This window comes from Sphingomonas sp. Sphisp66, from assembly GCF_047324325.1.
In the GTDB taxonomy this organism is placed as follows: domain Bacteria; phylum Pseudomonadota; class Alphaproteobacteria; order Sphingomonadales; family Sphingomonadaceae; genus Sphingomonas.
The window spans coordinates 3867480-4756636 of the sequence record NZ_CP168508.1 but is presented as its reverse complement, the minus strand read 5'-3'; the positions used below and the strand labels follow the sequence as shown (position 1 = coordinate 4756636).

Sequence of the window (889157 nt, the reverse complement as noted above, 5' to 3'; positions counted from 1 at the left end):
GTCGAACAGCGCCTGCGCCGCTTCCCAGTGCCGGAAGCTCAGATCGTAGAGCGCCGCCGCATCCTCGGGCCGCAGGAAGTTGGACATCGCACGGTTCAGGCGGAAATTGCTCATCAGGCAGCTGAGCAGCACGTCGCACGGGTGGCGCAGCGACAGGATGATGCGCGCCTCCGGGAACAGGCGGCGGATCAGCGGCAGCTTGTAGAGATAGAGCGGCGACTTATCGACCAGCATCTGCCCCGCGGCCAGATCGACATGGCGCGCGACCTCCTCGAAATAGCGGGTACGCGCCGCTTCGATCGCACCGGCATCCATCGTCGCGAGCGCATCGAAGCCGCCGATCTCCTGGTCCACCACCAGCAGCGTCGGCTTCTCCTCGAGCACCACCGTCCCGGGATGCCCCATCAATATCGTGTCGAGCAACGTCGTGCCCGAACGCGGGAAGCCGAGCAGGAATACCGGCGTCGCGGCTGCCGGCGCGGCGTCCGGAGTCCAGCTTCGTGCCCATTCCGGCGTCATCCGCCCGATCTCGTCGCGCACCTCGGCACGCAGTTCGGCGGCACGGCCGAGCGGATCGGAGACGTGCGCGGCATGGCGCCGGCCGGCTTCCTCGATCCAGGCAAAGGCCTCGTCGCTGCGTCCGAGGCGATCGAGCAAGGTCGCGCGCAGATGCGCGGTGCGCTCCGGCTCGATATCCCCGGGCACCTGGTCCAGGCAGGCCAGCGCCTCCTCGAAGCGCCTGGTGCGGCGATGCTCGAGCGCAGACAGGAAGTTCAACGTCCCCGCGTCGAGGGCATTGGCCCGTGCCAGCTCGACGAGCGGCGCCAGCTCGTCCTCGCGATTGGCATGCTCGTAATGGATCGCCAGGCCGAGATAGGCGAGCTGCTCCTGCGGGCGCCCGGCCAGCACGCGGCGATAGGCGGTCTCCGCCTTGTCCGACTCCATCACCAGGCCATATTCGATGGCGAGCTTGAGCTGGACGACCATGTCGTCGCCGTCGCGCGCGGCAGCGGCTTCGAGCGTATCGAGCGCCTCGGCGTGGCGGCCCAGTTCCTTGAGCAGCATGTAGAGTTCGTGCAGCGGACGGGCATCGCCAGGGAAGTCGCGCGCCGCGTCGCGCAGCGCTGCCTCGGCGGCTTCGGCCCGGCCGGCCGCACGCAGGGTCAGCGCATGGTTCAGCCGGGTCGGCGCGGCCTGGCGGTCGAGCGCCACGGCGTGTTCGAGCGCGGCGATCGCACCGTCGAAATCGCCGAGGGCCGAGCGCGCATTGCCGAGGTTGTTCCAGCTCTCGAAATCGTCGGGCGCGCGGGCAAGCACGAAGTCATAGGCTTCCGCCGCCTCGTCGAACCGGGTGAGCTCCTGCGCGACAAAGCCGCGGTAGCGGGCGATGCGCAGGCTGGGATCGGCCTGGGCACGGGCCATGGTCGCGACGTCGAGTGCGGCCTCATGGTCCTTGAGGTCGATCGCCACCGCGATGCGGTTGCACGCGATGGTGACGTCGTCCGGACGCAGGCGAAGCGCCTCGGCAAGGTGCGTCGCCGCATCGGCGAGCGCGCCGCGGCGGGCGCAGACCATGCCGAGAAAGGCGTGCAGGGGCGCGGGATCGTCGGCCTGGCCCAGCCCGGCCTCGACGATCGCCTGGGCGCCGGCAAAGTCGCCGGCCTGGGCGCGCGGCATCGCGGCGGCAAGAATCTCCCGGCTCGTGCGAGCCGCGGTGGAAGCCTGGTTCATGGCGATGATTATGGTCCGCTAGCTACGGCAGATACAAGAGAGGGCGGCCGGCAGCTGCCGACCGCCCCCAATCACTTCGATCCGGGAAGGATCAGAAGTTGAGCGTTGCGCCCACGAACAGATAGCGGCCGAGCGCATCATAGGTCGCGGGATAGGTGTTGCCGTTGCACGGACCGGTCGGGCACTGGTTCGAACCGGCGCGGCCGGCGTTGCCCGAGGTCACCAGCGGCGGCTCCAGGTCGAACAGGTTGTTGACGCCCAGCCGGAACGTATAGGCCTTGCCGACATTGAAGGTGCCGGTCAGGTCGATGTAGTTGTACGGCTTCAGGCGCGAGCCCGGGTTGAACACGAAGGGCGCATTGAGCGCATCATCGCTGCTGCGCGCCTGCGACTGGATCGCCCCGATATAGCGCCACTGCGCCGACAACCCGATGCTCTCATTGGCCTGCCAGCTGGCACGCAGCTTGTGACGCCACTTCGGCAGCGGAGCACCCGCATCCGTGGTGCCGCCGATGCTGCAGGTCGAGCCATAATAGCCCGCGCAGTCATAGGTCTCGCTCAGCCCGTTGTTGATCTTGTAGCTGTCGAGATAGGTGCCCTGCATGTTCAGCGAGAGCTTGCCGAGCGAGCCGAGGCCGATCGAGTAGCTCGCGCCCACTTCGATGCCCTTGGTCTGCAGCGTGCCCACATTGTTCGGCAGATCGCTGACATAACCACCCGGGGTCAGCCACAGCGAGCCTGCCGCGTCGCGGTGCACAAGCGAGCACGAGACCGGCGTGAAGGTCGCGGTCGCCTTGTCGACGCAGTCCTGCAGGATCGCATCCTGGCCGAACGAACGGATCGCGTTCTTCACCTTGATGTCGAAATAATCGACGGTGATGGCCAGCTTCGGCACGAAGCTCGGCTGGAACACGAGGCCAAGCGTCTTGGTCGTCGCGATTTCCGGATCCAGGTTCGCGTTGCCGCCGATCAGGCCGTTATACTGGCCCGCCGGGTTGCCGGTGATGCCCTGGCCCACGGTGATGCCCTGCGCGCGGCAGCCATAGTTGGTTGCCGAGATCGGACCGATATCCGCGCACGGATCGACCGATCCGTTGAGGCCGACCGTCGGGGACGAGAACAGTTCCTGCAGGTTCGGCGCACGCACCGCGCGGTTATAGGTAGCGCGGAGACGGATGTCCGAGACAGGCGCGAAGTCGATGCCGATCTTGTAGGTATCGGTGTCGAACTTGTTGCCGCCGCTCGTCTTGTACGAGGAGTGGCGATAGCCCGCGTTCAGCGCCAGCGTGTCGATGAAGCTGTTCTGCACGATCGGCACCTGGGCCTCGCCGAACACTTCGAAGACGCGGAAGTTGCCCGAGATCGGCAGCGTCGCGCCGCCCTGGCCGGTCAGGTCGCCGGTCTGGAAGGCACTGTCGGTCTGCAGGTCGAGCGACGAACGGCGCCATTCCGCACCGACGTTCACGCCGATGCCGTCAGCGGCCCAGGGGAACTTCACGCCATACTCGCCGAGATCGCCGGTGAACGAGACGTTCGCCACCTGCTCGGTGGTGTTGCCCTTCTGGAAGCCGGTCGCGCTCAGATAGGCGACCGACGCCGCGCTGGCCTGGCCCGGGCCCGCGAAGACATTGTAGGGAACGCAGGCCGTATCGGTGCCGTCGAGCACCGAGCGGCAGACCGGGTTCACGCCCGCGACGTTGGGATTGTCGACGACGTCGAGCGCGCGCGCCAGGCGAGCCGCCGAGAACTCGTTCGAATAGACCTGCGAGTAGTTGACCCGGCCATATTGATAGGCAGCGTCATAGCTCCATGCCGACGACAGGTCGCCCTTCGCACCGATCACACCACGGAAATTGGTGTGCTGCAGGTCCGCCTGACGCGGGCCACCCTCGGTGTTGCGGCGCAGGAGCTGCATGAAGGCACGGTTGTAGGGCGTGCCGGTGATCGGGTCGAAATAGGTCAGCGGCGCGGCACCCGGGTTCGGGTTGTACGGCGCTGCCACGGCGAGCGGGAAGTTGCCGAGCGTGCCGTTGATCAGGTTGCCCGGGGCGCAGATCTTCGCGCGCTGGACAGCCGACATCAGCGGGTTGTCGCAGTTGACGGTCAGCGTGTTGCCGAAATCGCCCGACGGCGCGATCTGCGCGACGGTGCGATCGTCCATGAACATGAATTCGAGATACGGCTTGAACGAGTCGCTGACGTCGTAGTTCACGAACGCACCGCCCGTGAAGCGCTCGTCCGGCCGCTGGAAATAATTGGTCGGCGCGAAGTTGAAGCGCGTCGTGGTGTTCTCGAAGCCACCATTCGGCATGAAGGTGTAGACGGTCGACGACGCGGTGTTGATCGTCGGATCGAACAGGATCGCGGTGCCGTTGCCCGAAGTCAGCGAGCCGCCGCACTGGAGCGCGCCGGTGCCGCCGTTCTGGATGGTGCAGGCGCTGTAGTCACGACGCGACTGGGTGACGGCGTTGACCTTGCGGTAGCCGAAATAGGCCATCGCATGGCCGCGGTCGCCGAGCGAGGTGCCGAACGCGATCGTCCCGTCGAAGGTGCCGCCGTCGGAGATGTTGCCCTTCGGATAGTTGAAGCCCGGCTGGCCCGCAGCGGTACGCGCGTCGAGCAGCTTCGGGGTGACCGTGTTGCGGTTGTTGTGCTGGTAGAGGCTGTACTGGCCGTCGACCCGGAAGCCTTCGAAATCGGTGTCGAGGATGAAGTTGACGACGCCGGCGACGGCGTCCGCGCCGTAGGTCGACGAAGCGCCGCCGGTCAGGACTTCGACGCGCTTCACCATCGCCGCCGGGATGATGTTGATGTCGGCGGCCGAGCCGCTGGTCGGGCTGGGGTCGCCCGGCATCAGGCGGCGGCCGTTGACCAGGGTCAGCGTGCGGCTGGTGCCGAGACCACGAAGATCGACCGTCGCGGTGCCGTCCGCGCCGTTCGAAAGCGAGCTCGCCTGGCTGGCGGTGACCGACGGCAGCGAGTTCAGCATGTCCTCGACACGGGTCGTGCCCTGCTGCTTGATGTCCTCGGAGCTGACGACGGTGACCGGGGCGGTCGAGGTCAGGTTCGGCTGCGGAATGCGCGAGCCGGTGACGATGATTTCCTGGCCCTGCGGCTCGTCCTGGGCGGTCGCCGCCGGAACCGTGGTGGTGCTGCCGGTGTCCTGCGCCATCGCAGGCATGGCCACAAACGCGCTTGCGAGAGCCAGCGCCGTAAACGCCGTCCCGCCGCGCAGATTGATCTGCGTACTCTTCATGTTGATCCCTCTTTGTTCCGACGGTTGTACTTGCGTACTCCGCCGCGTTGTCTACCCACTTCGCCGTCCATTCGTGTGCAACTCACGTGTCGGGACGGGAAGCTTGGCGGGATCGTGAATTGAGAGCCTGATACTGTAAACTGCGCATAGGAATGCTGCGCGCGCTTTCAAGCCGACTGTAGCGGAAATATCACAGCCACAATTAGAATATTGCGCAGCAATGCGGAGATATGTTTCTTTATGTTGCAGCGCGACACATTCGCGCCTCAATCGGTGACCGGCATCGCCCCCGCAACCAGCAGCGGATCGATCCGCGCGTCGCGCCACTTCAGGCTCCAGTGCAGGTGCGGCCCGGTGGCGCGCCCGGTCATCCCCACCGCGCCGATCGGCTGGCCACGCCGGACATGCTCGCCCACCCGCACATCGATGCGCGAGAGGTGCATGAAGGCGCTGTTGAGCCCCGCGCCATGGTCGACCATCAGCAGGTTGCCCTCGAGCGTGAAGGGCCTGGCCGCCGCCAGGATCACCACGCCGTCGGCAGGCGCGAGCACTACCGTGCCCGTCGGCCGGGCGATGTCGATGCCCGAATGATAGGAGCCGGGCTCGCCGCGATAGATGCGCTGCGATCCGAACAGGGTGGAGATGCGGCCGACCACCGGCCAGAAGAAAGGCATCTGCCGCCAGCCCTGCGCATCGGTCTGCAATTTCCGCGCAACATTGATCTGGGCGAGCTCGCCGGGCCGCACGCGATCGAATTCGGGGCGCGGCACCGGATATTTGGGCAGCGTGTTGAGCCGGGAAATGTCCCAGGCACGCCGCGCGATCGTCAGCACCTGGCGCTGCTGCGTCCCATCGCCCAGCGTCGCGACCAAGGTCGCCGAGGGCCCATGATCGCGATCGAAGGCGATCAGGAAACGGCGGTCCGAGGTGACCGGTACCGACTCCCCGTCGAGGGTCAGCAGGCTGGTTCCCCTGGGCGCGGTGCCGAGCACGGCGCCGCCCTGGATCAGCTGCCCCTGGAAGGTGAAGGGCCCGGCGACATCGGGCGCGGCCGGGATCGGCGCGGCGATCGCCTCGGGCACCGCGACGCCCGGCACGGCGGGCAGCTGCGCGCTGCCCAGCAGGGTGAAGCCGAGGATCGCGGCGGGCAGCCGGGCAGCGAGTCCCATCAGCGGCGCCCCCTCAACCGCGCATCGCCTGCATCGCCAGCGCGGCGGAGGCATAGGGCTCCTGCCGCTCCACGCTCCAGTAGCGCAGCAGCGGCAGCGGCACCTTCTCGCCGCTCACCGCGCAGACGACATGGTCGCCCGGCACCAGCACGCGGAAGCCGTTCGCCATGAAATGGAGACGCGCCGCGCGGGCGACGGGGTTCGACATCAGCATGACGGCATCCTCGGGACGTTCATTTTCTACAACAGGCTCGGCTGTTCCGGCTTGGGCGCATCATAGGATTTGCCGGCCGGCCGCTCAACCCGCGCATCCACCGAACCGTCGATGAAGTGGAGCGTCACGGCCCCCGCGGAACGCGCGCCCTCGGCGGTGCCGATCACCTTCTTCGTGCCGCGCGCCTCGACCCAGGCATAGCCCTTCTCCAGCGGGCGATTGGGGTGGACCAGCTCCAGGTGCCGCCCGATCCCCTCCAGCCGCTGCCTCGCCGCGGCCAGCCGGTGGTCGAGCATCGCCGGGCGCAGCGCGCCGGCCGAGCGATCGAGCACGCCCCGCGTCACCGTGACGCGCCGTTCGAGCGCCCGGTCGAGCCGGCCGCCGAGATCGTCCATCTTCTGCCGCTGCGGCCCGAGCAGCGCGTCGCGGCGCGGCAGCACCCGGACCAGCGCCGCCAGCCGCTCGCCGGCGCGCTCGTGATAGCGACGGGCGCAGCGCTCGGTACGGTGCGCCAGCGTCGCCACCGTATGGCGCACGTCCGCCAGCACCGGCACCGCGATCTCGGCCGCAGCGGTCGGCGTCGGCGCGCGCAGGTCGGCGGCATAGTCGCAGAGACTCGTATCGGTCTCGTGGCCCACCGCCGAGATCACCGGGATGCGGCAGGCGGCGACGGCGCGCACCACCGCTTCCTCGTTGAACGCCCAGAGGTCCTCGATCGAGCCGCCGCCGCGCGCGACAATCAGCAGGTCGGGCCGCGGTACTGCGCCACCCTCGCCCAGCGCATCGAAGCCGCGGATCGCATTGGCGACTTCCTGCGCCGCGCCGTCGCCCTGCACCTTGACCGGCCAGACCAGCACATGGCTGGGGAAGCGGTCCGCCAGACGGTGGAGGATGTCGCGGATCACCGCGCCGGTCGGCGAAGTCACCACGCCGATCACCTTGGGCATGTACGGCAGCGGCTGCTTGCGCTCGCGGTCGAACAGCCCCTCGCCCGCCAGCTTGGCCTTCAATTTCTCGAACAGCGCCATCAGCGCGCCTTCGCCGGCGAGCTCCATCCGCTCGATGACGATCTGGTATTTGGAGCGGCCCGGATAGATGGTGAGCTTGCCGGTGACGATCACTTCCAGCCCGTCCTGCGGCGCGAACGGAATCGCGCTGGCGGCACCGCGCCAGATCACCCCGTCGATCACCGCATCGGCATCCTTGAGCGCCAGATAGGCATGGCCCGACGCCGCCCGCTTCCATCCCGAAATCTCGCCGCGCAGCCGGACATGGCCGAACTCGCCCTCGACCATCCGCTTCAGGGCAAGAGATAATTCGCTGACCGATAGCGCCGGTGCGTTGTCGCCCGCCACCGGCTCGGCTACGAGCCGCGCTGGCGTATCGAAGAAGGGGTCGCTCATGAATGTCCTGTTGCTTGGCTCGGGCGGCCGCGAACATGCTCTGGCCTGGAAGCTCGGGCAATCGCCGCTGCTCGAACGGCTCTACGCCGCCCCGGGCAATCCGGGAATAGCCGAGCATGCCGAAATCGTCGACATTGCGGTGAACGACCACCGCGCGGTGATCGATTTCTGCCTGCGCCACTCGATCGGCTTCGTCGTGATCGGGCCCGAGGCGCCGCTGGTCGCCGGGCTGGGCGACAACCTGCGCACCATGGGCATTGCCGTGTTCGGCCCCAACAAGGCCCCGGCCCAGCTGGAAGGCTCGAAGGGCTTCACCAAGGATTTGTGCGCGCGGGAGAAGATCCCCACCGCCGGCTATGTCCGCTGCGAAAGCCGTGACGGCGCGCTCGCCAGCCTCGAGGATTTCGGCCTGCCGGTGGTGATCAAGGCCGATGGCCTGGCCGCGGGCAAGGGCGTCACCGTCGCCTTCACGGATGAAGAGGCCGAGGGCGCCGTGCAGGCGATCTTCACCGAGGCCGGCGCCAGCGTGGTGATCGAGGAGTTCCTCGAAGGCGAGGAGGCCAGCCTGTTCGTGCTGACCGATGGCGAGGCATTCGTCTCGTTCGGCTCGGCCCAGGACCACAAGCGCGTCGGCGACGGCGACACCGGCCCGAACACCGGCGGCATGGGCGCCTATAGCCCCGCCCCGGTGCTCACCCCCGAGCTGGAAACCCAGGCGATCGACGAGATCGTCCGCCCGACGATCGAAGCGCTGGCCCGGGTCGGCACCCCCTATTCGGGCGTTCTCTATGCCGGGCTGATGCTCACCCCGACCGGCCCCAAGCTGATCGAGTACAACGCCCGCTTCGGCGATCCCGAATGCCAGGTGCTGATGCTGCGCTTCACCGGCGACCTGCTCGAGCTGATGCTCGCCGTGGCCAAGGGCGAGCTGGCCAACCATCCGGCACCGACCTTCGCCGCCAAGACCGCGCTCACCGTGGTGATGGCGGCGAACGGCTATCCCGGCACGCCCGAGACCGGCGGCGCGATCGCCGGCATCGACAAGGCGGAAGCGACCGGCGCCAAGGTCTTCCATGCCGGCACCCGGATGGAGGGCGACGCGCTGGTTTCCAGCGGCGGCCGCGTGCTCAACGTGACCGCGCTGGGCGACACGGTGAAGGAAGCGCAGGAAGCAGCCTATCGCGCCGTCGATGCGATCGACTTCCCCACTGGCTTCAGCCGCCGCGACATCGGCTGGCGCGAAGTGGCGCGCGAAGGCTAGGGGCGGCCGCACCCGCTGTCGGGGTGGTTGCATGCCTCGACCACCAAGTGACGCAGCAGGAAATCCCGGGGCGCCGGATCGACCGCGACCACGCGGTCGGCGTAGAAGATCCGCGAATATTGGCCGAGATGGCCATATTCCCCCGGCATGACCGTCGCCCAGCCCTCGACGGTGAGCGTGGCGACGGCATCCTCCGCCCCTGAGTCCAGCCCCTTCAGCTTGCGGGCGAGCGCAGGATCCAGCTTGCGGGTCTCGCTGGCCTCATACCAGACGCCGCCGCGCCCGCCCCGCTCCGGCGCGCGCTCCAGGTCGGGCGAATGCAGGCTGGATTCCTCGAAGCCGGTGACCAGCACGCCCCGCACCCGCTGCCTGGGGCCAAGGATGGTGCAGCCGAGGGTATCCGCGCTGATCTGCGGCGGGCGGGAGAAATTGGGCAGGCCCATCCTGCAAGCCACAGCCAGCGCGGCGGTCCGGTCGTGCCGATACCAGAGCGTGCCCGCGATCGCCGCCGCCACACCCGTCACCAGAAGCGCAAGGCCCGTCCATCGCAGCAGCCGCATGGCTTTCCCCCTCACGGAAAGCCTAGCCGGACCTTATGGATGATACAAGATATCATGAATGGGGCGTATCGGGCAGCACGCCATGGCCCTCGATGAGCCTGCGCACCGCGGCGTCCCAGTTGGTGAAGCCCCAATGCGCCGGGTCCTCGGTGCCGACCACCCGGTCTCCGGGTCCGCGGAACAGGTCCTCCAGCGGCACCGGCCGGCGCGTGATCGCCGAATGGAAGGCGCGGATCTTGCTGCGCGTCTCCTGTGTGCCATCTGGCAGGACCACGCCCAGCCGCCCGGACTGCATCCGGACCAGCCAGCCGGTCGGCGCCACGCCGATGCTGCGGCAGAAGGCGAAGAGCAGCTCGGTATCGAAATGACCCTTCCAGCCATGCATCTCGGTCACCGCCCGCAACGGCGTCCAGCGGTCCTTGTAGGCCCGATCGGAAGTCAGCGCGTCATAGACGTCGCAGATCGCGCCCATCCGTGCGGCCAGGCTGATCGCCTCGCCCTTCAGCCCGAAGGGATAGCCGCTGCCGTCCATCTTCTCATGATGCATCAGCGCCACGTCGAGCGCCTGCTGGTTGATGCCCTCGGCGCCGTGCAGCATCGCATGCCCGGTCTCGGGATGCTGCTTGATCAGCGCGAACTCCTCCGCCTCCAGCCGGCCCGGCTTGTTGAGGATTTCGGCCGGCACGGTCATCTTGCCGACATCGTGGAGCAGGCCCGCCAGCCCCATCGCCCGCACCGTCTCATCGTCGAGCCCGATCTCGCGCGCCAGGTTGACCATCAACCCGCAGACCGAGACCGAATGGAGATAGGTATATTGGTCCTTGGTCTTCAGCCGCGCCATGTCGACGAACATCGCCGGATTGCGGGCGACGCATTCGGCGATCTCGGCGACCACCGGGATGGCATCGCGCGCGTCGATCGACAGGCCGTTTTGGGCATTGTCATAGATTTCCTGCGCTACGTCGCGGGCGTGCGCGATGGTCCGGCGGGCATGCTCGCGATCGGCGCGCAAGGTCTCGGGAGAGAGGGTCCGTGCAGGCTCCGCGACGGCTTCGGGCAGCGTTGCGGCGGGATCGGGCGCGACGCCGCGCGACACGTCGATCAGCACGGCGGCCACGTCGCTCGCCTTCAGCAGGGCGAGATCGGCGGGGCGTTCCAGCAGGAACCGCGTGCGCCAGAACGGATGCGCCATCCACGAGCCTTCGAAGCCGTGGATGAACATGCCGAGCTTTGCCTCTCCTGGTGGGATTCGTTTCAGCAATCCATTCTCGCAGTCCCCGGCACAAGCCTTAGGAACGCACCGTTTCCCCGAAGTTAAGGCCGGGTATCCGGGCCTTGGGGAATGTACGTAAGCCGGCGCAAATGATATAAAGTTACATCCGTTCATCTGCCGCTCATCGCGCGGGGGCAACATTCCATCCCATGGGCGCGCAGCGACTCGCGCGCCGCACTCTGAAGGGGAGAGTTGCCATGTCGCGTTCCGCCTTGCTGCTCGGTTGCACCGCCCTGCTCACCACTTCGGCCGCGCCGCCGCCCTTGCCCAGGGTCGCTCCGGCCGCCGCGGCACAGGACCGCCATTCGCCCGTCCGCTGCGTGCGGGGCGAAGGGGACACCGATCGCCTCCGCTACCGTCCCCGCCCGATGGGCTATGCGCCGGTTGCGCCACCGATGCCGACGCCCATGCCTCAGCCTGCGCCGCCGCCGGCCCCGATGATGGCTCCGCCGCCACCCACCGCCAGCCAGGAAGTGACCGTCTCGGCAACCCGAACCCGGGCCATGGGCGCACCGCAGGGCATCGTCAGCAAGCTCGCCGGCCCCGCGCCCTATGGCACGCCGGGCAATACCGAGCGCTATGACGGCCGGGCCGTCGCCGCGATCCAGTCGGTCGCCGACCAGCCCGTCTCCACCTTCTCGGTCGATGTCGATACCGGCGCCTATGCCAATGTCCGCCGCTTCCTCAGCCAGGGGCAGGACGTGCCTGCCGAAGCGGTGCGCACCGAGGAGATGATCAACTATTTCCGCTACGACTATCCCCGTCCCAGCTCGCGGGACGTGCCGTTCAGCGTGACCACCGATGTCTCGACCACGCCGTGGAACGCCGAGACGCGGCTGCTCCGCATCGGCCTGCGCGGCTATGACGTCGACGCGAAGGGCCGCCCGCCGGCCAATCTGGTCTTCCTGGTCGATGTCTCGGGATCGATGGAGAGTCAGGACAAGCTGCCCCTGGTCAAGAAGGCGCTGACCCAGCTCGCCGACCGGCTGACCCCGCGGGACCGCGTCTCGATCGTCGTCTATGCCGGCGCCGCGGGCATGGTGCTCGAGCCGACCAACAAGAAGGAATATGTGAAGGCGGCGCTCGACTGCCTCTCGGCCGGCGGCTCCACCGCGGGCGGCGACGGGATCAAGCTCGCCTATTCGGTCGCCCGTGCCACCTTCGTCCAGGGCGGGATCAACCGCATCTTCCTGGCCACCGACGGCGACTTCAATGTCGGCATCAACGACAAGTCGGCGCTCGAGGCGCTGGTCAAGAAGAACCGCGACGACGGCATCACCCTCACTACGCTCGGCTTCGGCACGGGCAATTACAATGAGGCGATGATGGAGCGCATCGCAGACGTGGGTAACGGCAACTATGCCTATATCGACAGCGCGATGGAGGCGACCAAGGTGCTCGACGACGAGCTCTCCGCCACGCTGTTCACCATCGCCAAGGACGTGAAGGTCCAGGTCGAGTTCAACCCGGCCCAGGTAAAGCAATACCGCCTGATCGGCTATGAGAACCGCGCGCTGGCCGAGGAGGATTTCAACAACGACACCGTCGATGCCGGCGATATCGGCGCGGGGCACCAGGTGACCGCGCTCTACGAGGTCGTCCCCGCCGGTGCCAATGGCTGGACCTCGGAGCGACGCTACGATGCCGACCGCACCGCCATGCCCGCCGGCAAGGGCGACGAGATGGCCTTCGTCAAATTGCGCTACAAGCTGCCCGGTAACGAGACCTCGAAGCTGATCGAGCGCCCGGTCTCCGCCAGCCTGATGCGCAGCGCCGCCGCGCCGCGCGGCGACATGGCCTTCGTCACTTCGGTCGCCGCCTTCGGCCAGCATCTGCGCGGCGACAAATATCTGAACGGCTACAGCTACACCCAGATCGGCGCGCTCGCCCCTGCCTCCCAGAATTACTGGCGCAGCGAGTTCGCCCGGCTGGTGAAGCTTGCCGATTCGGGACAGCCGGCGGGCAGTTCCAGCGATTAGCTTGTCGCGCTGCGCCGCACCACGTTATGCACTGGCGAGAATCGACAATTGCACGGACGGGGTTGGCGCAGATGAACAGCACGGAACCGCTCTACGAAGGCGCGCCGATTTGGTTGACGCTCCCGTTCGCGCTGATCGCGGCGGGAGTCGTCTTCGCGCTCCTCATCCTGTTCTGGGGCGCCCGCCTCGCCGGCCGCCGCCGCAGCGCGCGCCGGGAGATCGAGGAATATAATGAGGAGTATCGGGAAGAGACGGCCCAGCCGCGCCCGATCACTCCGCCGGTAGCTCCGCCGCCTCCGCCGATCGCCGAGGCCCCGCTCGCACCGCCGCCGCCTCCAGCGCCTGAGCCGGTCGCCGAGGCTCCCGCGCCCGAACCGGTAGTCGAGGCGCACGAGCCGGTGGCCGAGCCCGAGATCGTTCCCGCGCCGCTGCCGCCGGTCGTCGAGGAAGCTCCGGCCCCCGAGCCGCTGGCAGACGAGCCGATCGCCGCTGCCGCACCGCTCGACGCGTCGCCCGCCTCGCTCGCCTCGGACATTGCGGAGCCCGCACCTGCGTCCGAACCAGAACCCGAGCCGGCAGCCGCCACGCCGGAGCCCACGCCCTCCGCACCGACCGCCGATGATCTCACCCGGATGAAGGGCGTCGGCCCGCGTCTCGGCGAAAAGCTCAACAGCGTCGGCATCACCAGCTTCGCCCAGCTCGCCGCGCTCACCCCCGAGGAAGCCGATGCGCTCGATGCAAAGCTCGGCGATTTCCAGGGCCGCATCCACCGCGACCGCTGGATCGAACAGGCAAGCTTCCTGGCCAAGGAAGACATTGCCGGCTTCGAGGGCGTGTTCGGCAAGCTCTAGACGAAGAGCTGCGGCGCCTGCGCCCGGACGGCGTCGATCAGTTCGCCGTTCCGGCGGTCCGCCAGCCAGGTGCCAACGCCCAGATCTGCTCCACCTTCCTCCCGGCGGAGCGCCTGGTTGGTACGCAGGATGTGGTCGAGGCCCTTGCCCGGCGGAATGGCTGCGTCCTTTACCAGCCAGAGCTGCAGCCGCCCTTTCACCACCGCAGCACGTGCGATGCTGCTCCACGGGAGCACGCCCCGATAGCAGCGGGGCATCTGGATGCCCTCTGCATCGATGGAGAGGAGCTCGCCGCGGTAGGACATCACGCTGCCGATGCGAAAGGCGCCGTAAAGGAACATCAGCGTGCCGCCCGCGAGCAGAAGCAACGCTAGCCAGTCCGAGGTACTTACCGGCGAGTGCGAGATCAGGAACGCCAGCATCAAACCGGCCCCGGCCAGCTGGAACAGCACATTACCGATCACCTTGCGCCGCGAGATGCGCGCAACGAAGCGCACCTCGCTCACTTCTCCGCCCGCTGGACCAGCAGCTTGTCGATCTTGCGCCCGTCCATGTCGACGATCTCGAAGCGCCAGCCCTGCTCGACGAAGAAGTCGCCTTCATTCGGCAGCCGCTTGAGCACCGCCAGCGCCAGGCCGGCGACGGTGGCGTAGTCGCGGTCCTCGTCGAGATCGAGGCCCAGCCTGTCGGCGAGCAGGTCCGCCGGCATCTGGCCCGAGACGAGCAGCGAGCCGTCCTCGCGGGTCACGACATTGGGATTGTCGCTGGGATCCACGTCCGACGCGAGTTCGCCGGCGATCGCCGCGAGCAGGTTCGCCGGCGTGACGATGCCTTCGAAATGACCATATTCGTCGTGCACCAGCCCCATCGGCACCTCGGCGCGGCGCAGCGATCCCAGCGCGTCCATCGCGTCGATCGTGTCGGGCAGGATCGGCGCCTCGCGCATCAGCTTGCGCAGGTCGAGCGGCTCGCCGCGGAACAGCGCCGCGGCGATGTCACGCGCCTGGACCACGCCGATCACCGTGTCGACCGATCCCTCGGCCACCGGCAGGCGGGTGTGCGGGGTGAGCAGCAGCGCCTCGCGGATGCCATCGGCATCCAGGTTCACATCGACCCAGTCGACATCGGTGCGCGGCGTCATCACTTCGCGCACCGGCCGGTCGGCCAGGCGGACGACGCTCGAGATGATCGAGCGCTCATGCTCCTCGATCACGCCCGACTTGCTGGCCTCCGCGACGATCAGGTGCAGCTCCTCGGCGGTGACCCGGTTCTCCGATTCGCGGTTGAGCCCGATCAGGCGGAAGATCAGCGCGCTGGTCGAATCGAGCAGCCAGACGATCGGCGCGGTGACGCGGCTCAGCCACAGCATCGGCACCGCCATGATCGCGGCGATCGGCTCGGGCGAGCGCAGCGCGAACTGCTTGGGCACCAGCTCGCCGACCACCAGCGAGAAGAAGGTGGTGATGCCGATGACGAGCGCGATGCCCAGCGTGTGCGCCAGTTCTTCGTTCACCCCGAGCAGCTCGATCCGCTGCGCGGTCGGCTCGCCCAGGCTCGCGCCCGAATAGGCACCGGCGATGATGCCGATCAGCGTGATGCCGATCTGCACGGTGGAGAGGAACTTGCCCGGATCGGCGGCGAGCTGGATCGCGGTCCGCGCCCCCGCCCCGCTGCGCCCGACGCGCGCCATCGCCTCCAGCCGCGCCGTGCGCGACGAGACGATCGCGAGTTCGGACATCGAAAAAAGGCCGTTCAGAACGATCAGCGCGAAGATGATCGCTACGTCTATCCAGGGGAAAGGCGCTAACATGATGTTCCGCCCTCATATCCGCACCGGGGGGCGGACGGCAACTGGCGTTGCGCCAACGGAACGGAAAGCGTGCTAAACGCGCCGTTCGCGAAAGAAATCGCGCAGGATCTCGCCCGCCTCGGCCTCACCGATGCCGGGATAGATCTCCGGGCGATGATGGCAGGTCGGCTGAGCGAAGAAGCGCGGGCCATGCTCCACCGCGCCGCCCTTGGGATCGCCCGCGCCGTAATAGACCCGCGCGATTCGGGCATGGGCGATCGCGCCGGCGCACATCGCGCAGGGCTCCAGCGTCACCCACAGGTCGCAATCCTCGAGCCGCTCCCGGCCCAGCGCTTCCGCGGCGGCGCGAATCACCCGCATCTCGGCATGGGCGGTGGGGTCGTGGAGCGTGCGCGGCGCATTGGCCGCGGTGGCGATCACCTTGCCGTCATGGATCAGCACCGCGCCCACCGGCACCTCCCCTGCCTCGGCCGCCGCACGGGCAGCGTCGAGCGCCAGGCGCATCGGTTCGGGGAGCGGGAACATGCGAGGGGACTAGCGCGTGCGGCGCAGGCCGTCACCCTTCCGCTTTCCGTCTGCTTCCTTCTGTTTCCCCGGCGAAGGCCGGGGCCCAGCCTTGATAGGTGGACGCGAAGACGCGCTGCCGCGCGTGGTTTTATTGGGACTGGGCCCCGGCCTTCGCCGGGGAGAAGCTATACGGTGAGCGCCGGCTCAGGCACCGCAGGCGCCGCCAACGAACCGCGCAACACGCTCCACAGCGCGAAGCCGACGCCGGGCAGGAATCCCAGCACCGTCAGCCCGGTGGCAATCCAGAAGTCGCGCCCCGCACCCCTGGCCAGGTACGTTCCCAGCGGCGGCAGCAGGATCGCCGCCACGATGGGTCCGGGGCGCGCTGCCATCACTTCGCGGCGGGCGTCGGCGTCGGAGTGGCGCCGGCCTGCTTCACTTCGATGGTGGGCAAGGTGACCGTGGTGTTCTTCATCTCTACCGTCGGGACTGCAACGGTCGTGTTGGTCGATCCGATCCCTACCGAACCCGTCTCGGCCTTGAATTTGGGCAGTTGGCCGCCCTTCGCATCGAAGCTGATCGACGGCATCGTCGCGCCCTGCTGCTGCTCGATGCGCAGCATGCCAACCGACATGAGCACAACCACGGCAAGCGCGACGAGACCGATCAGCACGAGAATTCCACGCATCGCTTCATCTCCCCATTTGAATCGTTTGCGTAATCAACGTCGCATCAACCATGCCGGTTGCATGGGGACAAGGCGTTTCTTGGAGCGAATCGGTTGACGCTCCGTCCCATTACGGTTATTCGCGCCGCCTTTCCGGCCGTGGTTCGCCAGGGCTCAAACCAGGATATCAAACGATGTCGCGCATTTGCGAGCTGACCGGCAAGGGCCGGCAGGTGGGTAACAACGTTTCCCACGCCAACAACAAGACCAAGCGTACGTTCCTGCCGAACCTGCAGAACGTCACGCTGATCAGCGATTCGCTGGGTCGCAGCGTCCGCCTGCGCGTTTCGACGCACGGCCTGCGCTCGGTCGAGCACAATGGCGGCCTCGACAACTGGCTGCTCAAGACCCGCGACGAGGACCTCTCGCTGCGCGCCCGTCGCCTGAAGCGCGAAGTGCGCAAGGCGTCGGCCGAGAAGACCGCGGCCTAACAGCCGCGCTGCTTCGGCGGCTCAATGCGAGCCCGTTCTCCACGGCGGAGGGCGGGCTTTTCGCATGTCCGGATTCTGCCGGCGTGGCGGAATTGGCAACGCATCACGATCGGTGATCCCGGAAACGGGGTGCAGAGTTCGAGCCCCTGCCGCCAGCAACCCTGCTCAGCGCTTCGCGAACTCGATCCGGAACTTGAGCAGCAGCGACCATTCCCAGAATTGCTGGTTGTCGTCCGACGCCACCCACAGGATCGTGTCGCCACCTTCGCGGGTCACCGCCAGCGCCTCGTAATTGTCATGGAGCAGCGGTGCCGCCAGCGTCGCGATCTCGGTGCCGCGCACCACCGCGCCGGGACGGATCGCGCGCGGATCGACCAGAGTCAGCTTGGCCGAGAACAGCCCCGGCACCGAGAAGCGCCGGTTGAGCACTACCAGCCGCCCATCGGGCAGCTGCACCGCATCGCTAGGGTCATGGCGCTCGTCGGGCGGCATATAGGTGAAGCGGATCGGCGTGGCGCCCGGCGCGGTCGGGTCGCCGGGGAAGAGCAGCCCCTCGCGCCCCACCCTGCTACCCCTGGGCCGCGAGGTCTCGCCGATCACGACGAACCGGCCATCGGCCAGCCGGACCATCGATTCGGGCCCGCCATTGGACGACCAGTTCCGCATCGCCGCCGGGCGCGCGCTCCGCTCGGCACGCGTCAGCCCGTCGTCATAGCGCCAGATCGCGTTATAGTGCTCGAAGCCCACCCAGATCCTGCCGGTGGCGGGATCGGTGGTCATCGATTCCGAATCGCGGTCCGCCTTCAGCCAGCCGCGGCCGGGCCCCGCCGGCAGATCCCCGAAGGCAAGGTCATGCGGCACCCAGTCGGCGCCCATGCGGAAGCGGATGAAGGTTCCGCCATCGCTGAGCAGGGTGAAACGGTCGCCCTTGATCTGCATCGAGGAGAAGCCGCCGAACGCACGGTCCGGGCTCTTCAGCCGCACGCCACCCAGATAGGTGAGTGCGCCCACCCGGACCCTGCCGGGGTCGTGCGCATCGAGCGGCACGCGCTCCACGGTCATCCGCGGCACCTTGCCCAGCAGGTCGCGCCCTTCGCGCCCCGAGGCGGAAAGCAGCAGGATCGCGGCGGACAAAATCAGGGTGACGGCGAGGCGGAGCATCGCCCTCGCTCATAGCGACTGGGCGGCGAAGAACCAGCGCCCGAAAGATGAACGCCGGATGACCAGCGCGTTCAGAAGAAAATAAAGGGAACCAGAGTAACTTGCGTTAGTTATCTGACTACGAGTTCCCCTCGCGTAGCGTATCGAGGGCTGAGGGCCGCTCCCGTTGGAGCGGCCCTCGTCGTATTAGTACATGTGCTGGCCGCCGTTGATCGACAGCGTCGATCCGGTGACGAAGCCCGCCTCGTCCGAGCAGAGGAAAGCCACGCCGCGCGCGATCTCGTGCGCCTGACCGAGCCGGCCGACCGGGATCTTGGCGACGATCTTCTCGAGCACTTCCGGCGGCACCGCGGCGACCATGTCGGTGTCGATATAGCCGGGCGCGATCGCGTTGACCGTCACGCCGAAGCGCGCGCCTTCCTGCGACAGCGCCTTGGTGAAGCCGTGGATGCCCGACTTGGCGGCGGCATAATTGACCTGGCCGTACTGGCCGGCCTGGCCGTTGATCGAGCCGATATTGACGATACGGCCCCATTTCCGGTCGCGCATGCCCGGGAACACCGCATGCGCCATGTTGAAGCAGCCGCCCAGGTTGATGCGGATCACATCCTCCCACATGTCGCGGCTCATCTTCAGGATGGTGCCGTCGCGGGTGATGCCGGCATTGTTGACCACCACGTCGACCGGGCCGAGCTCGGCCGCGACCTTGGCCACACCCTCGTGGCAGGCGTCGTAATCGCCCACGTCCCATTTGTACGAAGCGATGCCGGTGCGCTCGGTGAAGGCCTTGGCCTTCTCCTCATTGCCCGCATAGTTGGCGGCGACGATCATCCCGGCATCCTTGAGGGCAAGGCTGATCGCCTCGCCGATGCCGCGAGTGCCGCCCGTCACGATCGCTACGCGTGCCATGCTGTATCTCTCCTTCGTGGGTGAGCCGAAACGCTAGGCAGGCTGCGTCCAGCCCGCAAGCGCCTCGCGCAAAATTGTCTGCAGCATTTCGGTGCCAGCGGGACTGTCGTTGAGACAGGGCAAATAGCCGAAGTGAGTGCCGCCTGCGCCAAGGAACGTCTCGCGCCCGCGGATCGCCAGTTCCTCCAGCGTCTCCAGGCAATCGGCGGAGAAGCCGGGCGCCACGATCGCGATCTTCTTCACGCCCTTGCCCGGCAGCGCGGCGAGCGTCGCATCGGTAGCGGGCTCCAGCCATTTCGCCCGGCCGAAGCGCGACTGGAAGGTGACGGTCAGCTCGCGGCCGAGCGCTTCGCTCAGCAGGCGCGCCGTCTTCCGGCAGTGGCAATGATAGGGGTCGCCCAGCTCAAGCGTACGCTGCGGCATGCCGTGGAAGCTGGCCAGGATCGCGTCCGGCTCGAAATCGAGCCTGGACAGGCTCTCCTCGACCGAGGCCTTGAGCGCGGCGATATAGGCGGGATGGTCGTGATAGGGCGGCAGCGTGCGGATCGCCGGCTGCCAGCGCATCCCGGCCAGCGCCTCGAACGCCTTGTCATTGGCGGTCGCGGTCGTCGCTGCGCAATATTGGGGATAGAGGGGGGCGACCAGGATACGGTTCGCGCCATATTCCTTCATCGAAATCAGCCGGTCGGCGATCTTCGGTTCGCCATAGCGCATCGCCCAGTCGACCAGAGTCCCTTCGCCGAACGCGCCCTGCAGCGCCTCGCTCTGTGCCCGGGTGATCGCGGCGAGCGGCGAGCCGTCGGGGCGCCAGACCTGCTGATAGGCATGCGCCGACTTCCTCGGCCGGGTGCGCAGGATGATCCCGCGCAGGATCGGCTGCCAGATCAGCGGCGGGATCTCGACCACGCGGCGATCGGACAGGAACTCGGCCAGATAGCGCCGCACCGAAGCGGGATCGGGCGCACTCGGCGTGCCGAGATTGACCAGCAGCACGCCGATCTTGTCGGGCGGAAAGAAGGGCGGATGCCCGTCGGGAATGCTCATTCGACGTCCGAAAGCAAAGGCAGCACGCGGAAGCGCACACCGCTCGCCGATTGCAGCGCATTGGCGATGGCGGGAGCGACCGGGGGCACGGCAAGCTCGCTCACCCCGCCGGGATCGGCACCATTGCGGATCAGCTCGACGGTGATGTCCGGCGCATCGGCCAGGGTCGGCAGGCCGAGTTCGGAGATGTCGCGCACGTCCGCCACATTCTCGGTGAAGCCGGTCGATCCCGCGATCGCCGCCGCCATGCCGAACAGCAGCCCGCCCTCGATCTGCTGCGCCACCAGGTCGGGATTGACCACCCGCCCGCAATCGACCGCCGCGACCAGCCGCTCGACCTTGACCTTGCGCCCCTCGAGCCGGGCCTCGGCCATCACCGCGATATAGGAGCCGCGGAACGCGTGGCAGGCGATGCCCTGACCGCTGCCCGGCTGCCCGCCCTGCCAGCCGCCCAGCTGCGCCGCGGTCTGCAGGCAGCGCGCCAGCCGGGTCTCGCCGCCGAGCATCGCCATGCGGAACGACACCGCATCCTGCTCGGCGACATGCGCCAGCTCGTCCATGAAGCTCTCGATGAAGAAGCAATTGTAGCTGTGCGCGCCCGAGCGCCAGTACCCGGTTGGCACGCCGATCACCGCCGGGTGATGATCGACCGCGTAATTGGGAATGGCATAGACCGGCTGCGCGCCAGCCACGGCGGAGGGATCGCCCTTGCCCGGCAGCGCGAGCGAGGCCTGGACCACCGGATCGCCGCCGAGCAGCCGCGTCGCCAGCTCGCGCCCCGTCTCCGGCGCCGCGATCTTGGCGAGCAGGCCCGAGACCTGGCCCCGCGCATTGAGCTTGCCGGTCATCCGCCCGATCGCCGGCGGGCGGTAGCGGTCGTGCCGCATGTCCTCGCCGCGCGGCCAGGTGAGCTGCACCGGCCGGCCGACGCTCTGGCTGAGCAACGCCGCCTGCGCCGCCACTTCATGCTCGAGCTTGGCGCCGAACGAACCGCCCGCCATCGTCGCATGCACCGTCACTGCGCTCTCGGAGATGCCGATCGCCCGCGCCGCCGCCGCGCGCGCCAGCCCCGGTGCCTGTGTCGGCAGCCAGAGCGAGAGATAGCCGTCATGATAATTGGCCGTGCAGGTCATCGGCTCGAGCGCGGCGTGCAGCGCGACGTCGACGCGATATTCGGCCGAGACCACCTTGGCCCCGCGGAAGTCCGCTGCGAGATCGCCCGCCTCGTGCAGCCGGGCGCCATCTGCGTTCAGCGCATTGCCCAGCGCATCGGCGATCGAATCATTGTTGATCACCTCTTCGGGCGTCTTGAAGCGCGGGCGCATCGCGTCGATCGCCTTCTCCGCCGCCCAGCCATTATTGGCGATCGTCGCGACCCAGTCCTTCGTCGTCACGATCGAGAGCATGCCGGGGATCTTGTTCGCCGCCGCCCGGTCGAGCTTGACCAGCGCGGTCTCGCCGATCGGCCCCATCCGGATCGAAGCGAAGGCCATGTTGGGCAGGCGGATGTCGGCGGCGAAGTTCAGGCTGCCGTCGACCTTGGCCGGCGCGTCGAGCCGGGGCAGCGGCTGGCCATAGAGCCGGTTGGTCTCGGCGGTGCGCAGCGGCACGTCGCCGGGCACGCTCTCGTCCGCCGCCTCGGCAGCCAGCTCGCCGAAGCCAAGCTTCGAATTGCCATGGACCACCTGGCCGCCAACCGTGTCGCAGCTCTGCCACTCGGTGCCCCAGCGTCGCGCCGCGGCCTTGCACAGCAGCACCCGCGCAGTGGCGCCGGCATGGCGCAGCTGGTCCTCGAAGTTGCGGATCGAAGTCGAGCCGCCGGTCAGCATCAGCCCGGTGCGCGCGGCATGGGTGCGGCGCAGCTGCTCGGGCAGGCCGCCCAGCGCCAGCTCGAACAATTCCTCGGCCGCCAGCGGATTGGCATAGAGCGGGTTGAGCGGCGCCGGCTCCACGCCGACCAGCTTCCAGTTCGCGCCCAGCTCGTCGGCGACGATCTGCGGCATGGCGGTGAACACGCCCTGCCCTTCCTCGCATTGCGGGATGGCGACCGAGACATGCCCGTCGGCGCCGATCTTGACCCAGGCACCGAACAGGCTCTCGCCGGGCGCCGCGCTGAGATTGGGGAGATAGGTGCGCGGCCATACCGCCCAGGCGACCACCAGCCCCACGCCCACGCCGCCGCCGATCAGCAGCGTGCGCCGATCCAGCTTCTGGAGCTTGCCGAAATCGACCTTCATCGGGACTGCTCTATCCTGCGGGCCGGAGGCTGTCACCCCGCCGCCCCGATCGCCACCCGCTCCTTTCGCCGGGATGACGGGATGGCCTCTTGGGTTTGCAACAAGCCTGTTCTATCGGGGTCGCACACCCTGGAGGGAAATACGTGCTGCTTGCCACCCTTGCCGCCGCCGCGGCAGACCATATCCATTTCGCGGATCTCGGCCTGAACAAGGTCGCCCTCAATCTCGGCTTCTTCGAGATCAAATGGTACTCGCTGGCCTATATCGCCGGCATCCTGGTCGGCTGGTGGTATCTGGTCCGCCTGCTCAAGCAGCCCGGCGCCCCGATGAGCCGCGCCCATGCCGATGACCTCGTCTTCTACGCGACGCTCGGCATCATCGTCGGCGGGCGGCTCGGCTATGTGATCTTCTACGGGCTCGACCGGTTCCTCGCCCGCCCGCTCGACATCTTCAAGCTGTGGGACGGCGGCATGTCCTTCCATGGCGGCGTCATCGGCACCACGCTGGCGATCATCCTGATGTGCCGCCGCCAGGGCCTGAACTGGTTGCGCGTCCATGACTATGTCGCCTGCTGCGCGCCCTTCGGCCTGTTCTTCGGCCGCCTCGCCAATTTCGTGAACGGCGAGCTGTGGGGCAAGCCGGCCGATCTGCCCTGGGCGATCGTCTTCCCCGGCGCCGGCCCGCTCGCCCGCCACCCGAGCCAGCTCTACGAAGCCCTGCTCGAAGGCCTGCTGCTCTTCGTGATCCTCGCCTACGCCTTCTGGCGGACCAAGGCCCGCTACGAGCCCGGCAAGCTCGTCGGCATCTTCCTGCTTGGCTATGGCTGCTTCCGCTTCTTCGTCGAATATTTCCGCGAGCCCGATGCGCAGTTCGCCGGCACGATCTTCGAGCATGTCATCCATATGGGCCAGGTGCTCTGCCTGCCGATGATCGTCGGCGGCATCTACCTGATCGCCACCGCCAAGGGGCGGCGCGAGCGGGTGGAGCCGATCGCGGGCACGGAGAGCGTGGCCTGACGTGAGCGAGAACCCCCTCGACGCCGGGCAGCAGGAGCGCGCCGCCAACGCTGCCGAACCCCTGCTCGCCGAGCGGCTCTCCCGCGCCATCACCATGGCCGGGCCGATCCCGCTCTCGCAGTTCATGGGCGCCGCCAACGCGCATTATTACGGCACGCGCGATCCGCTGGGCGCGCGCGGCGACTTCACCACCGCGCCCGAAGTCAGCCAGATGTTCGGCGAGCTGATCGGCCTGTGGGTCGCCGATATCTGGCAGCGCGCGGAGAAACCGCCGGTCCGCTATGTCGAGCTGGGCCCGGGCCGCGGCACGCTGGCCGCCGACGCGCTGCGCGCCATGGCCAAGGTCGGACTCCAGCCGCCGGTCGACCTGGTCGAGACCAGCCCGACGCTGCGCGCCGCCCAGGCCGAGCGCGTGCCGGGCGCCGAATTCCATCTCGACCTGGTCGGCCTGCCCGACGATGCGCCGCTGGTCTTCGTCGCCAACGAGTTCTTCGATGCGCTGCCCATCCGCCAGCTCATCGCCACCCAGGAGGGCTGGCGCGAGCGGCTGGTCGCCTGCCAGGACACGCTGTTCCTGCCGATCGCCGGCGACCGCAGCTTCGACATGATCATCCCGCGCGACTTCAAGCAGGCCGAGCCCGGATCGATCCTGGAGACTTCGCCGGCCAGCGTCGCGGTGCTGCGCCAGCTGGCGAAGCGCCTCAACGACCAGGGCGGCGCCGCGCTGGTCATCGACTATGGCTATATGGGCCCCGCGCTCGGCGACACGCTGCAGGCGGTGAAGGGCCATGCCTATGCCAACCCGTTCGACACGCCCGGCGAAGCCGACCTGACCGCGCATGTCGATTTCGCCACGCTGGCCGAGGCCGCGCGTGCCGAGGGCCTGGTCGTCCATGGTCCGGTCACCCAGGGCGAGTTCCTCACCCGGCTCGGCATCACCGAGCGCACCGCCAGCCTGTCGCTCGCATCGCCCGAGCGCGCCGGCCAGCTCGCCACCGATCGCGAGCGGCTGACCCATCCCGAGCAGATGGGCGAGCTGTTCAAGGTCATCGCCTTCACCGCCCCCGGCTGGCCGGTGCCGGCGGGGTTCGGCGAATGACAGGCGCTCCGAGCCGTCACCCCGGCGAAAGCCGGGGCCCATCTCGGAGAGAAGCCGCAGATACGGCAGCTGTGGTTCCATCTGGCGAGGGCACGAGATGGGTCCCCGCCTTCGCGAGGATGACGAAGTGAACATGAACTACCGCGACGCCACCCCGGCCGACCTCCCCGCGATCGACGCGCTGTTCCGCGTCAGTTTCACCGCGACCTTCGGCCATCTCTACACGCCGGAGAATCTCGCCGCGTTCTTCGCCGGCTTCACGCCCGAGGCCTGGGCCGCGGAGTTCGCCCAGCCGGACCTGCGCTTCCGCCTCGCCGAGGACGAACGGGGCCTGGCCGGTTTCGCCAAGACCAGCGCCCTCACCCTGCCCGCAACGGTGACCTCGCGCCCCCATGAACTCCGCCAGCTCTATCTCGACGAGCGCGCCAAGGGCAGCGGCGCCGCGCAGGCGCTGCTCGACTGGGCAGTGGAAGAGGGCCGTTCGCGCGGCGCGGACGAGCTCTGGCTGTCGGTCTATATCGACAACCACCGGGCCAAGCGCTTCTACGAAAAGAACGGGTTCGAGGATCGCGGCCCCTATATCTTCCTGGTCGGCGACCATGAGGATGAAGACCGGCTGATGCGCCGCGCATTGTGAGTGACGAAATGACGAGCGAAGTCGAAGTCCATCAGGCCCGCGCGCTGAACGGGATCGCCCACGGCTTTCTCGGCCGCCAGGGCGGGGTCTCGACCGGCGCCATGGCCAGCCTCAATGTGGGGCTGGGCTCGACCGACGATCCCGCGCTGATCGCCGAGAATCGCCGCCGCGCGGTCGAGGCGGTGCTGCCCGGCGGCCGGCTCGTCTCGCTCTTCCAGGTCCATTCGGCCGATTGCGTCACCGTCGCCGAGCCCTGGGAAGAGCGGCTGCGCCCGCATGCCGATGCGCTGGTCACCGATCGCCCGGGCCTCGCGCTCGGCATCCTCACCGCCGATTGCGCGCCGGTGCTGTTCGCCGACCGCGAGGCCGGCGTGGTCGGCGCCGCCCATGCCGGGTGGAAGGGTGCGCTCGGCGGCGTCACCGATTCGACCATCGCCGCGATGGAGGCCCTGGGTGCCCAACGCGCGCGGATCACCGCCGCGGTCGGCCCCTGCATCGCCCGCGCCTCCTATGAAGTCGACGTCCTGTTCCTTGCCCGCTTCGCCGATGCGGATCCGGAGAACGAGCGCTTCTTCGCCGAGGGCCGGCGCGAGGATCACTGGCAGTTCGACCTCGAAGCCTATGTCGCGCACCGGCTGGCCTCGGCCGGCATCCGCACGGTCGAGATGCTCGGCCAGGACACCTATGCGCAGGAGGCGCATTTCTACAGCTTCCGCCGCGCGACCCACCGGCAGGAGCCGGATTACGGCCGGCAGATCAGCCTGATCGGAATCTAACTCCTTCTCCCCTTGTGGGAGAAGGAAGGGGCCCGCTCGCGAAGCGAGTGGGAAGGATGAGGGGGACTGAGTCCCACTCCCCTTCACCCTTCCGCCGACTTCGTCGGCTCCCTCCCTCTCCCACAAGGGGAGAGGGGGAACAGGCTTCCAATGTAGGATTTTCCATGTTCCCCTTCGGAGCATGTGCAACCCCGCACCATTCCACTCGCCGCGCCGATCCCGCGCCACCCTTCGCCGCGCCTGCCCGGCAAGGCCCCTGGCCTCGCGCGTGGAGGTCGTGAATTTAGTGAACTTCCGCGCGTTTAAGGCTCCCCCAAGCCCGGCCGAATCGTTACAGATGATACGAAATATACCCGGAGAGACAGCATGACCGACGAGACCGAAGCCGATCTGACCGGCGCCACCCCGCGCCGCCGGCCCAAGCCTTCGGCCGACAAGGTCGGCGATCGCAAGCTCAAGCCCAGCACGATGATGATGGGCCATGGCTATGACCCGATGCTCTCCGAAGGCTCGCTGAAGCCGCCGATCTTCCTCACCTCGACCTTCGTCTTCCCCAATGCCGCGGCCGGCAAGCGCCATTTCGAAGGCGTCACCGGCAAGCGCCCGGGTGGTGCCGACGGGCTGGTCTATTCGCGCTTCAACGGCCCGAACCAGGAGATTCTCGAGGACCGGCTCGGCATCTGGGAAGGCGCCGAGGACGCGCTCGCCTTCTCCTCGGGCATGTCGGCGATCGCCACCCTGTTCCTGTCGATGGTCAAGCCAGGCGACACGATCGTCCATTCGGGCCCGCTCTATGCGGCGACCGAGACGCTGATCGCCCGCATCCTCGGCCGCTTCGGCGTCCACTGGCTCGATTTCCCCGCCGGCGCGACGCGTGAAGAGATCGATGCGGTGCTGTCCAAGGCCGCGTCGGGGAACGTCGCGCTGATCTATCTCGAATCGCCGGCCAACCCGACCAACGCGCTGGTCGATGTCGAGGCCGTCGCCGCCAGCCGCGATGCGATCTTCAAGGGCGCCAACAAGCCGCCGATCGCGATCGACAACACCTTCCTCGGCCCGCTCTGGGCGCAGCCGCTCAAGCAGGGCGCCGACATCGTCGTCTATTCGCTGACCAAATATGCCGGCGGCCATTCGGACCTGGTGGCGGGCGGCGTGCTCGGCTCGAAGGAGCACATCAACACGATCCGGCTGATGCGCAACACGATCGGCACGATCTGCGATCCCAACACCGCCTGGATGCTGCTCCGCAGCCTCGAGACGCTGGAGCTGCGCATGTCTCGCGCCGGCGAGAATGCCGCCAAGGTCTGCGCATTCCTGCGCAGCCATCCCAAGGTCGAGCATGTCGGCTATCTCGGCTTCCTCGAGGAAGGCTCGCGCCAGGCGGACATCTACAACCGCCACTGCACCGGCGCCGGCTCGACCTTCTCGCTCTATCTGAAGGGCGGCGAGAAGGAGGCCTTCGCGTTCCTCGACGCGCTGAAGATCGCCAAGCTCGCCGTGTCGCTCGGCGGCACCGAGACGCTTGCCAGCCACCCCGCCGGCATGACCCACCTCTCGGTGCCCGATGCCCGCAAGCAGGCGCTCGGCATCACCGACAATCTCGTCCGCATCTCGATCGGCGTCGAGGATGCCGACGACCTGATCGCGGACTTCGAGGAAGCGCTGAAGGCGGTGTGAAGAACAGGCTCCCCGGCTTCGGCCGGGGATATTGGGTGCAATACTTATGGAGCGCCCGGCTTGATTGAGCTTAGAGCGCGAAAGCCTTATCCTGCCCATCCGAGGGGGACTCGGCCATGACCCGACTTTTGCGCTTCATTGCTCTTCTCGCGGCACCGTTGCTGGCGCTACCCGCCACCGCCCAGACCAGCGACCCGATGGCCGGCATGCACGCCGGCCACGCCACCTTCCCCCAGACCCTCGCCGACTGGGCAGCCGGCGCGCAGCTCTTCCCCGATCTCGGCGGCTTCCACCGCGACAGCGGCAGCAAGGTCCCCCAGGCCCAGGCCTATTTCGACCAGGGCATGCGCCTGCTCTGGGCGTTCAACCATGACGAGGCCGCGCGCAGCTTCGCCAGGGCGGCCCAGGCCGATCCGCAGTGCGGCATCTGCCATTGGGGCGTCGCGCTCACGCTCGGCCCCAACTACAACATGCCGATGATGGCCGAGGCCCGTGCCCGGGTCGCCTGGGAGTCGCTGCAAAAGGCCCAGGCGCTCGCACCGTCCGCCACCCCGGCCAACCGCGCGCTGATCCTCGCTTTGGCCAAACGCTATACCGGCCCCCAGCCGGTCGACCCGAGCAACAGCGCCCCGCTGCTCGCCGCCTTCGGCGACGCGATGCGCGGCGCCGCCAAGGACTTCCCCCGGGACGACGACATCCTCACGCTCTTCGCCGAAGCGCAGATGAACCGGAACCCATGGAAGCTGTGGAACGCCGACGGCACCCCGGCGAAGGACACGCCCGAGATCGTGACGGCGCTGGAGACCGTGCTCGCCCGCAACCCGCACCATCCCGGCGCCAACCATTATTACATCCACGCCGTCGAGGCCTCGACCGACCCGGGCAAGGCGATCGACTCCGCCGAACGGCTCAAGACGGCGATGCCGGGCGCCGGCCATGTCGTGCACATGCCGTCGCACATCCTCCAGCGCGTCGGCCGCTATGCCGAGTCCGCGGAGGCCAACCGCCTCGCCGACGCTGCCGACAAGGCCTATTATGCCAAGACCGCGGCGATCGATTATTACCCGATGTACTCGGCGCACAATCTCCAGTTCCTTGCCGCCGCCGCCTCGATGGAGGGGCGCAGCGCCGAGACGATCAAGGCGCTGCGCGACGTGCGCGCCGTGTTCACCGACGAGATGGCGGCGGGCATGCCCGGCATGGATTGGGGCATCGGCTATCTCTACCAGGCGCTGGTCCGCTTCGGCCGCTGGGACGCGATGCTCGCCGAGCCCCAGCCCGACGCCCGGCTGCTCGACCTGACGGTCAACTGGCTCTCGGCCCGCACCATCGCGCTCGCCGCCACCGGCAAGCTGCCCGAAGCCGATGCCGAGCTGGCCAGGCTCAAGGCAAAGGTCGCCGCCGCGCCCGCCGATGTGCTGGCCGGCATGAACCTCGCCGCCCCGCTCTTCCGGATCGCGACGCTCCGCGCCGAAGCCCGCATCGCGCTGGCCCGCAAGGATGCCGCCGGAGCGATCGCCCTGCTCCGCGAGGCGGTCACCGTCGAGGACGGCCTGTCCTACAACGAGCCTTCGGACGAGTTCTTCCCCACCCGCCACCTGCTCGGCGCGGCCCTGCTGGGCAACGGCGCGGCGGCAGAGGCCGAGGCGGTGTTCGTCGAGGACCTGAAGCGCAACCCGCACAATGGCTGGGCGCTGCTCGGCCTGGCCCAGGCCCTGAAGGCGCAGAAGAAGGACGCGCGCGCCGCAGAGAAGGACTTCGCCGCCGCCTGGACCCGCGCCGATGTGAAGCTCAGCGCGCCGGCGTTCTGAGCGCGGTGGCGAGCAGGTCGGCCATGACGCGGTGGTCCTTGAGCGACGGGTGCCAGTTGCACCCCGTCATCTCCAGGGTGGGCACCTTCACCGCCTTGACCCCGGTGGCCTGGGCCACCGCAGCGACGTCGGCGTAGAAATTCTCGGCACCCATCAGCAGGATTCGCGCCCTGGGCTGCGCTGCCTGCCGGGCGCGGACAAAGGCGATGTACCGCTTCCGGTAATCCGCCCGCAGCCCCGCATCGTCCGCCCAGGACTCGCCGGCATGGAGCCTGGTCGAGAAGTCGTTGGTGCCCAGGTTGATCACGATGATCCCGGGCCGCCAGCCATCCGCCCGGGCCGGCGCCGGCTCGCCGGGAACGGCACGGGGATAGAGGAAGGGCAGGTTCTCCCCCGGCTTGCCGCCGGCATAGTTGCGGACCACGCCATAGCCCGAATAGGCGATGATCCGGTAATCGGCGCCCAGCCGCCGCGCCAGCACCGGCCCGAAGGCCTGGCTGGTGTCGGTGGTGTCATGCACCTTGCTCTCGTTGCAGTCGCGGGTCGGCGAGGTGTTGCCGTAGCCGACACTGTGCGAGTCCCCGATGAACTCGATACGCTGCGTCCGCACCGGCGGCGCCAGCGGCGTGCCATGGGTGAAGAAGCCCAGGAAGCGGCTGCTGCCCGACTGGCTCTCGGTCAGCTTGTCGATGCGGATGCTGTGGATCCCCGGCTTGAGCCGCGCCACCTTCACCACCGCCGGCCCCGGCGTCACCAGCGTCTGGAACGGCTTGCCGTCGACGCTCACCCGCAGCCAGTCGCCCTGGGTCTCGACATGCGCGCTGACCTCGGTGCCGCGGAACCGTCCCTCGACATAGACGCCCGGCCAGCCGAAGCGGATCGCCTTGCCCTGCACGACCACGCGTCCACCGATATGGACGTCGAGCATCCTGCCCTCGGGAGCGGGCGCTGCGGAAAGGGTGAGCGGCGCGAGCAGCGCAATGGCGGCGAGCTTCATGGGCCCAGCCTATGCGCAGCCGGGCGCCACGTCAGCTCCAGAGATGGTCGCGATAGGCCTGGAAGCAGCGCGCGCCGCACTTGAGCCGGATCAGCGCGCCTTCCGCCATCGCGGTGGCACGAGCCGGAGCCTCCTCCACCGCAGGGCGGATCGCCTCGCGGTTCCAGTCCTCGCTATGCTTGATGTCGAGCACCGCATGCAGCGTGAAATAGCGCGCTTCCTTGGGGCTCAGCCCGACGCGCTTCAGCCCTTCGGCAACCAGTGTCGCGCGGCCCGGCGCAGTCAGCTCGATCACACCGAGCGCGCCCACCGAATGCCAGGCATAGCGCCGGTTGGTCGCCATCGCGGTCATCGCATTGGCCAGGCACAAGCTCTCCCACACCGTGTTCTCGATCACCGGCTCGACCGCCAGCGTCTCGACCAGCGCGTCAAGCATCGGGCCGTGCATGCCCTTTTCGGTGCCGTGCCCCATCTCGTCCCAATAGTTGCGGGCGAGCTCCAGCTTGGGGCGCACCGGCAGCTTGACCTGGGTCATCGCGACGAGATCGTCGAACCCCGCTTCGCCCGCGGCCTCCTGCTCGAAGAACCATCGCAGCTGGTCCCGGTCGGCCTGTTCGGCCAGCCAGGGGAAGAGCGGATCGCCCTGGCCCGGCCCGCCCACCTTCAGGCTTTCGAACCAGCCGATAAAGCCTTCGACGTCGGTCGGTGCCGCGGCGGCCTCCTCGGCCACCTCGCTGCGCAGTTCCTCGAGGAACGCGCCTTCGAGCCGCTGCATCTTCACGTCACGCTCGAAAGTCTTCTGCCAGTCGTCATCGGGAAAACCAGGCTCGAGCCGTTCCCGGTTCCAGTGCGCGAGCCCGCGCTGGAAACTGTGCTTCAGAAATTGCGAGCCGGGGTCGTTCGCGAAATCGCGGGCGCGGGTTGCCATGTCGATTGTCTCTCCTGCTTGCTCGTCTGAACCGGCGAGCATTTGGGAGAGTTCCGGCAACTAACTTGGATCAAAGGCTTTTCGGCCCAGCTCCGGCTAATCCATCGCCTCGTCGAGATGCCGCAGGTCCTTGCCCCGCGTCTCGCGTCCGAACCAGCCCACCAGGATCAGCGCCGCGAGCATGGGCACCATGATCGCGCCCGCCACCACGCCGATCGACGGCACCAGCTTGGCGATGAACAGCGCCTGCGCGATCACGCCGCCGGCCTTGGTGCAGGCCGCCACCCAGCCGGTCGCCCGGCCGCGGACGCGCAAGGGAAAGCTCTCGGCGGTATAGGGCAGCAGGATCGCGATGATGCCGTTGATGCCGATGATCAGCAGCGCCACCGGCAGCACCGGGCTGCCGCCACCGAACAATTCCATCCGCAACACGCCCGCCAGCCCCAGCAGCGTCACCGCGATCGAGGCGCCCAGCGCCCATTTGGTGCTCCACAGGCTGTAGAGCAGCGCTCCCACGAAGATCGTCGGGAAGGCGATCAGCGCGCTCTCGGCAAGCAGCCGGCTCGCCACTTCCATCGAATAGCCTTCATTGACGAAATGGTTGGGCAGCCACAGCAGCAGGCCGAAATTGATCAGGCCCCAGGTGATGCCGGTCAGCGAGAGCGCGGTGAGCTTGCCATAGAGGTGCATGCCCTTCAGCGCGCCGTGCCCGGGCTGGGCCGCGGCGGTGGCGGGCGGCGCGTCCACCTTGCGGACCACTGCGCCGAACTTGCGCATCACCGCCTGCGCTTCCACCACCCGGCCGCGTGCCAGCAGGAACTTGGCGCTTTCGGGGATCAGCGCCCCGAGCAGCACCAGCGTCAGCCCGGTCGGCAGGTTGAGCAGCCAGAGGATGCGCCAGCTATATTCGGGCACCAGCAGCGTCGATGCCCCGCTCGCGGCGAAATAGCCGCCGCCGGCGCCCAGCCCGCCGACCAGCACCAAGCTCCAGCCGCGATGCCGGTTGGGCATCATCTCGGCGAGCAGCGCATAGGTGACCGGCAGCATGCCCCCTGCCGCCGCGCCCATCATGAAGCACATGCCGATATTCCAGGCGAGGCTCGGCATCGCCCCGCAGATCGACGTGCCGACGAACATCACCGCGGAAAGCAGGATCGTCGCCTTGCGGCCATAGATGTCGGCGAGCACGCCCCACACCACCGATCCGGTAACGGTGCCGATCAGCGCGAAGAAGGGGACCAGGCTCACCGTCTCCTTGGGCACCATATATTCGCCGACCATGCCCGGCACGGTGAAGCCGAGCGAGGCCGGCTTCATCGTGTCGATGATCAGCGCGATCACCAGCACCACCATCAGCCCCCAATGCGCCGGCCCGAGGGGCGCGTCCTCCGGCGCGGCCACCTCGATTGCCGCGCCCGCCGCGCGCTGTTCCGCGACGTTGCGGGGAAGCAGGCCATAGGCGGCGACCAGGCAGCCGCCGATGATCAGTCCCATCCCGGCGACCATGTCCCAGCCCATCGGCATGCCGGCGAGCATGAAGTGCATGTCGCGGCCCATCAGGAACATCGGGATGTGCAGCAGCACGCCGAGGGTGACCGCCACGCAGCCCAGCGCGAAGGCCCAGAGCGCCCGACGATCCGAAAGACTTGCCTGCACCGCGCGCCCCTTCCTCTTCCCGTGCCGCAAATCTGGCACGAAGCACGGGTCGGGGAAAGCGGCTGGCAAGCGGCATCAAGCCATGCTCTAACCCGCACCCATGATCGCCCAGTTCCGTACCGGCCTCGCCGCGCTCGCCGCCCTGTCGTTCACCCCCATTGCGCCGGCCCTGGCGCAGACGAGTCCGGAGCCGACCGCGGCCTCGGCCGATCCGATGATCGGCACCGGTGGCGAAGGGCATACGTTTCCGGGCGCCGTCGCGCCCTTCGGCATGATCCAGCTGAGCCCGGATACCGACACGACCTGCCAGATCCGCAAATGCTACGATCATGCCGCCGGCTATCGCTTCGAGGACCCGACCATCCAGGGCTTCTCGATGACCCATTTCTCGGGTGCCGGCCATTCGGACCTGGGCGACTTCCTGATCCAGCCGGTCTCGGGCGACAAGGTCGGGCTGGAGCCCGGCGACTATCGCTCGCCCTTCGACCACGCGACGGAGCAGGCGGTGCCCGGCTATTATGCGGTGACCCTGGCCAAGCCCGGCGTCCTCGCCGAGATGACCGCGGGCACGCGGGTGGGCGTCCAGCGCTATACCTTCCCGGCCGGCAAGCCCGCGCATCTGCTGCTCGACTTGCGCAGCTCGCTCTACAACTATCCCGGCAAGATTCTCTGGTCGTCGATCCGCATTCGCCCGGACGGCACCATCACCGGTGCGCGTGAGACCCGCGGCTGGGCACCCGCCCGCAAGCTGTTCTTCGCGATCCGCCCCTCGCACCAGATCACCGGCCACGCCTTCCTCAACCGCGAGGAGAAGGTGGAGTACAAGGGCTTCCAGGGCCCGAGCCGCGGTGCCGACGATGCCCAGCAGCTCGCCGGGCGCGAGCTGGTCGCACGGCTCGACTTCGGCCAGATCGACGGCCCGCTCGAACTGAAGGTCGCGATTTCGGCGGTCGACGAGGACGGCGCGATCGCCAATCTTGACAGCGAACCCGGCAATTTCGACGCGGTCCGTGCCGCGACCGGCAGGGCCTGGGAACAGGCGCTCGGCGCGGTCGAGCTAGAAGGCCCGGCGCCGATGAAGAAGATGGTCGCCACCGCGCTCTATCACAGCCTGATCGCGCCCAGCGTCTTCTCCGACGCCGATGGCCGCTGGCGGGGCCCCGATGATCAGGTCCACGCAGCGAAAGGCTTTACCTTCCACTCTACCTTTTCGCTGTGGGATACCTTCCGCGCCGAGCATCCTCTGCTTCTGCTCACCCAGAGCGAGAAGAAGAATGCCGACTTCGTCAATTCGCTGATCGCCAGCCAGCAGGTCAGCCCGTTCGGCATCCTGCCGGTCTGGCAGTTCCATGGCCGCGAGACCTGGACGATGATCGGCTATCATGCCGTGCCGGTGATCGCAGACGCGTACATGAAGGGCATCCGCGGCTTCGACCCCAATGCCGCGCTCGACGCGATGGTGAAGAGCGCCACCTATGGCCCTTACGGCGGCCTCGACCAGTATATGAAGCTCGGCTACGTGCCGATCGACAAGGAGCCGGAAGCCGCCTCCAAGACGGTCGAATATGCCTATGACGACTGGACCATCGCCCGCATGGCCGGCGCGATGGGCAAGGCCGATGTCGCCGCCACCTTCGACAAGCGCGCCGGCAACTGGCGCAACAGCTTCGACACGCAGACCGGCTTCCTGCGCGCCCGCAAGACCGACGGGACCTACCGCACGCCCTTCGATCCCACCGCGATCAATTACGGCTCGGACTATACCGAGGGCAATGCCTGGCAATATTCCTGGTTCGTGCCCCAGGATCAGGCCGGCATGTTCAAGCTGCTCGGCGGTGACGCCGCGGCGGTGAAGAAGCTCGATGCGATGTTCGACTTCGACAACTCGAAGATCGACTACAGCCATGCCGAGGACATTGCCGGGCTGATCGGCCAGTATATCCATGGCAACGAGCCGAGCCACCACGTCGCCTATCTCTACAGCTATGCCGGCCAGCCCTGGCGCACCCAGGAGCGGCTGAAGCAGATCGTCGACAGCCAGTACAAGCCGACGCCCGACGGCCTGTCGGGCAATGACGATCTCGGCCAGATGTCGGCCTGGTTCGTGTTCACCGCGCTCGGCTTCTATCCGGTCGCGCCGGGCTCGAACGAATATGTCATCGGCCGGCCGTTCCTCGACCGCGCGACGCTCAACCTGCCCAACGGCAAGCGCTTCGCGATCGTCGCCGAGGGGCTGTCGGACGCCAACAAATATGTCGGCAAGGTCACGCTCAACGGCAAGCCGCTGGCGCGCGGCTATCTGAAGCATGACGAGATCGTCGCCGGCGGCGAGCTGCGCTTCACGATGAGCGCGAAGCCCAACAAGAGCTGGGCGACGGGCAAGGCGGCGCGGCCTTATTCGATGAGCACAGCCCGCTAGGCGCCGCGGCGCACCGCATCGATGAACGCCCGCACCGCCGGCGCCATATGGCGCTGCTGCGGGTAGCAGAGATAATGGCCGGGGAACGGCGCCGACCAGCGTTCGAGCATCGGCACCAGCCGGCCCGCCGCGATATGCGCGCGCACCTTGGGCTCGATCGCGAAGGCGATGCCGGCGCCCTGCAGCGCCGCTTCCAGGCAGGCCTGCTTGTCGTCGAGGATCAGCGGCCCGTCGACCGCGACCTGGAACCAGCCATCCTCCCAGAACTCCCAGTGATAGGGCGCGGCATTGCCCGGCCAGCGCCAGCGGATGCAGCGGTGGCGCAGCAGGTCGCGGGGATGCTCGGGCACGCCGTGCGCAGCGACATAGTCCGGCGTCGCGACGGCGAGCTGGCGCATCTCCGCGCCCAGCGCCACCGCGACCATGTCGCGCTCGACCAGCTCGCCGATGCGGATCGCCACGTCATAGCCGCCTGCGACGATGTCGATCACCGTGTCGTCCAACGAGATGTCGAGCACCACATCGGGATAGTCCCGCCCGAACCGGGCGAGGATCGGCAGCACGTGCAGCTCGCCGGCGAAGCGCGAGGCGTGGACGCGCACCCGCCCCGCAATCCCCTCGCGCCCGGCGCGGGCCTGCAGCATCGCCTCGCCCAGCTCGGCCAGCGCCGGCCCGGTGCGGGCGAGCAGCGCCGCTCCCGCCTCGGTGAGCGAGACGCTGCGCGTGGTGCGGTTGAGCAGCCGCGTGCCCAGCCGCTCCTCCAGCCCTCGCACCAGCTGGCTCAGCGCCGAGGGCGACACCCCCATCGACCCGGCAGCACGGCTGAAGCTGAGCGCTTGTGCGACCGCGACGAAGCCGCGCAGCTGCTGATAGTCGGCGGAGAGCAACGTCGTATCCATCCCGACTGTTTAGCAGGACTTACAAGTCCATGGCAAAACCCGGCCATTATCCTGGCGACTGCCAGCGCCCATCTCCCGCCGCGAAGGAGATTGCATCATGAAGACCTGGTTCATCACCGGCATTTCGCGCGGGCTTGGCCTCGCGCTGGCACAGGCGGCGCTGGCGCGCGGCGACACCGTCATCGGCACCGTGCGCGGCGCGGCACCCGAGCTGGAGCGGGGCAGCGGCACGCTGCACGTGCTGCAGCTCGACATGACCGATCCGGCGGCGATCGCCCCCACGGTCGAGCAGGCCTTCGCGCTGGCCGGGCGGATCGACGTCCTCGTCAACAATGCCGGATACGGCCTGCTCGGCGCGATCGAGCAGGCGAGCGACGCCGATGTCGCGCGGCTGTTCGAAGTCGACCTGTTCGGCCCCTTCCGCCTGATCCGCGCCGCCCTGCCCCGGCTGCGTGCACAGGGCAGCGGCCATATCGTCAACGTCACTTCGATCGCCGGCCGTGCCCCGGGCGCCGGCTCGGGCCTTTATGCCTCGGCCAAATATGCGCTCGAAGGCCTCTCGGCCGCGCTCGCGCAGGAGATCGCCCCGCTCGGCATCCATGTCACCGCAGTGGCGCCGGGCGCGTTCCGCACCGACTTCCTGTCGAATCGCTCGATCCGCAAGAGCGGCGCCGACGAAAGCTATGCCGCGGTCGGCCGTTCCTCGGCGGCGTTCGATGCGATGGCCGGCAAGCAGCTCGGCGATCCCGCCCGCGCCGCCGCCGCGATCCTCGAACTGACCGATTCGCCCAACCCTCCGGTCCACCTGCTGCTCGGCAGCGACGCGCTGCGCCGGGCCCGCGAGAAGCTCGACACGGTGATCGACGAGATCGATCGCTGGGAACCGCTCACCCTCGGCACCGACTTCGCGGACTAACAGACCCTAGGCCGCGCCGATCGTTCCGCGCAGGAAGCCGCCGACGCGGCGCGCCCATTCTTCGTCATGGAAATTGCTGACCTTGCCATGGTCGAGCCCCGGCACCAGCCACAGCGCCTTGCGGTTCGGCGCGGCTGCGAACAGCGCCCGGGTCTCGGCCGGCGGGGTGTAGCGATCCTCAGCCCCGCCGATCACGAACACCGGCGCGCGGAAATCGCGGATCGCCGTGACCGGCGCGATCCGCGCCGGCCACACGCCATAGCGCGGCAGCGACTGGAAGCTGAGCAAGGGCTCGCCGATCGTCCCGCCGACGCTGCCCAGCATCGCCGCCATCCGGTTGTAGATCGCATGGCGGATGTCGGGGAACACCGCGACCAGCACCAGCGCATCGGCAGGCACCGCGCCGTCGCGCCCCACCAGCGCCGCCGCCCCGCCCAGCGAGACGCCGATCACGCCGATCTTCGCCTGGTGCTGCCGCGCCTTCAGCCAGTCGAAGGCGGCGCGCGCGTCGAGTCCCTCGTCCAGGCCATAGCTATGGTCGGTGATCGCCGATTCGCCATGCCCGCGCAGGTCGATGGCGAGCGCGGCATAGCCCTGCGCCACCAGCGCCTCTGCCATCGGCACGGTCTGGTCGCGCGAGGCGCCGACGCCGTGGAGCAGCAGCACCGCCGGCGCATCGGGCCGGCGCCCGGGCCACCAGGTCCCGGCGATCGCGACGCCGTCGCGCGCCTTGAGCCGCACCGCCTGCGCGGGCGGCGGCACCGGATCGACCGCGGAGGCATGGCCGGCCGCAGCCATCGAGCCGAAGCGCCAGCTGGCGCCAAGCACAAGGGCCAGCAGCAGCAGGGCCGCCGCAATCGCCAGCCTGGTGCCCCGCCCCCGCAAGGCCCTAGCCGTCGCCGACGCGCTCGATATCGGCGCCCACCGCCTGGAGCTTCTCCTCGAGCCGCTCGTAACCGCGGTCGAGATGATAGACGCGGTTGACCTGGGTCTCGCCCTCGGCGGCGAGGCCCGCGAGGATCAGGCTCATCGAGGCGCGCAGGTCGGTCGCCATCACCTGGGCACCGACCAGCCTGGTCGGCCCGTGCACCACGGCGGTGCGCCCGCGCACGTCGATATGCGCGCCCATGCGGGTCAGCTCGGGCACGTGCATGTAGCGGTTCTCGAAGATCGTCTCGGTGAACACGCTGGCGCCCTCGGCGACCAGCTGCATCGCCATGAACTGCGCCTGCATGTCGGTGGCGAAGCCCGGGAAGGGCGCAGTCGACAGGGTCAGCGGCTTGAGCGGGCCATTGGCGGCGACGCGGATGCCGGTCTTGGTCTCCTCGACCGTCACGCCGGCCTGGACGAGTGCGTCGAGGGTGGCGCGCATGTCGCCCGCCGCCGCACCGACCAGCTCGATGTCGCCGCCGGTGATCGCGGCGGCGCAGGCATAGCTGCCCGCCTCGATCCGGTCAGGCATCACCGCATAGGTCGCGCCGTGCAGGCGATCGACGCCTTCGATCTCCAGCCGCTCGGTGCCGATGCCGCCGATCCGGGCGCCCATCGCGACGAGCAGGTTGCAGAGATCCACGATCTCGGGCTCGCGCGCCGCATTGTCGAGCACGGTGGTACCCTTGCAGGTCACCGCCGCCATCAGCGCATTCTCGGTCGCGCCGACCGAGACCACCGGGAAGCTGAACCGCCCGCCGGGCAGACGGCCGCCCGGCGCCGTCGCCTTCACATAGCCGGCGGCCAGCTCGATCTCGGCGCCCATCGCCTCCAGCGCCTTCAGGTGCAGGTCGATCGGGCGGTTGCCGATCGCGCAACCGCCGGGCAGCGACACGGTCGCCTCGCCGGCGCGGCCGAGCAGCGGGCCAAGCACCAGGATCGATGCGCGCATCTTGCGGACGATGTCATAGGGCGCGACCGTCGAGGTTAGCTTGCCCGCGCGCACCGTCATCACCCGGCCGAAATCGGTCGGCCGCGTGCCTTCGATCGCTGTCGAGGCGCCAAGCTCGTTGAGCAGGTGGCCGAAGCTGTCGACGTCCGCCAGGCGAGGCAGATTCCGCAGCGTCAGCGGCTCGTCGGTGAGCAGCGCGCAGGGCATCAGGGTGAGCGCGGCGTTCTTCGCGCCGGAGACGGGAATCTTGCCGGAGAGGCGATTGCCGCCACGAATGAGAATACGGTCCATGCCGGGCTTCTAATCCCTGCCGCGCCGCACGCAAGGCCGAGCGTTTTTTGCGCCATTGATCGATTTTAATGCATTGATTCAATTGCACTGCTTTGCATCGCCGCTGGGGGGAAGCCATCGCGTGTCCGGCAGTTGCTTTGCGGAGAAGCTGAGCGAGTTGATCGATCTGACAGAGGTCGAGCAAAAAGCGCTCGAAAAATTGGAGGAACGCCAGCGGCAGGTGCGCCGCGGGGCGGTGCTTCAGCGCGAAAATGAAGGCGGCGGCGAGCTCTACATCCTGCGCAAGGGCCTGATGATGAGCTATGTGCTGCTCGACGATGGCAGCCGGCAGATCCTGCGCTTCCTTTTCCCCGGCGACATGCTCGGCGTTTCCAGCGCAGTCTATCAGGAAGCGCCCGAGACGCTGGCGGCACTCTCCGACTGCGTCGTCTCGCCCTTCGATCGCGGCGCGCTCGCCGAGCTGATGCGCGAGCATCCCCGGCTGGCGGCGATGGTGCTGGTCCATTCACAGATCGAGCGGGTGGCGCTCACCGACCGGCTCGCCGCGCTCGGCCGCACCAGCGCCAAGGCACGCGTCGCGGCGCTGCTGCTCGAGCTGCGCAACCGCCTGCGCGCGACCGACAAGAGCCTGGCCAATGTCTTCTCGCTGGGGCTGACGCAGGAGGAAGTGGGCGACGCGACCGGCCTGACCGCCGTCCACGTCAACCGCATGCTGCGCCAGCTGGAGGAGGAGCATCTGATCGCGCGCGAAGGCGGCCGGGTGACACTGCTCGACGAGCGCGCGCTCGCCCGCGCGGCCAATTACGTGAACCGCTACGAAGGGCTCGACCTCGGCTGGCTCCCCAAGGGGCGCTGAGCGGCTTCCGGCGATTTCGAGAAAAAGGGTGGGCCGGACGTCTGCGGTGACAAGCTCGCGCCGTCCGGCCCTTTGTTCCCGCCAAAACCCCCCGGTTCCCAGGAACTGCGGTCCTTCTACCGATTCGCGGCCCGGCTGTGTCGCCCGGAAAAACGCCTATGGTGTAAGTCCTTAGGCAGGGGCGTAACGACAGCTTGCGTGAATGGGAGCGCGCGGTCACGCTGGTCCGGCAGGGGGATGCGCGATGCAGTGGCCAAGGGACATTCCGTCCGATCCGGCGCGCCGGCGCTACCACCAGCTCGACTCGTCCTTCCGGCACAATCCGAGCGATTACGACCTGCTCAACCCGCTCGAAGTCTATCCGGTCACGACCACGCTGGTCGGCGATGTCGTTCCGATCACCGCGGGACCGCGCAAATATGTCGCCTGGGGATCCCGCACCGAGAGCAGCTAAGGCCTGCCCGCGCTGCAGGCCAGGCCCCGGGTGATCGTCGCCGATCGCAACAAGCCGCTCGACATCTATGGCTTGCATACCCGCCGGCTGGTTTACAGCCGGGCCCGTGAGCTGCTCCGCGCAATCGATCCTGAGGGTTTCGACTTCGCCGAATGCGATACCGTCACCCGGGGAGGGCGCCCGATCGAACCCTATTGGCTGATGGACGTCGCCAGGCTCGCCCCCGGGTTCGACAAGTCGCGATCGGTGTTCGACATCCGGCACGGCGAGGACGGAATTACCGGAGAGAAATATTCCCGGATCGGCGACCTCTACGACATCCACATGGCGCCCGACCTGCCCGCCGACCACCATGTCTTCCTGCTGCCCGAGCACAGCCTCCACATGGTGTTCGATGAAGTGCTGGCCGATGCGTGGCGCGCCCATGGCTTTCTCGGCGCGTCTTTCCAGCCGATGCAGCCGCCCACGCCGCGCGAGCGGACGGCGGAAGCCTAGGCAGCATCGACCTTCATCTATCCTCCCCCGCCAGGGGGAGGTGGCGCGCGTAGCGCGACGGAGGGGGAGGTCAGCAAACCGCTAATTGGTCGCCTACCGCCCCCTCCGTCAGCCTGTGGCTGACACCTCCCCCTGGCGGGGAAGGATAATATCCCAACAAGCCGTCGCTGAATGTCGATATGGCCTAGGCCGGGGTCACGCCTTCTCCAGCGTGCACTGCAGCGGGTGCTGGTTCTGCCGGGCGAAGTCGATCACCTGGCTCACCTTGGTCTCGGCGACTTCATAGCTGAACACGCCGCACACGCCCACGCCGCGCTGGTGGACATGCAGCATCACCCGCGTCGCCTCTTCCATGTCCATGCGGAAGAAGCGCTGCAGGCACAGCACGACGAACTCCATCGGGGTGTAGTCGTCGTTGAGCATGAGCACGCGGTAGGGCGTCGGCTTCTTGGTCCGCGTGCGGGTGCGCGTGGCAAGGCCGATCGAGGGGTTGTTCCCCCGATCGTCGTCATTGCCGTCTTCGGCCATGCGGATCTGAAATTTCACGGGATTTGTCACGGTGCGGAAAATATGGGTTCGCGTCCGCTAGGGCAAGGCCGCGGCGAACGCGTAGACCCCGATTGGGATTGGATAAAAGGAAAGGCGGCCCTTCCCGGAGGAAGGACCGCCCTGATTCCTGACTTCCGGCTGGCCGGAAGCGCCCGCTTACGCCGCGGTCTTCACCTTCTCGGCGGCGACGGCAACGCGGTTCGACAGCGGCTGGGCCGCGTCGCTGGCGAGCTTGATCAGCGCCTCGGTGTTCTTCGAAGCCTCGGCGACGTACGAGTCGAACGCGCCGCGGAAATAGTCGCTCTGCAGGCGGAAGAAATCGGCCGGCGACTTGACGGTGGCGAGGTTCTTCAGCGCGGCGGTCGCGCTCTCGAACGACTTGCGGCCATATTCGGCAGCGTCCTGGCCCAGACCCTCGAAGCCCTTGGCGGCGATGCGGCCCGACTCGACCAGCGCCTCGACATTGCCCTTGGCGAAGTCATTGGCTTCCTCGACCAGCTTGGTCGACTTCTCGACGGCGGCCTTGGTACGCTCGTTCCACTCGCCGAACAGGGCCTGGGCCTTGGCGGTGGCGTTCTCGACGGTGCTGTTGTCGAAGGTAGTTGCCATTTTCACGGTTTCCTTGACTGCCGGCGCGGCGAGCGTCTCTTCGACGGCTTCCACGGCGGTGGGTGCGGTTTCCGCGGCAGCCTCGATGACGGGCTCGACCACGGCTTCAACGGTTTCGGTCACTTCCTGCGGTGCTGCCTCGAGAACCGGGACCGGCTCGGCGAAGGGCACCTGGACAATCGTCTCGGCGGCTTCGACCGGCGCGGGCTTCTCAGCCTCGGGCACAGCAACTTTCCCTGGCGCGGCCTTGGCGCGCGCCGCAGGCTTCTGAACGACGGGCTTTGCCGCGCCGGACTTCGGTCCCTTGGTGGCCATGATGTGCCTTCCCTAAAGCTATTGCTGCGATGCAGCATGTAGGGACTTCTGCGCGGCAATGCAAGCACTTTTGTGCAGTGCACAAAAATACCCAAGCCCTTCAATTTAGATGATAAATCAGCGCGCCCGCACGTAGCTCCCTGGGGCATCCTCGATCGCCTCGAGCTTGCCCTTGCCGGGTATCCGCGCGCCCTTGACCGGAACCTTCGCGGCATCGAGCGCATCGAGCCAGCCGATCCAATCGGGCCACCAACTCCCCTTAGTCTCTTTCGCTCCCGCGAAAAACTCGGTGAGCGTCTCAACCTTGTCCGAATTGGTCCAATACTGGTATTTTTGCGCCGAAGGTGGATTCACCACCCCGGCGATGTGCCCCGATCCGGCCAGCACGAACTTGAGCGGCCCCTGGAAATAATGGGTGATCTTCCAGACGCTCTGCGCCGGCGCGATATGGTCCTCGCGCCCGGCCTGGACATAGGTCGGCGTCCGCACCTTCGACAGGTCGAGCGGCGTCCCGCCGATCGCCAATGCGCCGGGCTGGACCAGCTTGTTGTCGCGGTACAGGTCGGTCAGGTAGCTCATGTGCCAGCTGGCCGGCAGGTTGGTCACGTCCGAGTTCCAGTGGAGCAGGTCGAACGGGGCATAGTCCTTGCCCATCAGGTAGTTGTTGGTGACGTAGTTCCAGATCAGGTCGCGCCCGCGCAGCAGGTTGAACGTCGCGGCCATGTAGCGCCCGTCGAGGAAGCCCTCCGTCCCCAGGCTGCGGATCATCGCCAGCTGGTCGTCGTCGACGAACATGCCCAGCTCGCCCGCTTCGGAGAAATCGACCTGCGCGGTGAAGAAGGTCGCGCTCGCCACCTTCTCCGCCTCGCCGCGCGCGTGCAGCACCGCCAGCGTCGCGGCGAGCGTGGTGCCGGCGACGCAATAGCCGATCGTGTGCACGCCCTCCACGCCGAGCAGCTCGCGCACCGTGTCGATCGCGTCGATCTGCCCGCGCTCGACGAAATCGTCCCACACCACGTCCTTCATCGACGCGTCGGCGGACTTCCACGACACGACGAACACGGTCAGCCCCTGCTCCACCGCCCAGCGGATGAAGCTCTTCTCGGGGTTGAGATCGAGGATGTAGAAGCGGTTGATCCAGGGCGGGAAGATCAGCAGCGGCGTCGCATAGACTTCCGGCGCGCCCTCGGCCGGCGCGTACTGGATCAGCTCGTAGAGCGGCGTGCGCTTGACCACCTTGCCCGGCGTCATCGCCAGGTTGCGGCCCAGCTCGTACGCCCCCTCCGCCGTCTGGGTCATCTGGCCCTTGGCGAGGTCGCCCATCATGTTGCTGAGGCCCTTGAGCAGGCTCTCGCCCTTGGTCTCGACGATCTTCTCGAGCACTTCGGGATTGGTCGCGGGGAAGTTGGTCGGGCTCACCGCGTCGAGGAAGCCCTTGGTCGCGAAGCGCACCTGGTCCTTCTGCTTCGGGTCCATCCCCTCCAGCGCATCGACGCCGCGCAGCATATGGTCGGCGATCACCAGATAGCTCTGGCGCAGGAAGTCGAACACCGGCTCCTCGCGCCATTGCGGCGCCTTGAAGCGCTTGTCGCGCGCCTGCTCGGGCGTCTCCGCGAAGGGCACGGCGTTCTGCGGATCGAGGAAGCGCTGCCACAGCTGCATCGTGTCCGACCAGAAATCGGTGGTCGCCTTCACCGCCACGCTCGGATCGAACAGCGCGCCGAATGGCTGTGCGGCCGGCATCTGCTCCATGAGATCGAAGCCATGCTCGAGCATCATCTGCTGCGCACGGCCCAGCACCCAGGTCCAGTGCTGCAGGTCCTTGAGATCGGGAATCGGCGGGGTGGTCGTCTCGGCCATGCTCATCCTCTTCAAGCACTGCTTTAGCGCAGCACAGGCAACTCGTCATTCCCGCAGACGCGAACATGGCGTAGGAAACCCGGACGGCACAGCGTCGTGCCGCGCTCCAACCCCTGAGAGTTGAGGAAATGTCCGAAGAATTCTACCGCATGAAGCGCCTGCCCCCGTACGTCATCGCCGAAGTGAATGCGATGCGGGCAGCGGCGCGCGCGGCGGGAGAGGACATCATCGATCTCGGCATGGGCAATCCGGACCTGCCGCCGCCGCCGCACGTGATCGAGAAGCTGGTCGAAGTCGCGCAGAAGCCCGACGCGCATGGCTATTCCCAGTCCAAGGGCATTCCCGGCCTGCGCCGCGCCCAGGCCAATTACTATGCCCGCCGCTTCGGGGTCGAGATCGATCCCGAGACCGAGGTCGTCGTGACGATGGGCTCGAAGGAGGGCCTCGCCAGCCTCGCCACCGCGATCACCGCGCCGGGCGACGTGGTGCTGGCGCCCAACCCCAGCTATCCGATCCACACCTTCGGCTTCATCCTCGCCGGCGCGACGATCCGCGCCGTTCCGACCACGCCCGACGAGCATTATTTCGAGAGCCTAGAGCGCGCGATCGCCTTCACGGTGCCGCGCCCCTCGATCCTGGTGGTCAACTATCCGTCGAATCCCACCGCCGAGACCGTCGATCTCGCCTTTTACGAGCGCCTCGTCGCCTGGGCGCGCGAGAACAAGGTGTGGATTCTCTCCGACCTCGCCTATTCGGAGCTCTATTTCGACGGCAAGCCGACCGTGTCGATCCTGCAGGTCAAGGGCGCCAAGGACGTGGCGATCGAGTTCACCTCGCTCTCCAAGACCTATTCGATGGCCGGCTGGCGCATGGGCTTCGCGGTGGGCAACAAGCAGCTGATCGCGGCGATGACCCGGGTGAAGTCCTATCTCGACTACGGCGCCTTCACGCCGATCCAGGCGGCCGCCTGCGCCGCGCTCAACGGCCCGCAGGACATCGTCGAGGCGAACCGCCAACTCTATCACAAGCGCCGCGACGTGCTGGTCGAGAGCTTCGGCCGCGCCGGCTGGGAGATTCCTTCCCCGCCCGCCTCGATGTTCGCCTGGGCGCCGCTGCCGCCGGCGCTCGCCCATCTCGGCAGCCTCGAATTCTCCAAGCAGCTGCTCACCCATGCCAAGGTCGCGGTCGCGCCCGGCGTCGGCTATGGCGAGAATGGCGAGGGGTTCGTGCGCATCGCGATGGTCGAGAACGAGCAGCGCCTGCGCCAGGCCGCGCGCAACGTGAAGCAGTATCTCAAGTCGATGGGCGTCAACACCACGGCAAAGGCGGGCTGAGCCCCAGCCGGTGCCGCATATCGACCTGCTCTACTCGCTGGCCGGGGTGCTGGTCGGCCTGCTCGTCGGGCTGACTGGCGTCGGCGGCGGCTCGCTGATGACGCCGCTGCTGGTGCTCGTCTTCGGCTTCCACCCGGCCACCGCGGTCGGCACCGACCTGCTCTATGCCTCGGGCACCAAGGCGGTCGGCACCGCCGTCCATGGCTGGCGCGGGTCGGTCGACTGGCGGGTGGTCGGCCGGCTGGCGACGGGCAGCGTGCCGGCGACGATCCTCACCTTGCTCTACCTTGCCGCCGCGCACCGAGACGCCCGGGATACCGGCCACCTGATCTCGACGATCCTCGGCGTCACCCTGGTCCTCACGGCGCTGGCGGTGTTCTTCCGCGTCCGCATCGTCCGCGCGGCGGGGCGTCGTTTCGCGAAACTGGACGAGCAGAAGGTCGCGGCGCTGACCGTGCTGCTCGGCGCCGTCCTCGGCGTGCTGGTCTCGCTCACCTCGGTTGGCGCCGGCGCACTGGGGATGACCGCATTGCTCGTCCTCTATCCCGGCTCGCCGGTCGCCCGGCTGGTAGGGTCGGACATCGCCCATGCGGTGCCGCTCACCTTGATCGCCGGGCTTGGCCACTGGTCGATGGGCTCGGTCGACCTCGGCCTGCTCTTCACCCTGCTGCTCGGCTCGATCCCCGGCATCGTGGTCGGCAGCCTGATCGCGACGCGCGTCTCGGACCGCGTGCTGACCCCGATCCTAGCCACCGTGCTGGCGATCGTCGGGTTCAAGCTGCTGACCTAGCTCTTCGCCGGGGAACTGCCAGGTTGACCTGACGCCCACACCGCGCCACCCCACTCCCATGCGCCAGGGCTTCCGCTTCTCCACCCGCTTCCGCGTCCGCTATTCCGAGATCGACGGGCAGAAGATCGTCTTCAACTCGCGCTATCTCGAATATGCCGACGTCACGCTGGGCGAGTTCTGGCGCTGGGCGGACCTGGGCGAGATCGGCCCCGACTGGCTCGACGCCGAATTCAACGTCGTCAGCGCACGCGTCGACTATCGCAAGCCCTTCGTGTTCGACGACATGGTCGAAGGCTTCGCCCGGGTCGAGCGTGTCGGCACCTCGAGCATGACGATGCGCATCGAGCTCTGCCACGCCGACACCGGCGAGCTGCACACCGAGATCGAGATGGTCAGCGTCCATGTCGACCTGGAGACGCGCAAGTCGAAGCCGATCCCGGAGAATGTGCGGACGCGGCTGGAGGGGCTGGGCGGCTGACTTCATAAATCCTCCCCCGCCAGGGGGAGGTGGCATGCGCAGCATGACGGAGGGGGAGGCAAGCGATCAGCTTGCGATCGATTCCCGCCGCGCCACCGCAACCACCACGATCTGCCGCAGCACGCCCTCGAGATTGGTCAGGACCTGCTCGGCCGAATAGCGCAACACACGCACGCCCTGATCTGAAAGCCAGGCATCTCGAACCGCATCGCGCGCCGGCCTGTCGCCACGGGCATGCGCTTCTCCGTCAACCTCGATCGCCAGCCGCGCAGTCGCGCAATAGAAATCGAGGACATAGTTCCCCGCCGGATGCTGCCTGCGGAAGCGCAGCCCATGTTCGTTCCGACGCAGCGCAAGCCAGAGGCCGATCTCAGGAGGCGTCATCTGCTGGCGAAGGCGCTTCGCATTTCGCCTCCCGCCGTCCGCGCCATCGAGACGCATTGCCGTCCTCCCCCTCCGTCGCCTTCGGCGCCACCTCCCCCTGGCGGGGGAGGATAAGGACCCTCATTCCGCCGCCTTCACTTCGGGCACGTCGTCGCTCACCACATCCTCCGGCAGCGCCCAGAGCAGGTCCCCCTTGCCCAGCGCCCGCCCGTCATGGCTCAGCACCTGCACGGCACGGATCGGCCGGCTGTCGCGCGCGTCGACCAGCACCGGATAGGCCGGGGTACCGGTTTCCCAGCGCTCGCCCCATTGCCTGAGCGCGATCATCGCCGGCAGCAGCGCATAGCCCTTGTCGGTCAGGCGATATTCGATCTTGCGGCGATCGTCGGCACAGGGCTCGCGGACCAGGATGCCCTTGTCGACCAGCCGCGCCAGCCGGTTGGCCAGGATGTTGCGGGCGATGCCCAGCTCGGACTGGAATTCCTCGAAATGATGGAGTCCGTTGAACGACCCGCGCAGGATCAGGAACGACCAGCGCTCGCCCATCGCTTCCAGCGCGGCAGGCAGGCTGCAGTCACTGGCCAGTTGCCGCAGGGATTCTCGAATGGCACCACCCATGACTTGTCATCCTATCGCAAAAGCTGACGCTACGGAATGCCGTAACTTCTTGCATTGCAGCAAAAGTTTCTCGTTGCAACTTACTTCTATGTCAATTAGAAACTGAGTCGCGACTCCGGTCGCAGGTTCACGACCCCCAGGAGGATTTCCCATGACCCGCTTCTTCGCCGCAGCGGCCGCGGCCACGCTGGCCCTCGTCCCCGCCGCCGGCATCGCGCAGGGTGCCCCGAACGGCTATTACGCCGCCACCCCGGTCGCCGCGCCGGCCAAGACCAGCCTCGTCACCCGCTCCACGCTGTGGAAGTGCGGCGCCGGCACCTGCACCGCCGCCAAGGCCAATGCGCGTGACGGCATCGTCTGCGAGCTGGTCGCCCGCGAAGTCGGCAAGCTCTCGGCCTTCCGCGCCAACGGCACCGATTTCGACGCCGCCGCGCTCGATAAGTGCAACGCCAAGGCACACTAAGCGGTATGGCGCCAGCGCCACACCAGCACCGATAAAGCAGTTGAGCGCGGTTCGGAACTTCCGGATCGCGCTCAATTTTATTGCAAAGCAACAGCCCCGGGCCCCATCTAGTTCCCGTGCTGCGCCAATATGAACTTGTTGACCGGGTCCTGAGCTACGACCCCGATGCCGATGAAGCGATGCTCAACCGGGCGTATGTCTTCTCGGTCAATGCGCATGGCAGCCAGAAGCGGGCGAGCGGCGATCCCTATTTCAGCCACCCGATCGAAGTGGCCGGCATCCTCACCGACCTGCACCTGGACGACGAGACGATCGTCACCGCGATTCTCCACGACACGGTGGAGGACACGGTCGCCACGCCCGAGGACATCCAGCGCCTGTTCGGCGACAATGTCGCGCGCATGGTCGACGGCGTCACCAAGCTCTCCAAGATCGAGGCGCAGACCGAGAGCGAGCGCGCCGCCGAGAACCTCCGCAAGTTCCTGCTCGCCATGTCGGACGATGTCCGCGTGTTGCTCGTCAAGTTGGCCGACCGGCTGCACAACATGCGCACGCTGGTCCACATCAAGAACCCCGACAAGCGCAAGCGCATCGCCCGCGAGACGATGGAGATCTACGCCCCGCTCGCCGAGCGGATCGGCATGTACGAGTTCATGAAGGAGATGCAGACGCTCGCCTTCCGCGAGCTCGAGCCAGAAGCCTATGAATCGATCCACAAGCGGCTCGACAGCCTCAAGGTCGAGGGCGAGGACCGTATCGCCAAGATCGCCTCGGGCCTGAAATTGCTATTGTCCCGTGGCGGCATCGATGCCGAGATCACCGGGCGCGAGAAGCACCCCTATTCGATCTGGAAGAAGATGTCGGAGCGGCACGTGTCGCTCGAGCAGCTCAGCGACATCATGGCCTTCCGCGCGATCGTCGATACCGAGGAGGAATGCTACCGCGCATTGGGCGTGATCCACCGCCGCTGGCCGATGGTGCCGGGCCGGTTCAAGGACTACATCTCGACGCCGAAGCGCAACGGCTATCGTTCGCTCCACACCAGCATCATCCATGCCGGCGACACCCGCATCGAGATCCAGATCCGCACGCGCGACATGCACGCCCAGGCCGAGTTCGGCCTCGCCGCCCACTGGGCCTACAAGGCGAGCAACGTCCGGCCCGACACGCAGGTCAGCTGGATCAAGGACCTGATCGAGATCCTCGAGCATGCCGACAGCCCCGAGGAACTGCTCGAGCATACCCGGATGGCGATGTACCAGGACCGGATTTTCGCCTTCACCCCCAAGGGCGAGCTGATCCAGCTGCCCAAGGGCGCGACGCCGATCGACTTCGCCTATGCGGTCCATTCCAACCTGGGCGACCAGGCGGTGGGCGCCAAGATCAACGGCCGGGTGGTGCCGCTGCGCACCGAGATCGCCCAGGGCGACCAGGTCCAGATCCTGCGCTCCAAGGCGCAGGAGCCCCAGGCCAACTGGCTCAACTTCGCGATCACCGGCAAGGCGCGCGCTGCGATCCGCCGCCATATCCGCCACAAGGAGCGCGAGGAGACGATCGCGCTCGGGCGCAAGCTCTATGACGAGATCGTCGAGCGCCTGCCCACCCCGCCGGGCGAGGCGGCGATCCCCGATGCGCTGAAGCGGCTCAAGCTCCAGGACGAGGCCTCGCTGATGGAGGCGATCGCCCGCCGCCAGTTCACCGACGGCCAGGTGATGGAAGCGGTGATGCCCGGCTCCACCGATGGCGAGGACGAGCACGACCTGCCGCCGCAGCAGCACGCGATCGAGATCAAGGGGCTCACGCCGGGCGTGGCGTTCCACTTCTCGGTCGATTGCCGCCCGGTCCCCGGCGACCGTATCATCGGCATCCGCCGCCCCGGCGAGCCGATCGAGGTCCACCGCATCGACTGCCCCAGCCTCGCCGACACCACCGAGGAGGACTGGGTCGATCTCACCTGGGGCGACAAGGCCGAGGGCGGCATCGCCCAGATCGAGATCACGCTGAAGAACGAGCCCGGCGCGCTCGGCGCGGTCGCCACGCTGATCGGCCAGCAAAAGGCCAACATCCTCGGCCTGCGCATGGACAATCGCGACACCACTTTCCACACCAACACGATGGACCTGGAAGTGCGCAACGCCGCGCACCTGATGCGGCTGCTCGCGGCGCTCCGGGCAGCCGACGTGGTCAGCTCGGCGGAACGGGCCTAGCCCGCTCAGCGCAGCAGGTTGCTCCGGGCAAGGTCGATCACTTCGCTCGCATCGCCGTTGAGCACCGCCTTGAGCGCCCACAGGCTGAATCCCTTGACCTGCTCGGCGGTGATCGACGGCGGCATCGCCAGCTCCTGGCTGTTGGTGACGACGTCGAGCAGCGCCGGCCCGGGATAGGCGAGGACCTCCTCGATCGCCGCATCGAGCAGCGCCGGATCCTCGACCCGCACCCCGTGCATGCCCATCGCCCGCGCCACCGCGGCGAAGTCCGGATTCTCCAGATCGGTACCGGTCTCGAGGAAGCCCGCGGCCTTCATCTCCAGCGCGACGAAACCCAGCGATCCGTTGTTGAACACGGCGATCTTCACCGGCAGCTTCTCCTGCACCAGCGTGAGCATGTCGCCCATCAGCATCGACAGCCCGCCATCGCCCGACAGGCTGATCACCTGCCGCCCGGGATGCGAGGCCTGCACGCCGATCGCCTGGGGCAGTGCATTCGCCATCGAGCCATGGGCGAGCGATCCGACCAGCCGGCGCCTGCCGTTCATCTTCAGATAGCGCGCCGCCCATATCGTGCAGGTGCCGACATCGAAGGTGAACACGGCATCGTCCTGCGCCAGGGCGCTCAGCCGCTCGGCGAGATGCTGCGGATGGATCGGAGCCCGGCCCGAAGCGCCGCTGGCCAGCCGGTCCAGCCCGCGCCGGGCCTTGCGATAGCTTTCCAGGCCGGCCTCCAGATGCGCGCCGTCGCGGTCCTCGGCCAGCCGCGGCAGCAGCGCCGTGATCGCCTGGCGGACATCGCCGACGATGGCGAGGTCGAGCGAAACGCGGCGACCGAGATTCTCGGGGCGGAGATCGATCTGGGCGATCTTCGCCTTGGGATAGAATTGGCGATAGGGGAAATCGGTGCCGAGCATCAGCAGCGTGTCACAGGATTCCATCGCCTCATAGCCCGAGGCGAAGCCGATCAGGCCGGTCATCCCGACATCATAGGGATTGTCGTATTCGACATGCTCCTTGCCGCCCAGCGCATGGACGACCGGCGCCTTGAGCCGCTCGGCGAGCGCCACCACTTCGTCATGCGCGCCGGCGCATCCCCGGCCGCACAGCAAGGTGACGCGCGCGCTGGCGTTGAGCATCTCGGCCAGCGCCTCGATCTCGGCCTGGTCTGGCACCACCACGGGCTGACGGATGGCGAGCGCGCGCGGCGCCGAGATCGGCACCTCGCAGGATTGCAGCGCGACATCGCCCGGGATCACGATCACCGCCACCCCGCGCTGGCCGATCGCCGCGCGGATCGCCGATTCGAGCAGCTCGGGCAATTGCGAGGGATGCGTCACCGTCTCGCAGAAATGGCTGCAGTCGCGGAACAGCGCCTCGGGCTTGGTCTCCTGGAAATAGCCCCGGCCGACTTCCGCCGACGGGATCTGCGCGGCGATGGCGAGCACCGGAACGCGCGTGCGATGGCAGTCATACAGCCCGTTGATCAGGTGGAGATTGCCCGGCCCGCACGATCCTGCGCACACCGCAAGCTCACCGGTCAGCGCTGCCTCGGCGCCGGCGGCAAAGGCGGCGACTTCCTCGTGGCGGACATGCACCCAGTCGATGTCGCCGCGCGCCCGCAGTGAATCGGTGATGCCGTTCAGGCTGTCGCCCACCACGCCATAGACGCGTCGCACCCCCGCCGCGGCGAGGATCCCGGTCACGACATCGGCCACTTTCTTCGGCATCGGCACTCTCCGTCTGGCGTCGCGCGCCAGTCTCGGGCGCACACGCGGCGGTGGGAAGCCATATCATCGTATGGCCGCACCGGAGACGGATGGCGCTGCGCCCGGTTCCCCGCTGCGCCTGTCTTGCACGGACAAAAAAGGGGCGAGTCCGACGGGCTTGGGATCCGCCTGACTCGCCCCGACCCTCTCCGACCAAGGAAAGAGGGCCTTTTCCCGAGGGGGAAACTCTACTGCGCCGCGCGCGTCGCCTGGTCCATCAGCGCCTTGGCCGTCTTGATCCCGTCCGCCTCGCTGGTCTTGCCCTGCTGGATCTCGTCGGCGATCTCGAGCACGCGGCCGGCGATCGCCGTGCCGTGATCGGCTTCCTCGGTGATACGGATGCCGCCCTTGGCTGCGGCGATACGGTCCCATTCGCCGCGGATCGCCGCCCAATAGCCCTTGGTCGCCGCCCAGTAATCGTCCGCCGCCTTCACGTCGAAGTCGCTGAACCTGGTATAGCTGTTGAGGACATATTCCTGGACCACCGGGGTGGTGGCGCCGTCCATCTTCAGATTGTCCTGCCAGTGGATCCAGCCCGCCGGCGAGATCGCATGGCGGTTGATTCCCAGATAGCGGTCATAGACCGGCCCGCGCACCGCATCGCGCCGGGCGAGCGGGCGCCAGGTCTCGTTCGACACCCAGCGGCGCTGGCCACCGACCGCAGCCCATTTGCCCCAGCCGCCATAGCGCGGCGAGTCATCGACCTGATAGACAGTCTGCGACCAGGCGCCCTTGCGCTCCGCGGCCGGCACGTCGGTCCAGGTCCAGGCGTCGCGGTCCGAATAGGCCAGCACCCTGGCCGGCTCATACTGCCAGTCCTGGCGCCAGTGCTTGATCACCATCTTCTTGCCTTCGCCCATGTCGACGACGAGGAGGTGCTGGAGGCGAATGGTCTTGCCGCTGTCCTCGATGACGCGAACGACTTCGTTGCCGCCCGAAACCTTGACCGGGATCGGCGTGTAGTCGGCACGCCAGGAGGTGCTCTCCTGCATGTCGAACTTCACCTTGAAGGTGCCGGCCATGGCGAGGATGTCGGCGCGGTCCGCCTCGAAGGCGGACTTCGCCGCGGGCGCCGCGGCCGGCGCCTGGGCAAGCGCCGGCATCGGGGTCAGCAGTGACAATGCGATCGGAAGAAGGAGCTTCATGATCTTGGTCCTCAGAAGCGGTTAGAAACGATAGCTGATCGAGACCGAGCCGTTGCGGCCCGGCTGGGTATAGGAGTCGGAGATCGCCGAGATCGGCAGAGTCGCCGCACCGACCATGGTGGTCAGGCCCAGCCCGCGCACATCGGTCCAGCGGCTGTACTTGCTGTCGAAGATGTTGAACACGCCGGCGCGCAGCGTCAGCCCGTCGGTGACGCGGACGAATGCCGTCGCGTCGAGTACGGTATAGCCATCGGGGCGATAGCAGCCGCCGGTGCACAGGCCCGTGGTCGCACTCAGCTCCTTCTGCGCGGCATGCGTCGCGGTCAGGTCGAGGCCGAAGCGGCCGTCGGGGGCACGATAGCCCGCGCCGATCACCAGCGTCAGCGGATCGACCGTCGACAGCGGCACCCGCGCCCCGTTCGGCTCGATCTGGTTGCCCTGCGCATAGGCCAGCGCCAGCGTGCCCGAGAGGCCATTGGCCGCCTTGGCCTGGAAGCGCGCCTCGGCACCCTTCACCTTGGCGCGGTCGATGTTGATGAACTGGTAGATGGCGGGATTGGCCGGCGTGAAGCCGCCCCCCGTCACTTCCTGCGAGATGAAGTTGTCATAGTCGGCGATGAAGCCGGTCACGTCGAGGCTCACCGGACCGCTGTTCAGGCGGAAGCCACCTTCCCAGCTCTCGCTGGTCTCGGGCCGCAGGTTCGGATTGGGCCGCGAGGTGTAGCCAAAGGCGAGGTTGGAGAAGAACTGGTTCACCTGGCTCGGCTCGGGCGCCTTGAAGCCCTGGGCATAGTTGGCGAAGAAGCGGATCTCGTCGCTCAGCTTCACCACCGCGCCGATCTTGGGCGAGACGCGCGATCCCGATTGCTTCGCCGCGGCGAAGCCCGGCAGCAGCGGGTCCTTGTCGGGCGACAGGTCATAGGCGTCGAAGCGCAGCGCCGGGTAGAGGGTCAGCGGGCCGACCGCGATCTCGTCGGCGATGAAGGCGCCGGCCAGGGTGAAGTCGGTCTCCGGGAAGGCGCGGGTCGGGAAGGTTTCGCCGGCCGGCGGCACCTTGCCGTCGCGCAGCCCCTCCTGATGCGTCTTGCTGATGTCGCCGCCGAACACCACGCGGTGCTTCAGCGCGCCGGTCTCGAAGCGCATGCCGACTTCGACCGAGCCGCCGAACACGGTGTTCTCGAAGGTGTTGAGCCGCTCGCGGTCCGCCGCCGGGGTGCGGTCCTCGTCGGTGAACTGGCGGTTCTCGCCGTCCTGCCAATAGGCGCTCACCCGGGCATGGTCGAACAGGCCGTCGCCCTTCCAGAACCAGTCGCCTGCGATGCGGCCCCGCTTGGTGCTGTCGCGGGCCTGGAGCAGGTCCACCGTGCTGCTGAGGCCGGTCAGCACATTGGTGTCGATATGGCTGTCCTGATATTCGCCGGTGATGCGGAAGCGGTTCTGCGCATCGGGCTCGTAGACGAGGCGGCCGAGCACGGCGTTGGAGCGGCCGTCCTGCGGGTTGGGCTCGGTGCGCAGCGCGCCGGCGCCGCCCACGCTGCCCTTGTTGTCGAGCTCGTGGAAGTCGCGACGCGTGTAAGAGATCATCGCCGACAGGTCGCCGAAGCGGGCGGCGGCGATGCCGGTCTCGGCGAACTCGTTGTCCGCCGAGCTGTAGCCGGCGCGGACCAGCCCGCCGACCTTCTTGTCGCCGCCCAGGAAGTCGGCGGGATCGCTGGTGGTGAAGCTGATCGCGCCGGCCAGGCCGTCGCTGCCATAGAGCGCGGAGGCCGGACCGCGCAGGATCTCGACCGACTTGACCAGCCCGACATCGACATAGTCGCGGCCCGAGGACTGGGCGCCGAAGGCGAAGCCGTCGGGCACGCGCACACCGTCCACCTGGATCAGCACGCGGTTGCCGCCGATGCCACGGATGACGAAGCCTTCATTGCCCGCGCGGCCGGTGGTGCCCTGCGCCGCACCGAAGCGGGTCGGGCCGCGCGGCACGCTGATGCCCGGCTCGTAGCGGACCAGGTCCTTGATGTCGGTGGTCAGCGCGTCGGCCATCTTCCGCTCGTCGATCACGGTGACCGTGGCGGGCACTTCCCTGACGTCGGCGGGGATGCGGGTGGCGGTGACGGTGATCGTCGAATCCTGCTGCGCGTCGGCCTTCTTGTCCTGCGCCTGCGCCAGCGCGGGCATCGACGCCGCCACGGCCCACAGGCTGATCCCCACCCCCAAAACGCCGCGCATGCCCTGAAACCCTTTCTGCTAATGCAAGTGATTCTCAATCGCGGATTGCATTAGGCGGGCGGGGCGATTGGCGTCAACCCCGTAACGACGGGCAGGGCGGAAGGGTGATAGTTGACACTGCTCCTGGCAGAGGCGGGAATACGGGCGGCACGAACGTGACGGCCAAGGCACTTTGCGACGGATCAGAGTTGGCCTTTACAAAGCGAGCTGTGCGGCCTGAACTACCCCTAAATCGACTCTAAGAGGTGTCTCAGCGATGGGCGAGAACAGCGCTGAAAGGCTTGACGAGGATCTGAAGCACCTAATCGAGATGGCCAGGAACAAGGCGACCGAACACCGCGTGCTGGCGATCGTCTGCTGCGCTTTCATTGAGGACGCCCTGACCGGCGTGATCAGCGTTCGCCTCCCTGGGATCACACCTGAACTGAAAGCGAGAATGTTCGGCTCCGAGAAGAGTGCTGGTCCACTATCGGCGGTGGTCAGCAAAATCGACTTCGCGCAGGCCCTTGGTGCCCTGACCCCGGGCGCGGCCGAGGAGCTACGGCTGATCGCGCAAATCCGGAACAGGTTCGCGCACCGCATACGTGTTGCGAGTTTCGAGGATAGTCCTGTGCGGGATCTCGTGGTTAAGCTCGACATGGAAGAAAAGCTGGTGGGGTTCCTCAAGGCGCATGGCGCTGAAAGGCCCTCAGCACCGTTCGGCCAGTCTTTGTCCGGACAGTTTGTATTTACCGCCGCCCGCCTAGCGCAGGGCCTTCGCCGCCTTATCGATCAGCCGACGGGGCACCTAAGTGCCCTCTCCGAGCCGGCCTGAGAGCGCCAAAAGCAAGTGTCAAACTTGCCAGAAGCATAGTGTCCCACTTCACAGGGGCCTGTCCTACAGGCACTCGTTCTGCTAATGTTCCAATCAGCCCCAGGGCCGCTCTTTGACACCGTGGATCGCAAGTGGAGCACCGTCCGCACGCCAGAAATGCGTGGGTTTCGCGGGGTGGGTCGAAGCGCGGTGCCAACTTCCGTGAGCCGGAGTGTCCGCGCGCAGGGTACGCCGCACTCCCCACAGCGTTTCGTTACCGCCCCCGCCATGCTGCGACTCGCGCGAACCGCGCCAACATCCGCGTCCACAGTGTCCGCAACGGGCCGCTCGACGTCGGCTCGTCTCGCCGCTAAGGCGTCCGGTCATGCAAAAGCGCCCGCAACTTTCCGTCGTCATCCCCTGCTACAATGAAGAGGCATGCCTCGAGATGCTGCACGCGCGCGTCTCCGGCGCGGCCCGCGCGGCGGTGGGCGACGATTACGAGATCGTGCTGATCAACGACGGCTCGCGCGACAAGAGCTGGGAAGTCATGCAGCGCCTCTCGGCCGGCGACCCGCGCCTCGTCGCGATCAACCTGTCGCGCAACCATGGCCACCAGCTCGCCCTCACCGCGGGCCTCGACCTCTGCTCGGGCGACGAGATCCTGATCATCGACGCCGACCTGCAGGACCCGCCCGAGCTGCTCACCGACATGCGCGCCGCGATGCGCTCGCAGGGCGCCGACGTGGTCTATGCGGTGCGCCGCAAGCGCGACGGCGAGACGATCTTCAAGAAGATCACCGCCGCCTTCTTCTACCGCATGCTCGACAAGATCACCGACACGCCGATCCCGCTCGACACCGGCGACTTCCGCCTGATGACGCGGCGCGCGCTCGACGCCTTCCTGTCGCTGCCCGAGCAGGCGCGCTTCATCCGCGGCATGGTCGCCTGGGTCGGCTTCAAGCAGGTGCCCTTTCCCTATGACCGGCACGAGCGCCACGCCGGCGAGACCAAATACCCGCTCGGCAAGATGATCCGCTTCGCGCTCGACGCGATCACCGGCTTCTCGACCGCGCCGCTGCGCTTCGCCAGCCATGTCGGCCTGCTGCTGACCGCGGCCTCGGCGCTGCTGGTGCTGTACATCGTCGCCGGCTGGCTGATGGGCGCGGCGATCCCGGGCTGGACCTCGCTGATGCTGGTCGTTGTGGTGCTGGGCGCCGTGCAGATGTTCGTGCTCGGCATGATCGGCGAGTATCTCGGCCGGCTCTATGTCGAGTCCAAGCGCCGCCCGCTCTACATCGTCGCCGACGTCGCCGGCCCGGTGATGGGCCACGCCTCGCTCGGCTATCGCTACGCCGATTCGGGCGAAGTCAGCGTCTCGCCGGTCACGCCGCGAGAAGTCTGACCGGCTAGACCGTCATCCCGGCGGAAGCCGGGATCTCGTGCGGCTCTATCCCCACCTTCGCCTGAGACCCGGCTTCCGCCGGGGTGACGACTGTTACTTCGGCTCCGCCAGCACGATGATCGAAAGGCCCGGCGGCATCGGCAGCCGGCCGAGCAGGTGCCGCTCGACCCCGAACACCGCCTCGAACGCAGTGTTGAGCGGCCTGGGCGGCGGCGAATCGTCGCTGTCGTCCTTGCCGGTCAGCTTGCCGAGCAGGCGCGCCGCCACCGCGACCGGGAAGAGCAGCGAGTTGAACCAGCGCAGCTTGCGCCAGCCCAGCCCGGCCTTTTGCAGCGAGGCGACCAGCGTGCCCTTCGAGTAACGGCGCTTGTGATGGTTCACCACGTCGTGCGCGCTCCACATCCACTGGTGCGCGGGCACGGTGATCAGGATCTTGCCGCCGGGCTTGAGCACCCGGGCGATCGCCTTCAGCGCCGCGACATCGTCCTCGACATGCTCGATCACGTCGAGCACCGCGACCATGTCGTAGCTGCCGTCCGCCACGCCCGCGAGCTCGGGTAGCGGCGAGGAGCCGACCTTCTTGCCCAGCCGCTCGCTCGCCTTGGCGGCGGCTGTCTCGTCGATCTCGATCGCGTCGATCTCGCCGAACTGGGCGAGCATCGGCAGGTTGTGCCCGGTGCCGCAGCCGATCTCGAGGATGCGCGCGCCGGCGGGAATCGCGCCGTAGCGCGTCAGATAGTCGGAAAGGATCTCGCGGCGCGCGCGGTACCACCAATGGGTGGTGTCATGCGCGGCCATGCGCTCGTAGACGATGCGGTCCATCTTATTTGAACACCAGATAACGGTTGAGCGCGAAGGTAATGACGGGGGTGACGAAGATCACGGGGAGCAGCGGCACCCAGGTCGGCTGGTGCAGCGGCCCGGTGCACACCCAGGTGAAGAAGGCATTCATCGCCATGCCGACCGACTGGACCGCAAGGAACTTGGACTGGGTTCCCACCCCGCCCTCGGCCTCGTGCCCCTTGAAGCTCCAGCGGCTGTGGAAGACATAGCCGAACACCACCGCGACCAGGAAGCCCGCAACCGAGGCGAGCACCGGCGGGATCGCGTAAGTCGCCAGCGGCCAGTAGACCACCGAGTAGACGAAGGTCGATCCCAGACCGACAATGCCGAAGCGGACGAGCTGTCCCAGCACGCCATTCGCCCGCATCTCTTCAAATCGCTTGATTACTGCCGTCACAACCGCTTGCCCAGGAACCGAAGGCGGCCCTAATGCCTGCATCAATGCGAGGGAAGCGATTTTGAAGCCGAACGTGCCGGGCGGGTTCCGCCTCGACCAGGAACTGGACCGCAACTGGCTGCGCTGGATGGCGCTGTTCTGGCTCTGCGTGGTCCTGTGGTTCCTCTATGACCGCCAGGGCAACATCTACTGGCTGGTCCTCGGCGACACCGACGACAATATGCGGCTGATGCAGGTCCGCGCCTGGCTCGCCGGCCAGGGTTGGTACGATCTGCGCAACTATCGCCTCGATCCGGCGCTGGGCGGCTTCGACATCCACTGGTCGCGCCTCGTCGACCTGCCGATCGCGGGGATGATCCTCGCCTTCAAGCCGTTCGTCGGCACCGCCACTGCCGAGCGCTGGGCCTGCGGCCTCGCACCGCTCCTCCCGCTCGCGCTCGCCATGACCGGGCTCTCGCTGGCCGTCCGCCGCCTGATCGCCCCCTGGGCCTGGCCGGTCGCGCTGATCGTGCTGATGGGCTGCACCTCGACCATGTCGATGTACGCCCCCCTGCGCATCGACCATCATGGCTGGCAGCTTGCCTTCCTCGCGCTCACCGTCGCCGGCCTGGCCGACCCGAAGCGCGCCCGCGGCGGCGCCACCGTCGGCCTGTCGAGCGCCGCCTCGCTCACCATCGGGCTCGAGATGCTGCCCTATTGCGCGATGGCCGGGGCGATCATCGCACTGCGCTGGATCTGGGACCGCGAGGATGTCCGCCGCATGCAGGTCTATGGCCTGACGCTGGGCGGCGGCTCGGCGCTCGGCTTCGCGCTGTTCGCTTCCAACGCCAACCAGGTGCTGCGCTGCGACGCGCTCACTCCCGTATGGCTGAGCGTGATGATCGCCGCCGGCGCGCTGCTGTTCGGCCTGTCGCTGCTCAACCCGGCCAATCGCTGGATCCGCCTCGCCCTTGCCGCGCTGGCCGGCGCCGTGATCGTTGCCGGCTTCGCATTGCTCTTCCCGCAATGCCTCGGCCGCCCAGAGCAGGTCTCGGACGAGCTCGCCAATACCTGGCTCAACAATGTCCGCGAGGCGCGGCCGATCTACAAGCACCCGTTCAAGACCGCCTTCCCGATGGCCGTCCTGCCGGTGATCGGCGTGCTCGGCGCGCTGTTCGCCACCTGGCGGGCGCGGCGCAGCGAGGCGCTGGTCGGCTGGGCAGCGATCGCGCTGTTCACTGCCTTCGCCAGCGCGATGCTGCTCTGGCAGGTCCGCGCCGCCCCCGCCGCGCAGCTGCTCGCGGTGCCGGGTTCGACGGCGCTGCTCGTCGTGGTCGTGCCCTGGTTCCTCGGCCTCAGGGCACCGCTGGCACGCTGGATCGGCGAGGTACCGGCGATGGTCCTCGGCGTCGTCCTCCGCGTCTTCGGCACCGTCGCTGCCTTCCTGCTGCTCTCGGGCCTCTGGGCCGGGCTGGTCGTGCCGTGGTTCTCGGCCGACAAGGGCGCCAAGCCGGGCAAGCCCGCCCCGCCCGACAAGGTAGCCGCCGCCAACGCCGCCTGCGCGCGGCTGAGCAATTTGCGCGTGCTCGACGACATCCCCGCCGCGACGATCTTCACCCATGTCGATCTCGGGCCGCGGCTGATCGTGACCACCCATCACAACGGCATCGCCGGCCCCTATCACCGCAACGGCCGCGCGATCCTCGACGTCCACCACGCCTTCACCTGGCCGACGCCCAACTTCCGCCCGATCGCGCGGGCGCACGGCGCGCAATATCTGCTGGTCTGCCCGAACATGTCGGAGACGACGCTCTACCGCTCGCGCGGCCCGAACGGCTTCTATGCGCAGCTGGCCCGGGGCGAAGTGCCGAACTGGCTCGAACCGGTGCCGCTCCGCCAGGTCCGCCCGGGCACGCCGCTGCCGTTCAAGCTGTGGAAGATCCGCTACGATCTGCCGGATGCGGCGAAGCCTGAGACGAAGCGCTGATCTCTTCTCCCTCTCCCCTTCAGGGGAGAGGGCCGGGGAGAGGGGGAGTGCGACGCGCTATCGAATACGCCCCTCTCCCCTGCCCTCTCCCCGCAAGCGGAGAGAGGGAGAAAATCAGTGCCCGCTCACCGCCCGCCCGGCGACCAGCGCGGCGCTGATCCCGTCGATCACGAACTGCACCGCCAGCGCGCCGAGCAGCACGCCGAGCAGCCGCGACACCACCGCCTCGATCTTGGCACCGACCACCCGCATCAGCGGTCCCGCCGCAAGCAGCGCCAGCAGCGTCAGCAGCAGGATCGCCGCCATCGCCGCGAGCACCACGGCAGTGCGCTCCAGCCCGTTGTTCTGCGACATCAGCAGCATGGTCGAGGCGATCGAGCCCGGCCCGGCGATCATCGGCATCGCCATCGGGAAGATCGAGATGTCGGTCGGCTCCTCGGCCTTGATCTTCTCGGCCCGGTCCTCGCGCCGCTCGGTGCGCTTCTCGAACACCATCTCGAGCGCGATCAGGAACAGCATGATGCCGCCGGCGATCTTGAAGGCGTTGAGGCTGATGCCGAGCGCACGCAGCAGCGCTTCGCCGAACAGCGCGAAGCCGAACAGGATGACGGCCGCAACGATCACCGCGCGCACCGCCATCGCCCGCCGATGCACCGCGCTCGTCCCCGCGGTCAGCCCCGCGAAGATCGGCGCGCAGCCCGGCGGATCGATCACCACGAAGAAGGTGATGAAGGTGGAGATGAAGAGTTCGATCATTTGGCGGGCGCCGCTCCCTCGTCAAACACCGTTTTCCAACCGCGCCCGGTCCAGATCACGGCCGAGAAGGCAACGGCATCGCCCTTCCGAACCCAGCGCGCCTGGAGCGACTGGTCCCGCGCGGCATGGCATCCCATGCTATCCGCGTCGGAGAGGCAGCCACCCATGTCGATCATCGGCTTTCCTGCACAGGAAGCCCGCACGACCTTTGGTCGCGAAGGCCGGGCGCGCGGCACGGCGACTGCGCCGCCATGATCGGCCAGCCACTTCCAGCTGCCGTCACCCTGCTTCGCCCATATCGTGGAGAAATAGCCGCTGGAGCCGTCCGGCCAAAGCGCCCCGCCGGTGTTGACCGCGAGATTTCCCGAGCAGGAGACATAGCTCTCGACCGGCCACCACTCGACCGATTTGACCGGGTCCCGCTTGTCCCTGAGCCACTCCTGCGCCTTCACCGGCTGCGGCACGAACATCATCGCATCCGCCGTCGCATATTCGCGGAACGCCGTCCACTGCCCCCTAGCCTCCGCCGCCGCGGCAAAGGCGCGCTCGGCATCCACCGCCGTCTGCGGCGTCGCGGCCTGCAGGACCAGCGCGGCCAGGAGCATCAGATCGCGCCCTTCTCGAGCGGCACCCCGGCATTGCGGTACGCCGCAACCAGCGTGTTGCGCAGCAGGCAGGCGATGGTCATCGGGCCGACACCGCCCGGCACCGGGGTGATCGCCCCGGCCACGCTCGCCGCGCTGTCGAAATCGACATCGCCGACCAGCCCGGCCTCGGTGCGGTTGATGCCCACGTCGATCACCGTCGCGCCCGGCTTCAGCCATTCGCCCTTGACGAAATGGGCCCGGCCCACCGCCGCCACGACGATGTCGGCATGCTTCAGATAATGCGGCAGGTTGCGCGTCTTCGAATGGACCAGCGCCACCGTCGCGCTCGCCCGGGTCAGCAGCGCCGCCATCGGCTTGCCGACGATGTTAGAGCGGCCGATCACCACGGCGTCGAGCCCGGCCAGGTCACCCAGCCGGTCCTCGAGCAGCATCAGGCAGCCGAGCGGCGTGCAGGGCACGAAGCCGTCGAGCCCGGTAGCGAGGCGCCCGGCATTGACCGGGTGGAAGCCGTCCACATCCTTGTCCGGATCGATCCGCAGCAGCACCGCCTGCTCGTCGATGTGCCGGGGCAGCGGCAGCTGGACCAGGATGCCGTCGACTTCGGGATCGGCATTGAGCTTGTCGACCAGCGCCATCAGCGTCGCCTGGGTCGTGTCGGCGCCGAGCTTGTGCTCGAAGCTCTCCATCCCCGCCTCGCGGGTCTGCTTGCCCTTGGAGCGGACATAGACCGCGCTGGCCGGGTCCTCGCCGACCAGCACCACGGCGAGCCCGGGTGCACGCCCCGTCCTTGCCTGGAACGCGGGAACCAGTTCCGCCACGCGGGCACGCAGGCCCGCGGCGAACGCCTTGCCGTCTATGATGTCAGCCGTCATGCGCCCCGCCATAGAGACGTTGGGCCCGTTCTTCCAGCGCTGTGGGGTCGCCGGTTACACGAAGTCGCTTGAGCCGCGCGGTATCGCCTGCGATCAGGCTGACGGCGCGCTTCGGCACGCCGAAGGCCGCCGCCACCAGCGGGACGAGCGCGGCATTGGCCGCACCTTCCACCGGCGGCGCGGCGAGCCGGGCGGCGAAATGCGCTTCGGTGCCCGCCGCGAAGGCATCGCGCGACGCGCGCGGCGTCACCCGGACTGCGATCTCGATCCCGTCCGTAATGCGCCGCCAGGCGGGCACGCCGGCGTCAGTAGTTGGGAACGGCCAGCTGCGCGATCGCCCAGCTCAGGACGAAGTCCTTGAGGATGATGATGAGCAGCAGCGCGACCAGCGGGCTCAGGTCGAGCGCGCCGAAATCGGGCATGAACCGCCGGATCGGCCGGTAGATCGGCCGGGTGATCGCATCGAGCGTCTGCCAGATCGAGCGGACGATGTCGTTGTACGTGTTGATCACGTTGAACGCGATCAGCCACGACAGGATCGCCTGAACGATGATGATCCAGCTGAGCACCCACAGCAGAAACTGCGCGACTTGCAGGAGCATGACGAGAAAGGACAAGGCGATCTCCGAGATTGGTTGGCGGAGAACTTAGGGAACACCGCGCTCCGCAACAACCCCGGCAACGCCGATCGCTTGCCGGATCAGGCGTGGACCAACGTCCCCGCGCCGCGCCGGGTGAAGATCTCGAGCAGCATCGCATGCGGGATGCGCCCGTCGAGGATCACCGCCGCATCGACGCCCTGCTCCACGGCGTGCACGCAGGTCTCGACCTTGGGGATCATGCCGCCCTTGATCGTGCCGTCGGCCTTGAGCGCCTCAATCCGTGCCCGGTCGAGATCGGTGAGCAGCTCGCCCTGCTTGTCGAGCACGCCGGCCACGTCGGTCAGCAGGAAGAAGCGCGAGGCGCCGATCGCGCTGGCGATCGCCCCGGCCATGGTGTCGGCGTTGATGTTGTAGGTATGCCCGTCCGCGCCCAGCGCGATCGGGGCGACCACGGGGATGAAGTCCTGCGCGGCCAGCGAGTGGAGAATCGCCGGGTTCACCGCCACCGGCTCGCCGACAAAGCCCAGGTCGACATGGCGCTCGATGCCCTGCAGCGGATCCGCCTCGCGGCCGGTGACCTTCTCGGCGGTGACCAGGCCGGCGTCCTTGCCCGAGATGCCGACGGCGCGACCGCCCGCGGCACCGATCCAGCTGACGATCTCCTTGTTGATCGATCCGGCCAGGACCATCTCCGCGATGCGCGCGGTCTCGGCATCGGTGACGCGCAGGCCGCCGACGAAGTTCGATTCGACGCCAAGTCGCTTCAGCATCGCGCCGATCTGCGGGCCGCCGCCATGGACGACGATCGGATTGATGCCCACGGCCTTGAGCAGCACCACGTCCTCGGCGAAGTCGCGCTGCAGCTCGGGATCGCCCATCGCGTGGCCGCCATATTTGACGACGAAGGTCGCGCCGGCATAGCGCTGCAGATAGGGCAACGCCTCGACGAGCGTTTCGGCCTTGGCGAGCAGCGCGGGATCGGGGGCATTGGTCATGGCGGCCCCATAGGGCCAGAGGGGCTGCCCCGCAACTTTCAGCGGAAGACCGGGGTGGCGCGATAGGTGGTCAGCCAGTTGGTCGAGCCGCGGCACTCGCTCATCGAGCGCGCCCGGGTCAACCGGAAACGGGTGCCGTCCCAGACATAGCTTGCGCTGTCGCCGCAATCGCCGATGCCGCGGCCCTTGGCGTAGGTCGACAGCTCGCCCTTGTCGAAGCCGGCATTGACCAGCATCCCGTCATTGCCGTCGTCGAAGACCGCGCGCACCGCCTTGCCGCCTGCGATCACGAAGGCGACGGTGCTGTAGTTGTAGGCGCCGGCTCCGCAGGGCAGCAGCGCCAGCGTCTTGCCGCCGCCCAGCGCGTGCGTCTCTACCTCGGGCACGCTCTCGGCACCGTCATACAAGCCGTCACAGTCGCTCTGCTTCTCCAGCGTGAGGCGCATCGCCCTGGAGACGGCTATGGCTGCACCGCTCGGACGTAGTGCGACGATCCGCTCGGCCGCCTTCGCGGCGGGGACGGCACCGGCAGGCCTTGCGCCCCTGGCGACCAGCGCAGTCACCGTGCCGGCGCGACCCTGGTCCGCATCGATGTGGCGCAGCGAGGCCGAGGACCCGGCAAGCGAGATGCGCGCCGCGACCTTGCCATCGCCACCGACCAGCGCCAGCGCCTTGCCGTTCGGCATGGCGGCGGCGATCCTCGCGGCGTCGGCGCCCTTGAAGGTGACGCCTTCGTCGCCGGCCGGTGCGCTGGCGATCGCCACGTCGTCGATCCGGAGCGTGGCCTTGCCGCTCGGCTTGTCGGCAGGCCATACCTCCACCGTGAAGCCGCCTGCCGGCCCGGCCTCGCGGATGACCGACATGGTCGCGTCATAGTCCGAGCCTTCTTCGGGTATCGCCTGGTCGCCCGGCAGGAGCGACGTCATCTCGCAGCGATGGAGATTGTCACAGGCGACGGCCCAGTCACCATAGAGTTTCTCGGGATCGTCTTGCGCGGCCTGGGCGGCAAGGAGGAAGGCGAGGAGCAGCATGGCGTCGAGCCTAGCCGATTCGGCTTCGAATCGATAGGAGCGGCGCCAAAGGAGAGACGATGATGAAGACGGTTGGCGTGATCGGTGCGGGGCAGATGGGCGCGGGCATCGCGCAGGTGTCGGCCCAGGCGGGCTATGCGGTATTGCTCTCCGACGTCGATCAGGCGCGGGCCGAGGCGGGCAAGGCCGGCATCGCCAAGCAGCTTGCCCGTGCGGTCGAGAAGGAGAAGATCGGCGCGGCCGATGCCGAGGCGGCGCTCGGCCGGATCACCTGTGTCGGCGGCACCGACTCCTTCGCGCCCTGCGACCTGGTCATCGAAGCGGCGACCGAGCGCGAGGCGATCAAGCGCCAGATCTTCGAGAGCGTCGGCAAGGTGCTGGGCGCCGACGCGATCCTGGCGAGCAACACCTCGTCGATCCCGATCACCCGCCTCGCCCAGGCCTCGCCCGATCCGGCACGCTTCATGGGCGTGCACTTCTTCAATCCGGTGCCGGTGATGGGCCTGATCGAGCTGATCCGCGGCCTCGCCACCTCGGATACCACCGTCGCAGCGGTCGAATCCTTCGGCCAGTCGCTCGGAAAGCGTATCGTCCACGCCAACGACGCCCCCGGCTTCATCGTCAACCGCGTGCTGATGCCGATGCTCAACGAGGCCTGCTTCGCGCTTGGCGAAGGCGTGGCGACGATTCCGGACATCGACGCTGCCTGCCAGCTCGGCCTCAACCATCCGATGGGGCCGTTCACTTTGGCCGACTTCATCGGGCTCGACACCTGCCTCGAGATCACCCGCGTGCTGTTCGAAGGCACCGGCGATCCCAAGTTCCGCCCGGCGCCGCTGCTGGTGAAGTATGTCGAGGCCGGCTGGTACGGCCGCAAGACCAAGCGCGGCTTCTACGACTATAGCGGCGCGGAGCCGGTGCCGACGCGCTAGGCGCCGGCCTCGGCCTGGGTCAGCTCGGTCTGGCGGTCGAGCGCCCATTTGGCGAGCGTGTCGAACGGGATCGCCGCGAGGAAGGCGATCCCGGCACGGCCGTCATGCGCCCAGCGGACCACGCCGCGGCGCCCCTCCAGCCCGTGCACGCCCACCGTCACTTCGTCGCCTTCGCGGAGGAAGTCCGCCTCGACCTTCACGCCGCCCTGCGACACGTCGACCAAGGTGACGCTCACCCGCAGCCCCTCGGCGACGAGGCTGACCGGGCAGGCGATCCGCAGGCGCGGCATGCGCTGGGTGAGGCCGGGATCGCCGTGGACCGGCGCGTGCAGCACCTCGAGCACGTCGATCTTCTCGTCGAACTGCACGCCCACCGTGCCATCGGCCGACCAGGCGACGTGCCCGGCGATCTCGTTGCCCGAGCGGATCTCGACCGTCACCGGCTCGCCGGGGGGCAGGCTGGTGTGGAGCTTCCCCATCAGTCCGCCGGGCGAGATGTTGCGGATCAGGCAGAGCGCCTCATAGCCGTCCCATCGCAGCATCGCGGACCGGTAGACCGAGATCTTCGAACGATCGTCGCTTCGGCGTTCCATGGTCGGCACTTCGGGCTGGAAGGAGATCTCGGTGCGGGAAATGTTCGCCTCCAACGGCTTTTCTGTTGTGACCCGCGGCGAATATGCGTCCGTCAGATGTCTGTAACGTTTCGATGTCGCAACGGCACGCGGCAGCGGCGGATGCACCGGCTCCTCGCTGTCGCCGGCAGGCCGGAAGGCGAGCTGCAGGCAGTCCCGCACCCGGCCCAGCGCTTCCTCGCCCGGTGTCGGCGGTGGGCGGCGCAGGATGCGGAGCGGACGTGCATCCGGACCGGTGGCGATGAAATTGGTCACGCTTCACTCCAGCTGCTGTCCTGGAGAGCGCACATCCCTGGGCCGGCCCTGCGGCACGATCCGATGATGGCGCGCGACCCGCTCTCCACCCGATGTCGATTGTCCCCGGCATGTACAGCGCGCCCCCGGCGCAGCGTTGTCCTGCCGATTTGGGCCGAATCTAGGTAACGAGGGTATCCAAAAGGTTAACGACTCAGGGGAGCAGCAGCCCCGCCAGCGCCGCGCTCATCAGGTTCGCCAGGCTGCCGGCGATCAGCGCACGGATGCCGAGCTTGGCGATCATCGGCCGCTGGTTCGGCGCGAGGCTGCCGGTCGCCGCCATCTGGATGGCGATCGAGCTGAAATTGGCGAAGCCACACAGCGCGAAGGTGACGATCGCCCGGGTGCGCGGCGCGATATCGGTCATCGCGCCGAGATCGATGAAGGCGACGAACTCGTTGAGCACCACCTTGGTGCCGAACAGCCCGCCCGCGGCGGTCGCCTCGTGCCAGGAGATGCCGAGCAGGTACATGACCGGCGCGAAGATCGTGCCGATGATCTTCTGGAAGCTGAGATTCTGGAGGAAGCCTGCCCAGGCGGCATGGCCGGTCAGGTCGTAGAGCCAGTTGCCCGCCCCGGCGAGCAGGCCATTGGCGAGCGCGACGAGCGCGACGAAGGCGAGCACCATCGCGCCCACCGCCACCGCGATCTTGACGCCGGTCGAGGCGCCCGAGGCGGCGGCCATGATGAGATTGGCGGCACGCTCTTCCTCGACATCCTGCTCGGCGACCTTGATCGCCGCTTCCTCGGCATCGTCGCCGAGCGGCAGCTCGCCGTCCTGCACCGGGCTGTCGGGCATGATGATCTTGGCCATCAGCAGCCCGCCCGGTGCCGCCATGAACGAGGCGGCGAGGAGATAGGGCAAAGACGCCGCGCCGAGCAGGCTGGCATAGGCGGCGAGGATCGTGCCGGCGACGCCGGCCATGCCGACGGTCATCACCGCGAAGAGCTGCGAAGGGGTCAGCCGGGCGAGATAGGGACGGATGACCAGCGGCGATTCGCTCTGGCCGACGAAGATGTTCGCCGCCGCGCAGAGGGATTCGACCTTGGTGGTGCCGACCACCTTCTCGATCGCGCCGCCGATCCAGCGGATCACGAACTGCATCACACCGAGATGATAGAGGATCGAGACCAGCGCGGCGAAGAAGATGATCACCGGCAACGCCGCGATGGCGAAGCTCTGGCCGCCCAGCTCGGGCTTGGCGAGCGGGCCGAACAGGAAGCTGGTACCGGCGCCGGCATAGCCGAGCAAAGCCGAGACGGCGTTCGACAGGCCGTGCAGCGCCGCCTGGCCCCAGCTGGTCCGCAGCACCAGCGCGGCGATGCCCGCCTGGAGGAGGAAGGCCGCGCCGACCACGCGCAGGTTGATCCCGCGCTTGTTCGACGAAAGCGCGAAGGCGATGCCGAGGATCGCGAGCACGCCGAAGATGCCGACCGGAAACTGATTCAACTTCTACCCCCAAGGCAAACGCCCAAGCCTGTGAGCATACACGCTCGCACCCGCATGGCCAGAGGCAGCCGACTCCGTTCCCCGCAGAAGCTGCGTGGCGGAAGTTCACAAAGTTCCCGACATCGCCGCGTGCGATCGCAGGCACCCGCACGCGCGGGCCAACGCTCCGCGGCCCCGCCCGGCGAAGACAGCCGGGCGGATGGCGGAAGGAACGGGATTTTCGAGATCTCGGAGCCGCATGTAGAACAAAACAGGAACTGTGTCAAGCCCAAAAGGTCCCGGGACTTGCGGTACAGGCATTTCTCGCTAGCGTCCGCCCATGGACACCATTCGCATCCCGCGTTCGCTCTTCTTCCTATCGATCTTCTATGGCGGCATGGTCTGCATCGCCGGCGTGCTGGGCAACAAGCAGGTCGCACTCGGCCCGATCTCGCAGATCGGCAGCTGGGTGGGCGTCGGCCCGCTCGCGGTGGAGGCCGGGATCTTCGCCTTCCTGCTGCTCGTCGCAGTCTCCAGCGCGGTCGCCGAGCTGCACGGGCCGGACACGGCGCGGCGGCTGGTGCTGATCGGCTTCGTGCCGCTGGTCACCTCGGTGCTGCTGTCGATCCTGGTCCTCACCCTCCCCGCTTCGCCGAGCATGGCGCCCGACCGGCTGCACGCCTTCGAGCTGATGATGAGCGGCACGCCGCGCATCTGGCTGGGCGGGATCATCGCCTATGGCATCTCGCAGATCCTCAACGTCACCATCTTCTCGGCGCTGAAGAGCGGCGGCGGCAAGCTGCTCTGGCTGCGCGCCGCGATCGCATCGGTGCTCAGCCAGATCGCCGACACGCTGATCTTCGTCACCGTCGCCTTCTACGGCGTCTTCCCGATCGGCGAGCTGCTGGTCGGCCAGATGCTGAGCAAGGTGGTGCTGAGCATCGTCCTGGTGCCGGCGCTGATCTACCTGTTCGTCGCGTTCGGGCGCAGCCTGGACAAGAGGCGCGCGCTGCATTGAGCCTTCGATGATTCCTCCCCCAGCTCGCTGGGGGAGGGGGACCGCCGGCGAAGCCGGTGGTGGTGGGGTGCGCCGGGCACCGGCGCGTACCGCGTCGGCCCCTCCACCATCGCTACGCGATGGTCCCCCTCCCCGAGACAAGCTCGGGGAGGAATTAGAGGACTAAGGCGCCAGCCTGATCGGCTGGGCTTCGCAGAGGATCAGGGCGAACCAGTCGTTCGGGTCGGTCCATTCGCGGATCGGGGTCCAGCCGCCGGCGCGCAGCAGCATGCGGGCGCCGTTGCGACCATATTTGTGGCTGTTCTCGGTGTGGATCGTCTCGCCCGCCGCCATCGCGAACGGCCGGCCGTCGACCCTGAACTCCATGTCGCGCACCGCCTCGAGATGCATCTCGATCCGCGCGGCATCGTCGTTCCACAAGGCGACATGGCGGAACGCCTCGACCGGGATCGTGCCGTCCAGCTCGCGGTTGATCCGCTCGAGCAGGTTGAGGTTGAAAGCGGCGGTGACTCCCTGGGCATCGTCATAGGCGGGGACCAGGACGTCCGGCGACTTGACCCGGTCCATCCCGATCAGCAGCCGTGCGCCGTCGCCCAGCCATTCGCGCATCGCGCGCAGCAGGTTGACCGCATGCCAGGCCTGCATGTTGCCGATCGTCGAACCGGGAAAGAAGCCGAGCTTGGGCATGCCGCTCACCTGCTCGGGCAGCGGCACCGGGCGGAGGAAATTGGCCTCGACCGGATAGACCGGCAGGCCGGGAAAGGCCTGGCCCAGTTCAGCGGCGGACTGGCGGAGGAAATCGCCCGAAATGTCGATCGGCACATAGGCGGCGGGATCGATGGCACGCAGCAGCAGCGGCGTCTTGACCGAGGAACCCGAGCCGAACTCGACCACCGCGGCGCCGCGCGCCGCCAGCGCGCCGAGCTCGGGGCCGGTCTTGCGGAGCAGCTCGGTTTCGGTGCGGGTGGGGTAATATTCGGGGAGCTGGGTGATCTCCTCGAACAGTTCCGAGCCGCGGCGATCGTAGAACCAGCGCGCCGGGATGGCGCGCGGCCGGGCCCCGAGGCCACTCAGTACATCGGCGCGGAAATGTGGATCGGCGAGGCTGGCCTGGCCGTCTTCGAGTTCCTGTTTCAGCATGACTGGCCGGCCTTTCGGTTTTGATCGTCATCCCCGCGCAGGCGGGGATCCAGAGCCACGAAGGTCATCGCTCTGTTACCCTGGATCCCCGCCTGCGCGGGGATGACGAGGAAGGGAGCGAAGGTGGCGGTGAAGAGGGGCTGGTGCGGGAAGGCCATCACAGGTCCTTCGCCAGGCGCACGCCGGTGAATTGCCAGCGCTGATGGGGGTAGAAGAAATTGCGGTATGAGGGCCGCGAATGGCCGCGCGGCGTGGCGCAGGACGATCCGCGCAGCACGAACTGCCCGCTCATGAACTTGCCGTTGTACTCGCCGACCGCGCCCTCTGCGGCCTTGAAGCCGGGGTAAGGACGGAAGGCACTGCCGGTCCATTCCCAGACATCGCCGAAAAAGGCCGGGCCACCCGCCGAAGGCCGCGGCTCGACCGGGCCGGCAGCATCGAGCTGGTTGCCGCTTTCCGGATCGAAAGCCGAAGCGGCCGCTTCCCATTCGAACTCGGTGGGCAGCCGGGCGCCGGCCCAGCTGGCATAGGCATCGGCCTCGAAGAAGCTGACATGGGTGACCGGCGCGGCGGGATCGACCGGACGGCGGCCGTCGAGCCCGAAGCGGGTCCAGGCGCCGCGCTCCTGGCGCCAGTAGAGCGGCGCCTCGATGCCTTCCTTCTGCACCCAGGCCCAGCCGTCCGACAGCCAGTGGCGCGGGTCCCGATAGCCGCCATCGGCGATGAACGCGGCCCATTCGCCATTGGTCACCGTACGATCGGCAAGGGCGTGCGGAGTAAGCAGCGCCTGGTGGCGCGGCCCCTCGCAATCGAAGGAAAATGTTGAATCGCTTGAATCGACACCCAGCTGCACGAGGCCGGCCTGCCCCTCGATCCAGCCGATCGGGCCGGGCATCGCCACCGGCACCTTGGGCGCGCCGCGCCAGACCGCAGGCTCGAGCGGGTTGACCGAGAAATGGTGGAGGATGTCGGTGAGCAGCAGCTCCTGGTGCTGCTGCTCATGGTTGCAGCCGAGCAGGACCAGCACCCGGGCCGCTTCCGGGAGATCGGGCAGCGCATCGATCAGCGCGGCATCGACATGGGCGCGGTACGCCAGCACCTCGGCGAGGCTGGGGCGCGACAGCATTCCCCTGCGAGGACGCGCATGCCGCTGCCCCTCGGCCTCGTAATAGCTGTTGAACAGGAAGGGCCAGCGTTCGTCGTGCAGCGCATAGCCGGGGACATGGTCGCGCAGCACGAAGGTCTCGAAGAACCACGTCGTATGCGCGAGATGCCATTTGGCCGGCGAGGCATCGTCCATCGACTGGATCGTCGCATCGGCATCGGAGAGCGGGCGGACCAGCGCCTCGCTCAGTGCGCGGGTATGCTGGAACTTCGCGCCAAGCGCGCCGGAGGCCGGAGCGGATCCCGTTTCCGTTCGCATTATGTTCTCCTAGCGCGGCCGGGTGCGCCGGTCAACCGGGGGAGATATAGGTTCGCGGAAAGCCCCCGGTACCCCTTCAGAACGTTACGTCGCCGGCTTTTGTTCACGCCCTGCCGATAGCGGGCGACCCCGGGCCGGGCAGCTATGCCAAGGTATCGGTCAGCGTGACGCGCCGGGTATCCAGAGCACGTCACCGGCCTCGCTCTGGTTCACCGCGCGGGCGGCGACGAACAGCAGGTCGGACAGGCGGTTGAGATAGGCGAGCGGCTGCGGCCCGGCACCGGCGGCGACCGCGGCACGCTCGGCCCGGCGGGTGACAGCGCGGGCGAGATGGAGCTCGGGCGCACCGGGGGCGCCGGCGGGCAGCACGAAGCTGGTCAGCGGCTCCAGCGCCGAATTGATATGGTCGATCCGCTCCTCGATCCATGCGACCTGGCCGGGGGTGATGCGCAGCGCGCCCTGGATCCCCTCGGGCGTGGCGAGATCGGCGCCGAGGTCGAACAGGTCGTTCTGGATATGCGCAAGCATGCCGCCGAACGCGTGATGGCCGAGCGTGGCGCGGGCGACGCCGAGCGCGCAGTTCGCCTCGTCGACATCGCCGATCGCCGCCATCAGCGCGGCAGCCTTGGAGATGCGCGAGCCGTCGACCAGGCCGGTGGTGCCGTCGTCGCCGGTGCGGGTGTAGATCTTGTTGAGCTTGACCATCGCGGCGGAGCCTACGCCCGCGCGCGCGCCATCTCAATCACTCAGGCGTGCTTCGAGCGGAGCAGCAGCAAGCCGAAGCCGATGAAGATCGTGCCCGTCATCCGGTTGAACCATTTCTTGAGCGCCGGTCGCTCGAGATGGCGGGCGAGGCCGCGGCCGCCCAGCGCATAGACCAGGTACCAGAAGCACTCGACCACCGCGAAGGTCAGCACGAGGATCGCGAATTGCGGCGGCTTGGGCGCGGCGGCGCTGACGAACTGGGGAAAGAAGGCGGCGGCGAACAGCAGCGCCTTGGGGTTGGAGATGGCGATCACGAAGCCGCCGCGGAAGAGCTGGGCGGCGGTGAGGCGCCTGTCGGCGAGGGCGGCATCGTCGGTCACGTCGAGCGGGGCCGGGTCGGACCGCCAGGCCTTGATGCCGAGCCAGACCAGATAGGCGGTGCCGGCCCAGCGCAGCACTTCGAACGCGCCGGGAATGGCGAGCAGCAGCGCGGTGAGCCCGGCGGCGGAGGCGGCGAGGAGCGCGATCAGCCCGGCCAGGCAGCCGGCCATTGCCGCGACGGTGCGACGCAGGCCGAAATCGACGCTGCGCTGGAGGATGTGGAGCATGTTGGGGCCGGGCGTCCCGCAAAGCAGGAACACGGCCATGACGAACAGCCACCAGGTCTGGAGAGTCATCGCGGCAACCTTGGCATTCTGGAAAGGGCCGTGCGGCCCGGTGCGTCAGCCCTTGGCCGACATCATCATCAGGATGATCGCGATGATCGCGATCGCCACGGCCTGGAGCAGGATGCGCTGCTGCATCAGCTTCTGCGACTTGAGCGCGCGCGGGCTGGGGCCGTCGCCGGTGTTCTCCAGGTCCTGGCTGGTCGTCTGCGCCATGTTCACCAGCCCCTTGATGAGGATGAACAGAGTGGCGAGCATCGCCGCGATCAGCAGGAAGGCCAGAAAGATCATGCGGCGACCCTACGCCTGTGCGGCGGCGATGCCAACCGGCAGTTGTCCTGCCCGCAACCGCTCCGCCAGCGCGCGGCCATCCTCGCCAGCCAGTCGCATCGCCTCGAGGCTCGGCGCGCCGTGGCGCTTGGCGAGGCGGGTGCCGTCCGGGCCGAGCAGCAGCGGATGGTGGCGGTACTCGGGCGTGGGCAGGCCGAGCAGCGCCTGAAGCAGCCGGTGGACATGCGTCGCGGCGAACAAATCCACCCCACGCACGACATGGGTGATGCCCTGCGCGGCGTCGTCGATAGTGACGGCGAGATGGTAGCTGGCGGGGGCGTCCTTGCGGGCTAGGACGACGTCCCCGGCGGAGGCGGGGCCGGCGCGGACGCGGCCGGCGATCTCGTCCTGCCAGAAGAGCTGAAAACCCTCGCCGTCATCCCCGCGAAGGCGGGGATGACGGGTTTGGAGGGTGGCAAGGGCACGCCCCATATCCAGCCGCCAGCAATGCGGCTTGCCCAGGTCCGGCGCTTCGAGCCCGCGGCACGTCCCCGGATAGAGCGCGCCCTCCGGCCCGTGCGGGGCGGTCAGGCTCGCGGCAATGTCGGCGCGGGTGCAGAAACAGGGGTAGAGCAGGCCCATGGCACGCAGCCGGTCGAGCGCTTCCTCGTAGAGCCCGAGGCGCTGCGACTGGAAGGTCACCTCCCCGTCCCATTCGAGCCCGAGCCATTCGAGATCGCGCAATATCGCCGCGACATGCTCGGGGCGCGAGCGAGTGCCGTCGATATCCTCGATGCGCAGGGTGAAGGCCCCGCCGGCCACCCGGGCGAAGTCATGCGCCTGGATCGCCGACCACGCATGCCCTAGGTGCAGGCGGCCGGTGGGGCTGGGCGCGAATCTCGTGTGGACAACCATCAGAACGGCCCTTGACCGCGAGTCGCGGCATATGCTGTCATCACCGCGTCACGCTTCTCGGCGAGATGCGTGCCACCACCTAACGGGCGAGGGAGCGCATGTATCATCCCGATCTGATCCGCCATCCGGACAGCTGCCCCGCCCTTGTGCTCAATGCCGATTATACGCCCCTGAGCTATTATCCGCTGAGCATCTGGCCCTGGCAGACGGCGGTCAAAGCGCTGTTCCTCGATAGAGTGGACGTCGTCTCCTATTACGAACGCGAGGTCCGAAGTCCCAGCGCGAGGCTGAAGCTTCCTTCGGTCATCGCGCTCAAACAATATGTGAGACCTTCGCAGTTTCCCGCCTTCACCCGCTTCAACCTGTTCCTTCGCGACAAGTTCGCCTGCCAATATTGCGGCAGCCACCGCGACCTCACCTTCGACCATGTCATTCCCCGCGCCCAGGGCGGGCGCACCACCTGGGAAAATGTCGCCACTGCCTGCGCGCCGTGCAACCTGAAAAAGGGCGGACGCACTCCCCAGCAGGCCGCGATGCCCCTCTATCTCCAGCCGATACGGCCGACCAGCTGGCAGCTCCAGGAGCATGGCCGGCGCTATCCCCCCAATTATCTCCACGATACCTGGCGCGACTGGCTCTACTGGGATGTCGAGCTGCTGGCCTGATCGTCATCCCGGTGAACGCCGGGATCTCGGGCAACAAGCGCGCCGGCAGAGAAACCCTGGGCCCCGGCCTGCGCGGGGGGGACGGCAGGGGGGATGCGCGCTAGCATCCCCGGCAAAAGCGGGGAGGTCACGGATATGAGCGGTTTCACCATCGACCGGCGCACGGCGCTGGCCCTGTCGCTGGGCGGCGCGAGTGCGCTGGCGTTCCCGCGGCTCGCCTTCGCGGCGGCGCTCGACGAAGCGGCGGTGGATGCGATCGTCCAGCCCTTCCTCACCGCGTTCGAGACGCCGGGCGTCGCCGTGGCGATCGTCCGTCCCGGCATGCCCGCCTTCACCAAGGGCTATGGCGTCCGCACGCTGGGCAAGCCCGCGCCGGTCGATGCGCACACCCGCTTCGGCATCGCCTCGCACTCCAAGGCCTTCACCGCCGCGGCGCTGGCGCTGCTCGTCGATGCGGGCAAGCTCGGCTGGGAAGACCCGGTGGTGAAGCACCTCCCCGAGTTCCGCATGTCCGATCCCGCGGTCACGCAGATGATGACGGTGCGCGACCTGCTGGTGCATCGCTCGGGGCTCCCCTTGGGCGCCGGCGACCTGATGTTCTTCCCGGCCGGCACGCATGTCGCCGCCGATGTGCTGAAGGCACTGCCCTATCTGAAGCCCGCGCGCGGCTTCCGCGCCGGCTATGATTACGACAACATCCTCTACATCGTCGCCGGGCTGCTGATCGAGCGCGTCAGCGGCATGGCCTGGGACAAGTTCGTCGAGACGCGGATCTTCGCGCCGCTCGGCATGGCGGACGCGGTCGGCTCGCGCACCTCGCTCACCACCGACAATGTCGCGGGGCGCCATGCGCGGCTCGGGCCGCCGGTGCGCGGGATCGGCAAGCAGGAAGTCGTCCAGCCCGACGAAGGCAAGATGGTCGACGCCGCAGGCGGGATCAACGCCAGCATCAGCGACATGGCCAAATGGATCCAGGTGCAGCTCGCCCAGGGCAAGCTGCCCGACGGCAAGCAGCTCTGGTCGGTCCAGCAGGCCCGCGAGATGTGGAAGCCGCAGACGATCACCTCGTCGAGCGACGGCCCGACCGCGGAGAACCCGGTGCGCCCGGTGCTCGCCGCCTATGCGCTGGGCTGGTTCGTGCAGGACTATCGCGGGCTCCGGCTGATCCAGCACAGCGGCGGCCTGTCGGGCCAGGTGACCTATACCGGGCTGCTGCCTTCGCGCGGGATCGGCGTGTCGGTGCTGAGCAATGTCGAGGAAGGCGTCTCCGCCGCGATCCGCAACGCGATCCTCGACAAGCTGATCGACGCACCGGCGTTCGACTGGGTGGCGAGCTATCGCACGCGCAGCAAGGCGGCGCAGGACGAGGCGCTGGCCAGCGTCGAGGGCGGGATCGACAAGGCGCCGGCAGGCAGCCCGTCGCTGCCGCTGGCAGGCTATGCCGGGCGCTACCGCGATCCCTGGTACGGCAATGTCGTGGTGAGCACCAAGGGCGGCAAGCTGTGGATCGACTTCACCCCCACGCCGGTGTTCAAGAGCGTGCTCGAACCCTGGGGTCCCGACAGCTTCCGCACCCGCTTCGCCAAGGATGCCGGCGAGGATGCAGTCGTGACCTTCGAGGTGAAGGGCGGCAAGGTCGTCGGGGTGACGATGAAGCCGCTCTCGCCGCTCGCCGATTTCAGCTATGATTACCAGCATCTCGCCTTCGTGCCGGTGCCGTAATCAACTGTATTATTGTAGTAACACAGATGCTGCGCTAAAAGGACGGCATGCGAGCGGCAGAATCACCGACTGATGGCTGACGGCAGCGATCCGAGGAACGTCCGCTTTCCGCTGCGCCGGTCGGGCGACGATTTCGCGCCGGGCCCCACGCCGGCGCCGAAGCCCGAACCGCGCGCCTGGCGCCCGCCGTCGATCGAGAAGATCGGCGAGGGGCTGGGCGACGCGCTCAAGCGGATCAGGCCGCCGCGCGAGGAACCGCTCGAGCTGTCGGGCGGCATGCCGGCGCCCGACGACTATGCCCCGCGGTGGCGCCGGGCAGCATCACCGCCACCGCCTCCCCCGCCCGCCCAGCCGGCCTATGCCGAGCCGCTGCCGGCGGGCGGCTACACCACCAATTTGCCGGTGGTGCTCAAGAAGCGGAACTGGCTGCGCTGGGCGAGCTGGATCGTCGCCGGCTTCCTCGTGCTGTTCTTCGTCGCGGTCGCCTGGCTGGCGCTGACCGCGCCGCTCTCCAAATCGCTCCAGCCGCCGGCGCCGCCTTCGATCACGCTGCTCTCCGCCGAGGGCAAGCCGATCGCGCGGCGCGGCGCGGTGATCGCCGCCCCCGTGGACGCCAGCAAGCTGCCCGAACATGTCCGCAACGCCTTCGTCGGCATCGAGGACCGGCGCTTCTACAGCCATTGGGGCGTCGATCCGCGCGGCATCCTGCGCGCCTTCGTCCATAATGTGACGAGCGACGGCGGATCGCAAGGCGGCAGCACGATCACCCAGCAGCTCGCCAAGAACGCCTTCCTCAACTCACAGCGCACCTTCGGGCGCAAGGCGCAGGAAGTGCTGATCGCCTTCTGGCTGGAAGCCTGGCTGAGCAAGGACGAGATCCTCTCGCGCTATCTCTCCAACGTCTATTTCGGCGACAATGTCTACGGCTTGCGCGCCGCCGCGCGCCATTATTTCAGCGTCGAGCCCGAGGGGCTGACCTTGAGCCAGGCGACCCTGCTCGCCGGGCTGGTGCAGGCGCCGTCGCGGCTGGCGCCGACCGGCAATCTGAAGGGCGCGCGCGAGCGGCAGAAGCTGGTGATCGCATCGATGGTCGATGCCGGGCTGCTCACCAAGGCGCGCGGGCAGAGTGTGCGTCCCGCCGTGCTCAACGTCACCAAGTCCGAGGACGATCTGCCCAACGGCACCTATTTCGCCGACTGGGTGCTGCCCCAGGCGCGCGACCGGGCCGGCGGCGTCGGCACCGAGCAGACCGTGCAGACCACGCTCGAGCTGGCCGCCCAGCAGGCGGCCGAGCGCGCGGTGCGCGGCGCGGGGCTGCGCAAGTCGCAGATCGCGATCGTCGCGATGCATCCCGATGGCCGGGTGATCGCGATGGTCGGCGGCAAGAGCTACGGCGAGAGCCCGTTCAACCGCGCCACCCAGGCGCGGCGCCAGCCGGGATCGACCTTCAAGCTGTTCGTCTATCTCGCGGCCCTGCGCGGCGGGATGGAGCCGGACAGCATCGTCGACGACAGCCCCGTCCAGATCGGCGACTGGAAGCCCGAGAATTCGCACGGCAGCTATGCCGGGCAGATCACGCTGCGCCAGGCCTTCGCCAAGTCGTCCAACGTCGTCGCGGCGCGACTGACCCAGAAGTTCGGCGTGCGCGCGGTGACCCAGGCGGCGCGCGACCTCGGCATCTCGACGCCGATCGGCAACGATGCCTCGATCGCGCTCGGCACCTCGACCGTCTCGCTGCTCGAGCTGACCGCCGCCTATGCCTCGGTCGCCAACGGCACCTATCCGGTGCGCCCGCAGGGGTTGAGCGGCGAGGAGGCGGAGAGCGACTGGCTGGCCAAGCGTCTGGGCGGCCCGACCCGCTATAACGGGCGCCAGCTCGACGATCTCAGGAGCCTGCTCGGCACGGTGGTGGAGGACGGCACCGGGCGCGGGGCGAACCTGCCGATCCCGACCTATGGCAAGACCGGCACGACGCAGGACAATCGCGACGCGCTGTTCATCGGCTATGCGGGCGGGATCGTCTGCGGGGTGTGGCTGGGCAATGACGACAATTCGCCCAATCCCGGCCTGTCCGGCAGCGGCCTGCCGGCGCGGGTGTGGCGCGACTTCATGACCCGCGCGCTCGACCTGCGCATCCCGCCGCCCGAGCCGACGGTGGAGCCCGACGCCAATGACGTGACGCTCGACGATGTGCTGAACGGGGTGGGCGAGTTCATCCAGGGCTCGGGCATCGAGACCCAGGTGGTGCCGCCGGGCGTCGATCCCGACGAGCAGGGCGAGGCGCCGATCGACGCCCGGCCGGCGGAAGGACAACCGGGCGCGGCGACCGACCGGCGACGCCCGGGCCGCGGCCCGAGCGCGCCGCCAGCGGATCGCTTCCGGCCGGACGACCGGCGGGGCGAGGAGCGCTAGGCTCGGATCGACATTCAACCCTTTCAGTTCCCCGGCGAAAGCTGGGGCCCAGGGTTTCTCTGCCGTCCAGCCTGTGACCCTGGGCCCCGGCTTTCGCCGGGGAACAACTGGGTCAGTGTCAAACCGGTGAGGCGCGGCAACCTCACGCCGCCACGCCTCGCCGGCGCGCAATCACTTTACCGGGCGGCAATTCTCCAGCAGCAGGCCGTGCGCACTGGCATTGAAATTGGCATAGACGCCCGACAGCTTGATCCGCTTGCCGGGCTTGAGCTGCAGCGCGAACACCGACTGGCCCTTCGCCAGCCGACAGAAGATGTCGGTCTTGAACGGCGCGGTGCCGGGCAGCCGGATCGCCTCGTTATAGGGCTCCGGGATGTCGTAGGTGACGACATAGGCGTCATCCAGCTTGTCGATCGACTTGACCGTGCCGCTGACGATGAAGGTCTTGTCCTTGTAGCGCAGCGGGATCGCGGCGGCGTTGCGCTGGGTGTCCTTCGAGATCTGGTGCGAGATCGACAGCGCGTCCATTTCGAGCGGCGCCTTGTTGCCGGCCGCGGTCATGCCGGCGCTGGCCGCCGCGGTGCCGGCCTTGCCGGTCTTGAGCTGGTTCAGCATGCCACACATCTCCGCCTTGGCGGGCTCGCTCGCGGCCGACATGCCGGCGCGCAGCTTCGCCTCCATCCGGACGGTGCCGTCGTCCGTCGCGGTGATGGTGAGGGGAAAGGCGCGGGACTTGCCGGTCTGCGCCTGCTCGATCAGCATGCTGCCGTCCTCGGGCTCGACCGCCAGCACGTCATAGCCCTTGGCGACGACGATCCCGCGCATCTGGCCGATCGCGCTGGCAGGCTTCAGGCCGGGCAGCGTCACCGAGGCGGCGAACTTCTGGCCGCTGAGGATGCTGCCACCCTTGGTGAAGGATTCCTCACAGGTGCCGGCATGCGCCAGCGCCGGGGCAAGCAGCGCGATCGGTACGAAGAGACAGGACAAGCGCATGGTTTTCCCTCTTTCTTTTTCGCCATGATAAGCTGGCGTGGCTGTATGGCGCCAAAGCCCTGCGCCGCCAACGCGCGAATGTCCGACTGCACGGAAAGGCCGTGGTTGCCAGCCCCGAAGAGGCCGCGAGATTCTGTGTGTTGACGCCGCCCCGCACCCTCCGCATGGACCGGCCATGCGCTTCTTCTCCGACAACGCCGCCGCCGTCTGCCCCGAAGTGTTCGCTGCGCTGAGCAAGGTGAACCAGCTCGACACGGCCTATGACGGGGACAGATGGTCGCAGTCGCTCGACGGGGCGTTCTCCGACCTGTTCGGGACCCAGGTACGCGCGCTGTGGGTGCCGACCGGCACGGCGGCGAACAGCCTGGCATTGGCCGCGCTCTGCCCGCCCTATGGCGGAGTGGTCTGCCACCGCGACGCGCACATCAATGTCGACGAATGCGGCGCGCCCGAATTCTACACGCATGGCGCCAAGCTGCTGGTCGGCGAAGGCAGCGGCTCGAAGCTGACCCCGGACGCGATCCACGCGGTGATCGATCCGATCCGGCCGGACGTCCACCAGGTCCAGCCGCACGCCATCTCGATCACCAACGCGACCGAGTACGGCCTGGCCTATACGCCCGACGAGGTCGCGGCGATCGGGGCGCTCGCCAAGGCGTGCAAGCTCGGGCTGCACATGGACGGGGCGCGCTTCGCCAATGCCGTCGCGCATCTCGGCTGCCATCCCGGCGACGTGACCTGGCGCGCGGGCGTCGATGCGCTGAGCTTCGGCTTCGTAAAGAATGGCGGGATGAGCGCCGAAGCGCTGGTGTTCTTCAAGCCCGAGCTGGCGGACGCGACGCTCTATCGCCGCAAGCGCGCGGGGCTGCTCTTCTCCAAGGGGCGCTATCTCGCGGCGCAGATCCTCGCGCTGCTCGAGGATGATCTGTGGCTCAGGAACGGCCGCGCGGCCAATGCCGGGGCGGCCTTGCTCGCCCGGGCGGCGGGCGACCGGCTGGTGCATCCGGTCGAAGCGAACGAAGTGTTCCTCAAGGTCAGCGCCGAGGAAGCCGCGAGCCTGCGCGCCCTCGGCTTCGACTTCTATGACTGGGGCGTCGGCGAGGCCCGGCTGGTGATCAGCTGGGACCAGAGCGAGGACGCGATCCGGCCACTCGCCGACGCGATCGCGGCGCTGTGAGCGAGGGCACCTCGCCCCAATCCACCCGTCTTTCGGTCCTGATCCCCTTCGCGATCGTCACGTTGATCTGGGGATCGACCTGGATCGTGATCCGCGACCAGCTTTCGGTGGTGCCGCCGAGCTGGTCGGTGACCTACCGTTTCACCGTGGCGGGCGTGACGATGCTCGCCTGGGCGCTGCTGCGCGGCGACGGGTTACGGATGGACGCGCGCGGCTGGCGGTTCGCGGTGCTGCTCGGGCTCGCCCAGTTCGTGTTCAATTTCAACTTCGTCTACCGCGCCGAGCAGCACATCACCTCGGGCGTGGTGGCGGTGGTCTATGCGCTGCTGCTGGTGCCCAATGCGGTGCTTGCCCGCTTGTTCCTCGGCCAGAAGATGGGGCGGCAGCTGGTGATCGGATCGGCGATCGCGATGGCCGGCGTAGCCTTGCTGTTCGTCCATGAGGCGCGGCTGAGCCCGGTGGGGCCGCATGCGGCGCTGCTCGGCATCGGCATCGCCTTGCTGGGTGTGCTGTCCGCCTCGACCGCCAATGTCATGCAGGCCACCCGCACCGCCAAGGCCTATCCGATGGCGACCGCGCTCGGCTGGGCGATGCTGAGCGGCGCGGCAATCGACGCCATGTTCGCGCTCGCCACGGTCGGTCCGCCGGTGTTCGATCCGCGGCCGAGCTATGGCCTGGGCATCCTCTATCTCGGCGTGCTGGGATCGGCGCTGACCTTCAGCATCTATTTCCGGCTGATCCGCACGATAGGGCCGGCCAAGGCGGCCTATACCAGCGTGCTGATCCCGGTGATCGCGATGGTCTTCTCGACGCTGTTCGAGGGCTATCGCTGGTCGGCGCTGGCGGCGGGCGGCGCGGTGCTGGTGGTGGCCGGGCTGATCGTGGCGCTCAAGGCGCGCAGGCCCAACCGGTAGTCGGCGTAGCGCGGCTGCCAGCCGAGCACGCGCTTCACCTTCCCATTCGCGACGCGGCGGTTCTCGGCATAAAAGGCGCGGGCCTGGGGGCCGAGGTTGGCCTGTTCCAGCGACACCAGCGGCGGAACCGGCAGCCCGAGCAGCGCGCAGCCATAGGCGATGACGTCGCTCTGCGGCGCGGGACGATCGTCGGCCAGGTTATAGGCGCCGGGCGGGCCGTCGAACCCGGCGATCACCCCACTGACGATGTCGTCGACATGGACGCGGCTGAACACCTGGCCGGGCACGTCGATACGGGCAGCGGCGCCGGCGCGGATGCGGTCGAGCGGGGAGCGGCCGGGACCGTAGATGCCGGGCAGGCGGAACACCCGGGCACCCAGCCCGAGCCAGGCGGCATCGGCCTGCGCCCGGGCGGTACGGCGGCCGGTACCGGTGGGGGCGCCCTCGTCGACCCAGGCGCCGGCGACATCGCCATAGACTCCGGTCGAGGAGAGATAGCCGATCCAGGCGCCCGAGGTGGCGATGTCCCGGCCATAGGCGGCGAGCACGGGATCGTCCTCGCCCGGCGGGACCGTGGAGAGGATGTGGGTGGCGCGGGCGATATCGGCCGCGCGATCGGCGAAGGTCTCGCGGGTGACGGTGGCGATGTCGGCCTGGCCGGCAAGCCGGGCGATCAGTCGGGTTGCGGTATAGCCCGGGCCGAAGATCAGCAGGCGCATCCGCTAAAATCCTCCCCGAGCTTGTCTCGGGGAGGGGGACCATCGCGCAGCGATGGTGGAGGGGCGCCGCGGGTACCGCCGCGCGGCGCCCCTCCACCACCGGCTTCGCCGGCGGTCCCCCTCCCCCAGCAAACTGGGGGAGGAACTGGTCGCTCACTCCGCCCCATAGCCCCCGAACTGCACCCCGAAGAAATCGCCCTTGTTCCAGCGCGGGCGCTCGGGGGCGTCGGTGAGGGCGCGGGCGATGGCATAGTTCAGCCGCATGTACTTCGCCGCCGAGTTCCAGTCGAACGGCAGGTCGATCTGGTCAGAAGGCTTGTGGTAATTCTCGGCGAGGAACTTCTTCTGCGCCTCGGCACCCTCCCCGCCCGGGCCGGTGTCGAGCGACACCGCCGGCACGCCCGCCTTGACGAAGCTGTAGTGATCCGAGCGGACGAAGAACATCTCCTCGGGGCTCGGATCGGGCACGACCTTCAGCCCCTCGCTCGCCGCCGCCGCCTCGATCACCGCGCCAAGGCTCGAGCGCTCGCCGCCCAGCGCCACGACATCGACCAGCGGATAGGTGAGGATCGGCATGTCCATGTTGACGTCGGCGACCAGCCGGTCCTTCGGCACCGGCGGGTAATGCGCGAAATAATCGGAGCCGAGCAGCCCCTTCTCCTCCGCCGCCAGCGCGATGAACAGCATCGAGCGCTTCGGCTTCTCGCCCGAGGCGATGAACTTGCGCGCGACCTCGAGCATCGTCGAGACGCCGATCGCATTGTCCATCGCGCCGTTATAGATGCGGTCGCCATTCACCGCGTCGCCCACCCCGACATGGTCGAGATGCGCGGAGAGGACGACATACTCCGCCTTGAGCGTGGGATCGCTGCCGGGGATCAGCCCGACCACGTTGCGTGTCGGCCTGGTGACCAGCCGCGTCTTGCTCGCCACCTTGAGGATGCCCGGCAGCGCGCCGGTGGGCACCTTCGTGTCCTTGCGCTGAGCGGCGAGCACGTCCTGCCACTTGATCTTCGCGCCCTGGAACAGCTTCTCGGCGCCGACCGGGCCGAGATAGCCGACCGGCGGGGCGCCCGGCGCGGTGGCAAAGGCAGTGCCGTCGGGCCGCGCCCAGCTGGTCCGCTCATAGTCGTAGTAAGGCACGATCGCTTCGAACGGGAACTGCTCGCGCTGGGCGAGCGATTCCAGCACGATCACCGCGACCGCACCCTTTTTCTGCGCGATCGCCGCCTTCTGCTCGTCATCGCTGAAATGCGCCTCGACCGCGTCGGGCAGTCCCTTGGGCACGCCGGGCAGGACCGCGACGATCTTGCCGCGCACGTCGAGCCCCTTGTAGTCGTCGCGCTTGCCCTCGGGATAGACCAGGCCATAGCCGGCGAAGACGATCCCGGCCTCGGCCTTGAAATCGGGCGTCGCCGGCACCGGCGTGTTGACGAAATCGATGCCGAACTGGAGCGGGATCTCGCTGCCGCCGCGCACCAGGCTCCACTTGGCCTTCTCCGCCGGCTTGTAGGCGACCAGCTTGAACGGCTGGAACCAGCTTCCCTCGACGCCCGGCTGCAGCCCGATCGCGAGCATCTGCGCCGCGACATATTCGGCCGCCACCTCATAGTCGCGCGTCCCGGCCTCGCGCCCGTGCATCGCATCGGAGGCGAGGAACTGGACATGGCTCTTCAGCGCCGCCTGCTCGGGCGGGAGCTGCGCCGGTGCCGCAGACGCAGCCGTCTGCGCCTGGGCGAGCGGCGCGGCGAGCAACGCCGTGGCGGCAAGGAGGAAGCGGTCGAGGAAGTTCACGGTGACATGGGCCCCTTGTAGAGCGTGCCGAAGAAGTCGCCCTTGTTCCACACCGGCTTGTCCTCAGCATCGGCGACGGCGCGGGCGATCGCATAGTTGAGACCGACGAAGCGCAGCCCCTGCTTCCAGTCGATCAGCCCGACTTCGTCCGAGGGCTGGTGGTAATGCTTGTCGAGGAATTCCTTGGTCGCCGCCGCACCCGCGCCGCCCGGACCCAGATCGAGCGAGACCGAGGGAATGCCCGCCTTGACGAAGCTGTAATGATCCGAGCGGACGAACGAGGCTTCCTCGGGCGCGGGATCGGGGACGAGCTTCACGCCCTCGGCCGCCGCAGCCGCCTCGACGATCCTGCCCAAAGTGCTGCGATCGGCGCCATAGGCGACCAGGTCGACGAAGTCATAGGTGAGGATCGGCATGTCGAGATTGACGTCGGCGACGATCGCTCCCTTGGGCACCGTCGGGTTGGCGGCGAAATATTCGGAGCCGACCAGCCCCGCCTCCTCCGCCGTCACCGCGACGAACAGGATCGAGCGGCGCGGCGCCTTGCCCGCGGCCTGGAAGCGCCGGGCGACCTCGAGCATCGCGGCGGTGCCGACGGCATTGTCCATCGCGCCGTTGTAGATCCTGTCGCCCGTCGCATCGGGCTCGCCGACGCCGACATGATCGAGATGGGCGGAGATCACGACATATTCGCCCGCCTTGTCGGTACCCGGCAGCACGCCGGCGACATTGTTGGCGGTGAGCGTGCGCACGTCGGTGTTGGAGGTGCCCGCGGCGGTCACGCCGAGCGCGCCGGTGGGCAGCTTCCTGTCGCCCTTGTCGGCGGCGAGCACGGCGTCCCATTTGATCTTCGTGCCGGCGAACAGCTTGGCCGCGCCTTCATAGCTCAGATAGGCGAAGGCCGGCGCTTCGGTGCCATCGGGCGCGCCCTGCCAGTGCATCGCGCCGCCCTGCCAATTGGGCACGGTGCGCGCGAAGGAATAGCCCTGGCGGCGCGAGACACCCTCGATCAGGATCACGCCAATCGCGCCATGCGCCGCGGCGGTGCGCGACTGCACGACCGGGATGCCGAGATGCGCGCGCACGTCGCTCGGCCCGGCATGCGGCGCATCGCGCACCACCGCGACGATCGCGCCCTTGACGTCCAGGCCCTTATATTCGCCTTCGCTGCCATAGCCGGCGAAGACCACCGGCGCCGACAGGCTGAGCTTGGGGTTCGAGGGCACCGCGCGGGTGAGATAGTCCTTGCCCCATTCGAGCGGCGTTTCGATCGCACCCCGCTTGAGCACCAGGCTGCCATGATCGGCGGGCTTGTAGTCGATCAGCGGCACCGGCTGGAACCAGCTGCCGTTGGCGCCCGCGGGCTTGAGCCCCGCCGCGAGCATCTGCGCCGCGACATATTGCTCGGCGATGGTCAGCTCGGGGCTGCCCGTGTCGCGGCCCTTCATCGCATCCGAGGCGAGGAACTGGACATGCGCCTTGAGCGCCGCCGCGTCCTTGCCCAGGTCCTGGGCGAAGGCCGGAGTCGCCGCGAGCAGCGCGCTCGCGGCGAGAAGCAGGTGCCGCTTGATGCTCACTTGGCGCCCGGCCCTTCATAGGTGAGGCCGAAGAAATCACCCTTGTTCCACAGCGGGCGCTGGTCGCCATCGGCGATCTCGCGCGCGATCCGGTAGTTCACGTCGACGAAGCGCACGCCCGATTCCCAGTCGATCGCCGGCAGCTGGCCGACCTCGTCCGAGGGCTGGTGATAATGGTTCTTCATGAAGTCGTCGATCGCCGCGCGGCCCGGGCCGCCGGCACCCGGCCACAGGAAGACCGAGGGCACGCCTTTGCGGACGAAGTTGTAATGGTCCGAGCGGACGAAGATGTTCTCGCCGGGCAGCGGATCGTCCGACAGCGGCACGCCGATCGCCTTGCCGGCGCGCTCGACGATCGGGCCGAGCGTCGAGTGGCTGGCGCCATACACCACCACGTCCTGGAACTTGTAGGTGATGATCGGCATGTCGAGATTGACGTCGGCGACGATGCTCGACAGCGGCACGGTGGGATTGTTGGCGAAATAGTCCGAGCCGATCAGTCCCTTCTCCTCGGCGGTGACCGCGAGGAACAGCACCGAGCGGCGCGGCTTGGTGCCCGCCGTCTTGAAACGCTTGGCCTCCTCGATCAGCGAGGCGATGCCGACTGCGTCGTCGAGCGCGCCATTGTTGATCGTGTCGCCGGTCTTGTCCGGGCGGCCGACGCCGATGTGATCGAGATGCGCCGAAAGCACGACGACTTCCTTGGTGAGCGTCGGGTCGCTGCCCGGCAGCATGCCGGCGACATTATAGCTCTGGACGGGCGTGAGCGCGGTCTTGGCGGCGACGGTGACGGTAACCGGCAGCGCCTCGGCCTTGAACACGGCGTTGTCGGCCTCGGCCGCCTTGGCGATGTCGGCCCATTTCTGCTTGGCGCCGGCGAACAGCTTCTCGGCGCCGACCAGGCTGACCGTGCCGGCCGAGGGCGTGCCCGGCGCTGCGATATGGCCGGTGCCGTTCGGATTGCCCCAGGTGAAGCGCGCCCGGGTCACGGCATTGGCGTAGAAGCTGAACGGGCGCTGCTTGGCGGTGCGCGGCGATTCGAGCGTGATCGTGGCGACCGCGCCATGCTTCGCCGCGATCTCCGACTTGGCCGCCGGATTGGAGAAGTGCGCGGCGACCTCGCCGGGGAAGCTCTCGGGCACACCGCCGAAATAGGCGACGATCTTACCCTTCACATTGACGCCCTTATAGTCGTCACGGCCCTGGCCAGTGATGCCATAGCCGACGAACACCACCGGCGCGGTGATGGTGTAGCTGGGCGTCTCGGGATTGGCCGAGGAGACGAAGTCCTTGCCGAATTCGAGCGCGACCGGCTGGGCGCCCTTGCGGGTGAAGGACATGGTGCCCGGGCCGTCGAGCTTGGCGCTGATCAGCGGCACGTTCTGTAGATAGGAGCCATTGTCGCCCGCGGGCTTGAGCCCCGCCGCATAGAATTGCGACGCGACATATTGCGCGGCGATGTTGAACTCGTTGCTGCCCGCCTCGCGGCCCTTGAGCGCGTCCGACGCCAGGAACATCACATGGCTCTTGAGCGCGGCCTGGTCGGCGGGGAGCTCGGCATTGATGATGGCGTTGCGCTCCGCCGCGCTGGGAGCCGCCGGTGCGGTGGCCGGAGTCGGCGCCGTGGCGGTCTGGGCATATGCGGGCATGGCCAGCATCATCGCAAGGGCGAGCGGCGTGGTGGTGCGGATCATGTGGGGGAACCTCTCCGGGGGTAACTCGGTATATCGCTTCGGTAGCACGGCTTGGCGCAGGCGCAAGCCGGCAGATTTTCAAGGTGGCGAGCTTAACACTTGCCCCTATATCCGAGGCATCATGGCAGACGCACGCATCGCTCCGCAGACTCCGCAGATCACTCGCCGCGAGGATTATCGCGCGCCCGACTGGCTGGTCCCCGAGATCGCGCTCGACTTCGATCTCGATCCCACCGCCACCAAGGTCCGCGCGACGCTCAAGGTCGAGCGCAACGGCACGCATGATCGCCCGCTGGTGCTGAACGGCGACGCGCTTGCAGCGGAATCGGTGCGGGTCGACGGTGCCGAGGCGCAGGGCTGGACGATGGACGGGCCCGACCTGGTGATCCCGCTCACCGGCACGGCCCATGAGATCGAGACGGTCGTCACGATCCCGCCCGAGCGCAACACCCAGCTGCAGGGGCTTTATGCCTCGTCGGGCATGCTCTGCACCCAGTGCGAGGCCGAGGGCTTCCGCCGCATCACCTTCTTCCCGGACCGGCCCGACGTGCTGTCGAGGTACAAGGTGCGGATGACCGGCGACAAGGCGCGCTTCCCGGTGCTGCTGGCCAATGGCGATCCGATCGCCCAAGGAGATTGTGAGGGGGGCGATGCCGGGGATGGCCGCCACTGGGCCGAGTGGCACGATCCCTTCCCCAAGCCGAGCTATCTGTTCGCGCTGGTCGCCGGCGACCTGGTGGCGAACAAGGGCAGCTTCACCACGATGAGCGGCCGCAAGGTCGATCTCGGCATCTGGGTGCGCGAAGCCGATCTGGCCAAGACCGATCACGCGCTGCACGCGCTCAAGCTGTCGATGGCGTGGGACGAGAACGTCTATGGCCGTGAATATGATCTCGACGTGTTCAACATCGTCGCGGTGGACGATTTCAATTTCGGCGCGATGGAGAACAAGGGGCTGAACGTCTTCAACAGCCGCTACATCCTCGCCGACCCCGATACCGCGACCGATTACGACTATGACGCGATCGCCGCGGTGGTCGCGCACGAGTATTTCCACAACTGGTCGGGCAACCGCGTCACTTGCCGCGACTGGTTCCAGCTCAGCCTCAAGGAAGGCTTCACCGTCTTCCGCGACCAGAGCTTCTCGGGCGACCAGGGCAGCAAGGCAGTCAAGCGGATCGAGGATGTCCGCGGGCTGCGCGCCTCGCAGTTCCCCGAGGATAGCGGCCCGCTCGCGCATCCGGTGCGCCCCGACGAATATATCGAGATCTCGAACTTCTACACGGCGACCATCTATAACAAGGGCGCCGAAGTGATCCGGATGATGTCGACCATCCTCGGCCCGCAGAAGTTCCGCGCGGCGACCGACCTCTATTTCGACAAGTTCGACGGCACGGCGGCGACCTGCGAGGATTTCGTGCGCTGCATGGAAGAGGCCGGCGGCGTCGATCTCACCCAGTTCCGCCGCTGGTACAGCCAGGCGGGCACGCCGCGCGTCTCGGCCAATCTGAGCCAGGAAGGCGGGCGCGCCCGCCTCAAGCTCGCCCAGACCGTGCCGCCCACGCCGGGCCAGCCGGTCAAGGAGCCGATGGTGCTACCGCTCAAGGTCAAGCTGTTCGGCAGCTATACCGGCCGCCCGATGTGCGACGAGCAGCTGATGCTGCTCAAGGACGCCGCGCAGGAGATGGTGTTCGAGAACCTGTCCGAGCCGCCGGTGCTGTCGATCAACCGCGGCTTCTCCGCCCCGGTGATCGTCGAGACCAACCGGACTGCCAAGGACCTCGCCTTCCTCTCGGCGCATGACGACGATCCCTTCGCCCGCTACGAGGCGATGCAGCAGCTGATGCTCGACACGCTGGTCGCCGCGGTGACCAGCGGCAAGGGCGCGCATGACGCGGTGATCGAGGCGGTGCGCAACACGCTGGCCGATGCCGCGCTCGACAAGGCATTCGTCGCCGAGGCGGTGCTGCTACCCTCGGACAGCTTCATCGGCGACCAGATGGTGGTGGTCGATCCCGACGCGATCTTCGCGGCGCGCGAAGCGCTGCGGGCCGAGCTGGGCAAGGCGCTCGCCGGCGAATGGCGCGCGGCCTATGACGGCGCCCAGGCCAATCGCTTCGAATATTCGCCCGCGGCCAAGGGCGCGCGGCGTCTGAAGAACGTCGCGCTCGGCTATATCGCGGCGAGCGGCGCGGACGATGCGGCGGAGATCGCGTTCGGCCAGTTCGAGGCGGCGGACAACATGACCGACCGCCAGGGCGCGCTCAGCACCCTGGTCAACGGCGTGTCGGACAGGCGCGAGGCGGCGCTCTCGGCCTTTTACGATCGCTACCAGGGCAATGCGCTGGTGCTCGACAAATGGTTCCAGACCCAGGCGCTGTCGGCGCGCGACGATACCGCCCAGGCGGTCGAGGCGCTGGCCGGGCACAAGGACTTCACCCTCGCCAACCCGAACCGCGCCCGCGCGCTGATCGGCGCGTTCAGCGTCAACCAGCGCGCGTTCCACGACATTTCGGGCCGCGGCTACCGCTTCGTCGCGGACCAGCTGATCGCGCTGGATCGCCTCAACCCACAGACCGCGGCCAAGCTGGTGCCGCCGCTCGGCCGCTGGAAGCGGTTCGACGCCGCCCGCGCCGCCCGGATGCGCGACGAGCTCGAGCGGATCGTCGCGACGCCGGGGCTGAGCAAGGACATGTTCGAGCAAGCGTCGAAGTCGCTGGACTGACGCTTTGGTGGCAAGCGCCGGGAAGCAGTGCGGCCCGGCGTGCGCCATATCGGCAGGGCAAGGAGAGACACATGACCCTGTCGATCAAGACCATCGCCTCGCCCGTCGGCGAACTCACTCTCGTCGCCAGTGACAAGGGGCTCGTCGCGATCCTGTGGGAGAATGATTCGCCCGACCGGGTGAAGCTCGGCGCCACGCAGGAGGACGCCGCCCACCCGGTTCTAGCCGCCGCCGAGACGCAGCTGCGCGAATATTTCGCCGGCACCCGCACCCGCTTCGAGCTGCCGCTCGATTTTCGCGGCACCGATTTCCAGAAATCGGTCTGGGCCGAGCTGCTCGCCATCCCGTTCGGCGAGACGCGCTCCTATGGCGAGATCGCGCTCAAGCTCGGGCGCCCCAGGGCCTCGCGCGCGGTGGGCGCCGCCAATGGCCGCAACCCGATCTCGATCGTCGCGCCCTGCCACCGGGTGATCGGCTCGACCGGCAAGCTCACCGGATTCGCGGGAGGCCTGGCGGCGAAGGAATATCTGCTCGGGCTGGAGCAGGGCTGAACGCAAAATTCCTCCCCGAGACAAGCTCGGGGAGGAATTTGAACTAGGCCATCACATTCCGCCCGCGCGTCACCACCGCGGTATGCCCCACGCTGGCCTTGAGCGCGCGCTGGGCGATCGTGTCCATCATCACCCAGTCGTTGCTCGCCTTTTCCGGGGTGAGCGTCAGCGCCATGTAGCCGCGGCGGCTGGTGTCGCACCATTTCAGCTCGGGGCTGGCGGCGACGAGCGCGGCGGCCACCACCTTCGGATCGGCGCCCACCGCCTGCTCATAGCCCGGCGAAGAGACGCTGTGCCCGGCGAACTCGACGCCGGCCGGCTTGCCGTCCTGGCCCAGATCGAACGCCCACGCATTGTGGCTGTCGCCGCACAGCACGAGGAGATTGGCGCCGGCTGCCTGGGCCGACTTCAGGAAGCGCGCCCGCGCCGCCGGGAAGCCGCCCCAATTGTCGAGGTCCGAGGGGATGCCGAGCTTGCTCGCCATCACGCCCGCCTGGACATAGGCCTTGGTCCGCGCGGAGGCATTGGGCTTGAGCCAGTCCGTCGCCTGGGCAGGGATGTTCTGCTTGCCCATGATCGTGCCGAAATTGACCAGCTGCCACTTCTGGCCGGCGCGGGTCGACTTCTTCAGCGCATGGCCGAGCCACGCCTCCTGCTCGGTGCCAAGCATGGTGCGCGCCGGATCCTGCAGCGCGCCGTCGCGGAACGCGACCAGCGCCTTCTGCGCATCGGCCGAGGCGAAGAGCGGGGCGAGCTCGGGCTCGTCGCTGCGATAGAGCAGGCGGCTCTCGGTGCGGAACAGCGTGGCGAGGCTGCCCACGTCATAGCTGCCCCAAGGCGTCTCCGAGACCGGCATCCATTCCTTGTACGCCTGGAGCGCGGCGGCGCGGCGGTCGTTCCAGTCGCCCTCGCCCGGCTGGTTGTTCTGCGCGCTCATCTCGCGGCTGTTGTTGGCCGATTCGTGATCGTCCATCTGCGCCAGCATCGGCTTGACCCGGTGCAGCTCCTGCAGGTCCGGATCGCTGCGATAGCTGGCATAGCGCAGGCGGTAATCGGCGAGGTGGATGATCTCACCCGCCGGCTCGGGCACCCGCCCGCCGACCGGGCCGCTCTCGGGCGCATACCCGCCGGCGGCATATTCATAGAGATAGTCGCCCAGGTGCAGCCACAGGTCGATGTCGCCCCGCGCCGCGGCATGGCCATAGGCGTTGAAATAGCCATAGGGCATGTTCGAGCAGGAGAAGATCGCGATGCCGTACTTGCCGACATTGCCGACCGGCAGCGTCTTGGTGCGGCCGACCGGCGAGAAGCTGCCGTCGGGCGCGACGAAGCGGTAGAAGTAATTGGTGCCCGGCTCGAGCCCCTCGACGGTGATCTTGGCGGTATGATCGCGCCACGGGCCGGTGATCTGCTCGCCGCCCGAGACGATCCTGGCGAAATCCTCGGTCTTCGAGATCTCGGCCTTCACCTTCACCGCGCCGCGGTCGGCGGGAACGTAGCGCGTCCATAGCAGCATCGTGTCCGGCCCCGGCTCGCCGCTGGCGACCGAATGGGTGAAGCCGCTGGCCAGCGCCTGGGCGAAGGAGAAGCCGGGGATGGCGAGCGCGCCCAGGCCCAGCGTGCCGGTGAGGATGAGCGAGCGGCGATCGATGCGCAGTGTCATTTTGAGGCGTTCCCAAGCTATTTCGCCGCAAGCCTTGCCGCCGCCACGTGTCGAGTTCGTGACAGCGCGCGCCATGGACGCTAAGCACGCCTGCAGTCGCACGCAACAAGGCCCTGTCCAACTTCATGCCGCATCACCTTCCGCCCGGGGCTCCGCGCTCCTGATGGCAAGCAAGTCCGAAGTGCTGGGGAGCCGGACGACTCGCCTGACCGATCTCACCGCAGTCGTCGCCGCGCTGCCGCGCTGGTCGATCCTGCTGCTCGTCGCCATCGCGGTCCGCGCGCTGACCTTCGGCAACCCCGTGGTCCATGTCGATGAGGAGTTCTACTTCGTCACGGCGCAGCAGATGCTGCACGGCGCGGTGCCCTTCGTCGATGTGTGGGACCGCAAGCCCGTCGGCCTGTTCCTGATCTATCTGCTGCCTGCCGCCTTCGGCGTGCCGGCGGGGATCTGGATCTACCAGGCGATGGCATTGGCGGCCGTGGTCGGCACCGCGCTGCTGATCGCGCGGCTGGCCGAGAAGGCAGGCTGGGGACGCGGCGCTCTGACCGTGGCGCTGCTCTACCTGTTCATGATCAACTTCGCCGACGGCCAGGGCGGCCAGGCGCCGGTCTTCTACAATCTGCTGATGGCCTGGGCGTTCCTGCTCGTCGTGCCGAGCCCGAGCGACGAGAGCGGCGACCGCCGCCGCATCCATCGCGGCACGCTGGCCATGCTGATCGTCGGCGTGGCGATGCAGGTCAAATATTCGGTGGTGTTCGAGGCGATGTTCCTCGGCCTGTGGCTGATGTGGCGCGAGATCCGGCTCGGCACCAGCATCGCCCATGTCCTGCGCCGTGGCGGCCTATGGGCGTCGGCGGTGTGGCTGCCGACGCTCGCCGTCTGGGCCGTCTTCATCCTGATGGGGCATGGCGAGCCCTGGTTCTACGCCAATTTCGGCTCGATCGTCGATCGGCTCAGCGATCCGCCCATGGTGCTGCTGCGCGCCTTCCTCAAGATCGCACTGATCCTGGGGCTGCTGCTGATCGTCTCGGGCCTGTCGCGCCACGTGCCGGTGAAGGATCCGAGCGAGCATCCGGTGCGCGCCCTGTTCTTCGGCTGGCTGATCGCCGCGGTCATCGGCCTGCTCGTGTTCGGCAGCTGGTTCAACCATTATGCCCTGCCTGTGCTGGTCCCGGCGAGCCTGTGCTGCGCCGGCTATCTGGGCGGCACCGAGTTCGGCCGCAAATGGCTGACCCCTGTGATGCTGCTCGCGGCCGGGCTGGGCGGCGAATACACCGCGTGGAGCGCCAAGTGGCATCGCGGCAATGCCGAGCAGCTCGAGGCACTGGCCGAGGGCATCGGCCACGGCAGCGGCTGCATGTACGTCTATTCGGGCAACGCCATCCTCTACAGCTATACCGGGCGCTGCACGGTGACGCCGTGGATCTTCCCGAGCCACCTTTCGCGCGAGCGGGAGAATGGCGCGCTGGGCGTCGACCAGCTGGAGGAGATCAACCGCATCTTCACCCAGCGGCCCGAGATCGTTGTGATGCGCCCGACCTATTATGGCGAGCGCATGGACTCGCACCGGCTGGCGGTGCAGCGGATGGAGGAGATGGGCTATCGCCTGCGCGGCCGCTGGCCGCTCGGCGACCTCTACATCTCGGTCTACGAGCTGCCGGCCGCCACCAAGCCGGCGGCGCCGCGCTTCGCCTCGAGCAAGCCCTCGTAATAGGCCATGAGCTCGGCGGCGTGATCGGCGTCGCTGCGCACCTTGCCCGCGGCGATGCGCGCGGCGTTGCGCAGGATGCTCTGCTCGCGGCCGAACATGCGGCGGATCGCATCGGCCGCCGAATAGGCATCGCGCGCGCGATAGGTTTCGGCGAACAGCGGATCGGCGATCTCGGCGAACCCGCCCTCGTCAGGCCCGATCAGCGGCAGGCCCGAGGCGAGCGCCTCCGATGCGACCAGCCCGAACGGCTCGGCATCCGAGCCATGGATCAGCGCGTCGCAGCTCGCCATGATCCGCGAGAAGCGCACCCGGTCATAGACCGGCCGGAAGATCTTGATGTGCGGGCTGCCGGCGATCCGCTCCTCGAGCTGGCGGCGCTGCGGGCCGTCGCCGATCAGCATCAGGCCCACAGGCAGGTCGTTCGCCGCCGCTTCGACCGCGTCGATCACCAGCGGCCAGCGCTTCTCCTTGTGGTGGCGGCCGAGCCCAAGCAGCAGATGCCCCTCGGGCGGCAGGCCGAGCTGCGCCAACAGCGCCACGCGGAGCTTCTCGTCGCGCAGGTCGGGCGAGAACCATTGCCGCTCGATCCCCAGCGGCATCGAGGCGTGGACCGTCATGCCGCGGCGGCGGAAGCGCTTGGCGAGCGCCGGGCCGTTGGTAACGAACGCATCGTAATGCTGGAGGAAGTTGTTCATGTAGCGCGTGTACCAGGCGAAGGCCTGCTCGACCTGGATCGGCGTCGCCACACTGTCGAGCCAGCGCTGCGGATAGGCGCCGATATTGTCGCCATGCGCGAAGAAGACCTTCACCGCATCGCCCTTCCACCGTGCCACGGTCCAGCCCGGCAGCCAGGGCGAGCTGGTCTCGACGATGTCGGGCTGCAGTTCGTCGAGCAGGTTCCAGACCGGCTCGTCCTTGACGAAGATGCCGTAGTTGCGGTCCAGGATCAGCGGCGGCGCCTTGACCCAGATGACGCGGCCGCCGCCGGGACGCTCCTCGACGCTCGATTCGAGCGCCGGAGCGATCACGGTCAGCTCATGGCCCATATCGGCCATGATGCCCATCTTGCGGTCGAGATAGGTACGGACGCCCCCGCCGGTCGGCGAGTAGAACTCGTTGACGTCGACGATGCGCATGCAGGCGCCTCCTCAGTCGTCGAGCGGACCGAAGCCGCCCAGGCCGCGCAGATATTGGGCCTTGATCGTGATCTGTCCACCACCCGCGCCGACATTGACCAGGGCCTGGCGCACCTTGGGCCGGCTGCGGCCGAGCTTCTGGTTGCTGGCGAAGCCGGCGCCGTCCTCCCAGAAGTTGAACTTGTTCTTGCCGTCGCGGTCGTGGGTGAACAGCACCGCCCAGGTGCCGGCGCTGGGCGCGCGGATGCAGATGCGCACCGGGCCCGATTGCGGCACCGACGCCCAGACGCGGCGGAACGGCTTGCCCTCGCGCTTGAGCGAGGTGTCGTCGCGCAGGAAGTCTTCCTCGTTGGGCGGATAGAGCTCGACCTTCAGCCGGCCGATCCGGTCCTTGAGGCCGGTGACGTTGACATAGAGGCGCGCGCCGCCGGGGATCGCGCAGGTACCGTCGACCGGATCCTGCTGCGCGGCGGCCGGGCTCGCGACAAAGGCGAGCGCTGCGGCGGTGCTGGCGGTCAGGGCACGGATCATTGCTGCTTGTTCCTCGTGAGCAGGGCCTGGACGCTGAACCCTCCGATCAGCGTGACATGGGCGAGAAGCGTGAGGCCGGCGATCAGCGCCATCAGCTCGGACATCGCCGATCCCTGGCCGATCACCACGCCGGTGATCGCGGCGAAGGCGGCTTCCTTGCTCGGCACCAGCGGCAGGCGCCAGACCAGCAGGCGGCCAGCGGCCATCATAAGCCACACGCCGATCGACACGCCCGGCATCGCCAGGTGCCAGGCGATGGCGACGAGCAGCGATCCGGTGAGGATACGGATGCAGTGGACCATGAACACCCACCACAGCTCGCGGCGGGGCAGCGAGAAGACGCGCTTCGAGAAGAGCAGGAACGGCAGCGACATCAGCGCCAGAACCGCGACCGAGCCGATCACCGCCAGCTTCCATTGCGGCGGCACCAGCCCGAGATAGAGCGGCAGGCCGACGATCATCATTACGAAGGTGATCGCGTTGCCGGCGATCGCCGACAGGATCATCACGTCCTTCACCGCGCCGAAGGGGGCGGCGACCATCTGGGTGCGCTGGCGGGCCCAGGCGTAGAAATAGGCCTCGCCCGAATAGCCGAACAGCACTTCGTTCGAGATGCGCTTCTTGTGGAGCGCGGCGAGCCCGGCGAGCGGGATCTGCCAGAGGCGCTTGAAGATGATGTAGTCGAAGGTCGGCGGCCCGACATAATAGAGCGCGAAGACCAAGTAGAAGAGCGGGTTGGTCGGCAGGGTGCGATACAGACCCGCCAGCCCCGAGCCGAACAGCTCGCGGCCGAGCGCCACGATCATCAGCAGCGTGAGCGCGCCTCCGACCAGTGCCGGCCAGCGACGCTTGATCTTTTCGACGGGCTCCAGGCCCGCAAGATCGGGCGCGCCCGGCAGGGGGACGGCCTCGACAACGCTCGTGTTCACCGAAGCCTCCAGACTGGGTTCGTTCACTGATTCGTATCCGCTGCCCAAATAACGGGCGTATTACAGTATCTTACCGGCGCCATGCGGCTTTGCAGCCCCCAGTTCACACGACGCGAAAATGGCTGGTGACAGCAGAATACGGTTTATTGCGGGGGCGATTTGGGCGTAAGAGTGGCAATTCGCAAGGTCTATGTTGCACTGCACACAAAACGAGTCCGCCCAGCACATCCTCACCTATGCCCAGCGCCTGCAGGGCGGCGGGGTGGAACGGGCGATGCTGCGCATGGCCGCCGGCTGGTTGCGTGAAGGGCGCCGGGTAACGCTGGTTCTGGGCAGCCGAGAAGGGCCGCTCGCATCAGAAATACCTAATGGAATCAATCTGATGGAGCTGAACGATGCCCGCTATTCGGCGCTGCTCGGCCTGGCATCGCATGTGCGCGATGTTCGCCCTGATCTGATCTTCTGCGCGGGCAATCATTACAGCGGCATCGCCGCCGCCACGCGGCTGCGGCTCGGCCGGCGCAGCCCGCCGATCGTCGCCAAGGTTTCCAACGCGCTGGTCCGCCCCGAGCTCTCGCCGGGCGCCGCGTGGCGCTATCGCCGCTGGCTGCGGCTGCATCCGCGCTTCCTCGACCATGTCGTCGCGATGACGCCGGCAATGGCCGCCGAAGCGGTCGCCGAGATGCGCATGCCGCCGGACCGCGTGAGCGTGATCGCCAATCCGCCCGCCTCGGTCATCGCGGAGGCGGCGCCGGTGGCACTCCCCGACGGGCGCTATCTGATCGGCGTCGGCCGGCTCGAGCCGCAGAAGCGCTGGGACCGGCTGCTCGCCGCCCTGCCCCGCCTCGCCGACCGGCAGGTGAAGCTGCTGATCCTCGGCGAAGGCAGCGCCCGGGCGCAGCTGGAAGCGCGGGTCGCGGCGCTGGGGCTGAGCGACCGCGTGACGATGCCCGGCCATGCCGGCGATCCCCTGCCCGCGCTCAGGGGCGCGGCAGTCGCGGTGCTGACCTCCGACTATGAAGGCGTGCCCGGCGTGCTGCGCGAGGCGCTGTCGGTGGGAACGCCGGTCGTCTCGACCGAATCGAGCGTCGCGGTGCGCGAGATCGTCCATTCACCCGATCTTGGGACGGTGATCGACCGCGAGGACGCCGACGGACTAGTCGCAGCGCTGAACCATTGGCTGGCGCCAGATGCGGTGCGGCCTGCGCCGGTCACGGTCAGCGGCGACCCGATCGCCGAATATCTCGCGCTGTTCGACCGGGTCGTCAGTCAGCGGACCAGATAGCCATCACCGCAGCCGCAGCCGCGCACCAAGCCACAAGGTCCGCGGCAACGCCCGTTCGACCACACCCGGGCCGCTGATCCCCGCCTGCACCTCGGCATCGAAGATATTCTCCGCCCGCGCCTGCAGCGCCAGGCCGCGCGTGATCGGCAGCGCGGCGGTGGCGTCGAGGGTGAAGGCGCCTTTCAGCACCCGCGCGTTCTGGTCGTCCTCGAACTGCGGCCCGGCATAGCGCGCAGTGAGCGAGGCGCCGGCATCGCCATGCGTCCAGCCAAGCGTGGCGCTAGCCTGGTGGCGCGCGGTCTGGGCGGGACGCAGCCCGTCGAGCCCGGCGGACGCGCCCGAGGCGGAGACGCGCGAATCGATGAAGGCATAGGAGGCACCGAGGCTGAACGCGCCCGCCACCCAGCGCCCGTCCAGCTCGACGCCCTTCGCCGTCACCCCATCGAGATTCTGCCGCTGGCGATAGAAGCCCGCTGCCGAGACAAAGCCCACGCCCGGGAACGTCCCCGGCCCCTGCGCCAGGGTGACATTGGCGATCGCGCCGTCCAGCCGGTTCCAATAGCCGGTCGCGCGGAAGGTAAGCGACGGCGCAGGCCGCCAGTCCGCGCCGATCTCGGCGCCGGTCAGCCGTTCGGGATCGAGCGCGGCATTGGCGGCGGTCGCGTCGGCGCCGGCGCGGAAGGGCCGATAGAGCTCGTTGAGCGTCGGCAACCGCCAGCCGCGATAGGCGGCGGCGCGCAGCGTCACCTGCCCGAGCCGATAGGCGGCCCCGGCGCGGCCGGTCGCCTCCGTGCCGCCGCGGTCCGGGAAGCGGCTGTCGGTGAGCACCGGTCCCAGGGCGAGCGAGGTCTCCCGCAACGATCCGTTGGAGATGCTCCAATGATCGAGCCGCCCGCCCAGGCTGAGCGTCAGCGGCCCGCTCTCATAGCTGGCATCGGCAAAGCCGCCGACCGTCAGGCTCTCGCCCCCAGCGACACGACGCCGCGTCGGCAAGCCGGCGACATAGGTGAACAGCTCCTCGGTCCGCCCCGAGACGCGGCGCAGGTCACTGCCAAGCCGGAGCGTCACCCCGCCGCCAATGGGTGGCGCGACTTCGATGCGTGCGCCGATCCCGGTGGCGGGCACGGCATATTGATCGAGCGTGGCGGTCGCCGCACTGCGCGTGTCGTTGACGCTGGCAAAGCCCGAGGCGAAACCACGAGTCTGGAGATAGGCGAGCGCCGACCAGCCCCAGCGGCCGCGCCCGACGAGGCGCAGGCTGGCATCGGCGCCTTCGCTCTTCACCTTGGTGAAATCGACGCCGCGGTCGCGATGATCGGTGAAGGCGGAGAGATTGGCCTGGAGCTCGACAGCACCGCCGAGATCGGTGACGGCGCGGACCGCGACCGCCGCCTGCTCATAGGGTGCGGGGCGATCGGCGGGCCCGCGATCCGCCTCGACGATCGGGGTGAAGCCGTCGCCCCGCGCATATTGGCCGGCAAGCGTGACGAAGCCGCGGCCGAGCCTCGCCGCGCCGACGCCCGACAGGTCTACGCTGTCGCGGCTGCCATAGAGCGCGTCGAGCGCCAGCGCCCCGAGCTGCGCAGGGCCGCCGCTCTCCAGCTCGATCGTGCCGGCAAGCGCGCCCGGCCCGGCATAGCCGCTGCCGCCGCCGCGGACGATTCGGGCTCCGGCGAGCCGATTTGGCAGATAGGCGGGAAAGGCGACCCAGCCGCCGAACGGGTCGGCCTGGGGCACGCCGTCGAGCAGCACCAGCGCGCGGCTGGAGGCGTTGCCGCCGAGCCCGCGCAAGGTGATCCCCTGCGAGGTCGGATGCGCCGAGCGCGAATCGGAACGGCGGAACTGGGCGAGGCCGGCGGCGTCGCGCAGCGCATCCTCCAGCCGACCGCTGGCGGTGCCGGCGATCCGGTCGCGGTCGATCGTCACCACGTCATAGGCGGCTTCGCCCGGCGGCGCCTCGAGCCCGCGGCCGTTGACCACGATCTCGTCCGGGTCCTGCTCCTGCGCGAAGGCCGGGAGCGGGAAGAAGGCAATGGCAGCCAAGAACATAAAGCCCCTCCCCTTCAGGGGACGGGTTGGGGTGGGGCCTGTACGCGAGCGAGGTTCTCGGTGAGACACATTCCCCACCCCAAACCCCTCCCCTGAAGGGGAGGGGCTTAGAAGAGGGAGCCTCACTTGGGCGCCACGGCGTCGGGATGCGCCGCCGCGAAGGCAGGCAGCGCGGTGGCGGCCGCATCGATCGCGACGAGCCTGGGAAACTCGTTTAGCGGCATCTCGAAGCGACGGGCATTGTACATCTGCGGCACCAGGAAGAGATCGGCGATGCCGGGCGCGTCGCCGCCAAGGAACGGGCCGTCCCCGGCCATCGCCTCCAGCGCGGCAAAGCCCTCGGCGATCCAGTGGCGTGTCCAGTCGTTCCGGCCCGCCTCGTCGATCCCCATGTCTTTGAGCCGCCGCATCACCCGCAGATTGTTGAGCGGATGGATATCGGCTCCCACGACCAGCGCGCGCGCCATCGCCGCGGCGCGGGCATCGGGATCGGTGGGGATCAGCCGCGGCTCCGGATAGCGCGAATCGAGCCATTCGATGATCGCCAGGCTCTGGGTGATCACCTTGCCATCCGCCTCCAGCGCCGGCACCAGCCCCTGCGGATTGCGGGCGAGATGCTCGGGGCTGCACTGCTGGTTCTCGAGCAGCATCACGTCGTGCTGCTTGTACGTCAGCCCCTTGAGGTTCAGCGCGATGCGGACGCGATAGGCGGCCGAGGAACGGAAATAATCATAGAGGATCATGCCGCGCCCGCCGGCGGCTCGAGCGGGGTCGGCGCGTCCTCGGCATAGCCCCTGCGCAGCCGCACCCGCCATTTGAGCCGCGGGCCATGCTCGTCGGCGGCACGGGCGGCGCGCTCCGCCTCGCTCTCCAGCGCAACCTTGATCATCGCGACGATCGGATCGGCCAGCGCCAGGCCGAGCACGCCGAACAGCGTGCTGGCGAGGATCTGCGAGGACAAAGTGAGCGCCGGCGGCATGTCGACCGTGTGCCGGGCGACCAGCGGCAGCACGACATAGCCGTCGAAATTCTGCACGCCGAAATAGATGATGATCGCCCAGATGCCCGTCTCGGTGCCGGCGCTGAAGCCGACCGAGACCATCATCACGCCCGAGACGAAGGCGCCGATATTGGGGATGAAGGCGAGCACGCCGGTGATGATCCCGAGCAGCAGCGCCATCGGTACCCCGACGAGCCAGAGGAAGAAGGCCGTGACCACGCCTTCGAACAACATGCCGAGCAGCCGGCCGGCGAGCAGGCGGCGCATCGTCGTCGCCATGCGGCTGATCATGACGGCGAACTGGTCGCGCGCGTCCATCGGCACCATCCATTGCAGGCCGCGCTCATAGATGCGCGGCTCGAGCGCCACGAACAGGCCGATGATGAAGATCATCAGCAGCGACGAGACCGCGCCGAACACCGAACCGACCGCCGAGGTCAGCTTGCCGACGCTGCCCAGCGCCTGCTGGACCAGCCCGGTCAGGTCCGAGCGGCCGGGCATCAGCCCGAGGTCGGAGACCCATTGCGCGACCTTGTTGGCCTGCACCTCCAGCGTGGTGCGCAGTTGCTCGGCCTGGGCGGAGATCTGCACGCCGGTCAGGTAGAAGATGCCGCCGAAGAAGGCGATCATCAGCAGGATGACGATCACGATGCGCAGCGAGCGCGGGATCGGCAGCACGCGGCCGAGCAGCCGGGCGCCGCCATCGAGCATCGAGGCGAAGACCAGCCCGCCGAAGATGATCAGGATCGGCTGGACCAGCAGCACGAACAGCGCGACCGCGATGGCCAGCCCGAACCAGACGCTCGCTTTCTTGAGCTCGGCGCGAACCACCGGATCGCGGAGCTCGTTCGGCCCCGGCTCCTGGACGACATGGACGTTCTGCGAGGCGAGCGGATCGCTCATCAGTGGTTATCCCGTTGCGGATGGAGCGAAGTACCGGCGCGGCCGGGGCGGAAGGACTTGGGCCAGGTCAGCGGGTTCCAGCTGGCGCTGCCGTCGAGGCTGAAGGTGATGAACTCGGCGCGGCCGCCGATATTCTCCCAGGGCACCGGCCCGCCCAGCCCGTTCTGGCTGAGCGGGAAGCGGCTGTCGGCCGAATTGTCGCGATTGTCGCCCATCAGGAACACCTTGCCTTTGGGCACGCGGATCTCGGGATAATTGTCGCCGCGACCGGGGCGGAAGCCGAGGTCTACCGTGTCGTAGGACCGGCCATTGGGCAAGGTCTCGCGGAAGATCGGCAGGCGGCAATAGGCCCTGCCGTCGCGGGTTACCCGAAAGCCGGGATATTGCTCCTCGTCGCAGCGGGTATTGGGATCGACCGGGATGTAGCGGTCGCCCATCGCCCGGCGCGGGACCGCCTTGCCGTTCAGATAGACGATGCCGCCGCGCACGCCGATCGTGTCGCCGGGCAGGCCGATCACCCGCTTGATATAGTCGGTGTTGGTGCCCGGCGGGGTGACGATCACCACGTCGCCGCGCTCGGGCAGCCGGCCCAGGATGCGCCCCGGCATGAAGGGCAGCACATGGAAGGTCGGGGTGACCCAGCTATAGCCATAGGGATATTTGGTCACGACCAGCCGGTCGCCGACGAGCAGCCCGGGGAGCATCGATTCGCTGGGGATGAAGAAGGGCTTGGCGATCAGGCTGTGGAAGCCGAGCACGGCGAGCACCAGCCACAGGATGCCGCGCGCCTCCGCCCACCAGTCGGTGTGCGGTCGGGCTTCGGCCTCCTCCTCATACGCCTGGTGACTCAACGCGAGCTCGTCCGCCCCCATCAACCTTCCTTCACCGCCTCGATCATCACCATGGCGAACGCCCAGGGATGATCGTCCGTCAGCGTCAGATGCACTTTGGCGACGTGACCCGCGGGGGTGATGGCGTCAAGCCTCGCCCTCGCACCTCCGGTCAATGCCAGCGTGGGGGCGCCGGAAGGTGCGTTGACGACGCCGATGTCCTTCATGAACACGCCGCGCTTGAACCCGGTTCCCACGGCCTTGGAGAAGGCCTCCTTGGCGGCGAAGCGCTTGGCCAGCGTCGCGGCATAGTTGTGCGGGCGGGTCTTGGCCTTGGCGATCTCGAGGTCGGTGAAGCTGCGTTGCTCGAAGCGCGTGCCGAAACGGTCCAGCGACTTCTGGATCCGCTCGATGTTGCAGAGGTCGGAGCCGAGGCCAATGATCATCTAGGGTCCCGTCCAGATAAGGGTGCCAACACTCGCCGGAGCAACCAGCAGCATCAGGAACAGCCACCACCAGATGCCATTCCCGCGCGCATGGCTGATCCAGGCCGCGGCATAGAGAAATATCGCCGGGCCAAGAATAATCCCGCCGCGCATCAGCGTATGCAGGATCATGCCGGCTTCCGGGTCCGGTATCTTGCCATAGAGGATTCCGACCGGAACCAGCGCGATCCGAATTGCAAGCAGCAACGGCAGAAACGACACCAGCACAAGCCCCAGGCGTGCACGCGGCAGAGTCGTCACCGTGCCTCGTCCATCAGCGCACGCATGTGGCGGATCACCGGGGCGAGTCCGTCGAAGATCGCCTCGCCGATCAGGAAATGGCCGATGTTGAGCTCCATGATCTGCGAGATCGCCGCGATCGGAATCACATTGTCGAAGGTCAGGCCGTGGCCGGCATGCGGCTCGATCCCTTCCTTGGCGGCAAGCGCCGCAGCATCGGCGATCCGGCGCAGCTCGGCGGCGCGGTCGGTCTCGGCCAGTTCGCAATAGCGGCCGGTGTGGAACTCGACGACCGGCGCGCCCAGGCGGAGCGCCGCGTCGATCTGGCGTTCGTCCGGCTCGATGAACAGCGAGACGCGGCTGCCATTGTCGCGCAGCTTCGCGACCATCGGCGCCAGGTGATCGAAATGCCCGGCGACATCCAGCCCGCCCTCGGTCGTCCGCTCCTCGCGCTTCTCGGGGACGATGCACACGGCGTGCGGGCGGTGGCGCAGCGCGATCGCCAGCATCTCCTGCGTCGCCGCCATCTCGAGGTTGAGCGGGACGGTCAGCTCGGCGGAGAGCCGGGCGATGTCGTCGTCGGTGATGTGGCGGCGATCCTCGCGCAGGTGCGCGGTGATGCCGTCGGCGCCGGCCTCGGCCGCGAGCAGCGCCGCGCGCACCGGATCGGGATAGCCCGAGCCGCGCGCGTTGCGCACGGTGGCGACGTGATCGATGTTGACCCCCAGGCGAAGCTTGTCGGTCACCTCTGGCGCCTCCCTATGCCGTGGTCGCCCGGCTGCCCGGCTTGATCGCGGGGATCGCCGCCAGCTCGGGGGGCAGCTGGTCCGCCGGATAGGCCGGCACGTCCATCTTGAGCAGCGAGACCAAAGGCACGCCGACGTCCGCGCTGCCGTTCGAACGATCGACGATGCAGGCGGCGCCGAGCAGCTTGCCCGGGTGCTTGCGGATCGCCGCGATGCACTCGCGCGACGAAAGTCCGGTGGTGACGATGTCCTCGACCATCACGATCCGTGCCCCTTCGGGGATCTCGAAGCCGCGGCGCAGCTGGAACTCGCCCTCCTCGCGCTCGACGAACACTGCCTTGCAGCCGAGCGCCCGCGCCGTCTCATAGCCCGGGATGATTCCGCCGATCGCCGGCGAGACGACCATGTCGACTTCGCCAAACGACTCGCGAATCAAGTTTCCTAGTGCACTGCACACACGCTCGGTTCGGGCAGGGTCCTCGAAAATACGCATCTTTTGCAGGAAGATGGGAGAACGAAGGCCCGAAGAGAGGATAAAATGGCCTTCGAGCAACGCACCTGCAGCACGAAACTCATCCAGAACTGCGTTGCCTTCCAATGCTCGCTCCAATCATCGCGGGGACTGTCGATTTCCCTTAGGACCACCTCCCATCCACCGCAACGGGCGATCAAAAAGGGTTGAGAATGGATGCACGGCTCGTATACCCCGGTTGCACTGGGGGTAATCCTTTCCCAGCCCGGGGCTCTTGCGGAACAGGGTGAAGATAGACGATGCGCATGCTTGGGTTGACTTCGATCCTCCTGGCGGCGGGGATGGCGTTCGCCACGCCCGCTTCGGCCCAGGAGCCTGTTGCTAACACCGCGGCACCGGTCGCGAACAGCGCGGCACCTGCCGCAGCCGCCACGCCGGCGGTCGCCGATCCCACGCTCGATGCTTCGGGCAAGCCGCTGACCAAGGCGGCTCCGGGCATCGGCCAGCCGGTCGCCGAGGGGATCGCGCTCCAGCCGCAGGTCACCAAGATCGGCGAGGAAGCGCACGACTTCCACAACCATATCCTGGTGCCGCTGATCACGATCATCTCGATCTTCGTGCTGGCGCTGCTGCTGTGGGTGATCTTCCGCTATCGCCGCGCCGCCAATCCGACGCCGTCCAAGACCGCGCACAACACCGTGATCGAGATCATCTGGACGCTGGTGCCGGTGCTGATCCTGATCGCGATCGCGGTCCCCTCGATCCGCCTGCTCGCCGCGCAGTTCAAGCCCGCACCCAAGGATGCCATCACGCTCAAGGCGATCGGCAACCAGTGGTTCTGGAGCTATGAATATCCGGACAATGGCGGCATCCAGCTGACCGCCAACATGCTCAAGGAGCAGGGCCAGGTCCCGGCCGGCCAGCGATACCGCACCGATGCCGACGGCCCGCGCCTGCTCGCGACCGACCAGCGCGTCGTACTGCCGGTCGGCGTGCCGATCCGCCTGATCACCACCGCGCAGGACGTGATCCACAGCTGGGCGGTCCCCGCCTTCTGGATCAAGCTCGACGCGGTGCCCGGCAAGCTCAACGAGACCAGCTTCATCATCGAGAAGCCCGGCCTCTATTTCGGCCAGTGCTCGGAGCTGTGCGGCGCCCGCCACGCCTATATGCCGATCGCGGTCGAGGCCGTTTCGCCGGCCGAGTTCGCCCAGTGGGTGAAGTCGAAGGGCGGCACCATGCCGGCCGAGGTCGCCGCGGCCGCGGCTGCCGAGGCTGCGCAGAACGCCGCCGCGCCGGCCGCTGCGAACGCCGCCGAGACCAACGCCGCCGCCGAACCGGCCGCCACCAACGAGACCGCGCCGGCCGCAAACGCCGCCGCCGGCAACACCACGGGCAACTGAGACCATGACCGATATCGCCCTTCACGCGCATGACGATCATGCGCATGTCCACCACGATGCCGATCACAAGCCGGGCTTCTTCGCCCGCTGGTTCATGTCGACGAACCACAAGGACATCGGCACGCTCTACCTGATCTTCGCGATCGTCGCGGGCATCATCGGCGGCTCGATCTCGGGCCTGATGCGCGCCGAGCTGATGCATCCGGGCATCCAGTATCTGCCGACCTGGCTCGGCATGCTGCACGGCGAGGCCAAGTTCGACGACGCGATGCACTTCTGGAACGTGCTGATCACCGCGCACGGCCTGATCATGGTGTTCTTCATGGTCATGCCGGCGATGATCGGCGGCTTCGGCAACTGGTTCGTGCCGATCATGATCGGCGCGCCGGACATGGCGTTCCCGCGCATGAACAACATCTCGTTCTGGCTGCTGATCCCGGCCTTCCTGCTGCTCCTCGCTTCGCCGTTCGTCGGCATCGGCGCGGGCACCGGCTGGACGGTCTATGCCCCGCTCTCCACCTATGGCGAGCCCGGGCCGTCGGTCGACATGGCTATCCTGTCGCTCCACCTTGCCGGCGCCAGCTCGATCCTGGGCGCGATCAACTTCATCACCACCATCTTCAACATGCGCGCGCCGGGCATGACCCTGCACAAGATGCCGCTGTTCGTGTGGTCGGTGCTGATCACCGCCTTCCTGCTGCTGCTGGCGCTGCCGGTGCTCGCCGCGGCGATCACCATGCTGCTGACCGACCGCAACTTCGGTACCGCCTTCTACGATCCGCAGTACGGCGGCGACCCGATCCTCTACCAGCACCTGTTCTGGTTCTTCGGCCACCCCGAAGTGTACATCATGATCCTGCCGGGCTTCGGCATCGTCAGCCAGATCATCGCCACCTTCAGCCGCAAGCCGGTGTTCGGCTATCTCGGCATGGCCTATGCCATGGTCGCGATCGGCCTGGTCGGCTTCGTCGTGTGGGCGCACCACATGTTCACCACCGGCATGTCGGTCACCGTGAAGATGTACTTCACCGCCGCCACCATGGTGATCGCGGTGCCGACCGGCGTGAAGATCTTCTCGTGGATCGCCACCATGTGGGGCGGCTCGATCAGCTTCAAGACCCCGATGGTCTGGTCGATCGGCTTCATCTTCATGTTCACCGTCGGCGGCGTGACCGGCGTCGTGCTCGCCAATGGCGGCGTCGACGACTATATGCAGGACACCTACTACGTCGTCGCACACTTCCACTATGTGCTGTCGCTCGGCGCGGTGTTCTCGCTGTTCGCAGGCTTCTACTACTGGTTCCCGAAGATGTCGGGCCGGATGTACAACGAGCTGCTCGGCCAGCTGCACTTCTGGATCTTCTTCATCGGCGTGAACGTGATGTTCTTCCCGATGCACTTCCTGGGCCTGCAGGGCATGCCGCGCCGCTATCCGGACTATCCGGACGCCTATGCCCATTGGAACTATGTCGCCACGATCGGCTACATGATCATGGCCGCGTCGATGATCCTCTTCTTCGTCAACGTCATCATCTCGCTGCTCGCCGGCCGCAAGGCCGAGGGCAATCCGTGGGGCGAAGGCGCGACGACGCTCGAATGGACGCTGTCGAGCCCGCCGCCGTTCCATCAGTTCGAGACGCTGCCGGTGATCGAGGATCACGGCCACCATTGAGCCGGGCCGAAAGGCTGAGACACGAAGCGCCCCGGAAGGAAACTTCCGGGGCGTTTTTCTTGGGGCAAGTGCGTCGATTGCTGCCCGGGATCGAGAGCGATATGCTCGCCACATGATGCGCTGGCTGCCCCTTGTCGCGCTTTTGACGCTGAGCTCCCCGGCGGTATCGCAGGGCGACACTCGCTTCGATGCGGCGGGAAGGGTCCCCAAATGGCGATTGACGATCGCGCAGGGCCGCTTCGAGCTGCGCCAGCTTGGGCCGTTGAAGACCCGGGACGGGGGCGCGATCGACACGGTCGAGCGCGCGCCCGGCAAGGTGCGAATCAACGCGACGATCGTGTACGACCAGCTCGTCCCCCTGGGCGGCAGGGCGCGAAACGGCCAGCCGCTCATGTTCGTCGAATCGCAGGAGGAGCCGCTGTCGATCGAGGTGGTGGAGGCGCCGTGCCAGGACGACCGGCGCCGTACTTATCCCACCCAGGTCACCGCGAAGCTCGGCTCGGGCGAGCCTTGGCAAGGCTGCGGGGACTCGCTCGCGGTGCTCGAGGCGGGGCTGGCCAAGACGCCCTGATCGGCACATGCCGGGCTGGTCGATTCGTCCACTTTGCTACCGGCCGCGGGCTGGCCTATAGCTCCTGCACGACCATGAGCACTTCCGCAGCAACCGTTTCGCTTCCCGCCGACTGGCGTGATTTCCTCGCGCTGACCAAGCCGCGGGTGATGACGCTTGTCGTCTTCACCGGCCTGTGCGGCATGCTCGCCGCCCCGGTGCCGATCCACCCGATCCTCGGCTTCACCGCGATCCTGTGCATCGCGCTGGGCGCCGGCGCGGCGGGAGCACTCAACCAATGGTACGAGGCCGATCTCGACGCCAAGATGAAGCGCACCGCCAAGCGGCCGCTGCCGGCCGGGCGGATGGACCGTCAGTCGGCGCTGCACTTCGGCGTGGGCCTGGCGGGCTTCAGCCTCGCCCTGATGTATTTCGCGATCAACCTGGCGGCAACGCTGATCCTCGCCGCCTCGATCCTGTTCTACGTCTTCGTCTACACGATCTGGCTCAAGCGCCGGACGCCGCAGAACATCGTGATCGGCGGCGCGGCCGGCGCCTTCCCGCCGATGATCGGCTGGGCGGCGGCGACCGGCGACGTCAGCACCATGCCGGTGCTGCTGTTCGCGCTGATCTTCCTGTGGACGCCGCCGCATTTCTGGGCGCTCGCGCTGTTCGTGAAGACCGACTACGCCAATGCCGGCGTGCCGATGCTGCCGGTGGTCGCGGGCGAGCGCACCACCCGCATCCAGATCGGGCTCTACACCATCCCGATGATCCTGTGCGCCGCCGCGCCCTGGCCGCTCGGCTATACCGGCGCGATCTACGGCATCACCGCCGCGGTGATGTCCGGCCTGTTCCTCGCCATGGCGGTGCAGGTGGCGATCCGCCGCTCCGAGCCCGACGACGCGATGGTCCCTGAGAAGCGGCTGTTCAAATTCTCGATCCTCTATCTGTTCATTGTTTTCGGCGCGCTCGTCGTCGACAGGTGGTTCGCATGACCGATGATCTGATCAAGACCCCGCCCACGCCGATCGACGAGGCGGAGGCGGTCCGCGCCCGCCAGCGCAGCCGCGCCGTGGTGATGGCGGTGCTGCTCGGGCTGTTCGTGGTGCTCGTCTTCGCCATCTCGATCGTGAAGATCCAGCTCGGCCACGGCGGATGATCCGGATCAGCCGCAACCTGCGCGTCGCGATCCTCGCCGGCATCGGCGTGTGCTCGATGACCGGGCTCGGCTTCGCGGCGGTGCCACTCTACCGGATGTTCTGCGAGGCGACCGGCCTCAACGGCACGACGCAAAAAGGCCTGCGCGCGCCCGGCAGCGTCGGCCAGAAGATCACCATCGCCTTCGACAGCAACGTCGCCAAGGGCATTCCCTGGAAGTTCCAGCCCGAGCGCCGATCGGACACGATCGACATCGGCGGGCGCGACATGGCGTTCTTCACCGCCACCAATACGTCCAACCACGAAGTGACCGGCACGGCGACGTTCAACGTCACCCCGGTGTTCGTCGGCAAGTATTTCACCAAGATCCAGTGCTTCTGCTTCACCCAGCAGACGCTGAAGCCCGGCGAGACGGTGCGCATGCCGGTGATCTTCTATGTCGATCCCAAGATCCTCGACGATCCGGATGCGCGCGACGTGCAGGAGATCACGCTCTCCTACACCTTCTTCCCCGCCGATTCGCAGGCGATGAAGGACGCCGCCGCCAAGGCGCACTGAGCGAAACCGCAACGCGCGCGAGGATTGTTGCGGGATGCGATTTCGCGCCCTAAGCTCCCGCGCAAAAGCATTAGGACAGGGAAGATCGATGGCCGGGGCTAAGAATCACCAGTACCATATCCTTCCACCCAGCATCTGGCCGCTTTTCGGGTCATTTGCCGCGTTCGTGCTCGCGGTGGGCGGCATCATGGTGATGCACAAATATCCGAGCGCCTATCTGGTCTTCTTCTCCGGGCTGACGCTGGTGGCGATCACCATGTTCGGCTGGTGGAGCAAGGTGATCCAGGAAGCGCATGCCGGCGATCACACCCCGATCGTCCAGCTCCATTTGCGCTACGGCATGATCCTGTTCATCGCCTCCGAGGTGATGTTCTTCGTCGGCTGGTTCTGGGCCTGGTTCGACTTCTCGCTCTTCCCCTCGCATGTCGAGGCGGTGGGTGGCCAGTGGCCGCCCAAGGGCATGGAAGTGCTCGACGCCTGGAAGTTCCCGCTGCTCAACACGCTAATCCTGCTCTGCTCGGGCTGCACCGTGACTTGGGCGCACCATGGCCTGATCCACAATGAGCGCGGCGGCGAGAAGAGGGGCCTGTGGGGCCTGCTCGGCGTCGGCGAGAATGACAGCGTGCTGAAGGGCCTGTGGCTCACCGTGATCCTGGGCCTGAGCTTCAGCTGCCTCCAGGCCTATGAATATGCCGAGGCGCCCTTCCCGTTCCAGGCTGCGGCCGAGCATGGCTCGAGCTATGGCGGCGCCTTCTTCATGGCGACCGGCTTCCACGGCTTCCACGTGATCGTCGGCACGATCTTCCTGATCGTGAACCTGGTCCGCGCCTATAAGGGCGATTTCACCCCGAAGCAGCATTTCGGCTTCGAGGCGGCGGCCTGGTACTGGCACTTCGTCGACGTGGTGTGGCTGTTCCTCTTCGCCTCCATCTATGTCTGGGGCGGCTGGGGCGCGCCGGTCCACGCCGGCTGAGCGTGACCGACGCCGATAGCGATTCTCTCGGGGGAGGCGGCCCAGTGTCGCCTCCCCCGATCCTTTCGGGGACTAGGGGCGCCTGCCCGCGCTGTGCCGCGCCGACGCTGTTCCGCAGCTTCACCGGCTTCGCCGACCGATGCAGCGGCTGCGGGCTCGACTTCACTCGCTTCAACGTCGGCGACGGGCCGGTGGTGTTCCTCACCCTCGGCATCGGCGCACTGGTCACCGGGCTCGCGCTCTGGGTCGAGTTCACCTTCCAGCCGGGCGTGCTGATCCATGCGCTGCTCTGGATCCCGGTCACCGCCGCGCTGGTGATCCTCGCGCTGCGCTTCTCCAAGGGCCTGCTGCTCGCACTCGAATATCGCAACCGTGCGGGCGAAGGGCGCGTTCGGAGCGAATGATGCCGCGCTTTCCGCTGATCCCGACGATCCTCGTCGCCCTTGCCGTCGCCACGATGCTCGGCCTGGGCGTCTGGCAGATCGAGCGCCGCAGCGAGAAGCTGGCCGCGCTCCAGCAATATGCCGCCAATTTCGGCAAGCCCGAAATGGCCTTTCCGCGCCTGCCGGTCGGCGACCAGTATCTGTTCCGCCGCGCCACCGCCTATTGCCTCCAGGTGGTCGGCTGGCAGAGCCAGGGTGGCCGCTCGATCAAGGGCAGCAACGGCTATCGCCACCTCGCCCGGTGCCGCACCGGCGCGGAAGGTGCGGTGCTGCTGGTCGACATGGGGGTCGCGCTCGATCCCAAGTTTCAGCCGGTCTGGAAGGGCGGCAAGGTGACCGGCACGATCACCCACGCCCCGGATCACCGCCCGCTGCTCGCCGGCCTGTTCGACAGCGAGCCCAAGCATCTGATGCTGATCTCGGAGAGCGCCGCGCCTGGCCTGGAGCCGACCGCCAGGCCGGACCTGTCGAGCGTGCCGAACAACCACCTCGCCTATGCAGTGCAGTGGTTCCTGTTCGCGCTGGTGGCGTCGGTGATCTACCTGCTGGCGCTGAAGTGGCGGCAGAAGCCCAAATCATAATCGTCATCCCCGCACAGGCGGGGATCCAGGGTTACTGAAGACGTCGCTCTGCCGCTCTGGATCCCCGCCTGCGCGGGGATGACGGGAGGGGTACGGTGAGCCGCCTAAACATAGCCTATCTTGTACCCCTCCCCGCTCCCCGCTAGGCCCCGCGCTCATGCAATATCAGAGCACCCGTGGCAGCGCGCCGCTGCTTGGCTTCCGTGACGTGACCCTTGCCGGCCTGGCGAGCGACGGCGGACTCTATGTCCCCACCCAGTGGCCGAGCTTCAGCCACGCGGACATCGAGAGCCTTAAGGGCCTCTCCTATGTCGAGACCGCCGTCCGCGTGATGGCGCCCTTCACCGCCGGGGACCTGAGCGAGGATGAGCTGCGCGCGCTGTGCGAGCAGGCCTATGGCCGCTTCTCGCAGGCCGCGGTGACCCCGCTGGTCCAGCTCGACCACAAGCATTTCCTGCTCGAGCTGTTCCACGGGCCTACGCTCGCCTTCAAGGACGTCGCGCTCCAGCTGCTCGGCCTGCTCTTCGAGAAGTTCCTGACCGGCAGCAGCGAGCCGCTGACCATCGTCGGCGCGACCTCGGGCGACACCGGCAGCGCCGCGATCGACGCGGTCGCCGGCCGGCACGGCGTCGACATCTTCATGCTGCACCCCAGGGGCCGCGTGTCCGACGTGCAGCGCCGCCAGATGACCACGGTGCTCGCGCCCAACGTCCACAACATCGCGATCGAAGGCAGCTTCGACGATGCCCAGGCGATGGTGAAGGCGCTGTTCAACGACCGCGACTTCACCGGCCGTTTCCGGCTCTCCGCGGTCAACTCGATCAACTGGGCCCGTCTGATGGCGCAGGTGGTCTATTATTTCTACGCCGCGGTCCGCCTCGGCGCGCCGGCGCAGAAGGTCGCCTTCGCAGTGCCCACCGGCAATTTCGGCGACGTCTTCGCCGGCTATGTCGCGGCCCGCATGGGCCTGCCCGTCGAGCGGCTGGTCGTCGCCACCAACGTCAACGACATCCTCCACCGCGCGCTGGCCAATGGCGATTATTCGGCCGGCACCGTCACGCCGACCGCGGCGCCGAGCATGGACATCCAGGTCAGCTCGAACTTCGAGCGGCTGCTGTTCGATCTCGCCGGTGCCAGCGTCGCCGATCAGATGGCCGGCTTCGAATCGAGCAAGGCGATGCGCCTCACCAACGCGCAGCAGCAGGGCGCGGCGAAGATCTTCGCGAGCGACCGGATCACGCCCGAGGAGATGAGCGAGACGATGCGCTGGGCCTCGGCCGAGGCCGCGCAGGTGATCGACCCGCACAGCGCGATCGGCCTCGCCGCCGCGCGCCGGGCGGACATCCCCGCCGACGTCCCCGTCGTCACCCTGGCGACCGCACACCCCGCCAAGTTCGCCGACGCGGTCGAGCGCGCCACCGGCATGCGGCCGGGCCTGCCGGCGCGGGTGGGCGATCTGTTCGACCGACAGGAGCGCTACGAAGTACTGCCGGGCACGCTCGACGCGGTGCGCGACTACATCACCGGCATCGCCAAGCCGCGCACCTAACCTAGAATCGTCATCCCGGCGAAAGCCGGGATCTCATGCGGCTCCTGCCCCGCGCCTTCGCCTGAGATCCCGGCTTTCGCCGGGATGACGAGAGAGGCTTGGATAGCTAAAGACCCCCCATGGACCTCATCACTCTCACCGGCGAGCCCTGGGCCGATTACGGGCTGGTCGACAGCGGCCATGGCCGCAAGCTCGAGCGCTACGGCAAATACCGCTTCATCCGCCCCGAGCCCCAGGCGATGTGGGCGCCCGCGTCCGACAATTGGGACGCGCATGGCGAGTTCGTCCCCGGCGCCGACGAGGATGGCGGCGGTCGCTGGAACTTCACCAAGCCGGTACCCAGTGAAGGCTGGCCGCTGCGCTGGGAGGAAGTGCGCTTCACCGCGCAGAACACCCCCTTCCGCCACCTCGCCTTCTTCCCGGACATGTCCCCGGTCTGGCACTGGATGCGGAGCCAGATCGAGGGAATGGACGCGCCCGAGTTCATGAACCTGTTCGGGTACACGGGGGTCGGCAGCCTGGCGATGGCGGCCAAGGGCGCCAAGGTCACCCATGTCGATGCCTCGAAAAAGTCGGTGGCCGAGGGCAAGGCCAATGCCGCGCTGTCGGGCATGGAGGACCTCCCCATCCGCTGGATGATCGACGACGCCGCCAAGTTCACCGCGCGCGAAGTGCGGCGCGGGCGGCGCTATGACGGGATCATCCTCGATCCGCCGAAATGGGGCCGCGGCCCGAACGGCGAAGTGTGGAAGCTCGAGGAAGGCCTGCCCGGCCTGATCGCCGACACGACCAAGCTGCTCGACGCGAACTCCCGCTTCCTGTTCCTCACCGTCTACGCCGTGCGCATGTCGGCGCTGGCGATCGGCGAGCTGCTGCGCCAACATGTCTCGCATCTGCCCGGCAAGGTCGAGTGCGGCGAGCTGGCGGTGCGCGAGGAAGCGCGCGGGCTCGAACTGCCGACCGCGATCTTCGCGCGCTGGAGCCGCGGCTGATGGGCCTCTCGGTATTCCTCGCCACCGCGGTGGCCGACACCGTCGAGGGCCGCCGCCCGGGCGGGCGCCACGCCATGCTGATCTATGTCTCGGCCGACAGCTTCGAGGAAGCCCAGGCCAAGGCCGCCGGCGTCGCGCTCGGCACCGGCTGGATGCTGGTGCGGCTGGAAAAGGGCATGGAAGTCGCCGATCCGACGGCGACCGACGACCCGGTGCTGCGCGCCGCCGCTGCGGATGCGCTGGCCGAAGGCTCGGCGATGGTCGTCTATGGCGACGAGCTGCCGCCCGAGGCTTGAGGTTCAGCCGCGGCGGTGGATCGCCACCACCTCCGGAGTCTGCGCGTCGAGGAACATATAGGCCCGGCCCAGCAGCGCCTGTTTGCCGAAATCGTCGAACTTGTTCGGTCCGAGCGGGGTGATGAGCACTTCGTCGGTGGTCAGGCCCTGGAGATGCTTCGCCTCGATCTCCGGCCAATGCGCCTTGGCCACATCGCTGAGCACGACGTTGCCGGTGTCATGCCCGTAGCGGACCAGGATGTTGCCGTCGTCCATCGGTAGCGGGTTCATGTCGGGGTGGGCGCCGTACACGCCCGCCAGAGCGGTGTACGCCGCGGTACGCGCAGCCTCGTCGGACAGACCGTCCGCAAGGATCGCGAAGGTACCGTGACGGAACAACGCGAAATCGCGCTTGCCGTTGAGATAATAGCGCACGCGACCGGCGACACGGTCGAGTGGCGTGGCGAAGGGCGGATGCCAGTCGGGGACCGGCGGAAAGCGCGGCTTTTCCTGCGGCTGCCCCCTGGCTCCCGCCGTACCGAACAGCGCACCAAGCCCGGCGAGAAACGCACGCCGCATCATCCCACTCCCCTCATGCGGACCGCCGCGCCATGGCTTCCCGACCGTTCCAATTGGCACTGCGGCCGCCGATGGGCGGGCAGGCATAATCGCGGTCGTCGGTCTGGACCAACATCACCAATATCCGGCCGAAGAGCAGATGGTCGCGCGCCGCCGATTCGAGGATGTCGAGCAGGGCATGCGCGTAGCCGGCGTCCCTCTCGGCGATCACATGGAAGCCATCCAGTACGAGCGCCCGCTTCGCCGAGGCACCGAAGGGGTAGCCCGCCATGGCGTCGTCCAGCGCATTCAGGTTGCCGGACCAAGGCGCATAGTTGAACTGCTCCTCCCACCGCAGCACATCCGAGACTTGCCGTTCGAAGCTCGGCGCGTCTCCACGACAGGCGATCTCGGCGATTTCATAGCCGAGCAGGCTGAGGGCCGCCCGCGCCTGTGCCAGGATCTCCGGTGCGTGGAATAGATTTACCGCGCCGTTATGCAGCAGCGGCCAATCCGCGCGTTCCCAATAGCCCTCGGCAGCGAACATCAGCTCCGCCCCATCCGCACCGCAGCGCCCGCCACGAACGGGCAGCCGGCGACCAGCAACAGGCTAACTGCCCCCAGCAGCTTGAGCGCCCCCGGCTGCTCGGCAGTGGCGCCGAAGATCAGCAGCGGCACGGCGAAGGGCAGCATGACCAGCCCCGCCAGCGCGCCGGCTCCCCGCAGCCCGGCGACCAGCGCCGCGGTGGCGACCCCCAGCGCCGCCAGCCCCGGCGTACCGATCAGCAACGCGAGCAGCAAAGGCGCCAGGCCCTCGCCCGGGAGCTGGAGCAGCCCCGAGGCGATCACCGTTGCCGCCAGCAGCGCCGGCGCGAAGCCGAGCCAGTGCCCAGCGACCTTGGCCGCGGCGACTCCGGCATCGGGCAGTCCGCGCACCGCCAGCTGGTCGAGCACCCCGCTCTCCAGGTCGGGCGACACCAGCCGCTCGACCGGCAGCAGCGCGGCGAGCAGCGCCGCCGCCCAGATCACGCCCGGCGCGATGCGGGCGAGCAGCTTCGCATCGGGCCCGACTGCAAAGGGAAACAGGATCGCAACAAGCAGGAAGAACACCAAAGGCAGCGCCAGCCCGCCGGTGCTCCAGGCCCGCCGCAGCTCGCGCCAGACCAGCGCAGCATAGATGCTCACAGCTGAACCTCGCGCGCATCGGGCAATGCGATCGGCAGATGCGTGGCGACCAGCGCGATCCCACCCGCCGCGCGGTGGCCGGCGATCAGCCCTTCGAGCAGCGCGACCGAAGCGGTATCTAGACCATTAGCCGGCTCGTCGAGCAGCCAGATCGGCGCGGCGCTCGCCACCACCCGGGCGAGCGCCGCGCGGCGTCGCTGACCGGTCGAGAGCATGCGGACCGGCACTTGTGCGAGAGGGCCGAGATCGAGCGACACCAGCACATCCGCCACCACGTCACGCCGACCGTCGAGCCCAGCCCAGAAGTTGAGCGCGGCGGCAAGCGGAAGCTCGGAATCGAGCGCCGGCGCCTCGGCCATCAGTGCGCGGGCGCCGTCGCATTCGACGCTGCCGGCAGCGGGCGCGAGCAGCCCGGCGGCGATGCGGATCAGGCTCGACTTGCCGACGCCATTGGACCCGGTGACCAGGGCCGCCTCGCCCGCTGCGAGCACCAGGTCGAGCCCTTCGAACAGCAGCCGTCCGCCACGCAGGCATGCCACGCCGCGAAGGGCCAGGGCACTCACTCGGCCGAGTCTTCCAGCGCGTGCATGTCGTCGTCGGAAAGCCCGAAATGATGGCCGACCTCGTGCACCACGACATGGTTGACCAGCGATTCGAGCGTCACGCCGGTATGCACCCATTCGTCGAGCAGCGGCCGGCGATAGAGATGGATCTCGTCGGGCATGGTCACCCCGTCCCAGGCCGATTTCTCGCCGACCGGGCGGCCCCGGTACAGGCCGGTCAGGTCGAGCGGATCCTCGATGCCCATTTCGTCCAGGGTCTCATCATCTGCGAAGTCCTCGACCACCAGCACGATGTCGGCGAGATAGCCCTGAAAGGGCTCGGGGATGCGCGCAAGGGCGGCGCGGGCTAGCGCCTCGATAATGGCGGCGTCTGGGGCTTGCCCGGTCATGCCGCCGGGAATAGGCCGGGGAGCAGAGCTACGGCAAGGAGGCAATGATGGTGGCGCGGTTGACCGACGGACTTCGCGAGGAATCGCTCGCGGCGCTGCCCGACTGGACCTGGGAGCCCGAACGCGACGCGATCACGCGCCGCTTCGAGTTCCGGGACTTCAACCAGGCCTTCGGCTTCATGACCCGCGTGGCGCTGCTCGCCGACAAGGCGGACCATCATCCCGAATGGTCGAACGTCTGGAACAAGGTCGACATATTGCTGACCACGCACGACGCGGGCGGACTCTCCACCCGCGACATCCAGATGGCCCAGGCGATCGACGCCCTGCTCTAACCCGTGCAGCTGACCTTGCCCGGATTGGCGCGTGCATAGGCGGCCGCCATCCGGTCCATGTCGTCGATATAGGGCCTGGCCAGCTCGATCTTGATCCGCGACCAGACCGCCCAGCCGCCTTTGGTGCAGATCACCCGCACGAAATCGGCGCCCTGGCCGGCCTCGTAATGGGCGCGCGGCATCAGCCCGTCGCGCACCCGCTCCCAGACCTGATAGGTCGCCCAGCCATGCTCGCGCATCAGATAGTCGAAGCGCAGCTGGTCGGCGGGATCGAGCGCCTGGCTGCCCTCCAGGCCCGCGCGGAACATCTCGGCGGTATCGTGCGAGCTGTAGATCGAGGCGCGGAACGACGACCATTGCGCCTGCGTGTCGTTCGCCTCGCTGCGCACCGCGACCCGGTTGCTGTCGTAGAGCTGGAGCCCGACGAAGACGAGCGAGGCGACCACCGCCAGCGCGCTGACGATCTGGGCGACGAACGCCCAATATTCCATCCGGTCGCGGTGGAAGATCGGGCGCCGCGGCTCGCTCATTTGAACGCGCGCCGCTGCATCTTGCGCAGCGTGCCGGGCATCCAGCGCGCCATGAACCACAGCCGGTGCGCGGTCTTGCCGACACGGGTGTGGACGTCCTTGCGAGTCTCCAGCATGTGGCGGACGGTCTTCGCCACTTCCTCCACCGGGGTGATCTCCAGCCCCGCTGCGCGCACCGATTCGCGGACGTTGCGGTTCGAATCCTGGGTGACGTGGTTGAGCAGCGGCGTGTCGATGAAGCTCGGCATCAGCGAGGCGACATAGATGCCGTCATGCCCCCATTCGGCGTTGAGCGCCTCGGCGAAGCCGCGCATCGCGAACTTGCCCGCGGCATAGATCGCCATGCCGGCATTGCCCGAGATGCCCGCCGCCGAGCTGGTGATGATCATCGCCGAGCCCGGTGTCGCCTTGAGCAGGGCATAGGCGGCGCGGGCGCCATAGACGGCGCCGTTGATGTTGATCCCCAGGCCGCGCTCGACGTCGGCGTCCGAGATCGTCTCGAGCTGGCCGCCCACCGCGATCCCGGCATTGTTGAACAGGAAGTCGAGCCGGCCGCCGCTCTTGCCGCCGAAATCGGCGAGCGCGGCCTTCCAGGCATCGCGGTCGCGCACGTCCATCGCATAGGTTTCGGCGCCGGGGATCGCGGCCTTCGCCGTCTCCAGCCCGGCCGCGTTGATATCGGCCAGGCCGACCAGCCAGCCATCCGCCGCCAGGCTCTTCGCGACCGCCAGGCCGATGCCCGATGCGCCGCCGGTGATGAATGCCGCTTTCGCCGTCATGTCCCCGCCTCCTGTTCTTTTGACCTTTGCGACTTCATCCCGCACAAAGCGCTGCGATGCCAGAGCAAAGCCGCTCCGTTACCTTCAAAAATGTCAGCAAGGTCTGGCCGGAGGGCGTGAAGGCCGTCGATGGCGTGTCGCTGGAGGTGCGGGCGGGCAGTTTCGTGGCACTGGTCGGCGCCTCGGGATCGGGCAAGTCGACGCTGCTCAAGATGGTCAACCGGCTGATCGAGCCGAGCGAAGGCCAGGTGCTGGTCGGCGGCGAACCGGTCGATGCCGGGCCCGCGCCCGAGTTGCGCCGGCGGATCGGCTATGTCTTCCAGAATGTCGGGCTGTTCCCGCACATGCGCGTCGGCGAGAATGTCGCGATCGGGCTCAGGCTGGCGGGCGAGAAGAAGATGGGCGGCCGGGTGGCGGAGCTGCTCGAGCTGGTCGAGCTTTCGCCAGAGATGGCGGCGCGGATGCCCGACGCGCTGTCGGGCGGGCAGCGCCAGCGGGTCGGGGTGGCGCGGGCGCTGGCGACGGGGCCGGGCATATTGCTGATGGACGAGCCGTTCGGCGCGCTCGATCCGGTGACCCGCGACGGCCTCGGCAAGGCCATCCGCGCGCTGCACGACCGGATGGGGCTCACCACGATCCTCGTCACCCATGACATGGCCGAGGCGCTGCTCCTCGCGGACCGGGTGCTGGTGATGGAAAAGGGCCGGATCGTCGCCGATGCCATTCCACGCGACCTGCTCGCGGGCAAGGGCGGTGCCGTGGCGGATGCGCTGGTCGCAGTGCCGCGCGAGCAGGCGCACCGGCTGGCGGAGCTCGAGAAGTGACCGCCCTCGCCCGCGTTCCGGAGCTGCTGGCCCAGCATCTGCTGCTGGCGCTCGCGGCATTGCTGCTTGGGCTCGTGATCGCGCTGCCTTTGGCGATACTCTCCTCGCGGAACCGTATCCTGGGTAAAATCGCCCTGGGCTTCGCGAGCCTGATTCAGACCATCCCGAGCCTCGCGCTGCTCGCGCTTTTCTACCCGATCCTGCTCTCGCTCTCGACGCTGGTCGGCGGCGGCATCCCCGCGCTCGGCTTCCTGCCTTCGCTGCTCGCGCTCTCCCTCTATGCTCTCCTCCCGATCCTCCGGAACGGCGTGACCGGCCTCGCCACGATCGACCCGGCGGTGATCGAAGCCGCGGACGGCGTCGGCATGACCGCCGCGCAGAAGCTATGGCTGGTCGAGACTCCACTGGTACTGCCGGTGCTGATGGCCGGCATCCGCACTGCCGCGGTGTGGACGATCGGCGCGGCGACGCTCTCCACTACCGTCGGCCAGCCGAGCCTGGGCGACCTGATCTTCGCCGGGCTGCAGACCCAGAACTGGTCGCTGGTGCTGACCGGCTGCATCGCCGCCGCCTGCCTCGCGCTGGCGGTGGATGGACTGCTCGGGCTGGCCGAACACGGCATCGCGAAACGCAAGCGTGCGCTGATCTGGGCGAGCCTGGGTACCCTGCTGGTCGCGCTCGCCGTTGCGCTGGTCCCCGCCTTGCCCGCCGCGCGCGGCACGGTCACGGTCGGCGCCAAGGGCTTCTCGGAGCAATATACGCTCGCCCGGCTGATCGGCCACCGGCTGGAAGCTGCGGGCTACAAGGTCCGCTACCGCGAAGGCCTGGGATCGGCAGTGGCGTTCAGCGCGCTCGCGGCGGGCGATGTCGATGTCTATGTCGATTATTCGGGCACGATCTGGACCAACCAGATGCAACGCCGCGACGTGCCGCCCCGTGACGCCATCGTCTCCGGCGTCGCCAGATGGGCAAGGGACCAGCACAGGGTCACCCTGCTCGGCAGCCTCGGCTTCGAGAACGCCTATGCCTTCGCCATGCGCGGCGACGATGCCAGGAAGCGCGGCATCGCCAGCATCGCCGACCTCGCGCCCGTGGCCGGCAGTCTCAACCTCGCCACCGATGTCGAGTTCCTCGAGCGACCCGAATGGGCGGCGGTGAAACAGGCGTACGGCCTGAGCTTCAAGTCCGCCCACCCCTATCAGCCGACCTTCATGTACCGCGCGCTGGCCAGCGGCACCGCCGACGTGATCCCCGCCTTCTCCTCCGACGGCCGCATCGCCGCCGACAGGCTGACGGTGCTCAGCGACCCCAAGGGCGCGATCCCCGGCTATGACGCGATCCTGCTGCTCGCCCCGAAACGCGCCGACGATGTCCGCTTCCAGGCAGCACTCCGCCCGCTGGTCGGCGCGATCGGCGTCGAGCGCATGCGCGAGGCCAACTACATGGTCGATCGCGACAGTAACAAATCAAGTCCCGACCAGGCCGCAAGCTGGCTGGAGCGTGGACTTGCCCGATGAACTTCTGTTATCGCTACCAGAATATAGAAAAGAGGAGAGTGCAATGCGGCCTGGCCTGAAGCTGTTGCTGTCGACCACCATCATCTGGGCCGCATCGCCCGCTTTTGCGCAGCAAGCGCCGACAACGCTGTCTGGTCAGCAGGTCGCCAACCCCGCCAAATGGCCGACTGCCGGCTCGCAGGGCCTGATTGATCCCGCCACCGAGAAGTTCGTCACCGATCTGATGGCGCAGATGACGCTGGAGGAGAAGGTCGGCCAGATGATCCAGGCGGACATCGGCGCGATGAAGCCCGAGGAGCTGCGCCAATATCCGGTCGGCTCGGTCCTGGCCGGCGGCAGCTCGCCGCCGATCGGCGCGCCCGATCGCTCGCCCCAGGCGCCCTGGGTCGAGACCGCCAAGGCCTTCCGCAAGGTGGCGATGGAGCCGCGCGGCAAGCACCAGCCGATCCCGCTGATCTTCGGCATCGACGCGGTGCACGGCAACAACAACGTGATCGGCGCGACGATCTTCCCGCACAATGTCGGCCTGGGCGCGATGCACGATCCCGCGCTGATCCGCCGTATCGGCCGGGCGACCGCCGCCGAGACCGCCGCGACCGGCCCCGACTGGGCGTTCGGCCCCACCCTCGCCGTGCCGCAGGACGATCGCTGGGGCCGCAGCTATGAAGGCTATTCGGAAGATCCCGCCGTGGTCCGCTCCTATGCCGGCGAGATGATCCTCGGCCTGCAGGGCGCGCCGGGTACCAAGGACCGCATCCAGCAGGGCTATGTCGCCGCATCGGCCAAGCATTTCCTCGGCGATGGCGGCACCTTCGAAGGCGTCGACCAGGGCGATACCCGCGTCTCCGAGGACGAGCTGATCAGGACGCACGCCCAAGGCTATGTCCCCGCCATCCAGGCCGGCACGCTCACCGTGATGGCCAGCTATTCGAGCTGGAACGGGGCCAAGATGCACGGCAACAAGTCGCTGCTCACCGATGTGCTGAAGGGCCGGATGGGCTTCCAGGGCTTCGTCGTCGGCGACTGGAACGGCCATGGCCAGGTGCCGGGCTGCACCAAGGAGGATTGCGCCCAGACCTTCAACGCCGGGCTCGACATGGCGATGGCACCCGACAGCTGGAAGGGCCTGTTCGACAGCACGGTCCGCCACGCGAAGGATGGCACGATCCCGATGTCCCGGATCGACGACGCCGTGCGCCGCATCCTGCGCGTCAAGGTGAAGCTCGGCCTGTTCGATCCGGCCCGCCCGTTCGAAGGCAAGGCCGGCGTGCTCGGCAGCCCCGAGCACCGCGCCATCGCCCGCGAGGCGGTGGCCAAGTCGCTGGTGCTGCTCAAGAACCAGGGCGTGCTGCCGGTAAAGGCCTCCGCCAATGTGCTGGTCGCCGGGCCCGGCGCCGATTCGATGGCGCAGCAGACCGGCGGCTGGACGCTGAGCTGGCAGGGCGACGGCAACGACAATTCGATGTTCCCCAATGGCCAGACGATCTTCTCCGGCATTGCCGAGGCGGTGAAGGCCGGCGGCGGCACCGCCACCCTCTCGGCGGACGGCAGCTTCACCGCCAAGCCCGATGTCGCGATCGTGGTGTTCGGCGAGCAGCCCTATGCCGAGATGCGCGGCGACGTGCCCACGCTGGAGTTCCAGCCGGGCGACAAGCAGGCGCTGGCGCTGCTCAAGAAGCTCAAGGCGGCCGGCGTGCCGACCGTATCGGTCTTCCTCTCGGGCCGGCCGCTCTGGACGAATCCGGAGATCAACGCCTCGGACGCGTTCGTCGCAGCCTGGCTGCCCGGCAGCGAAGGCGCGGGCGTGGCGGACGTGCTGATCGGCGACAAGGCGGGCAAGCCGCGCAAGGACTTCAAGGGCACGCTGTCGTTCAGCTGGCCCAAGACCGCAGGCCAGTTCACCCTCAACAAGGGCAAGCCGGGGTACGACCCGCTGTTCGCCCTCGGCTATGGCCTCAGCTACGCCAGGCCGGGCAAGGTCGCGGCGCTCGCCGAGGAGCCGGGCTTCGATGCCTCGTCGCTCAACACCAGCGTCTATTTCACCAAGGGCGTGACGCCCAAGCCCTTCTCCTTCGCCACCGAATCGAAGATCACCCGGGCGCCGATCGACGGGCCGCAGACCCAGGAAGGCGCGCAGCAGCTGAGCTGGACCGGCGGCCAGGCGCGGCTGAGCATCGGCGGGGGGTCTCCGATCAACCTCGGCCGCGAAGCCAATGGCGACCTGTCGCTCGCCCTCACCTATCGCCTCGACCGTGCAGCGAGCGGGCCGGTGACGCTCGGCATGGGCAACGGCAAGGGGCTCGACGCCACCAGCCTGTTCACCGGCGAGACAGGCAAATGGCGGACGGTGAAGATCCTGCTCAAATGCTACCAGCAGAATGGGACCGACATGAACGTGGTCTCGGCGCCGGTGGTGGTGACGGCCTCGGATCCGCTGGTATTCAGCCTGTCCGACGCGCGAATCGTGTCGGATCCCGCCAACTCGATCTGCCCCGGGGCCAAGTGACCGAAACGCCAATCGAAACCATCGCGATTGCCCATGGCCCGTTCCGCGCCGAGCTGATCACGCTCGGCGCGGCACTGCGCGTACTGGAGGTGCCCGACCGGCACGGCAATCCCGCCAATGTCGTGCTCGGCTTCGCCGACCTGGACGATTATCGCCGAACGCCGCGCTTCTATGGCGCGGTGGCCGGCCGCTATGCCAATCGCATCGGTGGTGCGCGCTTCATGCTCGACGGGGTGGAGCACCGGGTCACGGCGAACAACGGCGCGAACAGCCTCCATTCGGGGCCGCTCGGGTTCGACCAGCAGCATTGGGAAGTGGTGGCGCGGGCCGAGGACTCCGTGACCTTCCGCCATGTCAGCCCGGCAGGACATAACGGCTTTCCCGGCACGCTGGCGGTGGAGGCACGCTACACCATGGAAGCGGATGGCCTCGCCATCGGTTTCACCGCGACCACCGACGCGCCGACGGTCGTGAACCTCACCCATCACGCCTATTTCAACCTAGCCGGCGAGGCGAGCGGAGCGACGATCCTTGATCATCTGCTGCGAATCTCGTCCAGCCGCACCACGCCCGTCGGCCCCGGGCTGATCCCGACGGGCGCCTTTGCCGAGGTGACCGGCACGCCGTTCGATTTCCGCGTCCCCCGCCGGGTCGGCGAGCGGATCGACGCGGACGATGCGCAGCTTAAGCTCGGCCATGGCTATGACCATAATTTCGTGATCGACGGCGCCCCGCGCTGTGCCGCAACCCTGTTCGATCCGGGATCAGGCCGGGTGCTCGACCTCCATTCCGGCGAGCCGGGGCTGCAATTCTATTCGGGCAACCACCTCGCCGGCGGCGCGCCGGGGACGGGCGGGAAGGTCTATGCCACGCGCCAGGGACTGTGCCTCGAACCCCAGAAATTCCCGGACAGCCCGAACCGGCCGGAATTCCCCTCGGCACGGCTCGATCCGGGCCAGACCTACCGCCACGACATCGCCTTCCGCTTCCGAACGGCCGAAAGTGTCGAGCAGGCCTTTGGCTAGCACAGTGGACTGAAAGAGCCGCCCAGCGGAAACGCCCCAGAAGCGGACGCTCCCAAGGTCACGCGTCCTCCTCAGGAACAGGCGGGAGCGAATGGCCCTCAGCGTGAGCTCTGAGGCAGGCGGAGCGCCACTCGAAGAATTGAGGCGTCGCAGCTCTCAAACGACCGCGACCAGCCATATGGTACTGGACATAATAGGCCAGTCCCGCGCCTTCATGCTGGATATCCTCGTCCTCCCATGGGCGAGGGAAAATCTGCCCCGAACATGCCGCGTGATAAAACGCCTTTGTATGAGCCTCCGCGTCGGCAACCGTGTGCCCGAACTCATCGCACAGCACGCGTTCGGCAAAAGCCAAGGCAAATCGCTGATCTTCGTATGCCATGCCTACTCCTTGCACAGGGGCTTATCGCGAATGACGGCTAGCCACCCAATGTCGGCCGTTCAGCCGCGTTCGACGGAAGCGGCAGTTCATGGGGCCACGCCCTAGTTGCCCTTCCGCTCGGCCTGGAAGATCTTGTTGACGATCCGCCACTCGCCGTCCGCCTTCACCAGCGAGAGATAATCGACGAAGCGCACGGTCGGATAGTCGAGCACGACCTTGGCCATGCCGACATTGCCGGTGACGTCGAGGCTCTCGATCGAGCGCTTGCGCTGCGCCTCGTCCGCGGCCGGCTTGCCGGGCGCGCCGGCGATATATTCGGCGCTGGTCCGTTCGGCAAAGGCGCCGTCGCGGTTCCAGTAGAGCATCGCCTTGGGATGGAAGGCGGCGGAGAATTCGGCCGCGCTGCCGGTCGCATGGCCGGCGAGATAGTGGTTCACCGCGGCACGGGCGCCCGCCTCGTCCTTCTCCTGCGCATGGGCAGGCAGGGCGGCGAAACTGAGGGCGGCGGTAAGGAACAGGAAGCGCATGGAGACCCTCCGTTGCGGGAAGGCCTCCATGCTAGCATCCGGTGACCGGGCATGCACCCGGTTCGGGCCGAACGTCCCGCTGGCGGGACGAACAACCCATACTCCCCTCCCTGAAAGGGAGGGGTTGGGGGTGGGTGGATACGCGCGATACGGCGCCGTCACGCTTGACGCTTCAGTATCGCCCGGCGCTGACCCACCCCTCGATCCCCTCCCTTCCAGGGAGGGGAAGTGCCCCTTACAGCGTCGGCTTTCCGTCGATTCGGCGCGGGATTCCCCCATAGCCGTAGCGCAGATCGGCCGGGAGCAGCGCTGCCGGCAGGTCCTGATAGGCGACCGGGCGCAGGAAGCGGTCGATCGCCAGCGTGCCGACCGAGGTGCTGCGGCCATCGGCGGTCGACGGGAACGGGCCGCCATGGACCTGCGCGTCGGTCACTTCGACGCCGGTCGGCCAGCCATTGGCGAGGATGCGCCCGGCGAGCCGCTCGAGCAGCGGCAGCAGCTGCGCTGCGACTTCGGTGTCGGCATCGTCGAGGTGCAGCGTCGCGGTGAGCTGGCCCTCGAGCAGCGAGACGACCTTGAGCAGCTCCTCGATCGTGGCGCAACGCACCAGCAGCGAGGCGGCGCCGAACACTTCTTCGGCATGGCTCGGATCGGCGATGAAGTCGGCGCCGCTCATCGTGAACAGTGCGGCACGGCCGCAGCTCGCCGAGCCTTCCTGACCCTGCGCGACCTGGTTCAGCTCCGGTGCGGCAGCCCAGCGGGCGACGCCCTGCTCATAGGCCTTGAGGATGCCCGGAGTGAGCATGGTCTGCGCCGCGGCACCCGACACCGCTTCGGTCGCCGCCGCAAGGAAGCGATCGAGCGACGGGCTTTCCAGCGCCAGGACGAGGCCGGGATTGGTGCAGAACTGGCCGGCGCCCATGGTCAGGCTGCCGATATAGGCCTTGCCCAGCGCCTCGGCGCGCGATTCGAGCGCGGCGGGGAGCAGGAAGACCGGATTGATGCTGCTCATCTCGGCATAGACCGGGATCGGCACCGGACGGCTCGCGGCGAGCTTCATCAGCGCCGTGCCGCCACCGCGCGAGCCGGTGAAGCCCACCGCCTTGACCACCGGATGGCTGACCAGCGCCGAGCCGACTTCGTTGCCGGCGCCATTGATCAGCGAGAACACGCCTTCGGGCATGCCGGTCTTCGCCACGGCGCGCTGGATCGCGCCGGCGACCAGCTCCGAGGTGCCGGGATGCGCCGAATGGCCCTTCACGATCACCGGGCAGCCGGCCGCGAGCGCCGAGGCGGTGTCGCCGCCGGCGACCGAGAAGGCGAGCGGGAAGTTCGAGGCGCCGAAGACGACGACCGGGCCGACCGGGATCATGCGCAGGCGCAGGTCCGGCTTGGGGGCGGGCTGGCGGTCGGGAATGGCGTGGTCGATGCGGGCGCGCAGATACTCGCCCAGGCGCAGCTCCTTGGCGAACAGGCGCAGCTGGCCCGAGGTGCGGCCGCGCTCGCCGGTCAGGCGGGCGTGCGGCAGGCCGCTTTCCTGCATCGCGCGCTCGGTCAGCGTCTCGCCCAGCGCGTCGATCTCTTCGGCGATCGCCTCGAGGAACTCGGCACGCTTCTCGCGCGGCAGGTTGGCGTAGATCGGGAAGGCTGCCTCGGCGGCGGCGGCGGCCGCTTCGACGTCGTCCTTGGTCGCCATGCTGAAGCTCGGCTCCAGCGGGGTGCCGGTCGACGCGGCGACAGCCTGGAAGCCCGGCCCGTCGCGGCGGACACGCTTCGATGCAATGAACAATTCGCCGGTCAGCGCCATGCCTGCTCTCCTGTGTGACAGATGAAGTTAGCGGTAACACCGCTCGCGCGGGGACTTAGGCAGCGCCTTAGCAAAATGCAATTGCGTGTGGCCGACTGCATGCTTGCCGGAGCGATAGAAATTATGTCCGGCTTAGCGGGCGATGCGCTGGCCGGCGACGTTGGCAGGCTTGCGCGCTTCCATCGTGTCCTGGAAGCCGCGCTCGACCAGCCGCGCCATCGCATCATGCGCGCGCTCGGCGTCCTGCGCCTCGATCGCCTCCAGCACGGCCAGGTGGACGGGCAGCGCATCGTGCGGGGCGGGCAGGCGGTGCTGCTTGAACGCCGTGGTCAGCTCGATCGCCGCCGCGACGCCGCTGGTCAGCGACATGATGAAATCATTGCCCGAAGCCTCGAGCAATGCCGAGTGAAAGGCCTCGTCACAACAACGCCCCTCCTCGGAATCGAATCCATGCCGATCCACCCCCGCCAACCCCTGCTGCATGCGCGCGAGCTGTTCGGGCGTGCGGCGCAATGCGGCGAGCCGGGCGGCATCGGGCTCGACGATACGGCGCAGCTCGAACAGGCTCTCGATCAGCGCATCATCGGGCTCGCCGGCGAAAATCCAGCTAAGCACGTCGGGATCAAGCAGATGCCATTCGCGACGCGGGCTCACCTGGGTCCCGATCTTGGGGCGGGAATGGACCAAGCCTTTCGCCGCCAATATGCGAATTGCCTCGCGATAGGCGGTGCGGGAGACCTTGAACTGCTCGCTTGCGGCGATCTCGCCCTCGAGAATCTCGTTCGGCGCGAGCTCGCCCGAGACGATACGGATGCCGAGCGTACGCGCAACGGTGCCGTGCAGGCGCAGCGACCGGGGCCGCGGCTTGCGGGTCCGGGATTTTTTCTCTGGGCGCGGGATCGACGCTTTGGGCTGCCAGCTGGGCATGCTCCCTGCCTAAGCACTTTGCCCGCAACTGCCAAGAGCCGGGCGAATCGGGGCGAATCCCTAGGCCTGGGTCCTTATCTTATCAAAAAGATCAGTAATATCAGCGCGTTATAGGAGTGGCGGAGACGGAGGGATTCGAACCCTCGATACGGTTTCCCGTATGACGCTTTAGCAAAGCGTTGGTTTCAGCCACTCACCCACGTCTCCGGATAACGGCTAGAAGCGGGGCCTATAGCGAGGCGTTTCGCGACAGGCAACGCCCACCTCGACGTAAAATCGACTCGACCCGCCGCTCGTTCATTGCCGCGACAGGCGCGCCCTCTATAGAACGGACATCTGCTGGGCTGGGGTAATTCGACCGATGCGCGTTCGTGATCTGATGCTGATGGCGGCCGCCGCCGCGCTCGGAATGGGCAGCCTGCCCGCATCCGCCCAGCAGCAGATGACCACGATCGACCCCAACACCGCGATCGATTCGGACATCAACACCCCGCCCCCGGCGCAGGACCCCTATGCCGCCCCCGCGCAGCAGCAACAGCAGCAGCAGGACGTCCCCGCCCCGCCGCCGCAGGATCCCTATCCGCAGCAGCAGGGCCCGGCCGGCCAGCCGCTGCCCGCCGGCCCCACCGGCAACGCCCGCACCCAGGCGACCACCTATCAGCGCGACGAGCTGGTCGGCGCCGCCGAGGGCGTGTTCGGCAAGGGCGCGTCGGGCCTGGCCAAGCTGATCGAGGACATCCTCAAGGACCAGGGCCAGCCCAACGGCTATATCGCCGGCAGCGAGGCCTCGGGCGCGATCGGCGTCGGCCTGCGCTATGGATCCGGCATGCTGTTCCACAAGGTCGAGGGCCAGCGGAAGGTCTACTGGACCGGCCCGTCGATCGGCTTCGACCTGGGCGGCGACGCCAACAAGGTCTTCGTCCTGGTCTACAATCTCTACGACAGCCAGGACCTCTACAAGCGCTTCCCCCAGGGCGAGGGCCGCGCCTATTTCGTCGGCGGCCTCTCCGCCTCGTACCTGCGCCGCGGCGACGTGGTGCTGATCCCGGTCCGCCTGGGCGTCGGCTGGCGGCTGGGCGTCAACGCCGGCTACATGAAGTTCAGCGAAAAGAAGCGCTGGCTGCCCTTCTAAGGGCACCCCTCCCCACCCACGACTCCCTCCACGAACCCGTTCTTTTGGCTATCAACGAACCATATAGGCACTTTTTACTTGACATCGTCACGCTGATATGGCACAAGTAAAGCACGCTGAAGAATTGCGAGTCGGGCCGGGGCGGTAACGCCTTCCGGCCCTTTTCTTTTCGGGAGAGGAGCCGTGGAGAGAGTGAGACGGCGCTGGGTGCGCTGGACCAGGAAGAAGCGCGATGCCTTCCTCGACGAGCTTGCCGGCAGCTGCAACGTGCGCGCGGCGGCAGCGGCGGCGGGGATGACGCCACCAAGCGTCTATCACCTGCGGCGCAAGGACGAGGAGTTCGGCGAGGAGTGGCGAAAGGCGCTCCATGTCGGATACGAGATGCTGGAGACCGAGCTGCTCGGCCATGTGCTGGCCGGCGGCGGCGATGTGGTCGAACGTGCAGACGGCAGCAGCATCAGCGTGGAGCATGCGCTCAAGCTGCTCGGCCTGCATCGCAACAGCATGCAGGGCAAATGGCGCGGCGGCCCGAAGCTGCAGCGCGCACGGCCCGAGGATACCGATGCGGCGATCCTCAGGAAGCTGGAGGCGATCGATCGCAACCGGGCACGCAAGGCGGCGGAGACGGGCGGTGGGCAATAAGGCGGCGCTCGACGCGCTGCTGGGGCGCACCGCCGAGGACCGCGCCGAGGCGATCCGATCGCTGAGCGGACCGCAGAAGCGCGAATATGACGAGCGCTGGCTGCAATGGGCACATGATGGACAAGGAGAACCGGACGCGAAGGACTGGCGGATCTGGCTGATCCGGGCGGGGCGCGGCTTCGGCAAGACGCGGGCGGGTGCCGAATGGGTGCTCGCGCGGGCCCGCGCCAACCCCGCGGCGCGGATTGCGCTGGTTGGCGGTAATAACGACGACGTGCACCGCGTGATGATCGAAGGATCAAGCGGCATCCTGGCGGCAGCACGCACGGACGAGGAACTGGTATGGCACCGCAGCTCGGGCGAATTGCACTTTCCGAGCGGCGCGCGCGCCTATGTCTATTCGGCCAGCGCGCCCGATACGCTGCGCGGGCCCGAGCATGATTATGCCTGGTGCGACGAGCTGGCGAAATGGGGACGGAGCGGTGAGACCGCCTGGGACAATCTGATGCTGGGCTTGCGGCTGGGCGAGCATCCGCAGGTGCTGGTGACGACGACGCCGCGCCCGGTGAAGCTGATGCGCAAGGTGATGGCATTGCCCGGCGTGACCGAGACGTGTGGGCGAACGCGCGAGAATCCCTGGCTGCCGCGCAGCTTCGTCGAGGCGATGACCGCCGATTATGGCGGCACCCAGCTCGGCCGGCAGGAACTGGAGGGCGAGATGATCGACGAGCTGCAGGGCGCCTTGTGGAGCCGCCCGCTGATCGAGGCCTGCCGGGCGAGCGAGGTGCCCGAGCTGGTGCGCCGCGTGGTGGGCGTCGATCCGCCGGCGGGGGTGGGCGCCGATTCCTGCGGAATCGTCGCAGTCGGGCTGGGCCGCGACGGGAAGGGCTATGTGATCGAGGATGCCAGCATTTCGGGCGCGACACCCGAGGGCTGGGCACAAGCGGTGGCGGCCTGTGCCGCACGGCACGATGCCGACCGGGTGATCGCCGAGAAGAACCAGGGCGGCGCGATGGTGAAGTCCGTGCTGCTCGGTGCCGACAGCCGGCTGCCGGTGACCCTGGTGCATGCCAGCGAAGGCAAGGCGGCGCGCGCCGAGCCGGTGAGCCTGCTCTACGAGGCGGGCAAGGTGCTGCATGCCGTGCCCTTCCCGGCGCTGGAGGACGAATTGTGCGGGCTGGTGGCAGGCGGCGGCTATGAAGGGCCCGGCCGATCGCCGGACCGCGCCGACGCGCTGGTCTGGGCGATGACCGAGCTGATGCTGAGCAAGCGGGGCAAGGCGGCGATACGGCTGTTGTGATCGCCTGCGATCCTCCCCCGCCAGGGGGAGGTGTCAGTTCCTGCGTCAGCAGGGACTGACGGAGGGGGAGGTAAGCAGCCAGTTATCGGCGCCCCCACCTCCCCTCCGTCACGCTTCGCGTGCCACCTCCCCCTGGCGGGGGAGGATTTGTGAAGCTCGGGGGCGGTGCTGTGAATTCACAATTCCCCTCCCTGGCAGGGACGGGCGCTTTAGAAATCAGGAGAACCGACATGACGGAACGGAAGCTGTTCCGGCGGGCGATCGTGCTTGCCGGGATGCTGGGGCTGTGCGGCTGCGCGCTGAGCTTGGGCGCACTGCTCGATGCCGGGAGCGCGGCGCTGGTGGCGCGCTTCGATACCGACCGCGATGGCGGGCTCGGGCCGGCGGAGGTGATTGCGATGGTCGCCGCCGCCGTGCCGGGCAAGGGCGCCGAGCGCGACGCGCTGCGCGCCGGGCTGGCGGCGGGATACTGGACGCGGGACTGCAATCGGGACGGCCGGCTGACCGCGGCGGAGCTGGCGGCGAGCGGTTCGTGCGCGTGATTGCCTAGCGGTGGGGGCTATCCTGGATGCGTCTGGCGCTTCCCTGTCCGAACAAGCTGTCCGTCATCCCCGCGAAGGCGGGGATCCAGGGTGGCAAAGCGTGGTCCTGCGTGACTCTGGATCCCCGCCTTCGCGGGGATGACGATCTTATCTTGGGAAAGGGCCGGACCAGCTTCGATCAGTCGGCGGGCTCGTAGAACTGCTCCTCGACCCGGGAACCGATGCGGTAGATCGCGAGGAAGCCGAACGCGGAGAGCAGCCAGACCGCAGCGAAAAGGGCGACGAACAGCGCCTCGCCAGGCCGGGCGAAATCGATGGGCACGCGGTTGCCCTGGGATCCGTAACGGAGATAGGCGATGAGGAAGACCAGCGGGATTCCCAGAAAGGGTGCCTTGGCCCAGCCGAGCAGCACTCGCTGCCGGGGCGTGATGTAACGCTGGAGGCCGTCGTCCGGCAGCGTGCTGTTGGGCCCGCGGCGCGGCACGAAGATCACCCGGCCATCGGGCAGCAGCGTGTCCTTGCCGACCGGCTGGAGCGTGTTGCCGACCGCGGTGAACAGGCTGCGCATCGAATATCCCCCCTGCGGGGAACAGATCATAGCGGGGCTGGGGCGGCAAGTACTGCGCTGGTGGCAATCCAATATGGCTGCCTCATTCTTTCCCCGGCGAAGGCCGGAGCCCAGCCTTGAAAGTGGCAACGCTTAGTCTGGGCCCCGGCCCCTTCGACCGCCCGCAGGGCGGGCGCTCAGGACAGGCTTCGCCGGGGAAAATGCCCTTCCATGGGCGAACCGTTCGAGAGATTTCAGGAGATCAGGCATGAAATGGTTCGGGCGGAAGTCCGTGCGCGAAGGCGCGCGGCCGGCCTTGTCGCGCGCCGGCACTTTTACGGGCGCGGTTGGCGAATGGCCGCGCAGCTATGAGGCGCAGGTGCGCGAGGCCTATTGCCACAATCCAGTGGCGCAGCGCGCGGTGAAGCTGGTGGCGGAAGGCGCCGGCAGCGCGGCGCTGAGGGCGAGCGATCCGGCGTTGCTGGCGCTGGTGACGGCGCGCAGCGGCGGGCAGCCGCTGATCGAGACGCTGGCCGCCCAGTTGCTGCTGCACGGAAACGGCTATGTCCAGATCCTGACCGACGATGCCGGCGCGGTGCGCGAGCTCTATGCGCTTCGCCCCGAGCGCGTGAGCGTGGAGCCCGATGCGCGCGGCTGGCCGGTCGCCTATCGCTACAAGGTGGGCGAGAATGTCGCCCGGCTCGCGGCGGAGGACGGCGCCGGGCGGCCGGCGGTGGTGCATATCCGCGCCTTCTCGCCGATCGACGATCATTATGGCCTGGGCTGCCTGGGTGCCGCCGCCGGCGCGGTGGCGATCCACAATGCCGCGGCGCGCTGGAACAAGGCGCTGCTCGACAATGCCGCCCGGCCCTCGGGTGCGCTGGTCCATGATCCGGGCGACGGCAGCGTGCTGGCACCCGACCAGTTCGCCCGGCTCGCTGACCTTCGAGGTGCAGGCCGATGCCGCGCCGGTGCAGGCGGGCGCGATCGCTGTGGCGCTGGGCGCGGTGGCGGCGAGCGAACCGACGATGGCGTTGGCGGGCTTCGCGGCGCAGGGGACGAATCTCGGCGCGGTCGCGCAGCTGCTGGCGGATGCCGCCGGCGGCTGGTTCGGCGAGGGGCCGGCGCTGCGCTGCGGTTCGGGCGGGGCCCTCATGGTCAACGATGACGGCGTCGGCGGGAAGGGCCGCGCGAACCGCTCGATCGCGGCGGCGAGCAGCGTGCCGCGGACACTGACGCTCAGCCATTACGACCCGGCGCGCGACTATCAGATCGGCGTGCAGCGCGCCGGGAGTCTCAGCGGGGGCCCGGGCGAGCAGCGAATCGAACTGCCCGCGGCGATCGACGCCGGCGGGGCACGGACGCTGGCCGAGGCAGCATTGCTGCGCGCCGATACCGAACGGGTGCGGCGGAGCGTGCATCTCGGCTCGGAGGCACTCAACATATCGCCCGGCGTACGGGTGCGGATCGCAGGGAGCCCCGGCATCTGGCGGGTCGATGGCTGGAAGCTCGAGGCGATGGCCGTCTCGCTCGACTGCGTCGCGCTGGCGCCCGAGGTGGCACCGATTCCCGCGGCCAGCGGGCGCGCCTCGCGTGCAAACGATGTCATGATCGGCCGGACCATGGTGCACGCCTTCGAGCTGCCGCCGGTCGACGACATCGCGCCGGCAGTGCCCAGGCTGGCAGTAGCCGCGGCCGGTGCCGGCCCGGCATGGCGCAGGGCGGCGCTACTGCTCAGCACGGACAACGGGAACTCCTGGCAGGCGACGGGCGGCACCCGCGGCATTGCCGTGATCGGCGAGATTCGCATTCCGCCCGGCCCGGCCTCGCCGCTGATCGAGGACCGGCACAACAGCGTCGAAGTCGCGCTGGCGCATAATGGAATGCAGCTCGACGACGTCGACGCGGCAGCGCTCGATAGGGGTGCCAATCTCGCCATGCTGGGGGATGAGCTCATCCAGTTCGCCAATGCCCAGCCTCTGGGTGACGGGCGCTGGTGGCTTTCAGGTCTGTGGCGCGGACGACGCGGCACCGAACATGCGATCGGCAACCAGGCCCCGGGCGACCGCTTCGTGCTGCTCGACGCGGATACGCTCGCGATGATCGACCTGCCCCGCACCGCAGTCGGCACCGAGGTGCAGCTGCTGGGGGAAGGCGCGGCGGACATGGGCGATCCGGCTACCGCCCGGGCGACGGTGGACGGCATCTCACTGCTGCCGCTCGCGCCAGTACATCTGGCTGCACAACCATTGCCCGAAGGTGGGGTGCAGTTGCGCTGGACGCGACGGAGCCGGCGCGACTGGCTTTGGCGCGATCATATCGACGTCACCCCCGAACCAGACGGCGAGCGCTATCGCATCACCCTCATCCCCGCGACCGGCGCGAGCTGGACAGTGGACACGCTGGCGCCCGAGATGACGCTGCCCATCGGGACCGACACCAGCGGCCTCGGAATCGAGGTCCGGCAATTGGGAACCGCAGGCCCCTCGCCGCCCGCTACGCTTAGCTTGCCGCTTCAGGGAGAGGAGACATGACCGAGACCACCGACCGATTCGACCTGCCGCTACTGCACGCCGGGCAGGCGCAGAAGGAAATGTACCACAATGAAGCGATCATCGGACTCGACCTGCTCAGCCATGCCTGTGCCGAGGCCATAGGCCTGAACTTGCCCCCAGCCGATCCTGCGCCAGGCCAATGCTGGATCGTGGGCGATACGCCGGAGGGCGCATGGCTGGGCCGTGCCGGCGAGGTGGCCGCCTGGACCGAGGGTGGCTGGCGGTTCCTGGCACCGCGCGAAGGCATGCGGCTGTGGCTGGGCGAAGAAGCCGGGTTCGCGCTATTCACCGGAGACGAATGGCGGGCCGGCGAAGCCCATGGCCGCGTGATGGTGGCGGGCCGGCAGGTCGTTGGCGAACGCGCCGCGGCCATCGCGGAACCACAGGGCGGGCCGGTGGTTGATGCGCCAGCGCGGGCCGCAATTTCTGCGGTACTGGTTGCCTTGCGCGCGCACGGTCTCATCGAACACGGCGGACTGTGACGTTCATGCAACAGTGCCCGGATTTGTGCGCTTGCGCAGAAACTTTCGTTTCGGTACTGAGTTTTTCGCTGTCCGTAGTGACAATCATGAAAGGGGATTAAGATGCGGAAGCTTGCCGTAACTCTGGCACTCGCGACGACCGCGCTCAGCACGCCCGCCCTCGCTCGCGACGATGCGTGGTATGTGGGTGTCGAAGGCGGCGTGATGCTCGTCGAGGACATCAAGTTCGACGTCGGCGCAGCCACCGATGCTGCGACCGTGCACCACAAGGCTGGCTGGGACGCCGACGCCACCGTCGGTTACGACTTCGGTCCGTTCCGCGCGGAAGCCGAGGTTGGCTATCGTTCGGCTTCGGTCAACCGCCTCACCAGCACCGTGACCCAGCCGGTCCGTACCTCGACCGGTGGCGCGGCCAATGCGCCCGCGGGCGACTACAGCTATGCCGGTGGCCGTTCGTCGGCGCTGAGCTTCATGGTCAACGGCCTGCTCGACTTCGGTGAAGACACCGGCGTGCAGGGCTTTGTCGGCGGCGGCGTTGGCGTCGCTCGCGTCAAGAGCAAGGTTGGCCTGAACACCTTCGCCGACTCGCTCGACGATTCGGACACGGTCTTCGCCTGGCAGGCGATCGCGGGCATCCGCGCTCCGCTGTCGGACTCGATCGACGTGTCGCTGAAGTATCGCTTCTTCAACGCCGACAATGTGAAGCTCACCGACGCTTCGGGTCGCGTGTGGGACGGCCGTTTCCGTTCGCACTCGATCCTGGGTGGCCTGACCTTCAACTTCGGCGCTCCGGCAGAGCCGGCTCCGGCTCCGGCTCCGACGCCGGAACCGACCCCGACGCCGACCTGGACGCCGACTCCGGAACCGACCCCGACGCCGACCGTCGTCTGCACCCCGGGACCGTACATCGTGTTCTTCGACTGGGATAAGTCGGACATCACGCCGGAAGCCGCGAGCATCCTCGACAACGCCATCAGCAACTACCAGAACTGCGGTAACGCGCAGGTCATGCTGGCCGGCCACGCCGACCGCTCGGGTTCGGCCAGCTACAACGTTGGCCTCTCGCAGCGTCGTGCCGACTCGGTGAAGGCTTACCTGACCGCCCGTGGCATCGGTGCCGGCGCGATCTCGACCGAAGCCTTCGGTGAGAGCAAGCCGCGCGTCGAGACCGCCGACGGCGTCCGCGAGCTGCAGAACCGCCGCGTGGAAGTCACCTACGGTCCGGGTTCGGGCAACTAAGCCAGACCCGTCCGCAAGGACTGAGAATTGGGGAGGTCGGGAAACCGGCCTCCCTTTTTCTTTGGCTCCGTTACCCCGGCGGTTGCGCCGCGTGAGGCCGAGCGCCTAGCAGATCGGGATGACCGATCCGGTGCAGCCCCTATCCCTCGAGCGCGATGGCGCAGAGCATCTGCCCGGCGCCGCGGTTACGGCGCTGGAAGAGATTCAGGCCATGCTTGCCGACGTGCCCGCTCATCGCCCCGGGTCACGCCTGTACGGGGTCTCTGGTCTGGATACCCTACTCGCCGCAGAAGGTGTCATCGGGCAAATCGCAGCCGATCGCCTTGGCTCCAATGCCCGACCCGTCCGCGCCATCCTGTTCGACAAGAGCGATCGCACCAACTGGGCGCTGGGCTGGCACCAGGATCGTACCATTGCCGTGACCGCCCGCCGTGACGTGCCTGGCTTTAGCCCCTGGACCATCAAGCATGGCATGCAGCACGTGGCCCCACCCTTCGCCCTGCTCGCGGAAATGCTGACATTGCGGGTACATCTTGACCCGGTCCCGGCCGACAATGCCCCTTTGCTGGTCGCACCCGGATCGCACCGGACCCTGGTTGCGGAAGGCGAGATGGAGCAAGCGGTGGCCAGCCATGGCATCCATGCCTGTCTTGCCGAGGCGGGGGATATCTGGGTCTATGCGACGCCGATCCTCCACGCCTCGGATGCAGCCGCCCGTCCGGCCCGGCGCCGTGTGCTGCAGGTCGACTATGCCGCCATCGCCCTGCCGGGCGGGCTCGACTGGCTGGGGATCTAGCTGCCTTCCGCACGCAGCGTCTCGGCCAGCCATTCCGGGATCAACGCATCCCCCAGCGCCTCGACCCGGCGCAACTCCACCATCAACCCGAGATCGGGATAGCTGGCCCGGGTGCGGTCGCCCGGCTCGCCGATCGGCGCCACGACCAGCCGGCGATTGACCTTGGCGCGATAATGCATCCGCGCGGTATTCTCCTGCCCGACATAGCAACCCTTGGTGAAGCTGACGCCACGAAGCTCGGCGGCGTTGCATTCGAGCCACAGTGTCTTGTCCTGACCGAGCTCCTCCACGCCTTCAGTAACGCCCAGACGCAGGCGATGCGCGCGCCAGGCCGCCGCAGCTTCCCCGGAAGCGGCCCCCAGCCAACGATAGCCGAGCGCCGCGAGGCGCGGGTCGGCAACGCCTTGCCCGGGATCCGGCGACCAATGCACGCCCCCATCCACCGCCTCGATCGTGATCGCGCGGCGCAGCCGATAGAGAGTCAGCCGCCGGACCAGGGCCTCGCGCTGGGCGGCTTCGCAATCGACGAGGATCGCATCCCCATCCGCCCAGAGCAGGAAATCGAACAGCGCCTTGCCCTGGGGGGTGAGCAGCGCGGCCCATTGCGGCGTTTCCGCAGTGACCAGGGCGAGATCCTGTGTCACCAGGCCTTGGAGAAATCCCCGGACGTCTTCGCCTGCAATGCGGATCAGGGCGCGGTCATCTAGCCAGGTGCTGGTATCGCTCATTCCGAACAGGTAGGGGGTGGCCGGGGGCGACGGAAGAGGCGCGGTTATGAATGTCGATCTGAAGCTCAAGGGCGGGCGTGTGCACCTGCCTTCCGGTCCGGCCGAAACCGATATCGGCATCCGGGACGGACGCATCGTCGCGATCGGCGGCACGCTGGAGGCAGGCGAGACGATCGACTGCACCGGGCTCGACGTGCTGCCCGGCGTGATCGACAGCCAGGTCCATTTCCGCGAGCCCGGGCTCGAGGCCAAGGAAGACCTGGAGAGCGGCGCACGTGCTGCCGTGCTTGGCGGCGTGACCGCGGTGTTCGAGATGCCGAACACCAAGCCCAATACCGATTCGGCCGAGGCGGTGCAGGACAAGCTTGCCAGGGCCAAGGATCGCATGTGGTGCGACCACGCCTTCTATGTCGGCGCGACCAACAACAATGCCGAGCATCTTGCCGAGCTGGAGCGCCTGCCGGGCACTGCGGGCGTGAAGATCTTCATGGGCGCCTCGACCGGCGACCTGCTGGTCTCCGACGATGCGAATCTCGCGCGCGTGCTCGCCTCCGGCCATCGCCGCGTCGCGATCCATGCCGAGGACGAATTCCGCATGCAGGACCGGCTCGGCGAGCGGGTGCCGGGCGACCCTTCCAGCCATCCGGTGTGGCGCGACGACGAAAGCGCGATGCTGGCGACCCGCCGCATCCTGGGCCTGGCGCGGGCGGCCCGGCGGCGGATCCACGTCCTCCACGTCACCACGCCAGCCGAGCTGGAAGTTCTCGGGCAGAACAAGGACATCGCGACCTGCGAAGTCACCCCGCAGCACCTGACGCTGGCGGGCGAGGAGGCCTATCCCACGATCGGCACCTTCGCGCAGATGAACCCGCCGATCCGCTCGGCCGCGCACCGTGCCGGGCTGTGGCACTGGCTCAACCAGGGCGTGCCCGACGTGCTCGGCTCCGATCACGCCCCGCACACGCGCGAGGAAAAGGCCAAGCCCTATCCCGACAGTCCCAGCGGCATGCCCGGCGTGCAGACGCTGCTGCCGCTGATGCTCAACCATGTCGCCGAGGGCCGCACCACGCTGCAGCGGGTGATCGACCTGACCAGCGCCGGGCCGCAGCGCATCTTCGGCATCGCCGGCAAGGGCCGCATCGCGGTCGGCTATGACGCGGACTTCACAGTGGTCGACCTCAAGGCGCGCTGGACGATCGAGGAGAGCTGGCTCGCCTCGCGCTGTGGCTGGTCGCCCTTCACCGGGATGCAGCTCACCGGCAAGCCGATCGGCACGATCGTGCGCGGGCACCGGGTGATGTGGGAGGCCGAGCTGGCCAACCGGGCGGTCGGCCGGCCGGTGCGCTTCGAGGCGGTCGAGTTCGGGTGAGGACGGTATCGCGCACCGATCGCGCGTCGCGGCTCATCAAGGCGCCGGCGAGCCAAATCTATCGCGCCTTCATCGACGCCGAGGCACTGGTGCGCTGGTTGCCGCCCGAGGGGATGACCGGCGAGATGCTGGAATTCGATGCGCGACCGGGCGGCGGTTATCGCATGGCGCTGCGCTATGACGAAGCCGAGCATGACGCGTCGGGCAAGACTTCGGAACATGCCGATGTGGTCGAGGTGCGCTTCATCGCGCTGAACCCGGGCCGGGGCATCGTTCAGTCGGCAGTGTTCGATGCGGAAGATCCGGCCTTTGCCGGCACGATGCGCATGACCTGGACGCTCGAGCCGGCAGAGGGCGGCACGCGGGTGGCCATCGCCTGCGAGGACGTGCCGCAGGGCATCCGCAAGCAGGATCATCTCCAGGGACTGAAGTCCTCGCTGGCCAATCTCGCCAGCTTCGTCGGCGGCTAGGCCGGGATCGCGGCGGCCCAGGCCTCGGCTTCGTCCTCGCGCCGGGCATGGACGAGCGGCGGCTCGGCGGTGGCGCCGGCCGGATCGACCTCGATGCTGGCGTCGTAGAGGAAGGTCGCGTTGCCCCGGATCGTGACCATGCCCGCGGCATCGGACGATCCCATCACCAGCCCGCCCTTGTTGAACACCTTCATCACCGTGCCGAAGGGCACGCGCCCGGTGCGGCCGGCGGCATAGACCGAGGAGGCCATGGCGCTGCCACAGCTGTCGGTCAGCCCGACGCCGCGCTCATAGGTGCGCACGAACAGATCCTGGCCACGCAGTTCGACGAAGGAGACATTGGCACGCGCCGGGATCAGCTCTGGCCCCGCCTCGCACCAGTCGCCCAGCGCGACCAGCTCGGCCTCATCAACCGATTCAACGAATGTGACGAGATGCGGGTTGGGCATCGCGATCGCGGTGAAGGCGCGCGGGCTCGGCAGGCCGGGAATGGCCGCTTCGATGATCTCTTCCGCGTCGGTGCGCAGGCCGACATCGGCGGTGCGGGTCGAAGCCGGACCAGCGGTCTCGCGGATCGTCACGACGCCCGGCGCGAGCGGCTCGGCGCGGGCGACTTCGGCGCTGCTGGTCTTCAGCCGCACGCGGGCATGGTCGATCCCGAGCAACTCGAAGCCCAACCGCGCGGTGCAGCGCAGGCCGTTGAGGCAGGTCTCCGCCTCCGACCCGTCCGAATTGAACATGCGCATGCCGAAATCATGCCCGGCATCGTCGCCTGCGGTGAGCAGCAACAGCCCGTCGCCGCCCACCGGCCCGGCACGGTCGGCGAGCGCGCGCGCCACGCCGGCCCAATCCGCATCGGACAGATCGAGCGTGCGCGCGTCGATCAGGGGGAAGTCGTTCCCCGAGCCATGGCACTTGATGAAGGCGAACCGCATGGCGCCCCCTCTAGGCGCACGCGGCCCGGCTGACTAGCCGGCGGCGACCGCTTCGCGCGACACGGCGCCGCCCATTGCAGCAACCGCCGCCCTGTCGCGCGCGATGATCGTGGCGAAGCTCGGCCGCGCATGCATCGCCGCGACCCAGGCCGCGAGCCGCGGATAGGTCGCGGGATCCACCGTCACCCCGATGCAGCCCAGCGTCGCAAGCGGGCTCGCCACCGCGATGTCGGCAAGCGTCAGCCGGTCCTCGACCAGATAGCCGCTCTCGGGGATTGCGCCTTCCAGATAGGCGAGGATCGGCGGCATCAGGTCGCGCTCGGCCGCATCGGCCGCGTCATGGTCGCACTCCATCTTGAGCACGCGCGGACGCACGAAGCGCTGGCCGAAGATCGCGCCGCCGGCGGCCATCATGATCGTGTCGGCGAGCTCGTCGAACCAGATCGTCCGCGCCCGGGCGCGCGGCTCGGTCGGAATCAGGCTCGGCTCGGGATATTTGGCATCGAGATAGGCGACGATCGCCGAGCTGTCGGAGATCAGGAAATCCTCGTCCTTGAAGCCGGGCATCTTGCCGAACGGGCTCGCGGCGACGAAATCCGGGCTGCCGCGGCCCATGCCGGCGGCCTGCAATTCGAGATTCAGGCCCTTTTCGGCGCCGAACACCATGACCTTTCGCACATAGGGCGAAAGCGTCGAACCAAACACGATCATGCCAACCTCTCCTAGGCTTTGGCAAAAGGCTATCCGATCGATTGCACGGGGCAACCGGGTTGTGCGCGACAGGTGCGCTCCACTGTGCGAAGATGAAGCGAGTGATTGCTCTCACGCTCCTTCTCGCGCTGGGCGCGGCTGCGGCCTTTTATATCGTGCTGCGGCGCGTGGCCTTTCTGGAACAAGAACTGCGCCGTGTCGAATCGCTGATCGTGGCGCGCGATATCGAAGTACGTGAAGCACCGATTCACCGAACCGAGCCGAAGGCGGCGCCGGTCCGGGCGCCCGAAGCGCCCGCGCGCATCGCCGAATTGCCGGCACCAGCACCCGAGCCGGATCGCCCGCGCATTCCCGAACCGCGCCCCATGCCGGACTTCAGCCTCGAGACGCTGATCGGCGGCCGACTGCCAATCTGGATCGGCGGGGCGGCGCTGGTGCTCGCGGGCTTCTTCCTTGTTCGCTACTCGATCGAGAGCGGGCTGCTCGGCCCGTCGATGCGCACGTTGCTCGCTGCGCTGTTCGGCCTGGCGCTGATCGCGGGGAGTGAAGTCACCCGGCGGCTTCGCGCCACCGCCGAGGCCCCGCGGGTTGCCCAGGCACTGGCCGGGGCAGGCATCGCCAGCCTCTACGGCACGCTCTACATGGCCGCCGCGCTCTATCACCTGATCGCGCCGCTCACTGCCTTTCTGCTCGTGCTGGTCGTGACCGGCGGGGCGCTCGCCCTCGCATTGCGGCACGGCCCGCCCACCGCGGTGATGGCGCTGGTCGGCGGGTTCGCCGCGCCGCTGGTCGCCGGCTTCGACGTGGCCGGGATCGGCCCGCTGCTGGTCTATCTCGCCCTCTTCACCGCAGCCCTGTTCGGCCTGGCGATCCATCGCGGCTGGGCATGGCTGGCGCTCGCCGCCTGCCTGTCCGGCTTCGCCTGGATCAACTTCCTGATCGCGATGCTCGTCGCACGCGAAGGGGACCTATCCGCGGTCGGCGCCTTCACCATGCTGCTCGCCATCGGCGCCAGCGCGGCCCTGCCCGCCACCGGCGCCCATAGCCGCTGGCTGCGCATCGCGCCGCTGATCGCCGGCTGCCTCCAGCTGGCGATACTCGCCCCGGCGCTCGACTTTGGCTGGCTCGCCTGGAGCTTCTACCTGGTGCTTGCCGCGGCCGCGTTGTTCCTCGCCTGGCGCGATATCGTCTATCTTCCCGGCGCGCTTGCCGCACTCGTCCTGCTGCTGATGCTGGAAACGCTGGCGCTCGCACCGCCAGACACCGGCTTCACTCCGGCTGCCGCGATACTCGCCACCCTGATCTTCGCCGCCCCGGGCCATGTCCTTGCGCGCCGGCATCCGATCTGGGCGACGATCGCGCTGCTCGGCACGGCAGGCCCCCTGCTGGTCGCGCATCTACGCGCCCCGGACCTGCTGCCGGCCGTCCAATGGGGGCTGATCGAGTTGGCCGCGGCAGCCATCGCCTTCAGCCTCGCCTGGCGAACCCGCACCGAGCCTGCGCACCCAATGCTCGTGCCCGCTACGGCGCTGGCGGCATTCCTGGCCGGGCTGGGCCTCGGCCAGTTCGTACCGGGTGACTGGCTATCGCTGCCGCTTACCCTCGTCGCTGCGGCGCTGGCCTGGTGGGCGCGCAAGATCCGCACGCCGCTGCTCTACACCCTGCCCGCCTATCCCCTCGCCACCGCACTTGTGGCTGGGGCGTTGCCGCTGGGCGCCCTCAGCGAGCTGGTGCTCGCCTCGCTTTCCGGCGAACGCCTCACCTATCCATTGATCCCCGGCCTGTTCGAACTGCTGCGAGAACTCGCACTCCCAGTCGCACTCGCCATTGCGCTGTTGTTCGACCCCGCCCAGTTCGGCCGGGTCCGGCGCGCGGCATCACTCGTCGCAATCGCACTGGCCATCCTGCTGCTCTACGCGCTCGCCAAGCAGCTTCTTGCGATCGCCACCCTGCCCCGTTTCCTTACCTGGGGTTTCCTCGAGCGCGCGCTGCTCACCCAGGTCTTTCTTGCCGCCGGCTGGCGGCTGGTCCGCCAGGGCAAGGCCGTGGTGCTCGGCCATGCGCTGCTCGCGCTCGGCCTGTTCCGGATCCTCTGGTTCGATCTTTTCCTGCTCACCCCGCTGGTGGAGCCGCAGATGGTCGGTCCGCTGCCACTCCTTAATGCCGTCGTGGCGCATCTCGCGCTGGCCAGCTTCTGGCTGTGGACCCTGCCGCTGCGCTGGCGCGTGGGCGCAGCACTGCTCGCGCTCCTCGCCGTGCTGGCGGCGGTGCGCCAGGCGACGCATGGAGGCCTGCTCACCGGCCCGATCGGCACCGCCGAGAATGGCGGATACAGTGCCGCGATGCTGGCCCTGGCGCTGTTCTGGCTGTGGCGCGGCATCACCACCGGCGCACGCGACCTGCGCATCTTCGGCCTCGCGCTGCTCACCGGCGTCACCTTCAAGGTATTCCTGATCGACGCCGCCGCGCTGGACGGACTGCTGCGCATCCTCTCCTTCCTCGGGCTCGGCCTCGCCCTGATCGGGATCGGCTGGGCCTATGGCCGGTTCGTCGGCAAGGGCAGCGCGGCGGAGACCGAACCGGTCATCTGAGCCCGTAGAAATCGGCGACCCGGTCGAGCGCGAAGCACAGCACCAGCTTGCCCGCGCGGCTCGGCCAGCCCAGCGCCTTTTCCGCCGGCCCCAGCCCTTCTCCCGCGCAGACCACTCGCCAGAGGATATCGGCCAGACCCGGCCCCGCCGCCGCGACCGCGCCATCGAAGCGGCGGCGCGCGGCGATCTGCGCCAGCGTCGGATCGAGCCGCTCCGACATGCCCCCCGGCGTCCGCGCCGCCGGTGAGGCATCCCAGCGCATCGTCACGCGCGGCCCCAGCGCCGCTGTCTCGTAATCCCCACGCAGCCTCTCCCCCGCATCGAGCTGGCGCAGGCTCACATGGCCCCGCGACGCCAGCCAGGCCATGGGCGATTCGGCCAGGTTCACCGTGACGCTGCGCCGCACCCCATTCAGATCCTCTATCGTCCGCTCGACCAGCTCCCGCATTTCGATCTCCTTTTGTTCCGATTCGCCATGCTTGCCATGTCGGCTCGATTGTAGGAAAGAGGGAAACCGATCTGGTTAGAGAGATAGTCGCATGATCACAGCCATCCGCGAGGTACGCCGCGCCAAGGGGCTCACTCTGGAGGAAGTCGCGGAGCGCTGCGTGCCGCCTACCACGGCGCAGACGATCGGCCGGCTGGAGATGGGCACACGCACCGTGTCGGTCGGCTGGCTCAACCGCATCGCCGCGGCGCTGGGCGTGGATGCCGCCGACCTGGTCAAGCTGCCCGAGCGCCCCGAGATCCCGGTTGCGGCCCTGCTGGAGAGCGGCGGCGCGCAGGCACCGACCCGGACCGCCGTGGTGGTGCCGCCGCATGCCGAGCCCGGCATGGTCGCGGTCAGCGTGGTGGCGGGCATCGGCGACTATCGCGCGGGCGACGAGATATGGTGCCGCATGCTCGCGCCCGAGGGCTTTGCCGGGGCACTCAACCGCGACGTGCTGGTGCCCCGCCCCGCCGGCCGCTTCCTGTTCGGCCGGCTGATCGGGCGCGAGGGAGACCGGCTCCATCTGCTCCCGCTCGGCCAGGGCGCCCGCCAGCAGGTGGTCGCCGATCCCCCTTGGATCGCGGAGGCGATCCGTCTGGTCCGCCCCCTCTGAATCACCTTGCGGACCGCCCCGGACAGGCGCAGTCTGCCTGGCAAAAGCAGGAGGGGCATACCATGCTGAAACTGGGTCTGGCGGCAGCTGCCGCAATCGCCATCGCGGCACCCGCAATGGCCGATGACTGGGATTTCGTACTGATCAACAACAGCGGCAAGCCGATCAAGACGGTCGAGCTCGCGCCGACCGGCACCACCACCTGGCAGCCCAACAAGGTCGATCCCGAATTCAAGAAGGAAGACGCCACGGTGAAGCCGGGCGGGCGGATGACCGTCCATTTCGACAAGGGCGCCACCTGCAAATATGACGTGAAGCTCAGCTTCGCCGACAGCAGCAGCGGCGTGTGGACCGGCATCAACGTCTGCGACAATTCCTATGTCACGGTGAAGTACAACGCCGCCGGCGCACCCGCCTTCACGGCGAACTGAGCGCCCGGGCTGCGCAGCAGCCGGCGGATCGACCAATGGCGGAGCGCCGCGGCACGCGGTGCGCCGCCATTTTCGTCTGTACGAAGCCCGACGCCCGTCCCCAGATCAGCACCGGATCGGCCCAAAACATCCGAGTCGAAGCATTTCGAATCGGAAAATAGGTCCAAGATGGAAGAGTAGACAAGATATCCACCATTAATTGGAGTCGACTGGCCGGTCTTCTAAAGTTATCCACGGATTATCGAGTCGCCCTAGATGTCATGGCCGCACGGGGTCGCGGCTGCTTCACATGTACATTGCCAGTTCCGGAAGATGCCCCGGCATCCTTCCGCGTTCACATGCTCGACCGACCGGAATCTCCCGGCGCGGAAGGGTCAGTGCTGTCGGGTGAACAGGGGTGGACACGCTCGAGACCAGGCTGCTGGGCGATAGTGATGCGATGGTGCGGCTGCGCACCATCGTTCCCAAGATCGCGCGCAGCGACGCGCCGACGCTGATCACCGGCTCCACCGGAACCGGCAAGGAGCATTGCGCCCGCACCATCCATGCCCTGAGCGAGCGCCAGGACGCGCCCTTCGTCGCGATCAATTGCGGCGCCATCCCCGACAGCCTGTTCGAGGCCGAGCTGTTCGGCTTCGAACGCGGCAGCTTCACCGGCGCGGTGCGCAGCCAGACCGGCAAGGCGGTGGTCGCCGGCGCCGGCGGCACCCTGTTCCTCGACGAGGTCGGCGAGCTGTCGCCGTTCAGCCAGGTCAAGCTGCTGCGCCTGCTCGAGGAGAAGGAAGTGCAACCGATCGGACGCGAGAAACCGGTGAAGGTCGATCTGCGGGTGATCGCGGCGACCAATCGCGACGTCGAGCGCCAGGTCGAGGAAGGGAGCTTCCGCGCCGATCTCTACTACCGGCTCAATGTCGCCCGCGTCACCCTGCCCGACCTGGCCGAGCGCGCCGAAGACATATTGCTCTACCTCCGGCACTTCATCGAATCGTTCAACTGCCGGCGCGGCTGCACGGTGGCGGCGCCCGATGCCGAGCTGATCGACGTGCTGCTCCATTATGACTGGCCCGGCAACATCCGCGAGGTGCGCAACTTCGTCGAGGCGATCTTCATCGATCCGCCGCGCGGCGCAATCCGGATGGACCACATCCCCGACGCGTTCGTGCGACTGCAGCGCAGCTTCGACGCTTCGGGCAAGGACGAGCGCGCCCGCATCCGCGCCGCGCTCGACCGCACCGACTGGAACCGCGCCGAGGCAGCACGCGCGCTCAGCTGGTCGCGGATGACCTTGTACCGCAAGATGACCAAGTACGAGATGACCCGCGGCGGCCCGGAAGGTCCCGAGGATTTCCCCGCGCTGTAACAGCCCGGCGTAACATCGATACACCCCGTTCGCCGCATTGTTACGTGGTTATACCTAGGTCACCCGCCTAACCCCCTGTTATTCCGTCATTTCACAAGCTGGCACAGCGCTTGCTCCGTATCCGGCAGGAGGCATGCCGGATGAATCAGGGCAGCTTGGCAGATGTGGATACGGAGGCGGTGATGCGCAGCGACGCGCCCCGCGCCCCTGCCAGCTACGTCAATTATTTCGAGCTGGGCCAGAACCCCTTCGAATTCCTGATCGACCTCGGCCAATATTATCCCAGCGGCAATGAAGGCGTGGGCGCGATCGGCATCCACACCCGGCTGGTGCTCACCCCGCCCTATGCCAAGATGCTGTCCGAGCTGCTCGCCCGCTCGGTGCAGGAGCATGAGCGCGAGAACGGGTCGATCGTGCAGATCGGCCAGGACAGTTCCCCCTTCGACATCGTCCTCTCCTCGCTCGGCGACTTCGAGGAACGCGCCCGCGCGCTGCGCGCGCCGCGCCCGCCATCCGATTCCGCTCCCGGCGACGATGCCGGCCGCAAATCCCCTTCCAGCAACGACAGGTGATCCATGACTGCTCAGATCCGCCCAAACCGCATGGAGGTCAGCGATCGTTTCCCGATGCTGGGATTCGCCGTTCGCGTCGATCAGCCCAATGTCGACGCGCAGGTGGTGTTGGCGACCGACGTCGCCCTGTTCGATCCGGGCAGCAGGCAGCACCGCACCGCCGCCAATTTCTATTGCAGTGACGAGCAGGGCCGGCTCACCGTGCCGCGCGGGGACGGCGTGTTCGTCGTGCCGCCGGAGGTGCTTGCGCGCTTCATCGGCAACAGCCGGCTCTATTTCGGCCTCGCCACCGGCAATGCCGGCACGCGCGAGCTGAGCGTGGCCGCGCTGCCGCGTGAGGGCAGCCCCTATGTCGCGCTCAACGGCTTCAGTGGGCGGAGCCTGCGCCGCAGCTACACCGCCGCGCGCACCACGCCGGTGCTCGAATGGGCCGGCGACGTCCCCCAGCCGGGCAGCCGGCCGGCCGCGCCGGCCAGCCCGGCACCGGTTTCCGCGTCGCCCGCCCCCGCCGCGCCCGGCGGCAACGGCACCTATGACGATGGCTTCGGGCCGATGCCGGACATCCCCGCCAAGAGCGCCGGCCTCTCCCGGGCGCAATCCGCGCGCGGCAATGTCGCGCTGACCATGGCGTCTGGGCTGAACGCGAACGACGCGCTCGCCTGGATCATGGAGAAGGTCCGCGCCGCCGCGGCGGTCGCCGGCAGCGACGTCAATCCGCCGAGCCTCTACCGGTTCGGCGCCGCGAGCAGCACCTTCATCGCCGCCTGGCAGGCCGGGTTCGGGATCACCGGGCTGATCAACCCGCTCAACGCCTTCCTTGCGGCATTGCCCCAGCTTGCGGTGCGCAGCGGCGTCACCCTGTCGATCGGGCCGTCGCTCGATACGCCGGTTTTCGGCGGCGGGGTCGGCGCGGTCTTCTCGCCCGACGGACAGGCGGCATTGTTCGGCACCGCCGATTCGAACTTCGACGCCCAGGGCATCGGCGACTTCATCGAGCATCTGAAGCTGGCGCTCCAGGCCAAGTTCAAGCTCGGCTACAATGCCGGCGGGATCGACGGCTTCGCCAGCCTGCGCAAGGTCGCCGCGATCAATGTCGGCGAGGAGCTGGTGGTCGGCGCCGAGCTCTGGCTTGATGGCGCCAATCAGGGGATCGGCGGCGCGGTGTCGATCGGCGCGGGCTTCGCGCTGCAGTTCGGCCAGGAAGAGGCCGCCTATGTGCCGCCCAGCCTGCCCGGCACTGGCGCCCGCGATCGCGCCACTCGCATCGGCGGCCAGTTCGCCAGCCGGATCGGCGAGGCGCTCGACCTTGGCCTGGCCGAGACGACGCTCAACCCGCTGTTCGAGAAGCTCGAAGGCTCGGTCCGGCCGGCGCCGATGGCCTATTCCCGCGCCCAGTCCGTCGGCCGCAGCATCAACTGGGACGGGATCGACTGGATCGCCCAGCCGAACGCCAATGCCTGCTGGGCCACCACGCTGGCGATGCTGATCGGCTGGAAGGACCAGAAATGCTATGACCCGGCGACGATCGCCCAGCGCTGCGGCCGCGACATCAACTCGCGCCTGCCCTGGGCCGAGCGCGCCGCCACCGCCGCCGCGCTCGGCCTTGGGACGGTTCAGCCGCAATGCTACACGCCCGAAGGCTTCTTCAGCCTGATCGAGCGCCACGGCCCACTCTATGTCGGCAAGATCATGTCCGACACGATCAACTCGGGCCATGCCGTGCTCGTCGTCGGCATGTACGAGGATGGCGGCCAATATTATGTCCGCATCGTCGATCCCTGGGACCGCCCCGTCGGCACGCCGGGCAACCCCGGCGCCTATCCGAACACCCATGAGCGCGGCAGCCGCTACATCATGCGCTACGAGGATTTCGCGCATGAATATGAGATGGCGGCAGCGGGCACCCCGTCCTATGTCCAGATCATCTATGCCGGCATCCCCGCCGGCCGCCAGCCCAACACCGGCACCAGCGCGCCCGCGGGCTTCGCGATGGCGGCGCCGCGCACCAGCAGCGCGATGTCCGCGCCCGACTGGTCGATCAACTGGGACGGCGTCCAGCTGGTCGCCCAGCCCACCGACAATGGCTGCTGGGCGACGACCATCGCGATGATGCTCGGCTGGCGCGACGAGCGCAGCATCACGCCGCAGTCGATCGCGCAGCGCGCCGGCAACGATATCGAGCAGGGCCTGCCCTGGGACGATCATGCCGCCGCAGCAGCCCGGCTCGGCCTCACCGCGCATCCGCCGCAATGCTATTCGACCGACGGCTTCGCCCAGCTGATCCAGAACAACGGCCCGCTCTACGTCAGCAAGATGGCGACCGCGAGCGGCCTGTCGGGCCATGCCGTGCTGGTCGTCGGCATGTACTCGAGCGGCGGGCAATATTTCGTCCGCATCGCCGATCCTTGGAATCGCCCGGTCGGCACCCCCGGCAAGCCCGGCGCCTATCCGGACAGCCATGATCACGGCAGCCGCTATATCATGCGCTACGAGGCGTTCCAGGCCGAGTATGAGATGGCCGCATCGGGCAGCAACCCGGTCAACGTGCAGATCCTGAGCGCCGGGGTCCCCGCCGGCCGCCAGATCAACAGCGGCACCACGCCGCCGGCCGGCTATGCGATGGCCGCGCCGCGCACCAGCAGCGCGATGTCCGCGCCCGACTGGTCGATCAACTGGGACAATGTCCAGCTGGTCGCACAGCCCACCGACAATGGCTGCTGGGCGACGACGATCGCGATGATGCTCGGCTGGCGCGAGCAGCAGAGTATCACGCCTGAATCGATCGGCGCGCGCTGCGGCAGGAGCATCGAGAATATCCTGCCCTGGGTCGATCATGCCGCTACCGCGGTCCAGCTCGGCCTCACCGCGCACGCCCCGCAATGCTATTCGACCGACGGCTTCGCCCAGCTGATCGAGAACAACGGTCCGCTCTATGTCGGCAAGATGGCGAGCTCGGCCGATCGCTCGGGCCATGCCGTGCTGGTCGTCGGCATGTATTCGAGCGGCGGGCAATATTATGTCCGCGTCGCCGATCCCTGGGACCGCCCGGTCGGCACGCCGGGCAATCCCGGCCGCCACACCGCGACGCACAATCACGGCAGCCGCTACATCCTGCGCTACGAGGATTTCCAGTCCGAGTATGAGATGGCGGCGACCGGCACGCCGGCCAATGTCCAGATCTTCAGCGCCGGCGTGCCCGCCGGCCGCCAGATCAACCGCAGCACGACCGCACCGGCAGGCTATGCCATGGGGGCGACGGGCACGCTGCCCGAGCCACCGGTCGCCCGCAGCCGCGCGCTCGATATCGGCGCGGCGGCAACGATCGCCGGAACGGTGATCCAGATCATCGCCAGCAACAGCGGCGACATCCGGACCAACCTGTCCGCCTGGTCCGGCACCAAGCATCCGAACGATGTGGCCCCGGCGACGAGCGCCAGGTTCCACAATGGCGAGATTTCCCTGCGCGACTGGCCGGTGCTCGGCGCCACCTTCGGTATCGACGACATCTATTGCTGGCTGAAGATCCGCTGGCAGTACAACGGCACGTCGATCAGCCACGTCTATATCGACGATGACGGCCATGACGACGCGCTCGACTGGGGCCTCACCGTCAATGCGACGATCGAGGATGATTCGCGCCTCTATCCGCGCAGCTCCCAGGCAACATTGCCCGGCGCTGCCGAGGTGCCGGCGCTGCACGTCAACATCACCTATACGTTCGACAACACCGTGGCCGACGACCATGTCGCCAACACGCGCGTCACGCTGTACGCCGACGGCACCCACGACATCTCCAGCCGCTGGGTACAGCATGCGCGGCCCGGCGGCGGAACGCCGACCAACCGTGCCCGCCCGCTTGCCCTGGCGTGATCCATGTCGGGTGATCGCTACCTTCCGCCGCCGCCCGTCGCCACTTCCCGGCGCGCGAGCGCCGCTGCGCCCTCGCAGGCGATGGCGGGCTCCTTCTGGGGCGGCGACGGCGCGCAGCAGCCTGCCCAGCAGGACGAGCTGACCGCGCCCGGCACCAGCACCGGTTCGTCGGGCGGCAAGGCGCCGCCCGCCACCGAGACGATCGGCCGGCGTGCGGGGGCGCTTTCGGACGAGCTGAACTTCCCCGATTTCGTCGCGTCGCTGATCCACGGCACCTGGGACGCTATGGTCGATTCGTCGATCCGCCAGATGGACAGCTATGCCGATCTGGTCGCCGCGATCTCCAAGCCGCTCTCGCAGTTCCGCGACGAGAACGTCACCGCCAACCAGGCGCGCGACTGGCTGATGGCGCAATATCCCGGCGATATCGGCCTGGCCCGCGGCGAGAGCGAGGGCACGCTGGTGCCGCGCGGTGGCGGTGGCGATGATTCTGGGGAGAGCAACTCGCCGACCTGGCTCTCCGATTATGGGCTGGGCGGGCAGGAACTGACCCCTGAGCTGATCGAGGAGCAGCTCGTCCCCGCCGCGCGCGACCGTCTGGCGGGCGACCGGATGCAGACGCTGGCGACGCTCGTCATGATGGGCATGAACCGGATCGTCGTGAAGGACGGCTCGATCACCGCCCGGCTGCGCTTCCGCGCGGCGGCGGCGGACAAGACCGCGATCGACTATGCGGTGAGCGACGATCCCGGCAACGCCACGCCCTCGGGCAGCTGGTCGACGCGCGGCAGCACCTCCTACCAGGCGCCGGTCACCAAGGTCTCGACCGTCGGGGTCAACGCCCAGACCGACAGCCAGCTCAATGCCGAGCTGTTCGGCGAGGTGAAGATCAACTTTGCCAGCGAGACGCTTCCGCTCGACCGGTTCGTCGACGATGCCCGGCGCATGCTGCTCGAGCGGGCGGCGCGGCCCGCCCAGCTGCCCGGCAAGGCGCCCGCCGCCGCAGCACTGCCCGCCCCGCCGGCCCCGGCGCCCGCCGCGCCAGCCACCCCCGCGCCGCTGCCCGCCACCCCGCCGGGAGGCCCGGCATGACCGACGCCGCCCGTCGCCCGCTCGAGGACCTGATCGGCGAGCTGCTCGACGGCGTCGCCGCGCTGCCCGCGGCGGGGCTGCGCGCCACCAGCGTCGAGTTCGACCTGCCGGTCGAGGCGACGGTCGAGACCGGTCCCGCCGGGCCGATGGTCCGCGCCGACGTGCCGCGCACCCGCACCCGCACCTGGTTCGACCGCCCGGTCGGCCGCCTCTCGCTCCACATCGGCACCTTGCCGGTGGAGGAGGCGCGATGATCGGCGAGACCGGCGAGGCCGTGGCGCTCGAGGACTTCATCCAGGCGGTGCAGTCCCAGCTCGATACCGCCCAGGCGCGCATGACCTTGAAGGCGCAGAACGACCGCCTGCCGCTCACCTTCGCGATCCGGGACATCTCGATGGACCTGAAGGCCCATCTCGAACTCAACCAGGGCGAACTCCGAATCCGTCCGGCAGGCCCAAGCGACAAGGACCCCACCGTCCTCCACCTCGTCTTCACCGCGATCACCAAGCCGATGATCGAGGAGAATGCCGTCCCGATGTCGGTCGACGACAAGAACGAAGTGCCGCTCTCCGCGCTCGGCGACGAGCTCGACCCAGCCGAGCGCCGCCGGCTCGAAGGCATCGGCGTGCGCACCGTCGAGAAGCTCAACGAGCTCGAGCGCCGCGGCATCTCCGGATCGGTCGGGCGGATCACCCGCTTGCCGGTCGACAAGCTCGAGCAGGTGCTCGCCCGTGCCTCGCGCCCGATGGTCGACGATGTCAGCCGCGACGGCATCGACGATCCCGACCAGACCGACGAGCTGCGCCAGCGGCTCCGGGTCAAGGGCCGCAACCTGCTGCGCGGCGGGATGCCGCCCCAGGTGATGATCGCCGGCCGCCCGGTCAACGTCGTCCAGGCGCACGACAACGAGCTCGTCCTCGCCCCCGACCATGACCAGCTCGCCGGGCAGATGAGCCTGACCCATGATCCGCGCGCGCCGACCGAATTGTGGTTCGACCAGCAGCCGCGCCGTCCCTTCGCGCCACCGCCGGCCAGCAATGGCCATGCCGGGGGCTATGGCCTCGACGGAGGCCAGCCATGAGCGCCCGGCTCGGCCGCCTCGTCCAGCCCTGGGCGCACCGCGCCGGCGCCTATGCCGCGCCCGGCAGCCTGCTCGTCCGCCTCAAGCTCGGCGAGGTCCCCGCCGGCATCCCCGCCGCGCTCGACGTGCGCCGCCGCGCCGCCCAGCCCGCCGAGACCACCCAGCACCAGATCCTCGACCGTGTGGTCAAGTCGTTCGGCGGCGCCGTGCGCGTCTCGCGCCTCCACGCCGCCGGCCAGGCGCTCCACAGCATCGGCGCGCGCAACCGCGGCTATAGCGAGGCGGAGGAGATCAGCGGCATCGCCCGCATGCTCCGCTTCGACGTCGCGCCCGACACGCATGTCGGCTCGCTTGCCGTCTCGCTGATGCAGCTCGACATCGTCGAATCGGCGATGCCCAATTATCTCTGCACGATCGGCCTGGATGGGCCCGATCGCCATCCCCGCCGCGACGAGGATGATGACAATGAGGGCTGGGACCCGCGCGACATGGTCAATGCGCGTCGGGCGCTGTCCTATTGCGCCGGCGATGGCGGCGTGATCGTCGGCGTGGTCGACAGCGGCATCAACCTGCTCCACCCTGAATTCTCCGGCCATGCGCAGGACGGCGGCATGGGCGACCGGCTGCGCCGCGGCTATGACACCGTCCAGCTGAGCGAAGGCCAGCTCGCCACCGGCATCAAGCTGCTCGGCGACAATCGCGGCGCCGATACCGATCCCACCGATCGCTATGTCGGCCATGGCACCGCCTGCGCCGCGATCATCGGCGCCAGCGGTGCCGGCCTGCCCCCGGGGATCGCCGGGGCTTGCCGCCTGCTGCCGATCCGCTCGCTCGGCGCCGCCCAGCCGCCCGATCACAAGCCCGTCGGCATCGGCGCGGTCAGCGATCTCGACATGGGGCTGGTGATGGCCGCCCAGCTCGGCGCCCATGTCATCAATTGCAGCTTCGGCACCGATGACGAGGCGATCGAGCCCGGCATGCCCAAGCCGCATGCCGAAGCCATCGCCTATGCCACCGCGCGCGGCTGCACCCTCGTCGCCGCATCGGGCAACAGCGGCGACAAGCGCGTCTACTGGCCCGCCGCCTTCCCCGAGGTGATCGCAGTCGGCGCCGTCGATTCCGGCCGCCGGATGGCGGGCTTCTCGACCAGCGGCGACCATGTCGCGCTCTGCGCGCCCGGCGTGAACATCCGCACCGCCGATCTCGACGGCTATCAGCGCGCCACCGGCACCAGCTTCGCCGCGCCCTTCGTCGCCGGCGCCGCCGCCCTGCTCGTCGCCCGGGCGCAGGAGCGCGCCGCCGCGGTCGATCCCGACACGATCAAGAAGCTGCTGGTCGCCAGCGTCCAGCCGCACCGCCCCGATATCGCCGCCGGCAATGGCGCCGGCATCCTGGACGCCGCGCGCGCGCTCGAGCTGCTCGATCGCGCGATCGACGCCGACGACACCACCGAATTGGGAGGCGCCGATGACGGCTAGAGCCCGCTTCGCTCCCTAGGGCGCCCACCGCGCCCCTCCCCAAGATGGACAAAGATTTTCGAAAGGAACCGTTCAAATGGCCGACATCCTGATCCCGACCATCCGCTTCGTCGACATCGCCAAGCGCGAACAGGCTGCCCGCGATGCGATCACCAGCAGCTATGACAATCTCACCGCGCGCCTGGCCAAGCTCGGCCAGCTCGGCCAGGCCGATGCCGCCGAGCTGGCGCGCGTCACCGCGCTGCAGGCGCTGGTCAAGAACGACGACAAGGGGAAGCTCTATTTCGATCCCCTGTTCGCCACGGCCCGCGCCGCGCTCAAGTCCACCGAGATCGGCCTGCGCCCGCGCGACGTCGAGCATGAGCTCGGCGTGCTGCGTTTCCCCGAGCTGACCGGCGACAAGTCGACCGAGGCCGAGCGCGACGGGGAAGTCGCCCGTGTCGGCCTGATCCTCGGCCTGCTCCAGTATAACGGCACCCCGCTGCCCCGGCTCGTCACCACCGGGAAGCTGCCCCAGCCCGATCCCGAGGATCCCAACACCGCCGCGTTCGGCGAGGGCCTGTTCCAGGCGGTGGGCCGGATCGCCGGCCGGATCGAGCTTGCCGAGCGCACGCTCAAGCAGGTCGCCGCCGCGGTCAACATTCAGGGCGACCGGCAGGAGCCGGGCGTGTCCAGCGCCGAATATGCCAAGGTGTTCGAGGGACTGGTCGGCCGCGGCGTCACCGCCCGCGACGTCAACCTCAAGCGGCTGGTCGAGGACCAGTTCGACAAGGTCCAGGCGCTCGGCGACGATCAGGCGCTGCACGACATCGTCATCGACCTGCCCGATCTCGAGGCGACCACTTCCTTCGAAGTCGTCGCCAGCCATTGCAAGCTGATGGGCTCCTTCATCTTCGCCTCGGCCTTCGAGGAGCTGAAGGCCTTCCAGGTGGTCGACAAGCTGGTCGAGATGTCACAGCGCGGCGACCTCGCGCTGGTGAAGGGTCCCGCCGGCACCCAGCTCTACAGCTATTGGCGCGAGGCACCGAACCGGATGAGCGAGAGTGAGCGCCAGGGCTTCTACGCGATGATGCTCGGCCTGCCGACCGGCCAGCCCGGCGTGAAGGTCAACACCGAGTTCCAGGACCTGTGGCTGCGCTTCGTTTCCTCGGTCTCCACTCTGGTGCGCGAGGCCCGCGTCGATGCGCTGATCCGCGCGGCGACGCCGATGGCGGTCAACCAGCAGCAGGTGAAGAAGGCCGCCCGTGACCTTGCCACCAACATGTCGCTGCACGGCTATGGCATGGCCTTCTACGCCGCCGCCGACCTGCAGAAGCAGATCAACGACATGATCTCGCTGCTCCAGGACAAGGAGCTGCTCTCCGCCTTCGGCTCGACCGACATGTGGGGCGTGATCGACCAGGTCGCGCAGACCGAGCTGGGCGGTGCGCGCAACAGCTCCAAGTACCGCATGCTCGCCACCAGCGGCGCGATCATCACCTCGTGGATCGCCGGCAACAGCGATCGGCTGCGCGATCCCACCGCGGCGATGATCGATCTCGGCACGGTCGGCAATCCGCCGACGCGTCCGCGCGGCCAGTCGGCGGTGTCGCACCCGAACGACTATGACCTGGTCAATGCCTGCGAGATGTGGCTCGCGGACTCGGCGATGGACGAGGGCCGCATCGAGCAGATGTCGCAGCCGCGCGAGGCGCCGAACATGACCAGCCGGCCGATCCAGATCCCGTCGATCGCGCGTGATCTGCTCGACAGCGCCGGGCTCGGCATGGGCATGGGCTATGCCCAGGCACCGCAGTCGAACGGCCATGCCCGCGGCGGCTATGGCTATTGATCCCCGGCTGAAGGAGCATCGCCATGGGCTATGAACCACTCAGCACGCAGGTGAAGGGGCGGCTGTTCAGCGCCTCTCGCTGCTTGCGAACCGCCAATCCGCTGGGCTTTGTCGGGCGATTGCTGGAGGACAGCTTCGAGCTGCCCGTCGGCGATCCGCGCTATGCCGCCAATGCGCTGGCGCCCGGCGCCGCGCCGATCGAGCCGGTGTTCGGATCGAACCAGACGCGTGCGCTCGCCTTCCATCTCGAACCGCTTGGGCCCGAGGCATCGGGGTGCGAGCGGCGCGACACCGCCAGCCGCGAGATGCGGCGGCTGGTCGGCGACAATTTCGGGCGCGAGGCGCTGCACTGGTTCGACGGTGCGAGCGAGAGCCAGCGCGGGCTCACCCGTGCCGGCGGGCTGCGCTACGGCGCCTTCTTCGGATCGAGCTTCGACCAGAACGGGCTGGAAAGCGCCACCGTCACCTATGAGGGCGGCAACGGCAATCCGATGAACGAGGTCAATCCCGCGCTCGCCCGGCTGATCGGCCAGGCGATGGCGGCGATGCCCGGCCTGCGCCCGGTGTTCACCACGCTCGTCGCCGGACGCGACTATGGCAGCCAATGGGTCACCTTCCTGCTCACCAACCGCTTCCGCATCACCGACATGCGGCCGATGCTCGACGAGCTGGGGCTGGGCGCGCGGCTGGGCAGCATCCTGCAGATCGTCGGCGTCGCGCTCGGCGGCCGCTTCGACGTGCCCGACGGCGCGGCTTTGGTGGCCTTCGGCCGCAGTCCCCAGGGGGTCGAGCTCGACCTGCAGATCATGCTCGATGCGATCCCCGACGTGCCGCCCAATTTCCTCCAGCTGCTGACGATGAACCTGCGCGAGCGCCCGCGCGAGCTGGCGGCGCTCGAACGCTTCCTCGAGGCGTTCACCCCGGCCGACGACGTCTGGCCCGGGCGGTTCACCATTCTCGGCATCCGCGTCGGCCCCACCGGGCCGCCCAAGGTGAAGCTCTATCTGCGCCCGGTCGAGTTCGAGATCAGTCCGGCCGCCTCGCTGGTCGGCGCCCCCATGCCCGCCGCCGCCTGAGCCATGTCGCGCCGGCTCCGGCCGGCCAGCCAAGGACCGAAGAGATGAAAGCTCCCGCTCAGTTTCCCGCCCCCGGGTCGCCGCCCCCGGCCGAGGTGACGCCGCGCCCCGAGGTCCGCGCCAAGGTGCGCGAGATGCTCGCCGCGACGCCTTCGTTCCGCGAGCTGCCGGCCGATACCCAGATGCAGGTCGCGCGCGACACGGCGCTGATCGCCGACGCGCTGGTCGGCAAGGCGGAGGCCGGCAGCCAGTCGGTCGCCGCGCGGCCGATGGCGGAAAGCCAGTGGGAATCGAATAAGCAGGCGGTCGACGACATCGGCAAGGAGGAATTCTCCGCCGGATCGCTGATGGCCGGCGCCCAGGCGGCCGGCGAGTTCATGCGCCAGGTGAACTTCGTCGAGTTCGTCTCGGGCCTGATCGACGGCGTGTTCAACTCGATCATCACCTCGAACATCCAGCAGATGGAGGCCTATTCGAAGATGGTCTCCGACGTGTCCAAGTCGCTCAACCAGTTCCGCGACGACAACACCTCCTCGGACGACGGCAAGGACCAGCTCTGCGAGCAGTTCCCGGACCTGTTCGATGTCGGCGCGGACGCCTTTTCCGGCGGTGGCCCGCAGCTGCGCGTCAAGGACGGCGCCGATCTCGATGCCGGACTGCAGAGCGTCCGCGACGCGCTGGGCAGCTATGCCGACAAGGACATCGACTCGATCGACGTGACCGATCCGGAAGTGCAGGAGACGCTGATCAAGGCGGCGCGCGGCCAGATCGCCACGTCGCGCCAGCAGCTGCTCGCCACCATGGTGATGATGGGCCTGTCGCGGATCGTCGTCACCAACGGCAAGATCCAGGCGAAGATCCTCTACGACTTCAACGCCTCGAGCCAGCGCACCTTGTCGCGCACCGCCATGGCCCGGGACTATGCCAAGGATGCCTCGGGCAACCTTGCGGTCACCACCGATGGCGAGGGCGAGAGCGAGCGCGGCGGTACCAGCAAGGGCGACTACAGCGGCAGCTATCAGAGCGGCAAGTCGAGCTACAGCGGCAACTACGACTCCGACTATTACACCAAGGGCAAGTACAAATATTCGCAGAAGCCGGTGATGACCGCCCAGGCAGTGGCGAGCGACCAGTCGGTCGACCAGATCAGCGCCAAGGCGAGCCTGGCCGGCGTGGTCGACGTCAACTTCAAGAGCGACTATCTGCCGCTCGAGAAGATGGCGACGCCGGAGATGATCGCGGCGATCCAGATGCGCTCCAAGCCGGTCGATCACAACAAGCCGCAATATACGCCGGGACCGGCGCCCGCCCCGGCTGCTCCGGCGCCGACTCCCGCGCCCGCCCCGGCCCACGCCTGAGCCATGGCACAGGCCCTCGCCTCCGAACCGGATCCGCAGGCGCCGCCGCTCTATGGCGGCCCGGGCGGCATGACTCCCGCGGCGATCGCGCGGGTGCGGCCCAAGGTGCAGCAGATGCTCACCGCGATCCCCGCCTTCGCGATGCTGAGCTCGGCCGAGCAGTCGAAGCTCGCCAACGACATGGTCAAGGTGCTCGCCTATATCGACGATCCCGCCGGCGTGGTCGAGCAGACCACCGCGGCGGCACCGCCGGCGGCGGCGCGCGGCATGGCCGATGCGAACGAGCAGACGCGCAAGAACCTGTCCCAGTCGCCCGGCTTCGCCGGCAAGGACTTCGTCGCAGGCGCGGCGGCGGCGGGTACCGAGCAGTTCACCAACCTCGTCCACAATGTTGATTTTCCTGCCTTTGTCGGGGGGCTGATCAACAATGTCTTCAAGTCGATCGTCGAGACCACGATCGAGCAGATGCGCGCCTATGCCGAGCTGGTCGCTGCGGTGGCCAAGACCGCCGAGGAGTATATGGCCGAGAATATCGGCATGGGACAGGGCCGCGACTATATGGTCGATCGCTTCCCCGACCTGCTCGCGGTCGATGTCGACGAGGACAGCGGCAAGTCGAAGCTGCGCATCACCGGGGAGGACGAGGAGGCGGCGCTGGCCGAGATCCACGGCACGCTCGCCATGGCCGGCCCGGTGCCCAGCGATCTCAGCGAGGACGAGACCGAGGCCGCCTTCGTCAACGCAGCGCGCATCGTCATGGCCAAATCCCGTCAGCAACTCCTCGCTTCGATGGTGATGCTGGGCATAAACCGTATCGTCGTCACCGACGGCTCCATCACCGCCAAGGTGAAGTTCGATATGCGCGCCACCGATCAGGCCAAGCGCGACTATCGCGCCTCGGCCTATGATCGCCAGTCGAGTCGCAACCGCAAGGTGAGCGCGTTCGGCGGCAGTTTCCTCGGCTTTGGCGGCGGACAGGTGAGCACCAACGAGCAGTCGCACGTCGCGACGGTGAGCACCGCCGTCAACGAGACGAGCGAATCGCAGCTCGAGCTCGCCGCCAAGATGCAGGGCGAGGTGCGGGTGAACTTCAAGTCCGACTATCTGCCGCTCGAGAAGATGGCGACGCCCGAGATGATCGGCGCGATCCAGGGCAACTCGATGCCGCCGGCTCCGCGCGGCGCGACGCCGCCGACCGCCGCCCCGGCCCCGACGGGCCCCTGAACCATGCTGCACACCCCCGCCCTCGCTCTAGCGCTCGAAGCGCGGCCGACCGTCCCGCTCGGGCTGATGCGCGCCGTCGACGACGCCGAGCGGCTGCTCCTCTCCGCCGATGCACATGCGACGATGCTCGCCGAGCTCGGCGATATCGAGCTCCCGCCCGCCTCCCGTGCCGATGCGACGCAGATACGCGCCATCGCCAGCCTCTATCTCGCCTCGACCCTGGAGATGGCAGGGCTGATCCAGGCCGCCGACGACTTCACCCGGCTGATGCGCACCGGCGCCCTCGACGGCGACATCGGCGAGGCGGCACCGGTCGTGGAGAAATTCTGGCAGAGCCGGGACGAGCGTCCGAACGAGGCGGAGCGCCTGTCCCTGTTCGGCCGGCTGTTCGGCGCACCGACCGGCCCCGAGGATCTGGGCGCACGCGCGAATGGGGAATTCGAGGAACTGCTGCTAAACCTTTGTGACGCAATCATGAAAGCAGCGGATGGAGGGAGTCAGGGGCGGGCTCGGCAGGCAGGGATTCAGATTGCCGAGAACATTTCCGGCGCGACGAACGGTATGGTGCTGATGCTGGCGCGGCAGATACTGGATACGCTTTCCCAGGCGATCGCGATCCTCAACAACGCCCAGGTACGCACCCTGCTGCACGCCCGCACGCTGTGGGACACGGTCGGCGCGATCGACCGCAAGTTCCGCCGCCAGCCGCGCCCCACCCTCGCGCTGCTGCGCCGCGGCCGCGCCGGCATGGCGGTGCTCGCCTGGCTCGCCGAGCATGTCGACACGATCGAGACCTCGGGCGGCAGCCTGGTCCAGCCCAGCGACCCGGTCATCGACTCGGCGGTCGACTGGGTCGACGAGACGCTGTCGATCGTCCGCGGCCAGAACGGCCCCGACGCCAACGCCGCCGCCCCGCCTTCCCCCTCCGCTTCCGGCGGCGCGAGCACCAGCTGGCGCGACCTGGGGAGCTGAGCATGACGGCCGCGGCGCTCGCCACCCCGCCGCCCCTGGTCCGCGGCGCGATCCGCGATTCGCTGACCGCGGCGCAAGGCTATGGCGATCTCGAGGAAGGCGACCGCCGCGAGATCGCCAACGCGCTCGTCCGCATCGCCCATGCCGCCCAGCTGTTCGAGGCCGAGGCCGCCCCGAAGAAGCCCGAGACCGCCGCCGGCATGGCCGCGGGCGACCATTATTCGGGCACCGCCGTCGCCGGGGTCGCGAGCACCACCCATGCGGTGCTGCGGGCGATCAGCTTCCCGCGCTTCGTCGCCGAGCTGATCAACGGCATCTTCCGCGCGATCGTCGACACCAACCAGCAGCAGCTCCAGCAATATGTCGAGCTGGTCCGCGGCGTGTCGCAGTCGCTCGACGGCTTCGCCTCGGCCGGCGGATCGAGCGACGACCCCGCCAAGCGCTGGCTGGCCGACCAGTTCCCCCAGAGCTTCCGCATCGAAGAGCCCGAGGCCCCAGACCCGCGCGACATCCCCGATCCCGAGGACACACCCGATCCGGTGCGGCTGATCCCGGTCGGCGCCCCGCCGACGGTGGACGCGGTGCGCGCCGCGCTCAATCTCGAGCCCGATGCCGCGATCCCCGGCACCGACGCCCAGCAGCTGATCCCCTTTGTCCGCAGCAGCCTGGCCCGCAACCGCCAGCAGATGCTGGCGACGATGGTACAGATGGGCATGCAGCGGATCGTGATCGATTCCGGGCGCATCGCCGCTTCGATGCGCTTCCATATCGACGCGCAATCGGCCGCGCGCGAGCAGGAGCATAGCGGCTTCGACACGCGCACCACGGTGGGCGCGAGCGCATCGGGCGGGTTCGGCTTCTGGAGCGCATCGGCCTCGGTCAACTCGACGATCGGCTATGTCCGCACCGATGACGTGACGACCAACGAAAGCACCAATGTCTCGGCCGATCTCGACAGCTCGGTCGAGCTGCACTTCCGCACCGACCAGGTCCCGCTCGACCGCATCGCCTCGCAGAACACCGTCGAGCGGCTGCGGCTCAACACGCTCAACCCCGAGCGCGAGGCGCAGATCGCCGCCGAGACCGACCGCGCCCGGATCACCGCCGCCGGTGCCGCCAATCCCCCGACCGCGGCCAGCAGCGGCGGCTCGGGCCTTGCGCCCTCCCAGACGGTGACCCCGCCCCCGCTGGCGGTGATAACGCCGCGCGGCACCACCCCCGGCAGCAGTAGCGGAGGGACGACTGCACCCCCGACGGGCGGAGGCACCACTGCGCCCCCGCCGACGGGAGGAGGATCGACCGCCGCCCCCCCGACCCGTGGCGGCGCAACCACGGCGCCACCCACCGGGGGAGGCGCGACGACGGCACCGCCCACAGGCGGCGGCACGACCGCGGCTCCGCCCGTCGCCGTGGCCCCGGCGCGCTGAACTGCATCGATCTCCGTCTCACCCGGGCAGAGCTGCTTCAAGAAAATGGCGGATCGAACGCCTGAGACATGCGTCTACTCCGGACGATCCGCCTGGCGGCCGCGCAGAGAGGATAACCATGAAGGTTCAGAAATTCAGTGCGTCGGATGCAGCCTTCGAACGGTCGCCCGGACAGGAAGCCGGTGTCTTCGCCGGCAATCTTGTCGACCAGCGCCACGGCGGACCCGTCACGATCGGCTATGGGCGCTATGATCCGGATCAGTCGATCGACGAGGAAATCGCCGTCGATGACATCATGATCGTGCTGACCGGCCGCCTGTCCGTGACGAGCGACGGCGCTACCCTGACCGCCGGCCCGGGCGAGATCCTCTACATGCCCAAGGGCAATGCAGTGACCATCCGCTCCCATGCGGAAGGCGCGCTGACCGCCTATGTCACCTATCCGCACTGGCAGGAGCCCGAGAGCACCGCCGGCTGACCCCTTGGGAACAGCTCAACCAGATTCGGACGCTCCCTTTCCCGGACGATCATCGAAGCGCGGCGGCGAGCCTGGTCTTTACCCTCGCCGCCGCGCGACAACGCGCAGGCGATCAGAAGCTCTGCCAGTCGTTCTGGGCAGCATGGGCCGAGATCGACCGCGGCAGCTGTTTGACCGGAGCCACGTAGGCGGCATTGCCCGCGGCAGGCTTCCGGGCGGTCACAGGGCGAGCGCCGGGCAACGCTTTCCCGATCTCGAACCGGGCGGCCTGCTCGGCGAGCTGGGCGACTTCGCCCGACAAGTTGCGAGCAGCCGCCGAGGTTTCCTCCACCATCGCAGCGTTCTGCTGGGTGGACTGGTCCATCGTCCCCACCGCGACGCTGATCTGGGTGATCGCAGTCGATTGCGCCTGATTGTCCGCCGCCATCTGTCCGAGCAGCATATGGACCTCGCCGACCTGGCCCGAGATGTCCGCCAGGGCGCCGTCGACCCTCTCGACCATCGCCACGGCTTCGATGATGTCGGACTGAGTCGCGGTGAGCTGCTCGCGGGCACGGCCCGCTTCCTCTTCGGCACGCATCGCCAGCGCCGACACGAGGTCGGCGACCACGGCGAAGCCCCGGCCCGCCTCCCCGGCACGCCCGGCCTCGACCGCGGCGTTCATGGCGAGGACGCGGGTCTGGAAGGCGATCTTGTCCAGGCCCTCGATCACGCTGTCGATGCCCTTGGCGCTCTCGCTGACGCGGGTCATCGCCTGCATCGCCTCGTCCGCGACGCCGCGTCCGCCCTGGACCGTGGCAATGGCTTCGTCCGCCCGGACAACCGTGCGCCCGGCTGCGTCCGCCCCCGCTTTCAGGCGGCCGTCCATCTGCGTGATGGCGGCCGAAGTCTCTTCGAGGCTCGCCGCATTGGCTTCGGTCCGGCGCGCCAGGTCTTCCGAGGCCTGGGCGATCTCGGTCGAGCCCGTCCGGATCGCCACCGTGCTGTCGGTCACCGAGCCGATCAGCCCGCGCAGGCTCGCCAGCGCCTCGTTGAAGTTCGTCTTCAATTCCGCATAGCCTTCAGGATAGGCGGTATGGATTTCCGCGGTCAGATCGCCCTTGCTGAGCGCGGACAGGCCATCGCGCAGGGTAGAGGTCACGACCTGCTGCGCAGCCGCGGCCCGCGCATCCGCCTCCGCGCGTTCGACCGCCGCGACCCGGAACTGCTCGACTGCCTGCGCGACGTCACCCAGTTCGTCCGCGCGCCGGCGGTGCGGGACTTCCGCTTCGCCGCCTTCGGCGAGGCGCTTGGTGACCTGGCTGAGCTCGGCCATCGGCACCGAGACGGTTCGGGCGATCAGGCGCCATATGCCGAACAATGCGCCCAGCCCGAGCACGGACAGGACGATCACGCACCAGAAGGCCGTGGTCGCGAAGCGGCGCCCGATATGGTCGTTGGTCTGGGCGCGCAGGTGATGCGCGTTGATCAGCGCCTCGGCGCTCTCGATCGCGGCATTCGACGCATCACGGCCTTCGCCCTTTACGATCGGCAGGGCAGCTGCCGCCCCCTGGCCGCGGCGCACCGAGAAGATCCGCGCGTTGAGCTTCTCGAGCCCCGCGACCTTCGCCTGCAACGCGTCGAGCTGCGGCGCGAGCTCGCCGGCAAGCGGCCGATAGCCGCGCATCGCGTCGTCGATCAGTTTCTGGTTGGCGACATAGCGCTGGTCATATTTGGCTTCTTCCTGCGCGGACGACGCGTTCATCTGGGACCAGATGATGATGCGGTGCTCGCGCAAGCCCGAGACGAGCTTGCCCAGCGTCTCGGTGCCCCCGATGCCGCGCTCGACATGGCGACTGGCGATCGCGCTGAGCTGGGACATGACGAAGATACCGGCGCCGGCGATACCACTCATCGTCAAGGCGATAATGGCGAATGCGACCAGCATCTTCTTTGAAAGACGCCAACTGTTAAAAGTATCTGTCATGTTTCAGGATCCTCGAATTATATGCGGATATTATAGAAGATCTTCGAGGCGGCCCCTTTGGTTCGGACATCGGGCAATTGTAACAAATCATTGCTGGATCGCAGCGATGTCGGGACGAACCTGGCTTTTGATGCAACGCTGGTCGCGGCGACCGCGGCTGCCTGGCCAGCCCGAGCTCGCCGGATGAGCGCGCCAGCACGCCGCGCCAATAGCCTTGGGGCGGTGAAGATCGGAGATATCGTCCCCGGCGCCCACGCATAGGGCTCGAGTGCCAGGGTGGCGATGCAATGGATATCGCTTTTCCAGAGCCTCGATCGGCATCCTCGGGGCGCACCCGGGCTGGCGCCCCGAGTTTTCGCGACCGCAGCATTTTTGTCTCCCCCAGGGTGTGGGTTTCACGCTTCCCGGCGTCTCCACGCCGGGGAGACCAATGCGTCAGCCGGGACCTCGGGCATGGGGGCGGCACGCATGGTGATCCCGTCAGCAGATCCAGGGTATCTTCGTAAATGGTTGCGCAGCGTGAATTCGGTGGCCGTGCCTATATCGATATCAATGATGATTCGGAGATCATCTACTGGGCTCATCAGCTATCGGTAACGCCCGCGCAGTTATTCACGGCGGTGTGCGCAGTGGGAACTTCGACTCGGCTGGTAATCCAGTATCTCGGCGGCATCTCTGCCTGAGCGGACGGACCCTTTGGTCAGGCGCGACGCGCGGATCACCGAAGCCGCCCGCATTGCTTCCACTCGGCGCACGACCGGGCTCATCGCCTCAGCGTTATCGGGAACGGCCGCTTTGGGGTCGAGGATTTCGGGAAGATGGTGGGCGCTGACGGGCTCGAACCGCCGACCCTCTCGGTGTAAACGAGATGCTCTACCAACTGAGCTAAGCGCCCTGGCGCAACGCCAGTCCGGCCCCGATGCCAAAGCCGGGGCGCCGGGGCAAGCCCCTCAGACCAATCCGAGCCCCGCGCGGCGGATCGCGCCGACATAGGCGCGCATGCCCTGCACCGCCTTTTCGCTGAGCACGATATAGGCGCGGCGCCGGTCACCCGGGTCGGCGTGGCGGCCGAACAGCCCCGCCTCGTGCATGGTGCCGATCCAGCGCAGCGCCGTGGTCGGCGGAACGGCGGCGGCGATGCACAGGCTCGACACCGAGACGCGCCGCCGCTCGATATTGGCGGCGAACAGGTCGAGCAGCATGTCCCAGGCAGGATCGGCGAACAGCTCCGCCGCGAAATACTGGCTGCGCAGCCGGCGCGAGCGAATCACTGCGCGGATCTCGGACGCGGCTATTTCGGACGCCGGCTCGTCGGGGCCGCGATAGTCCATCTCGGGCGCGCGCAAGGTGCCGGCGCGGTCATCCTCCTCGTCGTCGAACAGTTCCCCCCGGGTGAGCCGGGCCAGCGCATCGGCGATGCGCGCGACTTCCTCGTTGAGCCGGCGCAGGCGCGCCACCTCGGCATCGCGGGTGATGTCGGTCCAGCGTGCACGCGGCGCGCCTTCGCTCTCCGCCCGGGAGCGGAGCAGCGCGCCGAGCAGCTCGGTGACGCCGGGATCGCAGAGCAGCTGGGTGCACGGCATGCCGAGCAGCGGCCCGGCGAGATCGACCTGCCCGGCTGAGAAGATCGCCACCAGCGCCGGGCTGGCAGAAGCGTCGCGTGCCGCCAGGAGATCGAGCAGAACCTCCAGTTCGGGCTCGGCAGCATCGCGCGCATCGAGCAGCACCAGATCGAGCACCGGGCCGTCGAGCAAGGCGGGGGCCGTGGCGGGATCGGCCACGTCGCGCACCCGGAAACCGGCGGTGGCGAGCGCGTCGGTCACTTCGGTCCGCGCCACTGCCGTGATCAGCAGGGCATTGGCCGCCAGATCATAGGGAGCGCCAATCAGTTCGGGGGCCGCGGAAAGGTTCGCCATCGCCTTCTCGGGTCATGTTCCCGGAGAGGCCCAACCTCCGGAACGGATTGCTCGATCCGCTCCGTTTCGGAGCTTATGGCGCGACCCGGACGGGCATAGGAATCCTTGCCCGTCCGTTCCGGATCAGTCCACGACTGATCCGTCGGATTCGGCTGCAAATACCGCGGCTTCGCTGGGATCGCCGAGAAGCTCGCGCGTCGCACTGGCCAGCAGGCCCGGCCCCAGCGCCAGGCCGATCGCGAAGAATATCGCGCCGATCACGCCGAAGATGATCTTGGTGACCAGCGGCATCGCCAGCTGCTGGGCGGCGAATGCCTCGGCCGCCGCGCGCATCTGCTCCTGGTCGCCATTGGCTGCGAACAGCGCGGCGAGGTAATCGCCCATCACGAACGACATGACGGCGACACCGGCGACGACGAAGATCAGTCCGATCAGGAAGTAACAGGCAAAGAGCAGCCAGAAGCGGCCGCGGGTCAGGTCCCAGGTCGCATCGAGGCTGATCCGGCGGCGATGGAAGCTGAGCGGGAAGATCAGCGAGATGCGCACTTCGACCCAGATCACCGCGCAGATGAAGGCAAGGACGAGCAGGAACGCGAGGATGGCGGTGATCACGCCCTGCCCCAGGATCCAGCCCAGCACCGCGATGATCAGCAACAGCAGCAACTCGCCGATGAACACGGCGACGAAGAGACCGAGGGTGACCAGGATCACCAGCCCGAACATGCGGAACTCGTCCATGCCCAGCCGCATATAGGCGAAACCGCCCTCCTCGGGCCGCAGCATCGCGCGGAACACCGCGTTCATCAGCACCACGACGAGGAACAGCAGGCAGAGGTTGAGGAGCAATATCAGGCTGAACGCTGGCCCGGCAAAGGCCGAGACCGAAGCGCTGGTATCGGCCACGGTCGGCATCATCGTGCCGTACATCAGCAGGCCCATGACCAGCGAGATGGCCAATGCGCCGACGCAATAGGTGACCGCCCAGATCACTACCGAAGCGGGGCGATCGCGCAGCAGCCGGAATGCGCCCCCCAGAATCGAACCCACGCTCGCCATTCGATATTCCCCCATTCGCTCCGGCCCGCCAGCGTCAGTCGAGGCTCTTCACGATCTCCTCGACCATCTTCTTGGCGTCCGCGAGCAGCATCATCGTGTTGTCGCGGTAGAACAGCTCATTGTCCACACCCGCATAGCCGACGCCGCCCATCGAGCGCTTGATGAAAAGCACCGTCTTGGCTTTTTCGACGTCGAGCACCGGCATGCCGTAGATCGGCGAGCTCTTGTCGGTCTTGGCGGCCGGATTGGTCACGTCGTTGGCGCCGATGACGAAGGCGACGTCGGTCTGGGCGAACTCGCTGTTTATGTCCTCCAGCTCGAACACTTCGTCATAGGGCACGTTCGCCTCGGCGAGCAGCACGTTCATATGGCCGGGCATGCGCCCCGCGACCGGGTGGATCGCGTACTTCACCCGGACACCGTGCGCCTTGAGCTTGTCGCCCATCTCGCGCAGCGCGTGCTGGGCCTGGGCGACCGCCATGCCGTAGCCCGGCACGATGATGACCTGCTCGGCCTGGCTCATCAGGAAGGCCGCGTCCTCGGCCGAGCCGCGCTTCCACGGCCGGTCGATCGCCGCGCCGCCGCCGCCCGCATCCGCCGTCGCGCCGAAGCCGCCGGCGATCACGCTGATGAAGCTGCGGTTCATCGCGCGGCACATGATGTAGCTGAGGATCGCGCCCGAGCTGCCGACCAGCGCGCCGGTGATGATCATCGCGCTGTTGTGCAGGGTGAAGCCCATCGCCGCCGCGGCCCAGCCGGAGTAGGAGTTGAGCATCGAGACGACCACCGGCATGTCCGCGCCGCCGATCGGGACGATCAGCAGGAAGCCGATGACGAAGCTGAGCGCGGTCACGGTCCAGAACACCCAGGGGCTCTGGTCGGTGACGAAATAGCCGATCAGGCCGAGGATGCCGGCGAGCACGCCCAGGTTGATCACATGGCGGCCGGGCAGCAGGATCGGCTTGCCCGACATGTTGCCGTTGAGCTTCAGGAAGGCGATCACCGAGCCCGAGAAGGTGATCGCGCCGATCGCGACGCCCAGGCCCATCTCGATCCGGCTGACGCTGAGAATCTCGCCATCCGGCCCGAGGATGCCGAAGGCGCCGGGGTTGAGGAAGGCCGCCGCCGCGACGAGCACTGCCGCCATGCCGACCAGCGAGTGGAAGGCGGCGACGAGCTGCGGCATCGCGGTCATCGCGATGCGGCGCGCGGTGACGAAGCCGACGATCCCGCCGATCGCGATCGCCGCGCCCAGCTCGATCGGGCTGGCGATCTCGTGCGTGATCAGCGTGGTGACCACCGCGATCGCCATGCCGAGCATGCCGAGCCGGTTGCCGCGCCGGCTGCTCGCCGGGCTGGAGAGCCCGCGCAGCGCGAGGATGAAGCAGATGCCGGCGACCAGATAGGCCAGCGCCACCCATGGATTGACAAGTGCCCCCTCGTGCATCGGCTCAGCCCTTCTTCTTGTACATGGCGAGCATGCGCTCGGTGACGGCGAACCCGCCGAAGATGTTCACGGAGGCCAGCGCGACCGCGACGAGGCCGAGCCATTTGGCGATCTCCGAGCCCGACGCGGCCGAGGCGATCAGCGCGCCGACGATGATCACCGAGGAGATCGCGTTGGTCACCGCCATCAGCGGCGTGTGCAGGGCCGGGGTGACCGACCAGACCACATAATAGCCGACGAAGCACGCCAGCACGAAGATCGACAGGATCGAGATGAAGTCCATGATGAAATCCTTAGCCGATTAGTTCGGGCACCCTTGCGCCACCATCGCGAAAGGCTGGAGCGGAATGCCCTGATCGATCCGCAGCCGCGCTGCATCGTCGTTTCCGTCGATCGTCGATATCTTCGCGCCGAAGATCCGGCGCTGGCCCTTCTCGCCGTTCGACGCGACCGAGCCGAAGACCGGCACGGGCGTCCCGTCGCCGAAGTGCAACTGGAGACTGGGCAAGCCGCTGCCGCGGATGCCGTCGAACATGATGCCCACCATGGGCCCCTCCTTGATCTCGATCGGCGAGAGCTTGCGATAGGCGCCCCCGCGTATCGGAACGGGGTTGTCCGGCACCTTCGCCTCGATGATCGGGAAGGCGCGCGAGGTGCAGGCGCCCGGCGCCATCCCGTCGAGCCGGCCGTCGCGATCGCTGTCGACGAAACAGCGATAGGATACGTGGCGGCTGCCGAGCAGGCCGAACAGCCCCGCCGGCACGTCCTGCGGGTGGAAGGTGCAATAGACGCCGAGATCCGCTTCCGGAGTCGGCTTTCGGAGCTTGCCCGGCATCGCCTTGAAGAGCTGGTCGCCCTTCCGGGCAATGACGACGCCCTTCTCCGTGTCGAGCACTTCCTCGCTCAGTTCGATCAGCCCGGGCGGCAGCAGCCGCGTCTTGATCACCCACTCCCCGCGCTTCACCGAAATCTCGGCGGTCGCGAGACTCGGCTCGACGAACCAGAGCGAATGATAGGAAGGCGAGCCGACCAGCGCGGCGGGACCGGCAAGGCTCAGCCACCCCGCCAGCCACATGGCGCCGGCGCTCACCCGAGCAGCCTCTCGTTCACCACCTTGCCGCCCTGGGTCAGGCGGATGGCGTTGCCGATCTCCTCGTCGAGGATCGGCTTGCCCTGCTCCTTGTCCCAGAAAGCGGAGAGGAAATTGAACAGGTTGCGGGCAAACAGCGCCGAGGCGTCGGCGGCGAGGCGCGAAGGCACGTTCTTGTGCCCGACGATCTTCACGCCGTGCTTCACGACGATCTCGCCGGCGACTGCGCCCTCGACATTGCCGCCGGCCTCGACCGCGAGATCGACGATCACGCTGCCCGGCTTCATCGTCGCGATCTGCGCGTCGCTGATCAGGCGCGGCGCGGGCCGGCCGGGGATCAGCGCGGTGGTGATCACGATGTCCTGCTTGGCGATGTGGCTGGAAACGAGCTCGGCCTGGGCCGCCTTGTACTCATCGCTCATCTCGGTGGCATAGCCGCCGGTACCTTCGCCCTCGATGCCCTTCACCGCCTCGACGAAGATCGGCTTGGCGCCGAGCGAGAGGATCTGCTCCTTGGTCGCGGCACGCACATCGGTCGCCGAGACCTGGGCGCCAAGGCGCCGTGCGGTGGCGATCGCCTGGAGGCCGGCGACGCCGACGCCCATGACAAAGGCCTTGGCGGCGGAGACGGTGCCCGCCGCGGTCATCATCATCGGGAAGGCGCGGCCATATTCGGCGGCGGCATCGAGCACTGCCTTGTAGCCGGCGAGGTTCGACTGCGAGGACAGGATGTCCATCGACTGGGCGCGGGTGATGCGCGGCATGAACTCCATCGCCAGCGCTTCGAAGCCGGCTGCGGCATAGGCATCGACTCGGGCGCGCTCGCCGAACGGATTGAGCCCGGCGACGATCCAGGCACCCGCTTTTGTGCCCGCCAGGCTCGCCGGATCGGGGCCCTGCACGCCGAGCACGATGTCGGCGTCCTTGAGGACTTCGGCCCGCCCGCCGACGCTGGCGCCGGCATCGGCATAGGCCTGGTCGGCGATCGAGGCATCCAGGCCCGCGCCCGACTCGACCGCCAGCTGGGCGCCGAGGCCGACGAACTTCTTCACCGTTTCCGGAGTCGCGGAGACGCGCCGCTCGCCGGCGGCGGCCTCCTTCAATATGGCGATCTTCACTTGGCGGAGATCAGGAAGACGACAAGGGCGGCGACCAGTGCGGCAGCTACCGTGCCCCAGGTCATCATCGCCTTGAAACCGCTCCACGTCTGCTCATGTGCCTTGAGCTGCGCGGCGTTGTCACCGGTGTCGGCCATTCGTCTCTCCCCTGAAACTATGTGGCGGGACCTTAACCCGCAGCCCCCGCTCCCTCAACCCCGGTGCGACTTCGGCAAGCTTAAGCCCGCCTTTACCCATCTGCCTTATGACGGACGCCCTGAAACGGGACATTGGGGACAGAAAGAGCGATGACGCGCAACGGCCAGCGCCTCCTGATGCTGATCGACGACGAACCGGCACAGCGCCGCCTCGTCGCGGCGATCGCCGCACGCCGCGGCTGGCGCACCATCTTCGCGAGCGAGGCCGAGACCGGCATCGCCACGCTGGGCACGCCCGACGGGATGGCGCTCGACGCGATCCTGCTCGACCATAGCTCGCCCGACGCCGATGCGGCGGGGCTGATCGCCGAGCTGCGCACCCGCCGGCCGCAGCTGCCGATCCTGATGCTCACCGCCAACGGATCGGTCGCCAATGCCGTGGCCGCGATGCGCGCCGGTGCGACCGACTTCCTGGTCAAGCCGCTCGCCGCCGAGCGCCTGCTCGCCGCGCTCGAGGCGGCCGTCGGCGGCAAGACCGCGGGCGAGCTCCGCCCGCTCACCGAGAAGCTCTCCGCCCCGCTCGCCTTCGACGAAATCGTCGGCAGCGCGCCGCAGTTCCGCGCGGCCCTCGCCATCGCCGCCAAGGCCGCCCGCGCCCGGGTGCCAGTTCTCATCGAGGGCGAAAGCGGCGTCGGCAAGGAAGTGGTCGCCGAGGCCGTCCATGCCGCCTCCCCGCGCAGCAAGAAGGACATGGTCTGCGTCAATTGCGGCGCGATCCCCGCCAACCTGGTCGAGAGCGAGCTGTTCGGCCATGAGAAGGGCGCCTTCACCGGCGCCTTCGAGCGCAAGATCGGCCGATTCGCCGAAGCCGATGGCGGCACGCTGTTTCTCGACGAAGTCGGCGAGATGCCGCTCGACGCCCAGGTCAAGCTGCTGCGCGTGCTCCAGTCGGGCGAGATCCAGCCACTCGGCGCGCGCCATGCCCGCGAAGTCGATGTCCGCGTGATCGCCGCGACCAACAAGACGCTGCAGGCCGAAGTCGAGGCCGGGCGCTTCCGCGAGGACCTCTACTACCGGCTCAACGTCGTCCAGGTGACGATCCCGCCGCTGCGCGAGCGCACCGGCGACATCCCCGCGCTTGCCCGCCACCTGCTTGCGCGGATCGCCGAGCAGCCGGGCCTGCGCGAGCTGGGCATCACCGACGACGCGCTCCAGCTGCTCGGTTCCTATGACTGGCCGGGCAATGTCCGCCAGCTCCAGAACGCGCTGTTCCGCGCTGCCGTGCTCTGCGACGGCGACGGGCTGACCCGCGCCGACTTCCCGCAGATCGCCCAGCTTGCCGCCGGCCGCCCCTCGGGCAATGGCCAGCAGGCGCCGGGTGCGAACAACGCCGGCGTCACGCTGTTCCGGCCCGACGGCAATCTGCGTGCGCTGGACGAGATCGAGGCCGATGTGATCCGCCTCGCCATCGGCCATTATCGCGGCCGGATGACCGAAGTCGCCCGGCGGCTGGGGATCGGCCGCTCGACGCTCTACCGCAAGCTCGGCGAGCTGGGGATCGACCAGAGCGCCGCCTGAGCCTAGCCTTCGCCACATGCTGGGCGAGGCACTCCAATTGCTCGAACGCGCCGCCGAGCCCGGCGTGGCCGAAGGCATGGCGCGGTTCGGTATCACCACCGCCGACCGGGTGATCGGCATCAAGGTCGGCACGATCCGCGGCATCGCCAAGGGGCTGGGCCGCGACCAGACGCTCGCCGAGCAGCTCTGGGATGCCGGGGTGTACGAGGCGCGGCTGCTCGCCTGTTTCGTCGGCGAGCCCAGGCGGCTCACTGCTGAGGGCATGGACCGCTGGACGGCGGGGTTCGACAATTGGGCAACCTGCGACACCGCCTGTTTCGACCTGTTCGACAAGAGCCCGCTCGCCTGGCATGCCGTCCACCGCTGGGCCGATGACGAGCGCGAGTTCGTCCGCCGCGCTGCCTTCGCGCTGCTCGCCGGGCTCGCGCTGCATGCCAAGAAGCTGCCCGATACGCCCTTCCTCGAGGCGCTGCCGCTGATCGAGGCGGCGACCGGCGACGAACGCAACTTCGTCAAGAAGGGCGTGAGCTGGGCGCTGCGGGCGATCGGGATGCGCAATCCCACGCTGCACGCCGCTGCCAGCGAACTGGCCGGGCGGTTCGCCGCCTCCCCTGCCGCCGCCGCCCGCTGGATCGGGCGGGACGCGGCACGCGACCTCGCCCGGCCGGCGGCGCGGCGCAAGGCGGGGCTCGGCTAGACCAGCAGCCATTGCCAGAGCAGCCGGCCGGGCAGGAAGGCGAACATGCCCGGCAGCAGCAGCGCCAGCGCATAGAGCCGCCACATATTGACCTTGTGCGCGGCGATCTGCCCCGCCCGGGCCTGACGGACGGCGCGGTAGAGAGTGAAGAACACCACCGGCACGAACAGGTGCAACCAGCTGAACTGGCCGTGGTTGAGGTGGCGAATGAACAGCGCCGATCCCGCGCCGACCACCATCAGCACCGCCCAGATCCGGCCGAGCATCCGGTGGGTCGCGTCGCCCTTGCGCGAAAGCAGCACCCACAGGCCGAGCGGGATCGCCGGCAGCACGGTGGCGAGGTGGACGGCGATCGCGACCTGGCGGATCTCGTAGGTCGGCGGGGTCAGCCCGAGCAGCACCCGCGCCACCGCATAGCCGGTCGCCCCGGTCAGCGCCCCCGCCGCGACGAACATGATCCCCTTGGCGACCCGCGACAGATCGATCGCCGCGGCTTCCCGAACAACTGCATGACTGGCCATTGCTTGCCTCCCGACGCTATTGGCAGGACCAGGAATGGCGTGGCGCCGGCCGACGGCAATCGCAGCTGCGTGGCCGGGCCGATTGCTGCGTGGACGGACGGCGGCCCGCCGGGCGCTGCCATTTGGCGAAGCGCGAACGGGACGGGGGAAGGCGAACAAGTGAGCGGCGCACGGCGAATCCTGATCGACTGCGCGATCATCTTCGGCGTGGGACTGGTGCTCGCGCTGGTCGGGCCGTTCGGCAGCTTCGCGGCGCCGTTCGAGCTGCGGCTGCTCTACTGGCTGGCGATGAGCTATGCCGGCTATTTCCTCTATTTCCCGGCGATGCGCGGGATGGTCGCGCTCGCCCCGCGGCTGCAATTGCCCGAACCGGCGCTGTGGGCGGCGGCCTGCCTGATCGTCACCCTGCCGATGAGCGCGGTGGTGTGGATCGCCAATTTCGTCTGGCATCCGCCGAGCTGGCCGACGCTGGAGCAGGCGCTCGCCCATTATTGCAACGTGCTGGTCATGGGGGCGCTGGTCTGCGCGCTGTTCTGGTTCGCCCGGCAGCGGCACCGTGCCCAACCCACGCCCGAGCCGGCATCGACCGTGGAGCCGGCCGAGCCCGGCATGCCCCGGCTGGTCGAGCGCCTGCCCCCGCACCTCCGCGCCGTGCCGATCGCGCTGGAGATGGAGGACCATTATGTCCGGGTGCACACCGCGCATGGCTCGGCGCTGCTGCTGATGCGGATGCGCGACGCGGTGCTCGAGCTCGACGGCCTGCCCGGCGCGCTGGTCCACCGCAGCTGGTGGGTCGCCCGGGACGCGGTACAGGGGGCGCGGCGCGAGGGGCGCAATGTCCGGCTGCAGCTCGCCGGCGGGATCGAGGCGCCGGTCGCCCGGGCCCAGGCGGCCGGGCTGGAGGCGGAGGGCTGGTTCTAGCCCTTCCAACACCGCGCCGGCAGCCGACTCGCCAAAGTCCACGAAGTACGCGCCAAAGCGGGTTTTCCGGGCGGCTATTTTCCCTATTTTCCCGGGTTCGCCGCGCATCTCGCAACATTGTTGCGCCTGCGGGATCCTATTTTCCGACGGTCTCAAGGAGCGGCCGGCCAGGGGGCCAGCCGCCCGAGAGGATCAGACGAAATCCTACATTGCAAGCGCGCTCAGCGGACCGCGACCAGCCTTGCCTTTGACAGGTGCCACAGGCTGTCCGCCCGGTTGGCGCTCACCCCCGCGACCACGCGGTGGAGCGTGTACGATCCCCGGAAATGCTGGCGCTTGCCGTTCTTGAGCGTGGCGTAGACATCGACTGGCACGGTGATCCAGCGCTGGCTCATCCCGGCATCGGCGTTGATCGGCTTGCGCGTCTCGACCCGGCTGTGCGCTGTGGCGGCGAAGCCCTGGCGGAAGCTGGCGAAGCTCTTGCCGCTCGCCTGGCCGCCCCGGTCCCACAGGCCATAGGCGGTGCGGAAGTCGCCGCGCTCGATCGCGGCATAATAGGCCTGGACCGTGTCGCGGGCATCCTGCGGGCCCGGCTCCTGGGCGAATGCCGGAAGGGGCGCGGCGAGCAAAGTGAGGGCAAGGGCGAGACGCATTACTCTTCTCCGTTTCTCTAGCGGGCGATCAGCGCCGAATCGCGCAGGCCCCGCCAGACCCTCAACGCCTGAACCGTCTCGAATACATCATGAACACGTATGAGTTGCGCCCCGGCATCGGCACCCTTGAGCGCGATCGCCAGGCTGCCGCCGAGCCGCTGGTCGGCCGGCGCCTCGTTCGACAGCGCGCCGATCATCCGCTTGCGGCTGGCCCCGAGCAGGATCGCGCAGCCCAGGCCATGGAACAGCGCCAGCCCGTTGATCAGCGCGAGATTGTCCTGGAGCGACTTGCCGAAGCCGATACCGGGATCGACCAGGATGTTCGACCGGTCGACACCCGCGGCGACCACCTCGTCGACGCGCTTCTCCAGCCAGTCGTACACGTCGAGCAGCACGTCGCCATAGCCCTCGCCGCCATGCGGGCCCCTTTGCGGCTCGGGCGAATGCATCAGCACCACCGGGCAGCCGGCTTCGACCACCACGTCGAGCGCCTGGGGATCGTAGAGCAAAGCGGCGACATCGTTGACGAGGTGCGCGCCGGCCTGGAGCGATGCCGCCATCACCGCGGCGCGGCGGGTGTCGACCGAGATCGCCGCACCGCCGGCGGCGAGCTTGCGGATCACCGGCACGACGCGCTCGATCTCCTCGCCTTCCCAGACTTCGGCAGCACCCGGCCGGGTCGATTCACCGCCCACGTCGAGGATCGCGGCGCCGGCCGCCGCCATGTCGACGCCCGCGCTCGCCGCCGCATCGGCATCCTCGCCGAGCGCGCGCGAATCGGAGAAGCTGTCGGGCGTGCGATTGAGGATCGCCATCACCTGGGGCTGATCGAGCCGGACGACGCGCTCGCCCAGTTTCAGCGGCGCGCGCGAGGCGGTGATCCGCTGGAGGATCGCGGCGATGCGGGGATCGTCGGGGAGGTCGGCGACGGGGATGGTGCGCTGGAGGACGCGCTTGCCGTCCTGCCGCGCGATCAGCTCGAAGGCCGAGCACCAGCTGAGGCCGCCGGCCAGGCGGACGACCTCGCCGTCGCGGTTGACCGGCGAATCGGCGAGCTGGACGGGGCGGAGATAGAGCCGCGCGGCGGGGGGCAGATCGAGGGTCATGCGGCGCGGAAGTTCACTAAGTTCACGACATGCACGCGCGTGAGGCTTGCCGCCCTGCGGGACGGACTGATGCGGGGAGAGCGGGGAGAGCGGCTGGCCATGCGGGAAAGCGTCTCAGACGAAATCCTACATTGGAAGCGGAAACTTCTTGAGCCCCTCCCCTTCAGGGGAGGGGAAGGGGGTGGGGCCGTGTCTCACAGAGACCGGCGCTCGCGGATAGCCCCCACCCCAACCCCTCCCCTGAAGGGGAGGGGCTAGAGACGGGTTAAGGCTGAGTCGCCAGCAGGTAGTTCTGGCGGAGCGCGTCGATCGGCTTGAGGCCGTCGGCGGCTTCGTAGTTCCAGAAGGTCCAGCCATTGCACGACGGCGCGTTCTGCAGCGTCGCGCCGAGCTTGTGGATCGAGCCGGCCTGGCCGTCGCAGCTGAGCGAGCCGTCGGCGCCGACCACCGCGCGCCAGCGGCGCTTGCTGTCGGTCAGCACGGTGCCCGGCTTGAGGAAACCATTCTCGACGAGCTGGCCGAAGGCGACGCGCGGCTGGCTCTTGGGCGCCTGCATCGTCTTCAGCGCCGATTCGTCGAGCGGCAGCGCCGCCTCGATGCGCTCCTGCGCGGCCTCGACATAGGCGGTCTCGCGCTCGATGCCGATCCAGCGGCGGCCGAGGCGCTTGGCGACCGCGCCGGTGGTGCCGGTGCCGAAGAAGGGATCGAGCACGACGTCGCCCGGCTTGGTCGAGGCAAGCAGGATGCGGTAGAGCAGGGCTTCGGGCTTCTGCGTCGGGTGGACCTTGGTGCCGCCCTTCTTCAGGCGCTCCTGGCCGCCGCAGATCGGGAATTCCCAGTCCGAGCGCATCTGGATCTCGTCGTTGAGCGTCTTCATCGAGCGATAGTTGAAGGTGTACTTCGCCTTCTCGCCGCTGCTCGCCCAGATCAGAGTCTCGTGCGCGTTGGTGAACCGCGTGCCCTTGAAATTGGGCATCGGGTTGGCCTTGCGCCAGATGATGTCGTTGAGGATCCAGAAGCCCAGGTCCTGGATCGCCGAGCCGACCTTGAAGATGTTGTGATAGCTGCCGATCACCCAGATCGTGCCGTCGTCCTTGAGGATGCGGCGCGCCTCGGCCAGCCATTCGCGGGTGAACGCGTCATAGGCGGCGAGGCTGTCGAACTTGTCCCATTCGTCGGTGACCGCGTCGACGGCGCTGCCGTCCGGACGGTTGAGGTCGCCGCCGAGCTGGAGGTTGTAGGGCGGATCGGCAAAGATGCAGTCGATCGACTTTGCGGGCAAAGCGCGCATCGCCTCGATGCAGTCCTGCTGCAGGATCGTGTCGTAGGGCAATACATCGACCCATGAACGCACCGTTGCCGGCTTGAGTCTGCCCTTTTCGAGAACCCCCATTAACCTCTTTCCCCTTGTTGGAGAGGCGGTTTCTGTCGGCGAATGGCCTCGCGTCAAGCGCTGATTGGTTAATGAAAAAACCTGCGATTCCGTTAACTTGTAGAACGGCGAGCGAACTTATCCACATGCTGAGTCGCAAAGTTATCCACAGGCACAAGATATGGGGTGTGACGAAAAAGACTCATTCGTGACGCTGCGTGATGCGCGGCGTTCGCTGCGATTTTCCGCAGTTGAACCGCCGCAGCACCCCTCCTGCGCCTATAAGAATCTGGAAACCATGCCCTTTTGACCGCCCGAAGCCTGTGCGCCGGGCCCGGGAGCTTGCAGATGTACGAAGGTTCGGTCCCCGCCACGACGACTGTTGAAGTGCCCAGCGACGAATCAATGCTCAAGCTGGTTCAGGGGGCTTTGGCCCTCCACGGCGTCGCTGCCGCACCTGCGATTTTCGAGGCGCTGGCCGATCGCGGACCCGATCCCACGGACCCGCTGATGCAGCAGGTGTTCGACGAAGTAATGGCTTCGATGGTCCGTGCCCTCGATGCCGATCCGGCTTCGCCCGACACCTATGCTGCCCTTGCCGCAATGCCGTCCGCGTTCGCTGCAACGCTCTATCGCGTCATGCTGAACGCGATCTTCGAAGGCTCGACGCCGCGCCCCGGGCTGCTCACGGTGAAGGCGGTGACGTGTCTTGCCGGCCTGCTGAGCGCTGCGGGCGAACATGACCAGGCCGCCAAGCTGATCGCGGCGGCCAGTCCCGCCAACCAGCATTATGCGGTTCGGCACGCCGCCTGGATCGTGCGTTGCCGCGCGATTGGCTGCGAGACCGATATCACGGCCTATTGGAGCACTCCGGCACCGGGCGCCGCCACGACGATCGAGGAAGCAGAGGCCTCGATCGACAAGTCCCCACTGCATATCGGCCGCCATCGTGACCGCGTGCGGCTTCTGCTGGAAGCGGGACGCGCCGAGGAGGCGCTCGACGCGCTGTGCGCCGCCATGGCGCTGCCGATCGGGGAAGCCGACAAAAGCGAACTGGCGGACGAACTGGCCGGCGTGACGGCGATCCTGGCCGGCCGGGGCAACGCCGCCCATGTCGAGCGCCAGCGCACGCGCTGGGCGATCGCCCTGTGCCCGCAGGCCGCCACCGACGCGGCCGCACGGGTGGGTTCGGGCGCCTTCCCGTTCCTCGATACCGAACAGAGCGCGGCGCTGCAGCGCAGCCTGCTCACCGCCGGCGGCGCGACCGGCTATCCGATCGTCAACGGCAAGCCGCATCTCGACATCGTCTGGCTGGAGATCACCAACCACTGCAACCAGAAGTGCACCTTCTGCCCGGACATGTTCCGCGAGGATGCGCGCACCTGGCTGCCGCTCGAGCAGGTCAAGGCGCTGATCGACGACCTGGCGGCGAACTGCTCGGTCGGCTCGCTCCAGCTCAATGCCTATGGCGAGCCGCTGCTGCACCCGAACATTGCGGAGATCCTCGCCTATCTCCGCGAGCGCGACCTGCCCTTCCCGACCTTCTTCACCACACATGGCATGACGCTGGTCGACAAGAAGCTGCGCCAGCTCTCGCGCAACTATCCCAGCGGCATCGCGGTATCGCTGCACAATGACAGCCAGCAATCCTATGAGCTGACGCGCAGCGCCAAGATCGGCGATTACGAGACGATGGTCTCGCGAGTCACCGCGCTGATGCGCCAGATGGTCACCGAGCGCGCCGAAAGCCATTTGCGGCTCTATCAGATGGTGTCGAACGGCAATGTCGACATGCGCGTCGATGCGCAGACCCGTTCTGCCTTCCCCGAGACCGCCGAGCGGATGACCGCGCATGTCCGCAAATGGGAAGCGATCGCCGCCGAAATCGCCGCGACCGCACCGGCTGAGGCGCAGGCCGAAGCGCTGGTGAATTCGGACGCCGCGATCATCCGCGCATTCACCGAGGCGGATCATTATGATCATGATCATCTGCCGATCCTGCGCTGGCGAGATGCGTGCGGCGCGCCTCAGACAGCCTTCATGTCGGCGCGGCCGATCGGCACCTATGCCAATCTGCTGCTCGAATATGATCCGCGGTGGGAAGTGTCGCGCAGCGTGGTGAACCGCGAGACCTGCGGCTTCACCGCCACGCCGTCGCTGGCGATCTACGCCACCGGCAAGCTCGGCATCTGCTGCCTCGATCTCAACAGCACCGCGGTGTTCGGATCGGTCTCCGACTATCCCGATCTGGGCGCGGCGATGCGCAGCCCCGAAGCGCTGCGCATCTTCGCCGAGCTCTCCAACGGCGTGGCGACCAGCCGCGGCTGCCAGACCTGCCTGGGCAGCAGCGAGCGGCTATGCGGTAGCAAGGGCGAGGAACTGCCGAGGCCGACCCGCCCGGCCGGCCATTTCCGCGAAGGGATCTGAGCGCAGGTCTCCACGAATCCGCGTGCGTCGGCGGGCAGGCAACAGCCTGCCGCCGCAGGCAATTTAGTGCGTGACATGTAGGAAATCGAAGAACATATCATGAACGTTGAGTGATTCGGACGGGAGGCGCCCCCATCGAATCGCCCGGCATGTGGTTCATGTTCAATGGAGTATCCTCATGACCGTACACACTTACGGCACCATCGATTTCAACCAGCCGAGCACCGGCTCCCCGTTCCCGACGCTGAACGGCGACCTTTCGGTCCTGGCCCGGCTGGCAGCGGCCTTCGCCCCGCACGAGACCGCACCGCCGTCGATGGCGGTGACACTCGACGCCGGCGCGCTGCTCGTCGCGGGAGCGCCGGTCGAGGTGAAGGCGCAGACCAGCGCGACGATCGCCCCGCCCTTGGCTAGCCCGCGTATCGACCGGGTGACGATCAGCCCGACCACCGGCTTGCTGACGGTCACCACCGGCACCGAAGCGGCCAATCCGGTGCCGCCCGCCATTCCGGCCGGCCAGCTGCCGGTGGCGCAGCTGCGGCTCGATGTCGGGATGACCGTGATCCCCAATGCGCGGATCAAGGACGAGCGCGTCGCTCCGGCGGGTGCGGGCGGTAGCGGTACCGCCGGCGGCCTGATCGGCATCCAGACCTTCACCAGCAGCGGCACCTATACGCCGAGCGCGGGCACGGCCTCGGTCGTGGTCGAGCTGGTCGGCGGCGGCGGTGCCGGTGGTGGCTCCGCGGCGACTTCGGGCGCCCAAGGGGCGGCGGGCAGCGGCGGCTCCTCCGGTTCCTATGCCCGGGCGCGCTTCACCACCGGCTTTGCCGGCGTGGCGGTGACCGTGGGCACCGGTGGCGCCCCGACATCGGCGGCCTCGCTCGGCAATGCCGGCAGCGCTTCGAGCTTCGGCGCGCTCGTCACCGCACCAGGGGGCCTGGGCGGCAATCCAGGCTTCGCGACCACGCCGGGCGTGATCGTGGGCGGCACGACTCCCGGCCCGATCTCGACCGGCGGCAACCTGATGAATACCGCGGGCAATCCCGGCCACCATGGTTTCGTACTCACCACCGGCATGGTGGTTGGCGGCAATGGCGGCGGCTCGGTCTTTGGCGGCGGCGGCAATGGCGGCGGCAACGGTGCGGGCCTCAACGGGCTTGCGCCGGGTGCCGCTGGCGGGGGCGCAAGCGGCATTGCCGCGAGCGCTGCACGGAACAGCGGTGCCGGCGCCAATGGCCTGGTGATCGTCTACGAATATTCGGCCTAGCCGAGACGGAAACGGCCGGGGTTCGCCCCGGCCGTTTCTTCTATTCCGCCGCGGGCATCCCGAAGTCGAAATGCGCCTGGGCGACCGGCGCGAAGCTCCTGCGGTGGTGCGGCGTCGGGCCGAGCGACCGGAGCGCTTCCTGGTGGACCCTGGCGGCATAGCCCTTGTTGCTCGCCCAGCCATAGCCGGGGTGGAGCGCATCGAGCGCGATCATCATCGCATCGCGGTTGTGCTTGGCGACGATCGAGGCGGCGGCGATCGACAGGCAGAGCGCGTCGCCGCCGACCACGGCATGGCTCTGGTGGCTCCAGTCGGGGCAGCGATTGCCGTCGACCAGCACGAAGGCGGGCGGCAGATCGAGCGCGGCGACCGCGCGGGTCATCGCCAGCATCGTCGCCCAGAAGATGTTGAGCGTGTCGATCTCCTCGACCGAGCAGATGCCGATGCCGACCCTGGCGCAGGCGAGGATCTCGGCGCAGAGCCGCTCGCGCTTGCCGGCGGTCAGCGCCTTGGAATCGTCGATACCCTCGGGGATGCATTTCGGATCGAGCACCACCGCCGCCGCCACGACCGGGCCGGCGAGCGGGCCGCGGCCGGCTTCGTCCACCCCGGCGACCGGGCCGCCGTGCAGCTTTCCATATTTCCGCTCGAACTTGAGATCAGGCCCGGATTTAAGCATCGCCGACGCGCCATGGCGGATAGCGGCGCATCTCGCCAGCCTGATAGAGACGAACCGAATTGCCGGCCGGATCGCGCAGCCGCGCCTCGCGCCAGCCCCAATTCTCGTCCTTCGGCTCCTGCTCGAACTTCACGCCCTGCTGCTGGAGATAGGCGACGGTGACGTCGAGGTCGCCGCATTCGAAATAGACGACCGGGGCGGTGTAGCCGGGATCGGTGGCGATGCTGAAGGTGGCGCCGCCCTCGGTCTCGAAGCGCGCGTATCTTGGACTGGCGCGGACGACCTGGGTGAGGCCTAGCAGCCGGTAGAAGCGCTCGCTCGCCGCCAGGTCGGTGGCGGGCACGGTCACCTGGTTCAGCATCGGCTCGAAGAAGCTCATGTTGAGATCGAGCCGCACCGCCTGGTGCCCCATCGGGCCATGGCCGCGGCCCAGCCCCGGCGCCTCCAGCATCGCGATGCGGACGAAGCGGCGGGCGCGGCGAACCGCCTCGGGCAGGTCCCACTCCACCGCCAGGCCGCAGGCGATCGCCGAGGACAGGGTGCAGCCGGTGCCATGGGTGCTGTCGGTATCGATGCGCGGATTGCTCCACTCGATCTCGGGCGGATCCTCGGGATCGGCGGAATAGAGCCGGTCGGTGATCACCGGGCCCTCGACATGGCCGCCCTTGACCAGCACGGCGCAGCGATGTGCCTCGACCAGCGCCCGGGCGTCGCCACCGAGCGCGGCGAGCTCGGGGATGTTGGGCGTGACGACGGTGGCGCGGTCCATCAGCCGCTCGAACGCAGCGATGGTCGCGTCGTCGGCGAGGGTGGCGCCGCTGGTCGCGACCATGACGGGGTCGAACACCACCGGCACGCCGGGCAGCTCGGCGAGCTTCTCCGCCACCGCCAGCGCGGTGCGGGCCGAGCCGATCATGCCGATCTTGACCGCATCGACGCCGATATCGGCGACACAGGCGTCGATCTGCGCGAGCACCATCTCGGTGGGCACCGGATGGACGCCGGTGACGCCGAGCGTGTTCTGCGCGGTGATCGCGGTAATCGCAGTCATCGCATGGCCGCCGAGCATGGTGACGGTCTTGATGTCCGCCTGGATGCCCGCGCCGCCGCCGGAATCAGAGCCGGCGATGATGAGGATGCGAGGAGTCATGTGCCTCAACCCCTGGAGTTAACCCTTGAACCGGCGCTCCGTGGAGGCCGGGTTGCTCGCCAGCGCCTTACCCACGCGCGCCGGCCGGTCCAACAGCTCGCCGCCGCAATTGGGGCAGCGTTCGTCGAGCGCATCGGCGCAGTCGGCGCAATAGGTGCACTCGAACGAGCAGATGAACGCGCCGCCCTCGTCCGCCGGCAGGTCGGCGCCGCAGCGTTCGCAATCGGGGCGCATTTCCAGCATTCTACCACCTTCTCCCCTTCCGCTTGCGGGAGGGGTCGGGGGAGGGGCTGTCTGCACCTCCCGATATCGAGGGACATGCCCTCCCCTAGCCCCTCCCGCAAGCGGAAGGGGAACTTAGGCCGCGACCTCCGCGACCACGGCACAGATGCGGTCGACCACCGTCTCCACCTGGCCCTTGTCATCGCCCTCCGCCATCACCCGGATCACCGGCTCGGTGCCCGAGGCGCGGATGACGAGGCGGCCCTTGCCGTCCAGCTCCGCCTCGGCGGCGGCGATCACGTCCTTGACCCGCGGATCCTCGAGCGGCTTGCCGCCCTTGAAACGGACATTCTTGAGCAGCTGGGGCAGCGGATCGAAGCGGTGGAGCACCTCGCTGGCCGGCGCGCCGGCGCGGACCAGCTCGGCCAGCACCTGGAGCGAGGCGACCAGCCCGTCCCCGGTGGTGGCATAGTCGGACAGGATGATGTGGCCCGACTGCTCGCCGCCGACATTATAGCCCGACGAGCGCATCTTCTCGAGGACGTAGCGGTCGCCCACCGCGGTGCGGATCAGGCCGAGGCCCTGGGCCGAAAGGTGCCGCTCGAGCCCGAGGTTCGACATGACGGTGGCGACCAGCCCGCCGCCGGCCAGCCGGCCCTGGCGCGCCCAGCCGCCGGCGATCGTCGCCATCAGCTGGTCGCCATCGACGACCTTGCCATGCTCGTCGACCACGATCAGCCGGTCGGCATCGCCGTCGAGCGCGATGCCGATATGCGCGCCCGAGGCGACCACCGTCTCGCATAGGGTGCCCGGCGCGGTGGAGCCGACGCCGTCATTGATGTTCTTGCCGTTCGGCGTGACGCCGATCGCGATCACTTCGGCGCCGAGTTCCCACAGCGCCGAGGGGGCGACCTGATAGGCCGCGCCATTGGCGCAATCGACGACGATCTTGAGCCCGTCGAGCGTCAACGCCTCGGGGAAGGTCGACTTGGCGAAGTGGATGTAGCGGCCGCGCGCATCCTCGACGCGGCGGGCCCGGCCGATATCGGCCGACTGGGCGAGCGGCACCTCGCCGTCGATCAGCGCCTCGATCGCCAGCTCGTCCGCATCGGAGAGCTTGAAGCCGTCCGGGCCGAACAGCTTGATGCCGTTGTCGGCATAAGGGTTATGGCTGGCCGAGATCATCACGCCCATGTCGGCGCGCATCGAATGGGTGAGCATCGCCACCGCCGGCGTGGGCATCGGCCCGAGCAGCACCACGTCCATGCCCACCGAGGTGAAGCCGGCGACCAGCGCATTCTCGAGCATATAGCCCGAGAGCCGCGTGTCCTTGCCGATCACCACCCGGTGGCGATGATCGCCCCGCCGGAAATGCGCACCGGCCGCCATGCCGACCTTCATCGCCATCGCCGCAGTCATCGGCGCGACGTTGGTCGCCCCGCGGATTCCGTCCGTACCGAAATATTTTCTTGCCATGTGCCGTTTTCTCGCGACCTTGCGGGCCCTCAACCGCCACCCGATTAGCGCGGAAAACCAAAAAGGGCGAGCATGTCGCAAGCATTGAGAATCCTGATCGCGCTGGTCGCGGGACTGGGCGTGGGGATAGCGCTTGCCAATTACGCGCCGGGCGCGGGTGGCTTCGCCCTGCATTATTTCACCAAGCCGATCGGATCGGCCTGGCTGCACGGGCTGCAGATGGTGATCGTGCCGCTGGTGGTGGCGCTGCTGGTGATCGGTATCGCCGCCTCGGCCGAAGCCGCGCGCGCCGGGCGCATCGCCGCGAGCGCGCTGATCTGCTTCGTCGCGATCCTTTGGTTCAACACGCTGCTGTCGGCCTTCGTCACGCCGATGCTGCTCCAGCTCTTCCCGCTGCCGCACGAATGGGCGGAGGCGCTGCGCGCCTCGCTGTCGAGCGCCAAGGTGGCCGGGCAGGTGCCGAGCCTGAGTGACTTCTTCGACAAGATCGTGCCGACCAACATCGTCGCCGCCGCCAGCGCCGACGCCTTCCTGCCGCTCACCGTGTTCGCCATGGTCTTCGCCTTCGCGATCACCCGGCTGCCGACCGAGCGGCGCAAGCTGCTGCTCGACTTCTTCCAGGCGATCGCCGACGCGATGATCGTGGTGATCGGCTGGGTGCTGATGCTGGCGCCGGTCGGCGTGTTCTGCCTTGCCTTCGGCCTGGGCATGGAGACCGGCGCCGCCGCGTTCGGCGCGCTGCTCCACTATATCCTGATCGTCTCTTCGCTGGGCATCATCGTGCTGCTCTCCGCCTATCCGATCGCCGCCATCGGCGCGCGGATGCGGATCGGCCGTTTCGCCCGCGAAGTGCTGCCGAGCCAGGTGGTGGCGCTGAGCACTTCCTCCTCGCTGGCCAGCCTGCCGACCATGCTGCGCTCGAGCGAGGCGCTGGGCGCGCCCGCCACCGTATCGGGCGTGGTGCTGCCGATCGCGGTCGCCGTGTTCCGCGCGACCAGCCCGGCGATGAACCTGGCGGTGGCGCTCTATGTCGCGCATCTGACCGGCACGCCGATCGGCCCCGGCCAGCTCGCCGCGGGCATCGCCACGGCGGCGATCACCACCATGGGATCGGTCAGCCTGCCCGGCACGATCAGCTTCTTCGCCTCGGTCGCGCCGGTCGCGGTGGCGATGGGCGTGCCGATCGAGGCGCTGGGCCTGCTCGTCGCGGTGGAGACGGTGCCCGACCTGTTCCGCACGCTCGGCAACGTCACCATGGACGTCGCGGTCACCGCGACGATCGCCCGCCGCACCGGCGATGGCGAACCCAAGACCGAGACCGACGCGCTGCTCGCCGAAGAGCTTTGACCGGCCGCATCGCCGGACTGTGGCTGGCGCTGCTCGCGGCGTCGGCGGCGGGCACGGCGATCCTCGAGGCGATCGGGCTGTCGGCCGGGCTGCTGCTCGGCCCGATGCTCGCCGCGATCGCCTTTTCGGCGCGCGGTGCGGCGCTGCGCCTGCCCAAACCGCTGTTCGTCGGCGCCCAGGCGGTGATCGGCTGCCTGATCGCCGGCACGCTCGATATCGGCACCTTCGCGCGGGTGGTGACGCAGTGGCCGCTGTTCCTCGGCGTGACCGCGGCGACGCTCGGGGCGAGCAGCCTGCTCGGTTACCTGCTCAGTCGCTGGCGGGTGCTGCCGGGCAGCACCGCGATCTGGGGATCGATGCCGGGCGCCGCCTCGGCAATGGTGGTGATGGCCGATGCGTTCGGCGCCGACGCGCGGCTGGTGGCGTTCATGACCTATACCCGCGTCGTCTGCGTGGCCGGCGCGGCCTCGATCCTCGCCGCGGCGCTCGGCGCGCATCACGGCGGCGACTGGCTGGTGACGATGCTCGCGCCCGCCCCGCTGATCCCCTCGCTGGCAACGCTGGCAGTGGCGGGGATAGGCGCATTCGTCGGACTCAGGCTGCGCATCCCGGCGGGGGCGCTGCTGGTGCCGATGGCGGCGGGGATCGCGCTTCATGCCATGGGCGTGCTGCGGATGACTTTGCCCGAGCCGGTGCTGGCGGTGAGCTATGCGCTGGTCGGCTGGCGGATCGGACTGGCCTTCAACCGCGAGACGCTGGCGCTGGCGGCGAAGGCGCTGCCGCGGGTGCTGCTCTCGACCTTCGTGCTGATCGGCTTTTCGGCGGCGCTGTCGCTGGTGGTCGCCCGGCTGACCGGGATCGATCCGGTCAGCGCCTATCTGGCGGTGAGCCCCGGCGGGCTCGATTCGGTGGCGATCATCGCGACCTCGGTGCCGGTCGACCAGCCCTTCGTGATGGCGATGCAGGCGCTGCGGTTTCTTGCCGTGCTGGCGCTGGGGCCGACGCTGGCGAGGGCGGCGGCGGGGCGGTTTGCCAAATCAAATTCCTCCCCGAGCTTGCTCGGGGAGGGGGACCGCGACGCGTAAGCGTCGGGGTGGAGGGGCGGCGGTGGAACACCGCTGAGTGCCGTGACGGCCCCTCCACCACCGCCTTCGGCGGCGGTCTCTCTCCCCCAGACAAGCTGGGGGAGGAATTGTTATTTCATCAGCACCAGCTCTTCCGACATGGTCGGGTGCAGCGCGACGGTCTGGTCGAAGGCGTCCTTGGTCAGCCCCGCCTTCACTGCCACCGCCGCAGCCTGGAGGATCTCCGGCGCGTCGGGCCCGATCATGTGGAGGCCGACGACCCGGCCGGTCGTGCCGTCGCAGATCATCTTGTAGAGCGCGCGCTCGTTGCGATCGGCCAGCACGTTCTTCATCGCGCGGAAATCGGACTGGTAGACCGCGATCGAGCCGAGCTTGTTGCGCGCCTCGCTCTCGGTCATGCCGACGCTGGCGAGCGGCGGGTGGCTGAACACCGCGCTGGGGATGCAGCTGTAATCGACCTGATGCGGCTTGCCACCGAAGATCGTGTCGGCGAACGCCTGGCCTTCGCGGATGGCGACGGGGGTGAGCTGCACCCGGTTGGTCACGTCACCCACCGCATAGATCGAATCGACCGAGGACTTGTTGTCCGCATCGACCTGCACCGCGCCCTTGCTGTCGAGCGTGACGCCGACCTCGGCAAGACCCAGGCCTTCGGTGTTCGGCACGCGGCCGGTAGCGAAGAGCACGCAATCGACTTCAATCGGCTCGTGCTTGGTCAGCGTCACCTTGAAGGCGCCGTTCTCGAGCTTCTCGATACTCTTGAACTCGGCATGGAAACGGAAATCGATGCCCTTCATCAGCGAGATCTGGAGCAGGCGGTCGCGCATCGAATGGTCATAGCCGCGCAGGATCACGTCGGTGCGGTTGACCAGGGTGACGTGGCTGCCGAACTCGTTGAAGATGCCGGCGAACTCGTTGGCGATATAGCCGCCGCCGGCGATCAGGATGCGCTTGGGCAGCTTTTCGAGGTGGAAGACTTCGTTCGAGGTGATGCCATGCTCGCTGCCCGGGAATTCGGGCACGTGCGGATGCGCGCCGGTGGCGATCAATATGTACTTGGCGGTGATCTTGCGGCCCGAGGCCAGCGTCACTTCGTGCGGGCCGGTGACGGTGGCGCGCTCGAGGAAGGTCTCGACATTATTGTTGTGCAGCGTCTGGGTGTAGAGGCCATTCAGCCGGTCGACATCGGCCATGACATTGTCGCGCAGCACCGCCCAGTCGAAATCGCATTCGGGCACGTTCCAGCCGAAGCGGCGCGCGTCCTTCAGATCCTCGGCAAAATGGGCGCCATAGACGAGCAGCTTCTTGGGCACGCAGCCGCGGATCACGCAGGTGCCGCCGATGCGATATTCCTCGGCTACCGCGACCTTCGCGCCATAGGCCGCGGAGACGCGCGAGGCACGGGTGCCCCCGGAACCGGCGCCGATCACGAAGAGGTCATAGTCGTATTCGGCCACGTGATTGTCCTTCCCGCTCGTTTCGAGGCCGGGAGATAGGATGCGCGCGGCGCTCTGCCAATCTCACCCTTGGCCCAGGTCGACCCGGCGCGAGAGGAAATAGAGGATCCAGGCGATGCCGACCGCGGCGAGCAGAAACAGGAAGATGCCGCGATCGATCGCCTCGGGCGGGACGAAGTGCGACGAGAGCAGGGCGATCGCGACGAAGCTCCCCACCCAGAGCTGCAGCGCGATCCGCCAGGGATTGATGCGCCGGAAGCGACCGGCGATCTCCTGGGGAATGGGCGTGCGCAGCGCGAGCGAGGCGGCGATGCGCGCGCGGAGTGCCCGCAGGTCGCGGCGATAGCACCAGAGGCGCCAGAGATCATCGACATGCCACAGCGCCAGCCCGCCCATCACGATCACGCCGATCTGGCCGCCCCCGAGCCCGAGCCACGGCTTGAGCGCGAGCAGCACGCAGGTGAAGGCGAGGAGGATGCCGACCATCGCCCATTGCGCGGGCGGGCGGCTGTCGACGATGAACTTGTCGATGATCGCATGCGCCTCGTCGCGCCAAGGCTGGATCGCGTCGGCGGGCACCGGCAGGGTGCGGCCGCGACCGGCATGGAACATCGGCCCGAGCGGCGTCTGCGCGAACCAGCGGTCCACCGCCGCGCGCTCCATGTCCCGGACCCGGTTCTCGTGGTTCATCGGACTGCCCCTCGGCGTGACGGGAGGGGAGCTTAGCGCGGGACGGTAAACGGATTGCCTGCACAGACCGTCATCCCGACGAAAGTCGGGATCTCGTGCGGCTCTGTCCCCGCGCCTTCGCCTGAGATCCCGGCTTTCGCCGGGATGACGGGAACGAGGCTAGCGCTTCCGCACGAACTCCGCGCGCAGGACGAGGCCCTTGATGCCTTCGTACTTGCAGTCGATCTCCTGCGCGTCGCCGGTCAGGCGGATCGACTTGATCAGCGTGCCGCGCTTGAGCGTCTGGCCGGCGCCCTTGACGGTCAGGTCCTTGATCAGCGTGACCTGGTCGCCGTCCTGCAGCAGGTTGCCGACCGAATCGCGCACTTCGACCGTATCCGCCGCGCCCGCCTTTGCCGCAGCCTCGGCGGCGGGGACCCACTCCCCGCTCGCCTCGTCATAGACGTAGTCGTCGTCGCTCACTTGAACGCCCGGGCGATCAGGTCGTTGGTCGACGCGTCGAACGACTGGTCGCCCGCGCCCGCCGCCTTGGCCATTTCCTTGCCGAGCTCGACACCGAACTGGTCGAACGCGTTGATGCCGAGCAGCACCGCGTTCACGAAGGTGCGCTGTTCGTAGAAGGCGAGGATCGCGCCGAGCGTGCGCGGATCGACCGTGTCGAGCAGCAGCGTGGCGGAGGGGCGGTCGCCCGGATAGTCGCGCGCCAGATCGTCATTCTTGCGGCCGGCCATCAGCGCCGCACCCTGGGCGAACATGTTGAGCAGCAGCTGGCGGTGATGCTCCTCGGCCAGCCCGTCGCCCGGCTCGATCGAGCCGATGAACTCGAGCGGCACGAGGCGGGTGCCCTGGTGGAGCAGCTGGAACACCGCATGCTGCGCGTCGGTGCCGACGCCGCCCCAGGTGATCGGCGCGGTCGGGTAGGTGACCGGCTGGCCCTGCGCGGTGACGCGCTTGCCGTTCGACTCCATCTCGAGCTGCTGGAGATAGGAGGGCAGCAGGCCGAGCCGCTCGTCATAGGCGAAGGTGGCGCGCGTCTCGCAGCCACGGACCTGGGTGTAATAGAGGTCGGCGAACGCCGCGAGGACCGGCGCGTTCGCCTCGAACGGGGCGAGGCGGAAATGGCGGTCCATCTCGGCGGCGCCTTCGAGCAGCTCCTCGAACGCGTCCCAGCCCAGCGCGAGCGCCGCGGGGAAGCCGATCGACGACCAGAGAGAATAGCGGCCGCCGACGGACTCGGCGAAGGGCAGCACGCGCGTCTCGTCGATGCCGAAGGCGATCGCCTTTTCCGGCGCCGCGGTGAGCGCGACGAGCTTGCCGTACGGATCGGTCACGCCGCCCTGCATCAGCCATGAGATCGCGCTCTCGGCATTGAGCATCGTCTCGGTGGTGGTGAAGGTCTTCGACGCGATGGCGACCAGGGTGGTCTGTGGATCGAATCGGTCGAGCGCGGTCTCCAGCGCGACGCCGTCGACATTCGAGACCACGGCGACCTCATAGCGGTCGGCGTCGCGGCCGAGCGCGTCGACCAGCAGGTCCGGACCCAGTGCCGAGCCGCCGATGCCGATATGGATGACGCTGCGGATCGGGCCGAACGCCTCGGCCTCGATCGCGTCGATCAGTGCGCGCATCCGGGCATGATAGGCCTGGGCGCGGGCGACGCTGTCGGGCGAGCCTTCGCCGCGCTCGGCGGTGTGCTCGACCGAGCGGCCCTCGGTGACGTTGATCTTCTCGCCGGCGAACAGCAGGTCGCGCTTGGCGACCAGGCCCATGTCGGCGGCGATCTTCGAGAACGCCGCGACCAGCTCGGGCGTCAGGTGCGTCTTCGACCAGTCGAAATGGATGCCGGCAACGTCGGCGGAGAGTTTGGCGACGCGGTCGGAATCGCGCGCGAACAGCTCGGTCAGCGTGGAGGCCTCGAGCGATTTTACGGCGGACCAGTCGGGCAAGCTCATGTTCATCTCCATTTGCGACAAGCCAGCCCCTATCGTCCCAATCTCTCCGCCGCCACTCCATTCATCGGCTTGACCTCACCGCCCGCCCCAAGCAGAGCAGGTACCCATGGAAAACACCCCCGCCGATTCCCTGAACGAGAAGCCTGCCACTCCCGCCGCGGCGGCTGCGGAGGAGAAGCCCAAGAACGAGTGGAAGGACCTGGGCCTCTTCCTCGTCAAGCTGGCGTTGATCGTCTTCGTGGTGCGCAGCTTCATCTTCTCGCCCTTCTCGATCCCGTCGGAATCGATGATGCCGCGGCTGCTGATCGGCGACTATCTGTTCATCACCAAGTGGAACTACGGCTATTCCAAGCACTCGCTGCCCTGGAGCCTGCCGCTGATCCCGGGCCGCATCTTCCCGGGCACGCCGGCACGCGGCGACGTGGTGGTGTTCAAGGCGCCGGGCCATAATGGCGAGGACTGGATCAAGCGCGTCATCGGCCTGCCGGGCGACAGCGTCCAGGTCGTCAACGGTCAGGTGATCTTGAACGGCAAGGCAGTGCCCAAGCAGAAGGTCGCCGATCTCGAGCTGCCGGTCACCCCGAACTTCACCAACTGCCCCACCCTCTTCCAGGCCGTGAGCGCCAAGGGCGATCCGGTGTGCAAGCTGCCGCGCTTCCGCGAGACGCTGCCGGGCGGCAAGAGCTATGACGTGCTCGACCAGGGGCTGACCCCGCAGGACAATACCGAGGTCTATCACGTCCCCGCCGGCCATGCCTTCCTGATGGGCGACAATCGCGACAATTCGACCGACAGCCGCTTCTCGCAGCCGCCCGAGGGCCAGGGCATCTCCTATGTCCCGCTCGAGAATATCGAGGGCAAGGCGGTGCTGAGCTTCTGGTCGACCGACGGCAGCGCCAACTGGTTCCTGCCCTGGACCTGGTTCACCGCGGCGCGCTGGAGCCGGATCGGGGAAGGCTTTTGAGCGCTCCCGACCTGGGGGAATGGATCGCCAGGACTTTCGGCCAGCGCCCTTCTGACCTGGGCCCCTATCAGCGTGCGTTGACGCATGGCAGCCAGGCTGCCGAGAATTACGAGCGGCTCGAGTTCCTCGGCGATCGGGTGCTTGGCCTGGCGATCGCCGAATGGCTGTACGAGCGGTTCGCCAGCGAGCCCGAGGGCGCACTGTCGCGCCGGCTCAACGCGCTGGTCACCGGCGCGATGTGCGCCAATGTCGCACGCGAAGTCGGCGTGCCGCCGCTGCTCCGCCTGGGCAAGCAGGCGCGCGGCGACGGCGCGGCGGACAGCGACAATGTGCTGGGCGACGCGATGGAGGCGCTGATCGGCGCGCTCTATCTCGAGTTCGGCTTCGCGCCGGCGCGCGATTTCGTCCGCAAGGCTTGGGCCAAGCATATCGACGCGCATGCCAGCGCGCCGCGCCACCCCAAGTCGGCGCTGCAGGAATGGGCGGCCGCGAACAATCGCCGCCCGCCCGAATATGAAGTCGTCGATCGCTCCGGCCCCAACCATGCGCCGCGCTTCACCGTGAAGGTGTCGATCGGCAGCTTCGCCGATGCGAGCGCCGAAGGCACGAGCAAGCAGGAAGCCGAAACCGCGGCCGCGGCGGCTTTGCTGGAAAAGCTCAAGGCATGACCCGTTTCTCCCCTTCCGCTTGCGGGAGGGGTCGGGGGAGGGCGTATATATCTCCCCGGAATTTAGACCGACATCCCCTCCCCTAACCCCTCCCGCAAGCGGAAGGGGGATTTGGAACTGATATGACCGATACCCCCGAAACCCAACGCTGCGGCCTGATCGCAATCGTCGGCGCGCCCAATGCCGGCAAGTCCACGCTCGTGAACGCGCTGGTCGGCCAGAAGGTCGCGATCGTCAGTCCCAAGGCGCAGACCACACGCACCCGGGTGATGGGCATCGCGATCGAAGGCGATGCGCAGCTGATCCTGGTCGACACGCCGGGCATCTTCACCCCCGAGCGCCGGCTCGACCGCGCGATGGTCGCCGCCGCGTGGGAAGGTACTGACGGCGCCGACCTGATCGCGCTGATCGTCGACGGCAAGGGCGGGATCGGCCCCAAGGTGCACACCGTGATCGAGAGCCTGAAGGGCCGGCGCGAGCGCAAGATCCTGATCCTCAACAAGGTCGATGTCGCCGACAAGCCACGCCTGCTCGGCCACGCCGCCAAGCTCAACGAGATCCTGCCCTTCGACGAGACCTATTTCGTCTCCGCCCAGACCGGCGACGGCGTGCCCGAATTGAAGGCGGCGCTGGCCGCAGCGATGCCGCAGGAACCTTGGCACTTCCCCGAGGACCAGGTGAGCGACGCGACCGACCGCATGCTCGCCGCCGAAGTGACGCGCGAGCAGCTCTATCTCCAGCTCCACCAGGAGCTGCCCTATGCCTCGGCGATCGAGACCGAGCAGTACAAGGAGCGCGAGGACGGATCGGTCGAGATCCACCAGCAGATCCTGGTCGAGCGCGAGACCCAGCGCGCGATCGTGCTCGGCAAGGGCGGCAGCCGCATCAAGGAGATCGGCGCGCGGGCCCGGGCGGAGCTTTCGCGTCTCATGGGCGTAAAGGTTCATCTCTATCTTCACGTGAAGGTAAGGCCGGAATGGCAGGAAGACCGTTCGCTTTACCGTGAGATCGGGTTGGACTGGGTCGAGTGACGAAGAAGCTCAAGGTCGCCATCGTACAGGATTCGCCGGTTCCCCTCGCCATTGGCGCGGGGCTGGACAAGGCCATCGCGAAAGCACGCGAGGCGATCGAGAAGGGCGCGCGCGTCATCGCTTTTGGAGAGGGTTTCCTCGGCGGCTATCCGGCCTGGCTCGAGCATGTCGCCCCCGCCCGGCTCTGGGACCATCCCGGCACCCGCGAGCTGCACGCGCTGCTGCTCGACCAGGCGATCCGCGGCGACGATCCGCGCTTCCAGCCGCTGCAATGGACGGTCGACATCGCCGATGTCGCGGTGTCGGTCGGTGGCTATGAGCGTGTCCGCCAGAGCCTCTATGCGACGCAATTCCTGTTCCGGCCCAAGGCGCCGGTGCTGCGCCACCGCAAGCTGATCCTGACGCCCGCCGAGAAGCTGATGCTGGGGCGCGGCGACGGATCGACGCTGGGGCTGCACGAGGCGCCCTGGGGCAGGATCGGCCAGCTCGCCTCGACCGAGCATTGGATGCCGCTCGCCCGCGCGGCGATGCATCATGAGGGCGAGACGGTGCATGTCGCCGCCTGGCCGCAGGTCACCGACATCGCGATGCTCGCCTCGGCGCATTATGCCTATGAGGGCCGCGCCTTCGTGCTGGCGGCCGGCACCATCCAGTACAAGCAGGAGCTGATCGCCGGCTATGAGAAGGCCGGCGGCGACGGTTCGGCGCGCAAGCTGCTCGACCGGCTGCCGGACGGCCAGATCCAGCGCGGCCATAGCGCGATCCTGGCGCCCGACGGGGTGGTGATCGCCCAGGCAGGCACCGCGCCCGAGCTGCTGATGGCCGAGATCGACCTGAACGAAGTCGATCGCGGGCTGGCGACGATGGACGTCGACGGCGCCCAGGCGCGGCACGACGTGTTCGAGCTCTCGGTGGACCGCCGCCAGCGTGCGGGGATCATCGACAAGGGCGACAGCGAAGCGGCCTAGACTCAAGATCCTCCCCCGCCAGGGGGAGGGGGACCAGCGAAGCTGGTGGAGGGGGAGGTAAGCAGCCAATTCTCGGCTCGTACACCTCCCCCTCCGTCGCGCTACGCGCGCCACCTCCCCCTAGCGGGGGAGGATTGAAGGAGGGACACGTCATCCCTCAACCTCCAGGCTCAACCCTTGCCGAGCTTGTCCCTGAGCCCCGCCAGCCCGCCGAACGGCCCGCTTTCCTCCGCGAGCCGCTTCGCCTCTTCCTCGCTGATCACGCCAGCATCGCGCAGCGCGGCCTCGGCGGCGGGGCTGCGCGGATAGGGATCGAGCGCCAGCGCCAGCGTCTCGGCCGCCGCCTCGCCCAGGTCGATCGCGCCGCCCGAATAGAAGACGACGTCGCACTCGTCCTCGCTCAGCTCGGTCTCGTCGTCGCTGTCCTCGCCTTCGCTCTCGGGAAGGAAACGGATCGCGAAATCCTCCTCGATTCGCGCAGGCACGGGATCGTCGGTGATCACACAGGCCTGGACGACCTTGGCCGAGAGATGGCCGGTGGCTATGATGCCCTGCGCATCGCGGCGGATGCGATAATCCGCCACGAGGCTGTCGAGCGTCTTGAGACCGAAGCGCTCGGCCAGCGCGGCGCGCTCCTTGGGCTCGGCCTCGACATGGACCTGGCTCTCGCCGGCACCGATCGTGTCGAGCCGCTGCGGGCGGTTGAATTCACTCTGGATCATGCGAGATCTCCCGCGACCAGCGTGGCGATCGGCGTATCGGCCAGCTTCGCGTGGAGCGCGCGCAGCCCGGTCTCGACATGGGCGAGCGCTTCCGGCGCCGGCGCCTCGCCGCGATAGAGGTTGCGGACCAGCGCCTCGCCCAGCGTGCCGTTCGCCAGCCCCTCGCGATAGGCGCCGAGCCGGCCGCCGAGCATGCCCATCATCTTGCCGACATGCTTGCCGACGACGATGTCGCCGATGCCGATCTGGCGCAGCTGCCCGTCCATGTCGGCAATGAACACTTCGGTGAGGTGGGTGCTGAACGGCACCGCCGTCTCGTCCTGCTCGAGCCGGAGCAGGACCAGGCTCATCACCGCGGCGATCATGTCGAAGCGGCCGTCGATCGTGTCGGGCACCGCCCCCGCTTCATACCAGTGCGGCTGACGGCCGCGCGCGACGATGGCGGCGTAGAGAATCGGGGCGGCACCGCGGTCGGGAGCCTGGAAGAGCCGCTTGAGCAAGCGCATGTGCCGAGATGGTTCCTGCAATCGAAGGGCGCGACCTTGTTTGGCCGCATTTTGCCGCATATTGAGGCGAACGGCCCGCGATGCAATGTGCGCGGTGCCGGTACGCGTTTGCCTGGAGACCAGAATGTCGATTCCCGCCCGCGCGCTAGGCGCCGCCCTGCTGGCAGCCGCGCTTGGCACCACCGCCTGCGTGCCCGTGCGCACGCACCAGGGCTATATCATCGACAAGGAGCTGGTCGATTCGGTGCAGCCCGGCATCGACACCCGCGAATCGGTGCTCCAGACGCTCGGCCGCCCGACCTTCACCAGCCAGTTCAACGAAGGCGAGTGGTATTACATCTCCCGCCAGAGCGCGAACCTCGGCTATCAGGGCCTGAAGGCCAAGGACCAGACGACGCTGCGCATCACCTTCGATGCCAAGGGCAATGTCGCCGCGGTCGATCGCACCGGCAAGGACCTGATCGCCCAGGTCGATCCTTACGGCAAGACCACCCCGACGCTGGGCCACAAGCGCGGCTTCTTCGAGGACCTGTTCGGCAATATCGGCACCGTCGGTGCGCCGGGCACCGGTGGCCCGGGCGGTGGTGGCGGCGGCAACGGCCCCTAGTTGCTAGCCGCGATTCGTCTCCTTTCATTTCGCTGACGGTGCCGTTCCCGGGCCGTTCAGCGAGGCTCCTCCACAAGGGCGATCTACCGGAAAGCAAATCCGGTCAGTGCTTTGGAGGAAGACATGAAGACGTTCGTAACCGCCGCGCTGCTCGCCGCCGTCGCGATGCCGGCCATGCTGGTGCCGGCTGCGGCCAGTGCCCAGTCGCGCGAGGAACTGCGCCGCGACCGCCAGGACATCCGCCACGAGCAGCGCCAGCTGCAGGACGCCTATCGCCGCGGCGACCGCCGCGACATCCGGGACGAGCGCCGCGACGTGCGCGAGGCGCACCGCGAATATCGCGAGGACCTGCGCGACCGTGACCGTGCCTGGGGCCGTGACGACTGGCGCTTCAATCGCGATCGCAACCGTTCGCTCTATGGCCGTGGCAGCTGGAACGCCCCGTTCCGCTATACGTCCTTCCGCGCCGGCGGCCGGATCGCCCCGAATTATTATGGCTCGCGCTATGTGATCGCCGATCCGTGGCGCTATCACCTGCCGCGCGCCGGCCGCTACCAGAACTGGGTGCGCCACTATAACGATGTGCTGCTGATCGACACGCGCCGCGGCATCGTCATCCGCACGATCCCCGGCTTCTACTGGTAATCCGGCAAGATCAAAGGCTTCGGCCGCACCGCCTTTTGGGGCCGTGCGGCCGGTGCCGTTGGGCACGGTCCCGAAAGGGGTAGGGACCGTTTGCCGTAACGTCCGGAGCAGCGTTTCGCTCCCTCAACATTCCCCAAATTTGCGCGCTATCGGATGGTGAACAGCACCTGGTCGACGGTCTTGCCGTCGAGGTCGATCAGGGCGAGGCGATGCTTGCCCGGCGGGGCGAGGATCAGCGGGCGCGAATCGGCGGTGCCTAGGTCGCGCTTGTCGAGAATCAGCCTATGGCCAAGCGCCTGTCCGGACACCGAAATCGCCAGGCGCTGGTTGTCGCGCGGGATATCGGGGTCGAGCGCATAGACGCTGCCCCCCACCGGATTGACGATGCGCGGCCGGCGCGCCTCGGCCGGGGCATAGGCGATACGGTCGAGCCCGGTGCCCTTCAGGAAATATTCGCGGCGCGGCTGCTCGATGCCCGCGGCGAAGCGGATCTGGCGTTCCTCGATCCCCTCGGGACGCGGCGGCGCCTTGCCGGGATTGGCTTCGTTGAGCGCCAGCATCACGTCGCGCCACACCGGTGCCGCACCGCTGGTGCCCGAGACCGCGCGCATCGGATCACCTTCGAGATTGCCGACCCAGACGCCGACGGTGAAGCGATCGGTGAAGCCGACGCACCAATTGTCACGCATCGCCTTCGAGGTGCCGGTCTTCACCGCGGCCCAGAAGGGCAGGCGCAGCGCCGAATCGACCCCGAAGGTGCCGGCACGGGCGTTCGGGTCGGCGAGCATGTCGGCGACGATCCAGGCGGCCTGGGGCGTGGTGGTGCGGCGCGGCGCTTCGCTCTTCGCGTCCATCGTCAGGCGAAGTGGCGACCAGCGCCCTTCGAGCGCGAGGCTGCGATAGGCGTCGACCTGCTCCATCAGCGTCACCTCGGCCGATCCGAGCGCGAGCGAATAGCCATAATATTGCCCGTCCTCGACCAGCCCGCGATAGCCGGTGTCCCAGAGCCGGTCGCGGAATGCGTCCACCCCGGTGAGCAGCAGCGTGCGCACCGCCGGGACGTTGAGCGAGCCGGCCAGGGCGATGCGCGCGGAGACCGGGCCCTTGAACGCCTTGTCGTAATTCTGCGGCACATAGAGGCCCGAGGCGGTGTCGAGCTGGACCGGGGAATCGTCGAGGATCGAGGCGGCGGTGAGATAGCCCTTCTCGATGCCCATCGCGTAGAGGAAGGGCTTCAGCGTCGATCCCGCCTGGCGATAGGAAGAGGCCCCATCCACCGCGGGCGCCGTGCTCTCGCCGCCGATCCCGCCGACATAGGCGAGCACGTCGCCGCTCTGGTTATCGACCACGATGACCGCCCCATCGCGGGCGCGGCTGCCGCCCAGCCCCTGGAGCTGGCGCCGGAGCGCCGTGATCGCGGCGCGCTGGATGCTCGCATCGAGCGTGGTGGTGATCTTCGCGCCGGGCCTGGTCAGCAGTGCAGCGGACAGGTGCGGCGCGAGGCCCGGATCGAGCGCCAGGCTGCGCGCCGGGCCGAGCATCGAGGCGGCGGCGCCGGCGAAACGGCTGCAATCCTTGTCGCGGCTGAGCGCGCAGGCACGCCGCGCGACTTCGCCCGGGGCCGCCTGCGGATTGGGCAGCAAGGCCGCGAGCAGCAGTGCATCGTCGCGGGTCAAGGTCGCGGGGGTCTTGCCGAACAGCCCGAGCGCGGCGGCGCCGATCCCCTGTGCCTCGCCGCGGAAGCCGGCCAGGTTGAGATAGGCCTCGAGGATCTGGTCCTTGCTCCAGCGCGATTCGAGCGCCCAGGCGGCGCGCATCTGGCGCAACTTGTCGCGCAGCCCGCGGCTGCCGGGATTGGCGAGGTCGGGCGCGAGATAGGCGGCGACCTGCATCGACAGGGTCGAGGCGCCCCGTCCGCGCTTGCCCTCGATCCGGTCGCGCGCCGCGCCGCTCAGCGCCATCCAGTCGACTCCGCCATGCTCGCGGAAGCGCCGGTCCTCCGCGGCGACCAAGATATCGCGCGCGACCGGGGAAACGTCCTGCAACTTCGTCCAAGCGAGCCGGCGCGCCTGGTAGTCGATGCGGCTGGAATCGATCAGCACGCCGTGCCGGTCGTAGAGCCAGGCCTCGGACGGATGCCAGCCGGCACGGACCGCGGCATAGTCGGGCAGCGCGGGCGGGCGCGTCACCCACCAGAAGCTCGCCGAGGCGACGAGGAGCAAGGTCAGCAGCGTGCCGACGATGCGCGGCGGCGTGATGACGCCCCGCCAGCCCTTCTCCTTCCAGACCGCGCGTTCGCGGCCCAGCCACGCACGCGCCCCCTCGGGCGCATCATCGATGCGCTTCGTCCAGCGGCGGGCGAAGGCGAGGAAGCGGTCGAAAGCCCCCTTCGCCGTCACCGCTGCGCCACGGACATCACGGCATTGGGCAGCTGCGCGCGGATCTCGGGCGCGTACATCGCCTCGATCCGGGTCGCGGGCAGGTTGAACTTGCCCGCCGCATCGAGCCGCATCACGTACGACACCGTGAAGCTGCCGCGCGGCACCCAGCCGTAGAAAGCGCGCCAGCTGTCATTGCCGCGCTCGATATAGTTGGGCGAGACGCCTTCGCTGGTGCCGCTGTCCTTGGCGAGCAGCTCGGACTGGCCGCCGAGATTGCCGACGATCGTCGCACCGGCCGGCACCGGATCGTTGACCACCACCCAGTTGCGCTCGGCCGAGGCCTCGACGCTGATCGTCACCTTGACGACGTCACCGCGCGTCCAGCGGCCGGCGACGGCCTGCTTGACCGCTTCGACCTTCTTGGTCGCCTTGTAGCCGGCCATCAGCGGCTGGGTGAGCGGCACCGCCGCCTTCACCCGCACGAACGCCCAGGGACCGGCAGCGCTCGACTGGCTGAGCACCAGCGGCGTGGTCTGGGCCGGCAGCGGGAAGCCGAAGCTCCGCTGCGGCTCGGCGAGCGGCCAGCTCAGGCTCAGCGGCGTGTTGCTGCCGAAGCTGGCGGTGGTCACGCCCGCGATCGCCTCGGCCGGATAGAGACCCATGAAGCGCCGCGCGAGGATCGTGCCCCAGGCATTGGCGGTCGTGGTGTCCCAATGCCCGCGCTGCTGGCGGGCGGCGATACCGACCATCAGCTTGGCCGAGTCATTCTCCCAGCCGGGGCGGCCGAGCGTGGCGAGCAGCACCTTGATCGCCGCCTCGTCGTCCGACGACATCAGCCACCAGGCCATGCGGCCCTTGTCCGAGATGTCGACGCGCGTGCCTTCATAGACCAGCCGGCTGCGCAGCACCTTCTCGGCATCGACGCGAAGCTGCTGGCCATTGGCGAGGCCCTGCACCTTGCCGAGCGCCATGGCATAGTCGGAAAGCGTGCTGGTCGGCATCTCGGCCGGCGTGATGCCGATCTGGCCGAGCATCGCCGAGGTCGCCGCACCCTGCCGCGCCAGCGCGGTGAAGGCCGCGACACGCTGCAGGCGGACATCGCCATAATCCTCGTGCCGCAGGCGCCCGTCGAGGACTGCCTTCATCGCATCGAGCATCTTGGCCCTGGGGCCTTCCGGCAGCGGCAGGCCCGCCTCGCCGCTGGCCGAGAGGATATAGGCAGTCAGCGCCTCCGAGCCGGGCCAGTCGCCCGGCCAGTAGCGCAACAGCCCGTCGCCATCCTGATAGGCCGGGATGTCGCTGGCGATCAGGTTCCACATCCCCGTATCGCCCAGCGCGATCGCCCGCGAGGTGCGCTGCTCGAGGCAGTTGTACGGATAGGCGGACATGTATTCGCGCACGCCGGAGAGCGGCGGGGCGAGGCTGTCGGTCAGGCTCACCTCGACCGTGCCGAAGCCGGGCAGCGCGCCCGCCGGCGGCGCGATCGGGAATTGCGTACCCGTGCCGACTCGCCCGAGCGTCGCCGCCCAGGTCTCGACCGGGACGGCCGGCGCCACCACCTGCGCGACGGTGACCTTGTCGGTCGACTTGCCGTCCGCCGACTTGGCGGTGACCGTCCAGCTCAGCTTGCCGTCGCGCGGCGGCGCGGTGAGGTTCCACACTACCGGCGCGGCACCGCCCGCCGGGATCTCGACGGTCAGCGGCTTGCCGGTCGCATAGGCTGGGTTGAGCGCCACCGTGGCGGTGACCTTCATCGGCTTGCTCGAACCGTTGCGCAGCGTGAACATCGCGCCGAACTGGTCGCCGGTGCGCACCAGCTGCGGCACGCCGGCATAGATGGTCAGGTCCTGCGACGAGCGGATGCTCGCGCTGCCCGTGCCGAACAGCTGCGGGCCCGAAGTAGCGATCGCGACGAGCTTGAACGAGGTCAGCGCATCGTTGAGCGGCACCGCGACCCGGGCATGGCCATTGGCGTCGAGCGCGACCTTGCCCTTCCACAGCAGGACGGGCTGGAAATTCTCGCGGTTGAGCCCGGAAAGATCGCCGCCGCCACCGCCGCCGGCCTCGACGGCCTTCTTGCCGTAATGCCGCTTGCCGACCACCTGGGTCTGCGCAGTCGAGGTCAGCACCGAGATCGGGCGGTCGCCCATCATCGCGGTCAGCACGTCCCAGCTCTCGTTGGGCGAGAGCTGGAGCAGCGCCTCGTCCACCGCGACGAAGGCGACATCGGCCGAAGCCGCCGGCTTGCCGTCGGGGCTCTTCACCGTGACGTCGACCTGCGCATTGTCGCGCGCGGCATAGCTCGCCTTGTCGGCCTTCACCGCCACGTCGAGCTTATGGCCTTCCCAGCCGACCTTCACCTTGGCGATGCCCAGCCGATAGGCGGGCTTGGCGAGATCGACCGTCGCGGTCGGCTCGCCGCCGTCCTTCGACCAGGGCGCACCCCAGTCGCGCGCCATGTTCGAGCGCCAGTTCTGCCAGCCGGTGACGCGCCCGCGCACCGCCATGACCGATACGAACACGTCCGGCGCATAATCGCCCGGCATCGGCACTTCGATCACCGGATCCTTGCCGGTCAGCCCGACGACGAAGCTCGACAGCACGCCTTCGCGCTCGACAGTGACCAAAGCGGTCGCGTCGCGGAAGGGCATGCGAACCTGGAACTTGGCGGTCTCGCCTGCCTTGTATTCGAGCTTCTCGGGGATGACGTCCATGCGGTCGCCATTGTCGCCGCCGAACCACCAGTCGTCGTCCCCGACCAGCCAGACCGACTTGGTCGCCCGGGCGACATTGCCATTGGCGTCCTTGGTGGTCGCCACCGCATAGACTTCGCCCGACACGCCGGGATCGAGCGCGCAACTCGCCAGGCCCTGGGCGTCGGTCGTCGCCGAGCAGGTGGCGCTCAGCCGGGTCGTCTTCATCTGGTTGTCGTATGCGTAGAAGCCGCCGATCAGCCGGCGCCGCGCGGTGAGGATCTCGCGGCTGTACAGCTCGACCGCGATCGCCTGGTTGGCGATCGGCTTGCCATTGGTGTCGAGCGCGACGAAGCGCAGGCGCAGGTCGTCCTGCTTCATCAGCCACCCATCGGTCTTCACGCCCAGCTGCACCGCGGAGGTGAAGATCGGGATGCGCCGCGACGAGGTCAGGATCTGGCCATTGGCGTCCTGATAATCCATCTCGACCAGCATCGTGGTGTTCTGTTCGAGCGTCTGCGGCACCTCGGCATTGATCCGGCTGGTGCCGTCCGCGCCGAGCGTGGCCGGCAGCGTCTGGGTCGGCGGCAGCTTGACCTCTTCGTCCTCGCCCTCGCCGTTCATCGGCTTGGTGCCCTCGGTCATCGCGCGGCCGCCAAAGCTGTAGCCGTCATAGCCGTCGGGGGTCTTGAAGTCGGCGAAATAGCCGATGCGCGCCTCGACCGGCAGGCTGGCCGCGCCGCCGCCCGAGAGATAGCCGACGAACAGGTCGAGCGGCAGCGTGTTCGGGCGCACCGCGGCATCCTTGGGCCCGGCGACCGACGCCTTCATCGTCGGCAGCTTGTATTCGTCGACCTTGAACGACTGGCCGGTCCAGATCGTCTTTTCCGTGCCCCCGGCGTCCTTGGTGAGGACGGTGACGTCGTAGTCGCCCATCTTGGCGCCCTGCGGCGCGGTCCATTCGCTCTCGCCCACGCCATTGGCGTCGATGCTCAGCGGCAGGTCGTACTGGGTGTCCGAGCCGCGATGGCTGAGGCGCAGCGTGCCGCTGAACGCCGGGCTGCTCGCGAAGCCCGCCGCGATCGGCTGGCGCACGATGTGCTTCATGTGCACCGTCTCGCCCTGGCGGACGAGCGAACGGTCGAACACGGTGTGGAAGATCTGCTCCTGCTCCGACCAGCCATAGTTGAGGTCGAAGTCGAACGGGCGGATGCCCTGGCCCCACTGCGTGAGGGTGAAGCTGAAGTCATCGGCCTTGCGCGCCGAGACCATCAGCGGGCTCGAATTGCCGTTCTCGCAGCTCGAATAGGTCTCGGGCGCGGGCAGGCCGGCGGGCACGCCGAGACGACCCGAGGCGTCGGTCTTGCCCTTGGCGAGCAGCTGACCGGTGCAGCTGTCGGTGACGCGCACCTCGGCGTCGCCGACGCCCTGGCCACTGTCGAGCGCGGTGACCCAGACCAGCGACTGGTCGCGGCCCCATTTGAAATGGACGCTCATGTTGGTGACGAGCGCGCCGGTGGCGACATAGCGCGGCGCCTTGCGGCCGAGCAGCGCCTCGCCGAGCCGCGGGCTGGCCAGCTCGACGATATAGAAGCCGGGCTGGCTCAGCGGGATGCCGACGACCTCGAAATCCTTGCCCTTGCCGGGCAGGCCGATCTTGAGCGGCTTGCCGGTGGCCGGGGTCAGCAACGGCTTGGCGCCGGTCTGGTTGATCGTGATCGTCTCGTCGCCGCGCTTGATCTCGTCGGACTTGTCCTCGGCCGCGTCGGCGAGCGCGCGGAACCACTTGGCGATCTCGGCGTCGCCGCCCTCGATCTTCAGGCTCTGTCCACTCACCGCCATCTGCATGCCCTGGAGATCGGGCTCGACATTGCGGACCGAGACCGGGAGGACGCCGCCCTCCTTCGCTTCGAGGATGCCGAAATTGCCGGCGAACTTCACCAGCGGCGGCGGCGCGTCAAACTTCACGTCGAGCGGGAAGCGCTCGGCATTGGCGAGCTTGCGGCCGCTCTCGTCGGTGATGTTGGCGGGGAAGACGACCTTGGCGATTGTCTCCGCCGGCAGCGGCGCCTTGAACTTCAGGTCGGCGACGGTCGCCTTGTTCTTGTCGTCGTCGCCGAAGATCGGCTTCAGCTCCTTGCCGTCGGGCGTCTTGATGCGGACGGCCTCGGCCTGCGCCCTGGGGATCGGGGCGGAGAAGCGCACCCAGGCGTCCTGCACCGGGCTGCAGCCCGCGGTCGGGTTGACGCGCGAGCATTCGAAGCGGGCGCTGAATTCCTTGCGGACGGTGAAGTCGAAGCGCTGGTCGGTGCCGGCGGCGCGGCCCGAAGCGCTCTTGATGTCCTTGCCCCAGACCAGCCCCATGTCGCGGCCGGGCGGCAGCGGGCGGCGGCACTTCACCGCGACGACGCTGGCGAGCGACTTCGCGCGATCCTCGGCCTTCTCCGGCAGCGCCTGGGGCAGGCCCGCCTCGCTCAGGAAGCTCTGGACCTGCCAGCGATCGGTGCCGAGATCGGCGAGCAGCTTGGGCGCGACATCGGCGGGCAGCACGTCGACCGGAATCTTCTCGCCCAGCCCGTCGACCGCGCAATAGGCATTGGCGCCGACCGAGGCGGGATCGGGCGCGAGGTTCGCCGCGACGACGAAGACCTGGTCCTCCTCGATCTCGCTGCCATAGCGGTTGGGCAGCACCGCGCGGGCGATCGGGCCGCCCGAATCGACGGTGAACTCCTTCTGGCCCTGCAGCTCATAGCCCGACAGGCTCTTGATCCCGTCGCGCAGGGTGAACTTGCAGGTGACGCCGCCGGGGAGCGGGCTGGCGAATTCGTGGACATAGGTCTGCTGGTCGACCCAGCGGCCCTGGCCGCCGGTCGGGCAATCGACCTTGAAGGGGGATTCGGCGCGCGGGTCGCCCAGCGGCACCATCGGCACGTTGAAGCGCGCGGTGAAGCGCTCGATCGCGCCGTCGCCGACGCCGGGGGTCGCCATCTCGACCTGAGGACTGTTGTCACCGAACGCGGTAACGGCGCCGATCGGCGCCAGGATCAATGCCAGAACGCCTAGCCGGGCAACGAGCTTCATGGTGGCAACCTCCCCTCGGGCAGCGGTCGGCACGATAGCCGGGCCCCGTTACGAGTCCAGCGACGAATTAACCGCGTCCGTTTCGGAGCGAAAATGCACCATGGCGCTTGATCGTTCCGTCAGCGGCACGGCTTAATTCCGCCTCCGAATCGGAGGGACTCGAGGTGCCGACTGGGGAGGCGCTGATCACTGCGATGGACCTGGTAGCGCGCGAGATGACCCTCTTCGCGGCGCTCTGGTTCGTCGTCGGCGGGATCGACGACCTGCTCGTCGACCTGATCTACGCCGCGCGCCGGCTGCGCGGACGGCGCATGGCGCAGCCGGCGCTGGACGGTCCCGTGCCGCCGGGCCGGATCGCGGTCTTCGTGCCCGCCTGGGACGAATCCGCGGTGATCGGCGCCATGCTGCGCACCGCGCTCGAACGCTTCGATCACCCCGATTACCGCATCTATGTCGGCGCCTATCCCAATGATCCGGCGACGATCGCGGCGGTGGCCGAAGTCGCGCTGGTGGATGCGCGGGTGCGGCTGGTGATCGGCCCGCGCCCGGGAGGGACGACCAAGGCGGACTGCCTCAACGGCCTGTGGCGCGCCCTGCTGCGCGACGAGGCGGCGGAGGGCTTCACGGCGAGCGCGGTGGCGCTGCACGATGCCGAGGACGTGGTCCACCCGCTCGAGCTGCGCGTCTATGCCCGGGAGCTGGTCGAGCATCCGGCGGTCCAGCTGCCGGTGCTGCCGCTTCCCCACGCCCATTCGCGCTTCTTTGCCGGACACTATCTCGACGAGTTCGCAGAGAGCCACGGCCGGTCGCTGGTCGTGCGCCAGGCGATCGGCGCGGGCCTGCCCTTTGCCGGCGTGGGCTGCGCGATCCGCCGCGACGTGCTGGGGCGGCTCGCCGATGCGCGGGGCGGCGCGCCGTTCGACGCGACCAGCCTGACCGAGGATTATGAGCTGGGCTTTGCCATCGCGGCGCTGGGCACCCCTGCCCGGCTGGTCCGCATCGCCGAGGCGCCAGGCGGGCCGCCGGTCGCAGTACGCGCCTATTTCCCCGACACGATCGAGGCGGCGGTTCGGCAAAAGGCGCGCTGGATGACCGGCATAGCACTCGCCGGCTGGGACCGGACCGGCTGGGGCGGCTGGCGCCAGATCGGCGACAACTGGATGCGCATGCGCGACCGGCGCGCCACGCTCGAGATCCCCGTGCTCGCGCTCGCCTATCTGTCGATCCTCGCCTGGGGGCTTTCCTCCGGCGCCCATCTGCTCACAGGCAGCAAGGCACCGGAGCAATCGGCGCTGATGCAGGCCCTGCTCTGGACCAATTTCGCGCTGCTCGCCTGGCGGCTGGCTATCCGCGCCGCCTTTGTCGGCCATGCCTATGGCTGGCGCGAAGGGCTTTGGTCGGTGCCCCGCATCTTCTCGAGCAACGCCGTCGCGCTGCTCGCCGCACGACGCGCGCTCGGCCTCTATCTGCGCATGCTCGCCGGCGCCCCGCCGCGCTGGGACAAGACCGCGCACCGCTTCCCCGACCTGCACCCGGAGCAGGGATGAACGGCCGCGGCCGGCCACTGCGCTTCCTCGCGATGGTCGCCATCGTCTGGACGGGTGCGCGGATCGCGATCCTCTGGCCCCAGACCGGATCACTGCCGGCCGCGATCGAGGCCGCGCTGCCCTTTGCCAAAGCCGAACCCCGGACCACACCCGCCATCGCCCGACAGGCGGCCGTCGAACGCCCCCCGCTACCGCCGGCGCATGCGCGCGTGCCGATAGTCTATCGCGCCCCAATCGGTGACGACGATCCGCGCGTGCAACTCGCGCTGATGGCACTCGCCCAATATGGCGAGGTCGAGCCCGTCGCCCCCTTCGCCCCCGCACTGCCGGCATCGCTGCCGGCAAGCGCGATGCCCGCCCCCGGGCGGCTCGATCCGCTGCCCGACCGCTGGTCGCTGAGCCTGTGGATGGTCGCGCGCGGCAATGGCGGTCCGGTCGCGGCACCCGGCGGGCAGATCGGCGGCGGACAGGCCGGCGCGAGGGTCGCGTGGCTGGTAGCACCCCGCCAACGCATCGCCGCCTATGGCCGCGTCACCACTCCGCTATCCGGCAAGGGCCGCGAGGCCGCGCTGGGCCTGGAATGGCAGCCGACCCGCGCGCCGGTCCGGCTGATCGCCGAGCGCCGCTTCGGGATCGACGGCAATCCAGGCGGCACCGGGCTCGGCGCGATTGCGGGGATCGACAGGGAATGGCGCGGCTTCCGGCTCGAAGCCTATGGCCAGGCCGGCGCGGTGCTGCGCCGGCGCGCCGAACCCTATGCCGATGGCGCCGCGCGTGGCACGCGGACGGTGGGCACCGCCGGACCGGTACAGCTGGCCTTGGGTGCCGGCACCTGGGGTGCCGCGCAGCGCGACGCGCAACGGCTCGATATCGGCCCCTCGGCGACGCTGGCGGTGCGCAACCTGCGCCTGGCGCTCGACTGGCGCCAGCGCGTGGCCGGCGAGGCAAGGCCCGGCTCGGGCCTTGCGCTCACCTTGGGTGCGGATTTCTAGGGCTTACTTCCCCCGCGCGTTCGCGCGCAGCCTATTTCCCTTGCGCGCGCCAGCGGCGGATCGTGCGCTCGAGGATTTGCTCCTCGCCGCCGGTGTCGCGCCAAAGCTCGGAGAAGAGCGGATCGTCCGAAGCCGGCCGCTTGTTGTCGTCCAGATTGTCGAACAACAGCCGGATCGGCGTGGCGACGCCCTCGCCCACCGCGATGCACTCGCGGTTCCGCAATGCCGGGATCGAATCGAGGAAGCCGCGCGCGCCTTCGGGCATCGCCGCCTTCACGAATGCCTGGTCGCGCTCGTTGTTGAGGCGCATCGACAGGATCGTGCCGCACTGGGAGAGCACGCCCTCGGCCAGGTCCGAAGGGCGCTGGGTGATCAGGCCCAGCGACACGCCGTACTTGCGGCCTTCCTTGGCGATCCGGCTGAGGATCCGGCCGACCGACGAGCCGTCGGCATTGCGCTCGTTGGGAACGTAGCGGTGCGCCTCCTCGCAGACGAGCAGGATCGGCCGCTTGCTCTCGCCACGCGACCAGATCGCGAAGTCGAACACCATGCGCGACAGGACGGCCACGACCACGGACGTGATCTCGCTCGGCACGCCCGACACGTCGATGATCGAGATCGGCTTGCCGTCGCCCGGCAGGCGGAACACGCGCGACAGGAAGCCCGCCATGGTGTCGGCCACCAGCATGCCCGAGAACATGAAGGCGTAGCGCGGATCGCCCTTGATCTCGTCGATCTTGGAACGGATGCGCAGATAGGGCGCCGTGTCGGTCGCCTTGTCCATCTTGCCCATCTCGAGCTGCAGGATCTGGGTCAGGTCCGACAGGAGATAGGGGATCGGCGCATCGACGGTGAGCTTGCCGATCTCGGCCGCCAGCCGGTTCTTCTGCTTCGCGGCGAGGATGCACTTGGCGAGGATGTCCGCATCCACCTGCCGGTCCGAGCCGGAGGTGTTGAGGAACACTTCGCAATGCTCCTCGAAGTTCATCAGCCAGTACGGCATCTGCAGGTTGGTGACGTCGTAGAGCGCGCCCGTGGTCTTGAACGCGCTGGCATATTCGCCGTGCGGATCGATCATCACGACATGGCCCTGCGGCGCCAGCTCGCAGATGCGGTGAAGGATCAGCGCCGCGGCAGTCGATTTACCGGTACCGGTCGAGCCGAGCAGCGCGAAATGCTTGCCGAGCATCGAATCGACATAGAGTGCCGCACGGATGTCCTTGGTCGGATAGACATTGCCGATCTCGATATGGGCGCGATCCTCGGCGGCGTAGATCTGCTTCAGGTCCGCGGTCGAGACCGGAAAGACCGGCGCGCCCGGCGTCGGGTAGCGCGTCACGCCGCGGCGGAACTTGTAGAGCTTGCCGGTCAGCCGCTCCTCATCACCTTCGCCGAGGAAGTCGATGTACGCGGCGATGTGGTCGCCCTGGAGCTTCAAGGAGCGGACGTTCGCGATCAGCCAGGTCGCGCCGACGCGCACCTTCACCTGGCTGCCGACTTGGCCGGCATTGGCGACGGTGGGATCGCTGTTCCCGGCAAGCGCGTTCAGCGCCTCCGGATCGATCAGCACCTGGCTCGACGAACCGGCGATCTCGAGCACCGCGCCGATCGGCTCGACCGGCGTGCGCGAGGGCAGGCCCTCGTTCGTAGAAACCGACGCCGCGCCTTCGAACCCGCGCGCGCCAAATTGGCCGTCCATTCGGCTGCTCCCCGTTGACGCGCGCAATCTGCGCCAGGGAGGTAAATATTGGATGAGTCCCGAAGGACTTCAGAAGCGTTTCCAGACCGCTCCCGCGCCCCAGCCGAACAGAATCGAGAGCGCCACGGCGACGATACCGTAGATCACCGAATAGTGTTCCGCCGAATGGGCGACGAAGCGCTCGAAGCCCGATTTGCGGATCTCGATCCCGCGCACCGCCGCGGCGAGCACCCGGCCGTCGCGAATCAGGAAGGTCTCGGCAGTGAACTTGCCGATCGGCACGCGCGCCGGAATCGCGAGGCGCGCGCGATAGAGTACGCCATCGGTGATCTCCACCGCACCGGGCGCCTGGTAATAAAGGCCGGTGCGGGCGCGCAGATCCTCCAGCCCCTTGTCGAACCGTGCCTGCACCTCGGGCGCAGCACCCGATGCGGGCGAGAGCTGCAGGCTGTCGACGCCGAGCTCGTAGATCGCCCGGGTGCGCTCGTCGACGATCTGGCTGATCGGCCGCGACGAGGCGATCGCGTAGAAGCTGGGTGCCGAGCGATAGCGCATGCGCTGGGCATTGACCCAGATGCCGGCGACCTTCTCCTTTTCGCGGACCTGCACCGACTGGGTCGGTCCCTTCACCACCACGACGATGTCGGCGGGCTTCTCGCCCTGTCTTGGCGTGCGCCCGCCGGGATAGAGGATCGCGCCGAACAGCAGCAGCTCGGCGCCGGTGAACGAATAGGCGATCTCGATGTCGCGCTGCGAGACGTCGGGAACGAGGACGGGCTTGGCCTGCCCCATCAGCAGCGGCGCCAAAAGAAGAAGCGCGAGCCGCTTCACAGCAATTCCACCGAATAGATCTCGTCGGGCTGCCAGGCGAGGCCGAGCAGCATGCGCACCGCGACGAGCAGCACGATCACCGCCAGGATGAAGCGCAGATATTCGGGCTTCACCGCCAGGGCGAAGCGCGCGCCCATCTGCGCGCCGACCACCGAACCGAGCAGCAGCAGCGCGGCGAGGACGATGTCGACCGCCTTGGTGGTGGTGGCGTGGACCATCGTCGCCGCGGCGGTGACGAACAGGATCTGGAACAGCGAGGTGCCCACCACCACCTGCGTGCCCATGCCCAGCAGATAGAGCATCGCCGGCACCAGGATGAAGCCGCCGCCGACGCCGAGGAGCACGGTCAGGATGCCGGTGAAGAAGCCGAGCAGCAGCGGTGCCAATGGCGAGATGTAGAGGCCCGAGGAATAGAAACGCCAGCGCAGGGGAAGCATCGCGACCAGCGGATGGTGGCGGCGCTTGCGCGGGCGCGGCGGGCGGGCGCCGCGCGTCACCCGGATCGCTTGGATCGATTCGTGCAGCATCAGCCCGCCGATCGAGCCCAGCATAAGCACATAGAGCACCCCGATCACCACATCGATCTGGCCGCTCTTCTGCAGCAGGGTGAACAGCCCGGCCCCGGCGATGCTGCCGATCACGCCCCCCACCACCAGCACCGCACCCATGTGCAGGTCCACCCCACCGCGGCGGAAATGGGCGAGCACGCCCGAGACGCTTGCGCCGGTCACCTGGCTCGCCGCATCGGCGGCGACGGTCGGCGGAATGCCGTAGAAGATCAGCAGCGGCGTGGTCAGGAACCCGCCGCCCACCCCGAACATGCCCGAGAGCAATCCCACGCCAAAGCCCAGCGCGACGATGACGAGCGCATTGACCGACAGGTTGGCGATCGGAAGGTAGAGGTCCATTGCGCCGCAGCGATACCGCGTTTGCGGTGCAGTGCAAAAGCCCATCTCCGGTCAGGCGGCGCGGCCTGCTTGCAATGTAGGATTTCGCGTGGCTTGCTGGCGCTGCCGGGCCTGGCGCCCGGCCGCTCTTTGCCTCGTTGGAGAAATAGGATCCTGCTCGCGCAAGGAAGTTGCGAAATGCGGCGCGTTTCCGGGGAAACTGGGAAAATAGCGCGGCGCAGACCCCGCCAATGTCGTGAACTTAGTGAACTTCCACGAGTCGCCTTGCGACGTGCCGTAGGAAAGACAAGGAAGGATCGGCACGCGCTGCATGCCGATCGTCCTCAGTCCTCGGCGTCCTTCACCGCGCCGTGGCCGACGGGCACCGAGAGCAGCCGGTTGAGCTGCGCCTTGAACTGGCCGAGGTCGCCGCCGGTCAGCTGCTGGGTCGAGGTGAACGACACCGAGCGCGGGTTCACCGCCATGCCGTTGCGGTAGAGCTCATAGTGGAGGTGCGGGCCGGTCGACAGGCCGGTATTGCCGACCGCGCCGATCCGCTGGCCGCGGCGCACGGTCTCGCCGTTGCGCACATAGATGCGGCTGAGATGGCCATAGCCGGTGCCATAGCCATTGCCGTGCGTGACCTTGATGAAGTTGCCATAGCCGCTGCTGCGGCCGGCGAACTGGACGACGCCGTCGCTGGCGGCGAACACCGGCGAGCCCCAGGGCGCGGCGATGTCGACGCCCTTGTGCATCCGGGTATAGCCGAGGATCGGGTGGCGGCGCATGCCGAAGCCCGAAGAGAAGCGGCCATTGGCCGGCATCGCCATCGCGCCGGTGCTGTTGCCCTTGCCGCCGCCGTCGAACCAGCTGGTCTTGCCGCCCTGCTCGAACGGCGCGAGCTGCATCTTGCTCGTGCAGCCGCTGACGCCGGCATACATCAGGCTGCCGAGCTGCACTTCGCCGGTCTCGGCGCGCGCCTGGCCGACGATGATGTCGAACTTGCAGTCCGAGCCCAGCCGCGAGACCGGGGTGCGGGTGGCGAGCGTGCGGATATAGCTCTCGACCGCCTTGGCCGGGGCACCGGCGGCGCGGGCCGAGCGATAGAGCGACGAGCCGATCGTGCCCTGGATGCGCAGCGGCGTCCGGTCGATCGCGATCGGGATGACCTTGAGATCGAGGTTCGCGCCGACCCGGATGATCTCCATCTTCTTGTCGAAGGCGGCACGCAGCTCGAGCTTCTCGAGCGGGCGCGGCTGCGACTTTTCGGGGCGGCGACCGAGCACATAGTCGAGCATCGTGTTCGACTGGATGTCGGAAAGCGGCATCGCGCCGGCGATCAGCGAGCCGACCGTCTTCGCGTCGGCGGCGCCGATGCCCGAGCGGGTGAGCGCGGCGAGCAGCGCGCCGCCCGAGGCGAGCCTGGTCGAGCCTTCGAGGATCGGGCGCTCGGGGGTGTCGCTCAGCGGCGCGACCAGTTTCGTCGCGGCAAGGCGCGCGCCGGTGCCCGAGCCCATGCCGATCGGCTTGATCGCCTGGGCCTGGGTCGCCTCGAACTCCGCGCCGGAGACCGGTGCGGGGACGTTGCCGTAGATCGGGTTCTCGAAGCCCGGGGCGAGCAGCAACGTCGCGGTGATCAGCCCGACACAGGTCGCGGCGCCGCGATACCAGGTCAAAGTGCCGATGCGCGAGCCGAGATCGGGGGCGAATTCGAAGTCGCCGAAGCGCTCGCTCAGCCTGGCGGAAAAGCCACGTGCCGGAGCCTTGGCGCGCGCGGATGCCGCACCGCCGGTCAGGCCCTCTCCATGGTCACTCCGCAAATACAAGGCGCAACGCCCCCCAAAAGGTCGTCGATGTCGTGCCGTAAACCCCCGGCTACCGAGCAGATCACTGTGGAAGGCAGGACTTAAAGTCAAATTAAGCACCGTCTCTGGGGCCGACTCGTGCGGCGAGTTGTGGCGCCTCGCGGATGAAGCGAAGATTTCACCATATTCGGTAGTCTTTCCAACATGGTTAAGGCGAATCGCCAATCCGGGGGAGTTGCTTAAGGGGTGACTCGGAACGATCTTGGGAGTCGCAATGAGTCGTTTCGCGCGTTCCGAGATCACCGCCGTGCTGGGCCCGACCAACACCGGCAAGACCCACCTGGCAGTGGAGCGGATGGCGGGCCATGCCAGCGGCATGATCGGCTTTCCGCTGCGGCTGCTGGCGCGCGAAGTCTATGATCGCGTCGTCAAGATGAAGGGCAGCGACGCCGAGGTCGCGCTGATCACCGGCGAGGAGAAGATCTGCCCGCCCAAGGCGCGCTGGTTCCTGTGCACCGCCGAATCGATGCCGCTGGAGCGCGAGGTCGCGTTCGTCGGGCTGGACGAGGCGCAGCTCGGCGCCGATCCCGAGCGCGGCCATGTCTTCACCGACCGGCTGCTGCGCGCCCGCGGCCGCGAGGAGACGATGATCCTCGGCTCGGACTCGCTCAAGCCGATGCTCAAGGCGCTGGTGCCCGAAGCCGAGGTGATCGGCCGGCCGCGCTTCTCGACGCTCAGCTATGCCGGCGCGAAGAAGCTCTCCCGCCTGCCCAGGCGGAGCGCTATCGTCGCGTTCAGCGCCGAGGAAGTCTATGCAGTGGCCGAGGCGCTGCGGCGCCTGCGGGGCGGCGCGGCGGTGGTGATGGGCGCGCTCAGCCCCCGCACCCGCAACGCCCAGGTCGCGATGTTCCAGGCCGGCGAGGTCGACTATCTCGTCGCAACCGACGCGATCGGCATGGGGCTCAACATGGACGTGCACCATGTCGCCTTCGCCTCGCTCACCAAGTTCGACGGCCGCCGCCAGCGCCGCCTGACCGTCGCCGAGATGGCCCAGATCGCCGGCCGCGCCGGGCGACATCAGCGCGACGGCACCTTCGGCGCGCTGCACGAGGAAGGCCCCAGCGCCTTCACGCCCGAGGAAGTGCTGGCGATCGAGGCGCACCGCGTGCCGCCGCTCGAGAAGCTGTTCTGGCGCCAGGGCGAGCCCGACTTTGCCAGCGTCGAGGCACTGATCGCCAGCCTGGAGGCCAAGCCGCACAGCGAGGTGCTGCGCGCCGCACCCGAGGCGGTGGACCTCGCCGTGCTCAAGCGGCTGTCCGAGGAAGATTGGGTGCGCCAGCGGGTGCGCTCGCCGGCGATGGTCAAGCGGCTCTGGGCCGCCTGCGGCCTGCCCGACTTCCGCAAATTGGGCGCCGAACCGCACAGCCGCTTCGTCGGCCGGCTGTTCGGGCATTTGTCCGAAGGGCGTGGCCATGTGCCGCACCAATGGTTCGCCGACGAGATCCAGCGGCTCGACAATATGGGCGGCGATGTCGAGACGCTCGCGGGGCGCATCGCGGCGGCGCGCAGCTGGGCCTATATCGCCCACCGCGCCGATTGGCTGGAGGACCCGATCCACTGGGCCGAGCGGACGCGCGCGGTGGAGGAGAAGCTCTCCGACGCGCTCCACGCCAGCCTCACCCAGCGCTTCGTCGACAAGCGCACCACCGTGCTGCTCCGCCAGATCGGCGCCGATGCCTCGAACCTGCCGGTGACGATCGGGCCCGAGGGCGAAGTGACCGTCGAGGAGCATCCGCTCGGCACGCTCACCGGCTTCCGCTTCACCGTCGCGCCCGAGGCGCGCGCCGGGGACAAGCGCATGCTGCTCGCGGCGGCGGAGAAACGGCTGGGCAAGGAATATCGCAAGCGCGGCCAGGCGCTGATCGACGCGCCCGATGCCGACATCGCGCTCACCGGTGCGGTGCTGGCCTGGAGCGGCGTGGCGGTGGCGTCGCTGGAGCCCGGAGCCAATATCGCTCGCCCGCGCATCCGGCTCGACCGCTCGCTCGACGTGCTCGAACCGCAAGCCAAGGCCGCCGTCCAGGCCCGGCTCGAGCGCTGGTTCGCGGACCAGATCGGCAGGCACCTGACCGTGCTCGGCAAGCTCGACGAAGCGACGCGCGATCCCCAGGCCGGCTCGCCGCTGCGCGCGCTCGCCAATGCGCTGCTGGAGGCCGGCGGGCTGCTCCCGCGCCGCGCCGCCGCGACGCTGGTCGAGGCACTCGACCCGCCGGCGCGCCAGCGGCTGCGCAAGATCGGCGTCACCATCGGCACGCTCGACATCTTCGCCCCTGCCCTGCTCAAGCCCGGCGCCGCACGCTGGCGGCGCGAGCTGATGGGACTGGCCGAGGCGCCGCGCGAGGGCGCCACCGTGCTGCCGCGTGCCGCCCCCGGTGCCGACCTGATGCACGGCTATCGCCCGCTCGGCGCCCAGGCCGTCCGCGTCGATCTGGTCGAGCGCATCGCCCGCGCCGCGCATGACAGCCGGCAGGGCCGCAAGCCCTTCACCCCCGATCCCGCGCTCGCCACCTCGATGGGGCTCACCCCCGAGACGCTGGCGCGGCTGATGGCGCAGCTCGGCTTCCGCACCGTAAGGGGCGCGGAGGGAGAGCCGCAGCGCTGGATCTGGCAGGGGCTGGTCGCGCCGCCCAAGCCCAAGGCCCCGCCGCGCGACAATGCCTTCGCGGTGCTCGCGGACCTCAAGCATGGCTGATGCGAGCGCCATGCGGATCGATCGCTTCCTGTGGTGGGCCCGCCTCGCCGGCACCCGCTCGGCGGCGCAGGCCATCGCCGAGAAGGGCACGCTGCGCATCGACGGCCGGCGCATCGAGCGCAGCTCGGCCACGGTGCGCATCGGCTGCGTCATCGCCTTCCCGCTCTACGGCAAGGTGCGCGTCGTCCGGGTCGAGCAACTGCCGGCGCGGCGCGGTCCGCCGGCCGAAGGAAGGGCCTGTTACCAGGACCTGACGGTGACTGAGAACGTCTCGCAGGAAGCGCCACATGATTGACGCCGCAGTGTCACAGGCATAGCAGGACCGGCACGTTTCGTTCCAAGGGGCCAGTTTCCATGACCTATGTCGTCACCGACGCCTGCATCCGGTGCAAGTACATGGATTGTGTCGAGGTCTGTCCGGTCGACTGCTTCTACGAGGGCGAGAACATGCTCGTCATCAATCCGAACGAGTGCATCGACTGCGGCGTCTGCGAGCCGGAATGCCCGGCCGAGGCGATCCTGCCGGACACCGAGAACGGCCTGGAGAAGTGGCTGGAGCTCAACCGCACCTATTCGGAATCCTGGCCGAACATCACGCAGAAGGGCGACGTGCCCGCCGATGCGGACGAGATGAAGGACGTGCAGGGCAAGTTCGAGCAGTTCTTCTCGCCGGAGCCCGGTTCGGGCAGCTAGGCTTACCCGATTTGGCGTTTACCCACGCGAAATCCACAGAAACCTGCGAGAAACCGCATTTTACCACGGACAAACGGTGACGTTTGGCTGGTAATTTTATTGCAAGCGTGTTAAATGGGGCGCGACGGAGGAAGACTCACCTCCGCCCGGAGAAGCAAAGAGAAGTCGCCCCGATCTGCCTGCCCTGCATTTGCCGGGGTGGACGCCGAGCCCGTCGGGGCCGGTTATCACGAAAGGTTCCTCGCACATGGCTGCAAAGGCGCTGTCCTTCGATGTCGGCGATTATGTCGTTTACCCCAAGCACGGCGTTGGCCGTGTAATCGAGCTCCAGAAGTCTGAAATCGCTGGAATGCAGCTCGAACTTTACGTTCTGCGCTTCGAGAAAGAGAAAATGACCCTGCGCGTTCCGACCAACAAGGCGGAAAGCGTCGGCATGCGCAAGCTTTCGAGCGACAAGACGCTCAAGGAAGCGCTGGAGACCCTGAAGGGCAAGCCCAAGGTGAAGCGCACCATGTGGTCGCGCCGCGCCCAGGAATATGAAGCGAAGATCAACTCGGGCGACCTGGTGTCGATCGCCGAAGTGGTCCGCGACCTGTTCCGTGCCGACGATCAACCCGAGCAGAGCTATTCGGAGCGTCAGATCTTCGAAGCGGCCGCCAGCCGCCTCGCCCGCGAGCTCGCGGCGATGGAAGAGACCGACGAGCCGGCCGCGCTCGAGAAGATCCTCGACATCCTGCGCAAGGCCGCGGCGATCCACAACAAGGACAAGGTTCCGGCCTGATCTCGATCAGCATCGGTACCTGCGGAGAGGGGCGGCCTTGAAAACCGCCCCTTTTCCTTGTCCAATCGATAGTGTATTGGTGAAGCAATACACATGTTCGGGAGAAATTCGATGCGCAGCCTGATCGCCCTCGCCCTGTTGCCGCTGATGGCCACCGGCGCCTGCCATGCCAGCTGGGAGAAGGACGGCGGCAAGGACGGGCACGAGGTCAAGCAGAGCGGCGTCACCGCCAAGCGCAGCTATGACGCGACCGGCTTCACCAAGGTCGAGCTGCGCGGCACCGACGACGTCGACGTGAAGAACGGCGCGCAGTTCGCGGTCACCGCCGAAGGCGACAGCGCGATCCTGGACCAGCTCGAGATCCAGGTGGTCGACGGCACGCTGCGTATCGGCCGCAAGGATCGCAGGGGCTTCTCCTGGGGCCATAGCGACCAGAGCGTGAAGGTCAGCGTCACGCTGCCCAAGCTGGTCGGCGCCACCCTCACCGGCACCGGCGACATCAGCGTCGACAAGGCCGAGGGCGATTTCCACGGCAAGATCACCGGGACCGGTGATCTGAAGATCGCCGCGCTCGCCGCCACCGATGCGGACCTGTCGATCACCGGCACCGGCAACCTCACCGTCACCGGCACCGCAAACCGGCTCAACGCCTCGATCACCGGCCCGGGCGACATCGACGCCAGCAAGTTCACCGCATCGAGCGCCAGCATCTCGATCCTTGGGCCGGGTAGTCTGAAGGGCAACGTGACCGGCGGCGCCTCGATCTCGATCGCCGGCCCCGGCGATGTCGACCTGACCGGTGGCGCGAAATGCTCGATCAGCGCGACCGGCCCGGGCGAGGCGCATTGCTCCTGAGCTTGCCTAAGTACTGAAGTGGCGCGAGGGTGACGCCCATGCACCGGCTCGCCCTCGCCCCGCTGTTCCTGCTCCTCGGTGCCGCCGCGCCGGGCGACGAGCGCGTAGTGATGGTCACCGGCTTCGACCGACTGCGCATCGACGGGCCGTTCGAGGTGGACGTCGCGCCCGGATCGCCCGGGGTGACCATCACCGGCGACCGCGCCGCGCTCGACAGCATCGCCGTGCGGGTCGATGCGAATACGCTGATCCTCAATTCGGGCACGCAGAGCTGGCAATCGGCGGCGGGCAAGGCGGCGAGCGGCGCGCGCATCCGCGTCACCGTGCCGGCGCTACGCGTGGTGCAGACCAATGGCGGCACCCTGCTCAGGCTGGCCGAGCTCCGCGGCGACCGGATCGACGTGTCGCAGAACGGCACCGGGCGGATCGACATCGGCAGGGTCGATGCGCAAGACCTCAGCCTGACGCTGGCCGGATCGGGCACGATCGCGCTCGCCGGCAGCGCGCTGCATACGCGGGTGCGGCTCTATGGATCGAGCAGCCTCGATGCCGCCGCCCTCACCACCGCCGATGCGCAGCTTGTCTCCGGGAGCAGCGGCGCGCTGGCGATGACCGTGCGCTACAATGCCCGGATCAGCGCGACGTCGAGCGGCGTGGTGCGGGTGCTCGGCGATGCCAAATGCGCGGTGATCGGCCAGGGGCCAGTCGAGTGCGCCGATTTCGAGAAGGGCCGGGAAGCCAACTAACGCCGCCTGCGCATTGCCTACACCGCACGCCGCGCCGACTCGTGGAAGTTCACTAAGGTCACGACATCGGCGGGTGCCGCGCCGCGCTATTTTCCCAATTTTCCCGGAAACGCATCGTATCTCGCAACATCCTTGCGTGCGCGGGATCCTATTTCTCCAACAGGTCAAAGAGCGGCCGAACCGCGAGGCCGGCCGCATGAGCCAAGCAGGCGAAATCCTACATTGCAAGCCGTCCTAGGCGGCGAGCGGGAAGCGCAGCAGCCGGCCTTCGAGCGCGACCAGCGCCTGGGCCTTGCTGCCCACCGCGCGAACGATCTCGGGATGATGCGCGTCGAGCCCGCCGGTGAGCGCGCCGAAGGCCGGCAGGATCAGCTTGGTCGCCGAGGCGACGAAGCAGCGCCGCGCCACTTGCCGCCCGCGGACGCGCAGACGCAGCTTGGGGTGGAAATGCCCCGACAGCTCGGGCCGCGGATCGCCCGGCTCGGCCTCGTGGCGCAGCACCAGCCCATCGACCTCGGCTTCCTCGAGGATCGTGCCGCCGCAATGGTCGACCAGCAGGCTGTCATGATTGCCGGTGATCCAGCGCCAGTCGAGCCGGGTGATGAGATCGGTGAGCAGCGCGCGGGCATCGGCCGGCAGCCGCTCGCAGCCTTCGGAATCATGGAAGCTGTCGCCCAGGCACCAGAGCTCGCGCGCCTGGGTCCGCGCGGCCAGCGCCGCCACCGCCTGGAGCGTCGCGATCGAATCATAGGGCGGCAGCATCTGGCCGCGCTGGGCGAACCAGCTGCCCTTCTCGAAATGCAGGTCCGCGACCAGCAAGGCCGCGCGCGCCGGCCAGTAGAGCGCGCCCTCGGGCAGCGCCATCAACTCGTGGCCAGCGAACGAAAGGGGAACCATGGCCCTGCTATCGGTCGTCCGGCCCGCGCCGTCAACAGCGCAGCATCGGCACCTTGCGGCCCTGATAGGTGACCACGCCGTGATCCTGGTCGGTGCGGGTGATCGTGTAGCTGCGCGTCTCGGGCGGATTGACCTTCTCGGTGCCGTCGGCGGCGCTGTCGTACCGCTCGCGGATCGTCTCGGTGACGGTGTCGCCGGCCAGAGCCCAGCTGCCGGTCTCGCCGCTATTGTCGAGCGCGCCATCGGCGCCGTAATGCGCGATGAAGTCGCTGGCGCAGCTGTTCTCGAACGACCAGCTGCCGACCAGCCAGGCCTGGAGCGGCGCCGCGGCACCGGCGGGCTTGGCCGGCACCGCGGCGACGGGCTTGGCCTCGCTCGCCTCGGCCTTCTGCACCGGCTTCACGGGGTTCGGGTTGCACGCCGCAAGCGCCGCGCAGCCGACCAGACCAGCGATGATGTGAGCCCCTGTCCGCATGGCCCGAATCTAGCGCAAAGCGCCGATCCGGGCCAGCGCGATCAGGCCGGGACCTTCGCCATTTCACCGATCTTTTCGAGGATACGGACCCAGGAGCGGATGCCCTTGTGGAAGCTCTTCAGGTCGTATTTCTCGTTGGGCGAATGGATATTGTCGTCGGTCAGCGCGAAGCCGACCAGCACCGTGTCCATGCCGAGGATCTTCGAGATCGAGGTGACGACGGGGATGCCGCCGCCGCAGCCGATCAGCGCCGCCTTGCCCCATTCGGCATCGAGCGCCGCACGGGTGGCCTCGAGCGGCGGGCTGTCGCTGGAGACGGTGACCGCCGGGCTGCCCGGGCCGCGGCCGGTGAACTCGACCGAGCAATCGGCGGGCAGGCGCGACCGGATATGCTCCTCGAACGAGGCCCATATCTTTGCGGGATCCTGGTTGCCGGTAAGGCGGAAGCTCACCTTGGCGTGCGCTTCCGCCGGGATCACCGTCTTGAAGCCCTCGCCGGTATAACCGCCCCAAATGCCGTTGACCTCGGCAGTCGGGCGCGACCAGATCTGCTCGAGCACGTCATGGCCCTTCTCGCCGGCGGGCACGCTCAGGCCGATCTCGCCGAGGAATTCGGCCGGATCGAAGCCGAGCGCGTCCCAGCTCGCGCGCACCGCAGGATCGAGCTCGGGCACGCCGTCATAGAAGCCGTCGAGCGTCACCCGGCCATCGGCATCCTTCATCTCGCCGAGGATCGAGCAGAGCAGCTGGATCGGGTTGCGCGCCGCACCGCCATAGAGGCCGGAATGGAGATCACGCGAGGCCGCACGGATCGTCACCTGGCCGGCGGCCATGCCGCGCAGGCCGATGGTGAGGCCCGGCGTCTCGGTGTCCCACATCAACGTGTCGCAGATCAGCGCGAAATCGGCCTTCAGCTCCTCGGCATTGGCGTGGAGGAAGGGCTCCAGGCTCTTCGAGCCGGACTCTTCCTCGCCCTCGAACAGGATCGTCACCTTGCAGGGCAGCCGTCCCTCGGTCTCCTTCCAGGCGCGGCAGGCCTCGACGAAGGTGCGCAGCTGGCCCTTGTCGTCCGAGGCACCGCGGCCGACGATCTGCTTCGCGCCGTCGCCGCGCGTCTCGATCACCGGATCGAACGGATCGCGCTTCCACAGCTCGAGCGGGTCGACCGGCTGCACATCGTAATGGCCGTAGAACAGGATGTGCGGGCCGTCTCCGTCATGGTGCGCGACGACCATCGGATGGCCGGGCGTCGGCGCGACGCGAGCGTCGAAGCCCAACGCGTTCAGCTCGTCCGAGAGCAGTTGCGCGGCATGCTGGCACTGTTCGGCATAGGCGGGATCGGTCGAGACCGAAGGCACGCGCATCAGCGCGAAGAGACGGTCCAGGCTGTCGTCGAGATGCGCCTCGACATAGTCGAGCGGCTTGGTGGAGTCGGTCATGGGGGCAGCGCTACGCCTGTGCGCAACCCGGGGCAAGTTCCACTCGGCAGCCCGGCGGAACAGCGGGCCCCTGCCGATGGTTCTGCGCTTCGGAGGCGCATATGGCGACTGCAGTGCACAAGGGGATTCTGGTCTGCGCCGGCGTGGCGGTGCTCGGCGGCGGCCTGGCCGGCATGGGACTGGCCAACTATACCCGGACGGGCGCATTCGACTTCTACAAGCAGACGCCGCCACCCGGCAGCTACGACATGACGGCGACCGCGGACAGCGCCGGCTATTATCCGGTGAGCCGCGCCGCCGCGACACCGCCCTATCCCGAGAACCCGGCACCGCCCCGCCCGGCCGCGATCACCCGCCCGGCCGAACCCGCCGACTATGCCCTCGCCGCCCGGATCGACCCCGAGCCGGTGCCGGTGGAGGAAGAGGCGGCGCTGCCCGAGCCGGTATCGGTGATCCCGGTGCAGCGCGGATCCTGGACCGCGCCGGCGGAAGAAGAAGCTGCGGCGCCGGAGGCGGAAGCTGCGCCGGGGGCCGTTACGTCCTAGGGTCTTGATCCGCCGCCCCTTGGCCTGTTTCGGCGAAAACACCCATACGCGTCTGGACGGGCCGTTTCCGGAACCGGACCTCGCTCGTCGGGGCAGGAGCAGGGCATCGTCGATGCCGGCAAGCTCTTGTCGTGATCTGAATCCTGGCGGGACCGGGCGATCTCTGGATCGCCCGGTTGATCAGGCTTCAGGCCCTCGCGGTGCCGGCCCTCATTTCTTGACCACGGGCGTGATTTCCAACGCGCCCGGCTCGACGATATTCACGCCCGAGAAGACCATCATCCCGCCACGGAACTCGATCAGATCGTAATCCTTGTAGCGGCCCAGATCGAATCCCCGCCACTTCATGGGCTTGCCGACAAACGGGAGCAAGCCGTTGGTGGCGACCTTGGCCTCATCGTTGCGCATGAAGGGCTGCGAACGATCGAGCAGCATCACATTGATGGCAGTGTCGAGCTCGGCCGTCAGGAGCTCCTTCAGGCGAGCGCCGTTATTTTCGGTCAGGCTCGCAAGCGGCAGCGCCTTACCTTCGCAGCAGAAATATTTGATCGCCTTGCCAGAGTCGCCGTCGATCGCGACCTTCGTCTTCAGCACGATATAGGGGCGAACATCCTCGGTCTTCTTGACAAACGTAAGCACCACATACGGCGTCACCGTCATCGTGCGGCCGCCCGGCTGGGGCGTGAGCGTGAAGGCCGTCCGGAACTTGTCGCCCGCCATGATCGTGTTGGTCATCTCGATCGCCTTTGCCCGGACGTCGAAGCGCAAGTCATCCTCGACATTGCGGACCTTGCCCGTGCCGGTCTCGGCGTTGATCGAACTCTGCACCAGCATGCCGATCGGGCCGAACAGCGCCCCGATCCCGCCCTGATGCCCCGCGACAACGACGTTGCTGTCCGGGATGCGGTGGACACCCATGGGCAGATCGCTCAGCCCATTCGCCCCTTTCTCGGAGAAGACGATGGCCGTCGTGGCTGGCGATGAAGCCGGAGCCGCGTCGGCCGGTCCTTGTGGAGCCGCCGTTTGCGCCATCAATGCGGGCGCGCTCGCGACCAGCGCGAGAATGAATTTACGCTTCATGCTTTATTCCCCCTGAACCCTGGCTCGAGATGCCGCCCCCGGCTTTGCTCGGCCACCGCGGCGACTGTTAGCTCGCGGTCATGGCCAGGAACAACCCTGCAGAAGATGAAGTGCTGATGCTATTCGCGCCTCAATGCATGAGGGTGGACGCCCCGCCAAGCTATCGACCCGAATTACAGACTGCTGGTTGCTTTGGCGCAAGTTGCCACCGGACAGCTACATGACCTCCCGCTCCAGCACCCTCTCCGTGTCGGGGCAGGTGCTGGTGATGCGGGTCGCGTGGATGCGGCCGCGGTCGGCAACAAGAGCCATCACGGATTGTTCTTCCGCGCCGTGGTCGCCACAGGGCACGTCCATGACCTTGCCGGGGCGCGGGCTGCGCGCCAGCGCCTCCCACTGGCTTCTGTTGAGTACCAGCGGCCGCTCCGGATGCTCGGCGCTGGTCATCGCGTGGAGGTGGGGATTGTCGCGCGTGATGCCGACCGCCACCATCATCTGCTTCCCGCATGGGAGGGTGTCGATCTGGAGGAGGAATTCGCCGGCGATCCCGTCATGGTCGTAATCTTGCAGGCGCATGATCGGCACCGCCGGACGGGCGCGGATCGTGGCGGGCGTGGGGTTGTCGTCGATGTCGCCCGGATGGGCCGGCCAGCGGGGCAGCATCGCGACCGGGCCGAGCATGTCCGATCCGGCGAAGAGCGGCGTCAAGGCCATGCGTTCGGAAGGTGCGCCGGGGCGCTCACGCTCCAGAACCAGGTCGCCAGCCTGGGCATAGGCGACACCGCTGCACGGGCAGGTCATGGCCATGGCGGGGTCTGCGGGGCCGCAATCACTGCCGTCATTGGGCGTGCCGCGCCAGATCAGCCGCCAGACCTCCTTCGAGCCATTGACCACGAAGCTGCGTTGCTCGCGCACCTCCTCCCTGGCGGGGGCGGCGGCGAGCAGGGGCGCGGCGGTCAGCGCCATCAGAGCGAGCAACGGGCGGAGCAGCATGAAGCGAAATATGCCATGGGGTGCAGCACGCAGAAAGTTCGGATTTCAAGCCAGAACTGCCCGGATCTTCGCCCCCGGTACGTATCGGTCAGCCGGGCTTCACTTCGCGGAGCAACGTCTCCAGGTCCTGCGCGGTGAAGGGCTTGATCAGCACCGGCACGTTGTTGTCGGCCGCTTCCAGCGTCGGCTCGGCATAGCCGGTGATGATGATCGCCGGGAGCGCGGGACGCAGCACCCGCAGCTGGCGCACCAGCTCGGTGCCCGAAAGCCGCGGCATCGCGAAATCGCTGAGCACCAGGTCGAAGGCGTCGGGGCTCGCCCGCACCATGTCGAGCGCGGCGGCGCCTTCGCACGCCTCGGAGACATGGTGGCCCATGTCCTGCAGCATCGCGAGGGTGGTGGCGCGCACCCCGTCATGATCGTCGACCAGCAGGATCCGCATGGCGGACCGGGCCGCCACGACCGCGGCTGCCCTGGACCGTTTCGCTGCACGGTTGGCCACGCGGTCGGCAGCCGGCAGCCAGATCTCGACGCGGGTGCCGACGCCGAGCTCGCTGCTGAGCCGGAGCGCGCCGCCGGACTGCTTGGCGAAGCCATAGACCATGCTGAGGCCGAGGCCGGTGCCCTTGCCCACCGCCTTGGTGGTGAAGAACGGCTCCATGACCTGCTCGATCTGATCGGCGGCGATGCCGCATCCGGTGTCGGACACGGTCAGCACGACATAGCGCCCTGCCCCCAGCTGGATGCCCGAGACCTCCTCGGATGCGTCGATCCGGCAGTTGCGCGCCTCGATGGTCACGGTGCCGCCGTCGGGCATCGCGTCGCGGGCGTTGATGACGAGGTTCATGATCGCCAGCTCGAGCTGGGCGCTGTCCGCGAACACCCGGTCGAGGCCCTTGTCGTGCTGCCAGACGAGCTCGACCAGGCCGCCCAGCGTATGCGCGAGCAACGTGCCGACCGCCTCGGCCAGGTCCGCCACGTCGATCGCCGCGGGCTGGAGCTTCTGGCGCCGCGAGAAGGCGAGCAGGTGCCGCACCAGCTCCGCCCCCTGCTCGGCGGCGTGCCGCGCCATTTCGACCAGCTTGCGCTGCTCGGGATCGAGCGGAATCCGCCGCTCGATCATGCCGAGCCCGCCGAGCACGGCGGCGAGCAAATTGTTGAAGTCATGGGCGATGCCGCCGGTCAGCTGGCCGATCGCGTCCATCTTGCGGATATGGTCGAGCTGGCTCTCCAGCTCGCGCCGGTCCGAGATGTCGAGCAGGGTGCCGGCATATTCGAACGGGGCGCCGGCGCCGTCGCGCACCAGCACGGCCTGGTCGAGGAAGTGGCGATACTCGTCATTGGCGCAGCGCCAGCGATATTCCACCGAATGCGCCCCGCCCTGGGCGCGCATCGCCAGCGCGACCAGCACGCGCTCGCGGTCCTCGGGATGCAGCCGGTCGGCCCAGAGCCCGGGCGTGCTGCGCACCGCATCGAGCGTATAGCCGGTCAGCGCCTCGAAATTGCCGCTGGCATATTTGGGCACGCGGACATCGGCGCCGACTTCCTCGAGATAGAGGACGATCGGCAGCGAGGCGATGATCGCCGCCTGGCGCTGCTCGGCGACGCGCAGCTGCTGCTCGGCATGCAGCCGCTCGGCATTGGCGCGCAGATTCTCGTCGAGCAGGCGCTGCTGCTGCTCGGCATTGCGCTGCACTTCCTTGCGCATCGCATAGAGATCGACGAACACCGCGACCTTGGAGCGCAGCACGGTCGGCTCGACCGGCTTGAACACATAGTCGACCGCGCCCATCGCATAGCCGCGCAGCAGATGCTCCATCTCCTTGTTGACCGCGGAGAGGAAGACGATCGGCACGCGGCGGGTCTGCTCGCGCTCGCGGATCAGCCGGGCGGTCTCATAGCCGTCGATCCCGGGCATGTAGACGTCGAGCAGGATCACCGCGAACTCGGTGCGCAGCAGGTGACGCAGCGCCTCGTCGCCCGATTTGGCGACGACGATCTCGGCGACGTCCTCGAGCACGTTGGCGATGGCGATCAGGTTGCGCTCGTCGTCGTCGACCACGAGCACCCGCACCGGATCGACCGGCAGCGGATCGAGCGCGGGCGCGTCGCCGACCGAGCCCATGACGATCGCCGGCGAGATCGGAACCACCCGTGGCGCCATCTCAGCCGCGCTCCACGACGATCAGGTCGGCCGAATGCTTGGCCTCGCGCGAGCGTGCGATCCACACCCGCAGCAGCGCGAGCAGCAGGTCGATGTCGACCGGCTTGGCGATATAGTCCGACGCGCCGGCATCGAGGCATTTCTGCCGGTCGCCCTTCATCGCCTTGGCGGTGACCGAGATCAGCGGCAGCGCCGCCAATGCCGGCCGCTGGCGGATCTGGCGCATCGTCTCATAGCCGTCCATCTCGGGCATCATGATGTCGATCAGCGCGATGTCGATCCCCGGCGTCTGCTCTAGGATGACGATGCCGTCGGCGCCGCGCTCGGCATGGAGGACCTCGACGCCGTAGCTCTCCAGCACGCTGGTCAGCGAGTAGATGTTGCGGATGTCGTCATCGACGATGAGGATGCGCGCGCCGGCCAGCTCGGGCACCGTGCGCAATGCCGCCTCGGCCTCGGGCACCAGCTCGACCACGGTCTTGCGGCGCCCCTCGATCGTCGCGGCGAGCTGCTTGAACACCGCCGCCAGTTCCTCGCCCTCGGCCGGCTTCTCGGTGACGCCGGTGGCGCCGAGATCGATCGCCTGGGCGAGCTTGTCGGCCCCCGAGATGACGTGGATCGGCATGTGCCGGGTCTGCGGATCATGCTTGAGCAGGTCGAGCAGCACGAAGCCGTCGATGTCGGTCAGGCCCAGGTCGAGCGTGATCGCATCGGGCTGGAGCTTGCGCGCCAGCGACAGCGTGCCCGCGCCCGCCGCCGAGATCACGCCCTTCAGCCCCTGGCCATGCGCGATGTCGAGCAGGATCGAGGCGAAGGTGGGATCGTCCTCGACGATCAGCACGAAGGGCGCGCCTTCCAGTGTGTCGCGATCGTCGCTGAGCTCGAAGGTGGCGGGCAGCGCCGGCGGGGCGAGCGCGCCGCTATTGTCGTAGCGCGGCTGGCTGCCGGGTGCGGGCAGCGTCGCCGGCGCGATCGCCTGGGGCGGCACGAACAGGGTGAAGGTCGAGCCCTTGCCGGGGATCGAGCGCACCTGCAGCTCGCCGCCGAGCAGCCGGGCGATCTCGCGGCTGATCGAAAGGCCGAGGCCGGTGCCGCCATATTTGCGGCTGGTGGTGCCGTCGGCCTGCTGGAAGGCCTCGAAGATCAGCTTCTGCTTGTCCTTCGGAATGCCGATGCCGGTATCGGTGACGGCGATCTCGACGGCGCGGTCGACCCCGCGCAGCACCGGATGGTTGGTGCTCCACCCGCTTTCCACCGTGCGCACAGACAGGGTGACCGAGCCCTGCGAGGTGAACTTGAAGGCATTGGAGAGCAGGTTGAGCACGATCTGCTGCAGGCGCTTCTCGTCGGTGCGGATCGTGGCGGGCAGGCTGCCGTCGAACTCGACGTTGAAAGCGAGATTCTTGTCGGCGGCGAGCTGGCGGAAGGTCCGCTCCATGTGCTGGCGCAGCGCCTGGAGTGGCATCTCGCCGATCTCGATCGACACGGTGCCGGACTCGATCTTGGACAGGTCGAGGATGTCGTTGATCAGGTTGAGCAGGTCCGAGCCGGCCGAGTTGATCGTCCGGGCGAAATCGACCTGCTTCTCGTTGAGATTGCCCTGCGGATTGTCGGTGAGCAGCTTCGACAGGATCAGCAGCGAGTTGAGCGGCGTGCGCAGCTCGTGGCTCATGTTGGCCAGGAACTCGGACTTGTACTTTGAGGTGAGCGCGAGCTGCTCGGCCTTCTCCTCCAGCGCGCGGCGGGCCATCTCGATCTCGAGATTCTTGGCCTCCACCTGCTTCTTCTCGTTCTCGAGCAGCTGGGCCTTCTCCTCCAGCTCCTCGTTGGTGTTGTGCAGCTCTTCCTGCTTGGTGGTCAGCTCGGTCTGGCGCGCCTGGAGCTCCTGGGTCAGCAGCTGCGACTGCTTGAGCAGGCCCTCGGTGCGCATCGTCGCGGCGATCGTGTTGAGCACGATGCCCACCGATTCCATCAGCTGGTCGAGGAAGCTCTGGTGCGTCTCGTTGAACTCGCTGAACGAAGCGAGCTCGATCACTGCCTTCACTTCGTCCTCGAACAAGGCCGGCAGGATCGCGACGCTGGCGGGCCGCGCCTCGCCCAGCCCCGATCCGATGCGGATGAAGTCGCTCGGCACGTCCTCGAGCAGGATCGGCCGCTTGTCGGCAGCCGCCTGGCCGATCAGTCCCTCGCGCAGCTCGAAGGCCGGCTTCAGCGCCTCGCGCTTGCTGGCGCCGTAGCTGGCCGCCAGCTCGAGCACGGTATCGTCGCCGTCGCGATTGGTGACGTAGAACACGCCATATTGCGCGTTCACCAGCGGCGCGAGCTCGGACATGATCAGGTTCGACACGGTCGACAGGTCACGCTCGCCCTGGAGCATGCGGCTGAACCGCGCCAGGTTGGTCTTGAGCCAGTCCTGCTCGGCATTCTTGAGCGTCTGATCCTTCAGGTTGCGGATCATCTCGTTGATGTTGTCCTTGAGCGCCGCCATCTCGCCCGACGCTTCCACCGCGATCGAGCGGGTGAGGTCGCCCTTGGTGACGGCAGTCGCCACGTCGGCGATCGAGCGCACCTGGTTGGTCAGGTTGGCGGCGAGCTCGTTGACGTTGTCGGTAAGGTCGCGCCACAGGCCCGCGGCGCCCGGCACGCGCGCCTGGCCGCCCAGCTTGCCCTCGATGCCGACCTCGCGGGCCATGTTGGTCACCTGGTCGCCGAACGCCGAGAGCGTGTCGATCATGAAGTTGATCGTCTCGGCCAGCGCGGCGATCTCGCCCTTGGCGTCCACGGTCAGCTTGCGCTTGAGATTGCCCTGCGCCACCGCGGTCACCACGTCGGCGATGCCGCGCACCTGGTTGGTCAGGTTGGTCGCCATCAAATTGACGTTGTCGGTCAAGTCCTTCCAGGTGCCGCCCACGCCCGGCACCTGCGCCTGGCCGCCCAGCTTGCCCTCGGTACCCACTTCGCGGGCCACGCGCGTCACTTCCGAGGCGAAGGAGTTGAGCTGGTCCACCATCACGTTGATGGTGTCCTTGAGCGCGAGGATCTCGCCCTTCACGTCCACGGTGATCTTCTTGGACAGGTCGCCCTTCGCCACCGCCGTCGTCACGTCGGCGATGTTGCGGACCTGGCCGGTGAGATTGTCGGCCATCAGGTTGACGTTGTCGGTCAAATCCTTCCAGGTGCCGGCGACGCCGCGCACCTGGGCCTGGCCGCCCAGCTTGCCCTCGGTGCCCACTTCGCGCGCCACGCGGGTAACCTCCGAAGCGAAGGAGTTGAGCTGATCGACCATCGTGTTGATCGTGTTCTTCAGCTCGAGGATCTCGCCCTTCACGTCGACGGTGATCTTCTTGGAAAGGTCACCCAGCGCCACGGCCGTCGTCACCTCGGCGATGTTGCGGACCTGGCCGGTCAGGTTCGCCGCCATCGCGTTCACATTGTCGGTCAGGTCCTTCCAGGTGCCGCCGACGCCAGGCACCTGCGCCTGGCCACCGAGCTTCCCGTCCGAGCCCACTTCGCGCGCCACGCGCGTCACTTCCGAGGCGAAGCCGTTGAGCTGATCGACCATCGTGTTGATCGTGTTCTTCAGCTCGAGAATCTCGCCGCGCACGTCGACGGTGATCTTCTTCGACAAGTCGCCCGAGGCCACGGCGGTGGTCACCTCGGCGATGTTGCGCACCTGACCCGTGAGGTTGGTCGCCATCGCGTTCACATTGTCGGTCAGGTCCTTCCAGGTGCCGGCGACGCCTTCCACCTGCGCCTGCCCGCCCAGCTTGCCTTCCGAGCCCACTTCGCGCGCCACGCGCGTCACTTCGCTGGCGAAGCCGTTGAGCTGGTCCACCATCGTGTTGATGGTGTCCTTGAGCGCGAGGATCTCGCCCTTCACGTCCACGGTGATCTTCTTGGAGAGGTCGCCCTTCGCCACCGCGGTGGTCACCTCGGCGATGTTGCGGACCTGGCCGGTCAGATTCTCCGCCATCAGGTTCACATTGTCGGTGAGATCGGCCCAGGTGCCCGCGACGCCCGGCACCTGGGCCTGGCCGCCCAGCTTGCCTTCGGTGCCCACTTCGCGCGCCACGCGCGTCACTTCCGAGGCGAAGCCGTTGAGCTGGTCCACCATGGTGTTGATGGTGTTCTTCAGCTCGAGGATCTCGCCCTTCACGTCGACGGTGATCTTCTTGGAGAGGTCGCCCTTCGCCACCGCGGTGGTCACCTCGGCGATGTTTCGGACCTGGCCGGTGAGATTGCCGGCCATCAGGTTGACGTTGTCGGTCAAATCCTTCCAGGTGCCGGCGACGCCTTCCACCTGCGCCTGACCGCCGAGCTTGCCTTCCGAGCCCACTTCGCGCGCCACGCGCGTCACTTCGCTCGCGAAGCCGTTGAGCTGGTCCACCATCGTGTTGATGGTGTCCTTGAGCGCGAGGATCTCGCCCTTCACGTCCACGGTGATCTTCTTGGAAAGGTCGCCCTTCGCCACCGCGGTCGTCACGTCGGCGATGTTGCGGACCTGGCCGGTAAGATTGTCGGCCATCAGGTTGACGTTGTCGGTCAGGTCCTTCCAGGTGCCACCCACGCCCGGCACCTGCGCCTGGCCGCCCAGCTTGCCCTCGGTACCCACTTCGCGCGCCACGCGCGTCACTTCGCTCGCGAAGGAGTTGAGCTGGTCCACCATCACGTTGATGGTGTTCTTCAGCTCGAGGATCTCGCCCTTCACCTCCACGGTGATCTTCTTGGACAAGTCGCCCGACGCCACGGCGGTGGTCACTTCGGCGATGTTGCGGACCTGGCCGGTCAGGTTGGTCGCCATCGCGTTGACGTTGTCGGTCAGGTCCTTCCAGGTGCCGGCGACGCCCTTCACCTTGGCCTGGCCGCCCAGCTTGCCCTCGGTACCCACTTCGCGCGCCACGCGCGTCACCTCGGCCGAGAAGGAGCCGAGCTGCTCGACCATGGTGTTCACCACCTTGCCGATGCGCAGGAACTCGCCGCGCAGCGCGCGCCCGTCGATCTCGACGGCCATCGACTGGCTGAGGTCGCCCTTAGCCACCGCGCCGATGACGCGCGCGACCTCGGCGGTCGGCTGCACCATGTCCTCGATCAGCTCGTTGAGCGCGCGCAGCTTCGCTTCCCAGCCGCCGGTGGCGCCGCGGACATGGCCGCGCTGGTTGATCTTGCCTTCCTTGCCGACGACTCGCGAGAGGCGTTCGAATTCGTTGGTCATCTGCTCCTCGAGCACGACGACCTCGTTGAACAGCATCGCGATCTCGCCATCGGCGCCGGGCAGATCGTCCGGCAGCCGAACCGAGAAATCTCCGCGTCTTAGGCTACGGAGCGCAGATACGAGGCGGCGGCGGTCCAGCGTGTCGGGGATAGTCTCTGCGTGCACCCAAGGCTCCAAGCATCTCCCACCCCGCTATCGTTCCACTGGACGGCCCCCCAGCCGCTACCTCCTGATATAACAGAGAAATCGCCTTGGCTCGGAAAAAGATCAGACATCGAACCAAACTTGCCTAATCCAGATCAAGCGCTACGAAACCCGGGCCGGCGGGGGCCGACCAGGGAGTTATCGCGGGAAGATGCCCGCCCGGCACGACGTCTCCAGCTTCATCCGCACCACCTTCCGTTCGGTCTGGGCGCTCGAACTGCTGTGCCTGATGCGCGGCGAGCCCGAGCGCGAATGGGAACGCGGCGACCTGGTATCGGCGCTGCGGGCCAGCGACCTCGTCATCGACCAGGGCCTGGCCGGGCTGGCGGCCGCCGGACTCGTGGTGATGCTCGCGCCTGATCGCGCCCGCTACCAGCCCGCCAGCGCCGAGCTCGACAGGCTGGCGCGCGAGGCGGAAGCGCAATATGCCAGCAGCCCGGACAAGGTGCGCCGCCTGATCATCCATGCGGCACATGGCAGTCTGAGCGCCTTCGCGGACGCCTTCCGCGTACGAAGGGATTGAGGCAATGGGGGATCTCGCTCCGGCCGTCGTCTACATCCTCTGCTTCGTGACGAGCACCGCCTGCGCCTGGCTGCTCGGGCGCACCTGGCACCGCAGCCGTGCGCCTTTGCTGTTCTGGAGCGCGCTCTGCTTCGTGCTGCTCTCCGCCAACAATTTGTTCCTGATCCTCGACATGCTGGTCATCCACGACATCGACCTGTCGCCGGTGCGGGGGCTGCTTTCGCTGGGCGCGGTGGCAGTGCTGCTGTTCGGCTTCATCTGGAACCAGGAGGCGGAACGATGAGCGCGCTCGTCTTCGTCTCCGGCGCGACCACCATGGGGCTGTTCGCGGCCGCGCTGTTCTTTCTGCGCTTCTGGCGGAACACCGGCGAGGAGCTGTTCCTCTTCTTCGCCCTGGCCTTCGGCCTGCTCGGCATCGGCCAGATCCTGCTGGCGATCGGCGGCTGGCCCGAGGAAGACCGCAGCTGGCTCTACCTGATCCGGCTGGCCGCCTATCTGCTCATCCTGTTCGCGATATTGCGGAAGAATTTCTCCGCGCGCTGAGCCGCGCGCGAAGCCGGGCCTGTCGCGACATGCCCGCTGGCCTAATCGACCAAATCGGTGCACCTGCAGCAAAATTGCAGGCTACAGACCATTGGCAATCGGCCTTGCGCCGCGCACTATTGGGTTTCGAACCGAAGGGGACTGGAATTGTCGATCCGCACCACTGGCCGACTGTTGCGCGCAGGCTGCATCGCAGCGCTGCTTTCGCCGGCCACCGCATGGGCTCAGGAGCTGACTTCCGACCCCGCCGGCTCGGGCGTGATCGTCGGCGCCGTGCAATGGCTGCAGGGCACCTTGCTGGGCACCGTGGCGACCGTGGTCGCCGTGATTGCGGTGGCGTCGGTCGGGCTGCTGATGCTCACCGGCCGGATCAACTGGCGCTACGGCGCTACCGTCATCCTGGGCTGCTTCATCCTGTTCGGAGCCGCGAGCATCGTCGCGGGCATCCAGACCAGTGCGCAGCTCGGCCAGTAGATGAACGGGCTCGAACGCGACCCGCTGTTCGTGGCGCTTACGCGTCCGCAGATGTTTGCGGGCGTGACCTATAGCTATTTCGTCGCCAACGCGATCATCGCCACCGAGCTGTTCCTGATATTCAAATCGGTCTGGGCAGTAGTCGCGGCACTCGTCATCCACCTGGCGGGCGTGCTCGCCTGCCTGCGCGAGCCGCGCTTCTTCGACCTGTGGCTCGCTCGGGTGAGCCGTTGCCCGCGGGTGCGCAATCACAAGATCTGGCAATGCAACTCCTACCGGCCCTGACGCGCGATCCGAAGGTCGTCGCGCGCGAGGCGCCGGCCGGACGGCACCTGCCCTATGCCCGCCACATCGACGACCATACGGTCGAGACGCGGGACGGCATGCTGCTCCAGGTGATCCAGCTGCGCGGCCTGTTGTTCGAGACCGCCGACACCGAGGAGCTCAACTATCGCAAGCGCCTGCGCGACGCGATGCTCCAGTCGATCGGCTCATCGCGCTTCGCGGTCTATTATCATGTCGTGCGCCGGGCGATCGAGCCCGAGCTCGACGCCAGCTTCCCCGATGCCTTCTCGGCCCGGCTCGACGCGGCATGGCGCGGGCGGCTGGCCGAGCGGCGGCTCTATACCAACGACCTGTTCCTCACGCTGATCCGGCGCCCGCTCCAGGGCCGGATGGGCCTGCTCGACCGGTTGCGCGGCACCCCGGCAGCGGCGAACACCGTGCACGACCTGCGCGCGCTCGACACCGCTCGCGAGGCGCTGGTCGCGTCGCTCGGCAGCTATGCACCGCGGCTGCTCTCGGTCTACCAGACCCCGCAGGGCAATTGCTCCGAGCCGCTCGAATTCCTCTCCTCGCTCTACAATGGCGAAGTCCGGCCGGTGCTGCTGCCGATGCAGGATGCCGGCGCCTATCTCCCCTATCGCCGGATCAGCTTCGGGCAGGAGACGATCGAGCTCGGTGCCGCGGGCCCGTCCCCGCGCAGCTTCGTGGCGATGGTCTCGATCAAGGATTATCCGGGCCAGTCGGCGCCGGGCATGCTCGACGAGTTGCTGCGCCTGCCCTTCGAGACCACCATCTCGCAGAGCTTCGGCTTCGTCGAGCGCCAGGCCGCACTCTCGAAGATGAACCTGGCGCTGCGCCGGATGCGCTCCGCGGAGGACGAGGCGGTGAGCCTGCGCGCCGACCTGTCCGGCGCCAAGGACGAAGTCGCCGCCGGGCGCGCCGGTTTTGGCGAGCATCACATGACGATCGCGGTGCGGGGCACGACGCTGGCCGAGGTCGACCAGGGCGTGGCCGAGGTGCAGGCGACCCTCGCCGATCTCGGCATCATTGCGGTACGCGAGGAGATCGCGCTCGAACCGGCCTTCTGGGCGCAGTTCCCCGGCAACTTCAAATATATCGCCCGGCGCGGGCTGATCTCGACGGCCAATTTCGCCGGCTTCGCCAATGGCCATAACCTGCCCCAGGGCCAGGCGGCGGGCAACCATTGGGGCGAGGCGGTGACCTTGCTCGAGACCACCGCGGCCGGCCCCTATCACTTCAATTTCCATCACGGCGACCTGGGCAACTTCACCGTGATCGGCCCGTCCGGCTCGGGCAAGACGGTGGTGCTCAACTTCCTGCTCGCCCAGAGCCGCAAATTCGCCCCGCGCATCATCTTCTTCGACAAGGATCGCGGCGCCGAGCCGTTCCTGCGCGCGGTCGGCGGGCGCTACGACCTGTTGCGGCCCGGTACGGCCTCGGGCCTCAACCCGCTGCAAATGGAGGACAATCCCGCCAACCGCCAGTTCCTGATCGACTGGGTCGCGCTGCTCGCGGGGGGAGCGGACATCGACGAGCTTGCCCAGATCAAGGACGCGATCGACGCCAATTTCGGCCAGCCCACCGAACAGCGGCGGCTGCGCCACCTGGTGGCGCTGTTCCGCGGCAGCCACCGGCCGCACGGCGCAGACCTGTGGGCACGGCTGCGGCCTTGGTGGGGCGATGGCGAGCGCGCCTGGCTGTTCGACAATGCCGAGGACCTGACCGACCTGACCGCCGACACCGTCGGCTTCGACATGACCCAGATCCTCGACGATGCCATCGTGCGCACGCCGGCGATGATGTATCTCTTCCACCGGGTCGAGGAACGGCTCGACGGCACGCCGGCGATCATCGTGGTCGACGAGGGCTGGAAGGCGCTCGACGACGAGGTGTTCGTCCGCCGGATCAAGGATTGGGAGAAGACGATCCGCAAGCGGAACGGCATCGTCGGCTTCGCCACGCAGAGCGCGCAGGACGCGCTCGAGAGCCGCATCGCCAGCGCGATCATCGAGCAGGCGGCGACGCAGATCTTCATGGCCAATCCAAAGGCACGCGCCAGCGATTACATCGAAGGTTTCGGGCTTACCGAGCATGAATATGATCTGGTGCGCACCTTGCCCGACAATGCGCATTGCTTCCTGATCAAGCACGGCAATGAAAGCGTGGTCGCGCGGCTCAATCTGAGCGGCGAGCGCGAGCTGCTCACCATCCTGTCCGGCCGCGAGCGCACCGTGCGGCTGCTCGACCAGATCCGCGCCGAGCATGGCGAGGACCCGGCGGACTGGCTGCCCCGGCTGCTGGAGGTCGCATGACCTGCTCGGGCATCACCGACGGCGCCTATCTCCAGAGCGTCCTGACCTTCGTCGACTGCCAGGCGCAGACGATCGGCGCCGCCGGATACCAGGCGGCGGCCGCGCCCGGATCGCCGCTGTCGCTGCTGCTCACCGGGCTGCTCACGCTGTTCATCGCCTTTTACGGCTACCGGCTGCTGTTCGGCGACACGCCAGGTGTCCGCGAAGGGGTGATGGCGCTGGTCAAGATCGGCGTGGTGCTCGCCCTGGCGACCAACTGGAACGCCTATCGCACGCTCGCCTATGACGTGACGATGCACGCCCCGGCCGAGCTTGCCGCCGGGGCGGGCGGAGGCGCCGGGCTGCCGGGATCGGGCGGCGGGCTGGTCGCCCGGCTGCAGCAGGTGGACAACGGCCTGGTCGCGCTCAACGCGATCGGCACGGGCTCGAACCTGATGGCCACCCGCGTGCGCACCGGCGCGGACGGGCAGCCGGTCGCCGTCGCCGAGCCCAATCCCGAGCCGCCGAGCATCGTCGGCCCCTTCGCGCTCGGCACCGCGCGCACGACCTTCCTCACCGCGACCATCGCCGCCTATGCCGCGGTCCGGCTGGTCGCCGGGCTGCTGCTCGCGCTCGGGCCCTTCTTCATCGCGCTGCTGCTGTTCGAAGGGACGCGCAGCCTGTTCGAAGGCTGGGTGCGCGGCCTCGTCGCGGCGATGCTCGGCGCGGTGGCCGTGACGGTCCTGCTCGGCGTCGAGCTCGCGCTGCTCGAACCCTGGCTCGCGGACCTGCTCCAGAAGCGCGCGGCGGGGCTGCCGATCGGCGGCGCGACCAACGAGCTGTTCGTGACCGCGCTCGCCTTCGGCCTGGCGCTGGTCGCCGGCCTCGGCATGGCGGCGCGCGTGGCGATCGGCTTCCGTCTCGGCGCAGTGTGGCGCGGCCTGGCCGAGCGGGCGGGTGTCGCTGTCGGCGCGGCCGAGCGGTTGCAGCCCGCCGGCCTTGCCGAGCGCCGCCAGGCACCCGCCGCGCAGCACTCGCGCGCTGCCGCGGTGGCCGAGGCCGTGGCCCGCATCCAGCGCCAGGAAACGGCACTCGCCGGTGCCGCCGCCACGTCGGGGGCAGCCGGGAGAACCCCGGGGGCAACCAGCCTGCGCGACATGCCCGCCGGCGCGCCGACGCCGCTCGGACAGACACATCGCCGGACCCGCAGCCGGGTCTCGGCCAGCGCCACACGACGGGATTACGGGAAATGAAGAACAAGGCGCGCGAGGCGCTGGACGCCTATTATCGCGAGGCCGGCAGCTGGGCCGAGGACAGTCGCGCCGCGCTCAGCGGATCGCGGCGCACCGCCTGGATCGTCGCCGGCGTCGCCAGCGCGATCGCCCTGCTCGAAGCCGCGGCGCTGATCGCGCTCGCCCCGCTCAAGACGGTCGAGCCCTATACATTGCTCGTCGACCGGCAGACCGGGTTCGTCCAGGCGCTGAAGCCGCTCGACGCCCAGCGCATCGCCCCGGATTCGGCGCTGACCCAATCCTTCCTCGTCCAATATGTGATCGCGCGCGAGAGCTTCGACGCGACCTCGCTCCAGGCCAGCTACCGCAAGGTCTCGCTCTGGTCCGAAGGGGATGCCCGCAACGCCTATGTCGCCGGCATGCAGGCCTCGAACCCCGACAGCCCACTCGTCCGGCTGCCCCGCAGCAGCGTGGTCGACACCCGCGTGAAGAGCGTGTCGCCGCTCGGCAAGAACGCCGCGATGGTGCGCTTCGAGACGGTGCGGCGCGATGCGAATGGCGCCGTGCAGCCGGCCAATGCCTGGGTCGCGGTGATCCGCTATCGCTATTCGGGCGAGCCGCTGCGGCTCGAGGACCGGTTCGTGAACCCGCTGGGCTTCGAAGTGACGCGCTACCAGCGCAACGCCGAGGCGCTGCCCCCACCCGAGCCCGCCGCGGCCGCGCCGGAACCCGCGCCGGGCGCCAGCCCGACGCCGGCCTTGCCGGCCGCGCCGGGACTGCAGGTCGCGCCCCCCCCGGCCCGGGCCCCCGAGGTGGAGCTGTGAAGCACGCCGCCCTGCTTCTGCTGCTGATGCTCGCGCCCGGCGCCGCGAATGCGCAAATCCGCCCGCAACCCGGCCAGGGCGATCCGCGCATTCAGACGGTCGATTATGTCCCCGACCAGGTCGTCCGGCTCGAGGCGGCACCGGGCTATCAGCTGATGCTCGAACTCGCGCCCGACGAGTATATCGAGAATATCGCGCTCGGCGACAGCGGCGCCTGGCAGGTCACCGCCAATCGCCGGGGCGACCGCCTGTTCATCAAGGCGGTCCAGCCCGGCGTCTCGACCAACATGACGGTGGTGACCGACGCGCGACTCTACACTTTCGAACTCAGTTCGCTTTCCGCGCCGGCGGCCGACACGGCCTGGTCGGTCAAGTTCCGCTATCCCGCCGCGGCTGGCCAAGCCGGTGCCCAGCCCGCCGCCGACAAGGTCGTCGGCCGCTACAAGGTCCGCGGCGATCCGGCGCTGCGCCCGAACGGCATCCATGACGACGGCATCCACACCTATGTCGAATGGCCCGAGGAGCGCGCGCTTCCCGCGATCTATGCGATCAACGACCAGGGCAAGGAAACGCTGGTCAACGGCATGATGCGCGACGGGCGGATGGTGATCGACAGCGTGCAGGACCGGCTCGTCTTCCGGATCGACAAGCACAAGGCGCAGGCCGTGCGCTTCCTGGGCGACCGCTGATGGCGACGGTCCCGCCCCCCGCCAGCGATCCGCGCCCCGCGGTCGAGCCGAACATGCTGCCCGTGGTCGTGCGGCCCCGCGCCGGCCCGCCCGCCTGGGTACTGGTGCTTGTTGTCGTCGGCATCGGCGTGGTGCTGTTCGCCATCCTCGATGCCCGCCGCCGCGCGCTGAGTTCCCCGGCCGTGCGCGCCCGCGCCGGCGAGGCGCTGTCCACGCCTTCCGAGGCCCCGCCCCTCTATGTGCCGCCGGTGCCCGCGCCCGTCCTGGTCGCGCCGCAGCCGCTGCCGGCGCCGACCCCGGCACCGGCGCCGTACACCCCGCCACCGCCACCTGCGATCGTCTATCCCCAGCCGGCCTATACCCCGCCGCCCCCGACCGCTCCGGCGCCCGCGCCTGCCCGGACGACCGCCGAGCCGGCGCTGGTGCTCGACAACACGGCCGGCACGCCGGTCCAGGCAGGGCCCAATGCCGCCCAGCCCGCCGCGCAGCAGACGGGAGGACGGACGGCGGTCGCCGGCACGCGCACCAGCGCTGGCGTGCTCGCCAACAAGCCGACCACCGTGCCGCAGGGCACGCTGATCCCGGCGGTGCTCGAGACCGCGCTCGATTCGACCAGCCCCGGCCTCGCCCGCGCGCTCGTCTCGCGCGACATTCGCGGGTTCGACGGCAGCCGCATCCTGATCCCGCGCGGCAGCCGGCTGATCGGCGAATATGGCTCGGATACCGAAAGCGGGCAGAAGCGGATGCTGGTCAACTGGATCCGCCTGATCCGTCCCGACGGCGTCACCATCGCGATCGGATCGCCGGCCAGCGACCCGCTGGGCCAGGGGGGCATCCGCGCCAGCGTCAACTCGCATTTCTTCGCCCGCTTCACCGGCGCGATACTGCAGTCGGCGCTCGACGTGGGCGTCAACCTCGCCGCGCGCGCGGCCGACGGCCAGGTGATCGTGGCGCTGCCGGGCACGCTGGGCAGCGCGACGCGCAGCCCCGCCCCCGCCGACATCAAGCCCACCCTCAAGGTGAAGGCCGCCACGAGCATCTCGGTCTTCGTGGCCCGCGACCTCGACTTCACGGGCGTCGAGAGCCGGTGAGCGAGGCCGCCACGATCGACGCCCAGGTCTATCTCCGCGCCTATCTCGCGCCGCTGACCGGCATGCTGGCGCGACCCGACGTGACCGACATCTATGTCAACCGCCCGGGCGAAGTCTGGGCCGAGACGCTGGGCGGCGCGGTCGAACGGCACGAGGCGCCGGGCCTCGACGTGCCGACGCTCGACCGGCTCGCCCGCCAGATCGCGGCGCTCTCGCACCAGGGGATCAGCCGCGAGCACCCGCTGCTTTCCGCCAGCCTGCCCGACGGCTCCCGCGTCCAGATCGCCGCGCCACCGGCGACACGCGGGCCGATGGCGATCGCGATCCGCAAGCACATCTCGTCGGACCTGGCCCTGGACGACTATGTCAGTGCCGGAGCCTTTGCCGGCACGGTGCGCGGCACCGCGCCCGACAAGTCCGAGACCGACCTGCGCCTCGCCGAGCTGCTCGCGGCCGGCGACGTCGCCGGCATGCTCGCTGCCGCGGTGAAGGCGCGCAAGAACATCCTGGTCTCGGGCGGCACCTCGACCGGCAAGACCACCTTCCTCAATGCGCTGATCCGCGAGATCCCGGACGGGGAGCGGCTGATCCTGATCGAGGACACGCCCGAGCTGCACCAGCATCACGACAATCTGGTCGGCCTGCTCGCGGTGCGCGGCAGCCAGGGCGAGGCGCGGGTGACGGCGACCGACCTGCTCGCCGCCTCGCTGCGCATGCGGCCCGACCGGATCATCCTGGGCGAGCTGCGCGGCGAGGAAGCCTATACTTTCCTGCGCGCGATCAACACCGGCCATCCGGGCTCGATGACCTCGGTCCATGCCGATTCCGCCGAGCGCGCGATCGAGCAGATCGTGCTGCTGGTGCTCCAGGCAGGCACCCAGCTCAGCCGCGACGATGTGCGGCACTATGTGCGCAGCACGGTCGATGTCTATGTCCAGCTCCAGCGGGTCGGCGGCAAGCGCAGCGTCGCCCAGGTGCTGCTGGCGTGACGGCACTGGTTTCTGTCTATGCGATCGCCCCTTCGCTCGCCGATCCGGAAGGGTCGAGCAGCCTGGCCGCGGCAGTCCGGTGGATCGAGCAGGTCGCGCTCGGCACCATCGCGACCAGCATCGCGGTGATCGCGGTGGCCAGCATCGGGCTGCTGATGCTCACCGGGCGCCTGCAGATCCGCCGGGGCGCCACGGTGATCCTCGGCTGCTTCGTACTGTTCGGCGCGCCGACGATCGCGTCGGGCATCCTTGGTGCCGTCCGCTCGGGCCCGCAGGCCGCGGCACCGGTGGTCATTTCCAGGGCGGTGCCGACGCCCCCGCCGCTGCCCCTCCCGACACCGAAAGCGGCACCCGCCTATGATCCCTATGCCGGAGCGGCGGTTCCCCCGCGATAGGCCGATTCAGCCGCCGAAGTTGCGCTCGACGATCGAGGAGCGGGCAATCTCGGCACCAAGGCCCGCCAGTATGGCATCGAGCCCGGCGGTGAGATCGTGCTTCGGCCCGCACATGAAGATGTCGATGCAGGCGGTGCCATATTCGGGCCAGGTGTGGATCGACATGTGCGATTCGGCGAGCAGGGCCACGCCGGTGACGCCCTGGGCCAGGCCGAAGCTGTGCAGGCGGACCTCGAGCAGCGTCGCACCCGCGGCAGCCGCCGCCGCGATCAGGCAGGCCTCGATATGCGCGGCGTCGTCCAGCCGGCTGCCGCCGGAAAGGTCCGCGATGAGATGGTGTCCACTGGTCACAACAGGCTCTCATGGGCGTGGTGCAGCAGCGCCATCGCGCCTTCGGCCGCCCGCACGCCGTGATAATGGGCTTCCTCGAACAGCGACAGCCCGCTGAGATCGGAATGGGCGAGGAACAGCGGCGGCTGCGGCTGGTGCGCCTGGCCGCGCTCGAGAAAGCCGGGCGTCGGGCGGATCATCGCATGGCCCCAGCGCCACAGCGCGATCTCGCGGATCGCGCCGTCCAACTCGGGATGCAGCGCCAGCAGATCGTCGGTGACGATGCGCTTCCATTCGTCGGCGCTGCGCTCGACCAGCAGGCGGCGCGCGGCGGCGGGCTCCATGCCGGAGAGCGGCAAATACCAGGTCAGCACCGTGCCCGCGGTGACGGCCGCGGGCCCCTGGTGCGTCGCGACGACATAGCCGAGCGAATCGCTGTTGCTCGACACATTGTCCCAGGCGAGCGGCACGCCGCGCCCGCCCGGCAAGCGATCGACGGTGACATTGGCGACCAGCCAGGGTGCGTAGCTGAACGCCCTGGCGTCGCCGAGCTCGGGGCAGACCCGCGTGGCGATAAAGTGCGGCATGGCGAGGATCGCGGCGCGGGCGCGGGTGCGCACCGTGCGGTTCCCGGCAACGTCGAAGCTGTCGACCAGCAGCCGGTCCCCGTCGCGCGCGACGCGGTGGACGATATGGCCGCGGGCGATGTTGTCGGGGAAGAAGCCGGCCAGGCGCGCGGCGAGCCGACCATTGCCCTCCGGCCAGGTCAGCTCGTTCTCGCCGGCGCCATTGGCCGCCCAGCCGCGCCGGGCGGCAAAGTAATGAATGCCGGCCCAGGCCGAGACCGCATGCGGCTCGGTGCCGTAATCGTCGCGCATCGCATAGCGGACATGGGCGCGCAGCACCGGGGACTTCCAGCCCTGCGCATCGAGCCAGGCGGCGAAGTCCTCCCTGTCCAGCGCGGTGAGCGCCGGGTCGCGCGAGCTATAGGCGCTCGGCACCGCGAAGGCGGGCTTGCCGTCATTGCCGACCCGTTTGGAGAATTCGTCCATCGCGCGGTTGAAGGCGGCGAGATCCTCGCGGTCCTGCGTGGCGAGACCTGTGCGCGGGATCAGCCCCTCCTGCCAGCGGCCCTGCCAGAACAGCCGCTCCTGCAGGTCGGCGCAGAGCTGGGCGGGGTCATAGACCGGCACGCCGTCCGCATCGCCGGTGATCATGCCGAGCTGGCGCAGCAGGTGCTGGAGCGCCCTGGCCTCGCGGTTGGCGACGGGCAGGTAATGCGCGCCGAGCGGATAAGCGGAGACGGGATTGCGGCCGCTGCGGGCATTGCCGCCGACTTCGTCCTCGAGTTCGAGCAGCCGGAAGCGGGTGAAGCCGGCATCGGCCAGCCGCCAGCCGGCCGACAGCCCGGCCACGCCGCCGCCGGCGATGACCAGGTCGACGTCCTGCTCCACGCTCGGCGCGGGGAAATCGCCGTCGCGCAGCCGGTGGCCGCGCGCCATGTCCGCACCGCCGAGCTTGCCCGGGGGCAGCGCCGGCCGGCGGCCGAGCGCATAGGCCAGCCCGCCGCCCGCCGCGGCGACCGCCGCCGCGCCCAGGCCCAGCGCCGTGCGCCGGTCAGCCTTCATATTTCCCCCAGGCATCGGCGAACTCGCGCACCAGCACCTGGTTGTCGAGCCGGTTCACCGGGGTCGGCCGCCGCGCCATGTCGGGCGGGAAGTCGAACAGGCGCTGGTCGATGGTCGGCGTGAGGAAGCGGCCGCCGGGGAGGATGCGCGCCTGGTCGGGGATCGTGCCGGCAGCGGCGAGGACGAAGCCCCATTCGCCGAAGCTCGGCACATAGACATGGTAGCCGCGGGTCCGCAGCCCGGCCGCCTCGAGCGTGGAGGCGACGGTCCAGAAGGCATTGGGGGCGACCAGCGGCGAGGTGCTCTGCACCACCATCATCCCGCCCGGTGCCAGCAGCTTGCGCACCGCGCGGTAGAAGGTCTCGGTGTAGAGCTTGCCCACCGAGTAATCGACCGGATCGGGGAAATCGACGATGATCGCGTCATACTGGCCGCTATTCTCGCGCGCCCAGCGAAAGCCGTCGGCGTTGATCACGGTCATCCGCCGATCGGTGAGCGACCCGCGGTTGAGATGGGTCAGCGTCGGGGTATGTGCGAACAGGCTGGTCATCTCGCCGTCGAGATCGACCAGGGTCAGCTTCGCCACTTCGGGGTGCTTGAGCACTTCCCGCGCGGCCAGCCCGTCGCCACCGCCCAGGATCAGCACGTTGCGCGGATTGGCCACCCGGCCGAGCGCGGGATGCACCAGCGCCTCGTGATAGCGATATTCGTCGCGCGAGGAGAATTGCAGGTTGCCGTTGAGATAGAGGCGCAGATCGTCGTCGCGGCGGGTCAGCACGATGCGCTGGAACCGCGTCGTCTGGGCATAGATCACCGGCTCGCCATAGCTCGCCACTTCCGCCCAGCGCTGAAGCCGGTCCGAGGCAATGAAGCCGGCGGCCAGGCCGATCAGCACCAGCACCGCGGCCAGCTTCTCGCTCCGGTAGCTGGCGGCGCGGGGCAGCGCGAACAGGAGCGCCAGCGCGACCGCGGCATTGGCGATGCCGAACAGGAAGCCGGTGCGGATCATGCCGAGATGCGGCATCAGCAGCAGCGGGAAGAGCAGGCTGGCGACCAGCGCGCCGACATAGTCGAAGGTCAGCACGTTCGACACGGTCTCGCGGAAATCGAAGCCGCGCAGGATGCGGATCAGCAGCGGGATCTCGAGCCCGACCAGGAAGCCGATCGCCAGCACCAGCCCGTAGAGCGCGACCCGGAAATGCTCGACCAGCGGGAAGAGCAGGAACAAGGCCGCGGCCGAGCTGCCGCCGATCAACGCGATCAGCAGCTCCACCCGGACGAACAGCCGCACCTCGTCGCGCTTCACATAGCGCGAGCACCAGCTGCCCACGCCCATGGCGAAGAGATAGGAGCCGATGACGGTGGAGAATTGGGTGACGCTGTCGCCGAGCAGATAGCTGGCCAGCGTGCTGGCGAGCAGCTCGTAGATCAGCCCGCAGGTGGAGACGACAAAGGCAGACGCAAGCAGCGCCGCTGCCGGAGCGGACGTGCGGAACTTTGGATGGGCCGGATCGCCTTCAGCCATGGATGGCGGCGGCGACGATCATCGCGAGCCCGATCGCGACCGCGCCGGCGAAGACCGCCACCGCGACATTCTGCTTCTCGTGGATCTCCTGCCACAGCTTGCCCGGAGTGAGCAGGTCGAGGACCAGGAAACCGACGGCGAAGACGACGATGCCGATCACCGCATAGAGCAGGGTGGAAAGCAAGGCGGGTAGAGTGGTGACCATATCCAACTCCCTATTTGTGGGCGGGACCGTAGATGCCCGCATGCGGACGGGCGCGCCCGCCCTCGGCAAAGGGCGACCAGGCGAAGATGCCGCTCAGCACGAACAAGGCGACGACGCCGAGCGACCAGAGGCCGTAGAGGAAGGTACGCGGGTTCATTCATCATCCTCCGATGCGCCCAGCGCTGCGAAGCCTGTGGGCGCGAAATCGCTCTCCGCCTGGCGCGCCTTGTCGAACTGGATGTGGCGGATCAGGCCGATCAGCAGCGGCAGGCCGAGCAGGATCAGCGCGAGCCAGAAGCTGGACAGGAAGAGCGCGCCGGTGCGCACCTCCACCACGACCTCGGGCTTGTTCACCGGCGTCATCCAGCCGAGATCCTCGGGCATGCCGGCATAGCGCGGACTGTAGAGCGAGCCGCTGCTCCAGCGATTGCCCTTGTAGTCGACCACCAGGTCGTAATCCCCCGCCGGCACGCTCGCCACCGAGACCGAGGAGCCGCGCGAGCCCTCGGTCCAGGGCCCGTCGGAATCGCTGCCCGAATAGCGTTCGGCGGCGCCATACGCCTCATAGACCTGCTGCGTCCTGCGATCGACCAGGCTGTAGTCGAGATCGACCCAGCCATTCTCAAGCGTCGGCACGTCGGCGCGGATCTCGACGCGCTGATACAGATGGCCGAAATGGATCGGGCCGAGCGTGACGGTGCGCTCGCTGCCGTCCGGCGCGACGGGGAATCTTCCCGCGCTGGTCCAGCTCGTGCCGCCAAATGCCAGGATCAGCACGACCAGCAGCAGGAACACGCCCGCGAAGATCTTGAATCCCGTGCCCAGCCAGGCGGCGTTGGGCGAGGGCTGGTGCGGCATGGGCGGCCAGCTGGCCCCCTTCCGGACGCCGAACGCCTCGGCCATTTCCTTGTGGGCGAGCAGCACCGACCGGGTCCAGCTCACTTCATGTGCGTTCTTCTCGCGCGAGAGCATCGCACCGGGGCGTGCCCAGTCGGCGCCGACCACTTCTTCACCCACCGCCACGCGCCAGTAGAATTCGCCCAGCACGTAGTCGACGCGCGCGGTGCTGTCCTCGTAGAAGCGCTGATAGCTCTGGTTGCCGAGGCGCAGCGTCTCGTAATCGTCGCGGAGCGGGGTGACGGTCAGCTGCTCGCCCAGGCTCCAGCCGCGGCCATCGGTGATCAGCCAGCGATAGCCGTGATAGGGATTGAACAGCAGATATTCGTCCCAGGCCGCGCCACCCATGGCCGAGCGCTGCATATAGCCGATCGCTTCCCATTCGATCCCGCGCAGCGTGCCGCGCGAACCGAGCGGGATCTCCAGCGCCGCCGCCGCCTGGTTATATTGGGTGACCAGCTTCACCTGCGGATCGGTGACGTCGAGGATCGAGCTGCAATATTGGCAGACGACGCTCACCGAATAGCCGGCCGCGCGCAATTCGACCGAGCCGCCGCATGCCGGGCAGGCCAGCGCCTTCACTGCCGGCGCTGCAGGCAGCTGGATATCGGCCGCGGGCTGCATCTCAGGCTGCATAGGCGGGGAGCGTCCAGCCCTCGAACGCGCGCAGCCCGGAGGGGGCGAGGTCGGCGAGTGTCACATATTGGCCCTGGTAGAAGGTCGTGGCGAGCGCATCGCGCTGCAGCGTCGCACACTCGCCCTTCGCCCCGCGCAGATCGACGCTATAGAGCTTCCAGCCGGTCGTCGGGGTGAAGGGAAGCTCGCCCTCGGCAGCGATGCAGATCACGTCGCGCGCATCGACGATGGTCAGCTTGCGCGCGTCGAGCGTCACTTCCTGGCCCGGCACCGCTTCCTTCCCGCCCGCGATATCCTTGAGCGTGCGCGTCTGGACCTGGCTGAACGGGCGCTCGCGCAGCAGCATGAACTGGCCCATCGCATCGCCCAGCCATGCATGGCTGCCATCGCCGAACAGCAACAGCCACTCGTTCCAGGCGCCGTCGGTCCACGCCCAGCGCACCCGTCCGATCACTTCGAACGGCTGATCCTCGATCCGCCCGCGCATGCCGATCTGCACCGGGCTGACGTCGAAGGGCAGCGGCGATGACGTGCCGACCACCATCACGGCGCCATCACTGCGGGTGAGCAGGCTATGGCAATAGCCGCAGACGCGCGCGGGCAACGCCGCCGAACGAAAGACGACCTCGGCACCGCAATTGGGGCAGTTGACGCTCAGGCTCATGACGGCGTCAGCGGATGCGCGAGAGCAGCTCGGCCTTCTTGGCGTCGAACTCGTCCTGCGTGATCGCGCCGATCGTCAGCAGCTTGTGGAGCTTCTCGATCTGGGCATAGGCGTCCTCGCCCGGTGCCGCGACTGCAGCGGCCGGCGCCGCGCCGCCGATCCCGCCGGCCATGCTCTGGCCGATCGCCACGCCTGCCGCCGCGCCCGCGCCGATCCCGGCGATGCCGCCCGACTGGGCCGCCGCGGTCTCGATCGCCTCTGCGCTCTGGAAGCGGATGAACCGGTCGAGATCGCCGACCACGCGCATTGAGCTGGCCTTGTCGAGCATCGCCTGCACCTCTTCGGGCAGCGACAGGCTCTCGATGAAGAAGCTGGTGCAGCTCAGCCCCCATTGGGTGAAGGCGGGCTCGACCGCGGCCTTGAGCTTCTCCGACAGCGCGCTCTGATTGGCGGCCAGGTCGATAAAGGCGATCTCGCCCCCGCCGAGCGCCGAGGCGATCGCCGTGCCGATCGCGGCGCGCAGCTGCGGCTCGACATCGCCGACGGTCAGCCGGTCGAGCGAGCCCATCATCTTCACTGCGAAGGCGGACACGTCCTCGATCCGGAAGCTGTAGCTGCCAAAGGCGCGGATGCGCAGCGGGCCGAACTCCTTGTCGCGCACCGTGATTGGCTGCGCGGTGCCCCATTTGAGCCCGGTCTGCTCCTTCTGGCTGTAGAAATAGACATCCGCCTTGAACGGCGAGGCGAAGCCCTTGTCCCAGTTCATCAGCGAGGTGAGCAGGGGAAGGTTGCCGGTCTGGAGCGTGTGGAGCCCCGGCAGGAACGCGTCGGCGATCTGGCCTTCGTTGAAGAACAGGGCGGTCTGGCCGCTGCGGACGGTCAGCTGCGCGCCATTCTGGATCTCGCGATCCTGCATCGGATAGCGGATGGCCAGTGTGCCGGGCTCGTCGACCCAGTCGATGACATCGACAAACTGCTTCGAAAGGAAGTCAAAAATCCCCATCACGCCCTCCTGCACCCAGGATAGGCGATATGCGGCCGACATAAAACAAATATGCGCAGCCCCGCGACTGCATCGATTCTGCACGGCTTCTCCTTGCACTTCGCCGGCATCGCTGGACGGCGCCCAGCCATTGCCGCTCCCGAACCTGGGAGACCCGCATGGCCCGCACCCGCTACAGTTTTCTCTTGAAGATCCCGGCCGCGATCGCGCTGATCGCCGCCGCCGACCAGCTCCTCTCCGGCCTGTCCTTCGGCTCGTGGATCGGCGGGCTCGCGCTCGGCTGGGCGCTGGTGCTGCTGCTGACCCGGCCGGCGCTGCGCCGGCGGGCAAGCCTCGTGGCATTGGCCGTCGCCATCGGCTTCGCCGCCGCGCTGGCGCATGACCCCACCCTGCTCGGCTGGGTGCTGTTCTGGAGTGCGCTGTCGATCGCGGCGCTGATGCCGCGCATCGGCAGGTTCGACAATGCCTGGCGCTGGAGCCTCAGGCTGCTCGCCCATGCGGCGACCGGGCCACTCGCGCCGGTGCTCGACTTCGTCCGCCTGTTCCGCGCCCGCCCACGCCGGGGACGGCCGAACCTTGCGGGGCTCGCTGCCCTGCTCGCCCTGCCGCTGGCGATGACCGGGCTGTTCCTTGCCCTGTTCGCCAGCGCCAATCCGCTGATCGCCTGGGGGCTTGGCCAGCTTCGCCTGCCCTCCGCGGACAATACGGCCTTCTGGGTGCTGGTGCTGCTCGTCGCCTGGCCAAGCCTGCGTCCCACCCGCTGGGCCACCCGCATCGTCGCCGGGCTGCCCAGGGCCGAGATCGGCATGCCCGGCCTGCCCCAGGCGACGCTGCTGCTCTCGCTGATCCTGTTCAACGCGGTGTTCGCGCTCCAGAACGGGCTCGACCTCGCCTTTCTGTGGAGCGGCGCGCCGCTGCCCGAGGGCGTGACGCTGGCCGACTATGCCCATCGCGGCGCCTATCCGCTGATCGCCACCGCACTGCTCGCCGGGCTGTTCGTGCTGGTCGCGCTCAAGCCCGGCTCGGCCAGCGCCGGCAATCCGGCGATCCGCCGGCTGGTGGTGCTGTGGGTGGCGCAGAACCTGCTGCTCGTCGCCTCCTCGATCCTGCGCACGCTCGACTATGTCGAGGCCTATTCGCTCACCGGCTTCCGCATCGCCGCGCTCGCCTGGATGGGGCTGGTGGCGATCGGGCTGGCGCTGATCTGCTGGCGGATGCTCGCCGGCAGGAGCGCCGCCTGGCTGATTAACGCCAATGCGCTGATCGCCGGGCTGGTGCTGGGCGCGGTGAGTGTCGTCGATCTCGAAGCGAGCGCCGCGGCCTGGAACGTCCGCCATGCCCGCGAGGTCGGCGGGCGCGGGGTGGAGCTCGACCTCTGCTATTTGTCGCGCACGGGCACCTCCTCGCTGCTGCCGCTGATCGAACTCGAGCGCCGGCCGCTGCCGCCCAGGTTCCGCGACCGCGTCCGCTATGTCCGTGCCGAGGCGATGGCGAGGCTGGTCCAGCGCCAGTCCGACTGGCACGGCTGGACCTGGCGCAACCAGCGCCGGCTCGACACGGCGCGCCGGCTGCTCGGCGCCAACCCGCCGGCGCCTGCCGCGACCTGGCCGGGAACGCACCGCGAGTGCGATGGCTGGATCCGCGACGATCCCGGCCCCGACCCCATGCCCGCCGCCTCCGAGAGCGATCCGGTCGCCCAGGCCGTCGCCACCGCCACTCCGCCGTTGACCGGAACACCCTCGCGATGATCCAATGCCCCATGCCTCGCACCATCCTCGTCGCCGATGACGATCCGCATATCCGCCAGCTGCTCGTCTTCGCGCTCGCCAAGGCCGGGCTCGAGACGATCGAGGCGGCCGACGGCGAGGAGGCGCTGCGGATCGCCGAGAGCCAGGCGCCCGACCTGATCGTGCTCGACATCAACATGCCGCGGATGGACGGGCTCGAGGTCTGCCGGCGGCTGCGGGCCGAGGGCGGGCTGCCGATCCTGTTCCTGTCCTCGCGCGACGACGAGATCGACCGGATCATCGGCATCGAGCTGGGGGCCGACGATTATGTCACCAAGCCCTTCTCCCCCCGCGAGGTGGTGGCGCGGGTGATGGCGGTGCTGCGCCGCACCGCTGCCCATGCGCCCGAGGTCGACCGCGCCGGCACGGTGATCCGCCACGGCAAGCTCGGCCTCGATCCGGAGAGCTGGGAGGCGAGCTGGGCGGGCGCGGCGGTGCCGCTCACCGTCACCGAGTTCGGCATCCTCCGCACGCTCGCCGCCATGCCCTCCAAGGTGTTCAGCCGCGACGCGCTGATCGACCGGCTGCGCGGCCCCGGCTTCGCGCTGACCGACCGGACGATCGACAGCCATGTCCGCAACCTGCGCGCCAAGTTCGGCCAGGCCGGCGCGCAGGACCTGATCGAGACTCGGGCGGGCATCGGCTATCGTATCGGCGCATGCTCGGAGGGCTGATCGAGGGGATCAAGGCGCCGATCCGGCGCTTCTGGCCGCGGCTGCGGCTGCGCACGATCCTGCTCGTCACCTTCGTGTTCGTGGCAGCGCTGCCCGGGGTCGGCGCGCTGTTCCTGCGCGTCTATGAGAACACTTTGGTGCGCCAGACCGAGGCGGAGCTGATCGCGCAGGGGACGGCGCTTGCCGCGGTCACCAGCGCCGAATGGCCGGGCTCGACCGGGCCCGAGCTCACTCCGCGGGTGTCGAGCGGGATCGCCGGCGGCCCGCTCTCGACCATCGACCTCGGCACCCGGCCGCTGCCCGAGCGCCCCGAGCCCGCGTCCCTGACCGGCAGCCCGGCCCCCGAGGTCCAGGCGGCCGCGGCACGCCTCGCCCCGGTGGTGAACGCGACGTCGGACGCGACGCTCGCCTCGATCCTGCTGCTCGCGCCCGATGGCCGGATCCTGATCGGCAAGAATGAAGGCAGGAGCCTGGCGGGCCTGCCCGAGCTGGCCGCGGCGCGCGCCGGGCGGCCCGAGACGGTGTTGCGCCGCCGCGGCGACTATCATCCCGAATATGCCTTCGAATGGCTGAGCCGCGCCTCGGGCCTGCGTATCCACCATGCCCGGCCGGTGATGGTGAAGGGCAAGGTGGTGGCGGTGCTGCTGCTGTCGCGCTCGCCGCGCGTGCTGTTTCGCGGGCTCTATGAGGATCGCGGCAAGATCCTGTTCGGCATCGGCGCGATCTTCGCGACCCTGGTGGTGCTGAGCGGCCTGCTCTCGCGCGGCATCGCCCGACCGATCGAGATGCTGAGCCAGGCGACCCGTGACGTGGCGCGTGGCGGCGGGGGCGGAGTGCCCGAGGTGCCGCGCACCGCCGCGATCGAGATCCAGGCGCTCTACAGCGACTTCGCCACCATGGCCGACGCGATCGACCGCCGGTCGCGCTACCTGCGCGACTTCGCCCATGCCGTGAGCCACGAGTTCAAGACCCCGCTGGCCGGCATCCGCGGGGTGATCGAGATCCTCGAGGACCATGCGGACATGGACGAGGCGGACCGCCGCCGCTTCCTCGCCAATGCCGGCGCCGATGCCGACCGGCTGGCCCAGCTCGTCACCCGGCTGCTCGAGCTGGCCCGCGCCGACATGGCCGAGCCCGATGCGAACGCGGCGAGCGACGGCGCGCTGCCGCTGCGCCGGATCGCCGATGCCTGGACCGATCGCGGGCTGGCGATCGCGCTCGACCTGCCCGACACCCTGCCCCGCGCCGCGATGCCGGCGACGATGCTGGAGGCGATCGTCGAGAGCCTGGTCGAGAACAGCCGCCAGGCCGGGGCGGCCGGGGTGACCATGGCCGCCACCCAGGAAGATGGCACGCTCCGGCTCCACATCGCCGATGACGGCCCCGGCATCCCCGAGGCGGACCGGGCGCGTATCTTCGAGCCCTTCTTCACCAGCCGCCGCGCCGCCGGCGGCACCGGGCTGGGCCTGCCGATCGCCCGCTCGCTGCTCGCCTCGCATGGCGGGACGATCGAACTGGTCCCATCGGCGCGCGGGACCAGCTTCGAGATCCGCGTGCCGATCGCGTAGCGAGGCCGCCAAAGTACACGAAGTACATGCCAAAAGCGGTAATTTGCGCGGAATAAGTCCTATAGATCTTATCTTTAGCTCCAGCCGCCGCCCAAGGCCTTGTAGAGCGCGGTCGCTGCCTGTGCCTTGGCGGCACGGGCCTGCTGGTCGCGGCGGGTGGCGGCGAGCAGCGACTGGCGGGCGCGCTCGAGCGTCAGCCGGTCGTCCTCGCCGCGATCCGCGCGCTTCTGGGCGAGCGCGAAGGCGCTTTGCTCTCGGGCCAGCGAGGCGGCAGCGTCATCGGCGGCGGCGCGGGCATTGAGGAAGCGGTTGATCGCCGCCTCGCTGTCCGACAGCGCGCCCACCACCGCCTTCTCGTAGCGCGCCGCAGCGGCATCGGCCCGGGCATCGGCCGCGCGGATCTGGGCGCGGATCGTGCCGCCCTGGAAGATCGGCCAGGAGAAGCTCGGACCGAGCTGGAGGCGGAAGGAATCGCCCGAGACCAGGTCGCCGGGCTTGCGCGCCTGCTGGCCAATGCTGCCGAGCAGGCTGAAGCGCGGGAAGAGATCGGCGGTGGCGACACCGATATCGGCGCTGGCGGCGGCCAGCTCGCGCTCGGCGCGGCGGACATCGGGGCGGCGCTCGAGCAGCTCGGAGCGCAACCCGACCAGGATCGCATCAGGGCTCGCCGGCAGCGGTGCGGGCGCCTGCAGCTCGGGCACGACCTGCTCGGGCGGTACGCCGACCAGCGTCGCGATCCGATAGGACGCGGCACTCGCCTGGGCACGGGCATTGGGCACCGCCGAGGCGCTCGCCTTGGCCGCGGCATCGGCGCGGTCGAGTTCGAGCCGCGACGCCTCGCCATGATCGAAGCGCAGCCTTGTGAGCCGGGCCAGCTCGCTGTCCGAGCCCGCCTGCGCCTCGGCAGTCGCGCCATCGGCCTGGGCGGCGCGCAGGTCCATGTAACTGCGCACCACCTCGGCGATCAGTGTGAGCATCACGTCGCGCCGCGCGAACTCGGCGCTTTCCTCGCGCGCGGTGGCGCCCTGCATCTGGCGGGTGCGCCGACCCCAGATATCCACCTCCCAGCTCGCGTCGAAGCCGAGATCGAACAGCGGGAAATCGCGCGAGAAGCCCGGAAAGGGGATGTTGCCGATCGGCAGCTGGCCGTTGTTGCTCAGCACATTCTCGGTCGCCGAACCCTTGGCGGTGACGCCGGGCAGGCGCCCGCCGGCGATCGCCTCACGATTGGCGCGCGCCTCGGCCAGCCGGGCCTGGGCCTCGCGCAGGTCCGGGCTCGACGCCACCGCGCGCTGGACGAGCGCGGAGAGCTGGGGATCCTCGAACCGGTCCCACCATTTGAGGTCGACTTCGCCGGGCGTACCGGCCTCGACCCAGTTCGGCGCGGCTCTGGTTTCGGGCGGATGATAGTCCGGCCCGACCGTGCACGCGGCGAGCAGCAGGAACAGGGGAAGCGAGCGGATCATCGGTTACTCCATGCGCGCACGGAAGAGCCAGGCCGAGGCGGAGAGCGTCGCGACGGCGATCAGCGCGAGCGGCCAGAGCTGGTGGAACACCGCGCCTGCCGGCATCGCCTTGAGGAACAGCCCCTGGACGATGACGAGGAAATAGCGGGCGGGATCGAGATAGGTGATTGTCTGCAGCCAGTCGGGCATGTTGTCGATCGGGCTGGCATAGCCGGAGAGCAGGATCAGCGGGGTGGTGACGAGGAACACGCCGAGGAACGCCTGCTGCTGGGTCTGCGAGGCGGCGGAGACCAGCATGCCGAGCCCGATCAGCGCGAGCAGGTACATGCCTAGCGACAGCCAGAAGAGCAGCAGCGAGCCGGTGAAGGGCACGCCGAAGACGAGCGGCGCGACCACCAGATAGACGCTGCCGTTGATCATCCCGATGATGAAGGGCGGGACCATCTTTCCGATCAGGATCTCGTGGACCCGAAGCGGCGAGACCATCAGCTGGTCGAACGTTCCCAGCTCGCGCTCGCGCGCGACCGATTGCGAGGTGATGGCGAGCCCGGCGACCGAAGTGATGATCGCGACCAGCGAGGGAAGCGTGAACCAGATATAGTCGAGCGCGGGGTTGTACCAGTTGGTCACCACGCTGCCGCCTGCCTGCCCGCGCATCTGGGGTGGAGCCAGTTCCGCACCCATGCCGCCGGCGATGTTGGTGACGTAACCGGCGACGATCTGCGCGGCATTGGAGCGGCGACCGTCGAGCACCAGGCCGACCGTCGCGCTCTCGCCGCGCGCCAGCTGCCGGTCGAAATCCTCGTCGATCACCAGGGCGGCGATCACCTTCTGGTTGTCGATCGCGGACTTCAGCTCCTTCGGCGTCCGGAGCAGCTCGATCCGGCGGAAATTGGGGCTGCCGGCGAGGCGCTGGACCAGCTCGACCGAATGCGCGCCCGAGCTGCGATCGAGGATGCCGATATCGACGTTCTTGACGTCGAGCGTGGTGGCATAGGTGAAGATGAACAGCTGCATCAGCGGCGGCACGAACAGCACCAGCCGCGCCTGCGGATCGCGCAGGACGGCCCACATCTCCTTGACGATCATCGCCCAGAGCCGGCGCAGGCCCGCGCCTTCGAACAGCCCGCGCATCAGTCGAGACTCCGGCGAGTGACGCGGAAGGAGAGCGTGAAGAACACCATGCCGAAGACCAGCATGATGCCGATGTTCGGCAGCAGCAGCCCCCATTGGTCGCCGGCGAGGAACACGGTCTCGAGGCTGGGGATCAGATAGCGCGCCGGGACGATATAGGTGAGCGCCTGGATCGGCCAGGGCATCGAGCCGATCTCGAAGATGAAGCCCGAGAGCAGGAAGGTGGGCAGGAAGGCCGAGAGCAGCGCCACCTGGCTCGCGACGAACTGGTTCTTGGTCGCCGCCGAGATGAACAGGCCAAGGCCGAGCGCCGGCATCAGGAAGGCCGAGGAGATGGCGTAGAGCGCGAAGATCGAGCCGCGGAAGGGCACCCCGAATATCCAGATCCCGATCACCGCGCAGAGCGTCATCGAGGCCTGGGCGAGGAAGAAATAGGGGATGACCTTGGAGGCAATGAACTCGGCCATCGAGATCGGCGTGGCCATCATCGCCTCCATCGTGCCGCGCTCCCATTCGCGGGCGACGACGAGCGCGGTCAGCAAGGTGCCGACCATGGTCATGACATTGGCGATAGAGCCGGGGACGAGGAAGAATTTGCTCTTGAGTTCGGGATTGTACCAGTAGCGCGCCGAGATAGTGACCGGTGCCTCGCGCGCATTCGGGTTACGCTCCAACCCCTCGGCGGCGGCCCAGCTGGCGCGGACGCCTTCGCCGTAAGCGGCTGCGAAATTGGCGGTATTGGGCTGGGAGCCGTCGGTGACGATCTGGACCGGCGGCATGTGTCCGCGCTTGATGCCCGCGCCGAAATCCTGGGGGATGACGATCAGCGCGCGCAGCTCGCCATCGACCAGCTTGTCGCGCACCTCGGCCACGGTGCGGGCCTCGGTCACTTCGAAATAACGCGAGCTGCGATAGGCCTGGGCGAGACGCAGCGCGGGAGCGCTGCTGTCCTGGAGGACGAGGCCGACGCGGGTGCGCGTGCTGTCGAGCGAGACGGCATAGCCGAACAGGAAGAGCAGGATCATCGGCAGCACGAAGGCGATCAGGAAGGTCGAGGGATCGCGCAGGATCTGCGCGGCTTCCTTGCGGACCAGGGCGGCCAGGCGCCTGAGATCGAAGCGGAAAGTCATGCCGCCTCCCGCGCTTCACGCTTGCGGTCGAATTCCTCGATCAGGGCGATGAAGGCGTCCTCCATCGTCGGGTCCTCGGCCCTGGTGAGGCGGGCGGCCTCGGCCTTGAGCTCGTCGGGGGTGCCGGTGGCGATCTGCTCGGCACGGTAGATCAGCGTGGCGCGGTCGCAATATTCGGCTTCGTCCATGAAGTGGGTGGTGACCAGCACGGTCACGCCCTTCTCGACCAGGCCGTTGATATGCATCCAGAATTCCCGGCGGGTGACCGGATCGACGCCCGAGGTGGGCTCGTCGAGGAAGAGCACCGGGGGCTCGTGCATCACCGCGCAGGCGAGCGCGAGGCGCTGCTTGAAGCCGAGGGGCAAGGTGCCTGCGTTGACGTCGACCTTGTCGCCCAGCTCGAAGATCTCGATCATCGCCTCGATCGCGCGCTTCGCCTTGTCGCGCGGCAGGTCGTAAGCCCCTGCGAAGAAATCGAGATTCTGGCGGACCGAGAGGTCGCCATAGAGGGAGAATTTCTGGGCCATGTAGCCGAGCGACGCCCGGGCGGCAGCGGCGGACTTGCGCAGCGACTTGCCGGCGACCGCTCCGGTCCCCGAAGTTGGCGAAAGTAACCCGCAAAGCATCTTGAAGGTGGTCGACTTGCCCGCCCCGTTGGGGCCGAGGAGCCCGAATATCTGTCCCCTCGGGATGCGGAAGTTCATGTCCTTCGCCGCGGTGAACTCGCCGAACACCTTGGTGAGGCCCTTTGCCTCGATCGCGCATTCCTCGGTCTCGGGGATGGTGCGGTAGCGTTCCGCCAGCGCCGAGGTGCCCTTGGGCCCGCCACCGAGCCGCTCGATGAAGCCGTCCTCGAAGCGCGGATCGGCGGTGCCAATTTCGGTGTCCGGACCGCCCGCGAGCGCCTCGGCGTCCGGAACCGGCTTGCCGTCGGCGACCAGCAGGCGGACCGAGCGGCCCTGGATCGTGCCGTCGATCACGTCGTCGCGGTCGAGCGCATGGGTGAGGAACTGGCGGCGGCGCTCCTGGAAGCCGGTGACGCGGATCACCCGGTCCCTGACCCGGCCGGTCAGCTCCGCCGGGGGGCCGTCGAACAGCAGCTGGCCTTCGTTGAGCAGATAGACGGTGTCGCACTTCTCCGCCTCGTCGAGATAGGCGGTGGACCAGAGCACGCCGATGCCCTGCTCGGTGAGATCCCCGACCATGCTCCAGAGTTCGCGGCGGCTGATCGGATCGACGCCGACCCCGGGCTCGTCGAGCAGCAACACCCTGGGCGTCTTGACCAGCGCGCAGGCCAGGCCGAGCTTCTGCTTCATCCCGCCCGACAGCTTGCCCGCCAGCCGATCCTGGAAACGGGCGAGATCGGTGAAGTCCATCAGCCGGTCGAAGCTGGCCTGCTGCTCGCTTTTCGGGAGTCCGCGAACTTCCGCGTACAGGCGGAGGTTCTCGATGACGGAGAGGTCCTCGTAGAGGCCGAAGCGCTGGGGCATGTAGCCGAGATCGTCGAGCTTTTCCCCGGGCTTGCCGCCCAGGACTTCAACGGTCCCCGAAGTTGGCGCCATCAGGCCGGCGAGGATGCGGATGAGGGTGGTCTTGCCCGCGCCGTCCGGACCGACCAGGCCGGTGATGCGGCCGGGCTCGATCGCCATCGACACGCCGTCGAGCGCGCGGTTGGCGTCGAAGCATTTCACCAGGTCGGTGGTGGTGGCGAGGGGTTGGGTCACCTGTTCCCCCCTTGTGTTCCTGCGAAAGCAGGAACCCAGGGCCGCACGCGACGCGCCCGTGACCCTGGGCCCCTGCTTTCGCAGGGGAACGAGAAGGGGAAGCGGCTCATGCTTCCCTCAATCCTTGTGCTTCGGACGTGCGCCCGGCACCGACACGCTGACCGGCTGGCCCTGGCGCAGCGCATCGTCCGGATCGTTCACGATGATGCGCAGCTGGTAGACGAGGTCGGTGCGGAGATTCTCGGTCTCGACCGTCTTGGGCGTGAACTCGGCGCGGGGCGATATATAGCCGATATTGCCCTTGTAGCGCTTCGGGTTGCCGTCGGCGGTGACCACCACTTCCATGCCCGGGCTGATCCGCGAGAGATCGCTCTCCGCGACATAGGCGCGCACGCGCAGCGGCCGCAGGATCGCCAGGGTGAGCACCGTCTCGCCGGGCTGGACGATCGCGCCGGGCTCGCGGGCGCGGGTCACCACGGTGCCGTCGGTCGAAGCGAGCAGCCGGGCGTCGCCGAGATCGGTGGCGGCGCCCTGGCGTGCGGCGATGGCGGAGCGGACATCGGCAGCGGCCGCGTCGATGTCCTCCTTGCGGCTGCCGGCGTTCAGCAACGACAGCGCCTGCTGCGCCTGTTGCAGGTCGGCACGCGCCTTGTCGCGGCTGGCCACGGTCTGCTCCCAGATGTCGCGGCTGATCGCGCCCGGCTCGACCAGGGGCTGGCGGCGGGCATAGTCGCGATCGGCGTCCTGGGCGAGCGCCGCCGCCGAGGCGACCCGGGCGCGGGCCTGAGCGATGTCCTGCGCGCGATTGCCGTTGCGGAGCTTGGCGAGCTGCGCCTCGGCCTGGGAGACTCGCGCGTCGGCCTGGGCGATGCGGCTGTCAAGCGTCGCGGCGTCGAGCGTGGCGAGCAGCTGACCCTGCTTCACCTTGGCCCCCTCCTCCACCGCGATGCTGGCGATCCGGCCGTTCACCCGGAAGCCGAGATCGACCTCGCGGATATCGACATTGCCGTTGAGCGCGAGCGCGCCGTCGTCGCGCGCCTTGAACAGGCCGAAGCCGCTGGTGGCGAACGCGGCTATCCCCAGCGCGACGAGGATGACGAGGATCGCGATGCGGCGGCGGTTCATGCGGGATTCTCCGACAGGATGCAGAGGGCGTTGGCGCGGAGGCGGGCGCGGAGCAGCTTCTGGGTAGGCTCGTCGATCGTCTCGACCGCGAGGATGCGGATGACGGCGGCGCGGCAGACGCGCAGCACCAGGCACTGGCCGAACAGCAGGATGCCCATCGCGCGGACCTCGCTGTCGGGCAGGTCGGTGCGGATGCGGGCCGCCGCGGCGACGAAGGTGTCGACCACGCCCTGCATCACCCCGGTGTAGAGCCGGTCGAACGCCTCGGTCGGGGTCTGCTGCTCGCGGGTGATGAACAGCGCCCAGGCCTCGGTCTGCGGGCTGATCATCATCAGCGCGAACCCGTCGAGCAGGGCGAGCAACGCTTCGATCGCCTGATCGCGCGTGCCGCTCTCGGCGACCTGGCGGGCGACCTCGAGTGCGGGCCCCTGGATCTGGCGGACGCTGGCGGCGATATGATCGGCAGCGGCGAGATAGAGCCCCTGCTTGCCGCCGAAATGATAGGTGATCGACGACATGGCGGTGCCGGAAGCGCGCGCGATCTCCCGCGTGCTGGCGCCTTCGAATCCGTGGCGCCCGAACTGCTCGATCGCCGTGTCGATGAGGGTCTGGCTGGTCATCTGCACCGAATCTTGTTCGTTCGAACGAACTAATATTGGTTGCAGGGATGTGAAGCAAGGGGAACTGTTGGGGCGGGGGAAGGTTGCGTGGGCTTGCCCCTCCTCCGATCATCCTGAGTAGAGCTGAGCCTGTCGAAGCCCGTATCGAAGGAAGCCCATGGACCGTCCTTCGATACGCCATTTCGACAAGCTCAATGGCTACTCAGGATGACCGGGGCTTGGTGGGGCGGGTTAAGGGTGAGGTTGGGATCGGTTTGGAGGTGGGTCGGGATTGGCGTTGCGTGCCAGCTGCGCTACGATGCTCCCGTCCGCGTGACTGGCGATACGAGATGGAGCACCATCGGGAAGCGCGGGCGTGGACGCCGTTCGCCTGGGCACCCTTCACGCATTGGAGGACCATGATGCCCGAGCCACTGCACATCGCTTTCCTGCTGTTCCCCGACGTGACCCAGCTCGACCTGACCGGGCCGGCCCAGGTGCTGTCGCGCATGGGGAACGTCACGCTCGACCTGGTGGCGAAGACCCGCGATCCGGTGCGTACCGACGCGCTCTTCGACCTGCTGCCGACCGCGACCTTTGCCGAAGTGCGGCGGACCGACATCCTCTGCGTGCCCGGCGGGTTCGGCACGGTGGCGGCGATGGAGGATGCCGAGACGCTCGCCTGGCTGAGGCAGGTGGCGGAGGGCGCAGCCTGGGTGACCAGCGTGTGCACCGGATCGCTGCTGCTCGGCGCCGCGGGGCTTCTGCAAGGCTATCGGGCGGCCTGCCATTGGGGATCGCGCGAGCAGCTTTCCTGGTTCGGTGCCGAGCCGGTGGCCGAGCGGGTGGTGTTCGACCGCAACCGCGCGACCGGCGGCGGGGTGACCGCGGGGATCGACTTCGCGCTGGCGCTGACCGCGGCGATCCGGGGCGAGGATCATGCGCGGTTCGTCCAGCTGAGCCTGGAGTACGATCCCGCGCCACCGTTCGATTCCGGCTCTCCGGAGCGGGCGGACGCGGAGACCGTGGCACGCTACCGGGCGATGGTGGAGAAGTTCGCGCCCGGGCGGGCGGCGAAGGTGAAGGGGATTGCCGAGGGGTTGGGGTTCTAGTTCCTCCCTCGCGAAGCGGGGAGGGGGACCATTCGCGTAGCGAATGGTGGAGGGGGCTTAGCCGCAAGCGATATAGCGAGTGGAGAGCGTGTTTCCCCTCCACCACCGCCTTCGGCGGCGGTCCCCCTCCCCCGGAGCTGCGCTCCGAGGGAGGAATTTCTAGCCCAGCGCTTTTACCGCGCCCTTCAGATCCTCGACGAAGGCGGCGAACTCGTCCTCCGCCTTCGACTTGTCCGGCATGCGCAACAGGAAGCTGGGGTGGATCGTCACCCAGCCGAGGCCGCCTTCGGGCAGCTCGATCGCCCTGCCCCGCATTGCCGTGATCGTCACCGCCTTGCCGAGCAGTTGCCGCGCGGCGGTGGCGCCGAGCGCGACGGTCATATCGGGCTTCACCAGCAGCCGCTCCTGCTCGTACCACCAGCGGCAGGCCTGGACCTCGCCGGCATCGGGCTTCGAATGGATGCGCCGCTTGCCGCGGGGCTCGAACTTGAAGTGCTTGACCGCATTGGTGACGTAGACCGTGTCGCGCTCGATCCCCGCCTGCGCCATGGCGCGGTCGAACATCTCGCCGGCCGGGCCGACGAACGGACGGCCGGCCAGGTCCTCCTGGTCACCGGGCTGCTCGCCCATGATCATCATCCGGGCATCGACCGGGCCTTCGCCGAACACGGTCTGGGTGGCGTGCCTGTAGAGGTCGCAGCGGGTGCAGTGCGCCGCCTCGTCGCGCAGCGCCTGCCACGCGCCTTCGATATTGCCGCCAGGCCTTGGCTGTGTCGCCACCATCGCCGTCTCCCGCTGGCGCGCGGTTGCGACCAGCTCCCGGACCAACGCGGTTTCGGGCATGTTTTTCCAATATCTGCGCGGCATCTCCTTCAGCATCATGCCGGTCTTGAGGCGGGCCGGGTTGAAGATCGAGGCGTAATAGGTCTTCCAGATATCCTCGACCGGATCGTCGCCCGGGGCATCGGCTTTGGTTGCGCCGGGGCCTTCGGACAGCGTCTCGGTGTCCCAGTGGAGCGACAGCTCGGGGGTGAGGATCGACCAGCGCATCGAGGTGAAGCGCTCGACGAAGAAGCGGGCATTGGCGCGGACGATGTGATGCTCGGGCTCGAACCAGGCGACATAGCGGGTGTTGGGTTCGCCGGTGCCGGGGAAAGGCAGCGCGTCCCGGACTTCGCGGAAGCGGACAAAGGCGCGCATCTTGTGGATGTCCTGGCGGACCTGGCGGGCCATGGCCTCCAGCCGGCGGACCAGCGGATCGGCCTGGTCGGCGACGCGGCGCGGATCGCCGGCGAGCAGCGTGTAGAGCAGGGCGAAGCGCTCGGGATCGCGGTGGAGGATCGCCGACTGTGCGAGGTCGAGGAAGGCACGGGGGACTTTCAGCGGGCGCGGCGCGGCCGGGGGGAGCACGGCTTCGTCGGCGAACAGGTCGGTGGGCGCATCGCTGACCTGCCAGAGGATTTCGGACGCCGGCACGCCCGCCTGGACGAGCCCGCGCGCGGCATCGCGCCAGCCGGTGAAATCGTCTTCGCTTGCCAGACTTGCGACGCGCACACCAACTCCCAACCGTCATCCCGGCGAAAGCCCGGATCTCAGGCGGCAAGCGAATGGCCCGCGGCACGAGATCCCGGCTTTCGCCGGGATGACGGCTATTAACGCTTCACCGGCGTTTTCGGCATCGATTCGATCCACTCCCGGACCAGCGCGACGCCTTCCTTGTGGACGGTGGCGCGGCCGAGCTCGGGCATGGCGATGCCGGGGTCGGTCGATTCCATCCGGTAGAGCAGGATCGAGGCCTGCGGATCGCCGGGGACGATGTCGAAGTCGCGCGTACCGGCGCCGCGGCCGGCGGCGGTGGGGCGCTTAAACAGGCCACGCTGCTCGGGATCGGTACGGGCGAGGTCGAGGAACAGGCCCGAGTTGGACGCGGCGCCCTGTGGATTGTGGCAATGGGCGCAGTTGATCTCGAGCCAGGCGCGGGCACGCTGGTCCAGGGGAGCCGTCCTGTCGTCCCAGCGGGCGACGCGCGGTGCGTCCGGCGGGAGCCGGTCGAGCATGCCGGCCGCGAGCAGCTTTTCGAGCTGGCCGCCATGGTTGAGGTAACGCGCCTTGATGCCGATCGGCGTGACCTGGCCGGCCAGGCCGTGGCAATCCTTGCACTGGTTCTGGTTGGGCACCGCATAGGAGATGCTGTGCGCCTCGCCCGAGGGATCGGTGAAGCTTACGGGCAAGCGGGTGCCGGCGCGCTTGAGGTCGGCATCGGTACCGTCGGCGTTCCAGACATAGGGGATCGGCACCCAGCCGCCGGCACGGTGGAGCAGGACGCGGGTCTCCAGGGGCTTGAAGACGCCGTTCACAGGGTAGCCGAAGGTCTTGACCAGCGCGGCGCCGACCGGGAGATCGAGCGGCTTCTGGGGGTCGTATTTCGCCCGGGTGCCCGCCGGCAGATAGATATAGCGCTCCTTCGCCGCATAGTCGGAGAAGAGCGGTGTCTCGAGATCGTATGGCATCAGCCGCTGGGCGGGCGTGCGGGCCTTGAGATCGGTGAAGAAGCCATAGTCGGAGAGGTGCGCGGGCCAGCCCTCGGCGGTGATCGCCGCGTCGTTCACGCCCGCCGGCCGGCCGAGCAGCGCGGCGGCGAACAGGGCGGCCGCGCCGAGCAGTGCCTTCATTTGGCGGCGGCCTCCATCGCTGCCGGCAGCTTGAAGGTCTGCCAGGGCGGCGGGATCTCGTCCGCGAGCTTGATCAGCTGGGGCTTGGCGGTCTCGATCCCGGCGCCGAGGGCGAGGCCGAGGGTCAGGACCGGGCCGTCATCGCCGGTGAGCCTGACCTGGTCGCCGCCGGTGCCGTCCCAGAAGACCGGCGGCAGCGTGCCGCCCAGCGCCGCGGCCAGCTCCTTGCCGCCGGGCATGGCGGGGGCGAAGCCGGCGCGGCCATGCTTGTTGCCGGCGAGACGGATGTTGCGCGGATAGGGATCATAGCCCTTGTCCTCGAAGGGCTGGCGATAGGCGACGACCATGATGTTGGCGGTGCCGTTGCCGCTCAGCTCGTTGTCCCGGACATCGACGTCGTTCTCGGCCATGACCAGCACGCCGGTGCCGGTTGGCACGGTCGCGACCGTGTTGCCCGGGGGCGCGAAATTGGGGGTGTCGTTGTCGAGCACCCGGTTGCCCGAGACCGTGACCCAACCCTTGCCGCGGCGGGGCAGCGCCGGCAGGTCGAACACCAGGATGCCGCCGGTATTGTGGGTGGTGAGGTTGTTGGTCACTTCGGCCAGGCCGCTATTCTCGATCTCGATGCCGGCGACATTGTACATCGCGGTCGAGTTGCGGACGATGATCCGGTTGGACTGGCCGACATAGATGCCGGCGTCCGACGCGCCCTTCACGGTGACGCCGTCGATCAGCACGTCCTCGCTCTCGACCGGATAGACGCCGTACGCGCCGTTGCTCGCCTTGGGGCCGCCGGTCCATTCGACGCGGACGTTCTTGTAGACGATACGGTCTGCGCCCTTGGACTTGATGCCGTCGCCCTTGCTGTCCTCCACCGCGAAGTCGCGCAGCACCACGTCGTCCGAAGTGACCAGCAGCCCCTCGCCCGCGCCGAGCTGGCCCTTGAAGCTGAGCACCGTCCTGAGCGAACCGGCGCCGCGCACCGTCACGCCGTTCACGTCGAGGCTGAGCCCGTCGGTCAGCTCGAAGCGGCCGGCGCCGATGCGGACCGTGTCACCGGGCTTGGCGTCGAGCAGCGCGGACTGGAGCCGCTCCTGGGCATTGGGGCCGGCCTCGACGGTGATGTCCTTCGCCACCGCCGGAGTCGCGGCGAGCAGCACGGCAAGCGCACAGAATCGAAGCATCCCTCTCTCCCTATTTGCGTATTTTTGAAGGATGATACGCCGCTCGGGAGAAATTGACAGTCCTGTCAGTTAGGCCGGCTCGGGATGGTGGCAGACGAACTCGATCAGCCGGCCATCGGGGTCGCGGAGATAGCCGGCATAATAGTTCGGGTGGATGTGCGGGGCGAGCGCGGGCGCGCGGTCGAGGACATGGCCGGCGTCCCGGCCGGCGGCGTAGATCCGGTCGACCGTGGCGCGATCGGGCGCGGCGAAGGCGAAATGGAGGTCCGACGGCGTATCGGCCTCGATCAGGAACAGGTCGAGCGCGGTCGCGTTGCCGAAGCCCTTGGCGGGGCCGTCGATCTTCTGGCTGTAGCCGAGCGGCGCCAGGGCATCGGCGTAGAAGGCCAGGCTCTCGGCGAGGCGGGCGGTGCGGATCTCGATATGGTCGATCATGTAAAGCTCCTTCGCCGCAGGAGATAAGGCCCGGCGACGCCGCATTCCGGCGAAGGCACCGAAGGAATCGCCGGATTTCGGCAGATTTGCCCGCTAGGATGACGGCGATGGCCAAATCCGATCTCGACCGCTTCGACCGCAAGCTCCTCACCCTCGTCCAGCGCGACGCCGGCCAGACCGCCGACGCGCTTGCCGAGCAGGTGGGGCTGTCCGCCTCCGCGGTGCTGCGCCGCCTGAAGCGGCTGCGCGAGACCGGGGTGATCCTCAGCGAGATCGCCGTGGTCGACCCGCTCAAGACGGGGAAGCCCAACTTCTTCCTGGCCGCGCTGGAGATCGAGCGCGAGCGGCCCGAGCTGATCGCCCGGCTGCGCCAGTGGATGGCGGCGGAGGAACAGATCCAGCAGGTCTATTACGTCACCGGCACCGCCGACTTCATGCTGGTGATCGTCGCGCCCGATGTCGGCGCCTATGACGCGCTGATGAGCCGGCTGATGGCGGACAATCCCAATGTGCGCCGCTTCACCACCAATGTCGTGCTGGGCGTTGGCAAGCGCGGGCTGTTCGTGCCGATCGCCGACTGAAGGCTATTCGGATTCCGGCCGACCGCGAGTGGATATCGATTCAATCGCCTCGACGATCTCCGCCACGGAAAGGGTGAAGACGCCGCCCTCATTCTCTCGCCAGATCGCGATGCCTTCGGAAGGATCGGGGAAAGCCGGCCTGCGCGAAGACAGCCGCGTGACGCTCGCGTCGAGCGTCTGCTTCGACACGGGCGAATGCATGATTTCACCCCCCGGCAGGGCGAGGCCGATCAGGCTGATATGGTAGATCGGATCGCCGCGCGGATCGGCTTCGATCGCCTGAATCCTGAGCAGCGAATCGGGTTCGGTCGGGCGCGTGCGATATTCCCAGACCTGGCCGGCGGCATAAGCGGGGCGATCGGTGGATTGGCCCGAGACACCAAACAAAGCGAGCAGGGCGGCGAGCAGCTTCATGCCCGCGAAGCTAGCAGCACGATCAGGCCGCGAACAGTTCGAGCTGCTCGCGCTTCGGGGCGACCAGCGACCGCAGATCGGCGCGGTCGGACAGGGCGACGGGGCGCCAGTCCTCGGCGACCAGGAAGGGACGGACCTTGGCGATCGACGCGGTCAGCCGGGCGACGTCCTCGAGCCGCAGCCGGCGCCAGCGGCGGGCGGCGAGGATCGCGTCCACGGCCTTGAGCCCGAGCCCCGGCACACGCAGCAGCGCCTCGCGCGGGGCGCGGTTGACGTCGACCGGGAAGCGCTCGCGGAACTTGAGCGCCCAGGCGAGCTTCGGATCGATGTCGAGCGGGAGCATGCCGGTCGGATCCGCCGCCTCGGCGACTTCGCCGGGCCGATATTCGTAGAAGCGCATCAGCCAGTCCGACTGGTAGAGCCGGTGCTCGCGCATCAGCGGCGGGCGCTGGAGCGGCAGCACCGCGCTGGCATCGGGGATCGGGCTGAACGCCGAATAATAGACGCGGCGCAGCTGGAACCGGTCATAGAGGCCGGCGGCACGGGTGATGATGTCGCCATCGGTGGCGGCATCGGCACCGACGATCATCTGGGTCGACTGGCCGGCGGGAGCGAACTTCGGCGCGGACCTGTAGCGCTTGCCGGCATCCGCCGTGTCGTCGATCGCCGTGCGGACATCGCGCATCGCGCCTTCGATCCGGCCCGCCGATTTCTCGGGGGCGAGACGGGTGAGGCCGGCAACGGTGGGCAGCTCGACATTGATCGAGACGCGGTCGGCATAGAGGCCGGCCTGGTGGACCAGCTCCGGATCGGCATCGGGGATGGTCTTGAGATGGATATAGCCGCGGAAATCATGTTCCTCGCGCAGCAGCCGGGCGACGCGGACGATCTGCTCCATCGTATAGTCGGACGAGCGGATGATCCCCGAGGAGAGGAACAGCCCCTCGATATAGTTGCGCCGGTAGAAGCTCAGCGTGAGATCGACGACTTCCTCGGGGGTGAAGCGGGCGCGGCGGACGTTCGAGCTCTTGCGGTTGATGCAGTAATGGCAGTCGAACACGCAGCTGTTGGTCAGCAGGATCTTGAGCAGCGAGATGCAGCGGCCATCGGGCGCATAGGCGTGGCAGATGCCCATGCCCTCGGTCGAGCCCAGGCCCCCCTTCGCTCCGCTCGCCGCATTGCGCTTCGTTGTGCCCGAGGACGCGCAGCTGGCGTCATATTTGGCGGCATCGGCAAGGATGGCGAGCTTCGCGCGGAGATCGAGCTGCGACATATGTTCCTTCTATGTTCCTGATATTGCGGTGTCCAGTGGGTTGTGGGAAGGGCAACGCTCAGGATCATTATTCCTCCCCGAGCTCGCTCGGGGAGGGGGACCATTCGCGCAGCGAATGGTGGAGGGGCCGACGCGAACCGCGTCGGTACCGGCAGGCCCCTCCACCACCGCCTTCGGCGGCGGTCTCCCTCCCCCAGACAAGCTGGGGGAGGAATTTTTGGAGTGTGCGATGCGATTGCGGGTGGACCGGCACTTCAGGATCCTGCTGATCGCGCTGGCGGTCACCTGCCTGCTCGGCTTCACCTTCAAGCAGCATTGCATGCCCGGCGGCTGGACCGATTCGGAGCAGTATCTCACCGGCTGCTACAGCGACGCGGTGCCCTTCTGGTCGGCGCGCGAGGTCGACAAGGGCAAGGTGCCCTATCTCCAGACCCCGATCGAATATCCGGTGCTGACCGGCGCGGCGATCTGGGTGGAGGGCGTGGCCACGCACCTGATCTTCGGCAAGCGGGCAAACGACGCCAAGTTCCTGGGCGTGGTGACGGCGGTGAACATCGCCCTCGCCTTCCTGGTGCTGTGGATGCTGTGGCGCGCCGGGATGGACCGCAGGCGGCTGTGGTGGTGGGCCGCCGCGCCGCCGCTGATCCTCTATGTCGGGCATAACTGGGACATGATCGCAGTGACGCTGGCGGTATGGGCGATGCTGCTCGCCCGCGAGAACCGGCTGATCGGCGCCGCCGGCGCGGCCGGGCTCGGCGTGGCGGCCAAGCTGTTCCCGGTGGTGATGCTGCCGCTGCTGGTCTTCTCCGCCTTCTTCGAGAGCGGGCGGAGCTGGTGTCAGCGGATCCTGCGGACCGGCTGGGTGAAGCTGGCGGCGATCGGCGCCTGGCTGGCGGTGAACCTGCCGGTGATCCTGCTCGCGCCGAAGAACTGGAGCGAATTCTACCTCTTCTCGCAGTCGCGCAGCGGCACCGCGGCGGGAAGCTGGGACGTGCTGGGCGCGCTGGGCATTTTGCCGCTCGGCACCGAGGCGAAGAATCTCTGCGCCGCGCTTGCCTTCGTGATCGGCGGGGCGGCAATCATCGCGCTGGGCTGGAAGCGCCACCATGCGCGGCTGTGGCTGCTGTCCACGCCGCTACTCGCCTGGTTCATGCTGACCAACAAGGTCTATTCGCCGCAGTTCGACCTGTGGCTGTGGCCGCTGCTGGTGATGACCGCGCCGCGGCTCTGGCCGGTGGCGCTGTTCGCGGGGACGAGCGTCGTCGCCTATTTCGCCGAATTCTGGTTCTTCGCCGGGGCGGACGGAGCCTGGCCGGCGGCGAGCACGATCGACATCGCCTGTGCGGCAACCGCCCGGGCGATGGTGATGCTGTGGATCATCGCGGATTGCTTGCGGCGCGAGCCGCCCGAATGGGTGGGGCGGTGGCGGGCTTCGCGCTGACCATTTCTAGCTCCCCTCCCTGAAAGGGAGGGGCTGGGGTGGGTTGCGCCTCCGGTTTTCCGGAGGCGCCCAGCGAGACGCAAGTGATAAAGAAAAGGCCGGGCATCGAGCCCGGCCTTTTCTAACCCACCCCTAACCCCTCCCTTGCAGGGAGGGGAATGAATTCAGGCCCCTCAAGGAAGCGGCAGGTTCTGCTCGGCCTTGCGGCGGGCGCGGGTCTCGGCGCGGGCGGCGGTGGCCTGGCGGACGAAGCAGCCGGTGCCGCCGCCGACGCCGACCGTCGTGCAGCTGCCGGTGCCGAAATCGCCCGAGGTGAGCGAATCCTGCGAGCGCACCGCCCAGCTCTCGGTCTTTTGCGGCGGGCCGCCCTGCTCGCGCAGATTGGTCGGGATCCGGTAGCGCTCGGCCTCGTCGAGGCGCTTGCAGACCACGATCTCCTCGCCGTTCGAGTTGGTCGGGCACTTGTCCTTGCCATAGATGACCAGCACGCCGTTCTGCGGCGCGTTCTGGGCCTGCGCCGCGACGGGCATCAGCATCGGAATGGCGGCGAGCGCGCCTGCGATCACGATCTGCTTCAACATCGGCCTTACTCCTCTGGCGCCGTGCATCGGGGGAAACGGCTGAACCTGGGCTTTATATCCGTTTCGACAGCGCAATGGCAGCGCGGCAGCCCGTGCGGATCAATCCGGACAGCAGCGGATAGGCCGGGGCCTGTTCCGCACCATGCTCCAGCGCCGTATCGCGGTGCTCGAGCTCCTCGTCGCGGAACTTCGCCACCGCCTCGCGCAGCTCGGGATCGCCCGCGCCCAGCTCTTCCAGCTGCTGCTGGTAATGGAGATCGATCTCGGTCTCGATCGCGGCAGTGCAGGCCATCGCGGCCTCGGGCCCGATCGCGGCGGTGACCGCGCCGAGCGCGAAGCCGGCGACGTCCCAGAAGGGCTGGAGCACCGTTGGGCGCACGCCGCGCCGTGCGATCATCGCGTCGAAAAAGGCGCGGTGGCGCTCCTCCTGGCTCGCCATGCCGGCGATCATCCGCGCCATCGGGGTGCGATCACCCATCACCGCCAGCTGCCCGGCATAGATGCGCGTCGCGCCATATTCGCCCGCCTGATCGACGCGGACCATCGAGGATATCCCCTCGCGCCGATCGCCGGGCTTCCAGCTCATGCGCGGCCCTTCCGGAGAGCGAGCACGAAGATGACCAGGGCGCCGGTGAGCGAGAGGATCGCGTTGAACCCGGCCAGGCTGATGCCGAAGAACGTCCATTGCGGCACGTCGCAGCGGATCAGCGGGCGGCGCAGCGCATCGTTGAGCATGTCCATCGGGTTGGCGCCGTGCACCTGGGCGGTGCAGGCGGTGATGCCCTGCCACCATTTATACTCGACGCCGGCATGGAACACGCCGATGCCGCCGCTGACCGCCACCGCGAGCGCGGCGAGCAGGACGAGCCCGAGCTGGGCACGGCGATCCTTCACCAGGAAGGCGGACAGCGCGATCAGGATCGCGACATAATGCGGATAGCGCTGCCACCAGCACATCTCGCACGGCACCAGCCCGAAGAACTCGGTGGTGTGCGCGCCGCCGACCAAGGCCAGCGGAAGCAGGAGCGCGATCCAGCGCGCGGTGCGAAGCCCGTCGTTGCGCATCGCTTACTTGCTCTTCGCGGCGGCGACCTGGGTCTTGGGACCGAGGCGCGAGATGGTCTGCAGGGCGTAGTGGAGCTGGAAGTCGTCCACGCCTTCCTTCTTCAGCTGCTCGGCCGTCTTGGCAAAGCGCGGATCGGTGCGCTGATCGTCCTCGAGCACCGAATCATCGACCTTGTCGTTGTTGATCAGGTGCGCGCGCAGGTCCGCCTCGCGGATCGACGGCCTGGTCTTGTAGTCGGCATCGCTGAGCTGGGGCACGAGCAGGTCGGGCTTGATGCCGCCTTCCTGCACCGAGCGGCCCGACGGGGTGTAATAGCGCGCGGTGGTGAGGCGCAACGCGGCACGCGCGCCCATCGGCAGGATCGACTGGACCGAGCCCTTGCCGAAGCTGCGCACGCCCATGACGAGCGCGCGGTGATGATCCTGGAGCGCACCGGCGACGATCTCCGAGGCCGAGGCGGTGCCGGCGTCGATCAGCACGACCACCGGCAGGCCCTTGGCGAGGTCGCCCGGGATCGGGGTGATGCCGGGCTCGTTCACATCGGCATACCAGCGCTCGATATCGGTCTTCTCGCGGCCGCGCTGCGAGACGATCTCGCCATGGCTGAGGAACACGTCGGACACTTCGATCGCCTGGCTCAGGAGTCCGCCGCCATTCTCGCGCAGGTCGACGATATAGCCGAGCGGCTTGTGCCCGAGCTTCTTGTCGATCTCCTGGATCGCCTTGACCGTGTCCGCCCCGGTCTGGGCGGTGAAGGTGTTGATGTTGATGATGCCGACGCCGTCCTTGACGTCCCACTTCACCGGCTTCTGCACGATGATCTCGCGCTTCATCGAGAAGGTGAGCGGCTTGTCGGCGCCCGGGCGGATCACGGTGAGCGTGACCGGGGTGCCCGGCTTGCCGCGCATCTGCTCGATCGCCTCGTCTAGGCTGCCGCCGACGATGAACTTGCCGTCGATATGGGTGATGAAGTCGCCCGACTTCATGCCTGCGCGCGCGGCCGGGGTGTCCTCGGTCGGGGCGACGACCTTCACCGCGCCGTCCTCCTGGGTGACAGTGAGGCCGAGGCCGCCATAATTGCCGTCGGTCTGGATCTTGAGATTGTCGTAGTCGAGCCCGTCGGCGAAGCTGGAATGCGGATCCAGCGCGGCGAGCATGCCCTGGATCGCGCCCTTCATCAGCGTGGCGTCGTCGACCTTCTCGACATAGTTCGCCTTCACCTGGCTGTAGACTTCCATGAAGGTGTCGAGCTCCTTGAAGCTCTGCGTATCGACGCCGGCCATTGCGCCGGAGGCAACGGGGACGAGCGCCAGCGCGCTGACGGCGGCGGTGACCTGAAGGAACGAACGGAGCATCAAAACTACTTTCCGGAAACGCGTTCGAAAGACAATCTAGGACGGGATCGCGGCAATTGCACGGCAGATTCAGCCGAGCAGGCTCGCGAGGTCCATGGGTTCGCCGCGACGGCGCAGCTCGACGGTGATGCGCGGCGCCTCGGTTTCGGGGGCGCGGCCGATGCGGGTGCCTTGCGAAACCTGCTGGCCGACACGGACGGCGATGGCGCCGAGCCCGGTGATCGAGCTGGTCCAGCCATTGCCATGGTCGATGATCACGACGCCGCCATAGTCGCGGAACGGACCGGCGAAGAGGATGCGCCCGCCGGTGGGGGCGACGGCATCGCTGTTGGCGGCGCAGGCAAGCGTGACACCGCGGGCGCGCACGCCGGTGGGGGAAAGCTCGCCCATGCCGGTGACGACCGATCCCGTAACGGGAAGCAGATAGGGCGGGCCGCCTCTGCGAGCGGTAGCGGCGACGGCGCTGCCGGGGCGGGGCAGCGGGCCGGGGAGCGCGGCGAGATCGGCCTGGATTTCGGCCGCTTCGCCGCTGGTCTCGATCTGGTCGACGATCTCTCTCGCGCGCTCTCCCAGGGCAATCGCGCGGTCCGATTCGACCAGCGCGCTGGAGGCGAGCTGCGCCGAGCGGGCACGGTGCTCGGCCTCGAGCTTCACCAGGCCGATCCGCTCCTGCTCGATCCGCTGGCGGGCGTCGCGGAAGCTGTTCACCGCGGCGAGCGCCTGGGCGCGGAGCTGGCGGATGCGGGAGAGCTCGGCGCGGACGTCGCGGGTACGCGATTCGACCACGGGCATGACGGTGCCGAGCACGGCGCGGACATGGACCATGTCGGCGGTCGAGCCGGGCTGGACCAGACCGAGCACCGCCGGCCGGCGCGCCATCGACTGGAGCGCGGCGATCAGGCGGAGGATCGGCCCCTGGCGCTCGGCGACGCGGGTGCGCTGGGCGGCCAGCTGGCGATCGACGATGCCGATTCGGGCGCGGGCGGCGGCGATGTCGGCTTCGGCCGCCTTTATCCGTTCGGCGGCGGCGGCCTCGCGGGCTCGGGCCTGGGCGGCCTGGTTGCTTTCCGCGGCAGCCTGGCGCTCAAGCGCGGCGCTGCGGGCCTGGGCGGCGTTGGACTGGGCGGTGGCATCGCGCAGCCGCCCCTGCTGCTCGGCCAGGCTCGGCGCCTGCGCCGCGGCGAGATTGCCGGTGACGAGGATCGCCACGAGGCTGGCACCAAGGACGAGCGGGCGGAGCATGGGCTCAGCCTTCGCGATGATAGGGGTGGTTGGCAAGGATCGAGGTGGCGCGCCACAGCTGCTCGGCGAGCATCGCGCGGGCCATCATGTGCGGCCAGGTGGCGCGGCCGAAGCTGATCAGCAGGTCGGCCTGGGCGCGCTGGGCATCGTCGAACCCGTCCGCCGCACCGATCAGGAAGCGCGTCTCGCGCACCCCGTCGTCACGCCAGGCGCCGAGCCGCTCGGCGATCACGCGGGAAGGCAGGTTCTCGCCCAGCTCGTCGAGCATGACGATGCGGGTGGTGCCCGAGATGTCGGGGACCTTGCCGCCGGTATCGGGCAGCTCGGTCACCCGGGTCGGCCATTGGATGCGCTTGAGATAGCGATCGACCAGCTCCGCTTCCGGACTGCGGCCGATCTTCCCCCTCGCCACGATATGGAGCTGCATTGCCCGTGCGGCTCCGTCTAGCGAATCAGGCCTGGCCGGCTTCGCCGAACGACCACATGCGCTCGAGATTGTAGAAGCTGCGCACCTCGGGGCGGAACAGGTGGACGATCACGTCGCCCGCGTCGATCAGCACCCAGTCGGCGGTGGGCAGGCCTTCCACGCGCGGGGTGCGGCCGAACTCGGCCTTGATCTTGTCGGCGAGCTTGATCGCCATCGAGGCGACCTGGCGCGTCGAGCGGCCGGAGGCCACAACCATGTAATCGGCGATGCTGCTCTTGCCGGCGAGCGGGATCGAGACCGTCTCGACCGCCTGATCGTCGTCGAGCGACGCCATCACGAGCTGGTGCAGCGCCTCGACGCCATTCTTGGCATCGGAGGAACGCAGAACATTGGGCGATGTGGCCAAGGGGCCTCCTAGGGTTGCAACGGGTCTGTGTGGGATTGCGATGGAGACGACGCCTTATCCGATCCCGTCAAAGTATCACTTTGACCGGTACCCGCATAACGCCGGTGCCAGGCGGGATCGGCGGCCCGAAGGCTCGTCGCCGAAGTAGGATCGGGGCGGAAGCGCAACAGCACGAGGGCCGGCAATCTCCAACGCGTCCAGTTCTTCGCCTGGCCTGCGGGCCACACAGCGCGCCGCAGCCAACCCATTGCAGGACTTGCATGGGCATCCCGATCATATCCCGGACGGGCGATCACCGCAATCGGAACCTGCTCGGCAATGTCGCGCCAGCGCTCCCATTTGTGGAACTGGGCGAGATTGTCCGCGCCCATCAGCCAGATGAAGCAGTGCTGGGGGAACAGCCGGGGCAGTTTGCGCACGGTATCGGCAGTATAGCGCGTCTTGATCCGCTTCTCGATGTCCGACACCCGGATCGGTGCGTGGCGGGCCATGCGCTCGGCCGAGGCCAGGCGCACCTTGAACGGCGCCATGCCCGCCTTGTCCTTGAGCGGATTGCCGGGCGAGACCAGCCACCACACCTCGTCGAGCCCCAGCGCGCGGATCGCGTGAAGCGAGAGCTTGCGATGACCGAGATGCGCCGGATTGAACGAGCCGCCGAGCAGGCCGATGCGCTTCATTACCGACGCGGCCGCCAATCGCGCATCGCGTGATGAAGCCGAAGAATCTCCACCCCGCCAGCGACAATACGATAGAGGAGAACATAGTCGGTTCGCAGCACGCGCCATTTGCGCACTGGGCCTTCAACCACGGGGCCTGCTCCAGGATTCTCAGCCAGAAAACGCGCCGCGGCCAAGGCCTCACGCCCTATGCGCCGCGCATAATCTGGCGACAGTTGAGAAGACTCATCATCCAGCGCGGCCAAGTCGTCTTGCGCCGGCGGTGTCCATTGAGCGCGACTCATTCAGCGGCGGCTTGCCGGTGGCGGGCTTCGAACCAGGCTTCCATGTCTTCCTGGCTGATCAATTCGCCACGATCGGCCGAGTCTATGCCCTCTTGAATGAAGGCACGAAACTCCAGTTCCTCATCCACATAGCGTTGAACTGCCTTCGCCACGATCCAAGCCCGCGATCGCTCAAGCATTCCGGCGAGCGTATCGAGCCTTGCCAATCCCTCTTCGTCGAGGCGGGCGGTGATGACGGCCGGCTTGGTCATGCAACGAATGTATACATTTGATACGCAGCCTTCAAGGACGCGCCTGCCCCGTGCCGCGGACCACCCATTTGTACGTCGTCAGCCCTTCGAGCGCGACAGGCCCGCGGGCATGCAGCCTGCCGGTGGAGATGCCGATCTCGGCGCCCAGCCCGAACTCGCCGCCATCGGCGAACTGGGTGGAGGCGTTCCACACCACGATCGCGCTGTCGACCTGGGCGAGGAACTTCTCCGCCACGGCTTCGTCGGCGGTGACGATCGCATCGGTATGGTGCGAGCCATGCGCGGCGATGTGCGCCATCGCATCGTCGACGCCATCGACCAGCTTCACCGACAGGATCGAATCGAGATATTCGGTGTCCCAGTCCTCGTCGCTGGCGGCGACCGCGCGCGGCTCCAGCATCTGGATCGCCGCGTCGCCACGCAGCTCGCAGCCGGCATCGGCCAGGCCGGCGAGGATTGGCGCGGGATCGGCGAAGGCGCGGTCGATCAGCAGGGTCTCGGTCGCGCCACAGATGCCGGTGCGGCGCATCTTGGCGTTGAGCGCCAGCTCCTTCGCCATCGCCGGATCGGCGGCGCCGTCGATATAAGTGTGGTTGAGCCCGTCGAGATGGGCGAGCACGGGTACGCGCGCCTCGGCCTGGACGCGGGCGACCAGCCCCTTGCCCCCGCGCGGCACCACCATGTCGATCGCGCCTTCGGCGGTGAGCATCGCACCGACCGCGGCACGATCGGTGACCGGGACCAGCTGCACCGCATCCGCGGGCATGCCGCCTTCGGACAGGCCGCGGGCGAGCGCGGCGTGGATCGCGCGGTTGGAGCGGATCGCTTCGGAGCCACCGCGCAGGATCGCGGCATTGCCCGCCATCGCACAGAGGGCCCCGGCATCGGCAGTGACGTTGGGCCGGCTCTCATAGATAATGCCGATCACGCCGATAGGTACGCGCACTCGGGTAAGGACCAGGCCGTTGGGCCGCTCGACCCGGTCGAACACGTCGCCGACCGGATCGGCGAGGCCGGCCACGGCCTCGACACCAGCCGCCATGCTCTCGATCCGCTTCGCATCGAGCTTGAGCCGGTCGAGCAGCGCGCCGGACAGGCCGCTCGCCTCGGCGGCGGCCATGTCCTCTTCATTGGCGGCCTGGATCGTGGCGGCATCGGCACGGATCGCGGCGGCGGCGGCACGCAGCGCAGCTGCCTTGGCCGGGGTCGGCATCGCGGCAAGCTTCGTCGAGGCGAGGCGGGCGCGGGCGGCCATTTCGGCGATCAGGGCAGCGGTGTCGGTCATGCTGCGCTTGCGCCTAGCACGTGCAGCATCAAGCTGATAGGCCTGCTGCCCATGGTGGGGGAACTCGAAGCAGCTGGGGAACTGGCAACGGGGGCGTTGCTTGGTCGCGCCGTGGAACCGAACGCGGGCGAGGGTCATGGCGGTGGCCATGGGCTCTGCCTCAATTGCGGCACCGCGCTGATCGGCTCGCATTGCCATAATTGCGGCCAGTCGGGGCATGTCCACCGCTCGCTCAACGCGATCGGCCACGACATCCTGCACGGCGTCTTCCACTTCGAAGGCAAGCTGTGGAACACACTGCCGATGCTCGCCTGGCGCCCGGGCGAGCTGACCAAACGCTACATCGCCGGCGAGCGCGCGCGCTTCGTCTCGCCGATGGCGATCTTCCTCTTCTCGGTCTTCGCGATGTTCGCGGTCTTCTCCTGGGTCGGCATTTCGGCACCGACCGAGCTGGGCAGCGGCAACCTGAAGCCGGTGGCCGCGATCGACTTCGCGAAGAAGGACGCGCAGGACGATCTGAACAAGGCGCGGAAGAAGCTCGCCAAGGCGACCGACGAGGACGACAAGGCGCAGTATCGCGAGGACATCGCCGATGCGCAGCAGCAGCTCGCCGGGCTCGACAAGGCGGCCAAGTCACTGGAAGGCGGCCCGGTCGACGTGTCCACGTCCGAGGCGCATACCGGCTGGCACGCGCTCGATCACGGCATCGAGAAGTGGCAGAAGAACCCGGCGCTGATGATGTACAAGCTCCAGTCGGCCAGCTACAAATTCTCCTGGCTGCTGATCCCCTTGTCGCTGCCTTTCCTATGGGCGCTGTTCTTCTGGAAGCGGCAGTACAAGCTGTACGACCACACGATCTTCATCACCTACTCGATCGCGTTCATGTCGTTGTTCTACATCGCGATCGCAGTCGCTGCGGCGATCGGGCTGCGCAGCGGTCCGCTGTGGATGGTGGCGGTGCTGGTTCCCTTCGTCCACATCACCCGGCAGCTCAAACAGGCCTATGACATCGGCTGGTTCTCCGCCTTCATGCGCGCCTGGGTGCTGACCTTCTTCATCAGCTGGATCCTGGTGATCTTCCTGCTGATCCTGGTGGCGCTGGGGATGTTCGGCTGAGGCTGGCCCCCAGGGTCACAAGCGACATGGCAGAGAAACCCTGGGTCCCGGCTTGCGCCGGGGAGCAATAGGGCAATGAAAAAGGCCTCCCCGATCGCTCGGGGAGGCCTTCTTGCTCTTGCGGAGACCTAAGCTCAGGCGCCCTGGGGCGTCGGCTGGCCGAACGGCCCCTTGGGCTTGCGGATCTTGGGGATCGAGGTGCCCGCCACCGCCACCGGACGGTGGATGTTCTGCGGATCCTCGCGGCCAATATCCTCGCCCGAGATCAGGCGCTTGATCTCCTCGCCGGTGAGCGTCTCATATTCGAGCAGCGCATTGGCGAGCGCGTGGAGCTGGTCGTTATGGTCGGTCAGCAGCTGCTGGGCGCGCTTGAGCCCGCCCTCGACCAGCTTCTTGATCTCGCTGTCGATCAGCTTCGAAGTGTCGTTGGACATCGGCGCGTTGCGCAGCCCGCCCTGGCCCAGATAGCTGTCGTCCGAATAGGTGTGCTCGATCGGGCCGACCTTGTCGGACATGCCCCACATCGTGACCATCGCGCGGGCCAGGCGCGTGGCGCTCTGGATGTCGCCGCTGGCGCCCGACGAGACCTTGTCATAGCCGAAGATCAGCTCTTCGGCGACGCGGCCGCCCATCGCCACGGCGAGGTTGGCATGCATCTTGTCGCGGTGGAGCGAATAGCTGTCCCGTTCGGGCAGGCGCATCACCATGCCTAGCGCGCGGCCACGCGGGATGATCGTCGCCTTGTGGATCGGATCCGATGCCGGCTCGTGCAGCGCGACGATCGCATGGCCGGCCTCGTGATAGGCGGTCATCCGCTTCTCGTCGTCGGTCATCACCATCGAGCGGCGCTCGGCGCCCATCATCACCTTGTCCTTGGCCTCCTCGAACTCGCTCATCGCGACGAGGCGCTTGCCGCGGCGCGCCGCGAGCAGCGCAGCCTCGTTGACGAGGTTGGCGAGGTCGGCGCCCGAGAAACCCGGCGTGCCGCGTGCGATGACGCGGGGATCGACGTCGGGCGCCAGCGGCACCTTGCGCATATGGACCTGAAGGATCTTCACGCGACCATCGATATCCGGGGTCGGCACCACGACCTGTCGGTCGAAGCGGCCCGGACGGAGCAAAGCGGGATCGAGCACGTCGGGGCGGTTGGTCGCCGCGATGATGATGATGCCCTCGTTGGCCTCGAAGCCGTCCATCTCGACGAGCAGCTGGTTGAGCGTCTGCTCGCGCTCGTCATTCTGGTTGCCGATGCCGCCGCCGCGCGAACGGCCGACGGCGTCGATCTCGTCGATGAAGACGATGCACGGGGCCGACTTCTTGGCCTGCTCGAACATGTCGCGCACGCGGCTGGCGCCGACGCCGACGAACATCTCGACGAAGTCCGAACCCGAAATGGTGAAGAAGGGCACGCCCGCCTCACCCGCGATGGCGCGGGCGAGCAGCGTCTTGCCGGTGCCCGGCGAGCCGACCAGCAGCGCGCCCTTGGGGATCTTGCCGCCGAGGCGGGCGAACTTGGTCGGGTCCTTGAGGAACTCGACGATCTCCTGCAACTCCTCGCGCGCCTCGTCGATGCCGGCGACGTCGTCAAACGTGACCTTGCCTTCCTTCTGGGTCAGCAGGCGTGCACGCGACTTGCCGAAGCCCATCGCGCCCGAGCCCGAGCCCTTCTGCATCTGGCGGATCACGAAGAAGGCGATGCCGAGCATCAGCAGGAACGGCAGCGACTGGTAGAGCAGGTAGAACCAGATGTTCGGCCCCTCCTCGGCACGCGCGGTGACCTGCACGTTCTTGTCGAGCAGGTTGCGGATCATCTGGGGATCCTCGGGCGCGTTCGTGCGGAACTTGCTGTCGTTGGTGAAGATGCCCGTCACCACGCCGGTGCCGCGCGCGATGTTGACGCTCTTCACTTCGCCATTGTTCACCTTGCCGATGAACTGCGAGTAGGAGATCGCGTCGCCGGTCGCCGGCGCGCTGTTGTTGCCGAACAGGCTGACGAACAGGGCGAGCGCCGCCAGGATGCCCACCCAGATCAACAGGCTCTTCATCCAGGGGTTGCCCCCATTTTCGGGACCCTGCTGGTTCTTGTCGTTGTCGCTCATGCGGATTCGGTACCTTTCCGCCATCTAAGATAGGCGCGGCCAAGTTAATGGCAATGGAACAGCGTCGATCAGTGTGATCGACGCGGCGGCGCCAGTTCGAAACGCCAGATACCGGTTTTGGTTCGCCCGATCACTTCCGCAATCGTACCGGTGCCCCCGGCATCGAGCGCGGCGAGCAGCGGATCGAGCCCGGTCTCGCGCCAGTCGGGACCCAGGCCATGCGCAGCGCGCACCGCAGCGACGGCCCGCTCGACGAGGCGACGGCGCAGCTCGCGGGGCAGGCCGGCAGGGTCGAGCGTCACCCGATCCGGCGCAACCGTTGCCCGGGCCCGCCATTCACGCTCGGCAGCCCAGGCCAACGCATCCTCGGCATCGCGGAGATTCGCCGCCGCGAGCGCGAGGCGATCGGCGGGCAGGTCCCCCGCCTCCGCCAGCAAGGCGCGGATACGGGCGCGGTCAAAGCGCGGATCGGCATTGGAGGGGTCGCGGACCGGGGCAATGTCGGCTGCTGCGACCAGCGCCTCCAGCTCGGCGCGGGTCCAGCCGAGCAGCGGGCGGATCAGCGTGACCGGGCCGAGCGGCCGCGCCGCCGCCATCGCCGCCAGGCCGCCCACGCCGGCCCCGCGCCGCGCGCGCATCAGGAAGGTCTCGGCGACATCGTCCTGCTGGTGCGCGGTGGCGACCCAGGCGGCGCGGCCGATCGCCCAGTCGGCGAGCAGGGCATAGCGCAGCGCCCGGGCGCCCTGCTGGAGATTGCCGGCGGCGGGGACGGTGCCGGCCAGCGTCTCGTGCGGCACGTCGAGCTGGTTGCACAGGCGCCGGACCAGCGCCGCCTCCTCGGTGGCTTCGGGACGCAGGCCATGATCGACGGTGGCGGCGATCACCGCGCCGGGCCAGGCATTATGGGCGAGGAGGAGCAAAGCGAGGCTGTCGGGACCGCCAGAGACGGCGAGCGCGAGGGGATCGTGCGGGGCAGGCGCGGCGCCGGTTAGCGCCGCACAGTCACGCCGGAAGCGCTCGACCGTTTCCGGGCCGAGCGTCAGCCGGTCACTTGCACTTCTGACTTGCACGGCCCTCGGCCACACCGGTCTTCATCTCGATCGACAGCTTGTCGCCATAGAGCTGGTCGAGTTCGGTATAGACCTTGCAGACTTCGCTGGCGGGCTTCTTCAGCTTGATGAGCGCCTGGGCCAGATAATAGAGGCTGTCGGGCGCACGCTCGCCCTTGGGGTTCTTCTTGTAGTTCTCGTAGAACGCGACCGCCGCCAGACTGGGCGCGCCGCTGTCGAGATAGGCGCGGCCGAGCAGGTTCTGCGAATAGCTGGCGCGGCGGTGCGTCGGGTACTTGGTCGCCACCGCCTCCAGCTCGCGGCGCGCTTCCGGATAGAGCTTGGCCTGCCACAGGCGGAAGCCATAGGTATAGCCGTCCTCGGCCGGATCGCCGGTCGCCGGCTTCTCGATCGCGGCGACCTGCTGGGCGCGCGTGCCGGTCGGCTTCGGCGTGTTCGCAGGCGCGGTGCTCGCGCCCGGCGCCGGGATCGACGGGCGCGTGCCGATCGGGGCAGGCGGGCGGATCACCGCACCGGCGGTGTCACCGGGCACGGTGGTGTCCTCGCCGCCGAGCGCGGCATTGGCAGTCGAGCGATCCTCGAGCGCCTTGATGCGGTTGTCGGTCAGCCGCTTATAGGCGGCGAAGGCGTCCTCGAGCTGGCGCAGGCGGTACTGGCCCTGCTCGACCTGGCCGGTGAGCGTGCGCTGCTGCTCCTCGAGCGCGGTCACGCGGCTGGTGAGGTCATTGAGCGGCGAGCTGGACGGGATGCCGGGGATGCTGGTGTCGGTCTCGGGCGTGATCTGCGGCTCGACGGTCTGACCGGCACCGCCCGGGAAGACCTTGCGCTGCACCGCGCGCATCTCGCGCTCGAGCCGGTCGACCCGGCCGGAAATGCCCGAATCCTGAGCCTGGGCCGTGCCGGCGGCAGCGAAGACGACGGCCATTGCCGTTGCAGCGAGAAGAAAACGCATCGATCACACCCCCCGGTGCAGGTCAAACAAGGTGAACAGACATTCGCTATAACCGGTAGGAGGCGCTTCCCGCCAGTCCCGGGGAAAATCCTTATGGCGCGCTGTTGGCAGTGCTCGTCGCAGGCGCCGGCTCAACGGGTACAGGCGTAACCACCGGCGGACGCGCCGCCGCGGGACGCTCGCGCCGCGTGGGAGCCGCAGACGTCGCCGCCGGGCTCGATCCCGCGATCGGGCCGGCGCCGGGCTGGTTGCGGTTGCGCAGCGCATCGGCGCTCACCTCGACATCGACAGTCGTGCCGGCGCGGCCAAGCGGATCGATGTTCGAGCCGTTGAGCGTCACCTGAATCTTCTCGGGCCCGCCGGTGCGGATGCGCGGATGATCGGCATCGGCCGGCACGTCATAGCGCTCGCCCGGGGCGAGCTCCTTCTCGACCAGCCGGGTGCCCTTGGCATCCGTGACGCGGATCCAGACGGTGTCGAGCGCGATCAGCGAGACCTGGCCGCCGGCTGCCGCCGGCACGGTCGCAACCGCGTTGCCGGCGATGCCATTGTCCGCGGCGTTCGCCACCGGCTCCTCGGTCGCCAGCGTCTCGGGCGCGGGCGCGCTGCCGCGGAACAGGTCGGTACCGTAATAGAGGATCGCACCGACGATCAGGACAAGCGCGAGCAGCGCACCGAAGATCGCCAGGCCGCGCGGCGGCACGCGCGCGGGATCGCTGGTCTCATAGGCGGGGATCGGCGCGGCGCGCTCGGGATTGCGGTGCAGCTCGGTACGCAGATCGCGCGCGATCGCCACCTCGTCGGCGCCGACGGCGCGGGCATAGGCCTTGGCGAAGCCCAGCGCATAGGTGATCGAGGGAAGCCCGGCATAATTGCCCTTCTCGATCGCCTCGAGATGGCGCTGCGGAATCCGGGTGCGCGAGGCGATCTCGGGAAGGTCCAGTCCCTGCGCCTCACGCGCGGCACGCAGCTTGTCGCCCACCGTGGCGGGGAACAGGTTCGGGTCTTCGGCGGCTTCGCCTTCCATCCATACTCTCCGTAGCGGAAGGGTTGCGCCCGGTGCTTCCGCCACGGCTGAAGCTGTCGTTCACCACGCCGCCCCTGTCAACGCCGACAGGGGCTATTTTGCCCGCAGATCAGGCCAGTTCGACGGAATGTTCGCTTGCCCAGGCTTCGAGCGCGTCGCGCAGCGAGCGGCCCGGCTCGGCGAGCATCGCGGCCATCGCCTCCATCAGCGCCGCGCGATCGAGCGAACGGATCATCGCCTTGATCGGCCCGACCGCGGCGGGGGTGATCGACAGGCGATCGATGCCAAGGCCGAGCAGCGCCAGCGCTTCCAAGGGCCGCCCGCCCATCTCGCCGCAGACGCCGACCGGCACGCCTACCGCCTGGGCCTGCGCCGTCACCCGCTTGAGGAAACGCAGGATCGACGGGCTGAGCCAGTCATAGCGCAGCGCCAGCTTGGGATGCGCGCGATCGGCGGCGAAGAGGAACTGGGTGAGATCGTTGGTGCCGATCGACAGGAAGTCTAGCCGCGGCAGCAGCACGTCGAGCACCTCGGCGAGCGCCGGCACCTCGAGCATCGCGCCATAGCGGATCTCGGTCGGCATCTTGCGCCCGCGCGCGGCGAGCCAGTTGCGCTGCGCCTCGAACAGCTCGCGCGCCGCATCGAACTCCCAGGGCTCGGAGACCATCGGGAACATGATGTTGAGCGTGCGCCCGGCGCCCGCCTCGATCAGCGCGCGCGCCTGCGCCTTCATCAGGCCATCGCGATCGAGCGCGAGGCGCAGCGCCCGCCAGCCCATCGCCGGGTTCTCTTCCTCGCCGTCCTCGTCATGGTTGAGATAGGGCAGCGCCTTGTCGCCGCCGATATCGACGGTGCGGAAGGTGACGGGCCGGTCGCCCGCGGCGTCGAGCACGTCCTTGTAGAGCCGGCGCTGCATCTCGCGCTGGGGCAAGGTGGCCGAGACGAGGAACTGGAATTCGGTGCGGAACAGGCCGATGCCGTCGGCCCCGGTCAGGTCGAGCGCGGCGAGATCGTCGCGCAGGCCGGCATTGACCATCACCGTCACCCGGTGGCCGTCGGCAGTGACCGGCGCGACGCCGCGCATCTGGGCGAACGCGGCGCGGCGCTTCTGGCTGAGCTCGAGCTTGGTCTCGAACGCCTCCTGCATCGCCTGGGTCGGGCGGACGAACAGGCTCTCCTCGCTCGTGTCGAGCAGGAGCATGTCGCCTTCGGCGATCAGCTGGCGGATGTTGCGGACGCGGCCCAGCACCGGCACGCCCATGGCACGCGCGACGATGGTGACGTGGGCGGTGAGCGAGCCTTCCTCCAGCACCACGCCCTTCAGGCGCCGGCGGTCATATTCGAGCAGCTCGGCGGGCCCCAGGTTGCGCGCGATCAGGATCGAATCCTGGCGCAGGCCCATCTGCGCCGCGGTGCCGAGCTGGCCCGAGACGATGCGGAGCAGCCGGTTGGAGAGATCCTCCAGATCGTGCATCCGGTCCCGGAGCAGCGGATCGTCGATCTCGCGCATGCGCTGGCGGGTGCGCTGCTGGACGCGCTCGATCGCCGCCTCGGCGGTAAGGCCGGAATCGATTGCCTCGTTGATCCGGCGCGACCAGCCTTCGTCGTACGCGAACATCTTGTAGGTCGCGAGGATCTCGTCCTGCTCGCCGCCGACGCCGAACTCGGCCTGGCTCGCCATCCGGTCGATCTGCTCGCGCATCTTGTCGAACGCGGCATAGACGCGGTGGCGCTCCGCCTCGGTATCCTCGGCGACGGTATGCTCGATGGTGATGCGCGGCTGGTGGAACACGGCGACGCCGGCGGCCATGCCGTCGACCAGCTTGAAGCCATGGCCGAGCTCGGGCGCGGTCGACTGGAGCCGGGTCGAGCCGCCGGCACTCGCAGGATCGATCAGATCGGCATTGGCGATCAGCTCGCTGAGCACCATCGCGACGGTCTGCAGCGCCTCGATCTCCTCGCTGGCATAGCGCCGCGATTCGGCATGCTGCACGGCGAGCACGCCCACCGACTGCTCGCGGCGGATGATCGGCACGCCGGCAAAGCTGTGGAACGCCTCTTCCCCCGTTTCCGGGCGATAGGCGAAGGCCGGGTGCATCTCGGCCTCGTCGAGGTTCAGCGTCTCGACATTCTGCGCGATCGTGCCGACCAGGCCCTCGCCGAGCGCGAGCTTGGTGACGTGGACGGCTTCCTGCGCCAGGCCGCGCGTCGCGAAAAGCTCGAGCAGCCCTTCGCGCAGCAGATAGATTGAGCAGACCTCGCTATCGAGCGCCTCGCCGATGATGCCCACCACCGAATTGAGCTTCGACTGCGCCGGATTGCGCGACGCCATCACGTCGTGAAGACGGGTCAGGATTTCACGGGCCGAGGCGGCGGCGGAAACGGGCATGCACAAGGCGCTAACAGATTGTGTTCGCCCACGCCATGCGCAGGCGAACACAAACCGTTACGGCAGCGTTGTTTTAGCGCTGAACGCTCGCCAGCTGGCCATGCCAGGCGCGGTCGGCAGCCCGCCACGCGTCATAATCACGGTAGAAGTCGGTGAAGGGCTGTTCGAGCCGCGGCAGCGCATCGGCGGCAAAGGCCGCGAACTGCCCGGGCACGACTTGCCCGACCTCGGCCAGCACTTCCCGCGCGACGCGGCAGAAGCCGGGCTGGGCGGGCGGCTGGGCGAAGAAATTATAGACCCGGGTCATGTCGCGATCGTGCCGCGAATCCCAGCCCGCGCCATAGCGGGCGCGGTACTGGCCCTTCACCGCCGCATCGGCGGCGGCGAGCGGCGCCCGGTGCCGGCCGAGCATCGCATTGTACGCCGCCACCGTCTCACGCTCCGCCACGTCGCGGCAACCGAGCGCCGCCACGTTGAGCGCCGCCCGTACATGCCAGGCCGTCTGATCGCGCGAGATGCTGTGATTGACCGTGTCGTAGCGGCCATCGGCAGCCACCGCCGGGATCAGCTGGTTCATCGTCGAACCCGCCGGCGGAAGCGGCCGGTCGACCATCCCGCCATCCCGATATTGCGCATGCGCAGGCAGCGCGCACACGAGTCCACAGAGCGCAACCGCGCTCCAAAACACCTTCTTCATGCAAGAAACCCCCCGGTCTCTATCCCCTGCCGGCAGCATTGCCCATCGCGCTGAATCCGGGCTGAAGAATGCTTGTGAATCACATGTTTACCGCCTCGATTCGTCGCAAATTACAAGCACTTGCGTAACGATCCACAGCCCACTTGCGCCCGCATATACTGTGCAGTACATAGTATGTGTCATACACGATATGAGGCACAGGACGATGCCGGTCGAAGAAGACCTGTTCGAGAAGCTGCGCGTCGAGCTCCGGCGCGGATCGCTGGTGCTGGCGGTGCTCGGGGCGCTGCGCGAGGAGCGCTATGGCTACACGCTGCGCACCAGCCTGGAGGAAGCGGGGCTGCCGATCGACGAGGGCGCGCTCTACCCGCTGCTCCGCCGGCTGGAGTCCCAGGGACTGCTGACCAGCGAATGGCGCGAGGAAGCCAAGCGCAACAAGCGCTTCTACCGCCTGACCCCGGTCGGGCTCGACGTGCTCGGCCAGCTGCTCGCCGAATGGAACGCAATCTCCGAATCGATCCTCCGCCTGACGCAGGGAGACAAGTGATGGACCTCATCGAACGCTATCTCGGCGCGGTGCGCTGGAACCTGCCCGCCGCCAAGGCCGACGACATCATCGCCGAACTGGCCGACCTGATCGCCGCGCGGATCGAGGATCGCGAGGAGAGCCTCGGCCGGCCGCTGAGCAAGGACGAGGTCAGCCAGCTACTGCGCGAGTTCGGCCATCCGATCGCGGTTGCCGGGCAATATAGTGAGCAGCGCGCGCTGATCGGGGCGGAGGTGTTCCCCTTCTACTGGTTCGTGCTCAAGGTCGTGCTGGTCGTGGTCGCGGTGATCGAGCTGGTGCAGATCGGCGGCGGGATCGTGGTGACCGGCGACCTGGTCCGCGCGGTGGCGCGCGGATCGGGCGGGCTGGTCCATTCGCTGCTCTACAACGCCGCGCTGGTCACCCTGTCCTTCGCGGTGATCGAGCGGCTGGGCTGGCTCGACGCCTATCTCGCCAAGTGGAAGCCCGAGGAGCTGCCCGACCTCGGCAAGCTCCGCCTCGACCTGTCGCCGCGCAAGCGCTGGGAGCCGCTGTTCGAGATCGGCTTCGGCATCGCCTTCCTGATCTGGTGGGCGGGCGGCTTCACCTTCCCCTTCGTGCCGCACGATGCCGGCGTGCGCATCACCGGCGCGCAGGTCTGGGCGACGCTCTACTGGCCGGTGGCGCTGCTGGTCTGGGCACGGATCGCGCTGAGCCTGATCGGCTTCCTGCGCCCGGGCTGGAAGGCGGTGCGCGCCGCGCTGATCCTGGGCTGCACCGCCGGCACCCTGCTCGTCGCCAAGGTGCTGCACGAGGCCGGGCAGATCGTCACCGTGGTCGGCACCGACACGGCAAAGGCCGCGCGGATCCAGGAAAGCCTCGACAAGAGCCTGGAGATCGCGGTGATCGTTATCGCCGCAGCGACGGCCTTCCAGTGCGCGAAGGAGCTGTACCAGCTGTACCGGGAGCGCCGTTAATCGCGGTTGGGCTTGCGGTTGGCGAAGCCCACCGGGATCGCCACCCGGCCCTGCGACACCAGCTGGCCATCGAGCATCGGCGGGACCACCCGGAAATCCGCCGATGCGTCGAGCGCCGCCTTGCCGAAGCCATAGCCTTCGGGCGTCTCGCGCAGCACCTTGCAATCGGCGAGCCGCCGGCTCGCCAGGACATGACAGGCAAGCAGCGCGCTGCCGGTGACGCCCTCATAGCGGGCACGTGGCGGATTGTGCTTGCCGAGCAGGCGCTGGCTGGGCGTCTCGGCCCAGACCGCCGGGAACAGCCTGCCCTCCCCGCTCTCGCGAACCGGCTGTGGCGGAGCCGGCGGAGCGGGCAGCACGGGTGAGGCGAACGGCGTGGCCGGTTCCGCAGTACGGACGGCATTGCCGGCGGATGGTCCGGCGCTGGGCGCCGGCGCCACCACCGACGGGGCCGGCTGGCCGACCGGTACCGCCACGATCGGCGCCGGCGCTATCGGCCCGGCCTCGGCCGTGGCGGGTTGTTTCAGCGGCGCGATCGCGGGCGGCGGCAGCGGAATCAGCCGCACCTCGGTCACCGGCGCAGCCGGCGGGTTCGGTGCGGGCAGCAACTGCACGGCGATGCTCTGGAGCAGCGCAACCAGCGGCAGCGCGGCGAAGAGCAGGGCGAGGAGCAGCGACAGCGCGCGGACGGGCGCGGTCAGCCGGGGCGGCGAGACAGGAGAGCTTGCCATGCCGGCAGCGTCTCACGCCACCGGCCCCCGGGCAAGCCGAGGCCGCACCGCTTCGGGCCGGACTCAGGCCGCGCGCTTCTCCAGCGCGTGGGCGGCCTCGGCCATCAGCGTGGCGATGATGTCGGCGACCGGCTCCTCCTTCGAGACCATGCCGACCGACTGGCCGGCCATCACCGAGCCATGCTCGACATCGCCATCGATCACCGCGCGGCGCAGCGCGCCGGCCCAGTAATGCTCGATCTGGAGCTGGGCCTCGAGCATCTCGACCTTGCCCTCGTCGAGCAGCTGGGCGACTTCGCGCTGCTTGGCGGAGAACAGCTCGCCCGCCGCATTCTTGAGCGCGCGGACAGGGATCACCGGCAGGCGGGGGTCGATCTGGACGCTGGCGATGGCGTCGCGGGCCGAGGCGCGGATGAACGCCTTCTTGAAATTGGCATGGGCGATGCTCTCGGTCGCGCAGACGAAGCGGGTGCCGAGCTGGACGCCGGCGGCGCCCATGTCGAGATAGCCGGCGATCGCCTCGCCCCGGCCGATGCCGCCGGCGACGAAGACGGGGACCTGCTCGGCGACTTCGGGGAGGATCTCCTGCGCCAGCACGCTGGTCGAGACCGGGCCGATATGGCCGCCGGCCTCCATGCCCTCGACCACCAGCGCGTCGACGCCCGAGCGGATCAGCTTCTTGGCGAGGCTGAGCGCGGGGGCGAAGCAGATCAGCTTGGCGCCATTGGCCTTGATCGCATCGAGCGAGCCCGCGGGCGGCAGGCCGCCGGCGAGCACGACATGGCCGACATCATGCTTCTTGCAGACCTCGATCAGCTCGAAGAGCTGCGGGTGCATGGTGATCAGGTTGACGCCGAAGGGCTTGGCGGTGAGCGCCCTGGTCCCGGCGATCTCCTTGTCGAGCAGCTCGGGCGTCATCGCGCCGCAGGCGATCACGCCGAAGCCGCCGGCATTGGAGATGGCGGCGACGAGGTTGCGCTCGGACACCCAGGACATGGCGCCGCCCAGGATGGCGGTCTCGGTGCCCAGGAACGCGCAGCCGCGCGCCATGCGGCGGGCCAGGCGCTCGGCGCCGATGGAAGATGCATTGGTCATCCCCCTCGCCTAGCCGCCCAGGCCATTGCCCGGCAAGGCCCCCACGAATCGCCAAAGTACACGAAGTACACGCCAGAAGCGGGTTTTCGTGGCTCGGTTCGATCCTACAGCGCGGGGTCGTGGGCGGGCCGGAAGTTCACAAAGGTCACGACATATGCGCAGCATGCGCCCCTGCGATTTCGGCAAGCTTGTTGCGCAGGCCAGCGAGGGGACCGGTCCTATATTTCCTACCAGTCAAAGAGCGATCGAGGGCACGCCCCGATACTTCGACGCAACCATGCGAAATCCTACATTGCAAGCACGGCCGCGCCGAGAGCCTAGGGTTCCTGGCTTCCCGAACCCGAGGGCGCGACGTCCGCCGAAGGGCGATTGGTCTGGCGATAATCGATGCGGATCACCACCCATGCGCCGACCATCGGCTTCTTGCCGACACGCGGCGGGCGGACGAGGAACTGGAAGGCGGCCTGGCGGACCGATCCGGCAAAGCCGGTGCCGCGCGTCTCCTCGAGCTCGTAGCAATCCTCGACCTTGTAGCGCGCCACCGTCCGGCAGGCGACCAGCCCGTAGCCCGGAAAGCGCGCCCGGTTCGGGTTGATATAGGGATTGAGCTCGGCGTTGCGCGGCTCGCGATACCATTCGGCGACATAGAGCGTCTCGCCATTGCGGCCCTTGCGGCCCGCGACAGGCGTGTCGCCCGCCCCGCCCCCGCCGCCCGCATCGGCGGTCTCGGTCGACGCGCCGTCGCTCGTCTCGGCACGCGAGGGCACCTTTGCGATGTCCCCCTGCTGATAGTCGTTGCGGCTGAGCTTGAGGAAGGTCGGCGGACCGACCGGCACCGGCGTCTCGATCGGGGTCGGCACCGGAGGCGGCGGCTGGGTCTGCGCCTGGGCTTGCGCCTTTTGCGCGCGCGCCGCCTTCTTCTGCTGCTTCTCGGCCGGCTTCTTGTCGGGGCTCTCCTCGCCCTTCGATGCTTCGATCCCGAAGGTACTCAGGCTGTTGCCCTGCTTGCGGCCCGGCAAGGGCGGCACGAAGAACAGCAGGAGCGCCAGCAGCAGCAGCTCGAGGACGAGCGCGATCAGCAAGGCCGCGCCGCGCCTGCGCAGCAGCCCCGAATCAGCGAAGAGACGGGTGCGCAGCCACATCATCACGCTTTCGCCCCAACCATGGCGGCGCGGCGGCAGCACGACCGAAACATGGCAGCATCGCGCCGCATGTTACGGTTCGTTGCAGCGGACGGTCAGAACGCATCCGGCAGGACGCGGTCAGGCGGCCTCGTCGGTCGCGTCCAGGCCATAGGCGGTGTGGAGGATGCGCACCGCCAGCTCGGTCTCGTCCTCGTTGATCAGCACGCTGACCTTGATCTCCGAGGTGGTGATCGCCTGGATGTTGATCCCGCGCTCGCCGAGCGTCTTGAACATCGTCGCGGCGACGCCCGCATGGCTGCGCATGCCGACGCCGACCACGGAGATCTTGGCGACGCGCGTGTCCTGGAGCAGGTCCGCGAAGCCGATCACGCCCTTGGCCTGGTTGAGCGCTTCGATCGAGCGGGCCAGATCGGCGGCCGGCACGGTGAAGGTCACGTCGGTCGCGCTCGCCGAACCCGCGCTCTGGTGCGCGATGTTCTGGATGATCATGTCGACATTGATGTTGGCCGCGGCGAGCGGATTGAAGATCGAGGCCACAGCGCCGGGCTTGTCCGGTACCGCCGTCAGCGTGATCTTCGCTTCGTTCTTGTCGTGCGCGATGCCGGTGATGAGCTGGCTTTCCACGTCCTGAATCTCCTCTTCGCCCACGATCATCGTTCCGGGCAGCGTGTCCGCCATCGGGGCATCGTCGCCGGTGAACGACGACAGCACCTGGACGCGGACCTGTTCCTTCATCGCCAGGCCCACCGAGCGCGTCTGGAGCACCTTGGCCCCGACGCTGGCGAGCTCCAGCATCTCCTCGTACGTCACCTTCTTGAGCTTGCGAGCCCGGGGGACGATGCGCGGATCGGTGGTGTAGACGCCATCGACGTCCGTGTAGATGTCGCAGCGATCGGCCTTGACCGCCGCCGCAACCGCAACCGCCGAGGTGTCCGAGCCGCCGCGGCCGAGCGTGGTGACGCGGTTGCTGCCGTCGCTGGTCACGCCCTGGAAGCCGGGGATGACCGCGACTTCGCCCTGCGCCCAGCCGGCTTCGAGCCCGGCGGAATCGATCGTCTGGATGCGCGCCTTGGCATGCGCCGAATCGGTGTGGATCGCGACCTGCGTGCCGAGCCAGGAGCGCGCCGGCACGCCGAGCGCCTGAAGCGCCACCGCGAGCAGGCCCGAGGTGATCTGCTCGCCGGCCGATACGACCACGTCATATTCGCGCGGATCGTAGAGCGAGCTTGCCTCGCGGCAGAAATTGACCAGCCGGTCGGTCTCGCCGGCCATCGCCGAGACGACCACCGCGACCTGGTTGCCCGCATCCCATTCGCGTTTGACGCGCTTCGCAACGTTCCGGATGCGCTCGATGCCTGCCATCGAGGTGCCGCCGAACTTCATCACGATACGCGCCATGGAAAGAGCCTGTCTGCTTTGCGGGCCTGGTCCCCGCAGCTGCGGGGATGACGATAATGGGGCGCCCTGATAGGAGCGGCGCATGGCAAGCGCAACCAAAGCAACAATTGACCCGCGTGAAGCTGAGCATTTCGGCAAGCTGGCGGCGGACTGGTGGAATCCGAAGGGTTCCTCGGCGATGCTCCACCGGCTGAATCCGGCGCGGCTGGGCTATATCCGCGCCGCGGTGGACGCGCATTGGGGCGGCGACAGCGCGGGCTTCGCACCGCTAGCGGGCAGGACCGCGATCGATGTCGGCTGCGGGGCCGGGCTGCTCGCCGAGCCGCTCGCCCGGCTGGGGGCGAAGATGACCGGCATCGACGCCGCGCCCGAGAATATCGGTGCCGCCCAAGCCCATGCCGCCGCGACCGGGCTCGACATCGACTATATCGCGGGCGGGATCGAGGACCTGCCGGGACGCAGCTTCGACCTGGTCACTTCGATGGAAGTGATCGAGCACGTCACCGATCCGGCGGCGTTCGTCGCCGCGCTGGCCGGGGCGCTCGCCGAGGGCGGGCTGATGGTCCTCTCCACCCCCAACCGCACGCTCGCCTCGCATCTGGCGATGATCACCCTGGCCGAGGGCACCGGCGCGATCCCGCCGGGCACGCATGACTGGCGCAAGTTCCTCCGCCCCGAGGAGTTGGAGGAATTGCTGGCGGCGGCCGGGCTGAAGGTGATCGACCGCACGGGGCTGGGCTTCTCGCCGGCGCGCGGGTTCGTCACCGGCACCAGCGAGACGCTGAATTACCTGGTCACGGTGGTGCGGGCGTAACCCTCGATTTCGTCATCCCCGCCTTCGCGGGGATGACGGTTTGGAATTGGAACGCGGGTTTGGAAGCTACGGCTTCTGCCCATAGTTCAGCACCGCCATCGCGCCGATATCCAGCACCTGCCTGGCGGTGTTGATGTGGAGCGCGGCGGCGAGCTCGCCCTTGGCATAGTCGCGGTCGGCATGGCCGGCGGCGGTGTAGAGCTTCCACTCGGGACCCACGGTGACCGGGTTGCCGAAGAGCCGGGTATAGGGTGCCGCGGCGAGCTGGATCTGGGCGTTGGCGATCTCGGCGGTAGTCGCGCCCTCGGCCGGCTTTTGCACCCGGGCGTAGAAGGCGATCACGATCTTGTCGCCCTTCTTCACCCCCAGTTGGAGCGGCGAGTTGACCCCGACGCCCCAGGCATTGCCGCCCCCCGGCGTCTCGACCCGGATCGCCTTGCCGAACTGGACCTTCGCATCCTTCACCGATTGCGGCTTGGCCCCGCCCGGCAGGCCATAGACCTGGAAGCTGTCCGGATTGGCGTTGTTGAGGACTTCGGGCTCGGCCGGTGCCGTCTGCGCGGCGAGCCCGGCCGGGATCGTCATGGCAATGGCGGCGAGCGCCAGTCGCTTGGTCATATTTTGCCTCCCCTTGTTGTTTGCGAAGGAGGCTATGCCTGTGTCCGGATCGTTTCAATCGGAATTGTTAGCGTTACCGGTCAGAACAGCCGGCCCCCGTCCGGCACCTTCTCGCTCGGGTGGAACAGCACCACCTTGCCCTCGGCATCGGGGAAGCCGAGCGTCAGCACCTCGGACATGAACTTGCCGATCTGGCGCGGCGGGAAATTGACCACGGCGGCGACCTGCAGGCCCGGCAGCTGCGCGAGCGTGTAATGCTCGGTGATCTGCGCCGAGGAGCGCTTGCGGCCGATCGTCGGGCCGAAATCGATCAGCAGCTTGAAGGCTGGCTTGCGCGCCTCCGGGAATGCCTCGGCCTCGACGATCGTGCCCACGCGGATGTCGACGGCGAGGAACTGGTCGAAGCCGATCGTCTCGGCGGCCTGGGCGGCGGGATCGTGAGTCATGTGCATGGGAGGCCCCATGCCACTGCCCCGCCGCCGCGGCCAGTCTCAGCGGGCCGCCCCGTCATACTGCTGGACGTTCAGCGCATCGAGATCGACCCCGTCGGCGCAGCGCAGGTTGATCTCGACCATCGGCCCGTTCGGCCCCCGCCCCTCCGCGAAGGGCGCCACGCCGCAATTGCTGCAGAAGTGATGCTGGATGACGTGGTGGTTGAACTCATAGGTCGCCACCGCGTCGCGCGGGGTGTGGAGGGTGAACTTGTCCGGCGTGGTGAAATGGTGGAGCGGCGCCTTGCGGCGGCAGATCGAGCAGTTGCATGCCATCGCCTGGCGGGGCGGATCCTCATCGACCGTATAGGCGATCGCGCCGCAATGGCAGCTTCCGGTGAACGGCATCGTCTCCTCCTCTGTTCTTTGCGGGGCAACGCGCGGGCTGCCCCATTGTTCTTGTTCTCATTATGTTCTATTGCACGGCCCATGCAATCGGGCTTCGGCTTCCATGGGCATGACGATATTGCGCGCTGGCAGCAAGCGCTGGAGCCGATGCGCGCGCTCGCCGGCCCGTTACCGCGCCGCTCGCCGATCGGGGCGCTGGTCAAGTCGCTGATCAGCGGGCGGACCAAGGACCCGGTGTCGCTGGCCGCCTATGACCGGCTGGTCGCCCGCTTCGGCACGCCCGGCCAGGTGCTGGCGGCGGGGCCGGCCGAGGTGCTGCGCGCCATCCATGCAGTCACCCATGCCGAGGACAAGGCGCGCTACCTGATCGGCGCGCTGGGGCGGATCGCGGCGGAGCGCAAGACCTTCGACCTGCACTTCCTGGGTGCGCTCCCGCTGGGCGAGGCGCTCGCCTGGCTCGAGCGGCTGCCCGGGGTGGGGCGCAAGGTCGCGGCGGCGACGCTCAACGCCAGCACGCTCGACCGGCCGGTGCTGATCGTCGACACCCATGTGCTGCGCGTGCTCCAGCGCATCGGCTTCGTCCGGCGCAGCGCCGAGGGGCGCGACGCGAGCGAGGCGGTGACCGCGGCGATGCCCGAATGGCAGGGCGGCGACTTTCTCGACTTCCATATCGGCACCAAGAAGCTTGGCCAGACGCTCTGCCGCTTCGACGCCACCGACTGCGCCCGCTGCCCGCTTCGGACCGATTGTCGCTCTCGGAGCAATTGACAGCGTGCCCGCGCTCTCGGACAGGAGGCCATGGCCGAGGTGAAACTCCATCCGAGCTGGCTCGAACCGCTGCAAAGCGAGTTCGCCGATCCGTACATGGCGGCGCTGCGCCAGTTCCTCGTCGCCGAGAAGGCAGCGGGCAAGCGCATCTTCCCGGCCGGCAGCGAGTGGTTCCGCGCGCTCGACCTGACGCCGCTGGAGAATGTCCGCGTCGTCATCCTGGGCCAGGACCCCTATCATGGCGAGGGTCAGGCGCATGGCCTGTGCTTCTCGGTCAAGCCGGGCGTGCGCACCCCGCCGAGCCTGGTCAACATCTACAAGGAGATGGAGGCCGACCTCGGCATCCCGCCGGCGCGGCACGGCTTTCTCGAGCATTGGGCCGAGCAGGGCGTCCTTCTCCTCAACGCGGTGCTGACCGTGCAGATGGGCGCGGCGGCATCGCATCAGGGGCGCGGCTGGGAGCGGTTCACCGATGCGGTGATCCGGCTGGTCAACGCCCGCGCCGAGCCGGTGGTCTTCCTGCTCTGGGGCAGCCATGCCCAGAAGAAGGCGGCGTTCGTCGATTCGATCGACAGGGGCGGGCGGCACCTGGTGCTCAAGGCGCCCCACCCCTCGCCCCTTTCCGCCTATTCGGGCTTTTTCGGCTCGAAGCACTTCTCCAGGGCCAACGAATTCCTGAAGAGCGTCGGGCAGAAGCCGATCGACTGGGCGCTGCCGCCGCTACAGGGCTAAGGCGTACTGGCGCGGGATGAGCGGCCAGCGGCCGAGCATCTCGTGGCCATGGTCGCTCCGGATCAGCTGGAATTCCTCGACGCGCCACGAGACCGGATCGATCTGCGCGCGCGGCACGCCCATGCCCTTGTAGGCGAGGCTGAGGTGCAGCCAGAAATTGTGCACCGGCAGATCGACACCACAGCGCAGCGCGACCCGGCGAAGCGCACGGTGGAAGGCCGCCGGCGCCGGCATCCCCTTGCGGCCCCGCAGCGCCCGGCCGTCGATCGCGTCGAACACCATGTCGAACGGATCGAAACAGAGCGCGCCGAGTTCCTCGCGGAGCCGGTCCAGCTGGTGCGGTGCCCAGTTTCGGGCAAGTCCGAGCTTGAGCATCGTGCTGTGCCAGCGGTCCGGCGGATAATGCGCGTCCAGCCGGTGGGCGCTGCGAACGCGCTGCAAGGGCGGCTGCACTTCCGGCGGAGGCTTGGCCATGACGTACAGGACCGGCTCGGACATTCCCTCGCTTTCGACTCACTTGATATGTTCGCTTTATGTTCCTTTCCGTGGAATGAGTCGAATCCGGCAATAACAAGGGGATGACTCGCAAAATTCCTGAGCCTAAGCTCGGGCCAAGGAGACACCGATGCGCCGCACCCTGACCATCCTGATCGCGCTTTCCCTGGCCGGCTGCAGCGGCGGTGGCGGGAGCGGTTCCGTCTCGGGCGGCGGGGGCGGATCGACCGGGGTAACGCCCACCCCGACGCCGACCACCGCGGCAGGCTGCACCCTGCGCGAGCGCCAGACCTGGGCCGCCGCGCAGCTCAACGAATGGTATCTCTTCCCCGAGACGCTGCCGGCCAGCCTCGACCCGGCGCCCTATTCGACCGTCGAAGCCTATGTCGACGCGCTCACCGCCACCGCACGCGCCCAGGGCCGCGACCGCTACTTCACCTATGTCACCTCGATCGCCGAGGAGAATGCCTATTATAATTCCGGCTCGAGCGCGGGCTTCGGCTTCCGCCTCTATCTGAACGGCAACCGGCTTTATTCGGCCGAGACCTTCGAGGGCACCAGCGCGCTGGCCGCCGGGATCGACCGCGGCACCGAGATCCAGGCGATCGGCACCACCACCGGCAACCTGCAGAACGTCAGCGACATCCTCGCCGCGGGCGGCACCGACGCGCTGACCAATGCGCTCGGCCCCAGCACCGCCGGCACCAGCCGGGTGATGCGGGTGAGCGACGCGGCGGCGGGCACTCGCGTGGTGACGATCTCCAAGACCGACTATACCCTCACCCCGGTCTCGTCGCGCTACGGTGCCAAGATCATCGACGATGGCGGCCACCGCGTCGGCTATGTCAACCTGCGCACCTTCATCAACACCGCCGATTCGCCGCTGCGCGCCGCCTTCGCCCAGTTCAAGGCGGCGGGGGTGACCGAGGTGATCATCGACCTGCGCTACAATGGCGGCGGCCTGGTCTCGATCGCCGAGCTGATGGGCGACCTGCTCGGGGCCAATCGCAGCACCTCGGACGTGTTCGACTACATGACCTTCCGCCCGAGCAAGTCGTCGCAGAACACCACCGCCTATTTCGCGCCCCAGACCCAGTCGATCGCGCCGACCCGCATCGCGTTCATCGGCACCTCCAGCACCGCCTCGGCCAGCGAGCTCGTCGCCGCGGGCATGCTGCCCTATCTCGGCACCAACATGGCGCTGGTCGGCACCAACACCTATGGCAAGCCGGTCGGCCAGATCGCGCTCGACAAGGCCGCCTGCGACGACCGCTTCCGCGTCATCGCCTTCGCCCTGGAGAATCGCGACCATCAGGGCGCCTATTTCTCCGGCCTGGCCGGCACGGTGAAGGCAAGCTGCCGCGCATCGGACGACATCGCCTATCAGCTGGGCGACCCGCGCGAGGCATCGACCCGCGCCGCGCTCGACTTCATCCAGGGCAAGAGCTGCACCGCGATCAGCGCGGTCACCGCCACCGCCGCAGCGCGCAGCCTGAACGAGACCGGCGCCGCCACGCCCGGCAACGAGCTGCTCACTCCGGCAAAGCCGAGCGTCCCGCAGCGCGACGTGCCGGGCATGTTCTGACCCGTTTTTGCGGCGCGCGGCATAGGCGCGGGCGCCTGCAGTTGCTATCTTGCCCTCCGGACGATGGAGGAAATGATGAAGTCGCTGTTCGGCCGGTTGTTCGGCAAGCGCGCGCCCGAGACGGAAACCGAGGCTGCACTGGCGCCCCCGGCGACGCCGATCGAGGAAAAGGCCGAATGGGTGCGCGACCAGATCCGCCGCGACGTGGCGAGCGGCTTCTATGACGAGGACGCGATCCTGACCAACGCGGCCGACGCCTTTGCCGACGACCTGACCCCCGACGAGCTCCGCCCGATGGCCCAGAAGGCGCTGCGCGAGGCGCTGGCCGAGCAGCGCTACGCCGAGCGCCAATGGCCCGAGGAGACCGATTGCGACCGGCTCGACGCCGCCTTCGCCGCGCTGGAGGAGAGCGGCGTGATCGCCCGCCAGAACTTCAGCTGCTGCGGCAATTGCGGCGCGACCGAGATCTGGGACGAGGTCCGCGCGGTCGAGGAGGCCGGCGCCCCGGCGCATGGCTATGCATTCTACCACATGCAGGACACCGAGGGCGCCGTGGACGGCGGCGGGCTCTACCTCAACTACGGCGCCTGTGACGAAGGCGAGGACGCCGCGCTGGCCGTGGCCCACGAGATCGTCGCGGAGCTCGAGGCACATGGCCTGGAGACGCACTGGGACGGCAGCTGGGACAAGCGCATCGGCGTGACGCTCAACTGGAAGCGGCGCCGGGGGCTCTGAGCCGGCCCGGCGCCGGGGTCAAAGTACACGAAGTACACGCCAAAAGCATGTTTTCGCCGACTCAGTCGTCGTCGAACTCCGCATCGAACGGGGGCTTGCCGCGCAGCCGGGCAAGCTCGGCATCGATCCGCGCGTCGATCGCAGCCTGCTCCGCCCGGACCGCTTCGTCCTGCTCGTCCTCGGACTTCTCGTAGAGCCAGTGCGGCAGCTTGCCGTCGGCGAGATCGGCGATCTCGATGGCATCTTCCAGCGCCTCGGGCGAGAGCAGCGCGGCGGGATCCATGGGAGCCACCGGCGACAGCGCGGCGAGCGCCGCCGCGAGCGGCATGCCGGGCCCGGGCTGCACGACACCGGGTGGCAGTGCCTCGCGATGGGCATGGGCATAGCGCTCGGGCAGATGCGCGCGCAGCAGGAACATCAGCAGCCGGTCGTTCAGGCGCATGCGGCGGCCGACCCGGCGGCCTTCCTTGTCGAACACCGGCTCGTCGCTGCCGTGGATCGCGCGGTCGAAGGCGACATCGGCAAGATGCAGCGCCGCCTGATGGAGCGCGATGTTCCAGGCGCGGGCGAAATTCTCCCCACCCGGCGAGCGGCGCAGCTTGTAGGCGCTGCTGACCGACATGCCGACCGCCTGCGCCGCCTCGGTCACCGAACCGCGATCGGCAAGCGCCTCGATGAAGCTGCGCTGGCGCTCAGGCGACCAGCCATCGTGGCGATGCTTCCGCCGGACCGGGACCCATTCATAGTCGTCCGGGTCATGGCCATGCGCGTCGAGCAAGGCCGGCGGCGGCGCCGCGGCAGATGCCGTGGCGGGAGGGTGGAAGGGATCGATCCCTGCGGATAGCGCGGGATCGAATGCGATACGATGGTCCTGCTGTTCCATCCACAAGCTTGGATCAGACGAAACCCTATTGTGCCAGTGCTGTAGGATCGTTTGCCGGCACCTGTTGCACAAAGGCATCCATCAGCCGGGCGGAAGCCGGTGCGGCCCCCGGGCGGCGCGGAGGATCGGCGGCACCGAGAGCAGGATCGCCGCGACCATCCCGCCGATCGCGATCAGCCCGATCGGCGTGGCGCGCGCCTCGGCCTCGAGCACGACGCGCTCCCCTATCCGGATGCTGGCGCGGGCGGTCTGGGGCGTGGCGAGGGGATGGGGCTCGGGAGCCGCTTCCTGGGTGAGGCGCGGCGGCGGCGACGGACCGTCAGGCCGGGGCATCGGCGGACCGGGTGCGATCGGCGTGGAGCAGCCAGGCCAGCACCGCCGCCATGATCAGCAGCGCCGACACGTCGCCCGGGATGTGCCCCATGTGCATGGGCTGGGCGAAGGACTGGGCGCCCATGATCAGCCCATGGACGAGGCTCGACCAGATGGCGAAGAGGATCAGCGACCGGTGCGCCTGCGGATCGGCGGCGGCGCGGATCAGGAAGATGCCGAGCGTCGCATAGACCCCGACGATCATCAGGAAATAGTTGGACGCGGCCGGCGCCCCCTCATGCCAGGCCCAGCCCGAAGGCCAGACGATCGCGAGCGGATAGACGAGGCAGCAGGTTATACCGAACAGGATGAGCGCGGCCTGCAGCAGCTTGTGCGTGTTCATGGCGGATCCCCCGGGGCGGATGGCGGGAGGATATAGCTGCGGGGGCTTGCAGGCAAATCGGGGCGGCGGGTCAGGGCTGGCGGTGCTCGATCAGGTCCCATCGATTGCCGTAAAGGTCCTCGAACACCGCGACCTTGCCATAAGGTTGGTCGGTGGGCGGGCGGACGAAATGGACGCCGGCCTTGGTGTAGGCGGCGAAACCCTTCTTAAAGAGGAAGCATAGAATAAAGTTATCCTCTATAACATTACGTATCTAGTTTTTCAATATCCTTATTCTAAATGCTTTTATCATATCACCCGCTTTGACATCAGCGAAAGATTTCTTCGCAGAGACCTCTACTGGAACCAGCTCAGCAAGAGTTTGATCTATTTCTAGTCCCCCGAATTCTTCAGAAGCAAGTATGCCTCCTGTGGGAGCCAGAGGTTCCATGCGCGCGGCGCGATTAACTACCTCGCCATCAATATCCCTTCGGCCGGTAGCCGGGTTAAAATTTGTGCGCACCTCCCCCCATGCCATACCGATCCTGACACTCATGCGGTCAACCTCTAAATGCCGCACGAACCGCATCGCACTTTCAATAGCATGGTTAGGATCTGAGAACGTCGCTACGATCGCGTCTCCCCACATATTAATTTCTGACGCCTCTCTACTGTTGAGAAGAGTAGGAACCATGCTTCGAAGCATATCCAGAAGCCCTTCACGACGAACCTTGTCGAGAAGGGAGAATCCAGAGACATCTAAAAACATAACAACTTTTAGATTCACATCTATCTTCATAAGAGATTTTGAAGTTTCACGAAGGTGCTCAAGATATTCTATCCTAAGTTCGTTAAGCTCATTCTGAATATCAGAGCTTCTTTTGCTTTCATGTAAGAACTTTGTATTTGTTACAGCCAACTGCGCCAGGACAATCGAAAGCTCATCTCGAATTTCTTGATACTTATTTACAACTTCCTGATATTTTTGGCCAGTTTCGCTATTATATTCCGGGCCATATATTTTCTGAGCGGAAAAAACGGCTGTCACATTCTTCTTATCTAACATCTCTGAATGCGCGGTTATTTTACATTCGTATTTGAAGTCCAGATCAGGAAACCTCTCCTTGAGCAACATAGACATTGTGTGATAAAGAACCTCATCAAATTCGCTTGCGGATGGCATGCGAACTTTAATTAGAATTCTGTCGTCTACGCTCTCCCAGATAATATCATCACAAAGTTCTGTGCATTCATCACATATGAAAACAGTAGGGCCAGCGATTAGCTTACTAACCTCATGCTGACTCTTCCCACAGAATGAACAATATAGCGTCTTTTTACTATCAGCCACTTCAGATGTTTTTGAGCTAGCCACAACCCCTCCCAGTAACGTGGTCTTCCACCGAAGAATCTTACGAAATTGGTTGATTAGATTGTAGCCGAAGTCAATCATACATTTTAGAATTCGGGATCGCCGTGCTATTACTGGGCGTTTGTACTACCAAACCTCCACCACCGCCTCGAACGGTTCCCCGCCCCGGCTGTGCTGGCCGATATAACGGATGCGCGCGGGGATGATGCTGGTGCCCTTGTACTCCATCTGCACGTCGAGGCTGTCGATCAGGTCCTCCTCGGCGAAGCGGCGGAGGGTACCGATCAGGAGCTGGCGGGCCTCCTCGACCTCGGGCGGGACGTAGAGGAGGTTGCGCTTGTAGTCCGGCCCGCCCAGCTCGGCGGGGAAGGCGCGGATCCGTACCAGTCGGCCCTGGCGGACCAGCCTCTGCGCTGCCGCCTTGCCGGTGACTTGCGAGAAGTCGGGGCCGTTGACCACGCCTTGCGCCTCCTGCGCCGTAGCCTCGGGCGCGAGGCTCAGCGTGCCGAACAGCAGCAGCGCGCCGGCCAGTCCCTGCCATGCCTGCACCATCGCCCCCTCCCCTCACTGCCTGCGCGCGAGGGTATCGGGGTTCGGCTCGGCTTTGGACGCAAGCTTGTCCGTTTCGGACATGACTCCGGCGCGCGGGACCTGCCTCAGGCCCTGGTGAACTCCATCACCCAGTTGGTCTCCCAGCTCTCGCCGCCATCGGCCGACAGCGCCTGCTCCCAGCGCGGCGCATCGCCCTGCGTGTCGAGCCAGAGGAAGCGCAGGCGGACCGCGCGCCCCTCATGCGTGTCGTCGGCGTAGAAGGTGCCGATGCCCTGCTCGAACCGGCCGGTCACCGGCGTGTCGAGCGCATGAGGATTGCGCGCGTCGAGCCACCAGATCGCCCAGGTGCCGGCTTCCGGATCATAGGAGCGCAGCGCCACGGCGCGATAGTCGCCGGCGGGCAGATGGAGGAGATTGTCCTCGACATTGCCGTTACCGCCAAGCAGCGGGCGCTGCTCGCTGGTGCCGAGGAAGGTCTCCCATTCAGTGCAGCCGGCGAGGCGGGACTTGAGGCGGCGGTGCCGCACCTGCCAGCGACCCTGCTGGAAATCGAAATCGGTGCAATGATCGGTCATGCGGCAGGCTCCGGCGTGTTCGGGCCGATGTTGCCATAATGTTCCAGCGGGTCAAGCCGCCCGCCGCTACCGGATTATCCGGCCCGTCAGTTTGCCGGCGCCGGGGCCGGCGGTACCGAAGTCGCCTTGTCGCGCGAACGGGCCTCGGCGATGGCGCTGGCCGCGAGCGCGCGCATGTCGTCGGACTTGGGATAGGCGCGCCAATCGTCGCAGGCGGCGTCCGCGGCCTTGTAGCCGGCTTCCTGATATTTGCGGAGCTCCCAGCGCAGGGCATGGGCCTTTTTCTGCTCCGGGGTCTCGCCCGCGGCGCAATCGACCGACTCGCCCAGCTCCGGATCGCCGCAATCGACCGGCCCCTCGGCCATCGCCGCGATCATCAGCAGCGGATAGACCTTCGCCACGCGCGCGCATTCGGCGCGCAGGTCGTCGTCGATCGGCGGGAAGGCGGGATTGGCGGCAGCAAGGGCCAGGGCAAGCAGGGGCATCGTTCCTCCGCACGGCGTTTCGCCTGCGAAGGAACGATGCCCGGCCTGTCCGAGTCAAGCCACGCGGCTCAATCGTGCTCGCGGTCGCCCTGGCCCATGTAGAGCTCGCGGCCGGTCTCGTGGTAGAGCTTCGACATCGCCTCCATGCCGGCTTCGGCGTCTTCCGCTGCAAGGAAGCCCTCGACCGGCGCGTTCTGCTTGGCGGCGAAGTCGCGGACTTCCTGGGTGATCTTCATCGAGCAGAACTTGGGCCCGCACATCGAGCAGAAATGCGCGGTCTTGGCGCCTTCGGCCGGCAGGGTCTGGTCGTGATACTTCTCGGCCGTGTCGGGATCGAGCGACAGGTTGAACTGGTCGCGCCAGCGGAACTCGAACCTTGCACGGGACAGCGCATCGTCGCGGACCTTGGCAGCGGGGTGCCCCTTGGCGAGATCAGCGGCATGGGCGGCGAGCTTGTAGGTGACTACGCCGACCTTGACGTCGTCGCGGTCGGGGAGCCCGAGATGCTCCTTGGGCGTGACGTAGCAGAGCATCGCGGTGCCGTACCAGCCGATCATCGCGGCGCCGATGCCCGAGGTGATATGGTCATAGCCCGGCGCGATGTCGGTGGTGAGCGGCCCGAGCGTGTAGAAGGGTGCCTCGCCGCACGCTTCGAGCTGCTTGTCCATATTCTCCTTGATCTTGTGCATCGGCACATGGCCGGGGCCCTCGATCATCACCTGGACGTCCTGCGCCCAGGCGCGGTGGGTCAGCTCGCCCAAAGTGTAGAGCTCGGCGAACTGGGCTTCGTCGTTTGCGTCGGCGATCGAGCCGGGGCGCAGGCCGTCGCCGAGCGAATAGGCGATGTCATAGGCCTTCATGATCTCGGTGATCTCGTCGAACTTCTCGTAGAGGAAGCTCTCCTTGTGGTGCGCGAGGCACCATTTCGCCATGATCGAGCCGCCGCGCGAGACGATGCCGGTGACGCGCTTGGCGGTGAGCGGCACATAGGGCAGGCGGACGCCAGCATGGATGGTGAAGTAATCCACGCCCTGCTCGGCCTGCTCGATCAGCGTGTCGCGGAAGATCTCCCAGGTCAGGTCCTCGGCGATGCCGCCGACCTTCTCGAGCGCCTGGTAGATCGGCACGGTGCCGACCGGCACGGGCGCGTTGCGCATGATCCATTCGCGGGTGTCGTGGATGTTGCGGCCCGTCGACAGATCCATGATCGTGTCGGCGCCCCAGCGGATCGCCCAGACCATCTTGTCGACTTCCTGCGCCACGTTCGAGGCGACGGCGGAGTTGCCGATATTGGCGTTGATCTTGACCAGGAAGTTGCGGCCGATCGCCATCGGCTCCGATTCCGGATGGTTGATGTTGTTCGGGATGATCGCGCGGCCGCGCGCGACTTCCTCGCGGACGAATTCGGGCGTGACATAGTCGGGGATCGACGCGCCGAAGCTGTTGCCGTCGCGGACATATTCGGCGAGACGGGCGCGGCCGAGATTCTCGCGCTCGGCGACATATTCCATCTCGGGCGTGATGATGCCGCGCTTGGCGTAGTACATCTGCGAGACATTGGCGCCCGGCTTGGCGCGCAGCACCTTCTTGCGGACGTTGGGGAAGGGCTGGACGCCGCCCGAGCGATCGGGGCCGAGCTGGCCATTGTCCTCAGGGCGGACTTCGCGCTGGGTAACTTCCTCGACATCGCCGCGGGCGCGGATCCAGTCGCGGCGCAGCTCGGGCAGGCCGGCCATGATATCGATCCGGGCTTCGGGGTCGGTATAGGGACCGGAGGTGTCGTAGACGCGCACCGGCGCCTCGCCCGAGCCCGGCTCGAGATGGATCTCGCGCATCGCGACCTTCAGGGGGCCGACATGGATCTTCTTCGAGCCGCGGATCGCGCCGGTGGTGACGGCGAGTTCGGTCTTGGCAGGGATGTCGGCCATTCGTCACTTCTCCAAAGGGGAGAGGACGGTCCTGTGGTGGGGCCGCTCCCTCCCTACGCCGGTCTCAACCGGATCAGGTTCAGCGGGTCGGAAGCTGCTGCTTCCCTCTCAAGCGCACATCAGCGCTCCCCCGGGGATGACGGCGGTCTTAGGCGCTTGGGAAAGCGAGGTCCAGCGCTCAGAAGGTGAGCGCCAGCCCGGCCGCGCCGGTCCACTGGTTGCGGTCGCCAGCGATGCTGACCAGCGGGCTGTCGGCGAAGTCCTTGACCAGCTTGCGATAGGTGCCGCCGGCGACCAGCGACAGGCCCTTGGTCAGGTTGCCGGTGAGCGCATAGGCGAAATAGCCGCCAAAGGTAATGTCCTTCTGGCCGCCCTCGGGCCGGAACACGGGCAGCCCGCTGGCGAGGCTCTGCGCCGGGGTGACGCCGAAATAGGTGCGGGCATAGCGATCCTCGACGATCTCGGCCGAGGCCGAGAGGCTGACCATCGCCTTGGTGCTGAGCGGCGTCGAATAGGTGACCACCGGGTTCCAGATGCCGGCGCGGTGCACCCGGGTCACGTCCTTGCGATAGGATACGGTTACCGAGAGCTTGTCGAAATCGCTGGTGATCAGCCCGGTGCGGCCGATGCCGAAATAGCCGCCGACCTCAAGCGCGGAATCGACCTCGCCCAACGCGCGGACGCGGGGATCGCGGATGGAATCGCGGTTCGAGCGGTTCATGTTGTAGACCGCGACGGGGCCGAACTGGATGTCCCAGCCGGGGCCGGTCGCGTTGGGGATCACGTCGAGCTGGGCGCGGTTGCCGACCAGGGTGAAGCTCATCCCCGCCACCGTGCCATTGGCGACCGGGATTGGCGTCCAGCGATTGTGGCTCGAGCCTTCATAGTCGGGGAAATAGGCAGCGCCGACGCCGAGGGTGAGCCGCGCCGCGCCTTCGCTCGCCGCCTCGGCGACTTCGGCCGACTGCGGCGTGGACTGGGGCTCGGCCTGGTCCTGCGCCCAGGCGGGGGCAACGGCGAGAAGCGAGACGAGGAGTGCGCCGCAAAGTCGGATCATGAACTGGCCTTCAGGATGTTGCAGGCGCGAAACGCGGCCCGATCCCTGCAAGTTCCTATAAAAGGTAGCGAATCCGAACCTGTTGCATCTGGGCATCTGCGCCTAGGGTGAAGCGCGCATCCTTGTAGCGCGGCGGGCCGAAGCGGATCGCAGGGTTGCGCGAGAAGCCGAAACCCTCGCGCGGAATGCCGAGCACCGTATCGAGCTTCGCATTGCCATTGGCATCATGGATCGCGGCGATGGCATAGTCGCCGGGGGCCAGGCCTTCGAGGCGGATGCGGGGGTTGGCGGCCGGGAGCGTACGCTTCAGCGCACCCTTGCCCTCCCGGCAATCGGGAAAGTCGCTCGGGTCCTGCACCAGGCAGATCCGTACCACGCCCTTTGTCGAGCGCAGGCCGGTCAGCGCGATGTCGAGCGCACCGCCCTCATTCGGCGCGGGCGCGGCGGCGCCCAGCAGCAGCGTGGTTGCGATCGAAAGCGCCAAGGCCCTTGTCGGTGCCGCAGAGCCGGTCCCAGTGACGGAAATAGAGACCAAAATTGCATCCATATTGTTCGTGGTGCCGCTGATGATGGCTGGCGGTGATCAGCCAGGCGCCGAGCGGCCCCTGCCAGACGAAGCGCGGCCAGATCTCCCAGCCCATATGGTTGGTGACGCCCATCACGGTCATGATCGCGAGCACCAGCCCGAGCGCGCCGACATGGATGGGGACGAGGAAGACGAGCGCCGGGATCACCACCGCGCCGGTGATCGCTTCCAGCGGGTGGAAGCTCATCGCCGCCCAGGCGGTCGGCGGACGGCTGGCATGGTGGACGGCGTGCATGCGGCGGAACAGCGCGGGCCGGTGCATCCAGCGATGCGTCCAGTAGAACCAGGCGTCGTGCGCGAGCAGATAGAGCAGCACCGAGACGGGCAGGTACCAGAGCGGAAAGGCGTTGGCGTCGGCGTAGATCCGCGTCCAGCCATGGTTCTGCCAGCCCCAGGCGACCACGCCCGCCGGCACGCCGTAGATCGCGGCGCTGGCGAGGCTCCAACCGATCTCGCGGCGGATCTGGCTGTCGAGCCCGGCATAGAGGCCGGGGTGGCGCAGCTGGGTGGCAAGCGCGAAGCCGCCGCTCGCCAGCAGATAGCGCACGCCGACGATCAGCGTCATCGCCACCGCGGATAGGAGGATGGCGGGCAGCATCACAGACCGCCGACCAGCCCGCCCGGATCATAATCGAGCCCGTTGCCGATCGCCTCGATCGTCGGGAGCCCGGTGCCGGGAAGCCGGCTCCAGCGAACCTTCTCGGCATCGCTCTCGATCGAGCCATGGCCGGTCCGCACCTTGCGGGTGAGATAGTTGATGCTGAGCGACGAAGTCTCGCCGCTGTTGCGCTGGGTGTTCCGGACGTCGAAGCCGATCAGCCGCAGCGCATTCTCCCGCCAGCGCAGGGTGAAGACCGTGCTGCCCATGCCCCAGCCGCCAGCGCTCATGAACCGGCCGAGCGTGACCACGACATTGCCGCGCGCGATCGCCAGCCCGCCGCCGCTCACGCCCTCGCTGTCGAACCAGTCCTCGGCGCAGGCATTGTCGCGGCGCGGGACCAGGCTGTGGTTCTGGACAACGAGCCGGTAGCCGCCACCCGGCCGGGCCATTGCGACGCCGAGGATGCGCGGATTGGTGTCGAGCGTCTCGCCGCAGAAACCGCCCTTGTTCTCCAGCACATTGGCGGGGTCGGTCATGTGCATCGCGAAAGCGAGATCGGGCTTGCCGTCGCCGTCGAGGTCGCCGGTGGCGCTGCTCTCCAGCATCCATCCGGCGGGCACGAAGCCCTTTGCGCTCGTCGCCTCGGCCGCGAGCACCGGATAGCGAACCGGAGGGAGGCCGTCCTGCGGGGCGAGCAGCAGCAGGGAAAAGGGAAGCGCGAGCGTCATGCTTCGCTGCTTACTTCATTTTTCACGCGAAGGCGCGGCAGCGAAGAGAAGAAGGTTGGTTCGCGCAGAGGCGCAGAGAGCGCGGAGGAGTAATTGCGCGCGGCATGGCGTGACCTTTCTCTTCGGATGAGAAGTGGGCCGCTTCGCGGCGGGGTCCACCTCCTCTGACCTTTGCGCGAAAATCCGACACGAGACGCCCGGCAAATTCTGCCCAATTTTTAAGCACCCCTTCGCAACTGCACAAATTTTTACCTCTCCGTAACATTTGATTGCGCCGGAACCTCGCGGAATCGTGCGTTTCTTGCGTTTGGCACGCTGTTTGCGACGAGAGCCCCCGGGATAACCGCCAAACGAGGGGGCGAAATGAAGCTCATCATCGCCATCATAAAACCGTTCAAGCTGGACGAGGTCCGCGAGGCGCTCACGGGCGTCGGCGTCGCGGGCATGACCGTGTCGGAAGTGAAGGGATTCGGACGCCAGAAGGGCCAGACCGAGATCTATCGCGGCGCGGAATACAGCACCAACATGGTGCCCAAGATCAAGATCGAGGTCGTGGTGGGTGCCGATCTGGCCGACCGCGCCGTGGAAGCGATCCAGGCCGCCGCCAGCACCGGCGCGATCGGCGATGGCAAGATTTTCGTCCTCGATGTCGGCCAGGCCGTGCGCATCCGCACGGGCGAGACCGACGAGACGGCGCTGTAAGATGGGGGTCCAGATGAAACTAGCGATGAAGATTGCCGCGGGGGCGGGGCTCGGCGCCCTGTTCGCCGCGATGCCTGCCCTCGCGCAGGCGCCTGCCGCCCCGGTCGTGCCGACCGACGCGATGGTCAACAAGGGCGACGTCAGCTGGATGCTGGTCTCCTCGGCGCTGGTGCTGATGATGTCGGTGCCCGGCCTCGCGCTCTTCTATGGCGGCCTGGTCCGAACCAAGAACATGCTCTCGGTGCTGATGCAGGTGCTCACCATCGTCTGCGTCGCCGGCCTGCTCTGGGTGACCATCGGCTATTCGATGGCGTTCACCAATGGCGGCGCGCTCAACCTGTTCGTCGGCGGCTTCTCCAAGGTGCTGATGCAGGGCGTCGACGCCAACACCTTCGCCGCGACCTTCTCGAACGGCGTCTATCTGCCCGAGACGACCTTTGTCGTCTTCCAGATGACCTTCGCGATGATCACCCCGGCGCTGATCGTCGGCGCCTTCGCCGAGCGGGTGAAGTTCACCCCGCTGATCCTCTTCGTCGTGGCCTGGTCGATCCTGGTCTATTACCCGATGGCGCACATGGTCTGGTACTGGCCGGGCCCGGACTTCACCGCCAGCCTGCCCAAGGACCATGGCTATCTGTGGGGCCTGGGCGCGCTCGACTTCGCGGGCGGCACGGTGGTGCACATCAATGCGGGCATCGCCGGCCTGGTCGGCTGCCTCGTGATCGGCAAGCGCACCGGCTACAAGAACGAGCCGATGCCGCCGCACTCGCTGACCATGACCATGATCGGCGCCTCGCTGCTCTGGGTGGGCTGGTTCGGCTTCAACGCCGGCTCCAACCTCGAAGCCAACAAGTTCGCCTCGCTCGCCTTCATCAACACCATGGTCGCCACTGCGGCGGCGGGCGCGATGTGGGCGATCATCGAGCAGGTCGTCCACGGCAAGCCGTCGCTGCTCGGCGCAGCCTCGGGCGTGGTCGCCGGCCTGGTCGCGATCACCCCGGCCGCGGGCTTCGCCGCGCCGATGACCTCGGTCGTGCTCGGTGCGGTCGCCTCGGTCGTCTGCTTCTTCTTCGTCACCACGGTGAAGAACAAGCTCGGTTATGACGACACGCTCGACGTGTTCGGCGTGCACTGCATCGGCGGCATCATCGGCGCGATCGGCACCGCGGTCGTCGCCGACCCGACGCTGGGCGGCCAGGGCTTCATGGACTTCACCGTGATCCCGGCGGTTGCCGGCAAGTACGACATGGCGACGCAGCTGGTCACCCAGGCGACCGGCGTGGGCGTGACCCTGCTGCTCTCGGGCGGCGTGTCGCTGGTCCTGTTCCTGCTGCTCAAGTTCACCATCGGCATCCGCCCGAGCAAGGAAGTCGAGGTCGAAGGCCTGGACATCAATGCGCACGGCGAGCGCGCCTACAACTACTGACGAGATCGGGCGCCGCGCCTTCTCCTCTCCTGAGGGGCGGCGCCCAACCGAGGTTCCTCCTGCGGACGACTGGGCCGGTGGTTTAAGACCGCCGGCCCTTTTTTAGCGTTTGCGGGCCGGAGGCACGCGGACGCGTATCCCCGCGAAAGCGGGGATCTCGGGCAACGTGCATGCCGCTTCCGAGAAGATTCCCCCCTTACCCTTCCCACCGCCTTCGGCTGCGGGCCCCTTCCCTCTCCCACAAGGGGAGAGGGAGTTAAGCCAGATCTTCCTTGATGAACTGGGCGCAGCGTTCGCCGATCACGATGCTAGGGGCATTGGTGTTGCCGCCGACCAGCCGGGGCATGATCGAGGCGTCGGCGATGTAGAGCCCCTCGACGCCGCGGACCTTGAGCCGCGGGGTGACCACCGCGCCTTCGTCCGAGCCCATGCGGGCAGTGCCGACCGGATGGTAGATCGTGTCGGCGCGGGCGCGGATCAGGCGTTCGAGCGCGGCATCGTCATCGAGGTCGATCGGATAGCGGTCGCGGCCCTTGTACTGGGCGAGCTGGGGCGCCTCAAGCACGCGGTACATCGCCCGCGTACCCTTCTTGAGCAGCTCCAGGTCGCGCGGGTCGCCGAGGAAATCGGGGTCGATCAGCGGCGCCACGCGCGGATCGAGTGACTGGAGACGGACGGTGCCGCGGCTCTCGGGGCGCAGCACGCAGGCATGGCAGCTGAAGCCGTGGCCGGGCACCGCGGTGCGGCCATGATCCTCGACGATGGCGATCAGGAAATGGAGCTGGAGATCGGGCCGATCGAGCGAAGGATCGCTGCGCAGGAAGGCGCCGGCCTCGGCATAGGGGGTGGTCATCCGCCCCTTGCGGCTGACCATCCAGCGGCCGATCGAGCCGAGCGACTTGAGCGTGCCGGGCAGCGAACGGCCGAGGAAGAAGCTGCCCTGGGTCTCGAAGGCGGCGACATAGTCGACATGGTCCTGGAGGTTGCCGCCCACTGCGGGCCGGTCGATCCGCACCGACAGGCCCATCTCGCGCAGATGCTCGCCCGGGCCGATGCCTGAGAGCATCAGCAGCTGCGGGGTCTGGAAGGCGCCGGCGGCGAGGACCACGGCGCGGCGGGCGCGGATCTCGCGGGCCTGGCCGTCGCGCTGATAGGCGACGCCCCAGACGCGGCCCTCCTCGAACAGCACGCGCTCGACCATCGCATCGGTGATGATCTCGAGATTGTCGCGGCGATCGAGATAGGCGCGCGCCGCGGTCCAGCGCTCGCCATTCCTCTGCGTGACCTGGAACAGGCCGGCGCCCGACTGCTCGGCACCGTTGAAATCGTCGTTGCGCGGGATCTGGAGCTCGCCGCACGCATCGATGAACGCCTCGGAGCCGGGGTGCGCCCAGAGCTGGTCGCTGACCCAGAGCGGACCCTTGTCGCCATGATAGTCGCTGGCGCCGCGGACATTGTGCTCGGCCTTCCTGAACCAGGGCAGCATGTCGTCCCAGCCCCAGCCGGTGCAGCCGAGGTCGCGCCACTCGTCATAGTCGCGGTGGTGGCCGCGGACATAGAGCATCGCGTTGATCGCGCTGGACCCGCCCAGGCCGCGGCCGCGGGGCTGATAGCCGCGCCGGCCGTTCAATCCGCGCTGCGGCACGGTCTCGAACGCCCAGTTGGCGCCGGGGCGCTGGAACGGCATCATGCCGGGCATGCGGGTCTTGATGCTGGTGTTGCGGCCGCCCGCTTCCAGCACCGCCACGCTGTACCTGCCCCCTTCGCTCAGGCGGCCTGCGACGGCGCTCCCGCCCGATCCTCCACCGATGACGACGATGTCGGCTGCTTCCACGCATCCCCCCGCTGTTGCTGCTGCCGCGCCTCCCAGCGCGCCTTGATGGTCTCGGATGTATCGCGGCTGCCATCGTGGCTCCAGCCCGGCGGCGCGATCATGTAGCCAATTCGGGACTTCATGTCCGGCGCGGCCCACACGTCCCTGGCGATGCCGATCCATTCGTGGAACGCGGCCCACAGGACGTTGAAGCTGCCCAGGTCCTTGACGATGCCGTAGCGCGGCCTCTCGTCGTCGCGCTCGGGTTCATAGGTGCCGAGCATGCGATCCCAGACGATGAAGACCCCGGCATAATTCTTGTCGAGATAGCGCGGGTTGGTCGCGTGGTGGACGCGGTGGTGCGAAGGCGTGTTCATCACCGCCTCGAACCAGCGCGGCATGCGGCCGACCGTCTCGGTATGGATCCAGAACTGGTAGATCAGGTTCAGCCCCGCGACGAAGAAGATCATCGCCGGGTGGAAGCCGATCAGGAACAGCGGCAGGCGGAACACGAAGCTCACGCTCACGAAACCGGTCCAGGTCTGCCGGAGCGCCGTGGTCAGGTTGTAGTGCTGGCTCGAATGGTGGATGACATGGCTCGCCCAGAACCAGCGGACGCGGTGGGCGGCGCGGTGGAAGAGATAATAGGCGAAATCGTCGAGCACGAAGGCGAGGACGAACCAGTACCAGGCGAAGCCGATCGTGAAGATGCGGAACTGGTAGAGCCAGGTCGCCAGCGCATAGACCAGGCCGGTGGTGAGCAAGCCGGCCACGGTGCTGCCGAGCCCCAGCGCGAGGCTGGTCAGCGTGTCCCTGGGGCAGAAGCGGCGGCGATCGCGGATGCGCGCGATCAGCATCTCCGCCAGGATCAGCACGACGAATCCGGGAATAGCGTAGGTCACCGGATCGGGAAGAAGAGGCACCACGGGCATAGCGCCTACTTACCCTGCTGTCAGTAACCTGTCACGCCGCGCAGCAGCACGGCCCCGAAGCGCCGGTCGCCGCTGTCGACACGGAGACCATCGGGGGTCGTCTGGCTGGTCAGCGGCAGGCGCAGATGCCGCACCGCAACACGCGCGCCGTGCATCTTGAGCAGCGCGACGTCGCCCGCCTTGCCATGGACCAGAGCGGCGCGGCCGTCGCTGCCGAGCAGCGCCTCGCCAGCGTCGAAACCCGAGATCAGGCCCTCGGCGGTCTCGCGCGCCTCCTCGGCGCTGGCGATGGCGGCGCCGCGGCCGAGGCCCAATGCCCAGGCCGCCAGCGTCATCACCAGGATGGCGCCGAGCGAGCCGGCAAAGACGTAGAGCTGCGTCACGCCTTGCCCGAGAGCTGGTCGAGCAGCGGGCGGATGCCGGAGATGTCATAGCCGGCCTGGGCGGCCTTGGCGGTGATCTCCGCCGGGTCGCTGCCGCGCGAGGCCTCGGCCAACGCCCAAAGGTTGCAGGAGCGGGTGCCCGAGCGGCAATAGGCGAGCACCGGACCGTTCGCCTCGGCCAGCGCCGCCGCCATTGCCTCGACCTGCGCGGAGGAGAAGCCGGCATGGGTCACCGGGATCGCGGCATAGCCGAGCCCGGCCGCCTCGGCCGCGGCGCGGATCGCCTCGCCTTCGGGCTGGCCCGCTTCCTCCTTGTCGGGGCGGTTGTTGATCACGAAGCTGAAGCCCTGCTCGGCAAGGAACGACATGTCCTCGGCGGCGATCTGGGGAGCGACGGAGATGCTGTCGTCGACGCGGCGCAGGTTCATTGGTTTTCCACCTTCCGGGTTTCGAGGATCGGTTGATTGGCAGCCCAGCCCGCGACCCGGCGCTCGGCCGCGGTGATGCCCTTGAGCACCTCTTCGGCCGCGGGATCCTGGCAGCCCATGTCGTAGCTCAGGCTGGCACTGCCCCAGCGGACCGTGCCGTAATAGTGATCGGTGATCCGCGGGCCGCATTCCAGCTCGCGCCCGGCATGTTTCTCGCCCAGCGCAAGCAGCTTGCGGATCTCGGCGAAACCGGCGGGACCGGCGGAAAAGCCGCGCGTGACCAGCCGCTCCGCCTTGAAGACATCCGGCTCGGGCACGGTGTAGCTGCCCTTGCCGGCCGCATCGATCGTCCAGCGCGAGACCGGGCGGCCCCAGCTGTTGCGGTCCATCGCGATGCTCGGCGGGGCGGACGGGGCGGGCGCGGGTCCGGGCTGCGGCGCGCAGGCGGCGAGCAGGACCAGACTGGCGAGCAGGATTCTCACGCGGCCTCGCGGATCACTTGCAGGAAGGCGTCACCATAAGCGTCGAGCTTGCGCGCGCCAACGCCCGAGATGTTGCCCATCGCGGCGATGCTCTCGGGCTTGAGCAGCGCCATGTCGCGCAGCACCGAATCATGGAAGATCACATAGGGCGGCAGGCCGGTTTCCTGCGCGATCTCGCGGCGCTTGGCGCGCAGTGCCTCGAACAGCGGATTGCCGACGGGATTGTCCCCGCCCGCCTTGCCGCCGCCGCTCCGGCGCCGCTCGCGCTTGGGCGGCAGCACCAGCTCGACCTTGGCCCCGCCCTTGAGGATCGCGCGCGCCTCGGGCCCGAATTCGAGGCCGCCATGATCGTTCGCCCGGAGTGCGTCGCGCAGCAGCAGCGCGCGGGCGACAGGCTTGACCAGCGCCGCCTCCTCGCCCTCGACGATGCCGAAGACCGATAGGCTCTCATGCCCGTTGCTGATGCTGCGATCACTCGACTGGCCGAGCAGGATGCTCTCGATATAGCCTACCCCGAACATCATGCCGGTGCGGAACACCGCGGAGAGGAATTTCTGCGCGGTCACCGTCGCGTCGATCGCGGCGGGCGGGCTCAGGCAATTGTCGCAATTGCCGCAGCTTTCCGGCGCGTTGTTCTCGCCGAAATGCCTGAGCAGGATACGGCGGCGGCAGGTGGCGGTCTCGACCAATGCGCCGAGCGCCGTGAGCCGGGTGCGCTCACCGGGCTGGCGCGCAGGCTCTACTTCGCCGATCCGCTGGCGGGCGCGGGCGAAATCATCGGCGCCCCAGAAGAGATGCGCCACCGCCGGATCGCCGTCGCGGCCCGCGCGGCCGGTTTCCTGATAATAGGCCTCGATCGACTTGGGCAGGCCGGCATGGGCGACGAAGCGGACATCGGGCTTGTCGATGCCCATGCCGAAGGCGACGGTGGCGACCACCACCATGTCCTCGCTGGCGACGAACGCCGCCTGGTTGCGGCGGCGGACCTCGGGGTCGAGCCCGGCATGATAGGGCAGCACCGGGCGCCCGGTCTCCGCCGCCAGCTTCTCGGCCAGCTTCTCCACCCCGGCGCGGGTCTGAGCATAGACGATGCCCGGGCCGGGCGTCTCCTGGATCAGGTCGATCACCTGCCGGGTGGTGTTCTCGCGCGGGGCGATGGCGTAGCGGATATTGGGCCGGTCGAAACCGGCGACGATCATCCCCTCCTGCGGCAGCCCGAGCTGCTCGAGGATGTCGGCGCGGGTATGCGCGTCGGCGGTGGCGGTGAGCGCCAGGCGCGGCACCTCCGGGAAGCGATCGAGCAGCGGGCGGAGCAGCCGGTAGTCGGGCCGGAAATCATGCCCCCATTCGGAGACGCAGTGCGCCTCGTCGATCGCGAACAGGCTGAGTTTCGCCTGGGTGAGCAGGTTGCGGAAGCCCTCGCCCGAGGCGCGTTCGGGCGCGATGTAGAGCAGGTCGAGCTGGCCGGCACGGAAGCGCTCGATCGTCTCGGCGCGGTTCTCGTCGACCGAGGTGAGGGTCGCGGCGCGGATGCCGACCGCCTCGGCGGCGCGGAGCTGGTCGTGCATCAGCGCGATCAGCGGGCTGACGACGACGCAAGTGCCCTCGAGCATCACCGCGGGCAGCTGATAGGTGAGCGACTTGCCCGCGCCGGTAGGCATCACCGCCAGCGTGCGCTCGCCGGCGAGGACGCGGCCCACCACCTGCTCCTGGACGCCGCGAAAGGCATCGAAGCCGAAGACCCGGCGGAGCGTGTCGGTCGCTTGAGACATTCCCGCCGGTTAGCGGGCGATTGCCGGGTAAGTCGAGGCTATTTGCAGGTCACCCCGTCCTCGGGCTTCCAATCGACCAGCTCGAACCCGCTCACTTCGATCGAGGCGATCGCATAGGGCCAGTGCTCGACACCGCCCTTGCCCGGCATGACCAGGCAGACATCGGTCGGCCCGGTCCGGCCATTGCTGGTGATCTGCGCACGGTAGAGCAGCCCCCTGGCATAGCCATTGTCGACGATCAGCATCACGTGATCGGTGCCGGGCACCTGGAGGAAACGGAAGCGGAGCTTGCCCGCTTCGGGCTCGGGCGCCGGCGGCAGGCGATCGCTATTCGGAATCGGCACGGCCTCCGTCATCGGGGCCTCGGGCGGCTTCTGGCCGGAGAAGTGCCGGCCGACCGCGACCTCGAACGCGTTGGGCGTGGTGGAAACACGCTTCGCACCGACGGGCGTGCCGCCGTCGAGCGCGAACACCACCTCCTCGCCCGGCACCAGCTTCACGCCCTGCGCCGCAGCCGGACTCGCAATCGCCGCCACTAGAGCCAAAACCCATGCCGATCCGCGCATGCCGTCCCCCTTCGATGCCCCCAGACTATCCGCCGGGCGGGGGCAGGCGGCAAGCAGGGTTTGCACCGGAAAGCGCCGCCGGACGCGCGCCGCGGCGTTTCGCACCCGTATCGCCCACAGATTTTCACCCGAACCCGCTTCCCCCCGCCCCCGCCATCGGCCAAAGCGTCTGCGATGACGGTGCGCGTGGACATGGGAACGGACGGCAAGGGTGATGCCGTCGCCATGGATCTCGAGGAGCTGCTGGCGACGCGTTTGCTCGTCCAGGGCAATTCGGGGTCGGGCAAGTCGCATTTGCTGCGCCGGCTGCTCGAGAAGAGCGCCGGCCATGTCCAGCAGGTGATCATCGATCCCGAGGGCGACTTCGTCACGCTGAGCGACCGATACGGCCATATCTCGATCGAGGCGGCCGATTACAGCGAGCGCGAGATCGCCCGCTTCGCCACCCGTATCCGCGAGCATCGCGCCTCAGTGGTGCTGAGCCTGGAGGGGCTCGAGGCCGAGGGGCAGATGAAGTGCGCCGCCGCTTTCCTCAACGCGATGTTCGATGCGCCGCGCGACCATTGGTATCCGGCGCTGGTCGTGGTCGACGAGGCGCAGCTGTTCGCGCCTTCGGGCGGCGGCGAGGTTGCCGAGGATGTCCGCCGCGCATCGCTGAGCGCGATGACCAACCTGATGTGCCGCGGGCGCAAGCGCGGCCTGGCCGGAGTGATCGCCACCCAGCGCCTCGCCAAGCTCGCCAAGAATGTCGCGGCCGAGGCATCGAACTTCCTGATGGGCCGCACCTTTCTCGACATCGACATGGCGCGCGCCGCCGACCTGCTCGGCATGGAGCGCCGCCAGGCCGAGGCGATCCGCGACCTGGCGCGCGGGCATTTCCTGGCGCTCGGCCCCGCGGTTTCGCGCCGGCCGGTATCGATCCAGATCGGCGCGGTCGAAACCAGCGCGCGCAGCGGCAGCCCCAAGCTGACGCCGCTGCCCGAGGCGCCTTCGGCCGAGCTCAAGGACCTGCTGCTCGCCCCCGCCGAGCCCGAATGGACGCCGCCGGCGCCGCCCGCCCCGGTCCAGGCGCCGCAGCTCGCTTCGGACCGGCTGCTCGAGGCGCTCGCCCGCTCGGTACCGGCACGCGAGGAAGAGCCCGAGGTCGACGCCGAGGAGGCTGCGCAGAAGATCGCCGACGTGCTGCGCGACATCGTCGAGGATCCGGAGAGCACCTATCGCTCGCCTTCGGTGCTCTATCAGGACTTCCTGGTGCGCTGCCGGATGGTCGGGCTGGCCCGGCCGCCGCTCGACCTGTCGAACTTCGTCCGCCGGCTGTCGGCAGCGCGGGCCGGCATCCATGGCAATCCGGACGACGACTGGGCGCAGGCGCTGGAAGCGGCGCGGGCGCTGCCCGACGACATGCTCGGGCCGTTCCTGCTCGTCGCCCGCGCGGCGCGCGAAGGCGCGCCCTGCCCGAGCGATACCGAGATCGCCGCGACCTATGGCACCAGTTCGCTGGGGCGGGTTCGCCGGCTGCTTCAATATATCGAGAGCAAGGAGCTGTTCGTGACGCGCACCGACCTGTCGGGGAAGCGCTCGATCACCATCCCGCGGCTCGGCTGGACCACCGAGCCGGCGGAGATCGGCAGCAGCTAGAGCGTGCGCAGCCAGGCCTCGGTGGCGCCGACATGCGTCACCGGGAGCATATGGCCGCCGTCGAGCATCTCGATCGCGCCGTTCGGGATGTCCGACGCCGTCTTGCGCCCGTGCAGCTCGGGATCGAGCAGCGCATCCTGGCGGCCATAGAGGATCGAGACGGGGACCGCGATCTCGCCATAGCGCGGCGCCTGGGCCTTCATCACCTCGGGCGCCATCTCGATCTCGTAGCAGCCCATCTGGAAGCTCGCCGGGCGGATGGCGAGCGCGCCACCGGCCTTGATCGGGAAGTCCTCGGGAACCGGATCGGGGGCGAAGACCGCCACCGTCTTGGCCTTGCCGGTGCGCATCGAGAGCGGCACCGCGATCGTCCAGGCGATCAGCGGGCGGAGCGGCGCCGGGACGACGAGCCCCTTGAGCGGCTCGGGTGGCTGGTCGATCGGCTGGGTATAGGGCGCGATCAGGCCGAGCGCGCGCACCGCATCGGGGTGGCGGAAAGCCAGCGCCAGGCTGACTGCGCCGCCCATCGAATGGCCGACCAGCAGCGGCTTCTCCAGCCCGAGCGCGCGGATCGCCGCGGCGACCGCATCGGCCTGGCCGCGAAGGTCGAGTCGAGGGCCGGTTAGCACCGAATAGCCCCATCCGGGGCGGTCCATCACGATCACCCGGCGATCGCTGGCGAGGCGCCCGGCCAGCGCATAGGTGAAGACGCGCAGCTGGCTCATGATGCCGTGGATCATCACGATCGCGGGGGCATCGGCCGGGCCCATCTCGACATAATGAATGCGCACGCCGGGCACGTCGACCTGGCGGCCGTCCATCGGCACCCAGCGCTCGACCCCGCGCGAGACGTACGCCGACCAGAGAATCAGCGCCGCGAGCAGCGCCAGGATGAAGATGATCAGGCCCCAAAGCATATGTGCCCTCCCCCTGTTTTCAGGAGATGTAGCCGGTCTCTTTCAGAAATGCGCGCAGGGATTCCGGCCGCCGGAGGGGGCTCTCCTCCCGCTCCCAATGGCGCAGCATCTCGGCCCAGGCGGCACCGAAGCGGCCGATCCGCGCGGCATCGGCGACATAGGCGGCACAGGCGCCGTTGCGGTCGCGCGCGCCGGACAGGCAGGCCGGCCGCAGCCGCGCCATGTCCTCGCGGTAGATCCGGGCATAGCCCGGCTCGCGCGACACCTCGACGGGCTGGCGGCCGCGCAGGGTCAGCACCACCGGTGGGCGCGGCGTGCAGGCGTTGCAGCCGAAGCGGCCATCGAAACGGCCATCGCCGAGCACGAAGTCGATCGTGCCATCCCCGGAGATATCGCGCAGCACCCCGGGCAGCTCGCCCTGCAGATGGCCGGGGAGCCGGACCTCGCGATAGCCCGACTTTTCCGGGAGGAAGAGCTGGATCCACACATCGCCGCCCGACCCGCCGGAGCGGTTCTCGATCACCAGTCCCGGCCGGGCGTCGCCTGCAGCGAAGCGCACCACCCCCAGGCGATAATAGGCGGCCTGGTCGGTCGTCCGTACCGTGACCGGTGCGCCGCCCGCCGGCGTGATCGTCACCTCGGCCTGGTTGTTCTGCCCATCCCAGCGGCATGCCTCGGTCCGGGCTGGCGTTTCGCAGGGCGCCGGGGCGATGCCGATCCGCATGCCATCGGAAACCCAGTGGACCTGGCCCTCCCGCGGACTCCATGCGCGCAGGGTCGCGGGCGAAACTTCGGGTTCAGGGCGCGGGGGAACGGACGCCGCTGCGAGGAGCAGCAGCGGCAGGCATGCGAGCAGCTTCATGGGCGCGAATCCGGACTGGAGTATCCGCGGATGCTAGGCGCAGAACGCGCCTCGGTTCAACGGCAAAATTGCACGCTTTGCCGTTGTCATTCCGCCGGAACCTCGTCGCCACCCTCGGCCTCGCGCTCCTGTGCCTGGCGTGCCCACATCTCGGCGTAGAGCCCGTCCTTGCGCAGCAGCTGGGCATGGGTGCCCTGCTCGGCGACGCGACCGCTTTCCAGCACGATGATCCGGTCGGCATGGACCACGGTGGAGAGCCGGTGGGCGATGACGATGGTGGTGCGGCCATGCTCGATCGCCTCGAGCGTCGCCTGGATGTCGGCCTCGGTCCGGCTGTCGAGCGCGCTGGTCGCTTCGTCGAGGATCAGGATCGGCGGGTTCTTCACCAGCGTCCGCGCGATCGCGACGCGCTGCTTTTCGCCGCCCGAGAGCTTGAGCCCACGCTCGCCGACCCGCGTCTCAAAACCGTCGGGCAGCGACTGGATGAAACCCGCGATCGCGGCGCCGCGTGCGGCGGCGGCGATCTCGTCTGGCGTCGCGCCTTCGCGGCCATAGGCGATGTTGTAGCCGATCGTGTCGTTGAACAGCACCGTGTCCTGCGGGACGATGCCGATGCTCCCGCGCAGACTCGACTGGGTGACGTCGCGGATGTCCTGCCCGTCGATGGTGATGCGGCCGCCAGTGACGTCGTAGAAACGGTACATCAGCCGCGCGAGCGTCGACTTGCCGGCACCCGAGGGGCCGACGACCGCGACGGTGGCGCCGGCGGGGATGTCGAGATCGATGCCCTTCAATATCTCACGGCCGGGATCATAGCCGAAATGCACGTCCTCGAAACGGACATGGCCGCTGGCGATGGCGAGCGGCACGGCGTTCGGTGCGTCCTTCACTTCCGCGGCGCTGTCGAGCAGGTCGAACATCGAGCCCATGTCGATCACGCCCTGCCGGATCGTGCGATAGACCCAGCCGAGCATGTCGAGCGGGCGGAAGAGCTGGCTGAGCAGCGTCGAGACCAGCACGACATCGCCCGCGGTGAACTTGCCCGAGGACCAGCCGAACACGACCAGCGCCATGCCGGCGCCGAGCATCGTGTTGGTGATTAGCGCCTGGCCGATGTTGAGCCAGGCGAGGCTGTTCTCGCTGGTCGTCGCCGCCCGGGCATAGGCGGTCACCGCATTCTCGTAGCGCCGCGCCTCGCGCTCCTCGGCGTTGAAGTATTTCACCGTCTCGAAGTTGAGCAGCGAATCGACCGCGTGCGCGACGGCGCCGGTGTCGAGGTCGTTCATCTTCTCGCGCAGCTTGGAGCGCCAGTCGGTCACCCAGCGGGTGAAGGCGATGTAGAGCACCACCATCGCCATGGTGCCGGCGACCAGCCACACGCCGTAGCGCGTCCAGAAGATGCCGACGACCAAGGCGAGCTCGAGGATCGTCGGGGCGATGTTGAACAGCAGGAAATAGAGCATCGTGTCGATGCTCTTGGTGCCGCGCTCGACCACCTTGGTGATCGCGCCGGTGCGCCGCTCGAGATGGAAGCGCAGACTCAGCTGGTGGAGGTGGCGGAACACGTCGGCGGCGAGGCGGCGAGTGGCGTCCTGCCCGACCTTCTCGAACACCGTGTTGCGGAGGTTGTCGAACAGCACCGAGCCGAAGCGGGCGAGCGCATAGCCGGCGACCAGCGCGACGACGAGCCACACTGCATCACGCGAGCCCCCCGCCATCCGGTCGATCGCACCCTGCAGCGCGAACGGCGCACCATAGACCTGGACCAGCTTGGAGACGACGACGAGGCCGAGCGCGATGACGATGCGCACGCGCAGGCCGGCCGCGTTCTTCGGCCAGAGATAGGGGAGGAAACGCCGCAGCGTGGCGAGCATCGGCCGCTCGCCGGAAGGTGCATCGAGTTTGGAAGCCATCGCGGCTGAATTTGGGGCGCTCGGCGCCGGGATGCAACGGCTGGCCGTCCCGTCCGTTGTTCACCCCGGAAGGAAGGCGCGATGGACCAGGTCTTCTACGTGCTGGCGATCATGGGCTGCAGCGACGACAATCTCGACTGCCGGCAGGCGCGGATCGAGCCGGTGCGCTATACCAGCCAGGCCAGCTGCCAGGAAGCGATGGCCGAGGCGCTCCGCCGCAACATGGACCTGGATTTCCCGGTGATCGCCGGTGCCTGCCAGCGCCAGACCCCGGAAATGGCCGATAGCCGCAACGCGGATACTCGCGGCTGAACTAGCGCGGCCGCGTCCAGAGATCGGGATCGCGCGGCGCGGGAGGATAGAGGTCCCTGCGACGCCAAGCCTGCCACCAGGAGCGGCCGATCCAGCCAAGCTTCTCGAAGCCGGAGGTAGTGGCGCGATGATCCCAGGCATGCCCGCCGCGGGCCGCGACCTTGCGGGCGATCTCACCATATATGCCGGCAGCGGCGAGCACCGCCCAGGCCGAGCGGAACGGCAGCGCCGGCGTGCCGTGGCGGGCACTCTCGGCATAATCGGCAGCGGCACCGGTCAGGCGGCTCGCGAGCACGGCGAGGCGCTGTCGGAAGGGCGGCTTCATGTGCTGGCCGGGCGGGATGTCCATCTCGGTCAGCCAGTCGTCGGGCAGGTAGCAGCGGCCCATCCGGTCGTCCGCCTCGATGTCGCGGGCGATGTTGGCGAGCTGGAAGGCGATGCCGAGGTCGCAGGCACGGTCTAGCGTGGCCTCGTCCTCGGGCGAGACGCCCATGATCACCGCCATCATGCAGCCGACGCTGCCCGCGACATGATAGCAATAGCGGTAGAGATCGACCTCGTGGCGCGGGCCCCATTCGGCGGCGTCGAGCGCGAAACCCTCGACCAGGTCCCAGACATAGCGGTGGGGCAGATCGGTCTCGGCGACGACGATGCGCAAGGCGTCGAAGGCGGGATCGCCGACCCATTGGCCGTCGAGCGCCGCCTGAGTCAGTTCGCGGATACGTGCCAGCCCCGCCTGCTTGTCGACCTCGACCGCATCATGCCCATGATCCTGACCGTCCGCCAGATCGTCACAGGCGCGGCACCAGGCATAGAGCAGCCAGGCGCGCTCGCGCGTCCTGCGGTCGAACAGGCTGCTGGCGGCGCCGAAGCTGCGCGAGCCGCGGGCTATCGCTTCCCGCGCGGTCGCGACGATCGCGGCGCGCGAGGGAAGCGGGGCGCTCACAGATCGTCGCGCTTCATCTGGACGATCGTCTCGATCGGCTTGGCCGCGCCCATCTTGTCGAGCAGCCCTTCGAGACTGGTGTCGACGATCAGCATGTTCTGGTGCTGGGGACGGACGAAGCCGACCCGGCCCATATGCTCCCAGAACTCGACGAGCTTGTCGTAATAGTTGGCGATGTTGAGCAGGCCGACCGGATCCTTGTGGTAGCCGAGCTGCGCCCAGCTCAGCGCTTCCCACAGCTCGTCCATCGTGCCGGTGCCGCCAGGCAGGTTGAGGAAACCGTCGGCCAGGTCGGTGAACAGTGCCTTGCGCTCGTGCATCGTGCCGACGACATGGAGCTCGGTGAGCCCGCGATGCGCAACCTCGGCATTGACGAGCAGCTCGGGGATCACGCCGATCACCTCGCCGCCGGCCTCCAGTGCCGAATCGGCCACCGCACCCATCAGCCCGAGCTTGCCGCCGCCATAGACCAGGCCGATGCCGCGCTCGGCCAGAGTGCGGCCGACATGGCGCGCGGCTTCGATATAGACAGGGTCGGCCGGGCTGGCCGAACCGCAATAAACTGCGACGCGCTTCATATGCTGCTCTTCCCGATATGCGTGGTTTCGCCCGCCTTCGACCAGAACGCCGCGGGGAGCAAGCCGCTCACTTGCCTTCCCCCAGCATCAGCGCCGCCGTCGCCTTGGCGCTGCCGACCACGCCGGGGATGCCCGCGCCCGGATGGGTGCCGGCACCGACAAAGAAGAGATTGTCGATCGCATCGTCGCGATTGTGCGTGCGGAACCAGGCGCTCTGGGTAAGGATCGGCTCGAGGCTGAAGGCCGAACCGAGATGCGCGGCGAGATCGTCGCGGAAATCGGGCGGCGCATAGCTGAACTTCGTCACGATCCGGTCCTTGAGATCGGGGATCAGCCGCCGCTGGATCTCGGCCAGGATGCGCTCTTCCAGCACCGGGCCGATCTCGTTCCAGTCGGCGGGGAACTTGCCGAGATGGGGCACGGGCGCGAGCGCATAGAAGGTCGAATGGCCCTCGGGTGCCATGGCGGGATCGCTCGCGCTCGGATGGTGGAGATAGAGCGAGAAATCCTCGGCCAGCACGCCGTGATCGAAGATGTCGGCGAGCAGCCCCTGATAGCGCGGGCCGAACAGGATCGAATGGTGTGCGATGTCCGGAAAGGTGCCGCGCACGCCGAAATGGACGACGAACAGCGAGGGCGAGAAACGCTTGCGCTGGAGGCTCTGCGCGGCACGCTGGCTGGAGCGCGAGCCCTTGAGCAGATCGCGATAGCTGTGGACCACGTCCGAATTGCAGGCGACCGCGTCGACCTGCAGCTCGTGTCCGCTCGCGGTACGCACGCCGGTGACAAGGTCTCCCAGCGTGTCGATGCCGGTTACCGGATCGCGCAGGCGGACCGCGCCGCCAAGGCGCTCGAAATGGCGGACCATCGCGGCGATCAGCCGGTTGGTGCCGCCCTCGGCCCACCACACGCCGCCCTGGCGCTCGAGCTGGTGGATCAGCGCATAGATCGCGCTCGCGGTCATCGGGTTTCCACCGACCAGCAGCGTGTGGAAGGAAAAGGCCTGGCGCAGCTTCTCGTTGCGGATGAAGCTGGAGACCTTGGAATAGACCGAGCGCCAGGCGCCATATTTGGCGAGCGCGGGCGCGGCGCGGACCATCGACATGAAGTCCTGGAACGCAACGGTGCCGAGCTTCACATAGCCTTCCTCGTACACGCCGGCAGCATATTCGAGGAAACGGCCATAGCCGGCGACGTCCTGCGGCTCGAGCCGGGCGATCTCGGCGGCGAGCGCATGATCGTCGTTGGAATAGTCGAAACGTGTGCCGTCGGGCCAGGACAGGCGGTAGAAGGGCGAGATCGGCTTGAGCGTCACATCGTCCGACATGCGGTGTCCGGAGAGCTGCCACAGCTCCTCCAGCGCCTCGGGTGCGGTGATCACCGTGGGGCCGGCATCGAAGGTGAAGCCGTCACGCTCCCAGAAATAGGCGCGGCCGCCGGGCTTGTCGCGCGCCTCCAGCACCACCGTGTCGATGCCCGCCGACTGCAGCCGGATCGCGAGCGCGAGCCCGCCGATCCCGGCACCCACCACTGCCGCACGCTTCACTTGAACGACCCCCAGATTGCCGAAACCGCCTTGCCCAGCGGAACGGGCGGCTTGCCGGAAACGATCCGCAGCCGATCGAGCAGCGTCGAATGCCCGGCATAGAAACGCCCGATAAGCCCCGGATCGAGCTGATAGAAACGCTGGAGGACGCGGTAGCGCTCCTCGGGTTCGGCGGCCTTGAACAACATGGCGGCGAGCATGCGGTAGAAACGGCGCCGGCGCCATGTCGATCGGGCGAAATCATGGAGCAGGCGGTGCAGCGCCGCACCGCTCAGGTCGCTGGCCGCGGCGACGAGGGTGGCGGTGCGCACCGCATCGGGCAGCGTGTAGCTGGTCAGCGGGTGGAGCAGCCCGGCACGGCTGCCCGCCTTGGCGACCTTGTTGCCGCCCGCCTGCCAATAGTCCGTGAAGCTTCCGCCCATCACGACCGGGAGCACCCCGGACTCCTCGCGGACGACGTGATCGAGCTGCCAGCCGCGGCTTTGGGCGTACCCCCCGATACGGTTTCCCAGCGTGGCGGAATCGAGATTGGGGGTATCGCTGTAGTAAGTGTCCTCGACGAACGCGCAGGTCGGGCTGAAGGGCAGCGCATAGACGAAGCGATAGCCGTCCAGCTGTTCGACGGTTGCGTCCATGATCATCGGCCGGGCGAGATCATGCGGTGCGGCGAGCTGGAGTTCACAGCCATGGAATTTCTGCCAGCCGCATTCGAGCGCGGTCAGGTCGGCGGGACCGCGGCAATCGATCACCCCCTTGGCCTCGATCCGGTCGCCATCGGCGAGAACCACGGCAGTGGGACTGGCAGCGAGCACCTTGCGGCGCGTCATCACCGCCTGCTCGGGGAGCTCGGCGCGGACGACCTGGTCGAGCCGGCGCGATTCGATCGAATAATAGCCCGTGCCCAGCGTGCGCGAGACCGCGGGAAAGGCGACGTCGTAGCTCCGCCAGCCATGGCCGACCAGCGGCGCGGTGAGCCAGCGGTCCGCCGGCGCGACATCGCTGGCGAAGAAGGACCAGAGATGGTTGCCGCCGAGCCGGCCGCCGCCCTCGATGATGCGCACATCGCAGTCGGGCCGCTTCCGGCGCAGCGCGAGCGCGATCAGCCCGCCGGCAAGACCCCCGCCGACAATCGCCACGTCGCAGTTGATCGTTGCGGGCATGGCACAGGCCTAGCCGAGCGATTCGCCCGATTCCAACAAAAATGCCCCTCCCGCACACCATGTGGACATGGGGCGGAAGGGGCAGGCGTGGTGGGAGAGACCGTGATGCGGCCTCGCCCGGAGCTCGAAAGGGTCAGGCAGCCTTGAGCAAGGGCCATTCGGCGGCCATCGCCCGCGCCACCGCCGGGCGGGCGCGCAGCCGCTCGCGATAGGCCGCCAGCACCGGCCAGTCGGCGAGCGGCACCTTCGAGAACTCGCTCCAGTTGAGCACCGCGAGCAGATAGGCATCGGCGACGCTGAACCGGTCGTCGAGAAAATCGCGGCCTTCGAGATGCCTGGACAGCACCGCGAACGGCTTGGCGTGGCGGGCGCGGGCGGCGGCCTGCTCGGCCTCCGAATAGCCCTTGCCGAGGATCGGCATGTAGACCGCCTTGTGCAGCTCGGTGCTGATGAAGTTCAGCCAGGCGAGCATCCGGTAATGTGCGTCGGAGAAGCCGGTGAAGCTGAGCGAGCCCTCGGGCGCCAGCTCGGCGATATAGGTGAGCACGGCCGGCCCTTCGGTCAGCACGAAGCCGGTGCCGGTCTCGATCGCCGGGACATAGCCCATGGGGGAGATCTCGGTGAAATCGCGCCCGTCGGGCAGGCGCAGGTCCTTCGGGACCTGGACGAACTCGGCATCGAGCCCGGCTTCCTCGAGCGCGATGCGCGCCGCCAGCGAGCAGGCGAAGGGGGTGAAATAGAGCTTCATGACGAGTCTCCCTTGTATTTTTGTACGATCTCGCACAAAAATGACTGGGTCAAGGAATTTAATGCGAGCCGATACAAAAATAGCGCCCCGCGGACGCGGCCGTCCGCGCAAGTTCGACGAGGAAGCGGTGCTGCGCGCCGCGCTCCAGCGTTTCCGCACGCTCGGCTATTCGAACACCTCGCTCGACGATCTCGCCGAGGCGACCGGGGTGAACCGGCCGAGCCTCTATGCGGCGTTCGGGGACAAGAAGGCGCTGTACCTCGCCGGGCTCGCGCGCACCCATGCCAGCGTCGATGCGACCTTCGCCGCCCTCCATGCCGCCGCCTATCCGCACGAGAAGATGCTCAAGGCGTTGTTCCTGGGGGCGCTGGAGGGTTTCCTGACCGGCGAGGACGGCCCGTCGGGCTGCATAGCGGTCAACACCGCGGCGACCGAAGCCGTGAGCGATCCCGACATCCGCGCGGCGCTGGCGGCGTTCGTGGCGCTGCAGGACGGCTGGATCGAGAAGCTGATGGTCCAGGCCGGCAGTGCGGATCCGCGCGGCGATGCGCAGATCGCCTCTTCGGTGATCCATTCGCTGAGTACCCGTGCCCGGGCGGGCACGCCCCGCGCCGAACTGATCGCGATCGCCAAGAAAGCGACGGCATTGCTACTGGCCTGATCCTTGCGCCTATCCAGCCATTGCCAGCATAAATCTTGGCTTTATTATCAATGTGCAATCGAACGACTTGCACGCATCGTCCATTTCGGCGACGAAGTCGTTTGACTCCTCTCCCCATGCGCGCAGTCTTCTTGCCTCGAAAACCCAAGGGGGAGGAACGAACATGCAGCGCATAACCTTGCCTTGCCTGGCCATGGTCGCGGCACTGGCCGCCGGTTGCTCGGCACCGGACGCCAACAAGACCGCGCCCGCCGCCACGGTCAACGAGACCGTCAACGAAAGTGCCAATGTGTCGGCCGCGACAGAGGTGGCCGTCGTGAATGACTGCGCCAAGGTCACCAGCAAGGACTGGAAGGCGTGGGTCGACACGATGCCCGGACCGGGATCGAGCCCGACGCTGCACGTCACCGGACAGGCGACCACCCCGACGAGCGGCTGGACGGTGGTGCTCAATCAGGGTCCGCTCGACAAGGCCCTGCCCCCGACCCAGCATTTCGCCCTGGTAGCGACGGTGCCGACAGGCCCGGTCCAACAGGTGATCACGACGCAGGAAGTGAAGGCGGAGATCAAGAACGCCCAGCCCAAGTACAAGGCAGTCGCGATTTCCTGCGGCAACACCGGCATCGCAACGATCCCGGTCGAGATCGTTTCCTGAGCTAGGCGGCGCCGAGGATCGCGCGCGCCCGCGCCAGATCCTCGTCGTCGACCATGACGCGGACCGGGATCAGCAGGTACGAGCCATCGGCGATGCTGGTGCCGGCGTCGAAGACGAAGCTGGGAATCTCCTCATCCTCCAGCCGGCCCTGGACGATGAAGGCTTCCTGCCGATCGAAACGGCCGAGTTCGACAAGTGCCATCAGGGTTCCTCGCTGGGGTTGCGGACGGGAAGCCCGTCGATGCTGTGGGTGCGCACCGCATATTTGGCGAACCGTGCCTCTGCGCCGTGCTTGATGTGATATTTGCTGAGCGTTTCGCGCTCCCGCTCGAACTGCATGTGCGGCACGCCCCAGCCGCAGCTGTTCTGCGCGCTCTCCACGCGGATATCGAAGATCTGGCGGGTGCCGGGCAGCAGCGTGAAATGGGCCGCGAGCCGCGCCCATTCGGGATCCTGCGGCAGCACCGGCCGGCCCCGACCATAGAGGCGCAGGATCAGCGCCGGGCTGTCAAAGGCGCAGAACATGAGGGTGATGCGGCCATCGGCGACCAGATGCGCGTGCGTCTCGTTGCCCGATCCGGCAACGTCGAGATAGGCGACGCGATTGGGCCCGAGCACGCGGAAACAGTCCATGCCCTTGGGGCTGAGGTTCACCCGGCTTTCGGCCGCCGCCGTCGCGACGAAGAACATCGGCTGGCGTGCGATGAAGGCGCGGTGGCTGTCGGTGAGCGCATCGAAGAACTCGGCCATGCCCGGGCCCTAGACGATGCGCGGTTTGCGGGGAACGCCCGGCACGCATTCGAGATGCGCGCGGTCCCATCCGCCGAGATCGGCGGCCGCGTCATAGGTTGCCTGGAGGAAGCCGAGCAAAGTCGCGCGCGGATCCTCGGCGGTGCGGACCGCGTCATAGTCGAGCAGCCATTCGCCGAGACTGGCGTCGAAATAGGCGGGCGCCGGCACCTTGGCGTCCGGATAGCCTTTGGGCGCCGGATAGCCATAGGCGTAGAAGGCGGGCTTCGGGAACGCGTCGCTGCCCGGCCAGAAGCCGGCACTGGCTTCCTCATGGCTATAGGCTTCGCAGGTCACGGCGTCGGGCAGGCCGGGGAAGCCGCCGGGGTGTTTCGGCGCGGTGCGGCCCGAGAAGCGGGTGACCGCCAGATCGAAGCTGCCCCAGAAGAAATGGACCGGGCTCGCCTTGCCGAGGAAACCGGTGCGGAATTGCTGGAAGACGCGGTCGACCCAGAGCAGCGCGCGGTGGAAATCGCGCACCGCGTCGGCATTCCAGGGGCGTTCGGTGGTATCTTCCGCGAAGGGGACCGCATCGGGGATTTCGCTGGGCGTGCCGTTGATCGCGACCGGGGTGCCGAGCGCGGCGAGCGCGGCCATCAGCGCGGCATGGAAATCGGCGATGCTGCCCGGCCCGAGCGGCAGCACCGCCTCGCCGCCGCCGTCGGTGGACAATCGCAGCTCGCTCGCCTGCAGGTCGAGATCGAGCTGCAGCGTCGCATCGTCGCAGGGGACCGGGCCGGTGGTGAGCCCCCAGGCCGCGGGATAGAGCACGACGTGCCAGCTATGGTTGAGCCAGGGTGTCCGGGCGAGGCGGACCTTGCCGATGATCTGGGTGACGAGGTGGAGATGCCGGGCAGTCTCGCGCCAGCAAGTCCAGTCGAGCTCGGGGAGGATCATACGGGCTCCTTGACGCGCATTACCCATGCGCATAGTTTTTGCGCATGAAGCATGATGCTCTTTCCTCCGGCAAGCGCAAGGCTGTCAATCTCTCGCTCGACACCGGCGTGGTCGCCGCGGCGCGCGAGGTGGGGATCAACCTCTCCCAGATCTGCGAAGCCGCGCTGCGTGATGCGGCGAAGGCCGAACGCGACCGACGCTGGCAGGAAGAACATCGCGAGTGGATCGAGGCGCACAGCCGCTGGGTCGAAGAGAACGAGTTGCCGCTCGAGAAGTACCGCATGTTCTGATGGCGCAATTCGACGTCTATCGCATGCACGGCGGCGGCCTGGTCCTCGACTGCCAGGCAGATATTTTCGAGGAGATCGGCACCCGTCTGGTCGTCCCGCTGATGCGTGAGGAGGCGACGGCCCCGACCACGCCGCGACTGCATCCGCGCTTCGAGGTCGAGGGCGAGATGCTGGTGATGATGACCGAGCTGGCCGCCGCGATCCGGACATCGAACCTGCGCGATCGAGTCGCCTCGTTGGCGCCCGAACGCTTCCGGATCATTGGCGCGATCGACGTACTGCTGGGGGGCGGCTAGCGACATCGCAGTCACCCGATCGGTCCGGCGAACATCAGCTTCCAAGCGGCAACGACGATCCAGTGCGTGGCAACGCAAGGCCAGATGCTGCCGGTTGCGCGGTAGAGGCGCACAAGCAGCACGCCGAGCACCGCCACGATGAGGAGGAAGCGCGGATCGAGGAAGATCGCCGACCAGGGCGGACCGAAGGTCAGCGCCTGAAAGGGGTGCCAGAGCAGGAACAACGCCACTGCCAGCACGGCCTGCCATATCGGGAAGGGCTGCCCGGGCGGCGGCACCAGCAGAGCGCGGAACACGAGTTCCTCGCCCAGCGCGGGCACCAGCATCAGCCCGAAGAAGAAGCCGAGCCAGCGCGCATCGAACGGTTTCGGATCATAATGCGCGAGCCCGGTGGCGAAGGCGAGCAGCGCGACCAGGGACAGGCCCCATAGCAGCTCGCGCGCGATGGCGTTCCAGCCGCGCGCATCGGGCCGGGTGACGAGCGCCGCGTGAAGGCGACGCCCGGCGGATCTCACGCCGCCGTGCCGCCCACCGTCAGCCCATCGACCAGCAGGGTCGGCTGGCCGACGCCGGCGGGGACGCTCTGCCCGCCCTTGCCGCACATGCCGACGCCCTCATCGAGCGCGAAGTCATTGCCGATGCCGGTGACCTTGTTCAGCACGGTGGGGCCGTCGCCGATCAGCGTGGCGCCCTTGATCGGGGCGCCGAGCTTGCCGTTCTCGATCAGGTACGCCTCGGTGCAGGAGAAGACGAACTTGCCCGAGACGATATCGACCTGGCCGCCGCCGAACGACTTGGCGAAGATGCCTTTCTTGACGCGGCTGAGCAGCTCGGCGGGATCGTCACTGCCGCCCTTCATGAAGGTGTTGGTCATGCGCGGCATCGGGGCGTGCTGGAAGGATTCGCGGCGGCCGTTGCCGGTGGGCTCGACGCCCATCAGCCGGGCGTTGAGCCGGTCCTGCATATAGCCCTTGAGGATGCCGTCCTCGATCAGGATGGTCTCGCGGGTCGGCGTGCCTTCGTCGTCGATCGACAGCGAGCCGCGGCGATCGAGGATCGAGCCGTCATCGACCACGGTGACGCCCGGCGCCGCGACGCGCTCGCCGATCCGGCCGGAGAAGGCCGAGGTGCCCTTGCGGTTGAAATCGCCCTCGAGGCCATGGCCGACCGCCTCGTGGAGCAGGACGCCGGGCCAGCCGGGGCCGCACAGCACGGTCATGTCGCCGGCGGGGGCATCGACCGCGTCGAGATTGACCAGCGCCTGGGCCAGCGCCTCGTCGATCGCGCGGTTCCAGGTCTCGGGCTGGAAGAGATTGTCGTAGAGGGTGCGGCCACCCATGCCGAAGCTGCCGGTCTCGCGGCGGCCGTTCTGCTCGACGACGATCGAGACGTTGAGGCGGACCAGCGGGCGGACATCGGTGGCGATGAAGCCGTCCGGCCGGACGATCTCGACCACGCTCCACGAGCCGGTGAGTCCGACCGAGACCTGCTGGACGCGCGGATCGCGGGCGCGGGCGGCGGCGTCGATCGACTGGCAGAGGTTCACCTTGTCGGCGAAAGGCACCAGGTCGAGCGGGTCCTGATGGGTGTAGAGGTGGCGGTTGTTGCCCTGGGGCGGCGGGGCCTTGCCCTGCTTCGCCGGGTCGATCAGCGCCATCGTCTCCGCCGCGCGGCGGATCGCGGCGGGCGAGATCTCGTTGGCATGGGCGAAGGCAGTGGTCTCACCCGAGACCGCGCGCAGGCCGAAGCCCGATTGCGTATCGAACGAGGCGGTCTTCAGCCGGCCATCGTCGAAGCCGAACGCCTCGGTCTTGCGATATTGCAGATAGAGCTCGCCATCCTCGGCGCTGGCCAGCGCCTCGGCGGTGAGCTTCGCGGCGGTCTCGGGATCGAGCGAGTCGCGATAGATGTAGCTGCGCGGATCGGAGGGAATGCTCATCCCGCCGATATAGGCGCTTTAAATGCTGGCGCCAGCCGGGTGGTCGGGCAACTGGCTCTGGTCGGCGCCGTCGGCCGGGCCGCCGATCAGCACGAAGCGGCGGTCGCAATAGCCGCAATCGACATAGCCATGCTCGTCGATCTGCAGGAACACGCGCGGGTGGCCCAGCGCGGCGGGCAGGCCGGGGCCGGTGCCGTCACAGGCGACGCGGGCGGAGGCGGTGCGGATCAGTTCGGGCTGTTGCGCGGTCATGAGTCGCCGATAGCAAGCACTGCGAGGGCTCGCAATCGCCCGCGCGCAGCCTTATGCGGTGCGCATGACTCAGGCTGCGATCGCGATCCAGGATCTCTGTAAGACCTATCAGGGCGGCAAGCGCGCCCTGGACGGGGTGACCTTCGACGTGCCCCGGGGGCAGATCTTCGGGCTGCTCGGGCCGAATGGTGCGGGCAAGTCGACGCTGATCAACATCCTGGCAGGGCTGGTCAACAAGAGCGGCGGCTCGGTGTCGATCTGGGGCTTCGACGTGGACGCGCATCCGCGAAACGCCAAGGCGAGCATCGGCATCGTCAACCAGGAGATCATCTTCGATCCCTTCTTCACGCCCAAGGAGACGCTGGAGATCCAGGCCGGGCTATACGGCGTGCCCAAGGGCAGGTTCGACGCGATGGCGCTGCTGCGCGCCGTCCATCTGGAGGACAAGGCCGACGCCTATTCGCGCACGCTTTCGGGCGGGATGAAGCGCCGGCTGATGGTCGCCAAGGCGATGGTCCACTCGCCGCCGGTGCTGGTTCTCGACGAGCCGACCGCGGGCGTCGACGTCGAGCTTCGCCAGCAGCTCTGGGCCTATGTCCGCGAGCTCAACCAGCGCGGGGTGACGGTGGTGCTGACCACCCATTATCTCGAGGAAGCCGAGCAGCTGTGCGACCGGATCGCGATCATCAACCACGGCAAGCTGATCGCCAACAAGCCGACCCGCGAGCTGGTCGGCATGGCGCAGGAGAAGGTGGTCGAGGTGACCGTCGACCGCGACGTAGCGACGCCGCCGGCCAACGCCTGTTTCCAGAAGGTCGAGATGAAGGGCGAGCGCACCCTCGTCATCACCTATCGCAAGGATCAGGCGAATGCGGGCGAGGTGCTGGGCGCGGTCCAGGGCGCAGGGCTCGGCATCGTCGATGTCTCGACCCGCGAGGCGGACCTGGAGGACGTGTTCCTGAACCTGACCCGTGCGGCGAACGGCTGACCATGAGCGAGACCGAAGAGACCGCCATGGCCGCGGACAAGGCCAAGTCGAAGAGTTCCGCGCGCCTGCGCGCCGATGCGATCCGGGATTTCCGCTGCAAGAACCTGATCGCGGTGATCGAAAACCCGACCGACATCAAGAACATCGGCACCGTGATCCGCAACGCCAATGCGCTGGGGGTCGAGAAGGTCTATGTGGTCGACAGCCGCGGATCGCTCCCCGACGACTGGCAGGAGCTGCGGGGGGACAGGGGCATCTCCAAGACCTCGGTCTCGGCGGTAAAATGGACCTTCGTGAAGCGTTTCGATTCGACCGATGCCTGTTTCGATCATCTCGAGAAGAACGGCTTCACGTCGGTCGTGACCTCGCCGCATGTGAAGGGCAAGGCGAGCATCTACCTGCACGAAGGTGATTTTACAGCCTTCACCAAGCTTGCGGTGTGGTTCGGCAGCGAAGCGATCGGGATCAGCGACCGGGCGGTGGAACGCAGCGAAATGTGCGTGAGCGTCCCGATGTTCGGGATGATCGAGAGCCTGAACCTGGGCACCAGCTCAGGCATCGTGATGTACGAAGTCTGCCGCCAGCGCCGCGAATATCAAAGCAAGTACCGGCTGCGCGACCAGCGCGGCGCACGCGCCGAACCGCTGCCGACGGTGATGCCGCAGGACTGATCGCTTGCTGGCTGCCATGAAATGGCTGCTTGCCCGGGCGCCGGTGCCATGTTGAACGCCCCTGCCCCACGCTCGCACAAAGGGAGTTGCCGATGATCCGCACGCTGATGCTCGCCCTGGCGCTGCCGGTCTCGGCATCCTCCTGGGCCGCGCCGCGGCAGGATGCGGTGCTGCTGCGCGAGTTCATCTATCAGCATGCGCCCTATCCCCAGAGCCATGCCTCGACGATCGTCCAGACCCGCGACGGCGCGCTTGGCGCCGCCTGGTTCGGCGGCACGCACGAGCGCAGTCCCGACGTCGAGATCTGGTTCGCGCGGCGCGGACCGAAGGGCTGGGAAACGTCCAAGTCGGTCGCCAGCGGCATCCAGCCGGATGGCACCCGCCTGCCCACCTGGAATCCGGTGCTGTTCCAGGACCCGGCCGGGCCGCTCCACCTCTACTACAAGCTCGGCCCGAGCCCGCAGAGCTGGTGGGGCATGGTGATCACCTCCACCGATGGCGGGCGCAGCTGGAGCACGCCGCGGCGACTGCCGGAGGGGATGCTCGGCCCGATCAAGAACAAGCCGGTGGCGTTGCGCAGCGGCGCCTTGCTCGCGCCGTCGAGCACCGAGGATGGCTCGACCTGGGAATGGAAGCTGCACTTCGAACGCAGCGAGGATAGCGGCCGAAGCTGGACCAAGACGGCGCCGGTGCCCGTCGATCCGGAAGCGCGCTTCGATGCCATCCAGCCGAGCATCCTGTTCCTGCCCGGCGGCAGGCTGGAGGCGATTGCCCGCTCGCGCCAGGGCGTACTGGTCGCGACCCAGTCCGCCGATGACGGGAAGAGCTGGGGCAAGCTGTTCGCGGTCGACCTGCCCAACCCCAATTCGGGCACCGATGCCGTGACGCTGAAGGACGGGCGCCAGCTGATCGTCTACAACCATGCCGCGCAGCAGCCCGACACGCCCGGCAAGGGCAGGCGCTATCCGCTCAACATCGCGATCTCGCGCGACGGGGTACACTGGCGCCCGGCGCTGACGCTGGAGAGCGAGCCGCTGCCCGAAGGCTATGCCTATCCGGCGGTGATCCAGTCGGCGGACGGGCTGGTGCACATCACCTATACCTGGAACCGACAGCGGATCCGCCACGTCGTGGTCGATCCCGCGCGGCTGGCGGGATAGGGTCAGCGCCGCCGGTATTTGGCGAAGAAGGCCCACATCGCATCATTGTCCGCGGTCCAGACATGGCCCGCGCCGCGCGTGATCCGGCCGATCACCTCCGCGCCGCCGCGGCAATTGGCATAGCGGACCTCATAATGCTTCTCGTCGATGTCGCGCTGCGCCGGGCCGGTGCGGCAGGCGTCGAGATCCGACCAGCGCCCGAGCGCGGTCGCCATCGTATATTGCCAATAGCCGGCACCCCCGCCCTGGATCGGGTTGGTATGATCGGCATCGCCGGCAAAGGCGATCACCGGCATGGGCTTGGAAGGCTGGCAGGTGGCGGGATCGGGAACGCGCTTGTCGCTCGCCAGCGGGTTGCCGGCGCGCAGGCCGACGACCGGCGCGATCGCGGCGAAGCGATCGGCGGCGACGCAGCCGAGCCAGCTGCTCATCCGCCCGCCGCCCGACAGGCCGGTGGCATAGACGCGGGTCCGGTCGACGCAGCGGTTCGCCGCCAGCCAGTCGATCGCGCCCTTGAGGAAGGCGACGTCGTCGGCGTCCTCTGCGCCGGGCATCTTGCCGGTGACACTGGGAACGCCGGGGATGTTCCAGACGAACCCCTTGTCCACCGGAATGCCGGCATCGGGGGCGAGGACGATGAAGCCGTGCGCGTCGGCGGCGGTGGCAAGCTTCGAGCTCTCGAGCATCGCCATGCCGGTGCCCCCGCTGCCATGGAGCAGCATCACCAGCGGCGCGGGCTGGGCGCGCGAGAAGCCGGTCGGCAGATGGAGCATCGCCGAGCGCCCGGTATCGCCGACATTCACGCGGACGGTGGTGCCTGGCGTGCCCAGGGTGCAGCCAGCGGCGGCAGCGGGGGCGGCCCAAAGCGCCACGATAAGGCCCGCCATCAAACCCAGGCTTTGTCGATGCATATCTCTCTCCCGTTGCCAGCACCCCCGCCTAGCGCCTAGTCCGGGCGCAAACCAGCGGAAGAAAAATGGCGCAAGACCCCCATAGCAGCGACGTCCTGGTAATCGGCTCCGGTGCGGCCGGGCTGACCGCGGCACTCAACCTCGCCCAGCATTTCAAGGTGACCGTGCTCGCCAAGGGCGGGTTCGCCGAGGGCTCGACCGCCTGGGCGCAGGGCGGCATCGCCGCGGTGCTCGAGCCGGGCGACACGTTCGAGAGCCATATCGAGGACACGATGATCGCCGGCGCGGGGCTGAACGACCGCGCCACGGTGGAGATGGTGGTCGAGAACGCGCCCGCCGCGATTCAACGGCTGGCCGAGATCGGCGTGCCGTTCAACACCGAGGGCGGCGCGCTGCATCTGACCCGCGAGGGCGGGCACAGCCATCGCCGCATCGTCCATGTCGATGACGCCACCGGGCTGGCGGTGCAGACCGCCCTGCTCAAGGCAGCACAGGCCAATCCGAACATCACCCTGGTGCCCGACCAGGTGGTGATCGACCTGGCGACCAGCCGGCACGAGGAACGCTATTCGGGCGCCGGCAATGTCTGGGGCGTCTATGCCTTCAACCGGCGGACCAACCGGGTGGAGCTGTTCACCGCGCGCGCCACCGTGCTGGCGACCGGCGGCGCGGGACGGACCTATCTCTTCTCGACCGCGCCGCGCGGCGCGACCGGCGACGGCATCGCGATGGCGTGGCGCGCGGGCTGCCGCATCTCGAACATGGAGATGATGCAGTTCCACCCGACCTGCCTCTACAATCTCGAGGTCAAGAACTTCCTGATCACCGAGGCGGTGCGCGGCGAAGGCGGACGGCTGCTGCTGCCCCCCGATGCCGGCGACGAGGCGGGCAAGCGCTTCATGCCCGACCTCGATCCGCGCGCCGAGCTGGCCCCGCGCGACATCGTGGCGCGCGCGATCGACCACGAGATCAAGCGGCTCGGCCTTGACTATGTCCATCTCGACATCAGCCATATGGGCGCGGAGTTCGTGAAGCATCATTTCCCGACCATCCATGCCCGGCTGCTCGATCTCGACATCGACATGACCCGCGAGCCGATCCCGGTGGTCCCCGCCCAGCACTACACCTGCGGCGGCGTGGTGATCGATCGCGATGGGCGGACCGACCTGCCCAATCTCTATGCGGCGGGCGAAGTCAGCCAGTCCGGGCTGCACGGCGCCAATCGCCTCGCCTCCAACTCGCTGCTCGAATGCTTCGTGTTCGGCGAGGCGGTGGCGAATCACATCACCGCGCATTGGGGCGATCTCGCCACGCCCCCGCCGATCCGCCAATGGGACGAGAGCCGCGTCACCGATTCCGACGAGGAAGTGGTGATCAAGCAGAACTGGACCGAGATCCGCCGCTTCATGTGGAACTATGTCGGCATCGTGCGGACCACCAAGCGGCTCGAGCGCGCGGCGCACCGGATCAAGATGCTGCGCGAGGAAGTCGCCGATTATTATGGCCATTTCCGCGTGACGCCCGACCTGATCGAGCTGCGCAACCTGCTGGAAAGCGCCGACCTGATCGTCCGCTCGGCGCTGCACCGCAAGGAGAGCCGGGGCCTCCACTATAATCTCGATTATCCCGAGACGCTGCCCCAGGCGATCGACACGGTGCTGGTGCCCTGACCGCCAAACGGATCTTCTGGGGCGCGCTCCTGCTGGCGGCGGTATTGCGCGCCGCTGCCTCGATTCCGTTCATGGTCAACTGGTTCGACGAGATCTGGCAATATCTCGAGCCGGCCTGGCATCTCGTCGCCGGGCCCTGGGTGCAGGCCTGGGACTATCGCGCAGGGCTACGAAGCTGGCTGATCCCCGAGCTGCTCGCCCTGCCGATGGGGTTGGGGCACACGCTTTCGCCAGATACGACGCTGCATTTGCTCTTCGTCCGCCTGACGCTGGCGGCGCTGTCGCTGGTGATCGTCGGCAGCGCGGTATCGCTGGGGCTCCGACTCTCGCGGCTGCACGGGATCGTGGCGGGGTTCGTCGCGGCGAGTTGGTTCGAGCTGGTCTATTTCGCGCCGCGCGCACTTTCCGAGCCGATCGGGCTGGCGCTGCTGATGGGCGCCATCTGGCTGCTGCTGGCCCGCCGTACGCCGGGGCCGCGCCAGTTCGCGATCGCCGGGCTGCTGATGGGGCTCTGCTTCGTTACCCGCATTCAGTACGCACCAGCGCTGCTGACGCTGGCGATCCTGACGGCGCGGAAGCACTGGCGCGGTGCCTGGCTGCCGATGGTGGCTGGAGGATGCGGCGCGCTGGCGATCGACGCGCTGGCCAATCTCGCCATGGGCGCCATGCCCTTCCGCTGGATGATCGAGGCGGCGCGGATCAACATCCTGGAGGGCCGGGCGAGCGCCTATGGCGTGATGCCCCTCACCGGCTATTTCTCGCTGATCGCCCGGTATTGGTATCTGGCCATGGCGCCGATCCTGCTGCTCGCCTGGATCGGCGCGAAGCGATATCCGGCGCTGCTCTGGGTCGGGCTGGTCCATCTCGGCTTCCATTCCGCCGTGGGGCACAAGGAATATCGCTTCGTGCTGGCGAGCACCGCGCTGCTGGTGATCCTCGCCGCGATCGGCAGCGCCGACCTGCTCCGGAAACTGCCGCGCCGCCGGCTGTTGCTGGCCACCGCGGGCACCTTGACGGTGTGGGGCAGCACCTCCGCCGCGCTGGCGCTGGGGCATTTCCGGCCGAACTGGACGATGGAGGCCGATCTCGCCGCCGCGCTCGAACGAGCGGGGCGCCCGACCGGGACCTGCGGGCTTGCGCTCTACCGCCCGCGCGACACCGTCGCCGGTGCCTATGCGCTCTATCGCCGGGATACGCCTATCTATCGGATCGAGGTGCCCGAGGACGCCGCCCGCCATGCCGGCGCGTTCGACGTGGTGATCACGGCGCGCGAACATGTCGCCGAGCTGCCGAAGGCCTATCGGCTGGAGGCCTGCGCCGCCCCCGGCATCACCGAAGCGCCCGGCTGCGTATTGCGCAGGGCCGGCAGCTGCACGCCGGATCCCGGAACGCCCACGCTCCAGGCCTGGCTGCGCGCCACCAACAACTGAAACCTCAGGATTTTCCCTGCGTTTCACTCAAAAATAGCGGTGCGTTTCCGCTGCATTCACGCTTCACCGCTACAAGATTGGCATTCGTCGCAACCCGGCGTTGCGCGGACTTTCCCGCGAAACACATCCGCCGCATGGTTTCCGGCGGGGCAAGGGGTCGTATTAAAGTGTTCAAGTTCGAGGACTTCTCGGCGTTTCAACGGGCAGTGACGGTAGCCGGGCTGGGGCCCGCGATGCTGGTCGGCTGCACCGTGCACGGCGATCCGTCGCTCGCCACCTACCTGCCCGCCGCTTACGGCGTGAGCTTCGCCTTCCCCTGGGATGGCGGCGCCAAGCCCAGCGCCAATGCCTGGAAGCCGACCGCGCGCGCGCCGCACGGGCTGGTCAATGCGATCGACGGCATCACCCGCAATTTCGACGGGCTGGTCGGCGTGGCGGTGACCAGTGTGCAGGACGGCTGGATCGTCACTTCGAACGACGCTGCGCGGCCGATGCCGCAGCAGAGCGTCTCCAAGCTCTGGGTGACGATGACCGTGCTCGACGCGGTCGACCAGGGCAAGATCCGCCTCGACGATCCGCTCACCATCACCCGCGCCGATTTCACCCTGTTCCACCAGCCGGTCGCGGCGCTGGTGAAGGGTGATGCCGGCTATACCGCCACCGTCGGCGAGATCGTCCGCCGCGCGATGCAGATGAGCGACAACACCTGCAACGACAAGCTGCTGCGGCTGGTCGGCGGGCCCGACGCGGTTCGCGCCTTCCTCGCGCGCAAGGGGATCACCGGCGTGCGCTTCGGCCCGGGCGAGAAGCTGCTCCAGGCCGGCACCGCGGGCCTGGCGTGGAAGCCCGAATATTCGATGGGCAACGCCTTTGCGGTCGCGCGCTCGCGCCTGTCGCCCGCCGTCCGGCTGTCCGCCTATGAAGCCTATGTGAAGGATCCGCCCGATGGCGCCGCCGCCGGCGCGATCTCGGTGGCGCTTGCCCGGCTGAAGCGCGGCGAGCTACTCTCGCCGAGCTCGACCGCCTGGCTGCTCCAGACGATGGACGGCGCCCGGACCGGCCGCGCCCGCGTGCACGGCGCGGTGCCGGCCGGCTGGGTCTATGGGCACAAGACGGGCACGGGCCAGGATCTCGGCGCGCGCACGGCCGGCTTCAACGATGTCGGTATCCTGACCGCCCCGGATGGCAAATCCTATGCGCTCGCCGTGATGATCGGCGACACCCGCCGCCCGATCCGCGAGCGCCAGCTGCTGATGCAGGCAGTGGCGCAGGCGATCGTCGCCAATCACGGCGCCGGCCTGCCCGCCGAGGACAATGCCGACCCGGCATGGAAGGCCTTCACGAGCAGCAAGTAAGTTCGGCCGCAAGCACCGGAAGGCGGGCGGCAGCGCTGCGCGCTAGTCCGCGGCGATGCTAGACCGATATGACTGGACCGCGATCACCGCGGCACTCGACACGCAGGGCTGGGCGGTGCTGCCCGGCCTGCTCTCTACTGCCCAGTGCGACGCGACTGCCGCGCACTATGACGCTGAGGCGGGATTCCGCAGCCGGGTAGTGATGGCGCGGCACGGCTTCGGCCGCGGCGAATATCGCTATTTCGCCTATCCGCTGCCCGACATGGTCGCGGCGCTGCGGACCGGGCTCTATCCCCCGCTCGCCGCCATCGCCAATCTCTGGTACCACCGGATGGGGCTCGCCCATCGCTTCCCGCCGGCGCATGGCGACTTCCTCGCCCGCTGCCATGAAGCGGGCCAGCTGCGACCCACCCCGCTGCTGCTCCGCTACGGTCCAGGCGACTATAACTGCCTCCACCAGGACCTGTATGGCGAGCATGTCTTCCCGCTCCAGCTGGCCGTGCTGCTGTCGGAGCCGGGCCGCGACTTCACCGGCGGCGAGTTCGTGCTGACCGAGCAGCGCCCGCGCATGCAGTCACGCGCTTCGGTGGTGCCGCTCGCACAGGGCGATGCGGTGATCTTCGCGGTGAACCAGCGCCCGGTGCGCGGTAGCCGCGGCGATTACCGGGTGACGCTACGTCATGGCGTCAGCGAACTGCGCTCGGGGCAGCGCCATACGCTCGGAATCATCTTTCACGACGCAAAGTGAAGCAAACCGGGCTTTGTTAAGGCCACGGCCTCGGCTATCCCGGCGCGGCAATGCCACATCTCTATCTCGTCGATGGCTCCGGCTACATCTTCCGCGCCTATCATCGGCTGCCGCCGCTCACCAACAAGCATGGCGAGCCGGTGGGCGCCGTCTATGGCTATACGACCATGTTGTGGAAGCTGGTCGACGAGCTGAACAAGGCCGACGGCCCGACTCACATGGCGGTGGTGCTCGACAAGAGCGAGCACACCTTCCGCAACGAGCTGCACGACCAGTACAAGGCGCACCGCCCGCCGGCGCCCGAGGACCTGGTCCCCCAGTTCCCGATGATCCGCGACGCGACCCGCGCCTTCTCGCTGCCCTGTATCGAGGAAGCCGGCTGGGAAGCCGACGACCTGATCGCCAGCTACACTAAGGCGGCGCTGGCCCAAGGCTGGAGCGTCACCATCGTCAGCTCCGACAAGGACCTGATGCAGCTGATGACCGATCCATCGGTCGACATGCTGGACACGATGAACAACCGGCGGCTGGGCCCGGCGGACACCGAGGAGAAGTTCGGCGTCCTCCCCGAGAAGCTGGGCGAGGTGCTGGCGCTGATGGGCGACAGCGTCGACAATGTCCCGGGCGTGAAGGGCATCGGCCCCAAGACCGCCGCCAAGCTGATCCAGGAGTTCGGCACGGTCGAGGCGGTGCTGGAGGCCGCCCCGTCGATGAAGCCGTCCAAGATGCGCGACAACCTGATCGAGCATGCCGAGATGGCCCGGCTCTCGCGCCAGCTGGTCGAGCTGGCCAGCGACGTGCCGCTGCCCGAGCCGCTCGATGATTTCGCGCTGCAGGGCATCCCGGATGCGCCGCTGCGCGCATTCCTCGAGCATCACGGTTTCCGCACCTTGCTCAACCGGCTCTCCGCCGTCGCCGATGCGCCGGTCGAGACGCACGAGACGCCTGGGCTGGAGGAAGACCCGCCCTGCAACCACGACGGCTATGAGACCGTCACCGACGAGGCCGCGCTCGACCAGTGGATCGAAGCGGCCCGGCACCAGGGCTGGGTGGCGATCGACACCGAGACCACCGGGGTGGATGCAACCCGCGCCGAGCTGGTCGGCGTCTCCATGGCGCTCCAGCCCAACAAGGCCTGTTACATCCCGCTCGGCCATGGCGGGACCGACATGTTCGCCGAAAAGCCGGTCCAGATCGACCGCGCTGTGGCGATCGCGAAGCTGAAACCGCTGCTCGAGGACCCGGCGGTCCTCAAGATCGGGCACAACCTGAAGTACGACATGATCGTGCTCGGCCGCGCGGGGATGGACGTCGCGCCGTACGACGACACGATCGTGATGAGCTTCGACCTCGACGCCGGTCTGCACGGCCACGGCATGGACGAGCTCGCCGCGACCCACCTCTCGCACTCGTGCATCGCCTACAAGGACGTCGTCGGCACCGGCAAGAACCAGCTCGGCTTCGGCCAGGTCGACCTCAAGGCCGCCACCCGCTACGCCGCCGAGGATGCGGACGTGACGCTGCGCCTGTGGCGCCGGTTCAAGCCGCGGCTCGCCTATGAAGGCTCGACCCGCGTCTATGAGATGGTCGACCGGCCACTCGTCTCGGTGATCGCCGGCATGGAGCGCGAGGGCATCAAGGTCGACGCGCAGGTGCTCCACCGGCTCTCGACCGACTTCTCGCACCAAATTGCGGCGCTGGAGGAGGAAATCCACGGCATTGCCGGGTTCAAGTTCACCATCGGCAGCCCCAAGCAGCTGGGCGACGTGCTGTTCGACAAGATGGGGATCAAGGGCGGCCGCAAGGGCAAGTCGGGCGTCTATTCCACCGACGTCAACGAGCTGGAGCGGATCGCGGCGGACAAGGATTCGCCCGGCCGCGAGATGGTGCTGAAGGTGCTCGACTGGCGCCAGCTCACCAAGCTCAAATCGACCTATACCGACGCGCTGCAGGCGCAGATCAACCCGGCGACGGGTCGCGTCCACACCAGCTACTCGCTGACCGGCGCGCAGACGGGGCGGCTCAGCTCGACCGATCCCAATCTCCAGAACATCCCGATCCGCACCGAGACCGGCAGACAAATCCGGGACGCGTTCGTCGCCGAACCGGGCAATGTGATCCTCTCGGCCGACTATTCGCAGATCGAGTTGCGCCTCGCCGCGCACATCGCCGACGTGCCGGCGCTGCGCGACGCCTTCGAGCAGGGCGAGGACATCCACAACCGCACCGCGATGGAGCTGTTCGGCGAAGTCAACCGCGACACCCGCGGCCGCGCCAAGACGATCAACTTCGCGATCCTCTACGGCATCTCGCGCTGGGGCCTGGCCGGCCGCCTCGACGTGATGCCCGACGAGGCGCAGGCGATGATCAACCGCTATTTCGAGCGCTTCCCCGGCATCAACCGCTACATCGCCGACACGCTCAACGAGGCGAAGGCGCGGGGCTATACCACCACGCTGTTCGGCCGGAAGACGCATTTCCCGCGCCTCAAGGCATCGAACCCGAACGAGCGGGCCGGCAGCGAGCGGGCCGCGATCAACGCGCCGATCCAGGGCACCAGCGCCGACATCATCAAGCGCGCCATGGCACGGATGGGCCCGGCGCTGGCCGAGGCCGGTCTCCACAATGTGAAGATGCTCCTCCAGGTGCACGACGAACTGGTGTTCGAGCTGCCCGAAGGCGATGTCGAGGCGGCCAGGCCGATCATCCAGCGGGTGATGGCGACCGCGGCCGAACCGGCGGTGAAGCTCACCGTGCCGCTGGGTGTCGAGATCGGCGTCGGCCCGAGCTGGGGCGCGGCGCATTGACCAAGGCCGTGACCGCGCCGTCAGGGGGCGAGGACATCAACGCGCTCGCCAAGGGCGGGCGGACCAACATGCTGGGCTTCATCATCCGCCTGGTCGCGCGGCTGCCCTTCCTGTTCATCGCCGGCCGCGCCTATGGCCCCGACATTGTCGGCCGCTATGCGATCGCGGTGCTGGTGATCGAAGTCGCGGCGCTGCTCGCCACGCTCGGCCTCAAGCGCGGCCTGGCCCAGGCGCTGGCCGATACCGACCGGCCGCATGCCCATGTCGCCTGGGACGCGATGGTGGTGGCGCTGATCGCCTCGCTCATCGCCAGCGGCGTGCTGATCCTATTCCCCCAGGCGATGTTCCCGAACAGCCAGGTGACCGGCCTCGAGCCGCTGATCGCGCTGGTCGTGCTGTGCCCGGCCCTGTCCGACGTCGCGCTTTCCGCCTGCGCCTATCGCCACAATATCGGCGCGGCGGTGACGGCGCGCGCGATCATCGAGCCCTGGACGATCAGCATCGCCGCCTGGGGCTTCTCCTATGTCTCGGCGCGCGACGGGCTGATCTATGCCTATGTGCTGTCGATGGTCGCCGCGCTCGCCGCCTCGATCGTGCCCTTCGTCAAGGATTACGGCCTGCCGCATGGCTGGCGGCCGCGGCCCAGCTCGATCTGGTGGCTCGCCCGGGCCAACGCCCCGCTTGCCGGTGCCGACGCGATCGAATGGGCGACGCGCAATGTCGACCGCTTCATCCTCGCCTTGCTGTTCACCCCCGCGGTGGTCGGCATCTACTACATGGCGCAGCAGGTCGCCTCGGTGCCGCAGCGGCTCAAGTCGAGCTTCGACCCGATCCTGGGGCCGGTGGTCACCAAGGCGCTGGCCGAGGACGACAAGGTGGCGGTCGCCAAGCAGGTTCGCCAGGTCGGCTTCTGGGTGACCAGCGCGCAGGCGGCGCTAGCAGTGATGTTCTCGATCCCGGCCGAAGGCGTGATGGGACTGATCGGCAAGGAATTCGTGATCGGCGCCGGCGCGCTGTGCATCCTGCTCGTCGCCGAGGTTCTCGCCTCGACCGGTGCGGTCTGCGAGACCGGCCTGGTCTATATCGCCCGCCACAAGAACCTGGCGATCTCGGTCTGCGTGCTGCTGCTCCAGATCGTGCTGAGCTTCGTGTTAGTCTTCATCGCGCGCGAGCAGGGCTGGTCCGAGCCGGTGCAGGCCGCCGGGCCCGCCCTCGCGCTCGCCGTGTCGCTGACGATCGGATCAGCAGTGAAGGCAGCTTTGCTCTACCGGCTGACCGGCGCGCCTGTCGTCTCGATCCGGCCGAGCTTCTTCGCGGCGATCGCGATCGCCTGCCTGGTCGGCGGCGCCTTCACCTCGCTGCCGAAGAGCGCCGAATGGGCCGAGCTCAGCCTCGGCATGCCGGCGATCCTGGTCACCTATCTGTTCGTGATCATCAAGTTCGGCTTCGGTCCCGAGGACAGGGCACTGTTCCGCAAGATGCCGCGCGCGGGCGAAGCGACGCTGCCAGTCGAAGAGAAGATCTGAGCGTCAGGCGACACTGAGCGCCGTCCCGAACTACAGCCGTCATCTCGACGGAAGTCGGGATCTCAGGCGATGGCGGGAAAAGCGCCGCACGAGATCCCGGCTTTCGCCGGGACGACGGTTTTACTGCTTAGTGCCGGAAGTGGCGCATGCCAGTGAAGACCATCGCCAGGCCCGCTTCGTCGGCGGCGGCGATGACTTCCTCGTCGCGGATCGAGCCGCCCGGCTGGATCACCGCCGTGGCACCCGCTTCCACAGCCGCGAGCAGGCCGTCGGCGAACGGAAAGAAGGCATCCGAGGCGACCGCCGAGCCGATCGTGCGCGGCGTGGCCCAGCCGGCCTTGTCGGCGGCGTCCTTGGCCTTCCACGCCGCGATCCGGGCGCTCTCCAGGCGGTTCATCTGGCCGGCGCCGACGCCGGCGGTCGAGCCGTCCTTGGCATAGACGATCGCGTTCGACTTGACGTGCTTGGCCACGGTCCAGGCGAACAGGCAGTCGGCGAGCTCCTGCTCGGTCGGCTGGCGCCTGGTGACGACCTTGAGCTCGGCCGGGCCAATGATGCCGTTGTCGCGGCTCTGGACCAGCCAGCCGCCGGTGATCGCCTTGGCCATCAGCCCGTTCCGCGCCGGATCGGGCAGGCCCTCGGTGAGCAGCAGGCGGAGGTTCTTCTTCGCGGCGAACAGCGCCAGCGCTTCCTCGTCGGCGCCGGGCGCGACCACGACTTCGGTGAAGATCGAGGTGATCTGCTCGGCAGTGGCGCGATCGAGCGGGCGGTTGACGGCGATGATGCCGCCGAACGCCGAGACGGTGTCGCAGGCAAAGGCGGCCGCATAGGCATCGGCCAGCGTCGCGCCGCTCGCCACGCCGCAGGGATTGGCGTGCTTGACGATAACCGCGGTCGGCGGGCCGTCGCGGAATTCGCTGACCAGCTCGAGCGCCGCATCGGCGTCGTTGTAGTTGTTGTAGCTCAGCTCCTTGCCCTGCAGCTGGCGGGCCTGGCCGATGCCCGGGGTCGAGGGGCCCGTCGCGGCATAGAAGGCCGCCGACTGGTGCGGGTTCTCGCCATAGCGCAGCGATGCGCCGCGCTTGAGGCTGAGGTTGAGCGTCTCGGGGAAGGCCTCGCCCTGATCGGCGAAGGCGAACCAGCTCGATATCATCGAATCATAGGCGGCAGTGGCGGCATAGGCCTTGGCCGCGAAGGTGCGGCGCTGCTCGAGCGTCGTCGTGGCGTCGTGGACCAGCGGATAATCGGCCGGATCGGTGAGGATCACGACACTCTCATGGTTCTTCGCGGCCGAGCGGACCATCGACGGGCCGCCAATGTCGATATTCTCGATGATCGTCTCGCGGTCGGCGCCGCGCGCCACGGTCTGCGCGAAGGGGTAGAGGTTGACGACGACGAGGTCGATCGGGCCGATTTCATGCTCGGCCATCGAGGCTTCGTGCTCGGCATTGCCGCGCACCGCGAGCAGGCCGCCATGCACCTTGGGGTGCAGCGTCTTCACCCGGCCGTCCATCATTTCGGGGAAGCCGGTGAGATCGGAGATGTCGCGGACGCTCAGCCCGGCATCGCGCAGCGCGGTGGCGGTGCCTCCGGTCGAGACGAGCTCGACGCCCTGTGCGGCGAGCGCGGTTGCGAGTTCGACGATCCCGGTCTTGTCGGAGACGGAGAGAAGCGCACGGCTGATCTTGATCTGGTCCATGCGGCAAGCCCCTCTACGGATCGGGGCGGTGCTGGCAACCCCTAGTCGTCCTCTTCGACCTTGATGCAGGGGATAAAGTCGTCGCCGCCCTCCCCGCGCCGGTGCCAGATCTCGACCACCTTGTAGTAGCGGAAATAGCTATCCGCTTCGATCGACAGATATTCGCCGATGCGCGGCAGGAAGCCGAACTCGCTGGTAAGGAACGGCTTGAGTTCGTCCTCACTGGTATAGATTTCGACGCATGCCACCCTATTTCGCCCGGTGGAACAGCCAGCTGACATTGGCGCCGCCTGCCAGCGATTCCCCCGTGATGACCAACTGCTTCGTCGCCACCGGCTTGCCGGTACCGTCGATCCAGATCGAATCCTCGAACGCCAGCGCCCCGCCCTTGCAGCGGAACTGCCAGAGCTGGCCGCTCGGCAGGCGCAGGATCGCGGCCTGGCCGTCGGCGGTGGGCGAGATCTCGACCTGCGGCGCCAGGTGGAAGCGGATCGCGAAGGGCGTGCTGGCCTTGCGCTTCCTTTTGTCGGCGGGGAGCAGCATGTCCTCGCCGCGCACGTCGCGCCCGTCACCACCCAGCGCGATCAGCCGGCGATGGGTGAAGCCGAGGCGGCGGACATAGCCATCGTGGCTCGCCTCGATCCGGCTGCCATTCTCGCTCTCGGTGCGCGCCAGTTCGACTTCGACCACGCCGCGGCCGAGCGAGCCGTCGGGGTGAATCGCCGTGGAATTGCTGTCCGCCAGCGCGAGGGTGGAGTGCGCCGCGGTGGTGCGCAGCCCTTCGGTGAGAGCGCTCGGGAGCGAATGGCTGGCCATTGCGGAGCCGCCGCAATTGACCACGATACGGTTCGCCCCGTCGGAAAGTTCGAAAGCGAGGGTGGAGGCGCACCCACCGGCCGCCAATCGCGCCAAAGGCGGGGGGGCGGCGTCGATGATCAGCACGGTGCTGCCGGCATTCAGCCGCTGATAGCCCCATTCGCGTGCCTGCTTGAGCGGACGGGTGCGCACGCCCGTGGCCTCGACCGCCTGCTCGATCAGCGCGCCCGGCACCGGCGCCGAGCCCTGCCAGCTGCCCAGCCCCTTGTCGCCGTGGCAGACGCCGAGCAGCGCGGTGACCATGCGGTTGAGCGCCGAGGAAACCAAAGCCGGGGGCTCGAGCCGGCGTGACTCATAGGCGTTGGACAGGATGGTCAGCAGCTGGATCGCCTCCAGTTGCCCCCAGGGCGAGCGCCCGACGGTGCCGCCATCGTCGAACATCGACTGTTCGAGCGCACGGCGCAGCCCCGTCTCGCCGAAGGAGCGGCGCGGATCGCCGCCCGGGATCATCAGCCCGGCGACCAGCACCCCGCACCAGGCGGCGATGCGCGGCGTGCCGAGCAGCACGCGATCGGCGGCGCGGTCGAGATGGCGGGCGCCCTTGGCCAGCGCATGGAGCACCGAGGAGCGATAGACCAGGTCGTTGGCCGAGAGGATCAGCGGGGCGTGCGCGGTCCAGGCGAGGATGCGCCTGCCGACCAGATCGGCGCGCCATGCCGGCTCGGAGACCTTGTCGCCATGCACCGCCAGCCAGCGCTGCATCAGCCCCTCGGCGATCGGCGCGGCGGTCACCCGGGTGGTGACGCTGGAAAGGTCGCGGAGCCAGCCGAAACCGTGGAGATACTCCCCCATCGCCGCCGACCAGTCCGGCCGGGCGAAGTCGAGCCCGGTGATCGACCGCTGCTCGCCGCGGAACAGCACATAGCCGTCGAGCAGCGCATTGCCGCGCTCGACGTCCCCGAAAAAGGGATCCTCGCCGACCGCGATCAGCTTGAGCGGATGCCGGCCCTTCAGGCGCATGTTGTGGAGCGGAGTCCGCCAGGCGAGGCGCTGGAAACGCTCGGAGATGCGCTCGGCCAGGCTGAGGCCGCGTTCGCCGCCCGTGCGGATGAGCCGCTTGCCCTGCTCGACTCCGTCGGCGCCGGAGCCGATATCGTCATCGCTCACCCGCCTCGCAACGCAGCGATGTTGGCGGCATATTGGCCCGGCCCGCCGGTGAAGGTGGCGGTGCCGGCGACGAGCGCGTCGGCACCCGCGGCGATGGCGCGCGGGGCAGTCTCACGATCGATGCCTCCATCGACCTCAAGGTCGATCGCGCGACCGCTGGCGTCGATCCGCTTGCGCAGCTCGGCGATCTTGCCGAGCTGGCTCTCGATGAACTTCTGCCCGCCGAAACCGGGGTTCACGCTCATCACCAGGACCAGGTCGATCAGGTCCATGACATAGTCGATCGATTCCACCGGGGTCGCGGGGTTGAGCACCACGCCGGCGCGCTTGCCCAGGCCCTTGATCGTCTGGAGCGTGCGGTGGAGATGCGGGCCGGACTCGGGGTGCACCGAGATGCAGTCGGCCCCGGCGTCCGCGAATGCCTGGAGCATCGGATCGACCGGTGCGATCATCAGGTGCACGTCGAACGGCTTGGCGGTGTGCGGGCGCAGCGCCTTGATCACCCCCGGGCCGATCGTGATGTTGGGCACGAAATGCCCGTCCATCACGTCGACATGAATCCAGTCGGCGCCGGCGGCGTCGATGGCGCGAATTTCCTCGCCCAGCTTGGCGAAATCAGCGGAGAGGATCGAAGGTGCGATGCGGACGGCCATGCGCGAACCCTTAGCATGGGGCGACTCGCGCGCAACCAGCTAGGTGCGGCGCATCCTCGCGATGAAGAACCCGTCCAACCCGCCGGCATCGGCCAGCGTTCCCGGCAGGAGCCGCAAACTGCCGTCCGCGCGCGGCACGACGCCATCGGGAAGCTCGTCGGGCTTCACCGGCACGATCGCATAGTCGGACCGCGCCTTGAGGAAGGCCTCCAGCTGCTGCTCGCCTTCCTCCGGCTCGAGCGAGCAGGTCGAGAAGACCAGCGTGCCGCCGGGCTTCACCCAGTCGGCAGCGCGGGCGAGCAGTCTGCCCTGCAGCTCGGCCATCTCGCGGATCAGGCTGGGGCGGACGCGGTGGAGCACGTCCGGGTGACGGCGGAAGATGCCGGTGGCGCTGCACGGCGCATCGAGCAGCACCGCGTCGGCGGCCTCCTTGGGTGCCCATTCGAGCAGGTCGGCATCGACCACTTCGGCCGAGAGGCCGGTGCGCTCGAGATTCTCGTGAAGTCGCGCCAGACGACTTTCGGAGATGTCGACCGCAGTCACTTGCCAACCGGCGGCGGCGAGCTGGAGCGTCTTGCCCCCTGGGGCAGCGCACAGGTCGAGCGCGGTGCCGGCCCCCTTGCCGATCAGCCGGGCGGGAAGCGAGGCGGCGAGGTCCTGCACCCACCAGTCGCCCTCGGCAAAGCCCTCGAGCATCGCCACCGGCCCCTTCTCGTCGAGGCGGAGATGGCCGGAGATCAGGCTGGTGCCGGGCAGGTCGGGCACGATGGCGGGGTCGCGCAGGGTAAGGTCGAGCGGCGGCGGCACGGCGATGGCGCGCTCGGAATCCTCGATCATCTGGTCGCCCCAGGCGGCGTGCCAGCGCAGCGCCACCGCATCGGGCAGGGTCGGCGGCTCGGGCAGGGTCACGCCCTGGCGCACCAGCGTGCCGAACACGCCGTGGACGAGCTTGCGCGGGCCGCCATCGACCAAAGGTAGCACGGTGGAGATCGCGGCATGGCCGGGGGTGCCGAGCGCCAGCGCCTGGACCAGCGCGATGCGCAGCGCGAAGCGCGCCTTGGCATCCTCGGGCAGGGTCTGCTTGGTTGCCGAATCGATCAGCGCGTCGAGATCGGGCAGCCGGCGCAGCACTTCCGCGGCGATGGCATGGGCAAGGCCGCGGTCGTTGGGGGCGAGGCCGTGCGCCGCCGAATCGAGCGCCTGTTCGAGCGCCAGCCCGCGCCGGAGCACCGCGTCGAGCAGCTTGAGCGCCGCGCGGCGGGTGGGGACGCCGGGACCGTCGGGCGCATTCTGGCGGGGATTGGGGCGACGCGGGGGCTTCACTTGACCTCGTGGATTGGAAGGACGATCTGCAGCCTATGGCCCAGCGCCCCGCAAATGTGAAACCGCCCGCGTATCTGACGCCCAGCCCGCCCGTGCCCAAGCCCGCGCCGGCGGAGAAGCAACCCGATGCGCTCGACCCGACTCGGTACGGGGATTGGGAGCGCAAGGGCGTGGCGGTGGATTTTTAAAAGCCCCGGCGTCCCTATCCGTTCCCCGGGGCACGGCCGGGGCCCAGCTGCCACGCCTTTCGATGGGCTGACGCGCCTCACCCGCTTCGTCGAAACTGGGCCCCGGCCTTCGCCGGGGAACTGGGAGTGGTGGCGAGCTGAGGACTTCCTCAATCGTCATCCCCGCGCAGGCGGGGATCCAGGGTAACCGAGCGACGTCCCTTGCGACTCTGGATCCCCGCCTGCGCGGGGATGACGAAGGAAAGTGCGGGATGACGGGAATTAGTCGCTGACCGCCGCCAGCAGCTTGAGCACCGTATTCCAGTTGCGCCCGGTATTGGCGTGCGACAGCTTCGCCTTCTGCATCGCCGGGATAAGGTTCGAGCGGCCCTGGCCATCGGGGAAATCGGTGAACAGCTCGCGGCCGATAATCACCATCCGCTCCGGGCCGTCATAGCTTTCCAGCAACTTGTCGATCGCCGCCTGGTCAGGCGATTCGCGGTGGAAGGCGACGACCAGGAAGCTCGGGCGCTCCTCTGCCTCCTTCGGAAAAGGATTGGCCGCGACCAGCGCCTCGAGGTCTGCGCGATTCCGCACATAGACATCGGACTTGAGGCCGGTCGCCTTCTCGAGCGCGGCGTGGAGATCGCGCTCCAGCGCTTCTGGCTTCGCCTCGCCCGCTTCGAACACGACATTGCCCGAGGCGAGGATCGTCCTGACCTCGGTGAAGCCCATGCTCTCGACGACCGCCTTGAGCTCGGCAGATTTGAGCTGGCGCTTGCCGAGGTTGATGCCCCGGAGCATCGCCGCCCATTTCACGCCTTTTCCTCCCGCAGCGGGCGGCTGAGCAGCGCCTCGATCACCTCGGCCACCGGCGCGCCTTCGAGCAGGGCGTTGACCGCTTCGGTGACCGGCATGTCGATCCCGGCGTCGCGGGCCGCCTCGCGCAGCACCGGGGCAGTGAAGGCGCCCTCTGCGACGGTCTTGCGGTCGGCCATCAGCTCGGCGGCGCTGCGGCCCTGGCCGAGGCCGAGACCGAGCGAGAAGTTGCGCGAGTTGTTCGAGGAGCAGGTGAGGACGAGGTCGCCGAGGCCCGAAAGCCCGGTGAGCGTCTCGGCCTGGGCGCCGCGAGCCATGCCGAAGCGGGTCATCTCGGCAAAGCCGCGGGCGATCAGCGCGGCGCGGGCGTTGAGGCCGAGGCCTGCGCCTTCCACCACGCCGCAGGCGATGGCGAGGACGTTCTTGACCGCGCCGCCGATCTCCGCGCCGACCACATCGGCCGAGCCATAGGTGCGGAAGGCCGGGCTCGCCAGGCGATCGGCGAGGCGGGTGCGCAGGCCTTCGTCCTCGCAGGCCAGGGTGACGGCGGTCGGCTTCCCCGCCGCCACCTCATGGGCGAAGGTCGGGCCGGAGAGCACCGCGAGCGGCGCGTCGGGGGCGACCTGGTGGGCGACCTCGCCGACCAGCAGCTTGGTGCCCGCCTCGATCCCCTTGGCGCAGAGGACCAGCGGCGTGCTTCCCACCGGAGTCTCGGACAAGACGGCGCGGACATGCTGGGCGGGGGCGACCACCAGCAGAGCCTCCATATCCCGAAGCTCATCAAGGTTGCGGGTGGCCCGGATGGCGGGGCTCAGCGGCACCTGAGGGAGAAACAGCGCATTCTGGTAGTCGATGTTCACACTGTCGACCACTTCGGGCTCGCGCGCCCAGAGCAGCACCTCGCGGTCGCCGCGTGCCGCGACCTGGGCCAGGGCCGTGCCCCAGGCGCCGCCACCGATTACGCCTATCCTCATGCCTTCACTCCCGCGCCGCGGACCTTCTCCGCATCCGGATCGAGCGGCCAGCGCGGCCGCGCCGCCACATCGAGCGGATCGCTGAAACCCGCCAGGAAGCGCTCGGCTCCCGCCCAGCCGATCATCGCCGCATTGTCGGTGCACAGCCAGAGCGGCGGCGCGACGAAGCGCATGCCACTTTCGGCGGCCAGTTGTTCCAGAGCGCCGCGCACCGCTCTGTTCGCCGCAACGCCGCCGGCGACGACCAAAGCTGTCGCATCGACCCGGGCGATCGCCCGGCGGGTGCGGTCGATCAGGCAATCGACCACCGCCTGCTGGAAGGACGCGGCGATGTCCTCGGCGCTGTACAGCCCGACCTTGCGCGCAACGTCGCTCTTGAGGCCGGCAAAGGAGAAATGCGGCTCAACCGAACCGAGCAGCGGGCGCGGCAGCGGCACCGCCTTCGGATTGCCGCGCGACGCCGCTTCCTCCACCGCCGGGCCGCCGGGAAAGCCCAGGCCGAGCATCTTGGCAGTCTTGTCGAACGCCTCGCCCGCGGCATCGTCGATCGTGGTAGCGAGGCGCTGGTAGCGCCCCACCCCCTCGACCAGCAGCAGCTGGCAGTGCCCGCCCGAGACGAGCAGCAGGAGATACGGGAATTCGAGGTCGGGATCGGTGAGCCGCGGGGAGAGGCCGTGCCCTTCGAGATGGTTGACCGCGATCAGCGGCTTGCCCCCGGCCAGCGCCAGCGCCTTGCCGGTGACCAGCCCGACCATGACCCCGCCAATCAGCCCCGGACCGGCGGTGGCGGCGATCGCATCGACATCGGCGAGCGTGACGCCCGCTTCCTCGAACGCGCCCTGGATCAGCGGGCCGATCGCCTCGACATGCGCGCGCGCGGCGATCTCCGGCACGACGCCGCCATAGGGACGGTGCGCGGCTTCCTGCCGGGCGAGCTTATGGGCCAGCACCTGCCGGTCGGTGGTGACCAGGGCGGCAGCGGTTTCGTCGCAACTCGATTCGAGGCCGAGGATCAGGGCCATAGTGGTTCTTCGTACTCCGTTGTTTGCGCATCTAGTGTGCCGAAGACGCGTTGTCGAAGCGGGCGAGGTTTTTTGGTTCGCGCAGAGGCGCAGAGGACGCGGAGAAGAAGGAAGGAGATAAGCCGCTGCGCGGCGATTTCGATCGACCTCGCTGCGCCTCCGCGCTTCTGCGCGAACATAAGTGTCCACTTCGACAAGCGGGGCACGAGCCACTAAGGAACCGGCATGGCCGTTTTCAAACTGGGAACCCGCGGTTCGCCGCTCGCGCTGGTACAGGCGGAGATGGTGCGCGATGCGCTTGCCGCCGCGCATGGGCTGTCGGTGTCCGACTTCGAGATCGTCGTGATCAAGACCACCGGCGACAAGGTGCAGGACCGCGCGCTCGCCGAGATCGGCGGCAAGGCGCTGTGGACCAAGGAGCTCGACCGGGCGCTGCTGAACGGCGAGATCGATGCCGCGATCCATTCGATGAAGGATGTCGAGACCATCCGGCCCGACATGATCGCCATCGCCGCGATGCTTCCGCGCGCCGATGTTCGCGACCGGCTGGTCGGCGCCGCCTCGATCGACGCGATCCCCCGGGGCGGCGTGCTCGGCACCAGCTCGCCGCGCCGCGCCGCCCAGATCCGCCGGTTGCGCCCCGACCTTTCCACCGTGTTGTTCCGCGGCAATGTCGACACGCGGCTGGCCAAGCTGGCGGCGGGCGAGGCCGATGCGACGCTGCTGGCGGCGGCGGGGCTGGAGCGGCTGGGACGTCATGACGTCGGTGCCGAGATCCCGACCAACATATTGCTTCCCGCCCCGGCCCAGGGCGCGGTGGGGGTGGAGATCCGCGCCGACGACGCGCATGCCGGCGAGCTGGTGCGCGCGATCGACGATGCCGTGACGCATCGTTGCGTCGCCGCCGAGCGCGCATTGCTCGCCGCACTCAAGGCCGATTGCCATTCGCCGGTCGCCGCACTGGCAGTGATCGAGGGCGGGATATTGACGCTGGAGGCCGAGCTGCTGAGCGAGGACGGCAGCGCGCATGTCCATGGCAGCATCGAGGGCGCGCCGCTCGACCCTGCCTTGCCCGCCGCGCTGGCGCGCGACCTGCTCGACCGGGCGCCCGAAGCGGTGCGCCGCCTGTTCGAGGGATGAGCCGCGCCATCGCCGTGCTCCGGCCCGAGCCGGGCAACCGCATGACTGCGGCGGCGATCGAGGCGGCGGGGCGGACGGCGATCCGCCTGCCCTTGTTCGCCGCCGGCCCGGTCGGCTGGACCGCGCCCGATCCCGCCGGGTTCGACGCGCTCCTGCTGACCAGCGCCAATGCGGTGCGCCATGGCGGGGCGCAGCTGGCCGCGCTGCTGGGCCTGCCGGTGCATGCGGTGGGCAAGGTGACCGCAGAGGCGGCGCGACGCTTCGGCTTCGATGTGGTGCATGTCGGCCAAGGCGGCGCGGCCGAACTGGTCGCGGCGGCGGCGGCGATGGGCGTTACGCGCGCGCTGCTGCTCGGCGGGCGCGAGCGGATGCTCGATGCCGGCGGCGTGGTGGCGCAGGCGATCACCGTCTATGCCAGCGAGGCGCTCGCCATCGTGCCCGACCAGGCGGTGCGTCTGCGCGGCGCGGTCGCGCTGGTCCAGTCGGCCCGGGCCGGGGCGCGGCTGGCCGAACTGGTCGCCCCCGATCACCGCGCGATCACCAGCATCGCCGCGATCAGCGCGCGGGCCGCCGAGGCTGCGGGAACCGGCTGGCGCCGCGTCGAGGTCGCCCCGGACATGCATCCCGACACGCTGATAGCGCTCGCATTGCAGCTCGCCGATTGACCGCGCGCCGCCGCGCGGCGAATAAGGGCCCCTATGAGCGACGAGACCCTCGCGCCCCCGCCCCAGCGCATTCCCTGGTGGCGCAGTGCCAGCCTGATCGGCATGATCGCCTTCGCGGGCGGCATCGGTGTGACCATCGGCGCCGTCGGGCTGGCCGGCGGGCTTTCCCCGCGTGACGCCGGCCAGGCGCCCGCCCCTGCCCCCACCACCCCGCAGGCGGCGATCCCGGCGCTGCCGCCAGGCACCGACCTTGCCACGCTGAGCGCGCGCGAGACGATGCTCGCCGGCAAGCTCGACCAGATCGAGCTGCGCATCCGCGATTCCGATGCGAGTTCGCGGAACGCCGCCGCCTATGCCACCCGCGCCGAGCGGATGATGGTGGTCTTCGCGGTGCGCCGCGCGATCGAGCGCGGCCAGCCGCTGGGGCCGCTCGAGCCCCAGCTGCGCGCCCGTTTCGGCGAGCGCAATGGCGAGGCGGTCGCCGCGATCCTGCGCGCCGCCGCCCAGCCGGTGACGCTCGAGGATCTGCGCCTGGCGCTCGACACGCTGGCGCCGCGCCTTTCCAACGATCCCAACGACAGCCTGTGGAACCGGGTGCGCCGGATGCTCGGCAACCTGGTGGTGCTGCGCCAGGCCGACACGCCGAGCCCGCTGCCTGCGGAGCGCCTGCGCCGCGCCCGGCGCGCGCTCGACCGCGGCGATGTCGAGGCGGCGCTAGCCGAAGTGGCGCACCTGCCCGGCGTCTCGATTGCCGAGAGCTGGACCGGCGCCGCCCGCCGCTATGTCGCGGCGCGCATGGCACTGACCGACATCGAACGCGCGGCGATGGACGTGCCGCCGCCGGCACCTCCCGCCCAGGCGGGATAGCCGCACCGCATACCCCATGCCGTCATCCCGACAGGTTTCGGGCGCGCGAGCGACTAGGACGGCGAAGACCAATCTGGAGAGGACGATAAAATGGCAGAGATGGGCCGGTTCGACTGGGCAGATCCCTTCGGGCTCGATGCGCAGCTGACCGATGAGGAGCGGATGGTCCGCGACGCCGCGCGCGACTATGCGCAGGGCGAGCTGCTGCCGCGGGTGACGCGGGCCTATCTGGACGAGCATTTCGACCGCGAGATCATGTCGGAGATGGGCGCGCTCGGCCTGCTCGGTGCGACGATCCCCGAGGCCTATGGCGGCGCCGGGCTCGGCTATGTCTCCTACGGCCTGGTGGCGCGCGAAGTGGAGCGGGTCGATTCTGGCTATCGCTCGGCGATGTCGGTGCAGTCGAGCCTCGTGATGCACCCGATCAACGCGTACGGGACGGAAGAGCAGAAGCGGAAGTACCTGCCCAAGCTGGCGACCGGCGAATGGGTCGGCTGTTTCGGGCTGACCGAGCCCGATGCCGGCTCCGACCCGGGCGGCATGCGCACCCGCGCGGCCAGGATCGACGGCGGCTACCGGCTGACCGGCTCGAAGATGTGGATCACCAACTCGCCGATCGCCGACGTCTTCGTCGTCTGGGCGAAGAGCGAGGCGCATGGCGGGGGGATCAAGGGCTTCGTGCTGGAGAAGGGCATGAAGGGCCTCTCGGCGCCGAAGATCGAGGGCAAGCTGAGCCTGCGCGCGAGCATCACCGGCGAGATCGTTATGGACGGCGTCGAAGTGGGCGAGGACGCGCTGCTTCCCGAAGTGCAGGGGCTCAAGGGCCCGTTCGGCTGCCTCAACCGCGCGCGCTACGGCATCGCCTGGGGATCGATGGGCGCGGCCGAAGCGTGCATGCATGCCGCCCGCCAGTACACGCTCGACCGGGCGCAGTTCGGCAAGCCGCTGGCGGCGAACCAGCTGGTGCAGCTCAAGCTCGCCAACATGGAGACCGAGATCGCGCTCGGGCTGCAGGCAGCGCTCCGTGCGGGCCGCATGTTCGACGAGGGCACGCTCGCTCCGGAAGCGATCTCGATCATCAAGCGCAACAATTGCGGCAAGGCGCTCGATATCGCGCGCGTCGCCCGCGACATGCATGGCGGCAACGGCATCTCGGCCGAGTTCCATGTGCTGCGCCACGCGATCAACCTCGAGACGGTGAACACCTACGAGGGTACCCATGACGTGCACGGGCTGATCCTGGGCCGGGCGATCACGGGAATCGCGGCGTTCTGATCAACCAACTACGCCCCTTCCTTCGATACGCCCCTTCGACAGGCTCAGGGGCTACTCAGGATGATCGGTGTTGGGGGGAATGTTCCTCTTTTCCGGTGATCCTGAGTAGGGGCCGAGTAGCCCGCAGGGCGTATCGAGGACCCGTATCGAAGGAGATGCCATGATCCCGGACCGCCAGCCAACGCTCGAAGGCGAGCGCGTCACCCTTCGCCCCAGCACGCCCGGGGACTGGGACGCGCTCTACGGCGTCGCGTCCGATCCGCTGGTCTGGGAAGTCCATCCGGCGCATGATCGCTGGCAGGAACCGGTGTTCCGTGCCTATTTCGACGCCGGCATCGCCAGTGGCGGGGCGCTGACCATCATCGACAAGGCGACGGACAAGGTGATCGGCTCGTCGCGCTTCGACAATTGGGACGAAACCGCCGACGAGATCGAGATCGGCTGGACCTATCTCGCCCGGGACTATTGGGGCGGCAGCTACAACCGCGAGATCAAGCGGCTGATGCTCGACCATATCCACCGCTTCGTGCGCACCGCGGTGTTCACCGTGGGCGTCGGCAATATCCGCTCGCGCAAGGCGATGGAGAAGATCGGCGGGGTGGCCCGGCCGGGAACGGTCGAGCGGCTGATGGCCGGCGAGATGAAGCCGCACCTGATCTACGAGATCAACCGGGCATGAAGCCGCTCCAGGGCATCAAGGTCGTCGAGCTGGCGCGGATCCTCGCGGGCCCCTGGTGCGGGCAGCTGCTCGCCGACCTGGGTGCCGAGGTGGTCAAGATCGAGCGGCCGGGCGAAGGCGACGACACGCGACATTGGGGGCCTCCCTTCCTCCACGATGCGGACGGCGAGAATCGCGACGCCGCCTATTTCCACGCCTGCAACCGTGGAAAGACGGCCCAGGCGATCGACATCGCCACGCCCGAGGGCCAGGCGGCGGTGCGCGCGCTGGTGGCAGACGCGGACGTCGTCATCGAGAACTACAAGGTCGGCGGGCTGGTCAAATACGGGCTCGATCCGGCGTCGTTGCAGGCGCTCAATCCGCGGCTGGTGGTCTGCTCGATCACCGGCTTCGGCCAGACCGGGCCCTATGCGCCGCGCGCCGGGTACGACTTCATCATCCAGGGCATGGGCGGCTTCATGTCGCTGACCGGCGAGCCCGACGGCCCGCCGCAAAAGGCCGGCATCGCCTATGCCGACATCTTCACCGGCGTCTATTCGGCGGTGGCGATCCTTGCCGCGCTGCGGAAACGCGACACGACCGGCCAGGGCGCGCACATCGACATGGCGCTGCTCGATACCCAGGTCGGCGTGCTCGCCAACCAGGCGCTCAACTGGATGGCCAATCCCGCCAGGGTGCCGCACCGGATGGGCAACGGGCACGCCAACCTGGTGCCCTACCAGGCCTTTCAGGCGAAGGATGGCGAGCTGATCATCGCGGTCGGCAATGATTCGCAGTTCCGCAAGCTCTGCGGGGTGCTGGGGCTGGACTATGGCGCCGATCCGCGCTTCGCGACCAATCCGCAGCGGGTGGTGAACCGCGATACGTTGCTCCCACTGCTCGAGGCGGCGATCCGTCAATGGGCCAAGGCCGACCTGTACGAGGCGCTGGAGGCCGAGGGCGTGCCGGCCGGGCCGATCAACACGGTGGACGAGGTGTTCGCCGACCCGCAGGTGATCGCCCGCGGCATGCAGATCATGCGCGACGGGCTGCCGGGCATCGCCTCCCCGATCACGATCGACGGCGAGCGCATGGTGGCGGACACGGCGAGCCCCAAGCGGCCCTGACGAAAAAGGGCGGCCCCTTTCGGGACCGCCCTTCCTCTCCCTAAGCGGGAACCCGCAAGCTCAGAAGTTGAGCTTGGCGCCGACCGTGAAGCGGCGGCCATAGATGCCGTCGCCGGCCTGGACCGGGTTGTAGAGATACGCGCCATAGGTGACCGGATCGACGTCGGGCAGGCGATCGAACAGGTTGAGCACGTTCGCGTAGATCGTGAACTTGTCGGCGATCTTCGCCGTCGCGTTCAGATCGAACGTGATGTAGCTCTTCACGCGGCAGCCGGTGTACGCGGGCGACGGCGCGAGGCCGCAGTCCTTGTAGCCGGTGTCCTGGTCCATGGCCGAGAGGTCATAGCCCGAGGTGTAGTTCACCGTGCCGGTGACGGCATAGTTGCCGAACGCGAAGCTGTTCAGCCAGCTGCCCTTCCAGCGGAAGGTGCCGGTGCCCGCGGTCAGGTTGTAGTTGCCGAGCGTGTCGACATAGGTCTGGCGGGTGCCGTCGGCCAGCGTGGTGCTGAGCTCGAGCATGAGCGTCGCATCCAGGTTGGTGGTCCAGGTCACGTCACCGAAGTTGAAGCGACCGTTCGCGCCGAAGTCGATGCCTTCCGCCTTCTGGGTGTTGGCGTTGACATAGTGCGACTCGACGAACGCCACGCGGGGCAGCGCGCCCGGCACGGCCGGATCAACCGCGTCCGGGATGATCGTGTAGCCGTCGGGGATCGGCTGGCCGGCATAATAGGCACGCAGCGCCGCCGCCGAGGAGAGCGAGGTGATCGCGTCGGTCTTCTTGATGTTGAAGTAATCGACCGAGAGCGAGACGTTGCGGATCGGCTGGAACACCGCGCCCAGCGTGATGCTGCGCGACTTCTCCGGCTTCAGGTCCGGCGAGGCGAGGGTCGTCGCGCCGTAGCTGGCATTGCGCAGATATTGCGGGCAGGCCGTGCTGAAGTTGCCGGTGGTGCAGCCATACTGGGCCAGATACGCGTCGTTGAACAGGCCGGCCGTGTTGTTGACATAGCCCGTGGTCGGCAGCGCATTGGCTTCGCCGAAGGACGGGATACGGAAACCACGCGACCAGGTGCCGCGCACCGTCAGCATGTCGAACGGAGTGAACTTCGCGCCGACCTTCGGCGAGAAATAGCCCTGACCGGTCGAGTAATGGTCATAGCGGCCCGACAGGTTGAGCTCGACCTGCTGGAGCACCGGCAGGCTGAGCTCGCCGAAGCCCGAGGTGACCGTGCGGTTGCCCTTGGTGCCGAACGCGTTGATCGTGAAGTAGCGCTGGGTCGGGCCGTTGATGTCGCTGTTCGCCGAGGGAGCATCGACCGCCTCGTAGAAGAACGATCCGCCGAAGCCGATCTGCGCCGGGCCGCCCGGAAGCTGGAACAGCGCCTTGTTCACGCTCGCCTGGACCTGGTAGAGATCCGAGGATGCATCGCTGTTGAAGCTCGGCGCCAGATAGTCCTGGATCGCCTGGCTGTTCGCCGACGGATTGACGAAGTTGTACGAGCCGTCGGCGATCACATCGAGCAGGTGCTGGATGTAGACATAGCCGCTGAACGAACGACGCAGGTCGGTGTGCATCGCGGTGGCGTCGACCTTGTAGTTCCAGTCGTCGCCGAAGCTGCCCTTGATGCCGGCTGCTGCGCGGTACACGCGGCTGCGCGTCTCGTCATAGCGGGTGAAGTTCGGCATCGCGCCGATCAGGGTCGCCGTGTCGCCGGCGGCCGCGAACGGGTTGTTCGGGTTGAGCGTGCCATTGGCCGCGGTGCAGTTCACGCGCGCGGCGCAGACATAGACCGGAAGCGTCAGCGCGCCCGAGCCCGGCGCGAAGCTCGCACCGCTGCCACGCGTCGAATAGGGCGCATTGTAGATGCCCGCCGGCGCGTTGGCGTAGATGGTCGACGCGGTGCCGCTATACTGGCTGCGCGACTGCTGGAAGTTCAGCTCGAGATAGGCCTCGGCCGAATCGCCGAAGGTCTTGGCGACATGGGCGGTGATGCCGAAGCGATCGACCTGCGGGGCGACCACACCGTAGCGGTTGGTCATGTCCTGCTGGCAGAGCGAGGTCGGCAGCTGTTCATGGCCGTCGGCAGTCTGCTGCGCAGCGGTGGTCTGGATCAGGCTGCCATTGGCGCAACCGCCGCCGAGCAGCTGGTACCGGCCGCCCGCGCTCGGGGCGACATACAGGTTCGAACCGGCGTAAGTGGAGGCGAAATTGTCGCCGTTCACCAGGTCGTTCGGGCCGCCGATGCCGGTCTTGTCGTCCGAGTTGAACGGCGCGCGCAGGTCACGCGTGTAGACCGGGTCGGCATGGTAGTAGAAGCCGCTGACATAGGCGTTGAAGCCGTCGGTATCGAGATCGCCGGTGCCGGCGGTGACCGAGAAGCGCTGGGTGGCGGCGATGCCGTCCTGCGAGACCCCCGCTTCGGCGCGGGCCGACAGGCCCTTGAACTGGCGCTTGGTGATGATGTTGACCACGCCCGCGATCGCGTCGGCGCCGTAGCTCGACGAAGCGCCGTCCTTCAGCACTTCGACGCGGTCGACGATGTCGTCCGGAATCGTGTTGAGGTCGACGAAGTTGCGGGTCGCGTCGTCGGCGAGCGGATAATAGGCCGCGCGCAGGCCGTCGAACAGCACCAGCGTCGAGTTGGTCGACAGGCCGCGGAGCGAGATCGCGGAGGCGCCGCCGGCGAATGCGCCATTGGCCGAGAAGCTGTTGGTGAGCGTCGGGCCGTTATTGGCGGCAAGGCGCTGCAGGCCGTCCTGGACGGTGCTGATGCCGCGCTGGTCGAGGGCTTCGGCGGTGACGGTGGTCACCGGCGAGGTGGTGACCTTGGTCGCGAACAGCGAGCCGGTGACGACGATTTCGGGGGCTTCGTCGGCCGCCGGGGTTTCCGGGGCGGTCTGGTCGGTGGTGGGGGTGGTGTCCTGCGCGAAAGCGGGGACGGCGAGGAGGCTGGTGGCCAGGGTCAGCGCAGAGAGCGCGGTGCCTGCACGCAGCGTGCGAGCGATATTACGCGTAAACATGATACCCTTTTCATACTGCCCGCACAAACGACGCGCGGGTTACGAACCGGCGCATGCCGGGGGACGGCATGCACGCTGGCGCCGGGATGAAAGCCGGAGATTCGCGCGTAAAGCGGGCGATGGTAGGGGGTTGCGCTTTGCCTTCGGCCTGTATCCCGAAAGGCACGCATCTTTACCGGGGTGTGTCCGCGGCATTTCGAGTCCGCGCATCCGGCCGCGGAACATGGCGGAAATGCGACGGATTCCGGCGCCGAAAAGGCCGGACCGGCGGCCGGCCTCAGCCCGGATTCGACTCGTCGAGCCGGCGGATCAGCTCCTGCGCCGCGGCCGGCGCGCGAACCTTGCCGCCATGGATGAAGAAGATGAAGGTTTCGCGTCCCGTGGCCGGCGGGTCGCGGTCCTCGACATAGGGCAGCCCGGCGGGACGCCCGCCCGCGGCCCAGGTCCGCGCCGCATCGGTCCAGCGCGGCAGGTCGCCCTCGGGATAGCAGAAGACATTCTCGTCCGCGCCGGCCTCGAGCCGGGCATAGACGAAGTCGCCGGTGATGTCGGCGATCGCCGGATATTGCGGCGAATCGGCATAGACGATCGCCACCCCGGCCTTGCGGCACAGATCGACGAACTCGGGCACCGCGAAGCTCTCGTGCCGCACCTGGACGGCGTGGCGGAGCTGCACCCCTTGATGCGCGCGGGGAAGCAGTTCGAGGAACGCGCCGAAATCCGCGGCATCGAACTTCTTGGTGGCCATGAACTGCCACATCAGCGGCCCGAGCCGGTCGCCCAGCTCGACGATCCCCTGGCCGATGAACTTCGCGACCGATTCGCCGGCCTCGGCCAGCACCTTGCGATTGGTGCAGAAGCGCGAGCCCTTCACTGCGAAGACGAAGCCGTCGGGCACCGTCTTCGCCCAGCCTTCGAAGGTGGCGGGCTTGAAGCTCGAATAATAGGTGCCGTTGATCTCGATCGCGCTCAGCTGGCGCGACGCATATTCGAGCTCCTTCTTCTGGGAGAGCTTCTCGGGATAGAAGGTCCCGCGCCAGGGCTCGAAGGTCCAGCCGCCGATGCCGACTCGAATGGGTGTATTGCTCATGCAAATACCCTAAACGTTCCGGTCGGACCTGCCAGCCCGAAGGCTGCTTTCAAAAACCCTCAGCGCACCCGCGACCAGGTCTGCGCCTTGCAGATGATGCCGAACAGCACGCAGCCCTTGCCGACCATCTTGTCGCCGTCCTGGAACTGGATCGTGCCCGAGAAGGTCTGGCGGATGTCGGGGACGAACACCTTGCCGCTCCACTTGCCCGGGCCCGCGGGCTTGAGGTCGCGGAACAGCCGGGTGCCGATCAGCTGATTCGTGCCGCCGCGCCTGGCATCGGCAATCGCCTTGTCGCTGGCCCAGGTGACCGTGCCGCACACCGCGCCGCCGCAATTATCGATGCGGACATGGACGCTGTTGCTGGGATTACGCCATTCGCTGGCGATCGGCGCATCGGGCGGCGAACCGGCCGAAGCGGGAGACGCGAGCGAGAAGAGCACGAACGCGGGCAGAGTCGCCCGAAGGATTTTACCGAACATGGCGGAGCTTCTTGCGGTTGGAACCTGTATGCCCGCTGAAGTGGAAAGCGTGCGCCCCCGTAACAAGAGGCGCTTATGGAAACCCAGCGTTCCGAATCACTCGGTGATTCGCGACCAGGTCTGCGACTTGCAGCCGACGCCGAGCAACAGGCAGCCGCGGCCGATCATCCTGTCGCCTTCGATCGTCACCGTGCCCGAGAACGTCTTCTTGATATCGGGAACGAACACCCGGCCCTTCCAGCGATTCGGCCCGGCCTTGTAGAGGTCGCGGAAGATCTGCGTGCCGATCAGGCTGTCGGTGCCGCCGCGCTTCGCATCTGCGATGGCCTTGTCGCTCGCCCAGACGACGGTGCCGCAGATCGCGCCCTTGCCGCAGGATTCGTAGCGGATGTGGACGCTGTTGTGCGGGTTGCGCCAGACGCCCTCGATCCCGTCGGGAAGCGGGGCGGCGGAGACGAGAAGGGCGGCGCCAAGCGCCAGAGCGAGCCGTGCGATCATCGGAAACACTTTGTCACCGGGACCCGGGATTGCGCAAGCCATCCCATGGCATAGCGCAGGCATGCGTCACCGCTCGCCAGAGCGTTCTCTCAAGTTTCCTGGATAAGTGCCGGTAATCCGGCAGGAAACGCTGGAGCGGGCGAAGGGATTCGAACCCTCGACCCCGACCTTGGCAAGGTCGTGCTCTACCCCTGAGCTACGCCCGCTCTGGCGTTCTAGTCCGGGGCAGCGAAGCGCCACCGGGCTGGGTGAGGCGCGGCCACTAGCACCGGCTTTTGGGGCCGGCAACCCCATGCGTGCAGTTTTTTTAGAGGCTTGGCGCTTTCGCCCGGAAAGCCCACATAAGCGCACAACCGTAACAGTGCATTTTCAGGAGCACCCGCCTTGGCCACGCTTGGACTCACCCCCGCGGAGAAGGAAGCCGTCGACGCCTTCCGCCGCGACGTCGTCGAGCCCTCGATGACCAGCCTGGTCATCATCGATTTCTGGGCGGAATGGTGCGGCCCGTGCAAGGCGCTGGCGCCCGTGCTCGAAAAGGTCGCGGCCGACTATGCCGGCAAGGGCGTGACGCTCGCCAAGGTCGATGTCGATGCGAATCAGTTCATCGCCAGCCAGTTCCAGGTCCGCTCGATCCCGACCGTCTATGCGATGTTCCAGGGCCAGCTGGTCGCCGACCTCTCGTCGGCACGCACCGAATCGCAGCTGCGCACGATGCTCGACCAGATCCTGCGCCAGATCCCGGTGGACAGCGCCGACGCCCAGGCCGAAGCCGAGCTCGAGCCGCTGATCGCGATGGGCGAGCAGGTGCTGGCCGAGGGCGATGCCGAGCGCGCGCTCTCGATCTTCGAGCAGATCGCCGAGCTGGCGCCCGAACACACGCAGATCGCCGCCGGCCGCGCCCGCGCGCTGCTGGCGCTGGGCCGCGCCGAGGAGGCCGAGGCAGTGCTCGCAGCGCTGCCCGAGGACGCCAAGGGCGCAGAGATCGAGCAGGCCCGCGCCGCGATCGCGCTGGCGAAGGAAGCGACCCCCGTGGAGGACCTGTCCGGCCTCGCCGCCCAGGCCGCGACCGGCGACATGGAAGCGCGCTACGAGCTCGCCGGCGGCCAGATGGCCTCGGGCGACCGCGACGGTGCCGCCACGACGCTGCTCGCCATGGTGCAGGACGATCGCGAATGGAACGACGGCGCCGCGCGCCAGCGGCTGCTCAAGCTGTTCGAGGCAGTGGGGCTCGAGGATCCCTGGGTCTCGGCGCAGCGCCGCAAGCTGTCGGCGATCCTGTTCGGATGATCGCCTCGGGGAAGATCGCGCGCCTTTCGGTATTCCCGCTCGGCGGCGCGCTGCTCTTTCCCCGGATGCACCTGCCGCTGCACATCTTCGAGCCGCGCTACCGGGCGATGGTGTCGGACGCGCTCGCCCGCGACCGGCGGATCGGGATGATCCAGCCACGCGACACCGCCAGCCCTCCTGCCCTGTTCGACATCGGCTGTGTCGGCCGGATCGCCGAGGTGGAGGCGCTGGACGACGGGCGATTCGACATCGTGCTCGAGGGGCTGGCCCGGTTCGCGGTGCTGCGCGAGCTCGACGTCACGACGCCGTTCCGCCAGGTCGAGGCCGAGCTGGAGACGGTGGGCGAGAGCGAGATCCTCGCCCTGGCAGAACGCGCCGCGCTCGAGATCGAATCGCGGCGCTTCGCCGACGGGCTGGGCTATGCGGTCGACTGGGAAGCGGTCTCGCGGCTCGACGACGAATCGCTGGTCAACGGCATCGCCCAGATCGCCCCGTTCGACACCGCCTCGAAACAGGCGCTGCTCGAGGCGGACACGCTGAGCGCACGATCCGAGCTGATCGTCCAGCTGATGCAATTCTATGGCCGCCACGACGGCGACGAGAGCGGCACGCTGCAATGAGCGCAGCGGAAACGCCGCTCAGCGGCCGCTGGATCGGCATCTACAACTCTCCCGACGGCAGCCCCTCGGTGCCGTTCGATGCGGTGCTGCTCGAGAGCGGCGGCCTGCTCTCGGGTACGATCGAGGAAGTCGACGACTGGCTGGACGAGGTGCATCTCACCGCGACGGTGGACGGCAGCCGTGAGGGCGCCGCGGTGCGCTTCACCAAATTCTACGACAGCGGCGACGAGGGGTTCGACACGGTGCTCTATGACGGTGCGGTCAACGCGGAGGGCACCGAGATCCATGGCCGCTGGGATATTCCCGGTACCTGGTCGGGCAGCTTCATCATGACGCGCGAGACCGGCGTGGAGGCAGGGATCGTGGCCGAGCAGGGCGAAACGGTGCGCTAGCGCCGATAGACTCCGGTGAAGCTGACATTGAGGCCGCCGCAACGATCATTGTCGCGGGCGAGCAGATAGGGGCCGAGCAGCCGGAGCGCGATCCGGCAATCGGGATCATCCGAATCGGCAAATGCGAGGCTGTCGCCTCTCGGCGCCGGGACGTCCGCGCCAAACATGCCGAAGTTGATCGCGCCGATCTTCACGCGCTCGGGATCATGCCCACCCCAGGTGGCGTTGCCGCCGAGATGGAAGGTGCCGGGCTTGGCGCCGCGGGTGATCTCGATCTCCGAGTCCCATCCGGTCCAGCCGCCGATCCAGTCGGTGGCGCGCGGCGACGCAAGCGGTACCCGGCGCAGCGCGGCGGTCTCGATCCAGCCTTCGCTCGGCCGGTCGGCGCCGGGAGCGAGATAAGTGACGTGGGTGAGCGTGCCTTTGGCTTCCCAGGCGACCAGCCGGTCGCCGGCGACGACATAGCCCTTGCGGCGGCAGGCCGCGGTCGGTGCCGGGCACCCTTCCCGCTCCTCGCCGGCATGGAAATGGCGCTTGGGGCCGGGGACGATCTCGACCAGCTCGGCGGTGATCGGCGCGGGACCGTCCTGGAACAGCAGCAACGCGAACGGCAGCACCAGCATTCGGGTCTCCTCAAGCGATATCGTTGTTCGGCTCTGACAGTTCCCCGGCGAAGGCCGGGGCCCGGTATCGGCGCACTATCGTTGGCGCCGGCGACTCACGAACGACAGTGCAACTGGGCCCCGGCCTTCGCCGGGGAACAGGGTGGGTGTCAGGCGGTGAGCCCCTGGAGCAGCTTGGGCACGTCGCCGCTTTCGCCCCGCGCCTCGGCCATGAACCAGTGCTTGAGCGGCGGCAGCCGGTCTACGGCGGAGAGGCCGAAGCGGCGAACCGCGCTGGCGGTTTTGCCGGGGATGCCGAACAGCCGGGTCAGCCCATCGGTGGCGGCGGCGACCATGAAGGTATCGAGCCCGCGCCAGCGCTGGTAGCGGGCGAGCAGCTGGGGATCGCCCATGTCGAGGCCGAGCCTTTTGCCGTCGACCAGCACCTCGACCAAAGTCGCGACGTCGCGGAAGCCGACATTGACGCCCTGCCCCGCGATCGGATGGATGCCGTGCGCGGCGTCGCCGACCAGCGCCAGCCGGTCGCTGGTGATCCAGGCGGCGTGGTGGAAGCCCAAGGGGTGGCTGAAGCGCGCGGTGAGCGGCCCGAGCTTGCCCAGGAACCCACCCATCCGCTTCTCGGCCTCGGCGAGATAGGCGCGTTCGGAGATCTTCATCATGCCGGCGGCGTCGCGGGCATTGACCGTCCACACCACCGCCGAGCGATGGCCATTCTCGTCGTCGAGCAGCGGCAGGATCGCGAAGGGGCCTTCGGGATAGAAGATCTCGAAGGCGATATTCTCATGGCTGCGCTCATGGCCGAGCGTGGCGACCATCGCGGCATGGTCGTAGCTCCAGCGCGCGGTGTTGAGTCCGGCGGATTCGCGAGTGGGGGAATTGCGGCCCTCGGCGCCGATCAGCAGCTGGGCGATGACGCTGGTGCCGTCGCTGAGCTGCGCGGTGACGCCGAACTCGCCCCGTTCCACGTGGAGCGCGCGGGTCTGCATGCGGACATCGGCGAGCGGCGCCGCGACCGCCGCCTCGTAGAGTGCGGTGCGCAGGATGCGATTCTCGAACATATGGCCGAGCGCGCCCTCGCCCTCCCCGGGGGCGAAATCGAGCTTGCCGGGTTCGAGGCCGTCCGAGACGCGAATGCCCTGGATCGGGCAGCCCTTGCCGGCCAGCCGCGGCGCCACGCCGATCGCCTCGAACATCCGCATCGGCGCGCTGGCGATCGCCGAGGCGCGACCGTCATGTCGGGCGGCGAGGATCTGCTCCGGGTCCGCCGGATCGACCACGATCGAGGAAATGCCATGCGCGTCGAGCGCGGTGGCCAGCGCCGAGCCGACCAGCCCGCCGCCAAGGATGAGGACATCTGCGCGATCCATGGTGGTGCCGTAGCGCCTCGCTTTCCTCTCGTCATCCCCACTCCTTCCCGTCATCCCCGCGAAGGCAGGGATCCAGGGTTTCTCTGCCGTCCCGCTTGCGACTCTGGATCCCCGCCTTCGCGGGGATGACGCAGGAAATGAGGGGATGACGGAGCGATTGGATGCGGCGGAACGTGGCGGGAACGCTTGACGGCGGAGTCCGGTCGCGCGATTAACTCCCCCGCACCCCTGAAAATCTGGAGGCTGGGCATGGCGTCCCGGGCACAAGCGCCGCTTTGGCGCGAAACGATGAAGGCCGGCGCGCGCCGCAGCGGCGCGGTGATCGGCGGAGCGGCCCTGTTCCTGGGCATGCTGGCGCTCGGCGTCGCGCTGGGCAGCTATCGCGCGACCGATCCCTCGCTCAACACCGCCGCCGCCGGCCCGGCGCGCAACTGGATGGGCGATCCCGGCGCCTGGGTCTCCGACCTATTCTATGCGCTGCTCGGCCCCGCGGTGTGGCTGTTCCTGCCGGTCGGGCTGATCGTCGCCTATCGCCTGCTCAAGGACCGGCCCGTCGGCAATTGGGGGACGATGTTCCGCGGCGTCGGCATCGGGGTGGTCTTCCTCGCCACCGCGCTTTCCTTCTTCTCCTCCGACGCGGTGCTCTCGCTGCCCGGCGGCTGGGGCGGCGTGGCCGGGCTGTCGATCGCCGCGCTGTTCAAGTGGCTGATCGGCCTGGCCGGCGATCCCGCGATCAGCCTGTGGGCCGGGCGCGGCCTTGGCGTCGTCTGCGGCCTGATCGGCCTGTTCATCTGGTGGCGCAGCCTCGACTTCTCGCTGCCCGAGCGGGTGAGCCTGCCGAGCATCCCGAACCTCAAGGGTCCGGGCAAGACCGCGCTGCTCGGCGGCCCCGAGGCACGCGAGCCGCGCGAACGCGAGCGGGAGCGCGACATGGAGGAGCCCCGGATCCGCGAGGGCCGCGAGCCGCGCAAGACGGTGGTGCCCGACAATCGCCCCGGCCCGGTGATCGCCGAGCGCAACGTCGCGCCCGCCCCGGTGCGCACCAAGCCGCCGACCCAGACCAGCCTCGACTTCAAGGACAGCTACCAGCTGCCCTCGATCGACCTGCTCAAGCCGCCGCCGGTCAACAAGAATGCCGGGATCGACAAGGCGGCGCTGGAACGCAACGCCCGGCTGCTCGAGAGCGTGCTCGACGACTTCAACGTCAAGGGCCAGATCGTCGAGGTCCGGCCGGGCCCGGTCGTCACCATGTACGAGCTGGAGCCCGCCGCCGGCATCAAGGCGAGCCGGGTGATCCAGCTGGCCGACGACGTGGCGCGCAACATGTCCGCCACCTCGGCACGCATCGCGACGATCCCGGGGCGCAGCGTGATCGGCATCGAGCTGCCCAATGCGATCCGCGAGCCGGTCAACCTGCACGAGCTGGTCGCCAGCCAGACCTTCGAGGATCAGGGTGCCACTCTGCCGCTGGTGCTCGGCAAGAACATCGCCGGCGATGCGGTGATCGCCGACCTGGCGCCGATGCCGCACCTGCTCGTCGCCGGCACCACCGGCTCGGGCAAGTCGGTGGGTCTCAACTGCATGATCCTGTCGCTGCTCTACCGGCTGACGCCCGAGCAGTGCCGGATGATCATGATCGATCCGAAGATGCTCGAGCTGAGCATGTACAAGGACATCCCCCACCTCCTCGCCGATGTGGTGACCGAACCCGCCAAGGCGGTGCGCGCGCTCAAATGGGCGGTCGAGCAGATGGAGGATCGCTACCGGATGATGGCCTATGCCAATGTCCGCAGCCTCGCCTCGTTCAACGACAAGGTGCGCCAGGCCAAGGCGAAGGGCCAGAAGATCGGGCGCAAGGTGCAGGTGGGCTATGACCCCGACAGCGGCAAGCCGATCTACGAGGAGGAAGCGCTCGACCTGCAGCCGCTGCCGCAGATCGTGGTGATCGTCGACGAGCTCGCCGACCTGATGATGACCGCGGGCAAGGAAGTCGAGTTCCTGATCCAGCGCCTGGCGCAGAAGGCGCGCGCCGCGGGCATCCACCTGATCATGGCGACGCAGCGCCCCTCGGTCGACGTCATCACCGGCGTGATCAAGGCGAACCTGCCGACCCGCCTTTCCTTCTACGTCGCCAGCAAGATCGATTCGCGCACCATCCTGGGCGAGCAGGGCGCCGAGCAGCTGCTCGGCAAGGGCGACATGCTCTACATGCCCGGCGGCAAGCAGCTGGTCCGCGTCCACGGTCCCTTCGTCAGCGACGACGAAGTGCAGGCGGTGGCCGATCACTGGCGCGCGCAAGGCACGCCCGACTATATCTCGGCGGTCACCGAGGAGCCGGAAGATGGCGGGTTCAGCCTCGACGGCGCGCCCGAGGGCGACGATTCGCCCGAGGACCAGCTCTATCGCCGCGCGATCCAGCTGGTGGCCGAGAGCCAGAAGGCCTCGACCTCGTGGCTGCAGCGCCAGCTGCGGGTGGGCTACAACAGCGCGGCGCGGCTGGTCGAGCGAATGGAGAAGGACGAGCTGGTCTCGCGCCCCGACCATGTCGGCCGCCGCGAAGTGCTGATGGATACCGACGGGCGGCAGCTGTAACGAGCCGATCGTAACGGATCGAAACGCGGGCGCTGGGGGTTCAGGGGACATTCAAGCCCCGTCTTCCAGGGCATTTCCCCGCAATTTGGAGAAACGACACGTGTTTGCACGGCCCCTCGCCTTCAGCCTCGCGCTCGCCGCGCCGGCCCTGGTCTCGGCCGCGGCCCCCGCGCCGGCCAACGAGCTCGCCCAGGTGCAGCAGCATCTCCAGTCGGTGAGCGCGATGACCGCCGGCTTCGCGCAGACCGACCGCAACGGCCGCACGCTCACCGGCACGATGACGCTCAAGCGCCCCGGCAAGATCCGCTTCCAGTATCAGAAGGGCGTGCCCCAGCTGATCGTCGCCGACGGGCGCAGCCTCTATTTCATCGACTACCAGGTCCGCCAGGTCGAACGCTGGCCGATCGGCAACTCGCCGCTCGCCGTGCTGCTCAACCCGAAGAAGGACATCGCCAAGTTCGCCAAGGTGGTGCCGACCGGCAGCGACAATGTCGTCTCGGTCGAGGTGCACGACAACGACCATCCCGAATATGGCCGGATCACCCTGATCTTCCAGAAGAGTGCCTCGGCCCCGGCCGGGCTGATGCTCCAGGGCTGGGTGGCGCTGGATTCGCAGAACAACCGCACCACGATCCGGCTGTCGAACCAGCAGTTCAACGCCAATATCAGCGACGGAGCGTTCCGCTGGAACGACCCGCGGAAACAGGGCCCGCGCTGAAGCTGAACATCGTTCATGCTGGCGACAGGTAGGCTGCCCTAGAACCAGTCTTGCGGATGTGGGGCGTACCCGGGATTTTCCCCCTGTTACCCGGGATTCTCACTTCCCGCCTGCGTGACGAACGCTAGGTCGGCCCTCGTTCCATTGCCCCCGGGACGAGGGCCTTTCCGTATCTGTTGACGCTGCGCTGGGCCTTCGGCGCCAGCCCGCACCCCCACCCGGCCACCCATATTGTCGATGCTGTGAGCCCGGCCGGGCGAGCGGTCTGGTGCCGGGACGAAACTATCCCTAAATCCCCGGCGATGAAGATCGCCTCCTGGAACATCAACTCCGTCCGCTTCCGCATCGAGATCGTCGAGCACTTCCTGCGCGAGGAGGCACCGGACGTGCTCTGCCTCCAGGAAACCAAGGTGATCGACGGGGACTTCCCCGAAGGCGCCTTCCGCGCGCTCGGCTATGACCACATCATCAAGCACGGCCAGCGCATGCATCACGGCGTGGCGATCATCGCCCGGGTGCCGGTGGTCGAGGACGACCGGTTCGACTGGCAGGCCAATGGCGAGGCGCGCCATGTTGGCGTGCGGCTGCCGGGCGGCGTGCGGCTCGAGAATGTCTATGTCCCCGCCGGCGGCGACATCCCCAACCGCGAGCTGAATCCGAAGTTCGGCCAGAAGCTCGACTTCCTCGAGCGGATGATCGCCTGGTCGAAGGACCTGAGCGTCCCCTCGATCCTCACCGGCGACTTCAACGTCGCGCCGCTGGAAAGCGACGTGTGGAGCCACAAGCAGCTCCTCGACGTGGTCAGCCACACCCCTATCGAGGTCGAGACGCTCGGCCGGCTCCAGGCGGCGAACGACTGGGTCGATCTCGGCCGCCACTTCGTCCCCGCCCCGGCCCGCTATTACAGCTGGTGGAGCTACCGCGCGAAGGACTGGGCCGCCTCGGACCGCGGGCGCCGGCTCGATCACATGTGGGCCAGCCGCGACGTTGCCGAGAAGGCGACGAGCCACAAGGTCTGCGAGCCCTGCCGCTCCTGGCTCAAGCCTTCCGACCACGTGCCGATCATCACCGAGTTCGACTTTTGAGCGCGCACGCCGCCGCCCGCGCCGTCGATGCGCTGCGCCGGGGCTGGCCGATCGCGATCGGCGACCTCGCCCTGCTCGCAGTGGAGACCGCCGATGCGCGCCGCCTCGCTGCATTCGACGAAGCCGGCCAGGCCGACCTGCTCCTCTCCGCCGGCCGCGCCGCGACGCTGAAGCTCGCCAACCAGCGCGACGCCGCGACGCCCGACGCGCTGGTGCTGGTCGAGCGCGCGCCCTGGCTCGATTTCGACACCGCGACTGCGCTGGCCGACCCGCAGTTCGACCTCGCCACCCCGCTCAAGGGACCCTTCCGCGCGATTCCGCTGGTCGCGCCCGAGCTGGCCGCCGCCGCGCTGCGCCTCGCCCGGGTGGCAGGGCTGCTGCCCGCCTTCTTCGTCCGCAAGGCAGCCGGCGAGGAGGCGATCACCCCCGAAGATATCGACGCGCATGAGGATGCCGACCGGCTGCGCATCGTCGCCCGCGCGCGCCTGCCCGTGCTCGATGCCGAGGACAGCGAGATCGTCGCCTTCCGCACCGACGAGATGCCGGGCGAGCATGTCGCGCTGCTGATCGGCGAGCCCAACGGCCAGCCGCCGCTCGTCCGCCTGCACAGCGAATGCCTGACCGGCGACGTGCTCGGTTCGCTCAAATGCGATTGCGGACCGCAGCTCCAGGCGGCGATCCGCGAGATCCGGGCGAGCGGCTGGGGGATCCTGCTCTACCTCCGCCAGGAAGGCCGCGGCATCGGGCTGATCAACAAGCTGCGCGCCTATGCGCTGCAGGACCAGGGCTTCGACACGGTCGACGCCAACACGCGGCTGGGCTTCGCGATCGACGCGCGCAACTTCGCCACCGCGGCGAAGATGCTGTCGCTGCTCGGCCAGCGCCGCATCCGGCTGCTCACCAACAATCCGGAGAAGGTCGCCGCGCTGGAAACCGCCGGCGTGACCGTCGCCGAGCGCGTGCCGCACTTCCTGCCGCCCAATCCGCACAACGAGCGCTATCTCGCCACCAAGCGCGACCGCACGGGGCACCAGCTCTGAGGTATTTCCTCGACACCGAGTTCAACGGCTTCGGCGGCCCGCTGATTTCGCTGGCGCTGGCGCCCGAGGACGGCGGCGCGCCCTTCTACGCCGCGCTGCCATGCCCCGATCCCACGTCCTGGGTCGCCGAGCATATCCTGCCGGCGCTCGATACCGTGCCGATCAGCCGCGAGGCGATGGGACGGGCCTTCGCCGCCTATCTGGGCAATGATCCCGATCCGCTGCTGGTCGCCGACTGGCCCGAGGACATCGCCCATGCCGCGACTCTGCTGATCGCCGCGCCGGGGCACCGCCATCCGATCGACCGCATCCGCTTCGAGCTGTGCGACGCCTTCGGCTTCGACAGCGCGGCCCTGAGCAAACGCCCCCACAATGCGCTGAGTGACGCCATGGCGCTGCGGGAATACCTGCTCGCCCGGGAAGCGCGAGGCTTCTAGGGGCGCAGCGCTTTAGAAACCTCTGCGTCCTCTGCGCCTTCGGCGCGTTTCAGGCCACCAGCCGCGCGACTTCGTCAAAGTCGGTCGCGATCAGCGTCACGCCGAGCGCACGCAGCCGCTCGGCATGGTCGGGGGCGCAGTGCGAGCCCGCGCACAGGCCGATTACGTCGGCACCCGAGGCGACCGCGCCGGTGACGCCGACCGGCGAATCCTCGAGGATCACACAGCGCTCGATCGGCACCCCGATCGCCGCGGCGGCGTGGAGATAGAGGTCGGGCGCCGGCTTGCCGCGGCTGACATGCTCGCGGCCGCTATAGATATGCTCGCCGAACGCCGCGCGGATGCCGAGATGGCGCAGATGCCGGTCGATCCATTCGGTCGAGCTCGACGAGGCGATCGCGCGCGGCAATCCGGCGGGCAGCCCCTCGACGAAGCGGATCGCGCCGGCCACCGCCGGAAGCCCCTCCTCCAGCACCCGGGCATCTTCCTCGGCGCGGCTGGTGTGGAAGTCGTCGGGGATCGCGCGGCCGATCCAGTTCTCGATCGCCCCCAAGAAGTCGGCGCCGGACAGGCCCATGAAATTGGCCATCGAGTCCTCGGGCGAGGTCGGGTGGCCGATGCTGGTGAGGTACGCGGCGATCTGCTTGTTGCCGGCATATTCGCTTTCGAGCAGCACGCCGTCGAAATCGAAGAGGATGGCATCGTACTTCATGCGCGCGCTCCGAACAGGGCGGTGCCGACACGGACATGGGTCGCGCCGATCGTCACCGCGGTCTCGAAATCGCCCGACATGCCCATGCTGAGCCCCTCCAGGCCATGGTCGCGCGCGATCTTGGCGAGCAGCGCGAAATAGGGCGCCGGCTCCAGATCGAGCGGCGGCACGCACATCAGCCCCTGCACCGGCAGCTCGGCGGCGCGCGCTTCCTTGAGCAACGCCGGCAGTTCGAGCACCGGGCAGCCGCCCTTCTGGTCCTCGTCGCCGATATTGACCTGGAGGAAGCAGGCGGGACGCTTGCCGGCCTTGTCCATCGCCCTGGCCAGCGCGGCGACCAGCGAGGGCCGGTCGACCGAATGGATGGCGTCGAACAGCGTCACCGCGTCCTCGGCCTTGTTCGACTGAAGCTGGCCGACCAGGTGGAGCGCCACGTCAGGAGTCGTCTCGCGCAACTTCGGCCACTTGCCCTCGGCCTCCTGCACGCGATTCTCGCCGAACACGCGCTGGCCGGCGTCGATCAGCGGCCGGATGTCCTCGGCGTCATGCGTCTTGGAGATGGCGATCAGCGTGATGCTGTCGGGCTTGCGGCCGGCGATCTTCGCGGCACGTGCGATTCGGGCGCGCACATCGGCAAGGCGCTGGCTGGCTTCGTCTATCGGCATGGAGCGCGCTATAGGCAGGGCGATGCCCCGCCGCCACCCCCTGCCGCGCCTTTGGCTGATGACCGACGAACGCATGGGCGACGGCCTATGGGATGCGCTCGCGCGCCTGCCGCGCGGAAGCGGCGTGGTGTTCCGTCATTATGGCCTGCCGCCGGCGGAGCGGCGCGCGTTGTTCGCCAGGGTGCTCAGGGCGGCGAAACGGCGCCGGCTGGTGGTGGTCCGCGCCGGAAGCGAACCGATGCGCGGCGAATCGGGCGTGCATGGCCGGCGGGGCCGTGGACTCAAGACCGCGCCGGCGCATGACCGCGGCGAGGCGGTGGCAGCGATCCGCGCGGGTGCCGATGCCCTGTTCGTCTCCCCCGTCTTCCCCACCCGCTCGCATCCCGGCGCGCGGGCGCTGGGCCGGCTGCGTTTCGGGCAGCTGGTGCGCGGGCTCGACGTGCCGGTGATTGCGCTCGGCGGGATGGACGCGCGCAGGGCGAAGAGCCTCAGGCCGTTCGCGATCCACGGCTGGGCGGCGATCGATGCCTGGGCCAAGGCTAGGCCCTGAAAGGCGATCAGTCCCCAGCTGATCCCCGGCGAAGGCCCGGGTCCAGTCTCGACGAACTATCGTTGGCGCTGGAGACTCACGAACGACATTGCAACTGGGCCCCGACCTTCGCCGGGGAGCAGGAAACCCGAATTGTCAGCTACGCCTCAGCCGTCAGAAGCGGAAGGCGGTGCCCACATAGACCGCCTGGCTCTCGCGGCGGCTCTCGTTGAGCTTGGGCAGGCGATCTTCCTCGCTGCGATAGCGCACGCCGGCGGTCACATCGAGGTTGCGGGTCAGCGAATAGCTGCCGCCGACGTCGATCGAATAGCTCGGCTTGTCGCCGATCAGCACCGGGGTGTTGCCCAGCGGACGGTCCGAAGTGGCGCTCAGGCGGCCGCTCAGGCGCTTGCCGGTATAGCTGACGCCGATATCGGCGCGCTCGCGGCTGCCGGGCTGGTCGACCAGCTCGACGCGGGTCACGTCGCCCGAGACGGCGAGACGCTTCCAGCCGACCGAGACGCCGAGATTGTAGGAGATCGGCGCCAGATTGACCGGCGTCGCCGCGGCGGCGACCTCGCGGGTCACGTCGCGGCTGCGCAGCGCGCGGCTCGAGCTGGCACGGACCGCGACCGTCACGCCGCGGGCATTTCCGCGCGATTCGGCCGGGGTGAAGCGGAAGGCGCCCTCGGGCAGGCCCGAGCGGGCGAGCACCGCGGCGAGCTTGGGGTCGGCTGCTGCCGGGGTGAAGATGCCGATGCCGCCGCGCGCCGGGACGGCGCTGCGCTTCGCGGCCAGGGCGCGGTCAGCCTTGCTGGTCTGCGCCTGAATCGCCGGCGCGAGCAGGAGGCCGGCAGCGCAGAGCGCCCCCAGTCCAATTCCCGCCTTTGTCCGTCCGACTCGCATTCTCATGCACCCCTAGATAATTTGTCGTACCACGATTCCGAAGATGCGTTCCACCGGTGGCATAAATTTCGTGCCAGTGTTGCATCAGACCCACAGAATCCGATTGCGGGCCCTTTCACCAGAAGTGTTTCAAACGTGCGACTCGGGCCATGGCTTCCCGCCTTGCTCCCGCCACATGCGCCACTATAGATGCTCCCCGACTTTTCCCGCCTGGTAGGAATGTGACGATGAACCGCCTGTTGCGCACCGCGATCCTTGGGTCGCTCGCTCTCTCGATCACCGCGTGCGGCGGTCACAACAAGCGCCCCGAAGCCGATCTCGCCGCTTCGAAGGTGACCACGATCGGCGTGAATTCCTATCTGTGGCGCGCCAGCCTCGACACGCTGAGCTTCATGCCGCTGCTCCAGACGGACTCCAACGGCGGCGTGATCGTGACCGACTGGTATGTGAACCCGAACGTCCAGACCGAGCGGATGAAGGTGACCGTGACGATCCTCGACCAGGATCTCCGCGCCGATGCGCTGCGCGTCGCCGCGCTGCGCGAAGTCAACCGCAACGGCGCCTGGGTCGCCGCCCCGGTCCAGGCCGCGACGGTGCAGAAGCTCGAGGACATCATCCTCACCCGCGCCCGCGACCTGCGTCGCGCTGCGGTCGCCACTGATTAATTCGGGCGGCACCGGCCCGCTCCCCCACCCGGCCTCCCAACGGCAGTATTCTATGGGAGGCCGGGTGGGGGAGCGGGCCGGCACCGCGACTAAAACAGCAGGAACTGACTTGTCTCGCTTCAACCCGTTGAAGGCGGACGCCGCGTGGCAGAAGGTGTGGGAAGAGAACCGCACCTTCGCCGCGCGTGACGATTCGTCCAAGCCCAAGTCCTATGTCCTCGAGATGTTCCCCTATCCTTCGGGGCGCATCCATATGGGCCATGTCCGCAACTACACGATGGGCGACGTGCTCGCCCGTTTCCGGCGGATGAAGGGCATGGAAGTGCTCCACCCGATGGGCTGGGACGCATTCGGCATGCCGGCCGAGAATGCCGCGATGGAGAAGAAGGTCCATCCGGGTTCGTGGACCCGCGCCAATATCGCGACGATGAAGGCGCAGCTGAAGCGCCTTGGCTTCGCGCTCGACTGGACCCGCGAAGTCGCCACCTGCGAGCCCGAATATTACGGGCACGAGCAGGCGATCTTCCTCGATTTCTTCGAGAACGGCCTGGTCTATCGCAAGGAATCGGCGGTCAACTGGGACCCGGTCGACATGACCGTGCTCGCCAATGAGCAGGTGATCGACGGGCGCGGCTGGCGCTCTGGCGCGCTCGTGGAGCGGCGCAAGCTGAGCCAGTGGTTCCTCAAGATCACGCAGTTCGCAGACGACCTGCTGACCGGCGTCCAGGGCCTCGAGCACTGGCCCGACAAGGTCAAGCTGATGCAGGAGAACTGGATCGGCAAGTCCGAGGGCCTCGAGTTCCACTGGACCCTGTCCGACGGCGAGCAGCTCACCGTCTACACCACGCGGCCGGACACGATCTTCGGCGCGAGCTTCGTCGCGATCGCGGCCGACCATCCGATCGCGCAGAAGCTGGCCGAGGGTAATCCGGACGTCCAGGCGTTCATCGAGCTGTGCAAGCAGGGCGGCACCACCGCTGCCGAGCTGGAGACGCAGGAGAAGCTGGGCTTCGACACCGGCCTCACCGCCACGCATCCCTTTGATTCGGCTTGGCAAGTTCCGGTCTACATCGCCAATTTCGTGCTGATGGACTATGGCACCGGCGCCGTGTTCGGCGTGCCGGCGCACGACCAGCGCGACTTCGAGTTCGCCACCAGGTACAAATTGCCGATCCGCCGCGTCGTCTCCGAAGGCGACAAGACCGAGTCCGCATTCCACGATACCGAGGTCTATACCGGCCCGGGCACGCTGGTGAACTCGCACTTCCTCGACGGCATGGATGTCGCCGACGCCAAGCGCGCGGTCATCCAGCGCGCCGAGGATGGCGGCTGGGGCAAGGGCCAGACGGTGTGGCGCCTGCGCGACTGGGGCGTCAGCCGCCAGCGCTATTGGGGCACGCCGATCCCGATCATCCATTGCGAGAGCTGCGGCGTGGTCCCTGCCCCGCGTGAAACGCTGCCGATCGTGCTGCCCGAGGACGTGTCGTTCGACATCCCCGGCAACCCGCTCGATCGCCATCCGACCTGGAAGCATGTCGACTGCCCGAAATGCGGCGCACCCGCGCGGCGCGAGACCGACACGCTCGACACCTTCGTCGATTCCTCCTGGTATTTCATTCGCTTCGCCAGCCAGCCCCAGGACAGGCCGTTCGACAAGGCGATTGCCGAGCAGTGGCTGCCGGTGGGGCAATATATCGGCGGCGTCGAGCATGCGATCCTGCACCTGCTCTATGCCCGCTTCTTCACCCGGGCCCTGCGCCATATCGGCAAGCTCGACGTGGCGGAGCCGTTCGCCGGCCTGTTCACCCAGGGCATGGTGACGCACGAGACCTACAAGTCGCTCGACGGCCGCTGGCTCTCTCCCCAGGAGATCCGCAAGGACAGCGCCGGCGCAGTGGAACTCGCCTCGGGCGAGCCGATCGAGATCGGCCGCATCGAGAAGATGTCCAAGTCGAAGAAGAACACCGTCGATCCCGAGCCGATCGTCGACCAGTATGGCGCCGATGCGGTGCGCTGGTTCATGCTTTCCGACAGCCCGCCCGAGCGCGACCTGGAATGGAGCGAGAACGGCATCGAGGGCGCCTGGCGCTTCGTGAACCGTCTCTGGCGCCTGTTCCACAGCGTCACCGAGGACGAAGCCGGCACCGGCGAGGACAAGGACCTCGACAAGCGCCTGCACCGCACCATCGCCGGCGTGGCCGAGGATGTCGAGGCGCTGACCTTCAACAAGTCGGTTGCCAAGCTCTACGAACTGGTCGGCGCGATCGAGAAAGCCCAGCCTTCCGCCTCGCGCACCGAGGCGATCCGTACCCTCGCCCGCATCGTCGCCCCGATGGTCCCGCACATCGCCGAGCAGGCCTGGGCCGATTGGGGCAATTCCGGCCTGATCGCCGATGCCGAATGGCCCGCCGTGGATCCGGCGCTGCTCGTCGATGACGAAGTGACGATCGCCGTCCAGGTCAATGGCAAGCTGCGCGATACGCTGCTAATGCCGAAGGGCGCGGCCAAGGATGTTGTCGAGGCTGCGGCACTTGCCAGCGAGAAGATCGTTCGGTCGCTCGAAGGCAAGCAACCCAGGAAGGTGATCGTCGTGCCCGATCGTCTGGTGAACATCGTCGCATGAAGCGGGTAGCGCTCCTCGTCGCCGCGGGCCTGGCCCTGTCCGGCTGTGGCCTTCGCCCGCTCTATGGCGGCGGCCCCGATGGCGCGGTGCGCTCCACCCTCTCCGCGGTCGAGGTCGCGCCGATCCAGGGCCAGTCGGGCTGGCTGGTCGCCAATGCGCTCAAGGACCGGCTCGACCATAACGACGCCCCTGCCCGCTACCGGCTCGAGGTGAAGCTCGACGACCAGATCAGCGGCCTCGGCGTGCGCCGCGACGATTCGGTCTCGCGCGAACGCCGGACGCTGCGCGCGCGCTACCAGCTGGTCGACCTGAGCAACGGCAATGTCGTGCTCGACGCCACCGCCGGCTCCGACGCCGGCATCGACGTGGTCGGCAGCGAATATGCCACGATCGCGGCAGAGAAGAGCGCGCTCGAGCGGCTTTCGGGCATCGTCGCCGACCAGATCGTCGCGCGCGTCGCCCGCTACGCGCAGACCGCGCCCGCGGGCGGCCAGTGAAGGCCAACGCGACGCAGATTCGCGCCGCGATCGACAAGCTCAACCCCGACACGCGGCTCTATTTGTTCCACGGCCCCGACGAGGCCGGCGCCGCCGACCTCGCATCGCGGCTCGGCAAGGCGCTGGGCCCCGAGGCCGAGCGCGTCGACCTCGACATGAAGGCCCTGCGCGAACAGCCTGGCCGGCTCGCCGACGAGGCCGCCTCGCTCTCGCTGTTCGGCGGCACGCGCTTCGTACGGGTGCTGGGCGTCGAGGAAGGTGCTGCCGAGGCGATCGGGCTGCTGCTTACCGCACAGACCGCCGGAAACCCGGTCGTGGCGATCGGCCCGGGGCTCAAGGCCAGCGGCAAGCTGGTCAAGTCGGTGATCGCCGCGCAGAACGCCTGGGCCCATGCCTGTTACGTGCCCGAAGGCGTCGATGCGACCCGTCTCGCCTCCAATGTCGCCCGCGAGCATGGCCTGCGCCTGATGGGCGACGTCCCCCAGCGCCTCGCCGCCGCCACCGCCGGCGACAGGGCCATCCTGGCCCGCGAGATCGAGAAGCTGGCGCTCTATCTCGACGCAGCGCCGGACCGCCCCAGGGATGCCGACAGCGCCGCCTTGGACGCGATCGGTGCAGACCTCGGCGATTCGGACCTGAGCGACGCGATCACTGCGGTGGTCGATGGACGGGTCGGCGATATCGGAATCGAGCTCGCCCGGCTGGGCGAAGGCATCGGCGTGCCGCTGATGCGCCAGCTCGCCCGGCGGCTGCAGGGCATGGCCGAGATGCGCATCGACCTGGATCGCGGCGGCGACCTCGACGAAGTACTTGAGAAGCATCGCGTTTTCTTCCGCGAGAAAGCCGCGACCGGCCGCGCGCTGCGCCGCTGGAACGGCACCCAGCTCGCCCGCGCGATCGACCGCGTCCGCGAAGCCGAACGCGCGCTGATGCATTCGGGCAGCGCCGGGGAAGTGCTGGCGGAAGCCGAAGCCGTGACGATCGCGCGGCAGGCGGCGCGGGCAAAAGGCTGATACAACCTTGCTCCCCGGCGAAAGCCGGACCCAGGATTTCTCTGCCCCATCGCCTGTGACTCTAGGCCCCGGCTTTCGCCGGGGAACTGCTATATGCAGGCCCCCAGCTTCAGTCAGGCAGCTCGCTGCCGTCGCCGAGATGCAGCTTGCCGTCCCGAACGCTGAACCAGCGATCCGCGCCCTCCTTGCGACGATCGACCAGTTGCCAACGCGGCTGGCCATCGGTCGTCGAGAAGGAAAGTAACCGCATACCCGTATCGGTTGTAAGCGCCACTTCCGGAAGTGCGCCAAACAACGCGCATTGCGCGATCCGTGCGCCGCGAAGCTGCGCGAACACGGGCTCCCACAGCGCCTCGTCGCTCCAGCTGCCGCAACGGATGGCGGTCGCATCCTCTATACGCCAGCTCCATTCGATGCCCAGCGTGACCTGTCCCAGCAGCCAGGTCTCCCCGTCCCGCGTACCGCGAGGCACTTCGGATACGGTACCCAGCTCGAGGAACAGGGCCGAACCATAGCCGCGCCAGATATGACCGATCGGGAGCCCCTGGAGCGCTGCGGCAAGGGCTTCAAAAGCCTCCGCCGGCGCCATTTCGGCCGAAACGCTCAGATCCGCTCGCCGCTCAGCCGCTGGCAGACCATGTCGAGTTGGTCGAGCGTCGAATAGGACAGCGTCAGCGTGCCGCCCTTGGCGCTGTGCGCGATCTTCACGTTGAGACCGAGCACGTCGCCGAGCTGGCTTTCAAGCGCCATGATATCCGCATCACGGATCTTGGGGTCCGGCTTGCGCTTGCTGTTCGGCTTGGCGTGCCGCGCCAGCTTCTCGGTCTCGCGGACCGACAGGCCCTTGGTCGCGACTTCGCGGGCAAGCCTTTCCGCCTCGGGTGCACCGATCAGCGCGCGGGCATGGCCCATGTCGATCTCGCCGACCACCACCATGTTGCGCACGCCCTCGGGCAGGTCGAGCAGGCGGAGCAGGTTGGCGATGTGGCTGCGCGATTTGTGGACGAGCTTGCCCAGCGCTTCCTGGCTATGCCCGAACTCGCGGATCAGCCGCGCATAGGCCTCGGCCTCTTCGATCGCGTTGAGGTCCTGGCGCTGGATATTCTCGACCAGCGCGATTTCCATCGTCTCGGCTTCGTTGAAGTCGCGGACGATGACCGGGACCTCGTGCAGCCGGGCGCGCTGCGCCGCGCGCCAGCGGCGCTCGCCGGCAACGATCTGATAGTTATGGCCGGTCGGGCGGACGACGATCGGCTGGATCAGCCCGCGCTGCTTGAGCGACTGGGCCAGCTCCTCGAGCGCCTCCTCGTCGAAATGGCGGCGCGGCTGGTCGGGGTGCGGCACCAGCGAACTGACCGGCAGCATCCGCAGGCCCGAAGCCATGTCGGGCGTGCCCGAGACCGGCGCTTCGGGAACGGCGTCGCCAAGCAGCGAGGAGAGCCCGCGGCCAAGGCCGGGACGAGGCTTGCGGGTGGGTTCGGTCATGCGGCCTTCTTGAGCTTGGGCAGGCGATCGATCACTTCGCGAGCGAGCGCGATATAGGCCTCGGAACCCGGGCAACGATGATCGTAGATCAGCGCCGGCAGCCCGTGGCTCGGCGCTTCGGAAAGGCGGACGTTGCGCGGGATCACCGTGTCGAACACCACCCGGCCAAGCACGGCGCGGACATCGTCCGAAACCTGGTCGGTCAGCCGATTGCGGCGATCGTACATGGTCAACACCACGCCGAGGATCGACAGGCCCGGGTTGAACCGGCCACGGATGCGCTCGACCGTGTTGAGCAGCTGGCCAAGGCCCTCGAGCGCGAAGAATTCGCACTGGAGCGGCACGAGCAGCGCGTGCGCCGCGACCATCGCGTTGACCGTCAGCAAGCCGAGCGAGGGCGGGCAATCGATCAGGATCACGTCCCAGCGCTGGGCATGATGGCGGGCAATCGCGCTGTCGAGCCGGTGGGTGCGCGCGTCGAACTCGATCAGCTCGATCTCGGCGCCCGACAGGTCCTGCGTCGCCGGGATGATGTCGAGCCCCGGCACCTTGGTCGGCACTGCGACATCCTCGAGGTTCGCGTCGCTGACCAGCAGGTCGTAGGTCGAATGCTCGCGCTCGGCCCGGCCGATGCCGAGCCCAGTCGAGGCGTTGCCCTGCGGATCGAAATCGATCAGCAGCACGCGCTGGCCGGTCGCGGCGAGCGCGGTGCCGACATTGATCGCCGTGGTGGTCTTGCCCACCCCACCCTTCTGGTTGGCGATAGCGATGCAGATCATCTGGGGCGTACCTTTCGCGCGACCACGATACCCGATTCAGGCGATGTGATGCTGGGTTCCACGTGAAACGCACCCTGCCATTTCGTGCGCGCCGCATCCACCTCCGATTGCACGCTTCGCCCCTTTGGGAGCAACCAGATTGTGGACGAGTCTGTGCAATGTGCCGTGGATTTGAACAGATCGGGCAGCGCGGCGACGGCGCGCGCCGAAACCACCGCGGCCTTCGCCCTGGGTTGATAGCTTTCGATCTTCCCGTGGATGACGCTGGCGCGCCCAGAGATGCCAAGCGCCTCGACCGCCCCGCGCAGGAACTCGACACGCCGGATCCGCGGCTCGACCATCACCACCGGGCGATCGATCAGCAGCGCCACGACCAGGCCTGGCATGCCCGCGCCAGTGCCGACATCGACCCAGGCACCCTCCCCCGCTTCCTCGGCAAGCGGGATCAGCTGGGCCGAATCGACGAAGTGTCGGGTCCAGAGTTCATCGAAGCTCGCCGCCGAGATCAGGTTCTGCCGGGTCGATTCCTCGCGCAGGATCTCGCCAAAGCGCTGTAGCTGCGTTTCACGTGAAACATTGAAATGTGCACGGATCCAGTCGCGTGCCTCGTCTTCGGTCATGCCGCGCGCCGCCGTGCGTGCAGGAGGATGGCAGACAGCGCCGCCGGGGTGATGCCGCGGATACGCGCCGCTGCCCCGATCGTCTCGGGACGCGAGGCGCCGAGCTTCTCGACCATCTCGTTGGAGAGGCCGGCGATCGCGGCGAAGTCCATGTCTGCGGGCAGCTTCACGGCATCATTGCTGCGCATCTGCGCAACCTCCGCCTCCTGCCGCTCGAGATAGGGCGCGTAGCGCGCATCCTCGACATACTCGGCGAGCAGGGCCGGGTCTGCCTCGGGATGCACGTCGAGATGATCGAGCTCGATCCCCGGGAAGCGCAGCCATTCGCGCGCCGGGCGCTTGGCACCGTCCTGGGCGACCGGCGCGCCCCGTGCGCCGAGCGCCGACGCGGTACGGACGACGGCAAAGGCTTCATCCAGCTTGGCCCTGCCCTCCGCGCGTGCCTGCAGCCAGGCCAGCCGCTCGGCACCAAGGCAGCCCAGCTCGGCGGCGATCGGGCCAAGCCGCGTCCCGGCATTGTCGGCGCGCAGGCGGAGGCGGAACTCGGCCCGGGCAGTGAGCATACGATAGGGCTCGGTGACGCCCTGCAGAACCAGATCATCGACCATCACGCCGAGATAGGAGGTCGCACGGTCGAGGATCAGCGGGACAAGACCCCGAGCATAAGCGGCGGCATTGAGCCCGGCGACCAGCCCCTGCCCCGCCGCTTCCTCATAGCCGGTGGTGCCGTTGATCTGCCCGGCGCACCACACGCCCGGGATCGCCGGCAAGCCGAGCGTCGCATCGAGCGCACGCGGATCGATATGGTCATACTCGACTGCATAGCCCGGCGTGACGATCGCCGCCCGCTCGAGCCCCGGGATCGAATTGACCATCGCCACCTGCACATCGACCGGCAGCGAGGTCGACATGCCGTTCGGATAGATCAGGTGGGTGTCGAGCCCCTCGGGCTCGAGGAAGATCTGGTGCCCGTCCCGATCGCCAAAGCGGTGGATCTTGTCCTCGATCGACGGACAGTAGCGCGGCCCCTGCGCATCGATCGCCCCGGTGAACAACGGCGAGCGGTCGAGCCCCGAGCGGATCGCGTCATGCGTCGCATGGGTAGTCCGCGTGACGCCGCAATGAAGCTGGGGAAGAACCCGACCCGCGGTAAGCGGCGACATGGTCCAGGGCTCGGCATCCGAGGGCTGCTCCTCGATCCGCGCCCAGTCGATCGTGCGGCCGTCGAGGCGCGGCGGCGTACCGGTCTTGAGCCGGGCCATCGGGAGGTTCAGCTCGCGCAGCTGCTCTGCCAGCCGGATCGCGGAGCCCTCGCCTACCCGGCCACCGGTCTCGCGCTCCTCGCCGCGGAAGATACGGCCGCCGAGGAAGGTTCCTGTGGCAAGCACAACGGCACGGCATTTGAGCAGGCTGCCGTCGGGCAGGCGGACGCCGGCGACCGCGCCGCCGTCCAGCTCCAGCGCCTCCGCCTCGCCGGCAACGAGATGTAGATCGGGCTGCTCCGCGAGCAGCTTCTGGATCGCCGCGGCATAGCGCACCCGGTCTGCCTGGACGCGCGGCCCCTGGACCGCAGTGCCCTTGGAGCGGTTGAGCATGCGGTAATGGATGCCCGCGGCATCGGTCGCGCGGCCCATCAGCCCGTCGAACGCGTCGACCTCGCGGACCAGATGGCCCTTGCCCAACCCACCGATCGCCGGGTTGCACGACATCGCTCCCAGCTTCGTCAGGTCGAAGCTGAGCAAGGCCGTACGCGCGCCCCGGCGGGCCGAAGCGGCAGCCGCTTCGGTGCCGGCGTGCCCGCCGCCGATGACGATGACATCGAAATCCATTGCCCGCGCGCTACAGAATCGCGGGCCCGCCGTCAAAACCGTTCCACGTGGAACATCTACTTGCCTATGCAGAAACGCCCGAACAACGCATCAAGCATCGCCTCGACCCCTGCCCGCCCGGTGATCGCATCGAACGCCCGCATCGCGCTGCGCAGTTGCTCGGCGATCAGCAGCAGATCGCTTTCATGGGAAATCGCCTGCAGCGCGGCCGCAGCCGACTGGCACAGCCCCCGCTGCCGGCCATTCAGCGCCATCAGATCGGGCGGCGGAAGCAGGTCGCGTGCGAGCCCAGCCATCGCCTCCCACAGCGCATCCAGCCCTTCGCCCGTGTGCGATGATAGCGATATTCGCCCCTCTACCGACATGCGTTCCGGAAGATCGGCACGCGGATTGAGCCAGAGAAGATGCGCATGCGCTGGCGGCGTCTCGTCGCCCAACCACAGCAGAATGTCCGCCTCGGCCAGCGCCGCCTGCGCCCGGGCGATACCGATCGCCTCGATCTCGTCGCCCGGCAATTCGGCCAATCCCGCCGTGTCGATCAGCAACCAGGCGATCCCGCCGCGTACCACCGGCGCCTCGATCCGGTCGCGTGTCGTCCCGGAGATCGGCGAAACGATCGCCGCATCGCGCCCGGCCATCGCGTTGAGCAGCGACGACTTGCCGGCATTGGGCGGCCCGGCGAGCACCACGCGGATCCCGTCTCGCAGCCGCTCGACCGGCGGCCGGTCCGCCACCGCCTCGATATCCGCCGCCAAGGAAGCCGCGCCCGACCGGATCGCGGGCAGCAGCGCGGCGTCCGCGACATCGTCCTCGTCGCTATGATCGAGCTCGGCCTCGACCCGGGCAGCCAGCCCGAGCAGCCGATCCGTCCAGCCTTCGACTGCGCGGCGCACCGCGCCTTCGGCCGACCGGATCGCGGACCGGCGCTGCGTCTCGGTCTCCGCCATCAGCAGGTCGCCCAGCCCTTCCGCCTCGCTCAGGTCGATCCGGCCATGCTGAAGCGCGCGCCGGGTGAACTCGCCCGGCTCGGCCGACCGGAGCCCCGGCCGGGCAGCGAGCGCCGCCTCGACTGCGCGGACCACCGCCCGGCCGCCATGGAGATGGAACTCAGCAAGATCCTCGCCCGTTGCGCTGCGCGGACCCGGGAAGCAGAGGACCAGCGCCCGATCGAGCAGCGCGCCATCGGCGGGATCGTGCAATGCCCGCACCGCGGCCCGGCGCGGCTCGGGCAGATCGCCGGCAAAGTCCCGCACCACCTCGAACGCCTGTGGACCGCTCACGCGCAGCACCGCGATGGCGGCGGGCGGAGCGCCGCTCGATACCGCGTAGATCGTATCCATTATTTGTCGGTCTTGCTCCCGGCGTCGAACATCGCTCGCCAGAAGCCCATGCCGGCCTCGCTCATCGGCGCCCAGCTCTGCAGCATCTTCTGGAAGGCTTCCGGGCTGCCCTGCTTGTCGATCGCATCGACCATCATCGCGATATAGCGCTCGTGCACCGGCGCCAGATCGGGCAGGCCCATCGCGCGCCGCGCTTCCTCGGGCGTGCACTCCACCTCGACGTTGATCTTCATGGGTATCTCCGTTGCGCACGCCACATGGCGGCTGCTAGTTCGAACCCATGTATGCGCGCGACCATGGTGTGATCGCAACGCCCATCGGTCCCGTGCGGGTCGAAGGCGGCGAAGACATGCTGGTTTCGATCCGGATCGGCGAAGGTTCGCCTGCGCCCGGCAAGGCCGCAGCGGTCCGCGCCGCCATCGAGCAGCTCGAACAGTGGTTCGCCGGCACGCGCCAGGACTTCGATCTCCCGCTCCAGCCGCTGCCCACTTCACGTGGAACAGAGCTGCGCGAGGCGATGATCGCCATCGGCTATGGCGAGACGCTGAGCTATGGCGGGCTCGCGCGGATCACCGGATCGAGCGCGCGGGCGATCGGCCAGATCTGCTCGAACAATCCCTTCCCCATCATCGTCCCCTGCCACCGAATCCTCGCCCAGGGTGGAAGGCTCGGCAATTATTCGGGCGGCGACGGGCCCAAGACCAAATCCTGGCTGCTCGATCATGAGCGGCGCTATTCCGGAAGGACCTTATTGTGAGCGAGATGATCAGCATCGATACGATCGACGGCAGCGGCAGCTTCCAGGCCTATGTCGCCCGCCCCGAAGCCACGCCCAAGGCGGCGGTGATCGTGATCCAGGAGATCTTCGGCGTGAACCCGGGCATCCGCCAGAAGTGCGACGACTGGGCCGCCAAGGGCTATCTCAGCCTCGCGCCCGACCTGTTCTGGCGGCTCGAGCCCGGTATCCAGCTCGATCCCGACGTTCCCGAGCAGTTCCAGCAGGCACTCGCGCTGATGGGCAAGTTCAACCAGGACGCCGGCATCCGCGACATCGAAGCGACGATCAAGGCGGCCCGCGCGCAGCTGGGCGAAGGCGGCAAGGTCGGCGTGGTCGGCTTCTGCCTGGGCGGCCGCCTGGCGTTCATGACCGCGACGCGGACCGACAGCGATGCGAGCGTCGGCTATTATGGCGTCGGCATCGACAATCTGCTCGGCGAGAAGCACGGCATCGCCCGCCCGGTGCTGCTGCACATTCCCCAGGCCGATCACTTCGTCAGCCCCGAAGCACAGGCGGCGATGCACGAAGGGCTGGACGACCACCCCAAGGTGACACTGTTGGATTATGCTGGCGAGGATCACGGCTTCGCCGACACCTTCGGCAAGCGCCGCTCGGATGAATCGGCCAGGCTCGCCGATAGCCGCACCGCCGAGTTCTTTGCGAAGAACCTGGGTTAAGTCACCGACCGAAAAGGGGAAGAACATGCGGGGAGTGAAGGCCCTGAGCCGATCGACATGCGCGCTCATCGCCTCGCTGGCAGTATCTGCCAGCGCCTCCCTGCCCCCCGATCTCGATGCACTGCTCGCGCGCTGGGACCGCGACGAGCATCCCGACCTGCGCGGCGTGGTGGTGCTCCATCGCGGCAAGCGCGTCGCCGAACGCTATTATAACGGCGCAGCCGCCGGCGAGCTTCACGACATCCGCTCGGCCGGCAAGAGCGTGACTGCGCTGATGGTCGGCATCGCGATCGATCGCAGAGCGATCCGATCGGTGGACGATCCGGTCTCGCGCTACTGGCCCGAAGCTGCGGGCAGCGCGATCGGCCCGGTAGCGCTGCGCGACCTGCTCAGCATGCGTTCAGGCCTCGCCGCATTCGACGAGGATCCCGACTCCCCCGGCAACGAGGATCGGATGGACGAAGCAGCCGACCCGCTCGCCTTTGTCCGCGGCGTACCGTCCGAAACCAGGCCCGGCACGCGTTACCGGTACAATTCCGCCACCAGCTATGTCGCCGGTATCGTGGTGGCGAAGGCGACGGGTCGGCCAATGGCCGACTTTGCCCGCCAGCGCCTGTTCGCCCCACTGGGCATCACCCGCTGGCGCTGGGATTCCGATGCCGCAGGCGTGACCAAGGGCCAAGGCAATCTCTGGCTCACCACCCGGGACCTTGCGCGGATCGGGGAGATGGTCCGGAACAAGGGACAGCTGGGCAGCCGCCGGATCGTCGGCAAGCGCTGGATATCGGCGATGACGGCGCCGGTTGTCCGCATCACCGACAGCGATCCCTATGCCGATCACTATGGCTATTTCTGGTACCGCAAGACGCATCGGGTCGGCGGCATTGCCGTCACCGTGTCCTTCGCCTCGGGCAATGGCGGCAACAAGATCTATGTCGCGCCGGCCTGCGACTTGGTGGTCGGGATCACGTCCTCCGCCTATGGTCGTGGCTATGGCCAGCGGCGGTCGGAAGCGATCCTGAAAACCATCCTCGACGCCGAGGTGGCTGCCGGCCGGTGCCGGGCTGGCTGAGCCTCAGAAGAAGCTGGTGATCCCCGGCGTCTCATAGGTGCCGACCCAGCCTTCGTAGATCATTCGGAGCGCCACGAAGAGGATCACCGCCAGGCCGATATAGGCGATCCAGGGGTAGCGGTTGATCAGCTTGGCAATCAGGTTCGCCGCGATTCCCATCAGCGCGACCGAGAGCAGCAGGCCGACGACGAGGATGCCGGGATGCTCGCGCGCCGCGCCGGCGACGGCGAGGACATTGTCGAGGCTCATCGACACATCGGCGACGGCGACGGCCCAGGCAGCCGCGGCAAAGCTCCTGGCCGGCTTCAGGCCCGACTGGACTTGATCGGCATGCGGCCCGCCCTCGCGAATCTCGCGCCAGAACTTCCAGCTCACCCAGAGCAGCAGCAGGCCACCGGCGAAGATCAGGCCGACAATGCCCATCAGCCAGCTGACGACCAGCGCAAAGGCGATGCGCAGCACCAGCGCGGCGCTGATGCCGATCAGGATCACCTTCTTGCGCTGGTCCGCCGGGAGCCCCGCCGCAAGCGCACCGACGACGATGGCGTTGTCGCCGGCGAGCACCAGGTCGATCATCAACACCGAGCCGAATGCCGCAAGCGCGGATGGATCGCCCAGGTTCGAGAAATCGGCGAGGATATGCTGCCAGATATCGGCAGGAGAGCCGATACCGGCTGCGGCGGCGCTGAGGAGCATGTCGAGCATCCACCAAGGCCGTAACGCGCCGGGGCCCGCATGCAAGCGCCTGAAGGCTCGCTTGCCCTGCTCCCGCAACGAAAAAGGCCGGGCGCTGGGCCCGGCCTTTGTTCCACGTGGAGCGTGACGCTTACTGGTTCATCGAGTCGAAGAAGTCCTCGTTGGTCTTCGAGTCCTTCATCTTATCGAGCAGGAACTCCATCGCGTCGATGGTGCCCATCTGCATGAGGATGCGGCGCAGGACCCACATCTTGGTGAGCTTGGCCTTGTCGACCAGCAGCTCCTCCTTGCGGGTGCCCGACTTGCCGACGTCGAGCGCCGGGAAGATGCGCTTGTCGGCCACCTTGCGGTCGAGGACGATTTCCGAGTTACCGGTGCCCTTGAACTCTTCGAAGATGACTTCGTCCATGCGGCTGCCGGTGTCGATCAGCGCGGTGGCGATGATCGAGAGCGAGCCGCCCTCCTCGATGTTGCGCGCGGCACCGAAGAAGCGCTTCGGGCGCTGCAGCGCGTTGGCGTCGACACCGCCGGTCAGCACCTTGCCCGAGCTCGGCACCACGGTGTTGTAGGCACGGCCGAGGCGGGTGATCGAGTCGAGCAGGATGACCACATCCTTCTTGTGCTCGACCAGGCGCTTGGCCTTTTCGATGACCATTTCAGAGACCTGGACGTGGCGCTGGGCCGGTTCGTCGAAGGTCGAGGAGATCACCTCGCCCTTCACCGAGCGCTGCATGTCGGTGACTTCCTCGGGGCGCTCGTCGATGAGCAGCACGATCAGGAAGACTTCGGGATGGTTGTCGGTGATCGCCTTGGCGATGTTCTGCAGCATCACCGTCTTACCGACGCGCGGCGGCGCGACGATCAGCGTGCGCTGGCCCTTGCCCTGCGGCGAGACGATGTCGATGACGCGCGCCGACTTGTCCTTCTGGGTCGGATCGAGCTGGTCGAGCGTCAGCTTGCTCTCGGGATAGAGCGGGGTGAGGTTGTCGAAATTGACGCGGTGGCGGACCGCATCGGGATCGTCGAAATTGACCGAGACGAGGCGGACCAGGGCGAAATAGCGCTCGCCATCCTTGGGTGCGCGGATCTCGCCTTCCACCGTGTCGCCGGTGCGCAGGCCGAACTTGCGGACCTGGTTCGGCGAGACATAGATGTCGTCGGGGCCGGCGAGATAGTTCGCCTCGGGGCTGCGCAGGAAGCCGAAGCCGTCCGGCAGCACCTCGATCGTGCCCAGGCCCAGGATCTGCTCGCCATTCTCGGCCTCGGCCTTGAGGATGCCGAACAGCAGGTCCTGCTTGCGCAGGGTAGAAGCGCTCTCCACGCCGAGCTCCTCGGCCATCGAGACCAGTTCGGCGGGGGCTTTCTTCTTGAGGTCCTTGAGATGCATTGGGAATCCGGGTGCTTGGATGCTGGGGGGAGCGTCGGTCGGCGGTGGAGTCGCGCGCGAAGTACGATGCTTGGAGGAGGGATGGCCCGGTGACCCGGTCCACAGGGCCGAATTAGGAGTGGCCTACCCCCAAGTCAACCGGTCTCCGTGGTCTGGGATACGCTTTTGCGGCAGGCGGTAAGTTGCGGCGACCAGCCGAAATGGCGCAACTTAATTGCGCGCGATTTCAGAAGGGCTTCACCACCGCCAGGATGACGACCAGGATCACTGCCAGCGCCGGCACCTCGCCGACCATGCGCAGCGTCCGCGGCGCCAGGCTGCCCTGCCCCGCCGCGAGCTTCTTCGAATAGCCGACCGCCCAGCCCTGATAGCCGGAAAGCAGGAACACAATCAGCAGCTTGGCATGCAGCCAGCCGAGCCCTGCACCGCCTTCGAACAGCCCCAGATTGGCGGCGAGCGCCAGGCCGAGCAGCCAGACGATCCCGATCGATGGGCTGAGGATCATCCTGCGGAGCAGCGCCTCGCGCTTTTCCCAGGCCGCCGCCTCGGGCGTGCCCAAGGCTTCCTGGTGATGGACCAGATAGCGCGGCAGCAGGAACAGGCCGGCCATCCAGAAGATCACGAAGATGATGTGGAACGCCTTGACCCAAAGATAGGCGCCGCCAAGCCAGCCTGCCATCGATCCTACCCCCTGATGCGTCCCAGCAGCTGCTCGACATGTTCGATCGGCGTGTCCTGCTGGATGCCGTGGCCGAGATTGAACACATGCGGGCGGCTTGGAAAGGCCGAAAGGATCCGGTCGACCGCACGATCGAGCGTCTCGCCGCCGGCGATCAGCGCAAGCGGATCGAGATTGCCCTGCACCGGGAGATTCTCCGGCAGCACCGCATTGGCCCAGGCGGGATCCACCGTCTCGTCGAGTCCGATCGCATCGACCCCCGTCTCGCGCGCATAGGCCGGAAGCTTGCCGCCGGCACCCTTGGGAAAGCCGATCACCGGCGCCTTGTCCTTCACCGCCGCGGTGATCCGCGCGGTCGGCGCGATCACCCAGCGCTCGAACTGCTCGGGGCTCAGGCTTCCCGCCCAGCTGTCGAACAGCTGCACGGCTTCGACTCCCGCATCGATCTGCGCGCTCAGATAGTCGATCGTGCAATCGGCGATCCGGTCGATCAGCGCCTGCATGAGTCCGGGATCGGCATAAGCGAGCCGCCGCGCCTCGGCTTGTTCCCGACTCCCCTGCCCGGCGATCATATAGGTCGCGACGGTCCAGGGGCTCCCTGCAAAGCCCAGGAAGGTCACTCCGGGGTCGAGGCGGAAGCGAACCTGCCGGACGGTCGCATAGACCTTCTCCAGGGCCTCAGAACCCGATTCAAGGCCATCCAGCACGGCACGGGTGGTCACGGTCGGCGCCAGGCGCGGGCCTTCGCCGGTTTCGAACCAGAGTTTCTGCCCCAGCGCCATCGGCACCATCAGGATGTCGGAGAACAGGATCGCCCCGTCCATGCCGAAGCGCCGGATCGGCTGGAGGGTGATCTCGGCCGCCGCCTCGGGATCGAGCGCGAGTTCGAGGAATCCGCCCTTCTCGGCCCGGAGCGCGCGATATTCGGGCAGGTAGCGGCCGGCCTGACGCATCAGCCAGACGGGCGGAATCTCCTGCCGGACACCCTTGAGCGTCTCGAGCAGCGGCTTGGGATGGGAGTCGGTCAGGGCCCGTTCCTAAAACAATAAAGAATGAATCTAGAGATTGTTGGAGTCTGTTGGCGCGTGGAAACCGGGGCTTATGCACTCGTCCGCGAGTTGCCAACAGTTTGACTCTCGCCGCCCCTCGGGAGTCCTCGGATTCGCGGATGCCGTCCCCGTTTTCAACAGGCTGTGGATTGGAATCACAAGCTGGGGATGCGGATGTGGACGAATCACCAGAGGAGTCATCAAACTGACCCGATTGGTTCGTGCGCCGGGTTGCGCTAGTGGCTGTCAGCCATGTTTTCCACAGATCCATTCACGGCCTGATGCGGCTCCACCTCCACCTCCTCTCCGACTCCACCGGCGAGACGCTGGAGAACATCGCCAAGGCGGCGCTCGCCCAATATGACGATGTCGAGACGCTTCGCCATTTCTGGCCGATGGTGCGCAGCGAGGCGCATCTCGAGCGTATCCTCCAGGAGATCGCGCAGAATCCCGGGCTGGTGCTCTACACGCTGGTGAACCCCGAGATCCGCCGCACGCTGGAGAGCCGCTGCCGGGCGATGGGCCTGCCGGCGATCGCGCCGCTCGATCCGGTCAACCATGCGCTGTCCAACCTGCTCGGCCAGGAGGCCAAGGCACGGCCGGGCCGCCAGCACACCCTCGACGCCGCCTATTTCGCCCGCGTCGATGCGATCCAGTTCACCATCGCGCATGACGACGGGCTGCTTGCCGAGGACTGGGAAGAGGCGGACATCCTCCTCGCCGGCGTGTCGCGCTCGTCCAAGACGCCGACGTCGATCTATCTGGCGAACCGCGGCTACAAGACCGCCAACATCCCGATCGTGGTGGAATCGCCGCCGCCGCCCGAACTCTACAAGCTGAAGCATCCGCTTATCGTCGGCCTCACCACCAGTGCCGACCGGCTGATCCAGATCCGCCGCAACCGCCTGCTCTCGCTCAACCAGGCGACCGAGACCAGCTATGTCGAGCAGGACGCGGTGACCCGCGAAGTCGCCTTTGCCCGGCGGATGTTCGCCGATAATGGCTGGCCGGTGATCGACGTGACCCGCCGCTCGATCGAGGAGACCGCGGCGGCGATCATCCAGCTGTGCAACGAGCGGACGCTCGAAAAGGGAAAGCAATGAACCTCGTACTCGCCTCGCAGAGCGCTTCGCGCCGCGCGATGCTCAATGATGCCGGCGTGCCGCATGAAGCCGTGACGGCACAGGTCGACGAGGCTTCGGCCAAGGCATCCTTGCTCGCCGGCGGCATCTCCCCGCGCGATCTCGCCGATGCGCTGGCCGAGCTGAAGGCGTTGAAGGTCTCCGGCCTGGTGCCGACCGCGCTGGTGCTGGGCGGCGATTCGCTGGTCGCGCTCGACGACGGCTCGCTGCTCGACAAGCCCGAGAGCCGCGAGCAGGCCGCCGACCATCTCCGCCGCATGTCGGGCAGGACGCACGACATCTACAGCGCCGCGGTGATCGCCGAGGGCGGCCGCGCGGTGTGGCGCTTTGTCGACCGGGCGAAACTCCATGTGCGCCCGCTCTCCGAGGCGTTCATCCAGGAATATCTCGATGTGGAATGGCCGGCGATCGCCGGCTGTGTCGGCTGCTTCCGGATCGAGGGGCCGGGCGTCCAGCTGTTCAGCGCTACCCAAGGCAGCCAGTTCACCATTCTCGGCATGCCGTTGCTGCCGATCCTCGGCTATCTGCGCACCCGCGGGGTTCTGACGTCATGACCATCCATGCCGAGGTGATCGGCGACCCCATCGCCCAGTCCAAGTCGCCACTGATCCACGGCTTCTGGCTGAAGCAGCTCGGCATCGAGGCCGAATATCGCCGCGCCCATGTGAAGCCCGAGGAACTGGCCGGCTATTTCGAGGCGCGCCGGGGCGATCCCGATTGGCGCGGCTGCAACATCACCCTGCCCCACAAGCAGGCCGCGCTCGAATTCGTCGAGGATCGCGGCGGTATCCGCGAATCGATCGGCGCGATCAACACGGTGGTGCGGGCCGAGGACGGCGCGCTGGTCGGCACCAACACCGATGCCGGCGGTTTCTATGCGCCGATCGCCGGGCTCGATCTCGAGGGCAGGCATGCCGTGGTGATCGGCGCCGGCGGCGCGGCGCGGGCGATCCTGTTCGCGTTGTCCCGCGTCGGCGTCGGCAAGGTCACCTTGCTCAACCGCAACGTCCTGAAGGGTGCGGCGCTGCTCTCCGGCTTCGGGATCAAGGGCCAGGCCCTGCCGCTGGGCAGCAAGCTTCCCCCGGCGCAGCTGCTGGTCAATGCCAGCGCGCTCGGCATGGTCGGCCAGCCCCCGCTCGAGATCGACCTGTCGCCGCTGCCCGAGGACGCGGTGGTCTATGACGCGGTCTATGCCCCGCTCGAGACCGACCTGCTCGCCCAGGCCCGCGCGCGCGAGCTCGATACGGTGGACGGGCTCGAGATGCTGGTCGGCCAGGCCGCCCTCGCCTTCGAATTGTTCTTCGGCGCCGAGCCCCCGCGCGACCGCGACGAGGAACTGCGCGAGCTGCTGCTTCGGTGACGGGTCCCCGCGCCATTTCCGCTCTCCTCGTCATCCCCGCGAAGGCGGGGATCCAGAGTCGCAAAGGCGCTCGCTCCGTTACCCTGGATCCCCGCCTTCGCGGGGATGACGGGAGGGGTAGTTGATCACGCTCGGCCTCACCGGTTCGATCGGCATGGGCAAGTCGACCGTGGCGGCGATGTTCGCCGGGTTCGGCGTGCCGGTGTTCGACGCCGATGCCGAGGTCCATCGGCTCCAGGGTCCGGGCGGCGCGCTGGTCGCCGAGATCGAGGCGGAATTCCCCGACACCACCACCACGCTGGGCGTCGATCGCACGCTGCTGCGCGAGGCGGTGCTCGCCGATCCCGCCGCCTTTGCCCGGCTGGAGGCGATCATCCACCCCGTCGTGGCCGAGGCGCGCAACGCCTTTCTCGAGTCGAATCACGCGGCGCCGCTGGTGGTGCTCGACGTGCCCCTGCTGTTCGAGGCCGGCGGCTGGCAGCATGTCGACAAGATCGCGGTGGTCTCGGCCCCGGCCGAAATGCAGCGCGAGCGGGTGCTGGCCCGGCCCGGCATGACGGCGGCGCGCTTCGAGGCGATTCTCGCCCGCCAGCTCCCCGATTCGGAGAAGCGCGCCCGGGCGGACTTCGTGATTCCGACGGGCGGTTCGCTCGATGAGACGCGCGGCGCGGTACGTAATGTCATCGCTTGCCTAGCGGGGCCGGCAGTAGGATAAGTGTCACATGCGTGAAATCGTGTTCGACACCGAAACCACCGGGCTCAGCTTCTCGGGTGGCGACCGGCTGGTCGAGATCGGATGTGTCGAGCTGGTCAACCGGGTGATGACCGGGCGGCACTATCACGCCTATATCAATCCCCAGCGGCCGATGCCGATCGAGGCGTTCAACGTCCACGGCCTGTCGGACGTGTTCCTCTCGGACAAGCCGCTGTTCGAGGACGTGGTCGAGGACATGCTCGAATTCATCGGCGACAGCCCGATGATCGCGCACAACGCCAATTTCGACTTCGGCTTCATCAATGGCGAGCTGAAGCGCAGCGGCCGGCCGATCGTCGATCTCGGCCGCATGGTCGACACGCTGGCGATCGCCCGCGTCAAGCATCCCGGCGCCAAGCATACGCTCGACGCGCTCTGCACCCGCTACGGCATCGATCTCACCCAGCGTACCCTGCACGGCGCGCTGATCGACGCCTCGCTGCTGGCGCAGGTCTATGTCGAGCTGACCGGCGGCCGGCAGATCACTCTGGGCCTCGCGGTCGACGCGCCGATCGTGCGCGAGACCGCCGGCGAGGCACCGACGCGGGTACATGTGCGCCCCGCGCGACAATTTGCGGCGAGCGCGGCGGAACTCGAACGCCACGCAGCCTTTCTCTCTAAGATGGAGGAGCCGCTCTGGGGCGCCGCCGCAGCCAGTTGAACCCCGGCCTTGGCCTGGGTCAAAGGGCTGGGACCCCGCCCCAGCTAACGTCCTCGTAAAAGCGGAGGTGAAGATGGACATCCGGGTTTCTGGGCATCAGGTCGAGACGGGCGCTGCGCTCACGGCGCAGGTCAACGAGCGGCTCCAGGGGATTGCGGGCAAATATTTCTCGCGCGCCATCTCGTCCCAGGCGACCTTCGGCAAGGGGCCGCACGACAATGGCTTCACCTGTGACATCGTGATGCACGTGACCCAGGGGCTGGTGCTCAAGGCGACCAACAAGGGCATGGAGGCGCATGGCGCATTCGACGGCGCGGCCGACCGGATCGACAAGCAGCTGCGCCGCTACACGCGTCGGCTCAAGGACCGGCAGAATGGCGTGGTCAATGCGTTCGCGGAGAACGGCGCCTATGACAACAATGCCGGCTATACGCTCTTCCAGGAGCATCCCGAGGAGGACGAGCCCTCCGATGCGCCGCTGATCATCGCCGAGACCCGGGTCGATGTGCCCGATGCCACCGTTTCGGATGCAGTTATGATGCTCGACCTCCGCAACACCAACGCGCTGCTGTTCCGAAATAGCGCGACAGGGGCCCACAACATGGTCTATCGGCGCGGCGACGGGACGATCGGCTGGGTGGAACCCAACCGCGCTGCCTGAGTAGTAGGGTCGGGGGCGGACCTAACTGGAATATCGATGACGACGATCAGTGATTTGCTCGTGCCGGAGGCAGTGCTTTCCGGTACGAGCGTTGCCAGCAAGAAGGCGCTGTTCGCAGCGCTGGGGGCAGCCGCCGCCGAGGCCTATGGCCTCGACGCGCGTGCGGTAGCCGAGACCCTGACTGCCCGCGAGAAGCTCGGCTCGACCGGCTTCGGCGCGGGCATCGCCATCCCGCATGGCAAGCTCGATACGATCCGCCGTGTGTGCGGCGTGTTCGTCCGGCTGGAGAAGCCGGTCGATTTCGGCGCGGTGGACGAGCTGCCCGTCGACCTGGTCTTCATGCTGCTATCGCCGGTGGGCGCGGGTGCCGAGCATCTCAAGGCGCTGGCCTGTGTCTCGCGGCTGCTGCGCGACAAGAGCGTCGCCGCCAAGCTGCGCGGTGCTGGCTCGCACGATGCGCTCTATGCGCTGCTCGCTGGCGTGGAGGCGCGTGACGCTGCCTGAACCGACCGGGGCGGAGGCGCATTTCCGCGCGCTCGAATCCCTCTATGCCGCAGCGCCGATCAACCGGCTGTTCGAATCCGTGCTCGAGATTCCCGAGCCCGGCGTCGCGCGCATCCGCTTCACCATCGACGAACGCTATTTCCATGCCGCCGGCGCTGCGCATGGCACGAGCTATTTCAAGATGCTCGATGATGCCGCCTTCTATGCGGTCAACAGCCTGGTCACCGATCGCTTCGTGCTGACCACCCAGTTCAACCTGCTGCTCACCAAGCCGCTGGGTCCCGGACCGGTGGTGGCGGAGGGCCGCTGGGTGAGCGGCCAGCGCCGCGTGTTCGTCGGCGAGGCGCGGCTGATCGATGCGACCGGCGAGGAAGCGGCGCGCGGCACGGGCACCTTCATGCGCTCGCGCATCCCGCTCGCCTCGCTGCCCGGCTACGCCCAGGGCTGATGGCGCGGCTCGCCACCGGCGTGCTGGTCAATGCACTGATCCGCCGTGCCGAGGGCGCGGGTGGCAGCGCGATGGTATTGGCGAAGGGGGATGCGACGGCCGGCGCCGTGCTCCTGCTGCTGGTCGAGCGCGGGGCCAATCCGCGCTTCGTCGAACGCGGTCTGGGCCCCGACGGGGACCCCGCGCTGATCCCCTCCGGCCCCCGCGAATTTGCCGATGACGGCGAAGTCACTGCCTATTGGAGGCGGCGCCGCGAGCGCGATTCCGACCTCTGGGTGGTGGAACTGGATATCGCGCAGGCGGAACGGTTCGCCGCTGAAACATTGGCGATGAATTGACATCCGGCCGCTGTGCGGCGAAAGGCCCCGGCTACATCAATCGCGTTGTGCTGCCCGGGGTGTGAAGTCGGTCGGTTACGCAGTCGGGGGGGAAGCCCGGCGGTCCCATAGAGAAAACGGGCCGGCCGCGCACCAACCGCACAGCAACGAAGCCAAATGAAGTTCATCCACCGCGCCGCGTGCTTCGCGGCCGTGACTTTTTGCGCTGGCGCACTTGCGAATGCCGCCACGCTCGATGTGACCCTGGGCGCGCAGGATGCGCCGGTTCAGACGGTCAACACGCTGGAACACCAGGTTGTTCCCACCCCGGCTCCCCAGGCCGCGCCGACCGCCCTTCCGAAGGGCGAGATCGTCCAGCAGATCCCCAATGCGGATGCGGACGAAGAAGATTTCAACTCGCTCTCCGAAGCCGTGGCAGCGCAGGACGCGCCCGCGTCGCTCGGCAGCGAGCTCAACTGCCTTGCCGTGGGCATCTATTACGAGGCCAAGAGCGAGCCGCTCGCCGGCCAGCTCGCCGTGGCGGACGTGATCCTCAACCGCACCGAATCGGGCCGCTTCCCGCGCTCGGTCTGCGGCGTGGTCACCCAGCGCGGCCAGTTCTCCTTCGTGCGCGGCGGCAAGCTGCCGACCCCGCCGGCCAATGGCCAGTGGAAGAAGGCGCTCGCCGTGGCCCAGGTCGCGATGAACGAGCAGTGGGACTCGCCCGTGCCCGAGGCGCTCTATTTCCATGCCCGCTATGTGAAGCCGAGCTGGAAGCGCGCCCGTGTCGGCACTGTCGGCAACCACGTTTTCTACCGCTGACCCGAGTCGCAGGGTTTCCTGCGTTCGCCTAATGTTCTAAGCGGCCGGGGATGAACTCTCCGGCCGTTTCGATTCAGCCAGACCCGTTGATCGCCGCCGATGTGGCGCGCGGTGTCACGCGGCTCCTCCTTCGCCATGATTGCGTCGCGCTGGCCGAAGTGCCGCTCGAGGGTGGCCGCCGTGCCGATTTGATGGCGATCGATTCGCGCGGCAACATCGTCATCGTCGAGATCAAGGTCTCGCGCGCCGATCTGCTCGGCGACGGCAAATGGACCGATTATCTCGCGCATTGCGACCGCTTCTTCTGGGCGGTGCCCGAAGGGTTCGACCTGCGCCCGTTCGAGCAGGAGGGTTTCCTGCCGGCGCGTGCCGGGCTGATCGTCGCCGATCGCTACGATGCGGCGGTGATGCGCGAGGCGGCGACCTTCCCCCTGCCCGCGCCCACCCGCAAGAAATGCACCCTGGCCTTTGCCCGGCGCGCTGCGCGCCGGGTCATCCAGATCCTCGATCCCGACGCGGAGGCGGCGTTCTAGCGCGGTAAAACCCGCTCTTGGCGTGAACTTCGTGTACTTTGGCCGCCTGGCCATGCTCGAACGCGGAAGCCGGGTTGCGCCCGGCTTCGCGCTGGCAATCAGAGCTTGGGGCCGGCCGGTGCCGCGCTGCCGCTGGCCTTGCCGCCCTTGGGGGCATCGGTCAGCAGCTTGAGGATCTGCGGATAGCGCGCCTCGTCGCGGGCATAGTCGCGCGCCGACTTGCCGGTGACATTGTCGGTCCGGTCCGGATTGGCACCCGCGTCGAGCAGCTCGCGCACCACATTGATGTCGTGCACCTGCACGGCGCGGATCAGCGGAGTCTCGCCGCTCATATTGGCGAGGTTCACGTTTGCGCCATACTTGATCAGGATCTGCACGCCCTCGTCCCAGCCGCGCTCGGCGGCGATGAGCAGCGCGGTGTTGCCGCGGCCGTCCTGGAGGTTGGCGTTGATGTCGTCCTGCTGGAGCAGCACGCGCAGATAGACCGCATCGCTCCGCTTCACCACGATGTGCAGCGCGCCCTCGCCGGTGTTGCGGTCCTTGGCGTTGACGATCCGGAGCGACTTGTTCTCCAGATACTTGTTCACCTTGCTGCCGTCCGTCTCGCGGATGGCATTGAGGAAATTATAGCTGTCGGAGAATTGCTGGGCCGACGCGGGCGCGGCGGCGAGCATCAGCAGGGCGGCGCCGGCGGCGCCCAGTACGCGAACGATCATGTGTTTGCCCAAACCCCATAGCGGCAGTGCTTGCAAGCCCCGGACTATCAGATCATGGCTGGCGATACCATGAGCAGGATATTTCAGGCCGTTGCGCCTTTGCTACTGATCGTCTCGGGCTGCAGCGGCGGCGCCGGCGACGAACCGCCCTTGGCCGGTGCCCGCATCGGCGGCCCCTTCGCCCTCACCGATCAGGCCGGCAAGACAGTCCGGGACGGCGATTTCGCGGGCAAATATCGCATCGTCTATTTCGGCTACACCTATTGCCCGGACATCTGCCCGAACGACATGCTCAAGATCGGCCAGGCGATGAAGCTGCTCGACAAGCAGGCGCCGGCCAAGGCGAAGGCAATCGTGCCGATCTTCATCACCGTCGATCCCGAGCGCGACACGCCCAAGGTGGTCGGCGAGTTCATCCGCAACTTCGACGATCGCATCGTCGGGCTCACCGGCAGCCCCAGAGCGATCGAGGCGGTCGAGAAGCAATATGCGGTCTATGCCAGGAAGGAAGCGCCCGGCCCGGGCGGCGCCTATCTGGTAGGGCACAGCCAGATTGCCTATCTGATGGACAGGGACGGCAAGCCGATCACGTCGTTGCCGATCGAGAAGGACGCTGCCGCCCTTGTGGAGCAGCTCGACCATTGGGTGAAATGACCGGTAAATAATGACCAGTAAGTTCTGGGAAGACCTGCCGCTGGAAAAGCTCGACCGGGCGCAATGGGAAGCCCTTTGCGACGGCTGCGGCAAATGCTGCATCCACAAGCTGGAGGACGAGGAGACCGGCGAGCTCCACGCGACCAACGTCGCCTGCCGGCTGCTCGACCGGCGGATGGGGCAGTGTTCGGACTACAAGCACCGCCATGCCTATGTCCCCGAATGCGTGCGGCTGACCGCGCGCAATGTCCGCGACATCGAATGGCTGCCTTCCACCTGCGCCTATCGCCTGCGCGGCGAGGGCAAGCCGCTGCCCGACTGGCATTATCTGGTGAGCGGCGACCGGGAATCGGTGCACGCCGCCGGCCAGTCGACGCGCGGCTGGACGGTGAGCGAGGACGATGTGATCGATTTCGAGCATCACCTGGTGGACCGCGAGCTTTGAGCGAAGCGGAGATCGAGGTGGTTCGTCACGCCCGGGCGCGGCGGATGCGGCTCTCGGTCGATCCCCGGTCAGGCAAGGTGAAGCTCACCCTGCCGCCGCGGGCCTCGCTCAAGAAGGGCATGGACTGGGCGCGCGAGCAGCAGGGCTGGATCGCGCTGCAACAGGCCAAGATGCCCGAGGCACGGCCCTTCGCGCCGGGCGCGCGCATTCCGGTCGGCGATGCCGAAGTCGAGATCGTCTGGCCCGCGACCGGCGCCGGGCGGACTCCGAAGCTGATCGGCGACCAGCTGCTCTGCGGTGGTCCGCGCGAAGGGCTGGAGAAGCGCATCGAGCGCTGGCTGCGCCAGGCAGCGCTCGACCTGTTGAGCGAGGAGACCGCCGAATATGCCGAGCGCGCCGGGGTGAGCGTCACCAAGGTCTCGATCGGCGATCCGCGCGGCCGCTGGGGCAGCTGCGCCTCCTCGGGCCAGATCCGCTACAGCTGGCGGCTGCTGCTCGCGCCGAGCTTCGTCCGCCGCTCGACGGTGGCGCATGAAGTCGCGCACCGTATCCACATGAACCACTCGCCGGCGTTTCACCGCGTGGTGGCCGAGCTCTACGAAGGCGATCCGGATCGTGCCCGCGCCTGGCTCAAGCGCAACGGCGCCGGGCTGCACTGGTACGGTAGATGACGCCTCCCCTCTTGGCTCCCCTCCCTGGAAGGGAGGGGCCGGGGGGGGTAGCGTGCCGGGGGTACTGAGAAGACAAGGCGAGACCGCGCCGTAGCGCGTGCATAGACCCCCCCCAACCCCTCCCTTCCAGGGAGGGGGCTTCAGAAGATCACTGCTGCTCGCCCCTCGGCGCCCCATCGCGCGGCTGCGGGGCCGTCTGCCGGGGAACGTCGCGCGGCGCCTCGCGCTGGTCGCGCTGCGGCTGGGCAGGCGCCGGACCCCGCTTGCCGGTCATCCGGTCGATCCAGTCCTGGTCGAGCTGTTCGTCGCCCTGCCCGCCCTGCTGGCCGGGCACCGGCTGCACCTGCTCGGTGCCGTCGCTGCGCGGCTGCTGGTCCTCGGGCACCGGATTGCCGTCCTCGTCGACGAACACGCCATTGTCGGGCTCGCCATAGGCGGCATTCTCTTCGTCGAGCGCATATTCGGGCAGCGTCACCTGGGTGTCGAACTGCTCGACCGGGCGCTTCGCCACTGCTTTGACCATGAAGTCGTGGAAGGCACGTGCCGGCGCGGTGCCGCCCTGCAGGCCGGGAACGACCTTGGCATCGTCGCGGCCCATCCACACGCCGGTGGTCAGGCCCGAGGAGAAGCCGACGAACCAGCCATCCTTGTTCGAGGTGGTGGTGCCGGTCTTGCCCGCCACCGGGCGGCCGATCTGCGCGGCACGGCCGGTGCCGGTGGCGACCGCGGTCTGCATCAGGTCGGTCATCTGCGCGGCGACATAGGGGGCGACCAGCACATGGCTGGTGTCGACCTCATGCTGGTAGATCACCGCGTTGTTCGCAGTGACGCGGGTGATGCCGTACGGCGTCACCGCCACGCCCTTGTTCGCCACCGAGGCGAAGGCGCGGGTCATGTCGATCAGGCGGACGTCGGAGGTGCCCAGCACCATCGCCGGATGGGTATCGACCGGGGTGGTGATGCCGAAGCGGCGCGCCATGTCGGCGATCGCGCCGAAGCCGACTTCCTGGCCCAGCTTCGCCGCGATCGTGTTGACCGAATAGGCGAAGGCGGTGCGGATGTTCATCTCGCCGCGGAACGCGCCCGAGCTGTTGCGGGGCGACCAGCCGTTGATCGTCACCGGCTCGTCGACCACCAGGTCGTCGGGCTTGTGGCCGCTTTCCAGCGCGGCGAGATAGACGAACAGCTTGAAGGCCGATCCCGGCTGGCGGGTCGCCTGGGTCGCGCGATTGTAGATCGAGGCGACATAGTCCTTGCCGCCGACCATCGCGCGCACGGCGCCGTCGCGGTCCAGGCTGACCAGCGCACCCTGCGCATTCTTCGGGGCATTGGCGCGGATCGCGTCGTCGGCGGCGCGCTGCATGTTCAGGTCGAGCGTGGTCCACACCTCGAGCGGCGCCTCGGTCTCGTCGATCAGCACCTCGAGCTGGGGCAGCGCCCAGTCGGTGAAGTAACGCACGCTGTTCTGCTTGGGCTCGGGGGCGAGCGCCACGGTGCGCGGGTCGGTCGCCTTGGCCTGGGATTCGGTGATCTTGCCGGTCTCGGCCATCAGGTCGAGCACCACGCTGGCGCGGCCGATCGCGGCTTCGGCATCGGCGGTCGGCGAATAATGCGACGGCGCCTTGACCAGGCCGGCGATCACCGCCGCCTCGGCCAGGCTCAGGTTCGTCGCCGGGTGACCGAAGAACTTCCGGCTCGCCGCGTCGATGCCGTACGCGCCGCCGCCGAAATAGACCTTGTTGAGATAGAGCTCGAGAATCTCGTCCTTGCTGAACTTGCGCTCCATCGCCAGCGCGATCACACCCTCGCGCACCTTGCGGCCGACATCGTACTTGTTCGACAGGAAGATGGTGCGGGCCACCTGCTGGGTGATGGTCGAGCCGCCCTGCAGGCGCCGGCCCTCGTCGTGCAGCTGCTTGGCGCGCCAGAAGATGCGGGCGACACCGACCGGATCGACGCCCCAGTGCGATTCGAAGCGGCGATCTTCGGTCGCGATGATCGCGTCCTTCATCACCTGCGGGATCTGGTCGTACTTGATCCACTCGCCATAGCTCGGCCCGAGCGAGACCAGCACGGTGCCGTCCGCGGCATGGACGCGGATCATCTGGCCGTTGGGCGAGGACTTCAACTCGTCGAAGCTCGGCAGCGTCGACTTGGTCGAATAGACCGCGATCAGGAGCGCGATGAAGGCGAGCAGCGCAACGCTGCCCCCGCTGATCAGCGTCCAGAAGGCGACACGCTTCCAAAAGGAGAGATCACGCCATTTGGGCGTGCGGATCACGGCTGGCAGGTTTTTCGATGGCATCGGGGGAGTGCGATTAAGCCCTATTCGGCCCGGTCACAAGGATCAGGCGCTCAGCCTTGCTCGCTAGCGGCATTGTGGTTGCCGCCACGTGAACGAAAATCGAGGCTGGCCGAGTTGATGCAGTAGCGCAGGCCCGTGGGCGGCGGCCCGTCGGGGAAGACATGGCCCTGGTGCCCGTCGCAGCGTGCGCAGCGCAGCTCGACCCGGCGCATGCCATGGCTGACATCGGCATGCTCGGTGACGTTCTCGGGATCGATCGGCCGGGTGAAGCTCGGCCAGCCCGATCCCGAATCGAACTTGTCGGCGCTGTCGAACAGCTCGAGCTTGCAGCCGGCACAGAGATAGAGGCCGTCGGCCTTGTTGTCGGTGAAGCGGCCGGAAAAGGCGGGTTCGGTCCCTGCCTCGCGCAGCACGTGGAACTGTTCCGGGTTGAGGCGCTTGCGCCACTCGGACTCGGAGAGGTTCAGATGCTCCATAGGTCCAAGCATGTGTCCGGCACCGGGGTCCGCGTCAATCCGGGTTCGCGCGGAACCGGGCCAAACCGGTATTGACCTTCAGCTGGCGCTTCAGTTCGTCCGCCGGCGGCGCCCAGAGGAAGCCGAAACTCACCGCGCCGTGCTTCGATTCAACCACATGGTGCAGCCGGTGCGCCTGGACGATTCGCTTCATATAGGTCGAGCGCGGGACATAGCGGTGCGCCACCCGCTGGTGGACGATCACGTCGTGGAAGCCGAAATAGATCGCGCCATAGCCGGCGATTCCCGCGCCGATCCAGGTGAAGCCCGGCCACCAGCCCGCCTGCACCCCGCCATAGAGCAGCACGATCGACGGGATGGCGAAGATCACGGCGTACAGGTCGTTGCGCTCGAACCAGCCGGTGCGGGCGCGGTGGTGGCTCTCATGCAGGAACCAGCCCGGCCCATGCATCACCCAGCGGTGCATCGCCCAGGCGAACGCCTCCATCCCGGCAAGCGTGGCAAGGAACAGGGCAAGGCCGATCCAGGGGGACATGATGGCTAGATAGGCGCTTCCGTTCAGAAGGCGAAGGCCGTGCCGTCGCAATTCGCCGGAGTCAGCGTGTAGGACGCGAAGGGCTTCTCGCTGCCGTCGGGTTTGCGCGTGGCGATCGTCCAGCGCCAGCCCTTGCCCTGCGGCTCGAAGCGGTTCGCGTAGAGTGCGTCGGGATAGACGTAATCGATGGCGATCGCGCCGACCTTGTCGGCCGCGCCCTTGCCACTGGCGCTGTAGCCGGCGCCGAAACTGTCCATCCACCAGGCGCTCAGCCGGTCGCCGTCATGGTCTCCGATGACGATCGCAGCGTCATAGGGATCGGCCGGATCGAGCCCGTGCGATTCGAGCAGCAGATAGCGCCCGCCCAGCTTCCAGTCGCCACGCACCCGAGTCGCGACTCGCTTGCCCATCACTTCGCCGGGCGCGTCCCAGCAGCCCGTAAGCCGATCGAGTGCCTGATGGGCTATACCCGGTTCGACGGTCGGCGAGAGCAGCAGCGCGGCGGCGAGGGCTAGGGTCATGGCGATTTCCTAACCCCGGAAAGGCGCCACGGCCATACCGGCTTTACGACGACTTATTGCAAGTTTGTCGCACTCGCATTTACTGCGAAAAGATTTGGATTCGCGCGCGCGTCGTGCTTAAGGCACCCGCAAACTCCTCCCCGCCACAACCATGAGGGCGCGTTCCCATGAACATCCATGAATATCAGGCCAAGGAACTGCTGGCTAAGTACGGCGCGCCGATCGCCGCCGGCTTCGCCGCCTTCACCGTCGAGGAGGCCGTCGAGGCCGCCAAGAAGCTGCCTGGGCCGCTCTTCGTCGTGAAGTCGCAGATCCATGCCGGCGGCCGCGGCAAGGGCAAGTTCAAGGAGCTCGGTCCGGATGCGAAGGGCGGCGTCCGCCTCGCCTTCTCGCTCGACGAGGTCCGCGCCCACGCCACCGACATGCTCGGCAACACGCTGGTGACGATCCAGACGGGTGAGGCCGGCAAGCAGGTCAACCGCCTCTACATCACCGACGGCGCCGACATCGCCAAGGAATTCTACCTCGCGCTCCTCGTCGATCGCGCCACCGGCCGCGTCGCCTTCGTCGTCTCGACCGAGGGCGGCATGGACATCGAGGAAGTCGCCCACTCGACCCCCGAGAAGATCCACACCTTCGACGTCGATCCCGCGACCGGCTTCATGCCGCACCATGGCCGCGCCGTCGCTGCCGCGCTGGGCCTGACCGGCGACCAGGGCAAGCAGGCCGCCAAGGTCGCGTCGTCGCTCTTCGCCGCCTTCGTCGCGACCGATGCGGCGCAGATCGAAGTGAACCCGCTGGCGCTGACCGAGCAGGGCAACCTCCTCGTCCTCGACGCCAAGGTCGGCTTCGATTCGAACGCGATGTTCCGCCACAAGGACCTGGCCGAGCTGCGCGACGAGTCGGAGGAAGATCCCGCCGAGCTCGAAGCCTCGAAGTACGACCTGGCGTACATCAAGCTCGATGGCGACATCGGCTGCATGGTCAACGGCGCCGGCCTGGCGATGGCCACGATGGACATCATCAAGCTCAACGGCATGTTCCCGGCCAACTTCCTCGACGTCGGCGGCGGCGCTTCGAAGGAGAAGGTCACCGCGGCGTTCAAGATCATCCTCGCCGATCCGAACGTGAAGGGCATCCTGGTCAACATCTTCGGCGGCATCATGAAGTGCGACATCATCGCCGCCGGCATCGTCGCCGCGGCGAAGGAAGTGAACCTCTCGGTGCCGCTGGTCGTCCGCCTTGAGGGCACCAACGTCGCCGAGGGCAAGGAAATCCTCGCCAATTCGGGCCTCGCCATCGTTCCCGCGAACGATCTGGGCGATGCCGCGAAGAAGATCGTGGCCGAGGTCAAGAAGCTCGCTGCCTGAGCAAGCCGGCCGGCGGCTTGCCGGTTCCGGGCAAAAGGGCGGGGAAGACCGGAAAGCCGGTTCTCCCCGCCCTTTTTGCGTCCAGCCTCCCAGTGCGTTTGGAAAACCGTAGCGTCACCCGCCAGATCGAGTGAATCCGCGGTACCCACATGGCGCGACAACCCGCATCGATTTTTCGATGATCGGGTATGCCCTATCACTGTTTGGGGTGGACTTGGCCGGAATCTCGGGCATTAGCGATCGGGTGTTGCCGTTCTTCCAGCGATGGAGAGGATTTCGATGAAAGTTCTGGTGCCGGTCAAGCGCGTGCTTGACTATAACGTGAAACCCCGCGTGAAGGCGGACGGGACGGGCGTCGATCTGGCGAACGTCAAGATGAGCATGAACCCGTTCGACGAGATCGCGATCGAGGAAGCCGTACGCCTGAAGGAAAAGGGCGCCGCGACCGAGGTGGTCGTCGTCACCATCGGCGTCGCCAAGGCGGAGACCGACGTGCTGCTCACCGCGCGCGCCATGGGCGCCGACCGCGGCATCCTGATCCAGACCGATGACGAGGTCGAGCCGCTGGCCGTCGCCAAGCTCCTCGCCAAGGTCGCCGAAGAGGAGCAGCCCGGGCTGATCATCCTCGGCAAGCAGGCGATCGACGACGACAGCAACCAGACCGGCCAGATGCTGGCCGCTTTGCTCGGCTGGCCGCAGGGTACCTTCGCCTCGAAGGTCGAGCTGGGCGGCAACGGCGTCAAGGTCACCCGCGAAGTCGATGGCGGCCTCGAAACCGTGGACCTCAAGCTGCCGGCGATCGTCACCACCGATCTTCGCCTCAACGAGCCGCGTTACGCGACTCTGCCGAACATCATGAAGGCCAAGTCCAAGCCGGTCGCGAAGAAGACCGTCGCGGATTACGGCGTCGACGTCACCCCGCGCCTCAAGACGCTCAAGGTCGTCGAGCCGGCCAAGCGCAGCGCCGGCATCAAGGTGGGCTCGGTCGACGAGCTGGTCGAGAAGCTCAAGGGTCTGGGAGTCGCGAAATGAAGACGCTGGTTTGGGTCGAACACGACAATCAGAGCCTGAAGGACGCCACCCTCTCGGCGGTCACCGCCGCGGCGAAGCTCGGCGAAGTCCATCTCCTCGTCGCCGGCAAGGGCGTCGACGGCGTTGCCCAGGCGGCAGCGGCGATCACCGGCGTGGGCAAGGTCCATGTCGCCGACGACGCGGCCTATGAGCATTTCCTGGCAGAAAACGTCGCGCCGCTGATCGTGTCGCTGATGGGCTCGCACGATGCGGTCCTCTTCCCGGCGACCACCACCGGCAAGAACATCGCGCCGCGCGTGGCCGCTGCGCTCGACGTGATGCAGATCTCGGACATCCTCTCGGTCGAGGGTGCCGACACCTTCACCCGTCCGATCTATGCCGGCAACGCGATCGCCACCGTGCAGACGAGCGACAAGAAGCTGGTGATCACCGTGCGCGGCACCGCCTTTGCCAAGGCCGCCGCCACCGGCGGTTCGGGCACGATCGAAGCGGTGTCGGGCGAAGGCGACAAGGGCCTCTCCACCTTCGCCGGTGCCGAGATCGCCAAGTCGGAGCGTCCGGAGCTGACCAGCGCGAAGGTGATCGTCTCGGGCGGCCGCGCGCTAGGCTCGTCGGAGCAGTTCCACGCGCTGATCGATCCGCTGGCGGACAAGCTCGGTGCGGCCGTCGGCGCCTCGCGCGCCGCCGTGGACGCGGGCTATGCCCCGAACGACTATCAGGTCGGTCAGACCGGCAAGATCGTCGCCCCGGAAGTCTATGTCGCGATCGGCATCTCGGGTGCGATCCAGCACCTCGCCGGCATGAAGGACTCCAAGACGATCATCGCGATCAACAAGGACGAGGACGCCCCGATCTTCCAGGTCGCGGACATCGGCCTGGTCGGCGACCTGTTCAAGATCGTGCCGGAGCTAACCGAGAAGCTCTGATCCGGGCCTTTCGCTGAAGAAATACGGAAAGGGCGTTCCTGCGGGAGCGCCCTTTCCATTTGCGCTTGCCTGGGCGGATCGATCTAGTGCGCTCGATGATCCCCGCAGGCTATCTACTCAAGCGCACCGTGCCACCCCCCGGCTGGCTCGATGGCCATGTCAGCTCCGTGGAGCAGATATGCAGCGTCTCCGACTGCGTGAACGACAATATCGTGGACCCGCAAAAGGCATGGCTCCACAACGGCTTCGGATTGGCGAACAGTCCGGAAGTGCTTGAATCGCTGGTGACGCGATACGGTGTGGATGCTCGGGGCGCGTCGCTCTTCTACTACGCGGCCTATGGGCAAGAGCTGGATTCGGACGGCTGGAATTTCGATCCAGCCGGCTGGCGTCCGCGTTCACGGGCGCCTTCCTCCGAAATAGCCGACGAAGTCGCACCGCCCGCGTATGATACGCTCACGCTGCTGGGCTATGATGTTGTGGTCTTTGGCGATTTTCTCGAGCACTCGCCGATTTCATGCAATTCGGTCGCCGCCACCTTGCCGGTGAACCAATATTGTCTGTTGAACACTCTCGAGGAAGCCGTCGCCGCGATCGATGCCGGCGCTTTCGGCGAGGGCTGCGAGGATGGCGTGTATACCGTCTTTGAGGTCAATCTTGTGTGTCAGGCCCCTAGTCCGCCCCCATCGGCCGCGGCGGGGTGACCTCCGGCAGCGGCAAGGGCGGAATGGTCGAGAGCTTTGCCGCAATCGCCAGCGCCAGCACGGTCAACACCCCGCAATAGAGTGCAACGCCACTCCAGCCCCAGCCGGTCCAGGCGACGCCGCCGGCCGATCCCAGCACGCTCGATCCGAGGTAATAGAAGAACAGGTAGAAGGCCGCTGCCTGCCCCCGGCTCGCCCGTGCCCGGCGTCCGACCCAGCTCGAGGCGATTGAATGGGCGCCGAAGAAGCCGATGGTGACGATGCCGATCCCGACCACCACTAGGGCCAGCCACATAGACGCGGTCATCGCCGTGCCGACCAGCAGCATCGCAGTGGGGATCCAGAAGATAAGCCGCCGCCCGCGCTTCTCGGCCAAATGCCCGAACCAGGTCGAGCTGACCGAGCCGAGCAGATAGAGCAGGAAGATCGCGCCGATTGCCGCATGGCTGAGGCCAAAGGGCGGGGCGAGCAGGCGGAAGCCGACATAATTGTAGATGGTGACGAACACGCCCATCAGCAGGAACGCCTCGGCATAGAGCAGGGGCATCGCCCGGTCGCGGAACAGCTCGCGCCCTGCCGCGAGCACTGCGCGGGCATGGACTTCCTGCGGCACGAAGCGGCGCGAAGGCGGGGCGAGTCGGCGAAAGCCCTCAGCCATCAGCAATCCGACCAGCCCGACGCCGATCAGGCCCCAGCGCCAGTCGATCAGCTCGGTCAGCAGGCTGACTCCGAGCCGCCCGGCCATGCCGCCGATGCCGCTGCCGGCGATGTAGAGGCCCATGGCCGGCCCCACCGAGCACGGGTCGATCTCCTCGCTGACATAGGCCATGGCGACGGCAGGCATGCCGGCCAGCGCGATGCCGGTGAGGAAGCGCAGGCCCAGCAGCGCGTCCCAGCCGGGCGCCAGCCCGGTGAGCATGGTCAGCAGCCCGGCGCCGAACATCGCTCCCACCATCAGCGGCCGCCGGCCGAGCTTGTCCGAGAGCATGCCGCCGATGACGATCGCCACGGCCAGCGGCCCGGTGGCGATCGAGATGGCGAGGCTCGCCACTTCGGCGCTCAGATGGAATTCGCTGGCGAACAGCGGCAGCAGCGGCTGGGCCGAATAGAGCAGCGAGAAAGTCGAGAAGCCCGCGAACAGCATCGCGAGCGTCAGGCGCCGATAGCCGGGGGAGCCGCGTGTGTAGCCGCCAGGATTAGCCATGGTTCGCCAACGCGTCTGGACCCCTCAAGTGCAGGATGCACCTGCATTTTTCGCAGCTACACTTCCTTATAGGGCAAGCGCTGCGTGCCCAGTATGGAGCCCAACCATTTGCCGCAGCTTGCCAAAACCTGATTTCAGCCGATAGTCGGAGCCAATGGCGAACGGCGTCTTCATTCACCGCGAGGACTCGATTTATCGGGACACCCCGGCCGTCCGCTATCATTTCCCCAAGCAATATCTCGGGCGGGCCCAGGCCTGTATCGGCGAGTGGATTCTCTACTATGAACCAGTGAAGGTTCGGCAAAGCCGCGGTTATTGGGCGGTTGCGCGGGTGGGGTCGATCGTTCCCGATCCTGACCAGCCCGGCATGTATTATGCGATGATCGAGCCCGGCAGCTTCCTGCAATTCAGCACGCCGGTGCCGTTCATGGTCGATGGCGAATGGGTCGAAAGCGGCCTGCTGAACGAGCAGGCAAAGCTCTCCGGCCGCGCCCAGGCGGCAGTACGGCCAATCTCGACGCAGGACTTCATCCGCATCGTCAATCTCGGCCTGCGTGACGAAGACGAACTCTTGCCGCGCCGCGACGCACCCGAGAATCGTGTGCGCGAGGAAGGGCCGGTCTTTCATTTCGAAGCGCGCGAGCGCGTCCAGCAGCTGGTCTCGCGGCCGCTCCGGGACCGCGCCTTTCGCCGCACCGTGCTCGATGCCTATGACGCGCGCTGTGCGCTGACCGGCCTCAAGCTGATCAATGGCGGCGGCCGCGCCGAAGCCGAGGCGGCGCATATCCGGCCGGTCGAGGCCAATGGCCCCGACATCGTCTCCAACGGCCTGGCGCTTTCGGGGACGGTCCACTGGATGTTCGATCGCGGGCTGTTGTCGCTCGCCGACGATCTCTCGATCCTGATCTCGCGCCACGTCAACGACCGCGACAGCATCGCCCAGCTGCTCAACCGCTCGGGCCGCGCCCGGCTCCCCGCGCGACCGGCCGATCATCCGCATCCGCTGTTTCTGGGCTGGCACCGGGAAAACTGCTTCAAGGCCTGAGTGCACGCGCTGCATTCGTATGCATCGCACGCCGCCATTGACGCTGCACCGCAGCATGGCCACTTGAGCGCTAATGCACGCCCCGACCAGCACCCCTGCTCCGACCCATAATGTCGGCCTCGTCCATTTCGCGCTGGCGATGGGCGGCTTTGCGATCGGCACCACCGAATTCGCAACGATGAGCCTGGTGCCGTACATGGCGCAGGGCCTGGGGATCGACGCGCCGAGCGCCGGCCATGTGATCAGCGCCTATGCGTTGGGCGTGGTGGTCGGCGCGCCGCTGATCGCGGTCGGCGCGGCGAAGCTCTCCCGGCGGCTCACCCTGCTGCTGCTGATGGGCGCCTTCGCGCTGTTCAACACACTGAGCGCGCTCGCCCCCAATTACCATTGGCTGCTGCTGTTCCGCTTCCTCTCGGGCCTGCCGCATGGCGCCTATTTCGGCATCGCCGCGCTCGTCGCCGCCTCGCTGGTGCCGTTCAACAAGCGGTCGCAGGCGGTAGGGCGGATGATGCTGGGCTTGACCGTGGCGACGATCCTCGGCGTGCCGCTCGCCAACTGGCTGGGCCAGGCGGTCGGCTGGCGCTGGGGCTTCGTCGTCGTCGGCGTGCTGGCGCTGGCCACCGTCGCGCTGGTCGCGGCGCTTGCCCCGCGCGATCCGCCCCAGCACGGCGCGAGCCCGCTCAAGGAGCTGGGCGCGCTCGCCAATGGCCAGGTCTGGCTCACGCTCGGGATCAGCGCGATCGGCTTTGGCGGCATGTTCTGCGTCTACACCTATGTCGCCTCGACCATGCTCGAGGTGACGCGGACCTCGCCGGCGATGATCCCGCTGGTGCTGGCGGTGTTCGGCGTCGGCGCGACGCTCGGCAGTATCATCGTGCCGAGATTCGCCGATCGCGCGCTGATGCCCACCGCCGCGGTGCTGCTGCTCGGCAGCGCCGTCGCGCTCGCGCTCTATCCGTTCGCCGCGCACCAGCTGTGGAGCATCGCGCTCGACATCTTCGCGATCGGCTTCCTGGGGGCACTCGGTGCGGTGCTGCAGACCCGGCTGATGGACGTCGCCGGCGAAGCCCAGGGCCTGGCAGCCTCGCTCAATCACTCCGCCTTCAACACCGCCAATGCGCTCGGCCCGTGGCTGGGCGGCCTCGCCATCGCGGCGGGCTATGGCTGGACGTCGACCGGCTGGGTCGGCGCTTTGCTCTCGCTCGGCGGGTTCGCGGTGCTGGTGGTGGCGGTGCTGGTCGAGCGCAGGACCAGATAGCCCATCAGCGCCGACAGCAGCGATCCGGCGAGCACGCCGATCTTCACCTGGTCGGTCAGCGGCCCCGGCGGGAAGGCCAGCCCGCCGATGAACAGGCTCATCGTGAAGCCGATCCCGGCAAGCAGCGCCATGCCGTAGATCTGGCCCCAGCGCGCGTGCGGCTTCGGCGCGATCCCCGCCTTCACCGCCAGCCAGATGCTGCCGAACACGCCCAGTTGCTTGCCGGCGAACAGTCCCAGCGCGACCCCGAGCGGCAGCGGCGCGAGCAAGGCTTGCCACCCCGGCAGCGCCACGCCGGCATTGGCAAAGCCGAACAGCGGCACCACGCCGAATGCCACCCAGGGGTTGAGCGCATGCTCGAGCTTCAGCCCCACCGCGCGCGGGATCGCCAGCGCCGCCGCTACCCCCGCGATCGTCGCATGCACGCCCGAGGCGAAGACGCAGAGCCACAGCAGCACCGCCAGCACCAGATAGGGCCAAGGCCGCGCCACCCGCAGCCAATTGCAGGCCAGCATCGCCGCCAGCACCACTCCCGCCCCCGCAAGCGCAAGCAGGTCGAGCTTGGCGGTATAGGCCAGCGCGATGATCGCCACCGCACCCATGTCGTCTACCACTGCGATCGTGGTCAGCAGCAGCTTCAGCGACGCCGGCGCATGCCGCCCGAGCAGCGCCATCAGCCCCATCGCAAAGGCGATATCGGTCGCCGCCGGGATCGCCCAGCCGCGTGCGAAGCCCGGGGCAATCGCCAGATATACCAGAGCCGGCACTGCCATGCCGCTCGCCGCGGCGATCACCGGTAGCGTCCGCTGCGACCAGCTCGACAGCTGGCCCTCGACCACCTCCGCCTTGATCTCCAGCCCGACGAGCAGGAAGAACACCGCCATCAGCGCGTCGTTCACCCAGCCGTGCAGGCTGAGCGGCCCCAGTTCCACGTGGAGCAATGCCGCATAACCGCCCGCAATCGGCGAGTTGGCGACGATCAGCGCAAGCGCCGACGCCGCCATCAGCACCACGCCGCCCGCCGCCTCGCTCGCGATGAAGGCGCGCGTGGCGGCGGCGACGCGGCTCATGCCTTGGCGAGTGCCTCGGCGATCAGCTTGCGGCTGTTCTCGATCCCGTAGAGCGCGATGAAGCTGCCCATCCGCGGCCCCTGCTCGCTGCCGAGCAGCGTCTCGTAGAGCGCCTTGAACCAGTCGCGCAGATTCTCGAACGCGTCGGTCTTGCCGATCTCGTAGACGATGTTCTGGATATCCTCGGCCGAGGCGTCCTCCGGCAACTCTCCGAGCTGCGCGTCGAGCTGGCGCAGCGCACCCGCCTCCGCCTCGTTCGGCGCACGGCGCTGCAGCGTCGGCTCGACGAAGTCCTTCGCGTAGCGAATCGCATAGCCGACCATCCGGTCGAGCTCGGGATGCGATTCGGGCGAGAGGTCCGGCGAATAGCGGCGCAGGAAGCCCCAGATCGTCTCGCGATTGCCCACGCCCGGCAGGCTGACCAGGTTGAGCAGCAGCCCGAAGGTCACCGGCAGCGTCTCGGCCGGCACCTTGCCATTATGAATATGATGGACCGGATTGCCGAGCTTCTGGGCGAGTTCCTGGGTCGGGTAATTGGCGCGGAACTGCCAATATTCCTCGATCGCGCGCGGGATCAGCCCGAGATGCAGCGACTTCGCCTTCTTGGGCTCGCGGTAGATGTAGAAGGCCAGGCTCTCGTCCGGTCCGTAGGTCAGCCACTCGTCGATCGACAAGCCGTTGCCCTTGGACTTGGAGATCTTCTCGCCCTTGGCGTCGAGGAACAGCTCGTAGATCAGCCCCTCGGGCCGGCGCGCGCCGAGCACCTGGGCGATCTTGCCGCTCTGGATACCGCTGTCGATCAGGTCCTTGCCGTACATCTCGTAATCGACGCCGAGCGCCGCCCAGCGCATGCCCCAGTCGGGCTTCCACTGGAGCTTGGCCTGGCCGCCGAAGATCGACTGCTCAATCGTCTCGCCTTCATCGGTGAAGCGGATGATCCCCGCCTCGGCATCGACCACTTCCACCGGCACCTGCAGCACCACGCCCGACTTCGGGCTCACCGGCAGCACCGGCGAATAGGTCGCCGCCCGCTCGGCGCGCAGCGTCGGCAGCATCACGTCCATGATCGCCTGGTAGTTGCGCAGCACCGTGCGCAGCGTCTCGTCGAAGCGGCCCGAGCCATAATAGTCGGTCGAGGACGCGAATTCATATTCGAAGCCGAAGCGATCGAGGAATTCGCGCAGCATCGCATTGTTGTGCGCTGCGAAGCTCTCGAACTTCTCGAACGGGTCGGGAATGCGCGACAGCGGCTTGCCGAGATGCGCGGCGAGCAGCGCCTGGTTCGGCACATTGTCCGGCACCTTGCGCAGCCCGTCCATGTCGTCGCTGAACGCGATCAGCCGGGTCTTGTTGCCGGTCATCTCCTCATAGGCGTGGCGCACCATGGTGGTGCGCAGCACTTCCTGGAAGGTGCCGATATGCGGCAGGCCCGAGGGGCCGTATCCGGTCTCGAACAGCACCGGCGATCCGTCGGGCTTGCCCTGCGGATAGCGTTTCACCAGCTTGCGCGCTTCTTCGTACGGCCAGGCCTTGGACTCGAGTGCGGCTGCGCGCAGGATGGCATCGTCTGTCATGATGGGTGGCGCGTGCGCGAAACAGCGCGTTTTTGCAAGTTCCGGGCGGCTTCCCTCCCGGATATCCGTGATCCTGCATCTTCGAAGCCCGCCGCGAAATGAGGTGATGAATGCGTGTCCTGCTCGCCAGCCTGCTGCTTCTATGCGTAACGCCCGCCTTGCCCGCGGGCGCCGCGCCGGAACAGGATCGCACGACCAATGCCGAGATGACTGCGATCTTCGAGGCGGATCAGGCTGCGCGGGAGCATCCCGCAACCATCGACTGGGCCGTCCTGGACGCCGCCGACCGGGAACGGCGAACCCGGACCCAGGCGTTGCTGGACGGTAGCAAGCTGGACAGCGCGGACGACTTCTATCACGCCGCCTATGTCTTCCAGCATGGCGAGGCTCCCGAGGATTTCCTCAAGGCTCATGCCCTTGCCATCGTGGCGGTGGCGCGGGGCAGGCAGGACGCCACCTGGATCGCGGCGGCGACGCTCGACCGATATCTCCAGCGCATCGGGCAGCCCCAGATATACGGCACCCAATTCACCCATCCGCCCAAGCAGAAATGGACCCAGGAACCCTATCGGCGCGACTTGCTGTCCGATGCGCTGCGCAAGGCGAGCGGAGTCCCGCCGCTGGCCGACCAGGAGAAGCAGCGCGAAGACTGGGAGCGGCGTTGGCCCTGAACCCGCCGCGCCGCCGCTGCGCGATCGTCCTTCCAAAATAGGATTTCGCCTGAGATAGACTCGTCGATGGACGACTCGCGCAAGATCCGCATCCCCTATTTCACCCCCGTGCCGATGGCGCGCAGCCGCAAGGACGGCTGGACGCCGGCGCGGCAGCGAATCTTCCTCGCCGCGCTCGCCACCACCGGTGTCGTCTCGCGCGCGGCGAAGGCGGCGGAGATGGGCGTCACCTCGGCCTACAACCTGCGCAAGCGCCAGGGTGCCGAGAGCTTTGCCGCCGCCTGGGATCAGGTCGAGCGGGAGGCGCGCGACCGCGCGTTCGCCTGGGTCGTCGAGCATGTGATGAACGGCGAGATCGTCCCGCGCTTCCGGGCCGGCCGGTTCGTCGGCACGGTCCACCGCGTCGACCGGAAGGTCATGCTCGCCGCCGTCCGGGCTCTCTACGCCGAGCCACCGCCGCGCCGCGGGCCAAAGTGAAATGAGTTTGCGCGACTCCCTTCACTTTGCCGGGCAAGCAAGGCTAGAACGAAAGGCGTACATGATCGCGCATCCCGCCTCCCCCGTCATCCTTGGCGGCATCGATCGCCGCGGTGCGCTGTGGGAGAGCAGGCCGACGCTGCTGACGCGGCTGATGCAGCCGCTCCTGGTCCTGATCGTTGCCGCGCCCTTCTGGGGCGTCGCGCTGGCGATGATGCGCAATCCGCCGTCCGGCCCCGAAGCCGAGATCGTGGTGCATTATGCCCTGCTCGCGATCCCGTTGGGCATCGCCCTTATGCTCGTCTCCGCCGCGACAGTCCGCGCGGCGCAGCTGCAATACCGGGTGGATGCGCAGGCCGTGGAAGTCTGGCGCCGTACGCGCGAGCGCCGCATGGAAATCGCCGAGATCCGCACGCTGGACGTGCGGCCGACGCTTTTCGGCCAGCGCGTCCGCGTCCGGCGCGGGCCATGGGGCGGCATCGCGATGGAGCTGCGCCGGGATGATGCAGAGAAGCTGCTCGGCATATTCTCCGCCCTCGGTATCGAGCAAAGCCCCGCCGGCGCGACCGGGATCGACCCGCTGGCGCCGGACGAGCCGGTCCGCTGGCGCGGAAGCCTGGGCCTGGCTTCGCTCGATGCGAGCAAGGCGATCGCTGCGGCGGCACTGCTCACCCCAGCGCTGCTGCTTGTCCTGCTCCAGGTCCGGGTGCTGCTGCTGGCGTTCGGCGCAGTCGCCTTGCTCGCGCTCGTCGCCCTGGGCGAGCGGCTGCGCAGCTGGTTCTTCGAAGCGTTCGGCACCGTGCTGGTGACCGACCGGCGTATCGCCTGGCGCGTGCCGGGATCGGGCCGCCTCTACCGCGAGCTGGCATTGGCCGAACTGGTCGATGCGCTGATCGTCGAGGAGAAAAGCGGCCGTGCCTGGGTGGCGCTCACCGTGCGCCACAAGAACGATGTCCGCGACGAGGATCTGCGCGGCGTGCCCGATCCCCACGGCTTCCTCGCCGCACTGAACCCGGCCGCGCGATGACCCTGCCCTATCCCGCCCTCCATGCCAGCCATGGCGGCGTCTGGATCGCGACGCCGGACGGCGATTGCCGGGCGATCAGCCGGGGCGAGGCGATCCGCGTCGCCGCCGATACGCCGGTGATCCTGCTCAACGCGCCTTTGGTCGGCCAGCGGCTCGGCTATGCCGAGCTGTCGGGGCTCGACCTGCTCGAGCTGTTCGCCTTTCTCCGCCCGGCCAGCTTCATGGTGCCCACGCCCAAGGGCCTGGCCCGGGTCACCGGGCTCGATGTCCCCGTCAATGATGCCGACATCGCCCCGTTCCTGCGTGCAGCCGCGGCGAAGCTGCTGGCGTTGCCCAAGGGCGCCTGGCCCGAGCGCGAGGGCGCGTGGAACTCGGCCCAGTCGCTGTTCCGCCTGCGCTGGCCCTGGGCGCCCGCGGTCAGCCAGGCGATCGCCAAGCCCGCCCAGGCCGAGCGCTGGCTCTTCTCCCGGCTGCCCGAATGGACCGAGCAGCCCCCGCGCGTGCCGCCGCGCACCGTGACGCTCGCCGATTCGGACGTCGCCGATCGCCTCGCCCGGCTCACCGGCAACGGCGCCGAGCGTCGCCAGGGCCAGCGCGACTATGCCGCCGCCGCTGCCGGCGCCTTTGCCCCGCGGGACATGCGCGAATCGCCGAACCTGGTGCTGGCCGAGGCCGGCACCGGCATCGGCAAGACGCTCGGCTATCTCGCCCCCGCCTCGCTCTGGGCCGAGCAGGCTGGCGGCGCGGTCTGGGTGTCGACCTTCACCAAGGCGTTGCAGCGCCAGCTCGGCCATGAGGGCGAGCGGCTGGTCGCCGATCCCGAGCAGCGCAAGAAGCGGATCGTCACCCGCAAGGGCCGCGAGAATTATGTCTGCCTGCTCAACCTCGAGGACGCACTGCAGGGTGGTTTCGCCGGGCGCGCCGCGATCCTCGCCCAGCTGGTCGCGCGCTGGGCGGCCTATACGGCGGACGGCGACATGGTCGGCGGCGACCTGCCCGGCTGGCTCCCCATCCTGTTCCGCCGCAACGGCTCGACCGCGCTGACCGATCGGCGCGGCGAGTGCATCTATGCCGGCTGCCCGCACTACCGGAAATGCTTCATCGAGCGCGCAGCGCGTGCCTCGGCCGATGCGGACATCGTCATCGCCAATCATGCGCTGGTGATGGTCAACGCCGCACGCGGCCGCGAGACCGCCAGCCGCCCGACCCGCTATGTCTTCGACGAGGGGCATCATCTGTTCGATGCCGCCGATGCGATGTTCGCCGCCGCGCTGACCGGCCAGGAAGCGATCGAGATCCGCCGCTGGGTGACGGGTCCCGAATCGGGCTCTCGCGGACGGCGCCGAGGCCTGGCGGCGCGCCTCTCGGACGTCGCCAGCTATGACGAGGAGGGCGGCCGGGCGATCGTCGAGGCGGTGGAAGCCGCGCGCGCGCTGCCCAGCGACGGCTGGCTCCAGCGGCTGAACGAAGGCGAGCCCTTCGGACCCGTCGAGCAGCTCCTCGCCGCCGTGCGCGGCCTGGTCTATGCCCGCGACGGCAATGGCGCCGCCGAGGCCGGCTATGGGCTGGAGACCGAGCTGGCCGAACCGGACGGCACCCTGGTCGAGGCGGCGGGCCCGGCGGGCGAAGCGCTCGACGCGCTGCTCCGCCCCTTGGTCAAGCTCGGCCGCCGGCTTGAGGCGGTGCTGGCCGAGGCGCCCGACTGGATGGATGGCCCGGCCCGTGCGCGGATCGAAGGCGCAGTCGCCTCGCTCGGCTGGCGCACCGACACCGTCGGCGCCTGGCTCGCCTTGATCGCCCGGATCGGCGGCCCGGCCGATTCGGCGTTCGTCGACTGGCTGGCGGTCGATCGGGTCGAGGGGCGCGAATATGATGTCGGCCTGCATCGCCACTGGCTCGATCCGTCCAAGCCCTTTGCCGAGACGGTGCTCAAGCCCGCTCATGGTGCGCTAATCACCTCGGCGACCCTGCGGGCCGGCGGCGACTGGGACGTGGCCGAGGCGCGCTCGGGCGCGATCCACCTGATGCGCCCGGCCCAGCGCTTCGAGGCGGTGAGCCCGTTCAACTATGCGGTACAGGCCGAGGTGCTGATCGTCACCGACGTCAAGCGCGGCGACATGCCCGCGCTCGCCAATGCCTATGCCCGGTTGATCGTCGCGGCGGAGGGCGGCACGCTCGGCCTGTTCACGGCGATCCGGCGCCTGCGCGCCGTCCATGCCCGGGTCGCCGACCGGCTGGCACGCGAGGGCCTGCCCCTGCTCGCCCAGCATGTCGATCCGATCGACACCGGCACGCTCGTGGACATCTTCCGCGACGATTCGCGTGCCTCGCTGCTCGGCACCGACGCGTTGCGCGACGGCGTCGACGTGCCCGGCGATTCGCTGCGGCTGGTGGTGATGGAGGGGATTCCCTGGCCCAAGCCGACCGTGCTCCATGCCGCGCGGCGCCTGGCCGGGGGCGGCACCGCCTATGACGACCGTATCGTCCGTGCCCGGCTCGCCCAGGCGTTCGGCCGGCTGATTCGCCGGGCCGACGATCGCGGCACCTTCGTTTTGCTCTCCGCCGCCAGCCCCTCGCGCCTGCTCGACGCCTTTCCGCCGGGCACCCGGGTGACGCGCGTCACGCTGGATCAGGCAGTTGACCGCGTTCGGCTTTCCTTGGCCGCCAAGCTGGGGCAAGAGGCCCCGGCGAACGCCTGACCGGGGATTCCATGAAGACGCTCACGCTGCTCCGCCACGCAAAATCGGGATGGGACGATCCCGTTGCGCGCGATTTCGATCGGCCGCTCAATCCCAAGGGGCAGCGCGCCGCCGCGATGATGGGGCGGCACATGCGGACCGAGGGGCTGGAGTTCGACCATGTCGTCGCCTCGCCCGCCGCCCGCGTGGTCGAGACGCTGGCGCAGGTCGCCACCGGCTATGGCAGCGATCTCGCCCCGCATTGGGACCAGCGCCTCTATCTCGCCTCGGCGGCGACTCTGCTCGATGTGATTCACGAACTGCCCGCCGGCGCCGGCCGCGTGCTCTTCTCCGGGCACAATCCCGGGCTCGAGGAGCTGGTGCTGCTGCTCTCTGCCGACAATGCGTTGCGCGACTCGGTCTTGGTGAAGTTTCCCACCGCGAGCCTGGCCGAGATGCGCTTCGACGTGGTGGACTGGCGCGACGTGAAGCCCGGCAAGGCCGAGCTGATCCGCTTCACCCGCCCCCGCGATCTCGATTCGACGCTGGGGCCGGACTACAACTGAGGCCCTGCGGCGCCCTCCTGAACTCCCCTCCCTTCCAGGGAGGGGAAGATGGCTCAACTATCTTCGTCGAGTGCCTTGGAGAGCGAATCGCGTATCGCCTTCAGCGCCTGCGTGTCGGTCTTGGTGCCTGGGGCCGGAGCAGCGGTTCCCGCCGCGGCCCGCGCCGCCTTGTTGCCCTTCTCCGCCGCGAGCAGCTTCTGCACGCCGCGGATGGTATAGCCCTGGTTGGAGAGCAGGTCGTGGATGCGCCGTACCAGTGCCACGTCCTCGGGCCGATAGTAACGGCGATTGCCCGCCCGGGTGAGCGGACGCAGCTGGGGAAAGCGGGTTTCCCAATATCTGAGGATGTGCTGCGGGCGCCCGATCTCCTGGGCGAGTTCCCCTATCGTCCGTAGCGCGCCAGCAGCCTTTTCGGCCCCCGGCATCGGCTACTTCCTCTCAGCTCGCCGAGACGATGCGGTCACGCATCATCTGGCTTGCACGGAAGGTGAGGACGCGGCGCGGCGCGATCGGCACTTCGACGCCGGTCTTGGGGTTGCGGCCGATGCGCTCGCCCTTATCACGCAGGATGAAGCTGCCGAAGCCCGAGATCTTGACGTTCTGGCCCTCGGCCAGCGCCTCGCACATATGGCTGAGGATCTGCTCGACGAGCCGCGCAGCATCGGCGCGCGACAGCCCCACTTCGCGATGAAGCGATTCGGCGAGATCGGCCCTGGTCAGCGTGCCCGCAGCCGTCATCCGGCAACTCCCCCTTGCGTTCAACTGTGTCGAGTTAGTCGTATCAGATTGTTTCGACACAGCAAACGGGAACATTGAGGTTCCGGAATGATTATCTGCGTTTTTTCGCAGCTATCAGAAACGCACCACCGCCGCGCCCCAGGTGAAGCCGCCGCCCATCGCTTCCAGTACCAGCAGGTCCCCTTGCCGGATGCGCCCGTCGCGCACCGCGGCGTCGAGTGCGAGCGGCACCGAGGCGGCGGAGGTGTTGGCGTGCTGGTCGACGGTGACGATCACCTTCTCGGCCGGCAGGTCGAGCTTGCGCGCCGTCGCGTCGAGGATGCGGGCATTGGCCTGGTGCGGCACCACCCAGTCGACGTCCGAAGGCTCCAGCCCGGCCAGCGCCAGCGACTCGGACATCACCGTGGCGAGGTTGACCACCGCATGGCGGAACACCTCGCGGCCCTTCATCCGCAGCTTGCCGACCGTCTGGGTGGTCGAGGGACCACCATCGACATAGAGCATGTCGTTGTAGCGGCCATCGGCGTGCAACTTGGTGGCGAGAATGCCGCGACCGCTCTCGGAATCCGTATCCTGGGATTCCAGCACGATCGCCCCAGCACCGTCGCCGAACAGCACGCAGGTCGCGCGGTCTTCCCAGTCGAGGATGCGGCTGAACGTCTCGGCACCGATCACCAGCGCCCGCTTGTGGACTCCGGCGCGCAGCATCGAATCGGCAACCTGCACGGCATAGAGGAAGCCCGAGCAGACCGCGGCGACGTCGAACGCCACGCAGTCGGGGATGCCCAGCAGCGCCTGCACCTTGGTGGCGGTTGCCGGGAAGGTCTGGTCCGGAGTCGCGGTGGCGAGGACGATCAGGTCGATGTCCGCCGCGGCGGTGCCGGCATTGGCGAGCGCGGCCTTGGCGGCCTCGGCGGCCAGCGTGCCGGTGGTCTCGTCCGGCCCGGCGATGTGGCGGAAGCGGATGCCGGTCCGCTCGACGATCCACTCGTCGCTCGTATCCACTTCCTGGGCGAGTTCGGCGTTGGAAACGCGGCGGGGCGGCAGGGCGGAACCAGTGCCGATGATGACGGAACGCAAGGTCATCTTGAAGTGTCTACGCCGCCTTTGCTTCGAAGTTCCCGAGATCCTCGGCGATGCGGCGATTGAGATCGTCGCGGAGCATCTTCGCCGCGAAGCCGATCGCGGTGTCGACGCCGAGTTCGTTGGCGCTGCCATGGCTCTTCACGACGATGCCGTTCAGGCCGAGGAAGACCGCGCCATTGTGATTATTGGGGTCGAGGTGGGTGCGCAGCAGCTCGGTCGCCGGCTTGGAGATCAGGAAGCCGATCTTCGAGCGGGTCGAGCTGGAAAAGGCGCGCTTGAGCAGGTCCGCGACGAATCGCGCGGTGCCTTCCACCGTCTTCAGGGCGATGTTGCCCGAGAAGCCGTCGCAGACGATCACGTCGACATCGCCGCGCGAAAGCTTGTTGCCCTCGATGAAGCCCTTGAAGTCGAGCCGCAGATGCTCGGCGGCGCGCAGCTCGGCCGCGGCCTCGCGGATCGAGTCGGTACCCTTCATGTCCTCGGTGCCGATGTTGAGCAGCGCGACCCGCGGGTTCTGCAGGTCGAGCGCGGTGCGCGCATAGGCGGCACCCATCACCGCGAACTGGACGAGATTGCGGGCATCGACCTCGGTATTGGCGCCCAGGTCGAGCATCACCGTGTCGTTCTCGCCCAGCGTTGGCATCAGCGCGGCGAGCGCCGGCCGGTCGATCCCCGGCATGGTGCGCAGCGACAGCTTGGCCATCGCCATCAGCGCCCCGGTATTGCCCGACGAGACGGCGGCGCCGGCCTTGCCCTGCTTCACCAGGTCGATGGCGATTCCCATCGATGTCGTCTTGGCACGCCGAATCGCCGCGCTCGGCTTCTCTTCCGAGGCGACGACGTCCGGCGCGTGGACAATTTCCGAAGCGGCCGTCAGGTTCGGGTGGTTCTTCAGACCCTCGCGGATCTGTGCCTCGTCTCCGACGAGGATGAACTCCATGCCCTCGAATCGACGGCGCGCACGCGCGACACCGGCGAGCATGACCGCAATTCCCTCGTCACCGCCCATCGCATCGACGGCGATTCGAGAGGAATTCGTCATACTCGCATGCCCCCGCGCGATCCGGCCCAATCGTTACCGAATCAGTCTTCGGCCGAGACGATCTCGCGGCCGTTATAGTGGCCGCACGAACCGCACAGCACGTGCGGACGCTTCAGCTCGCCACAGTTCGGGCATTCCTGGAACGCCTGCGGCACCAGGGCGTCATGAGCGCGACGCATGCCACGCCGCGACGGCGTAGTCTTTCTCTTGGGAACGGCCATTTCGGCACCTTCTAACGAAACCAAAGTCAAAATCGCGATACGCCCGCACGGCCCAGCGGGCAAGCGACGGAAGCTCCGGCGCTCGCCGGACCAGCGGACGGTCACGAAAGCGAGTGCGCGCCTATAGCGATTCTTGCAGGGGAAGCAAGGGAGTGTAGGGATGGGGCGTTGGAGGGGACCTCATATATGCTGATCTTGCCCGTTACGCTCTGCACCGCCGGCGCCGCTGCCGTGATCAACTTCTGGCTCGGTTTGCGAATCAGCCGGCTGCGACTCGCCGAGAAGATCTTCGTCGGCGATGGCGGCGACGACCGGCTCGTCCGCCGTATGCGCGCACAGCTGAACTTCACCGAATATGTCCCGCTGATTCTCGTGCTGCTCGCCCTGGTCGAGCTCGCCACGGGGACCAGCATCTGGCTGTGGGGCGTCGGCTTCGCGCTGGTCCTCGGGCGCATCCTCCACGCCTTCGGGATGGACGGCTGGGGCCTGGGCCGCCGAATCGGCATCGCGCTGACCATGGTCACGATGCTCGGCCTCGCCGCCTATGGCATCTATATCGGCAGCCAGTACCAGCAGGCCGCGCCGACCACCGTCTTCAAGATCGGGCCGAAGGGGTGAGCCGCACATAGCTGTTCCCCGGCGAAGGCCGGGGTCCAGTTGCAACGTCGTAAGAGAGTCTCCGGCGCCATCGACAATGCGCCGAGACTGGGCCCCGGCCTTCGCCGGGGAACTGAGCACGCAATGCCTCGGCCTATACCAGCCAATAATCGTCATCCCCGCGCAGGCGGGGATCCTAAGGTGGTTTGGGAAATGCCAAGCAATCAAGCGGCAGCTTGCCGGAAACGGTGAGCCGCGCCGTGTCCGAATCGCTTTTGGCTGTGGATTCCCGCCTGCGCGGAGATGACGCTAGGGCCCTACCCCTTCGCCAGCACCGAATCGGCGACGAACGGATTGGTCTTCCGCTCATGCCCGAAATTGCTGAGCGGGCCGTGCCCTGGGACGAAGGTCGTGTCGTCCCCAAGCGGCCACAGCCGCTCCACGATCGCGTCGAGCAGGTCCTGGTGGTTGCCCAGCGGAAAGTCGGTGCGGCCGATCGATCCCTGGAACAGCACGTCGCCCACTGTCGCGAACTTCGATTCGGGATGGTGGAAGACGACATGGCCCGGCGTGTGACCGGGGCAATGATAGACATCGAGAGTCAGGTTGCCGACCGTCACCTGGTCGCCCTGCTCCAGCCAGCGATCGGGCTCGAACACGGTGCCGCGGATGCCGTATTTCCGACCGTCCTCGTCGAGCCGGGAGATCCAGAAACGATCCGCCTCGTGCGGTCCTTCCAGCGGCACGCCCAGTTCCTTGGCGAACTCGCCCGCGGCACCGCAATGGTCGATATGGCCATGGGTGACGAGGATCTTCTCGATCGTCACCGCCTGCTGCTTCGCCGCCGCGCGCAGCTTCTCCAGGTCGCCGCCGGGATCGACGAACGCGCCCTTCATCGTCTCGGTGCACCACAGGAGCGTGCAATTCTGCTGGAGCGGCGTGACCGGGATCACCGCGGCGCGCATCGGGGGATTGGACATGGCCCCGAGATAGGCGGCGCGCCCGCGCGCGGCAACACGGGCTTGCCGTCCGTGCGAAGCGGCTGCATGCGGGGCACGGCATGACCCTGCCCGACACTCCTTTCGTCCTGCTCGACGATGCCCGGCCTGGTGGCTCGGGCGCCCGGCTGTTCCACACGCCGGCGGGCGCGGTGCGTGCCGATTCGCCGGAAGAGATGCAGCGTGCCTTGCAGGGCATGGAGCTGTGGTTCGATCACGGCTTCAACCTTGCCGGCTTCTGTTCCTATGAAGCCGCGCCCGGGATCGAGCCGCATGCCGCCGTCCAGCGGGGCGAGGGACCATGCCTGTGGTTCGGCATCTTCCCGCTTGTCGAGCAAGTCGATGCGGAAGCCCTGCTCCCCGATCCGGCGGGCGCCTGGGCTGGCGCGCCGCTGCCGCACATCACTGCCGCGGCCTATCGCGGCCAGTTCGACCGCGTAGCCGACTATATTGAAGCAGGCGACATCTATCAGGCCAACCTCACCTTCCGCGCCGACGTGCCCTTTGCCGGCCATCCGGCGGCGCTCTACGCGCTGATCCGCCGCCGCGCCGCTGCCGGCCACAGCGCGCTCGTCTTCACCGGCAGCCACTGGGTGCTGTCCTTCTCGCCCGAGCTGTTCTTCGATTACAATGAAGACAAGGACGGCATCACCGTGCGCCCGATGAAGGGCACCGCGCGGCGCGGCGCGACTCCGGTCGAGGATGATGCCATCGCCGCCGCGCTGGCCGCCGATCCCAAGCAGCGCGCCGAGAATCTGATGATCGTCGATCTGATGCGCAACGATCTCACCCGGGTCGCGCAGCCGGGCACGGTGAAGGTGCCCTCGCTGTTCCAGGTCGAGCGCTATCCGACCGTCCACCAGATGGTCTCCACCGTCACCGCCTATCCCTCGGGCGATGCCGGGCCGATCGAAGTGCTGGCGGGGCTGTTCCCCTGCGGCTCGGTCACCGGCGCGCCCAAGCTGCGGGCGATGCAGGTGATCGCCGAGGTCGAGCATGGCCCGCGCGGCATCTATACCGGGGCGATCGGTGCGATCACGTCGGACGGCGATGCCAGTTTCAACGTGGCTATCCGAACCTTGACCATAGAAGAGGGGGCGACACGCGCGCTGCTCGGGTTAGGATCGGGCGTGGTCGCCGATTCGAACGCCGCCGAGGAATGGGACGAGTGCCTGGCCAAGGGCGCCTTCGTCACGTCCGGTGAAACGCCGTTCGACCTGATCGAGACGATGCGCTTCGATCCGCTTGCCGGCCTGCCCCTGCTCGAGCGGCATCTCGCGCGGATGAAGGCGAGCGCGCGCACCTTCGGTTTCGAGTTCGATCGCCACGAAGCGCGCAACGAGTTGCAGGCCGCGACCTTCCGGCTCCGTGCGCCCGCGCGCGTGCGGCTGCTGCTTGCCCCTTCGGGTGCCATCGCCATCGGCATCGCCCCGCTGCCCGAGGCGCCGGCCGGTCCCGTCCAGGTCGCGATCACGCCGCGCCGGCTCGCGCGCGACGACTTCCGCCTCGCCCACAAGACCAGCCGCCGTGCCTTTTATGACGAGGCACGGCGCGATTCCGGCGCCTGGGAAGTGCTGTTCACCGACGAGGCCGGCTATCTCACCGAGGGCAGCTTCACCTCGATCTTCGTCGAGCGCGACGGCACTTTGGTCACGCCGCCGCTCGCCCGCGGCCTGCTGCCGGGCGTGCTGCGCGCCGAGCTGATCGAGACCGGCCGCGCGGTTGAGGGCGACCTTCGGCCCGAGGATCTCGCGGGCGGCTTCTATATCGGCAATGCCCTTCGCGGACTGGTTTCAGCCGTAACGGTTGCGAAAGCCCGGAACCCAGTCCTATAGGCCCGGCGTCTCCCCTCCCGGAAAAGGCGCCATTCATGCAGACCTCGGCCGCGCTCAATCGTATCCAGCCCTCCGCCACGCTCGCGATGACGAGCAAGGTGTTCGAGCTGAAGCGCGCCGGCATCGACGTGATTGGCCTCGGCGCCGGCGAGCCCGATTTCGACACGCCGGACTTCGTCAAGGAAGCCGCGATCGAGGCGATCCGCGCCGGCAAGACCAAGTACACCAATGTCGACGGCACGCCCGAGCTGAAGCAGGCGGTCATCGCCAAATACGCCCGCGACAACGGCCTCACCTATGCCGAGAACCAGATCAGCGTGAACTCGGGCGGCAAGCACACCCTGTTCAACGCCTTCTGCGCGACGATCGACGCCGGCGACGAGGTCGTGATCCCGGCACCCTATTGGGTCAGCTATCCCGATGTGGTCGAGTTCGCCGGCGGCAAGCCGGTCTTCATCTCGGCCGGCGCGGACGCGGGCTACAAGATCAGGCCCGAGCAGCTCGAGGCGGCGATCACCGCGAAGACCAAGTGGGTGGTGCTCAACTCGCCGTCCAACCCGACCGGCGCCGCCTATTCGGCCGCCGAGCTCAAGGCGCTGGGCGAAGTGCTCGAGCGGCACCCGCATGTGCTGATCTATGCCGACGATATGTACGAGCACATCCTGTACGACGGCTTCGAATTCGCCACGATCGCGCAGGTCTGCCCGTCGCTCTATGATCGCACGCTGACCGCCAACGGCGTTTCCAAGGCCTATGCGATGACTGGCTGGCGCATCGGTTATGCGGGCGGCCCGGCCTGGCTGATCAAGGCGATGGGCAAGCTCCAGTCGCAGTCGACCTCGAACCCGTCGAGCATCTCGCAGGCCGCCTCGGTCGCGGCGTTGAACGGCGACCAGAGCTTCCTCGCGGAGCGCGTCGCCGCCTTCCAGGGCCGCCGCGATCTCGTCGTGTCGATGCTCAACCAGATCAACGGCATGACCTGTCCGCGTCCGGAAGGCGCCTTCTACGTCTATCCCGAGTTCAGTCAGCTGATCGGCAAGACCACGCCCAAGGGCCAGGTGATCACCACCGACGAGGAAATGGTCGGCTATCTGCTCACCGAGGCGCGGGTCGCGGCGGTGCATGGCGCGGCCTTCGGCTTCTCGCCGGCGCTGCGGATCAGCTATGCCACCTCGGACGCGCTGCTCACCGAGGCATGCACGCGCATTCAGGAAGCCTGCGCGGCCCTGCGCTGACTTGTAACGCGCCACGGATTGACGACGTATAGGGGGAGAGAGTGCCCCCTCCTGTTGAGGATTCGCGATGTCGAAATACGTCCTGACTGCTGCCGCGCTCGCGGGCGGCCTGCTGCTGCTCACCGTGCAGGGAAGCGCGGCGGAGCGCGCCGTGCCGGTGCCCGTACCCGCGGTCGACGTGAAGCCGGGCAAGGGCGAGCAGGTCGCCGTCCTTGCCGGCGGCTGCTTCTGGGGGATGGAAGCGGTCTTCCAGTCGGTGAAGGGTGTCCATTCGGTGACGAGCGGCTATGCCGGCGGCACCGCGCAGACCGCGACCTATGCCCAGGTCTCGACCGAGAAGACCGGCCATGCCGAGGCGGTGCGCATCGCCTATGATCCGAAGAAGGTCAGCTACGGCACGCTGCTGCGCATCTATTTCTCGGTCGCGCACGATCCGACCCAGCTCAACCGGCAATATCCCGATACCGGCCCCAGCTATCGCTCGGCGATCTTCCCGCAGAATGACGAGCAGCGCAGCGTCGCCGCCGCCTATATCGCGCAGCTGACCAAGGCGAAGGCCTTCCCCAAGCCGATCGTGACGAAGCTCGAGACCGGAACCTTCTATCCGGCCGAGGCCTATCACCAGGACTTCTTCTGGCGGAACCCGACTTATCCCTACATCGTGCGCTACGACAAGCCGAAGGTCGCGGCGTTCCGCAATGCCTATCCGTTGCTGGTGAACTGATCCACAATCCCTCTCCCGCTTTCGCGGGAGAGGGCTAGAGTTTCAGATCAACCCCAGCCCCGCCAGCTCGCCCATCAGCGCGGGCGGCAGCTCGTCCAGCCCCGCCCCGGCCTCGCCGAGGTCCTTGGGCGCATCCGCGTCCTCGAGATAGCGCCAGCCCTGGTGCGCGCGCTTGGGCCGGTTGGCGACCAGGATCAGCCGCGGCTCCATCAGGATAGCGGTGCGCCCGCCCTCGGCCTCGCTGAACCCGACGATCGGCGTGCGGCCGACCAGCTGGTGCTTGAGGATCCAGAACAGCGATCCCTCGCCGCCGATCTCCTCATGCCTTTTGGGCAGGTAGCGGGTGGTCAGCCCCCAGATCTCCCCGCGCGAGGCGAGGCGCTGGGCGAGATAGTCTACGGAGTCGCAGCCAAAGGCGACCTTGGTCAGATGAAGTGGCACGGGATCAATCTGGTGTGCGATCCGGCCTGGATCAACCGACCAGACCGCTCGCGCTGGCGAGACCGAGGAAGGCGAGGAACCCCATCGAATCGGTGGTCATCGTCACGAAGATCGAGCTGGCCACCGCCGGATCGGCCCTGAGCCGGTCGAGCGTCACCGGCACCACCACACCGGCCAGGCCGGCGATGAAGATGTTGGTCATCATCGCCGCCGCGATCACCCCGCCCAGCGCGGCGTGATGATAGAACAGCCCCACTGCGGTGCCGATCACCACCGCCACGGTCACGCCGTTGAGCAGCGCGATCGAGATCTCGCGCTGGATCGCGCGCAGGGTGTTGGACTGGGTCAGCTGGTTGGTGGCGAGCGCGCGCACCGTCACCGCCATGGTCTGGGTGCCGGCATTGCCGCCCACGCCCGCGACGATCGGCATCAGCGCGGCCAGCGCCACCATCTTCTGGATCGTGCCCTCGAACAGGCTGATGATCGTCGCCGCCACCAGCGCGGTGAGCAAATTGGTCAGCAGCCAGCGCACCCGGCCCTTGTAGCTGTCGATCACCGGTTCGTTGATGTCGCCTTCGCCGGCACCCGAGAGCAGCAGCGCGTCCTCGCCTGCCTCCTCGGAGATGATGTGGACCACGTCGTCCACCGTGATCATGCCGACCAGCCGGCCGTTGGGGTCGATCACCGCGGCCGAGATCAGCGCGTATTTCTGGAAGCGGAGCGCCACTTCCTCCTGGTCCATGTCGACCGGGATCAGCGTCTGTTCGCGCTTCATCACATCGCCCATCGAGACGATGCGCGGGGTACGCAGGATCCAGGAGAGCGCGCAGGTGCCCACCGGCTTGTGGCTGGGATCGACGACGAAGATTTCCCAGAAGTCGGTCGCCAGATCCTCGTTCTTGCGCAGGTAATCGAGCACGTCGCCGACGGACCAGTGCTCGGGCACCGCGATCAGCTCGCGCTGCATCAGGCGGCCGGCGGATTCCTCCGGATAGGAAAGCGCTTCCTCGATCGCGGCGCGGTCGTCGGGGTCGAGCGCGCGCAGCACCTCGCGCTGGTCCTCGACGTCCATGTCCTCGATGATCGCGACGGCGTCGTCGGTATCGAGCTCGGCGGCGATGTCCGCCACCTGGGTGGCGGTGAGCGATTCGACCAGCGCCTCGCGCACCCAGTCGTTCATCTCGGCGAGCACGTCGCCGTCGATCAGGTCGGCGATCGCGCTGACCAGCGCGGCGCGGTCCTCGGAGGGGGCGAGCTCGACCAGGTCGGCGATGTCGGCGGGGTGGAGCGGCTCGGCCAGCGCGTGCGCCCGGGCGGAGTCGCCGTCGTGCACCGCGTCGAGCACCGCATCGACGAACTCCGGCCGCAGCCGGTCGTCCTCGTCGAGCTGGGGCTCGGGGACCATGCTATCCGCTTGAAGTTCGGTCTCGCTCAAGGTTCGACCTCCCTGTTTGGCCCCGCTTCCGCCGCTGCCACCCTCTCCGCCGATTTGCAAGTCGCCCCGCGCCCCACTAGGTGCTGTGCAAAGCCTTCTCAGGAGTAAGTTTCGTGTCCGAACCCACCAAGCTCGTCATGACCCTCGACACCGGCGAGGTGCACATCCAGCTGCGCCCCGATCTCGCCCCCAAGCATGTCGAGCGCATCGCCACCCTCGCCGACGAAGGCTTCTATGACGACGTCGTCTTCCACCGCGTGATCGACGGCTTCATGGCCCAGGGCGGCGACCCGACCGGCACCGGCATGAGCGGTTCGAGCCTGCCCAACCTGCCGGCCGAGTTCAGCCGCGAGCCGCATGTCCGCGGCGTCTGCTCGATGGCCCGCACGATGGACCCGAACAGCGCCAACTCGCAGTTCTTCATCTGCCTCGACGACGCGACGTTCCTCGACGGCCAGTACACCGTCTGGGGCGTGGTCACCGAGGGCATGGAGCATGTCGACGCGCTGCCGAAGGGCGAGCCGCCGCGCAACCCGGGCAAGATCGTCAAGGCCCGCACCGAGGCGTAAAGTCCTTCTAGCCCCTCCCCCTCGGGGGAGGGGTTTGGGGTGGGGCCTATCCGCGTGCGAACGTCGCGGTGAGACCTCCCCACCCCAAACCCCTCCCCTGAAGGGGAGGGGCTTTATGCATCACGCCACCCGGTCTGCCTCGAGCACGTCGACTAGCCAGTCGTGGAACAGCTTGACCGGCCGTGTAGTCAGCGCGCGCGGGCGACAGACGAACCAGTAGCTATAGTCGCTGTCCACGGTCAGGTCGAAGAGCTGGACCAGTCGCTCGTCGCGCGCCGCCTCGAAATGCGATTCGAGCATGAAGGCGACGCCCAGCCCCTGCGCCGCCGCCTCGAGCATGAGCGTGCCCGAATCGAAATGGTCGATCGCCGCCGGCTCGATCTCCTGCTCCGAAAGCCCCGCCGCCGCGCGCCACGCGGTGAAGGTGTCGGCCATGTCGCGGTGCACCAGCGCGGTCAGCCGCGACAATTGCTCGGGCCTGGTGATCGGATCCGGCCCTTCGAGCAGCGCGCGCGCGCCGATCACGTAGACGCGGTTGCGATCGAGCCTTTTGGCATAGAGCGTCGGGTCGATGTCGCGCGCCACCACGATTGCCGCGTCGAGTCCGTCGCCCAGCCGCGCCACCGCATGGCCGCCCGTGTCCACATCGAGATGCAGCTCGGGATGCTTGCGCTTGAGGTCGCCCATGTGCGGCATCAGCCGCTGCGTCGCGAACAGCGGCAGCAGGCCGAGGCGCAGGCGCAGCAGCTCGGTGCCGCTGGTCATCGTCTCCACCGCATCGGCCATGGTGTCGAGCGCCGGGGCGATCATGCCGAGCAGCCGGTCGCCATCGTCGTTGAGCTTGAGCGCCTGGTGGCGCCGCTCGAACAGCGGCTTGCCGATGAAGCGCTCGAGCGCCTGGACGCGGCGGCTCAGCGCCGGCGAGGAGAGCGCCAGCTCCTCCGCCGCGGCCTTGATCGAGCCGAGCCGCGCCACCTGCACGAATGCTTCGATTGCCGTCAGGGGAGGAAGTCGTCGCATCTCGCTCTCTTTTTGTTGCGCTGCGTCATTATCCTTGGCGCGGGTTTCGCCCCACGCCAATGCCCTTTTGGGTGTTGGCCATATATCGCTCTTGTTATTCGCGATTGCAAGTTGTGCACGCGTTAATGTTTCTTTTCGCACTTGCACAAAAACCGCCCGCACTGCACAAAGCACGTGCCTTTCAGGCATCCTCTCCTAAAACTTTCCCGGCCGGTCCTCGCGATCGGCCTTTTTTTTGTCTGAACGATTCCCCACCTCCGGCGTCTCACACGCCTGGGGAGAACAGAAAATGGCGGACGAAGAAGCGCAGCCTACCCGGCTGCAGGTTGCCAATGCCCGGCCCGAGGACAGCGGTCGTGGCCTCGCGCATCTGCCGCGCGCCCTGATGGCGCGGCTCGGCCTCACCGAAGGCGATGTGATCGAGATTGTCGGCAAGCGCGCCACCCCGGCGCTTGCCGTGCTGCCCTATGCCGAGGACGAGGGCCTTGAGCTCCTGCGTATCGACGGTCTCCAGCGCGCCAATGCCGGCGTCGGCTCGGGCGATTTCGTCGAAGTGCGCAAGGCGCAGTCCAAGCCGGCGACGCGCGTGGTATTCGCGCCCGCCCAGCAGAATCTCCGCCTCCAGGGCAGCGGCGAGGCATTGAAGCGCGTCTTCTTCCAGCGCCCGCTCGCCCAGGGCGACGTCGTCGCCACTGCCGGCCAGCAGCGCGCCGACATCCCGCCCCAGGTCGCCCAGTTCCTCCGCGCGCCGGCCTATGCGCTGCAGGAGATCCGCCTCACCGTCGTCTCGGCCAGCCCCAAGGGCATCGTCCATATCGACGAGAATACCGAGGTCGAGCTGCGCCCCGAATATGAAGAGGCGAGCGGAGACGCGCGTCGCGCCGACGTCACCTATGACGATATCGGCGGCATGGCCGGCACGATCGACCAGCTGCGCGAGATGGTCGAGCTGCCGCTGCGCTATCCCGAGCTGTTCCAGCGCCTCGGCGTCGATCCGCCCAAGGGCGTGCTGCTCCATGGCCCGCCCGGCACCGGCAAGACGCGGCTCGCCCGCGCGGTCGCCAACGAATCGGACGCGCAGTTCTTCCTGATCAACGGGCCCGAGATCATGGGCTCGGCCTATGGCGAATCGGAAGGCCGGCTGCGTCAGATCTTCGAGGAAGCGGCCAAGGCGGCGCCGTCGATCGTCTTCATCGACGAGATCGATTCGATCGCGCCCAAGCGCGGCCAGGTCTCGGGCGAGGCGGAGAAGCGCCTCGTCGCCCAGCTGCTCACGCTGATGGACGGGCTGGAGGCGCGCGCCAACATCGTCGTCATCGCCGCGACCAACCGGCCGGACGCGATCGACGAGGCACTGCGCCGGCCGGGCCGGTTCGACCGCGAGATCGTCGTCGGCGTGCCGGACGAGCGTGGCCGCCGCGAGATCCTCGGCATCCACACGCGTGGCATGCCGCTCGGCGACAAGGTCGATCTCGGCGAGCTCGCCCGCACCACCTTCGGTTTCGTCGGGGCCGACCTGTCGGCGCTCGCCCGCGAGGCGGCGATCGAGGCGGTGCGCCGGATCATGCCCAAGCTTGATCTCGAGAAGGGCACGATCCCGCCCGAGGTGCTCGATACGCTGGCCGTAACGCGCGAGGACTTCCTCGAGGCGCTCAAGCGCGTCCAGCCTTCGGCGATGCGCGAAGTCATGGTCCAGGCGCCGACGGTGCGCTGGGAGGATGTCGGCGGGCTCGACGATGCCCAGATGCGGCTCAAGGAAGGCGTGGAGCTGCCGCTCAAGGATCCCGACGCGTTCCGCCGCCTCGGCATCCGCCCGGCCAAGGGCTTCCTGCTCTATGGGCCGCCGGGCACCGGCAAGACGCTGCTCGCCAAGGCCGTCGCGCGCGAGGCGGAGGCGAATTTCATCGCCACCAAGTCGAGCGACCTGCTCAGCAAATGGTATGGCGAATCCGAGCAGCAGATCGCCCGGCTGTTCGCCCGTGCCCGCCAGGTCGCGCCCTGCGTGATCTTCATCGACGAACTCGATTCGCTGGTGCCGGCGCGCGGCGGCGGCCTGGGCGAGCCCCAGGCGACCGAGCGCGTGGTCAACACGATCCTCGCCGAGATGGACGGGCTCGAGGAGCTGCAGTCGGTGGTGGTGATCGGCGCGACCAACCGGCCGAACCTGATCGATCCGGCGCTGCTGCGCCCGGGCCGGTTCGACGAGCTGGTCTATGTCGGTGTGCCCGATGCGGCCGGTCGCGAGCGGATCCTGCGCATCCAGACCGCGAAGATGCCGCTGGCCTCCGACGTCGATCTAAAGTCGGTCGCCGAGCAGACCGAGCGCTATACCGGTGCCGATCTGGAGGACGTGGTCCGCCGCGCCGGCCTGGTCGCGCTGCGCCAGTCGCTCCAGACCAAGGAAGTGACCCAGGCGCATTTCGACGAGGCCCTCGCCGATTCGCGCGCCACGGTCACGCCCGAGATGGAGAATGAGTACCAGGCGATGTCGGGCCGGCTGAAGCAGCAGGCCTCGGCGATCCAGCCGCTTGGATTCATCGCCCCCGGCATGCTGCAGGGCCGCGGGCCGAAGGGTGCGGACTGAATCTAAATCCTCCCCCGGAAACGGCGTTTCCGGGGGAGGGGGACCGCGACGCGCTAGCGTCGTGGTGGAGGGGGTCTACAACAGCTGTGGTGAGCCCCCTCCACCATTCGCTTGCGCGAATGGTCCCCCTCCCCCGGAGCCATGGGCTCCGAGGGAGGATTTTTACGCCCGCCGCGTCGCCACCCAGGCATAGGCCAGCAAACACCCCAGCGCCCCCGCCGCGGTCAGATACGGCAGCGGCCGCCACAGCTCGTACAGCCCCACCCCGATCGACGGCCCCAGCACGAACGCCGCGCCGTTCACCGAAGTGACCTTGCCCGCCACCGATCCCTGCGCTTCCGCTCCCACACCCAGCGACGCGCCGGCGGTGAATCCCGGCCGGGCAAAGCCCATGCCGAGCGAGATCAGCGCATAGCCCATCGCGATGCCGTAGAGCGTCGTCGCGGTGCCGGTCGCAACGCAGCCGAGCAGCCCCAGCCCCGCGCCTGCCAGCACCAGCGCGCGCGGGCGCAGGTCGAGCATCGGGATCAGCCCCCATTGCGCGAGCAGCGAGGCGCCGGCGCCGATCATCAGCACCAGGCCGGTCGGCTGCAGTGCCTCGACCGGCGGCAGCTGCATCCGGTCGATCACCAGGAAGCCGATCGCCTGGCCGGTCATTGCCTGGGCATGGCCGATGATCAGGCCCGCGACGATCCAGGCGCGGATGCGCGGGTCGAAATAGCGGACATTCTCGCTGGTCTCCTCGGCGGTGGCGGCGGTCACCGTCGCGCCGGTCCCCTGCCCGCCGATCGAGGGATAGGAGATCGCGGCGCCATGCGCATGGCCCTCGTCCCGGGGCAGGCCCCGGGCGGCGGCGATCCAGATCACCACGCCGATCGCGCTGGCGGCAAAGGCGGGGCCGGCGAGTCCTATCAATGGCCCGCCCGGCCAGAGATGCCCCATCACCAGATAGGGCGCGATCGCCGGGCCCAGGATCGTGCCGAGCCCGAAGGCCGAGGCGAGCAGGGTCAGCGCCTGGGTCCGCTCCTCGCGGCTGGTCCGTCCCGCCACGATCGCCTGCACCGCCGGCGGCGCCGCCGATCCGAAGGTCCCGTAGATCACCCGGCCGGCGACGAATGCGATGAAGGTCGCCACCGGGCCCAGCCAGCCATTGATCCCCAGCGCCAGGCACAGGCCGCACAGCCCCAGCGACACGGTGAAGCCGGCAATGCCGAGCAGCACCATTGCGCGCCGCCCGTGCCGGTCGGAGCGATTGGCCCAGAAGGGCGCGGCGATCACCCAGAGCAGGGCGGAGACCGAGAAGACCGCGGCGACGGCGCTGTCGGGGGCGTGGAGCGAGCGGCCGAGCGCGGGCAGTACCGATTGCAGCGCGGTATTGCCCGCCGCGATGACGAGCATGACGGTGAACAGCAGCGCGAAGGTGCCGTCGACCCGGCGGAACCTCATGGCCGCGCCCAATTATAGCTGCGCCCGATCTCGGCGACGTGGAGCATGTACCAGCTGTACCAGCGCCCGCGGCCCTTCTCCCGCGTCTCGGCATGCTCGGGATGCTTGCGCCAGGCGATGGCGCTGGCCTCGTCGGCCCAATAGCTGATCGTGATCGCCTGGCCCTCGCCGTTTCCGACATGGTCGACGCCGCGATAGCCGGGCTGCTGCGCCGCCAGCGTATCCATCTGCGCCGCGGCGACGGCGTACCCCTCGGCGTCTTCCCCCGTGCGCTCGGAAATGAACAGGACGGCGACTTGCCCGGTGCGATCCTCTGCCATGGACCCTGCCCCTATCCTAACCGTCACCCCGGCGAAAGCCGGGGTCTCGGGCGATGGCGCATGCAACCCGCGCTCTATTCCGTCATCCCGGCGAAAGCCGGGATCTCATGCGGCAAGCGCATGCCGGTGGCCCGAGATCCCGACTTCCGTCGGGATGACGGGTGCGGCTAAAGCCGCACCCTATGATCACCGACTGGCATTTCTACGCGCTCGCTGTCCCAGCGGTGATCCTGCTCGGGCTCAGCAAGGGCGGCTTCGCCGGCATGGGCGCGCTTTCGCTCCCCCTGCTCACCTTCGCGGTCGATCCGGTGCGCGCCGCGGCGATCACCCTGCCGATCCTGATCGCGCAGGACGTGGTCGGCGTCTGGGCGTTCCGCCGCACGGTCGACTGGCGGCTGCTCGGCTGGATGCTCCCAGGCTCGATGCTCGGCATCGCGCTCGGCTACTGGTTCGCGGCGAGCGTCTCTTCCGCGGCGGTGATGGCGATGGTCGGCGGCATCTCGATCCTGTTCGGCGCCTATCGGCTCTGGGCCGCGCGCCATGCGACCCCGAAGGACACCGCCCGCTGGCCAGACTGGATCGGATCGCTGTTCGGCATTGCCTCGGGCTTCACCAGCCAGATCGCCCATGCCGGCCAGCCGCCCTTCCAGCTCTGGGTGCTGCCGCGGGGGCTGCCGCGCGACATCCTCGTAGGCACCACCGCGCTCTTCTTCGCCGCGACCAACTGGATCAAGGTCCCCGCCTACCTCGCGCTAGGCCAGTTCACCGCGGCCAACGTCATGACGTCAGCCGCGCTGCTGCCGCTCGCGCTGGTGTCCACCGTCGCCGGCGTCTGGCTGGTGCGTAGGGTCGACGCGGCGCGCTTCTACACCGCGATCTATGTGCTAATGATGCTGGTCGGCATCGCCCTCGTGGCTGAGGCGATTCGCTAAGTCATTGAAATCATTTAAGCGGCCAAGGCGCGAAAACGCGCTTTGGCGTGTACTTCCTGTACTTTGGCTCAGTCGAACAGGCTCGAAACCGAGCTTTCGTCCGCGATCCGCTTGATCGCCTCGGCGAGCAAAGGCGCGATCGTCAGGTGGCGGATCTTGCTGCTCTCGGCGATCACCGCATGGTTGCCGATCGAGTCGGTGATGACCAGTTCGGCCAGCGCCGAGCCGTCGACCCGCGCCACCGCGCCGCCCGAAAGCACGCCGTGGGTGCAGTATGCGACCACGTCCTCGGCACCCGCCGCCTTCAGCGCGGCGGCGGCGTTGCACAAAGTGCCGGCCGAATCGACGATGTCGTCGATCAGGATGCAGAAGCGCCCTTCGACATTGCCGATGATGTTCATCACTTCCGATTCGCCCGGGCGCTCGCGGCGCTTGTCGACGATGGCGAGCGGGGCGTTCTCGAGCCGCTTGGCCAGCGCGCGGGCGCGCACCACGCCGCCCACGTCGGGCGAGACCACCATCCACTTCTTGTCGGGGAAGCGGCTATGGATGTCGGCGCTCATCACCGGGGCGGCGAAGAGATTGTCGGTCGGGATGTCGAAGAAACCCTGGATCTGCCCGGCGTGCAGATCGACCGAGAGCACGCGGTCGGCGCCGGCCGTGGTCACCAGGTTGGCGACCAGCTTGGCCGAGATCGGCGTGCGCGGGCCGGGCTTCCGGTCCTGGCGGGCATAGCCGAAATAGGGGAGCACCGCGGTGATGCGCTTGGCCGACGCGCGCTTCAGCGCGTCGATCATGATCAGCATCTCCATGAGGTTGTCGTTCGCCGGATAGCTGGTCGACTGCATCACGAAGACGTCCTCGCCGCGGACATTCTCGAGGATCTCGACGAAGATCTCCTCGTCGGCGAAGCGGCGGACATTCGCCTGGGTCAGCGGAATCTCGAGATACTCCGCGATCGCCTTGGCGAGCGGCGCGTTCGAATTGCCGGCCAACAGTTTCATCGAATATCTCCCGAGTGTCCCTCGACGCCCCCTTTGTCAGCCGATACGCAGCGGGGCAAGACGGGGGATGAGGGTTATGCACCGCGAAGTGACGTTCACGCCACAGCTCGAGGACCATGTCGCGGGGCAGCGGCTATGGTATCGCGCCTATCAGCGCCGGCCGCTGGCCCGGTTCTTCCTCGTCGCGATAGTGTTGCTCGCGCTGGGGGTCCTGGGCACGATGGCTTGGGATCTCGCGGTCGGGTGGTCGCTGGCGCGGAGCCTCGGCGACAAGGGGGCCGCGCTGTTCGGCGTGCTGGTGATGCTGGGTGTCCTGGTCTGGACCTCGTGGCGCATTCCCGCACAGGTCCGTCGCATGGCCGAGCAGCAGCCGTCGCTGTTCTCCGAGACAACCTGGCGCTGGAGCGAAACGGCACTGGTCGCGAAGTCAGCCGCCGGCACCAGCCGGGTCGAATGGGCCTCGCTCTATGGCTGGCTCGCCGACGGCAAGTCGATTGTCGTCCGGCCGCAGGAGCGGATCGTGCTGATCCTGCCGCGCCATGTCCTCAGCCCCGAACAGGATGCCGACCTTATCGCCACGCTCGAGCGGTTTGCCGTGAAGGCACGGCGCTCCTAAGGCGGGCCGATGACCGTCACCACCCGCTTCGCGCCGAGCCCCACCGGCAAGCTCCATGTCGGAAACCTGCGCACCGCGCTCCACAACTGGATGTTCGCGAAGAAGCAGGGCGGCCGCTTCCTGCTGCGCATCGACGACACCGATGCCGAGCGCTCGGAGGAAGCGTTCGTCGAGGCCATCCGCGCCGACCTCGCCTGGCTCGGCCTCCACCCCGATGGCGAGGAACGCCAGTCCGCCCGCTTCGACCGCTACGAGGCGCGGTTCGAGGAACTCAAGGCTGCCGGCCGGGTCTATCCAGCCTATGAGACCGCGCAGGAGCTCGAGCTCAGGCGCAAGGTGCTGCTCGGCCGCGGTCTGCCCCCGGTCTATGACCGCGCCGCACTGGCGCTCACCGATGCCGACCGGGCAAAGCTCGAGGCCGAGGGCATCCGCCCGCACTGGCGCTTCCGGCTCGACCATGACGCCATGATCGAGTGGGACGATCTGGTCCGCGGCCCCCAGCGCTTCGATCCGAAGACGATGAGCGATCCCGTCGTCCGCCGCGCCGACGGCAGCTGGCTCTATCTCCTCCCCTCGGTGATCGACGATGTCGACATGGCCATCAGCCATGTCGTGCGCGGCGAGGACCATGTCTCGAACACCGCGACCCAGCTCCAGATGTTCGCGGCGCTGGGGGCCGAGGCCCCCCGCTTCGCCCATGAGGCACTGCTCACCGGCGCCGAAGGCAAGCTCTCCAAGCGGCTCGGATCGCTCGGCATCGAACATTTCCGCGAGATCGGCATCGAGCCCCAGGCGCTGATTGCGCTGCTCGCCCGGCTCGGCACCAGCGATCCCGTCGAGCCGCTCACCGATTGCGCCCCGTTGATCGAGAGCTTCGACTTCGCCCGCTTCGGTCGCGCCCCCGCGCGCTTCGACGAGGAGGAACTGGCGCAGCTGGGTGCCCGCATCGTCCACCAGCTCGATTATGCCGCAGTGAAGGACCGCCTCCCTGCAGCCGTGACCGAGGCCGGCTGGGACGCGATCCGCCCCAATCTCTCCACCATCGCCGAAGCCGCCGACTGGTGGAGCGTGGTCGAGGGCCCGGTCACCGTCAGCATCGCCGAGGAGGACCGCCCCTTCCTCGCCAAGGCTGCCGAGGTCGCCGCGACGCTCGACTGGTCCAATCCCTGGCCCGAACTCACCGGTGCGCTCAAGGAAGCTACCGGCCGTAAGGGCCGCGCACTGTTCCTGCCCCTGCGACTCGCCCTCACCGGCCGCGAGCATGGCCCCGACATGGCCGCGCTCCTCCCCCTGATCGGCAAGGATGCTGCCCTGGAACGCCTCGGGGGCGCATGATCGCAAAACCCTTTGCATGTTTAATGTAATGTTGTATCATCACTGGAGTCGGCTCAGACCGGCAATGGAGATGGAGTGCAACGCCATGTACGCTGAACAACGCTACCGGCCCCAGCAATCGCGCACCGTCAGCATCGGCGCGTCGCTGCTCTTCAGCGGGGCGATCATCGCCGGGATGGTCTATTCCTCGCCCAATTTCGTCAAAGCGATCCGGGACACCACGCTCGTCACCTATCCGGTCAAGGAGACGCTGCCGCCGCCGCCGGTCGAGAAGCCCAAGGAACAGCCCAAGCCCGATCCCAAGCCGGCGATGCAGCCGCCGGTCACTGCTCCCGATCCGATCCTCAAGACCGTGCCGACCGACAACAAGCTGGTGACCACACCGGATATCCCGCTGGTCACCCCGGACAACAGCAAGCCGGTCGAGACGGGAGAGGTGTACAAGCCCGAGCCGCGCGTCGAGCCGGCGCCGTTGCCGCTGGTCGGTGCCCGCCGCGACGGGCGCTATGCCGAGGACTTCCAGCCCGCCTACCCGGCATCCGAGCTGCGCGAGCAGCGCGACGGACGCGTCTCCGTCCGCGTGCTGGTCGGTACCAATGGCAGGGTGAAGGCCGTCGAGCAGGTCAGCGCCACCAGCCCGGCCTTTTTCGACGCCACCAGGCGCCAGGCCCTGTCGAAATGGCGGTTCAAGCCGGCGACGCGGGGCGGCGTGGCCGAGGAAAGCTGGATGACGCTCAGCGTCACCTTTCAGATCAAGGACCAGTAAGGGGCTTGATGGCGCGCGGGGGCTGGCTCTCGGGCCCCCGCGCGCCTATCTTCAGGCCAAGATGAGCTACCTTCAGAGATTCAATCCCCTGCGCGCCTTTGGCGATTTCAGGCGCTGGCTCGCCACCCGCAAGCCCTATGAGCTGTGGTTCATGATTCTCGCCATGGGGGTCACTTTGGTGATCCTCTACATGTTCGTGAAGGATTCGGCCGTCGAGGCGCCGTACAAGCGCGACATCATCTATGTGCAGCAATGGCGGCTCGATCGCAGCGATGCAGACATCAAGGCACAGCAGGCCAAGGACCTGCCCGCCGAGCTGAAGCGCAAGGCGGATTTCGAGGCCGCACAGAAGAAGCGTCAGGCCGAATTCAAGAAATATGACGATTGGCTGACCCAGCACGGCTTCTGAGCGACGCACGCTGGATGGGGGCTGCGCTCGCGCTTGCGGAGCGGGGCAGGGGGCGGACCGCGCCCAATCCCAATGTCGGCTGCCTGATCGTCCGCGATGGCGTCGTGATTGGTCGCGGCTGGACCCAGCCCGGCGGCCGCCCGCATGCGGAGGCGATGGCGCTGGCCGGGGCCGGCGAAAAGTCGCGCGGCGCAACTGCCTATGTCACGCTCGAACCCTGCGCGCACGAGTCCCCGCGTGGCCCGGCCTGCTCGAACCTGCTGGTCGCCGCCGGCGTCGCCCGGGTGGTGATCGCGCTCGGCGATCCCGATCCGCGGACCAATGGGACAGGGGCCGCGCGCCTGCGTGCCGCAGGGATCCAGGTGACCGAAGGCGTCCGCACCGACGAAGCGCGCCGCTCGATGGCCGGCTTCCTGACCCGGCTGGAGAAGCATCGCCCCCAGGTCACGCTCAAGCTCGCCACCTCGCTCGACGGCCGTATCGCGCTCCCCTCGGGCGAGAGCCAGTGGATCACCGGCCCCGAAGCGCGCGCCCATACCCATCTCGAGCGCAGCCGGCACGAGGCGATCCTGGTTGGCCGCCGCACGATGGAGATCGACAAGCCCCGGCTCGATGTCCGCCTGCCGGGGCTGGAGGAGCGCACGCCGCGCCGGCTGGTGCTGTCCTCGACCGGCGATCTCAAGCGCCCCGAGGATATCGCTGGCCTCGAAGCCGTCGACCATCTCTTCGTGGAGGGCGGCGCCGAGACCGCTTCCGCTTTTCTCCGCGCCGACCTGGTCGACCGGCTGCTGCTCTATCGCGCGCCGATCCTGATCGGCGAGGGCAGGGCGGCGCTCGGCGACATCGGGCTTGCCCGGCTGGGCGATGCCCATGGCCGCTGGCGGCTGATGGAAAGCCGCATGCTTGGCAGTGACAGGATGGAGGTCTACGAGCACGCCTGATGTTTACGGGAATCGTCACTGATATCGGCACGGTCGAGGCGACCGAGAAGCAGGGTGACCTGCATGTCCGCGTCTCCACCGCCTATGAAACGGGGGGCATCGATCTCGGTGCGTCCATCTCCTGCTCGGGCGTGTGCCTGACGGTGGTCGACAAGGCGCCGGGCTGGGTCGCGTTCGACGTCTCGGGCGAGACGATCAGCCGCACCGCTGAGGGCATGTGGACCTCTGGCCGCAAGCTCAACCTCGAGCGCGCGCTCAGGCTGGGCGACGAGCTGGGCGGCCATATCGTCACCGGCCATGTCGATGGCATCGGCACGGTCAAGTCGATCGAGGAGATCGGCGGCTCGCATCACATCGTGATCCAGGCCGGCGCGGAGCTGGCGCCATACGTGGCGCCCAAGGGCTCGATCACCGTCGACGGCGTCTCGCTCACCGTCAATGCGGTGCGCGATACCGATGCCGGCGTCGAATTCGACCTCAACATCATTCCCCACACCGCTTCCGTCACTACATTCGGGGCATTGGAAGCCGGGCAGGCCGTCAATCTCGAGATCGACGTGCTCGCCCGCTATCTGCAACGCATGGAGTCCCTTCGTGGCAAAGCCTGAGCAAGCAAATCCTTTGGCGCGCCTCAAGCACGCCTTCCTCTCCTCCCCCGAGGAGCTGATCGACGAGGCCCGCAACGGCCGCATGGTCATCCTGGTCGATGACGAGGATCGCGAGAATGAAGGCGATCTGGTCATCCCCGCCCAGATGGCGACTCCGGACGCAGTCAACTTCATGGCGCGCTTCGGCCGCGGGCTGATCTGCCTGGCGCTCACCGCCGAACGCGGGCGCCAGCTTCAACTGGAGCCGATGGCGCGGGTCAACGGCACCCCGCTCGGCACCGCCTTCACCGTCTCGATCGAGGCCAAGGAAGGCATCTCCACCGGCATCTCCGCCGCCGATCGCGCGCGCACCGTCGCGGTGGCGATCGATGCGGCCAATGGCCCCGATGCGATCACCTCGCCCGGCCATGTCTTCCCGCTGATCGCGCGCGACGGCGGCGTCCTCGTCCGCACCGGCCATACCGAGGCGGCGGTCGACCTGGCGCGGCTCGCCGGGCTCAATCCGTCGGGCGTGATCTGCGAGATCATGAAGGACGACGGGACGATGGCGCGTCTCGACGACCTCATTTCCTTCGCCCAGTTCCACAATCTCAAGCTCGGCACGATCCGCGACCTGATCGCCTATCGCCGCCGCCACGACCATCTCGTCGAGAAGCGCGCCGAGACGCGCTTCGACAGCGACTGGGGCGGCGAGTGGACCGCGATGACCTTCTGGAACAAGGCGACCGAGAGCGAGCAGGTCGCGCTGGTCAAGGGCAAGATCGATCCGGCCAAGCCGACTCTGGTGCGCATGCACGCGCTCTCGCCCTTCTCCGACATTTTCGGCGAAGGCGGTGCGCGGGGCGGGCTGCTGCGCCGCTCGATGGAGATCATCGCCGAGGAAGGCGCGGGCGTGGTCGTGGTGATCAACAAGCCGCGTCCCGACCAGTTCACCCGGGCGCTCCAGGCCCGCGAGGGCACGCTGGAGCCCAAGGACATGGACGAGCTGCGCGACTATGGCGTCGGCGCGACGATCCTCACCGAACTCGGCGTGCAGGACATGATCCTGCTCACCAACACCCATCACACGCTCGTGGGGCTCGACGGCTATGGCCTGTCGATCGTCGGCGAGCATCCCATCGATACCGGAGAATGACTTGGCACGTGTCCTGATCGTCGAAGCGCGCTTCTACGCGCATCTGAATGACCTGCTGCTCGAAGGCGCGCGCGCCGCGATCGAAGAAGCAGGCCATAGCCACGAGACCATCACCGTGCCCGGCGCGCTCGAGATCCCCGGCGCGGTGGCGATGGCCGCCGAAACCGGCCGCTACGATGCGTTCGTCGCACTCGGCGTGGTGATCCGCGGCGAGACCTATCACTTCGAAGTGGTCTCCAACGAAAGCGCCCGCGGCCTGATGGCCCTCGCCATGGACTCGCTCCCCATCGGAAACGGTATCCTGACCGTAGAAAACGAAGCCCAGGCCCTCACCCGCGCCAAGCCGGACGAGAAGGACAAGGGCGGCGAGGCTGCGAAGGCCGCGCTGGCGATGCTCGCGCTCAAGAGCAAGTTCGGCTGATCCGATGGACATGCCCCCGTCCCGCTACCGCGTAGTGGAGCAGGGGCGCCGGCTGGTCGTGATCGACACGCTGGCGGGGCGGTCCGTAACCCCGCCGGCGATCGCGTCCCGGCCCGAGATGCCGAGCGATCGGCCGCGGACGATGGAAGCGCCGCGGCCGCAAGCCCAGCCTCGCCCGACGCGCGGCTCGGGCGCGCCGCGCGGCCGCCATGCGGGCGGGGAGGGCTTCAGCTTCGTGACCGCGTCCTGGTACGACAAGGAAGGCCCGCGCACGATCCGGATCGGCAAAGACAGCCAGACGCAGTTGCTGGTCGTCCTGGTCGTGGTGCTCGGGCTGGGGTTCGTGCTCGCTATGCTGTTCGGCTGGGTGCTGGCCTTCCCTGTCGCCTTCGTCATCTTCCACGAAAAGACGCGGATAGCGCTGCGCGCCGCGGCCACGACCTGGCTCACGGCGCTCAACGCGAACGAAAGTTAGGCCGCCACCGGATAGTCCGTGTACCCCTCGGCCCCGCCGATATAGAACAGCTCCTCGCGCTGCGGGTTGAGCGACAGCCCTTCCTTCAGCCGGCGCGGCAGGTCGGGATTGGCAAGGAAGGTCCGCCCGAACGCGATCGCATCGGCCTCGCCTGCGTCGAGCGCGGCCTGGGCGTCGTCGAGATGATAATCGGCGTTGAGGATCAGCGGGCCCTTGAAGACCTTGCGCATCCCCGGATGGACCGGCGGATGATCGGGCTTGCCGCGGGTGCCGCCTGGGCGCGGCTCGCGCATCTCGAGAAAGGCGATGCCGATCTCGTCGAGCGCCGCTGCCGCTGCCTCGAACAGCGGCGCCGGGTTGCTGTCGTTGACGCCCTGCACCTCGCCGTTCGGGGAGAGCCGCACGCCGGTCCGCTCGCCGCCGATCGTGTCGACGACGCGCTGGGTCACTTCGCGCAGCAGCCGCACCCGGTTGGGGATCGAGCCGCCATAGGCGTCGTCGCGGAAGTTGGAGTTGTCGCGCAGGAAGCTGTCGATCAGATAGCCGTTCGCGGCATGGACCTGCACCCCGTCGAACCCGGCGCGGATCGCGTTCCGCGCGGCATTGGCATAATCGTCGAGCAGCCCGGGGATCTCGTCGGTGCGCAGCGGCCGCGCCTGGGCATAGGGGCGCTTGATCTCGCCGCTCTCCTCGGCCGGATAGGTACGGACTTCACCCGGCGCGGTATTGGCCGAGGCCGAGACCGGCGCCGCCCCGCCCAGGAAATCGGGATGGACCAGCCGGCCCATGTGCCAGAGTTGCGCGACGATGCGCCCGCCGGCCGCGTGCACCGCCTCGACCACCGGCTTCCACGCATCGGTCTGTTCGTCGCTCCACAGGCCCGGCGCATAGGCCCAGCCCAGGCCCTGCCGGCTGATCCCGGTCGCCTCGGAGATGATCAGCCCGGCACTGGCGCGCTGCGCATAATAGTCCGCCATGATCGGCGTCGGCACATGCTCGCGCGTCGCGCGGCCGCGGGTCAGCGGCGCCATCAGCAGGCGGTTCGGCGCATGGATCGCGCCCAGCTGGATCGGATCGAACAGGTTCGGCATCGTCGCAAATTCCCTAACGACTGTGACGCAAGGAAATAGGGGGCTAAGGGGGCGCATGCATCGGCCCGCCTCCCCAAGAAAAGCTATTTCCCCGCAAACCGCCTCTGCATTGCCGATCGCCGCCCTGCTCGCCGGCAACATCGCGCTCGCCTTCGGGCCATGGTTCGTGCGGCTGGCCGATGTGGGACCCGTGGCGGCGGGCTTCTGGCGCATCGCGATCGCCGCGCCGATCCTGGTCGCGCTCTCCTTTGCCGGTCAGAAGCGGCCCTTCGCCCCGGCGCGCGGCCTGTTGCTGCCGATCGCGCTCGGCGGCCTCGCCTTTGCCGCGGACCTGGCGAGCTGGCATGTCGGCATCCTCCAGACCACGCTCGCCAACGCCACTTTGTTCGGCAATTCGGCGACGCTGATGTACCCGATCTACGGCTTCCTCGTCGCGCGCATGTGGCCGACGCGGACCCAGGGCCTCGCCCTCGCGCTCGCCGCGGCGGGGGCTGCGCTGCTGCTCGGCCGTTCCTTCCAGCTCTCGCCCGATCACCTGGTCGGCGACCTGCTCTGCCTGCTCGCCGGCACGCTCTACACCGTCTATTTCGTGCTGATGGGCAAGGCCCGCGCGGTGATGGCGCCGCTGCCTGCGCTTGCCCTTTCCACCCTCGCCAGCGCGCTGCCACTACTGGTCGCGGCACTGGTGATGGGCGAGACATTCTGGCCGGGGCATTGGGGCATATTGATCGGCCTCGCGCTCGCCAGCCAGGTGGTGGGGCAGGGGCTGATGATCTACGCGATCGGCCATCTCTCGCCGCTCGTCGTCGGCATCGGCCTGCTCTCCCAGCCGATCGTCGCCGGGATCGTCGGCTGGAGCGTCTATGGCGAGACGCTCGGCCCGCTCGACTTTGTCGGTGCGATCCTGGTCGCGATCGCGCTCGTCCTGGTGCGCAGCGGCGGTCCACGGGTTGCGCCGGAAGCTGAGGGGGCTAAATCGGCATGATGGACCTGAAGGACGCGACTCTCGACGAACTGCGCGCCGCGCTCGCGCCGCAGGTGGCGGCCAATGCGGCGTTCGATGGCTGGAACAACCGTGCGGTCGATGCCGCAGCGGACGCGCTCGGCGTCGACCGCGACGTCGCCCATCTCGCCTTCACCGATGGCCCGGTCGCGATGATCGACGCCTGGTTCGCTTATGTCGACGCCGCGATGCTCGCCCGCTTCACGCCCGAGCAGCTGGCCGCGATGAAGATCCGCGCGCGCATCACCGCCCTGGTCGAGGCCCGGCTCGACCTCGCCGCCCCGCACCGCGAGGCGCTGCGCCGCGCGCTTGCCATCCTCGCCATGCCGCAGAACCTCGCCCGTGCCGCCCAGCTCGGCTGGCGCGCCGCCGACGCGATGTGGCGCGCCGCCGGCGACACGGCGACCGATTACAACCATTACAGCAAGCGCATGACGCTCGGCGCGGTCTATGCCTCGACGATCGCGGTGTTCCTCGACGACGAGAGCCAGGGCCAGGCCGATACCCGCGCCTTCCTCGCCCGCCGGATCGAGAACATCATGCAGTTCGAGAAGGCCAAGGCGAAATGGCTGACCCCGCCCGAGCACCGCTTCAGCCTGTCGCGCTTCGTTGGCCGGCTGCGGTATCCGGCGGTTTGACCCCCTAATCCCTCTCCCAAAGGGAGAGGAGGTTCCGGACATATCCTACTGGCGTCCTCCCCTCGCAATTGATAATGACTCGCAGCATGAATGCCCCCGCCGCGATTCCCGTGCCCGTTCCGCTTGCCAGCCTGCCCCGCCACAAGCCCGGCTCCGTCGCCATGGTCGACTGGAGCAAGCTGAGCGAGCCCGAGGGCCGGCGCCTGCGTGAGCTGGGGCTGGACGAAGGCGTCGAGGTCGAGCTGCTCCACAAGTCGGGCCTGCTCGGCGGCGGCCCGATCGCCTGCCGCATCGGCCGGATGATCGTCGCCCTGCGCCGTCACGTCGCCTCGGCGATCCACGTCAGTCCCGGCGCATGAACGCGGCCCCGCTGGTTGCGCTGGTCGGCAATCCCAATGCCGGCAAGAGCGCCCTGTTCAACGCCCTCACCGGTGCGCGGCAGAAGGTCGGCAATTATCCCGGCGTCACCGTCGAGCGCCATGCCGGCCGCCTGGCGCTGCCCGACGGCCGCCCGGTCGAGCTGCTCGACCTGCCCGGCACCTACAGCCTCGATCCCTCCTCGCCCGACGAGGCCGTCACCCGTGACGTGCTGTTCGGCAAGCAGGAGGGCGAGCGCCTGCCCGACGGCATCGTCGTGGTGGTCGACGCGACCAATCTCGACAATCACCTGCGCTTCACCCTCCAGCTCGCCGCGCTCGGCCTGCCGATGGTGGTCGCGCTCAACATGGTCGACATGGCCGAGCGCGACGGCCTGATCCTCGATCCCGAGGCATTGGAGCGCGAGCTGGGCGTGCCCGTCGTCGCCACCGTCGCAGTGCGCAAGCGCGGGCTCGATGCACTCAAGGAGCGGCTGGGCGAAGTGCTCAAGGCCGGCCACAAGCTGCGGGAGGGCGCCGGCGTCCAGCACGACATCGTCGTCCTCCAGCGCCGCGCCCGCCAGATCGCCACCGCGGTGACCGTCTCCGAGACCGCCGCGCGCCGCTGGACCCACCGGATCGACGCGATCGTCCTCCATCCGGTCGCCGGCCCGATCCTCCTGCTCGCCTTGATGTTCGTCATGTTCCAGTCGGTCTTCGCCTGGGCCGAGGCGCCGATGGGCTGGATCGAGAGCGGCATGGCCTGGCTGTCCGATACGGTGGCCGGCGCGCTGCCCGACGGCTTCCTGCGCGATTTCCTCGTCCAGGGCCTGATCGCAGGCGTCGGCGCGGTCGTCGTCTTCCTGCCGCAGATCCTGATCCTGTTCGCCTTCATCCTCGTGCTGGAGGCGACCGGCTATATGGTCCGGGCCGCGATGCTGATGGACCGGGTGATGGCAAGCGTCGGCCTGTCGGGCCGCGCCTTCATCCCGCTGCTCTCCAGCTTCGCTTGCGCCGTGCCCGGCATCATGGCGACGCGCACCATCGCCGACGAGAAGGACCGGCTCACCACCATCCTGATCGCCCCGCTGATGACCTGCTCGGCGCGCCTGCCGGTCTATACTATCATCATCGGTTCGCTGATCCCCGAGCGGAGTCTGCTCCCCGGCATCGGCCTGCAGGGCTTCGTGCTGTTCGCGCTCTACATCCTCGGCATCGTCGGCGCCTTCTGCGCGGCGCTGGTGCTGCGCCACACGGTGACCAAGGGCGCGACTTCGGGCTTCATGATGGAGATGCCGAAATACCAGCTACCGCGCATCCGCGACGTGCTGCTCGGCCTGTGGCAGCGCGCCGAGATCTTCCTCAAGCGTGCCGGCACCACCATCGCCGCGACGGTGGCGATCCTCTGGCTGCTCACCACCTTCCCCCAGGCGCCCGCCGGGCAGAAGCAGAGCGAATATTCGGTCGCCGGCCGCATCGCGAGCGGGATCGAGGTCGTGGTCAAACCGATCGGCTTCAACCACGACATCTCGCTCGCCCTGCTCCCCGCAATGGCGGCGCGCGAGGCGGCGGTGGCGGCGATCGGCACCGTCTATGCGGTCGATAATCCCGAGGACGCCCAGGGCGAGGCGACGATCACCGACAATCTGCGCAAGCGCTGGAGCCTGCCGACCGCGCTCGCCTTCCTGATGTGGTTCGTCTTCGCGCCCCAGTGCATCTCGACCATCGCGGTGACGCGGCGCGAGACCAATGGCTGGAAATGGCCGATGTTCATGATCGGCTATCTGTTCGCGCTCGCCTATGTCGCGGCCGGGCTCACCTATTGGAGCGCGGTGGCGCTGGGGCTGTAGCGCCCCGCTTGCAATGTAGGATTTCGTCTGCTTGCCTCAGGCGGTCGGTTGGCAACCGGCCGCTCTTCAAGCTGTTGGAAATGTTGGATCGCATCCACGCAAGGATGTTGCGGGATGCAGCGCGTTTGCGGGAAAACAGGGAAAATTGCGCGGCGCGGAACCCGCCAAGGTCGTGAACTTAGTGAACTTCCGCGAGTCGCCCGCTGCGCGGATGTAGGAAAGCTCAGTCTCGCTTGGCGTCGTCCAGCGTCTTCGCGATCCGTGCCTTCTCGGCAGCCTCGGTCTGCTTCTCCGCCCTGGTGCGTCCGAAGCGGATTCGGTTCTCTTCGGCTTGCGCGGACTTGTCCACACGTGCCTTTGCCTTGCGTGCCCGGTTCAGGTTGATGATCTCGGCCAAGGATAGTACCCCATTCGTTCACCGGCGAAGTGCGCACGCGCCACCGTCGATACGATTTTCATAGCGGAGTTTCCATGGCGGGCAGCGTCAACAAAGTGATCCTGGTGGGCAATCTCGGGCGCGATCCCGAGAGCCGCAGCTTCCAGAACGGCGGCAAGGTCGTCGAGCTGCGCATCGCCACGTCCGAAAGCTGGAAGGACCGCAACTCGGGCGAGCGCAAGGAAAAGACCGAATGGCATACGGTCAAGGTCTTCAACGAGGGCCTCGCCAATGTCGCCGAGCGCTATCTGCGCAAGGGCAGCAAGGTCTATATCGAAGGCGCGCTGACCACCCGCAAATGGCAGGACGCCCAGGGCCAGGACCGCTACTCGACCGAGATCGTCCTCCAGGGCTTCAACTCGGTGCTGACCATGCTCGACGGTGCGCCCGGCGGTGGTGGCGGTGCGGGTGGCGGTGGCTATGGCGGCGGTCGCTCGTCCGGCGGCGGTGGTGACGAATGGGGCGCCGGCGGCGGCGACGAGTTCGCCGGCCAGTCCTCGAGCCGCGGCGGCGGCAATTTCAACAGCGGCGGCCAGCGCTCGGGCGGCGGCAGCGGCGGAAACAATAGCTTCGGCGGCGGGTTCCCCGATGACCTGGACGACGACGTTCCGTTCTAAGCCCGGAGATGACATGATGCGCGTTGCGGTGATCGGATTGGCCTTGCTGGCCGGGGCCTGTGGCGGCCCCAGGACGACCGACGATCCCGCCGCGCAGAATGTGATCGACGCGACCTCTAAGGGGGTGCCGGCCAAGGTCGCGGCGGGCACCTGCAACGACAAGCCCGATTTCGTGCCGGTCTACAAGGAAGCCAAGATCATCAGCTGCACGAGCGGCGATGTGGCGGTGACCGGCAAGCGCAGCGGCACGGTGATCTACACCAACTTCGCCTCGCCCTCGACGATCCTCACCTGGTCCAAGCAGCAGGCGCTGGCGCAGGGCCTGTCGCTGCGGATCGAGGACGGCAAGTCGTTCACCGCCGGCGACGGCAACAAGCGCACGCTGCGGGTGATGGCCGAATCGGCCACGGCGGTCACCAACGTCACGGTGAACTGGGGCGTGGAGAAGTAATTACTCCCTCTCCCCTTCAGGGGAGAGGGCCGGGGAGAGGGGCAGTCCGAAGCTAGGCTTCCACAATCTCCGCCACGCCGAACTTGCCGGCCTGGTAATCGTGGAAAGCCTGGCGAATCTCCGCCTCGCTGTTCATCACGAACGGGCCGTGCGCGACGATCGGCTCGTTTATCGGCTCGGCATGGCCGAACAGGAACAGCGCCGGCTCGCGCGCCGTGATCGTCACTGCGTCGCCGGGGCTCAGTTCGGCGAGATGGAAATGCGCTACCGCAGTGCCTTCCACGTGGAACATTCCACGTGCGCAATAGAGGAACACGTCGCGCCCTTCGAGCCCGGTGAAGGTCACGCTGCCCCCGGCTTCGATCTCCACCCAGCTCAGGAACACGCCGGTCAGCGAATCGACCACGCCTCGTATGTCCTGGAACTCGCCCGAGACCAGATGGACGGTGGCGCCGTCGGCGACGATCGAAGGAATCGCTCCGGCCTGCGCACCGATGTAGCGCGGCGCCGCCATCTTCAGCCGGGCGGGCAGGTTCACCCAGAGCTGGAGGATCTCAAGTCTCCCGCCGTCGCGCTTGAAGTCGGCCGGCGAGACTTCGGCATGGACGATGCCGCTGCCCGCGGTCATCCACTGGATGCCGCCGGCGCGGATGATGCTGGAGTGGCCGGCGCTGTCGGTGTGCGCCAGCTCACCTTCGAGGATGAAGGTCACCGTCTCGAAGCCGCGATGCGGGTGCGGGCCGAAGGGCAGGCCGCGATTGTTCGGCGCGTAGGTCTGCGGCCCGTGATGGTTGAGGAACAGGAAGGCGCCGACATGGCCGATCGCCGGGCCCGGCACCGGGCGCCGCGTGACCAGGTCGCCGATATCGTCGCGGAACGCCGGATGCAGCCGCTTCACCGTCCGCATCGCCTCACCTCCGCAGCAGGAACACCGCATGCTCGGCGAACAGATTGGCCATCGCCGAGCCGCAACGCTGGTCGCCGGAGAGGAACCAGCAACCCTCGATCGTGATCCCGCGCTCGTGCACCAGCGCCCGGAAATCGTCGACGGTGACATGGTGGATGTTGGGGGTGGCATACCAGGCGATCGGGAGCAGTCGCGTCACCGGCATCCGCCCGCCGAAAAGGAGCGAAGCGCGCACCCGCCAGTGCGCGAAGTTGGGGAAGGAGACGAAGGCGTGCTTGCCGATGCGCAGCAGATTCTCGAGCACCACGTCCGGGTGGCGCGTGGTCTGCAGCGTCTGGCTCAGGATCGCATAGTCGAAGCTGTTGTCGGGATAGTCGGCCAGGTCGGTATCGGCATCGCCCTGCACCACCGAGAGCCCCCGCCCCACCGCCGCCGCCACGTCACCCGCATCGAGTTCGAGCCCGCGCGCATCGACCTGCCGCGTGTCGCGCAGCGCCGCCATCAGCGCACCGTCGCCGCAGCCGACATCGAGCACGCGGCTCCCCGCCGCCACGTTCGCCGCGATGATCGCAAGGTCGGGGCGCAGGCTCATCGCGTGTAGAGATCCACGTCATGCCGCTCCATGCAGCGCTCGGGATGCGGTATCTGGGTCCAGCCGAGCCTGGCGTAGAGCGGCTGCATGTCGCGGGTGAACAGCAGCCAGCGGCGCAGGCCGGTCAGCTCGGGATGCGCCTGCACCGCCTCGAGCATCTGCATCGCCACGCCCTTGCCGCGATGCGCCGGCAGCACGAACACGTCCGCCAGATAGGCGAAGGTCGCGAAGTCGGTGATCACTCGGGCAAAGCCGACCTGCTCGTCCTGTCCCGCTTCGTCCTTGGCGAAGACGGCGGCGCAGAAGCTGTGTCTGATCGATGTCTCGACGATGTGCCTGGGAATGCCTTTGGCCCAATAGGATCCGCTCAGGAACGCATGGATCAGGTCGAGGTCGAGCTCGGCCTTGTCGAACGAGATGCGATAGTCGCTCATGCTGCCCCCGCTTCCAGGAAGCCGCGCACCACCCGGTCGAGCTCGGGGCTTTCGAGCAGGAAGGCGTCATGGCCGAAGGGCGATTTCAGCTCGACGAAGCTTGCCCGCGCGCCCGCCGCGTTCAGCGCATGGACGACCGAGCGCGATTCGCTGGTCGGGTAGAGCCAGTCGGTGTCGAAGCTCACCACGCAGAAGCGCGTGTCGGCACCCTTGAAGGCACTGGCGAGCAGCCCGCCATGCTCCTCGGCCAAGTCGAAATAATCGAGCGCCCGGGTGATGTAGAGATAGGAATTGGCGTCGAACCGGTCGACGAACGCCAGCCCCTGGTGGCGCAGGTAACTCTCGACCTGGAAATCCGCATCGAAGCCGAAGGTCTTGGTCTCGCGGCTCTGCAGCTTGCGCCCGAACTTGGCGGTGAGACCGGCCTCGGAGAGATAGGTGATGTGCGCCGCCATCCGCGCCACGGCGAGGCCGGCGACGGGCGGATCATTGTCGTCATAATAATCGCCACCGCGCCACTTGGGATCGGCCATCACCGCCTGGCGGCCGACTTCGTGGAAAGCGATGTTCTGCGCCGAATGCCTGGCCGCGCTGGCAATGACCACGGCCGAGGCAACGCGCTCGGGGAAGGTCGCCGCCCAGCTCAGCGCCTGCATGCCGCCCATCGATCCGCCGACGACTGCGAAGAGCTTGTCCACGCCGAGATGGTCGAGCAGCATCGCCTGCGCCCGCACCATGTCGCGGATCGTGATCACCGGGAAGCTCATGCCCCAGGGCTTGTCGGTGGCGGGATTGATCGTCGCCGGGCCCGAAGAGCCGAGGCAGGAGCCGAGCACGTTCGAGCAGATCACGAGATAGCGGTCGGTATCGATCGGCTTGCCCGGCCCAACCATGCGCGTCCACCAGCCGGGCTTGCCGGTGCGCGGGTGCTCGGAGGCGACATGCTGGTCGCCGGTCAGCGCGTGGCAGACCAGGATCGCGTTGCTGCCATCGGGGGCCAGCGTGCCATAGGTCTCGTAGCCGATGTCGACCGGCGAGAGCAGCACGCCACCGTCGAGGCGCAGCGGCCCCGGCAGCGTCACCGAGCGGCCAGTGCCAAAACGCGGATCGACGGACATATCCGGCTCGTTACGGGCCTGCGCCCCGCGGTTCAAGCGGCCTTGGCGTCGATCCGCTTGCCGAGGATCGCCGCCGCCGCCATCCGCCCGGTCTGCGCCGCCCCGTTCATGTAGCCGGGAAAGGCATCGGAAAGATGCTCGCCGGCGAACAAGATCCGCCCGGCATGAGGCACCTGGTTGCCGCCTTCGTCCTCGACACAGAGCAGCTTGGAGAAACGGGTGAGCTGGCCCGGGGCATAGTTGCAATAGGCGCCGAGGGTGAGCGCCTGGGCGTGCCAGTTGGTGCGGGTGAAGGGACCGGTGGCAGCCTCGATCAGCCCGGGGATCGCCGGCGCGGCGCTGGCGGCGAAGCGCTTCGCCAGTTCCGAAGGCGATTCGCTCTCGGCAAGCAGCACTTCGTCACCACCCAGGAACCAGGTCCAGACCGGCGACACGCCATCCTTGCGGTGCACGCTGCCGTCCCAGCCGAGCGCCCAGCCGGCATCGGCGTCGGTCTGCCACAGCTCGCCGCCGACGCCCATCGGCCCGCGCCACGGCGTCGCATTGGTGCCCGACTGGACCTTCTCGTTCAGGCCCAGCTCCATCTCACCGATAAAGGCGCGCCACTGGGCGGGCAGCGGCACGCGGAAATCGATCTGGCGGGTGACGGGACCGGGCACCGCGACGATCAGCGTGTCGGCCGTCTCGGCCGAGCCATCGAGGAAATGCAGCTTCAGCCCCGATTCGACGCGGAGCAGGCGCTTCCCCGTGGCGATCCGGTCGGAATAACGGGCGCTCATCGCCTCGACCAAGGCCGAGCTGCCGCCCTCGATGACATAGCGCTCGTCGGCACCGCCCAGCACTTCGGCGCGCTGGCCGTCCACCGTCGGCAGGTTGAAGATCAGCTCGATCGCCGAGGCGCGCCGGGGCTCCACGCCATATTCGGTGCGGCTGGTCGCCTCGAGCAACTGGCGCAGCCACGGCTGGCGGATCAGTGCGGCGTGGCGGTCGAGATAGTCGTGGATCGACATCCGATCGAGATCGGGCGCGACTCGGGCCTGGTCCTTGTCGAGCCGGTCGGCATCCTTGCCGATCTGCGCGGCGATCGGGCGCAGCGCTTCGGCCAGCTCGGTATCGGTGATCAAGCGGCCGTTCGCCAGGATCAGCGTGTCGTGCGGCTCGGCCTTGCGGTCGATCAGCGGGATGTCGAAGCGCTTGAGCAGCGCCTGCATGTCATAATGGTCGGTGTTGACCAGCTGGCCGCCCACTTCGAACGTCCAGTCGCCCGACTTGTGCGTGTACATCCGCCCGCCGGTGCGGCCGCGGCCCTCATAGAGGAATGCATCGACGCCTGCCTCGCGCAGATGGTGGAGCGCGGTGAGACCGGCGATGCCGCCGCCGATGATCGCCACCCGCCCGGCGGGCCGCGCCGCTGCCGGGCGGGGCAGGGCGGTCGCGACGCCACCAATCGCCATCGCCTGCAGCACCGCGCGCCGCGTCGCGCCGCTGGCGCCCTTGACCGGCAGGGCCTCGCCCGCTGCTTCCAGATTGCGTCGCCGCGCCATTTCGAGTGCGCGCCAGACGATGCCATTCCCCCGCATTGCCCCTCCTCGGCTCCTGCTTAACCATGAAGCCCTAGCGCCTGACCCTTGCCATCCGGTAACCATTCCGCCAAGCCGCGCGACCATGACCGCACCTGTACCCAAGCCCTGGATCATGGAAATCGCCCCCTATGTGCCGGGGCGTTCCACCACCGATGACGGCCGCAAGGTGACCAAGCTCTCGTCCAACGAGAACCCGCTCGGCACTTCCCAAAAGGCGCGCGAAGCGTTCCTGACCGCGTCGACCAGCCTCGAGCGCTATCCGGACGCCAGCGCCGTCGAGCTGCGCGAGACGATCGCCGCCAAATATGGCCTCGATCCCGCCCGCATCATCTACGGCAACGGATCGGACGAGGTTCTCCACCTCGCCGCCGGTGCATTCGCCGGTCCGGGCGACGAGATCATCTACGTCCATTACGGCTTCACCGTGTACCCGATCGCCACCCGCCGCGTCGGCGCGATCCCGGTGGTGGCGCCCGACAAGGACTACGCGACCGACGTCGACGCGATCCTCGCCTCGGTGACCGACAAGACCAAGATCGTCTTCGTCGCCAACCCGAACAACCCGACCGGCACCTATGCGCCGCGCAGCGAGATCCTGCGCCTCCACGCTGGCCTTCGCAGCGACATCCTGCTCGTCCTCGACCATGCCTATGCCGAGTACATCGAAGGCGACGACGATGACGGCGGCATGGAGCTGGCCCGCACCGCGCCCAACGTGCTGGTGACGCGTACCTTCTCCAAGATGTACGGCCTCGCCGCCGAGCGGATCGGCTGGGGCTATGCCTCGGCGCCAATCATCGAGGCGATGCACCGCATCCGCCTGCCCTTCTCGATCACCATCGCGGGCACCGCGGCGGCGGTCGCGGCGCTGGGCGACACCGAGTTCGTCGACCACACCAAGGCGCACAATGCCGAGTGGCGCCGCTGGTTCGCGGACGAGATCGCCAAGCTGGGCAACAAGGGCCTGCGCGCCGTGCCGAGCCAGGCGAACTTCGTCCTCGTCCTGTTCGAGGGGCAGCTCACCGCCGAGGCGGCATACAAGGGGCTGATGGACGCCGGCTATATCGTCCGCTGGCTGCCCGGCCAGGGCCTGCCCCACGGCCTGCGCATCACCATCGGCACCGAGGAAGAGACGCGCGGCGTGATCGCATCGCTGCGGAGCCTGGCGGGCGAGGCCTGATGCTGCCGTTCGCGCGCGTCACGGTCATCGGCCTGGGCCTGATCGGCTCGTCGATCGCGCGCGCCGTCCGCCAGCACATGCCCAGCGTGCGGGTGACTGGCTATGATGCCGACCCGGCGGTGCGCGAGACTGCGGTGCGCATCGACCTGTGCGACGACATCGCCGATACCGCCGGCACCGCGGTGATCGATGCCGATCTGGTGATCCTCTGCGTCCCCGTCGGCGCGATGGGCGCGGCGGCGGCGGAGATCGCGGCGGACCTGCCGGCCGAGGCGATCGTCAGCGATGTCGGCTCGTGCAAGGAGAGCGTGGTCGAGGCCGTCCATGCCGCACTTCCCGATGCGGTGTTCGTCCCGGCGCATCCGGTTGCCGGCACCGAGAATAGCGGGCCCGAGGCCGGCTTCGCCTCGCTGTTTCATGGCCGCTGGTGCATCGTCACGCCGGTCGAGGGCACCGCGCCCTTCGCCGTCGAGCGCGTGCTGGAGTTCTGGCGCCGCCTGGGGGCTCAGGTCGAGACGATGGCGCCCGACCATCATGACCGCGTGCTGGCCGTCACCAGCCATCTGCCGCACCTCATCGCTTATACGATCGTCGGCACCGCATCGGACATGGAGGAAGTCACCCAGTCCGAAGTGATCAAATATTCGGCCGGCGGCTTCCGCGACTTCACCCGCATCGCGGCGTCGGACCCGACGATGTGGCGCGACGTGTTCCTGGCCAACAAGGAAGCGGTGCTCGACATGCTCCAGCGCTTCTCCGAGGATTTGACGGCGCTGCAGCGCGCGATCCGCTGGGGCAAGGGCGACGAACTGTTCGAGCTGTTCAGCCGCACCCGGGCGATCCGCCGCTCGATCATCGAGCAGGGTCAGGACGATGCCGCGCCGGACTTCGGGCGTTCGCACGAATAGGTCCTACAGGGGCGCACCGGGCGACTCGTGGAAGTTCACTAAGTTCACGACATCGGCGGGGTCGGCATCGCGCTATTTTCCCTGTTTTCCCGGAAACGCGCCGCATCGCGCAACTTCCTTGCGCGCGCGGAATCCTATTTTTCCAACAAGGCAAAGAGCGGCCGGAACGCCAGTTCCGACCGCCCGAGCCAATCACGCGAAATCCTACATTGCAAGCCGGGCCGCGCCTCAGCCGTTGAGCGCGTTGATTCCGGCATGGACCCGCGCCTCGGCCTCGGCGCGGGGCAGGCCCGGCGGGATCGGATCGAGGAAGCGGAAGGTGATCACGCCCGGCTTCTTGATCCCGTGCTTCGGCCAGACATGGCCGCTCCGCACCGCGATCGGCACCACCGGTAGATCGAGCATCCGGTAGAGCCCGGCAAAGCCCGAGCGCAGCGCCGGCGCCTCGCCGGGCTTCACGCGGGTGCCCTCGGGGAAGATCAGCACCGAGCGGCCCTGCGCCAGCGCGACTTTGGCATCCTTCATCATCGAGCGCAGCGCCGCGGCATTGGCGGTGCGGTTGACGATGATCACCCCGTAGCGCCGTGCCGCCCAGCCCCAGAGCGGGATCTGGGCGAGCTCGCGCTTCATCACCGTGGCGGGCGAACCGAGCAGCCGGCTGAGCTCCAGCGCCTCGAACAGCGATTCATGCTTGCCGGCGAAGAGCACCGGCCCCCTGGGGATCGCGCCCTCGATCTGCACGCGGATGCCGAGGATCCAGCGCGCCGACCAGGTCATCAGCCCCACCCAGGCCATCGCATAGCTGCGCAGCGAATCGCCGCCGAGCAAAGCGACCAGGGGGACGAGCAGCACCAGCACGACCGAGAGGCCGTAGAAGAAGATCGAGAAGACCAGCGTGCGCAGGAAGTTCATCAGCGGGCACCGAGCAGCAGTGCGATGCGGCGCACCAGATATTTGTGATACTCGCGAAACAGCATGGCGAAGCCCGGCTGGCTGCGCACCGGATCGCCGACCACTTCCACGCCCTTCAGCGCATGGGCGAGCTCGAGCCGGGCGCGCGGCATGTGCCAGTCCGAGGTGACGAGGCGCACGGTCTTGTAGCCATGCGCCTTCACCCATTCGGCGGTCTCTTCGGCATTGGAGCGGGTATCGACCGCCTGCCAGCCGAGATCGACGCAGCAGCGCATCAGCTTGCGATCGATCTTGTACTCCGCGGCGAACTCGCCGGGGCGGACATCGGGATCGACGCCGCTGACCAGCAAGCGCTCGGCATCGCCGGCGCGCAGCACTTCCAGGCCGCGGTCGATCCGCTTCGACCCGCCGGTCAGCACCACGATCGCATCGGTCTTGCGGCCTTCGAGCGGATGGCCGAGCGACAGCATGAACGCGGCGAAGCCGAGCGCCCAGGCGATCACCACCAGCGCAATCAGGCGCAGGATCACAGCGTGCGGCCCAGCGCGCGCAGCACGGTGCGCCGCGCCGCGAAGGTGGCGAGCAGCGCGAAGCCGAGCGGGAGCAGCAGGAGCAGGAACCAGTCGCGCTGCTGCAGCGCCACGCCGCTCAGCATCTCCGAGCCGACCAGCGCCATGCGCGACTGGAGGAACCAGACCAGCCCGAGCGCCGCCACGGTGCCGAGCAGGCCGCCGAGCAGCGTATCGAACGCGATCCGCCGCTGGAACAGGCGGGCGATCTGGACATCGGTGGAGCCGAGCATGTGGAGCACATCGATGGTGTCGCGGTGCGTGTCCAGCCCCGAACGCGCGGCGAGCAGCACCACCGCGGCGGTGGCGCTGGCGATCAGCAGCATCAGCCCGACGGCGAGCCAGCTCATCGTGGTCATGAACCCGCGCACCGGCGAGAGCCACTGGGCATGCCGGTCGATCCGGGCATTGGGCGCGAGCTGGCGGACGGCGCGCTCCACCGCCGCGGTGGTGTTGCCGCGCACCTCGACGTCGATCATCGCCGGCATCGGCAGGTCGGGATCGAGCCCGGTATCGCCGAGCCAGGGCTTGAGCAGCTCGGCGAGCCGCTGGCGATCGACCTCGGCGACGCGCTGCACGCCCGGCAGGCGGGTGACGGCCGCGCGGATCGCCGCTGCCTGGCCGTCGCGCAGCGCGGCATCGGGCTCGACGATCTGGATGGTCAGCCGCCCGGCGAGCTGGCGGTCGAGCTGGGCGGTGGCGGCGAACATGCCGAGCCCCAGCGCGCCGGCGAGCACGGTGAGGAAGACCATGATCGCCATGATCCAGGTCATCGCACGCGTCCGCCGGCTCTCGTCGAGCAGGCGGCGATCGGGGGCGTTGGGATTGAGGCTCAGCTTCACTGGGCGCCCCGCGGCGGGTTGCGCAGCGCGCCGGTGGGATCGTTGAGCCGGCCCTTCTCCAGCCGCATCATGTGCGCATTGGGGATGCGGTTGAGCAGGTGGAAGTCGTGCGTCGCCACCACCACGGTGGTGCCGAGCCGATTGAGGCTGTCGAACAGATGGAGCAGCCGCTCGGCCATGTCGGGATCGACGTTGCCCGTGGGCTCGTCGGCGACGAGCAGCTCGGGGCGGCCGATCACCGCGCGGGCGATGGCGATGCGCTGCTGCTCGCCGCCCGACAATGTCGGCGGCTTGGCACGGCCGCGATCGGTGAGGCCGACCCAGGCGAGCATCTCGCGCACCGGCGCCTCGATATCGCTCTCCGACACGCCGGCGACGCGCAGGGGCAGGGCGATATTGTCATAGGCGGAAAGGTGCGGGACCAGCCGGAAGTCCTGGAACACCACGCCGATGCGGCGGCGGAAACCGGGCAGGCGGGTGCGCGGCAGGGCGCCGGCATCCTCGCCGAAGATGCGGACGGTGCCGCGGGTCGCGCGCTGGGCGAGATAGAGCAATTTGAGCAGCGAGGTCTTGCCCGCGCCCGAGGGTCCGGTGAGGAAATAGAAGGCGCCGGTGTTCAGCGAGAAGCTGATGTCCGAGAGAGTCTCGTCGCCCGAACCATAGCGCAGGCCGACATTCTCGAATTGAACGATGCTGGCCATCAGGCTCCCGGCGCTTCCCTTGCACCTGCCATCGCACAGAGACCCGCCCTTCTCAAGAAGCTGGGGATACTCCGGCCGGGGACTCTTGTGGCCGCGAATCGATGGGTCTAGAATCGTGACAATCGGGCGACAGGCCCCCGTGTGTCGTGAGCCGAGCGCAATGATCCTCGAATGCAGCCAGTGCCGAACCCGCTATCTGGTGCCGGACAGCGCCATTGGCGCCGACGGCCGTACCGTGCGCTGCGCGAGCTGCAAGCATAGCTGGTTCCAGGCGCCGGTCGCGCTCGACCTGACCACGCGCGCCACGGCGGCGGACGGCCCGGTCACTCCGGCGCCCAAGCGCGAGGCCGAGGTGCCGAAGCGCGAGGCGCCCACGGCGCCGCGGGTGTTCGACGATGCCTCAATCACCGCCGCGGCCGGCGGCCCCTCGCCGGATTACGATCCCTTCGCCCCGCAGCCGCCGTTCAAGCCGCGCCGCAACCCGGCGCGCCGCTGGACCGCCGCCGCCTTCGTCGCGGGCTTCTCGATGCTGCTCGGCACCGGCGCGATCCTCTATTCGGGCGCGCCCGGGCTCGCCGCGCAGCTGGGCTGGGGCCTCGGCATCGGCGGCGAAGTCGAGACGCCTTTGGTGTTCACCGACAAGAATGTCGAGCTGCGCACGCAGACCAATGGCAGCGAGCTGTTCATCATCTCGGGCAAGGTGGCCAACCCCACCGCCGACAAGCAGCGCGTGCCCGACATCCGGATCGAGCTCAAGGACAAGGAAGACCGGCTGGTCTATAGCTGGCGGGTCACCCCCTCGGTGCGCGAGATCGGGCCCAAGCAGACGATCGACTTCAATTCGGCACAGGTCGATCCGCCGCGCAGTGCGGCGACGGCGCGGCTGGCCTTCGCTACCGAAATCGGCGGCTGACCCGCCACAGCCGCGCGCCGTGGAGCGCCGCGGCGACCACCATGCCGATCCCCGAGGCGAGGACGAGCCCGGTCGCCTCCCAGCCCCATAGCCGCACGAACACCAGCCCCGCGCCGCCGGTGACGAGGAAGAAGGCGATCACCGAGTTGATCCCCGCCGCGACCTGGTCGCCCAAGGAACGCAGCGCGTAGACGAACACCACCTGCACCCCGTCGAACAGGATGAACGGCGCCCAGATCGGCAGCATCAGGAGCGCGATCCGGTGCACCTCGGGCACCGCCGGGAACAGCGCGACGAAGGGCGCCGGCACCAGGATCAGCAGGAGCGCGAGCAGGCCGGTGGCAAGTGCTGCGAGCGAAGCGGCGATGGCGGTGCGCCGGGCGGCGGCCTGGGGCACGCCTTCGCCCACCGCATTGCCGACGCGCACCCCCGCCGCCGATCCGAGGCCGAGCGCCACCGAAAAGGTGACGTTGTGGATCGAGAAGACGAGCTGGAAGGCATGGGCGGTGACGTCGCCCAGCTCGGTCGACAGCGCGATCAGGATCGAGAAGCCGACCAGCTCGAGCCCCGAGGCGATGGCCGGGATCAGGCCGAACAAAGCGAGCCCCAGCGCGCCCTTCAGCGAATCGCGGCTGAAGATGTCGGAAAGGTCGTGCACGCCGCGCGCCTTTGCCCGGGGCAGCGTCCAGGCGGCGGCGATCATGCCGGCCGCGCCCAGCGCCGAGGCGATGGTGGTGGCCAGCGCCGCGCCGGTCGCGCCCATTGCCGGCAAGCCGAAATGTCCGGCCGACAGTGCCCAGGCGAGCAGGGCGTTGACCGGCAGGATCGCCAGGTTGACCACGGTCACCCGCTGCGGCCGGCTCACCCCTTCGAGGAAGAAGCTCGCGGTGACGATCAGCAATTGGAAGGGATAGGCGAGCGCCATCACCCGCACGACCTCGGCGGCGTGCGGGGCGATCTCGCCGGCCACGCCGATCGCCAGCAGCATCGGCATGGCGAAGGCGAAGAGCAGCAGCGCGCTGAGCATGCCGAGCGCGGCGGCGAGCAGCAGCCCCTGGTGGAAGGCGCGACCGGTGCCCGGCAGGTCTTTCGCCCCGTCGGCGCGCGATACATGGACGAGCACGCCCGACAGCGCGCCCAGCCCCATCACGATGCCGGGAAAGGTCAGCGCGCGGCTGGCGCCGAGGGCCGCCACCTGCTCGGTGCCGGTGAAGCCGACCACCACCACGTCGGTGACGTGGAGGATCGTCCAGTTGAGGCTGGTCAGCGCCACCGGCCAGGCCAGCGACAGGATTCGGCGCATCTCGGCGGAAAGATCGGGGGCGATGCGCATGGGACGGCGCGCTTAGCGGATTTCGCTTCGTTTGGAAAAGCGCGGCGGAACCGCTTGCAATGTCCGAAACGCGTTGCTAGGGGCCGCTGCCTTACCAGCCGTCGGTATCCCAACTGACGGATTTCACGTGCGGTCGTGGCGGAACTGGTAGACGCGCAACGTTGAGGTCGTTGTGGCCGAAAGGCCGTGGAAGTTCGAGTCTTCTCGACCGCACCAGTGAAAAATGCAGGCACCCGGCGACATCGCCGCGGTGCCGCAATTTTTTCGGGAACCCGGCAAACTTCTGCGACAAGTCGCGGCTAGCCACGCAGCATTCATGCTGGCGGTGTCACTTGCCGCGCGGGGTTTTCGAAAAGGGTGGGAATTTGATGCGTTCGAAGTTGATGCGTGGTGCCGCGGTTGCCGGATTGCTCGCCGGCATGATGCCGGGCGCGGTGCTCGCCCAGGCGCAGCAGCAGGCGCCCACGCCTCCCTCCGCGCAGAATCACCCCCAGCCCCAGGCGCAGGTCCCCGCCGCCGCGCAGGACCAGGGCACGGACGAGATGGGCGACGAAGGCGCGATCGTCGTCAACGGCGTGCTGCCCGGCGCGGTGAAGACCGACGTCAAGCCGGAGGTGCAGCTCAACCCGGCCGATATCCGCGCCTATGGCGCCTCCAACGTGTCGGAGCTGATCACCGCGCTCCAGGCGCAGCTCGGCAGCGGCTCGGGCCGCGGCGACGAGCAGCCAGTGATCCTGATCAGCGGCCGCCGCTCGAGCATGAACGAGGTTCGTGACCTGCCCACCGAGGCGATCGAGCGGATCGACATCCTGCCCGAGGAAGTCGCGCTGCAATATGGCTATGGCGCGACCCAGAAGGTGATCAACTTCGTGCTGCGCCGCCGCTTCCAGGCAGTGACGACGGTGCTCGAGGGGCAGATGCCCACCGATGGCGGCAATGCGACCGAGAGCGCCAACCTCAACATCCTCAAGCTCAACCGCGACGGGCGGGTGACGCTGGACGTCAAGTACAACCAGAATTCGTCGATCCTCGAGAGCGAGCGCGGGGTCAGCCGTGCCGGCAATGCGCTGTTCGACACGACCGGAAACATCTCCGGACTCGGCGCGGTGGTGCTCGATCCGGTCACCGGCACCCCGATCGGCCGGGAGATCGATCCCGCGCTGAGCGCACTGGCCGGCCGGCCGGTGACGGTCGCCGGGGTGCCGGTGTCCGGCCAGCAGGCGCTCGCCGGCTATGCGGCCAATGCCAATGATCCCAACATTACCGACGTCACGCCCTATCGCACCCTGGTCGGCCCGGCGAAGAACCTGACGATCAGCGGCATCTACAACCGCGCGCTCTCGGCCAAGGTGAGCGCCACCGCCACGATCAACCTCGACGTCAACGAGAGCGAGAGCTGGCTCGGCCTGCCGAGCGCGACGCTGACCCTGCCTACGGGCAATCCGTTCTCGCCCTTCGGCCAGAATGTCGAGCTGCGGCGCTATTACGACAATCTCAACCCGCTGACCCGATCGAGCAGCAGCCAGGCGCTGCGCGGCGAGCTGACGATCAACGGCGACAGCTCGCCCTGGATCAATAGCTGGCGCTGGTCGCTCAACGCCAATTACCAGCAGACCGGCAGCGATTCGACGACGACGCGCGGCGTCGATCCGAGCGTGGCGCAAGCGCTGCTCAACGCCAACGACCCGAGCTTCAACCCGTTCGCGCCGATCCCCTACAGCCTGATCGGCAGCCGTCCGGACGACTGGACCGAATCGACCACCAAGGTCGGCAATGTCGAGTTCCTCACCAACGGCCCGCTGTTCAAGCTGCCGGCGGGCGACGTCACCGGCAGCATCCGCGTGGCGGGGCGGACCAACGACCTGTCGGGCAGGTCCTTCCGCTCGGGCGTGTACAGCGCGAGCGACATCTCGCGCGACACCGGCGCGATCCGCGGCAACATCTCGATCCCGATCACCAGCCGCCGCCGCGCGGTGCTCGACGCGATCGGCGACTTCTCGGTCAACGCCAATATCGAAGTCGAGCAGCTCTCCGACTTCGGGCGGCTGACCACCACCGGCTATGGCTTCAACTGGTCGCCGATCACCCAGGTCCAGGCGATCGTCAGCTTCATCGACGACAGCAACGCGCCGACGCCGGGGCAGCTCGGCAACCCGGTGGTCACCACGCCCAACGTGACTGTCTACGACTTCGTGCGCGGCGAGAGCGTCAACATCAGCCAGATCAGCGGCGGCAATACCGCGCTGAGCGCCGACAGCCGCCACGTGTTCCGCGCGGGGCTCAACATCCGGCCGTTCACCGAGACCAATCTCGGCATCGTGGTGAACTACACCAATTCGCGCTTCCGCAACGCGATCCAGAGCTTCCCCGGCGCCTCCGCCGAGGTGGAGGCGGCATTTCCCGACCGCTTCGTGCGCGACGGCGACGGCCGGCTGCTCAGCATCGATGCGCGCCCGGTGAACTATGACCGGACCGAGCATTCGGAGCTGCGTTGGGGCTTCAACCTGTTCCTGCCGATCGCCTCGCCCCAGCAGAAGCGGATGCGCGAGCGCCGCGAGGCCTTCCAGAAGGCGCGCGAGGAATCGCGCCGCACCGGCCAGCCGCTGCCGCCCGAGATGACGGCGATGTTCGATCAGTTCCGCCGCCTCGGCCAGCAGTCGAGCCTGTTCGGCGGTACCCAGGGCGGCCAGTTCCGCGGCCCGCGGCCCGAGGGCCAGCCGGGCCAGGGTCAGGAAGCCCCGCCGCGCCCGCCGGCGGACGGTGCCGGCCCGGGTGCGGGTGGTCCGCCGGGCGGCGGCGGTCCGCGCTTCGGCGGCCCCGGTGGTGGTGGCGGCGGGGGCCGAGGCGGCTTTGGCGGTGGAGGCGGTGGCAACCGCATCATCCTCAGCGCCTATCACACCTGGGTGCTGCGTGACGAAATCCAGATCCGTCCGGGCCTGCCGGTCATCGACCGGCTCGGCGACACGACCAGTCAGGCGATCGCGGCGCACCGGGTCGACTTCACCGCGGGCGTGAAGCGCGACGCGCTGCTCGTCCAGCTCAACGGCAACTGGCAGAGCGGCACGCGCACCACGGGCGGCACCACCGGCCTGCCGGGCAGCACCGGCGAGCTCAATTTCGGCAGCCTCGCCAAGGTCAACCTGCTTACCGAGTTCAACCCGGGCCAGGACATCGACTTCCTGCTCAAGCATCCCTGGTTCCGCGGCTCGCGGATCCAGCTGCGCGTCGACAACATGTTCAATGCGCGCCAGCGGGTGACCGACGAGAATGGCATGACGCCTGTGGCCTATGCGCCGAACCTGCGCGACCCGATCGGCCGGACGGTGAAGCTCACCTTCCGCAAGCAGTTCTTCTGATCCTGATCTCCCTCTCCCCTCCTGTGGAGGGGAGAGGGAGATTTCAGTGCGCGCCCAGCGGCGTATCGGCTTCGCGGCTGGCGCGGAGGCCGGGGCGGAAGCGGCCCTGCTGGTCCTGGTCCATGATCCGGCGATAGAGCAGGGTGATCGAGACGCGGCGGTTGCGCGGGTCGGCGGGGTTCTCGACGATCAGCGGCTCGCGGTCGGCCACGCCCTCGATCCGCTCGAAGCGCATCTCGGTGACGTTGCCCGCCAGCAGGCGCCGGCGCGTCGCCTCGGCGCGACCGCTGGAGAGCATCCAGTTATTCATCGCCGTCGGGTCGCCATAGCCCAGACTGTCGGTATGGCCGCGGATCATGATCGGGTTTTCCATGCCCTTGATCGAGTCTGCGATCGTGCCGATCAGCGCGCTCGCCTCGGGCACCAGCGCGGTCGTGCCCAGGTTGAACATCGAATAATTGGCGTCGTCGAGCAGGTCGATGCGCATGCCGTCGCGCGTCGGCACGAAGCGGACATGGTTGGCCAGCTTGGCCAGCGCCGGGGTCGCCTGCATGCGCTGGCGGATCCGCTTGGCGGTCTCGTCGAAATTCTTCTGGTCCTGCTGGGTCAGCGCGCGCTGGTCCTTGAGCGTGCCCTTGGCGCCAGTGCCGACATCCTTGCCGCCGGCGCCGCCCACCGGGACGGTCAGCGACTTGGTGCCGGTCTGCGAGGCCTTGCCCGGATAATTGTCGCGCTGGTTGATCGCCTCGCCGCCGAACAGGCCGTTCGAGCCGGCACTGTTCTGCTTCAGCTCGACCAAAGTCGGCGCGAAATAGTCGGCAAGCGCCTTGCGCTGCTTCTCGGTGGTGGCGCCCAGGATCCAGAGCAGCAGGAAGAACGCCATCATCGCGGTCACGAAGTCCGCGTACGCGACCTTCCAGGCGCCGCCGTGATGGCCGCCATGCCCCTCGACGATGATCTTCTTGACGATGATCTTCGGCTGGAGCTGGTTCCCGTGCGGTGCGCGCGGCGCTGCCACTTACCGGCCCCTGAGCCCGTCAAAGACCTCGCCGAAGCCCGGCTGGTTGGCGTGCGCGATGCTGGAGCGGGCGGCCTCGATCACCAGCGGCTGCGGATGGCCGTGGAGCGAGGCGATGATGATCTGCTTCACCACGTGATAGATCGCCGCATCGGCGTCGATCACCTGCTGCAGCCGGCCAGCGAGCGGCGCGACGATGCCGTAGGCCAGAAGCACGCCCATGAAGGTGCCGACCAGCGCCGAGCCGATCATCGCGCCGAGGATGCTCGGCGGCTTGTCGATCGAGCCCATCGTCTTCACCACGCCGAGCACGGCGGCGACGATGCCGAGCGCCGGCAGCGCGTCGCCGAGCGACTGGAGCGTGGTCTGCGGGCCCTGGACCTCGTGGTGGTGCGTCTTGATCGAGTTGTCCATCACCTCCTCGACCGCGTGCACGTCGAGCGTGCCCGACGAGACGACGACGAGGCGCAGCGTATCGGTGATCAGGTTGATCAGCGTGTGATCGGCGAGCAGGCGCGGATATTCGGCGAAGATGGCGGAGGACTTGGGATCCTCGACATGCGGCTCGAGCGCGATCGGCCCCTCGGTCCGCAGCATCTTCATCAGCTTGGAGACCAGGAAGATCGTGTCGAGATAGTCCTGCTTCTTGTACTTCGGGCCCTTGAGCACCTTGGCCAGGCCGCCGCCCAGCGCCTTCAGCTCCCTGGTCGAATTGCCGATGACGAGCGCGCCGGCGGCGGCGCCGCCGATGATCAGCATCTCGTGCGGGATCGCTTCGAGGACGGGGCCGAGCGCGCCGCCGGTGATCGCGAAACCACCGAAGACCATTGCCAGCAGGATGACGAGGCCGATTGCCGGAAACATGTGCGCGAAACCCCCGATTTGTCGTCTCGGTTAACGACCGTTTCGCCGTGATATTCAGCGGAAAAACATGGTTAATTCGTTACCGGCGCGAATTATTTCGGGCTTTCGCTTGGGTTTCGGGCGCGAATCGCCTAGCGGCGCGCGCTCCGGCGAAAGTCGCGGCTTTCCCGTGGCTTATTTGAGATAGTCGAACAGCGAAACGCTGGTCAGCTTGGTGAAGCTGGCCTGGGTCGCCTGGAGGACGGTGAGCGTCTTCTGCAGATTGGCGACCGCAGTGGGGATATCGGTATCCTCGATGCCCGATCGCGTCGTCTCGCGGGTCTCGGCGACCTCGGTCAGCCGGTCGGCCTGCAGGTCGAGCCGGGCGCCGCGTGCGCCGACCGAGGCGCGGGCGAGCGCCACCGTGTCGAGCGAGGCGTTGATCCCATCGAGCGCCGCGGCGCCCGCCGCCTGCACGTCGGTGCCCGACTTGAGCGCGGCGGACAGCGAGCCGAGGACCGCGAACATGTCGGCGCCGGCGGGGCTGAACACCCGCTCGCCGCTGATCGTCGGCTGGACGCTCTCGCCATCGCCGATCGGGATGGCCGAGGGCTCGCCGGTGCCGGCGAAGCTGATCGAGCCGTCGGCGTTCTTCACATAGGCGGTGTCGCCGGTCGCGCCGCCGAACAAGGGCTGGCCGCGGATGTCGTCCTTGGTGTTGGCGAGCGCGAACAGCGTGTCGCGGATCGAGTCCAGCTCCTCGCCGATCGAGGCGCGGTCCGAGGCCGACAGCGTGTCGCTCTTGGCGCGGGTGGCCAGCTCGAGCGCGCGCTGCATCTGGGTCTCGACGCTCTCCAGCGTCTGGTCGGTCTGCGCGGTCACGCCCTGGGCAATGGTGATGTTCGACTTGTAGGTCGCATCGCCGGTGGTGGCGCGCTGGATCTGCTGCAGCTTGATATAGGCCGCCGCATCCGAAGCCGCGGTGATGCCGAGCTTGGTGGTGGCGATCTGGGTCTGCGTCTTGTCGGCCGCGGCGGTCAGCTGGGTCATCAGCGACGTCGGGCGGCTGTACATCTGCGAAGTGGCGATGCGCATGGTCTTTTTACCTGATGTCGAGGATCGATTGCAGCGTCTCGCGCGCGACCTGGATCACGCGGGTCGATGCCTGATAGGCCTGCTGGAAGCGCATCAGATCGACCGCCTCCTCGTCGATGTTCACGCCGCTCACCGAATCGCGCGCCGAGACGGCGGAGTCGCGGATCGAGGTCTGGGCATCGGCGACGCTGTTGCGCCCCGAAAGCGCCGCGCCGTTTGCGGCCGTGAGATCGGTCACCTGCTGCTCGTAATTGCCGCTGGTGCGCAGCGTGTCGAAGCCGGCGAGGTTGCTGTTGTCCCGCGTGCCGCCGCTGGCCGCCGCGGCTGCGATGCCGCGCGGATCGGCCATCACGACGCTGAGGTTGTAGGCGGGATCGCCGACCGAAAAGATCGGCTCGCCGGCATTGCCCTGGAGATCGGCACCGGCGGCCTGGACTGCGTTGACGCCCTCGGCGAAGCTCTGCGCCATCTGGCCGATCTGGTCGCGCGCCGCGGCGATGCGGCTGCCGCTCTCGGCGATGCCGGCAAGCGCGCCGCCATTGGGCGCCATGGTCTGCATCGCGCCGCTGGCCTGCTTGACCGAGAAGGAGAAGGTCCCTTCGTCGTTGCTGACCTGCGAGACGATCGCCGCCTGCGCGCCCTCGACCAGGGTCGGGCCCGAGCTGTTGCCGGCCTGGACGGTGGCGCGGCCATAAGCGTCGAAGCTGACCGTCACGTCGGTCAGCGCGCTCATCTGCTCGAGCATCTGGTCGCGCTGGTCGAGCAGGGCGGCCTGGCCGGCGGTGCCGTCATTGGCGCGGGCGAGGCCGGCATTCACCTTGGCAAGGCTGGCGGACAGGTTGTTGAGCTGCGTCACCGCGGTATCTGCCGAGGCCTTGAGGTCGATCATCGCGCCGTCGAGCGCCTTGCCGGTCGCGCCGAAGGCGGCCGCGACGCCGGCGGCGTTCTCGAGCATCGTCGCGCGCGCCGGCAGCGCAGTCGGGTCGGCCGCGACGGCCTTGGCCGAGGTGAAGAAGGACGTGAGCTGGTCGCCCAGCTTGTTCTGGGTCAGGCCCGAATCGATCCGCCCGAGCCAGGCCGCCCCGGCGAGCGTGCGGGCGAGGTCCGAGCTTGCGGTGCGCACCTCGGTCGCGCGGAAGGCGTCGGCCGAGCGGGTGACGCCGCCGACATTGGCGCCCAGGCCCGAATTGATCGCGCTGGTGTTGCCGCCGGTGGCGACGACTTCGCGCACCGTGGCGACACGGCGCGAATAGCCGACGGTCGCGGCATTGGCGATATTGTCCGAAGTGGTGGCGAGCGCCGACTGATAGGCCCGCGCGCCGCTGGCGCCGATCGAAAGCAGGTCGGTCATTTGACGGCACCTCCTTCGGGCGCGGGCGGCGTGGTGCCGGGCTGGGCCGGCGTCTCGGTCTTGAGGTTCCTGGCGAGGAAGGCGGTCATCGCCTTGCCGATGCCGATCGGGGCATGCGCGGCCATGCTCTGGGCGAGCTGCTGGTCCTGCATTTCGCGGAACTGGTCCTCGCCCTTGCTGTCGAACAGCCCGTCGCCGAGCTTCGCCTGGCGCATCGACTTGAGCATCATGCCGGTGAAGACCGCCTCGAAGCGCTGGCCGGCGGCTTCGAGATTCTCCTTGGAGGCGAGGCGCGAGGTGTCGGTCGAGACACCGCCGGACGTGCTGCCGATCGGGGCGAGTAGGTTGCTCACAGGATGATCAGCTCCGCCTTGAGCGCGCCGGCTTCCTTGAGCGCCTCGAGGATGGCGACCAGATCGGCCGGCGACGCGCCGATCGCGTTCACCGCCTTGACGACGTCCGAAAGCTTCGGGCCCGGCTCGATCAGGAACATGGGATGCTTTTCCTCCTCGACGCCGACCGTGCTGTGCTGCTCGGTGCGGGTCTCGCCCTTGCTGAACGGCGCGGGCTGGCTGGTGCGCTGGTTCTCATCAATACGAACGGTCAGTTTACCATGGGTTACCGCGGCGGGGCTGACCCGGACGGCCGAGTTGATCACGACGGTGCCGGTGCGCGCGTTGACGATCACCCGGGCGGCGGCTTCGGCGGCCTCGACCGGCAGGTTCTCGACTTCGCTCATCAGCTCCGAGCGGACGTCGCGGCCCTCGGGCGCCTGGATGGCGATCGAGACGCCATCGATCGCGCGGGCGCGGCCGGCGCCGAAGCGCAGGTTGATCGCGTCCTGGACGCGCTGGGCCGTGGTGAAGTCGGCGCGGGCGAGGTTGAAGGTGATGAAGGGCGACTTGTCGAAGCCGGTATCGACGCTGCGCTCGACCGTGGCGCCTTCCGGGATGCGGCCCGAGGACGGCGTGTTGACCACGATCTTCGAGCCGTCGGCACCTTCGGCACCGAGCCCGCCCACGGCGAGGTTGCCCTGCGCCATCGCATAGATCTGGCCGTCGGCGCCCTGGAGCGGGGTGAGGATCAGCGTGCCGCCGCGCAGGGACTTGGCCTTGCCCATCGACGAGACGGTGATGTCGAGCTTCTGGCCCGGCTTGGCGAAGGCGGGCAGCTCGGCGGTGATCATCACCACCGCGGCGTTCTTCAGGCCCGGCGCGACGCCGGCGGGCAGCTGCAGCCCGAAGCGCGAGGTGACACCCTTCATCGACTGGACGGTATATTCGAGATTGTCGTCGCCCGTGCCCGGCAGGCCGACGACCACGCCGTACCCGGTGAGCTGGTTGGTGCGGATGCCCTGGAAGCCGCCCAGGTCCTTCACGCGCTGGGCGTGGGCGGGCGCAGTGGCGGCGAGGGCGAGGGCGGCGAGCGCGAGGAAGCGGCGGATCATGGGTCTGCTCCGGCTTAGAAGGGGCTGATCACGGAGAAGAACCGGCTCAGCCAGCCCTGGCGGCTGGCACGGGCAACGTCGCCCTTGCCGGTATAGGCGATGCGGGCATCGGCGACGCGGGTGGAGAGCACGCGGTTGTTCGCGTCGATATCGGCGACGCGCACGATGCCTTTGATCTGGACGAACTCGTCGCCGCGATTGAGCGTCACGCGCTTCTGGCCCTGCACCAGCATCGTGCCGTTGGGATAGACCGCGGCAACGGTGACGCTGATCTCGCCCGACAGCGCATTGGCCTGGTCGGCGGTGCCGGTGCCGTTGAAGTTGCGCTTGCCGCTGACGCTGGCGTCGCTTTCCTTGAACAGCGACAGCGCGCCGGTGCTCGGTGGGGTCAGGCCGAAGCCGCCCGAGCTGTCGAGCTTGGTGCCGGCCGACTTGGACGCGGCGGTCTTCTCGACCAGCAGGATCGACAGCGGATCGCCGACGCGGCGGGCGCGCTGGCCCTCGTAGAGCGCGGCATAGCCGTCGTTCGCCTGGAAGATGCTGCCATTGGCGGGCGCCTGGGCCGGCGCGGCCGAGGGAAGCGTGACGGAGTAATCCTCCTTGGGCTTCTTCTTGCCGCCGATGCCAAGGAACTGCGCCTGGGCGGGCGTCGCGGCGAAGGCGAACCCGGCGGCGAGCAACGTGGCCGAGGCGAGGGTGGAGAGATGCTTCATGATCCGCCGCCTCAGATGTTCTGGTTGACGTATTTGAGCATCTCGTCGGTCGCCGAGATCATCTTCGAGTTGACCTCATAGGCGCGCTGGGTCTCGATCATGTCGACCAGCTCCTCGACGACGTTGACGTTCGAGCCTTCGAGCATGCCCTGGCGGATCGTGCCGCGGCCATCGATGCCGGCATTGCCGAGCGCGACGGTGCCGCTCGCCGGCGTCTCGATCAGATAGTTGTCGCCGACCGCCTGGAGGCCCGCCGGATTGGGGAAGCTCGCCACCTGGATCTGGCCGATCTGGGTGAGGTCGGTCTGGTTCGGCATCTGCGCCGAGACGGTGCCGTCGCTGCCGACGGTGACCGAGATCGCGCCCTCGGGAATGGTGACGCCGGGCATCACCTGATAGCCCTCGGAGGTGACCAGCTGGCCCTCAGGCGAACGCGAGAAATTGCCCGCGCGGGTATAGCCCAGGCCGCCGCCGGGCAACTGGATCTGGAAATAGCCATTGCCGTCGATCGCCATGTCGAGGCCGTTGCCGGTGGTCTGCAGCGATCCCTGGGTCTCGATGCGCTGGGTGCCCTGGGTGCGCACGCCGGTGCCGAGGTTGAGGCCGGTCGCGTATTTGGTCTCCGCGGTCGAGGCGGCGCCTGGCGCGGTGATCACCTGATAGGCGAGCGTCTCGAAGCTGGCGCGGTCCTTCTTGAACGCCGTGGTGTTCACGTTGGCCAGATTGTTCGAGATGACCCGCATGCGCGTGTCCTGGGCGTCGAGACCCGTGCGCGCGATGTGCAATGCTGCCGAACCCATCGGTCTTACTCCCTATCAGGACGGCATCCGCATCAGCGATGCGGTGCTCTCGTCCATGTTCTTGGCTTCCTTGAGCAGGTTGGCCTGCACTTCGTAGGCGCGCTGGTTCTCGATCATGTCGACCAGCGCCTGGGTGAGGTTCACGTTCGATTGCTCGAGCGAACCGGAAGTCACCTTGGCGTCCATGTCCTCGGGCAGCACGCCGCCGCCCTTCACATGAAGGAGATTGTCGAGCCCCTTGGCGGTCTGCGTGCCATCGGTGCTGACCAGCTTGATCTTGCCGACTTCCTGCGGCTGCGTCGGATCGCCGCCGCGCGGCACGATCGAGACGGTGCCGTCCTCGGAGATCGAGACCTTGTCGGCGGGCGGCACGGTGATGGGGCCCCCCGACCCCATCACCGGGAAACCGTCGCCGGTTTCCAGCACGCCCGAGGGCGCGATCCTGAGATCGCCGCGCCTCGTATAGGCTTCGGTGCCGTCGGTGGCCTGGACCGCGATCCAGGCATCGCCGTTCACCGCGATGTCGAGCGGGTTGCCGGTCTGGATCATCGTGCCCTTGCTGCGGTCGAAGTCCTCGACTTCCGCCGAGGCCATCTGGCGCGAATCCATCCCGGTACCCTGGAGGACCAGCCGGTCGAAGCTGACGCGTTCGCCGCGGAAGCCGATCGTCGAGGCGTTCGCGATGTTGTTCGCGATCGTCGCCTGCGCCGACATCTGGCTCCGAAGCCCCGACATCGCAGTGTAGACAAGCCGGTCCATGGGTTACTCCTCCTCAGCCGATCCGATCAGCTGCGGATGTTGAAAATGGTCTGGGACATCTGGCTGGCGGTATCGAGCGCCTTGGCATTCGCCTGGAAGTTGCGCTGTGCCGCGATCAGATTGACCAGCTCCTCGGTGATGTCGACGTTCGAGCGCTCGATCGCGCCCGACATCAGCCCGCCGAACCCGTTGGTGCCCGGCTCGCCGAGGCGCGCATCGCCCGAGAAGCCGGTGGCCGCCCAGGTCGAGTTGCCGAGCTGGCGCAGGCCCGCATTGTTGGTGAAGCTGGCCAGCACGACCTTGCCCAGTGCCTGGGTGTCGCCGTTCGAGAAGCTCGCGGTCACCGTGCCGTCGTCGCCGATCGTCACGCCTTCGATCTGGCCGACGGGCGAGCCGTCCTGCGAGGTCGAGTTGAGGCTGAACGGCGAGCTGACCTGGGTGGTGCCCTGGGTCAGGTCGAGCTTGAGCACCTGCTCCGAAGTCGCGCCCGGCGCCAGGAAGCCCATGAAGGTGATCGGCGTGGTCGGCTCGGAGAGCTTGCCGGTGCTGTCGAACTTCAGCTCGAACTGCGTCATCGTGTCGGGATCGTCGCCGGCATTGAGCTGCTGGTCGCCGACGAACGAATAGACCTTCCAGGTGCTGGTCGCGTCGGTGCCGGTCGGCTTGCTCTCGCGGACGAAGTAATTGGTCAGCGTCAGCGCATTGCCGTTCGCGTCATAGACCGTCGTCTGGACCGACTGGTTATAGGTGGTCGGATCGAAACGGTCGAACTTGTATTCGGTATCGTCGAACTTCGCCGCTTCCGACGGGATCGCCGAGCCGGCATTGAGGTTGAGGCCAAGCTTGACGTTCTCGGTCTCCTCGGGCGTGCCGCTGGTCTGGGGCAGGCGCAGGCTGACCGTCGAGGAAAGGCCGGTCGCGACCACCGCGCCCGAGCCGTCGACCGGATAGACCTGCAGCTTGTTGCCCTGAGCATCGACCACATAGCGATCGGCATCGACCTGGAAGCTGCCGTTTCGGGTGTAGGCAACACCATTGCCGCTCTTCTCGTCGCCCTTGACGATGAAGAAGCCGTCGCCCGAGATCGCGACGTCGAGCGCCGACGAGCTCTGGGTGAAGCCGCCTTGGCCGAACTGCTGGCGCACCGCCTTCACGACCACGCCGGAACCGACCATCTGGCTCGGGTTCATGTTGGCGGTCGACGCGATGACGTCGGCGAACTGGGTGGTGCTCTTCTTGAAGCCGTTGGTCTGCACGTTCGCGAGATTGTGCGAGATCGTCGACATGTCGGTCTGCGCTGCCTGCAGGCCGGAGAGCGAGGTGAAGAAGGACATTTTCCGTTACTCCGTAGGAAAAATTGATTCAGCCGACCTGCCAGACGGCGTCGGTGGACACGTTGCCGATGCCCGGAAGCGTGAGGACGGGCTTGCCGTCCGATCCCATCGAGACGGCGGTGACCGGCGCCCAGACCAGCGGATAGGCCTTGACGTTGCCGGTGCCGTCGGTGGCGGTGACGCTGACGGTGAACGGGCCGGCGCCGGCATCCTCGCCGCCATCGGTCTTGCCGTCCCAGTCCCAGGCGACCGCGCCCTTGGTCTCCTTGCCCATCTCGATCGTCTTGACCGCGTTGCCGTTGGCATCCTTGATGGACACCGTGACGTTGGTCGCGTCCTTCTCCAGCGCGACGGCGCCGGCGAGGCCGCCGGTAGTGCGCGGATAGGCGGTGGTGCCCTGGACCAGCACGGTCTTGCCGACATAGCCGATCGCGTCGTTGAGCGAGGTAGAGCCGAGCTGGCCCGCGATCGTCTTCAGCGTCGAGCTCATCTCGGTGATGCCGGAGAGCGACGAGAACTGCGCCATCTGGGCGACCATCTGGCTGTTGTCGACCGGCTGGAACGGATCCTGGTTCTTCAGCTGCGCGGTCATCAGCGCGAGGAAGTCGGACACGCCCATGTCGGTCTTGCCGAGCCGCGAGGTGTCCTGGGTGTCGAGCGTGGTGCCGCTCGTCGTGCTGCTGGTGTTGTACCGGGGGATGCCCAGGTTCGTCAGGGTGGTATCGAAATCGCTCATGATCAGCGGCCCAGCTTGAGGGTGTCGACGATGAGCTGCTTGGCAGTCTGCATCACTTCGACGTTGTTCTGGTAGTTCCGGGCGGTCTCCATCATGTCGACCAGCTCCCGGGTCTCGTCCACGGCGGCTTCCCAGACATTGCCGTCCTTGTCGGCCATCGGGTTGCCCGGATCGTAATGCTTGGTCGGCTCGGAGCCGGCGGTGACGACCTGCTCGACATCGACGGTCGACATGCCGCTCGCCTGGTCGAAGGCGGTGCGGAACACCGGCTTGATCGTGCGATAGGCAGCGTCCGGGCTCGAGGCGACGGTACCGACATTGGCCAGGTTCGAGGCCGTGGTGTTCATCCGCACCAGCTGCGCGCTCATCGCGCGGCCGGAGACCTGGAAGATCGAAAGCGGCTGGTCGCCCATCTCTATTCTCCCTTCAGCGCGCGCGTGATCTGGCCGATGCGGCCGTTCAGGAACGACAATGTCGTCTGATAGGCGACGGCATTCTCGGCGAAGGCGGTCTGCTCGGTGGTCAGCTCGACGGTGTTGCCGTCGGCCGAGGGCTGGAGCGGTACGCGGTAGAGCGTGTTGGCGTCGATCGCGCCGTCGATCGAGCCGCCGGCAGCGGTGGCGCTGTTGAGCGCCGCGCGGAAGTCGATGTCCTTTGCCTTGTACCCGGGGGTCGAGGCGTTCGCGATGTTCGACGCGAGCATGCCCATGCGCTGCGAGCGCACGGCAAGCGCGGTGCCATGTACGCCGAAGAGGTTGTCATTGGGCATTGCACGTCTCCCGCACAAAAGTTCGCCGGAAAGGCTTGTGCGCTTCTCTGCAACCGCCGTGCCAATTTGGCTGGAGAGGCGAAAAAACCGTCTCTGCCCTGAGGAGCGGCAAGCGGCGGCAAGGTTTTGCCGGTGTGTCGGCAGCTGCTTGCCGGGTTTACGGGGCCGGATTGCCGCCCTCTGAGGGGAAGGCAATTGGCCCGCCTCTTGCACCCACACGGGCATGGATATGAATGTGCTTCCTGCCCTCGGGACCTTCCTCGATCCGATCGCGCTCGCCATTGTCGGCGGGGGCGTGGTGGCCGGCACCGTGCTGCGCAGCGCCTCGGGCGATCTTGCGCGCAGCGTCGCCGCGCTCGGCCAGCTGCCGCGCCGGCGCTTCGACGTCGAGCCGTTGCTGTCGCAGGTCTCGGCGCTCGGCCGGATCGCGCGGCGCCACGGCGTGATCGCGCTCGATCGTTCGAAGATCGAGGATCCGGATATTGCCGCCGCAGTCGCTGCGATCGTCGACGGGGCGAGCCCGAAAGAGGTCGAGACCCTGCTCGAGCAGCGCCGCTGCGCTCGGTTCGAGCGGCATCGCGGTGGCTGGGAAGTCTGGTCGGGTGCGGCCGAGCTGGCGCCGGCGATGGGCATGGTCGGCACGCTGATCGGCCTGGTCGGCATGTTCTCCGCGATGAAGGATCCGCAGGCGATCGGTGGCGCGATGGCGGTGGCGCTGCTCGCCACGCTCTATGGCGCGCTGCTCGCCAATCTCGCGCTGCTGCCGGTCGCCACGCGGCTGAAGCGCCGCGCGCGGCACGAGGCGCAGGAGCGGCTCCGCCTCCAGCCGGCACTCGTGCTGCTGGCCGGGATCGAGCCGGGCACCGGCCGGATCAAGGAGATCGCGGCGTGACCGTGTTCGACGAGGAGGAGTGCGCCCGCGCGCCCTGGCTGATGACCCTGGCGGACTTGTCGCTGCTGCTCGTCGGCTTCTTCGTCTTCCTCCAGGCGAACCAGGTGGATCCGGCCAGGCTCGCCGCGGGCATCCGCGCGGGCTTCGGCGCCAGCGAGAGCGCGGCGGCTCCGGCGCCGATGCCGGTCGACATCGCCACCGCCACCGGCTTCGCGCCCGGCTCGGCAGTGCTGGCCGACACCGGCTCGGCGCTCGAATGGGCGCGGAGTGCCGCACGCGATCCGCGCACCCGGCTGCGCATCACCGGCGAAGTCGACGGATCGTCGGCGGACGTCGATCCCGCCACCGGCAGCGGCCCGATCCTCGCCGCCGACCGCGCCCGCGCTGTCGCCGCGCTGCTGATCCAACAGCACGCGATCGATCCGTCGCGCATAGTATTTTCCACCGGCCGCGGCCAGCGCCGCGCCGTCCTCACGCTCGGCTTCGAAGGAGACCGGCCATGATCCTCGCCCTCGCACTCAGCCTCGCCGCCCCGGAATTCCAGTCGGTCGCAGCGCTCGACACCATCGTCACCCAGTTCACCGGCAAGGAGATCGGCGAGCAGGGCGGGGCGATCGCGCCGATCGACCGGCGGCTCAAGCTCGCCAATTGCGCCGCGCCGCAGCTGGAATGGCGGAACGACACGCATGACGCTGTGGTGGTCCGCTGCATGGCACCGGCCTGGAAGATCTTCGTGCCGGTCGCGGCGGTGCCCAGGCCTAGGGTCGCCACGCCTGCGCCGATGCCAGCCAATGTCGTCGTGCGCCCGCCGGTGGCAGTGAAGGCCGAGCCAGTGATCAAGCGCGGCGACGCGGTCACGGTCGAGGCGGGGGCCGCCGGCTTCTCGATCTCGCGCCAGGGCGTCGCGATGAACGATGCGCCTCCCGGCGGCCGGATCAGCGTGAAGATCGATGACAAGCAGCCGCCGCTCCAGGCTATCGCGATCGAACCGGGCCGCGCCCGCCTGCCGGGCTTTGCCGAGGGCAGCTGAATTTTCCCGTAAAGTTTCGCGCCGCCGGGCCGTTTGAAGGGCTGCAGGCATAGCGAGGTTGCAGGCAATGGTGGACTCAATCGGCACGAAGACAGGCGCGGTCACCGACCGTCGCGCTGTGCCCGTTGAACCGGCGGCCAAGGTCGCCGCGGTCCGCCCGGTCGCGAGCGACGCCCCGGCGGTGCGCAGCGCGGCGGCGGAGATCGCGGGGGAGCAGGCGGCCCGGCCGCCGGTCGATGTCGACCGCGTCTCGCGCATCCGCAAGGCGATCCAGGACAACAAGTTCCCGCTCTCGCCCTCGACGATCGCCGACCGGCTGCTCGCCTTCAAGCTCGATTGGAAGTCCCGTGAACCGTCGTGACGCGCTCATCCAGGTGATCGAATGCCTCCACGCCGAGATCGCGGCCCTGAAGACGAGTGACGTCGCCGCGCTCGCGGCGGCGACCCATGCCAAGCTGGCCGCGATCGACACGGTCGCACTGCATGACGGCGAGGCCCCCGATGCGGAGATCCGCGAGCTCGCCGCCGAGGCGCACAAGCTCAACGAGACCTGCCGCATCTATGTGAACCTGATGGCGGCAAATGTTCGCCGCCGCCTGCAAATCCTTTCCGGTCAGCAGGCGCCTTCCTACAAGGCGGTTGGCTACGCGCTGGCCTGACAGGCGTGCATAACGCCGATTAACCAGAACTGGCACGGTCCTTGCTCCGATAGCCCCGAATAAGGGCAATCCGGATCGGGACCAGATGAGCGTCACTTCGGTCAATTCCAAGGCAAGCGTCCAGACGGCGATCGCTGCGGCGAGCCGCAAGACCGGCATCGACTTCAACTATCTGCTCGGCCAGGCACAGGTCGAGAGCGGGTTGAAGGCGAATGCCCGCGCCGGCACTTCCTCGGCGACCGGCCTCTATCAGTTCATCGAGCAGAGCTGGCTCGGCGTGGTCAAGCAGCACGGCGCCGAGCATGGCCTGTCCTGGGCCGCCGACAGCATCAAGCAGAATAGCGCCGGCCGCTATGTCGTCAGCGACCCCGCCACGCGCAGCGCGATCCTCAACCTGCGCAGCGATCCGCAGACCGCGTCGCTGATGGCCGCCGAGCATGCCGCCGACAACAAGGCCTCGCTCGAGGATAGCCTCGGCCGGCCGGCGACCGGCACCGATCTCTACATGGCGCATTTCCTGGGGCTGGGCGGCGCCGACAAGTTCCTCAGCGCGATGGCCGAAAATCCCGGCCGCACCGGCGCCAGCATGTTCCCCGCCGCCGCGCGCGCCAATCGTGGCGTGTTCTACGCCGCGAACGGCCAGCCGCGCACGCTCTCGGAAATCTACAGCCGCTTCGCCGGCAAGCTCGACCAGGGCGCTGCCGCCGGCGGTGCCACCGGTGTGGCTTCGGACGGGCTCGATGCTGGCTTCGATGCCGCCGCCCGCGGCTTCACCGATGGCGACAATGAAGTCGTGCTCGGCAATGGCGCGGTCGATAGCGACCGGCACTGGGTGCAGAACACGCTGGCCCAGCTCAACGTCTCGCAGGGCCCAGCCGCAGGCGATCCGCTCGGCCGCCGCATCGATCCGCTGCGCCCGACACCGGAAAATGCCCGCCTCGCCTATCTCATGCTCGCGAACCTGGGAGCGTAACCCCTAGTGTCTGCACTTTCGCTTCCCGCAGGGACTGCGCCTGCCCTGAAGAGCTTCGCGCTGCCCGGCGCGATCCTGCTGCTCGTCGCGCTGATGGTGGTGCCGATCCCGGCCTTCCTGCTCGACGTCTTCTTCATCCTCAACATCATGATCAGCCTCGCGGTGCTGATGGTGGCGCTGAACGCGCAGAAGCCGCTCGACTTCTCCGCCTTCCCCACCGTGCTGCTGTTCGCCACGCTGTTCCGCCTCGGCCTCAACGTCGCCTCGACGCGCGTCGTGCTGGTCCACGGGCACGAGGGCGAAAGCGCCGCCGGCCATGTGATCGAGGCGTTCGGCACCTTCATGATCGGCGGCGACTATGTCGTCGGCCTGGTCGTGTTCGCGGTGATCGTGATCATCAACATGATCGTGGTGACCAAGGGTGCCGGCCGCGTCTCCGAAGTCAGCGCGCGCTTCACCCTCGATGCCCTGCCCGGCAAGCAGATGGCGATCGACGCCGACCTCAATGCCGGCCTGATCACGCCCGACGAGGCCCGCGCAAAGCGCGTCGAAGTCTCGACCGAAGCCGATTTCTACGGCGCGATGGACGGTTCGTCCAAGTTCGTGAAGGGCGATGCGATCGCCGGCCTGCTGATCCTTGGCATCAACGTGATCGGCGGCCTGATCCTCGGCGTGGTCAGCCACCAGATGGCGGTGGGCGAGGCGGCCTCCGCCTATGTCCTCCTCGCCATCGGCGACGCGCTGGTCGCCCAGGTGCCGGCGCTGCTGCTCTCGATCGCCGCCGCCGCCATCGTCACCCGCGTCAAGTCGAGCGACGACCTGGCCGGCCAGATCGGCACCCAGTTCGCCAGCTACAAGACCTGGATGCCGGTCGCGGTCATCCTCGGCTTGCTCGGCCTGCTTCCCGGCATGCCGCATTTCCTGATGCTGCCCGCCGCAGCCGCTGCCGGCGTCGCCGCCTGGCACCTGCGCAAGGTCGCCAACCGCCCCAGGATCGTCGCGGCGCCGCCGGCCGAGCCGGTCGATCTCTCGCGGATCGGCTGGGAGGAAGTCACCGACAACATGCAGGTGATGCTCGACATCGGCTATGGGCTCGTGCCGTTGGTCGACGAGCGCCGCGGCGGTCCGCTGATGGGCCGGATCACCGGGGTGCGCCGCCAGCTCTCCAAGGAGCTCGGCTTCGTCGTGCCCCAGGTGCGGGTGCGCGACGACATCAACCTGGCGCCCTTCACATATCGCATCGTCATTGGCGGCGTGGTCGTGGCCGAGGACAATGTCTCGCCCGACGAGGTGCTGGCGATCGACACCGGCCAGGCCGCCGGTCGCCTGCACGGCAAGCCGGTCAAGGACCCGACCTTCGGGCTCGACGCGATTTGGATCGCCCAGGGCGATTCGGATGCTGCCACCGGCCTTGGCTATCTCGTCGTCGATCCGGGCACCGTGGTCGCCACCCATCTCAACCAGTGCCTGATCCAGAACGCGTCCGACCTGCTCGGTGCCGATGAGGTCCAGTCGCTGCTCGAGGGACTCAAGGAGCGCTCGCCCCAGCTCGTCGCCGCGCTCTGCCCGTCGCCGGTGCCGCTCACCACGCTCACCCAGATCCTGCGAGGCCTGCTCGCCGAGAGCGTACCGCTCAAGGAGTTCCGCCGAATCGCCGCCGCCATCGCGGTCGCGGCGCAGCGCACCCTCGACGCCGACGAGATCATGGAGCTGATCCGCCCCGATCTCGGCCCGCTGATCATCCAGCGTCTGTGCGGCGTGCGCGAGCCGCTGCGGGTGATGACGCTGGAGGGGCAGCTCGAGGCGCTGCTCGGCCAGGCGGTGCGCTCCGATCCGTCGAAGCGGCACACGATCGAGCCCGACCTCGGCCGCCGCATCGCCGATGCGCTGCAGCGCGCCGCCCAGCCGCTGATCGCCGAGGCCAAGCCCTTCGCGCTCGTCGTCCAGCCTTCGATCCGCGTCGCGATCCGCAAGCTGGTCCGCAACGTGCTGCCCGACACGCCGGTGATGAGCTTCTTCGAAGTGCCCGAGGACAAGGCCGTCGAAGTCGTCGCCGTGATCGGCGCGCCGGAGGCGCTGCCCGCATGAACGCTTTCACCCCAGGGAAACTCGACGCCATGGCTTCACTGGCTCTCGATCCACCGCTGACCTATTCGCCCACCCCGCCGCGCCGCGATCCGGAGGCGCTGGTGCGCCGGCACCTGCCGCTGGTCCGCCGCATCGCCTGGCACATCCATGGCTCGATGAGCTCGCTCGTCGAGGTGGAGGATCTGATCCAGGTGGGGCTGGTCGCGCTGATCGAGGCTGCCGGAAGCTTCGAGGACCGGGGCCAGGTGACCTTCGAGCAATATCTCGCCACCCGGCTGCGCGGCGCGATGATCGACGAGCTGCGCCGCCAGGCGACCACCACGCGCGGCGCGATGCGCCGGCGCAAGGCCTATCAGGAAGCGGTATCGGTGCTGACCAACGAGCTGGGCCGCGCCCCCGAGGACGAGCAGGTGGCGGAGCGGCTTGGTGTCACGCCGGAGAAGTTGCGCGCCGACTATGCCAATGCCGAGGCAGTCCGCTTCGATTCGATCGACGAGACTTATTCGGACGAGAGCCCCTGGTTCATGTCCGACGCGCCCAGCGCCTTCGACCAGCTCGCCGAGAGCGACCAGCGCGAGGCGCTGATCGCCGCGATCACCGAGCTGCCGGAGCGCGAGCAGCAGGTGATCCAGCTCTATTATGTCGAGGAACTCAACCTCGAGGAGATCGGGCAGGTGCTGGGGGTGGGCGCCGCGCGCATCTGCCAGATCAAGGCGAGCGCGCATGCCCGGCTGAAGAAGGGACTGGCGCGAAGATTGGGATAACCCGCCATCCAAATCCGTCTCCCCGCTTCTTTCCCCGGCGAAGGCCGGGCCCCAGACTTGAGAGTCGCGCGCCTTGGCGCGTCTTCGCCGCGCACACTGAGACTGGACCCCGGCCTCTGCCGGGGAAAGGGAAGCCAGGGGTAAATCGTAACTTTCGAAACTTTCCGCCCGCACCCCGCTTGCGCCGCCCCGATGCTTGCCGCAGAAATCCGCCCCGTTCGTATCTTGTGGGGGATTTCACGTGACCAAGCATCTGTTCCTGGCCGGCGCGATGGCGTTCGGGCTGATGGCCTCGCCGGCGCTTGCCCAGGACAATTGGACCGTGCGCCCCGAATGGGTCCGCGCGCATGAGAGCTTCCTCGCCAGCGATGCGCTGCAGGGCCGCGGCAGCGCGACCCGCGACGAGGCGATCGCCGCGGCTTACGTAGCCTCGCAGTTCGAAGGCTATGGGCTGAAGCCGGCGCCGGGCATGCCAGGCTATCTCCAGGCGGCGAAGATCATCCGCTATGCGGCGAATGGCCCCGCCGCGCTCGCCATCGCCGGCAAGCCGACCGTGGCACCCACCGTGCTGGTCGGCGCGATCGATCCCATTTCCGGCACCTCGGCGGTGTTCGATGGCGAGGACCCGGCGAAGATGCCGCGTGCCGATATCGTGTTCGTCACCGGCGGCAAGGGATCGCCGATGGCGCTCGTCCGCGCGGCCAGGGCCGCCGGCGTCAAGCTGCTCATCGCGCGCGAGACCGAGATGACGCAGGGCATGTTCAAGGGCATGGGCGGCAAGCCGCGCCTCCCCGCCGGGCTGGAGGGCGCTCCGCCGGCGAGCTACGCTGCGCTCGCGACCCTGCCCTCGGCCGATTTCGACAAGGCGGTCGCCCAGGCCGGCGCGCCGGTCAGCTTCACGCTCCCGGTGACGCGCGAGGAATCGACCACCACCAATGCGATCGGCTGGCTGCCGGGCAGCGACCCCAAGGCCGGTGTGATCCTGGTCACTGCCCATCTCGATCATCTCGGCGTGCAGCCGGACGGCACGATCATGCACGGCGCCAATGACGATGCCTCGGGCACCACCGCGGTGCTCGAACTCGCCCGCGCGATGGCGGCGGCGAAGAAGGCGAAGCGCGGGCTGCTGTTCGTCGCCTATGGCAGCGAGGAGATCGGCGGCTATGGCTCGAGCTATTTCGGCGATCATCCGCCGGTGCCGCTCGACCAGATCGTCGCCAATATCGAGATCGAGATGATCGGCGCGCAGGATCCCAAGCTTCCCGCCGGCACGATGATGATGACCGGGTTCGAGCGTTCGACCTTGGGCGAGACGCTGAAGGCGCATGGCGCGCTGGTCACCGCCGATCCCTATCCCGAGCAGCGCTTCTTCGAGCGTTCGGACAATTACTCGCTCGCGGTGCGCGGGGTGGTGGCGCACACCATCTCGGGCTGGGCAGTCACGCCCAATTATCACACCGCGCAGGACACGCTGGAGAATCTCGACATCGCGTTCATGACCCGGGCGATCCAGTCGCTGGTCGCGCCGCTCAAGTCGCTGGCGAACAGCAATGCCAAGCCGGAGTGGAAGCCGGGCGGCCGGCCGGAGAAGAAGTGAGGCTTTGACCCATCGCTCCCCTCCCTGGAAGGGAGGGGAATCCGTCACCGGACAAGAAAAACCCCGGTGGTAACAACCACCGGGGTTCCCCATGCGCTCCCGAGAAAGGGGTGACCGGCCTTGGTGCCTGTCAGGGGGGTGACACCCCGACCGGCACGCGCTTACTGAAGCAGCTTAAGAACCGACTGCTGGCTCTGGTTGGCTTGGGCGAGCATCGCGGTCGATGCCTGCGACAGGATCTGGGCCTTGGCCAGCGCCGTCGTCTCCGCCGAATAATCGGTGTCCTCGATGCGGCTGCGGGCGTCGCTCAGATTGGCGATGTTGGTCGTCAGGTTGTTGACCACCGAGTCGAGGCGGCTCTGCGCGGCGCCGAGCGAAGCGCGGAGCGTGGCGACCGACTTCAGCGCGGTATCGAGCGTGCCCTGGGCGCTGTCGGCGGTGCTCGACGTGCCGATCGAGAGCGGCGCGACATAGTCGGCATCCGCCGGGTCGGTGCCGACGCCGGTGATGGTGCCCAGGTCGAGCGCATCGACGCTGATCGTGATCTTGTCGGTCGATTCCGAGCCGGTCTGGATCGAGAAGGTCTTGGCCGCAGTCTCGTCGGCCTGGACGTCCGTCGGGTCCGCCGGCGGCTTGCCGATCTGGAACAGCGCGTTGCCGTTGAACTTGGTGTTGGTCAGCACGTCCTTGATCTGCGAGGTCAGCTGGGTGACTTCGGCCTGCAGATTCTTGCGGTCGTCGTCCGAATAGGTGCCGCTCGACGACTGGACCGCCAGCTCACGGACGCGCTGCAGCATGTTGGTCACTTCGTTGAGCGCGCCTTCCGCGGTCTGCGCCAGCGAGATGCCGTCATTGGCGTTGCGGACCGCCTGGGTCATGCCGCGGATCGAGGCGGTCATGGTCGAGGCGATCGCCAGGCCGGCGGCGTCGTCCTTCGCGCTGTTGATGCGCTTGCCGGTCGACAGGCGCTCCATGGCCGTGTTCAGCGTCTTGTTCGCGCCGGTCGAGGCATTGGCGGCGCGCAGCGCCGCGGTGTTGGTCGAGATAACAGTCATGTTCGTTACTCCATGCTCGTCGGCTTCCCATTTACCCCCCTGAACGGGAGCTCGGAGCCGCCAAGCCAAGGAACGGCAGCGCTGCGCCCGGCTTAAGCAAAAAATTTCGGCGCTACGTGCGCACGCGTAGACGCGCCCGGACCAAGATGGTCGCGAAATGCGCAATTTTACCCGCCGTTAACCAAGCTGGTCCCAAAAGGGGATGGTGTCTCAGGGGGTAACAATGCGATCCATCGTCCCGTCCGCCGCTGTGCTGCGCCAGAAATACGCGCTCGTCTCGTCGTTGCGCGCCCAGGGCTTCGCGGTCGGCACCGGCGAGGACGGGCGCTCCGGTCCGGGCGACCTGTTCCTGGTCGCCGAGGGCGAGGTGCCTCCCGCTGCCGCACGCACGCTGATCCTGGGCGACCAGGGCCGCCAGGCGATCGCGTTCGGCGACGGCAACCCCGCCCGCCTTTCCTATACGCCGGAGGACGCCGCGGTCGGCGCGGGCTTCGCGACGGCGCTGCTGCGCGGTCCGCACGAGCCGGTCGCCGCCGATCCCGAGAGCCTGGCGCTGCTCGCGCTGGCTGAGCGGGTCGCCGCGTCGGACATCACCGTGCTGGTCAACGGCCCCACCGGTACCGGCAAGGAAGTGCTGGCCCGCGCGATCCACAACAATTCCACGCGCCGCGACGGTCCGTTCGTGGCGCTCAACTGCGCCGCCTTGCCCGAGACGATGCTCGAGGCGATGCTGTTCGGCCACCAGAAGGGTGCCTTCACCGGCGCGTCCTCGGGCGGCCAGGGCTTCTTCCGCGCCGCGCATGGCGGCACCATCCTGCTCGACGAGATCGCCGAGATGCCGCTCGCCCTCCAGGCCAAGCTGCTCCGCGTGCTCCAGGAGCGCGAAGTGGTGCCGATCGGCGGCACCATGCCGGAAAAGGTCGACGTCCGCGTCGTCGCCTGCGCCAATCGCGATCTCCAGGGCGAAGTCACCGCCGGACGCTTCCGCGCCGACCTGTACTATCGCCTCTCGGTCTTCCCGCTGATGACCAAGGCGCTGGCCGATCGCCCCGGCGACATCGCCGCGCTCGCCGCCGCGATGGTCGTCCGCCACGCCGGCGGCCGTGGTGCGATGCCGTGGATCTCGAACGAGGCGCTCGAGGCGCTCAGCGACCATGACTGGCCGGGCAATGTCCGCGAGCTCGAGAATGTCATCCAGCGCGCGCTGCTGCTCTGCGGCGGCCGCACGATCGATCCCGAGCATCTGATCTTCGACCGTCCGGCCGCGCCGCGCCTCGAGGTCGAGACCTCGGGCTCGCTGTCCAACATCGTCCAGATGCACGAGTTCGCCGCGATCCGCGAAGTGCTTGCCGAATGCGGCGGCAGCCGGATCGAGACGGCGAAGCGGCTCGGCATCTCGGAGCGCACCCTGCGCTACCGGCTCGCCAAGGCGCGCGAGCAGGGCGAGAGCATCGACTTCGGTAAGGCGAGGGCTTCGGCATGAGCGGTATCGACGGTATCGGCGGCGGCGCGATGAGCGTCGACCGGGTGATGGCGCTCCGCGCCCAGATCCTCGAGCGCAACGCCGCGCTCGCCAAGGCCAACGAGACTCCGGCCGGCACGGTTGCAGGCGCCGCGGGTGGCAAGCCCGCGGGCTTCGCCGCGTCGATGGAAGAGGCCTTCAAGCAGGTCAACCAGTCCCAGGCTCAGGCCGGCGCGCTCTCCGAAGCCTATGAGCGCGGCGAGACGGTCGACATCGCCAAGGTGATGCTCGCCCGCCAGCAGGCATCGGTCGGCTTCGAGGCGACCCTGCAGGTCCGCAACAAACTCCTGTCCGCATACAAGGACATCATGAGCATGCCGGTGTAATCCATGAGCAACGCCCTCGCCCCCACCGATGCGCCTGCCCTGCCCGCCGCCGCGGGACGCCTTGGCGCGCCGCTCGCCCAGATGCGCGGCATCCTCGCCCAGCCCGCGGTGAAGCGCGCGATGCCGCTGATCTTCCTGATCGGCCTGGTCGCCGCCGGCTTCCTCGCCTGGTCCCTGGTCTCGACTCCGCCGCAGCGCATCCTGTTCGCCAACGTCACCGACGCAGACAAGGCGGCGATCTCGTCGGCATTGCAGGGCGCCAGCATCAAGTCGAGCATCGACAGCTCGGGCTCGATCACCGTCGCCGAGGATGATTACCACAAGGCGCGGATGCTGCTCGCCAGCCAGAACCTGCCCAAGGCGGCGCCGGGCGGCTACCAGATCCTCGACCAGCTGCCGATGGGCGTCTCCCGTGCCGTCGAGGGCGAGCGCCTGCGCCAGGCCCGCGAGACCGAGCTCGCCCGCTCGATCGAGGAGATCGATTCGGTCGCCGAGGCGCGCGTCCATCTCGCCACGCCCGAGGCCAGCGTGTTCGTGCGCGACAAGACCGCGCCCACCGCCTCGGTGGTCCTCAAGCTCCAGCCCGGCCGCGCGCTGGGCGATGCGCAGACCCGCGCGATCGTCAACCTGGTCGCCTCCTCGGTCCCCGGCATGGCGCCCGAGAACGTCACCATCGTCGACCAGATGGGCGCGCTGCTCTCGAAGAAGGGCAACGAAGCCAATTCGGCGAGCGACGCCCGCATCGACTATCAGCGCCGCATCGAGGACAAGTATCGCGAGCAGCTCGTCCAGCTACTGACGCCCTTGGTCGGCGCGGGCAACTTCACTGCCGAGGTGCAGGCCGATGTCGATCTCGACGAGAGCCAGGCGACCCGCGAAAGCTATGACAAGGAAGGCGCGGTCATTTCGGCCGAGCAGGGTGCCTGGACCGGCACCAAGGACGGCCAGGCCCCGGGCGGCATCCCCGGCGCGCTGTCCAACACGCCGCCGGCTGCCAGCACCGTTACCGCACCCAACGCGCAACCGACGCCCGGCGCCACGCCCGCTGCCGGCGCCACGGCTGCCGGTGCGAGCACCACGACGCCGCAGAAGCAGAGCGACAGCTTCACCCGCACCTATGAGACCGGCAAGCAGGTCTCGGTCACCCGCCAGGCCCCGGGCAGCATCCGCCGCCTCTCGGTCGCGGTGCTGCTGCGCGAGGAATCGGGCAAGCCGCGTTCGACGGTGGAGATCCAGCAGATCACCCAGCTGGTCCAGGCCGCGGTCGGCTACAACCAGGGTCGCACCGACCAGGTCACCGTGATCAGCCGCAAGTTCAACGCCGCCGCCGATGCCGCCGACAAGGGCCCGGCCTGGTACGAGGCCGAATGGGTGCCGCTCGCCGCGCGCAACGCCACCGCATTGGTCATCGCGCTGCTCGTCCTCTTCCTCGGCGTCCGCCCGCTCACCAAGGCTTTGCTCAAGAAGCGCGAGGAGCCTGCCGCCGGCAACCGCCCGGCGCTGTCGATGAGCGGCCCCGCCGGCGGCGATGAGGCCGGTTCGGGCGCCGCCCCGGTCTCGATCGACATGCTCGAAAGCGCCGGCAACAGCTATGACGAGCGCGTCGGCCTGGTCCGCGGCTTCACCCGCGACAATCCCGCCCGCGCCGCCCTGGCGGTTCGCGACATGATCAAGGCAGATGCGCAATGAACGCGATCCGGAGCTTCAACGGCGTCGAGCGCGCCGCCGTCCTGATGATGCTGGTCGGCGAGGAGGAGGCTGCCGCCATCCTCCAGAAGCTCGATCCCGAAGAGGTCCGCTCGCTCGGCAAGGCGATGTTCAACGTCGCCGACGTCAGCGAGGCCGAGGTAGAGATCGTCCTCGACGATTTCGTCTTCAAGGCGCGCGAGCGGACCGGTGTCTCGTTCGATCCGGCGCCCAGGATCGAGAGCATCATGACCAAGGCGCTCGGCCCCGAGCGGGCCTCGGGCGTGCTCGCCCGCGTCATGCCGGCCAGCCAGGCCGCCTCGATCGAATGGCTCGACTGGTTCGAGCCCGAGGAGATCGCCGGGATGATCGAGAACGAGCATCCGCAGATCGCCGCGGTGCTGCTCGCCAATCTCGATCCCGATATCGCCGCCAAGGTGTTCGAGCATCTGCCCGAGGCCGGGCAGCCGCAGATCCTGCGCCGCATCGCCAAGCTCGGCCCGATTCCGCCCGAGGCGATCGAGACGCTGAAGACGATGCTCCAGGGCCGTGCCGGCATGGGCGGCCGCAAGTCGAGCGGCGGGCTCCAGCTCGGCGGCACCCGCGAGGCGGCGAAGATCCTTTCCGGTGCCCGCAAGATCACCGAGCAGCGCGTCATGCCCAAGCTCGCCAAGATCGACCGCGAGGTCGCCCGCGCGATCGAGGAGGCGATGTTCGTCTTCGACAATCTGCTCGAGCTGGACGACAAGAACCTGTCGACGCTCATCCGCAACATCGACACCACGATCCTGGTCAAGTCGCTCAAGGGCGTCGAGGAGGAGGTGCGCGAGCGTTTCCTCGGCTGCACGTCGAGCCGCGCGGCGGACGGCATCCGCGACGAGATGGAATCGCTTGGGCCGATGAAGATGGCCGATGTCCTCGATGCGCAGAAGGCGATGATCGCGATCGCCCGCGGGCTGGTGAAGGACGGCACGATCCAGATGCCGTCAAAGGGCGGGGACGACGACTATGTCTGAGTTCGCGCCGGGCTTTTCCGGGCGGATCCGCGCCGCCGAGCATGTCCTGGCGCGCGCCTTTGGCGACGGCGTCGGCTTCGCGCCGTCGGAGGTCGACCGGATCGGCCGCCGCGTGTTCGAGGAAGCACCGGCCCAGCCGCGCCACTTCGCGCCTGCCAATCCCCAGGCCAATCCCACTGAAGGCTGGGATCCCTTCTCGGCCGATACCCAGCATCATGTCGAGCCCGGGCCGTTCATCGATCCGATCGCCGCTGCGCACGAGGCGGGCTTCGCCGAGGGCCATGCCGCGGCCCTGGTCGAAGCCGAAGCGGCTAAGGCCCGTGAGACCGCTCTACTCGACCAGGTATCGGCGGCACTCGCCACCGGCGCGCATTTCGACCGCGATCGCATGGCCGGCCAGCTGCGCCAGACCGTGCTCCACCTCGTCACCCGGCTGGTCGGCGAAGTCGGCGTCGCGCCCGATGTGCTCGCCGCCCGGATCAACGCCGCGGTGGATCTGCTCGCCGACAGCGCCGAATCCGCGCTGCTCCGCCTGAACCCCGAGGACGTCGCCTTCGTCCAGGGCAGGCTGCCCGCCAGCGTCTTCCCGGTCGGCGATCCGCACGTCCAGCGCGGCGGCTTCGTCATCGAAAGCGCTTCGACCATCGTCGAGGACGGCCCTGACCTTTGGCTCGAGCAGCTCGCCCAGGCGATCGACCGCGTGCCGATTCCGCCCGCATGCTGAACCGCTTCACCGACGATTATCTCGACGGCCTCGGCCTTGGCGATTTCGTGGTCCGGCCGCGCATCTCCGGCCGGCTGTCCTCCTATGACGGGCTGCTGATGGAGGCCGTCGGCCTGCAACTGCCGGTCGGTACGGTCTGCGCGATCGGCGATGGCGAGAGCCGGGTCGAGGCCGAAGTGATCGGCTTCCGCTCGGGCAAGACGCTGCTGATGAACCTCGGTGGTCCCGCCGCCTTGCTCCCCAACGCGCCCGTCCGCCCGATCGGCGCGCCGGGTGAGGCGGAAGTCGGTGCCGCGATGCTCGGCCGCGTGGTCGACGGATCGGGCAAGCCGATCGACGGGCTCGGCCCGATCCGCGGCGCGGGGAAATGGCCGCTCGCCGGCAAGCTCCAGTCACCCTTGGACCGCGGGCGTGTGCTCCAGCCGCTCGATGTCGGCGTCCGCGCGATCAACGGGCTGCTCACCATCGGCCAGGGCCAGCGCGTCGGCATCATGGCCGGCTCGGGTGTCGGCAAGTCGGTGCTGCTCGGCATGATGGTGCGCGCGGCCCAGGCCGACGTGATCGTCATCGGCCTGATCGGCGAGCGCTCGCGCGAAGTCGCCGACTTCCTCGAGACCAAGGTCGCCGGTGCCGCCCGCGCGCGCTCGGTGGTCGTCGCGGTCCCCGCCAATCATTCGCCGGTGCTACGTATCCGCGGCGCCTTGCGCGCCACCGCCATTGCCGAGGCGTTCCGCGCCGAGGGCAAGAAGGTCCTCCTCATCATGGATTCGCTCACCCGCGTCGCCCATGCCGGCCGCGAGATCGGCCTGGCGCTGGGCGAGCCGGCCTCGGCGCGCGGCTATCCGCCTTCGGCCATCGCGATGCTGCCCAGCCTGATCGAGCGCGCCGGCACCGACGTCCACACCGGCGGGTCGATCACCGCGATCTACACCGTGCTGGCGGACGGCGACGACGGCAACGATCCGGTGGTGGACAGCGCCCGCTCGATCCTCGACGGCCATATCGTGCTGAGCCGCGCGCTCGCCGAGCGCGGCGTCTATCCGGCGATCGATCTCGGCCCCTCGGTCAGCCGCGTGATGACCGACATCGCGCCCAGGGAGCATGTCGCCGCGGCCCGCGTGCTGCGCCGCCATCTCGCGACGTACGAGGAGAATCGCGATCTCGTCCTGATGGGCGCCTATCGCGCCGGCGCCGATCCCGAGATCGACGCGGCGATCGCCTGCCACCCGGCAGTGATGGAATATATCCGCCAGGGCTCCGACGAGATCGTTACCCTGCCTGACGCGGTGACCGAGCTAGTCGGCGTGTTCGGCCATGGTTGAGGCGGAATCCAATTATCCTCCCCCGCCAGGGGGAGGTGGCACGCGCAGCGTGACGGAGGGGGAGGTAGGCAGCCAATCAACGGCTCGCACACCTCCCCCTCCACCAGCTTCGCTGGTCCCCCTCCCCCTGGCGGGGGAGGATTAAGTGTCCCGCTCCGTCAAGAAGCTCGACCGGCTGCTGCGCGTCCGCACGCTCCAGCTCGATCTGGTCCGTGCCGACGAAGTCCGCGCGCTCGCCAAGGTCGATCAGGAAGCGAAGCTGCGCGACCGTATCGCCAGTCTGGCCGCGAACGTCGCGCCGGCGCCCAGCGCCTCCGAATCGGCCTCCAGCCTCGCCGCCGCCGCGCATTTCCGCGACCGGCTCCACCAGTCCGCCTTTGCCGCCGACAAGCGCGTCGAAGTCGCCGAGCAGAGCCTCGAGATCGCCCGCACCGCCACGCGGGAGGCGCGGCGCGACCAGAACGCGATCGAGAAGCTGATCACCCGCGCCGAAGCCGATGCCGCGCTCAAGGCGCTGCGCGAGCTCGAGCAGCTCCCACCCATGGGTAAAAACCGGCACGATATTTGCTGAGTACGCCGTGAACCTTGTTTCACGGGGACCCGAACTTGATCCATCTCACCATCGCACTTCCCGGCACCGCCGTGGAGCCCGTCAAGCCGAACGCCCCACTCACCGTGGACGTGAGCGGCTTTGCGCTGGCCATGGGTGCGCTGATGCCGAAGACCGCGGCCCCTGCCGCCGGGCCGCAGGGCAAGCTGGCGGATGCGGCAATCGCGCTGCCGGAGGGGCAGGATCTTGCCGGGGACGGCAAGGAATTGCCGGATGCCGTGCTCGGCCTCGACGGCAAAAGCGAGGAGCGGCCGGGCTCGGACACGGATGACAAGGAGGACGCGACCGCCGAGGACGCGCCGCCCTCCCCCTTCGCCTGGTTCGACATCACACCACCGCCGGCAGTGTCACCCGAGGCGAAGCCGGAAGCGGTGTCGGACCTGACCGTCGAGACCGGCGGCAAGCGCGCGCGCCACGACATTCAGCTACCCCAGGCTCCGGTCGTAGAAACCGGCGATGCCGGGCCCAAGGCGAAGGCTGAGGCGCCGAAGCCCGTAACCGCGCCCACTGCCACCACTGTCCCGTCGGCAACGGTGATCCCACCCGACGCCAGGCAGCAGCCGGTCGCGCGGAGTGCCGCTGCTCAGCGTCAGCCTCAGGCCGATGGCGCAATGCCGGCCACACCCGCCGCGCCGGCCGATCCCGTGGCGGAGGCGCCCATGGCCGGCACAGGCACCGCGCCAGCCGCAACCGGCGACACCCCTGCCGGGACCAGGCCGCAGCCCATTCTGGCCCAGCCGCCGCGCGAACTGCGTCAGGCCGCTGCCGAGGCGCCGGTGGTACGCATCACGCCCGACAAGCCTGGGCCGCAGCAGAAGCTGTCGATCGCCGATGTAGCGCCGGCCCGGCCTCAGCCGGCTGCGGCCGTCACCCCTTCCCCGTCGGTCGCCGATCAGATCTTCGCTGCGTTCGATCGTCCCGGGGCGCGGGCCGCCGCTGCCGGCGCATCGAGCGACCCGCAGGTCGATCTCTCGACGCTCGCCGCACCGGCGACCGGCATCCAGACCGCCACCGCAGTCGCTGCTACCGGCCAGGGCCAGGATGCCGCGCTCGACATGCGCCACCAGGAATGGACGTCGAAGATGATCGACCGGATCGAGACGCTGCAGGGCGCCGGCCCGGCGCGCGAGACCCGGCTCAGCCTGATGCCCGAGGCGCTGGGCAAGGTCGATATCGCGATCCGCCAGGACGATTCGGGCAGCATCCATGTCCAGTTCAACACCGATACCCAGTCCGCCCGCCAGCTGATCGCCGATGCCCAGCCCAAGCTGGCCGAGATCGCCCAGGAACGCGGCATCCGCCTCGGCTCGACCAGCGTCGAATCGAACGCGACGGGAACCGGTGCCGGCAATGCGAATCCGCAGATGAACCAGGGCCAGCGCCAGGACGCCGCGCCCAACCGCCACCAGCCCTCGGCGCCGCCCGGCGCGCGCCGCGAGGCCCAGACTTCCACCCAGGATGACGAACGGATCGCCTGAGATCCGCGGAGATAGACGATGAGCGATATCAAGGACGCGGGCGCCGCTGCGCCGAAGAAGAAAAAGGGCAAGCTGCTGCTGCTCGTGGGCCTGCCGGTGCTGCTGCTCGGCGGCGGCGGGGGCGCGGCCTTTTATGGCATGCAGGCCGGCTGGTTCAGCGCGGCGGCCCATGCCGAGGGCGCCGATGAGCCGCATCTCGTTCCCAAGAGCGAGGAGAAGCGTGCCTCGCTGAAGGGTGGCGGCGAGGGTGGCCATGGCGGCGAAGGCGAGGGCGAAGCCCCCGGCCATGGCGGCAAGCCCACGCCCAAGGGTGAGGGCGGCGACAAATATGCGTCGAGCTATTATCCGATGGAGAAGGAGTTCACCTCCAACCTCCAGGACAGCGTCCATTTCGTCCAGGTCGGCATCGCCGTGTCGACGCCCTATGACGAACGCGTCCTCGAGAACATCAAGACGCACGAGATCGCGATCCGCTCGGCGGTGCTGATGGCGCTGGGCGAGACCACCGAGGACGAGGTGTTCACCGCCGAGGGCAAGCGCCACATCCAGGACCGCCTCGCCAAGGCGATCAACGGCGTTTTGAAGGAAAAGGAAGGTTTTGGCGGGGTTAGTAACGTCTACTTTACCAATTTCATCGTTCAGTGAACGGGCATGGTTAACAGCCCTTCACCAGACGGCTCAGCCGATCGGCGGGAACGCCCCCGGACCAGCGCGGAACATGCGCCGGTGCTGGGGACGGCCAATCTCAATCCGTTCGGCGATCTGGTCACGCTGCAGCATCTGAGCGCGCGTCTGGCCAAGTCGTTGAAGGGCGCCTTCGAGGGGCTTCTCCGCAAGGATCTCCGCGCCTGGGCCGAGCCGCTCTCGGTCCAGCGCTTCGCCGACTACAAGGCCGAGCGCGGCGGCGTGCTCTCGGCCTGGCAGCCGCTGGCGATGGGCAATGCCCGCGCCCGCGCCCAGTTCGTGCTGGAGGCCGGGCTGGTCTTCGAGATGCTCGACGCATTCTTCGGCGGCGACGGCGAGGCGCCGAACCCGCTGCCGGGCGAGTTCACTCCCGCCGCCGAGGCGCTGGTCGGCCGGCTCGCCCAGTCGACCGCGGGGCTGCTCGACAAGGCCTGGGAGCCGCTGTCGCGCGTCGCCTTCCGCGCGGAGGGTTCGCCCAGCCTCGCCGCCGCACCCGATCTCGGTGCCGACGATCCGGTCGTCGTCACCCGCTTCGGCTTGGCCGAGGGCGAGGGCCGGCCGCATTTCTTCGACATTCTCTATCCCGTCGCCGCGCTGAAGCCGCACGGCGCCGCGCTGATGGTCAAGGTCCATGGGCCGAAGGAAGAGGTCGAGCCCGAATGGCGCTCCGGCCTTACCCGCGCGGTGATGGCAGTCACGCTGCCCGTCCGCTCGGTGCTCGCCGAACCGACCATGCCGCTCGGCCGCCTGCTCGAGCTCAAGGAAGGCGACGTCATTCCGATCGATTTCGGCCCCGAGGTTCCGGTGATGGTGGCGAAGCGCCGCCTCGGCACCGGCCTTGTCGGCACCGCCAACGGCCGCGCCGCGGTCCGCCTCACTTCGCTCGAAGAGATCAACGCAGAGGACTTCCAATGAACGACATGACGACCGCATTCCCGGTCGACTCTGCCGTCGCCGCCAATTTCCGGCTGTTGCAGGACGTCGACGTCAAGCTGACCGTCGAGATCGGCTCGACCCGCCTGACCCTGCGCGAGCTGCTCGCGCTCGGCGAAAGCAGCGTGATCGAGCTCGATCGCGAAGCCAATGAGCTGCTCGACGTGTTCGTCAACGGCACGCTGATCGGCCGCGGCGAAGTCGTCACCGTGGGCGAGAAGTTCGGCGTGCGGATGACCGAGCTGGTCAGCCCGGACAAGCGCGCGGGTCGCTGATCCCATGACCTGGTACATCATCAAGCTGATCGTGCTGCTGCCGCTCGTCTGCGGCCTGCTGGTCGGCTGCCTCTATGGCTGGCGCAAGCTCGAGGCGCGCCTGCCCAAGAACCAGCAGACCCGCATGGTGCAGCTCAAGGAGACGATGATGCTCTCCCCGGGGCTCCGCCTCGCCGTCATCGAGTTCGAGGGGCAGAAGCTGCTCGTCTCGGTGAGCCGCAGCGGCGTCACTTTGGTGGACAAGCAGCAATGACCCGCGCGATCGTCTCCGCTCCGCGCACGGTCGGGGGCCGCGCGGCGCTGTTCATCGGCATCCTGGCCTTCCTCGTGCTGTTCGCCTTCCCGGCCTTCGCGCAGGGCGCCGCACCAGCGGTGCCGGCTCCGGTCGCCACCCCGGGCGTCGGCGACGCAGTGGATCGCGCGCTCGGCGACCTTGGCGGCGGCAATGCCCCGCTGAGCCTGTCGCTGCAGGTCCTCATCATCATGGGCCTGCTCTCGGTGCTGCCGGGCATCCTGCTGATGATGACCAGCTTCACCCGGATCATCATCGTGCTTGCGCTGCTCCGCCAGGCCCTGGGCCTCCAGCAGACCCCGCCCAACCAGGTGCTGATCGGCCTCGCGCTGTTCCTCAGCTTCTTCGTGATGGCGCCGACGCTGAGCACGATGAACACGACTGCGATCCAGCCCTATTCGGCCGGCAAGATCGGCGCGAGCGAGATGATCGCCAGGTCGGGCGAGGCGCTGCACGGCTTCATGATCAAGCAGACCCGCACCAAGGACGTCACCATGTTCGCCCAGATGGCCAAGAGCGGCCCCTATGCGAAGCCGGCCGACGTGCCCTTCTCGGTGCTGCTCCCCGCCTTCGTCACCAGCGAGCTCAAGACCGCCTTCCAGATCGGTTTCCTGATCTTCCTGCCCTTCATCGTCATCGATCTCGTCGTCGCCACCGTGCTGGTCGCGCTCGGCATGATGATGATGTCGCCGACGATCATTTCCCTGCCCTTCAAGCTGCTGCTCTTCGTCCTGGTCGACGGATGGGCGCTGACCATGGGCTCGCTCGCCTCCAGCTTCGTGAGTTAGCGCCCATGGACACCGAATATTTCCTCACCGTCGGCCGCGAGGCGATGTGGGTGCTGGCGCTCGCCGCCACGCCGATCCTGGTGCCCGCTTTGCTCGCCGGCCTGGTGCTCGGCATGGTCCAGGCGGCCACCTCGATCCAGGAGCAGACGCTCACCTTCGTGCCCAAGCTGGTCGTGGTGGCGATCAGCCTGGTGATCTTCGGCTCGATGATCATGGGGCTGCTCGGCGATTTCACCGTGAGCATCTTCGAGCGCATTCCGGACCTGGTGAAGTGAATCTCCCCTTCCGCTTGCGGGAGGGGCCGGGGAGGGGCTGCGTCTCAGCCGCCTTCCGTACATCCCCTCCCCTAACCCCTCCCGCAAGCGGAAGGGGAACCAGTAGGATGATGGGCTTCGGCCTCTCGATCGAGCCGCAGCTCTGGGCGCTGCTGTTCGCCATGGTGCGGATCGGGGCGGCGTTCATCACTGCGCCGATCTTCAGCGCCGTGGCGATCCCGCTGCCCGCGCGCATCGCGCTCACCGGCGCGATCGGCGTGCTGGTGCTGAATGTCGCGCATATCGCGCCGCCGGCCGAGATCTTCTCGCTCACCACCTTCCTCGCCATCGCCGCCGAGGCGCTGATCGGCCTCGCCATGGGCTTCGTGCTCCAGGTCGCCTTCGCCGCGCCGATGGTGGCCAGCGAAGTCATCTCGATGTCGATGGGCCTGGGCTTCGCCAATGCGGTCGATCCCAATAACGGCCATTCGACGCCGGCGATCGGCACCTTCCTGTCGCTGATGCTGACGCTGGTCTTCCTGGCGCTGGACGGCCATCTCGTCCTCGTCGACCTGGTCGTGCGCAGCTATCAGGTGATGCCGCCCGGTGCCTGGATCGCGCCCGAGCGGCTGCTCGGCATCGCGATGTTCGGCGGCTATACCTTCCTCGCGGGGCTGCTGCTCTCGTTGCCGATCGGCTTCCTGCTGCTCTGCCTCAACCTGATCGTCGGCATGCTGAGCCGCGCCGCCCCTGCGCTCAACCTGTTCGCGGTCGGCCTGCCCGCCAGTCTGTTGTTCGGCGTGGTCGCGCTGCTGCTCGCGCTCCCTGCGATGGGGGATTATCTCGTCGTCGTCATCCGCGAAGCGCTCACGATGATGCCGCAGCTGGTGCTCGGCTGATGTCCGAGACCGGCGGTGAAAAGACAGAAGCCCCAACACCCAAGCGCAAGCGGAAGGCAGCGGAAGAGGGGCAAATACTCAGCTCGAAGGACTTCGGCACCGCGCTGATCGTCCTTCTCGGCTGCGCCTGGATGGCCATGCTCGGCCCCGCTTTGGTCCGCGCCTGCAAGGAAGTGATGGTCGGCAGCTTCACCTTCACCGTCGCCGATGTCGAGGATTTCGAGCCCTGGCGCCCGATCGCCGCCGCAGCATGGAAGCTGGCGCTGCCGATCGGCGGCCTGCTGCTGTTCGCGCTCGCCGGCGCGGTGCTCAGCCATGTCGGTCTCGCGGGCCTGCGCTGGAACGCCAAGCTGTTCGCCCCCAAGGCCTCGCGAATCAATCCCGGCTCGGGTCTGGCCCGCATCTTCGGTCCCAATGGCTGGATCGAGCTGGGCAAGGGCCTGCTCAAGGTCGTCCTGCTTGGCAGCATCGGCATCTGGCTGCTCTGGTCGCTGACCAGCCGCTCGCTCGGGCTGGTCGAGGCGGACCTGCACGGCGCGATCGGCGCGATGGGCAACGAGTTCCTCTACCTGCTCTTCGTCATGGCGGGCGGCCTGCTGCTGATCGCCGGCGTCGACCTGCCGATCCAGATCCTCCGCCACATGGCCAAGCTGCGCATGACCAAACAGGAAGTGAAGGACGAGCACAAGGAAGCCGAGGGCTCGCCCGAGGCGAAGATGGCGCAGCGCCAGCGCCAGCGGCAGATCCTCAAGGGCGGCTTCCGCAAGGCGGTCGAGACTGCGCATGTCGTGATCACCAACCCGACGCACTTCGCCGTCGCGCTGCGCTACGAGCAGGGCAAGGACCAGGTGCCGGTGGTGGTCGCCAAGGGGCGCGGCGCGACCGCGCTAGCGATCCGCGAACTGGCCGGGGAGCTCGACGTGCCGATCCTCGAATATCCGCAGCTCGCCCGTGCGGTGTACTACACCAGCAAGGAGAACCAGCAGATCCGCGACGATCTCTACATGGCGGTGGCGACCGTGCTCGCCTTCGTCTTCCAGCTCAGCAAACGCGCCGGCGCGGTCCAGCCGCCAGTCACCGTGCCCGAGACCGCGCTTTTCGACGAAAACGGCCTGAAACAGGCGCGCGCCCACTAAAATCGGCGGCTCTGCGGCCGTTTAACGGTGGGAGAGCAGGGGGGACGAAATGGCCGTCGAATCGATCGCGAAGACGCTGGGCACCGGATCGGGGATCGACATCACCGCCTTGGTCACGTCGCTCGTCGACAACAGCTTCGCCAACAAGAACCAGGCGATCACCACGAAGAACGACGCGCTCACCGCGCAGATCTCCTCGGTCGGCACGATCAAGGGCAATATCAGCGACTTCGCCTCGGCGCTCGCCTCGCTCACCAGCTCGGGCTCGCTCGCCACCCAGCCGACCAGCTCGAACACCGGCATCGTCAACGTCACCCGGCTTTCCGGTGCCGACCTCGCCGGGCTGAACGCGACGATGGAAGTCCGCCAGCTCGCGCAGGGCCAGGTTTCCAGCTCGCAGGCGTTCAGCGGCGGCAGCAGCAGCGTTATCGGCGCGGGCAGGCTGACGCTCAGCTTCGGCACCGCGACGGTCAGCGACGGCGCGATGACCGGCTTCACCCAGGGCGGCGGCACCCCGGTCGAGATCGATGTGCCCGCCAATGCCACGCTTTCCGACGTCGCCGCGGCGATCAACGCGAAGAAGGCCGGCGTCACCGCGACGATCCTCAGCGATTCGACCGGCGCGCGGCTCGTGCTCAAGAGCGCGACCGGCTCGTCCCAGGCCTTCACGCTGAGCGGCACCGACGGCCTCGCCCAGCTCGATGTCGGCCCCGGCGCGACCGGCTCGACGATCAGCGCGACGGCGCAGGATGCCCGGGTCGCGATCGACGGGGTCGAGGCGAAATACCCGACCAACAGCATCACCACGATGATCCCCGGCACGCGGATCGACCTGGTCTCCGCCGCGGTCGGCACCAAGGTGACGATCGGCGCCAGCTCGCCGACCACGGCGCTCAGCCAGGCGGTCTCGAATTTCGTCGAGACCTATAATGAAGTGTTCAAGGCGGTGCAGACGGCGACCGATCCGGTCAGCGGTCCACTCAAGTCCGATCCGGCGGCCAAGCAGCTGCTCCAGCAGCTCAAGCGGCTGACGCTGAGCGACCTGGTTCCGGGCGCGGGCGTCGATGCGCCGTCCAATCTCGCCGATCTCGGGGTGAAGACCAATCGTGACGGCACGCTGAGCCTCGACAGCGCGCGGCTTTCCAAGGTGCTCACCGATTATCCCAACGACGTCGAGAAGATCTTCGCCGAGAGCGCGGGGCTGACCAAGGCGCTTTCCGACATCTCGGATATCGCGACCAGCACCAAGAGTGGGCTGGGCGCCAGCGCCGACAAGTACAGCAAGGCGCAGGAGGAGCTCGCGGACGAGAAGACCAAGGTCGCCGGCGATACCGAGAAGCTGCGCGAGCGCATGACCCAGCAATTCGCCGCGATGGACGCCAAGGTCGCCGCCTACAAGTCGACCCAGACCTTCCTGCAGCAGCAGATCGACGCCTGGAACGCGAAGGACTGATGCGCTACGCCTCGGCCCTCGCCGCCAATCCTGCCGACACCTATCGCCAGATCGACATTGTCGGCCGGGCCGCCGGTGGCGATCCGCATGCGCTGGTCGGGCTGCTCTACGAAGAGGGCGTCGCCGCGCTGCGCACCGCCGCCTGGGCGGTCGAACGGCGCAACTATTCGGTCCGCGGCGAGCGGGTCGCGCGCGCCACCGCGATCCTGTTCGCGCTCGAGGCGGGGCTCGATTTCGACAAGGGCGGCGAGGTCGCCCGGACGCTCGCCACTTTCTATCACGGGCTGCGCGGCGAGATCCTCCAGGCTGCCACCGGCACCGATCCCGCCCCGTTCCGCGAGGCCGCGAACAGCCTCGACGAGATCGCCCGCGCCTGGAGCAGCCTGAAGGCGAACCTGGCTTAGCTTCGATGTTCTCCTGCGAAAGCAGGAGCCCAGGGTGACGAAGTACCTTATTACCCTGGGCTCCTGCTTTCGCAGGAACACGGCACTAGGGTTTTCGGTACTTCTACTCCCCGCCCCAGCGCGCCAGCACCTCGGCAACGCTTTCCTCCACCGCCGGAATCGCCTCGGCCGGCGTCCCCGAGAAGCGCGGCGCAGGCATCGGCTGCACCGTCCCGCCCGATGCGGCGAAAGTCCCCCGCGCGCGGTTGTGCGGGTGGAGCGGCGCCTCGGTGAGCGACAGCACCGGCGTGACGCAGCCCTCGCCGCCTTCGAACAGTGTCGCCCATTCGTCGCGCCCGCGCGAGGCGAAGGCGGCGGCGAATTCCTCGGTCAGCGCGGGCCAGCAGGCACGGTCGAACTGGTCGAACTTGGCGGTGGCTATGCCCAGCCCCGCGCAGAGCGCGCGAAAGCTCGCGGGCTCGAGCGCGCCGACCGCGACATGGCGGCCATCGGCACAGGCGTAGCAGCGATAATAGGGGGCGCCGCCATCGACCATGTTGGCGGTGCGCGCATCGGCCCAGCGACCCGAGGCGTGGAGCGCGTAGTAGAGCGTCATCATCGACGCGACGCCGTCTACCTGCGCCGCCTCGATCACCTGGCCGCGCCCGGTCGCCTGGGCGGCGAGGATCGCCGAGACCAGCCCGAGCGCGAGGTGCAGCGCGCCGCCGGCATATTCACCGATCAGGTTGAGCGGCGGCACCGGCGCGGCGGCCGGCCCGATCGCATGGAGCGCGCCGGAAAGGGCGAGATGGTTGATGTCGTTGCCCGGCGTGCCGGCGAGCGGCCCCTCGCGGCCCCAGCCGCTGGTGCGGGAATAGACGAGCCGCGGGTTGAGCGCGAGGCAGCGTGCCGGATCGAGCCCCACCTGCTCGGCCACGCCGGGCCGATAGCCTTCGATCACCCCGTCGGCATCGGCGATCAGCGACAGCGCCTGCTCGCGTCCCGCCGCCTGGCTGAGGTCGAGCAGCACTTCCGAGCGGCCGCGATAGAGCGGCGCGGCGACGGCGCTGCCTTCGCTGCCCGGTCGGCGGATGCGGATCACGTCGCAGCCCAGGTCGGCGAGCAGCATGCCGGTGAACAGCACGGTGCCCGGCATGTCGAGTTCGACGATGCGCAGCCCCGCCAGGGGACCGTGCGTTGCTGCGACCATTTGGCTCCCCCTTGGGTGATTCTGCCGATGCATAGCCGCAGCCCGCGCCCCAGGTCCACGGCGGCGCGCACTCTGGCGCTCGCCCGAGCTTTGGGTTAGCGCAACCGCATGTCGGCACCTCACATCGTCGCGCTGGGCGGCACCCTGCGCCCCGAATCCGCCACCGGACGCCTGCTCGCGGCCACGCTCGCCAGGGCCGAGGCGCGCGGCGCCCGCACCACTTTGCTCACCGGCGAGGCGATCGCCTTCCCCCATTACGAGCCGGGCAATGTCGAGGGGAACCCGGCGGTGATGCGCTATCTGGAGGCGCTGCGCACCGCCGATGCGGTGATCGTCGGCTCGCCCGGCTATCACGGCACGCTTTCCGGACTGGTCAAGACCGCGCTCGACTATGTCGAGGCGCTGAGCAAGGACGAGCGACCCTATTTCGACGGCCTGCCCGTCGGCCTGATCGCCACCGCCGCCGGCTGGCAGGCCGCGGTCTCGACGCTGCAGGCGCTGCGCACCATCACCCATGCCCTGCGCGGCTGGCCGACTCCGATGGGGCTGGCGGTCAACACCGCCGAGCCGGGCGACGCGCTCGACAAGTGCAACGGCCCGATGGACGTGATGGTGGGACAGCTGTTCAACTTCCTGGAACGCTGATCCAAGCAAGGTTGCGCCGCACTTAACTGTTTCGTGATTGTTGCAGGCGTAGAATGCCGGCCATGGACGAGGCTTCGGCACAGGAAGGCATCGGCAATCGCCGGCGTGCCACGCGTACCATTCTGGCGGTCGACGACAGCCGGACGAACCTGCATGTCCTCGCCCATCGCCTTGGCCAGCTCGGCTATCTCGTCGTCCTCGCCGATTGCGGGTCGCAGGCGCTCGAGCTGATCTCCGCCCGCGGCTTCGACCTCGTCCTGGTCGACCGGGTGATGCCCGAAGTCTCCAGTCTCCATGTCCTCCAGGAGATCCGCGCCACGCGCGACACCACCGATCTGCCGGTGATCATGGTCACCAGCCAGAGCGATCCGCGCGGTGCGATCGAGGCACTGCAGGCCGGCGCCGACGATTATCTCGAGCGGCCCTATGAATTCGAGGAGCTCGCCGCGCGGATCGAGCGCGTGCTTGCCCGTTCCGATCGGATGGAGGAGCTCAAGCGCTCCAACCTCGCGCTCGATGCACGCATCGCCGCACGGGCGATCGAGCTGGGCGAAGCCCGCGGCGAGCTCGCCGCCATCCGCGTCGAGCTGGAACGCTGCCGCCGCTGCTGAGCGCCTAGCGCTCGAACCAGTGCCGGCCGAGGAAATAGCCGGTGATCGCCACCGCCAGCACCACGCACAGCGCCACCACCCCGGCAAAGGCCCAGGGCTCGTGCGCGAAGGGGATGCCGGCGACGTTCATGCCGAGCAGCCCGGTGATGAAGGTCAGCGGCAGGAACACCATCGCCACCACCGCGATCATCAGCGAGCGCTGGTCGATCAGCTCGGAGCGCAGGTCGGTGAGCGTCTCGTGGGTCAGCGCGGCGCGCTCGCGGATGCTCTCCAGCTCCTCGGCCATGCGCGCGGCGCGGTCGGCGGCGGCGGCGAGGTGGAGCCGGTCGTCCTCGGCCAGCCATTCGACCGGCAGCCCGGCCAGCTTCTCCAGCGCGGCGCGCTGCGGATAGAGGAAGCGCCGCAAGCCGATCGCCTTGACCCGCGTCTCGTTGACCAGCCGGCGCAGGTCGAAGGCGCGGTGCCGCGAGATCTGCTCCTCGCAATCGTCGAGCGAATCGCCCAGCTCCGCCACCATCGGGTCGAGCTCCTCGGTGATCGCCTGGGCGATCGCCGCGATCAGGTCGCCCGGATCGAGGATCTTGCCGTCCTCGACCTGCTTGCGCACCGGCGTGATCGCATTGAGCTGCTTGCGCGAGACCGAGAAGACGCAGCCGCCATGCGCGTACATCCGGATCGAGGCGAGCGGATCGGAGCTGTCGAGCGTCTCGGACGACATGCCGCGCAGGTTGATCAGCGCCGCTGGCCCGAACAGGTCGCAGCGCGGCCGCGTCTCCATCGCGGTCAGCGCCTCGATCACCGGCTGGGGCAGCCTGGCCTCGCCGCTCAGCCAGAGCTGGGCGCGCTCGTCATTGGTGTTGAGGTGGATCCAGCTCAGCGGGGCATTCTTGCCCAGCGCTTCCTTGAGGATCGGCTGCTCCACCTTCCCGTCATGGACGATATAGGCAAAGCCGCTCATGTCCGCATCTCCAGCCAGATCGAGAGGCCGGGACCCGGCGCTTCGGGCGGGGCGGAGCAGGCGATGCGCGGGGCGTCGGCCCGGGCGCGGTCGAGGATGGCGGTCGGCACGCCGGGAAAATGGTATAGCCGTTCGGCCTGCGCAAGCGCGCGCGCCTGGCGAAGCGTGAGATCGTCGGGATCGGCGCTGGTCAGGGAGAAGCGGAGCAGCCGCGCCGCCTCCGGTGTACCGATCCGCCCGACCACGTCCCCGCCCAGCCCCTCGGCCAGCGCCGCTCCGATCGCGCGGCGGCGATCGGCGATGTCGGGGAAGCGCGCGCGCAGCTCGGGCCGTGCCGCATGCAGCGCCCGCGCGGTCTCGCCCAGGTCGGCGGGCAGCTCGGTCTCCAGCTTCTGCCGGACCGCCGCCGCCAGCCCGGCCGAGACCCCGCCGGTGCCCACCGCCACCAGCACCGGATCGCGCTCGACGATCGCGGGCAGGGTGAAGTCGCACAGGTCCGGGCGATCGACGGTGTTGACCAGCATGCCGCGCAAACGCAGCCGCGCGACAATGGGTTCGGGATCGTCTGCCGCGACGATGGCGAGCGCAGCCTCGGCCTCCTCGCCGACGATCGCCGCGCCGGCGCGTTCGAGCAGCCGGCGTTTCGCCTCGGCCGCGTCGCCGCTGCCGACCAGCACCACCGGCCGCCCTGCCAGCTTCACGAAGATCGGCAGGGCGGTCAGCGTCATCCTACTTCAGCCAGTCCGGGATCTGTTCCTCGCCCATGATCGTCTCGGCGGTGATCCGCCCCGCGACGACCTCGAACCGGTCGCCCGAGACGAGCACCTCCGGCACCAGGGCACGGCTGTTATAGGTGCTCGCCATGGTCGCGCCATAGGCGCCGGCGCTCTGCAGCACCGCCAGGTCGCCGCTCTTCACCGCATCGATCTCGCGATTCTTCAGGAACACGTCGCTGCTCTCGCAGACCGGCCCGCAGACATTGGCGACCATCGTCTCGCCCGAGGGCGTGACCGAGGCGAAGCCGTGATAGGCGTCGTACAGTGCCACGCGCTGCAGGTCGTTCATCGCCGCGTCGACCACCACCCAGGGATTGGTAACCCCCGGCTTCACCCACAGCACTTCGGTGAGCAGCACCCCGGCATTGGCCGAGATGTGGCGGCCCGGCTCGAACATCAGCTCGACGTCCCAGTCCTTCGTCACCCGCGCGACCATCTCGCCGAACGCGGCCGAGGTCGGCGGCACGTCGTCCAGCCTGTAGGCGACGCCCAGGCCGCCGCCCAGGTCGACATGGGTGATGGTGTGGCCGGCTGCGCGCAGCTCGGCGACCAGCTTGCCGACGCGCTCGAACGCGGCCTCCAGCGGGGCGAGGCTCAGCAGCTGGCTGCCGATATGCACCGCCACGCCGCGCAGGTTGATCCCCTCCAGCTTCGACAGCCGGTCGAAGATCGCCGGGGCCTGGTCGATCGGCAGGCCGAACTTGTTCTCGGCCTTGCCGGTCGAGATCTTCTCGTGCGTGCCGGCATCGACGTCCGGGTTCACGCGCAGCGCCGCCGGCGCCACCATGCCCTTGGCATGCGCGATCTCGGCAAGGACGACGCCTTCCTCCTCGAGCTCGAGGTTGAACTGGCCGATCCCGGCATCCAGCGCCTGGTGCAGCTCGCGGCGGGTCTTGCCGACGCCAGAGAACACCACGTCATGCGCCGGGATGCCCGCCGCCAGCGCGCGCGACAGCTCGCCGCCCGAGACGACATCGGCGCCGAAGCCCTCGTTCGCCAGCAGGCGGAGCACCGCCAGGTTGGGATTGGCCTTCACCGCAAAGGCGACATGGTGCCGGCCGACGGGCTTCAGGCCGTCGCGAAAGGCGCGCGCGGCTTCGCGGAACGCCTCGGTGGAATAGGCATAGACGGGGGTACCGACCTGCTCGGCAATGCGCGCGAGCGGAACATTCTCGGCGTGCAGTTCGCCGCCGATCACTTCGAAATGAGACACTGAGAAGACTTCCTGTTGGGCCTTAGCGCGGCGGCAGGTCGAACGTGTCGCTGCGCCGCTGATCAGAGCTTTGGATAAGGTCGTCGCTGCGTGCCGGACGCGTCTGGACGGGGGGCTGGAGCAGGTCGGTCGGCGACGGCGTCGCTTTCGCACCATAGGGCGCGGCCGGCAGCGATGCCGTCGCCGCGGGTTTGAGCCCCTCGCGCGCGCCGCAGCCCGCCAGGGCAAGCCCGAGTGCCAGCACCACCAGTCGCTTCATCGCCCTTCCTCCTGGCGGCCCTTGCGCGCCGCCGCGATCGCTTCGCGCACCCGCTTCGGCGACGTGCCGCCAAAGCTGGTACGGCTCGACACCGAGGCGTCGACGCTGAGAACGCCGTATACGCGCTCGTCGATCCGCGTGTCGATTTCCTTGAGTTGGGTGATCGATAGCTGATCGAGACGGATGCCCGCCTTTTCGGCGGCCGCCACCGCGCGCCCGGTGATGTGGTGCGCCTCGCGGAACGGGATGCCGCCTTCGCGCACCAGCCAGTCGGCCAGATCGGTGGCGGTGGAGAAGCCCGCCTCGGCGGCGGCGCGCATCCGCTCCAGCCGGAAGGTCGCGCTCTCGACCATGCCGGTCATCGCCGCGATGCTGAGGCCGAGCAGGTCGTGCGCCTCGAACACCGGCGGCTTGTCATCCTGCATGTCCTTCGAATAGGCGAGCGGCAGGCCCTTCATCGTGATCATCAGGCTCACCAGCGCGCCGGTGATCCGCCCCGAATGCCCGCGCACCAGCTCGGCCGCATCGGGATTGCGCTTCTGCGGCATGATCGAGCTGCCGGTCGACCATTGGTCGCTCAACGACACGAAGCCGAACGGCTGGCTCGCCCAGATCACGAATTCCTCGGCCAGCCGGCTGAGGTGCAAGGCGGTCTGCGCAGCGGCGGTGAGGTACTCGATCGCGAAGTCGCGGTCGGAGACCGAATCGAGCGAGTTGCGCGTCGGCCCGTCGAAGCCGAGCGCCTTGGCCGTCGCCTCGCGGTCGAGGTTGAAGCCGGTGCCGGCCAGCGCCGCCGAGCCGAGCGGGCAGAGGTTGAGCCGCGCCCGGGCATCGGTGAAGCGCGAGCGGTCGCGCCCGATCATCTCGAAATAGGCCATCAGGTGATGGCCCAGCGTCACCGGCTGGGCGACCTGGAGGTGCGTGAAGCCCGGCATCACGCTGTCGGCATGTTCCTCGGCGCGGGCGAGCAGCGCGTCCTGCAATGCGCCCAGCGCCGCCTCGGCCTGGTCGATCGCGTCGCGCACCCAAAGGCGGAAGTCGGTCGCCACCTGGTCGTTGCGCGAGCGAGCGGTGTGCAGCCGCCCCGCGGTAGCGCCGATCTTCTCGGCCAGCCGCGATTCGGCGAGCATGTGGATGTCCTCGAGCGCGAGGTCCTCGGGAACGCCCCCGGCCTCGAAATCGGCCGCGACCTCGCCCAGCCCGGCATGGATCGCCGCCGCGTCCTCGGCGGCGACGATGCCCTGCGCGCCCAGCATCGTCACATGTGCCTGGCTCCCGCGCAGATCCTGGCGCCACATTCGCTTGTCGAAGGGAATGGATGCGTTAATCTCGCGCATGACTGCAGACGGGCCTTCGGCGAAGCGCCCACCCCACATGGCATTGGAGCTGTCCTTGCGCTCGGCTATCTCACTTCTCCTGCTCGGCACCCTGATGATCGCGGGGTGCGATAAGCGCTCCGGGCCCGGAAGCCAAGCAAACGAAACTATCCCCGCGGCGAATGCCGCTGCCGAAGCGGCGCCTGCGGCGTCCCCCAGCGCGGCCGTGAAGGACAAGGGAGGCATTGATCGCAGCCACAAGGGCGAGACGATGCGGGAATATGCCTTTTTCGACCCCGCCGGTAAGCGGACCAATCTCTCCGCCTACAAGGGCAAGCCGGTGCTGCTCAATCTCTGGGCAACCTGGTGCATCCCCTGCCGGGCCGAGATGCCCACCCTGGACGCCCTTGCCGGCCAGAAGGGCGACGCGCTGCGCGTGATCACGCTGAGCCAGGACTTCAAGGGCCGCGAGGCCGTCGATCCCTATTTCGCAAAGGCCGGCTTCAAGCATCTCAAGCCTTGGACCGATCCCGACGCGGCGTTCAGCCTGGGCGTGGAGGCCAATCTGCCGACCACGATCCTCTATGATGCCGCCGGCAAGGAAGTCTGGCGCGTCTCGGGCGAGATGGACTGGGCCGGCGCCAAGGCCGCCGCGCTGCTGGCGGAGGCCAGCTAGGCCGTCCAACCGGCTCCCCTTATCCAAACCGTCATCCCCGCGAAGGCGGGGATCAAGGGTAATTCGGGATAACCGAAGCTACCGTGCAACGGTTGCCGGAAAGTGCAGAGCGAGCCCCGCTGGTACCGCTCCAGGCTCTGGATCCCCGCCTTCGCGGGGATGACGAGGGAATTTGGCTCCGTGGCCGTGGCGCGCGCTTGCAATGTAGGATTTCGCCTGCTCCGCTTCCGCGGCCGGACCCAATGCCGGCCGCTCCTTGATGCCGTAGGAAAAATAGGATCCCGCCCGCGCAAGGAAGTTGCGAGATGCGCGGCGTTTGCGGGAAGTGTGTCAACTTTGCCGCCGTGAAAACCCGCTTCGGGCGTGTACTTCGTGGACTTTGGCGAGTCGGCGCGGCACCCGATGTAGGACTTGTGCGCCGCGCCATTCTCGGGAACACTCCCTGAAATGACAGGCGAACCTACGGTAGGCCGCGACCTTTCCGGCCCGCGCATCGTCACGCTTCCCGCCCGGCCCGAGCCGATCCGCGTCAGCGCGGACGAGACGGCGATCGTCGTGATCGACATGCAGAATGCCTATGCCTCGCCCGGCGGCTATGTCGACCAGGCCGGGTTCGACATCTCGGGCTCGGCGGGGACGATCGGCAAGATCGCCGCCGTGCTCGACACTGCCCGATCGGCAGGCATGCCGGTCATCTACCTCCAGAATGGCTGGGACCCTGACTATGTCGAGGCGGGCGGCCCCGGCTCGCCCAACTGGCACAAGTCCAATGCGCTGAAGACGATGCGCCAGCGTCCCGAGCTCAGCGGCAAGCTGCTCGCCCGCGGCACCTGGGATTACGAGCTGGTCGATGCGCTGGCGCCGAAGCCGGGCGACATCCGCCTGCACAAGACCCGCTACAGCGCCTTCTTCAACTCGCAGCTCGATTCGACGCTCAGGGCGCGGGGCATCCGCAACATCGTCTTCGTCGGCATCGCCACCAATGTCTGCGTCGAGAGCACGCTGCGCGACGGCTTCCACCTCGAATATTTCGGCGTGATGCTCGAGGATGCGACGCATCATCTCGGCCCGCCGATGATGCAGGAAGCCACGGTCTACAATGTCGAGAAGTTCTTCGGCTGGGTCTCCACCACCGCCGACTTCTGCGGCAGCTTCGGCCAATTGCCCGGCCAGAATTCAGCGGAGTAAGCGATGCCCTTCGAACCGATCAACCCGCCCCAGTTCCCCACCCCGATCGCGCCCTATTCGGCCGGGGCGAAGGCGGGCAACACCGTCTATGTCTCCGGCGTGCTGGCGCTGGGTGAGGGCGGCATCGTCCTCCATGTCGGTGACGCCGCCGGGCAGACCCGGCACATCCTAGAGGTGATCAAGACCACACTGGAGGCGGCAGGTGCTACCCTGGAGGACGTGGCGATGAACCACATCTTCCTCAAGGATTTCGCCGACTATCCGGTCTTCAACCAGATCTATGCCGAGTATTTCCCCGGCGCCAAGCCGGCGCGCTATTGCGTCCGGGCCGATCTGGTGAAGCCCGATTGCCTGGTCGAGATCGCCTCGGTGGCGCATATCGGCTGATGCCTGAAGCGGCGGGGCTTTACTATGAGGAACATGGCAGCGGCCCGCCGCTGATCCTCTCCGCCGGCATGGGCGGATCGGGCAATTACTGGCGGCCGAACCTGCCGGCGCTTGCCGAGCGCCACCGCGTCATCCTCTACGACCATCGCGGCACCGGCCGCTCGGACCGCACCGTCACCCCGCGGATCGAGAGCATCGGCGAGGATATCGCCCGTCTGATGGACGCGCTTGGCATCGAGAAGGCCTCGATCCTCGGCCACGCGATCGGCGGCATCGGCGGGCTCAGCCTGGCGCTCGACATGCCGGAGCGCGTCGGGAAGCTGGTGGTGGTCAATGGCTGGGGCCGGCTCGATCCCTATACGCAGCGCTGCTTCGACGCCCGGCTGGCGCTGCTGCGTGCCTATGGCCCCGGCAAATATGTCGATGTCCAGCCGATCTTCCTGTTCCCGCCCCGCTGGATCTCGGAGAATCATGCGCGGCTGGAGGAAGAGGCGCGGCACCATGTCGCCGGCTTCCCCGCCGAGATGGTCGAGGCGCGCATCCTGGAGGCGCTGCAATTCGACCTGATCGACCGGCTGGAGGCAAGGCCGCTCGCCACGCCCGTGCTGCTGCTGGTCAGCGACGACGATGCCCTCGTCCCGCCGGCCTGCTCGGAGCGGCTTGCGCAAGTCATGCGGCAGGCGCAGCTTGTCCGCATGCCCTGGGGAGGGCACGCCTGCAACGTCACCGATCCGACGGGCTTCGAGGCCCGCGTGCTCGCATTTCTGGGGGAATAACAATGGAAGTCGGCGTCTTCGTTCCCATCAACAACAATGGCTGGCTGATCAGCGAGAACGCGCCCCAGTACATGCCGAGCTTCGATCTCAACAAAGAGATCGCGCTGCGCGCCGAGAAGCATGGTCTCGATTTCCTGCTCTCGATGATCAAGCTGCGCGGCTTCGGTGGCAAGACCGAGTTCTGGGAATACGGGCTGGAGAGCTTCACGCTGATGGCCGGCCTCGCCGCGGTCACCGAGAAGATCAAGATCTACGCGACCTGCCCCACGCTGGTGATCCCGCCGGCCTTTGCCGCGCGGATGTGCAACACGATCGATTCGATCAGCCATGGCCGCTTCGGATTGAACCTGATCACCGGCTGGCAGCGCCCCGAATACAGCCAGATGGGCCTGTGGCCGGGGGACGAGCATTTCCGCAACCGTTACCAGATGCTCGACGAGTACGCCCAGATCCTGCGCGAGCTGTGGGAGACCGGGCGCAGCGACCTGAAGGGCCAATATTACCAGATGGACGATTGCCTCGTCCGCCCCACGCCCCAGGGCGAGATGAAGATCATCTGCGCCGGCTCGTCGGACGAGGGCCTCGCCTTCTCGGCAAAATGGGCGGACTATGCCTTCTGCCTCGGCAAGGGCGTCAACACGCCCACTGCCTTCGCCTTCAACAACGCGCGTCTCGCCGAGGCGACGGCGAAGACCGGGCGCGACGTGAAGGTGTTCGTGCTGGTCATGGTGATCGCCGACGAGACCGACGAGGCGGCGATGGCCAAGTGGCAGTCCTATCGCGACGGCCTCGATATCGACGCGGTGCGCTGGCTGATAGACCAGGGCGCCGCCGACAAGAACAACCCGACCACCAATGTCCGCCAGCTCGCCGCGCCGGAAGGGGCGGTGAACATCAACATGGGCACGTTGGTCGGCAGCTATGAAAGCGTCGCGCGGATGCTCGACGAGATGGCCGAAGTGCCCAACACCGGCGGCGTGCTGCTGACCTTCGACGACTTCCTCGAAGGTGTCGAGAATTTCGGCACGCGCATCCAGCCGCTGATGAAGAGCCGCGCCGGCCGCTGAGCGCGCAGCCTTTTGGCCGGCGGATCGTTTCGGGGGTGGGATTTCTAGAAGTCGGAGAAGCACATGAAGAAGCTGACTTCCCTCGCCGCGATGGCGATCCTCCTGGCGCCGGCACTGGCCGAGGCGCAGCAGCACCGTCCGGGTGACCGACCTCCCGGCCAGCAGCGCCCGCCCTCCGGCGGGCATCATGGCGGCCCCGGCGGGCCTGGTGGTGGTCCGGGCCGGCCCAATCCGGGCCAGCCGGGCGTCCGGCCGCCCACGCCGCGCCCGCCGATCGTCCGTCCGCCGAATCCGCGGCCGCCGGTGGCACGCCCGCCGCACCGGCCCGGCATCGGCCGCCCGCCCCAGTTTCGGCCGATCCACCGTCCGCCCTTCCGCTACCCACCCGGCTATCGCTACCAGCGCTGGTCGATCGGCGGGCTACTGCCGCTGCTCTTCCTGTCGAACAGCTATTATTATGACGGCTGGTATGATCTCGGCCTCGGCGCGCCGCCGCGCGGCTATCGCTGGGTGCGCTACGGACCGGACCTGCTGCTGGTGAATATCCGCACCCGCCGGGTGGTCGATGTGATCTACGGCGCCTTCTACTGACAGCGAACGGGCGGGGCCGGGGCGGACCCGGACCGCGCCCCTCTGGCACCGCGTGAACGCGGCGCGGTGCTCAGAAGCGGATCGAGACGCCGCCGGTGAAGCTCTCGCGGCGGGTGCCCGAGAATTCGCCGCTATAGCCGCCCTGCAGGCGCACGCCCGGCGCGACGTCGAGGCCGAGGCCGAGCGCGACCCGGCCGGTGGTCGCCCTGCGGGCGATGCCATGGGCTTCCATGCCGCCCGGCGCGCCCTGCAGCCCGCCCCAGGCGACCAGCTCGCCGCCGTTCAGGCGCTGCTGCACGCCCAGCTCGGCATAGGGGGTGACGCCCACCCCGCCGGCATCGAAGCTGCCCGACACGGCGAGCGAGGCGCGGCCGAGCAGGCTGCTCTTGCTAAGCCGGGCGACGTCGAGCGCCAGGCCGTTGCCGCCCTGCTCGCGCAGCGCCGCGCGGCTGGTGCCGACATAGAGCAGGTCGACGCGCGGCGTGACCGCGAGCTTGCCGGTGCGCAGCCGGTAATCGACGCCGATACCGGCAAGCCAGCTGGTCAGGCCGTAGCTCGCCTTGGCCGCACCCGGTGCGGCGAGCAGCTGCCTTTTGGTGTCGGCATTGCCCTTGCTCAGCGCCGCCACGCCGTGCAGCCCGAACCCGAACAAACTGCCGTCCGCGAAGATGCCGCCCGACAGATGATCCCATTCGGTCTTCGCGCCGAGCGCGGCGATCGTCTGGCGGAGCTCGCCACCGCCGAAGAAGGCGCCGACCTGCAGGTCCCGGGCGAAACCATAGCCGATCCCGCCGTGGAAGCCCTGGCCGGCGCTGTGCGCCCTGGCCGCGCCGGTGGTGGCGTCACCCTCGATATCAGTGGTGCCGCCGGTGAAGCGGCCGAAGGAGAAGAGTCCCTCGCGGCCGGCATGGGCGGCGCTGTCGGTCGATACGCCGTCATAGAGCGCCAGGCTGTTCTCGATGCCGAGTTGCAGCGCCGAGGCATAGGCTTCCGGGGTCAGCTGGGCGAAGGCCCGCTGGTTCACCGCACCCGCCGCGTCGACCAGCACCGGCAGCGCCGTCGTATAGGCCTGCACGTTGCTGCCGGCGCCGAGCGTTGCATTGGCATAGGCGATGCTGGCGCGGGTGTTGCGCGAGTAGGCATCGCTGTTGAGGAACTCGCTCTGGAGCTGCAGCTTGTTGCCGCTGACCACGACGAAGCCGAAGATGTCGCTCGACTTGTTGATGGTGGCGAAGCGGCCGGTGATGCCGCCCGATGCCACCACCAGGTCGAGCCGCGCGCCCGGCGTGTTGCGCAGCACGCCGGTGATGTCGACCGCGGCGCCATCGGCGATGACCAGCTTGCCCGCGATGTTGAGCAGGTCGCTCGCCGTCGGCGACAGCTCGAGCAGCAGGTTCGAGCCGGGTAGGAAATGGACGTCGCCATGCACCGTCATCGTGCCCGGCGACGCACCCGGCGAGAGTGTGCCGGCGACCAGGATGTTGCCGTTCACCGTGCCGGCGGTGCCGAAAGTGGCGCCGCGGGCGATCTGGATGCCGCTGGCGGCGCTGATCACGCTGCCGGCCTGGCCGATCAGCCGGCCGCCACTGACCGTGATCGCCGACCAGCTGCTGGTGCCGGTGGCCGAGATCGTGCCGCCCTCGACGTAGAGGGATTCGAAACCGCCATAGATGTTGGAGTCGAGCAGGGTTGGTGCGGCGTAGGTGCCGCTGGTGTTGAAGATCAACGTGTCGGTTCCGTCGCCGCCGCGGCGTGTGCCGGTGATCTGGCCGGCGCCGGTGACGGTCAGGAAGTCGTTACCGGCGCCCAGGTCGAGGCTGCCCTCGATCCGGCCGGAGACGACCACGTTCTCCCGGTTCGCGCCGCCGGTGACATTGGCGGCCAGGGTGTTCCCCGCGACCACGTTGAGCACGCCGCCATCGATCGCGACGCCATTGGCGAAGCCGGCATTCTGGTCGATCCGCAGCTCGCCCGAATTGCCGCCCGCCGCCTCGAGCCGCTCGAAGCCGGTCTGCTGCAGCGCGCTCAGCGAACGGACGCTGTTGTCGGCCTGGACGAGGACCAGCGTGTCACTGCCCGCGCCGCCATCGACACCCCCGGCGAGGGTCGCGCCGCTGCCCAGGGTGAAGCGATTGTCAGCGCCATCGAAGGCCACCCCGGCGGCCGAGGCCAGATGCGTGTTCGCCCCCAGCTCGAGATTGCCGCCACGCACCGCCACCGAATCGAAGCCGTAGCTGCCGCCGGTGAGCGCGAGCGTGCCGGCGCCTTCGGAGATCAGCTGCTCGAACGAGACGATCTGCGAGGCGACCACAATGCGGCCCTCCGCCGCGCCCGACTGGACGCGCAGCGTGTCGGTGCCCGCGCCGCCATGGACGATGCCCTGGAACTTTACGCCTGCCGCGATGATCAGCTCGTTGTCGGCGGTGCCGGTGAAATTGACCTGCTGGTTCGCGCCCAGGTCGCCGGCCAGCGTCAGTGGCGCGCTGCCGGTGATGTTGGCGGTCTCGAAGCCGTACAGGCCTGCGATGGTCGATGCGCCGTCCAGCGTGAGGTTGAGCGTGTCGGTGCCGGCACCGCCGTCCAGCGCACCGGTGAGCAGGCCGGACAGGTGGACGGACAGCATGTCGTCCCCACCGCCCAGCGAGACGCCGCCGGTCAGCATTCCGTCGATGGTGACCGACTGGCTGCTGTCGTCGCCGATCACATGGGCGACCGAGCCGTTGGTACCCGAAAGCACCAGGTTCGCGCCCTCGAGGATCTCGAGATTGTGATAGGTCTGGCCCCTGTCGAGGTGCACCGTCAGCGTGCCCGGCCCATAGGCGCCGAACGAGTTGAAGTTGACCACCGAGCCCGGGATGTCGCCGTCCGCGCCGGCGAGGTTGAAGATGAAGCTGTTGTTCCCCGCGCCGCCGTCGATCGTGCCGGTGACCACGCCGCCCGAGCGGGCGATGTAGCGATCGTCGCCGTCCCCCAGCAGCACGTCGCCGGTGATCGTGCCGGCATTGTTCACCGTGTCGGCGCCGGCACCGAGATCGACCGAGCCGTTGAGCGTGCCGCCTGCGGCGACGCTGAGCCTGTCCGCCTGCGTGCTGCCCAGCACCGGCGCGGTGAGTGTCGCGCCGCCGGCGATGCTCAGATTGCCGCCTTCGAGCAGCACCTGCTGATAGGTCGCGTCCTGATCGACCACCAGCGCGCCGGCGCCCGCAGTCGCCAGTTGTTGGAAATGGGTGAAGGTGCCGGCGCTGCCCAGGGTGCGGGTGTCATTCGCGCCGAGCTCGAAGGCGAGCGTGTTGGTGCCGGCCCCGCCATCGACCGGGCTGCCGACCGAGCCGGTGCCGCGCAGCGTCAGGCGGTTGTCGCCCGTGCCGAAATGCACGCCGTTCGCCGAGGTCAGCGAAGCGCCGGTGCCGATCGAGAGATCGCCCTCCACCTGCACGGTCTGGAAATGATAGGCCTCGCCCTGGAGCGCGAGCGTGCCCGCGCCGCCGGCGACCAGCTTCTCGAACGCGGTGAGCTGGCCCGCCACGATCGTGCGGTTGCTCGCCGCGCCGGTGTTGATCTCCAGCGTGTCGGTGCCGGCGCCGCCATTGGCGCTGCCTTCGAACACTGCGCCGGTATCGATCACGAAATGATTGTCGCCGGCATCGAAGTTGACCTGCTGCCCGGTGCCGAGATGGCCGGTCAGCGTCAGCGGGGCGGCGCCTGCCGCGTTGACGATCTCGAAGTTGAACAGGTCGTTGATCGTCGCCGCGCCGGTCAGGTTCAGGTTGAGCGTGTCGGTGCCCGCGCCGCCGTCCAGCGCACCGGCGAGCGCGCCCGACAGGTTGAGCGACAGCGTGTCGTTGCCGCCCGCCAGCGAGATGCCGCCGGTGAAGTCGGCATCCTCGATCGTCACCACCTGCGCGCTGTCGTCGCCCTTGATCTGGCCGACCGTGCCCACGCCGTCGCGCAGTGTCAGGTTTGCCCCTTCCCACAGCTCGATCGTGTCATAGTCGCGGTCGAGGCCGAGCGTCAGCGTGCCCTGGCCATAGGCGCCGAACGATTCGAAATTGGTGAAGCCGCCGGGGATCGCGCCGCCATTGCCGTTCATCCGGAAGAGGAAGGTGTCGATGCCGTCGCCGCCGTCGATCGTGCCGGTCACCAGCCCGCCGTCCAGTGCCTCGTAGCGGTCGTTGCCGATGCCGAGGTTCAGGCTGCCATGGATCGTGCCAGCATTGACGACATTGTCATTGCCTTCGCCCATGTCGACGTCGAAGCCGATCGCGCCGGTGTTGATCAGCGTGTCGTCCCCGCCGCCCAGCGCCACGCCGCCGACAATCGTGCCGTTGTTGGTCACCGATTCGACGCTGTCCTCGTCGCGGCTGTCGAAGGTGAAGCCATTGGCGCCCGAAGCCGAGCCGACCGTGTCGCCGCCGTCGATGCGCAGCGCGATCGCGCGCAGGCGCAGCGACAGCTGGTCGATATTGCCGAAGATCGAGACCGGGCCGGTGCCCACGCTGTCCTCGAGCCGAGTCAGCAACTCGAAGCCGCGGAACTGGCTCATGTTGAGCCGCGGCGCGTTGCTGCCGTTCAGGTCGGCCTGGATCATGTCGATGCCGTCGCCGCCATCGACGATGCCGGTGATCGTGGCGCCGGCATCGGTGATGTAGATGTCATTGTCGCGGCCCAGATCGACATTGCCGTCGAGCATGCCGTAATTGGCGAGCGTGTCTTCCACGTCGCCCAGCTGGATGCTGCCGATGATCGTGCCGCGGTTGGTGATCGTATCGGCCGAGTTGCGGGTATGGATCGCCCCGGCGACCATGCTGTCTCCGTCGAGCAGCAGGCGGAGGTTGTTCAGCCATTCCTCCTCGCCGCGCACATAGCCGGTGCCGCCGCGGATCGTGCCGCTGTTGGTCAGGGTGAAGGCCGATTGCGTCTCATAGCCGCCAGCGACGGCGACCGCGACGCCGCCCGTGCCGGCCTCGATCGTGCCCGCATTGACGAGCGCCGCATCGCCGCCCAGCGTCGAGCCCGAGAAATCGAACAGCACGCCATAGGAGAGCCGGGTGCCGGTTTCTCCGCCGACAAGTGCGCCCGAGCCTGCGGAGATCGTGCCGCGATTGGTGAGCATCGCGCTGGTCCGGGTGCCCGAGCCGACAAGGGGAAGATACCTGTCATAGCTCGCCTGCAGGCGCACCGCCCCGGAGCCCAGATTGGTGCCGCGGATGATGTTCTCGTTCACCAGCTCGGTCTGCGGGCCGCTCATCTGCACGCCGGAAAGCCCTGCGCCCGTCGCCTCGATGATGCCGCTGTTGGTGAGGCGGATCAGGGCATTGTCGCCGCTTTCGCTGTCGAGGTTCGCCATCATCGAGAGGGCGTAATTCTCCTCGTCATTGGCGTAGCTGACATGTCCGCTGTGACGGATCGTGCCCGAATTGACGGCATCGGCCATCACCTCGTCCAGGCCTGGACGGGAGAACATCAGCGACACTGCCGAATAGCCGGCCGCGCTGGCTTCGATCAGGCCCGAATTGGCGAACTGGAATGGCCCGCGGTCTTCCCCGCCGGCCCGAATCGACATGGTGTGGGCCGCGCTGGCGCGGATGCTGCCTTCGTTGGCGATGCCGGAAAGTCCGTCGCCATAAATGCCGGTATAGCCGGCGACATTGCCCTTGTTGACGAGGCGGCCGCCGGTGGGGAGATCGTCGAAGCTGCGAATCCAGATGGCGATGTCGCTCGGCGTCTCGATGTCGGCGCTGTTCACCACCGTGCCGTCGCCGATCATCATCAGCCCGTTGGTGAGCGTTTCGGGGCTCGCGAAGGTGACGACGCTATCCTTGCCCCGCACCTCCACGCCGTGCATCTCGAAGCCGGTGACGTTACCCTGGTTCAGGATCGAATTGCTGACGGTGTAGGTCGCGCTGGCGCTGAACGACTTGCCATAGGCGTCGGTCCCGTACCCGCCGTCGATCGTGCCGGTGACGCCGTTGGTCGCCTCAGTGTAGAGGAACATGCCTTCGCCCGAGCCCAGCAGCACGTCGCCGGTGATGGTGCCCGAATTGACCAGGATATCGGTGCCGCCATGGCCCAGATAGGCGATCCGCCGGCCGTCCACCGTCCCGCCGACGATCTCGCCCGCGCGCGAGCCCCCGCCCTTGCTGAACTTGTGGATAGCGTTGCGGGTGACCAGCGTCCCGTAGCCGTTGGCGATCGTCGGGCCGACCACCGATTCGAGCCGGCCGACATTCTCGAGATAGCCGTCGCCGCCCATGGCCACGGCGACGCCGCTGGCGAGCACCATGCCCAGCCCGCCGCTGGCCACGCCGTCGCCCGCCGCGTTCTCGGTCAGCATATTGTAGAGCTTGCCGTTGAGCATATCGATGCCCATGCCGCCGGCGGTCGAGCCGCCATTTTCCGAGCCCACCCAGATCCTGGTCGAATTGAAGATGCGGCCGCCACGGCTGTTGATCAGCCATACCCCTCCGATCGAGGTGTCGGTCGCGGCAAGGGTCGTGTTCTTCTCAAGGACCACGTCTGCCCGGCCGCCGATGATGCCGATGCCCCGCTTGAACCGCACCTGTGCGCCTTCGGCAATGCGAAGCTCGCCGGCGACGGATGCGTCGATCAGGCCGCCGCTCGCGAAGGCGCCGTCCACGTCGGCGTCGACGACGACCTTCAGCACGCCGTCGCCGCCCTGCCCGAGCAGCGTGGAGCCCAGCTCGACGCGGATCGCCTGCTGGTTGGGCGTGTCCTGATTGCTGGCGTCCAGCGCCGCGCCGATACGGATCGTGCCGTCGCCCGCCAGCCGCAGCGGGCCGTACTTCAGGTCCATCGGCGCATTGCCGCCCGCCGGCCCCGAGCGGCTGCGGTTCTCCAATCGAAGTTCGGTGTCGTTGCCCGACGCCTCATAGACCGTGCCGCCGCGGAACTCGACGCCATCGGCGCTGACATATTGCTGGCCGGTGCCGGTCCGCGGCGTGGTGAAGGCGATGTCGGCGGTGCGGCTGCCGGTCGCGCGCAGCCAGACGGTGTCGAGGCCACCGGCATTGGTGAGCGGGCCGGTGACCAGCCCGCTCAGATCGAGCGTGCCGCTATCGGCGTTGGCGCGGCCGATATTGACCACCAGCCGATCGCCGCCGGCGCCGAGATGCACCTCGCGCGGCGCCTGGCCTTCCTCCAGCACCACCGTCTGGGCGCCGGCCTGAGCCTGCGCCGTGCCGGCCAGGGCAAGCGGCAGCAATGCGCTGCCGAGCAGGAGCCCCGCGCGACCCTGAAACCGGCGCGCGGACGTGCGATTCTGCAAGCTGTGGATCGATTTCACGAGATAAGCCCCTCTTCACTGGTTCGGACGGCCGGTCGCAGGCGCGGCGCAGCGGCGGCTCCGTTGGGGGCTGAGGGGGCAGGGGGCCCGTGCTTTGCGATCAATCCGGATATCGCGGAGACGGGGGGTGCCGATTCGGACGACGCCGGCCGATCGCGCGACGAAAAGCGTGCGAAGGATGCCAGTAATCCGGGCATGACCCCGTACGGCCTGCCCCGGCGATACTGATCGCGGGCGAATCTATTCTTGCCCAGGCGCGGGAATCAGCGCGCCGAAGCGCCTGGCGCGCCGCGCAAACTTCCGGTTCTCAAGGGAAAATTGGATGCCCCGTGAGGATTCGAACCTCAATTGACGGAGTCAGAGTCCGTAGTCTTACCTTTAGACGACGGGGCATCACGCGGCATCACTGCCGGCAGGCGGGGCGCAATACGGTGCCGATCCCGCGCTGTCAACGGCCCGTGCCGTGTCGCCTCCTTGCTCCCGCCCCCAGTCTCCGCTAGCCTCGCATCCAAGCACCGGCGGCGAAAAAGCCGTGACGGAACAGAACATAAGCGAGTGATATGATGGGGGATGGCACCGCCAATATGCCCCGCGGCCGTGGTTCCGGAAAAGTCCGGAGGGGTGCGCCGCCGATACAGCGGCCCCAGGAGCGGCCGATACGCGGCCGGCCGGGCGAGGCGCGCCACTATGCCGCGCTCGACCTGGGCACCAATAATTGCCGGCTGCTGATCGCGCGTCCGCAGGGATCGGGCTTCGCGGTGGTCGATGCCTTTTCGCGAATCGTCCGGCTGGGCGAGGGGCTGGCGACCAGCGGCAGGCTTTCCGACGCGGCGATCGAGCGGACCATCGCCGCGCTCAGGATCTGCGCCGAGAAGCTCAAGCGCCGCAACGTGACGCTTGCCCGCTCGGTGGCGACCGAGGCGTGCCGCCAGGCCTCCAACGGCACCGAGTTCATCGAGCGCGTCTATCGCGAGACCGGCATCGCGCTCGACATCATCACTGCCGAGGAGGAGGCGCGGCTCGCCGTGCTGGGCTGCCATGCGCTGCTCGAACCCGGCGACGGCCCGGCCCTGGTGTTCGACATCGGCGGCGGCTCGACCGAGCTGGTGCTGGTCGATTCGCGGGGCGGCGACGTGCCGCGCATCCTCGACTGGCACAGCGCGCCCTGGGGCGTGGTCTCGCTGACCGAGGCCTCGGGCAATGCCGAGACGGCGGAGGACCGCGCCGCGCTCTATGCCGGCATGCGCGCCCGCGTCGCCGAGAGCTTCGCCCCCTTCGCCAAGCGCCTCCGCCCCCCACGCGGCACGCGGCGGCTGCTCGGCACCTCGGGCACCGTCACCACGCTCGCCAGCGTGCATCTGGGGCTCGCCGCCTATGACCGCTCGGTGGTCGACGGGCTGATCGTCCCCGCCCCGGCGATGCGCGAGGTCAGCCAGCGCATCTCGGGGATGAGCATGGCCGAGCGCAGCCAGGTGCCGTGCATCGGCTCCGAGCGCGCCGACCTGGTCGTCGCCGGCTGCGCTATCCTCGAGACGATTCTCGATCTATGGCCCGCCGAACGGCTCGGCATCGCCGATCGCGGCATCCGCGAAGGCATCCTCCGCCGCCTGATCAACGGGAGAATCTTGTGAGTAGGGGTGGAGGCCGTGGCCATACCCGCGTGCTGACCGCGCGCAAGCGCACCGCGCAATCGACGCGCTGGCTCGAACGCCAGCTCAACGATCCGTACGTCAAGCGCGCCAAGGCCGAGGGCTATCGCAGCCGCGCGGCCTACAAGCTGATCGAGCTCGACGAGAAGTTCGGCTTCCTCAAGGGCAAGAAGCGCGTGCTCGACCTGGGCATTGCGCCCGGCGGCTGGACCCAGGTGGTGCGCCGGCGGCTGCCCAAGGCGCCGGTGGTCGGCATCGACCTGCTGCCCGTCGATCCGATCGACGGCGCGATCATCCTCCAGATGGACTTCATGGACGATGCCGCGCCCGACCGGCTGATCGAGGAGCTGGGCGGCGCGCCCGACCTGATCGTCTCGGACATGGCGGCCAACACCGTCGGCCATCCGCAGACCGATGCGCTGCGGACCATGGGCCTGGTCGAGACCGCGCTCGACTTCGCGATCCAGGTGCTCGAGCCCGGCGGCGATTTCGTCGCCAAGGTGTTCGCCGGCGGCGCCGATTCGTCGCTGGTCGCCGAGATGAAGCGCAACTTCGCCACGGTGAAGCACGCCAAGCCGCCGTCGAGCCGCAAGGGCTCGGTCGAGTGGTTCGTGGTGGCGCAGGGGTTCAAGGGGCGGAAGGCCGCGCCGGCGGAGGAATGACCGTCGACCTGCTCTGGGCGGCGGTGATCCTGCTGCTCGGCACCAAGCTGGCCGCAACGCTGGTCCTGCTCCCGCGATCCTCCGAGGCGCGGCTGGCTTCCCCTCAGGGGCGGTTGCTGTGGTGGGCGACCAAGATCACCCCGCTGCTCGCGGTGCCGTGCCTGATCGCGATTGCCTGGATCGAGCAGGACCGCGCCGGGATGCTCGTCTATCCGTTGCTGATGGCCTTCGTGCTCGTCACAGTGCCACTGCTTGCCTGGCGCCGCTTCCGCTGCGCGGGATAGCCGATCGGCTCAGTCGCGTTTCTCCGCAGCAGGGACGCCGAACACTATGGATCGCCAGCTACGCCGATTGGCGATGCGCTGATAGAGCAGAGCCACGATCAAGAGGCCAATCAGGGCAGGCACGACACGGCCAAAGCCGAACCAGGTGCTTGCTGCATAGGAAGCGAGAGCCAAAGGCACAGTCAGCATCAGCCATTTGCGCCAGGCATCCGCGTAGCTGTTGCGATCCGCATCGGTGGGCGCGTCGGACATAAGGGATCCTATCGCGGAAACCGCACAAGCAAAAGGGCCCCGGAATCGCTTCCGAGGCCCTTTTGCTTGGTTCAGCGAATCGCCGGCTCAGCCGTCGTAGTCGCCGCCCAGATTCTGGTTGCGCGGCGGGGCAGCAGCGGTGAGGCGGAGCGCCTCGGCCGAAGCCGCGATCGAGCCGACCTCGTCCGGAGCCTCCTCGTCGTCGATCTGCACGCGCTGCAGGCTCGAGACCACGGCTTCCTCGAGGTGAGTCGGGCGCACCGTCTCCTCGGCGATCTCGCGCAGGGCGACGACCGGGTTCTTGTCGCGGTCGCGATCGATGGTCAGATCGGCGCCGCCCGAGATCTGGCGGGCGCGCTGCGCCGCGAACAGCACGAGATCGAAACGGTTGGGAACCTTGTCGACGCAATCTTCGACAGTGACGCGCGCCATCTACGCTTCCTTGAAAAACGGAGTGTCCGGGAAAGGGGGCGATCTAGGGTCCGGCTGTGGAAAAGTCAAGAAAATGGGGGCCGAGAACCGAATCGGGTCCGGCGCGTTGGGAACGCAGCCGCAACGACAGGAACCCGATCTTGGAAGCGCTCGCCCCTCTTGCTCCCGTCCCGCCGCTCCCGCATCACCAGCCGATGCGCTTCAACCAGCCGAGCTACACCGTCGAAGGGAACCGGCTGACGCTGCTACCCGACGGGCCCGAGCGGCTCGAGGCGCTGCTCGACCTGATGCGCCGCGCCGAGCGCACGCTGCGCGTGCTCTACTATATCTATGTCGATGACGAGGCTGGCGCTGCGGTGCGCCAGGCGCTGATCGAGGCGGCGGCGCGCGGCGTAAAGGTCAGCCTGATCGTCGACGGGCTGGGCAGCGAGCATGCCCAGAGCCGCCGCTTCTTCGATCCGCTCCACGAAGCCGGCGTCGATGTCTGCCGCTTCGTGCCGCGCTGGGGGCGGCGCTATCTGCTGCGCAACCACCAGAAGCTCGCGCTCGCCGACGAGGAGCGGGTGATCATCGGCGGGTTCAACATCGAGGACAGCTATTTCGGCACGATCGCCGAGGCCGCCTGGCGCGATCTGGGGCTGCTGGTCGAAGGGCCTGCCGCGGCCCGGCTGGTCGGCTATTTCGATGCACTGTCGAGCTGGGCCAGGCGCCCGCGCGCCAGCTTGCGCAAGCTCGCCAGGACGCTGCGCACCTGGAGCGAGCCCGAAGGCGCCACCCGCTGGCTGTTCGGCGGGCCGATGCGCCGGCTCTCCCCCTGGGCGCGCGAAGTGAAGCGCGACATGGACCGGGCGCAGTCGATCGACATCATCGCCGCCTATTTCGCCCCCAACCCGGCGATGCTCCGCCGGCTCGACCGGGCCGGCCAGCGCGGGCGGGTGCGGCTGGTGCTGCCCTCCAAGCTCGATCACGGCGCGGCGATCTGGGCGGCGCGCTTCACCTATGCGGGCCTGCTGCGCAAGAACGTCCAGATCTACGAATACCAGCCGACCAAGCTCCATGCGAAGCTGTTCCTGCTCGACGATGTGGTCAACATCGGCTCGGCCAATTTCGACATCCGCTCGATGTTCCTCAACCTCGAGCTGATGTTCCGCGTCGAGGATCCTGCCTTCGCCGCCTATGTCCGCGCCTTTGTCGATGGCGAGGTGGCGCGTTCCGAGCGGATCACCCCCGAGCTCTACAAGGCGCGCACCGGCCCCTGGACGCGGATCAAGCAGGCGGCGGCGTATTTCGTGATGGCGGTGCTCGACTATAACGTCACCCGCGGGCTGAACTTCGCACCGAAGCGCTCGCGGCCCTAGGGGTGAGGGAGCTGGCATTCCGTCAATGGCATGGCTTCCGGCTAATATCGCGTCACCCCGGCCTTGTGCCGAGGTCCACTGTGCCGCGCCGGCTGGACTAGAACCTCCTGTCCATGGCTCGCCTCCCGGTGGACCCCGGCACAAGGCCGGGGTGACGGAAAAGATGCGCAGGCGAGACTTTGCAATTCTGACCGGGTAATATTTGCAAACTAATCCTTGATCGTCTCCATCGCGACGAAGGTCGAGGTGCTGGCGACATGCGGCAGGCTGGAGATCTTCTCGCCCAGCACGATCCGGTAGCGGCGGATATCGGCGGTGCGCACCTTGAGCAGATAGTCGAAATTGCTCGCGAGCATGTGGCATTCCTCGACCTCGGGGATGCGCCGCACCGCCGCGTTGAACTCCTGCAGCGCCTTCTCCCGCGTGTCGGCGAGCTTCACTTCGGTGAAGGCGATATGGTCGAGCCCCAGCCGCACCGGATCGATGATCGCGCGGAAGCCGCGGATCACGCCGGTGTCGATCAGGCGCCTGAGCCGAACCTGGGCAGGCGTCTTGGAGAGCCCTACCTGTCTGGCGAGATCGGTGACGGTCATCCGTCCGTCGGCGGCCAGCGCGGCGACGATCTTGCGATCGAACTCGTCCAGATCGACTATTGCGGGGAGCTTCTTCATGATTCTCGCCTAGCAGATCGCCAGAAATATGGCGAATGTGCCTGCGATTGTCCGCTGATAAGTCGGATCGACCAAGGGCAAGCGCATATATTGGCGCGATGACCCAGCCTGCGCCCTTCGCCGCCTTCGCCCCGCCCGTCCGCGAGCCGACTCCGCTCCGCCAGGCGATCACCGCCGCCTATCGCCGAGACGAGCGTGAGGCGCTGGTGCCGCTGCTCGAGGCAGCGACGCTCGACGAGGCGACGCGCGCCGCGATCCGCGAGACCGCGACCCAGCTGGTCACCGGCCTGCGCGCCCGGCGCCGCAGCGGCGCGGTCGAATCGCTGGTCCAGGAATATGCGCTGTCGAGCGAGGAAGGCGTGGCGCTGATGTGCCTGGCCGAGGCTTTGCTCCGCATCCCCGACGATGCCACCCGCGATGCGCTGATCCGCGACAAGATCGCCGATGGCGACTGGCGCGCGCATCTCGGCGGCAAGCCGCTGTTCGTCAACGCCGCGACCTGGGCGCTGGTGGTGACCGGCAAGCTGGTCGGCACGGCCGACGACAAGGGGCTGGGCGCCGCGCTGATGCGGCTGGTCGCGCGTGCCGGCGAGCCGGTGATCCGCCGCGCCATCGACATCGCGATGCGGATGATGGGCGAGCAGTTCGTCACCGGCGAGACGATCGCCGAGGCCCTGAAGCGCGCCCGGCACGAGGAGGCCAAGGGCTTCCGCTACAGCTATGACATGCTGGGCGAGGCGGCGACCACCGGTGCCGATGCCGAGCGCTATTACCGCGATTATGAGAATGCGATCCACGCGATCGGCAAGGCCTCGGCCGGGCGCGGCATCTATGAAGGACCGGGCATCTCGATCAAGCTGTCGGCGCTCCACCCGCGCTATGCCCGCTCGCAGGTCGATCGGGTGATGGGTGAGCTGCTGCCGCGGGTGAAAACGCTCGCCGCGCTGGCGCGCAGCTACGACATCGGCCTCAACATCGATGCCGAGGAAGCCGACCGGCTCGAGCTGTCGCTCGACTTGCTCGAGAGCCTCGCGCTCGATCCGGACCTGGCCGGCTGGGACGGGCTCGGCTTCGTCGTCCAGGCGTACGGGAAACGCTGCCCCTTCGTGATCGACTGGATCATCGATCTGGCCGCCCGCGCCGGTCGCCGGATCATGGTCCGGCTGGTCAAGGGCGCCTATTGGGACGCCGAGATCAAGCGCGCCCAGGTCGATGGTCTGCCCGACTTCCCGGTCTATACCCGCAAGCTCCACACCGACGTCGCGTACATCGCCTGCGCCCGCAGGCTGCTGGCGGCCACTGACCGGGTCTTCCCCCAGTTCGCCACGCACAATGCCCAGACGCTGGCGACGATCTACCAGCTCGCCGGGCCCGATTTCGCGGTCGGCAAGTACGAGTTCCAGTGCCTGCACGGCATGGGCGAGCCGCTCTACGAGCAGGTCGTCGGCAAGGAGAAGCTCGACCGGCCCTGCCGCATCTACGCCCCGGTCGGCACGCATGAGACGCTTTTGGCCTATCTTGTCCGCCGTTTGCTGGAGAATGGCGCCAATTCCTCCTTCGTGAACCGTATCGCCGATCCGGACGTCCCGGTGTCGGAGCTGGTCGCCGACCCGGTCGCGCAGGTGCAGGCGATGCCCAACCCCGGCGCGCATCACGACAGGATCGCCCTGCCCTATGCGCTCTATCCCGATCGCCGGAATTCGGACGGCCTCGACCTGAGCGACGAGCAGGCGCTCGCCGCGCTCGGCCAGGCGCTCCAGCACAGCGCCACCATCGCCTGGCGCGCCGAGCCGGCCGACGGGCAGGGCACCGAGCGGAAGGTCTGCAATCCGGCCGACCACCGCGACACGGTAGGCGTCGTCGTCGAGGTCTCGCCCGAAGCCGCTGCCGCTTCAGTCACCCGCGCCGCCGCCTCGACCTGGGGCGCCACCCCCGTCGCCCGCCGCGCCGCGATGCTCGAGGCCGCCGCCGATGCGATGCAGGCGCGCATGCCGGTGCTGCTCGGCCTGATCGTCCGCGAGGCGGGCAAGTCGCTGTCCAATGCCATCGCCGAGGTGCGCGAGGCGATCGACTTCCTGCGCTATTATGCCGAGCGCGCCCGCGCCACCTTCGGCCCGGCCCAGGCGCCGCTCGGCCCGGTCGTCTGCATCAGCCCGTGGAACTTCCCGCTGGCGATCTTCACCGGCCAGGTCGCCGCGGCCCTGGTCGCGGGCAATCCGGTGCTCGCCAAGCCGGCCGAGGAGACCCCGCTGATCGCCGCCCAGGCGGTGGCGCTGCTCCATGACGCAGGCGTGCCCGCCGATGCACTCCAGCTGGTGCCCGGCGACGGCCCGATCGGCGCGGCGCTGGTCGGCGCCCCGGAGACCGCGGGCGTGATGTTCACCGGCTCGACCGACGTCGCCCGGCTGATCCAGCGCCAGCTTGCCACTCGCCTCTCGCCCGCCGGCAAGCCGATCCCGCTCGTCGCCGAGACCGGCGGGCAGAATGCGATGATCGTCGACAGCTCCGCGCTCGCCGAGCAGGTCGTGGCGGACGTCATCGCCTCGGCCTTCGACAGCGCCGGCCAGCGCTGCTCGGCGCTGCGCATCCTCTGCCTGCAGGAGGAAGTCGCCGATCGCACGCTGGCGATGCTCAAGGGCGCGCTCAGGGAGCTGCGCATCGGGCGGACCGACGCGCTCGCGGTCGATACCGGCCCGGTGATCACCGCCGAGGCGCAAGGCAATATCGAGCGCCACATCGCGACGATGCGCGCCCGTGGCCACCGGATCGAGCAGCAGGACCTGCCCGCCGCCGCCGGCCACGGCACCTTCGTGCCGCCGACGATCATCGAGATCGACCATATCGCCGATGTCGAGCGCGAAGTGTTCGGCCCCGTCCTCCACGTCCTGCGCTATCGTCGCGACGACCTGTCCGCCCTGATCGATGCGATCAACGCCACCGGCTATGGCCTCACCTTCGGCCTCCACACCCGGCTCGACGCGACGATCGCCGAAGTCACCGCCCGGGTGAAGGCCGGCAACCTCTATGTGAACCGCAACGTGATCGGCGCGATCGTCGGCGTGCAGCCGTTCGGCGGGCGCGGGCTTTCGGGCACCGGACCCAAGGCGGGCGGACCGCTCTATCTCGGCCGGCTGGTGCACGAGGCGCCGGTGGCGGTCGCGCCGAGCGGTGCGACTGCTACCCCGCTGGCGGAATTCGCCGCCTGGCTCGAGGCGCAGGGCGAGGCCAAGGCGGCCCGGGCCGCGCTGCATTATGGCACGGTCTCGGCACTGGGTGCCGAGCGCACGCTGCCCGGACCGGTCGGCGAGGACAATCTCTACGCGCTCCATCCGCGTGGCCGCATCCTGATGCGCCCGGTCACGACCGCCGGCCTCCACGCCCAGATCGCCGCGGTGCTGGCGACCGGCAACCGGGGCACGCCGGAGGGCATGGCGCTTCCCGCCGGCCTGCCGCCGCGCGTCGCCGCCGCCTTCGCGCCCGGCGACGAACCCATCGCCGCCGCGCTGGTCGAGGGTGATGCGGCGCAGGTCGCTGCGGTTGCGCAGGAGCTGGCCGAGCGCGACGGCCCGATCGTGACCCTGCTCACCCCGGGCGCCTCGGGCTATCCGACCGACCTGCTGCTCGAGGAAGTGTCGATCTCGATCAACACCACCGCGGCGGGCGGCAATGCCAGCCTGATGACGATCGGCTGACGCATAGGGCTCGATCGGCGGGGGCTTGATCGGCGGGGTGGCCGGCCCGCATAGGAGGGCGCGATGAAGAAGGTCGCGTCCCGCCCCGCCGCCCGTGCCGTCTCGCACGAAGGCATGAAGCTGATCCCCGGCGGCAGCTTCACCATGGGCTCGGAGCGCTTCTACGAAGAGGAGCGCCCGCTGCGCCGGGTGCGGGTCGACAGCTTCTGGATCGACGAGACGCCGGTCACCAACGCGCAGTTCGCCGAGTTCGTCGCGGCGACGGGCCATGTCACCTTCGTCGAGAAGGCGCCCGATCCGCGCGCCTATCCGGGCATGGACCCGGCGCTGGCGGTGCCCGGCTCGCTGGTCTTCCAGCGCACGCCCCAGCCGGTGTCGCTCGACGACCATGGCCAATGGTGGGCGTTCGTGCCCGGCGCCGACTGGCGGCACCCGACCGGGCCGGATAGCGGCATCGAGGGGCTGGAAAACCATCCTGTCGTCCATGTCGCCTTCGAGGATGCCGATGCCTATGCCAAATGGGCGGGCAAGGCGCTGCCGACCGAGGCGGAATGGGAATTCGCCGCGCGCGGCGGGCTGGTCGATCGGGAATATGCCTGGGGCGACGAGCTGGCCCCCGACGGCGCGATCCTCGCCAATTACTGGCAGGGCATGTTCCCCTTCGCCACGCTCAAGCCCGACGACCGCTATCGCACCACCGCCGCCGGCAGCTTTCCGGCCAATGGCTATGGGCTGTCCGACATGATCGGCAATGTCTGGGAATGGACGCGCGACTGGTACGGCACGCCGCAGCCGATCAAGGGCAGCTGCTGCGAGGCCGTCAATCCGCGCGGCGGCACGATCGGCGACAGCTATGAATCGCATGCGCCAGGCGGGAAGATCGGGCGGCGGGTGCTCAAGGGCGGCTCGCACCTCTGCGCGGTCAACTATTGCCAGCGCTATCGCCCGGCGGCGCGCCATCCCCAGCAGGTCGACAGCGCGACCAGCCATATCGGCTTCCGCTGCATCTCGCGAAAGGCCTAGGGTTTTACCCAGGCTGGGTACGAAAGTTCACTAAGGTCACGACATCCAGGGCCTGCGCGGCTCCGGCGCAGCCGTGGCCGGCTTTACCCGGTCCGGATTATCGGGCGGCGATCTCTCGCCATGAGAAAGAGCGGCCGGGTCTTCCCCCGGCGTCGCCGACGCAAACATGGGAAATCCTACATTGCAAGGCGTTTGGCCGGCTTCATGCCCCGGGGATGTGCTGCAGGGTGCGGCGTACGGGTCGCTGTCCGCCGCGGCGTGAGCGTCGGCGCGTCGAACCGCGCCAACCTGCGCTTGCCTCCCCGCCCGCCGCGCGGCATGGGAAGGCTCCACCGACAGACAGTTTCAGTTCCAGGAAATAGGCATGAAGGACAAACTCGTAGTGCTGATCGGCGGCGGCGGTTTCGTCGGCCGCTATATCGCCCAGGAACTGCTCGCGGCGGGTGTGCGCCTGCGCATCGCCCAGCGCCGCCCGCGCGACGCCTGGTTCCTCAAGCCGCTCGGCGGCCTTGGCCAGACCCAGTTCGTCGCCGCCGACGTGACCCAGCCGGACACGATCGCCAACGCCGTTGCCGGTGCCGATGCGGTGGTCAACCTGGCCGGCGTGCTCAAGGGTGATTTCGACGGCGTCAACGCCGCCGGCGCGCGCAACGTCGCCGCTGCCGCCCAGGCAGCCGGCGTCGAGACGCTGATCCATTTCTCCGCGCTCGGTGCCGATGCCGAGTCGGCCTCCGCCTATGGCCAGTCCAAGGCGGCGGGCGAGGCGGCGGTGCGCGCGGCCTTCCCGAGCGCCACCATCCTGCGCCCCTCCTTCGTCTTCGGGCGCGAGGACCAGTTCACCAACCGCTTCGCCGCGATGGTCGGCCTCGGCCCGGTCGTGCCGGTGCTGCGCGCCGATGTCCGCTTCCAGCCGGTCTATGTCGTCGATGTGGCCCGCGCCGTCGTCGCCGCGCTCGCCTCGCCCGAGGCGCATGGCGGCCAGACCTATGCGCTGGGCGGCCCCGACACGCTGACCATGCGCGGCCTGCTCGACTGGCTTGCCGGCGCGACCGGCCACAAGCCGGCCTTTGCCGAGCTGCCCGATCCGCTCGGCGCGCTGATCGCTTTGCTGCCCGGCACGCCGATCACCCGCGACCAGTGGCGAATGCTCCAGGCGGACAATGTCGCCGGCGATGCCCCCGGCCTCGCCGCGCTCGGCGTCCCCGCGACGCCGCTCGCCAGCGTCGCGCCCGGCTGGCTGGTCCGCTATCGCCGCCACGGCCGCTTCGGCAAGCTGGCCGCCTGAACGCATTTCCGCGCCGCAAGCGCATCGGAGCCTAGCCAAGCATGAGCGAAACCCTGGTCGCGATTCTCCTCGGCATCGTCGAGGGGATCACCGAATTCCTGCCCGTCTCCTCGACCGGCCACCTGATTCTCGCGTCCGAACTGCTCGGCTATGACGCCGCCACCTGGGGGATGTTCAACGTCGTCATCCAGCTCGGCGCGATCCTGGCGGTGGTGGTGCTCTACTGGCGGACCTTCTGGGCAGTGGCCGAGGGGCTGATCAGGCTGAACCCGGTCTCGATCCGCTTCGTGCGCAACCTGCTGGTCGCCTTCATCCCGGCGGCGGTGATCGGCCTGGCGCTGCACAAGCATATCGAGGCACTGCTCGGCGAACCGATGGTGGTCGCCTGGGCGCTGGTGATCGGCGGCGTCGCCATCCTCGTAATCGAACGGCTGGTGAAGAACGCGACGATCCACGGCATCGCCGAGATCCCGCTGGTCCGCGTGGTCGGCATCGGCTTCATCCAGTGCATCTCGATGATCCCGGGCGTCAGCCGCTCGGGCGCGACGATCATGGGCGCGCTCAGCCTGGGCGTCGAGCGGCGCACCGCCGCCGAGTTCAGCTTCTTCCTCGCCATCCCGACCATGCTGGGCGCGACGGTGCTCGAGCTGGCCAAGAACCATGATGCGATCGTCTCCGCCCGGGTGGGCTGGGACGAGATCGCCATTGGCTTCGTAACGGCGTTCATCGTCGCGATCGTGGTGATCAAGGCATTCGTCGGCATCGTCTCGAAGCACGGCTTCGCACCCTTTGCCTGGTACCGAATCGCGGCCGGCATCGCCGCGATTGCCTGGCTTTCGATGCGGTAAGGTCCGGATCGGCCATAAATTGGCGCAATAATCTTTCAAATTTACGCCGATTAGGCTGAAAAACATAATATAGGTCAGCTTTGCTGACTTTTATCGACTCGCTTGCGGCGTTAGGCGCGCCGCATGGCGGAAACGATGCTCAAATTCGTTGGAACGGCGCAGGCTTATCCGAGCAAGCGCGAGGCGGAACTGCGCGCGGAGGACTTCCGCGAGATCGCGGATCGCTATGCGGTGCCCGGCGCCGAGGAACAGGCCAGCCGCTGCTCGCAGTGCGGCGTGCCCTATTGCTCGGTCCATTGCCCGCTTCACAACCACATCCCGGACTGGCTGCGCCTGACCGCCGAGGGGCGGCTGCGCGAAGCCTATCAGCTGTCGAACAGCACTTCGACCATGCCCGAGATCTGCGGCCGCATCTGCCCGCAGGACCGGCTGTGCGAGGGCAATTGCGTCATCGAGTTCTCCGGGCACGGCGCGGTCACGATCGGTTCGGTCGAGAAGTTCATCACCGACACCGCCTGGGAAGAGGGCTGGGTGGAGCCGGTCGCGGTCGGCCCGTCGCGGGGCCAGTCGGTCGGCATCGTCGGGGCGGGCCCCGCGGGCCTCGCCGCCGCCGAGTATCTCCGCGAATATGGCTATGACGTGCATGTCTATGACCGGCACGACCGCGCCGGCGGGCTGCTCACCTATGGCATCCCCGGCTTCAAGCTCGAGAAGCACGTCGTCATGCGCCGCGTCGAGCGGCTCGAGCAGGGCGGCGTGGTCTTCCATCTCGGCTTCGAGGTCGGCCGCGAGGCGACGCTCGACGACCTGCGCAAGCGCCACGACACGCTGCTGATCGCCACCGGCGTCTACAAGGCGCGCGGCATCCAGGCGCCCGGCGTCGGCGCCGAGGGGATCGTCGAGGCGCTCGACTATCTCACCGCTTCGAACCGCAAGGGCTTCGGCGACGCGGTGCCGGCGTTCGACGACGGCAGCCTCGACGCGAACGGCAAGCATGTCGTGGTGATCGGCGGCGGCGATACCGCGATGGACTGCGTCCGCACCGCGGTGCGCCAGGGCGCCACCTCGGTGAAGTGCCTCTATCGCCGCGACCGCGCCAACATGCCGGGCTCGCAGCGCGAGACTGCCAATGCCGAGGAGGAAGGCGTCGAGTTCGTCTGGCTTTCGGCCCCCGAGGCCTTTGATGGCGGCGACAAGGTCTCCGGCGTGCGCGCCTCGCGCATGCGGCTGGGTGCGCCCGATGCCTCCGGCCGCCGCGCGCCCGAAGTCGATCCGGGCGGCGCCTTCCAGCTCCAGGCGGACCTGGTGATCAAGGCGCTCGGCTTCGAGGCCGAGGACCTGCCGCGGATGTTCGGTGCCGAGGAGCTCGGCGTCACTCGCTGGGGCACGCTGCGCACCGACGGCCGCACGATGATGACCAGCCTCGACGGTGTTTTCGCGGCGGGCGATATTGTCCGCGGCGCGAGTCTCGTCGTCTGGGCGATTCGCGACGGCCGCGACGTGGCGGCGCACATGCATGCCTGGATGCGCGCCCGCGCCGATGCGGCACGGGCTGCTTGATTAAGGTCGATCCGATGAAGCCGTTCCTCGCTGCCCTTGCCCTTGGTGTCGCCGCGCTGGCCCCGGCCCAGGCGTTCGCCGCCGGTCCGGTCGCCGCGCCGGTTGCCGAGGGGGATCTCCAGAAGCTGGTCGCGCTGATGGCGCCGGCGGATGCGATCGCGCGCGTCGCCGGCAAGGCGTTCGATGCCGGGATGGCGCAGGAAGTCTCGGGCAATGCCAGGCTCAAGGCGGCCTATGACGCCGATCCGGCGCTGCGCGCCCAGGTGGGCGGCGCCCTGCGCGACCAGTTCACCGGCATCCTGATCGCCGAGCTGCCGTCGCTGCGCACCCAGATCGAGGCGATCCTCAAGACCGAGCTGACCCCGGGCGAGATCACCGACACGCTTACCTTCTTCGCCAGCCCGACCGGGCAGAAGGTCCGTGCCGAAGTCTATGAGACGATGGGCAGCAGTCCCGGCCAGTCCGAGCAGGAGATCCAGCAGGCGGCGATCGCCTCGGTGATGGCGAAGATGACCGCCGAGGACTATCCGGCGCTGATGGCCTTTGCCGGCAGCCCGGCCGCGCAGAAGATGGGCAGCGTCAATCCCAAGATCTCGGCCGCAAGCCAGGCCTGGGCGCAGAAGCTCGTCGCCGACAATCGCCCCCGGATGGAAGCGCTCGCCGTCAAGCTGACCGCCGAATATCTGGCGAAGAAGAAGGGCGGCCAGTGATGTTGTTGTCGCGCGCCGCCTTGCTGGCCCTGTTGCCGCTCGTGGCACCGGCGGCGCTGCATGCGCAGGCGGTGCCGACCGAGCAGCCCTCGGCGGCGGCGAGTGCGCTTGCCCGGGAACTCGGTCCGATGGGGTGGGGCAATCCCGCCTCCAGCGTCGACGAGGTGGCCGCTGGGTTGACGCGGCGCATTCTCCAGACCCAGCTCTCCTGGCGCGGCGCCAATTGCGATCCCGCCGACCCGCGCTGCCGCGGCGCGGCCGAGCGGCTGGCGCGCGAGGCGGCGCCGGGCATGATGGCGGCCTACCGCGACATGCGCGTGCGGCTGCTCGCCTATATGATCGATGATCAGCTCGGGCCCGACGAGATCGCCGCCGCCCAGGCTGCGGTGGGCACGCCCGGTGGGCTCGCGCTGGCGCGTCTGTTCGCCACCGTCTCGGATCCGCGCAAGCTTTCGCCCGCCTATGCGCGGCGCGCCCAGGCGGCGCTGGCCGAGGGCGGGCTGCCCAACGAGAAAGACCTCGTCGAACGTCTCTACGATGTGACCAAGGATTTGCCGCGCGTCCGGCTCGTCACGCCGCCGCCGCCGCCCACGCCCACCAGGAAAACGCCATGACTCTGCAGACCGAACGCGAACGCCTTGCCCTTGAGGGCATGTACCGTCCCGAGTTCGAGGGCGATGCCTGCGGCGTCGGCATGGTCGCCGCGACCGACGGCCTGCCCTCGCGCCGCGTCGTCCAGTCGGCGATCGATGCGCTCAAGGCCGTGTGGCACCGCGGCGCGGTCGATGCCGACGGCAAGACCGGCGACGGCGCCGGCCTGCACGTCGACCTGCCCGTGCGCTTCTTCGACGACGCGATCGCCGCGGGCGGCCACCGCGTGCTGCCGAACCGGCTCGCCGTCGGCATGGTCTTCCTGCCGCGCACCGATCTGGGCGCGCAGGAAGCGTGCCGCACCATCGTCGAGTCCGAGATCATCGAGGCGGGCTACACCATCTATGGCTGGCGCCAGGTGCCGGTCGACGTCTCGGTGATCGGCATGAAGGCGCAGGCGACGCGCCCCGAGATCGAGCAGATCATGATCGCCGGCCCGCAGCCCGACGCGATGGACGCCGCCGAGTTCGAGAAGGAGCTCTATCTCGTCCGTAGGCGTATCGAGAAGGCGGTGATCGCCGCGCAGATCAGCGGCTTCTACATCTGCTCGCTGTCGACCCGCTCGATCATCTACAAGGGCCTGTTCCTCGCCGAGAGCCTGTCGGACTTCTATCCCGACCTCAAGGACGAGCGCTTCACCAGCCGTGTCGCGATCTTCCACCAGCGCTATTCGACCAACACCTTCCCGCAATGGTGGCTGGCCCAGCCCTTCCGCTGCCTCGCCCATAACGGCGAGATCAACACGATCCGCGGCAACAAGAACTGGATGCTCAGCCACGAGATCAAGATGGCGAGCATCGCGTTCGGCGAGCGCTCGGAGGACATCAAGCCGGTGATCCCGGCCGGCGCGTCGGACACGGCGGCGCTCGACGCGGTGTTCGAGGCGATCTGCCGCTCGGGCCGCGACGCGCCCACTGCCAAGCTGATGCTCGTGCCCGAGGCATGGGACGAGGCGACCCCGGCCAACCACCTCTCGATGTACAAGTATCTGGCGAGCGTGATGGAGCCGTGGGACGGTCCCGCCGCGCTGGCGATGACCGATGGCCGCTGGGCGGTCGCCGGCGTCGACCGCAACGCGCTGCGCCCGCTGCGCTACACCCAGACCAGCGACGGCCTGCTCATCGTCGGCTCCGAGACCGGCATGGTCCAGATCCCCGAATCGACCGTCATCGCCAAGGGCCGGATGGGCCCGGGCCAGATGATCGCGGTCGATCTCGACCAGGGCGTGCTGCTCTGCGACAAGGCGATCAAGGACCAGATCGCCGGCGAGCACGACTATGCCGGGATGATCGGCGAGTTCATCACCGTCGGCGACCTGCCCGCGCCCGAGGCCCAGCCGCTGCGCTTCGAGCGTGCCGAGCTCACCCGCCGCCAGGTCGCGGCCGGGCAGACGCTCGAGGACATGGAGCTGATCCTCGCCCCGATGGTCGAGACCGCCAAGGAAGCGATCGGCTCGATGGGCGACGACACACCGCTGGCGGTGATCTCGGACAAGCCGCGCCTGATCAGCCAGTTCTTCCGCCAGAACTTCTCGCAGGTCACCAACCCGCCGATCGACTCCCTGCGCGAGCGCCAGGTGATGACGCTCAAGACGCGCTTCGGGAACCTCGCCAACATCCTCGACACCGAGGGCGGAGGCTCCAAGGTGCTCGTGCTCGAGAGCCCGGTCCTGACCAATGGCGACTGGGACCGGCTGCGCGCCCATTTCGGCAGCCAGTCGGCCGAGATCGACTGCACCTTTGCCGCCGGCGGCACGCCGGAGGATCTGCGCGAGGCGATCAAGCGCATCCGCTACGAGGCCGAGCAGGCGGTCCGCGCCGGCTGCACCGAGCTGTTCCTCACCGACGAGCATGTCTCGGAGGGCCGCGCCGCCATCGCCGGCGTGCTGGCTGCAGCGGCAGTGCACACCCACCTCGTCCGCCGCGGCCTGCGCAGCTACGCCTCGGTCAACGTCCGTTCGGCCGAATGCCTCGACACGCATTACTACGCCGTGCTGATCGGCGTCGGCGCGACCACGGTGAACGCCTATCTGACCGAGGCCTCGATCGCCGACCGCCATGCCCGCGGCCTGTTCGGCGAGATCGCCCTGGACGAGTGCCTCAAGCGCCACCGCAAGGCGATCGACGAGGGGCTGCTCAAGATCATGTCGAAGATGGGGATCGCGGTGATCTCCTCCTATCGCGGCGGCTACAACTTCGAAGCCGTTGGCCTGTCGCGCGCGCTGGTCAACGACCTGTTCCCCGGCATGCCCGCCAAGATCTCGGGCGAAGGCTATGCCTCGCTCCACCTCTCGGCGATGATGCGCCACGAGGCGGCGTTCGACCGCGGCGTCGCGACGCTGCCGATCGGCGGCTTCTATCGCCAGCGCCACGGCGGCGAGACCCATGCCTATTCGGCCCAGCTGATGCACCTGCTGCAGACGGCGGTGTCGACCGATAGCTACTCGTCCTACATGGCCTTCTCGCGCGGCGTGCGCGACCTGCCGCCGGTCTATCTGCGCGACCTGCTCGAGTTCAACTTCCCGAACGAAGGCATCCAGATCGACCAGGTCGAGGCGATCACCGAGATCCGCAAGCGCTTCGTCACCCCCGGCATGTCGCTCGGCGCGCTCTCGCCTGAGGCGCACGAGACGCTGGCGATCGCGATGAACCGCATCGGCGCCAAGGCCGTGTCGGGCGAGGGCGGCGAGGACAAGCTGCGCTACACGCCGTACGAGAATGGCGACAATGCCAACTCGACGATCAAGCAGATCGCCTCGGGCCGGTTCGGCGTCACCGCCGAATATCTCAACGCCTGCGACGAGATCGAGATCAAGGTCGCCCAGGGCGCCAAACCCGGCGAGGGCGGCCAGCTGCCCGGCTTCAAGGTCACCGAATTCATCGCCAAGCTGCGCCACGCGACGCCGGGGGTCACGCTGATCTCGCCGCCGCCGCACCACGATATCTATTCGATCGAGGACCTGGCGCAGCTCATCTACGACCTGAAGATGGTCAACCCGCGGGCGCGGGTCTGCGTCAAGCTGGTCAGCTCGGCGGGCATCGGCACCGTGGCGGCGGGCGTCGCAAAAGCCCACGCAGACGTCATCCTGGTCGCCGGCCATGTCGGCGGCACCGGCGCTAGCCCACAGACTTCGGTGAAGTATGCCGGCACGCCCTGGGAAATGGGCCTGACCGAAGTCAACCAGACGCTGACGCTCAACGGCCTGCGCGGCCGGGTGAAGCTGCGCACCGATGGCGGCCTCAAGACCGGGCGCGACATCGTCGTCGCCGCGATCCTCGGCGCCGAGGAGTTCGGCATCGGCACGCTCAGCCTCGTCGCGATGGGCTGCATCATGGTCCGCCAGTGCCATTCGAACACCTGCCCGGTGGGCGTCTGCACCCAGGACGAGAAGCTGCGCCAGAAGTTCGTCGGCACGCCGGAGAAGGTCATCAACCTGATGACCTTCATCGCCGAGGAGGTCCGCGAGATTCTCGCGCGGCTGGGCTTCAAGAGCCTCGACGAAGTCATCGGCCGCACCGAGCTGCTCCGCCAGGTCAGCCGCGGCGCCGAGCATCTCGACGATCTCGATCTCAACCCGATCCTCGCCAAGGTCGATGCCGACGATGCCGAGCGCCGCTTCAGCCTGTCGACCTTCCGCAACGAAGTGCCCGACAGCCTCGATGCGCAGATGATCAAGGACGCCGCCCCGGTCTTCGCGCGGCGCGAGAAGATGCAGCTGACCTATAATGTGCGGAATACCCACCGCGCGGTCGGCACCCGGCTCTCGTCCGAGATCACCCGGCTCTACGGCATGTCGACGCTCGCCGACGGCCATGTCCATGTCCGCCTGCGCGGCTCGGCCGGCCAGTCGCTCGGCGCCTTCCTGTGCAAGGGCGTCACGCTCGAAGTGTTCGGCGATTCGAACGATTATGTCGGCAAGGGCCTGTCGGGCGGCATCATCGTGGTGCGTCCGCTGGTCAGCTCGCCGGTTGAGAGCTGGAAGAACACGATCATCGGCAACACCGTGCTCTACGGCGCCACCTCGGGCCGGCTGTTCGCCGCCGGCCAGGCGGGCGAGCGCTTCGCGGTGCGCAACTCGGGCGCCGAAGTGGTGGTCGAGGGCTGCGGCGCCAATGGCTGCGAGTACATGACCGGCGGCACCGCGGTGCTGCTCGGCCAGGTCGGCATGAACTTCGGCGCCGGCATGACCGGCGGCATGGCATTCGTCTATGACGAGGACGGCAGCTTCGAGCAGCGCGCCAATCCGGAAAGCATCGTCTGGCAGCGCCTGTCCTCGGCGCATTGGGAAGCCAAGCTGCGCGGCCTGGTCGAGGCGCATGTGCTCGCCACCGACAGCAAATGGGCCGCCGGCCTGCTCGAGGACTGGGACCGCGCCGTCGGCAGCTTCTGGCAGGTCGTGCCCAAGGAAATGCTGACGCGCCTGCCGATGCCGCTCAACGACGATGCCGTCGAAGCGGTGGCGGCGGAGTAATCCCGGATTCCCCTCCCTGGAAGGGAGGGGTTAGGGGGTGGGTGGAGGCTTGGCGATACTGATGCGTCAGGCTTCACCGCGCCGTATGCATATATCGACCCACCCCCGACCCCGCCCGTTCAGGGAGGGGAGGAAACGGCTCGTCGCAACCGGGCTCCGCAACCGCCAACCATCTGTGATACAAGGCGCCGTCATCCGAGTCCGTTACCGGAGCCAGTCATGCGTCTCGTCCTCACCGCCGCCCTGTTCTGCGCCGCCGCTACCCCGGCCTTCGCCCAGTCGCAGCCGCAGCCCGAGCCCAGCACCCGCGACAAGACCGAGGCGCTGGCCCGCGCGCTCAACAACCCGATGGTGCAGGAAGGCGCCGCGGCGATGCTGACCAACCTCGCCGGCATCGTGCTCGACACCCGCGTCGGCCCCGCCGCGCACTATCTCGATCCGACGATCCGCGAGCAGGATACGCTGGGCGACATCCAGCGCCGCCGCGATCCGAACTTCGACCGCAACTTCCACAAGAACGCACGCAGTGCCGTCGTGGTCGCCGGCAAGCTGACCGAAGGTGCGCTCCAGATGCAGGACTCGCTCGCCGAGACCGCTGCGCGCCTCCGCGCCGCGCTCCAGCCCCTGCGCGGCGCGCTCGACCCCAAATAAGCGGCTTTTATCGACCGGCCGGTCGGCAATCGCTTTACGCGGGCGCGCGGCGAGTCCTAAAGCGGGCCGATGTGGCAGCTTTATCAATTCCCCCTCTGTCCCTTCTCGCGCAAGGTCCGGCTGCTGCTGGGCGAAAAGGGCGTCGGCTATGAGCCGGTGCGGGAATCGCCCTGGCTGCGGCGCGACGAGTTCCTCGATCTGAACCCCACCGGCCAGGTGCCGGTGATGGCCGATACCGAGCGCGGGGTGACGCTGATCGATTCCTCGGTGATCTGCGAGTTCTTCGAGGAGACGGTGAACAAGGCGCCCATGCTCAACGGCACCGCCACCGATCGCGCCGAGATCCGCCGCCTGACGATCTGGTTCGACACCAATTTCTATGCCGAGATCACGGCACCTTTGCTCCACGAACGCATGCTCAAGCGCATCGTCTACAAGCAGTCGCCCGATGGCCAGGCGCTGCGCAATGCGATGAAGGCGGCGGTCAACCATCTCGACTACATCGATTATCTGCTCGATCACCGCACCTGGCTGGCCGGCCCGACGATGAGCCTCGCCGATCTCGCCGCCGCCGCGCAGATCTCGATCGCCGATTATCTCGGCGGGATCGACTGGAAGAGCCATGAGCAGGCCAAGGGCTGGTACGTCCGGATGAAGAGCCGCCCGAGCTTCCGCCCGCTGCTCAGCGAGCGCATGGAAGGCATCCCGCCGCCCGCCGATTACGAGAAGCTGGACCTGTAGCGACGCCCGTCGTCTTTCTTTTCGTCATCCCCGCGAAGGCGGGGATCCAGAGCCAAGGGCGTTGCGCGAAGTAACCCTGGATCCCCGCCTTCGCGGGGATGACGGGTGGAGGGAGCCTCCCGCGCTTTCATCGGTTCAGCAGCCGAGGAGAAAGCCATGCTCGAACATCTTCCCCATTGGCTCGGCAAGGCGCTGAGCCCCTTTCGCGCCGGTGCGGACAAGCTGGCGATCGTCCGGCCCGAGCTTGCCGCCGAGGGCGTGATCCAGCTGTCCAGCCCGGCCTTCGCCAATGGCGCGCGCCTGCCCGGTCGCTTCACCGCCGATGGCGAGGGCGTGTCGCCGCCGCTCTTCTGGACCGGGGTGCCGGAGGGCGCGTCGCGGCTGGTGCTGATCGTCGAGGATGCCGATGCGCCGACGCCCCAGCCGGTGGTCCATGCGATCGTCTGGGGCCTGCCGCTGGACGGTGACCTGAAGGAAGGCGAGATCGCGCCCGATGGCGAGGGGCATGCAGGCGGCGAGGATGTCGGCCGCAACAGCCGCTTCGTCGAAGGCTGGCTGCCGCCCGATCCTCCCAACGGGCATGGCGAGCACAATTACGCCTTCCAGATCTTCGCGCTCAGCGAAGGTGAGGACCCGGGCGAGAATCCCGGTCGCGGCGCGGTGCTGCGCGAGATGGAGGGCCGGGTGATCGCCGCAGGGCTGCTCATCGGCACCTATTCGCGCGGCGAGGAAGCGCCGCTCGGGCCGGTAGGGGCAGGGGCGACGGCCTGAGCTTGCAAAATAGGATTTCGCATGATGCCGTCTAGCGGCCGGGCCCTGGGCGCCCGGCCGCTCTTTGACTCGGTCCGAAAGAAAATTTCCTACTCGCGCAGCATACTGTCGCTCGCCGCGCTGGAAACGCGCCTTTGGCGTGTACTTCGTGTACTTTGAGCCCCGCTCAGCCGTTCACCACCGTCCCGCCATTGGGATGCAGTACCTGGCCCGACATGTAGCTGGAATCCTCGCAGGCGAGGAACAGGAAGGCCGGCGCCACTTCATTGGGCTGGCCGGGCCGGCCCATCGGCGTGTTCTCCCCGAAATGCGCCAGCTTCTCGGGGCTGGCGCCGCCCGAGGGATTGAGCGGCGTCCAGATCGGCCCCGGCGCCACGGCGTTCACCCGGATGCCCTCGCCGACCAGGTTCTCCGAAAGGCTGCGGGTAAAGGCAGTGATCGCGCCCTTGGTGCTCGAATAGTCGAGCAGCTCCTTCGAGCCCTGGTACATGGTGACCGAGGTGCAGTTGACGATCGCCGCGCCCTTTTTCAGGTGCGGGCGCGCCGCTTGCGTCAGGAAGAACATCCCGAAGATGTTGGTCTGGAAGGTGCGGCGCAGCTGCGCCTCGGTGATGTCGGTGATGTCCTTGTCCGGATGCTGCTCGCCGGCATTGTTCACCAGCACGTCGATCCGGCCGAACTTGTCGATCACTCGGGCGATGGCGGAGTCGCAGAATTGCTTGTCGCCCACGTCGCCGGCAATGGTCAGCGCCTCGCGGCCCTCGCCGTGCACGATGTTCGCCGTCTTTGCGGCGTCGTCATGTTCGCAGAGATAGAGGATCGCGATGTCGGCGCCCTCGCGCGCATAGAGCGCGGCGACGGCACGGCCGATGCCGCTGTCGGCACCGGTGATCACTGCGACCTTGCCCTGGAGGCGGCCGGAGCCGGGATAGCGGGGCTGCCAGTCTGGCTGGGGTTCGAGCGCGCTTTCATGTCCCGGCAGCGCATCCTCGTGGATCATCTCGGCGGTTTCGCTCATCTCGGTATCCTCCTGGGATACCTTGGGAAACCTGTCGGGGCGGGCAGAGGTTCCGCCGCTGGTGGCCGCCGCCGGGCGGCTCGGCAGGGCTCAGCCGAAGCGGCTGAAACCCTGCAGGCCGACCGTGGCGATCGTCATTGCGGTGATGGCGAAGGATGCCGCACCGATCATCAGGCTACGCGTCATGCTTATCCTCTCCCTTCCGTCGAGTCCGCCGGCGATCATGCGATGACCGGGAAGGCCGAGGACGAGAAGAGCAGGATGCCATAGCTGAGGACGACTGCGCCGATGACGGCAACGCTGTGCTGGAACGAGCTGATACGGACGGCCATGATAGGTACTCCCTGTGTTCGTTCGGCTTGCCGGACCATCCGGCGGCCGATGCCAGATGATTTGCAGGGAGCGTGCCAATTTTCTAAGTGCTTGATTTTGCTGAGTGCGCGTTAGAAAGTTACGCGCGGTTGGGAAATTTCACGCCAAGCTATGGTGTATTTTCCCAATCAAAGGCGGACAGTTAGTGTCCGATTCCGGTCAGTCGACGCGGACGCAGTTCCGGCCGCCATTCTTGGCGGCGTAGCAGAGCTGGTCGGCGCGGTGGAACACGGTGCCGAACACTTCGCCCTGCTGCGCCGGGCTGAGGCCGGCGGAGAAGGTGATCTCGCCGAGCGGCGCATCGGTCTCGCGCAGCCGGTAGCGCTTGGCCGACACGGCGACGCGGGCACGGTCGAGCACCTCACGGGCGCCCTTGAGGTCGAGCCCGGTGAACAGCACGACGAACTCCTCGCCACCATAGCGGGCGACGAGATGGCCCTTGCAGGTGTCCGACAGCGCCTCGCCGAGCGCCTTGAGCACCCGGTCACCGACGACATGGCCGAACCGGTCGTTGACCGACTTGAAGTGGTCGACGTCGCACACCGCCATGCAGATCCTGGTGCCGGCCCCGGCCTGGGCGGCATAGGCCTCTTCGAAGGCGCGGCGGTTGGGCAGGCCGGTCAGCGGGTCCTTGCGGGCGTTGTCGCGGGCTTCCTCGAGCTTGGTGCGCAGCTCGCTGGCTTCGCGATTGGCGCTTTCGAGCCGCTCCTCGGCAGTGCGGACGCGCTCGAGCATCGTCGCGGTGAGCCGGCTGATCTCGAGGCCGTCGCCGCCCGAGCTGCGCATCGCCTGGGCGCTGGCGGCGAGGTCGCGGCCGAAGTCCTTGGTCTCGGCGCGCATCGCGGTGACCATGTCCTGGAAGCCCTCGACCTGCATTTGGGTCTGGGCGACCAGGCCCTGCGCCTTCTCGATCGTCGCGGCCGGCGCGCCCGCGGTTGGCGCATCGCAACCCAGGCTCTCGATGTCGCGACGGGTGAGGCGCACGCCGCCATCGGTCAGCGCGTGCACCGCGCGGGCCAGCGGACCGTCGGGATTGGCGAGGAGCTGATAGGCGAACGCATAGTTGGCCGGATCGGGATCCAGCCGCTGGTCCACCAGAAATTCCCCGATTCGGTCGTACAGGTCGCGCGCGGCCTGGGAACCGCTTGCTGCCCGGACGGCCTTGGCCGCGACCATGTGCTTCACTGCCTCACCAAAATTGGCCCGACGATGTCCCTCAACACCGTCTCGCCGGGCAAATTAGGGCGCAACTGCTAACATCCGGTGAGCAAAGCCTGCGGAGTCCTGAAAATATCAGTGCTTGTGCGCGGCCTTGTACTTCTGCACCGCCTCGAGCGAGAGCCGGATATGGCCCGCCGGGCTCATTTCCGAATGGGCGAAGATGATCTTGCCGTTCGGCGCGATCACATAGGAGGTGCGGCTGGTGATCTTGGTCGCGGTGCCGTCCGGCTTGGTCAGCTGCACGTCATAGCCCTTGACGATCGCCGGGCTGGCGGCGGCGACGGCGAACTTGCCCGCGCACTTCTCGGCCGAGAAGGCCTCGAGCTTGTCGATATTGCCTGCGGTCATGCCGATCACGCTCGCGCCGGCCTTCTGGAAGTCGGGCAGCGCCTCGGCGAACGCATGCGCCTCGGCATTGCAGCCCTCGGTGAAGGCGGCGGGGAAGAAATAGAGGACGACCGGGCCCTTCTTGAGCGCGGCCTTGAGGTTCACCGTGAACGGCTTGCCCGCCATCGCGCCGGGCGCGGTGAAATCGGGGGCGACCTGGCCGGTGTTGAGCGCGGCGGTTGCCGGCATGCCGAGCGCCAGGGTGGTGGCGGCTGCTGCGATCAGAAACTTGCGCATGGCGATGCTCCTTGGGGGTCTTTCCGGTCAGCGGGTGAGGGCGATGCCGATCCGGGCATGGGTGTCGTTCTTGCGATAGTCGTCCAGTGCCTCGCCATAGCCGGTGAACGCCTGGCCGAAGATATAGAAGCCCACGCCCTTGGCAATCCGAGCGAGGGGGTAGGAGACGAACAATTCCGCCGCGCCCTTGCCCGTCTCGAAATTGCCGCGGCCGGTGAGCGACAGCTTGAGCCCGTCGCGCTGGCCGATCGCCGCGGTGAGGCTGGTATAGCCGAAATAGTCCTTCACATCGGGCGCGGTGCGGATCTGGCCGACATAGAACCAAGCTTGGGGGGCGACATCGAGATGCCAGTCGCCGCCCAGGTCGAAACTCTTCTCGGCACGCAGATAGACGCGGTTGGTATCGACCGAATCGAGTTCGCCGCGCCCGTTCGAATCGTGCCGATAGCCGAGCGCGACCTTGGTGGTCTCATCGAATGGAATGTCGGCGTAGATCTCGGGGCTGTAATTGGTCGAGCGGAACGGGCCCGAGGGCTGGTTCAGCGCCCAGAACATCGTCTGGGTATAGGCGAAGCGGAGATTGCCGAGCTTGAGCGGCGCCTTCTCGGCGAACGGGCGGAAGGCGAAGCTCACCTGCAGCTTGCCGCCCGCATCCTTCAGCCCGAACGCGCCATAGATCGGCTCATGCGCCTCGAACCGGTCGGCGAATGCCGCCGAGCTGCCGGTCGAACTCTGCACCACCGTCTCGCCCTCAGGAATCTCGGCGGCGGCATGCTGTTCGGACGGCGGCACGGCACGGCCGGCGACGCTGACCGGGATGTAGCGTGCCTTGGCGAAGCCGTGCGGGGCGACCGTCGCCAGCGGCCCGGGCGCGCGCTCCAGCACCAGGCGCGTGCCGTCGACCGCGGTGATCTCGATCTGGCGCGGGCCGGCATCGGTGACCGGCACCTCGCCCTCGTTGATGAGGAACACTTCCACGCCGCGCAGCGCCTCGGTCTCGGAGGCGGGCTGGGCGGGCACGGCGCGCAGGCTCTGCGCCGCGGCGGGCGTGGCGGCGAGCAGCGCGGCGGGGATCAGCAGGCGGCGCAAGGTCATTGGCGGGTGGAGTGGCAGGGGTTTGTGACCTTGGCGAGTCAGAATCTGAAGTCTAGGGCGGGAGCCATGCCAGTAACCGCCGCAGACATCACCCTCGCCGAACGCCTCGCCGATGCCGCGGGCGCCGCGATCCTCCCCTATTTCCGCTCGGAGCACGGGCTCGAGGCCAAGGAGGACCAGTCCCCGGTCACCCTGGCCGACCGCGCCGCCGAGGAGGCGATGCGAAAGCTGATCATCGCCGAGCGGCCGATGGACGGCATCCAGGGCGAGGAGTTCGGGGTGCGCGAAGGCACCAGCGGGCGGGTCTGGGTGCTCGACCCGATCGACGGTACCCGCGCCTTCATCGCCGGCCGCCCGATCTTCGGCACGCTGATCGCGCTGGTCGAGGAGGGCTGGCCGCTGCTCGGCATCATCGACCAGCCGGTGACGAAAGAGCGCTGGCTGGGTGTGGCCGGCCGGCCGACCCTGTTCAACGGCAAGCCCGCCGAGACGCGCCGCTGCCGCGAGCTCGACCAGGCGATCCTCGCCACCACCAGCCCGGCGCTGTTCGGCGACGACCAGCTCCACGCCTTCGAGCATCTCGACGCCGCGGTGATGAGCGTGGTGCTGGGCGGCGACTGCTATAATTATGGCTGCGTCGCGAGCGGCTGGATGGACGTGGTGGTCGAGGCGGGGCTCAAGCTCCACGACTTCGCCGCGCTGGTGCCGATCGTCGAGGGCGCAGGCGGGCGGATGTGCGACTGGCAGGGTGACCCCCTCCACGCGGGCAGCAATGGCGAGGTGATCGCGGCGGGCGATCCGGCGCGGATCGACGACATCCTCGAAGCGCTGGCCTGTCGCGGAGATCACCAACACGGGCATTGAGCCACGACTCGCCAAAGTACACGAAGTACAGGCCGAAAGCGGGTTCTGGCGGCGCCTTGGGTTGACACTGTTCCCGGAAAGGCGCGCGATCTCGCACGTTTATTGCGCGCCGCCTTTCCTATGTTTCCAACAGTTTAAAGAGCGGCCGGACGGTGATCCGGCCGCGAAAGCCAAGCAGGCGGAATCCCATTTTTGCAAGCGGGGTATCCGTGTCGGATGCGCCCAGCGAATCGGCGACGGCGGTCGTTACGGTCGAGAGCGGTCGTGCTACAGGCGTCGCGATGCTGTGGAACATCATAGACAAGCGCACCCGCCCCTATCGCTGGCGCGAGGTCAACGCGATCGTCGAGGCGATCGAACATGACAATAGCTGTGCCGACGCCGACCAGGCACCTGAAAGCCATCCCTTGCAGACGGTGGATTACGACCAGCGCGAAGCCGTTTCGGTTCGGGAGGCGGTGGCCTGGGCGAACGCGCAATCGTGCCCGGTTACCCTGTATCTCTATGATCTTGGCGACGGCTTCTACGGCGAGAAGCATTTCAATGAAGTTGGAAACCGCTTCCCAAATGGTGGGAGCGGTTCGGAGGCCTGAAGGCTGGCGGCCAACCCTGCTTCCTCAACACCCGCGCTTGCCCCTATCCGACTTGCCCGCCGTTCCATTGCCTCGGTTCATGCGCGTATTCTCCCTGTTTCCAGCGACGCAAAGAGCGACTTGACCGCGCTCGGCTTTCTCCGGGATGCTGGCCCCGGAGAGGCGGGGGAGAGCCGAGGATGAAAGCCGTGCTGCGTGCCGTTCTGGCGCTTCTGCTTTCGCTGCCATTCGCCGCCCCCGCGCTGGCGCAACGCATCGAGCCGGCCGAGGTCGCCGGGTGGGCGGTCCATGGGACGCGGCATGGCTATCTGCGCGATGCCGGCGTGCCCGGTGGCGGGGCGCTCCGGGTCGCGCAGAGCGCGACGCCGGGCGAGGACTGGTCGAGCGGGGCGGGGATGCCGGTGCCGCTGGCGCGCAAGGCGGGCGAGCGGCTCAGCGCGACCTTCTGGGCCCGCGCCGCGCGCCCGATCACGGTGCCGGTGGCGCTGCGGGATAGCACGTCGCCCTATCGCGCCTTTGCCAGCGACCAGATCCGGCTGACGACGCGCTGGCAGCGTTTCACCCTTTCCGGCATCGCGCCCGCCGATCTCGCGGCGGGATCGCAGCGCCTGACCGTGCAACTGGGAAAGGCAGGCGCGGAAGTGGTGCTGGGGCCGGCGCTCTTCGCCGCGGGAGCCCCCGATGCGGCGCAGGCCTCGCGGGCCTTCGCCGGGTTCCGCCCCATGCAGCTTGCCGAGGACCTTCCGATCCCAATCGAGCCCGGGGTGACGCTGGCGGCGACGCTGCGCCTGCCGATGCGGCACGGCGACGGGCCGTTCCCGGTGGTGCTGCTGCTGAACGGCAGTGGCCCGTCGCTGCGCGGAATCTTTCCGCTGGTCCAGGATCGGCTGCTGGCCGACGGCATCGCCACGCTCGACTATGACAAGCGCGGATCGGGCGAATCGACGGGCGCATTCCTCGATACGCTGCCGTTGCTCGAGCGCGATGCCGCCGCGGTGATCGGCTGGCTGCGCAGTCGCACCGATATCGATGGCAAGCGGATCGCGGTGTTTGGGCTGAGCCAGGGCGGCGTGATCGGCCCGGCACTGGCGGCGCGCGATCCCGGCATCGCCGCGGTGGTGATGCTGGCGGGGCCGGTCGGCGCCCGGGGCGAGCCTTTCCTCGAAGGGTTGCGCAGCAATCTGGCGAGGGGCGGCATTGCGCCTGACGGGATCGCCCGGATCGTCGCGGCGGCGCGCCCCTTCCTCGATGCGCGGGTGGGCAAGGCATCGCCGACGGTGGCGGAGACCGCGCGGGGGCGGCTGATCGAGGCATTCGTTGCGGCCGGCTTCAGCTCCGAACAGGCCGGCGGCGCCGTCGGGGTGATGGACGATGCGGCGATGCTCTCGATGTATGACGTGACGACCGATGCCACGCTCGCCGCGGTCCGCGCGCCGGTGCTGGCGCTCTATGCGGGCGAGGATGAGACCGTGTCGACGCCGCTGAGCATGCCCGCCGCCCAGGCGGCCCTGCGCGGCAACCGCGACGCGACGGTTATCGTGGTGCCCGGCATGAACCACATCTTCCAGGACGCGAAGACCGGCGACCTGGGCAAGGCCGAGCGCAAGATTCCGGCGGTTTCCGAGCCCCAGGTGGTGACGCTGGTCGGTGACTGGATCGCGGCCCGGCTGCGCCGCTAGGCCTGAATCCTCTTCCCGGGCGAAGGGAAGTTCAGCCCTTGCCGCGCTTGCCCTTCTCCGACTTGCTCGTCGTGCCGCGGCCGACATCGTCGCGTGGCTTGCCCTTGCTGGTGCGCTGGGAAGCCGCGCGGGCGCCCTCCAGCACCGGCCCGCAATCGGCCGCCTTGGCATCGCCGACATCGACGAACGCGATGATCGCCGCGAAGGGGCTGGCGAAGACGCCGAGGCCGAGGCCCACGCCGGCGCGCGCGACCAGCTCGGGCGAGATCACGTCGAGACCCGGCCGGGCGAAATAGCCGTTCAGCCCGACCGGCGACTGGCCGGAAAACAGGCTGAACTTCTTGCTGTCGGCGCGGATCGCCAAGTCGATGCTCTCGTTCCTGAAGCTGAACCCGCCGCGGCCGAGCACAACGTTCTTCTGGGTGTCGATCAGGATCGGGTCTGCCGCGGCGATGCCGTTCCGCACCGTGAAGCCGATCAGCCCGCAATTGATCTGCACGGGCTCCTTGAGCTTCTTCTCGAACATCTTCTGGAGGAAGGTGCCGATGTCGATCTCGGACAGCTGGATGTTGCGTGTCCACATGCTGCCGCGCGGCAGGATCACCGCGATGCGGCCGTTCGAACGGGCGAGCGATTCGCGCACGCTGTCGCCCGAGCCAGTCATCTTCACCCGCGCCTTGACCGTGCCGCTGGTGCCGCTCTGCTCGACGCCGAAGCCGGCGAGGAGCGTGCCCATCGGGGTGGGGGAGAGACGGATGTCGTAATCGGTGAAGACCGGCTGGCGGCGGGCGTTGATGGTGATGTCCGAGCTGACCGTGCCGCGCGCCATGCTGAAGTTGAGCGGGCTGAGCTTGAGCAGCATGTTGTCGAGATCGAGCCCCAGCTCGATGTTGGAGACCGGGAAGCTGGGCGCGCGGACGTCGCGCACCGTCCAATGGACCCTGGCGTCGAAGTTCCTGAGCGCCTCCACGCGCAGCTTGGCATCGGGCAGGATCCGCGGCGTGCCCGAGACCTGGGTGATCGCCCCGGCGGCGCCCTTGGCCGCCAGCGTGTTCGGATTATAGCCGATGAACGGGCCGGCATCGACGATGTCGAGCGTGTCGGTGGCGAGCTGCGCGGTGAGCAGCATGCGCGGGCGCGTCATCTTCACGGTCATCTTGCCGGCGAGGTCCGAATCGCCGAACCGGCCCTTCAGCCCGGTGAAGCGCCATTCATTGCCCTGCTTGGTCAGCGCCGAGCGCAGGCGATAGGTGCGGGTGTCGGGCACGGCGATGCCGGCGAGCATGAAGATGTCGGCAAGGTTCTGGCCGCGCACGTCCATGTGGAGGTCGGCGCCCTCGATCTCGGTCGCGCCGGGCAGGGTGCCCGAGACGTCGAGCTGGGTGCGCACGCCCTCGGCATGGAGCTTGAGCTGGTTCCTGCCGCCCGAGACGGTGGCGTTGGGGGTGAGCAGCGCGCCGTTCAGCACGAAGCGGGTGCCGCGCGCGGTGCCGCTGCCGTCGAACGAGATGGTCGAGGCGAACTGGGTGTCCTTCGCCTCGACGGTGTGGACGCGGATCGCTGCCTCGATCTGCATCCGCGGATCGGCATAGCGGATCAGCGTGCCCTGGAGCAGCGCGCGGCGGATCGCGGGCAGGTCGAGTGGCTCGCCCTTCTCCTCGCTGAAGGTCCATGTGTTGCGCTTGCCGGCCTTGTCCCATTGCAGATCGACCTGGCCATTCTCCAGGCTCAGCCAGTTGATCCGGCGGTTTCCGGTGATCAGCGACCAGGTGGAGATGCGCGAATCGATCCGGCGGGCCTCGAAGAAATTGCCCCTGCCGGCCCATGCCGGGTTGGAGAGCGTCATGCGCTCGGCGACGAACTTCACGTTGAACGGGTCGAGATAGAGCTGGAAGTCGCCGGCGACCTTCACCTCGCGGTGGGTCTGGCCCGCGACGATGCGCTCGAAGCTGTGCTTGAGGAAACGGCCCTTGGTGACGAACAGGATCGTCCAGGCAAGGACCAGCAGGCCGAGGATGGTGGCGACGACGGCTATGACGCTGGCGATCGGGGTGCCGAGCGCGCGAATCGGTTTGGCGGGCGCGCCGGCGGGCGGCGGGGCCGTCTCGGCGGCTGTGATGGGCGTGTCCCGGTCTGCCATGGAGAGGAAAAGCCCCGCGACGCCATGGGGTTCCCGTTCCCCTTCCGCTTGCGGGAGGGGAGTCTTGAGACTCACCTTGCGCTCTCCCGACTCTTCCGCTAGGGCGCGCGCTTTCCGCGATCGTAGGGATGCGCCGGCTGAATGGGCTGCCGCGCGTGTCCGCAATCGTCGAACCATAAGGAGACGAAAATGCCCAAGCTCAAGACGAAGAGCGGCGTCAAGAAGCGCTTCAAGCTCACCGCCACTGGCAAGGTGAAGCACGGAGTCGCCGGCAAGCGCCACCGCCTGATTTCGCACAACGCGAAGTACATCCGCCAGAACCGCGGCACCTCCGTGCTCGCCGACGCCGATACCGCCCGCGTTATCGCGTGGGCGCCGTACGGCCTGAAGTAAGGGAGGCCCTGGAAAATGGCACGAGTTAAGCGTGGTACGACCACCAAGGCCAAGCACAAGAACATTCTCGAGCAGGCAAAGGGCTATCGCGGTCGTCGCAAGAACACGATCCGCATCGCCCGTCAGGCCGTCGAAAAGGCCGGCCAGTACGCCTATCGCGACCGCAAGGTTAAGAAGCGGACCTTCCGTGGTCTGTGGATCCAGCGCATCAACGCCGGTGTCCGCGCCGAGGGCCTGACCTACTCGCAGTTCATGCACGGGCTGAAGCTCGCCGGCATCGAGCTGGACCGCAAGGTCCTGGCCGATATCGCCATGAACGAAGGCGAAGCCTTTACCGCCATCATCGCGCAGGCGAAGGCGGCTCTGCCCCAGGCCGCGTAAGCGACCTGAGCGAGTACGAGAAAATGGGGCGTCGGTGGCAACACCGGCGCCCTTTTTCTTTGCCGTCTCCCCGGCTAGAGGCTCCCTCGACGAAATGAGGATTTGATGACGACCGATCTGGACCAGCTCCGCACCGACCTGCTCGGCGCGATCGATGCCGCGGCGGGGCTCGAGCCGCTTGAGGCCGTGCGCGTGCATGCGCTCGGCAAGCAGGGGGCGATCACCGGCCTGCTCAAGACCCTGGGCGGAATGAGCCCCGAGGAGCGCCAGGTCGAAGGGCCGCGCATCCATTCGCTGCGCGAGGCGGTGACCGAGGCGCTGGCGGCGCGCAAGGCTTCGCTGGAGAAGGCGGCGCTCGACGCGCGCCTCACCAGCGAGACGATCGACATGACGCTGCCGGTCGACAGCGTGCCGGCCGGTTCGGTGCATCCGGTGAGCCAGGTGATGGACGAACTGGCGGAAATCTTCGCCGATCTCGGCTTCGCGGTCGCCACCGGTCCCGAGATCGAGGACGACTGGCACAATTTCACCGCGCTCAACATCCCCGAGACGCATCCGGCGCGGGCGATGCATGACACCTTCTATTTCCCGCGTGAGGAAGACGGCAGCCAGAAGTACCTGCTGCGCACCCACACCTCGCCGGTGCAGATCCGCACGATGGTGGCGAACAAGCCGCCGATCCGGATCATCGCGCCGGGCCGCGTCTATCGTTCGGACAGCGACGCGACGCACACGCCGATGTTCCACCAGATCGAGGGGCTGGTGATCGATAAGGGGATCACGCTCGGCCACCTCAAATGGACGCTGGAGACCTTCCTCAAGGCGTTCTTCGAGCGCGACGACATCGTGCTGCGGCTGCGCCCGAGCTATTTCCCGTTCACCGAGCCTTCGGCCGAAGTCGATGTCGGCTTCACCTGGCAGAACGGCAAGCGCGTGATCGGCGGCGATCCGCGCAAGAGCGACAATGGCGGCTGGATGGAAGTGCTCGGCTCCGGGATGGTCCACCGCAAGGTGATCGAGAGCTGCGGCCTCGATCCGAACGAATGGCAGGGCTTCGCCTTCGGCACCGGCGTCGACCGGCTGGCGATGCTCAAATATGGGATGGACGACTTGCGCGCCTTCTTCGACGGCGATCTGCGCTGGCTCAAGCATTACGGCTTCTCGGCACTCGACGTGCCCACGCTGAGCGGGGGAGTGGGCGCATGAAGTTCACCCTGAGCTGGCTCAAGGAGCATCTCGACACCAGTGCCTCGCTCACCGACATCGAGGAGGCGCTGACCCGCGTCGGCCTCGAAGTGGAAGGCGTGGAGAATCCCGGCGAGAAGCTGAACGGCTTCCGCGTCGCCAAGGTGCTGACCGCCGAGCGGCATCCCCAGGCCGACAAGCTGCAGGTGCTGACCGTCGATACCGGCGAGCAGGTGCTGCAGGTCGTCTGCGGCGCGCCCAATGCGCGCGCCGGGCTGGTCGGGGTGCTGGGCACGCCGGGCGCGGTGGTGCCGGCGAACGGCATGGCGCTGAAGGTCGCCGCGGTGCGCGGGGTCGAATCGAACGGCATGATGTGCTCGACGCGCGAGCTCGAGCTGGGCGAGGATCATGACGGCATCATCGAGCTGCCGGCCGACGCGCCGGTCGGCACGGCGTTCGCCGACTATGCCGATTTGAACGACCCGGTGTTCGACATCTCGATCACCCCGAACCGCCAGGACTGCATGGGCGTGCGCGGCATCGCGCGCGATCTCGCCGCGGCCGGCCTCGGCACGCTCAAGCCGCTCGACGCCGAGCCGGTGGCGGGCGAGGGCGCGGGCCCCGAGGTGAAGATCGAGGCGCCCGAAGGCTGCCCGGCTTATTATGGCCAGACCGTCAGCGGCGTGACCAACGGCGCGTCGCCCGAATGGATGCAGCGCCGGCTGAAGGCGATCGGCCAGCGCCCGATCTCGGCTTTGGTCGACATCACCAACTATGTGATGATCGACCTCGGCCGTCCGCTCCATGTCTATGACAAGGCCAAGCTCAACGGCGCGCTGACCGTGCGCAAGGCGAAGGCCGGCGAGCAGGTGCTCGCGCTCAACGAGAAGACCTATACGCTCGACGAGACGATCACCGTGATCGCCGACGCGAACGGCGTGCACGATATCGGCGGCATTATGGGCGGCGAGGACACCGGCGTGTCCGAGACCACCACCGATGTCGTGATCGAATGCGCCTATTTCGATCCCGAGCATATCGCCCGCGCCGGCCAGAAGCTGATGCTGACCAGCGATGCGCGCTCGCGCTTCGAGCGCGGCGTCGATCCGCAGTTCCTCGAGGACGGCATCGCGATCGCGACGCGGCTGGTGATCCAGCTGTGCGGCGGCAAGGCGAGCGAAGTCACCCGCGCCGGCACGCTGCCCAAGGTCGGTGTGACCACCGGCTATGATCCGAAGCTGGCCGAGACGCTGGGCGGCCTCGCCGTGTCGGCGGCGCGCCAGGTCGAGATCCTCGAGAGCCTGGGCTTCACCGTCCAGCCGCTCGACGGCAATGGCGATCCGGTCGAGCTGGCCCAGGGCTTCGACGCGCTGCGCGTCACCGCGCCGAGCTGGCGCCGCGATGTCGATGGCCCGGCCGACCTGGTCGAGGAAGTGATCCGCATCGAAGGCATCGACAACGTGCCCTCGACGCCGCTGTCGCGCGTGCCGGGCGTGGCGAAGCCCACTGCGACGCCCGAACAGAAAATCGAGCGCAAGCTGCGCCGCAACGCCGCCGCGCGCGGGCTCAACGAAGCGGTGACCTGGAGCTTCGTCTCCGAGGCCGAGGCGGCGCCGTTCGGCGGCGGCGCCTGGACGCTGGCCAACCCGATCAGCGAGGACATGAAGGTCATGCGGCCGTCGCTGCTGCCGGGCCTGCTCGGCGCTGCCGAGCGCAACCTCAAGCGCGGCGCGACCTCGGTCCGCCTGTTCGAGCTGGGCCGGCGCTATCTGGCGGACGGCGAGCGCGCGACGCTTGGCGTGCTGCTGGCGGGCGCCAGGACCCCGCGCGGCTGGCAGGGCGGCAAGGCCCAGGCCTTCACCGCATTCGATGCCAAGGCCGAGGCGCTGGCGCTGCTCGAAGCCGCCGGCGCACCGGTGGCGAATTTGCAGGTGATGGGGGAGGCCGGTGACGTCTGGCACCCCGGCCAGTCGGCGACCTTGCGGCTGGGGCCGAAGACCGTGCTCGCGGCGTTCGGCATGGTGCACCCGAGCGTGCTCAAGGCGTTCGACCTCGACGGCGATGTCGCCGCGGTCGAGCTTTATCTCGATGCGCTGCCCGGCAAGCGCGGCGGAAACGGCTTCATGCGCACGGCCTATACGCCGCCGGCGCTGCAGGCCGTGACGCGGGACTTCGCCTTCCTGGTGCCGACCACGCTGGCGGCGGGCGACCTTGTCCGCACCGTCAAGGGCGCGGACAAGGCGGTGATCGTCGATGCGCGGCTGTTCGACGTCTTCACCGGCACCGGCGTGCCGGAGGGGCAGAAGAGCCTGGGTGTGGAGATCACGCTCCAGCCGGGCGAGAAGAGCTTCACCGACGAGGAGTTGAAGGCCGTCGCCGACAAGGTGGTCGCCGCGGCGACCAAGCTCGGCGCGACGCTGCGTGGCTGATTGGCTGCTGGCCTTGCTGCTTGGAGCAGCGGGCCAGCAGGCGCCACCCGAGGTCGGCCTTTGCGATCTCTACCGCCAGCCCGATCGCTATGCCGGACAGGTGGTTCGCACCGAGGCACGCCTGATCGATGCCAGCCCGCATGGCTGGTATTTCGAGGACAAGGGGTGCGACGCTGTCATCCTGTTCGGGGGCTATGAGAAGGACGAGGACCTGCATCAGGTCTTGGCACTGCTCACCCCCTGGACGATGCGCGCGGGACCTTCGCCGCTGCGCGTATCGATGACCGGCCGGCTGTCCAGGGGCAGCGGGAAAAGCGGTCCGGTCCTCTTCTTCGCCTTCACCGATGTCGACGGCGTCCGCATAGAGGCGGGCCCAACGCGATAAGGGCTAGCGAAGCCGGCTGCGTCGCCACCAGGTGAGGGCCATCAGCGTCAGGCCTCCGATCAATCCGCCGGCATAGCTCGCGCTATGCGCCCAGAGATCGGCGAGGAAGGCGACATGCCTTTCGCGCGGAACGGCCTCGGCGAGCCATCCGACCAGCCAGACCCAGCCCAGCGACGCGCCGATCGCTCCGGCGATACCGGCGAGCAGCGCAAGCACGCCGCAGCCGAGCATCAGCAGCAGGATCGGGCGGCGCAGTTGGGCGAGCGCCAGCCTGGGCGCCGGCCCGGCTCGCGCCGCCAGCGCCAGCCCGATCCCGAGCGGTAGTCCCACCCACCAGGTGGCAATGATTCCCCAGCCGAGCGCCAGCAGGAGGGGCGAGTCGGTCGGGAAGATCGGCGGATGGCCGATGGTGAAATATTCGACGCAGAGATGTGCGGTCACCTGATCGTGGAGCACGCCGTAGAGAATCGCGGCGAACGTCGCGAATCCGATGATCTTCAGCGTTTCCATGCGATCCCCCTCACTCGGACAATTGCAGCCGCCGCGCGGATTGACCATAGGCGCAGCAGCAATTCGACGAGGAGCCAGCCCATGCCCACCGCACTCATCACCGGCGCAACCGCAGGGATCGGCGAGGCCTGCGTCCATGCCTTTGCCGATGCCGGGTGGAACGTCGTCGCCACCGGGCGGCGCGCCGAGCGGCTGGCGACGCTGGAGCGCGACAATGTCCGCACGCTCGCCTTCGACATCCGCGACGAGGCGGCGCGCGACGCGGCGCTCGATTCGCTGTCCGAGGACTTCCGCGAGATCGACCTGCTGGTGAACAATGCCGGGCTCGCGCTCGGGCTGGAGCCGGCGCAGCAGGCGTCGCTTTCCAACTGGAAGACGATGATCGATACCAACGTGACGTCGCTCGTCTCGATCACCCACAAGCTGCTGCCGATGCTGGTGGCGCGCAAGGGCGCGATCATCAACCTGTCGTCGGTCGCGGCGAAATATCCCTATCCGGGCGGCAACGTCTATGCGGCGACCAAGGCGTTCGTCCGCCAGCTCAGCCTCGACCTGCGCGCCGACCTGCACGGCACCGGGGTGCGCGTCACTTCGATCGAGCCGGGCATGGTCGAGACCGAGTTCACCCTGGTGCGCACCGGCAGCCAGGAGGTTTCCGACAAGCTCTATGGCGGCGTGAACCCGATGACCGCCGAGGACATAGCCGAGACGATCCTGTGGGTGGCGACGCTGCCGCCGCACCTGAACATCAACAGCCTCGAGCTGATGCCGGTCAACCAGAGCTGGCAGGCCTTTGCGGTGCACCGCGAGGGGTGATGCGCTTCAGCTGATCCCCGGCGAAGGCCGGGGCCCAGTTGCGATGGCGTTCGTGACGCTCCTGCGCCATCGATGGTGCGCCGAGACTGGGCCCCAGCCTTCGCCGGGGAACTGGTTGGTATCCTTCGGCGAGGTTTACAGCCCCGCGTCGGCCCGCACCGCCAGCGCGAGGCCGGACCAGTCGAGATCCTCGCCTTCGCGTGCCATTGCGCTCAGCAGATGGTCGCGGATCACGCCGAGCAGCGGCATCGGCACGCGGCTGTCGTTCGCCAGCGCCGAGACCAGGTTCATGTCCTTGAGGCCGAGCGGCGCGGTGAAGCCCGCCGGGCGGAAGCGCTGCTCGGCGAGGATCTCGCCATAGACGCGGTGGCTGCGACCGCCGAACAAGGTCTCGGTCATCACCTCGACGAAGGTCGCCGGCGCCACGCCGTTCTTCTCGCCCAGCGCCATCGCCTCGGCGAAGCTCTCGACCGCGGCGAGGATCATGAAATTGCCCGAGAGCTTGACGATGTTCGCCTGTTCCGGCCGGTCGCCGACGGGAAAGACGCGCTGGCCGATTGCCTCGAACAGCGGCTGGCAGGCGGCGATGAGGTCGTCATCGCCTGCCGCCACGATGTTGAGCGCGCCCGCCGCGGCGACATCTGGCCGGCCGAATACCGGTGCGGAGAGGAAGCGCATGCCCGCCTCGCGGTGCGCGGCGTCGAGCCGGGTGACCAAAGTGGGGGCGATCGTGCTCATCGAGACGTGGATCGCCCGGGACTTCGCCGTCAGGATGCCGTTCTCGCCAAAGGTCACCGCTTCCACCGCCGCGTCGTTGGCGAGCATGGTCACGACCACATCGCCCTGCGCGGCCTCGGCAGGGCTGGCGGCGCGGACGGCACCTTCGGCGACCAGTGCCTCGGCTTTGGCGGGATCGCGATTCCATACGGTCAGCCGGTGCCCGGCCCTGGCGATGTTGCGGGCAATGCCGATGCCCATATGGCCGAGGCCGATGACGCCGATTTCCATGAAGCTGCTCCGTTGGACCCGCGCGACCGATCGCCGCGCGGCAGATTGTTGCCGGCGCGGGCGCCGTGCTAGCGGCAGATAGGGTGGCAGGACCGGAGGGCAAGCGTGGCTGACAATTGGATTCGCATCGCGTCGGACGAGCTGGGCGCGGCGATCAATCCCTTCGGGGCCGAGCTGTCGTCGCTCACCGATGCCGAGGGGCGCGAGCTGATGACCGATGCCGATCCCGCCTTCTGGACGGGACGCGCGCCTTTGCTCTTCCCGATCGTCGGACGGCTGATGAGCGACGAATATCGGCTGGGCGGCAAGACCTGTCCGCTGCCCCAGCATGGCTTCGCGCGGAAGCTGGATTTCGCGCTGGTCGAGCAGGCGGCGGACCGGGTCGTGCTGCGGCTGGTCGACAATGACGCGACGCGCGCGGGCTATCCCTTCGCCTTCGCGCTCGATGCGGCCTTCTCGCTGAGCGGCGCGGCGCTTTCGATGGACATCACCGTGACCAACACCGGCGAGATCGACATGCCGGCGAGCTTCGGCTTCCACCCCGCCTTTGCCTGGCCGCTCCCCTATGGCGCGGCGAAGGAAGAGCACCAGATCGTCTTCGCGGACCAGGAGCCGGGCGAGCTGGCGGCGATCGTAAAGGGTGGCTGGATGGATGCGGAGAGCTGGGAGAGCCCGGTCGATGGCCGGGTGCTCGAGCTGTATGACGAGCTGTTCGAACGCGACGCGCTGGTGTGGAATCCGGTGCGCAGCCAGTCGCTCCGCTATGGCGCGCTGGGCGGGCCGCAGCTGGTATGCGACTTTCCCGATACGCCGGCGCTGGGGCTGTGGATGAAGCCGGGCGCGAACTATCTGTGCATCGAGCCCTGGCACGGGATCGCGGACCCCTATGGCTTCGCGGGCGAGATCTGGGACAAGCCGCTGATGCAGCGTTTCGCACCGGGTGAGGCGAAGACCTTCACGATGCGCGTGACGCTGGCCGACTAAACACTTTCCCTATCCGATCATGCTGGGTAGGGACCGAGCCTGTCGAGGGTCCGTATCGAAGCACGGGCTCGCCAACATCCTTCGATACGCCATTTCGCCACGCTCAATGGCTACTCAGGATAACCGGTTCCTGGATTAGCATGCCCCAAGTTTCAGACCGCCGTACCTTCGCCATCATCTCGCACCCCGACGCGGGCAAGACCACGCTGACCGAAAAGCTGCTGCTGTTCGGCGGCGCGATCCATCTTGCCGGCGAAGTGAAGGCGCGCGGGCAGGCGCGGCGCGCGCGCTCGGACTGGATGAAGATCGAGCAGCAGCGCGGCATCTCGGTGACCAGCTCGGTGATGACCTTCGAGCGGAACGGGGTGACCTTCAATCTGCTCGACACGCCGGGCCACGAGGACTTCTCGGAAGACACCTATCGCACGCTCACGGCGGTCGACTCCGCGGTGATGGTGATCGATGTCGCCAAGGGCATCGAGAGCCAGACCCGCAAGCTGTTCGAGGTCTGCCGCCTGCGCAACGTGCCGATCATCACCTTCGTCAACAAGGTCGACCGCGAAGGCCGGCACGTGTTCGAGACGCTGGACGAGATCGCCGACCTGCTCGCGCTCGACGTGTGCCCGATGACCTGGCCGGTGGGCATGGGCGGCACGTTCGAGGGGATCTTCGACCTCGCCACCAACCGCCTGCTGCTGCCCGAGGGCGACAGCCGCGAATTCCATGGCAAGGTGGTGCAGACCAGCGGCATCGACGATCCGCAGCTCGACGACATCATCAGCGCGGACAATCTCGCCAAGCTGCGCGAGGATGTCGAGCTGGCCCAGGCGGGCTATCCGGCGTTCGATGGCGAGGCCTATCGCCACGGCGACCTGACCCCGGTCTATTTCGGCTCGGCGCTCAAGGAATTTGGTGTCGATTCGCTGATCGAGGCGATCGCGACGCACGCCCCGCCGCCGCACGCGCTGCCTGCCGAGCCGGCGCCGGTCTCGCCCGATGCCGGGCAGGTCACCGGCTTTGTGTTCAAGGTCCAGGCAAACATGGACCCCAATCACCGCGACCGCATCGCGTTCATGCGGCTGGTCTCGGGGACCTTCAAGCGCGGCATGAAGCTGACCCCGACCGGCCATGGCAAGCCGATCGCGATTCACTCGCCGATCCTGTTCTTCGCGCGCGAGCGTGAGCTGGCCGATGAGGCCTTTCCGGGCGACATCATCGGCATTCCCAACCACGGCGTGCTGCGCGTCGGCGATACGCTCTCAGAGAAGGCGGATGTGCGCTTCACCGGGCTGCCGAACTTCGCGCCGGAAATCCTGCGCCGTGTCGCGCTCAAGGACCCGACCAAGACCAAGCAGCTGCGCAAGGCGCTGGACGACATGGCCGAGGAAGGCGTGACCCAGGTCTTCTATCCGGAGATCGGCTCGAACTGGATCATCGGCGTGGTCGGCCAGCTGCAATTGGACGTGCTGCTCAGCCGGCTCGATGCCGAGTACAAGGTTGCGGCGGGGCTGGAAGTGGCGCCGTTCGAGACGGCACGCTGGATCACGGCGGAGGATCCCAAGGACCTGGCCGAGTTCATGTCGCTAAACCGCGGCGCGATGGCCAAGGATCGCGACGGCAACCCGGTGTTCATGGCCAAGTCGAACTGGGAAGTCGGCTATGTCGCCGATCGCTATTCGAAGGTGAAGTTCGCGGCGACGCGGGAGCGTTGATTTGCGGGTGGCCGGGCGGTCCCATCCCCGCCCGGCCGTCCCGTAAAGGCATCCCCTCGGAACGCATTTGCATGATCGTGCAAATTCGGAATCTGCGCGATTCAGGAAAGCGCCGAGTCGGAAAACTACCTAGGATGGCTCAGTCGACCCAGCCCTTGCGCACGTGCCGGGCGGCGAGCAGCGCGAGAATGCCGGCAATTACATAGAAGCCGAGGCAGAACACCGCACCGTAGCGCAGCGCGTCGGCGCCGTAGCTGCTCTTCAGCTCCTCGGACAGGAAGCCCATCAGCAGCGGGCCGAGACCCATGCCGATCAAATTGTTGATCAGCAGGAAGCTGCCCGAGGCGGTGGCGCGCATGTGCTGCGGCACCATGTGCTGCACGGCGGTGGTCACCGGGCCGAGCCACAGGATGTTGAGCCCGTTGGGGATGATCAGCAGCGGCCAGGCGATCCAGGGATTGGGCGTCAGGAAACCGATCGCGAACAGGGGCGCGGTGACCAGCCAGGCGATGGCGGGCAACCAGGCGTACCAGGCGCGGTCGCCCTTGCCGAGCCGGTCGGCGAACCAGCCGCCGGCAAACACGCCCGCGGTGCCGCCGATCAGCAGCAGCGAGGCCATGAACTGGCCGGTGGTGACCAGGTCGAAGCCGAAATTGCCCATCAGCACCAGCGGGGTCCACAGCGCCAGGCCATAGCCGCACAGCGAGCTGCACGAGGCGCCGAAGGCGAGCAGCCAGAAGCCGGGCTTGCGCGCGAGGATGCCGAACACCGCGCTGACCGGCGTGGTCTCTCCCTTGGCGACGACGGGGCGCGGCACGTCGCGGACCACCCAGCGGAACACCGGCGCGATCAGGATGCCGATCACGCCCATGGTGATGAACGCCGCGCGCCAGTCGACCAGCGCCGCGATATAGGCGCCGAGCAGCGTGCCGAGCGCCAGGCCGATCGGGATGCCGAGCGAATAGATGGCGAGCGCGCGGGCGCGGCGCTCGGGCGGGAAATAGTCGCTGATCACCGCATAGGAGGGGGCGACGCCGCCCGCCTCGCCGACGCCGACGCCGAGGCGGAACAGGAAGAGCTGCCAATAGCCGGTGGCGAGGCCGCACAGCCCGGTGAACAGGCTCCACACCGCCAGTGCGCCGGCGATCACGCCCGAGCGGCTGGTCCGGTCGGCGAGATAGGCGAGGGGCACGCCGAGCACCGAATAGAGCACCGCGAAGGCGAGCCCGCCGATCGCGCCGAACTCGGTCTTGCTGAGGTGGAGGTCCTCCATGATCGGCTTGGCGAGGATGCCGAGGATCTGCCGGTCGAGGAAGTTGAAGGTGTAGACGAGCAGCAGCATCGCCAGCACGAGACCAGGATAGCCGGGGCGGCTGGCGGGGGATGCGGCGGAAGCGTTCATGACCATACCTCGACATCAAAAGAGCCGGACGTCAAGGGACGTCCGGCTCGGTAATTTAGGTGCAGTGCAGCGTACTCAGAATTTGAGGCTGAACGATCCGAAGATCTGGCGCGGATTGCCGTAAAAGGCAGTGGCGACGCCTTCCTTGCCCAGCGTCGGCGTATAGCCGCCGGCCGGCGTCAGGATCGGCGTGCCGTCGATCCGGCTGTTGATATACTGATAGCCGGCGGTCTTGTAGCGCGCATCGGTCAGGTTCTTGCCGTGGATGCCGATCGAGTAGCGCCCGTCGCCAAAGGTGTAGACCAGGTGTGCATCGAGCAGCGTGTAGCCCGGCTGGTCGAGGAACGGGCTGGCCGTCTCGAACTGGTGAGTCAGGCCGCGATAGGAGACGGTGGTGGTGGCGTTGAGATCGCCGCCGGCGACCGGCAGCGTGGCGCCGAGGGTGCCGGCCAGCGTCCAGTCCGGCGTGTTCTGGAACACGCGCACCGCCGAGACGTCCACGCCGGTCGGCCCGATGAAGCGCTTGTACTTGGCGTCGATATAGCCGAGCGCGCCGTTGAAGAAGAAGCTCGAGCCCGGGCCGGCAAAGCCGCGCGCGATCACTGCGTTGGTCTCGAGCTCGACACCCTTGATGTCGGCCTTGGCGGCGTTGGTGGTGATGCCGCAGAAGCTCTGGACGTTGTTGATCAGGCAGCCGACCGAGCCGGGGATCTGGACGTTCGAATAGTCCGAATAGAAGCCGGCGAGCGACCAGTTCAGGCGGCGGTCAAACGCCGCGCCCTTCCAGCCGATCTCATAGCTCTTCACCGTCTCCGGATCGAAGGAGAGATAATTGTAGATGTCCTGATAGGTGCGGCCGGCGGCGGGGTTGCTGATCGGCGCCGAGGTGCCCGAGCCGCGCGGATCGAAGCCGCCGCCCTTGAAGCCTTCCGAATAGGAGGCATAGACCATGTGGTCGGCGCTCGGCTTGAAGCTGAGCGTGGCGCGCGGGGTGAAGCGCTTGAAATTGGCGGTGCCGCGGAAATCGGTGGAAGGCGCGCCGACCGGGATCGGGGTGCCGCCGAAATCTGGGGTCAGGCCGAGATAGCTGGCCTTGAAGACATAGGACTTGCGCTGATCCCAGGTGTAGCGGCCGCCGAGCGTGAGGCTCAGTGCCGGCGTGATGTCATAGGTGAAGTCGCCATAGATCGAGTGGGTCTCGGTGCGCACATCGCCTGCGGTATAGGCGTTGAAGCCGGCGAGCGTGGTCGACAGCAGCACGCCGAAGCCGGTCGTCGCCTTGGCGCCGAGATAATAATAGCCGAGGATGCCGTTGAGCTTGCTGCCATGGACCAGCGCCTGGAATTCCTGGCTGGTCTGGTTGTTCTTGTAATAGGCCGGCACGTCGACGTCGACCGAGGGCGTCGAATCGAAGTCGATCGGGGTGTAGGACGTGTCCTCGCGATAGGCGCTGATGCTGCGCAGCGTGATGTGCTCGCTGACATCGGCGTTGATCGTCATCGAGATGCCGCCCGCCTCGACATTGTTCTTCGGGTTGTTGAGCCCGGCATTGGTGTCGAAGACGTTGGACAGCACCGGCGAGCCGGTCAGCAGGCCCGGGAACAGGCGGTGGCCGTTGCGGGCGTTCGACTTGTCATGGGTATAGTCGCCGGTGATCCGCACCGACATCTTCTCGTCGGGCGTCTCGAACTCGAGCGTGGCGCGGCCGGCCCAGACATTCTTGTTGTAGTTCTCGATGCCGAGATTCTTGTTTTCGCCAAAGCCGTCGCGGGTCAGCCGGGCGCCCGAGATGCCGAACTTGAGCATCGAGCCGATCGGGGTGGAGGCGCTGACGATCACGTCCGCCTGGTTGTACGAGCCGTAATTGCCGCGGACCGACAGGGTCGGGCGATCCTCGAGCTTCTTGGTGACGTACTTCACCGCGCCGCCGATCGTGTTGCGGCCATAGAGCGTGCCCTGCGGCCCGCGCAGCACTTCGATCCGCTCGACGTCATAGATGTCGAGCACCGCTGCCTGGGGACGGTTGAGATAGACGTCGTCGAGATAGATGCCGATGCCCGCTTCGAAGCCGGGAACCGGATCCTGCTGGCCGACGCCGCGGATGAAGGCGGCGAGCGTCGAGTTGGTGCCGCGCGCGTCCTTGAGCGTGGTATTGGGCGAGGCGATCTGCAGGTCGGTCAGGTCGACGGCACCGGCCTGGTTGAGCTGGGCCGAAGTGAGCGCGGTGACCGCGGTCGGCACGTCGAGCAGCTTCTCTTCGCGGCGGCGGGCGGTGACGACGATCTCGCCGCTATCGGCAAGCGCGCTGTCCTGCGCCTCCGGCGCGGCGGAGGCAGCGTCCTGCGCCATGGCGGGGGCGGCGGCGATTGCAGCAAGGGCGGCGCCCGCGAACAGAATCGAACGCGCGCAATTCAGGCGTGACATGCAGTTATCCCCTCTCCTCGAACCCGTCGTTCATCGCGGGTTGCACCTTGTTGCCCGAGGCTATACTGAAACCTGAACCAAGTTTCAACTTGGATCGACAGGGGGAGATGCAATGGCTAGGGTCCGTGGCATGAACGCCACAGCATCGGACCTGCAGGGCAGCGACGCCGCGAGCGCCGGCAAGGAGCCGCGCACCGCGCGCGGGCGGCGCACGCTGCGCCTGATCCTCGATGCTGCGGCCGAGGAATTCGGTGCCAAGGGGTTCCATGAAGGCTCGATCAGCGGGATCACCCGCCGGGCGGGCGTCGCGCTGGGCAGTTTCTACACCTATTTCGATTCGAAGGACGACGTGTTCCGCGCGTTGGTCCGCGACATGAGCGAGCAGGTGCGCGAGCATGTCGCGCCGGCGATCAAGGGCGCCACCGGCGGCCAGATTGCGGCGGAGCAGGCGGCCCTGCTCGCCTTCATCCGCTTCGCGCGCGAGCACAAGGAGATCTACCGGATCATCGACGAGGCCGAGTTCGTCGATCCCGAGAGCTTCCGCATGCATTATGCGACCACCGCCGAGCGCATCGCCAGGCGCCTCCAGGCCGCGGCGGAGCGTGGTGAGGTGCGCGAGGACGTGAACGAGATCCACGCCTGGGCGATCATGGGGATGAACGTGTTCCTCGGCCTGCGCTACAGCGTCTGGCAGGAGGATGTGGATCCCGAGGCGATCGCCGACACGGTCGCGAAGCTGCTCGCGCGCGGAATCGGGACGGATAGGTAAGTCCCGCCATTGCGGTGCGGGGCGCGGTACCGCATCTTGGGGGCATGGATTTCAGCGACTGGCATGTGGCGCGGGCAAGGGCGCTGTTCACGGTGCTGGCCGAGCGCCACGGCCTGCGCATGCGTGGCGCCGATGCCGGGCCGGACTATCTCGAGCTCGAGCTGCCGATCCAATATGGGCTGCGCATCGCGCTCAAGCTGGTCTGGTCGCGCGACCTGCTGATGATCCGCAGCAACCTGTTCACCGCCGAATTCCATCTCGACGCCGATCCCGATGCGGAAGCCAAGTTCGTCGATACGCTGGACGGGCTGGTGCGCGGCGAGGTCCGCCTGCACCTGTTCTACTGGCCCAGGGCGAAGCGGCCCTACAAGACCCTGCTCCAGGTCCCGGCCGGCGAGCAGTGGCGGACCATCTATACCTGGTTCCGCTGGCTGCCCTGGTCGCCGGTGGCGCGCGAGGAAGTGTTCGTGAACAGCCGCGCGCCGCATCTCCACGTCGTCGGTCACGCCTGAGCGGCGAGCATCTCCTCCACCCATAAGGGCACCAGGGTGCCCGCCGGGCCGAGCCGGCTCTCGCCGAACCAGCTGCTCCCGGCGCTGGGATCGAGGTTGAGCTCGAGCGTCTGCGCACCGTGATAGCGCGCGGTCTGGACGAAGCCGGCGGCCGGATAGACCGCGCCCGACGTGCCGATCGAGACGAACAGGTCGGCATCGGCCAGCGCCTGCTCGATCACTTCCAGGTGATAGGGCATCTCGCCGAAGAACACGATGTCGGGGCGCAGCGCCGGGCTGCCGCAATCGGGGCATTCGCTCTCGGGCGGCAGCGACCCTTCCCATTCGCCGCTGTCGCCGCAGGCCGCGCAGAGCGCCGATTTAAGTTCGCCGTGCATGTGGAGCATACGGTTCGCGCCTGCGCGCTCGTGCAGATCGTCGACATTCTGGGTGACGATCAGCAGTCCGCCGCGCCATTCGGCATCGAGCCGGGCCAGCGCATCATGCGCGGCATTGGGCACGACTTCGTCCAGCTTCGCCCGGCGCGCATCGTAGAAGCGGTGGACCAGCTCGGGATCGCGGGCGAGCGCCTCGGGCGTGCAGACATCCTCGACCCGCTGCCCCTCCCACAGCCCGCCCGGCCCCCGGAAGGTGGCGATGCCGCTCTCCGCCGAGAGCCCGGCGCCGGTGAGGATGACGATGTTGTGGATGGTGCGCATGGCGGCAGGATAGGCGCGAATCACGCCAGCCGCCACCGCGCTCAAGGCTGGTGCGCGGTCTCGAAGCTATCGTCGATCGCGCGGTACAGCGCGGAACCGGCCTTGCTCCAGCAGCCATATTCCTGAGGCGCCGCGATGGTGCGGACGCCGCTGGTCAGCACCATGATCGGCGTGCCGGCATTGCTGATGACGCCGCCGCTTTCGCCCCGGCGGCAGATATTCAGGCCGCCCTTCTGCACAGGGGGCCAGGCGTCCCGGATCGCCGACAGGCGTGTCGCCTCCAGCTTCCCGCGCAAAACGGGGCGCACCAGCGCCGGATCGCTGCAGACTGCCCGCGCGGCGTCAGCGTATAGTCGCCCGTACGCAGGTCGATCTGGACATTGCCGGCCGGGCACCATTCGGAATGCCCGATGGTCGCGAAGATCACCGGGTCGGCAGGCGCGGAGGCAAGGCCCGCGCCAGCGGGCTGGGCGAGAAGCATCAAGGCTGCGACGATGCCGACCATGCGGGCAACATTTCACAAGGGGCGCCAGGTCACAATCGCGGTGCCGGAGTCTATTCGCGCCATTTCCGGGCATTTGCCACGCCGGTGCCGCAAATCGCCGGTTCACTCGGGCCATGCTCACCGCCCTCCTCCTCGCCGCGCTCGCCCCGCAGGACCGGGCGCCGATCTTTCCCAGCCCGGACGAGGCAGGCGAGGCCGCGATGGTGCCGAAGCGCCCGTGCCGGCCGGGTGGGGACACGATCACCGTTTGCGGCAATCCGAACGGGATGCGCCTGCCCACGCTCGACGAGGCGCGCTGGGCGGAGAAGCCGCTGCGTCCCGATTTCCGCTTGCCCGGTGGCGGCAAGGGCAATGTGGTCGCGGTGCAGCGCGAATTGCCCGGGGCCAAGGGCGTGGGACTGATGGCCACCGCCACCATCCCGCTCGGCAGGAAGCCCAAGAAGCAGGACGAGGACGCGAAATAACCCTATTGCGCGCTCCCGCCGCTGTGCCAGAGGAGCGTGCATGACCAGCATCGGCATCTATGGCAGCCTCGGCCGAATGGGGCAGGCGATCGCGGCGGTGGCGCCCGAGATGAGCGCACGCATTGCCGGCGGCGCCGACGCCCAGGACGATCCCGGCGCGATTGCAGCCGAAGCGGACGTGCTGATCGACTTCTCCGCCGCCCAGGCGCTCGAGGCGCATCTCGCCGCCGCGCGTGCAGCCGGCAAGCCGATCGTGGTCGGCACGACCGGCCTCTCGCCCCAGCATCATGCGCTGATCGATGCGGCGGCGCAGGAGATCGCGGTGCTCCAGACCGGCAATACCTCGCTCGGCATCGGGCTGCTCCAGCGGCTGGTGCGCGAGGCGGCGCAGCAGCTCGGCGCCGACTGGGACATCGAGATCGTCGAGATGCACCATCGCCACAAGGCCGACGCGCCCTCGGGCACCGCGCTGATGCTCGGCAATGCCGCCGCTACCGGCATGGGCACGACGCTGGCCGAGGCCGAGGTGACCGACCGCGCCGGCACGGTGGGGCCGCGCGCCACCGGTACCATCGGCCTGGCGAGCCTGCGCGGCGGATCGGTGGTCGGCGACCATAGCGTCGTCTTCGCGACCAATGGCGAGCGGATCGAGCTTACCCACCGCGCCGACGACCGGGCGATCTTCGCGCGCGGCGCGGTGCGCGCGGCGCTGTGGCTCGCGGGCAAGCCGGCCGGCCGCTACACGATGGACCAGGTGCTGGGCGGGTGAAGAAGGAGGACGTCTTCGAGTTCTTCTCGCGCCTCGCCGCGGACAATCCCCATCCCGAGACCGAGCTCGAATCGGTCAACGACTATACGCTGCTCGTCGCGGTGGTGCTCTCGGCCCAGGCGACCGACGCCGGGGTGAACAAGGCGACGCGCGCGCTGTTCCGCGAGGTCGATACGCCGGCCAAGATGGTCGCGCTGGGCGAGGAAGGTCTCAAGCAGCACATCAAGACGATCGGGTTGTTCAACACCAAGGCGAAGAACGTGATCGCGCTGTCCGAGGCGCTGATCCGCGACCATGGCGGCGAAGTCCCCAATGACCGCGATGCGCTCGAGCAGCTGCCGGGCGTCGGGCGCAAGACTGCGAACGTGGTGATGAACGTCGCGTTCGGCGCCGAGACCTTCGCGGTCGACACCCACATCTTCCGCGTCGGCAACCGCACCAGGCTGGCGCCGGGCAAGACGGTGCTGGCGGTGGAGAAGAAGCTGGAGAAGGTGGTGCCCCAGCCCTTCCGGCTGCACGCGCATCACTGGCTGATCCTGCACGGCCGCTACACCTGCAAGGCGCGCACCCCGGAATGCTGGCGCTGCGTGGTCGAGGATCTGTGCCCCTACAAGCCCAAGACCCCCGCGCCGAAAAAGCCGAAGACGGTGTCCGCGCACTGAGGGGCTGGCGCCGCCGCAAATGCTTTGCTAGGCGCCCTGTTCTGACTCCAGGCACCCGTAGCTCAGCTGGATAGAGCGCTGCCCTCCGAAGGCAGAGGCCACAGGTTCGAATCCTGTCGGGTGCGCCACTTTCGTTGGAAGAGCCTCGCATAAGCTCGAGCGGGCCGGTTTTCTCTACATTAAGGGCTAGGCGGCGTGCCGGCTGATCGTAGCGACTACGCTGCGGCCGAAGCGTCACAATGCGGACCGTCGCCCCATGCCGGGAGCTAGCGGCAGGGTTGCGGGCCGGGTTCTGTGTTCAGGGTCAGCCTCGGTTGCCATGTCGGATAGGGGCCGCGCAGGCGCAGGCGGAGCTGGCTGACGAGACCGTCGCCCCGCGTGCCGGCGCAGCGGCCGATCAGGATTGTGAAGGCATCGACAAAGGGAAGGTCGAGCTCCTCGATGCCCTGGCTGATATCCTGGACCTGCGCGTCGAGGATGAGGGTGCCGTCGACGTTCAGCGTGTTGATCGCGTCGCTCGAGCGGATCAGGTAGCGGCTGCCGATCTGCACATTCGCGCCGCGCGCCTCGCCGAGCGCGAGAATGCTGCCGCCGTCGGAGATGGTGGCAAGCGGCGCGCCGATCGAGATCCGCCCCCCGGTCCCCGGCCCGGAGGAGGTCGTGATCGTCGCCGAGGAATTGCGTCCGCGAAGCTCGAGCAGCCCCGAACTCGGCATTGCGATCGTGATGTCCCCGGCGCTGCGCAGCCGCGAGTTGGTCGATATCTCCGCCCCGTTCGCGAGCAGGATATGGTTGGCCGTCAGCTGGATGGATCCCGCATCGGCATCGCCGATCGCGGTGGCCTGGATTCCCGAATGCGCGCCGTCCATCACTACCGTGTTCGCGCGGACGGCGACGTTGCCGCCGCGTCCCGTCGCCCCGGTGGCCGAAACAGCGAAGATGCCACCGCCGTTCAGCAGTTCGAGCCGATCGACATCGATGCTGACGCGACCGCCCGCGGTTGCGTTGCCGGTGCTCGACGAGATGGCCGAGCGATTGGCTGCGGGAGTGGCGCCTGCCGCGTCCGACACCCGCAACGTGGCGCCGGCGCCATGGACGCGGATATCGCCGGGAAGCGTGGCGTTGCCGCTCACGTCGCTGTCGACGCGGCTCAGCCCGTCGATCGTGCCCAGATGCCCAATGCCGATATCGATCGAGCCGGCCGCACCGGTGCCGCTTGCCGCGGTCGAAAGGACAGATCTGTCGGTGACGGTCAGATCGTGTCGTGCGACCACCTCGATCGACCCCGCCGCGCCGGCCGACGCGCTCGACCCCTCGACGATCGCATTGCGCAGCACCAGGTCGTTGCCGGAAAGCAGGACGTCGCCGGCGCGTCCGGTGGGGGACGGCTGCCCGGCCAGCCCGCGCGCGCTTTGCGCGATGAGATCGACTCGTTCGAGCGTCAGCTGGTTGGTTGCGCGCAGCTCGACCGCTCCGGCGGACTGGCTGCCGCTGGTTTCCGATGCGATGCGTACGCGGCCGCTCAGCGTGGCGGCCCGGTCCAGGCGCTGTGTGGCGCCGCTGAGCAGGATGTCGCGCGCCGCGATGGCGATGCCGCCGCGGCCGTTCGGGTCCGCAACGCCCTGCGAGCTTGTCGTCACCGATATGATTGCCTGGCTTGCCGGCAGGCCGGGAGAAATTCCCATCCTGACCTGATCCTGCGCGGTGATCTCGATCGAGCCCGCCCGGCTCGCCAGCCCGGCCGCAGTCGACGACAGCCACGAACTGAGCAGGCTCACATCGTCACCGGCGCTGACCCTTATGGTGCCGGCGCGGCCCGCCGCGCCCGTTCCGGCTCGTGCAATCGAGCCCGTCGCGTTCGTCTCGATGCTGCTGGTCAGCATCGTCACCGATCCGGTTCGCGCGGTGATGGCGATGTCGCCCGAATCCCCGCGTGCGCTGGCCGCGGCGTGGATGTCGGTATCGACCAGGTCGACCGACCTGCCGATCAGGCTGATGGTGCCGGCATTGCCGTCCCCGAAGCTGCTGTTGGCGATGCTCGTCCGACTGAGCGCGAGCGTTCCGGTCGCGTCGAGCGTGACCGCGCCGGCATTGCTGCCGCTCAACGTCACTGCGAGGAGGCTCGTATCGCTCAGCTGCGCGTCGCCTGCATGAAGGCTGATTGCGCCCGCGGCCCCCGCATTCGGGTCCGACAGCGTGCTGACGACCATATGGTCGAGCGAAAGGCTCGAGGTTCCGGTCAGGTCGATCGATCCCGCTGCGCCGCGATTCGAAGTTCCCGCACTCCATCTGGATTGGCGCAGCGTCGCGCGGTCGGCGCTCAGGCTGATATTGCCGCCGCGGCCGAGCCCGCTCGTCGCACTGGTGACGGCAAAGGCATCGATGTCGATCGTCGGAGCCGAAAAATAGATGTCACCGGCATCGGCGATGCTGGTGGTGGCGCTGGTGAGCGAGCCGTTTCGCAGCGACAGGCTTCGTGTTGCGGCAAGGGTGACGGTGCCGCCACGGCCGCCGCCGCTGGTCCCGCTTTCGATCTGTGCGCCGCTCAACGCCACCGCGCCGCCCCGTATCTCGATGTTGCCGGCATTGCCCTGGCTCGTCGTCGCGCTGCGGATCAGCGGCGCATTCATCTGCAGTTCGTCGGCCGTGATCGACAGCGTGCCACCCTGGCCGTTGGTGAAGGTGTCGGTGACGAAGCTGCCGCGCTCCGTCACCAGCTTCGCCGCATTGACTCGAATCGTGCCGGCGTTGCCGAACGCCACGGACCGGGCGATCAGCGTCGATTCGACCAATCGGGCCTGGCCGGCATTGATCTCGATGGTGCCCCCGGTGCCGCCGCCTATGCTCGACGCATCGACATTTGTCCGGGTCAGATCCAGGATATCGGCGGTCAGGCGGACCAGTCCCGCATCGCTGCTGCTGGCCGTCGCGGCGCCGATCGTCGAGTCGACAAGCGCGATGCTGTGGGCCCGGACGTTGAGGACGCCGCCTGGCGCCCCGATCAGCGGAAAGTTGCTCGAGGTCAGGAATTGCGCCCGCTCTCCGACGATAGTCCCGACATCGACATCGATGCTGCCCGAGCTTCGAGTGACGCCGTTCAGGCGGACGTCGAGCACCGCGTCGGTCATCGATAGCGTTGCGCCCGCCCCGCGGATGCGCACGATCGACGTGCCGGTGTTCGCGCCCAGGCTCGATCCGCCGATCTGCGCCGAAGGTGAGGCGCCCGGATTCCCGCGCATCTCGAGCAGCGTGCGGATATCGAGCAGCGCGACATAGGGCGTGTCCGTGACGCCGGTCTGCATGTATATGCGGCTCAATCCGGACATTCTCAGCGTATCGGCCTGGATATCCATGTCCACACCGACCCCGTTGGGAAAATCGCCCCCCGCATAGATTGCGGTCTCGGTGCTTCCCGAGGTGGCGCCGATCAGATCGATGTTCCCCGCGGAGATGCCGATCCCGGAATTCGCCCCTCGAAGGTCGTTCAGGTTGCCGGTGCCGCTGATGCTCGCATTGCGAAGGGTGAGGGTGCCGCTCAGTTGCGGCAGTCGCCCGAGCGCGTCGAGGCTCAGCGCATAGCTGGCCGCGCCGACGGCCGCGAGCCGGAGGCGCGTGTCGACGGTGCGGATACTGGTGTCGGTCAGCGTCAGGTTGGGCGCGGCGAACAGCGCAGTCTTGCCGCTTCCAACCTTCAGGCTGCCGCTGGAGCCCGGGTTGACGTCGTTCTTCTCGAACCGGATGTCCCCGCTTTGGCCACCGATGAAGCCAAAGCTTTCGGGCGGGGCGGACGAGAAGGTCGAGCCGTTGGATTCGGCGGCGCGCAGCTGGGTGCCGTCGCGGAAGCGCAGCGTGCCGGCAGTCGAGACATAGAAGGACTGCGGGACATTGACGCTGAAGCTCCCGCCGAAGACGACGCCCGCCGGGTTGATGAAATAGAAGTCCGCGTTGGGGAAGGTCGAGGAATCGAACCTGCCATGGAGATCGGACGGGTCGCCGCCGGTCACGCGGTTGATGATGTTGCGGACGTTGACGCGGCTGGGGTCGGAGCTGAACCAGACGGCGACGTCGCCGGGAGCCAGGTCGAAGCGCGTGAAACTGTGGAACAGGTTCGCATTCGGATTGTCGGCAGGCCCCGAATAGCGTCCGCCATTGATGAATATGTTCGGGTTGGCGGCCCCCGGACCGCGCTGGACCGTCGTGGCCGTGCTTAGCGCCGGCGCCGTATCGGGCACGATCGCCGTCGTCACCTGCGCCCAGGCGGGCGCAGCGGTGCATGCGAGCGCACAGGCCAGTGCCAGCCTGCTTGCCCGTGCCGCATGGGGGAGGCGCCGGAAAGCGACGGTACGATCGGCGGAGACCTTCATTTGACCACCTTCACCGTTGGAGCGGTCGATGGCCGCATGCGGTCGCACGCCGCCTTCCGCTGATAATGCGCCAGGCCCTGCTCTTCGGGCTGCAGCTCGGTATGGATGTCTGCGATGCGCTGCTTGTCGTCCTTGCTCAGCGTCATCGGCTGCGCCTCGATCTCTTTCCACCAGGGCTTGCAGCTGTTCTTGAGCCCGTCGAAACTCGTGCCGTAATCGGCTTCGCGGAACAGCAGGCGCTGGCGCTCGACATAGGGACCGAGCACCTTGCTGAGCCAGGCGGCTTCGGGGCCGAAGCGCTTGCAGGCGACTTCCGCATTGCAGACGTGGGTATCGACGCAGGTGCGCACATCCTCGAAGAAATCGAGATAGGCGGCGACATCGCCCGCCACGCCGTCATAATCCTTCGAAGGCGAGACGATCTGGAGCCGCAACTGCTTCAGCTCCTCCTCCTTCATGCCCAACATGACATAGGGCACGCCCATGCAGACGAAGCCGTCGGTGATCCGGTTGCGCCGCGTCTGCATCTCGTCGGAGCCCCAGCGGCTCTGCAGCTCCAGCACCTTGTCGTTCTGCCACTGGCCATAAGCGAAAAAGCCGCCGGCGGACGCGACAAGCACGCCCAGTAGCGTGAAGGCGGCCTGCCAGCCCTCGGCGCTCCAGCGCGGGATCAGCCTAATTGCCACGCCCGTTCCTCCTGCCTCGAAACGGTGTGAAGGCTTCGGGCGGGCGCACATTGCACTGCGCAAGGTGGATCTTCAGCGGCACCGCGCCAGCGCCGGCCTCTCTGAGCAGGCATGATGCCTGGGCGGGCGTGATATATAGCTGGCTGAGCGGCGGACCTGATCCGCCGGACGGACCGCCAAGGGTTCCGTCGCAAACGAGCAGGACGGTTCGTGCCCTGTTCGACTTGTCCTTGCTGGCTATGGTGAGCTTCGCGACGACGCACTGCGCCGCATTGCTGTCACGGATTTCGTACACGTCCGGAAGGGGCGAAGCCGTCTGCTGGGCGATTGCGGCGCTACTTGTGCACGCAAGGGCGAGTAGCGCGAGCCGGATGCTCGCCTGCCGCGGGCGTCCGCTCCAGGCCCTTTTCTCCATCGGCTTCGTCATCGATTGCCTCCTTTGAGAAAACGCAGTGGTTGTACCGTCACGCCGAAATGATAGCCGCGGCTCGCCAGCGACTTGCCCGGCAAGGCAAGCTGCTCGGTGAGCCGCCAGCCACGTTCGAACCGGGCCTCGATCGCGGGGTGGGGTTTCCAGGCAAGCCCGAGCCCGACGCTTGCCAGCCAGTCGCGCGAACGTGTCGCGGCGTTGAGATTCTCGGCATAGGCTGCGTCCCCGAACCCCCAGATGCGGAAGTTGAGCAGCCCCGCTGCACCGCCCCTTGCGCCGGCAATACTGAAGTCGCGGCCCAACTCGATCGTCCCGGTCGCGCCCCTGTCCACCAGCAATGTCGCGTCGGCGAAACCGCGCACCGAATTGACGCCGCCGATCGGCAGCCGCTCGGCGGTGTAGAGGAGGCCCGAAGTCCATTGGCCATCCAGCCGCAGCGTCAGGATCGTGTCGGTCCAGGGCAATTGCCGGGCATAGCTCAACCGGCCGCGGACCAGGAAGAAGCTGGGGGAGGGCGCAGCCACGCCCGCGATGTCGGTGCGGCTGCCGGCGAGCCCGAACGTCGCTTCGGCACGCGCCGCAAGCGTCCAGCCGCGCTGCCCGGCTTTGTCGGCGCGACCGCGTTCCAGCCAATCGGCCGATGCGCGCAGCGCCGTCGTATAGGAGCGACCATCGACTGCGCCGGGTGCGAAGGAAAAGGGGATGCCCAGCAGGTAGGAGCGGGATTCGCGATGCGACAGCGTAAGCCCGATCGCCAGGTCCTTCGCGGGCGCCCAGGCGAGCGGCGCATCACCCGGCATGCGCCCGGCCAGGCGGCAGCCCAACAGGCCGGTGTCGAACGCCCGCCTCGGCACGCCTTCGAGCGGGTCGCCGAACAAGGGCGTCAGTGGACACCGGAGCGCGCCATAGCTCAGGCCCGCTTCGCCGCCGTAACCGCGCGAACGAATATCGAGCGCGCGCAGCAGCGGATCGACAATCTCGGCCTCGTTATAATCGCCGCGCACCCGCAACGAGATCTTTGGGCCAAGACTGATTCCCAATGTTCCGTTGGCGTCGACGGCACCCGCGGTCAGTCCGCCTTCCACGTCCAGGGCGACCCCCGGGAAGGGGCGCCGGATGCTCAGACCGGCAAAGCTTCGGAGGCTGCCGATCGACGGCGTGCGATTGTTTGCGGTGCCGGCATAGGCATCGAAGCCTTGCCTGGACTCGAGCAGCGGCGCGCCATCGACGGGCTCGAGCGTCGCGCGGCCCGGAGCCCCCGGCATCGCGGCGAGCTCCATGTTGACATGCTTCACCCATTGATCGCGATCGTCGGCAAGCCGCCTGAAGTTCCGTTCCAGCAAATAGGCGTTGAACGCACGGCCCTTCGAACAGCCTGCCAGCAGCCGCTTCTCGGCATAGCTGCCGAGCCGCCGCGATTTCTGGAGGCGCGAGCGATCGATCGCGCAGCGGCCCTCGGCGCTTTCGAACCTGCCCACGACCATCTGCAGCCGAACGGGGCCATCGGTGGGTTCGCCGCGCAGCAGTCCGGAATTGACATAGCCCTGTGCGTACAGGGCCTGGTTGACGCGCCTTATATTGGCCTCGAGCCCGGCGCGGGGAACGCGGAATCGCCAGGCGCCACTCCCCGCTTCGCGCGTGGCGGACGAAGTTGCGCCCAGGCATTGCGAGACCCATTGCGAGCCGAGCATCGCTTCTACCGGGCAGAACTGGCCGGCGGCGCCGGCCGGTGCCCTCATGACCGGCTTCAGCGCGCTTTCCCATTCGACTTCCTCGCTGGTCAGCACGATCTCGACATCGTCCTGCCCGGCCTCATCCTTTCCGGACTCGGGTCCAGCCAGCTGCATGCCGTCGGACTGCGCCTGCGCAGGCGCAAGGTTCGCGATCGCCGCCGCAGCGGCGCCTGCCTGGAACAGGCGTTTCAACGCCAGTTTCCGACGACGACGAAGACACCCCAAGTGGGCGGAAATCCAAGTTCGCCCTCGTTGTCGAGTTGCGCGAGCCTGAGCGCGCCGGCGGGCGTTTCGCCTTCATTCAGCAGTGCGTTCAGAAAGGATTGGCCCGTCGCGGGGTTGCGTGAAAAATACTCCGGTGTCGGACCGCGCTGTACCGAGACGAGCGGGCCGACCGTGGTGCGTGCGCCCCCGCGCAGCGCAGCACCGGCGATGCCGATATCGCCCGCATCGCTCGCTGCGGCATCGCAAGCGATGAAGATGAGTAGCTCGAGGCTGGTCGCCCGGCGCTCTCCCTTGCGGAGGCTGGCCTCCAGCTTGCCGATCTCCAGGCATGCCAGAGTGTCATTCGGGGGAGGGCACGGTTGGGTGCGCTTGTCCTCCGAAGGGACGACGATATAGCTTCCCGCCCGATTCCATTGCGCGTGGGTGGCGAGCAGGACGATCTGCCACCGGTCGCGCTCGAGGGCCTGGCCCAGCACGCTTGGCTTGAATGCGTCGCGTCCGATCAAGGCCCGGGTGCGTCCGTCGCTCTGCGAGGCGTCGAGGCCGGTCAGGAACTGCTCCAGTCGCTCGTTCCCATAGGCGTCGAACCCGCCGAGCAGAACGCCGCCCCGTTTTATCGTCGCGGGCGCGCGGACATAAGCGAGGCCGGGGCCGATCGCGATCCTGGCTGCGCGCAGCAGAAAGGCTTGCGGGTCGCTTTCGGGATGCAGCAGCGCCCAGGGGACGTTGCGAAGGATCGGGTCGGGGAAGAAGATGAGCGTCACCGGATTGGCCGCGCTCGTCGCCGTGGGCGCGGGTATCGCCTTCTCTTCTATCAGCGGTGCGATCAGTTGCGCGTAGAGGAACTGCGCCTTCCTCGCCTCCCAGTCTACGGTGTCGGGGTCGGCGCCTCCGCTGACGCTGGCGGAGGCGGGTTGCAGGGCGGCGACCAGTGCGCTCGCAGCCGCTGCAAGCTGCGCCCCCCCGCTGGCCGATCCGCCGGCAATGACGCTCCAGCCACGCTGCGCGGAATCGTTGCCGGCGACCAGGATATAGCTCCGTGCGGTGCCCACCACCGGATATATGATCCGCTCGCCCGCGAGAAGGTCGCGATACGAAAGCGGGACGGCGAGGCGGTCGCAAGCGTCCGCGACGCTGTCCTCGATCTGCGCGCGCCGCGAGGCTTCGCCGATTTCCAGGAGCAGCGTGCTGCCCTTGCTTCCGGATTCATATGCCGTATCGGCGGCCGCCTGGAAGATGGGCAACAGGCGATGCCGGAAGGCATTGGGAATGAGCTGCGCTAGACTGTTCTTGCCGCCGGGCAGATTCCCAAGCGCGGAGAGCTCGGCATAGGCCCGCAATACGGCCGTGGCGTCGAGATGGTCTCCTTTGCCGTCGATCTCGGCCAGCGCCATCCAGGCTTCGGCGCCGGCAAGGCTTGGACCCGTCGAGGAAGCATAGGCGATAGCGCGGCGGGCGAGCATCCACGCGCAATCCCTTCCGCGGCGATCCGCGCAAATCGCCTCGCCGCCGGAAGGCGGGCGTTCGCGTGGCAGGGCGAATGCGATCCTTGCGGAAAGCGCGCAAGTCGTCGTGTTCCCGCAAGGCTGGCCCGGCTGCCCCAGCAACGCCACTGCCCGCCCGAGGTCCTGGACGATCGCATCACCGGGCCTGCCGCCCCGGGGCATCATGTCCAGGATTCGATGCGCGCTGGCCTGGGCAATTGCGATTTTCGCTTCGCCACAGGCTGCCGACCCGCCCGTCTCCGTCCCCAGCGCCGCATGAAGTATCCGGGCTGCCTTTTCTGCGCTGTCGAGGGGCAAATCACGTCGGCCGGCACCGTAAGTGCGGGTCAATATGCCTTCTTCTAAGCGCAATCCTTCGATCAACTTGTCCAGGGCGGCCGGGCACTCCGACAAGTGCGTGGTCTCGACTTGCCTGGGGGCCGAGGGATTCGGTGCGGCATGCGCGAAGCCGCTCAATATGGCCGCAGAAATGGCTATGCGAACAACTATGCCGCGCATTTTCAAGATTCTTCCCCCCGGAGCGAATCGTCTTACTGCACAGCCTAACGTGAATCAGGTGAAGCTGACACCGGAATTCATAACCACCTCACCAGGACTCATAATCATGTGGCAAATATGCTCAGATTAACCATATGTTATTATTCAGTTTTGTCTTCGTGAAAATTTATCGATCCCGTTCGGGCTGGGAGTTTTTGTCCAAAATGGTGGTTTCTGTTCGAGTATAACAATGCGTTGAAGCTTAGGTTCGCAGCGCAGAGATTCGAGTTCGCTCGAGCGCGATCCGGTGGACATGGGGAGCCGGTTACCGAAGTAACCGTCACCACTGGAATTCGGTTTGGATGTCATTGTCCCGCGGACAGCCCAGGAGGGGGAGGCAAGATGCCAATCAATACGAATTTCAAGTTCCGGCAGGAGCATGTCGGTGTCTCGGCTACCACCTTCTCGGGGGAGGATTTCCTTGGCCTGTTGCGCGGGCTCGTCGGAGACGAGCCCAACGGCAATCCCCAGCGCACCTGGAAGGGCTCCGGGTTCAACATGATCTGGCGGCCCAATTTCAACAATACGTCAGGCAGTTCGCAGCATTTCCTGCAGCTCAACATGACGAACGAGACTCTGTCCTTCACCGATGTCAGCGGCCCGACCGGCATCGCCAATCGCGGCCTGCTCCAGGACGATATCTTCCTGGGCGGCGTGGCCTATCTGCAGACCATCGAGGACAGTTTCGACAATAGCGGCCAGCATTTCGAGCCGGGCCTGTTCATCAACGTGCCCGAGACGGTCAACCCGGCGGAGCCGCCGACGGTCGGCCGCATGGGATCGATCCCGCACGGCACGACCATCAACATGCAGGGCACGGCGCTGACCGCGCCGCAGCCGATCATCGATCCGGTGTCGATCACGCCGTTCCGGATCGGCGATCCGACCGCCCTGGTCCCCTTCCCCGAGGAGGATCTGTCGATCACCTTGGATTCCCGCACGCCGCTGGTCCGCGTCGCCGGGCTCACCCAGGCCCATCTCACCAATCCCAACCTGTTCCTGAGCGACGCGCTGCACGGCCAGACGATCACCAGCACGACCGCCATTCTGCTCTCGACGGATTCGGGCCCGCCGGGCGGGATCGACGTCGGGGGTGGTGCGGACAACATTGCCTTCCTGGCCGGCAAGGGGGTGCCCCCGACGGGCGGACCGAACGCGGTCGCGCCCAAGGTCACGGCGATCTTCTGGATCGAGGAAGGGATTGACGCCTATGGAGCGCCGCTGCTGCAGCTCCAATATACGCAGACGGTATTGCTGGACTTCAACGGGCTCAGCTGGCCGCACGTGACCGTCGCGACCCTCAAGCCGGTCTGAACTGCACCGCCGCCGGCTCCGGTCGATGAACGATCGGAGCCGGCCGCGCCCGTCCCCTTTCCATTCCAAGGAGCGATGACGCGGGCATGAGCCGGTTTCCGACACGCCAGTTTCCCTATTCCCGTGGCGGCTCCTCGCTTCAGCTGTCGGCGAGCGATCCGTTCGAAGGGATTGCGCAGGATGCGTTCGTCCGCTTCGTCCTGGGTCGCGACGAGGAAGACCCGAGCGTCATCGACACGCCCCGCATCCTCGACCATGTCAACGACCCCTTCGCCACGATCGTGCTCGCCGCGGGGCACCGGCCGCAGACGCTCGGGGAATTGTTGGACATCCTCGACAAGGCAAGCGGTTCGGACGCGGTGCCGGGGCAGCGGATCTACCGGATCGCGGACGGCGGCCAGATCCCCTGGTCGGAGGCGACTGCATCGATCGAGCGGAACCTGCGCATCGTCGTGACACGCCATCGCGGCGACCAGGCCGAATTGTTCATCTCTACCGCACCGCCCTTCTCGTCCTCCATCTTCCTGCAGGTCTTCGCCTGGGACCCGCAGCTTCGCGCCTATAATTTCTACGAGCGGCGCAGGCGCATCTGGTCCTGGGCCGGAAGCTCGTGGGACGCGCTCGAGCCGGAAACGCGTGGCCGGGGGCCGTTCGACAGCCATGTCAATGGCGGTCCGGTCATGAAGGAGCTGAAGGTGCCGTGGATGCACTGGCACAGCCAGGCGGCACAGATACGCGATGATATCCTTGCGCCCGACGACCCGCTGCGCGGCGATGCCTTCTATCACAGCGAGCCCCCGACCGGCCTTCGCGGCGGCGAGGATCTGGAGCCGATCGTGAAGGCGGGCATTGCGCGCTGGACGGCCGCGCGGTTCGAGGGGCGCGTGCAAGGCGGGCGGCTGGTCCGGGCGTGCGAATTCCTCCGCCAGGTGCTCACGACGACCACCGTGAACCTCACGACTTCCGGCGAGCAAAGCGCGCAACTGGAGGACGGGGACATCGTCCGCCTGCCTGCGACCTTCTTCGTCAATACCGATGCGCTGATCGACACGCTCGGTCTGCCGGTCGCCCTGCCAAAACTGAAGGCGGCGGCGAGCCTCTATCTGGGCTGCCTGTCCCGTTACGCGGTCCAGCTGCAGGATCGCCAGAACCGGCTCGACCAGGACAGTTTCTTCGCCTTCGCCGTGCCCGAGCCATCGTTCGAAGACCTTGCCGCGCTGCGCGAACTGCTGGCGCGCGGCGCCTTGTCGCAGCGGCTGGCGCTGTGCTGGCTGATGGTCGATTTCAGCAATCCGATCTTCTCGAGCCGGCGCGACGCGCTACTCGCCTATTGCCCGGACGAGATCGAGCTCGAGGGCGGTGGTGCGCTCGAAAGCGAATTCGTCGCCACCGTGCGCTCGAGCGCGGCGGCGAAGATCGCCGGCAGCCCGGAGGCCGAGTTCCTCGACTGGTGGGAACGGGCCCCCGATCGGCTCGAAGCACAGGCGGCCGAAGCGGTCGAAGCTTATTGGGCGGCGCTTGGCCGGGCCATCGCGACCGACGACGGTTTCGATGGCGTCTTCCGCCTCGCCGAATTTCGTCGCCGTCAGTTCAAGGACCGCCCGATCGCCGAATTCGGCCTCACGCTGCCGGTCGCGACCGCGCTCCAGAGCATAGACCCGCTGCGCATGCGTGCGGACGGGATAGTCGAACCAGATGAAGGGGGATGAGGATATGGACCGTTTCGACGCGCCGGGATTCCTGGAGGACTTCAACGAGGAGCAGGCCGAGGCCTGGAGCGACTGGATTTCGAGCCGGCTCGACGATGCGGCGGCGGGCCGTCCGGACCTCTTCGATTTCGACGCGCCCCGCCCCCGCTTCTTCAACGCGCTGTCGATGCCGCCCGCGGACGACAAGGTCGAGAAGGACATCAGCTGGACCGCCTTCCCGCGCATCGTCCAGCTGGATACGACGAGCGACCAGGAACGCTGGCGCACGGCAGATGGGGCGCGCGACGTTCAGGACGAATATTGCGAGTGGAGCGTGAAGCGACGCGGCGACGGCAAGATCGTCCAGGTCACCTTCACCTGCGAAGGCCCGGAATATTGGCAGTTCCTCGCGGCCGTCAATTTCGACAAGGTGCTGGAACTCTACCGGACGCATATCGATCCGGCCGTGCAGCCGGACCAGCTGAAGCGCTCCAATGGCCGCTATGATCCACGCAACCGCTGGAACAACAGCACTACCAAGGGTGCAATGCACCTCATCCAGCCGAACAACACGCTGGGTGCCGAGATCGAGCTTGCGGCCGGTGCCAGCAACACGCGTTCGCGAGACGGCGTGCTGCTGACCAACGACCAGGACCTCATCCGATGCGGCGGCTATGGCCAGAAGGAACGCCACAGCGATCCGCGCATCGGTGCCGACGTGAACGAGCTGGCGCGCAACGACGCCGATCTGACCCTCGCCAATCCGGTCGGAATCTATTTCGCCGGCCTGAGCACGGCGGGCTGGCAGACCCCTGACGGGACCGATCCGCAAAGCTTCTGGACGATCACTCGTGGCACCGCGGCAAAGCCGGTGCGGGCCGTCTACGAGGTGCCAGCCGACAAGCCCTATGTCGTCGGCGACATTACCATCAACGGCAAGCTTATCGGTTTCGGGGCCCAGATCGCCGATTTCATCACGATGAAGCTGACCGGCCTCGCCTGCAATATCGGCTCCAGCCATCATGACCCGCTGACGGCGTGCAAGCGCCGGCGCCCGGGCTTCACTGCCGCTGCGACGCTCGATGTTGCGACCATCCTCGGCGACGAACCGGTGGGCCGCTGACGCGATCGCAAGGGGGCGCATCATGGCAAAGTCCAAAACGCCGCGCGAACCGGGAAGGGAAAGGCGCGGGGCCCGCCGCGGCAACCGCCCGGTCGAATCCGAAGAGACGATCGCGGCAACGGATACCGATATCGGCGGCGGAGCGGTTGCGGCGGAGCCTCCGCCCGTTACTTCAACCGCGCTGATCGGATCGGCGGCGATCAGCGCCCTTGCGCAGGCCGGGCTTGGCGCGGTCGGCACATCGCTGGCGCTTGGCGCCGTCAGCGCGGCGCTGGGCCGGCTCCTTGCGGCCCGGCCAGAAGGCGGTGGCGATGAGGCGCTGGCCGCTCCGGCGCTGCAGGAGCTGAGCTTTTCGGACATCGTGGCGCCGGTCCAGACGCTGGCGACCCAGGTCGAGGCGCCTTTCCTGGCGGAGATGGGCGATCTGCAGATCATTCCCTTCAATTTCGACACGCCGATGGACCCGAGGCTCCAGCTTGCCATCGCCAACCGGCGCAGCGGCAAGCGCAGTCTGGCGCTCGCCTCCACCGATGCCGACGAGGTCGCGGTGATCGCGAGGGTAACCACGCCGCCGGAATGGGAGGATCTGCCCGACCTGCAGCCCGGAAGCACGCTCGGTCAGGATGGCGACGGGTCCTGGATCGTCACCGGGCGCGTGCCGATCGCCAGAGTCGAGGATGTCCGGAAGGAAGCCTGTGTGCTCAGCATGAAGGCGGCCCAGCAGGTTCGACCCACGCTGAGCGCGACGATCGACCGGATGCATGTCGGTCCCGCCGCCTTGCCGGCCGGCACCGCCCCCGGCGGAGGCAGCGGGGTGGTCGTCGGGGTCGTGGATTTCGGCTGCGACTATGCGCACAAGAATTTCCAGGACGCCGCCGGCAAGACCCGGATCGAGGCGATATGGGACCAGGGCGGCGTCGAGCAGGCGAACGCCGCGGTCAAATATGGCCGGCTCCATACCAGCGCGCAGATCGATGCCGCCCTCGCGACCCAAAAGCCCTATGACACGCTCGGCTACGCGCCGCCGCCCGACACGGGCCAGGACAAGGGCACGCATGGCACCCATGTATTGGACATCGCCGCCGGCAACGGTTTCGGCAGCGGCCAGGCCGGGGTCGCGCCCGAGGCTTCGATCATCTTTGTCGAGGCGTCGACGACGGACATCCCCTGGACCGGCGCGGCGACGGTCCACAAGTCGTTCGGCGATTCCGTCCACCTGCTCGAGGCAGTCGAGTTCATTTTCGACCGGGCCGGCGATCGGCCCTGCGTCGTGAACATCAGCCTCGGCACCAATGGCGGCCCCCATGACGGGACCTCGCTGGTCGAGAAGGGGCTCGACGTCCTCGTCACTGCCAGGCCCAACCGCGCCGTCGTCATCGCGGCTGGCAATGCGCATGCGCAGAACATTCACACCAGCGGCACGGTGGCGCCGGACGAAGAACACGACATCGTGTGGGAACAGAACGGCAATGGCGGCGAGTTCGAGCTCTGGTATCCGGGCAACCGTTCGCTCGAAGTGACCTTTGTCGCGCCGGACGGCACTGCATTCGGCCCGGTATCGGGCAATGCCAACCTCCCGATCGGCGCCGGCAGCCGCATCTCGATCTTCATCAGCAGCCGGCTGGCCGATCCCAACAACAACGACAATGTGATCAATATCTACCTGGCCGAGGCGATGTCGCCGCATCCCTGGCGCATCCGCCTGCGCTCCATCGACGGGCAGCCGGTCGATTATCACGCATGGATCGAGCGGGCGGACTTCGTCCAATCCTCCTTCACCGTCGCGGAGCCGAGCCATACGCTCGGCTCGGTTTCGACCGGCCACCAGACGATCGTCGTGGGTTGCTTCGATGCCCACAAGACCAGCCTGCCGCTATCGACCTTCTCGGGCGCCGGCCCCACCCGCGACGGCCGCAACAAGCCGGAGGTCTCGGCACCCGGCCACGCCGTCGTCGCGGCACGATCGCGCACCGCGGGCGGCGTGACGAGGAAATCGGGGACGAGCATGGCCGCACCGGCTGTCACCGGCCTCATCGCGCTGATCTATGCGGAGGCGCGGCGCAACGGCACCGATCTCACCATCGCGCAGCTTCGGGATAAGCTCATCGGCACGGCGCTCGGCGCGCCGCCTAGCGGAGCGCCAGCCGCCTGGGATCCGCGCTACGGCTTCGGGCGGGCGGATGGAGCGGCGATCGGATGAGCCGTGCTGTGCCAGCGGAGGCCTTGCTTGTGCCGGCCCCGGCCGAGGCGTATGTTCGTCGCCGGACTACGAGTGCCCGCCAATGGACTTCAGCGCGTTCAGAAAGATAGACCTGCCCGCTAGCGTGCTCGCCGGGTTCAGAAGCGCATCCGATATTCTTACCGCGATCGTCCAGCTGCGCGAGGGTGCCCGCGCGCCCGACTATGTCGAGCCGACGACCTGGATCGGTGGGGCCCTGTTCACCACGCGGATCAACGCCGATCAATGGCAGCGCCTGGAGGCGGACCCTGCCGTTGCCAGCGTCAGCCTCGGCGAGGCCCTGCGCCGGATCGATTGATCCCGGCCGGTTCCGCCGCGCTTGCAGCCTTTCATTGGGACGTGCCGGCTAACCCGCCGAGGGACGGCCAAGTCGCGACCGTCCCGGTCTGCTTCTTCGTCGAACTATGAGCGACGGCGAGCGGACGAGGTAAACCGGCGGTCGATGCCTCTCCGCCGGCTTTGCCGGTGCCTTCAGCGCCGATCTTCCCCCTGACGATCCCCGATGAAGCCCGCGGGCTTTGGGCCGCTATTGGTCAACCTACGATATTCGTGATTGGCGCCGGCCCTTTCGACCGATACGCAGGTCCACATTCATGGCCAATCACGGAATGACAATGCAGTTTTCGGCTGAGCGCCAGCGCGCGATCGCGGGTGCAGTATCCCAGGTCAACGCGCATCTCGACGCGCTGAGCGCGCAGTTCGTGTCGCGCCGCGCCTTGCTCGAGCTGGTCATGCTGGGCCTGATCGCGCGCGAGCATGTGCTGCTGATCGGCCCGCCCGGAACCGGGAAGTCGGCCGCCGTGCAAGCGGTCGCGGCGTCGGTCGATGCGGTGTCCTTCGAATATCTGATCGGCCGTTTCACCGAACCATCGGAGCTGTTCGGTGCCCTTGATCTCGCTGCGCTGAAGGACGGGCAGGTCAGGCCGGTCACGCAGGGCATGCTGCCCGAGGCGGACATCGCGTTCCTCGACGAGATATTCCTCGGCTCGACCGCGATCCTCAACTCGCTGCTGAAGATCCTCAACGAGCGGACCTATCGCCGCGGCCAGTACAGCATGAAGACGCCGTTGATCTCGTGCGTTGCGGCATCGAATGCGATGCCGGAGGACACCCTCCTCGCGGCGTTTGCGGACCGCTTCCTGCTGACCATGTTCGTCGATCCCGTCGGGGAACATGAACTGCCGGAGCTGCTCCGTTCGGGCTGGGCTGCGGCAGGCCAGGCGGCTCCGATCGCGCCGGTCGGCAAGGCGCTGATCGCAGAGCTGCACGAAGCGGCGCTCGCGATCGACCTGAGCGGGGTGCACGAAGCCTATGCTCATATCGTGCGGAAGATCCGGCTCACCGGCGTGACCTTGTCGGATCGCAAGATCGTGAAGGGCCAGAAGCTGATCGCGGCGGCCGCGCTGCTGCGCGGGGCGAGCGTAGCCGGCCCCGAGGATCTGTGGCCGATCACCTATCTCGTCCAGTCCAAGGCGCAGCAGGAGGAAGCCCGCGAAACGCTCGCGGTCGAGCTCAGGCACAGCTTCAATCCGGTACTGGCGGACAGCCTTGGCCACGCCACCTACGGGCCGACCGCGCATGCCGCGCATCTGGCGGAGCAGGCGACGGCGCTGCTCGAATCGCGCCCGGCACTGGCGACCGATCCGCTGCACGAGATCTGGCTCGTCCGGCTGGAGACGATGCTGACCCGGATCGATGCCGCCTTCGATGCCAAGACGCTGCCCCAGCAGCTTCGTGCCATCCGGGCGAGCCTGGAGACGGTGCTTGAAGCGCATTCCACCGGAGCGGCGACGAGCGATGCAGCGCCGGAGGCCGTTCCCGCCGAGACGGCCTGATGCAGTGGAAGCGAACCGATCCGGTGCAGACCGTCGATGCGCTGATCGCCATCGGCGCATCCGTCGTCGATGCGATGGCGGTGGCGATGGCGGGCAAGCCTGGCCGGTTTCGGACGTTGCGGGTCGAGGTCGGGGATAACTGGGCTGCGCTGTTCGCCGCCCCGATCCCAGATGCAGAGGAAGCGGTGCTGCCGCACCTTGCGGGGACCAGGCCGCTCTACCTTGCCGCGCGCGACTTCTGGCTTCCGGTGGGCGTGGCGATGGCGGTACCCGATCATGCGCGCGACCCGCTGTTGCGGGCGATGTTCGATCATTATTGCGTGGCGCCGCCGGCGATCGCGGTGCCGCGCTTCGCCGGCGGGCAGGACAGCACGCGCGAAGCAGACCTGTATCTGATCCGCGAGCCGATCCCGTTCGGCCAGTCCGCACTCGCCGGCCCGTTGGGGGTGGCATGAGCCCGGCGTGCAAGCCGTCCGGCGAGCGGCCGACATTCCCGCCTGCCTATGCCGGGTTCCTGCCGGTGTTCGAGCGCCTGTCCGATGCGATGGTCGAGCTGCTGCATGGGCAATTGCTGCAGTTCGAGCGCCTGTCGTCGAGCCTCGACTGGCAGGAGATCGCGCCTCAGGGCGAGTTCGAGGGGCTAGGCGGGCTCACCACGCGGGGGGAGATCGCGCACATCGTCCAGAGCGAGCTGCTGTTGCGCACCGAGGCACCGCTCGAGTTCCTGCGCAGGCTCGCCGAAGCCGAGACTTTGTTCCTGGAGAAGCAATATGCCGATCCCGGCACCCGGCCGGTCTATCGCGCGATCGTCTCCGTCGGGCCCGGGCTGCTCGGCCATGGGCGCCTGGTGGCGCTGGCGGCGCTGTTCTTCATGGCGCGCATCGCAGCGGCACGCGAAGCCGAGTTCCATTGGTGCTTCCTGCCGCGCGAGCGCGGCGCGGCATGGTTCGATGCGCTGTCGGTGAACACCATCAAGCGCTTCCTGCGTGCCGCGAGCTATCGCGAGATGGATGGCGACGATGTCGAGGCGGCGCAGCGGGTGTGGGAGACGCTGGTGCCCGATGCCGGCGGCGCCGGCGCGCCGGACTATCACGACTGGACCATCGGCGCGGCTGTTCCCCGCGCCGCGGACCAGGGCAGCGTGCTGCGCTTCCTGCTCCAGCCGCCTGTGCCCGGCGAGCGGCGGGCAATGCAGGTCGCCGTGCGGCGAGGTGGTGCGGAGCGCACGCGCACGACGGTCCTGCTCCCCGATGACCGCATCTGCGTGTCGGCGCTCAACGATCCGTTCGCGCCGCTGAAGGCGGGCGACCTGCCGAAGCTCGCCACTGGCCCGAAGCCCGGCCTGCAAGGCTGGGAGCCCGTTTATTTCGTCACGCCGCGCGCCGATCGGAAGATCGTTCGGATGCCCGAGGGCGTGCTGATCCTGGCGGGCGAGGCGACCTGGAAGTCGAGCCGGCAATGGTTCATTCCGCTGCCCGAAGGCTTCAAGCTGGCTGGAATCGTCCTGGAAGACCGCCTCCTCCAGATCGTGGTGAATTCGGCGCGCTCCGGCCAGGACGTCATGCGCTATTGGGCGATCAGGCTGGCGGACGAGCATGGCAATGTCGCTTCCAGCATGGTCCGGAAGGTGCCCTCCGGCCATCTCTTCCGAAATCAGGGGGCCTGGGCCTTGCCTGCCCTCAATTGGGGCGGCAGCGTCGAAGTCTATTCGAGCTTCGGCAAGGCGTTTCTGTTCGCGGAGCGGGGCTGGGGTGAGGACGCGCGGTTCTCGCCCCTGGACAAGGCGCCGAAGCTGCTCTGGTCGAACGGCGTCTACTGCATCGTGCGCGACAAATCCGATCCGGCCGGGGTGCAGGCGTTGCGGCACACGAAGCGAAAATATGACAGGTTCGCCGTCGACCAGGAGGCATTCGACGCGGACCGGCTGCTCGACATGGTCTATGCGCCTGCGCAGCGGAGTCTCGCCTACAGCATTGCGCCGGGAGAGTGGACCGTGCCGTCCCGCAACCAGGCGGCGGAAGCGGCGACTCTTCGGCTGGAGCCCCATGAAACGCTGCTCGCTGCCTATGGAACCCCGCAGCAACTGACCGCGCGAATCTGGTCCGACGCGCGATATGGCGGCAAGGGAACGGTGCGGACGATGCGCTACGACAATGGCGTAGGGGCGCTCAAGCAGGCAGCGACCAAGCTCGGCCCGGACGCGCTGTCGATCGCCAAGGTGCAGCTTGGCGATGACGGCATCTGGGCGATGAAGGTCGACGAGGGCCAGGCGCCGACGGAGTTGCTGCTCTATCGCCGCAAGCATGGTTCCACGGACTGCCAGCGTTTCGATCTCCAGGCACTGGCGCGCGAAGCGGTGCGCGTCGAGCTGAGTGGCCTGGATGACTGAGCGGAGCCATGTCGCGCGGCGTGCCGTCCGGCTCGCCAGACGGGATTTCCCCGTGCGGCCAACTCTGGCGGGCCTGGCGGAATGCCACGGCATGGCTTTCGTGCTCCGCGCCGGTGCGCCGCTCCCCGATTTGCGCCCGATCCGCGATGCCGTCCGCGGAATGTGGCAGGGCAAGCTTCCCGAAGACGCCTCCCGGACGCTGTTGGTGGCGGCATTCACCGGGCCGTTGGCGGTGGATCCCGACGATTGGCCCGCGGCGCTGCCGCTCCGCTTTGCCGGCACCGCCACGCTGTCCAGCTTTGCAGGCCGGGATGCGCCATCGTCCGACGGCATGCGGACGGCCCCGGCCATGGAGGTGCGGAGCTGCGATCTGTGGTGGGCCGGCCGGTCGCATCGCATCGCGCTCGCCCAGCTGGAATCGCTGCCCCTCGCGAGCCTGTGGGAGATGCCGCGGCTCGACGTGCACGTGCCAGTGCCGCGGATGCGTGCTCCCCTGAGGGAGGAGGCGCGTGCGGAGGGCGGCGGTACGGAGACCGCCGCACGCCTCGCGCCGATCTCCCGCGCCGGGGTTTCGATCGAGCGGGAAGGGGCGGACCTGCTGCGCGACATGGCCGAACGGCTGCGCGCGGACGAGCAGCGCCTCAAGTTGGCGTCCATCGCCCGGCAGGCGCTGCGGGACCTGACGGGGCTGATCCCGGCGGGATCCGGCGGGGAGTCCGGCAGGACCGGGCAGGGTCGCGATGGCCCGTGGCAGGCGCCGCGCGGGCCCGGCCTTCTCGCCAGCATTGCCGGGTGGCTGCGCTGGAACACCCCCCTCGGACAGGGGCTGCGCAATCAATATGACCGGCGGCTCGGGCTGGTGGAGAAGATGATCTCGGCCGGGGACCTGGATGCCGCGTTGCGCCTGGCGCTCAAGCTCGGCAGCGGCAATCCGGGGCGGAAGACCGCAAGCCGATACCCGAATGCGTTGCCGCAGATGCGCGCGCGGCTCGATTTCGACCTCGCCAGCGAAGGTTTCTCCGCGCCGATCCTGAACGAAGCGGGTTTCTATGCGCTGCGCAGCCGGTACCTCCAGCTCGCCGAGCAGCTGGAGCGCGACGGCGATTTCCGCCGCGCTGCCTATATCCATTCGCAGCTGATGAGCGATCACCAGCGCGCCGTCCTGGTGCTGGAGAAGGGCGAGCTTTTCGGCGAGGCGGCCAAGCTGGCGATCGACAGCCGCCAGCCGCCCGCGCTGGCCATCCGCATGCTGTTCCGCGCCGGCGAGCTCGACGCGGCACTTGGCCTCGCCCGGCGCACCGCTTGTTTCGACGCGCTCGCGGAGGACAGCCGGGTCAAGGAGCCCGCCTTCCATGCCTTTGTGATCAAGGCCTGGACCGACCTGCTCATCGCCACGGGGCAGCCACTGCGTGCGCTGCAGGTCACCGATCATGTTACCGCCACCGCACCGGTCGATGCGGCGCTTCTCGAGACGCGAAGGCGCTGGCTCGCCGCTGCGCTGGGCGTAAGCGGCGGCGAAGCATTTGCGGGCGAACTGGCGGTACGCGCGGTCCTGACGGCGCGGTGGGACGGGATGGATCTGTCACCGGAGAACGCCACCGGCTTCCCGCACGCGCCTGTCCGCATCGCTTCGCCCCATGGTGACGCGCTAGACCGGCTCCAGGTGGTGCTGAGGGGGGATACGGAACGGCCGGAGCAAGCGGTCATCGAGCTGTTGGCCGTGCTGGCCCGGCTGGCGGCGCCGGCCAGCCCCGAACAGGCGGATTTCTGGAACGGGCCGGCGCAGCCGTTCCTCGAGACTTTTGTCCGTTCTGCCATCGCCACCGCCTCGAGCCGCCTGTCCGGACGTGACCTGCGGGCGCTGCGGTCGATCCTCGGCGCTGCCGGCCTCACCGTGCTGGAAACCGATATCGGCAAATTGGCGAAGCTGCATGTCGCGCCGCCGCCACCCGACCGGGAATGGGAGGTGCCGCCCATCGCGTTTACCCGTCCGGCGGTGCGCCACGCCTGCGTGCTGGCCAATGGCAATCTGCTGGTGTGGCGCGAGAGCCGCCTGCTGCAGTTGCTCGATCCCTATGGCACGCCATTATGGCAGCAGAATGTGAGCGACGTGACCGCCCTGGTCGCGGTGGGGAGCAGCAGCCACGCGATCCTCGTCCAGGCCCAAGAGGACGGCACTCGCCTGCTCACGCGCTTCGCCACGCACAATCGCGTGTTCCACACAATCGGAAAGGTCGCCCTGTCCGCGCATCACGACGTGACGTCGGAATCCCAATGGCTGGTCCAGATCGGAGGCGAGATCGGCGCGCTGGATCTGGCGAAGCTCTGTGCGCCGTCGCCCCAGATAGAATTCCTCTGGTCCTGCAGGTTGACCGATCGCCTGCGGGCCATCGCCTTCGCGCATCATGGCGACGGACCAAGCTGGGTGACTCTGGACACGAGCCGCGAGCGTGCCGGTGTGCTCGAAGTCTGGACCTTGCATCCGAACGGCAATCTCTCGACCAGCATCTGCCTTTCCGGCGAACCCTCCGACGGGGATGAGCCCGGCCTGCCCAGCGACTGGTTCTGGTTCCACCAGAAGAATGTCCACCGCATGAAGGCGATACGGGGCGGCAAGGCACAATGGATGTCCGTCCTGCCCTGGAGCGAAGATCAGGAAGATCGTGCCCGTGCGTTGGCGGCCCGTCAGGCACGTTCCGCGCGGGAGCGGATCGATACCGTGCAGCCCGGGGACTTCGGCCGCCGCCATGTCGATATGGTCGTGCGCGAGGATGGCGACACCGTCATTCAATTCCTACGCGATGTGGATGCAGCGCCGTCGCTGGTATTGCGGAATGCGGAAGGGCTTTTCTGCCTGGCCCGCGGGCGTGGGGATGCCTCGGAGGAAGGTGCCACGGTGTTGTTGGGGGATGGGCATGGGCGCATCTTCGCAGTCGGCTCGCAACGGGTGGGTATCTTTTGATGGCGCGGATCATTGCGGGCGATCCATGGGCCGCCATTTGTTCCGCGATCCGCGTTAGATCGTTGATTGTCGGGGGGCTCGGTAAATTGACGGGTGGGGTGGCGGAGCGGGAGGGATTCGAACCCTCGATACGGTTTTGCCGTATACTCACTTTCCAGGCGAGCGCCTTCGACCACTCGGCCACCGCTCCGCATGCTCTGGAAGTTGCGTGCCCTAAACGTTGACGAAGGGCTAGGCAAGCAGCAGTCTCCACACCCATGCTCAAGCTGCTCCTCGCGTTCGCCGCGCTCGCCCAGACCGTCCCGTCGGACCCCGCCCCCGAGGACTGGAAGGCGATCCCCGACAACGAGATCCTCGTGATGACGCTGCAGGGCGGCCACCAGGTCTTCATCCGCCTGGCCCCGCGCTACGCCCCCGCGCACGTCGCCAATATCCGCAAGCTCGCCGAGGCGCATTGGTGGGACGGCACGAGCGTCTACCGCGTCCAGGACAATTACGTCACGCAGTGGGGCGGCGGCGACGACAAGACCGCGCTGCCGCCCGGCGTGATCGAGAACCCGCCGGCGGAATATGAATGGCCGGGATTCGATGCGGTGAAGAGCGTCACCTTCGCCAAGCCCGACAGCTATGCCGCGAAGACCGGCCTCAGCGCCGATGGCTGGCCGCTTGCCAACTATGGCGCGGTCAGCTCGCTGACCCATTGCTATTCGATGGTCGGCGTCGCCCGCGACCTCGCCCCCTCCACGGGCAGCGGCGCCGAGCTCTACACGGTGATCGGCCACGCCCCGCGCCCGCTCGACCGCAACATCGCGATCGTCGGCCGGGTGGTCGAGGGCATGCAGTGGCTCTCGAGCCTGCCGCGCGGCACCGCCCAGCTGGGCGTCTATGCCAAGGACCAGGCGCCCACGCCGATCCTGTCGGTGCGCCTCGCCAGCCAGCTGCCCGAGGACGAGCGCCCGCACTTCCAGTACCGCGCCACCGACAACCCGCGTTTCGCCGCCTGGATCAAGGCGCGGGAGAATCGCGACGGGGCGTTCTTCACCGTGCCGATGGGCGGGGTGGATGTGTGCAACGCGCTGCCGGCGGTGCGGCGGGCGCAGTAACGGCGGGTATCGTCATCCCGGCGAAAGCCGGGATCTCATGCCGTATCGCGCCCTCGCCTGAGATCCCGGCTTTCGCCGGGATGACGGTTGGGGGGCGGGATGACGGTTTTGGGGGTGACGGCTTGCCTTACTTCCCCACCCAGTCCGCGACTTCGACCGCGACCTGGTTGGCCGCGGTGTTGAGCGCCGCCGCGACCAGGTCGGGCTTCACTTCGGTCAGCGGCGCGCGGGCTTCGAAGCGGCGCTTCTGGAACTTGGTGGCGTCGTCGCCCTGGACGAGCAGCGCGTCGAACACGACCACCGCCTGGTTCGTGTCGGCATCGACGCCGAAGCGGCGCAGCTCGCCCGAGAGCACGGCGCCGGGATCGACCTGGGACTGGCGATAGCTCAGCACCGGGCGGCCGGTGCGTGCCGAGATGGTGTCGCCGACCAGCCGGGCGAACAGGCGCGGCGGCGCCTCCACCCATTGCGCGTCCTTCACATAGGCGACGGCATTCTCGCCCTGATGGACCGGCACGCGCACCGTCGCCAGCTCGTGCGGCACGGTCGGGAACAGCACGGTCACCGTGGTGCCCGAGGCGGCAGTCTGCACGTCGCCGGGCTTGATCTGCTCGGCGGCCTGGAGGGTGAGGAACGGCGTCTTGGGCGGCTTGCCGCCGATCGAGATGCAGCCGGACAGCGCGGCGGCGAGCGGGGCGGCCAGCAGGAGCAGGGCGGGCTTCTTCATCGCGGGCCTCACTTGTTGGGCTTGTAGTCAGGGAGCTTGGGGCTGCCGACCAGGCTGGACGCGCCGCCCTGGTCGATCTTGTCGGCGACCGAGGAGAGCGACTGGGCCATCTGGCGCAGATCCTGGATGAGCTGGCCGATCTCGGGCACGGTCTTCTTCGAGAAGGCCTGCACGCCCGGCCGCGCGTCGCCGAGCATCGCATCGAGCGTTTCCATGCTCTTCTTCGCCGAGGCGATCGTCTTGTTGAGATTGGCGATCGTCGGCTTGACGTCCTCGGCGACGACGCCGTTGGTGGTCGCGGCGAGCTGGCCGATCTGCTCGGTGGCGACCCCGAACTTCTGGATGGCGATGCGCGTCTCGGCCAGGGTCGCGGCGATCTCCGGCCCGCGATCGGCGAGCGCATCGGTCAGGCGATTGGTGTTCGCCAGGATGCCGGCGATCGAGGTCTGGTTCTTGTCGCTGATCAGTTCGGTCAGCCGCTCGGTGAGCGTGGTCAGCCGCTCGAGCAGCTTGGGCGCCGAGGAGAAGATCGCGCCGAGGCCGCCGGGCTTGGTGGGGATCACCGGCACGCCGAGCGGGCAGGCCGCCTCGGGATGCTGGCGCGGGCAGCGGATCGGCGGGGCGCCCTTCACCGCGCCTTCGAGCTGCACGGTGCTGGGGCCGGTGAAGCTGCTCTGGATCGTCGCGGTGGTGCCTTCGAGGATCGGCACCTCGTCCTTCACCGTGATCCGGACGCGGACCAGCTGGGGATCGGGCTTCCAGAACTCGATCGCCTTGACCTGGCCCGAGGGCACGCCCGAGAAGGCCACGGCCGAGCCCGGATTGAGCCCGTCGACCGCCTGGCGGAAGAAGATGTCATATTCGCGCTCGTTGCCGCCGGAGAGGCGGGCGAGCCAGACGATGAACAGCGCCAGCACCGCGAGCAGGATCAGCACGACGGCGCCGACGAGCACGTGATTCGATCGAGTTTCCATCAGCCCCTGTCCTCAGCCTCGGCATGTGCCTTGGCGCTGCCGACCGCTGCGCGTCCGCGCGGTCCGTTGAAATATTCCTGGATCCACGGATGATCCAAGGCGAGCAGCTCGGGAATCGTTCCGACTGCGATGACTTTCTTGTCCGCCAGCACCGCGACCCGGTCGCAGATGGCGTAGAGCGTGTCGAGATCGTGCGTGATCAGGAACACGGTGAGCCCCAGCGTCTTCTGCAGCGAGGCGGTGAGCTCGTCGAACGCCGCCGCGCCGATCGGGTCGAGCCCGGCGGTCGGCTCGTCGAGGAACAGCAGCTCGGGATCGAGCGCGAGCGCGCGGGCGAGGCCGGCGCGCTTCTTCATGCCGCCCGACAGCTCGGAGGGGTATTTGGGCGCGGCCTCCGGGGGAAGTCCGGTCATCACCACCTTGTACGCCGCGATCTCGTCGAGCAGCGCCTGGTCGAGCAGCGGGTAGAATTCCTTGAGCGGGACCTGGACGTTCTCCGACACGGTGAGCGTGGAGAAGAGCGCGCCGCCCTGGAACAGGATGCCCCAGCGCTTGCGGATCGCCGTCGCCTCGGTCTCCTCGCGACCGATCGTGTTCTCGCCGAACACATGGATGTCGCCTTCGATCGGCGTCTGCAGCCCGATGATCGAGCGCATCAGCACCGATTTGCCGGTGCCCGAGCCGCCGACCACGCCGAGGATCTCGCCGCGGCGCACGTCGAGATCGAGCCCGTCATGGACGATCTGGTCGCCGAAGCCGTTCTTCAGGTGGCGGACCTGGATGACGATATCGTCCTGGGGCGCCGAGGTGTCGCGGGTGTCGGTCATATCCACCCGATCTGGCTGAAGAACACCGCGAAGAAGGCGTCGAGCACGATCACCAGGAAGATCGCCTGGACCACCGCGGTGGTGGTGCGCCGGCCGACCTGCTCGGCATCGCCTTCCACCTGCATGCCCTGGAAGCAACCGGCGATGGCGATGATCGCGCCGAACACCGGCGCCTTGATCAGCCCGACCCACAGATCGTTGAGCGGCACGACCTCGCGGATGCGCTGGACGAAGGTGATCGGGGGAATGTCGAGCTGGACCCAGCAGAGCAGCCCGCCGCCGATGATCCCGATCAGCGCCGAATAGAAGCCGAGCAGCGGCAGCATCGTCACCACCGCGATGGTGCGCGGCACCACCAGCGCCTCCATCGGGGAGACGCCGATCGTGCGCATCGCATCGATCTCCTCGGTGAGCTTCATCGTGCCGATCTGCGCGGCGAAAGCGGAACCGGAACGCCCGGCGACCATGATCGCGGTCATCAGCACACCGAGCTCGCGCAGCGTGATGCGGCCGACCAGGTTGATCGTATAGACTTCCGCGCCGAACTGGCGGAGCTGCACCGCACCCTGCTGCGCGATCACCACGCCGATCAGGAAGCTCATCAGCCCGATGATGCCGAGCGCGGAGACGCCGACCACTTCGAAACGATGGACGGTGGCGTGGAAGCGGAAACGGCGCGGATGGGTGGCGACGTTCCAGAAGGCGATCACCGTGGCGCCCATGAAGCCGAGCAGGCCGTAGAGCGTGTGCGCGGCGGTGAACACCGCGTCGCCGATCTCGGCGAGGAGATGGACAAAGGCGCTTTGCGGCTTGGGCGGCAGCTCGATCGGATGCTCGGCGGCGACGACCTGATCGAACAGATGCTGGCTGGCGGGCTCGAGCCCCTCGACGCTGGCCTGCTTGTCGCGGGCGAAGCGGTGGACCACCCAGGCCCCGACCGTGTCGATCCGCTCGACCTGCGACAGGTCGATGCGGGCGACCGCGCCATCGACCGTATCGAGCCGGTCGGGCAGGTCGCCGAGGCTGGCGAGCGACAAATTGCCGGTGAAGCGGAGGACTGCGCCGCCGCCATCGGAATCAACCCGTTCGAAATCGGCCAAAGCGCTCATCGCGCGCACCTTTCGGCGATTCGGGCTGGATCGGCAAGCGTCCCCGCTCGTAGATGCGTCAATGCACTGTCTCGCAATCTACGACATGGACAAGACGATCACCGCCGCGCCGACCTGGACGCGGTTCCTGATCGCGGCGGCGAAGGCGCGCGCGCCGTGGCGGCTGGCGCTGTTCCCGGCGGTGGGCGTGGCGGGGCTCGGCTATTTCCTCGGGCTGGTCGATCGCGCCGGGCTCAAGCAATTCTCGCAGCGGCTGCTGCTCGGCGGGGCGCTGACGCCCGCGGAAATGGCGAAGGTCGCCGAGGCCTTTGCCGCGCACGAGGTGGAGCATGGCGTGCTCCACGGCGCCCGCGACCGGATCGCGGCCGACCGGGCGGAGGGCTATCGGCTGGTCATGGCGACTGCCTCGCACGGCTATTACGCCGCCGCGATCGGCCGGCTGCTGGGCTTTGACGACGTGATCGCAACCGAGGCAAAGCGTGATGGGCAAGGCCGGATTCTCTCCCTGATCGAAGGGGATAACTGTTACGGGCCCGTAAAGCTCCACCGCATCGAAAGCTGGATGGCGGGGCAGGGGATCGGTCGCGGCGGCGCGCATGTCCGCGCCTATTCGGACCATGTCTCGGACGCGCCGCTGCTCGGCTGGGCAGACGAGGGCTATGCGGTCAATGCGCATGGGCCGTTGCGCGCGCTCGCCGCCGAAAAGGGCTGGCCGATCCTCGACTGGAGATAATCGCCACGGCGTTCGTTCTTCCTCCTGCACGACAAGATGCGGAGAGGATCATGGCCAAGACGCTGAAACAACTGGCGGAAATGATGAAGGACGTCGATTTCGCGATGCTCTCGACGCATAGCGACGGCGGCAGCATCGCGGCGCGCCCGATGAGCAACAACCGCGAGGTCGACTATGACGGCGACAACTGGTTCTTCGCCTGCGAGGACACAAGGTTGATCGCCGACCTGGAGGCGAATGCGCAGGTCGGCCTCGGCTTCCAGGCCAAGGCCGGGCTGCTCGGCATGAAGCCGGTGTTCGTCCATGTCGAGGGCGTGGCCGAGCTGATCCGCGACAAGGCCCGGTTCGAGGAGCATTGGACCAAGGGGCTGGGCCTCTGGTTCAAGCAGGGCGTCGATACGCCGGGCCTGGTGCTGATCAAGGTGCACGGGGTGCGCGCGCATTACTGGGACGGCGAGGACCAGGGCGAGATCGTGCTGGCGCGCGAGGTGGCGGTCTGATTCTCCCCTCCCTGGAAGGGAGGGGCCGGGGGTGGGTGGGGACCTGGCGGTACGGAAGCGCCGGTATCTGTGCATGCCGTATCGCGTGCATCGACCCACCCCAAACCCCTCCCTTTCAGGGAGGGGCTTTATAAGAGCGCATCCACCGTGTGGATCAGCACCCCGACCAGCCCGCCGACCAGCGTGCCGTTGATGCGGATATATTGCAGGTCGCGGCCGACGGCATTCTCGAGCCGGCCGGTGATGGTCTCGGCGTCCCAGCCCTTGATCGTATCGGAGACCAGCCGGACGATGCCGTCGCCATAGTCGGTCGCCGCGCCCACCGCGGTGCGGCGGGCGAAACGGTTGATCGTGTCGGCGAGGCGGCGGTCGTCCTGCAGCGTCTGGCCGAGCTGGCGCATCGCGTCGCCGAACGCGCCGGTGAGCAGCGCATCGGGATTGCGCGCGACGCGGAGCAGCGAGGCGCGGCCGGTCTCCCAGATGCCCATCCACCAGTCGGCCAGCGCCGGATTGTCGAGCAGCTCGTTCTTGAACGCCTCGACCTGCGCGCGCCGCGCCGGATCGCTCTGCAGGTCGCGGGCGAGCTGGGCGATGCCCTCCTCGGCCTTGGCGCGCAGCGGGTGGCCGGGGTCCTCGGCCATGTCGCCAATCAGTCTGGCCAGGCCCTCGATGATCTTGTTGGCGAGCGTCTCGTCGAGGCCGGTCCAGCGCATCACCGCGCCCGAGCGCTCATGCACCATCTGGCGGATCAGATGCTCGTTGGCGTCGAGCACCTTGGCCGCCCAGCGGACGATGCCGTCGAGCAGGGGGCGGTGGCGGTCCTCCTGGATCGCGGCCTCGAGCGCGCGGCCGAGCAGCGGCGCGATCTCGAGCGCGCGCAGGCGCCCGGCAATGGTGTGCTTGATCATGCCGCCCAGCCGTTCCTGGTCGAGCGCCTCCAATATGTCGGCGCCGAGCCGGCCGAGGCGGGCGCGGTGGCGGCCGCGGCCCGGTCCCGGATCGGTGAGCCAGCGTCCGGCGGCGCCGGCGACGTCGAGCCGCTGCATCCGCCGGGCGACGACCCTGGGGGTGAGGAAATTGTCGCGCAGGAACTGGGCGAGGGTGGCGGCGATCCGGTCCTTGTTGCGCGGGATGATCGCAGTGTGGGGAATAGGCAGATGGAGCGGGTGGCGGAACAGCGCGGTCACCGCGAACCAGTCGGCCAGGCCGCCGACCATCGCCGCCTCGGCAAAGGCGCGGACATAGCCGATCGCGGGATGGAGATGGTCGAAGGCGCGGGCGAGCAGGAACAGCACGGCCATCGCGACCAGCAGGCCGGTCGCGACCAGCCGCATCTGGCGGAGGCCGGCAGGGACGGCCTCGGATGAAGAAAGGGGAGTGCGTAACAAGGTCACGCACTCCCCAATACATCAGACGGGATCAAGTTCACTCCGCGGGCTGCGGCGAATCGTCCCCGGGCTTGTGCTCGATCGTGCCGCCACCATGGCCATGGCCGATCACGCGGCTGCCATCGTCGCCCGGCTTGAAGGTGAGCAGGCGGCGCGACAGGCGCGGCCCGAGCCACTGCTCGAGGCCGACCGCGAGGCTGAACAGCGCGGGCACCATCACCAGCGTGAGCAGCGTCGAGAGGATCAGGCCGCCGATCACGGTGATGCCCATCGGCGCGCGCCACGAGCCGTCGCCGTTGAGCGACAGCGCGGTCGGGATCATGCCCGCGACCATCGCCACCGTGGTCATCACGATCGGCTGGGCGCGCTTGTGCCCGGCGTCGACGATCGCGGTGAACTTGTCGACGCCCTTGGCCATCTCCTCCAGCGCGAAGTCGACGAGCAGGATCGAGTTCTTCGCGACGATGCCGAACAGCATCAGCGCCCCGATCAGCACCGGCATCGAGATCGGCTGGCCGGCGATCCACAGGGCGATCAGGCCCCCCAGCGGCGCGTTGAGCAGCGAGCCCATGTTGACCAGCGGCGACATGAAGCGGCGATAGAGCAGCACCAGCACCGCGAAGACCAGGAACACACCCGACATCAGCGCGATGACGAAGTTCTTGACCATCTCGGCCTGCCACTTGGCGTTGCCGACGGTCATCTCCGCCACGCCGATCGGCAGGTTCTTCATGATCGGCAGCTCGTGGATCTTCTGCAGCGCCACGCCCGAGACCACGGCCTTGCCCGTCTTGGGATCGGTCGCGAGGTCCGCACCGACGACGACGCGCCGCTGCAGGTTCAGGCGCTCGATCTTGGTCGGGCCGGTGCCGAAGGCGATCTCCGCCACGGTGCCGAGCTGGACCGAACCGCCATTCTGCGTCTGCACCGGCAGGTTCTTGATCGTGTCGAGCTTGGCGCGGGCATTCTCCTGCAGCGCCACCCGGATCGGGATCTGGCGGTCGGTCAGCGAGAATTTCGCGCTGTTCTGGTCGATGTCGCCTAGCGTCGCGATACGGATCGCGCTCGACAGCGCCGCAGTGGTCACGCCGAGATTGGCGGCCAGGTCGAGGCGCGGCTTGATCACGATCTCCGGACGGTTGAGGTCGCCGGCGATGCGCGGCGCCACCACGTCGGGCAGCTTCGACATCTGCTCGACCAGCGTGAGCGCGGTCTTGGTGAGCAGCGCCGGATCCTCGCCGCCGAGCGTGATGGTCAGCGCGCGGCCGCTCGAGCCCCAGCCGCCCTGGGCGCGGAAGCCCACCCGGGCATCGGGAATCCGGAGCAGTTCCGGGGCGAGACGGCGGGTGAACTCGTCGCTCGTCTCGGTGCGCTTGTCCTTGAAGATCACCAGCACGCGGCCATTGCCGACACCGGCACGCTCGTAGAGATTCTCCACGTTCGGCTCGGTGCGCAGGCGATCGGCGACCTGGCGAACGACACGATCGGTCTGCTCGAGCGTGGTGCCCGGCACCATCTCGACATTGACGCTCACCTGGTCCTCGTCCTGCGTCGGCTGGAAGGTCATCGGCAGGATGAAGAAGAAGGCAACGGTCATCACCAGCGACAGGAAGAAGCCGAGGATCGCCGACCAGCGATGGTGCAGCGTCCAGCGCAGCAGCTTCACATAGGCGTCCATGATCCGGCCTTCGCCGTGGGTGGCGTGGCCCTTGGCCTTGAGGAAATAGGCCGCGATCATCGGCGTGACGAGACGCGCGACGGCCAGCGACATCAGCACCGAGGCGACGACGGTCAGGCCGAAATTCTTGAAGAACTGGCCCGAGATGCCCGGCATCAGGCCGACCGGCAGGAACACCGCGACGATCGACATGGTGGTGGCGAGCACGGCCACGCCGATCTCGTCCGCTGCGTCGATCGACGCCTGATAGGCCGATTTGCCCATGCGCATGTGGCGCACGATGTTCTCGATCTCCACGATCGCGTCGTCGACCAGCACGCCGGCCACCAGGCTGAGCGCGAGCAGCGTCATCTGGTTCAGCGTGAAGCCCAGCAGGTCCATGAACCAGAAGGCCGGGATCGACGAGAGCGGGATGGCGAGCGCCGAGATGATCGTCGCGCGCCAGTCGCGCAGGAAGATGAACACCACGATGACGGCGAGGACGGCGCCCTCGATCATCGCTTCCATCGCCGAATCATATTGCTGCTCGGCGTATTTGCTCCAGTTGGCGAGCAGCTCGAACTGGACCTTGTCGTTGTTCTTCTGAAGCTGGTCGAGCTTCTTCTGGGCCTCGTGATAGATCGTCACGTCCGACGCGCCCTTGGCGCGCTGGATGTCGAACGAGATCACGGCATGGCCGTTGAACCGTGCGGCGCTGCGCAGCTCGGCATAGCTGTCCTGCACGGTGGCGATGTCGGCGAGGCGCACCGTGCGGCCGCCGCCGACCGCGATCTGGGTCTGGCCGAGCGTATAGGCGTCCTTGGCGTTGCCGAGCACGCGGACCGACTGCTCATAGCCGGAGATCTCGGCGCGGCCGCCCGCGGCGTTCATGTTCACCTGGCGCAGCTGCTGGTTCACCTGGCTGGCGGTGAGGCCATAGGACTGGAGCCGGGCCGGATCGAGCTGGACGCGGATCTCGCGGTTGACGCCGCCATTGCGGTTCACCGCCGACATGCCCTCGATCGAGAGCAGGCTCTTGGCGACCGTATTGTCGATGTACCAGCTGAGCTGCTCGACGGTCATGTCGGGCGCGATCGCAGTGAAGCTGGCGATGTCGTTGTCGCTCGCCGAATCGACGCGGCCGATCTGCGGCTCGAGGATGCCGTCGGGAAGATTGCCGCGGACCTGCTGGATCGCGCTGCGCACGTCTTCGACGGCGCGGTCGATCGGGGTGCCGATCGCCAGCTGCACGACGGTCTGCGAATTGCCCTCGGTCACCGTCGAGTTGATCTCGTCGATGCCCTGCAGGCTGCGCACCGCGCTTTCCACCTGCTGGGTGATCTGCGTCTCGAGCTCGCTCGGCGCGGCGCCCGGCTGGCTGATCGAAACCCAGACGATCGGGAAGTCGATGTCCGGATTGTTGTTCACGTCCATCCGGTTGAAGCTGACAAGGCCCGCAACCGTGAGGAACAGGAACAGGACGATCGGCGGAACCGGGTTCCGGATCGCCCAGGCGGAGATGTTCCGGAAGCTCATCGCTGGATCCTACTGCTTCTTGAGGAGCTGGGGGATGACCTTCTGCCCCGGGTTCAGGAACGCGCCCGCGGTCAGCACCACACGCTCGGTGCCGGCCAGGCCCTGGGTGATCGACACGCCCGCATCGGTGACCTCGCCGGTGACCACGGGGGTGCGGACGGCCTGGTCCTTGGCGTCGAGCGTGTAGACGTAATTGCCCTGCGCGTCGGTCTGGATCGCCGACTGGGGCAGGATCACGGCACTGTTCGAGCCGGTGATGATCTGCGCGCTGGCGAAGCCGCCCGGGCGAAGCGCCGGATTATAGTTGAGCTGGATGCGGGCGATGCCCTGGCGGGTGTTCGGATCGATCACCGGCGAGACCTGCCAGACCGAGCCGCTGAACACCTGGGTGCTGCCGGTCGGCGTGACCTGCGCGGTCGAGCCGACGCGGGTGCGCAGGAGATCGGCCTCGGCGAGCTGGGTGCGCAGCTCCATCTGGCCGCCCATCGCCATGCGGAAGAGCACGCCCGAGCCGCCGCTGACGATCTGGCCCGGCTCGACCTGGCGGGTAAGCACCAGGCCGGCTTCCGGCGCGCGGATGTCGAGGCGGTGGTTGCGCGCCTGGGTCTCGGCGAGCTGGGCACGGGCGACGCGGACGCGGGCCGAGGCCTGATCGCGTGCGGCGGTCAGCCGGTCGATATCGGCCTTGGAGACGAAGCCGTTCGAGACGAGACTCTGCGCACGATCGAGATTGGCCTGGGCGAGCTTGGCATCGGCCTCGGCGACGCGGACCGACGCGGCGAGCGAATCGGCGGTCTGCACCTGGACCGAGCGATCGACGGTGGCGAGGACCTGGCCCTTGGCGACCCAGGTGCCCGGCTCGACCAGCACGCGGGTGACGAGGCCGCCTTCGCCGACCACGCCGACCGGCATCTCGCGCTTGGCGGCGAGGCTGCCGGTGCCGCTGATCACCGTCTGGATCGCCTGGCGGCCGGGAACCGCGATGGTCACGGTCGGGATCTGCGACGGGTTGCCCTTGCCCGCGGACTTGCCGGCGGCCGCGCCCTTGACGGCGGCGCCATCCTGCCTGCCCATCGTGAAGAAGGCGGCGACGGCTATCAACGCCACCACGACCAGGGTGATCCAGAGCCAACGCCGCGACTTCGGCGCGTCCTCACCATTATACTCCAGCCGCTCCTGTCGTCCGAACATCCCTGCCTCGTAATTCATGTGCGACATTCCGATCCGGCCGAAATGGCCGCTGCCCCCAAAGTTGATCGCACTGTATTAGATGAATAAGGCACCAGCCACAAGGGCCGTTTCGCGTGGGCGGGCAAATGCCCGTTTCGGCCATTTTCCGCAAGTATCCGGAATGTTCCAGAACCGTTTCCGGCAAGAAACAGTTGCAATAGAGTCGCACCGGCGCGACGTTCCCGCGCGGTCCGGGGGAGACGGGCCGAATCGAGGAGGGATTCAATGCCGCATGGGATTATTGGATGGCTGCTCATCGGCCTCGTCGCCGGTGCGCTGGGCAAGCTGATCATGCCGGGCAAGGACCCGGGTGGCATCATCGTTACCATCCTGATCGGTATCGCCGGTGCGCTGCTCGCCTTTTACCTGACGCCGATGCTCGGCCTCGAAGTGCGTGACAGCACCTGGCAGGCCTATGCCGCGGCGACCGCCGGTTCGGTCGTGCTGCTGGCGCTTTATCGGCTGATCATGGCACGCCGGGTCTGAAGCGGACGATTTTCGTTCAGCTTGCATTTGTCCCGCGTGCGGCAAGCCGTGCGCGGGACAAGTCATTTTAGGAGTGTTCGATGATCCGTGTTGCCCTTGCCGCCTCTGCGATTCTGCTGACCGCGGCGGCATTGCCCGCCGCCGCGCAGCAGGAGGCGCGCCCCGTGCTGCTCGACGGCACCGTGCTCGACGTGAGCGCGACCGGGATCAGCGCGCGGGTGCCCGACCTGGCGGTGATCCAGGCGGGCGTCGTCACCCAGGCGGCGACTGCGGCCGAGGCGATGCAGCAGAACAATGCGCAGATGAGCAAGGTGCTGGCGGCGCTGCGCGGCGCCGGCGTCGCCGAGCGGGACATCCAGACCGCGCGGATCAGCCTCAGCCCGCAATATCGCTATGCCGAGAACAAGCCGCCGGTGATCACCGGCTATCAGGCGTCGAACCAGCTATCGATCCGCTTCCGCGACGTCGGCAAGAGCGGCACGATCCTCGACGCGCTGGTCCGGGAGGGCGCCAACGACATCTCGGGCCCGAACCTGACGATCGACAAGCCCGAGGGCGCGCTCGACGAGGCGCGGGTCGATGCAGTGAAGAAGGCGCGGGCCCGGGCCGAGCTCTATGCCCAGGCGGCCGGCCTCAAGGTCGATCGCATCCTGGCGATCTCGGAGAGCGGGGCGCTGCCGCCGATGCCGGCGCCGATGATGATGCGGGCCCAGGCCGGCATGGTCGCCGACAAGATGGAAGTGGTCGCCGGCGAGCGCGAGCTGACGGTCAGCGTGTCGGTGCGCTTCCTGCTAAAATAATCGGCGCGTCATGAAAAAGGGGCCGTCCCTTGCGGGGCGGCCCCTTTTGGCATGCATCGTCTAGGATCAGCGCAGCGAGCCGCGGCGGACCAGATTGACCAGCGCGAGCAGGATGATCGCGCCGACCAGCGACACCAGGAAGGTGGTCGGGGTGATCACGCCGCTGTTGATGTCACCGCTGCCGAACAGCCAGCCGCCGACAAAGGCGCCGACGATGCCGACGATCACGTTCAGGAAGATGCCCTGCTGGGCATCGGTACGCATTACAATGCTGGCGAGCCAGCCGACGACACCGCCGATGACCAGCCAAACGATGAGGTTCACCATAAGTCCCTCCGTTATCTAGGCCCGCGGACCGGGCGACGAAGGAAAAATGAGCGGGCGGTCATGTTGGTTCCGTACCGATATTTTGCACCGGATCGGGAACTTTTCCTGGGGACATCAAAGAAAACGGCCCGCCCCGGACATGCCGGAGACGGGCCGATATTGCTCCTTGAGGGAGGAGTTCAGAACTTCTGCTGGCGCTCGTAGAGCGAGCGATAGTGCTGGATGCGCGTCACGCGCAGCCCGGGCATGCCCGAGCGGTCGATCGCGCGCTGCCAGCCGGCGAATTCCTCGACGGTGAGGCCATAGCGCTCGCACACTTCGTCGACGCTGAGCAGCCCGCCATTGACGGCAGCCACCACCTCGGCCTTGCGGCGCACGACCCAGCGGGTCGTCTCGGGCGGGGGAAGCGTCTCGAGCGTAAGCGGCTCGCCGAGCGGGCCAATCACTTTCGCAGGACGGATCTTCTGGTTCTCAATCATCTACTCGCCTTTCGGGGCGGGGGGCCCCCGCTACGCAAACTCAACGACCAATCGATATTCGGCGGACCTTGAACATCGACTAAAACGCCTCGGTAAACAGACCCTTCATTCTTCCCGTCGACGGGCCAGAGCGAGTGCCGCAGCGCGATGAAACGCTCCGTGCACCGGCGCGAGCAGCTGCTCGACCGGCGCGATCAGCGCCAGCCGTGCCTGCGCACGTGCCGTGGGACTCGCTGCCTGGCGTGCCGCCACGCCGACCAGCAGCACCGCCAGTTCGGTCGGCATGGCGGTGATCGCCACGTCGCGTTCCAGTCTGGCAAAACTCAGGTCCACGCTCTCTTACCCATCCGACAGGTTGAACTCGGATGAGCCTTTCTACCCAAAAGTCTTGAAGGGTCCGTAAAGCAGGTGAAAACGGGAGCTTAACCAGCATTACCGGAATCCGACCGGGGTAGCGCGGGGAAGTACGAGCCCCTAAATGCGCGCGATCATGATCGCAGGAGACTTCCAGCTCGAAGGGCCGCTTGAACGCCGCCGCATCGTCGTCGCCATGTCGGGCGGGGTCGATTCGTCGGTCGTCGCCGCGCTCGCCGCCGCCACCGGCGCCGAGACGATCGGCGTGACGCTGCAGCTCTACGATCACGGCGAGGCGGTGGGCCGGGCGGGCTCCTGCTGCGCCGGCCGCGACATCCGCGACGCCCGCGCGGTCTGCGACAAGCTCGGCATCGCGCATTACGTCTTCGACCATGCATCGAGCTTCAAGAGCGAGGTGATCGACGACTTCGCCGACGAATATCTCGCCGGGCGCACGCCGATCCCCTGCGTGAAGTGCAACATGGGGCCCAAGTTCACCGACCTGTTCGCGCTTGCCCGCGACCTGGGCGCCGATTGCCTGGCGACCGGCCATTATGTCCAGCGCGTGCTCGGGCCGCAGGGCGCCGAACTGCACCGCGCGCATGATCCCGCGCGCGACCAGAGCTATTTCCTGTTCGCTACGACCAGCGCGCAGCTCGATTTCCTGCGCTTCCCGCTGGGCGGCATGCCCAAGCCGCAGGTGCGCGAGCTCGCCGCCGAGCTGGGCCTGGGCGTCGCCGCCAAGCCCGACAGCCAGGACATCTGCTTCGTCCCCGACGGCGACTATGCCAGCCTGGTCAAGAAGCTGCGCCCCGAGGCGGAGACCGGCGGCGCGATCGTCGACGAATCGGGCAAGGTGCTGGGGCAGCATCGCGGGCTGATCCACTTCACCGTCGGCCAGCGCCGCGGGCTCGAGATCGGCGGCGCGCCCGAGCCCTATTATGTCCTGCGGCTCGATCCCGAGACCAGGCAGGTCGTGGTCGGCCCCAAGCGCGCCCTCGCGGTGCGCGCGGCGCGGATCGAGGGGATCAACTGGCTGGGCGGCGACTATGCCGGTCCGGTGACCGCCAAGGTGCGCAGCCTCGCCAAGCCGGTGCCGGCGCGGCTGGAGGGCGACCGGGTGGTGTTCGATTCGCCCGAGTACGGCGTCGCCCCGGGCCAGGCCGCGGTGCTCTATGCCGGCGAGCGCGTGCTGGGCGGCGGCTGGATCGCCGAGACCGAGCGGGCGGAGCTGCTGCCGGCCTGATTCGCGGCGAATTCCGGCGCGGAAGTTCACTAAGTTCACGACATATACGCGCGTGGCGGGCGGGCTTCCCTTGCCGCGTGTTCGTGCCGGCGCCCACCGGCATGCGCACGGGCGCGGAGATGTCGGGATCGCGGAGATGCGGCGGGCCTGCATCCGCCAGCATAGATCAGACGAAATCCTACATTGCCAGACCCATCCGCTTGGGAGAGCGCTGCCGGCCTATTTCAGGAAGGCGAGGATCGCCTCGGTGGTCGCTTCGGGCTGTTCCTCCATCAGCCAGTGGCCGGAGGCGGGGATCACGACTTCGGTGACATTGTCCGCCGCGGCGCGGGCGATCACTGCCATGGTCGATCCGAACGACGCCGCGCCGCCGATCGCCAGCACCGGCATCCTGAGCTTGCCCCGGGCGAGCAGCGCACGATCATCGATCACGTCCTGATCGAAGGCACCGAACTGGCTGAACCCGGCGTGCATCGCGCCGGGCAGCGCATAGAGCCTGGCGTAATGGACGCGGGAGGCTTCGTCGAACTTCCTCGGATCGGCCGAGAATTCGTTCCAGAAGCGATCGAGATAGATGCGCTCGCGCCCGGCGACCAGCCGCTCCATGTCCGGGCCGCCGAAGCGGAAATGCCATACCAGCGGGTTCTTGAGCACTTCCTCCCAGGGGCCGATGCCGGGGATCGGCGCGTCCATCAGCACGAAATGCGAGACGCGGTCGGGGTGGCCGGCGACGAACGCATAGCCGACCATGTTGCCGATATCGTGCGCGACCACGTCGAGCGGGCCGGTGACGCCGAGCGCGGCGAGCACGCCGGCGACATCCTCGGCCTGGTTCTTCTTGTCATAGCCGCCGGCCGGCTTGGCGGAGAGGCCGAGGCCGCGCAGATCGGGGACGATGACCCGGTGATCGCGCACCAGCCGCGCGGCGAGCGGCTCCCACATGTCGCCGGTCTCGCCATAGCCGTGGAGCAGCAGCACGACGGGACCGCTGCCGCCGACGCGGACATGGATGGTGGTGCCGTTGGCCGCGATCTCGCGCGTCGTGAAGCTGGCGGGATAGGGCGCCACCTGCGCGGCCGCGGGGGCGACGCCCGCGAGCGCCAGAGCCAGAGCTGCCAGACCGGATTTCCACATCGCACTTCTCCCCCACAGAGTGGCGAGGATTCGCCCGGATGGAGAGGGTGCCTGCGAAACCGCCCCGGTGCCAATGCTTTCTGAGCTGTCCGGCAGTCGGGTTTGCGTGCGGCGGATCGATGTGTATTATTTAGTTAATACACATCGGAGATACCCATGTTCCTTGCCGCCGCATTTTCGCTCGCCCTGCTCCAGAGCGTGCCCGCTTCCCCGGACCCCGCCCTGCTCGCCGAAGTGAAGGCAGCGGACTCGGCCCTGTTCGAGACCTTCTTCGAGCGCTGCGAGCCGGCTCGCATGGCGGCGATGGTGACGCCCGATCTCGAGATGTACCATGACAAGGGCGGCGTTGTGGCGACCAGCGGCGAGGCGTTCGTCGCCCTCTATGCCAAGGAGTGCGAGCGGCGGAAGGCGTCCGATGCCTGGCGCAGCCGCCGCGCGCTGCTGCCCGAGACGCTGCATGTCGATCCGGTGCCGGGCTATGGGGCGATCGAGGAAGGCGACCATGTCTTCTACGAGCGCAAGGGCGACGGACCGGAGAAGCTCGTCGGCAAGGCGCATTTCGTCCATCTGTGGAAGAAGACGCCAGACGGCTGGCAGGCGGCGCGGATCCTCAGCTACGCGCATCGGGGGGTGGAGTGACCAAACTCCTTCTCCCCTTGTGGGAGAAGGAAGGGGCCCGCTCGCGGAGCGAGTGGGAAGGATGAGGGGGCTTGAGTCTCACTCCCCCTCACCCTTCCGCCGACTGCGTCGGCTCCCTCCCTCTCCCACAAGGGGAGAGGGAAATTGGCTACACCACAAACTCCCCGACGATCACCGTCACGCACTTGCCGCCCAGGATCACCCGGTCGCCGGCCAGGCCGCAGGCGATGTGGCCGCCGCGCTTCGAGGCCTGGAAGGCGCTGAACGTGTCGCGGCCGAGGCGCTTGGCCCAATAGGGCACCAGCACGGAATGGGCCGAGCCGGTGACCGGATCCTCGTCGATCCCGGCAGCGGGGGCGAAGACGCGGCTGATAACGTCGGTGCCCTGGCCGGGCGCGGTGACGATGTTGAGCGTGTGGCCGATCGCGGCGAGCGCCTTGAAGTCGGGCGTCAGCGCCAGCACCGCCTCCGCGCGGTCGAGCACGGTCAGGTCATAGCCGTTGGGATGGCGCAGCGTTTCGCCCAGGTCGACGCCCAGCGCATCGAGCAGCCCCGGCACTTCGGCGGGCTCGGGCGGATAGGCGGGCAGCGCCATCGCATAGCCGTCGCCGTCACGGCGCACTTCGAGGATTCCGGCCTTGCGGGTGCGGAAGGTGACGCGGTCGCGCGCCGGATCGGCGGAGAGCACGAAATGGCCGCTCGCCAGCGTGGCATGGCCGCACAGGGCGACCTCGACCGCGGGGGTGAACCAGCGCAGCTCGAAATCCGCTTCGCCGCTCGCATCGGGAAGGATGAAGGCGGTCTCGGAGAGGTTGTTCTCCTCGGCGATCTGCTGGAGCAGCGCGTCGTCCAGCCAAGAATCGAGCGGGATCACCGCCGCGGGATTGCCGGTGAAGGGACGGTCGGCAAAGGCGTCGATCTGGGCGAATGGCAGCTTCACTCGGGGTCCTTCAGCAGATTGGCTTCGATCATCGGGTTCTGCGGCTCGTCGACATGACCGTCGGGATCGACATGGATCAGGATCTCGGTGCCCGGGAAGGCTTCGCCCAATTCCTTTTCCAGCGCCTCGACCACGTCATGCGCCTGCTGGATCGTCATCGCCGGGTTCATCGCGATGTGGAACTGGACGAAGTCATTGTTGCCGCTGCTGCGGGTGCGCAGATCGTGCAGGCTCCTGAGCGCGGGGTTGCGCCCGGCGACCTCGACAAAGGCGCGCCGCTTCTCCTCGGGCCATTCCTTGTCCATCAGCTGGTCGATCGCGGCCTCGCTGGCGCGCCAGGCGCCGAACAGCAGCCAGAAGGCGATGGCGATGCCGAACAGCGGATCGGCGCCGCGCAGGCCCCAGGCATCGAGCGCGAGCGCGGCGATCACCGCGGCGTTGAGCATCAGGTCGGAGGTGTAGTGGATACGGTCGGCGCCGATCGCCACCGATCCGGTCTGGCGGATGACATGCGCCTGGTAGCGGGTGAGCACCAGGGTCACGACGATCGCGATCATGCTCACCGCGATGCCCGATTCGGGCGAGGCCGAGATGTCGCCGCCGCGCAGCCGCTCGATCGCCCGGACCAGGATAGCGAGCGCCGAGACGGCGATCACCACCACCTGGAACAGCGCGGCCAGCGCCTCGGCCTTGCCGTGCCCGAAGCGGTGATTCTCGTCGGCCGGCTGCGAGGCCCAGTGGACGCCGCCGAGCGTGACCAGCGAGGCGAACAGGTCGAGGACGGAGTCGGCCAGGCTGGCGAGCACCGCGACCGAGCCGGTGGTCCAGGCAGCCCAGGCCTTGAGCACGCCGAGCAGGATCGCGGAGCAGACGCTGGCGAGTGCGGCGCGGCGGGCGAGGTTGGTCACGGGTACAGCAGGCCTTCGCTCCAGCCCTGGCCGGTGCGGGTGAACAGCCGGCGCTCGTGCAGGCGGTGGGCGCGGTCCTGCCAGAACTCGATTGCGCTGGGGGTGACGCGGTAGCCGCCCCAATGCGGCGGGCGGGGGACGTCCTGCCCCTCGAACCGGGCCTTCGCTTCCTCGAAGCGCGCCTCGAAGGTCTCGCGGGCATCGAGCGGGCGGGACTGGTCCGATGCCCAGGCGCCGAGCTGCGAATCGCGGGCACGCGTCGCGAAATAGGCATCGCTCTCGGCATCGGTGGCGCGGGTGACGATCCCCTCGATGCGGATCTGGCGGCGCAGCGACTTCCAGTGGAAGAGCAGGGCGACCCTGGCGCCTTCGTGCAGGTCCTGCGCCTTGCGGCTCTCGCGGTTGGTGTAGAAGACGAAGCCGTCGGGGCCATGGCCCTTGAGCAGCACCATCCGGGCGGAGGGCTGGCCCCCGGCGCTCACCGTGGCGAGCGTTACCGCGTTGGAGTCGTTGGGCTCGCTCGCGCGCGCTTCCTGGTACCAGCTGTCGAACAGGTCGAACGGATCGGTGGTCATGCCGGGGGCTCTAATCCTCCCCCGAACGGGTGTCGAGGAACGACTCCCTTGCTGGCACATTGAATCGGCTTCGCAACGAGGAGAGCGAGATGGCGGCGCGCGCCTATTGGCAGGGACAGATACGACTGGCGCTCGTGTCGATCCCGGTCGAGATCTACACCGCGACCAAATCGGGCGCGCAGATCAGCTTCCACCAGATCCACGAGCCGAGCGGCAAGCGCATCAAGTACGAGAAGGTCGCGCCCGGCGTGGGGCCGGTCGAGCCGGACGAGATCGTCAAGGGCTATGAGGTCGAGAAGGGCGAATATGTCCTGCTCGAGCAGGACGAGATCGATGCGGTGAAGCTCGAATCGAAGAAGACGCTCGAGCTCACCCAGTTCGTCGACCTGGACGAGATCGACGTGCTCTATTTCGAGCGGCCCTATTTCGTCGTGCCGGCGGACGACCTGGCCGAGGAGGCGTTCATCGTGCTGCGCGAGGCGCTGAAGCGCACCCGCAAGGTCGGGCTGGGTCAGCTGGCGATGCGTGGGCGGGAATATGTCGTCAGCCTGAAGCCGTGCGGGCGCGGCATGGTGCTGGAGACGCTGCGCTATGCCGACGAGGTCAACAAGGCGCAGGGCTATTTCCGCGACATCCCCGACAGCGCGCCCGATCCCGAGCTGCTCGGGCTGGCCGAGACGCTGATCGAGAAGAAGGTGGCGAAGTTCGATCCCCGGGAATTCCACGACCGCTATGTCGATGCGCTGCACGAGCTGATCGAGCGGAAGAAGAAGGCCAAGGGTCGCAAGATCATCGAGGACAAGGACGACGGCAAGCAGAGCCGCGGCTCGAACGTGGTCGACCTGATGGCGGCGCTCAAGAAGTCGCTGGAGAAGCCCGGGGCGAAGGCGAGCAAGGCGGTGAAGACCAGGCCCGCGGCCAAGGCTCCGGCGAAGAAGCGCGCCTGATGCCGTCGAAGGACCCGCTCGAAAAGTACAACGCCAAGCGCGACTTCGCGAAGACCGCGGAGCCGGCGGGCAAGGTCGCCAAGGGTGGCGGCCACCGCTTCATGGTCCAGAAGCACGACGCGACCCGGCTCCACTGGGATTTCCGGCTGGAGATCGACGGGGTGCTCAAGAGCTGGGCGGTGACGCGCGGGCCGAGCCTCGATCCGGATGAGAAGCGCCTCGCGGTGCGCACCGAGGACCATCCGCTCTCCTATGCCGATTTCGAGGGCACGATTCCCAAGGGCGAATATGGCGGCGGCACGGTGATGCTGTGGGACGACGGGACCTGGGCGCCGATCGAGGGCAAGAGCGCGAAGGACCTGGAAAAGGGCCATCTCCACTTCACCCTCGAGGGCGAGCGGATGAAGGGCGAGTGGCTGCTCATCCGGCTGAAGCCGCGGGGCAGGGAGAAGAACGAGAACTGGCTGCTCCGCAAGATCGACGACCAATATGCGGGGGCGACCGACGCGCTGGTCGAGACCGCGCTGACCAGCGTGAAGACCGGGCGGACGATGCAGGAGATCGCGGAGGGCCAGAAGCCGACCTCCCGGCGAAAGCCGGCATCTCGGGCGGCTGGCGCGAATGCCGGCAAGAACCCCGGCTTCCAGAAGCCCCAGCTCGCGACGCTGGTCGATACCGTGCCCACGGGCAACCAGTGGCTGCACGAGGTGAAATATGACGGCTATCGCGCGCTGCTCAGCCTGGGCGGCAAGGGGCCGAAGATCTACACCCGCACCGGGCTTGACTGGACCGATCGCTTCCCCGGCATCGCCGAGGCGGCCGCGAACCTCGCCGGGCCGGCGCTGATCGACGGCGAGATCGTCGCGTTCAAGGACGGCAAGCCGGACTTCTCCTCCCTGCAGGAAGCGCTGTCCGGCGGCGGCGAGGGGCTGACGATGTTCGCCTTCGACCTGCTCGAAGCCGGTGGAGAGGATCTGACCAAGCAGCCCCAGCTCGCCCGCAAGGAGCGGCTGCGCGCGCTGCTGGAGGGTGCCGACAGACGCATCCAGTTCTCCGAACATGTGCTGGGCAGCGGCGAGAAGCTGTTCGAGACGATGTGCCGCGAAGGCTATGAGGGCGTGGTCTCCAAGCGCGCCGATGCGCCCTATCGCGGGGCGCGGACCAAGGCCTGGCTCAAGACCAAGTGCATCCGCCGCCAGGAGTTCTTGATCCTCGGCTGGTCGCCCTCCAGCGCCAGGGGGCGCGGCTTCCGCTCGCTGCTGCTCGGGCTGAATGGGCCGGAGGGGCTGGCCTATGCCGGCAAGGTCGGCACCGGGTTCAGCATGGAGACGCTGCAGGAGCTGCGCGGGCGCTTCGATCGGATCGAGGCGAAGAAACCTGCCGCAGAAGTGCCCCGGGCCGAGGCGCGCGGCGCGCATTGGGTGAAGCCCGAGCTGATCGCCGAGATCGCGTTCAGCGAGTTCACCGCCGACAATGTCGTGCGCCATGCCAGCTTTATCGGGCTGCGCGAGGACAAGCAGGCGAAGGAGGTGGTCGCCGAGAAGCCGGTCGCACTGCCCGAGCCGGCCAGGTCCGCGATCAGGATCAGCAGCCGCGAGCGTGTGATCTTCCCCGGCGACAACCTCACCAAGGGCGACCTGGCGGACTATTATCTCGCCACCGCGCCCATCGCGCTGCCCTGGCTCGCCAACCGGCCGATCAGCCTGGTCCGCTGTCCCCAGGGCCGCGCCCGGCAATGCTTCTTCCAGAAGCACGATGCCGGCAGCTTCGGCGAGCAGGTCCATCATGTCGACGTCCGCGAGAAGGACGGATCGGTCGAGCCCTATCTCTATGTCAGCGATGCCGACGGGATGATGGCCTGCGTCCAGATGGGCACGATCGAGTTCCACGGCTGGGGCAGCCTGGTCGCCGATATCGAGAAGCCGGACCGGCTGGTGTTCGACCTCGACCCCGATGAGGGGCTCGATTTCGAGGCAGTGAAGAAGGCGGCGGCGGACCTGAAGGACCATCTCGCCGATATCGGTCTGACCAGCTGGCCGCTGCTGTCGGGCGGCAAGGGCGTCCATGTCGTGGTGCCGCTGGTGCCCAGGGCGGAATGGCCCGAGGCGAGGAGCTTCTGCGAGCGCTTCGCCCGGGCGCTGAGTGAGGCCGAGCCCGACCGGTTCACCGCGAACCTCAAGAAGGTCAACCGCAAGGGCAAGATCTTCATCGACTATCTCCGCAACCAGCGTGGGAGCACGGCGGTGCTGCCCTATGTCGCCCGTGCCCGCGAAGGCGCGCCGGTGGCGGCGCCGGTGACCTGGAGCGAGCTCAGGGACATCGACAGCCCGAAGCGTTTCAGCATCCGCGATGCCGGCGAGCTGCTCGAGCGTGCCACCGGCCGGGCGCTGCAGGGCTGGGGCATGGCCGACCAGGAGCTGCCGGACGTCTGATTTGCCACGCAACCGGTTGCATCGCCGCCTTTCCACTGGACGGCTCGCGCGGCTTGGTTAAGCTTCCCTCCACTAGATGCATTTCCGGGGGGATTCATGCGTTTCAAACTTCTCGCGACCGCGGCGCTCGCCGCGGCCTTTCTCGTGCCGGCCGCGCATGCCCAGTCGGTGATGCAGGTGCCCGTCGGCGGGGACGGGGCCAAGCCGGTGCCGCAAAAGCCCGCCGGCGATCCGGACGATACGCCCGAGGAGATCGCCAAGGACGCGCAGCGCGACCTGAAGGACACGCGCTTCTACAACAAGCCCGGCGCCACCCGCGCGCAATATGATGCCGACTGGCAGGATTGCCGCCTGATCGCGCGCGGATCGCGCACCCCGGCGGGCACGGTGCCCTATTATTACAATCCGGCGGTGGTCTCGCCGGTCGCCGCTGGCATGGGCGGGCTGTTAGGCGGCCTGATCGGCAGCGCGATCGCCCAGGGCGCCCAGCGTCGCGAGAATCGCCGCGCCTGCCTGCTGATCAAGGGCTGGCGCCTGGTCGAGGTGCCGAACGCCACCGCGGCGCGTGTCGCCACGATGACCGACGGCCAGCGCAGCGACTATTTCAACTCGATCGTCGGCGCCGAGACGGTGGACGGCGTGATCACCGAGCGGAAGAGCTTCGAGCTGGCCGCCGATCCGAACCTCAAGCTCGACGCGCCGCTCGCCGGCACCGGCGCGCTGTGGCTGGGCAAGAATGTCGATCCCAAGGCGCCGTTCGCGCTGGCGCCGGAGGAAGGCGCGATCGTCTTCGGCTTCCGCCGTCCGGACGAGGGCAGTGCGGGCCGCTCGGGCTCGGTTGCGGTCACCCGCTACGACGCCAATGTCCGCGACCTGCTCTATCGCCCCAAGGACTGGAAGAAGACCGGCGACAAGACGACCTATTCGCTGCTGGCCAAGAGCAAGGACAAGAAGGCCGCCTATGAGGTGCAGGTGATGCGCGTCACGCCGGGCGACTATGTCCTGTCGGGCAGCGCGGTGGGCAATCTGCTGATCACCAACAGCTTCTGCTTCGGCGCGCCGACCTTCCATGTCGACCCGGGCGAGACGCTCTATGTCGGCGATTTCGTGCCGTATCTGAGCGCGAAGATGACCAATGGCGAGCGGCTCAATGCCATCGCCTGGGCCTCGCATATCGAGGATGCGCGCGGCGTGCTCGCCGGCAGCCAGGGGGCGCTCGCCAGCGCGCTCAAGCCGGCGGTGCTGCGCGACCGCGCCACCTATGCCTGTTCGGCGATCGTGATGGACCGCTGGGACCTGCCGGGCGTCGAGGACCTGCCCGAGCTGCCGCCCCAGCCGGCAGAGGTGCCGGCGCCCGCCCCCGTCGTCGCGTCGCCCGCCACGCGCTGAACCCGCGAGCGGGGCTGGGGGAGAGCCTCAGCCCCGTGCGCGCAGCCAGTTCCCCAGCCGCGCGCGGATCGGCAGGTCCCACCAGCGATAGGCGGCCCAGGCGACCAGCAGCAGGAACGGCACCAGCGCGGTGCCGATGGCGAGCAGTTCGGCCTGCGACGCCTTGCCGTTCGCGACGAAGTTCATCCAGACATAGAGGAACGGGAAATGGGTGATGTAGATCGGGTAGGAGATCCGTCCGCTCGCCTTGCATAGCCAGAGCATGCCGCGGCCGGGCTCCGAATGGCGGCCGGCGATCAGGATCGCGGGGAACAGCAGGATGACGACTGCCGCTTCATAGAGTCCGTTGAGCTTGACGCCTTGCACCACCGGCATGGTCGGCGCAGCGATCGCCGCGAGCATCACCAGCGACAGCGGCAGCCAGCCGAGCCGGATATCGGGGAGCCGGTCGCGCACCCGGTACAACCACAGGCCGGTGAGGAAGGGGAAGAACAGCCGCACCGGGGCCATCCACAAGGTCTCCCAATAGGAGCCCTGGTCGAGCGTCCCGGCCATCGCCGCGCCGGCCACCAGCACCCCGCCGCTCAGCACTGCCAGCACTGCGAGCCAGCGGGCGCGCAACCGGCGCAGGACCAGCGCATAGGCGAGGTTGCCGATATATTCCTGGAAGAGCGTCCAGATCGGCCCGTTCAGCGGATGCGTGTCGGTCCAGCGATTGGCCAGCGGCCAGCTCGGCAGCGCGAACAGGCACAGGGCGAAGGCGCCCAGCACCGACGCCAGCGGCACCGCCTGGGCCTGGCCGGCAAAGGGATCGAGCAGATAGCTCGCCAGTCCAAGCAGCGCGCCGAGGATCACCAGCGGGTGCAGCCGGATCAGCCGCAGCGCGAGGAAGCGCCCGGTGGCCATCCTGTCCCAGCGATCGTCATAGGCATAGCCGATCACGAAGCCGGACAGCGCGAAGAAGAAGTCGACCGCCAGCGGCGCGTGGTGGAGCACCACCTTGGCGCCGTCCCACATCACGGTGATGCCCTGGATGTGGAAGATCACCACGATCAGCGCCGCGGTGCCGCGCAGGCCGTCCAGGACCTCGAAATGCGCCTTGCCCGTCGCCGTCCGGTCCGGCGCCGTCGCCGGCGTCTCCGCGATTTCCGTCACTAGCCTCTCCGCTCCGTTTGCGCGGAGTGGTGTCGGGCCCGAGCGGAAACCGCAAGCCCGAACCGGTCAGGCGGTCAGGTCGCCGCGACCCCATTTGCAACGCAGGATACGATAGACGGTGTAGAGGAAGGCCAGCCCGAGCGCGCCGAGCGAGACCGGCTGGGCGATGGCCTCGGGCGCGGCCAGCCACAACAGGGTGTAGAGCGCGCCGGCGAGCGTCATCGCCAGGCCGGCGCTGCGCAGGGCGGCCTGCATGCGGCGTTCGGCGGCGAGCGAGGCGCGCGGCGCGGCCAGCGTCTTGGGAATCAGGTTGCCGCACAGGGCGACGATCACGCCGTTGGCCATCATCACCGTGCGCGTGCCGACGCTGCCATCGAGCATCCCGGCATGGACCAGCTCGCGCAGCACCAGCGTGGCGACCAGGATGAACAGGGCGGCGGCAATCGACGTGGCTATACCGATCTTCATGCGGAGGATCCTTCCCGAGGGGCGGCGGGCGCGGCGCCGCCGATGCCGAACAACTGGCCGAAGCTGAGCAGCGCATCCTCCAGCACCGAGAGCTGGAGGCGATAGACGATCGACTTGCCGTCCCGGTGCGCGGCGATCAGTCCGGCTTCGCGGAGTATGTTGAAATGCGCGGACATGGTCGGGCGCGAGACCGGGAACCGGTCGCTCAGCTCGCCCGCGGTCATCGGTCCCTGCCGCAGCAGCTCGAGCACCTTGCGGCGCGTCGGATCTGCCAGGGCTTTGAAGACGCCGTTCATGGCGATGATATTTAGCTAAACGTCGAAATGAGTCAAGCGACTTCTTGGGGAGGATTGGGAGGTCGGACTTCCTGCTCTCCTTCGTCATCCCCGCGAAAGCGGGGACCCATCTCGTGCGCTATCCACCAATACCGCTGGTGTGCTTGAGGGTCGTCTGGGAGATGGGTCCCCGCTTTCGCGGGGATGACGGAAGCAGGCAATCGATTCGGTTGAGCGGCTAAACCTGACCCGCAGCCTCCAGGATCAGCCGGGCAATCTCATGCGGGTGCGAGAGCATCGAGGCATGGCTCGACTTGAGCTCGATCGTCGTCGCGCCCATCCGCCTGGCCATGAAGCGCTCGAGATCTGGATTGATCGTCCGGTCCTCGGTCGAGACGGCGTACCAGCTCGGCTTGCTGCGCCAGGCAGCCTGGGTGGTGCGGCCAGCGAGCAGCGGCTTGTGGAAGGGCTGCTGCACCGCGAACAGCGCCCGCGCCTTGCGCAGCGGCAGGTCGCCGGCGAAGTCGCGCAGGAAGGCGGCTTCGCCCAACCGGCCCTCGTCGCCGTCATAGACGATGCCGGCGGTCGCCGGCGGCGTAAGGTATTTCGCGGCGAGCGCGGCGTAATCCTCGCCCGCATCGGGCGCGCGGGCGGCGACATAGACCAGCGACGACACGTTCGGATGCATGCCCGCCTCGGTGACGATCATCCCCGAGAAGCTGTGGCCGACGAGCACGGTCGGGCCGTCCTGCCGGTTTAGCACGCGCGTCGCCTCGGCCACCGCCTCGGGCAGGGTGGTGAGCGGGTTCTGCACCGCGGTGACGTTGAGGCCGCGGTCCTGGAGCAAGGGAATCACTTCGGACCAGCAGGAGCCGTCGGCGAACAGGCCGTGGACGAGGACGATGTTGCGCGCCTTCACCGCCGCCTTGGGACGGGCAAGCGCTGGGCCGGCGAGCGATACGGCGAGTGAGGCGAGGGCGGCGCGGGAAAAGCCGCGGCGATCGAGCGAAAGCTGGGACATGGTGGCGCAACTCCGTCGGAGGGCGGGACACCGCCGATATGCACCCGGCCCGCGCCTCGCCCAATCATCCAAAGGTTTGCCGGGCTGCAACCGCGCTTGCACAGCGCGCATTCACGCGAAGGAGAAGATATATTGCAAACGATTCGCAATAGTATTAGGGCCCGCGCAACGCCGCCGGCAGTGCGGCGACCCAACCGCTCGAAAGGGGCTCCACCTTGACGTTCAAGCTTTCTCTCTCGCTGGGGGTCGCGCTCTGCGCCCTCGCCACGCCCGCCTTCGCCCAGACGGAGGAGGCGCAGAAGCCGGCCGAGGGAGAAGAGATCGTCGTCAGCGGCCGCTATACGATCCCCGACAAGATCGACACCGCCACCGGCCTCGGCCTGACCGTGCGCGAGACGCCGCAATCGGTGAGCATCGTCACCGCCCAGCGCATCCTCGACCAGAATCTGATCAGCGTCGCGGACGTGATCAACAATGGCGTCGGCGTGTCGGTCAACGAAGTCGATGACGTCCGCAACACCTTCTATGCGCGCGGTTTCGAGATCCGGAACACCCAGGTGGACGGCGTGCCCGCCGCCTGGACGCTGGCCGGCGGCAATGGCGAGACCAGCATCGACGTGTCGATCTACGAGCGCGTCGAGATCGTGCGCGGCGCGACCGGACTGCTCTCGGGCGCCGGCGATCCCTCGGCCTCGGTCAACCTGGTCCGCAAGCATGCCGATGCCAGGGAATGGGGCGGCTACGTCAATGCCAGCGCCGGCAGCTGGAACACCTATCGCGTCTCGGCCGATGTCGGCGGTGCGCTCGACGCCAATGGCCGCATCCGCATCCGCGCGGTCGGCCGCTACGAGAATGGCAGGAACTTCACCGACCTGCTGCACACCAAGAAATATGTGCTCTACGGCGTCGTCGATGCCGATGTGACCGACACGACCCTGGTCCGCGCCGGCATCAGCTACCAGGACACCAGGCCCAAGGGCGCGACCTGGGGCGCGCTGCCGACCTTCTACAGCGACGGCTCGGTCACCACCGACCTCGCCCGCTCGCAGACCACGGCGGCCGACTGGACCTATTGGAACTCCACCAACCGCAACATCTTCGCCACGATCCGCCAGGAGATCGGCGACCGCTGGAGCGTCACCGCCAACTACAACCAGCTGCGCAACACCGGCGATACGCAGCTGCTCTACATGTACGGCACCGCCGACCGGGCGACGGGCACGATCCAGAGCAGCAACCCCTACAAGTCGAAGGGCGTGAGCACGCAGGAGAGCTTCGACGGCCAGATCAAGGGCAGCGTCAAGCTGTTCGGCCGCGATCACGAGGTGGTGCTCGGCGCGCTGCACAGCGTGCTCAACCGCTACACGGACAATTTCGTGGCGCCGTACACGGAGAACAACCCCGCCTGGGGCGCCGGGCTGAACTCCTGGGCGACCAACGTGCCCGTCCTCGGCCGTGAAGGCGCGGCCTTTCCCGAGCCGGTGTTCGGCACCACGGCGGTGCGCAACGAGCAGGAGCGGATCGAGCAGACCGGCTATTATGGCGCGGTCCGCCTCAACATCGCCGATCCGCTCAAGATCATCGCGGGCGGCCGCCTCGCCAGCTGGCACCAGCGCGGCTTCGCGTGGAGCGGCTCGAGCGACTACGGCAAGAGCGACGAGTTCATCCCCTATGTCGGCGCGCTGCTCGACATCGCCTCGAACCACCGGCTCTATGCGAGCTACACCAAGATCTTCCAGCCGCAGAACCTGCGCACCCGCACCCTCGACCTGATCGCGCCGCTCGATGGCAAGGCCTATGAGGTCGGCCTGAAGAGCGCCTTTTTCGGCGAGGCGCTGCAGACCTCGGTCGCCCTGTTCCGCATCGAACAGGACAATGTCGGCCAGCCCGACATCATGGTCACCCCGCCGGGCGGCGGCCTGCCGCAGCAGACTTATGTCGCCGCGCAGGGGGTGACGAGCGAAGGTTTCGAGATCGAGGCGACCGGCAAGCCGCTGCCCGGCTGGAACATCAATTTCGGCTATAGCCAGTTCAAGGCCGAGGACCGCGACGGCGTTGCCGCCAATACCGAGCAGCCGCGGCGCCTGCTCAAGCTGTTCACCACCTATACGGTCGATCGCCTGACCTTCGGCGGCGGCGTCAATTATCGCAGCGAGGCCTTCACCATCGCGCCGAACCCGGTCACCAATGCGCCGTTCCGCTTCGAGCAGGGCGGCTTCGCGCTGGTGAGCCTGATGGCGCGCTATGCGCTGAGCGAGCAGATCTCGGTCCAGGCCAATGTCGAGAACCTGCTCGACAAGACCTATTACAGCCAGATGGGGACGTTCAGCCAGTATCGCTACGGCGCGCCGCGCAACTTCACGGTCAGCGCCAGCTACCGCTTCTGAAAAGGGGGCAGGGAGGTGCGGCACGCGCCTCCCTCGCCCCAAGCCAGGGAGAGTGACGAATGAAGACGCTTCTGCTTGCCGCCGCCGCGATGCTGATCGCCGCGCCCGCCACCGCGCACGAGATCTGGGTCGAGCATGACGGCAAGGGCCCGGCGCGCATCTATCTGGGCGAGCCGAACGAGGCGGTCCCGGCCAATGGCGATCCCGAATTCCCCAAGCTGCAGAAGCCGCAGCTGGTCGGCGCGACGGGCGCGCTGACCCGCCGCGCCAACCATATCGAGGCGGCGGTCCCGGGCACCGGCGACGTGCGTGTGCGCGACGATGCGGTGTTCGAGCCCTGGCAGTCGGGCGACGCGAAGCAGGGCGCGATCTTCTATGCCCGTGCCGGCCGCAGCGAGACGAGCCACAAGCTCGACCTCGAGCTGGTGCCGGTGGCGGCGAATGGCGACAAGTTCACCCTGTTCTTCCGCGGCAAGCCGCTGGCCGATGCCAAGGTCACGATCATAACGCCGGATCGCTGGCAAAAGGCCTTCACCACCGACGCCCAGGGCCGCATCGATGCGCCGCAGCTCGGCAAGGGCCGCTACCTGCTCAGCGCGTCGCACACCGAAACCGCCCCGGCCAAGCTGGGCGGGCAGGACGTGGCGAGCGTGATGCACATCTCGACGCTCACCTTCGTGCGCTGACCCGCAACGGGATGCGTGCACGGCATGGCCGTACGTACGCATCCCATGTTGCCACGCAGCAGGGATTGCCTCACTAGTCGCCGCGGATAGCTGGGGACGAAGCTTGGCGAGCAGCGCCGCACCTCTGTTCGACGCGGGAACGATCGCCGACCGGTGGATCGCCGAATATCGTGCGTCGGCGCCTGTCGACGACATGCTTTCGGGCGATCCGGCCTGGGCCGCGGTGTTCGAGGAACTGGCGGGACTTGCCGGCGAGAATCTCGAAGCCGCGCGCGAACGCGCGCATCGCCATGCCGAGGACATCGGCACCGGCTTCCGCATCGCCGGCGAAGGCGAGGAGCGCCCCTGGCCGCTCTCGCCGATCCCGCTGCTGATCCCGCAGGCCGAGTGGAACACCATTGCCGCCGGCATTGCCCAGCGCGCCGAGGTGATGGAGCAGGTGCTCGCCGACCTCTATGGCCCCGGCAAGCTGGTCGCCGACGGGCATGTGCCCGCCGCGCTGGTCACCGGCAGCCCCTTCTTCCTGCGCCCGCTCGCCAATTCGGTGCCGCCGGGCGGCTATCATCTCCAGGCGCTGGCGATCGACCTTTGCCGCGGGCCGAACGGTGAATGGCGGGTGCTCGCCGATCACCTGCGCGCGCCGGCGGGGGCGGGCTATGCGCTCGAGAACCGGCTGGCGATGGCGCAGACCCTCGACGGCCTCCAGACCCGGCTCAACATCGCCCGCCATGCGCCCTTCTTCGCGGCGTTCCGCGAGGGGCTGGCCGCGCGCTGCCGCCGCGCCGAGCCGCGCATCGCGCTGCTCACTCCGGGCCGGCTCAACCCGAGCTATGCCGAGCAGGCGCATCTCGCCCGCTATCTCGGCTGGCTGCTGGTCGAGGGTGCCGATCTCGCGGTGCTCGACGACAAGCTCTATGTTCGCACCATTGCCGGCCTCAAGCGCGTCGATGCGCTGTGGCGGCGGCTCGATCCGCGCCTGCTCGATCCGCTCGCGCTCGACAGCCATTCGACGATCGGCGTGCCGGGGCTGGTCGATGCGATGGTCGCGGGCAATGTGGTCATCGCCAATGCGCCGGGCGCCGGCCTCCTCGAGGCGCCCGCCTTTGCCGCCTTCTTGCCTCGCCTGGCCGAGCTGCTGACCGGCGAGGCACTCAGCCTGCCCAATATCGCCACCTGGTGGTGCGGCCAGGACGATGCGAAGGCGCATGTCGAGGCCGAGCTCGATCGCCTGCTGGTCAAGTCCGCCTTCGGCGTCCCGCCGCTCGGCCTGCCCGGGGCCAAGGCCGTGCTCGGCTCGGCGCTGCAGGGCGAGGCGCGGGCCGCGCTGCTCGCCGACATGGCGCGGCGGCCGCAGGACTATGTCGGGCAGGAAATCGTCCACCTCTCGACCATGCCGGTGGTCAGCGAGGACAAGCTCGCCGCGCGCCCCTTCACCCTGCGCGTGTTCGCGGCACGCGGCAGCGACGGCGCCTGGACGGTGCTGCCCGGCGGCTTCGCCCGGATCGGCGAGCATGCCGATGCCCGCGCCGCGGTGATGGGCGAGGGGATGTGGTCGGCCGATGTCTGCGTCCACGGCCCCGATCCGGTCGAGCCGGTGTCGCTGCTGCCAGCGGGCGATTCGACCCAGCTGCGGCGCAATCCGGGGACTTTGCCCAGCCGGGTGGCCGACAACATGTTCTGGCTCGGCCGCTATCTGGAGCGCGGCGAGGCGCAGCTCGGCGTGATCCGCGTGCTGCTCGGCAATTCGATCAGCGCGGATACCGGCGCGGCGCTTGCCGCCGATACGGTCCGCCGGCTCGTCGACATCCTCGTCGCCAGCCAGGCCGCGCCGGCACCGGGTGCGATCCGGCGCGCCGATCTGACGCATCTCGCCCGCGCCGCGCTCGAGGATGTCGGGCAGGGCTGGTACAGCGTCGCCGCGATCAATGCCCAGGCGCGGCTGATCGGCCAGGTCTCGCGCGACCGGCTGGCTGCCGACATGGTCCGCCTGCTCGACGCGCCCTTCCCGGCGCGCGGCACGCTGCTCGACAAGGCCGGCTCGCTGCAACGGCGCTATTCGGCGCTGGCCGGGCTCGCCGCCGAGCATATGGGGCGCACCGATGCCTGGCGCTTCCACGACATGGGCCGGCGGGTCGAGCGCGCGCTGGCGACGCTCCGCTTCCTGCGCGCCTTCGGGCGGGTCGATGCGACCAGTGACGATCTCGGCACCCTGCTCGACCTGGCGGACAGCCAGATCAGCTATCGCCAGCGCTATCTGACCGGCATCGGCCGGGTGCCGGTGCTCGATCTGGTCACGCTCGATCCGGGCAATCCGCGCGGCATCGCCTATCAGGTCGGGGCAATCTCGGGCCATCTCAACAAGCTGCCGGTGCTGTCTGACGACGGGCTGGCCGAGCCGCAGCAGGAGCAGGCGCGCGAGCTGGCGGCGATCCTGGTGACCGGACAGGCGGTACGGATCGACGACAATATGCTCGCCGGGCTCGAGCTGCGCCTCGGCCTGCTCTCCGATGCGATCGCGCGGCGCTATTTCCTGCAGGGTGCCGAGCCGCTGCGCGCCGCCGGGCTCGTCCTCGCCTGATGCTCTACCGCATCCGCCACGTGACCCGGTTCGACTATGCGCAGCCGGCCGCGTTCGCGCGCTGCAATCTGCGCCTCAAGCCGATCTTCTGGTCGGGGCAGGAGGTGCTCGACTATGCCCTGTCGGTCGAGCCGGGCGGGCGGATCTTCCCGGCCCGGGCCGAGGCCGGGCTCGCCAATGTCGTGCGGCTGGTGCTGGAGGTGCCGACCAGCACGCTGACGATCGAGAGCAGCGCGCGCATCCGGGTCGAGCGGCCGATCCCGGTGCCTTCCGCCTCCGATCCGACGGTCGCCGGGATCGCGCGGCTGTCACGCGAGAGTCGCGACATGTCGCCGGCCGGTCCTGCCGCCTATCTCTTCCCCTCGCCGCAGATCCCGCTCGACGGCGCCATCGCCGAATGGTGCGCGCCCGATCTCGCGCCGGATCGGGGCGTGCTGGAGGCGGCCCATGCGCTGGCGACGCGGATCCAGCGCGAATTCGACTTCGATCCCAGCGCCACTTTGGTCGACACGCCGCCGCGCGCCGCCTTCGACAAGCGCCGGGGGGTCTGCCAGGATTTCGCGCAGATCATGATCTCGGGCCTGCGCGCGGCCGGCCTGCCCGCCGCCTATGTCTCGGGCTATCTGCGCACCCTGCCGCCGCCGGGCCAGCCCCGGCTGGTCGGCGCCGATGCGACGCATGCCTGGGTGCTGGTCTGGGCCGGGCCCGATCTCGGCTGGGTCGGGGTCGATCCGACCAACGGCATCTGGATGGCCGAGGACCATGTCGTGATGGCGATCGGCCGCGACTATGCCGAGATCGCGCCGATCGACGGCATCGTGCTCGGCTCGGGCGCGCAGGACATGCATGTGTCGGTCGATGTCGAGCCGCTCGACGCGGAATAGGAAATAAAATATCTCTCGCGCGTAACAAGATTACGCCCTGCGGCGATGGATACAGCTCCAGGCGTGTACTTCGTGTACTTTGGGCCTGCGACGGCACCCGGCGACATTCGCTGCGCGCCCTTGCGTTAGCGGCCCGACACGCCGAAATACGGCGCGTCCAAAGGGGTTTTGATGGCTGCTGATCCTTATTCCGTCCTGAATGTCGCGCGCGGTGCGAGCGAGGCTGATATCAAGAAGGCCTATCGCAAGCTCGCCAAGGAGCTGCATCCCGACCGCAACAAGGACAATCCCAAGGCGGCGGAGAAGTTCAGCCAGGTCACCCAGGCCTATGACCTGCTGACCGACAAGGACAAGCGCGCCCGCTTCGACCGCGGCGAGATCGACGGCGAGGGCAATCCGACCAACCCGTTCGGCGGCTTCAGCCCCGGGGGAATGGGCGGCATGGGCGGCGGCCAGGGCGGCTTCCGCGCCGATTTCGGTGGCGGCGACGGCGGCGGCTTCGGCGACATCTTCGAGGGACTGTTCGGCGGCATGGGCGGCCGGCGCGCTGCCGGCGGCGGTGGCTTCTCGGGCGGCTTCGGCGATTTCGGCCGGCGTAGCTCGGCCAAGGGCGCCAATGTCCCCTATCGCCTGGCGGTGAGCTTCGAGGACGCGGCGAAGCTGGCGCCGCAGCGGGTCACCCTGCGCGACGGCAAGACGATCGACCTCAAGCTGCCCGCCGGCGTCGAGACCGGCACCCAGATGCGCCTGGCCGGCAAGGGCGAGGAAGGCCCGGGCGGCCCCGGCGATGCGATCGTGACGATCGAGATCCAGCCGCACCGTTTCTTCGAGCGCAGCGGTGACGATATCCGGCTCGAGCTGCCGGTGACGCTCTCGGAGGCCGTGCTCGGCGCCGAGGTGCGCGTGCCGACGCCGGACGGCGCGGTGATGCTCAAGGTCCCCAAGGGCTCGAGCTCGGGCAAGACGCTGCGCCTCAAGGGCCGCGGCTTCCACCACAAGGGCGCGGGGCGCGGCGACCTGCTCGTCACGCTGATGGTCGAGCTGCCGGTAAATGACGATGCGCTGATCGAGTTCGCGCAGGGCTGGACCGACAAGGGGAACCCGCGTGGCCGCATGGGCGTCTAACGCTTTGTGACGACAGGGGAAGATACGGGCGCCGCTGAAGCGAGGCCGGGGCTTGGATCCCGCATCCTCGGCCTGCTCGCCCGGATCGGCCTCGGTCCCAGATTCTGGACCGTGGCCAAGCGGGTGGTGATCGGCACGTTCAACGACGGCTTCACCTATGCCGGCAACCTTGCCTATCTCAGCCTGGTCACGCTCTTCCCCTTCTTCATCGTCGCCGCCGCGATCGCCCAGCTGTTCGGGCGCAGCTCGGAGGGGATCCATACACTCGAGGCGTTCCTCCGCACCGTGCCGCCCGACGTCGCGACCTTGCTGCGCAAGCCGGTGTCGGACGTGCTGATGGCGCGGACCGGCAACCTGCTCTGGTTCGGTGCGATCGTCGGGCTGTGGACCGTCGCCGGCTTCATCGAGACGATCCGCGGCATCCTGCGCCAGGCGTACGGCGTCCAGTCGAGCACGCCCTTCTGGCGCTACCGGCTGGGGGCGATCGGGATGATCATCGCCTCGGTGATCATCACCATGGCGGCGTTCAGCTTCCAGGTGATCCTCACCGCGGTCGAGCAGTTCCTCTACAACATCTTCCCCTGGGCATCGGAAGCGCAGCGCATCGTCTCCTTGAGCAAGATCGCGCCGGCGGTGGCGCTGTTCGGCGCGCTCTACATCCTGTTCTACTCGCTGACGCCCAGCCGTTTCCGGAAGAGCAAATGCCCGAAATGGCCCGGCGCGCTGTTCACCGCGGTGTGGTGGCTGCTGGTTACCGCCCTGTTGCCCAAAATCCTCGGTACGCTGGGAAATTACGATCTGACCTATGGAAGCCTTGCAGGCGTGATGATCGCGCTGATCTTCTTCTTCCTCGTCGGCCTCGGTCTGGTAGTCGGCGCCGAGTTGAATGCGGCTCTGGCGGAAACGCCCGAAACGAGTCTAGAGGAACCGCGGAAGAATGGAGAATAGCGCGTCGTGACCGGATTGATGCAGGGCAAGCGTGGGCTGATCATGGGCCTCGCCAATGACAAGAGCCTCGCCTGGGGCATCGCGAAGAAGCTCGCCGAGCAGGGTGCCGAGCTGGCGTTCAGCTATCAGGGCGATGCGCTGCTCAAGCGCGTGAAGCCGCTCGCCGAGCAGCTGGGCTCGGATACGCTGATCGATTGCGACGTGGCCGACATGGACGCGCTCGACGCGGCGTTCGACACGCTCAAGGCCAAGTGGCCGACGATCGACTTCATCGTCCACGCCATCGGCTTCTCCGACAAGTCGCAGCTGCGCGGGAAATTCTACGACACCACGCTCGACAATTTCCTGATGACGATGAACATCTCGGCCTACAGCCTGGTAGCCGTCGCCAAGCGCGCGCGCGAGCTGATGCCGAATGGCGGTTCGATCCTGACGCTGACCTATTACGGCGCCGAGAAGGTGATTCCGCACTATAACGTGATGGGCGTCGCCAAGGCCGCGCTGGAGACCAGCGTGAAGTATCTCGCGGTGGATCTCGGCCCGGAGAACATCCGGATCAACGGCATTTCCGCCGGTCCGATCCAGACGCTGGCGGCCCGGGGCATCGGCGACTTCAACTATATCCTCAAGTGGAACGAGCTGAACTCGCCGCTCCGCCGCACCGTGACGATCGAGGATGTCGGCGGCGCCGGGCTCTACATGCTCTCGGACCTGTCGTCGGGCGTCACCGGCGAGATCCACCATGTCGATTCGGGTTACAACGTGATCGGCATGAAGGCCGAGGACGCGCCGGACATCGCGCTCTCTTGAGCATCGTGGTGCGCCCCGCGACCGGCGGGGACGTGGCGGCGATCGATGCGCTTCTGCGCCGCGCCTTCCCGGCCGAGGACGAGGCTCGGCTGGTCCAGCGGCTGTGCATCGACGGCGACATGGTGCTGACCCTGGTCGCGGACGACGAGGAGACCGGCGCGCTTGCCGGGATGATCGCGTTCAGCCGGATGGAGGCGGAGATCGCCGGCAAGGCCATCGCCGCGGTCGCGCTGGCGCCGCTGGCGGTGGACAAGGTCTGGCGCCAGCAGGGCGTCGGCGAGGCCTTGGTCCAGGCCGGAATTGCCCAGCTGGGCGCAGCGGGCGCGCTGCTGTGCTTCGTGCTCGGCGAGCCCGGCTATTACGAGCGCTTCGGCTTCGCGGCCGAATGGGCGCAGGGATTTGCCTCGCCCTATGCCGGTGAGTATCTGATGGCGCTGCCGCTTCAGGGTGGCGCCATGCCGTGCGGGGTGCGCGGCGCCGCGACGCATGCACCGGCGTTCGCGCAACTGGGCAGGGTCGAGTGAGCTTCAACACCTTCGGACGCGTCTTCCGCTTCACCACCTGGGGCGAGAGCCATGGCCCGGCGCTCGGCGCGGTCGTCGATGGCTGCCCGCCGGGGCTGAGCCTGTCCGAGGGTGACATCCAGCCTTTCCTCGACAAGCGCCGCCCGGGCCAGTCGCGCTTCACCACGCAGCGCCAGGAGCCGGACCAGGTCCGCATCCTCTCGGGCGTGTTCGAAGGGCGCACGACCGGAACGCCCATCGCGCTCCACATCGACAATGTCGACCAGCGCTCCAAGGATTATTCGGAAGTCGCCAAGGCCTATCGCCCCGGCCATGCCGATTATGCCTATGACGCGAAATACGGCTTTCGCGACTATCGTGGTGGCGGACGCAGCTCGGCGCGCGAGACGGCGGCGCGGGTGGCGGCGGGCGCGGTCGCGCGGCTGGTGATCCCCGAGGTCACGATCCTCGCCTGGGTCGAGGCGATTGGCGGCGACGCGATCGACTATGCCAATTTCGATGCCGCCGAGATCGGCAACAACCCCTTCTTCTGTCCCGATGCCGAAGCGGCGAAGCGCTGGGAGGCGCTGGTCGATGGGGCGCGCAAGTCGGGCTCGTCGCTGGGCGCGGTGATCGCCTGCGAGGCGACCGGGGTGCCCGCCGGCTGGGGGGCACCGCTCTATGCCAAGCTCGACAGCGAGCTGGCCGCTGCCTGCATGTCGATCAACGCGGTGAAGGGCGTCGAGATCGGCGACGGCTTCGCGGCGGCGGCGCTGACCGGCGAGCAGAATGCCGATGCGATGCGCCCGGGACCGGACGGCAAGCCGCATTTCCTCGCCAACCATGCCGGCGGCATCGCCGGCGGCATCTCGACCGGCCAGCCGGTGCGGGTGCGGGTGGCGTTCAAGCCGACCAGCTCGATCCTCACGCCGGTCGAGACCGTCACGCGCGAAGGCGAAGCGACCGAGATCCTGACCAGGGGCCGTCACGATCCCTGCGTCGGCATCCGCGGCGTGCCGGTGGTCGAAGCGATGGTCGCGCTCGTCCTCGCCGACCAGAAGCTGCTCCACCGCGCCCAGATCGGCTGATTCGTTTCCCGGAGGCCGGGCTCTCCGGCCCAGGCAAATAGCCGGTCGCATCCCATGGTGCGGCCGGTTTTTGCATGCGCGCCGGTTTCGACCCGTCCCTTGACGGGCTCGCCTCATTGCTCAGCCGTGTGCCGGGCAGGGCTGGCTGAAATGTCTGGAAACAATCCAGACATGTGCAACCGCTCGAAGGGTTGTCGGCAAAAACCGAAGGAGGATTGCCCTGTTATGTTGCTCAAAACCCTGATCGGCGCCGCGGCGCTGCTGGCCGCCCCCGCGGCTTTCGCCCAGACCACTACGCCCTCGGACCCGTCTGCCAACCCGCCGACGGAAACCACTGCTCCTGCGCCGGCACCCGACCCCAGCGCCAATCCGGCGCCTGCGCCGGATACCAGCACGGCCACGCCCGCGCCCGATCCGGCTTCCCCCAGCCAGGATCCTGCGGCTTCGTCCGAAGACAAGCGTGATGCCAAGAAGGAAGGCAAGAAGAAGCCCCACTAGGGCTCCCGACGCAGGGGATGCGCTACCCGCCCTGGCCGGACGGGTAGCGCATTGCCGTGTCTTCAGTCCGCGAAGGGATCGCGGACCAGAATCGTGTCCTCGCGCTCGGGGCTGGTCGAAACCAGCGCCACCGGGCAGCGGATCAGCTCTTCCACCCGGCGGATATACTTGATTGCGGCAGCCGGCAGCTCCGCCCAGCTGCGCGCACCGGCGGTGGTCTCCTGCCAGCCCGGCATCGTCTCATAGACCGCCTCGACCGCAGCCTGGTCGGCGGCGTTGGAGGGGTAATAGTCGATCGCCTCGCCGTGCAGCTTGTAGCCGGTGCACACCTGGATCTCGTCGAACCCGTCGAGCACGTCGAGCTTGGTCAGCGCGATGCCGGTGATGCCCGAGACGGCGGCCGACTGGCGCAGCAGCACCGCGTCGAGCCAGCCACAGCGGCGCTTGCGGCCGGTGACGGTGCCGAACTCGTGGCCGCGCGTGCCCAGCCGCTCGCCGATCTCATTGTCCTGCTCGCTCGGGAACGGGCCTGAGCCGACGCGGGTGGTATAGGCCTTGGCGATGCCGAGGACGAAGCCGACTGCGCCCGGGCCGATGCCCGATCCGGCCGAGGCGGTGCCCGCCACGGTGTTCGACGAGGTGACGAACGGATAGGTGCCGTGATCGATGTCGAGCAGCACGCCCTGCGCGCCCTCGAACAGGATGCGGCGGCCGCGCTCGCGGGCGGCATTGAGCGCGCGCCACACCGGCTGGGCGAAGGGCAGGACGAAGCCGGCGATCTCGCGCAGTTCCGCAAGCAGCGCCTCGCGGTCGATCGGCGGCTGGTCGAAGCCGGCGCGCAGCGCGTCGTGATGCGCGGTCAGGCGATCGAGCTGCGGGCCGAGCTCGTCGAGATGGGCGAGGTCGCAGACGCGGATCGCGCGGCGGCCGACCTTGTCCTCATAGGCCGGGCCGATGCCGCGGCGGGTGGTACCGATCTTGCCGGCGCCGCTGGCATCCTCGCGCAGCGCGTCGAGATCGCGATGGAAGGGGAGGATCAGCGGGCAATTGTCCGCGATCATCAGCTTGTCGGGGGTGATCTCGACGCCCTGGCCGCGCAGCTTCTCGACCTCGGCCTTGAGGTGCCAGGGATCGAGCACCACGCCGTTGCCGATCACGCTCGGCGTGCCGCGGACGATGCCCGAGGGGAGCAGCGAGAGCTTGTAGACATTCTCGCCGACGACGAGCGTGTGGCCGGCATTGTGGCCGCCCTGGAAGCGCACGACCATGTCGGCCCGCTCGGCGAGCCAGTCGACGATCTTGCCCTTGCCTTCGTCACCCCATTGGGCGCCGATAACCGCTACATTTGCCATGGATACACGTCTCCGCCTGCCGGGGCGGGCCACAAGCCGCCCTTCGACAGGACTCGGCGGCTGGGCTTTACGGAGGCCGGGGCGCAAGGCGCCGAAGCCGCGGGGCGCATGGCGCGTGCGGGCGATTCGGTCAAGTTGTTTGGGGCGATCGGATCGCTTTTCCCCGGGGAGCAGGCAGGCCCTAGGCGTCCAGTGCCGCTCGCACCGCAGCCGCCAGCCGGTCGAGATCGAAGGGCTTGGCGAGGATCGTCTCGCCCGCGACGCGCGCCGTCTCCGGGGCATAGCCGCTGGTCAGCAACACCTTGAGCCCGGGCACCCTTGCCCGCGCCCGCTCGGCCAGCTCGCGCCCGGTCATCTCGGGCATCACCACGTCGCTGAACAGCAGCGAGATCGGCGGGCCGGCTTCGATCAGCCGCAGTGCCTCGGGCCCGTCGCGCGCGCCGATCACCTGGTAGCCCAGCTCGCGCAGTGCCTCGATCGAGTAGTTGCGTACCCGCTCCTCGTCCTCGACCACCAGCACCGTCTCGCCGCTGCGGGCGCCCATCGGCACGGCGATCGGGGCGTCGGCCCGCGGTGCGGGCGCGGCGCCGGCATCGGCGGGCAGATAGAGCCGCACGGTGGTGCCCTGGCCCGGCTCGGTGTCGATCCCCACCGCGCCGCCCGACTGGCGGATGAAGCCGAACACCTGGCTGAGCCCCAGCCCGGTGCCCTTGCCCACCCCCTTGGTGGTGAAGAAGGGATCGAAGGCGCGCGCGGCCACTTCCGGCGTCATGCCGGTGCCGGTGTCGATCACGGCGATCTCGACATAGTCGCCCGGCTGCAGCTCCAGCTCGGCAGCTTCCTCCGCCTCGAACCGGGCATTGGCGGTGGCGAGTACCAGCTTGCCGCCATGCGGCATCGCGTCGCGGGCATTGACCGACAGGTTGAGGATGACGTTCTCGAGCTGGTTGGGATCGGCGCGCAGCGGCGAGACGCCGGTCGGCAGCGCCGTCTCCACCGTCACGTCGTCGCCCAGCGTGCGGACGAGCAGCTCGATCATCCCGCGCACCATTTCGTTGGCGTCGATCGCCACGGGTGCGAGCGGCTGCTGGCGCGAGAAGGCGAGCAGCCGCTGGGTGAGCGCGGCGGCGCGGGTCGCCCCGTCGCGCGCGGCGGTGACGTAGCGGTCGATATCGAGCCGGCCCTGCGCCACCCGCCGCTCGAGCAGGTCGAGCGCGCCGATCACCACGGCGAGCATGTTGTTGAAGTCGTGCGCGATGCCGCCGGTGAGCTGGCCGACCGCCTCCATCTTGTGCGCCTGGCGCAGCCGCTCCTCCGCCGCCATCAGCTGCTCGGTCCGCTCGCGCACCGCCGCCTCCAGCGCCTCGCGCGAGCGGGCGAGCACTTCGCGGGCATCGACAATGTCCTGAATGTCGGTGCAGGTGCCGAACCAGCGGGTGATCTCGCCCTGCTCGTTCCGCACCGGCTGGGCGCTGCCGAGCACCCAGCGATAGCGGCCGGAACGATGCTTCAGCCGATATTCGATCCGGTAGCGCGCGCCGGTTTCCAGGCTCTGGTGCCATACCGACCAGGCGCGCTCCTGGTCGTCGGGATGGAACATGCCGTTCCACGCCGCGCCGTCGGTGCTGCCATGCGGCACGCCGGTATATTCGTACCAGCGGTCGTTGTAGTAATCGTGATAGCCGTCGGGCAGGGTCGACCAGACCATCTGGTCGATCGAATTGGCGATGGCGCGGAACTTGGCCTCGCTCTCGCGCAGCGCCGCCACTGCCTCGATCCGCTCGACCGCGTCCCAGGTCGTCTCCGCCACCGCTTCGATGAAGGCGACTTCCTCGGCGCTCCAGCGGCGCGGCTCGGCACTGTTGATCGACATCACCGCGACCCATTGCCCGCCGCGCAGCAGCGGCACGCCCACCCCGGCACCGGCAAGGTGCGCGAGCCCCGGCGCCTCGTGGGCGATGTCGCCCAGCACCACGGTGCGCCCGGAGCGATAGGAACGGGCATTTTCGGCCAGCGCCTCGATCGGCAGCGTGCCTTCGAGCGGGGCGAGCCGCCCGCTGGTCCAATAGGGGCCGAAGCGCACCGCCTCGCCCTGCACCCGGTAGAAGACCACCCGGTCGAGCGCCAGCTGCTCGCCGAGCGCCGCGGCGGTGAAGCGCATCACCGCATCGGCCGAATCGAGCCCGCGCTGCTGGTCGGACAGCGCGCCGAGGAACGCCTGGGCCTCGTTCGCCTCGCGCAGTTCCTCCGCCGTGTCGCGCGCGGCTTCCTCGGCCAGCTTGCGCTCGGTGACGTCGAAGGCGACGCCCGGGAAGCGCAAAGGCCTGCCCTCCTCGTCGAAGGTCGCGCGGCCCTGCGCGCTCACCCAGCGCAGCGTGCCGTCGCTCTGGACGAGCCGATATTCCTCGTTGAACGGCACGCGCTCGGTGAGGGTGCGGGCGATGCTCGCCTCGAGCCGGACGCGGTCGCCGGGATGCACGTTGACGAAGAAGCTCGCGATCGGCGCGCCCTTGCCCGCCAGCGCCTCGTCGACGCCGTAGAGGCGCAGGAAGCGCGCATCGGCGGTGACCTGGTCGCGCGCCACGTCCCACACCCAGGTGCCGACGCCGAGCGAGGCGTTGAGCGCGAGCTGCAGCCGCTCCTCGCTCCGCCGCAGCGCCTCCTCCGCGGTGGTGCGTTCGGTCACGTCGTTGGCGGCGACGAAGATGTCGGTGGTGTTGCCGTTCGCGTCCTTGATCGGCTGGTAGACGAAATCGAGGAAGCGGGTGTCGGCCGGGCCGTCGGCGCGGCGCTGGAGCAGCACCGGCACGCCGTCCGCGCGGAAGGTCTCGCCGCTCGCATAGACATTGTCGAGCAGCGCGACGAAGCCCTGCTCGACCACCTCGGGCAGCGCCTCGGCTACCGTCATGCCCAGCACCGGACGGCCGCCGATCAGCGCCAGATATTCCGAATTGGCGAATTCGAAGCGATGCTCGGGGCCGTGGAGCAGTGCCGTTGCACCCGGCGCCTGTTCGAACAGGTCGCGCAGCCGCGCCACTTCGGCGAGGCGGGCACGTTCGGCAAAGACGATCCGCGTGGTCTCGTTGCCTTGGTTGAGCATGCCGGCGACGCGGCCCTCGGCATCGCGCAGTGGCGTGAAGCTGTAGTTCCACCAGGTCTCCTGGCGCCGCCCGTCGCGCTCCATCATCAGCTGCTGGTCGTAGATCGCGAAGCCGCGGCCGCTCTCCAGCACCCCGACGATCTGCGGGCCGACCACGTCCCAGATGTCCGCCCACACCTCCGCACCCGCCCGGCCCAGCGCCCAGGGGTGGCGATCGGCGGGGATCGTCGCCCAGGCATCGTTGTAGAGCAGGTAGAGCTCCGGCCCCCAATAGACCGCGGTCGGGAAGGTCGAGCCCAGCGCCACGTCGAGCGCGAACTTCAGCACGTCGGGCCAATGCTCGGGCGGGCCGAGCGGATGCGCGCTCCAGTCGAAATCGCGGATTCGCGCCGCCATCTCGCCTTCATGATCCAGAAAGCGCAGCGCAGCCCCCATGCGCCAACCGATGCGGGGCACGGCCTCCCGAGTCAACCGACTGAGTCAACTCGACTTGGCCGCCCGGACGGCTATGGATGGGGCAAAGGAGAGACTTAATGAAGCTCGCAAGCCTGAAGAGCGGCCGTGACGGCAAGCTGGTCGTCGTTTCCACCGATCTGGCCTGGTATGCCAGCGCCGACATGATCGCGCCGACGCTGCAGGCGGCGCTCGACAATTGGGACCGGGTCGAGGCCGACCTGCGCAACCTCGCCACCGATCTCGATCACGAGGTGATCCCGCGCGAGCGCTTCCACGAGCGGCTCGCCGCAGCACCCCTGCCGCGCGCCTTCCAATGGGCGGACGGCTCGGCCTATGTGAACCATGTCGCGCTGGTGCGTCAGGCACGGGGTGCCGAGATGCCCGACAGCTTCTGGCACGATCCGCTGATGTACCAGGGCGGCAGCGACGGGTTCCTTGGGCCCCGCGACGCGATCCCGCTCGCCGACGAGGCCTGGGGCTGCGACCTCGAGGGCGAGGTGGTGGTCGTCACCGGCGACGTGCCGCTCGGCGCCTCGCGCGAGGAAGCGCTCGCCGCGATCCGGCTGGTCGGCCTCACCAACGACGTGAGCCTGCGCAACCTGATCCCGGGCGAGCTCGCCAAGGGCTTCGGCTTCTTCCAGTCCAAGCCGGCCAGCGCCTTCTCGCCGGCCTTCGCCACCCCCGATTCGCTGGGGGACTGGTGGAAGGACGGCAAGCTCCACCGCAAGCTGATGGTCGATGTGAACGGCAAGCCCTTCGGCCGGGCCGAGGCAGGAGTCGACATGACCTTCGACTTTGGCACGCTGGTCGCCCATGCGGCGAAGACCCGCAAGCTCGGTGCCGGCACGATCATCGGCTCGGGCACCGTCTCGAACCGCGGCGAGGATGGCGGGCCGGGCAAGCCGGTCAGCGAAGGTGGCGTCGGTTATTCCTGCATCGCCGAGATCCGCACGATCGAGACGATCCGGGGCGGCAAGCCGGAGACTCCCTTCCTCAAGGCGGGCGACACGGTGCGCATCTGGGCCGAGGACGACCGGCACCACCCGATCTTCGGCGTGATCGAGCAGACCGTCGGGGGCTAGAGTGGCCGGGATGGCGTGAAAACTCCATCGTCACCCCGGCGCAAGGCCGGGGTCACGAGTTGGGCGTGCGGAAGGGGTGCATTGAGCGGTAGATTCGGGTTGCGGGCGACGGGCCGAGCACCGATCTCCGCATCATGACAGGCGAAAGCTTCTACACCCTGTTCGAGACCGCATCGGGCTTCGCCGCGATCGGCTGGAACGCGCGGGGCATCAACAGTTTCCGGCTGCCGGCGGGCACTGCGGGCGAAGCCGAACACGCGTTGCTGCGGCGCCTGCCGGACGCGAAACCGGTATCCCCACCGCCGCAGGTGCAGGCGGTGATCGACGACGCGTTGCGCTATTTCACCGGCGATCGCGTCGATTTCGCGCAGGTTCCGGTCGACTTCGGGCCGCAGGAACCGTTCTTCGAGCGCGTCTATGCCGCCGTGCGCGCGCTCGGCTGGGGCGAGACGGCGACCTATGGCGCGATCGCGAAGCTGCTCGATGCCGGCCCCGAATTCGCCCGCGACGTCGGCCAGGCGATGGCGGCCAATCCGGTGCCGCTGATCGTCCCGTGTCACCGGGTGACCGCCGCGAACGGGAAGATCGGCGGCTTCTCTGCGCCCGGCGGTTCATTGTCCAAGGCCCGCATGCTCGAGATCGAAGGCGTCGAGGTGCGCGACGGCATCGTCACCCGCAACCTGCCGCAGCTGGGGCTGGGCTTCTAGAAGCCAAACCCGCCCTGGCTCTCGATCAGCGGCCAGCGGCCCAGTTCGACATGCCGGTGCTCGCCGAGCATCGAGTGGATCAGCACGAAATCGGTCGCGTCCCAGCCGATCGGCGGGATCGTCCGGGTGAAGGGCCGGCCCTTGCGGTAGAGCAGGGTGACGTGGGGATGGAACTCCCAGCCGCCGCGCAGCAGCCCGGCGCCGGCCAGCCCCGCCTGCAGCTTGCGCCCCAGCTCGGCCAATGCGTCGATCTTGCGGCTGGGCCGCAGCGCGATCGTCTCGTTGCCGCCCGAGATCCGGTCGAGCGCAACGGGCACCGGTGCCGCGGAGACCTGCGCGCCGATCTCGATCAGCCGCTTCATCTCGGCATAGGGCTGGCGGGCGAAATCCTCGGTGATGCCCAGGGTGATGTGCAGCCGGTCGTTCTCGACCACGCTTTCGGCGAGCCCGAGCTGGTCGCGCTGGACGCCGATCAGGTTGCGGGCGAGCGGGGAGGGGCGCAGCGCAAAGAACAGGCGGTTCCGCGGCATCAGTGGAAATCCCTTGAGCGCACCGGGATCAGGTCCGGCGCCTTGAGGCTGCGGCGCGGTGGCCAGCTGTCGGCCGGGCGCTGGCGCGGCACGAGGCGGTCGCGCGGATCGATCTCGCCGCCATGCCGCGCGCCGTCGCCCGGCATGGTCATGTCGGGCAGCTCCAGCTCGCCGACTTCGCGCAGCCACGGCGTGAGGTCGGTGATCTGCTCCGCCACCAGGTGGATCACGATCCCCTCGCGCTGCACCTTTCCGCGGATCGCCAGCATCGTCGCCGACATCACCGTGCGCCGGTTCGCCTCGAACCGATCGGCCCAGAGCACGGCATTGGCGATGCCGGTCTCGTCCTCCAGCGTCACGAACACCACGCCCTTGGCACTGCCCGGCCGCTGGCGCACGAGGATCAGCCCGGCGACTTCGACGCGCTGTCCGTCCTTCATGTCCAGCAGGTCCGCGCATCTGGCGATCCGTCGCGCTTCCAGCCGGTCGCGCAGGAAAAGGAGCGGATGCGCACGCAGCGAGAGCTGGGTGGCGCGGTAATCCTCCACCACTTCGCGGCCAGCGCTGAGCGGCTGCAGCGTGACTTCGGGCTCGACCACTTCGGCCACGGTCGCGCCTTCGCGGGCATCGGCGGCGGCGAACAGGTCGAGCGGTGCCTGGCTCAATCCCTTGATCGCCCAGAGCGCCTGGCGCCGGTTGAGGCCGAGCGCCTGGAAGGCATCGGCCCGGGCGAGCCGTTCGAGTGCGGCGGGCTTCACGCGCGAGCGGCGCCAGATGTCCTCGATCGAGGTGAAGGGGGCTTGCGCGCGCGCCCTGAGGATCGCGTCGGCATCGGCCTCCGCCAGCCCCTGCACGATCCGCATGCCGAGCCGGATCGGCTGCAGGCTCTTCCAGTCCGCCTCGGTGCCGCAGAACTTCGGGTCCCGTTCGCGCGGGTTCGGCCCCTCGGGTACCATCCGCGTATCCCAGTCGCTGTCGTTGATGCACACCGCCCGCGCCTCGACTCCGTGGGTGCGCGCATCGCGGATCAGCTGTGCCGGGGCGTAGAAGCCCATCGGCTGCGCGTTGAGCAGCGCCGTGCAGAACACGTCGGGATGGTGGCATTTCATCCAGCTCGAGGCATAGGCGATCTTGGCGAAGCTGGCGGCGTGGCTCTCGGGAAAGCCGTAATTGCTGAAGCCCTTGATCTGCTCGACCAGCCGTTCGGCGAAATCCAGGCTGATGCCGCGTTCGCGCATGCCGCTGATCAGCTTGGGTCCGAACTCGCCGATATCGCCGCTCGACTTGAACGTCGCCATCGCCCGGCGCAGCCGGTCGGCCTCGCCCGCGGTGAAGCCGGCGCCCTTGATCGCCACCTGCATCGCCTGTTCCTGGAACAGCGGCACGCCCAGCGTCTTGGTCAGCACTTCTTCCAGTGCCGGCGAGGGATAGGTGACCAGCTTCGGGTTCTGCCGGCGCTTCAGATAGGGGTGGACCATGTTGCCCTGGATCGGCCCGGGCCGAACGATCGCCACCTGGATCGCGATGTCGTAGAAGCAGACCGGCTTCATCCGCGGCAACATCGACATCTGCGCCCGGCTCTCGATCTGGAACACGCCCAGCGTATCGGCCTGCTGGATCATCGCGAAAGTAAGCTTGTCCTCCTCCTGCATCAGGGGCGAGGCGAGCGTGAGATGCGTCTGCTTGTGCTTTGCCAGCAGGTCGAAAGTACGGCGCATGCAGCCGAGCATGCCGAGACCGAGGATATCGACCTTCATGAATCCCAGCTCCTCGATGTCGAGTTTCTCCCATTCGACCACGCGGCGGTCGATCATTGCCGCGGGCTCGACCGGGATCAGGTCGTGCAGCTTGTCGCGGGTCAGCACGAAGCCGCCGGGATGCTGGGAAAGGTGGCGCGGGGTGTCGATCAGCTGGCGGGCCAGCTCGAGCGTCAGCGCCAGGCGCGGATCGCTGCGATCCAGGTTGAGCGCATCGGCATGCTTGTCGTCGACATCGTTCGACCAGCCCCAGACCTGCGACGACAGCGCCGCGGTCATGTCCTCGGGCAGCCCCATCGCCTTGCCGACTTCGCGCAGCGCGCTGCGCGAGCGGAAGCGGATCACCACCGCGGTCAGCGCGGCATGGTCCTGGCCGTAATTCTCGTAGATCCACTGGATCACTTCCTCGCGCCGCTCATGCTCGAAATCGACGTCGATGTCGGGCGGCTCCTTGCGCTCGGTCGAGATGAAGCGCTCGAACAGCAGCTGGTGCTTGATCGGGTCGATCGAGGTGATGCCCAGAGCGAAGCAGATCACCGAATTGGCGGCGCTGCCGCGCCCCTGGCAGAGGATATGCTGGCTGAGCGCGAACTGGACGATCGAATTGACCGTCAGGAAATAGGGGGCGTACTCCATCTGCTCGACCAGCCCGAGCTCGTGCTTGAGCAGGTCCTGATGCGCCTGGGATGGCTTGCCGGCGAAGCGCTGCTTGAGGCCGTTCCAGGCGAGCGTGGCGAGGGCTTCCTGGGCGCTGCGGCCATGGATGACTTCTTCCTCGGGATATTGGTGCTTCAGCTCCCGCAGGGAGAAGGTGCAGCGCTCGGCGATCGCCTCGGAAGCCGCCAGCGCTTCGGGATAGTCGCGAAAGCGGCGCGCCATTTCCTCCGGAGACTTGAGATGCCGGTCGGCGCTGCGCTCGCGGCGGAAGCCGAGTTCGTCGATCGTGCAGCACTCGCGGATCGCGGTGACCACGTCCTGCAGCATCCGCCGGTCGGGCGTGTCGTAGAGTACGTCACCGGTCGCCAGCGGGATCAGCCCGAAGCGGCGGGCGGCGAGGTTGAGTTCGTGCAGCCGCATCGCGTCGCCCGGGCGGCGATGCTGGGTGAGGCAGAGATGGCCGCGGTCGCCGAACACATCCGCCATCCATTCGAACGCCTGGGGATCGCCGGTATCGGCCAGCCCGGGCACCAGCGCGCCGACCATGCCCTCTGCGGCGCCGGCAAGGTCGTCCCAGTGGAGGAAGCACTGGCCCTTCTCGCCCTTCTGCGCGTCTGCGCGGCTCTTGCCGAGGGTGAGCAGCCGGGTGAGCCGGCTCCAGGCGGCGCGATCCTCGGGCCAGACCAGCACCGCGCTGCCATCGACCAGGTCGAGCCGGCAGCCGGCGATCATCCGGATCTTCAGGCCGAGCGCGCTGATCTTCTCCGCGGCGACGAGCGACCGCACCACGCCGGCCACCGAATTGCGGTCGACGATCCCCAGCGCCGGCAGGCCGATGAGCGCCGCCTGCCTGAACAGGTCCTCGGGCGAGGACGCGCCGCGCAGGAACGAGAAATGCGTCGTCACCTGGAGCTCGGAATAGCTCATCCGAACACCCCGTGGAGATACCAGCTGAGATCGCCGGTCGCGGGGCGCTCGCCGTCGCCGGCGCGGAACAGCCAATAGCGCCGGCCGGCCTCGTCCTCGACGCGGAAATAGTCGCGCACGCTCATCCGCTCGGCGTCGCGCTTCCACCATTCGCCCTGGATGCGCTCGGGGCCGTCGGCATGGATCACACGGTGGGGTTGCCCGCGCCAGGTGAAGCGGCGGGGCGGCTGGTCGGGCAGCTCGGCGATGACGTGATCGAGCCGCTCGGGCCGGCGCAGCAGCCGCGCCGGACGCGGCCAGCCGGAGTGCCAGGGTGGTAGCGGCGGGTTGCGGTCGAGCTGACGGACATCGTCGCGCTTGCCGCGCTGCGCCGGGCGGGCCGGGGGATCGAGCACCGGCGTGCGCGCCTCCGAACGCTCGGGCACGTCGCTCTCGACGGCACGCATCCGCCACATCGCGCCGAGGCCGATCCGCGTCGCCAGCGTATCGACCAAAGTGGCGAGGTCGGGCGCCGCTTCTTCATCGAGCCGCTCGACCACCGGCTCGGGACCGAGCAGGCCGGCGCGGCGGACATGCAGGGTGATCGCGTCGATGCCATATCCCGGCTCGACATCCTCGATCCGCCGCTTGAGCAGGCGGAGCAGATGCGCGGGGTCGCGATTGGGCCGGGCCAGGCCGATGCGGATGCGCTGCGGTACGCCGTCGATCCGCTCGGCAACGCATTCGAGCGCCTGCACCCCCAGCCCCTCGGTCTCGAGCGCGGCGGCGAGGCGCGGGGTGAGCGTGCCCAGCCAATGCTCGATGGCCTCGGCGCTGGCGATCGGCTCGGCGAAGCGCTGCTGCACGGCGATGCTCTCGGGCGGGATCACCGGATCGAGCGGCTCGGCGATCCGGCCCAGCGCCTGGTCGAGCCGCAGCACCGTCGCCGTGCCGAAGCGCCGGACCAAGGGCGCGCGTGGCAGCGCGGAAAGCTGGCCGATCCGGTCCACGCCGAGCCGCTTGAGCAGCTCGACCGCGGCTTCGTCGATGCGCAGCGCCGGGGTGGGCAGCGCGGCGAGCGCGGCCGCCTGCTCGCCCGGCGGGCAGATAGCATGGCCATGATAGCGGGCGAGCGCCCAGGCGGCGCCCGGCGTGTCGGCGATCGCTATCCGCGCGGTGAAGCCGGCGCGCGCGAGCAGGCGGACGATGCGCCGCGCCATCGCCGTCTCGCCACCGAACAGATGCGCGGTGCCCGAGATATCGAGGAACAGCCCGTCCGTATCCGACAGCGCCACCACCGGCGACCAGCGCCGCGCCGCGAGGATCGCGAGTCCCTTCAGCGAAGCCAGGTCGCCCTCGGGATCGGCCGGCCGAACATCGAGCCCGCGCACCTGCGCCCGCGCCTGGGTGACCGCCATGCCCGACCGCAGCCCCAGCGCCTGCGCGGCGGGGCAGGCGGCGGCGATCTCGATGCGGCTGCCGTTGCGGAGCGTGGTGACGAGGGGGGCGCTTAATTCCTCCCCCAGCTCGCTGGGGGAGGGGGACCGCGCGACGTAGTCGCGTGGTGGAGGGGCAGCGGGCGAAGCCCTCCGGCTGGCGCCGGCGGCCCCTTCACCACCGGCTTCGCCGACGGTCCCCCTCCCCGTTCCGGGGAGGAGTGAAGGTTCATCCCCCCGCGCCCATTTCGCGCCGGGCCGCCAATGGCCCTCATGCTGGGCGGGCTTGCGAAGCGGGGCCTGGGGGGCGGGGAGAAGGCGCGGATCAGGCCGCGCGCCGGGGCGCGCTTCCGCCCGCCACAGCCTTTCGATGGGCCATAGCGGGAGGAAGAGCGCAGCGACCCGTTGCATCGCATGCCTCCACCGTGATTTCGAATCCCTCGCCCCCCTTTTGCCGCGCCAGCTCGAGCTTCCAGCGCGATCGTCCGACGCCTTCCACCGGCAGCTTCGTCGAGGGCGCCGAGGCCACCCGCCAGCGCGTCACCGCTGCCGAGGGAGGCGAGATCGGGTCGCTGCCTTCGCGCGCGGCGCGCTTCATCAGCAGCGCGATCGTCCGCCCGCCCTCGGCTGCCAGCTGCAGGCGGCGCGTCGCGGTCATGTCGGCGCGCTTCGCCTCGCCGATCACCGCGCCCAGCCCGCGATGGCGCAGCCCCTCTTCCATCACTGCGAGCAGCTCGGCATCGTCCTTGGCCTCGGCATAGATCAGTCTTTTGGGATCGAGCCCCGACTGGGCGAGGCCGGGCGCGAACAGGTCGCGCCGCCGCACCACCCACAGCACCGGACCCCAGGCGCGTGCCGCGATCCCGGCAAGGAACAGGGTCGCCGCGCAATCGTCCGCCATGTCGCTGGTGCCTGCCGCCACCTCGTGCAGCGCGTCGAGCCGCAGCCCGCCATCGGCAAGGCGCGAATCGAGCGCCTCGATGCCGAAGGGCAACGACGGCCGCCGGCGGAATCCACCGGTCTCGAGACCGCGCAGCGTCTCGCGCAATTGCTTCAGGACGGCAGGATCGGCCATGCTGCTCACGACTCGGGGACAAAATCGTTCCTATTTTGTTCCATATGGGTGCAGAGTCAATTGCCATTCCGCCGCGCGCGCCTAAGCTCGCCGCAATCGCAGAATGCATGGGGACAATCGCGAACATGATCCGCAACTTCAGCCGCCGTCAGGCGCTTCTCGGCACCAGTGCCGCACTCGCAACGCCTTTCCTGGGGAGCCTGATGGCAAAAGCTTCTAATATCGGGGCTGCCGAACCCGTCGATGCCTCGCCGCTGCTCAAGCCCTGGCCGGGCGGCTATGGCGGCGTGCCCCCCTGGGACAAGTTCAAGGCGGAGATGTTCCCCGCCGCCTTCGAAGTGGCGATCGCCGAGCAGCGCCAGGAGATCCATGCGATCCGCAACGCGCGCACCGCCTCCACCTTCCACACCGTGATCGAGCCGATGCAGAAGGCCGGCGAGACGATGGACCGGGTCGAATCGGTCTGGGGCGTCTATGAGAGCAACCTCGCCGACAAGCAGGTCCAGGCGATCGACCGCGAATGGAGCCCCAAGCTCACCAAGGCGAATGACGAGCTGTTCCTCGATCCTTTGCTCTTCGCCCGGGTGAAGGGCGCGTACGACACGCGCGCCAGCCAGAAGCTCGATCCCCAGCAGCTCCGCCTGCTCGAGCGCAGCTATCGCGGCTTCGTCCGCCGCGGCGCCGCGCTGTCCGATGCCGAGCGCGCCGAGGTCAGCCGGCTCAACCAGGCGCTCGCATCTGCCTTCTCCGATTTCAGCCGCCGCCTGCTGGCAGACGAGGAGACCTGGATCGTCCTCGACAGCGAAGCCCAGCTCGCCGGCCTGCCGGACAGCTTCAAGGCCTCGCTCAAGGCCGCGGCCGAAGAGCGCAAGGTCGCCGGATGGGCGGTGGTCAACACCCGCTCCTCGGTCGCGCCGTTCCTCACCTATTCGACCGACCGCGCCCTGCGTGAAAAGGTCTGGCGCGCGTTCATCTCGCGCGGCGACAATGGCAATGCCAGCGACAACAAGGCCGGCATCGCCGAGATCCTCAAGCTCCGCCAGCAGCGCGCGAAGCTGCTCGGGTTCAAGAACCACGCCTATTTCCGCATGGACGACACCATGGCCGAGACCCCGGCCAATGCGATGAAGCTGATGATGGCGGTCTGGCCTGCCGCCCGCGCCCGTGTGGCGGAAGAGGTCGCCGACATGCAGGCGCTGGCCGACAAGGAAGGGGCGAAGATCACCATCGCGCCCTGGGACTATCGCTTCTATGCCGAGAAGGTCCGCAAGGCGAAGTACGACTTGGATGAGAGCGAGGTGAAGCCGTACCTCGAGCTGAACAACATCCTCCAGGGCGCCTTCTACGCCGCCGGCCGGCTCTACGATCTCGGTTTCAAGGAAGTGAAGGACGTGCCGGTGTTCGATCCCGCCGTGCGCACCTTCGAGGTTACCGACACCCGCACCGGCAAGAATATCGGCATCTTCTATTTCGACGGCTATGCGCGTTCCGGAAAGCGCTCCGGCGCCTGGGCCACCCGCTATCGCGGCCAGCAGAAGTTCGACGGCTTCCGCAACACGCTCGCCTCGAACAACAACAACTTCGTCAAGGGCGGGGCGGGCGAGCCCACCCTAATCAGCCTCGACGATGCGACGACGCTGTTCCACGAGTTCGGCCACGCGATCCACAGCCTGCTCCAGAACATCACCTATCCGGGGCTGGCCGGCACGCCGCGCGACTTCGTCGAATATCCGAGCCAGGTGAACGAGAATTGGCTGCTCACCCGCGACGTGCTCGACAAATATGCGAAGCACTACAAGACCGGCGCGCCGATGCCCCAGGCGCTGGTCGACAAGATCGAGAAGTCCTCGACCTTCAACCAGGGCTTCGACACGGTGGAATATCTCGCCTGTGCGATCCTCGACATGCAGCTGCATGATCGCGAGGAGCCGGTCACCGATATCGCCGCGTTCGAGAAGGAGGCGCTCGCTGCGCTCGGCATGCCCAAGGAGATCGTGCTGCGCCACCGCATGCCGCAGTTCAGCCATCTCTTCTCGTCCGACGCCTATTCGGCCGGCTATTATTCCTATCTCTGGTCCGAGACGATGGACGCGGACACCTGGGCGGCATTCCAGGAGACCGGCAATGTCTGGGACAAACCGACCGCCGACCGCTTCCGCGCCACCCTGCTTTCCACCGGCAACGAGACCGACCGCAAGGTCGCCTACCGCGCGTTCCGGGGAAGGGATCCGGACGTGTCGGCGCTGTTCAAGCGGCGCGGGTTCCCTGTGGCGTAATTATCCGATTACCGAGCAACTTCTGCTCCCCGGCGAAAGCCGGGGCCCAGGGTTTCTCTGCCCTATCGCTTGTGGCCCTGGGCCCCGGCTTTCGCCGGGGAACAGCCGGATTGGAACGCAGCGCCATCCGCCCTGAATTCCCATCCTTTCGCCCGGCATTTCAGGTCAGCACCTCTGACCTACTTGCGCGGGCATTTGAAATTTTATAACAACGGCGCGAAACGTGATTCCCGGGCGTTTGGCCACGGGAGCCTATGTCCGGAGAGCCCTTGTGAGCGAGCGCGACCGCGCCAACCTGCCCCCGCTTGCGCTGCACGTGCCCGAGCCGCGATTCCGCCCCGGCGACGAGGCGGACTTCAGCGACATCGCGGTGCCGCCCGCCGGCGCCACCCGCCGCCCGGACACCGCCGATGCTGCCTCCAGCTTCCACGAGCTGGCGTACGGTCTGGTCCGGGTGCTCGACGACGAGGGCAATGCCGTCGGCCCCTGGGATCCCCGACTGGACGCAGATGCCAAGCGTCGCATGCTCCGCTCGATGGCGCTCACCCGCGCGTTCGACGAGCGCATGTTCCGCGCCCAGCGCCAGGGCAAGACCAGCTTCTACATGAAGTCGACCGGCGAGGAGGCCGTCTCGATCGGCGCCGCGATGGCGCTGGCCGGCGACGACATGTGCTTCCCCTCCTATCGCCAGCAGGGGATCCTCATCACGCGCGGCTATCCGATCGTGACGATGATGAACCAGATCTACTCGAACAAGGCCGATCCGCTCGAGGGCCGTCAGCTGCCGATCATGTACTCCTCGAAGGAGTATGGCTTCTTCTCGATCTCGGGCAATCTCGCGACGCAATATCCCCAGGCGGTGGGCTGGGCGATGGCGAGCGCGGCCAAGGGCGACACGCGCATCTCTGCCACCTGGTGCGGCGAGGGCAGCACCGCCGAGGGCGACTTCCACTCGGCGCTGACCTTCGCGACCGTCTACAAGGCGCCGGTCATCTTCAACGTCGTCAACAACCAATGGGCGATCTCGAGCTTCTCCGGTTTCGCCGGGGCCGAGGCGACCACCTTCGCGGCGCGGGCGATCGGCTATGGCATCGCGGGCCTGCGCGTCGACGGCAATGACGCGCTGGCGGTGTACGCCGCGACGGAGTGGGCGGCCGAGCGCGCGCGGACCAACCAGGGCCCGACGCTGATCGAGCATTTCACCTACCGTGCCGAAGGCCATTCAACGTCCGACGATCCCACCGCCTATCGCTCGGCCGGCGAGCCCAATGCCTGGCCGCTCGGCGATCCGATCCGCCGCCTCAAGGAGCATCTCATCAAGCTCGGCGAATGGGACGAGGAACGCCACGCCGCGCAGGACCTCGAGCTCGCCGAGCTGGTCAAGCGCGAGCAGAAGGAAGCCGAGAAGAACGGCATCCTCGGGCACGGCATGCACCAGCCCTTCGAATCGATGTTCGAAGGCGTGTTCGAAGAGATACCCTGGCACCTCAAGGAACAGCAGCAGCAGATGCTGGACGAGCAGAAGGCGGCCGGCCTGTGAGCGACATTATCGACGCCGAGGGCGCCACCGTGCAGATGAACATGATCCAGGCGATCAACTCCGCCATGGACGTGATGATGGCCCGCGATCCCAACGTGGTCGTGATGGGCGAGGATGTCGGCTATTTCGGCGGCGTCTTCCGCGCCACCGCCGGGCTCCAGGCGAAGTACGGCAAGACCCGCGCCTTCGACACGCCGATCACCGAGATCGGGATCATGGGCGTGGCGATCGGCATGGGCGCCTATGGCCTGCGCCCGGTCCCCGAGATCCAGTTCGCCGATTACATCTATCCGGCGCTCGACCAGCTCGTCTCCGAAGCGGCGCGGCTGCGCTATCGCTCGGCGGCGGACTTTACTGCGCCGATCACGATCCGCTCGCCCTATGGCGGCGGCATCTTCGGCGGCCAGACCCACTCGCAGTCGCCCGAGGGCATCTTCACCCATGTCTCGGGCATGAAGACGGTGATCCCCTCGACGCCGTACGATGCCAAGGGCCTGCTGATCGCCGCGATCGAGGATAACGACCCCGTCCTCTTCCTCGAGCCCAAGCGCATCTATAACGGCCCGTTCCACGGCCATTATGACCGCCCGGCCAAGACCTGGGCCGATCATCCCGGCGCCCAGGTGCCCGAGGGTCATTACCGCGTCGAGCTGGGCAAGGCCTCGGTGGTCCGCCCCGGCGAGGCAGTGACGATCCTCTGCTACGGCACGATGGTCCATGTCGTCGCCAACACCGTCGAGGAACTGGGCGTGGACGCCGAGATCGTCGATCTGCGCACGCTCGTCCCGCTCGACATCGAGACGATCGAGGAGTCGGTGAAGAAGACCGGCCGCTGCCTGATCGTCCACGAGGCGACGCGCACCTCGGGCTTCGGCGCCGAGCTTTCGGCCCAGGTGCAGGAGCGCTGCTTCTACCATCTCGAAGCCCCGATCGAGCGCGTCACCGGCTTCGACACGCCGTACCCGCACAGCCTGGAATGGGCCTATTTCCCCGGCCCGGTGCGCATCGGCACCGCCCTCAAGAAGATCCTGAAGGACTGATCCGCCATGGCACGCTTCACTTTTCGTCTGCCGGACATCGGCGAAGGCATTGCCGAGGCCGAGATCGTCGCCTGGCACGTCAAGGTCGGCGACAAGGTGTCGGAGGACCAGCAGGTCGCCGACATGATGACCGACAAGGCTACCGTCGAGATGGAATCGCCCGTCTCCGGCATTGTCGTCGAGCTGGCCGGCGAAGTCGGCGAGATGGTCGCGATCGGCTCGGGCCTGATGGTGATCGAAGTCGAGGGCGAGGGCGAAGTGGCTGCGCCTGCGGCGGACGAAACGCCGGTCGAGGAACAGGTCGAGGCGGAAACGCCTGGGATTGAGGAAGTGGTGGAGCCGCAAGCCGAACCCGCTCCCCTTCCGCTCGCGGGAGGGGCTGGGGGCGGGCCCGTCGCACCCGCCGCCCTCGAAGAAACATCCCCTCCCCGACCCCTCCCGCAAGCGGAAGGGGAGAAGAAAAGGTCCTCGCATCCCCCGCCGTCCGCGCGCGCGCCAAGGACCTCGGCATCGACCTCGCCAGCGTGAAGGCGGACGGCAACCATGTCCGCCACGCCGATCTCGACGCCTATCTGCGCTATGGCAGCGCCCAGGGCTATCACGCCCCGCATGCCAGCCGCGCTCGCGAGGACCAGCCGATCAAGGTCATCGGCATGCGTCGCCGCATCGCCGAGAACATGGCCGCATCGAAGCGCCAGATCCCGCACTTCACTTATGTCGACGAGATCGACGTCACCGCGCTCGAGGCGATGCGCGGCGACCTCAACGACAATCGTGGCCAGCGCCCCAAGCTGACCATGCTCCCCTTCCTGATCGTCGCGATCTGCCGGGCGCTGCCCGACTTCCCGATGATCAACGCGCGCTATGACGACGAGGCCGGGGTGGTCACCCGTCACGGCCGCGTCCATCTCGGCATGGCGGCGCAAACCGATGCGGGCCTCATGGTCCCGGTGATCCGCGACGCGCAGGACAAGAATGTCTGGCAGCTCGCCAGCGAGATCAGCCGCCTCGCCGAAGCGGCGCGCACCGGCAAGGCCAAGTCGGAGGAGCTGTCCGGCTCGACGCTCACCGTCACGTCGCTCGGGCCGCTCGGCGGCATCGCCACCACCCCGGTGATCAACCGTCCCGAAGTCGCGATCATCGGCCCGAACAAGATCGTCGAGCGCCCGATCTTCGCTAAGAATAGTAACGGGGGCGACGAGATCGTCCGCGCCAAGCTGATGAACCTGTCGATCTCGTGCGACCACCGCGTCGTCGATGGCTGGGATGCGGCGAGCTTCGTCCAGGCGGTGAAGAAGCTGCTCGAGACCCCCGTGCTGCTGTTCGCCGACTGATGCGCTGGAGGGCGATGACTCCGGGCGATCTCGACGGTGTCGTCGCGGTCGCCCGCATCGCCTTCCCCGACCACCCGGAGGGCCGCGCCTGCTTTGCCGAACGGCTGACGCTCGCGCCCGGCAGCTGCTTCGTCCTCGAAGGCGCGCAAGGCATCGCCGGCTATCTCATCGCCTATCCCTGGCCGCTGGAGGCGATCCCGCCGCTCGACACCCTGCTCGGCGGCCTGCCGGACAAGCGCGACAGCTGGTATCTCCACGACCTCGCCCTGCTCCCCGAGGCGCGCGGCGGCGGCAATGCCCGGGCCGGGCTCGCCCTGCTCTTCACCAAGCTCGACGCGCCCATCGCGCTGGTCTCGGTCAACGAGTCCGCCGCCTTCTGGCAGGCCCAGGGGTTTGAACCCCAGGACTCCCCCGCGCTCAAGGCCAAGCTCTCCAGTTATGGCCCCGATGCGCGTTACATGGTGCGAGGCGCCCCCAATCCGGGCTAGGATGGGCGCATGCACTTCGATCTCCTCCAGTCGATCAGCCTCGCCGGCGACATCTCCGTCCCCAATGACGACCGCACCGGTTTCGCCGCGCGCCATGCCTGGGTGATCGACGGCGCCACCGATCTCGGCCCGCCCGGGCTGGTCGGCGCGCAGGGCGGGGCGGCCTGGCTGGCGGGCATCGCCCATGCCGCCTTCACCGAAAGCCGCGCCGCCTCGGTCGAATCGCTGTTCGGCGAGGTCGGCGACGCGATCCGCCACGCCTGGCAGCGCGACCGCACCCGCGATCCGGCGGACCGCTGGGAATATCCGCTCGCCTCCGCGCTCGCCGTCCGGCTGGGCGAGGGCGTGCTCGAGATCGGCTGGCTCGGCGACTGTGTCGGCTTCCTCTGGTCGGGCGGCCCGGTCACCCGCCTCGGCCCGCTCCGCGAGATCCGCAATTCGGAGGCCGAGCGCGCCGCCAGCCTCGCCGAGCACGGCCTCGGCAGCCCCAAGCGTTCGGCCCCGATCCTCGCCAATCTCCGCGCCACCCGTGGCCGCACCGGCATGCGCGTGCTGAGCATCGATCCCGAGCACATGTCCGAAGTCGCCGGCGCCAGTATCGCCTGTACGCCTGGCGACGAGCTCTTCCTGATGAGCGACGGCTATGCCGCGCTGATCGACAGCTACGGCGCCCATGACGACACCAGTCTGGTCGAGGCGATCCGGTCGCGCGGTCTCGCCGCCATCGCCGAGGAGCTGCGCGCGATCGAGCGCGAAGACGCCGCCTGCACCCGCTTCCCGCGCTTCAAGGCGTCGGACGACGCCACCGCCCTGTGGCTGCGCATCGGAGGCTGAGATGCACTGGATCCTGCGCTACGCCACCGCGCCCGACTATCTCGAGCGTCGCGCCGCCTTTCGCGACGCGCATCTCACCCTCGCCTGGCAGAGCGTCGACAAGGGCGAGCTGCTGCTCGGCGGTGCCGTAGGCGACCCGCCCGAGAGCGCGCTCCTGCTCTTCGCCAGCGAAGCGGCGGCCCGCGCCTTTGCCGAGGCCGATCCCTATGTCGCGAACGGCCTGGTCGTGCGCTGGGACGTGCTGCCCTGGAACACCGTGGTCGGCGCGCAGGCGGCGAACCCGGTGCGGCCCGCCGCCTGAGCCCTCAGTCCTTGGTGTAGATCGAGCGGCTCAGCGCGTCGCGCACCTGCTCGCGCCCCGCCAGGATCCGCGCCTTGGCTGCGGCGGTCACCGCGTCCGTCTGCTCGGCCAGCGTCTGGCGCTTGGCCTTGTTCGCCGTGAAGGCTGCGGCATCGGCGCCGTTGCGGAAGCCGAAATAGCCATTGTCGTTGTACCAGCTCCGACGCGCGAGCAGCGTGCAGAGCTCGGCCGTGGCATCGAGCGTCGCCTGCTGATTGGCGAGCAGCGCATCGTCCTTCGCGTCGCCCGCGATCCGGGCGATGCCCAGCTTGGCCGATTTGGGCAGGCTCGCGCTGCCGATCGCCTCGGCCAGCGCGGTCCGTCGCGCCATGCGCGCCAGGCTCTGCTCGGCGGCGAGCGCGCGCAGCTGCTCGATCTCGCCGCAATTGCCGATCGCATGCGGGTTCTGCTGGAGCAGATAGGGACTGGTGAGCGCGCCCATGCCGAACTTGCCCTGGGCATTGGCAAAGGCGCGCGCCGCCGCCGCATCGGCCTGCACCGCATCGGCATAGAGCTGCGAGACCGGCCCGCGCGCCCGCACCCCGGTGGGCAGGATCACCGTGCCGTCGGGCGCCAGCTCGATCTCGGCGAAGCTGCTCGCATCGGCGCGCGACTGGGTCTGGAACTGGCCATGCGCGATCGCGGCGGCGCCGGCGCCTGCGCCGATCAGCAGCACCAGCGAGCCGAGCTTCCAGGCCAGGCTGGCATGGCGCGTCGTGATCGCGAAGCCGATCAGCCACAGCACCAGCCCCGCCGCCGCCCCGCCGATCAGCAATGCGGGCAAGGGCAGCGGCGTCGCGAAGCGCGGGCCGAGCAGGGCCGCGAGCACCAGCACTGCCGCGCCCGCCAGCGTGGCGATCAGCGGATGACCGTCCCGGCCGCCCTCTTCCCAATGATCCGACATGATTCCCCCTTGTTCGTGAACAGCCTAGCGGGGAAGCGTTTCGGTGCAATCGCTTTGGCGGTGCCAAGCGGCGCTTGCTTGCGCGGGCGCCCGGGTCCGCGCAAGGGAACCCGATGACCAGCACCACCCCTACCGCGCGCGCCTCCGGCAATCGGGGCCTCATGCTCGCCATCGGCGCATATGGCATCTGGGGTGTGCTGCCGCTCTATTTCCACATCCTGGCCACCGTGCCGGCGCTGCAGATCCTCGCCCACCGCGTCGTCTGGTCGGTGCTGTTCCTGGGCGTGCTGGTCTTCGCGCTGGGCCGCGCCCGGGATATCTGGCGGGCGGCACGCGGGCGTACCCTGTTGCTGCTCTGCGCCAGCGCCGCGCTGATCGCGATCAACTGGTTCGTCTATATCTGGTCGGTCGAGACCGATCATGTGCTGGAGGCCAGCCTCGGCTATTTCATCAATCCGCTGGTCAATGTCGCGCTCGGCATGCTCCTGCTCGGCGAGCGGTTGCGGCGCTGGCAGGGCGTGGCGATCGCCATGGCCGGGGCGGGCGTGCTGGTGATGGCGGTGAGCGGCGGCGGCGCGATCCTGATCTCGCTGTCGCTGGCCTTCAGCTTCGGCTTCTACGGGTTGGTCCGCAAGGTGGTCGCGATCGATTCACTGGGCGGGCTTACCGTCGAGACGGTGCTGCTCGTGCCGCTCGCCGGCGGCTGGCTGCTCTACACCATGGGACAGGGGACCAGCGGCTTCGGCGTATCGGCCGGGCAGAACACATTGCTCCTCGCCGCCGGCGTGATCACGGCGATCCCGCTGCTGATGTTCGCCGCCGCCGCCCGGCTGCTGCCGCTCTCGATGATGGGGCTGCTGCAATATATCGCGCCGACGCTCCAGTTCTTCGTCGCGCTGGCGCTGGGCGAGCCGCTGCGGCCCGTCCACCTGGTCACCTTCCCGCTGATCTGGGCCGGCTGCGCGCTCTACGCCTGGGACAGCATCCGCGCCGCCCGCGCACCGGTGCCGGCCGAGGCGTAAGGCGCCGCATCATACTCTCATGCTTCTACCGTCACCCCGGCCTTGTGCCGGGGTCCACGGTGCCGCGTGCGCTGAACCTTACGCCTCTTGTCTAGGGCTCGCCTCGCGGTGGACCCCGGCACAAGGCCGGGGTAACGCAGTGCGCACGAAGCCGTGGCCAAAAAATATTAAACCAATCGGTTGACTATCTCGCCCGTCGCGCAGATATTAAACCACATGGTTGAATATCGACTCGACGCCACCTTCCACGCCCTTTCCGACCCGACCCGGCGCGGAATGCTTGCGCATCTCTCGCTCGGGGAGAAATCGATCGGCGAGCTGGCCGAGCCGTTCGCGATGACCTTCGCCGGGGCGGCCAAGCATGTGAAGGTGCTCGAGGGTGCGGGCCTCGTCGCCCGCCGCAAGGTGGGACGCAGCTATATGTGCGCGCTCAAGCCCGATCCGCTCGCCGAGGCCGAACGCTGGCTGAAGCAGTGGGAGAAGTTCTGGACCGTCCGCCTCGACGCGCTCGAAGCGCTGATCGCCGCGGACCAGAAGGAGACCCGCTCGTGACCCAGGCCACCCCCTTCCTGATGTTCCAGGGCGGCAAGGCCCAGGCCGCGCTCGATTTCTGGATCGGGACCGTGCCCGGCAGCCGCATCGACTCGGTCGAGCGCTTCGGCCCCGACGGCCCGGGTCCCGAGGGGACGATCATCCGCGCCCATGCGGTGATCGCCGGCCAGAAGGTGATGGTGCATGACAGCTTCCTCACCCATGGTTTCGACTTCACGCCGAGTTGGTCCTTCTTCCTCGACGTCGCCGACCGGGCCGAGTTCGACCGGCTGTTCGGCGCGCTGTCCGAGGATGGCGGCGTGCTGATGCCGCCCGACAATTATGGCTGGAGCAGCCGCTTCGGTTGGGCGAGCGACCGGTTCGGAATCTCCTGGCAGGTCAACCTGGCATGAGCACGCCGGTGATCCTCACCGTGACGCGCGAATTCGCCGCGAGCCCGGAGCGGGTGTTCGACGCCTGGCTCGATCCCGCACAGGCCGCGCGCTTCCTCTTCGCCACGCCGGACGGCGAGATGCTCCGCTGCGAGATCGATCCCAGGGTCGGCGGGCGCGGGCTGATCGTCGAGCGGCGTGCCTCGGGCGAGGCGCATCACCGCCTGAAGTTCGAAGTGATCGAGCGCCCGCACCGGCTCGTCTTCCTGTTCTCGGCCGATCCGGCGGAGGATGGCGAATGGACCCGCGTGGCGATCGACATCGCCCCTACGCACTCGGGCTGCACTCTAACCCTCACCCATGAAATGGACCCCGCCTGGGCCGCCTACGAGGACCAGACCCGCAAGGGCTGGACGATGATCCTCGAAAGCCTGGGCCGCATCACGGAGAAGCAAGATGGCTGATACGCTCGTTGCCGATACGATCACCCCGCAGATGCTCCGCTTCGAGCGTGACCTGGCCGCGCCGATCGAGACGGTGTGGCAATATCTGGTCGATCCGGAGCTGCGCGCGCGCTGGTTCATGGGCGGTCCGACCGAGGCGCGCGAAGGCGGCAAGCTCGGCCTGACCTTCAACCACCAGGACCTGTCCGACGGCGACGTGCCCAATCCCGAGCGCTATGCCAAGCACCAGGGCAAGGCCTGGTCGGAGACGATCCTCAGGATCGAGCCGCCGCACTTCCTGTCCTTCACCTGGGACGATGGCGAGGCCGGCGAAGTGAAGATCGAGCTGTTCGCCTTCTCGCCGGACCGCACCCGCCTCGTCCTCACCCATAGCCGCCTGCGCGGCGCCGAGGACGCCCGCAATTTCGGCGGCGGCTGGGGCGCGCATCTCGCGGTGCTCCAGAAGCGCCTGGCCGGCGAGCCCGTCGCAAATTTCTGGGACCTGCATGCGGAAGCCGAGAAGCGCGCGGCACAGGCGGTGGGGCTCTGACCTTCCGTTACCCCCGCTCCATAATCGTCACACTGGGGTTGGCGCCCGGCCCATAACGGTCGCCCTAGCCCATAACCGTCATCCCGGCGAAAGCCGGGATCTCGTGCGGCTCCTTCCCCGCGCCTCCGCCTGAGATCCCGGCTTCCGCCGGGATGACGGCTCGGAGCATGCTGGAGGGCGTCCCAAGCTCTCCGCCAACCACGGTTGCAATGTAGGATTCCGCCTGCTTGCCTGTCCAGGCTGGGTCCCGGGCCCGGCCGCTCTTTGCCCTGTAGGAACAATAGGATCGGTCGCGCGCAAGGATGTTACGAGATGCGCGGCGTTCGCGGGAAGTGTGTCAACCTAAGCGCCGCGAAAACCCGCTTTGGGCGTGTACTTCGTGTTCTTTGGCGAGTCGGTGCGGCGTGCGGCGTAGGCAATCAGGGAATCTCGAACAGCCCCGCCGCACCCATCCCGCCCGCGGTGCACATCGACACCACGACATAGCGCACCCCGCGCTTGCGCCCCTCGATCAGCGCATGGCCCACCAGCCGCGATCCGCTCATCCCGAACGGATGGCCGATCGCGATGGCGCCGCCATTGACGTTGAACCGGTCGGGATCGATCCCCAGCGTGTCGCGGCAATAGAGGCACTGGCTGGCGAACGCCTCGTTGATCTCCCAAAGGCCGATATCCTCGACCGTGAGGCCAGCGCGCTTGAGCAGCTTGGGCACCGCGAAGACCGGGCCGATGCCCATCTCGTCGGGCTCGCAGCCGGCGACCTGGAAGCCGCGATAGATGCCCAGAATCTCCTTGCCCTCGGCCTCGGCGGTCGCGCGGTCCATCAGGATCTGGGCGGCGGCGCCGTCGGAGAGCTGGCTGGCATTGCCGGCGGTGACGTGATGGCCTTGCTTTACGAACTGGCCATCCTTCCACACCGGCTTCAGTCCGGCGAGCACTTCGGCGGTGGTGCCGGCGCGGATGCCCTCGTCTTGGGTGACGGTCACCGTCTCGCTGCCGGTGCGACTGCCTTCCTTGTCGAACAGCGCTTTGGTCACGGTGATCGGCGCGATCTCTTCGGCAAAGGCGCCGTTCGCCAGCCCTGCGGCGGCGCGCTGCTGGCTCGCCGCGGCGAAGGCGTCCTGCGCCGCGCGGCTGATGCCATAGCGCTCGGCGACGATCTCGGCGGTCTCGATCATCGGGATATAGGCCGCCGGCACCTTCTCGGTCACCGACTGGTTCACGTAGCGCGGGGCGTTCTTCATCGTCAGGCTGATCGATTCCATGCCTCCGGCCAAGGCGATGTCGATCTCGTCGGTCATGATCGATCGGGCGGCGAGGGCGATCGCGGTCAGGCCCGATCCGCATTTCCGGTCGAGGCTGAAGGCGGGAACGCTATGTGGCAGCCCGGCGGCGAACAGCGCCATCCGTGCCATGTTGGCGCCTTGCGTGCCCCATTGGTTGCCCATGCCGTAGAACACGTCATCGATCCGCGCCGGATCGATGCCGGCGCGCTCGACCGCCGCATTCATCACATGCGCGGCGAGCACCGGCGCCTCGGTGTCGTTGAAATAGCCGCGGCCGGCCTTGCCGATGCCGGTACGCGCGGTCGAGACGATAACAGCTTCACGCATTCCGGCAGTCCTCTCCATTTTTCGAGGATGCGGTATGGCGCTGCGGGGCGGCGATTGCAACGCTCCTTCGCCACCCCATATCCGCGTTCGGAGGTAGCGCATGGCGAGCAGGCAGAAACTGGTTCCGGGGCCCGATCATCCGATCACGGTCACGCCCTCGGACGCGCACGTTGTGGTCCGCGCAGGCGGCAGGGTGATCGCCGAGACAAAGCGGGCGCTGGAGCTGCGCGAGGCAAGCTATCCGCCGGTCTTCTACATCCCGCGCGAGGATGCCGACATGGCGCTGCTCCAGCGGACCGACCATGCCAGCTATTGCCCCTACAAGGGCGAAGCGTCCTATTTCTCGGTCGCCGATGACGCCGCGAACGCGGTGTGGAGCTACGAGACGCCCTATGACGCGGTCGCGCCGATCCGCGACCATCTCGCCTTCTATCCCGATCGGGTGGAGATCGAGGTCAGTCGTTGAACACCGGCGGCCGCTTCTGCATGTTGGCCATCACCGCCTCGATCTGGTTGGGCGTGCGCAGCAAGGCGGCCTGCTCGCGGCTCTCGGCAAGCAGGGTCTCCGCCGCGTCCGCCTCGAGGTTGGCGAGCCGCTTGGCGGCGCGGATCGCCTGGGGGTTTCGGCCGGCGATCGCCCGCGCCAGCGCCAGTGCCTCGGCATGCGGATCGTGTGCGATGTTCGTCACGAATCCCAGCCTTTGCCCTTCCTCGGCATCGAACTCCCGCGCCGTATAGGCCAGCTCGCGCAGCGCATCGTCCCGGACATTGCCGCGCCACAGCGCATAGCCGGCCATGTCGGGCACGATGCCCCATTTCATCTCCATCACCGACAGCCGCGTGCCCGGCGCGGCGATGCGGATGTCCGCGCCGCTGGCGATCTGCAGCCCGCCGCCGAACGCGACACCGTGCACCGCCGCGATCACTGGCACCGCCAGCGTCCGCCAGCCCCAGGCGACTGCCTGGAAGTCGTTGGCGAGCCCGCGGGTGCGCGCCATCAGGTCAGTGCCCGATCCGGCCGATGCCATGCTCGCCATGTCGAGCCCGGCGCAGAAGCCGCGGCCTTCGCCGGACAGCACCACGGCGCGCAGCCCCGCCTCCGTCTCCAGCCGCGCGATCGCGGCGATGATCCCGGCGAACATCGCCGGGTCGAGTGCGTTCAGCTTGTCCGGCCGTGCCAGCCGCACATCGGCCACGCCTTCGCTGATCTGAACCGTGACGCGCTCTTCCATGCCTGCTCTCCCAATTTCGTCCAGAATAGCGTGCAATCACGCCGCGCAAAGCCGGTAGCCGCGCCCCTTGTCGGTCAGCAGCATCGGCACCGCGAAACCGCGGTCGAGCTTGGCGCGCAGCCGCGAGACATGGACCTCGACGACATTGGTGCCCGGGTCATAGCCGAGCCCCCAGACGGCGGCGAGCAGTTCCGAGCGCCCCGCCGGCCGCTCGCCCTGGCGGATCAGGTGGAGCAGCAGGGCATATTCGCGCGGCAGCAGCGGCAGGATGCGCCCGGCGCGCGTCACCCGCCGCTCGACCGGATCGATATGCAGCTCGCCCAGCACGATCTCGGGGCGCCGGCGGACCCGCGCGGCTAGCCGGGCGGCGACTTCTTCGGGCGTTGCGGACGAGAGAACAGCGTCATCGGCCCCCGCATCAAGCGCACGCGCCACGCCGTCCTCGGTGTTGGTGAGGAGGAGCAGCAGCGGCCCGTGCCATCCCCGCGCCCGGATCGCCGCGACCTGCTCCGCCCGGCCGGCGAGCAGCGCCGCCTCCGCTTCCACGCCGGGCGCGAAGGGCACCAGCGCCAGCCCGCGCGCTGCGGCGGCCTCTGCCAGGCCGGGCAGATCGACGGCACAGGCGACGGGAACGGTCACGACATCGAGGCTAGCGGCGATATCCCCGTATTGGTTGCAACCATGTCCGTTATGGAGTCAGTCGCGCCCGGGCATGTCCGGCGACGAAGCGGTCGGGATCGTCGGCCGCCCGGGCGAAGCGCGCCGCGGCCAGGTCGGGCTGGGCGGAGGCGAGCGCATCGAGCGCAGTCACCCGCATCCGCGGGCAGGGATGCTGCCGGGCGAAGCACTCGGCCAGGTCGAGGCCGTTGCCGGTGTGCACGGCGATCGCGACCAGCGCCTCGGCGGCGGTCACCGTCAGGCCCTCGGCGATCGTGCCGCGGCCGATGTCGAAGCGATACTGGTCGAGCCAGGGCTGGGCGGGATCGGCGCCGAGGATGTTGAGCGAGACCGACATGCTGTCGGGCGGCAGCTGGACATGGATGTCGCGCCGCATCCGGTAGAGCATCAGCTTGCCCGGATCGAGCCGGGCGCGCTCGACGAAACGCAGGCCCGCATCCTCGCCGGGCAGTCCGGCCAGCCGGGCGACGTCATATTCGTAATAGTCGCTCCAATAGCCCGGGCCGAAATAGCCATAGGTGAGGAACGGGAAATTATGGTCGTGCGGCAGGTCGTAGAGGAAGGCTGCGGGTCCGCTGGCGCGCGTGACCGGATCCGCGCGGGCCGGCCAGAAATTGGCGCGCAGCACATAGCGGCCGTTGGGCGGGCGGAGCAGGAAGACCTGGGCACCATAGCCATTGCCTGCATGCTGCGCGGCGCAGCGGGCCTTGAGCTCCTCGATCGCCAGCTCGACGAGGAAGTCCGGATTGCGGCCCAGCCGGGCGAGCAACGGACCCCAGCTGGCGAAGGCGTCCTCGTCGCGCGCATCGACGGGATAGGCGTCTAGCGTCTCGACCAGCTCGTCGAGCCCGATCGCGCCGCCGGTGCCAGGATCGATCAGGCGGGGCATGCCGGCTCCAGTCGCGATTGCACCACGGACAGCGTCCGCGCAGCGGCCTCTCGTACCTCGGCATGCGGATCGGTTGCCGCCATTGCCTCGAGCCGGGGCAGGGCGGCGCGCGCATCGAGCGCCAGCCATTCGCGCATCGCCGCCCAGCGCAGGTGAAAGGCGGAGTCGCGCGTCGCTTCGTCGAAGCACGGTCCGGCATCGGCGCGCCCGGCGAGGCGGAGGAAGGCGAGCAGCATCTCGGTGCGCGAGGCCCGGTCGTCGCCGCTCGCTATGCGGAGCAACCGGCCATCGGCGACCGCATGCTCGCGCATCAGCGGTGCGGCGCCAGCGCGGATCGTCGCCACCAGGGTGACCACGTCGCTCTGCGCATCGGCGAGCAACTGCGCCTCGGTGCGCCCGTCGATCGCATGGACCTGGCCATCGGCGAGCGGCAGCGACGCCAACTCGGTGCAGGGCGGTGCATCTGCTGCCCGGAAACCGGGTCCCGCAGGCGCCACGAGCCAGCGCCGCAGCCGCGCCCCGCCCCCGCGGACATAGCGGGTCACCACCCGCCGGCCCGAGAAGGTCAGTAGGCGGGGTTCCGGCATCCGCCGCATCGCCGCGGCGCTGGTCACGCAGGCGGAGAGGACGACCGCCGGGCATTCGAACAGCACCGCGCCGATGCGCAGGCCGTCGCGGCTGGTCCGGAAGGGCGGCTCGAACAGCGGGTCCGCGGCGAGCGCCTCGACCAGCGGCTGGAGCAGCGCCGTTGCCCAGCCCGGATCGCCGAGCAGCCGCGTCGCGCGGGCCATGGCCTCGGCTGCATCGTCCGCCGGGCAATCGGAGAAGACGGTATCGACCGCTCGATATGCCTCTCCCGCTCGCCACCCCAGGATCGTGCCGCGTGCCGCCGCCCGCGCCGTGACGATTGCGGCGCGCGTCTCCGCATCGATCCCGCTCATGCGAAGTCGGGCGCGATCTCGTAGATCAGGATGGCGATCCCGACGATCAGCTCGAACAGATCGTCGACATCGCCGATCGCCGCGCGCAGCGTGCCGTGCATCGCCACATTGGTGCCGAGCTCGGCAATCTCGCCCATGTCGATCCGTACCAGTCCCATTGCTTCCCCCTTTTCGAAAGGCCCCGAGGGGGAAGGCTAGGGTGGGCGGCGGAAGTGGTGCATCTTACAACGATGTAATTGCCCCCATTTGCGTGCTTTCCGCCGCCGCGCTAGGGCCGGACCATGAGCCAGCCGGCCCCTTCCAGCTTCGACCCGCGGCTTTTCTTCGGCCTGCGCTATGCCAGCCATGGCACGCGGCTGGGCGTCGGCTATCGCACGCACGGGCCCGACTGGGCCGAGCTCGAGCTGCCGTACCGCGAGGACCTGATCGGCGATCCGGCCTCCGGCGTGCTCGCCTCCGGGCCGATCCTCGCGCTGATGGACATGGCCACCGCGGTCTCGGTCTGGCTGCGCGCCGGCGCCTTCGTGCCCCAGGCGACGCTCGACCTGCGCATCGACTATCTGCGCCCCGCCACCCCGGGCCGCACGGTGATCGGCCGGGGCGAATGCTACCGGCTGACCCGATCGATCGCGTTCGTGCGCGGCCAGGCGCATGACGGCGATCCCGACGACCCGATCGCCCATGTCGCCGGCACCTTCATGGCGACGGAGGGCTATCGATGATCCTCCCGCCCTATGCCACGCTGCTCGGCCTCACCGTCGAGCCGGGCGAGGACGCGCCGGTGCTGGTGATGCCCTTCGGCCCCGACGTGCTCGGCCGGCCCGGCTTCCTGCACGGCGGCGCGATCGGCGGGCTGCTCGAAATGGCGGCGGTCGGCGCGCTGTGGCAGGCGCTCGGCACTGACGAGACCCAGGTCAAGCCGATCAACCTGACCGTCGACTATATGCGCGGCGGCCGCGACAAGCCGACCCGCGCCCGGGGTATCGTCACCCGGCTCGGCACCCGCGTCGCCAATGTCGAGGCGGTGGCCTGGCAGGACGAGCCCGACCGGCCGATCGCCGCGGCGCGAATGAACTATCTGATCCTGCGCTAGGACTGTCCTACATCGGCAGTAGCTGCGATGCGTCAAAGTACACGAAGTCCACGCTCGAAGCGGTTTTCGCGGCGCTTGCGTTGGCCCGCTTCGTGGGAGCGCCGCGCATCGCGCAACTTCCTTGCGCGTTACTGATCCTATTGTTCCTACAGGGCAAAGAGCGCTTGCCACGTTTGCAGTTCCCCGGCGAAAGCCGGAGCCCAGGATCACAAGCGAGTCGGCAGAGAAACCCTGGGCTCCGGCTTTCGCCGGGGAACCGTGGAACTCACTGTTTCGGCGTGAGCCTGAACAGCCGGCCGTTGGTCTTGCCCGCATCCTCGAGCAGCCACACTGCGCCGTCCGGGCCCTGGACGACGTCGCGGATGCGCATGTCGAGGTCCCATTGCTCGGCCTTGCTCGCCTTGTCGCCATTGAGCGCGACGCGGATCAGCCCGCGGCCCGACAGCGCGCCGATCAGCAGCGAGCCCTTCCATTTCGGGAACAGGCTGCCCGAATAATAGGCCATGCCGCCCGGCGAGATCGACGGGTTCCAGAAGACCTTGGGCGCCTCATAGCCGTCGCCCGGAGCGTGATCGGGGATCGGCGTGTCGTCGTAATTGTCGCCGTTCGAGACATTGGGCCAGCCATAGTTGCGGCCCTTGACGATCAGATTGACCTCGTCGCCGCCCTTGGGGCCCATCTCATTCTCCCAGAGCCGGCCGCCGGCGTCGAACACCAGGCCATAGGGATTGCGATGGCCGAGGCTCCAGGTCTCGGCGGGCACGAGGTTGGTGCCCTCGACCGTCTCGGTGCGTCCGGGCGCGGTCTTGGCGATCTCGGTGTTCCTGGGCGGATCGGTGACGGTGACGGTCGGCGTGCCGGTCTTGCCCGCCCAGGGATTGCCCGGCGCCGGCTTGCCGTCGAGCGTCAGGTGCAGGATCTTGCCGAGCGCCTGGTTGGGGTCCTGCGCCGGGGTGAAGCGCTGGCGCTCGCCCGAGGTGAGGAACAGCGACTTGCCGTCGGGCGCGAAGGCGATGATCGCGCCGAACTGGCCGCCCTTGCCGTCCGATCCGGCGCGCCACAGCACTTGCGGGTTGGCCAGCGCGGGCGTGGCGCCATCGACGAAGGTGGCGCGGGCCATCGCCAGGCTCGATCCGTTCCGGCGCGGCTCGGCATAGGTGTAATAGACCAGCTTGCTCTTCGCGAAGTCCGGCGCGGGAATCACGTCGAGCAGGCCGCCCTGGCCCTGGAACGCGACATCGATGGTCGCGATCGTCTGCTGCTGCTTGCCGTCCGCCGAGACGAGCAGGATCTTGCCCGCCTTCTCGGTCACCAGCATGCGGCCATCGGGCAGGAAGGCCATCGCCCAGGGCGTGTCGAAATCGGCGACCTGGGTGAGGGTGAAGGGCGGCGTGCCGTCCGCCGACGTGGCCGGCTGTTGCTGGGCCGAGGCGCCGGAACCGGCATTGCAGGCGGCGAGCAGTGCGAGCGCGGGCAGCGCCAGGCGGATATGCGAGTGCATCGGCAAGGACCCTCTTGGTTTCGCGGGTGCCAACGCGCAGCCCCTACACTGGCTCCATGGCACCCTGAGCGCATTACTGCGGGTGAAACGACCGCTTGCCAAGCGGGACCGGAACGCAGCTGTTTCGATACGTCGCCGGTTCATAACGCTGCCGTTTCAATAAGTTGCGCAAATCTACGGTATTGCGCAACTTTCGTTCTTTCCCCATCCTTGTCGGCGGAATCGGGTGGGGGTTTTGTTGGCTTATCTTCCCTGGGCAGGCGCCGCCGCATTGGCGGGCATCCTCGTATTTTCTTCACCGGTTCGGGCCGATCCCGAGCCGCGCGCACCGACCGCCGCCGAGCTGCTCGCGCCGCCGGCGATCGAGGAGCCCCAGCTCTCGCCCGACGGCACCGGCATCGCGGCGCGGATCGCGCCGCGCGGCCAGCTTGCGTTGTTCGATCTCAGCCGTCCCGAAGCCGCGCCGCATCCGCTTGCCCTGCCGCGGGGCGAGCGGCTCGAATGGTATGTCTGGCGCGGCCCGGGCCGGCTGCTTGCCAGCCTCCACCGCGACGAGGGCGCGCCGACGACCCGGCTGGTCGAGATCGAAGCCGGCAACGGCCAGGTCGTCCAGCTCGGCCAGGCCCGCCCGGCGGAGATCGGCGAGGAGCTGCTCCATATCGACCGCAAGGCCGGCTTCCTGCTGCTCAAGGCGCAGGACCGCCGGCACGACACGCCCGCGGTGTGGCGTGTCGATCTCGCCACCGGCCTGCGCACGCTTGCCGTCGCCGCGCAGCCGCATGTCCGCGACTGGGTAGTCGACGGCGCCGGGGTGGTCCGTGCCGGCATGGGCGAGAAGGGCGACCGGTCCTTCCTGGTCTATCGCCGCGGCGAGGGCGACCGGTTCAGCCGGGGCGAGGGCGCTGCCGATCCCGACATCGCCCAGTTCGCGCCGGTGCAGGGCAGCGACCAGGGCTATGCGCTGGCCGAGGCGCCGTCGGGCCGCATCGCGCTCTATGGCTATGACTTCCGCCGCAGCCGGCTCGGCGCTTTGGTCTATGAGAATGACAAGGCCGATCTCGACGGGTTCGAGTTGGGGCCGGACGGCAAGCCCGCCGGCGTCGCCTACACCGACGACCGCGACCGGATGCTGTGGTTCGACGGCACCGCGCGCAGCCGCCAGGCGGCGATCGACGCGGCGCTGCCCGGGCGCACCAACCGCATCGTCTCGGCGAGCGACGACCGTGCGCGGCTGCTGGTCTACAGCGCCACGGCGAGCGATCCCGGCACCTATTATCTGTTCGAGCATGGCCAGGCCCGGCGCATCGCGGCGATCAACCCGGCGCTGGACGGCAAGCCGCTCGCGGCGGTGACCAGCATCGCCTATGCCGCGCGCGACGGGCTGACCATCCAGGGCTATCTGACCCTGCCGGCCGGCCGCGACGCGCGCGACCTGCCGCTGATCGTCATGCCGCATGGCGGGCCCTTCGCGCGGGACGGCTGGGACTATGATCCCTGGGTCCAGTATCTCGCCGGCAAGGGCTATGCGGTGCTCCAGCCCAATTATCGCGGCTCGACCGGCTTCGGCCGGGCGATGACCGCGCGCGGGGACGGCGAATGGGGCCGAGGCATGCAGGACGATGCCGATGACGGGGTGGCCTGGCTGGCCAATCGCGGCACGATCGATCCGAAGCGGGTGTGCATCATGGGCGCCTCGTACGGCGGCTATGCGGCGATGTGGGCGGCGGCGCGCGACAAGGGCATTTATCGCTGCGCGATCAGCTATGCCGGTATCTCCGATGTCCGCGCGCAGCTCGACTATGACCACAAGACCTTCGAGGAGCGCGCCTTCCGTGCCTGGCGGAACCGTATCCAGGGCCGCGCCCCCTCGCTCGAATCGCTGTCGCCGGTGACCTATGCCGCCGGGCTGACCATACCGATCCTGATCGCGCACGGCACCGCCGACCAGACCGTGCCGGTGGACCAGTCGGAGCGGATGCACGACGCGCTGACCCGGCTGGGCAAGGCGCACGAGTTCGTCGAATATGCCGGCGAGGACCACACGATGCGCGATCCGGCGAACGAGGCGGATTTCCTGGCGCGGGTGGGGACGTTCCTCGACGCGCATAATCCGGGATAGACGGGCGTAGATTCTATATCCCGTCACCCCGGCCTTGTGCCGGGGTCCACTATGCCTCACGCAATGCGGCAGGAGCCTCTTGTCTGGTGCGCGCCTCCCGGTGGACCCCGGCACAAGGCCGGGGTGACGAGGGGAGCGGGGTGGGTTGCGTCCCTCGAATCCGATTGCTCTTGCCGCAGCGCAGCCAAGTGCGTATATCGCACGTGCTTTCTCGACATCGTCAAACATGCCGAGGTCGGGGCCCGCAGGGCTCCGGCGCTGAAGCTGCTTGACCATATCCGGAGTCCCGCGTGGCGAATATTGCCGACCTCACCAAGCTGATCGAACCCGAAGCCGCCGCGCTCGGGCTCGCGCTGGTGCGCGTGAAGATGTTCGGCGGCACGTCGGACCCGACGCTGCAGGTGATGGCCGAGCGCCCCGACACCCGGCAGCTCACCATCGACGATTGCGCCGACCTGTCGCGCCGCATCTCGGACGTGTTCGATGCGCTGGAAGAAGCGGGCAAGGACCCGTTCGACCATGCCTATCGCCTCGAAGTCAGCTCGCCCGGCATCGATCGCCCGCTGACCCGCGCGCAGGATTTCGAGGACTGGAAGGGCCATGAGGCGCGCCTCAACCTGGTCGAGCCGCTCGAGGACGGGCGCAAGCAGCTCACCGGCGACCTGATCGGCGCCGAGGGCGACACGATCTCGATCGACGTCCGCAAGTACAAGGTCGTCAGCGTACCGTTCGGCGCCATCGCCGACGCCAAGCTGCTGATGACCGACAAGCTCATTGCCGCAACCGTGCCGCTCTCCGCAGAGGGCGCCGAAGAATACGAAGCAGAGGAAGACAACTGATGGCCACCGCCATTTCCGCCAACAAGGCCGAGCTGCTTGCCATCGCCGATTCGGTCGCGAAGGAAAAGCTGATCGACAAGGCCATCGTCATCGAGGCGATGGAAGACGCGATCCAGCGTGCCGCGAAGAATCGCTACGGCGTCGAGAACGACATCCGCGCCAAACTCGACCCGAACACCGGCGACCTGCGCCTGTGGCGCGTCGTCGAGGTGGTCGAGGCGGTCGACGACTATTTCAAGCAGGTCGATGTCGCCCAGGCGCAGAAGCTGCAGAAGGGCGCCGTGATCGGCGACTATATCGTCGATCCGCTGCCCCCGATCGAGTTCGGCCGCATCCAGGCCCAGGCCTCGAAGCAGATCATCTTCCAGAAGGTCCGCGACGCCGAGCGCGAGCGCCAGCATGAAGAGTTCAAGGACCGGGTGAACGAGATCATCACCGGTGTGGTGAAGCGCGTCGAGTTCGGTCACGTCGTGGTCGATCTGGGCCGCGCCGAGGGCGTGATCCGTCGCGACCAGCAGATCCCGCGCGAAGTGGTTCGCGTCGGCGACCGTGTCCGCTCGATCATCCTTAACGTCCGCCGCGAGAACCGGGGTCCGCAGATCTTCCTGAGCCGCGCGCACCCCGAGTTCATGAAGAAGCTGTTCGCGCAGGAAGTGCCCGAGATCTACGACGGCATCATCGAGATCAAGGCGGCTGCCCGCGACCCCGGTTCGCGCGCCAAGATCGGCGTGATCAGCCATGACAGCTCGATCGATCCGGTCGGCGCCTGCGTCGGCATGAAGGGCTCGCGCGTCCAGGCCGTCGTGCAGGAGATGCAGGGCGAGAAGATCGACATCATCCCCTGGTCGCCCGACACCGCGACCTTCGTCGTCAACGCGCTGCAGCCGGCGAACGTCAGCCGCGTCGTGATCGACGAGGAAGAGGATCGTATCGAAGTCGTCGTTCCCGACGACCAGCTCAGCCTCGCCATCGGCCGCCGCGGCCAGAATGTGCGCCTCGCCTCGCAGCTGACCGCCAAGGCGATCGACATCCTCACCGAGACCGACGCCAGCGAAAAGCGCCAGCAGGAATTCGTCGCGAACAGCGAGATGTTCCAGAACGAGCTCGACGTCGACGAGACGCTGGCCCAGCTGCTGGTCGCCGAAGGCTTCAGCAGCCTCGAGGAAGTCGCCTATGTCGAGCTCGACGAGATCGCCGGGATCGAAGGCTTTGACGAGGAGCTCGGCCAGGAGCTGCAGAGCCGCGCGCAGGAAGCGCTGGAGCGCCGCGAGGAAGCCAACCGCACCGCCCGCCGCGAGCTGGGCGTCGAGGACGACCTCGCCACCATGCCGTATCTGACCGAGGCGATGCTGGTCACCCTCGGCAAGGCGGGCATCCGGACGCTCGACGACCTCGCCGACCTGGCGACCGACGAGCTGGTCCAGAAGAAGCGCGCCGAGCCGCGCCGCCGCAACGAGGACGCGCCGAAGCGCGAGCAGGACAAGGGCGGGATCCTCGCCGAGTACGGCCTCAGCGACGAGCAGGGCAACGAGATCATCATGGCTGCCCGCGCACACTGGTTCGCGGACGAAGAGCCCGCCGCCGAGGCCGTCACGGCCGGGGAGGACGAAGCCTGATGCCATTCATCGACATCCGCCTGGCCGGCCCGGCCACCCGCGCGCAAAAGGCTGGCATCGTCGCCGATGTCACGGCCTCGATGGTCGCGCACCTGGGCAAGCCGGCGGCTGCGGTTCAGGTCAACATCACCGAGCTTTCCCTCGAGAATTACGGTGCGGGCGGGCAGCTGATCGCTGACCGCAATGCTGCGCCGGTGCAGGGAGACGCGCATGCGGAACCCTCGCAATGATACCGCTTCGGTAAAGGCGAAGAAGCAAGCGGTGGACGGTCCCGTCCGCCGCTGCATCCTCTCGGGCGACCGCGAGGCGCGCGACGGGCTGATCCGTCTCGCGCTTTCGCCGGATGGCGAGGTGCTGCCCGATGTCCGTGCCAAGGCCCCGGGCCGCGGCGCCTGGATCGGCGTGACCCGCGCCGAGCTGGAGGCGAGCGGCGGCAAGCTCAAGGGTGCGCTCAGCCGCGCCTTCAAGACCGGCGACATCCGCATTCCCGAGGATCTGGGCGCCCGCATCGCCGAGCAGCTGCAGCGCGCGACGCTCGACCGGCTGGGCCTGGAATTCAAGGCGGGCAATGTCGCGATCGGCGGCGACCGCATCCAGGAAGCCGGGCGCAGCGGCCGACTCCACCTGCTGCTCCACGCTAGCGACGCGGGCGAGGACGGTGCGCGCAAGCTGGCCCAGGCATGGCGTGTCGGCCTCGATGAAGAGGGAAGCGGGCGCAAGGGCTTAACATTGCCGATCCCGCGCACCATATTGTCCTTGGCGCTAGGCCGCGAAAATGTGGTACATGCCGGCCTGACCGACGCCAAAGCAGCCGCCCGAACGCGCGAAGCGCTCGATCGGTGGCTGCACTTTATCGGACCCGATTCCAATCCACGCCCTTGCGAAACCCTTTCGCAAGGCGCATCGGCGCTTCCGTCGGAAGCGTCTGACGACGAACGACAGACTGAAGGACTTTAGGCAGCGCATGAGCGACACCGACAACGAAAAGCCGAAACTGGGCATGCGCGCGCCGCTGGGGATCAAGCGCACGGTCGAGACGGGCAAGGTGAAGCAGAGCTTCAGCCATGGCCGCTCGAACACGGTCATCGTCGAGACCAAGAAGGCGCGCGTCTTCCGCAAGCCGGGTGAAGGTCCGGCGGATGCGCCCGCGCCCGAGCCCCAGGTCTCCGCACCTGCACCCGTCGCGGCTCCCGCGCCGACGCCGGCCCCCGCCCCGCGCCCGCCCGTCTCGAACGAGTCGGCGCAGGAGCGCCAGGCGCGCCTGCTGCGCGAGGCCGACGAGCAGCGCATGAACGCGCTCGAGGAAGCGCGCCGCCGCGAGGAGCGCGAGCGTGCCGAGGCCGCCGAGGCCGAAGCGCGCCGCGTCGAGGAGAAGGCCCGTGCCGAGGCAGAGGCCGCCAAGGCTCCGCCGGCCCCCGAGCCGACCCCTGCGCCGGCACCGGCTCCCGAAGCGCCCAAGGTCGAGGCTGCCACTCCGGCGCCTGCGCCCAAGCCTGCACCGGCTCCGGCCCCCGCGCCGACGCCGGCTCCGCCGCCGGCGCCGATTGCGCTTGGGCTCGATCCGAACCGTCCTGCGCCGCGCCTGTTCACCCCGGTGCAGCGCCCCGAGATCCCCAAGCCGCAGCCCAAGCCCGAGCCGAAGCCGGAGGCCGCCGCTGCCCCCGCGCCGACCCAGGCCGCCGCGCCGCGTCCGGCCGGTGCCGGTGCGCCCGCATCGCGTCACGCCCCGAAGGGCGGAGCGCCGGTGCGCCGTGGCCCCGAGCCCGCGCGTCCGCAACAGCGTGACCGCAAGGGCGACGATCGCCGCCAGTCGGGCAAGCTCACCGTCAACCGCGCCCTGGGTGGCGAGGATGGCGCGCGTGCCCGCTCGCTCGCCGCGCTGAAGCGTGCCCGCGAGAAGGAGCATCGTCGTTCGTACGGTGGCTCGTCGGCGCCGCGCGAGAAGCAGGTCCGCGACGTGGTCGTCCCCGAGGCGATCACCGTCCAGGAGCTCGCCAACCGCATGGCCGAGAAGGGCGCCGACCTGGTGAAGGCCCTCTTCAAGATGGGCATGCCGGTCACCGTCAACCAGACGATCGACCAGGACACCGCCGAGCTGCTCGTGACCGAGTTCGGCCACAACCTGCAGCGCGTCAGCGAGAGCGACGTCGATCTGGACGTGGCCGAGGCCGATGCCGAGGACACGCTGCAGCCGCGCGCGCCGGTGGTGACCATCATGGGTCACGTCGATCACGGCAAGACCTCGCTGCTCGATGCCCTGCGCGGCACCGACGTGGTGAAGGGCGAAGCCGGCGGCATCACCCAGCATATCGGCGCCTATCAGGTCACGCTGAAGGACAAGTCGAAGGTCACCTTCCTCGACACGCCGGGCCACGAGGCGTTCACCCAGATGCGTGCTCGCGGTGCCGACATCACCGACATCGTCGTGCTGGTGGTCGCCGCGAATGACGGCCTGATGCCGCAGACGATCGAGGCGATCAATCACACCAAGGCGGCCGGCGTGCCGATGATCGTGGCGATCAACAAGGTCGACCTCGACAGCGCCAATCCGCAGCGCGTGCGCGAGCGTCTGCTCGAGCATGAAGTGATCGTCGAAGAGATGGGCGGCGAGACCCAGGACGTCGAAGTATCGGCGCTCAAGAAGATCGGTCTCGACACGCTGATCGAGAAGATCCAGCTCCAGGCCGAACTGCTCGAGCTCAAGGCCAATCCGGACCGCGAGGCCGAGGGCACGGTGATCGAGGCGAAGCTCGACAAGGGCCGTGGCCCGGTCGCGACGATCCTCGTCAACCGCGGCACCCTCAAGGTCGGCGACGTGTTCGTCGTCGGCGCCGAGAGCGGCAAGGTCCGCGCGCTGGTCAACGACAAGGGCCAGCAGGTCAAGGAAGCCGGCCCCTCGACTCCGGTCGAAGTGCTCGGCCTTTCGGGCGTGCCGATGGCGGGCGATCCGCTGCAGGTCGTCGAGAACGAGGCACGTGCCCGCGAAGTCGCCGAATATCGCTCGGGCGTCGCGCTGCAGAAGCGCACGACCAATGCACCGGCCAGCCTCGAGAGCATGTTCTCGGCGCTCAAGGAAAAGCAGGCGATGGAATATCCGCTGGTCGTCAAGGCGGATACCCAGGGCACGGTCGAGGCGATCGTCGCGGCGATCAACAAGATCAGCACCGACGACATCAAGGCGCGCGTGCTGCATTCGGGCGTGGGCGGCATCACCGAGAGCGACGTGTCGCTCGCCGGTGCCGCCGGTGCCCCGATCATCGGCTTCAACGTGCGTCCGAACGCCAAGGCGCGCGAGATCGCCGAGCGCAACAAGGTCGCGTTCAAATATTATGACGTGATCTACGACCTGACCGACGAGATCCGCGCGGGCATGGCCGGCCAGCTTGGTCCGGAAGCCTTCGAAACCGTCGTCGGCCGCGCCGAGATCAAGGAAGTCTTCTCGGCGGGCAAGCACGGCAAGGCTGCCGGTCTGCTCGTTACCGAGGGCGCGATCCGCAAGGCACTCAAGGCGCGCATCACCCGGGACGATGTCATCATCTACCAGGGCGAGATCGCTTCGCTGCGTCGCTTCAAGGACGATGTCGCCGAAGTGCGCGCCGGCCTGGAATGCGGTGTGACGTTCAGCCAGAACTTCACCGACATCAAGGCGGGCGACTATCTCGAAACCTTCGAAGTCGAGATGCGCGAGCGCACGCTGTAATGCCGGTAAGCCGGGGGAGAAGACGCAAGTCATCACCTCCGGCACCGCGCCGGCGAAGCTGGTGGCGGGATGCCCTGGCATGGGTGGCTGACGGCATCGGTCTCGTGCTGCGAGGATGGACGCCGTGACGCACTCGATCTTCGACGATTTCCCGTCGCCTTCCTCCGCCCGGCTGCTCGGCTGGGAGATGAGGGGCTTCGACGCGGAAGCGCGGACGATCGAGATCGGCTTCCAGCTCGATGATCGCTTCCTCAATCCCGCCGGCACGGTGCAGGGCGGGTTCCTGGCGGCGATGCTCGACGATACGCATGGACCCTGCCTGTTCGCGGCGAGCGCGGGCGCGGTCTATGCACCGACGATCGATTTCCATGTCGTGTGCCTGAAGCCGGCGCTGCCCGGGCGCTTCATCGGCAAGGGACGAGTGGTTAGCCTGGGCAAGACGATCGCCGTCACCGAGGCGGAATTGTTCGATGAAGGCGGCAACATGGTCGCCCGCGGCACCTTCACGGGCCGCGTGATGCAGGGCGCGATGGCGCGCCGGGGTGAGAAATGAAGACCACGACCACCACCGAGGAACGTTCCGTCCGCGTGCTGCGTGTCGGCGAGCAGGTGCGCCATATCCTGAGCGAGATCCTGCAGCGCGGCGAGGTGCATGACGATGTGCTGGCCAAGCACATGGTCTCGATCACCGAAGTGCGCATGTCGCCCGACCTGCGCCACGCCACCGTCTTCGTGAAGCCGCTGCTCGGCAAGGACGAGGAAGTGGTGATCAAGGCGCTGCGCACCAACACCGCCTATCTCCAGCGCGAAGTCGCCAATCGAGTGAAGATGAAATATGCGGCGAAGCTCAAGTTCCTGGCGGACGAGAGCTTCGACGAGGGCAGCCATATCGACAAGCTGCTGCGCTCGCCCGAAGTGGCGCGCGATCTGGGCGAGGATGCCGGCGCGGAAGATTGACTTCGGCTTTGGTAAGACGCATCTTACCAGCGTGAATGCAAAAACCACCCTCTCGGCCAAGGGGCAAGTCGTCATCCCGAAGGATATCCGCGACGCCTTGGGCCTCAAGCCGGGACAGGCGTTCGATGTCATCCGGGCTGCGGGGGGCGGCGTTTTGCTACGACCGGCATCGTCCAAGAGCGGTCGCTCCTTCGATGAGATCACTGCGCGCATTCGAGAGATTGCGCCGCCATGGGAAGGCTCGCCGGTTTCCATCAGGGAGATGGATGCTGCCGTCGATCGCATGTTCCGCGAGCGATGGGACAAGAAGTGAGCCGCGCGGTCGATACCAACATCATCATTCGGTACCTGACTCGCGATGATCCGGTGCAGACGCCAATCGCTACCGAGATTCTCCGTGCTGGTTTCCTGTTGAGCGCGACCGTCCTGATCGAGACCGAATGGGTGCTGCGCTCCTTCTATCGCTGGCCGAGAGATCGTATCGCCGAAGCGTTGGCCAGCCTGATCGATCTGCCGTCGGCGGACATCGTTCCTGAAGGTGCCGATTGGGCACTGGCGCGCTTTGCGGATGGCGCGGACCTGGCGGACATGATCCATATCCTTGGTGGCGTTGGCGCGTCCGCCTTTGTCACCTTCGACGATGATATCGCCGGCTATGCAGGTGCCAACAGCCCCCTTCCCATCGAGACCCTCGCGTAAATGGCCAAGCTCTATTTCTACTATGCCTCGATGAACGCGGGCAAATCGACCACGCTGCTGCAGGCCGATTTCAACTATCGCGAGCGCGGCATGCGCACCTTGCTGTTCACCGCCGGCATCCATGACCGCGGCGGCAAGGGCGTGATCGACTCGCGGCTGGGCATCAGCGCGGTGGCGACGCCCTTCGAGGAGGCGACCGATCTGCGGCGCATCGCCGAGGACGAGCATTACAAGTCGCCGCTCGCCTGCATCCTGGTCGACGAAGCGCAGTTCCTTTCCGCGAGCCAGGTCCGTCAGCTCGCCCATCTGGCGGACGAAGTGGGCATCCCGGTGCTCTGCTACGGCCTGCGTACCGATTTCCAGGGCGCGCTGTTTCCCGGCTCGGCCGAGCTGCTCGCGCTCGCCGACTCGCTGGTCGAGATCAAGTCGGTCTGCGAATGCGGGCGCAAGGCGATCATGAACCTGCGCGTTGACGGGCAGGGCAATGCCGTGCGCCAGGGCGAGCAGCGAGAGGTCGGCGGGAACGAGCGCTATGTCGCCTTGTGCCGCCGCCACTTCATGCAGCGTACAGCCTGAGTACAGCCGCAAGTATTATACAAGCCGGCAAGGGAGTGCCCCACATCGGTCTCCGGAAGGAGATGAACCATGTTCCGCAAGACTATCCTCGCCTGCACGCTGCCCGCGCTGTTCCTCGCCACCGCTGCCTCGGCCCAGCAATCGGGCCCGACGCCCGGCCCCAAGTCGGGCGAGCAGGCGACGATCCCGTTCTTCACCCAGAGCGACATCCGCACCTTCGAGCCCACCAACTTCGGCGACGGCGTCTATATCCAGGACGCACGGCGCAACTGGTATTATGTCTCGTTCTTCGGCCGCTGCGACAACCTGCCCTGGTCGATCGGCGTCGGCTTCAAGACTTTCCCGGGCGCCGCGCAGATCGATCGCGGCGATACGATCTTCGCCGGGCGCGAGCGCTGCCAGATCGCCAATATCGTCCATAGCGGCCCGCCTCCGGTGCCGCCCAAGAAGGCGAAGAAGGCCAAGCCGGCCGCCTGATGCTGGCCCTGTGCCCGCGGCTCCGCTAGGGCGCCGCGGATGCATGGCTGGATCATCCTCGACAAACCCCTGGGCCTGGGCTCGACGCAAGGCGTGAGCGCAGTCAAGCGCGCGCTGCGCGACGGCAAGTATGGCAAGTTCAAGGTCGGCCATGGCGGCACGCTCGATCCGCTGGCCACGGGCGTGCTGCCGATCGCGATCGGCGAAGCGACCAAGCTGGCCGGGCGGATGCTCGACAGCGACAAGGTGTACGACTTCACGATCCGCTTCGGCGAGCAGACCGATACGCTGGATCTTGAGGGCAAGGTGGTCGCTACCTCGGAGGTGCGCCCGACGCCCGCCCAGGTCGAGGCGGTGCTGCCGCGCTTCACCGGGCCGATCGAGCAGGTGCCGCCCGCCTATTCGGCGCTCAAGGTCGATGGCGAGCGCGCTTATGATCTGGCGCGGGCGGGGGAAGAGGTGACGCTGGCGAGCCGCGCGGTCACGATCCATTCCCTTCAATTCCTCCCCGAGCTTGTCTCGGGGTGGGGGACCATCGGCGAAGCCGATGGTGGAGGGGCCGGTACAGCCGGTGCTGACGCACCGCCCCTCCACCACGCCGCTGAAGCGGCGCGGTCCCCCTCCCCGAGCGAGCTCGGGGAGGAATTGGATGCGGTCACCCTCACCGCCCATGTCTCCAAGGGCACCTATATCCGCAGCCTCGCGCGCGACATCGCGCTGGCGCTCGGCACCGTCGGCCATGTCACCATGCTGCGCCGGGTGAAGGCCGGTCCCTTCACCCTGGAGTCCGCGATTTCGCTGGACAAACTGGACGAAGCCGCTAAGGGCCGCTCCCTTGAACAACTTCTCCTGCCATTGAGGGCGGGGCTGGACGACATCCCGGCTCTATCCCTCACCCCCGACCAGGCAGGGCTGCTCCGACAGGGGCAGGTTCTGGCCGGGATCGCCAAGGAAGACGGCCAATATTTCGCGTGCCTGGAGGAGACTCCGATCGCGCTGGTGGAGGCTCTATCCGGTGAAATCCGGGTCGTCCGCGGCTTTAATATCTAAGCGATGTCGAAGGAAAGACTATGTCGATCACTGCAGAGCGCAAGGAAGCGCTGATCAAGGAACATGCTCGCGGCGGCACCGACACCGGCAGCCCCGAAGTGCAGGTCGCGATCCTCTCGGAGCGCATCTCGAACCTCACCGAGCACTTCAAGACGCACGCCAAGGACAACCATTCGCGCCGCGGCCTGCTCATGCTGGTCAACAAGCGTCGTAGCCTCCTCGACTATCTGAAGAAGAAGGACGAGGGTCGCTACACCGACCTCATCGCGAAGCTCGGTCTTCGCAAGTAACCGGAAAGGCGGCCTTCGGGTCGCCTTTTTGTCATCCCGGCAGGCCAGTGCCGGCGTCAGGCTCCCACGCAGCGGAGCAGACGGGGGACCGGCAATTCGGCCAGTCCCACGAGCCACGTACGGCTCTCTCCATAGGCCCCCGCTGCATCGGGCAGCGGGTGTGAAGGAAAAACAATGTTCGACAAGAAGACTGTATCGATCGAGTGGGGCGGCAAGACGCTGACTCTCGAAACGGGCAAGGTTGCCCGCCAGGCCGACGGCGCGGTGATCGCGACCCTCGGCGAGACCGTGGTGCTCTGCGCCGTGACGGCCGCGAAGAGCGTGAAGGAAGGCCAGGACTTCTTCCCGCTGACCGTCCATTATCAGGAAAAGTTCAGCGCTGCCGGCCGCATCCCCGGCGGCTTCTTCAAGCGCGAGCGCGGCGCGACCGAGAAGGAGACCCTGGTCTCGCGTCTCATCGACCGCCCGATCCGCCCGCTGTTCCCGGAAGGCTTCTACAACGAGATCAACGCCATCGCTCAGGTGCTGAGCTATGACGGCGAGAACGAGCCCGACATCCTCGCGATGGTCGCCGCTTCGGCCGCGCTCACCATCTCGGGCGTGCCTTTCATGGGCCCGATCGGCGCGGCGCGCGTCGGCTATGTCAACGGCGAGTATGTCCTGAACCCGACCGACGCCCAGGTTGCCGAAGGCGAGCTCGATCTCGTCGTCGCCGCTACCTATGACGCCGTGATGATGGTCGAATCGGAAGCCAAGGAGCTTTCGGAAGAGATCATGCTCGGTGCCGTGCTGTTCGCGCACGACGCCTGCCGCGAGATCGTCAAGGCGATCGTCAAGCTCGCCGAGCAGGCTGCCAAGGATCCGTGGGAAGTCGCGTCGTCGGACGACAACGCCAAGCTCAAGGCCTCGATCAAGAAGCTGATCGGCAAGGACATCACCGCCGCCTACAAGCTGACCGACAAGTCGGCCCGCTCGAACGCGCTGAACGAAGCGCGCGCGAAGGCGAAGGCGCAGTTCACCGCCGACGGCCTCTCGCCCCAGGAAGTCATGGCCGGCATCAAGCTGACCAAGAAGCTGGAAGCCGAGATCGTCCGCACCGCCATCCTCAAGGACGGCAAGCGCATCGACGGCCGCACCACCACGCAGATCCGCCCGATCGAGGCGGAGACGCACTTCCTGCCCCGTGCGCACGGCTCGGCCCTGTTCACCCGCGGCGAGACCCAGACGATTGCGACCGCGACGCTGGGCACCAAGGACGCCGAGCAGATGATCGACGGCCTGGGTGGCCTGTCGTACCAGAACTTCATGCTGCACTATAACTTCCCGCCCTACTCGGTCGGTGAAGTCGGCCGCTTCGGTGCGCCGGGCCGCCGCGAAGTCGGTCACGGCAAGCTCGCCTGGCGCGCGCTGCACCCGGTGCTGCCGTCGAAGGAGGACTTCCCCTACACGATCCGCCTGACCAGCGACATCACCGAGTCGAACGGCTCGTCGTCGATGGCGTCGGTCTGCGGCGGCAGCCTTGCGATGATGGACGCCGGCGTGCCGATCAAGCGCCCGGTCTCGGGCATCGCCATGGGCCTGATCCTCGAAGGCAAGGACTATGCGATCCTGTCGGACATCCTGGGTGACGAAGATCACCTCGGCGACATGGACTTCAAGGTGGCGGGCACGTCCGAAGGCATCACCACGATGCAGATGGACATCAAGATCGCCGGCATCACCAAGGAGATTTTCGAGGCCGCGCTGAACCAGGCCAAGGACGGTCGCGCCCACATCCTGGGCGAGATGAACAAGGCCCTGTCGGCGACCCGCTCCGAGCTGTCGGCGCATGCACCGCGCATCGAGACCTTCACGATCGACAAGTCGAAGATCCGTGACGTGATCGGCACCGGCGGCAAGGTGATCCGCGAGATCGTCGCCACCACCGGCGCCAAGGTCGACATCGACGACGAGGGCGTGATCAAGGTTTCGTCGTCGGACGTCTCGCAGATCGAAGCCGCGATCAACTGGATCAAGGGCATCGTCGAAGAGGCCGAGGTCGGCAAGATCTACAATGGCAAGGTCGTGAACCTCGTCGATTTCGGCGCCTTCGTGAACTTCATGGGCGGCAAGGACGGTCTCGTCCACGTCTCGGAGATCAAGAACGAGCGCGTCGAGAAGGTCTCGGACGTCCTGAGCGAAGGCCAGGAAGTCAAGGTCAAGGTCCTCGAGATCGATCCGCGCGGCAAGGTCCGCCTGTCGATGCGCGTCGTCGACCAGGAGACCGGCGAAGAGCTGGAAGACACCCGCCCGGCGCGCGAGCCGCGCGAGGGTGGCGATCGTGGCCCGCGTGGTGACCGCGGTGATCGTGGCGACCGTCGTCGCGATGGCGGCCGTGGCGGCGACCGTGACCGTGGTCCGCGCCGCGAGGGCGGTGACCGCGGCGATCGTGGTCCGCGCGGCGAAGGCGGCGATCGCGGCCCGCGTAGCGGTGACCGTGGCCCGCGCCGCGAGCGCTCGGAGTCGAAGGACGAGGGCGGCGAGGACATCGGCCTGCCGGCGTTCCTCACCGGCAGCGACGACTGATCGTCAGCAGTAAATCTGCGGAATAATGAAGGGGTCCGGGAAACCGGGCCCCTTCTTTTATTTCCGGGCAAGACGAAAGTTCATCCCGCTACAGATGCATGAAAAATTCACTGGACCGATGAACTACGCGTTTCTATCCGGCCAGCATCGCCTGCTTTCAAAGGAGAGGGGCGATCAGTTCTTGCGTTCGCTAGGAACTTAAAAGGGGGACTTCATGAACAAGTTTTTCGCGGCTGCGGCTGCCACGCTTCTGCTCGCGCCGATTTCGGCTTTCGCGCAGGACGAGGCGCCCGCGCATGACTTTGCCGGCCCGCGCATCGAGGCGCGCCTCGGCTATGAGACGCCGACGGTCAGCGATGGCAGCGGCGGCATCTGGAAGATCGGCAGCGCCGTTTCCTATGGCGGCGAGATCGGCGTCGATGTGCGCGCGGGCAAGAATGTCGTGGTCGGCCCCTATGCCAATTACGAATTCTCGAGCGTCTCGCTGTGCGACGGCGGCATCTGCCTCGAAGAGACCGGCAACCTCAGCGTCGGTGGCCGGCTGGGCGTGGTCGTCGGCGACAAGTCGCTGGTCTATGTGAAGGCCGGCTATGCGAGCATGACGCTCAAGGGCACCCTGGGTGGCCAGTCGGATTCGGAGAGCAAGGGCGGCGTGCAGGGCTCGATCGGCTTCGAGTTCGGCCTGGGCAAGAAGGCCTATGCCTTCCTCGACGCCAGCTATGCCGACTACGGCAAGTTCTACGCCATCAACCTGCAGCGCCGTCAGGTCGCGGGTGGCGTCGGCATCCGCTTCTGATCGACCCGCTCGATTGCATGCGAAGGGGCGTCCGGCGACGGGCGCCCCTTTTCATTGGCATTTCCCGCGCCCGTCTGGGAAGATGGCCGCGCCGCCTTGTTCTGGATCAGCGCATCAAGGGCCGCGGTGCGCTATTCTCGGCGGCAGGCAAGGGTTGGGGCGATGACACGGGCCCATGGCGATGTGCGGTGGCTGGAAAGCCTGCCGATCCTGCGGGACCGGCCATGGCTGCAGCTCGGCCTGACGCTGGCGATCACCGGCGTCGCGCTGCTGCTCCGGCTCGCGATCGGGCGCTTCCTGCCGCCCGGCCTGCCCTATGCGACCTTCTTCCCCGCGGTGATCGTCATCGCCTTCCTGTTCGGCGCGCGGCCAGGGCTGCTGGCGGCGGTGCTGGGCGGGATCCTCGGCTGGGTGCTCTTCATCCGCGATCCGTTCGATGCGCCGGTGCCCGGCATGGCACCCTCGCTGCTGCTCTACGTCACCGCGGATGCGCTGATCCTGCTGCTGTTCCACTGGATGCAGACGGCGACCGCCAGCCTGGTCGAGCAGCGCGAACGCAACCACAAGCTCGCCGAGACGCGGACCCTGCTGTTCCACGAGTTGCAGCACCGCGTATCGAACAACCTGCAGGTCGCCGCCGGGCTGCTCGCGCTGCAGAAGCGCCATGTCGAGGATCCCGAGGCCCAGGCCGCGCTCGACGAAGCGGTGCGGCGGATCGGGACGATCGGACGGATCAGCCGCCAGCTCTATCGTTCCGACGGCCGCGCGCGGGACATGCGCGCGCTGCTCGCGCCGCTGATCGAGAATGTGATCGAGGCCAATGGCAAGCCGGTCGAAGTGGCGATCGAGGACCCGGACGCGCTCCAGCTCGCGCCCGACGCCGCGGTGCCGGTGGCGCTGATCGTCGCCGAGGCCGTGGCCAACGCGATCGAGCATGGCTTTGCCGGACGCGACGAGGGCCGCGTCGCGATCCGATGCCTGAAGCTGGAAGCCGGCTTCGTCATCGAGATCGAGGATGACGGGCAGGGGCTGCGCGAGGCATTCGACATCACCCGCCACGCCAGCCTGGGCCTGCACATCGCCGCGACGCTGGCGGGCCAGCTCGGCGGCCGCTTCGAGATGGAGGCGCTGCCCGGCGGCGCGCTCGCCCGGCTGACCGCGCCGGACGGCTAGGGCGCGCGGTAGCGCAGCGCCTCGACGATCGCCGCAAAGGCCGGGGTCGGCTGGCGGCGGCTGGGGTAGAAGAGGTGATAGCCCTCGAAGGGTGGCGACCATTCCTCGAGCACGGCCTCGAGCGTGTCGTCCTCCAGCTGCGCGCGGATCAGGTCGACCATCAGATAGGCGATGCCGAACCCGTCGAGCGCGGCGTCGCGGCACTGGTAGATGGTGTTGAAGGTCAGCTGCCCGTCGACGCGCACGCGCTGCGCCCGGCCGTTCCGCTCGAACTCCCAGGCATAGAGGCCGCCATAGGTGGGCAGGCGCAGGTTGATGCAGCAATGCTCGGCCAGGTCCTGCGGCACGCGCGGGCGGCCGCGCCGGGCGAAATAGTCGGGCGTCGCCACCGCCAGCATCCGCACCGGCGGGCCGATCGGCACCGCGATCATGTCCTTGTCGATGCTCTCGCCCAGCCGCACGCCCGCGTCGAACTTCTCGGCGACGATGTCGGTCAGCCGGTAATCGGCCTCGATCTCCACCTTGATGTCCGGATGCTCGGCCAGCACGCCGCGCAGCCGGGGCCAAAGCACCGTCCGGAGCGAGAACTCGTCGGCGGTGATGCGGATATTGCCGGCCGGGCGCTCGCGCAGATCGTTGAGCGCGGCGACATGCGTCTCGATCTCGTCGAGATGGAAGGCGACCGAGCGCAGCATCCGCTCGCCCGCCTCGGTGGGGGTGACGCTGCGCGTGGTGCGGTTGAGCAGGCGGACACCCAGCCGCTCCTCCAGCGCGCGCATGCAATGGCTGAGCGCAGAGGGGGTGATGCCCAGCCGCGCCGCGGCCCGGGTGAAGCTCTTCTCGCGCGCCACCGCGACAAAGGCGGAGAGGTCGGCGAGGTCCTGTCGGTTCATTGCTGAAAATTACTCATAAACGCGTTCAGATTACAGCCCCTAATCGGGCGGCTTATCCGGCCTATCTCTCCTGCGCACGGGGCATCCCAATCTCAGGAAGACAGATATGCAGAAGCGCATTCTCGGCAGCGGGCTGGAAGTCTCGGCCATCGGCTATGGCTGCATGGGCCTGGACTTCGCCTATGGCAGCAAGCTGAGCCCGGACGAGGCCAATGCCCTGCTCCGCGCCGCGGTCGAACGCGGGGTCACCTTTTTCGACACCGCCGAAGTCTATGGCCCCTTCACCAATGAAGGCCTGGTCGGCGCGGCGCTACGCCCGGTGCGCGACCAGGTGGTGATCGCCACCAAGTTCGGCTTCAACATCGTGGACGGCGTGCAGCAGCCGGGGCTGAACAGCCGGCCCGAGCATATCCGCGCGGTCGCCGATGCCTCGCTCCAGCGGCTCGGCATCGAGCAGATCGACCTGTTCTACCAGCACCGCGTCGATCCCGACGTGCCGATCGAGGAGGTCGCGGGCACGGTCCGCGCGCTGATCGCGGAGGGCAAGGTGAAGCATTTCGGCCTGTCCGAGCCGAGCGCCGAGACGGCGCGCCGTGCACATGCCGTCCAGCCGGTCACGGCGATCCAGAACGAATATTCGCTGTGGACCCGCGGCGTCGAGACCAACGGCATCTTTGACGTCTGCGAGGAGCTGGGCATCGGCCTGGTGCCCTACAGCCCGCTCGGGCGCGGCTTCCTCACCGGCGCGATGAGCCAGGATACCGGCTTCGCGGCGGGAGACTTCCGCAGCAAGCTGCCGCGCTTCACGCCCGAGGCGATGGCGAAGAACCAGGCGCTGGTCGATCTGCTCAAGCGCATCGCCGCGGACAAGCGGGGCACGCCGGCCCAGGTCGCGCTTGCCTGGATCCTTGCCCAGAAGCCCTGGATCGTGCCGATCCCCGGCACCACCAAACTCCACCGGCTCGAGGAGAATCTCGGTGCGGCGGACCTGGTGCTCACCCCCGAGGACCTTGCCGGCATCGCCGCCGCGCTCGCCGAAATCGATGTCGAGGGCGAGCGCTATCCCGAGCAGCTGATGTCCACCGTCGGCCGCTGACCTTCCCTTCCCAACATTCCAAGCAAACAGGGACCAACATGACCACCCAAGCCAAGGCCTATGCCGCCCAGTCGGCCACCACGCCGCTCGCCCCCTTCACCTTCGAGCGCCGCGACCTGCTGCCCGACGACGTCTCGATCGACATCCTGTTCTGCGGCGTCTGCCATTCGGACCTGCACACCGCGCGCAGCGAATGGGACGGCACGCTGTTCCCCTGCGTGCCCGGCCACGAGATCGTCGGCCGTGTCACCGCGGTGGGCGGCGACGTCACCAGGTTCGCGGTCGGCGACCTGGTCGGCGTCGGCTGCATGGTCGACAGCTGCGGCCATTGCCCGTCCTGCGACGCGGGCGAGGAGCAATATTGCGAGACCACCGGCCTGGTCGGCACCTATAACGGCCCGGACACGGTGCTCGGCGGCCACACCTTTGGCGGCTATTCGGACCATATCGTCGTCAAGGAGAGCTTCGTCCTGAAGGTCGGCCATGACGAGAAGGACCTGGCCGCGGTCGCGCCCTTGCTCTGTGCCGGCATCACCACCTATTCGCCGCTGCGCCACTGGAATGCGGGCCCGGGCAAGAAGGTCGGCGTGGTCGGCATCGGCGGCCTGGGCCACATGGGTATCAAGATCGCCGCGGCGATGGGTGCGCATGTCGTCGCCTTCACCACTTCGCCCTCCAAGATCGAGGACGCGAAGAAGCTCGGCGCGCACGAAGTGATCGTCTCGCGCGATGCCGATCAGATGGCGGCGCACGCCAACAGCTTCGACTTCATCCTCGATACCGTGGCAGCGAGCCATGACCTCGACGCGCTGACCGGCCTGCTCAAGCGCGACGGCACGCTCACCCTGGTCGGCGTGCCCGAGCATGCCCATCCCTCGCCCAACGTCGCCAACCTGGTGTTCAAGCGCCGCTCGATCGCCGGCTCGCTGATCGGCGGCATCGCCGAGACGCAGGAGATGCTCGATTTCTGCAACACGCACGGCATCACCGCGGACATCGAGATGATCCGCATGGACGAGATCGAGACGGCTTATGACCGGATGGTGAAGAGCGACGTGAAGTACCGCTTCGTCATCGACATGGCGTCACTGAAGCAGGAAGGCTGAGGGCGCCAGACGGCGTCCTCCCCCGGGGCCGGCGCGTCGCCGCCGGCTGCCGGCCACCGGCGCCGTGGCTTCCCTGCGGGGAAGCCGCGGCGGCCGCGCACCTTCGGCGACCATCGCCGAGGCGATCATCCCGAAGGCGATGAGTGCGGTCACTTTATGGGCTTGCCGGTCCATGTGCGCACGAAAGCACGCGCCGGGCGCCCGCGACATTCGGGGGATCGCCGCTCCGGGTTCGCCCTTGCGGGATAGCGCTTAAGTAGAAGGGGAAGTGGGGAGCTTCTGTTGCCCGGTGCTCCCCGTACCGCTGGATTCCCCTTCTGTTGCCCGGTGGGGTCCAACCGCGCATTTTAGAATAACCTTAAGCCGTTAGGCCTTGGGGTTACGCCGCAATAGCGAGTGCTTCGTTATCGTTGGCACTTGTGTTTCAGACCGTCACAGTGGCCCAGGCTGAGAGATAGATAGCGCTTTTCAACACACGTCGATCCTAGTTCGGCCCCGTCAGCAACTGCCTTAAGCAGGTAGCTGGTGGTGGAGCCGCCGGGTACCGCCCCCGGGTCCGCTGCGCCTATTGCACGCCTTCGTTTATCCCCATAGCCGACCGAAGCCGGCAAAACCCATATAGGGGCGGAATCGATTAATGAAAAGGTCAGGTGAAGATAGCTAAGGCCTTCACAGTGCCGCAAACACTTGGCATGGACATTTTCGAACCATGTTGACCCAGCGTTCCCGCTACGCCCTTCGCGCGATGCTCTTCCTGGCCGGCCAGCCGGCGGCAGGCGCGCCCACGCCGATGAACCGCATCGCCGCCGAGGCGAACGTGCCCCGCAAGTTCCTCGAGCTGATCCTAGCCGACCTGCGCGAGGCGGGTTTCCTCAGCTCGACGCGCGGCAAGGCCGGCGGCTATCGCCTGGCACGGCCCAAGCACCTCATTTCGCTCGGCGAGATCATCCGGGTGATCGAGGGGCCATTGGCGCTGGTCCCCTGTGTCAGCCGTACCGCCTATCGCCCGTGCAACGACTGCAAGGACGAGGCGAGCTGCGCCATCCGCCATGCGATGGCGCGTGTGCGCGACGAGACCGCCCGCATCCTCGACGGCACCAGCCTTGCGGATGCCATCGCCGAGGATCTCGCCGCGGCCTGAGGGCCGGGCACGCTGCTTGCAATGTAGGATTTTGTCTGGCGTGGTCGTCGCATGACGTCCACCAGCCCCTTGCCGCGTTTTCAGCCGGCAAGGGGAGGCGCGGGCAAAGTGAAACGATTTGCCGCGACTCCCTTCACTTTGGACTCAGGCGGCGTTCTTCTTCTTCAGCTCGTCGCGGATCTCGCGCAGCAGCGTCACATCGGCCGGCTCGGCGGGCGCGGCTTCGTCCGGCTTGGGGATCACGCGGTTCACCGCGCGCACCAGCAGGAAGATGATGAAGGCGACGATCACGAAGTTCACCGCCGCGGTGATGAAGGCGCCATAGCCGAACAGCGGCACGCCGGCCTTCTTCAGCGCGGCATAGTCGGTCGATCCGGCCAGCGCGGCTGGCACCGGACCCAGCGCGATGAAGTAGCTCGAGAAGTCGAGCCCGCCGAAGATCTTGCCGATCAGCGGCATCAGCAAATCGTCGGTCAGCGAGCTGACGATCTTGCTGAACGCCGCGCCGATGATCACCGCCACGGCCAGGTCGAGCACGTTGCCGCGCGAAATGAACGCCTTGAATTCCTTGAACATCCCAGGGTCTCCCACCAGCTGCCGCCCGGGCGCGGCATCGCCGCCATGATGCACGCATGCGGCGCCCGCGCCAATCCGCACCGTCCGATTTCGCTTTCGGAGCCCGGTGTTGCGACTGTATAAGACACTTCGAACCAGATCCGGAGGATCCTGACGTGATGAAGTTTCGTGCTCTTGTTGCCCTTGCCGCCGCTGCCATGCTCGCCGGCTGCGGGATCAACAGCGTGCCCACGGCGGAAGAGAATGCGAAGGCGAAGTTCGCCACCTATCAGCAGGCGCTTCAGCGTCGCGCCGATCTGCTGCCGAATCTCGCGGCAACGGTGAAGGGTTCGGCGGAGTTCGAGAAGAGCACGCAGGTCGGCGTGGCCGAGGCACGCGCCAAGACCGGTTCGGTCCAGCTCACTGCCAACGATCTCACCGATCCCGCCAAGGTCCAGGCCTATGGCGCCGCGCAGGCCGCGGCGAGCGCTGCACTGACCCGCATCATCACCGAAGCACCGCCCCAGGTCCGCTCGACCGAGAATTTCGGCAAGCTCCAGGATCAGATCGAAGGTGCGGAGAATCGGATCTGGGTGGCGGTCAACGACTACAACAAGTCGGTGCAGGAGTATAACACCCGCATTCGCACCTTCCCGGACGCGATCGGCGCGAAGATCTTCTACGGCGCCAAGCCCATGACCCAGCTGCAGGCGCGCGCGGGTGTCGAGACGCCGCCGAAGATCGATTTCAGCGGGAACAGCAACTGATCCCGATCCGGCCGGAGCGCTGAACATGCTTCGCTATCTGCTGGCCTTGCTCCTGCTCGCCGTTCCGGTGGCGGCAGGGGCCCAGCCCAATTTCCCCAAGCTCACGGGCCGGGTGGTCGACGACGCGCATTTGCTGTCGCCGGCCCAGGTCGCCCAGCTCACCCAGCTTTCGGATGACGTCCAGAAGGCCTCCACCCGGCAGCTGGTCGTCGCCACTATCCCCGATCTTCAAGGCTATGACATCGCCGATTACGGCTATCAGCTCGGCCGAGCCTGGGGGATCGGGCAGAAGGACGCCAATAACGGCATCCTCCTCATCGTCGCGCCCAAGGAGCGCAAGGTGCGGATCGAGGTCGGCTATGGCCTCGAGCCGATCATGACTGACGGGCTCTCCAGCCAGATCATCAGCGGGACGATCATCCCCCGCTTCAAGGCCGACGACATGCCCGGCGGCATCGTGGCGGGCGCGCAGGCGATCGCCGAGCAGATGAAACTGCCTCTGGAGGTCGCCGAGCAGCGTGCCCAGCAGCAACAGGCCAAGGTCACCCAGAAGCGCCAGAAGAGCAATGGTGGCTTCCCGATCGGCCTGGTCTTCTGGGGCATCATCTTCCTGTTCGTGATCCTGCCGATGCTTGGTGCCGGTTTAGGCCGGCGCAAGCGGCGCGGTCCCTGGGATCGGCGCTATCGCAGCGACGACAGCGGCGTCCTGCCGATCATCCTCTGGTCGATCGCCAACGAGATCGGCAACCGTGCCAGCCGTGGTGGCGGCAGCAGCTGGGGCGGCGGGGGCGGCAGCGACTGGGGCGGTGGCGGCGGAGGTGGCGGAGGCTTCTCCGGCGGCGGCGGATCGTTCGGGGGCGGCGGCGCCTCGGGGAGCTGGTGAGATGCGATTGACCGATCAGGACCGCGCGGCCGTCACGGCTGCCGTCACTGCCGCCGAGCTTACCACCAATGGCGAGATCGTCACCGTCGTCGCCGGGCGCTCGGATCCCTATCACGACGTCGCCTTGCATTGGGCGGTGCTGGCGATGCTGCTCGTCCTCGCGTTGCTCGCCTGGCAGCCCTGGCCGGCCGAATGGCTCCATTCGCGCTTCATCGACAGCTGGGCGCAGGCCGTGCCGGCACGCTGGTACCTCACCATCGCGCTGGTGCTGATGGCGGCGACCTTCCTGGCCGTGCGCGTCCTGCTTGCGCTCGACGCGCTGCGGCTGTTCCTCACCCCTGGCGCCACCAAGACCCGCCGGGTGCATCGCCGGGCGCTCGAGCTGTTCCGCGCCGCCGCCGAGAAGCGCACCCGCGGATCGACCGGCGTGCTGGTCTATCTCAGTCTCGCCGAGCACCGCGCCGAGATCATCGCCGACGCGGCGATCCATTCGAAGGTGACCGCCGATGTCTGGGGCGCGGCGATGGCGGCGCTGATCGGCGGGGTGAAGCGCGGCGAGGCGGGCGAGGGCATGGCCGAGGCGGTGCGCCAGATCGGCCTGGTCCTGGCCGAGCATTTCCCACGCAGCGAGGACGATGTGAACGAACTTCCCGACCGGGTGATCGAACTGTGAACGACATGGACGAAGAGATTGCCTGGGCCGGCAAGTGGATCACCGCCAAGCGGCGGGGCAAGTGGGAATATGTCTCGCGCGCCCGCAACATCCGCGCCGCGGTGATCGTCGCGATCGACGACGAGGATCATGTCCTGCTCGTCGACCAGTACCGGGTGCCGCTCGGCAAGCGCTGCCTCGAGCTGCCCGCCGGGCTGATCGGCGACGAGGCCGGGCGCGAGAATGACAGCCCGTTCGAAGCCGCGCGCCGCGAACTGATCGAGGAGACCGGCTATGACAGCGCCGTGATCGAGGATATCGGCGAATATCATTCCTCGCCCGGTCTGGTCAGCGAGAGCTTCACCCTGGTCCGCGCGCGCGGGCTCACCAAGGTGGGCGAGGGCGGCGGGCTGGAGGACGAGGACATCATCGTCCACCGCGTGCCGCGCGCCGAACTCCCCGCCTTCGTCGCGGCGAAGCGCGCCGAAGGGCTGGCGATCGACGTGAAGCTGTTGCTGCTGCTGTCGGGGGCGCTGCTGGGAGTTTGAACCCGCTGTTTGTTCTCCGGCGGAAGCCGGGGCCCAGGGTTTCTCCGCCGTGTCGCTTGTGACTCTGGGCCCGGGCTTTCGCCGGGGAACAGGAGATCAATACTGCTTAGCGGAAATTGTCCGCATAGGCCTGCAGCTTGAGCTTGCGCTCCGGCGCCGCGACCACGTGGAAGGCAAGGCCCTCACGCTCGGCATAGCCGGTGGCGGCCTCGAGCGTCGGAAAGCTCATGCGCAGCTGCGTGGCGGTCGCGTCGCCGCCGGCCCAACCGGTCAGCGGATCGGCCTGTTGCTGGCGCGCCGGCTCGAACTCGAGGATCCAGCTCGTCGTGCGTGCGCGGCCCGACTGCATGGCGTTCTTGGGCTTCTGGTAGATGCGAGCGGTCTTGGTCATGGTCAGTCCCTTTAACGCGGCCCGGCGCCCCTTGCATCTGCCTTTTTTGTCCGGAGCGTCGCCGATGCCGAGGCGGGATCCTCGGGCCAGGGATGGCGGGGATAGCGCCCGCGCATCTCCTTGGCGACCGCGGCCCAGCTCCCCTTCCAGAAGCCGGGCAGGTCGCGCGTCGTCTGGATTGGTCGTCCGGCCGGCGAAGTGAGGCTCAGCACCAGCGGCGTGCCGTCGCCTAGCGTCGGATGCGTGCCCAGCCCGTACAGCGCCTGCACCCGCACCTCGACCGTCGGCCCGCCCTCGGCGGCATAGTCGATCGCATAAGTCGAGCCCTCGGGAGTCTCGAAGCGGGCAGGGGCCAGGCGGTCGAGCGCCTTCTGCCCGTCCCAGCCGAGCAAATTGTTGAGCGCATTGGTCAGTCCCTCGATCGCATCGAGCCGGCGCTTGCCGGCGAGCAGCCCCGGCAGCCATTCGTCCAACTCGGCGAGCAGCCGAGCGTCGGACAGCGACTCGTTGCCGGCATAGGCGGCGCGGGTGCGCAGCGCGCTTGCGGTGTCGGACCATGGCAGCAGATCGAGGCCGTGCTCGCGCACGCCCTCGAGCAGCGCCTTCTCGATCTCGGCCGGGTTGGCCGCCGAATCGGGGCCGCTCGACAGGCGGATCGCGCCGAGCCGGCGTTCGCGCAGCGCTTCGATTCGCCCGCTGCCGGGATCGAAGCGGACGCTGCGGCGCGTCTCGATCCGGTCGGCGAACAGCGATTCGACTTCGGCCGGGTCGATCGGCGCGGCGGAGAGGATGCGTGCGCCTGCGGCCATGCCCTGCGTCTCGGCGACCGCCAGCCATTCGGCGCGGGCGAGCGAGGAGGTCGGGTCGAGCTTGAACCCGCGCCCGCCGGCCGAAGCCCAGGTCTCGCCACTGGCGTCGCGGCGTTTGGCGATACGATCGGGAAAGGCGAGGGCGACGCAGGGGGCGACATCTTCAAAGCCCTCTCCCCTCCGGGGAGAGGGTTGGGAGAGGGGCAATGTGGAGAGTTCGCGGCTCATGCCCCTCTCCCCGGCCCTCTCCCCAGAGGGGAGAGGGAGAATTTTCGCCCAGCGTTGCGCCAGACGCCGGGCATTCTCCGCCCTCGGCCCGCGTTCGTTCCGCCAACGGCGCAGGCGCAATTCCAAATCCGGGTCGTTGCCGCCCAATCCGCGCTCGCCGAGCAGCACCGCGATCTCCGCCGCGGTCTTCGCCATGCCGCGCTCGCCCGCCCGCACCAGCATATGGCCGAGCCGGGGCGGCAGCGGCAGGCCGGCGATCGCCTTGCCATGCGCGGTCGGGCGACCGTCTTCGTCCAGCGCTTCGAGCGTGCCCAGCCGCTTGCGCGCTTCGGAGATCGCGGCTTCGGGCGGCGGGTCCAACCAATTGAGATCGCGCGGATCGCTTACGCCCCATAGCGCGCAGTCGAGCACCAGCGCCGAGAGATCGGCCTCCAATATCTCGGGCGGATCGAAGCGCGGCAGGCCGGCGGTCGCCGCTTCCTCCCACAACCGATAGGCGACGCCCGGCCCCTGGCGTGCGGCGCGACCGGCGCGCTGGGTCACCGATGCCTGGCTCGCCCGCTCGGTGACCAGCCGGGTCATCCCGGCGGCGCGGTCGTAGCGCGGCCGGCGGGCGAGGCCCGAATCGACCACGATACGGATTCCCTCAAGGGTCAGCGAGGTTTCGGCGATGGACGTCGCCAGAACGATCTTTCGCCGGCCCTGCGGATCGGGGGTGATCGCGGCGCGCTGGGCGCCTGGCTCGAGCGAGCCGTGCAGCTTGTGGACCACTGCACCCGGCACGTCGCCGATCCGCTCGGCGGTGCGCTCGATCTCGGCAACGCCGGGCAGGAAGGCGAGCACCCCGCCCTCGGCATCGCGCAGTGCGGCGCGGATCGCCGCCGCCATCGAATCCTCGATCCGTGCCTCGGCGGCGCGGCCGATATGGCGCAGCTCGAGCGGCCAGCTGCGGCCCTCGCTCTCGATTACGGGCGCGCCGCCCATCAGGTCGGAGAAGCGCGCGCCGTCGAGCGTCGCCGACATCGCCACCAGCCGCAGGTCGGGGCGCAGCGCCGCCTGGGCGTCGAGCGCCAGCGCCAGGCCGAAATCACTGTCGAGGCTGCGCTCATGGACTTCGTCGAACAGCACGGCGGAGACGCCGGCCAGCTCGGGGTCGGCCTGAATGCGATTGACGAAGATGCCCTCGGTGACCACCGTCACCCGCGTCGCCGCCGAGCGCTTGCTGTCCATCCGGGTCGCATAGCCAAAGGTCTGGCCGACATTCTCGCCCGCCAGCGCCGCCATCCGCTCGCCCGCCGCGCGTGCCGCGAGCCTGCGCGGGGAGAGCAGCAGCACCTCGCCGGTGCACCAGGCCTCGCCGAGCAGCGCCGGCGCCACCGCCGTGGTCTTGCCCGCGCCCGGTGGCGCGACCAGCACGGCGTTGCTTCCTGCCCGCAGCTGGGCAAGCAGATCGGGTAAAACGACATGGATCGGCAGCGAGTCATTCATTGCGCGCAACCAATTCCCTGAAGCCGGGTTAGGCGCAAGCAAAGCCTATGGAGTGAAGACATGGCGAGAACCCTGGCACAGTTCAGCATCACCCCCGACAGCGACGGCGACTACACGCTCCATCTCGAGGACGACGATGGCGAGACGCTGGAATTCACCGCCAGCTTCGAGCAGCTCGACCTGATCACCGAAGCGATCGAGGAAGTGCTCGACGAGGACGAGGAAGACGCGCTCACCGCGGATGACGACGACGATGAGCCGTCGGACGACGAATAGGGGTCAGTAAGCGCGGGCGACCGCGAACTCTACCGCCTCGATCATCGCATCCTTGGCCGCGCCTGCCGCAAAGCCGCCCAGTGCGTCGATCGCGCGCTGGCCGTAATGGCGGGCGCGGGCAAGCGTGTCGTCGACCGAGCGGCTCGCCTGGACCAGGCGGATCGCCTCGGCGAAATCCTCGTCCGAATTGCGGTGGCCGGTGATCGCCGCCTTCCAGAAGGCGCGTGCGCTCTCGTCGCCCCGGGCATAAGCGAGGATGACCGGCAGGGTCATCTTGCCTTCGCGGAAATCGTCGCCGGCGTCCTTGCCCATCGTGCCCGCGTCCGAGACATAATCGATCGCGTCGTCGACCAGCTGGAAGGCAATGCCGAGGTTGCGGCCATAGGCGTCGAGCGCCAGTTCCTCGGCCTCCGAGCGCTCGGCGACCACCGCGGCGATGCGGCAGGCGGCGGCGAACAGCGCGGCGGTCTTGGCGCCGATGATGTCGAGATAGCGTTCCTCGCCCAGGTCGAGCCGGCGCACCGCGGTGAGCTGGTTGACCTCGCCCTCGGCGATCACGGCGCTGGCGTTGCTGAGGATGTGGAGCGCTTTCAGGCTCTCGCTCTCGACCATCAGCTCGAACGACTTGGAGAACAGGAAGTCGCCGACCAGCACGCTCGCCGGGTTGCCCCAGATGATGTTGGCGGTGCGGCGGCCGCGGCGCAGGTCCGAGCCGTCGACGACATCGTCATGGAGCAGCGTGGCGGTGTGGATGAACTCCACCGCGGCGGCGAGCCGGTGATGGCGGGTGCCGGGATAGCCGAGCAGCTTGGCGCTCGCCAGCGTGAGCATCGGCCGCATCCGCTTGCCGCCGCCGGCGATCAGGTGACCGGCCAGCTCGGGGATCAGCGGAATCTCGGACTTCATCCGATCAAGGATCACCGCGTTCACGAGGTTCATGTCGTGCGCGACCAGCGCCATCATCGGATCGAGCGAGGGGGCGGGGCCGCCGCCGAGGCGATGGAGGGTGGCGCTCATATGCGAAAGCCTCTGGCGGGTGCGGCGCACAAAGGCAAGGCTTGCGTGACGCTACGTCGGTGCGCAAAGAGGGCAGCCATGTCGGACGAGACCCTTACCCGCTACCGCCAGAGCATCGACAATATCGATGCCGCGCTCGTGTTCCTGCTCGCCGAGCGCTTCAAGGTGACGCAGGCGGTGGGCCGCTACAAGGCGGAGTCGGGCCTGCCCCCGGCCGATCCCGGCCGCGAGGACCGCCAGATCGCCCGGCTGCGCGAGCTCGCCAAGACGGCGGACCTCGACCCCGAATTCTCCGAGAAGTTCCTGCGCTTCATCATCGACGAAGTGATCCGCCACCACGAGCAGCTGCGGGACGAGAAATGAGGGCGGCGGCCGCCCTGCTGCTGTCGGCACCGATGCTGGCGGGGTGTGGCGGCAACCAGGCGCAGAAGCCCGCGCCGACTCCCACGCCCAGCGCGAGCGCCACGCCCGTGGCCGATCCCGCCGCGCGCCTCGCCGCCGCGGTGAAGGCCGCTTGGCCCGAGGGCGTGAAGCAGGGGCCGATCACCTTCGACGACAACAAGCTGATCGACACGGCGTTCGGCCCGGTGCTGGTCAGCCACGGCCATGTGCCCGATGCCGCGCATGTCGACGGCGGCACGATCGCGGTGACCTATCTCGATGCCGAGGGCGCGGGCTTCCGGGTGCGCAAGCGCTTCCCCAAGGCGGCGGAGAGCGGCAGCTTCGGCGACCTTGCCGAATGGTCGGTCAGCGACAAGTTCCTCGATCGGCCGGTGATCTATGTCGAGGGCGGCGGCACCTGGCAGGGCTATACCTGCAGCTACACCAGCCTGGTCGCACTCAACCCCGAGGGGCCGAAGGAAGTGGCGAGTTTCCAGTCGCTCTATGACAATGGCGGCGCGGTCGAGGACGATGCCCAGTCGGTCCGTGGCAGGATCGGGGCGATCCGAAAGGGTGTCGATTTCACCGTGAAATTCGAGGGAACCCGATCCTTCGCCGAACGATACCTTTGGCGAGACGGCAAGTACCGGCGCGAAGGCGGGGAAAGCCAGGTTCCAACCTGCTGAGGGGACAGACGTGGCGGCGGACGATGATTTCCTGATCTTCCGCCCCGACGATGTCGACCTTTCCCGCTCGCCCCTGCGCAAGGGCGTGCATGAGGCGACCCATGTGCTCGGCGCCTTCAACCCCGGCTTCGCGCGGCTGCCGAACGGCAACCTCCTGCTAATGGTCCGCGTGGCCGAGGCGTTGCGCGATCCGGTCGACGGCGATTGCGCCCGCGCGATCCGCTGGACGCCCGCCGGCTATGTCCTCGATCGCCACCCGGTCGCGGGGATCGACATGGACGATCCCCGCCAGTTCGCGCTCAAGGACCGCAATCCCCGGCTGCTCGGCCTCACCTCGCTGTCCTGGCTGCTGCCGGTCGAGCTGAGCGGGGACGCGGGCAGGATCGTGAAGGTCCATTACGACAAGGCGATCCAGCCCTCGGCCGGTTTCCTCGATTACGGCGTCGAGGATGCGCGGATCAGCCTGGTCGGCGGCAGCTGGTGGATGACCGTGTGCGGCGTCTCGGCCGAGCGGCACTGCACCGCCATGTACCATTCGGTGAACGGGCTCGACTACAGGCTGCTCGGCGTGGTGCTCGATCACCAGAACAAGGACATGATCCTGTTCGAGGGCAAGCCAGGCGGCAAGTACATGGCGCTCACCCGACCGCTGGGCGAAGTCTATTTCGCCTATCCCGACGATTCCCCCTGGCTCGGCGGTCCCTCGATCAACATGGCCCAGTCGCCCGACGGGCTGCACTGGAAGCCGCTCGACACGCCGGGCATCCGCGCGCGCAAGGGCACCAGCTCCACCCAGCGGATCGGCGGCGGCAGCCAGCCGGTGCTCACCCCCGAGGGCTGGATGCTGATCTATCACGGCGTCGAGAAGCAGGGCGCGGTCGGCGTCTATCGCAGCTTCTGGGCTTTGCTCGACAAGGACGATCCGTCGAGGATCCTGCGGCTGGAGGACGAGACGCCCTTGCTCGAGGCCAACCCCGCGCTCACCGATCCGATCGCGCACCAGCTCTACCTGCCCACTCCCGTGGTGTTCACCACCGGCGTGGCGGATGCCGGCGATCATTACATCGTCGCGAGCGGCGAGGCCGATCTGGCGTGCCGGATCACCCGGGTTTCGAAGGAGCGATTCCGGTGAGCCCTCTCTTCGTCATCCCCGCGAAGGCGGGGATCCAGAGCCACGCAGCGCAGTCCCTTGTTACCCTGGATACCCGCCTTCGCGGGGATGACGAATGGTGGAGTGTTTGCGCATGACCGAATGGTGGAAATCCGCCGTCATCTACCAGGTCTATCCCCGCTCGTTCCAGGATTCGAACGGCGACGGGATCGGCGACCTGAAGGGCATCGAGAACCGGCTCGACGACCTGAAGGCGCTCGGCATCGACGCGATCTGGGTCTCGCCGATCTTCCCCAGCCCGATGGCTGACTTCGGTTATGACGTCGCCGATTATTGCGACGTCGACCCGCGCTTCGGCACGCTCGAAGACTTCGACGCGCTGCTCGCCGCGGCGCACGAACGCGGTATTCGGCTGCTGCTCGACCTGGTGCCCAACCACAGTTCGGACCAGCATCCCTGGTTCCAGGAGAGCCGCAGCGCCCGCGACGATCCCCGGCGCGACTGGTATATCTGGCGCGACGCCAGGCCCGACGGCTCGCCGCCCAACAACTGGATCAGCGATTTCGGCGGCTCGGCCTGGGAATGGGACGCAGCCACCGGCCAATATTATTACCACGCCTTCCTCAAGGAGCAGCCCGACCTCAACTGGCGCAACCCGGCGGTGCGCTCGGCGATGATGGACGTGCTGCGCTTCTGGTTCGCGCGCGGGATCGACGGATTCCGGATCGACGTGCTGTGGCACATGGTCAAGCACGCCGACCTGCCCGACAATCCGGTGAACGAGGACTGGGCGCCGGGCCAGCCCGATTACACCCGGGTCCACCAGCTCCATTCGACCGACCAGCCCGAAGTGCACGACATCGCGGGGGAAATGCGGGCGATCGCCGACACGTTCGGCGCACGCGTGCTGATCGGCGAGATCTACCTGCCGGTGCCGCAGCTGGTCGGCTATTATGGCACCGCGCAGAAGCCCGGCGTGCATCTGCCCTTCAACTTCCAGCTGATCGGCGCCGAATGGAACGCGCCCAGCCTCGCCGCGATGATCCGGGACTATGAGGCGGCGCTGCCCGAGGCCGGCTGGCCCAACTGGGTGCTGGGCAATCACGATCGCCCGCGCATCGCCACCCGCGTCGGCCCGGAGCAGGCGCGCGTCGCGATGATGCTGCTCCTGACGCTGCGCGGCACGCCGACGCTCTATTATGGCGACGAGATCGGCATGGAGGACGGCGCGATCCCGGCGGATAGAATCCAGGATCCGCGCGAGCTGCGCGATCCCGGCATTGGCCTGGGCCGCGATCCGGTGCGCACCCCGATGGCCTGGGACGCATCGCCGAACGCCGGGTTCAGCGCTGCCGATCCCTGGCTGCCGCTCCACCCCGACTGGCTCGCGCGCAACGTCGAGGCGCAGCGCGGCGATCCCGGCTCGATGTGGCGGCTGACCCAGAAATTGCTGTTCCTGCGCCACGAACATCCGGCGCTGGCGCTGGGCGACTATCATCCGATCGACAGCGGCGGCGACCTGCTCGCCTTCGAGCGGCGCCACGCGCATGACCGGCTGCTGGTCGTGCTCAACCTCGGCGGCACGCCTCAGGGCTTCGCCATCCCCGAATGGGCGGAGGATTTCACTGTCCTCGCCTCGGCGCGCGGCGGGCACGACCCCGCGCTGCTCTCCCCGAACGAAGGCTATATCCTGGGATGAAGATCGCAATGCTGGCGCCGATCGCCTGGCGCACGCCGCCGCGGCACTATGGGCCGTGGGAATTGGTGACGAGCCTGCTGACCGAGGCTTTGGTCGCGCGCGGGATCGACGTGACGTTGTTCGCCACGCAGGATTCGATCACCGCCGGCACGCTCGATGGCGTGGTGCCGGCCGGCTATGCGGAGGATCCCGGGATCGATGCGAAGGTGTGGGAATATGCCCATCTCGCGCATCTGTTCGAGCGGGCGGGGGAGTTCGACCTGATCCACAACCAGGCCGATTTCCCGGCACATGCCTTCTCCCGGCTGGTCGATACCCCGATGGTAACGACGATCCACGGCTTCTCGTCCGAGCGGATCCTGCCGATGTACAAGCCGTTCGAGGACCGGGTGCATTATGTCGCGATCAGCGCGGCAGACCGGCATCCTGCCTTGAAATACGCCGCGACGATCCACCACGGCATCCGGCTCGACGAATTCCCGTTCGAGGCCGATGGCGGCGAGGATTTGCTGTTCTTCGGCCGCATGCATCCGGACAAGGGCGCGGCCGAGGCGATCGAAGTCGCGCGCTCGACCGGGCGGCGGCTCAACCTCTACGGCATCATCCAGGACCAGGGCTATTTCGACCGCGAGGTGGCGCCGTTCCTCGACGAGCGCATTGTCTATCACGGACCCGTAGGCGGGGCGGAACGGCTGCGCGCGCTCGGCAAGGCGCAGGTGCTGCTCCACCTGATCAATTTCGACGAGCCCTTCGGCCTGTCGGTGGTCGAGGCGATGGCCTGTGGGACGCCGGTGATCGCGATCGATCGCGGTTCGATGCCCGAGCTGGTCACGCCGGAGACGGGAGTGCTGGTCGAATCGGTCGGTGGTGCGATCACCGCGTTGGGGCAGGTCGAGGGCATCGACCGGGCGGCGTGCCGGGCGCGGGTGGCGGAATGCTTCTCGGTCGAGGCGATGGCCGATCGATACATCGAATTGTACCGGCGGATCCTCAATCAATAACGTCATCCCGGCGGAAGCCGGGATCTCAGGCGATGGCGGGAAAAGAGCCGCACGAGATCCCGGCTTTCGCCGGGATGACGGCTATTGGCCGAAAGCCGGCTGGTACGCGTAGAGCCCCGGCGTCCCGCCGGTCATCACGAACAGCACATCCCCGCGCAGCCAACCTTCGCGCAGCCCCGCCAGCACCCCGGCGAACGCCTTGCCGCTATAGACCGGGTCGATCAGCAGCCCCTCCGCCCGCGCCATCAGCCGGACGGCGGCGAGCATCGCCTCGGTGGGGATGCCGTACGCTTCCCCGCGCTGCGACCCTTCGATGCGGATATCCTCCGCGCCCAGCGGCGCACCGCCGATCAACGCCCGCGTCGCATTGGCCAGCGCAAGCGTGCCGCGCTCGGCCTCGGCCAGCTCGGCGAGCACGGTGAAGGACAGCACCCGCCGCGGATCGTCGATCCCGGCAGCGAGCCCGGCATGGGTGCCATGGCTGCCATTGGCGACGATCACCGTCCCGAACCGCAGGCCCAGTTCCGCCTCCTGCGCCTGGATCTCCTGCGCGCAGGAGACATAGCCCAGCGCCCCGACCGGCGAGGAGCCGCCCGAGCCGACGACATAGGGCCTGCGCCCCTCGGCCTTGAGTTCCTCGGCCCGGGCATGCGCTGCCGCGAGCGAATCGGCGCCGCGCGGCAGATGATGCACCTTCGCCCCGAACAGCCCGTCGAGCAGCTGGTTGCCGTTATGCAGGTAGCTCGGGTCCTCGCGCGGCACCGTGTCGGTCAGCATCAGCTCGGCGCTGAGCCCCATCCGCGCCGCCGCTGCCGCGCTCAGCCGGGCGTGGTTGGATTGCCGCGCGCCGGTGGTGACGAAGGTATCGCAGCCCTGGTCGATCGCCGCGCCGAGCAGGAACTCGAGCTTGCGCAGCTTGTTGCCGCCGCCGCCCAGCCCCATCAGGTCGTCGCGCTTCACGAACAGCCGCGCGCCGCTCAGTTTCAAAGCCGCCTCGATCCGCTCCAGCCGCTGGATCGGGGTCGGCGCGTCGAACAGGGGAGTGCGGGGGAAGGCGTCGAGGGTCATTGGTAGGGCACCAGCAGAGGATCGGGGAGCGGTTCATACGCCTCCTCGTCGTCCGGGCGAAATGCGTTACAGCGCCGGCTTGCATCCGCGTGTCTGGTACACGCCGCGCAGGAAGCCCCGCCGCGCAAAGCCGGCGTCCACCGCCGCGTTGAGCTCGCGCTGCGCCGATGCCGCGCCGCTCACTTCGCGGACCAGCCCGCGGAACGGCACGATCAGCCCCGCCACCGTGTCCCCGGTGACCTTGACCTTGCGGCTCTTCTTGCGATCCACGCCCTGGACGAAATCGGGCCCGAGCGCCTCGCCGAGATCGTCGAACGCATCGGCGATCTGCGTGCATTTGGACAGGCCGGCGAGGCTGTAGGGCGAAGCGGCTGCCTTTTGCAGCACGGGCGGGATCTTCGTCTTCACCGCGCCGACGTCCCTGGCCGGCTGCTCGGCAATGTCGCCGGCGCGCTCGGCGGTGCTCTGCTGCCTGTCCTGGGCAAGAGCGGGGCCGGCCACCAGCATCGCCAAGCCAAGCCCAATCCAGAGGCTCGATCGCATGCAATTCCTCCTGTTGCTTACCCGAGATAGGCAACCCCTACGTCGCTGCAACTGAAAGAATCGATACGGCTAGAAAGCCCGGAGCAGAAGCACGACGATCAGCGCCAGCGCTCCGATCACCACCAGGCAGCCGGTCGCGCCGAAGCGTCTCTCGATGACCCAGGCCGCGCTCTCCACGCAGATCTGGAACAGAATCTCGACCAGGATGCTCATTCCGCCGCCAACAGGCTCTCCGCCCCGCCCAGATCGACCGACACCAGCCGGCTGACCCCGCGCTCGACCATGGTCACGCCGAACAGCCGGTGCATGCGGCTCATCGTCGCGGCATTGTGGGTGACGATCAGGTAGCGCGTCGCGGTCTCCTCGGTCATCCGCTCGAGCAGGTCGCAGAACCGGTCGATATTGGCGTCGTCGAGTGGTGCGTCGACTTCGTCGAGCACGCAGATCGGCGCCGGGTTGGTGAGGAACAGCGCGAAGATCAGCGCGACCGCGGTCAGCGCCTGCTCGCCGCCCGAGAGCAGGGTCAGCGACTGCAGCTTCTTGCCCGGCGGCTGCGCCATGATCTCCAGGCCGGCCTCCAGCGGATCGTCCGAATCGATCAGCTCGAGATGCGCGGCGCCGCCGTTGAACAAAGTCGAGAAGAGCCGGCGGAAATGCTGGTCGACCGCTTCGAACGCCGCGAGCAGCCGCTGGCGGCCCTCGCGATTCAACGTCCCGATCGATCCGCGCAGCTGGTTGACCGCCTGGGCCAGCTCGTCGCGCTCGGCGGCGTTGCTGGTGAAGGCGGCTTCCAGCTCGGCCAGCTCGGTCTCGGCGACGAGGTTGACCGGCCCGATCCGCTCGCGCTCGGCATTGAGCTTCTCATGGCCCGTGGATTCCTCCTCGGGCGCGCGCACCGTCGCTTCGTCGAAGCCGGCCTTCTGGGGCAGTAGCGGCGGCGGGCATTCGAAGCGTTCGCCCGAGATGCGGCCCATCTCGATCCGGCGCATCTCCTGGTTCTCGGCCCGCGCCGCCGCGCCGGCGCGTTCCTCGCGCGCTTGCGCCAGTATCTCGTTGGCACCGCGTACCGCGCCTTCGGTCTCGCGCACCGCGATCTCGGCCTCGCGCTCGGCGGCCTGGGCGGCAGCGCTTTCGATCCGCGCCTTCTCGGTAGCCGCCTCGGCCTCGGCGAGCTGTGCGGCGAGCGTTGCGGGCCTGCCGGCGAGCGCCTCGCTTTCCTCGGCGAGCTGGAGACTGCGCTTCTCCATCTCGTTTGCCCGCCGCGCCGCGTCGCCGGCCCGCGATTTCCAGCTCTTCGCCTCGGCCCCCGCCGCGGCATGGCGCTCGCGGGCCGCGCCGATCTCGCGCTCCAGCGTGCCGCGCTCGGCCCGGGCCGACGCGGAAGCGGCGCGCTTGCCCTCGGCGTCGGTGGAGAGCGACGCCACCCGGGCGCGCGTCTCGGTGCCGTCGGGCAGCGCGGCCTTGGCCGCCTCGGCGCGGTTCAGCTCTGTCGCGGCTTCGTCCTGCTCGGCGGCGATCCGGCGGATGCGCACGTCGAGATCGGCGCGCTGCGAATCGAGCCGCTCCAGCTGCGCCGTCGCCCGGTCCTCGGCCCGGCCCGCCTCGCGCCCGGCATTCTCGGCATGCTCGAGCACGCGGCGGCAATCGCTGGCGGCGCGCCGCGTCTCGGCGATATTGTCCTCGATCCGCATCAGCTCGGCATCGGCGCCCTCGACCGCGCGCACTGCGGCCGGGCGCGCCTTCTCGATCGCGGCGAGCCGGTTGACCCGCACCAGCCGCTCGGCCGCTGCGGCGCCGCCGGACTTCGCGACATAGCCGTCCCAGCGGCGCAGCACGCCCGCCAGCGTCACCAGCCGCTGGCCGACCGCAAGCGGCTGCCCGTCATCGCTCTCCGCCACCAGCACCTGCGCCAACCGCCGGGACAGCCCCGCCGGCGCCTGGACATGCTGCCCGAGCCGGGAAGTGCCTGCAGGCGCACCGGGATCGCCCTTTTGCGGCTCGGCGCCGGCCCAATAGCGCTCGGCGCTGGTGTCGAGCCCGGCCTCGAGATCGTCGCCCAGCGCCGCCGCCAGCGCGCGCTCGTACCCGGCATCGACCTTGAGCTTGTCGAGCAGCCGGTCCTTGTCCGAAGGCCGGGTCGCCTTGGCGAGCGCGGCGGCTTCGCTGTCGAGCTGGGCGAGCTCGGCATGGGCAGTGGCGCGCTTGGCCTGGGCATGGTTGCGCGCCTCGATCGCGCTGCGCTCCTCGGCATCGGCGCGGGCGAGCCCGGTGCGGGCGCTCTCCGCCTGGCGGATCGCCTGGGCGCGTGCCTCGGCGGCGCGCAGTTTCTCGGCCTTCAAAGGCTCGGGATCGGGCAGCGCCTTGAGCTCGGCATCGATCCGCGCCCGGTCGCGCTCCGAGCGCTCGACCCGGGTCCGCGCCGCCGCCAGTGCCGCCTCGGCGACCCGCGCCTCGGCCGCCTCGGTCGCCTGCGCCGCCAGCGCCTGGGCGAGCGCGACCTCGGCGTCGCGCGCGGCCCGTTCCGCGTCCGCAAGGGCCGCATCGAGGTGCGGCATCCGCGCCGTCGTCTCGGCGATGCGCCGGTCGAGCGCCTTCACTTCCTCGTCGAGCCGGGCCAGCGCCTCGGCGGCGTCGCGGGCGAGCGCGCCTTCGCGGCCGCGATCCTCCTCCAGCCGGCGCGTCGCGTCCTGCAGTTCCTGGATCCGCCGCTCGACCGCGGCCTTGTCGGCGCGCAGCGTCGCGAGCCCGTGCATCGCCTCGGTCGCCCTGTCGCGCACGCTCAGCGCCTCGGCGCGCAGCGTGGCGAGCTTCTCGGCGGCTTCCTGCTGCACCGCCACCGCCGAATCATGCGCCCTGGTCCGCTCGGCGACCAGAGCCTCGGCCGCCACCGCTTCCTTCTTGGCCGCATCCGCCGCGCTCGCCGCATCGCGCCAGCGCGCGAAGATCATCCGCGCCTCGGCAACGCGGATCCGGTCGGAAAGCTCGCGGTAGCGCTCGGCCTGGCGCGCCTGGCGCTTCAATTGCGCGGCGCGATTCTCCTGGTCGCCGATCACCTCGTCGAGCCGGGTGAGGTTCGCCTCGGTCGCCCGCAGCCGTTGCTCGGCATCCTTGCGGCGCACATGCAGGCCGGAAATGCCTGCGGCCTCTTCCAGCATCGCCCGGCGCTCGCCCGGCTTGGCCATGATGATCGCGCTGATCCGCCCCTGGCTGACCAGTGCGGGGGAGTGGGCGCCCGTCGCCGCATCGGCGAACATCAGCGCCACGTCCTTGGCGCGGACGTCGCGCCCGTTGATTCGATAGGCGGAGCCGGCGCCGCGCTCGATCCGGCGGACGACTTCCAGCTCGTCGTCCTCGCCGACCTGGTCGGCCTGGATGGTGACTTCGGCGAAGTCGCGCGAGGGGCGGGTGGCGGTGCCGGCGAAGATCACGTCTTCCATGCCGGCGCCGCGCATCGACTTGGCGCTGGTCTCGCCCATAACCCAGCGCAGCGCTTCGAGCAGGTTGGACTTGCCGCAGCCATTGGGGCCGACGATCCCCGTCAGCCCCGGCTCGATGCGGAGGTCAGCCGGGTCGACGAAGCTCTTGAAGCCCGTCAGCCGCAGCCGCTTGATCTGCACCCTGGCTTACCCCCGCCGCATCATGGGCGTCAGCGCGCGCCAGCTGCCTTGAGCAGCGGCTCGAGCTGCTCCCAGGAGCCGGCATCGACCTTCTTGCCGTTGATGAAGAAGCTCGGCGTGCCGCTCACGCCATAGACGGTGGCGGCATCGGCATTGACCTTGGCGATCGCGTCGATCTTCTTCTGGTCGGCCAGGCATTCGCGGGCCTTGGCCTCCGGCACGCCGCGCTGCTTCATGAAGTCGATCATGCCGAGCGCCTCGGCAAAGCCCACTGCTGCCTGGGGCGCTGCCTGGCCTTGGAGCTGCTGGACGAGCTGCGGATTGGTCTTCACCAGCTGCTCGGTGCGGTTGAGGAAGGTGTCCTGGTTCTCGAAGAACTGGTCGAGCATGCTGAAGAAGCTCTCGTCCGGCACGCACTGGTTGAGCAGTGCTGCGGCGAGATCGGGGGCGCCGTGGATCAGGAAGTCGCGGAATTCCCAGCTGACCTTGCCGGTGGAGATATAGTTCTTGCGCAGCGGCTCGGGCGCGGTGCGGCCGAACAGCCCGCAATAGGGGCAGTTGCGCGAGCCATATTCGACCAGCTTGATCGGGGCGTTCGGATTGCCCTGGAGATAGCCGCCATCCTTGGTCTTGGCGATCGTGTCGACCCAGGCCTTGCCGGCGGGCGCGGTGACCGACGCGACCGGCGCGGCGCTCACCGCCGCGCTGCTGTTGCCCTTGTCGTCGCCGCCGCACGAAGCGAGCGCGAACAGCGCGGGGATCAGGGCCAGGGCCAATTTGATACGCATGGGGTCTTTCTCTCCAGAAATCGAAGTCAGGCGCCGTTCGCCCAGAGCTCGGGCAGCAACCGGTCCCAGGTGAACGCACTTACCTTGCGGGCATTGACGATGAAAGTGGGCGTGCCCTGCACCTGATAGACCTTCACCGCATCGGCATTGGTCTGCGAGATGCGGGCGATCAGCTTGGGATCGGCCAGGCACTTGCGCGCCTGGGCCTCGGGCAGGCCCTGGGTCTTCATGAAGGCGATCATGCCGGTCGCCTCCGCGAAGCGCGTCGCCATCTGGCCGGCCGGCAGCTTCTGCCAGGCCTCGACCTGCTGGGGCTGGTTCTTCAACACCGCCTCCAGCTTCTCCTCGAACTGGTGCTGGTTGGCGAACAGCGCATCGAGCACCGGGAAGAAGCGGGCGGTGGGCACGCACTGGTTGAGCAGCGCCGCGGCCAGGTCGGGCGGGCCGTGGATCAGATAGTCGCGGAACTCGTAGCTGACCTTGCCGCTGGCGATGTAGTCGCTGCGCAGCGGCGGCACGCCCTCGGCGGCGAAGCGCCCGCAGGTCGGGCAGCCGCGCGAGCCATATTCGACCAGCTTGACCGGCGCGTCCGGATTGCCCTGGCGGAAGCCGCCCTGCGGGGTGATCGCGACGGTGGCGGTCCAGTTGGGCGCCGCTGCGGGTTTGGCCGGAGCCTTCGCCTGCTGCGCCGAGGCGCCGCCAGCCAGGGCCAGCGCGAGCGCGCCGGCGATCATGAAATAGGTTCGCATCAGTCGATCCGGCCGATCTTGGGTTTCTCGTCGCTCGCCGCGACGCCGGCGGCCAGTGCCTCGAGCACGGCCTTCAATTCGGGATCGGCGATGCCGCGCAGGCTGTCGCCCATCGCTTCGCTCAGCGGTTTCAGGCTCGGCGGCGGGGCGGCCTTTGCCGGCGCCTTCACCTGGCCGTGGCGAATGGCGATCTTCGCAACCGCCGGATAGCCGAAGAAGCGGTTCACCCGGTCCATGATCTCGGGCGCGACATGCTGCATCGTCGGCGCGAAGGCGCCCGAGACGATCAGGCTGAGCACGCCCTGCTCGCGCTTGCCCTGGGGAAACTTGATCGATTCGGGGATCGAGACCCGGGCATAGCGCTCACCGACGATCTCGGCCCAGCGGCTGACGATCGAATGCTGGACGAAGCCGAACTTGCGGAAGCTCGCCGCGCCGACATCGGGCAGCAGCTCGGAGACCGAGCGGGCGCGGAGCGCGCGCGGCGGTATCGGGGCCGGCTGGCGGGTCGTGGCACGGGGGGGCTTCGTCATTTCCACCAACCCATGCCATAGGCAGGGCGTGCCCGACAACGCCTCTCGCGCAATCGCCACTGCGCTGCTCCACTGGTATGACCGCAATGCCCGCGACCTGCCCTGGCGCGCGCGGCCCGGCGCCAATGCGCCCGATCCCTATCGGGTGTGGCTGTCGGAGGTGATGCTGCAGCAGACCCAGGTCGCCAGCGTCATCCCCTATTTCGACAAATTCACTTCGCGCTGGCCGAGCGTGGAGGCGCTCGCCGCTTCGCAGGATGCCGATCTGATGGCCGCCTGGGCAGGGCTCGGCTATTATGCCCGCGCCCGCAACCTGCTCGCCTGCGCCCGCGAAGTCGCACGGCGCGGGGCGTTCCCGGATACCGAATCGGGCCTGCGCGAGCTGCCGGGCGTGGGCGGCTATACCGCCGCGGCGATCGCCGCGATCGCGTTCGGCCGGCGCGCGGTGGTGGTCGATGCCAATGTCGAGCGCGTCGTCTCGCGGCTGTTCGCGGTCGAGGAATCGCTGCCGGGGGCGAAGGCGAAGATCTATGCGCTGACCGATTCGGTCACGCCGGAGCTGCGCTCGGGCGACTTTGCCCAGGCGATGATGGACCTGGGCAGCGGCATCTGCACCGCCCGCTCGCCGAAATGCCTGCTCTGCCCCTTGCGGGAACATTGCGCCGGTTTCGCGGGCGGCGCGCCGGAGCGCTATCCCATCAAGGCCGCCAAACCGCCCAAGCCGCAGCGCTTCGGCACGATGTTCTGGCTCGAGCGGGACGGCGCGGTGCTGCTCGTCCGCCGTCCGGACAAGGGGCTGCTCGGCGGCATGCGCGCGCTGCCCACCGGCCCCTGGGCCGATTCGGCGCCGGGCCTCGCCGACGCGCCCGTGGCAGCCGCGTGGCGCACGCTCGATGACAGCGTCAGCCACGGCTTCACCCATTTCAACCTCGATGTCGCACTTGCAGCTGCAACATTGTCGTCGCATGCAGGCGCCGCCGTGGAAGGCGAGTGGTGGCCGATAGCCGATCTCGAATCGGCCGGACTGCCCACGGTCTTCGCCAAGGCGATGCGAGTTTTCAGGAGACGGTTATGCGCGGAGTGATCGGTTTCGGCTTTGGCATCGCGGCGCTGGCCGCGCCGGCTTTCGCGCAGACCGCTCCCAAGCCTCCTGCCGCGCCCGGTGTCTCCGCCGAGACCGCGCTGGCCAAGCGCTATGTCGCCGAGGGCAAGGTGCCCGGCATCGTCATCCTCGCCGGCCGCCCCGATGGCAACATCTCCGTGGTCAGCGAAGGCCGCGTCGCCGACGAGCCGACCGCGCACAAGGCGGATGTCGACAGCCTGTGGCGCGTCTATTCGATGACCAAGCCGATCACCGGCATCGCCGCGATGATCCTGGTCGAGCAGGGCAAGCTCAGGCTCGACCAGCCGATCGGCGACTTCATCCCGGCGTTCAAGAACATGAAGGTGCTGGTCGATCCCTCCAAGGACCTGACCACCCGCCCGGCGACGACTCCGATCACGGTGCGCCATTTGCTCACCCACACCGCGGGCCTGGGCTACAACATCATCACCAAGGGGCCTTTGCTCGACGAGTACAACAAGCTCGGCATCAACCCGGCCCAGGTGAACGCCCAGATGGAAGCCCAGATGGCGCAGCTGCGCCCGGACAGTCTGGAGGAATTCGCCAACCGCACCGCCTCGCTCCCGCTGATCGCCGAGCCGGGCACCAAATGGAGCTATTCGATCGGCCTCGATGTGCTAGGCCGGGTGATCGAAGTGGCGAGCGGCATGAAGTTCGACCAGTTCGTCAACACGCGGATCTTTGCACCGCTCAAGATGCAGCAGAGCTACTGGACGGTGCCGGCGGACAAGCTCGGCAATTTCTCCAGCAACTATGTCTTCATGGGCACCACCCGCGTCGTCGCCGATCCCGCGGCCGGCTCGGTCTACCTGAAGAAGCCCGAATTCCCCTATGGCGGCGCGGGCTTGGTCATGTCGGCGCGCGACTATGACCGGTTCCTCCACATGCTGCTGAACGGCGGCACGCTGGACGGCGTCCGTATCCTCAAGCCGGAAACCGTTGCAGTCGCGATGTCGAACCTGCTGCCGGCGGGCACCGACACTTCGCTGCTCAACAACATGACGAGCGATACCGGCGCGCAGCTCGGCTTCGGCGCCGGCGGCTCGGTCTATCTCGCCGATGCACCGGGCGGCCCGGGCAAGGGCACGTTTGGCTGGGGCGGCGCTGCGGGCACGATCGCCTGGGTCGATCCCGCCCACAAGCTGCGCGCGGTGGCGATGATCAACCTGTTCGGCGACACCGAGCTCAAGCGCGCAGTCTCCAAGGCCGTCTACGCCGATCTCGCCAAGTGAATCCCGGCCCAGTGAATCGAGACCAAGGGACGCTGGCGCCCGGCTTCACCGGCAACACGCTCGACCGTGCCGACCGTGTCCGCCACCAGCCCGAGCTGCTCGAAGCGGCGCTGGCCGATTCCGCCGCGCGGCTGCTGGTGCTCGACGGGCTCGACCCGGTCCTCGATGACGAGGGCCGGCTGACCTGGACCGACCTGGCCGAGGCGCAAGGCGAACTGCTCTTCCTCGGCTATGACCAGGGCGTGCCGCGCTTCGTCTCGGCCCTGCCCGACGGCATGCCCGTGCCGATGGGCCGCTCGCCGGCGATGTTCGCGCTGCTCGACCGCTTCGTCGCGCCCGACGCGGCCAACTATGCCGCGGCGCGCAGTCTGGTCTTCTGGCACGGCCGCCACCGTTTCTGCGCCAATTGCGGCTCGTTGACCGATATCTCGCATGCCGGCTGGGGGCGCCACTGCCCGAATTGCGGCGCCGAGCATTTCCCGCGGGTCGAGCCTGTGGTCATCATGCTCGCGGAAAGTGGCGATAGCGCGCTGCTCGGCCGCCAGCCGAGCTGGCCTCCGGGCCGCTATTCGGCGCTGGCCGGTTTCCTCGAGGTGGGCGAGGCGATCGAGGAGGCGGTGCGTCGCGAAACGTCCGAAGAGTCCGGTATCCGTATCGGCGCGGTCCGCTATGTCGCCAGCCAGCCCTGGCCCTTCCCGGCATCGCTGATGGTCGCCTGTATCGGCGAGGCGCTGAACGAGGACATCGCGATCGACGCCAATGAGCTGGAGGACGCCCGCTGGTTCACCCGCGACGAGGTGCGGATGGCGCTGGTCCGCGATCCCGCGGCCCCGTTCCTCGCCCCGCCGCCCTATGCGATCGCCCACACCCTGCTGCGCGCCTGGGCGGAGGAAGGCGCCTAGGGGGCATCGGCATTCGGAAATCCTCCCCCGCCAGGGGGAGGTGGCGCGCGCAGCGCGACGGAGGGGGCGGGAAGCCACCCACTATCGGTTCGCTTACCTCCCCCTCCACCGCCTTCGGCGGTCCCCCTCCTCCTGGCGGGGGAGGATTGAAGGGGAGGGCGAAGATATCAATCCTCGTCGGCGGGCCGTGTCGTCCAGCTCGCGTGCAGCGTCGGCACGGTCAGATAGAGCACGAACAGCATATAGGTGAAGTTGGCCAGCTGCCCGATCAGCACGTCGCGGCTCCAGTTGCCGATCAGGGTCAGCCCAAGCGTCAGCCACAGGCCGAGAAAGGCCGTGAAGGCCACCGTCGCGAAGCCGGCGAGGAAGGCGCGCTGGCGCAGCTGGCGGTCGAACTCGTCGGCCTTGGGCGTGCCCCAGGCCTTGATCGGCCCGAAGATCGGCAGGAACACGCCGAGCGCGAACCCGACCGAGATCGCGCCATAGCCGAGCTGTGTCGCGTCGGGCCGCGCCAGCCCCCAGATCCATCCGCCGATCGCGAGGGCCAGTGCAAATATCGGGATCCAGCGGAAATGCCGCCGCCGCACCTCGTGGCGGGCCAGCGCGGGGATTCCCGTGCGCTCGGAGGCGGCATCGAGCCGGGCGAACAGGCGTTCGTTGAACTTGGACATGGCGGTCTCCGGCATCATTCGGCGGCGCGGCGCAGGGCCGCGGCGACCGATTCGAACGGCGTGAAGGAGAAGACGAGCTCGACCGGCAGGTCGAACGCCTGCGCGATCTTCATGCCGAGCTCCAGGCTGGGGCTGTAGTCGCCGCGCTCGAGATAGCCGATCGTCTGGGGGTTCACCCCCACCGTCTCGGCCAGCTCGCGCCGGCTCATCCCGCGTTCGGCGCGGAACAGGGCAATTCGGTTGTGGATGTGCGGCAATTTAGCGACTCGAATGACGATATATTGTCTATACACAACGATTCGTCGTGCGAGTCAAGCAAGTGCCATGGCACCGGGAATCACGTCCCGGCGTAACCTTGGCTGCCTTCGGTGTCCGCTACGCTCGCTCGCGCGCCTGCTTGTAGGTGCCGAGCACGCGCATCCACTTGGTGTGGAACTTCAGCTCCTCCAGCGCGCGCGCCACCGGCGCCTCGTCGGGGCTGCCGACGATGTCGGTGTAGAACTCGGTCGCGGCGAAGCTGCCGCCGCGCTGGTAGCTCTCCAGCTTGGTCATGTTGACCCCGTTGGTCGCGAAGCCGCCCAGCGCCTTGTACAGCGCGGCGGGCACGTTCTTCACCTCGAAGACGAAGGTGGTCATGAACGGGCCTTCCTCCTCGGCCACCAGCGGCTCGCGCGCCAGGATGACGAAGCGGGTCATGTTGTGCTCGGCATCGGCGATGTCCTCGCCCAGCATCCGCAGGCCATAGAGCTCGGCGGCACCCGGGGGCGCCAGCGCGGCGACCGCGGGATCGGCATCCTCGACCACCATCGCGGCGGCGCCGGCGGTGTCGGGATAGGCGAGCGGCGAGATGCCCTGCGCCTTCAGCCAGTGGCGGCACTGGCCGAGCGCCTGGGGATGGCTCATCGCCTGGCGGACGCCTTCGATCGGGCCCAGGCCCATCAGCCCGTAGCGGATCGGCAGGAAATGCTCGCCGATGATCGACAGCCCCGATTCGGGCAGCAGGAAATGGATGTCGGCGACGCGGCCGTGCAGCGAATTCTCGATCGGGATCATCGCGCAGCCGGCCCGGCCTTCCTTCACCGCGTCGATCGCGTCCTCGAAGGAAAAGCAGGGGAGCGGCAGCCCGTCGGGAAAGCATTCGCGCACCGCGATATGCGAATTGGCGCCCGGCGCGCCCTGGAAGGCGACGGCGCGTACGGGGGTCCTTGCGGCCGCCTCGGTCATCTCCGCGACGAGCTTTCTCGCCGGGCTCGCGAAATTCTCCATAATGCGCGGGCGCTAGCTGCCGAACCTCGCAGCCGCAAGCCCCGCTTGCTTTCGCTGCAAGGGCGGCTTTAAAGAAGCGCAACATATCCGCAGGGGCATTTCATGGACAATCGCTTCAATACGATCGCGGGATGGGCACTTGCGGGGGGGATTGCTGCGCTCGGACTTTCGATCGCCAGCGGAATGTACTTCCATGCCGAGCGCCCCGAGCACATGGGCTATGTGATCGAAGGTGTCGAGGAAGCCAGCGAAGGCGGCACGGCAGTGGTCGCGCCGATCGCGACGCGCCTGGCCAGCGCCGATCTCGCCAAGGGCGAGGCGTCGTTCAAGAAGTGCATGGCCTGCCACACGATCAACCAGGGCGGGGCCAACGGTATCGGCCCGAACCTCTACGGCACGATGGGTGAGGGCATTGCCGAGGGCAAGGCCGGCTTCGCCTTCTCCGATGCGCTCAAGGCCGTGGGCGGCAGCTGGGACTTCGACAAGATGGACGCGTGGCTGACCAACCCGCGCAAGTTCGCCACCGGCACCAAGATGACCTTCGCGGGCATCCCGGACGCCCAGGAGCGCGCCAACGTCATCGCCTATCTCAACGCCCAGGGCTCGAACCTGCCGCTGCCGGCCGCCCCGGCCGCCGGTGCCGCGCCGGCAGAGGGCAATGCCACCGACGATCACGCCGCCGGCGGCAATCTCTCCAACCAGGCGACTCCGGCCGAGGGCGCGCCCTCCGCGGATCCCGCCGCCAAGGCGCAGGCCGAGAAGAAGGGCGTCTGAGGACGCGTTTCCGCCGACCGAATCACCAGGGCGCCGCGGGTCATTCCGCGGCGCTTTTGGTTTGGCGCACCGCGCGATGACGCAGATGCCGGTAGCCGAATCGCGCCGGTTCTCGACCCGGCTGGTCGCGCGCCAGGTGTCGGAATTGCTGCTCGCGCGCAGTCGGCGCGGGCTGGCGCTGGTGCCGCAGGAGCGGCTGGCCGGCTTCGTCTTCGAAGTGGTGCTGGGCGGCAGCATCGCCCACCACCCCTATCGCGATGCCGGATCGGGCCGCTGGATCGGTGTGGAGGATGCAGCCACGCTCGGCCGACCGGTCAACGCCACGGCCATCGCCCATTCGATGCGCCTGCCGCACACCACGGTGCGCCGGCGCGCCGCCGAGCTGGTCGAGGAAGGGCTGCTCGTCCGCGGGGCCAGCGGCTTCAGCGTCGCGCCCGGCTTTTTCGAAGGCGATGTGCTCGCCCGCCTGGCGGAGGAGGATGCCGCCGATCTGATGCGCACGCTGGGGATCCTTGCCGAGGCCGGTTACGATCCCGCCATCGCGGCGCTGGATGCCGGGGCCGCTGCCTTGCCGGCCGGCGTGGTCGAGCGGCTGATCCTCGCCTTCAGCCTGCGCGCCTTGGAAACGCTGACCGAGCTCTATGGCGACGTCACCGCCGGCACGATCGTCGCGGCGATCACCGCGATCAATGTCCGCCGGGTCACCGAGGACCCCCAGCTCGCCAGACTCTATGCGGCCGAGGATATGCCGCCGCCCGACGATCTGCGCGCGCCAGTGTCGCTGCGCGCATTGGCCCGGGCGATCGACCTGCCGTTCGAGACGGTGCGCCGCCGCGTCTCCGCGCTGGTCGCCGCGGAACTCGTCGCCTGGAAGGAGGGCGGGGTGTTCGTGCCGGTGCGGGTGATGCTCGACGACCACCACATCGCCAACAACCGGCGGATCACCCTGCATTTCGACCAGCTGCTCGCCACGCTCGCGACCTTGGCGGGCTAACGCCCCTCCGACCCATTTTGGCGGGCCGTTCGATTGCTTCCCCCGCCTCCGGTAAATTACGTAAAATCCGATAAATAAAGCCGCATGGCCAGGGGGTTGGGCGCATGGGGAATTTGCCGCCTTCGGATGGATTGAACGCCGGCGAGTGGCGCGATCTCGGCAGCGTGGAAGCGAAGGCCGCCGGCCCTGTGCCTGTGGCCCGTCGGCTCTCCGCGACCAGGCTCCACATCAATGCCCGCCCCGCCAGCCTGGCGGTGGAACGCGAGCGGGCCCGCGAGATCGTCGGCCTGGCAAAGGAAAGCGTCACTGCGACCTTCTCCGACATCCGCTTCGGCCGGAAGATCCAGGCCGCCAATCTCGCGCCAATGGTCTCGGCGATCGCCGCCTCGGTGGCGCGTAGCCCCACCGCGCTGCCGAGTGTCACCCGCATCAAGCTGCACGACGAATATACCTATCTCCATTCGGTCGCGGTCTGCGGGCTGATGATCGCGCTCGGCAACGAACTGCGGCTGAGCCCGGAACTCACCCAGGAGATCGGCCTGGCCGGACTGCTCCACGATATCGGCAAGGCGCGGATCGATGCCGATCTGCTCAACAAGCCAGGCCCGCTCGACCTCGACGAATATGCCCGGGTCCAGGCGCATACGCTGCGCGGCTATGAGCTGCTGCGCGATTCGGGGATAGAATCGGAGATCGCGCTCGATGTCTGCCTGCATCACCACGAGCGGATCGACGGCAGCGGCTACCCTTCCGGCATCTCGCAGGAGACGCTGAGCATCCATGCCCGGATGGCGGCGGTGTGCGACGTGTTCGACGCGGTGACCTCGAACCGCGCCTACAAGCGCAGCTGGTCGCCGGGGGCGGCACTCGACTGGATGATGGGGACGACGGGCCATTTCGACCCGCGCGTGCTGCGCGCCTTTCGCGGGTTGCTCGGGGTGTTCCCGGTCGGCGCGCTGGTGCTGCTCGAGAGCCAGCGCCTTGCGGTCGTCGTCGACGAGCCCGCCGATTCGCCGACCACGCCCGACGTCGCCGTCTTCCTCTGCGCGGTGACGAAGCGCGAACTGGCGCCGGTGCGTGTCGGCACCCGCGCCGATCCGATCATCGGGCTGGAAGTCGCGGCGAAATGGGGGCTCCTCGATTTCGAAGCGAAGCGCGAACGGCTGCTGGACGAATTCGGCCCTGCCTAGCTACGGAAGGCCATGGCCTCGCACCCCAATCCCGAACTCGCCATCCGCCTGCGCCGCGCCGCGTTCAACCGCGCGCTGGTCGAGGCCGACCTCGCCGCGATCGGGCCGATCCTCGCGCAGGATGTCGTGCTGGTCGCTGGCACCGATTCGGCGCTGATATCGGGCCGCAAGGCGCAGCTGCTCGCCTGGAAGCGCGAGTTCGCCGTCAAGGACCGCAGCATCTACACCCGCACGCCCGAGACGATCGTCCCGTCGCCGATCGAGCCGATCGCCTTCGAGCATGGCGCCTGGCAGGGCGTGTCGGCGGTTGGCGGGGCGGTGCAGGCCTCGGGGACCTACACCGCCAAATGGCGCAAGCTCGGCACCGACTGGGTGATCGAGGCCGAGCTCTACCTTACTCTGGCTTGATCACCGTCTCCGGCTTGTCGATCCCCGGGCGGGGCCGCGCGATCACCGTGTGGTCCTTGTCCTTCCAGAAGTCCTGGACGATCTGCCAGCCCTCTTCCGCGGTCTCGCAGAAGTGGAACAGGTCGAGGTCCTTGGGCGAGATCACGCCTTCGTCGCACAGCGCCTCGAAATTGACGACGCGGTTCCAGAATTCCTTGCCGTAGAAGATCACCGGGATCGGCTCGATCTTGCCGGTCTGGATCAGGGTGAGCAGTTCGAACGATTCGTCGAACGTGCCGAAGCCGCCCGGGAACACCGCCACGGCGCGCGCATGCAGCAGGAAGTGCATCTTGCGCAGCGCGAAATAGTGGAACTGCATCGACAGGCCGGGGGTGACGTACGGGTTCGGCGCCTGCTCATGGGGGAGCAGGATGTTGAGGCCGATCGTGTCGGCACCCACGTCGCGCGCGCCGCGATTCGCCGCTTCCATGATCGACGGGCCGCCACCCGAGGTCACCACGAAGTGGCGGTTCCCCGCCTCGTCCAGCGGGAAGTTGGAGGCGAGGCGGCCCAGCTCGCGGGCGACGTCGTAATATTTGGACTTCTCGGCCAGCCGCTCGGCGATCTTCTTCTGCTGCGGCGTCTCGGCCAGCTCGAGCAGCGCGCCCGCCTTTTCAGGCTCGGGGATGCGCGCCGAGCCATAGATGACGAAGGTCGACTTGATGTGCGCCTCGTCGAGCAGCAGCTGCGGCTTGAGCAGCTCGAGCTGGAAGCGCACCGGCCGAAGGTCGTCGCGCAGCAGGAAGTCCATGTCCTGGAAGGCGAGGCGGTAGGCGGGATGCTCGGTCTGGGGCGTGCCGCTATGCGTGTTGGCGTGCTCCACTTCCTGCTGGGCAGGACGGAAGACGCGGCTCGGAACTTTCGTATCGCTCATTCGGGCCGGCTTAGGCCGATCGCGAGCGCCCTGCAATCAGCGACAAAACGGCCCCCGCCCCATGTCGAGGTGGAGATGGTTGTAGTGCGCCGCATTATAGTCGGGGCTCAGCACCGTGGCGAAGCGCTTGCAGGCCGATCCGTGGATCGTGTCGAGGAAGGCGCGGACCTGGCTGTCGCCGGTCCGCCAGTCGCGCTCGATCGTGATCCGCCGCCCGTCGGCCAGGACGAAGCCCGACACGTCGACCGCATTGGCCAGGCCATGCTCGGACATGCGCGCCGCCGATGCCGCGCCGTTGCCGATGATCCCGCGGCACGAATAGGTGCCAAAGGTCTCGACCTTGACCAGGTCGCTGCCCAGCATCTGCCGCGCTGCCGGGGCGACGGCGAAGCGCACCCAGGCGGTGAAGCTGCGCGCCAGCCCGCATTTCATCGACTTCAATCCGGTCACCGGCACGCCGATGTCGAGCAGCTGCACCGCCCCGGTCACCACGCAGCCGCTGCCGAAATCCCGGTCGGGCAGCGCCGAGTAGCGCACCCGCTCGCGGGAGAGATCGGCGAAGCATTGCTGCGTCTCCCGAGGCGTCGGGCCGTTCAAGGTGATCGGTCCACCCGGCCGCTCGCGAATCGGCGAAGGGGCAGGCCGATCGTCTCCCCCGCCGAACATGCAGCCGGCAAGGAGTGGTGACAGGATCAGGGGCAGGAACAGGCCGAAAACGCGCATGGCATGCATCCTAGCAGCATAGCCGTGCGACATGGTTAACGTCAGAAATGTGCGTGCCCAGCCCATTTTGCGCAATTGACTTTCGCGGGCTCGCCGCTAGGGCCGTCGGCGGGCCACGCGGTCCCAACGCCGCGCGCGCTCTCTGTAAGGAGAGACTACATGACTGATTCGACTGCCGCCGACGCCACCCTTGCGCCTGTCGCAAAGCCCGCCACCAAGCCGGCGCGTCCCTATTTCTCCTCCGGTCCCTGCGCCAAGCCGCCCGGCTGGTCGCCCGAGAAGCTCGCCACCGAGTCGCTCGGCCGCTCGCACCGCTCGAAGATCGGCAAGACCCGCCTGCAATATTGCATCGACCTGATGCGCGAGGCGCTGCGCCTGCCCGACACCCACCGCATCGGCATCGTGCCGGGCTCGGACACCGGCGCCTTCGAAATGGCGATGTGGACGATGCTCGGCGCCCGCGGCGTCACCACGCTTGCCTGGGAATCGTTCGGTGAAGGTTGGGTCACCGATGCGGTCAAGCAGCTCAGGCTCGAGCCGAACGTCGTCCGCGCCGATTACGGCCAGCTCCCCGATCTCGACGCGCTCGACTGGTCGACCGACGTGCTGTTCACCTGGAACGGCACCACTTCGGGCGTGCGCGTGCCGGACGGCGAGTGGATCCCGGCAGACCGCGAGGGCCTGACCTTCGCCGACGCCACCAGCGCCGTGTTCGCCTACGACCTGCCCTGGGACAAGATCGACGTCGCCACCTTCTCCTGGCAGAAGGTGCTGGGCGGCGAAGGTGCGCACGGCGTGCTGATCCTCGGCCCGCGCGCGGTCGAGCGTCTCACCGAATACACCCCGTCCTGGCCGCTCCCCAAGGTGTTCCGCCTCGTCTCCAAGGGCGCGCTTGCCGAGGGCGTGTTCAAGGGCGAGACGATCAACACCCCCTCGATGCTTGCCGTCGAGGACGCGATCTTCGCGCTCGAATGGGCGCGTGGCCTGGGCGGCCTCGAAGGGCTGATCGCCCGCTCGAACGCCAATGCCGATGCGCTGAACAAGATCGTCGCCGAGCGCGAATGGCTGGGCCATCTCGCCGAGCTGCACGGTATCCGCTCGAAGACCAGCGTCTGCCTCACCGTGGCCGGCGCCGACGAAGCCTTCATCAAGAAGTTCGCCGGCCTGCTGGAGAAGGAAGGCGCGGCGTACGACGTCGCCGGCTATCGCGACGCCCCGCCGGGCCTGCGCATCTGGTGCGGCGCCACCGTCGACACCGCCGATATCGAGGCGCTCGGCCCCTGGCTCGACTGGGCCTACGCGACTGCCAGGGCGGACGTCTGATGGTGGGCGACACCTCCGTCGCTCGCCCGCCCTTTCCGCCCTTCACCGCCGACTCCGCTGCCGCCAAGGCCCGCCTGGCCGAGGATGCGTGGAACAGCCGTGATCCGGAACGGGTGTCGCTGGCCTATACGCCCGACAGCCGCTGGCGGAATCGTGCCGAATTCCTACAGGGCCGCGCGGCGATCGTCGAATTCCTCGCCCGCAAATGGGCGCGCGAGCTCGACTATCGCCTGATCAAGGAAGTCTGGGCCTGGCAGGAGGATCGCATCGCGGTGCGCTTCGCCTATGAATGGCGTGACGACAGCGGCCACTGGTTCCGCTCCTATGGGAACGAGAATTGGCAGTTCGATGCCGACGGCCTGATGGAAGTGCGCATCGCCAGCATCAATGACCATCCGATCGCGGCGGAGGAGCGCAAGTTCCACTGGCCTCTCGGTCGGCGTCCCGACGACCATCCCGGATTGAGCGCGCTCGGGCTCTGACCCCCGGCCGTGCCTTCTTAACCTACTCAATTGGAAAGGCATTCTCATGCCCAAGGTTCTCATCAGCGACAAAATGGATCCCAAGGCCGCCGAGATCTTCCGCGCACGCGGAGTCGAGGTGGACGAGATCACCGGCAAGACCCCAGAGGAATTGAAGGCGATCATCGGCCAGTATGACGGCCTCGCCATTCGCAGCTCGACCAAGGCGACCAAGGAAATCCTCGAGGCTGCGACCAACCTCAAGGTCATCGGCCGCGCCGGCATCGGTGTCGACAATGTCGACATCCCCGCCGCCTCGGCCAAGGGCGTGGTGGTGATGAACACGCCGTTCGGCAACTCGATCACCACCGCCGAGCATGCCATCGCGCTGATGTTCGCGCTCGCCCGCCAGCTGCCGGAAGCGGACGCTTCCACCCAGGCCGGCAAGTGGGAGAAGAACCGCTTCATGGGCGTCGAGCTGACCGGCAAGACGCTCGGCCTGATCGGCGCGGGCAATATCGGCTCGATCGTGGCGGACCGCGCCCAGGGCCTGAAGATGAAGGTCGTCGCCTTCGATCCGTTCCTCACCCCCGAGCGCGCGATCGAGATGGGCGTGGAGAAGGTCAGCCTCGACGACCTGCTGCTGCGCGCCGACTTCATCACGCTGCACACCCCGCTCACCGACCAGACCCGCAACATCCTCTCGGCCGAGAACCTCGCCAAGACCAAGCGCGGCGTGCGCATCATCAACTGCGCGCGCGGCGGCCTGATCGACGAGGCGGCGCTCAAGGAAGGGCTGGAATCGGGTCACATCGCCGGCGCCGCGCTCGACGTGTTCCAGGTCGAGCCCGCCAAGGAGCATCCGCTGTTCGGCACGCCCAACTTCCTCTCGACCCCGCACCTCGGCGCCTCGACCACCGAAGCGCAGGTCAACGTCGCGATCCAGGTCGCCGAGCAGATGGCCGATTTCCTCGTCTCGGGCGGCGTCACCAACGCGCTCAACATGCCGAGCCTGTCGGCCGAGGAGGCCCCGCGCCTCAAGCCCTACATGGCGCTCGCCGAGAAGCTCGGCAGCCTGGTCGGCCAGCTCGCGCATGGTGAGCTCCGCAACATCGCGATCGAGAGCGAAGGCGCCGCCGCCGATCTCAACCAGAAGCCGATCGTCGGCGCGGTGCTGGCCGGCCTGATGCGCGTCCATTCGGATACGGTGAACATGGTCAACGCGCCGTTCCTCGCCAAGGAGCGCGGGCTCGACGTGCGGGAGGTCCGCCACGACCGCGAGGGCGATTACCACACGCTGGTCCGCGTCACCGTCGGCACCGCCCAGGGCGATCGCTCGGTCGCCGGCACGCTGTTCGGCAACGCCGCGCCGCGCCTGGTCGAGCTGTTCGGCATCAAGGTCGAGGCCGATCTCGCCGGCCACATGCTCTACATCGTCAACGAGGACGCGCCGGGCTTCATCGGCCGCCTCGGCACCACGCTGGGCGAGGCAGGCGTCAACATCGGCACCTTCCACCTCGGCCGCCGCGAAGCGGGTGGCGAAGCCATCCTGCTGCTCTCGGTCGACGACGTGGTCAGCGAAGAACTCCTCGCCAAGGTCCGCGCCCTCCCGGGCGTGAAGACCGCGATGGCGCTGACGTTCTGACGACAAGAAGTGCGTCATCCTGACGAAAGTCAGGATCTCGAGCGGCAGGCTAACGCCTCCTCTCCAACGTCATCCCGGCGAAAGCCGGGATCTCGTGCGGCAGGAGGTGCGCAATCGCCTGAGATCCCGGCTTTCGCCGGGATGACGCTTTGGTCTAGGGGGACGGGATGAGCGGCTTACTTCCCGAAGGCTTCCACGATCGCCTCCCCCCCGCGGCCGACGCCGCGACCCGGCTCGAATCCCGCGTGCTCGGCGTCGCGCGCGCCTATGGCTATGAGCAGGTCGATCCGCCGCTCGCCGAATTCGCCGATGAACTGAGCGCGCGCCTCAAGGCCGCGGGTGGCCTGCGTGACGCGGTGCGCTTCGTCGATCCGGTGTCACAGCGCACGCTGGCGATCCGCCCCGACATCACCGCCCAGGTCGGCCGCATCGCCGCCACCCGCATGGGCCATCACCCGCGCCCGGTGCGCCTTTCCTATGCCGGCCCGGTGATCAAGCTCTCTGCTTCCGAGCTCGATCCGCTGCGCGCCACCCGCCAGATTGGCGCCGAACTGATCGGCCTCGACACCGTCGCCGCCGCCACCGAAATTGTGCGCGTCGCGATCGAGGCGCTGCACGCAGGCGGGGTCGAGGGCATCGCACTCGATTTCACCCTGCCCGACCTAGTCGATTGCCTGGCCGACGGCAGCCTGACGCCTGCCCAGCTCGCCACGCTGCGCGACCGCCTCGACGCCAAGGACGCCGCCGGCGTCGCCACGATCGACCCGCGCTATCTGCCGCTGATCGAAGCCGCCGGCCCGTTCGATGCCGCGATCGAGCGGCTGCGCGCGATCGACGCCGGCAAGGCGCTCGCCACCCGGCTCGACGGCCTCGCCGAGATTGCCGCCAGCATCCGGGGCCAGGCCGCGCTCACCCTCGATCCCACCGAGCGCCACGGCTTCGAATATCAGAGCTGGCTCGGCTTCTCGCTCTTCGCCCGCGGGGTGCGCGGCGAGATCGGTCGCGGCGGCACCTATACGATCCTCCACGGCAATGGCCGCGAGGAAGCCGCGGTCGGCTTCTCGCTCTATGCCGATCCGATCCTCTATGCGGGCATCGGCGCCGGCGACCGCCGCCGGCTGTTCCTGCCCTTCGGCACCCCCGCCGGCATCGGCGCGAAGCTGCGTGAAGAGGGCTGGGTGACGGTCGCGGCGCTGGAGGAAGACGACACGCCCGAGGCGCAGCTCTGCACCCATGTGCTGCGCGACGGGGCGCCTGCGGCGGTCTGATCCGCTGGAACAATTACCCAAGCTGATCCCCGGCGAAGGCCGGGGCCGGGGATCAGCGAAGCCGTGATGGCCCGTCTTGCAAAGTAGGATTTCGCATGGTTGCCTGAAGCAGCCAGGCCCGGCCCGGCCGCTCTTGCCAACCGTAGGAAAGATAGGACCAGTCGCGCGCAATTCCGTTGCGAGATTGCGCGCAAGCATGGAGATTCGACCCTCGCCGAGCCCCGCAATGTCGTGAACTTAGTGAACTTCCACGAGTCGCCCGAGGCGCCGCAATAGGATCAGCGCGCGAGCAATTCCGCCGCCCGGCCTTCGAGGAATGCCGGCACCGCTGCCGTCACCGCATCGCGGAAGCGGGCATCCTCGGCGAGTTGTGCCGGGAACACTTGCCGCAGCGCCAGCACCGCGTCCGCCGGATCAGCGCCCGAAGCGGCGCCCGCCAGCACTTCCGCCAGCGGATCGGTGATCTTGTCGCCCGCCGCGGCCTTGCGGTTCAGGAAGGCGATCCAGGCCGCGACCGGCACCGCCAGCCGCGCCACGTCCTCGCCCGTCGCCAGCCGGTCGCGGACCGTGTCGAGCAGGCGATAGGGCAGCTTCTGCGAGCCGTCCCAGGCGATCTGGCTGAGCAGGTGGCGGATCGCCGGGTTGCGGAACCGGTCGAGCACCGCATCGGCATAGCCCTGCACGTCGAGGCCTTCGACGGGCTTGAGCGAACGGGCGATGTCCTCGTGCATCAGCCGGCTGGCAAAGCCGCCCAGCGCGGGATCGCTCACCGCCTCGAACACGGTCTCGTGCCCCAGTGCCAGGCCAATATAGGCAAGGCTCGAATGCGCGCCGTTGAGGATGCGCAGCTTGGCCTGCTCATAGCCCTGGACGTCATTGGTCAGCGTGACGCCGGCGGCGGCGAGGTCGGGGCCATCGGCCAGGTCGAAGCGCTGCAGCACCCATTGGGTGAAGCGCTCGCGCTGCACGGCGGCCTGGTCGGCCACACCCAGTTCCTCCGCCACTTTGGCGAGGAAAGCCGGGTCGCTCGCCGGGGTGATCGAATCGACCATCGAATCGGGGAAGGCGACCTCGCCTTCGATCCAGTCGGCCAGCCCGGCGTCCCACTCCCGGGCCAGCGCGACACAGGCTGCGCGAAGCTTGCCGCCATTGCCGGTCATGTTGTCGCAGCACAGCATGGCAAAGGGGGCGGCGCCCGCGGCGCGGCGGTCGGCCAGGCCCGAGACGATCCAGCCGATCACGCTCGCCGGCTCTGCAGGCCGGGCGCGGTCATGGACGATGTCGGCGTGGTTGAAGTCGAGGCTGCCATCGGCGGCGAGGCAATAGCCCTTCTCGGTCACCGTGCTGGTGGCGAGCTTGACCGCCGGGTCGGCGAGCAGGATGCGCAGCTTGGCGCCTTCGCCGGGGCCGATCGCGTCCGAATGGGCGGCGATGATGCGGGTGGACGGCTCGCGATCGATCACTGCCAGCGTGTAGAGCCCGTCCTGAGCCTTGAGCGCGTCGACGGTGCCGGCGCTGCGCAGCGAGACTGCGGCGACGCCCCAGCGCGGATCGTTGTCCAGCACCCGGTCGAAATAGGCGGCCTGATGGGCGCGGTGGAAGGCGCCGGGGCCGAAATGGACCACGCCCGTGCGAATGGCGGCGGGATCGTGCCCCGGCCGCGCGACGGCGGCGGGAAGCGAGGCGAGGGCGGCGCGCGAAAGGCTGGTCATGTCCCCGGTGTCAACGCGTCCGGGCGGGCAAAGTCAATGGCGCGGCTTCAATAGGAGAAGGTAGGCGAAGTCGCTTTTCCTCCCGGGATCAGCGAGCCGGTCCGCCGTGCCGAATCCGAGCCCTCCGGCATCAGGAAGCGGACCTGGCGGTTGGGGAAGTCGATGTCGACGCGGCGGAAGGCGCGCAGCGCGTCCATGCCGAGCAGCAGCGCCGGCCGCTTGGTCAGGCCGAAGCGCTCGAACGGCGTCACGTCGGCAAAGGCGACCGGCATGGCGCCGAAGCGCACCTTGCCGACCAGGATGTCGGGCACCTGGGTATAGTCGGCGGTGGTCTGGGCGCCGGTCACGCTGGTCAGCTGGATCCGTTGCGGCTTGGGCGCCTTGCGGCCCACCCGCTTGCGCAGCGCGCTGTTGCCCATCGTTACCTGGCTGCCGGTGTCGAGCACCACCTGGATGCGCGTCGTGCCGTAATAGGCGTCGGTCACGATCAGCTGGCCGAACACGTTCTTGGCGGTGACGATGATCTCGTCGGGATCGCGCTTGCTGATCGCCTTGCGCTTCACGCTGGGGCGCACCGCCATGGTGCCCTTCTCGAAGTCGATCGTCACCTGGTGGTTGCGTAGCGTGTCGATGCCGAGCAGCCCGAGCGCGCCCAGATTGCGCGCCTCCAGCGCCGGGGCGACGATCGTGTGCTGCTCGCCGATCGACTTGATGCTGAGGTCCGGCACCACCACCGTGTTGACCGTGTCGCGCCCGGTCATCGAGGTGATGATCACCGGGGTAGAGGTGCCGAGCCGCAGCGAACCGGCGAGTTCGCGGGCGATGACGGTGCGCTCGGCGCCGGTGTCGATGATGAAGTTGTATGGCCCCTTGTCGCCCACCGCGACGGGAACGGTGAGGCGCTTGTCGATCTCGCCCAGCGCGAGCAGCGTCGCCTCGACATCCTCGGGCGTGGGCATGGTCAGCTCGGGATCCTGGGCGCGGACCACGGGCGGCGGGACATGCTCGCTCGGGTTCTGGGTGAGGTCACGCGCTCCGGCGGTGGCGGCCAGCGGGAGCAGGAGAAGCACTGCGAGCCTTTTCATGGATGTGAAGATACACCTTCACATGCTGCGCAGCAATCTTTCTGGGATGTTTCTGTCGCAGCCTAGTCGAGCCGCATCGCCTCCGCCGCGATGTCCTCGGCTTCCATCAGCAGCGCATCCTCGGTCATGCCTTGGGCGACATTCTCGCGGCCGATCATGATGAGGACGGGCACCGCCATCGGGGAGACGCGGGGCAGGTCGACGTGCAGCATCGTGTCGGCGGCGGTGTCGAGCAGATGGCCGAGGCGACCGACATCGGTCATCCGCGCCCGGGCATCGGCCCAGGCGGCGCGGAGCAGCAGATGGTCGGGCTCGTATTTGCGCAGCACGTCATAGATCAGGTCGGTCGAGAAGGTGACCTGGCGCCCGGTCTTCTTCTTGCCCGGATGCTGCCGCTCGACAAGCCCGCCGATGATCGCCACCTCGCGGAACGCGCGCTTGAGCAGCGCCGATCCCTGCACCCATTCGACGAACTCATGCTCGAGGATGTCGGGTGAGAAGAGCGCGGCGGGATCCTCGATCTTCTCCAGCCCATAGACGGCAAGCGCATAGTCGTTGGCGACGAAGCCGAGCGGCTTGAGCCCCAGCGCTTCCATCCGCCGGGTGATCAGCATGCCGAGCGACTGGTGCGCGTTCCAGCCTTCGAAGCTGTAAGCGACCATGTGGTGCTTGCCCTCGTGCGGGAAGGTCTCGACGAGCAGTTGGCCGGGGGCGGGGATGGCCGAGCGGCGCTCCTGCACTTCCAGCCACTCGCGGACATCGTCGGGGAAGCGCCGCCACTGGCTGCGGTCGTGCAGGAAATGACGCACCCGCTCGGCCAGGGTCGCGGTGATCGCCAGCCGCGCGCCCATGTACGAGACGTAGCGCGCCGGCTTGGCGGTGGCGCGGACGATCAGGTCGGTCAGCTCGACGCGTTCCACCTCCACCGCCATGCCGGCGAAGACGAAGGCATCGCCGGGCGAGAGCTGGGTGCCGAACGCCTCCTCGACCTTGCCGAGCCGGCGGCCATTCTTGAAGCGGACCTCCATCATCGGCGATTCGACGATGATCCCGGCATTGAGCCGATGCTGCGCAACAAAAGCCGGGGTGGTGACCCGCCACAGCCCGTCCTTGCCCTTGGTCAGCCGCTTGAACTTGTCATAGGCACGCAGCGCATAGCCGCCATCGGCGATGAAGCTCAGCACCCGGTCGAACGTCTCGTCGGGCAGCGCCGAATAGGGCAATGCTGCGCGGATCTCCTGCAGCAACTGGTCGCGGTCGAACGGCGCGGCGCAGGCGCAGGCCATGACGTGCTGGGCGAGGACATCGAGCGCGCCGGGGCGGAAGACGTCGGGGTCGAGCTCGCCATGCTCGACGGCATCGAGGGCGGCACGCGCCTCGAGATACTCGAAGCGGTTGCCGGGGACGAGTACGGCCTCCGATGGCTCGTCGAGCCGGTGGTTGGCGCGGCCGATGCGCTGGAGCAGGCGCGACGAGCCCTTGGGCGCCCCCATCTGGATCACGCAATCGACATCGCCCCAATCGACGCCAAGGTCGAGACTGGCAGTGGCGACCAGCGCGCGCAGCTGGCCGTCGGCCATCGCCTGCTCGGCTCGCTGGCGCGCCTCCAGGCTCAGGCTGCCATGATGTACGCCGATCGGCAGCTTGAGCTCGTTGACCTTCCACAGCTGCTGGAAGACCAGCTCGGCCAGCCCGCGCGTGTTGCAGAAGACGATCGTCGTCTTGTGCGTCTCGATCTCGGCCATCACCTGGGGGATGGCATAGACGCCCGAATGGCCGGCCCAGGGCACCCGGTCCTCGGGCAACAGGATGGCGATGTTGGGCTCGGCGCCCTTCTCGCCCTTCATCAGGGTCACCGCGTCGATGTCGCCATGCGGTGCGAGCCAGGCGCGATAGCCGTCGGGGTCCGCCACCGTGGCCGAGAGCGCTACCCGGCGCATATCCGGCGCGAGGCGCTGCAGCCGGGCCATCGCCAGCGCGAGCAGGTCGCCGCGCTTGCCGGTGGCGAAGGCGTGGACCTCGTCGATCACCACCGTCCTGAGCCCCTCGAACATCGTCAGGCTGTCTTCGTAGGACAGGAGCAGGCTGAGCGACTCGGGCGTGGTCAGCAGGATCTGCGGCGGGCGGGCGCGCTGACGGACCTTCTTCTCCCAGGGCGTGTCGCCGGTGCGGGTCTCGACACGGATGGGCAGGCCCATTTCCTCGATTGGCGTCAACAGGTTGCGCTGCACGTCCACCGCCAGTGCCTTGAGTGGCGAGATGTAGAGCGTGTGCAGCCCATCGGCCGGGTTCTCGACCAGGTCGGCCAGCGTAGGCAGGAACCCCGCCAGCGTCTTACCGGCCCCGGTCGGCGCGACCAGCAGCGCATGCTCGCCGCGGCGGCCCGCCTCGAGCATCTCGATCTGGTGGCGGCGCGGCGCCCAGCCGCGGCGTGCGAACCAGTCCTGCAATATCGGGGGGAGCTGGGAACCAAGGGCCATCCCGCCCATATAGGCATGATGGCGAAGCTCGGCGACTGGATCGATCCGCGGCCCACGGGCATCTATCTGCCCGCGGCCGACATCTGGATCGACCCGTCGCAGCCGGTCCGCCGCGCGCTGGTGACGCACGGCCATGCCGATCACGCCCGGGGCGGGCACGAGGCGGTATGGGCGACGCCGCAGACGCTGGCGATCATGGAAGCGCGCTACGGGCCGCAGAACGGCAACGCCGTCGGTTATGGCGAGCGGATCGCGATGCACGGCATCGACATCCGCTTCGTCCCCGCAGGCCATGTCCTCGGCTCCGCCCAGATCGTGCTCGAGCATCGCGGCGAGCGGATCGTCGTGTCCGGCGATTACAAGCGCCGCGCGGACCCGACCTGCGCGCCGTTCGAGCCGGTGCCCTGCGACGTGTTCGTCACCGAGGCGACGTTTGGGTTGCCGGTTTTCCGCCACCCCGAGACCCATGACGAGCTCGACAAGCTGCTCGCCGCGCTGCGCGCCAACCCCGAGCGCTGCGTGCTGGTCGGCGCCTATGCGCTGGGCAAGGCGCAGCGGGTGATCAGCGAGCTGCGGGTGATGGGGTTCGACGATCCCATATACATCCACGGCGCGCTCCAGCGGCTGTGCGACCTCTATGCCGAGCAGGGCGTCGACCTTGGCGAGCTGCGGCCGGCCACCGGGGTCGCCAAGGCCGAGCTGCAGGGGCGGATCATCCTGTGTCCGCCGGGCGCGCTCAACGACCGCTGGTCGCGGCGGCTGCCCGATCCGATCACGGCGATGGCGTCCGGCTGGATGCGCGTCCGCCAGCGCGCCCGGCAGCGTAATGTCGAACTGCCGCTGATTCTCTCCGACCATGCCGACTGGGACGAGCTGACCCGCACGATCCGCGAGCTGGAGCCGCGCGAGGTGTGGGTGACGCATGGCCGCGAGGACGCGCTGGTCCATTGGTGCCGCCTGCATCAGGTGAAAGCCAGGGCGCTGGACCTGGCGGGGTTCGAGGACGAGGACGACTGAGCCTGCCGATCCAACAGCGCCATCCCGATTCTCCGCAGAAATGTTGAATCTCTTGCGTCGTTTCGGGGGCAGGCGGCGCGGAAGTTCACTAAGTTCGCACTAGCGAGCGCCGACACCGCCGCCGGCGCATACTATGATTGCGCCTGCCTGATCCTATTTTTCCAACAACATGAAAGAGCGGCGGGAAATTCCCGGCCGCCCGAGCACAACAGACGAAATCCTACATTGCAAGCCGCTCAGGCGGCGGCGCGGTCCGAGCCGGAGAACAGCCAGGCTTCCGCCGTCACGCTATCGTCGAAACAGCGGGCATAGCGCTGGTCGAGCGCGCGGCCGAGCTGCGTGCGCGCCAGCGTTCGTCCGATCACGAAGGCGAGCCGGCGCGAGCGATAGGCCGGATCGGCCAGCATCGCGCGGAAGGTCTCGACGCTATCCTGCGCCTGGATCTTCATCTCGCGCAGGTCATTCAGCGTAAGATGCTGGTTCGGCCCGCAGCGCAGCTGCGCGTGCGCCTCTGCACGCCGGGCCAGAAACGCATCGATATCCTCGGCCGTGAAGAAGCCACTCATCCGGATCCGGATGAGATCGCGGGCAGGCTCGACATCAATGGTGAAATCGGCGGACATCGAATCGGCGATACCTCGCTGCGGACTACCAAAATGCTAAGGCTACGGGTTCCCTAGCGTCAACGGGTCTTGGGCCAGGCGAGCGTGGCGACCACCGGATAATGGTCCGAGGGATAGAGCTCGCCGCGATGCGTATCGATCGTGCGATAGCCGCGCACTGTGAAGCCGCGCGTGAAGAGCCAGTCGATCCGCCGATCGGCCACGCCCTTGAAGCCGTGGAAGGTCGCCGCCGGGCCAGTGGGGCGGGCGACGGCGGTGCGGGCGTCCGCCAAGGTTTCCGCGAGCGCCGCGTGCGACCGGGATTCGGGCACGGTGTTGAAGTCGCCGGTGAGAACGACCGGCACGCCCTTCGGCAAGGCCGCAATGTGCTTGCGGATCAATTCCGCGCATTTCTCGCGCGCCGCTTCATCCTCTTCGCGATAGGGGAAATGGGTGTTGAGCAGGTAGAAGCGCTTGCCCGCCTTGCTCTCGAACAGGCCCCAGGTCACCATGCGCGGGAAGATGTTGCCCCAGCTGATGCTGGCGACGGTATCGGGCGTGTCCGACAGCCAGAAATTGCCCTGTTCGACCAGCTTGAGCCGGTCGCGGCGATAGAAGACGCCCATATGCTCGTCGGCATGGCCGCCGCGGCGATCGATCCCGAACCAGCTGTACTGGGGGAGCTTACTGACGAGGTAGTCTCCCTGGAGCTGGAACAGCTCCTGCGTGCCGATCACATCGGGTGCGGCGGCGGCGACGGTCTCGACGAACAGGTCGCGGCGCTTCTCCCAGATATTGGCGCCGTCACCCGGCGAAGGATAGCGGACGTTGAAGCTCATTACGACGAGCCTGTCCTGCGCCTGCGCCGCCACCGGGGCGAGCAGGGCGAGCAACAAGCCGAGCAACCAGGCAATTCGATTCATCATCAGCATCCCGTTCTCAGATTCCTCCCTCGGAGCGCAGCTCCGGGGGAGGGGGACTGCGCGCGCAGCGCGTGGTGGAGGGGGAAGCCCCCTATCGATGTCGTGAGCCCCCTCCACCACCGGCTTCGCCGGCGGTCCCCTCCCCGCTCCTTTGGAGCGAGGGAGGAGAGATTAGCCCACACCCTCCAGTGCCTTTTGCCGGCGACGCTGCACCGAGCTGCCGATCCCCATCGCCTCGCGATATTTGGCGACGGTACGCCGGGCGATGTCGAAGCCCTTGGCGTTGAGCAGCTCGACCAAAGTGTCGTCGGACAGGATCTTCTTGGGGTCCTCGGCCTGGATCAGCGTGCGGATCGCGTTCTTCACGGCTTCGGCCGAGACCGCGTCGCCGCCATCGGCCGACTGGATCGCCGAGGTGAAGAAATATTTCAGCTCGAACAGCCCGCGCGCGCAGCTGAGATATTTGTTCGAGGTGACCCGGCTCACCGTCGATTCGTGCATCTCGATCGCCTCGGCGACCTGGCGCAGGGTCATCGGCTTCAGATGGGCGACGCCCTTGAGGAAAAAGGCTTCCTGCTGCTTCACGATCTCGGACGCGACCTTGATGATCGTGCGCTGGCGCTGGTCGAGCGCCTTCACCAGCCAGTTGGCGCTGGCCAGCATGTCGGACAGCCAGGCCTTGCTCGCCTTGTCCTGCGGGCCCGAGCTGACCTCGGTGTAATAGGCGCGGTTGACCAGCAGCTTCGGCAGGGTCGCGGCGTTGATCTCCACCGCCCAGCCGGCGCCGCGGCGCGCGACGAAGATGTCGGGGGTGACGGCCAGCGTGGGTTCCCCGCCATAGCGGCAGCCGGGCTTGGGATCATAGTTGCGCAGCTCGCGGATCATGTCCGCGAGATCCTCGTCATCGACGTTGCAGATGCGCTTGAGCCGGGGCAGGTCGCCGCGCGCGACCAGATCGAGATTGTCGATCAGCCGCGCCATGCAGGGATCGTAGCGATCGGCTTCCTTGGCCTGGAGCGCGAGGCATTCGGCGAGGTTGCGCGCGCCGACCCCGGTGGGATCGAAGGTCTGGATCGTCGCCAGCACGGCTTCGACCCGGGCGAGCGCGACGTTCAGCCGGTTGGCGACGTCGAGCAGCGGCGCAGTGAGATAGCCGGCCTCGTCGATCTGGTCGATCAGATGGGCGGCGATGAACAGCTCGGCACCGTCGACGCTCGCGCCGGCCTGCGCCATCAGATGGTCGGCGAGGCTGAGATCGCTGCTGCCGAGATTGTCGAAGTCCGGGCCGTCTTCCGACCCGCCACCGCCGGTGCCGGTGAGGCCCAGGCTGCCGTCGAGCCCGCCGCCCGCGCCGATCGTGTCGCTGCCGCTGTCGTGGTGGAAGGTCTCGGCGGCGAAATCGACATCGAGCGCGGCCTCGCCCGAGGCTTCGCCGCCGCCGGCGATCAGTTCGCTGGCGTCGGCCGGGCCGTCGCGCTCCTCGAACTCGAAATCGGTCTCGGGGGCGTCCGGGGCCTCGCCGCCGCTCTCGCGCTCGTCATTGCCGGTGCCGCTGTTCTCGAGCAGCGGGTTTTTCTCCAGCTCCTCGGCGATGAAGGTCTCGATTTCGAGATTGGACAGCGCCAGCAGCTTGATCGCCTGCTGGAGCTGCGGCGTCATCACCAGCGATTGCGACTGGCGCAGATCGAGGCGAGGGGCGAGGGACACCGAAGAAGGCCCTAGTTCCGTTCGCCCTGAGCTTGTCGAAGGGCCGTTCTGCTTCCGCCGGGCAGAAAGAACGGTGCTTCGACAAGCTCAGCACGAACGGGGGAAGAGCGGAGTGGGCCCATGGCTCAGAGCTCGAAGCTCTCGCCGAGATAGAGGCGGCGGACATTCTCGTCCTTGACGAGGTCGTTCGGCGCGCCGGCGAAGAGCACGCGGCCGTCATAGATGATGTAGCCGCGATCGACGATGTCGAGCGTCTCGCGGACATTGTGATCGGTGATCAGCACGCCGATGCCGCGCTGCTTGAGCTGGATGATCAGGTCGCGAATGTCGGAGATCGAGATCGGGTCGATGCCGGCGAACGGCTCGTCGAGCAGGATGATCGTCGGGTCGGCGGCGAGCGCGCGGGCGATCTCGGCGCGGCGGCGCTCGCCGCCCGACAGCGCCATGGCGGGTGCGGCGCGCAGGCGAGTGAGGCCGAATTCCTCGAGCAGCTCGTCGAGCCGCCGCTTGCGGGCTTCCTTGTCGGGCTCGGACAGCTCGAGCACGGCGGAGATGTTGCCCTCGACGCTGAGGCCGCGGAAGATCGAGGTCTCCTGCGGGAGATAGCCGAGGCCGAGGATCGCGCGACGATACATGGGCAGGCGGGTGATGTCCTCGCCGTCGAGCATGATGCGGCCGCTGTCGGGCTTCACTAGGCCCATCACCGAATAGAAGCAGGTGGTCTTGCCCGCGCCGTTGGGGCCGAGCAGGCCGACGACCTCGCCGCGGCCGACCGAGACCGACACGTCGGTGAGGACCACGCGCTTGTCGTACGACTTGGCGATCGAGACGACGGCCAGGCCCTTGTCGGGCAGCGGCGCCGGATCGGCGACGGGGGTTTCGAGGGTGTTGACGTCAGCCATACTCGGTCCCTGCATGGACGGTTCGCGTTACCGTGGAGTTTACCTCCGCGGCCGTTTGGCAGGATTCCTGCATGAAGACGGCCGGGAAGGGAAGAGCCCGCGCGGCGTGCCGAGGAAAAAGGGCGATTACTGCTTGGGCGCGGGGGTGGCGGAAGGTGCGGGCGTGGTCGCCGGGGCGTTCGCGCGCTTGGGCACCGAGAAGCGGCCGGTGACGCGGCCGCCACGGCTCTGCACGCCGGGGGTGCCGGGCGCCGCGGTCGAGCCGCCGACGCCCGAGCCGTCGATCGTGGCGCGGCCGGTGTCGAGGTTGATCACCAGGCGCCCGCCCGAGACGATGTTCGGACCCTGTTTGAGCGTGACGCCGCCGACCATGGTGATGATCCGCTTGTTGACGTCGTATACCGCATACTGGCCGCTCGCGCTCTGGTCCGGGCGCGTGACGGTGACCCCGCCGGCGGCATCGAGCCGCGAGACCTCGGGCGAACCGTCGGTGATCTGGCCGGTATAGGCGAGCGTGACGCGCGCGCCGGTGAGCGTCATCTCGGCCTGCTTGATGCGGACGCCGCCGGAGAGGATGACGCGGTTGTTCTTGTCCTGCAGCTCGATGTGCTGGGCGTCGAAATCGATCGGCGCGTTGCTGTCGTGCCGCTGCTGGGCAGCCGCGGGCGATGCGGCAAGCAGCGCCAGCGTGAAGCCGATCGGAAGCAGGGCAGTCGCACGGATCATGATCTAGCGCCTATTCGCGCGCTTGGGCGTAATCCGCAAGCGTGCATTGCCATCTAGGGAGATGGTGCGGTTTTCCAAGTCGGCGGTCAGCTTGTTGGCGCTGAACACGCCGGTCGGCGTCTTGCCCGAGACGGCGCCGCCGCTTTCCATCTTGCGGGTCTTGAGGTCGACGGTGGCGTTGGTGGTGTCGAGCGTATAGCCGTCGGTCGTCCGGAACTGGATCGGTCCGTCGGACGAGACCTGTTCCTTGTCGAGATCATAATGGCCGCGATCGGCCTTCAGCGTCGCCGGGCCCTCGGGCAGCTTGATCTCGGCGGCGAGGTCGCGGAGCTGGACGATCGGCTCCGACGAGCTCTTCTGGATCGCCGAGCCCGCATTGAGGCGGAAGGGCTGCCCCTTCTGGTCCTCGCCGCGGTAGATCGCCGATTCGAGGCGGAGCCGCTCGGGCGACAGCTCGACCTTGTTCTTGTCGAGCACGAAGCTGACTTCGCCCTTGGTGAGCAGCGGCGCGAGGACGAGGAAGGCCGAGAGCACGCCGATGCCGACCGGCAGGAAGATCAGCGACAGCCGCACGACTCGATCATGCGCGGAGCCAGGATGCGCCCAGCCGCGTTTTTGTGATCGCAGGCGTGTGGCGACTTCGGACATCAGATGTGCGCGAAGATGTCGGTTTCCGGCCAGCCGGCGAGGTCGAGCTCGGCGCGGGCCGGAAGGAAGTCGAAGCACGACTGGGCGAGGTCGGTGCGGCCTTCGCGCTCGAGGCGCTTGTCGAGTTCGGTCTTCATTGCGTGCAGGTAACGCACGTCGGACGCTGCGTATTCACGCTGCGGCTCGGAAAGTTCGGGACCGCCCCAGTCGGACGACTGCTGCTGCTTCGAGATCTCGACGCCGACCAGCTCGCGGGCGAGGTCCTTGAGGCCGTGGCGGTCGGTATAGGTGCGCACCAGGCGCGAGGCGATCTTGGTGCAATAGACCGGGCCGGCGGTGACGCCGAGATAGAAGCGGATCGCCGCCAGATCGAACCGGGCGAAGTGGTAGAGCTTCAGCCGCTCGGGATCGGCGAGCAGCATGCGCAGGTTGGGCGCGTCATAGGCCGAACGCGGGCCGAAGCGGACGAGATGCTCGTCGCCCGAGCCGTCGGACAGCTGGACGACGCACAGCCGGTCGCGCGGCGTGATCAGTCCCATCGTCTCGGTGTCGACGGCGATCGAGGCGCCCGGTGCGAACAGGCCCTCGGGGATGTCTTCTTCGTGGAAATGCACAGTCATGCGGGTCGCCTAGCTCCGTTCGCCGTCGGGCTCAATGGGCGGAGGCTGCGGTTGTTTCACCGCCTGCTTGCGGGCTCGGGCATTCCGCGACCAGATGTTGAGCCCCTCGACCGCCGCCGAGAAGGCCATGGCGGTGTAGATATAGCCCTTGGGGATGTGCGCGCCGAACGCCTCGCCGATCAGCACCATGCCGATCATCAGCAGGAAGCCCAATGCGAGCATGACGACGCTGGGATTGCGGTTGATGAAGTTGGCGAGCGGATCGGCGGCGACCAGCATCACGCCGACCGCGACGATCACCGACACGTACATGATCTGCACATGCTCGGTCATGCCGACCGCGGTGAGGATCGAATCGACCGAGAAGACGATGTCGAGCAGCAGGATCTGGACGATCGCGGCGGTGAAGGTGAGCGAGGCGACCTTGTGCTTGTCGAGCAGTTGGTCCTGCTCGCCCGGTTCGTCGGCATCGACCGAATGGTGGATCTCGGTGGTCGCCTTCCACATCAGGAACAGACCGCCGGCAAGCAGGATCAGGTCCTTCCAGGAGAAATCGGTCTCGAAGGCCCGCTCCCCGTGCGAATCGAGCGGGCCGTATATGCCGAGCGAGAACACCGTGTTCTTGAGGCTGATGATCCAGCTGATCCCGGTAAGCAGGGCGAGGCGCATGACCAAAGCGAGGCTGATGCCGACTCGGCGTGCGCGCTGGCGCTGGCCCTCGGGCAATTTGTTCGAGAGAATCGAGATGAAGATGAGATTATCGATGCCGAGCACCACCTCCATCACGATGAGCGTGAGGAGTGCGGCCCAGGCGGCCGGACTGGCGAGCAAATCGGCGATCGCGTCCATATCGCTACCGTGCCCTGCGACGAAATGTGGCGCAAGCGCCGCGGTTAACGCTTGTTCGCCCTGTTCAAGTCGAATTTCGTTCGCTCGCTGTTCGATTTTGGGCTATGGCCGATTCCATGGCGCGATTTTTTGCGCTTGAAGACCTGCGTTTTTCGTCCGGCGCTTGGCTTTTGATTGTGATTTTGGGCGAACCGGGAAGACGAACAGGGCATGAGTTTCGATAGAGGGCGCCGTGGGGATCGCGGCGGACGTGGCCGCGACAAGCGTGATGGCTTCGGCGGCGATGATTTTGGTGGCGGCGGCTTCGGCGGCGGCTTTGAGGATCGTGGCGGTTTCGGCGGCGGTGATCGATTCGGCGGCGGCGGTGGCGGTGGCTACCGCGGCGGTGGCGGCGGCTTCGGCGGCGGCGGCGGTGGCGGTGGTTACCGCGGCGGCGGTGGTGGTGGCTTCGGCGGCGGTGGTGGCGGCGGCTTCGGCGGCGGCAACCGGATGCCCCCGCAGGTCATCGGCGAAGGCACCGGCGTCGTTAAGTTCTTCAACGCGCAGAAGGGCTTCGGCTTCGTCGTTCGCGACGATGGCGGCGAGGACGTCTTCGTGCACATCTCGGCGGTCGAGCAGGCAGGCCTCACCGGCCTGGCCGAGGGCCAGCCGCTTGGCTTCACCCTCGTCGATCGCGGCGGCCGTATCTCGGCTACCGAGCTGAAGATCGACGGCGAGCCCATGCCGGTCGAAGAGCGTGCGCCGCGTGAAGATCGTGGCGATCGCGGCGGCTTTGGCGGCGAGCGTGGCGGCGGTGGTCCGCAGCGCCAGCTGACTGGCGAGAAGGCGACCGGCACGGTCAAGTTCTTCAACGCGATGAAGGGCTTCGGCTTCATCCAGCGCGATGACGGCCAGCCGGACGCGTTCGTGCACATCTCGGCCGTCGAGCGGGCGGGGATGCCGACGCTCAACGAAGGCGACCGTCTCGAGTTCGAGCTCGAGGTCGATCGTCGCGGCAAGTACGCGGCGGTGAACCTCACGCCGGGTAGCTGAGGCGAGCCTTTAGGCTAAGTAAAACGAAGGGGCCGGGCGGAAACGTCCGGCCCTTTTGCTTTTGCGCGGCGAATCGGGGTGGGTTCGCCGATTCGCGCGGGGGGCTGGAGGAAGGTGATGATTCGTGCAGAGGCAATATTCTTTTCCCCGGCGAAGGCCGGGGTCCAGTCCTTGAAATCACGCGCCTTGGCGCGTCTTCGCCGCGCACTGCCTAGTCTGGGCCCCGGCCTTCACCGGGGAAAAGAAGGGGATGCGCCTGTGTCCGAGCCTAGGCCAGGATCAGCGCCGCGCCGCCCAAGATGCCCAGCACGCTGAGCGCGCGCATCGTCGTCACCCGCTCGCCGAGGAAGAAGATCGCAATCGCCAGCGCGGTCACCATCCCCGTCTCGCGCAAGGCGGCGAGCGGGGCGATGGTGCCGAGCGCAAAGGCGTTGAGCGCCAGGCCATAGGTGACGATTGACAGCGCGCCGGCGGTCACGCCCGGCTTCCATTGTGCCAGCGCGGCGGCGAAGATGCGGCCGCGCGAGGCGAGGCCGAACATGGTGACGATCGCGCCGCCGGACAGGACGAAGGACCAGACGATATAGCTGACCGGCCGGGGCGCGGCGCGCACGCCGTGGGCGTCGGCAACGGTGTAGCAGCCGATCATTGCGGCGGTGAGCAATGCCCAGCCGAGCCCGGCCCGACCGAGATGGCGGCCGATCACCAGCATCGCCACCGCGCCGCCGATCAGCGCGATCCCGACGATCTCGCGTGTCGAGACCGGCTCGCCGAAGACAAGGATCGCCAGCGCGGCAGTAAGCATCGGCGCGACGCCGCGCATCACCGGATAGGCTGCGGAGAAGTCGCTCGTCTCGAATGCGCGGACCACGGCGTAGAGATAGAGGCAGTGGATCGCCGCGCTGAGGCCGAGCCAGCCCCAGGCGCCCGCCGGCAGCGGCACGAGCAGCGTGGCGGGGAGCAGGATCAGCGCGCTCGACCCGTCGATGATCGCGCGGCCGGTCATCTTGTCCTTGCCGCCCTTGAGGATGGCGTTGACCACGGCGTGGATCGAGCCCGAGGCGATCATCATCGCCGGGGCAAGGAATTCGGGGGTCAAAATTCGATCTGGCGGCGGCCCAGCCATAGTGCGAGCGCTACCCGGGATACGATTGCCGAGAGCAGGACGAGCGGAACGACGATCCAGAGCGTCAGAACCTGCACTTCGGCCCATTGCCCGGCGATCAGGTTGCGTGTGCTGGTCAGTGCGGTCCAGCCGAGCACGATGGCGGCGGTCAGCAGCCCGGCGAGCAGGCCCGCACCGAACCAGCGCCGCCAGGGCAGCGCGGGATCCCGCAGGAACAGCCAGGCGAGTGGCACGCCGACGATCGCGGCATAACAGATGCCGAACAGCGACAGCGTGCCCCAGATGCGCAGGAAGCTGTCGCCCGGGTTCGAGCCGGCGGCGAAGATGCCCGGCAGCAGCGACGCGACCACCGGGCCGGCGAGGACGCAGGCGACGAGCGGCAGGAGCGGAACGCGTTCTTCCCCCATGAGCGGAGACTGGCGCAGCGCGGCGGCGCGCGCAACGCCTCACTGCAAGGGCACGACCTTGCCGCGCACCATCACATAGCCGATGCGCAGCACCGCGGCGGGATCGGTGAGCGGATCGCCGTCCACCGCGATCAGGTCGGCCGACTTGCCGGGATCGAGCGTGCCGGTCTCGGCGGACAGGCCGAGCAGGTCGGCGCCGCCCTTGGTCGCGGCGACCAGCGCGTCGCGCGGGGTCATGCCGCCCTTGGAGACCATCAGCCCGATCTCCTCGCCATTGCGGCCATGCGGATAGACGGCGGCATCGGTACCCAGCGCGATCTTCACCCCGGCCTTGTAGGCGCGGTTGAGCGCCTTGCCCCATTGATCGAGCGTCTGGCGCGCCTTGATTTCGCTGTTCTCGCTGAAGATGCCCTTGCCGAGATACATTTGCAGCCCGCTGAACGCCATCAGCGTCGCCGAGAAATAAGTGCCCTTCGCCTTCATCAGCTGGACGTCGACGTCATCGGCGAAGGTGCCGTGCTCGATCGAATCGACTCCGGCGCGCACCGCCGCCTCGATTCCGCGCGCCCCATGCGCATGGGCGGCGCATTTGAGGTGCATCTGGTGCGCGGTGTCGCAGATCGCCTTCATCTCCTCGTCGGTGAAATGCTGCTCGAGCCCCATCGCGCCGGGATCGAGCACGCCGCCGGTGGCGTGGAACTTGATCGCGTCCATGCCCATCGCCGCAAGCTTGCGCACCGCCTTGGCGCACTCGGCGGCGCCGGTGCACACCCAGAATTGCTCGCCGGTCCGGTCGATCGCGTCGCGCAGCTCGGGGGCGAGGCCGGTGGTCTGGTCGCCATGCCCGCCGATGATCGACAGCGCCGGCCCGGCGACTAGGACGCGCGGGCCGGGGAAGCTGCCATCGGCGATCGCATCGCGTACCGCGAGGCTGGCATTGGCCGCCCCGCCCAGGTCACGCACCGTGGTGAAGCCGGCGCGGGCGGTGACCAGCGCGTTCTTCAGGCCGACGGTGGCGGCATAGGGCTCGGAATATTTGGTGGTCAGGCCCTGATACCAGGGCTCGCCCGCGCTGAAGGTGAGGTGGACATGCACGTCGATCAGCCCGGGCAGCACGGTCTTCCCGCGCAGATCGACCACGGTGGCGCCGGCGGGCGCGGTGGCGCCGTCCTCGATCCGGACGATCCGGCCCTTTTCGACGATCAGCGTCGACGGGCCGCGTGCCGGCTTCGAGGCGTCGGTGATCACATGGCCGGCCTGGATGGCATAGGTCTGCGCCTGGGCCGTGCCCGAAGCGGTGACGAGCAACGCGGCGGCGATCAATTTGCGGATCATGGCATCCCCCTTTTTTCGTTGGGTGGAGCTTATGCCGGTGCGCGGGGATGTCGAGAGGCGCTCAGGTGGCGAGCCTGCGCAGGCTCTCTATCGTATCGGCCTCGTGCGCGGGCTTGTCGGTGCGGATGCGGCTGATCCGGGGGAAGCGCATCGCCAGGCCGGACTTGTGGCGCTTCGATTCGTGGATCGAATCGAAGGCGACTTCGAGGACGAGGGTCTTGTCCGTCTCGCGTACCGGGCCGAAGCGGTTGACCGTGTGGTTGCGGACATGGCGGTCGAGCCATTTCAGCTCCTCGTCGGTGAAGCCGAAATAGGCCTTGCCGACGGGAAGCAGCTCGCCCTCCGGCGTCCAGGCGCCGAAGGTGTAATCGGAATAGAAGCTGCTGCGCTTGCCGCTGCCGCGCTGGGCGTACATCAGCACGCAATCGGCGATCAGCGGGTCGCGCTTCCATTTGTACCAGAGCCCGGCGCGGCGGCCGGCGACATAGGGCGAATCGCGGCGCTTGAGCATCACGCCTTCGATCGACGCGTCGCGGGCGCCGGCGCGGATCTCCTCGAGCGCGGCGAAGTCGGCGGCTTCGATCACGGCGGAGACGTCGAAGCGCTCGGGGTCGAGGCGGGTGGCGAAGCTTTCCAGCCGGGTGCGGCGCGCGCTCCAGGGCAGTTCGCGCAGGTCTTGCTCGCCGTCGAAGAGGATGTCGTAGAGGCGGACGAAGGCGGGATATTCGGCGAGCGTCTTCGCGCTGACCTGCTTGCGGCCGAGGCGCTGCTGGAGCGCGTTGAAGCTCGCGGCTTCCCCGCCCTGGAACTCGCCCTTCACCAGCAGCTCGCCATCGAGCACGCCGGGGGCGGCGAAGCTGCTGGCCACTTCGGGGAAGCTGTGGGTGATGTCGTCGCCGGCGCGGCTGTAGAGCCGCGTCTCGCCCGCGATATGGACGAGCTGGACGCGGATGCCGTCCCATTTCCACTCGGCGGCATAGTCGGCGAGATCGACGCTCTCGGCCTCTAGCGGATGGGCGAGCATGAAGGGGCGGAAGACGGGGAGGTTGCGCGCGGTCGGCTGCGCGCCGCGGCCCTCGGCCCAGTCGAACAGCGGGGCATAGGGCGGCGTCAGGCCGTGCCAGACTTCCTCGACGGCATCGACGTCGAGCCCGAAGGCCTGGGCCAGCGCAGTCTTGGCGAGGCGGGCGGAGATGCCGACGCGCAGCGCGCCCATGGCGAGCTTGAGCAAGGCGAATCGCTCGTCGGCCTCGAGCCGGTCGAGCATCGACGCCAGGATCGCGGGGGCGTCCGACTTGGAGATGCTGCCGAGCGTGGCGACCACGTGCGAGAGGGTGAGGGGCGTGGCGTCCTCGGGCGGCACGGGCGGCTCGGGCCAGAGCAGCGCGATCGTCTCGGCAGAATCGCCGACAAAGTCGCGGCTCATCGCGTAGAGCACCGGATCGACGCGGGCCTCGACCATCGCGCGGATCAGCGCGGGCTTGACCGCCGGCAGGTCGAGCGTGCCGGTGAGCGCCGCCATCGCCCAGCCGCGATCGGGATCGGGGGTGGCGCGCAGATAGTCGCCGATCAGCTTGAGCTTGGCGTTGCGCGAGCGCGTGTAGATCAGGCTGTCGAGCAGGTCGGCAAAGGCACGCATGATGGCGCAACGCATAGCGCAGCCGATGCGCTCCCGTTACGATGTTCTGATGCGCAAGCTCCTCGCGATTCTCGCCACGCTGGTCTTTCTGGGCGCTGCTTTTCTCGGCTGGTGTTTCCGGGAGGCGACCAGCGATCCGGTGGTGCGCCGCGCCGAAGTGGCGATGCGGGGGCTGGCGCGGCCGATGAAGATCGTGCTGCTGAGCGACATTCATGTCGGCACCGCCGCGATGGGGCCGAAACGGCTTGGCCGGATCGTCGCGCAGGTGAACGCGCTGAAGCCGGACCTGGTGGTAATCGCGGGCGATTTCATCTTCGGCCACGATCCGCAGAGCGCGGCGAAGCTGGGGCCGCCGATGGTCGGGCCCTTGCGCGCGCTGCGGGCACCGCTCGGCGTGACGGCGGTGCTCGGCAATCATGATTACTGGACCGGCGCACAGGCAGTGCGCGTGCAACTCGCCCAGGCGGGGGTGACCGTGCTGGAGAACAGCGCGGCGCTGCGTGGACCGGTGGCGCTGGGCGGGATCAGCGACGATTTCTCGGGTCATGCCGATGTGCGGGCGACGATGCAGGCGGCGCGGGCGCTGGGCAGGCCGATCGTGCTGGTCACCCACTCGCCCGACGTCGCGCCGGACCTGCCGGCCGATGCGCATCTGCTGCTCGCCGGGCATACCCATTGCGGGCAGGTGACGCTGTTCGGCCATCCCGTCGCGCCCGAGGTCAGCCGCTATGGCGCGCGCTATCGCTGCGGGCTGGTGCGCGAAGGCGAGCGGACCGTGGTGGTCACGGCGGGGCTGGGGACCAGCGCGGTACCGTTCCGGCTGGGTGCGAGGCCCGATGTCTGGCTGCTTACACTCGTGCCAGCAGCAATAGCGCGGTCACAAAAAGCGCGTTAGGCTCCGCGTTCCACCACCGGAGGGGACTCCAAGTAATGAAGCTCATTCTCACCGCTGCCGCGCTCGCCTGCCTGCCGGCCGCTGCCTTCGCCCAGACCGCGCCTGCGCCCGCCGCGACTCCGGCGCCTGCTGCTGCGCCGGCCCCGGCTGCCGCCGCCAAGTTCAGCGCCGACACGCCGATCGAGGCGCTGTTCGCCAATGAGGCCGCCAAGGCGGTGCTGGTCGCCGACGGGCTGGGCGATGTCGACAAGCACCCCGCCTATGAGCAGTTCAAGGCGATGAGCTTCCGCGGGGTCGCCCCCTATTCGGAGGGCAAGATCACCGACGAGCTGCTCGCCAAGCTCGATGCCGACCTGGCGAAGGTGAAGTAATAGAAAAGGGGCCAGACTCTCGCGAGACCGGCCCCTTTTTTGTCCGGCTTCGCCGGGCCCGGCACCAGCCCTCTCCCCCACCCGGCCACCCATAGAATACTGCCGTTGGGTGGCCGGGTGGGGGAGAGGGCTGGTGCCGCACTGTTCAGCTTTGGCTGAACAGCAAAAAGGCCTCAGCCCTTGCGGCTGGCCTCGAACAGGAACCAGGCGCGCTCCTCGGCCTGGTCGGTCCATTCGTCGACGATCCCGCTGGTCGCATTGTCGCCGGCATCCTCGGCGGCCTGCTTCACGGTGCGGAAGCTCTCGACCAGCTTGAGATTGTCCTCGCGCAGCTCGGCCAGCATGTCGCCTGGCGACACGTAATCCGCATCATTGTCGGTCAGCGTCTGGCGGCGGGCGATGTCGCCGATCGAGCGCAGCGTGACGTTTCCGGTCTTGCGGACGCGCTCGGCAATGGCGTCGGTGATGCCGTAGATCTGCGCCGCCTGGTCGTCGAGCAGCAGGTGATAGTCGCGGAAATGCGGGCCCGAGACGTGCCAGTGGAAGTTCTTGGTCTTGAAATAGAGCGCGAAGCAGTCCGCCAGCGCGCTGTTGAGCGCATCCGCCACGCTCTTGGTGTCGTTGCGGTTGAGATCGGTCGGGGTGCGGAGCGCCGCGTTGGTATCTGCCATGTTCGTCTCCCTGGGGAATTGGTTCGGAGGGTCAACGAACGGGATATAGTGCGCGGTTCCGGCCATGCACCTGCAATTTCCCCGATCTCAGAAATCGATCAGGTCAGGCGCAGCGCATCGACGCCGATCCAGCAGCCGGCGACGAGGAAGCCGATGCCGCTGAGGATACGCAGCCAGCGCCAGGGTGCCGCCTGCCAGATCCGCTCTCCGAGCACGGCGGCGACGAACGCCACGGCGAAGCAGGCGATCGAGGCACCCGCGGCGGCGAACCAGGGCTGGCCGCTAGTGGACAGCGCGAGGGTGAAGAAGGGCGTGCTCTCCCCGAAGGCGAGAATCAGCACGCCGAGGAACGGCGTGAGGACCGGGCCGAGCTTCCAGCCGGCCAGCCGGTCCTTCACCCTGGCCGATCCGATCGTGCCGAGCGCGCCGAAGATCAGCGCGAGCGCGAGCAGCAGCGCGCGGGCATTGGGGGTCATCATCGGGGCGACCAGCATGCCGCCAAGCCCGGCGGCGAAATTGACCGCGGCGTGCGAGAGGCCCGCGGCGATCGCCACGGTGAACGGCCGCCCATAGCGATCGGCGAGGATCGCGCTGAGCATCGCCGGCTTGTCGCAAAGCTGGGTGAGTGCGGCCAGAAGGAAGGCCGGGACCAGAGCTTCCATGCGCCTCCCTTTCGGGGCCATTGTGTCCGGGCAGGGTTAAATGCGTGTGAAGCATGAACTCAATTCCTCCCCCAGCTTGCTGGAGGAGGGGGACCGCCGGCGAAGCCGGTGGTGGAGGGGCGCAGCGGTTCCCCGCCGCGTTGCGGCGGCCACTCCACCCCTCGCTGCGCGAGCGGTCCCCCTCCCCGAGGCGAGCTCGGGTGAGGAATTAAGGGCAGCCTTGACTTTTGGCAGAGAATCGCACAGTTGCCCGCGTCTGGCAGCGGTGCGCCTCAGCGTGCCGCTCTTTTCTTTTTACAGAATCAAGGGTTTTGGGTCATGGCGAAGCCGACCACTGTCAAGATCAAGCTCGTCAGCACGGCGGACACGGGTTTCTTCTACGTCACGAAGAAGAATCCGCGTACCCAGACCGAGAAGTTCTCGTTCCGCAAGTACGACCCGGTCGTGCGCAAGCATGTCGAGTTCAAGGAAGCGAAGATCAAGTAAGCCAGGCCTCGGCCTGACTTGCCCGTCCCCGCCGCGTGCGGGGACCGATCAGAAGAGAAGCCCCGGGCCCTTAGGCTGCGGGGCTTCTTCTGTGCCCGTTGCCGGAGCCTCGGGCGCCGGCGATTCGGCCGGCATCAGCGCGCGCACTTCCTCCATGAAACGGACCAGCCCGATCGGCTTGGAGACATAGGCGTTGGCGCCCGCTGCGCGGATCCGCTCCTCGTCGTCGCGGCCGGCATAGGCGGTCACCGCCATGATCGGGATGGCGCGCAGCTGGGGATCGCGCTTCATGTGCTGGATGATCTCGAGGCCGGTGATGTGCGGCATCTGGATGTCCATCACCACCAGCTGCGGATCGAAGTCGCGGGCGCGCGTCACCGCCTCGCGCCCGTCGCGCACGGGCTCCGCCTCGAACTGGTGCGCACGCAGCAGGTCGCAGAACAGCTTCAGATTGAGTTCGTTGTCCTCGACAACGAGCACCCTTTTTGCCACGCGCTAACCCCCAGGACCAATTTGGGCGATGTAGGCTATGGCGAGCGCGGAAACAAATGCGGAAGCGCTGGCGCTGCAGGCACTTGTCTGGACGCTGGGGGACGAATCGCGGGCCCGGCGCCTGCTCGACCTGACCGGACTCGACCCGTCCGAGCTGCGCGCGCGGGCCGGCGAGGCGACTTTGCTCGCGGCCACGCTGAGCTTCCTCGAATCCTACGAGCCCGACCTTGTCGCCTGCGCCGAGGCGCTCGATATCAGCCCCGAACAACTGGTCGCCGCCCGGGCGACGCTGGAAAGATCATGAAGCCGCTGCTGATCACCGATTGCGACGAAGTCCTGCTCCACATGGTGCGCCATTTCGGCGTGTGGCTGGGCGAGGCCCATGACATCGACTTCAACCCCGACGGCGCCGATTTCGCCAATTCGATGCGCCGCCGCAGCGATTCGTCGGTGATCGCGCGCGAGGAGATGTGGGGGCTGCTCGACGGCTTCTTCCCCGCCGAGATGGAGCGCCAGACCCTGGTGCCGCATGCCCGCGAGGCGCTGGCCGCGCTCGCCGAGCAAGCCGATATCGTCGTGCTCACCAACCTGCAGGACCATTGCCGCGACCACCGCATCGCCCAGCTGGCGAATCATGGGATCGCGCACCGGGTGGAGTGCAACCAGGGCGGCAAGGGCTCGCCGGTCGCGCGGCTGATCGAGGAATTCGCGCCCAGCGTCACGGTGTTCGTCGACGACCTGGCCGTGCACCACGAATCGGTCGCCAAGCACGCGCCGGAAGTGTTCCGCCTGCACATGGTCGCCGAGCCGAGCCTGGCGCCTAATGTCGCCAGGGCAGCGCATGCCCATGCCCGGATCGACGACTGGCGCGACGCCCGCGGCTGGATCGAGGCCCGTTTCGCGGGCTTGACGCTTTGAACCACCAGTGATTGAGCGAGGACCATGACCACTGCAATCGATCGCAAGCTCGAAGAGCTCGGCCTCACCCTCCCCGAAGCCGCGGCGCCTGTCGCCGCCTATGTCCCTGTGGTGGAGGCCGGCGGCCTGCTCCACATCTCGGGCCAGCTGCCGTTCAAGGACGGCGCGCTGATGACCGGCCGGCTCGGCGAGGACCGGGACCTCGACTATGGGGCCGAGGCCGCGCAGCGCTGCGCGCTGATGCTGGTCGCGCAGATCAAGAAATATCTGAACGGCGACACGGCGCGGGTCGCGCGGATCGTCAAGCTGGGCGTGTTCGTCAATTCCACCGCGGACTTCACCGACCAGCCCAAGGTCGCCAATGGCGCGTCGGAGCTGATGCAGGCGCTGTTCGGCGATGACGGCAAGCATGCGCGCAGCGCGGTGGGCGTGCCCACCCTGCCGCTGGGCGCCGCCGTCGAGATCGACGCGATCGTCCAGATCCGCTGATTCGCCCTGTTTAGGTTTGAACGCCGGCCCGCTTCCCATCCCGGGGAGCGGGCCGGCTGCGTTCTGGGCGCTGTGGCCGCGCAGCAACAGTTCGTCACGATCCCGTGACGGAACAGCAATTAATGTTGTGCGCTGCAGCGGCGTGCGGCAAGGAGCGGATGTCGCCGCAAGCAGCGCAGGCCCATGAGGCAATGACGCAGCACCGGGGGCAGCAGGCGGGAACCCTTTTGAATAAACGGGAAGGGTATTCCATGCGCTACACCATGATCAGCCTCGCCGCCCTTGCGGCTGCGGTTGCCGCAACGCCGGCAATGGCTCAGGACCAGACCGATCCGCCCCCCGCCGTGACCGTCAGCGGCAGCGTCGGCGTCGTCAGCGACTACAAGTTCCGCGGCATCTCGCAGACCGACGGCAATTTCGCCGTGCAGGGCGGCATCACCGTCAGCCACGCATCGGGCTTCTACGTCTCGGTCTGGGGCTCGTCGATCGACGACTATGTGACCGTGCACGGCACCGCCCATCAGGAAATCGACCTGATCGCCGGCTACAAGCATGCGTTCGACGGCGGCGTCACCGTCGATGTCGGCGCGCTCTATTATGTCTATCCCGGCACCCGCCCGGGCTTCACCGGCGACCAGAGCGCCTCGGACTTCGTCGAGCCCTATGCCTCGGTCTCCTATGCGATCGGTCCGGTCACCGGGAAGGTGACCGGCAACTACGCGCCGAAGCAGAAGGCGCTGGCGATCGACCAGGGTCAGACCGGCCTGCTCAAGAAGGAAGACAATTTCTACCTGGCCGGCGACCTGTCGGTCGCGATCCCGAAGACGCCGATCGGCCTCACCGCCCATCTCGGCCACACCTGGGGGCCGAGCTGGCTGTCGGGCCCGACCGACGAATATACCGACTGGGGCGTGGGCGCGACCTTCACCTACAAGTCGCTCACCTTCGGCGTGAACTATGTCGACACCGACACGACCTTCATCACGCCGAGCAGCAAGGACGCGGCCAAGGGCGGCATCCTCGGCTCGGTGAGCGTCGCTTTCTAAATCTGGGGGATGGGGAGCGCCTAGCGCGCTCCCCGCCATAGCAAAAGCGCCGGCCCGCATGTGCGGACCGGCGCTTTTTCATGTGCGCTGTAGGAGCAGTGCCGCTTATTGCGGCGTGCTGGCCTTGGCGTCCTTGCCGTCGCCTTCGGGCGCCGCGACGATGTCACGCGTGGTGGTGCCCTTGTCGACGACGCTGGTGTTCGGGCTGCCGGCGGTCGAGCGAGCGCTCTGGTCGGCGCCGGTGCTGCCCGACTGGTCCATGATCGCCTGCTCGCCGGGGCTGCGCGCCGCCGAGCCACCGAACATCGCGTCGAGCGCCTGGTTGGCCGGGTTGCCTTCCTGCGGGCGCGGGGCGCCCGGCTGCGGCGGGACCAGCGCGAAATCGGGCGGGATCACCAGCGGCGCCTGGCGGGCGACGGCGAACTCGTCCGGACGCGCGCGATCATAGCCCTTCTTGCCGCAGGCGGAGAGCGAGGCCGCAAGCGCGATCGCGCTCACGATGGTAACGGTCTTACGCATTGACTTCATTCTCCACAGCGGCCGGGCTGTCGCCTGCGGCCTTATCGCGCACGAGGAGCGCGCGGATCAACAGGATCAGCACGCCGATGGTAATCGCCGCATCGGCGACGTTGAAGACCAAAAACGGGCGCCATGTCCCGAAATGCAGGTCGGCGAAATCGACGACGAAGCCGAGGCGCGCACGATCGAGGATGTTGCCGAGCGCACCGCCCAGCACCATGCCGAGCGCGCAGACATCGGGCAGCTTCTTCTCGCGGAACATCCACCAGACCACGCCGACGGCAATGGCGCCGGTGAGCGCGACGAGCATCCAGCGGGTCGCGTCGCTGTTCGCGGCGAACAGGCCGAGCGACACGCCGATATTGGCGACGAAGCGCAGGTCGAAGATCGGCAGCACTTGCTGGACATGGTTGAGCCCGTCCAGGCCGAGCTTCTGCTGGATGAGCGACTGGACGAACGCCAGGTCGACGCCGAGCGCGCGCACGACCAGCAGCTTCGTCACCTGATCGATGACGAAAACCAGAGCCGCCACGGCAAAGCCGATTCCACGAGTCACGTTCATTCCACCACCCCGGCACAGCGGTCGCACAAGGCGCCGTCCTGCGCAACTTCCGGGAGATGCCGCCAGCAGCGGCCGCATTTATGGCGCTGGGTGGGCACGACCGTGACCGCGTCACCTTTGCTCACCTTCGAGACGATGAACAGCTCGGTGAGGTCCGTTTCCGATGCCGGCAGCGTGGGCACGGTGACTTCGGCCTCGAGGCTGGAGCGCACCTGCTTCTCGCGGCGATAGGGCTCGATCGCCTCGGTCACCTGTTGGCGGAGCTGGCGGATCGCAGTCCAGTCGCTCTCAACCGTGGCGCCTTCCGGCAGCACCGGCCATTCGAGCATGTGGACCGATTCGTCCTCGCTCGGGAAGCGGGCCTGCCACACTTCCTCGGCCGTGAAGGCGAGGATCGGCGCGGCATAGCGGACCAGTGCGTGGAACAGCACGTCCAGTACGGTGCGATAGGCGCGGCGCTTGGGGCTCGTCTCCGCCTCGCAATAGAGGCAGTCCTTGCGGATATCGAAGAAGAAGGCCGAGAGGTCCTCGTTCATGAAATCCGTCAGCGCGCGGCTGTAGCGGTTGAATTCGAACGCGTCCGCGGCACTGCGCAACTCGGCGTCGAGCTCGGCCAGCTTTGCCAGGATGTAGCGCTCGAGCTCGGGCATCTCGGCCACGGGCAGGCGCTCCGCCTCGCCGAAGCCGTCGAGCGCGCCGAGCAGGTAGCGGAAGGTGTTGCGGACCTTGCGATACGCGTCGCCCGTGCCGGCGAGCACTTCCTTGCCGATGCGGACATCGTCGAAATAGTCGGTCTGCGCGACCCAGAGGCGCAGGATGTCGGCACCGCCCTGGTCGATCTCCTTGAGGGGATCGATGACATTGCCTTCCGACTTGGACATCTTCTTGCCCTTGCCGTCGAGCGCGAAGCCGTGGGTCAGCACCGCGTCATAGGGCGCGCGGCCGCGCGTGCCCGAGCTTTCGAGCAGCGACGACTGGAACCAGCCGCGATGCTGGTCCGAACCCTCGACATAGAGGTCGGCGCGGGTGCCGGCACCATAGCGCGCCTCGATCACGAAGCTGTGGGTCGAGCCCGAATCGAACCAGACGTCGAGGATGTCGGTGATCACCTCATAGTGCGCGAGGTCGTATTTCTCGCCGAGCAACGCCTGGTGATCGCCCTGGTACCAGGCGTCCGCGCCGCCGGTGGTGAAGGCCTCGAGGATGCGGGCATTCACGTCCGGATCGCGGAGATACTCGCCGGTCTGGCGGTGGACATAGAGCGCGATCGGCACGCCCCAGGCGCGCTGGCGGCTGATCACCCAGTCCGGGCGGCCCTCGACCATGGCGCGGATGCGGTTCTGCGCCTTTTCCGGCACCCAGCGGGTGTTCTCGATCGCGTCGAGCGCGATGCCGCGCAGGGTGGCGCCGTTCGAGGCGGTGGCCTCGCGCGATTCCTCGTCCCAGCTGGTGTCGTGGGTGGCGGTGCTGGGGCGGTCCATCGGGATGAACCATTGCGGGGTGCAGCGGAAGATCACCTTGGCCTTGGAGCGCCAGCTGTGCGGATAGCTGTGGGTGAAGTCGTCAGAGGCGGCGAGCAACGCGCCCGCTTCGCGCAGGTCGGTGCAGATCGGGCCGTCGCTGGCGACGAACTTCTTGTTGATCACCGATCCCTGGCCGCCGAGCCACAGCCAGTCCGGCCGGTACATGCCCGCCGCATCGACCGCGAACACCGGATCGATGCCATTGGCCTTGCAGAGCAGGAAGTCGTCCTCGCCGTGATCGGGCGCCATATGGACGAGGCCGGTACCCGCATCGGTGGTGACGAAGTCGCCGGGGAGGAACGGACGCGGCTTGGCGAAGAAGCCACCGAGCTTGTGCATCGGGTGGCGGGCGATGGCGCCGGTGAGCTGCGAGCCCTTGATGGTCAGAACTTCGGGATTGGGCTTACCCTCTTCTGGAGCCCAGGCAAGATGGACGCGCTGATCGACCTGAAGCAGGAGCTGCTTGGCGATCAGATATCGCTTTCCGTTGCTCGCCGAGAGCAAGACATAATCGATATCCGGCCCGTAAGCCAAAGCCTGGTTCACCGGGATGGTCCACGGGGTGGTCGTCCAGATCACGGCATGCGCGCCGACCAGTTCGGGCGCGTTCGGCGCCTCGACGATCTCGAAGGCTACGTCGATCTGGGTCGAGACGATGTCCTCATACTCAACCTCGGCCTCGGCCAGTGCGGTCTTCTCGACCGGGGACCACATCACCGGCTTGGCGCCGCGATAGAGCTGGCCGCTCTCGGCGAACTTGAGCAGCTCGCCGGCAATGATCGCCTCGCTCTCGAAGTTCATCGTCAGGTACGGGTTGGTCCAGTCGCCCATCACGCCCAGCCGCTCGAACTGCGCACGCTGCACGCCGACCCATTTCTCGGCATAGGCGCGGCATTCGGCGCGAAAGGCGACGGGGTCGACTTCGTCCTTGTTGAGCTTCTTCGCGCGATAGGCTTCCTCGACCTTCCACTCGATCGGCAGGCCGTGGCAGTCCCAGCCGGGGATGTAGGGCGCGTCCTTGCCCATCAGGCTCTGCGAGCGGACGATGATGTCCTTGAGGACCTTGTTCATCGCATGGCCCATGTGAATGTCGCCATTCGCATAGGGCGGGCCGTCGTGCAGGATGAAGCGGGTGCGGCCGGCACGCTGCGTGCGCAGCTTGTCGTACAGCCCGATCTTCGCCCAGCGTGCGAGGATGGCCGGCTCCTTCTGGGCCAGGCCGGCCTTCATGGGGAACTCGGTCTTCGGCAGGAAGACGGTGTCGCGATAGTCTTTTTGGTCGGTCATGCGTGCGCGGGAATTAGAGGAAGCGGGCGCCCATGCAAAGCAGATGTTCCGATCATGGGCTTAACCTTCAATTTTCGGAACTGCGCACGGCCCTTGGGCGTCCCTTTGGCATGAACATTCCGGTTCAGAACCTTCCTGGGCCCGGTGCAACCGACGAGATCGCCGAGCTGGCCGGGCAGTATCTGCTCCTTCCCGAGCGGGAGGCGCTGGCGCGGATCGATGCTGAGATCGCCCTGGCCACCGACGAATCGCGCTGGGACGACCTGAGCAAATGGCACCGGGTGCGTTTCCGGCTGATCCGGCTGCACCAGATCGCAGCGCGCTAGCCGAGGATCTCCCGCGCGCGGGCCGCGTCGAGGTCGATCTGCAGCTTGAGCTCGTCGAGCGAATCGAACTTCGCCTCGGGGCGCAGATAGTCGATCAGCGCGACCTCGATCGTCTGGCCGTAGAGATCGCCCGAGAAATCGAAGAAATAGGGCTCGAGCAGCTCGACCGGCGGCTCGAAGGTCGGGCGGATGCCGAGGCTGGCGACGCCGCCGAGCATTCGGCCATCGGCTAGCCGCCCGCGCACTGCATAGATGCCGTAGGCGGGGCGGAGATAATTGGCGAGGCTGAGGTTCGCGGTCGGGAAGCCGAGCGTGCGGCCGACCTGGTCGCCGTGCTGGACGACGCCTTCGATCGCGAAGGGGCGGGTTAGGAGGCGGGCGGCTTCCGCCGGGCGGCCTTCGCGGAGATGCTCGCGGATGCGGCTCGACGAGACGGTCTCGCCGTCCAGCTGGACCGGGGCGACGGTCTCGGCCGAATAGCCGAGCTCGCTGCCCAGTGCGGCGAGGGTGGCGACATCGCCCTCGCGGCCCTTGCCGAAGGTGAAGTCGTTGCCGGTGACCACGCCGCCGGCGCCGATCAAGCCGACCAGCCGCTCCTCGGCGAAGCCGCGGGCGCTGAGCGCGGCCAGCTCGGCGTTGAACGGGAAGACCAGCATGGCGTCGACGCCGGCTTCGGCGAGCAGGCGTTGGCGCTGGTCCATGGTGGTCAGGCGGAACCAGGGGCTGTCCGGGCGGAAATAGCGTTGCGGGTGCGGATCGAAGGTGCCGACGATCGCCGGCCGCCCTTCGGCGCGCGCGCGTTCGACCGCATGGCCCACCACCGCCTGATGCCCAAGGTGAAATCCGTCGAAATTGCCCAGCGCGACGATCGCACCCCGATAGCGGGGCGGGACCGCCGAGCCGCCGTCCAGCCGCTCCATGGGCGGGGCTATAGGGGGGGAGTCTCGGTTCTTAAAGCCCTCTCCCTTTGGGAGAGGGTTGGGTGAGGGACGGTGTGAGGAATGCACCAGGATCGACCCTCACCCTTCCGCTGCCTTCGGCAGCTCCCTCCCACTCCCAAAGGGAGAGGGATTATTGCGCCACGATCCCCGCGCGGATCACGCGCAGGACATTGCCGCCCATCACCTTGCGGATGTCGTCGGGCGACAGGCCGGCATCGACCAGGCCGCCGGTGATCGCGATCAACTGGGACGAATCCCAGCCGGTGGTCACTGCGCCGTCGAAGTCCGAGCCCAGGCCGACATGGTCGATGCCCACCAGGTCGCGGACATGGAGGATCGCGCGGACTACGTTCGCCGGCTCGGTGCCGCAGACCGCCGCGTCCCAATAGCCGATGCCGACCACGCCGCCGGTACGCGCGACGCCCCTGATCTCGTCATCGGTCAGGTTGCGGTTGACCTTGCAGGTCGCCTGGACGCCGCCATGGCTCGAGACGACCGGGCGCTTCGCCAGCTTCAATATCTCGGCGACCGATTCGTGGCTCGAATGGGCGATGTCGACGATCATGCCGAGCTGCTCCATCCGCGCGAGAACCTGGCGGCCGAGCGGCGTCAGCCCGCCCTTCTTCACCCCGTGCATCGACCCGGCGACGTCATTGTCGAAGAAATGGGCGAGGCCGGCCATGCGGAAGCCGGCGGCATGGAGCTTGTCGAGATTGCCGAGCTGGCCCTCCAGGTCCTGCAGCCCCTCGATCGACAGCATGCCGCCGACCACCTTCTTGCCCGCGGTGCGATCGGCGAGCAGCTGGTCGAGCTCGGCAGGCGTGTGGATCACCCGCAGCTTGCCGTTCGATCCGGCGGCGGCGCGATCGAGCTTGCGGGCGTGGAACAGCGAGCGCTCTAGCAGCGAGGTCCAGGTCCTGGGCGGCTGGAGCTGGGCGACGGTCAGCAGCGTGATGTTGTCGGTGTCGCCCGGGTTCGAATCGTAATTCTGGTGCTTCGGGGTCTTGGTGACCGAAGAGAAGACCTGGAGCGCGACATTGCCTTCGATCAGCCGGGGCAGGTCGACTTGCCCGGTGTTCGAGCGGTCGAGCAGGCTGCGGCGCCACATCAGCGTATCGGCATGCATGTCGGCGATCTGGAGCGAGGCGTGGAGCTTCTTCACCGCGTCGCTGGGCCTGGCCAGCTTCACCGGCACCACCTTGTTCATGCTGCCTTCGACGATCCCCGGGGCGAAGCCGAAAAAGCCGACCGCCGCCAAAAGCAGCGCGATCAGCACTCCCCAGAGGATCTTCTTCTTCATCCCATCCGCTCCAGCGTCACGAAGCTGTAGGCAGGGCGCCCCGCTTCTTGCCCGAAATCCTCGCGCGCAACTTCGCGCCATTCAACCCCGAAAGCGGGGACGACCGCATCCCCTTCAGGGGAAGCATGGACTTCGGTGAGCTCGATCCGGTCGGGGATGAACAGCGCGAACACCTCCGCGCCGCCGATCACCGCGACCTCGCCGGGGCCGGCGAGCGCCAGCGCTTCCTCGGGCGAATGCGCGACTTCGGCGCCCTCGGCATACCAGGCGGTGTCGCGCGTGAGCACGATGTGGCGGCGGCCGGGCAGGGGGGCGGGGAAGCTGTCGAAGGTCTTGCGCCCCATGATCATCGGCTTGCCCATGGTCTGCGCTTTGAAGCGCTTTAGGTCGGCGGGCAGGCGCCAGGGCAGCTGGCCATCGACGCCGATCACGCCATTGTCGGCACGGGCGAGATGGAAGGAAATCACCTGCATCCACGGCCTCCGGCGGCGCGGTCAGGCATTTCCGCCGGCCTGCGCCTTGGCACCGTTGCTCCAGCCCTTTTGCCAGGCGGTCATGAGCGTGCCGCTCCTGTAGGGGTTAGCCGATTCCGGCTTGCCGTTCTTTCCGGCCCCATAGCCTTCCTGCCATGCCTTGTCCTGCGGTGCTGCCATATTCTTTCTCCGTGATACCGCCGGGCAGGGAAGCGCGGCAAACAAATGGGCCGAATTCTAAACCGCCACCGGCGCCTTGATATGCGGCTGGGCGACGTAATCGTGGATCACGAAGTCCTCATATTCATACGCGTCGATCGAGCCCGGATCGCGCAGGATCTCGAGCCGAGGGATCGGACCCGGCGTGCGGCTCAGCTGCTCGCGGGCCTGGTCGAGATGGTTCGAATAGAGGTGGCAGTCGCCGCCGGTCCAGACGAAGTCGCCGACTTCGAGCCCCGCCTGCTGGGCGAGGATATGGGTGAGCAGCGCATAGCTGGCGATGTTGAACGGCACGCCGAGGAAGATGTCGGCCGAGCGCTGGTAGAGCTGGAGGCTGAGCCGGCCATTGGCGACGTGGCACTGGAACAGGCAGTGGCAGGGCGCCAGCGCCATGGCGTGGAGCTCGCCCGGATTCCAGGCCGAGACGACCATGCGGCGCGATCCGGGATTGGTCTTCAGCGTCTCGATCAGCTCCTTGATCTGGTCGATATGGCGGCCGTCCGCCGCCTCCCAATCGCGCCACTGCTTGCCATAGACCGGGCCGAGATCGCCATTCTCGTCGGCCCATTCGTCCCAGATGCTGACCTTGCGCTCCTGTAGCCACTGCACATTGGTGTCGCCGCGCAGGAACCAGAGCAGCTCGATGATGATCGAGCGGAGGTGCAGCTTCTTGGTGGTGAGCAGCGGGAAGCCCTGGGACAGGTCGAAGCGCATCTGATGGCCGAACACGCTCAGCGTGCCGGTGCCGGTGCGGTCCATCTGCTCGGCGCCGTGGTTGAGCGCGCGGTCCATCAGGTCGAGATATTGCTGCATGCGCGGAACCTAGTCCGCCGCCCTGCCGCCGCCAAGCCAGCGAGACATATCCATTGTGGAGAAAAGCCGGCCCTCCGGCGCGGACCGGCAGGTCCGGAACGGAGCCGGTCGCGCTTTCGGCTTATGCCTGCCGGGTGGCAGCGCCGCGCGATGCTGTTCGGCGCCGAGAACCCGCCCTTGCGCCTGCCCGATGCCGAGGCGGCCGGCGCCCTGTTCGCGCCGCTCGCCAGCGAGCGGGTGGAGGTGCTCGCCTTCGCCTATCTCGACCGGCACCAGCAGATACTCGGCATGCGCCATGCGCGGTCGGAATATCGCGATGCGCTCGACCTGCCGATCCGCGACGTGGCGGCGGACGCGATCGCCTTCCACGCGGTCGCCGTGGTGATGGCGCATAATCATCCGAGCGGGGACCCGACACCGAGCCGCGCGGACCGCGAGGCGACGGACCGGCTCGCCCGCGCGCTCGATGCGGTGGGCGTGCGGCTGATCGATCACCTGGTGATCGCCGCGAACGGCACCACCAGCTTCAGGAGCCTAGGGTTCCTTTGATTCGCGCGCCATGCTCGCCGGCGTGGCGGTCTTGCCGCTCCTGCAGGCGCGGATCGCGCTTGGTTCGGGCCGCTCGCCGCGCGCCTCGAAGATCGCGATATAGCCGCCGGCCGAGGGCATCGGCTTGATCGAGACCAGCGAGTAGCCGACCGCGGCGAACTCGCATTTGAGCAGCTCGGGCGGGGTGCCGTGATCCTGGGTCGGGCGATTGGCGTCGACCACCACCGCCTGGCCGCCGGGCGCGAGCGCCGGGCGGAGCCGCCAGAGGAATTCGTAGGGGCTCTCGATCTCATGGTACATGTGGACCATGAGGACGCGGTCGAAGCTGTTCTCGGGCAGACGCGGATCGGCGGGCAGGCCGAGGCGCACGCTGACATTGTCGAGCTTCTCGCGCAGCACGCGGGTGGCGAGATAGTCGCGCGTCTCGGGGACGATGTCCTCGGCGACGACGCGGCCCTTCCTGCCGACGCGGGTGGCGAGGCGGACGGTGTAATAGCCTTCGCCCGCGCCGATATCGGCGACGGTCATGTCCGGCTTGATGCCGGCAAGGTCCATCACCTGGCCGGCCTCGTTCAGCCGGTCGCGCGCTTCCTCGGTCGACCAGCGCGGCGAGAGGATGGTGGCGACGGGCCGGTCGGCGGCGGGGAAGCCGCTGTGCGGCGCCGGCGCGTCGTCATCCTGGGCCTTGTTGTCGATCATCGCCGCCCCGCCGCACGCGGTGAGCGCCATGGTCAGCAGCAGGGCGAGGCCCGATCTCAATCGACATCCTCCACTTCGACCGTCTCGCCGGTCACGCGCTGGGATAGCGCGGCAGCCATGAACGCGTCGAGGTCCCCGTCGAGCACATCGCCCGGCGCAGTGGAAGTCACGCCAGTGCGCAGGTCCTTCACCAGCTGGTAGGGCTGGAGGACGTAGCTGCGGATCTGGTGGCCCCAGCCGATATCGGTCTTGCTGGCGTTGGTCGCGTTGGCCGCGGCCTCGCGCTCGGCCAGCTCGCGCTCGTAGAGGCGCGCGCGCAGCTGGTTATAGGCCTCGGCCTTGTTCTTGTGCTGCGAGCGCTGGTTCTGGCACTGCACGACGATGCCGGTCGGCAAGTGCGTGATGCGCACCGCCGAATCGGTGGTGTTGATGTGCTGGCCGCCCGCGCCCGATGCGCGGTAGGTGTCGATGCGCAGCTCGCTCTCGTTGATCTCGATGGCGATGTCGTCGTCGATCACCGGATAGACCCAGATCGAGGAGAAGCTGGTGTGGCGGCGCGCGGCGCTGTCGTACGGCGAGATGCGGACGAGGCGGTGCACGCCACTCTCGGTCTTGGCATAGCCATAGGCGTTCTCGCCCTTCACGAGCAAAGTCGCGGACTTGATGCCCGCCTGCTCGCCGGCATGATAATCGACCAGCTCGACCTTGAGGCCGTGGCGTTCGGCCCAGCGCGTGTACATGCGCTGGAGCATGCCCGCCCAGTCGTTGCTCTCGGTGCCGCCGGCGCCCGAGTTGATCTCGATATAGGTGTCGTTGGCATCGGCCTCGCCCGAGAGCAGGGCCATGACCTTGTCCTTCTCGGCGCGCTCGGCCAGCGCGGCGAGGCTGGCGGTGCCTTCGCTCGCCATTTCCTCGTCGCCCTCGGCCTCGGCCATCTCGATCAGCTCGGCGGTGTCGTTGAGCTCGGTCTCGATCGCGCGGGTGGCGGTGATCGATTCGTCGAGGCGGCGACGCTCGCGCATCACGTCCTGGGCCTTTTTGGCGTCGTTCCAGAGGGTCGGATCCTCGACGCGCGCGTTCAGCTCGTCGAGCCGGCGCAGCGCACGGTCCCAATCGAGGAAGCGGCGGAGCAGCGCGAGCGACTCCTTGATGTTGTCGATATGAGCCTGCGCTTCGGCGCGCATGGGTTTTACCTTTCGAACTATTCAATTCGTCATCCCCGCGAAGGCGGGGATCCAGAGCCAAGAGCGGCTTCGCTCGTTACCCTGGATCCCCGCCTTCGCGGGGATGACGGGGTATATAATGCGCCGCGCTAGTAGATTCCGCCCTCGCGTTGCAAGAAGTCGCTGTCGCCTTCCTGCTTCTTGGGGGCGGCCTTCTTCTCGACGGCCTTGGTTTCGGGCTGCTCGTCCTGGTCGCGGCGGCCGCGGCGCTGCTCGGTCTCGGGTTTGAAGGCTTCCCAGATCACGCCGGAGAGCGGATCGCTGGACGGCCAGGCGCCGGTGACCGGCTTGCCCGAGGCGCGGTCGATGCGGACCATGCGGATGCCCTGGGGCGCGGTGAAGGGGACCTTCTCCATGCCTTCGAAGGCGGGGATGGCGAACTGCTTGAAGATCGGCGCGGCGATCGAGCCGCCCTGGGCATAGCCGCCCAGATTGGTCGGCGTGTCATAGCCGATATAGAGGCCGCCGATCATCTGCGGGGTGCCGCCGACGAACCAGACGTCGGTCGGGCCCGAGGTGGTGCCGGTCTTGCCCATCATCGGGCGACCCAGGTCGCGCAGCACGGTGGCGGTGCCGCGCTGGACCACGCCTTCGGCGATATGGACCATCTGATAGGCGGAGAGCGCATCGATCACCTGCTTGGCGCGGTTGACCGGGCGCGGCATCGCGCCGCCCTTCCAGTCGGGCGCGTTGCAGCCTTCGCAGGGGCGCCAGTTCTCCGGCCACACCACCGCACCCTTGCGGTTCTGGACGAAGTCGATCAGCGACGGGTTGAGCGCCCGGCCATGGTTCACCAGGATCGAATAGGCGTTGACCATGCGCAGCACGGTGGTCTCGCCGGCGCCCAGCGCATAGCTGAGATAGGGCGGGAATTTCTGGCGCGACACGCCGATGCGCTGGATCAGGTCGACGACGTGATCCATGCCGGTCTGGTTGGCGATCTGCACCGTCATCAGGTTGCGCGACTGCTCGATGCCCCAGCGCAGCGTCTTGGGGCCGGCGCCGCGGGCATTGCCGAAGTTGCGGAAGCACTTCTGGCCGAGATTGGCGCCCTGCCACACGCAGAACGGGCCATCGACCACGATCGAGGCCGGGGTCATCCCCTGCTCGAGCGCGGAGGCATAGACGATCGGCTTGATCGTCGAGCCCGGCTGGCGCTGCGCCTGGGTGGCGCGGTTGAAGCTCTGGATGCGCGAATCGAAGCCGCCCTGCATGGCGAGGATGCGGCCGGTGCGCGGATCCTCGACCACCATGCCGCCCGAGACCTTGGGGATCGAGCGCAACGACCATTGGCCGCCGGCCTCGGGCGCCACCGCGACGATGTCGCCGGGCTTGAACGCATCGAACGCCTGGCCGCCCTGGCCGCGCACCGGCATGGTCGCCGCCCATTTGGGCAGGGTGCCGGTCGAGCCGTCGTCGAAGCCGATCTGCCAGCCATCGCCGCTGCGCTCGATCAGCACGCCGGCGCGCCAATTCTCGTAATCGACGCCGATATTGGTGTTGAGGAAGGACTGGAGCCAGCTGCGGCCGATATCGGCATGGCCGATCGGGCCCGACCAGCCGCGGCCGCGATCATAGCGCAGCAGGCCGTCGCGCAGCGCCTTTTGCGCATATTGCTGCAGCTTGGGATCGAGCGAAGTGCGGACCCACAGGCCGCCCGAATAGACGCTGTAAGGGCCGGTCTCGTCGGTCTCGCCGAACTTGTCGATCAGCTGACGGCGGACTTCTTCGGTGAAATAGCCGCCGACGCGCTCGAACTTGGGGGTCTGACGCGGCACGGTTCCCAAGGGAGAGGCGACTGCCGAATCATGCTGTGCCTGGTCGATGAAGCCGTTCTCGAGCATCTGCCCGAGCACCCAGTTGCGGCGATCGAGCGCGCGCTGGGTGTGGCGCTCGGGATCGTAATTGGACGGACCCTTGGGCAGGATCGCCAGATAGGCCATTTGCGGCAGGCTCAGCTGGTCGAGCTCCTTGCCGAAATAGGCCTGGCTCGCCGCCTCGACGCCGCCGGCGTTGCGCCCCAGCTCGATCGAGTTGAGGTACAGCTCCATGATCTGCTGCTTGGTGAGGACATCCTCCATGCGCCAGGCGAGGATGCCTTCCTTGGCCTTGCGGAGGTAGCTCGTCTCGTTGCCGACCAGCAGGTTCTTGGCGACCTGCTGGGTGATCGTCGAGGTGCCGCGCGGGGTGGAGCCGCTGACCAGACCCTGGAAGGCGGCGCGCACCAGGCCGGGGAAATCGACGCCGTGATGCTCGAAGAAGGTCTTGTCCTCGGCGGACATGTACGCTTCGACGAGGAGCTTGGGATATTCCTCGAAGCTCAGCTGCACGCGGCGCTCGCGCGCATAGCTGTGGATCGGCAGGCCCTCCGCCGAGCGGACATTGGTCGGCAGCGGCGGCTCGTAGTTCTTCAGCGTGTCGACCGAGGGCAGGTTGCGCGCGATGAACAGCCAGACCAGGAAGACGAAGACGCCCGAGAGCAGGGCGAGGACCGCGAGGATCCGGAACCACCAGCGGTGGCGGACGCGACCGAACAGCCCCTTGAAGCCCCCGATCTCGCGCTTGATGCGCATCTTTACGCTGGAAGTGGAACCGTCGGACATGCGGGTCGCGGTTTAGCAGGATTGAAGGCGGATGCCAGCCGGAGTCTCGGCGGCTCGTCGTGCGGGAGGATCGCTCCCGAAATGGGATTATTCCCTAAGTGAAACCACTTCCCCTCGCGCCCTCTATAATGAGGGCACAAGGGGATTGATGAGGAGAGTTTTTCAGCGAGACGCCAGCGTCCGCGTCGCCATGCGCGTCGCGAAATGGATTTCCACGGCCTTGCGCACGCTCTGCGCCACTTTCCTGCGCCCTTCGTCCGAGGCCAGGAAGGCGGCGTCGCTATCGTTCGAGATATAGCCCGTCTCGAACAGCACGGAGGGCATGTCCGGCGCCTTGAGCACCATCAGCGACGCCATGCGGTGATAATTGGCCTTGATCGGGATGAGCGGCTGCGCCTCGCGGCCGAGCAGGCGGGCAAAGCTCGCCGACATGTTCATCGTCTCGCGTTGGGTGAGATCGATGAGGATCGAGGAGATGTCCGGATTCTGCGAACCGAGATCGACGCCGGCGATGATGTCGGCCTTGTTCTCGCGCGCGGCCAGCCGCGCCGCTTCCTTGTCGGAGGCGACTTCGGAGAGCGTGTAGACGGTGGCACCCGAGGCATCGGCATTGCCGGCGCTGTCGCAGTGGACCGAGATGAACAGGTCCGCGCCCAACTTGCGGGCAAGGCCGTAGCGCTCCTGGAGCACCAGGAAGCGGTCGTCCTCGCGGGTGAGCGCCACGCGCACCCGGCCCGAGGCGAGCAACGCGTCCTTCATGGCGAGCGCGGCCTTGAGAGTAAGGTCCTTCTCGCGCAGGCCATTGGCACCGATCGCGCCCGGGTCGTGCCCGCCATGGCCGGCATCGATCACCACCAGCGGGCGATCGGAGGCGCCATAGACGCGTGGCAGTGAAGCGGGCGGGGCGCGCCGCGGCAGCGCGATCGTCTCGCTGTAGCGGCTATGGCCCGCGGGCTGCACATAGGAGAAGGGCGGCAGGAAGCTCATCCGCCGCTCGGCGGCGGCGCGGGCGAACTGCGCGTCGTCCACGGTACGCAGCTGCAGGGTGAGCGTGCGCCCGTCGCGCCCGAAGCTGCCTTCGGTCACGATCGCCGGCCGCGCGAGATCGAGCACGATCCGCGCGCCCTCGGCGCCTTGCGAGCCCTGCCGGATGCTCGTTACCGGTCCCTCGGCATACGCGCGGCTACCCGGCTCGGCGCCCTTGGCGTCCAGCACGATCCGCTGCGGTCCAGCCAGCATGAAAGCGCTCGCCTGGGTCACCGGCTCGTCGAACTTGACGATCACGCGGTCACCCTTGACGCGCACTTCCTGCACGACGCCCGCCCAGCTTGGAACTCCGGTCAACCAGCCGGAGAGCAAGGCGAGCAGGAACAGCACCCTGACGCTATGCCGCGCCGGGGCTCTGGGGGTCCAGCCCAAAACCATAGATTGATACTCTGACTACACGTCTGCCCTGACGTGACCGGACTAGACGGCGCGCCTCAAATCGGCGTGAAGCGACGCGGTTAATTTCCGATTCGGCATATTTTTGCCGGCAAGGCTGCAAATGCTTGCCGGTCTCTTTGCCGGTTTTGGCCAAGGTTGCCGCGCCGTTACGGTAATGCTAGGCAGCTTTGTCCGGACCTTGCGCCGGACCTTTCCCGCGGCCACATCTGCCGCGACAGTTCAGGTTGACGCTCACATGAGGCAATTTCCGCAACGTCTGCACCGATTGGCCGAACCGGCCGGTCGCGTGGTGGCGGCGGAGCTGGCGGACCACCGGTTCGCGCGTGCCCTGCGAGCAGCAGCAGTTTTCGAAACCCGCGAGACCGCAGCCGGCGAATCCGCCGGCCAGGGCCGCATTGTATGTCGCGCGCCTGCGCGAGCCCTCCGCAACATAAATTCAGAGGGCTGGGGCCGGCGCGCCCGGAGAATAATAAATGACCATGCGTATGCTGATCGACGCACGCCACCGGGAGGAAACCCGCGTGGCCGTCGTCAAGGGAAGCCGAATCGAGGAGTTTGATTTCGAGTCCGCCGAGCGCAAGCAGCTCAAGGGCAATATCTATCTGGCCAAGGTGACCCGCGTGGAGCCGTCGCTCCAGGCGGCGTTCGTGGATTACGGTGGCAACCGCCACGGCTTCCTGGCCTTTAGCGAAATCCATCCCGACTATTACCAGATCCCCAAGGAAGATCGCGAAGCGCTGCTCCGCGAGGAAGCCGAGCATGCGGCCGAGGAAGCCGCGCTGCGCGCCGAGGAGGATGGCGACGAGGATCATCTCGACGGCGATGACGGCGTCGAGGTGCTCGAGCGCCCGCACGACGACGAGGAAGAGCACGACCACGAGTCCGAGGATGCCGAAGGCGAGACCTCGGAAGGCGGCGAGGGCGAGGAAGGCCGTGGTCGCGGTCGCCGCGGCAAGCGCCGTGGTGGCAATGGTGGCGAGGACAGCCCGGCCGAGGCACTGCGCCAGCGCCGCATGAACCTGCGCCGCCGCTACAAGATCCAGGACGTGATCCGGCGCCGCCAGGTGCTGCTCGTCCAGGTCGTCAAGGAAGAGCGCGGCAACAAGGGCGCGGCGCTCACCACCTATCTGTCGCTCGCCGGCCGTTACTGCGTGCTGATGCCCAACACCGCGCATGGCGGCGGCATCTCGCGCAAGATCAGCTCGGCTGCCGATCGCAAGCGCCTCAAGACGATCATGGCGGACCTCAAGCTGCCGCCGTCGATGGGCTGCATCGTCCGCACCGCGGGCCTCCAGCGCACCAAGGTCGAGATCAAGCGCGACTTCGACTATCTCGCCCGCCTGTGGGACGGCATCCGCGAGGAGACGCTCAAGTCGACCGCGCCGGCTTTGGTCTATGGTGACAGCGATCTTCTGAAGCGCGCGATCCGCGACATCTATAATCGCGACATCGACGAGGTGATCGTCGAGGGCGAGGACGGCTATCGCCAGGCCAAGGACTTCATGAAGCTCCTGATGCCGAGCCATGCCAAGAAGGTGAAGCAGTACGCCGACGCGGTGCCGCTGTTCCAGCGCGCGGGCGTCGAGGACCAGCTCTCGGCGATGTACAACCCGGTCGTCCAGCTGAAGAGCGGCGGCTACCTGGTGATCAACCCGACCGAGGCGCTCGTCTCGATCGACATCAACTCGGGCCGCTCGACGCGCGAGCACAATATCGAGCAGACCGCGACCGCGACCAACCTCGAGGCTGCGCACGAGATCGCCCGCCAGCTGCGCCTGCGCGACATGGCCGGCCTGGTCGTGATCGACTTCATCGACATGGATCACTCGTCCAATGTCCGTAAGGTCGAGAAGGCGATGAAGGAGGCGCTGAAGAACGATCGCGCCCGCATTCAGGTGGGCCGCATCTCGGCCTTCGGCCTGATGGAGATGAGCCGCCAGCGCCTGCGCACCGGCGTGCTCGAGGCGTCGACCGTGCAGTGCCCGCATTGCGAAGGCACCGGCCTGGTCCGCACCGCTTCGTCGGCCGGCCTGTCGGCGCTGCGCCTGATCGAGGACGAGGCCGCGCGCGGCCGCGGCTCGGTGATCACGCTGCGCGCCAGCCAGGAAGCCGCCTTCTACGTGCTCAACAAGAAGCGCGCCGACATCGCCGAGATCGAGGACCGCTACGGCGTGACCGTCGAGATCCTGTCGGACGGCGAGCTCGAGGGCGCGCGCATGTCGGTCGAGTGCTCCGGCCCGCCGCCGGCGCATGCACCGAAGTTCGAGAAGCTGATCGAAGAGCCCGAGGACGACGACTACGTCGAGGAGATCGACGAGGAGGAAGAGGAGCTCGAGGAAGAGGCCGAGGCCGGCAATCGCCGCGAAGGCCGTGGCGAGCGCCGCGAACGTGGCGACGACGAGGGTGGCGAGCGCGGCAAGCGCCGCCGCCGCCGCCGTGGTCGTGGCCGTGGCCGTCGCGAGGAAGGCGAGGGCGCCGAGGGTGAGGCCGAGGCCGGCGAGGAAGCCGATGCCGAGGGCGAAGTCGCCGAGGGCGAGGAAGCGCCTGCTGCTGCCGATGGTGAAGGCGAGGGCCGCGAGAATGGCCGCAAGCGCCGTCGCCGTGGCCGTCGTGGCGGTCGCCGTGGCGATCGTGCCGAGGGCGGCGAGGATGCCGGTGAGGAAGCTGCCGAAGCGGTGACCGAAGTCGCCGCGCCGGTCGAGGTCGTTGCCGAGCCGGTCGCCGAGGAAGCGCCGGCCAAGCCGAAGCGCACCCGCAAGAAGAAGGTGGAAGCCGTCGAGGCCGAAGCCGCGCCTGTGGTGGAAGCGCCGGTCGAGGTCGTTGCCGAGCCGGTCGCCGAGGAAGCGCCGGCCAAGCCGAAGCGCACCCGCAAGAAGAAGGTGGAAGCCGTCGAGGCCGAAGCCGCGCCTGCGGTGAAAGCGCCGGTCGAGGTTGTTGCCGAGCTGGTCGCCGAGGAAGCCGCTCCGGCCAAGCCGAAGCGCACCCGCAAGAAGAAGATCGAAGCCGTCGAGGCCGAGCCTGCTCCGGCGGAGGAAGCCGCGGCGGTCGCACAGGACACCACGCCGGCCGAGGCTGCCGAAGTCGATGGTGAGGCCGAAGCCGAGGGCGAGAATCCCGACGGCACGCCGCGTCGCGGCTGGTGGCAGCGCACCTTCGGGGCCTGATCCTCGAAGCCTGACAGGAAAGGGGCGCCGGTCCATTGGGATCGGCGCCCTTTTTCATGGCTTCAGACGCGGTTCATCGGGGCGCGGGCACGGCCAATGCCATTGATCATGGGTGGAATTCGGAGGATACGAACGGGCATGAAGCGCATCCTCGCCCTGCTCTCGGCCGCCTTGCTGCTCTGGGTCCAGCCCGCCGCCGCCCAGTCGATCCTGCGCGACGCCGAGACCGAGGCGCTGCTCAACGACATGGCCCGGCCGCTGTTCATTGCGGCCGGCCTCTCGCCCGCCAATGCCAAGGTCGTGCTGATCCAGGACAGCTCGATCAACGCCTTCGTCGCCGGCGGGCAGATCATCTATGTCCATTCCGGCCTGATCGATGCCGCCTCGAGCGCCAACGAGGTCCAGGGCGTGATCGCGCACGAGATCGGCCATATCGTCGGCGGCCATGCCGTGTTCCAGAATGACGGTGGTTATACCAACATCTCGATCCTCAGCCTGCTGCTCGGCGTGGCGGCGATGGCGGCGGGCAGCGGCGAGGCGGGCACCGGCATCCTGATGGCCGGCCAGCGCGCGGCGATCGGCAAGTATCTCGCCTTCAGCCGCGTCCAGGAAAGCTCGGCCGACGCGGCCGGGGCCAAGTTCATCAACACCGCCGGGATCAGCGGCAAGGGCATGCTGAGCTTCTTCGACAAGCTGACCGCCCAGATGCACCGCTATGGCTATTACACCAGCAATCCCGAGGTCGATCCCTTCGCCCAGACCCACCCGATGTCGCAGGACCGCGTCGAGACGCTCAAGGCCGACCTGATGAATGCGCCGAGCTGGAACAAGCCGCTCGACCCGAACCTGGAAGTCCGCTTCAAGCGCGTCCAGGCCAAGCTGCGCGGCTATGTCAGCGATCCCAAGGACACGCTGGCCAAATATCCGCCGGGCAACCAGTCGGTCGAGGCGCATTATGCCCGCGCCTATGCCTATCACAAATCGGGCTACCCCGAGCAGGCGGCGGCCGAGACCCAGGCGCTGGTCAAGGCCGAGCCCAAGGACCCCTATTTCCTCGAGCTCGAAGGGCAGATCATGCTCGAATCGGGCGATCCCAGGGGCGCGATCGCGCCGCTGCGCCAGGCGACTGCGCTGTCCAACAACGCGCCGCTGATCGCCAGCACGCTGGGCCATGCGCTGCTTGCCACCGAGGACAAGGCCAATCTCGACGAGGCCGAGCGCGTGCTCAAGCAATCGGTGGCGCGCGACAACGACAATCCCTTTGCCTGGCTCAACCTCGGTACCGTCTATGACCGCAAGGGCGACGAGGCGCGCACCGCGCTCGCCACGGCCGAGCGCGCGCACATGATGGGCGATGTCGGCACCGCGCTGATGAGCTCGCGCGCGGCGATGGCGCGGCTGCCGCAGGGCTCGGCAGACTGGGTGCGGGCACAGGACATCAACATGGTCTCGCAGACCGCCTGGGACGAGATGCGGAAGAAGAAGGGGCGGCAGGGCCAGTGATCGAGAGACTGTTGGGCAACAGGCTGGCGCTGGCCGGCGCCTTCGTGCTGTGCGCGCTGCTTGGGGCGGCGCTGTTCGCGGGCATCCAGACGCTGGTGCCGGGCATGGGTGCGCGCGGCCAAAGCGAGCAGGCGATGCGCGAATGGGTGCTCGCCCACCCCGAGGTGCTGCTCGAATCGGTCGAGCGCTACAACCAGAAGCAAAGCGCCAGTGCCGACAAGGCGCAGGCCGAGGCGGTTGCTGCGGCGGAGAAGACGCTGCCCGCCGAACGTCCGAAGCTCGAAGCGCCCTATGCCGGCGCCTGGGCGGGCAACCCCAAGGGCGACGTCACGCTGGTTGCCTTCATGGACTATGCCTGCGGCTATTGCCGGGCCAGCCTGCCGGCGATCGAGGAGCTGCTGAAGCGCGATCCCAATGTGAAGGTGGTCTATCGCGAATATCCGGTGCTGGGGCCGGACAGCCTGGTCGCGGCGCGCTGGGCTCTGGCGGCGGCCGAGCAGGACAAGTTCCGCGCCTTCCATGACGCACTGTTCGCAACCGACGGGCCGAGCGCGGCGAACATCGAGGCGGCGGCGCAGAAGGCCGGGCTCGACATGGGCCGGGCCAAGCAGGTCGCCCAGTCCAGGGCGGTCGAGGGCGAGATCGTCACCAACCACAAGTTCGGGCAGAAACTGGCGATGACCGGCACGCCGAGCTGGGTGGTCGGCGGCAAGCTGCTCTACGGCATGCGCGACTATGCCGGGCTTGCTGCGGCCGTGGCGGAAGCGCGCAAGGGGAAGTAACGCTCTCCCTCTTCCTTCAGAGGCGTTTCTCCCGATTTTTGTACCGAGCGGTTGCCGCCGCGCGCTGCCGTGCCTAATTAGCGGGTCCTTTCCCGGCCGGGGGCCCCATGACTTCCATTCTTTCGATAAACGGTGTGAGCAAGACCTATGGCTCAGGCCACAAGGCGCTCGATCATGTCGACCTTGAGATCCGCCGCGGCGAGATCTTCGCACTGCTTGGGCCGAACGGCGCGGGCAAGACCACGCTGATCTCGATCATCTGCGGCATCGTCACGCCGAGCACCGGCACGATCCTGGTCGACGGGCACGATGCGGTGCGCGAGCCCCGCGCCGCCCGCTCGAAGATCGGGCTGGTGCCACAGGAGATCGCCGTCGACATGTTCTCGACCGTGGGCAGCGCGCTGCGCTTCTCGCGCGGTCTGTTCGGCAAGGCGCCGAACCAGGAATTTTGCGACCAGATCCTCAGGGACCTGTCGCTGTGGGACAAGCGCAATTCCAAGATCATGGAGCTGTCGGGCGGCATGAAGCGCCGCGTGATGATCGCGAAAGCGCTCAGCCACGAGCCCGACATCCTGTTCCTCGACGAGCCCACCGCCGGCGTAGACGTATCGCTGCGCCGCGATATGTGGAAGATGATCGGCAAGCTGCGCGAGCGCGGCGTCACCATCATCCTCACCACCCATTATATCGAGGAGGCCGAGGAGATGGCCGACCGGGTCGGCGTGATCGACAAGGGCCAGCTGCTCCTCGTCGAGGAGAAGGCCGAGCTGATGAAGAAGCTCGGCAAGCGCGAGCTCGACGTCAGCCTGACCGAGCCGATGGCGGCGATCCCGGCGGGGCTCGAGGAATGGCATCTCAGCCTCGAGGACGAAGGCACGCGCCTGCGCTACACCTTCGACGCTCAGGCCGAGCGCACCGGCATCCCCTCGCTGCTGCGCAAGCTCGGCGAGATGGGCATCGCGTTCAAGGACCTCGACACCAGCAAATCCAGCCTCGAGGACATCTTCGTCGGCCTCGTCGAGCACGCACCTGTTGGGAATGGGGAGGCCCGGGCATGAACTTCCACGGCATCTGGGCGATCTACAAGTTCGAGATGGCGCGCACGCTGCGCACGCTCTGGCAGTCGATCGTCACCCCGGTGATCACCACCGCGCTCTATTTCATCGTGTTCGGCAGCGGCATGGGCAGCCGCATCCCCTCGATCGAGGGCGTGCCCTATGGCAGCTTCATCGTGCCCGGGCTGATCATGCTGTCGCTGCTCACCCAGAGCGTCGCCAATGCCTCGATCGGCATCTATTTCCCCAAATTCACCGGCACCGTGTTCGAGCTGCTCTCGGCACCGATCTCGGCAGTCGAGCTGGTGATCGGGTTCGTCGGCGCGGCGGCGACCAAGTCGGTGGTGATCGGCCTGATCATCCTGCTCACCTCGGGCCTGTTCGTGCCGCTGCGCGTCGATCACCCGCTGGCGATGCTCGCCTTCCTGCTGCTCACCTCGATCAGCTTCTCGATGTTCGGGTTCATCATCGGGATATGGGCCAAGGGCTTCGAGCAGCTCAACGTGGTGCCGGCGCTGATCCTGACTCCGCTCACTTTCCTGGGCGGCAGCTTCTATCCGCTAAGCTTCCTGCCCGAGCCGTGGCGCACGGTGAGCCTGTTCAATCCGGTCGCCTATCTGATCAGCGGCTTCCGCTGGGCGTTCTTCGGCGATGTCGGCGACATCGACGTGCGCTGGAGCCTGGGCTTCGTCGCGCTGTTCCTGGCCCTATGCCTTGGTCTTATCGTCACGATCTTCCGGACCGGCTACAGACTCAAGAACTGATGACACCCTTTCCCCTTGATATCTTCACCGAGCCCGAGGACGTCGATCCTCATACGCTCGCCAATCTCGGTCCGCTGGCGCCACTGGCCGGGCGCTGGGAGGGGCACAAGGGCATCGACCTCAACCCCAAGGCCGAGGGCCCCGAGCGGCGCGAGTTCATCGAGCGGATCGAGTTCGTGCCGATCGATCCCCAGGCCAATGGCCCGCAGCTCTTCTACGGGCTGCGCTACCATATCCACATCACCACCGAGGAAGAGGACATTACCTTCCACGACCAGGTGGGCTATTGGCTGTGGGAGCCGGCGACGGGGCTGATCCTGCAGACGCTGGCGATCCCGCGCGGCCAGGTGCTGCTTGCCAGCGGCAAGGGCGCGCCGGGCGACAAGGCGATCCATGTCGAGGCGAAGCGCGGGCCGACCAGCTACGGCATCTGCTCGACCGACTTCCTGGAATATGCCTTCCGCACCGACGCTTACACGATCGACATCGCCTTCGCCGAGGATGGCGGGTGGAGCTATGACATCCACACCACGCTGGAGGTGAAGGGCCAGGGGCCGTTCGACCATCACGACCGCAACACGCTGAAGCGGGTGGGGGTGGCGAAGCCCAATCCCTGGGTGCAGATCCTCGCGGCGAAGGGCGAGGGCCAACCTTCGTAACGCCGTTCCCCGGCGAAAGCCGGGGTCCAGGATCACAGGCGACACGGCAGAGAAACCCCGGGCCCCGGCTTTCGCCGGGGAACAGATAGGGGCAAGTGGTGCCCTTACTCCACCACCGGCAGCATGATCGCCGAGCCGGAACACACCTTCTGCGTCGCCTTCTGATAATCCGCCGGCTTCGCCTTGTAGATGTTCGGCACGAAGGTCTGCGGGTTGCGGTCGATCATCGGGAACCAGCTCGACTGGATCTGGACCATGATCCGGTGGCCCTTCTTGAAGACATGGTCGTGGTTCCGGAGCGGGATCGTCCAGTCGTTCACCTGGTTCGGCACCAGTGGCGTCGATTTCTCCATCGACTGGAGATAGCGGCCGCGCTTGACCTCCATCGCGATCGGCAGCTGATAGCCGTTCAGCCCCCGGGCATAGGCGCCGATCGCAGTCGGCGGCTTCTCGAAATCCTCAGGGTAGACGTCGATCAGCTTGACGATGAAGTCGCTGTCGGTCCCGCTGGTCGCGGCCTGCAGTGCGGCGGTGATCGCGCCGGTGACGGTCAGGTCGGCATCGAGCGGCGCGCTGGTGTAGCTCAGCACGTCCGGGCGATACTCGACGAAGCGCTGGTCCTCGGTCTCCCACCAGCGCCAGTCGGGCGTGGCATAGGTGGCCGACATCGGGCGGGCGCGGAACGGCACCGGGTTGGCCGGATCGGAGATGTACTCGCGGCAGCCCTCGCCCTGTGCCGGCGCGGTGAACGACAGGCTGCCATCGGCGTGGAGATAGATACTCTTGCTGCTCGCCGTGGTGAGCGGCCACTGGTTGTAGGTCTTCCACTCCCAGCTGCCCGACTGGAAGCTCTTCATCCGATAGTCGGGCTTGGCGCCCTTGCCGTGCAGCCAATAGGCGAAGAACGGTGCCTCGACCTGCTCCATGAACTGGGTGCCGCTGTCGGTGCCGATCGGGATGCGACCGAGCATGTTGCCGGCCGAGCGCCAGCTGCCATGGTTCCACGGGCCGGCGACCATCAGCGACAGGTTGTTCGGATCGTTCTCGCGCTGCTTGTCGAAGATCTGCCAGCTGCCCCAGGGATCCTCCTGGTCCCAGTAACCCGCGACGTTGAGCGTCGGCACGGTCGTCTTCTTCAGCGTGTCCGACCAGACCTGCTTCTTCCAGAAATCGTCATAATCGGGATGCTCGATCATCTGCTTGTAGAGCGGCACCCGGCCCTTGAAATACTTCGCCTCGATGTCCGCCGGCGATCCGGCCTTGAGGAACCACTCGTACGTGTCGTAGCGGTCGTAGATCTCGATGCCGTCATTGGTCTTGTCGGCCTGGAGGCTGTTCACCCAGTCGCTGGCATAGGTGAGCCGCATCGCGCCCCAGCGGTGGAGGTCGTCATTCTTCCAATAGTCGATCCACGCCGCCTGCGGGCTCACCGCCTTCAGCGCGGGGTGCGGGCGGGCGACGGCGATCGCGGCGGTGAAGCCGGGGTACGACACGCCCCACATGCCGACCTTGCCGTTGTTCGGCTTCACATTCTTCACCAGCCAGTCGATCGAATCATAGGCGTCGGTCGATTCGTCGGTCTCGCCCTTGCCGGTCTTGATCTCGGTCGAGAGGGTGAAGGGGCCGCCTTCGGAGCCGAAGCGGCCGCGCATGTCCTGGAAGACGAAGATATAGCCGTCCTTGCCGAGCGCGGCCCAGCTGCCCGGCATGCTGCGCGGCGCGGCGCCGGGGGTGCCATAGGGGGTGCGCTGGAACAGGATCGGCAGCGGGCCGGTCTGGCCCTTGGGGCGGATGATGACGGTGTGCAGCTTCACCCCGTCGCGCATCGGGATCATCGCCTCCTCGAAGGTGAAGGCGCTGTCGGTGGCCTGGAGCGCCGGTGCGGCCTGCTTGGCGGGCAGGGCTGCCAGCGGCGCGGCGGCGGCGACCGCCAGGGCGAACAGACTGACCAACCGCATGCGCATCTCCCTCGAACTGAATTTCAGGAGGGCGTAACCGGTGTGTTGTCGGTGTCAATCGCCGTGCGCGAGAAGCGGCGCTGGATGGCAGGGCGCAGGAGCAACGCGTTCAGGTTGAGCAGCAAGTGCACGGCGATCGGCAGGGCGAGCCCCATCGCGCCGACATAGAAGACTGCCAGCACCGCGCCGACCGCGACGGTCAGCAGGACGCCGAGCCAGCCCTGATACCGGTGCAGCCAGCCGAAGAGCAGCGTCGCGGCGAGGAACGCCGCCCAGGCCGGCGCGCCGCACAGGGTTGCGAGCAGCGGCACATAGAGGCGGAAGCAGACTTCCTCGCTCACCCCGGCATTGAGGATCACCGGCAGGATGCGGAGCGTCTCGGCGCGATTGCGCGGCAGCATCGGCGAGATGTCGAGCGCGCGCTTCGGCCTGGCGGGGCGCCGGCTGCGCAGGACGAGGATGGTCCCGCCCAGCACCAGGCCGCCGAGCGCGCCGATCAGCACAGGTCCCAGAAAGGCGATGTCGTCGACGGCGAAGACCGGGGCATAGGGAAGCAGCGGCGCGAACTCATGGGGGAAGTCCCACAGCGCCTCGACCCGGCCGAGCAGCGCCAAGCCGGCCAGCGGCATGCCGAGATAGAGCGCGCAGCCCCGGACCGCCCAGCGCCGGAAGATGCGCTGGCGCTGCAGCGTGTCCTCGATCGTGCGGAAGCGCTCGAAGCCGCGGCGGTCGTTGCGCTGGGCCCAGACGAGCAGCGCGAGGGTGGCGATCAGCAGCAGCGGCGCGAGCATGTGGGGCGGCATAGCGGGCGCCGCGCGGGAGGCAAGGTTGGAGTAGTGCGCAAAGATGAAGGTAAATCGAGTGTAAGCCGTAACAAATAGTGCATGACACTATATTGGTGCGATCCTCGATTGACGCGGAACTATAGTTGATGGAACCCAGTGCCATCGCAGTCTCCTGCGAAGCTTGGGGGAAATTGTCATGCATCTGACGCACAAGGAAGGCGAGCTCTCTGCGCGCCCGTTGAAGTTCCTCGAGACCGACACGCTGGTGGTGCGCTGGATCGCGCAGGCGGCGGTCAATGTCGAGCTGTTCACCATCCCGCTCTACATGACCTCGCTCTACTCGATCACCGGCATGCACCCGATCACCAGCCAGGGGAACAGCTTCTACAAGGGGCGGCAATGGCCGGGCGCCAAGACCAGCGCCTTCACCGACTACAAGCCGGGCAAGAAGGGCTGGGGCAACAAGAAGGCGTTCAACATCGTCTTCTCGGTGTTCATCCAGGAGATGCTCCACCTGCAGATGGCGGCGAACCTCGCCACCTCGATCGGTGCCGTGCCCAGCTTCACCGCCACCGCGCTGCAGAGCGGCGACCATGGCTGGACCTGCTTCGGTCCCAAGCTCACCGCGATCCCCGGCATCGTCGACCTGACCGACACCAACCGGTTCAAGGACGTGAAGGTCAATGTCGGCCCGCTCGACGAGGAGCGGATCAAGCTGTTCCTCGCCATCGAGCAGCCGCAGGAGACCGCCGAGCAGGACATCGTCCGCAACAAGGACCGCTATTTCCCCAAGGTGCCGTTCAAGTACGACACCGTGACAGAGCTCGACGCCAAGATCATGTTCGGGTCGATCGGTTATATGTACCAGTGCTACCGCGACTATCTGCTGATCCGCTACGAGGACGGCACGCGGCTCTGGGACCATGTGATGAACCCCGGCGGCCAGCAGAACGACCTGTTCAACAATTTCAGCTTTCCCGGCCATCCGATGCGCGAGTTCATGGGCTTCGAGACCACGATCGCGCTGACCGATCCGGAGATCGCGCTCCGCCAAGCGCTCAACATGATGAACGCGATCACCGACCAGGGCGAGGGCGCCACGCTCGGTGCGCGCTATGACGAGGAGGGGCATCGGCTCAACGACGGGAAGGCCAAGCTCGTCCAGGGCGACGTGAACCCGAGCTATTGCCCGAACCGCGATGCGCTGGCGTCGGACTATCCGAGCTATTCGATGGAGGGGAAGCTGGTCCCCTCGGCCGATGCCGCGGCGCGTTCCGACAATGACGGCGTCGACCATTATACCCGCTTCCGCGAGATCGAGGACATCCGGGGCAGCGGCGGGCTCGAGACCTGGGACCAGTCGCCCAAGATCGGCAAATGGGCGGCATCGGACCTGACTACCGAGGGCTACGACCCCAACGACAATCCCTATGGCCTGCCGGCGCCCGAGGCGATCGCCAATGCGCTAAACGCGCTCAAGAACGGCGGCGATGCGGCGGCCAATTTCCAGAAGATGAGCCAGGCGGTGTGCGGCGCGATCAAGGGCGTCACCACCGTGCTCGACGATTACTGGAACCCGGTCGGCGCTGCCGTGTCCTTCCCCTTCCCGTCGATGGCCGGATCGGGCGACCGGATGTCGACCGCCTGGGCCGTGTTCGGCGCGACGCCCGACCTGTCGGTCGGCGTCGGCGAGCCGGACAAGTACATCGTCAACCATGCCTGCCAGGGCCTCGACGTCGAGGAGACCGGCGGGAAATGGGGCGCGAACAGCTGCGCCGAGACCTCGATCTACCATACCTGCCGCGGCTCCAACCTGTGCAAGGGCCAGGGCGGCTGCGGCTTCGTCCAGCTGACCAGCGGCGGCGGCAGCTGTGGCGGGGCGAGCAGCGGGTGCGGCGCGGCATCCTCCAAGACCTCGAACGCGCCAAAGGCGAGTCCGGTGGCGAGCGGCAGCTGCGGCACGCCGACCACGATCAAGGGCGGCGGCTGCTCGGCGGTGACGCTGCGCAGCTTCGGCGGGCTCTGCGGCACGCCGACCCCTTCGCCCACCCCGACCCCGAGCGGGCCGATGTACACCGCGCCGAGCGACAATATCTGCGGCGGCTTCGGCGGCTGCGCGGTGCCGATCTCGGCGATGCAGCTCTATCCCAAGGCGGGCACGATGGAGGTGTGGGCACTGGTCGGCAGCTCCAAGCCGGTGCTGTGCGGTACCCCCAAGCCGACACCCTCGCCCTCGGGCTGCGGTGCGCCAAAGGCGAATGCCGACAAGAACCTCTGCGGCACGCCATCCCCTTCGCCGACGCCTTCCCCCTCAGGCTGCGGCGCGCCTTCCTCGAAGAAGATCGCCACGATCGACTTCAAGGAAGGCGATAAGGTCGAGGACATCGCCTTCCAGGCATTCGCCAAGGTGGTGGCCTTCAAGGTCAACGGCGATCCGGACAAGCCCGTCGAAGGGCTGGTCCAGCAGGCGCCGAACGATCTGCGCCTTGCCTATCCGCCCTCGACCTAGGGACTGGCAAGGTGACTACGCAGCCCCGGCTCGGCCTGCCCAATCCCGGCGACGGGCTGGGGCTGCGCGAGGAGCATTTCCCGTATCTGATGTCGACGCCTCCGGAAGCCTGGGGCGTCGACTGGTTCGAGGCGATCACCGAGAATCTGCTCGACAATCAGGGCTGGGGCATGCGGGTGTTCGAGCATGTCGCGGCGCACCGGCCGGTGGTGCTGCACGGCGTGTCGCTGTCGATCGGCAGCACCGCGCCGCTCGACCTGGCCTATCTCGGCAAGCTGCGCGACCTGGCCGAGCGCTTCCGGCCGCTCTGGGTCTCCGACCATCTCTGCTGGACCGGGGTGCACGGCGTGAACAGCCACGATCTGCTGCCCCTGCCGCTGACCGAGGCGGCGCTGACCCATGTCGCCGGGCGTGTGCGCGCGGTGCAGGATTTCCTCGGCCGGCCGCTGATCGTCGAGAATCCGAGCACCTATCTCCAGTTCCGCGCCAGCCAGATGCCCGAGGCCGAGTTCCTCGCCCGGCTCTGCGACCTGACCGGCTGCGGGCTGCTGCTCGACGTCAACAACGTCCATGTCTCGAGCTTCAACCATGCGCTCGATCCGCTGGCCTATCTCGACGCGATTCCGGCTAGCCATGTCGTCCAGGTCCATCTCGCCGGGCCGAGCGATCATGGCACGCACCTGATCGACACGCATGACGCGCCGGTGCCCGATGCGGTGTGGCCGCTCTATGCGCGGGTCTGGGAGCGCTGCGGGCCGGTCGCGACGATGGTCGAATGGGATGCGAGCATCCCGGCGTTCGACGTGGTCGCCGCCGAGCTGGGCAAGGCCCGCCGGGTGCGCGAGGGGCTGCCGCTTGCCGCCTGACCTCGCCGCGCTGCAGGACTGGATGCAGGAAGCGATCCTGGCGGCTTCGGGTGCGGATGCGCGCGCGCATGTCCATGGCGACAACCGGCTGACCGCCGAAGACCGTATCCACATCTACGCCCGGGGCTACCGCCAGCGCCTGCTCGAATGCCTGGAGAGCGAATATCCGCTGCTCGCGGCGCTTGCCGGGCCGACCGCCTTCGGGCTGTTCGCGCAAGGCTATATCGCCGCGCGGCCTTCGCACAGCTACACGCTCTACGACTTCGGGGCGGACTTTGGCGCCTGGCTCGACGCCGCCCGGCCTTCGGGGAGCGCGCAGGCAGTCGAGGCGATCCCCGCCGCGCTGGCGCGGATCGAGCGAACCAAGGCGGAAGTGCACCGTGCCCGCGGGATCGAGCGCGACGCGCCTGCCTGGCCGGGAATCGACCCGGCGATCGCCGAGCTGCTCGCGCTGGCCGGGGGGCGGCGCTGGTACCGGCCCGACAGCTGCCGCCTGCTCGCGCTGCCGTTCGATTTCAGCGAGATGCTGGCCAGCGGCGAGCCGGTGCCGCCCAGGGCCGAGCCGATGCTGCTCGCCGTGGCGCGGGCGAACTACCGCGTCGCCTGCCTGCCGCTCGAGCCCTGGCACTATGACTGGCTGGCGGTGCTGCCCGAGGATCCGGCGCAGGCGATGCCGCTGCCTGGGGACGAGCGGATCGCGTCATGGCTACCCTTCGCCACCGCGCATGGGCTGGTGGTGGGAGGGTAGAATCTTCCTACACGACGTCGCCGCGAATCACTCGGAAGTTCACAAAGTTCGCGACCTCAACGGATTTCCGCCGAGCGGGACTTTCGCAACTTCGTTGCCGGGTGCTGCGCTGCGTGCGTCCTATATTTCCTACGGGTCAAAGAGCGGCCGGGCAGCAGGCCCGGCCGAGCGAGCAGGCCATGCGAAATCCTACATTGCAAGGGCAGCCCTCGGGGAGGCGGCGCCGATGCAATTCCTCCCTCGGAGCGCAGCTCCGGGGGAGGGGACCGCCGCCGAAGGCGGTGGTGGAAGGGTGCGCCCCTCAGCATCATGAGTCACCGCTCGCGGAGAGGCCCCCTCCACCACGCGCTTGCGCGCGCGGTCCCCCTCCCCCGCTTCGCGAGGGAGGATTGGGGACCTTACAGCCGATGCTCGCCCTTCACCCAACGGACCGTGCCGGAATGGGCGCGCATCACCACGCTTTCGGTGGTCATCTTGGTGGCGAAGCGCTTGACGCCTTCGAGCAGCGAGCCGTCCGTGACACCAGTGGCGGCGAAGATGCAGTCGCCCTTGGCCAGCTCGGTCAGGTCGTAGATCTTGTCGAGATCCTCGATGCCCCACTTGCGTGCACGCTGGCGCTCGTCGTCGTTGCGGAAGACGAGGCGGCCCTTGAACTGGCCGCCGACGCAGCGCAGCGCAGCGCAGGCGAGCACGCCCTCGGGGGCGCCGCCCTGGCCCATATAGACGTCGATCGTCGTCTCGGGATCGGTGGTGGCGATCACCCCGGCCACGTCGCCGTCGCCGATCAGCACCACACCGCAGCCGATGTCGCGCAGCTCGGCGATCAGCTTCTCGTGGCGCGGGCGATCGAGCACGCAGGCGATGATCTCGTGCGGCTCGACGCCCTTGGCGGCGGCGATCGCCTTGACGTTCTCGGTCGGCGACCGGGCGAGGTCGATCACGCCTTCGGGATAGCCCGGCCCGACCGCGATCTTGTCCATGTAGACGTCCGGCGCATTCAGCAGCCCGCCCTTCTCGGCCACCGCGAGCACCGCCAGCGCATTGGGGCCGGCCTTGGCGCAGATGGTGGTGCCTTCGAGCGGATCGAGCGCGATGTCGATCGCCGGGCCCTTGCCCTGCGCCGCGCCGACCTTCTCGCCGATGAACAGCATCGGGGCCTCGTCGCGCTCGCCCTCGCCGATCACCACGGTGCCGTCGAGATAGAGCTTGTTGAGCGCGTCGCGCATCGCCTCGACCGCGGCGGCATCGGCCGCCTTCTCGTCGCCGCGCCCGACCAGGGTGGAAGCAGCGATCGCCGCCGCTTCGGTCACCCGCACCATTTCGAGGACGAGGACACGGTCAAGGGCGTGGCTGGGCTGAGTCATGGGATACCCCGGTGGTTGGACTTGCGGCGGCGATTAGGCAGCACCGTGGCGCTTGTCGATGCCGCTAACGTTGTCAGGGCGGCGCTGCTCCCAATTCCGCCACAACATGCCGCTATCGCAACGAAACCGGGGGCGGAGGGATGTGCAAATGCTGCTTTTCGCCTTGCTCCTGCTCGGTCAGGACGATGCTCCGCCGCGCGAGATGACGCCAGCCGAGGTGCTGGAGATGCACCGCGAACGCTGGTCGGCCAATCCGAAATGCCGGCGTGCGCGCGACGAGAGCGAGATCGTCGTCTGCTCGCGGCGCGACGCGGACAAATATCGCGTGCCGCTGGTGACGAGCTATAGCGGGCCCGACACCGATCAGGGGCGGCTGGACCGCGTGTTCGACGGTGCCGACGGCCATTTGCCGTGCGGCCAGGGCGCCTTCACGGTGCGGTGCGGCTCTGTCGGCGTGGGCGTGACGGTCAGCGCGCGGGGCGTGCGGACGAGCCGGAGGGAATTGGCGCCTTGAGGGAAACCGGCGGCGGGACGTGCGTTGAGCGCGATGAACCTGTTTTCCGGAGACGCCCCCGATGCTGCTGCTCGTTGCCCTCACCCTGTCCGGTGCCACGCCCGCGATCGACCCGCAGCGTCGCAGGGCCAAGGCACGGGTGACGCGGGTCACGCGCATCCCGATGAGCGCGCGGCCGCTGACGACGATCCCGATCGTGAAGGCCGATCCCAACCAGCGCTATCGCCTGTCGCTGGCCAGCAGCGAGGTCGCCGATGCCAAGGGCGACGCGGTGAAGAGCGCCGGCATGGCCTGCGGCACCACCGGCGCGCCGGTCTGCCCGCACAAGGGGCGGCAGGTGCTGAAGGCGAGCCTGGACGATTGAGGCGGGAGGCGTAGGCGAGGCCCGCCCGCGCACTTCCCTTCGTCACCCCGGCCTTGTGCCGGGGTCCACCGGGAGGCGAGCGCCGGGCAAGGGGCGTTAGGGTATCCGGTGCGGCATAGTGGACCCCGGCACAAGGCCGGGGTGACGGTGGTTTGGCGGCGAATCTGGCAGCGGCGCTACTCCCGCCTTATCCTCCCAGGATATGCATCCACATCGGCTCGCCGGTCAGGCTGGCCGAGCCACGCAGCTTGTCGAGCGCCTGCGCCACCGCGCGCTCCGGGCCTTCATGGGTGACGATCGCCACCAGCACGCTGCCGTCCGGGTTGGCGCCGCGCTGCATCAGGCTCTCGATCGAGACGCCGGCATCGCGCATCGCCGCCGCGATCTCGGCGAGCACGCCCACCTTGTCCGCCACGGTGAAGCGCACATAGGCGCGGCCGGTCCGCTCGCCGGCATCGGCCGCGCCCGGCTGGGCGAGCGCTGCGGCGGGCATCGCATAGGGCGGGCCGAATTCGCCGCGGGCGATGTCGATCAGGTCGGCGACCACGGCGCTCGCGGTCGGGCCGTCGCCGGCGCCGGCGCCCTGGAATAGCAGCCGGCCGACGAAATTGCCCTCGGCGACGACGGCGTTGGTCGATCCGGTGACATGCGCCAGTGGGTGGCTGAGCGGCACGAGGTGCGGGTGGACGCGCTGGAACAGGCCGTGGCCATTGGCTTCGGCCAGGCCAAGCAGGCGGATGCGATAGCCGAGCGACGCGGCCTCGGCGATGTCGGCGGCGAGCACGTGGCGCACGCCGGTGATCGCGACCTGGTCGAACGCCGGCTGGGTGCCGAAGGCGAGACTGGCGAGGATCGACAGCTTGTGCGCGGCGTCGACGCCGTCGATGTCGAAGCTGGGATCGGCTTCGGCATAGCCCAGGCGCTGCGCTTCGGCGAGGATATCGGCGAAGTCGCGGCCTTCCGCTTCCATCTTGGACAGGATGAAATTGCAGGTGCCGTTGAGGATGCCGTAGACGCGGGCGATCTCGTTCGCCGCAGCGCCTTCGCGCAGGCCCTTGATCACCGGCACGCCCCCGGCGACCGCGGCCTCGAACTTGAGCGCTAGGCCCGCGCTCTCCGCCGCGTTGGCCAGCTCGAGCCCGTGATGCGCGATCATCGCCTTGTTGGCGGTGACGAAGCTCTTGCCCCCGGCGAGCGCGGCGCGGGCGAGGGTGAGCGCCGGGCCGTCCGAACCGCCGACCAGCTCGACCACCACGTCGGCCTTGGGGTGGCGGGCCAGCTCGGTGGTGTCGTCCACCCAGTCGAAGCGGCTGATGTCGACGCCGCGATCCTTGGCGCGGTCGCGGGCGGAGACGGCGACCACTTCGATCGGCCGGCCGGCACGGCGGGCGATCAGCTCGCCATTCGCGTCGATCAGGCGAATCACGCCCGCGCCGACGGTGCCAAGGCCTGCAAGTGCGATACGAAGCGGTTCGGTCATCTATCTCTCTCACGAAAAGAAAAGCCCCTCCCCTTCAGGGGAGGGGTTGGGGGGCGTCTCGCAGAGACATGTGCCTTATGGATAGGCCCCACCCCAACCCCTCCCCCGAGGGGGAGGGGCTTTCAAGATACTATTTCTTGATCAGCCCGATCTCGACCAGCCGCTCGAACAGATAGTCGTGCGCGGTGATCGGGGTGGGGTAGCGGTTCGGATTCTCGTCCGTGATCGTCGACGGCAGCGTCTCGATCAGGAAGTCCGGCGCCGGATGCAGGAAGAAGGGCATCGAGTAGCGCGGGGTGCCGCGGCGCTCGACCGGCGGGTTGACCACGCGGTGGGTGGTCGAGGGCAGATAGTGGTTGGTCAGGCGCTGGAGCATGTCGCCGACATTGACCACCATCGCGCCTTCGGGCGGCTTGACCGGCAGCCAGCGGCCGTCCTTGTCGAGCAGCTCCAGGCCCGCTTCCTCGGCGCCGAGCAGCAGGGTGATCAGGTTGATGTCCTCATGCGCGCCGGCGCGCACTTCGGGAGCGTCGGCAGGTACCGGCGGATAGTGGAGCAGGCGCAGCACCGAATTGCCGTCCTTCACCGCGCGGTCGAACCAGTGGGGCTCGAGCCCGAGATAGACGGCGATCGCCGAAAGCAGTCGGTCGCCGGCATCGTCCAGCGCCTGGAACAGCTCGAGGAAGGTTTCCTTGAAGCCCTCCGGCGCGTGCGGCCAGATGTTCGGCGCCATCTGCGCCTCGAAGCGGTGGCCCTTGGCCAGCTCGCGGCCGATATGCCAGAATTCCTTCAGGTCGACATGCGTCGCGCCCTTGGCGATCTCGGTCTTGAACGGCGTCAGCCCGCGCGCGCCGCCGCCGCCGGGGATGTGATACTGGCGCTTCTCTTCCTCGCTCAGCGCGAAGAATTCCTTGGTCTTGGCCCAGGCGCGGTCGATCAGGTCCTGCGGCACGCCGTGATCGGCGACCATCGCGAAGCCGAAGCGGCGGAACGACTGGCCGAACTTCTGCGCGAACCCCTGCGGGTCGTTCGCCTGCTCGGCCATCGAGACGAGAGGCACCTCGTCGAGAACTGTTGCCATAGTACGAGTCTCCTTACTGGCCAGTTAGACCCGTGGGGGCTGGCGCGACAAGGGGCGCGGGGGTGCGGGCGCCGATCCCGTCTAGTTCCCCGGCGAAAGCCGGGGCCCAGGGTTTCTCTGCCGTGTCGCTTGTGACCCTGGGCTCCGGCTTTCGCCGGAGAAAAGCCAGGATCGAGGAGAAGCTGATACCGCTACAGCATCAGCTCCCGACGATCTCCATCTTGCCGCTGGTCTTGTCGCCGCCATCGGCGGAAAGATCGAGGGTGAAGCGCTCGCCGTCCTCGGTGGTGCCGGCGAAGCCATTGCCCTTCTCGCCGAACTTGAAGCCCTTGGCGGTCAGCTTGTCGCGGAACCAGCTCTGGACGGTGGCGAGCGCGGCGGGGCTGGTGAAGGCGGCGACGACCTTGCCTTCGTCCTTCGCCTCGCCCGGGTGATCCTGGGCGTCGATGTTGAAGCTGGTGATCGTCGAGTTGGGATAGAGCTTCACCCCGTCCATGTCGAAATTCTCGGCGGTCATCTTGATCGCGGGCACCTTGAAATTGCCCTCGAAGCCGTCGCCCTTGATCGCCACGGTGCCGTTGTTCATCGCGAAGGTGGAATTGTCGCCATCGTCCGAGGTCGCGTTGATCGAGACCGAGGTGCCGCCCTTGCCATCACAGGCAGCGAGCGCGAGGGGAAGGACCAGCAGCAGGGACAGGCGACGCATCATTCACTCTCCGGCAGTGTGTCATTAAAGCAATACACTAACGCAAGCGCATGGGCTGCGCAACAATGGCACTGGCTTTGGGGGTGACGTAGCGGCCGCGATGCGCCATTTGCGCCGGCATGGAAGAGCCGCACCTTACCGCAGACTCGCAGAACAAGGCGCCGCTCGCGTTCGGCGAGTTCGTCAGCCTGATCGCCGCGATGATGGCGCTGACCGCGCTCGGCATCGATTCGATGCTCCCCGCCCTGCCGGCGATCGGCGCCAGCCTGGGCGTCGACGAGCCCAATCACCGCCAGTACGTGATCACCGCCTTCCTGATCGGCTTCGCCTTCGCCCAGCTGATCTACGGCCCGCTCTCGGACCGGTTCGGCCGGCGCCCGGTGCTGGCTATCGCGCTGACTTCCTATGTGGTGACCAGCGTGGTGGCGGCGGCCTCGGGCAGCTTCACCCTGCTGCTGATCGCCCGCGCGGCGATGGGCGCCTCGGCCGCCGGCGCGCGCGTCGTCTCGGTGGCGCTGGTGCGCGACTGTTTCGCCGGGCGCTCGATGGCGCGGGTGATGAGCCTGGCCTTCATCGTCTTCATGGCCGCGCCGATCGTTGCGCCGAGCCTGGGCCAGCTGATCCTCTATGCCGGCTCCTGGCGGCTGATCTTCTGGGCGATCGGCGGCGTCGCGACCCTGGTGGTGCTGTGGTTCTGGCTGCGCATGCCCGAGACGCTGGGGCAGGAGGCGCGGCTGTCGCTCAACCCGGTGCGCGTGCTCGGCGACTATGCCCTGATGCTGCGCGACCGCCAGGCGGTGGGCTATACGATCGGCATCATGCTGCTGTCGGGCGGCATGTTCGGCTTCATCGGATCGGTGCAGCAGGTGATGGAGGACGTGTTCCACGCGCCCGAGCTGCTCGCGGTGGTCTTCCCCTGCGTCGCCTCGACCATGGCGCTCGGCTCGTTCCTCAATTCGCGGCTGGTGATGAAGGTCGGCATGCGCCGGATCTCGCACACCGCGCTGATGGGCATGATCGTCTTCGCCGCGATCCACCTCGCCATTGCCTGGACCGATCTCGAATCGATCTGGAGCTTCACCATTCTCCAGGCGCTGATGATGGGCTGCGTGGGCCTGTCCACGTCGAACTTCTCGGCGATGGCGATGGAGAAGATGGGCGAGATCGCCGGCACTGCCTCGAGCCTGCAGGGCTTTGTCACCACGCTCGGCTCGGCGCTGATCGGCGCGGCGATCGGCCAGGCATTCGACGGCACCACCGTGCCGCTCTATGCCGGATTCCTGCTTATGGGCCTTATCGCTTTCGTGGTAGTGCTGGTCACCGAGCGCGGACGGATGTTCCGGCCCAGCTGAGGGAACGCTCGGGCCTTCCCCGCCGTTCGCACTTCATGAGGTCCGCCGCCGTGGCGGGCGCCAAGGCACGAGGTAGATGATGGGTGGCTATCAGGTTCCGGGGCGTGGTCCGGGCGACGACGGTTTCGACGAGGAAGGCTATGACGAGAGCCAGCGCGCCGAGATCCTCGAGACGACCAGTGACGGCCCGAGCGACGGCAACCTCCTGACCGATCTCGCGCCCGATTATGGCGATGACGACGATGACGATGCGGACGACCTCCGCATGATCGACGACGAGATCGGCGAGGAGGATGACGACGCCGAGGAGGATGCGCGCGCCATATCCGAGGACGAGGTCCAGGAGGATTTCGACGAGGACGACCTCGAGGACGACGACGATCTCGACGATGCCGACGAGGATGCGCTCGAGCCCTGACCTCGCTACGTATTGACCTGCGCCACGGGGCGGCGGAACATGCCGTCCCATGGCCAGGGACCCCAGGATAGACAGCTATATCGAAGGCCGCGCCGAGTTCGCGCGGCCGATCCTTTCATGGATCCGCGATCGCTTCCACGCCGCGGTGCCGGAGGTGGAGGAGACGATCAAATGGTCGCACCCCTTCTTCACGCTGGGCGGCAGGCCGCTTGCCAACATGGCGTCGTTCAAGGCGCATGCGAGCTTCGGCTTCTGGAACCGCCAGGACAATGAGACCGGCAAGGAAGGCGAGGCGATGGGCCAGTTCGGCCGGATCGAATCGCTGGACGACCTGCCGCCGGCCGAGGAAGTCGAGCGGCTGATCCGCGAGGCGGTGGCGCTGCTCGGCGCGGCAAAGCCGGCCCGCTCGCGGGCGGCGCCCAAGCCCGAGGCCGAGGTGCCGCCCGAGCTGACCGAGGCGCTCGCGGCCGACGATGCCGCTGCCGCCACCTTCAACGCGTTCCCGCCAAGCTGCCGCCGCGAATATTGCGAGTGGATCGCCGAGGCCAAGCGCCCGGAGACGAAAGCGAAGCGTGTCGCCGAGGCGGTGAGCTGGATGCGCGAGGGCAAGCGGCGGAACTGGAAATACGAGAATTGCTAGTCTCCCTCTCCCCGCTTGCGGGGAGAGGGCTGGGGAGAGGGGTATGACCGGGCCTCGTGCCCGGCCCCATCGATTCAAGCCACACCCCTCTCCCCTGAAGGGGGGAGGGAGAGCGCTTGCCATCCTCTTTTTCATATGTGATGTTACAACATCATAACGAGGAGAAGTGCCATGGCCCGTGTCGTCCGTGCTCGTCGCATCCCCGATACCGCTCCGATCGGTGCGATCAACATCACCCCGTTGATCGACGTGATGCTGGTGCTGCTCGTCGTGATCATCATCGCCATTCCGATCGCCAGCCATGAGGTGCCGGTCGATCTGCCCGCCGGCCCCAACATCGTCACCGAGCAACTGCCCCCGGCGGTCCTCGCCATCGACCGCCAGGGTGCACTCACCTGGAACGGCGAGGCGGTGCCCGATGCCGCGCTGCCCGACCGGCTCGCCGCGCTCCAGCAATCCGGCGCGGCGCTCCATCTCCAGACCGATCCCGAGGCGCGCTACGAGCGGTTCGACGGCATTCTTGCCGTAGTGAAGCGTGCGGGCATCACCCGGCTTGGATTCGTCGGCAATCGTCCGCTGGAGGACTGACGGAACAGGCGCATCCGGCTAGACGTTCGTTTCGCTCCCGACGAACAAGGACCCCCGGATGCGCCTTACTCCCATCGCCCTGCTCGCCCTCGCTGCCTGCTCCAGCCAGCCGCCTGCGGCCAATACCAGCAACATCGTGCAGAGCGAGGAGACCAACATCACCGCCGACGCCTCGCCGGCACCGCTCGACAAGGCGCCGATCGCCAAGGACAGCGAGGTCCGCTTCCGCTGCATGGACGGGGTGCGGATCGTGGCGCGCTTCGATGCGGACAAGGGGACGGCCACGCTCACCCGCGCGGGGCGGACGATCCGGCTGAAGCAGGAGCGCATGGCCTCGGGCATTCGCTATTCGGACGGGGGCACGGTCTTCCAAGGCAAGGGCGACGACATGTCGTTCGAAGCGCCCGGCCAGCCGCCGATCGCCTGCACGGCGATCCACCGCTGAACTGCGTCGCCCCGGCTCAGGGCCCGGGTGACGATGGATTAGCCCCCGGCGAAGTTCCGCAGCACCGCCAGGTCGCCATCGCTGATATTGGCGCCGGTCGCGTCCTCGAGCGCGGCCGCTGCCTGATGGCTCTCCTTGTCGCCGAAGCCGATAAAGGTGACGGCGGTGAAGATCACGCCGGCCGCCCAGAACAGGGCGGCCCAGCGGCTGCGGAAGATCCGGGAGGGGCGGCGTGGGATCATCGCGTCGGGATAAGCCGACACGATGAAGGCTGCGCTTCCGGAATTGGTTAAGCTAGAAGGCGCGCATGGCCAGCTACACCGCCACCATCACCGCCGGGCCCGAGGACATCGACGAGCTCGGCCATGTCAACAATGCCGTCTGGGTGAAGTGGATCCAGGACGTGGCGGTGGCGCATTGGTACGCCGTCGCGGCCCCGGAGCATAGCGACGCCTATATGTGGGTCGTGACCCGGCACGAGATCGACTATCGCGGCAACGTCACCCAGGGCGAGACGGTGGTCGCCGAAACCTGGGTCCCCGAGCCCCCGCGCGGCGCACGCTTCGACCGGCACATGAAGTTCACCGGCGCGGACGGCAGGGTGCGGGTGGAGGCAAAGACCACCTGGGCGATCATCGAACGGGCAAGCGGCCGGCTGATCCGCGTGCCGGCGGAAGTGGCGGCGCCGTTCTTGGACTAGAAAAAATCCTCCCTCGCGAAGCGGGGGAGGGGGACCATTTGCGCAGCGAATGGTGGAGGGGGCCTGGCCACCAGCGAAAGCCTGAGTGGAGGGCGTGTTCCCCCTCCACCACCGCCTTCGGCGGCGGTCCCCCTCCCCCGGAGCTGCGCTCCGAGGGAGGATTTGGGTCAGCCGCTATTCCGCAGCGCCGTCGCGATCGCGTTGATCGAGAGCAGGATGCCCTCCCCGATCCGCGGATCCTCCTCGCCCGCGCGATGCCGCTTCAGCAGCTCGATCTGCAGCAGGTTCAGCGGCTCGATATAGGGCAGGCGCAGGCGGATCGAGGTCTCCAGCCCGGCATGCTTCTCCAGCAGCCGCGTCTGGCGCGTCGCCTGGAGCAGCCCGTCGTGCGTCTTCTGCCAGCCCTCGCGGATCCGGCCGAAGATCGCATCGCGCAGGCCCTCGTCCTCGACCAGCGCCGCATAATGCGCGGCGATCTCCATGTCGGACTTGGCGAGCACCTGCTCCATGTTCGCCAGCGTCGAGGCGAAGAGCGGCCAGGCCGTCGCCATCTCGCGCAGCAGGCCCTTGTCCTCGAACTGCTCGATCGCCTGGCCGACGCCGTACCAGCCCGGCAGCATGATCCGCGCCTGCGCCCAGCTGAACACCCAGGGGATGGCGCGCAAATCCTCGATCGCGTCGCTCTTCTTGCGGCTGGCCGGGCGCGAGCCGATCTTCAGGCCGGCGATCTCGGCGATCGGGGTCGCCTGGCGGAAGAAACTGGTGAAGCCCTCGGTCTCGTAGACCAGCCCGCGATAGGCCTTGAACGCGGTGTCGGAGAGCTGGTCCATCGCCGCGGCGAAACGCTCGGCATCGGCCTTGTTCAGCTTCTCGGGCTCCAGGCTGGCGAGCAAAGTCGCCGAAGCCATCGCCTCGAGGTTGGTCTGGGCGCTCTCGCGCGTGCCGTATTTGGCCGCGATGATCTCGCCCTGCTCGGTCACACGGATGCGGCCCTGCACCGTGCCCTTGGGCTGGGCGAGGATCGCCGCGAAGCTCGAGCCGCCGCCACGCCCCACCGCGCCGCCACGGCCATGGAACAGTTGCATGCCGAGGCCCGCCTTTTCGAACACCGGCTTGAGCGCGGTCGAGCCGCGCGACAGCTGCCAGGTCGAGGTCAGGTAGCCGCCGTCCTTGTTCGAATCGGAATAGCCGATCATCACTTCCTGGTGCCCGCGCTTCGCCGCGATCGCCGCGACTTCGGGCAGGCCGAGCCAGGCCTCCATGATCGCCGGCGCACCTTCCAGGTCGCCGATCGTCTCGAACAGCGGGATCGCCATGATGTGCGCCTGCGGTTCGTCGCCCGGAATGTAGAGGCCCGCTTCCTTGAGCAGGATATGGACCTCGAGCAGGTCCGACACCGATTGCGCCATCGAGACGATGTAGTGGGTGATGCACTGGCGGCCGTACTTGGCGTGCGCCTGCGCCGCCGCGCGGACGATGGCGAGCTCGGAGGCGGTCTCCTCCGAATATTCGGCATAGGGGCTGGTCAGCGGCCGGGCATTGGCCAGCTCCTTGCGCAGGATCTCGACGCGCTTGTCCTCGGGAAGCGCGGCATAGTCTTCCACGACGCCGCCGGCCTTGAGCAGTTCGGCGATCACGCGCTCGTGCACTGCGCTGTTCTGGCGCATGTCGAGTGTCGCCAGATGGAAGCCGAAGGTCTCGACCGCGCGGATCAGCCGGCCGAGCGCGCCGCCGGTGGCGAGCGGGCCCTGGCCCTCCTCGGCCAGCGCATGCGCGACGATCACCAGCTCCTCGCGGAACTCGCCCGGATTGGCATAGGGCTCGGCGGCAATCGCGGCGGGGCGGGGCGGGGCCTTGCCGGTCAGCTTTTCGTGCGTGGCCGAAAGCCGGGCATAGACGCCGGTGATCGCGCGGCGATAGGGCTCGTCGGCGCGGCTCTTCGCCTCGTCATGGCTGGCCTCGGCGAGCTTGAGCAGCGCTTCGCTCACCTGGACATGCTCGGTCGAGATCGACAGCTCGGCACCCAACGCGTGCACCGCGTCGAGATAATAGCCGAGCACGGCCTCGGCGGCGCGGGCGAGCGCGAACTGCATCGAATCGGCGGTGACGAAGGGATTGCCGTCGCGGTCGCCGCCGATCCAGCTGCCGGGGCGCAGGAACGACGGTGCGCGGCCACCCAGCGCGCGGTCCCAGCGGGCATAGAGCGCGGGCAGCACGGGCAGGAAGATGTCGCGGAGATAGGAGAGCGCGGTCTCGACCTCGTCGGCGACGCCGAGCTTCTCGCGGCGCAGCACCCGGGTCTGCCACAGCAGCGCGATCTGGCGGAGGATCGCTTCCTCGACCTGGTCGCCATCCTCGGTCTCGGCCACGCCGCGGTCGCGCAGCAGCATCAGCTCGGCGATCCGGTTCTTGTGGTCGATCATCGACTTGCGGCGCACTTCGGTGGGGTGCGCGGTGAGCACCGGCGCGACCAGCGCCTGGTCGAGCAGCGCCATCACCGCGTCGCGGCCGATGCCTTCGCCCTCCAGCCGCTTGAGCGCCGAGGCGATGTCGGCATCCTTCTCGGTCGCCACGCCCTGGCGATCCTCGGCGAGGTTGGCGAGCATCGAGAACAGCATGAAGCCACGGGTGAAATCGAGCGTCTCGTCGAGGCTCAACCGGTCGAGCCCGCGATCAACCGAACCCGATCCGGCGACGCCGCGCGCGCGATCGACCGAGGTGGAACGGATATATTCGATGCGCTTGAACAGCTCCTCGCCGCCATAGGCACGGATCACGTTGCCGAGGAGCCGACCGAGGAAGCGAACATCCTCGTTGTTTGCGATTGCGAGGCTAGCCATGAAGCGCGTTGCTGCACTGCGAAATGTTACGAGGTCAACGCGAAAGCGCTTGGGGCCGTGTTTAGTTTCGCTTGTCGCCGCAAAGGTCTGAGGAATCGGCGCCGATCAGCGGGAGAGGACGCTGGTATCCTCCATCCAGTCGGCCACGCCTGGGTCGTTCTCGATCAGCGCGTCCGGGTCCTGGGTCGGCGGAGCGAGGTCGGGGCCGAGGCCGAGCGAATCGGGGATCACTACCATGGTGGTGCCGGGCCCGACCACTTCGGCCAGCGCGCGGCGGAACGGATCGCTGCCCTGGAAGCGGCCGGCATCGGGCGCCGCATAGCTGGCGGCGGCGCCGCTCTCGCCCGGCAGGATCATGCGCTGCCAGCGATAGTCGCCGCCTACCACGTCCTGCAGTACATAGGCCTGGGTGCGCTCGATTACCCCGTCGAACGCCACCGGCGCCGATCCGATCTCCACGCCGTTGCGCAGCACCACCATCCGCCGGTCAGCGCCGCTGACCACGATCGAGACCGGGCCCGAGCGCGACAGTTCGGGGCGCCACACCGCCGGTCCGGCAGGGAAGGCGGGGCTGGTCGGCTTGGCGCCCACGCGCAGCGCCGGTGCCTGGTTGGTGACGATCACGGTCATGCCCAGGTCGGTCTCGTCGAACAGCAGCCGGGCGAATTCGTGCGGCAGGCGGATGCAGCCATGCGAGGCGGGATAGCCGGGCAGGCTCCCGGCGTGCAGCGCGATGCCGTACCAGGTCAGCCGCTGCATGAACGGCATCGGCGCGTTCGAATATTTGCTCGATCGGTGCCACTTGGCTTTCTGGAGGATGGTGAACACGCCCGTCGGCGTGCGGTGCCCCGCCTTGCCGGTCGATACGGTGGAGACTGCGATCGGCACGCCGTTGCGATAGGCGACAACGCGCTGGGTGGCGATGTTGACCACCACCAGCATCGGCCCGCGCGGGGCGATCTCGGGCACCCAGATATATTGGCCGGGCTTCAGCCGCGCGACCGAATCCATCACCGCGCCGGCATTGATCGGCTGCATCTGCGCAGTGCCGGCGGTCGCCAGCAGCCCGCAGGCGGCGGCGAGCACAAGCGCGCGGATTCGCGTCGATCTTAGCAAGACTCAACCCCCGGAACTGACGTCATGACACCCTATCAGCGCGGGGCCGTAACGGAAACGGGCGGTTGCAGGAAAGCTGTTAGTCCCTAGCTTGGGCGCATGAGTCCCGCCGACGGCATCGCGAAACGGCTCCGCGGAGCGCTGATCGGCCAAGTGCGCGCGGTGTTCAACGATTCGGCGCGCGGCGAGAAGCCGGTCCAGCGCAAGCCGGACGAGAGCCTGTTCGGGCCCAGATCGGTGGTGTGGCGGGTGCACGGCGACGTCACCACGATGATGGTCGGCGGGGTGACCGCGCTGCTCCTCCAGATGCTCCACCCCGCGGTGCTGGCGGGCGTGTGGGACCACTCCACCTTCCGCGGCGACATGCTCGGGCGCCTCAGACGGACCGCGCGCTTCATCGCGGTGACCACCTATGGCTCGGCTGCCGAGGCCGAGGCGATGATCGAGAAGGTGCGCGACGTGCACACCCGCGTGAAGGGCGTGCTGCCGGACGGCACGCCCTATGCTGCCGACGATCCGCACCTGCTCGCCTGGGTGCACGTCACCGAGGCGGTGAGCTTCCTCGATGCCTGGATCCGCTATGCCGAGCCCGACATGTCGCGCGCCGACCAGGACAGCTATTTCGCCGATTTCGCCCGCATCGCCGAGGCGCTGGGCACGGCCGACGTACCGCGCAGCCGGGCCGAGGCCGATGCGCTGATCGGCCGGATGCGCCCCGAGCTGGTTGTCGATTCACGCACCCGCGAAGTCGCGCGCATGGTGCTCGACCAGCCCGCGCCGAGCATGGCGGTGAAGCCCTTCCAGGCACTCACCTTCGGTGCGGCGGTGGACCTGCTGCCCGGCTGGGCGCGGACGATGCACGGGCTCTCCGGCGCCGGCCTGGCAACGCCCGCGGTGCGCCTCGGCACGCGCGGCGTCGCCAACACGCTGCGCTGGGCGTTTCGTTAGTCTTCGCTGGTCTCGGCGCCAGTCGCGGGCGCTTCTTCGTCTTCCGCCAGCGCGATCGAGACGGTGCCCCGGCCCCGGCGGGCAAGGCCGATTTCCTTCGCGGCGGCGCGGGAGACGTCGATCAGCCGACCCTTGCCCCAGGGACCGCGGTCATTGATCCGCACGACGACGCTGCGCCCGGTCTCGACATCGGTGACGCGCACGCGCGTGCCGAAGGGCAGGCTGCGGTGCGCGGCGGTGAAGTCGCTGGGGTCATAGGCTTCGCCGCTGGCGGTGCGCTTGCCGGCGAACCGGTCGGCATAATAGCTGGCCTCGCCCGTGGCGATCGCGGCTTCGGGCGCCAGGCCGGGTGCGTTGGCATGGGAGATCGCGCAGGGCGACAGCAGCATTGCCGCAACGGCGAATGCCATCCCCCGTTCGAACCTTGCCCCCATTACACACGCCTTGATGTTGTCCCCGGCGCGGGCCTGCCGGTGATCGGTGAACAAATCCACACCGGCGGGCGGATAGTGCGTCATGTCGTGGCGGTGCGGCGACGAGCCGCGCAATCGGGAGGCGCTCAGGCCGCGTCGAAGGCGAGCGTGTAGGTATAGCTGCGATAGGGAGTCGCCGATCCCGCCGGTGCCTCGGTGCGGTGGCGGACGAGGATCAGATAGAGGCCGGCATCGCTCGGGCGCAGCGCGAGATTGCCCTGCGCGTCGGACTTGACCGTGCCGACGATCTTCTTGCCGTCGTAATTGCCGGTGGCGCGGAACAGCGTGACTTCGGTGTCCGCCAGTGGCTTGCCGTCGAAGAGCAGCCTGAACTTGGCGTCGCTGCCCGCGCTGATCTCGCCCGGATGGGTGATCGCCTGCACTTCCAGCGCGGTGCCGATCGGCTTGAGCGCGCCGCTGCTCGCCGCGCCCCGCGTGACATAGGCCTCGGCCAGCGTCGTGCTCTGCACCGCGACTTCGCGGGCACCGGCGGGCGGCGTGCCGTCCTCGCCGGCGATGATCCACTTGCCGCCGACCGAATACATCTTGCCCATCCGCCCGAGTCGCTGGCCGGTGGTTAGGCGATAGGTGCCCTCCGCCGACAGGTCCGCCTCGAAGATGGTCAGGTCGCGCAGATAGGTCGGCTTGCCGACTTCGCCGCGCGTGCCGTCGGGCTTGATGAAGTGGAAGGGCGCGTCCTTCATGCCGATCTCGGGCACGAACGCATCCTCGCCGAACGCCGAGGTGACGGTGGCGTGATCGCCCTTGCCCACGTCGAACAGGGTTGGGAGGAGGTAGGGCATGTGCGCCTGGGCAGTGCTGCCCAGCGCAATCGCACCGAGTGCACCCAGCAGGATCAGTTTCGGAAATCGCAATGATCGGCCCCAGTGGAAGTGTTGCGGATCGAGTATTGCGATTCACTATCAATCGCAAGTCATGATCGGAGAAAGGCGGCCTCCCGGAGAGGCCGCCCCGCCCGCTCAGTTCCTGCCAGCCTCCTGCATCCGCCGGGCTTCCGCCGATCCTTCTTCCAGGAACACATAGAGCGCAGCGATCCTGCCGCCCTCGACCAGGATGAAGTCCCAGCCGGTATAGGCCGTCGTCGCGCCCTTCGGCCCCGATCCCCAGCCGATCCGGCCGGCATTGTGGAGCGCCTGCGGATTGCCCGGCGCATAGGCGAAGTCGGGATGTGTCGCCCGCAGTGCGCCGGCGAATTCGGCGATCGCCGCATGGCCGGTGACCGGCCCCGTCGGCGCATAGAGCACGCCGTCCTCGGCCCAGAGCTCCTCGATCGCGGCGCGGCGGCGGGTCGCATCGCCTTCGCCGAAGACTTCCTCGAGATTGCGCAGCAGCAGCGTGCGGATACGATCGGCTGGTTCGCTGTTCGGTACCATCTTTACCTCCATCATGCGGTCCCCGAGGCCGGAGCCTCGGGGGAATGTCGCGTTCAGATCTGGGCCTGGCCGCCATCGACGAACAGCTCGACGCCGTTGACGAAGCTGGCATCGTCGGAGGCGAGGAACAGCACCGCCTTGGCGATCTCCTCGGGCTGGCCGACGCGGCCCGCCGGGATCAGGCTGGCCAGATAGTCCTTGGTGCCTTCGGCCTGTTCGCCGCCGCCGAACAGCTCGTTCAGCCCGGCGGTGTCGGTCACGCCGGGGCTGACCGCATTGACGCGGATATGGCGGTCCTTGAGGTCGAGGATCCAGTTGCGCGCGAAGTTGCGGATCGCCGCCTTGGTCGCCGAATAGACGCTGAACGCCGGCGTGCCCGAGATGCTGGTGGTCGAGCTGGTCAGGATCACCGATGCGCCGTCCTTCAGCAGCGGCAGCGCCTTCTGCACGGTGAACAGCACGCCCTTCACGTTGGTGGCAAAGGTCTTCTCGTAATGCTCTTCCGAGATGGCGCCGAGCGGGGCCATCTCGCCGCCGCCGGCATTGGCGAACACCACGTCGATCTGCGCATGCTGCTGCTGGACCGCGTCATAGAGCCGGTCGATGTCGGCAAGCTGGGCCATGTCGCCGCGCACCCCGGTCACCCGGCCGCCGATCGCCTTCACAGCGGCGTCGAGCGCATCCTGGCGGCGGCCGGTGACGAACACCGATGCGCCCTCGTCCGCGAATGCCCTTGCCGTGGCCAGGCCGATGCCGCTCGTGCCGCCGGTCACCACCACCACCTTGTCCTGGAACTTGTTCGCCATCGTCTGTCTCCTTCGGGTTTCGGCAAAGTGCCGTTGCCCGCATGAGATGCAGTGTGAACGATGATGCGTGTAGTCGGCGAATATGGCACTTAGCGTTCCACTGGAGGAACGATGATGCGCGTGGACCTGAACGACTATGCCTATTTCGCCGAGGTCGTCGCGCATGGCGGGTTCGCCGCGGCGGGGCGGGCGCTGCGCGAACCCAAGTCGAAGCTCAGCCGCCGCATCGCCGGGCTCGAGGAGCGGCTCGGCCTGCGCCTGATCGAGCGGTCGAGCCGCCGCTTCCGCGTCACCGATACCGGCCAGGCCTTCTACGAGCGCTGCCGCGCGATCCTCGCCGAGGCCGAGCAGGCGGAGGCGCTGGTGCTGCAGGCCCAGGCCGAGCCGCATGGCCGCATCCGCTTCAGCTGCCCCACCGGCATGCTCGAGCCGATCGCCGGCCTGATCTCGTCCTTCCTGCTGCGCTATCCCAGGGTCCGGCTCCAGCTGGTGGCGACCGATCGCCCGGTCGACCTGATCGCCGAGCGCGTCGACCTCGCGCTCCGCGTCCGCGCCAGCCTGACCAGCGATGCGGCGCTGACGATGCGCTCGCTCGGCAAGTCGACCCGCATCGTCGTCGCCAGCCCGCAGCTCGCCAACCGGATCGAGACGATCGAGCAGCTGGCCCAGGTCCCCGCGCTCGCGACCAGCGACGCCGCGGACGATCTGGAATGGCATCTGGAGACCGAATCGGGGAGCACCCATGTGCTGCGCGTCGAGCCGCGGCTGGGCTGCGAGGACATGGCGAGCGTCCGCAATGCCGCGATCGACGGGCTGGGCGTCGCGATCCTGCCCGATCATGTCTGCTTCGAAGCGCTGAAGGCAGGCCGGCTGGTGCGCGTGCTGCCGGAATGGCGCGGGGTGCAAGGGATCGTGCACCTGGTCTTCACGACGCGCCGCGGGCTCCCGCCCGCCGTGCGCGCGCTGATCGATCACCTCGCGGCCGGCTTCCCGCGCGACCTGGTGATGCGGTGATAGCCGATCTCCCCCTCCCCAATGGGGAGAGGGAGAAGGAAGCCGTCAGACGTCCAGGTTCGCCACGCTCAGCGCATTCTCCTGGATGAAGTCGCGGCGCGGCTCGACCACGTCGCCCATCAGCTGGGTGAAGATCTCGTCGGCGACATCGGCCTGGTCGATCTGCACCACCAGCATCGAGCGGTTGGCAGGATCGAGCGTGGTCTCCCAGAGCTGCTCGGCGTTCATCTCGCCAAGGCCCTTGTAGCGCTGGATCGACAGGCCCTTGCGGCCGAACGCCAGGATCGCGTCGAGCAGCTGGCTCGGGCGCGAGACCAGCGCCTCGCCCTTGCCCACCGCCACCGGCACGTCGTTCTCGTCGACTTCCACCGGCGCGGGCGCCTCGGCCTCGGCAGCGGCTGCCGCCTTGGACGGGACCAGCTTCGAAGGCACGAGATAGCTCGGCGCCTGCTCGGCGGCGAGGCTGTGCAGCTTGCGCGCCTCGGCCGAGACCAGGAATGCCGCCTCGACGATGTGGTGATCGGTCACGCCGCGCCACAGCCGCTCGAAATGATAGCCGCCGTCCTCGGTGATCCGCGCCGTCCAGCGCGCCTCGGTATCGGCCGCTTCGAGCCGGGCGACGGTGGTGGTCAGACTGGCGGCGCGCTGCTCGCGCGTCGCCACCGGATCGAACCCGCCGCCGAGGGCCAGCACTTCGATGATGTCCGGCGAATAGCGGCGCGGCACATAGCGCATCAGGGTGCGCAGGCGCCGGGCATGCTCGATCAGGTCGCGCAGGTCGTCGCCGCTGCGCAGCGACCCTTGCGTGTCCAGCATCGTGCCGCCCACGCCCGCATCGACCAGATACTGGTCGAGCGCCGCATCGTCCTTCAGATAGACCTCGCTGCGGCCCTTGCTCGCCTTATAGAGCGGCGGCTGGGCGATATAGAGGTGCCCGTTGGTGATGATCTCGGGCATCTGGCGGTAGAAGAAGGTGAGCAGCAGCGTGCGGATATGCGCGCCGTCCACGTCTGCGTCGGTCATGATGACGATCTTGTGGTAGCGCAGCTTCTCGATGTTGAAATCGTCGCGGATGCCGGTGCCCAGCGCCGTGATGATCGTGCCGATCTCGCGGCTGGCGAGCATCCGGTCGAAGCGCGCGCGCTCGACGTTCAGGATCTTGCCGCGCAGCGGCAGGATCGCCTGGAACTGGCGGTCGCGGCCCTGCTTCGCCGATCCGCCTGCCGAGTCACCCTCGACGAAGAACAGTTCGGACTTGGCCGGATCGCGCTCCTGGCAATCCGCCAGCTTGCCGGGGAGCGAGGCGATGTCCATCACGCCCTTGCGCCGGGTCAGCTCGCGTGCCTTCTTGGCGGCTTCGCGGGCGGCGGCGGCGTCGATCACCTTCTGGATGATCATCTTCGCGTTGGCCGGATTCTCTTCGAGATACTCGGCCAGCTTGTCCGCCATCAGGCTCTCGAGCGGCTGGCGCACTTCGGACGAGACCAGCTTGTCCTTGGTCTGCGAGCTGAACTTGGGATCGGGCAGCTTGACCGAGACGATCGCGGTCAGGCCCTCGCGCATGTCGTCGCCGGTGAGGCTGACCTTCTCCTTCTTCAGCGCGCCGCTCTTGTCGGCATAGCTGTTGATCGTGCGGGTCAGCGCGGCGCGGAACGCCGCCAGATGCGTGCCGCCGTCGCGCTGCGGGATGTTGTTGGTGAAGCAGAGGACGTTCTCGTAATAGGAGTCGTTCCACTCCAGCGCCACGTCGATGGTCACGTCGTCGCGCGTGCCCGCGATCGCCACCGGCTCGGGCATCAGCGGCTGCTTGTTGCGGTCGAGCCACTTCACGAAGGCCGCGATGCCGCCCTCGTAATAGAGCTCGACTTCCTTCACTTCCTCGTGCCGCGCATCGCGCAGGAACAGGCGCACGCCCGAATTGAGGAAGGCCAGCTCGCGATAGCGATGCTCGAGCTTGTCGAAGTCATACTCGATCTGGTTGCGGAAGGTGCCGCCGTCGCCGGGCGCCTTCTCGGTCGAGGCGAGGAAGGTCACGCGGGTGCCCTTCTTGCCCTCGGGCGCCTTGCCGATCACCTTGAGCGGTGCGGTTGCGTCGCCGTACGCGAAGCGCATCCAATGCTCTTCGCCGTCGCGCCAGATGTTGAGGTCGAGCCACTCGGAAAGCGCGTTCACCACCGAGACGCCCACGCCGTGCAGGCCGCCCGAGACCTTGTAGGCATTGTCGTCGCTGGTGTTCTCGAACTTACCGCCGGCGTGGAGCTGGGTCATGATGACCTCGGCCGCCGACACGCCTTCTTCCTTGTGGATGCCGGTCGGGATGCCGCGGCCATTGTCCTCGACCGAGACCGAGCCGTCCGGATTCAGCTGGATGATGATCTTGTCGCAGTGGCCGGCCAGCGCTTCGTCGATCGCATTGTCCGAGACCTCGAACACCATGTGGTGGAGGCCCGAACCGTCGTCGGTGTCGCCGATGTACATGCCGGGGCGTTTGCGCACTGCGTCCAGTCCCTTGAGGACCTTGATCGAGTCTGCGCCGTAGCTGTTCTGGTTCGGGGTATTTTCGGGAGTGGTGTCGTCGCTTGCCATGCCCAGCATATAGGTATTGGCGTCACGAAACGGAAGCAAAATGCACCCCTTCCGCACGCCCCCGGAACATGCTCAAAATGGTGCATCGAGCACGGTAAGAAGGGGCGGCAGGATGCGCAGGCTGGCGGGTGCGTTGATCGGGGCGGGGCTGCTGGCGGCGGTGCCCGTAGCGGCACAGGAATCGGCGGCGCTGCGCCCCGATCAGGCGAAGTTCTTCGATCTCTACAAGGAGCTGGTCGAGACCAACACCGTGGTCAATGTCGGCAGCTGCACCCAGGCCGCCGGGCAGATCGCCGCGCGGCTGAAGGCGGCGGGCTTCGCCGACGATCAGCTCACCTTGTTCAGCACCCCCGATCATCCCAAGGACGGCGGGCTGGTCGCGGTCTATCCGGGCACCTCGGGCAAGGCGAAGCCTATCCTGCTGCTCGCCCATATCGACGTGGTCGCCGCCAAGCGCGAGGATTGGGTGCGCGATCCGTTCAAGCTGGTCGAGGAGAAGGGCTATTACTACGCCCGCGGCACCGCCGACGACAAGGCGATGGCGGCGATCTTCGCCGATGCGCTGATCCGCTTCAAGCAAAGCGGCTACAAGCCGAAGCGCACGATCAAGCTGGCGCTGACCTGCGGCGAGGAGACGACCTGGGCGTTCAACGGCGCGCAGTGGCTGGCCAACAACAAGCGCGACCTGATCGATGCAGAGTTCGCGCTCAACGAAGGCGGCGGCGGCAACACCGACGGGCACGGCAAGCTGCTCAACCAGGAAATGCAGGTCGGCGAGAAGGCGGTGATCAACTTCCGCCTCGAGACGAGCAATCCCGGCGGCCACAGCTCGATCCCGGTGCCCGACAATGCGATCTACGAATTGTCCGACGCGCTGGCGAAGGTGCGCGGTTACGAATTCCCGCTCGAGATGACCGACACCACCCGCGCCTTCTTCGCCAAGGCGGGCGCGGCGCGCGGCGATGCGCTCGGCAAGGCGATGGTCGCGATCGCCGCCAATCCGAACGACAGGCAAGCCGAGCAGCTGCTCAACACCGACCGCATCTATCATTCGATGCTCCGTACCACCTGCGTCGCCACGCTGATCGAGGGCGGCCATGCCAACAACGCGCTGCCCCAGCGCGCCGCGGCCAATGTCAATTGCCGCATGTTCCCCGGCCGCACCGTCGACGAGACCCAGGCCGCGCTCGCCGCGGCGATCGGCGATCCCAAGGTGACGATCACTCCGGTCCCGCCGATCCGCCCGGTCGCCAAGGCGCCACCGCTCGATCCGAAAGTGATGGGTCCGGCCGAGAAGCTGGTCGCGAAATACTTCCCCGGCGTGCCGATGGTCCCGTCCATGTCGACCGGCGCGACCGACGGCATCTTCCTCGAGGCGGTGGGCATCCCGGTCTACGGCGTGCCCGGCCCCTGGGGCGACCCCGACGGCAATGGCGTGCACGGGCTCAACGAGCGGATCGAGGCCAGGTCGCTCTATGTCGGCCGCGACTATCTGTTCGATCTGGTGAAGGCCTACGCCGAGCAGCAATAGCGGCGCACCCAATCCTCCCCCGCCAGGGGGAGGTGGCGCGCGCAGCGCGACGGAGGGGGAGGTAAGCGAAGCCGATAGTGGATTGCTTACCTCCCCCTCCACCAGCTTCGCTGGTCCCCCTCCCCCTGGCGGGGGAGGATTGAGGGAGCAGGCAGTGGCCCCGAATTTCGATTGAACGACCGGACTACTCCGCCGCAACCAGCCCCTCCACCACCCGATACCGCGTAGCCCCGCCCGGCACCGCTTCGAACAGCCCCGGCTCGGTGCCCGTCATCCACACCTGCCCGCGCCCCTCCAGCCGTTCGAACAGCGCCGCCCGCCGCCCGGGATCGAGATGCGCGGCGACTTCGTCGAGCAGCAGGATCGGCGCACGGCCGGCACGCTCGGCCACCAGCTCGGCATGGGCGAGGACGAGCCCGAGCAGCAGCGCCTTCTGCTCGCCGGTCGAGCAGAGATGCGCGGCCTGGTTCTTGCCCAGATGCGTGACCAGCAGGTCGGCGCGGTGCGGTCCGCTGAGCGTGCGGCCCGCCGCGGCATCGCGCCGGCGCCCGGTGGCGAGTTCGCGGGCAAGCGTGTCGGCATCGCCCTGCCAGCCCTCCAGCGTCAGCCCCGCCCGGGCGAAAGGTCCCTCGGGCTGGGCCTCCAGCCGCTCGGCGAGCTGGTCGACCATCTCGCGCCGGGCGGCATCGATCGCTGCGCCATGCTCGGCCATGCGCGCCTCCAGCGCGGTCAGCCAGTCGGCATCGGGCACGCCTTCTTCGGCCAGCAGCCGGTTGCGCTCGCGCATCGCCGCTTCGTAGCGGGTGGAGTGATGCGCGTGCCCTGGCGCCAGCGCCAGGGTCAGCCGGTCGAGGAAGCGCCGCCGCTCGCCCGCCGCATCGACGAACAGCCGGTCCATCGCCGGGGTCAGCCACAGCACGCTCACCCATTCGGCGAGCGTCGTGGCGGCGGCGGTGGCGCCGTTGATCCGCACCAGCCGCCGCTCGGGCGCATCGGGATTGGTGCCGGTACCGATGTCCGTCTCGCCCAGCCGCGCCGCCACGCCGAACCCGCCGCTGCCGCCCTGCCGCGCCATCTCGGCAAGCGGCGCGCGGCGCAGGCCCCGGCCCGGGGCGAGCAGCGAGAGCGCCTCCAGCACGTTGGTCTTGCCTGCGCCATTCTCGCCGCTCAGCACGACGAAGCCCGGCCCGGGCACGAGCACGGCGTCTTCATGGTTGCGGAAGTCGGTCAGGACGAGGCGGGACACTGCCATTCCCCGCCGATAGCCGCTATTGCCGCGGCGCGCGACATCGCGGATGATCGCGCCGACACGAAAAGGGGGATTATCGATGCGTACCCGTCTGTTCCTTGCCACGCTGCTCGTGCTGGCACCGATGCCGGCGCTGGCCGACGTCACCGCGCGCTATACCGCCGGCGGCAAGGAGCTGGTGATCGAAGTCGATGACGGCGGCAATTCGCGCCTCGATGTCGGCGGCAAGTTCATGATCATCCACCGCGACGGTGTCGACTATGTCGCCGTGACCGACAAGGAAGGCACCAAGGTCTTCGAACTCCAGGCGATGGCCGACCTGATCAAGGGTTTCATCCCCAAGAGCGAGGATCCCAAGGCCAAGGAATTCCAGTTCGGCCTCGCGCCCGGCGCCGCCGCGACCGTCGCCGGTCAGCAGGGCGAGGCCTGGAAGCTGCTGATGGTCAAGGGCGACGAGGCCTCGAAGAAGAAGCATATCGAGATGGTGGTCAGCGCCGATCCGAAGCTCGCGCCAGTCGGCAACGTGTTCCGCCGCGCGATCGAGGTGGTGAACAGCTTCTTCGGATCGATGTTCCCCGAGGAGACCGGCTTCGCCGCGCGGCTCACCGAGCTGTTCGCCAAGGGCACGCCGCTGCGCGTCACGCCCGTAGAGGAAGGCGCCGCCAAGCAGGAAGGCCCGCTGATCGAGTTCAAGTCGCTCGACACCGCCGAGATCGACGCCAAGCATTTCGAGCTGCCCGCCCCGGTCACCTCGGCCGACGAGATCTTCGGCGCGATGGATGCGCTGATGAAGCCGAATGCCGGCGGGGCGATCAAGGACCTGCCCTGACTGGCTGGAAATGCGCGGTTACAGCCTGAACTGATCCCCGGCGAAGGCCGGGGCCCAGTTTCGGCGCACTATCGATGACGCAGGAACCTCACGAACGACATGGCAACTGGGTCCCGGCCCCTTCGACCGCCCGTAGGGCGGGCGCTCAGGACAGGCTTCGCCGGGGAACCGGGTAGCGATGTGCCCTAGATTCCCTCGAGCCCGGCGGCCTTCAGGCTCGCCTGCGCCTTCCGGTACTTGGCCGGGTCGCCGATGTTGAGCCGCTTGCGGACCTGGTCGAGCGGCTCGGCGAGCAAAGTCTCGTAATCCTCGCCGTGCAGCCAGGCCGCGCGCTTGCCGTGGCGATAGCCCTCGGCCACCGCCTTGAAGAAGTCGAGCTTGCCGGTGATGCGGATGCTCTTCAGCGCCGCGCCCAGCCCGATGAATCCCCAGCCGAGCCCGCCGGTCTGGGCATAGGAAAAGGCGACCAGGCAGGCCTCGCCGAGATGCTCGTCGGCCTGATAGCCGGTGATGACGTGCCACAGATCATGGATGTCGCGCTCGCGCCGGCCCATCCAGGCATAGGGATGCTGGAGATCGGCATTCTGGAACGCGCCCTCGACCATGCTCACCGCGACCAGCCCGTCGGCCGAATAGCCGGTCGAATCGAGGAAGCTGCGATAGGCCGCGCCCACCGTGCCCTCGGCGAAGCCGTCGATCCAGGCGCGGTCGCCCAGCCGCTCGGCCATCTCGACATGCTGGAAGGCGATGCGCCCGCCCTCGGGCATGGTCAGCAGCTTGCGATAGCTCCGCTGCGTCGCATCGCCGTTCAGCGCGCGCATGATCCGGAACACCTGCTCGGTATCGTCGCCATTGGCGAGCAGCCGCCCCAGGGCACGGAACGCCGTTCCCCATTCCCGCTTCATCGGGATGCCGGGGTTGAAGATCTGCGGTGCGGGCTGGGTGGCCATAAGCGATTCCCTTACTGACAATAGTGTCAATACAGGAGTCGGGTTAAGGAATCAACCTGCGTCGCCGCGCGAGCATGCCTGACAAGAGTTCTTGACAATCGGGCGCCGGAATGACAAGAGCTCTTGTCATATGGTACAGAGTTCTGGACAGCGCGAATGAAGAACCGGCTGCGCGTGCTGCGGGCCGAGGCCGGGCTCAGCCAGGGCGACCTGGCCGGGCTGCTCGGCGTCTCGCGCCAGACGATCAACGCGGTCGAGACCGACAAATATGACCCGAGCCTGCCGCTGGCGATGCGGCTGTCGAAGATTTTCGGAGTGCCCATCGATGCCATCTTCCTTGACGACTGGATCCCGCCCGAGCGCCCCCATGGCTGAGCCCGGGAACCGCCGCCGCCTCGTCCGTGCCGCGATCGGCGCGGTGGTCGGCCTCGTCCTCGGCTTCGCCGCCGGACAGGCCGGGCTGTTCGACTGGCTGGAAGGCCTGCCGGGCGAGGACATCGCCTCCACCACGGTCGCCGGCATGTTGCTGATGCTCGGCCTGTTCGCGCTGGTCGCCGCATCGAGCCGCACGCTCTACCGGCGCATGGCCGAGAATTACCGGGAGGGCGATCCGCTCGACGGCAGCGTGCTGCGCTATCTGCGCGCCAGCGGCGTCGTGCTGCTCCTCTCGGCGGTGCTGCTCCTCGCCCCGCCGCTGGCCGTGCGTTACGGCCTCACCGGCGATGCCGCGATCGCGGTCGCCGCGGGCATGGCGGCGCTGCTCGCGTTCCAGACTTGGCTCAACCTCCGGATCATGCGGACCAGCGACGAGCTCAGCCGCGCCGCGATGGCCGAGGCCTCGGTCGCGAGCTTCTGGCTGCTCCAGCTCGGCCTGTTCGGCTGGGCGGCGCTCGCCAGGCTCGGGCTGGTCGCGGAAGTCAGCATGTGGACGCTGATGACGATCTCGACGGCGATCTATCTGGTCGTGTCGATCGTCTCGGCGCTGCGCCGGGGCATGTTCGCCTGAGGCAGGCGCCGTAAACCTCACTGTTCCCCGCGGCAAGCCGGGGTCCAGGGTTTCTCATCCCAATCGCTTGTGACCCTGGGCCCCGGCTTTCGCCGGGGAACAGGAAGGGTTTCGAGGCGGGATCACACCCGCATCGGCATCAGCACGTACAGCGCCGGCGACTTGTCGTTCTCGCGGATCAGCGTCGGCGCCGCGGCGTCGGCCAGATGGACTTCCACCGAATCGCCTTCGATCTGGTTGAGGATGTCCATCAGATAGCGGCTGTTGAAGCCGATCTCGAATCCCTGGGCGGCATAGTCGCCCGGCACTTCTTCCGCCGCCGCGCCATTCTCCGGGCTGGTCACCGACAGGATGATCTTGTCGCGCTCCAGCGCCATCTTCACCGCGCGGGTCTTCTCGGTCGCGATGGTCGAGACGCGGTCGACGCCTTCCATGAAGCTCTTCGGATCGAGCTTCAGCAGCTTGTCGTTCGCGGTCGGGATGACGCGGGTATAGTCCGGGAAGGTGCCGTCGATCAGCTTCGAGGTCAGGATCGCCTGGCCCAGGTCGAAGCGGATCTTCGAGGCCGAGAGCGACACGCCGATCGAGCCGTCGACTTCGTCGAGCAGCTTGCGCAGCTCGCCCACGCACTTGCGCGGGATGATCACGCCCGGCATCGCATCGGCGCCGTCCGGCCGCGCCACGGTGACGCGGGCAAGGCGGTGGCCGTCGGTCGCCGCGGCGCGCAGCACCGGCGTCGCCTCGTCGACCACGTGCAGATAGATGCCGTTGAGATAATAGCGCGTCTCTTCGGTCGAGATCGCGAAACGGGTCTTGTCGATGATCTGCTTGAGCGTCTCGGCCGGCAGCTCGAACACGGTCGGCAGCTCGCCCTCGGCGATCATCGGGAAATCGTCGCGCGGCAGCGTCGACAGGGTGAAGCGCGCGCGCCCGGCATTGACCGTGATGCGGCCTTCCGCGGCGGTCAGCTCGACCTGCGCGCCCTCGGGCAGCTTGCGGACGATGTCGAACAGCGTGTGCGCCGGCACGGTGATCGCGCCCGGCTGGTCCACTGCCGCTGCGATCGTCTCGTCGATCTGCAGGTCGAGGTCGGTCGCCATCAGGCGCAGCGCGCCGCCCGGCTGGGCCTCGATCAGCACGTTGGACAGGATGGGGATCGTGTTGCGCCGCTCGACCACGGACTGGACGTGGCTCAAGCCCCTCAACAGAGTTGCGCGTTCGATCGTCGCCTTCATCAAGAACCCCCGGGGCATGTATAGCCCGAATCTAACCCGGTACCGGGACTTATCCGACCTTTACCCTTAACGGCAAAAAGAGCCGGAGCAAGCGCTCCGGCCCTGTAGTTCACACCTTAAATCGGTGGTTGATCGCCTTTGCAGCGATCTCAGAAGCGCACACCGAGGCCCGCGACCACCTGGTGGCGCTTGGCATCGATGCCGGCATCGTCGTTATTGTACTTCGAATAGCGATACTCGCCCTTCAAGTAGACCTTGTCGTTGAGCTTCACTTCGGCGCCCGCGCCGGCACGCCAGCCATCGGCATTGTCCGAGGTGCGGATGTCGGTCGCGCCCGCCACATAATGGCTGTCGAACTTGGCGTTGGTATAGCCGCCCTTGGCATAGATCAGCGCCTTGCCGCCGACGGTGAAGCCGACGCGCCCGCCGACATACAGGTCGCGGCCGGTGCTGATGCGGCCGCGGTCGCCGGCGACCAGGATGTCGGTCTCGGTGCGCTTGGCGGTGGAGCCGGTGGCTTCGCCTTCCACGCCGATCACGGCGCTGCCGGCCTGGAAGTCATAGCCGATCTGGCCGCCATAGAGCACGCCGTCGGCGCCCTTCACGCCGCTGCCCGACGGCTTCACATGATCCCAGCCGGTGATGACCTCGGCACGCGGGCCGGTGAAGCTGGCATCGGTGTCCTGGGCAAAGGCAGGCGCGGCAAAGGCAGAGCCGGCGAGAAGCGCTGCGGCGGCGGCGATGAACTTGGTACGCATAACTGAACTCCTTGGGTACGCACCCGTGCGTTTCGGCGCGGGCAGGGTTCAAAACCGGGATGGATCCCGCACTGTTTCATGAACCCCAGATAAACAGGAAAAAGCGTGACTTACGGGCAACAGCTCGGCATCGGCCGCGCGGCCCGTCGTGCCTTCACCCCGGTGCGGCGAACATGATGGACATGGAGCCTCCCTCATTTCGTTGCGCCCGTCCGGCGCTGGTGTGGTAGTGAGCTACCGCACCTGTTCGTTGGATGAACGAAACGAGGTCATATTTGGGCACTTGCCTTTCTCTCGCCACGAGGGCTTGTGCGACGGCGATGACGAACCAGCGCAAAGGCCGCGATTTCATCGCCCGCCACGGCGAGACCGTATTCAACCTCGCCCGGCGCATGCAGGGCGATCATCCGCACACCCCGCTCACCCGCGCGGGCTTCGCCCAGGCCGATGCGATGGGGGCCGCGCTGCGCGATATCCTCGGGCCCAGGCCGAAGCTGACGATGTGGTCGTCGAGCGCCGGCCGCGCGCTCCAGACGCTGGCGGTGATCGCCGAGCATCTCGAGCTCGACTGGCACCAGGCCCGGCACGACGACCGGCTGGTCGAGATCGGCATGGGCGAATGGAGCGGGCGCTATTATGCCGACCTGATGGCCGAGGCGCCGGGCTTCCTCGATGTCGAGCACGGCCTCTACACGCGCCCGCCGCCGGGCGGAGAATGGTATGATTCGATCGCGGTCCGGGTGTCGTCCTGGCTCGCCGATACCGATGAGGATCCGGGCGACCGGCTGGTGATCATGCACGGCATGTCGAGCCGCATCCTGCGCGGGGTGATGACCGGCCTGCCGGTCCGGCCGGAATTCGGTGCACCGGTGGCGCCAGATCTGCCCCAGGGCTCGGTAGTCCGGATCGAGGGCGGAGTGGAGACGGTGGTGCATCTCGGCACCGGGCGCGGCGCGGCGCCGGCATGAGCGCGCTGGCGCTGGCGCTGTTGCTCGCCCAGGGGCGGGTGCCGCTCGGCATCTATGACAGCTGGGGCGCGTTCCGCGATCCTTCGCCCTTGCGCTGCTTCGCCATCGCCCAGCCGGTGGAGAAGCGCCGCGATCCCGGGCCCTTCGCCAGCGTGGCGAACTGGCCGCGCGACGGCGTGCGCAACCAGCTCCATATCCGCCTGAGCCGCGCACGCGCGCCGAACGCGCGGGTCACCCTGTCGATCGGCGAGCGCCGCTTCGAGCTCCAGGCCGGCGACAGCGACGCCTGGGCGCCCGACGCCCGCACCGACGCCGCGATCGTCGCGGCGATGCGCTCGGGCCGCAGCATGAGCGTGGAGACGCTGGGCGCGAACGGCGCGCCTTTTGCCGACAGCTATGCGCTGAAGGGCGCGGCGACCGCGATCGACGCGGCCGCGCTGGGCTGCGCGAAGGGATAGGGGCATAAAATTCCCCTCCCTGGAAGGGAGGGGTTAGGGGTGGGTGGAGGCCTGGCGATACTGCCACGCCCCGCCCGGCATCACCGTATCGGGGGCAAGGACCCACCCCGACCCCTCCCTTCCAGGGAGGGGAGTGATGCGCAAACTTACGGCTGCTTCGCCGCCGGCGCGCCGCCCGAGGCGGCAAGCTTCGCGCTAGCTGCCATCTGGATGCGCTTGTTGAGCAACGGGTCGCTCTGCATCGCCTGGCCGATCGCGTTGAAGCGCTCGGCGGTCAGGCCCGCGCCGGTGGCGGCGGCGGCCATCTTGGCGCCCTTGTCGGCATCGGGGGTGGCGGTGTCCTTGCGGATCTTCTCGACCTCGAGCGCCGCGGTGGCGAACTGATCGACCTCCGCATCGGTCACCGGGCCATTGGCCTGGGGTGCGGCGGGGGCGGGGGTGGTCTGGGCCGAGGCGTCCGGCGTCGCCGGAGCCGGGCTGCTCTGCGTGGTCTGGGCCAGCGCGGCCGGGGCAAAGGCCAGCGTCGCGCCGGCAAGGATCGTACCGATAAGCTTCATTACTGCACTCCAAAACGCAACTAACTCGCCCCCTTGAACGCAATGCTGCGGTGCGGGGATGCAACAGGACAAGCCGAACGCGGTGCGTCGTGGCCTGTCCGGGGTTAGTTGAGATAGGCCTGCAGCCCCGAAACCAGCGCATCGAATACTGCGCGGACCCGCGCGAGGCCGCGCAGATCCTCGTGGCAGACTACCCAGGTCTCCAGCTCGAAGCGGAAATCGGGCAGCAATCGGACCAGCCCGTCGCGCGTGCCGATCGGCACCTGGCAGATGCCGATTCCCAGCCCGGCGCGGATCGCCGCGAGCTGGGCATGGTCGCTGTCGCTGCGAAAGGCGAGGTCGCCCAGCTCCACTGCGAATCCGGCCGCCTGCACGGCGCGCAGCGTCGACGAATCGCTCTCTGGCCCGATCAGCCGGTGTCCGGACAGGTCGGCCATGGAAGTTGGCAGTGTCCGCTCGGCGAGATAGTTCGGGTGCGCATGCACGCCCAGCGGCACCGCGCCGATCCGCCGCGCGACCAGGGCGTCCTGCTGGGGCGGCACCATGCGGACCGCGACATCTGCTTCGCGGCGCAGCACGTCCTCGTTGCGGTTGCTAGGGCTCAACTCGATCACCAGACGCGGATGTTTGCGCGCAAGGTCCGCGAGGATCGGCGGCAGCGCCTCCACCGCGATCACTTCGCTGGCGGTGACGCGCACCGTGCCGGTCACTTCGTCGGGCGCGGCGGAGGCGGTGCGAACAAAGGCGTCCGAAGCGATCGCCATGGCGCGCGCATGCTCGTGCAGCGCCCGCCCCGTCTCCGTGGGGGTGAGCCCGCCGGGGGAGCGGGTGAACAGCGGCGTGCCCAGCGCCGCCTCCAGTGCAAAGATCCGCGTCCGAACCGTCGGCTGCGCAAGGTTCAGCCGCCGCGCCGCTCCGGAAAGGCTCCCGGTCTCCAGCACCGCCAGGAATGCCCGCTGCTGCTCCCAGTCGATCTCGCTCATCAAATTCTTCTAGGCGGACTGCAAAGCTTAGGCAATTTTCTTCCAACCCCGATTCATCCACCCTCGCGAACATCGGCAAGATTGGAGGCTGGAATGGAACGGATCGCATTGGTGCTCGGGGCGAGCGGCGGGGTAGGCGGCGAGACGGCGCGGGCGCTGCTCGGCAAGGGCTGGCAGGTGCGCGGGCTGGTCCGCCAGCTGCGCCCCGGCCTCGATCCCCGGATCGACTGGCGCGAGGGCGACGCGATGGTCCGCGCCGACGTGCTGGCCGCGGCGCAGGGCGTCTCGGCGCTGGTCCATGCGGTCAACCCGCCGGGCTACCTCGAATGGGACAAGCGCGTCCTGCCGATGCTGGAGAACAGCATCGGGGCGGCCCGGGCCAACGACGCCCGGCTCGCCCTGCCAGGGACGATCTACAATTACGACCCCGCCCAGACCCCAGTCGCCCGCCCCGATTCGGCCCAGATGCCGGGCACCCGCAAGGGCGGCATCCGCAAGGCGATGGAGGCCCGGATCGAGGCATCGGGCGTCCGCGGCCTGATCCTGCGCGCCGGCGACTATTATGGCCCAAGGCCCGGAAACTCCTGGCTTTCCCAGGGCATGATCACGCCGGGTAAGCCGGTGACGCGGGTCACCAATCCGGGGCGCAAGGGCGTCGGACATGCCTGGGCCTATCTCCCCGATGTCGGCGAGGCCTTTGCCCGGCTGCTCGATCGCGAGGCCGAACTGCCCCGCTTCGCCCGCTTCCATTTCGCCGGCCATTGGGACCCCGACGGCAGCGCCTTCCCCAAGGCGATCGCCGAGGCGGGCGGCCGCAAGGCCAGGCAGGTCCGCCTCCCCTGGGTGCTGCTGCCGCTCGCCGCGCTGTTCAACCCGACGATCCGCGAGCTGCTGGAAATGCGGCCCTTCTGGAACCACCCCGTCCGCCTCGACAATCGCGAGCTGGTCGCCTTTCTCGGCGAGGAGCCGCACACCCCGCTGGCCGAGTCGCTGCGGGAAAGCCTCAAAGCGCTGGGGTCACTGGAATAATCGCGCGGGATAGACTATGTGCGCGCCTATGCAGACAGCTTCGGCCGCCCCCATGCCCATCCCCGGGCACATCGATCCCGTGCCCGTGCCCCGCCCCGCGGTGGCGCGCGAGGACGGACGTGTCGACCTGATCGGTCTCACCCGCGACCAGCTTCGCGCGGTGCTCGCCGATGCCGGCATGGAGCCGAAGCAGGCCAAGCTGCGCGCCAAGCAGATCTGGCACTGGGTCTACAACCGTGGCGCGACCGAGTTCGAGTCGATGACCGACATCGCCAAGGCGCAGCACCCCTGGCTCACCGAGCGTTTCGTGATCGGTCGCCCCGAAGTGGTCGAAGCGCAGGTCTCGACCGACGGCACGCGCAAATGGCTGCTGCGCTCGGCGGACGGCCAGGATTACGAGATGGTCTTCATCCCCGATGCGGACCGCGGCACGCTCTGCGTGTCCTCGCAGGTCGGCTGCACGCTCAACTGCCGCTTCTGCCACACCGGCACGATGCGGCTGGTGCGCAACCTCACCGCCGGCGAGATCGTCAGCCAGGTGATGCTCGCCCGCGATTCGCTCGGCGAATGGCCGTCGCAGCCCGAGGGCCGCATGCTCACCAACATCGTGATGATGGGCATGGGCGAGCCGCTCTACAATTTCGACAATGTCCGCGACGGCCTGTCGATCGTGATGGACGGCGACGGCCTGGCGCTGTCGAAGCGCCGCATCACCCTGTCGACCTCGGGCGTGGTGCCGATGATGGCGCGCGCCGGCGAGGAGATCGGCGTGAACCTAGCCGTCTCGCTCCACGCGGTGACCAAGGAAGTGCGCGACGAGATCGTGCCGCTCAACCGCAAGTATGGCATCGAGGAACTGCTCCAGGCCTGTGCCGACTATCCCGGTGCCAACAATGCCCGCCGCATCACCTTCGAGTATGTCATGCTCAAGGACAAGAACGACAGCGACGAAGAGGCGCGCGAGCTGGTCCGTCTGCTCAAGAAGTACAAGCTGCCCGCCAAGGTGAACCTGATTCCGTTCAACCCCTGGCCCGGCGCGCCGTACGACACCTCGACGCCCGAGCGCGTCCGCGCCTTCTCGAACATCATCTTCGAGGCGGGCATCTCGGCCCCGGTGCGCACCCCGCGTGGTCGCGACATCGACGCCGCCTGCGGCCAGCTCAAGACCGCCGCCGAGAAGAAGAGCCGCGCCCAGCTCGACCGCGAGGCCGAGGAGAAGATGGCGGCGCTCGGCTGATCGCTGTCCGGACAAGCTTCTGCTTGTCTGGAGCATCGGCCTGCGCCAGCCCTCTCCCGGAACAGGGAGGGGCGTATGGTGCTTGGCTTGATCACCATTTCGGCATGGCTGCTGGCAGTGGCGGCCGCGCCCGATTGCGCGCCGATCGAGGGCAGCGCGGCGATCCTCGATGATCCGGCGATCGACTATGTCGTCTTCGGCGAGACCCATGGAACGACCGAGAGCCCGGCACTGTTCGGCGATCTTGTCTGCGCGGCCGCCGCGCGTGGCCCGGTAATGGTCGCGCTCGAGATCCAGCTGGCGGACGAGCCGGTCTTCGTCACCTATTTGGCCTCCAACGGCGATGCGGCGGCGCGGGCGGCGCTACTCCGTGCCGGGCTGTGGAACGACAGGATGAAGGACGGGCGTTCCAGCCTGGCGATGCTCGCGCTGGCGGAGCGGCTGCGCAGGATGTTCGAGGCGAAGCAGATCCTCGGCGTGGTCGGCACGCTCGATCCTGCCGCGCATGATCCGAACGACCAGACTCCGCACGACCGCGCCATCGCCGCAAACTGGATGCGGGCAAGGGCGGCGCATCCTGGTGCAAGGGTGCTGGCACTGGTCGGCAGCGCGCACGCGGTGGCCGGGCGCGTCGATTTCGGCGGCGGGCACGGCTTCATGGCCGCGGCCAGCTTCCTGCCGCGCGGGCACGTCGCGACGCTTGGCCCGGCCGATGCCGGCGGCCAGGCATGGGTCTGCCAGTCGATGGACGATTGCGGTCCGCACCCCGCCCGAACCGGAAGCCAGGCCTGGCCCCGCTCGATCCGCCGAAGCCCGGAAGGGCGCGCGGGGCCGCTGCGCTGGGATTATCTTTATGCCCCAGGCGGTGCCTTCACCGCCGCCGCACCCGCCAAGCCGGCGCCGTGACGGTGGACGTTTCGCTGGAACGCGTCTCGGCGCTTGACTCGGCATGGTTCGCCGGCTGCGACTTCGGGCTCGATCCGGCTGGGCGCGCCTATCCGTTCGATCCCGCCTATTCGGTATCCCTCGGCCCGGAGCGGCGGATGATCGCTGTCGCGCGCATCGACGGCCGTGTCGCCGGCTATGCCGCCTGCCAGCGCGACGGAGACGCGGGGGAGGTCCGCCGCCTCGAGATCGATCACGCGGCGCGGGGACAAGGCCTTGGGCGCTTGCTGCTGGGCGAGGCGCGGCGATGGGCCGGCGAGCAGGGGCTTGCGGCGCTGGTGCTCGAAACCATGGCCGACAATCCCGCCGCAGGCCGCTTCTTCGCGCATCAGGGTTTCGTGCTGATCCGTCAGGCGAAAGCGCTGCACTGGCAGCTGACGCTCCGCGACTAGAATCCGCTCGACAAGCGTGCCTCGCGCCAGGATTTAGGGCGCGTGCTCGACCTTCCCGATCTGATCCTCGCCGCCGCGGCCGGCACGCTGGGTGGCGCGATGAACGCGCTGGCGGGAGGCGGCACGTTTGCCACGCTGCCCGCGCTGATCGCGCTGGGCCTGCCTTCGAACATCGCCAACGCCACGTCGAACGTCGCGCTGCTGCCCGGTGCCGGTGCGAGCGCCTGGACCTATCGCGACGAGCTGGCGCCGGTGGGCGGCATGTCGGTGCGCATGCTCGCCGCGATCACCTTTGCCGGCGGGCTGGTCGGCAGCGTGCTGCTGGTGCTCACGCCCTCGCGCGCCTTCGACATGATCATCCCCTGGCTGCTGCTCTTCGCCCTTGTGGTGATGCTGTTCGGCAAACGCGCATCGGACTGGCTGCACGCGCGGGTGACGATCGGGCCGCGCACCCTGGTGACCGCACAGAGCCTGCTCGGCATCTATGGCGGCTATTTCGGCGGCGGGGTGGGGCTGATCACCACCGCGGTCTATGGCCTGCTCGCCGGTGCCGATCCGCGCTCGCTCTTCTCGATCCGCACGCTGATGCTCGCCATCGCCAATTTCGCCGCGGCGTTCGTCTTCATCGCGATCGGCATGGTGCGCTGGTCGGCCTGCCTGCCGATGCTCGCCGGCGGCGTGCTGGGGGGCTGGCTCGGCGCGCATGTCGGCAAGCGGCTGCCGCACCATGTCGTGCGGATCTGGACCTTGCTGGTGACGGCGGCGACCACCATAGTCTTCTTCGCACGCGCCTACGGATGATCGGCTGAGCAGGAATATATGCAGGTTTATCGTCACCGGCTGATCACGCGTATCTGGCACTGGATCAACGCGATCGCGGTGCTGGTGATGATTCCCAGCGGGCTGATGATCTTCAACGCCCATCCGCGCCTCTATTGGGGCAATTATGGCGCGAATTTCGATCACGCCTGGCTGAAGCTCCCGCAATGGCCGGGATGGCTGACCCTGCCTTCCACCTATGATCTGGCGGGCGCGCGGCACTGGCACCTCGCCTTCGCGCTGGTGCTCGCCTTCTCGCTGCTGGTCTATCTGCCGTGGAGCCTGCTCAACCGTCACCTCCAGCGTGACCTGCGCATCCGCAGGGCGGAGCTGGCGCCGGCGCATCTCGCCGAGGATCTCGAGGCGCATTGGCAGCTGCGTTTCCACGATCCCGCCGATCCGAAGGCGTACAACATCTTCCAGAAGGCCAGCTATGCCGGGGTGCTCTTCCTCCTGCTGCCGCTGCTGATCTTCACCGGCCTCGCGCTCGCGCCCGGCATGTGGCCCTGGCTCGCCGATGTGTTCGGCGGCCGGCAATCGGCGCGGTCGCTCCACTTCATCGCGATGGCGCTGCTCAGCCTGTTCGTGGTGGTGCATTTGACGCTGGTGATTCTCGCGGGGCCAGTCAACGAGGTCCGATCGATGATCACCGGCTGGTGGAAGGCCCCCGAGGACGCGGAGGAAGCGGCATGATTACCCGGCGCGGCCTGATCGTCTCCGGAGGGGCGACGCTGCTCGCGGGCTGTGATGCCTGGAGCAACAGCCCGATCCTGCTGAACGCCGATGAAGCGCATCGCTATCTCCAGCGCTCGATCACCGGCCGCGCGGCGCTGGCGCGCGAGTTCCGTCTGGATCAGCGCAGCCCGCGCTTCCGCACCAACGGCACCGCCAATCCGAACACGCCGGAATATAATGCGCTCGCGGCCCATGGTTTTGCCGACTGGCGGCTGCAGGTCGGCGGCATGGTCCAGCGGCCGCTGTCGCTCAGTCTGGCGCAGCTGCGCTCGCTGCCCCAGCGTGCCCAGATCACCCGGCACGACTGCGTCGAGGGGTGGAGCGCGATCGGCAAATGGCAGGGGCCGCAACTGGAGCAGGTCCTCCGCCTCGCCGGCCTGCGCGACGGCGCGCGCTACATCGTCTTCCACTGCGCCGACGTGTTCGGCCAGCGGAAGATCCCCTATTACGAGTCGATCGACCTGATCGATGCCTTCCACCCCCAGACCATCCTCGCCTGGTCGATGAACGACGCCCCGCTCGGCGTCGGCCATGGCGCGCCCCTGCGCCTCAGGGTCGAGCGCCAGCTCGGCTACAAGCAGGCCAAATATCTCATGCGGATCGAGGCGGTGGCGAGCCTGGACGGGATCGGCCGGGGCAAGGGCGGCTTCTGGGAGGATATCGCCGGCTATGAATGGTACGCCGGAATCTGATTATGTCGGATTCTTCGCAGTCGCGGAAATATTGCGGAAATCCCGTATATCCCTAAGGTGCCTATGGGGGCTGTTGACCTTCAGATGGTGGGTGACGGCTGAATGGCGTTGATTGATCGATTTTTCGCACGCGCAGTAAAGCGCGGACAACTCACCGTCATCCACGCGGATGGCACCCAGCAGAGCTTCGGCGAACCCGATCCCGCGCTCAAGCCGGTAACGATACGGTTCGGGGCGGGTGCGACGCGGCGAATCCTGCGCGATCCCTCGCTCGGCGCGGCCGAGGCGTTCATGGACGGCGACATCGACATCGTCGAGGGCGAGATCCTCGACCTGCTGATCCTCTTCGCCTCGAACAATCGCTGGGAGGACGACAATTCGGTGCTGATGCCGGGCACCCTCAAGACGGTGATGGACAAGCTCGCCTTCCGCATCGGCCGGATCAACATGCAGCGCCGCTCGAAGAAGAACGTCGCGCATCACTACGACCTGTCGGGCAAGCTCTACGACCTCTTCCTCGATACCGACCGCCAGTATAGCTGCGCCTATTTCAGCGATGCCGGCATCAGCCTCGAACAAGCGCAGCTCGACAAGAAGGCGCACATCGTCGCCAAGCTGGCGATCGGGCCGGGCATGAAGGTGCTCGACATCGGCTGCGGCTGGGGCGGCATGGCGCTCTACATCCACGAGAAGACCGGAGCCGATGTGCTCGGCGTCACTTTGTCCGAGGAGCAGCTCAAGGTCGCGCGGCAGCGTGCCCTGGACGCCGGCGTGGCGGACAAGGTGAAGTTCGAGCTGATCGACTATCGCAATCTCACCGGCCAGTTCGACCGGATCGTCTCGGTCGGCATGTTCGAGCATGTCGGCACGCCGCACTACCGCACCTTCTTCCGCAAGGTCCGCGAGCTGCTGACGCCGGAGGGCGTGATGCTGCTCCACACGATCGGCCGCGCCGGCGCGCCGGGCGTCACCGATGCCTTCACGCTCAAGTACATCTTCCCCGGCGGCTATATCCCCGCGCTCTCCGAGATCGCCAAGGGCTATGAGGGGCTGCGCTACTTCATGACCGATGTGGAGGTGCTGCGCCTCCACTACGCCAAGACGCTCAAGCACTGGTACGAGCGCACGGTGGCGTCGCGCGATGCGATCGTCGGGCTGTACGACGAGCGCTTCTACCGGATGTGGTGCTTCTACCTGGCCGGCTGCTATGTCAGCTTCGAATATGGCGGCCTGGTCAATTACCAGCTGCAATTCTCGCGCTCGCGCGACGCGCTGCCGCTGACCCGCGATTACATGTTCGATGGCGAGCGCGAGTTGCGCGAGCCGCACAAGGTAACCTTGCGTCAGGCCGGATAGGTCGCATCCATATGGGCGATGGCGGTGCGGGCGATCTCCTCCAGCACCGCCATGTCCACATCGGCGAGTTTCTTGACGTAGAGGCAGCTCTTGCCCGTCTTGTGCTTGCCCAGCCGGGCGAGCAGCGGCGCCTGCTCGTCCTTGCCGGTGAGCACATAGAGGACCAGCTCGGCCTTGCGCGGCGAGAAGCCGATCCGGCACATCTCGCCCGAATGGCCGCTGTCATAGGTGTAGCGATAGCTGCCGAAGCCGATGATCGAGGGCCCCCACATTCGGGGTTCCTCGCCGGTCAGCCGCTGCAGCATCGCGAGCACGATCTCCGCATCGGCACGGCGCACGGGATCGGGTACCGCGGCGATGAAGTCCGCGACCTTCACTTCGGTCGCCCTGGTCTTGAGCTCGGCCATTCGCCCCTCCATGTCCGTCGGGCATAGCATGCCCCAGCCGCAAAACTTGCGGAAGCGGCGCATGGACCCTAGAGCGCCCCCGTTTTCCCGCACATCCTTCGGAGTCGCCCATGTCAGACAAGATCAACCGCGTCGTGCTCGCCTATTCGGGCGGCCTGGACACGAGCGTGATCCTGAAATGGCTCCAGCAGGAATATCAGTGCGAGGTGGTGACCTTCACCGCCGATCTGGGCCAGGGCGAGGAGCTCGAGCCGGCGCGCAAGAAGGCCGAGATGGCCGGGGTGAAGCCCGAGCACATCTTCATCGACGATCTGCGCGAGGAGTTCGTCAAGGACTTCGTCTTCCCGATGATGCGCGCAAATGCCTTGTACGAGGGCCTGTACCTGCTCGGCACCTCGATCGCGCGCCCGCTAATCGCCAAGCGCCAGATCGAGATCGCCAAGCTGGTGAATGCCGACGCGGTCAGCCACGGCGCCACCGGCAAGGGCAACGACCAGGTCCGCTTCGAGCTCGGCTATTACGCGCTCAACCCGGACATCAAGGTGATCGCCCCGTGGCGCGAATGGGACCTGACCAGCCGCACCAGGCTCATCGAGTTCGCCGAGAAGCACCAGATCCCGGTCGCCAAGGACAAGCGCGGCGAATCGCCCTTCTCGACTGACGCGAACCTTCTCCACACCTCGTCCGAGGGCAAGGTGCTCGAGGATCCGTGGGAGGAAGTCCCCGATTACGTCTATTCGCGCACGGTGAACCCCGAGGACGCGCCCGACGTGCCCGAAGTCATCACCATCGATTTCGAGCGCGGCGACGGCGTCGCGCTGAACGGCGTGGCGATGTCGCCCGCGACCCTGCTCACCGCGCTCAACGAGCTTGGCCGCAAGCACGGCATCGGTCGTCTCGACCTCGTCGAGAACCGCTTCGTCGGCATGAAGTCGCGCGGCATGTACGAGACGCCGGGCGGCACCATCTATCACCTTGCCCACCGCGGCATCGAGCAGATCACCCTCGATCGCGGCGCCGCGCACCTCAAGGACGAGCTCGCCCCGCGCTATGCCGAGCTGATCTACAACGGCTTCTGGTTCGCCCCCGAGCGCGAGATGCTCCAGGCCGCGATCGACTACAGCCAGGAAAAGGTCACCGGCACCGTCCGGCTCAAGCTCTACAAGGGCAGCGTGATCATCACGGGTCGCAAGTCGCCCTATTCGCTCTACAGCGAGAAGGTCGTCACCTTTGAGGACGACCAGGGCGCCTATGACCAGCGCGACGCCGCGGGCTTCATCAAGCTCAACGCGCTCCGTCTGCGCCTGCTCGGCCGCCGCGAGGGCTGATCGGACGGGCCCGCTGGCGACGGCGGGCCAGCCATCGCGCTTCTCAAGACCGCGTTCCGTTGCGCGCCGTTGCGCGACGGGCAGCCTTTAGCGCCGCGGCTGATCCAGCAGGCCGATGAAAAAGGCGGTCACCACCATCTGCAGTCCGGTGCAGCAGAGCACCAGCGACGGGATGGTGAGCCGCATCAGCGCGGCGGGGTTCATCCCGCCAAAGTCCTGGCCGGCCCAGATCGCCGTGGCGGTGATACCGCCGCCGATACCGAGCGCGAGCATCGACCCGCCCAGGATGCAGGCGCGCTCGACGCTGAACCAGTTGCGCACCCGCCGCATCAGCCCGCTCTCTGGCCACATGCCGGCGATCGTGCCGTAGCGCCGCGCCATCACGCTCAGGCCGATCAGCTGCGAGCCCATCAGCACCGCCATCGCCGCGAAGATCATGGTGTGGATGCCGAACTCGACGCCGCCCAGGTGCACGTCGCCGGGAATCAGGCCGAGCAGCGCGACGAGGCCGGTGAGCGCCAGCGCCAGCCCTGGATAGAGGAACAGCCATTTGGGTGCGTAGATCAGCAGGAAGCGCAGGTGCCGCCAGCCGTCGCGCCAGGTGCGCAGGTGCGGCGGCCGGCTGCGCCCGTCCGGCTGCAGCGTCGTCGGCACCTCGCGGATGTCGAGGCGGGCGATCGACGCCTTCACCACCATCTCGCTGGCGAACTCCATGCCGGGTGCGTGGAGCCCCAAAGCCTGGATGCTGTCGCGGCGGAAGGCGCGCAGGCCGCAATGGAAATCGCCGATCGGCGTCCGGAAGAAGATCCGGCCGAGCAGGCTGAGCACCGGATTGCCCAGATATTTGTGCAGCACCGGCATCGCTCCCGGCGCGATGCCGCCTTCGAAGCGATTGCCCATCACCAGCTCGGCACCGTCGCGCAGCGCAGTGAGGAAGGGCATAAGCCCGCCGAAGTCATAGCTGTCGTCGGCATCGCCCATGGCAATGTAGCGGCCGCGCGCCGCTTCGATGCCGCCGATCAGCGCTGCGCCATAGCCGCGCGCCGGGACATGGACGATTCTCGCGCCGAGTGCGTTGGCGATCTGCTGCGATCCGTCGGTCGAGCCATTGTCGGCGATCAGGACTTCGCCCGCGATGCCATGGTCGTCGAGAAAGGCGCGGGCCTTCTTGATGCAGACCGCCAGCGTCTCCGCCTCGTTGAGGCAGGGCATCACGATCGACAATTCTATCGCCTCGGCCTCGCGCGGCGGCACGGCGCGGGAAACGGGCTTCAGGACCTGGGCAGCTAGGGGCACGCACGATTCCTTTTCGGATATGCTGCCTGTCTGCCTGCAGGAGCGCCAAATTTTGGTTAACGCCCCTCGATTCCGCTTCGAGGCGGAAGGTCGTGTTAACCAAATTTCAGCGGTCGCCGGATAGGCAGCGTGAGACGCACAGGGAGATATGTCGAATGCTCGGCACCGTTCACGGCAAACTCGTCTTCAACCGCCGCATCCGCCGGCTGGCGACGGCGATCGCGGAGCGCATTCCGCAGAATGCCCGCGTGCTCGACGTAGGCTGCGGCAGCGGCGATCTCGCCGCGCTGATCATGCAGATGCGCCCCGATGTGCGGATCGAGGGGATCGACGTGCTCGTCCGCCCCGACACCGCGATTCCGGTGCACGCCTATGACGGCGCCCACATACCGTTCCCCGACGACAGCTTCGATGCCGCGATGGTGATCGACGTGCTCCACCACACCGACGACCCCGCGGCGGTCCTGGCCGAGATTTCGCGAGTCGCGCCGCACGTCGTGATCAAGGATCACCTGCGCAACGGCCTGGCCGCGGGCCCGACGCTGCGCTTCATGGACTGGGTCGGCAACGCCGCGCACGGCGTGCGCCTGCCCTACAACTATCTCTCGCGCCGCGAATGGACCGCGATCTGGGGCAAGCTCCACCTCGCCACCAGCGCCTTCGCGGACCGGCTGGCGCTCTATCCGCGCCCCTTCTCCTGGCTGTTCGACCGGGGACTGCACTTCGTCGCCGTCCTGTCGCGCTGATCCGATGACCATGTCGCCGCCGGCGGGGGCGGAAGCGCGGCGCGGCACGATCCGGCTCGACCTCGCGATCGCCATCGGCCTCGCGCTCGTGCTCACCATCGGCTGGTCGATCACCGACTGGCCGCGGCTGAGCCGCATGCTGCTGCCTGATCCCGACGACATGATGCGCCTGGCCCAGGTCCGCGACTGGCTGGCCGGGCAAGGGATCAACGACTGGACGCAATATCGCATGGCGCCGCCAGCCGGCTCGCCGATGCACTGGTCGCGGATCAACGATTTCGGCATCGCCGCGATCATCCTCGCGCTGACGCCGCTGCTGGGACGCGCGCACGCCGAGCTGGCGGCGGTCCTGCTCTATCCCGGGCTGCTGTTCGCCTGCGCGATCTTCCTGTCCGCCCGGATCGGCCGGCGCCTCTGGGGTGCCGAAGCGGGTCCGGTCGCGGCCGTGCTGACCGCGCTCGCCTATCCCGGCACCACCGTGTTCATCCCCGGCCGGATCGATCATCACGCCTTGCAGGTGGTGCTGATCCAGCTGCTCGTCCTCGCGCTGATGCGCGCGCCGGGAGCGGCATCCGGCGCGGCGGTGGGACTGCTCACCGCGCTCAGCCTGATCGTCGGGCTCGAGACCGGGCCGCAGGTCGTCGCCCTGCTCTCGGTGCTGGCGCTGTTCTGGGTGTGCCGGGGCACGGACGAGCGTATGCGCCTCGCCGGCTTTGCCGCCGCATTGGGCGGGACGACGCTGCTCTTCCTCGCCTTCCTGCGCCCGACCTATTGGACCGCGGCGTTGTGCGATGCATTCACCCCGGCCTCGTCCACCGCGATGCTGGCGGTCGCCGTGGCGATGGGCGCACTGGCCGCGCTCACGCCCTGGCTGCGGGACTGGCGCCTGCGAATCGCCGTCGGTGCGCTGCTCGGCGGCGCGGCGATCGGGGGCACGCTGTTTGCCTATCCCAGCTGCATCAACGGCCCCTATGGCGTGATGGACCCGTTCCTGCAGACGGCGTTCCTGCCCTATATCGACGAAGCCAATGGCGTGCTGCAGCAGCCGCGGCTCGCCAAGATCGTTTCCATCGGCGGCATGCTCGGCATGGCGTGCCTGGTCGCGATCTGGATGCTCGTGCGAGAGCGCCGGCGCTGGGCAGTGCTGCTTCCCGACGCCGGCGTGGTGCTCGCGTCCGGGCTGGTGATGCTGGCGCAGGTCCGCGGCGTCTATATCGGCGCGCCGCTCGCCGCGCCGATGCTCGCGGTGCTCGTAATCCTCGCTCGCCGGCAGGTGCGCTGGCAATTGCCGCTGGTGATTGCCGCCTGGTCCGCCGCGGCCGGGATGGTCTATGTCACCGTCGCCGATCAGCTGGAGATGCGGCTGCAGCCGCGCGGCAGCGCCGAGCCGGCAAAGGGCGTCAATCCACCCAAGGTGCAGGTGCTGTGCTCGGCCGGCGATGCCTGGCGGCAGGTCGATCGCGCGCCGACCGGCGTGATCATGGCCGGCACGAACGTCGCTTCCTATGTCGTCGGCGCCACGCATCATGCCACCATCGGTGCCGGCTATCATCGCAACGATCGCGGCAACATGGCGATGTACCGCTTCTTCCTCGGCAAGCCCGAGCAGTCGCTGGCGATCGCGCGGCAGTGGCATGTCGATTACGTGCTGTTCTGCCCCGGCGATTTCGATGAAATCCAGGTGTCCGCCAATTTCCCGACCAGCCTCGCGGCGCAGTTGCGGGCGGGCCGGCGGCCCGTCTGGCTGGAGCCGATTCCGCTCACCGGCACGCCGCTGGAATTCTATCGCATACGCGAAATGCGCTGAGCGCTTGCGGCGAGGGGCTTTGCTCCCCTAAAGCCGCGGGATGGACAGGGGCGACGCGTTGCAATGGTGGCAGACACGATGGTTCGTGGCGCTCTGCATCTTCATAGCCGTGATTCCGCTGCTCTGGCCGACCATCCCGCCGCTGGTCGACCTGCCGGGACACATGGGGCGCTACCGCGTCCAGTTCACCTATGACCAATATCCGTTCCTGCGCGAGTGGTATGATTTCCGCTGGAGCCTGATGGGCAATCTCGGCGTCGATCTGCTCGTCATCCCGCTCCACTATGTCTTCGGGCTCGAGCTGGCGGTGAAGCTGGTGGTGATCTCGATTCCCGCCATGACCGTCGGGGGCATGCTGTGGATCGCGCGCGAGGTGCATGGCCGGATCCCGGCGACCGCGCTGTTCGCGCTGCCGCTCGCCTATGCCTTTCCCTTCCATTTCGGCTTCGTCAATTTCGCGCTGTCGATGGCGTTCGCGCTACTGGCGTTCGGCTGGTGGCTGCGGCTGGCGCGGCTCGGCAAGTTCGTCTTCCGGTCGATGGTGTTCCTGCCGATCTCGGTGCTGATCTGGGTCTGCCACACCTATGGCTGGGGCCTGCTCGGCGTGCTCGCCTTCTCGGCCGAGCTGATTCGCCAGCACGATCTGCGCCGCAATCCGGCGCTGCCCTGGTACAAGGACATTGTCGGCGGCTGGATCCTGCCCTGCTTCTTTGCCGGCCTGCAGTGCATCGTGCTGGTGCCGCCGGCGCTGCTGATGGTGCTGTGGCGCTCGGGCGGGCATGTCAGCGGCCAGACCTTCGACATGTTCAACTGGCGTGCGAAGATGCTGTGGATCACCCAGGTCTTCCGCGACCGCTGGCAGCTGTTCGATCTGGCTTCGGTCGGCGTGCTGTTCCTGCTGCTGTTCAAGGCAGTGCGCGATCCGAACATCCAATATTCGCGCAACCTGGCGCTGTCGGCGATCTTCCTGACCCTGGTCTACGCGTTGCTGCCGCGTGTCGTGTTCGGTTCGGCCTATGCGGACATGCGGCTGGTGCCGTTCCTGCTCGCCGTCGGCATCCTCGCGATCCGGTCCAAGCCGGGCCTGTCGATCCGCGGCGCCGCCACCGTCGCGATATTGGGCATGACGTTCTTCTGCGTGCGCATCGCCGCGACCACCTGGAGCTTCGCGCTCTACAGCGGCACCTATGATCGCGAGCTGAAGGCGCTCGAGCATCTGCCCCAGGGCGCGCGCCTCATCACCTTTGTCGGCGAGACCTGCCGCTACGAATGGAAGCAGACCCGCCTCCAGCACGTTCCCGCGCTCGCGCTGGAGCGCAAGCTCGCCTATACCAACGACCAGTGGTCGATGGCCGGCGGCCAGCTGCTCACCGTGCGCTATGCTGCCGCCAAGCGCTTCGCGCACGATCCCTCGCAGATCGTCACCGACGTGCAGTGCCCGCGCGAATATTGGCGCCCGGTCGCCTGGGCGCTGGCGCGTTTCCCGCGCGACGCGTTCGACTATGTCTGGATGATCGAGACGCCGGCCTATAATCCGCGCTTCGAGCAGGGCCTGATCCCGCTATGGCGCGACGGATCGAGCGCGCTGTTCAGGATCGACCACTCGGTGCCCGCCCCGGTGATCGAGCCCGGCGAGCTGCCGGTGCCGCGCTGGGAGCGCGACATCATCCTGCGCGAAGGCCATGGCGGCGAAAGTCGCCTGCCGGATCCCGAGGCGAGCCCGGTGCCCGAGCCGGAGGAATCGCCGGTGCCGGTCGCCTCGCCGAGCCCGACGCCGTCGCCCAGCCCGACCCACAAGGCGAAGCACAGGAAGGCAAGGCACTAGGGTTCAGCTACCTGCGTTCCCCGGCGAAAGCCCGGGCCCAGGGTTTCTCTGCCGTGTCGCTTGTGACCCTGGGCCCCGACTTTCGCCGGGGAACTAGTCAGGCCAATTCGGCGAGGTATCCCGATATGCCTACCCGCCCCGCCGAAACGGCGTCAGCTCGCCGAGATATTCCTGCTCCTGCGCCACCGATTCGCGCTCGCGCTCCAGATAGTCGGCAACGGCGCGGCGGAAGCCCGGATCGGGGAGGTAGTGCGCCGACCAGGTGGTGACCGGCGCATAGCCGCGCGCCAGCTTGTGCTCGCCCTGCGCGCCGGCCTCGACACGGCTGAGTCCGCGCGCGATCGCCGCGTCGATCGCCTGGTAATAGCAGAGCTCGAAATGGAGGAAGGGCACTTCCTCGGTGCAGCCCCAATAGCGGCCGTAGAGCGTGTCGGCGCCGATCAGGTTGAGCGCCCCCGCGATCGGCCGGCCATCGCGATAGGCGAGGATCAGCAGCACCTTGTCGGCCATCTCGCGGCCGAGCAGCGTGAAGAACTCGCGGGTCAGATAGGGCCGGCCCCATTTGCGGCTGCCGGTGTCCTGGTAGAAGGTCCAGAACACGTCCCAATGCGCCTCGTCGATCTCGCTGCCGGTCAGGTGGCGGATGCTGAGCCCTTCCACTGCGGCGGCGCGTTCCTTGCGGATCGCCTTGCGCTTGCGGCTGGCGAGCGCGCCCAGGAATTCGTCGAAGTCGCCATAGCCTTCGTTCGCCCAGTGGAACTGGGTGCCGGCGCGGAGCAGCCAGCCTGCCGCCTCGAACAGCGGCAGCTGGGCGTCGTCGAGGAAGGTGACGTGCGCCGAGGATAGCCGGTTCTGGTCGGTCACTGCCTCGATTCCCGCGATCAGCCCGGGGGCCAGCGCCCCGTCGCGCAGCAACAGGCGCGGGCCGGGCACCGGCGTGAAGGGCACGGCGATCTGCAGCTTGGGATAATATTGGCCACCCGCCTGCTCCCAGGCATCGGCCCAGCCATGGTCGAAGACATATTCGCCCTGGCTGTGGCTCTTCGCATAGGCCGGGGCGATGGCGGCAGGCACGCCCTGGCCGTCCTCGATCACGATCGGCAGCGATTGCCAGCCGGTGCGCGGGCTCACCGATCCCGAGCGTTCGAGGATCGACAGGAAGGCATGGCTGACGAAGGGATTGCGGTCGCCCGCGCATGCGTCCCAGTCGCCCGGCAGGATCGAGCTGACTCCATCGGCGATGCGGGCGGTCACGGAAGCGGCGGGCACGACACCGAGATAGTTGTCCGCGCGCCGTTATGCCACCGGTTCAGGCCGTATATCCGTCGCGGGCCATCGCGTCGGCTACCACGGGGATGGCGGGCGCGAGTTCGGCGGCATAGTTGCGCCAGCGCTCGACCGACTTGGTGTGCACCGCCTCGCGCACCTGCGCATAGCTGGGCGTCGCGGCGAAGCGGCGGCTCTCGTGGAACTTGAGCTGGGCCGGCTCCACTTCCATGCCGAGAAAGGCCATCAGGGCCTCGGTCTCGTTCGCCTGGCCGGTGAGGAACTTCTCATAGACCAGCCGGTGGAAGGGGATGCCGATCGCTTCCCAATGCTCGGTCAGCTCGGAGATGGCCGCCAGATGGTGTGCGGCGTCCTCCAGCCGGAAGCCGCAGTTGAAGCCGTGGGTCAGTGCATGGCTCATCGCCGAGACCAGGACGTCGAGCGGATGACGGCGCACCGAGATGATCTTCGATTCGGGAAAGGCGAGGCGGACCAGCGGCATGTAGATGTCGTTGAGCGGCATCTTGTCGGTGAACCAGTCGGCCCCCGGCTCGAGCAGGCCATATTGCTCGGCGCGGGCGAGATAGAAGTCGCGGAACAGCGTGACCACATGGTGCCGGTCTGCGGCGAGCAGGCCGGACAATCCTTCGGGAAAGCGGCCGATCTGGGTGACCGCGAACTCGATCAGTTCGCCGGTGAAGGGCAGCTCGCCGCCGGGCCGGATGCGCGAATGGCTGGCGAGGATCTGCTCGGCCATGGTGGTGCCCGAGCGCGGGAAGCCGAGGATGAACAGCGGCTGGGGCACGTCGGAGCGCCGGCGCGCGCGCGGGAAGGCGGCGAAGCGCTCGGGTGTGAAGACCTGGCGCAGCTGCGCGATATGTGCCTCGACACCTTCTCTGGCATAGCTCTGGCTGCCCTCGCGCAGCAATTGCGCCTTGCCTTCGACGAAGTCGCGCCACGCCTCGGCATGGCGGCCCGCCTTGTCGCGCATCCGGCCGCGCAGCAGCGTTCCGGTGCCCGGAAGCATGGGCACGGCGTCGAGCATCGCCAGCCCCTCGCGCCAGTCCGGGGTGCGATCGAGCAGCATCGCCTCCTGGATCGTCACGTCCTGGCCGGTGGCTGCGCCGAGCGCGGCAGTCTCGGCCAGCATCGCGCGTGCTTCCTCGAACCGATCCTGCCGTTCGAGCGCGAGCGCCAGATGGGCGCGGGGCAATATGCCGTTCGGCATGTTCTCCACCGCCTCGCGCAACGCGCGCTCGGCTTCCTCCAGGTCGCCTTCGCGGATCAGATCGTGGCCGAGTGCGGCGAGCAGTTCGGGATGACGCTCGCCCAGCGCGATTGCGCGACGCAGATGCCATATGCCGGGCGCGAGCATGGTGCGCTCGGAGAGCTTGATGCCGAGCATCGCGTGGGCGAAGCCGTTCTCCGGGTCCGCCGCGATCGCATCGCGCGCCACCGCTTCGGTTTCCGCGGCGCGGCCCTGCGACGCGAGCAGCCGGGCGAGGGCATTGTATCCGCCGCGCCGGTCCGGCGCCATCGCGATCGCCTGGGCCCAGATCTGCTCGGCGCTGCGCAGGTCGCCGCGCGCCTGGACGATGGTGGCGAACAGTTCGAGGCCGTCGGGATCGGCCGGATCGGCGCGAACCGCGGCCTGTACGAGATCGAGCGCCCGATCGAGCTGGCGTGCCTCCAATGCGGTGCGCGCCTGGGCGAGGATATCCTGGGTCATTGCCGCCCTTATCGGCACGGGCGGGGCGGTGAAGCAAGGGTCAGCGGCGGATCCGTACGTCGCGCTGCGGCAGCGCCAGCGTGATGCCATGTTCCTTGAACATCACCCAGAGCCGGTTGAGCACGTCGCTCTTCACATTGCCGACGCCGCTCTCGGGATCGCTGATCCAGGTGAGAATCTCGTGCTCGACACCATTCTCGCCGAATGCGGAGAGGCGGACATTGGTCGGCGGATCGTTGAGCGCGCGCGGGCTTTCCCTGGCGGCGCGCAGCATCAGCTCCTGGGCGAGCTTGAGGTCGCAATCATAGGAGACCGTCACCGGGATGCGGACGCGGACATTGCGGTCGGTGTACGACCAGTTCTCCACCTCCTGAGTCATCAGGATCTCGTTCGGGATCAGATGCTCCTTGCCGTCCCGGGTGACGACGCTGACCGCGCGCACGCCGATTTTGTTCACCCAGCCGAAGCTGTCACCGACCACGATCACGTCGCCCGGCTTGATCGAGCGGTCCATCAGCAGGATGATCCCCGCGATCAGGTTGCCGATCGTCTTCTGCAGGCCGAAGCCGATCGCCAGGCCGAACGCGCCGGAGAAGACCGCGAAGGCGGTGAGGTCGATCCCCAGCAGGTCGATGCCGACGAAGAAGGCGACCACCACCGCGGCGATCGCCGCGAGCTTCTGGAACAGCAGCTTCTGGGTCGGGTCGAACCCCCGCGCCGTCGCGATCCACTGCGTCAATATCCGGTTGAACAGGCGGACGCCGGCGAAGAGCAGCAATACCGTGATGCTGATGCTGATCAGCGAGAGCAGGGTGAGGCGGCGCGCGCCGATGTCGATGCCGACGCGCTCAAGCGTCTCGCGGGTCGCGGCGAACCCGCCGATCGCGTGGCTGAGGATCGCGGCGAAGGCGATCGCCGCCGCGGTCCAGGCGATCGAGCGCGGCAGGTTGAGCCCGCGCAATACTGCGATGCTGAACATCGCCGCAGCCGCGCCGGTGGCGAAGCCCAGGCCGAGCGCCGCCAGCGGGTGCCAGTTCCAGCCGGCGAGGATGATGCCGAGCAGCACCGTCGCGACGCCGTGGCGGATCACCTCGCACACGCGCCCGCTGAACAACGGCCCGTGATCGGCGTCGCGCGACCAATATTCGGCGATCCGCGGCCCGATCCGCCGCCCGGCCAGCCAGCCCAGCGCCAGCGCGGCGACGGCGAGCCCCACGGCGATGCCTGCTTCGCTCAGCTCCGGAGGGGAGGGGAGATTGTGCCCCGCCAGCCAGTCGCCGAACCGCTGCATCATCCCCGGGCATCCCCAAAGGCTGCCAGGCCACGTTCGAGATCGGCGATCAGGTCCTCCGGATCCTCGAGCCCGATCTGCAGGCGGACGACCGGCCCCTCGGCCTTCCACTCGGTCGCGGTGCGGAAGCGCTGCGGATCGACCGGCAGGGCGAGGCTCTCATAGCCGCCCCAGCTATAACCGATGCCGAAATGCTCCAGCATGTCGATGAGCGCCGCGCGTTCCTTCTCCCCGCCGCCGTTCAGCACGAAGGAGAACAGGCCGGCCGCACCCTTGAAGTCGCGGTGGAAGAGTTCGTGCCCCGGGCAATCGGGCAGCGCCGGGTGCAGCACCCGCGCCACTTCCGGCCGGGTCTTGAGCCATTCGGCGATCTGCAGCGCGGCCCGGCCATGCTGCTCAAGCCGGATCGCCATGGTCCTGAGGCCGCGCGCGCCGAGCCAGGCATCGTCCGGGCTCGCGGTCTGGCCGAGCTGATAGCTGGTGTCGCGCAGCTTCTGATACTTGCCCTCGGCCGCGGTGACCGAGCCGAGCATCACGTCCGAATGGCCGACGACGTACTTGGTGGCGGCAAGGATGGTGTAATCGATCCCGAGCTGGATCGCCGGGAACAGCAGGGGTGTCGCCCAGGTGTTGTCGAGCACCGTGGCGATGCCGCGATCCTTCGCCACCGCGACGATCGCCGGCACGTCCTGTACCTCGAAGGTCAGGCTGCCCGGGCTCTCGAGGAAGATCACCCTGGTGTTCTCGCGGCACAGCGCCGCGATGCCCTCGCCGATCAGCGGATCGTAATAGCTGGTCTCGATCCCCATCCGCTTGAGTAGGCCATTGGCGAAGTTGCGGGTGGGATCATAGGCGCTGTCGGGCACCAGCAGGTGATCGCCCGGCGACAGCAGCGCGAGCAGGGTCGAGACGATCGCGGCGACGCCCGAGGGGTAGAGCAGGGTGGCTTCCGCCCCTGGCTCCAGCTCGGTCAGCGCTTCGGCGAGCGACCACTGGGTCGGCGTGCCACGCCGGCCGTAGAACAGGCGGTGATGCGTGTCCTTCGCGCCGCTGGCGCGCAGGTCCGCGACATTGTCGTAGAGGATCGTCGAGGCGCGCCACACCGGCGGATTGACGATGCCCTGGGTCCATTCCTTGCGCCGGCCGGCGGAAACAACCTTGGTCTTGTCCTGCCAGACCTTGTTCTGCTCATCGCTGCTCATGCCGGCCCCAATGCCTTGGCAGTATCGGGACGGCTACCCCATTCGGTCCAGCTGCCGTCATACAGCGCGGCCTCATTGTCGAGCAGATGCGCGCCGAACGCCAGGATCGCGGCGGTGATGCCGGAGCCGCAGGTGGTCACCAGCGGCTGGCCAAGGTCGATGCCATGCTCCTCGAACACCGCGCGGATATGCTCGGGCGCCTTCCAGGTGCCGTCGGCATTGAAGAACTTCGGATAGGGGATGTTCTTCGAGCCCGGGATATGGCCGGCGGCGACCTCGGCACGCGGATCGGCTTCGTCGCCGGTGAAGCGGGCGGCGGAGCGGGCATCGGCGATCTGGCCGGTCTCCGCTTTCATCTCGTGCAGGGTCCGGGCGTGGGCCGTGGGCGCACGGGCCTCGAAATCGCCGGGTTCGGCTTCGTGTGGCCCGGCTGTGCACAACCGGCCTTCCGCCTTCCACTTGGTCATGCCGCCGTCGAGCAGCGCGACATCGACGCCGGCGAGCCGCAGCACCCACCAGGCACGGCACGAGGTGTGGTGCGGGCCATTGTCGTACAGGACGATCGGCGTCTCGGTGTTCGCTCCCAGCGTGCGCAGCCGCTCGGCGATCTTGGCGACGGTCGGCATGGTCGAGGGCAGCGGGCTGTCCTCGTCGACCAGCGTGTCGAGGTCGAGGAACCGCGCGCCTGCGATATGCTCGGTCTCGAATTCCGCCCGCGGGTCGCGTGGCGGCGATCCTGGGATCGTCGATGTATAGGTTGCGTCGAGCACCAGCACATGATCTGCGCCGGCCAGCCATTCGGTCGTTACGAGCCCGTCCATGGCTCCGTCTCCTAGAAGGATGCAAAGCGCATCGCAAACTCCTACATGGCGGGCATGGACGCCAAGCATCTCGGAAAAACCTCGACCCTTCCCGCCACGCCGGAAGAGGCCGAGCTCGACTATGTGCCCAATCCGCGCAAGGGCACCCGCTATCTCATCCGCTTCGCGGCACCCGAGTTCACCTCGCTCTGCCCGATCACCGGCCAGCCCGATTTCGCGCATCTGGTGATCGACTATGTGCCGAAGGACATGATCGTCGAATCCAAGTCGCTCAAGCTGTTCCTCGGCAGCTTCCGCAACCACGGCGCCTTCCACGAGGATTGCACCGTCGGCATCGGCCAGCGACTGTTCGACGAGATGCAGCCGGAATGGCTCAGGATCGGCGGGTACTGGTACCCCCGCGGTGGTATACCGATCGACGTTTTCTGGCAGTCTGGTGCAGCGCCAGAAGGTGTCTGGATACCCGATCAGGGGGTGCCGGGCTATCGCGGCCGCGGCTGAACGACACATTTACAAGCTGCAGTGCGAGTCGTATCATGCCGCACTGCAGCATGATGAAACCTTATTGAAAACAGTTGGTTTGGAAGGATGAGCGTGGGGGCAACACGCAATTGAGTTTGCGATAGCGAAAGGAATGATCGGCGCATGAAAGCCCCGAAAATCCAGCACATCGCGCTGATCGGCAACTTCCTGCCGCGCAAATGCGGCATCGCCACCTATACTACCGATACCTATACCGCGCTCAAGACGCGCTTCCCCGAACTTCGAGTCGATGTCTATGCGATGGACGACCATCCGGGGCGTTACGACTATCCCGATGCGGTCACTGGCTCGATCCCGCAGCAGGAGCGCCCGGCCTATATCGAGACCGCCCGTCGGATCGAGGCCTCTGGCGCGCAGGCGCTGTGGGTCCAGCATGAATATGGCATCTATGGCGGCCCGGCCGGCGAGCATCTGATCGCGCTGCTCGATCGCCTGTCGATCCCGGTGATCGCGACGCTGCACACGGTGCTGGAGAGGCCCAATCCCGACGAGCGCCGCGTGATGGAGGCGCTGCTGCGCCGCGCCTCGCGGGTGATCGTGATGGCCGAGAAGGGCCGCGAGATCCTCAAGCGCGTCCACGGCGCCGACGACAAGAAGATCGCGATGATCCCGCACGGCGTGCCGGATCGCCCCTTTGCCGACCCTGAGGATTTCAAGCCGCGCTTTGGCTGGCAGGGGCGCGAGGTGATCCTCACCTTCGGCCTGCTCGCGCCGAGCAAGGGCATCGAGACGATGATCGAGGCGATGCCGGCGATCGCCGAGGCCCGGCCCGATTCGCTCTATGTGATCCTGGGCGCCACCCATCCCAATCTCGTCGCGCATGAGGGCGAGGCCTATCGCGAGCGATTGAAGGCGCGCGCCGAGGAACTGGGGGTGGCCGATCATGTCGCCTTCATCGATGGTTTCGTCGAGCAGGACGAACTGCTCGACTATCTCCAGGCGGCGGACGTCTATGCGACGCCCTATCCCAATCCCGCGCAGATCACCTCGGGCACGCTGTCCTATGCGGTGGCGGTGGGCAAGCCGGTGGTCTCGACGCCCTATATCCACGCGACCGAGATCCTGGGCCAGGATCATGGCGTGCTGGTGCCGTTCAACGACAGCGCGGCCTTCGCCCGCGAGATCGGCCGACTGCTCGCCGACAAGGATGCCCGGCTGGCGCTGGCGCACCGCGCCTATGCCCGGGGCAGGACGATGCTGTGGCCGCGTCTTGCCGAGACCGCGATGGACACGCTGGTGAGCATCATGGCGACCAGGCCGCGGCGCTTCGCCCGCGCCAGCCAGGAGCTCGCGCCGCTCAAGCCGGACCTCGCCGCCGTGGAGCGGATGAGCGACGCCACCGGCATGCTCCAGCATTCGATCTTCTCGGTGCCCGATCGGCGCCATGGCTATTGCATCGACGACAATGCCCGCGCGCTGATCCTGATGTCGAGGATCGAGGGGATCGACGAGACGCTGCGCGACAAATGGACGAGCGTCTATGCCGCCTTCGTCCAATATGCCTGGAACCAGGACCTGCGCCGCTTCCGCAACTTCATGAACTTCGACCGGACCTGGTGCGAGGATGTCGGGTCGGAAGATTCGAACGGCCGTGCGCTCTGGGCGCTGGGCGTCACGGCGCGCGACGCCAAGGCGCTCAAGCATCGCGACTGGGCGTCGGCATTGTTCGACGCCACCGCCTCGATCGCGCTGGAGCTGGGCAGCCCCCGCGCGCGCGCCTTCGCGATGCTGGGGGCGGCGGCGATGCTCGATGCGCATCCGGGGCACCGGCTCAGCCGCGAGATCCTCACCCGCTTCGGCGAGGAGCTGATCGAGCTGCTCGACGGCAATCGCCGGCCCGAATGGAGCTGGTTCGAGATCGTGCTGGCCTATGACAATGCTCGGCTGCCCGAAGCACTGCTGCGTGCCGGCATGGCGCTGGGCCGCAGCGAGTTCACCAGTGTGGGGCTCGAGACGCTCGAATGGATCGTCGGGCAGCAGACTTCGCCCGAGGGTCGCTTCCGTGCTGTCGGCACCGAGAGCTTCGGTCGCGAATATGCGGCACCGCTTCAGTTCGACCAGCAGCCGCTGGAGGCGCAGGCGACCGTGGAGGCCTGTGTCACGGCCTATGAAGCGACGGGCGAGCGGCGCTGGGTGGAGGAGGCGATGCGGGCCTATCGCTGGTATCTCGGTGCCAACGACCTCGAGCTGCCGCTGGCCAGCGCGCAGGATGGCGGCTGCTTCGACGGGTTGATGCCGCACGGGCTGAACCGCAACCAGGGCGCCGAGTCGATTTTGGCGCTCCAGTTGGCGAATTGTGCGATTTCCGCCCTTTCAAATGCAACCGGAACCGTGGCAACACCGTTACGAGCTGCCGTCGCCTAGAGCTTCAGGCCTGGGCGCCGGTGCGGGAAATGGCTGGGAGCCGGATGCTCGAACTTTTCAATCATGCATTGCGCCTGCGGGCAGACCCTTCCCGCGTGGTGGTCCGCCCGTTCCACATAGCCTGGGCCTCCAACGGGTCGGCGCCGAGCCGGACCGAGCGGCTGGTGAGCGAAGTGCTCGCCATGTCGCCGGGGGCGGCGCGGGCCCAGCTGGAGATCGTGCTCAAGGACTTCGAGGCGCGCCACTGGCAGACGCGTCGCGTGTTCATGACGCGCTATGACGAGATCGAGGGGATGCTCGGGCTCGACGGCAGCCAGATCGGGGACGAGAAGCGCCAGCTGATCGGCGCCTATTTCTGCCACGAGTACAGCTATGCCGCCGCCGCGCTGATGAACCCGAGCGCGGTGCCGCACTACGACCAGACCGGCATGCCGGAGGGCAGTCTGCGCATCCTGATGAGCCTGCGGGCGGTGGGCGAGGGGCACATCTCCTCGGTCGCCTTTCGCGAGGGGATTATTACCGAGAGCAACGAGCTGACCCTGGCGCCCGAGCCGCCCTTCGCCACCGCGGCGGATGCCCGGGAAGAGGATGAGGAGCATGTCCCCGAGGGGCCGGTGACGGTCTATCGCCACCGCGATTCGACGCTCTCCGGCACGGTGATCTTCCCGATCACCAAGGCCCAGTCGAACGGGCTCGAGGACCTGCGCATCACCCATTTCCGCCACGAGGACGGCGAAGAGGAATGGATCGGCACCTACACCGCCTATAACGGCTCGGTGATCCAGTCCGAGCTGCTGCGCACCCGCGACTGGCGCAGCTTCGACCTGGTGCCGATGTCGGGCAGCGCCAGCCGCAACAAGGGCATGGCGCTGTTCCCGCGCACCGTGAACGGCAGGTACATGATGCTCGGCCGGCAGGACGGCGAGAACATCTTCCTCCATGCCTCGGACGACATCACCCGCTGGGAAGGCGGCGAGCTGCTGATCAAGCCGAAATTCCCCTGGGAGCTGGTCCAGATGGGCAATTGCGGCCCGCCGATCGAGCTCGACGAGGGCTGGCTGATCCTCACCCACGGCGTCGGCGCGATGCGCAAATACTCGATCGGCGCGGCGTTGCTCGACAAGAACGACCCGTCGAAAGTGCTCGCCCGTTCGCCCGAGCCGCTGCTCGCCGCGGCGGACCAGGACCGCGAGGGCTATGTGCCCAACGTCGTCTACACCTGCGGCGCCATCAAGCATGGCGACAAGCTGTTCATCCCGTACGGCGTGGCGGACAGCTCGGTGGCGTTCGGCTTCGTGCCGATCAGCTCGCTGCTCGCCCAGATGGCCTGAGGCGGATTCCCCTCCTGCAAGCGGGAGGGGAGAAGTTTCACCGATAGTTGGCGACGTCGTCGGCCGGGGTTTCGGGACCGGTGCCCGTCGGCGTGCCGCGGACCAGCTTGCGGGTCAGCGCGTAAGAGACCGCGATCAGCCCGAAGAACAGCAGCGGTGCGATCCACATCGCCACGCTCTCGAAGCTCTCGCCCATCACCGCCAGCGGCGCGTCGTTGGGCGGGATCGGCGAGTTGCGGTTGGCCCAGGCGAGGATGCCGGCAAAGGCGACGCCGAACAGCGATTCGCCGACGATCAGGCCGGTCGCCGCCAGCACGCCCATCCGCTCGGCGAACTCAGGGTTGGCCTGGCGCTTGGCCCAACGGTCATAGAAATGCCCGATCAGCGCGCCGACCGGGATCAGCAGGGTGAGGCCCATCGGCAGGTAGATGCCCATGCCGACCGCGAGCGGCGGCAGGCGCATCTTGCCGGTCTTGCCGAGCACTTCGTCGACGATGATCACGCCGACGCCGATCAGGGCGCCGAGCCCGATCAGGTTCCAGTCGATGTCGCCGCCGAGCACGCCCTTGGCGATCGACGAGATCAAAGCGGCCTGGGGCGCGGAGAGCGCATTGGGGCCGGCGCCGGGCATGCCGACGAAACCGAGCGTGTTCTTGAGCAGGTCGAGCACCAGCGGGATCGCGAGGCTGCCGAACACCACGCCGAGGATCAGCGCGAACTGCTGCTTCCACGGCGTCGCGCCGACCAGCTGGCCGGTCTTGAGGTCCTGGAGGTTGTCGTTCGAGATGGTCGCGATCGAGAAGATGATCGCGGTGGTGAACAACGCATAGGCGATCAGCGCGTTGGTCCGCGACGGGTCCGCCTCGTGCCCGAACACCGCGACCAGCAGCAGCGAGGCGCCGAGCACGGCGAGGATGCCGACGCCCGAGACCGGCGAGTTCGACGCGCCGATCAGGCCGGCCATGTAGCCGCAGATCGCCGCGATCATCACGCCGACGATCAGGACATAGGCGAGCGAGCCGCCGATGACGGCGATGGGATGGTCGTGGACCGGGCCGCCTGCCGAGAAATTCCAGAGCAGCCAGGCGATCGGGATGAGCGTGGCGACGGTGATCAGCCCGACCAGGCCGATCGGCATGTCGCGCTCGGTGATGTCGAGCGCCTGGCCGCCCTGGCGGGCGCGCGAGGCGGCGAGCGCCGAACGCAGGCCGGCGATGATCGGGCCGATGATCTTGAGCAGTGACCAGATCGCCGCGACGCCGATCGTGCCCGCGCCGATGAAGCGCACCTGGCCGCGGAAGGTCGCGCCGACCAGCGCGTCGATCGCGCTCATGTCCCCGCCCGAGGCGAAATACGGCACCAGCACGGTCCAGGAGATCAGCATGCCGAAGAACATGGCGGCGCCGACCGAGATGCCGACGAGATGGCCGACGCCGATCAGCAGCATCGACCAGCTGGTCGACCAGCCGGTGGCGGTGCCGCCGACCGCGAAATTCTTGCCCGCCTCTTCCGCGACCAGCTTCATCTTGGCGAGCAGCGCGAACAGCCCGGAGAAGAGCGTGCCGATCACCAGCGTGCGCAGGCCCTTGGCATTCTCCGCATCGCCGGCGCCCGAACCCGAGCCGACCTTGAGCACTTCGGCGGCGGCGACGCCTTCGGGATAGGGCAGGTCGGTGCCGGTGACGAGCGCACGGCGCAGCGGCACCGAGAACATCACGCCGAGCACGCCGCCGGTGATGCACACCGCGACGGTGGTCCAATAGGGGAAGCCCGACCACCAGCCGACCATGATCAGGCCGGGCAGCACGAACACGATGGCTGCCAGTGTGCCCGCGGCGGACGCGATCGTCTGGACGATGTTGTTCTCGAGGATCGTGCCGCTCTTGAACGCCTTGAGGATCGCCATCGAGACGACGGCGGCGGGGATCGAGGTAGCGAAGGTGAGGCCGACCTTGAGGCCGGCATAGACGTTCGCTGCGGTGAACAGGATGGTGATCAGCGCGCCGAGGAGGATGCCGCGCAGCGTGAGCTCGGCCATCGGGCGGGGCGATTCGCCAGTCTTTTCGGGGCTCATTGGCTCAGATCTCCGCGCGGAAGTTCACTAAGTTCACGACATGCACGCCGCGATCGCGTGCCCGCGCGCGAGGCGCCGGCAGCGGCGGCGAGCTTGGTAAGGAATGCGTTGGTCATCGGTGGAGCGTGGCATTTGCGCGCCGTGTAGGACAGCATTTTTTGCGGGCCGGTTGATTATGATAACCAATTGGTTATGAGTCCACACATGGAGCCGACGCCCCTCTCCGCCGCCGATGCGCTGTTCCGCGCGCTGGGCGATCCTACCCGACGCACCCTGTTCGAGCGGCTGGCGCAGTCGGAGCTGACCGTGCGGGCGCTGACCGACGGGGCGGGGATCTCGCAGCCCGCGGTCTCCAAGCATCTCGCGGTGTTGAAGGGCGCGGGGCTGGTGCTCGATCGGCCGCAGGGCCGCGAGACGCATTACCGCGCCAATCCGCGCGGGCTGGCGCCCCTGCTCGACTGGATGCGGCTGCATGAGACGCTGTGGGCCGACAGCTTCGACCGGCTCGAGGACCTGCTCAAGAGGATGGACCAATGACCGAGACGCGGACTTTGGTGATGGAGCGCGAATTCCCCCATCCGCCCGAGCGGCTGTGGCGGGCGATCACCCAGCCGCACCTGATCGCCGAATGGCTGCTGCCCAACGACTTCGCGGCGCAGCACGGCCACCGCTTCACGCTGCAGAGCCCGGGCGCGCCGGGCTGGAGCGGGCGGATCGACTGTGCGGTGCGCGAGATCGATCCCGGCCGGCAGCTTTCGTACAGCTGGGACACCGGCGGCGGCGAGGAAGCGATGCCGCGCTTCGAATCGGTGGTGACGCTGACGCTCGAGCCGGTCGCCGGCGGTACCAGGCTGCGGATGGAGCAGACCGGGTTCACCAATGCGAACAACTATGGTGGTGCGCGCTTTGGCTGGGGGAAGTTCCTCGAGCGGCTGGAAGGGGTTGTGGCGGGGTTGGAGTAATCGCTTCCCCTCCCTGGAAGGGAGGGGATCGAGGGGTGGGTTGCGTCCGGGCGATACGGCTAGGCTCGGTTTGGCGGTGTCGTATCGCCAGGCATCCACCCACCCCCAGCCCCTCCCTTCCAGGGAGGGGAGCAAGAGGGAGTTGAGGCGCTCGTGTGTCCTGCTACGCTTCCGCAATGAACACGGGAACCGAGACGGCGCAGCGCGCCGCGCGACTGGCGCTGGTGGGGGCGCTGCTTCTGGTCGGCCTCTGGGTGGCGCATGGCTTTGTGCCGGCTTTGCTCTGGGCGGTGGTGCTGACCATCGCGGTCGATCCGCTGCATCTCAGGCTGCGCGCTTGGATGAAGGGCACGCACCGGATCGTCATTCCGCTGATCATCACCCTGATCGCGGCGCTGGTGGTGCTGGTGCCGCTCGGCTTCGGCATCACCCAGGCACTGCGCGAGGCGCATGACATCTCGAGCTGGATCGGCCAGGCCCAGGCGCAGGGCGTGCCGGTGCCCGACTGGGTCGCGCGCCTGCCCTTCGGCGCCGAAGCGGTGCGCGACTGGTGGCAGACCCATCTCGCCCGGCCCGAGGATGCCGCCGAACAGCTCAGCATGCTGAGCGGCGGCGAGTGGCTGGCGCATTCCCGCGCGATCGGCGCCAATGTCGCGCATCGCGGCGTGGTGTTCGGCTTCACCCTGCTGACCCTGTTCTTCGTGCTGCGCGACCGCGACGCTCTGCTCGAGCAGGGGCGGCGCGCGGTGCTCAAGCTGTTCGGCCCGGCGGGCGAGCGGGTAGGGACGCAGGCGATCCGTTCGGTGCGCGGGACGATCGACGGGCTGGTGCTGGTCGGCCTCGGCGTCGGCGCGCTGATGGCGATCGTCTATCTGGTCGCGGGCGTGCCGCACCCGCTGCTGCTGGGCGCGGCCACGGCGATCGCGGCGATGATCCCGTTCGGCGCGCCGCTGATCTTCGCGCTCGCCGCGGTGCTGCTGCTCCTCCAGGGATCGGTGGTCGGCGCCGTCGTTGTGGTGGCGATCGGCGCGGCGATCATCTTCGTCGCCGACCATTTCATCCGCCCGGCGATGATCGGCGGGGCGACCCAGTTGCCGTTCCTCTGGGTGCTGATCGGCATCCTGGGCGGGGTCGAGACGCTCGGCCTGCTCGGGCTGTTCATCGGGCCGGCGGTGATGGCGGTTCTGGTGATGTTGTGGCGGGAGTTTCTGGCGAATGGGGCGGCGGTAGCCTGACCTATTCCTCCCTCGCTTTAGCGGGGGAGGTGGCACGCGAAGCGTGACGGAGGGGGCTTCGCCGCAGGCCATGTCGCTTGTGGCGAAGCCCCCTCCACCATTCGCTGCGCGAATGGTCCCCCTCCCCCGCTAAAGCGAGGGAGGATTGCGTTATCTTCCCTTGAACAGGCCGCCGAGCACTCCGCGGACCAGTCCGCCGATAATGCTCGCGCCGGCGCCGCTCTTCTTGCCGAACACCGCCTTGGAGACTTCGTTCGCCACGGCGCGGCCCGCCGCCGAGGAGGCGGAGCGGGTAGCCGAGGTGATCGCCCGGTTCCACGGATTGTTCGCCGCCTCGCGTTCGGCGGCCTTCTGGGCCTGGGCGTCGAGCCGGGCCTGGCGATCGGCGTCGCGCTGGGCGGCGAGGCGCTGGCGCTCGGCTTCCTTGGCGAGGCGGGCGTCTTCCTTGGCCTGGGCAGCGGCGGCCTTCTCGGCCTCGTCCTGCGCCTTGGCCTCGGCGGCGGCGGCGGACGCCTCGGCCGACTTGGCGGCGAGCAGCTCCTCGGCCGATTCGCGGTCGATCAGATTGTCGTATTTCGCGCCGATCGCATCGGTCTGGACCAGGACCTTGCGCTCGTCGGGCGTGACCGGGCCGACGCGCGACGCCGGCGGGCGGATCAGCGTGCGCTGCACCGGGCTCGGCGCGCCATCGTCCTGCAGCACCGAGACCAAAGCCTCGCCGACCTTCAATTCGGTGATAACCGTCTCGACGTCGACATCGGGATTGGCGCGGAAGGTGGTCGCGGCCGCCTTAACCGCCTGCTGGTCGCGCGGGGTGAAGGCGCGCAGGGCGTGCTGGACGCGGTTGCCGAGCTGGCCGGCGATCGTGTCGGGCACGTCGATCGGGTTCTGGGTGATGAAATAGACGCCGACGCCCTTGGAGCGGATCAGGCGGACGACCTGCTCGATCTTGTCGAGCAGCGCCTTGGGCGCATCGTCGAACAGCAGATGCGCCTCGTCGAAGAAGAAGGCGAGCTTGGGCTTGTCAGGATCGCCGACCTCGGGGAGCGATTCGAACAGGGCGGAGAGCAGCCAGAGCAGGAAGGTGGCGTAGAGCTTCGGGCTGGCCATCAGCTTGTCGGCGGCGAGGATGTTGACGACGCCGCGGCCCTTGTCGTCGAGCCCGAGGAAATCCTCCATCGACAGCGCCGGCTCGCCGAAGAAATTGGCGCCGCCCTGGCTGCGCAGCTGGAGCAGCGCGCGCTGGATCGCGCCGACCGATTGCTTCGAGACATTGCCATAGCTGGCCGTGAGCTCGTCGGCACGCTCGGCGCAGTGGGCGAGCATCGACTGGAGGTCGTCGAGGTCGAGCAGGAGCAGCCCGTCCTTGTCGGCGACGGTGAAGGCGATGGTGAGCACGCCTTCCTGGACTTCGTTGAGGTCCATCAGCCGGGCGAGCAGCAGCGGCCCCATCTCGGAGATGGTGGTGCGGATCGGATGGCCCTGCTCGCCGTACAGGTCCCAGAACTGCACCGGGGTATCGGCATAGGCCCAGTCGGCGAGGCCGATTTCGGCGGCCCGGGCCTTGAAGATCTCGTGCGTCTTGGCGGTGGGGGAGCCGGCCATGGCGAGGCCGGACAGGTCGCCCTTCACGTCGGCGACGAAGCAGGGGACGCCGGCGTTCGACAGGCCCTCGATGATCCCCTGGATCGTCACCGTCTTGCCGGTGCCGGTGGCGCCGGCGATCAGCCCGTGGCGATTGGCACGCCGGAGCACCAGCGATTGGGGATTGGCGCCGCCGGCACCAGCGCCAATGAAGATGCCCGTTTCTCCCGCCATGTCCGATCTCCTGATTTGGGAGACCGGAATAGAGGAGAAACGGGCATTCGTCAGCCCGATGAAGGGCGTTGTTTAGTTGATTCCGACCGAGACGAAGCGGCCGATCGCGCGGCGCTGGACCCAGAGCAGGACGTTGGTCTTGCCCGAGGCCTTGGCGGCGGTGACCTGCCTGGCGACGTCCGCCGCGCTGGTGACCGGCTGACGGTTCACCGTGGTGATCACGTCGCCGCGCGCCAGGCCCTTGCCCGCCGCGTCGCTGGCCGGGCTGACCTGCAACACGACCACCCCGGTGGTGCTCGGGTTGACGCCGACGCTCTGGGCGATCTGCGGGGTGAGCGGGGTGACCTGCACGCCGAGCGAGGCCGCGGCCATCGTCTCGCTGTCGCCGCCCGGAGCCGGCGAATTCTCGTCGTTCGGATCGAACTGGGCGAGCTGCTCCTCGGGCGGGCGGGTGCCGACGACGAGGTTCAGGGACATGCGCTTGCCGTCGCGGTAGAGCTCGAGCGGAATGCGCGTGCCCGGCTTCACGTTGGCGACGAGGTAGGACAGCGTCTGGTCGGGGGTGACGTCGCGGCCGTCGACCTTGACGATCACGTCGCCCTGCTTGAGCCCGGCCTTCTCCGCCGGCTGGCCCGGCTCGACGCGCGCGACGACGGTGCCCTGGCCCTTGGGCACGCCCAGGCCGTCGGCGATGTCGTCGGTCAGGTCCTGCATGCCGATGCCGAGATAGCCGCGGGCGATCTTCTGGCCCTTCATCAGCGTGTCGATCACCGGCTTGGCCTCTTCCGCGGGGATCGCGAAGCCGATGCCGACATTGCCGCCGGTCGGCGACAGGATCTGCGAGTTGATGCCGATGACGTTGCCGTTCAGGTCGAACATCGGGCCGCCCGAATTGCCGCGGTTGATCGAGGCATCGGTCTGGATGAAGCGGTCATAGGCGCCGCCCGAGCCGGTGACGCGGTGCACGGCCGAGACGATGCCGGCGGTGACCGAGCCGCCCAGGCCGAACGGATTGCCGATCGCGACGACCCAGTCGCCGACGCGCGCCGCGGTCGAATCGCCGAACTTCACGAAGGGCAGGTTGGCGCCTTCGATCTTGAGCACGGCGAGGTCCGACTGGGCGTCGTTGCCGATCAGCTTGGCCTTGAACTCGCGCTTGTCGGGCAGGGTGACGGTGATCGATTCGACCGTGGCGCCGCGGGCCCCGGCCGAGATGACGTGGTTGTTGGTCACGACATAGCCGTCGGCCGAGATGATGAAGCCCGAGCCGAGCGATTCGGCCTGGCGGGTCACCGGCTGGTTGCCGCCGCCGAATGCCTCGAACGGCGTGCCGGCGAACGGGTTGGCGTTCATCGTCACGCGCTGGGTGGTCGAGATGTTGACCACTGCCGGCTGCAGCCGGGCGACCATGTCGGCGAAGCTCATCGGCGCGCCGGCCTTGGGCGCGGTCGCCTGGATCGTGCCGGGCTCGTTCTGCGCGGTCTGCGCGCCGGCCGGCTGGTTGAGCGTCATCGTGGCGGCGGCGCCGCTCAGCAGGATGGCGGTAGTTAGGGCGTAGGCATAACGCACGTGAGTCGGTCCTCTCAGACGAAGGAAAAGCGTTCGAAACGGATTTTTGCGCCGAAATGCTGAACGGCGATTGAATATGAACGGATCGACAGCGTCATCGTTGCCCCATGAACTCCTTCAGATAGCTGTTCTGCGGAGACAGGATGACCGAAGTCTCGCCCTTGGCGGGGTCGTTGTTGAGGAACGTCGTCCGGTACGAACGCATCGCGCGCCAGAAATTGTAGAAGTCGGCGTCCTTGTTGAACGCCTGGGCATAGATCTGGGCGGCCTGGGCGTCGGCATTGGCGCGGATGATCTGCGCGTCCTTCATGCCCTGGGCCTCGATCGTCTTGGCTTCCTGGTTGCGCGCGGTGCGCATCCGCTCGAGCGCACTTTCGAGCGGCGTGCCCGAGGGGAGTTCGGTCTGCTTGATCCGCACATCGACGATCGACACGCCATATTGCGCGGCGAGCTGCTGGAGCGAGTTCTGGATATTGTCCATCACCTGGCCGCGCTCCGGGCTGAGCAGGATCGCCGAGGGACGTTTGCCAAGCTCGTTGCGCAGCGCCGAACGGAACAGCGGCTGGAGCTGGTCGCGTGCGCGATCCTCGGTGCCGATGGTAACGACCATCTTGAGCGGATCGGTGACGCGGAAGCGAGCATAGGCGTCGATCTGCAGGCGGAGCTGGTCGGTCGACAGCACCGGCTCGTTCGGCAGGTCGACCGAGAGCACGCGCTTGTCGACCCACACGATGCGGTCGAAGAACGGAATCCGCACGATCGGCCCGGCATTGGTGCGGCCGAACTGCTCGCCCTCGCGCCACTGATTGACGGTGCGATAGGGCTTTTCGAGCCGCAGGATCACCGCCTGCTTGGTCTCGGGCACGATCGCGACGGTGCTCATCACCACGATGAGCAGGATGATCACCGATACGGCGATGCCGATGGGGCTGCGCAGCCAGGTCATTTCTGGTCTCCCTGCTGGGCCTTGCCCGCATCGGGGCGAATCCCCGGCAGCGGCAGATAGGGGGTGACGCCGGGCGCCTCGACGATCGTCTTGTTGGTACGCGCGAGCACCTGCTCCATCGTCTCATAATAGAGACGGCGGCGAGTGACTTCGGGCGCGGCCTTGTACTGTTCGTAGATCTTGTCGAACTCGGCGGCCTCGCCCTGCGCGACGGCGATCACCTGCTGGGCATAGCCATTGGCGTTGTTGCGGGCACCCTGCGCGCCCTGCTGCGCGGCCTGGACCGCCTTGAAGGCGTCATCGACCTGCTCGGGCGCCGCGGCCTTGGTCAGCGCGACGCTCTGGATGCGGATGCCTGAATGATATTCGTCGAGGATCTTCTGCATCCCCGCCTGCACATCGGCCGAGATGCGGCCCTGGCCTTCGCCGATCGCCTCGTTGAGCGTGGTCGTCGCGATCACCGCGCGCATCGCGCTTTCGGCGGTGTCCTTCACCGTCTCGGTCGGATCCTTGATCTGGAAGGAATAATCGGCGGCGTCGGCGATGTACCAGTTCACCGAATAGGCAAGATCGACGATGTTCTGGTCGCCGGTGAGCATCAGATTAGCACCGCTCTCCGGGAACTTCAGCGTCCGCACGCTGCCGACATCGACGACGTCGACGAGCTGGAACGGCGCCGGCAGCGTCGGCTGGATGCCCGAGCCGAGCGTGCCGCTGTAGCGGCCGAGTGTGGTCACCACGCCGCGCTCGCGCGGGCCGATCACGTGGAAGCTGGTGAAGATCACCCAGATGGCGAGCAGGCCGGCGATGACCAGCATCCACAGCCGGGCGCCGCCGGGGAAGGGCAGGCCGCCGCCGCCCACGCGCCGCAGCAGATCGTCGAACGGACCATTGCCGCCGCCGTTACCACCGCCGCCTCCGCCGCCACCGCCGGGGCGCGGTCGCCGCCCCTCGGGCGGGAAGGACCAGGGGTTGCGGGGACCGGAGCCGCCGCCGGAGCCGCCCTTGCCATCGCCCGAGCCGCCGCCGTTTCCGCCGCCGCTGCCCGAGCCCCAGGGGCTCTTGGGAGCCTCGTTATGCAAGTTACCGGCGTTGTTCAGCCAGCCAAAGAGGTTTGCCATTCAGCCTTTATAAGGGCGCCTACGCGGATTTACAGTGGCGCGCGGCGATTGTGCGCCTATCTGGCACGCGATGACCGATACCGAAGCCCTGAGCGCCGCGCTCGCCCCCATCGCCGCCGGCCGCGCCACTGCTCGTCTTGAGGGATCGCGCGCCTCGATCGTGCTCGACGTGACCGGCCTGGCCGGGGCGACGCGCGAGGAGCTCGAAGCCGATATCCGCCGCGTGGCGGGAGCGCTGCCCGGGATCGAGGAAGTGCGCGTGCTGATGACCAGCGAGCGCCGCACCCGGCGGCTGATCGCGGTGGCGAGCGGCAAGGGCGGCGTGGGCAAGTCCACCGTCGCCGCGAATCTGGCGATCGCGCTCCAGCGCAGGGGCCGCAAGGTCGGGCTGGTCGACGCCGATATCTATGGACCGTCCCAGCCGCGCCTGCTCGGCGTCGAGGGGGTGAAGCCCCAGGCGCGTGATAAAGTGTTGCTGCCGGTCCAGACCCGGTTCGGCGTGCCGATGCTGTCGATGGGCGGGCTGGTCGCCGAGGGGCAGGCGATCGCCTGGCGCGGGCCGATGGCGGGCGGTGCGCTCGGCCAGCTGGTCGATGCCGATTGGGGCGAGACCGATCTGCTCGTGCTCGATCTGCCGCCGGGCACCGGCGACGTGCAGCTCACCATGATCCAGAAGCACAAGCCGGCGGGCGCGGTGATCGTCTCCACGCCGCAGGACCTGGCGCTGATCGATGCGACCCGCGCGATCGACCTGTTCAACAAGGCGGGCATTCCGGTGATCGGCCTGATCGAGAACATGTCGGGCTATGCCTGCCCACATTGCGGGGAGGTCTCCGATCCGTTCGGCGCGGGCGGCGCCGAGGCGGCGGCGGCGAAGCTCGGCATTCCGTTCCTTGGCCGCGTGCCGCTCGAGATGGCGATCCGCGTCGCTTCCGATGCGGGCGAGCCGCCCGCGGCAGGGAACGGGCCGGAAGGCGAAGTGTTTGCCGGACTGGCAGGACAGGTGGACGACTGGCTGAGGAGATAACCCATGCCGCTGACGCGTGACGAGGACATCAAGGCGCTGCTCGAAAGCGTGCGCACCATCGCGCTGGTCGGCGCATCCGACCGGCCGGACCGGCCGAGCTACGGCGTGATGGCCTTTCTCCAGCGGCACGGATACCGGGTGATCCCGGTTAACCCGCAGATCACCGGCGAGCATGTCCACGGCGAGTTCGTGTTCCGTGAGCTTGCGCAGATCGGCGAACCGATCGACCTGGTCGATATCTTCCGCCGCCCAATGGCAGCGGGAGAGGCGGTGGACGAGGCGATCGCCGCGGGTGCCAAGGCGGTGTGGATGCAGCTGGGTGTGATCAACGAGGAAGCCGCCGCGCGGGCCGAGGCGGCGGGGCTCAAGGTGGTGATGGATCGCTGCCCGGCGATCGAGATCCCGCGGCTGGGCGTGGCGGCGGTGGCCTGACTTAAGCCCTCTCCCCGGAGGGGAGAGGGAGAAGGGTCACGCCTTCCGATAGTCCGGCACGGTCCCACTCTCGCGCCAATAGCGTTCGAGCCCGATCTCCGCGACCAGCTTCCCGAAGCGCGGATCGGTGCGCATCGACGCGGTGGAGGGCATGAACAGCAGCCGCGTGCGGCGGTTGCGCTGGCGGGTCCAGACGCGCTGCTCGGGCTGGAAGCGCAGCTCGCCGACGGTGAAGCCGCGGCCGAAATAATAGCCCTCGGCCACTTCGAACGCCGTATCGACCCGGCCATGCGCCGCGGCGAACTGGATCGTGTTTTCGGCAAAGCCCGCACCCTTGTGGGCGGCGGCCAGATTGCTGGTCATGGCGCGGTCGATATCCGCTGGCGCGCGGGTGATCATCGCCTGGGCGACCTCCTCGATCATCGCGAAATTGTCCTGCGGGATGCCAGTGGGCCGCTGATCGGCCTTGCGCGACATCGCCAGCGCATCGGCGGCGCGGCCGGTATAGAGCAGCAAATAGAAGCGCGTGAACCAGACGGCAAAATGGGTGGGGAAGAGCGAGATCGCCTCCTCGCTCGCCTTGTCCGCCTCGTCGAGCCGGTTGGCCGCCCAGAGCGCCACCGCGCGAGTATAGGCGCGCGAGGGATCGGGCACGCCCTTCGCCCAATATTGAGCGAAGGTATCGGCGGCCTCCGCGCAGCGCCCGACCGACAGCAGCAGGCCGCCGAGCATGCCCCAGGCGAATTCGATGTCGGGATGGCTGGCCAGGATCGAGCGGCACAGCGCCTCGTCCGCGCGCCAGCTGTCGGTTGCCGCATTGAGCATCGCCCGGGCGAGCCGGCCATAGGGATTGGCGGCATCGAGCCGCAGCGCCCTTTCGGCGGCCTGCTCGGTGCGCAGCCGGAGCGCCGCTTCGTTCTGCGGACTGCCACCCCCGGCGGCGATCGCATAGGCGATGGCGAGCGCGCCCCAGGCATCGGGCTGTTCGGGATGCTGCTCGGTCAACCGGCGGAACAGGCCGGTCGCCTGGCTGAGGCCTTCGGGGGTGCCTTGGCGCATCGAGGCCATGGCCTGGTCGAGCAGCGCCTTCACATCGTCGGGCATCGCTGCGGCCGGCTTCGACCAGTGGCGCCAGGCGAGCAGCCCGCCGCCGACGCTCACTGCGGCCAGCCCCGATCCGGCCAGCATCGCGCGGCGATCGAGGCGGAGGCGATGCGCCTCGGCGCGGGCTTGGGCCAGCGGGCTGTCCGGCGCAGGGGCGGGGGTGCCGGCCTGGCCTTCGCGCAGCAGGCGATAGCCGACCTTGGTGATCGTCTCGATCCGGAAGGCGCCTTGGCCGATCCCCTCGGCCGCGCGGCGCAGGCGCGAGACGACGCGGTTGATCGCATCCTCGCCGACCACCCGGCCTTCCCAGCAGCTGCGGGTCAGATCGTCGCGGCCGACGATCGCGCCGTCGGTCCGGGCGAGCGCGACCAGCACCTGCATCACCCGCGGCTCGAGCACTTCCTCGCTGCCATCGTCGCGCGCGAGCTGGCGCAGCGCCGGACGCACTTCGAGCGCGCCCAGCCGGAACGGCGCCTGATGCGCAAGATCGATGCGGCCCTCCACGCCTCTCCCATCCCCGGAAATCGCGCCTCGCGCCACCCTATCGGCGAATCATCGGCATTTCATCAGCTCTTCATCGGCTCCTCATCCTCCCGATCAGGCGGCGCCTTGGCGATGCTTCGGGGGTCACAGGAAAGGAGTGTCCCCATGTACAAGTGCCTCATCGCCTTCGCCGCCGCCGGCCTGATCGCCACCCCGGTGCTGGCAGCCCCCGAGTTCGAACACAGCGTCGTCGTCCGCCATGGCGATCTCGATCTGAAGAGCGCGGCCGGGCGCGCCGTGTTCGACCGCCGGATCGCCGCCGCGACCGAGCGGGTGTGCGGCTCCTATGCCGGCGCCGACGTGACCGAGGACCAAGAGATCAAGCGTTGCCGCGCGGTGGTGACCCGGGATGTCGCGCGGCAGCTGCGCGTGCAGCTCGCCCGTCGCTGAGCTCCCTTACGGCCGGGTGCGGCGCGCATTGCGCGCCCGGCCGCTTTTTCTAGCGCAGCCAGGAAAGCGCTTCGATCAGCCGGGTCACGTCGCGGCCGTCCTGATAGAGGCCGAAGCCGATGCGCAGCACGTCGCCGCGGACATCGGTGATCACGTCCTCCGCTTCCAGCTCGGCCTTCCAGCGCTGGGCGTTGGGGGTGCGGAGCGCCAGGAAGCGCGCGGCGCTGCCCGGGTTGAGCAGCTCGGCCTCGATCGGCAGGCCGGCGAGCAGCTGGGCGCGCAGGCCGTCGACATGCGCCGCGATCGCTGCGGTGGTCAGGCCTTCCTGGCGTAGCATGTCGCGCACCGCGACGAAGCGGTAGATGCCCGAAGGGTCGAAGGTCGCGCCGAGGAAGCGGCGGCCGTCGGGGGCATAGCCGACGCTGCCCGACGGCAGCGCCAGATCCTCGAACTCGGCGTACCAGCCGGTGATCTCCGGACGCGCACCGAAGCCGGAAGGGGCGTGGAGGAAGGCGCAGCCTTCGCCGGCCATGGCGTATTTATAGCCGCCGGCGACGTAGAAGATCTGGTCCGCCACTGCCGACAGATCGACTTCCATCGCCATGAAGGCGTGATAGCCGTCGATCACCACCCAGGGGCCGTCGGGCCGGGCGAGCGCGGCGAGCTCGGCGATTCCGTCGAACACATGGCCGGTACCGAACTGGACCTGGCTGACGAAGATCAGGTCGTGCTCGCCCGCCCTGGCGCGGGCGACGATCTGCTCCAGCGGCATGCGCTCCACCGTGGCGCTGCCGGCCTCTTCCCAGCGCATCGACTGGCGGCGGAAGCTGTGGAACTCGCCGTCGCTGGCGAGGATGCGCAGCGGACGCTTCGGCAGGGCCGAGGCGATGCGCAGCAGCAGTTCGTGGGTGTTGGGTGCGAAGACGATCGTGTCGGGATCGGGCAGCTTGAGCTCGGCGGCGACATGGGCCTGGGCGGCGGGCCAGATCTCGCCCATCACCCGCTCCCATTTCCGGTCGGCGAGGCGTACTCCGTCCTCCCAGGCGGCGATCTGGCCGACATAGGAGGCGTCGGGCCAGAGATGGTGCGAATGCGCCGCGAAGTGCAGCCGGTCGGGCGCCGCCGCCAGCGCGCGCTGGAACAGGTGCTTGTAGCTCATAGCTGCGTCCTGAGCGTCCACAGCTCGGGGAAGGCGCGCTTCGACAGGGTCGAGGCGAGATAAGGCACGCCCGGCGTGCCGCCGGTGCCGGGCTTCATCCCGATCACCCGGCTGACGGTAAGGACATGCTTGTGCCGCCAGGTGGCCAGCGCATCGTCGATATCGACCAGCTTCTCGGCGAGCTGGTACAGCTCCCAATAGCGATCGGTGTCACGATAGACCTGCGCCCAGGCGTCCTCGACGGCCTGGCTCGGCGCATAGGGCTGGGCCCAGTCGCGGTTCAGCACCTCTGCGGGCAGGTCGAAGCCGGCGCGGGCGAGCGCAGCATTGGCTTCGTCCCACAGGCTGGGGATCGCCGAGAATTCGGTGGTCAGCGGCCCCGGCACCCCGCCGCCGCGCACGCCGAGCAGCGTCTCCACCGCGCGGAACTGGTCCGACTGGAAGCCCGAGCTGGCGCCGAGCACGTCGCGGAAGCGGGTATAGTCGCTCGGCGTCATCGTGGTCAGCACTTCCCAGCTCAGCGTCATCACCGCCTGGATGCGACTGACCCGGGCGAGGCTCTTGTACGCCTCCACCGGCTTGTCGGCACGGACCAGCTCGAGCGCGAGGCGGATCTCGGCGATCGCCTGCTTGAGCCACAGCTCCTTGGTCTGGTGGATGATGATGAACAGCAGTTCGTCATGCCGGTCGGACAGCGGATGCTGGGCGGCGAGAAGTTCATCGAGCGCGAGATAGCGCCCATAGGTCATGGCTTCGGTCATGCCCTGTCCCTACGCCATCTCGCCGCCCGGATGAAAGCGGTAACGATTGAGACTAAATCAGTCGCGCAGCAGTTCGTTGATCCCGGTCTTGCTCCGGGTCTGCGCGTCCACCGTCTTGACGATCACCGCGCAATAGAGGCCCGGCTTGCCGGCCTCGCCCGGGATCGTGCCCGGCACGACCACCGAATAGGGCGGGACATGACCGCGATGCACTTCGCCGGTCGCGCGGTCGATGATCTTGGTCGAGGCGCCGAGATAGACGCCCATCGAGAGCACGGCGCCCTCGCCGACGCGCACGCCCTCGGCCACTTCGGCGCGCGCGCCGATGAACGCGCCGTCGCCGATGATCACCGGATCGGCCTGAAGCGGCTCGAGCACGCCGCCGATGCCGACGCCGCCAGAGAGGTGGACGTTCCTGCCGATCTGGGCGCAGCTGCCGACGGTCGCCCAGCCATCGACCATCGTGCCTTCGCCGACATAGGCGCCGATATTGACGAAGCTCGGCATCAGCACCGCGCCCTTGCTGATATGCGCGCCGTGGCGGACGATCGAGCCGGGCACCGCGCGGAAGCCGGCCTGGCGGAAGGCGTCCTCACCCCAGTTGGCGAACTTGCTCGGTACCTTGTCGAACCAGTTGGCGCCGCCCGGACCCTGCATCACGACATTGTCGTTGAGACGGAACGAGAGCAGCACCGCCTTCTTCAGCCACTGGTTGACCTGCCAGCCACCCTCGATCGGCTCCGCGACACGGGCTTCGCCGCGATCGAGCAGGTTCAGCGCCTCGGCCACTGCCTCGCGCACGGCGCCTTCGGTGCCGAAGCCGAGGTTCGCGCGGTCTTGCCAGGCGGCGTCGATGGTCGTCTGCAGGTCGGTCATTCGGAAGTCTCCAGGATGCTGTGGAGCCAGGCTCCGAGGTCGGTGACGGTATAGTCGATGAAGCTGCGGTCGGCGTCGCCTGGCACCTGTTCGGAGCCGTTGTCGATCCATACCGTGGTCATGCCGATCGCCTTGGCAGGCGCGAGGTTGCGCGCCATGTCCTCGACGAACAGCGAGGCGTGCGGATCGAGATCATAGGCGTCGCACAAACCCTGATACGCCAGCGGATCGGGCTTGGGGCGATATTGGGTGGCGTGGACGTCGTGGATCGCCTCGAAGGTCGCGCCGAGGCCGAGCCTGTCGAGCACCTTGCTGGCGTAAGGCGCATCGCCATTGGTAAAGACCAGCTTGCGGCCGGGCAGCCTGGCCAGCGCCTCGACCAGCGCCTCGTTCACTTCGAGCACGCTCATGTCGACGTCATGGACATCGGCCAGATAATGGTGCGGATCGGTGCCGTGCTCGGCCATCAGCCCGGCGAGCGTGGTGCCGTGCGCGTGGAAATAGCCCTTCTGCACCTTGTGCGCGGCTTCGGCGTCGAGGTTCAGCAGCTTCTGGACGTACTGCCCGATCCGCGCATCGATCAGCGCGAACAGATTCGCGCTCACCGGGTAGAGCGTGTTGTCCAGATCGAAGATCCAGTTGCGGACGTGCGACAGGGCAGGGTTCATGGCGGCGCGGTTAGGCCGGGGCGGCGCGGCTATCAAGCAACTGTTTCTTCGCCGTGCCTCCCCAAGCCGTCATCCCGGCGAAAGCCGGGATCTCGTGCGGCTCCGTCCCCGCGCCTTCGCCTGAGATCCCGCTCCGGATCAGGTCCGAGGCGAGATGCCGGAGATGTGTTGGGGCGACGGGTAAATGGTTTGGGGGTGACGACCAAAACTTTATGGCAGAGCGTGATGGCGCTCCCCATCTGCCGCTCCATGACAGCCTATTCCCTGCTCGACCTCGTCCCCATCATCCAGGGCGGGACCGCTTCCCAGGCCCTCGCCAACGCCGCCGACCTGGCGAAGCATGTCGAGGGGCTCGGCTATACCCGCTACTGGGTTGCCGAGCATCACGGGATGGACGGCATTGCCAGCGCCGCCACCGCCGTGGTGATCGCGCATGTCGGCCAGGCGACCTCGACGATCCGGGTGGGCTCGGGCGGAATCATGCTCCCCAACCACTCGCCGCTTCAGGTCGCCGAGCAGTTCGGTACGCTCGATGCGCTGTTCCCGGGCCGTGTCGACCTGGGCCTAGGCCGCGCCCCGGGATCGGACCAGCGCGTCTCCGCCGCGATCCGCCGCGGGCTCGACAGTGACGGCAACGAGTTCCCCCGCGATGTGCAGGAACTGCAGAGCTATTTCGCCGATGACGGCCGTACCGGCATCCGTGCCACCCCAGGCGCCGGGGCCAAGGTCGATATCTGGATACTCGGCTCCAGCCTGTTCGGCGCGCAGCTCGCGGCGATGCTGGGGCTGCCCTATGCCTTCGCCTCGCATTTCGCGCCCGGGCTGCTCGACGAGGCGATCGACATGTATCGCCGCAACTTCCGTCCGTCGGAGGCGCTGGACAAGCCGCACCTGATGCTCGGCTTCAACGTGTTCGCCGCCGACACCGACGAAGAGGCCGAGCTGCTTGCCAGCTCGCAGCAACAGGCGTTCGTCGCGATCCGCACCACCGGCAAGGGCATCCAGCTGCCGCCGCCGGTGCCCGGCTATCGCGCGAGCCTGGGCGGGCACGGCAATGCGATGCTCGACCAGGTGCTGTCGGCCAGCGCGATCGGCGGGCCAGCGAAGGTCCGCGAGCAGCTCGCAGCTTTCATCCAGCGCACCGGCGCCGACGAGCTGATGCTGACGAGCGCGATGTTCGATCACGAGGCGCGCAGGAGGAGCCTGACGCTGGCGGCGGAGGCGATGCGGGGGCTGTGAAGGGCCATAGCTGATCCCCGGCCTTTGCCGGGAACCGAGATCGCCGAGGACGCCGGGCGGTGAATGGAACGCGGCGCCGACCCCCCGGCACGGCGCCGCGCCGGCATCAGGCCTTGGAGTCGATCACCCAGCCCGTCGCCGAGCTGCCATTGCTGCTCGTGCCTGCATTGCTGCCATAGACGCTCGAACCCGATGCGGCGCTGTCGCGCAGCTTCTGGAGGAAGGCGCTCATCGCCTCGAGCTTGCGTGCCGCGGCCTCGCTGATCTGCGTGGTGGTGCTGCTCGCATCGTCCGAATCGTCGTCGTTCGAGGGCGGCGGTCCCGGCGGCGGGCCGCCTGCGCCCTGCGGTCCACCCGGTCCGCCGACCGGGCCCTGCGCGAAGAAGTCGCGAAGCTCGGCTGCCTGGTCCTCGCTCAGCGCACCACTATCGACCTGGCCATCGATCAGCCCGTCGATCTTCGCCTTCATGTCGCCGGGCTTGCCGCCCTTGGTTCCATCGGCGGCGAGGCTCGAATCGATGTTGTCGAGCGCCCCGCTCAGTGCCGCCTGGTCGTCGGTGCTGATCGCACCCGCCGATGCCGCCGCGGAAATCCGCGCGTCCATCTGCGCGCGCGGATCCATCCGTTGCGACAGGGGTGAAATGGAAGTCATGCTGGTCCCTTTGCGTCTACAATCCCCAGCGGGTAGTTTAGCATTGTTAAGCTAAAATATTGTAAATAAAGGATAATAACTAGAAATAGCCGTTTGGGCGGCGCTGGCCCCAGAACCAGCGCCGCCACGCGACCCGACGGATAAAAGAGGGCAATCCGCGAGCTCGTCGACGCTTGTGCGTCCGGCAGGTCACGGCAGAATTTCAGTTTGTTGCAGCTGTGTCAGTTCGCGGCAGGCAGGCGCAGGCGGACGAGCAGCCCCCCCAGATCCTCGCTCTCCTCGAGGCTGACGGTGCCGTCATAGATCTCCGCGACATCGCGGACGATGGCGAGGCCCAGGCCGGTGCCCGGCTTGCCGCTGTCGAGGCGGACGCCTCGGTCGAAGATGCGGATACGGTCCGCCTCGGGGATTCCGCGGCCATCGTCCTCCACGAGGATCTCGACGAAGCCCGAATCGACCCGGGCGGTGATGAACACGCTGCCCCCGCCATACTTGGCGGCGTTCTCGACCAGGTTGCCGAGCAAATCGTCCAGGTCCTGCCGCTCGATATGCGCGACCAGGTCCTTCTGCCCGTCGATGTCGATGCGGACATTGGGATAGAGCCGGGCGACGGCACGCTCGACCGCTTCGATCGACGGCCAGACCTGCGCCCGGCTGTGCGCCGAGCCGCGCCGGCCGACCGCACGGGCGCGGGCGAGATGGTGGTCGATCTGGCGGCGCATCGTCCGCGCCTCGCGGATCACCGCCTGGGCAAGGTCGGGCTGGCCCGCCGCGGCGGCGTTCATGATCACGCTCAGCGGCGTCTTGAGCGCATGGGCGAGGTTGCCGGCGTGGCGCCGTGCCTCCTCGGCCTGGCGGTCGTTATGCTCGACCAGCGCGTTCAGCTCCTCGACCATCGGCGCCACTTCGGCGGGCATCGCGCCTTCCACCCGGGTCGACTGGCCGGCGCGCAGCCGGGCGATCTCCTGGCGCACCCGCCGCAGCGGCAGCAGCCCGTACCAGGTCTGCAGCGCGACCATGATGATCAGCCCCAGTCCGAGCAGCACGAAGCTGCGCACCAAAGTGCGGCGCAGCGTGGCGATCTGGCTGTCGAGCGTCGCGCGGCTCTGCGCCACCTGGAAGCGCCAGCGCACCGTCGATCCCGGCAGCGTCGCGTCGCGCTCGGCGATGCGCAGCAGCTGGCCGGGCAGCTGGCGGCTGTCATAGACATGGACGTTGGTGTCGTTGTGCTGCTGGTCGTCCTTCAGCCGCTGATCCCAGAGCGAGCGCGACGGGAACGCCTCGTGCCCCTTGCCGCTGATCTGCCAATAGGCACCCGAATTATATTCGAGGAAGCGCTGGTCGGCGAGCTCGCGGTTGAGCATCACCTCGCCATTCTGGTCGAGCTCGGCGGAGAAGATCATCGCCTTGAGCAGATAGTCGAGCTGCTCGTCGAAATTCTTGGTGACGGTGCTGACCAGCACCCGGTCGAGCGCCACGCCGCCGCCGACCAGCAGGATCATGATCCATGCGGTGGCGACGAGCAGCATGCGCCGGCTCACCGATCCGGTAGAGCGGGTATAGTGGCGCGGCTGGGGCTCGCCGGGCGCCACGGGCTCCGGCTCGCTCAGCGAACGGCCGAACAGGCGATGGCGCAGCTCGCCTAGTTTCCGGGCGAGCGTGGCCATCGACTCAGGCGTCGGCCGGCTCTTCCAGGCTGTAGCCCAGGCCGCGGATGGTGGTGATCACGTCGGCACCCAGCTTCTTGCGGATGCGCGTGACGAAGACTTCGATCGTGTTCGAATCGCGATCGAAATCCTGGTCGTAGATATGCTCGATCAGCTCGGTGCGGCTGACGACCTTGCCCTTGTGGTGGAGCAGGTAGGAGAGCAGCTTGTACTCCTGCGCGGTCAGCTTCACCGGCTCGCCGGCCTTGGTGACCTTGCCCGAGCGGGTGTCGAGGCGGATGTCGCCGGCGATCAGCTCGGCCGAGGCATTGCCCGAGGCGCGGCGGATCAGCGCGCGGAGGCGGGCGATCAGCTCCTCGGTCTGGAACGGCTTGGCGACATAGTCGTCGGCGCCGGCATCGAGGCCCGCCACCTTGTCCGACCAGCTGTCACGTGCGGTGAGCACCAGCACCGGCGTGGTCTTGCCTTCCTTGCGCCAGCGGTCGAGCACGGTCAGCCCGTCGATCTCGGGCAGGCCGAGGTCGAGGATGATCGCGTCATATTGCTCGTTGGAGCCGAGATAGAGGCCTTCCTCGCCATCGGTGGCAAGGTCCACCGCATAGCCTGCGCCCTCGAGCGCGTTGCGGAGCTGCTGCCCCAGAGTCGGCTCATCCTCGACGATCAGAAGTCGCATGTGTTTCCCTTCGCCAGGCCCTAGCTGCCCGATTTGCGGACGATGTTGCCGCTGCGAGCATCCACGTCCACCCAGATCACCGATCCATTGCGCAGGAACTTCAGCGTGTAAACTTCCGACGCGGGATCATAGTCGAAACCGAGATATTGGGCGCCGGGCAGACGCGGCACGACGCGGCGCTCGATCTCGCGGACCGAGAGCGGCGGCGAGGCCTGGCGCCGGGGCGCACGGGCGTCCGAATCCTGCTGCTGCGCGGGCTGCGCAGCGGCAGTCCCGACGGGCGCGAACGCCGCCACACAGGCGCAAAGAAGGGGCGTCACCAACATCTTCATGCGAGATGGCATAGGGTCCGGGCATTGAATAGCCCCTGAACGCAGCAGTAAGCCGTGTGTAACCTTGCCGGGCGCCTCTGCCCCCCCTAGTTGGCCCGCATGGCTGCACCTGTTCTCGCATTTGAAAATCTCGGTCTCGTCCAGGGCCATGGCTGGCTGTTCCGCGGGCTCAACCTCTATATCGGCGAGCGCGACCGGCTGGCGCTGATCGGCCGCAACGGCGCGGGCAAGACCACCTTGCTCAAGCTGATCGCCGGCACGATCGAGGGGGACGAGGGGCGCCGCACCATCGTGCCGGGCACCCATGTCGTGCTGCTCGAGCAGGAGCCTCGGATGGAAGGCTGCGCGACCCTGCTCGACTATGTGCTCTCCGGAAACGACGCGCCGCCGCAGCACGAGGCGGAAGCGATTGCCGACCAGCTCGGCATCGACCTGAGCCGCGAGGCGAAGACTGCGTCGGGTGGCGAGCGTCGCCGCGCCGCGATAGCCCGTGCGCTGGCGCAGAACCCCGACGTGCTGCTGCTCGACGAGCCGACCAACCATCTCGATCTAGCCGCGATCGAATGGCTCGAGGACTGGCTCAGCCGCTTCACCGGCGCGTTCATCGTGATCAGCCACGACCGTACCTTCCTCACCCGCCTGACCCGCTCGACCCTGTGGCTCGACCGCGGGGCGATCCGCCGTGCCGAAGTCGGTTTCGGCGGGTTCGAGGCTTGGACCGACCAAGTCTATGCCGAGGAGGAGCGCAACGCGCAGCGGCTCGATGCCAAGCTCAAGATCGAGGAGCATTGGCTCCAGCGCGGCGTCACCGGCCGGCGCCGGCGCAACCAGGGGCGGCTCGAGAAGCTCAAGGAGATGCGCGCCACCCGCGCCGCGATGATGGGGCCGCAGGGCGCCGCCAAGCTGGTCACCGCCGCCGACGACAGCAACACCAAGGTGGTGATCGACGTGAAGCACGTCACCAAGCGCTTCGGGGATCGCACGATCATCAAGGACCTCACCTTCCGCGTCACCAAGGGCGACCGGATCGGCATCGTCGGCGCGAACGGCGCGGGCAAGTCGACCCTGCTCAAGCTGCTGACCGGCGAGATCCAGCCCGACGAAGGCACGATCAAGCTGTCCAACACGCTGAACGGCGTGATCATCGACCAGCAGCGCAGCCTGATGGACCCCGCCAAGACGGTGCGCGACGTGCTGGCGGGCGGCGGCGACTGGATCGACGTGCTCGGCGTGCGCAAGCACGTCCATGGCTATCTCAAGGAGTTCCTGTTCGATCCATCGATCGCGGAAGCGAAGATCGGCACGCTCTCGGGCGGCGAGCGCTCGCGGCTGCTGCTGGCCCGTGAGTTCGCCCGGCATTCGAACCTGCTGGTGCTCGACGAGCCGACCAACGATCTCGATCTTGAGACGCTCGACCTGCTCCAGGAAGTAATCGCGGATTATGAAGGCACGGTGCTGATCGTCAGCCACGATCGCGACTTCCTCGATCGCACGGTTACGGTGACGCTCGGGCTCGACGGTTCGGGGACGGTCGATGTCGTGGTCGGTGGCTATGCCGATTGGGAAGCCAAGCGCCGGCCCAAGGTGGATGCGAAGAAGGCTGCGCCCAAGGTTGTGGCTGCCGTCGAGGCACCGAAGAAGGCGACCAAGCTCAGCTACAAGGACCAGCGCGACTACGACCTGCTGCCCAGGCGGATCGAGGAGATCGAGGCGCAGATCGCAAAGGACGAGGCGGCGATGGCCGATCCGGACCTCTATGCGAAGAACCCCGGCAAATTCGCGTCGCTGAGCGACGGCATCGCGAAGCTGCGCGACGAGAAGGACGCCGCCGAGATGCGCTGGCTGGAGCTTGCCGAGATGGTCGAGGCTTTGGGCTAAAATATCCTCCCTCGCGAAGCGGGGGAGGGGGACCATTCGCGCAGCGAATGGTGGAGGGGGCATCTCCGCAGGCGAACCTGCCTGGGGGCAGGCCCCCTCCACCACGCGCTGGCGAGCGTGGTCCCCCTCCGCCGGCTTCGCCGAGGGAGGATTTAAGCCTCCAGCGCCACCGTCACCTTCGTTCCCTCCGGCCCGGTCTCGACGCTCGCCTTGCCGCGGGCCTGGCGGACAAAGCCGTCGACCAGCTTCTGGCCCAGCCCGCCGTCCTTGCGGGCCCTGGGCGTCTCGGGCATGCCGACGCCATCGTCGCGCACTACCAGCCGCCAGCCCGGCGACGCAGCCTCGAAGCGCACTTCGATCCGCCCGCCATGGCGCCCGGCAAAGGCATGCTTGGCGGCGTTGGTCACCAGCTCGTTGACGATCAGCCCGATCGAGACGGCGCGGTCGCGCGGGATCGCGCCATGATCGCAGGAACAGTCGAGCGTGATCGCCCCGCGCAGGAACAGGGCCTCGGCCAGCGCCGCGCACAGCTCCTCCAGATAAGTCGCCATGTCGACCTCGCCGCGCGTGGCCGCCCCGCCGCGATAGAGGTGACGATGGGCGCGGGCGATGCTCTCGACCCGGTTGAGCGCGGAGGACAGCGCCTCCGCCGTCTCGCCTTCCTTCGCCCGGCGGCGCTGCATGTCGAGCAGCGCGGCGACCAGGGCGAAGTTGTTCTTCACCCGGTGGTCGAACTCCTCGAGGAACAGGTCGCGCTCGGCCAGCTCGCGGTCGCGCTCCGCGGTCGCCCGGCGCACCGCGCGGCGGAACAGCTCGGCGATCACCAGCACCGCGGCATAGTTGATCGTGGCGAGCAACAACCGGCCGGTATCGTCCGGGGTCTTGAGCAGGAAGCTGTGCTGTACCGGCAGCACGAAATACCAGCTGTAGAGCAGGGTCAGCGTGCCGGTGAGCAGCCCCGCCTGCCACCTGCCGAACAGGGTGGCGATCAGCACGGCGGGGAAACCCAGCGCGAAGGGGCCGGCGGCGGGCGAAATCCCGTCGATCACCGCGCGCAGCCCGATGGCCAGGCCGGTGACCAGCAACGCGAAGCCGAGCTGCACCAGCAGCGTGCCGCGCCCGCCCGGCGCGAGCCGGTCCGCAAGATCGGTTTCGCCTATCCGCCCCATGGAACGGAGTGAGCTATGGCCTTGGCTTCCGTGTCAAGCATCCGGACCGGTCTTTTAACATCGATCAACCCGATTTGACGATTTTGCCCGGATATTGACACCATATCAACCACATATCTGTGGTTGACCGCCGTCAGGGCCGCCGCGAGACCCGGTTGCCGGCGCCGGTGACGCTCAGCTTCGGCCGGGCCGCGCCAGGCGCGCTCCAGCGGATCTCGTTGTCGGCGCCCTCGACCCGGATCGTCGACTGGGCGGCGAGGTCGATCGAGATCCGGTTGCTCGCCCCGGCAACGCTGAGGCTCTTGCAGGGACCGTGGATGGTCAGCGTGTTGTCCGCCCCTTCGACATGGACGCTGCCGCCGTCGCAATGGATCTCGGAAGTCTCGCCGGCGCCGCTGAACTCGGTCTGGGCCTGGGCGGGAATCGCCCAGCCTGCCGCGATCGGGGCGAGGATCATCAGGGTGAGCTTCCGGACGTCGCGCATCGGCATTCCTTCATGGTTACGCAGTCGCAAGCAGACGCGCCGAAGGAAGCGAGGTTCCGCAGCCGGTCAGAGATTTCGCCCGGATCGTCCTGCGAGGTCGACGACATACTGCCAGGCGACCCTGCCCGAGCGACTGCCGCGCCGCGTCGCCCAGCCGATCGCGTCGACCGGGTCGAAATCGAGGCCATGCGCCTCGGCATAGCCGCGGACGATGTCAACATAGGTGTCCTGGTCGACGACGTGGAAGCCGAGGCTGAGCCCGAACCGGTCGGCCAGCGCCAGGCCGTCGTCCGCCGAATCGCGCGGATTGATCGCGCTGGCCTGCTCGGCGATGTCGCGGGTGACGAGATGGCGGCGGTTCGAGGTGACGAGCAGCCGGGCGTTGTTGGGCCGCGCCTCGGCACCGCCCTGGAGCAGCGAGCGCAGCGCCCGGGCGTCGCCGACCCCGTCGAAACCGAGATCGTCGAGGAAGATGGCGAAGGGGCGGTCGGTGGTGCCGAGCAGGCCGAACAGCTCGGGCAAGGTGGCGAGCTCGGTGGTCACCGCCTCGACCAGCGCGAGGCGGCCGCCCTGCGCCTGGACGGCGGCGACCGCGCTCTTCACCAGCGCCGACTTGCCGGTGCCGCGAGCGCCCCACAGCAGCACGTCCTGCGCGGCATGGCCCTGGGAGAGGCGGGTGAGGTTGGCGACCAGCGCCTCCCGCTGCGCATCGACACCGCGCAGGATCTCGATTGGCAGCGGATCGAACGCCCGCGCCGGCGCCAGCCCGTGCCCGCGCCATACATAGGCTGGATGCGCCTCCAGGTCGGCGGGCGGGGGCGGCGGTGGGGCGAGCCGGTCGAGCGCATCGGCGATGCGGGCGAGGATCTCTTCGTTCATGGGAGCGGCTATAGCGAGGCGCTATCGCCGGCTCACCCCCAGTTTCGCTATCAGCGCCCTTGGGTGCCGCTTGTCAGGCGTTGAGCCCGCCATCGACGGTGACCACCGATCCGGTGACGAAGCGCGCCGCCGGGCTGGCGAGGAAGGCGACGACTGCCGCCACGTCCTCGGGCTTGCCGTAATGGCCGAGCGCGGTGTGGGCGCGCAGCGTGTCGGCGAAATCGCCGTCGGCGGGGTTCATGTCGGTGTCGATCGGGCCGGGCTGGACCAGGTTGGCGGTGACGCCGGCCGGCCCCACGTCGCGGGCCAGGCCGCGGTTGAAGGCGAGCAGCGCCGACTTGGTCATCGAATAGAGCGTCGAGCCGGCAAAGGGCACGCGCTCGGCCAGGCAGGAACCGATGGTGATGATGCGGCCGCCTTCCTTCAGGTGCGGGATCGCCGCGCCCGAGGCGATCACCGCCGAGCGGACATTGACGTTCAGCAGCGCGTCGATTTCCTCGAGGTTGAGGTCGGCGACCTGGCTGTAGCGGGCGATGCCGGCATTGTTGACCAGGATGTCGAGCCCGCCCAGCGCCTCGACGGCTTCGGCCACCGAGCGCTTCACCGCCTCGGGATCGGCGCTGTCGGCCTGGATGGCGATCGCGCGGCGGCCCTTTGCCTCGATCGCGCGGACCAGCTCGGCGGCGCGCTCGGCCGAGCGCTCATAGGTGATGGCGATATCGGCACCCTTGTCCGCCAGCGCCAGCGCGATGCCGGCCCCGATGCCGCGCGAAGCACCCGTCACCAGTGCGCGTTTGCCCAGAAGCTCGCTCATGATCTTTGTCCCATATTTGTGTAGTGATCGATACACAATTAGCTAGGAAGCTTGCCTGGGGCCGTCAAGAGAATTATGTAGCGATCGATGCAGAATTCTCCAACCGATGGAAAAACCAGGGCGCGGGGCCGGCCGCGGGCGTTCGATCGCGAAGCGGCGCTGGCGCGCGCGACGCGGCTGTTCTGGGAAAAGGGCTATGCCGCGACTTCGATCGCCGACCTGACCGAGGCGATGGAGATCGGCGCGCCGAGCCTCTACGCCGCCTTCGGCTCGAAGGAGGCGCTCTATGTCGAGGCGCTTGGCCATTATCGCGACACGACCGAGGACCTGGTCTGGGCCGATTTCCTCGCCGCGGATACGGCGCGCGAGGCGGTGAAAGCGCTGCTGATGGATTCGGCCGCGGCGCTGACCGGCTGCCTTGCCGACATGCCCACCGGCTGCATGGTCACGCTCTCCGCCGCCGGCAGCGAAGGCAATGCCGAGCTCGGTGCGCTGGTGCGCGCTGCGCGGGCGGTCGGCTTCGAGCGGCTGCGCGATCGATTGGAGCGGGGCAGGGAGGCGGGCGAGATTCCGGCCTCTGTCGATCTCGATGCGCTCGCCCGCTTCGTCCAGACTCTCCAGAACGGCATGTCGATCCTCGCCCGCGACGGGGCCAGCCGGGCCGAACTGGAAGGCGTGGCCGACGTCGCGATGCTGGGCTGGGACGCGCGGGTTTCATAACCCTCTCCTCTCTAGAGAGGGGCATGGACTTTGACGCTGGCGCCGCCGTTATCGGTTCAGGACACACTGCCCCTCTCCCCAGCCCTCTCCCCGGAGGGGAGAGGGAGAAGAGCCTGGGCGCCTCCGGGCGTCTAGCCGTTTGCCATCGCCTGCGCGGCGGCCCGGTCGGTGAAGCCTGGGTCGGCGAGCGCGGCCTGGGCGTTCTGCCTGGCCTCCGCCTTGCGGCCGAGCGCGGCATAGACCTGGGCCAGGTGCCAGCGCAGCCCGGGATGCCGGGGCGCCAGGATCACCGCCTTCTGGAGCAGCTCAAGCGCGCCGTCCTTGTCGCCGCCCTTGAACAGCGCCCAGCCATAGGCGTCGACCACCGCGGGGTTGGCGGGGGCGAGGCCATAGGCTGCCTCACCGAAATCGACCGCAGTGCCGGTCTCGCCCGCGCCGGCATAGGCGGCAGCGAGCTCGGCATCGAGCGCGGCGTCGCCGTCGCCGATCTGCGTGCGGATGTCTTCGAGCGTGTCGATCGCCGCGTCATAGTCGCCGGCGGCGAGCTGCCAGTGCGCCGAGAGGCGCTGCGCCGCGACACTCACCGGGTTCTGCGAGAGGAACAGTGCCAGCACGTTCGCCGCGTCCTCGCGCTTGCCGGCGCGGTCCAGCGCCTCGACCAGCCGAAGCAGGGTCGGCTCGTCGAAGCGCAGGTCGGCGGCGCGCTTATAGGCATTCGCAGCGTCGGCCGGGCGGTTGAGCAGCATCAGCATGTCGCCGAGCACCACCTGCGCGCCCGGGGCGCCCTGGTTCCTGGCGGCGATGTCCTGCGCCCGGGCGAGCGCCGCGCCCTTGTCGCCGCCGGCGATCAGGCTGCGGATCAGCGGCAAGGTCGCCTCGGGATCGTTCGGCCGCTGGGCGGCATCGGCGGCAAGCGTCGCGGTGCTGTCGTCGGCGCTGAATGCCGTGGACTCGCCGGTTGCCGGGAAGGCGGCCCGGTCGAGGAAGCGCGACGCGTTCTCCCGGTCGCCGATCCGCTCGAAGCCGCGCGCGACCAGGGTCAGCGCATAGCTGTCGGCATCGGCGCGGGCGACGACGGGGCGCAGCATGTCGATCGCGTTGCGGGCACGGTCGGTGCGCAGCAGCGCGACGGCGAGCAGTTTGCGTGCCGTGATGTTCATCGGCTGCATCGCGACCAGGCCGGTCAGCTTCTCGATTGCCTGCTCATAGTCGCCGCTCTCCAGGTCGAGCGTGCCGCCGAGCAGCATCGCGCCGGGAAGCGAGTCGATCGCGCCGCCGGTCTTCTCCAGGATCGCGCGCGACAAATCGAAATTGCCGGCGCGCGCGGCGATCACTGCCTGGAGATAGAGCGCCTGCGCGCTGCCGGGACGGACCGCGAGCGCGCGGCGGGTGGCGGCGAGCGCATCGACGGTGCGGCCGGCATCGCCCAGCGTCGCGGCATATTCGATCAGCGCGTTGTGGCGCGCCGGATCGCGCTTCAGCGCCTGCTCGAACCAGGGCAATGCGGCGACCAGGCCATATTGGCTGCGGACGATCTCGCCGCGCAGGACCAGCGCATCGACGCTGCCCGGGGCCAGCTTGACCGCGCGGTCCGATGCCTCGGCGGCGCCGAGCAGGTCGCCCGCGGCGAAGCGGAAACGGCCGAGATCCGTCCATACGCCGGCATCGTCCGGGGCGAGGCGCAGCGCTTCGTCGAGCGCGTTCTGCGCCCCGGCATAGTCGCCGGTCGCGGTCAGCGCCCGGGCGCGGATACGCAGGCCATAGGGACGCAGCTTCTCCGGTGCCTTGTCGGCCTCGGCCGGTGCCTTGTCGGTCTTGCCCTGGAGCACCCAGGCCTCGGCGCGCCATTGCGGCACGGCCCTGGCGTCATAGCCGGCATCGACTGCGCGCTGGATCTCGCCTTCGGCGCCGACGCCGTCCTGCAAGGCGAGCAGGGCACGGGCGAGGACGATATGCGCGTTCTCGTTGTCGGGATCGCCGCGCACCGCCTCTGCCGCCAAATCGCGCGCGGCGGTGGCGTTGTCGGCCTTGAGCAGCGTTTCGGCCTTGGCGGTCGCCTCGGCCGCGTCGGCGGTGCTCATCTTGCCGGTGGTCAGCGTGAACCAGCCGATCAGCACGGCGAGCAGCACCGCGAGCGCGCCGCCGATCACCAGCACGCCACGCACGCCGAAGCCCGAGGATCTGGCGCGGGCGCGCCTATGGCTGGAGGTCATAGGCCTTCATCAGATCATAGAGGGTGGGACGGCTGATGCCGAGCAGACGGGCGGTGCCGGAGATATTGCCTTCGGCGCGGGCGAGCGCATGCCGGATCGCCTTGCGATCGGCCAGCTCGCGCGCGGCCTTGAGGTTGACCGGCTCGATCTCCGCCTGGGCCTCGAGGTCGAGATCGGCGGCGGCGACGTGCTTGCCCTCGGCCATGATCGCCGCGCGCTTCACGCGGTTCTCGAGCTCGCGGACATTGCCGGGCCAGCCCCAGGCATCGATCGCGGCGAGCGCGTCGGGGGCGAAGCTCCTCGCAGTGGTGTTCATCTGCACGGCATATTTCTGGAGGAAGTGCCGGGCGAGCAGCCCTGCATCACCCGGTCGCTCGGCGAGGCTCGGGATGCGCACGACGATCTCGGCGAGGCGGTAATAGAGGTCTTCGCGGAAGCGATTGTCGGCGACCATCGCGTCGATGTCCTGGTGCGTCGCGCAGACGATGCGCGCGTCCACCGCGATCGCCTGGCGCCCGCCGACCCGCTCGATCACCCGTTCCTGCAGGAAGCGCAGCAGCTTGACCTGCAAGGGGAGAGGAACGTCGCCGATCTCGTCGAGGAACAGCGTGCCGCCCTGGGCCAGCTCGATCTTGCCCTCGGTGGTCTTCACCGCGCCGGTGAAGGCGCCCTTCTCATGGCCGAACAGCTCCGATTCGAGCAACGTCTCGGGGATCGCCGCGCAGTTGATCGCGACGAAGCGGCCCTTGCGCCCGCTCTTGTCGTGCAGCCCGCGGGCGAGCAGCTCCTTGCCGGTGCCGCTGGCGCCGAGCAGCATGACGGACACGTCAGCGCTGGCGACGCGTTCGATCGTGCGGGTGACCTTGAGCATCTCGGGCGCGCCGGTCAGCATGCCGCCGAGCACCGCGCCGGCCTCGACCCGCTCGGCGAGGCGGCGGTTCTCGGCCTCCAGCGCATGGACGTGGAAGGCACGCGCGACGATCAGGCCCAGCGCGTCGATGTCGATCGGCTTCTGGTAGAAGTCCCAGGCGCCCAGCGAGATCGCGCGGAGCATCGATTCATGCGCACCGTGCCCCGAGGCGACGATCACCTTGGTATCGGGGCGCAGCGACAGGATCGTCTCCAGCGTCGCGAAGCCCTCGGTGGTGCCGTCGGGATCGGGCGGCAGGCCGAGATCGAGCGTGACCACCGGCGGCTCCTCGGCGCGCAGCACGGTGATCGCTTCCTCGCGGGTGGAGGCAGTGAAGATCTCATAGCCGTCATAGGCCCAGCGCAGCTGGCGCTGGAGCCCGGCATCGTCCTCGACGATGAGCAGCTTGGGCAGGGCGCGGCTGTCGCTCATGCGGCGCGGCCCATTCCCAGGTCGGCGGGATGCGCGGCCTTGAGGATCACGCGGAAGCGCGTGCCCTTGCCCTCGCGCGAGGTGACTTCGATGCGGCCCTCCATGGCATGCGCGAGCTGGCGCGCCTCGAAGGCGCCGATGCCGAACCCGCCTTCCTTCGACGAGACGAAGGGCTTGAACAATTTGTCGCGGATGAAGGCCGGGGACATGCCACAGCCCTGGTCGATCACGTCGACCGCCACCCGCTCGCCATCGGCCGAGACCGACAGGGTCACCGGCTCGTGCGCCGGGCTCGCCTCGATCGCGTTCTGGACGAGATGGCCGAGCAGCTGCTCGAGGCTGACCGGATCGGCATGGGCGATGGCGTTGCGCACGCCGCTGAGGACGACCGGGTGCTGGCCCTTGCGCTGGTTCACGACGCGCTCGACCAGCGCGACCACCTCGATCGCATGCGGCGCCTCGGTGCGGCCGCGATGATGCTGGGAAAGGCGGGCGAGCAGCGCGTTCATCCGCTCGGCCGAGTTCTGCAGCGTCGCGACCATGTCGGCGCGGAACTCGGGCTTGTCGGCATGGCGCTCGGCATTGCGGGCGGTGAGGGTCAGCTGGCTCACGAGATTCTTGATGTCGTGGAGGATGAAGGCGAAGCGGCGGTTGAACTCGTCGAAGCGCTGCGCCTCGGCCAGCGCGTCCTGCGCGCGCGCCTCGGCGAGATAGGAGGCGACCTGGCGGCCGGCGACCTTGAGCAGGTCGAAATCCTCCCAGTCGAGCGCGCGGTCGAGCGGGGGGCGGGCGAGCAGGATCGCGCCGCCCAGCTCGGCATGATGGGGAAGCGGCACGATCACCCAGGCCTCGGGCAGGTCGAGCATCCATTGCGGCACGGCGGCCGCATCGACATGGTCCTCGTTGCGGCGGACCGCGTCGAGCTCGATGATCCGGCCGGTCAGCTGGAGATGCTCGCCCAGCGCCGTGTCGCTCGCGACGGGAAGCGTCGCATGGTCCCAGTTCCAGCGCGCGCCGATGCCGAGCCCGCCGGCATCGGGCACGAGCAGCACGCCGGCCGGACTTTCGGTGAGGTCGGCGATCGCCTTGACGATGCGTTCCTCGAGCGCGGCGCCGCCCTGCGGGGCGCCCAAGGTCTCGGTGAAGCGCATCCATTCGGTGCGATAGTCGTAGCGGTGGCGGAAGAGATGCTTGGCCAGCTTCACCTTCAGCCAGGCTCGCAGCCAGCTGTTGGCGACGAGGGTGAGGATCGCCGCGGTCGAGCCGAGCACGAAGGCAGTCTGCAGGATGCGGGCATTGGCGCCGCCCACCGTGGCGATGGCGGAGGTGGCGAGCGCCAGCAGCGCGAAATAGGCGCCGACCGCGACCAGCGAGAGCGACTGGTAGGTGACCGCGCGCGAGACTTCGATCTTCCATTCGCCCTTGCGCTGGAGCGCGGCGCCGATCGCTAGCGCGATGGCCAGATAGGCGGCCCCACGCAGCACCACCGGTTCGATCCGCCACTCGGCGGCGAGATAGGCGAAGGTGTAGAGCGCGAACTCGGCGCACCACATGCCGGCAAGCGCCAGCGCGAGCGGGCGCAGCGGCCCGCCCGTGGCCGGGCTCAGCGCCGACCACAGCGCCTGGACGAGCACCAGCGCGGCCACCGCGACCAGCATGCGCAGCAGCACCGCCGCATTGGCGGACTGGGCGGCGGCTTCGGGGACCGGCTGGGCATAGGCGACCAAAGTGAGCGCCAGCGCGGCGATCTGGACCAGCGCGACCACGCCATAGACCGTGCCGAGTGCGATCGGCGGGCGCGTCTGCGCGTCGCGGCGGTGGAGGACCAGCATGAAGCCGAGCCAGGCGAGGTTGCGCAGCGTCTCGGCGAACCAGCTCGCAATGTCGGCGGAGCCGATACCGGCAATGGCGAGCGCCCACAGCGCCGTGGCCGCCAGCGCGAAGGCGAGCGGGCGGCGCGGCAGCCCGGCAATGTCGCTGCGCCACGCCCAGAGCGCGAGCGCCCCGAACAGCAGCGCCGCGAGCGCATGCAGCCAGAGCAGCAGCGCGCCCATTCAGCGCGCGCCTTCGGGGAACAGCACGACGCGGATGGTCTGGAGCAGGATCAGCACGTCGAGGAAGGGCGAATAATTCTTCGCGTAGTAAAGGTCGTATTCGAGCTTCTGGCGCGAATCCTCGATCGAGGCGCCATAGGGATAGTTGATCTGCGCCCAGCCGGTGATGCCCGGCTTCACCATGTGGCGCTCGGCATAATAAGGCAGCTTGGTCTCGAGATCCTCGACGAACTGCGGGCGCTCGGGCCGGGGGCCGACAAAGCTCATCTCGCCCTTGAGCACGCTCCAGCATTGCGGCAGCTCGTCGATCCGGGTCTTGCGGATGATGCGGCCGATCCGGGTGATGCGCGGATCGTCCTTCTCGGCCCATACCGCCTGGCCATCCACCTCGGCATCCTGGCGCATCGAGCGCAACTTGATCACGTCGAAGCCGGTGCCGTAGAGGCCGACGCGGCGCTGGCGGTAGAAGGCCGGACCCTTGCTCTCCAGCTTCACGGCGAACGCGGTGAGCAGGATGATCGGCAGCATCAGCGTGAGCAGCACGGCGCTGGCGGTGATGTCGAACAGCCGCTTGAACATGCTCGACAGCATGCGGCCCGAGGAGAAGCCGTCGGAGAAGATCAGCCAGCTCGGATTGACGCTGTCCAGGTCGACCCTGCCGGTCTCGCGCTCGAGGAAGGTCGAGATCTCGTTGACGTGCACGCCGGTCGTCTTGATCCGCAGCAGGTCCTTGAGCGGCAGCGCGTTGCGGCGCTCTTCCAGCGCGAGCACCACTTCGCTGGCGTTGAGCACCACGACATGGTCGGCGAGGTTGTAGATCGCGTCGCGGGCGATCGCCTCCGGGATGACGCGGTTGGCCTCGCTCATCGCGACATAGCCGACCACGACGAAGCCGGCGCCGGGTGTCTTGGACAGGTCCTTGAGCCGCTGCGCGCGGGCGCCGGCGCCGAGCACGACGATGCGGCGCTTGAACGCCTGGCTGCCCAGCGCCTTGCCGAGCAGGATGCGCAGCGCGACCAGCGAGAGGATCGAGCAGCCCATCGCGTAGAGCAGGTTCGAGCGCCAGAAGCCGATCTCGGGGATCAGGAAATAGAGCACGCTTAGCCCGATCACGCCGAGCGAGATCGAGACGATCAGCCGCGCCATCGCATAGCGCAGCGACTGGAGCGCATCGGCGCCATAGACGCCGACCGAGATCATCGCGACTTCGAGGAACAGCGCATAGCTGACCAGCTGCGGCCAGCGCGTCTGCACCGGCGGCAGCGTGATGCCGATCTGGTGCGCGCGGAGCATCCAGCCGAGCTCGCCCGACACTGCCAGCAGCAGGATGTCGAGAAAGCCGAGCAGCAGCACGGCGTTGGGCACGTAATGCTTGAAGAGCCGGATCATGATCATCCGCTTTAAGGCGGAAGTGTAAACAAATCCGACATGACGGTGCGCGGCAGGCCGGATGGAAAAATCCCGAGACGATCCGAAACCGCGGTGCAATCCAAGTGTTTGACCGGCGGGGCAATTCGCCGCATTGCAATATCTTCAGGAGGTCCGAAGCACATGCCGGATTCGAATCCGATCGTCCCAGTCATCCTGTCGGGAGGATCAGGTACCCGACTCTGGCCCATGTCGCGGGCCGAGAAACCCAAGCAGCTGCTGTCGCTCACCGCCGAGGAGACGATGCTCCAGCTCACCGCGCGCCGCGCCGCGGGCGAGCGATTCGGCGCGCCGATCGTCGTCGCCAACGCGCATCATGCGGACATGGTCGAGGAGCAGCTCGCCGCCGCGGACAGCACCGCGCGGGCGCTGGTGCTCGAGCCGATGGGGCGCAACACCGCGCCGGCGATCGCGCTGGCCGCCATCGCCGCGGGCGGCGGGGCGGAGCCGCTGCTGGTGATGCCGTCGGACCATGTCATCGCCGATGTCGATGCCTTCCACGCCGCGATCCAGGCGGCGCTGCCGCTGGTGCGTGACGGCTGGCTGGTCACCTTCGGCATCACCCCCGATTCGCCCGAGACCGGCTATGGCTGGATCAAGGTTGGCGACGCGATCAGCGAGGGCGTGCACCGGGTCGAACGCTTCGTCGAGAAGCCGCCGCGCGACAAGGCCGAGGCGATGCTCGCCCAGGGCGGGCACACCTGGAACGGCGGCATCTTCCTGTTCCGCGCGGACATCTATCTGGGTGCGCTGGCCAGCTATGCGCCCGAGATGCTCGCCGCCGCCCAGGAATCGATGGAGAAGGGCCGGCGCGACGGCGCGCGGATCTGGCCCGATGCCGACAGCTTCGCCGCCAGCCCCTCGGACTCGATCGACTATGCGGTGATGGAAAAGGCGCCACGCGTGGCGGTGGTGCCGGTGACGATGGGCTGGAGCGATGTCGGCAGCTGGGACGCGCTGCACGCGATCAGCCATGCCGATGCCGGCGGCAATGTCGTGCGCGGCGATGCAGTGGTGATCGAGAGCAGCAACTGCCTGGTCCGCGCCGAATCCGGCAAGCGCGTGGCGCTGGTCGGCGTCGAGGATCTGATCGTGGTCGCCTCGGGCGACGATATCCTCGTCCTGCCGCGCGGCCGCAGTCAGGAAGTGAAGAAGATCATCGAGGCGATGCAGAAGGACGGCTGAGCCGGCTAGGCGGCCGCGCGCCTTGCCTCCAGCGCGGCGAAGACCGGGGCGAGATAGTGTTCGGCAGTGTCGCGCAACCTGGCGTCGGCCTCGCGCTGCTTGCTCCCGGTATCGGCCTGGAAGCGCGTGCCGGGTGCCTTGGAATGGCTCCCCGCCATTGCTGCCATTGCGGTCTGTGCCGCTGCATCGGGCACGATGCCGAAATGGGGGAGGATGCGGCTGAAGAACGCCTCCGGCAGCTCGGCATAATTGACCAGCAGCCCGTCTCCCCGGCCATGCTCGATCACCGCGCTGCAGGTCCGTTCGAGCACCCTGGCGATGAAATCGCGTTCGGGGAGCTGCGCCTCCTCGGGGCCGAAGCCGAACCATTCGAGCGGGACGATGCCGGGCACCGTCTGCACCCCGCGCAGGCGCAGCTGCGAGACCAGCACCTCCACCGGATCGCGGTAGAGGAAGATCCAGGGCGTCTCGGGAAAGGCGCGGCGAAGCAGCGGCAGCGCGCGCGTGTGCCAGCTGTCGAGCTTGACGAACAGGTGTTCGGCACCGCGGCCATAGGCATGGACCAGCCCGCGCAGCGCCTCGGCATGCGTCTCCGGATCGGCGAAGCGCTGCTGGATCAGTGCGTCGAGCGGCGGCGCTTCAGAGATCGAGACATGGCCCGGCGCGGCGCCGAGCATCTGCGAGACCAGCGTCGATCCGCAGCGCGACATGTGGAAGACGAAGCCGCTGGGTGCGCGCAGGTCCGTGTGCCCGAGAAAGCTGGCGATCGGCGTCGCGGTGCGGAACAGGCGGTTGAACGGCCGGCCCGATATCTCGCGCACCGCATCCTCGAAGAAGGGGCTGTTCGGCGAGACCCCGGCGAAATGGAGCCAGTGGATCGCGGGCTCCGGCTCTGCCGAAAAGCGCACCGGCAGCCAGCCCCGGGGTGGCCAGTCGGCCCGGACCAGTGGTGCCGGGGCGAAACGGTGGAGTCCGATCGGATCGACCCGGCTGCCCTCTGCCAGGTCGCTCGCGGCAAGCGAGATGCCGCGCGCCGCTGCCCAGGCGTGCGCGCGCGCCTCGAACACCGCCGGGTCATAAGGCTCGGCAAGATGCGCCTGTGCCTCGGCATCGGCCATCACGGCGGCACGGAACTGGTCGAGCGGAGACGGCGGCGTTGCAATCATCGGGGGCTGGGATAGGCTCGCACGGGAAGGACATGACAGGCTAATATGGCGACAGCACCCACACAATCCGTCTGGCCCGATCGGGTGCGGCTGCCGCTGGCCTTCGATCCGGCGCCGCTTGCGGCGGATATCGCGGCTCTGGAGCGGGGCGACTGGACCGAGCATTTCGTGAGGCAGAATTACGAAGGCGAGTGGAGCGCGCTGCCGCTGCGCGCACCCGCGACTGCCCGGCATCCGATCCAGATGATCTATCCCGCGCCCGGCGTCACCGAGTTCGTCGACACGCCGTGGCGGGAGCGCATGCCGGCGCTGTCGGTGGTGATCGACGCCTTTCAGTGCGAAGTGCGCACCGTGCGGCTGATGCGGCTCGCGGCGGGATCGGTGATCAAGGAGCACGAGGATCTCGATCTCGACGTCGCCCGGGGCTTTGCCCGGGTGCACGTGCCGATCGTCACCAGCCCGGAGGTCGACTTCCGGCTGAACGGCGTGCGCGTGACGATGGCGCCGGGCGAGGTCTGGTATCTGCGCCTCGCCGACCCGCACAGCGTCGCCAATCGCAGCGACATCGCCCGCATCCACCTGGTGATCGACCTGGTGGTGAACGACTGGCTGCTGCGCCAGCTCGCGGGATGAGCGGGCGCGTCCGGCGCAAGCAGCTCGCCGCCGCGATGGAGGCGGCGGCAAGCGCCGCGCCGCCCGAGGCCTGCGCGCTCTGCGCCCGGGCGCTCGGCACCCGGATCGAATGGCACCATGTCGTGCCGAAGAGCGAGGGCGGCCGCGACACCGTGCCGCTCCACCCGATCTGCCACCGCACGATCCACGCGAGCGCGAGCAATGCCGAGCTGGCCCGGCTCTACCCCACGCTCGAGGCGCTGCTCGAGCGCGAGGACATCCGCCGCTTCGTCGCATGGATCGCGGACAAGCCGCCCGATTTTCATGCGCCGACGCGGCGGAAGCCGGGTTAGCCCACCAACGCCTCGGCCTGGTCGAGCACGTTCTTGAAGTCGGCGATCAGCGCCTGGTACGGGGCCGGGCTCGCCATATCGAGGCCGGCACGCTTCAGGATCTCGGTCGGATAGTCGGATCCGCCCGCCTTCAGCACCGACAGGTAATTGTCGCGCTCCTTCGGCCCGCCCTTCAGGATCGACTGGGCGAAGAAGGTCGCCGCCGAGATGCAGGTGGCATACTGGTAGACGTAGAAGCTGTTGTAGAAATGGGGGATATAGGCCCATTCGTTGGCATATTCGGGCGCGAGGATCATGTTCGGCCCGTGATAGGTGCGCAGCAGCTCGCCATAGACCTTGGTGAACTTCTCGCCCGACAGGCCCTCGCCCGCTTCCGCCATGTCGTGCGCCTTGAGCTCGAACTCGGCGAACATGGTCTGGCGGTAGAAGGTGCCGCGATAATTCTCCATCTGCTGGCCGAGGTAGAAGAGCTTCTCCTCCTTCGTCTTCGCATTCTTCATCAGATGCGCGAACAGCAGCTGCTCGTTCAGCGTCGAGGCGATCTCGGCCAGGAAGATCGGGTAATCGGCCTTGTCATAGACTTGGGTCGAGTTTGCGAGCAGCGAGTGGAGCGCATGGCCCCATTCATGCGCATAGGTGCTCATCCCGTCATATTTGTCGCTCAGGTTGAGCAGCAGGTACGGGTGCACGTCGAACGCACCGGGGTTCATGTACGCGCCGGGGCGCTTGCCCTCGCGGGGCCAGGGATCCATCCACTTCGCCGCCGTCGCCTTGGCGATGCGCGCCTGGTAATCGGCGCCGAGCGGCTTCACCGCTTCCAGCGTGTTGCTGCGCATCTGGTCGAGCGTGTAGCTGCGGTCCATCGAGACCAGCGGCGGATAGATGTCGTAATAGCCGATGTCCGGCAGCTTGAGCATCTTGCGGCGCAGCTCGAAATAGCGGTGGAGCTGGGGCAGCCCCTTGTTCGCCTCGGCCACCAGCGTGCGGTACACTGCTTCGGGCACGTTGTTTCCGGAGAGCGCACGAGCCAGCGAGGTCGGGTATTTCCGCGCCTTGGCGTAGAAGATGTCGCCGCGCACCTTGGCGGCATAGGTCGTGCCGAACGAGCTCTGGAACTTGCCATGCGCGGTCCAGAAGGCGTTGAACACCGCCTTGCGGTCCTCGCGGTTCGGCGCGTCGCGGTTGAGCGAATAGCCTTGCGAATCGAGGCGGACCGCCTTGCCGGTCGACAGCGTGATCGTCGGCCAGGGAATGTCGGACGAGCGCAACTGGCCCGAGATCTCGCCGGGCGCCGAAAGCGGCGAGCCGGCGCTGGCGAGGATCGATTCGCCCTCGGGTGAAAGCGTGTGCTCGGCCTGGCGCAGCGTGTCGGCCAAGGCGAAGTCGAAGCGGGTGCGCAGCGTCTGGCTGGCCGCCAGGAACGCCTCGATCTTGGCCTTGCCCAAAGTCAGCAGTTCGGGCGAGGTCCAGGACGTCGCCTCGCCAAACGCGGTGTAGAGGTCGCGGGCCTGGGCCAGCTTCTCCTGGTTCGCCGAGATGCGGACGTCCTCGTCGCCCTTCAGGCTGGCATAGGTGTAGATGCGGCCGATCGTGCGGCCGAGATCGGACTGAAGCGACAGCGCCTCGGCGAGCACGTCGGCGCTTTCGCCGAGCCGTCCCTTGTACTTGGTCACGCCGGGGATCGCGGCGAGCATCTGCTTGCGGGCGGCCTCCCAGGCGGCTTCGTTCGGATAGAGCTCCGTCAGGTCCCATTGCGCGCCGGCGGGCGCGGCGGCCTGGCGGGCCCAGGCGGGCAGGGCGGCGGCAGCGCCGGCGAACGCAGCGGCGGCGGCCAGCGCCTCGCGGCGAGAAAGTTCGGTCATGTTCCAGTTTCCCCGAAGCGCACCTGTAGGCCGGCGCTGTTGTGAGGAGGCCAGTCTGTCGCGCTTTCCATGGGAAGGGAAGTGGTTTGTCGGCTTAGCACGCCAACACGCTGCTTCAGCGTTTCCCGGCTTCCATCGCCTCCTGCATCCGCCAGGGTTCCGTCACGGCGGAGCGGGTGCAGGGGCCTGGGCGGATCGCCAGGCACAGGCTGCCGTCGGCGTCGCCGCGGCAGGCGATGGTGCGATAGGCGGGCGGTGCATGTCCGGGGGCAGCGATGATTGCATCATAGGCGCTTGCGCCGGCGCTCAGGCGGGCGAGCGTGTCGGCGGCGTCGCGGCCGTGGACATAGTAGAGCGGGGCGCTGCCGCGATAGGTGTGGCCGCCGCTCTTCCAGTAGCTCCGGTCCGCCAGCGCCAGCCCGCAGGCCCCGTGCAGCCGGGCCTCCCGGGCAAGGCGGAAGCCGGGTTCGAAGCGTCGCCAGCCTGGGTTCGACGGTTCCGCTATCGCCAGCGTCGCCGAGGTCGCGGCCCAGATCGCGACAATGCCGGCGAGCAGCCGGTCGCGGTGCCTGCGCCCGGCCACGAGGTCGGCAGACCCGATCGCGGCGAGGAGGATCGCAATCTCGGTGGTCAGCAGGATGAAGCGATATTCCTTGTGGCCGATCAGCAGATGAACCGCGAGATTGACCAGCGCCGCGGCGGCGAGCGCCGGAAAGCGCCGCGCGCCTTTCGCCGCCAGCCAGAGGATCGGGACCAGCGCCACCGACCAGGCGAGCCAGAGCATCTGGCCATAGGCTTCGATCCCGTAGCGGCCGAACTCCGATGCCTTGTCGGCCAGGATGTTCTGCGCGAAGTTCCGGTAGATCCAGAGGAACGGGACCTGGCCCATCGCCGCGTCGATCGCGCCGCTCACGACTGCCATCGCCGTGCCGCCGAGCGCCAGCCAGCCCCAGTCCCGCCACCGCATCCCCAGGCCGACCAGCGCGAAGACGGCGAGGGCGGGGAGATAGTGGAAGCGGACCAGCGCGGCGAGGGCGAGCAGCGCGCCGGCGCCGACCAGCCGGGCGGGGCGGGCGTCGGGCCGGAGCAGGGCGGCGGCGCAGAAGAAGGCGGATACCGCCAGGGTTTCGGTCAGCACATGGACCGAGAAATAGACGCTCTCGTACCACAGGCCGATCACCGCCATCGCGGCCAGCCCGTGCCGGGGCGAGATGCGGCGGCCGATCGCATAGGCGGCGGGGACCATGGTGAAGGCGAGCAGCGCCGCGGTCAGCCGGGGCAGCACGACATAGGCGAGCGAGCCGGGCGCCAGCGCCTCGCCGAGCCACATCGGCCCGGCGAGCAGCAGCGGCACCAGCCAGCTGCGCATGCCTTCCCGATATTCCCAGGGCACCAGGCCGGTGCCGAAGGCGAGGCGGTGGGCCTGCTCGATATACTGGATCGCCTCATCGGGATGGTGGACCGCGAAGGGCGAGAAGGCGAACGCGCGGAGCAGCACCGCGGTGAGCAGCACCAGCAGGACCAGGATGTGATGCGTGCCGAACCGGGCCATGGCCGGTTCCTGGCACGGCGGCGGCTAAGGCAGGGTTAAATGGCCGGAAAGCAAAAGGGCCGGGGATCGCTCCCCGGCCCTTCGCTTGTGCTTGCGCGGACTCTTAGAAGTCCATGCCGCCCATGCCGCCGCCCGGCATCGCCGGCATGGCGGGCTTGTCTTCCGGCAGCTCGCTCACCGCCGCTTCGGTGGTGATGAGCAGGCCGGCGACCGAGGCCGCATTCTGGAGCGCGGTGCGGACGACCTTGGTCGGGTCGATCACGCCGGCGGTCACCAGGTTCTCATAGGTGTCGGTCGAGGCGTTGAAGCCGATCGTGGCATCGTTGCCGTCGAGCAGCTTGCCGGCGACCACGGCACCGTCATGGCCGGCGTTCTGGGCGATCTGGCGAACCAGGGCCGAGAGCGAACGGCGGACGATGTCCACACCGCGGGTCTGGTCCTCATTGGCGCCGGTGACGCCGTCGAGAGCCTTCGACGCATAGAGCAGCGCCGTGCCGCCGCCGGGGACGATGCCCTCTTCGACAGCCGCGCGGGTAGCATGGAGAGCGTCATCGACGCGGTCCTTGCGCTCCTTCACCTCGACCTCGGTCGCACCGCCGACCTTGATCACGGCCACGCCGCCGGCGAGCTTGGCGAGACGCTCCTGGAGCTTCTCGCGGTCGTAATCGCTGGTGGTGACTTCGATCTGCTGGCGGATCGCCTCGGTGCGGCCCTTGATCGCATCGGCTTCACCGGCGCCATCGACGATGGTGGTGTTGTCCTTGTCGATCGTGACGCGCTTGGCGGTGCCGAGCATGCCCAGGGTGACGCTCTCGAGCTTGATGCCCAGATCTTCCGAGACGACTTCGCCCTTGGTGAGGATCGCGATGTCCTCGAGCATCGCCTTGCGGCGATCGCCGAAGCCCGGTGCCTTGACGGCCGCGACCTTCAGGCCGCCGCGCAGCTTGTTGACGACCAGGGTGGCCAGAGCCTCGCCCTCGATGTCCTCGGCGATGATCAGCAGCGGACGACCCGACTGCACGACCGCCTCGAGGATCGGAAGCATCGACTGGAGGTTCGACAGCTTCTTCTCGTGGATCAGGATGTACGGATCGGCGAGCTCGACCGTCATCTTCTCCGGGTTGGTGATGAAGTAGGGCGAGAGATAGCCGCGGTCGAACTGCATGCCCTCGACGACGTCGAGCTCGAACTCGAGACCCTTCGCCTCTTCGACGGTGATCACGCCTTCCTTGCCGACCTTCTCCATCGCCTCGGCGATCTTCTCGCCGACTTCACGATCGCCATTGGCCGAGATGATGCCGACCTGCGCGACTTCCGACGAGCCCGAGACGGGCTTCGAGCGGCCCTTCACGTCCTCGACGACCTTGTGCACCGCGAGGTCGATGCCGCGCTTCAGGTCCATCGGGTTCATGCCGGCCGCGACCGACTTCATGCCCTCGCGGACGATCGCCTGGGCGAGCACGGTGGCGGTGGTGGTGCCGTCACCGGCGATGTCGTTGGTCTTCGAGGCCACTTCGCGCACCATCTGGGCGCCCATGTTCTCGAACTTGTCCTTGAGCTCGATTTCCTTGGCGACGCTGACGCCGTCCTTGGTGATGCGCGGGGCACCGAAGCTCTTCTCGATCACGACGTTGCGGCCCTTCGGGCCCAGCGTGACCTTCACTGCGTCGGCGAGGGTGTCGACGCCGCGCAGGATGCGCTCACGGGCGTCACGGCCGAATTTTACGTCCTTGGCTGCCATTTGGCTGACCTTTCCGTTTCAAAGTACACAAAGTACACGCCAGAAGCAGTTTCTGGCGCGCATGAATTGTCTGAGTTAACCGATGATCCCGAGGATATCGGATTCCTTCATGATCAGCAGGTCTTCGCCGTTGACCTTGACCTCGGTGCCCGACCACTTGCCGAACAGGATGCGGTCGCCGGCCTTGACGTCGAGCGGGGTGACCTCGCCCTTTTCGTTCTTGGCGCCCGAACCGGCGGCGACGACTTCGCCTTCCTGCGGCTTTTCCTGGGCGGTGTCCGGGATGATGATGCCGCCGGCGGTCTTCGCCTCGGCTTCGACGCGGCGAACGAGCACGCGGTCGTGCAACGGACGGAAGTTCATTGCGGGTTCCTCACTTGGGTTGATCTCTGGTTTGGCACTCCACGGAGTCGAGTGCCAGCGGCGGCGATATGCGAAGCCGATCCGCCCGCGTCAACCGGTGCGCGGTGGCCCGGTGCAAATTTAGGGGGCACCGTCTTCCGGGCAAGGGTTGCCGGTTAAGTTTCGATCAACCACGAATCTGTGCAACCAATGGAAACAATATCCAAAGCAACAGATTGAAGCCCAACCAACAAGTAAAAGTAAGTATCAAACACAGGAGAGGTGGCATGATTACTAATCATGGCCGGCTGGCCGGGCTTGCACTTGCGTCGATTGGAATGATTTCTCTTGCGGCCTGCAACAGCTCCGGCAGCTACCGCGTCGCATCGGTCGGGACTAACGTGCCCGGCGATACGGCCGGCGACGGGTCGGGCGGTACTGGCGGAACCGGTGGCGGGACTGGCGGTGGCGGTGCGACCGGCGGCGGAACGGGAGCCGGTGGCGGCACCGGTTCCGGTACTGGAAGCGGAAGCGGAGCGATGGGCGGCAATCTGCTCGCGGCTTCCGGCAACGCCGTGATCGGCGTCGCCAATGCCCAGACCGGCCTTACCGCAGGGCTGGGCATCCCGGCGACCGGGGTGGTGACCGGCACGGTCAACCGCGTGCTCACCGCGACCGGCCAGACGCTGGTCGGGCTCGGCAACGGCAGCAGCCTGATCCTCGACGGCAAGGGCGGCGCGCTCGGCTCGCTGGTCTCGATCGATCTCGGCCAGGGCAAGGTGATCGGCGGGTCGAGCGGCGCCTCGCCGCTGATCGGCCTCAACGTGCTGGCCCGCAATCCCTCGACCGGCCAGCTCGCGACGGTGAGCGCGGCATCGGGCGGGAACCTGGTGAGCGTGACGGTGCCCAACGGGCAGGGCGGCAACCTGCTCAACGTCTTGGTGCCGGGCACGCTCGGCGGCGGCACGGGCGGCGCCACCGGCGGGCTGCTCGGCGGCGTGACGGGGGCGACCAACGCGAACGCAAACGTCAACGGTACGCTGGGCACGACGCTCGGCACGGTCAACACGACCGTGAACGGCGTGCTCAATCCCCAGGGCGCAAGCGCCGGCGCCAATGCCAGCACCAACCTGCTGACCGGTGCCACCAACACCGTGGGCGGCGTGGTCAACACGCTGCTGACGCCGACCAAGCCGCGCTGAGGCGCGGATTCGGGAAGCCGCGCGCAACCGCCCTTGCGCGCGGCTCGCCTATCACATCAGGGAGAGGGACCATGCTGATCGCGCTCGTCGCGCTCGCCTGGCAGGACGCGGGTGTCATCGTCGATCGCAACCGGATCGACCGTGCCACGGCGCCGCGCGAAGCGCCGCCAGCGCCGCGCAGCACGCCCAGGCGCGGCACCACCAATGTCGCGGCGACCGGCACCGACGCGCCGATCCGCGGCATCCGCTTCCAAGGTGCCCAGGCGCCCGGACCGGTGGCCGAGGCGGCGAAGCGCTTCATCGGCCGGCCGGGCAGCAAGGACACGCTGATCGAGCTCGCCGGCACCCTGTCCAAGGCCTATCAGCGCACCGATGTGGCGCTCTACACGGTGGCGATCCCCGAACAGGATACCAGCGCCGGCACGGTGGCCGTGCTGCTCACCGAAGGCCGGATCGCCAAAGCCAGCGTGAAGAGCGACAAGCGCGGCCACCGGCTGCTGCGCGCCCGCATGGCACCGATGCTCGACGAGACGCCGCTTAGCCGCGCGACCTTCGAGCGCCAGGTGACGCTGATGCGCGCGATCCCGGGCCTGACCTTCACCAGCGACTTTGCCGATCCGGCCGCGGATGGCGCCCTGGCGCTCACCGTTACGCCGAAGCAGAAGCGCACCCGCTTCACCGCCGGCTTCTCCAATCGTGGGATCACCCAGCTGGGCGACGGCCAGTTCGACGCGAAGGCGGAGTTGTTCGGCCTGGGGATCGACGGCGACCAGCTCACCTTTGCGGCCTCGGCGGCGAGCGACTTCAAGCGCTATCGCTATCTGAGCGGCAGCTATGCCGTGCCGATCACTGCGAGCGGGCTGACCCTCACCACCAGCGGCGGCTATCTGGAGACCCGGCCCCGCGGCTATCCGGTGCGCGGCAAGGCCAAGCTGGCCGGCACGTCGCTCAGCTATCCGCTGGTCCGCGACTTCCACCGCAGCCTCGACCTGTCGCTGGGCGTGGACGGGCTCAACAGCGACAATGCCGCGTTCGGCGCGCTGATCGCCACCGAGAGGACCCGGGCGCTGCGCGGCGGGGCGAGCTTCGCCAGCACGCGTGAGCGGCGCAGCATCGCGATCGGCCTGTCCGCCTCGCAAGGGCTCGCCATCCTCGGCGCGCGCACCGATCCGCTCCAGGCCAGGCGGCGCTTCCGCAAGCTCAACGGCTCGGCCTATCTCGCCCAGGCAATCGGCAAGAGCTTCGTCGCGCGGGTGCAGGCCGGCGGGCAGTGGAGCGGCGACCGGCTGCCGGCGGCCGAGCGGTTCGCGGTGGGCGGCGACAATTACGGCCGCGCCTTCGACGTCAGCTTCGCCAGCGGCGATCGCGGCGCCGGCGCGCTCGGCGAGCTGGCGGTGCGGCCGCTAAAAGGGGGCAGGTTCGGCACCAGCGAGATCTACACCTTCATCGACCGCGCCTGGATCGGGATCGAGGGGCGGGGCGGGATGACCGGCCGCGGTGACTATGCGCTGGCCTCGGCCGGGTTCGGCACGCGGCTGCGCTGGGTGGACAAGGCCGAGATCGGGCTGGAGGCCGCGCATGTGATCGACGATCCCTATCCCGGCTATGCCGAGGACTGGCGCTTCTCGCTCGCCTGGCGACTCTCGCTCTGAGACGGATTTGGCGGCAATTGCTGTCTTGCTGCGATAATACAGGCATTTACGCGCCCGGTTCGATCCTCTAGCACGAGGGGCATATTCCTTCGCATTGGGAGCGGCACGTGAAGCTTGTTCGGGGCGCCTGGAAGATCCTGGTGGGGATCAAGGACTTTCTGGTCCTGGTCTTCATGCTGCTGTTCTTCACGATGTTGTTCGTGGTGCTTTCGGCAAAGCCCAACGCGGCGGCGATCCGCGACGGCGCGCTGCTGGTCTCGCTCGACGGCGCGCTGGTCGAGCAGCCCGAGGAAGCCGATCCCTTCGCCAGGATCACCGGCGGCGACGTCGCCAAGCAGCAGCGGCTGCGCGACGTGCTGCGCGCGCTCGATGCGGCGAAGACCGACGATCATGTGAAGGCGGTGGTGCTCGATCTCGACCGCTTCATGGGCGGCTATCCGGCGGCGATCAGCCAGGTCGCCGAGGCAGTGGGCAAGGTGCGCGCCAGCGGCAAGCCGGTGCTGGCCTATGCCACTGCCTATACCGATGACAGCTATGCGCTGGCCGCCAATGCCAGCGAAGTCTGGGTGAACCCGCTGGGCGGCACGATGTTCGCCGGCCCGGGCGGCACACGGCTGTTCTACAAGGGCCTGCTCGACAAGCTGGGGGTCAACGCGCACATCTACCGCGTCGGCAAGTTCAAGTCGGCGGTCGAGCCGTACATGCGCAGCGACATGTCGCCCGAGGCCAAGGAAGCCGAGCTGGCGATCTACCAGCCGATCTTCCAGCAATGGCAGCAGGAGATCGCCAAGGCGCGGCCCAAGGCGCGCATCGCCGACTATCTCGCCAAGCCCGCCGAAGTGATCACCGCCGCCCAGGGCGACATCGCCAAGACCAACCTGGCGCTGGGCATCGTCGACAAGCTGGGCGACCGCATGGCGTTCGGCAAGCGCGTGGCGGAGATCGCCGGCGTGGCGAGCGGCAAGCCGGTGGGCAATTTCAACCGGATCAAGCTGGCTGACTTCGTCGCCGCGCATCCGATGCCGACCGGCGGCGATGCGATCGGCGTGATCACCGTCGCCGGCGAGATCGTCGACGGCAAGGCCGGCCCGGGCCATGCCGGCGGCGACACGATCAGCGCGCAGCTGCTCAAGGGGCTGGCGACCAAGAACCTCAAGGCGCTGGTGGTGCGCGTCGATTCGCCGGGCGGCTCGGCGCTCGCCTCGGAGCAGATCCGCCAGGCGGTGCTCCAGGCCAAGGCCAAGGGGCTGCCGGTGGTCGTTTCGATGGGCAGCCTGGCGGCCAGCGGCGGCTATTGGGTGTCGACCGCGGGCGACACGATCTTCGCCGAGCCCAACACAATCACCGGCTCGATCGGCATCTTCGGCGTGATCCCGACCTTCGAGAAGACGCTCGCCAAGATCGGCGTGGGCGCGGACGGGGTGAAGACCACCCCGCTCAGCGGCCAGCCCGATGTGTTCGGCGGCACCAATGCCGAGACCGACGCGCTGCTCCAGTCGGCGATCGAGGCGGGCTATGCGCGCTTCATCGGGCTGGTCGCGGGCGCCCGCAAGATGACGCCGGAAAAGGTCAACGAGATCGCCCAGGGCCGCGTCTGGATCGGCGGCACCGCCCACCAGATCGGGCTGGTCGACCGGTTCGGCGGGATCGACGATGCGATCGCCGAGGCCGCGCGCCGCGCCAAGCTCGATCCGGCCAAGGTCCATGCCGTCTATCTCGAGAAGGAGCCCTCGGGCTGGGCGAAGCTGATCGAGAGCTTCGCCGATGATTCGAACGAGGACGGCGACTGGGCCGACGAGCCGGCGGGGGCGGACATGTTCGCTCGTGTCGCGATCGAGCAGCGCGCGCTGTTCGCCCAGGCGCTGGGTGATGCGACGCGGCTGGCGCGGGGCGGATCGGTGCAGGCACGCTGCCTCGAATGCGGCGCGCTCGGCCCGGCGACCGGCAGCATCGAGGACCGTACCCTGTTCGACGCGATCGCGGCGCGGCTCGGCCTGTGATCGCGATCCGTGCAGCGACGCCCGAGGATGCGGGCGCGATCGCGGCGATCTATGCGCCGCACGTCCTGACCGGCACCGCGAGCTTCGAGATCGAGCCGCCGGAAAAGGCGGAGATGCGCAAGCGGATGGCGGCGAGCGACGGGCTCTATCCCTGGCTGGTCGCCACCACCGGCGATTCGGAGGATGCCGGAGTGATCGGCTATGCCTATGCCAGCAAGTTCCGCGACCGGCCGGCCTATCGCTATGTCTGCGAGACTTCGATCTACCTGACCGATGCGTCGAGCGGCTCGGGCGTCGGGCGGCTGCTCTACAGCGCGCTGATCGACACGCTGCGGGCGCAGGGCTTCGTCCATGCGATCGGCACGATCACCCTGCCCAATGACCGCTCAATCCGCCTGCACGAGGCGGTCGGATTTCGCCGCCAGGGCGTTTATCGCGAGGTCGGCTACAAGCATGGCCAGTGGATCGATGTCGGCTTCTGGCAGGTCGAACTCAACGAGCCGCGCGTGCCGCCGGTCGAGCCGCGCCGCTTCGCCGATATGGGGTTAGTCCGGGATTGAGCCCGGCACGGGCCGGCGTCTATCGGCATGGTCTGTCAGTAACGCGTGGTCCGGTGTCGCAATGCCCCACAATGTTTCGCACAGCATCCAGGTCGACCTGGATCGCAAGCTGATCGACCTGCGCATCGGCGGGCTGATCGGCCCCGAAGATGCCGCCTGGATCGGTGAGGAGCTGCGCGCGGCGATCCGTGCGCTAGGCCCCGATGTCGGCAAGCACGTCACTCTCTATGACGGCAGCGGGGTTCCCGTGGTGCCGCAAGAGACGGTGGAGCTGATCAAGAACACGCTCGACAATCCGGCGGTGCGCGCGATCTGGGCGCGTAAGATCGCCTTTGTGGTCAGCACCGCG

The 889157-nt window shown here is 68.0% G+C and carries 867 protein-coding genes, 7 tRNA genes, 1 other RNA gene, 2 pseudogenes and 2 riboswitches (2 of these 879 cut by a window edge); of the genes and pseudogenes, 442 read left to right on the top strand and 435 right to left on the bottom strand.

Annotated features, from left to right (window positions below):
• The 5 genes from ACEN8G_RS21930 to xseA form a co-directional block, all read right to left on the bottom strand.
• Positions 1–1731: the 5' portion of a tetratricopeptide repeat-containing sulfotransferase family protein gene (locus ACEN8G_RS21930; protein ID WP_413414184.1), read on the bottom strand. It extends 279 nt beyond the left edge of the window; 1731 of the gene's 2010 nt are visible here — the first part of the coding sequence; its start codon is at positions 1729–1731; the stop codon falls past the left edge of the window.
• Positions 1732–1822: 91 nt separating this feature from the next.
• Complete coding sequence (locus tag ACEN8G_RS21925) at positions 1823–4987, bottom strand: TonB-dependent receptor domain-containing protein (protein WP_413414183.1); 3165 nt, start codon at positions 4985–4987, stop codon at positions 1823–1825.
• Between the two features lie 266 nt (positions 4988–5253).
• On the bottom strand, positions 5254–6156 hold the full coding sequence (locus ACEN8G_RS21920; protein WP_413414182.1) for a M23 family metallopeptidase: 903 nt from the start codon (positions 6154–6156) through the stop codon (positions 5254–5256).
• Positions 6157–6169: 13 nt separating this feature from the next.
• Positions 6170–6370, bottom strand: coding sequence for a DUF2093 domain-containing protein (locus ACEN8G_RS21915; protein ID WP_413414181.1), 201 nt, complete (start codon positions 6368–6370; stop codon positions 6170–6172).
• 26 nt (positions 6371–6396) lie between these two features.
• The gene (xseA, locus tag ACEN8G_RS21910) at positions 6397–7773 is read right to left on the bottom strand and encodes an exodeoxyribonuclease VII large subunit (protein ID WP_413740696.1); all 1377 of its coding nucleotides are present in this window, start codon (positions 7771–7773) and stop codon (positions 6397–6399) included.
• On the opposite strand from xseA, the gene purD reads away from it, so the two are divergent.
• Positions 7772–9034 carry a phosphoribosylamine--glycine ligase gene (purD, locus tag ACEN8G_RS21905; protein ID WP_413414179.1) on the top strand — a complete coding sequence of 421 codons (1263 nt, stop codon included), beginning with the start codon at positions 7772–7774 and terminating at the stop codon, positions 9032–9034. The genes xseA and purD overlap by 2 nt on opposite strands.
• Here purD and ACEN8G_RS21900 read toward each other — a convergent pair.
• Together ACEN8G_RS21900 and ACEN8G_RS21895 are read right to left on the bottom strand one after the other, a co-directional pair.
• Positions 9031–9594, bottom strand: a complete 564-nt coding sequence (locus ACEN8G_RS21900) for a hypothetical protein (protein WP_413414178.1) — start codon at positions 9592–9594, stop codon at positions 9031–9033. The two genes, purD and ACEN8G_RS21900, sit on opposite strands and share 4 nt — an antisense overlap.
• 52 nt (positions 9595–9646) lie before the next feature.
• On the bottom strand, positions 9647–10981 hold the full coding sequence (locus tag ACEN8G_RS21895) for an HD-GYP domain-containing protein (RefSeq protein WP_413414177.1): 1335 nt from the start codon (positions 10979–10981) through the stop codon (positions 9647–9649).
• Between the two features lie 83 nt (positions 10982–11064).
• On the opposite strand from ACEN8G_RS21895, the gene ACEN8G_RS21890 reads away from it, so the two are divergent.
• Positions 11065–12846, top strand: coding sequence for a vWA domain-containing protein (locus ACEN8G_RS21890; protein WP_413414176.1), 1782 nt, complete (start codon positions 11065–11067; stop codon positions 12844–12846).
• 71 nt (positions 12847–12917) lie between these two features.
• Positions 12918–13697 carry a hypothetical protein gene (locus ACEN8G_RS21885; RefSeq protein WP_413414175.1) on the top strand — a complete coding sequence of 260 codons (780 nt, stop codon included), beginning with the start codon at positions 12918–12920 and terminating at the stop codon, positions 13695–13697.
• Here ACEN8G_RS21885 and ACEN8G_RS21880 read toward each other — a convergent pair.
• The 5 genes from ACEN8G_RS21880 to ACEN8G_RS21860 all read right to left on the bottom strand — a co-directional run bounded on the left by ACEN8G_RS21880 (position 13694) and on the right by ACEN8G_RS21860 (position 16702).
• Entirely contained in the window at positions 13694–14203 is a 510-nt protein-coding gene (locus ACEN8G_RS21880) for a hypothetical protein (RefSeq protein ID WP_413414174.1), read from the bottom strand. The two genes, ACEN8G_RS21885 and ACEN8G_RS21880, sit on opposite strands and share 4 nt — an antisense overlap.
• A complete protein-coding gene (locus tag ACEN8G_RS21875; protein ID WP_413414173.1) occupies positions 14200–15507 on the bottom strand; it encodes a hemolysin family protein in 1308 nt (435 codons plus the stop codon). The genes ACEN8G_RS21880 and ACEN8G_RS21875 overlap by 4 nt, the downstream gene beginning before the upstream one ends.
• A 72-nt stretch (positions 15508–15579) precedes the next feature.
• Entirely contained in the window at positions 15580–16011 is a 432-nt protein-coding gene (locus tag ACEN8G_RS21870) for a nucleoside deaminase (protein ID WP_413414201.1), read from the bottom strand.
• A gap of 188 nt (positions 16012–16199) precedes the next feature.
• Positions 16200–16382 carry a YqaE/Pmp3 family membrane protein gene (locus ACEN8G_RS21865; RefSeq protein ID WP_413414172.1) on the bottom strand — a complete coding sequence of 61 codons (183 nt, stop codon included), beginning with the start codon at positions 16380–16382 and terminating at the stop codon, positions 16200–16202.
• Between the two features lie 23 nt (positions 16383–16405).
• Positions 16406–16702 carry a hypothetical protein gene (locus tag ACEN8G_RS21860; protein WP_307116418.1) on the bottom strand — a complete coding sequence of 99 codons (297 nt, stop codon included), beginning with the start codon at positions 16700–16702 and terminating at the stop codon, positions 16406–16408.
• A 173-nt stretch (positions 16703–16875) separates the two neighbouring features.
• On the opposite strand from ACEN8G_RS21860, the gene rpmB reads away from it, so the two are divergent.
• Positions 16876–17172 carry a 50S ribosomal protein L28 gene (gene rpmB, locus ACEN8G_RS21855; protein WP_183999442.1) on the top strand — a complete coding sequence of 99 codons (297 nt, stop codon included), beginning with the start codon at positions 16876–16878 and terminating at the stop codon, positions 17170–17172.
• Between the two features lie 165 nt (positions 17173–17337).
• Here rpmB and ACEN8G_RS21850 read toward each other — a convergent pair whose 3' ends face one another.
• The 4 genes from ACEN8G_RS21850 to ACEN8G_RS21835 form a co-directional block, all read right to left on the bottom strand.
• Positions 17338–18333 (bottom strand): esterase-like activity of phytase family protein, encoded by a 996-nt coding sequence (locus tag ACEN8G_RS21850; protein ID WP_413414171.1) that lies wholly within the window; start codon positions 18331–18333, stop codon positions 17338–17340.
• A gap of 186 nt (positions 18334–18519) precedes the next feature.
• Entirely contained in the window at positions 18520–19242 is a 723-nt protein-coding gene (phbB, locus tag ACEN8G_RS21845; RefSeq protein ID WP_307116421.1) for an acetoacetyl-CoA reductase, read from the bottom strand.
• A 33-nt stretch (positions 19243–19275) separates the two neighbouring features.
• Complete coding sequence (hemH, locus tag ACEN8G_RS21840; protein ID WP_413414170.1) at positions 19276–20286, bottom strand: ferrochelatase; 1011 nt, start codon at positions 20284–20286, stop codon at positions 19276–19278.
• On the bottom strand, positions 20283–22523 hold the full coding sequence (locus tag ACEN8G_RS21835; protein WP_413414169.1) for a molybdopterin cofactor-binding domain-containing protein: 2241 nt from the start codon (positions 22521–22523) through the stop codon (positions 20283–20285). The genes hemH and ACEN8G_RS21835 overlap by 4 nt, the downstream gene beginning before the upstream one ends.
• A gap of 146 nt (positions 22524–22669) precedes the next feature.
• On the opposite strand from ACEN8G_RS21835, the gene lgt reads away from it, so the two are divergent.
• The 6 genes from lgt to ACEN8G_RS21805 all read left to right on the top strand — a co-directional run bounded on the left by lgt (position 22670) and on the right by ACEN8G_RS21805 (position 29539).
• Positions 22670–23539, top strand: a complete 870-nt coding sequence (lgt, locus tag ACEN8G_RS21830; protein WP_413414200.1) for a prolipoprotein diacylglyceryl transferase — start codon at positions 22670–22672, stop codon at positions 23537–23539.
• A gap of 94 nt (positions 23540–23633) precedes the next feature.
• Positions 23634–24638, top strand: a complete 1005-nt coding sequence (locus ACEN8G_RS21825) for a class I SAM-dependent methyltransferase (protein WP_413414199.1) — start codon at positions 23634–23636, stop codon at positions 24636–24638.
• Between the two features lie 97 nt (positions 24639–24735).
• Positions 24736–25275: an N-acetyltransferase family protein gene (locus ACEN8G_RS21820; protein ID WP_413414168.1), complete on the top strand. Its 540-nt coding sequence runs from the start codon at positions 24736–24738 to the stop codon at positions 25273–25275.
• 8 nt (positions 25276–25283) lie between these two features.
• Positions 25284–26051, top strand: coding sequence for a peptidoglycan editing factor PgeF (gene pgeF / locus ACEN8G_RS21815; protein WP_413414167.1), 768 nt, complete (start codon positions 25284–25286; stop codon positions 26049–26051).
• Between the two features lie 366 nt (positions 26052–26417).
• Entirely contained in the window at positions 26418–27728 is a 1311-nt protein-coding gene (locus ACEN8G_RS21810) for a cystathionine gamma-synthase family protein (protein WP_413414166.1), read from the top strand.
• Between the two features lie 116 nt (positions 27729–27844).
• Complete coding sequence (locus ACEN8G_RS21805; RefSeq protein WP_413414165.1) at positions 27845–29539, top strand: hypothetical protein; 1695 nt, start codon at positions 27845–27847, stop codon at positions 29537–29539.
• On the opposite strand, the gene ACEN8G_RS21800 is transcribed toward ACEN8G_RS21805, so the two are convergent.
• The 3 genes from ACEN8G_RS21800 to ACEN8G_RS21790 form a co-directional block, all read right to left on the bottom strand.
• Positions 29520–30536 carry an SGNH/GDSL hydrolase family protein gene (locus tag ACEN8G_RS21800; protein ID WP_413414164.1) on the bottom strand — a complete coding sequence of 339 codons (1017 nt, stop codon included), beginning with the start codon at positions 30534–30536 and terminating at the stop codon, positions 29520–29522. The two genes, ACEN8G_RS21805 and ACEN8G_RS21800, sit on opposite strands and share 20 nt — an antisense overlap.
• Positions 30537–30567: 31 nt before the next feature.
• The gene (locus tag ACEN8G_RS21795; protein WP_413414163.1) at positions 30568–31464 is read right to left on the bottom strand and encodes an iron-containing redox enzyme family protein; all 897 of its coding nucleotides are present in this window, start codon (positions 31462–31464) and stop codon (positions 30568–30570) included.
• 96 nt (positions 31465–31560) lie between these two features.
• Positions 31561–33120, bottom strand: coding sequence for an MFS transporter (locus tag ACEN8G_RS21790; protein WP_413414162.1), 1560 nt, complete (start codon positions 33118–33120; stop codon positions 31561–31563).
• Positions 33121–33220: 100 nt separating this feature from the next.
• Here ACEN8G_RS21790 and ACEN8G_RS21785 point away from each other — a divergent pair, with 100 nt between their 5' ends.
• The gene (locus ACEN8G_RS21785) at positions 33221–35539 is read left to right on the top strand and encodes a GH92 family glycosyl hydrolase (RefSeq protein ID WP_413414161.1); all 2319 of its coding nucleotides are present in this window, start codon (positions 33221–33223) and stop codon (positions 35537–35539) included.
• Here the strand turns inward: ACEN8G_RS21785 and ACEN8G_RS21780 are convergent.
• Positions 35536–36438 (bottom strand): LysR family transcriptional regulator, encoded by a 903-nt coding sequence (locus tag ACEN8G_RS21780; protein WP_413414160.1) that lies wholly within the window; start codon positions 36436–36438, stop codon positions 35536–35538. The genes ACEN8G_RS21785 and ACEN8G_RS21780 overlap by 4 nt on opposite strands.
• A 97-nt stretch (positions 36439–36535) precedes the next feature.
• On the opposite strand from ACEN8G_RS21780, the gene ACEN8G_RS21775 reads away from it, so the two are divergent.
• Positions 36536–37354, top strand: a complete 819-nt coding sequence (locus tag ACEN8G_RS21775; RefSeq protein ID WP_413414159.1) for an oxidoreductase — start codon at positions 36536–36538, stop codon at positions 37352–37354.
• Positions 37355–37360: 6 nt separating this feature from the next.
• Here the strand turns inward: ACEN8G_RS21775 and ACEN8G_RS21770 are convergent, their stop codons facing one another.
• Together ACEN8G_RS21770 and murA are read right to left on the bottom strand one after the other, a co-directional pair.
• Complete coding sequence (locus ACEN8G_RS21770; protein ID WP_413414158.1) at positions 37361–38239, bottom strand: alpha/beta hydrolase; 879 nt, start codon at positions 38237–38239, stop codon at positions 37361–37363.
• 4 nt (positions 38240–38243) lie between these two features.
• On the bottom strand, positions 38244–39527 hold the full coding sequence (gene murA / locus ACEN8G_RS21765; protein WP_413414157.1) for a UDP-N-acetylglucosamine 1-carboxyvinyltransferase: 1284 nt from the start codon (positions 39525–39527) through the stop codon (positions 38244–38246).
• Between the two features lie 148 nt (positions 39528–39675).
• Between murA and ACEN8G_RS21760 the strand changes: the two genes are divergently transcribed.
• The 3 genes from ACEN8G_RS21760 to ACEN8G_RS21750 all read left to right on the top strand — a co-directional run bounded on the left by ACEN8G_RS21760 (position 39676) and on the right by ACEN8G_RS21750 (position 41332).
• Positions 39676–40383 (top strand): Crp/Fnr family transcriptional regulator, encoded by a 708-nt coding sequence (locus ACEN8G_RS21760; RefSeq protein WP_413414198.1) that lies wholly within the window; start codon positions 39676–39678, stop codon positions 40381–40383.
• A 244-nt stretch (positions 40384–40627) separates the two neighbouring features.
• On the top strand, positions 40628–40837 hold the full coding sequence (locus ACEN8G_RS21755; protein ID WP_413414156.1) for a hypothetical protein: 210 nt from the start codon (positions 40628–40630) through the stop codon (positions 40835–40837).
• Positions 40838–40867: 30 nt separating this feature from the next.
• On the top strand, positions 40868–41332 hold the full coding sequence (locus ACEN8G_RS21750) for an imm11 family protein (RefSeq protein ID WP_413414155.1): 465 nt from the start codon (positions 40868–40870) through the stop codon (positions 41330–41332).
• Positions 41333–41527: 195 nt separating this feature from the next.
• Here the strand turns inward: ACEN8G_RS21750 and clpS are convergent, their stop codons facing one another.
• The 3 genes from clpS to ACEN8G_RS21735 form a co-directional block, all read right to left on the bottom strand.
• Positions 41528–41860, bottom strand: coding sequence for an ATP-dependent Clp protease adapter ClpS (gene clpS, locus ACEN8G_RS21745; RefSeq protein WP_184000090.1), 333 nt, complete (start codon positions 41858–41860; stop codon positions 41528–41530).
• A 177-nt stretch (positions 41861–42037) separates the two neighbouring features.
• Positions 42038–42805, bottom strand: a complete 768-nt coding sequence (gene phaP / locus ACEN8G_RS21740) for a TIGR01841 family phasin (protein ID WP_413414154.1) — start codon at positions 42803–42805, stop codon at positions 42038–42040.
• 117 nt (positions 42806–42922) lie between these two features.
• The gene (locus tag ACEN8G_RS21735) at positions 42923–44671 is read right to left on the bottom strand and encodes a PHA/PHB synthase family protein (RefSeq protein WP_413414153.1); all 1749 of its coding nucleotides are present in this window, start codon (positions 44669–44671) and stop codon (positions 42923–42925) included.
• A gap of 122 nt (positions 44672–44793) precedes the next feature.
• Between ACEN8G_RS21735 and ACEN8G_RS21730 the strand changes: the two genes are divergently transcribed.
• The 3 genes from ACEN8G_RS21730 to ACEN8G_RS21720 are packed head-to-tail and all read left to right on the top strand — an operon-like array spanning position 44794 to position 47267.
• On the top strand, positions 44794–45999 hold the full coding sequence (locus ACEN8G_RS21730; protein ID WP_307116441.1) for an LL-diaminopimelate aminotransferase: 1206 nt from the start codon (positions 44794–44796) through the stop codon (positions 45997–45999).
• Between the two features lie 10 nt (positions 46000–46009).
• Positions 46010–46789, top strand: coding sequence for a sulfite exporter TauE/SafE family protein (locus ACEN8G_RS21725; protein ID WP_413414152.1), 780 nt, complete (start codon positions 46010–46012; stop codon positions 46787–46789).
• A gap of 58 nt (positions 46790–46847) precedes the next feature.
• Positions 46848–47267, top strand: coding sequence for an acyl-CoA thioesterase (locus ACEN8G_RS21720; RefSeq protein WP_413414151.1), 420 nt, complete (start codon positions 46848–46850; stop codon positions 47265–47267).
• A gap of 66 nt (positions 47268–47333) precedes the next feature.
• Here ACEN8G_RS21720 and ACEN8G_RS21715 read toward each other — a convergent pair whose 3' ends face one another.
• Both ACEN8G_RS21715 and ACEN8G_RS21710 read right to left on the bottom strand, forming a co-directional pair.
• The gene (locus ACEN8G_RS21715) at positions 47334–47708 is read right to left on the bottom strand and encodes an endonuclease domain-containing protein (protein WP_413414150.1); all 375 of its coding nucleotides are present in this window, start codon (positions 47706–47708) and stop codon (positions 47334–47336) included.
• 63 nt (positions 47709–47771) lie between these two features.
• A complete protein-coding gene (locus ACEN8G_RS21710) occupies positions 47772–48269 on the bottom strand; it encodes a winged helix-turn-helix transcriptional regulator (protein ID WP_307116446.1) in 498 nt (165 codons plus the stop codon).
• A 151-nt stretch (positions 48270–48420) separates the two neighbouring features.
• Between ACEN8G_RS21710 and ACEN8G_RS21705 the strand changes: the two genes are divergently transcribed.
• Together ACEN8G_RS21705 and ACEN8G_RS21700 are read left to right on the top strand one after the other, a co-directional pair.
• Positions 48421–48732 carry a CC_3452 family protein gene (locus ACEN8G_RS21705; protein ID WP_413414149.1) on the top strand — a complete coding sequence of 104 codons (312 nt, stop codon included), beginning with the start codon at positions 48421–48423 and terminating at the stop codon, positions 48730–48732.
• A gap of 116 nt (positions 48733–48848) precedes the next feature.
• A complete protein-coding gene (locus ACEN8G_RS21700; protein WP_413414148.1) occupies positions 48849–50939 on the top strand; it encodes a RelA/SpoT family protein in 2091 nt (696 codons plus the stop codon).
• A 5-nt stretch (positions 50940–50944) separates the two neighbouring features.
• Here the strand turns inward: ACEN8G_RS21700 and poxB are convergent, their stop codons facing one another.
• From poxB to ACEN8G_RS21685, 3 genes are all read right to left on the bottom strand, one after another.
• Positions 50945–52669 carry a ubiquinone-dependent pyruvate dehydrogenase gene (gene poxB, locus ACEN8G_RS21695; RefSeq protein ID WP_413414147.1) on the bottom strand — a complete coding sequence of 575 codons (1725 nt, stop codon included), beginning with the start codon at positions 52667–52669 and terminating at the stop codon, positions 50945–50947.
• Between the two features lie 227 nt (positions 52670–52896).
• Positions 52897–53853 carry a DUF6607 family protein gene (locus tag ACEN8G_RS21690; protein WP_413414146.1) on the bottom strand — a complete coding sequence of 319 codons (957 nt, stop codon included), beginning with the start codon at positions 53851–53853 and terminating at the stop codon, positions 52897–52899.
• 21 nt (positions 53854–53874) lie between these two features.
• Positions 53875–56082, bottom strand: coding sequence for a TonB-dependent hemoglobin/transferrin/lactoferrin family receptor (locus ACEN8G_RS21685; RefSeq protein WP_413414145.1), 2208 nt, complete (start codon positions 56080–56082; stop codon positions 53875–53877).
• Positions 56083–56338: 256 nt separating this feature from the next.
• Between ACEN8G_RS21685 and ACEN8G_RS21680 the strand changes: the two genes are divergently transcribed.
• Entirely contained in the window at positions 56339–56896 is a 558-nt protein-coding gene (locus ACEN8G_RS21680; protein WP_413414144.1) for a hypothetical protein, read from the top strand.
• 364 nt (positions 56897–57260) lie between these two features.
• A complete protein-coding gene (locus tag ACEN8G_RS21675; protein ID WP_413414143.1) occupies positions 57261–58280 on the top strand; it encodes a glycosyltransferase family 2 protein in 1020 nt (339 codons plus the stop codon).
• Positions 58281–58373: 93 nt separating this feature from the next.
• Here the strand turns inward: ACEN8G_RS21675 and ACEN8G_RS21670 are convergent, their stop codons facing one another.
• Positions 58374–59102 carry a class I SAM-dependent methyltransferase gene (locus ACEN8G_RS21670; protein ID WP_413414142.1) on the bottom strand — a complete coding sequence of 243 codons (729 nt, stop codon included), beginning with the start codon at positions 59100–59102 and terminating at the stop codon, positions 58374–58376.
• A 1-nt stretch (position 59103) separates the two neighbouring features.
• Positions 59104–59520: a GtrA family protein gene (locus ACEN8G_RS21665; protein ID WP_413414141.1), complete on the bottom strand. Its 417-nt coding sequence runs from the start codon at positions 59518–59520 to the stop codon at positions 59104–59106.
• A gap of 127 nt (positions 59521–59647) precedes the next feature.
• On the opposite strand from ACEN8G_RS21665, the gene ACEN8G_RS21660 reads away from it, so the two are divergent.
• Complete coding sequence (locus tag ACEN8G_RS21660) at positions 59648–61486, top strand: AcrB/AcrD/AcrF family protein (RefSeq protein WP_413414197.1); 1839 nt, start codon at positions 59648–59650, stop codon at positions 61484–61486.
• Positions 61487–61600: 114 nt separating this feature from the next.
• On the opposite strand, the gene ACEN8G_RS21655 is transcribed toward ACEN8G_RS21660, so the two are convergent.
• The 7 genes from ACEN8G_RS21655 to ACEN8G_RS21625 form a co-directional block, all read right to left on the bottom strand.
• A complete protein-coding gene (locus ACEN8G_RS21655) occupies positions 61601–62242 on the bottom strand; it encodes a MarC family protein (protein ID WP_307116456.1) in 642 nt (213 codons plus the stop codon).
• Positions 62239–62847 carry a hypothetical protein gene (locus ACEN8G_RS21650; RefSeq protein WP_413414140.1) on the bottom strand — a complete coding sequence of 203 codons (609 nt, stop codon included), beginning with the start codon at positions 62845–62847 and terminating at the stop codon, positions 62239–62241. Before ACEN8G_RS21650 ends, ACEN8G_RS21655 begins: the two co-directional genes overlap by 4 nt.
• Positions 62847–63722, bottom strand: a complete 876-nt coding sequence (gene folD, locus ACEN8G_RS21645; RefSeq protein WP_307116458.1) for a bifunctional methylenetetrahydrofolate dehydrogenase/methenyltetrahydrofolate cyclohydrolase FolD — start codon at positions 63720–63722, stop codon at positions 62847–62849. The genes ACEN8G_RS21650 and folD overlap by 1 nt, the downstream gene beginning before the upstream one ends.
• A complete protein-coding gene (locus ACEN8G_RS21640; protein ID WP_413414139.1) occupies positions 63712–64020 on the bottom strand; it encodes a DUF167 family protein in 309 nt (102 codons plus the stop codon). The genes folD and ACEN8G_RS21640 overlap by 11 nt, the downstream gene beginning before the upstream one ends.
• Positions 64021–64027: 7 nt before the next feature.
• Positions 64028–64324 (bottom strand): YggT family protein, encoded by a 297-nt coding sequence (locus tag ACEN8G_RS21635; RefSeq protein WP_413414138.1) that lies wholly within the window; start codon positions 64322–64324, stop codon positions 64028–64030.
• Between the two features lie 98 nt (positions 64325–64422).
• Positions 64423–65319, bottom strand: coding sequence for an acetylglutamate kinase (gene argB, locus ACEN8G_RS21630; protein ID WP_413414137.1), 897 nt, complete (start codon positions 65317–65319; stop codon positions 64423–64425).
• Between the two features lie 38 nt (positions 65320–65357).
• Positions 65358–66350, bottom strand: coding sequence for a DUF1176 domain-containing protein (locus ACEN8G_RS21625; RefSeq protein WP_413414136.1), 993 nt, complete (start codon positions 66348–66350; stop codon positions 65358–65360).
• Positions 66351–66412: 62 nt separating this feature from the next.
• Here ACEN8G_RS21625 and ACEN8G_RS21620 point away from each other — a divergent pair, with 62 nt between their 5' ends.
• Entirely contained in the window at positions 66413–67282 is an 870-nt protein-coding gene (locus ACEN8G_RS21620) for a 3-hydroxyacyl-CoA dehydrogenase NAD-binding domain-containing protein (RefSeq protein ID WP_413414196.1), read from the top strand.
• Here ACEN8G_RS21620 and ACEN8G_RS21615 read toward each other — a convergent pair.
• Together ACEN8G_RS21615 and ACEN8G_RS21610 are read right to left on the bottom strand one after the other, a co-directional pair.
• On the bottom strand, positions 67279–68169 hold the full coding sequence (locus ACEN8G_RS21615) for a PilZ domain-containing protein (protein ID WP_413414135.1): 891 nt from the start codon (positions 68167–68169) through the stop codon (positions 67279–67281). The genes ACEN8G_RS21620 and ACEN8G_RS21615 overlap by 4 nt on opposite strands.
• Before the next feature lie 193 nt (positions 68170–68362).
• Entirely contained in the window at positions 68363–69658 is a 1296-nt protein-coding gene (locus ACEN8G_RS21610) for a NupC/NupG family nucleoside CNT transporter (protein ID WP_413414134.1), read from the bottom strand.
• Between the two features lie 319 nt (positions 69659–69977).
• On the opposite strand from ACEN8G_RS21610, the gene ACEN8G_RS21605 reads away from it, so the two are divergent.
• The gene (locus ACEN8G_RS21605; protein ID WP_413414132.1) at positions 69978–70655 is read left to right on the top strand and encodes a queuosine precursor transporter; all 678 of its coding nucleotides are present in this window, start codon (positions 69978–69980) and stop codon (positions 70653–70655) included.
• A 162-nt stretch (positions 70656–70817) separates the two neighbouring features.
• On the opposite strand, the gene egtD is transcribed toward ACEN8G_RS21605, so the two are convergent.
• From egtD to gluQRS, 6 genes are all read right to left on the bottom strand, one after another.
• Positions 70818–71795 carry an L-histidine N(alpha)-methyltransferase gene (gene egtD, locus ACEN8G_RS21600; RefSeq protein ID WP_413414131.1) on the bottom strand — a complete coding sequence of 326 codons (978 nt, stop codon included), beginning with the start codon at positions 71793–71795 and terminating at the stop codon, positions 70818–70820.
• A gap of 157 nt (positions 71796–71952) precedes the next feature.
• Complete coding sequence (egtB, locus tag ACEN8G_RS21595; protein ID WP_413414130.1) at positions 71953–73218, bottom strand: ergothioneine biosynthesis protein EgtB; 1266 nt, start codon at positions 73216–73218, stop codon at positions 71953–71955.
• Positions 73219–73377: 159 nt separating this feature from the next.
• Positions 73378–73923 (bottom strand): cob(I)yrinic acid a,c-diamide adenosyltransferase, encoded by a 546-nt coding sequence (locus tag ACEN8G_RS21590; protein ID WP_413414129.1) that lies wholly within the window; start codon positions 73921–73923, stop codon positions 73378–73380.
• A gap of 41 nt (positions 73924–73964) precedes the next feature.
• Positions 73965–74600 carry a LysE family translocator gene (locus ACEN8G_RS21585; RefSeq protein ID WP_413414128.1) on the bottom strand — a complete coding sequence of 212 codons (636 nt, stop codon included), beginning with the start codon at positions 74598–74600 and terminating at the stop codon, positions 73965–73967.
• Between the two features lie 45 nt (positions 74601–74645).
• A complete protein-coding gene (locus ACEN8G_RS21580; protein WP_307116469.1) occupies positions 74646–74879 on the bottom strand; it encodes a twin transmembrane helix small protein in 234 nt (77 codons plus the stop codon).
• A 9-nt stretch (positions 74880–74888) separates the two neighbouring features.
• On the bottom strand, positions 74889–75773 hold the full coding sequence (gene gluQRS, locus ACEN8G_RS21575; RefSeq protein WP_413740695.1) for a tRNA glutamyl-Q(34) synthetase GluQRS: 885 nt from the start codon (positions 75771–75773) through the stop codon (positions 74889–74891).
• A gap of 98 nt (positions 75774–75871) precedes the next feature.
• On the opposite strand from gluQRS, the gene ACEN8G_RS21570 reads away from it, so the two are divergent.
• The 3 genes from ACEN8G_RS21570 to ACEN8G_RS21560 all read left to right on the top strand — a co-directional run bounded on the left by ACEN8G_RS21570 (position 75872) and on the right by ACEN8G_RS21560 (position 80572).
• Complete coding sequence (locus ACEN8G_RS21570) at positions 75872–76438, top strand: HNH endonuclease (protein WP_184164112.1); 567 nt, start codon at positions 75872–75874, stop codon at positions 76436–76438.
• Positions 76439–76573: 135 nt separating this feature from the next.
• Positions 76574–78160, top strand: a complete 1587-nt coding sequence (locus ACEN8G_RS21565) for a serine hydrolase (RefSeq protein ID WP_413414126.1) — start codon at positions 76574–76576, stop codon at positions 78158–78160.
• A 276-nt stretch (positions 78161–78436) separates the two neighbouring features.
• Complete coding sequence (locus ACEN8G_RS21560) at positions 78437–80572, top strand: transglycosylase domain-containing protein (RefSeq protein WP_413740803.1); 2136 nt, start codon at positions 78437–78439, stop codon at positions 80570–80572.
• Positions 80573–80743: 171 nt separating this feature from the next.
• Here ACEN8G_RS21560 and ACEN8G_RS21555 read toward each other — a convergent pair whose 3' ends face one another.
• Positions 80744–81565 (bottom strand): hypothetical protein, encoded by an 822-nt coding sequence (locus ACEN8G_RS21555; RefSeq protein ID WP_413419189.1) that lies wholly within the window; start codon positions 81563–81565, stop codon positions 80744–80746.
• A 175-nt stretch (positions 81566–81740) separates the two neighbouring features.
• Between ACEN8G_RS21555 and ACEN8G_RS21550 the strand changes: the two genes are divergently transcribed.
• Together ACEN8G_RS21550 and ACEN8G_RS21545 are read left to right on the top strand one after the other, a co-directional pair.
• Entirely contained in the window at positions 81741–82742 is a 1002-nt protein-coding gene (locus ACEN8G_RS21550) for a threonine aldolase family protein (RefSeq protein WP_413419191.1), read from the top strand.
• On the top strand, positions 82739–83656 hold the full coding sequence (locus ACEN8G_RS21545; RefSeq protein ID WP_413419193.1) for a DMT family transporter: 918 nt from the start codon (positions 82739–82741) through the stop codon (positions 83654–83656). Before ACEN8G_RS21550 ends, ACEN8G_RS21545 begins: the two co-directional genes overlap by 4 nt.
• On the opposite strand, the gene ACEN8G_RS21540 is transcribed toward ACEN8G_RS21545, so the two are convergent.
• The 4 genes from ACEN8G_RS21540 to ACEN8G_RS21525 all read right to left on the bottom strand — a co-directional run bounded on the left by ACEN8G_RS21540 (position 83566) and on the right by ACEN8G_RS21525 (position 89440).
• Positions 83566–84375, bottom strand: coding sequence for an NAD(P)-dependent oxidoreductase (locus tag ACEN8G_RS21540; RefSeq protein WP_413419195.1), 810 nt, complete (start codon positions 84373–84375; stop codon positions 83566–83568). The two genes, ACEN8G_RS21545 and ACEN8G_RS21540, sit on opposite strands and share 91 nt — an antisense overlap.
• Before the next feature lie 153 nt (positions 84376–84528).
• Complete coding sequence (locus ACEN8G_RS21535) at positions 84529–86169, bottom strand: M28 family metallopeptidase (RefSeq protein ID WP_413415697.1); 1641 nt, start codon at positions 86167–86169, stop codon at positions 84529–84531.
• The gene (locus ACEN8G_RS21530) at positions 86166–87746 is read right to left on the bottom strand and encodes a M20/M25/M40 family metallo-hydrolase (RefSeq protein WP_413415698.1); all 1581 of its coding nucleotides are present in this window, start codon (positions 87744–87746) and stop codon (positions 86166–86168) included. The genes ACEN8G_RS21535 and ACEN8G_RS21530 overlap by 4 nt, the downstream gene beginning before the upstream one ends.
• On the bottom strand, positions 87743–89440 hold the full coding sequence (locus ACEN8G_RS21525; RefSeq protein WP_413415700.1) for a M28 family metallopeptidase: 1698 nt from the start codon (positions 89438–89440) through the stop codon (positions 87743–87745). The genes ACEN8G_RS21530 and ACEN8G_RS21525 overlap by 4 nt, the downstream gene beginning before the upstream one ends.
• 121 nt (positions 89441–89561) lie before the next feature.
• Between ACEN8G_RS21525 and pepN the strand changes: the two genes are divergently transcribed.
• Together pepN and ACEN8G_RS21515 are read left to right on the top strand one after the other, a co-directional pair.
• Positions 89562–92165: an aminopeptidase N gene (gene pepN, locus ACEN8G_RS21520; RefSeq protein WP_413415701.1), complete on the top strand. Its 2604-nt coding sequence runs from the start codon at positions 89562–89564 to the stop codon at positions 92163–92165.
• A gap of 71 nt (positions 92166–92236) precedes the next feature.
• Complete coding sequence (locus ACEN8G_RS21515; RefSeq protein ID WP_413415702.1) at positions 92237–92716, top strand: methylated-DNA--[protein]-cysteine S-methyltransferase; 480 nt, start codon at positions 92237–92239, stop codon at positions 92714–92716.
• Positions 92717–92759: 43 nt separating this feature from the next.
• Here ACEN8G_RS21515 and ACEN8G_RS21510 read toward each other — a convergent pair whose 3' ends face one another.
• Positions 92760–94379 carry an alkaline phosphatase D family protein gene (locus ACEN8G_RS21510; RefSeq protein ID WP_413415703.1) on the bottom strand — a complete coding sequence of 540 codons (1620 nt, stop codon included), beginning with the start codon at positions 94377–94379 and terminating at the stop codon, positions 92760–92762.
• Positions 94380–94542: 163 nt separating this feature from the next.
• Here ACEN8G_RS21510 and ACEN8G_RS21505 point away from each other — a divergent pair, with 163 nt between their 5' ends.
• Positions 94543–96093 (top strand): ArnT family glycosyltransferase, encoded by a 1551-nt coding sequence (locus tag ACEN8G_RS21505; RefSeq protein WP_413415704.1) that lies wholly within the window; start codon positions 94543–94545, stop codon positions 96091–96093.
• Here ACEN8G_RS21505 and ACEN8G_RS21500 read toward each other — a convergent pair.
• The 3 genes from ACEN8G_RS21500 to ACEN8G_RS21490 are packed head-to-tail and all read right to left on the bottom strand — an operon-like array spanning position 96030 to position 98689.
• Positions 96030–97229 (bottom strand): glycosyltransferase, encoded by a 1200-nt coding sequence (locus ACEN8G_RS21500; protein WP_413415705.1) that lies wholly within the window; start codon positions 97227–97229, stop codon positions 96030–96032. The genes ACEN8G_RS21505 and ACEN8G_RS21500 overlap by 64 nt on opposite strands.
• Positions 97230–97241: 12 nt before the next feature.
• Positions 97242–97760 carry a DUF2141 domain-containing protein gene (locus ACEN8G_RS21495; RefSeq protein WP_413415706.1) on the bottom strand — a complete coding sequence of 173 codons (519 nt, stop codon included), beginning with the start codon at positions 97758–97760 and terminating at the stop codon, positions 97242–97244.
• The gene (locus tag ACEN8G_RS21490; RefSeq protein WP_413415707.1) at positions 97757–98689 is read right to left on the bottom strand and encodes a hypothetical protein; all 933 of its coding nucleotides are present in this window, start codon (positions 98687–98689) and stop codon (positions 97757–97759) included. The genes ACEN8G_RS21495 and ACEN8G_RS21490 overlap by 4 nt, the downstream gene beginning before the upstream one ends.
• 190 nt (positions 98690–98879) lie before the next feature.
• Between ACEN8G_RS21490 and ACEN8G_RS21485 the strand changes: the two genes are divergently transcribed.
• Complete coding sequence (locus ACEN8G_RS21485; protein ID WP_413415708.1) at positions 98880–99974, top strand: glycosyltransferase; 1095 nt, start codon at positions 98880–98882, stop codon at positions 99972–99974.
• A 3-nt stretch (positions 99975–99977) separates the two neighbouring features.
• Here ACEN8G_RS21485 and ACEN8G_RS21480 read toward each other — a convergent pair whose 3' ends face one another.
• The 8 genes from ACEN8G_RS21480 to pyrE form a co-directional block, all read right to left on the bottom strand.
• Positions 99978–102023, bottom strand: coding sequence for a TonB-dependent receptor (locus tag ACEN8G_RS21480; protein ID WP_413415710.1), 2046 nt, complete (start codon positions 102021–102023; stop codon positions 99978–99980).
• Positions 102024–102145: 122 nt separating this feature from the next.
• The gene (maiA, locus tag ACEN8G_RS21475) at positions 102146–102766 is read right to left on the bottom strand and encodes a maleylacetoacetate isomerase (protein ID WP_413415711.1); all 621 of its coding nucleotides are present in this window, start codon (positions 102764–102766) and stop codon (positions 102146–102148) included.
• Complete coding sequence (locus ACEN8G_RS21470; protein ID WP_413415712.1) at positions 102763–103926, bottom strand: AI-2E family transporter; 1164 nt, start codon at positions 103924–103926, stop codon at positions 102763–102765. The genes maiA and ACEN8G_RS21470 overlap by 4 nt, the downstream gene beginning before the upstream one ends.
• A complete protein-coding gene (gene lepB, locus ACEN8G_RS21465; RefSeq protein WP_413415713.1) occupies positions 103926–104798 on the bottom strand; it encodes a signal peptidase I in 873 nt (290 codons plus the stop codon). Before lepB (ACEN8G_RS21465) ends, ACEN8G_RS21470 begins: the two co-directional genes overlap by 1 nt.
• The gene (acpS, locus tag ACEN8G_RS21460; protein WP_413415714.1) at positions 104798–105202 is read right to left on the bottom strand and encodes a holo-ACP synthase; all 405 of its coding nucleotides are present in this window, start codon (positions 105200–105202) and stop codon (positions 104798–104800) included. Before acpS ends, lepB (ACEN8G_RS21465) begins: the two co-directional genes overlap by 1 nt.
• Complete coding sequence (locus ACEN8G_RS21455; RefSeq protein ID WP_413415715.1) at positions 105203–105502, bottom strand: hypothetical protein; 300 nt, start codon at positions 105500–105502, stop codon at positions 105203–105205.
• A complete protein-coding gene (locus tag ACEN8G_RS21450; protein ID WP_413415716.1) occupies positions 105499–106227 on the bottom strand; it encodes a pyridoxine 5'-phosphate synthase in 729 nt (242 codons plus the stop codon). Before ACEN8G_RS21450 ends, ACEN8G_RS21455 begins: the two co-directional genes overlap by 4 nt.
• A 13-nt stretch (positions 106228–106240) precedes the next feature.
• Positions 106241–106825: an orotate phosphoribosyltransferase gene (gene pyrE, locus ACEN8G_RS21445; protein WP_413415717.1), complete on the bottom strand. Its 585-nt coding sequence runs from the start codon at positions 106823–106825 to the stop codon at positions 106241–106243.
• 179 nt (positions 106826–107004) lie between these two features.
• Here pyrE and coxB point away from each other — a divergent pair, with 179 nt between their 5' ends.
• The 12 genes from coxB to ACEN8G_RS21385 all read left to right on the top strand — a co-directional run bounded on the left by coxB (position 107005) and on the right by ACEN8G_RS21385 (position 116877).
• Complete coding sequence (gene coxB, locus ACEN8G_RS21440) at positions 107005–108102, top strand: cytochrome c oxidase subunit II (RefSeq protein ID WP_413415718.1); 1098 nt, start codon at positions 107005–107007, stop codon at positions 108100–108102.
• A gap of 4 nt (positions 108103–108106) precedes the next feature.
• The gene (gene ctaD, locus ACEN8G_RS21435; protein WP_413415719.1) at positions 108107–109774 is read left to right on the top strand and encodes a cytochrome c oxidase subunit I; all 1668 of its coding nucleotides are present in this window, start codon (positions 108107–108109) and stop codon (positions 109772–109774) included.
• A gap of 112 nt (positions 109775–109886) precedes the next feature.
• On the top strand, positions 109887–110345 hold the full coding sequence (locus tag ACEN8G_RS21430; RefSeq protein ID WP_413415720.1) for a hypothetical protein: 459 nt from the start codon (positions 109887–109889) through the stop codon (positions 110343–110345).
• A 74-nt stretch (positions 110346–110419) separates the two neighbouring features.
• Positions 110420–111322: a heme o synthase gene (locus tag ACEN8G_RS21425; protein WP_413415721.1), complete on the top strand. Its 903-nt coding sequence runs from the start codon at positions 110420–110422 to the stop codon at positions 111320–111322.
• On the top strand, positions 111319–111486 hold the full coding sequence (locus ACEN8G_RS21420; protein ID WP_413415722.1) for a hypothetical protein: 168 nt from the start codon (positions 111319–111321) through the stop codon (positions 111484–111486). Before ACEN8G_RS21425 ends, ACEN8G_RS21420 begins: the two co-directional genes overlap by 4 nt.
• Positions 111483–112043, top strand: a complete 561-nt coding sequence (locus ACEN8G_RS21415; protein ID WP_413415723.1) for a cytochrome c oxidase assembly protein — start codon at positions 111483–111485, stop codon at positions 112041–112043. The genes ACEN8G_RS21420 and ACEN8G_RS21415 overlap by 4 nt, the downstream gene beginning before the upstream one ends.
• 88 nt (positions 112044–112131) lie before the next feature.
• Positions 112132–113016, top strand: a complete 885-nt coding sequence (locus ACEN8G_RS21410; RefSeq protein WP_413415724.1) for a cytochrome c oxidase subunit 3 — start codon at positions 112132–112134, stop codon at positions 113014–113016.
• Between the two features lie 44 nt (positions 113017–113060).
• Positions 113061–113420 carry a DUF983 domain-containing protein gene (locus tag ACEN8G_RS21405; protein WP_413415725.1) on the top strand — a complete coding sequence of 120 codons (360 nt, stop codon included), beginning with the start codon at positions 113061–113063 and terminating at the stop codon, positions 113418–113420.
• Positions 113420–114040, top strand: coding sequence for an SURF1 family protein (locus ACEN8G_RS21400; RefSeq protein WP_413415727.1), 621 nt, complete (start codon positions 113420–113422; stop codon positions 114038–114040). Before ACEN8G_RS21405 ends, ACEN8G_RS21400 begins: the two co-directional genes overlap by 1 nt.
• Positions 114041–114197: 157 nt before the next feature.
• Positions 114198–115589, top strand: coding sequence for a threonine synthase (gene thrC, locus ACEN8G_RS21395; RefSeq protein WP_413415726.1), 1392 nt, complete (start codon positions 114198–114200; stop codon positions 115587–115589).
• Between the two features lie 119 nt (positions 115590–115708).
• Positions 115709–116581: a class I SAM-dependent methyltransferase gene (locus tag ACEN8G_RS21390; RefSeq protein WP_413417653.1), complete on the top strand. Its 873-nt coding sequence runs from the start codon at positions 115709–115711 to the stop codon at positions 116579–116581.
• Positions 116581–116877, top strand: coding sequence for a hypothetical protein (locus ACEN8G_RS21385; protein ID WP_413417655.1), 297 nt, complete (start codon positions 116581–116583; stop codon positions 116875–116877). Before ACEN8G_RS21390 ends, ACEN8G_RS21385 begins: the two co-directional genes overlap by 1 nt.
• Positions 116878–116880: 3 nt before the next feature.
• On the opposite strand, the gene ACEN8G_RS21380 is transcribed toward ACEN8G_RS21385, so the two are convergent.
• From ACEN8G_RS21380 to ACEN8G_RS21360, 5 genes are read right to left on the bottom strand one after another with little or no spacing between them, the layout of a single operon-like run.
• Positions 116881–117435, bottom strand: coding sequence for a hypothetical protein (locus ACEN8G_RS21380; RefSeq protein WP_413417657.1), 555 nt, complete (start codon positions 117433–117435; stop codon positions 116881–116883).
• A gap of 13 nt (positions 117436–117448) precedes the next feature.
• Entirely contained in the window at positions 117449–117961 is a 513-nt protein-coding gene (locus tag ACEN8G_RS21375) for a barstar family protein (protein WP_413417659.1), read from the bottom strand.
• Entirely contained in the window at positions 117961–118599 is a 639-nt protein-coding gene (locus ACEN8G_RS21370) for a heme exporter protein CcmB (protein WP_413417661.1), read from the bottom strand. Before ACEN8G_RS21370 ends, ACEN8G_RS21375 begins: the two co-directional genes overlap by 1 nt.
• On the bottom strand, positions 118596–119162 hold the full coding sequence (gene ccmA / locus ACEN8G_RS21365) for a heme ABC exporter ATP-binding protein CcmA (RefSeq protein WP_413740694.1): 567 nt from the start codon (positions 119160–119162) through the stop codon (positions 118596–118598). Before ccmA ends, ACEN8G_RS21370 begins: the two co-directional genes overlap by 4 nt.
• Positions 119159–119551, bottom strand: coding sequence for a metallopeptidase family protein (locus tag ACEN8G_RS21360; protein WP_413417665.1), 393 nt, complete (start codon positions 119549–119551; stop codon positions 119159–119161). Before ACEN8G_RS21360 ends, ccmA begins: the two co-directional genes overlap by 4 nt.
• Before the next feature lie 44 nt (positions 119552–119595).
• Between ACEN8G_RS21360 and ACEN8G_RS21355 the strand changes: the two genes are divergently transcribed.
• Positions 119596–119886 carry a 4a-hydroxytetrahydrobiopterin dehydratase gene (locus ACEN8G_RS21355; protein WP_413417667.1) on the top strand — a complete coding sequence of 97 codons (291 nt, stop codon included), beginning with the start codon at positions 119596–119598 and terminating at the stop codon, positions 119884–119886.
• Here ACEN8G_RS21355 and ACEN8G_RS21350 read toward each other — a convergent pair.
• Positions 119883–120416, bottom strand: a complete 534-nt coding sequence (locus ACEN8G_RS21350) for a hypothetical protein (RefSeq protein WP_413417669.1) — start codon at positions 120414–120416, stop codon at positions 119883–119885. The genes ACEN8G_RS21355 and ACEN8G_RS21350 overlap by 4 nt on opposite strands.
• Positions 120413–121195 (bottom strand): SDR family oxidoreductase, encoded by a 783-nt coding sequence (locus ACEN8G_RS21345; RefSeq protein ID WP_413417671.1) that lies wholly within the window; start codon positions 121193–121195, stop codon positions 120413–120415. The genes ACEN8G_RS21350 and ACEN8G_RS21345 overlap by 4 nt, the downstream gene beginning before the upstream one ends.
• 56 nt (positions 121196–121251) lie before the next feature.
• Between ACEN8G_RS21345 and ACEN8G_RS21340 the strand changes: the two genes are divergently transcribed.
• Genes ACEN8G_RS21340 through ACEN8G_RS21325 form a run of 4 tightly spaced genes read left to right on the top strand, consistent with a single transcriptional unit; the run spans position 121252 to position 127067 of the window.
• Positions 121252–122019 (top strand): ATP-binding cassette domain-containing protein, encoded by a 768-nt coding sequence (locus ACEN8G_RS21340; RefSeq protein WP_413417673.1) that lies wholly within the window; start codon positions 121252–121254, stop codon positions 122017–122019.
• Positions 122016–123536, top strand: coding sequence for an ABC transporter permease/substrate-binding protein (locus ACEN8G_RS21335; RefSeq protein WP_413417675.1), 1521 nt, complete (start codon positions 122016–122018; stop codon positions 123534–123536). The genes ACEN8G_RS21340 and ACEN8G_RS21335 overlap by 4 nt, the downstream gene beginning before the upstream one ends.
• Before the next feature lie 43 nt (positions 123537–123579).
• A complete protein-coding gene (locus ACEN8G_RS21330; RefSeq protein ID WP_413417677.1) occupies positions 123580–126042 on the top strand; it encodes a glycoside hydrolase family 3 N-terminal domain-containing protein in 2463 nt (820 codons plus the stop codon).
• Positions 126039–127067 carry an aldose epimerase family protein gene (locus tag ACEN8G_RS21325; RefSeq protein ID WP_413417679.1) on the top strand — a complete coding sequence of 343 codons (1029 nt, stop codon included), beginning with the start codon at positions 126039–126041 and terminating at the stop codon, positions 127065–127067. Before ACEN8G_RS21330 ends, ACEN8G_RS21325 begins: the two co-directional genes overlap by 4 nt.
• A 58-nt stretch (positions 127068–127125) precedes the next feature.
• Here ACEN8G_RS21325 and ACEN8G_RS21320 read toward each other — a convergent pair whose 3' ends face one another.
• The 5 genes from ACEN8G_RS21320 to ACEN8G_RS21300 all read right to left on the bottom strand — a co-directional run bounded on the left by ACEN8G_RS21320 (position 127126) and on the right by ACEN8G_RS21300 (position 130917).
• On the bottom strand, positions 127126–127449 hold the full coding sequence (locus ACEN8G_RS21320; protein ID WP_413417681.1) for a hypothetical protein: 324 nt from the start codon (positions 127447–127449) through the stop codon (positions 127126–127128).
• A gap of 101 nt (positions 127450–127550) precedes the next feature.
• Positions 127551–127976, bottom strand: coding sequence for a nuclear transport factor 2 family protein (locus tag ACEN8G_RS21315; protein ID WP_413417683.1), 426 nt, complete (start codon positions 127974–127976; stop codon positions 127551–127553).
• 235 nt (positions 127977–128211) lie between these two features.
• Positions 128212–129783: an aldehyde dehydrogenase (NADP(+)) gene (locus tag ACEN8G_RS21310; RefSeq protein ID WP_413740693.1), complete on the bottom strand. Its 1572-nt coding sequence runs from the start codon at positions 129781–129783 to the stop codon at positions 128212–128214.
• Between the two features lie 132 nt (positions 129784–129915).
• Positions 129916–130710 (bottom strand): FadR/GntR family transcriptional regulator, encoded by a 795-nt coding sequence (locus ACEN8G_RS21305; protein WP_413419273.1) that lies wholly within the window; start codon positions 130708–130710, stop codon positions 129916–129918.
• A 117-nt stretch (positions 130711–130827) separates the two neighbouring features.
• Positions 130828–130917, bottom strand: a tRNA-Ser gene (locus ACEN8G_RS21300).
• A gap of 154 nt (positions 130918–131071) precedes the next feature.
• Here ACEN8G_RS21300 and ACEN8G_RS21295 point away from each other — a divergent pair.
• The 4 genes from ACEN8G_RS21295 (at position 131072) to ACEN8G_RS21280 (ending at position 134326) form a co-directional block, all read left to right on the top strand.
• On the top strand, positions 131072–131842 hold the full coding sequence (locus tag ACEN8G_RS21295) for a DUF1134 domain-containing protein (RefSeq protein WP_413740692.1): 771 nt from the start codon (positions 131072–131074) through the stop codon (positions 131840–131842).
• 192 nt (positions 131843–132034) lie between these two features.
• Positions 132035–132484, top strand: coding sequence for a hypothetical protein (locus ACEN8G_RS21290; protein WP_413419307.1), 450 nt, complete (start codon positions 132035–132037; stop codon positions 132482–132484).
• Entirely contained in the window at positions 132474–133784 is a 1311-nt protein-coding gene (locus ACEN8G_RS21285) for a DNA-packaging protein (protein WP_413419305.1), read from the top strand. The genes ACEN8G_RS21290 and ACEN8G_RS21285 overlap by 11 nt, the downstream gene beginning before the upstream one ends.
• Positions 133785–134014: 230 nt before the next feature.
• Positions 134015–134326 (top strand): hypothetical protein, encoded by a 312-nt coding sequence (locus ACEN8G_RS21280; RefSeq protein ID WP_413416313.1) that lies wholly within the window; start codon positions 134015–134017, stop codon positions 134324–134326.
• 178 nt (positions 134327–134504) lie between these two features.
• On the opposite strand, the gene ACEN8G_RS21275 is transcribed toward ACEN8G_RS21280, so the two are convergent.
• The gene (locus tag ACEN8G_RS21275; RefSeq protein WP_413416314.1) at positions 134505–134894 is read right to left on the bottom strand and encodes a hypothetical protein; all 390 of its coding nucleotides are present in this window, start codon (positions 134892–134894) and stop codon (positions 134505–134507) included.
• A gap of 247 nt (positions 134895–135141) precedes the next feature.
• Here ACEN8G_RS21275 and ACEN8G_RS21270 point away from each other — a divergent pair, with 247 nt between their 5' ends.
• From ACEN8G_RS21270 to ACEN8G_RS21250, 5 genes are all read left to right on the top strand, one after another.
• Positions 135142–136041 carry a phage portal protein gene (locus ACEN8G_RS21270; protein WP_413416315.1) on the top strand — a complete coding sequence of 300 codons (900 nt, stop codon included), beginning with the start codon at positions 135142–135144 and terminating at the stop codon, positions 136039–136041.
• Positions 136028–137407 carry a phage tail protein gene (locus tag ACEN8G_RS21265; protein WP_413416332.1) on the top strand — a complete coding sequence of 460 codons (1380 nt, stop codon included), beginning with the start codon at positions 136028–136030 and terminating at the stop codon, positions 137405–137407. The genes ACEN8G_RS21270 and ACEN8G_RS21265 overlap by 14 nt, the downstream gene beginning before the upstream one ends.
• On the top strand, positions 137404–137910 hold the full coding sequence (locus tag ACEN8G_RS21260; protein WP_413416316.1) for a DUF2793 domain-containing protein: 507 nt from the start codon (positions 137404–137406) through the stop codon (positions 137908–137910). The genes ACEN8G_RS21265 and ACEN8G_RS21260 overlap by 4 nt, the downstream gene beginning before the upstream one ends.
• A 102-nt stretch (positions 137911–138012) precedes the next feature.
• The gene (locus tag ACEN8G_RS21255; RefSeq protein ID WP_413416317.1) at positions 138013–139149 is read left to right on the top strand and encodes an OmpA family protein; all 1137 of its coding nucleotides are present in this window, start codon (positions 138013–138015) and stop codon (positions 139147–139149) included.
• Positions 139150–139267: 118 nt separating this feature from the next.
• Entirely contained in the window at positions 139268–139945 is a 678-nt protein-coding gene (locus tag ACEN8G_RS21250) for a phytanoyl-CoA dioxygenase family protein (protein WP_413416318.1), read from the top strand.
• Here ACEN8G_RS21250 and ACEN8G_RS21245 read toward each other — a convergent pair.
• Positions 139942–140673, bottom strand: coding sequence for a YgfZ/GcvT domain-containing protein (locus tag ACEN8G_RS21245; protein ID WP_413416319.1), 732 nt, complete (start codon positions 140671–140673; stop codon positions 139942–139944). The two genes, ACEN8G_RS21250 and ACEN8G_RS21245, sit on opposite strands and share 4 nt — an antisense overlap.
• Before the next feature lie 46 nt (positions 140674–140719).
• On the opposite strand from ACEN8G_RS21245, the gene ACEN8G_RS21240 reads away from it, so the two are divergent.
• Together ACEN8G_RS21240 and ACEN8G_RS21235 are read left to right on the top strand one after the other, a co-directional pair.
• Complete coding sequence (locus tag ACEN8G_RS21240) at positions 140720–142042, top strand: dihydroorotase (RefSeq protein WP_413416320.1); 1323 nt, start codon at positions 140720–140722, stop codon at positions 142040–142042.
• Positions 142039–142512 carry an SRPBCC family protein gene (locus tag ACEN8G_RS21235; RefSeq protein ID WP_413416321.1) on the top strand — a complete coding sequence of 158 codons (474 nt, stop codon included), beginning with the start codon at positions 142039–142041 and terminating at the stop codon, positions 142510–142512. The genes ACEN8G_RS21240 and ACEN8G_RS21235 overlap by 4 nt, the downstream gene beginning before the upstream one ends.
• On the opposite strand, the gene dapF is transcribed toward ACEN8G_RS21235, so the two are convergent.
• Both dapF and ACEN8G_RS21225 read right to left on the bottom strand, forming a co-directional pair.
• Positions 142509–143447 (bottom strand): diaminopimelate epimerase, encoded by a 939-nt coding sequence (gene dapF, locus ACEN8G_RS21230; RefSeq protein ID WP_413416322.1) that lies wholly within the window; start codon positions 143445–143447, stop codon positions 142509–142511. The two genes, ACEN8G_RS21235 and dapF, sit on opposite strands and share 4 nt — an antisense overlap.
• A gap of 33 nt (positions 143448–143480) precedes the next feature.
• Positions 143481–144158 carry a glutathione S-transferase family protein gene (locus tag ACEN8G_RS21225; protein WP_413416323.1) on the bottom strand — a complete coding sequence of 226 codons (678 nt, stop codon included), beginning with the start codon at positions 144156–144158 and terminating at the stop codon, positions 143481–143483.
• A 101-nt stretch (positions 144159–144259) separates the two neighbouring features.
• On the opposite strand from ACEN8G_RS21225, the gene ACEN8G_RS21220 reads away from it, so the two are divergent.
• A complete protein-coding gene (locus tag ACEN8G_RS21220; RefSeq protein ID WP_413416324.1) occupies positions 144260–146749 on the top strand; it encodes a DUF2339 domain-containing protein in 2490 nt (829 codons plus the stop codon).
• Here ACEN8G_RS21220 and ACEN8G_RS21215 read toward each other — a convergent pair.
• Positions 146742–147197: a DUF6456 domain-containing protein gene (locus ACEN8G_RS21215; RefSeq protein WP_413416325.1), complete on the bottom strand. Its 456-nt coding sequence runs from the start codon at positions 147195–147197 to the stop codon at positions 146742–146744. The two genes, ACEN8G_RS21220 and ACEN8G_RS21215, sit on opposite strands and share 8 nt — an antisense overlap.
• A 91-nt stretch (positions 147198–147288) precedes the next feature.
• Between ACEN8G_RS21215 and ACEN8G_RS21210 the strand changes: the two genes are divergently transcribed.
• The 16 genes from ACEN8G_RS21210 (at position 147289) to ACEN8G_RS21135 (ending at position 166102) form a co-directional block, all read left to right on the top strand.
• Entirely contained in the window at positions 147289–147852 is a 564-nt protein-coding gene (locus tag ACEN8G_RS21210; RefSeq protein ID WP_413416326.1) for a helix-turn-helix domain-containing protein, read from the top strand.
• Positions 147853–147914: 62 nt separating this feature from the next.
• Positions 147915–148283 carry a hypothetical protein gene (locus tag ACEN8G_RS21205; protein ID WP_413416327.1) on the top strand — a complete coding sequence of 123 codons (369 nt, stop codon included), beginning with the start codon at positions 147915–147917 and terminating at the stop codon, positions 148281–148283.
• Positions 148284–148680: 397 nt separating this feature from the next.
• Positions 148681–149643, top strand: coding sequence for a sigma-54 interaction domain-containing protein (locus tag ACEN8G_RS21200; RefSeq protein WP_413416328.1), 963 nt, complete (start codon positions 148681–148683; stop codon positions 149641–149643).
• A gap of 182 nt (positions 149644–149825) precedes the next feature.
• The gene (locus ACEN8G_RS21195) at positions 149826–150215 is read left to right on the top strand and encodes a DUF3467 domain-containing protein (protein ID WP_307116546.1); all 390 of its coding nucleotides are present in this window, start codon (positions 149826–149828) and stop codon (positions 150213–150215) included.
• Positions 150216–150269: 54 nt separating this feature from the next.
• Entirely contained in the window at positions 150270–154085 is a 3816-nt protein-coding gene (locus ACEN8G_RS21190; protein ID WP_413740691.1) for a papain-like cysteine protease family protein, read from the top strand.
• Positions 154086–154088: 3 nt separating this feature from the next.
• Positions 154089–155177 (top strand): hypothetical protein, encoded by a 1089-nt coding sequence (locus ACEN8G_RS21185; RefSeq protein WP_413740690.1) that lies wholly within the window; start codon positions 154089–154091, stop codon positions 155175–155177.
• Positions 155174–155431: a hypothetical protein gene (locus ACEN8G_RS21180; RefSeq protein WP_413740689.1), complete on the top strand. Its 258-nt coding sequence runs from the start codon at positions 155174–155176 to the stop codon at positions 155429–155431. The genes ACEN8G_RS21185 and ACEN8G_RS21180 overlap by 4 nt, the downstream gene beginning before the upstream one ends.
• On the top strand, positions 155428–156258 hold the full coding sequence (locus ACEN8G_RS21175) for a hypothetical protein (protein ID WP_413418948.1): 831 nt from the start codon (positions 155428–155430) through the stop codon (positions 156256–156258). The genes ACEN8G_RS21180 and ACEN8G_RS21175 overlap by 4 nt, the downstream gene beginning before the upstream one ends.
• Positions 156255–157736: a S8 family peptidase gene (locus ACEN8G_RS21170; protein WP_413418950.1), complete on the top strand. Its 1482-nt coding sequence runs from the start codon at positions 156255–156257 to the stop codon at positions 157734–157736. The genes ACEN8G_RS21175 and ACEN8G_RS21170 overlap by 4 nt, the downstream gene beginning before the upstream one ends.
• Before the next feature lie 76 nt (positions 157737–157812).
• A complete protein-coding gene (locus ACEN8G_RS21165; RefSeq protein ID WP_413418952.1) occupies positions 157813–159567 on the top strand; it encodes a hypothetical protein in 1755 nt (584 codons plus the stop codon).
• 23 nt (positions 159568–159590) lie between these two features.
• Positions 159591–160643 carry a hypothetical protein gene (locus ACEN8G_RS21160; protein ID WP_307116553.1) on the top strand — a complete coding sequence of 351 codons (1053 nt, stop codon included), beginning with the start codon at positions 159591–159593 and terminating at the stop codon, positions 160641–160643.
• 44 nt (positions 160644–160687) lie between these two features.
• Positions 160688–162001: a hypothetical protein gene (locus ACEN8G_RS21155; protein WP_413740688.1), complete on the top strand. Its 1314-nt coding sequence runs from the start codon at positions 160688–160690 to the stop codon at positions 161999–162001.
• Positions 162002–162004: 3 nt separating this feature from the next.
• Complete coding sequence (locus ACEN8G_RS21150) at positions 162005–163225, top strand: hypothetical protein (RefSeq protein ID WP_413416429.1); 1221 nt, start codon at positions 162005–162007, stop codon at positions 163223–163225.
• A 3-nt stretch (positions 163226–163228) separates the two neighbouring features.
• Positions 163229–164197: a hypothetical protein gene (locus tag ACEN8G_RS21145; protein WP_413416430.1), complete on the top strand. Its 969-nt coding sequence runs from the start codon at positions 163229–163231 to the stop codon at positions 164195–164197.
• A gap of 2 nt (positions 164198–164199) precedes the next feature.
• Positions 164200–165624 (top strand): hypothetical protein, encoded by a 1425-nt coding sequence (locus ACEN8G_RS21140; protein WP_413740687.1) that lies wholly within the window; start codon positions 164200–164202, stop codon positions 165622–165624.
• A gap of 118 nt (positions 165625–165742) precedes the next feature.
• Entirely contained in the window at positions 165743–166102 is a 360-nt protein-coding gene (locus ACEN8G_RS21135; protein ID WP_413416432.1) for an AraC family ligand binding domain-containing protein, read from the top strand.
• A 112-nt stretch (positions 166103–166214) separates the two neighbouring features.
• On the opposite strand, the gene ACEN8G_RS21130 is transcribed toward ACEN8G_RS21135, so the two are convergent.
• Positions 166215–168029: a methyl-accepting chemotaxis protein gene (locus ACEN8G_RS21130; RefSeq protein ID WP_413416433.1), complete on the bottom strand. Its 1815-nt coding sequence runs from the start codon at positions 168027–168029 to the stop codon at positions 166215–166217.
• Between the two features lie 545 nt (positions 168030–168574).
• Between ACEN8G_RS21130 and ACEN8G_RS21125 the strand changes: the two genes are divergently transcribed.
• Positions 168575–168751 (top strand): DUF3606 domain-containing protein, encoded by a 177-nt coding sequence (locus tag ACEN8G_RS21125; protein ID WP_413416434.1) that lies wholly within the window; start codon positions 168575–168577, stop codon positions 168749–168751.
• A 136-nt stretch (positions 168752–168887) separates the two neighbouring features.
• On the opposite strand, the gene ACEN8G_RS21120 is transcribed toward ACEN8G_RS21125, so the two are convergent.
• The 8 genes from ACEN8G_RS21120 to ACEN8G_RS21085 form a co-directional block, all read right to left on the bottom strand.
• Positions 168888–168963: transfer RNA gene (locus ACEN8G_RS21120), tRNA-Val, on the bottom strand.
• Between the two features lie 55 nt (positions 168964–169018).
• A complete protein-coding gene (locus ACEN8G_RS21115; protein ID WP_413416435.1) occupies positions 169019–169984 on the bottom strand; it encodes a hypothetical protein in 966 nt (321 codons plus the stop codon).
• A gap of 123 nt (positions 169985–170107) precedes the next feature.
• Complete coding sequence (locus ACEN8G_RS21110; RefSeq protein WP_413416436.1) at positions 170108–171040, bottom strand: hypothetical protein; 933 nt, start codon at positions 171038–171040, stop codon at positions 170108–170110.
• 34 nt (positions 171041–171074) lie between these two features.
• On the bottom strand, positions 171075–172487 hold the full coding sequence (locus tag ACEN8G_RS21105; protein ID WP_413416437.1) for an NAD(P)(+) transhydrogenase (Re/Si-specific) subunit beta: 1413 nt from the start codon (positions 172485–172487) through the stop codon (positions 171075–171077).
• A gap of 4 nt (positions 172488–172491) precedes the next feature.
• Entirely contained in the window at positions 172492–172770 is a 279-nt protein-coding gene (locus ACEN8G_RS21100) for an NAD(P) transhydrogenase subunit alpha (RefSeq protein ID WP_413416438.1), read from the bottom strand.
• Between the two features lie 18 nt (positions 172771–172788).
• Entirely contained in the window at positions 172789–173577 is a 789-nt protein-coding gene (locus ACEN8G_RS21095; RefSeq protein WP_413416439.1) for a hypothetical protein, read from the bottom strand.
• Positions 173574–174695, bottom strand: a complete 1122-nt coding sequence (locus tag ACEN8G_RS21090) for an NAD(P) transhydrogenase subunit alpha (protein WP_413416440.1) — start codon at positions 174693–174695, stop codon at positions 173574–173576. Before ACEN8G_RS21090 ends, ACEN8G_RS21095 begins: the two co-directional genes overlap by 4 nt.
• Positions 174692–174832: an aa3-type cytochrome c oxidase subunit IV gene (locus ACEN8G_RS21085; RefSeq protein WP_413416441.1), complete on the bottom strand. Its 141-nt coding sequence runs from the start codon at positions 174830–174832 to the stop codon at positions 174692–174694. Before ACEN8G_RS21085 ends, ACEN8G_RS21090 begins: the two co-directional genes overlap by 4 nt.
• A 150-nt stretch (positions 174833–174982) precedes the next feature.
• Between ACEN8G_RS21085 and ACEN8G_RS21080 the strand changes: the two genes are divergently transcribed.
• Positions 174983–176410 carry a sigma-54-dependent transcriptional regulator gene (locus ACEN8G_RS21080; protein WP_413416442.1) on the top strand — a complete coding sequence of 476 codons (1428 nt, stop codon included), beginning with the start codon at positions 174983–174985 and terminating at the stop codon, positions 176408–176410.
• Positions 176411–176426: 16 nt separating this feature from the next.
• Positions 176427–177107 (top strand): DNA alkylation repair protein, encoded by a 681-nt coding sequence (locus ACEN8G_RS21075; RefSeq protein ID WP_413416443.1) that lies wholly within the window; start codon positions 176427–176429, stop codon positions 177105–177107.
• Here the strand turns inward: ACEN8G_RS21075 and ACEN8G_RS21070 are convergent.
• Complete coding sequence (locus ACEN8G_RS21070; RefSeq protein WP_413416444.1) at positions 177104–177628, bottom strand: DUF2306 domain-containing protein; 525 nt, start codon at positions 177626–177628, stop codon at positions 177104–177106. The genes ACEN8G_RS21075 and ACEN8G_RS21070 overlap by 4 nt on opposite strands.
• Positions 177629–177787: 159 nt before the next feature.
• Between ACEN8G_RS21070 and ACEN8G_RS21065 the strand changes: the two genes are divergently transcribed.
• Positions 177788–178549, top strand: coding sequence for a LytTR family DNA-binding domain-containing protein (locus ACEN8G_RS21065; RefSeq protein ID WP_413416445.1), 762 nt, complete (start codon positions 177788–177790; stop codon positions 178547–178549).
• Between the two features lie 221 nt (positions 178550–178770).
• On the opposite strand, the gene ACEN8G_RS21060 is transcribed toward ACEN8G_RS21065, so the two are convergent.
• From ACEN8G_RS21060 to ACEN8G_RS21050, 3 genes are all read right to left on the bottom strand, one after another.
• Complete coding sequence (locus tag ACEN8G_RS21060; RefSeq protein ID WP_413416446.1) at positions 178771–179202, bottom strand: hypothetical protein; 432 nt, start codon at positions 179200–179202, stop codon at positions 178771–178773.
• Positions 179203–179219: 17 nt separating this feature from the next.
• A complete protein-coding gene (gene folP / locus ACEN8G_RS21055; RefSeq protein ID WP_413416447.1) occupies positions 179220–180308 on the bottom strand; it encodes a dihydropteroate synthase in 1089 nt (362 codons plus the stop codon).
• Between the two features lie 265 nt (positions 180309–180573).
• Positions 180574–181701: a site-specific DNA-methyltransferase gene (locus ACEN8G_RS21050; protein WP_413418806.1), complete on the bottom strand. Its 1128-nt coding sequence runs from the start codon at positions 181699–181701 to the stop codon at positions 180574–180576.
• Between the two features lie 384 nt (positions 181702–182085).
• Between ACEN8G_RS21050 and ACEN8G_RS21045 the strand changes: the two genes are divergently transcribed.
• Entirely contained in the window at positions 182086–184107 is a 2022-nt protein-coding gene (locus tag ACEN8G_RS21045) for a radical SAM/SPASM domain-containing protein (RefSeq protein WP_413418804.1), read from the top strand.
• Between the two features lie 178 nt (positions 184108–184285).
• A complete protein-coding gene (locus ACEN8G_RS21040) occupies positions 184286–185374 on the top strand; it encodes a hypothetical protein (protein ID WP_413418802.1) in 1089 nt (362 codons plus the stop codon).
• Between the two features lie 40 nt (positions 185375–185414).
• Here the strand turns inward: ACEN8G_RS21040 and ACEN8G_RS21035 are convergent, their stop codons facing one another.
• The 4 genes from ACEN8G_RS21035 to glmM form a co-directional block, all read right to left on the bottom strand.
• Positions 185415–186053: a ribonuclease HII gene (locus ACEN8G_RS21035; RefSeq protein ID WP_413418800.1), complete on the bottom strand. Its 639-nt coding sequence runs from the start codon at positions 186051–186053 to the stop codon at positions 185415–185417.
• Complete coding sequence (gene thiD, locus ACEN8G_RS21030) at positions 186046–187203, bottom strand: bifunctional hydroxymethylpyrimidine kinase/phosphomethylpyrimidine kinase (RefSeq protein ID WP_413418798.1); 1158 nt, start codon at positions 187201–187203, stop codon at positions 186046–186048. Before thiD ends, ACEN8G_RS21035 begins: the two co-directional genes overlap by 8 nt.
• A gap of 18 nt (positions 187204–187221) precedes the next feature.
• Positions 187222–187446, bottom strand: a complete 225-nt coding sequence (locus ACEN8G_RS21025) for a DUF1272 domain-containing protein (protein ID WP_413418796.1) — start codon at positions 187444–187446, stop codon at positions 187222–187224.
• Positions 187447–187560: 114 nt separating this feature from the next.
• Positions 187561–188901 carry a phosphoglucosamine mutase gene (glmM, locus tag ACEN8G_RS21020; RefSeq protein WP_413415921.1) on the bottom strand — a complete coding sequence of 447 codons (1341 nt, stop codon included), beginning with the start codon at positions 188899–188901 and terminating at the stop codon, positions 187561–187563.
• A 72-nt stretch (positions 188902–188973) separates the two neighbouring features.
• On the opposite strand from glmM, the gene ACEN8G_RS21015 reads away from it, so the two are divergent.
• Together ACEN8G_RS21015 and ACEN8G_RS21010 are read left to right on the top strand one after the other, a co-directional pair.
• A complete protein-coding gene (locus tag ACEN8G_RS21015) occupies positions 188974–190248 on the top strand; it encodes a dicarboxylate/amino acid:cation symporter (protein WP_413415920.1) in 1275 nt (424 codons plus the stop codon).
• Positions 190245–191333, top strand: coding sequence for an AbrB family transcriptional regulator (locus tag ACEN8G_RS21010; RefSeq protein WP_413415919.1), 1089 nt, complete (start codon positions 190245–190247; stop codon positions 191331–191333). The genes ACEN8G_RS21015 and ACEN8G_RS21010 overlap by 4 nt, the downstream gene beginning before the upstream one ends.
• Positions 191334–191443: 110 nt before the next feature.
• Here ACEN8G_RS21010 and gorA read toward each other — a convergent pair whose 3' ends face one another.
• From gorA to pgi, 4 genes are all read right to left on the bottom strand, one after another.
• Positions 191444–192790 (bottom strand): glutathione-disulfide reductase, encoded by a 1347-nt coding sequence (gene gorA, locus ACEN8G_RS21005; protein WP_413415918.1) that lies wholly within the window; start codon positions 192788–192790, stop codon positions 191444–191446.
• 63 nt (positions 192791–192853) lie between these two features.
• On the bottom strand, positions 192854–193480 hold the full coding sequence (locus ACEN8G_RS21000) for a hypothetical protein (protein WP_413415917.1): 627 nt from the start codon (positions 193478–193480) through the stop codon (positions 192854–192856).
• A gap of 159 nt (positions 193481–193639) precedes the next feature.
• Complete coding sequence (locus ACEN8G_RS20995) at positions 193640–193942, bottom strand: alkylphosphonate utilization protein (RefSeq protein ID WP_413415916.1); 303 nt, start codon at positions 193940–193942, stop codon at positions 193640–193642.
• Positions 193939–195432, bottom strand: coding sequence for a glucose-6-phosphate isomerase (pgi, locus tag ACEN8G_RS20990; RefSeq protein WP_413415915.1), 1494 nt, complete (start codon positions 195430–195432; stop codon positions 193939–193941). The genes ACEN8G_RS20995 and pgi overlap by 4 nt, the downstream gene beginning before the upstream one ends.
• A gap of 106 nt (positions 195433–195538) precedes the next feature.
• Here pgi and lepB (ACEN8G_RS20985) point away from each other — a divergent pair, with 106 nt between their 5' ends.
• From lepB (ACEN8G_RS20985) to ACEN8G_RS20970, 4 genes are all read left to right on the top strand, one after another.
• The gene (gene lepB, locus ACEN8G_RS20985) at positions 195539–196396 is read left to right on the top strand and encodes a signal peptidase I (RefSeq protein WP_307116600.1); all 858 of its coding nucleotides are present in this window, start codon (positions 195539–195541) and stop codon (positions 196394–196396) included.
• Entirely contained in the window at positions 196393–197064 is a 672-nt protein-coding gene (rnc, locus tag ACEN8G_RS20980; protein WP_413415914.1) for a ribonuclease III, read from the top strand. The genes lepB (ACEN8G_RS20985) and rnc overlap by 4 nt, the downstream gene beginning before the upstream one ends.
• Before the next feature lie 122 nt (positions 197065–197186).
• On the top strand, positions 197187–198095 hold the full coding sequence (gene era, locus ACEN8G_RS20975; RefSeq protein ID WP_413415913.1) for a GTPase Era: 909 nt from the start codon (positions 197187–197189) through the stop codon (positions 198093–198095).
• On the top strand, positions 198092–199063 hold the full coding sequence (locus ACEN8G_RS20970; RefSeq protein WP_413415912.1) for a nitrilase-related carbon-nitrogen hydrolase: 972 nt from the start codon (positions 198092–198094) through the stop codon (positions 199061–199063). Before era ends, ACEN8G_RS20970 begins: the two co-directional genes overlap by 4 nt.
• Before the next feature lie 170 nt (positions 199064–199233).
• On the opposite strand, the gene ACEN8G_RS20965 is transcribed toward ACEN8G_RS20970, so the two are convergent.
• Complete coding sequence (locus ACEN8G_RS20965) at positions 199234–199785, bottom strand: YceD family protein (RefSeq protein ID WP_413415911.1); 552 nt, start codon at positions 199783–199785, stop codon at positions 199234–199236.
• Entirely contained in the window at positions 199782–200291 is a 510-nt protein-coding gene (locus tag ACEN8G_RS20960; protein WP_413415910.1) for a ubiquinol-cytochrome C chaperone family protein, read from the bottom strand. Before ACEN8G_RS20960 ends, ACEN8G_RS20965 begins: the two co-directional genes overlap by 4 nt.
• Positions 200292–200415: 124 nt before the next feature.
• Between ACEN8G_RS20960 and ACEN8G_RS20955 the strand changes: the two genes are divergently transcribed.
• The gene (locus ACEN8G_RS20955; protein ID WP_413415909.1) at positions 200416–200898 is read left to right on the top strand and encodes an outer membrane protein assembly factor BamE; all 483 of its coding nucleotides are present in this window, start codon (positions 200416–200418) and stop codon (positions 200896–200898) included.
• A 123-nt stretch (positions 200899–201021) separates the two neighbouring features.
• Entirely contained in the window at positions 201022–201543 is a 522-nt protein-coding gene (locus ACEN8G_RS20950; RefSeq protein ID WP_413415908.1) for an RcnB family protein, read from the top strand.
• A gap of 146 nt (positions 201544–201689) precedes the next feature.
• On the opposite strand, the gene pbpC is transcribed toward ACEN8G_RS20950, so the two are convergent.
• Both pbpC and ACEN8G_RS20940 read right to left on the bottom strand, forming a co-directional pair.
• Positions 201690–203786 (bottom strand): penicillin-binding protein 1C, encoded by a 2097-nt coding sequence (pbpC, locus tag ACEN8G_RS20945; RefSeq protein ID WP_413415922.1) that lies wholly within the window; start codon positions 203784–203786, stop codon positions 201690–201692.
• A gap of 152 nt (positions 203787–203938) precedes the next feature.
• Positions 203939–209698, bottom strand: a complete 5760-nt coding sequence (locus tag ACEN8G_RS20940) for an alpha-2-macroglobulin family protein (protein WP_413415907.1) — start codon at positions 209696–209698, stop codon at positions 203939–203941.
• 164 nt (positions 209699–209862) lie between these two features.
• On the opposite strand from ACEN8G_RS20940, the gene ACEN8G_RS20935 reads away from it, so the two are divergent.
• Both ACEN8G_RS20935 and ACEN8G_RS20930 read left to right on the top strand, forming a co-directional pair.
• Positions 209863–211245, top strand: coding sequence for a glycosyl transferase family protein (locus ACEN8G_RS20935; RefSeq protein ID WP_413415906.1), 1383 nt, complete (start codon positions 209863–209865; stop codon positions 211243–211245).
• Positions 211242–212237, top strand: a complete 996-nt coding sequence (locus ACEN8G_RS20930; RefSeq protein ID WP_413415905.1) for a hypothetical protein — start codon at positions 211242–211244, stop codon at positions 212235–212237. The genes ACEN8G_RS20935 and ACEN8G_RS20930 overlap by 4 nt, the downstream gene beginning before the upstream one ends.
• Before the next feature lie 31 nt (positions 212238–212268).
• Here the strand turns inward: ACEN8G_RS20930 and ACEN8G_RS20925 are convergent, their stop codons facing one another.
• From ACEN8G_RS20925 to ACEN8G_RS20910, 4 genes are all read right to left on the bottom strand, one after another.
• Complete coding sequence (locus tag ACEN8G_RS20925) at positions 212269–213936, bottom strand: ATP-binding protein (RefSeq protein WP_413415904.1); 1668 nt, start codon at positions 213934–213936, stop codon at positions 212269–212271.
• A gap of 69 nt (positions 213937–214005) precedes the next feature.
• Positions 214006–214767 (bottom strand): TIGR02186 family protein, encoded by a 762-nt coding sequence (locus ACEN8G_RS20920; RefSeq protein ID WP_413415903.1) that lies wholly within the window; start codon positions 214765–214767, stop codon positions 214006–214008.
• The gene (locus ACEN8G_RS20915) at positions 214764–215675 is read right to left on the bottom strand and encodes a sulfite exporter TauE/SafE family protein (RefSeq protein WP_413740686.1); all 912 of its coding nucleotides are present in this window, start codon (positions 215673–215675) and stop codon (positions 214764–214766) included. Before ACEN8G_RS20915 ends, ACEN8G_RS20920 begins: the two co-directional genes overlap by 4 nt.
• A gap of 323 nt (positions 215676–215998) precedes the next feature.
• Positions 215999–217480, bottom strand: coding sequence for a M23 family metallopeptidase (locus ACEN8G_RS20910; protein WP_413740685.1), 1482 nt, complete (start codon positions 217478–217480; stop codon positions 215999–216001).
• A 253-nt stretch (positions 217481–217733) separates the two neighbouring features.
• On the opposite strand from ACEN8G_RS20910, the gene ACEN8G_RS20905 reads away from it, so the two are divergent.
• The 6 genes from ACEN8G_RS20905 to ACEN8G_RS20880 all read left to right on the top strand — a co-directional run bounded on the left by ACEN8G_RS20905 (position 217734) and on the right by ACEN8G_RS20880 (position 223286).
• Positions 217734–220211, top strand: a complete 2478-nt coding sequence (locus ACEN8G_RS20905) for a helicase-related protein (RefSeq protein ID WP_413416396.1) — start codon at positions 217734–217736, stop codon at positions 220209–220211.
• Entirely contained in the window at positions 220204–220506 is a 303-nt protein-coding gene (locus tag ACEN8G_RS20900; RefSeq protein ID WP_413416395.1) for an RNA-binding S4 domain-containing protein, read from the top strand. Before ACEN8G_RS20905 ends, ACEN8G_RS20900 begins: the two co-directional genes overlap by 8 nt.
• Positions 220507–220565: 59 nt before the next feature.
• Positions 220566–220904, top strand: coding sequence for a ferredoxin FdxA (fdxA, locus tag ACEN8G_RS20895; RefSeq protein ID WP_413416394.1), 339 nt, complete (start codon positions 220566–220568; stop codon positions 220902–220904).
• Between the two features lie 247 nt (positions 220905–221151).
• Entirely contained in the window at positions 221152–221685 is a 534-nt protein-coding gene (locus ACEN8G_RS20890) for a CarD family transcriptional regulator (RefSeq protein WP_307116618.1), read from the top strand.
• 111 nt (positions 221686–221796) lie between these two features.
• The gene (locus tag ACEN8G_RS20885) at positions 221797–222540 is read left to right on the top strand and encodes a head GIN domain-containing protein (protein ID WP_413416393.1); all 744 of its coding nucleotides are present in this window, start codon (positions 221797–221799) and stop codon (positions 222538–222540) included.
• A gap of 38 nt (positions 222541–222578) precedes the next feature.
• Positions 222579–223286: a GIN domain-containing protein gene (locus ACEN8G_RS20880; RefSeq protein ID WP_413416392.1), complete on the top strand. Its 708-nt coding sequence runs from the start codon at positions 222579–222581 to the stop codon at positions 223284–223286.
• Positions 223287–223520: 234 nt separating this feature from the next.
• Here ACEN8G_RS20880 and pdeM read toward each other — a convergent pair whose 3' ends face one another.
• Genes pdeM through ACEN8G_RS20865 form a run of 3 tightly spaced genes read right to left on the bottom strand, consistent with a single transcriptional unit; the run spans position 223521 to position 226097 of the window.
• On the bottom strand, positions 223521–224183 hold the full coding sequence (pdeM, locus tag ACEN8G_RS20875) for a ligase-associated DNA damage response endonuclease PdeM (protein WP_413416391.1): 663 nt from the start codon (positions 224181–224183) through the stop codon (positions 223521–223523).
• A gap of 31 nt (positions 224184–224214) precedes the next feature.
• Entirely contained in the window at positions 224215–224658 is a 444-nt protein-coding gene (locus tag ACEN8G_RS20870; RefSeq protein WP_413416390.1) for a hypothetical protein, read from the bottom strand.
• Positions 224659–224699: 41 nt separating this feature from the next.
• Positions 224700–226097 (bottom strand): M20/M25/M40 family metallo-hydrolase, encoded by a 1398-nt coding sequence (locus tag ACEN8G_RS20865; protein WP_413416389.1) that lies wholly within the window; start codon positions 226095–226097, stop codon positions 224700–224702.
• 101 nt (positions 226098–226198) lie between these two features.
• Between ACEN8G_RS20865 and ACEN8G_RS20860 the strand changes: the two genes are divergently transcribed.
• The gene (locus ACEN8G_RS20860; RefSeq protein ID WP_413416388.1) at positions 226199–226642 is read left to right on the top strand and encodes a hypothetical protein; all 444 of its coding nucleotides are present in this window, start codon (positions 226199–226201) and stop codon (positions 226640–226642) included.
• 210 nt (positions 226643–226852) lie between these two features.
• On the opposite strand, the gene ACEN8G_RS20855 is transcribed toward ACEN8G_RS20860, so the two are convergent.
• The 4 genes from ACEN8G_RS20855 to ACEN8G_RS20840 form a co-directional block, all read right to left on the bottom strand.
• Positions 226853–227722, bottom strand: a complete 870-nt coding sequence (locus tag ACEN8G_RS20855) for a hypothetical protein (protein ID WP_413416387.1) — start codon at positions 227720–227722, stop codon at positions 226853–226855.
• 216 nt (positions 227723–227938) lie between these two features.
• Entirely contained in the window at positions 227939–228688 is a 750-nt protein-coding gene (locus tag ACEN8G_RS20850) for a hypothetical protein (protein ID WP_413416386.1), read from the bottom strand.
• Between the two features lie 115 nt (positions 228689–228803).
• Entirely contained in the window at positions 228804–230867 is a 2064-nt protein-coding gene (locus ACEN8G_RS20845; protein WP_413416385.1) for a response regulator, read from the bottom strand.
• A gap of 13 nt (positions 230868–230880) precedes the next feature.
• Positions 230881–236256 (bottom strand): HAMP domain-containing protein, encoded by a 5376-nt coding sequence (locus tag ACEN8G_RS20840; protein ID WP_413740684.1) that lies wholly within the window; start codon positions 236254–236256, stop codon positions 230881–230883.
• Positions 236257–236446: 190 nt separating this feature from the next.
• Here ACEN8G_RS20840 and ACEN8G_RS20835 point away from each other — a divergent pair, with 190 nt between their 5' ends.
• The 12 genes from ACEN8G_RS20835 to ACEN8G_RS20780 all read left to right on the top strand — a co-directional run bounded on the left by ACEN8G_RS20835 (position 236447) and on the right by ACEN8G_RS20780 (position 245652).
• Entirely contained in the window at positions 236447–236818 is a 372-nt protein-coding gene (locus tag ACEN8G_RS20835; RefSeq protein ID WP_413418859.1) for a hypothetical protein, read from the top strand.
• 4 nt (positions 236819–236822) lie between these two features.
• Positions 236823–237101, top strand: coding sequence for a DUF5985 family protein (locus ACEN8G_RS20830; RefSeq protein ID WP_413418857.1), 279 nt, complete (start codon positions 236823–236825; stop codon positions 237099–237101).
• Complete coding sequence (locus tag ACEN8G_RS20825) at positions 237098–237361, top strand: DUF5985 family protein (RefSeq protein ID WP_413418855.1); 264 nt, start codon at positions 237098–237100, stop codon at positions 237359–237361. Before ACEN8G_RS20830 ends, ACEN8G_RS20825 begins: the two co-directional genes overlap by 4 nt.
• Positions 237362–237535: 174 nt before the next feature.
• Complete coding sequence (locus tag ACEN8G_RS20820) at positions 237536–237835, top strand: TrbC/VirB2 family protein (protein WP_413418853.1); 300 nt, start codon at positions 237536–237538, stop codon at positions 237833–237835.
• The gene (locus ACEN8G_RS20815) at positions 237836–238120 is read left to right on the top strand and encodes a type IV secretion system protein VirB3 (RefSeq protein WP_307116979.1); all 285 of its coding nucleotides are present in this window, start codon (positions 237836–237838) and stop codon (positions 238118–238120) included.
• Entirely contained in the window at positions 238099–240453 is a 2355-nt protein-coding gene (locus tag ACEN8G_RS20810) for a VirB4 family type IV secretion/conjugal transfer ATPase (protein ID WP_413418851.1), read from the top strand. Before ACEN8G_RS20815 ends, ACEN8G_RS20810 begins: the two co-directional genes overlap by 22 nt.
• Positions 240450–241685, top strand: coding sequence for a type IV secretion system protein (locus ACEN8G_RS20805; RefSeq protein ID WP_413740683.1), 1236 nt, complete (start codon positions 240450–240452; stop codon positions 241683–241685). Before ACEN8G_RS20810 ends, ACEN8G_RS20805 begins: the two co-directional genes overlap by 4 nt.
• On the top strand, positions 241682–242488 hold the full coding sequence (locus ACEN8G_RS20800; protein ID WP_413740682.1) for a virB8 family protein: 807 nt from the start codon (positions 241682–241684) through the stop codon (positions 242486–242488). Before ACEN8G_RS20805 ends, ACEN8G_RS20800 begins: the two co-directional genes overlap by 4 nt.
• Positions 242485–243177: a TrbG/VirB9 family P-type conjugative transfer protein gene (locus ACEN8G_RS20795; protein ID WP_413416196.1), complete on the top strand. Its 693-nt coding sequence runs from the start codon at positions 242485–242487 to the stop codon at positions 243175–243177. The genes ACEN8G_RS20800 and ACEN8G_RS20795 overlap by 4 nt, the downstream gene beginning before the upstream one ends.
• Complete coding sequence (locus ACEN8G_RS20790) at positions 243177–244268, top strand: TrbI/VirB10 family protein (RefSeq protein ID WP_413416197.1); 1092 nt, start codon at positions 243177–243179, stop codon at positions 244266–244268. Before ACEN8G_RS20795 ends, ACEN8G_RS20790 begins: the two co-directional genes overlap by 1 nt.
• Before the next feature lie 62 nt (positions 244269–244330).
• A complete protein-coding gene (gene virB11 / locus ACEN8G_RS20785; protein WP_413416217.1) occupies positions 244331–245257 on the top strand; it encodes a P-type DNA transfer ATPase VirB11 in 927 nt (308 codons plus the stop codon).
• Complete coding sequence (locus ACEN8G_RS20780; protein WP_413416198.1) at positions 245254–245652, top strand: TrbC/VirB2 family protein; 399 nt, start codon at positions 245254–245256, stop codon at positions 245650–245652. The genes virB11 and ACEN8G_RS20780 overlap by 4 nt, the downstream gene beginning before the upstream one ends.
• Positions 245653–245658: 6 nt before the next feature.
• On the opposite strand, the gene speD is transcribed toward ACEN8G_RS20780, so the two are convergent.
• The 8 genes from speD to ACEN8G_RS20740 are packed head-to-tail and all read right to left on the bottom strand — an operon-like array spanning position 245659 to position 252540.
• A complete protein-coding gene (speD, locus tag ACEN8G_RS20775; protein WP_413416199.1) occupies positions 245659–246003 on the bottom strand; it encodes an adenosylmethionine decarboxylase in 345 nt (114 codons plus the stop codon).
• Positions 246000–247610: an FAD-dependent oxidoreductase gene (locus ACEN8G_RS20770; protein ID WP_413416200.1), complete on the bottom strand. Its 1611-nt coding sequence runs from the start codon at positions 247608–247610 to the stop codon at positions 246000–246002. Before ACEN8G_RS20770 ends, speD begins: the two co-directional genes overlap by 4 nt.
• A complete protein-coding gene (locus tag ACEN8G_RS20765; RefSeq protein WP_413416201.1) occupies positions 247600–249135 on the bottom strand; it encodes a polyamine aminopropyltransferase in 1536 nt (511 codons plus the stop codon). Before ACEN8G_RS20765 ends, ACEN8G_RS20770 begins: the two co-directional genes overlap by 11 nt.
• Positions 249128–249340: a DUF350 domain-containing protein gene (locus tag ACEN8G_RS20760; protein WP_413416202.1), complete on the bottom strand. Its 213-nt coding sequence runs from the start codon at positions 249338–249340 to the stop codon at positions 249128–249130. The genes ACEN8G_RS20765 and ACEN8G_RS20760 overlap by 8 nt, the downstream gene beginning before the upstream one ends.
• Positions 249341–249350: 10 nt before the next feature.
• Entirely contained in the window at positions 249351–249497 is a 147-nt protein-coding gene (locus ACEN8G_RS20755; RefSeq protein ID WP_413416203.1) for a hypothetical protein, read from the bottom strand.
• Positions 249494–250873 (bottom strand): DUF4178 domain-containing protein, encoded by a 1380-nt coding sequence (locus ACEN8G_RS20750; RefSeq protein WP_413416204.1) that lies wholly within the window; start codon positions 250871–250873, stop codon positions 249494–249496. The genes ACEN8G_RS20755 and ACEN8G_RS20750 overlap by 4 nt, the downstream gene beginning before the upstream one ends.
• Positions 250863–251537: a DUF4178 domain-containing protein gene (locus ACEN8G_RS20745; RefSeq protein WP_413416205.1), complete on the bottom strand. Its 675-nt coding sequence runs from the start codon at positions 251535–251537 to the stop codon at positions 250863–250865. The genes ACEN8G_RS20750 and ACEN8G_RS20745 overlap by 11 nt, the downstream gene beginning before the upstream one ends.
• Positions 251538–251544: 7 nt before the next feature.
• Positions 251545–252540, bottom strand: a complete 996-nt coding sequence (locus ACEN8G_RS20740; protein ID WP_413416206.1) for an SPFH domain-containing protein — start codon at positions 252538–252540, stop codon at positions 251545–251547.
• 158 nt (positions 252541–252698) lie between these two features.
• On the opposite strand from ACEN8G_RS20740, the gene ACEN8G_RS20735 reads away from it, so the two are divergent.
• The 3 genes from ACEN8G_RS20735 to ACEN8G_RS20725 are packed head-to-tail and all read left to right on the top strand — an operon-like array spanning position 252699 to position 256569.
• On the top strand, positions 252699–254288 hold the full coding sequence (locus ACEN8G_RS20735; protein ID WP_413416207.1) for a DUF4173 domain-containing protein: 1590 nt from the start codon (positions 252699–252701) through the stop codon (positions 254286–254288).
• An 11-nt stretch (positions 254289–254299) separates the two neighbouring features.
• Complete coding sequence (locus ACEN8G_RS20730; RefSeq protein WP_413416208.1) at positions 254300–255001, top strand: response regulator transcription factor; 702 nt, start codon at positions 254300–254302, stop codon at positions 254999–255001.
• Positions 254986–256569 (top strand): sensor histidine kinase, encoded by a 1584-nt coding sequence (locus ACEN8G_RS20725; protein ID WP_413740681.1) that lies wholly within the window; start codon positions 254986–254988, stop codon positions 256567–256569. Before ACEN8G_RS20730 ends, ACEN8G_RS20725 begins: the two co-directional genes overlap by 16 nt.
• Positions 256570–256643: 74 nt before the next feature.
• Here the strand turns inward: ACEN8G_RS20725 and ACEN8G_RS20720 are convergent, their stop codons facing one another.
• The 6 genes from ACEN8G_RS20720 to ACEN8G_RS20695 all read right to left on the bottom strand — a co-directional run bounded on the left by ACEN8G_RS20720 (position 256644) and on the right by ACEN8G_RS20695 (position 263768).
• Complete coding sequence (locus ACEN8G_RS20720) at positions 256644–258035, bottom strand: efflux transporter outer membrane subunit (RefSeq protein ID WP_413416210.1); 1392 nt, start codon at positions 258033–258035, stop codon at positions 256644–256646.
• A gap of 3 nt (positions 258036–258038) precedes the next feature.
• Complete coding sequence (locus ACEN8G_RS20715; RefSeq protein WP_413416211.1) at positions 258039–259169, bottom strand: ABC transporter permease; 1131 nt, start codon at positions 259167–259169, stop codon at positions 258039–258041.
• A complete protein-coding gene (locus tag ACEN8G_RS20710; RefSeq protein ID WP_413416212.1) occupies positions 259169–260299 on the bottom strand; it encodes an ABC transporter permease in 1131 nt (376 codons plus the stop codon). Before ACEN8G_RS20710 ends, ACEN8G_RS20715 begins: the two co-directional genes overlap by 1 nt.
• Positions 260296–262023, bottom strand: coding sequence for an ATP-binding cassette domain-containing protein (locus tag ACEN8G_RS20705; protein WP_413416213.1), 1728 nt, complete (start codon positions 262021–262023; stop codon positions 260296–260298). Before ACEN8G_RS20705 ends, ACEN8G_RS20710 begins: the two co-directional genes overlap by 4 nt.
• Positions 262024–262140: 117 nt before the next feature.
• The gene (locus ACEN8G_RS20700; RefSeq protein WP_413416214.1) at positions 262141–263148 is read right to left on the bottom strand and encodes an HlyD family efflux transporter periplasmic adaptor subunit; all 1008 of its coding nucleotides are present in this window, start codon (positions 263146–263148) and stop codon (positions 262141–262143) included.
• On the bottom strand, positions 263145–263768 hold the full coding sequence (locus ACEN8G_RS20695) for a CerR family C-terminal domain-containing protein (protein WP_413416215.1): 624 nt from the start codon (positions 263766–263768) through the stop codon (positions 263145–263147). Before ACEN8G_RS20695 ends, ACEN8G_RS20700 begins: the two co-directional genes overlap by 4 nt.
• A gap of 302 nt (positions 263769–264070) precedes the next feature.
• Positions 264071–264151, top strand: a riboswitch (ZMP/ZTP riboswitch).
• A gap of 18 nt (positions 264152–264169) precedes the next feature.
• On the opposite strand from ACEN8G_RS20695, the gene ACEN8G_RS20690 reads away from it, so the two are divergent.
• Positions 264170–264859 (top strand): DJ-1/PfpI family protein, encoded by a 690-nt coding sequence (locus tag ACEN8G_RS20690; protein ID WP_413416216.1) that lies wholly within the window; start codon positions 264170–264172, stop codon positions 264857–264859.
• 159 nt (positions 264860–265018) lie between these two features.
• On the opposite strand, the gene ACEN8G_RS20685 is transcribed toward ACEN8G_RS20690, so the two are convergent.
• The 4 genes from ACEN8G_RS20685 to ACEN8G_RS20670 all read right to left on the bottom strand — a co-directional run bounded on the left by ACEN8G_RS20685 (position 265019) and on the right by ACEN8G_RS20670 (position 269150).
• Positions 265019–266413, bottom strand: coding sequence for a UdgX family uracil-DNA binding protein (locus ACEN8G_RS20685; RefSeq protein WP_413418599.1), 1395 nt, complete (start codon positions 266411–266413; stop codon positions 265019–265021).
• 98 nt (positions 266414–266511) lie between these two features.
• Positions 266512–267531 carry an SO2930 family diheme c-type cytochrome gene (locus ACEN8G_RS20680; protein WP_413418601.1) on the bottom strand — a complete coding sequence of 340 codons (1020 nt, stop codon included), beginning with the start codon at positions 267529–267531 and terminating at the stop codon, positions 266512–266514.
• Entirely contained in the window at positions 267528–268715 is a 1188-nt protein-coding gene (locus ACEN8G_RS20675) for a parallel beta-helix domain-containing protein (RefSeq protein WP_413418603.1), read from the bottom strand. The genes ACEN8G_RS20680 and ACEN8G_RS20675 overlap by 4 nt, the downstream gene beginning before the upstream one ends.
• 69 nt (positions 268716–268784) lie before the next feature.
• Positions 268785–269150 carry a VOC family protein gene (locus tag ACEN8G_RS20670; RefSeq protein ID WP_413418605.1) on the bottom strand — a complete coding sequence of 122 codons (366 nt, stop codon included), beginning with the start codon at positions 269148–269150 and terminating at the stop codon, positions 268785–268787.
• A 107-nt stretch (positions 269151–269257) separates the two neighbouring features.
• Between ACEN8G_RS20670 and ACEN8G_RS20665 the strand changes: the two genes are divergently transcribed.
• Positions 269258–269731 carry an Lrp/AsnC family transcriptional regulator gene (locus ACEN8G_RS20665; protein ID WP_413418607.1) on the top strand — a complete coding sequence of 158 codons (474 nt, stop codon included), beginning with the start codon at positions 269258–269260 and terminating at the stop codon, positions 269729–269731.
• Positions 269732–269734: 3 nt separating this feature from the next.
• Here ACEN8G_RS20665 and ACEN8G_RS20660 read toward each other — a convergent pair whose 3' ends face one another.
• A complete protein-coding gene (locus tag ACEN8G_RS20660; protein WP_413418609.1) occupies positions 269735–270145 on the bottom strand; it encodes a hypothetical protein in 411 nt (136 codons plus the stop codon).
• A 22-nt stretch (positions 270146–270167) separates the two neighbouring features.
• A complete protein-coding gene (locus ACEN8G_RS20655; RefSeq protein ID WP_413418611.1) occupies positions 270168–271418 on the bottom strand; it encodes a putative DNA modification/repair radical SAM protein in 1251 nt (416 codons plus the stop codon).
• A 229-nt stretch (positions 271419–271647) separates the two neighbouring features.
• On the opposite strand from ACEN8G_RS20655, the gene ACEN8G_RS20650 reads away from it, so the two are divergent.
• Positions 271648–272859 carry a hypothetical protein gene (locus ACEN8G_RS20650; RefSeq protein ID WP_413740680.1) on the top strand — a complete coding sequence of 404 codons (1212 nt, stop codon included), beginning with the start codon at positions 271648–271650 and terminating at the stop codon, positions 272857–272859.
• 173 nt (positions 272860–273032) lie between these two features.
• Here the strand turns inward: ACEN8G_RS20650 and ACEN8G_RS20645 are convergent, their stop codons facing one another.
• From ACEN8G_RS20645 to ACEN8G_RS20595, 11 genes are all read right to left on the bottom strand, one after another.
• Entirely contained in the window at positions 273033–273440 is a 408-nt protein-coding gene (locus ACEN8G_RS20645; protein WP_307116946.1) for a hypothetical protein, read from the bottom strand.
• Positions 273441–273492: 52 nt separating this feature from the next.
• Entirely contained in the window at positions 273493–274026 is a 534-nt protein-coding gene (locus tag ACEN8G_RS20640; RefSeq protein WP_413413935.1) for a demethoxyubiquinone hydroxylase family protein, read from the bottom strand.
• Complete coding sequence (locus tag ACEN8G_RS20635; protein ID WP_307116944.1) at positions 274023–274505, bottom strand: disulfide bond formation protein B; 483 nt, start codon at positions 274503–274505, stop codon at positions 274023–274025. The genes ACEN8G_RS20640 and ACEN8G_RS20635 overlap by 4 nt, the downstream gene beginning before the upstream one ends.
• Positions 274506–274508: 3 nt before the next feature.
• Positions 274509–275861: a S41 family peptidase gene (locus tag ACEN8G_RS20630; RefSeq protein ID WP_413413934.1), complete on the bottom strand. Its 1353-nt coding sequence runs from the start codon at positions 275859–275861 to the stop codon at positions 274509–274511.
• 69 nt (positions 275862–275930) lie between these two features.
• Positions 275931–277103 carry a murein hydrolase activator EnvC family protein gene (locus tag ACEN8G_RS20625; RefSeq protein WP_413413933.1) on the bottom strand — a complete coding sequence of 391 codons (1173 nt, stop codon included), beginning with the start codon at positions 277101–277103 and terminating at the stop codon, positions 275931–275933.
• A 4-nt stretch (positions 277104–277107) separates the two neighbouring features.
• On the bottom strand, positions 277108–277530 hold the full coding sequence (locus ACEN8G_RS20620) for a 23S rRNA (pseudouridine(1915)-N(3))-methyltransferase RlmH (protein ID WP_413413932.1): 423 nt from the start codon (positions 277528–277530) through the stop codon (positions 277108–277110).
• Between the two features lie 25 nt (positions 277531–277555).
• The gene (gene rsfS / locus ACEN8G_RS20615) at positions 277556–277864 is read right to left on the bottom strand and encodes a ribosome silencing factor (RefSeq protein ID WP_116840187.1); all 309 of its coding nucleotides are present in this window, start codon (positions 277862–277864) and stop codon (positions 277556–277558) included.
• A gap of 80 nt (positions 277865–277944) precedes the next feature.
• Positions 277945–278613: a nicotinate-nucleotide adenylyltransferase gene (locus ACEN8G_RS20610; RefSeq protein WP_413413931.1), complete on the bottom strand. Its 669-nt coding sequence runs from the start codon at positions 278611–278613 to the stop codon at positions 277945–277947.
• Positions 278613–278897 (bottom strand): type II toxin-antitoxin system RelE/ParE family toxin, encoded by a 285-nt coding sequence (locus ACEN8G_RS20605; RefSeq protein ID WP_413413930.1) that lies wholly within the window; start codon positions 278895–278897, stop codon positions 278613–278615. The genes ACEN8G_RS20610 and ACEN8G_RS20605 overlap by 1 nt, the downstream gene beginning before the upstream one ends.
• Positions 278894–279148, bottom strand: coding sequence for a CopG family ribbon-helix-helix protein (locus ACEN8G_RS20600; RefSeq protein WP_307116938.1), 255 nt, complete (start codon positions 279146–279148; stop codon positions 278894–278896). The genes ACEN8G_RS20605 and ACEN8G_RS20600 overlap by 4 nt, the downstream gene beginning before the upstream one ends.
• Positions 279149–279179: 31 nt before the next feature.
• Positions 279180–280433 (bottom strand): glutamate-5-semialdehyde dehydrogenase, encoded by a 1254-nt coding sequence (locus ACEN8G_RS20595; RefSeq protein WP_413413929.1) that lies wholly within the window; start codon positions 280431–280433, stop codon positions 279180–279182.
• 111 nt (positions 280434–280544) lie between these two features.
• On the opposite strand from ACEN8G_RS20595, the gene ACEN8G_RS20590 reads away from it, so the two are divergent.
• Positions 280545–281549 carry a DUF3667 domain-containing protein gene (locus ACEN8G_RS20590; RefSeq protein WP_413413928.1) on the top strand — a complete coding sequence of 335 codons (1005 nt, stop codon included), beginning with the start codon at positions 280545–280547 and terminating at the stop codon, positions 281547–281549.
• A gap of 134 nt (positions 281550–281683) precedes the next feature.
• Here ACEN8G_RS20590 and ftsH read toward each other — a convergent pair whose 3' ends face one another.
• The 6 genes from ftsH to ACEN8G_RS20560 form a co-directional block, all read right to left on the bottom strand.
• Entirely contained in the window at positions 281684–283648 is a 1965-nt protein-coding gene (ftsH, locus tag ACEN8G_RS20585; RefSeq protein WP_307116934.1) for an ATP-dependent zinc metalloprotease FtsH, read from the bottom strand.
• A gap of 68 nt (positions 283649–283716) precedes the next feature.
• Positions 283717–284718 (bottom strand): tRNA lysidine(34) synthetase TilS, encoded by a 1002-nt coding sequence (gene tilS / locus ACEN8G_RS20580; protein WP_413413926.1) that lies wholly within the window; start codon positions 284716–284718, stop codon positions 283717–283719.
• Positions 284696–285670, bottom strand: a complete 975-nt coding sequence (locus tag ACEN8G_RS20575; RefSeq protein WP_413413925.1) for a tetratricopeptide repeat protein — start codon at positions 285668–285670, stop codon at positions 284696–284698. The genes tilS and ACEN8G_RS20575 overlap by 23 nt, the downstream gene beginning before the upstream one ends.
• A gap of 91 nt (positions 285671–285761) precedes the next feature.
• Positions 285762–286697, bottom strand: a complete 936-nt coding sequence (locus ACEN8G_RS20570; RefSeq protein ID WP_413413923.1) for a helix-turn-helix domain-containing protein — start codon at positions 286695–286697, stop codon at positions 285762–285764.
• Between the two features lie 109 nt (positions 286698–286806).
• A complete protein-coding gene (gene ptsP, locus ACEN8G_RS20565) occupies positions 286807–289086 on the bottom strand; it encodes a phosphoenolpyruvate--protein phosphotransferase (protein ID WP_413413922.1) in 2280 nt (759 codons plus the stop codon).
• Positions 289087–289159: 73 nt separating this feature from the next.
• On the bottom strand, positions 289160–289783 hold the full coding sequence (locus tag ACEN8G_RS20560; RefSeq protein ID WP_413413921.1) for a hypothetical protein: 624 nt from the start codon (positions 289781–289783) through the stop codon (positions 289160–289162).
• A gap of 205 nt (positions 289784–289988) precedes the next feature.
• On the opposite strand from ACEN8G_RS20560, the gene ACEN8G_RS20555 reads away from it, so the two are divergent.
• Together ACEN8G_RS20555 and ACEN8G_RS20550 are read left to right on the top strand one after the other, a co-directional pair.
• A complete protein-coding gene (locus tag ACEN8G_RS20555) occupies positions 289989–290330 on the top strand; it encodes a PadR family transcriptional regulator (RefSeq protein WP_413413920.1) in 342 nt (113 codons plus the stop codon).
• Positions 290330–291286, top strand: coding sequence for a hypothetical protein (locus ACEN8G_RS20550; protein ID WP_413413919.1), 957 nt, complete (start codon positions 290330–290332; stop codon positions 291284–291286). The genes ACEN8G_RS20555 and ACEN8G_RS20550 overlap by 1 nt, the downstream gene beginning before the upstream one ends.
• On the opposite strand, the gene ACEN8G_RS20545 is transcribed toward ACEN8G_RS20550, so the two are convergent.
• From ACEN8G_RS20545 to ACEN8G_RS20530, 4 genes are all read right to left on the bottom strand, one after another.
• The gene (locus tag ACEN8G_RS20545; RefSeq protein ID WP_413740679.1) at positions 291283–292017 is read right to left on the bottom strand and encodes a TonB family protein; all 735 of its coding nucleotides are present in this window, start codon (positions 292015–292017) and stop codon (positions 291283–291285) included. The two genes, ACEN8G_RS20550 and ACEN8G_RS20545, sit on opposite strands and share 4 nt — an antisense overlap.
• A gap of 63 nt (positions 292018–292080) precedes the next feature.
• Positions 292081–293112, bottom strand: a complete 1032-nt coding sequence (locus ACEN8G_RS20540; protein WP_413413917.1) for an NAD(P)H-dependent flavin oxidoreductase — start codon at positions 293110–293112, stop codon at positions 292081–292083.
• A 317-nt stretch (positions 293113–293429) separates the two neighbouring features.
• Entirely contained in the window at positions 293430–294257 is an 828-nt protein-coding gene (locus tag ACEN8G_RS20535; protein ID WP_413413916.1) for a hypothetical protein, read from the bottom strand.
• A gap of 117 nt (positions 294258–294374) precedes the next feature.
• Positions 294375–295655 (bottom strand): aspartate kinase, encoded by a 1281-nt coding sequence (locus ACEN8G_RS20530; RefSeq protein ID WP_413413914.1) that lies wholly within the window; start codon positions 295653–295655, stop codon positions 294375–294377.
• Positions 295656–295737: 82 nt separating this feature from the next.
• Here ACEN8G_RS20530 and ubiG point away from each other — a divergent pair, with 82 nt between their 5' ends.
• Positions 295738–296469 carry a bifunctional 2-polyprenyl-6-hydroxyphenol methylase/3-demethylubiquinol 3-O-methyltransferase UbiG gene (gene ubiG / locus ACEN8G_RS20525; RefSeq protein ID WP_413413913.1) on the top strand — a complete coding sequence of 244 codons (732 nt, stop codon included), beginning with the start codon at positions 295738–295740 and terminating at the stop codon, positions 296467–296469.
• Between the two features lie 66 nt (positions 296470–296535).
• On the opposite strand, the gene ACEN8G_RS20520 is transcribed toward ubiG, so the two are convergent.
• The 3 genes from ACEN8G_RS20520 to ACEN8G_RS20510 all read right to left on the bottom strand — a co-directional run bounded on the left by ACEN8G_RS20520 (position 296536) and on the right by ACEN8G_RS20510 (position 297926).
• Positions 296536–297087, bottom strand: a complete 552-nt coding sequence (locus tag ACEN8G_RS20520; protein WP_413413912.1) for a hypothetical protein — start codon at positions 297085–297087, stop codon at positions 296536–296538.
• Between the two features lie 80 nt (positions 297088–297167).
• Complete coding sequence (locus ACEN8G_RS20515; protein ID WP_413413910.1) at positions 297168–297539, bottom strand: tRNA-binding protein; 372 nt, start codon at positions 297537–297539, stop codon at positions 297168–297170.
• Between the two features lie 39 nt (positions 297540–297578).
• Positions 297579–297926 carry a GFA family protein gene (locus ACEN8G_RS20510; protein WP_307116920.1) on the bottom strand — a complete coding sequence of 116 codons (348 nt, stop codon included), beginning with the start codon at positions 297924–297926 and terminating at the stop codon, positions 297579–297581.
• 81 nt (positions 297927–298007) lie between these two features.
• Here ACEN8G_RS20510 and ACEN8G_RS20505 point away from each other — a divergent pair, with 81 nt between their 5' ends.
• Together ACEN8G_RS20505 and ung are read left to right on the top strand one after the other, a co-directional pair.
• Positions 298008–298694, top strand: coding sequence for an endonuclease III domain-containing protein (locus ACEN8G_RS20505; RefSeq protein WP_413413908.1), 687 nt, complete (start codon positions 298008–298010; stop codon positions 298692–298694).
• A gap of 30 nt (positions 298695–298724) precedes the next feature.
• Positions 298725–299426, top strand: a complete 702-nt coding sequence (ung, locus tag ACEN8G_RS20500) for a uracil-DNA glycosylase (protein ID WP_413413907.1) — start codon at positions 298725–298727, stop codon at positions 299424–299426.
• Here ung and ACEN8G_RS20495 read toward each other — a convergent pair.
• Entirely contained in the window at positions 299415–299924 is a 510-nt protein-coding gene (locus tag ACEN8G_RS20495; RefSeq protein WP_413413905.1) for a 2'-5' RNA ligase family protein, read from the bottom strand. The two genes, ung and ACEN8G_RS20495, sit on opposite strands and share 12 nt — an antisense overlap.
• A gap of 127 nt (positions 299925–300051) precedes the next feature.
• On the opposite strand from ACEN8G_RS20495, the gene ACEN8G_RS20490 reads away from it, so the two are divergent.
• Both ACEN8G_RS20490 and ACEN8G_RS20485 read left to right on the top strand, forming a co-directional pair.
• A complete protein-coding gene (locus ACEN8G_RS20490) occupies positions 300052–301506 on the top strand; it encodes a S41 family peptidase (protein ID WP_413413904.1) in 1455 nt (484 codons plus the stop codon).
• A 75-nt stretch (positions 301507–301581) separates the two neighbouring features.
• The gene (locus ACEN8G_RS20485; protein WP_413413903.1) at positions 301582–302241 is read left to right on the top strand and encodes a DUF6891 domain-containing protein; all 660 of its coding nucleotides are present in this window, start codon (positions 301582–301584) and stop codon (positions 302239–302241) included.
• 61 nt (positions 302242–302302) lie between these two features.
• Here the strand turns inward: ACEN8G_RS20485 and ACEN8G_RS20480 are convergent, their stop codons facing one another.
• The 14 genes and pseudogenes from ACEN8G_RS20480 to ACEN8G_RS20415 form a co-directional block, all read right to left on the bottom strand.
• On the bottom strand, positions 302303–303124 hold the full coding sequence (locus ACEN8G_RS20480) for a hypothetical protein (RefSeq protein ID WP_413413902.1): 822 nt from the start codon (positions 303122–303124) through the stop codon (positions 302303–302305).
• Positions 303125–303205: 81 nt separating this feature from the next.
• Positions 303206–303457 carry a hypothetical protein gene (locus tag ACEN8G_RS20475; RefSeq protein WP_413413901.1) on the bottom strand — a complete coding sequence of 84 codons (252 nt, stop codon included), beginning with the start codon at positions 303455–303457 and terminating at the stop codon, positions 303206–303208.
• Positions 303444–303839, bottom strand: coding sequence for a DUF6632 domain-containing protein (locus ACEN8G_RS20470; protein ID WP_413413899.1), 396 nt, complete (start codon positions 303837–303839; stop codon positions 303444–303446). Before ACEN8G_RS20470 ends, ACEN8G_RS20475 begins: the two co-directional genes overlap by 14 nt.
• A gap of 70 nt (positions 303840–303909) precedes the next feature.
• Positions 303910–304065: a VOC family protein gene (locus tag ACEN8G_RS20465; RefSeq protein WP_413413939.1), complete on the bottom strand. Its 156-nt coding sequence runs from the start codon at positions 304063–304065 to the stop codon at positions 303910–303912.
• Positions 304066–304092: 27 nt separating this feature from the next.
• The gene (locus ACEN8G_RS20460; RefSeq protein ID WP_413413938.1) at positions 304093–304884 is read right to left on the bottom strand and encodes an adenylate/guanylate cyclase domain-containing protein; all 792 of its coding nucleotides are present in this window, start codon (positions 304882–304884) and stop codon (positions 304093–304095) included.
• Positions 304885–305033: 149 nt separating this feature from the next.
• A pseudogene (locus ACEN8G_RS20455) lies at positions 305034–305271 on the bottom strand (ClpX C4-type zinc finger protein); the annotation flags it as partial.
• A gap of 45 nt (positions 305272–305316) precedes the next feature.
• The gene (locus tag ACEN8G_RS20450; protein ID WP_413413898.1) at positions 305317–305742 is read right to left on the bottom strand and encodes a hypothetical protein; all 426 of its coding nucleotides are present in this window, start codon (positions 305740–305742) and stop codon (positions 305317–305319) included.
• A gap of 104 nt (positions 305743–305846) precedes the next feature.
• Positions 305847–306317: a DUF1579 domain-containing protein gene (locus tag ACEN8G_RS20445; RefSeq protein WP_413413897.1), complete on the bottom strand. Its 471-nt coding sequence runs from the start codon at positions 306315–306317 to the stop codon at positions 305847–305849.
• Positions 306318–306403: 86 nt separating this feature from the next.
• Positions 306404–306802 (bottom strand): hypothetical protein, encoded by a 399-nt coding sequence (locus ACEN8G_RS20440; RefSeq protein WP_413413896.1) that lies wholly within the window; start codon positions 306800–306802, stop codon positions 306404–306406.
• 68 nt (positions 306803–306870) lie between these two features.
• Positions 306871–308730 (bottom strand): phosphomethylpyrimidine synthase ThiC, encoded by a 1860-nt coding sequence (gene thiC, locus ACEN8G_RS20435; RefSeq protein WP_413413895.1) that lies wholly within the window; start codon positions 308728–308730, stop codon positions 306871–306873.
• Between the two features lie 46 nt (positions 308731–308776).
• Positions 308777–308867: riboswitch (TPP riboswitch) on the bottom strand.
• Between the two features lie 41 nt (positions 308868–308908).
• On the bottom strand, positions 308909–309787 hold the full coding sequence (locus ACEN8G_RS20430; RefSeq protein WP_413413894.1) for a MipA/OmpV family protein: 879 nt from the start codon (positions 309785–309787) through the stop codon (positions 308909–308911).
• A gap of 55 nt (positions 309788–309842) precedes the next feature.
• Positions 309843–310271 carry a DUF2141 domain-containing protein gene (locus tag ACEN8G_RS20425; RefSeq protein ID WP_413413892.1) on the bottom strand — a complete coding sequence of 143 codons (429 nt, stop codon included), beginning with the start codon at positions 310269–310271 and terminating at the stop codon, positions 309843–309845.
• Positions 310213–310971 (bottom strand): sterol desaturase family protein, encoded by a 759-nt coding sequence (locus ACEN8G_RS20420; RefSeq protein ID WP_413413891.1) that lies wholly within the window; start codon positions 310969–310971, stop codon positions 310213–310215. Before ACEN8G_RS20420 ends, ACEN8G_RS20425 begins: the two co-directional genes overlap by 59 nt.
• Positions 310971–311702 (bottom strand): hypothetical protein, encoded by a 732-nt coding sequence (locus ACEN8G_RS20415; protein ID WP_413413890.1) that lies wholly within the window; start codon positions 311700–311702, stop codon positions 310971–310973. The genes ACEN8G_RS20420 and ACEN8G_RS20415 overlap by 1 nt, the downstream gene beginning before the upstream one ends.
• Positions 311703–312065: 363 nt before the next feature.
• Between ACEN8G_RS20415 and ACEN8G_RS20410 the strand changes: the two genes are divergently transcribed.
• Positions 312066–312404: a P-II family nitrogen regulator gene (locus ACEN8G_RS20410; RefSeq protein WP_086127851.1), complete on the top strand. Its 339-nt coding sequence runs from the start codon at positions 312066–312068 to the stop codon at positions 312402–312404.
• Between the two features lie 13 nt (positions 312405–312417).
• Complete coding sequence (locus tag ACEN8G_RS20405) at positions 312418–313830, top strand: ammonium transporter (protein ID WP_413413889.1); 1413 nt, start codon at positions 312418–312420, stop codon at positions 313828–313830.
• A gap of 256 nt (positions 313831–314086) precedes the next feature.
• Here the strand turns inward: ACEN8G_RS20405 and ACEN8G_RS20400 are convergent, their stop codons facing one another.
• Genes ACEN8G_RS20400 through ACEN8G_RS20370 form a run of 7 tightly spaced genes read right to left on the bottom strand, consistent with a single transcriptional unit; the run spans position 314087 to position 320176 of the window.
• Positions 314087–315664 carry a GMC family oxidoreductase gene (locus tag ACEN8G_RS20400; protein ID WP_413413888.1) on the bottom strand — a complete coding sequence of 526 codons (1578 nt, stop codon included), beginning with the start codon at positions 315662–315664 and terminating at the stop codon, positions 314087–314089.
• Positions 315598–316575 carry a sterol desaturase family protein gene (locus tag ACEN8G_RS20395; protein WP_413413886.1) on the bottom strand — a complete coding sequence of 326 codons (978 nt, stop codon included), beginning with the start codon at positions 316573–316575 and terminating at the stop codon, positions 315598–315600. The genes ACEN8G_RS20400 and ACEN8G_RS20395 overlap by 67 nt, the downstream gene beginning before the upstream one ends.
• A 20-nt stretch (positions 316576–316595) precedes the next feature.
• Positions 316596–316958, bottom strand: coding sequence for a hypothetical protein (locus tag ACEN8G_RS20390; protein ID WP_413413885.1), 363 nt, complete (start codon positions 316956–316958; stop codon positions 316596–316598).
• Entirely contained in the window at positions 316955–317386 is a 432-nt protein-coding gene (locus ACEN8G_RS20385; RefSeq protein ID WP_413413884.1) for a TIGR01244 family sulfur transferase, read from the bottom strand. Before ACEN8G_RS20385 ends, ACEN8G_RS20390 begins: the two co-directional genes overlap by 4 nt.
• Entirely contained in the window at positions 317383–317868 is a 486-nt protein-coding gene (locus ACEN8G_RS20380) for a hypothetical protein (RefSeq protein ID WP_413413882.1), read from the bottom strand. The genes ACEN8G_RS20385 and ACEN8G_RS20380 overlap by 4 nt, the downstream gene beginning before the upstream one ends.
• Positions 317865–319640, bottom strand: a complete 1776-nt coding sequence (gene recQ / locus ACEN8G_RS20375) for a DNA helicase RecQ (protein ID WP_413413881.1) — start codon at positions 319638–319640, stop codon at positions 317865–317867. Before recQ ends, ACEN8G_RS20380 begins: the two co-directional genes overlap by 4 nt.
• Positions 319641–319678: 38 nt before the next feature.
• Positions 319679–320176: a hypothetical protein gene (locus ACEN8G_RS20370; protein ID WP_413413880.1), complete on the bottom strand. Its 498-nt coding sequence runs from the start codon at positions 320174–320176 to the stop codon at positions 319679–319681.
• A 204-nt stretch (positions 320177–320380) separates the two neighbouring features.
• Here ACEN8G_RS20370 and ACEN8G_RS20365 point away from each other — a divergent pair, with 204 nt between their 5' ends.
• Positions 320381–321844: a helicase HerA domain-containing protein gene (locus tag ACEN8G_RS20365; protein WP_413413879.1), complete on the top strand. Its 1464-nt coding sequence runs from the start codon at positions 320381–320383 to the stop codon at positions 321842–321844.
• On the opposite strand, the gene ACEN8G_RS20360 is transcribed toward ACEN8G_RS20365, so the two are convergent.
• The 3 genes from ACEN8G_RS20360 to ACEN8G_RS20350 all read right to left on the bottom strand — a co-directional run bounded on the left by ACEN8G_RS20360 (position 321841) and on the right by ACEN8G_RS20350 (position 325536).
• A complete protein-coding gene (locus ACEN8G_RS20360; protein ID WP_413413878.1) occupies positions 321841–322761 on the bottom strand; it encodes an alpha/beta fold hydrolase in 921 nt (306 codons plus the stop codon). The two genes, ACEN8G_RS20365 and ACEN8G_RS20360, sit on opposite strands and share 4 nt — an antisense overlap.
• Positions 322762–322780: 19 nt before the next feature.
• Positions 322781–323623 carry a hypothetical protein gene (locus ACEN8G_RS20355; RefSeq protein ID WP_413413877.1) on the bottom strand — a complete coding sequence of 281 codons (843 nt, stop codon included), beginning with the start codon at positions 323621–323623 and terminating at the stop codon, positions 322781–322783.
• Between the two features lie 86 nt (positions 323624–323709).
• The gene (locus ACEN8G_RS20350; protein ID WP_413413876.1) at positions 323710–325536 is read right to left on the bottom strand and encodes an ABCB family ABC transporter ATP-binding protein/permease; all 1827 of its coding nucleotides are present in this window, start codon (positions 325534–325536) and stop codon (positions 323710–323712) included.
• 81 nt (positions 325537–325617) lie between these two features.
• On the opposite strand from ACEN8G_RS20350, the gene ACEN8G_RS20345 reads away from it, so the two are divergent.
• Positions 325618–325848, top strand: coding sequence for a hypothetical protein (locus ACEN8G_RS20345; protein ID WP_413413874.1), 231 nt, complete (start codon positions 325618–325620; stop codon positions 325846–325848).
• A 1-nt stretch (position 325849) separates the two neighbouring features.
• On the opposite strand, the gene ACEN8G_RS20340 is transcribed toward ACEN8G_RS20345, so the two are convergent.
• The 5 genes from ACEN8G_RS20340 to ACEN8G_RS20320 form a co-directional block, all read right to left on the bottom strand.
• Complete coding sequence (locus ACEN8G_RS20340; RefSeq protein WP_413413872.1) at positions 325850–326794, bottom strand: phytoene/squalene synthase family protein; 945 nt, start codon at positions 326792–326794, stop codon at positions 325850–325852.
• On the bottom strand, positions 326791–327372 hold the full coding sequence (locus ACEN8G_RS20335; protein WP_413413871.1) for a TIGR00730 family Rossman fold protein: 582 nt from the start codon (positions 327370–327372) through the stop codon (positions 326791–326793). Before ACEN8G_RS20335 ends, ACEN8G_RS20340 begins: the two co-directional genes overlap by 4 nt.
• Before the next feature lie 67 nt (positions 327373–327439).
• Positions 327440–328918 (bottom strand): phytoene desaturase, encoded by a 1479-nt coding sequence (locus ACEN8G_RS20330; RefSeq protein WP_413413870.1) that lies wholly within the window; start codon positions 328916–328918, stop codon positions 327440–327442.
• The gene (gene crtY, locus ACEN8G_RS20325; RefSeq protein ID WP_413413869.1) at positions 328915–330078 is read right to left on the bottom strand and encodes a lycopene beta-cyclase CrtY; all 1164 of its coding nucleotides are present in this window, start codon (positions 330076–330078) and stop codon (positions 328915–328917) included. The genes ACEN8G_RS20330 and crtY overlap by 4 nt, the downstream gene beginning before the upstream one ends.
• A gap of 133 nt (positions 330079–330211) precedes the next feature.
• Positions 330212–330826 carry a glutathione binding-like protein gene (locus tag ACEN8G_RS20320; RefSeq protein WP_413413868.1) on the bottom strand — a complete coding sequence of 205 codons (615 nt, stop codon included), beginning with the start codon at positions 330824–330826 and terminating at the stop codon, positions 330212–330214.
• A 61-nt stretch (positions 330827–330887) separates the two neighbouring features.
• Here ACEN8G_RS20320 and ACEN8G_RS20315 point away from each other — a divergent pair, with 61 nt between their 5' ends.
• Both ACEN8G_RS20315 and ACEN8G_RS20310 read left to right on the top strand, forming a co-directional pair.
• Positions 330888–331487 (top strand): TetR/AcrR family transcriptional regulator, encoded by a 600-nt coding sequence (locus ACEN8G_RS20315; RefSeq protein ID WP_413413867.1) that lies wholly within the window; start codon positions 330888–330890, stop codon positions 331485–331487.
• A gap of 163 nt (positions 331488–331650) precedes the next feature.
• Positions 331651–332142, top strand: a complete 492-nt coding sequence (locus tag ACEN8G_RS20310) for a hypothetical protein (protein WP_413413866.1) — start codon at positions 331651–331653, stop codon at positions 332140–332142.
• Position 332143: 1 nt separating this feature from the next.
• Here ACEN8G_RS20310 and ACEN8G_RS20305 read toward each other — a convergent pair whose 3' ends face one another.
• Genes ACEN8G_RS20305 through ACEN8G_RS20295 form a run of 3 tightly spaced genes read right to left on the bottom strand, consistent with a single transcriptional unit; the run spans position 332144 to position 333828 of the window.
• Positions 332144–332344 carry a DUF2007 domain-containing protein gene (locus ACEN8G_RS20305; RefSeq protein ID WP_413413865.1) on the bottom strand — a complete coding sequence of 67 codons (201 nt, stop codon included), beginning with the start codon at positions 332342–332344 and terminating at the stop codon, positions 332144–332146.
• A complete protein-coding gene (locus ACEN8G_RS20300; RefSeq protein WP_413413864.1) occupies positions 332344–332892 on the bottom strand; it encodes a pyridoxamine 5'-phosphate oxidase family protein in 549 nt (182 codons plus the stop codon). The genes ACEN8G_RS20305 and ACEN8G_RS20300 overlap by 1 nt, the downstream gene beginning before the upstream one ends.
• 9 nt (positions 332893–332901) lie before the next feature.
• Positions 332902–333828, bottom strand: coding sequence for a DUF5996 family protein (locus ACEN8G_RS20295; protein ID WP_413413863.1), 927 nt, complete (start codon positions 333826–333828; stop codon positions 332902–332904).
• 44 nt (positions 333829–333872) lie between these two features.
• On the opposite strand from ACEN8G_RS20295, the gene ACEN8G_RS20290 reads away from it, so the two are divergent.
• Complete coding sequence (locus tag ACEN8G_RS20290; RefSeq protein ID WP_413413862.1) at positions 333873–334118, top strand: type II toxin-antitoxin system CcdA family antitoxin; 246 nt, start codon at positions 333873–333875, stop codon at positions 334116–334118.
• On the top strand, positions 334118–334414 hold the full coding sequence (locus ACEN8G_RS20285; protein WP_413413861.1) for a CcdB family protein: 297 nt from the start codon (positions 334118–334120) through the stop codon (positions 334412–334414). The genes ACEN8G_RS20290 and ACEN8G_RS20285 overlap by 1 nt, the downstream gene beginning before the upstream one ends.
• Positions 334415–334425: 11 nt before the next feature.
• Here ACEN8G_RS20285 and ACEN8G_RS20280 read toward each other — a convergent pair whose 3' ends face one another.
• From ACEN8G_RS20280 to ACEN8G_RS20270, 3 genes are read right to left on the bottom strand one after another with little or no spacing between them, the layout of a single operon-like run.
• Positions 334426–334929, bottom strand: coding sequence for a type II CAAX prenyl endopeptidase Rce1 family protein (locus tag ACEN8G_RS20280; RefSeq protein ID WP_413413860.1), 504 nt, complete (start codon positions 334927–334929; stop codon positions 334426–334428).
• Positions 334926–336353 (bottom strand): metalloprotease TldD, encoded by a 1428-nt coding sequence (gene tldD / locus ACEN8G_RS20275; RefSeq protein WP_413740678.1) that lies wholly within the window; start codon positions 336351–336353, stop codon positions 334926–334928. The genes ACEN8G_RS20280 and tldD overlap by 4 nt, the downstream gene beginning before the upstream one ends.
• Before the next feature lie 18 nt (positions 336354–336371).
• A complete protein-coding gene (locus ACEN8G_RS20270) occupies positions 336372–336605 on the bottom strand; it encodes a zinc-finger domain-containing protein (RefSeq protein WP_307116871.1) in 234 nt (77 codons plus the stop codon).
• 64 nt (positions 336606–336669) lie between these two features.
• Here ACEN8G_RS20270 and ACEN8G_RS20265 point away from each other — a divergent pair, with 64 nt between their 5' ends.
• The 3 genes from ACEN8G_RS20265 to ACEN8G_RS20255 all read left to right on the top strand — a co-directional run bounded on the left by ACEN8G_RS20265 (position 336670) and on the right by ACEN8G_RS20255 (position 339424).
• Positions 336670–337593, top strand: coding sequence for an ABC transporter ATP-binding protein (locus tag ACEN8G_RS20265; RefSeq protein WP_307116870.1), 924 nt, complete (start codon positions 336670–336672; stop codon positions 337591–337593).
• Between the two features lie 2 nt (positions 337594–337595).
• Positions 337596–338264, top strand: coding sequence for a TrmH family RNA methyltransferase (locus ACEN8G_RS20260; protein WP_413413857.1), 669 nt, complete (start codon positions 337596–337598; stop codon positions 338262–338264).
• 92 nt (positions 338265–338356) lie between these two features.
• Positions 338357–339424 carry a sialidase family protein gene (locus ACEN8G_RS20255; RefSeq protein ID WP_413413855.1) on the top strand — a complete coding sequence of 356 codons (1068 nt, stop codon included), beginning with the start codon at positions 338357–338359 and terminating at the stop codon, positions 339422–339424.
• A gap of 2 nt (positions 339425–339426) precedes the next feature.
• Here ACEN8G_RS20255 and ACEN8G_RS20250 read toward each other — a convergent pair whose 3' ends face one another.
• Positions 339427–340311 (bottom strand): alpha/beta hydrolase family esterase, encoded by an 885-nt coding sequence (locus tag ACEN8G_RS20250; protein ID WP_413413854.1) that lies wholly within the window; start codon positions 340309–340311, stop codon positions 339427–339429.
• Positions 340312–340400: 89 nt separating this feature from the next.
• Here ACEN8G_RS20250 and nadB point away from each other — a divergent pair, with 89 nt between their 5' ends.
• The 6 genes from nadB (at position 340401) to ACEN8G_RS20220 (ending at position 349871) form a co-directional block, all read left to right on the top strand.
• Entirely contained in the window at positions 340401–342005 is a 1605-nt protein-coding gene (nadB, locus tag ACEN8G_RS20245; protein ID WP_413413853.1) for an L-aspartate oxidase, read from the top strand.
• Between the two features lie 44 nt (positions 342006–342049).
• Positions 342050–343435 (top strand): hypothetical protein, encoded by a 1386-nt coding sequence (locus ACEN8G_RS20240; RefSeq protein WP_413413852.1) that lies wholly within the window; start codon positions 342050–342052, stop codon positions 343433–343435.
• A 167-nt stretch (positions 343436–343602) separates the two neighbouring features.
• Complete coding sequence (locus ACEN8G_RS20235; RefSeq protein ID WP_413413851.1) at positions 343603–344790, top strand: serine hydrolase; 1188 nt, start codon at positions 343603–343605, stop codon at positions 344788–344790.
• Between the two features lie 55 nt (positions 344791–344845).
• On the top strand, positions 344846–345538 hold the full coding sequence (locus tag ACEN8G_RS20230; RefSeq protein WP_413413850.1) for a 2OG-Fe(II) oxygenase: 693 nt from the start codon (positions 344846–344848) through the stop codon (positions 345536–345538).
• A 50-nt stretch (positions 345539–345588) separates the two neighbouring features.
• Positions 345589–348345 (top strand): DNA polymerase I, encoded by a 2757-nt coding sequence (gene polA / locus ACEN8G_RS20225; RefSeq protein WP_413413849.1) that lies wholly within the window; start codon positions 345589–345591, stop codon positions 348343–348345.
• Positions 348342–349871, top strand: a complete 1530-nt coding sequence (locus ACEN8G_RS20220; RefSeq protein WP_413740677.1) for a lipopolysaccharide biosynthesis protein — start codon at positions 348342–348344, stop codon at positions 349869–349871. Before polA ends, ACEN8G_RS20220 begins: the two co-directional genes overlap by 4 nt.
• A gap of 127 nt (positions 349872–349998) precedes the next feature.
• On the opposite strand, the gene purH is transcribed toward ACEN8G_RS20220, so the two are convergent.
• From purH to ACEN8G_RS20195, 5 genes are read right to left on the bottom strand one after another with little or no spacing between them, the layout of a single operon-like run.
• Positions 349999–351570 (bottom strand): bifunctional phosphoribosylaminoimidazolecarboxamide formyltransferase/IMP cyclohydrolase, encoded by a 1572-nt coding sequence (gene purH / locus ACEN8G_RS20215; protein WP_413413847.1) that lies wholly within the window; start codon positions 351568–351570, stop codon positions 349999–350001.
• 41 nt (positions 351571–351611) lie between these two features.
• A complete protein-coding gene (locus tag ACEN8G_RS20210; protein WP_413413846.1) occupies positions 351612–351818 on the bottom strand; it encodes a hypothetical protein in 207 nt (68 codons plus the stop codon).
• A 1-nt stretch (position 351819) separates the two neighbouring features.
• Positions 351820–353553, bottom strand: coding sequence for a heparinase II/III family protein (locus ACEN8G_RS20205; protein WP_413413845.1), 1734 nt, complete (start codon positions 353551–353553; stop codon positions 351820–351822).
• On the bottom strand, positions 353550–354206 hold the full coding sequence (rpe, locus tag ACEN8G_RS20200) for a ribulose-phosphate 3-epimerase (protein ID WP_307116860.1): 657 nt from the start codon (positions 354204–354206) through the stop codon (positions 353550–353552). The genes ACEN8G_RS20205 and rpe overlap by 4 nt, the downstream gene beginning before the upstream one ends.
• Before the next feature lie 39 nt (positions 354207–354245).
• Entirely contained in the window at positions 354246–355529 is a 1284-nt protein-coding gene (locus ACEN8G_RS20195; protein WP_413413844.1) for an RsmB/NOP family class I SAM-dependent RNA methyltransferase, read from the bottom strand.
• 35 nt (positions 355530–355564) lie between these two features.
• Here ACEN8G_RS20195 and ACEN8G_RS20190 point away from each other — a divergent pair, with 35 nt between their 5' ends.
• Positions 355565–355717: a DUF1674 domain-containing protein gene (locus tag ACEN8G_RS20190; protein ID WP_413413842.1), complete on the top strand. Its 153-nt coding sequence runs from the start codon at positions 355565–355567 to the stop codon at positions 355715–355717.
• A 261-nt stretch (positions 355718–355978) separates the two neighbouring features.
• Here the strand turns inward: ACEN8G_RS20190 and ACEN8G_RS20185 are convergent, their stop codons facing one another.
• Genes ACEN8G_RS20185 through tsaD form a run of 3 tightly spaced genes read right to left on the bottom strand, consistent with a single transcriptional unit; the run spans position 355979 to position 358511 of the window.
• Positions 355979–356500, bottom strand: a complete 522-nt coding sequence (locus ACEN8G_RS20185) for a DUF1697 domain-containing protein (protein WP_413740676.1) — start codon at positions 356498–356500, stop codon at positions 355979–355981.
• 11 nt (positions 356501–356511) lie between these two features.
• The gene (locus tag ACEN8G_RS20180) at positions 356512–357489 is read right to left on the bottom strand and encodes an NAD(P)H-dependent glycerol-3-phosphate dehydrogenase (protein ID WP_413413840.1); all 978 of its coding nucleotides are present in this window, start codon (positions 357487–357489) and stop codon (positions 356512–356514) included.
• Positions 357486–358511, bottom strand: coding sequence for a tRNA (adenosine(37)-N6)-threonylcarbamoyltransferase complex transferase subunit TsaD (tsaD, locus tag ACEN8G_RS20175; protein WP_413413839.1), 1026 nt, complete (start codon positions 358509–358511; stop codon positions 357486–357488). The genes ACEN8G_RS20180 and tsaD overlap by 4 nt, the downstream gene beginning before the upstream one ends.
• Positions 358512–358736: 225 nt before the next feature.
• On the opposite strand from tsaD, the gene hemC reads away from it, so the two are divergent.
• The 6 genes from hemC (at position 358737) to ACEN8G_RS20145 (ending at position 364243) form a co-directional block, all read left to right on the top strand.
• Positions 358737–359651: a hydroxymethylbilane synthase gene (hemC, locus tag ACEN8G_RS20170; RefSeq protein WP_413413838.1), complete on the top strand. Its 915-nt coding sequence runs from the start codon at positions 358737–358739 to the stop codon at positions 359649–359651.
• The gene (locus ACEN8G_RS20165; protein WP_413413836.1) at positions 359648–360316 is read left to right on the top strand and encodes a uroporphyrinogen-III synthase; all 669 of its coding nucleotides are present in this window, start codon (positions 359648–359650) and stop codon (positions 360314–360316) included. The genes hemC and ACEN8G_RS20165 overlap by 4 nt, the downstream gene beginning before the upstream one ends.
• A gap of 33 nt (positions 360317–360349) precedes the next feature.
• Positions 360350–361183: a hypothetical protein gene (locus tag ACEN8G_RS20160; RefSeq protein WP_413413835.1), complete on the top strand. Its 834-nt coding sequence runs from the start codon at positions 360350–360352 to the stop codon at positions 361181–361183.
• A 90-nt stretch (positions 361184–361273) separates the two neighbouring features.
• Positions 361274–362458 (top strand): acyl-CoA dehydrogenase, encoded by a 1185-nt coding sequence (locus ACEN8G_RS20155; RefSeq protein ID WP_413413834.1) that lies wholly within the window; start codon positions 361274–361276, stop codon positions 362456–362458.
• A 160-nt stretch (positions 362459–362618) separates the two neighbouring features.
• Entirely contained in the window at positions 362619–363137 is a 519-nt protein-coding gene (locus ACEN8G_RS20150; protein WP_413413833.1) for a GNAT family N-acetyltransferase, read from the top strand.
• The gene (locus tag ACEN8G_RS20145) at positions 363134–364243 is read left to right on the top strand and encodes a CaiB/BaiF CoA transferase family protein (protein ID WP_413413832.1); all 1110 of its coding nucleotides are present in this window, start codon (positions 363134–363136) and stop codon (positions 364241–364243) included. Before ACEN8G_RS20150 ends, ACEN8G_RS20145 begins: the two co-directional genes overlap by 4 nt.
• A 60-nt stretch (positions 364244–364303) precedes the next feature.
• Here ACEN8G_RS20145 and ACEN8G_RS20140 read toward each other — a convergent pair whose 3' ends face one another.
• From ACEN8G_RS20140 to ACEN8G_RS20120, 5 genes are all read right to left on the bottom strand, one after another.
• Positions 364304–367264: a TonB-dependent receptor domain-containing protein gene (locus ACEN8G_RS20140; RefSeq protein ID WP_413413831.1), complete on the bottom strand. Its 2961-nt coding sequence runs from the start codon at positions 367262–367264 to the stop codon at positions 364304–364306.
• 277 nt (positions 367265–367541) lie between these two features.
• Positions 367542–368354 carry a DUF72 domain-containing protein gene (locus tag ACEN8G_RS20135; protein ID WP_413413830.1) on the bottom strand — a complete coding sequence of 271 codons (813 nt, stop codon included), beginning with the start codon at positions 368352–368354 and terminating at the stop codon, positions 367542–367544.
• Between the two features lie 59 nt (positions 368355–368413).
• On the bottom strand, positions 368414–368836 hold the full coding sequence (locus tag ACEN8G_RS20130; protein ID WP_413413829.1) for a DUF2147 domain-containing protein: 423 nt from the start codon (positions 368834–368836) through the stop codon (positions 368414–368416).
• A gap of 96 nt (positions 368837–368932) precedes the next feature.
• A complete protein-coding gene (locus ACEN8G_RS20125) occupies positions 368933–369334 on the bottom strand; it encodes a DUF2147 domain-containing protein (RefSeq protein ID WP_307116845.1) in 402 nt (133 codons plus the stop codon).
• Between the two features lie 131 nt (positions 369335–369465).
• Positions 369466–369540, bottom strand: a tRNA-Gly gene (locus ACEN8G_RS20120).
• 178 nt (positions 369541–369718) lie between these two features.
• Here ACEN8G_RS20120 and ACEN8G_RS20115 point away from each other — a divergent pair.
• The 3 genes from ACEN8G_RS20115 to ACEN8G_RS20105 are packed head-to-tail and all read left to right on the top strand — an operon-like array spanning position 369719 to position 371633.
• The gene (locus ACEN8G_RS20115) at positions 369719–370621 is read left to right on the top strand and encodes a tetratricopeptide repeat protein (RefSeq protein WP_413413828.1); all 903 of its coding nucleotides are present in this window, start codon (positions 369719–369721) and stop codon (positions 370619–370621) included.
• On the top strand, positions 370618–371241 hold the full coding sequence (locus tag ACEN8G_RS20110) for an LON peptidase substrate-binding domain-containing protein (protein ID WP_413413827.1): 624 nt from the start codon (positions 370618–370620) through the stop codon (positions 371239–371241). The genes ACEN8G_RS20115 and ACEN8G_RS20110 overlap by 4 nt, the downstream gene beginning before the upstream one ends.
• A complete protein-coding gene (locus ACEN8G_RS20105) occupies positions 371238–371633 on the top strand; it encodes a hypothetical protein (RefSeq protein WP_413413825.1) in 396 nt (131 codons plus the stop codon). Before ACEN8G_RS20110 ends, ACEN8G_RS20105 begins: the two co-directional genes overlap by 4 nt.
• Here ACEN8G_RS20105 and ACEN8G_RS20100 read toward each other — a convergent pair.
• On the bottom strand, positions 371630–372256 hold the full coding sequence (locus ACEN8G_RS20100; protein WP_413413824.1) for a hypothetical protein: 627 nt from the start codon (positions 372254–372256) through the stop codon (positions 371630–371632). The genes ACEN8G_RS20105 and ACEN8G_RS20100 overlap by 4 nt on opposite strands.
• Positions 372257–372405: 149 nt before the next feature.
• Positions 372406–373623 carry a UbiH/UbiF/VisC/COQ6 family ubiquinone biosynthesis hydroxylase gene (locus ACEN8G_RS20095; RefSeq protein WP_413413823.1) on the bottom strand — a complete coding sequence of 406 codons (1218 nt, stop codon included), beginning with the start codon at positions 373621–373623 and terminating at the stop codon, positions 372406–372408.
• Positions 373624–373872: 249 nt separating this feature from the next.
• Between ACEN8G_RS20095 and ACEN8G_RS20090 the strand changes: the two genes are divergently transcribed.
• The 5 genes from ACEN8G_RS20090 (at position 373873) to ACEN8G_RS20070 (ending at position 379495) form a co-directional block, all read left to right on the top strand.
• A complete protein-coding gene (locus ACEN8G_RS20090) occupies positions 373873–376215 on the top strand; it encodes a DNA translocase FtsK (RefSeq protein ID WP_413413822.1) in 2343 nt (780 codons plus the stop codon).
• Positions 376216–376315: 100 nt separating this feature from the next.
• Positions 376316–376933, top strand: coding sequence for a LolA family protein (locus ACEN8G_RS20085; protein WP_413413821.1), 618 nt, complete (start codon positions 376316–376318; stop codon positions 376931–376933).
• Positions 376934–377235: 302 nt separating this feature from the next.
• Complete coding sequence (locus tag ACEN8G_RS20080) at positions 377236–378018, top strand: exodeoxyribonuclease III (protein WP_413413820.1); 783 nt, start codon at positions 377236–377238, stop codon at positions 378016–378018.
• On the top strand, positions 378015–379058 hold the full coding sequence (gene ribA / locus ACEN8G_RS20075; RefSeq protein ID WP_413740675.1) for a GTP cyclohydrolase II: 1044 nt from the start codon (positions 378015–378017) through the stop codon (positions 379056–379058). The genes ACEN8G_RS20080 and ribA overlap by 4 nt, the downstream gene beginning before the upstream one ends.
• Before the next feature lie 155 nt (positions 379059–379213).
• Positions 379214–379495 carry a hypothetical protein gene (locus ACEN8G_RS20070; RefSeq protein ID WP_413413818.1) on the top strand — a complete coding sequence of 94 codons (282 nt, stop codon included), beginning with the start codon at positions 379214–379216 and terminating at the stop codon, positions 379493–379495.
• A gap of 49 nt (positions 379496–379544) precedes the next feature.
• Here ACEN8G_RS20070 and ACEN8G_RS20065 read toward each other — a convergent pair whose 3' ends face one another.
• Both ACEN8G_RS20065 and ACEN8G_RS20060 read right to left on the bottom strand, forming a co-directional pair.
• Positions 379545–380207: an HAD family hydrolase gene (locus ACEN8G_RS20065; protein ID WP_413413817.1), complete on the bottom strand. Its 663-nt coding sequence runs from the start codon at positions 380205–380207 to the stop codon at positions 379545–379547.
• Positions 380204–380872: a YggS family pyridoxal phosphate-dependent enzyme gene (locus tag ACEN8G_RS20060; protein WP_413413816.1), complete on the bottom strand. Its 669-nt coding sequence runs from the start codon at positions 380870–380872 to the stop codon at positions 380204–380206. The genes ACEN8G_RS20065 and ACEN8G_RS20060 overlap by 4 nt, the downstream gene beginning before the upstream one ends.
• A 58-nt stretch (positions 380873–380930) precedes the next feature.
• Between ACEN8G_RS20060 and ACEN8G_RS20055 the strand changes: the two genes are divergently transcribed.
• Positions 380931–381422 carry a thiamine phosphate synthase gene (locus tag ACEN8G_RS20055; RefSeq protein ID WP_413413815.1) on the top strand — a complete coding sequence of 164 codons (492 nt, stop codon included), beginning with the start codon at positions 380931–380933 and terminating at the stop codon, positions 381420–381422.
• 153 nt (positions 381423–381575) lie between these two features.
• On the opposite strand, the gene ACEN8G_RS20050 is transcribed toward ACEN8G_RS20055, so the two are convergent.
• Positions 381576–382307 (bottom strand): hypothetical protein, encoded by a 732-nt coding sequence (locus tag ACEN8G_RS20050; protein ID WP_307116829.1) that lies wholly within the window; start codon positions 382305–382307, stop codon positions 381576–381578.
• Positions 382308–382534: 227 nt separating this feature from the next.
• On the opposite strand from ACEN8G_RS20050, the gene ACEN8G_RS20045 reads away from it, so the two are divergent.
• The 4 genes from ACEN8G_RS20045 (at position 382535) to holA (ending at position 387105) form a co-directional block, all read left to right on the top strand.
• Entirely contained in the window at positions 382535–382972 is a 438-nt protein-coding gene (locus ACEN8G_RS20045) for a DUF3576 domain-containing protein (protein ID WP_307116828.1), read from the top strand.
• A gap of 109 nt (positions 382973–383081) precedes the next feature.
• Positions 383082–385595 carry a leucine--tRNA ligase gene (gene leuS / locus ACEN8G_RS20040; RefSeq protein WP_413413813.1) on the top strand — a complete coding sequence of 838 codons (2514 nt, stop codon included), beginning with the start codon at positions 383082–383084 and terminating at the stop codon, positions 385593–385595.
• Complete coding sequence (gene lptE, locus ACEN8G_RS20035) at positions 385592–386092, top strand: LPS assembly lipoprotein LptE (RefSeq protein ID WP_413413811.1); 501 nt, start codon at positions 385592–385594, stop codon at positions 386090–386092. The genes leuS and lptE overlap by 4 nt, the downstream gene beginning before the upstream one ends.
• Positions 386089–387105: a DNA polymerase III subunit delta gene (gene holA, locus ACEN8G_RS20030; RefSeq protein WP_413413810.1), complete on the top strand. Its 1017-nt coding sequence runs from the start codon at positions 386089–386091 to the stop codon at positions 387103–387105. The genes lptE and holA overlap by 4 nt, the downstream gene beginning before the upstream one ends.
• A 109-nt stretch (positions 387106–387214) precedes the next feature.
• Here holA and ACEN8G_RS20025 read toward each other — a convergent pair whose 3' ends face one another.
• Genes ACEN8G_RS20025 through ACEN8G_RS19995 form a run of 7 tightly spaced genes read right to left on the bottom strand, consistent with a single transcriptional unit; the run spans position 387215 to position 393391 of the window.
• A complete protein-coding gene (locus ACEN8G_RS20025; RefSeq protein ID WP_413413808.1) occupies positions 387215–387694 on the bottom strand; it encodes a hypothetical protein in 480 nt (159 codons plus the stop codon).
• A 14-nt stretch (positions 387695–387708) separates the two neighbouring features.
• On the bottom strand, positions 387709–388590 hold the full coding sequence (locus ACEN8G_RS20020; protein WP_413413806.1) for a ParB/RepB/Spo0J family partition protein: 882 nt from the start codon (positions 388588–388590) through the stop codon (positions 387709–387711).
• Positions 388587–389369, bottom strand: coding sequence for a ParA family protein (locus ACEN8G_RS20015; protein WP_413413805.1), 783 nt, complete (start codon positions 389367–389369; stop codon positions 388587–388589). Before ACEN8G_RS20015 ends, ACEN8G_RS20020 begins: the two co-directional genes overlap by 4 nt.
• A complete protein-coding gene (rsmG, locus tag ACEN8G_RS20010) occupies positions 389366–389989 on the bottom strand; it encodes a 16S rRNA (guanine(527)-N(7))-methyltransferase RsmG (protein ID WP_413413804.1) in 624 nt (207 codons plus the stop codon). The genes ACEN8G_RS20015 and rsmG overlap by 4 nt, the downstream gene beginning before the upstream one ends.
• Positions 389986–391818 (bottom strand): tRNA uridine-5-carboxymethylaminomethyl(34) synthesis enzyme MnmG, encoded by a 1833-nt coding sequence (gene mnmG, locus ACEN8G_RS20005; RefSeq protein WP_413413803.1) that lies wholly within the window; start codon positions 391816–391818, stop codon positions 389986–389988. Before mnmG ends, rsmG begins: the two co-directional genes overlap by 4 nt.
• A 56-nt stretch (positions 391819–391874) precedes the next feature.
• Positions 391875–393158 (bottom strand): tRNA uridine-5-carboxymethylaminomethyl(34) synthesis GTPase MnmE, encoded by a 1284-nt coding sequence (gene mnmE, locus ACEN8G_RS20000; RefSeq protein WP_413413802.1) that lies wholly within the window; start codon positions 393156–393158, stop codon positions 391875–391877.
• Positions 393158–393391, bottom strand: a complete 234-nt coding sequence (locus tag ACEN8G_RS19995; protein WP_307116818.1) for a DUF6489 family protein — start codon at positions 393389–393391, stop codon at positions 393158–393160. Before ACEN8G_RS19995 ends, mnmE begins: the two co-directional genes overlap by 1 nt.
• A 116-nt stretch (positions 393392–393507) precedes the next feature.
• Here ACEN8G_RS19995 and ACEN8G_RS19990 point away from each other — a divergent pair, with 116 nt between their 5' ends.
• From ACEN8G_RS19990 to ACEN8G_RS19980, 3 genes are read left to right on the top strand one after another with little or no spacing between them, the layout of a single operon-like run.
• Positions 393508–393915, top strand: coding sequence for a methylated-DNA--[protein]-cysteine S-methyltransferase (locus ACEN8G_RS19990; RefSeq protein ID WP_413413801.1), 408 nt, complete (start codon positions 393508–393510; stop codon positions 393913–393915).
• On the top strand, positions 393912–394613 hold the full coding sequence (locus tag ACEN8G_RS19985; RefSeq protein WP_413413799.1) for a dienelactone hydrolase family protein: 702 nt from the start codon (positions 393912–393914) through the stop codon (positions 394611–394613). Before ACEN8G_RS19990 ends, ACEN8G_RS19985 begins: the two co-directional genes overlap by 4 nt.
• 25 nt (positions 394614–394638) lie before the next feature.
• The gene (locus tag ACEN8G_RS19980) at positions 394639–395685 is read left to right on the top strand and encodes a serine hydrolase domain-containing protein (RefSeq protein WP_413413798.1); all 1047 of its coding nucleotides are present in this window, start codon (positions 394639–394641) and stop codon (positions 395683–395685) included.
• Positions 395686–395688: 3 nt separating this feature from the next.
• On the opposite strand, the gene ACEN8G_RS19975 is transcribed toward ACEN8G_RS19980, so the two are convergent.
• The 4 genes from ACEN8G_RS19975 to hemE form a co-directional block, all read right to left on the bottom strand.
• Positions 395689–396390, bottom strand: coding sequence for a TerC family protein (locus ACEN8G_RS19975; protein ID WP_413413797.1), 702 nt, complete (start codon positions 396388–396390; stop codon positions 395689–395691).
• Between the two features lie 121 nt (positions 396391–396511).
• Positions 396512–397768 carry a transcription termination factor Rho gene (gene rho, locus ACEN8G_RS19970; RefSeq protein ID WP_183999088.1) on the bottom strand — a complete coding sequence of 419 codons (1257 nt, stop codon included), beginning with the start codon at positions 397766–397768 and terminating at the stop codon, positions 396512–396514.
• Positions 397769–397994: 226 nt separating this feature from the next.
• On the bottom strand, positions 397995–398447 hold the full coding sequence (locus ACEN8G_RS19965; protein ID WP_413413796.1) for a CopD family protein: 453 nt from the start codon (positions 398445–398447) through the stop codon (positions 397995–397997).
• 5 nt (positions 398448–398452) lie between these two features.
• Positions 398453–399475, bottom strand: a complete 1023-nt coding sequence (gene hemE, locus ACEN8G_RS19960; protein WP_413413936.1) for a uroporphyrinogen decarboxylase — start codon at positions 399473–399475, stop codon at positions 398453–398455.
• A gap of 302 nt (positions 399476–399777) precedes the next feature.
• Here hemE and ACEN8G_RS19955 point away from each other — a divergent pair, with 302 nt between their 5' ends.
• From ACEN8G_RS19955 to ACEN8G_RS19905, 11 genes are all read left to right on the top strand, one after another.
• Positions 399778–400599 carry a pyruvate, water dikinase regulatory protein gene (locus ACEN8G_RS19955; RefSeq protein ID WP_413413795.1) on the top strand — a complete coding sequence of 274 codons (822 nt, stop codon included), beginning with the start codon at positions 399778–399780 and terminating at the stop codon, positions 400597–400599.
• Positions 400596–401192, top strand: coding sequence for a Maf family protein (locus ACEN8G_RS19950; protein WP_413413794.1), 597 nt, complete (start codon positions 400596–400598; stop codon positions 401190–401192). Before ACEN8G_RS19955 ends, ACEN8G_RS19950 begins: the two co-directional genes overlap by 4 nt.
• The gene (aroE, locus tag ACEN8G_RS19945; RefSeq protein ID WP_413413793.1) at positions 401189–401998 is read left to right on the top strand and encodes a shikimate dehydrogenase; all 810 of its coding nucleotides are present in this window, start codon (positions 401189–401191) and stop codon (positions 401996–401998) included. The genes ACEN8G_RS19950 and aroE overlap by 4 nt, the downstream gene beginning before the upstream one ends.
• A 121-nt stretch (positions 401999–402119) precedes the next feature.
• Complete coding sequence (coaE, locus tag ACEN8G_RS19940; protein ID WP_413415485.1) at positions 402120–402713, top strand: dephospho-CoA kinase; 594 nt, start codon at positions 402120–402122, stop codon at positions 402711–402713.
• A 7-nt stretch (positions 402714–402720) separates the two neighbouring features.
• Entirely contained in the window at positions 402721–403413 is a 693-nt protein-coding gene (gene dnaQ, locus ACEN8G_RS19935; RefSeq protein WP_413415484.1) for a DNA polymerase III subunit epsilon, read from the top strand.
• Positions 403414–403486: 73 nt separating this feature from the next.
• The gene (hpf, locus tag ACEN8G_RS19930; protein WP_413415483.1) at positions 403487–404074 is read left to right on the top strand and encodes a ribosome hibernation-promoting factor, HPF/YfiA family; all 588 of its coding nucleotides are present in this window, start codon (positions 403487–403489) and stop codon (positions 404072–404074) included.
• 36 nt (positions 404075–404110) lie between these two features.
• Positions 404111–404578, top strand: coding sequence for a PTS sugar transporter subunit IIA (locus ACEN8G_RS19925; protein WP_413415482.1), 468 nt, complete (start codon positions 404111–404113; stop codon positions 404576–404578).
• Positions 404538–405026 (top strand): PaaI family thioesterase, encoded by a 489-nt coding sequence (locus tag ACEN8G_RS19920; protein WP_307117980.1) that lies wholly within the window; start codon positions 404538–404540, stop codon positions 405024–405026. Before ACEN8G_RS19925 ends, ACEN8G_RS19920 begins: the two co-directional genes overlap by 41 nt.
• Positions 405026–405364 carry a DUF1491 family protein gene (locus tag ACEN8G_RS19915; protein ID WP_413415481.1) on the top strand — a complete coding sequence of 113 codons (339 nt, stop codon included), beginning with the start codon at positions 405026–405028 and terminating at the stop codon, positions 405362–405364. The genes ACEN8G_RS19920 and ACEN8G_RS19915 overlap by 1 nt, the downstream gene beginning before the upstream one ends.
• Positions 405365–405520: 156 nt before the next feature.
• Entirely contained in the window at positions 405521–406165 is a 645-nt protein-coding gene (locus tag ACEN8G_RS19910; RefSeq protein WP_413415480.1) for a cell wall hydrolase, read from the top strand.
• A 50-nt stretch (positions 406166–406215) separates the two neighbouring features.
• A complete protein-coding gene (locus ACEN8G_RS19905; RefSeq protein ID WP_307116804.1) occupies positions 406216–406698 on the top strand; it encodes an MmcB family DNA repair protein in 483 nt (160 codons plus the stop codon).
• 98 nt (positions 406699–406796) lie between these two features.
• On the opposite strand, the gene ACEN8G_RS19900 is transcribed toward ACEN8G_RS19905, so the two are convergent.
• Positions 406797–407414 (bottom strand): ankyrin repeat domain-containing protein, encoded by a 618-nt coding sequence (locus ACEN8G_RS19900; protein ID WP_307116803.1) that lies wholly within the window; start codon positions 407412–407414, stop codon positions 406797–406799.
• Between the two features lie 69 nt (positions 407415–407483).
• Between ACEN8G_RS19900 and ACEN8G_RS19895 the strand changes: the two genes are divergently transcribed.
• The 3 genes from ACEN8G_RS19895 to ACEN8G_RS19885 are packed head-to-tail and all read left to right on the top strand — an operon-like array spanning position 407484 to position 409184.
• Positions 407484–408068 carry an SCO family protein gene (locus ACEN8G_RS19895; protein WP_413415479.1) on the top strand — a complete coding sequence of 195 codons (585 nt, stop codon included), beginning with the start codon at positions 407484–407486 and terminating at the stop codon, positions 408066–408068.
• Between the two features lie 10 nt (positions 408069–408078).
• Positions 408079–408513 carry a YcgN family cysteine cluster protein gene (locus tag ACEN8G_RS19890; RefSeq protein ID WP_413415478.1) on the top strand — a complete coding sequence of 145 codons (435 nt, stop codon included), beginning with the start codon at positions 408079–408081 and terminating at the stop codon, positions 408511–408513.
• A gap of 44 nt (positions 408514–408557) precedes the next feature.
• Positions 408558–409184: a M48 family metallopeptidase gene (locus tag ACEN8G_RS19885; RefSeq protein WP_307117979.1), complete on the top strand. Its 627-nt coding sequence runs from the start codon at positions 408558–408560 to the stop codon at positions 409182–409184.
• Positions 409185–409332: 148 nt separating this feature from the next.
• Here the strand turns inward: ACEN8G_RS19885 and ACEN8G_RS19880 are convergent, their stop codons facing one another.
• The 4 genes from ACEN8G_RS19880 to ACEN8G_RS19865 are packed head-to-tail and all read right to left on the bottom strand — an operon-like array spanning position 409333 to position 413021.
• Complete coding sequence (locus ACEN8G_RS19880) at positions 409333–411489, bottom strand: transglycosylase domain-containing protein (protein ID WP_413415477.1); 2157 nt, start codon at positions 411487–411489, stop codon at positions 409333–409335.
• Between the two features lie 50 nt (positions 411490–411539).
• Positions 411540–411965 carry a peptide-methionine (R)-S-oxide reductase MsrB gene (gene msrB / locus ACEN8G_RS19875; RefSeq protein ID WP_307116799.1) on the bottom strand — a complete coding sequence of 142 codons (426 nt, stop codon included), beginning with the start codon at positions 411963–411965 and terminating at the stop codon, positions 411540–411542.
• 34 nt (positions 411966–411999) lie between these two features.
• A complete protein-coding gene (locus ACEN8G_RS19870; RefSeq protein WP_413415476.1) occupies positions 412000–412500 on the bottom strand; it encodes a beta-carotene hydroxylase in 501 nt (166 codons plus the stop codon).
• A 23-nt stretch (positions 412501–412523) separates the two neighbouring features.
• Entirely contained in the window at positions 412524–413021 is a 498-nt protein-coding gene (locus ACEN8G_RS19865) for a hypothetical protein (protein ID WP_413415475.1), read from the bottom strand.
• Positions 413022–413188: 167 nt separating this feature from the next.
• Between ACEN8G_RS19865 and sucC the strand changes: the two genes are divergently transcribed.
• The 4 genes from sucC to ACEN8G_RS19845 all read left to right on the top strand — a co-directional run bounded on the left by sucC (position 413189) and on the right by ACEN8G_RS19845 (position 417053).
• Positions 413189–414391: an ADP-forming succinate--CoA ligase subunit beta gene (gene sucC, locus ACEN8G_RS19860; protein WP_413415474.1), complete on the top strand. Its 1203-nt coding sequence runs from the start codon at positions 413189–413191 to the stop codon at positions 414389–414391.
• A gap of 279 nt (positions 414392–414670) precedes the next feature.
• Positions 414671–415423: an electron transfer flavoprotein subunit beta/FixA family protein gene (locus ACEN8G_RS19855; protein WP_413415473.1), complete on the top strand. Its 753-nt coding sequence runs from the start codon at positions 414671–414673 to the stop codon at positions 415421–415423.
• A complete protein-coding gene (locus ACEN8G_RS19850; RefSeq protein WP_413415472.1) occupies positions 415420–416349 on the top strand; it encodes an electron transfer flavoprotein subunit alpha/FixB family protein in 930 nt (309 codons plus the stop codon). The genes ACEN8G_RS19855 and ACEN8G_RS19850 overlap by 4 nt, the downstream gene beginning before the upstream one ends.
• A gap of 95 nt (positions 416350–416444) precedes the next feature.
• A complete protein-coding gene (locus ACEN8G_RS19845) occupies positions 416445–417053 on the top strand; it encodes a hypothetical protein (RefSeq protein ID WP_413415471.1) in 609 nt (202 codons plus the stop codon).
• On the opposite strand, the gene ACEN8G_RS19840 is transcribed toward ACEN8G_RS19845, so the two are convergent.
• The gene (locus ACEN8G_RS19840; protein ID WP_413415470.1) at positions 417022–418257 is read right to left on the bottom strand and encodes an MFS transporter; all 1236 of its coding nucleotides are present in this window, start codon (positions 418255–418257) and stop codon (positions 417022–417024) included. The two genes, ACEN8G_RS19845 and ACEN8G_RS19840, sit on opposite strands and share 32 nt — an antisense overlap.
• Positions 418258–418411: 154 nt before the next feature.
• On the opposite strand from ACEN8G_RS19840, the gene ACEN8G_RS19835 reads away from it, so the two are divergent.
• The gene (locus ACEN8G_RS19835) at positions 418412–419302 is read left to right on the top strand and encodes an HNH endonuclease (RefSeq protein ID WP_413415469.1); all 891 of its coding nucleotides are present in this window, start codon (positions 418412–418414) and stop codon (positions 419300–419302) included.
• Between the two features lie 73 nt (positions 419303–419375).
• The gene (locus tag ACEN8G_RS19830; protein WP_413415468.1) at positions 419376–420560 is read left to right on the top strand and encodes an MFS transporter; all 1185 of its coding nucleotides are present in this window, start codon (positions 419376–419378) and stop codon (positions 420558–420560) included.
• Here ACEN8G_RS19830 and nhaA read toward each other — a convergent pair.
• Together nhaA and ACEN8G_RS19820 are read right to left on the bottom strand one after the other, a co-directional pair.
• Positions 420461–421630: a Na+/H+ antiporter NhaA gene (gene nhaA / locus ACEN8G_RS19825; RefSeq protein ID WP_413740674.1), complete on the bottom strand. Its 1170-nt coding sequence runs from the start codon at positions 421628–421630 to the stop codon at positions 420461–420463. The two genes, ACEN8G_RS19830 and nhaA, sit on opposite strands and share 100 nt — an antisense overlap.
• The gene (locus tag ACEN8G_RS19820; protein WP_413415466.1) at positions 421627–423204 is read right to left on the bottom strand and encodes a lysine--tRNA ligase; all 1578 of its coding nucleotides are present in this window, start codon (positions 423202–423204) and stop codon (positions 421627–421629) included. Before ACEN8G_RS19820 ends, nhaA begins: the two co-directional genes overlap by 4 nt.
• Before the next feature lie 110 nt (positions 423205–423314).
• Between ACEN8G_RS19820 and ACEN8G_RS19815 the strand changes: the two genes are divergently transcribed.
• The 5 genes from ACEN8G_RS19815 (at position 423315) to ACEN8G_RS19795 (ending at position 428623) form a co-directional block, all read left to right on the top strand.
• Positions 423315–423875: a hypothetical protein gene (locus tag ACEN8G_RS19815; RefSeq protein WP_413415465.1), complete on the top strand. Its 561-nt coding sequence runs from the start codon at positions 423315–423317 to the stop codon at positions 423873–423875.
• Between the two features lie 66 nt (positions 423876–423941).
• Positions 423942–424352 carry a hypothetical protein gene (locus ACEN8G_RS19810; RefSeq protein ID WP_413415464.1) on the top strand — a complete coding sequence of 137 codons (411 nt, stop codon included), beginning with the start codon at positions 423942–423944 and terminating at the stop codon, positions 424350–424352.
• A 61-nt stretch (positions 424353–424413) separates the two neighbouring features.
• Entirely contained in the window at positions 424414–425379 is a 966-nt protein-coding gene (locus ACEN8G_RS19805; RefSeq protein ID WP_413415463.1) for a hypothetical protein, read from the top strand.
• The gene (locus tag ACEN8G_RS19800; RefSeq protein ID WP_413415462.1) at positions 425376–428078 is read left to right on the top strand and encodes an ATP-dependent DNA helicase; all 2703 of its coding nucleotides are present in this window, start codon (positions 425376–425378) and stop codon (positions 428076–428078) included. Before ACEN8G_RS19805 ends, ACEN8G_RS19800 begins: the two co-directional genes overlap by 4 nt.
• Before the next feature lie 11 nt (positions 428079–428089).
• Positions 428090–428623 carry a SixA phosphatase family protein gene (locus ACEN8G_RS19795; protein ID WP_413415461.1) on the top strand — a complete coding sequence of 178 codons (534 nt, stop codon included), beginning with the start codon at positions 428090–428092 and terminating at the stop codon, positions 428621–428623.
• 53 nt (positions 428624–428676) lie between these two features.
• On the opposite strand, the gene ACEN8G_RS19790 is transcribed toward ACEN8G_RS19795, so the two are convergent.
• From ACEN8G_RS19790 to rpmF, 5 genes are read right to left on the bottom strand one after another with little or no spacing between them, the layout of a single operon-like run.
• Complete coding sequence (locus tag ACEN8G_RS19790) at positions 428677–429048, bottom strand: MerR family transcriptional regulator (RefSeq protein ID WP_413415460.1); 372 nt, start codon at positions 429046–429048, stop codon at positions 428677–428679.
• Between the two features lie 13 nt (positions 429049–429061).
• The gene (locus ACEN8G_RS19785; RefSeq protein WP_307116783.1) at positions 429062–429436 is read right to left on the bottom strand and encodes an integration host factor subunit alpha; all 375 of its coding nucleotides are present in this window, start codon (positions 429434–429436) and stop codon (positions 429062–429064) included.
• A gap of 39 nt (positions 429437–429475) precedes the next feature.
• Entirely contained in the window at positions 429476–430447 is a 972-nt protein-coding gene (locus ACEN8G_RS19780; RefSeq protein WP_413415459.1) for a beta-ketoacyl-ACP synthase III, read from the bottom strand.
• Positions 430448–430457: 10 nt separating this feature from the next.
• Complete coding sequence (gene plsX, locus ACEN8G_RS19775; RefSeq protein ID WP_307116781.1) at positions 430458–431489, bottom strand: phosphate acyltransferase PlsX; 1032 nt, start codon at positions 431487–431489, stop codon at positions 430458–430460.
• Positions 431490–431530: 41 nt separating this feature from the next.
• Positions 431531–431710, bottom strand: a complete 180-nt coding sequence (gene rpmF / locus ACEN8G_RS19770) for a 50S ribosomal protein L32 (protein WP_277767293.1) — start codon at positions 431708–431710, stop codon at positions 431531–431533.
• A gap of 186 nt (positions 431711–431896) precedes the next feature.
• Between rpmF and ACEN8G_RS19765 the strand changes: the two genes are divergently transcribed.
• Positions 431897–432328 (top strand): MAPEG family protein, encoded by a 432-nt coding sequence (locus ACEN8G_RS19765; RefSeq protein ID WP_413415457.1) that lies wholly within the window; start codon positions 431897–431899, stop codon positions 432326–432328.
• Positions 432329–432624: 296 nt separating this feature from the next.
• Here ACEN8G_RS19765 and ACEN8G_RS19760 read toward each other — a convergent pair whose 3' ends face one another.
• The gene (locus tag ACEN8G_RS19760) at positions 432625–433287 is read right to left on the bottom strand and encodes an MBL fold metallo-hydrolase (RefSeq protein WP_413415456.1); all 663 of its coding nucleotides are present in this window, start codon (positions 433285–433287) and stop codon (positions 432625–432627) included.
• A gap of 80 nt (positions 433288–433367) precedes the next feature.
• Between ACEN8G_RS19760 and pabB the strand changes: the two genes are divergently transcribed.
• From pabB to msrA, 3 genes are all read left to right on the top strand, one after another.
• Positions 433368–435140, top strand: a complete 1773-nt coding sequence (pabB, locus tag ACEN8G_RS19755) for an aminodeoxychorismate synthase component I (RefSeq protein ID WP_413415455.1) — start codon at positions 433368–433370, stop codon at positions 435138–435140.
• A gap of 35 nt (positions 435141–435175) precedes the next feature.
• Entirely contained in the window at positions 435176–436375 is a 1200-nt protein-coding gene (locus tag ACEN8G_RS19750; RefSeq protein ID WP_413415454.1) for a pyridoxal phosphate-dependent aminotransferase, read from the top strand.
• A gap of 67 nt (positions 436376–436442) precedes the next feature.
• Complete coding sequence (msrA, locus tag ACEN8G_RS19745) at positions 436443–437099, top strand: peptide-methionine (S)-S-oxide reductase MsrA (RefSeq protein ID WP_307116776.1); 657 nt, start codon at positions 436443–436445, stop codon at positions 437097–437099.
• Positions 437100–437141: 42 nt separating this feature from the next.
• On the opposite strand, the gene ACEN8G_RS19740 is transcribed toward msrA, so the two are convergent.
• Complete coding sequence (locus ACEN8G_RS19740; RefSeq protein WP_413415453.1) at positions 437142–437540, bottom strand: DUF1489 family protein; 399 nt, start codon at positions 437538–437540, stop codon at positions 437142–437144.
• Positions 437541–437571: 31 nt separating this feature from the next.
• Positions 437572–438975: a magnesium transporter gene (gene mgtE / locus ACEN8G_RS19735; protein WP_413415452.1), complete on the bottom strand. Its 1404-nt coding sequence runs from the start codon at positions 438973–438975 to the stop codon at positions 437572–437574.
• 137 nt (positions 438976–439112) lie between these two features.
• On the opposite strand from mgtE, the gene ACEN8G_RS19730 reads away from it, so the two are divergent.
• On the top strand, positions 439113–439544 hold the full coding sequence (locus ACEN8G_RS19730) for a peptidylprolyl isomerase (RefSeq protein ID WP_373422959.1): 432 nt from the start codon (positions 439113–439115) through the stop codon (positions 439542–439544).
• Between the two features lie 120 nt (positions 439545–439664).
• Here the strand turns inward: ACEN8G_RS19730 and ACEN8G_RS19725 are convergent, their stop codons facing one another.
• The gene (locus tag ACEN8G_RS19725) at positions 439665–440564 is read right to left on the bottom strand and encodes a LysR substrate-binding domain-containing protein (protein ID WP_307116773.1); all 900 of its coding nucleotides are present in this window, start codon (positions 440562–440564) and stop codon (positions 439665–439667) included.
• Between the two features lie 289 nt (positions 440565–440853).
• On the opposite strand from ACEN8G_RS19725, the gene ACEN8G_RS19720 reads away from it, so the two are divergent.
• A complete protein-coding gene (locus tag ACEN8G_RS19720; RefSeq protein WP_413419214.1) occupies positions 440854–443148 on the top strand; it encodes a CDC48 family AAA ATPase in 2295 nt (764 codons plus the stop codon).
• Between the two features lie 162 nt (positions 443149–443310).
• On the opposite strand, the gene ACEN8G_RS19715 is transcribed toward ACEN8G_RS19720, so the two are convergent.
• Positions 443311–444594 carry an MFS transporter gene (locus ACEN8G_RS19715; RefSeq protein WP_413415122.1) on the bottom strand — a complete coding sequence of 428 codons (1284 nt, stop codon included), beginning with the start codon at positions 444592–444594 and terminating at the stop codon, positions 443311–443313.
• Positions 444591–444914, bottom strand: a complete 324-nt coding sequence (locus ACEN8G_RS19710; RefSeq protein ID WP_413415123.1) for an antibiotic biosynthesis monooxygenase family protein — start codon at positions 444912–444914, stop codon at positions 444591–444593. Before ACEN8G_RS19710 ends, ACEN8G_RS19715 begins: the two co-directional genes overlap by 4 nt.
• A gap of 182 nt (positions 444915–445096) precedes the next feature.
• On the opposite strand from ACEN8G_RS19710, the gene ACEN8G_RS19705 reads away from it, so the two are divergent.
• The gene (locus ACEN8G_RS19705; RefSeq protein ID WP_413415124.1) at positions 445097–445846 is read left to right on the top strand and encodes a sulfite exporter TauE/SafE family protein; all 750 of its coding nucleotides are present in this window, start codon (positions 445097–445099) and stop codon (positions 445844–445846) included.
• 68 nt (positions 445847–445914) lie between these two features.
• Here ACEN8G_RS19705 and ACEN8G_RS19700 read toward each other — a convergent pair whose 3' ends face one another.
• The gene (locus ACEN8G_RS19700; protein WP_307116768.1) at positions 445915–446850 is read right to left on the bottom strand and encodes a ribose-phosphate pyrophosphokinase; all 936 of its coding nucleotides are present in this window, start codon (positions 446848–446850) and stop codon (positions 445915–445917) included.
• 76 nt (positions 446851–446926) lie between these two features.
• On the opposite strand from ACEN8G_RS19700, the gene ACEN8G_RS19695 reads away from it, so the two are divergent.
• The 9 genes from ACEN8G_RS19695 (at position 446927) to ACEN8G_RS19655 (ending at position 453556) form a co-directional block, all read left to right on the top strand.
• On the top strand, positions 446927–447466 hold the full coding sequence (locus ACEN8G_RS19695) for a YcxB family protein (protein WP_413415125.1): 540 nt from the start codon (positions 446927–446929) through the stop codon (positions 447464–447466).
• 9 nt (positions 447467–447475) lie between these two features.
• The gene (gltX, locus tag ACEN8G_RS19690; protein WP_413415126.1) at positions 447476–448801 is read left to right on the top strand and encodes a glutamate--tRNA ligase; all 1326 of its coding nucleotides are present in this window, start codon (positions 447476–447478) and stop codon (positions 448799–448801) included.
• Between the two features lie 85 nt (positions 448802–448886).
• Positions 448887–449567: a TonB family protein gene (locus tag ACEN8G_RS19685; protein ID WP_413415127.1), complete on the top strand. Its 681-nt coding sequence runs from the start codon at positions 448887–448889 to the stop codon at positions 449565–449567.
• A 61-nt stretch (positions 449568–449628) separates the two neighbouring features.
• Positions 449629–449976 carry a hypothetical protein gene (locus ACEN8G_RS19680; RefSeq protein WP_413415128.1) on the top strand — a complete coding sequence of 116 codons (348 nt, stop codon included), beginning with the start codon at positions 449629–449631 and terminating at the stop codon, positions 449974–449976.
• A gap of 14 nt (positions 449977–449990) precedes the next feature.
• Positions 449991–450917: a bifunctional diaminohydroxyphosphoribosylaminopyrimidine deaminase/5-amino-6-(5-phosphoribosylamino)uracil reductase RibD gene (ribD, locus tag ACEN8G_RS19675; protein WP_413415129.1), complete on the top strand. Its 927-nt coding sequence runs from the start codon at positions 449991–449993 to the stop codon at positions 450915–450917.
• Positions 450917–451525 (top strand): riboflavin synthase, encoded by a 609-nt coding sequence (locus ACEN8G_RS19670; protein WP_413415130.1) that lies wholly within the window; start codon positions 450917–450919, stop codon positions 451523–451525. Before ribD ends, ACEN8G_RS19670 begins: the two co-directional genes overlap by 1 nt.
• Positions 451512–452660 (top strand): 3,4-dihydroxy-2-butanone-4-phosphate synthase, encoded by a 1149-nt coding sequence (gene ribB / locus ACEN8G_RS19665; protein ID WP_413415131.1) that lies wholly within the window; start codon positions 451512–451514, stop codon positions 452658–452660. Before ACEN8G_RS19670 ends, ribB begins: the two co-directional genes overlap by 14 nt.
• Before the next feature lies 1 nt (position 452661).
• Positions 452662–453081 carry a 6,7-dimethyl-8-ribityllumazine synthase gene (gene ribH, locus ACEN8G_RS19660; protein WP_221262833.1) on the top strand — a complete coding sequence of 140 codons (420 nt, stop codon included), beginning with the start codon at positions 452662–452664 and terminating at the stop codon, positions 453079–453081.
• A 58-nt stretch (positions 453082–453139) separates the two neighbouring features.
• A complete protein-coding gene (locus ACEN8G_RS19655; RefSeq protein ID WP_413740673.1) occupies positions 453140–453556 on the top strand; it encodes a hypothetical protein in 417 nt (138 codons plus the stop codon).
• Here the strand turns inward: ACEN8G_RS19655 and ACEN8G_RS19650 are convergent.
• Positions 453553–454647, bottom strand: a complete 1095-nt coding sequence (locus tag ACEN8G_RS19650) for an alkene reductase (protein WP_413415133.1) — start codon at positions 454645–454647, stop codon at positions 453553–453555. The genes ACEN8G_RS19655 and ACEN8G_RS19650 overlap by 4 nt on opposite strands.
• 55 nt (positions 454648–454702) lie before the next feature.
• On the opposite strand from ACEN8G_RS19650, the gene ACEN8G_RS19645 reads away from it, so the two are divergent.
• The 4 genes from ACEN8G_RS19645 (at position 454703) to feoB (ending at position 458494) form a co-directional block, all read left to right on the top strand.
• The gene (locus tag ACEN8G_RS19645; protein ID WP_413415134.1) at positions 454703–455632 is read left to right on the top strand and encodes a DMT family transporter; all 930 of its coding nucleotides are present in this window, start codon (positions 454703–454705) and stop codon (positions 455630–455632) included.
• Positions 455629–456288, top strand: coding sequence for a COQ9 family protein (locus ACEN8G_RS19640; RefSeq protein WP_413740672.1), 660 nt, complete (start codon positions 455629–455631; stop codon positions 456286–456288). The genes ACEN8G_RS19645 and ACEN8G_RS19640 overlap by 4 nt, the downstream gene beginning before the upstream one ends.
• 86 nt (positions 456289–456374) lie before the next feature.
• On the top strand, positions 456375–456647 hold the full coding sequence (locus tag ACEN8G_RS19635; RefSeq protein WP_413415135.1) for a FeoA family protein: 273 nt from the start codon (positions 456375–456377) through the stop codon (positions 456645–456647).
• Positions 456644–458494, top strand: coding sequence for a ferrous iron transporter B (gene feoB, locus ACEN8G_RS19630; protein WP_413415136.1), 1851 nt, complete (start codon positions 456644–456646; stop codon positions 458492–458494). The genes ACEN8G_RS19635 and feoB overlap by 4 nt, the downstream gene beginning before the upstream one ends.
• 223 nt (positions 458495–458717) lie before the next feature.
• Here feoB and ACEN8G_RS19625 read toward each other — a convergent pair whose 3' ends face one another.
• The gene (locus tag ACEN8G_RS19625; protein ID WP_413415138.1) at positions 458718–458891 is read right to left on the bottom strand and encodes a DUF4169 family protein; all 174 of its coding nucleotides are present in this window, start codon (positions 458889–458891) and stop codon (positions 458718–458720) included.
• Between the two features lie 74 nt (positions 458892–458965).
• Between ACEN8G_RS19625 and ssb the strand changes: the two genes are divergently transcribed.
• Both ssb and ACEN8G_RS19615 read left to right on the top strand, forming a co-directional pair.
• Positions 458966–459547 (top strand): single-stranded DNA-binding protein, encoded by a 582-nt coding sequence (gene ssb / locus ACEN8G_RS19620; protein WP_413415139.1) that lies wholly within the window; start codon positions 458966–458968, stop codon positions 459545–459547.
• Between the two features lie 13 nt (positions 459548–459560).
• Positions 459561–459998: a hypothetical protein gene (locus ACEN8G_RS19615; protein ID WP_413415140.1), complete on the top strand. Its 438-nt coding sequence runs from the start codon at positions 459561–459563 to the stop codon at positions 459996–459998.
• A 52-nt stretch (positions 459999–460050) separates the two neighbouring features.
• Here the strand turns inward: ACEN8G_RS19615 and ACEN8G_RS19610 are convergent, their stop codons facing one another.
• Genes ACEN8G_RS19610 through ACEN8G_RS19590 form a run of 5 tightly spaced genes read right to left on the bottom strand, consistent with a single transcriptional unit; the run spans position 460051 to position 464629 of the window.
• Positions 460051–460905, bottom strand: coding sequence for a pirin family protein (locus ACEN8G_RS19610; protein ID WP_413415141.1), 855 nt, complete (start codon positions 460903–460905; stop codon positions 460051–460053).
• Positions 460906–460909: 4 nt separating this feature from the next.
• Positions 460910–461497: a methionine biosynthesis protein MetW gene (gene metW, locus ACEN8G_RS19605; RefSeq protein WP_413415142.1), complete on the bottom strand. Its 588-nt coding sequence runs from the start codon at positions 461495–461497 to the stop codon at positions 460910–460912.
• On the bottom strand, positions 461494–461931 hold the full coding sequence (locus ACEN8G_RS19600; protein ID WP_413415143.1) for a GNAT family N-acetyltransferase: 438 nt from the start codon (positions 461929–461931) through the stop codon (positions 461494–461496). The genes metW and ACEN8G_RS19600 overlap by 4 nt, the downstream gene beginning before the upstream one ends.
• Positions 461928–463049, bottom strand: a complete 1122-nt coding sequence (metX, locus tag ACEN8G_RS19595; RefSeq protein ID WP_413415144.1) for a homoserine O-acetyltransferase MetX — start codon at positions 463047–463049, stop codon at positions 461928–461930. The genes ACEN8G_RS19600 and metX overlap by 4 nt, the downstream gene beginning before the upstream one ends.
• 32 nt (positions 463050–463081) lie before the next feature.
• Positions 463082–464629, bottom strand: coding sequence for an FAD-dependent oxidoreductase (locus ACEN8G_RS19590; RefSeq protein WP_413415145.1), 1548 nt, complete (start codon positions 464627–464629; stop codon positions 463082–463084).
• Positions 464630–464714: 85 nt separating this feature from the next.
• Here ACEN8G_RS19590 and hisC point away from each other — a divergent pair, with 85 nt between their 5' ends.
• Positions 464715–465812 carry a histidinol-phosphate transaminase gene (gene hisC, locus ACEN8G_RS19585; protein ID WP_413415146.1) on the top strand — a complete coding sequence of 366 codons (1098 nt, stop codon included), beginning with the start codon at positions 464715–464717 and terminating at the stop codon, positions 465810–465812.
• Positions 465812–466720 (top strand): prephenate/arogenate dehydrogenase family protein, encoded by a 909-nt coding sequence (locus tag ACEN8G_RS19580; protein WP_413415147.1) that lies wholly within the window; start codon positions 465812–465814, stop codon positions 466718–466720. Before hisC ends, ACEN8G_RS19580 begins: the two co-directional genes overlap by 1 nt.
• A gap of 228 nt (positions 466721–466948) precedes the next feature.
• Here the strand turns inward: ACEN8G_RS19580 and ACEN8G_RS19575 are convergent, their stop codons facing one another.
• From ACEN8G_RS19575 to ftsE, 4 genes are read right to left on the bottom strand one after another with little or no spacing between them, the layout of a single operon-like run.
• Positions 466949–467632 (bottom strand): lysophospholipid acyltransferase family protein, encoded by a 684-nt coding sequence (locus ACEN8G_RS19575; RefSeq protein WP_413415148.1) that lies wholly within the window; start codon positions 467630–467632, stop codon positions 466949–466951.
• Positions 467632–468162, bottom strand: coding sequence for a YdcF family protein (locus ACEN8G_RS19570; RefSeq protein WP_413415149.1), 531 nt, complete (start codon positions 468160–468162; stop codon positions 467632–467634). The genes ACEN8G_RS19575 and ACEN8G_RS19570 overlap by 1 nt, the downstream gene beginning before the upstream one ends.
• The gene (locus tag ACEN8G_RS19565) at positions 468159–469043 is read right to left on the bottom strand and encodes a cell division protein FtsX (RefSeq protein ID WP_413415150.1); all 885 of its coding nucleotides are present in this window, start codon (positions 469041–469043) and stop codon (positions 468159–468161) included. The genes ACEN8G_RS19570 and ACEN8G_RS19565 overlap by 4 nt, the downstream gene beginning before the upstream one ends.
• The gene (ftsE, locus tag ACEN8G_RS19560; RefSeq protein ID WP_307116743.1) at positions 469040–469744 is read right to left on the bottom strand and encodes a cell division ATP-binding protein FtsE; all 705 of its coding nucleotides are present in this window, start codon (positions 469742–469744) and stop codon (positions 469040–469042) included. Before ftsE ends, ACEN8G_RS19565 begins: the two co-directional genes overlap by 4 nt.
• 160 nt (positions 469745–469904) lie before the next feature.
• Here ftsE and ACEN8G_RS19555 point away from each other — a divergent pair, with 160 nt between their 5' ends.
• The gene (locus ACEN8G_RS19555) at positions 469905–470657 is read left to right on the top strand and encodes an MJ0042-type zinc finger domain-containing protein (RefSeq protein ID WP_413415151.1); all 753 of its coding nucleotides are present in this window, start codon (positions 469905–469907) and stop codon (positions 470655–470657) included.
• Here the strand turns inward: ACEN8G_RS19555 and ACEN8G_RS19550 are convergent.
• Positions 470638–471990 (bottom strand): MATE family efflux transporter, encoded by a 1353-nt coding sequence (locus ACEN8G_RS19550; RefSeq protein WP_413415152.1) that lies wholly within the window; start codon positions 471988–471990, stop codon positions 470638–470640. The genes ACEN8G_RS19555 and ACEN8G_RS19550 overlap by 20 nt on opposite strands.
• A gap of 129 nt (positions 471991–472119) precedes the next feature.
• On the opposite strand from ACEN8G_RS19550, the gene ACEN8G_RS19545 reads away from it, so the two are divergent.
• Together ACEN8G_RS19545 and ACEN8G_RS19540 are read left to right on the top strand one after the other, a co-directional pair.
• Positions 472120–472206: transfer RNA gene (locus tag ACEN8G_RS19545), tRNA-Leu, on the top strand.
• A 152-nt stretch (positions 472207–472358) separates the two neighbouring features.
• Positions 472359–475346 (top strand): TonB-dependent receptor, encoded by a 2988-nt coding sequence (locus ACEN8G_RS19540; protein WP_413740671.1) that lies wholly within the window; start codon positions 472359–472361, stop codon positions 475344–475346.
• A gap of 43 nt (positions 475347–475389) precedes the next feature.
• Here the strand turns inward: ACEN8G_RS19540 and ACEN8G_RS19535 are convergent, their stop codons facing one another.
• The 13 genes from ACEN8G_RS19535 to flgB form a co-directional block, all read right to left on the bottom strand.
• On the bottom strand, positions 475390–476364 hold the full coding sequence (locus ACEN8G_RS19535) for a flagellar motor protein MotB (protein ID WP_413414948.1): 975 nt from the start codon (positions 476362–476364) through the stop codon (positions 475390–475392).
• The gene (gene motA / locus ACEN8G_RS19530) at positions 476365–477228 is read right to left on the bottom strand and encodes a flagellar motor stator protein MotA (RefSeq protein WP_413414949.1); all 864 of its coding nucleotides are present in this window, start codon (positions 477226–477228) and stop codon (positions 476365–476367) included.
• Between the two features lie 174 nt (positions 477229–477402).
• Entirely contained in the window at positions 477403–478302 is a 900-nt protein-coding gene (locus ACEN8G_RS19525) for a flagellin (protein WP_413414950.1), read from the bottom strand.
• Between the two features lie 7 nt (positions 478303–478309).
• On the bottom strand, positions 478310–479653 hold the full coding sequence (flgK, locus tag ACEN8G_RS19520) for a flagellar hook-associated protein FlgK (protein WP_413414951.1): 1344 nt from the start codon (positions 479651–479653) through the stop codon (positions 478310–478312).
• A complete protein-coding gene (locus tag ACEN8G_RS19515) occupies positions 479650–480006 on the bottom strand; it encodes a rod-binding protein (protein ID WP_413414952.1) in 357 nt (118 codons plus the stop codon). The genes flgK and ACEN8G_RS19515 overlap by 4 nt, the downstream gene beginning before the upstream one ends.
• The gene (locus tag ACEN8G_RS19510; protein ID WP_413414953.1) at positions 480003–481100 is read right to left on the bottom strand and encodes a flagellar basal body P-ring protein FlgI; all 1098 of its coding nucleotides are present in this window, start codon (positions 481098–481100) and stop codon (positions 480003–480005) included. Before ACEN8G_RS19510 ends, ACEN8G_RS19515 begins: the two co-directional genes overlap by 4 nt.
• Positions 481101–481114: 14 nt before the next feature.
• A complete protein-coding gene (locus ACEN8G_RS19505) occupies positions 481115–481813 on the bottom strand; it encodes a flagellar basal body L-ring protein FlgH (RefSeq protein ID WP_413414955.1) in 699 nt (232 codons plus the stop codon).
• Between the two features lie 11 nt (positions 481814–481824).
• Positions 481825–482613, bottom strand: coding sequence for a flagellar basal-body rod protein FlgG (gene flgG, locus ACEN8G_RS19500; RefSeq protein WP_413414956.1), 789 nt, complete (start codon positions 482611–482613; stop codon positions 481825–481827).
• Positions 482614–482628: 15 nt separating this feature from the next.
• A complete protein-coding gene (gene flgF, locus ACEN8G_RS19495) occupies positions 482629–483372 on the bottom strand; it encodes a flagellar basal-body rod protein FlgF (RefSeq protein ID WP_413414957.1) in 744 nt (247 codons plus the stop codon).
• Between the two features lie 26 nt (positions 483373–483398).
• Complete coding sequence (locus ACEN8G_RS19490) at positions 483399–484706, bottom strand: flagellar hook protein FlgE (RefSeq protein WP_413414959.1); 1308 nt, start codon at positions 484704–484706, stop codon at positions 483399–483401.
• 28 nt (positions 484707–484734) lie between these two features.
• A complete protein-coding gene (locus ACEN8G_RS19485) occupies positions 484735–485442 on the bottom strand; it encodes a flagellar hook assembly protein FlgD (RefSeq protein ID WP_413414961.1) in 708 nt (235 codons plus the stop codon).
• A gap of 2 nt (positions 485443–485444) precedes the next feature.
• Entirely contained in the window at positions 485445–485855 is a 411-nt protein-coding gene (flgC, locus tag ACEN8G_RS19480; protein WP_307116728.1) for a flagellar basal body rod protein FlgC, read from the bottom strand.
• A gap of 2 nt (positions 485856–485857) precedes the next feature.
• Positions 485858–486211, bottom strand: a complete 354-nt coding sequence (gene flgB, locus ACEN8G_RS19475; RefSeq protein ID WP_413414962.1) for a flagellar basal body rod protein FlgB — start codon at positions 486209–486211, stop codon at positions 485858–485860.
• Positions 486212–486440: 229 nt separating this feature from the next.
• Here flgB and ACEN8G_RS19470 point away from each other — a divergent pair, with 229 nt between their 5' ends.
• The 9 genes from ACEN8G_RS19470 to ACEN8G_RS19430 all read left to right on the top strand — a co-directional run bounded on the left by ACEN8G_RS19470 (position 486441) and on the right by ACEN8G_RS19430 (position 494214).
• Positions 486441–487103 carry a motility protein A gene (locus ACEN8G_RS19470; RefSeq protein ID WP_413414963.1) on the top strand — a complete coding sequence of 221 codons (663 nt, stop codon included), beginning with the start codon at positions 486441–486443 and terminating at the stop codon, positions 487101–487103.
• On the top strand, positions 487100–487606 hold the full coding sequence (locus ACEN8G_RS19465) for a flagellar motor protein MotB (RefSeq protein WP_413414964.1): 507 nt from the start codon (positions 487100–487102) through the stop codon (positions 487604–487606). Before ACEN8G_RS19470 ends, ACEN8G_RS19465 begins: the two co-directional genes overlap by 4 nt.
• Positions 487603–488133: a flagella basal body P-ring formation protein FlgA gene (locus ACEN8G_RS19460; protein WP_413414965.1), complete on the top strand. Its 531-nt coding sequence runs from the start codon at positions 487603–487605 to the stop codon at positions 488131–488133. Before ACEN8G_RS19465 ends, ACEN8G_RS19460 begins: the two co-directional genes overlap by 4 nt.
• Before the next feature lie 67 nt (positions 488134–488200).
• Entirely contained in the window at positions 488201–488494 is a 294-nt protein-coding gene (locus tag ACEN8G_RS19455; protein WP_413414966.1) for a flagellar biosynthesis anti-sigma factor FlgM, read from the top strand.
• Complete coding sequence (locus ACEN8G_RS19450; RefSeq protein WP_413740670.1) at positions 488481–488792, top strand: flagellar protein FlgN; 312 nt, start codon at positions 488481–488483, stop codon at positions 488790–488792. Before ACEN8G_RS19455 ends, ACEN8G_RS19450 begins: the two co-directional genes overlap by 14 nt.
• Before the next feature lie 85 nt (positions 488793–488877).
• On the top strand, positions 488878–489765 hold the full coding sequence (locus tag ACEN8G_RS19445; protein WP_413414968.1) for a lytic transglycosylase domain-containing protein: 888 nt from the start codon (positions 488878–488880) through the stop codon (positions 489763–489765).
• A 6-nt stretch (positions 489766–489771) separates the two neighbouring features.
• A complete protein-coding gene (gene flhA, locus ACEN8G_RS19440; protein WP_413414969.1) occupies positions 489772–491853 on the top strand; it encodes a flagellar biosynthesis protein FlhA in 2082 nt (693 codons plus the stop codon).
• A gap of 29 nt (positions 491854–491882) precedes the next feature.
• Positions 491883–492617 (top strand): sigma-70 family RNA polymerase sigma factor, encoded by a 735-nt coding sequence (locus tag ACEN8G_RS19435; protein WP_413414970.1) that lies wholly within the window; start codon positions 491883–491885, stop codon positions 492615–492617.
• Between the two features lie 241 nt (positions 492618–492858).
• Positions 492859–494214, top strand: coding sequence for a M28 family metallopeptidase (locus ACEN8G_RS19430; protein ID WP_413414972.1), 1356 nt, complete (start codon positions 492859–492861; stop codon positions 494212–494214).
• 161 nt (positions 494215–494375) lie between these two features.
• Here ACEN8G_RS19430 and ACEN8G_RS19425 read toward each other — a convergent pair whose 3' ends face one another.
• Entirely contained in the window at positions 494376–495269 is an 894-nt protein-coding gene (locus ACEN8G_RS19425) for a flagellin (RefSeq protein ID WP_413414973.1), read from the bottom strand.
• 223 nt (positions 495270–495492) lie between these two features.
• Between ACEN8G_RS19425 and ACEN8G_RS19420 the strand changes: the two genes are divergently transcribed.
• The 18 genes from ACEN8G_RS19420 (at position 495493) to fliS (ending at position 511071) form a co-directional block, all read left to right on the top strand.
• Positions 495493–496752 carry a sigma-54 interaction domain-containing protein gene (locus ACEN8G_RS19420; RefSeq protein ID WP_413414974.1) on the top strand — a complete coding sequence of 420 codons (1260 nt, stop codon included), beginning with the start codon at positions 495493–495495 and terminating at the stop codon, positions 496750–496752.
• Entirely contained in the window at positions 496749–497117 is a 369-nt protein-coding gene (gene fliE / locus ACEN8G_RS19415) for a flagellar hook-basal body complex protein FliE (RefSeq protein ID WP_413414975.1), read from the top strand. Before ACEN8G_RS19420 ends, fliE begins: the two co-directional genes overlap by 4 nt.
• A 3-nt stretch (positions 497118–497120) precedes the next feature.
• Positions 497121–498806: a flagellar basal-body MS-ring/collar protein FliF gene (fliF, locus tag ACEN8G_RS19410; protein WP_413414976.1), complete on the top strand. Its 1686-nt coding sequence runs from the start codon at positions 497121–497123 to the stop codon at positions 498804–498806.
• The gene (fliG, locus tag ACEN8G_RS19405) at positions 498803–499819 is read left to right on the top strand and encodes a flagellar motor switch protein FliG (protein WP_413414977.1); all 1017 of its coding nucleotides are present in this window, start codon (positions 498803–498805) and stop codon (positions 499817–499819) included. The genes fliF and fliG overlap by 4 nt, the downstream gene beginning before the upstream one ends.
• Entirely contained in the window at positions 499812–500543 is a 732-nt protein-coding gene (locus tag ACEN8G_RS19400) for a FliH/SctL family protein (protein WP_413414978.1), read from the top strand. The genes fliG and ACEN8G_RS19400 overlap by 8 nt, the downstream gene beginning before the upstream one ends.
• Entirely contained in the window at positions 500537–501865 is a 1329-nt protein-coding gene (locus ACEN8G_RS19395) for a FliI/YscN family ATPase (protein WP_413414979.1), read from the top strand. The genes ACEN8G_RS19400 and ACEN8G_RS19395 overlap by 7 nt, the downstream gene beginning before the upstream one ends.
• 145 nt (positions 501866–502010) lie before the next feature.
• On the top strand, positions 502011–502436 hold the full coding sequence (locus tag ACEN8G_RS19390; protein WP_413414980.1) for a hypothetical protein: 426 nt from the start codon (positions 502011–502013) through the stop codon (positions 502434–502436).
• Between the two features lie 35 nt (positions 502437–502471).
• Positions 502472–503953, top strand: a complete 1482-nt coding sequence (locus ACEN8G_RS19385; RefSeq protein WP_413414981.1) for a flagellar hook-length control protein FliK — start codon at positions 502472–502474, stop codon at positions 503951–503953.
• An 18-nt stretch (positions 503954–503971) separates the two neighbouring features.
• Positions 503972–504598, top strand: coding sequence for a flagellar basal body-associated protein FliL (fliL, locus tag ACEN8G_RS19380; protein ID WP_307116709.1), 627 nt, complete (start codon positions 503972–503974; stop codon positions 504596–504598).
• A gap of 81 nt (positions 504599–504679) precedes the next feature.
• Positions 504680–505552 (top strand): flagellar motor switch protein FliM, encoded by an 873-nt coding sequence (locus ACEN8G_RS19375; RefSeq protein WP_413414982.1) that lies wholly within the window; start codon positions 504680–504682, stop codon positions 505550–505552.
• Complete coding sequence (gene fliN / locus ACEN8G_RS19370) at positions 505549–505845, top strand: flagellar motor switch protein FliN (protein WP_183999175.1); 297 nt, start codon at positions 505549–505551, stop codon at positions 505843–505845. Before ACEN8G_RS19375 ends, fliN begins: the two co-directional genes overlap by 4 nt.
• Positions 505846–505849: 4 nt before the next feature.
• Positions 505850–506098: a flagellar biosynthetic protein FliO gene (locus ACEN8G_RS19365; RefSeq protein ID WP_413414983.1), complete on the top strand. Its 249-nt coding sequence runs from the start codon at positions 505850–505852 to the stop codon at positions 506096–506098.
• Positions 506095–506925, top strand: coding sequence for a flagellar type III secretion system pore protein FliP (gene fliP / locus ACEN8G_RS19360; RefSeq protein ID WP_413414984.1), 831 nt, complete (start codon positions 506095–506097; stop codon positions 506923–506925). Before ACEN8G_RS19365 ends, fliP begins: the two co-directional genes overlap by 4 nt.
• Positions 506926–506930: 5 nt before the next feature.
• Positions 506931–507200, top strand: a complete 270-nt coding sequence (gene fliQ, locus ACEN8G_RS19355) for a flagellar biosynthesis protein FliQ (RefSeq protein ID WP_307116705.1) — start codon at positions 506931–506933, stop codon at positions 507198–507200.
• Positions 507201–507307: 107 nt separating this feature from the next.
• A complete protein-coding gene (gene fliR / locus ACEN8G_RS19350; RefSeq protein ID WP_413414985.1) occupies positions 507308–508078 on the top strand; it encodes a flagellar biosynthetic protein FliR in 771 nt (256 codons plus the stop codon).
• Positions 508078–509214: a flagellar type III secretion system protein FlhB gene (gene flhB, locus ACEN8G_RS19345; RefSeq protein ID WP_413414986.1), complete on the top strand. Its 1137-nt coding sequence runs from the start codon at positions 508078–508080 to the stop codon at positions 509212–509214. The genes fliR and flhB overlap by 1 nt, the downstream gene beginning before the upstream one ends.
• Before the next feature lie 49 nt (positions 509215–509263).
• Complete coding sequence (gene fliD, locus ACEN8G_RS19340) at positions 509264–510667, top strand: flagellar filament capping protein FliD (RefSeq protein WP_413414988.1); 1404 nt, start codon at positions 509264–509266, stop codon at positions 510665–510667.
• Positions 510667–511071, top strand: coding sequence for a flagellar export chaperone FliS (gene fliS / locus ACEN8G_RS19335; protein ID WP_413414989.1), 405 nt, complete (start codon positions 510667–510669; stop codon positions 511069–511071). The genes fliD and fliS overlap by 1 nt, the downstream gene beginning before the upstream one ends.
• A gap of 103 nt (positions 511072–511174) precedes the next feature.
• On the opposite strand, the gene ACEN8G_RS19330 is transcribed toward fliS, so the two are convergent.
• On the bottom strand, positions 511175–512260 hold the full coding sequence (locus tag ACEN8G_RS19330; RefSeq protein WP_413414990.1) for a CaiB/BaiF CoA transferase family protein: 1086 nt from the start codon (positions 512258–512260) through the stop codon (positions 511175–511177).
• Between the two features lie 108 nt (positions 512261–512368).
• Between ACEN8G_RS19330 and ACEN8G_RS19325 the strand changes: the two genes are divergently transcribed.
• Both ACEN8G_RS19325 and ACEN8G_RS19320 read left to right on the top strand, forming a co-directional pair.
• On the top strand, positions 512369–512905 hold the full coding sequence (locus tag ACEN8G_RS19325; protein WP_413414991.1) for an NADPH-dependent FMN reductase: 537 nt from the start codon (positions 512369–512371) through the stop codon (positions 512903–512905).
• Between the two features lie 53 nt (positions 512906–512958).
• On the top strand, positions 512959–513516 hold the full coding sequence (locus tag ACEN8G_RS19320) for a response regulator (protein WP_413740669.1): 558 nt from the start codon (positions 512959–512961) through the stop codon (positions 513514–513516).
• A 4-nt stretch (positions 513517–513520) separates the two neighbouring features.
• Here the strand turns inward: ACEN8G_RS19320 and ACEN8G_RS19315 are convergent, their stop codons facing one another.
• Genes ACEN8G_RS19315 through argH form a run of 5 tightly spaced genes read right to left on the bottom strand, consistent with a single transcriptional unit; the run spans position 513521 to position 518098 of the window.
• Positions 513521–514474 carry a CorA family divalent cation transporter gene (locus ACEN8G_RS19315; protein ID WP_413414994.1) on the bottom strand — a complete coding sequence of 318 codons (954 nt, stop codon included), beginning with the start codon at positions 514472–514474 and terminating at the stop codon, positions 513521–513523.
• Positions 514471–515202, bottom strand: coding sequence for an NAD(P)-dependent oxidoreductase (locus ACEN8G_RS19310; protein ID WP_413414995.1), 732 nt, complete (start codon positions 515200–515202; stop codon positions 514471–514473). Before ACEN8G_RS19310 ends, ACEN8G_RS19315 begins: the two co-directional genes overlap by 4 nt.
• A gap of 1 nt (position 515203) precedes the next feature.
• The gene (gene lysA / locus ACEN8G_RS19305; protein WP_413414996.1) at positions 515204–516463 is read right to left on the bottom strand and encodes a diaminopimelate decarboxylase; all 1260 of its coding nucleotides are present in this window, start codon (positions 516461–516463) and stop codon (positions 515204–515206) included.
• A 22-nt stretch (positions 516464–516485) separates the two neighbouring features.
• Positions 516486–516722 carry a hypothetical protein gene (locus ACEN8G_RS19300; RefSeq protein WP_307116695.1) on the bottom strand — a complete coding sequence of 79 codons (237 nt, stop codon included), beginning with the start codon at positions 516720–516722 and terminating at the stop codon, positions 516486–516488.
• Positions 516719–518098 (bottom strand): argininosuccinate lyase, encoded by a 1380-nt coding sequence (gene argH, locus ACEN8G_RS19295; protein ID WP_413414997.1) that lies wholly within the window; start codon positions 518096–518098, stop codon positions 516719–516721. Before argH ends, ACEN8G_RS19300 begins: the two co-directional genes overlap by 4 nt.
• 166 nt (positions 518099–518264) lie before the next feature.
• Between argH and ACEN8G_RS19290 the strand changes: the two genes are divergently transcribed.
• From ACEN8G_RS19290 to ACEN8G_RS19265, 6 genes are all read left to right on the top strand, one after another.
• On the top strand, positions 518265–518714 hold the full coding sequence (locus ACEN8G_RS19290; RefSeq protein WP_413414998.1) for a TlpA family protein disulfide reductase: 450 nt from the start codon (positions 518265–518267) through the stop codon (positions 518712–518714).
• A 447-nt stretch (positions 518715–519161) separates the two neighbouring features.
• Positions 519162–519902 carry a pyrimidine utilization protein B gene (gene rutB, locus ACEN8G_RS19285; RefSeq protein ID WP_413414999.1) on the top strand — a complete coding sequence of 247 codons (741 nt, stop codon included), beginning with the start codon at positions 519162–519164 and terminating at the stop codon, positions 519900–519902.
• A gap of 3 nt (positions 519903–519905) precedes the next feature.
• The gene (rutC, locus tag ACEN8G_RS19280) at positions 519906–520289 is read left to right on the top strand and encodes a pyrimidine utilization protein C (RefSeq protein ID WP_413415000.1); all 384 of its coding nucleotides are present in this window, start codon (positions 519906–519908) and stop codon (positions 520287–520289) included.
• Positions 520289–521065 carry a pyrimidine utilization protein D gene (rutD, locus tag ACEN8G_RS19275; RefSeq protein WP_413415001.1) on the top strand — a complete coding sequence of 259 codons (777 nt, stop codon included), beginning with the start codon at positions 520289–520291 and terminating at the stop codon, positions 521063–521065. The genes rutC and rutD overlap by 1 nt, the downstream gene beginning before the upstream one ends.
• Before the next feature lie 2 nt (positions 521066–521067).
• Entirely contained in the window at positions 521068–522132 is a 1065-nt protein-coding gene (gene rutA / locus ACEN8G_RS19270) for a pyrimidine utilization protein A (protein ID WP_413415002.1), read from the top strand.
• Between the two features lie 63 nt (positions 522133–522195).
• On the top strand, positions 522196–522723 hold the full coding sequence (locus ACEN8G_RS19265; protein ID WP_413740668.1) for an RcnB family protein: 528 nt from the start codon (positions 522196–522198) through the stop codon (positions 522721–522723).
• 70 nt (positions 522724–522793) lie between these two features.
• Here ACEN8G_RS19265 and ACEN8G_RS19260 read toward each other — a convergent pair whose 3' ends face one another.
• Together ACEN8G_RS19260 and ACEN8G_RS19255 are read right to left on the bottom strand one after the other, a co-directional pair.
• The gene (locus ACEN8G_RS19260; protein WP_413415981.1) at positions 522794–529945 is read right to left on the bottom strand and encodes a hypothetical protein; all 7152 of its coding nucleotides are present in this window, start codon (positions 529943–529945) and stop codon (positions 522794–522796) included.
• A gap of 400 nt (positions 529946–530345) precedes the next feature.
• Positions 530346–530419, bottom strand: a tRNA-Gln gene (locus ACEN8G_RS19255).
• 191 nt (positions 530420–530610) lie between these two features.
• Between ACEN8G_RS19255 and ACEN8G_RS19250 the strand changes: the two genes are divergently transcribed.
• From ACEN8G_RS19250 to ACEN8G_RS19240, 3 genes are read left to right on the top strand one after another with little or no spacing between them, the layout of a single operon-like run.
• Entirely contained in the window at positions 530611–531657 is a 1047-nt protein-coding gene (locus tag ACEN8G_RS19250; RefSeq protein WP_413415980.1) for a Ppx/GppA phosphatase family protein, read from the top strand.
• The gene (locus tag ACEN8G_RS19245) at positions 531654–532337 is read left to right on the top strand and encodes an RlmE family RNA methyltransferase (protein ID WP_413415979.1); all 684 of its coding nucleotides are present in this window, start codon (positions 531654–531656) and stop codon (positions 532335–532337) included. The genes ACEN8G_RS19250 and ACEN8G_RS19245 overlap by 4 nt, the downstream gene beginning before the upstream one ends.
• Complete coding sequence (locus tag ACEN8G_RS19240) at positions 532334–532621, top strand: hypothetical protein (RefSeq protein ID WP_413415978.1); 288 nt, start codon at positions 532334–532336, stop codon at positions 532619–532621. Before ACEN8G_RS19245 ends, ACEN8G_RS19240 begins: the two co-directional genes overlap by 4 nt.
• A gap of 9 nt (positions 532622–532630) precedes the next feature.
• Here the strand turns inward: ACEN8G_RS19240 and ACEN8G_RS19235 are convergent, their stop codons facing one another.
• Positions 532631–532873 carry a hypothetical protein gene (locus ACEN8G_RS19235; protein ID WP_413415977.1) on the bottom strand — a complete coding sequence of 81 codons (243 nt, stop codon included), beginning with the start codon at positions 532871–532873 and terminating at the stop codon, positions 532631–532633.
• Positions 532874–532960: 87 nt separating this feature from the next.
• Complete coding sequence (gene rpoZ / locus ACEN8G_RS19230; protein ID WP_116839672.1) at positions 532961–533305, bottom strand: DNA-directed RNA polymerase subunit omega; 345 nt, start codon at positions 533303–533305, stop codon at positions 532961–532963.
• A 194-nt stretch (positions 533306–533499) separates the two neighbouring features.
• On the opposite strand from rpoZ, the gene ACEN8G_RS19225 reads away from it, so the two are divergent.
• Positions 533500–534663, top strand: coding sequence for a phospholipase D-like domain-containing protein (locus ACEN8G_RS19225; RefSeq protein WP_413415976.1), 1164 nt, complete (start codon positions 533500–533502; stop codon positions 534661–534663).
• 209 nt (positions 534664–534872) lie between these two features.
• Here ACEN8G_RS19225 and ACEN8G_RS19220 read toward each other — a convergent pair whose 3' ends face one another.
• Complete coding sequence (locus tag ACEN8G_RS19220) at positions 534873–535334, bottom strand: Lrp/AsnC family transcriptional regulator (protein ID WP_413415975.1); 462 nt, start codon at positions 535332–535334, stop codon at positions 534873–534875.
• A 98-nt stretch (positions 535335–535432) separates the two neighbouring features.
• Between ACEN8G_RS19220 and putA the strand changes: the two genes are divergently transcribed.
• The 11 genes from putA to ACEN8G_RS19165 all read left to right on the top strand — a co-directional run bounded on the left by putA (position 535433) and on the right by ACEN8G_RS19165 (position 551737).
• On the top strand, positions 535433–539026 hold the full coding sequence (putA, locus tag ACEN8G_RS19215) for a trifunctional transcriptional regulator/proline dehydrogenase/L-glutamate gamma-semialdehyde dehydrogenase (RefSeq protein ID WP_413415974.1): 3594 nt from the start codon (positions 535433–535435) through the stop codon (positions 539024–539026).
• A gap of 114 nt (positions 539027–539140) precedes the next feature.
• Positions 539141–540049, top strand: coding sequence for a formylglycine-generating enzyme family protein (locus ACEN8G_RS19210; protein ID WP_413415983.1), 909 nt, complete (start codon positions 539141–539143; stop codon positions 540047–540049).
• Positions 540050–540413: 364 nt separating this feature from the next.
• Positions 540414–541334, top strand: coding sequence for a complex I NDUFA9 subunit family protein (locus ACEN8G_RS19205; protein ID WP_413415973.1), 921 nt, complete (start codon positions 540414–540416; stop codon positions 541332–541334).
• A 41-nt stretch (positions 541335–541375) separates the two neighbouring features.
• Complete coding sequence (locus ACEN8G_RS19200; RefSeq protein ID WP_413415972.1) at positions 541376–542182, top strand: undecaprenyl-diphosphate phosphatase; 807 nt, start codon at positions 541376–541378, stop codon at positions 542180–542182.
• 135 nt (positions 542183–542317) lie between these two features.
• The gene (locus tag ACEN8G_RS19195) at positions 542318–543742 is read left to right on the top strand and encodes an NAD(P)-dependent oxidoreductase (protein ID WP_413415970.1); all 1425 of its coding nucleotides are present in this window, start codon (positions 542318–542320) and stop codon (positions 543740–543742) included.
• Positions 543739–544452, top strand: a complete 714-nt coding sequence (locus ACEN8G_RS19190) for a DUF2059 domain-containing protein (RefSeq protein WP_413415969.1) — start codon at positions 543739–543741, stop codon at positions 544450–544452. Before ACEN8G_RS19195 ends, ACEN8G_RS19190 begins: the two co-directional genes overlap by 4 nt.
• Positions 544452–545066: a hypothetical protein gene (locus ACEN8G_RS19185; protein WP_413415968.1), complete on the top strand. Its 615-nt coding sequence runs from the start codon at positions 544452–544454 to the stop codon at positions 545064–545066. Before ACEN8G_RS19190 ends, ACEN8G_RS19185 begins: the two co-directional genes overlap by 1 nt.
• Entirely contained in the window at positions 545063–549574 is a 4512-nt protein-coding gene (gene gltB, locus ACEN8G_RS19180; RefSeq protein WP_413415967.1) for a glutamate synthase large subunit, read from the top strand. The genes ACEN8G_RS19185 and gltB overlap by 4 nt, the downstream gene beginning before the upstream one ends.
• A gap of 219 nt (positions 549575–549793) precedes the next feature.
• Positions 549794–550225, top strand: a complete 432-nt coding sequence (locus ACEN8G_RS19175) for a hypothetical protein (RefSeq protein WP_413414718.1) — start codon at positions 549794–549796, stop codon at positions 550223–550225.
• A gap of 69 nt (positions 550226–550294) precedes the next feature.
• Positions 550295–550966, top strand: a complete 672-nt coding sequence (locus ACEN8G_RS19170) for a glutathione S-transferase family protein (protein WP_307116673.1) — start codon at positions 550295–550297, stop codon at positions 550964–550966.
• Positions 550967–551122: 156 nt separating this feature from the next.
• Positions 551123–551737 carry a YbhB/YbcL family Raf kinase inhibitor-like protein gene (locus ACEN8G_RS19165; protein WP_413414717.1) on the top strand — a complete coding sequence of 205 codons (615 nt, stop codon included), beginning with the start codon at positions 551123–551125 and terminating at the stop codon, positions 551735–551737.
• A 166-nt stretch (positions 551738–551903) separates the two neighbouring features.
• Here the strand turns inward: ACEN8G_RS19165 and ACEN8G_RS19160 are convergent, their stop codons facing one another.
• The 4 genes from ACEN8G_RS19160 to ACEN8G_RS19145 form a co-directional block, all read right to left on the bottom strand.
• Positions 551904–552755, bottom strand: coding sequence for an SDR family oxidoreductase (locus ACEN8G_RS19160; protein ID WP_413414716.1), 852 nt, complete (start codon positions 552753–552755; stop codon positions 551904–551906).
• A 531-nt stretch (positions 552756–553286) separates the two neighbouring features.
• The gene (locus ACEN8G_RS19155) at positions 553287–554303 is read right to left on the bottom strand and encodes a GGDEF domain-containing protein (RefSeq protein WP_413414720.1); all 1017 of its coding nucleotides are present in this window, start codon (positions 554301–554303) and stop codon (positions 553287–553289) included.
• A 117-nt stretch (positions 554304–554420) separates the two neighbouring features.
• A complete protein-coding gene (locus ACEN8G_RS19150) occupies positions 554421–554972 on the bottom strand; it encodes a peroxiredoxin (RefSeq protein WP_413414715.1) in 552 nt (183 codons plus the stop codon).
• Positions 554973–554999: 27 nt separating this feature from the next.
• Positions 555000–556067: a phospholipase A gene (locus ACEN8G_RS19145; RefSeq protein WP_413414713.1), complete on the bottom strand. Its 1068-nt coding sequence runs from the start codon at positions 556065–556067 to the stop codon at positions 555000–555002.
• 66 nt (positions 556068–556133) lie between these two features.
• Between ACEN8G_RS19145 and hisN the strand changes: the two genes are divergently transcribed.
• The 3 genes from hisN to ACEN8G_RS19130 all read left to right on the top strand — a co-directional run bounded on the left by hisN (position 556134) and on the right by ACEN8G_RS19130 (position 559203).
• Positions 556134–556931, top strand: a complete 798-nt coding sequence (gene hisN / locus ACEN8G_RS19140) for a histidinol-phosphatase (protein WP_413414712.1) — start codon at positions 556134–556136, stop codon at positions 556929–556931.
• A gap of 209 nt (positions 556932–557140) precedes the next feature.
• Positions 557141–557524: a hypothetical protein gene (locus ACEN8G_RS19135; RefSeq protein WP_413740667.1), complete on the top strand. Its 384-nt coding sequence runs from the start codon at positions 557141–557143 to the stop codon at positions 557522–557524.
• 188 nt (positions 557525–557712) lie between these two features.
• Positions 557713–559203, top strand: coding sequence for an alpha/beta hydrolase family protein (locus ACEN8G_RS19130; RefSeq protein WP_413414709.1), 1491 nt, complete (start codon positions 557713–557715; stop codon positions 559201–559203).
• Between the two features lie 31 nt (positions 559204–559234).
• Here the strand turns inward: ACEN8G_RS19130 and ACEN8G_RS19125 are convergent, their stop codons facing one another.
• Positions 559235–561343, bottom strand: a complete 2109-nt coding sequence (locus ACEN8G_RS19125) for an AsmA family protein (protein WP_413414708.1) — start codon at positions 561341–561343, stop codon at positions 559235–559237.
• Positions 561344–561532: 189 nt separating this feature from the next.
• Here ACEN8G_RS19125 and rpmI point away from each other — a divergent pair, with 189 nt between their 5' ends.
• The 5 genes from rpmI to ACEN8G_RS19100 all read left to right on the top strand — a co-directional run bounded on the left by rpmI (position 561533) and on the right by ACEN8G_RS19100 (position 566116).
• The gene (gene rpmI, locus ACEN8G_RS19120; protein WP_056616276.1) at positions 561533–561736 is read left to right on the top strand and encodes a 50S ribosomal protein L35; all 204 of its coding nucleotides are present in this window, start codon (positions 561533–561535) and stop codon (positions 561734–561736) included.
• 15 nt (positions 561737–561751) lie between these two features.
• Positions 561752–562117, top strand: coding sequence for a 50S ribosomal protein L20 (gene rplT, locus ACEN8G_RS19115; RefSeq protein WP_307116663.1), 366 nt, complete (start codon positions 561752–561754; stop codon positions 562115–562117).
• A gap of 105 nt (positions 562118–562222) precedes the next feature.
• A complete protein-coding gene (pheS, locus tag ACEN8G_RS19110; RefSeq protein ID WP_413414707.1) occupies positions 562223–563323 on the top strand; it encodes a phenylalanine--tRNA ligase subunit alpha in 1101 nt (366 codons plus the stop codon).
• The gene (pheT, locus tag ACEN8G_RS19105) at positions 563320–565731 is read left to right on the top strand and encodes a phenylalanine--tRNA ligase subunit beta (protein ID WP_413414706.1); all 2412 of its coding nucleotides are present in this window, start codon (positions 563320–563322) and stop codon (positions 565729–565731) included. Before pheS ends, pheT begins: the two co-directional genes overlap by 4 nt.
• On the top strand, positions 565724–566116 hold the full coding sequence (locus ACEN8G_RS19100; protein ID WP_413414705.1) for a hypothetical protein: 393 nt from the start codon (positions 565724–565726) through the stop codon (positions 566114–566116). The genes pheT and ACEN8G_RS19100 overlap by 8 nt, the downstream gene beginning before the upstream one ends.
• A gap of 3 nt (positions 566117–566119) precedes the next feature.
• Here the strand turns inward: ACEN8G_RS19100 and ACEN8G_RS19095 are convergent, their stop codons facing one another.
• Positions 566120–566626, bottom strand: coding sequence for a hypothetical protein (locus ACEN8G_RS19095; protein ID WP_413414704.1), 507 nt, complete (start codon positions 566624–566626; stop codon positions 566120–566122).
• Positions 566627–566707: 81 nt separating this feature from the next.
• On the opposite strand from ACEN8G_RS19095, the gene ACEN8G_RS19090 reads away from it, so the two are divergent.
• A complete protein-coding gene (locus ACEN8G_RS19090) occupies positions 566708–567442 on the top strand; it encodes an SDR family NAD(P)-dependent oxidoreductase (RefSeq protein WP_413414703.1) in 735 nt (244 codons plus the stop codon).
• Positions 567443–567577: 135 nt separating this feature from the next.
• Here the strand turns inward: ACEN8G_RS19090 and ACEN8G_RS19085 are convergent, their stop codons facing one another.
• A complete protein-coding gene (locus ACEN8G_RS19085; protein WP_413414702.1) occupies positions 567578–568450 on the bottom strand; it encodes an NAD(P)-dependent oxidoreductase in 873 nt (290 codons plus the stop codon).
• A 105-nt stretch (positions 568451–568555) separates the two neighbouring features.
• Between ACEN8G_RS19085 and ACEN8G_RS19080 the strand changes: the two genes are divergently transcribed.
• Together ACEN8G_RS19080 and ACEN8G_RS19075 are read left to right on the top strand one after the other, a co-directional pair.
• Positions 568556–569434 (top strand): aldose 1-epimerase family protein, encoded by an 879-nt coding sequence (locus ACEN8G_RS19080; protein WP_413414701.1) that lies wholly within the window; start codon positions 568556–568558, stop codon positions 569432–569434.
• A 140-nt stretch (positions 569435–569574) separates the two neighbouring features.
• A complete protein-coding gene (locus ACEN8G_RS19075) occupies positions 569575–571146 on the top strand; it encodes a peptide chain release factor 3 (protein WP_413414700.1) in 1572 nt (523 codons plus the stop codon).
• A 139-nt stretch (positions 571147–571285) separates the two neighbouring features.
• Here the strand turns inward: ACEN8G_RS19075 and ACEN8G_RS19070 are convergent, their stop codons facing one another.
• Both ACEN8G_RS19070 and ACEN8G_RS19065 read right to left on the bottom strand, forming a co-directional pair.
• The gene (locus tag ACEN8G_RS19070) at positions 571286–572548 is read right to left on the bottom strand and encodes a spinster family MFS transporter (protein ID WP_413414699.1); all 1263 of its coding nucleotides are present in this window, start codon (positions 572546–572548) and stop codon (positions 571286–571288) included.
• Between the two features lie 75 nt (positions 572549–572623).
• Positions 572624–574972 carry a TonB-dependent receptor gene (locus ACEN8G_RS19065; protein WP_413414698.1) on the bottom strand — a complete coding sequence of 783 codons (2349 nt, stop codon included), beginning with the start codon at positions 574970–574972 and terminating at the stop codon, positions 572624–572626.
• A 130-nt stretch (positions 574973–575102) separates the two neighbouring features.
• On the opposite strand from ACEN8G_RS19065, the gene ACEN8G_RS19060 reads away from it, so the two are divergent.
• A complete protein-coding gene (locus tag ACEN8G_RS19060; protein ID WP_413414697.1) occupies positions 575103–575741 on the top strand; it encodes a TetR/AcrR family transcriptional regulator in 639 nt (212 codons plus the stop codon).
• A 44-nt stretch (positions 575742–575785) separates the two neighbouring features.
• A complete protein-coding gene (locus tag ACEN8G_RS19055) occupies positions 575786–576253 on the top strand; it encodes a hypothetical protein (protein ID WP_413414696.1) in 468 nt (155 codons plus the stop codon).
• Here the strand turns inward: ACEN8G_RS19055 and ACEN8G_RS19050 are convergent.
• Both ACEN8G_RS19050 and ACEN8G_RS19045 read right to left on the bottom strand, forming a co-directional pair.
• On the bottom strand, positions 576244–576951 hold the full coding sequence (locus ACEN8G_RS19050; protein WP_413414695.1) for an NAD-dependent deacylase: 708 nt from the start codon (positions 576949–576951) through the stop codon (positions 576244–576246). The genes ACEN8G_RS19055 and ACEN8G_RS19050 overlap by 10 nt on opposite strands.
• A gap of 41 nt (positions 576952–576992) precedes the next feature.
• Positions 576993–577259, bottom strand: a complete 267-nt coding sequence (locus ACEN8G_RS19045) for a hypothetical protein (protein ID WP_413414694.1) — start codon at positions 577257–577259, stop codon at positions 576993–576995.
• Positions 577260–577569: 310 nt separating this feature from the next.
• On the opposite strand from ACEN8G_RS19045, the gene ACEN8G_RS19040 reads away from it, so the two are divergent.
• The 4 genes from ACEN8G_RS19040 to ACEN8G_RS19025 all read left to right on the top strand — a co-directional run bounded on the left by ACEN8G_RS19040 (position 577570) and on the right by ACEN8G_RS19025 (position 579479).
• Positions 577570–577920, top strand: coding sequence for a hypothetical protein (locus ACEN8G_RS19040; protein WP_413414693.1), 351 nt, complete (start codon positions 577570–577572; stop codon positions 577918–577920).
• Between the two features lie 40 nt (positions 577921–577960).
• On the top strand, positions 577961–578689 hold the full coding sequence (dapB, locus tag ACEN8G_RS19035; RefSeq protein WP_413414692.1) for a 4-hydroxy-tetrahydrodipicolinate reductase: 729 nt from the start codon (positions 577961–577963) through the stop codon (positions 578687–578689).
• Entirely contained in the window at positions 578686–579351 is a 666-nt protein-coding gene (nth, locus tag ACEN8G_RS19030; protein WP_413414691.1) for an endonuclease III, read from the top strand. Before dapB ends, nth begins: the two co-directional genes overlap by 4 nt.
• 51 nt (positions 579352–579402) lie before the next feature.
• A tRNA-Arg gene (locus tag ACEN8G_RS19025) sits at positions 579403–579479 on the top strand.
• 138 nt (positions 579480–579617) lie between these two features.
• On the opposite strand, the gene ACEN8G_RS19020 is transcribed toward ACEN8G_RS19025, so the two are convergent.
• From ACEN8G_RS19020 to ACEN8G_RS19000, 5 genes are read right to left on the bottom strand one after another with little or no spacing between them, the layout of a single operon-like run.
• Positions 579618–583715: a filamentous hemagglutinin N-terminal domain-containing protein gene (locus ACEN8G_RS19020; protein ID WP_413414690.1), complete on the bottom strand. Its 4098-nt coding sequence runs from the start codon at positions 583713–583715 to the stop codon at positions 579618–579620.
• Positions 583712–584401: a hypothetical protein gene (locus tag ACEN8G_RS19015; RefSeq protein WP_413414689.1), complete on the bottom strand. Its 690-nt coding sequence runs from the start codon at positions 584399–584401 to the stop codon at positions 583712–583714. The genes ACEN8G_RS19020 and ACEN8G_RS19015 overlap by 4 nt, the downstream gene beginning before the upstream one ends.
• Positions 584391–584828, bottom strand: coding sequence for a hypothetical protein (locus tag ACEN8G_RS19010; protein ID WP_413414688.1), 438 nt, complete (start codon positions 584826–584828; stop codon positions 584391–584393). Before ACEN8G_RS19010 ends, ACEN8G_RS19015 begins: the two co-directional genes overlap by 11 nt.
• Complete coding sequence (locus ACEN8G_RS19005; protein WP_413414687.1) at positions 584825–586756, bottom strand: ShlB/FhaC/HecB family hemolysin secretion/activation protein; 1932 nt, start codon at positions 586754–586756, stop codon at positions 584825–584827. Before ACEN8G_RS19005 ends, ACEN8G_RS19010 begins: the two co-directional genes overlap by 4 nt.
• A complete protein-coding gene (locus tag ACEN8G_RS19000) occupies positions 586753–588792 on the bottom strand; it encodes a CHAT domain-containing protein (RefSeq protein ID WP_413414719.1) in 2040 nt (679 codons plus the stop codon). Before ACEN8G_RS19000 ends, ACEN8G_RS19005 begins: the two co-directional genes overlap by 4 nt.
• Before the next feature lie 381 nt (positions 588793–589173).
• Here ACEN8G_RS19000 and ACEN8G_RS18995 point away from each other — a divergent pair, with 381 nt between their 5' ends.
• From ACEN8G_RS18995 to ACEN8G_RS18955, 9 genes are all read left to right on the top strand, one after another.
• On the top strand, positions 589174–590145 hold the full coding sequence (locus ACEN8G_RS18995) for a heme-binding protein (protein WP_413414685.1): 972 nt from the start codon (positions 589174–589176) through the stop codon (positions 590143–590145).
• An 86-nt stretch (positions 590146–590231) separates the two neighbouring features.
• Positions 590232–591854 (top strand): hypothetical protein, encoded by a 1623-nt coding sequence (locus ACEN8G_RS18990; protein WP_413414684.1) that lies wholly within the window; start codon positions 590232–590234, stop codon positions 591852–591854.
• A gap of 4 nt (positions 591855–591858) precedes the next feature.
• The gene (locus tag ACEN8G_RS18985) at positions 591859–592956 is read left to right on the top strand and encodes a hypothetical protein (RefSeq protein WP_413414683.1); all 1098 of its coding nucleotides are present in this window, start codon (positions 591859–591861) and stop codon (positions 592954–592956) included.
• A 22-nt stretch (positions 592957–592978) separates the two neighbouring features.
• Positions 592979–595156, top strand: a complete 2178-nt coding sequence (locus ACEN8G_RS18980; RefSeq protein ID WP_413414682.1) for a S8 family peptidase — start codon at positions 592979–592981, stop codon at positions 595154–595156.
• 82 nt (positions 595157–595238) lie between these two features.
• Positions 595239–595493, top strand: coding sequence for a hypothetical protein (locus tag ACEN8G_RS18975; RefSeq protein ID WP_413414681.1), 255 nt, complete (start codon positions 595239–595241; stop codon positions 595491–595493).
• Between the two features lie 316 nt (positions 595494–595809).
• On the top strand, positions 595810–597030 hold the full coding sequence (locus ACEN8G_RS18970; RefSeq protein WP_413414680.1) for an AAA family ATPase: 1221 nt from the start codon (positions 595810–595812) through the stop codon (positions 597028–597030).
• Positions 597030–597485, top strand: coding sequence for a hypothetical protein (locus ACEN8G_RS18965; protein ID WP_413414679.1), 456 nt, complete (start codon positions 597030–597032; stop codon positions 597483–597485). Before ACEN8G_RS18970 ends, ACEN8G_RS18965 begins: the two co-directional genes overlap by 1 nt.
• Positions 597482–599419 carry a hypothetical protein gene (locus ACEN8G_RS18960; protein ID WP_413414678.1) on the top strand — a complete coding sequence of 646 codons (1938 nt, stop codon included), beginning with the start codon at positions 597482–597484 and terminating at the stop codon, positions 599417–599419. Before ACEN8G_RS18965 ends, ACEN8G_RS18960 begins: the two co-directional genes overlap by 4 nt.
• A 91-nt stretch (positions 599420–599510) precedes the next feature.
• Positions 599511–602381 (top strand): hypothetical protein, encoded by a 2871-nt coding sequence (locus ACEN8G_RS18955; protein ID WP_413414677.1) that lies wholly within the window; start codon positions 599511–599513, stop codon positions 602379–602381.
• 99 nt (positions 602382–602480) lie between these two features.
• Here the strand turns inward: ACEN8G_RS18955 and ACEN8G_RS18950 are convergent.
• Positions 602481–602571 (bottom strand) — tRNA-Ser (locus ACEN8G_RS18950).
• A gap of 67 nt (positions 602572–602638) precedes the next feature.
• On the opposite strand from ACEN8G_RS18950, the gene ACEN8G_RS18945 reads away from it, so the two are divergent.
• Positions 602639–603484, top strand: coding sequence for a peptidylprolyl isomerase (locus ACEN8G_RS18945; protein ID WP_413414676.1), 846 nt, complete (start codon positions 602639–602641; stop codon positions 603482–603484).
• A 127-nt stretch (positions 603485–603611) separates the two neighbouring features.
• On the opposite strand, the gene ACEN8G_RS18940 is transcribed toward ACEN8G_RS18945, so the two are convergent.
• Genes ACEN8G_RS18940 through ACEN8G_RS18925 form a run of 4 tightly spaced genes read right to left on the bottom strand, consistent with a single transcriptional unit; the run spans position 603612 to position 607121 of the window.
• Positions 603612–604211, bottom strand: a complete 600-nt coding sequence (locus ACEN8G_RS18940; protein ID WP_413419015.1) for an ABC-type transport auxiliary lipoprotein family protein — start codon at positions 604209–604211, stop codon at positions 603612–603614.
• 8 nt (positions 604212–604219) lie between these two features.
• Positions 604220–605185 carry an MlaD family protein gene (locus ACEN8G_RS18935; protein ID WP_413419013.1) on the bottom strand — a complete coding sequence of 322 codons (966 nt, stop codon included), beginning with the start codon at positions 605183–605185 and terminating at the stop codon, positions 604220–604222.
• Positions 605185–606012 carry an ABC transporter ATP-binding protein gene (locus ACEN8G_RS18930; RefSeq protein ID WP_413419011.1) on the bottom strand — a complete coding sequence of 276 codons (828 nt, stop codon included), beginning with the start codon at positions 606010–606012 and terminating at the stop codon, positions 605185–605187. The genes ACEN8G_RS18935 and ACEN8G_RS18930 overlap by 1 nt, the downstream gene beginning before the upstream one ends.
• Positions 606009–607121 carry an MlaE family lipid ABC transporter permease subunit gene (locus ACEN8G_RS18925; protein WP_413419009.1) on the bottom strand — a complete coding sequence of 371 codons (1113 nt, stop codon included), beginning with the start codon at positions 607119–607121 and terminating at the stop codon, positions 606009–606011. The genes ACEN8G_RS18930 and ACEN8G_RS18925 overlap by 4 nt, the downstream gene beginning before the upstream one ends.
• Before the next feature lie 61 nt (positions 607122–607182).
• Here ACEN8G_RS18925 and ACEN8G_RS18920 point away from each other — a divergent pair, with 61 nt between their 5' ends.
• Complete coding sequence (locus tag ACEN8G_RS18920) at positions 607183–607854, top strand: HAD family hydrolase (RefSeq protein WP_413419007.1); 672 nt, start codon at positions 607183–607185, stop codon at positions 607852–607854.
• A gap of 50 nt (positions 607855–607904) precedes the next feature.
• A complete protein-coding gene (locus tag ACEN8G_RS18915) occupies positions 607905–608354 on the top strand; it encodes a pyridoxamine 5'-phosphate oxidase family protein (protein WP_413419005.1) in 450 nt (149 codons plus the stop codon).
• 128 nt (positions 608355–608482) lie between these two features.
• On the opposite strand, the gene ACEN8G_RS18910 is transcribed toward ACEN8G_RS18915, so the two are convergent.
• From ACEN8G_RS18910 to ACEN8G_RS18900, 3 genes are all read right to left on the bottom strand, one after another.
• The gene (locus tag ACEN8G_RS18910) at positions 608483–609688 is read right to left on the bottom strand and encodes a DUF445 domain-containing protein (protein ID WP_413740802.1); all 1206 of its coding nucleotides are present in this window, start codon (positions 609686–609688) and stop codon (positions 608483–608485) included.
• Between the two features lie 91 nt (positions 609689–609779).
• Complete coding sequence (locus ACEN8G_RS18905; RefSeq protein WP_413417921.1) at positions 609780–612935, bottom strand: efflux RND transporter permease subunit; 3156 nt, start codon at positions 612933–612935, stop codon at positions 609780–609782.
• 9 nt (positions 612936–612944) lie between these two features.
• A complete protein-coding gene (locus ACEN8G_RS18900) occupies positions 612945–614144 on the bottom strand; it encodes an efflux RND transporter periplasmic adaptor subunit (RefSeq protein ID WP_413417924.1) in 1200 nt (399 codons plus the stop codon).
• Between the two features lie 246 nt (positions 614145–614390).
• Between ACEN8G_RS18900 and ACEN8G_RS18895 the strand changes: the two genes are divergently transcribed.
• Both ACEN8G_RS18895 and ACEN8G_RS18890 read left to right on the top strand, forming a co-directional pair.
• Entirely contained in the window at positions 614391–614651 is a 261-nt protein-coding gene (locus ACEN8G_RS18895; protein WP_307117037.1) for a GlsB/YeaQ/YmgE family stress response membrane protein, read from the top strand.
• Positions 614652–614731: 80 nt separating this feature from the next.
• The gene (locus tag ACEN8G_RS18890; protein ID WP_413417926.1) at positions 614732–615451 is read left to right on the top strand and encodes an SIMPL domain-containing protein; all 720 of its coding nucleotides are present in this window, start codon (positions 614732–614734) and stop codon (positions 615449–615451) included.
• Positions 615452–615517: 66 nt separating this feature from the next.
• Here ACEN8G_RS18890 and ACEN8G_RS18885 read toward each other — a convergent pair whose 3' ends face one another.
• From ACEN8G_RS18885 to ACEN8G_RS18875, 3 genes are all read right to left on the bottom strand, one after another.
• Positions 615518–615775 carry a GlsB/YeaQ/YmgE family stress response membrane protein gene (locus tag ACEN8G_RS18885; RefSeq protein WP_307117039.1) on the bottom strand — a complete coding sequence of 86 codons (258 nt, stop codon included), beginning with the start codon at positions 615773–615775 and terminating at the stop codon, positions 615518–615520.
• A 182-nt stretch (positions 615776–615957) separates the two neighbouring features.
• Positions 615958–616257: a DUF1153 domain-containing protein gene (locus ACEN8G_RS18880; protein ID WP_183999330.1), complete on the bottom strand. Its 300-nt coding sequence runs from the start codon at positions 616255–616257 to the stop codon at positions 615958–615960.
• Positions 616258–616362: 105 nt separating this feature from the next.
• The gene (locus tag ACEN8G_RS18875) at positions 616363–616590 is read right to left on the bottom strand and encodes a hypothetical protein (RefSeq protein WP_307117040.1); all 228 of its coding nucleotides are present in this window, start codon (positions 616588–616590) and stop codon (positions 616363–616365) included.
• 157 nt (positions 616591–616747) lie between these two features.
• Here ACEN8G_RS18875 and mnmA point away from each other — a divergent pair, with 157 nt between their 5' ends.
• Positions 616748–617857, top strand: a complete 1110-nt coding sequence (gene mnmA, locus ACEN8G_RS18870; protein WP_413417935.1) for a tRNA 2-thiouridine(34) synthase MnmA — start codon at positions 616748–616750, stop codon at positions 617855–617857.
• A 219-nt stretch (positions 617858–618076) separates the two neighbouring features.
• On the opposite strand, the gene ACEN8G_RS18865 is transcribed toward mnmA, so the two are convergent.
• Complete coding sequence (locus ACEN8G_RS18865) at positions 618077–618991, bottom strand: alpha/beta fold hydrolase (protein WP_413417929.1); 915 nt, start codon at positions 618989–618991, stop codon at positions 618077–618079.
• 156 nt (positions 618992–619147) lie between these two features.
• Between ACEN8G_RS18865 and ACEN8G_RS18860 the strand changes: the two genes are divergently transcribed.
• Positions 619148–619630 carry a nuclear transport factor 2 family protein gene (locus ACEN8G_RS18860; protein ID WP_413417931.1) on the top strand — a complete coding sequence of 161 codons (483 nt, stop codon included), beginning with the start codon at positions 619148–619150 and terminating at the stop codon, positions 619628–619630.
• A gap of 148 nt (positions 619631–619778) precedes the next feature.
• Here ACEN8G_RS18860 and ACEN8G_RS18855 read toward each other — a convergent pair whose 3' ends face one another.
• The 3 genes from ACEN8G_RS18855 to pdxH are packed head-to-tail and all read right to left on the bottom strand — an operon-like array spanning position 619779 to position 622053.
• On the bottom strand, positions 619779–620570 hold the full coding sequence (locus ACEN8G_RS18855) for a PhzF family phenazine biosynthesis protein (protein WP_413415573.1): 792 nt from the start codon (positions 620568–620570) through the stop codon (positions 619779–619781).
• Positions 620567–621478, bottom strand: coding sequence for a cation diffusion facilitator family transporter (locus ACEN8G_RS18850; RefSeq protein ID WP_413415574.1), 912 nt, complete (start codon positions 621476–621478; stop codon positions 620567–620569). The genes ACEN8G_RS18855 and ACEN8G_RS18850 overlap by 4 nt, the downstream gene beginning before the upstream one ends.
• Positions 621475–622053 (bottom strand): pyridoxamine 5'-phosphate oxidase, encoded by a 579-nt coding sequence (pdxH, locus tag ACEN8G_RS18845; protein ID WP_413415575.1) that lies wholly within the window; start codon positions 622051–622053, stop codon positions 621475–621477. Before pdxH ends, ACEN8G_RS18850 begins: the two co-directional genes overlap by 4 nt.
• Before the next feature lie 89 nt (positions 622054–622142).
• On the opposite strand from pdxH, the gene ACEN8G_RS18840 reads away from it, so the two are divergent.
• From ACEN8G_RS18840 to ACEN8G_RS18830, 3 genes are all read left to right on the top strand, one after another.
• Positions 622143–623000, top strand: a complete 858-nt coding sequence (locus ACEN8G_RS18840; protein WP_413415597.1) for a Ku protein — start codon at positions 622143–622145, stop codon at positions 622998–623000.
• On the top strand, positions 623000–625432 hold the full coding sequence (gene ligD, locus ACEN8G_RS18835) for a DNA ligase D (RefSeq protein ID WP_413415576.1): 2433 nt from the start codon (positions 623000–623002) through the stop codon (positions 625430–625432). The genes ACEN8G_RS18840 and ligD overlap by 1 nt, the downstream gene beginning before the upstream one ends.
• A 96-nt stretch (positions 625433–625528) precedes the next feature.
• Positions 625529–626821, top strand: coding sequence for a hypothetical protein (locus ACEN8G_RS18830; protein WP_413415577.1), 1293 nt, complete (start codon positions 625529–625531; stop codon positions 626819–626821).
• Positions 626822–626848: 27 nt separating this feature from the next.
• Here the strand turns inward: ACEN8G_RS18830 and ACEN8G_RS18825 are convergent, their stop codons facing one another.
• The 4 genes from ACEN8G_RS18825 to ACEN8G_RS18810 form a co-directional block, all read right to left on the bottom strand.
• The gene (locus ACEN8G_RS18825) at positions 626849–627976 is read right to left on the bottom strand and encodes an acyltransferase family protein (protein ID WP_413415578.1); all 1128 of its coding nucleotides are present in this window, start codon (positions 627974–627976) and stop codon (positions 626849–626851) included.
• A 66-nt stretch (positions 627977–628042) separates the two neighbouring features.
• The gene (locus tag ACEN8G_RS18820) at positions 628043–628444 is read right to left on the bottom strand and encodes a hypothetical protein (protein WP_413415579.1); all 402 of its coding nucleotides are present in this window, start codon (positions 628442–628444) and stop codon (positions 628043–628045) included.
• The gene (locus ACEN8G_RS18815; RefSeq protein ID WP_413415581.1) at positions 628441–628740 is read right to left on the bottom strand and encodes an autorepressor SdpR family transcription factor; all 300 of its coding nucleotides are present in this window, start codon (positions 628738–628740) and stop codon (positions 628441–628443) included. Before ACEN8G_RS18815 ends, ACEN8G_RS18820 begins: the two co-directional genes overlap by 4 nt.
• A 217-nt stretch (positions 628741–628957) precedes the next feature.
• On the bottom strand, positions 628958–629740 hold the full coding sequence (locus ACEN8G_RS18810) for an alpha/beta fold hydrolase (protein ID WP_413415582.1): 783 nt from the start codon (positions 629738–629740) through the stop codon (positions 628958–628960).
• Positions 629741–629955: 215 nt separating this feature from the next.
• On the opposite strand from ACEN8G_RS18810, the gene ACEN8G_RS18805 reads away from it, so the two are divergent.
• From ACEN8G_RS18805 to ACEN8G_RS18760, 10 genes are all read left to right on the top strand, one after another.
• On the top strand, positions 629956–632127 hold the full coding sequence (locus ACEN8G_RS18805) for a TonB-dependent siderophore receptor (protein ID WP_413415583.1): 2172 nt from the start codon (positions 629956–629958) through the stop codon (positions 632125–632127).
• Between the two features lie 59 nt (positions 632128–632186).
• Positions 632187–632813: a DUF4198 domain-containing protein gene (locus tag ACEN8G_RS18800; RefSeq protein ID WP_413415584.1), complete on the top strand. Its 627-nt coding sequence runs from the start codon at positions 632187–632189 to the stop codon at positions 632811–632813.
• 103 nt (positions 632814–632916) lie between these two features.
• Positions 632917–635391 carry a circularly permuted type 2 ATP-grasp protein gene (locus ACEN8G_RS18795; protein WP_413415585.1) on the top strand — a complete coding sequence of 825 codons (2475 nt, stop codon included), beginning with the start codon at positions 632917–632919 and terminating at the stop codon, positions 635389–635391.
• Positions 635391–636275 carry a transglutaminase family protein gene (locus ACEN8G_RS18790; protein WP_413415586.1) on the top strand — a complete coding sequence of 295 codons (885 nt, stop codon included), beginning with the start codon at positions 635391–635393 and terminating at the stop codon, positions 636273–636275. The genes ACEN8G_RS18795 and ACEN8G_RS18790 overlap by 1 nt, the downstream gene beginning before the upstream one ends.
• 171 nt (positions 636276–636446) lie before the next feature.
• Positions 636447–637400, top strand: coding sequence for a DnaJ C-terminal domain-containing protein (locus ACEN8G_RS18785; protein ID WP_413415587.1), 954 nt, complete (start codon positions 636447–636449; stop codon positions 637398–637400).
• A 111-nt stretch (positions 637401–637511) separates the two neighbouring features.
• Complete coding sequence (locus ACEN8G_RS18780; RefSeq protein WP_413415588.1) at positions 637512–638348, top strand: YihY/virulence factor BrkB family protein; 837 nt, start codon at positions 637512–637514, stop codon at positions 638346–638348.
• A gap of 6 nt (positions 638349–638354) precedes the next feature.
• The gene (fabI, locus tag ACEN8G_RS18775; protein ID WP_413415589.1) at positions 638355–639158 is read left to right on the top strand and encodes an enoyl-ACP reductase FabI; all 804 of its coding nucleotides are present in this window, start codon (positions 638355–638357) and stop codon (positions 639156–639158) included.
• A gap of 5 nt (positions 639159–639163) precedes the next feature.
• Positions 639164–639682 (top strand): GNAT family N-acetyltransferase, encoded by a 519-nt coding sequence (locus ACEN8G_RS18770; protein WP_413415598.1) that lies wholly within the window; start codon positions 639164–639166, stop codon positions 639680–639682.
• A complete protein-coding gene (aroC, locus tag ACEN8G_RS18765) occupies positions 639679–640749 on the top strand; it encodes a chorismate synthase (RefSeq protein WP_413415590.1) in 1071 nt (356 codons plus the stop codon). The genes ACEN8G_RS18770 and aroC overlap by 4 nt, the downstream gene beginning before the upstream one ends.
• Before the next feature lie 225 nt (positions 640750–640974).
• On the top strand, positions 640975–641247 hold the full coding sequence (locus ACEN8G_RS18760) for a hypothetical protein (RefSeq protein WP_307117061.1): 273 nt from the start codon (positions 640975–640977) through the stop codon (positions 641245–641247).
• Positions 641248–641309: 62 nt separating this feature from the next.
• On the opposite strand, the gene ACEN8G_RS18755 is transcribed toward ACEN8G_RS18760, so the two are convergent.
• Both ACEN8G_RS18755 and ACEN8G_RS18750 read right to left on the bottom strand, forming a co-directional pair.
• Positions 641310–642599 carry an adenylosuccinate synthase gene (locus ACEN8G_RS18755; protein WP_413415591.1) on the bottom strand — a complete coding sequence of 430 codons (1290 nt, stop codon included), beginning with the start codon at positions 642597–642599 and terminating at the stop codon, positions 641310–641312.
• Positions 642600–642780: 181 nt separating this feature from the next.
• Complete coding sequence (locus ACEN8G_RS18750) at positions 642781–646134, bottom strand: PAS domain-containing protein (protein ID WP_413415592.1); 3354 nt, start codon at positions 646132–646134, stop codon at positions 642781–642783.
• Between the two features lie 98 nt (positions 646135–646232).
• On the opposite strand from ACEN8G_RS18750, the gene ACEN8G_RS18745 reads away from it, so the two are divergent.
• Positions 646233–647237: a fumarylacetoacetate hydrolase family protein gene (locus ACEN8G_RS18745; RefSeq protein ID WP_413415593.1), complete on the top strand. Its 1005-nt coding sequence runs from the start codon at positions 646233–646235 to the stop codon at positions 647235–647237.
• Between the two features lie 134 nt (positions 647238–647371).
• Entirely contained in the window at positions 647372–647944 is a 573-nt protein-coding gene (locus tag ACEN8G_RS18740; RefSeq protein WP_413415594.1) for a methylated-DNA--[protein]-cysteine S-methyltransferase, read from the top strand.
• On the opposite strand, the gene ACEN8G_RS18735 is transcribed toward ACEN8G_RS18740, so the two are convergent.
• From ACEN8G_RS18735 to ACEN8G_RS18720, 4 genes are all read right to left on the bottom strand, one after another.
• Positions 647941–648474, bottom strand: a complete 534-nt coding sequence (locus ACEN8G_RS18735) for a 2'-5' RNA ligase family protein (protein WP_413415595.1) — start codon at positions 648472–648474, stop codon at positions 647941–647943. The two genes, ACEN8G_RS18740 and ACEN8G_RS18735, sit on opposite strands and share 4 nt — an antisense overlap.
• Positions 648474–651815, bottom strand: coding sequence for an error-prone DNA polymerase (locus ACEN8G_RS18730; protein ID WP_413415596.1), 3342 nt, complete (start codon positions 651813–651815; stop codon positions 648474–648476). Before ACEN8G_RS18730 ends, ACEN8G_RS18735 begins: the two co-directional genes overlap by 1 nt.
• Positions 651812–653320, bottom strand: coding sequence for a DUF6504 family protein (locus tag ACEN8G_RS18725; RefSeq protein ID WP_413415599.1), 1509 nt, complete (start codon positions 653318–653320; stop codon positions 651812–651814). The genes ACEN8G_RS18730 and ACEN8G_RS18725 overlap by 4 nt, the downstream gene beginning before the upstream one ends.
• Positions 653321–653555: 235 nt before the next feature.
• The gene (locus ACEN8G_RS18720; RefSeq protein ID WP_413419238.1) at positions 653556–654305 is read right to left on the bottom strand and encodes an ImuA family protein; all 750 of its coding nucleotides are present in this window, start codon (positions 654303–654305) and stop codon (positions 653556–653558) included.
• Positions 654306–654508: 203 nt separating this feature from the next.
• Here ACEN8G_RS18720 and ACEN8G_RS18715 point away from each other — a divergent pair, with 203 nt between their 5' ends.
• The 7 genes and pseudogenes from ACEN8G_RS18715 to ACEN8G_RS18685 all read left to right on the top strand — a co-directional run bounded on the left by ACEN8G_RS18715 (position 654509) and on the right by ACEN8G_RS18685 (position 662118).
• Positions 654509–656581, top strand: coding sequence for a M3 family metallopeptidase (locus tag ACEN8G_RS18715; protein WP_413740665.1), 2073 nt, complete (start codon positions 654509–654511; stop codon positions 656579–656581).
• A 271-nt stretch (positions 656582–656852) separates the two neighbouring features.
• Complete coding sequence (locus ACEN8G_RS18710; RefSeq protein ID WP_413419283.1) at positions 656853–658121, top strand: 3-methyl-2-oxobutanoate dehydrogenase (2-methylpropanoyl-transferring) subunit alpha; 1269 nt, start codon at positions 656853–656855, stop codon at positions 658119–658121.
• 35 nt (positions 658122–658156) lie between these two features.
• On the top strand, positions 658157–659161 hold the full coding sequence (locus ACEN8G_RS18705) for an alpha-ketoacid dehydrogenase subunit beta (protein WP_413419287.1): 1005 nt from the start codon (positions 658157–658159) through the stop codon (positions 659159–659161).
• A gap of 6 nt (positions 659162–659167) precedes the next feature.
• Positions 659168–660495, top strand: a pseudogene (locus ACEN8G_RS18700) (dihydrolipoamide acetyltransferase family protein).
• Positions 660495–660983, top strand: a complete 489-nt coding sequence (locus ACEN8G_RS18695) for a GNAT family N-acetyltransferase (protein ID WP_413740664.1) — start codon at positions 660495–660497, stop codon at positions 660981–660983. The pseudogene ACEN8G_RS18700 and the gene ACEN8G_RS18695 overlap by 1 nt, the downstream one beginning before the upstream one ends.
• A gap of 9 nt (positions 660984–660992) precedes the next feature.
• Positions 660993–661817, top strand: a complete 825-nt coding sequence (locus tag ACEN8G_RS18690; RefSeq protein WP_413417626.1) for a hypothetical protein — start codon at positions 660993–660995, stop codon at positions 661815–661817.
• Between the two features lies 1 nt (position 661818).
• Entirely contained in the window at positions 661819–662118 is a 300-nt protein-coding gene (locus tag ACEN8G_RS18685) for a YciI-like protein (protein WP_413417624.1), read from the top strand.
• Between the two features lie 4 nt (positions 662119–662122).
• Here the strand turns inward: ACEN8G_RS18685 and ACEN8G_RS18680 are convergent, their stop codons facing one another.
• Positions 662123–663061, bottom strand: a complete 939-nt coding sequence (locus ACEN8G_RS18680) for a hypothetical protein (RefSeq protein ID WP_413417622.1) — start codon at positions 663059–663061, stop codon at positions 662123–662125.
• A 113-nt stretch (positions 663062–663174) separates the two neighbouring features.
• Here ACEN8G_RS18680 and rarD point away from each other — a divergent pair, with 113 nt between their 5' ends.
• The 5 genes from rarD to ACEN8G_RS18655 all read left to right on the top strand — a co-directional run bounded on the left by rarD (position 663175) and on the right by ACEN8G_RS18655 (position 665999).
• Positions 663175–664083, top strand: a complete 909-nt coding sequence (rarD, locus tag ACEN8G_RS18675) for an EamA family transporter RarD (protein ID WP_413417620.1) — start codon at positions 663175–663177, stop codon at positions 664081–664083.
• A gap of 216 nt (positions 664084–664299) precedes the next feature.
• Positions 664300–664635 (top strand): ArsR/SmtB family transcription factor, encoded by a 336-nt coding sequence (locus ACEN8G_RS18670; RefSeq protein WP_307117078.1) that lies wholly within the window; start codon positions 664300–664302, stop codon positions 664633–664635.
• Positions 664632–665027 carry a VOC family protein gene (locus ACEN8G_RS18665; RefSeq protein WP_413417617.1) on the top strand — a complete coding sequence of 132 codons (396 nt, stop codon included), beginning with the start codon at positions 664632–664634 and terminating at the stop codon, positions 665025–665027. Before ACEN8G_RS18670 ends, ACEN8G_RS18665 begins: the two co-directional genes overlap by 4 nt.
• The gene (locus ACEN8G_RS18660) at positions 665024–665470 is read left to right on the top strand and encodes an SRPBCC family protein (RefSeq protein WP_413417615.1); all 447 of its coding nucleotides are present in this window, start codon (positions 665024–665026) and stop codon (positions 665468–665470) included. Before ACEN8G_RS18665 ends, ACEN8G_RS18660 begins: the two co-directional genes overlap by 4 nt.
• Positions 665463–665999 (top strand): SRPBCC family protein, encoded by a 537-nt coding sequence (locus tag ACEN8G_RS18655; RefSeq protein ID WP_413417613.1) that lies wholly within the window; start codon positions 665463–665465, stop codon positions 665997–665999. The genes ACEN8G_RS18660 and ACEN8G_RS18655 overlap by 8 nt, the downstream gene beginning before the upstream one ends.
• 419 nt (positions 666000–666418) lie before the next feature.
• Here the strand turns inward: ACEN8G_RS18655 and ACEN8G_RS18650 are convergent, their stop codons facing one another.
• Positions 666419–667612, bottom strand: coding sequence for an acetyl-CoA C-acyltransferase (locus ACEN8G_RS18650; RefSeq protein WP_413417611.1), 1194 nt, complete (start codon positions 667610–667612; stop codon positions 666419–666421).
• Between the two features lie 100 nt (positions 667613–667712).
• Here ACEN8G_RS18650 and ACEN8G_RS18645 point away from each other — a divergent pair, with 100 nt between their 5' ends.
• Entirely contained in the window at positions 667713–668078 is a 366-nt protein-coding gene (locus tag ACEN8G_RS18645; protein ID WP_413417609.1) for a DUF427 domain-containing protein, read from the top strand.
• On the opposite strand, the gene ACEN8G_RS18640 is transcribed toward ACEN8G_RS18645, so the two are convergent.
• The 5 genes from ACEN8G_RS18640 to ACEN8G_RS18620 are packed head-to-tail and all read right to left on the bottom strand — an operon-like array spanning position 668068 to position 671510.
• Positions 668068–668844 (bottom strand): crotonase/enoyl-CoA hydratase family protein, encoded by a 777-nt coding sequence (locus ACEN8G_RS18640; RefSeq protein WP_413417607.1) that lies wholly within the window; start codon positions 668842–668844, stop codon positions 668068–668070. The two genes, ACEN8G_RS18645 and ACEN8G_RS18640, sit on opposite strands and share 11 nt — an antisense overlap.
• Positions 668845–668880: 36 nt before the next feature.
• Positions 668881–669483 carry a winged helix-turn-helix domain-containing protein gene (locus ACEN8G_RS18635; protein ID WP_413417605.1) on the bottom strand — a complete coding sequence of 201 codons (603 nt, stop codon included), beginning with the start codon at positions 669481–669483 and terminating at the stop codon, positions 668881–668883.
• A 49-nt stretch (positions 669484–669532) separates the two neighbouring features.
• Positions 669533–670411 carry a transposase gene (locus tag ACEN8G_RS18630; RefSeq protein WP_413417603.1) on the bottom strand — a complete coding sequence of 293 codons (879 nt, stop codon included), beginning with the start codon at positions 670409–670411 and terminating at the stop codon, positions 669533–669535.
• The gene (locus ACEN8G_RS18625; RefSeq protein ID WP_413417601.1) at positions 670399–671352 is read right to left on the bottom strand and encodes a hypothetical protein; all 954 of its coding nucleotides are present in this window, start codon (positions 671350–671352) and stop codon (positions 670399–670401) included. Before ACEN8G_RS18625 ends, ACEN8G_RS18630 begins: the two co-directional genes overlap by 13 nt.
• On the bottom strand, positions 671349–671510 hold the full coding sequence (locus ACEN8G_RS18620; protein WP_307117088.1) for a hypothetical protein: 162 nt from the start codon (positions 671508–671510) through the stop codon (positions 671349–671351). The genes ACEN8G_RS18625 and ACEN8G_RS18620 overlap by 4 nt, the downstream gene beginning before the upstream one ends.
• A gap of 123 nt (positions 671511–671633) precedes the next feature.
• On the opposite strand from ACEN8G_RS18620, the gene ACEN8G_RS18615 reads away from it, so the two are divergent.
• Both ACEN8G_RS18615 and ACEN8G_RS18610 read left to right on the top strand, forming a co-directional pair.
• Positions 671634–672074 carry a PaaI family thioesterase gene (locus ACEN8G_RS18615; protein ID WP_413417599.1) on the top strand — a complete coding sequence of 147 codons (441 nt, stop codon included), beginning with the start codon at positions 671634–671636 and terminating at the stop codon, positions 672072–672074.
• Entirely contained in the window at positions 672071–672445 is a 375-nt protein-coding gene (locus tag ACEN8G_RS18610) for a PaaI family thioesterase (protein ID WP_413417597.1), read from the top strand. The genes ACEN8G_RS18615 and ACEN8G_RS18610 overlap by 4 nt, the downstream gene beginning before the upstream one ends.
• A gap of 265 nt (positions 672446–672710) precedes the next feature.
• Here ACEN8G_RS18610 and ACEN8G_RS18605 read toward each other — a convergent pair whose 3' ends face one another.
• Positions 672711–673946 carry a PQQ-dependent sugar dehydrogenase gene (locus ACEN8G_RS18605; protein ID WP_413419367.1) on the bottom strand — a complete coding sequence of 412 codons (1236 nt, stop codon included), beginning with the start codon at positions 673944–673946 and terminating at the stop codon, positions 672711–672713.
• Between the two features lie 238 nt (positions 673947–674184).
• On the opposite strand from ACEN8G_RS18605, the gene ACEN8G_RS18600 reads away from it, so the two are divergent.
• From ACEN8G_RS18600 to ACEN8G_RS18520, 17 genes are all read left to right on the top strand, one after another.
• A complete protein-coding gene (locus ACEN8G_RS18600) occupies positions 674185–676065 on the top strand; it encodes an alpha/beta hydrolase family protein (RefSeq protein WP_413740663.1) in 1881 nt (626 codons plus the stop codon).
• Positions 676066–676355: 290 nt separating this feature from the next.
• A complete protein-coding gene (rimP, locus tag ACEN8G_RS18595; RefSeq protein ID WP_413416784.1) occupies positions 676356–676904 on the top strand; it encodes a ribosome maturation protein RimP in 549 nt (182 codons plus the stop codon).
• Positions 676904–678520 (top strand): transcription termination factor NusA, encoded by a 1617-nt coding sequence (gene nusA, locus ACEN8G_RS18590; RefSeq protein ID WP_413416782.1) that lies wholly within the window; start codon positions 676904–676906, stop codon positions 678518–678520. Before rimP ends, nusA begins: the two co-directional genes overlap by 1 nt.
• A complete protein-coding gene (locus tag ACEN8G_RS18585; protein ID WP_413416780.1) occupies positions 678520–678750 on the top strand; it encodes a tautomerase family protein in 231 nt (76 codons plus the stop codon). The genes nusA and ACEN8G_RS18585 overlap by 1 nt, the downstream gene beginning before the upstream one ends.
• Positions 678731–679477, top strand: a complete 747-nt coding sequence (locus tag ACEN8G_RS18580) for a DUF448 domain-containing protein (RefSeq protein ID WP_413416778.1) — start codon at positions 678731–678733, stop codon at positions 679475–679477. Before ACEN8G_RS18585 ends, ACEN8G_RS18580 begins: the two co-directional genes overlap by 20 nt.
• A 7-nt stretch (positions 679478–679484) precedes the next feature.
• Entirely contained in the window at positions 679485–682220 is a 2736-nt protein-coding gene (gene infB, locus ACEN8G_RS18575) for a translation initiation factor IF-2 (protein WP_413740662.1), read from the top strand.
• A 124-nt stretch (positions 682221–682344) separates the two neighbouring features.
• Positions 682345–682773, top strand: coding sequence for a PaaI family thioesterase (locus tag ACEN8G_RS18570; protein WP_413416774.1), 429 nt, complete (start codon positions 682345–682347; stop codon positions 682771–682773).
• Positions 682770–683177, top strand: coding sequence for a 30S ribosome-binding factor RbfA (gene rbfA, locus ACEN8G_RS18565; protein WP_413416772.1), 408 nt, complete (start codon positions 682770–682772; stop codon positions 683175–683177). Before ACEN8G_RS18570 ends, rbfA begins: the two co-directional genes overlap by 4 nt.
• 31 nt (positions 683178–683208) lie before the next feature.
• The gene (locus ACEN8G_RS18560; RefSeq protein WP_413416770.1) at positions 683209–683490 is read left to right on the top strand and encodes an AbrB/MazE/SpoVT family DNA-binding domain-containing protein; all 282 of its coding nucleotides are present in this window, start codon (positions 683209–683211) and stop codon (positions 683488–683490) included.
• Positions 683487–683876 (top strand): type II toxin-antitoxin system VapC family toxin, encoded by a 390-nt coding sequence (locus ACEN8G_RS18555; RefSeq protein WP_413416768.1) that lies wholly within the window; start codon positions 683487–683489, stop codon positions 683874–683876. Before ACEN8G_RS18560 ends, ACEN8G_RS18555 begins: the two co-directional genes overlap by 4 nt.
• Positions 683877–684452 carry a thymidine kinase gene (locus tag ACEN8G_RS18550; RefSeq protein ID WP_413416766.1) on the top strand — a complete coding sequence of 192 codons (576 nt, stop codon included), beginning with the start codon at positions 683877–683879 and terminating at the stop codon, positions 684450–684452. It begins immediately after the preceding gene.
• Positions 684453–684521: 69 nt separating this feature from the next.
• Positions 684522–684929: a hypothetical protein gene (locus tag ACEN8G_RS18545; RefSeq protein ID WP_413416764.1), complete on the top strand. Its 408-nt coding sequence runs from the start codon at positions 684522–684524 to the stop codon at positions 684927–684929.
• Between the two features lie 39 nt (positions 684930–684968).
• Positions 684969–685979, top strand: a complete 1011-nt coding sequence (gene truB, locus ACEN8G_RS18540; RefSeq protein ID WP_413416762.1) for a tRNA pseudouridine(55) synthase TruB — start codon at positions 684969–684971, stop codon at positions 685977–685979.
• 20 nt (positions 685980–685999) lie between these two features.
• Positions 686000–686269, top strand: coding sequence for a 30S ribosomal protein S15 (rpsO, locus tag ACEN8G_RS18535; protein WP_180143619.1), 270 nt, complete (start codon positions 686000–686002; stop codon positions 686267–686269).
• Between the two features lie 174 nt (positions 686270–686443).
• Positions 686444–688834, top strand: coding sequence for a polyribonucleotide nucleotidyltransferase (gene pnp / locus ACEN8G_RS18530; RefSeq protein WP_413416760.1), 2391 nt, complete (start codon positions 686444–686446; stop codon positions 688832–688834).
• A gap of 214 nt (positions 688835–689048) precedes the next feature.
• Positions 689049–689630, top strand: coding sequence for an outer membrane beta-barrel protein (locus tag ACEN8G_RS18525; protein WP_413416758.1), 582 nt, complete (start codon positions 689049–689051; stop codon positions 689628–689630).
• Positions 689631–689792: 162 nt separating this feature from the next.
• Positions 689793–690803, top strand: a complete 1011-nt coding sequence (locus ACEN8G_RS18520; protein ID WP_413416756.1) for a sensor histidine kinase — start codon at positions 689793–689795, stop codon at positions 690801–690803.
• Here the strand turns inward: ACEN8G_RS18520 and ACEN8G_RS18515 are convergent.
• A complete protein-coding gene (locus ACEN8G_RS18515) occupies positions 690800–691696 on the bottom strand; it encodes a LysR family transcriptional regulator (RefSeq protein ID WP_413416754.1) in 897 nt (298 codons plus the stop codon). The genes ACEN8G_RS18520 and ACEN8G_RS18515 overlap by 4 nt on opposite strands.
• 106 nt (positions 691697–691802) lie before the next feature.
• On the opposite strand from ACEN8G_RS18515, the gene ACEN8G_RS18510 reads away from it, so the two are divergent.
• Positions 691803–692792 (top strand): aldo/keto reductase, encoded by a 990-nt coding sequence (locus tag ACEN8G_RS18510; protein ID WP_413416753.1) that lies wholly within the window; start codon positions 691803–691805, stop codon positions 692790–692792.
• Positions 692793–692830: 38 nt separating this feature from the next.
• On the top strand, positions 692831–693898 hold the full coding sequence (locus ACEN8G_RS18505; RefSeq protein WP_307117109.1) for an NAD(P)-dependent alcohol dehydrogenase: 1068 nt from the start codon (positions 692831–692833) through the stop codon (positions 693896–693898).
• 267 nt (positions 693899–694165) lie between these two features.
• Here the strand turns inward: ACEN8G_RS18505 and ssrA are convergent.
• Positions 694166–694546, bottom strand: a transfer-messenger RNA (tmRNA) gene (gene ssrA, locus ACEN8G_RS18500).
• Positions 694547–694607: 61 nt separating this feature from the next.
• On the opposite strand from ssrA, the gene ACEN8G_RS18495 reads away from it, so the two are divergent.
• On the top strand, positions 694608–695039 hold the full coding sequence (locus ACEN8G_RS18495) for an RrF2 family transcriptional regulator (RefSeq protein WP_413419261.1): 432 nt from the start codon (positions 694608–694610) through the stop codon (positions 695037–695039).
• A gap of 144 nt (positions 695040–695183) precedes the next feature.
• Here ACEN8G_RS18495 and mscL read toward each other — a convergent pair whose 3' ends face one another.
• A complete protein-coding gene (gene mscL / locus ACEN8G_RS18490; RefSeq protein ID WP_413419259.1) occupies positions 695184–695615 on the bottom strand; it encodes a large conductance mechanosensitive channel protein MscL in 432 nt (143 codons plus the stop codon).
• A 158-nt stretch (positions 695616–695773) separates the two neighbouring features.
• Between mscL and ACEN8G_RS18485 the strand changes: the two genes are divergently transcribed.
• From ACEN8G_RS18485 to ACEN8G_RS18470, 4 genes are read left to right on the top strand one after another with little or no spacing between them, the layout of a single operon-like run.
• Positions 695774–696361, top strand: coding sequence for a LemA family protein (locus tag ACEN8G_RS18485; RefSeq protein WP_413419257.1), 588 nt, complete (start codon positions 695774–695776; stop codon positions 696359–696361).
• A gap of 25 nt (positions 696362–696386) precedes the next feature.
• Complete coding sequence (locus ACEN8G_RS18480) at positions 696387–697244, top strand: TPM domain-containing protein (protein ID WP_413740661.1); 858 nt, start codon at positions 696387–696389, stop codon at positions 697242–697244.
• 1 nt (position 697245) lies between these two features.
• Positions 697246–697917, top strand: a complete 672-nt coding sequence (locus ACEN8G_RS18475; RefSeq protein WP_413419410.1) for a TPM domain-containing protein — start codon at positions 697246–697248, stop codon at positions 697915–697917.
• Positions 697918–697922: 5 nt separating this feature from the next.
• The gene (locus tag ACEN8G_RS18470; protein ID WP_413419407.1) at positions 697923–698444 is read left to right on the top strand and encodes an NUDIX hydrolase; all 522 of its coding nucleotides are present in this window, start codon (positions 697923–697925) and stop codon (positions 698442–698444) included.
• Between the two features lie 106 nt (positions 698445–698550).
• Here the strand turns inward: ACEN8G_RS18470 and ACEN8G_RS18465 are convergent, their stop codons facing one another.
• Together ACEN8G_RS18465 and hrpB are read right to left on the bottom strand one after the other, a co-directional pair.
• A complete protein-coding gene (locus ACEN8G_RS18465) occupies positions 698551–698835 on the bottom strand; it encodes an NADH dehydrogenase ubiquinone Fe-S protein 4 (protein WP_277766998.1) in 285 nt (94 codons plus the stop codon).
• A gap of 11 nt (positions 698836–698846) precedes the next feature.
• Positions 698847–701360: an ATP-dependent helicase HrpB gene (gene hrpB / locus ACEN8G_RS18460; RefSeq protein WP_413417650.1), complete on the bottom strand. Its 2514-nt coding sequence runs from the start codon at positions 701358–701360 to the stop codon at positions 698847–698849.
• Between the two features lie 60 nt (positions 701361–701420).
• Between hrpB and ACEN8G_RS18455 the strand changes: the two genes are divergently transcribed.
• Entirely contained in the window at positions 701421–701636 is a 216-nt protein-coding gene (locus tag ACEN8G_RS18455; protein ID WP_413417648.1) for a hypothetical protein, read from the top strand.
• 3 nt (positions 701637–701639) lie between these two features.
• Here the strand turns inward: ACEN8G_RS18455 and ACEN8G_RS18450 are convergent, their stop codons facing one another.
• On the bottom strand, positions 701640–702653 hold the full coding sequence (locus ACEN8G_RS18450; protein WP_183999413.1) for a polyprenyl synthetase family protein: 1014 nt from the start codon (positions 702651–702653) through the stop codon (positions 701640–701642).
• 78 nt (positions 702654–702731) lie between these two features.
• Between ACEN8G_RS18450 and ACEN8G_RS18445 the strand changes: the two genes are divergently transcribed.
• The 5 genes from ACEN8G_RS18445 (at position 702732) to ACEN8G_RS18425 (ending at position 707531) form a co-directional block, all read left to right on the top strand.
• The gene (locus tag ACEN8G_RS18445; RefSeq protein WP_307117117.1) at positions 702732–703016 is read left to right on the top strand and encodes a chorismate mutase; all 285 of its coding nucleotides are present in this window, start codon (positions 702732–702734) and stop codon (positions 703014–703016) included.
• Positions 703013–703720 carry a hypothetical protein gene (locus ACEN8G_RS18440; protein ID WP_413417646.1) on the top strand — a complete coding sequence of 236 codons (708 nt, stop codon included), beginning with the start codon at positions 703013–703015 and terminating at the stop codon, positions 703718–703720. The genes ACEN8G_RS18445 and ACEN8G_RS18440 overlap by 4 nt, the downstream gene beginning before the upstream one ends.
• Positions 703721–703730: 10 nt before the next feature.
• Positions 703731–704852 (top strand): glycosidase, encoded by a 1122-nt coding sequence (locus ACEN8G_RS18435; protein WP_413417644.1) that lies wholly within the window; start codon positions 703731–703733, stop codon positions 704850–704852.
• Between the two features lie 112 nt (positions 704853–704964).
• Positions 704965–706530: an alpha-amylase family glycosyl hydrolase gene (locus ACEN8G_RS18430; protein ID WP_413417642.1), complete on the top strand. Its 1566-nt coding sequence runs from the start codon at positions 704965–704967 to the stop codon at positions 706528–706530.
• Positions 706527–707531 (top strand): glycosyltransferase family 4 protein, encoded by a 1005-nt coding sequence (locus tag ACEN8G_RS18425; protein WP_413417640.1) that lies wholly within the window; start codon positions 706527–706529, stop codon positions 707529–707531. The genes ACEN8G_RS18430 and ACEN8G_RS18425 overlap by 4 nt, the downstream gene beginning before the upstream one ends.
• An 81-nt stretch (positions 707532–707612) precedes the next feature.
• On the opposite strand, the gene ACEN8G_RS18420 is transcribed toward ACEN8G_RS18425, so the two are convergent.
• The 7 genes from ACEN8G_RS18420 to ACEN8G_RS18390 all read right to left on the bottom strand — a co-directional run bounded on the left by ACEN8G_RS18420 (position 707613) and on the right by ACEN8G_RS18390 (position 714829).
• Positions 707613–708599 (bottom strand): D-cysteine desulfhydrase family protein, encoded by a 987-nt coding sequence (locus tag ACEN8G_RS18420; protein WP_413417638.1) that lies wholly within the window; start codon positions 708597–708599, stop codon positions 707613–707615.
• 66 nt (positions 708600–708665) lie between these two features.
• Complete coding sequence (locus ACEN8G_RS18415) at positions 708666–709106, bottom strand: hypothetical protein (RefSeq protein ID WP_413740801.1); 441 nt, start codon at positions 709104–709106, stop codon at positions 708666–708668.
• Positions 709107–709211: 105 nt separating this feature from the next.
• The gene (locus ACEN8G_RS18410) at positions 709212–709355 is read right to left on the bottom strand and encodes a hypothetical protein (RefSeq protein WP_413417634.1); all 144 of its coding nucleotides are present in this window, start codon (positions 709353–709355) and stop codon (positions 709212–709214) included.
• Positions 709352–712759 (bottom strand): chromosome segregation protein SMC, encoded by a 3408-nt coding sequence (gene smc, locus ACEN8G_RS18405; RefSeq protein WP_413740660.1) that lies wholly within the window; start codon positions 712757–712759, stop codon positions 709352–709354. The genes ACEN8G_RS18410 and smc overlap by 4 nt, the downstream gene beginning before the upstream one ends.
• Before the next feature lie 29 nt (positions 712760–712788).
• Positions 712789–713547, bottom strand: coding sequence for a DsbA family protein (locus ACEN8G_RS18400; RefSeq protein WP_413415669.1), 759 nt, complete (start codon positions 713545–713547; stop codon positions 712789–712791).
• 26 nt (positions 713548–713573) lie between these two features.
• Entirely contained in the window at positions 713574–714296 is a 723-nt protein-coding gene (locus tag ACEN8G_RS18395) for a thioredoxin domain-containing protein (RefSeq protein WP_413415668.1), read from the bottom strand.
• On the bottom strand, positions 714296–714829 hold the full coding sequence (locus ACEN8G_RS18390; protein ID WP_413415667.1) for a DUF721 domain-containing protein: 534 nt from the start codon (positions 714827–714829) through the stop codon (positions 714296–714298). The genes ACEN8G_RS18395 and ACEN8G_RS18390 overlap by 1 nt, the downstream gene beginning before the upstream one ends.
• Positions 714830–714857: 28 nt before the next feature.
• Between ACEN8G_RS18390 and ACEN8G_RS18385 the strand changes: the two genes are divergently transcribed.
• Genes ACEN8G_RS18385 through nudC form a run of 3 tightly spaced genes read left to right on the top strand, consistent with a single transcriptional unit; the run spans position 714858 to position 718086 of the window.
• A complete protein-coding gene (locus tag ACEN8G_RS18385) occupies positions 714858–715913 on the top strand; it encodes an A/G-specific adenine glycosylase (protein ID WP_413415666.1) in 1056 nt (351 codons plus the stop codon).
• Positions 715901–717184, top strand: coding sequence for a serine hydrolase domain-containing protein (locus tag ACEN8G_RS18380; RefSeq protein WP_413415665.1), 1284 nt, complete (start codon positions 715901–715903; stop codon positions 717182–717184). Before ACEN8G_RS18385 ends, ACEN8G_RS18380 begins: the two co-directional genes overlap by 13 nt.
• Before the next feature lie 11 nt (positions 717185–717195).
• Positions 717196–718086, top strand: coding sequence for an NAD(+) diphosphatase (gene nudC, locus ACEN8G_RS18375; protein WP_413415664.1), 891 nt, complete (start codon positions 717196–717198; stop codon positions 718084–718086).
• Between the two features lie 167 nt (positions 718087–718253).
• Here the strand turns inward: nudC and ACEN8G_RS18370 are convergent, their stop codons facing one another.
• The 3 genes from ACEN8G_RS18370 to ACEN8G_RS18360 all read right to left on the bottom strand — a co-directional run bounded on the left by ACEN8G_RS18370 (position 718254) and on the right by ACEN8G_RS18360 (position 720023).
• The gene (locus ACEN8G_RS18370; protein WP_413415663.1) at positions 718254–718757 is read right to left on the bottom strand and encodes a hypothetical protein; all 504 of its coding nucleotides are present in this window, start codon (positions 718755–718757) and stop codon (positions 718254–718256) included.
• 14 nt (positions 718758–718771) lie between these two features.
• Positions 718772–719014 carry a helix-turn-helix transcriptional regulator gene (locus ACEN8G_RS18365; protein ID WP_413415662.1) on the bottom strand — a complete coding sequence of 81 codons (243 nt, stop codon included), beginning with the start codon at positions 719012–719014 and terminating at the stop codon, positions 718772–718774.
• Between the two features lie 118 nt (positions 719015–719132).
• Positions 719133–720023: a prephenate dehydratase gene (locus ACEN8G_RS18360; protein ID WP_413415661.1), complete on the bottom strand. Its 891-nt coding sequence runs from the start codon at positions 720021–720023 to the stop codon at positions 719133–719135.
• Positions 720024–720125: 102 nt separating this feature from the next.
• Between ACEN8G_RS18360 and ACEN8G_RS18355 the strand changes: the two genes are divergently transcribed.
• From ACEN8G_RS18355 to ACEN8G_RS18340, 4 genes are all read left to right on the top strand, one after another.
• Positions 720126–720797: a c-type cytochrome gene (locus tag ACEN8G_RS18355; protein ID WP_413415660.1), complete on the top strand. Its 672-nt coding sequence runs from the start codon at positions 720126–720128 to the stop codon at positions 720795–720797.
• A gap of 76 nt (positions 720798–720873) precedes the next feature.
• On the top strand, positions 720874–721791 hold the full coding sequence (locus tag ACEN8G_RS18350; protein WP_413415659.1) for a hypothetical protein: 918 nt from the start codon (positions 720874–720876) through the stop codon (positions 721789–721791).
• A 104-nt stretch (positions 721792–721895) separates the two neighbouring features.
• Positions 721896–722981: an HD-GYP domain-containing protein gene (locus tag ACEN8G_RS18345; RefSeq protein WP_413415658.1), complete on the top strand. Its 1086-nt coding sequence runs from the start codon at positions 721896–721898 to the stop codon at positions 722979–722981.
• A 12-nt stretch (positions 722982–722993) separates the two neighbouring features.
• A complete protein-coding gene (locus ACEN8G_RS18340) occupies positions 722994–723389 on the top strand; it encodes a nuclear transport factor 2 family protein (RefSeq protein WP_413415657.1) in 396 nt (131 codons plus the stop codon).
• Here ACEN8G_RS18340 and ACEN8G_RS18335 read toward each other — a convergent pair.
• A complete protein-coding gene (locus ACEN8G_RS18335; protein ID WP_413415656.1) occupies positions 723376–724302 on the bottom strand; it encodes an LOG family protein in 927 nt (308 codons plus the stop codon). The two genes, ACEN8G_RS18340 and ACEN8G_RS18335, sit on opposite strands and share 14 nt — an antisense overlap.
• Before the next feature lie 36 nt (positions 724303–724338).
• Positions 724339–725025 (bottom strand): extensin family protein, encoded by a 687-nt coding sequence (locus ACEN8G_RS18330; protein WP_413415655.1) that lies wholly within the window; start codon positions 725023–725025, stop codon positions 724339–724341.
• Positions 725026–725184: 159 nt separating this feature from the next.
• Between ACEN8G_RS18330 and ACEN8G_RS18325 the strand changes: the two genes are divergently transcribed.
• From ACEN8G_RS18325 to ACEN8G_RS18310, 4 genes are all read left to right on the top strand, one after another.
• Complete coding sequence (locus tag ACEN8G_RS18325) at positions 725185–726348, top strand: phosphoserine transaminase (RefSeq protein ID WP_413415654.1); 1164 nt, start codon at positions 725185–725187, stop codon at positions 726346–726348.
• Entirely contained in the window at positions 726348–726830 is a 483-nt protein-coding gene (locus tag ACEN8G_RS18320) for a DUF1348 family protein (RefSeq protein ID WP_413415652.1), read from the top strand. Before ACEN8G_RS18325 ends, ACEN8G_RS18320 begins: the two co-directional genes overlap by 1 nt.
• Positions 726831–726876: 46 nt before the next feature.
• Positions 726877–728454, top strand: coding sequence for a phosphoglycerate dehydrogenase (gene serA / locus ACEN8G_RS18315; RefSeq protein ID WP_413415651.1), 1578 nt, complete (start codon positions 726877–726879; stop codon positions 728452–728454).
• Positions 728455–728621: 167 nt separating this feature from the next.
• Positions 728622–729722, top strand: a complete 1101-nt coding sequence (locus ACEN8G_RS18310) for an ATP phosphoribosyltransferase regulatory subunit (protein WP_413415650.1) — start codon at positions 728622–728624, stop codon at positions 729720–729722.
• 278 nt (positions 729723–730000) lie between these two features.
• On the opposite strand, the gene ACEN8G_RS18305 is transcribed toward ACEN8G_RS18310, so the two are convergent.
• The 3 genes from ACEN8G_RS18305 to ACEN8G_RS18295 all read right to left on the bottom strand — a co-directional run bounded on the left by ACEN8G_RS18305 (position 730001) and on the right by ACEN8G_RS18295 (position 734999).
• Positions 730001–731434, bottom strand: a complete 1434-nt coding sequence (locus ACEN8G_RS18305) for a mannitol dehydrogenase family protein (RefSeq protein ID WP_413415649.1) — start codon at positions 731432–731434, stop codon at positions 730001–730003.
• Between the two features lie 47 nt (positions 731435–731481).
• Positions 731482–732519 (bottom strand): retroviral-like aspartic protease family protein, encoded by a 1038-nt coding sequence (locus ACEN8G_RS18300; RefSeq protein WP_413415648.1) that lies wholly within the window; start codon positions 732517–732519, stop codon positions 731482–731484.
• A 62-nt stretch (positions 732520–732581) separates the two neighbouring features.
• The gene (locus ACEN8G_RS18295) at positions 732582–734999 is read right to left on the bottom strand and encodes a ligase-associated DNA damage response DEXH box helicase (RefSeq protein ID WP_413415647.1); all 2418 of its coding nucleotides are present in this window, start codon (positions 734997–734999) and stop codon (positions 732582–732584) included.
• 18 nt (positions 735000–735017) lie between these two features.
• Here ACEN8G_RS18295 and ACEN8G_RS18290 point away from each other — a divergent pair, with 18 nt between their 5' ends.
• Positions 735018–736016, top strand: a complete 999-nt coding sequence (locus ACEN8G_RS18290) for a ligase-associated DNA damage response exonuclease (protein WP_413415646.1) — start codon at positions 735018–735020, stop codon at positions 736014–736016.
• A 236-nt stretch (positions 736017–736252) separates the two neighbouring features.
• On the opposite strand, the gene ACEN8G_RS18285 is transcribed toward ACEN8G_RS18290, so the two are convergent.
• From ACEN8G_RS18285 to ACEN8G_RS18250, 8 genes are all read right to left on the bottom strand, one after another.
• The gene (locus ACEN8G_RS18285) at positions 736253–736639 is read right to left on the bottom strand and encodes a hypothetical protein (protein ID WP_413415645.1); all 387 of its coding nucleotides are present in this window, start codon (positions 736637–736639) and stop codon (positions 736253–736255) included.
• Positions 736640–736698: 59 nt separating this feature from the next.
• Positions 736699–737544 carry an endonuclease/exonuclease/phosphatase family protein gene (locus ACEN8G_RS18280; protein ID WP_413415644.1) on the bottom strand — a complete coding sequence of 282 codons (846 nt, stop codon included), beginning with the start codon at positions 737542–737544 and terminating at the stop codon, positions 736699–736701.
• Between the two features lie 168 nt (positions 737545–737712).
• Positions 737713–739248 carry an RNA polymerase factor sigma-54 gene (gene rpoN, locus ACEN8G_RS18275; protein WP_413415643.1) on the bottom strand — a complete coding sequence of 512 codons (1536 nt, stop codon included), beginning with the start codon at positions 739246–739248 and terminating at the stop codon, positions 737713–737715.
• A 125-nt stretch (positions 739249–739373) separates the two neighbouring features.
• Complete coding sequence (gene lptB / locus ACEN8G_RS18270) at positions 739374–740150, bottom strand: LPS export ABC transporter ATP-binding protein (protein WP_413415642.1); 777 nt, start codon at positions 740148–740150, stop codon at positions 739374–739376.
• Positions 740151–740276: 126 nt separating this feature from the next.
• A complete protein-coding gene (locus ACEN8G_RS18265) occupies positions 740277–740876 on the bottom strand; it encodes an LptA/OstA family protein (RefSeq protein ID WP_413415641.1) in 600 nt (199 codons plus the stop codon).
• Between the two features lie 3 nt (positions 740877–740879).
• Positions 740880–741524 (bottom strand): LPS export ABC transporter periplasmic protein LptC, encoded by a 645-nt coding sequence (gene lptC, locus ACEN8G_RS18260; RefSeq protein WP_413415640.1) that lies wholly within the window; start codon positions 741522–741524, stop codon positions 740880–740882.
• A complete protein-coding gene (locus tag ACEN8G_RS18255) occupies positions 741524–742144 on the bottom strand; it encodes a ribonuclease D (protein WP_413415639.1) in 621 nt (206 codons plus the stop codon). Before ACEN8G_RS18255 ends, lptC begins: the two co-directional genes overlap by 1 nt.
• 9 nt (positions 742145–742153) lie before the next feature.
• Entirely contained in the window at positions 742154–742993 is an 840-nt protein-coding gene (locus ACEN8G_RS18250; protein ID WP_413415638.1) for a TerC family protein, read from the bottom strand.
• Positions 742994–743203: 210 nt separating this feature from the next.
• Between ACEN8G_RS18250 and ACEN8G_RS18245 the strand changes: the two genes are divergently transcribed.
• On the top strand, positions 743204–744025 hold the full coding sequence (locus ACEN8G_RS18245; protein WP_413740659.1) for a cold-shock protein: 822 nt from the start codon (positions 743204–743206) through the stop codon (positions 744023–744025).
• A 268-nt stretch (positions 744026–744293) separates the two neighbouring features.
• Here ACEN8G_RS18245 and ACEN8G_RS18240 read toward each other — a convergent pair whose 3' ends face one another.
• The 4 genes from ACEN8G_RS18240 to ACEN8G_RS18225 form a co-directional block, all read right to left on the bottom strand.
• Positions 744294–745124: a hypothetical protein gene (locus tag ACEN8G_RS18240; RefSeq protein WP_413740658.1), complete on the bottom strand. Its 831-nt coding sequence runs from the start codon at positions 745122–745124 to the stop codon at positions 744294–744296.
• Entirely contained in the window at positions 745121–745558 is a 438-nt protein-coding gene (locus ACEN8G_RS18235) for a hypothetical protein (RefSeq protein WP_413418744.1), read from the bottom strand. Before ACEN8G_RS18235 ends, ACEN8G_RS18240 begins: the two co-directional genes overlap by 4 nt.
• Positions 745559–745597: 39 nt before the next feature.
• Positions 745598–746893 (bottom strand): amidohydrolase family protein, encoded by a 1296-nt coding sequence (locus ACEN8G_RS18230; protein WP_413418746.1) that lies wholly within the window; start codon positions 746891–746893, stop codon positions 745598–745600.
• A 61-nt stretch (positions 746894–746954) separates the two neighbouring features.
• Entirely contained in the window at positions 746955–748532 is a 1578-nt protein-coding gene (locus ACEN8G_RS18225; protein WP_413418752.1) for a cisplatin damage response ATP-dependent DNA ligase, read from the bottom strand.
• A gap of 49 nt (positions 748533–748581) precedes the next feature.
• Between ACEN8G_RS18225 and ACEN8G_RS18220 the strand changes: the two genes are divergently transcribed.
• Together ACEN8G_RS18220 and ACEN8G_RS18215 are read left to right on the top strand one after the other, a co-directional pair.
• Complete coding sequence (locus ACEN8G_RS18220; RefSeq protein ID WP_413418748.1) at positions 748582–749427, top strand: metallophosphoesterase; 846 nt, start codon at positions 748582–748584, stop codon at positions 749425–749427.
• 35 nt (positions 749428–749462) lie between these two features.
• Positions 749463–749798: a hypothetical protein gene (locus ACEN8G_RS18215; protein WP_307117161.1), complete on the top strand. Its 336-nt coding sequence runs from the start codon at positions 749463–749465 to the stop codon at positions 749796–749798.
• Positions 749799–749971: 173 nt separating this feature from the next.
• Here the strand turns inward: ACEN8G_RS18215 and ACEN8G_RS18210 are convergent, their stop codons facing one another.
• Positions 749972–750469 (bottom strand): Dps family protein, encoded by a 498-nt coding sequence (locus tag ACEN8G_RS18210; protein ID WP_307117162.1) that lies wholly within the window; start codon positions 750467–750469, stop codon positions 749972–749974.
• A 98-nt stretch (positions 750470–750567) separates the two neighbouring features.
• The gene (locus ACEN8G_RS18205) at positions 750568–751131 is read right to left on the bottom strand and encodes a TMEM165/GDT1 family protein (protein WP_413418750.1); all 564 of its coding nucleotides are present in this window, start codon (positions 751129–751131) and stop codon (positions 750568–750570) included.
• A 318-nt stretch (positions 751132–751449) separates the two neighbouring features.
• On the opposite strand from ACEN8G_RS18205, the gene rpmG reads away from it, so the two are divergent.
• Entirely contained in the window at positions 751450–751617 is a 168-nt protein-coding gene (gene rpmG / locus ACEN8G_RS18200; protein ID WP_025560997.1) for a 50S ribosomal protein L33, read from the top strand.
• Between the two features lie 48 nt (positions 751618–751665).
• On the opposite strand, the gene ACEN8G_RS18195 is transcribed toward rpmG, so the two are convergent.
• Positions 751666–752109, bottom strand: coding sequence for a response regulator (locus tag ACEN8G_RS18195; RefSeq protein ID WP_413415422.1), 444 nt, complete (start codon positions 752107–752109; stop codon positions 751666–751668).
• 37 nt (positions 752110–752146) lie between these two features.
• Between ACEN8G_RS18195 and ACEN8G_RS18190 the strand changes: the two genes are divergently transcribed.
• From ACEN8G_RS18190 to ACEN8G_RS18175, 4 genes are all read left to right on the top strand, one after another.
• Positions 752147–752413: a DUF3572 domain-containing protein gene (locus ACEN8G_RS18190; protein ID WP_307117164.1), complete on the top strand. Its 267-nt coding sequence runs from the start codon at positions 752147–752149 to the stop codon at positions 752411–752413.
• The gene (locus ACEN8G_RS18185; protein WP_413415423.1) at positions 752410–753027 is read left to right on the top strand and encodes an HAD family hydrolase; all 618 of its coding nucleotides are present in this window, start codon (positions 752410–752412) and stop codon (positions 753025–753027) included. Before ACEN8G_RS18190 ends, ACEN8G_RS18185 begins: the two co-directional genes overlap by 4 nt.
• Before the next feature lie 24 nt (positions 753028–753051).
• Positions 753052–753516: a RidA family protein gene (locus ACEN8G_RS18180; RefSeq protein WP_413415424.1), complete on the top strand. Its 465-nt coding sequence runs from the start codon at positions 753052–753054 to the stop codon at positions 753514–753516.
• A 251-nt stretch (positions 753517–753767) separates the two neighbouring features.
• Complete coding sequence (locus ACEN8G_RS18175; RefSeq protein WP_413415425.1) at positions 753768–754562, top strand: TorF family putative porin; 795 nt, start codon at positions 753768–753770, stop codon at positions 754560–754562.
• A 105-nt stretch (positions 754563–754667) separates the two neighbouring features.
• Here the strand turns inward: ACEN8G_RS18175 and ACEN8G_RS18170 are convergent, their stop codons facing one another.
• The 3 genes from ACEN8G_RS18170 to ileS are packed head-to-tail and all read right to left on the bottom strand — an operon-like array spanning position 754668 to position 758453.
• The gene (locus ACEN8G_RS18170) at positions 754668–755081 is read right to left on the bottom strand and encodes a DUF3035 domain-containing protein (RefSeq protein WP_307117168.1); all 414 of its coding nucleotides are present in this window, start codon (positions 755079–755081) and stop codon (positions 754668–754670) included.
• Entirely contained in the window at positions 755074–755643 is a 570-nt protein-coding gene (gene lspA / locus ACEN8G_RS18165; protein ID WP_413415426.1) for a signal peptidase II, read from the bottom strand. The genes ACEN8G_RS18170 and lspA overlap by 8 nt, the downstream gene beginning before the upstream one ends.
• Positions 755640–758453: an isoleucine--tRNA ligase gene (gene ileS / locus ACEN8G_RS18160; RefSeq protein WP_413415427.1), complete on the bottom strand. Its 2814-nt coding sequence runs from the start codon at positions 758451–758453 to the stop codon at positions 755640–755642. Before ileS ends, lspA begins: the two co-directional genes overlap by 4 nt.
• 110 nt (positions 758454–758563) lie before the next feature.
• On the opposite strand from ileS, the gene ACEN8G_RS18155 reads away from it, so the two are divergent.
• Positions 758564–758779 (top strand): hypothetical protein, encoded by a 216-nt coding sequence (locus ACEN8G_RS18155; RefSeq protein WP_413415428.1) that lies wholly within the window; start codon positions 758564–758566, stop codon positions 758777–758779.
• On the opposite strand, the gene ACEN8G_RS18150 is transcribed toward ACEN8G_RS18155, so the two are convergent.
• The 5 genes from ACEN8G_RS18150 to ACEN8G_RS18130 form a co-directional block, all read right to left on the bottom strand.
• Positions 758776–759699: a bifunctional riboflavin kinase/FAD synthetase gene (locus ACEN8G_RS18150; RefSeq protein WP_413415429.1), complete on the bottom strand. Its 924-nt coding sequence runs from the start codon at positions 759697–759699 to the stop codon at positions 758776–758778. The genes ACEN8G_RS18155 and ACEN8G_RS18150 overlap by 4 nt on opposite strands.
• A gap of 151 nt (positions 759700–759850) precedes the next feature.
• Positions 759851–761020, bottom strand: a complete 1170-nt coding sequence (locus tag ACEN8G_RS18145) for a dipeptidase (protein ID WP_413415430.1) — start codon at positions 761018–761020, stop codon at positions 759851–759853.
• Positions 761017–761487 carry a dihydrofolate reductase gene (locus ACEN8G_RS18140; protein ID WP_413415450.1) on the bottom strand — a complete coding sequence of 157 codons (471 nt, stop codon included), beginning with the start codon at positions 761485–761487 and terminating at the stop codon, positions 761017–761019. Before ACEN8G_RS18140 ends, ACEN8G_RS18145 begins: the two co-directional genes overlap by 4 nt.
• A 27-nt stretch (positions 761488–761514) precedes the next feature.
• Positions 761515–761673, bottom strand: coding sequence for a hypothetical protein (locus ACEN8G_RS18135; protein WP_413415431.1), 159 nt, complete (start codon positions 761671–761673; stop codon positions 761515–761517).
• Positions 761674–761730: 57 nt separating this feature from the next.
• Entirely contained in the window at positions 761731–762525 is a 795-nt protein-coding gene (locus ACEN8G_RS18130; protein ID WP_413415432.1) for a thymidylate synthase, read from the bottom strand.
• 150 nt (positions 762526–762675) lie between these two features.
• On the opposite strand from ACEN8G_RS18130, the gene ACEN8G_RS18125 reads away from it, so the two are divergent.
• Complete coding sequence (locus ACEN8G_RS18125; RefSeq protein WP_413415433.1) at positions 762676–763074, top strand: JAB domain-containing protein; 399 nt, start codon at positions 762676–762678, stop codon at positions 763072–763074.
• Here ACEN8G_RS18125 and ACEN8G_RS18120 read toward each other — a convergent pair.
• The 4 genes from ACEN8G_RS18120 to ACEN8G_RS18105 form a co-directional block, all read right to left on the bottom strand.
• Positions 763060–763773, bottom strand: a complete 714-nt coding sequence (locus ACEN8G_RS18120) for a class I SAM-dependent methyltransferase (protein WP_413415451.1) — start codon at positions 763771–763773, stop codon at positions 763060–763062. The genes ACEN8G_RS18125 and ACEN8G_RS18120 overlap by 15 nt on opposite strands.
• A gap of 56 nt (positions 763774–763829) precedes the next feature.
• Positions 763830–764957, bottom strand: coding sequence for a peptide chain release factor 2 (gene prfB / locus ACEN8G_RS18115; protein WP_413415434.1), 1128 nt, complete (start codon positions 764955–764957; stop codon positions 763830–763832).
• Between the two features lie 128 nt (positions 764958–765085).
• Positions 765086–767599 carry a penicillin-binding protein 1A gene (locus ACEN8G_RS18110; RefSeq protein WP_413415435.1) on the bottom strand — a complete coding sequence of 838 codons (2514 nt, stop codon included), beginning with the start codon at positions 767597–767599 and terminating at the stop codon, positions 765086–765088.
• Positions 767600–767761: 162 nt separating this feature from the next.
• Positions 767762–769024, bottom strand: coding sequence for an N-acetylmuramoyl-L-alanine amidase (locus ACEN8G_RS18105; protein ID WP_373422940.1), 1263 nt, complete (start codon positions 769022–769024; stop codon positions 767762–767764).
• Positions 769025–769518: 494 nt separating this feature from the next.
• On the opposite strand from ACEN8G_RS18105, the gene ACEN8G_RS18100 reads away from it, so the two are divergent.
• The 6 genes from ACEN8G_RS18100 to ACEN8G_RS18075 all read left to right on the top strand — a co-directional run bounded on the left by ACEN8G_RS18100 (position 769519) and on the right by ACEN8G_RS18075 (position 776972).
• A complete protein-coding gene (locus ACEN8G_RS18100) occupies positions 769519–772209 on the top strand; it encodes an Rne/Rng family ribonuclease (protein ID WP_413740655.1) in 2691 nt (896 codons plus the stop codon).
• 138 nt (positions 772210–772347) lie between these two features.
• Positions 772348–773712, top strand: coding sequence for a M48 family metalloprotease (locus ACEN8G_RS18095; RefSeq protein ID WP_413415437.1), 1365 nt, complete (start codon positions 772348–772350; stop codon positions 773710–773712).
• Positions 773709–774494, top strand: a complete 786-nt coding sequence (locus ACEN8G_RS18090) for a DsbA family protein (RefSeq protein WP_413415438.1) — start codon at positions 773709–773711, stop codon at positions 774492–774494. The genes ACEN8G_RS18095 and ACEN8G_RS18090 overlap by 4 nt, the downstream gene beginning before the upstream one ends.
• 107 nt (positions 774495–774601) lie before the next feature.
• Positions 774602–775552 carry an ABC transporter ATP-binding protein gene (locus ACEN8G_RS18085; RefSeq protein ID WP_413415439.1) on the top strand — a complete coding sequence of 317 codons (951 nt, stop codon included), beginning with the start codon at positions 774602–774604 and terminating at the stop codon, positions 775550–775552.
• Positions 775549–776313, top strand: coding sequence for an ABC transporter permease (locus ACEN8G_RS18080; RefSeq protein WP_184000259.1), 765 nt, complete (start codon positions 775549–775551; stop codon positions 776311–776313). Before ACEN8G_RS18085 ends, ACEN8G_RS18080 begins: the two co-directional genes overlap by 4 nt.
• On the top strand, positions 776313–776972 hold the full coding sequence (locus ACEN8G_RS18075) for an FABP family protein (protein WP_413415440.1): 660 nt from the start codon (positions 776313–776315) through the stop codon (positions 776970–776972). The genes ACEN8G_RS18080 and ACEN8G_RS18075 overlap by 1 nt, the downstream gene beginning before the upstream one ends.
• Before the next feature lie 104 nt (positions 776973–777076).
• On the opposite strand, the gene ACEN8G_RS18070 is transcribed toward ACEN8G_RS18075, so the two are convergent.
• A complete protein-coding gene (locus ACEN8G_RS18070; RefSeq protein WP_413415441.1) occupies positions 777077–778930 on the bottom strand; it encodes a CocE/NonD family hydrolase in 1854 nt (617 codons plus the stop codon).
• Positions 778931–778953: 23 nt separating this feature from the next.
• Positions 778954–779721, bottom strand: a complete 768-nt coding sequence (locus ACEN8G_RS18065) for a type II CAAX prenyl endopeptidase Rce1 family protein (RefSeq protein ID WP_413415442.1) — start codon at positions 779719–779721, stop codon at positions 778954–778956.
• A 190-nt stretch (positions 779722–779911) separates the two neighbouring features.
• Here ACEN8G_RS18065 and ACEN8G_RS18060 point away from each other — a divergent pair, with 190 nt between their 5' ends.
• The 3 genes from ACEN8G_RS18060 to ACEN8G_RS18050 are packed head-to-tail and all read left to right on the top strand — an operon-like array spanning position 779912 to position 783838.
• A complete protein-coding gene (locus ACEN8G_RS18060; RefSeq protein ID WP_413415443.1) occupies positions 779912–782224 on the top strand; it encodes a ferritin-like domain-containing protein in 2313 nt (770 codons plus the stop codon).
• Between the two features lie 11 nt (positions 782225–782235).
• Positions 782236–783090: a DUF692 domain-containing protein gene (locus ACEN8G_RS18055; RefSeq protein WP_413415444.1), complete on the top strand. Its 855-nt coding sequence runs from the start codon at positions 782236–782238 to the stop codon at positions 783088–783090.
• Positions 783080–783838: a DNA-binding domain-containing protein gene (locus tag ACEN8G_RS18050; RefSeq protein ID WP_413415445.1), complete on the top strand. Its 759-nt coding sequence runs from the start codon at positions 783080–783082 to the stop codon at positions 783836–783838. The genes ACEN8G_RS18055 and ACEN8G_RS18050 overlap by 11 nt, the downstream gene beginning before the upstream one ends.
• Positions 783839–784236: 398 nt before the next feature.
• Here the strand turns inward: ACEN8G_RS18050 and glpX are convergent, their stop codons facing one another.
• Complete coding sequence (gene glpX / locus ACEN8G_RS18045; protein ID WP_307117190.1) at positions 784237–785202, bottom strand: class II fructose-bisphosphatase; 966 nt, start codon at positions 785200–785202, stop codon at positions 784237–784239.
• A gap of 148 nt (positions 785203–785350) precedes the next feature.
• Between glpX and ACEN8G_RS18040 the strand changes: the two genes are divergently transcribed.
• Positions 785351–785716, top strand: coding sequence for a hypothetical protein (locus ACEN8G_RS18040; protein ID WP_413415446.1), 366 nt, complete (start codon positions 785351–785353; stop codon positions 785714–785716).
• A 61-nt stretch (positions 785717–785777) separates the two neighbouring features.
• Entirely contained in the window at positions 785778–786080 is a 303-nt protein-coding gene (locus ACEN8G_RS18035) for a hypothetical protein (protein WP_413415447.1), read from the top strand.
• Positions 786081–786267: 187 nt separating this feature from the next.
• Here the strand turns inward: ACEN8G_RS18035 and ACEN8G_RS18030 are convergent, their stop codons facing one another.
• From ACEN8G_RS18030 to ACEN8G_RS18020, 3 genes are all read right to left on the bottom strand, one after another.
• Positions 786268–787560: a homoserine dehydrogenase gene (locus ACEN8G_RS18030; RefSeq protein ID WP_413415448.1), complete on the bottom strand. Its 1293-nt coding sequence runs from the start codon at positions 787558–787560 to the stop codon at positions 786268–786270.
• Positions 787561–787690: 130 nt separating this feature from the next.
• Positions 787691–788641: an isopenicillin N synthase family dioxygenase gene (locus ACEN8G_RS18025; RefSeq protein WP_413415449.1), complete on the bottom strand. Its 951-nt coding sequence runs from the start codon at positions 788639–788641 to the stop codon at positions 787691–787693.
• Positions 788642–788840: 199 nt separating this feature from the next.
• Positions 788841–789347, bottom strand: a complete 507-nt coding sequence (locus ACEN8G_RS18020) for a hypothetical protein (protein WP_413419019.1) — start codon at positions 789345–789347, stop codon at positions 788841–788843.
• A gap of 119 nt (positions 789348–789466) precedes the next feature.
• Between ACEN8G_RS18020 and ACEN8G_RS18015 the strand changes: the two genes are divergently transcribed.
• The 5 genes from ACEN8G_RS18015 to ACEN8G_RS17995 all read left to right on the top strand — a co-directional run bounded on the left by ACEN8G_RS18015 (position 789467) and on the right by ACEN8G_RS17995 (position 792790).
• Positions 789467–790699 (top strand): multidrug effflux MFS transporter, encoded by a 1233-nt coding sequence (locus ACEN8G_RS18015; RefSeq protein ID WP_413419021.1) that lies wholly within the window; start codon positions 789467–789469, stop codon positions 790697–790699.
• Between the two features lie 79 nt (positions 790700–790778).
• Positions 790779–791117, top strand: a complete 339-nt coding sequence (locus ACEN8G_RS18010; protein ID WP_413419033.1) for a DNA primase — start codon at positions 790779–790781, stop codon at positions 791115–791117.
• A 49-nt stretch (positions 791118–791166) separates the two neighbouring features.
• Positions 791167–791757, top strand: a complete 591-nt coding sequence (locus ACEN8G_RS18005; RefSeq protein WP_413419023.1) for a YdeI/OmpD-associated family protein — start codon at positions 791167–791169, stop codon at positions 791755–791757.
• Between the two features lie 171 nt (positions 791758–791928).
• Entirely contained in the window at positions 791929–792345 is a 417-nt protein-coding gene (locus ACEN8G_RS18000; protein ID WP_413419025.1) for an ExbD/TolR family protein, read from the top strand.
• A 58-nt stretch (positions 792346–792403) separates the two neighbouring features.
• Positions 792404–792790: an MliC family protein gene (locus ACEN8G_RS17995; protein WP_413419027.1), complete on the top strand. Its 387-nt coding sequence runs from the start codon at positions 792404–792406 to the stop codon at positions 792788–792790.
• Positions 792791–792828: 38 nt separating this feature from the next.
• Here ACEN8G_RS17995 and ACEN8G_RS17990 read toward each other — a convergent pair whose 3' ends face one another.
• The gene (locus ACEN8G_RS17990; RefSeq protein ID WP_413419029.1) at positions 792829–793053 is read right to left on the bottom strand and encodes a hypothetical protein; all 225 of its coding nucleotides are present in this window, start codon (positions 793051–793053) and stop codon (positions 792829–792831) included.
• A gap of 44 nt (positions 793054–793097) precedes the next feature.
• Here ACEN8G_RS17990 and ACEN8G_RS17985 point away from each other — a divergent pair, with 44 nt between their 5' ends.
• Entirely contained in the window at positions 793098–793490 is a 393-nt protein-coding gene (locus ACEN8G_RS17985; protein WP_413419031.1) for an acyl-CoA thioesterase, read from the top strand.
• 167 nt (positions 793491–793657) lie between these two features.
• Here ACEN8G_RS17985 and ppc read toward each other — a convergent pair whose 3' ends face one another.
• Positions 793658–796330, bottom strand: a complete 2673-nt coding sequence (ppc, locus tag ACEN8G_RS17980; protein ID WP_413416368.1) for a phosphoenolpyruvate carboxylase — start codon at positions 796328–796330, stop codon at positions 793658–793660.
• Between the two features lie 105 nt (positions 796331–796435).
• On the bottom strand, positions 796436–797416 hold the full coding sequence (locus ACEN8G_RS17975; RefSeq protein ID WP_413416369.1) for a L,D-transpeptidase: 981 nt from the start codon (positions 797414–797416) through the stop codon (positions 796436–796438).
• Between the two features lie 129 nt (positions 797417–797545).
• Here ACEN8G_RS17975 and ACEN8G_RS17970 point away from each other — a divergent pair, with 129 nt between their 5' ends.
• Positions 797546–798394, top strand: coding sequence for an oxygenase MpaB family protein (locus ACEN8G_RS17970; RefSeq protein ID WP_413416370.1), 849 nt, complete (start codon positions 797546–797548; stop codon positions 798392–798394).
• Here the strand turns inward: ACEN8G_RS17970 and ACEN8G_RS17965 are convergent.
• The 4 genes from ACEN8G_RS17965 to ACEN8G_RS17950 all read right to left on the bottom strand — a co-directional run bounded on the left by ACEN8G_RS17965 (position 798391) and on the right by ACEN8G_RS17950 (position 801067).
• Positions 798391–798804 carry a septal ring lytic transglycosylase RlpA family protein gene (locus ACEN8G_RS17965; protein ID WP_413416371.1) on the bottom strand — a complete coding sequence of 138 codons (414 nt, stop codon included), beginning with the start codon at positions 798802–798804 and terminating at the stop codon, positions 798391–798393. The genes ACEN8G_RS17970 and ACEN8G_RS17965 overlap by 4 nt on opposite strands.
• 149 nt (positions 798805–798953) lie before the next feature.
• Positions 798954–799742, bottom strand: coding sequence for a DUF4198 domain-containing protein (locus ACEN8G_RS17960; RefSeq protein WP_413416372.1), 789 nt, complete (start codon positions 799740–799742; stop codon positions 798954–798956).
• A 105-nt stretch (positions 799743–799847) separates the two neighbouring features.
• Positions 799848–800261, bottom strand: coding sequence for a nuclear transport factor 2 family protein (locus ACEN8G_RS17955; protein WP_413416373.1), 414 nt, complete (start codon positions 800259–800261; stop codon positions 799848–799850).
• A gap of 53 nt (positions 800262–800314) precedes the next feature.
• Positions 800315–801067: an SDR family NAD(P)-dependent oxidoreductase gene (locus tag ACEN8G_RS17950; protein WP_413416374.1), complete on the bottom strand. Its 753-nt coding sequence runs from the start codon at positions 801065–801067 to the stop codon at positions 800315–800317.
• A gap of 111 nt (positions 801068–801178) precedes the next feature.
• On the opposite strand from ACEN8G_RS17950, the gene ACEN8G_RS17945 reads away from it, so the two are divergent.
• On the top strand, positions 801179–802081 hold the full coding sequence (locus ACEN8G_RS17945; protein WP_413416375.1) for a LysR family transcriptional regulator: 903 nt from the start codon (positions 801179–801181) through the stop codon (positions 802079–802081).
• Between the two features lie 45 nt (positions 802082–802126).
• On the opposite strand, the gene gyrB is transcribed toward ACEN8G_RS17945, so the two are convergent.
• A complete protein-coding gene (gene gyrB / locus ACEN8G_RS17940; RefSeq protein ID WP_413416383.1) occupies positions 802127–804676 on the bottom strand; it encodes a DNA topoisomerase (ATP-hydrolyzing) subunit B in 2550 nt (849 codons plus the stop codon).
• A gap of 103 nt (positions 804677–804779) precedes the next feature.
• On the opposite strand from gyrB, the gene ACEN8G_RS17935 reads away from it, so the two are divergent.
• A complete protein-coding gene (locus tag ACEN8G_RS17935) occupies positions 804780–806198 on the top strand; it encodes a M20/M25/M40 family metallo-hydrolase (RefSeq protein WP_413416376.1) in 1419 nt (472 codons plus the stop codon).
• Positions 806199–806382: 184 nt separating this feature from the next.
• On the opposite strand, the gene recF is transcribed toward ACEN8G_RS17935, so the two are convergent.
• A complete protein-coding gene (gene recF, locus ACEN8G_RS17930) occupies positions 806383–807450 on the bottom strand; it encodes a DNA replication/repair protein RecF (RefSeq protein WP_413416377.1) in 1068 nt (355 codons plus the stop codon).
• Positions 807451–807526: 76 nt separating this feature from the next.
• Between recF and ACEN8G_RS17925 the strand changes: the two genes are divergently transcribed.
• Complete coding sequence (locus ACEN8G_RS17925) at positions 807527–808276, top strand: hypothetical protein (RefSeq protein ID WP_413416378.1); 750 nt, start codon at positions 807527–807529, stop codon at positions 808274–808276.
• Between the two features lie 185 nt (positions 808277–808461).
• Here ACEN8G_RS17925 and ACEN8G_RS17920 read toward each other — a convergent pair whose 3' ends face one another.
• Positions 808462–809226 carry a Coq4 family protein gene (locus tag ACEN8G_RS17920; protein ID WP_413416379.1) on the bottom strand — a complete coding sequence of 255 codons (765 nt, stop codon included), beginning with the start codon at positions 809224–809226 and terminating at the stop codon, positions 808462–808464.
• 156 nt (positions 809227–809382) lie between these two features.
• Between ACEN8G_RS17920 and ACEN8G_RS17915 the strand changes: the two genes are divergently transcribed.
• Together ACEN8G_RS17915 and ACEN8G_RS17910 are read left to right on the top strand one after the other, a co-directional pair.
• Positions 809383–809601: a helix-turn-helix transcriptional regulator gene (locus ACEN8G_RS17915; RefSeq protein ID WP_307117217.1), complete on the top strand. Its 219-nt coding sequence runs from the start codon at positions 809383–809385 to the stop codon at positions 809599–809601.
• Positions 809594–810232 carry a hypothetical protein gene (locus ACEN8G_RS17910; RefSeq protein ID WP_413740651.1) on the top strand — a complete coding sequence of 213 codons (639 nt, stop codon included), beginning with the start codon at positions 809594–809596 and terminating at the stop codon, positions 810230–810232. Before ACEN8G_RS17915 ends, ACEN8G_RS17910 begins: the two co-directional genes overlap by 8 nt.
• Positions 810233–810354: 122 nt before the next feature.
• Here ACEN8G_RS17910 and dnaN read toward each other — a convergent pair whose 3' ends face one another.
• Both dnaN and ACEN8G_RS17900 read right to left on the bottom strand, forming a co-directional pair.
• On the bottom strand, positions 810355–811467 hold the full coding sequence (gene dnaN / locus ACEN8G_RS17905) for a DNA polymerase III subunit beta (RefSeq protein ID WP_413416380.1): 1113 nt from the start codon (positions 811465–811467) through the stop codon (positions 810355–810357).
• Between the two features lie 149 nt (positions 811468–811616).
• On the bottom strand, positions 811617–812225 hold the full coding sequence (locus ACEN8G_RS17900) for an outer membrane protein (RefSeq protein ID WP_413416381.1): 609 nt from the start codon (positions 812223–812225) through the stop codon (positions 811617–811619).
• Positions 812226–812545: 320 nt separating this feature from the next.
• Here ACEN8G_RS17900 and ACEN8G_RS17895 point away from each other — a divergent pair, with 320 nt between their 5' ends.
• Together ACEN8G_RS17895 and ACEN8G_RS17890 are read left to right on the top strand one after the other, a co-directional pair.
• Entirely contained in the window at positions 812546–813193 is a 648-nt protein-coding gene (locus tag ACEN8G_RS17895) for a histidine phosphatase family protein (protein WP_413416382.1), read from the top strand.
• Positions 813190–813651: an invasion associated locus B family protein gene (locus ACEN8G_RS17890; protein ID WP_307117222.1), complete on the top strand. Its 462-nt coding sequence runs from the start codon at positions 813190–813192 to the stop codon at positions 813649–813651. Before ACEN8G_RS17895 ends, ACEN8G_RS17890 begins: the two co-directional genes overlap by 4 nt.
• Positions 813652–813797: 146 nt before the next feature.
• Here ACEN8G_RS17890 and ACEN8G_RS17885 read toward each other — a convergent pair whose 3' ends face one another.
• Together ACEN8G_RS17885 and ACEN8G_RS17880 are read right to left on the bottom strand one after the other, a co-directional pair.
• Positions 813798–814208 carry a DUF4168 domain-containing protein gene (locus ACEN8G_RS17885; RefSeq protein WP_413740650.1) on the bottom strand — a complete coding sequence of 137 codons (411 nt, stop codon included), beginning with the start codon at positions 814206–814208 and terminating at the stop codon, positions 813798–813800.
• Positions 814209–814312: 104 nt separating this feature from the next.
• Entirely contained in the window at positions 814313–815191 is an 879-nt protein-coding gene (locus ACEN8G_RS17880; RefSeq protein ID WP_413419403.1) for a LysR family transcriptional regulator, read from the bottom strand.
• Between the two features lie 93 nt (positions 815192–815284).
• On the opposite strand from ACEN8G_RS17880, the gene ACEN8G_RS17875 reads away from it, so the two are divergent.
• The 8 genes from ACEN8G_RS17875 (at position 815285) to ACEN8G_RS17840 (ending at position 822396) form a co-directional block, all read left to right on the top strand.
• Positions 815285–816220: an NAD(P)H-binding protein gene (locus ACEN8G_RS17875; RefSeq protein ID WP_413740649.1), complete on the top strand. Its 936-nt coding sequence runs from the start codon at positions 815285–815287 to the stop codon at positions 816218–816220.
• Between the two features lie 52 nt (positions 816221–816272).
• Positions 816273–817457 carry a 23S rRNA (adenine(2503)-C(2))-methyltransferase RlmN gene (gene rlmN / locus ACEN8G_RS17870; RefSeq protein WP_413415942.1) on the top strand — a complete coding sequence of 395 codons (1185 nt, stop codon included), beginning with the start codon at positions 816273–816275 and terminating at the stop codon, positions 817455–817457.
• A 75-nt stretch (positions 817458–817532) separates the two neighbouring features.
• Positions 817533–818363, top strand: a complete 831-nt coding sequence (locus ACEN8G_RS17865; RefSeq protein ID WP_413415943.1) for a hypothetical protein — start codon at positions 817533–817535, stop codon at positions 818361–818363.
• 2 nt (positions 818364–818365) lie between these two features.
• Positions 818366–818794, top strand: coding sequence for a GNAT family N-acetyltransferase (locus ACEN8G_RS17860; protein ID WP_413740648.1), 429 nt, complete (start codon positions 818366–818368; stop codon positions 818792–818794).
• Positions 818795–818836: 42 nt separating this feature from the next.
• Complete coding sequence (locus ACEN8G_RS17855; protein ID WP_413415945.1) at positions 818837–819595, top strand: sulfite exporter TauE/SafE family protein; 759 nt, start codon at positions 818837–818839, stop codon at positions 819593–819595.
• An 18-nt stretch (positions 819596–819613) separates the two neighbouring features.
• A complete protein-coding gene (locus ACEN8G_RS17850) occupies positions 819614–820306 on the top strand; it encodes a cytochrome b/b6 domain-containing protein (RefSeq protein ID WP_413415946.1) in 693 nt (230 codons plus the stop codon).
• Positions 820303–821040 (top strand): molybdopterin-binding protein, encoded by a 738-nt coding sequence (locus ACEN8G_RS17845; RefSeq protein ID WP_413415947.1) that lies wholly within the window; start codon positions 820303–820305, stop codon positions 821038–821040. The genes ACEN8G_RS17850 and ACEN8G_RS17845 overlap by 4 nt, the downstream gene beginning before the upstream one ends.
• Before the next feature lie 102 nt (positions 821041–821142).
• Positions 821143–822396, top strand: coding sequence for a class I SAM-dependent methyltransferase (locus tag ACEN8G_RS17840; protein WP_413415948.1), 1254 nt, complete (start codon positions 821143–821145; stop codon positions 822394–822396).
• On the opposite strand, the gene ACEN8G_RS17835 is transcribed toward ACEN8G_RS17840, so the two are convergent.
• The gene (locus ACEN8G_RS17835) at positions 822384–822803 is read right to left on the bottom strand and encodes a DUF1801 domain-containing protein (protein WP_413415949.1); all 420 of its coding nucleotides are present in this window, start codon (positions 822801–822803) and stop codon (positions 822384–822386) included. The two genes, ACEN8G_RS17840 and ACEN8G_RS17835, sit on opposite strands and share 13 nt — an antisense overlap.
• A gap of 110 nt (positions 822804–822913) precedes the next feature.
• Between ACEN8G_RS17835 and ACEN8G_RS17830 the strand changes: the two genes are divergently transcribed.
• A complete protein-coding gene (locus ACEN8G_RS17830) occupies positions 822914–824131 on the top strand; it encodes an argininosuccinate synthase (protein ID WP_413415950.1) in 1218 nt (405 codons plus the stop codon).
• Between the two features lie 87 nt (positions 824132–824218).
• On the opposite strand, the gene ACEN8G_RS17825 is transcribed toward ACEN8G_RS17830, so the two are convergent.
• Positions 824219–825427, bottom strand: coding sequence for a glycosyltransferase family 2 protein (locus ACEN8G_RS17825; protein WP_413415951.1), 1209 nt, complete (start codon positions 825425–825427; stop codon positions 824219–824221).
• A 155-nt stretch (positions 825428–825582) separates the two neighbouring features.
• Between ACEN8G_RS17825 and ACEN8G_RS17820 the strand changes: the two genes are divergently transcribed.
• Genes ACEN8G_RS17820 through ACEN8G_RS17810 form a run of 3 tightly spaced genes read left to right on the top strand, consistent with a single transcriptional unit; the run spans position 825583 to position 829805 of the window.
• Positions 825583–826173, top strand: a complete 591-nt coding sequence (locus ACEN8G_RS17820) for a class I SAM-dependent methyltransferase (protein WP_413415952.1) — start codon at positions 825583–825585, stop codon at positions 826171–826173.
• Positions 826174–826177: 4 nt separating this feature from the next.
• The gene (locus ACEN8G_RS17815) at positions 826178–827980 is read left to right on the top strand and encodes a hypothetical protein (protein WP_413415953.1); all 1803 of its coding nucleotides are present in this window, start codon (positions 826178–826180) and stop codon (positions 827978–827980) included.
• A gap of 40 nt (positions 827981–828020) precedes the next feature.
• Positions 828021–829805, top strand: a complete 1785-nt coding sequence (locus ACEN8G_RS17810) for a hypothetical protein (protein ID WP_413415954.1) — start codon at positions 828021–828023, stop codon at positions 829803–829805.
• A gap of 129 nt (positions 829806–829934) precedes the next feature.
• Here the strand turns inward: ACEN8G_RS17810 and ACEN8G_RS17805 are convergent, their stop codons facing one another.
• From ACEN8G_RS17805 to ACEN8G_RS17785, 5 genes are read right to left on the bottom strand one after another with little or no spacing between them, the layout of a single operon-like run.
• Complete coding sequence (locus ACEN8G_RS17805; protein ID WP_413740645.1) at positions 829935–831074, bottom strand: GNAT family N-acetyltransferase; 1140 nt, start codon at positions 831072–831074, stop codon at positions 829935–829937.
• Between the two features lie 40 nt (positions 831075–831114).
• Entirely contained in the window at positions 831115–832800 is a 1686-nt protein-coding gene (locus ACEN8G_RS17800; RefSeq protein ID WP_413415956.1) for a tetratricopeptide repeat-containing sulfotransferase family protein, read from the bottom strand.
• Between the two features lie 40 nt (positions 832801–832840).
• A complete protein-coding gene (locus tag ACEN8G_RS17795; RefSeq protein ID WP_413415957.1) occupies positions 832841–834094 on the bottom strand; it encodes a mechanosensitive ion channel family protein in 1254 nt (417 codons plus the stop codon).
• Positions 834091–835293 (bottom strand): cystathionine beta-lyase, encoded by a 1203-nt coding sequence (metC, locus tag ACEN8G_RS17790; RefSeq protein WP_413415958.1) that lies wholly within the window; start codon positions 835291–835293, stop codon positions 834091–834093. Before metC ends, ACEN8G_RS17795 begins: the two co-directional genes overlap by 4 nt.
• A complete protein-coding gene (locus tag ACEN8G_RS17785; protein WP_413740643.1) occupies positions 835290–836114 on the bottom strand; it encodes a sulfurtransferase in 825 nt (274 codons plus the stop codon). The genes metC and ACEN8G_RS17785 overlap by 4 nt, the downstream gene beginning before the upstream one ends.
• Positions 836115–836168: 54 nt before the next feature.
• Here ACEN8G_RS17785 and queF point away from each other — a divergent pair, with 54 nt between their 5' ends.
• The 3 genes from queF (at position 836169) to ACEN8G_RS17770 (ending at position 840352) form a co-directional block, all read left to right on the top strand.
• Positions 836169–836615: a preQ(1) synthase gene (queF, locus tag ACEN8G_RS17780; protein WP_413415961.1), complete on the top strand. Its 447-nt coding sequence runs from the start codon at positions 836169–836171 to the stop codon at positions 836613–836615.
• 144 nt (positions 836616–836759) lie between these two features.
• Positions 836760–839021 carry a glycosyltransferase gene (locus ACEN8G_RS17775; protein ID WP_413415962.1) on the top strand — a complete coding sequence of 754 codons (2262 nt, stop codon included), beginning with the start codon at positions 836760–836762 and terminating at the stop codon, positions 839019–839021.
• A gap of 44 nt (positions 839022–839065) precedes the next feature.
• Positions 839066–840352, top strand: coding sequence for a glycoside hydrolase family 130 protein (locus tag ACEN8G_RS17770; protein ID WP_413415963.1), 1287 nt, complete (start codon positions 839066–839068; stop codon positions 840350–840352).
• Between the two features lie 37 nt (positions 840353–840389).
• Here the strand turns inward: ACEN8G_RS17770 and ACEN8G_RS17765 are convergent, their stop codons facing one another.
• Complete coding sequence (locus ACEN8G_RS17765; protein ID WP_413415964.1) at positions 840390–842390, bottom strand: OPT family oligopeptide transporter; 2001 nt, start codon at positions 842388–842390, stop codon at positions 840390–840392.
• A 240-nt stretch (positions 842391–842630) separates the two neighbouring features.
• Between ACEN8G_RS17765 and ACEN8G_RS17760 the strand changes: the two genes are divergently transcribed.
• The 3 genes from ACEN8G_RS17760 to ACEN8G_RS17750 all read left to right on the top strand — a co-directional run bounded on the left by ACEN8G_RS17760 (position 842631) and on the right by ACEN8G_RS17750 (position 844623).
• Positions 842631–842963, top strand: a complete 333-nt coding sequence (locus tag ACEN8G_RS17760) for an ArsR/SmtB family transcription factor (protein ID WP_413415965.1) — start codon at positions 842631–842633, stop codon at positions 842961–842963.
• Positions 842960–843388: an SRPBCC family protein gene (locus ACEN8G_RS17755; RefSeq protein ID WP_413415966.1), complete on the top strand. Its 429-nt coding sequence runs from the start codon at positions 842960–842962 to the stop codon at positions 843386–843388. The genes ACEN8G_RS17760 and ACEN8G_RS17755 overlap by 4 nt, the downstream gene beginning before the upstream one ends.
• A gap of 176 nt (positions 843389–843564) precedes the next feature.
• Positions 843565–844623: an AI-2E family transporter gene (locus ACEN8G_RS17750; RefSeq protein ID WP_413414902.1), complete on the top strand. Its 1059-nt coding sequence runs from the start codon at positions 843565–843567 to the stop codon at positions 844621–844623.
• Between the two features lie 150 nt (positions 844624–844773).
• Here ACEN8G_RS17750 and ACEN8G_RS17745 read toward each other — a convergent pair whose 3' ends face one another.
• The 4 genes from ACEN8G_RS17745 to hflK all read right to left on the bottom strand — a co-directional run bounded on the left by ACEN8G_RS17745 (position 844774) and on the right by hflK (position 850077).
• On the bottom strand, positions 844774–846441 hold the full coding sequence (locus ACEN8G_RS17745) for a helicase HerA-like domain-containing protein (protein ID WP_413414903.1): 1668 nt from the start codon (positions 846439–846441) through the stop codon (positions 844774–844776).
• 72 nt (positions 846442–846513) lie between these two features.
• Positions 846514–848010 carry a Do family serine endopeptidase gene (locus ACEN8G_RS17740; RefSeq protein ID WP_413414904.1) on the bottom strand — a complete coding sequence of 499 codons (1497 nt, stop codon included), beginning with the start codon at positions 848008–848010 and terminating at the stop codon, positions 846514–846516.
• Between the two features lie 94 nt (positions 848011–848104).
• Positions 848105–848956 carry a protease modulator HflC gene (gene hflC, locus ACEN8G_RS17735; protein WP_413414905.1) on the bottom strand — a complete coding sequence of 284 codons (852 nt, stop codon included), beginning with the start codon at positions 848954–848956 and terminating at the stop codon, positions 848105–848107.
• Entirely contained in the window at positions 848953–850077 is a 1125-nt protein-coding gene (hflK, locus tag ACEN8G_RS17730) for a protease modulator HflK (RefSeq protein ID WP_413414906.1), read from the bottom strand. Before hflK ends, hflC begins: the two co-directional genes overlap by 4 nt.
• Before the next feature lie 70 nt (positions 850078–850147).
• Here hflK and ACEN8G_RS17725 point away from each other — a divergent pair, with 70 nt between their 5' ends.
• Together ACEN8G_RS17725 and ACEN8G_RS17720 are read left to right on the top strand one after the other, a co-directional pair.
• On the top strand, positions 850148–851104 hold the full coding sequence (locus ACEN8G_RS17725; RefSeq protein ID WP_413414907.1) for a P-loop NTPase: 957 nt from the start codon (positions 850148–850150) through the stop codon (positions 851102–851104).
• Positions 851105–851107: 3 nt separating this feature from the next.
• Positions 851108–851536, top strand: a complete 429-nt coding sequence (locus ACEN8G_RS17720) for a CoA-binding protein (protein WP_413414908.1) — start codon at positions 851108–851110, stop codon at positions 851534–851536.
• A 36-nt stretch (positions 851537–851572) separates the two neighbouring features.
• On the opposite strand, the gene ACEN8G_RS17715 is transcribed toward ACEN8G_RS17720, so the two are convergent.
• Entirely contained in the window at positions 851573–853144 is a 1572-nt protein-coding gene (locus ACEN8G_RS17715; protein ID WP_413414909.1) for a winged helix-turn-helix domain-containing protein, read from the bottom strand.
• 144 nt (positions 853145–853288) lie between these two features.
• Between ACEN8G_RS17715 and ACEN8G_RS17710 the strand changes: the two genes are divergently transcribed.
• Positions 853289–853573 (top strand): UrcA family protein, encoded by a 285-nt coding sequence (locus ACEN8G_RS17710; protein WP_413414910.1) that lies wholly within the window; start codon positions 853289–853291, stop codon positions 853571–853573.
• Between the two features lie 49 nt (positions 853574–853622).
• On the opposite strand, the gene ACEN8G_RS17705 is transcribed toward ACEN8G_RS17710, so the two are convergent.
• Genes ACEN8G_RS17705 through ACEN8G_RS17690 form a run of 4 tightly spaced genes read right to left on the bottom strand, consistent with a single transcriptional unit; the run spans position 853623 to position 857037 of the window.
• Entirely contained in the window at positions 853623–854732 is a 1110-nt protein-coding gene (locus ACEN8G_RS17705; protein WP_413414911.1) for an aminotransferase class V-fold PLP-dependent enzyme, read from the bottom strand.
• Entirely contained in the window at positions 854729–855493 is a 765-nt protein-coding gene (locus ACEN8G_RS17700) for a tryptophan 2,3-dioxygenase (RefSeq protein ID WP_413414912.1), read from the bottom strand. Before ACEN8G_RS17700 ends, ACEN8G_RS17705 begins: the two co-directional genes overlap by 4 nt.
• A gap of 57 nt (positions 855494–855550) precedes the next feature.
• Positions 855551–856369, bottom strand: a complete 819-nt coding sequence (gene dapD / locus ACEN8G_RS17695) for a 2,3,4,5-tetrahydropyridine-2,6-dicarboxylate N-succinyltransferase (RefSeq protein WP_413414913.1) — start codon at positions 856367–856369, stop codon at positions 855551–855553.
• Positions 856366–857037 (bottom strand): pyrimidine 5'-nucleotidase, encoded by a 672-nt coding sequence (locus tag ACEN8G_RS17690; RefSeq protein ID WP_413414914.1) that lies wholly within the window; start codon positions 857035–857037, stop codon positions 856366–856368. Before ACEN8G_RS17690 ends, dapD begins: the two co-directional genes overlap by 4 nt.
• Before the next feature lie 249 nt (positions 857038–857286).
• Between ACEN8G_RS17690 and ACEN8G_RS17685 the strand changes: the two genes are divergently transcribed.
• A complete protein-coding gene (locus tag ACEN8G_RS17685; protein WP_413414915.1) occupies positions 857287–858276 on the top strand; it encodes an LLM class flavin-dependent oxidoreductase in 990 nt (329 codons plus the stop codon).
• A 106-nt stretch (positions 858277–858382) separates the two neighbouring features.
• Here ACEN8G_RS17685 and ACEN8G_RS17680 read toward each other — a convergent pair whose 3' ends face one another.
• The 4 genes from ACEN8G_RS17680 to ACEN8G_RS17665 form a co-directional block, all read right to left on the bottom strand.
• Positions 858383–858928 (bottom strand): hypothetical protein, encoded by a 546-nt coding sequence (locus ACEN8G_RS17680; protein ID WP_413414916.1) that lies wholly within the window; start codon positions 858926–858928, stop codon positions 858383–858385.
• Between the two features lie 221 nt (positions 858929–859149).
• On the bottom strand, positions 859150–860595 hold the full coding sequence (locus ACEN8G_RS17675) for a sensor histidine kinase (RefSeq protein WP_413414917.1): 1446 nt from the start codon (positions 860593–860595) through the stop codon (positions 859150–859152).
• A gap of 4 nt (positions 860596–860599) precedes the next feature.
• Positions 860600–861268, bottom strand: coding sequence for a response regulator transcription factor (locus tag ACEN8G_RS17670; protein ID WP_183999584.1), 669 nt, complete (start codon positions 861266–861268; stop codon positions 860600–860602).
• A gap of 20 nt (positions 861269–861288) precedes the next feature.
• Positions 861289–861600, bottom strand: a complete 312-nt coding sequence (locus ACEN8G_RS17665; RefSeq protein ID WP_413414918.1) for a hypothetical protein — start codon at positions 861598–861600, stop codon at positions 861289–861291.
• Positions 861601–861699: 99 nt separating this feature from the next.
• Between ACEN8G_RS17665 and ACEN8G_RS17660 the strand changes: the two genes are divergently transcribed.
• Complete coding sequence (locus ACEN8G_RS17660; protein ID WP_413414920.1) at positions 861700–863478, top strand: ABC-F family ATP-binding cassette domain-containing protein; 1779 nt, start codon at positions 861700–861702, stop codon at positions 863476–863478.
• Positions 863479–863630: 152 nt separating this feature from the next.
• Here ACEN8G_RS17660 and ACEN8G_RS17655 read toward each other — a convergent pair whose 3' ends face one another.
• The 4 genes from ACEN8G_RS17655 to ACEN8G_RS17640 form a co-directional block, all read right to left on the bottom strand.
• Positions 863631–864647 carry a sensor histidine kinase gene (locus ACEN8G_RS17655; protein WP_413414921.1) on the bottom strand — a complete coding sequence of 339 codons (1017 nt, stop codon included), beginning with the start codon at positions 864645–864647 and terminating at the stop codon, positions 863631–863633.
• Positions 864648–864780: 133 nt separating this feature from the next.
• Positions 864781–865131 carry a DUF3060 domain-containing protein gene (locus ACEN8G_RS17650; RefSeq protein ID WP_413414922.1) on the bottom strand — a complete coding sequence of 117 codons (351 nt, stop codon included), beginning with the start codon at positions 865129–865131 and terminating at the stop codon, positions 864781–864783.
• A gap of 66 nt (positions 865132–865197) precedes the next feature.
• Positions 865198–866010: an ATP-binding protein gene (locus tag ACEN8G_RS17645; RefSeq protein ID WP_413414923.1), complete on the bottom strand. Its 813-nt coding sequence runs from the start codon at positions 866008–866010 to the stop codon at positions 865198–865200.
• Positions 866011–866083: 73 nt separating this feature from the next.
• On the bottom strand, positions 866084–866824 hold the full coding sequence (locus ACEN8G_RS17640; protein WP_413414924.1) for a 3-oxoacyl-ACP reductase family protein: 741 nt from the start codon (positions 866822–866824) through the stop codon (positions 866084–866086).
• 87 nt (positions 866825–866911) lie between these two features.
• On the opposite strand from ACEN8G_RS17640, the gene ACEN8G_RS17635 reads away from it, so the two are divergent.
• A complete protein-coding gene (locus ACEN8G_RS17635; protein ID WP_413414925.1) occupies positions 866912–867544 on the top strand; it encodes a TetR/AcrR family transcriptional regulator in 633 nt (210 codons plus the stop codon).
• A gap of 131 nt (positions 867545–867675) precedes the next feature.
• Here ACEN8G_RS17635 and ACEN8G_RS17630 read toward each other — a convergent pair whose 3' ends face one another.
• From ACEN8G_RS17630 to ACEN8G_RS17615, 4 genes are read right to left on the bottom strand one after another with little or no spacing between them, the layout of a single operon-like run.
• Positions 867676–869757, bottom strand: coding sequence for a tetratricopeptide repeat protein (locus tag ACEN8G_RS17630; protein WP_413414926.1), 2082 nt, complete (start codon positions 869755–869757; stop codon positions 867676–867678).
• Positions 869741–871099 (bottom strand): PEP-CTERM-box response regulator transcription factor, encoded by a 1359-nt coding sequence (gene prsR, locus ACEN8G_RS17625; protein WP_413414927.1) that lies wholly within the window; start codon positions 871097–871099, stop codon positions 869741–869743. The genes ACEN8G_RS17630 and prsR overlap by 17 nt, the downstream gene beginning before the upstream one ends.
• Complete coding sequence (prsK, locus tag ACEN8G_RS17620; protein ID WP_413414928.1) at positions 871096–873153, bottom strand: XrtA/PEP-CTERM system histidine kinase PrsK; 2058 nt, start codon at positions 873151–873153, stop codon at positions 871096–871098. Before prsK ends, prsR begins: the two co-directional genes overlap by 4 nt.
• Complete coding sequence (locus ACEN8G_RS17615; protein ID WP_413414929.1) at positions 873154–874542, bottom strand: TIGR03013 family XrtA/PEP-CTERM system glycosyltransferase; 1389 nt, start codon at positions 874540–874542, stop codon at positions 873154–873156.
• Positions 874543–874704: 162 nt separating this feature from the next.
• Between ACEN8G_RS17615 and ACEN8G_RS17610 the strand changes: the two genes are divergently transcribed.
• On the top strand, positions 874705–875766 hold the full coding sequence (locus tag ACEN8G_RS17610; protein ID WP_413414930.1) for a mannose-1-phosphate guanylyltransferase/mannose-6-phosphate isomerase: 1062 nt from the start codon (positions 874705–874707) through the stop codon (positions 875764–875766).
• Positions 875767–875771: 5 nt separating this feature from the next.
• Here the strand turns inward: ACEN8G_RS17610 and ACEN8G_RS17605 are convergent, their stop codons facing one another.
• Positions 875772–876932: a sulfotransferase family protein gene (locus ACEN8G_RS17605; RefSeq protein WP_413414931.1), complete on the bottom strand. Its 1161-nt coding sequence runs from the start codon at positions 876930–876932 to the stop codon at positions 875772–875774.
• Positions 876933–876977: 45 nt separating this feature from the next.
• Here ACEN8G_RS17605 and ACEN8G_RS17600 point away from each other — a divergent pair, with 45 nt between their 5' ends.
• Both ACEN8G_RS17600 and ACEN8G_RS17595 read left to right on the top strand, forming a co-directional pair.
• Entirely contained in the window at positions 876978–877565 is a 588-nt protein-coding gene (locus tag ACEN8G_RS17600) for an aspartyl/asparaginyl beta-hydroxylase domain-containing protein (protein ID WP_413740639.1), read from the top strand.
• 35 nt (positions 877566–877600) lie between these two features.
• A complete protein-coding gene (locus ACEN8G_RS17595) occupies positions 877601–877897 on the top strand; it encodes an HNH endonuclease (RefSeq protein ID WP_413414947.1) in 297 nt (98 codons plus the stop codon).
• On the opposite strand, the gene pepF is transcribed toward ACEN8G_RS17595, so the two are convergent.
• The 4 genes from pepF to groES all read right to left on the bottom strand — a co-directional run bounded on the left by pepF (position 877894) and on the right by groES (position 883415).
• Positions 877894–879759, bottom strand: a complete 1866-nt coding sequence (gene pepF, locus ACEN8G_RS17590; protein WP_413414933.1) for an oligoendopeptidase F — start codon at positions 879757–879759, stop codon at positions 877894–877896. The two genes, ACEN8G_RS17595 and pepF, sit on opposite strands and share 4 nt — an antisense overlap.
• Positions 879760–879874: 115 nt before the next feature.
• Positions 879875–881311, bottom strand: coding sequence for a hypothetical protein (locus tag ACEN8G_RS17585; protein ID WP_413414934.1), 1437 nt, complete (start codon positions 881309–881311; stop codon positions 879875–879877).
• 103 nt (positions 881312–881414) lie between these two features.
• Entirely contained in the window at positions 881415–883052 is a 1638-nt protein-coding gene (groL, locus tag ACEN8G_RS17580; RefSeq protein ID WP_413414935.1) for a chaperonin GroEL, read from the bottom strand.
• A 75-nt stretch (positions 883053–883127) separates the two neighbouring features.
• Complete coding sequence (groES, locus tag ACEN8G_RS17575; protein WP_183999602.1) at positions 883128–883415, bottom strand: co-chaperone GroES; 288 nt, start codon at positions 883413–883415, stop codon at positions 883128–883130.
• A 317-nt stretch (positions 883416–883732) separates the two neighbouring features.
• Here groES and ACEN8G_RS17570 point away from each other — a divergent pair, with 317 nt between their 5' ends.
• The 5 genes from ACEN8G_RS17570 to ACEN8G_RS17550 form a co-directional block, all read left to right on the top strand.
• Positions 883733–884596: a hypothetical protein gene (locus ACEN8G_RS17570; protein ID WP_413414936.1), complete on the top strand. Its 864-nt coding sequence runs from the start codon at positions 883733–883735 to the stop codon at positions 884594–884596.
• A gap of 71 nt (positions 884597–884667) precedes the next feature.
• A complete protein-coding gene (locus ACEN8G_RS17565; protein WP_413414937.1) occupies positions 884668–886248 on the top strand; it encodes a ShlB/FhaC/HecB family hemolysin secretion/activation protein in 1581 nt (526 codons plus the stop codon).
• A 107-nt stretch (positions 886249–886355) separates the two neighbouring features.
• Positions 886356–888248: a signal peptide peptidase SppA gene (sppA, locus tag ACEN8G_RS17560; RefSeq protein WP_413414938.1), complete on the top strand. Its 1893-nt coding sequence runs from the start codon at positions 886356–886358 to the stop codon at positions 888246–888248.
• Positions 888245–888808 (top strand): N-acetyltransferase family protein, encoded by a 564-nt coding sequence (locus ACEN8G_RS17555; protein WP_413414939.1) that lies wholly within the window; start codon positions 888245–888247, stop codon positions 888806–888808. Before sppA ends, ACEN8G_RS17555 begins: the two co-directional genes overlap by 4 nt.
• Positions 888809–888869: 61 nt before the next feature.
• A protein-coding gene (locus tag ACEN8G_RS17550; RefSeq protein WP_413414940.1) for a hypothetical protein crosses the window boundary here: on the top strand, positions 888870–889157 show its 5' portion. 99 nt of this gene lie beyond the right edge of the window; only the first 288 of its 387 coding nucleotides appear in the window; it begins with the start codon at positions 888870–888872; its stop codon lies beyond the right edge, outside the window.

What these genes read in the sequence shown, in the direction of transcription:
- ACEN8G_RS21925 (WP_413414183.1), bottom strand. Translation starts at nt 4,987, where the DNA reads ATGAAGAGTACGCAGATCAATCTGCGCGGCGGGACGGCGTTTACGGCG.
- ACEN8G_RS21920 (WP_413414182.1), bottom strand. Translation starts at nt 6,156, where the DNA reads ATGGGACTCGCTGCCCGGCTGCCCGCCGCGATCCTCGGCTTCACCCTG.
- ACEN8G_RS21915 (WP_413414181.1), bottom strand. Translation starts at nt 6,370, where the DNA reads ATGCTGATGTCGAACCCCGTCGCCCGCGCGGCGCGTCTCCATTTCATG.
- purD (WP_413414179.1), top strand. Translation starts at nt 7,772, where the DNA reads ATGAATGTCCTGTTGCTTGGCTCGGGCGGCCGCGAACATGCTCTGGCC.
- xseA (WP_413740696.1), bottom strand. Translation starts at nt 7,773, where the DNA reads ATGAGCGACCCCTTCTTCGATACGCCAGCGCGGCTCGTAGCCGAGCCG.
- ACEN8G_RS21900 (WP_413414178.1), bottom strand. Translation starts at nt 9,594, where the DNA reads ATGCGGCTGCTGCGATGGACGGGCCTTGCGCTTCTGGTGACGGGTGTG.
- ACEN8G_RS21895 (WP_413414177.1), bottom strand. Translation starts at nt 10,981, where the DNA reads ATGAACGGATGTAACTTTATATCATTTGCGCCGGCTTACGTACATTCC.
- ACEN8G_RS21890 (WP_413414176.1), top strand. Translation starts at nt 11,065, where the DNA reads ATGTCGCGTTCCGCCTTGCTGCTCGGTTGCACCGCCCTGCTCACCACT.
- ACEN8G_RS21885 (WP_413414175.1), top strand. Translation starts at nt 12,918, where the DNA reads ATGAACAGCACGGAACCGCTCTACGAAGGCGCGCCGATTTGGTTGACG.
- ACEN8G_RS21875 (WP_413414173.1), bottom strand. Translation starts at nt 15,507, where the DNA reads ATGTTAGCGCCTTTCCCCTGGATAGACGTAGCGATCATCTTCGCGCTG.
- ACEN8G_RS21870 (WP_413414201.1), bottom strand. Translation starts at nt 16,011, where the DNA reads ATGCGCCTGGCGCTCGACGCTGCCCGTGCGGCGGCCGAGGCAGGGGAG.
- ACEN8G_RS21860 (WP_307116418.1), bottom strand. Translation starts at nt 16,702, where the DNA reads ATGCGTGGAATTCTCGTGCTGATCGGTCTCGTCGCGCTTGCCGTGGTT.
- rpmB (WP_183999442.1), top strand. Translation starts at nt 16,876, where the DNA reads ATGTCGCGCATTTGCGAGCTGACCGGCAAGGGCCGGCAGGTGGGTAAC.
- ACEN8G_RS21850 (WP_413414171.1), bottom strand. Translation starts at nt 18,333, where the DNA reads ATGCTCCGCCTCGCCGTCACCCTGATTTTGTCCGCCGCGATCCTGCTG.
- phbB (WP_307116421.1), bottom strand. Translation starts at nt 19,242, where the DNA reads ATGGCACGCGTAGCGATCGTGACGGGCGGCACTCGCGGCATCGGCGAG.
- hemH (WP_413414170.1), bottom strand. Translation starts at nt 20,286, where the DNA reads ATGAGCATTCCCGACGGGCATCCGCCCTTCTTTCCGCCCGACAAGATC.
- ACEN8G_RS21835 (WP_413414169.1), bottom strand. Translation starts at nt 22,523, where the DNA reads ATGAAGGTCGATTTCGGCAAGCTCCAGAAGCTGGATCGGCGCACGCTG.
- ACEN8G_RS21825 (WP_413414199.1), top strand. Translation starts at nt 23,634, where the DNA reads ATGGCCGGGCCGATCCCGCTCTCGCAGTTCATGGGCGCCGCCAACGCG.
- ACEN8G_RS21820 (WP_413414168.1), top strand. Translation starts at nt 24,736, where the DNA reads ATGGGTCCCCGCCTTCGCGAGGATGACGAAGTGAACATGAACTACCGC.
- pgeF (WP_413414167.1), top strand. Translation starts at nt 25,284, where the DNA reads ATGACGAGCGAAGTCGAAGTCCATCAGGCCCGCGCGCTGAACGGGATC.
- ACEN8G_RS21810 (WP_413414166.1), top strand. Translation starts at nt 26,418, where the DNA reads ATGACCGACGAGACCGAAGCCGATCTGACCGGCGCCACCCCGCGCCGC.
- ACEN8G_RS21805 (WP_413414165.1), top strand. Translation starts at nt 27,845, where the DNA reads ATGACCCGACTTTTGCGCTTCATTGCTCTTCTCGCGGCACCGTTGCTG.
- ACEN8G_RS21800 (WP_413414164.1), bottom strand. Translation starts at nt 30,536, where the DNA reads ATGAAGCTCGCCGCCATTGCGCTGCTCGCGCCGCTCACCCTTTCCGCA.
- ACEN8G_RS21795 (WP_413414163.1), bottom strand. Translation starts at nt 31,464, where the DNA reads ATGGCAACCCGCGCCCGCGATTTCGCGAACGACCCCGGCTCGCAATTT.
- ACEN8G_RS21785 (WP_413414161.1), top strand. Translation starts at nt 33,221, where the DNA reads ATGATCGCCCAGTTCCGTACCGGCCTCGCCGCGCTCGCCGCCCTGTCG.
- ACEN8G_RS21780 (WP_413414160.1), bottom strand. Translation starts at nt 36,438, where the DNA reads ATGGATACGACGTTGCTCTCCGCCGACTATCAGCAGCTGCGCGGCTTC.
- ACEN8G_RS21775 (WP_413414159.1), top strand. Translation starts at nt 36,536, where the DNA reads ATGAAGACCTGGTTCATCACCGGCATTTCGCGCGGGCTTGGCCTCGCG.
- murA (WP_413414157.1), bottom strand. Translation starts at nt 39,527, where the DNA reads ATGGACCGTATTCTCATTCGTGGCGGCAATCGCCTCTCCGGCAAGATT.
- ACEN8G_RS21755 (WP_413414156.1), top strand. Translation starts at nt 40,628, where the DNA reads ATGCAGTGGCCAAGGGACATTCCGTCCGATCCGGCGCGCCGGCGCTAC.
- clpS (WP_184000090.1), bottom strand. Translation starts at nt 41,860, where the DNA reads ATGGCCGAAGACGGCAATGACGACGATCGGGGGAACAACCCCTCGATC.
- phaP (WP_413414154.1), bottom strand. Translation starts at nt 42,805, where the DNA reads ATGGCCACCAAGGGACCGAAGTCCGGCGCGGCAAAGCCCGTCGTTCAG.
- ACEN8G_RS21735 (WP_413414153.1), bottom strand. Translation starts at nt 44,671, where the DNA reads ATGAGCATGGCCGAGACGACCACCCCGCCGATTCCCGATCTCAAGGAC.
- ACEN8G_RS21730 (WP_307116441.1), top strand. Translation starts at nt 44,794, where the DNA reads ATGTCCGAAGAATTCTACCGCATGAAGCGCCTGCCCCCGTACGTCATC.
- ACEN8G_RS21720 (WP_413414151.1), top strand. Translation starts at nt 46,848, where the DNA reads ATGCGCCAGGGCTTCCGCTTCTCCACCCGCTTCCGCGTCCGCTATTCC.
- ACEN8G_RS21715 (WP_413414150.1), bottom strand. Translation starts at nt 47,708, where the DNA reads ATGCGTCTCGATGGCGCGGACGGCGGGAGGCGAAATGCGAAGCGCCTT.
- ACEN8G_RS21710 (WP_307116446.1), bottom strand. Translation starts at nt 48,269, where the DNA reads ATGGGTGGTGCCATTCGAGAATCCCTGCGGCAACTGGCCAGTGACTGC.
- ACEN8G_RS21705 (WP_413414149.1), top strand. Translation starts at nt 48,421, where the DNA reads ATGACCCGCTTCTTCGCCGCAGCGGCCGCGGCCACGCTGGCCCTCGTC.
- poxB (WP_413414147.1), bottom strand. Translation starts at nt 52,669, where the DNA reads ATGCCGAAGAAAGTGGCCGATGTCGTGACCGGGATCCTCGCCGCGGCG.
- ACEN8G_RS21690 (WP_413414146.1), bottom strand. Translation starts at nt 53,853, where the DNA reads ATGAAGCTCCTTCTTCCGATCGCATTGTCACTGCTGACCCCGATGCCG.
- ACEN8G_RS21685 (WP_413414145.1), bottom strand. Translation starts at nt 56,082, where the DNA reads ATGCGCGGCGTTTTGGGGGTGGGGATCAGCCTGTGGGCCGTGGCGGCG.
- ACEN8G_RS21680 (WP_413414144.1), top strand. Translation starts at nt 56,339, where the DNA reads ATGGGCGAGAACAGCGCTGAAAGGCTTGACGAGGATCTGAAGCACCTA.
- ACEN8G_RS21675 (WP_413414143.1), top strand. Translation starts at nt 57,261, where the DNA reads ATGCAAAAGCGCCCGCAACTTTCCGTCGTCATCCCCTGCTACAATGAA.
- ACEN8G_RS21670 (WP_413414142.1), bottom strand. Translation starts at nt 59,102, where the DNA reads ATGGACCGCATCGTCTACGAGCGCATGGCCGCGCATGACACCACCCAT.
- ACEN8G_RS21660 (WP_413414197.1), top strand. Translation starts at nt 59,648, where the DNA reads ATGGCGCTGTTCTGGCTCTGCGTGGTCCTGTGGTTCCTCTATGACCGC.
- ACEN8G_RS21655 (WP_307116456.1), bottom strand. Translation starts at nt 62,242, where the DNA reads ATGATCGAACTCTTCATCTCCACCTTCATCACCTTCTTCGTGGTGATC.
- ACEN8G_RS21650 (WP_413414140.1), bottom strand. Translation starts at nt 62,847, where the DNA reads ATGCTCCTGGCCGCGCTGGTCCTGCAGGCCGCGACGCCGCAGACGGCG.
- folD (WP_307116458.1), bottom strand. Translation starts at nt 63,722, where the DNA reads ATGACGGCTGACATCATAGACGGCAAGGCGTTCGCCGCGGGCCTGCGT.
- ACEN8G_RS21635 (WP_413414138.1), bottom strand. Translation starts at nt 64,324, where the DNA reads ATGCTCCTGCAAGTCGCGCAGTTTCTGCTGTGGGTGCTCAGCTGGATC.
- argB (WP_413414137.1), bottom strand. Translation starts at nt 65,319, where the DNA reads ATGACCAATGCCCCCGATCCCGCGCTGCTCGCCAAGGCCGAAACGCTC.
- ACEN8G_RS21625 (WP_413414136.1), bottom strand. Translation starts at nt 66,350, where the DNA reads ATGCTGCTCCTCGCCTTCCTCCTTGCCGCCCAGGCCGCGCAAGACGAT.
- ACEN8G_RS21620 (WP_413414196.1), top strand. Translation starts at nt 66,413, where the DNA reads ATGAAGACGGTTGGCGTGATCGGTGCGGGGCAGATGGGCGCGGGCATC.
- ACEN8G_RS21605 (WP_413414132.1), top strand. Translation starts at nt 69,978, where the DNA reads ATGGACACCATTCGCATCCCGCGTTCGCTCTTCTTCCTATCGATCTTC.
- egtD (WP_413414131.1), bottom strand. Translation starts at nt 71,795, where the DNA reads ATGCTGAAACAGGAACTCGAAGACGGCCAGGCCAGCCTCGCCGATCCA.
- egtB (WP_413414130.1), bottom strand. Translation starts at nt 73,218, where the DNA reads ATGCGAACGGAAACGGGATCCGCTCCGGCCTCCGGCGCGCTTGGCGCG.
- ACEN8G_RS21590 (WP_413414129.1), bottom strand. Translation starts at nt 73,923, where the DNA reads ATGGTCAAGCTCAACAAGATCTACACCCGCACCGGCGACGACGGCACC.
- ACEN8G_RS21585 (WP_413414128.1), bottom strand. Translation starts at nt 74,600, where the DNA reads ATGACTCTCCAGACCTGGTGGCTGTTCGTCATGGCCGTGTTCCTGCTT.
- ACEN8G_RS21580 (WP_307116469.1), bottom strand. Translation starts at nt 74,879, where the DNA reads ATGATCTTTCTGGCCTTCCTGCTGATCGCGGCGATGCTCGCCACTCTG.
- gluQRS (WP_413740695.1), bottom strand. Translation starts at nt 75,773, where the DNA reads ATGGTTGTCCACACGAGATTCGCGCCCAGCCCCACCGGCCGCCTGCAC.
- ACEN8G_RS21570 (WP_184164112.1), top strand. Translation starts at nt 75,872, where the DNA reads ATGTATCATCCCGATCTGATCCGCCATCCGGACAGCTGCCCCGCCCTT.
- ACEN8G_RS21565 (WP_413414126.1), top strand. Translation starts at nt 76,574, where the DNA reads ATGAGCGGTTTCACCATCGACCGGCGCACGGCGCTGGCCCTGTCGCTG.
- ACEN8G_RS21560 (WP_413740803.1), top strand. Translation starts at nt 78,437, where the DNA reads ATGCCGGCGCCCGACGACTATGCCCCGCGGTGGCGCCGGGCAGCATCA.
- ACEN8G_RS21555 (WP_413419189.1), bottom strand. Translation starts at nt 81,565, where the DNA reads ATGCGCTTGTCCTGTCTCTTCGTACCGATCGCGCTGCTTGCCCCGGCG.
- ACEN8G_RS21550 (WP_413419191.1), top strand. Translation starts at nt 81,741, where the DNA reads ATGCGCTTCTTCTCCGACAACGCCGCCGCCGTCTGCCCCGAAGTGTTC.
- ACEN8G_RS21540 (WP_413419195.1), bottom strand. Translation starts at nt 84,375, where the DNA reads ATGCGCCTGCTGATCTTCGGCCCGGGCTATACCGCAACCCGACTGATC.
- ACEN8G_RS21525 (WP_413415700.1), bottom strand. Translation starts at nt 89,440, where the DNA reads ATGATCCGCACCACCACGCCGCTCGCCCTTGCGATGATGCTGGCCATG.
- pepN (WP_413415701.1), top strand. Translation starts at nt 89,562, where the DNA reads ATGGCAGACGCACGCATCGCTCCGCAGACTCCGCAGATCACTCGCCGC.
- ACEN8G_RS21515 (WP_413415702.1), top strand. Translation starts at nt 92,237, where the DNA reads ATGACCCTGTCGATCAAGACCATCGCCTCGCCCGTCGGCGAACTCACT.
- ACEN8G_RS21510 (WP_413415703.1), bottom strand. Translation starts at nt 94,379, where the DNA reads ATGACACTGCGCATCGATCGCCGCTCGCTCATCCTCACCGGCACGCTG.
- ACEN8G_RS21505 (WP_413415704.1), top strand. Translation starts at nt 94,543, where the DNA reads ATGGCAAGCAAGTCCGAAGTGCTGGGGAGCCGGACGACTCGCCTGACC.
- ACEN8G_RS21500 (WP_413415705.1), bottom strand. Translation starts at nt 97,229, where the DNA reads ATGCGCATCGTCGACGTCAACGAGTTCTACTCGCCGACCGGCGGGGGC.
- ACEN8G_RS21495 (WP_413415706.1), bottom strand. Translation starts at nt 97,760, where the DNA reads ATGATCCGTGCCCTGACCGCCAGCACCGCCGCAGCGCTCGCCTTTGTC.
- ACEN8G_RS21485 (WP_413415708.1), top strand. Translation starts at nt 98,880, where the DNA reads ATGTTGCACTGCACACAAAACGAGTCCGCCCAGCACATCCTCACCTAT.
- ACEN8G_RS21480 (WP_413415710.1), bottom strand. Translation starts at nt 102,023, where the DNA reads ATGTTCTTGGCTGCCATTGCCTTCTTCCCGCTCCCGGCCTTCGCGCAG.
- maiA (WP_413415711.1), bottom strand. Translation starts at nt 102,766, where the DNA reads ATGATCCTCTATGATTATTTCCGTTCCTCGGCCGCCTATCGCGTCCGC.
- ACEN8G_RS21470 (WP_413415712.1), bottom strand. Translation starts at nt 103,926, where the DNA reads ATGAGCGATCCGCTCGCCTCGCAGAACGTCCATGTCGTCCAGGAGCCG.
- lepB (WP_413415713.1), bottom strand. Translation starts at nt 104,798, where the DNA reads ATGGGGGCGGACGAGCTCGCGTTGAGTCACCAGGCGTATGAGGAGGAG.
- acpS (WP_413415714.1), bottom strand. Translation starts at nt 105,202, where the DNA reads ATGATCATTGGCCTCGGCTCCGACCTCTGCAACATCGAGCGGATCCAG.
- coxB (WP_413415718.1), top strand. Translation starts at nt 107,005, where the DNA reads ATGCTTGGGTTGACTTCGATCCTCCTGGCGGCGGGGATGGCGTTCGCC.
- ctaD (WP_413415719.1), top strand. Translation starts at nt 108,107, where the DNA reads ATGACCGATATCGCCCTTCACGCGCATGACGATCATGCGCATGTCCAC.
- ACEN8G_RS21430 (WP_413415720.1), top strand. Translation starts at nt 109,887, where the DNA reads ATGATGCGCTGGCTGCCCCTTGTCGCGCTTTTGACGCTGAGCTCCCCG.
- ACEN8G_RS21425 (WP_413415721.1), top strand. Translation starts at nt 110,420, where the DNA reads ATGAGCACTTCCGCAGCAACCGTTTCGCTTCCCGCCGACTGGCGTGAT.
- ACEN8G_RS21420 (WP_413415722.1), top strand. Translation starts at nt 111,319, where the DNA reads ATGACCGATGATCTGATCAAGACCCCGCCCACGCCGATCGACGAGGCG.
- ACEN8G_RS21415 (WP_413415723.1), top strand. Translation starts at nt 111,483, where the DNA reads ATGATCCGGATCAGCCGCAACCTGCGCGTCGCGATCCTCGCCGGCATC.
- ACEN8G_RS21410 (WP_413415724.1), top strand. Translation starts at nt 112,132, where the DNA reads ATGGCCGGGGCTAAGAATCACCAGTACCATATCCTTCCACCCAGCATC.
- ACEN8G_RS21400 (WP_413415727.1), top strand. Translation starts at nt 113,420, where the DNA reads ATGCCGCGCTTTCCGCTGATCCCGACGATCCTCGTCGCCCTTGCCGTC.
- thrC (WP_413415726.1), top strand. Translation starts at nt 114,198, where the DNA reads ATGCAATATCAGAGCACCCGTGGCAGCGCGCCGCTGCTTGGCTTCCGT.
- ACEN8G_RS21390 (WP_413417653.1), top strand. Translation starts at nt 115,709, where the DNA reads ATGGACCTCATCACTCTCACCGGCGAGCCCTGGGCCGATTACGGGCTG.
- ACEN8G_RS21385 (WP_413417655.1), top strand. Translation starts at nt 116,581, where the DNA reads ATGGGCCTCTCGGTATTCCTCGCCACCGCGGTGGCCGACACCGTCGAG.
- ACEN8G_RS21380 (WP_413417657.1), bottom strand. Translation starts at nt 117,435, where the DNA reads ATGCGGCGTGCGTTTCTCGCCGGGCTTGGTGCGCTGTTCGGTACGGCG.
- ACEN8G_RS21375 (WP_413417659.1), bottom strand. Translation starts at nt 117,961, where the DNA reads ATGTTCGCTGCCGAGGGCTATTGGGAACGCGCGGATTGGCCGCTGCTG.
- ACEN8G_RS21360 (WP_413417665.1), bottom strand. Translation starts at nt 119,551, where the DNA reads ATGACCGGGCAAGCCCCAGACGCCGCCATTATCGAGGCGCTAGCCCGC.
- ACEN8G_RS21355 (WP_413417667.1), top strand. Translation starts at nt 119,596, where the DNA reads ATGATGGTGGCGCGGTTGACCGACGGACTTCGCGAGGAATCGCTCGCG.
- ACEN8G_RS21350 (WP_413417669.1), bottom strand. Translation starts at nt 120,416, where the DNA reads ATGAGCGAGCCGCGGCGCCCGATCTTCCACCGCGACCGGATGGAATAT.
- ACEN8G_RS21345 (WP_413417671.1), bottom strand. Translation starts at nt 121,195, where the DNA reads ATGACGGCGAAAGCGGCATTCATCACCGGCGGCGCATCGGGCATCGGC.
- ACEN8G_RS21340 (WP_413417673.1), top strand. Translation starts at nt 121,252, where the DNA reads ATGCCAGAGCAAAGCCGCTCCGTTACCTTCAAAAATGTCAGCAAGGTC.
- ACEN8G_RS21330 (WP_413417677.1), top strand. Translation starts at nt 123,580, where the DNA reads ATGCGGCCTGGCCTGAAGCTGTTGCTGTCGACCACCATCATCTGGGCC.
- ACEN8G_RS21320 (WP_413417681.1), bottom strand. Translation starts at nt 127,449, where the DNA reads ATGGCATACGAAGATCAGCGATTTGCCTTGGCTTTTGCCGAACGCGTG.
- ACEN8G_RS21315 (WP_413417683.1), bottom strand. Translation starts at nt 127,976, where the DNA reads ATGCGCTTCCTGTTCCTTACCGCCGCCCTCAGTTTCGCCGCCCTGCCT.
- ACEN8G_RS21310 (WP_413740693.1), bottom strand. Translation starts at nt 129,783, where the DNA reads ATGGCGCTGACCGGCGAATTGTTCATTGCATCGAAGCGTGTCCGCCGC.
- ACEN8G_RS21305 (WP_413419273.1), bottom strand. Translation starts at nt 130,710, where the DNA reads ATGCCCAGCTGGCAGCCCAAAGCGTCGATCCCGCGCCCAGAGAAAAAA.
- ACEN8G_RS21295 (WP_413740692.1), top strand. Translation starts at nt 131,072, where the DNA reads ATGCGCGTTCGTGATCTGATGCTGATGGCGGCCGCCGCCGCGCTCGGA.
- ACEN8G_RS21280 (WP_413416313.1), top strand. Translation starts at nt 134,015, where the DNA reads ATGACGGAACGGAAGCTGTTCCGGCGGGCGATCGTGCTTGCCGGGATG.
- ACEN8G_RS21275 (WP_413416314.1), bottom strand. Translation starts at nt 134,894, where the DNA reads ATGCGCAGCCTGTTCACCGCGGTCGGCAACACGCTCCAGCCGGTCGGC.
- ACEN8G_RS21270 (WP_413416315.1), top strand. Translation starts at nt 135,142, where the DNA reads ATGAAATGGTTCGGGCGGAAGTCCGTGCGCGAAGGCGCGCGGCCGGCC.
- ACEN8G_RS21265 (WP_413416332.1), top strand. Translation starts at nt 136,028, where the DNA reads ATGGTCAACGATGACGGCGTCGGCGGGAAGGGCCGCGCGAACCGCTCG.
- ACEN8G_RS21260 (WP_413416316.1), top strand. Translation starts at nt 137,404, where the DNA reads ATGACCGAGACCACCGACCGATTCGACCTGCCGCTACTGCACGCCGGG.
- ACEN8G_RS21255 (WP_413416317.1), top strand. Translation starts at nt 138,013, where the DNA reads ATGCGGAAGCTTGCCGTAACTCTGGCACTCGCGACGACCGCGCTCAGC.
- ACEN8G_RS21250 (WP_413416318.1), top strand. Translation starts at nt 139,268, where the DNA reads ATGACCGATCCGGTGCAGCCCCTATCCCTCGAGCGCGATGGCGCAGAG.
- ACEN8G_RS21245 (WP_413416319.1), bottom strand. Translation starts at nt 140,673, where the DNA reads ATGAGCGATACCAGCACCTGGCTAGATGACCGCGCCCTGATCCGCATT.
- ACEN8G_RS21240 (WP_413416320.1), top strand. Translation starts at nt 140,720, where the DNA reads ATGAATGTCGATCTGAAGCTCAAGGGCGGGCGTGTGCACCTGCCTTCC.
- dapF (WP_413416322.1), bottom strand. Translation starts at nt 143,447, where the DNA reads ATGCGGTTCGCCTTCATCAAGTGCCATGGCTCGGGGAACGACTTCCCC.
- ACEN8G_RS21225 (WP_413416323.1), bottom strand. Translation starts at nt 144,158, where the DNA reads ATGATCGTGTTTGGTTCGACGCTTTCGCCCTATGTGCGAAAGGTCATG.
- ACEN8G_RS21215 (WP_413416325.1), bottom strand. Translation starts at nt 147,197, where the DNA reads ATGCGGGAGCTGGTCGAGCGGACGATAGAGGATCTGAATGGGGTGCGG.
- ACEN8G_RS21210 (WP_413416326.1), top strand. Translation starts at nt 147,289, where the DNA reads ATGATCACAGCCATCCGCGAGGTACGCCGCGCCAAGGGGCTCACTCTG.
- ACEN8G_RS21205 (WP_413416327.1), top strand. Translation starts at nt 147,915, where the DNA reads ATGCTGAAACTGGGTCTGGCGGCAGCTGCCGCAATCGCCATCGCGGCA.
- ACEN8G_RS21195 (WP_307116546.1), top strand. Translation starts at nt 149,826, where the DNA reads ATGCGCAGCGACGCGCCCCGCGCCCCTGCCAGCTACGTCAATTATTTC.
- ACEN8G_RS21190 (WP_413740691.1), top strand. Translation starts at nt 150,270, where the DNA reads ATGCTGGGATTCGCCGTTCGCGTCGATCAGCCCAATGTCGACGCGCAG.
- ACEN8G_RS21185 (WP_413740690.1), top strand. Translation starts at nt 154,089, where the DNA reads ATGTCGGGTGATCGCTACCTTCCGCCGCCGCCCGTCGCCACTTCCCGG.
- ACEN8G_RS21180 (WP_413740689.1), top strand. Translation starts at nt 155,174, where the DNA reads ATGACCGACGCCGCCCGTCGCCCGCTCGAGGACCTGATCGGCGAGCTG.
- ACEN8G_RS21175 (WP_413418948.1), top strand. Translation starts at nt 155,428, where the DNA reads ATGATCGGCGAGACCGGCGAGGCCGTGGCGCTCGAGGACTTCATCCAG.
- ACEN8G_RS21170 (WP_413418950.1), top strand. Translation starts at nt 156,255, where the DNA reads ATGAGCGCCCGGCTCGGCCGCCTCGTCCAGCCCTGGGCGCACCGCGCC.
- ACEN8G_RS21165 (WP_413418952.1), top strand. Translation starts at nt 157,813, where the DNA reads ATGGCCGACATCCTGATCCCGACCATCCGCTTCGTCGACATCGCCAAG.
- ACEN8G_RS21160 (WP_307116553.1), top strand. Translation starts at nt 159,591, where the DNA reads ATGGGCTATGAACCACTCAGCACGCAGGTGAAGGGGCGGCTGTTCAGC.
- ACEN8G_RS21155 (WP_413740688.1), top strand. Translation starts at nt 160,688, where the DNA reads ATGAAAGCTCCCGCTCAGTTTCCCGCCCCCGGGTCGCCGCCCCCGGCC.
- ACEN8G_RS21150 (WP_413416429.1), top strand. Translation starts at nt 162,005, where the DNA reads ATGGCACAGGCCCTCGCCTCCGAACCGGATCCGCAGGCGCCGCCGCTC.
- ACEN8G_RS21145 (WP_413416430.1), top strand. Translation starts at nt 163,229, where the DNA reads ATGCTGCACACCCCCGCCCTCGCTCTAGCGCTCGAAGCGCGGCCGACC.
- ACEN8G_RS21140 (WP_413740687.1), top strand. Translation starts at nt 164,200, where the DNA reads ATGACGGCCGCGGCGCTCGCCACCCCGCCGCCCCTGGTCCGCGGCGCG.
- ACEN8G_RS21135 (WP_413416432.1), top strand. Translation starts at nt 165,743, where the DNA reads ATGAAGGTTCAGAAATTCAGTGCGTCGGATGCAGCCTTCGAACGGTCG.
- ACEN8G_RS21130 (WP_413416433.1), bottom strand. Translation starts at nt 168,029, where the DNA reads ATGCTGGTCGCATTCGCCATTATCGCCTTGACGATGAGTGGTATCGCC.
- ACEN8G_RS21125 (WP_413416434.1), top strand. Translation starts at nt 168,575, where the DNA reads ATGGTTGCGCAGCGTGAATTCGGTGGCCGTGCCTATATCGATATCAAT.
- ACEN8G_RS21115 (WP_413416435.1), bottom strand. Translation starts at nt 169,984, where the DNA reads ATGGCGAACCTTTCCGCGGCCCCCGAACTGATTGGCGCTCCCTATGAT.
- ACEN8G_RS21110 (WP_413416436.1), bottom strand. Translation starts at nt 171,040, where the DNA reads ATGGCGAGCGTGGGTTCGATTCTGGGGGGCGCATTCCGGCTGCTGCGC.
- ACEN8G_RS21105 (WP_413416437.1), bottom strand. Translation starts at nt 172,487, where the DNA reads ATGCACGAGGGGGCACTTGTCAATCCATGGGTGGCGCTGGCCTATCTG.
- ACEN8G_RS21100 (WP_413416438.1), bottom strand. Translation starts at nt 172,770, where the DNA reads ATGGACTTCATCTCGATCCTGTCGATCTTCGTGCTGGCGTGCTTCGTC.
- ACEN8G_RS21085 (WP_413416441.1), bottom strand. Translation starts at nt 174,832, where the DNA reads ATGGCCGACACCGGTGACAACGCCGCGCAGCTCAAGGCACATGAGCAG.
- ACEN8G_RS21080 (WP_413416442.1), top strand. Translation starts at nt 174,983, where the DNA reads ATGACGCGCAACGGCCAGCGCCTCCTGATGCTGATCGACGACGAACCG.
- ACEN8G_RS21075 (WP_413416443.1), top strand. Translation starts at nt 176,427, where the DNA reads ATGCTGGGCGAGGCACTCCAATTGCTCGAACGCGCCGCCGAGCCCGGC.
- ACEN8G_RS21070 (WP_413416444.1), bottom strand. Translation starts at nt 177,628, where the DNA reads ATGGCCAGTCATGCAGTTGTTCGGGAAGCCGCGGCGATCGATCTGTCG.
- ACEN8G_RS21060 (WP_413416446.1), bottom strand. Translation starts at nt 179,202, where the DNA reads ATGCGTCTCGCCCTTGCCCTCACTTTGCTCGCCGCGCCCCTTCCGGCA.
- folP (WP_413416447.1), bottom strand. Translation starts at nt 180,308, where the DNA reads ATGACCCTCGATCTGCCCCCCGCCGCGCGGCTCTATCTCCGCCCCGTC.
- ACEN8G_RS21050 (WP_413418806.1), bottom strand. Translation starts at nt 181,701, where the DNA reads ATGGGGGTTCTCGAAAAGGGCAGACTCAAGCCGGCAACGGTGCGTTCA.
- ACEN8G_RS21045 (WP_413418804.1), top strand. Translation starts at nt 182,086, where the DNA reads ATGCTCAAGCTGGTTCAGGGGGCTTTGGCCCTCCACGGCGTCGCTGCC.
- ACEN8G_RS21040 (WP_413418802.1), top strand. Translation starts at nt 184,286, where the DNA reads ATGACCGTACACACTTACGGCACCATCGATTTCAACCAGCCGAGCACC.
- ACEN8G_RS21035 (WP_413418800.1), bottom strand. Translation starts at nt 186,053, where the DNA reads ATGCTTAAATCCGGGCCTGATCTCAAGTTCGAGCGGAAATATGGAAAG.
- thiD (WP_413418798.1), bottom strand. Translation starts at nt 187,203, where the DNA reads ATGACTCCTCGCATCCTCATCATCGCCGGCTCTGATTCCGGCGGCGGC.
- ACEN8G_RS21025 (WP_413418796.1), bottom strand. Translation starts at nt 187,446, where the DNA reads ATGCTGGAAATGCGCCCCGATTGCGAACGCTGCGGCGCCGACCTGCCG.
- glmM (WP_413415921.1), bottom strand. Translation starts at nt 188,901, where the DNA reads ATGGCAAGAAAATATTTCGGTACGGACGGAATCCGCGGGGCGACCAAC.
- ACEN8G_RS21015 (WP_413415920.1), top strand. Translation starts at nt 188,974, where the DNA reads ATGTCGCAAGCATTGAGAATCCTGATCGCGCTGGTCGCGGGACTGGGC.
- ACEN8G_RS21000 (WP_413415917.1), bottom strand. Translation starts at nt 193,480, where the DNA reads ATGAACCACGAGAACCGGGTCCGGGACATGGAGCGCGCGGCGGTGGAC.
- pgi (WP_413415915.1), bottom strand. Translation starts at nt 195,432, where the DNA reads ATGAGCTTGCCCGACTGGTCCGCCGTAAAATCGCTCGAGGCCTCCACG.
- lepB (WP_307116600.1), top strand. Translation starts at nt 195,539, where the DNA reads ATGGAAAACACCCCCGCCGATTCCCTGAACGAGAAGCCTGCCACTCCC.
- era (WP_413415913.1), top strand. Translation starts at nt 197,187, where the DNA reads ATGACCGATACCCCCGAAACCCAACGCTGCGGCCTGATCGCAATCGTC.
- ACEN8G_RS20965 (WP_413415911.1), bottom strand. Translation starts at nt 199,785, where the DNA reads ATGATCCAGAGTGAATTCAACCGCCCGCAGCGGCTCGACACGATCGGT.
- ACEN8G_RS20960 (WP_413415910.1), bottom strand. Translation starts at nt 200,291, where the DNA reads ATGCGCTTGCTCAAGCGGCTCTTCCAGGCTCCCGACCGCGGTGCCGCC.
- ACEN8G_RS20955 (WP_413415909.1), top strand. Translation starts at nt 200,416, where the DNA reads ATGTCGATTCCCGCCCGCGCGCTAGGCGCCGCCCTGCTGGCAGCCGCG.
- ACEN8G_RS20950 (WP_413415908.1), top strand. Translation starts at nt 201,022, where the DNA reads ATGAAGACGTTCGTAACCGCCGCGCTGCTCGCCGCCGTCGCGATGCCG.
- ACEN8G_RS20940 (WP_413415907.1), bottom strand. Translation starts at nt 209,698, where the DNA reads ATGAAGCTCGTTGCCCGGCTAGGCGTTCTGGCATTGATCCTGGCGCCG.
- ACEN8G_RS20930 (WP_413415905.1), top strand. Translation starts at nt 211,242, where the DNA reads ATGAACGGCCGCGGCCGGCCACTGCGCTTCCTCGCGATGGTCGCCATC.
- ACEN8G_RS20925 (WP_413415904.1), bottom strand. Translation starts at nt 213,936, where the DNA reads ATGGACGGCCAATTTGGCGCGCGCGGGTTCGAAGGCGCGGCGTCGGTT.
- ACEN8G_RS20915 (WP_413740686.1), bottom strand. Translation starts at nt 215,675, where the DNA reads ATGGACCTCTACCTTCCGATCGCCAACCTGTCGGTCAATGCGCTCGTC.
- ACEN8G_RS20905 (WP_413416396.1), top strand. Translation starts at nt 217,734, where the DNA reads ATGAGTCGTTTCGCGCGTTCCGAGATCACCGCCGTGCTGGGCCCGACC.
- ACEN8G_RS20900 (WP_413416395.1), top strand. Translation starts at nt 220,204, where the DNA reads ATGGCTGATGCGAGCGCCATGCGGATCGATCGCTTCCTGTGGTGGGCC.
- fdxA (WP_413416394.1), top strand. Translation starts at nt 220,566, where the DNA reads ATGACCTATGTCGTCACCGACGCCTGCATCCGGTGCAAGTACATGGAT.
- ACEN8G_RS20890 (WP_307116618.1), top strand. Translation starts at nt 221,152, where the DNA reads ATGGCTGCAAAGGCGCTGTCCTTCGATGTCGGCGATTATGTCGTTTAC.
- ACEN8G_RS20885 (WP_413416393.1), top strand. Translation starts at nt 221,797, where the DNA reads ATGCGCAGCCTGATCGCCCTCGCCCTGTTGCCGCTGATGGCCACCGGC.
- ACEN8G_RS20880 (WP_413416392.1), top strand. Translation starts at nt 222,579, where the DNA reads ATGCACCGGCTCGCCCTCGCCCCGCTGTTCCTGCTCCTCGGTGCCGCC.
- pdeM (WP_413416391.1), bottom strand. Translation starts at nt 224,183, where the DNA reads ATGGTTCCCCTTTCGTTCGCTGGCCACGAGTTGATGGCGCTGCCCGAG.
- ACEN8G_RS20870 (WP_413416390.1), bottom strand. Translation starts at nt 224,658, where the DNA reads ATGCGGACAGGGGCTCACATCATCGCTGGTCTGGTCGGCTGCGCGGCG.
- ACEN8G_RS20865 (WP_413416389.1), bottom strand. Translation starts at nt 226,097, where the DNA reads ATGACCGACTCCACCAAGCCGCTCGACTATGTCGAGGCGCATCTCGAC.
- ACEN8G_RS20860 (WP_413416388.1), top strand. Translation starts at nt 226,199, where the DNA reads ATGGCGACTGCAGTGCACAAGGGGATTCTGGTCTGCGCCGGCGTGGCG.
- ACEN8G_RS20855 (WP_413416387.1), bottom strand. Translation starts at nt 227,722, where the DNA reads ATGAAGCGTAAATTCATTCTCGCGCTGGTCGCGAGCGCGCCCGCATTG.
- ACEN8G_RS20850 (WP_413416386.1), bottom strand. Translation starts at nt 228,688, where the DNA reads ATGGCGCTGACCGCCGCGCCCCTGCTCGCCGCCGCCCCCGCCAGGGAG.
- ACEN8G_RS20835 (WP_413418859.1), top strand. Translation starts at nt 236,447, where the DNA reads ATGCCCGCCCGGCACGACGTCTCCAGCTTCATCCGCACCACCTTCCGT.
- ACEN8G_RS20830 (WP_413418857.1), top strand. Translation starts at nt 236,823, where the DNA reads ATGGGGGATCTCGCTCCGGCCGTCGTCTACATCCTCTGCTTCGTGACG.
- ACEN8G_RS20825 (WP_413418855.1), top strand. Translation starts at nt 237,098, where the DNA reads ATGAGCGCGCTCGTCTTCGTCTCCGGCGCGACCACCATGGGGCTGTTC.
- ACEN8G_RS20815 (WP_307116979.1), top strand. Translation starts at nt 237,836, where the DNA reads ATGAACGGGCTCGAACGCGACCCGCTGTTCGTGGCGCTTACGCGTCCG.
- ACEN8G_RS20810 (WP_413418851.1), top strand. Translation starts at nt 238,099, where the DNA reads ATGCAACTCCTACCGGCCCTGACGCGCGATCCGAAGGTCGTCGCGCGC.
- ACEN8G_RS20805 (WP_413740683.1), top strand. Translation starts at nt 240,450, where the DNA reads ATGACCTGCTCGGGCATCACCGACGGCGCCTATCTCCAGAGCGTCCTG.
- ACEN8G_RS20800 (WP_413740682.1), top strand. Translation starts at nt 241,682, where the DNA reads ATGAAGAACAAGGCGCGCGAGGCGCTGGACGCCTATTATCGCGAGGCC.
- ACEN8G_RS20790 (WP_413416197.1), top strand. Translation starts at nt 243,177, where the DNA reads ATGGCGACGGTCCCGCCCCCCGCCAGCGATCCGCGCCCCGCGGTCGAG.
- virB11 (WP_413416217.1), top strand. Translation starts at nt 244,331, where the DNA reads ATGCTGGCGCGACCCGACGTGACCGACATCTATGTCAACCGCCCGGGC.
- ACEN8G_RS20770 (WP_413416200.1), bottom strand. Translation starts at nt 247,610, where the DNA reads ATGAAGGCTGACCGGCGCACGGCGCTGGGCCTGGGCGCGGCGGCGGTC.
- ACEN8G_RS20765 (WP_413416201.1), bottom strand. Translation starts at nt 249,135, where the DNA reads ATGGCTGAAGGCGATCCGGCCCATCCAAAGTTCCGCACGTCCGCTCCG.
- ACEN8G_RS20760 (WP_413416202.1), bottom strand. Translation starts at nt 249,340, where the DNA reads ATGGTCACCACTCTACCCGCCTTGCTTTCCACCCTGCTCTATGCGGTG.
- ACEN8G_RS20755 (WP_413416203.1), bottom strand. Translation starts at nt 249,497, where the DNA reads ATGAACCCGCGTACCTTCCTCTACGGCCTCTGGTCGCTCGGCGTCGTC.
- ACEN8G_RS20750 (WP_413416204.1), bottom strand. Translation starts at nt 250,873, where the DNA reads ATGCAGCCTGAGATGCAGCCCGCGGCCGATATCCAGCTGCCTGCAGCG.
- ACEN8G_RS20745 (WP_413416205.1), bottom strand. Translation starts at nt 251,537, where the DNA reads ATGAGCCTGAGCGTCAACTGCCCCAATTGCGGTGCCGAGGTCGTCTTT.
- ACEN8G_RS20740 (WP_413416206.1), bottom strand. Translation starts at nt 252,540, where the DNA reads ATGGGGATTTTTGACTTCCTTTCGAAGCAGTTTGTCGATGTCATCGAC.
- ACEN8G_RS20735 (WP_413416207.1), top strand. Translation starts at nt 252,699, where the DNA reads ATGGCCCGCACCCGCTACAGTTTTCTCTTGAAGATCCCGGCCGCGATC.
- ACEN8G_RS20730 (WP_413416208.1), top strand. Translation starts at nt 254,300, where the DNA reads ATGCCTCGCACCATCCTCGTCGCCGATGACGATCCGCATATCCGCCAG.
- ACEN8G_RS20725 (WP_413740681.1), top strand. Translation starts at nt 254,986, where the DNA reads ATGCTCGGAGGGCTGATCGAGGGGATCAAGGCGCCGATCCGGCGCTTC.
- ACEN8G_RS20720 (WP_413416210.1), bottom strand. Translation starts at nt 258,035, where the DNA reads ATGATCCGCTCGCTTCCCCTGTTCCTGCTGCTCGCCGCGTGCACGGTC.
- ACEN8G_RS20715 (WP_413416211.1), bottom strand. Translation starts at nt 259,169, where the DNA reads ATGCGCGGGCTGTTCGAAGGCGCGGGCCTGCGCCGGCTCTGGGCGATG.
- ACEN8G_RS20710 (WP_413416212.1), bottom strand. Translation starts at nt 260,299, where the DNA reads ATGACTTTCCGCTTCGATCTCAGGCGCCTGGCCGCCCTGGTCCGCAAG.
- ACEN8G_RS20700 (WP_413416214.1), bottom strand. Translation starts at nt 263,148, where the DNA reads ATGAACCGCCGCCGCATCGCGATCCTCGTCATCCTCGTCGCGCTGGGG.
- ACEN8G_RS20695 (WP_413416215.1), bottom strand. Translation starts at nt 263,768, where the DNA reads ATGACCAGCCAGACCCTCATCGACACGGCGATCGAGCAGTTCGGGCGC.
- ACEN8G_RS20690 (WP_413416216.1), top strand. Translation starts at nt 264,170, where the DNA reads ATGCCCGAGCCACTGCACATCGCTTTCCTGCTGTTCCCCGACGTGACC.
- ACEN8G_RS20680 (WP_413418601.1), bottom strand. Translation starts at nt 267,531, where the DNA reads ATGAAGGCACTGCTCGGCGCGGCCGCCCTGTTCGCCGCCGCGCTGCTC.
- ACEN8G_RS20675 (WP_413418603.1), bottom strand. Translation starts at nt 268,715, where the DNA reads ATGCTTCGATTCTGTGCGCTTGCCGTGCTGCTCGCCGCGACTCCGGCG.
- ACEN8G_RS20670 (WP_413418605.1), bottom strand. Translation starts at nt 269,150, where the DNA reads ATGATCGACCATATCGAGATCCGCACCGCCCGCCTCGCCGAGAGCCTG.
- ACEN8G_RS20665 (WP_413418607.1), top strand. Translation starts at nt 269,258, where the DNA reads ATGGCCAAATCCGATCTCGACCGCTTCGACCGCAAGCTCCTCACCCTC.
- ACEN8G_RS20660 (WP_413418609.1), bottom strand. Translation starts at nt 270,145, where the DNA reads ATGAAGCTGCTCGCCGCCCTGCTCGCTTTGTTTGGTGTCTCGGGCCAA.
- ACEN8G_RS20655 (WP_413418611.1), bottom strand. Translation starts at nt 271,418, where the DNA reads ATGTCGCAGCTCGATCTCCGCGCGAAGCTCGCCATCCTTGCCGATGCC.
- ACEN8G_RS20650 (WP_413740680.1), top strand. Translation starts at nt 271,648, where the DNA reads ATGCGATTGCGGGTGGACCGGCACTTCAGGATCCTGCTGATCGCGCTG.
- ACEN8G_RS20645 (WP_307116946.1), bottom strand. Translation starts at nt 273,440, where the DNA reads ATGTTGAAGCAGATCGTGATCGCAGGCGCGCTCGCCGCCATTCCGATG.
- ACEN8G_RS20640 (WP_413413935.1), bottom strand. Translation starts at nt 274,026, where the DNA reads ATGAGCTGGAAGCCCGGCGATCGGCGCGAGGGGATATCCTCGATGGTC.
- ACEN8G_RS20635 (WP_307116944.1), bottom strand. Translation starts at nt 274,505, where the DNA reads ATGCGCAACGACGGGCTTCGCACCGCGCGCTGGATCGCGCTCCTGCTT.
- ACEN8G_RS20630 (WP_413413934.1), bottom strand. Translation starts at nt 275,861, where the DNA reads ATGCTCCGTTCGTTCCTTCAGGTCACCGCCGCCGTCAGCGCGCTGGCG.
- ACEN8G_RS20625 (WP_413413933.1), bottom strand. Translation starts at nt 277,103, where the DNA reads ATGCTCCGCCCGCTCGTCCTTGGTGCCAGCCTCGTGGCGATCCTCGTC.
- ACEN8G_RS20620 (WP_413413932.1), bottom strand. Translation starts at nt 277,530, where the DNA reads ATGCAGCTCCATATCGTGGCGAGGGGGAAGATCGGCCGCAGTCCGGAA.
- rsfS (WP_116840187.1), bottom strand. Translation starts at nt 277,864, where the DNA reads ATGGCGTCGCTCGACGACGATCAGGCGGTCGAGACGGTCTCGATCCCG.
- ACEN8G_RS20610 (WP_413413931.1), bottom strand. Translation starts at nt 278,613, where the DNA reads ATGAAGCGCATCGGCCTGCTCGGCGGCTCGTTCAATCCGGCGCATCTC.
- ACEN8G_RS20605 (WP_413413930.1), bottom strand. Translation starts at nt 278,897, where the DNA reads ATGAGTCGCGCTCAATGGACACCGCCGGCGCAAGACGACTTGGCCGCG.
- ACEN8G_RS20600 (WP_307116938.1), bottom strand. Translation starts at nt 279,148, where the DNA reads ATGACCAAGCCGGCCGTCATCACCGCCCGCCTCGACGAAGAGGGATTG.
- ACEN8G_RS20595 (WP_413413929.1), bottom strand. Translation starts at nt 280,433, where the DNA reads ATGACCGACACCGCTGCCCTGATCGCCGAAATGGCCGCCCGCGCCCGC.
- ftsH (WP_307116934.1), bottom strand. Translation starts at nt 283,648, where the DNA reads ATGAGCGACAACGACAAGAACCAGCAGGGTCCCGAAAATGGGGGCAAC.
- ACEN8G_RS20575 (WP_413413925.1), bottom strand. Translation starts at nt 285,670, where the DNA reads ATGCGTTTTCTTCTCGCTGCAACGGCAATGGCCGTCGTCTTCGCTGCC.
- ACEN8G_RS20570 (WP_413413923.1), bottom strand. Translation starts at nt 286,697, where the DNA reads ATGGAAGGCGAAGCCGCCGAAGACCCGAACCTGTTCCCCGCCACGGTG.
- ptsP (WP_413413922.1), bottom strand. Translation starts at nt 289,086, where the DNA reads ATGCCCGTTTCCGCCGCCGCCTCGGCCCGTGAAATCCTGACCCGTCTT.
- ACEN8G_RS20560 (WP_413413921.1), bottom strand. Translation starts at nt 289,783, where the DNA reads ATGAAGAAGGTGTTTTGGAGCGCGGTTGCGCTCTGTGGACTCGTGTGC.
- ACEN8G_RS20555 (WP_413413920.1), top strand. Translation starts at nt 289,989, where the DNA reads ATGCCGGTCGAAGAAGACCTGTTCGAGAAGCTGCGCGTCGAGCTCCGG.
- ACEN8G_RS20550 (WP_413413919.1), top strand. Translation starts at nt 290,330, where the DNA reads ATGGACCTCATCGAACGCTATCTCGGCGCGGTGCGCTGGAACCTGCCC.
- ACEN8G_RS20545 (WP_413740679.1), bottom strand. Translation starts at nt 292,017, where the DNA reads ATGGCAAGCTCTCCTGTCTCGCCGCCCCGGCTGACCGCGCCCGTCCGC.
- ACEN8G_RS20540 (WP_413413917.1), bottom strand. Translation starts at nt 293,112, where the DNA reads ATGACCAATGCATCTTCCATCGGCGCCGAGCGCCTGGCCCGCCGCATG.
- ACEN8G_RS20535 (WP_413413916.1), bottom strand. Translation starts at nt 294,257, where the DNA reads ATGATGTGGCTGCGCACCCGTCTCTTCGCTGATTCGGGGCTGCTGCGC.
- ACEN8G_RS20530 (WP_413413914.1), bottom strand. Translation starts at nt 295,655, where the DNA reads ATGGCGCGTATCGTGATGAAGTTCGGCGGCACCTCGATGGCAGGCATC.
- ubiG (WP_413413913.1), top strand. Translation starts at nt 295,738, where the DNA reads ATGGCAAGCGCAACCAAAGCAACAATTGACCCGCGTGAAGCTGAGCAT.
- ACEN8G_RS20520 (WP_413413912.1), bottom strand. Translation starts at nt 297,087, where the DNA reads ATGACCAAGCGACTGGCGCTCGCCGCCATTGCCATGACGATCCCGGCC.
- ACEN8G_RS20515 (WP_413413910.1), bottom strand. Translation starts at nt 297,539, where the DNA reads ATGCACATGACTCACGATCCCGCCGCCCAGGCCGCCGAGACGATCGGC.
- ACEN8G_RS20510 (WP_307116920.1), bottom strand. Translation starts at nt 297,926, where the DNA reads ATGCCGTTCACCGGAAGCTGCCATTGCGGCGCGATCGCCTATACGGTC.
- ACEN8G_RS20505 (WP_413413908.1), top strand. Translation starts at nt 298,008, where the DNA reads ATGCAATCGGGCTTCGGCTTCCATGGGCATGACGATATTGCGCGCTGG.
- ung (WP_413413907.1), top strand. Translation starts at nt 298,725, where the DNA reads ATGGCCGAGGTGAAACTCCATCCGAGCTGGCTCGAACCGCTGCAAAGC.
- ACEN8G_RS20495 (WP_413413905.1), bottom strand. Translation starts at nt 299,924, where the DNA reads ATGTCCGAGCCGGTCCTGTACGTCATGGCCAAGCCTCCGCCGGAAGTG.
- ACEN8G_RS20490 (WP_413413904.1), top strand. Translation starts at nt 300,052, where the DNA reads ATGCGCCGCACCCTGACCATCCTGATCGCGCTTTCCCTGGCCGGCTGC.
- ACEN8G_RS20485 (WP_413413903.1), top strand. Translation starts at nt 301,582, where the DNA reads ATGAAGTCGCTGTTCGGCCGGTTGTTCGGCAAGCGCGCGCCCGAGACG.
- ACEN8G_RS20480 (WP_413413902.1), bottom strand. Translation starts at nt 303,124, where the DNA reads ATGGAACAGCAGGACCATCGTATCGCATTCGATCCCGCGCTATCCGCA.
- ACEN8G_RS20475 (WP_413413901.1), bottom strand. Translation starts at nt 303,457, where the DNA reads ATGCCCCGGCCTGACGGTCCGTCGCCGCCGCCGCGCCTCACCCAGGAA.
- ACEN8G_RS20470 (WP_413413899.1), bottom strand. Translation starts at nt 303,839, where the DNA reads ATGAACACGCACAAGCTGCTGCAGGCCGCGCTCATCCTGTTCGGTATA.
- ACEN8G_RS20460 (WP_413413938.1), bottom strand. Translation starts at nt 304,884, where the DNA reads ATGTTAGATAAGAAGAATGTGACAGCCGTTTTTTCCGCTCAGAAAATA.
- ACEN8G_RS20450 (WP_413413898.1), bottom strand. Translation starts at nt 305,742, where the DNA reads ATGGTGCAGGCATGGCAGGGACTGGCCGGCGCGCTGCTGCTGTTCGGC.
- ACEN8G_RS20445 (WP_413413897.1), bottom strand. Translation starts at nt 306,317, where the DNA reads ATGACCGATCATTGCACCGATTTCGATTTCCAGCAGGGTCGCTGGCAG.
- ACEN8G_RS20440 (WP_413413896.1), bottom strand. Translation starts at nt 306,802, where the DNA reads ATGCCCCTGCTTGCCCTGGCCCTTGCTGCCGCCAATCCCGCCTTCCCG.
- thiC (WP_413413895.1), bottom strand. Translation starts at nt 308,730, where the DNA reads ATGGCCGACATCCCTGCCAAGACCGAACTCGCCGTCACCACCGGCGCG.
- ACEN8G_RS20430 (WP_413413894.1), bottom strand. Translation starts at nt 309,787, where the DNA reads ATGATCCGACTTTGCGGCGCACTCCTCGTCTCGCTTCTCGCCGTTGCC.
- ACEN8G_RS20420 (WP_413413891.1), bottom strand. Translation starts at nt 310,971, where the DNA reads ATGCTGCCCGCCATCCTCCTATCCGCGGTGGCGATGACGCTGATCGTC.
- ACEN8G_RS20415 (WP_413413890.1), bottom strand. Translation starts at nt 311,702, where the DNA reads ATGACGCTCGCGCTTCCCTTTTCCCTGCTGCTGCTCGCCCCGCAGGAC.
- ACEN8G_RS20410 (WP_086127851.1), top strand. Translation starts at nt 312,066, where the DNA reads ATGAAGCTCATCATCGCCATCATAAAACCGTTCAAGCTGGACGAGGTC.
- ACEN8G_RS20405 (WP_413413889.1), top strand. Translation starts at nt 312,418, where the DNA reads ATGAAACTAGCGATGAAGATTGCCGCGGGGGCGGGGCTCGGCGCCCTG.
- ACEN8G_RS20395 (WP_413413886.1), bottom strand. Translation starts at nt 316,575, where the DNA reads ATGCCCGTGGTGCCTCTTCTTCCCGATCCGGTGACCTACGCTATTCCC.
- ACEN8G_RS20385 (WP_413413884.1), bottom strand. Translation starts at nt 317,386, where the DNA reads ATGAACCTGCGCCGCGTCGACGACAGCATCTCCGTCGCTCCCCAGATC.
- recQ (WP_413413881.1), bottom strand. Translation starts at nt 319,640, where the DNA reads ATGTCTCAAGCGACCGACACGCTCCGCCGGGTCTTCGGCTTCGATGCC.
- ACEN8G_RS20365 (WP_413413879.1), top strand. Translation starts at nt 320,381, where the DNA reads ATGACGGTGCGCGTGGACATGGGAACGGACGGCAAGGGTGATGCCGTC.
- ACEN8G_RS20360 (WP_413413878.1), bottom strand. Translation starts at nt 322,761, where the DNA reads ATGCTTTGGGGCCTGATCATCTTCATCCTGGCGCTGCTCGCGGCGCTG.
- ACEN8G_RS20355 (WP_413413877.1), bottom strand. Translation starts at nt 323,623, where the DNA reads ATGAAGCTGCTCGCATGCCTGCCGCTGCTGCTCCTCGCAGCGGCGTCC.
- ACEN8G_RS20350 (WP_413413876.1), bottom strand. Translation starts at nt 325,536, where the DNA reads ATGGCTTCCAAACTCGATGCACCTTCCGGCGAGCGGCCGATGCTCGCC.
- ACEN8G_RS20345 (WP_413413874.1), top strand. Translation starts at nt 325,618, where the DNA reads ATGGACCAGGTCTTCTACGTGCTGGCGATCATGGGCTGCAGCGACGAC.
- ACEN8G_RS20335 (WP_413413871.1), bottom strand. Translation starts at nt 327,372, where the DNA reads ATGAAGCGCGTCGCAGTTTATTGCGGTTCGGCCAGCCCGGCCGACCCT.
- crtY (WP_413413869.1), bottom strand. Translation starts at nt 330,078, where the DNA reads ATGCCCGCAACGATCAACTGCGACGTGGCGATTGTCGGCGGGGGTCTT.
- ACEN8G_RS20320 (WP_413413868.1), bottom strand. Translation starts at nt 330,826, where the DNA reads ATGAAGCTCTATTTCACCCCCTTCGCCTGCTCGCTGGCGGCGCGCATC.
- ACEN8G_RS20315 (WP_413413867.1), top strand. Translation starts at nt 330,888, where the DNA reads ATGCGAGCCGATACAAAAATAGCGCCCCGCGGACGCGGCCGTCCGCGC.
- ACEN8G_RS20310 (WP_413413866.1), top strand. Translation starts at nt 331,651, where the DNA reads ATGCAGCGCATAACCTTGCCTTGCCTGGCCATGGTCGCGGCACTGGCC.
- ACEN8G_RS20305 (WP_413413865.1), bottom strand. Translation starts at nt 332,344, where the DNA reads ATGGCACTTGTCGAACTCGGCCGTTTCGATCGGCAGGAAGCCTTCATC.
- ACEN8G_RS20300 (WP_413413864.1), bottom strand. Translation starts at nt 332,892, where the DNA reads ATGGCCGAGTTCTTCGATGCGCTCACCGACAGCCACCGCGCCTTCATC.
- ACEN8G_RS20295 (WP_413413863.1), bottom strand. Translation starts at nt 333,828, where the DNA reads ATGATCCTCCCCGAGCTCGACTGGACTTGCTGGCGCGAGACTGCCCGG.
- ACEN8G_RS20290 (WP_413413862.1), top strand. Translation starts at nt 333,873, where the DNA reads ATGAAGCATGATGCTCTTTCCTCCGGCAAGCGCAAGGCTGTCAATCTC.
- ACEN8G_RS20285 (WP_413413861.1), top strand. Translation starts at nt 334,118, where the DNA reads ATGGCGCAATTCGACGTCTATCGCATGCACGGCGGCGGCCTGGTCCTC.
- tldD (WP_413740678.1), bottom strand. Translation starts at nt 336,353, where the DNA reads ATGAGCATTCCCTCCGATCCGCGCAGCTACATCTATCGCGACTCGCTC.
- ACEN8G_RS20270 (WP_307116871.1), bottom strand. Translation starts at nt 336,605, where the DNA reads ATGACCGCGCAACAGCCCGAACTGATCCGCACCGCCTCCGCCCGCGTC.
- ACEN8G_RS20265 (WP_307116870.1), top strand. Translation starts at nt 336,670, where the DNA reads ATGACTCAGGCTGCGATCGCGATCCAGGATCTCTGTAAGACCTATCAG.
- ACEN8G_RS20260 (WP_413413857.1), top strand. Translation starts at nt 337,596, where the DNA reads ATGAGCGAGACCGAAGAGACCGCCATGGCCGCGGACAAGGCCAAGTCG.
- ACEN8G_RS20255 (WP_413413855.1), top strand. Translation starts at nt 338,357, where the DNA reads ATGATCCGCACGCTGATGCTCGCCCTGGCGCTGCCGGTCTCGGCATCC.
- ACEN8G_RS20250 (WP_413413854.1), bottom strand. Translation starts at nt 340,311, where the DNA reads ATGGCGGGCCTTATCGTGGCGCTTTGGGCCGCCCCCGCTGCCGCCGCT.
- nadB (WP_413413853.1), top strand. Translation starts at nt 340,401, where the DNA reads ATGGCGCAAGACCCCCATAGCAGCGACGTCCTGGTAATCGGCTCCGGT.
- ACEN8G_RS20230 (WP_413413850.1), top strand. Translation starts at nt 344,846, where the DNA reads ATGCTAGACCGATATGACTGGACCGCGATCACCGCGGCACTCGACACG.
- polA (WP_413413849.1), top strand. Translation starts at nt 345,589, where the DNA reads ATGCCACATCTCTATCTCGTCGATGGCTCCGGCTACATCTTCCGCGCC.
- purH (WP_413413847.1), bottom strand. Translation starts at nt 351,570, where the DNA reads ATGGACCAGATCAAGATCAGCCGTGCGCTTCTCTCCGTCTCCGACAAG.
- rpe (WP_307116860.1), bottom strand. Translation starts at nt 354,206, where the DNA reads ATGGCCGTCCGCATCGCACCTTCGATCCTCTCCGCTGATTTCGCCAAG.
- ACEN8G_RS20190 (WP_413413842.1), top strand. Translation starts at nt 355,565, where the DNA reads ATGGCCCAGCGCCCCGCAAATGTGAAACCGCCCGCGTATCTGACGCCC.
- ACEN8G_RS20185 (WP_413740676.1), bottom strand. Translation starts at nt 356,500, where the DNA reads ATGCTCCGGGGCATCAACCTCGGCAAGCGCCAGCTCAAATCTGCCGAG.
- ACEN8G_RS20180 (WP_413413840.1), bottom strand. Translation starts at nt 357,489, where the DNA reads ATGAGGATAGGCGTAATCGGTGGCGGCGCCTGGGGCACGGCCCTGGCC.
- tsaD (WP_413413839.1), bottom strand. Translation starts at nt 358,511, where the DNA reads ATGGCCCTGATCCTCGGCCTCGAATCGAGTTGCGACGAAACCGCTGCC.
- hemC (WP_413413838.1), top strand. Translation starts at nt 358,737, where the DNA reads ATGGCCGTTTTCAAACTGGGAACCCGCGGTTCGCCGCTCGCGCTGGTA.
- ACEN8G_RS20165 (WP_413413836.1), top strand. Translation starts at nt 359,648, where the DNA reads ATGAGCCGCGCCATCGCCGTGCTCCGGCCCGAGCCGGGCAACCGCATG.
- ACEN8G_RS20160 (WP_413413835.1), top strand. Translation starts at nt 360,350, where the DNA reads ATGAGCGACGAGACCCTCGCGCCCCCGCCCCAGCGCATTCCCTGGTGG.
- ACEN8G_RS20155 (WP_413413834.1), top strand. Translation starts at nt 361,274, where the DNA reads ATGGCAGAGATGGGCCGGTTCGACTGGGCAGATCCCTTCGGGCTCGAT.
- ACEN8G_RS20150 (WP_413413833.1), top strand. Translation starts at nt 362,619, where the DNA reads ATGATCCCGGACCGCCAGCCAACGCTCGAAGGCGAGCGCGTCACCCTT.
- ACEN8G_RS20145 (WP_413413832.1), top strand. Translation starts at nt 363,134, where the DNA reads ATGAAGCCGCTCCAGGGCATCAAGGTCGTCGAGCTGGCGCGGATCCTC.
- ACEN8G_RS20140 (WP_413413831.1), bottom strand. Translation starts at nt 367,264, where the DNA reads ATGTTTACGCGTAATATCGCTCGCACGCTGCGTGCAGGCACCGCGCTC.
- ACEN8G_RS20135 (WP_413413830.1), bottom strand. Translation starts at nt 368,354, where the DNA reads ATGAGCAATACACCCATTCGAGTCGGCATCGGCGGCTGGACCTTCGAG.
- ACEN8G_RS20130 (WP_413413829.1), bottom strand. Translation starts at nt 368,836, where the DNA reads ATGTTCGGTAAAATCCTTCGGGCGACTCTGCCCGCGTTCGTGCTCTTC.
- ACEN8G_RS20125 (WP_307116845.1), bottom strand. Translation starts at nt 369,334, where the DNA reads ATGATCGCACGGCTCGCTCTGGCGCTTGGCGCCGCCCTTCTCGTCTCC.
- ACEN8G_RS20110 (WP_413413827.1), top strand. Translation starts at nt 370,618, where the DNA reads ATGATCGCCTCGGGGAAGATCGCGCGCCTTTCGGTATTCCCGCTCGGC.
- ACEN8G_RS20105 (WP_413413825.1), top strand. Translation starts at nt 371,238, where the DNA reads ATGAGCGCAGCGGAAACGCCGCTCAGCGGCCGCTGGATCGGCATCTAC.
- ACEN8G_RS20100 (WP_413413824.1), bottom strand. Translation starts at nt 372,256, where the DNA reads ATGCTGGTGCTGCCGTTCGCGTTGCTGCTGTTCCAGGACGGTCCCGCG.
- ACEN8G_RS20095 (WP_413413823.1), bottom strand. Translation starts at nt 373,623, where the DNA reads ATGGATCGCGCAGATGTCCTCATCCTTGGCGGCGGGCTGGTCGGCTCG.
- ACEN8G_RS20090 (WP_413413822.1), top strand. Translation starts at nt 373,873, where the DNA reads ATGGCGTCCCGGGCACAAGCGCCGCTTTGGCGCGAAACGATGAAGGCC.
- ACEN8G_RS20080 (WP_413413820.1), top strand. Translation starts at nt 377,236, where the DNA reads ATGAAGATCGCCTCCTGGAACATCAACTCCGTCCGCTTCCGCATCGAG.
- ACEN8G_RS20065 (WP_413413817.1), bottom strand. Translation starts at nt 380,207, where the DNA reads ATGAAGTACGATGCCATCCTCTTCGATTTCGACGGCGTGCTGCTCGAA.
- ACEN8G_RS20060 (WP_413413816.1), bottom strand. Translation starts at nt 380,872, where the DNA reads ATGCCGATAGACGAAGCCAGCCAGCGCCTTGCCGATGTGCGCGCCCGA.
- ACEN8G_RS20055 (WP_413413815.1), top strand. Translation starts at nt 380,931, where the DNA reads ATGACCGACGAACGCATGGGCGACGGCCTATGGGATGCGCTCGCGCGC.
- ACEN8G_RS20050 (WP_307116829.1), bottom strand. Translation starts at nt 382,307, where the DNA reads ATGCGAGTCGGACGGACAAAGGCGGGAATTGGACTGGGGGCGCTCTGC.
- ACEN8G_RS20045 (WP_307116828.1), top strand. Translation starts at nt 382,535, where the DNA reads ATGAACCGCCTGTTGCGCACCGCGATCCTTGGGTCGCTCGCTCTCTCG.
- lptE (WP_413413811.1), top strand. Translation starts at nt 385,592, where the DNA reads ATGAAGCGGGTAGCGCTCCTCGTCGCCGCGGGCCTGGCCCTGTCCGGC.
- ACEN8G_RS20025 (WP_413413808.1), bottom strand. Translation starts at nt 387,694, where the DNA reads ATGGCGCCGGCGGAGGCTTTTGAAGCCCTTGCCGCAGCGCTCCAGGGG.
- ACEN8G_RS20020 (WP_413413806.1), bottom strand. Translation starts at nt 388,590, where the DNA reads ATGACCGAACCCACCCGCAAGCCTCGTCCCGGCCTTGGCCGCGGGCTC.
- ACEN8G_RS20015 (WP_413413805.1), bottom strand. Translation starts at nt 389,369, where the DNA reads ATGATCTGCATCGCTATCGCCAACCAGAAGGGTGGGGTGGGCAAGACC.
- rsmG (WP_413413804.1), bottom strand. Translation starts at nt 389,989, where the DNA reads ATGACCGAAGACGAGGCACGCGACTGGATCCGTGCACATTTCAATGTT.
- mnmG (WP_413413803.1), bottom strand. Translation starts at nt 391,818, where the DNA reads ATGGATTTCGATGTCATCGTCATCGGCGGCGGGCACGCCGGCACCGAA.
- mnmE (WP_413413802.1), bottom strand. Translation starts at nt 393,158, where the DNA reads ATGGATACGATCTACGCGGTATCGAGCGGCGCTCCGCCCGCCGCCATC.
- ACEN8G_RS19995 (WP_307116818.1), bottom strand. Translation starts at nt 393,391, where the DNA reads ATGAAGATCAACGTCGAGGTGGAGTGCACGCCCGAGGAAGCGCGGCGC.
- ACEN8G_RS19990 (WP_413413801.1), top strand. Translation starts at nt 393,508, where the DNA reads ATGCTGGTTTCGATCCGGATCGGCGAAGGTTCGCCTGCGCCCGGCAAG.
- ACEN8G_RS19980 (WP_413413798.1), top strand. Translation starts at nt 394,639, where the DNA reads ATGCGGGGAGTGAAGGCCCTGAGCCGATCGACATGCGCGCTCATCGCC.
- ACEN8G_RS19975 (WP_413413797.1), bottom strand. Translation starts at nt 396,390, where the DNA reads ATGCTCGACATGCTCCTCAGCGCCGCCGCAGCCGGTATCGGCTCTCCT.
- rho (WP_183999088.1), bottom strand. Translation starts at nt 397,768, where the DNA reads ATGCATCTCAAGGACCTCAAGAAGAAAGCCCCCGCCGAACTGGTCTCG.
- ACEN8G_RS19965 (WP_413413796.1), bottom strand. Translation starts at nt 398,447, where the DNA reads ATGGCAGGCTGGCTTGGCGGCGCCTATCTTTGGGTCAAGGCGTTCCAC.
- ACEN8G_RS19955 (WP_413413795.1), top strand. Translation starts at nt 399,778, where the DNA reads ATGCGGCTCCACCTCCACCTCCTCTCCGACTCCACCGGCGAGACGCTG.
- ACEN8G_RS19950 (WP_413413794.1), top strand. Translation starts at nt 400,596, where the DNA reads ATGAACCTCGTACTCGCCTCGCAGAGCGCTTCGCGCCGCGCGATGCTC.
- aroE (WP_413413793.1), top strand. Translation starts at nt 401,189, where the DNA reads ATGACCATCCATGCCGAGGTGATCGGCGACCCCATCGCCCAGTCCAAG.
- dnaQ (WP_413415484.1), top strand. Translation starts at nt 402,721, where the DNA reads ATGCGTGAAATCGTGTTCGACACCGAAACCACCGGGCTCAGCTTCTCG.
- hpf (WP_413415483.1), top strand. Translation starts at nt 403,487, where the DNA reads ATGGACATCCGGGTTTCTGGGCATCAGGTCGAGACGGGCGCTGCGCTC.
- ACEN8G_RS19925 (WP_413415482.1), top strand. Translation starts at nt 404,111, where the DNA reads ATGACGACGATCAGTGATTTGCTCGTGCCGGAGGCAGTGCTTTCCGGT.
- ACEN8G_RS19920 (WP_307117980.1), top strand. Translation starts at nt 404,538, where the DNA reads ATGCGCTGCTCGCTGGCGTGGAGGCGCGTGACGCTGCCTGAACCGACC.
- ACEN8G_RS19915 (WP_413415481.1), top strand. Translation starts at nt 405,026, where the DNA reads ATGGCGCGGCTCGCCACCGGCGTGCTGGTCAATGCACTGATCCGCCGT.
- ACEN8G_RS19910 (WP_413415480.1), top strand. Translation starts at nt 405,521, where the DNA reads ATGAAGTTCATCCACCGCGCCGCGTGCTTCGCGGCCGTGACTTTTTGC.
- ACEN8G_RS19905 (WP_307116804.1), top strand. Translation starts at nt 406,216, where the DNA reads ATGAACTCTCCGGCCGTTTCGATTCAGCCAGACCCGTTGATCGCCGCC.
- ACEN8G_RS19900 (WP_307116803.1), bottom strand. Translation starts at nt 407,414, where the DNA reads ATGATCGTTCGCGTACTGGGCGCCGCCGGCGCCGCCCTGCTGATGCTC.
- ACEN8G_RS19895 (WP_413415479.1), top strand. Translation starts at nt 407,484, where the DNA reads ATGAGCAGGATATTTCAGGCCGTTGCGCCTTTGCTACTGATCGTCTCG.
- ACEN8G_RS19890 (WP_413415478.1), top strand. Translation starts at nt 408,079, where the DNA reads ATGACCAGTAAGTTCTGGGAAGACCTGCCGCTGGAAAAGCTCGACCGG.
- ACEN8G_RS19885 (WP_307117979.1), top strand. Translation starts at nt 408,558, where the DNA reads ATGCGGCTCTCGGTCGATCCCCGGTCAGGCAAGGTGAAGCTCACCCTG.
- ACEN8G_RS19880 (WP_413415477.1), bottom strand. Translation starts at nt 411,489, where the DNA reads ATGCCATCGAAAAACCTGCCAGCCGTGATCCGCACGCCCAAATGGCGT.
- msrB (WP_307116799.1), bottom strand. Translation starts at nt 411,965, where the DNA reads ATGGAGCATCTGAACCTCTCCGAGTCCGAGTGGCGCAAGCGCCTCAAC.
- ACEN8G_RS19870 (WP_413415476.1), bottom strand. Translation starts at nt 412,500, where the DNA reads ATGTCCCCCTGGATCGGCCTTGCCCTGTTCCTTGCCACGCTTGCCGGG.
- ACEN8G_RS19865 (WP_413415475.1), bottom strand. Translation starts at nt 413,021, where the DNA reads ATGACCCTAGCCCTCGCCGCCGCGCTGCTGCTCTCGCCGACCGTCGAA.
- sucC (WP_413415474.1), top strand. Translation starts at nt 413,189, where the DNA reads ATGAACATCCATGAATATCAGGCCAAGGAACTGCTGGCTAAGTACGGC.
- ACEN8G_RS19855 (WP_413415473.1), top strand. Translation starts at nt 414,671, where the DNA reads ATGAAAGTTCTGGTGCCGGTCAAGCGCGTGCTTGACTATAACGTGAAA.
- ACEN8G_RS19850 (WP_413415472.1), top strand. Translation starts at nt 415,420, where the DNA reads ATGAAGACGCTGGTTTGGGTCGAACACGACAATCAGAGCCTGAAGGAC.
- ACEN8G_RS19845 (WP_413415471.1), top strand. Translation starts at nt 416,445, where the DNA reads ATGATCCCCGCAGGCTATCTACTCAAGCGCACCGTGCCACCCCCCGGC.
- ACEN8G_RS19840 (WP_413415470.1), bottom strand. Translation starts at nt 418,257, where the DNA reads ATGGCTAATCCTGGCGGCTACACACGCGGCTCCCCCGGCTATCGGCGC.
- ACEN8G_RS19835 (WP_413415469.1), top strand. Translation starts at nt 418,412, where the DNA reads ATGGCGAACGGCGTCTTCATTCACCGCGAGGACTCGATTTATCGGGAC.
- ACEN8G_RS19830 (WP_413415468.1), top strand. Translation starts at nt 419,376, where the DNA reads ATGCACGCCCCGACCAGCACCCCTGCTCCGACCCATAATGTCGGCCTC.
- nhaA (WP_413740674.1), bottom strand. Translation starts at nt 421,630, where the DNA reads ATGAGCCGCGTCGCCGCCGCCACGCGCGCCTTCATCGCGAGCGAGGCG.
- ACEN8G_RS19820 (WP_413415466.1), bottom strand. Translation starts at nt 423,204, where the DNA reads ATGACAGACGATGCCATCCTGCGCGCAGCCGCACTCGAGTCCAAGGCC.
- ACEN8G_RS19815 (WP_413415465.1), top strand. Translation starts at nt 423,315, where the DNA reads ATGCGTGTCCTGCTCGCCAGCCTGCTGCTTCTATGCGTAACGCCCGCC.
- ACEN8G_RS19810 (WP_413415464.1), top strand. Translation starts at nt 423,942, where the DNA reads ATGGACGACTCGCGCAAGATCCGCATCCCCTATTTCACCCCCGTGCCG.
- ACEN8G_RS19805 (WP_413415463.1), top strand. Translation starts at nt 424,414, where the DNA reads ATGATCGCGCATCCCGCCTCCCCCGTCATCCTTGGCGGCATCGATCGC.
- ACEN8G_RS19800 (WP_413415462.1), top strand. Translation starts at nt 425,376, where the DNA reads ATGACCCTGCCCTATCCCGCCCTCCATGCCAGCCATGGCGGCGTCTGG.
- ACEN8G_RS19795 (WP_413415461.1), top strand. Translation starts at nt 428,090, where the DNA reads ATGAAGACGCTCACGCTGCTCCGCCACGCAAAATCGGGATGGGACGAT.
- ACEN8G_RS19790 (WP_413415460.1), bottom strand. Translation starts at nt 429,048, where the DNA reads ATGCCGGGGGCCGAAAAGGCTGCTGGCGCGCTACGGACGATAGGGGAA.
- ACEN8G_RS19785 (WP_307116783.1), bottom strand. Translation starts at nt 429,436, where the DNA reads ATGTTCCCGTTTGCTGTGTCGAAACAATCTGATACGACTAACTCGACA.
- ACEN8G_RS19780 (WP_413415459.1), bottom strand. Translation starts at nt 430,447, where the DNA reads ATGACCTTGCGTTCCGTCATCATCGGCACTGGTTCCGCCCTGCCGCCC.
- plsX (WP_307116781.1), bottom strand. Translation starts at nt 431,489, where the DNA reads ATGACGAATTCCTCTCGAATCGCCGTCGATGCGATGGGCGGTGACGAG.
- rpmF (WP_277767293.1), bottom strand. Translation starts at nt 431,710, where the DNA reads ATGGCCGTTCCCAAGAGAAAGACTACGCCGTCGCGGCGTGGCATGCGT.
- ACEN8G_RS19765 (WP_413415457.1), top strand. Translation starts at nt 431,897, where the DNA reads ATGCTGATCTTGCCCGTTACGCTCTGCACCGCCGGCGCCGCTGCCGTG.
- ACEN8G_RS19760 (WP_413415456.1), bottom strand. Translation starts at nt 433,287, where the DNA reads ATGTCCAATCCCCCGATGCGCGCCGCGGTGATCCCGGTCACGCCGCTC.
- pabB (WP_413415455.1), top strand. Translation starts at nt 433,368, where the DNA reads ATGACCCTGCCCGACACTCCTTTCGTCCTGCTCGACGATGCCCGGCCT.
- ACEN8G_RS19750 (WP_413415454.1), top strand. Translation starts at nt 435,176, where the DNA reads ATGCAGACCTCGGCCGCGCTCAATCGTATCCAGCCCTCCGCCACGCTC.
- msrA (WP_307116776.1), top strand. Translation starts at nt 436,443, where the DNA reads ATGTCGAAATACGTCCTGACTGCTGCCGCGCTCGCGGGCGGCCTGCTG.
- ACEN8G_RS19730 (WP_373422959.1), top strand. Translation starts at nt 439,113, where the DNA reads ATGACCCTCGACACCGGCGAGGTGCACATCCAGCTGCGCCCCGATCTC.
- ACEN8G_RS19725 (WP_307116773.1), bottom strand. Translation starts at nt 440,564, where the DNA reads ATGCGACGACTTCCTCCCCTGACGGCAATCGAAGCATTCGTGCAGGTG.
- ACEN8G_RS19720 (WP_413419214.1), top strand. Translation starts at nt 440,854, where the DNA reads ATGGCGGACGAAGAAGCGCAGCCTACCCGGCTGCAGGTTGCCAATGCC.
- ACEN8G_RS19715 (WP_413415122.1), bottom strand. Translation starts at nt 444,594, where the DNA reads ATGAGGTTCCGCCGGGTCGACGGCACCTTCGCGCTGCTGTTCACCGTC.
- ACEN8G_RS19710 (WP_413415123.1), bottom strand. Translation starts at nt 444,914, where the DNA reads ATGGCAGAGGATCGCACCGGGCAAGTCGCCGTCCTGTTCATTTCCGAG.
- ACEN8G_RS19705 (WP_413415124.1), top strand. Translation starts at nt 445,097, where the DNA reads ATGATCACCGACTGGCATTTCTACGCGCTCGCTGTCCCAGCGGTGATC.
- ACEN8G_RS19700 (WP_307116768.1), bottom strand. Translation starts at nt 446,850, where the DNA reads ATGAAACTGTTGGCCGGCAATTCGAACGCGCCGCTCGCCAAGGCGATC.
- ACEN8G_RS19695 (WP_413415125.1), top strand. Translation starts at nt 446,927, where the DNA reads ATGCACCGCGAAGTGACGTTCACGCCACAGCTCGAGGACCATGTCGCG.
- gltX (WP_413415126.1), top strand. Translation starts at nt 447,476, where the DNA reads ATGACCGTCACCACCCGCTTCGCGCCGAGCCCCACCGGCAAGCTCCAT.
- ACEN8G_RS19685 (WP_413415127.1), top strand. Translation starts at nt 448,887, where the DNA reads ATGTACGCTGAACAACGCTACCGGCCCCAGCAATCGCGCACCGTCAGC.
- ACEN8G_RS19680 (WP_413415128.1), top strand. Translation starts at nt 449,629, where the DNA reads ATGAGCTACCTTCAGAGATTCAATCCCCTGCGCGCCTTTGGCGATTTC.
- ribD (WP_413415129.1), top strand. Translation starts at nt 449,991, where the DNA reads ATGGGGGCTGCGCTCGCGCTTGCGGAGCGGGGCAGGGGGCGGACCGCG.
- ACEN8G_RS19670 (WP_413415130.1), top strand. Translation starts at nt 450,917, where the DNA reads ATGTTTACGGGAATCGTCACTGATATCGGCACGGTCGAGGCGACCGAG.
- ACEN8G_RS19650 (WP_413415133.1), bottom strand. Translation starts at nt 454,647, where the DNA reads ATGCCGAACCTGTTCGATCCGATCCAGCTGGGCGCGATCCATGCGCCG.
- ACEN8G_RS19645 (WP_413415134.1), top strand. Translation starts at nt 454,703, where the DNA reads ATGCATCGGCCCGCCTCCCCAAGAAAAGCTATTTCCCCGCAAACCGCC.
- ACEN8G_RS19640 (WP_413740672.1), top strand. Translation starts at nt 455,629, where the DNA reads ATGATGGACCTGAAGGACGCGACTCTCGACGAACTGCGCGCCGCGCTC.
- ACEN8G_RS19635 (WP_413415135.1), top strand. Translation starts at nt 456,375, where the DNA reads ATGAATGCCCCCGCCGCGATTCCCGTGCCCGTTCCGCTTGCCAGCCTG.
- feoB (WP_413415136.1), top strand. Translation starts at nt 456,644, where the DNA reads ATGAACGCGGCCCCGCTGGTTGCGCTGGTCGGCAATCCCAATGCCGGC.
- ssb (WP_413415139.1), top strand. Translation starts at nt 458,966, where the DNA reads ATGGCGGGCAGCGTCAACAAAGTGATCCTGGTGGGCAATCTCGGGCGC.
- ACEN8G_RS19615 (WP_413415140.1), top strand. Translation starts at nt 459,561, where the DNA reads ATGATGCGCGTTGCGGTGATCGGATTGGCCTTGCTGGCCGGGGCCTGT.
- ACEN8G_RS19610 (WP_413415141.1), bottom strand. Translation starts at nt 460,905, where the DNA reads ATGCGGACGGTGAAGCGGCTGCATCCGGCGTTCCGCGACGATATCGGC.
- metW (WP_413415142.1), bottom strand. Translation starts at nt 461,497, where the DNA reads ATGAGCCTGCGCCCCGACCTTGCGATCATCGCGGCGAACGTGGCGGCG.
- ACEN8G_RS19600 (WP_413415143.1), bottom strand. Translation starts at nt 461,931, where the DNA reads ATGAGCGACTATCGCATCTCGTTCGACAAGGCCGAGCTCGACCTCGAC.
- metX (WP_413415144.1), bottom strand. Translation starts at nt 463,049, where the DNA reads ATGTCCGTCGATCCGCGTTTTGGCACTGGCCGCTCGGTGACGCTGCCG.
- ACEN8G_RS19590 (WP_413415145.1), bottom strand. Translation starts at nt 464,629, where the DNA reads ATGCGGGGGAATGGCATCGTCTGGCGCGCACTCGAAATGGCGCGGCGA.
- hisC (WP_413415146.1), top strand. Translation starts at nt 464,715, where the DNA reads ATGACCGCACCTGTACCCAAGCCCTGGATCATGGAAATCGCCCCCTAT.
- ACEN8G_RS19580 (WP_413415147.1), top strand. Translation starts at nt 465,812, where the DNA reads ATGCTGCCGTTCGCGCGCGTCACGGTCATCGGCCTGGGCCTGATCGGC.
- ACEN8G_RS19575 (WP_413415148.1), bottom strand. Translation starts at nt 467,632, where the DNA reads ATGAACTTCCTGCGCACGCTGGTCTTCTCGATCTTCTTCTACGGCCTC.
- ftsE (WP_307116743.1), bottom strand. Translation starts at nt 469,744, where the DNA reads ATGGCCAGCATCGTTCAATTCGAGAATGTCGGCCTGCGCTATGGTTCG.
- ACEN8G_RS19555 (WP_413415151.1), top strand. Translation starts at nt 469,905, where the DNA reads ATGATCCTCGAATGCAGCCAGTGCCGAACCCGCTATCTGGTGCCGGAC.
- ACEN8G_RS19550 (WP_413415152.1), bottom strand. Translation starts at nt 471,990, where the DNA reads ATGCGCATCGCCCCCGATCTTTCCGCCGAGATGCGCCGAATCCTGTCG.
- ACEN8G_RS19540 (WP_413740671.1), top strand. Translation starts at nt 472,359, where the DNA reads ATGCGTTCGAAGTTGATGCGTGGTGCCGCGGTTGCCGGATTGCTCGCC.
- motA (WP_413414949.1), bottom strand. Translation starts at nt 477,228, where the DNA reads ATGTTTCCGGCAATCGGCCTCGTCATCCTGCTGGCAATGGTCTTCGGT.
- ACEN8G_RS19525 (WP_413414950.1), bottom strand. Translation starts at nt 478,302, where the DNA reads ATGCGCATCGCCACTTCGCAGATGTACAGCCGCCCGACGTCGCTGATG.
- flgK (WP_413414951.1), bottom strand. Translation starts at nt 479,653, where the DNA reads ATGACCGACCTGCTTTCGATCGGCGCCAGCGGCGCGCGGGCCTATCAG.
- ACEN8G_RS19510 (WP_413414953.1), bottom strand. Translation starts at nt 481,100, where the DNA reads ATGATCCGCCGCTTCCTCGCGCTCGCCGCCCTCGCCCTCGCCGCCACT.
- ACEN8G_RS19505 (WP_413414955.1), bottom strand. Translation starts at nt 481,813, where the DNA reads ATGAAGCATCTCTCCACCCTCGCCTCGGCCACGTTGCTCGCCGCCGGG.
- flgG (WP_413414956.1), bottom strand. Translation starts at nt 482,613, where the DNA reads ATGGGTTCGGCAGCATTGCACATCGCGCGCACGGGTCTCGACGCCCAG.
- flgF (WP_413414957.1), bottom strand. Translation starts at nt 483,372, where the DNA reads ATGGACCGGCTTGTCTACACTGCGATGTCGGGGCTTCGGAGCCAGATG.
- ACEN8G_RS19490 (WP_413414959.1), bottom strand. Translation starts at nt 484,706, where the DNA reads ATGTCCTTCTTCACCTCGCTCTCCGGCCTGCAGGCAGCGCAGACCGAC.
- ACEN8G_RS19485 (WP_413414961.1), bottom strand. Translation starts at nt 485,442, where the DNA reads ATGAGCGATTTCGATACCACCCTGACGAACCTGGGCATCCCCCGGTAC.
- flgC (WP_307116728.1), bottom strand. Translation starts at nt 485,855, where the DNA reads ATGGGCGACCAGCCGCTTTCGATCTTCCAGGTCTCCGGCCGCGCGATG.
- flgB (WP_413414962.1), bottom strand. Translation starts at nt 486,211, where the DNA reads ATGCCCAATGACAACCTCTTCGGCGTACATGGCACCGCGCTTGCCGTG.
- ACEN8G_RS19470 (WP_413414963.1), top strand. Translation starts at nt 486,441, where the DNA reads ATGAATGTGCTTCCTGCCCTCGGGACCTTCCTCGATCCGATCGCGCTC.
- ACEN8G_RS19460 (WP_413414965.1), top strand. Translation starts at nt 487,603, where the DNA reads ATGATCCTCGCCCTCGCACTCAGCCTCGCCGCCCCGGAATTCCAGTCG.
- ACEN8G_RS19455 (WP_413414966.1), top strand. Translation starts at nt 488,201, where the DNA reads ATGGTGGACTCAATCGGCACGAAGACAGGCGCGGTCACCGACCGTCGC.
- ACEN8G_RS19445 (WP_413414968.1), top strand. Translation starts at nt 488,878, where the DNA reads ATGAGCGTCACTTCGGTCAATTCCAAGGCAAGCGTCCAGACGGCGATC.
- ACEN8G_RS19435 (WP_413414970.1), top strand. Translation starts at nt 491,883, where the DNA reads ATGGCTTCACTGGCTCTCGATCCACCGCTGACCTATTCGCCCACCCCG.
- ACEN8G_RS19425 (WP_413414973.1), bottom strand. Translation starts at nt 495,269, where the DNA reads ATGACTGTTATCTCGACCAACACCGCGGCGCTGCGCGCCGCCAATGCC.
- ACEN8G_RS19420 (WP_413414974.1), top strand. Translation starts at nt 495,493, where the DNA reads ATGCGATCCATCGTCCCGTCCGCCGCTGTGCTGCGCCAGAAATACGCG.
- fliE (WP_413414975.1), top strand. Translation starts at nt 496,749, where the DNA reads ATGAGCGGTATCGACGGTATCGGCGGCGGCGCGATGAGCGTCGACCGG.
- fliF (WP_413414976.1), top strand. Translation starts at nt 497,121, where the DNA reads ATGAGCAACGCCCTCGCCCCCACCGATGCGCCTGCCCTGCCCGCCGCC.
- fliG (WP_413414977.1), top strand. Translation starts at nt 498,803, where the DNA reads ATGAACGCGATCCGGAGCTTCAACGGCGTCGAGCGCGCCGCCGTCCTG.
- ACEN8G_RS19400 (WP_413414978.1), top strand. Translation starts at nt 499,812, where the DNA reads ATGTCTGAGTTCGCGCCGGGCTTTTCCGGGCGGATCCGCGCCGCCGAG.
- ACEN8G_RS19395 (WP_413414979.1), top strand. Translation starts at nt 500,537, where the DNA reads ATGCTGAACCGCTTCACCGACGATTATCTCGACGGCCTCGGCCTTGGC.
- fliL (WP_307116709.1), top strand. Translation starts at nt 503,972, where the DNA reads ATGAGCGATATCAAGGACGCGGGCGCCGCTGCGCCGAAGAAGAAAAAG.
- fliN (WP_183999175.1), top strand. Translation starts at nt 505,549, where the DNA reads ATGAACGACATGACGACCGCATTCCCGGTCGACTCTGCCGTCGCCGCC.
- ACEN8G_RS19365 (WP_413414983.1), top strand. Translation starts at nt 505,850, where the DNA reads ATGACCTGGTACATCATCAAGCTGATCGTGCTGCTGCCGCTCGTCTGC.
- fliP (WP_413414984.1), top strand. Translation starts at nt 506,095, where the DNA reads ATGACCCGCGCGATCGTCTCCGCTCCGCGCACGGTCGGGGGCCGCGCG.
- fliQ (WP_307116705.1), top strand. Translation starts at nt 506,931, where the DNA reads ATGGACACCGAATATTTCCTCACCGTCGGCCGCGAGGCGATGTGGGTG.
- fliR (WP_413414985.1), top strand. Translation starts at nt 507,308, where the DNA reads ATGATGGGCTTCGGCCTCTCGATCGAGCCGCAGCTCTGGGCGCTGCTG.
- flhB (WP_413414986.1), top strand. Translation starts at nt 508,078, where the DNA reads ATGTCCGAGACCGGCGGTGAAAAGACAGAAGCCCCAACACCCAAGCGC.
- fliD (WP_413414988.1), top strand. Translation starts at nt 509,264, where the DNA reads ATGGCCGTCGAATCGATCGCGAAGACGCTGGGCACCGGATCGGGGATC.
- fliS (WP_413414989.1), top strand. Translation starts at nt 510,667, where the DNA reads ATGCGCTACGCCTCGGCCCTCGCCGCCAATCCTGCCGACACCTATCGC.
- ACEN8G_RS19330 (WP_413414990.1), bottom strand. Translation starts at nt 512,260, where the DNA reads ATGGTCGCAGCAACGCACGGTCCCCTGGCGGGGCTGCGCATCGTCGAA.
- ACEN8G_RS19325 (WP_413414991.1), top strand. Translation starts at nt 512,369, where the DNA reads ATGTCGGCACCTCACATCGTCGCGCTGGGCGGCACCCTGCGCCCCGAA.
- ACEN8G_RS19320 (WP_413740669.1), top strand. Translation starts at nt 512,959, where the DNA reads ATGCCGGCCATGGACGAGGCTTCGGCACAGGAAGGCATCGGCAATCGC.
- ACEN8G_RS19315 (WP_413414994.1), bottom strand. Translation starts at nt 514,474, where the DNA reads ATGAGCGGCTTTGCCTATATCGTCCATGACGGGAAGGTGGAGCAGCCG.
- ACEN8G_RS19310 (WP_413414995.1), bottom strand. Translation starts at nt 515,202, where the DNA reads ATGACGCTGACCGCCCTGCCGATCTTCGTGAAGCTGGCAGGGCGGCCG.
- ACEN8G_RS19300 (WP_307116695.1), bottom strand. Translation starts at nt 516,722, where the DNA reads ATGAAGCGACTGGTGGTGCTGGCACTCGGGCTTGCCCTGGCGGGCTGC.
- argH (WP_413414997.1), bottom strand. Translation starts at nt 518,098, where the DNA reads ATGTGGGGTGGGCGCTTCGCCGAAGGCCCGTCTGCAGTCATGCGCGAG.
- rutB (WP_413414999.1), top strand. Translation starts at nt 519,162, where the DNA reads ATGACAGGCGAACCTACGGTAGGCCGCGACCTTTCCGGCCCGCGCATC.
- rutC (WP_413415000.1), top strand. Translation starts at nt 519,906, where the DNA reads ATGCCCTTCGAACCGATCAACCCGCCCCAGTTCCCCACCCCGATCGCG.
- rutD (WP_413415001.1), top strand. Translation starts at nt 520,289, where the DNA reads ATGCCTGAAGCGGCGGGGCTTTACTATGAGGAACATGGCAGCGGCCCG.
- rutA (WP_413415002.1), top strand. Translation starts at nt 521,068, where the DNA reads ATGGAAGTCGGCGTCTTCGTTCCCATCAACAACAATGGCTGGCTGATC.
- ACEN8G_RS19265 (WP_413740668.1), top strand. Translation starts at nt 522,196, where the DNA reads ATGAAGAAGCTGACTTCCCTCGCCGCGATGGCGATCCTCCTGGCGCCG.
- ACEN8G_RS19250 (WP_413415980.1), top strand. Translation starts at nt 530,611, where the DNA reads ATGCCCCGCGGCCGTGGTTCCGGAAAAGTCCGGAGGGGTGCGCCGCCG.
- ACEN8G_RS19240 (WP_413415978.1), top strand. Translation starts at nt 532,334, where the DNA reads ATGACCGTCGACCTGCTCTGGGCGGCGGTGATCCTGCTGCTCGGCACC.
- ACEN8G_RS19235 (WP_413415977.1), bottom strand. Translation starts at nt 532,873, where the DNA reads ATGTCCGACGCGCCCACCGATGCGGATCGCAACAGCTACGCGGATGCC.
- rpoZ (WP_116839672.1), bottom strand. Translation starts at nt 533,305, where the DNA reads ATGGCGCGCGTCACTGTCGAAGATTGCGTCGACAAGGTTCCCAACCGT.
- ACEN8G_RS19225 (WP_413415976.1), top strand. Translation starts at nt 533,500, where the DNA reads ATGCGCTTCAACCAGCCGAGCTACACCGTCGAAGGGAACCGGCTGACG.
- ACEN8G_RS19220 (WP_413415975.1), bottom strand. Translation starts at nt 535,334, where the DNA reads ATGAAGAAGCTCCCCGCAATAGTCGATCTGGACGAGTTCGATCGCAAG.
- putA (WP_413415974.1), top strand. Translation starts at nt 535,433, where the DNA reads ATGACCCAGCCTGCGCCCTTCGCCGCCTTCGCCCCGCCCGTCCGCGAG.
- ACEN8G_RS19210 (WP_413415983.1), top strand. Translation starts at nt 539,141, where the DNA reads ATGAAGCTGATCCCCGGCGGCAGCTTCACCATGGGCTCGGAGCGCTTC.
- ACEN8G_RS19205 (WP_413415973.1), top strand. Translation starts at nt 540,414, where the DNA reads ATGAAGGACAAACTCGTAGTGCTGATCGGCGGCGGCGGTTTCGTCGGC.
- ACEN8G_RS19200 (WP_413415972.1), top strand. Translation starts at nt 541,376, where the DNA reads ATGAGCGAAACCCTGGTCGCGATTCTCCTCGGCATCGTCGAGGGGATC.
- ACEN8G_RS19195 (WP_413415970.1), top strand. Translation starts at nt 542,318, where the DNA reads ATGCTCAAATTCGTTGGAACGGCGCAGGCTTATCCGAGCAAGCGCGAG.
- ACEN8G_RS19185 (WP_413415968.1), top strand. Translation starts at nt 544,452, where the DNA reads ATGTTGTTGTCGCGCGCCGCCTTGCTGGCCCTGTTGCCGCTCGTGGCA.
- gltB (WP_413415967.1), top strand. Translation starts at nt 545,063, where the DNA reads ATGACTCTGCAGACCGAACGCGAACGCCTTGCCCTTGAGGGCATGTAC.
- ACEN8G_RS19175 (WP_413414718.1), top strand. Translation starts at nt 549,794, where the DNA reads ATGCGTCTCGTCCTCACCGCCGCCCTGTTCTGCGCCGCCGCTACCCCG.
- ACEN8G_RS19170 (WP_307116673.1), top strand. Translation starts at nt 550,295, where the DNA reads ATGTGGCAGCTTTATCAATTCCCCCTCTGTCCCTTCTCGCGCAAGGTC.
- ACEN8G_RS19165 (WP_413414717.1), top strand. Translation starts at nt 551,123, where the DNA reads ATGCTCGAACATCTTCCCCATTGGCTCGGCAAGGCGCTGAGCCCCTTT.
- ACEN8G_RS19160 (WP_413414716.1), bottom strand. Translation starts at nt 552,755, where the DNA reads ATGAGCGAAACCGCCGAGATGATCCACGAGGATGCGCTGCCGGGACAT.
- ACEN8G_RS19155 (WP_413414720.1), bottom strand. Translation starts at nt 554,303, where the DNA reads ATGGTCGCGGCCAAGGCCGTCCGGGCAGCAAGCGGTTCCCAGGCCGCG.
- ACEN8G_RS19150 (WP_413414715.1), bottom strand. Translation starts at nt 554,972, where the DNA reads ATGCGCAAGTTTCTGATCGCAGCAGCCGCCACCACCCTGGCGCTCGGC.
- ACEN8G_RS19145 (WP_413414713.1), bottom strand. Translation starts at nt 556,067, where the DNA reads ATGACCTTGCGCCGCCTGCTGATCCCCGCCGCGCTGCTCGCCGCCACG.
- hisN (WP_413414712.1), top strand. Translation starts at nt 556,134, where the DNA reads ATGCCAGTAACCGCCGCAGACATCACCCTCGCCGAACGCCTCGCCGAT.
- ACEN8G_RS19125 (WP_413414708.1), bottom strand. Translation starts at nt 561,343, where the DNA reads ATGGCAGACCGGGACACGCCCATCACAGCCGCCGAGACGGCCCCGCCG.
- rpmI (WP_056616276.1), top strand. Translation starts at nt 561,533, where the DNA reads ATGCCCAAGCTCAAGACGAAGAGCGGCGTCAAGAAGCGCTTCAAGCTC.
- rplT (WP_307116663.1), top strand. Translation starts at nt 561,752, where the DNA reads ATGGCACGAGTTAAGCGTGGTACGACCACCAAGGCCAAGCACAAGAAC.
- pheS (WP_413414707.1), top strand. Translation starts at nt 562,223, where the DNA reads ATGACGACCGATCTGGACCAGCTCCGCACCGACCTGCTCGGCGCGATC.
- pheT (WP_413414706.1), top strand. Translation starts at nt 563,320, where the DNA reads ATGAAGTTCACCCTGAGCTGGCTCAAGGAGCATCTCGACACCAGTGCC.
- ACEN8G_RS19095 (WP_413414704.1), bottom strand. Translation starts at nt 566,626, where the DNA reads ATGGAAACGCTGAAGATCATCGGATTCGCGACGTTCGCCGCGATTCTC.
- ACEN8G_RS19090 (WP_413414703.1), top strand. Translation starts at nt 566,708, where the DNA reads ATGCCCACCGCACTCATCACCGGCGCAACCGCAGGGATCGGCGAGGCC.
- ACEN8G_RS19085 (WP_413414702.1), bottom strand. Translation starts at nt 568,450, where the DNA reads ATGGAAATCGGCGTCATCGGCCTCGGCCATATGGGCATCGGCATTGCC.
- ACEN8G_RS19075 (WP_413414700.1), top strand. Translation starts at nt 569,575, where the DNA reads ATGCCCCAAGTTTCAGACCGCCGTACCTTCGCCATCATCTCGCACCCC.
- ACEN8G_RS19070 (WP_413414699.1), bottom strand. Translation starts at nt 572,548, where the DNA reads ATGAACGCTTCCGCCGCATCCCCCGCCAGCCGCCCCGGCTATCCTGGT.
- ACEN8G_RS19065 (WP_413414698.1), bottom strand. Translation starts at nt 574,972, where the DNA reads ATGTCACGCCTGAATTGCGCGCGTTCGATTCTGTTCGCGGGCGCCGCC.
- ACEN8G_RS19060 (WP_413414697.1), top strand. Translation starts at nt 575,103, where the DNA reads ATGAACGCCACAGCATCGGACCTGCAGGGCAGCGACGCCGCGAGCGCC.
- ACEN8G_RS19055 (WP_413414696.1), top strand. Translation starts at nt 575,786, where the DNA reads ATGGATTTCAGCGACTGGCATGTGGCGCGGGCAAGGGCGCTGTTCACG.
- ACEN8G_RS19050 (WP_413414695.1), bottom strand. Translation starts at nt 576,951, where the DNA reads ATGCGCACCATCCACAACATCGTCATCCTCACCGGCGCCGGGCTCTCG.
- ACEN8G_RS19040 (WP_413414693.1), top strand. Translation starts at nt 577,570, where the DNA reads ATGCTCACCGCCCTCCTCCTCGCCGCGCTCGCCCCGCAGGACCGGGCG.
- dapB (WP_413414692.1), top strand. Translation starts at nt 577,961, where the DNA reads ATGACCAGCATCGGCATCTATGGCAGCCTCGGCCGAATGGGGCAGGCG.
- ACEN8G_RS19020 (WP_413414690.1), bottom strand. Translation starts at nt 583,715, where the DNA reads ATGAAGGTCTCCGCCGATCGTACCGTCGCTTTCCGGCGCCTCCCCCAT.
- ACEN8G_RS19010 (WP_413414688.1), bottom strand. Translation starts at nt 584,828, where the DNA reads ATGACGAAGCCGATGGAGAAAAGGGCCTGGAGCGGACGCCCGCGGCAG.
- ACEN8G_RS19000 (WP_413414719.1), bottom strand. Translation starts at nt 588,792, where the DNA reads ATGCGCGGCATAGTTGTTCGCATAGCCATTTCTGCGGCCATATTGAGC.
- ACEN8G_RS18995 (WP_413414685.1), top strand. Translation starts at nt 589,174, where the DNA reads ATGCCAATCAATACGAATTTCAAGTTCCGGCAGGAGCATGTCGGTGTC.
- ACEN8G_RS18990 (WP_413414684.1), top strand. Translation starts at nt 590,232, where the DNA reads ATGAGCCGGTTTCCGACACGCCAGTTTCCCTATTCCCGTGGCGGCTCC.
- ACEN8G_RS18985 (WP_413414683.1), top strand. Translation starts at nt 591,859, where the DNA reads ATGGACCGTTTCGACGCGCCGGGATTCCTGGAGGACTTCAACGAGGAG.
- ACEN8G_RS18980 (WP_413414682.1), top strand. Translation starts at nt 592,979, where the DNA reads ATGGCAAAGTCCAAAACGCCGCGCGAACCGGGAAGGGAAAGGCGCGGG.
- ACEN8G_RS18975 (WP_413414681.1), top strand. Translation starts at nt 595,239, where the DNA reads ATGGACTTCAGCGCGTTCAGAAAGATAGACCTGCCCGCTAGCGTGCTC.
- ACEN8G_RS18970 (WP_413414680.1), top strand. Translation starts at nt 595,810, where the DNA reads ATGCAGTTTTCGGCTGAGCGCCAGCGCGCGATCGCGGGTGCAGTATCC.
- ACEN8G_RS18965 (WP_413414679.1), top strand. Translation starts at nt 597,030, where the DNA reads ATGCAGTGGAAGCGAACCGATCCGGTGCAGACCGTCGATGCGCTGATC.
- ACEN8G_RS18960 (WP_413414678.1), top strand. Translation starts at nt 597,482, where the DNA reads ATGAGCCCGGCGTGCAAGCCGTCCGGCGAGCGGCCGACATTCCCGCCT.
- ACEN8G_RS18955 (WP_413414677.1), top strand. Translation starts at nt 599,511, where the DNA reads ATGGCTTTCGTGCTCCGCGCCGGTGCGCCGCTCCCCGATTTGCGCCCG.
- ACEN8G_RS18945 (WP_413414676.1), top strand. Translation starts at nt 602,639, where the DNA reads ATGCTCAAGCTGCTCCTCGCGTTCGCCGCGCTCGCCCAGACCGTCCCG.
- ACEN8G_RS18940 (WP_413419015.1), bottom strand. Translation starts at nt 604,211, where the DNA reads ATGAAGAAGCCCGCCCTGCTCCTGCTGGCCGCCCCGCTCGCCGCCGCG.
- ACEN8G_RS18935 (WP_413419013.1), bottom strand. Translation starts at nt 605,185, where the DNA reads ATGGAAACTCGATCGAATCACGTGCTCGTCGGCGCCGTCGTGCTGATC.
- ACEN8G_RS18930 (WP_413419011.1), bottom strand. Translation starts at nt 606,012, where the DNA reads ATGACCGACACCCGCGACACCTCGGCGCCCCAGGACGATATCGTCATC.
- ACEN8G_RS18925 (WP_413419009.1), bottom strand. Translation starts at nt 607,121, where the DNA reads ATGAGCGCTTTGGCCGATTTCGAACGGGTTGATTCCGATGGCGGCGGC.
- ACEN8G_RS18920 (WP_413419007.1), top strand. Translation starts at nt 607,183, where the DNA reads ATGCACTGTCTCGCAATCTACGACATGGACAAGACGATCACCGCCGCG.
- ACEN8G_RS18915 (WP_413419005.1), top strand. Translation starts at nt 607,905, where the DNA reads ATGGCCAAGACGCTGAAACAACTGGCGGAAATGATGAAGGACGTCGAT.
- ACEN8G_RS18910 (WP_413740802.1), bottom strand. Translation starts at nt 609,688, where the DNA reads ATGCGGCTGGTCGCGACCGGCCTGCTGGTCGCGATGGCCGTGCTGTTC.
- ACEN8G_RS18905 (WP_413417921.1), bottom strand. Translation starts at nt 612,935, where the DNA reads ATGAGCTTCCGGAACATCTCCGCCTGGGCGATCCGGAACCCGGTTCCG.
- ACEN8G_RS18900 (WP_413417924.1), bottom strand. Translation starts at nt 614,144, where the DNA reads ATGAATTACGAGGCAGGGATGTTCGGACGACAGGAGCGGCTGGAGTAT.
- ACEN8G_RS18895 (WP_307117037.1), top strand. Translation starts at nt 614,391, where the DNA reads ATGCCGCATGGGATTATTGGATGGCTGCTCATCGGCCTCGTCGCCGGT.
- ACEN8G_RS18890 (WP_413417926.1), top strand. Translation starts at nt 614,732, where the DNA reads ATGATCCGTGTTGCCCTTGCCGCCTCTGCGATTCTGCTGACCGCGGCG.
- ACEN8G_RS18880 (WP_183999330.1), bottom strand. Translation starts at nt 616,257, where the DNA reads ATGATTGAGAACCAGAAGATCCGTCCTGCGAAAGTGATTGGCCCGCTC.
- mnmA (WP_413417935.1), top strand. Translation starts at nt 616,748, where the DNA reads ATGATCGCAGGAGACTTCCAGCTCGAAGGGCCGCTTGAACGCCGCCGC.
- ACEN8G_RS18865 (WP_413417929.1), bottom strand. Translation starts at nt 618,991, where the DNA reads ATGTGGAAATCCGGTCTGGCAGCTCTGGCTCTGGCGCTCGCGGGCGTC.
- ACEN8G_RS18860 (WP_413417931.1), top strand. Translation starts at nt 619,148, where the DNA reads ATGTTCCTTGCCGCCGCATTTTCGCTCGCCCTGCTCCAGAGCGTGCCC.
- pdxH (WP_413415575.1), bottom strand. Translation starts at nt 622,053, where the DNA reads ATGACCACCGATCCGTTCGACCTGTTCGACAGCTGGTACCAGGAAGCG.
- ACEN8G_RS18840 (WP_413415597.1), top strand. Translation starts at nt 622,143, where the DNA reads ATGGCGGCGCGCGCCTATTGGCAGGGACAGATACGACTGGCGCTCGTG.
- ligD (WP_413415576.1), top strand. Translation starts at nt 623,000, where the DNA reads ATGCCGTCGAAGGACCCGCTCGAAAAGTACAACGCCAAGCGCGACTTC.
- ACEN8G_RS18830 (WP_413415577.1), top strand. Translation starts at nt 625,529, where the DNA reads ATGCGTTTCAAACTTCTCGCGACCGCGGCGCTCGCCGCGGCCTTTCTC.
- ACEN8G_RS18820 (WP_413415579.1), bottom strand. Translation starts at nt 628,444, where the DNA reads ATGAAGATCGGTATAGCCACGTCGATTGCCGCCGCCCTGTTCATCCTG.
- ACEN8G_RS18815 (WP_413415581.1), bottom strand. Translation starts at nt 628,740, where the DNA reads ATGAACGGCGTCTTCAAAGCCCTGGCAGATCCGACGCGCCGCAAGGTG.
- ACEN8G_RS18810 (WP_413415582.1), bottom strand. Translation starts at nt 629,740, where the DNA reads ATGTCCCAGCTTTCGCTCGATCGCCGCGGCTTTTCCCGCGCCGCCCTC.
- ACEN8G_RS18800 (WP_413415584.1), top strand. Translation starts at nt 632,187, where the DNA reads ATGAAGACGCTTCTGCTTGCCGCCGCCGCGATGCTGATCGCCGCGCCC.
- ACEN8G_RS18790 (WP_413415586.1), top strand. Translation starts at nt 635,391, where the DNA reads ATGCTCTACCGCATCCGCCACGTGACCCGGTTCGACTATGCGCAGCCG.
- ACEN8G_RS18785 (WP_413415587.1), top strand. Translation starts at nt 636,447, where the DNA reads ATGGCTGCTGATCCTTATTCCGTCCTGAATGTCGCGCGCGGTGCGAGC.
- ACEN8G_RS18760 (WP_307117061.1), top strand. Translation starts at nt 640,975, where the DNA reads ATGTTGCTCAAAACCCTGATCGGCGCCGCGGCGCTGCTGGCCGCCCCC.
- ACEN8G_RS18755 (WP_413415591.1), bottom strand. Translation starts at nt 642,599, where the DNA reads ATGGCAAATGTAGCGGTTATCGGCGCCCAATGGGGTGACGAAGGCAAG.
- ACEN8G_RS18750 (WP_413415592.1), bottom strand. Translation starts at nt 646,134, where the DNA reads ATGGGGGCTGCGCTGCGCTTTCTGGATCATGAAGGCGAGATGGCGGCG.
- ACEN8G_RS18745 (WP_413415593.1), top strand. Translation starts at nt 646,233, where the DNA reads ATGAAGCTCGCAAGCCTGAAGAGCGGCCGTGACGGCAAGCTGGTCGTC.
- ACEN8G_RS18740 (WP_413415594.1), top strand. Translation starts at nt 647,372, where the DNA reads ATGACAGGCGAAAGCTTCTACACCCTGTTCGAGACCGCATCGGGCTTC.
- ACEN8G_RS18735 (WP_413415595.1), bottom strand. Translation starts at nt 648,474, where the DNA reads ATGCCGCGGAACCGCCTGTTCTTTGCGCTGCGCCCCTCCCCGCTCGCC.
- ACEN8G_RS18730 (WP_413415596.1), bottom strand. Translation starts at nt 651,815, where the DNA reads ATGAGCTATTCCGAGCTCCAGGTGACGACGCATTTCTCGTTCCTGCGC.
- ACEN8G_RS18720 (WP_413419238.1), bottom strand. Translation starts at nt 654,305, where the DNA reads ATGGCCGATCCTGCCGTCCTGAAGCAATTGCGCGAGACGCTGCGCGGT.
- ACEN8G_RS18715 (WP_413740665.1), top strand. Translation starts at nt 654,509, where the DNA reads ATGGCAAAAGCTTCTAATATCGGGGCTGCCGAACCCGTCGATGCCTCG.
- ACEN8G_RS18705 (WP_413419287.1), top strand. Translation starts at nt 658,157, where the DNA reads ATGAACATGATCCAGGCGATCAACTCCGCCATGGACGTGATGATGGCC.
- ACEN8G_RS18695 (WP_413740664.1), top strand. Translation starts at nt 660,495, where the DNA reads ATGCGCTGGAGGGCGATGACTCCGGGCGATCTCGACGGTGTCGTCGCG.
- ACEN8G_RS18690 (WP_413417626.1), top strand. Translation starts at nt 660,993, where the DNA reads ATGCACTTCGATCTCCTCCAGTCGATCAGCCTCGCCGGCGACATCTCC.
- ACEN8G_RS18685 (WP_413417624.1), top strand. Translation starts at nt 661,819, where the DNA reads ATGCACTGGATCCTGCGCTACGCCACCGCGCCCGACTATCTCGAGCGT.
- ACEN8G_RS18680 (WP_413417622.1), bottom strand. Translation starts at nt 663,061, where the DNA reads ATGTCGGATCATTGGGAAGAGGGCGGCCGGGACGGTCATCCGCTGATC.
- rarD (WP_413417620.1), top strand. Translation starts at nt 663,175, where the DNA reads ATGACCAGCACCACCCCTACCGCGCGCGCCTCCGGCAATCGGGGCCTC.
- ACEN8G_RS18670 (WP_307117078.1), top strand. Translation starts at nt 664,300, where the DNA reads ATGGTTGAATATCGACTCGACGCCACCTTCCACGCCCTTTCCGACCCG.
- ACEN8G_RS18660 (WP_413417615.1), top strand. Translation starts at nt 665,024, where the DNA reads ATGAGCACGCCGGTGATCCTCACCGTGACGCGCGAATTCGCCGCGAGC.
- ACEN8G_RS18655 (WP_413417613.1), top strand. Translation starts at nt 665,463, where the DNA reads ATGGCTGATACGCTCGTTGCCGATACGATCACCCCGCAGATGCTCCGC.
- ACEN8G_RS18650 (WP_413417611.1), bottom strand. Translation starts at nt 667,612, where the DNA reads ATGCGTGAAGCTGTTATCGTCTCGACCGCGCGTACCGGCATCGGCAAG.
- ACEN8G_RS18645 (WP_413417609.1), top strand. Translation starts at nt 667,713, where the DNA reads ATGGCGAGCAGGCAGAAACTGGTTCCGGGGCCCGATCATCCGATCACG.
- ACEN8G_RS18640 (WP_413417607.1), bottom strand. Translation starts at nt 668,844, where the DNA reads ATGGAAGAGCGCGTCACGGTTCAGATCAGCGAAGGCGTGGCCGATGTG.
- ACEN8G_RS18630 (WP_413417603.1), bottom strand. Translation starts at nt 670,411, where the DNA reads ATGCCCCGCCTGATCGATCCTGGCACCGGCGGCGCGATCGGGCTCGAC.
- ACEN8G_RS18625 (WP_413417601.1), bottom strand. Translation starts at nt 671,352, where the DNA reads ATGAGCGGGATCGATGCGGAGACGCGCGCCGCAATCGTCACGGCGCGG.
- ACEN8G_RS18620 (WP_307117088.1), bottom strand. Translation starts at nt 671,510, where the DNA reads ATGGGACTGGTACGGATCGACATGGGCGAGATTGCCGAGCTCGGCACC.
- ACEN8G_RS18615 (WP_413417599.1), top strand. Translation starts at nt 671,634, where the DNA reads ATGAGCCAGCCGGCCCCTTCCAGCTTCGACCCGCGGCTTTTCTTCGGC.
- ACEN8G_RS18610 (WP_413417597.1), top strand. Translation starts at nt 672,071, where the DNA reads ATGATCCTCCCGCCCTATGCCACGCTGCTCGGCCTCACCGTCGAGCCG.
- ACEN8G_RS18605 (WP_413419367.1), bottom strand. Translation starts at nt 673,946, where the DNA reads ATGCACTCGCATATCCGCCTGGCGCTGCCCGCGCTCGCACTGCTCGCC.
- nusA (WP_413416782.1), top strand. Translation starts at nt 676,904, where the DNA reads ATGGCCACCGCCATTTCCGCCAACAAGGCCGAGCTGCTTGCCATCGCC.
- ACEN8G_RS18585 (WP_413416780.1), top strand. Translation starts at nt 678,520, where the DNA reads ATGCCATTCATCGACATCCGCCTGGCCGGCCCGGCCACCCGCGCGCAA.
- ACEN8G_RS18580 (WP_413416778.1), top strand. Translation starts at nt 678,731, where the DNA reads ATGCGGAACCCTCGCAATGATACCGCTTCGGTAAAGGCGAAGAAGCAA.
- infB (WP_413740662.1), top strand. Translation starts at nt 679,485, where the DNA reads ATGAGCGACACCGACAACGAAAAGCCGAAACTGGGCATGCGCGCGCCG.
- rbfA (WP_413416772.1), top strand. Translation starts at nt 682,770, where the DNA reads ATGAAGACCACGACCACCACCGAGGAACGTTCCGTCCGCGTGCTGCGT.
- ACEN8G_RS18550 (WP_413416766.1), top strand. Translation starts at nt 683,877, where the DNA reads ATGGCCAAGCTCTATTTCTACTATGCCTCGATGAACGCGGGCAAATCG.
- ACEN8G_RS18545 (WP_413416764.1), top strand. Translation starts at nt 684,522, where the DNA reads ATGTTCCGCAAGACTATCCTCGCCTGCACGCTGCCCGCGCTGTTCCTC.
- truB (WP_413416762.1), top strand. Translation starts at nt 684,969, where the DNA reads ATGCATGGCTGGATCATCCTCGACAAACCCCTGGGCCTGGGCTCGACG.
- rpsO (WP_180143619.1), top strand. Translation starts at nt 686,000, where the DNA reads ATGTCGATCACTGCAGAGCGCAAGGAAGCGCTGATCAAGGAACATGCT.
- pnp (WP_413416760.1), top strand. Translation starts at nt 686,444, where the DNA reads ATGTTCGACAAGAAGACTGTATCGATCGAGTGGGGCGGCAAGACGCTG.
- ACEN8G_RS18525 (WP_413416758.1), top strand. Translation starts at nt 689,049, where the DNA reads ATGAACAAGTTTTTCGCGGCTGCGGCTGCCACGCTTCTGCTCGCGCCG.
- ACEN8G_RS18520 (WP_413416756.1), top strand. Translation starts at nt 689,793, where the DNA reads ATGACACGGGCCCATGGCGATGTGCGGTGGCTGGAAAGCCTGCCGATC.
- ACEN8G_RS18515 (WP_413416754.1), bottom strand. Translation starts at nt 691,696, where the DNA reads ATGAACCGACAGGACCTCGCCGACCTCTCCGCCTTTGTCGCGGTGGCG.
- ACEN8G_RS18510 (WP_413416753.1), top strand. Translation starts at nt 691,803, where the DNA reads ATGCAGAAGCGCATTCTCGGCAGCGGGCTGGAAGTCTCGGCCATCGGC.
- ACEN8G_RS18505 (WP_307117109.1), top strand. Translation starts at nt 692,831, where the DNA reads ATGACCACCCAAGCCAAGGCCTATGCCGCCCAGTCGGCCACCACGCCG.
- ACEN8G_RS18495 (WP_413419261.1), top strand. Translation starts at nt 694,608, where the DNA reads ATGTTGACCCAGCGTTCCCGCTACGCCCTTCGCGCGATGCTCTTCCTG.
- mscL (WP_413419259.1), bottom strand. Translation starts at nt 695,615, where the DNA reads ATGTTCAAGGAATTCAAGGCGTTCATTTCGCGCGGCAACGTGCTCGAC.
- ACEN8G_RS18485 (WP_413419257.1), top strand. Translation starts at nt 695,774, where the DNA reads ATGAAGTTTCGTGCTCTTGTTGCCCTTGCCGCCGCTGCCATGCTCGCC.
- ACEN8G_RS18480 (WP_413740661.1), top strand. Translation starts at nt 696,387, where the DNA reads ATGCTTCGCTATCTGCTGGCCTTGCTCCTGCTCGCCGTTCCGGTGGCG.
- ACEN8G_RS18475 (WP_413419410.1), top strand. Translation starts at nt 697,246, where the DNA reads ATGCGATTGACCGATCAGGACCGCGCGGCCGTCACGGCTGCCGTCACT.
- ACEN8G_RS18470 (WP_413419407.1), top strand. Translation starts at nt 697,923, where the DNA reads ATGGACGAAGAGATTGCCTGGGCCGGCAAGTGGATCACCGCCAAGCGG.
- ACEN8G_RS18465 (WP_277766998.1), bottom strand. Translation starts at nt 698,835, where the DNA reads ATGACCAAGACCGCTCGCATCTACCAGAAGCCCAAGAACGCCATGCAG.
- hrpB (WP_413417650.1), bottom strand. Translation starts at nt 701,360, where the DNA reads ATGAATGACTCGCTGCCGATCCATGTCGTTTTACCCGATCTGCTTGCC.
- ACEN8G_RS18455 (WP_413417648.1), top strand. Translation starts at nt 701,421, where the DNA reads ATGGCGAGAACCCTGGCACAGTTCAGCATCACCCCCGACAGCGACGGC.
- ACEN8G_RS18450 (WP_183999413.1), bottom strand. Translation starts at nt 702,653, where the DNA reads ATGAGCGCCACCCTCCATCGCCTCGGCGGCGGCCCCGCCCCCTCGCTC.
- ACEN8G_RS18445 (WP_307117117.1), top strand. Translation starts at nt 702,732, where the DNA reads ATGTCGGACGAGACCCTTACCCGCTACCGCCAGAGCATCGACAATATC.
- ACEN8G_RS18440 (WP_413417646.1), top strand. Translation starts at nt 703,013, where the DNA reads ATGAGGGCGGCGGCCGCCCTGCTGCTGTCGGCACCGATGCTGGCGGGG.
- ACEN8G_RS18430 (WP_413417642.1), top strand. Translation starts at nt 704,965, where the DNA reads ATGACCGAATGGTGGAAATCCGCCGTCATCTACCAGGTCTATCCCCGC.
- ACEN8G_RS18425 (WP_413417640.1), top strand. Translation starts at nt 706,527, where the DNA reads ATGAAGATCGCAATGCTGGCGCCGATCGCCTGGCGCACGCCGCCGCGG.
- ACEN8G_RS18420 (WP_413417638.1), bottom strand. Translation starts at nt 708,599, where the DNA reads ATGACCCTCGACGCCTTCCCCCGCACTCCCCTGTTCGACGCGCCGACC.
- ACEN8G_RS18415 (WP_413740801.1), bottom strand. Translation starts at nt 709,106, where the DNA reads ATGCTGGTGGCCGGCCCCGCTCTTGCCCAGGACAGGCAGCAGAGCACC.
- ACEN8G_RS18410 (WP_413417634.1), bottom strand. Translation starts at nt 709,355, where the DNA reads ATGAGCATCCTGGTCGAGATTCTGTTCCAGATCTGCGTGGAGAGCGCG.
- ACEN8G_RS18400 (WP_413415669.1), bottom strand. Translation starts at nt 713,547, where the DNA reads ATGCGTATCAAATTGGCCCTGGCCCTGATCCCCGCGCTGTTCGCGCTC.
- ACEN8G_RS18395 (WP_413415668.1), bottom strand. Translation starts at nt 714,296, where the DNA reads ATGCGAACCTATTTCATGATCGCCGGCGCGCTCGCGCTGGCCCTGGCT.
- ACEN8G_RS18390 (WP_413415667.1), bottom strand. Translation starts at nt 714,829, where the DNA reads ATGACGAAGCCCCCCCGTGCCACGACCCGCCAGCCGGCCCCGATACCG.
- ACEN8G_RS18380 (WP_413415665.1), top strand. Translation starts at nt 715,901, where the DNA reads ATGCGCGGAGTGATCGGTTTCGGCTTTGGCATCGCGGCGCTGGCCGCG.
- ACEN8G_RS18370 (WP_413415663.1), bottom strand. Translation starts at nt 718,757, where the DNA reads ATGTCCAAGTTCAACGAACGCCTGTTCGCCCGGCTCGATGCCGCCTCC.
- ACEN8G_RS18360 (WP_413415661.1), bottom strand. Translation starts at nt 720,023, where the DNA reads ATGGAGAATTTCGCGAGCCCGGCGAGAAAGCTCGTCGCGGAGATGACC.
- ACEN8G_RS18355 (WP_413415660.1), top strand. Translation starts at nt 720,126, where the DNA reads ATGGACAATCGCTTCAATACGATCGCGGGATGGGCACTTGCGGGGGGG.
- ACEN8G_RS18350 (WP_413415659.1), top strand. Translation starts at nt 720,874, where the DNA reads ATGACGCAGATGCCGGTAGCCGAATCGCGCCGGTTCTCGACCCGGCTG.
- ACEN8G_RS18345 (WP_413415658.1), top strand. Translation starts at nt 721,896, where the DNA reads ATGGGGAATTTGCCGCCTTCGGATGGATTGAACGCCGGCGAGTGGCGC.
- ACEN8G_RS18340 (WP_413415657.1), top strand. Translation starts at nt 722,994, where the DNA reads ATGGCCTCGCACCCCAATCCCGAACTCGCCATCCGCCTGCGCCGCGCC.
- ACEN8G_RS18335 (WP_413415656.1), bottom strand. Translation starts at nt 724,302, where the DNA reads ATGAGCGATACGAAAGTTCCGAGCCGCGTCTTCCGTCCTGCCCAGCAG.
- ACEN8G_RS18330 (WP_413415655.1), bottom strand. Translation starts at nt 725,025, where the DNA reads ATGCGCGTTTTCGGCCTGTTCCTGCCCCTGATCCTGTCACCACTCCTT.
- ACEN8G_RS18325 (WP_413415654.1), top strand. Translation starts at nt 725,185, where the DNA reads ATGACTGATTCGACTGCCGCCGACGCCACCCTTGCGCCTGTCGCAAAG.
- ACEN8G_RS18320 (WP_413415652.1), top strand. Translation starts at nt 726,348, where the DNA reads ATGGTGGGCGACACCTCCGTCGCTCGCCCGCCCTTTCCGCCCTTCACC.
- serA (WP_413415651.1), top strand. Translation starts at nt 726,877, where the DNA reads ATGCCCAAGGTTCTCATCAGCGACAAAATGGATCCCAAGGCCGCCGAG.
- ACEN8G_RS18310 (WP_413415650.1), top strand. Translation starts at nt 728,622, where the DNA reads ATGAGCGGCTTACTTCCCGAAGGCTTCCACGATCGCCTCCCCCCCGCG.
- ACEN8G_RS18305 (WP_413415649.1), bottom strand. Translation starts at nt 731,434, where the DNA reads ATGACCAGCCTTTCGCGCGCCGCCCTCGCCTCGCTTCCCGCCGCCGTC.
- ACEN8G_RS18300 (WP_413415648.1), bottom strand. Translation starts at nt 732,519, where the DNA reads ATGAAAAGGCTCGCAGTGCTTCTCCTGCTCCCGCTGGCCGCCACCGCC.
- ACEN8G_RS18295 (WP_413415647.1), bottom strand. Translation starts at nt 734,999, where the DNA reads ATGGCCCTTGGTTCCCAGCTCCCCCCGATATTGCAGGACTGGTTCGCA.
- ACEN8G_RS18290 (WP_413415646.1), top strand. Translation starts at nt 735,018, where the DNA reads ATGGCGAAGCTCGGCGACTGGATCGATCCGCGGCCCACGGGCATCTAT.
- ACEN8G_RS18285 (WP_413415645.1), bottom strand. Translation starts at nt 736,639, where the DNA reads ATGTCCGCCGATTTCACCATTGATGTCGAGCCTGCCCGCGATCTCATC.
- ACEN8G_RS18280 (WP_413415644.1), bottom strand. Translation starts at nt 737,544, where the DNA reads ATGATGAATCGAATTGCCTGGTTGCTCGGCTTGTTGCTCGCCCTGCTC.
- lptB (WP_413415642.1), bottom strand. Translation starts at nt 740,150, where the DNA reads ATGGCTGACGTCAACACCCTCGAAACCCCCGTCGCCGATCCGGCGCCG.
- ACEN8G_RS18265 (WP_413415641.1), bottom strand. Translation starts at nt 740,876, where the DNA reads ATGATCCGTGCGACTGCCCTGCTTCCGATCGGCTTCACGCTGGCGCTG.
- lptC (WP_413415640.1), bottom strand. Translation starts at nt 741,524, where the DNA reads ATGTCCGAAGTCGCCACACGCCTGCGATCACAAAAACGCGGCTGGGCG.
- ACEN8G_RS18255 (WP_413415639.1), bottom strand. Translation starts at nt 742,144, where the DNA reads ATGACTGTGCATTTCCACGAAGAAGACATCCCCGAGGGCCTGTTCGCA.
- ACEN8G_RS18250 (WP_413415638.1), bottom strand. Translation starts at nt 742,993, where the DNA reads ATGGACGCGATCGCCGATTTGCTCGCCAGTCCGGCCGCCTGGGCCGCA.
- ACEN8G_RS18245 (WP_413740659.1), top strand. Translation starts at nt 743,204, where the DNA reads ATGAGTTTCGATAGAGGGCGCCGTGGGGATCGCGGCGGACGTGGCCGC.
- ACEN8G_RS18235 (WP_413418744.1), bottom strand. Translation starts at nt 745,558, where the DNA reads ATGGGGGAAGAACGCGTTCCGCTCCTGCCGCTCGTCGCCTGCGTCCTC.
- ACEN8G_RS18230 (WP_413418746.1), bottom strand. Translation starts at nt 746,893, where the DNA reads ATGATCCGCAAATTGATCGCCGCCGCGTTGCTCGTCACCGCTTCGGGC.
- ACEN8G_RS18225 (WP_413418752.1), bottom strand. Translation starts at nt 748,532, where the DNA reads ATGCGTGCCTTTGCCGACCTGCTCGACAGCCTGATCTACACGCGCTCG.
- ACEN8G_RS18220 (WP_413418748.1), top strand. Translation starts at nt 748,582, where the DNA reads ATGCGCAAGCTCCTCGCGATTCTCGCCACGCTGGTCTTTCTGGGCGCT.
- ACEN8G_RS18215 (WP_307117161.1), top strand. Translation starts at nt 749,463, where the DNA reads ATGAAGCTCATTCTCACCGCTGCCGCGCTCGCCTGCCTGCCGGCCGCT.
- ACEN8G_RS18210 (WP_307117162.1), bottom strand. Translation starts at nt 750,469, where the DNA reads ATGGCAGATACCAACGCGGCGCTCCGCACCCCGACCGATCTCAACCGC.
- ACEN8G_RS18205 (WP_413418750.1), bottom strand. Translation starts at nt 751,131, where the DNA reads ATGGAAGCTCTGGTCCCGGCCTTCCTTCTGGCCGCACTCACCCAGCTT.
- rpmG (WP_025560997.1), top strand. Translation starts at nt 751,450, where the DNA reads ATGGCGAAGCCGACCACTGTCAAGATCAAGCTCGTCAGCACGGCGGAC.
- ACEN8G_RS18190 (WP_307117164.1), top strand. Translation starts at nt 752,147, where the DNA reads ATGGCGAGCGCGGAAACAAATGCGGAAGCGCTGGCGCTGCAGGCACTT.
- ACEN8G_RS18185 (WP_413415423.1), top strand. Translation starts at nt 752,410, where the DNA reads ATGAAGCCGCTGCTGATCACCGATTGCGACGAAGTCCTGCTCCACATG.
- ACEN8G_RS18180 (WP_413415424.1), top strand. Translation starts at nt 753,052, where the DNA reads ATGACCACTGCAATCGATCGCAAGCTCGAAGAGCTCGGCCTCACCCTC.
- ACEN8G_RS18175 (WP_413415425.1), top strand. Translation starts at nt 753,768, where the DNA reads ATGCGCTACACCATGATCAGCCTCGCCGCCCTTGCGGCTGCGGTTGCC.
- ACEN8G_RS18170 (WP_307117168.1), bottom strand. Translation starts at nt 755,081, where the DNA reads ATGCGTAAGACCGTTACCATCGTGAGCGCGATCGCGCTTGCGGCCTCG.
- lspA (WP_413415426.1), bottom strand. Translation starts at nt 755,643, where the DNA reads ATGAACGTGACTCGTGGAATCGGCTTTGCCGTGGCGGCTCTGGTTTTC.
- ileS (WP_413415427.1), bottom strand. Translation starts at nt 758,453, where the DNA reads ATGACCGACCAAAAAGACTATCGCGACACCGTCTTCCTGCCGAAGACC.
- ACEN8G_RS18155 (WP_413415428.1), top strand. Translation starts at nt 758,564, where the DNA reads ATGAACATTCCGGTTCAGAACCTTCCTGGGCCCGGTGCAACCGACGAG.
- ACEN8G_RS18150 (WP_413415429.1), bottom strand. Translation starts at nt 759,699, where the DNA reads ATGGAGCGGCTGGACGGCGGCTCGGCGGTCCCGCCCCGCTATCGGGGT.
- ACEN8G_RS18145 (WP_413415430.1), bottom strand. Translation starts at nt 761,020, where the DNA reads ATGAAGAAGAAGATCCTCTGGGGAGTGCTGATCGCGCTGCTTTTGGCG.
- ACEN8G_RS18135 (WP_413415431.1), bottom strand. Translation starts at nt 761,673, where the DNA reads ATGGCAGCACCGCAGGACAAGGCATGGCAGGAAGGCTATGGGGCCGGA.
- ACEN8G_RS18130 (WP_413415432.1), bottom strand. Translation starts at nt 762,525, where the DNA reads ATGCAGCAATATCTCGACCTGATGGACCGCGCGCTCAACCACGGCGCC.
- ACEN8G_RS18125 (WP_413415433.1), top strand. Translation starts at nt 762,676, where the DNA reads ATGCTGTTCGGCGCCGAGAACCCGCCCTTGCGCCTGCCCGATGCCGAG.
- ACEN8G_RS18120 (WP_413415451.1), bottom strand. Translation starts at nt 763,773, where the DNA reads ATGATCGACAACAAGGCCCAGGATGACGACGCGCCGGCGCCGCACAGC.
- prfB (WP_413415434.1), bottom strand. Translation starts at nt 764,957, where the DNA reads ATGCGCGCCGAAGCGCAGGCTCATATCGACAACATCAAGGAGTCGCTC.
- ACEN8G_RS18110 (WP_413415435.1), bottom strand. Translation starts at nt 767,599, where the DNA reads ATGTCCGACGGTTCCACTTCCAGCGTAAAGATGCGCATCAAGCGCGAG.
- ACEN8G_RS18105 (WP_373422940.1), bottom strand. Translation starts at nt 769,024, where the DNA reads ATGGTTTTGGGCTGGACCCCCAGAGCCCCGGCGCGGCATAGCGTCAGG.
- ACEN8G_RS18100 (WP_413740655.1), top strand. Translation starts at nt 769,519, where the DNA reads ATGACCATGCGTATGCTGATCGACGCACGCCACCGGGAGGAAACCCGC.
- ACEN8G_RS18095 (WP_413415437.1), top strand. Translation starts at nt 772,348, where the DNA reads ATGAAGCGCATCCTCGCCCTGCTCTCGGCCGCCTTGCTGCTCTGGGTC.
- ACEN8G_RS18085 (WP_413415439.1), top strand. Translation starts at nt 774,602, where the DNA reads ATGACTTCCATTCTTTCGATAAACGGTGTGAGCAAGACCTATGGCTCA.
- ACEN8G_RS18080 (WP_184000259.1), top strand. Translation starts at nt 775,549, where the DNA reads ATGAACTTCCACGGCATCTGGGCGATCTACAAGTTCGAGATGGCGCGC.
- ACEN8G_RS18075 (WP_413415440.1), top strand. Translation starts at nt 776,313, where the DNA reads ATGACACCCTTTCCCCTTGATATCTTCACCGAGCCCGAGGACGTCGAT.
- ACEN8G_RS18070 (WP_413415441.1), bottom strand. Translation starts at nt 778,930, where the DNA reads ATGCGGTTGGTCAGTCTGTTCGCCCTGGCGGTCGCCGCCGCCGCGCCG.
- ACEN8G_RS18065 (WP_413415442.1), bottom strand. Translation starts at nt 779,721, where the DNA reads ATGCTCGCGCCGCTGCTGCTGATCGCCACCCTCGCGCTGCTCGTCTGG.
- ACEN8G_RS18060 (WP_413415443.1), top strand. Translation starts at nt 779,912, where the DNA reads ATGCATCTGACGCACAAGGAAGGCGAGCTCTCTGCGCGCCCGTTGAAG.
- glpX (WP_307117190.1), bottom strand. Translation starts at nt 785,202, where the DNA reads ATGACTCAGCCCAGCCACGCCCTTGACCGTGTCCTCGTCCTCGAAATG.
- ACEN8G_RS18040 (WP_413415446.1), top strand. Translation starts at nt 785,351, where the DNA reads ATGCTGCTTTTCGCCTTGCTCCTGCTCGGTCAGGACGATGCTCCGCCG.
- ACEN8G_RS18035 (WP_413415447.1), top strand. Translation starts at nt 785,778, where the DNA reads ATGCTGCTGCTCGTTGCCCTCACCCTGTCCGGTGCCACGCCCGCGATC.
- ACEN8G_RS18030 (WP_413415448.1), bottom strand. Translation starts at nt 787,560, where the DNA reads ATGACCGAACCGCTTCGTATCGCACTTGCAGGCCTTGGCACCGTCGGC.
- ACEN8G_RS18025 (WP_413415449.1), bottom strand. Translation starts at nt 788,641, where the DNA reads ATGGCAACAGTTCTCGACGAGGTGCCTCTCGTCTCGATGGCCGAGCAG.
- ACEN8G_RS18020 (WP_413419019.1), bottom strand. Translation starts at nt 789,347, where the DNA reads ATGCGTCGCCTGTCCCTGCTGCTGGTCCTTCCCCTCGCGCTCGCTGCC.
- ACEN8G_RS18015 (WP_413419021.1), top strand. Translation starts at nt 789,467, where the DNA reads ATGGAAGAGCCGCACCTTACCGCAGACTCGCAGAACAAGGCGCCGCTC.
- ACEN8G_RS18010 (WP_413419033.1), top strand. Translation starts at nt 790,779, where the DNA reads ATGGGTGGCTATCAGGTTCCGGGGCGTGGTCCGGGCGACGACGGTTTC.
- ACEN8G_RS18005 (WP_413419023.1), top strand. Translation starts at nt 791,167, where the DNA reads ATGGCCAGGGACCCCAGGATAGACAGCTATATCGAAGGCCGCGCCGAG.
- ACEN8G_RS18000 (WP_413419025.1), top strand. Translation starts at nt 791,929, where the DNA reads ATGGCCCGTGTCGTCCGTGCTCGTCGCATCCCCGATACCGCTCCGATC.
- ACEN8G_RS17995 (WP_413419027.1), top strand. Translation starts at nt 792,404, where the DNA reads ATGCGCCTTACTCCCATCGCCCTGCTCGCCCTCGCTGCCTGCTCCAGC.
- ACEN8G_RS17985 (WP_413419031.1), top strand. Translation starts at nt 793,098, where the DNA reads ATGGCCAGCTACACCGCCACCATCACCGCCGGGCCCGAGGACATCGAC.
- ppc (WP_413416368.1), bottom strand. Translation starts at nt 796,330, where the DNA reads ATGGCTAGCCTCGCAATCGCAAACAACGAGGATGTTCGCTTCCTCGGT.
- ACEN8G_RS17970 (WP_413416370.1), top strand. Translation starts at nt 797,546, where the DNA reads ATGAGTCCCGCCGACGGCATCGCGAAACGGCTCCGCGGAGCGCTGATC.
- ACEN8G_RS17965 (WP_413416371.1), bottom strand. Translation starts at nt 798,804, where the DNA reads ATGGCATTCGCCGTTGCGGCAATGCTGCTGTCGCCCTGCGCGATCTCC.
- ACEN8G_RS17955 (WP_413416373.1), bottom strand. Translation starts at nt 800,261, where the DNA reads ATGGTACCGAACAGCGAACCAGCCGATCGTATCCGCACGCTGCTGCTG.
- ACEN8G_RS17950 (WP_413416374.1), bottom strand. Translation starts at nt 801,067, where the DNA reads ATGGCGAACAAGTTCCAGGACAAGGTGGTGGTGGTGACCGGCGGCACG.
- ACEN8G_RS17945 (WP_413416375.1), top strand. Translation starts at nt 801,179, where the DNA reads ATGATGCGCGTGGACCTGAACGACTATGCCTATTTCGCCGAGGTCGTC.
- gyrB (WP_413416383.1), bottom strand. Translation starts at nt 804,676, where the DNA reads ATGCTGGGCATGGCAAGCGACGACACCACTCCCGAAAATACCCCGAAC.
- ACEN8G_RS17935 (WP_413416376.1), top strand. Translation starts at nt 804,780, where the DNA reads ATGCGCAGGCTGGCGGGTGCGTTGATCGGGGCGGGGCTGCTGGCGGCG.
- recF (WP_413416377.1), bottom strand. Translation starts at nt 807,450, where the DNA reads ATGGCAGTGTCCCGCCTCGTCCTGACCGACTTCCGCAACCATGAAGAC.
- ACEN8G_RS17925 (WP_413416378.1), top strand. Translation starts at nt 807,527, where the DNA reads ATGCGTACCCGTCTGTTCCTTGCCACGCTGCTCGTGCTGGCACCGATG.
- ACEN8G_RS17920 (WP_413416379.1), bottom strand. Translation starts at nt 809,226, where the DNA reads ATGGCCACCCAGCCCGCACCGCAGATCTTCAACCCCGGCATCCCGATG.
- ACEN8G_RS17915 (WP_307117217.1), top strand. Translation starts at nt 809,383, where the DNA reads ATGAAGAACCGGCTGCGCGTGCTGCGGGCCGAGGCCGGGCTCAGCCAG.
- ACEN8G_RS17910 (WP_413740651.1), top strand. Translation starts at nt 809,594, where the DNA reads ATGGCTGAGCCCGGGAACCGCCGCCGCCTCGTCCGTGCCGCGATCGGC.
- dnaN (WP_413416380.1), bottom strand. Translation starts at nt 811,467, where the DNA reads ATGAAGGCGACGATCGAACGCGCAACTCTGTTGAGGGGCTTGAGCCAC.
- ACEN8G_RS17900 (WP_413416381.1), bottom strand. Translation starts at nt 812,225, where the DNA reads ATGCGTACCAAGTTCATCGCCGCCGCCGCAGCGCTTCTCGCCGGCTCT.
- ACEN8G_RS17895 (WP_413416382.1), top strand. Translation starts at nt 812,546, where the DNA reads ATGACGAACCAGCGCAAAGGCCGCGATTTCATCGCCCGCCACGGCGAG.
- ACEN8G_RS17890 (WP_307117222.1), top strand. Translation starts at nt 813,190, where the DNA reads ATGAGCGCGCTGGCGCTGGCGCTGTTGCTCGCCCAGGGGCGGGTGCCG.
- ACEN8G_RS17885 (WP_413740650.1), bottom strand. Translation starts at nt 814,208, where the DNA reads ATGAAGCTTATCGGTACGATCCTTGCCGGCGCGACGCTGGCCTTTGCC.
- ACEN8G_RS17880 (WP_413419403.1), bottom strand. Translation starts at nt 815,191, where the DNA reads ATGAGCGAGATCGACTGGGAGCAGCAGCGGGCATTCCTGGCGGTGCTG.
- ACEN8G_RS17875 (WP_413740649.1), top strand. Translation starts at nt 815,285, where the DNA reads ATGGAACGGATCGCATTGGTGCTCGGGGCGAGCGGCGGGGTAGGCGGC.
- rlmN (WP_413415942.1), top strand. Translation starts at nt 816,273, where the DNA reads ATGCCCATCCCCGGGCACATCGATCCCGTGCCCGTGCCCCGCCCCGCG.
- ACEN8G_RS17865 (WP_413415943.1), top strand. Translation starts at nt 817,533, where the DNA reads ATGGTGCTTGGCTTGATCACCATTTCGGCATGGCTGCTGGCAGTGGCG.
- ACEN8G_RS17850 (WP_413415946.1), top strand. Translation starts at nt 819,614, where the DNA reads ATGCAGGTTTATCGTCACCGGCTGATCACGCGTATCTGGCACTGGATC.
- ACEN8G_RS17845 (WP_413415947.1), top strand. Translation starts at nt 820,303, where the DNA reads ATGATTACCCGGCGCGGCCTGATCGTCTCCGGAGGGGCGACGCTGCTC.
- ACEN8G_RS17840 (WP_413415948.1), top strand. Translation starts at nt 821,143, where the DNA reads ATGGCGTTGATTGATCGATTTTTCGCACGCGCAGTAAAGCGCGGACAA.
- ACEN8G_RS17835 (WP_413415949.1), bottom strand. Translation starts at nt 822,803, where the DNA reads ATGGCCGAGCTCAAGACCAGGGCGACCGAAGTGAAGGTCGCGGACTTC.
- ACEN8G_RS17830 (WP_413415950.1), top strand. Translation starts at nt 822,914, where the DNA reads ATGTCAGACAAGATCAACCGCGTCGTGCTCGCCTATTCGGGCGGCCTG.
- ACEN8G_RS17820 (WP_413415952.1), top strand. Translation starts at nt 825,583, where the DNA reads ATGCTCGGCACCGTTCACGGCAAACTCGTCTTCAACCGCCGCATCCGC.
- ACEN8G_RS17815 (WP_413415953.1), top strand. Translation starts at nt 826,178, where the DNA reads ATGACCATGTCGCCGCCGGCGGGGGCGGAAGCGCGGCGCGGCACGATC.
- ACEN8G_RS17810 (WP_413415954.1), top strand. Translation starts at nt 828,021, where the DNA reads ATGGACAGGGGCGACGCGTTGCAATGGTGGCAGACACGATGGTTCGTG.
- ACEN8G_RS17800 (WP_413415956.1), bottom strand. Translation starts at nt 832,800, where the DNA reads ATGACCCAGGATATCCTCGCCCAGGCGCGCACCGCATTGGAGGCACGC.
- ACEN8G_RS17795 (WP_413415957.1), bottom strand. Translation starts at nt 834,094, where the DNA reads ATGATGCAGCGGTTCGGCGACTGGCTGGCGGGGCACAATCTCCCCTCC.
- metC (WP_413415958.1), bottom strand. Translation starts at nt 835,293, where the DNA reads ATGAGCAGCGATGAGCAGAACAAGGTCTGGCAGGACAAGACCAAGGTT.
- ACEN8G_RS17785 (WP_413740643.1), bottom strand. Translation starts at nt 836,114, where the DNA reads ATGGACGGGCTCGTAACGACCGAATGGCTGGCCGGCGCAGATCATGTG.
- queF (WP_413415961.1), top strand. Translation starts at nt 836,169, where the DNA reads ATGGACGCCAAGCATCTCGGAAAAACCTCGACCCTTCCCGCCACGCCG.
- ACEN8G_RS17775 (WP_413415962.1), top strand. Translation starts at nt 836,760, where the DNA reads ATGAAAGCCCCGAAAATCCAGCACATCGCGCTGATCGGCAACTTCCTG.
- ACEN8G_RS17770 (WP_413415963.1), top strand. Translation starts at nt 839,066, where the DNA reads ATGCTCGAACTTTTCAATCATGCATTGCGCCTGCGGGCAGACCCTTCC.
- ACEN8G_RS17765 (WP_413415964.1), bottom strand. Translation starts at nt 842,390, where the DNA reads ATGGCCGAGCTCACGCTGCGCGGCATCCTCCTCGGCGCGCTGATCACC.
- ACEN8G_RS17760 (WP_413415965.1), top strand. Translation starts at nt 842,631, where the DNA reads ATGGAGCCGACGCCCCTCTCCGCCGCCGATGCGCTGTTCCGCGCGCTG.
- ACEN8G_RS17755 (WP_413415966.1), top strand. Translation starts at nt 842,960, where the DNA reads ATGACCGAGACGCGGACTTTGGTGATGGAGCGCGAATTCCCCCATCCG.
- ACEN8G_RS17750 (WP_413414902.1), top strand. Translation starts at nt 843,565, where the DNA reads ATGAACACGGGAACCGAGACGGCGCAGCGCGCCGCGCGACTGGCGCTG.
- ACEN8G_RS17745 (WP_413414903.1), bottom strand. Translation starts at nt 846,441, where the DNA reads ATGGCGGGAGAAACGGGCATCTTCATTGGCGCTGGTGCCGGCGGCGCC.
- hflC (WP_413414905.1), bottom strand. Translation starts at nt 848,956, where the DNA reads ATGACCTGGCTGCGCAGCCCCATCGGCATCGCCGTATCGGTGATCATC.
- hflK (WP_413414906.1), bottom strand. Translation starts at nt 850,077, where the DNA reads ATGGCAAACCTCTTTGGCTGGCTGAACAACGCCGGTAACTTGCATAAC.
- ACEN8G_RS17725 (WP_413414907.1), top strand. Translation starts at nt 850,148, where the DNA reads ATGACCGATACCGAAGCCCTGAGCGCCGCGCTCGCCCCCATCGCCGCC.
- ACEN8G_RS17720 (WP_413414908.1), top strand. Translation starts at nt 851,108, where the DNA reads ATGCCGCTGACGCGTGACGAGGACATCAAGGCGCTGCTCGAAAGCGTG.
- ACEN8G_RS17710 (WP_413414910.1), top strand. Translation starts at nt 853,289, where the DNA reads ATGTACAAGTGCCTCATCGCCTTCGCCGCCGCCGGCCTGATCGCCACC.
- ACEN8G_RS17705 (WP_413414911.1), bottom strand. Translation starts at nt 854,732, where the DNA reads ATGAGCTACAAGCACCTGTTCCAGCGCGCGCTGGCGGCGGCGCCCGAC.
- ACEN8G_RS17700 (WP_413414912.1), bottom strand. Translation starts at nt 855,493, where the DNA reads ATGACCGAAGCCATGACCTATGGGCGCTATCTCGCGCTCGATGAACTT.
- dapD (WP_413414913.1), bottom strand. Translation starts at nt 856,369, where the DNA reads ATGACCGACCTGCAGACGACCATCGACGCCGCCTGGCAAGACCGCGCG.
- ACEN8G_RS17690 (WP_413414914.1), bottom strand. Translation starts at nt 857,037, where the DNA reads ATGAACCCTGCCCTGTCGCACGTCCGCAACTGGATCTTCGATCTGGAC.
- ACEN8G_RS17685 (WP_413414915.1), top strand. Translation starts at nt 857,287, where the DNA reads ATGACAGCCTATTCCCTGCTCGACCTCGTCCCCATCATCCAGGGCGGG.
- ACEN8G_RS17680 (WP_413414916.1), bottom strand. Translation starts at nt 858,928, where the DNA reads ATGACTTCCATTTCACCCCTGTCGCAACGGATGGATCCGCGCGCGCAG.
- ACEN8G_RS17675 (WP_413414917.1), bottom strand. Translation starts at nt 860,595, where the DNA reads ATGGCCACGCTCGCCCGGAAACTAGGCGAGCTGCGCCATCGCCTGTTC.
- ACEN8G_RS17670 (WP_183999584.1), bottom strand. Translation starts at nt 861,268, where the DNA reads ATGCGACTTCTGATCGTCGAGGATGAGCCGACTCTGGGGCAGCAGCTC.
- ACEN8G_RS17665 (WP_413414918.1), bottom strand. Translation starts at nt 861,600, where the DNA reads ATGAAGATGTTGGTGACGCCCCTTCTTTGCGCCTGTGTGGCGGCGTTC.
- ACEN8G_RS17660 (WP_413414920.1), top strand. Translation starts at nt 861,700, where the DNA reads ATGGCTGCACCTGTTCTCGCATTTGAAAATCTCGGTCTCGTCCAGGGC.
- ACEN8G_RS17655 (WP_413414921.1), bottom strand. Translation starts at nt 864,647, where the DNA reads ATGGGGCGGATAGGCGAAACCGATCTTGCGGACCGGCTCGCGCCGGGC.
- ACEN8G_RS17650 (WP_413414922.1), bottom strand. Translation starts at nt 865,131, where the DNA reads ATGCGCGACGTCCGGAAGCTCACCCTGATGATCCTCGCCCCGATCGCG.
- ACEN8G_RS17645 (WP_413414923.1), bottom strand. Translation starts at nt 866,010, where the DNA reads ATGAACGAAGAGATCCTCGCCCGCATCGCCGATGCGCTCGACCGGCTC.
- ACEN8G_RS17640 (WP_413414924.1), bottom strand. Translation starts at nt 866,824, where the DNA reads ATGAGCGAGCTTCTGGGCAAACGCGCACTGGTGACGGGTGCTTCGCGC.
- ACEN8G_RS17635 (WP_413414925.1), top strand. Translation starts at nt 866,912, where the DNA reads ATGCAGAATTCTCCAACCGATGGAAAAACCAGGGCGCGGGGCCGGCCG.
- ACEN8G_RS17630 (WP_413414926.1), bottom strand. Translation starts at nt 869,757, where the DNA reads ATGACCTCCAGCCATAGGCGCGCCCGCGCCAGATCCTCGGGCTTCGGC.
- prsR (WP_413414927.1), bottom strand. Translation starts at nt 871,099, where the DNA reads ATGAGCGACAGCCGCGCCCTGCCCAAGCTGCTCATCGTCGAGGACGAT.
- prsK (WP_413414928.1), bottom strand. Translation starts at nt 873,153, where the DNA reads ATGGGCGCGCTGCTGCTCTGGCTGCATGCGCTCGCGGCGCTGCTGTTC.
- ACEN8G_RS17615 (WP_413414929.1), bottom strand. Translation starts at nt 874,542, where the DNA reads ATGATCCGGCTCTTCAAGCATTACGTGCCCAACGCCGTGCTGCTGCTC.
- ACEN8G_RS17610 (WP_413414930.1), top strand. Translation starts at nt 874,705, where the DNA reads ATGCCGGATTCGAATCCGATCGTCCCAGTCATCCTGTCGGGAGGATCA.
- ACEN8G_RS17605 (WP_413414931.1), bottom strand. Translation starts at nt 876,932, where the DNA reads ATGATTGCAACGCCGCCGTCTCCGCTCGACCAGTTCCGTGCCGCCGTG.
- ACEN8G_RS17600 (WP_413740639.1), top strand. Translation starts at nt 876,978, where the DNA reads ATGGCGACAGCACCCACACAATCCGTCTGGCCCGATCGGGTGCGGCTG.
- ACEN8G_RS17595 (WP_413414947.1), top strand. Translation starts at nt 877,601, where the DNA reads ATGGAGGCGGCGGCAAGCGCCGCGCCGCCCGAGGCCTGCGCGCTCTGC.
- pepF (WP_413414933.1), bottom strand. Translation starts at nt 879,759, where the DNA reads ATGACCGAACTTTCTCGCCGCGAGGCGCTGGCCGCCGCCGCTGCGTTC.
- ACEN8G_RS17585 (WP_413414934.1), bottom strand. Translation starts at nt 881,311, where the DNA reads ATGGCCCGGTTCGGCACGCATCACATCCTGGTCCTGCTGGTGCTGCTC.
- groL (WP_413414935.1), bottom strand. Translation starts at nt 883,052, where the DNA reads ATGGCAGCCAAGGACGTAAAATTCGGCCGTGACGCCCGTGAGCGCATC.
- groES (WP_183999602.1), bottom strand. Translation starts at nt 883,415, where the DNA reads ATGAACTTCCGTCCGTTGCACGACCGCGTGCTCGTTCGCCGCGTCGAA.
- ACEN8G_RS17570 (WP_413414936.1), top strand. Translation starts at nt 883,733, where the DNA reads ATGATTTCTCTTGCGGCCTGCAACAGCTCCGGCAGCTACCGCGTCGCA.
- ACEN8G_RS17565 (WP_413414937.1), top strand. Translation starts at nt 884,668, where the DNA reads ATGCTGATCGCGCTCGTCGCGCTCGCCTGGCAGGACGCGGGTGTCATC.